This is a genomic window from Paenibacillus pabuli, from assembly GCF_039831995.1.
GTDB classification, from domain to species: Bacteria; Bacillota; Bacilli; order Paenibacillales; family Paenibacillaceae; genus Paenibacillus; species Paenibacillus pabuli_C.
In genome coordinates, this window is the sequence record NZ_JBDOIO010000005.1 from 115,344 (window position 1) to 1,038,089 (window position 922,746).

General features: G+C 48.2%; 788 protein-coding genes, 13 tRNA genes, 9 rRNA genes, 2 other RNA genes, 4 pseudogenes and 4 riboswitches (2 of these 820 running past the window's edge). Of the genes and pseudogenes, 330 read left to right on the top strand and 486 right to left on the bottom strand.

Annotation, left to right across the window (positions count from 1 at the left end; all coding sequences use genetic code 11):
• The 3 genes from ABGV42_RS27350 to uvrB all read right to left on the bottom strand — a co-directional run.
• A protein-coding gene (locus tag ABGV42_RS27350; protein ID WP_175394729.1) for a DUF2759 family protein crosses the window boundary here: on the bottom strand, positions 1-166 show its 5' portion. 44 nt of this gene lie to the left of the window's left edge; only the first 166 of its 210 coding nucleotides appear in the window; the start codon lies at positions 164-166; the stop codon falls past the left edge of the window.
• A 390-nt stretch (positions 167-556) separates the two neighbouring features.
• Positions 557-3,415 (bottom strand): excinuclease ABC subunit UvrA, encoded by a 2,859-nt coding sequence (uvrA, locus tag ABGV42_RS27355; protein ID WP_347384546.1) that lies wholly within the window; start codon positions 3,413-3,415, stop codon positions 557-559.
• Positions 3,416-4,089: 674 nt separating this feature from the next.
• A complete protein-coding gene (gene uvrB, locus ABGV42_RS27360; RefSeq protein ID WP_347384547.1) occupies positions 4,090-6,081 on the bottom strand; it encodes an excinuclease ABC subunit UvrB in 1,992 nt (663 codons plus the stop codon).
• 169 nt (positions 6,082-6,250) lie between these two features.
• On the opposite strand from uvrB, the gene ABGV42_RS27365 reads away from it, so the two are divergent.
• Together ABGV42_RS27365 and ABGV42_RS27370 are read left to right on the top strand one after the other, a co-directional pair.
• On the top strand, positions 6,251-7,048 hold the full coding sequence (locus ABGV42_RS27365) for a flagellar motor protein (RefSeq protein ID WP_347384548.1): 798 nt from the start codon (positions 6,251-6,253) through the stop codon (positions 7,046-7,048).
• The gene (locus ABGV42_RS27370; RefSeq protein WP_347384549.1) at positions 7,032-7,835 is read left to right on the top strand and encodes a flagellar motor protein MotB; all 804 of its coding nucleotides are present in this window, start codon (positions 7,032-7,034) and stop codon (positions 7,833-7,835) included. The genes ABGV42_RS27365 and ABGV42_RS27370 overlap by 17 nt, the downstream gene beginning before the upstream one ends.
• A gap of 96 nt (positions 7,836-7,931) precedes the next feature.
• Here the strand turns inward: ABGV42_RS27370 and ABGV42_RS27375 are convergent, their stop codons facing one another.
• The 6 genes from ABGV42_RS27375 to ABGV42_RS27400 form a co-directional block, all read right to left on the bottom strand.
• Positions 7,932-8,612 carry a DUF1266 domain-containing protein gene (locus ABGV42_RS27375; RefSeq protein WP_347384550.1) on the bottom strand — a complete coding sequence of 227 codons (681 nt, stop codon included), beginning with the start codon at positions 8,610-8,612 and terminating at the stop codon, positions 7,932-7,934.
• 17 nt (positions 8,613-8,629) lie between these two features.
• On the bottom strand, positions 8,630-11,263 hold the full coding sequence (locus ABGV42_RS27380; RefSeq protein ID WP_347384551.1) for a tetratricopeptide repeat protein: 2,634 nt from the start codon (positions 11,261-11,263) through the stop codon (positions 8,630-8,632).
• A gap of 7 nt (positions 11,264-11,270) precedes the next feature.
• Positions 11,271-12,968 (bottom strand): molecular chaperone HscC, encoded by a 1,698-nt coding sequence (locus ABGV42_RS27385; RefSeq protein WP_347384552.1) that lies wholly within the window; start codon positions 12,966-12,968, stop codon positions 11,271-11,273.
• A gap of 349 nt (positions 12,969-13,317) precedes the next feature.
• Positions 13,318-14,502, bottom strand: coding sequence for an ABC transporter permease (locus ABGV42_RS27390; RefSeq protein WP_347384553.1), 1,185 nt, complete (start codon positions 14,500-14,502; stop codon positions 13,318-13,320).
• Positions 14,495-15,679: an ABC transporter permease gene (locus ABGV42_RS27395; protein WP_347384554.1), complete on the bottom strand. Its 1,185-nt coding sequence runs from the start codon at positions 15,677-15,679 to the stop codon at positions 14,495-14,497. The genes ABGV42_RS27390 and ABGV42_RS27395 overlap by 8 nt, the downstream gene beginning before the upstream one ends.
• A 12-nt stretch (positions 15,680-15,691) precedes the next feature.
• Positions 15,692-16,627: an ABC transporter ATP-binding protein gene (locus ABGV42_RS27400; protein WP_347384555.1), complete on the bottom strand. Its 936-nt coding sequence runs from the start codon at positions 16,625-16,627 to the stop codon at positions 15,692-15,694.
• 205 nt (positions 16,628-16,832) lie between these two features.
• Here ABGV42_RS27400 and ABGV42_RS27405 point away from each other — a divergent pair, with 205 nt between their 5' ends.
• Both ABGV42_RS27405 and ABGV42_RS27410 read left to right on the top strand, forming a co-directional pair.
• The gene (locus ABGV42_RS27405) at positions 16,833-18,098 is read left to right on the top strand and encodes a sensor histidine kinase (RefSeq protein ID WP_347384556.1); all 1,266 of its coding nucleotides are present in this window, start codon (positions 16,833-16,835) and stop codon (positions 18,096-18,098) included.
• Positions 18,099-18,116: 18 nt separating this feature from the next.
• Positions 18,117-18,812: a response regulator transcription factor gene (locus ABGV42_RS27410; protein ID WP_347384557.1), complete on the top strand. Its 696-nt coding sequence runs from the start codon at positions 18,117-18,119 to the stop codon at positions 18,810-18,812.
• A gap of 59 nt (positions 18,813-18,871) precedes the next feature.
• On the opposite strand, the gene ABGV42_RS27415 is transcribed toward ABGV42_RS27410, so the two are convergent.
• The 5 genes from ABGV42_RS27415 to ftsE all read right to left on the bottom strand — a co-directional run bounded on the left by ABGV42_RS27415 (position 18,872) and on the right by ftsE (position 24,928).
• Positions 18,872-20,197 (bottom strand): PDZ domain-containing protein, encoded by a 1,326-nt coding sequence (locus ABGV42_RS27415; protein ID WP_347384558.1) that lies wholly within the window; start codon positions 20,195-20,197, stop codon positions 18,872-18,874.
• Between the two features lie 84 nt (positions 20,198-20,281).
• Positions 20,282-21,733 (bottom strand): S41 family peptidase, encoded by a 1,452-nt coding sequence (locus ABGV42_RS27420; protein ID WP_347384559.1) that lies wholly within the window; start codon positions 21,731-21,733, stop codon positions 20,282-20,284.
• Between the two features lie 136 nt (positions 21,734-21,869).
• Positions 21,870-23,147, bottom strand: a complete 1,278-nt coding sequence (locus ABGV42_RS27425; RefSeq protein WP_347384560.1) for a murein hydrolase activator EnvC family protein — start codon at positions 23,145-23,147, stop codon at positions 21,870-21,872.
• Between the two features lie 187 nt (positions 23,148-23,334).
• Positions 23,335-24,252: a permease-like cell division protein FtsX gene (gene ftsX / locus ABGV42_RS27430; protein ID WP_154894923.1), complete on the bottom strand. Its 918-nt coding sequence runs from the start codon at positions 24,250-24,252 to the stop codon at positions 23,335-23,337.
• Complete coding sequence (gene ftsE / locus ABGV42_RS27435; protein WP_056693908.1) at positions 24,242-24,928, bottom strand: cell division ATP-binding protein FtsE; 687 nt, start codon at positions 24,926-24,928, stop codon at positions 24,242-24,244. The genes ftsX and ftsE overlap by 11 nt, the downstream gene beginning before the upstream one ends.
• A gap of 253 nt (positions 24,929-25,181) precedes the next feature.
• On the opposite strand from ftsE, the gene ABGV42_RS27440 reads away from it, so the two are divergent.
• On the top strand, positions 25,182-26,612 hold the full coding sequence (locus ABGV42_RS27440) for a VanW family protein (protein ID WP_347384561.1): 1,431 nt from the start codon (positions 25,182-25,184) through the stop codon (positions 26,610-26,612).
• Positions 26,613-26,694: 82 nt separating this feature from the next.
• Here the strand turns inward: ABGV42_RS27440 and ABGV42_RS27445 are convergent, their stop codons facing one another.
• The 4 genes from ABGV42_RS27445 to ABGV42_RS27460 form a co-directional block, all read right to left on the bottom strand.
• The gene (locus ABGV42_RS27445; RefSeq protein WP_347384562.1) at positions 26,695-28,260 is read right to left on the bottom strand and encodes an MDR family MFS transporter; all 1,566 of its coding nucleotides are present in this window, start codon (positions 28,258-28,260) and stop codon (positions 26,695-26,697) included.
• Positions 28,261-28,332: 72 nt separating this feature from the next.
• Entirely contained in the window at positions 28,333-29,034 is a 702-nt protein-coding gene (locus ABGV42_RS27450) for a hypothetical protein (RefSeq protein ID WP_347384563.1), read from the bottom strand.
• Positions 29,035-29,066: 32 nt separating this feature from the next.
• A complete protein-coding gene (locus tag ABGV42_RS27455; protein WP_347384564.1) occupies positions 29,067-29,792 on the bottom strand; it encodes a polymer-forming cytoskeletal protein in 726 nt (241 codons plus the stop codon).
• A gap of 14 nt (positions 29,793-29,806) precedes the next feature.
• Entirely contained in the window at positions 29,807-30,430 is a 624-nt protein-coding gene (locus tag ABGV42_RS27460) for a YhbD family protein (RefSeq protein WP_347384565.1), read from the bottom strand.
• Between the two features lie 298 nt (positions 30,431-30,728).
• Between ABGV42_RS27460 and ABGV42_RS27465 the strand changes: the two genes are divergently transcribed.
• Together ABGV42_RS27465 and ABGV42_RS27470 are read left to right on the top strand one after the other, a co-directional pair.
• Positions 30,729-31,523, top strand: coding sequence for an alpha/beta hydrolase (locus ABGV42_RS27465; RefSeq protein ID WP_347384566.1), 795 nt, complete (start codon positions 30,729-30,731; stop codon positions 31,521-31,523).
• A gap of 420 nt (positions 31,524-31,943) precedes the next feature.
• Positions 31,944-33,041, top strand: coding sequence for an HD-GYP domain-containing protein (locus ABGV42_RS27470; RefSeq protein WP_347384567.1), 1,098 nt, complete (start codon positions 31,944-31,946; stop codon positions 33,039-33,041).
• 584 nt (positions 33,042-33,625) lie between these two features.
• Here ABGV42_RS27470 and argH read toward each other — a convergent pair.
• The 7 genes from argH to argC all read right to left on the bottom strand — a co-directional run bounded on the left by argH (position 33,626) and on the right by argC (position 42,564).
• Entirely contained in the window at positions 33,626-35,029 is a 1,404-nt protein-coding gene (gene argH / locus ABGV42_RS27475) for an argininosuccinate lyase (protein ID WP_347385227.1), read from the bottom strand.
• Between the two features lie 108 nt (positions 35,030-35,137).
• Positions 35,138-36,373: an argininosuccinate synthase gene (locus ABGV42_RS27480; protein WP_347384568.1), complete on the bottom strand. Its 1,236-nt coding sequence runs from the start codon at positions 36,371-36,373 to the stop codon at positions 35,138-35,140.
• Between the two features lie 93 nt (positions 36,374-36,466).
• Entirely contained in the window at positions 36,467-37,432 is a 966-nt protein-coding gene (gene argF / locus ABGV42_RS27485) for an ornithine carbamoyltransferase (RefSeq protein WP_347384569.1), read from the bottom strand.
• Positions 37,433-37,633: 201 nt separating this feature from the next.
• On the bottom strand, positions 37,634-38,890 hold the full coding sequence (locus ABGV42_RS27490; RefSeq protein ID WP_347384570.1) for an aspartate aminotransferase family protein: 1,257 nt from the start codon (positions 38,888-38,890) through the stop codon (positions 37,634-37,636).
• A gap of 203 nt (positions 38,891-39,093) precedes the next feature.
• Positions 39,094-39,933, bottom strand: a complete 840-nt coding sequence (gene argB, locus ABGV42_RS27495; protein WP_347384571.1) for an acetylglutamate kinase — start codon at positions 39,931-39,933, stop codon at positions 39,094-39,096.
• A 226-nt stretch (positions 39,934-40,159) separates the two neighbouring features.
• A complete protein-coding gene (gene argJ, locus ABGV42_RS27500) occupies positions 40,160-41,398 on the bottom strand; it encodes a bifunctional glutamate N-acetyltransferase/amino-acid acetyltransferase ArgJ (RefSeq protein ID WP_431523698.1) in 1,239 nt (412 codons plus the stop codon).
• Between the two features lie 116 nt (positions 41,399-41,514).
• On the bottom strand, positions 41,515-42,564 hold the full coding sequence (gene argC / locus ABGV42_RS27505) for an N-acetyl-gamma-glutamyl-phosphate reductase (RefSeq protein ID WP_347384572.1): 1,050 nt from the start codon (positions 42,562-42,564) through the stop codon (positions 41,515-41,517).
• A gap of 331 nt (positions 42,565-42,895) precedes the next feature.
• On the opposite strand from argC, the gene cls reads away from it, so the two are divergent.
• A complete protein-coding gene (gene cls / locus ABGV42_RS27510; RefSeq protein ID WP_347384573.1) occupies positions 42,896-44,344 on the top strand; it encodes a cardiolipin synthase in 1,449 nt (482 codons plus the stop codon).
• 105 nt (positions 44,345-44,449) lie between these two features.
• Here cls and ABGV42_RS27515 read toward each other — a convergent pair whose 3' ends face one another.
• The 74 genes from ABGV42_RS27515 to ABGV42_RS27880 form a co-directional block, all read right to left on the bottom strand.
• The gene (locus tag ABGV42_RS27515) at positions 44,450-45,355 is read right to left on the bottom strand and encodes a YitT family protein (protein ID WP_347384574.1); all 906 of its coding nucleotides are present in this window, start codon (positions 45,353-45,355) and stop codon (positions 44,450-44,452) included.
• A gap of 127 nt (positions 45,356-45,482) precedes the next feature.
• Positions 45,483-46,596 (bottom strand): peptide chain release factor 2 gene (prfB, locus tag ABGV42_RS27520; RefSeq protein ID WP_347384575.1). Its coding sequence is split into 2 segments (ribosomal slippage): positions 45,483-46,523 and positions 46,525-46,596, totalling 1,113 coding nucleotides; the frame shifts between segments, so codons are not numbered across the junction.
• A gap of 248 nt (positions 46,597-46,844) precedes the next feature.
• A complete protein-coding gene (gene secA / locus ABGV42_RS27525) occupies positions 46,845-49,349 on the bottom strand; it encodes a preprotein translocase subunit SecA (RefSeq protein WP_347384576.1) in 2,505 nt (834 codons plus the stop codon).
• Positions 49,350-50,155: 806 nt separating this feature from the next.
• Positions 50,156-50,719 carry a ribosome hibernation-promoting factor, HPF/YfiA family gene (gene hpf / locus ABGV42_RS27530; RefSeq protein WP_095291396.1) on the bottom strand — a complete coding sequence of 188 codons (564 nt, stop codon included), beginning with the start codon at positions 50,717-50,719 and terminating at the stop codon, positions 50,156-50,158.
• Between the two features lie 357 nt (positions 50,720-51,076).
• Positions 51,077-51,274 (bottom strand): cold shock domain-containing protein, encoded by a 198-nt coding sequence (locus tag ABGV42_RS27535; RefSeq protein ID WP_024631599.1) that lies wholly within the window; start codon positions 51,272-51,274, stop codon positions 51,077-51,079.
• 224 nt (positions 51,275-51,498) lie between these two features.
• Complete coding sequence (locus ABGV42_RS27540) at positions 51,499-53,493, bottom strand: methyltransferase domain-containing protein (protein WP_347384577.1); 1,995 nt, start codon at positions 53,491-53,493, stop codon at positions 51,499-51,501.
• Positions 53,494-53,512: 19 nt separating this feature from the next.
• Complete coding sequence (locus tag ABGV42_RS27545; protein ID WP_347384578.1) at positions 53,513-54,460, bottom strand: dTDP-glucose 4,6-dehydratase; 948 nt, start codon at positions 54,458-54,460, stop codon at positions 53,513-53,515.
• Positions 54,461-54,560: 100 nt separating this feature from the next.
• Positions 54,561-55,088, bottom strand: coding sequence for a GNAT family N-acetyltransferase (locus ABGV42_RS27550; RefSeq protein WP_347384579.1), 528 nt, complete (start codon positions 55,086-55,088; stop codon positions 54,561-54,563).
• A gap of 1 nt (position 55,089) precedes the next feature.
• Complete coding sequence (locus ABGV42_RS27555; RefSeq protein ID WP_347384580.1) at positions 55,090-56,169, bottom strand: N-acetylneuraminate synthase family protein; 1,080 nt, start codon at positions 56,167-56,169, stop codon at positions 55,090-55,092.
• Positions 56,166-57,041 carry an SDR family oxidoreductase gene (locus ABGV42_RS27560; protein WP_347384581.1) on the bottom strand — a complete coding sequence of 292 codons (876 nt, stop codon included), beginning with the start codon at positions 57,039-57,041 and terminating at the stop codon, positions 56,166-56,168. The genes ABGV42_RS27555 and ABGV42_RS27560 overlap by 4 nt, the downstream gene beginning before the upstream one ends.
• A gap of 49 nt (positions 57,042-57,090) precedes the next feature.
• Entirely contained in the window at positions 57,091-57,771 is a 681-nt protein-coding gene (locus ABGV42_RS27565) for a glycosyltransferase family protein (protein WP_347384582.1), read from the bottom strand.
• The gene (locus ABGV42_RS27570) at positions 57,765-58,553 is read right to left on the bottom strand and encodes an SDR family oxidoreductase (RefSeq protein WP_347384583.1); all 789 of its coding nucleotides are present in this window, start codon (positions 58,551-58,553) and stop codon (positions 57,765-57,767) included. Before ABGV42_RS27570 ends, ABGV42_RS27565 begins: the two co-directional genes overlap by 7 nt.
• Positions 58,554-58,557: 4 nt before the next feature.
• Complete coding sequence (locus ABGV42_RS27575) at positions 58,558-59,457, bottom strand: aldo/keto reductase (RefSeq protein ID WP_347384584.1); 900 nt, start codon at positions 59,455-59,457, stop codon at positions 58,558-58,560.
• Positions 59,458-59,478: 21 nt separating this feature from the next.
• The gene (locus tag ABGV42_RS27580; protein ID WP_347384585.1) at positions 59,479-60,471 is read right to left on the bottom strand and encodes a UDP-N-acetylglucosamine 4,6-dehydratase family protein; all 993 of its coding nucleotides are present in this window, start codon (positions 60,469-60,471) and stop codon (positions 59,479-59,481) included.
• Positions 60,458-62,266, bottom strand: a complete 1,809-nt coding sequence (locus ABGV42_RS27585) for a motility associated factor glycosyltransferase family protein (RefSeq protein WP_347384586.1) — start codon at positions 62,264-62,266, stop codon at positions 60,458-60,460. Before ABGV42_RS27585 ends, ABGV42_RS27580 begins: the two co-directional genes overlap by 14 nt.
• A 129-nt stretch (positions 62,267-62,395) precedes the next feature.
• Positions 62,396-62,752: a hypothetical protein gene (locus ABGV42_RS27590; RefSeq protein WP_347384587.1), complete on the bottom strand. Its 357-nt coding sequence runs from the start codon at positions 62,750-62,752 to the stop codon at positions 62,396-62,398.
• Positions 62,749-63,129: a flagellar export chaperone FliS gene (gene fliS, locus ABGV42_RS27595; RefSeq protein WP_347384588.1), complete on the bottom strand. Its 381-nt coding sequence runs from the start codon at positions 63,127-63,129 to the stop codon at positions 62,749-62,751. The genes ABGV42_RS27590 and fliS overlap by 4 nt, the downstream gene beginning before the upstream one ends.
• Before the next feature lie 16 nt (positions 63,130-63,145).
• A complete protein-coding gene (fliD, locus tag ABGV42_RS27600; protein WP_347384589.1) occupies positions 63,146-64,633 on the bottom strand; it encodes a flagellar filament capping protein FliD in 1,488 nt (495 codons plus the stop codon).
• 12 nt (positions 64,634-64,645) lie between these two features.
• Entirely contained in the window at positions 64,646-65,017 is a 372-nt protein-coding gene (locus tag ABGV42_RS27605; RefSeq protein ID WP_347384590.1) for a flagellar protein FlaG, read from the bottom strand.
• A 148-nt stretch (positions 65,018-65,165) separates the two neighbouring features.
• Positions 65,166-65,933, bottom strand: coding sequence for a flagellin (locus tag ABGV42_RS27610; RefSeq protein ID WP_347384591.1), 768 nt, complete (start codon positions 65,931-65,933; stop codon positions 65,166-65,168).
• A gap of 189 nt (positions 65,934-66,122) precedes the next feature.
• On the bottom strand, positions 66,123-66,356 hold the full coding sequence (csrA, locus tag ABGV42_RS27615) for a carbon storage regulator CsrA (RefSeq protein ID WP_347384592.1): 234 nt from the start codon (positions 66,354-66,356) through the stop codon (positions 66,123-66,125).
• Complete coding sequence (gene fliW, locus ABGV42_RS27620) at positions 66,356-66,814, bottom strand: flagellar assembly protein FliW (protein WP_347384593.1); 459 nt, start codon at positions 66,812-66,814, stop codon at positions 66,356-66,358. Before fliW ends, csrA begins: the two co-directional genes overlap by 1 nt.
• Before the next feature lie 76 nt (positions 66,815-66,890).
• The gene (gene flgL, locus ABGV42_RS27625) at positions 66,891-67,799 is read right to left on the bottom strand and encodes a flagellar hook-associated protein FlgL (RefSeq protein ID WP_347384594.1); all 909 of its coding nucleotides are present in this window, start codon (positions 67,797-67,799) and stop codon (positions 66,891-66,893) included.
• A 23-nt stretch (positions 67,800-67,822) separates the two neighbouring features.
• On the bottom strand, positions 67,823-69,385 hold the full coding sequence (gene flgK / locus ABGV42_RS27630; RefSeq protein WP_347384595.1) for a flagellar hook-associated protein FlgK: 1,563 nt from the start codon (positions 69,383-69,385) through the stop codon (positions 67,823-67,825).
• Positions 69,386-69,403: 18 nt separating this feature from the next.
• Positions 69,404-69,904, bottom strand: a complete 501-nt coding sequence (locus ABGV42_RS27635; RefSeq protein WP_347384596.1) for a flagellar protein FlgN — start codon at positions 69,902-69,904, stop codon at positions 69,404-69,406.
• Between the two features lie 8 nt (positions 69,905-69,912).
• On the bottom strand, positions 69,913-70,197 hold the full coding sequence (flgM, locus tag ABGV42_RS27640; protein WP_076287615.1) for a flagellar biosynthesis anti-sigma factor FlgM: 285 nt from the start codon (positions 70,195-70,197) through the stop codon (positions 69,913-69,915).
• 151 nt (positions 70,198-70,348) lie between these two features.
• On the bottom strand, positions 70,349-70,756 hold the full coding sequence (locus tag ABGV42_RS27645; RefSeq protein WP_095291363.1) for a TIGR03826 family flagellar region protein: 408 nt from the start codon (positions 70,754-70,756) through the stop codon (positions 70,349-70,351).
• A gap of 259 nt (positions 70,757-71,015) precedes the next feature.
• Positions 71,016-72,008, bottom strand: coding sequence for a ComF family protein (locus tag ABGV42_RS27650; RefSeq protein WP_347384597.1), 993 nt, complete (start codon positions 72,006-72,008; stop codon positions 71,016-71,018).
• 72 nt (positions 72,009-72,080) lie between these two features.
• Positions 72,081-73,259 carry a helicase-related protein gene (locus ABGV42_RS27655; RefSeq protein WP_347384598.1) on the bottom strand — a complete coding sequence of 393 codons (1,179 nt, stop codon included), beginning with the start codon at positions 73,257-73,259 and terminating at the stop codon, positions 72,081-72,083.
• 403 nt (positions 73,260-73,662) lie between these two features.
• Positions 73,663-73,995 (bottom strand): hypothetical protein, encoded by a 333-nt coding sequence (locus tag ABGV42_RS27660; protein WP_347384599.1) that lies wholly within the window; start codon positions 73,993-73,995, stop codon positions 73,663-73,665.
• Positions 73,996-74,459: 464 nt separating this feature from the next.
• Positions 74,460-74,840, bottom strand: a complete 381-nt coding sequence (locus ABGV42_RS27665; protein WP_347384600.1) for a hypothetical protein — start codon at positions 74,838-74,840, stop codon at positions 74,460-74,462.
• 333 nt (positions 74,841-75,173) lie between these two features.
• Complete coding sequence (locus ABGV42_RS27670; protein ID WP_095291355.1) at positions 75,174-75,896, bottom strand: response regulator transcription factor; 723 nt, start codon at positions 75,894-75,896, stop codon at positions 75,174-75,176.
• A gap of 4 nt (positions 75,897-75,900) precedes the next feature.
• Positions 75,901-77,061, bottom strand: a complete 1,161-nt coding sequence (locus ABGV42_RS27675; RefSeq protein ID WP_183523686.1) for a histidine kinase — start codon at positions 77,059-77,061, stop codon at positions 75,901-75,903.
• A 47-nt stretch (positions 77,062-77,108) separates the two neighbouring features.
• Entirely contained in the window at positions 77,109-79,832 is a 2,724-nt protein-coding gene (locus ABGV42_RS27680; RefSeq protein WP_347384601.1) for a stalk domain-containing protein, read from the bottom strand.
• A gap of 322 nt (positions 79,833-80,154) precedes the next feature.
• Entirely contained in the window at positions 80,155-83,883 is a 3,729-nt protein-coding gene (locus ABGV42_RS27685) for a SwmB domain-containing protein (protein ID WP_347384602.1), read from the bottom strand.
• Positions 83,884-84,096: 213 nt separating this feature from the next.
• Positions 84,097-85,299, bottom strand: a complete 1,203-nt coding sequence (gene metK / locus ABGV42_RS27690; RefSeq protein WP_095291347.1) for a methionine adenosyltransferase — start codon at positions 85,297-85,299, stop codon at positions 84,097-84,099.
• Positions 85,300-85,554: 255 nt separating this feature from the next.
• The gene (locus ABGV42_RS27695; RefSeq protein WP_095291345.1) at positions 85,555-85,830 is read right to left on the bottom strand and encodes an alpha/beta-type small acid-soluble spore protein; all 276 of its coding nucleotides are present in this window, start codon (positions 85,828-85,830) and stop codon (positions 85,555-85,557) included.
• A 137-nt stretch (positions 85,831-85,967) separates the two neighbouring features.
• Complete coding sequence (locus ABGV42_RS27700; protein WP_347384603.1) at positions 85,968-86,525, bottom strand: hypothetical protein; 558 nt, start codon at positions 86,523-86,525, stop codon at positions 85,968-85,970.
• Positions 86,526-86,630: 105 nt separating this feature from the next.
• Positions 86,631-89,180 (bottom strand): DUF4352 domain-containing protein, encoded by a 2,550-nt coding sequence (locus tag ABGV42_RS27705; RefSeq protein ID WP_347384604.1) that lies wholly within the window; start codon positions 89,178-89,180, stop codon positions 86,631-86,633.
• A 228-nt stretch (positions 89,181-89,408) separates the two neighbouring features.
• Positions 89,409-92,411 carry an S-layer homology domain-containing protein gene (locus tag ABGV42_RS27710; RefSeq protein WP_347384605.1) on the bottom strand — a complete coding sequence of 1,001 codons (3,003 nt, stop codon included), beginning with the start codon at positions 92,409-92,411 and terminating at the stop codon, positions 89,409-89,411.
• Positions 92,412-92,928: 517 nt separating this feature from the next.
• A complete protein-coding gene (locus tag ABGV42_RS27715; protein ID WP_095359948.1) occupies positions 92,929-93,270 on the bottom strand; it encodes a hypothetical protein in 342 nt (113 codons plus the stop codon).
• 205 nt (positions 93,271-93,475) lie between these two features.
• The gene (locus tag ABGV42_RS27720) at positions 93,476-97,360 is read right to left on the bottom strand and encodes an S-layer homology domain-containing protein (RefSeq protein ID WP_347384606.1); all 3,885 of its coding nucleotides are present in this window, start codon (positions 97,358-97,360) and stop codon (positions 93,476-93,478) included.
• Positions 97,361-97,521: 161 nt separating this feature from the next.
• Positions 97,522-98,649, bottom strand: a complete 1,128-nt coding sequence (locus tag ABGV42_RS27725) for a glycosyltransferase family 4 protein (RefSeq protein WP_347384607.1) — start codon at positions 98,647-98,649, stop codon at positions 97,522-97,524.
• A gap of 377 nt (positions 98,650-99,026) precedes the next feature.
• Positions 99,027-99,785, bottom strand: coding sequence for a WecB/TagA/CpsF family glycosyltransferase (locus ABGV42_RS27730; RefSeq protein ID WP_347384608.1), 759 nt, complete (start codon positions 99,783-99,785; stop codon positions 99,027-99,029).
• Between the two features lie 7 nt (positions 99,786-99,792).
• On the bottom strand, positions 99,793-100,962 hold the full coding sequence (csaB, locus tag ABGV42_RS27735) for a polysaccharide pyruvyl transferase CsaB (RefSeq protein WP_347384609.1): 1,170 nt from the start codon (positions 100,960-100,962) through the stop codon (positions 99,793-99,795).
• A complete protein-coding gene (locus tag ABGV42_RS27740) occupies positions 100,938-102,959 on the bottom strand; it encodes a DUF5693 family protein (protein WP_347384610.1) in 2,022 nt (673 codons plus the stop codon). The genes csaB and ABGV42_RS27740 overlap by 25 nt, the downstream gene beginning before the upstream one ends.
• A gap of 225 nt (positions 102,960-103,184) precedes the next feature.
• Positions 103,185-104,906, bottom strand: coding sequence for a phospho-sugar mutase (locus ABGV42_RS27745; protein ID WP_347384611.1), 1,722 nt, complete (start codon positions 104,904-104,906; stop codon positions 103,185-103,187).
• Positions 104,907-105,019: 113 nt separating this feature from the next.
• Positions 105,020-105,451 carry a 3-hydroxyacyl-ACP dehydratase FabZ gene (gene fabZ, locus ABGV42_RS27750; RefSeq protein ID WP_095291326.1) on the bottom strand — a complete coding sequence of 144 codons (432 nt, stop codon included), beginning with the start codon at positions 105,449-105,451 and terminating at the stop codon, positions 105,020-105,022.
• 468 nt (positions 105,452-105,919) lie between these two features.
• Entirely contained in the window at positions 105,920-106,147 is a 228-nt protein-coding gene (locus ABGV42_RS27755) for a DNA-directed RNA polymerase subunit beta (protein WP_347384612.1), read from the bottom strand.
• Positions 106,148-106,158: 11 nt separating this feature from the next.
• Positions 106,159-106,998 (bottom strand): flagellar hook-basal body protein, encoded by an 840-nt coding sequence (locus ABGV42_RS27760; protein WP_347384613.1) that lies wholly within the window; start codon positions 106,996-106,998, stop codon positions 106,159-106,161.
• 30 nt (positions 106,999-107,028) lie between these two features.
• Positions 107,029-107,913, bottom strand: a complete 885-nt coding sequence (locus tag ABGV42_RS27765) for a flagellar hook-basal body protein (protein ID WP_347384614.1) — start codon at positions 107,911-107,913, stop codon at positions 107,029-107,031.
• A 102-nt stretch (positions 107,914-108,015) separates the two neighbouring features.
• Entirely contained in the window at positions 108,016-109,014 is a 999-nt protein-coding gene (locus ABGV42_RS27770) for a rod shape-determining protein (RefSeq protein ID WP_347384615.1), read from the bottom strand.
• A gap of 218 nt (positions 109,015-109,232) precedes the next feature.
• Positions 109,233-109,520: a sporulation transcriptional regulator SpoIIID gene (gene spoIIID / locus ABGV42_RS27775; RefSeq protein ID WP_024632710.1), complete on the bottom strand. Its 288-nt coding sequence runs from the start codon at positions 109,518-109,520 to the stop codon at positions 109,233-109,235.
• Positions 109,521-109,691: 171 nt separating this feature from the next.
• Positions 109,692-110,426: a M23 family metallopeptidase gene (locus tag ABGV42_RS27780; RefSeq protein ID WP_347384616.1), complete on the bottom strand. Its 735-nt coding sequence runs from the start codon at positions 110,424-110,426 to the stop codon at positions 109,692-109,694.
• A gap of 857 nt (positions 110,427-111,283) precedes the next feature.
• Positions 111,284-112,375 (bottom strand): stage II sporulation protein D, encoded by a 1,092-nt coding sequence (spoIID, locus tag ABGV42_RS27785; protein ID WP_431523712.1) that lies wholly within the window; start codon positions 112,373-112,375, stop codon positions 111,284-111,286.
• A gap of 641 nt (positions 112,376-113,016) precedes the next feature.
• The gene (gene murA, locus ABGV42_RS27790) at positions 113,017-114,363 is read right to left on the bottom strand and encodes a UDP-N-acetylglucosamine 1-carboxyvinyltransferase (protein ID WP_347385229.1); all 1,347 of its coding nucleotides are present in this window, start codon (positions 114,361-114,363) and stop codon (positions 113,017-113,019) included.
• A gap of 520 nt (positions 114,364-114,883) precedes the next feature.
• Positions 114,884-115,141 (bottom strand): DUF1146 family protein, encoded by a 258-nt coding sequence (locus ABGV42_RS27795; RefSeq protein ID WP_095291312.1) that lies wholly within the window; start codon positions 115,139-115,141, stop codon positions 114,884-114,886.
• On the bottom strand, positions 115,126-115,323 hold the full coding sequence (locus tag ABGV42_RS27800) for a hypothetical protein (RefSeq protein WP_347384618.1): 198 nt from the start codon (positions 115,321-115,323) through the stop codon (positions 115,126-115,128). The genes ABGV42_RS27795 and ABGV42_RS27800 overlap by 16 nt, the downstream gene beginning before the upstream one ends.
• 420 nt (positions 115,324-115,743) lie before the next feature.
• Positions 115,744-116,148, bottom strand: a complete 405-nt coding sequence (locus ABGV42_RS27805; RefSeq protein WP_347384619.1) for a F0F1 ATP synthase subunit epsilon — start codon at positions 116,146-116,148, stop codon at positions 115,744-115,746.
• A gap of 63 nt (positions 116,149-116,211) precedes the next feature.
• Positions 116,212-117,615, bottom strand: a complete 1,404-nt coding sequence (gene atpD, locus ABGV42_RS27810; protein WP_347384620.1) for a F0F1 ATP synthase subunit beta — start codon at positions 117,613-117,615, stop codon at positions 116,212-116,214.
• Between the two features lie 95 nt (positions 117,616-117,710).
• Positions 117,711-118,583: an ATP synthase F1 subunit gamma gene (gene atpG / locus ABGV42_RS27815; RefSeq protein WP_095359963.1), complete on the bottom strand. Its 873-nt coding sequence runs from the start codon at positions 118,581-118,583 to the stop codon at positions 117,711-117,713.
• Between the two features lie 206 nt (positions 118,584-118,789).
• Positions 118,790-120,304: a F0F1 ATP synthase subunit alpha gene (gene atpA, locus ABGV42_RS27820; protein ID WP_095291229.1), complete on the bottom strand. Its 1,515-nt coding sequence runs from the start codon at positions 120,302-120,304 to the stop codon at positions 118,790-118,792.
• A 16-nt stretch (positions 120,305-120,320) separates the two neighbouring features.
• Entirely contained in the window at positions 120,321-120,869 is a 549-nt protein-coding gene (locus ABGV42_RS27825; RefSeq protein ID WP_347384621.1) for a F0F1 ATP synthase subunit delta, read from the bottom strand.
• A complete protein-coding gene (atpF, locus tag ABGV42_RS27830; RefSeq protein ID WP_095291225.1) occupies positions 120,866-121,354 on the bottom strand; it encodes a F0F1 ATP synthase subunit B in 489 nt (162 codons plus the stop codon). The genes ABGV42_RS27825 and atpF overlap by 4 nt, the downstream gene beginning before the upstream one ends.
• 114 nt (positions 121,355-121,468) lie before the next feature.
• The gene (atpE, locus tag ABGV42_RS27835) at positions 121,469-121,693 is read right to left on the bottom strand and encodes a F0F1 ATP synthase subunit C (RefSeq protein ID WP_017691934.1); all 225 of its coding nucleotides are present in this window, start codon (positions 121,691-121,693) and stop codon (positions 121,469-121,471) included.
• 79 nt (positions 121,694-121,772) lie between these two features.
• Complete coding sequence (gene atpB / locus ABGV42_RS27840) at positions 121,773-122,591, bottom strand: F0F1 ATP synthase subunit A (protein WP_095291222.1); 819 nt, start codon at positions 122,589-122,591, stop codon at positions 121,773-121,775.
• Between the two features lie 45 nt (positions 122,592-122,636).
• Positions 122,637-123,014 (bottom strand): ATP synthase subunit I, encoded by a 378-nt coding sequence (locus ABGV42_RS27845; protein ID WP_095291219.1) that lies wholly within the window; start codon positions 123,012-123,014, stop codon positions 122,637-122,639.
• Positions 123,007-123,261, bottom strand: coding sequence for an AtpZ/AtpI family protein (locus ABGV42_RS27850; protein WP_024632723.1), 255 nt, complete (start codon positions 123,259-123,261; stop codon positions 123,007-123,009). The genes ABGV42_RS27845 and ABGV42_RS27850 overlap by 8 nt, the downstream gene beginning before the upstream one ends.
• Before the next feature lie 187 nt (positions 123,262-123,448).
• Positions 123,449-124,606, bottom strand: coding sequence for a non-hydrolyzing UDP-N-acetylglucosamine 2-epimerase (wecB, locus tag ABGV42_RS27855; RefSeq protein ID WP_095359964.1), 1,158 nt, complete (start codon positions 124,604-124,606; stop codon positions 123,449-123,451).
• Between the two features lie 38 nt (positions 124,607-124,644).
• Positions 124,645-125,274: a uracil phosphoribosyltransferase gene (upp, locus tag ABGV42_RS27860; RefSeq protein WP_347384622.1), complete on the bottom strand. Its 630-nt coding sequence runs from the start codon at positions 125,272-125,274 to the stop codon at positions 124,645-124,647.
• A 230-nt stretch (positions 125,275-125,504) separates the two neighbouring features.
• On the bottom strand, positions 125,505-126,752 hold the full coding sequence (gene glyA, locus ABGV42_RS27865) for a serine hydroxymethyltransferase (protein WP_095291213.1): 1,248 nt from the start codon (positions 126,750-126,752) through the stop codon (positions 125,505-125,507).
• 228 nt (positions 126,753-126,980) lie between these two features.
• Positions 126,981-127,574, bottom strand: coding sequence for a TIGR01440 family protein (locus ABGV42_RS27870; RefSeq protein ID WP_347384623.1), 594 nt, complete (start codon positions 127,572-127,574; stop codon positions 126,981-126,983).
• A 142-nt stretch (positions 127,575-127,716) separates the two neighbouring features.
• Positions 127,717-127,798: riboswitch (ZMP/ZTP riboswitch) on the bottom strand.
• Between the two features lie 138 nt (positions 127,799-127,936).
• The gene (locus tag ABGV42_RS27875; protein ID WP_347384624.1) at positions 127,937-128,509 is read right to left on the bottom strand and encodes a low molecular weight protein arginine phosphatase; all 573 of its coding nucleotides are present in this window, start codon (positions 128,507-128,509) and stop codon (positions 127,937-127,939) included.
• Positions 128,510-128,631: 122 nt separating this feature from the next.
• The gene (locus ABGV42_RS27880; protein WP_127537248.1) at positions 128,632-129,192 is read right to left on the bottom strand and encodes a manganese efflux pump MntP; all 561 of its coding nucleotides are present in this window, start codon (positions 129,190-129,192) and stop codon (positions 128,632-128,634) included.
• Positions 129,193-129,269: 77 nt separating this feature from the next.
• Here ABGV42_RS27880 and ABGV42_RS27885 point away from each other — a divergent pair, with 77 nt between their 5' ends.
• Complete coding sequence (locus tag ABGV42_RS27885; RefSeq protein ID WP_347384625.1) at positions 129,270-129,434, top strand: hypothetical protein; 165 nt, start codon at positions 129,270-129,272, stop codon at positions 129,432-129,434.
• Here the strand turns inward: ABGV42_RS27885 and ABGV42_RS27890 are convergent.
• From ABGV42_RS27890 to ABGV42_RS27930, 9 genes are all read right to left on the bottom strand, one after another.
• The gene (locus ABGV42_RS27890) at positions 129,404-130,627 is read right to left on the bottom strand and encodes an L-threonylcarbamoyladenylate synthase (protein WP_347384626.1); all 1,224 of its coding nucleotides are present in this window, start codon (positions 130,625-130,627) and stop codon (positions 129,404-129,406) included. The two genes, ABGV42_RS27885 and ABGV42_RS27890, sit on opposite strands and share 31 nt — an antisense overlap.
• A gap of 237 nt (positions 130,628-130,864) precedes the next feature.
• Positions 130,865-131,527: a stage II sporulation protein R gene (spoIIR, locus tag ABGV42_RS27895; protein ID WP_347384627.1), complete on the bottom strand. Its 663-nt coding sequence runs from the start codon at positions 131,525-131,527 to the stop codon at positions 130,865-130,867.
• A gap of 249 nt (positions 131,528-131,776) precedes the next feature.
• On the bottom strand, positions 131,777-132,997 hold the full coding sequence (locus tag ABGV42_RS27900) for an FtsW/RodA/SpoVE family cell cycle protein (RefSeq protein ID WP_347384628.1): 1,221 nt from the start codon (positions 132,995-132,997) through the stop codon (positions 131,777-131,779).
• A gap of 248 nt (positions 132,998-133,245) precedes the next feature.
• Positions 133,246-134,466: an FtsW/RodA/SpoVE family cell cycle protein gene (locus ABGV42_RS27905; RefSeq protein ID WP_347384629.1), complete on the bottom strand. Its 1,221-nt coding sequence runs from the start codon at positions 134,464-134,466 to the stop codon at positions 133,246-133,248.
• Positions 134,467-134,551: 85 nt separating this feature from the next.
• Positions 134,552-135,436, bottom strand: coding sequence for a peptide chain release factor N(5)-glutamine methyltransferase (gene prmC, locus ABGV42_RS27910; protein WP_347385230.1), 885 nt, complete (start codon positions 135,434-135,436; stop codon positions 134,552-134,554).
• Positions 135,437-135,461: 25 nt separating this feature from the next.
• Positions 135,462-136,529, bottom strand: a complete 1,068-nt coding sequence (gene prfA, locus ABGV42_RS27915) for a peptide chain release factor 1 (RefSeq protein WP_175396675.1) — start codon at positions 136,527-136,529, stop codon at positions 135,462-135,464.
• Between the two features lie 392 nt (positions 136,530-136,921).
• Positions 136,922-137,527 carry an SUKH-4 family immunity protein gene (locus tag ABGV42_RS27920; protein ID WP_341176304.1) on the bottom strand — a complete coding sequence of 202 codons (606 nt, stop codon included), beginning with the start codon at positions 137,525-137,527 and terminating at the stop codon, positions 136,922-136,924.
• 224 nt (positions 137,528-137,751) lie between these two features.
• Positions 137,752-138,852 (bottom strand): redox-regulated ATPase YchF, encoded by a 1,101-nt coding sequence (gene ychF, locus ABGV42_RS27925; protein ID WP_127537255.1) that lies wholly within the window; start codon positions 138,850-138,852, stop codon positions 137,752-137,754.
• A gap of 107 nt (positions 138,853-138,959) precedes the next feature.
• Entirely contained in the window at positions 138,960-139,511 is a 552-nt protein-coding gene (locus ABGV42_RS27930) for a GNAT family N-acetyltransferase (RefSeq protein WP_347384630.1), read from the bottom strand.
• 71 nt (positions 139,512-139,582) lie between these two features.
• Here ABGV42_RS27930 and ABGV42_RS27935 point away from each other — a divergent pair, with 71 nt between their 5' ends.
• Positions 139,583-140,014: a hypothetical protein gene (locus ABGV42_RS27935; protein WP_347384631.1), complete on the top strand. Its 432-nt coding sequence runs from the start codon at positions 139,583-139,585 to the stop codon at positions 140,012-140,014.
• Between the two features lie 80 nt (positions 140,015-140,094).
• Here the strand turns inward: ABGV42_RS27935 and fni are convergent, their stop codons facing one another.
• The 9 genes from fni to ABGV42_RS27980 form a co-directional block, all read right to left on the bottom strand.
• Positions 140,095-141,162 carry a type 2 isopentenyl-diphosphate Delta-isomerase gene (fni, locus tag ABGV42_RS27940; RefSeq protein WP_347384632.1) on the bottom strand — a complete coding sequence of 356 codons (1,068 nt, stop codon included), beginning with the start codon at positions 141,160-141,162 and terminating at the stop codon, positions 140,095-140,097.
• 221 nt (positions 141,163-141,383) lie between these two features.
• Positions 141,384-142,862 carry a phytoene desaturase family protein gene (locus ABGV42_RS27945; protein WP_347384633.1) on the bottom strand — a complete coding sequence of 493 codons (1,479 nt, stop codon included), beginning with the start codon at positions 142,860-142,862 and terminating at the stop codon, positions 141,384-141,386.
• On the bottom strand, positions 142,859-144,007 hold the full coding sequence (locus ABGV42_RS27950) for a glycosyltransferase (protein WP_347384634.1): 1,149 nt from the start codon (positions 144,005-144,007) through the stop codon (positions 142,859-142,861). Before ABGV42_RS27950 ends, ABGV42_RS27945 begins: the two co-directional genes overlap by 4 nt.
• A 1-nt stretch (position 144,008) precedes the next feature.
• Positions 144,009-144,770, bottom strand: coding sequence for a lysophospholipid acyltransferase family protein (locus ABGV42_RS27955; protein WP_347384635.1), 762 nt, complete (start codon positions 144,768-144,770; stop codon positions 144,009-144,011).
• The gene (locus ABGV42_RS27960) at positions 144,739-145,458 is read right to left on the bottom strand and encodes a carotenoid biosynthesis protein (protein ID WP_347384636.1); all 720 of its coding nucleotides are present in this window, start codon (positions 145,456-145,458) and stop codon (positions 144,739-144,741) included. Before ABGV42_RS27960 ends, ABGV42_RS27955 begins: the two co-directional genes overlap by 32 nt.
• Before the next feature lie 47 nt (positions 145,459-145,505).
• A complete protein-coding gene (locus ABGV42_RS27965) occupies positions 145,506-146,378 on the bottom strand; it encodes a phytoene/squalene synthase family protein (RefSeq protein ID WP_347384637.1) in 873 nt (290 codons plus the stop codon).
• Positions 146,375-147,838: a phytoene desaturase family protein gene (locus ABGV42_RS27970; protein ID WP_347384638.1), complete on the bottom strand. Its 1,464-nt coding sequence runs from the start codon at positions 147,836-147,838 to the stop codon at positions 146,375-146,377. Before ABGV42_RS27970 ends, ABGV42_RS27965 begins: the two co-directional genes overlap by 4 nt.
• The gene (locus ABGV42_RS27975) at positions 147,835-149,385 is read right to left on the bottom strand and encodes a phytoene desaturase family protein (protein WP_347384639.1); all 1,551 of its coding nucleotides are present in this window, start codon (positions 149,383-149,385) and stop codon (positions 147,835-147,837) included. Before ABGV42_RS27975 ends, ABGV42_RS27970 begins: the two co-directional genes overlap by 4 nt.
• Positions 149,386-149,699: 314 nt before the next feature.
• Positions 149,700-150,632 (bottom strand): MerR family transcriptional regulator, encoded by a 933-nt coding sequence (locus ABGV42_RS27980; protein ID WP_347384640.1) that lies wholly within the window; start codon positions 150,630-150,632, stop codon positions 149,700-149,702.
• A 260-nt stretch (positions 150,633-150,892) separates the two neighbouring features.
• On the opposite strand from ABGV42_RS27980, the gene ABGV42_RS27985 reads away from it, so the two are divergent.
• The 9 genes and pseudogenes from ABGV42_RS27985 to ABGV42_RS28025 all read left to right on the top strand — a co-directional run bounded on the left by ABGV42_RS27985 (position 150,893) and on the right by ABGV42_RS28025 (position 160,497).
• Positions 150,893-152,374 carry a phospholipase D family protein gene (locus ABGV42_RS27985; RefSeq protein ID WP_347384641.1) on the top strand — a complete coding sequence of 494 codons (1,482 nt, stop codon included), beginning with the start codon at positions 150,893-150,895 and terminating at the stop codon, positions 152,372-152,374.
• Between the two features lie 124 nt (positions 152,375-152,498).
• Positions 152,499-153,122, top strand: coding sequence for a TetR/AcrR family transcriptional regulator (locus ABGV42_RS27990; RefSeq protein ID WP_347384642.1), 624 nt, complete (start codon positions 152,499-152,501; stop codon positions 153,120-153,122).
• Positions 153,119-153,463: a DMT family transporter gene (locus tag ABGV42_RS27995; protein ID WP_347384643.1), complete on the top strand. Its 345-nt coding sequence runs from the start codon at positions 153,119-153,121 to the stop codon at positions 153,461-153,463. Before ABGV42_RS27990 ends, ABGV42_RS27995 begins: the two co-directional genes overlap by 4 nt.
• Positions 153,463-153,777, top strand: coding sequence for a DMT family transporter (locus tag ABGV42_RS28000; protein ID WP_175396691.1), 315 nt, complete (start codon positions 153,463-153,465; stop codon positions 153,775-153,777). The genes ABGV42_RS27995 and ABGV42_RS28000 overlap by 1 nt, the downstream gene beginning before the upstream one ends.
• Before the next feature lie 112 nt (positions 153,778-153,889).
• Positions 153,890-154,021, top strand: a complete 132-nt coding sequence (locus ABGV42_RS28005; protein WP_347384644.1) for a hypothetical protein — start codon at positions 153,890-153,892, stop codon at positions 154,019-154,021.
• Between the two features lie 200 nt (positions 154,022-154,221).
• Positions 154,222-155,172, top strand: coding sequence for a TetR/AcrR family transcriptional regulator (locus ABGV42_RS28010; protein ID WP_347384645.1), 951 nt, complete (start codon positions 154,222-154,224; stop codon positions 155,170-155,172).
• 36 nt (positions 155,173-155,208) lie between these two features.
• Complete coding sequence (locus ABGV42_RS28015; RefSeq protein WP_347384646.1) at positions 155,209-158,421, top strand: efflux RND transporter permease subunit; 3,213 nt, start codon at positions 155,209-155,211, stop codon at positions 158,419-158,421.
• Between the two features lie 459 nt (positions 158,422-158,880).
• Positions 158,881-159,192 (top strand): annotated as a pseudogene (locus tag ABGV42_RS28020) (PucR family transcriptional regulator ligand-binding domain-containing protein); the annotation flags it as partial.
• A 1,014-nt stretch (positions 159,193-160,206) separates the two neighbouring features.
• Positions 160,207-160,497: a helix-turn-helix domain-containing protein gene (locus tag ABGV42_RS28025; RefSeq protein ID WP_347385231.1), complete on the top strand. Its 291-nt coding sequence runs from the start codon at positions 160,207-160,209 to the stop codon at positions 160,495-160,497.
• Positions 160,498-160,509: 12 nt separating this feature from the next.
• On the opposite strand, the gene ABGV42_RS28030 is transcribed toward ABGV42_RS28025, so the two are convergent.
• From ABGV42_RS28030 to ABGV42_RS28080, 11 genes are all read right to left on the bottom strand, one after another.
• Positions 160,510-160,737: a hypothetical protein gene (locus ABGV42_RS28030; RefSeq protein ID WP_347384647.1), complete on the bottom strand. Its 228-nt coding sequence runs from the start codon at positions 160,735-160,737 to the stop codon at positions 160,510-160,512.
• A 5-nt stretch (positions 160,738-160,742) separates the two neighbouring features.
• The gene (gene hydA / locus ABGV42_RS28035; RefSeq protein ID WP_347384648.1) at positions 160,743-162,182 is read right to left on the bottom strand and encodes a dihydropyrimidinase; all 1,440 of its coding nucleotides are present in this window, start codon (positions 162,180-162,182) and stop codon (positions 160,743-160,745) included.
• Entirely contained in the window at positions 162,179-163,474 is a 1,296-nt protein-coding gene (gene preA / locus ABGV42_RS28040; protein ID WP_347384649.1) for an NAD-dependent dihydropyrimidine dehydrogenase subunit PreA, read from the bottom strand. Before preA ends, hydA begins: the two co-directional genes overlap by 4 nt.
• 92 nt (positions 163,475-163,566) lie before the next feature.
• On the bottom strand, positions 163,567-164,937 hold the full coding sequence (locus ABGV42_RS28045) for an NAD(P)-dependent oxidoreductase (protein WP_347384650.1): 1,371 nt from the start codon (positions 164,935-164,937) through the stop codon (positions 163,567-163,569).
• 64 nt (positions 164,938-165,001) lie between these two features.
• Positions 165,002-165,883: a nitrilase-related carbon-nitrogen hydrolase gene (locus tag ABGV42_RS28050; RefSeq protein WP_347384651.1), complete on the bottom strand. Its 882-nt coding sequence runs from the start codon at positions 165,881-165,883 to the stop codon at positions 165,002-165,004.
• 91 nt (positions 165,884-165,974) lie between these two features.
• Positions 165,975-167,255 carry a M20 family metallo-hydrolase gene (locus tag ABGV42_RS28055; RefSeq protein ID WP_347384652.1) on the bottom strand — a complete coding sequence of 427 codons (1,281 nt, stop codon included), beginning with the start codon at positions 167,253-167,255 and terminating at the stop codon, positions 165,975-165,977.
• Between the two features lie 78 nt (positions 167,256-167,333).
• Complete coding sequence (locus ABGV42_RS28060; protein ID WP_347384653.1) at positions 167,334-168,707, bottom strand: aspartate aminotransferase family protein; 1,374 nt, start codon at positions 168,705-168,707, stop codon at positions 167,334-167,336.
• Positions 168,708-168,729: 22 nt separating this feature from the next.
• Positions 168,730-169,791, bottom strand: coding sequence for an ABC transporter substrate-binding protein (locus ABGV42_RS28065; RefSeq protein ID WP_347384654.1), 1,062 nt, complete (start codon positions 169,789-169,791; stop codon positions 168,730-168,732).
• A gap of 79 nt (positions 169,792-169,870) precedes the next feature.
• A complete protein-coding gene (locus ABGV42_RS28070) occupies positions 169,871-170,797 on the bottom strand; it encodes an ABC transporter permease (RefSeq protein ID WP_347384655.1) in 927 nt (308 codons plus the stop codon).
• Positions 170,794-171,606 carry an ABC transporter permease gene (locus ABGV42_RS28075; protein WP_347384656.1) on the bottom strand — a complete coding sequence of 271 codons (813 nt, stop codon included), beginning with the start codon at positions 171,604-171,606 and terminating at the stop codon, positions 170,794-170,796. Before ABGV42_RS28075 ends, ABGV42_RS28070 begins: the two co-directional genes overlap by 4 nt.
• The gene (locus ABGV42_RS28080) at positions 171,587-172,402 is read right to left on the bottom strand and encodes an ABC transporter ATP-binding protein (protein WP_347384657.1); all 816 of its coding nucleotides are present in this window, start codon (positions 172,400-172,402) and stop codon (positions 171,587-171,589) included. The genes ABGV42_RS28075 and ABGV42_RS28080 overlap by 20 nt, the downstream gene beginning before the upstream one ends.
• Before the next feature lie 570 nt (positions 172,403-172,972).
• On the opposite strand from ABGV42_RS28080, the gene ABGV42_RS28085 reads away from it, so the two are divergent.
• The 3 genes from ABGV42_RS28085 (at position 172,973) to ABGV42_RS28095 (ending at position 177,471) form a co-directional block, all read left to right on the top strand.
• Positions 172,973-175,195: a methyl-accepting chemotaxis protein gene (locus ABGV42_RS28085; protein ID WP_347384658.1), complete on the top strand. Its 2,223-nt coding sequence runs from the start codon at positions 172,973-172,975 to the stop codon at positions 175,193-175,195.
• A gap of 127 nt (positions 175,196-175,322) precedes the next feature.
• Positions 175,323-176,324, top strand: a complete 1,002-nt coding sequence (moaA, locus tag ABGV42_RS28090; protein WP_347384659.1) for a GTP 3',8-cyclase MoaA — start codon at positions 175,323-175,325, stop codon at positions 176,322-176,324.
• 310 nt (positions 176,325-176,634) lie between these two features.
• Positions 176,635-177,471, top strand: a complete 837-nt coding sequence (locus ABGV42_RS28095) for a methyl-accepting chemotaxis protein (protein ID WP_347384660.1) — start codon at positions 176,635-176,637, stop codon at positions 177,469-177,471.
• Between the two features lie 109 nt (positions 177,472-177,580).
• Here ABGV42_RS28095 and ABGV42_RS28100 read toward each other — a convergent pair whose 3' ends face one another.
• A complete protein-coding gene (locus tag ABGV42_RS28100) occupies positions 177,581-178,189 on the bottom strand; it encodes a LysE/ArgO family amino acid transporter (protein ID WP_347384661.1) in 609 nt (202 codons plus the stop codon).
• A 155-nt stretch (positions 178,190-178,344) separates the two neighbouring features.
• On the opposite strand from ABGV42_RS28100, the gene ABGV42_RS28105 reads away from it, so the two are divergent.
• Positions 178,345-179,832, top strand: a complete 1,488-nt coding sequence (locus ABGV42_RS28105; RefSeq protein WP_347384662.1) for a PLP-dependent aminotransferase family protein — start codon at positions 178,345-178,347, stop codon at positions 179,830-179,832.
• 64 nt (positions 179,833-179,896) lie between these two features.
• On the opposite strand, the gene ABGV42_RS28110 is transcribed toward ABGV42_RS28105, so the two are convergent.
• From ABGV42_RS28110 to ABGV42_RS28135, 6 genes are all read right to left on the bottom strand, one after another.
• Positions 179,897-180,724: a carbohydrate ABC transporter permease gene (locus tag ABGV42_RS28110; RefSeq protein ID WP_095360004.1), complete on the bottom strand. Its 828-nt coding sequence runs from the start codon at positions 180,722-180,724 to the stop codon at positions 179,897-179,899.
• Positions 180,721-181,605, bottom strand: coding sequence for a carbohydrate ABC transporter permease (locus tag ABGV42_RS28115; RefSeq protein ID WP_347384663.1), 885 nt, complete (start codon positions 181,603-181,605; stop codon positions 180,721-180,723). Before ABGV42_RS28115 ends, ABGV42_RS28110 begins: the two co-directional genes overlap by 4 nt.
• A 78-nt stretch (positions 181,606-181,683) precedes the next feature.
• The gene (locus ABGV42_RS28120; protein WP_347384664.1) at positions 181,684-182,964 is read right to left on the bottom strand and encodes an ABC transporter substrate-binding protein; all 1,281 of its coding nucleotides are present in this window, start codon (positions 182,962-182,964) and stop codon (positions 181,684-181,686) included.
• 113 nt (positions 182,965-183,077) lie between these two features.
• On the bottom strand, positions 183,078-184,178 hold the full coding sequence (locus ABGV42_RS28125; RefSeq protein ID WP_347384665.1) for a response regulator: 1,101 nt from the start codon (positions 184,176-184,178) through the stop codon (positions 183,078-183,080).
• Entirely contained in the window at positions 184,175-185,965 is a 1,791-nt protein-coding gene (locus ABGV42_RS28130; RefSeq protein ID WP_347384666.1) for a sensor histidine kinase, read from the bottom strand. The genes ABGV42_RS28125 and ABGV42_RS28130 overlap by 4 nt, the downstream gene beginning before the upstream one ends.
• 124 nt (positions 185,966-186,089) lie before the next feature.
• Complete coding sequence (locus tag ABGV42_RS28135) at positions 186,090-188,093, bottom strand: beta-galactosidase (protein ID WP_347384667.1); 2,004 nt, start codon at positions 188,091-188,093, stop codon at positions 186,090-186,092.
• A 227-nt stretch (positions 188,094-188,320) separates the two neighbouring features.
• On the opposite strand from ABGV42_RS28135, the gene ABGV42_RS28140 reads away from it, so the two are divergent.
• Positions 188,321-189,295, top strand: coding sequence for an AraC family transcriptional regulator (locus ABGV42_RS28140; RefSeq protein ID WP_347384668.1), 975 nt, complete (start codon positions 188,321-188,323; stop codon positions 189,293-189,295).
• 56 nt (positions 189,296-189,351) lie between these two features.
• Here ABGV42_RS28140 and mobA read toward each other — a convergent pair whose 3' ends face one another.
• Positions 189,352-189,981, bottom strand: coding sequence for a molybdenum cofactor guanylyltransferase (gene mobA / locus ABGV42_RS28145; RefSeq protein WP_347384669.1), 630 nt, complete (start codon positions 189,979-189,981; stop codon positions 189,352-189,354).
• Positions 189,982-190,080: 99 nt separating this feature from the next.
• Between mobA and ABGV42_RS28150 the strand changes: the two genes are divergently transcribed.
• Complete coding sequence (locus tag ABGV42_RS28150; protein ID WP_347384670.1) at positions 190,081-191,310, top strand: MFS transporter; 1,230 nt, start codon at positions 190,081-190,083, stop codon at positions 191,308-191,310.
• A 323-nt stretch (positions 191,311-191,633) separates the two neighbouring features.
• Here the strand turns inward: ABGV42_RS28150 and ABGV42_RS28155 are convergent, their stop codons facing one another.
• Positions 191,634-193,361 carry a glutamine--tRNA ligase/YqeY domain fusion protein gene (locus ABGV42_RS28155; protein ID WP_347385232.1) on the bottom strand — a complete coding sequence of 576 codons (1,728 nt, stop codon included), beginning with the start codon at positions 193,359-193,361 and terminating at the stop codon, positions 191,634-191,636.
• Positions 193,362-193,552: 191 nt separating this feature from the next.
• Here ABGV42_RS28155 and ABGV42_RS28160 point away from each other — a divergent pair, with 191 nt between their 5' ends.
• The 3 genes from ABGV42_RS28160 (at position 193,553) to ABGV42_RS28170 (ending at position 195,182) form a co-directional block, all read left to right on the top strand.
• The gene (locus tag ABGV42_RS28160; protein WP_154894790.1) at positions 193,553-193,810 is read left to right on the top strand and encodes a DUF2164 family protein; all 258 of its coding nucleotides are present in this window, start codon (positions 193,553-193,555) and stop codon (positions 193,808-193,810) included.
• 32 nt (positions 193,811-193,842) lie between these two features.
• The gene (locus ABGV42_RS28165; protein ID WP_110758574.1) at positions 193,843-194,391 is read left to right on the top strand and encodes a GNAT family N-acetyltransferase; all 549 of its coding nucleotides are present in this window, start codon (positions 193,843-193,845) and stop codon (positions 194,389-194,391) included.
• 212 nt (positions 194,392-194,603) lie between these two features.
• Positions 194,604-195,182: a hypothetical protein gene (locus tag ABGV42_RS28170; RefSeq protein ID WP_347384671.1), complete on the top strand. Its 579-nt coding sequence runs from the start codon at positions 194,604-194,606 to the stop codon at positions 195,180-195,182.
• Between the two features lie 146 nt (positions 195,183-195,328).
• Here the strand turns inward: ABGV42_RS28170 and ABGV42_RS28175 are convergent, their stop codons facing one another.
• Positions 195,329-196,117 (bottom strand): SDR family oxidoreductase, encoded by a 789-nt coding sequence (locus ABGV42_RS28175; protein ID WP_347384672.1) that lies wholly within the window; start codon positions 196,115-196,117, stop codon positions 195,329-195,331.
• A 27-nt stretch (positions 196,118-196,144) separates the two neighbouring features.
• Positions 196,145-196,648 carry a GNAT family N-acetyltransferase gene (locus tag ABGV42_RS28180; RefSeq protein WP_347384673.1) on the bottom strand — a complete coding sequence of 168 codons (504 nt, stop codon included), beginning with the start codon at positions 196,646-196,648 and terminating at the stop codon, positions 196,145-196,147.
• Positions 196,649-196,836: 188 nt separating this feature from the next.
• Here ABGV42_RS28180 and ABGV42_RS28185 point away from each other — a divergent pair, with 188 nt between their 5' ends.
• A complete protein-coding gene (locus tag ABGV42_RS28185) occupies positions 196,837-198,000 on the top strand; it encodes a methyltransferase domain-containing protein (protein WP_431523699.1) in 1,164 nt (387 codons plus the stop codon).
• 139 nt (positions 198,001-198,139) lie between these two features.
• On the opposite strand, the gene ABGV42_RS28190 is transcribed toward ABGV42_RS28185, so the two are convergent.
• The 3 genes from ABGV42_RS28190 to ABGV42_RS28200 all read right to left on the bottom strand — a co-directional run bounded on the left by ABGV42_RS28190 (position 198,140) and on the right by ABGV42_RS28200 (position 203,551).
• Positions 198,140-201,520 carry a GH36-type glycosyl hydrolase domain-containing protein gene (locus ABGV42_RS28190; protein ID WP_347384675.1) on the bottom strand — a complete coding sequence of 1,127 codons (3,381 nt, stop codon included), beginning with the start codon at positions 201,518-201,520 and terminating at the stop codon, positions 198,140-198,142.
• A gap of 129 nt (positions 201,521-201,649) precedes the next feature.
• The gene (locus tag ABGV42_RS28195) at positions 201,650-202,417 is read right to left on the bottom strand and encodes an alpha/beta hydrolase (protein ID WP_347384676.1); all 768 of its coding nucleotides are present in this window, start codon (positions 202,415-202,417) and stop codon (positions 201,650-201,652) included.
• A gap of 117 nt (positions 202,418-202,534) precedes the next feature.
• Positions 202,535-203,551, bottom strand: coding sequence for a LacI family DNA-binding transcriptional regulator (locus tag ABGV42_RS28200; RefSeq protein WP_347384677.1), 1,017 nt, complete (start codon positions 203,549-203,551; stop codon positions 202,535-202,537).
• A 459-nt stretch (positions 203,552-204,010) separates the two neighbouring features.
• Between ABGV42_RS28200 and ABGV42_RS28205 the strand changes: the two genes are divergently transcribed.
• From ABGV42_RS28205 to ABGV42_RS28215, 3 genes are all read left to right on the top strand, one after another.
• Complete coding sequence (locus ABGV42_RS28205; protein WP_347384678.1) at positions 204,011-205,663, top strand: helix-turn-helix domain-containing protein; 1,653 nt, start codon at positions 204,011-204,013, stop codon at positions 205,661-205,663.
• Between the two features lie 91 nt (positions 205,664-205,754).
• Entirely contained in the window at positions 205,755-206,783 is a 1,029-nt protein-coding gene (locus ABGV42_RS28210) for an iron-hydroxamate ABC transporter substrate-binding protein (protein ID WP_347384679.1), read from the top strand.
• Positions 206,784-206,880: 97 nt separating this feature from the next.
• Positions 206,881-208,593 (top strand): ABC transporter ATP-binding protein, encoded by a 1,713-nt coding sequence (locus ABGV42_RS28215; protein ID WP_347384680.1) that lies wholly within the window; start codon positions 206,881-206,883, stop codon positions 208,591-208,593.
• A 97-nt stretch (positions 208,594-208,690) separates the two neighbouring features.
• On the opposite strand, the gene ABGV42_RS28220 is transcribed toward ABGV42_RS28215, so the two are convergent.
• The 6 genes from ABGV42_RS28220 to ABGV42_RS28245 all read right to left on the bottom strand — a co-directional run bounded on the left by ABGV42_RS28220 (position 208,691) and on the right by ABGV42_RS28245 (position 216,638).
• Positions 208,691-209,605, bottom strand: a complete 915-nt coding sequence (locus ABGV42_RS28220) for a class I SAM-dependent methyltransferase (RefSeq protein WP_347384681.1) — start codon at positions 209,603-209,605, stop codon at positions 208,691-208,693.
• Between the two features lie 196 nt (positions 209,606-209,801).
• Complete coding sequence (locus ABGV42_RS28225; RefSeq protein ID WP_347385233.1) at positions 209,802-211,025, bottom strand: MFS transporter; 1,224 nt, start codon at positions 211,023-211,025, stop codon at positions 209,802-209,804.
• 171 nt (positions 211,026-211,196) lie between these two features.
• Positions 211,197-213,260 carry a molybdopterin-containing oxidoreductase family protein gene (locus ABGV42_RS28230; RefSeq protein WP_347384682.1) on the bottom strand — a complete coding sequence of 688 codons (2,064 nt, stop codon included), beginning with the start codon at positions 213,258-213,260 and terminating at the stop codon, positions 211,197-211,199.
• A gap of 392 nt (positions 213,261-213,652) precedes the next feature.
• The gene (locus ABGV42_RS28235; protein ID WP_347384683.1) at positions 213,653-214,492 is read right to left on the bottom strand and encodes a formate/nitrite transporter family protein; all 840 of its coding nucleotides are present in this window, start codon (positions 214,490-214,492) and stop codon (positions 213,653-213,655) included.
• A 164-nt stretch (positions 214,493-214,656) separates the two neighbouring features.
• Positions 214,657-215,127, bottom strand: coding sequence for a DinB family protein (locus ABGV42_RS28240; protein WP_347384684.1), 471 nt, complete (start codon positions 215,125-215,127; stop codon positions 214,657-214,659).
• 143 nt (positions 215,128-215,270) lie between these two features.
• Positions 215,271-216,638, bottom strand: a complete 1,368-nt coding sequence (locus ABGV42_RS28245) for an FAD-dependent oxidoreductase (protein WP_347384685.1) — start codon at positions 216,636-216,638, stop codon at positions 215,271-215,273.
• Positions 216,639-217,160: 522 nt separating this feature from the next.
• Here ABGV42_RS28245 and pelA point away from each other — a divergent pair.
• Entirely contained in the window at positions 217,161-218,333 is a 1,173-nt protein-coding gene (gene pelA, locus ABGV42_RS28250; protein WP_347384686.1) for a pectate lyase, read from the top strand.
• A 78-nt stretch (positions 218,334-218,411) separates the two neighbouring features.
• Here pelA and ABGV42_RS28255 read toward each other — a convergent pair whose 3' ends face one another.
• The 11 genes from ABGV42_RS28255 to ABGV42_RS28305 all read right to left on the bottom strand — a co-directional run bounded on the left by ABGV42_RS28255 (position 218,412) and on the right by ABGV42_RS28305 (position 236,098).
• A complete protein-coding gene (locus tag ABGV42_RS28255) occupies positions 218,412-218,891 on the bottom strand; it encodes a glutathione peroxidase (protein WP_347384687.1) in 480 nt (159 codons plus the stop codon).
• A gap of 146 nt (positions 218,892-219,037) precedes the next feature.
• The gene (locus tag ABGV42_RS28260; RefSeq protein ID WP_347384688.1) at positions 219,038-219,850 is read right to left on the bottom strand and encodes a ferric iron reductase; all 813 of its coding nucleotides are present in this window, start codon (positions 219,848-219,850) and stop codon (positions 219,038-219,040) included.
• 91 nt (positions 219,851-219,941) lie between these two features.
• Entirely contained in the window at positions 219,942-220,829 is an 888-nt protein-coding gene (locus ABGV42_RS28265; RefSeq protein WP_347384689.1) for an ABC transporter ATP-binding protein, read from the bottom strand.
• Positions 220,830-221,152: 323 nt separating this feature from the next.
• Positions 221,153-221,668, bottom strand: coding sequence for a hypothetical protein (locus ABGV42_RS28270; RefSeq protein ID WP_347384690.1), 516 nt, complete (start codon positions 221,666-221,668; stop codon positions 221,153-221,155).
• 221 nt (positions 221,669-221,889) lie between these two features.
• A complete protein-coding gene (locus ABGV42_RS28275) occupies positions 221,890-225,084 on the bottom strand; it encodes a hypothetical protein (RefSeq protein WP_347384691.1) in 3,195 nt (1,064 codons plus the stop codon).
• Positions 225,081-226,340, bottom strand: coding sequence for a TRAFAC clade GTPase domain-containing protein (locus ABGV42_RS28280; RefSeq protein WP_347384692.1), 1,260 nt, complete (start codon positions 226,338-226,340; stop codon positions 225,081-225,083). The genes ABGV42_RS28275 and ABGV42_RS28280 overlap by 4 nt, the downstream gene beginning before the upstream one ends.
• Before the next feature lie 47 nt (positions 226,341-226,387).
• Positions 226,388-227,035 (bottom strand): beta-mannanase, encoded by a 648-nt coding sequence (locus tag ABGV42_RS28285; RefSeq protein WP_347384693.1) that lies wholly within the window; start codon positions 227,033-227,035, stop codon positions 226,388-226,390.
• A gap of 21 nt (positions 227,036-227,056) precedes the next feature.
• Entirely contained in the window at positions 227,057-228,340 is a 1,284-nt protein-coding gene (locus ABGV42_RS28290) for a vWA domain-containing protein (protein ID WP_347384694.1), read from the bottom strand.
• Between the two features lie 73 nt (positions 228,341-228,413).
• Positions 228,414-230,858 (bottom strand): transcription initiation factor TFIID, encoded by a 2,445-nt coding sequence (locus tag ABGV42_RS28295; protein WP_347384695.1) that lies wholly within the window; start codon positions 230,856-230,858, stop codon positions 228,414-228,416.
• Position 230,859: 1 nt separating this feature from the next.
• The gene (locus ABGV42_RS28300; protein WP_347384696.1) at positions 230,860-234,249 is read right to left on the bottom strand and encodes a tubulin-like doman-containing protein; all 3,390 of its coding nucleotides are present in this window, start codon (positions 234,247-234,249) and stop codon (positions 230,860-230,862) included.
• 55 nt (positions 234,250-234,304) lie between these two features.
• A complete protein-coding gene (locus tag ABGV42_RS28305; RefSeq protein ID WP_347384697.1) occupies positions 234,305-236,098 on the bottom strand; it encodes a vWA domain-containing protein in 1,794 nt (597 codons plus the stop codon).
• 433 nt (positions 236,099-236,531) lie between these two features.
• On the opposite strand from ABGV42_RS28305, the gene ABGV42_RS28310 reads away from it, so the two are divergent.
• Positions 236,532-237,464 carry a hypothetical protein gene (locus tag ABGV42_RS28310; protein ID WP_347384698.1) on the top strand — a complete coding sequence of 311 codons (933 nt, stop codon included), beginning with the start codon at positions 236,532-236,534 and terminating at the stop codon, positions 237,462-237,464.
• Positions 237,465-237,939: 475 nt separating this feature from the next.
• On the opposite strand, the gene ABGV42_RS28315 is transcribed toward ABGV42_RS28310, so the two are convergent.
• From ABGV42_RS28315 to ABGV42_RS28465, 31 genes are all read right to left on the bottom strand, one after another.
• Entirely contained in the window at positions 237,940-239,511 is a 1,572-nt protein-coding gene (locus ABGV42_RS28315; RefSeq protein ID WP_347384699.1) for a DEAD/DEAH box helicase, read from the bottom strand.
• A 205-nt stretch (positions 239,512-239,716) separates the two neighbouring features.
• A complete protein-coding gene (locus ABGV42_RS28320; RefSeq protein WP_347384700.1) occupies positions 239,717-241,165 on the bottom strand; it encodes a SulP family inorganic anion transporter in 1,449 nt (482 codons plus the stop codon).
• A 538-nt stretch (positions 241,166-241,703) separates the two neighbouring features.
• Complete coding sequence (locus ABGV42_RS28325) at positions 241,704-243,374, bottom strand: ABC1 kinase family protein (protein ID WP_239301669.1); 1,671 nt, start codon at positions 243,372-243,374, stop codon at positions 241,704-241,706.
• Positions 243,375-243,755 (bottom strand): phasin family protein, encoded by a 381-nt coding sequence (locus ABGV42_RS28330; RefSeq protein WP_347384701.1) that lies wholly within the window; start codon positions 243,753-243,755, stop codon positions 243,375-243,377.
• 72 nt (positions 243,756-243,827) lie between these two features.
• On the bottom strand, positions 243,828-244,466 hold the full coding sequence (locus tag ABGV42_RS28335) for a ThuA domain-containing protein (RefSeq protein WP_347384702.1): 639 nt from the start codon (positions 244,464-244,466) through the stop codon (positions 243,828-243,830).
• Positions 244,467-244,541: 75 nt separating this feature from the next.
• Positions 244,542-245,264, bottom strand: a complete 723-nt coding sequence (locus tag ABGV42_RS28340; protein WP_347384703.1) for an SDR family oxidoreductase — start codon at positions 245,262-245,264, stop codon at positions 244,542-244,544.
• A gap of 164 nt (positions 245,265-245,428) precedes the next feature.
• Positions 245,429-246,931 carry a cobyrinate a,c-diamide synthase gene (locus tag ABGV42_RS28345; protein ID WP_347384704.1) on the bottom strand — a complete coding sequence of 501 codons (1,503 nt, stop codon included), beginning with the start codon at positions 246,929-246,931 and terminating at the stop codon, positions 245,429-245,431.
• 109 nt (positions 246,932-247,040) lie between these two features.
• Positions 247,041-248,129, bottom strand: a complete 1,089-nt coding sequence (locus tag ABGV42_RS28350; RefSeq protein ID WP_347384705.1) for a cobalt-precorrin 5A hydrolase — start codon at positions 248,127-248,129, stop codon at positions 247,041-247,043.
• Complete coding sequence (cobM, locus tag ABGV42_RS28355) at positions 248,122-248,919, bottom strand: precorrin-4 C(11)-methyltransferase (protein ID WP_127537319.1); 798 nt, start codon at positions 248,917-248,919, stop codon at positions 248,122-248,124. The genes ABGV42_RS28350 and cobM overlap by 8 nt, the downstream gene beginning before the upstream one ends.
• Positions 248,916-249,635, bottom strand: coding sequence for a precorrin-2 C(20)-methyltransferase (gene cobI / locus ABGV42_RS28360; RefSeq protein WP_347384706.1), 720 nt, complete (start codon positions 249,633-249,635; stop codon positions 248,916-248,918). The genes cobM and cobI overlap by 4 nt, the downstream gene beginning before the upstream one ends.
• A 32-nt stretch (positions 249,636-249,667) precedes the next feature.
• The gene (cbiE, locus tag ABGV42_RS28365; RefSeq protein WP_347384707.1) at positions 249,668-250,948 is read right to left on the bottom strand and encodes a precorrin-6y C5,15-methyltransferase (decarboxylating) subunit CbiE; all 1,281 of its coding nucleotides are present in this window, start codon (positions 250,946-250,948) and stop codon (positions 249,668-249,670) included.
• The gene (locus tag ABGV42_RS28370) at positions 250,911-252,065 is read right to left on the bottom strand and encodes a cobalt-precorrin-5B (C(1))-methyltransferase (RefSeq protein WP_347384708.1); all 1,155 of its coding nucleotides are present in this window, start codon (positions 252,063-252,065) and stop codon (positions 250,911-250,913) included. The genes cbiE and ABGV42_RS28370 overlap by 38 nt, the downstream gene beginning before the upstream one ends.
• Positions 252,066-252,731: 666 nt before the next feature.
• Positions 252,732-253,379, bottom strand: a complete 648-nt coding sequence (locus ABGV42_RS28375; protein ID WP_347384709.1) for a precorrin-8X methylmutase — start codon at positions 253,377-253,379, stop codon at positions 252,732-252,734.
• Between the two features lie 69 nt (positions 253,380-253,448).
• Positions 253,449-254,219, bottom strand: a complete 771-nt coding sequence (cobK, locus tag ABGV42_RS28380) for a precorrin-6A reductase (RefSeq protein ID WP_347384710.1) — start codon at positions 254,217-254,219, stop codon at positions 253,449-253,451.
• Positions 254,216-255,433, bottom strand: a complete 1,218-nt coding sequence (locus ABGV42_RS28385) for a sirohydrochlorin chelatase (RefSeq protein WP_347384711.1) — start codon at positions 255,431-255,433, stop codon at positions 254,216-254,218. The genes cobK and ABGV42_RS28385 overlap by 4 nt, the downstream gene beginning before the upstream one ends.
• Positions 255,434-255,643: 210 nt before the next feature.
• On the bottom strand, positions 255,644-257,557 hold the full coding sequence (gene cobJ / locus ABGV42_RS28390; RefSeq protein ID WP_347384712.1) for a precorrin-3B C(17)-methyltransferase: 1,914 nt from the start codon (positions 257,555-257,557) through the stop codon (positions 255,644-255,646).
• 400 nt (positions 257,558-257,957) lie between these two features.
• Positions 257,958-258,145: riboswitch (cobalamin riboswitch) on the bottom strand.
• Between the two features lie 193 nt (positions 258,146-258,338).
• Entirely contained in the window at positions 258,339-259,163 is an 825-nt protein-coding gene (locus tag ABGV42_RS28395) for a uroporphyrinogen-III synthase (protein WP_347384713.1), read from the bottom strand.
• Positions 259,164-259,294: 131 nt separating this feature from the next.
• Positions 259,295-260,497, bottom strand: coding sequence for a GerAB/ArcD/ProY family transporter (locus tag ABGV42_RS28400; RefSeq protein WP_347384714.1), 1,203 nt, complete (start codon positions 260,495-260,497; stop codon positions 259,295-259,297).
• Positions 260,498-260,549: 52 nt separating this feature from the next.
• Positions 260,550-260,771: a hypothetical protein gene (locus ABGV42_RS28405; protein ID WP_347384715.1), complete on the bottom strand. Its 222-nt coding sequence runs from the start codon at positions 260,769-260,771 to the stop codon at positions 260,550-260,552.
• Complete coding sequence (locus ABGV42_RS28410; RefSeq protein WP_347384716.1) at positions 260,764-261,963, bottom strand: Ger(x)C family spore germination protein; 1,200 nt, start codon at positions 261,961-261,963, stop codon at positions 260,764-260,766. Before ABGV42_RS28410 ends, ABGV42_RS28405 begins: the two co-directional genes overlap by 8 nt.
• Before the next feature lie 4 nt (positions 261,964-261,967).
• Positions 261,968-263,551 carry a spore germination protein gene (locus ABGV42_RS28415; RefSeq protein ID WP_347384717.1) on the bottom strand — a complete coding sequence of 528 codons (1,584 nt, stop codon included), beginning with the start codon at positions 263,549-263,551 and terminating at the stop codon, positions 261,968-261,970.
• 174 nt (positions 263,552-263,725) lie between these two features.
• Positions 263,726-264,712 (bottom strand): siderophore ABC transporter substrate-binding protein, encoded by a 987-nt coding sequence (locus tag ABGV42_RS28420; RefSeq protein ID WP_347384718.1) that lies wholly within the window; start codon positions 264,710-264,712, stop codon positions 263,726-263,728.
• A gap of 82 nt (positions 264,713-264,794) precedes the next feature.
• The gene (locus tag ABGV42_RS28425) at positions 264,795-265,553 is read right to left on the bottom strand and encodes an iron ABC transporter ATP-binding protein (RefSeq protein WP_347384719.1); all 759 of its coding nucleotides are present in this window, start codon (positions 265,551-265,553) and stop codon (positions 264,795-264,797) included.
• Positions 265,547-266,509 (bottom strand): iron chelate uptake ABC transporter family permease subunit, encoded by a 963-nt coding sequence (locus tag ABGV42_RS28430; protein WP_431523713.1) that lies wholly within the window; start codon positions 266,507-266,509, stop codon positions 265,547-265,549. The genes ABGV42_RS28425 and ABGV42_RS28430 overlap by 7 nt, the downstream gene beginning before the upstream one ends.
• Positions 266,510-266,511: 2 nt before the next feature.
• Entirely contained in the window at positions 266,512-267,465 is a 954-nt protein-coding gene (locus ABGV42_RS28435; protein WP_347384721.1) for an ABC transporter permease, read from the bottom strand.
• Between the two features lie 259 nt (positions 267,466-267,724).
• Positions 267,725-268,138, bottom strand: a complete 414-nt coding sequence (locus ABGV42_RS28440) for a DoxX family protein (protein WP_347384722.1) — start codon at positions 268,136-268,138, stop codon at positions 267,725-267,727.
• A gap of 41 nt (positions 268,139-268,179) precedes the next feature.
• Positions 268,180-269,040, bottom strand: a complete 861-nt coding sequence (locus ABGV42_RS28445) for a M56 family metallopeptidase (protein WP_347384723.1) — start codon at positions 269,038-269,040, stop codon at positions 268,180-268,182.
• Between the two features lies 1 nt (position 269,041).
• Positions 269,042-269,458: a BlaI/MecI/CopY family transcriptional regulator gene (locus ABGV42_RS28450; protein WP_154894738.1), complete on the bottom strand. Its 417-nt coding sequence runs from the start codon at positions 269,456-269,458 to the stop codon at positions 269,042-269,044.
• Positions 269,459-269,708: 250 nt separating this feature from the next.
• A complete protein-coding gene (locus tag ABGV42_RS28455; protein ID WP_347384724.1) occupies positions 269,709-271,172 on the bottom strand; it encodes a catalase in 1,464 nt (487 codons plus the stop codon).
• 235 nt (positions 271,173-271,407) lie between these two features.
• On the bottom strand, positions 271,408-272,214 hold the full coding sequence (locus ABGV42_RS28460; RefSeq protein ID WP_347384725.1) for a winged helix-turn-helix domain-containing protein: 807 nt from the start codon (positions 272,212-272,214) through the stop codon (positions 271,408-271,410).
• A complete protein-coding gene (locus ABGV42_RS28465; RefSeq protein ID WP_347384726.1) occupies positions 272,190-272,585 on the bottom strand; it encodes a Fur family transcriptional regulator in 396 nt (131 codons plus the stop codon). The genes ABGV42_RS28460 and ABGV42_RS28465 overlap by 25 nt, the downstream gene beginning before the upstream one ends.
• Before the next feature lie 273 nt (positions 272,586-272,858).
• Here ABGV42_RS28465 and ABGV42_RS28470 point away from each other — a divergent pair, with 273 nt between their 5' ends.
• The gene (locus ABGV42_RS28470) at positions 272,859-273,983 is read left to right on the top strand and encodes a GGDEF domain-containing protein (RefSeq protein ID WP_347384727.1); all 1,125 of its coding nucleotides are present in this window, start codon (positions 272,859-272,861) and stop codon (positions 273,981-273,983) included.
• A gap of 109 nt (positions 273,984-274,092) precedes the next feature.
• Here the strand turns inward: ABGV42_RS28470 and ABGV42_RS28475 are convergent, their stop codons facing one another.
• Both ABGV42_RS28475 and ABGV42_RS28480 read right to left on the bottom strand, forming a co-directional pair.
• Positions 274,093-275,031, bottom strand: coding sequence for an aldo/keto reductase family protein (locus ABGV42_RS28475; protein ID WP_347384728.1), 939 nt, complete (start codon positions 275,029-275,031; stop codon positions 274,093-274,095).
• A 194-nt stretch (positions 275,032-275,225) separates the two neighbouring features.
• Positions 275,226-276,863 (bottom strand): hybrid sensor histidine kinase/response regulator, encoded by a 1,638-nt coding sequence (locus tag ABGV42_RS28480; protein ID WP_347384729.1) that lies wholly within the window; start codon positions 276,861-276,863, stop codon positions 275,226-275,228.
• 380 nt (positions 276,864-277,243) lie between these two features.
• Here ABGV42_RS28480 and ABGV42_RS28485 point away from each other — a divergent pair, with 380 nt between their 5' ends.
• From ABGV42_RS28485 to ABGV42_RS28495, 3 genes are all read left to right on the top strand, one after another.
• Complete coding sequence (locus tag ABGV42_RS28485) at positions 277,244-279,205, top strand: anaerobic ribonucleoside triphosphate reductase (protein WP_347384730.1); 1,962 nt, start codon at positions 277,244-277,246, stop codon at positions 279,203-279,205.
• Positions 279,202-279,711 (top strand): anaerobic ribonucleoside-triphosphate reductase activating protein, encoded by a 510-nt coding sequence (gene nrdG, locus ABGV42_RS28490; protein ID WP_347384731.1) that lies wholly within the window; start codon positions 279,202-279,204, stop codon positions 279,709-279,711. Before ABGV42_RS28485 ends, nrdG begins: the two co-directional genes overlap by 4 nt.
• Positions 279,712-280,065: 354 nt before the next feature.
• Positions 280,066-280,905 (top strand): methyl-accepting chemotaxis protein, encoded by an 840-nt coding sequence (locus tag ABGV42_RS28495; protein ID WP_347384732.1) that lies wholly within the window; start codon positions 280,066-280,068, stop codon positions 280,903-280,905.
• 92 nt (positions 280,906-280,997) lie between these two features.
• On the opposite strand, the gene ABGV42_RS28500 is transcribed toward ABGV42_RS28495, so the two are convergent.
• Positions 280,998-283,817, bottom strand: a complete 2,820-nt coding sequence (locus ABGV42_RS28500; RefSeq protein WP_347384733.1) for a glycoside hydrolase family 3 C-terminal domain-containing protein — start codon at positions 283,815-283,817, stop codon at positions 280,998-281,000.
• Positions 283,818-284,200: 383 nt separating this feature from the next.
• Here ABGV42_RS28500 and ABGV42_RS28505 point away from each other — a divergent pair, with 383 nt between their 5' ends.
• The 5 genes from ABGV42_RS28505 to ABGV42_RS28525 all read left to right on the top strand — a co-directional run bounded on the left by ABGV42_RS28505 (position 284,201) and on the right by ABGV42_RS28525 (position 288,595).
• Positions 284,201-285,745 carry an FAD-dependent oxidoreductase gene (locus tag ABGV42_RS28505; protein WP_347384734.1) on the top strand — a complete coding sequence of 515 codons (1,545 nt, stop codon included), beginning with the start codon at positions 284,201-284,203 and terminating at the stop codon, positions 285,743-285,745.
• A 240-nt stretch (positions 285,746-285,985) separates the two neighbouring features.
• Entirely contained in the window at positions 285,986-286,315 is a 330-nt protein-coding gene (locus tag ABGV42_RS28510) for a PadR family transcriptional regulator (RefSeq protein ID WP_127537344.1), read from the top strand.
• Positions 286,308-286,901: a DUF1700 domain-containing protein gene (locus tag ABGV42_RS28515; RefSeq protein ID WP_347384735.1), complete on the top strand. Its 594-nt coding sequence runs from the start codon at positions 286,308-286,310 to the stop codon at positions 286,899-286,901. Before ABGV42_RS28510 ends, ABGV42_RS28515 begins: the two co-directional genes overlap by 8 nt.
• Positions 286,898-287,797 (top strand): DUF4097 family beta strand repeat-containing protein, encoded by a 900-nt coding sequence (locus tag ABGV42_RS28520; RefSeq protein WP_347384736.1) that lies wholly within the window; start codon positions 286,898-286,900, stop codon positions 287,795-287,797. Before ABGV42_RS28515 ends, ABGV42_RS28520 begins: the two co-directional genes overlap by 4 nt.
• A gap of 78 nt (positions 287,798-287,875) precedes the next feature.
• Entirely contained in the window at positions 287,876-288,595 is a 720-nt protein-coding gene (locus ABGV42_RS28525) for a 3-ketoacyl-ACP reductase (protein ID WP_347384737.1), read from the top strand.
• Between the two features lie 83 nt (positions 288,596-288,678).
• Here the strand turns inward: ABGV42_RS28525 and ABGV42_RS28530 are convergent, their stop codons facing one another.
• Both ABGV42_RS28530 and ABGV42_RS28535 read right to left on the bottom strand, forming a co-directional pair.
• Entirely contained in the window at positions 288,679-289,227 is a 549-nt protein-coding gene (locus ABGV42_RS28530) for a helix-turn-helix domain-containing protein (protein WP_347384738.1), read from the bottom strand.
• Positions 289,228-289,235: 8 nt separating this feature from the next.
• Positions 289,236-289,631, bottom strand: coding sequence for a glyoxalase superfamily protein (locus tag ABGV42_RS28535; protein WP_347384739.1), 396 nt, complete (start codon positions 289,629-289,631; stop codon positions 289,236-289,238).
• Positions 289,632-289,838: 207 nt separating this feature from the next.
• Between ABGV42_RS28535 and ABGV42_RS28540 the strand changes: the two genes are divergently transcribed.
• From ABGV42_RS28540 to ABGV42_RS28550, 3 genes are all read left to right on the top strand, one after another.
• Positions 289,839-290,513 carry an alpha/beta hydrolase gene (locus ABGV42_RS28540; RefSeq protein WP_347384740.1) on the top strand — a complete coding sequence of 225 codons (675 nt, stop codon included), beginning with the start codon at positions 289,839-289,841 and terminating at the stop codon, positions 290,511-290,513.
• Complete coding sequence (locus tag ABGV42_RS28545) at positions 290,513-291,283, top strand: DODA-type extradiol aromatic ring-opening family dioxygenase (protein ID WP_347384741.1); 771 nt, start codon at positions 290,513-290,515, stop codon at positions 291,281-291,283. Before ABGV42_RS28540 ends, ABGV42_RS28545 begins: the two co-directional genes overlap by 1 nt.
• A gap of 273 nt (positions 291,284-291,556) precedes the next feature.
• Positions 291,557-292,558 (top strand): cation diffusion facilitator family transporter, encoded by a 1,002-nt coding sequence (locus ABGV42_RS28550; RefSeq protein WP_347384742.1) that lies wholly within the window; start codon positions 291,557-291,559, stop codon positions 292,556-292,558.
• 141 nt (positions 292,559-292,699) lie between these two features.
• Here the strand turns inward: ABGV42_RS28550 and ABGV42_RS28555 are convergent, their stop codons facing one another.
• Complete coding sequence (locus ABGV42_RS28555) at positions 292,700-293,287, bottom strand: NAD(P)H-dependent oxidoreductase (RefSeq protein WP_347384743.1); 588 nt, start codon at positions 293,285-293,287, stop codon at positions 292,700-292,702.
• 129 nt (positions 293,288-293,416) lie between these two features.
• Between ABGV42_RS28555 and ABGV42_RS28560 the strand changes: the two genes are divergently transcribed.
• Together ABGV42_RS28560 and ABGV42_RS28565 are read left to right on the top strand one after the other, a co-directional pair.
• Positions 293,417-294,436: an AraC family transcriptional regulator gene (locus tag ABGV42_RS28560; protein WP_347384744.1), complete on the top strand. Its 1,020-nt coding sequence runs from the start codon at positions 293,417-293,419 to the stop codon at positions 294,434-294,436.
• Between the two features lie 215 nt (positions 294,437-294,651).
• Positions 294,652-295,152, top strand: coding sequence for a hypothetical protein (locus ABGV42_RS28565; protein WP_347384745.1), 501 nt, complete (start codon positions 294,652-294,654; stop codon positions 295,150-295,152).
• Between the two features lie 352 nt (positions 295,153-295,504).
• On the opposite strand, the gene ABGV42_RS28570 is transcribed toward ABGV42_RS28565, so the two are convergent.
• The 4 genes from ABGV42_RS28570 to ABGV42_RS28585 are packed head-to-tail and all read right to left on the bottom strand — an operon-like array spanning position 295,505 to position 299,288.
• Entirely contained in the window at positions 295,505-296,578 is a 1,074-nt protein-coding gene (locus ABGV42_RS28570; RefSeq protein ID WP_347384746.1) for an ABC transporter substrate-binding protein, read from the bottom strand.
• Positions 296,575-297,381, bottom strand: coding sequence for an ABC transporter permease (locus tag ABGV42_RS28575; protein WP_347384747.1), 807 nt, complete (start codon positions 297,379-297,381; stop codon positions 296,575-296,577). Before ABGV42_RS28575 ends, ABGV42_RS28570 begins: the two co-directional genes overlap by 4 nt.
• Positions 297,356-298,189: an ABC transporter permease gene (locus ABGV42_RS28580; RefSeq protein ID WP_347384748.1), complete on the bottom strand. Its 834-nt coding sequence runs from the start codon at positions 298,187-298,189 to the stop codon at positions 297,356-297,358. The genes ABGV42_RS28575 and ABGV42_RS28580 overlap by 26 nt, the downstream gene beginning before the upstream one ends.
• Positions 298,179-299,288 carry an ABC transporter ATP-binding protein gene (locus tag ABGV42_RS28585; RefSeq protein WP_347384749.1) on the bottom strand — a complete coding sequence of 370 codons (1,110 nt, stop codon included), beginning with the start codon at positions 299,286-299,288 and terminating at the stop codon, positions 298,179-298,181. The genes ABGV42_RS28580 and ABGV42_RS28585 overlap by 11 nt, the downstream gene beginning before the upstream one ends.
• 259 nt (positions 299,289-299,547) lie before the next feature.
• Between ABGV42_RS28585 and ABGV42_RS28590 the strand changes: the two genes are divergently transcribed.
• A complete protein-coding gene (locus ABGV42_RS28590; RefSeq protein WP_347384750.1) occupies positions 299,548-300,903 on the top strand; it encodes an MFS transporter in 1,356 nt (451 codons plus the stop codon).
• A 104-nt stretch (positions 300,904-301,007) separates the two neighbouring features.
• Here ABGV42_RS28590 and ABGV42_RS28595 read toward each other — a convergent pair whose 3' ends face one another.
• The 10 genes from ABGV42_RS28595 to ABGV42_RS28640 all read right to left on the bottom strand — a co-directional run bounded on the left by ABGV42_RS28595 (position 301,008) and on the right by ABGV42_RS28640 (position 311,912).
• Positions 301,008-302,216, bottom strand: a complete 1,209-nt coding sequence (locus tag ABGV42_RS28595) for a nitric oxide synthase oxygenase (RefSeq protein ID WP_347384751.1) — start codon at positions 302,214-302,216, stop codon at positions 301,008-301,010.
• A gap of 127 nt (positions 302,217-302,343) precedes the next feature.
• Positions 302,344-302,823 (bottom strand): Dps family protein, encoded by a 480-nt coding sequence (locus ABGV42_RS28600; protein ID WP_347384752.1) that lies wholly within the window; start codon positions 302,821-302,823, stop codon positions 302,344-302,346.
• A 336-nt stretch (positions 302,824-303,159) separates the two neighbouring features.
• Positions 303,160-303,900, bottom strand: coding sequence for an HAD family hydrolase (locus ABGV42_RS28605; protein ID WP_347384753.1), 741 nt, complete (start codon positions 303,898-303,900; stop codon positions 303,160-303,162).
• Between the two features lie 502 nt (positions 303,901-304,402).
• Positions 304,403-306,142, bottom strand: a complete 1,740-nt coding sequence (locus ABGV42_RS28610; RefSeq protein ID WP_347384754.1) for an adenine deaminase — start codon at positions 306,140-306,142, stop codon at positions 304,403-304,405.
• A gap of 94 nt (positions 306,143-306,236) precedes the next feature.
• Complete coding sequence (locus ABGV42_RS28615) at positions 306,237-307,295, bottom strand: ABC transporter ATP-binding protein (protein WP_347384755.1); 1,059 nt, start codon at positions 307,293-307,295, stop codon at positions 306,237-306,239.
• Between the two features lie 18 nt (positions 307,296-307,313).
• Complete coding sequence (locus ABGV42_RS28620; protein ID WP_095360095.1) at positions 307,314-308,105, bottom strand: ABC transporter permease; 792 nt, start codon at positions 308,103-308,105, stop codon at positions 307,314-307,316.
• Between the two features lie 6 nt (positions 308,106-308,111).
• On the bottom strand, positions 308,112-308,933 hold the full coding sequence (locus ABGV42_RS28625; RefSeq protein WP_095290986.1) for an ABC transporter permease: 822 nt from the start codon (positions 308,931-308,933) through the stop codon (positions 308,112-308,114).
• Positions 308,934-309,216: 283 nt separating this feature from the next.
• Positions 309,217-310,155, bottom strand: coding sequence for a nucleoside hydrolase (locus tag ABGV42_RS28630; protein WP_347384756.1), 939 nt, complete (start codon positions 310,153-310,155; stop codon positions 309,217-309,219).
• 101 nt (positions 310,156-310,256) lie between these two features.
• Entirely contained in the window at positions 310,257-311,327 is a 1,071-nt protein-coding gene (locus ABGV42_RS28635; RefSeq protein WP_347385234.1) for an ABC transporter substrate-binding protein, read from the bottom strand.
• A gap of 240 nt (positions 311,328-311,567) precedes the next feature.
• Positions 311,568-311,912, bottom strand: a complete 345-nt coding sequence (locus ABGV42_RS28640; protein ID WP_095290982.1) for a Na-translocating system protein MpsC family protein — start codon at positions 311,910-311,912, stop codon at positions 311,568-311,570.
• A gap of 359 nt (positions 311,913-312,271) precedes the next feature.
• Between ABGV42_RS28640 and ABGV42_RS28645 the strand changes: the two genes are divergently transcribed.
• A complete protein-coding gene (locus tag ABGV42_RS28645; protein WP_347384757.1) occupies positions 312,272-313,186 on the top strand; it encodes a hypothetical protein in 915 nt (304 codons plus the stop codon).
• A gap of 258 nt (positions 313,187-313,444) precedes the next feature.
• Positions 313,445-314,188 (top strand): DUF3105 domain-containing protein, encoded by a 744-nt coding sequence (locus tag ABGV42_RS28650; RefSeq protein ID WP_347384758.1) that lies wholly within the window; start codon positions 313,445-313,447, stop codon positions 314,186-314,188.
• Positions 314,189-314,372: 184 nt separating this feature from the next.
• On the opposite strand, the gene ABGV42_RS28655 is transcribed toward ABGV42_RS28650, so the two are convergent.
• Complete coding sequence (locus ABGV42_RS28655; RefSeq protein WP_095290977.1) at positions 314,373-315,326, bottom strand: nucleoside hydrolase; 954 nt, start codon at positions 315,324-315,326, stop codon at positions 314,373-314,375.
• A 234-nt stretch (positions 315,327-315,560) separates the two neighbouring features.
• A complete protein-coding gene (locus ABGV42_RS28660) occupies positions 315,561-317,792 on the bottom strand; it encodes an MMPL family transporter (RefSeq protein WP_347384759.1) in 2,232 nt (743 codons plus the stop codon).
• Between the two features lie 175 nt (positions 317,793-317,967).
• Between ABGV42_RS28660 and ABGV42_RS28665 the strand changes: the two genes are divergently transcribed.
• Together ABGV42_RS28665 and ABGV42_RS28670 are read left to right on the top strand one after the other, a co-directional pair.
• Positions 317,968-318,591, top strand: a complete 624-nt coding sequence (locus ABGV42_RS28665; protein WP_347384760.1) for a TetR/AcrR family transcriptional regulator — start codon at positions 317,968-317,970, stop codon at positions 318,589-318,591.
• Between the two features lie 114 nt (positions 318,592-318,705).
• A complete protein-coding gene (locus tag ABGV42_RS28670) occupies positions 318,706-319,308 on the top strand; it encodes a GNAT family N-acetyltransferase (protein WP_347384761.1) in 603 nt (200 codons plus the stop codon).
• Between the two features lie 32 nt (positions 319,309-319,340).
• Here the strand turns inward: ABGV42_RS28670 and ABGV42_RS28675 are convergent, their stop codons facing one another.
• Positions 319,341-320,237 carry a diacylglycerol/lipid kinase family protein gene (locus ABGV42_RS28675; protein ID WP_347384762.1) on the bottom strand — a complete coding sequence of 299 codons (897 nt, stop codon included), beginning with the start codon at positions 320,235-320,237 and terminating at the stop codon, positions 319,341-319,343.
• A 349-nt stretch (positions 320,238-320,586) separates the two neighbouring features.
• On the opposite strand from ABGV42_RS28675, the gene ABGV42_RS28680 reads away from it, so the two are divergent.
• Positions 320,587-321,180: a hypothetical protein gene (locus tag ABGV42_RS28680; RefSeq protein ID WP_347384763.1), complete on the top strand. Its 594-nt coding sequence runs from the start codon at positions 320,587-320,589 to the stop codon at positions 321,178-321,180.
• A 104-nt stretch (positions 321,181-321,284) separates the two neighbouring features.
• On the opposite strand, the gene ABGV42_RS28685 is transcribed toward ABGV42_RS28680, so the two are convergent.
• The 4 genes from ABGV42_RS28685 to uxaC all read right to left on the bottom strand — a co-directional run bounded on the left by ABGV42_RS28685 (position 321,285) and on the right by uxaC (position 327,056).
• Positions 321,285-323,168 (bottom strand): ABC transporter ATP-binding protein, encoded by a 1,884-nt coding sequence (locus ABGV42_RS28685; RefSeq protein WP_347384764.1) that lies wholly within the window; start codon positions 323,166-323,168, stop codon positions 321,285-321,287.
• Positions 323,165-324,892 carry an ABC transporter ATP-binding protein gene (locus tag ABGV42_RS28690; protein ID WP_347384765.1) on the bottom strand — a complete coding sequence of 576 codons (1,728 nt, stop codon included), beginning with the start codon at positions 324,890-324,892 and terminating at the stop codon, positions 323,165-323,167. The genes ABGV42_RS28685 and ABGV42_RS28690 overlap by 4 nt, the downstream gene beginning before the upstream one ends.
• Positions 324,889-325,431, bottom strand: coding sequence for a MarR family winged helix-turn-helix transcriptional regulator (locus ABGV42_RS28695; RefSeq protein ID WP_347384766.1), 543 nt, complete (start codon positions 325,429-325,431; stop codon positions 324,889-324,891). The genes ABGV42_RS28690 and ABGV42_RS28695 overlap by 4 nt, the downstream gene beginning before the upstream one ends.
• A 182-nt stretch (positions 325,432-325,613) precedes the next feature.
• Positions 325,614-327,056: a glucuronate isomerase gene (gene uxaC / locus ABGV42_RS28700; protein ID WP_347384767.1), complete on the bottom strand. Its 1,443-nt coding sequence runs from the start codon at positions 327,054-327,056 to the stop codon at positions 325,614-325,616.
• Positions 327,057-327,259: 203 nt separating this feature from the next.
• Here uxaC and ABGV42_RS28705 point away from each other — a divergent pair, with 203 nt between their 5' ends.
• On the top strand, positions 327,260-328,009 hold the full coding sequence (locus ABGV42_RS28705) for an MBL fold metallo-hydrolase (protein WP_347384768.1): 750 nt from the start codon (positions 327,260-327,262) through the stop codon (positions 328,007-328,009).
• A gap of 113 nt (positions 328,010-328,122) precedes the next feature.
• Here ABGV42_RS28705 and ABGV42_RS28710 read toward each other — a convergent pair whose 3' ends face one another.
• The 3 genes from ABGV42_RS28710 to ABGV42_RS28720 all read right to left on the bottom strand — a co-directional run bounded on the left by ABGV42_RS28710 (position 328,123) and on the right by ABGV42_RS28720 (position 332,845).
• Positions 328,123-328,449, bottom strand: a complete 327-nt coding sequence (locus ABGV42_RS28710) for a hypothetical protein (protein WP_347384769.1) — start codon at positions 328,447-328,449, stop codon at positions 328,123-328,125.
• Between the two features lie 470 nt (positions 328,450-328,919).
• Positions 328,920-330,392 carry an alpha-amylase gene (locus ABGV42_RS28715; protein ID WP_347384770.1) on the bottom strand — a complete coding sequence of 491 codons (1,473 nt, stop codon included), beginning with the start codon at positions 330,390-330,392 and terminating at the stop codon, positions 328,920-328,922.
• A 107-nt stretch (positions 330,393-330,499) separates the two neighbouring features.
• Positions 330,500-332,845 (bottom strand): ATP-dependent DNA helicase, encoded by a 2,346-nt coding sequence (locus tag ABGV42_RS28720; RefSeq protein WP_347384771.1) that lies wholly within the window; start codon positions 332,843-332,845, stop codon positions 330,500-330,502.
• Between the two features lie 135 nt (positions 332,846-332,980).
• On the opposite strand from ABGV42_RS28720, the gene ABGV42_RS28725 reads away from it, so the two are divergent.
• Positions 332,981-333,478: an antibiotic biosynthesis monooxygenase family protein gene (locus ABGV42_RS28725; RefSeq protein ID WP_347384772.1), complete on the top strand. Its 498-nt coding sequence runs from the start codon at positions 332,981-332,983 to the stop codon at positions 333,476-333,478.
• A 163-nt stretch (positions 333,479-333,641) separates the two neighbouring features.
• The gene (locus tag ABGV42_RS28730; protein ID WP_347384773.1) at positions 333,642-335,624 is read left to right on the top strand and encodes an LTA synthase family protein; all 1,983 of its coding nucleotides are present in this window, start codon (positions 333,642-333,644) and stop codon (positions 335,622-335,624) included.
• Between the two features lie 125 nt (positions 335,625-335,749).
• On the opposite strand, the gene ABGV42_RS28735 is transcribed toward ABGV42_RS28730, so the two are convergent.
• Genes ABGV42_RS28735 through cidR form a run of 4 tightly spaced genes read right to left on the bottom strand, consistent with a single transcriptional unit; the run spans position 335,750 to position 338,999 of the window.
• Positions 335,750-336,421, bottom strand: a complete 672-nt coding sequence (locus tag ABGV42_RS28735) for a GNAT family N-acetyltransferase (protein ID WP_347384774.1) — start codon at positions 336,419-336,421, stop codon at positions 335,750-335,752.
• Positions 336,422-336,452: 31 nt separating this feature from the next.
• Positions 336,453-337,130: a GNAT family N-acetyltransferase gene (locus ABGV42_RS28740; protein ID WP_347384775.1), complete on the bottom strand. Its 678-nt coding sequence runs from the start codon at positions 337,128-337,130 to the stop codon at positions 336,453-336,455.
• Positions 337,131-337,190: 60 nt separating this feature from the next.
• Complete coding sequence (locus tag ABGV42_RS28745; protein ID WP_347384776.1) at positions 337,191-338,048, bottom strand: carbon-nitrogen hydrolase family protein; 858 nt, start codon at positions 338,046-338,048, stop codon at positions 337,191-337,193.
• A gap of 57 nt (positions 338,049-338,105) precedes the next feature.
• On the bottom strand, positions 338,106-338,999 hold the full coding sequence (gene cidR, locus ABGV42_RS28750) for a cidABC operon transcriptional activator CidR (protein WP_347384777.1): 894 nt from the start codon (positions 338,997-338,999) through the stop codon (positions 338,106-338,108).
• 164 nt (positions 339,000-339,163) lie between these two features.
• Here cidR and ABGV42_RS28755 point away from each other — a divergent pair, with 164 nt between their 5' ends.
• The 3 genes from ABGV42_RS28755 to ABGV42_RS28765 all read left to right on the top strand — a co-directional run bounded on the left by ABGV42_RS28755 (position 339,164) and on the right by ABGV42_RS28765 (position 340,836).
• Positions 339,164-339,535, top strand: coding sequence for a CidA/LrgA family protein (locus ABGV42_RS28755; RefSeq protein WP_347384778.1), 372 nt, complete (start codon positions 339,164-339,166; stop codon positions 339,533-339,535).
• A complete protein-coding gene (locus ABGV42_RS28760; RefSeq protein ID WP_347384779.1) occupies positions 339,532-340,212 on the top strand; it encodes a CidB/LrgB family autolysis modulator in 681 nt (226 codons plus the stop codon). Before ABGV42_RS28755 ends, ABGV42_RS28760 begins: the two co-directional genes overlap by 4 nt.
• A gap of 105 nt (positions 340,213-340,317) precedes the next feature.
• Positions 340,318-340,836 carry an AbrB/MazE/SpoVT family DNA-binding domain-containing protein gene (locus tag ABGV42_RS28765; protein ID WP_347384780.1) on the top strand — a complete coding sequence of 173 codons (519 nt, stop codon included), beginning with the start codon at positions 340,318-340,320 and terminating at the stop codon, positions 340,834-340,836.
• A gap of 210 nt (positions 340,837-341,046) precedes the next feature.
• On the opposite strand, the gene ABGV42_RS28770 is transcribed toward ABGV42_RS28765, so the two are convergent.
• Entirely contained in the window at positions 341,047-341,418 is a 372-nt protein-coding gene (locus ABGV42_RS28770) for a DoxX family protein (protein WP_347384781.1), read from the bottom strand.
• Positions 341,419-341,898: 480 nt separating this feature from the next.
• Between ABGV42_RS28770 and ABGV42_RS28775 the strand changes: the two genes are divergently transcribed.
• On the top strand, positions 341,899-342,171 hold the full coding sequence (locus tag ABGV42_RS28775; protein ID WP_236146850.1) for a winged helix-turn-helix transcriptional regulator: 273 nt from the start codon (positions 341,899-341,901) through the stop codon (positions 342,169-342,171).
• 116 nt (positions 342,172-342,287) lie between these two features.
• Here the strand turns inward: ABGV42_RS28775 and ABGV42_RS28780 are convergent, their stop codons facing one another.
• The 5 genes from ABGV42_RS28780 to ABGV42_RS28800 form a co-directional block, all read right to left on the bottom strand.
• A complete protein-coding gene (locus tag ABGV42_RS28780) occupies positions 342,288-343,292 on the bottom strand; it encodes a Gfo/Idh/MocA family protein (RefSeq protein WP_347384782.1) in 1,005 nt (334 codons plus the stop codon).
• A gap of 68 nt (positions 343,293-343,360) precedes the next feature.
• Positions 343,361-345,019, bottom strand: coding sequence for a glycerol-3-phosphate dehydrogenase/oxidase (locus ABGV42_RS28785; RefSeq protein ID WP_347384783.1), 1,659 nt, complete (start codon positions 345,017-345,019; stop codon positions 343,361-343,363).
• 406 nt (positions 345,020-345,425) lie between these two features.
• A complete protein-coding gene (gene glpK, locus ABGV42_RS28790; protein ID WP_347384784.1) occupies positions 345,426-346,910 on the bottom strand; it encodes a glycerol kinase GlpK in 1,485 nt (494 codons plus the stop codon).
• Positions 346,911-346,995: 85 nt separating this feature from the next.
• Positions 346,996-347,574 (bottom strand): glycerol-3-phosphate responsive antiterminator, encoded by a 579-nt coding sequence (locus tag ABGV42_RS28795; protein ID WP_347385235.1) that lies wholly within the window; start codon positions 347,572-347,574, stop codon positions 346,996-346,998.
• Between the two features lie 239 nt (positions 347,575-347,813).
• Positions 347,814-348,581 carry a GTP cyclohydrolase II gene (locus ABGV42_RS28800; RefSeq protein ID WP_347384785.1) on the bottom strand — a complete coding sequence of 256 codons (768 nt, stop codon included), beginning with the start codon at positions 348,579-348,581 and terminating at the stop codon, positions 347,814-347,816.
• Positions 348,582-348,908: 327 nt separating this feature from the next.
• On the opposite strand from ABGV42_RS28800, the gene ABGV42_RS28805 reads away from it, so the two are divergent.
• From ABGV42_RS28805 to gntK (ABGV42_RS28820), 4 genes are all read left to right on the top strand, one after another.
• Positions 348,909-350,183 (top strand): ABC transporter substrate-binding protein, encoded by a 1,275-nt coding sequence (locus ABGV42_RS28805; protein WP_431523700.1) that lies wholly within the window; start codon positions 348,909-348,911, stop codon positions 350,181-350,183.
• 45 nt (positions 350,184-350,228) lie between these two features.
• On the top strand, positions 350,229-351,179 hold the full coding sequence (locus ABGV42_RS28810) for a carbohydrate ABC transporter permease (protein ID WP_347384786.1): 951 nt from the start codon (positions 350,229-350,231) through the stop codon (positions 351,177-351,179).
• Positions 351,180-351,200: 21 nt separating this feature from the next.
• Positions 351,201-352,028 (top strand): carbohydrate ABC transporter permease, encoded by an 828-nt coding sequence (locus tag ABGV42_RS28815; RefSeq protein WP_095290931.1) that lies wholly within the window; start codon positions 351,201-351,203, stop codon positions 352,026-352,028.
• An 87-nt stretch (positions 352,029-352,115) separates the two neighbouring features.
• The gene (gene gntK, locus ABGV42_RS28820) at positions 352,116-353,669 is read left to right on the top strand and encodes a gluconokinase (RefSeq protein ID WP_347384787.1); all 1,554 of its coding nucleotides are present in this window, start codon (positions 352,116-352,118) and stop codon (positions 353,667-353,669) included.
• Between the two features lie 64 nt (positions 353,670-353,733).
• On the opposite strand, the gene ABGV42_RS28825 is transcribed toward gntK (ABGV42_RS28820), so the two are convergent.
• Positions 353,734-354,108 (bottom strand): nuclear transport factor 2 family protein, encoded by a 375-nt coding sequence (locus tag ABGV42_RS28825; RefSeq protein ID WP_347384788.1) that lies wholly within the window; start codon positions 354,106-354,108, stop codon positions 353,734-353,736.
• Between the two features lie 123 nt (positions 354,109-354,231).
• On the opposite strand from ABGV42_RS28825, the gene ABGV42_RS28830 reads away from it, so the two are divergent.
• From ABGV42_RS28830 to ABGV42_RS28840, 3 genes are all read left to right on the top strand, one after another.
• A complete protein-coding gene (locus tag ABGV42_RS28830; RefSeq protein WP_431523701.1) occupies positions 354,232-354,576 on the top strand; it encodes an ArsR/SmtB family transcription factor in 345 nt (114 codons plus the stop codon).
• 8 nt (positions 354,577-354,584) lie between these two features.
• Positions 354,585-355,391: a hypothetical protein gene (locus tag ABGV42_RS28835; protein WP_347385238.1), complete on the top strand. Its 807-nt coding sequence runs from the start codon at positions 354,585-354,587 to the stop codon at positions 355,389-355,391.
• A gap of 130 nt (positions 355,392-355,521) precedes the next feature.
• The gene (locus tag ABGV42_RS28840; protein WP_347385239.1) at positions 355,522-356,481 is read left to right on the top strand and encodes an MraY family glycosyltransferase; all 960 of its coding nucleotides are present in this window, start codon (positions 355,522-355,524) and stop codon (positions 356,479-356,481) included.
• Between the two features lie 171 nt (positions 356,482-356,652).
• Here the strand turns inward: ABGV42_RS28840 and cydC are convergent, their stop codons facing one another.
• Genes cydC through ABGV42_RS28860 form a run of 4 tightly spaced genes read right to left on the bottom strand, consistent with a single transcriptional unit; the run spans position 356,653 to position 362,841 of the window.
• On the bottom strand, positions 356,653-358,554 hold the full coding sequence (cydC, locus tag ABGV42_RS28845; protein ID WP_347384789.1) for a thiol reductant ABC exporter subunit CydC: 1,902 nt from the start codon (positions 358,552-358,554) through the stop codon (positions 356,653-356,655).
• Between the two features lies 1 nt (position 358,555).
• Complete coding sequence (gene cydD, locus ABGV42_RS28850; RefSeq protein WP_347384790.1) at positions 358,556-360,424, bottom strand: thiol reductant ABC exporter subunit CydD; 1,869 nt, start codon at positions 360,422-360,424, stop codon at positions 358,556-358,558.
• Between the two features lies 1 nt (position 360,425).
• Positions 360,426-361,439, bottom strand: a complete 1,014-nt coding sequence (gene cydB, locus ABGV42_RS28855; protein ID WP_347384791.1) for a cytochrome d ubiquinol oxidase subunit II — start codon at positions 361,437-361,439, stop codon at positions 360,426-360,428.
• Complete coding sequence (locus tag ABGV42_RS28860) at positions 361,426-362,841, bottom strand: cytochrome ubiquinol oxidase subunit I (RefSeq protein ID WP_347384792.1); 1,416 nt, start codon at positions 362,839-362,841, stop codon at positions 361,426-361,428. Before ABGV42_RS28860 ends, cydB begins: the two co-directional genes overlap by 14 nt.
• 386 nt (positions 362,842-363,227) lie before the next feature.
• On the opposite strand from ABGV42_RS28860, the gene ABGV42_RS28865 reads away from it, so the two are divergent.
• The 5 genes from ABGV42_RS28865 (at position 363,228) to ABGV42_RS28885 (ending at position 368,016) form a co-directional block, all read left to right on the top strand.
• Positions 363,228-364,520 carry a hypothetical protein gene (locus ABGV42_RS28865; protein WP_347384793.1) on the top strand — a complete coding sequence of 431 codons (1,293 nt, stop codon included), beginning with the start codon at positions 363,228-363,230 and terminating at the stop codon, positions 364,518-364,520.
• The gene (locus tag ABGV42_RS28870; protein ID WP_347384794.1) at positions 364,520-365,410 is read left to right on the top strand and encodes a glycosyltransferase; all 891 of its coding nucleotides are present in this window, start codon (positions 364,520-364,522) and stop codon (positions 365,408-365,410) included. The genes ABGV42_RS28865 and ABGV42_RS28870 overlap by 1 nt, the downstream gene beginning before the upstream one ends.
• A gap of 1 nt (position 365,411) precedes the next feature.
• Entirely contained in the window at positions 365,412-366,752 is a 1,341-nt protein-coding gene (locus tag ABGV42_RS28875; protein WP_347384795.1) for a glycosyltransferase family 4 protein, read from the top strand.
• On the top strand, positions 366,749-367,420 hold the full coding sequence (locus ABGV42_RS28880) for a class I SAM-dependent methyltransferase (RefSeq protein ID WP_347384796.1): 672 nt from the start codon (positions 366,749-366,751) through the stop codon (positions 367,418-367,420). Before ABGV42_RS28875 ends, ABGV42_RS28880 begins: the two co-directional genes overlap by 4 nt.
• 221 nt (positions 367,421-367,641) lie before the next feature.
• Entirely contained in the window at positions 367,642-368,016 is a 375-nt protein-coding gene (locus tag ABGV42_RS28885; protein WP_347384797.1) for a hypothetical protein, read from the top strand.
• Between the two features lie 87 nt (positions 368,017-368,103).
• On the opposite strand, the gene ABGV42_RS28890 is transcribed toward ABGV42_RS28885, so the two are convergent.
• The 7 genes from ABGV42_RS28890 to ABGV42_RS28920 all read right to left on the bottom strand — a co-directional run bounded on the left by ABGV42_RS28890 (position 368,104) and on the right by ABGV42_RS28920 (position 375,580).
• Positions 368,104-369,429: an MFS transporter gene (locus ABGV42_RS28890; protein ID WP_347384798.1), complete on the bottom strand. Its 1,326-nt coding sequence runs from the start codon at positions 369,427-369,429 to the stop codon at positions 368,104-368,106.
• A gap of 80 nt (positions 369,430-369,509) precedes the next feature.
• Positions 369,510-370,688, bottom strand: a complete 1,179-nt coding sequence (locus ABGV42_RS28895; protein ID WP_347384799.1) for a winged helix-turn-helix domain-containing protein — start codon at positions 370,686-370,688, stop codon at positions 369,510-369,512.
• Between the two features lie 166 nt (positions 370,689-370,854).
• On the bottom strand, positions 370,855-371,649 hold the full coding sequence (locus ABGV42_RS28900) for an ABC transporter ATP-binding protein (protein WP_347384800.1): 795 nt from the start codon (positions 371,647-371,649) through the stop codon (positions 370,855-370,857).
• A 2-nt stretch (positions 371,650-371,651) separates the two neighbouring features.
• Positions 371,652-372,512, bottom strand: coding sequence for an ABC transporter permease (locus ABGV42_RS28905; protein ID WP_430023114.1), 861 nt, complete (start codon positions 372,510-372,512; stop codon positions 371,652-371,654).
• 150 nt (positions 372,513-372,662) lie between these two features.
• Positions 372,663-373,712 (bottom strand): ABC transporter substrate-binding protein, encoded by a 1,050-nt coding sequence (locus ABGV42_RS28910; protein ID WP_347384802.1) that lies wholly within the window; start codon positions 373,710-373,712, stop codon positions 372,663-372,665.
• 320 nt (positions 373,713-374,032) lie between these two features.
• Positions 374,033-374,671 carry a helix-turn-helix transcriptional regulator gene (locus ABGV42_RS28915; RefSeq protein ID WP_095360337.1) on the bottom strand — a complete coding sequence of 213 codons (639 nt, stop codon included), beginning with the start codon at positions 374,669-374,671 and terminating at the stop codon, positions 374,033-374,035.
• Between the two features lie 21 nt (positions 374,672-374,692).
• Positions 374,693-375,580 (bottom strand): rhodanese-related sulfurtransferase, encoded by an 888-nt coding sequence (locus ABGV42_RS28920; RefSeq protein WP_347384803.1) that lies wholly within the window; start codon positions 375,578-375,580, stop codon positions 374,693-374,695.
• Positions 375,581-375,997: 417 nt separating this feature from the next.
• On the opposite strand from ABGV42_RS28920, the gene ABGV42_RS28925 reads away from it, so the two are divergent.
• From ABGV42_RS28925 to ABGV42_RS28940, 4 genes are all read left to right on the top strand, one after another.
• Complete coding sequence (locus ABGV42_RS28925) at positions 375,998-379,408, top strand: InlB B-repeat-containing protein (protein WP_347384804.1); 3,411 nt, start codon at positions 375,998-376,000, stop codon at positions 379,406-379,408.
• Positions 379,409-379,681: 273 nt separating this feature from the next.
• Positions 379,682-380,251 carry a TetR/AcrR family transcriptional regulator gene (locus tag ABGV42_RS28930; protein WP_347384805.1) on the top strand — a complete coding sequence of 190 codons (570 nt, stop codon included), beginning with the start codon at positions 379,682-379,684 and terminating at the stop codon, positions 380,249-380,251.
• On the top strand, positions 380,251-380,685 hold the full coding sequence (locus ABGV42_RS28935) for a DMT family transporter (protein WP_347384806.1): 435 nt from the start codon (positions 380,251-380,253) through the stop codon (positions 380,683-380,685). Before ABGV42_RS28930 ends, ABGV42_RS28935 begins: the two co-directional genes overlap by 1 nt.
• Before the next feature lie 2 nt (positions 380,686-380,687).
• Positions 380,688-381,104 carry a YvaD family protein gene (locus tag ABGV42_RS28940; protein ID WP_347384807.1) on the top strand — a complete coding sequence of 139 codons (417 nt, stop codon included), beginning with the start codon at positions 380,688-380,690 and terminating at the stop codon, positions 381,102-381,104.
• 51 nt (positions 381,105-381,155) lie between these two features.
• On the opposite strand, the gene ABGV42_RS28945 is transcribed toward ABGV42_RS28940, so the two are convergent.
• The 14 genes from ABGV42_RS28945 to lspA all read right to left on the bottom strand — a co-directional run bounded on the left by ABGV42_RS28945 (position 381,156) and on the right by lspA (position 397,546).
• A complete protein-coding gene (locus ABGV42_RS28945) occupies positions 381,156-382,265 on the bottom strand; it encodes a hypothetical protein (protein WP_347384808.1) in 1,110 nt (369 codons plus the stop codon).
• 56 nt (positions 382,266-382,321) lie between these two features.
• On the bottom strand, positions 382,322-383,824 hold the full coding sequence (locus ABGV42_RS28950; protein WP_347384809.1) for a sensor histidine kinase: 1,503 nt from the start codon (positions 383,822-383,824) through the stop codon (positions 382,322-382,324).
• Positions 383,821-384,531 carry a response regulator transcription factor gene (locus ABGV42_RS28955; protein ID WP_347384810.1) on the bottom strand — a complete coding sequence of 237 codons (711 nt, stop codon included), beginning with the start codon at positions 384,529-384,531 and terminating at the stop codon, positions 383,821-383,823. Before ABGV42_RS28955 ends, ABGV42_RS28950 begins: the two co-directional genes overlap by 4 nt.
• A 236-nt stretch (positions 384,532-384,767) precedes the next feature.
• Entirely contained in the window at positions 384,768-385,646 is an 879-nt protein-coding gene (locus ABGV42_RS28960) for a helix-turn-helix transcriptional regulator (protein ID WP_347385240.1), read from the bottom strand.
• 178 nt (positions 385,647-385,824) lie between these two features.
• A complete protein-coding gene (locus ABGV42_RS28965) occupies positions 385,825-387,234 on the bottom strand; it encodes an MATE family efflux transporter (protein WP_347384811.1) in 1,410 nt (469 codons plus the stop codon).
• 280 nt (positions 387,235-387,514) lie between these two features.
• Positions 387,515-388,402, bottom strand: coding sequence for a carbohydrate ABC transporter permease (locus ABGV42_RS28970; protein ID WP_347384812.1), 888 nt, complete (start codon positions 388,400-388,402; stop codon positions 387,515-387,517).
• 32 nt (positions 388,403-388,434) lie between these two features.
• Positions 388,435-389,316 (bottom strand): carbohydrate ABC transporter permease, encoded by an 882-nt coding sequence (locus ABGV42_RS28975; RefSeq protein WP_347384813.1) that lies wholly within the window; start codon positions 389,314-389,316, stop codon positions 388,435-388,437.
• 56 nt (positions 389,317-389,372) lie between these two features.
• Positions 389,373-390,710 carry an extracellular solute-binding protein gene (locus ABGV42_RS28980; protein ID WP_347384814.1) on the bottom strand — a complete coding sequence of 446 codons (1,338 nt, stop codon included), beginning with the start codon at positions 390,708-390,710 and terminating at the stop codon, positions 389,373-389,375.
• A gap of 125 nt (positions 390,711-390,835) precedes the next feature.
• Positions 390,836-391,624 carry a response regulator gene (locus tag ABGV42_RS28985; RefSeq protein ID WP_347384815.1) on the bottom strand — a complete coding sequence of 263 codons (789 nt, stop codon included), beginning with the start codon at positions 391,622-391,624 and terminating at the stop codon, positions 390,836-390,838.
• On the bottom strand, positions 391,614-393,401 hold the full coding sequence (locus ABGV42_RS28990) for a cache domain-containing sensor histidine kinase (RefSeq protein ID WP_347384816.1): 1,788 nt from the start codon (positions 393,399-393,401) through the stop codon (positions 391,614-391,616). The genes ABGV42_RS28985 and ABGV42_RS28990 overlap by 11 nt, the downstream gene beginning before the upstream one ends.
• Before the next feature lie 246 nt (positions 393,402-393,647).
• Positions 393,648-394,475 carry a carbohydrate ABC transporter permease gene (locus ABGV42_RS28995; protein ID WP_347384817.1) on the bottom strand — a complete coding sequence of 276 codons (828 nt, stop codon included), beginning with the start codon at positions 394,473-394,475 and terminating at the stop codon, positions 393,648-393,650.
• A complete protein-coding gene (locus ABGV42_RS29000) occupies positions 394,475-395,341 on the bottom strand; it encodes a carbohydrate ABC transporter permease (RefSeq protein WP_095290884.1) in 867 nt (288 codons plus the stop codon). The genes ABGV42_RS28995 and ABGV42_RS29000 overlap by 1 nt, the downstream gene beginning before the upstream one ends.
• A 25-nt stretch (positions 395,342-395,366) precedes the next feature.
• Positions 395,367-396,554, bottom strand: a complete 1,188-nt coding sequence (locus tag ABGV42_RS29005; RefSeq protein ID WP_431523714.1) for an ABC transporter substrate-binding protein — start codon at positions 396,552-396,554, stop codon at positions 395,367-395,369.
• 500 nt (positions 396,555-397,054) lie between these two features.
• Positions 397,055-397,546, bottom strand: a complete 492-nt coding sequence (gene lspA / locus ABGV42_RS29010; RefSeq protein ID WP_347384818.1) for a signal peptidase II — start codon at positions 397,544-397,546, stop codon at positions 397,055-397,057.
• Positions 397,547-397,777: 231 nt separating this feature from the next.
• On the opposite strand from lspA, the gene ABGV42_RS29015 reads away from it, so the two are divergent.
• Complete coding sequence (locus ABGV42_RS29015; protein ID WP_347384819.1) at positions 397,778-398,257, top strand: heme-degrading domain-containing protein; 480 nt, start codon at positions 397,778-397,780, stop codon at positions 398,255-398,257.
• A 70-nt stretch (positions 398,258-398,327) separates the two neighbouring features.
• Here the strand turns inward: ABGV42_RS29015 and ABGV42_RS29020 are convergent, their stop codons facing one another.
• The 20 genes from ABGV42_RS29020 to ABGV42_RS29115 form a co-directional block, all read right to left on the bottom strand.
• Positions 398,328-399,275, bottom strand: coding sequence for a nucleoside hydrolase (locus tag ABGV42_RS29020; protein WP_347384820.1), 948 nt, complete (start codon positions 399,273-399,275; stop codon positions 398,328-398,330).
• Between the two features lie 245 nt (positions 399,276-399,520).
• Entirely contained in the window at positions 399,521-399,925 is a 405-nt protein-coding gene (locus ABGV42_RS29025) for a DUF350 domain-containing protein (protein WP_347384821.1), read from the bottom strand.
• A gap of 15 nt (positions 399,926-399,940) precedes the next feature.
• On the bottom strand, positions 399,941-401,257 hold the full coding sequence (locus ABGV42_RS29030; protein WP_347384822.1) for a glutathionylspermidine synthase family protein: 1,317 nt from the start codon (positions 401,255-401,257) through the stop codon (positions 399,941-399,943).
• 5 nt (positions 401,258-401,262) lie between these two features.
• Positions 401,263-401,547, bottom strand: a complete 285-nt coding sequence (locus ABGV42_RS29035; protein ID WP_347384823.1) for a hypothetical protein — start codon at positions 401,545-401,547, stop codon at positions 401,263-401,265.
• Positions 401,548-402,081, bottom strand: a complete 534-nt coding sequence (locus ABGV42_RS29040) for a hypothetical protein (protein WP_347384824.1) — start codon at positions 402,079-402,081, stop codon at positions 401,548-401,550.
• A 189-nt stretch (positions 402,082-402,270) separates the two neighbouring features.
• Positions 402,271-404,196 carry a ribosomal protection-like ABC-F family protein gene (gene abc-f / locus ABGV42_RS29045; RefSeq protein WP_347384825.1) on the bottom strand — a complete coding sequence of 642 codons (1,926 nt, stop codon included), beginning with the start codon at positions 404,194-404,196 and terminating at the stop codon, positions 402,271-402,273.
• Positions 404,197-404,293: 97 nt separating this feature from the next.
• On the bottom strand, positions 404,294-404,455 hold the full coding sequence (locus ABGV42_RS29050) for a hypothetical protein (protein WP_170948208.1): 162 nt from the start codon (positions 404,453-404,455) through the stop codon (positions 404,294-404,296).
• A gap of 114 nt (positions 404,456-404,569) precedes the next feature.
• Positions 404,570-404,854 carry a YesK family protein gene (locus tag ABGV42_RS29055; RefSeq protein WP_347384826.1) on the bottom strand — a complete coding sequence of 95 codons (285 nt, stop codon included), beginning with the start codon at positions 404,852-404,854 and terminating at the stop codon, positions 404,570-404,572.
• A 193-nt stretch (positions 404,855-405,047) separates the two neighbouring features.
• Positions 405,048-405,956 carry a ketose-bisphosphate aldolase gene (locus tag ABGV42_RS29060; protein ID WP_347384827.1) on the bottom strand — a complete coding sequence of 303 codons (909 nt, stop codon included), beginning with the start codon at positions 405,954-405,956 and terminating at the stop codon, positions 405,048-405,050.
• A gap of 61 nt (positions 405,957-406,017) precedes the next feature.
• Positions 406,018-407,109 (bottom strand): PTS fructose transporter subunit IIC, encoded by a 1,092-nt coding sequence (locus tag ABGV42_RS29065; RefSeq protein ID WP_347384828.1) that lies wholly within the window; start codon positions 407,107-407,109, stop codon positions 406,018-406,020.
• Positions 407,110-407,125: 16 nt separating this feature from the next.
• Complete coding sequence (locus ABGV42_RS29070; RefSeq protein WP_347384829.1) at positions 407,126-407,443, bottom strand: PTS fructose transporter subunit IIB; 318 nt, start codon at positions 407,441-407,443, stop codon at positions 407,126-407,128.
• A gap of 62 nt (positions 407,444-407,505) precedes the next feature.
• Positions 407,506-407,970 carry a PTS sugar transporter subunit IIA gene (locus ABGV42_RS29075; RefSeq protein WP_347384830.1) on the bottom strand — a complete coding sequence of 155 codons (465 nt, stop codon included), beginning with the start codon at positions 407,968-407,970 and terminating at the stop codon, positions 407,506-407,508.
• Positions 407,933-409,960, bottom strand: coding sequence for a BglG family transcription antiterminator (locus tag ABGV42_RS29080; RefSeq protein ID WP_347384831.1), 2,028 nt, complete (start codon positions 409,958-409,960; stop codon positions 407,933-407,935). The genes ABGV42_RS29075 and ABGV42_RS29080 overlap by 38 nt, the downstream gene beginning before the upstream one ends.
• Positions 409,961-410,216: 256 nt before the next feature.
• A complete protein-coding gene (locus ABGV42_RS29085; RefSeq protein WP_347384832.1) occupies positions 410,217-411,215 on the bottom strand; it encodes a glycosyltransferase in 999 nt (332 codons plus the stop codon).
• A 17-nt stretch (positions 411,216-411,232) separates the two neighbouring features.
• On the bottom strand, positions 411,233-412,198 hold the full coding sequence (locus tag ABGV42_RS29090) for a phosphotransferase family protein (protein WP_347384833.1): 966 nt from the start codon (positions 412,196-412,198) through the stop codon (positions 411,233-411,235).
• Positions 412,199-412,486: 288 nt separating this feature from the next.
• Positions 412,487-413,428: a glycoside hydrolase family 113 gene (locus ABGV42_RS29095; RefSeq protein WP_347385242.1), complete on the bottom strand. Its 942-nt coding sequence runs from the start codon at positions 413,426-413,428 to the stop codon at positions 412,487-412,489.
• Positions 413,429-413,469: 41 nt separating this feature from the next.
• Positions 413,470-414,507: a glycoside hydrolase family 130 protein gene (locus ABGV42_RS29100; protein ID WP_347384834.1), complete on the bottom strand. Its 1,038-nt coding sequence runs from the start codon at positions 414,505-414,507 to the stop codon at positions 413,470-413,472.
• A gap of 23 nt (positions 414,508-414,530) precedes the next feature.
• Positions 414,531-415,370 (bottom strand): carbohydrate ABC transporter permease, encoded by an 840-nt coding sequence (locus ABGV42_RS29105; RefSeq protein ID WP_431523702.1) that lies wholly within the window; start codon positions 415,368-415,370, stop codon positions 414,531-414,533.
• Positions 415,367-416,254 (bottom strand): carbohydrate ABC transporter permease, encoded by an 888-nt coding sequence (locus ABGV42_RS29110; protein WP_347384836.1) that lies wholly within the window; start codon positions 416,252-416,254, stop codon positions 415,367-415,369. Before ABGV42_RS29110 ends, ABGV42_RS29105 begins: the two co-directional genes overlap by 4 nt.
• 232 nt (positions 416,255-416,486) lie before the next feature.
• Complete coding sequence (locus tag ABGV42_RS29115; RefSeq protein WP_347384837.1) at positions 416,487-417,800, bottom strand: ABC transporter substrate-binding protein; 1,314 nt, start codon at positions 417,798-417,800, stop codon at positions 416,487-416,489.
• A 222-nt stretch (positions 417,801-418,022) separates the two neighbouring features.
• Here ABGV42_RS29115 and ABGV42_RS29120 point away from each other — a divergent pair, with 222 nt between their 5' ends.
• The 3 genes from ABGV42_RS29120 to ABGV42_RS29130 all read left to right on the top strand — a co-directional run bounded on the left by ABGV42_RS29120 (position 418,023) and on the right by ABGV42_RS29130 (position 421,598).
• Positions 418,023-419,204 (top strand): AGE family epimerase/isomerase, encoded by a 1,182-nt coding sequence (locus tag ABGV42_RS29120; RefSeq protein WP_347384838.1) that lies wholly within the window; start codon positions 418,023-418,025, stop codon positions 419,202-419,204.
• A 2-nt stretch (positions 419,205-419,206) separates the two neighbouring features.
• Positions 419,207-420,391, top strand: coding sequence for a glycoside hydrolase family 130 protein (locus ABGV42_RS29125; RefSeq protein ID WP_347384839.1), 1,185 nt, complete (start codon positions 419,207-419,209; stop codon positions 420,389-420,391).
• Between the two features lie 202 nt (positions 420,392-420,593).
• Positions 420,594-421,598, top strand: a complete 1,005-nt coding sequence (locus ABGV42_RS29130; RefSeq protein WP_347384840.1) for a substrate-binding domain-containing protein — start codon at positions 420,594-420,596, stop codon at positions 421,596-421,598.
• 153 nt (positions 421,599-421,751) lie between these two features.
• Here the strand turns inward: ABGV42_RS29130 and ABGV42_RS29135 are convergent, their stop codons facing one another.
• Positions 421,752-423,179 (bottom strand): hypothetical protein, encoded by a 1,428-nt coding sequence (locus ABGV42_RS29135; RefSeq protein WP_347384841.1) that lies wholly within the window; start codon positions 423,177-423,179, stop codon positions 421,752-421,754.
• Between the two features lie 291 nt (positions 423,180-423,470).
• Positions 423,471-423,986, bottom strand: a complete 516-nt coding sequence (locus ABGV42_RS29140) for a DUF2179 domain-containing protein (protein WP_347384842.1) — start codon at positions 423,984-423,986, stop codon at positions 423,471-423,473.
• Positions 423,987-424,290: 304 nt separating this feature from the next.
• Here ABGV42_RS29140 and ABGV42_RS29145 point away from each other — a divergent pair, with 304 nt between their 5' ends.
• Positions 424,291-425,451, top strand: coding sequence for a Leu/Phe/Val dehydrogenase (locus ABGV42_RS29145; protein WP_347384843.1), 1,161 nt, complete (start codon positions 424,291-424,293; stop codon positions 425,449-425,451).
• Positions 425,452-425,718: 267 nt separating this feature from the next.
• Here ABGV42_RS29145 and ABGV42_RS29150 read toward each other — a convergent pair whose 3' ends face one another.
• The 9 genes from ABGV42_RS29150 to ABGV42_RS29190 all read right to left on the bottom strand — a co-directional run bounded on the left by ABGV42_RS29150 (position 425,719) and on the right by ABGV42_RS29190 (position 434,848).
• Positions 425,719-427,374 (bottom strand): hypothetical protein, encoded by a 1,656-nt coding sequence (locus ABGV42_RS29150; protein WP_347384844.1) that lies wholly within the window; start codon positions 427,372-427,374, stop codon positions 425,719-425,721.
• Position 427,375: 1 nt separating this feature from the next.
• Positions 427,376-428,161, bottom strand: a complete 786-nt coding sequence (locus ABGV42_RS29155; protein WP_347384845.1) for an ABC transporter ATP-binding protein — start codon at positions 428,159-428,161, stop codon at positions 427,376-427,378.
• Positions 428,162-428,413: 252 nt separating this feature from the next.
• Complete coding sequence (locus ABGV42_RS29160; protein ID WP_347384846.1) at positions 428,414-429,052, bottom strand: PepSY domain-containing protein; 639 nt, start codon at positions 429,050-429,052, stop codon at positions 428,414-428,416.
• 148 nt (positions 429,053-429,200) lie between these two features.
• Positions 429,201-429,992 (bottom strand): PepSY domain-containing protein, encoded by a 792-nt coding sequence (locus ABGV42_RS29165; RefSeq protein WP_347384847.1) that lies wholly within the window; start codon positions 429,990-429,992, stop codon positions 429,201-429,203.
• A 77-nt stretch (positions 429,993-430,069) separates the two neighbouring features.
• On the bottom strand, positions 430,070-431,458 hold the full coding sequence (locus ABGV42_RS29170) for a sensor histidine kinase (protein WP_347384848.1): 1,389 nt from the start codon (positions 431,456-431,458) through the stop codon (positions 430,070-430,072).
• On the bottom strand, positions 431,455-432,198 hold the full coding sequence (locus ABGV42_RS29175; protein ID WP_347384849.1) for a response regulator transcription factor: 744 nt from the start codon (positions 432,196-432,198) through the stop codon (positions 431,455-431,457). The genes ABGV42_RS29170 and ABGV42_RS29175 overlap by 4 nt, the downstream gene beginning before the upstream one ends.
• A 47-nt stretch (positions 432,199-432,245) precedes the next feature.
• Positions 432,246-432,890 carry an SDR family oxidoreductase gene (locus tag ABGV42_RS29180; protein ID WP_347384850.1) on the bottom strand — a complete coding sequence of 215 codons (645 nt, stop codon included), beginning with the start codon at positions 432,888-432,890 and terminating at the stop codon, positions 432,246-432,248.
• Between the two features lie 306 nt (positions 432,891-433,196).
• The gene (locus ABGV42_RS29185; RefSeq protein WP_127537452.1) at positions 433,197-434,378 is read right to left on the bottom strand and encodes an NAD(P)/FAD-dependent oxidoreductase; all 1,182 of its coding nucleotides are present in this window, start codon (positions 434,376-434,378) and stop codon (positions 433,197-433,199) included.
• 23 nt (positions 434,379-434,401) lie between these two features.
• Positions 434,402-434,848, bottom strand: a complete 447-nt coding sequence (locus ABGV42_RS29190) for a DUF1641 domain-containing protein (protein WP_095290826.1) — start codon at positions 434,846-434,848, stop codon at positions 434,402-434,404.
• Positions 434,849-435,529: 681 nt separating this feature from the next.
• Between ABGV42_RS29190 and ABGV42_RS29195 the strand changes: the two genes are divergently transcribed.
• Entirely contained in the window at positions 435,530-435,703 is a 174-nt protein-coding gene (locus ABGV42_RS29195) for a CsbD family protein (protein WP_082704104.1), read from the top strand.
• Positions 435,704-435,856: 153 nt separating this feature from the next.
• Here ABGV42_RS29195 and ABGV42_RS29200 read toward each other — a convergent pair whose 3' ends face one another.
• Positions 435,857-436,858: an NAD-dependent epimerase/dehydratase family protein gene (locus tag ABGV42_RS29200; protein WP_347384851.1), complete on the bottom strand. Its 1,002-nt coding sequence runs from the start codon at positions 436,856-436,858 to the stop codon at positions 435,857-435,859.
• 137 nt (positions 436,859-436,995) lie between these two features.
• On the opposite strand from ABGV42_RS29200, the gene ABGV42_RS29205 reads away from it, so the two are divergent.
• Complete coding sequence (locus tag ABGV42_RS29205; protein ID WP_347384852.1) at positions 436,996-437,541, top strand: hypothetical protein; 546 nt, start codon at positions 436,996-436,998, stop codon at positions 437,539-437,541.
• A gap of 71 nt (positions 437,542-437,612) precedes the next feature.
• Here ABGV42_RS29205 and ABGV42_RS29210 read toward each other — a convergent pair whose 3' ends face one another.
• The 9 genes and pseudogenes from ABGV42_RS29210 to ABGV42_RS29250 form a co-directional block, all read right to left on the bottom strand.
• Complete coding sequence (locus ABGV42_RS29210; protein WP_347384853.1) at positions 437,613-438,686, bottom strand: DUF1835 domain-containing protein; 1,074 nt, start codon at positions 438,684-438,686, stop codon at positions 437,613-437,615.
• 73 nt (positions 438,687-438,759) lie between these two features.
• The gene (locus ABGV42_RS29215; RefSeq protein WP_095360184.1) at positions 438,760-439,416 is read right to left on the bottom strand and encodes a TVP38/TMEM64 family protein; all 657 of its coding nucleotides are present in this window, start codon (positions 439,414-439,416) and stop codon (positions 438,760-438,762) included.
• 247 nt (positions 439,417-439,663) lie between these two features.
• Positions 439,664-440,101 (bottom strand): annotated as a pseudogene (locus ABGV42_RS29220) (HNH endonuclease); the annotation flags it as partial.
• Between the two features lie 1,094 nt (positions 440,102-441,195).
• The gene (locus tag ABGV42_RS29225) at positions 441,196-441,351 is read right to left on the bottom strand and encodes a hypothetical protein (protein ID WP_175396890.1); all 156 of its coding nucleotides are present in this window, start codon (positions 441,349-441,351) and stop codon (positions 441,196-441,198) included.
• A gap of 194 nt (positions 441,352-441,545) precedes the next feature.
• Positions 441,546-442,721 carry an acyltransferase gene (locus ABGV42_RS29230; RefSeq protein ID WP_347384854.1) on the bottom strand — a complete coding sequence of 392 codons (1,176 nt, stop codon included), beginning with the start codon at positions 442,719-442,721 and terminating at the stop codon, positions 441,546-441,548.
• Between the two features lie 322 nt (positions 442,722-443,043).
• Positions 443,044-444,387, bottom strand: a complete 1,344-nt coding sequence (locus ABGV42_RS29235; protein WP_347384855.1) for a cryptochrome/photolyase family protein — start codon at positions 444,385-444,387, stop codon at positions 443,044-443,046.
• 25 nt (positions 444,388-444,412) lie between these two features.
• Positions 444,413-444,790: a bacterial transcriptional activator domain-containing protein gene (locus tag ABGV42_RS29240; RefSeq protein ID WP_347384856.1), complete on the bottom strand. Its 378-nt coding sequence runs from the start codon at positions 444,788-444,790 to the stop codon at positions 444,413-444,415.
• Between the two features lie 270 nt (positions 444,791-445,060).
• Positions 445,061-445,483 (bottom strand): SRPBCC family protein, encoded by a 423-nt coding sequence (locus ABGV42_RS29245; protein WP_431523703.1) that lies wholly within the window; start codon positions 445,481-445,483, stop codon positions 445,061-445,063.
• A gap of 277 nt (positions 445,484-445,760) precedes the next feature.
• The gene (locus ABGV42_RS29250; protein WP_347384858.1) at positions 445,761-446,795 is read right to left on the bottom strand and encodes an NADH:flavin oxidoreductase/NADH oxidase; all 1,035 of its coding nucleotides are present in this window, start codon (positions 446,793-446,795) and stop codon (positions 445,761-445,763) included.
• Between the two features lie 311 nt (positions 446,796-447,106).
• Here ABGV42_RS29250 and pepT point away from each other — a divergent pair, with 311 nt between their 5' ends.
• The gene (gene pepT, locus ABGV42_RS29255) at positions 447,107-448,345 is read left to right on the top strand and encodes a peptidase T (RefSeq protein ID WP_347385243.1); all 1,239 of its coding nucleotides are present in this window, start codon (positions 447,107-447,109) and stop codon (positions 448,343-448,345) included.
• Positions 448,346-448,459: 114 nt separating this feature from the next.
• Here the strand turns inward: pepT and ABGV42_RS29260 are convergent, their stop codons facing one another.
• Complete coding sequence (locus tag ABGV42_RS29260; RefSeq protein WP_347384859.1) at positions 448,460-449,152, bottom strand: Crp/Fnr family transcriptional regulator; 693 nt, start codon at positions 449,150-449,152, stop codon at positions 448,460-448,462.
• Positions 449,153-449,438: 286 nt separating this feature from the next.
• Here ABGV42_RS29260 and ABGV42_RS29265 point away from each other — a divergent pair, with 286 nt between their 5' ends.
• Complete coding sequence (locus ABGV42_RS29265; protein ID WP_347384860.1) at positions 449,439-450,281, top strand: methyl-accepting chemotaxis protein; 843 nt, start codon at positions 449,439-449,441, stop codon at positions 450,279-450,281.
• A gap of 144 nt (positions 450,282-450,425) precedes the next feature.
• Here ABGV42_RS29265 and ABGV42_RS29270 read toward each other — a convergent pair whose 3' ends face one another.
• Positions 450,426-451,862, bottom strand: a complete 1,437-nt coding sequence (locus ABGV42_RS29270) for an alanine/glycine:cation symporter family protein (RefSeq protein WP_347384861.1) — start codon at positions 451,860-451,862, stop codon at positions 450,426-450,428.
• Positions 451,863-452,299: 437 nt separating this feature from the next.
• Here ABGV42_RS29270 and ABGV42_RS29275 point away from each other — a divergent pair, with 437 nt between their 5' ends.
• A complete protein-coding gene (locus ABGV42_RS29275; RefSeq protein ID WP_347384862.1) occupies positions 452,300-453,229 on the top strand; it encodes a response regulator in 930 nt (309 codons plus the stop codon).
• 132 nt (positions 453,230-453,361) lie between these two features.
• Here the strand turns inward: ABGV42_RS29275 and ABGV42_RS29280 are convergent, their stop codons facing one another.
• Positions 453,362-453,538 carry an aspartyl-phosphate phosphatase Spo0E family protein gene (locus ABGV42_RS29280; RefSeq protein ID WP_347384863.1) on the bottom strand — a complete coding sequence of 59 codons (177 nt, stop codon included), beginning with the start codon at positions 453,536-453,538 and terminating at the stop codon, positions 453,362-453,364.
• Positions 453,539-454,042: 504 nt separating this feature from the next.
• Between ABGV42_RS29280 and ABGV42_RS29285 the strand changes: the two genes are divergently transcribed.
• Together ABGV42_RS29285 and ABGV42_RS29290 are read left to right on the top strand one after the other, a co-directional pair.
• On the top strand, positions 454,043-454,666 hold the full coding sequence (locus tag ABGV42_RS29285) for an acetate uptake transporter (RefSeq protein ID WP_175396904.1): 624 nt from the start codon (positions 454,043-454,045) through the stop codon (positions 454,664-454,666).
• Between the two features lie 212 nt (positions 454,667-454,878).
• A complete protein-coding gene (locus tag ABGV42_RS29290) occupies positions 454,879-455,391 on the top strand; it encodes an acyl-CoA thioesterase (protein WP_175397085.1) in 513 nt (170 codons plus the stop codon).
• An 8-nt stretch (positions 455,392-455,399) separates the two neighbouring features.
• On the opposite strand, the gene ABGV42_RS29295 is transcribed toward ABGV42_RS29290, so the two are convergent.
• Positions 455,400-456,476 (bottom strand): anthranilate phosphoribosyltransferase, encoded by a 1,077-nt coding sequence (locus ABGV42_RS29295; protein ID WP_347384864.1) that lies wholly within the window; start codon positions 456,474-456,476, stop codon positions 455,400-455,402.
• An 18-nt stretch (positions 456,477-456,494) separates the two neighbouring features.
• The gene (locus ABGV42_RS29300) at positions 456,495-457,088 is read right to left on the bottom strand and encodes an ANTAR domain-containing response regulator (protein ID WP_347384865.1); all 594 of its coding nucleotides are present in this window, start codon (positions 457,086-457,088) and stop codon (positions 456,495-456,497) included.
• A 596-nt stretch (positions 457,089-457,684) separates the two neighbouring features.
• Here ABGV42_RS29300 and nirB point away from each other — a divergent pair.
• The 4 genes from nirB to cobA are packed head-to-tail and all read left to right on the top strand — an operon-like array spanning position 457,685 to position 462,158.
• Complete coding sequence (gene nirB, locus ABGV42_RS29305; RefSeq protein WP_347384866.1) at positions 457,685-460,126, top strand: nitrite reductase large subunit NirB; 2,442 nt, start codon at positions 457,685-457,687, stop codon at positions 460,124-460,126.
• A 16-nt stretch (positions 460,127-460,142) separates the two neighbouring features.
• Positions 460,143-460,460 (top strand): nitrite reductase small subunit NirD, encoded by a 318-nt coding sequence (gene nirD, locus ABGV42_RS29310; RefSeq protein WP_347384867.1) that lies wholly within the window; start codon positions 460,143-460,145, stop codon positions 460,458-460,460.
• A 49-nt stretch (positions 460,461-460,509) separates the two neighbouring features.
• On the top strand, positions 460,510-461,391 hold the full coding sequence (locus tag ABGV42_RS29315; RefSeq protein ID WP_347384868.1) for a formate/nitrite transporter family protein: 882 nt from the start codon (positions 460,510-460,512) through the stop codon (positions 461,389-461,391).
• The gene (gene cobA / locus ABGV42_RS29320; RefSeq protein WP_347384869.1) at positions 461,388-462,158 is read left to right on the top strand and encodes a uroporphyrinogen-III C-methyltransferase; all 771 of its coding nucleotides are present in this window, start codon (positions 461,388-461,390) and stop codon (positions 462,156-462,158) included. Before ABGV42_RS29315 ends, cobA begins: the two co-directional genes overlap by 4 nt.
• An 18-nt stretch (positions 462,159-462,176) precedes the next feature.
• On the opposite strand, the gene ABGV42_RS29325 is transcribed toward cobA, so the two are convergent.
• The gene (locus ABGV42_RS29325; protein ID WP_347384870.1) at positions 462,177-462,815 is read right to left on the bottom strand and encodes a TetR/AcrR family transcriptional regulator; all 639 of its coding nucleotides are present in this window, start codon (positions 462,813-462,815) and stop codon (positions 462,177-462,179) included.
• 197 nt (positions 462,816-463,012) lie between these two features.
• Here ABGV42_RS29325 and ABGV42_RS29330 point away from each other — a divergent pair, with 197 nt between their 5' ends.
• Complete coding sequence (locus ABGV42_RS29330) at positions 463,013-463,780, top strand: SDR family NAD(P)-dependent oxidoreductase (RefSeq protein WP_347384871.1); 768 nt, start codon at positions 463,013-463,015, stop codon at positions 463,778-463,780.
• Positions 463,781-463,928: 148 nt separating this feature from the next.
• Here the strand turns inward: ABGV42_RS29330 and ABGV42_RS29335 are convergent, their stop codons facing one another.
• From ABGV42_RS29335 to ABGV42_RS29345, 3 genes are all read right to left on the bottom strand, one after another.
• Positions 463,929-464,180: a hypothetical protein gene (locus ABGV42_RS29335; RefSeq protein WP_347385244.1), complete on the bottom strand. Its 252-nt coding sequence runs from the start codon at positions 464,178-464,180 to the stop codon at positions 463,929-463,931.
• 108 nt (positions 464,181-464,288) lie between these two features.
• Positions 464,289-465,587, bottom strand: a complete 1,299-nt coding sequence (locus tag ABGV42_RS29340; protein WP_347384872.1) for a sensor histidine kinase — start codon at positions 465,585-465,587, stop codon at positions 464,289-464,291.
• Positions 465,587-466,264, bottom strand: coding sequence for a response regulator transcription factor (locus ABGV42_RS29345; RefSeq protein ID WP_095360207.1), 678 nt, complete (start codon positions 466,262-466,264; stop codon positions 465,587-465,589). The genes ABGV42_RS29340 and ABGV42_RS29345 overlap by 1 nt, the downstream gene beginning before the upstream one ends.
• Positions 466,265-466,517: 253 nt before the next feature.
• Between ABGV42_RS29345 and ABGV42_RS29350 the strand changes: the two genes are divergently transcribed.
• Genes ABGV42_RS29350 through ABGV42_RS29360 form a run of 3 tightly spaced genes read left to right on the top strand, consistent with a single transcriptional unit; the run spans position 466,518 to position 470,370 of the window.
• Positions 466,518-467,336: a polyphosphate polymerase domain-containing protein gene (locus tag ABGV42_RS29350; protein ID WP_347384873.1), complete on the top strand. Its 819-nt coding sequence runs from the start codon at positions 466,518-466,520 to the stop codon at positions 467,334-467,336.
• Positions 467,329-468,009, top strand: a complete 681-nt coding sequence (locus tag ABGV42_RS29355) for a DUF4956 domain-containing protein (RefSeq protein WP_347384874.1) — start codon at positions 467,329-467,331, stop codon at positions 468,007-468,009. Before ABGV42_RS29350 ends, ABGV42_RS29355 begins: the two co-directional genes overlap by 8 nt.
• 36 nt (positions 468,010-468,045) lie before the next feature.
• A complete protein-coding gene (locus tag ABGV42_RS29360) occupies positions 468,046-470,370 on the top strand; it encodes a carbohydrate-binding domain-containing protein (RefSeq protein WP_347384875.1) in 2,325 nt (774 codons plus the stop codon).
• 161 nt (positions 470,371-470,531) lie between these two features.
• Here the strand turns inward: ABGV42_RS29360 and ABGV42_RS29365 are convergent, their stop codons facing one another.
• Entirely contained in the window at positions 470,532-471,110 is a 579-nt protein-coding gene (locus ABGV42_RS29365) for a class I SAM-dependent methyltransferase (RefSeq protein ID WP_347384876.1), read from the bottom strand.
• 29 nt (positions 471,111-471,139) lie between these two features.
• Positions 471,140-471,829, bottom strand: a complete 690-nt coding sequence (locus tag ABGV42_RS29370; RefSeq protein ID WP_347384877.1) for an FHA domain-containing protein — start codon at positions 471,827-471,829, stop codon at positions 471,140-471,142.
• Positions 471,830-472,040: 211 nt separating this feature from the next.
• On the opposite strand from ABGV42_RS29370, the gene ABGV42_RS29375 reads away from it, so the two are divergent.
• On the top strand, positions 472,041-472,196 hold the full coding sequence (locus ABGV42_RS29375; protein WP_347384878.1) for a hypothetical protein: 156 nt from the start codon (positions 472,041-472,043) through the stop codon (positions 472,194-472,196).
• Between the two features lie 188 nt (positions 472,197-472,384).
• On the opposite strand, the gene ABGV42_RS29380 is transcribed toward ABGV42_RS29375, so the two are convergent.
• Entirely contained in the window at positions 472,385-474,961 is a 2,577-nt protein-coding gene (locus ABGV42_RS29380) for a DUF2339 domain-containing protein (protein WP_347384879.1), read from the bottom strand.
• Between the two features lie 205 nt (positions 474,962-475,166).
• Positions 475,167-476,213 (bottom strand): LCP family protein, encoded by a 1,047-nt coding sequence (locus ABGV42_RS29385; protein ID WP_347384880.1) that lies wholly within the window; start codon positions 476,211-476,213, stop codon positions 475,167-475,169.
• Positions 476,214-476,325: 112 nt separating this feature from the next.
• Between ABGV42_RS29385 and ABGV42_RS29390 the strand changes: the two genes are divergently transcribed.
• Positions 476,326-477,300 (top strand): aldo/keto reductase, encoded by a 975-nt coding sequence (locus ABGV42_RS29390; protein WP_347384881.1) that lies wholly within the window; start codon positions 476,326-476,328, stop codon positions 477,298-477,300.
• 140 nt (positions 477,301-477,440) lie between these two features.
• On the opposite strand, the gene ABGV42_RS29395 is transcribed toward ABGV42_RS29390, so the two are convergent.
• From ABGV42_RS29395 to ABGV42_RS29405, 3 genes are all read right to left on the bottom strand, one after another.
• Complete coding sequence (locus ABGV42_RS29395; RefSeq protein ID WP_095360216.1) at positions 477,441-477,896, bottom strand: MarR family winged helix-turn-helix transcriptional regulator; 456 nt, start codon at positions 477,894-477,896, stop codon at positions 477,441-477,443.
• Between the two features lie 81 nt (positions 477,897-477,977).
• Positions 477,978-478,655 carry a TIGR00266 family protein gene (locus ABGV42_RS29400; protein WP_347384882.1) on the bottom strand — a complete coding sequence of 226 codons (678 nt, stop codon included), beginning with the start codon at positions 478,653-478,655 and terminating at the stop codon, positions 477,978-477,980.
• Positions 478,652-479,050, bottom strand: coding sequence for a winged helix-turn-helix transcriptional regulator (locus ABGV42_RS29405; RefSeq protein WP_095290738.1), 399 nt, complete (start codon positions 479,048-479,050; stop codon positions 478,652-478,654). The genes ABGV42_RS29400 and ABGV42_RS29405 overlap by 4 nt, the downstream gene beginning before the upstream one ends.
• Before the next feature lie 167 nt (positions 479,051-479,217).
• Between ABGV42_RS29405 and ABGV42_RS29410 the strand changes: the two genes are divergently transcribed.
• Entirely contained in the window at positions 479,218-480,405 is a 1,188-nt protein-coding gene (locus ABGV42_RS29410) for an MFS transporter (protein ID WP_347384883.1), read from the top strand.
• A 217-nt stretch (positions 480,406-480,622) separates the two neighbouring features.
• Positions 480,623-481,468 (top strand): aldo/keto reductase, encoded by an 846-nt coding sequence (locus tag ABGV42_RS29415; protein ID WP_347384884.1) that lies wholly within the window; start codon positions 480,623-480,625, stop codon positions 481,466-481,468.
• Between the two features lie 149 nt (positions 481,469-481,617).
• Here ABGV42_RS29415 and ABGV42_RS29420 read toward each other — a convergent pair whose 3' ends face one another.
• From ABGV42_RS29420 to ABGV42_RS29435, 4 genes are all read right to left on the bottom strand, one after another.
• A complete protein-coding gene (locus ABGV42_RS29420) occupies positions 481,618-483,720 on the bottom strand; it encodes a glycosyl hydrolase family 18 protein (RefSeq protein ID WP_347384885.1) in 2,103 nt (700 codons plus the stop codon).
• Complete coding sequence (locus ABGV42_RS29425) at positions 483,720-485,297, bottom strand: chitinase (RefSeq protein WP_347384886.1); 1,578 nt, start codon at positions 485,295-485,297, stop codon at positions 483,720-483,722. Before ABGV42_RS29425 ends, ABGV42_RS29420 begins: the two co-directional genes overlap by 1 nt.
• A 391-nt stretch (positions 485,298-485,688) precedes the next feature.
• Positions 485,689-486,690 carry a pectinesterase family protein gene (locus ABGV42_RS29430; protein ID WP_347384887.1) on the bottom strand — a complete coding sequence of 334 codons (1,002 nt, stop codon included), beginning with the start codon at positions 486,688-486,690 and terminating at the stop codon, positions 485,689-485,691.
• A 32-nt stretch (positions 486,691-486,722) separates the two neighbouring features.
• On the bottom strand, positions 486,723-487,619 hold the full coding sequence (locus ABGV42_RS29435) for a helix-turn-helix domain-containing protein (RefSeq protein ID WP_347384888.1): 897 nt from the start codon (positions 487,617-487,619) through the stop codon (positions 486,723-486,725).
• 118 nt (positions 487,620-487,737) lie between these two features.
• Between ABGV42_RS29435 and ABGV42_RS29440 the strand changes: the two genes are divergently transcribed.
• Entirely contained in the window at positions 487,738-488,964 is a 1,227-nt protein-coding gene (locus ABGV42_RS29440; RefSeq protein WP_431523704.1) for an MFS transporter, read from the top strand.
• 83 nt (positions 488,965-489,047) lie between these two features.
• The gene (locus ABGV42_RS29445; protein WP_347384889.1) at positions 489,048-489,827 is read left to right on the top strand and encodes an ABC transporter ATP-binding protein; all 780 of its coding nucleotides are present in this window, start codon (positions 489,048-489,050) and stop codon (positions 489,825-489,827) included.
• A gap of 115 nt (positions 489,828-489,942) precedes the next feature.
• Here ABGV42_RS29445 and ABGV42_RS29450 read toward each other — a convergent pair whose 3' ends face one another.
• The 6 genes from ABGV42_RS29450 to ABGV42_RS29475 form a co-directional block, all read right to left on the bottom strand.
• Positions 489,943-490,671: a class I SAM-dependent methyltransferase gene (locus ABGV42_RS29450; protein ID WP_347384890.1), complete on the bottom strand. Its 729-nt coding sequence runs from the start codon at positions 490,669-490,671 to the stop codon at positions 489,943-489,945.
• Positions 490,672-490,795: 124 nt separating this feature from the next.
• Positions 490,796-492,091 carry a glycosyltransferase family 2 protein gene (locus tag ABGV42_RS29455; protein ID WP_347384891.1) on the bottom strand — a complete coding sequence of 432 codons (1,296 nt, stop codon included), beginning with the start codon at positions 492,089-492,091 and terminating at the stop codon, positions 490,796-490,798.
• Positions 492,084-492,227, bottom strand: a complete 144-nt coding sequence (locus tag ABGV42_RS29460) for a hypothetical protein (RefSeq protein WP_347384892.1) — start codon at positions 492,225-492,227, stop codon at positions 492,084-492,086. Before ABGV42_RS29460 ends, ABGV42_RS29455 begins: the two co-directional genes overlap by 8 nt.
• A 22-nt stretch (positions 492,228-492,249) precedes the next feature.
• Positions 492,250-493,125: a diguanylate cyclase domain-containing protein gene (locus ABGV42_RS29465; protein WP_336782468.1), complete on the bottom strand. Its 876-nt coding sequence runs from the start codon at positions 493,123-493,125 to the stop codon at positions 492,250-492,252.
• Between the two features lie 114 nt (positions 493,126-493,239).
• Positions 493,240-494,358: a glycosyl hydrolase family 8 gene (locus ABGV42_RS29470; protein WP_347384893.1), complete on the bottom strand. Its 1,119-nt coding sequence runs from the start codon at positions 494,356-494,358 to the stop codon at positions 493,240-493,242.
• Between the two features lie 101 nt (positions 494,359-494,459).
• The gene (locus ABGV42_RS29475; protein ID WP_347384894.1) at positions 494,460-494,936 is read right to left on the bottom strand and encodes a MarR family winged helix-turn-helix transcriptional regulator; all 477 of its coding nucleotides are present in this window, start codon (positions 494,934-494,936) and stop codon (positions 494,460-494,462) included.
• Positions 494,937-495,112: 176 nt separating this feature from the next.
• Here ABGV42_RS29475 and ABGV42_RS29480 point away from each other — a divergent pair, with 176 nt between their 5' ends.
• Entirely contained in the window at positions 495,113-495,553 is a 441-nt protein-coding gene (locus ABGV42_RS29480; protein ID WP_347384895.1) for a GNAT family N-acetyltransferase, read from the top strand.
• A 99-nt stretch (positions 495,554-495,652) separates the two neighbouring features.
• On the opposite strand, the gene rlmN is transcribed toward ABGV42_RS29480, so the two are convergent.
• The 3 genes from rlmN to greA (ABGV42_RS29495) all read right to left on the bottom strand — a co-directional run bounded on the left by rlmN (position 495,653) and on the right by greA (ABGV42_RS29495) (position 499,058).
• Entirely contained in the window at positions 495,653-496,747 is a 1,095-nt protein-coding gene (gene rlmN / locus ABGV42_RS29485) for a 23S rRNA (adenine(2503)-C(2))-methyltransferase RlmN (RefSeq protein WP_347384896.1), read from the bottom strand.
• Positions 496,748-496,924: 177 nt separating this feature from the next.
• Positions 496,925-498,280 (bottom strand): sodium-dependent transporter, encoded by a 1,356-nt coding sequence (locus ABGV42_RS29490; RefSeq protein WP_347384897.1) that lies wholly within the window; start codon positions 498,278-498,280, stop codon positions 496,925-496,927.
• A gap of 298 nt (positions 498,281-498,578) precedes the next feature.
• Complete coding sequence (gene greA, locus ABGV42_RS29495) at positions 498,579-499,058, bottom strand: transcription elongation factor GreA (protein ID WP_347384898.1); 480 nt, start codon at positions 499,056-499,058, stop codon at positions 498,579-498,581.
• A gap of 237 nt (positions 499,059-499,295) precedes the next feature.
• On the opposite strand from greA (ABGV42_RS29495), the gene ABGV42_RS29500 reads away from it, so the two are divergent.
• From ABGV42_RS29500 to ABGV42_RS29510, 3 genes are all read left to right on the top strand, one after another.
• The gene (locus ABGV42_RS29500) at positions 499,296-500,159 is read left to right on the top strand and encodes an arylamine N-acetyltransferase family protein (protein WP_347384899.1); all 864 of its coding nucleotides are present in this window, start codon (positions 499,296-499,298) and stop codon (positions 500,157-500,159) included.
• An 85-nt stretch (positions 500,160-500,244) separates the two neighbouring features.
• Complete coding sequence (locus tag ABGV42_RS29505; protein ID WP_347384900.1) at positions 500,245-500,931, top strand: 4'-phosphopantetheinyl transferase family protein; 687 nt, start codon at positions 500,245-500,247, stop codon at positions 500,929-500,931.
• Positions 500,932-501,148: 217 nt separating this feature from the next.
• On the top strand, positions 501,149-501,463 hold the full coding sequence (locus ABGV42_RS29510; RefSeq protein ID WP_347384901.1) for a DUF2628 domain-containing protein: 315 nt from the start codon (positions 501,149-501,151) through the stop codon (positions 501,461-501,463).
• A gap of 233 nt (positions 501,464-501,696) precedes the next feature.
• Here the strand turns inward: ABGV42_RS29510 and ABGV42_RS29515 are convergent, their stop codons facing one another.
• From ABGV42_RS29515 to ABGV42_RS29570, 12 genes are all read right to left on the bottom strand, one after another.
• Entirely contained in the window at positions 501,697-501,933 is a 237-nt protein-coding gene (locus ABGV42_RS29515; RefSeq protein WP_347384902.1) for an MbtH family protein, read from the bottom strand.
• A 12-nt stretch (positions 501,934-501,945) separates the two neighbouring features.
• Positions 501,946-509,172: an amino acid adenylation domain-containing protein gene (locus ABGV42_RS29520; protein WP_431523715.1), complete on the bottom strand. Its 7,227-nt coding sequence runs from the start codon at positions 509,170-509,172 to the stop codon at positions 501,946-501,948.
• A 14-nt stretch (positions 509,173-509,186) separates the two neighbouring features.
• On the bottom strand, positions 509,187-510,182 hold the full coding sequence (locus ABGV42_RS29525) for an isochorismatase family protein (RefSeq protein ID WP_347384903.1): 996 nt from the start codon (positions 510,180-510,182) through the stop codon (positions 509,187-509,189).
• A 63-nt stretch (positions 510,183-510,245) separates the two neighbouring features.
• Entirely contained in the window at positions 510,246-511,859 is a 1,614-nt protein-coding gene (locus ABGV42_RS29530) for a (2,3-dihydroxybenzoyl)adenylate synthase (protein WP_347384904.1), read from the bottom strand.
• 5 nt (positions 511,860-511,864) lie between these two features.
• Positions 511,865-513,199 carry an isochorismate synthase DhbC gene (dhbC, locus tag ABGV42_RS29535; protein ID WP_347384905.1) on the bottom strand — a complete coding sequence of 445 codons (1,335 nt, stop codon included), beginning with the start codon at positions 513,197-513,199 and terminating at the stop codon, positions 511,865-511,867.
• 23 nt (positions 513,200-513,222) lie between these two features.
• Positions 513,223-514,011 (bottom strand): 2,3-dihydro-2,3-dihydroxybenzoate dehydrogenase, encoded by a 789-nt coding sequence (locus tag ABGV42_RS29540; RefSeq protein ID WP_347384906.1) that lies wholly within the window; start codon positions 514,009-514,011, stop codon positions 513,223-513,225.
• Positions 514,012-514,151: 140 nt separating this feature from the next.
• On the bottom strand, positions 514,152-515,012 hold the full coding sequence (locus ABGV42_RS29545; protein ID WP_347384907.1) for an alpha/beta hydrolase: 861 nt from the start codon (positions 515,010-515,012) through the stop codon (positions 514,152-514,154).
• Between the two features lie 111 nt (positions 515,013-515,123).
• On the bottom strand, positions 515,124-516,176 hold the full coding sequence (locus tag ABGV42_RS29550; protein ID WP_347384908.1) for an ABC transporter substrate-binding protein: 1,053 nt from the start codon (positions 516,174-516,176) through the stop codon (positions 515,124-515,126).
• Positions 516,177-516,225: 49 nt separating this feature from the next.
• Positions 516,226-517,440 (bottom strand): AraC family transcriptional regulator, encoded by a 1,215-nt coding sequence (locus ABGV42_RS29555; protein ID WP_347384909.1) that lies wholly within the window; start codon positions 517,438-517,440, stop codon positions 516,226-516,228.
• Between the two features lie 277 nt (positions 517,441-517,717).
• Entirely contained in the window at positions 517,718-518,467 is a 750-nt protein-coding gene (locus ABGV42_RS29560) for a Bax inhibitor-1/YccA family protein (protein ID WP_127537512.1), read from the bottom strand.
• A 251-nt stretch (positions 518,468-518,718) separates the two neighbouring features.
• Entirely contained in the window at positions 518,719-519,075 is a 357-nt protein-coding gene (locus ABGV42_RS29565) for a nucleotide excision repair endonuclease (RefSeq protein WP_347384910.1), read from the bottom strand.
• A gap of 845 nt (positions 519,076-519,920) precedes the next feature.
• Positions 519,921-521,156: an MFS transporter gene (locus ABGV42_RS29570; protein WP_347384911.1), complete on the bottom strand. Its 1,236-nt coding sequence runs from the start codon at positions 521,154-521,156 to the stop codon at positions 519,921-519,923.
• 284 nt (positions 521,157-521,440) lie between these two features.
• On the opposite strand from ABGV42_RS29570, the gene ABGV42_RS29575 reads away from it, so the two are divergent.
• From ABGV42_RS29575 to ABGV42_RS29585, 3 genes are read left to right on the top strand one after another with little or no spacing between them, the layout of a single operon-like run.
• On the top strand, positions 521,441-522,892 hold the full coding sequence (locus tag ABGV42_RS29575; protein WP_347384912.1) for a PLP-dependent aminotransferase family protein: 1,452 nt from the start codon (positions 521,441-521,443) through the stop codon (positions 522,890-522,892).
• A 33-nt stretch (positions 522,893-522,925) separates the two neighbouring features.
• A complete protein-coding gene (locus ABGV42_RS29580; RefSeq protein ID WP_347384913.1) occupies positions 522,926-523,846 on the top strand; it encodes a D-alanine--D-alanine ligase in 921 nt (306 codons plus the stop codon).
• Positions 523,843-524,301: a GNAT family N-acetyltransferase gene (locus tag ABGV42_RS29585; RefSeq protein WP_347384914.1), complete on the top strand. Its 459-nt coding sequence runs from the start codon at positions 523,843-523,845 to the stop codon at positions 524,299-524,301. The genes ABGV42_RS29580 and ABGV42_RS29585 overlap by 4 nt, the downstream gene beginning before the upstream one ends.
• A gap of 80 nt (positions 524,302-524,381) precedes the next feature.
• On the opposite strand, the gene ABGV42_RS29590 is transcribed toward ABGV42_RS29585, so the two are convergent.
• From ABGV42_RS29590 to ABGV42_RS29610, 5 genes are all read right to left on the bottom strand, one after another.
• Entirely contained in the window at positions 524,382-525,167 is a 786-nt protein-coding gene (locus ABGV42_RS29590) for a glucose 1-dehydrogenase (protein WP_347384915.1), read from the bottom strand.
• Positions 525,168-525,289: 122 nt separating this feature from the next.
• Positions 525,290-525,841 carry a GNAT family N-acetyltransferase gene (locus ABGV42_RS29595; RefSeq protein WP_347384916.1) on the bottom strand — a complete coding sequence of 184 codons (552 nt, stop codon included), beginning with the start codon at positions 525,839-525,841 and terminating at the stop codon, positions 525,290-525,292.
• A 236-nt stretch (positions 525,842-526,077) separates the two neighbouring features.
• On the bottom strand, positions 526,078-527,508 hold the full coding sequence (locus ABGV42_RS29600) for a copper amine oxidase N-terminal domain-containing protein (protein ID WP_347384917.1): 1,431 nt from the start codon (positions 527,506-527,508) through the stop codon (positions 526,078-526,080).
• Between the two features lie 253 nt (positions 527,509-527,761).
• A complete protein-coding gene (locus ABGV42_RS29605; protein WP_347384918.1) occupies positions 527,762-527,887 on the bottom strand; it encodes a hypothetical protein in 126 nt (41 codons plus the stop codon).
• Between the two features lie 119 nt (positions 527,888-528,006).
• Positions 528,007-528,474 (bottom strand): YfbM family protein, encoded by a 468-nt coding sequence (locus tag ABGV42_RS29610; protein WP_347384919.1) that lies wholly within the window; start codon positions 528,472-528,474, stop codon positions 528,007-528,009.
• A gap of 159 nt (positions 528,475-528,633) precedes the next feature.
• Here ABGV42_RS29610 and ABGV42_RS29615 point away from each other — a divergent pair.
• Together ABGV42_RS29615 and ABGV42_RS29620 are read left to right on the top strand one after the other, a co-directional pair.
• Positions 528,634-529,099: pseudogene (locus ABGV42_RS29615) on the top strand (DUF4385 domain-containing protein).
• 224 nt (positions 529,100-529,323) lie between these two features.
• On the top strand, positions 529,324-529,785 hold the full coding sequence (locus ABGV42_RS29620; protein ID WP_347384920.1) for a hypothetical protein: 462 nt from the start codon (positions 529,324-529,326) through the stop codon (positions 529,783-529,785).
• A gap of 45 nt (positions 529,786-529,830) precedes the next feature.
• Here the strand turns inward: ABGV42_RS29620 and ABGV42_RS29625 are convergent, their stop codons facing one another.
• Positions 529,831-530,646: an SDR family NAD(P)-dependent oxidoreductase gene (locus tag ABGV42_RS29625; protein WP_347384921.1), complete on the bottom strand. Its 816-nt coding sequence runs from the start codon at positions 530,644-530,646 to the stop codon at positions 529,831-529,833.
• Between the two features lie 194 nt (positions 530,647-530,840).
• Between ABGV42_RS29625 and ABGV42_RS29630 the strand changes: the two genes are divergently transcribed.
• Positions 530,841-531,500, top strand: a complete 660-nt coding sequence (locus ABGV42_RS29630) for a TetR/AcrR family transcriptional regulator (protein WP_347384922.1) — start codon at positions 530,841-530,843, stop codon at positions 531,498-531,500.
• Positions 531,501-531,614: 114 nt separating this feature from the next.
• Here the strand turns inward: ABGV42_RS29630 and ABGV42_RS29635 are convergent, their stop codons facing one another.
• The 3 genes from ABGV42_RS29635 to ABGV42_RS29645 form a co-directional block, all read right to left on the bottom strand.
• Positions 531,615-532,676 carry an LLM class flavin-dependent oxidoreductase gene (locus ABGV42_RS29635; RefSeq protein WP_347384923.1) on the bottom strand — a complete coding sequence of 354 codons (1,062 nt, stop codon included), beginning with the start codon at positions 532,674-532,676 and terminating at the stop codon, positions 531,615-531,617.
• A gap of 173 nt (positions 532,677-532,849) precedes the next feature.
• Complete coding sequence (locus tag ABGV42_RS29640) at positions 532,850-533,662, bottom strand: class I SAM-dependent methyltransferase (protein WP_347384924.1); 813 nt, start codon at positions 533,660-533,662, stop codon at positions 532,850-532,852.
• A gap of 399 nt (positions 533,663-534,061) precedes the next feature.
• Positions 534,062-534,403 carry a zinc ribbon domain-containing protein YjdM gene (locus tag ABGV42_RS29645; protein ID WP_347384925.1) on the bottom strand — a complete coding sequence of 114 codons (342 nt, stop codon included), beginning with the start codon at positions 534,401-534,403 and terminating at the stop codon, positions 534,062-534,064.
• 297 nt (positions 534,404-534,700) lie between these two features.
• On the opposite strand from ABGV42_RS29645, the gene ABGV42_RS29650 reads away from it, so the two are divergent.
• Positions 534,701-535,867, top strand: a complete 1,167-nt coding sequence (locus tag ABGV42_RS29650; RefSeq protein ID WP_347384926.1) for a VanZ family protein — start codon at positions 534,701-534,703, stop codon at positions 535,865-535,867.
• 132 nt (positions 535,868-535,999) lie between these two features.
• Here ABGV42_RS29650 and ABGV42_RS29655 read toward each other — a convergent pair whose 3' ends face one another.
• The 7 genes from ABGV42_RS29655 to ABGV42_RS29685 all read right to left on the bottom strand — a co-directional run bounded on the left by ABGV42_RS29655 (position 536,000) and on the right by ABGV42_RS29685 (position 542,953).
• Entirely contained in the window at positions 536,000-537,460 is a 1,461-nt protein-coding gene (locus ABGV42_RS29655; RefSeq protein ID WP_347384927.1) for a carboxylesterase/lipase family protein, read from the bottom strand.
• A gap of 180 nt (positions 537,461-537,640) precedes the next feature.
• On the bottom strand, positions 537,641-538,642 hold the full coding sequence (locus ABGV42_RS29660; RefSeq protein WP_347384928.1) for a metallophosphoesterase family protein: 1,002 nt from the start codon (positions 538,640-538,642) through the stop codon (positions 537,641-537,643).
• Positions 538,642-538,977, bottom strand: a complete 336-nt coding sequence (locus ABGV42_RS29665) for an SMR family transporter (RefSeq protein WP_183523153.1) — start codon at positions 538,975-538,977, stop codon at positions 538,642-538,644. The genes ABGV42_RS29660 and ABGV42_RS29665 overlap by 1 nt, the downstream gene beginning before the upstream one ends.
• Entirely contained in the window at positions 538,974-539,741 is a 768-nt protein-coding gene (locus tag ABGV42_RS29670; RefSeq protein WP_347384929.1) for an HAD family hydrolase, read from the bottom strand. Before ABGV42_RS29670 ends, ABGV42_RS29665 begins: the two co-directional genes overlap by 4 nt.
• A 12-nt stretch (positions 539,742-539,753) precedes the next feature.
• Positions 539,754-541,130, bottom strand: a complete 1,377-nt coding sequence (locus tag ABGV42_RS29675; RefSeq protein WP_347384930.1) for an ABC transporter substrate-binding protein — start codon at positions 541,128-541,130, stop codon at positions 539,754-539,756.
• Between the two features lie 33 nt (positions 541,131-541,163).
• Complete coding sequence (locus tag ABGV42_RS29680) at positions 541,164-542,078, bottom strand: carbohydrate ABC transporter permease (RefSeq protein ID WP_347384931.1); 915 nt, start codon at positions 542,076-542,078, stop codon at positions 541,164-541,166.
• Complete coding sequence (locus ABGV42_RS29685; protein WP_347384932.1) at positions 542,078-542,953, bottom strand: carbohydrate ABC transporter permease; 876 nt, start codon at positions 542,951-542,953, stop codon at positions 542,078-542,080. The genes ABGV42_RS29680 and ABGV42_RS29685 overlap by 1 nt, the downstream gene beginning before the upstream one ends.
• Before the next feature lie 200 nt (positions 542,954-543,153).
• Here ABGV42_RS29685 and ABGV42_RS29690 point away from each other — a divergent pair, with 200 nt between their 5' ends.
• Together ABGV42_RS29690 and ABGV42_RS29695 are read left to right on the top strand one after the other, a co-directional pair.
• Complete coding sequence (locus ABGV42_RS29690) at positions 543,154-543,720, top strand: GbsR/MarR family transcriptional regulator (RefSeq protein WP_347384933.1); 567 nt, start codon at positions 543,154-543,156, stop codon at positions 543,718-543,720.
• A 382-nt stretch (positions 543,721-544,102) separates the two neighbouring features.
• Entirely contained in the window at positions 544,103-545,149 is a 1,047-nt protein-coding gene (locus tag ABGV42_RS29695) for a CdaR family transcriptional regulator (RefSeq protein WP_347384934.1), read from the top strand.
• Positions 545,150-545,261: 112 nt separating this feature from the next.
• Here ABGV42_RS29695 and ABGV42_RS29700 read toward each other — a convergent pair whose 3' ends face one another.
• From ABGV42_RS29700 to ABGV42_RS29710, 3 genes are all read right to left on the bottom strand, one after another.
• On the bottom strand, positions 545,262-546,404 hold the full coding sequence (locus ABGV42_RS29700) for a glycerate kinase (RefSeq protein ID WP_347384935.1): 1,143 nt from the start codon (positions 546,402-546,404) through the stop codon (positions 545,262-545,264).
• A gap of 22 nt (positions 546,405-546,426) precedes the next feature.
• Positions 546,427-547,722, bottom strand: a complete 1,296-nt coding sequence (locus ABGV42_RS29705; protein WP_347384936.1) for a GntP family permease — start codon at positions 547,720-547,722, stop codon at positions 546,427-546,429.
• Positions 547,723-547,944: 222 nt separating this feature from the next.
• Positions 547,945-548,487 carry a hypothetical protein gene (locus ABGV42_RS29710; RefSeq protein WP_347384937.1) on the bottom strand — a complete coding sequence of 181 codons (543 nt, stop codon included), beginning with the start codon at positions 548,485-548,487 and terminating at the stop codon, positions 547,945-547,947.
• Between the two features lie 98 nt (positions 548,488-548,585).
• Here ABGV42_RS29710 and ABGV42_RS29715 point away from each other — a divergent pair, with 98 nt between their 5' ends.
• On the top strand, positions 548,586-549,503 hold the full coding sequence (locus tag ABGV42_RS29715) for a phosphatidate cytidylyltransferase (RefSeq protein ID WP_347384938.1): 918 nt from the start codon (positions 548,586-548,588) through the stop codon (positions 549,501-549,503).
• Between the two features lie 85 nt (positions 549,504-549,588).
• Here ABGV42_RS29715 and ABGV42_RS29720 read toward each other — a convergent pair whose 3' ends face one another.
• Positions 549,589-550,179: a hypothetical protein gene (locus ABGV42_RS29720; RefSeq protein ID WP_347384939.1), complete on the bottom strand. Its 591-nt coding sequence runs from the start codon at positions 550,177-550,179 to the stop codon at positions 549,589-549,591.
• Positions 550,180-550,534: 355 nt separating this feature from the next.
• Here ABGV42_RS29720 and ABGV42_RS29725 point away from each other — a divergent pair, with 355 nt between their 5' ends.
• Together ABGV42_RS29725 and ABGV42_RS29730 are read left to right on the top strand one after the other, a co-directional pair.
• Positions 550,535-551,593: a bifunctional transcriptional activator/DNA repair enzyme AdaA gene (locus ABGV42_RS29725; RefSeq protein WP_347384940.1), complete on the top strand. Its 1,059-nt coding sequence runs from the start codon at positions 550,535-550,537 to the stop codon at positions 551,591-551,593.
• Between the two features lie 56 nt (positions 551,594-551,649).
• Positions 551,650-552,426 carry an isocitrate lyase/PEP mutase family protein gene (locus tag ABGV42_RS29730; RefSeq protein WP_347384941.1) on the top strand — a complete coding sequence of 259 codons (777 nt, stop codon included), beginning with the start codon at positions 551,650-551,652 and terminating at the stop codon, positions 552,424-552,426.
• A 112-nt stretch (positions 552,427-552,538) separates the two neighbouring features.
• Here the strand turns inward: ABGV42_RS29730 and ABGV42_RS29735 are convergent, their stop codons facing one another.
• The 6 genes from ABGV42_RS29735 to ABGV42_RS29760 all read right to left on the bottom strand — a co-directional run bounded on the left by ABGV42_RS29735 (position 552,539) and on the right by ABGV42_RS29760 (position 558,381).
• Positions 552,539-553,237, bottom strand: a complete 699-nt coding sequence (locus ABGV42_RS29735; RefSeq protein WP_347384942.1) for a hypothetical protein — start codon at positions 553,235-553,237, stop codon at positions 552,539-552,541.
• Positions 553,234-554,109, bottom strand: a complete 876-nt coding sequence (locus ABGV42_RS29740; RefSeq protein WP_347384943.1) for an ABC transporter ATP-binding protein — start codon at positions 554,107-554,109, stop codon at positions 553,234-553,236. Before ABGV42_RS29740 ends, ABGV42_RS29735 begins: the two co-directional genes overlap by 4 nt.
• The gene (locus ABGV42_RS29745) at positions 554,106-554,486 is read right to left on the bottom strand and encodes a GntR family transcriptional regulator (RefSeq protein WP_347384944.1); all 381 of its coding nucleotides are present in this window, start codon (positions 554,484-554,486) and stop codon (positions 554,106-554,108) included. The genes ABGV42_RS29740 and ABGV42_RS29745 overlap by 4 nt, the downstream gene beginning before the upstream one ends.
• Positions 554,487-554,775: 289 nt before the next feature.
• The gene (locus tag ABGV42_RS29750; RefSeq protein ID WP_347384945.1) at positions 554,776-556,158 is read right to left on the bottom strand and encodes a transcriptional regulator; all 1,383 of its coding nucleotides are present in this window, start codon (positions 556,156-556,158) and stop codon (positions 554,776-554,778) included.
• A gap of 273 nt (positions 556,159-556,431) precedes the next feature.
• On the bottom strand, positions 556,432-557,349 hold the full coding sequence (locus ABGV42_RS29755; RefSeq protein WP_347384946.1) for an aldo/keto reductase: 918 nt from the start codon (positions 557,347-557,349) through the stop codon (positions 556,432-556,434).
• Positions 557,350-557,490: 141 nt separating this feature from the next.
• A complete protein-coding gene (locus ABGV42_RS29760) occupies positions 557,491-558,381 on the bottom strand; it encodes a diacylglycerol/lipid kinase family protein (protein WP_347384947.1) in 891 nt (296 codons plus the stop codon).
• A 308-nt stretch (positions 558,382-558,689) separates the two neighbouring features.
• Between ABGV42_RS29760 and ABGV42_RS29765 the strand changes: the two genes are divergently transcribed.
• Positions 558,690-560,204 (top strand): leucine-rich repeat domain-containing protein, encoded by a 1,515-nt coding sequence (locus ABGV42_RS29765; protein WP_347384948.1) that lies wholly within the window; start codon positions 558,690-558,692, stop codon positions 560,202-560,204.
• A 504-nt stretch (positions 560,205-560,708) separates the two neighbouring features.
• Here ABGV42_RS29765 and ABGV42_RS29770 read toward each other — a convergent pair.
• Both ABGV42_RS29770 and ABGV42_RS29775 read right to left on the bottom strand, forming a co-directional pair.
• Positions 560,709-561,266, bottom strand: coding sequence for a DUF4352 domain-containing protein (locus tag ABGV42_RS29770; RefSeq protein ID WP_347384949.1), 558 nt, complete (start codon positions 561,264-561,266; stop codon positions 560,709-560,711).
• A 243-nt stretch (positions 561,267-561,509) separates the two neighbouring features.
• Complete coding sequence (locus tag ABGV42_RS29775; RefSeq protein WP_347384950.1) at positions 561,510-562,442, bottom strand: macrolide 2'-phosphotransferase; 933 nt, start codon at positions 562,440-562,442, stop codon at positions 561,510-561,512.
• A gap of 492 nt (positions 562,443-562,934) precedes the next feature.
• Between ABGV42_RS29775 and ABGV42_RS29780 the strand changes: the two genes are divergently transcribed.
• On the top strand, positions 562,935-564,383 hold the full coding sequence (locus ABGV42_RS29780; protein ID WP_347384951.1) for a DEAD/DEAH box helicase: 1,449 nt from the start codon (positions 562,935-562,937) through the stop codon (positions 564,381-564,383).
• A gap of 300 nt (positions 564,384-564,683) precedes the next feature.
• On the top strand, positions 564,684-566,501 hold the full coding sequence (locus ABGV42_RS29785; RefSeq protein ID WP_347385247.1) for an AbfB domain-containing protein: 1,818 nt from the start codon (positions 564,684-564,686) through the stop codon (positions 566,499-566,501).
• 116 nt (positions 566,502-566,617) lie between these two features.
• Here ABGV42_RS29785 and ABGV42_RS29790 read toward each other — a convergent pair whose 3' ends face one another.
• Positions 566,618-567,208, bottom strand: coding sequence for a hypothetical protein (locus ABGV42_RS29790; protein WP_347384952.1), 591 nt, complete (start codon positions 567,206-567,208; stop codon positions 566,618-566,620).
• Between the two features lie 271 nt (positions 567,209-567,479).
• Here ABGV42_RS29790 and ABGV42_RS29795 point away from each other — a divergent pair, with 271 nt between their 5' ends.
• Positions 567,480-568,340 (top strand): GNAT family N-acetyltransferase, encoded by an 861-nt coding sequence (locus ABGV42_RS29795; RefSeq protein ID WP_347384953.1) that lies wholly within the window; start codon positions 567,480-567,482, stop codon positions 568,338-568,340.
• Between the two features lie 207 nt (positions 568,341-568,547).
• On the opposite strand, the gene ABGV42_RS29800 is transcribed toward ABGV42_RS29795, so the two are convergent.
• A complete protein-coding gene (locus ABGV42_RS29800) occupies positions 568,548-568,814 on the bottom strand; it encodes a CD3324 family protein (RefSeq protein ID WP_347384954.1) in 267 nt (88 codons plus the stop codon).
• A gap of 271 nt (positions 568,815-569,085) precedes the next feature.
• Positions 569,086-569,988 (bottom strand): helix-turn-helix transcriptional regulator, encoded by a 903-nt coding sequence (locus tag ABGV42_RS29805; protein ID WP_347384955.1) that lies wholly within the window; start codon positions 569,986-569,988, stop codon positions 569,086-569,088.
• Between the two features lie 76 nt (positions 569,989-570,064).
• Here ABGV42_RS29805 and ABGV42_RS29810 point away from each other — a divergent pair, with 76 nt between their 5' ends.
• A complete protein-coding gene (locus ABGV42_RS29810; RefSeq protein ID WP_347384956.1) occupies positions 570,065-570,592 on the top strand; it encodes a dihydrofolate reductase family protein in 528 nt (175 codons plus the stop codon).
• Between the two features lie 92 nt (positions 570,593-570,684).
• Here the strand turns inward: ABGV42_RS29810 and ABGV42_RS29815 are convergent, their stop codons facing one another.
• The 3 genes from ABGV42_RS29815 to ABGV42_RS29825 are packed head-to-tail and all read right to left on the bottom strand — an operon-like array spanning position 570,685 to position 572,734.
• Positions 570,685-571,812 (bottom strand): GDSL-type esterase/lipase family protein, encoded by a 1,128-nt coding sequence (locus tag ABGV42_RS29815; RefSeq protein ID WP_431523705.1) that lies wholly within the window; start codon positions 571,810-571,812, stop codon positions 570,685-570,687.
• 49 nt (positions 571,813-571,861) lie between these two features.
• A complete protein-coding gene (locus ABGV42_RS29820) occupies positions 571,862-572,344 on the bottom strand; it encodes an SRPBCC family protein (RefSeq protein WP_347384957.1) in 483 nt (160 codons plus the stop codon).
• Positions 572,345-572,365: 21 nt separating this feature from the next.
• Positions 572,366-572,734, bottom strand: coding sequence for a DUF4180 domain-containing protein (locus ABGV42_RS29825; RefSeq protein ID WP_347384958.1), 369 nt, complete (start codon positions 572,732-572,734; stop codon positions 572,366-572,368).
• A 218-nt stretch (positions 572,735-572,952) separates the two neighbouring features.
• On the opposite strand from ABGV42_RS29825, the gene ABGV42_RS29830 reads away from it, so the two are divergent.
• Complete coding sequence (locus ABGV42_RS29830; RefSeq protein ID WP_347384959.1) at positions 572,953-573,570, top strand: NUDIX hydrolase; 618 nt, start codon at positions 572,953-572,955, stop codon at positions 573,568-573,570.
• 88 nt (positions 573,571-573,658) lie between these two features.
• Here ABGV42_RS29830 and ABGV42_RS29835 read toward each other — a convergent pair whose 3' ends face one another.
• Positions 573,659-574,951 (bottom strand): ATP-binding protein, encoded by a 1,293-nt coding sequence (locus ABGV42_RS29835; RefSeq protein WP_347384960.1) that lies wholly within the window; start codon positions 574,949-574,951, stop codon positions 573,659-573,661.
• Between the two features lie 328 nt (positions 574,952-575,279).
• Here ABGV42_RS29835 and ABGV42_RS29840 point away from each other — a divergent pair, with 328 nt between their 5' ends.
• Positions 575,280-576,350, top strand: a complete 1,071-nt coding sequence (locus tag ABGV42_RS29840; RefSeq protein ID WP_347384961.1) for an SDR family oxidoreductase — start codon at positions 575,280-575,282, stop codon at positions 576,348-576,350.
• Positions 576,351-576,416: 66 nt separating this feature from the next.
• Here the strand turns inward: ABGV42_RS29840 and ABGV42_RS29845 are convergent, their stop codons facing one another.
• The 7 genes from ABGV42_RS29845 to ABGV42_RS29875 form a co-directional block, all read right to left on the bottom strand.
• Complete coding sequence (locus ABGV42_RS29845) at positions 576,417-576,788, bottom strand: winged helix-turn-helix transcriptional regulator (protein WP_347384962.1); 372 nt, start codon at positions 576,786-576,788, stop codon at positions 576,417-576,419.
• A 178-nt stretch (positions 576,789-576,966) separates the two neighbouring features.
• The gene (flgB, locus tag ABGV42_RS29850) at positions 576,967-577,377 is read right to left on the bottom strand and encodes a flagellar basal body rod protein FlgB (RefSeq protein ID WP_347384963.1); all 411 of its coding nucleotides are present in this window, start codon (positions 577,375-577,377) and stop codon (positions 576,967-576,969) included.
• Between the two features lie 109 nt (positions 577,378-577,486).
• Positions 577,487-577,900, bottom strand: a complete 414-nt coding sequence (locus tag ABGV42_RS29855; RefSeq protein ID WP_347384964.1) for a MarR family winged helix-turn-helix transcriptional regulator — start codon at positions 577,898-577,900, stop codon at positions 577,487-577,489.
• A 63-nt stretch (positions 577,901-577,963) separates the two neighbouring features.
• Entirely contained in the window at positions 577,964-578,698 is a 735-nt protein-coding gene (locus ABGV42_RS29860) for an SDR family NAD(P)-dependent oxidoreductase (RefSeq protein ID WP_347384965.1), read from the bottom strand.
• Between the two features lie 237 nt (positions 578,699-578,935).
• The gene (locus ABGV42_RS29865) at positions 578,936-579,916 is read right to left on the bottom strand and encodes an SMI1/KNR4 family protein (RefSeq protein ID WP_347384966.1); all 981 of its coding nucleotides are present in this window, start codon (positions 579,914-579,916) and stop codon (positions 578,936-578,938) included.
• A gap of 107 nt (positions 579,917-580,023) precedes the next feature.
• Positions 580,024-580,641 carry a hypothetical protein gene (locus tag ABGV42_RS29870; protein WP_347384967.1) on the bottom strand — a complete coding sequence of 206 codons (618 nt, stop codon included), beginning with the start codon at positions 580,639-580,641 and terminating at the stop codon, positions 580,024-580,026.
• 131 nt (positions 580,642-580,772) lie between these two features.
• Positions 580,773-581,645, bottom strand: a complete 873-nt coding sequence (locus tag ABGV42_RS29875) for an AraC family transcriptional regulator (protein WP_347384968.1) — start codon at positions 581,643-581,645, stop codon at positions 580,773-580,775.
• A gap of 215 nt (positions 581,646-581,860) precedes the next feature.
• Between ABGV42_RS29875 and ABGV42_RS29880 the strand changes: the two genes are divergently transcribed.
• Together ABGV42_RS29880 and ABGV42_RS29885 are read left to right on the top strand one after the other, a co-directional pair.
• A complete protein-coding gene (locus tag ABGV42_RS29880) occupies positions 581,861-582,598 on the top strand; it encodes a glycosyltransferase (RefSeq protein ID WP_347384969.1) in 738 nt (245 codons plus the stop codon).
• Positions 582,598-583,317 (top strand): glycosyltransferase family 2 protein, encoded by a 720-nt coding sequence (locus ABGV42_RS29885; RefSeq protein ID WP_347384970.1) that lies wholly within the window; start codon positions 582,598-582,600, stop codon positions 583,315-583,317. Before ABGV42_RS29880 ends, ABGV42_RS29885 begins: the two co-directional genes overlap by 1 nt.
• Positions 583,318-583,445: 128 nt before the next feature.
• On the opposite strand, the gene ABGV42_RS29890 is transcribed toward ABGV42_RS29885, so the two are convergent.
• Positions 583,446-585,545 carry a TerD family protein gene (locus ABGV42_RS29890; RefSeq protein WP_347384971.1) on the bottom strand — a complete coding sequence of 700 codons (2,100 nt, stop codon included), beginning with the start codon at positions 585,543-585,545 and terminating at the stop codon, positions 583,446-583,448.
• 400 nt (positions 585,546-585,945) lie between these two features.
• On the opposite strand from ABGV42_RS29890, the gene ABGV42_RS29895 reads away from it, so the two are divergent.
• Positions 585,946-587,019, top strand: coding sequence for a hypothetical protein (locus ABGV42_RS29895; protein WP_347384972.1), 1,074 nt, complete (start codon positions 585,946-585,948; stop codon positions 587,017-587,019).
• Positions 587,020-587,174: 155 nt separating this feature from the next.
• Here ABGV42_RS29895 and ABGV42_RS29900 read toward each other — a convergent pair whose 3' ends face one another.
• The 12 genes from ABGV42_RS29900 to ABGV42_RS29955 all read right to left on the bottom strand — a co-directional run bounded on the left by ABGV42_RS29900 (position 587,175) and on the right by ABGV42_RS29955 (position 600,435).
• On the bottom strand, positions 587,175-588,680 hold the full coding sequence (locus ABGV42_RS29900) for a malate:quinone oxidoreductase (RefSeq protein ID WP_347384973.1): 1,506 nt from the start codon (positions 588,678-588,680) through the stop codon (positions 587,175-587,177).
• Between the two features lie 446 nt (positions 588,681-589,126).
• Complete coding sequence (locus ABGV42_RS29905; RefSeq protein ID WP_347384974.1) at positions 589,127-589,936, bottom strand: ABC transporter ATP-binding protein; 810 nt, start codon at positions 589,934-589,936, stop codon at positions 589,127-589,129.
• Positions 589,936-590,967 carry a FecCD family ABC transporter permease gene (locus ABGV42_RS29910; protein ID WP_347384975.1) on the bottom strand — a complete coding sequence of 344 codons (1,032 nt, stop codon included), beginning with the start codon at positions 590,965-590,967 and terminating at the stop codon, positions 589,936-589,938. The genes ABGV42_RS29905 and ABGV42_RS29910 overlap by 1 nt, the downstream gene beginning before the upstream one ends.
• On the bottom strand, positions 590,964-592,004 hold the full coding sequence (locus ABGV42_RS29915) for a FecCD family ABC transporter permease (RefSeq protein WP_347384976.1): 1,041 nt from the start codon (positions 592,002-592,004) through the stop codon (positions 590,964-590,966). The genes ABGV42_RS29910 and ABGV42_RS29915 overlap by 4 nt, the downstream gene beginning before the upstream one ends.
• Positions 591,997-593,094: an iron-siderophore ABC transporter substrate-binding protein gene (locus tag ABGV42_RS29920; protein ID WP_347384977.1), complete on the bottom strand. Its 1,098-nt coding sequence runs from the start codon at positions 593,092-593,094 to the stop codon at positions 591,997-591,999. The genes ABGV42_RS29915 and ABGV42_RS29920 overlap by 8 nt, the downstream gene beginning before the upstream one ends.
• A gap of 513 nt (positions 593,095-593,607) precedes the next feature.
• Positions 593,608-594,462: an ABC transporter ATP-binding protein gene (locus ABGV42_RS29925; RefSeq protein ID WP_347384978.1), complete on the bottom strand. Its 855-nt coding sequence runs from the start codon at positions 594,460-594,462 to the stop codon at positions 593,608-593,610.
• Positions 594,459-595,259 carry an ABC transporter ATP-binding protein gene (locus ABGV42_RS29930; RefSeq protein WP_347384979.1) on the bottom strand — a complete coding sequence of 267 codons (801 nt, stop codon included), beginning with the start codon at positions 595,257-595,259 and terminating at the stop codon, positions 594,459-594,461. Before ABGV42_RS29930 ends, ABGV42_RS29925 begins: the two co-directional genes overlap by 4 nt.
• Positions 595,256-596,113, bottom strand: coding sequence for a nickel transporter permease (gene nikC, locus ABGV42_RS29935; protein ID WP_347384980.1), 858 nt, complete (start codon positions 596,111-596,113; stop codon positions 595,256-595,258). The genes ABGV42_RS29930 and nikC overlap by 4 nt, the downstream gene beginning before the upstream one ends.
• Positions 596,110-597,057 (bottom strand): nickel ABC transporter permease, encoded by a 948-nt coding sequence (nikB, locus tag ABGV42_RS29940; RefSeq protein WP_347384981.1) that lies wholly within the window; start codon positions 597,055-597,057, stop codon positions 596,110-596,112. The genes nikC and nikB overlap by 4 nt, the downstream gene beginning before the upstream one ends.
• Positions 597,057-598,604, bottom strand: a complete 1,548-nt coding sequence (gene nikA, locus ABGV42_RS29945) for a nickel ABC transporter substrate-binding protein (protein ID WP_347384982.1) — start codon at positions 598,602-598,604, stop codon at positions 597,057-597,059. The genes nikB and nikA overlap by 1 nt, the downstream gene beginning before the upstream one ends.
• 237 nt (positions 598,605-598,841) lie before the next feature.
• On the bottom strand, positions 598,842-599,246 hold the full coding sequence (locus ABGV42_RS29950) for an Imm7 family immunity protein (RefSeq protein ID WP_347384983.1): 405 nt from the start codon (positions 599,244-599,246) through the stop codon (positions 598,842-598,844).
• 22 nt (positions 599,247-599,268) lie between these two features.
• Positions 599,269-600,435 (bottom strand): WXG100 family type VII secretion target, encoded by a 1,167-nt coding sequence (locus tag ABGV42_RS29955; RefSeq protein ID WP_347384984.1) that lies wholly within the window; start codon positions 600,433-600,435, stop codon positions 599,269-599,271.
• Positions 600,436-601,479: 1,044 nt separating this feature from the next.
• Here ABGV42_RS29955 and ABGV42_RS29960 point away from each other — a divergent pair.
• On the top strand, positions 601,480-602,436 hold the full coding sequence (locus ABGV42_RS29960) for an IS30 family transposase (protein ID WP_110755421.1): 957 nt from the start codon (positions 601,480-601,482) through the stop codon (positions 602,434-602,436).
• Here the strand turns inward: ABGV42_RS29960 and ABGV42_RS29965 are convergent.
• From ABGV42_RS29965 to ABGV42_RS29990, 6 genes are all read right to left on the bottom strand, one after another.
• A complete protein-coding gene (locus ABGV42_RS29965) occupies positions 602,397-602,690 on the bottom strand; it encodes an AAA family ATPase (RefSeq protein ID WP_347384985.1) in 294 nt (97 codons plus the stop codon). The two genes, ABGV42_RS29960 and ABGV42_RS29965, sit on opposite strands and share 40 nt — an antisense overlap.
• A gap of 154 nt (positions 602,691-602,844) precedes the next feature.
• Complete coding sequence (locus ABGV42_RS29970; RefSeq protein WP_347384986.1) at positions 602,845-604,542, bottom strand: histidine kinase N-terminal 7TM domain-containing diguanylate cyclase; 1,698 nt, start codon at positions 604,540-604,542, stop codon at positions 602,845-602,847.
• A 298-nt stretch (positions 604,543-604,840) separates the two neighbouring features.
• Positions 604,841-605,605 (bottom strand): AAC(3) family N-acetyltransferase, encoded by a 765-nt coding sequence (locus tag ABGV42_RS29975; RefSeq protein ID WP_347384987.1) that lies wholly within the window; start codon positions 605,603-605,605, stop codon positions 604,841-604,843.
• A 202-nt stretch (positions 605,606-605,807) separates the two neighbouring features.
• Complete coding sequence (gene araA / locus ABGV42_RS29980; RefSeq protein ID WP_347384988.1) at positions 605,808-607,232, bottom strand: L-arabinose isomerase; 1,425 nt, start codon at positions 607,230-607,232, stop codon at positions 605,808-605,810.
• A 95-nt stretch (positions 607,233-607,327) separates the two neighbouring features.
• Positions 607,328-608,023 carry an L-ribulose-5-phosphate 4-epimerase gene (locus tag ABGV42_RS29985; RefSeq protein ID WP_347384989.1) on the bottom strand — a complete coding sequence of 232 codons (696 nt, stop codon included), beginning with the start codon at positions 608,021-608,023 and terminating at the stop codon, positions 607,328-607,330.
• A gap of 1 nt (position 608,024) precedes the next feature.
• Positions 608,025-609,641 (bottom strand): xylulokinase, encoded by a 1,617-nt coding sequence (locus ABGV42_RS29990; protein ID WP_347384990.1) that lies wholly within the window; start codon positions 609,639-609,641, stop codon positions 608,025-608,027.
• A 462-nt stretch (positions 609,642-610,103) separates the two neighbouring features.
• Between ABGV42_RS29990 and ABGV42_RS29995 the strand changes: the two genes are divergently transcribed.
• Positions 610,104-611,195: a GntR family transcriptional regulator gene (locus ABGV42_RS29995; protein ID WP_347384991.1), complete on the top strand. Its 1,092-nt coding sequence runs from the start codon at positions 610,104-610,106 to the stop codon at positions 611,193-611,195.
• Positions 611,196-611,375: 180 nt separating this feature from the next.
• Here ABGV42_RS29995 and ABGV42_RS30000 read toward each other — a convergent pair whose 3' ends face one another.
• The 10 genes from ABGV42_RS30000 to ABGV42_RS30045 form a co-directional block, all read right to left on the bottom strand.
• Entirely contained in the window at positions 611,376-614,291 is a 2,916-nt protein-coding gene (locus ABGV42_RS30000) for an S-layer homology domain-containing protein (protein WP_347384992.1), read from the bottom strand.
• Positions 614,292-614,782: 491 nt separating this feature from the next.
• Positions 614,783-616,000 carry a HAMP domain-containing sensor histidine kinase gene (locus ABGV42_RS30005; protein WP_347384993.1) on the bottom strand — a complete coding sequence of 406 codons (1,218 nt, stop codon included), beginning with the start codon at positions 615,998-616,000 and terminating at the stop codon, positions 614,783-614,785.
• 246 nt (positions 616,001-616,246) lie between these two features.
• Positions 616,247-616,774, bottom strand: a complete 528-nt coding sequence (locus ABGV42_RS30010) for a GNAT family N-acetyltransferase (RefSeq protein WP_347385249.1) — start codon at positions 616,772-616,774, stop codon at positions 616,247-616,249.
• Between the two features lie 107 nt (positions 616,775-616,881).
• Positions 616,882-618,174: an SMI1/KNR4 family protein gene (locus ABGV42_RS30015; protein ID WP_347385250.1), complete on the bottom strand. Its 1,293-nt coding sequence runs from the start codon at positions 618,172-618,174 to the stop codon at positions 616,882-616,884.
• 534 nt (positions 618,175-618,708) lie between these two features.
• Positions 618,709-619,485, bottom strand: coding sequence for a class B sortase (locus ABGV42_RS30020; protein ID WP_347384994.1), 777 nt, complete (start codon positions 619,483-619,485; stop codon positions 618,709-618,711).
• Positions 619,486-619,512: 27 nt separating this feature from the next.
• Positions 619,513-625,575 carry a DUF7601 domain-containing protein gene (locus tag ABGV42_RS30025; RefSeq protein WP_347384995.1) on the bottom strand — a complete coding sequence of 2,021 codons (6,063 nt, stop codon included), beginning with the start codon at positions 625,573-625,575 and terminating at the stop codon, positions 619,513-619,515.
• Positions 625,576-626,135: 560 nt separating this feature from the next.
• A complete protein-coding gene (locus ABGV42_RS30030; protein WP_347384996.1) occupies positions 626,136-628,259 on the bottom strand; it encodes a bifunctional metallophosphatase/5'-nucleotidase in 2,124 nt (707 codons plus the stop codon).
• Positions 628,260-628,389: 130 nt separating this feature from the next.
• A complete protein-coding gene (locus ABGV42_RS30035) occupies positions 628,390-629,667 on the bottom strand; it encodes a polysaccharide deacetylase family protein (protein ID WP_347384997.1) in 1,278 nt (425 codons plus the stop codon).
• Between the two features lie 33 nt (positions 629,668-629,700).
• Positions 629,701-630,360, bottom strand: a complete 660-nt coding sequence (locus ABGV42_RS30040; protein WP_347384998.1) for a hypothetical protein — start codon at positions 630,358-630,360, stop codon at positions 629,701-629,703.
• Positions 630,361-630,612: 252 nt separating this feature from the next.
• Positions 630,613-630,981, bottom strand: a complete 369-nt coding sequence (locus tag ABGV42_RS30045) for a hypothetical protein (protein ID WP_347384999.1) — start codon at positions 630,979-630,981, stop codon at positions 630,613-630,615.
• A 234-nt stretch (positions 630,982-631,215) separates the two neighbouring features.
• Between ABGV42_RS30045 and ABGV42_RS30050 the strand changes: the two genes are divergently transcribed.
• Both ABGV42_RS30050 and ABGV42_RS30055 read left to right on the top strand, forming a co-directional pair.
• A complete protein-coding gene (locus ABGV42_RS30050) occupies positions 631,216-632,193 on the top strand; it encodes a YndJ family transporter (protein ID WP_347385000.1) in 978 nt (325 codons plus the stop codon).
• A gap of 118 nt (positions 632,194-632,311) precedes the next feature.
• Positions 632,312-632,764, top strand: a complete 453-nt coding sequence (locus ABGV42_RS30055; protein ID WP_347385001.1) for a HEAT repeat domain-containing protein — start codon at positions 632,312-632,314, stop codon at positions 632,762-632,764.
• 7 nt (positions 632,765-632,771) lie between these two features.
• Here the strand turns inward: ABGV42_RS30055 and ABGV42_RS31930 are convergent.
• The 5 genes and pseudogenes from ABGV42_RS31930 to ABGV42_RS30080 form a co-directional block, all read right to left on the bottom strand.
• A pseudogene (locus ABGV42_RS31930) lies at positions 632,772-633,053 on the bottom strand (hypothetical protein); the annotation flags it as partial.
• 147 nt (positions 633,054-633,200) lie between these two features.
• Positions 633,201-633,680 carry a 23S rRNA (pseudouridine(1915)-N(3))-methyltransferase RlmH gene (gene rlmH / locus ABGV42_RS30065; RefSeq protein WP_095362209.1) on the bottom strand — a complete coding sequence of 160 codons (480 nt, stop codon included), beginning with the start codon at positions 633,678-633,680 and terminating at the stop codon, positions 633,201-633,203.
• A 242-nt stretch (positions 633,681-633,922) separates the two neighbouring features.
• On the bottom strand, positions 633,923-634,090 hold the full coding sequence (locus tag ABGV42_RS30070; RefSeq protein WP_063870633.1) for a CxxH/CxxC protein: 168 nt from the start codon (positions 634,088-634,090) through the stop codon (positions 633,923-633,925).
• A 282-nt stretch (positions 634,091-634,372) separates the two neighbouring features.
• Complete coding sequence (locus ABGV42_RS30075; RefSeq protein ID WP_347385002.1) at positions 634,373-634,894, bottom strand: hypothetical protein; 522 nt, start codon at positions 634,892-634,894, stop codon at positions 634,373-634,375.
• Positions 634,895-635,168: 274 nt separating this feature from the next.
• Complete coding sequence (locus tag ABGV42_RS30080) at positions 635,169-636,440, bottom strand: S1C family serine protease (RefSeq protein WP_347385003.1); 1,272 nt, start codon at positions 636,438-636,440, stop codon at positions 635,169-635,171.
• Between the two features lie 668 nt (positions 636,441-637,108).
• Here ABGV42_RS30080 and ABGV42_RS30085 point away from each other — a divergent pair.
• Positions 637,109-637,321, top strand: coding sequence for a hypothetical protein (locus ABGV42_RS30085; RefSeq protein ID WP_095290595.1), 213 nt, complete (start codon positions 637,109-637,111; stop codon positions 637,319-637,321).
• Here ABGV42_RS30085 and ABGV42_RS30090 read toward each other — a convergent pair.
• The 27 genes from ABGV42_RS30090 to rpsF form a co-directional block, all read right to left on the bottom strand.
• Positions 637,290-638,096, bottom strand: coding sequence for an MBL fold metallo-hydrolase (locus tag ABGV42_RS30090; RefSeq protein WP_347385004.1), 807 nt, complete (start codon positions 638,094-638,096; stop codon positions 637,290-637,292). The two genes, ABGV42_RS30085 and ABGV42_RS30090, sit on opposite strands and share 32 nt — an antisense overlap.
• A 6-nt stretch (positions 638,097-638,102) precedes the next feature.
• On the bottom strand, positions 638,103-638,846 hold the full coding sequence (gene yycI / locus ABGV42_RS30095) for a two-component system regulatory protein YycI (RefSeq protein WP_347385005.1): 744 nt from the start codon (positions 638,844-638,846) through the stop codon (positions 638,103-638,105).
• 272 nt (positions 638,847-639,118) lie between these two features.
• Positions 639,119-640,399 (bottom strand): YycH family regulatory protein, encoded by a 1,281-nt coding sequence (locus ABGV42_RS30100; protein WP_347385006.1) that lies wholly within the window; start codon positions 640,397-640,399, stop codon positions 639,119-639,121.
• A complete protein-coding gene (gene walK / locus ABGV42_RS30105; RefSeq protein WP_347385007.1) occupies positions 640,383-642,233 on the bottom strand; it encodes a cell wall metabolism sensor histidine kinase WalK in 1,851 nt (616 codons plus the stop codon). The genes ABGV42_RS30100 and walK overlap by 17 nt, the downstream gene beginning before the upstream one ends.
• Positions 642,233-642,955 (bottom strand): response regulator YycF, encoded by a 723-nt coding sequence (yycF, locus tag ABGV42_RS30110; RefSeq protein WP_154894423.1) that lies wholly within the window; start codon positions 642,953-642,955, stop codon positions 642,233-642,235. The genes walK and yycF overlap by 1 nt, the downstream gene beginning before the upstream one ends.
• Before the next feature lie 250 nt (positions 642,956-643,205).
• Complete coding sequence (locus ABGV42_RS30115) at positions 643,206-644,738, bottom strand: peptidoglycan DD-metalloendopeptidase family protein (RefSeq protein WP_347385008.1); 1,533 nt, start codon at positions 644,736-644,738, stop codon at positions 643,206-643,208.
• 529 nt (positions 644,739-645,267) lie between these two features.
• Positions 645,268-646,026 (bottom strand): hypothetical protein, encoded by a 759-nt coding sequence (locus tag ABGV42_RS30120; protein WP_347385009.1) that lies wholly within the window; start codon positions 646,024-646,026, stop codon positions 645,268-645,270.
• A gap of 175 nt (positions 646,027-646,201) precedes the next feature.
• The gene (locus ABGV42_RS30125) at positions 646,202-647,488 is read right to left on the bottom strand and encodes an adenylosuccinate synthase (RefSeq protein ID WP_347385010.1); all 1,287 of its coding nucleotides are present in this window, start codon (positions 647,486-647,488) and stop codon (positions 646,202-646,204) included.
• A 439-nt stretch (positions 647,489-647,927) separates the two neighbouring features.
• The gene (dnaB, locus tag ABGV42_RS30130) at positions 647,928-649,289 is read right to left on the bottom strand and encodes a replicative DNA helicase (protein ID WP_347385011.1); all 1,362 of its coding nucleotides are present in this window, start codon (positions 649,287-649,289) and stop codon (positions 647,928-647,930) included.
• A gap of 1 nt (position 649,290) precedes the next feature.
• Positions 649,291-649,734, bottom strand: coding sequence for a 50S ribosomal protein L9 (gene rplI, locus ABGV42_RS30135; protein ID WP_095290578.1), 444 nt, complete (start codon positions 649,732-649,734; stop codon positions 649,291-649,293).
• Positions 649,731-651,719, bottom strand: a complete 1,989-nt coding sequence (locus ABGV42_RS30140; RefSeq protein ID WP_347385012.1) for a DHH family phosphoesterase — start codon at positions 651,717-651,719, stop codon at positions 649,731-649,733. The genes rplI and ABGV42_RS30140 overlap by 4 nt, the downstream gene beginning before the upstream one ends.
• Before the next feature lie 11 nt (positions 651,720-651,730).
• Entirely contained in the window at positions 651,731-652,642 is a 912-nt protein-coding gene (locus ABGV42_RS30145; RefSeq protein ID WP_347385013.1) for a DUF2232 domain-containing protein, read from the bottom strand.
• Between the two features lie 5 nt (positions 652,643-652,647).
• Positions 652,648-652,950 carry a MazG-like family protein gene (locus tag ABGV42_RS30150; protein WP_095290575.1) on the bottom strand — a complete coding sequence of 101 codons (303 nt, stop codon included), beginning with the start codon at positions 652,948-652,950 and terminating at the stop codon, positions 652,648-652,650.
• Between the two features lie 183 nt (positions 652,951-653,133).
• Positions 653,134-653,559 (bottom strand): CBS domain-containing protein, encoded by a 426-nt coding sequence (locus ABGV42_RS30155; protein WP_347385014.1) that lies wholly within the window; start codon positions 653,557-653,559, stop codon positions 653,134-653,136.
• 180 nt (positions 653,560-653,739) lie between these two features.
• Positions 653,740-654,774 carry an LCP family protein gene (locus ABGV42_RS30160; protein ID WP_347385015.1) on the bottom strand — a complete coding sequence of 345 codons (1,035 nt, stop codon included), beginning with the start codon at positions 654,772-654,774 and terminating at the stop codon, positions 653,740-653,742.
• Between the two features lie 258 nt (positions 654,775-655,032).
• Positions 655,033-656,625, bottom strand: coding sequence for an MFS transporter (locus ABGV42_RS30165; protein WP_347385016.1), 1,593 nt, complete (start codon positions 656,623-656,625; stop codon positions 655,033-655,035).
• A gap of 282 nt (positions 656,626-656,907) precedes the next feature.
• Complete coding sequence (locus tag ABGV42_RS30170) at positions 656,908-659,337, bottom strand: S9 family peptidase (protein WP_347385017.1); 2,430 nt, start codon at positions 659,335-659,337, stop codon at positions 656,908-656,910.
• Positions 659,338-659,445: 108 nt separating this feature from the next.
• Complete coding sequence (locus ABGV42_RS30175) at positions 659,446-660,339, bottom strand: D-alanyl-D-alanine carboxypeptidase family protein (RefSeq protein ID WP_347385018.1); 894 nt, start codon at positions 660,337-660,339, stop codon at positions 659,446-659,448.
• Between the two features lie 299 nt (positions 660,340-660,638).
• Positions 660,639-662,465 carry an oligopeptide ABC transporter substrate-binding protein gene (locus tag ABGV42_RS30180; RefSeq protein ID WP_347385019.1) on the bottom strand — a complete coding sequence of 609 codons (1,827 nt, stop codon included), beginning with the start codon at positions 662,463-662,465 and terminating at the stop codon, positions 660,639-660,641.
• A gap of 17 nt (positions 662,466-662,482) precedes the next feature.
• On the bottom strand, positions 662,483-663,388 hold the full coding sequence (locus ABGV42_RS30185; RefSeq protein ID WP_347385020.1) for an ABC transporter permease: 906 nt from the start codon (positions 663,386-663,388) through the stop codon (positions 662,483-662,485).
• A gap of 27 nt (positions 663,389-663,415) precedes the next feature.
• The gene (opp4B, locus tag ABGV42_RS30190; protein ID WP_239305419.1) at positions 663,416-664,378 is read right to left on the bottom strand and encodes an oligopeptide ABC transporter permease; all 963 of its coding nucleotides are present in this window, start codon (positions 664,376-664,378) and stop codon (positions 663,416-663,418) included.
• A 7-nt stretch (positions 664,379-664,385) separates the two neighbouring features.
• The gene (locus ABGV42_RS30195) at positions 664,386-665,318 is read right to left on the bottom strand and encodes an ABC transporter ATP-binding protein (protein ID WP_127537607.1); all 933 of its coding nucleotides are present in this window, start codon (positions 665,316-665,318) and stop codon (positions 664,386-664,388) included.
• A 4-nt stretch (positions 665,319-665,322) separates the two neighbouring features.
• Positions 665,323-666,321 (bottom strand): ABC transporter ATP-binding protein, encoded by a 999-nt coding sequence (locus ABGV42_RS30200; RefSeq protein WP_347385021.1) that lies wholly within the window; start codon positions 666,319-666,321, stop codon positions 665,323-665,325.
• 727 nt (positions 666,322-667,048) lie between these two features.
• Entirely contained in the window at positions 667,049-667,639 is a 591-nt protein-coding gene (locus ABGV42_RS30205) for a M15 family metallopeptidase (RefSeq protein WP_347385022.1), read from the bottom strand.
• A 200-nt stretch (positions 667,640-667,839) separates the two neighbouring features.
• A complete protein-coding gene (rpsR, locus tag ABGV42_RS30210; RefSeq protein ID WP_062327715.1) occupies positions 667,840-668,112 on the bottom strand; it encodes a 30S ribosomal protein S18 in 273 nt (90 codons plus the stop codon).
• A 55-nt stretch (positions 668,113-668,167) separates the two neighbouring features.
• Positions 668,168-668,653 (bottom strand): single-stranded DNA-binding protein, encoded by a 486-nt coding sequence (gene ssb / locus ABGV42_RS30215; RefSeq protein ID WP_024629535.1) that lies wholly within the window; start codon positions 668,651-668,653, stop codon positions 668,168-668,170.
• Positions 668,654-668,701: 48 nt separating this feature from the next.
• The gene (gene rpsF, locus ABGV42_RS30220) at positions 668,702-668,995 is read right to left on the bottom strand and encodes a 30S ribosomal protein S6 (RefSeq protein WP_024629534.1); all 294 of its coding nucleotides are present in this window, start codon (positions 668,993-668,995) and stop codon (positions 668,702-668,704) included.
• A 200-nt stretch (positions 668,996-669,195) separates the two neighbouring features.
• Here rpsF and ABGV42_RS30225 point away from each other — a divergent pair, with 200 nt between their 5' ends.
• On the top strand, positions 669,196-669,390 hold the full coding sequence (locus ABGV42_RS30225; protein WP_095362189.1) for a YjzC family protein: 195 nt from the start codon (positions 669,196-669,198) through the stop codon (positions 669,388-669,390).
• Between the two features lie 396 nt (positions 669,391-669,786).
• On the opposite strand, the gene ABGV42_RS30230 is transcribed toward ABGV42_RS30225, so the two are convergent.
• From ABGV42_RS30230 to ABGV42_RS30245, 4 genes are all read right to left on the bottom strand, one after another.
• Positions 669,787-669,877: transfer RNA gene (locus ABGV42_RS30230), tRNA-Ser, on the bottom strand.
• Positions 669,878-669,979: 102 nt separating this feature from the next.
• Complete coding sequence (locus ABGV42_RS30235) at positions 669,980-670,189, bottom strand: DUF951 domain-containing protein (protein WP_095362223.1); 210 nt, start codon at positions 670,187-670,189, stop codon at positions 669,980-669,982.
• Positions 670,179-671,138 (bottom strand): mechanosensitive ion channel family protein, encoded by a 960-nt coding sequence (locus ABGV42_RS30240; protein ID WP_431523706.1) that lies wholly within the window; start codon positions 671,136-671,138, stop codon positions 670,179-670,181. The genes ABGV42_RS30235 and ABGV42_RS30240 overlap by 11 nt, the downstream gene beginning before the upstream one ends.
• Positions 671,139-671,153: 15 nt before the next feature.
• Positions 671,154-671,405, bottom strand: coding sequence for a DUF3343 domain-containing protein (locus ABGV42_RS30245; RefSeq protein WP_095293526.1), 252 nt, complete (start codon positions 671,403-671,405; stop codon positions 671,154-671,156).
• A 161-nt stretch (positions 671,406-671,566) separates the two neighbouring features.
• On the opposite strand from ABGV42_RS30245, the gene yyaC reads away from it, so the two are divergent.
• Entirely contained in the window at positions 671,567-672,172 is a 606-nt protein-coding gene (yyaC, locus tag ABGV42_RS30250; protein WP_337033607.1) for a spore protease YyaC, read from the top strand.
• Here yyaC and ABGV42_RS30255 read toward each other — a convergent pair.
• From ABGV42_RS30255 to rpmH, 12 genes are all read right to left on the bottom strand, one after another.
• The gene (locus ABGV42_RS30255) at positions 672,147-672,647 is read right to left on the bottom strand and encodes a DUF4446 family protein (protein ID WP_347385023.1); all 501 of its coding nucleotides are present in this window, start codon (positions 672,645-672,647) and stop codon (positions 672,147-672,149) included. The two genes, yyaC and ABGV42_RS30255, sit on opposite strands and share 26 nt — an antisense overlap.
• A 181-nt stretch (positions 672,648-672,828) precedes the next feature.
• On the bottom strand, positions 672,829-674,022 hold the full coding sequence (locus ABGV42_RS30260; protein WP_431523707.1) for an aminotransferase class V-fold PLP-dependent enzyme: 1,194 nt from the start codon (positions 674,020-674,022) through the stop codon (positions 672,829-672,831).
• 152 nt (positions 674,023-674,174) lie between these two features.
• Positions 674,175-675,020 carry a ParB/RepB/Spo0J family partition protein gene (locus ABGV42_RS30265; protein ID WP_347385025.1) on the bottom strand — a complete coding sequence of 282 codons (846 nt, stop codon included), beginning with the start codon at positions 675,018-675,020 and terminating at the stop codon, positions 674,175-674,177.
• Entirely contained in the window at positions 675,013-675,774 is a 762-nt protein-coding gene (locus tag ABGV42_RS30270; protein ID WP_095293506.1) for a ParA family protein, read from the bottom strand. The genes ABGV42_RS30265 and ABGV42_RS30270 overlap by 8 nt, the downstream gene beginning before the upstream one ends.
• A 186-nt stretch (positions 675,775-675,960) precedes the next feature.
• Positions 675,961-676,779 (bottom strand): nucleoid occlusion protein, encoded by an 819-nt coding sequence (gene noc / locus ABGV42_RS30275; RefSeq protein ID WP_347385026.1) that lies wholly within the window; start codon positions 676,777-676,779, stop codon positions 675,961-675,963.
• Between the two features lie 510 nt (positions 676,780-677,289).
• Positions 677,290-678,015 (bottom strand): 16S rRNA (guanine(527)-N(7))-methyltransferase RsmG, encoded by a 726-nt coding sequence (gene rsmG / locus ABGV42_RS30280; RefSeq protein ID WP_347385027.1) that lies wholly within the window; start codon positions 678,013-678,015, stop codon positions 677,290-677,292.
• Entirely contained in the window at positions 678,015-679,904 is a 1,890-nt protein-coding gene (gene mnmG / locus ABGV42_RS30285) for a tRNA uridine-5-carboxymethylaminomethyl(34) synthesis enzyme MnmG (protein WP_347385028.1), read from the bottom strand. The genes rsmG and mnmG overlap by 1 nt, the downstream gene beginning before the upstream one ends.
• A 216-nt stretch (positions 679,905-680,120) precedes the next feature.
• Positions 680,121-681,497: a tRNA uridine-5-carboxymethylaminomethyl(34) synthesis GTPase MnmE gene (gene mnmE, locus ABGV42_RS30290; protein WP_347385029.1), complete on the bottom strand. Its 1,377-nt coding sequence runs from the start codon at positions 681,495-681,497 to the stop codon at positions 680,121-680,123.
• A 148-nt stretch (positions 681,498-681,645) separates the two neighbouring features.
• Positions 681,646-682,347 carry an RNA-binding cell elongation regulator Jag/EloR gene (gene jag, locus ABGV42_RS30295; RefSeq protein WP_095293511.1) on the bottom strand — a complete coding sequence of 234 codons (702 nt, stop codon included), beginning with the start codon at positions 682,345-682,347 and terminating at the stop codon, positions 681,646-681,648.
• Positions 682,344-683,222, bottom strand: coding sequence for a YidC/Oxa1 family membrane protein insertase (locus tag ABGV42_RS30300; RefSeq protein WP_095362179.1), 879 nt, complete (start codon positions 683,220-683,222; stop codon positions 682,344-682,346). The genes jag and ABGV42_RS30300 overlap by 4 nt, the downstream gene beginning before the upstream one ends.
• Positions 683,223-683,296: 74 nt before the next feature.
• Complete coding sequence (gene rnpA, locus ABGV42_RS30305) at positions 683,297-683,647, bottom strand: ribonuclease P protein component (protein WP_175394208.1); 351 nt, start codon at positions 683,645-683,647, stop codon at positions 683,297-683,299.
• A gap of 273 nt (positions 683,648-683,920) precedes the next feature.
• Positions 683,921-684,055: a 50S ribosomal protein L34 gene (gene rpmH, locus ABGV42_RS30310; protein WP_024629517.1), complete on the bottom strand. Its 135-nt coding sequence runs from the start codon at positions 684,053-684,055 to the stop codon at positions 683,921-683,923.
• A gap of 807 nt (positions 684,056-684,862) precedes the next feature.
• Here rpmH and ABGV42_RS30315 point away from each other — a divergent pair.
• The 9 genes from ABGV42_RS30315 (at position 684,863) to gyrB (ending at position 695,893) form a co-directional block, all read left to right on the top strand.
• A complete protein-coding gene (locus ABGV42_RS30315; protein ID WP_347385030.1) occupies positions 684,863-685,537 on the top strand; it encodes a GntR family transcriptional regulator in 675 nt (224 codons plus the stop codon).
• Between the two features lie 216 nt (positions 685,538-685,753).
• A complete protein-coding gene (locus ABGV42_RS30320) occupies positions 685,754-687,115 on the top strand; it encodes a GntP family permease (RefSeq protein ID WP_347385031.1) in 1,362 nt (453 codons plus the stop codon).
• Positions 687,116-687,174: 59 nt separating this feature from the next.
• The gene (gene gntK, locus ABGV42_RS30325; RefSeq protein WP_347385032.1) at positions 687,175-688,722 is read left to right on the top strand and encodes a gluconokinase; all 1,548 of its coding nucleotides are present in this window, start codon (positions 687,175-687,177) and stop codon (positions 688,720-688,722) included.
• A 742-nt stretch (positions 688,723-689,464) separates the two neighbouring features.
• Positions 689,465-690,811 carry a chromosomal replication initiator protein DnaA gene (gene dnaA, locus ABGV42_RS30330; protein WP_347385033.1) on the top strand — a complete coding sequence of 449 codons (1,347 nt, stop codon included), beginning with the start codon at positions 689,465-689,467 and terminating at the stop codon, positions 690,809-690,811.
• 220 nt (positions 690,812-691,031) lie between these two features.
• Positions 691,032-692,174: a DNA polymerase III subunit beta gene (dnaN, locus tag ABGV42_RS30335; RefSeq protein WP_095362172.1), complete on the top strand. Its 1,143-nt coding sequence runs from the start codon at positions 691,032-691,034 to the stop codon at positions 692,172-692,174.
• A 16-nt stretch (positions 692,175-692,190) separates the two neighbouring features.
• Positions 692,191-692,406, top strand: a complete 216-nt coding sequence (yaaA, locus tag ABGV42_RS30340; protein ID WP_056697580.1) for a S4 domain-containing protein YaaA — start codon at positions 692,191-692,193, stop codon at positions 692,404-692,406.
• Between the two features lie 54 nt (positions 692,407-692,460).
• Positions 692,461-693,573: a DNA replication/repair protein RecF gene (gene recF, locus ABGV42_RS30345; RefSeq protein ID WP_095293519.1), complete on the top strand. Its 1,113-nt coding sequence runs from the start codon at positions 692,461-692,463 to the stop codon at positions 693,571-693,573.
• Between the two features lie 13 nt (positions 693,574-693,586).
• Complete coding sequence (gene remB / locus ABGV42_RS30350) at positions 693,587-693,835, top strand: extracellular matrix regulator RemB (RefSeq protein ID WP_095293520.1); 249 nt, start codon at positions 693,587-693,589, stop codon at positions 693,833-693,835.
• A gap of 147 nt (positions 693,836-693,982) precedes the next feature.
• Positions 693,983-695,893, top strand: coding sequence for a DNA topoisomerase (ATP-hydrolyzing) subunit B (gyrB, locus tag ABGV42_RS30355; RefSeq protein ID WP_347385034.1), 1,911 nt, complete (start codon positions 693,983-693,985; stop codon positions 695,891-695,893).
• Between the two features lie 70 nt (positions 695,894-695,963).
• Here gyrB and ABGV42_RS30360 read toward each other — a convergent pair whose 3' ends face one another.
• On the bottom strand, positions 695,964-696,917 hold the full coding sequence (locus tag ABGV42_RS30360) for a YheC/YheD family protein (protein WP_347385035.1): 954 nt from the start codon (positions 696,915-696,917) through the stop codon (positions 695,964-695,966).
• 422 nt (positions 696,918-697,339) lie between these two features.
• Between ABGV42_RS30360 and gyrA the strand changes: the two genes are divergently transcribed.
• The 6 genes from gyrA (at position 697,340) to ABGV42_RS30390 (ending at position 707,401) form a co-directional block, all read left to right on the top strand.
• On the top strand, positions 697,340-699,892 hold the full coding sequence (gene gyrA / locus ABGV42_RS30365; RefSeq protein ID WP_347385036.1) for a DNA gyrase subunit A: 2,553 nt from the start codon (positions 697,340-697,342) through the stop codon (positions 699,890-699,892).
• A gap of 225 nt (positions 699,893-700,117) precedes the next feature.
• Positions 700,118-701,224 carry an HD-GYP domain-containing protein gene (locus tag ABGV42_RS30370; protein WP_347385037.1) on the top strand — a complete coding sequence of 369 codons (1,107 nt, stop codon included), beginning with the start codon at positions 700,118-700,120 and terminating at the stop codon, positions 701,222-701,224.
• A 493-nt stretch (positions 701,225-701,717) separates the two neighbouring features.
• Positions 701,718-703,269 (top strand): 16S ribosomal RNA (locus ABGV42_RS30375).
• Between the two features lie 362 nt (positions 703,270-703,631).
• Positions 703,632-706,559: ribosomal RNA gene (locus ABGV42_RS30380) — 23S ribosomal RNA — on the top strand.
• An 83-nt stretch (positions 706,560-706,642) separates the two neighbouring features.
• Positions 706,643-706,759: ribosomal RNA gene (gene rrf / locus ABGV42_RS30385) — 5S ribosomal RNA — on the top strand.
• Together the 16S, 23S and 5S rRNA genes form the textbook arrangement of a ribosomal RNA operon.
• A 201-nt stretch (positions 706,760-706,960) precedes the next feature.
• Positions 706,961-707,401: a hypothetical protein gene (locus tag ABGV42_RS30390; protein ID WP_347385038.1), complete on the top strand. Its 441-nt coding sequence runs from the start codon at positions 706,961-706,963 to the stop codon at positions 707,399-707,401.
• Positions 707,402-708,042: 641 nt separating this feature from the next.
• Here the strand turns inward: ABGV42_RS30390 and ABGV42_RS30395 are convergent.
• The gene (locus ABGV42_RS30395; RefSeq protein WP_347385039.1) at positions 708,043-708,567 is read right to left on the bottom strand and encodes a hypothetical protein; all 525 of its coding nucleotides are present in this window, start codon (positions 708,565-708,567) and stop codon (positions 708,043-708,045) included.
• 475 nt (positions 708,568-709,042) lie between these two features.
• On the opposite strand from ABGV42_RS30395, the gene ABGV42_RS30400 reads away from it, so the two are divergent.
• The 12 genes from ABGV42_RS30400 to rsmI all read left to right on the top strand — a co-directional run bounded on the left by ABGV42_RS30400 (position 709,043) and on the right by rsmI (position 718,448).
• A complete protein-coding gene (locus ABGV42_RS30400; protein ID WP_095293335.1) occupies positions 709,043-709,228 on the top strand; it encodes a sigma factor G inhibitor Gin in 186 nt (61 codons plus the stop codon).
• A 287-nt stretch (positions 709,229-709,515) separates the two neighbouring features.
• Positions 709,516-711,162 (top strand): aminotransferase class I/II-fold pyridoxal phosphate-dependent enzyme, encoded by a 1,647-nt coding sequence (locus ABGV42_RS30405; RefSeq protein ID WP_347385040.1) that lies wholly within the window; start codon positions 709,516-709,518, stop codon positions 711,160-711,162.
• Between the two features lie 191 nt (positions 711,163-711,353).
• Positions 711,354-711,725, top strand: a complete 372-nt coding sequence (locus tag ABGV42_RS30410; RefSeq protein WP_347385252.1) for a CidA/LrgA family protein — start codon at positions 711,354-711,356, stop codon at positions 711,723-711,725.
• Complete coding sequence (locus ABGV42_RS30415; protein WP_347385041.1) at positions 711,701-712,393, top strand: LrgB family protein; 693 nt, start codon at positions 711,701-711,703, stop codon at positions 712,391-712,393. The genes ABGV42_RS30410 and ABGV42_RS30415 overlap by 25 nt, the downstream gene beginning before the upstream one ends.
• A 227-nt stretch (positions 712,394-712,620) precedes the next feature.
• A complete protein-coding gene (gene tmk / locus ABGV42_RS30420) occupies positions 712,621-713,268 on the top strand; it encodes a dTMP kinase (protein WP_347385042.1) in 648 nt (215 codons plus the stop codon).
• Positions 713,269-713,328: 60 nt separating this feature from the next.
• Positions 713,329-713,658 (top strand): cyclic-di-AMP receptor, encoded by a 330-nt coding sequence (locus tag ABGV42_RS30425; RefSeq protein ID WP_017691391.1) that lies wholly within the window; start codon positions 713,329-713,331, stop codon positions 713,656-713,658.
• Positions 713,659-713,937: 279 nt separating this feature from the next.
• A complete protein-coding gene (locus ABGV42_RS30430) occupies positions 713,938-714,381 on the top strand; it encodes a YaaR family protein (RefSeq protein ID WP_175394638.1) in 444 nt (147 codons plus the stop codon).
• Positions 714,382-714,390: 9 nt separating this feature from the next.
• Positions 714,391-715,362, top strand: a complete 972-nt coding sequence (gene holB, locus ABGV42_RS30435; protein WP_347385043.1) for a DNA polymerase III subunit delta' — start codon at positions 714,391-714,393, stop codon at positions 715,360-715,362.
• A 118-nt stretch (positions 715,363-715,480) separates the two neighbouring features.
• Positions 715,481-716,281, top strand: coding sequence for a PSP1 domain-containing protein (locus ABGV42_RS30440; RefSeq protein ID WP_175394636.1), 801 nt, complete (start codon positions 715,481-715,483; stop codon positions 716,279-716,281).
• Positions 716,282-716,309: 28 nt separating this feature from the next.
• On the top strand, positions 716,310-716,678 hold the full coding sequence (yabA, locus tag ABGV42_RS30445; RefSeq protein ID WP_095293343.1) for a DNA replication initiation control protein YabA: 369 nt from the start codon (positions 716,310-716,312) through the stop codon (positions 716,676-716,678).
• Positions 716,679-716,777: 99 nt separating this feature from the next.
• On the top strand, positions 716,778-717,566 hold the full coding sequence (locus ABGV42_RS30450) for a tRNA1(Val) (adenine(37)-N6)-methyltransferase (RefSeq protein ID WP_347385044.1): 789 nt from the start codon (positions 716,778-716,780) through the stop codon (positions 717,564-717,566).
• Positions 717,567-718,448, top strand: a complete 882-nt coding sequence (gene rsmI, locus ABGV42_RS30455; RefSeq protein WP_347385045.1) for a 16S rRNA (cytidine(1402)-2'-O)-methyltransferase — start codon at positions 717,567-717,569, stop codon at positions 718,446-718,448.
• Between the two features lie 280 nt (positions 718,449-718,728).
• Here rsmI and ABGV42_RS30460 read toward each other — a convergent pair whose 3' ends face one another.
• Complete coding sequence (locus ABGV42_RS30460) at positions 718,729-718,983, bottom strand: AbrB/MazE/SpoVT family DNA-binding domain-containing protein (protein ID WP_024633700.1); 255 nt, start codon at positions 718,981-718,983, stop codon at positions 718,729-718,731.
• Positions 718,984-719,301: 318 nt separating this feature from the next.
• Between ABGV42_RS30460 and ABGV42_RS30465 the strand changes: the two genes are divergently transcribed.
• The 13 genes from ABGV42_RS30465 (at position 719,302) to ABGV42_RS30525 (ending at position 732,259) form a co-directional block, all read left to right on the top strand.
• Positions 719,302-720,579 carry an HD domain-containing protein gene (locus tag ABGV42_RS30465; RefSeq protein ID WP_347385046.1) on the top strand — a complete coding sequence of 426 codons (1,278 nt, stop codon included), beginning with the start codon at positions 719,302-719,304 and terminating at the stop codon, positions 720,577-720,579.
• 310 nt (positions 720,580-720,889) lie between these two features.
• Positions 720,890-721,660, top strand: coding sequence for a TatD family hydrolase (locus ABGV42_RS30470; RefSeq protein WP_347385047.1), 771 nt, complete (start codon positions 720,890-720,892; stop codon positions 721,658-721,660).
• A gap of 242 nt (positions 721,661-721,902) precedes the next feature.
• A riboswitch (cyclic di-AMP (ydaO/yuaA leader) is annotated at positions 721,903-722,156 on the top strand.
• Positions 722,157-722,428: 272 nt separating this feature from the next.
• The gene (locus tag ABGV42_RS30475) at positions 722,429-723,613 is read left to right on the top strand and encodes a ubiquitin-like domain-containing protein (RefSeq protein ID WP_347385048.1); all 1,185 of its coding nucleotides are present in this window, start codon (positions 722,429-722,431) and stop codon (positions 723,611-723,613) included.
• Positions 723,614-723,765: 152 nt separating this feature from the next.
• Positions 723,766-724,311, top strand: coding sequence for a ribonuclease M5 (gene rnmV / locus ABGV42_RS30480; protein WP_347385049.1), 546 nt, complete (start codon positions 723,766-723,768; stop codon positions 724,309-724,311).
• A gap of 4 nt (positions 724,312-724,315) precedes the next feature.
• On the top strand, positions 724,316-725,218 hold the full coding sequence (rsmA, locus tag ABGV42_RS30485; RefSeq protein ID WP_431523708.1) for a 16S rRNA (adenine(1518)-N(6)/adenine(1519)-N(6))-dimethyltransferase RsmA: 903 nt from the start codon (positions 724,316-724,318) through the stop codon (positions 725,216-725,218).
• A gap of 58 nt (positions 725,219-725,276) precedes the next feature.
• Positions 725,277-726,173 (top strand): sporulation peptidase YabG, encoded by an 897-nt coding sequence (gene yabG, locus ABGV42_RS30490; RefSeq protein WP_347385050.1) that lies wholly within the window; start codon positions 725,277-725,279, stop codon positions 726,171-726,173.
• A 153-nt stretch (positions 726,174-726,326) separates the two neighbouring features.
• On the top strand, positions 726,327-726,602 hold the full coding sequence (veg, locus tag ABGV42_RS30495) for a biofilm formation stimulator Veg (RefSeq protein ID WP_175394627.1): 276 nt from the start codon (positions 726,327-726,329) through the stop codon (positions 726,600-726,602).
• 235 nt (positions 726,603-726,837) lie between these two features.
• Positions 726,838-727,014, top strand: a complete 177-nt coding sequence (locus ABGV42_RS30500) for a small, acid-soluble spore protein, alpha/beta type (RefSeq protein WP_053778930.1) — start codon at positions 726,838-726,840, stop codon at positions 727,012-727,014.
• A gap of 148 nt (positions 727,015-727,162) precedes the next feature.
• A complete protein-coding gene (ispE, locus tag ABGV42_RS30505; protein ID WP_347385254.1) occupies positions 727,163-728,017 on the top strand; it encodes a 4-(cytidine 5'-diphospho)-2-C-methyl-D-erythritol kinase in 855 nt (284 codons plus the stop codon).
• A 98-nt stretch (positions 728,018-728,115) separates the two neighbouring features.
• The gene (gene purR / locus ABGV42_RS30510) at positions 728,116-728,943 is read left to right on the top strand and encodes a pur operon repressor (protein WP_095293352.1); all 828 of its coding nucleotides are present in this window, start codon (positions 728,116-728,118) and stop codon (positions 728,941-728,943) included.
• Positions 728,944-729,131: 188 nt separating this feature from the next.
• On the top strand, positions 729,132-729,416 hold the full coding sequence (spoVG, locus tag ABGV42_RS30515; protein ID WP_017691372.1) for a septation regulator SpoVG: 285 nt from the start codon (positions 729,132-729,134) through the stop codon (positions 729,414-729,416).
• Between the two features lie 397 nt (positions 729,417-729,813).
• Positions 729,814-731,205, top strand: coding sequence for a bifunctional UDP-N-acetylglucosamine diphosphorylase/glucosamine-1-phosphate N-acetyltransferase GlmU (gene glmU, locus ABGV42_RS30520; protein ID WP_431523716.1), 1,392 nt, complete (start codon positions 729,814-729,816; stop codon positions 731,203-731,205).
• A gap of 100 nt (positions 731,206-731,305) precedes the next feature.
• Positions 731,306-732,259 carry a ribose-phosphate diphosphokinase gene (locus tag ABGV42_RS30525; protein ID WP_017691370.1) on the top strand — a complete coding sequence of 318 codons (954 nt, stop codon included), beginning with the start codon at positions 731,306-731,308 and terminating at the stop codon, positions 732,257-732,259.
• Positions 732,260-732,364: 105 nt separating this feature from the next.
• On the opposite strand, the gene ABGV42_RS30530 is transcribed toward ABGV42_RS30525, so the two are convergent.
• Entirely contained in the window at positions 732,365-732,565 is a 201-nt protein-coding gene (locus ABGV42_RS30530) for a hypothetical protein (protein ID WP_024633712.1), read from the bottom strand.
• A 140-nt stretch (positions 732,566-732,705) separates the two neighbouring features.
• On the opposite strand from ABGV42_RS30530, the gene pth reads away from it, so the two are divergent.
• From pth to ABGV42_RS30715, 37 genes are all read left to right on the top strand, one after another.
• Positions 732,706-733,266, top strand: a complete 561-nt coding sequence (gene pth / locus ABGV42_RS30535; RefSeq protein WP_347385052.1) for an aminoacyl-tRNA hydrolase — start codon at positions 732,706-732,708, stop codon at positions 733,264-733,266.
• A 99-nt stretch (positions 733,267-733,365) separates the two neighbouring features.
• Positions 733,366-733,596 (top strand): anti-sigma-F factor Fin family protein, encoded by a 231-nt coding sequence (locus tag ABGV42_RS30540; RefSeq protein WP_347385053.1) that lies wholly within the window; start codon positions 733,366-733,368, stop codon positions 733,594-733,596.
• A gap of 286 nt (positions 733,597-733,882) precedes the next feature.
• Positions 733,883-737,410 (top strand): transcription-repair coupling factor, encoded by a 3,528-nt coding sequence (gene mfd / locus ABGV42_RS30545; RefSeq protein ID WP_347385054.1) that lies wholly within the window; start codon positions 733,883-733,885, stop codon positions 737,408-737,410.
• Entirely contained in the window at positions 737,394-738,569 is a 1,176-nt protein-coding gene (locus ABGV42_RS30550; protein ID WP_347385055.1) for a peptidylprolyl isomerase, read from the top strand. Before mfd ends, ABGV42_RS30550 begins: the two co-directional genes overlap by 17 nt.
• 281 nt (positions 738,570-738,850) lie before the next feature.
• Positions 738,851-739,393 carry a stage V sporulation protein T gene (spoVT, locus tag ABGV42_RS30555; RefSeq protein ID WP_347385056.1) on the top strand — a complete coding sequence of 181 codons (543 nt, stop codon included), beginning with the start codon at positions 738,851-738,853 and terminating at the stop codon, positions 739,391-739,393.
• Between the two features lie 193 nt (positions 739,394-739,586).
• On the top strand, positions 739,587-741,293 hold the full coding sequence (locus tag ABGV42_RS30560) for a putative polysaccharide biosynthesis protein (RefSeq protein WP_347385057.1): 1,707 nt from the start codon (positions 739,587-739,589) through the stop codon (positions 741,291-741,293).
• Positions 741,294-741,442: 149 nt separating this feature from the next.
• The gene (mazG, locus tag ABGV42_RS30565; protein ID WP_347385058.1) at positions 741,443-742,936 is read left to right on the top strand and encodes a nucleoside triphosphate pyrophosphohydrolase; all 1,494 of its coding nucleotides are present in this window, start codon (positions 741,443-741,445) and stop codon (positions 742,934-742,936) included.
• Positions 742,937-743,243: 307 nt separating this feature from the next.
• On the top strand, positions 743,244-743,516 hold the full coding sequence (locus tag ABGV42_RS30570) for an HU family DNA-binding protein (RefSeq protein ID WP_017691362.1): 273 nt from the start codon (positions 743,244-743,246) through the stop codon (positions 743,514-743,516).
• A complete protein-coding gene (locus ABGV42_RS30575; RefSeq protein WP_095293361.1) occupies positions 743,516-743,794 on the top strand; it encodes an RNA-binding S4 domain-containing protein in 279 nt (92 codons plus the stop codon). The genes ABGV42_RS30570 and ABGV42_RS30575 overlap by 1 nt, the downstream gene beginning before the upstream one ends.
• Positions 743,795-743,967: 173 nt before the next feature.
• Positions 743,968-744,252 carry a sporulation protein YabP gene (yabP, locus tag ABGV42_RS30580; protein WP_175394619.1) on the top strand — a complete coding sequence of 95 codons (285 nt, stop codon included), beginning with the start codon at positions 743,968-743,970 and terminating at the stop codon, positions 744,250-744,252.
• Positions 744,249-744,818, top strand: a complete 570-nt coding sequence (yabQ, locus tag ABGV42_RS30585; RefSeq protein WP_347385059.1) for a spore cortex biosynthesis protein YabQ — start codon at positions 744,249-744,251, stop codon at positions 744,816-744,818. Before yabP ends, yabQ begins: the two co-directional genes overlap by 4 nt.
• 12 nt (positions 744,819-744,830) lie before the next feature.
• Complete coding sequence (locus ABGV42_RS30590; protein ID WP_347385060.1) at positions 744,831-745,166, top strand: FtsB family cell division protein; 336 nt, start codon at positions 744,831-744,833, stop codon at positions 745,164-745,166.
• Positions 745,167-745,365: 199 nt separating this feature from the next.
• Positions 745,366-745,890, top strand: coding sequence for a S1 domain-containing RNA-binding protein (locus ABGV42_RS30595; protein ID WP_095293365.1), 525 nt, complete (start codon positions 745,366-745,368; stop codon positions 745,888-745,890).
• Between the two features lie 529 nt (positions 745,891-746,419).
• Positions 746,420-748,927 carry a stage II sporulation protein E gene (gene spoIIE / locus ABGV42_RS30600; protein WP_347385061.1) on the top strand — a complete coding sequence of 836 codons (2,508 nt, stop codon included), beginning with the start codon at positions 746,420-746,422 and terminating at the stop codon, positions 748,925-748,927.
• Between the two features lie 84 nt (positions 748,928-749,011).
• On the top strand, positions 749,012-749,764 hold the full coding sequence (locus ABGV42_RS30605) for a VWA domain-containing protein (protein ID WP_347385062.1): 753 nt from the start codon (positions 749,012-749,014) through the stop codon (positions 749,762-749,764).
• On the top strand, positions 749,748-750,695 hold the full coding sequence (locus tag ABGV42_RS30610; RefSeq protein ID WP_347385063.1) for a serine/threonine protein kinase: 948 nt from the start codon (positions 749,748-749,750) through the stop codon (positions 750,693-750,695). The genes ABGV42_RS30605 and ABGV42_RS30610 overlap by 17 nt, the downstream gene beginning before the upstream one ends.
• A gap of 44 nt (positions 750,696-750,739) precedes the next feature.
• The gene (tilS, locus tag ABGV42_RS30615; RefSeq protein WP_347385064.1) at positions 750,740-752,179 is read left to right on the top strand and encodes a tRNA lysidine(34) synthetase TilS; all 1,440 of its coding nucleotides are present in this window, start codon (positions 750,740-750,742) and stop codon (positions 752,177-752,179) included.
• A gap of 52 nt (positions 752,180-752,231) precedes the next feature.
• Positions 752,232-752,771, top strand: coding sequence for a hypoxanthine phosphoribosyltransferase (gene hpt / locus ABGV42_RS30620; RefSeq protein WP_127540872.1), 540 nt, complete (start codon positions 752,232-752,234; stop codon positions 752,769-752,771).
• 101 nt (positions 752,772-752,872) lie between these two features.
• Positions 752,873-754,918, top strand: a complete 2,046-nt coding sequence (gene ftsH, locus ABGV42_RS30625; RefSeq protein ID WP_347385065.1) for an ATP-dependent zinc metalloprotease FtsH — start codon at positions 752,873-752,875, stop codon at positions 754,916-754,918.
• A 297-nt stretch (positions 754,919-755,215) separates the two neighbouring features.
• Complete coding sequence (nadA, locus tag ABGV42_RS30630; protein ID WP_062329366.1) at positions 755,216-756,154, top strand: quinolinate synthase NadA; 939 nt, start codon at positions 755,216-755,218, stop codon at positions 756,152-756,154.
• Positions 756,155-756,189: 35 nt separating this feature from the next.
• A complete protein-coding gene (gene nadB, locus ABGV42_RS30635) occupies positions 756,190-757,809 on the top strand; it encodes an L-aspartate oxidase (RefSeq protein ID WP_347385066.1) in 1,620 nt (539 codons plus the stop codon).
• The gene (gene nadC / locus ABGV42_RS30640; protein WP_347385067.1) at positions 757,806-758,672 is read left to right on the top strand and encodes a carboxylating nicotinate-nucleotide diphosphorylase; all 867 of its coding nucleotides are present in this window, start codon (positions 757,806-757,808) and stop codon (positions 758,670-758,672) included. Before nadB ends, nadC begins: the two co-directional genes overlap by 4 nt.
• A 6-nt stretch (positions 758,673-758,678) precedes the next feature.
• Positions 758,679-759,449 (top strand): type III pantothenate kinase, encoded by a 771-nt coding sequence (locus ABGV42_RS30645; protein WP_347385068.1) that lies wholly within the window; start codon positions 758,679-758,681, stop codon positions 759,447-759,449.
• Between the two features lie 158 nt (positions 759,450-759,607).
• On the top strand, positions 759,608-760,495 hold the full coding sequence (gene hslO, locus ABGV42_RS30650; protein ID WP_347385069.1) for an Hsp33 family molecular chaperone HslO: 888 nt from the start codon (positions 759,608-759,610) through the stop codon (positions 760,493-760,495).
• A gap of 23 nt (positions 760,496-760,518) precedes the next feature.
• Positions 760,519-761,469 carry a peptidyl-prolyl cis-trans isomerase gene (locus tag ABGV42_RS30655; protein ID WP_347385070.1) on the top strand — a complete coding sequence of 317 codons (951 nt, stop codon included), beginning with the start codon at positions 760,519-760,521 and terminating at the stop codon, positions 761,467-761,469.
• 343 nt (positions 761,470-761,812) lie between these two features.
• A complete protein-coding gene (cysK, locus tag ABGV42_RS30660) occupies positions 761,813-762,751 on the top strand; it encodes a cysteine synthase A (protein WP_110756311.1) in 939 nt (312 codons plus the stop codon).
• A 140-nt stretch (positions 762,752-762,891) separates the two neighbouring features.
• The gene (locus ABGV42_RS30665; RefSeq protein WP_347385071.1) at positions 762,892-764,469 is read left to right on the top strand and encodes an anthranilate synthase component I family protein; all 1,578 of its coding nucleotides are present in this window, start codon (positions 762,892-762,894) and stop codon (positions 764,467-764,469) included.
• A gap of 49 nt (positions 764,470-764,518) precedes the next feature.
• Entirely contained in the window at positions 764,519-765,094 is a 576-nt protein-coding gene (gene pabA / locus ABGV42_RS30670; RefSeq protein WP_347385072.1) for an aminodeoxychorismate/anthranilate synthase component II, read from the top strand.
• Between the two features lie 2 nt (positions 765,095-765,096).
• On the top strand, positions 765,097-765,981 hold the full coding sequence (locus ABGV42_RS30675; protein WP_347385073.1) for an aminotransferase class IV: 885 nt from the start codon (positions 765,097-765,099) through the stop codon (positions 765,979-765,981).
• The gene (gene folP, locus ABGV42_RS30680; RefSeq protein ID WP_347385074.1) at positions 765,978-766,841 is read left to right on the top strand and encodes a dihydropteroate synthase; all 864 of its coding nucleotides are present in this window, start codon (positions 765,978-765,980) and stop codon (positions 766,839-766,841) included. The genes ABGV42_RS30675 and folP overlap by 4 nt, the downstream gene beginning before the upstream one ends.
• 106 nt (positions 766,842-766,947) lie before the next feature.
• On the top strand, positions 766,948-767,310 hold the full coding sequence (gene folB, locus ABGV42_RS30685) for a dihydroneopterin aldolase (protein ID WP_347385075.1): 363 nt from the start codon (positions 766,948-766,950) through the stop codon (positions 767,308-767,310).
• Between the two features lie 9 nt (positions 767,311-767,319).
• Positions 767,320-767,868 (top strand): 2-amino-4-hydroxy-6-hydroxymethyldihydropteridine diphosphokinase, encoded by a 549-nt coding sequence (gene folK, locus ABGV42_RS30690; RefSeq protein ID WP_347385076.1) that lies wholly within the window; start codon positions 767,320-767,322, stop codon positions 767,866-767,868.
• A complete protein-coding gene (locus ABGV42_RS30695; protein WP_347385077.1) occupies positions 767,820-768,023 on the top strand; it encodes a helix-turn-helix domain-containing protein in 204 nt (67 codons plus the stop codon). The genes folK and ABGV42_RS30695 overlap by 49 nt, the downstream gene beginning before the upstream one ends.
• Positions 768,024-768,165: 142 nt before the next feature.
• A complete protein-coding gene (dusB, locus tag ABGV42_RS30700) occupies positions 768,166-769,185 on the top strand; it encodes a tRNA dihydrouridine synthase DusB (protein WP_347385078.1) in 1,020 nt (339 codons plus the stop codon).
• A 244-nt stretch (positions 769,186-769,429) separates the two neighbouring features.
• Complete coding sequence (greA, locus tag ABGV42_RS30705; protein ID WP_095293395.1) at positions 769,430-769,909, top strand: transcription elongation factor GreA; 480 nt, start codon at positions 769,430-769,432, stop codon at positions 769,907-769,909.
• A 126-nt stretch (positions 769,910-770,035) separates the two neighbouring features.
• On the top strand, positions 770,036-771,547 hold the full coding sequence (lysS, locus tag ABGV42_RS30710; protein WP_347385079.1) for a lysine--tRNA ligase: 1,512 nt from the start codon (positions 770,036-770,038) through the stop codon (positions 771,545-771,547).
• A gap of 159 nt (positions 771,548-771,706) precedes the next feature.
• Positions 771,707-773,044 (top strand): TrkH family potassium uptake protein, encoded by a 1,338-nt coding sequence (locus ABGV42_RS30715; protein ID WP_347385080.1) that lies wholly within the window; start codon positions 771,707-771,709, stop codon positions 773,042-773,044.
• A 138-nt stretch (positions 773,045-773,182) separates the two neighbouring features.
• On the opposite strand, the gene ABGV42_RS30720 is transcribed toward ABGV42_RS30715, so the two are convergent.
• On the bottom strand, positions 773,183-773,782 hold the full coding sequence (locus ABGV42_RS30720) for a TetR/AcrR family transcriptional regulator (RefSeq protein WP_347385081.1): 600 nt from the start codon (positions 773,780-773,782) through the stop codon (positions 773,183-773,185).
• An 83-nt stretch (positions 773,783-773,865) separates the two neighbouring features.
• Here ABGV42_RS30720 and ABGV42_RS30725 point away from each other — a divergent pair, with 83 nt between their 5' ends.
• The 13 genes from ABGV42_RS30725 to ABGV42_RS30785 all read left to right on the top strand — a co-directional run bounded on the left by ABGV42_RS30725 (position 773,866) and on the right by ABGV42_RS30785 (position 788,496).
• Positions 773,866-774,417 (top strand): hypothetical protein, encoded by a 552-nt coding sequence (locus ABGV42_RS30725; protein ID WP_347385082.1) that lies wholly within the window; start codon positions 773,866-773,868, stop codon positions 774,415-774,417.
• 513 nt (positions 774,418-774,930) lie between these two features.
• Positions 774,931-776,482 (top strand): 16S ribosomal RNA (locus ABGV42_RS30730).
• A 306-nt stretch (positions 776,483-776,788) separates the two neighbouring features.
• A 23S ribosomal RNA gene (locus ABGV42_RS30735) occupies positions 776,789-779,714 on the top strand.
• Positions 779,715-779,787: 73 nt separating this feature from the next.
• Positions 779,788-779,904: ribosomal RNA gene (gene rrf / locus ABGV42_RS30740) — 5S ribosomal RNA — on the top strand.
• A 354-nt stretch (positions 779,905-780,258) separates the two neighbouring features.
• Positions 780,259-781,716, top strand: coding sequence for an IMP dehydrogenase (gene guaB / locus ABGV42_RS30745; protein ID WP_347385083.1), 1,458 nt, complete (start codon positions 780,259-780,261; stop codon positions 781,714-781,716).
• 411 nt (positions 781,717-782,127) lie between these two features.
• Positions 782,128-783,516 carry a D-alanyl-D-alanine carboxypeptidase family protein gene (locus ABGV42_RS30750; protein ID WP_431523709.1) on the top strand — a complete coding sequence of 463 codons (1,389 nt, stop codon included), beginning with the start codon at positions 782,128-782,130 and terminating at the stop codon, positions 783,514-783,516.
• 327 nt (positions 783,517-783,843) lie between these two features.
• The gene (gene pdxT / locus ABGV42_RS30755; RefSeq protein WP_347385084.1) at positions 783,844-784,434 is read left to right on the top strand and encodes a pyridoxal 5'-phosphate synthase glutaminase subunit PdxT; all 591 of its coding nucleotides are present in this window, start codon (positions 783,844-783,846) and stop codon (positions 784,432-784,434) included.
• A 275-nt stretch (positions 784,435-784,709) separates the two neighbouring features.
• Positions 784,710-785,993: a serine--tRNA ligase gene (gene serS / locus ABGV42_RS30760; protein WP_347385085.1), complete on the top strand. Its 1,284-nt coding sequence runs from the start codon at positions 784,710-784,712 to the stop codon at positions 785,991-785,993.
• Between the two features lie 148 nt (positions 785,994-786,141).
• Positions 786,142-786,230: transfer RNA gene (locus ABGV42_RS30765), tRNA-Ser, on the top strand.
• Positions 786,231-786,413: 183 nt separating this feature from the next.
• Positions 786,414-786,755 (top strand): hypothetical protein, encoded by a 342-nt coding sequence (locus tag ABGV42_RS30770; RefSeq protein ID WP_095293451.1) that lies wholly within the window; start codon positions 786,414-786,416, stop codon positions 786,753-786,755.
• A gap of 23 nt (positions 786,756-786,778) precedes the next feature.
• Positions 786,779-786,955 (top strand): hypothetical protein, encoded by a 177-nt coding sequence (locus tag ABGV42_RS30775; protein ID WP_347385086.1) that lies wholly within the window; start codon positions 786,779-786,781, stop codon positions 786,953-786,955.
• A gap of 23 nt (positions 786,956-786,978) precedes the next feature.
• On the top strand, positions 786,979-787,131 hold the full coding sequence (locus tag ABGV42_RS30780; RefSeq protein WP_095293452.1) for a small acid-soluble spore protein P: 153 nt from the start codon (positions 786,979-786,981) through the stop codon (positions 787,129-787,131).
• A 273-nt stretch (positions 787,132-787,404) separates the two neighbouring features.
• Entirely contained in the window at positions 787,405-788,496 is a 1,092-nt protein-coding gene (locus tag ABGV42_RS30785) for a hypothetical protein (protein ID WP_347385087.1), read from the top strand.
• Positions 788,497-788,577: 81 nt separating this feature from the next.
• Here the strand turns inward: ABGV42_RS30785 and ABGV42_RS30790 are convergent, their stop codons facing one another.
• The gene (locus ABGV42_RS30790; RefSeq protein ID WP_347385088.1) at positions 788,578-789,147 is read right to left on the bottom strand and encodes a GNAT family N-acetyltransferase; all 570 of its coding nucleotides are present in this window, start codon (positions 789,145-789,147) and stop codon (positions 788,578-788,580) included.
• Positions 789,148-789,183: 36 nt separating this feature from the next.
• Positions 789,184-789,684: a tRNA adenosine(34) deaminase TadA gene (gene tadA, locus ABGV42_RS30795; RefSeq protein WP_347385089.1), complete on the bottom strand. Its 501-nt coding sequence runs from the start codon at positions 789,682-789,684 to the stop codon at positions 789,184-789,186.
• 331 nt (positions 789,685-790,015) lie between these two features.
• Here tadA and ABGV42_RS30800 point away from each other — a divergent pair, with 331 nt between their 5' ends.
• Together ABGV42_RS30800 and rluF are read left to right on the top strand one after the other, a co-directional pair.
• Positions 790,016-792,358, top strand: a complete 2,343-nt coding sequence (locus tag ABGV42_RS30800) for an ATP-binding protein (RefSeq protein WP_347385090.1) — start codon at positions 790,016-790,018, stop codon at positions 792,356-792,358.
• A gap of 18 nt (positions 792,359-792,376) precedes the next feature.
• Positions 792,377-793,078 (top strand): 23S rRNA pseudouridine(2604) synthase RluF, encoded by a 702-nt coding sequence (rluF, locus tag ABGV42_RS30805; protein WP_347385091.1) that lies wholly within the window; start codon positions 792,377-792,379, stop codon positions 793,076-793,078.
• Positions 793,079-793,229: 151 nt separating this feature from the next.
• Here the strand turns inward: rluF and motB are convergent, their stop codons facing one another.
• On the bottom strand, positions 793,230-794,048 hold the full coding sequence (gene motB / locus ABGV42_RS30810; RefSeq protein WP_347385092.1) for a flagellar motor protein MotB: 819 nt from the start codon (positions 794,046-794,048) through the stop codon (positions 793,230-793,232).
• Positions 794,035-794,835, bottom strand: coding sequence for a flagellar motor stator protein MotA (gene motA / locus ABGV42_RS30815; RefSeq protein ID WP_095362317.1), 801 nt, complete (start codon positions 794,833-794,835; stop codon positions 794,035-794,037). Before motA ends, motB begins: the two co-directional genes overlap by 14 nt.
• Positions 794,836-795,070: 235 nt before the next feature.
• Between motA and ABGV42_RS30820 the strand changes: the two genes are divergently transcribed.
• The 4 genes from ABGV42_RS30820 (at position 795,071) to ABGV42_RS30835 (ending at position 797,334) form a co-directional block, all read left to right on the top strand.
• On the top strand, positions 795,071-795,364 hold the full coding sequence (locus tag ABGV42_RS30820; protein WP_095293459.1) for a hypothetical protein: 294 nt from the start codon (positions 795,071-795,073) through the stop codon (positions 795,362-795,364).
• 262 nt (positions 795,365-795,626) lie between these two features.
• Entirely contained in the window at positions 795,627-795,923 is a 297-nt protein-coding gene (locus tag ABGV42_RS30825; protein WP_347385093.1) for a 4a-hydroxytetrahydrobiopterin dehydratase, read from the top strand.
• Positions 795,924-795,967: 44 nt separating this feature from the next.
• Entirely contained in the window at positions 795,968-796,951 is a 984-nt protein-coding gene (gene rbsK / locus ABGV42_RS30830; protein WP_347385094.1) for a ribokinase, read from the top strand.
• 38 nt (positions 796,952-796,989) lie between these two features.
• Complete coding sequence (locus ABGV42_RS30835) at positions 796,990-797,334, top strand: ParA family protein (protein WP_347385095.1); 345 nt, start codon at positions 796,990-796,992, stop codon at positions 797,332-797,334.
• A gap of 392 nt (positions 797,335-797,726) precedes the next feature.
• Here ABGV42_RS30835 and ABGV42_RS30840 read toward each other — a convergent pair whose 3' ends face one another.
• A complete protein-coding gene (locus ABGV42_RS30840; protein ID WP_347385096.1) occupies positions 797,727-798,350 on the bottom strand; it encodes a hypothetical protein in 624 nt (207 codons plus the stop codon).
• Positions 798,351-798,420: 70 nt separating this feature from the next.
• Between ABGV42_RS30840 and ABGV42_RS30845 the strand changes: the two genes are divergently transcribed.
• Positions 798,421-798,753, top strand: coding sequence for a DUF3139 domain-containing protein (locus ABGV42_RS30845; protein WP_347385097.1), 333 nt, complete (start codon positions 798,421-798,423; stop codon positions 798,751-798,753).
• Positions 798,754-799,393: 640 nt separating this feature from the next.
• On the opposite strand, the gene ABGV42_RS30850 is transcribed toward ABGV42_RS30845, so the two are convergent.
• From ABGV42_RS30850 to ABGV42_RS30875, 6 genes are all read right to left on the bottom strand, one after another.
• The gene (locus ABGV42_RS30850) at positions 799,394-799,645 is read right to left on the bottom strand and encodes a hypothetical protein (RefSeq protein WP_347385098.1); all 252 of its coding nucleotides are present in this window, start codon (positions 799,643-799,645) and stop codon (positions 799,394-799,396) included.
• A gap of 669 nt (positions 799,646-800,314) precedes the next feature.
• Positions 800,315-800,671, bottom strand: a complete 357-nt coding sequence (locus ABGV42_RS30855; RefSeq protein ID WP_347385099.1) for a c-type cytochrome — start codon at positions 800,669-800,671, stop codon at positions 800,315-800,317.
• Between the two features lie 153 nt (positions 800,672-800,824).
• Positions 800,825-801,316 carry a GNAT family N-acetyltransferase gene (locus tag ABGV42_RS30860; RefSeq protein ID WP_347385100.1) on the bottom strand — a complete coding sequence of 164 codons (492 nt, stop codon included), beginning with the start codon at positions 801,314-801,316 and terminating at the stop codon, positions 800,825-800,827.
• A 311-nt stretch (positions 801,317-801,627) separates the two neighbouring features.
• On the bottom strand, positions 801,628-802,098 hold the full coding sequence (locus ABGV42_RS30865; RefSeq protein WP_095293464.1) for a C40 family peptidase: 471 nt from the start codon (positions 802,096-802,098) through the stop codon (positions 801,628-801,630).
• A 3-nt stretch (positions 802,099-802,101) separates the two neighbouring features.
• Positions 802,102-802,239, bottom strand: a riboswitch (cyclic di-AMP (ydaO/yuaA leader).
• Positions 802,240-802,499: 260 nt separating this feature from the next.
• Complete coding sequence (locus ABGV42_RS30870) at positions 802,500-803,342, bottom strand: hypothetical protein (RefSeq protein ID WP_347385101.1); 843 nt, start codon at positions 803,340-803,342, stop codon at positions 802,500-802,502.
• 10 nt (positions 803,343-803,352) lie between these two features.
• Positions 803,353-805,344 carry a M1 family metallopeptidase gene (locus tag ABGV42_RS30875; protein ID WP_347385102.1) on the bottom strand — a complete coding sequence of 664 codons (1,992 nt, stop codon included), beginning with the start codon at positions 805,342-805,344 and terminating at the stop codon, positions 803,353-803,355.
• 101 nt (positions 805,345-805,445) lie between these two features.
• Here ABGV42_RS30875 and ABGV42_RS30880 point away from each other — a divergent pair, with 101 nt between their 5' ends.
• Positions 805,446-805,949, top strand: coding sequence for a YwhD family protein (locus ABGV42_RS30880; RefSeq protein WP_347385103.1), 504 nt, complete (start codon positions 805,446-805,448; stop codon positions 805,947-805,949).
• Between the two features lie 184 nt (positions 805,950-806,133).
• Here ABGV42_RS30880 and ABGV42_RS30885 read toward each other — a convergent pair whose 3' ends face one another.
• The gene (locus ABGV42_RS30885) at positions 806,134-808,212 is read right to left on the bottom strand and encodes a transglycosylase domain-containing protein (RefSeq protein ID WP_347385104.1); all 2,079 of its coding nucleotides are present in this window, start codon (positions 808,210-808,212) and stop codon (positions 806,134-806,136) included.
• 412 nt (positions 808,213-808,624) lie between these two features.
• Here ABGV42_RS30885 and speE point away from each other — a divergent pair, with 412 nt between their 5' ends.
• From speE to argS, 7 genes are all read left to right on the top strand, one after another.
• Entirely contained in the window at positions 808,625-809,452 is an 828-nt protein-coding gene (speE, locus tag ABGV42_RS30890; protein WP_095293469.1) for a polyamine aminopropyltransferase, read from the top strand.
• A gap of 14 nt (positions 809,453-809,466) precedes the next feature.
• Complete coding sequence (gene speB / locus ABGV42_RS30895) at positions 809,467-810,336, top strand: agmatinase (RefSeq protein ID WP_347385105.1); 870 nt, start codon at positions 809,467-809,469, stop codon at positions 810,334-810,336.
• A 916-nt stretch (positions 810,337-811,252) separates the two neighbouring features.
• Positions 811,253-812,440, top strand: a complete 1,188-nt coding sequence (locus ABGV42_RS30900) for a WD40/YVTN/BNR-like repeat-containing protein (protein ID WP_347385106.1) — start codon at positions 811,253-811,255, stop codon at positions 812,438-812,440.
• 216 nt (positions 812,441-812,656) lie between these two features.
• Positions 812,657-814,135, top strand: a complete 1,479-nt coding sequence (locus tag ABGV42_RS30905; RefSeq protein WP_347385107.1) for an alpha-N-arabinofuranosidase — start codon at positions 812,657-812,659, stop codon at positions 814,133-814,135.
• 4 nt (positions 814,136-814,139) lie between these two features.
• The gene (locus ABGV42_RS30910; protein ID WP_347385108.1) at positions 814,140-814,445 is read left to right on the top strand and encodes a DUF6171 family protein; all 306 of its coding nucleotides are present in this window, start codon (positions 814,140-814,142) and stop codon (positions 814,443-814,445) included.
• A 254-nt stretch (positions 814,446-814,699) separates the two neighbouring features.
• Positions 814,700-815,125, top strand: coding sequence for a DUF1934 domain-containing protein (locus ABGV42_RS30915; RefSeq protein WP_347385109.1), 426 nt, complete (start codon positions 814,700-814,702; stop codon positions 815,123-815,125).
• Entirely contained in the window at positions 815,122-816,801 is a 1,680-nt protein-coding gene (argS, locus tag ABGV42_RS30920) for an arginine--tRNA ligase (RefSeq protein WP_347385110.1), read from the top strand. The genes ABGV42_RS30915 and argS overlap by 4 nt, the downstream gene beginning before the upstream one ends.
• A 56-nt stretch (positions 816,802-816,857) precedes the next feature.
• On the opposite strand, the gene ABGV42_RS30925 is transcribed toward argS, so the two are convergent.
• Together ABGV42_RS30925 and ABGV42_RS30930 are read right to left on the bottom strand one after the other, a co-directional pair.
• The gene (locus ABGV42_RS30925; RefSeq protein WP_347385111.1) at positions 816,858-817,016 is read right to left on the bottom strand and encodes a hypothetical protein; all 159 of its coding nucleotides are present in this window, start codon (positions 817,014-817,016) and stop codon (positions 816,858-816,860) included.
• The gene (locus tag ABGV42_RS30930) at positions 817,016-818,170 is read right to left on the bottom strand and encodes a S8 family peptidase (protein WP_347385112.1); all 1,155 of its coding nucleotides are present in this window, start codon (positions 818,168-818,170) and stop codon (positions 817,016-817,018) included. The genes ABGV42_RS30925 and ABGV42_RS30930 overlap by 1 nt, the downstream gene beginning before the upstream one ends.
• Before the next feature lie 427 nt (positions 818,171-818,597).
• Here ABGV42_RS30930 and rpoE point away from each other — a divergent pair, with 427 nt between their 5' ends.
• From rpoE to ABGV42_RS31190, 52 genes are all read left to right on the top strand, one after another.
• Positions 818,598-819,170 carry a DNA-directed RNA polymerase subunit delta gene (gene rpoE, locus ABGV42_RS30935; protein WP_347385113.1) on the top strand — a complete coding sequence of 191 codons (573 nt, stop codon included), beginning with the start codon at positions 818,598-818,600 and terminating at the stop codon, positions 819,168-819,170.
• Between the two features lie 490 nt (positions 819,171-819,660).
• Complete coding sequence (locus ABGV42_RS30940) at positions 819,661-821,265, top strand: CTP synthase (protein WP_347385114.1); 1,605 nt, start codon at positions 819,661-819,663, stop codon at positions 821,263-821,265.
• Between the two features lie 251 nt (positions 821,266-821,516).
• Positions 821,517-821,903 carry a response regulator gene (locus ABGV42_RS30945; RefSeq protein WP_095293480.1) on the top strand — a complete coding sequence of 129 codons (387 nt, stop codon included), beginning with the start codon at positions 821,517-821,519 and terminating at the stop codon, positions 821,901-821,903.
• A gap of 259 nt (positions 821,904-822,162) precedes the next feature.
• Positions 822,163-823,017 carry a class II fructose-1,6-bisphosphate aldolase gene (fba, locus tag ABGV42_RS30950; RefSeq protein ID WP_175394162.1) on the top strand — a complete coding sequence of 285 codons (855 nt, stop codon included), beginning with the start codon at positions 822,163-822,165 and terminating at the stop codon, positions 823,015-823,017.
• Between the two features lie 147 nt (positions 823,018-823,164).
• Positions 823,165-824,418 carry a UDP-N-acetylglucosamine 1-carboxyvinyltransferase gene (locus ABGV42_RS30955; RefSeq protein WP_347385115.1) on the top strand — a complete coding sequence of 418 codons (1,254 nt, stop codon included), beginning with the start codon at positions 823,165-823,167 and terminating at the stop codon, positions 824,416-824,418.
• Positions 824,419-824,885: 467 nt separating this feature from the next.
• Positions 824,886-826,208: a transcription termination factor Rho gene (rho, locus tag ABGV42_RS30960; RefSeq protein ID WP_095293483.1), complete on the top strand. Its 1,323-nt coding sequence runs from the start codon at positions 824,886-824,888 to the stop codon at positions 826,206-826,208.
• A 99-nt stretch (positions 826,209-826,307) separates the two neighbouring features.
• Positions 826,308-827,582 (top strand): radical SAM protein, encoded by a 1,275-nt coding sequence (locus ABGV42_RS30965; RefSeq protein ID WP_347385116.1) that lies wholly within the window; start codon positions 826,308-826,310, stop codon positions 827,580-827,582.
• Positions 827,583-827,685: 103 nt separating this feature from the next.
• Positions 827,686-827,883 (top strand): 50S ribosomal protein L31, encoded by a 198-nt coding sequence (gene rpmE, locus ABGV42_RS30970; protein WP_056698168.1) that lies wholly within the window; start codon positions 827,686-827,688, stop codon positions 827,881-827,883.
• Positions 827,884-828,021: 138 nt separating this feature from the next.
• Positions 828,022-828,289: signal recognition particle sRNA large type (gene ffs, locus ABGV42_RS30975), an RNA gene on the top strand.
• A 174-nt stretch (positions 828,290-828,463) separates the two neighbouring features.
• A complete protein-coding gene (gene dnaX, locus ABGV42_RS30980; RefSeq protein ID WP_347385117.1) occupies positions 828,464-830,215 on the top strand; it encodes a DNA polymerase III subunit gamma/tau in 1,752 nt (583 codons plus the stop codon).
• Positions 830,216-830,267: 52 nt separating this feature from the next.
• Complete coding sequence (locus ABGV42_RS30985) at positions 830,268-830,579, top strand: YbaB/EbfC family nucleoid-associated protein (protein ID WP_095293487.1); 312 nt, start codon at positions 830,268-830,270, stop codon at positions 830,577-830,579.
• A 34-nt stretch (positions 830,580-830,613) separates the two neighbouring features.
• Positions 830,614-831,213 carry a recombination mediator RecR gene (recR, locus tag ABGV42_RS30990; RefSeq protein WP_347385118.1) on the top strand — a complete coding sequence of 200 codons (600 nt, stop codon included), beginning with the start codon at positions 830,614-830,616 and terminating at the stop codon, positions 831,211-831,213.
• Positions 831,214-831,474: 261 nt separating this feature from the next.
• Complete coding sequence (locus ABGV42_RS30995; protein ID WP_431523717.1) at positions 831,475-831,702, top strand: DUF2508 family protein; 228 nt, start codon at positions 831,475-831,477, stop codon at positions 831,700-831,702.
• 29 nt (positions 831,703-831,731) lie between these two features.
• Positions 831,732-832,001 carry a pro-sigmaK processing inhibitor BofA family protein gene (locus ABGV42_RS31000; RefSeq protein ID WP_347385120.1) on the top strand — a complete coding sequence of 90 codons (270 nt, stop codon included), beginning with the start codon at positions 831,732-831,734 and terminating at the stop codon, positions 831,999-832,001.
• Between the two features lie 309 nt (positions 832,002-832,310).
• A 16S ribosomal RNA gene (locus ABGV42_RS31005) occupies positions 832,311-833,862 on the top strand.
• Between the two features lie 158 nt (positions 833,863-834,020).
• Positions 834,021-834,137: ribosomal RNA gene (gene rrf / locus ABGV42_RS31010) — 5S ribosomal RNA — on the top strand.
• Positions 834,138-834,169: 32 nt separating this feature from the next.
• Positions 834,170-834,246: transfer RNA gene (locus ABGV42_RS31015), tRNA-Ile, on the top strand.
• A gap of 23 nt (positions 834,247-834,269) precedes the next feature.
• Positions 834,270-834,345 (top strand) — tRNA-Ala (locus ABGV42_RS31020).
• Between the two features lie 196 nt (positions 834,346-834,541).
• A 23S ribosomal RNA gene (locus ABGV42_RS31025) occupies positions 834,542-837,467 on the top strand.
• 84 nt (positions 837,468-837,551) lie between these two features.
• Positions 837,552-837,643: transfer RNA gene (locus tag ABGV42_RS31030), tRNA-Ser, on the top strand.
• A 43-nt stretch (positions 837,644-837,686) separates the two neighbouring features.
• Positions 837,687-837,763, top strand: a tRNA-Met gene (locus tag ABGV42_RS31035).
• Between the two features lie 9 nt (positions 837,764-837,772).
• Positions 837,773-837,848 (top strand) — tRNA-Val (locus ABGV42_RS31040).
• Positions 837,849-837,853: 5 nt separating this feature from the next.
• A tRNA-Thr gene (locus tag ABGV42_RS31045) sits at positions 837,854-837,929 on the top strand.
• A 9-nt stretch (positions 837,930-837,938) separates the two neighbouring features.
• Positions 837,939-838,016 (top strand) — tRNA-Asp (locus ABGV42_RS31050).
• 19 nt (positions 838,017-838,035) lie between these two features.
• Positions 838,036-838,108 (top strand) — tRNA-Phe (locus ABGV42_RS31055).
• Between the two features lie 12 nt (positions 838,109-838,120).
• Positions 838,121-838,206 (top strand) — tRNA-Tyr (locus tag ABGV42_RS31060).
• A gap of 7 nt (positions 838,207-838,213) precedes the next feature.
• A tRNA-Lys gene (locus tag ABGV42_RS31065) sits at positions 838,214-838,286 on the top strand.
• A gap of 155 nt (positions 838,287-838,441) precedes the next feature.
• Complete coding sequence (locus ABGV42_RS31070) at positions 838,442-839,635, top strand: PucR family transcriptional regulator (protein ID WP_347385121.1); 1,194 nt, start codon at positions 838,442-838,444, stop codon at positions 839,633-839,635.
• Between the two features lie 103 nt (positions 839,636-839,738).
• On the top strand, positions 839,739-840,863 hold the full coding sequence (locus ABGV42_RS31075) for an ABC transporter ATP-binding protein (RefSeq protein WP_095292957.1): 1,125 nt from the start codon (positions 839,739-839,741) through the stop codon (positions 840,861-840,863).
• Between the two features lie 286 nt (positions 840,864-841,149).
• Positions 841,150-842,088: an HPr(Ser) kinase/phosphatase gene (gene hprK / locus ABGV42_RS31080; RefSeq protein WP_095292959.1), complete on the top strand. Its 939-nt coding sequence runs from the start codon at positions 841,150-841,152 to the stop codon at positions 842,086-842,088.
• A 139-nt stretch (positions 842,089-842,227) separates the two neighbouring features.
• Positions 842,228-843,265: a prolipoprotein diacylglyceryl transferase gene (gene lgt / locus ABGV42_RS31085; RefSeq protein WP_347385122.1), complete on the top strand. Its 1,038-nt coding sequence runs from the start codon at positions 842,228-842,230 to the stop codon at positions 843,263-843,265.
• A gap of 6 nt (positions 843,266-843,271) precedes the next feature.
• Complete coding sequence (gene ppaX / locus ABGV42_RS31090; RefSeq protein ID WP_347385123.1) at positions 843,272-843,928, top strand: pyrophosphatase PpaX; 657 nt, start codon at positions 843,272-843,274, stop codon at positions 843,926-843,928.
• Positions 843,925-844,458, top strand: a complete 534-nt coding sequence (locus ABGV42_RS31095; RefSeq protein WP_347385124.1) for an acyltransferase — start codon at positions 843,925-843,927, stop codon at positions 844,456-844,458. Before ppaX ends, ABGV42_RS31095 begins: the two co-directional genes overlap by 4 nt.
• A 487-nt stretch (positions 844,459-844,945) precedes the next feature.
• Positions 844,946-846,172, top strand: a complete 1,227-nt coding sequence (locus ABGV42_RS31100) for an ATP phosphoribosyltransferase regulatory subunit (RefSeq protein ID WP_347385125.1) — start codon at positions 844,946-844,948, stop codon at positions 846,170-846,172.
• 1 nt (position 846,173) lies between these two features.
• Positions 846,174-846,833, top strand: coding sequence for an ATP phosphoribosyltransferase (hisG, locus tag ABGV42_RS31105; protein WP_347385126.1), 660 nt, complete (start codon positions 846,174-846,176; stop codon positions 846,831-846,833).
• Between the two features lie 81 nt (positions 846,834-846,914).
• Positions 846,915-848,219: a histidinol dehydrogenase gene (gene hisD / locus ABGV42_RS31110; protein ID WP_347385127.1), complete on the top strand. Its 1,305-nt coding sequence runs from the start codon at positions 846,915-846,917 to the stop codon at positions 848,217-848,219.
• Positions 848,212-848,841 (top strand): imidazoleglycerol-phosphate dehydratase HisB, encoded by a 630-nt coding sequence (hisB, locus tag ABGV42_RS31115; protein WP_347385128.1) that lies wholly within the window; start codon positions 848,212-848,214, stop codon positions 848,839-848,841. Before hisD ends, hisB begins: the two co-directional genes overlap by 8 nt.
• A gap of 3 nt (positions 848,842-848,844) precedes the next feature.
• Complete coding sequence (gene hisH, locus ABGV42_RS31120; protein WP_347385129.1) at positions 848,845-849,465, top strand: imidazole glycerol phosphate synthase subunit HisH; 621 nt, start codon at positions 848,845-848,847, stop codon at positions 849,463-849,465.
• 145 nt (positions 849,466-849,610) lie between these two features.
• Positions 849,611-850,345 carry a 1-(5-phosphoribosyl)-5-[(5-phosphoribosylamino)methylideneamino]imidazole-4-carboxamide isomerase gene (gene hisA / locus ABGV42_RS31125; protein WP_347385130.1) on the top strand — a complete coding sequence of 245 codons (735 nt, stop codon included), beginning with the start codon at positions 849,611-849,613 and terminating at the stop codon, positions 850,343-850,345.
• A gap of 27 nt (positions 850,346-850,372) precedes the next feature.
• Positions 850,373-851,134, top strand: a complete 762-nt coding sequence (gene hisF, locus ABGV42_RS31130) for an imidazole glycerol phosphate synthase subunit HisF (protein WP_110821843.1) — start codon at positions 850,373-850,375, stop codon at positions 851,132-851,134.
• Complete coding sequence (gene hisIE / locus ABGV42_RS31135) at positions 851,127-851,855, top strand: bifunctional phosphoribosyl-AMP cyclohydrolase/phosphoribosyl-ATP diphosphatase HisIE (RefSeq protein ID WP_154896759.1); 729 nt, start codon at positions 851,127-851,129, stop codon at positions 851,853-851,855. Before hisF ends, hisIE begins: the two co-directional genes overlap by 8 nt.
• Positions 851,856-851,866: 11 nt before the next feature.
• Positions 851,867-852,691: a histidinol-phosphatase HisJ gene (gene hisJ, locus ABGV42_RS31140; RefSeq protein ID WP_347385131.1), complete on the top strand. Its 825-nt coding sequence runs from the start codon at positions 851,867-851,869 to the stop codon at positions 852,689-852,691.
• Positions 852,692-852,773: 82 nt separating this feature from the next.
• Entirely contained in the window at positions 852,774-853,721 is a 948-nt protein-coding gene (locus tag ABGV42_RS31145) for a ribose-phosphate diphosphokinase (protein WP_095362050.1), read from the top strand.
• A 244-nt stretch (positions 853,722-853,965) separates the two neighbouring features.
• Positions 853,966-856,239, top strand: coding sequence for a helix-turn-helix domain-containing protein (locus ABGV42_RS31150; RefSeq protein WP_347385132.1), 2,274 nt, complete (start codon positions 853,966-853,968; stop codon positions 856,237-856,239).
• 422 nt (positions 856,240-856,661) lie between these two features.
• The gene (locus tag ABGV42_RS31155) at positions 856,662-858,266 is read left to right on the top strand and encodes an extracellular solute-binding protein (protein ID WP_347385133.1); all 1,605 of its coding nucleotides are present in this window, start codon (positions 856,662-856,664) and stop codon (positions 858,264-858,266) included.
• Positions 858,267-858,383: 117 nt separating this feature from the next.
• Positions 858,384-859,280: an ABC transporter permease gene (locus ABGV42_RS31160; protein WP_095292991.1), complete on the top strand. Its 897-nt coding sequence runs from the start codon at positions 858,384-858,386 to the stop codon at positions 859,278-859,280.
• 61 nt (positions 859,281-859,341) lie between these two features.
• Positions 859,342-860,214: a carbohydrate ABC transporter permease gene (locus tag ABGV42_RS31165; protein ID WP_110821838.1), complete on the top strand. Its 873-nt coding sequence runs from the start codon at positions 859,342-859,344 to the stop codon at positions 860,212-860,214.
• 62 nt (positions 860,215-860,276) lie between these two features.
• Positions 860,277-861,236, top strand: a complete 960-nt coding sequence (locus tag ABGV42_RS31170; RefSeq protein WP_347385134.1) for a sugar phosphate isomerase/epimerase family protein — start codon at positions 860,277-860,279, stop codon at positions 861,234-861,236.
• 99 nt (positions 861,237-861,335) lie between these two features.
• On the top strand, positions 861,336-863,078 hold the full coding sequence (locus ABGV42_RS31175; RefSeq protein ID WP_347385135.1) for a hypothetical protein: 1,743 nt from the start codon (positions 861,336-861,338) through the stop codon (positions 863,076-863,078).
• A gap of 712 nt (positions 863,079-863,790) precedes the next feature.
• Positions 863,791-864,312 (top strand): hypothetical protein, encoded by a 522-nt coding sequence (locus tag ABGV42_RS31180; protein WP_347385136.1) that lies wholly within the window; start codon positions 863,791-863,793, stop codon positions 864,310-864,312.
• Between the two features lie 12 nt (positions 864,313-864,324).
• Positions 864,325-864,651, top strand: coding sequence for a hypothetical protein (locus tag ABGV42_RS31185; RefSeq protein WP_347385137.1), 327 nt, complete (start codon positions 864,325-864,327; stop codon positions 864,649-864,651).
• Entirely contained in the window at positions 864,638-865,012 is a 375-nt protein-coding gene (locus ABGV42_RS31190) for a hypothetical protein (protein ID WP_347385138.1), read from the top strand. The genes ABGV42_RS31185 and ABGV42_RS31190 overlap by 14 nt, the downstream gene beginning before the upstream one ends.
• An 807-nt stretch (positions 865,013-865,819) precedes the next feature.
• Here ABGV42_RS31190 and ABGV42_RS31195 read toward each other — a convergent pair.
• Positions 865,820-866,278, bottom strand: a complete 459-nt coding sequence (locus ABGV42_RS31195; protein WP_347385139.1) for a hypothetical protein — start codon at positions 866,276-866,278, stop codon at positions 865,820-865,822.
• Positions 866,279-866,809: 531 nt separating this feature from the next.
• Between ABGV42_RS31195 and ABGV42_RS31200 the strand changes: the two genes are divergently transcribed.
• The 3 genes from ABGV42_RS31200 (at position 866,810) to ABGV42_RS31210 (ending at position 870,903) form a co-directional block, all read left to right on the top strand.
• Positions 866,810-868,543, top strand: coding sequence for a tetratricopeptide repeat protein (locus ABGV42_RS31200; RefSeq protein ID WP_347385140.1), 1,734 nt, complete (start codon positions 866,810-866,812; stop codon positions 868,541-868,543).
• Between the two features lie 207 nt (positions 868,544-868,750).
• Positions 868,751-869,710, top strand: coding sequence for a thioredoxin-disulfide reductase (gene trxB, locus ABGV42_RS31205; protein WP_347385141.1), 960 nt, complete (start codon positions 868,751-868,753; stop codon positions 869,708-869,710).
• 161 nt (positions 869,711-869,871) lie between these two features.
• Positions 869,872-870,903, top strand: coding sequence for an AI-2E family transporter (locus ABGV42_RS31210; RefSeq protein ID WP_095362072.1), 1,032 nt, complete (start codon positions 869,872-869,874; stop codon positions 870,901-870,903).
• A gap of 136 nt (positions 870,904-871,039) precedes the next feature.
• Here ABGV42_RS31210 and ABGV42_RS31935 read toward each other — a convergent pair whose 3' ends face one another.
• Positions 871,040-871,198 (bottom strand): LuxR C-terminal-related transcriptional regulator, encoded by a 159-nt coding sequence (locus ABGV42_RS31935; protein WP_431523710.1) that lies wholly within the window; start codon positions 871,196-871,198, stop codon positions 871,040-871,042.
• 280 nt (positions 871,199-871,478) lie between these two features.
• Between ABGV42_RS31935 and ABGV42_RS31215 the strand changes: the two genes are divergently transcribed.
• From ABGV42_RS31215 to ABGV42_RS31245, 7 genes are all read left to right on the top strand, one after another.
• Entirely contained in the window at positions 871,479-872,429 is a 951-nt protein-coding gene (locus ABGV42_RS31215; RefSeq protein ID WP_095293009.1) for an ROK family glucokinase, read from the top strand.
• 51 nt (positions 872,430-872,480) lie between these two features.
• A complete protein-coding gene (gene rapZ / locus ABGV42_RS31220; RefSeq protein ID WP_347385142.1) occupies positions 872,481-873,380 on the top strand; it encodes an RNase adapter RapZ in 900 nt (299 codons plus the stop codon).
• A gap of 13 nt (positions 873,381-873,393) precedes the next feature.
• Positions 873,394-874,380: a gluconeogenesis factor YvcK family protein gene (locus ABGV42_RS31225; RefSeq protein WP_347385143.1), complete on the top strand. Its 987-nt coding sequence runs from the start codon at positions 873,394-873,396 to the stop codon at positions 874,378-874,380.
• A gap of 6 nt (positions 874,381-874,386) precedes the next feature.
• Positions 874,387-875,325 (top strand): DNA-binding protein WhiA, encoded by a 939-nt coding sequence (gene whiA / locus ABGV42_RS31230; RefSeq protein WP_347385144.1) that lies wholly within the window; start codon positions 874,387-874,389, stop codon positions 875,323-875,325.
• 135 nt (positions 875,326-875,460) lie between these two features.
• Positions 875,461-875,730, top strand: coding sequence for an HPr family phosphocarrier protein (locus ABGV42_RS31235; protein ID WP_017691248.1), 270 nt, complete (start codon positions 875,461-875,463; stop codon positions 875,728-875,730).
• Positions 875,731-875,880: 150 nt separating this feature from the next.
• Complete coding sequence (locus ABGV42_RS31240; protein ID WP_347385145.1) at positions 875,881-876,636, top strand: SIMPL domain-containing protein; 756 nt, start codon at positions 875,881-875,883, stop codon at positions 876,634-876,636.
• A 312-nt stretch (positions 876,637-876,948) separates the two neighbouring features.
• Complete coding sequence (locus ABGV42_RS31245) at positions 876,949-878,043, top strand: PdaC/SigV domain-containing protein (RefSeq protein WP_347385146.1); 1,095 nt, start codon at positions 876,949-876,951, stop codon at positions 878,041-878,043.
• A gap of 122 nt (positions 878,044-878,165) precedes the next feature.
• On the opposite strand, the gene clpP is transcribed toward ABGV42_RS31245, so the two are convergent.
• Together clpP and ABGV42_RS31255 are read right to left on the bottom strand one after the other, a co-directional pair.
• Positions 878,166-878,762, bottom strand: a complete 597-nt coding sequence (clpP, locus tag ABGV42_RS31250; RefSeq protein ID WP_095362036.1) for an ATP-dependent Clp endopeptidase proteolytic subunit ClpP — start codon at positions 878,760-878,762, stop codon at positions 878,166-878,168.
• Between the two features lie 176 nt (positions 878,763-878,938).
• Positions 878,939-879,013, bottom strand: a tRNA-Arg gene (locus ABGV42_RS31255).
• 441 nt (positions 879,014-879,454) lie between these two features.
• Here ABGV42_RS31255 and ABGV42_RS31260 point away from each other — a divergent pair.
• The 18 genes from ABGV42_RS31260 (at position 879,455) to ABGV42_RS31355 (ending at position 904,394) form a co-directional block, all read left to right on the top strand.
• The gene (locus ABGV42_RS31260) at positions 879,455-880,480 is read left to right on the top strand and encodes a sugar-binding transcriptional regulator (RefSeq protein ID WP_347385147.1); all 1,026 of its coding nucleotides are present in this window, start codon (positions 879,455-879,457) and stop codon (positions 880,478-880,480) included.
• 105 nt (positions 880,481-880,585) lie between these two features.
• Entirely contained in the window at positions 880,586-881,593 is a 1,008-nt protein-coding gene (gene gap, locus ABGV42_RS31265) for a type I glyceraldehyde-3-phosphate dehydrogenase (protein WP_056695277.1), read from the top strand.
• 149 nt (positions 881,594-881,742) lie between these two features.
• Positions 881,743-882,924, top strand: a complete 1,182-nt coding sequence (locus ABGV42_RS31270; protein WP_347385148.1) for a phosphoglycerate kinase — start codon at positions 881,743-881,745, stop codon at positions 882,922-882,924.
• Between the two features lie 33 nt (positions 882,925-882,957).
• Positions 882,958-883,710 carry a triose-phosphate isomerase gene (gene tpiA / locus ABGV42_RS31275; protein ID WP_175394335.1) on the top strand — a complete coding sequence of 251 codons (753 nt, stop codon included), beginning with the start codon at positions 882,958-882,960 and terminating at the stop codon, positions 883,708-883,710.
• On the top strand, positions 883,710-885,254 hold the full coding sequence (gene gpmI / locus ABGV42_RS31280; protein WP_347385149.1) for a 2,3-bisphosphoglycerate-independent phosphoglycerate mutase: 1,545 nt from the start codon (positions 883,710-883,712) through the stop codon (positions 885,252-885,254). Before tpiA ends, gpmI begins: the two co-directional genes overlap by 1 nt.
• A 239-nt stretch (positions 885,255-885,493) precedes the next feature.
• Positions 885,494-886,780: a phosphopyruvate hydratase gene (gene eno, locus ABGV42_RS31285; RefSeq protein ID WP_095293032.1), complete on the top strand. Its 1,287-nt coding sequence runs from the start codon at positions 885,494-885,496 to the stop codon at positions 886,778-886,780.
• A 171-nt stretch (positions 886,781-886,951) separates the two neighbouring features.
• Complete coding sequence (secG, locus tag ABGV42_RS31290; protein WP_095293034.1) at positions 886,952-887,185, top strand: preprotein translocase subunit SecG; 234 nt, start codon at positions 886,952-886,954, stop codon at positions 887,183-887,185.
• A 527-nt stretch (positions 887,186-887,712) separates the two neighbouring features.
• Positions 887,713-890,448, top strand: coding sequence for a ribonuclease R (gene rnr, locus ABGV42_RS31295; protein ID WP_347385150.1), 2,736 nt, complete (start codon positions 887,713-887,715; stop codon positions 890,446-890,448).
• A 178-nt stretch (positions 890,449-890,626) separates the two neighbouring features.
• Entirely contained in the window at positions 890,627-891,109 is a 483-nt protein-coding gene (smpB, locus tag ABGV42_RS31300; RefSeq protein ID WP_347385151.1) for an SsrA-binding protein SmpB, read from the top strand.
• Positions 891,110-891,684: 575 nt separating this feature from the next.
• Positions 891,685-892,049: a transfer-messenger RNA gene (gene ssrA, locus ABGV42_RS31305) on the top strand.
• Between the two features lie 1,018 nt (positions 892,050-893,067).
• Positions 893,068-893,442, top strand: a complete 375-nt coding sequence (locus ABGV42_RS31310; protein WP_347385152.1) for a hypothetical protein — start codon at positions 893,068-893,070, stop codon at positions 893,440-893,442.
• Between the two features lie 154 nt (positions 893,443-893,596).
• Positions 893,597-894,151 carry a hypothetical protein gene (locus tag ABGV42_RS31315; protein ID WP_347385153.1) on the top strand — a complete coding sequence of 185 codons (555 nt, stop codon included), beginning with the start codon at positions 893,597-893,599 and terminating at the stop codon, positions 894,149-894,151.
• Between the two features lie 372 nt (positions 894,152-894,523).
• A complete protein-coding gene (locus ABGV42_RS31320) occupies positions 894,524-896,023 on the top strand; it encodes a type I restriction-modification system subunit M (protein ID WP_347385154.1) in 1,500 nt (499 codons plus the stop codon).
• On the top strand, positions 896,023-897,201 hold the full coding sequence (locus tag ABGV42_RS31325; RefSeq protein ID WP_347385155.1) for a restriction endonuclease subunit S: 1,179 nt from the start codon (positions 896,023-896,025) through the stop codon (positions 897,199-897,201). The genes ABGV42_RS31320 and ABGV42_RS31325 overlap by 1 nt, the downstream gene beginning before the upstream one ends.
• Before the next feature lie 27 nt (positions 897,202-897,228).
• Positions 897,229-900,597: a DEAD/DEAH box helicase family protein gene (locus tag ABGV42_RS31330; RefSeq protein WP_347385156.1), complete on the top strand. Its 3,369-nt coding sequence runs from the start codon at positions 897,229-897,231 to the stop codon at positions 900,595-900,597.
• A gap of 1,694 nt (positions 900,598-902,291) precedes the next feature.
• Complete coding sequence (locus ABGV42_RS31345) at positions 902,292-902,420, top strand: hypothetical protein (RefSeq protein ID WP_347385158.1); 129 nt, start codon at positions 902,292-902,294, stop codon at positions 902,418-902,420.
• Positions 902,421-902,438: 18 nt separating this feature from the next.
• Positions 902,439-902,609: a hypothetical protein gene (locus ABGV42_RS31350; RefSeq protein WP_347385159.1), complete on the top strand. Its 171-nt coding sequence runs from the start codon at positions 902,439-902,441 to the stop codon at positions 902,607-902,609.
• Between the two features lie 525 nt (positions 902,610-903,134).
• Entirely contained in the window at positions 903,135-904,394 is a 1,260-nt protein-coding gene (locus tag ABGV42_RS31355; protein ID WP_347385160.1) for a RelA/SpoT domain-containing protein, read from the top strand.
• Positions 904,395-904,561: 167 nt separating this feature from the next.
• Here the strand turns inward: ABGV42_RS31355 and ABGV42_RS31360 are convergent, their stop codons facing one another.
• Positions 904,562-904,990, bottom strand: a complete 429-nt coding sequence (locus ABGV42_RS31360) for a stress protein (protein ID WP_347385161.1) — start codon at positions 904,988-904,990, stop codon at positions 904,562-904,564.
• 217 nt (positions 904,991-905,207) lie between these two features.
• On the opposite strand from ABGV42_RS31360, the gene ABGV42_RS31365 reads away from it, so the two are divergent.
• Together ABGV42_RS31365 and ABGV42_RS31370 are read left to right on the top strand one after the other, a co-directional pair.
• Positions 905,208-906,461: a mechanosensitive ion channel family protein gene (locus ABGV42_RS31365; protein WP_347385162.1), complete on the top strand. Its 1,254-nt coding sequence runs from the start codon at positions 905,208-905,210 to the stop codon at positions 906,459-906,461.
• A 166-nt stretch (positions 906,462-906,627) separates the two neighbouring features.
• Positions 906,628-907,482: an aldo/keto reductase gene (locus ABGV42_RS31370; RefSeq protein WP_153976505.1), complete on the top strand. Its 855-nt coding sequence runs from the start codon at positions 906,628-906,630 to the stop codon at positions 907,480-907,482.
• A gap of 175 nt (positions 907,483-907,657) precedes the next feature.
• Here ABGV42_RS31370 and ABGV42_RS31375 read toward each other — a convergent pair whose 3' ends face one another.
• Positions 907,658-908,809 carry a glycosyltransferase family 2 protein gene (locus ABGV42_RS31375; protein ID WP_347385163.1) on the bottom strand — a complete coding sequence of 384 codons (1,152 nt, stop codon included), beginning with the start codon at positions 908,807-908,809 and terminating at the stop codon, positions 907,658-907,660.
• 401 nt (positions 908,810-909,210) lie between these two features.
• Here ABGV42_RS31375 and ABGV42_RS31380 point away from each other — a divergent pair, with 401 nt between their 5' ends.
• The 5 genes from ABGV42_RS31380 to ABGV42_RS31400 all read left to right on the top strand — a co-directional run bounded on the left by ABGV42_RS31380 (position 909,211) and on the right by ABGV42_RS31400 (position 916,244).
• Positions 909,211-910,788, top strand: coding sequence for an extracellular solute-binding protein (locus ABGV42_RS31380; protein ID WP_347385164.1), 1,578 nt, complete (start codon positions 909,211-909,213; stop codon positions 910,786-910,788).
• Positions 910,789-910,860: 72 nt separating this feature from the next.
• Entirely contained in the window at positions 910,861-911,787 is a 927-nt protein-coding gene (locus tag ABGV42_RS31385) for an ABC transporter permease subunit (protein WP_175397143.1), read from the top strand.
• Positions 911,788-911,817: 30 nt separating this feature from the next.
• The gene (locus tag ABGV42_RS31390; protein WP_347385165.1) at positions 911,818-912,702 is read left to right on the top strand and encodes a carbohydrate ABC transporter permease; all 885 of its coding nucleotides are present in this window, start codon (positions 911,818-911,820) and stop codon (positions 912,700-912,702) included.
• Between the two features lie 44 nt (positions 912,703-912,746).
• Complete coding sequence (locus tag ABGV42_RS31395) at positions 912,747-915,080, top strand: helix-turn-helix domain-containing protein (RefSeq protein WP_347385166.1); 2,334 nt, start codon at positions 912,747-912,749, stop codon at positions 915,078-915,080.
• Positions 915,081-915,113: 33 nt separating this feature from the next.
• Positions 915,114-916,244 carry a glycoside hydrolase family 88 protein gene (locus ABGV42_RS31400; protein WP_347385167.1) on the top strand — a complete coding sequence of 377 codons (1,131 nt, stop codon included), beginning with the start codon at positions 915,114-915,116 and terminating at the stop codon, positions 916,242-916,244.
• A gap of 130 nt (positions 916,245-916,374) precedes the next feature.
• On the opposite strand, the gene pdxA is transcribed toward ABGV42_RS31400, so the two are convergent.
• The 4 genes from pdxA to ABGV42_RS31420 all read right to left on the bottom strand — a co-directional run bounded on the left by pdxA (position 916,375) and on the right by ABGV42_RS31420 (position 921,567).
• Positions 916,375-917,376: a 4-hydroxythreonine-4-phosphate dehydrogenase PdxA gene (gene pdxA / locus ABGV42_RS31405; protein WP_347385168.1), complete on the bottom strand. Its 1,002-nt coding sequence runs from the start codon at positions 917,374-917,376 to the stop codon at positions 916,375-916,377.
• Positions 917,373-918,668 carry a four-carbon acid sugar kinase family protein gene (locus tag ABGV42_RS31410; RefSeq protein WP_347385169.1) on the bottom strand — a complete coding sequence of 432 codons (1,296 nt, stop codon included), beginning with the start codon at positions 918,666-918,668 and terminating at the stop codon, positions 917,373-917,375. The genes pdxA and ABGV42_RS31410 overlap by 4 nt, the downstream gene beginning before the upstream one ends.
• A gap of 61 nt (positions 918,669-918,729) precedes the next feature.
• The gene (locus ABGV42_RS31415) at positions 918,730-919,716 is read right to left on the bottom strand and encodes a 2-keto-3-deoxygluconate permease (RefSeq protein WP_153976514.1); all 987 of its coding nucleotides are present in this window, start codon (positions 919,714-919,716) and stop codon (positions 918,730-918,732) included.
• 168 nt (positions 919,717-919,884) lie between these two features.
• Positions 919,885-921,567 (bottom strand): sigma-54-dependent Fis family transcriptional regulator, encoded by a 1,683-nt coding sequence (locus ABGV42_RS31420; RefSeq protein WP_347385170.1) that lies wholly within the window; start codon positions 921,565-921,567, stop codon positions 919,885-919,887.
• Positions 921,568-921,803: 236 nt separating this feature from the next.
• Here ABGV42_RS31420 and ABGV42_RS31425 point away from each other — a divergent pair, with 236 nt between their 5' ends.
• Entirely contained in the window at positions 921,804-922,016 is a 213-nt protein-coding gene (locus tag ABGV42_RS31425) for a hypothetical protein (protein ID WP_347385171.1), read from the top strand.
• Positions 922,017-922,187: 171 nt separating this feature from the next.
• Positions 922,188-922,746, top strand: partial view of a PspA/IM30 family protein gene (locus ABGV42_RS31430; RefSeq protein WP_347385172.1) — the 5' portion only. 146 nt of this gene lie beyond the right edge of the window; the window shows 559 of its 705 coding nt (coding positions 1-559); its start codon is at positions 922,188-922,190; the stop codon falls past the right edge of the window.

Below are 922,746 nucleotides of genomic sequence, written 5' to 3' on the forward strand. Positions count from 1 at the left end.
AGACGAGCAGACTGACTACTGCAAACCCGATCGCAAACAGATTCTTCTTCGGTGCCCGAAGCAGGCGAACCACACCAATAAAAATAATGATTGTAAACAAGAGGACAAAAATATCAAATGCATTAAAATTGGATGTACTCGCCGTGGCAGCTTCTGCAAACAGCATGGATAGACAGACCCCCTCACCATAGTTGAACAGCTAACGCATACCCTAATATCTTCCTCTATGTTATCTGTCCCCTGCTAGTAATGCAAGCCCTATCATCCAGAAAAATGAAAAAAATCCAGTCCAAAATTGGATCGCTGTAAAGCTTGCCCTATCTCATATGTAAACACTTTCAATCATATCTCTATTATGCTAACGCAGGCGGCAAAATGAAATAACCCTTCTTTCGGAATGAGCAGGACACCTCACTTATCGTAAAATAAATTCCTCACCCTTCTTCATAAGAAGGGGTATGCGTGAATATCAAAAACATCCCCCATACCCGGCCATCAAAGCAGGGTATGGGGGATGCTGATTGATTGGATTTCAACTAACACACAATTGTGCTGCCTACTCCGTTAATTGCAGTGTCTTGCTTCGTTCCGTATCGCGTTCCAATACCGGCTTAAGGTACTTGCCTGTATAAGAGGCTTCCACCTTAATGATATCCTCCGGCGTCCCTGTCGCGACGATCGTTCCGCCGCCACTACCACCTTCAGGACCCAGATCCACGATATAATCAGCGGTTTTGATGACGTCGAGGTTATGCTCGATCACAAGAACCGATTCACCGGAATCCACCAGACGGTGGAGTACATTAAGCAGACGGTCAATATCATCGACATGCAGACCCGTTGTAGGCTCATCCAGAATATAAATGGTTTTGCCTGTGCTGCGACGGTACAGCTCGGAAGCGAGCTTCACACGCTGCGCTTCACCACCGGATAATGTCGTTGCAGGTTGACCCAAGTTAATATAACCAAGGCCTACATCAAGTAGCGTCTGCAATTTGCGATGGATTTTGGGGATGTTCTCGAAGAATTGTGTTGCATCTTCAACAGTCATTTCGAGTACATCGGCGATATTTTTGTTTTTATATTTTACTTCAAGGGTTTCCCGATTGTACCGTTTCCCTTTGCAGACTTCACAAGGAACGTAGACATCGGGCAGGAAGTGCATCTCGATCTTGATAATTCCATCCCCACGGCAAGCCTCACAGCGTCCACCCTTGATGTTGAAGCTGAACCGGCCTTTTTTGTAACCACGGACTTTCGCTTCATTTGTCTGTGCAAACAGATCACGGATATCATCAAAGACACCTGTGTACGTAGCAGGGTTGGAACGCGGTGTACGGCCAATTGGCGACTGGTCAATATCGATGACTTTATCGATATGCTCCAGCCCCCGAATCTCTTTGTGCTGGCCAGGACGAACACGTGCACGGTTCAGATCGCGCGCGAGCGTTTTGTACAGAATTTCGTTAATCAGTGTCGATTTGCCTGAGCCGGATACCCCCGTAACTGCGGTGAATACACCAACCGGAATTTTCACATTCAGGTTCTTCAGGTTATTTTCCTTCGCACCGCGTACTTCCAGCCAGCGGTCTCCTACACTCCGGCGTTCCGTCCGTATAGGAATGAACTTGCGTCCGCTCAGGTACTGCCCGGTCAACGAGTTCTCATCATTCATAATCTCTTCCGGTGTACCCTGTGACATGACAGTACCACCGTGAATGCCTGCGCCTGGACCGATGTCGATAATATAGTCGGCTGCCAGCATCGTGTCTTCATCGTGCTCAACAACGATCAGCGTGTTACCGATATCCCGCATGTGAGCAAGCGTGGAGATTAGACGATCATTATCGCGTTGATGCAGACCGATACTTGGTTCGTCGAGGATGTACAGCACGCCCATCAGGCTGGAACCAATCTGAGTAGCGAGGCGAATCCGCTGTGCTTCCCCACCGGACAATGTTCCGGCAGCACGGCTCAGTGTCAGGTAATCGAGACCGACATTTACCAGGAAGCCAAGACGACTGTTAATTTCCTTCAGAATCAATTTGGCAATGGCTTGTTCCTTCTCGCTCAGCTGCAGCGATTCGAAGAAACGTCCTGCTTCCCCGATGGATAAGCTGGTCACATATGCCATGTTATGGTCATTGATGGTAACAGCCAGGCTTTCCCTTTTCAATCGATGTCCTTTGCAGGTTCCACAAGGCTTCGCACTCATGTAACCTTCAATGAATTCCCGAATCCCTTCGGATGCCGTCTCACGATAGCGGCGTTCCAGGTTGTTAACGATCCCTTCAAAGGTCACCATCGCTTCCTTGCGCTGCCCAAAATCATTCTCGTACCGGAAACGGACTTTCTCCGAACCTGTACCATTCAACAGCTTGTTCATCTGATCCGCCGGCAGATCCTCCACGGGTACATCCTGTGGAATGTTGAAGTGTTCGCATACGGATTTTAGGAACTGCGGATAGTAAGTGGACGTACCGCCTGTCCAAGCATCAAACGCGCCTTCTTCAATCGTTTTGCTGCGATCAGGGACGAGCAGATCCGGGTCTACGATCATTTTTACACCCAAACCATCACAATCAGGGCAGGCCCCGAATGGACTGTTGAAGGAAAACATCCGTGGTGCCAGCTCTTCAATACTGAACCCGCACACCGGGCAGGCAAAGTTGGAACTGAAGCGCAGCTCTTCTTCACCCATAATATCAACCAGCAGCTGTCCTCCGGACAGATTCAGTGCCGTTTCAATGGAATCGGCCAGACGAGCCTGTACATCTTCCTTGACTACGATCCGGTCAACGACCACTTCAATGGTATGCTTTTTATTTTTCTCCAACTGAATGTCTTCGGACAAATCACGCAATTCCCCGTTTACCCGTACACGGACGAAGCCTTGCTTGGATACATCGGCAAACACACTTTTGTGCTCTCCCTTACGACCGGAGATAATCGGTGCCAGAATCTGCAGCCGGGTGCGTTCCGGGTACTGCATTACGCGGTCTACCATCTGCTCTACGGTCTGGGAGGTGATTTCCACACCATGATCCGGACAGTGAGGATGTCCCACACGTGCAAATAACAAACGCAGGTAGTCGTAGATCTCCGTAACCGTTCCTACCGTGGAACGTGGGTTGCGGCTTGTTGTTTTTTGGTCTATGGAAATGGCCGGTGACAGACCCTCGATAGAATCGACATCCGGTTTCTCCATCTGCCCTAGAAACTGACGTGCGTAAGCAGATAGTGATTCTACATAACGCCGCTGTCCTTCGGCATAGATCGTATCAAAAGCCAGCGAGGACTTGCCTGAGCCACTCAGACCGGTCAGTACGACAAAACGGTCACGCGGGATGGTGATATCAATGTTCTTTAGGTTGTGCGCTCGCGCACCTTTAATGACAATGTTCTCGCTCGCCAATGGTTATCCATCCTCTCAATGTTGTAATTCTAAGTTTATTCAACCTTTTTAAAGGTGTTTCGATCCCACCCAAACCCTCCCTTCCAAGGTAGGGCCCCATAGGGCGCAGCCCTCTGGACACCCGAAACAGGCGGTGCTTGGTGAGGGGTCGGGTCTTGCTATGTGAAGGTGTGTCGTGTGCCCGCAGCTTCTTCTAAGATCCCGGCCTATTGCCGGTCTCTTAGAAAGGCTGCTCTACTGCGAGAGGGCGCTCACGGCTCCGCCTCGCTCGCGGTAAGTCGCCATTGCCTTCGGCTCGGCTCTATTAAACACCAAGACGCTCACGGCTCCGCCTCGCTCGCGGTAGGTCGCCATTGCCTTCGGCTCGGCTCCCCTCTACACGACTTCCAAATGCTTTCCTCAGTAATTTGCATCATTCGATTCCAGTCGCTTACGGGTACAATATATAAACGAACAGAACCTTTTCGATTTATATCTTACGAATTAATGTTGCTTCTTGGATTGATGCAAATTACCTTCCCTATAAACCTTTTAACCAATTTCAACATTTCTATCAGTATAGACCTGATTCCAGGTTTTCAACATGACTAATTATCGGTCGTTCATTGCCGGTTCTTTACTCAACAAGAGAACGGCCAGCCGGCCGTTCTCTTGTTGCATATCTATTTATCAATTTACTCCGCACGCAGCTCCAGCAAAGCATCGCGAAGCTCGGCTGCACGCTCAAACTGCAGGTTCTTCGCGGCGTCTTTCATCTCAGCTTCAAGACGCTGAATAAGCGATTGACGCTCCTTCTTCGACATCTTCTCTGCAGCGCCTGTAAGATACTCGTTCTTGGATTCGGCAACCTTAGTTGCCTCGATCACATCACGCACTTTTTTGCGGATCGTCTGTGGAGTAATTCCATGCTTTTCGTTATATGCTATTTGGATTTCACGACGACGTTCCGTCTCTTTCATCGCTTTATCCATCGAATCGGTGACTTTGTCACCATAGAGAATAACTCGACCGTCACTGTTCCGTGCCGCCCGGCCGATCGTTTGAATAAGGGAGCGTTCGGAACGAAGGAAACCTTCCTTGTCTGCATCCAAGATGGCAACAAGCGAAACTTCCGGCAAATCAAGACCTTCTCTTAACAGGTTGATCCCGATCAGAACATGGAATGTTCCCAGCCTCAAATCACGCAGGATCGCCATACGCTCCAATGTCTTAATCTCAGAGTGCAGATAGCGCACCTTAATTCCAATTTCCTTCAGGTAATCCGTCAGGTCCTCGGACATTTTCTTCGTCAGCGTGGTGATGAGTACACGTTCATCCTTGGCAATCCGGTCGTTAATCTCGCTAATCAAATCATCAATCTGTCCCTTCGTTGGACGCAGTTCGATAATCGGATCAAGCAGACCGGTTGGACGGATGATCTGCTGCACCATCGTATCCGTGTGCTCAATCTCGTACGGTCCTGGCGTTGCCGATACATAGATAATCTGACTCATTTTCTTTTCGAACTCTTCGAATTTCAGCGGACGATTATCCAGTGCAGACGGCAGGCGGAATCCGTGATCTACCAGAACCGTCTTCCGCGCCTGGTCACCGTTGTACATTGCACGGATCTGCGGCAAAGTTACGTGAGACTCATCGACAACGATCAGCATGTCATCCGGGAAATAATCCAGCAGCGTATACGGCGTATCGCCACGTTCACGGAATGTCAGTGGGCCTGAGTAGTTCTCGATCCCTGAACAAAATCCCACTTCCTTCATCATCTCGATATCATACCGCGTACGTTGCTCCAGTCGCTGTGCTTCCAGCAATTTGCCCTGTTCGCGCAGTACTTCCAGCCGTTCTTCAAGTTCACGCTCAATGTTGACAAGTGCGACCCGCATCGTTTCTTCTTGGGTTACGAAGTGAGATGCCGGGAAGATGGCAATATGATCGCGTTCACCGATCAGTTCCCCGGTTAAGACATCAATCTCCGTAATCTTCTCGATCTCGTCTCCGAAAAGCTCCACCCGAATGGCGTGTTCACCCTTGGATGCCGGGAAAATCTCAACGACGTCGCCTCGCACACGGAATGTTCCCCGTACGAAGTTGATGTCATTCCGCTGATATTGAATCTCGACCAGCCGGGACAAGATCTGATTGCGTGGCTTCTCCATCCCTACGCGCAGTGACAATAACATGCTGGAGTAATCATGCGGCGATCCCAAACCGTAGATACAGGATACACTCGCTACAATGATGACATCACGGCGTTCAAACAATGAACTGGTTGCAGCGTGACGCAGCTTGTCAATTTCCTCGTTGATGCTTGAATCCTTCTCGATGTACGTATCGGAAGACGGAATATATGCTTCTGGCTGATAGTAATCGTAGTAACTAACAAAATACTCAACCATATTGTTTGGAAAGAATTCCTTGAACTCACTCGCAAGCTGTGCTGCCAGCGTTTTATTGTGGGCAATAATCAGCGTGGGACGTTGCAGCTTGGCAATCGTTTGCGCAATTGTGAACGTCTTACCTGTTCCCGTAGCACCCAGCAGCGTCTGATATCTTTTCCCTTCCTGAACACCCTGCACCAGTTCTTTGATGGCGGCAGGCTGGTCACCTTGGGGAGAAAACTCGGACTCAATCTCGAACGTTTTGTCGCTCATTATAATATCGCTCATTGCCGTATCTCACCCTATCGTCTAAAATAATAGTCACTATATATTGTCGAAGTTCCCCGAATTTTCATATGGGAAAACTTATAGTAATAGGAATATTTGTTCCCGTATAATTATACCTCGTTCGTAGATGTGATGCAAACGTGAAGTAAAGACAGGAGTGGGTTAATTTATGGATATTGCGACACTTATCGGCATCATAGCCGGGATTGCCGCAGTGATCAGCGGTTTTTTATGGGAAGGGGGTCAATTGTCCGGCCTCGTTCAAAAAACAGCTGCTCTGATTGTATTCGGTGGAACCATTGCTGCAGTAGTCGCCAGTTTTCCGACTCATCGGCTGCGTACGATTCCGGCCGCACTGCGCATGGCTTTTGGACGTAATGACAATGATCCGCGCAAGTGGATGGAAGAATTGGTGGACATGTCCTCGATTGCCCGTCGTTCAGGCGTGCTTGCACTGGAACGCCAGGTTATGGATCATCCGCATCCATTTCTGAAAGACGGTATCCAGATGGTTGTCGATGGCACCGATCAGGATGTGATTCGTCAGATCATGGAGCTGGAGATCGATTCGGTGGAACAAAAGCATGAAGGTTATGCCAAAATTTTCGAATCCGCTGGAGGTTACGCTCCAACGATGGGTATCATCGGTACGGTCATGGGACTGATTCAGGTTCTAGGCAGCCTGACAGATCCTACCGGACTGGGCCCAGCCATTGCTGTAGCTTTTACTGCAACCTTATACGGGGTAGCCAGTGCCAATCTTATCTTTTTGCCCATTGCATCCAAAATTAAATCACGGAGTGCCGAAGACATCCAGATGATGGAGATGCTGCTTGAAGGTGTGCTCGCCATCCAGAATGGAGAGAACCCTCATCTCGTACGCAAACGACTTGAGTCCTTCACGCTCACTCATCGTCAAATCTCACGTCCCGTAGCGAAGGAGGGATTGGATGAGTCGGCGCAGTAGAAGGCGCGGAAAACGTGAACCTGGCGATCATCGGGATCGGTGGATGATTACCTATGCCGATCTCATCACGTTGCTGCTGATCTTTTTTGTCATCATGTACGCCATGAGCAATCTGGACTCCGGTAAATACGACGTGGTAACCCAATCACTGCAAAATACATTTAATCAATCCGATTCCATTCTTGACCTTGGCAATGGAATCGATGAAACCGCAGGACAAACCATTACTGAAGTTCCTCCAACCGAGGTTCAGGGTGAAGATGCAACAACTCCGGAAGAAGATCAGCCACTGACCGAGCGGGAAGAACAGTTTCGTTCCCAGGAGGAGGAGCTGCAGAATCTGTTCAATGTGATTACCCAGTATATCGAGGATAATAAACTGGAAAATCAGATTTTTGTGGCAGACAACCCGCAGGGAATCTCCATTACGCTGAGTGACCGCTTTCTGTTCGATCAGGGACAAGCTGCTCTGAAAAGTGACGCTGCACCTACACTAAGCAAGCTTGCGAGCCTGTTCCGTGACCTAAGCACCGTCGTCAGCATAGAAGGTCATACCGATAACGTGCCTGTTGGAGCCAATTCCACATATAAAGACAACTGGGAGCTTTCCGGAGAACGCGCACTTTCTGTGCTTCGGTTTTTCCTGGACCAAGAGAACCTGGACCCTGACGGATTTCAGTACGCAGGTTACGCGGACACACGTCCCACCGGTGACAATTCAACCGCAGCCGGCAGGCAAAAAAACCGCCGGGTCGAAATTACCGTACTGCGTCAGCTTCAATCCTAATCTTAATTTCCAATCGATGAGGCATTCTGTTACTTCACCAAAAAAGCACGTTCCTGCTGAACCGAATTCAGTAGAACGTGCTTTTGTGTTTTTATCTTACTGTAGGGACAAATTCCAGTCCACCTTGTTATAAATGCTGTTTGATTGCACGAACAAATTACGCACATAATTCACCTGACGCTGAACCAGCGGCTCGGCCGTTTGTTCCAACCAGTACAGCCTGCCCGCCAAGAAAGCAACCGCGTACTCTTTCCACGAAGAATAAGCCGATTGTGCCTCAATAGCCGCCTGCAACATCAATTGTTCAGCCTCCACTTCAGTGATAAAACCGACATACGCACTTTTGCGGCACAAGTTTGCGTACCTTCCCCAATCCCAGGCTGCGATGCCGGCAGGGGGCAGTTTGTACATGTACGTTTTGACCACCAGATATTCATGATATCGGCCCGTTTCCGGATTAAGGGAGTGGATGCACTTCCACTGATCGGCTTCCGATAATGCATTCATAAAAGTCCTCATTCGTTCAAACGCAACCCGATGTCCACCTTCTCGGATCCATTCCAATCCCGACAGCAGCTCATCTCTGTTATGAATACGCCATTCTTCCTCCAGAGAGGTACGGAATCGATCTTTTTCCTCTTCGTCCTCCTCATGCTCGTAATCATTGCGTATATCCAGTCCATTCATTTCGTCCATAATGGCGCTCATGCCCCGAAACCACAGCTGTTTATCCGTAATCCCCTGCACAGCCTGAACCGCTCCTCTGTCTTGTCCCACGATCCTTACCCTCCTCCCTATGTAAAATGTAAGTCGATGACGCCATCTGGCTTCAGATGTTGAAGTGGTACATTCGAAGGCCACAGCTCATACGCCGGCTTGGATTTGCGGAGCTTTTTCAAAAAGGAGAATCCTCGTTCCGCAGCACGAGCTGCAATAGCGTCACGACGCACAACGTAATCCGGGTGGTCTGGCTGACTGTGAATAGCCTCTTCGGCATAGGCAAGAGCCTGATCCCATTCATGTTTATCGTAATACACCATGCTTAGCACACTGCACACATCGCCCCGCAGACCTGCGCCGTAGGCTTTGCCCAATTCAAGAATGGCTTGATCCATATCCCCTGCATGATAGGCTGCAATCCCGGAATACAACCAAATGTGAGGGTCGATATCCCCGGGCTCTTCTCCGTCCACATAGGCTTCTACATAAACACGGACACTTCCCCAGTCTTGGACCTCTACCAGATATCGTGTAATGAACAGCAGCCCCCACGTTTCGACTGTCTCCATGTTGGACATCATCTCCGCAAGCTTGTTCAAGTATGAATCTTTGTCCTCCATATCAGACTCCATCACACAAACGACAGCCATTTTGGCAAGCTCATATACGTTGGGATGTTCGTTTAACCCATTGACGTATGTATGGTGTGCCGGCATAAGCTGCCCTTGTAAACGCAGGATGTCTCCTTCAATTAAAGGTCCGTCCTGGTCCTCCGGATTCTCGCTCCGGAATTGCCGAATATCCTGCAGTGCCTGTTCCATCTCCCCAAGCCTCGCTCGCGCAATGGCCAGGTAATAATAAATGACTGCTTCATGCTCATAAACCAAAGAAGTTTCAAGGGAATGCACAGCTTCGGTATACTGCCCCAGTTTCAGATGTGCGAACCCTTTCCGGTACCAGGCGTTTGCAAAGTCATGCTCTTTAACCACAACGATCTCATAATCGGCAAGCGCTTCTTCATAACGGCCCATTCTAAAATAACAAAGTGCCCGCAGCGAATAATACTCATACGGTTCGGAATTCAGCTCAATCGCCTGACCTGACAGTTCAATGGCCGGCTCAAGCTGATCTTCCCTCTGGTAAGCACTCGCCAGCAAATGCTTGACCTCAGCGTGGGACGAATCCATTTCCGCCGCTCTGCCCAGATCCTGTATGGCAGCCGCATTATTGTCCATGCGCAGATGCAGTTGTCCCCGTTCAAGCAAAATCGGAAAGCCGCTGATCCCTTCCCTGCTCGCAGCAGCTTCAGCATACTGAAGGGCTTCGATTCCTTCCTCGCCTTTGCCGATTCGAACAAAGCCCTGTGCCCAGAGCAGATATAATGCCGCATCCAGCTCTTCGTTTACGTTAATTTCGCCCAAATACTCAACAAGCTGTTCATCGTTCCACAGTTCGGCATACCCCTCGGCAGCTTCACGCTGAAGCGTGCGCCGAACGACCGTATCCGTTTCCTGCTCAGCTAGTTTGATCTTATGCTCAACCCGTTTCTGTTTCAGTTCCAGCAGTGTAATCTGCATCTCCACATCATGAGGATGCTGCGTGAGGATCTGCTCAACCATATGGAGTGCTGTTTCCACTTCCCCCTTCTCCTGATAAAACAAGACTAGTCCACACCATGCATCCAGTTGGTGAGGTTCGCGTTCCAGCACCTTGCGGTATAGCTGCTCGGCCTGCTCCTTCTGTCCGGCGCCATACAGCAACCTTGCACTATGCAGCAGTCCATCCACTGCATCCGGTTCGAGTGCAGCCAACCTTTCAAACAATACCAGAGCGGCGTCTTCCTCCTTGTTCCACAGGCGGAATTTGGCGGCCAGACGGATCAGATCCGGGTCAACAGGATACAGTGCCATACCTGCATCAATGTGTGATCCGGCTTCCGCAATATCACCTTGAAGCATCAGTTGGAATGCAGTCTCACGCAGACGAATGAAGGTCTCATAGTCCACATCCCTCCCCGGATCGAACGTGTCATAACGAAGTTCCCACGGACGTCCCAATTCCAAGCCAGGGTACTCTGCGATCTCCTCTGGAAGCACCTCTTTCAGCTCTTCCCGCTGTTCAGTCCAGCTGAAGAAGTCATCCAACCGCCCCCAGACGGCTTTCGGTAAAAAAGGACGTTCATACAGCATGCGCAGCAATTCCGTTCCCGTATAAAATTTCACATCCAGCTGCCATAGTTCCTCGCTCTGCAGCCAGTCCTCCCATACGGCCGAATCTGCCCGTTTGAATACATTCTCTACAATATAACGTGCTTGTTCCAGCAAATGGACCGTGTCATCCACTGCCGCTGGATCTTGAAGCGAAGTCGCTGCCGTCTCCACAGGAGCATCCCATTGGTCCACGGTAAAGTACACGGGACCTTCTTCGGATTCGGACGCAGCTTCTTGCAGAGAGCCTTCCGTCGGAACAGAGCGGGATTCCATGTCAGGCTGCTTCAGTGCTTGCGATTCTGCTTGCACTGCAAGCAGCTCCTGATCCGGCATCGGTTCTTTCGCAGCCTTCAGAGCCTGCTCGTAAGCCAAGCGCAATTCTTGGAACCCTTCCGGATCGTCTTCCGGATGCGTGCTTCGAAGCTGCTTCGCATACGCACGTCTGATGGCTCCCGTATCCTGCGTAGGCTCAAGCCCCAATCTTGTCCAGATGTCCATTCACGTATCACTCCCGCACTCTTTCAATTTGATCCAGCACTTCCTTCAACTTTTCTGCTTCTTTCCTGATCTCACGGTCATCCTGGCGTTTAAGGGTCTCTTCGAACTGCAGCATGACCTCGGCAATGATCGTACGGTACTCAGCGAGTGACTCTTCATACATCCGTTCTCCGCGAGCCAAAAGCAAACGGTTCTCCATCCGGTCCCGCGGATGGATCTTGATCGCTTCCAGTGCCTTGAACCGCTCGGCAATTTCCTCCTTGGACAGGTCACTTTCCTTGCCCTGAATAATCGCTACCTTTTTCTCGCCTGTCTCCACCGAAGACACTTCCACTTCCAGAATGCCGTTAATATCGTACGTGAATCGGATGTCCACGGCCTGTTGCCCTGCCGGTGCAGGCGGTACCGAGATCGTAAGTTCCCCCAGCTTGACATTGTTCTTCGCCAGTCGGCTCTCCCCTTGATAAATATCCGCTGTAATCGATGCCTGATTGTTGTGCATCGTATAATACCGCTCCACTTTACTAACGGGGATAACCGTATTCCGTTCAATGATCGGCGCAAACATGCCTGATTCGAATCGTCCATTACCCAGCGACATCGATACAGAGGTTCCCAGTGTATACGGGCATACATCTGTCAGAATCACTTCCTCTAGGTCGGCATGGCGTTCCTTCATTGCTGCCTGAATCCCCACACCAAGAGCAACAGCCTCATCCGGATGCAGATGGTTCGCAGGCAGTCGGCCAAACAATTTGCCTGTAAACGAATAAATAAGCGGCATGCGCGTAGCCCCGCCTACCAGGATTACGGCATCCAGCTCATTTAATTTGACTGAAGCATCGCGCAATGCACGCTCGACCGGTTTTTGCAATCGTGCCAGTAATGGTTTAGCCGCCTGATCGAATTTTGCACGGTCAACACGAAGCTCCTTTAGTCCCTCGTCCAGCGTTAAGGACATCATCCCTTCACGTCCATCAACAAGTGCACGTTTGCATGACTCCGCCTGCTTCCAAAGGGCTGACTGCGCCTTGCCTGACAACGTATCTTGCTGTATCTGATGCTGCTCGGCAAACATGTCCGCAAGCAGTCTTGTGAAATCCTCACCACCCAGGAAGTTATCTCCGGCAACCGACTTCACCTCCATAATCTGATCAAACAGTTCCAGCACGGATACATCAAATGTACCGCCGCCCAGATCAAATACCAGGAATTTCGTTTCCGGCTGCTGTTGATGCAGACCGTATGCTATCGCCGCTGCTGTAGGTTCGCTGAGCAAACGCTCTACCTTGAGACCAGCCAGTTCCCCTGCTCGCTGTGTAGCCTTGCGCTGGGCATCGTTGAAATATGCAGGCACGCTAATAACCGCTTCGGTCACGGGCTCCCCCAGGTAGGCTTCAGCATCCGCCTTCAGCGATTTCAATATAAAGGCCGATAATTCTTCCGGCAAAAAATGATATGTACCCAAATGGAATGTTCGACCTGTTCCCATATACCTTTTGAAGACAGAAGCCGTACGCTCCGGGTGTGTAATCAGCCGTTCTTTAGCTACTTCACCCACGAGGATCTCACCGTTGTCGTCCACACTCACGACGGAAGGTGTGAGGCGGTTGCCGAGTGCATTTGGAATAATAACGGGTTCTCCGCCAGCCCAGCAGGATACCAGGCTGTTCGTTGTTCCCAGATCAATACCGATGATTGTCATGAAGTATTTACCCTCTTTCTGTTCAACATCTATAAATGGCACAGGACAATCCAACAGGCCTTGTTATATGCTGGCATACACAAGTCTGGCATATCTGATGGACCCTGTCTAATTAACGCCTTACCAAACAATTTATCATAGATTAACAACCCGAGGACATAGGTATAACCTCACTGATTTACCCAAAAGCCGTCACCATGAATCAGACCCTAGGCACCTTCCTGACCTAATAACAGCCCAAAAACCGGATACACAAATGTGCACCCGGCCGTTCGGAATTTATGAAGTCTTTCTGTTGATGAAATGAACTAAGAACTTATCCTGAATTGCCGAATCACATGTCCATAGGTTATGCGTCCACACCTGGCTGATTGGGACGAAGAATAACAGATCCAACCGTCAGCAATATCGCAGCCATGCCACACAGAATAAGTAGCGGCAGTTTGATGTCGGACAACGTGCCGCCTGCAGAGATCGTTTCAACCGCTTGAATCGTCCATTTTTGCGGGACAAAGTTCGCCAGCTTTTGCATATAGTCCGGCATAATCGACAGCGGCCAGAAGCACCCTCCAATCATGCAGGTTGGTGTGATGATAAGCGAGTTCAGGACGTTTGCATTTTTGGATTCGCGAATCAATCCGGCGACTGTACTCGCAATGCCCATGGAGACCAGCATAAATGCAGCCAGGATGAGGAAATGTACACCAAATGGAATACCCGCATCATAATGCAGTACCCACCGGCTGATCCCCAGCACCAGTACAATTTGAATCATGCCGATGGCAAAGCTGCCCAGGAAATTACCGAGAGCAATTTCATACGCACGAACAGGAGCGGTGTACACTCTGGCCATCGTCCGCTGCCTGCGATCTTCCATAATGACAGCCACTGCGCTGGTCAGCAGTCCCATCATGAACATGATCGTAAATCCGGTCACATTGTTCAGTCCTGGTTTGGGATACATTTGCAGGTCGGTAGCTTCGCCGGAGATCTGATGTTCCGCCGTTTTCTGCAGCAGCTGTTCGAATGGCTCTTGAGCTGCTGCCGATTCTGCCATTTGTCCTTGACTTGAAGCTGCGCTCGCTGCTGCAAGCACGACCTGGGCCGACTGATGCAGTCCGGCGGCCATCCCTTCGACTGCAGCCCGCAACGTGTAGGAACTCTCACTGACACGAAGTTCAACCAGCTCAACCGATACCTGCTTCCCTTGCAGCAAGTCATCTGTATAATGAGCAGGTATAACGATCCCCGAATTCCCCTTTTGCCGGGTAATGGCTTCTCGCAGTTCTGCCTCCGTGTTCATAGGCTTGAGCAGATATTCTTCCTTCTTGGAAAGTTCATTCACAATCCATGCACCCGCTGCCCCTTGATCCTCGTTTACATAAGGAATAACCGCCCGCGTGGCTTGCTCACTCCCAAATAACGCAACTGCGCCTGTGACAACAAGGCAGGGAAGCAGCAGAAACGCCATAAATCCTCGTTTGCGTCCTATGGTGCGTTTGATCATTAACCAGGCAATATTCAGACTATTCATAGCGATATCCCACCTTCCCGTAGATCACAGCTGCAATGGTAAGCAAGACGGCACTCACAACACCGAGCATGAGGATATTATGCATAATCTCGCTCATCGAAGCATCCAGCATCATTCGCAGGAAACTCTGCAGGGCCCAGTGATTCACCGTAAATTCACCAATCCGCTGTACAAAATCAATGGCAATCGGCGTGAACCCGCCGCTAATAAACGTCATGGCAATGATGATGCCCTGCATTAACGCACTTGCGGATGCCGCATTCTTGCTCACGAGTGCCACAATCACACCGATCATCATCGAAGATATGGTAATCAGTACGCAGATCAGAACAATCAGCCAAGGATGTGTCCCCCAATTCACGCCGTATAGCCAGTAGGTCATCAGCACAATAATCAGCGCCTGCATGAAGGCCAGGAGGCTGTTGCCCGCAATTTTCCCTGCAAAAATGACACCATTGCCTACGGGAGCGGCCTGCAGGCGGGTTAAGGTTTTTTTGTCCCGCTCACTAAAAAGGCTGTTGCTCGTCGTCATGCCTGCGTATAACATAAACATGGCCAGCATGGATGCAGCATAATATTGAGAGGCACTGTATGAGGTACCTGCTGTTCCAGGATTACTGACGTTAACATAGGAGATATTGCCCGAGCCCTCGTCAGTCATGAATGCCATGGCCATACTTGCTTCCGGTCCCAGCACTTCTACTGTTGCCATATGCCTGTTCAGTTCATCCGTGAAGCGAGTAAACAACGTCTCACCTACGATGTTCAGCGTGCTGTCTTTTCCCAGAATCCATTGCAGTTTGGCGTCTTCCCCCTTCGCCATCCGTTCCTCCAGATCGGGTGGGATTAAGACTGCAAAATCGAGTTCACCTTGCCGGAGACCACGCACTGCATCCTCCTCAGTCGTAAAACGCTGTACTTTCATCATTTCGGCTACAGCCGGAGCCGCCACAAATGCATTCAGGGCTTCCGTAACTGAACCTGAACTCGAACCTGTCTGAATCACTCCCACGCTTACCCGGCCAGGAACGTTGTCCTTCCCCGTATCCATCGTACTTGATAACGCAGCCCCCAAGATAAAGATTAACAGCAGCGGTAGAACAAACAAGTTTAGGAGAACAGATCGGATTCTCAGAATCCGCCTTATTTCAAAGATGCAAATATGCCAAATGTTCATCAAAGCCACCTCCTAATCCCGCAGCGTGCGGCCGGTCAGATTGAGGAACAATGTCTCCAGATCAGGCTCCTCAACCTTAAGCGACTGAATGGCAATCTCGTGTTTGCTGCAGATGAAAAGGATATCCTGCAGATCCTGCTGAGCCGAAGGCAGCGTAATGGTCAGGGTGTCTCCTGCAGCTTCTACCGCACGCACACGCGGATGGAGCCTCAGTTCCTCAACGGCACCGGGTCCAATTCCCGATGCGGTTAGCAAGATCTTCTCCTCGGACGCTACCCGCTCTCTCAGCTCTGCTTCGGTGCCGCAGGCAATGATGTGTCCCTGATCCATAATCGCTACCCGGTTACTGATCGCCGCGACTTCTTCCATGTAATGGCTTGTGTAGATAATGGTTGAGCCCATTTTATTTAGCGTGCGCACGGATTCCAAAATATGATTCCGCGACTGGGGATCGATCCCCACCGTTGGCTCATCCATAATAATCAGATCCGGCCGGTGCATAATCGCACACGCAATGTTCAGCCTGCGCTTCATTCCGCCAGAGAAAGTGGATGGGGCATCCTTCGCTTTATCCTGCAACCCGACAAATTCGAGCGATTCCTGCACTCTCTCCTTCAACAGTTTCCCGCGCAGTCCGTATAGCCTGGCAAAAAAAGTGACATTCTCTGCAGCAGTCATCGCTTCATACAGAGCCAGGTCCTGCGGCACGAGTCCAATCCTGCGTTTGACTTCAAGCGGCCGCTCCTTGACTGAGATGCCATCCAGCCGGATTTCGCCCTGTTCGATGCCGAGCAGACCGGCAATCATGCTGATGGTGGTGCTTTTGCCTGCACCGTTCGGTCCTAAGAGTCCAAAAATCTCCCCTTTATCCACACTCAGGTTCAAATGATCCACCGAGAGTTTACTGCCGTATCGTTTGACCACATGTTCCATTTCTAGAATAGCCATTGCTTATACACTCCTCTTCCACTCCAGCATCCCGCCGCCGGATTTCATATCTGTATTGTACCGAATCCAACAGTCCCGCAAAGGTACAAAAGGTCATGAGATTAAGGTGACTTAAGTCATCTCCTGCAGAAGAAGCAGGCTGTGCTATAATCAGGGGTGCATTACCCGTAATTTCCCATTCTATTTTAAAAGGATGTTCTTGCCTATGCCGATGCGTATACTGCAATACGGTTTAATTCTCGTTCCTGCTGTCCTGTACCTTTTGATGCAGCCCTTGGACCGGGAAGATTTATATACGCTGTATATCATCATCGCCCTCGGATTCGCTGTCTGCAAAGACTTCGCCCGTTCTCGTGCTCGACATTTGCTTCTCGTTCTGGCCGAAATACTCTGGTCCTGCTGGATGATTGCCTTATACGGACCCTTCATGTTGTTTTTGTCCTTATCTATACTCTATGTATTTATGTATCGCCTTGAAGGGACATCTCGCTGGTTGATGTTTGGAGTTCAGCTTGTCGCCAGCAATATTGCGCTGCATTGGCATAACGCTCCACCCCAGGAGCTGCTTCCTTGGTATACCTCAATACCAATCGACCCTGGATTTCCATTCATGGAAGAGACCACTGAAAGGATTGTGGGAAACCTGCTCCTTGTCCTTACCGCCGCACTCTCCTGGCAGGGTTCCAGAATGGCAAGCAGTCACGGACAGCTGGAACAGGTATACGACGAGCTTCGCAGCAAACATTTCGAGCTTCAGGATGCACGTGCACAACTGCTGCTGTTTACGAAGCAGCTCGAAGGCGTGGCCCAGGCGGAAGAGCGGACACGGATTTCAAGGCAGCTTCACGACGATATAGGACACCGTCTTATTCGTACGAAAATGATGTCTGAGGCTGCCCTGTTAACCCTTCCTTTGGACACCAAACAGGGTACGGAAATGGTAAGACAAATACGTGATCAGTTGGCGGCAAGCATGGATGATATGCGCACCACACTTCACAAGATGCGGTCTGATTCGTATGTATCCGATGCCTATTCACTAGATCATCTGTTGGAAGAAGTGGGCAGAGAGACCGGTGTGAAGACGAGTTATGAAGTCCGTGGCCCATCCCGAGAGCTGTATCCGAGCATACAGATCGTATTATATAAAAATGCCAAAGAAGCGCTGACCAATGCTCTGCGACACGGAAACGCAAGTTCAATTACGGTGGAAATGGCATTTGGAGAACGCGAGGTTTGCATGACCGTCAGTAATGATGGGAAAATCAGAACCCGGCAACCCTCAAAGGCCCCACATAAGGGAATGCGGTCCGGCAGGGGCTCAACAGAAGAGTCAACCAAGCCAGGCATGGGACACGAAGGGATGCGATTGCGTACAGAATCCATTGGAGGCCAGCTCGAGATCCGATCGATTTTTCCCTACACCGTGATTACACGCCTGCCCATGGCGAATAAAGCTGATTTGATCTGAAAGGAAGGGATGATGCTTATGTCCGAACGAAATGAACCAATCCACAGAAAGGAAGCTGACCCACTGCAGCCCATTCGGCTGATTCTCACCGATGATGACTCTTTTATTCGCGAAAGTCTTAAAGTATTGCTCGGACTTGATCCTGGAATTATCGTCACGGGTACAGCCTCAAATGGACGTGAAGCTCTTGAACTGCTGGAAGCCGGAACCGCCGCCGACGTTGTACTGATGGATATCCGGATGCCCGACTGTGATGGCGTAGAAGGCACCCGTATCATCAAATCCCGTTTCCCTGACATGCGTGTACTGATGCTGACGACATTTGACGATGACGAATACATTATCCAGGCTCTGCAGAACGGTGCTAGCGGTTATTTGCTCAAAAATGTACCCCCCGACCGAATTATTCAAGGCATCAAAACAGTACATAACGGTGATATGCTGATTCACCCTGATATTGCCCGCAAACTCGCGGGGCTGCTTCGTCCGGCTGCGGCTCCTCAAACACATCCACATCAACCTCCTGATGCTTACGGTTTAACACGAATGGAACTGGCCGTTGCAGAAGCGATATCCGAAGGGCTGTCCAACAAGGAGATTGCGGCTAAACTATTCCTGAGTGAAGGTACGGTCAAAAACTATGTCACCGAAATTCTTGGCAAACTAAGCCTGCGTGATCGGACGCAGATCGCCATCTTTATGTTGAAGAAATAGTTGAAAGTAACAGAAAGGGTACTCCCTCGCTGTCCTAGCGGTGAAGTACCCTTTATTTATTACATTTCTATCGATCCTTGTTCATTCACAGCCGGAGCTGGCAGAGCCAGCGGAGCCTCATCATTGCGATTATTTTTGCGGCGGGCAAATAATTTGAGTGTGATGATATGGAACAGGGTCAGCGGACGCAGCTGCACTGCCCAGGCTTCATGATTATCAGGGGCCATAAGCACCCCGAGCTGATGATGTTCACCTTCGTAGATGGCCCGCTGCATAAATTTACTCTCACCCTGATGGTTGCGAACTTCCAGTTTGCAAAAGGCCGGATTCATCCGCAGCGCGCGATGCAGATCCTCGGGTGAATGTACCATCACACCATTCACCTTATACAGCGTTTCTCCTGCTTCGATTCCCAGCTCTGCCGCAGGGCTATCCGGAATGACGCCAAGTACTTTCAGGCCATGTACCGGATGGACAAACACCGGACTCCGGTGCTGTTCTTCAAACCCGCTGTACCACACCAGGAACTCATGTCCGATAAATGCAGCCAGAGCAGCAACCACCATAAGCGGTGACCACCATGCCGCCAAGAGACTGAGCACAAGCAGGCCTGTCCCGTAGAACAGTAACCGCTTGGCGGAAATCTGTACTTTTTGCCCTGGAAGCATACTCTGTGTAACTTCACCGAATCCAAGCAGGATAGGAAGTGCCATCAGCATGTAGCCGCCTCCTGCGTTCAGGAGCGGATTCCAAGCGAGCTCTGCTCCGCTCCCCGTTATCGGTACCAGAATCAGCAGTGGGACCGGCCAGAAATGCTGCAGCTGGTATCCTCCGACCAGCTTGCCACGCTTGCCTTCGAAGAGCAATGGCGAAGCCATGGATACCCCTTGCAAGCGAACCAGCATCGCCTCACCAAGATGCAGTAAAGCAGCCAGTACCAGTAAGGCAGGCATGTCCAGTGCACGCAATGCCTCTGTGACGCTGCCAAGCCAGCCCTCTGGCTGCCAGCCTGAAGCCACGTTCAGTCCAAACTGCACTACGCCAAGCAGTCCTGCAGCATAGGCGAAACACAGATAACGAATACGGAACAAGGCCAGAACTAACGTTGCGACCCATATACAAATTACACTGGCGAGTGTAAGGTGTGTCCCCAGGAATATGGATACCACCGAGACGCTGGCGCCAATGACGATACCTCCAAGTAAGGCACGGATCGTCTGGGTTATGGAGCTTTGCAGACGAACATGAAACAATCTGCGTTCCTGTAATAATTGACGATGATAGATCAGTGCAATCAGAATTACCGCGATATAATAAAACGGCTGAGTAAACAACTGCAGCAATGCTTCCCCTAATGTCGTTAACCATGGCCAAGCCCATTCCATGATGGCCCGTCACCCCTCTCATTCAGCCGGTTCAGAAAAAAGAAGGCTGATAATCAGCCTTCTTAATGGCTTCGACACGACGGTCTAAATATCCTTCGAGACATTTTCGATCGCGCGCTTCAGCTGTGCATCATATTGAGGATTGGCAATGCGTTCAATCAGAGCCGCTTCCAGTGATTCAGCGGTTTTCTCGTCGATCTCGCCTGTGGCCTCAATGCCTTTCTGCTTCTGGAATGCTTTGACCGCTTCTTCCGTCTTCTGGTCATAGTATCCATCTACACGATCCGGCTTGAAGTCAAGTCCTCTCAGCATCGTCTGCGCACTTTTCACATCCGTGCTATTGCTGTCATATTTCAAAGGTAATTTCTCTTTGTTGATCGGTGCCACCGAGAAGTAATCCGGCTGGTTCACCGCAATATCCGGTTTAATGCCTTTTTCATGAATCCAGTCTCCATTCGGAGTCAGCCATTTCGCAATGGTGATTTTCAGCAGGCTGCCGTCACCCATTTGCTTATCATAACTCGTCTGTACCGTACCTTTACCAAAGGAGTTTTCGCCAACCAGCGTTGCGCCTGCAGACTGTTGCAATGCACCGGCCAAAATCTCCGACGCACTCGCGCTTCCTTTGTTCATCAATACCGTGATCGGATACGACTTGCTGGAACCATTCGACTTGCTTTGCTCACGTTTGCCGTTTTTGTCCTCGACCTGCACAATTACTTTGCCTTTTGGAACAAACTGCTCGGCAATATCGATAACCACTTGCAGTACACCGCCTGGATCATTACGAACGTCAATGACCAGACCCTTCATGTTCTGTTTCTCCAGATTCGCCAGCTCTTCCTTGAAGCGTTCTCCGGTGTTCAGCGAGAATTGGGTGATGGTAATGACACCTACACCGTTATCCTCCATGTGGGCGTATACGGTCTCCAGATCAATATCATCACGCACAATGGTAAATTCAATCAATTCCGTAGAACCGGCACGTTTGACCTGTACCTTGGCTTCACTACCCTTTGGACCTCTGATTTTGTTAACAGCCTTGTTTAATTCAAGGCCTTGCAGGGATTCTCCATTCACAGACATGATCATGTCTTTGGCCCGAATACCCGCTTTCTCGGCAGGTGATCCTTTGATCGGAGAAACAACAACGACGTTTCCATCCTGCGAGGACACCTCGGCCCCGATTCCGGTAAAGGATCCTTCAATGGATTCCTCGAACTGGGCAGCCGTTTCTTGACCCATGTAGTTGGAATATGGATCTCCAAGGGATTCCATCATACCGTTTATCGCACCATCGATCAGTTTGGTCTGGTCCACATCTTTATAGTAGTTGCTTGAGATCAAATCCATTGCGGTTTCAATCTTCTTCAAATCGTTCTTCTGCTGCGTATTGCCGGTTACACTGGCCAGCAGGCCTTCACCCGAAGTGGTCTGATTGGCCATGCCGGGATAACTCATCAGTACCAGCGTAAGCAGGCTCCCTCCAAGAAGGGCTACAATGGCAAGCAGCAGCGCCGATCTTTTCTTCATCATCCGTTTGCTCACCGCCTTTAGTTTTGAAGCGTGTCAGATTCCATTGCTTTCCTGAATCCATTCCCTGAACATGCCAGCTTAGTATATGTCTAGCTTGTACGGAATATGTTTATTCCATTCCCTTGCGGTCTATCCATTATAGATAATTCATCGGGTTCACTGCCGTACCATTTTCCCGAACTTCAAAGTGCAAGTGAGGTCCTGTTGAATTTCCTGTATTGCCGGATTCGGCAATAATATCGCCTTTGCTGACCGTATCTCCCTTGCTCACCTTAAACCCGCCTTCACGCAGGTGACCATACAATGTCCACAGACCGCCACCATGGTCTACGATAACGGTATAGCCGTAACCACTGTACCACTCCGCCATGATGACGATACCGCCCGATGCCGCGTGAACCGATGTACCCGTTGGAACAGCGAAATCAACACCATTATGCATTTTTCCCACTTCCCCCGTAATAGGGTGTGTACGGCGTCCAAATGGAGAAGAAATACGTCCACCGGATACAGGTTTGGAGAAAATGCCATTCCCCGCTGAATACGTAGTCTCATTGCTGCTTGTGCTGACTTTGGTCGGTGCCTTCGCTGCCGCTGCCGCACGAGCGGCTGCAGCTGCTTTGGCTTTGGCAGCAGCTGCTGCCTGCTGCTCACGCAGTTTGTTTTTCTCTTGCAGCAGGGTTGAACGCTTGGTGGCGATCTGAATCAACACATCTTCCTGCTCCTGAGTCAGCTCTTCCGATTCTTCAATTTTAGCATCATAGGAAGCCAGAAGCACTTGCTTCTCCTGTTCCTTCTCATTCAACTGGGCTTTGCGTTGTTTCTTTTGTGCATAAAGGCTCTTGGCTTCCGCATACTGCTTGTCCAATTCGGCCTTTTTGTCCACAACGAGCTGCTTGTCCTTTTTGTGCTCATCCAGCAAATGTTGGTCCTGATCCACAATGGTTTTCAGCGAGTCTGCACGGGTCAAGAAATCGGAAAAACTTGTTGAAGACAACAACACATCCAGATAGGATACTGCTCCATCCGTATACATCAGACGTACACGGGATTCAAGCAGTTTCTCCCTTGCAACGATACGCTCCTCTGCAGCCTGCAAATCCTTTTTCGTCGTACGAAGATTTTCTTCTGTATTCTCAATCTCCAGAGATACGTTCGCCAGTTCATCACTGACAACATTGATCTGCTCCATGACAACCTTCAGATAAGCATTGGTTTTGTTCTTGTAGTGCTGAGCTTCCTTCTTATTGGCAGCTGCCTTTTTCTGTTCCTGTTTGGCCGCAGCCGCCTTGCCCTCCAGCTGCTTAATCTGTTGATCTATGTCGCTAATGCTACTCTTGGCATATCCGTCCGAAGGTTGAAGCGTCAAACCGGCCAATAACGTAAAGGCCAGCAGCGAAGCTGTTTTTTTCAAAATGGTGATCCCCCATCCTATGAATTCACAAGAAAGCAACCTGCACAGGTGGTGAACATCATGTTCTATGCTTTCTTCAATCGTATAAAGAGTGCGTCTTCCCTACATATCGTCAAACAGAGTCCAATTGTGAACCTGCTTTGCCATTCTATTTCGACAATTTCTGCAATTCCATTAATGAAAGTGTTTAAACATTAAGCGATTTGCGAATGGACAGTGTACTTCCCAGAATACCAACCAGCACACCGAGCCCGATCAAAAGGGTTCCAAACAGCAACCAAATGTCGCTGAGCGGAATCAGATTAAGCATTTGCATGAATACATCCTGACCAATGGTAGCCAGCAGGCGGCTGTAACCGAAGAACAGTACTGCTACCGTAATCACTGAACCGATAAATCCAATAAGTGCTCCTTCAATAAAGAAAGGCCAGCGAATGAACGTATTCGTTGCACCCACGAGCTTCATGATGCCGATCTCCCGGCGACGGGCCAGAATCGTTACGCGAATCGTATTCGAGATCAGGAACATGGACATCAGTGCCAGTCCCCCGACAAATATAAATCCGATATTCCGGACAAGTCGTGTGAATTTAAACAGCACATCCACCGTTTCCTTGCCGTAGTTCACTTTCATGATCGGCTTCTCCGGGTGCTTTTCGTTCAATGCTTCAATTTTTTGCGCCACAAAAGTGACGGTTTCCGGTTCAATGACCTCAACTTCAATCGTCTCCGGCAGCGGATTATTATCCACATCGAAACCGTCCAGCACGTTATTCGCACTATCACCAAGACGTTCACGGAACTCCTTGAGTCCCTCTTCCTTGGAAACAAAGCGAATCTCACTCACTTCCGGCATTGCACTGATCTCCTGCTGCAGCGTATTGCGCAGGCCCTCATCCACATTCAGCTCCAGAAACGTACTGATCTCTACCTGACTGTCCACCTGGTTTGCCATGGAGTTCACATTCAGTACCAGCAGCATGAATACGCCAAGGATCAGCAGCGACACGATGATCGACATGATGGATGCCACGGACATCCAGCCATTGCGGAATACGTTTTTGAATCCCTCCCGCATATGGCGCAAGAGAGTACTAAAATTCATAACCGTATTCCCCTCTCATCTGATCCCGTACAATCTGGCCGCGTTCAATGGCGATAACCCGTTTACGCATCGTATTGACGATATCCTTGTTATGGGTTGCCATGACAATCGTCGTTCCCCTGAAATTAATCTCATCCAGCAGCTGCATAATGCCCCATGACGTCTCCGGATCAAGGTTACCCGTAGGCTCGTCCGCGATAATCACCGACGGATTGTTTACGATCGCCCGTGCGATGGCAATACGCTGCTGTTCCCCCCCTGACAACTGCGAAGGTTCACGGTTCGCCTTGCTGCGAAGTCCCACCAGATCGAGCACTTCCATCACCCGTTTCTTGATGTGACGCTTCGGTGCCTCGATAACCTCCATGGCAAAAGCCACGTTCTCGAATGCCGTCATCTTGGGCAAAAGGCGGAAATCCTGAAACACTACGCCGATGTTACGGCGCACATAAGGAATCTTGCGTGGTTTCAACTTTCCGATATTAAATCCATTGATGGATATTTGTCCTTTGGTCGGAACTTCTTCCCTGTACATCAGTTTCATAAATGTTGATTTACCTGCGCCGGACGGACCGACGATATACACAAATTCATTGCGGTCGATCTTCACCGACACCCCTTGTAATGCGTGGGTCCCATTGGCGTAGGTCTTCCACACGTCCTGCATTTCTATCACATCATCACTTCCTGCTCACATAGTTAGCCATTATCATTTCGACACAATCCCGGCAATTCCTTTAAAAAGACCTGAATTTCATCAGGAGCAATCCATTTTACCCTTATTTCGATCCTCTGGGATGGAAGCATAACAAATATATTGTAACAAATTTGTTACCTATTGAGTACCCGAAAGTTTTCCTGCATTGGATCATATATATAGAAAGTGTTACGAAATGCGGAACATCAGAAGTACAAAGGAGCGTACGGATATGAAAAAAATACATTTGGCCGTCATTGTCGTGTTTTCCATTCTCTTTATCGGTTCCGCTTCCTACGGATTGCTGTATATGTATGTGAATCAACCCGCTTTGCCGAATAAGGTACAGGTTGGCGGCTGGCAGGTCGGAGGCGTGAATCGGAGCGAGGTGCTTCTGGGACTGGACGAACGTTTGAAAAAGCTGGGGGACTGGCCTGTTACGCTGGAGGTGGATGAGCCTTCCCTGACACTGAACATGACGGCTAGCGAAGCCGGTGCAGCTTACAGTGCAGACGCATTTCGGACGGCGATACATGAGCTGGAGGAAGGGAACGTGTGGGAACGTGCGTATGCCCGTTATCATTTTGAAGAGGAATGGTCTCTGGAACAACGGTATAATGCCGAGTCCCTTAGAACACGTTTGAGCCCTGACTGGGAAAAGAAAACCTTCGGCACACCCGCGGACGCCGTCCGGCGGATCACCGCAAACGACCAGATCCAGTACATCCCGGAGAAAGGCGTCCGGCGGATCGCCTGGGATGAGCTGGAGGCTAGACTGCTGGCGAAGCTTCCCCATGACTTCACCGTGCTGGAATATGACGACAAACCCGCTCCATTACTGATTCAGCTGCCGCTGTACACCGAACAACCTGAAGTCACGGTAGAGTCATTGCGCAAGGAAGGCATTGAGCGGAAGATCATCCAATTTTCTACAGGGCTCGGCAGCAGCACGGAGGGACGCATACATAATGTCAGCGCAGCAGCAAAGTCCGTGAACGGCATGATTCTGGAGCCTGGAGGTATGTTCGATTATGAAAAAATCATTCGCCATGCCGAGAAGGAATACGGCTTCCGCGAAGCTCCGGTCATTGTAAGCGGGCGGCTTACCCCGGGTGTTGGCGGAGGCATATGCCAGGTGTCCAGTACACTATATAATGCAGCCTTGTTAACCGGACTCGATATTGTTGAGCGACGCAACCATTCAATACCCGTCAAATATTTGCCGAAAGGGCTGGACGCCACTTTTGCCTCCGGGGCCATCAATTTCCGATTTAAAAATAATACGGGCAAATCCTTGCTGATCCACGCTGAGGTAAAGAACAAGCAGTTGACCGTCAAATTTTTTGGCACATTTCCCGAGAACGTCAGTTACGCACTTGAATCCCACACCATTGAAACGTTAAGCGCCCCTGTAAAATATGTGTCCAGCAATGTTCTGCCGGACGGCGCCCAGCAGGTTTTGCAGAACGGTCAGCCTGGCTACATTGTGGAAACGGTACGCATCAAGAAGGTGGATGGCAAAGTGGTGGAGTCCAAAACTATTACGCGGGATACCTACAAAGCTCAAAATCGTCTTATCGCCCGTTCAGGTCATAGCAGCCTGCCAGATCCGCAGGAGCCTTCTGTTGTAGAGGACGGCGTAAGTGATACCAAACAGCCATAAGAAGGTCTCCAAACAAAAAGACACACCATTCTGTTCTTCCATAGAGGAAGCAGAACCGTGTGTCTTTGTTATTCAATGCTTATTAATGCCCGGCTGTGTATTCTCCCTGTTCCTCGCCGATAACCATCTTCTCTTTTCCCATAAAGAAGGAAGCAATCAAGGCCAGTGCCGCCGGAATGGCAGCCCAGGCAAACAATTGCACGATGGAGGAGGATAACGCTTGAGTTATGGCCTCCAGCACCTGAGGTGGAATTGCCTGTCTAAGCTCTGGTGAGAGCAAGGCATGCGGATCGCTCAGATTCAGGCCTTCAGGCATGGCACCCGCCGGTACTCCAGCTCCAGACCCGCCTGCTTCCGCAGCGGAGCCGGCGAGGGCATCGTTCATTTTGCGCGTAAATACCTGGCTCTGTACAATCCCAAAGATCGTAATCCCCATCGTCATTCCAAGTGAACGCAAAAAGTTAAGTGTCGAACTTGCGGCGCCGCGTCTCTGCGGTTCGAACGCATTCATCGCCGCATTGCTGAGCACCGAGAACGAAGCTCCTACACCCAGGCCGACGAGCACCATAAATACGCGGATCGTCCAGAGGGATGAGTTTTCGTCCAGTGTCGTCAGTAACCCCAGACCGAGAACAAGCAGTGCCAGCGTCGGGATCATAATGTTCCGATATTTGATCTTAGTCATGAGTACCCCACCCATCGAGGCGGTTACGACAGACCCCAGCATCATAGGCAGCAGCACGAGACCGGAATTGGTCGCTTTACCCCCGAGCACACCCTGAATAAAGATTGGAATGTATACGGACGCCGTGATAAATGCCGCGCCACTGAACATGGCAATGACATTACTGGACCAGTACACGCGGTTGCGGAACATGCCAAAAGAGATAATCGGTTCCTTCGCTCTTAATTCGGCAACGATGAATAGCAGCGCTAGCACCGCAAATCCGGCAAACAAACCGAGAATTTGCCACGAGTTCCAGGCATACGTTTTGCCACCCAATTCGAGGCCGAAGATCAGACAGACCACTGCACCAATCAGTGTCACTGCACCCAGCCAGTCAATCTGCTGGGATTGATGCTGATGAGATTCCTTGTAGAAAAACGCAATAAATACAAACGCAATCAGTCCGAGCGGCAGGTTAATATAAAATACCCATTCCCACGTGGCATACTGCGTGATGTACGCACCCAGCAGCGGTCCGAACACGCTGGACAATCCAAAGACAGCTCCAAACAATCCGCCCAACTTGCCCCGCGCTTCCGGTGCTACCACGTCAAACATGATGGTAAACGCAATCGGTACCAATGCACCTGCACCAATCCCTTGAATGGCTCTGTACATGGTAAGCTCCACAATGGATGTAGCTGTTCCACATAACGCCGATCCAAGCATAAACACGATAATGCCGAATACAAAAAACTTCTTCCGTCCGTACATGTCGGACAATTTACCGAAGATCGGCATTCCTGCCATCTCGGCTACCATGTACGCTGAGGTAACCCAAACGAATTTGTCGAGGCCACCCAGCTTGCCGACGATATCCCCCATCGCCGTGGCCACGATGGTATTATCCATCGAAGCCATCAGTATGCTGAGCAGCAGCCCTGCCAGCACCAATCCAATCCTGTTTTTACGTGCAACCATTGTACTTAATCTCTCCATTCACGCTCTATTCATATGACTGAAATAGTATATCCGAAAAGTTGTCCCCAATAATCAGTCCACGGACCGATTGCGCTGTACCAAAACTTCGGATTGCGAATGGATCTGCAGAGAAGAACGGTATTCAACCGTACCAATCCGGCAGCCCGGGCCAATTTTTATTTGATCTCCTCGAACAACCTCGGCTACCGTGTTCTCTAACTCTATGTTATCTCCTTCAATCATGTTTGCCTTAAGGATCGATGGGTTACTCGCATTACTCGTGAACAAACCTTCGAGCAGCTTCCCTCGACCATTCTTCACCGAAATAATGGAACCGCCGATCTCCCTGGCTTCAGACGGACCCATGATTCTAAGCGTCATGTGTTCTGCGGTAAGCATGCCTCCGACCGTGCAACGACCATTTAGCTTAAAAATCTCCGCCTGACAATCACCCGATAGATGAAGCTCCCCTACGACTTTCATCTTCTCAGCTTTGGCATGCAGGCCAGTCCCCTGGGTTAAATCCCCACCCTCATGGTCGACAATTCGTTCAGTTAGGGTAAGGGTTCCCGTAATTTTGATATCTGTCGATTCAAGAGACCCGTTTACAACCGACGTACCCGTACATTTGAACTGATCACATACCAAGCTATCGTTGAAGGAGGAATCCCCCACGACCTTGACCTTGCCGTATACACCGCCAGCGGAGCTGCCTTCACCGATAATACTAATGTCGTTTCTCTTGTCTGATGGACTAACGATATGGTTATCCAATTCGATCACATCCCTTTTCTTTCAAATAGAGCTTAAATCCGCTGGCTGCTGCCCACCTTGGCATCCGGATCAACCTCAAGTTCGGCTGAGTATTCGACAAGCCTGATGCTGCAGCCACGGCCAATATAAACGTTGCTGCCACGAACAATATCAGCCTCTGTATCTTCCAATACGATCTCATCCCCTTCAATTAAGGATGTCTTGAAGGATGGCGTGCCGCCCAGACCGATACTTTTCCAAAAACCACTTTGTTCCTTGCGACGAATATCAATACGCTCTCCACCTATCTCTTTGGCCGACGAAGACGTATGGAGCTTGATCTCAACAATTCCTGCATTCAGAAAGCCACTAATTTTAATATTGCCCTGTACGTTCAGGGACTCACACTGTACGTCGCCTTCAATAGTGATCATGCCGCCAATATCGATGCGTTCTCCATCCACCCGTCCACGTACGGTACATTTGCCGTTTACTTCAAGCTCGGGGCTATGGAGGTCTCCATGAATGGTTGTCAGGCCATCCACACGAACACGGGAACTGTTCAAGGGGCCATTCAGCGTGCACATGCCGTTAATGGTTGCAGTTTCTGCACTCAAGGCTCCCTGCATCTTCAATGTTCCATTCACACTCAAGGAAGTACAATCCAGATTGCCGTTTACCTTAGCCATCCCATCAATGGAAACCCGGTGAAAAGCCCCACCTGCCGTTTGGCTCAAGCCTGATACATTCAGATCATTTCTCAAATGACGTTCTTCCATGTCGATTCTCCCCTTTATCCCAATTTGAGTTTCAGCTCTTCCATAAACGTGCCCAGCGGAACTCTCAGCACCACTTTGACGCCGTGATCAAAATATAGCTCTGCTCCTGCACCAATAAGCATGAATGTCGGTACACCCATCTTGCGAATAAGCAGCAGTTCACTTGCTCTGTTTGCGAATCGATAATAATGCTCCGACATGACCTCAATCAGCAATGAGCCCTCCTGACGGGTAATATCCCCGCTTAATAGCAGCTTCTCAAGCACATAAAGCATCATGATCTGCTCCAGTGCGTACATTTGCTGTTCCCGTCCTGCCTCTCTTACCAGTTCAAGCGAAGCCAATGAAACAATGTTTCGATCCATTAATTGCTCGGCTGACATTTCCACCTCACCCAATGTGGGCGAAAACACGTCTGCCAGCTCATCCAGAGACAATCCATCCTTCATATGGAGGATCTTATCGATACGCGTCAGGATCTGCTGCTTAGGAAAAAAGGTTTCCTGCCCCGTGTATGAAGACTTCCGAATAAACCATTCTTCCGGAATAAGGTTTTTCCGCTTCCAGCGGTATAACTGACCGTAGGATATCCCCGTAAGGTCCAGCAATTCTTTTTTGGAGATCAGATCATCCGTCATATATGGTCCCCCTTTGTGTTGGAAAGAGTGTAACATAACATTGTTACGTTGTGAAGTGTGGAAATCATTTTGCTCACAATTAATCTCAATTAACCGTCACCTTCTCAACTTTCTTACTGAATGCTGTCTGATTTCCAGTTGATCGTTCACTTTCCTCGCTATGAATGTTGTTGTTGCAATGGAAGGGGAATGGGTATAACCTGTGTGATAGATACGAAGGAGTCATTAACTGAGACCGCATTCCTATCAGGTCGGGACGTCTGTTGATGAATTCATGAAAGGGGTTACTTTTGTAGAGATGGCACTCATTAAATGTGATTTTTACTCTGACACGCTAGGTCTCAGCACGAGCATGCATGTTATTCTGCCACAGCAGACCCATAATCAGATTGGGATGGAGAACGTTGCTGGGAAGGGACTGCATCCAACGCTGTATTTGCTGCATGGTCTATCCGATGATGATTCCATCTGGCTGCGCCGGACATCCATTGAACGTTACGTGGCGAATCTCGGAATCGCCGTAGTGATGCCGCAGGTACACCGCAGCTTCTATACGGATATGGCCGAAGGTGGGCGTTACTGGACATTCATTAGCGAAGAGCTGCCTGCGCTGGCACGTTCCTTCTTCCCGCTGTCTTCCAAACGGGAAGACAACTATGTTGCCGGCTTGTCCATGGGTGGTTACGGAGCGTTCAAATTGGCTCTGCGCAAACCGGATCAATATGCCGCGGCAGCTAGCTTGTCGGGCGCTCTGGATATGGCTGCACATATGGATAACAAAATCCTTTCCGCATTACAGCAGGCTGAAATGGAGCGGATCTTCGGACCCGAGATCAAGGGCTCGGAGAATGACCTGCTGCATCTGCTGAAAGAGAGCCAGGCTAGTCAGGCACCACGTCCACTCCTCTATCAATGCTGCGGTACGGAAGATTTCCTGTATGAAGAGAATCAGTCCTTCCGCAACGCTTGTGCACAGACCGATTTTCAACTGACCTATGAAGAAGAACCCGGCGGACATGACTGGGCTTACTGGGATGAGAAGATTCAAAATGTGCTGCGATGGCTGCCTTTACAATCATCTAAAGAAAGTTAGAGGATTTACAGGTTACATGCACTCCATATTCCCTTAATTTTCGCTGTACAAAAACGTTTATTAAAGATTTTATATTTCTGGATTCGCTTTACCCGCTTTTCTACTTAAGAAGAGCGGGTATTTGTCGTGGGATATATGAGACACAAGAACTACACCATACTTCACATTCCTCCTAATGTCTCATATACTTACTGCTAGTAAGTCATTAGTATCAATTGATTCTCGGTGTTAAATGTATCCAAAGCACCATAACATAAAAATGTTATTATGACGAAGATATAAGATGAGCCATATTAACTAATAAAATTAAACCGAATACATTTAATACACACTCTATATTTAAGTTATCTAGCATCTCTTTCTTTTCTAAAAATGAGAGAAGCCCATACATATATTACATAAAAATCGGGGGAAGTCTGAATGGAGTTTAAGGATTACGATGACTTAGTCGGGAATCATTTAAAACAAAATATTACAGATGTTAGAGGTGTACTTCTAATAGCCAAAGGCACTCTTCTCCTTCCAGAACATATCGACAAACTAAAAAAATTCAACATTCATATTCTGGATGTAGAGTCGGCATTGGAAGTTAACGAAGAGGATGGGGAAACGGATGATAAGATCAACTTGCAAAACCAAGACAATATCGATCAGCCTCGTATACATTTTCCATCGATCCCAACTAAAGAGCTTATTCAGCGAACGGAGTCCTATCTTAAGGGGATGAAAGACAGCCTCGAACTAAGCGGAACAGTGGATATTGAGGAAGTTGAAGATAAATTAACTTCGGTTATCATGGACACATCGAATTCAGCAAGTTTGTTCCGACTCCTTGCAGAGCTAAAGGGAACACGGGATTTTCGCTATACGCACAATATGGGAGTTGCATTCATCGCGACCAAGCTGGGAAAACAACTTCGCTTGGATGAACAGGAATTAAAGACATTGACTACAGCAGCAACTCTATATGATATCGGTTCAACCAAACTTCCTTCGGATTTAGTGAACAAAACGTCCAGATTCAACGCAAACGAGTATGAGATCATGAAACAGCACACGATCTGGGGACATGATATGCTGAAGAACTCTATGGCGAACCCTCGCGTAGCTTTGGTTGCACTTGAGCATCACGAGAGAGAAGATGGCAGTGGTTATCCGTATCGTTTAAAAGGTGACCAGATCGACCCTCTGAGCAAAATAGTCGCTCTTGCCGACGTTTACATGGCCATGATATCCCCTCGTCCATACAGGGAAGCCCACCCCTTCTTCAATGTAGTACATATGATTCACGAAGAAATTATGGATAATCGTCTGGAATCCCAGATTGGTCTAACCTTTTTGGAATCATTAATGGCATCCCAACTTGGTTGTGAGGTTTTGTTATCCGATGGAAGACAAGGTAAAATCGTTCTCGTCGATAGAAATTATCCTACTCGTCCTTTGATCGCGCTAGATCATCAAGATTTCCTTGATCTCACTAAAACAAATGCCGTAACTGTAAAGGAAATCATCGGGTGAAGAAAATGGTGACATTAGGAGATCGGTTATCGTTTGATGACAAAACCCTTTCCAGGGATATTTCATGTCTACTGGAAGTTGCTGATGCTGAATTTTATCCTGAAAACACAATAAAAAAGTTAATCAACATTCTGCGAAGAAACGGTTACGATTGCATTGAAGACATCGTTAACGCCAGCGAGAAGGAAATACGGCTATTGAAGTATATTGGACTACAAACGTTTAATACGCTGAAAATTTTGTTAATGGAGCTATCTGAGTCTGAAAGATCCAAGAATTCGGAAAGGAATATAACACACAGCTCAAAAGTCACTAAAGGATTTAGCACAAATTCTAAATATTCATTACCCTGGAATGACAGATACTAGCCCATTCTTCCCTTATTAGCCGCACATAGGTAAGCGCTCTTTTCTTCGTTTTTGGAATTTTAATTCAAATTTGAATTTTTTACATTTTGAAATGAATAAAAACCCCCTCCGGTCGTCTGTAAGAGTTCATGTAACAGAATCTCTTACTTACTTTAACCTGAGGGGGTTTTAAGAAGGTGTTCCTTCCTTAAAAAACAATGTGTTGCAACCGTAGCGTTAGCCGCGACTTGTAATCCATTGCTCCGTAATTTCAAGCACCTTTTCACTGCGTCCGATGGCTTCAGCTACCTGACCGGAAGCTGTACCGCCATATACGTTACGTGCGTTCACGACCGCTTCCGGTTGAAGCACATCATAGATACGGTCATCGAACAGCGGGGAGAACTGACGGAACTCGTCCATGCTCAGATCCAGCAAATACTTGCCGTTCTGGATGCAGTACAGCACCGTTTTACCGATGACTTCATGCGCCTGGCGGAAAGGCAAGCCTTCGCCCACGAGGAAGTCGGCAATATCCGTTGCGTTGGAGAAGTCCTGGTTCACCGCTTGACGCATCCGGTCCTTGTTCACTTTCATCGTCGCAATCATTGGTGCGAACAATTGCAGTGCTCCTTCCAGCGTAGCGACCGTATCAAACATGCCTTCCTTGTCTTCCTGCATGTCTTTGTTGTAGGCCAGAGGAAGTGATTTCAGAACGGTCAGCAAACCAATCAGGTTACCGTATACACGTCCGGTTTTACCGCGAACCAGTTCCGGGACGTCCGGGTTCTTCTTCTGCGGCATAATGCTGCTACCTGTGCAGAACGCATCGTCCAGTTCAACAAAACCAAACTCGGTACTGCTCCACAGCACCAGTTCTTCACTCAGACGAGACAGGTGAGTCATGATCAGGGAAGCGGCTGCCAGGAACTCCACGATAAAGTCACGATCGCTAACCGCATCCAGACTGTTTTCGTAAACACCGTCGAAGCCCAGCTGCTCGGCCACGAAATGACGATCAATCGGGAACGTTGTACCCGCGAGCGCACCTGCACCGAGCGGAAGAACGTTAATACGTTTATAGCTGTCCATCAGACGCTCTGCATCCCGCTGGAACATGGAGACATACGCCATCAGGTGATGGGCGAACAGAATCGGTTGTGCACGCTGAAGGTGCGTGTAGCCAGGCACAATCGTATCGAGGTTGTCCTTGGCCTGTCCAATCAACGCTTCCTGCAGCGCATGCAACATGCCGACAAAACCAACCACGCGTTCACGCAGGTACAAGTGCATGTCTGTTGCCACTTGGTCATTCCGGCTGCGACCTGTGTGCAATTTGCCGCCGACAGGGCCAATGGTTTCGATCAGGTTTTTCTCAATGTTCATGTGGATGTCTTCGTCCGAAACGGAGAATTCCACTTCGCCTGCGCGAATTTTGTGGAGTACCGTAATCAAGCCTTCCTTGATGGTTTCCACATCTTCCGCAGGTAGAATGCCGCACTTGCCCAGCATAGTTACATGGGCAAGACTGCCCTGAATATCTTCCTCAGCCAAAGCTTTGTCAAAGTTGATTGATGCCGTGTATTCCTCAACCAGATGATTGGTTTGTTTGGTAAAACGTCCTCCCCACAGCTTGCTCACGGTGAGTTCTCCCCTTTCGTTCATGGACAAAGCCGCCCCTGCCCGATGTGCAAGAACGGCCTGCCCTGTAAAGTGATATTGGTCATGATATGACGCTATTTTATAACATTATTTTTTGTTTTGTTCTACGCCGGAATTGACTTTCAGACGCAGGGCGTTCAGACGGATAAAGCCGGTTGCATCTCCTTGATCATACGCTTGTGTCGGGTCAGCTTCCATTGTAGCGATGTCCGGGTTGTACAGACTGACAGGGCTTTTCACGCCTGCGCCAATGATGTTGCCTTTGTACAGTTTTACACGCACGGTACCTGTTACGTTCTTCTGGCTTTCGCTCACCAGCGCTTGCAGCGCCAGACGTTCCGGTGCGAACCAGAAGCCGTTGTACACGAGTGTGCTGTAACGGGTGATCAGGCTATCACGCAGGTTCATAACTTCACGGTCCATGGTGATGGATTCCATTTTGCGGTGTGCTGTAAACAGAATCGTTCCACCTGGTGTCTCGTAAACGCCACGGCTCTTCATGCCGACAAAACGGTTCTCAACCATGTCGACACGGCCAATTCCGTGTTTACCGCCCAGTTCGTTCAGCTGCTCCATCACTTGAAGCGGGCTGAGACGCTCACCATTCAGCGCTACGCAGTTGCCTTGTTCGAATTCCAGTTCAACATATTCCGCTTGATCCGGTGCATCTTCCGGTGCGTTGCTCAGCAGGAACATGTCTTTGTTCTCGTCCGCACTTGGATCGAACCAAGGATCCTCAAGCACACCGCTCTCATAGCTGATATGCAGCAGGTTACGGTCTGTAGAGTAAGGCTTAGCTGCTGATGCCGTTACCGGAATGCCATGTTTCTCTGCGTATGCAATCATCTCGGCACGTCCCGGGAACTGGTTGCGGAATTCTTCCAGACGCCAAGGTGCGATGACCTGAACATCTGGTGTCAGCGCAGCTGCATTCAACTCGAACCGAACTTGGTCATTCCCTTTGCCCGTAGCGCCGTGAGCAATCGCTGTAGCGCCTTCTGCACGAGCGATATCGACCATGCGTTTCGCGATCAGCGGACGAGCGATACTTGTGCCGAGCAGGTATTGTCCTTCATACAGAGCACCCGCTTGGAACATTGGGTAGATGAAGTCTTTGGCGAACTCGTCGCGCAGATCGTCGATATATACTTTGGAAGCGCCGGTAGCGAGTGCTTTTTCTTCCAGGCCGTCCAGCTCATCCTTTTGTCCGATATCTGCTGTAAATGCGATGATCTCTGCATCATAGGTTTCTTTCAGCCATTTCAAAATTACAGATGTGTCCAACCCGCCGGAATAGGCGAGTACGATTTTTTCCTTAGCCATGTTCGTTGTTCCTCCCCAGTTTCAGTTACTATAAACTGTTATCTATCATCGCTAACCCTGCGCCTAAAATCAACTCATTTAAGCAAACAGCGGCTATTCGCTCATTAACGCGGCCATCAAGGCCTTTTGTGCATGCAGTCGGTTCTCTGCCTGATCAAAGATCAGAGAGTTTGGTCCATCAATCACGCCCGCGCTTACTTCTTCTCCGCGGTGTGCCGGCAGACAATGCAGGAACATGTAATCTGGCTTCGCGCCTTTCATCAGCTCCTCATCGACCTGATACGCAGCAAAAGCCTGCTCACGAATCTTCTGTTCCTCTTCAAAGCCCATGCTTGCCCATACATCGGTATAAACGATATCGGCATCCTTCACGGCTTCCTGAGCACTGTACGTCACAGTCACCTCAGAACCGCTTTCCTTCGCAATGCTTCGCGCCTGCTCTACCACTGCGCTATCCGGCTCATAACCTTTTGGTGTCGCTACAGCAACATGCATTCCCATCTTCGCTGCACCCAGCATGAGAGAGTGTGCCATGTTGTTACCGTCTCCGACATAAGCCATTTTCAGGCCAGCCAGTTTCCCTTTTTGCTCCAGCACGGTTTGGAAGTCAGCCAGTACTTGGCACGGATGAGCAGCATCGCTCAGGCCATTGATTACCGGAATATCGGCATGCTCCGCCAATTCAGTCACATTATGGTGCCCAAAGGTACGAATCATGATGCCATCCAGGTAGCGGGACAATACTTTAGCCGTATCGTGAGTTGTCTCCCCGCGACCGAGCTGGATATCGTTTTTGCTCAGGAAGAGCGCGTGTCCACCCAGCTGGAACATGCCTACTTCAAAGGATACACGTGTGCGTGTGGATGATTTTTCAAAAATAAGTCCGATCGTTTTGCCTTTCAGCGGCTGATAGGCTACGCCGTTCTTTTGCTTTCCTTTGATCTCAATAGCCAAGTCCAGCAAGTAGCGGATCTCTTCGGCTGTATAGTCTGTAAACTCAATAAAGTCACGACCTCTAAGATCAATCTTCTGGATTTTCTCCGTTTGTTGTGCTGTCATGTGAATGTTGTCCTCCTTATATCCGGTTCCCTGCACCCGCTCGGGCAGAAGAGAGCAGCCGTGTCAGTGCACGCTCATGAGGCTATGGCTTACGACCTTCCGTAGGTTCTCCGCGCGGCTACAGGGATTCATCCTTTTTGTTCTGCGCCGGGGCCATGCGAGGCCCCAGTACAGCATGTTTTTCATTTTGTCAGAAATCGTTTAGGCCTTCTTCGCTGCTACGTGCTCTTCAATCAACGTTGCTACCAGGGATACCGCTTCATCGATCTCTTCCTTGCTCACATACAGATTCGGAAGCAGACGAATGACATTCGGTCCTGCGTTGACGAACAAGATGCCACGTTTCTGTCCGGCCAAAACGATATCGCCTACTGGCTCTGCACATTCGATTCCGACCAGAAGTCCCAATCCGCGAACTTCCTTCACAAATGAATTGCCTGCCAAACGGTTCCGCAGGGAGCTCATCAGATAATCACCCATCTCAGCAGCGCGCTCAGGCAAGCGGTCTTCCAGCATCGTTTCAATTGTGGCAATCACCACGGAAGAAGCTAGCGGTGTACCTCCGAATGTCGTTGCATGGCTGCCTGGAGTAAATGCATCCCGTAAGAAACCTTTACCGAGCATTGCCCCTACCGGGAAGCCGCTTCCGATCCCTTTGGCTACCGTGAACACATCTGGCTCGATACCGTAGTGTTCATGCGCAAACAGCTTGCCTGTACGTCCCATTCCGGTCTGTACTTCGTCTACGATCAACAAAAGGCCATGCTCGTCACACAATTTCCGTACATGCTTGACGAATTCCAGTTCGACCGGATATACACCACCTTCGGCTTGAACCATTTCCAGCATAATCGCTGCTGTTTTAGGGCCAATCGCCGCTTCCAGTGCTGCCGTATCATGCAAAGGAACCGTCACGAATCCAGCTGGCAATGGCAAAAATCCTTCCTTCACCTTATCCTGCCCTGTTGCTGTCAGTGTTGCAAGTGTCCGTCCGTGGAAGGACTGGGCAAACGTAATCACTTCATAACGGTCGTTTCCCTTCACCTTCTGGTGATAACGACGGGCCACCTTAATGGCTGCCTCATTGGCTTCCGCACCACTGTTGCAGAAGAACACCGCATCCGCACATGTATTGGCTGTCAGCAAAGCCGCTGCTTTCTCCTGGCCCGGAATTTGGAACAGGTTGGAGACATGCCACAGCTCATCGATCTGAGCTTTCAACTTGGCTCCGACTTTCTCTGGTGCATGGCCAAGGCTCGTTACAGCGAGTCCGCACATGAAGTCGAGATAACGGTTGCCCTGATCATCCCATAACCAGCTGCCTTTACCCTTGACCAGACTGATTGGATAACGCGCATACGTTTGGAAAAGAGAGCTTTCCGTCTGTGCCGCTGCACCTGTTGCTGCTGCTCCCGCTACTGCTGTGCCAGAACCTGGCTGTTCATTGCCTTTTGCCATCACCTTTCACACTCCTATTCCTTTTTTTGAGTGCACCTACCACTCCGGTGACAGAACGGCCTTCCGATCGCTGTTATCCCCGGATTTTTTGATTCCCTTTTTTAAAGGTTAAAATCCGGGGATAAACGCGAGCGCTCCGCTTCTTTAGGCCTTTTCTGTCCCCTTCGTTTTGTGCACTTTTTTACTTATCTAAAATAAACCCCTTATTGCATGCGGATAATTCGGGTTCCGATCGTTTCGCCCTTCAGCACGCGGCTCAGAATCTGTGGCTCGCTTCCGTCCACGATAATAACCTCGCGTACTTTGCCATGAATGCAAGCAATCGCTGCTCGCACCTTAGGGATCATGCCGCCGTAGATTTCTCCGGTTTGGATCATGTCTTCGATCTCTTGTACGGAGACCGATGGCAGTACTTTTTTCTCCCCGTTAACAGTCTTCATAATTCCAGGTACATCCGTCACAACGATCATCCGGCTTACACCCAGATGGGAAGCTACCGCACCTGCTGCGGTGTCTGCATTGATATTATATCGTTGTCCAGCTGCATCCACGCCCACCGGAGCAATTACAGGCATATACCCCATGTTCACAATGCCCTGAATAATTTCCGCTTTAACGCCCGTCACATCTCCTACCCAGCCGATCTCTGCATGATTCGCCACAGGTTTGGCTTGGATTAAGCCACCATCTACGCCGGACAAGCCCAGCGCATGTCCTCCGACGCGCTCTATCAGGCGTACGATCTGTTTGTTGATACTCCCGGCCAGCACCATCTCCACGACATCCAGCACAGGTTCCGTCGTTTTGCGGAGTCCATTCACGAACTCGGTTTCAATGCCCAGCTTTGCCAGATTCTCCGATATTGCCGGGCCTCCACCATGCACGATGACGGGCTGAGTTCCCTGGGACTGCAGGTCGCGCAAATCCGCAAAAAAGGACTCAGGCAAAGCCGCAAGCGTGCTGCCTCCGCATTTCATGACAAACGTCTGCTTCTCTGCACCCTTTTCCACTCCGGCACTCTCATTCTGCAATGTTGAATTCATGAGGGACACTCCTTTCGATTCTCTTAAATGACTGTAGACCGTTACACTTGACCACTCCGATTACCGAACCATCTTTCGATCGCTGTTATCACTGGATTCTTTTTGATTTCTATTTAAAGGGTATAATCCAGGGATAAAGGCGAACGCTACCGCTTCTACAGATTGGTTCCGCACTCTCCGTTATCGTGTAAATGTAGTTATATTTTATATAAAATGAAAGACGTATTTAAGTGCGGTATGCCGCGTTGATTCGTACATAATCGTATGTCAGGTCACAGCCCCATGCTGTTGCCGTTCCTTCGCCGTGGTGCAGATCCACCACAATGCGAACCGTATCCGTTTGCAAATAAGCCAGCGCTGCTTCTTCGTCGAATACAACTGGGCGGGACTGCTCAAGTACCGAGATGTCTCCCAGACGGATATCCACGGTGTCCGGGTTAACCGGCTGTCCTGCACGCCCTACGGCTGCAATAATCCGTCCCCAGTTCGCGTCCGCACCGAACATCGCTGATTTCACCAGGCTGGAGCCAATGACCGTTTTGGCAATGGCCTGTGCCGATTCATCACTCACCGCACCCGTAACCTGCACCTCGACCAGCTTCGTTGCCCCTTCACCATCACGTGCAATTGCTTTGGCCAGCACTTCGCACACATAAGTGAATCCTGCAGCAAAAGCGTCCCAGTCCGGATGTTCCGTAGTCAATTCTTCGTTCCCCGCCATCCCACTGGACATCGCTACGAGCATATCGTTGGTGCTGGTATCTCCGTCTACGGTGATCATGTTAAACGTATGGTTGGTCGCCTGTCGCAGCAAGCGCTGCAGCGCCTCAGCGCCAATGACGGCATCACTTGTCATAAATGCGAGCATCGTCGCCATGTTGGGATGAATCATGCCTGAGCCCTTGGCTGCACCGGCAATCGTAACGTTCTTGCCGTTTACAACGACAGATACACAGGCTTCCTTTTTCACCAAATCGGTCGTGAGGATCGCTTGAGAGAATTGCTCCGCTTCATGTACATCCTGCCCCAAACTTGCCGGCAATGCGCTGATGCCCGAGTGCACGGCATCCATTTTCAACAACTCACCGATTACCCCGGTCGATGCCACAGCAACGTCTTCTTCGGCTACGCCAAGTTCACGTGCTGCTGCCGAACGCATGGCATATGCATCCTTTTCGCCCTGTTGTCCGGTACAAGCATTGGCATTACCACTGTTGACTACAACGGCTTGAAGGCGTCCGTTGCTCAAGCTCTCGCGGGTAACCTTCAATGGTGCAGCCTGGAATACATTTGTCGTATATACGGCTGCTGCCGTGGCTGGCACTTCACAACGGATTGCTCCGATGTCGTTGCGTGATGTTTTTTTCAATCCGCAATGAAGTCCGCCAGCAGTGAACCCGCGCGGGGTTACAATCGTCCCGTTTTCTACTACGGTGAAAGCCTGTTGCTTCACATTTGTTCCCATATGTTATCCCCCGTGTGCGTTCGGCTGCATGCCGATTGACCGCCTGCTAATCGTGAATCCGATGATCCTAGAATGGTCCGGAATTCGCGTCTGTACGCTCTCCCGATCACCACTCCTTATGGATATACCGGCGTCATGTTCAGCCCGAGGTTCTCCTCCCATCCCATCATCAGGTTCATATTTTGAATTGCTTGCCCGGAAGCACCCTTCACCAGGTTGTCGATGACCGATATGATTGTTAAACGTCCGGTTCTCGGATCTACTGCAAAGCCGATATCACAATAGTTGGATCCTTGCACTTCTTTGGTCGAAGGCCAGATTCCTGGTTCACGTACCCTTACAAACGGTCGATTCTCATAATACTTACGGTACAGATCTACCAGATCCCGATCACTATGATCTCCCACCAGGCTGGCGTATATCGTACTCATGATCCCACGTGTCATTGGAACCAGGTGCGTCGTAAACGTCACCGTTACCGGACTTCCAGTAATATTGCCGAGCACTTGCTCAATTTCAGGGATATGTTGATGTTTGTTGAGTTTATAGGCTTTAAAATTCTCGTTCATCTCTGCATAATGGTAGGCCAGAGCCGTTCCCCGTCCAGCACCGGATACGCCGGATTTGGCATCAATAATAATCGTGGCTGGATCGATCCATCCTGCTTCCACTGCAGGAATAAGTCCCAGAAGGGTAGCTGTAGGATAACAGCCCGGGTTGGAAATAAAGTTTTTGCCTTTTACTTCATCCCCGTACACTTCGGCCATTCCGTACACAGCCTGTTCCAGCAGCTCACTCGGTGGAGCCGGGTGTTTATACCACTGTTCATACACTGCTCCATCCTTCAACCTGAAGTCACCAGACAGGTCGATCACCTTCAGCCCTGCTTCGAGCAGGCTTGGAACGAGCTTTGCGCTTACTCCGGATGGGGTAGCCGTGAATACCAGATCTGCACGTTCTGCTATCTCAGCTGGAACTACGCCATCCAGTGGCCTGCGAATCACATCCGTCAAATGCGGAAATCCGTCTGCAATAGACTCACCGCTGCTGGATGAAGAGATCACCGACGTGATTTCAACCTGTGGATGGTTCTGAAAAAAACGAATCAGCTCCACCCCGCCGTAGCCGGTGGAACCGACAATTGCCACTTTTAATTTATTACTCACTCTCGCTCCCCCAATCCTGTTGTATGCGATACTTATACGATGCTCACGCCCTCAAACGGCCCTCACACGGCAATTCCGTCGCTTCTATGCATATTTGTGTATTATTATACGACTCTAGTTATATAAATACAACACTCTACCATCAATTTCACATGGATTCTTATCAAATCCGAACATATCTTTCCAATATCTGCGGACGAACACGAATACTTCTGCTAAAATACGTTTTATAGGAAACATTACATACCAAGGTCTTATTCATAACAATTCTACACGAGGAAGGGTTTATGAACGGATTCACATTGGTCATTATGAGACATGGGGGACTACAGTGCATATTGAATCCATTTTACTTATGGTACTCCTGGGCCTGAATATTATCTTCGCTGCGGCAGTCGTGTTCTTCGAACGCAAGGATGCCAGTGCATCCTGGGCTTGGCTGCTCGTCCTGAACTTTATTCCTGTGCTCGGGTTCGTACTTTATCTGCTAACAGGTCAGAATCTGACCCGCTACCGGCTGTTCCAATGGAAAGAGAGAAAGAAGCTTGGGCTCGAGGAACGCATCGCTGCCCAGCTCGAACAGCTGCATGACAATCGGACGCCGTTCCGCAACAAAGCGACGGAGAGCAGTCAGGACATGATCTACATGAACCTGAAGCAGAACGACGCTCTTCTGACGGAAGACAATGCTGTGGAGATCATTACGGATGGAACGGACAAATTCCAGCGTTTACTCGATGATATTGAAGCAGCGCAGGATCATGTTCACGTGCAGTATTACATTTACCGGGGAGACCGGCTGGGTAAACGAATTCGGGATGCCCTGATCCGCAAAGCGCGGGAAGGTATCAAGGTTCGTCTCCTATACGATGCGCTTGGATCGCGGCGGGTGTCCAATCGCTTTTTCAAAGAATTGCGCGAAGCAGGCGGTTTGGTGGAAGTCTTTTTTCCATCGAAATTCAGTCTGATTAACCTTCGTATGAACTACCGCAACCACCGCAAGATCGTCATTATTGATGGTAACCTCGGTTATACCGGCGGATTTAATGTGGGCGATGAGTATCTCGGGTTGAACTCCAAGTTCGGTTATTGGCGCGATACCCATCTGCGGATTCAGGGAAATGCCGTTCATGCCCTTCAGACGCGATTCCTTCTCGATTGGAATGAGGCATCCAAGCAGCACGACACTCCATACGTTCCTGAACATTTCCCGCATATTGAGGGTACGGGAACGACGGCGATGCAGATTGTGTCCAGCGGACCGGATGCAGAGACGGAACACATCAAGAACAGTTACCTGAAGATGATTAACGGAGCCAAACACTCCATCATGATCCAGACGCCTTATTTTATCCCGGATGCCAGTGTATTCGAAGCCATACGTCTCGCGTGCCTGTCAGGTATTGATGTGCGCATTATGATTCCCAACAAACCGGATCATGCCTTCGTATACTGGGCTACGCTGTCTTACATTGGTGAACTGTTAAAAGTCGGAGCAAAAGTATTTATATACGATAACGGCTTCATTCATGCCAAAACGCTCATTATCGACAGCATGGTTGCATCGGTGGGCACCGCCAATATTGATTACCGCAGTTTCCGCCTGAATTTTGAGGTAAATGCCTTTATGTATGATGAGAAAATTGCCACGGCATTGGTCAATACTTTCGAGCATGACCTTAAGGTATCTCGCGAGATGACGCAGGAGGAGTACAACAAGCGCAGCCTGAAGATTCGTTTCAAAGAAGCGATCTCCCGCTTACTGTCTCCGATTCTGTAATAGGGTAATTAGAATATTAAAAAGCAGGGACATCCTCCGCCATGTTTGGCTGGAATGGACATCCCTGCTTTTTATTTTATAGCGAAACCTTAATAGGCACTGAGATTATGCCTCATCCCGCTTAAAGCCTTCGCCGAGCACTTCATGCGCATTACTGATGATGACAAAAGCCCCCGGGTCCACGGACCGGATTAGTGCTTTCAGCCTCGGCACCTCATTTTGCCCAACCACAACCATCAATACGGTACGCTGGTCGTCCGTGTAACCACCCTTCGCCTCCAGCTTCGTTAATCCACGATCCAGATCGGCAAGAATGACTTTGGTGATTGGTTCCGTCTTATTGGAGATAATGTAGGCAACCTTCGAGTAGCCAAGTCCCATCTCCACGGCATCAATGACTTTTCCGGTAACGTATAGTCCAATCAGTGCATAAAGCGACTGTTCCAATGACAATACAAACGCAGCCATAATAATAACGGTAGCATCCATGATCACGACGCAAAGAGAGTAACTAAGTCCACTGTACTTCTGTACGATTCTGGCAAGGATACTCATCCCACCTGTTGAACCTCTTCCCCGGTATACAATGCCTATGCCGAGCCCCACACCAATACCTCCATATAGAGATCCGAGCAAAGGATTCGTCGTAGGAATGGCCCAGTCTTTCGTCAGATAAACAAACAGGGGCAGCACAATACTCCCGAGCACCGAACGGATCCCATACTGTTTCCCAATGAGCAGAAAGCCTGCGATGAGAAGCGGAATGTTGATGGCCCACTGCGTATATGCGGGTTCAAGCCCCAGCCATTCCTTTCCGAGAATAGACAGCCCGGATACCCCACCTGAAGCGATCTGATTAGGTAATAAAAATAAGTTAAAGGCTACTGCAATCAAAAACGAACCAAAAATAATGGATGCTGTATCCACTACGTTTCTCCAGGGTCCGTTTAAGGGGATGAGGGTGGTTAACCTCTTTTTGCGGTTTGGAACGAAGTGCTGATGCTGTTGCATAGTTGTCGTGCTCTCCTTTTATATGACTGATAAGTTGCTGATTTCTTTTCCCTATTTGGGCTCAAAAAAAAGCCCCTGTATACACCAGCATACGCCTACACGTATCTGGTCCATACAGGAACTTTGATTACTCGGTTTCCACTTTAATCTGGCTGCGCAAATAACCGTCGATGAATGCATCGAGGTCGCCGTCCATGACTGCACCTGTATTTCCTGTCTCTACGCTCGTACGGTGATCCTTTACCATACTATAGGGATGGAATACATAGGAGCGAATCTGGCTTCCCCATGAAATATCCGACTGATCGCCTCGGATTTCATCCAGCTGTTGTTTCTGTTCTTCAATTTTACGCTCATACAATTTGGAACGCAGCATCGTCATTGCACGCTCACGGTTTTTGATCTGTGAACGTTCGTTCTGACATGTTACCACGACCCCTGTAGGAATGTGTGTAATCCGTACGGCAGAGTCGGTGGTATTGATATGCTGTCCACCCGCACCACTCGCACGATACGTATCAATCTTCAAGTCCTCTGTCCGGATGTCCACTTCCACCGTATCATCGATCTCTGGAACAACGTCACAGGATACGAAGGATGTGTGTCTACGGCCCGAAGAGTCAAAAGGAGAGATCCGCACCAAGCGATGAACACCCTTCTCTGCTTTCAGATAACCATAAGCATTGTGTCCCTTGATGGATAGCGTGACACTCTTAATCCCTGCTTCATCACCAGGCAGATAATCCAGCACCTCTACCTTGAAGCCGCGTTTCTCAGCCCAGCGAGTGTACATCCGGAGCAGCATCTGTCCCCAGTCCTGTGACTCGGTACCGCCTGCACCCGGGTGAAGCTCAAGAATGGCATTCATTTTATCGTACGGTTGATTCAGCAGAAGCTGAAGTTCAAACTCTTCCAACTTGCCTACGATGGCCGTAACGCTGCTGCCAACTTCGGCGGCCAGATCTTCGTCGCCTTCTTCATCGGCCAGTTCAATCATCATTAGGGCATCGTCATAGTCCTGCTGCAGCTTCGCATATTGATCAACCGATCCTTTAACTGCATTCATCTCGGCGATCACCGATTGCGCCTTCTCATTATCATCCCAGAAATCGGGAGCAGACATCTTCTCTTCAAAGTTCTCAATCATTTCCTGCTTGAGATCTAAGTCAAAGAGACCCCCTAAGGTTTGTTAGTTTCTTGCCTATTTCACGCAGGTCCTGCTTCACGCTTGGATCAATCATGTGCAATTCCTCTTTTCATTAAGATAAGCTCCCCGCAAACCGGGCACTTCTCCAGATCGGGTGTCAGATGCTTCACCTTGGTGTCCAGATTACCATTATAGCGGCAATTCTCTCCACCTGGATCATGGCTGCATAGTTATAACTATGCACCAATCACCGGTTATGCATCCTTCATTTGATCATTTGAAATGCCCAGCTGCAAGGAGCCGTTCATGTATTCTATAGGGTGTAAAAGAAAAGTCGTTTAACTATTCTTGGCCGTGGCAGTGTTTATACTTTTTGCCGCTGCCGCATGGACAAGGATCGTTGCGGCCGATTTGGTCGGAGACTTTTACCGGACGCTTCTCAGCAGGTTCTCCGCTCGTCGAGATCTGGCTCTCTTCCACTACCGCTTGACGTTCCTGATTGCTCTCGATTTGAGCTCTCATCACATAAGTTGCCACTTCTTCCTGGATCGAAGCAATCATCTGATGGAACATTTCGAAGCCTTCAAATTGGTACTCACGCAGTGGATCTGTACCGCCGTATGCACGAAGGTGGATACCTTGACGCAGTTGATCCATCGCATCAATGTGGTCCATCCATTTACTGTCCACTGCACGAAGCACAACCACTTTCTCAAACTCACGAACCATCTCTTCACCGATACGCTCTTCCCGTGCATTGTACTTTTTCTGTACTTTATCAAACAGGTACTCGATGATCTCTTCGGCTTCCTTGCCCCACAGATCGTCTTTGGTAATCGAACCATCATCCAGCAACTTGCTGTTCATGTAGTCCGCCACTTCCTGCAGTTCCCAGTTCTCTGGAATATCGTCACTACAGTGTGCTTCAACAATGCGTTCAATGGAAGGTTTGATCATATCCATAACGATCTGTTTGATATTTTCGGATTCAAGGACCTCGCGGCGCTGTTTATAAATAATTTCACGCTGCTGGTTCATGACATCATCATATTGAAGAACGACTTTACGTACGTCAAAGTTATTTCCTTCAACACGTTTCTGTGCAGACTCAACTGCACGGGTAATCATGCGGCTCTCTATCGGTTGGTCCTCTTCAAAGCCAAGACGCTCCATCATGTTCAGTACATTGTCTGCACCGAAACGTCTCATCAGCTCATCGCCAAGGGACAGATAGAACTGTGTAGAACCGGGGTCACCCTGACGTCCTGCACGTCCGCGCAGCTGGTTATCAATCCGGCGTGATTCATGACGCTCTGTACCGATGATATGAAGACCGCCCACTTCAGCTACACCTTCACCCAGGATAATATCCGTACCCCGTCCAGCCATGTTGGTTGCAATGGTAACCGCACCTGCTTGACCAGCACCCGAGATAATTTCTGCTTCTTCCGCATGGTACTTGGCATTCAGTACCTGGTGTTTGACACCACGGCGTTTCAGCATGTCGGAAAGGCGCTCGGAGTTCTCAATGGATACTGTACCCACAAGAACCGGCTGGTTCTTGCTGTGACGTTCCACGATCTCTTCAACTACAGCTTTAAACTTGCCGTCAATGCTCTTATATACGACATCTGCCATGTCATTCCGTTTGTTCGGACGGTTGGTTGGAATCTGCAATACTTCGAGGCCGTAGATTTTCTTAAACTCTTCTTCCTCGGTTTTCGCGGTACCTGTCATTCCCGCAAGCTTGCGGTACATCCGGAAGTAGTTCTGGAATGTGATTGTAGCGAGCGTCATGCTCTCGTTCTGTACCTCGATGCCTTCTTTCGCTTCAATTGCCTGGTGCAATCCGTCACTGTAACGACGACCAGCCATCAGACGGCCTGTGAACTCATCGACAATCATGACTTCTTCTTCACTGACTACGTAGTCCACGTCACGACGCATAATTACGTTTGCTTTCAGCGCCTGTACGATGTGATGGTTAAGCGTAACATTGGCGTGATCATACAGGTTCTCAATGCCAAATGCTTTCTCCGCCTTAGCCACACCGCCTTCAGTCAAGGCAACAGATTTCACTTTGATATCTACTGTAAAGTCTTCTTCCGGTGTCAGACGTTTCACGAAACGGTCTGCTGCATAGTACATATCCGTCGACTTTTGTGCTTGTCCCGAAATGATCAAAGGCGTACGCGCCTCATCGACCAAGATGGAATCCACTTCGTCAATGATACAGAAGAACAATGGACGTTGTACCATTTGCTCTTTGTAGAGCACCATGTTGTCACGCAGATAGTCAAAACCGAACTCATTATTCGTTCCGTACGTAATATCGCAAGCATATGCATGCTGTTTCAGCGCATGGTCCATACCGCTCAGGTTAACCCCAACCGTCATGCCCAGGAATTCGTAAATCTGTCCCATCTCCTGGCTGTCACGCTGTGCCAAATAGTCATTGACCGTAACGACGTGTACCCCTTTGGACATCAACGCATTCAGGTAAACCGGGAGGGTTCCTACGAGGGTTTTACCTTCACCCGTTTTCATCTCGGAGATGCGGCCCTCATGCAAAGCAATACCACCAAGCATCTGTACGTCGTAGTGACGTTTGCCCAGAACACGGCGGGATGCTTCACGTACCGTTGCGAATGCTTCCGGAAGAAGCTCGTCTGTTGTTTCCCCTTTTTCGATACGGGCGCGGAATTCCTCGGTTTTGGCTTTCAGTTGCTCATCAGACAACGCCTGAAATTGTGGTTCCAGTTTATTGATCACATCGACCGTCTTCATCAGACGTTTAACATCACGTTCGTTCATGTCGCCGAAGATCTTTTTGACAAGTCCTAGCATGGTATACCCCTTTCGTGCAAAACAGAATAGACCCCCTGCTGCCGCCATGCGACACCATCGGATGGATATTTGCATCCATTTGCCCGGGGGTGACAAACGATATAAAACATTAATATGGATGAATCAACTCCAGGCTTGGCCAGGGTTACTCATGAAGCTGATTCGATATTCACGGATTCGCTCCTTGCATAATAAGGGCAGATCCAAACCTTACGAATCATGTTCATGGTGCTGTGCCTGTCATTGATTATGATTACGATCATTCGTTGACAATTCCTCATCAGGACAATGATTCTCTTGCATAAATTGTAACAGTTTGTAAGGGTCGCCGCAACACGCCGAGGCACACTTCTTTGAACTTCCCGAGCCCCTCCTTACACGTTTAAGTGCAAAAAATCATAGCCGTTAGCGGAAGCCTTTCTTTTCGCTGCTATATTTTCAGATCATACAATTAAACCAAGAAAATATTCGTGGTAAATTTGGAACCTATTCTCAGTTAACTGAGTCTATCATAAAGCTTCGTTAATTACGCATTAGGCGCGTAAATGTTCATCTTCTTGGGCAAAGTTATCCTCTTTCCTACTCTCTATTAGACGCAGCTGTATGGGAAATAGTTTCATAAACTTGCTCGCACAAATTTTCCCCAGTCGCATCCATGCAGAAAAGAGCCCCATCCCGTATGGGACAGAGGCTCTTGTTAGTTTTGATCATTTAATCATACAGGATACTAAAGTGTCCTGACATTCATTTTCGTAAGTACTCATTTTAACCTGTAATGGTTCATTCAAAGTCATCGTACAAGGAGATTAACCTTGCTCGATTAGACCATATTTCCCATCGTTCCGTTTGTACACGACGCTGACTTCTTCATTCTCAATGTTGGAAAATACGAAGAAATTGTGGCCGACCATGTTCATTTGGAGGATTGCCTCTTCCACGTCCATCGGTTTCAACATAAACCGCTTGGTCCGTACCACTTCAAAATCATCGTCATCAGTATCCACATCCAGTTCAGCCGTAGCTACTGTACCTGTTGGATCTTCAACGAAGAGTGTTTTCAGGCTGCCTTCCTGGCGGAACTTGCGGTTAACTTTCGTTTTGTGTTTACGGATCTGACGTTCCAACTTGTCCACCACGGCATCAATGGAAGCGTACATATCATCGCTCTCATCTTCAGCGCGGAGCACAATGCCTTTCAAAGGGATCGTCACCTCAACCGTATGCAAGCCTCTCGTCGTGCTCAATGTAACAGCACCGTCAGAGTTAAGGGGTGCATCGAAATACTTCTCGAGTCTACTCAACTTTTTGTCGACATAATCTTTCAAAGCATCGGTAACCTCGATTTGTTGACCTCGAATACTTAAATTCATAGGGCACTCCTCCTTTTCCTTTGCCACTTCATTATAACACGAATGTAAGCGCCATGTAAAAACTCCCGGTGACCGAATCATGACATCTATTCAAGCCACATCTGCTCACCTACGCGTAACGCCATATTTCGAGATATTTCACGATATTCAGGCGAAATCTCGTATTTACAAGATTCTAATATTAGGCGCTTGATGATGTAATTAACCGTTTTCCTCATCCCTCAATCTATTATGTAATATGTTAAAGTGAATCTATTAGAAAAACAAAAAAAGACCCCGGAAAACCGGAGTCTATTGCTAGCGATAATTCAATTGGTAACCATCTAACCATATATGTAGGTCGGATTGTCCGGATGATTATAATTTGATTACGTTAGCGGCTTGAGGTCCACGCGCGCCTTCGACGATGTCGAATTCTACGGATTGACCTTCTTCCAAAGTTTTGAAGCCTTCGGATTGAATTGCGGAGAAGTGTACGAATACGTCGCCGCCATCTTCAGTCTCAATGAAACCGTAACCTTTTTCTGCGTTGAACCATTTTACTTTACCTTGCATGCACTAACATTCCCTTCGTCATCAAATGAAGTGAAGCTCTGGCCAAGGCCTTAGCCCACAATTCAGACTATACCATCCAGACTTATCCATTGTCAATTGGTAAAGAAAATGTTTTATTGGTATTTTTTGTAGATTAAATGCGGATATTGTTGAAATTTATTTTTCAGGCAAAGGATAGAAACCTATTGCACTTCTCAACTCATAAAACCTTTATGACGTTCGGTTTAATTTGTTGTTTTCTTCGCGATAATTTGTAACTGCCCAAGGTACTCAGGTCCTGATGATATTTTAAGTATTTCGAAACCATGCATCTTCATGAGAATCCTAAGTGAGATATGATCATATAAAATAACATGAAGCGGTGGATCTAAATGTCTCCACTTGCTCCCTGAATGAAAACTTGCACTGGAATTGACATTTGGTGTGTTCGCAACAAACAGCCCGTCTTTTTTCAGAACACGTTTTATATTCTTCATAAAAGAATGTGGAGTGGGAATATGCTCTAATACATCCCACGCTGTAACCACATCAAAACTTTCATTCTCAAATATATCATCATTTATTTCACCAGTAACAACATTTAATCCAAACTTCTTTCTTCCTTCATTTGCTGCACTTTCAGAAATTTCAATTCCTTGAACGGACCAATAACGAAATTGAGCTTCTGCCAAGAAGTGTCCTGTAGAACATCCAATATCGAGCAATGTTCCCCTAGGAAAACGAGTCTGGTCGGCAAAAGATTCTACAAGATCCATGCGCATCTCATAACTACGTAACATTCCTGAAGTTACATTTGAGATTTCGGTATCCCATCCCATTTTTTTTCGATGGTCTTCTGAATAATAAATATTTTGATAGAACCAATTTAAGTACTCTTCAGTGGGTTGTGGGTCCATAAACACTCCGCCACAAGCTGTGCAACGATGTAAATTGGTCTCAAATTGTCTATGCCCTAGAATTTTATATAATTGGGTATAATCATTACCATCACAGATTGGACAACTTTCCATTGGTTCCTTATACTGTTCTTTTTGATCATGATCACTTGATTTTTTTTGTGCGATGTCCCTTGGAGAATCATACGAACTTATGACATTGAGAATCTCAGCAGCTCTATCTTTATACGTGTGTTCCTCGAGTATATGATTATTTAGTTCTGCGACTAACTCATCTCTTTCTTTTTTATGCGTCAAGTAGTAGTCCGCTTTTATGAGTAAATCATTTAGGTCTTGAAAAGTTATCGCTTCCCACACCGCTGGAAAAACACGCTCCATATCCTTTTTATAATCACTTAATACAAAACCTCTAGAAGCAAACACATCAAACACCCGATTGTTCACCGAGGTTTCTAATTGAAGCGAAGAAATATTCAAGTTAACAGCATGCTTTTGGTAAGTCATTGAAAGTTCGTTGTAGGGAACTGCCGTATGGACAATAGTACTCTCGTTTAGTTTTTCTTGAGTACCATAAACATGCATATCCACCCCGCTGAGACTCCCTAATACATGTTTTCTGAAAATAGAACTTCCTCGGGAATGAATGGGATAATAGATGTTTTTCCAGAAAACTTCAGTGTGGTCTTTATAAAGAATATGAATAGCCTGAAATTTCGGATTAGAAAGTGCATCCATACATACATCAAAAAGAGGAACGCGAAAGTTATTAATCTTTTGTTTTACAACATAATCAATAAACTGTTGTTCAAGGTGCTGCAAATTTGTTGAAAGTTGTACAGACTTTATACTACCAACAAAAGCAAGTTCATTCTCTTGGGTAACAATGTTTGTATCCACATAAAACTTATTTGGGTTAGTAGCTAGCATAATTGGATAAATATTGGAGACGCCTGCTTCACGCATAAATTTTTCACAGTAATTATCCCATACAAAATGATAATAAAATGATGGGAATTCTTTGAACTCATTCAAAAACTGATCGTTCAGGCTGAATAGAGGGTTGTCATAATGCAGGCAAATTACAGGAATTCCTTCCTCTCTCCATAGAAAACGTCCATTTCTATCCCTAGTAATTCCTACGTAACCGTAAGCTAATATAAATTGTGGCTTAAAGTCAAGAATAGCTTGATAGTCTCCAATTCCAAAATCCTGATCTATGTTCACAAGCAAAACATCGTGTCCTAGTTCTTTGAAAGCTTGAAAGTAATCATCTGTGACATGAGGAGCAATGATCCCTTTCCCTTTTAAAATTGCTATTTTCAATTAAATCTCTCCCCACTCATTATCGAAGACCACCTTGTGCAATCCAATGCCTTGTACGAGCAATTCCTTCTTCAAGAGACACCTCCGGTTGCCAATCCAGCAATTGTTTAGCTTTTGCTGAATTGCATAGAAGCTTTTCAATTTCACTTTGAGGATGAATATGCTCCACATGTTTAATTCGTTCAGAATCTTTCACAATAAGTTTGGCTAGGTCGTTAACGGAAATATCACTGCCAAGTCCTGCATTTACAATCTCCCCGTTCACTGCATCATTGAATCCTGCCTCTGCAACAAACCGGGCACAATCCTCAACATAAAGTAAATCCCGTGTCTGCGTACCCGAGCCATAAATATTCAATGTCTTACCATCCAGTTCATTTTTTATGAAAATTGCGACTACGCCGCCCTCTCCACCGGTTTTTTGAAAAGGACCATATGTATTAAATGGTCTGATCACTACCGTTGGTAAATCATAAGCATGGTAATAGGAGAGCACCATATTTTCGGCTCCTATCTTAGCTCCCGCATAAGGTGAGGCTGGCTTAGTCGGATGATGCTCGTCAATTCCCTTCTCATTCACGCAACGATCATACACCATACATGTGCTCATAAAAACTACCTTTGTGTTAAACCTTTTACATTGTTCCAAAATAAAAAATGTACCAACGGTATCATTATTAAAAGTAGTCCGAGGATCATCTATAGAATCCTGTACATTAATGGAAGCACCTAGATGATAGCATATAGAAAATTTATGATTAGCAAACAACTCAGAAAGTAAATTCTCGTCAAGGATTGTTCCTTTAACGAAAGCTTTTAAACCAGGGTGATCTCGAAATTCCGCAATGTTTGATTCGCGTCCATTTGATAAATCATCCAAGATCCAAAGATTATGACCTTCATCTAGCAAACGCTTGGCAACCCAACGCCCAATAAATCCAGCTCCACCTGTTAGTAAAATATTCACTTAACTTCCTCCTACTTATTGGAAATCACTCTACCCGTCAGGAAATTAGTCCTTTAGGACTCAAGTAGCCAAAATACAAAAAAATAATATATCTCCAAATTTAATGTGAATCACTTGTTAACAAACTATAAAATAAAGAGTCATTCCACTTTCCTTTTGACCAGTGCGTTTGCCTATGACGTCCATCCAATTGGAAACCGATATTCTCTAACATCTCTTTTTTCATCACATCAAACTCATAGATTTCACACCATAGACGATGTAAGTTCAATTCTGAAAATGCATAATTAATAAGAATCTCGGCAGCATCTCGTGCAAAATGTTGATCAATGTAAGTATTATTAGAACCAATATAAATGGAGTAATCAGCACTCCGATTAATCCAATCGATATAACAGATCCCACAGGCTCCTAATAATAGTTGTGTTTCAAGTTCCTCAATGGCGAACATAATCGTATTCGGATCACGAATTACCTTACTTTCAAACCACTGATCTTGATTGTAATGATTCAATTCCCGATACTCTCGAAAATATTGCCTTAAATCGGGATTATTTCTCCATTCCAAAAGTTGAGCAAGATCTTCTTTCTCTATGGCACGTAAACCAACACTTTTCCCTCTAAGCATCTTATTCCACCAAATCTTGCATATATAATGCATCGCCTTTTACTTTTTGAACAGTTAGGCGTCTGCCTAAAATCCCATTTTTATAATGAGGCTCAATTGAGTCTTCTGGAGCAGGACGCAGTGCTTCTACATCGTCCTCCCGAATAACATCTCCAATTTCCAAGTCTCTTGTTAACCGTAAGCATCTTCTCTGAATAATAACTGTATTCTTCTCATTGTCTTCTACCTTCTTGACACCATCACCTAGTGATGCTTCAAGCTCTCTTGCTCTATCAACCATTTCTCTCCAAGTCGTGGGGTTCATTGAAAACTTATGATCTGGTCCAACCCTGTAGTTGTCATCCGTAAAATGCTTTTCTATAACCTTGGCCCCTAAAGCAATAGCACCAAGAACAGTGGCATGACCAGCAGTGTGATCTGATAATCCTAATATCATTTGCGGGTACTTTAGCGCGTAGGATTGAAGAACCTTTAGGTTTATATACTTGAAATTTTCAAGTTCCCCTGTATAATTCGTATTGCACTGAAGAAGTACAAGTTGACGTGTATATTTCAAGGCCGCTTCTACAGCCCTCTCTACATCTTCCAACGATGAAGCACCAGTAGCCAGTATCACTGGTTTATCTTGCTTGGAAATCTCCTCAATAAATTCAGTCCACGTAATATCACCTGATCCAATCTTATATGCGGGAATGTATCGATCCAACATCATGATGGCTTCATAGTCATAAGGTGTTGTCATAAAGTCAATCTCGGCTTCCTTCGCAGTCAGTGCAAGCTCTTCATTCCAGTCACGATTGCATTCATATTGCTTATAAGTGTCAAATACACTCTTTTGCCATTCTGATTGATGACTCAAAGCACTTTTCAACTCACGGAATCCATAGTCACTGACTATATTTTCTGCCTTAAAGTGTTGGAACTTAGCGGCATCCGCACCAGCTTCTTTTGCCAACCATATTAGTTCCTTTGCTTTCATGAGATCCCCGTCATGATTAGCTGCAATATCTGCAATGAAATATGCTGGTGATCCCGCATCAATCGTTCTACCATTAATTATAATTGAAGTATCATATCTCAAGAATGTTCAACCTCCAAGTAATCCGAATAGAGCTGATCAATAACCTGCTCCATATCCGGCATTAAATAGCCTAAAAAATGTTCCGCCTTCATTACATTAAGTCCCATACTAGTTGATCTTTGAAGCTGATCTTCGGAAAAATAACTAATCACACTGGTATTCTGGGAACTGAATTCAAACTTGCGTGCCAAACTTAATATAAAATCTTTCTTACTTACCGACTCACGTGAAGCAATATTAAAAATCCCCTTTGCATTCCTTGTTATTAGGTCATACAAAATTTCGGATAATTGCGATACGGTAATACTTGAACAATAAACATTATCAAAAAGCTGCATATTTTCCTTATTCTTCAGCGAATTTAAGGCCCATTCTATAAAAGTAGGCCTTGTCTCTATCCCGCGGAACCCAACTATATTGGTTCTAATCACCAAACTATTCTCAGCAGTAAGGGCGAAGCATTCCCCCGCAAATTTTGTCTTGGCATACTCATTCAGTAGTGATACTTGTGACGATTCATCGTGAAGAATATTTTCTCGGTCTGGATAGTAATGGTCTGTAGAAATCTGTACAAGATATTTATTATTCAATCTGACATAATTAGCAAAAACAGCCACAGGTCTTGCATTTAACATGTAAGCATCTGCAGGGTTTTTCTCGCAAAACTGCAGGTTCACTATTGCTGCTGCATTAATAATTAAATCTGGTTCCAGCTTATATAAAACATCATTTAAACCTTCTTCGTCTAAAAGATCCATATTTATGTCAGCATTTTTTCTGGCTAGTGTAAATAATTTAATATCACATTTGCTGAATTTTTTAACTATAGCTTGACCAAGCATCCCCGTTGAACCGCATAGAAGTACTCTCAAATTGAGAACCTCCAATTTATTTAATATCAAAATTAGCAACCTTTGCCCATTATTTATTTTCCGTACTTAAATATTCAATCGCTCTCTCCAATGTCACATTTTCTGGACCAATCTTATTAAATAAATGATACATTTGAACATATTGCTCTAAAGTGTCCACTGTAACACTAATATCCGGTCTTTGAAATAGTCGATCATTCGGTTTAATCTTTTTCATCTTGAAAGATGAGTTCTGAATAATGTATGGTGTGACATGCTCTTGATCATATGGTAATATTGCCTCTTTATACGCTATGCTTAAAGCCCTTTTTGTAATAACTTCTGAACCCGACCCAACTGGAATGGATTCAAACCGCACATAGTCCAAATCTGATTTTGTGAGCAGTTTTACGCCTTGGTCAATAAAACGCGGCTCTGTCAATGGATTATCTGCAGTTACTCGCACCACAATATCTGCTTCTGCTTTCTCAGCCGTCTGATGATACCTTTCTAATACATTGTCGAGACTCCCACGAAAACAATAAACCCCCATACTTCGGGCTTGATACTCTAATAAGTCATCTTCCGCTCGATCAGATGTAGCAATCCAAATTTCATCAAGTTCAACGGATAATTGAATTCGTTCTATAACTCGTTGAATTAAAGTTTTACCGCATAAGTCCTTCATTACTTTACCAGGTAATCTAGTGGAAGAAAGCCTCGCTTGAACAATACCTACTGTCTTTACCATGCTGTCCATCCGCCATCTACTGCTATATTTTGGCCAGTTATGAAACTAGAAGCTTCCGAAGCTAATAATAGTAGCACACCTTTTAATTCTTCTGGTTTCCCGATTCTCCCAAGAGCTGTTTTCTCACTGAGTTTCTTTATAAACTCTTGATTTTGCTGTACTACTTCCTTTGGAAATGGTCCTGGAGAAATAGAATTACAGCGAATGCCCTTACTTCCATAATGACATGCAATATACCTGCTTAGTTGAATAATGGCTGCCTTTGATGCTCCGTAATTAGCAGGGTTATTTTGACCTGAGTCACCATAAATCTCTGGATTTGGAGACACCATCCCATACATTGAAGCAATGTTTATAATATTCCCCGTTTGAGCATCTAGCATATGGGGGAGAGCAGCTCGAATGCAACGATAATAAGCATTTATGTTACCATCTATACCTTTGAGCCAATCTTCTTCCGTATAGTTTTCAAGTTGTGAAGCCACACCTGTACTTGCATTATTTATTAGAATATCAATTTTTTTGAATCTCTCAATTACACTTGAAAAAAAATAATTAACCGAATTTGAATCTAATATGTCGAGGATCCCCCACCAGTGATTTCCTCCGTATTCAACATTCAATTTATTGGCGAGGTTTTTGCATTTGGCTCCATCTCTGCTAGCGATGACAACAGTTGCCCCATAAGCAGCTAAGATCTCACTCAAAGCACTACCTAGATGTCCAGCTCCGCCCGTTACTACAGCCACTTTTCCAGTAAGATCAAATAGATTATCCTTCATAATATCATGCTCTCCATTTGCTTGGATTTAAAATACACTCTGGTACCCTTGAAAATAATTGCATAGCTTCCTCTGATACCACGGAAGAAAGAGGTGGAAGTTCCAACATACGTACATTATCCTCCAGTTGTTCCAATGTCTCACAACCAATGACCATATAATCAATGTGTCTAAGATCACGAATATATATGAATGCCAACTCAGTAATAGAGTAATGATTTCTTTCAGCGAGTAGCCTCAAATTACTTAAATGAATTTTTGCTGCTGACATATATTCAGGGAGCTGGTCTGGAGACAAAAGTAATAGCCCTTGAAGGTAAATACTTCTTGCATGAATACTAATCTTACGCGTCTTTAACCGTTCAAGCTGCCCGGATGTAATTAATCTCTGATCAAGAATATTGATTGGAATTTGAATGACATCCATATCCTCCAATTCTAGAAATGTTTCGACATCCTCTGGAGTATATATAGATACACCTATTTTTTCCACATGACCCTGTGCCTTGAGTTCACAGAGAACTTGTACCACTTTGCGATCATGAGAAAGCATATTGTCAGGTGAATGTAGCAAGCAGCAATCTAATCTCAATACACCCAAGCGAAGCTTCGATTCCTCGATATACTGCATCATACTTTTTCGTATGTCTTGCAATTCTACTTCATTTCTTTCTGGAATAAGCGGTATCTTGGTTATGATTACAGGAGTATTTGTAATCCCATACCTTGCTTTCCCCAGAATGTACTCACTGTCTCCATAACCAGGGGCAGTATCAATTACATGTATACCTTTAGTCATTGCCGTTCTGACTAACCTAATTGCTTCAGCATAATCTGGCTGTCCGCTTATATTAGCAATCCCATATGGCATTCCAAGCTGTGCCGTCCCTAATGCCAATTTCATCACATTCAACTCCAGCATTGATTAATCCAGCAGTTTTTCCTTTTGTATCCATTCTGCAACAAGAGACTTAGAAATAGGTTTCATATCAGGAAGAGCTGTATGAGTATAATCATTTTTTTTATTATACAGCGAAGGGATGACATACATATCCTCATGTTCTTCAGCGATATACTGTTCATCTGTCGTCATGAGTTCTTCATATCTTTTCTCTCCAGGACGAAGACCAATTATTGACAATTCAATTTTTTGTCGTATGTGATACCGTTCCGAAATCTGGTCTATTAATACTTCTGCAAGATCCCCTATACGTATTACAGGCATTTTAAGTACAAAAACTTCCCCTCCACTAGCTCTTTCATTCGCTTTAAGAATTAAATCTATCGCTTGCAAAGGCGTCATCATGTATCTCAACATATCTAAGTCTGTGACTGTAATTTTCCCTTGCTCAAGAATTTGTTTCTTAAATAGAGGAATTACAGACCCTCGGGATCCCATAACATTCCCAAACCTCACCGAAGAGAATACTGTGGTTTTTGATCCCTTTTGATACTCTGCAGCTGAAATTAATCTCTCTGCTGTAAGCTTTGTCGCTCCATACGTGTTGGTTGGTGATATAGCCTTATCTGTACTAGTGAATAAAACTTTAGTAACGTTATTCTCCAAAGCTGCCTGTATTACGTTTTGTGTGCCTATTACATTGGTCTGTACTGCTTCAAAAGGATTATACTCACATGAAGGAACATGCTTCATCGCTGCAAGATGAAAAACATAATCGATACCTTCCATGGCTCTGGAAAGACGCTTTTGATCTCTTACATCTCCAATCAAAAATCGTAATTTCCGAGAGTAAGCTTGAAACTCTATTGCCATCTCATATTGTTTGTGTTCATCTCGGCTGAAAATTCTGATGACATCCGGTTCATCCTCAATTAAACGACGCACCAAATGATTACCAATTGTCCCTGTTCCACCTATGATTAGGATCTTTTTCCCTTGATAATTATAGTCTGGCATTGAAGCTCCTCTCTGGTTGTAAACCTTCCATTCTCTCTATCGACTCACTTAACACCTCTGTTAAAAAAGAAGTCTGTCCAAGAATCTGATGTAGCAGTTCTCCCAAATGCTCTGCGATTAAATCAGATTTACGAATAATACTTTTCTCAGTAATAATACTTGGAAGTTCCCGGTCAAATCGGCTGATCTCAGCTGGGAGCAAGGTTTCATAAAGCGGATTAAACCAATCCTTATTTACGACTCCCCCCCATTTCTGCTCGATCATCTCTAAGCTATTTTGGCATTTTTTAGGCTTAGTACGGCTTAACTCCCTGATTTTTTTAATCAATTTTAAAATTTGGTCTATTTCAATCAATAGTTCGGATATTTCTTCTTTTGTCCGAATCATTTTTGCTTTTACCCTTTCCATCTGGACGGGATTTACGATTGAGGTTTTCACTTGATCCAATAGATTTACAATTACACTATTATCCACCTGTTCTTTTTTTACGATCTCAAATACATCCTCTACCGGTTTCCATGCAGAACCTTCTATATGGGCACCATTGTGAGTCAAGTTAATAAATTCAATTTTAGGAAGAACAGTAATTAGATTTTCAATCCTATCTTTCATTTGCAGGAAGCCTGCAGTTGTTCGGTTATGCTCTCCATTAACATTGACAACAGTGTGCTCAGCTTGTCTGATCACCTTATCAATATAGCTTCTATCCCCATGATTAATCCCCTCAGCGTAAAACTGTTCTCCAGGGAAAGACAAATCCTGTCCCATCATAATAATACGCGTACATCCCAGCCAAGCGGCCGCTTGGATTGCTGTTCCGGCAACAGTGGGATTTGGACGTAAAATCATATCATCTTTCTTTATATCCATAAAGTAACTCGTCACTTCATCGTTATTCATTACTCCATAGCAAAGCCCTTCCTCTTTGAAATCTGAGACGCCGTAATAAGCAGAAGAAGTGAACAAAGTTGGAGTTTGTTTCGCTAGTTCACTAGAGAAAATTTTTGAATTTACCTCTCCTCCATCCATTATAACTGCAAGATGAGGTTGGATTCCTTTCTTTACCAATGCTTGTATGCTTGAGCCTGCTGAAATAATAATCGCATGCTCCCTCAACTTCTCTAGCCACTGAATGTCCTTTTCCAAGGAAGGTCCTGATGATACAATAATTGCTGTAGTTCCTTTAAGTTTCCCAATTAATTGATTGAGAGAAGGTATTTTCAACATCGTTGGTATTTGAAATAAACTATTTCGTATCCAGTCGTGACGAAAAAGATTTCGTACATTTTGGTTGGACTCAAAAATTTTTTTATACTCCAAATAATTTGTCTTTGTAGAATGCAGGACATCAATTTGGTTCTCGAGGTAATAGCGAGAAGCTACAAACGCCATTTCATCATGAATATGAGTAGACATAATCGAAAATAACTTATTTAACTGTTTATTCCCAATTGAAATAGCATAAATATTGGGATGTTCAAGCACAAATGTGATATCCATATGATGCGTAGCATTTATAAACGATTCTTCGTCAGGCTCATACACAAAGAAAATACGGTCCGGATATAATTCAAGCAAATCACTTAATCCTAATCCTTGGCCAAACCCGTAAACAAAAACGGACTTTAAAGTACCAACTGCTCCCTTAACCGCAGCCAGCCACTCATGATCCTTTTCTAATGATTCTGTTAGTCTAAATTCTCCTTTTACAGATCCTTTTTGGACAAAATCGCCTTCTAAAACGTGTGGGAAACGCTTTTTAATTACAGCTAAATTCCGTTCGTAGTCCTGCATGATAACAACCACCATTCATATTATGACTTCTATTTACATTATCGGTTACTGCTTTCTAGAAATGAAGTTAGCAAAAGCAAAAAAACCCCTTTTACCAAAGGGATTTTATACCATATTATAAGCCGATATTTAATTTCTTTTATCTATGAAAAGACCATCCATTGTGTACTGATTCTGGTAACCACGTTGTTGAACTCGTGCTCCACCAAATTGTCTAAGCTGTTCTGCCGCCTCTTCCTTAAGAAAGTGCATTCTAGCCTTTATAAGCATATCACTTTCCATAATTTCAGAAATATTCTTTTTATCAGATTCGTTAAGTTGAGTGCGGTAAAATTCCATCTCATATACACATTTCTCACGTCGATCTATGAACTCTACGAAATCTTCTTCAGTCCAATCATACAGATGGTTTAGTGCTTCACCCGTCTCATATCTTAACCTCTCAAGTAACTCAGACAACCCTGTTGACCCACTTTGCTCATTCATACGACAGCTCCACCAACACTCTTACTCGCTTCAACCCAGGTCTCCCTAAGATCCACTAAATACTCAAGGACTTCTTCAGCTTTAGCGATATTCTTATGAACATTAGATTCTATAAGCAAATGAAGCATGTATTCATAGACTCGGATAAGATCATTGGAGATGGTATAGGAGAAATCCAACGATGAGATAAGCTCATTGACAATACCCTGCGCCTTACACAAGTTATTATTGGCTTTTTCATAGTTTTTTTGTTCAATCCCTTCAATACCAGACTTCACAAAACGAATGGCACCATCATACAGCATTATCAACAACTTGGGCTTTGAAGCAGTCTGTGCCTGAGCCTGCTGATATTTCTGATAAGGTGAATTAATCAATGTTTATCCTCCTTCACTACAAATAACTTGCCAAACTTGATGAAATACTATTGTATTTATTGATCGCAGTTTCCATAGCTGTGAATTTCTTATAGTAATTCGTTTCTTTCATACTAATCTTGGAAGTTAGTTCGCTTATTCTTCTATCCATTCCTAACAACTGAGTCCCCATGGTACTGTTCGACAAGAAAGCAGCAGTCAGATCAGAGCTGTACTTGGAAGTACCTGCAGTCTCTGCCAGCTTGATTACAGCCGTATTGGAAATCTTCCGCATGCGTGCAAAAATACCATCGTTCTCCGTGTATGTGTTGTTCACAGTAGAATTGGAGTAATTTTGTCCAAAGAAATTATTCACAATATCAGGGTTTTTCTCAAGTGAGGCTTTTAATTTGTCGGTGTCCAGAAGAAGTTTACCCTTTGTTTCATAAGTCCCTGTAGACATTCCCAGATCGGCAAAACTAATTTTAGAACCATCTGACAAAGTGACTCCTTGAATCATGGCCGCTCTCATATCTGAAATGGCAGAAGTTAATATGCTATCATTTTTTAACATCCCGCTCTTGGCTTTAGAGGTCCATAATTCGATCTCGTCATCCGTCATTGCACTCTTCTCTTCCGTAGAAAGAGGAGCATATTTGGAATATCTCTCTTCACCAACTTTACCATTCATAAAAGTTAAAAGTTCGTTATATGAATCGACGAAACTTTGAACCGTCGCAACTATGGAGTCTACATCCTTTGAGACTGCAATCGTTGTAACCTGGTCATTACTAACATTGTTTAAGGTAAGTTCCACACCATTTACTGTTAGGTTATTACTAGCACTAGTCATAGTAACACCATTAACTCTTAATGAAGCATCTTCTCCTCCTGTTAGGCTTGAGTTAAGCTTAAGCGCAGTAAAAATGCTTCCTGTCAAAGCAACATCCTTATTCCCCGTTGTTTTGCTAGTTAATGATACCTGACCAGTTGAGCTATCAAGCACTGCTGTAACTCCTGCTGAGCTGCTATTGATTTTGGAGATAAGTGAACCTAGAGTTGTATCTTCGGTAACATCTGTAATGGTAGTATCACCGATCTTAATCGTGTCACTACTATATCCAGTTATATCAGATAATTTAACATTGCTCCAATCGGTTATTGATGCATCTGTTTTTGTGGGATTCTCAGTGGATACCGTTTTTGCAGCCTTAGCCAGTTTTGTAACACTGACCTCCAATACCCCACTTGCAGAGGAAGTAGCTTTTGCGGTAACCGCTGTTGCATTTCCGGTTACCGTCGCCTTTTGTGCGTTCAGCGAGGCACTCTTGCTTAAACTAGATAGTTTATCCTGAATAAAAGAAACTAATTTCACACTGGTCTCTCTATAATTATCTCGTTTCCATTCGAGGAGTTGCTTTTGTTGATTCAACTTGGTGAGAGGCTGACTATCCGCTTTCACCAAATTCTTAACTAGTGTGTCTATATCCATACCCGATGCCAAACCAGAAATACGTGTAACCATTCAGATACCCTCCTACACCTTTTTATCAATAATTATCCCTGTAATCTCCATCATATGAGCCGCAAGATCCAAAATCTTCTCTGGTGGAACTTCTCTGATTATATCCCCTGTCTCCTTATTCAACACCTTAATCATGATGGCTTGAGTCTCTTCATGAACAGAGATTTCGAACGATTTTTGCGGCCCTTGAATAGCTTCAATCGCTTTATTTAATTCGTTTATGGTCTCTTTCTGACTTTCATTCATCTCGGCAATGCTTGTGAATTGGTTAACTATTGCTTGAGGCATCTGCCCCTGTTCCATAGGAGTAGTTTCTTTCTTAGCTGAGGCTGGGAACTGATTTTCTCCCTTGCTTACAGAACTGGACGAGTTAATACTACTCATAACCATCCTCCTAATATTCCAAAGATAAATTATACAATTTAGTAACTGAGCTGTTATTCTATATATCGGCAAATTCACAAAAAAATTAATAAGAACCAAAAAAAAGAGCTCTGCATGAAAGTGCAGAGCTCTAAGTTTAAAGATATAATTAACGAAGCAAGGACAATACGCCTTGTGGTGCAGAATTTGCTTGAGCAAGCATGGATTGGGAAGCTTGCAGCAAGATGTTGTTTTTGGACAGAGCAACCATCTCTTTAGCCATGTCTGTATCACGAATACGGGATTCGGACGCAGTCAAGTTTTCAACAGTTGTACCCAAGTTGTTGGAAGTGTACTCCAAACGGTTTTGAACCGCACCCAGGTTAGAACGTTGTTTAGCAACTGCAGTAATTGCATCACTAACGCTAGAAAGGTTAGTCGCGGAAGACAATCCACTGAAACCAGTTGTGGAGACACCAGTGATTGTGATTTGGAAGTTGCTATCATCAGCTTGGACAACAACATCATCTGTGATGTTGATTCCGTTGAAAGTAGTATTAGTCATGATTGCATCAATTTGCGATCCCAGCTGATTCAACTCGGCATTGATGTTGGATTTGTCGCTATCACTGTAAGTGCCGTTCTCTTTTTGTACATTCAGTTCTTTCATACGAGTCAGCATGGAGGATACTTCGTTCATTGCGCCCTCAGCTGTTTGTGCGAATGAGATACCGTCTTGAACGTTACGTTGAGCTTGCTCCAAACCACGGATTTGACCGCGCATTTTTTCGGAGATGGAGAGACCTGCAGCATCGTCAGCTGCACGGTTGATACGCAGACCGGAAGACAATTTCTCCATGTTTTTGCTTGCTGCTGTGTTGTTCAGACCCATATTACGGTGTGTGTTAACCGCTGGTAAGTTGTGATTGATAATCATTGTTTATTTCCTCCCTGAAATGGTTATATGCCCACATCCATGTGGTATTAGCGTCTTCACAGGTCGGCCGCCCTGAAGAATTACCGCCTTAATATATATATCGACGCCATGCCATAATTTGTTTATAGCCATTTCAACTTTTTTTCTATTTTATATCATCATTTTTAGGAGTGAATTATCTTCTAAACACTATTCAGTTATTCTCCCAAGTCCTTTCATCGTTTTTTGCAATGTCTCCAGATTCATCGCCGCATTTTGATTGTTTTGCTCGATCGCGTCGAGAACTTCTTTGCGATAGATATCAATTTCCCTTGGAGCTGCTATACCAAGCTTCACATTCTCTCCATCTACAGATAGCACGGTCAGTACGATATCCTCTGAAATGACAATGGATTCACCTTTTTTGCGTGTAAGTACCAGCATTAGATGTCACCATCCTTATTAGAAGAATCTTCTTCTCTCCATAGTGCATGTTTCGTTTTGTATTCTGTATTTTGAAGTACAATTTGTTTGCCCCATTTTTTTTGTTTATTGAACACAATTGGAGCCAGCAGGTTTGCTGTGGCATTTCGAATGTCATCATGTAAAGTGACAATACAACGGACCTCCACATCACCTGGATCTGTTACGCCAAGATCTTCTACGTTTTCAGGAGAAAGTTCAAACTCATAATCCGGATGAAAATCGAATGGATTTACGGTTACAAAGGCCACAGCCGGTTCTTCAACGGAACTAAAGAGACTGAACACTTCATCATGCTGCTGCAAATCAAAGGATTTCAGTTCTTCAAAACCAGGGATTCCTTTATGAAAGGCATATGTTTCTTTTACCATCTGTTCTTCAGTAGTATTCATATCATTGTGTTGAGTCATTTTGTTCATCCTCCCAATTAGTAAAAAAAGCTACGGACTGTTCTCTGTCCATAGCTTACTGTGTATCCTGGATTAAAATCAATTATTACCTCATAAAGTCCATAAGAGATGGCTGCATGATCTGAGCAGAAGATTTAAGCGCTGCTTCATAGATCGTCTGTGCAGAAGTAGCCTGTATCATAAGACTAGCCACATCTGCATCCTCTGTTTTCGATTGAAGAGTAGTAAAGTTTAGGTCCTGATCTTGCAAACGATTTTGAACCAATTCAATCCGGTTGGTACGTGCGCCAACCTCTGAAAGTGAAGCTTGCATTTTGGTTGAACGGGATTCAATGTTTTGCAGTTGCTGTTGAACTCCAGCTTGATCTCCACTGTTTAATGCAGCAGAAAGATTATCGATGATTCTAAATATATTATCCGTATCACCTTTATTACCGAAGAAATCTGCCCCCGAGGTGTTAATTTGGAAAGTGACCTGTTCACTAATAGAGTAAAGAACTCCTTTGGTATCTGTCTCCACGTCCGCATAGTCGGTTACTGTTCCCGATAATTCATATGGTTGTTTATCGTAGGTTTGACCGTTAAAAATATACTTCCCGCGGATTTGAGTATTCCCAATATCCACAAGATGTTTCTTCAATTCCTCTACTTCCAGATTAACAGCTTCAAGATCAGAGTCCGACAAGGTTCCGTTGGAACCTTGCACTGCCAGTTCTTTCAACCTTTTCGCTACATCCAATGCTTGCTGCATATTCGAATCGGTCGCATCCAACCAGCTTACTGCTGCATCCGTGTTGGATTGATACTGCTCATTGGCCGCCAGCTCTGCACGGTAACGGAGCGCGTAAGTTACACCAACAGGATCATCTGATGGTTTATTGATTTTACGACCGGTAGAAATCTGATTGGACATCGTGTCCATTCGATTCAGGTTGCGGTTCAGGTTGCTAAGCATCTGAGTGCTCATCATGCCTGAGGTTACGCGAATAGCCATTATTAGTTACTCCTCTCTATGTCTTAGCGACCGACTACACCAGTGCTGTTAATGAGTTTGTTTAGTAGCTCATCGTAGGCAGTCATGAAACGTGCTGCTGCACTATACGCGTGCTGGAATTTGATCAAGTTACTCATCTCTTCATCGAGAGATACGCCGCTTACAGATTGACGATTCAAGTCAACCTGCTCCGTGAGGAGTTGAGCATTTTGCGCCTGACGGTTAGCTTCTTGGGTCTGGACACCAAGTTGTCCTACAATTGCTCCAAAAAAGTCGTCCACCGTGGTTGGTTTGGACAGTCCAGTACCAAAATCAAATTTTACATCTTTTAACCCAGCCAAAGCCAGCGCCAAGCTGTTATTTCCCAGTACTACACTTTCACCTGTACCTGTTCCGGTCGTACGCATCGAAGTTGCGATGTTATTCGGATCATTTTGGATATCTGTACTTAATGTAATATTCCCAGCCGTAATCGTTCCTGAACCGTCTTTGGTTGTAAAGAAGTCTCCACCTGCTGTTGGCGTATTTCCACTAAGCGTATAACCCAGTTTGTGCAGTCCATTAATCCCTTGAACTGTGACTTTCAAATCTGATGTTAACGTTCTATTGTTATTGGCATCGGAATAGGTGATATTGTTGAACACCGTGCCGCTAGGCAATACGGATCCAGCAGGAATGGTAATTTCAATATCTCCGGTTGCGAGTGTGTTTGCCAGTTGATTAATCTGGTTGCGATAGTCTGCTACATATTGATCACGGGAATGGATCATTCCGTAGACTTCGCCACCCGTTAGCGTACCCGCTTGATAGGCGTTCTCCAGAATATCAGCCGTGACAGGAACAACTGCTGCTCCGGTAACTGCTACTTGGCCTGCAATCGTTACCTGGTAGCCACTATCCAGTTCTGTTATCTGAACGCCAGCAATCTTGGAGAGCTGGTCTACTGCATAATCGCGTTGGTCACGCAAATCATTGGCATTATCTCCAAGCTGCTCCACTTTTACAATGTTGTTATTCAGATCCGCGATGGACTGCAGATATGAATTAATTTCGGTTGTTTTTAATGAAACGTTGTTGGTCAGATCGTTAGTCAGTGCATCCAATTGGAGACTGATCTGATTCAAACCATCTGTTAGCGCTAACGTTGTTTCCTTCACGATCTTGCGGTTGGTAACATCCTGTGGATCTTGGCTCAGATCGGACCATGAGTTCCAAAAGTTGTTCAGAACGGTTCGAATCCCCGTATCCGAGGGCTCATTCATAATCGTCTCGAGCTTTTCCAGTGTACTGTTCCGGACGGTCCATCCTCCGAGTGACGTATTTTCATTACGGAACTGACCATCAAGAAAAGATTCACGCACACGCATAATGGAGTTAAACTCAACCCCTGTTCCAAGCTGGCCTGGAGATGTCGTGCGATAAAATGCCACAGCATCAATCGGATCTGCCGCAGTCATATTGACGACTTGACGTGAATAACCCGGTGTATTTGCATTGGCAACGTTATGTCCTGTGGTGTTCAAAGCGGCGGTTTGCGTAATTAAACTGCGTTTGGCCGTTTCAATTGAATGGAATGTTGAAGCCATGTTGTTTATCCCCCATTATTAAGCCCGAGTATCAAAGAGTCCGGAGCGAGCCATACCGTAAGGCTTCTCTGAAGGATTCTGATATGTGGCCTCTGATTCAGAATGAAATGACATTGTCTCAATAAAAAAGTCGATGTACGACAGTGACTGCTGGATCAGCTGTTGGTTGGCTTCGTTAAGAAACTTCACCTTTTGCAGCACATCCGTTAATGAGGTTTGAGCTTGTAGAAGCCTCTTCTTCTCGGAAGCATCAAAAACAAGTCTCATTAACTCACTGATCGTTAGATTCAGTTTCGACTTGATGCCACGTTCCTCCAGGAACTGATGGACCTCCTGAAGTCTCTGCTGCTCGATCAATTCAATTCTTTTAGCCAATTTGGATTCTTGATTGATCAGAGCAATCAGTGTCTCGACTTTGTTGGCAACAACAGCTTCCTTCTTTTGTTCTCCCAATACCAGCATATCCTCATGTGCGACCTGCAGCTGTTCAAGTACATCGATTATTGATTCAATCGCCATGTGTCCTCCTATTGATTAGGGAAGTTCTTAAAGTATGGAGCGAGCTTCTCAGCGAGCTTCTGGCTGTCTACTTGATACGTTCCCGAATTTACCTGTTCCTTCAATTCCTGAATGCGCTGCGTACGTGCTGCATCCTGTGTACGACTTTGATCTTCAAGCATCTTCATCGCCTCCGGAGAAATGGATACTTCGTCCTTACGGCGGCTTTTCTTAGCGTCAGCCTGCTGATTGGATTCAATGTTCCTTTGGTAGGAATTAATAGCACCAATTCTATTCGGTTCATTGATTTTCATACGAACTACACTTCCTTCGCCTTTGGATTTTTACATTATCTTGATCATAGCGAACAATTCGGATAATAAAAAAAACCGATAATCTTTAATAAGTTTATCGGTACGTTCTAAAACATTTGTTATAGCAGGAACTGCATTTAAGCCCTCGTTCCTATGAATCCCGCAGTTTGTCGACAGCATTGTAGGCTCGTCCGCCTATATTGCCGTTATCCTTCTGACCTACCTCACGTGCGGCTCCAGCCAAGTCCTTCGTTAAGCGATTACGGCACGAGTCACACATATGTCCTTCACGGATTAACGTTCCGCATACTTCACAAGGATACATCATATTCGGGGCGTTTTCGATGGAAATCCGTCCCTCCCGGATGAACTTGGTGATCTGCTTAATGGAGATCTCCGTTGCATCAGATAGTTCCTGTATGTTAGTGCCTTTATTTTCCCGCAAATAATCTACGCAAGTCTGGTATTCCTGTTCAATTTCCTTGATGCAATTCGAGCATACATCTCGAAAATTCAATGCATATAACCTACCACAGCGAGGACAATTACCCAAATTCATCGCTCAAACGCCCCTCTCAAACTTCCTCAATCCGATGGATAATACCTATACATTACCTTATTTTCTCACATCAAGTCCATAGTCTATTTGCGCACCAAGAGGACAAATAATGCGTACATACGCAAAATTTTGGATGTTGTTTTATGGTTATCATTAAAGAATTCTTATCCTTTCCTCATTGTGAAAAGATTTAATTCTTTGATCTCATCATAATCTATCACATCATATCCATTCAAATTACCATATTATTAAAACTTTTCTATGATCGAGCTAGAGTTAGAGTATAGATCTCTATTGGAATATCACTTGAAACAGCTGCATATAAAATAACCCTTCCGCAGGCGTCCAGCGTGCTGCCCGTTGTATAAATATCATCGATTAATAGCAATTGAAGTGGACAAGCGTGCCCTCTAGCAGTTTTAAGTCCTGCTTCGCCTATGTAGAAGTCTCTCAAAATGTCCATCGCGTCTGAGCCTATTAAAAAAGCTTCCTTCATCGTCTCAATCCGTTCGCCACGTGTCTTGAAGCTCTGCTTCCTGGTGTTGATCCGGCGCTGCAGCAGATCAACTACAGGTAGACGGCAGGCTGCGGCGAGTCCGGTAGCGAGCCGCTCGGCCTGGTTGAAGCCGCGCTCGGCAAGGCGCTCGTTGCTGACGGGGACGTAAGTTACCGCATCAGGCCGCCATCGCGGCTTTGGGGTTTGGAGCAGCGACTGCGGATTGCGAGTCACTGCTTGAGGGTTGGCGCGCACGGCTGCTGATGCGAGCGCACTTGGTGGCTGAACGCGCGCGTAAGTTGATGCGCGCGGACTCGGTGGATGGAATCCGGCATCCACCGGAGGTAAAGCAAAGGTGGCGGGATGAGCCACGGAAGCTTGGGTTTCTTTTGCCGCTATCAAACTCAGTTCTTCACTCATGGCTTGAAAGCCTTGAATGAGAAGCGACGTTAACAGCGGTGCGTAGCGTTCGTGACCCCTGAATTTGTACATGCTGATCCATTCTTTCATGAGAGCATTGTATTGGACGGCACTGCGGTTACAGATGAACGAACGGTTTGCCATATGTGGGCGGCTGCAGTCCGGACAACCGATGGCCCGGCCACAGCGCTGACAGCGGATGGAGCGAATCCAAGGAATCTGCTGAGCGCAGCGTGTACAAATCCCTGGGTAGGTTGGAGATAGTACGGCACGGGTGCCACAGGTCAGGCAGGTTGCCCCAGGCGGGGCAAACAGGTTATGTAGGCGATGGGTCAATTGGTGAACAAAGTCAGTTATGTCGGTAAGCCGATTAAACATGATGCCAGCACCTCCTTGAATGGAGTGAATTTAAGATTGGTTCTGCGGGTGCAGGTAGCCTTTGCGATGGGCAATGGTATTCATTTTCCGGATCTGTGCCACTGCCTTGGCCTGAGAACGGGTGCGCCGGGAGGATGCAAAGACGACTCTGCCTGCCGGATCATCCATGGAACGCCCTGCTCTGCCCGCCATCTGTACCAGTGAAGCCTCATCGAAGAGTCCATTATCTGCATCCAAAATAAATACATCGCTGCGTGGAATGGTCACCCCCCGCTCCAGAATGGTGGTAGTCACCAACAGACGGATTTCTCGCTCGCGGAATGCCATGACTTTACTCGCCCGGTCCGTATCTTGGGATGATGTCCCTTGGATATGGATCTGGGGGAAGATGCGCCGCATCAGGTTAACAAATGCCTCAATCTGAGCAATACGCGTTACGAATACAAACACCTGAGCATCACGCTGCAAGGAGGTTTGGATGCTGTTCTTCAGGGCAGCGGGCAGGCTCCGCTTTTTGATACATTCTGCAACGATCGGCATCTTGATCAACTGCGGCACAGGTAAGGGATAACGGTGAAAGCGTACAGGCACCCTCGCATGAGCGAGTTTTCGCTGTGATACTTCTTTTTGCAGCCGGGCTGGCGGAGTAGCCGAGAGATATATGAAATTTCCATCTGGCTTGCAGGAAGCTGCAGCGGCATGAGCGAGCATGGGATCATTGTGATAAGGAAAAGCGTCGAGTTCGTCAATGATGACCAGATCGAATCCTTGGTAAAAACGCATCAGCTGATGCGTAGTGGCGAGGGTGAGCTGCGCGTCTTTCCATCGCTCGGTACTGCCGCCGTACAGGGTGGCCAGCGTAACGTCCGGAAAGGCTTTGGCCAAACGTGGCGCAAGCTCCAACACCACGTCTCTACGCGGCGTTGCTACAAGAGCTCGCCCACCGCGCTCTAACGTATGCTGGAGCAGCGGGAAGATCATTTCGGTCTTGCCGGCCCCGGTCACGGCCCACAGCAAGAACCGCCCCGGCCCCTCCTCTGCGGAGGTAGGCCGGGCCAAGTACGCCAGCGCCGCAGATGCTGCCGCACTCTGCGCTGCGCTTAGCCCCCACCGGGCGAGCCCGCCGCCGGTGGCAAGAGCGGCCGTGCCCCGCACGGCCGCAGGCGCTGCACTGCGCAGCAGCAGCGCACAGGCACGGCTGCGCCCCAATGCGAGGCATGCCTCGCAGTAGGCGCACGCCGCCAGGCCGCAGGCAGCGCAGGGCACGCGCTGCCTGGCAACGCTGCCGCACCGGCGGCAGCGGGGCGCGCCTTGCGCGCTGAGCCACGCGGGCCGGCGGCGCTTGGGCAGTTCCAGGGCGGCTGTGATACTCAGCCGCCCGTGCAAGCGCGCGAGCTGCGCAGCCGCGCGCCAGGAGGCCAGCTGCGGGACAGTGTCCGCCAGCAGCGCCTCTGCCTCGGCCGCCAGCAATTGGCGGCCACGAAGCCGCTCAGCCAGCAGAGCCGCGCCCTGCTCCAGCTGAGCCCATCCATCGGCGGGATAGGCAACAAGCATCCCGCCCACCCCAGCTCCACTGGAGGCAGCAGCCATCCCACTTGTCCCAGCCCTACGTTCAACTGTAGTCATCCCCACTTTTCCTGCCACGCCTCCACCTTCTCTTCCTGGCTGCCTGTTCTCCTGACAGCTTGTCATACTCATCCACTTTACGGCGCATATATGCCAGCCAATGTTCCTCATTCCACTGATCCATCCCTCGCTCCGGCTCAAAATGTTCAACCAGCCATGACACCTGACTTAACGGCAATGCTTCATCCAACAACAACCAGCTAAGCACCCGTTGACCACTCGCTCCTTCCAGCCACCAAGTGACATCTACCCGAATATCCAAGGACAATAGCATGTTCCACCTATCCCTGACTCGGCATACATAGAGCGCAACTCTCATCCAATCCCCTCCCCCAAACTTAATAATTTCTAGAAACGCAAAAAAGCACACGCTTACCCGGCTATCTGCCGGAGCATGTGCTTCATGTCCTGATCTCATCCATGTCTTATCTTATTGTCTTTTTACTATATCAATTGCTCCAGTGCAGGACAAGCTTTAGTAAATTTAAATTCATGTTTTAGGCCCATTTTACCAATTTAACGAATACCCCTAACCAATCTCATAAATTGCGAAACTTTTTCCAATCGGTGCCGTCTATACTTTTAAGTTAAGATGTACGGTTTCAAATTGCTTCTTACATCAAACTCAGCAGCTCAGCATTCAAACAATAACCATAGATTGCATAAAAACCCATTTTTAATTTAACAGCAGACTTGACTACAATGAACAAAAAAAGATTACAGCTATGCTGTAATCTTCATGTGGATCTATGGTAATCAACTCGATTCAGGCTTTACATAAAATTAATGCTCTGGCTCACGCAGATCAATAAGTCGAAACGCACGGTCTTCATTTGGCTTCGAACGTTCCATATCGGGTGGTACGGCTGCCAAGTACGAAGGCTCCAACCCCTGCTTGCGCATTAGCTTTTCAATAATCCGAACCGTTTCTGATTCCATACGATCAGCAACAACTGTCAATGTGAAGCTCTTTCCACGGTAAAACAGCTCCCGGCAAAGTGCTCTTACAACGCCTTCGATCCGCTGTTCCTGATTGGAAGGAATGAGCAAAATCTGCTCGTAACCCTCGGGTTCCGGACGAGAAAGATGACGCTGGTGCATGGCATGAACGGCCACTGCCGCCAGGAAGTATATGAGCAGAATCATAGTCAAATGAGCAACCATGGCAACTGCACCTCCTCGGAAGGTCATGCTCACCCATGGCGAACATCCCTGTATACGACAGTATATGCCGTACTCCCGAAAGGGTTACACCTGCACATTCCAAGCGCCATATTTCTTTCTGATGACATCTGGCAAGGAAACGACAGGCCAGGTCATTCATCCACTCATTCATACCTAGCTGAACATTTGTTACGCGCGGCTTCACACTCTGTTCCTATGCAGTGATAAAGTCCATTAACCCGCAGACCAATCCGGGCAATCTGGAAGGGAGCGAGTGAACAGCGATCTATAATATCATTCTTACTTTTAGTAAATAAAAATCTTATCCTTGTATTAGAGCGTGACCCAGCCATACTTGATGGAGTTGATAACGGCTTGTGTACGGTCATCTACTTCCATCTTCTGCAGAATGCTGCTGACGTGGTTTTTTACCGTTTTTTCACTGATGAACAGGAATTCACCAATCATTTTGTTACTCTTACCTTCAGCCATCAGACGAAGCACTTCTGCTTCACGACGAGTGAGCGGGTTGTTATCGCCAGCGACAAATTTAACCCCAGCTTCTTTTGAAGCACCTTCGCTCATCGCACCTGTTTCATTAAGATACGTCATACGACGCAGCTGCATGATCAGTTTGCCTGTTACTTTAGGGTGAATGAACGCATGCCCCTCATGAACGGAACGAATCGCATTGATTAGGGATTCAGCTTCCATATCCTTCAGCAAATATCCGTTGGCACCTTTACGCAATGTCTCAAATACGTAACTTTCATCATCATGAATGGACAGAATAATGACTTTGACGTCCGGGAACAGCTCACGCAGTTTCTCCGTCGCTTCAACCCCGTTCTCCACAGGCATGTTAATATCCATTAGAACGATATCCGGCTTCTCCTGGTTGCAGAATTCAAGCACCTGAATCCCATCACCGCATTCGCCGATGACCTCAATATCGTCCTCCATATTCAAAATGCGTTTTAGCCCTTCACGGAACAGCTGATGATCGTCAGCCAAAAGAACTTTAATTGATGTATTACCAGTATCACGGTTTTCCATCCTGCTACTCCTTTCCCTTATCCACGTTTGTCGGGATATGAATCACGATTTTGGTTCCTTGATTTTCTCCGGATTCAATTTCTATTCTGCCTTCCAGCAGTTCAACCCGTTCTCTCATCCCAATCAGACCGAAATGGTTGTGATCCTTGCTTTTCTTCGCAAGAAGCTCCGGTTTGAAGCCAAGCCCATTGTCCTGAACGACAATTTTGACGAGCTGAGCCTGGTATGTAATTTCCACTACAACATGAGTGGGATAAGCATGCTTTGCAGCATTGGACAGACCCTCCTGCACGAGGCGATAAATTGCGGCCTCCATTGCAGAAGACAAGCGGTGTTCCTTGCCCCTTGTTTCAAAAATCGAGCGGATTTTTGTTTTTACTTCAAAATCCTGCACGTATTTCCGAAGCGTTGGAATCAATCCCAGGTCATCCAGTGCCATAGGACGCAAATTGAATATTACTTTTCTCATTTCTTCAAGACTGGAACGAACCTGGCCCTTCAAATCTACTATTTCGGCCTGGACCATCTTAAAATCCTGCTTAATGAGCATTCTTTCTACAATTTCCGTCCTAAGTACTAGATTGGCGAGCATCTGCGCAGGCCCGTCATGAATCTCACGTGCAATGCGCTTCCGCTCTTCTTCCTGGGCCAAAATAATTTTCAAACCAATCATTTGTCGATTCTTGGCGGACTCGATAATCCGGGTCACTTGACCCAGCTCACCCGACAAGTACTCCAGTACGACCCCCATCTGCGAACCAATCGTTTCGGCGCGCTCCACAGAAGCCTCCACATTTTTGGCACGCTTCTGCAGGTCATCCCGACGGGCCTTCAGATACATTTCCTTCTCACGATAAATCATCAGGTCCAGCTGCAACTGCGTCGCTTTCTCATACGCCTGCTTGATATCATGCTCGGAATAACGGACGAAGTCACGGCTAACCTCAGTCAGACGGATCCGGGAGCGGCGGTAGTTGAGCTCCAATTGATCTACTTTCTCGATCGTTTCCGCCGTCTCCTTCAGAACCGACTTCAACTCCTCATTCAGAGTTTTTAGCTCCTCACGGGTTGAGTCCATGATTTCGAACATTTGATATTTGCTGTTTTCCATGACTTGTATGGCGTTTTTAATGACGCGGTCTATGGCATCGGCTTGTAAATCCACGTTAGTTCGACTCCATTTCTATCGTTTCCGGTATATATCATACCATATCACGATGAGATGGTAACGGTCTTCGTTTTCTGTTCCCATTTTACAGTCAATCCAAGCTGCTCGGAAACGAGTCGGAGAGGGACTAAAGTCCTACCTCCGGTTACATATGGGGCTACTGTTGCGCTTTGTCTTTTTCCATTCAAGATGAATTCTTTCTGTCCCACGACCAGATCGATCAGTTTCCCGCCGCGAATAACGGTGATCCGCTGATTTTTGCTATCCCAGCTTGCCTGTCCGCCAAAGGCATCCAACACATGTTTGATTGGGACATATGTTGTACCATTTTTCAGCACCGGTGCTGCATCAATTGCCTTTTTCGTTCCGTTCACGGTCATCGACTTCTGTCCAAGTACCAGGGAAGCTGTTCCTGTAGGCAGTCCCACTTCACTGGATTTCGATGGCATCGTGAAAGCAATATTATCAAAAGCAACGGTACCTGTCATCGCCCGCTCATCCTGACCTTCTTCTACATTGACTACATAGACACGTTTCAGCTTGGCTGGATATGCAATGTTCAGACCGCTCAGGTCCACGTTCACTTTTTTCCACCCACTCCAGTCAATGGCCTTCGCAAGATCAGCATATACGGTTTTGCCATTTGCATCGGTAAACTCTGCACGGAGCCAGTTCAGACTCTTGTCACCCATAACATCCATCGACATGGACGTTGCAGCTGCAGATACTTCTCTGCCTGTTGCACCGTTCAATTGGGCATAAGCATACATTTTCCCTGTACCTGCAGTCATGTCGTAGCTCAGCTGAAGCACTTTGGAGCCTGCCTTTTCACCTGTACCCGCCGTTACAGCTGCTGAACCAGTCACACCAGTGGCGTTCGTCGTGAAGTTAATCGGATAACTTACATTCTCGAAGTCCTCCCAGGTGGTTTCGCTGTCCGCAGCCGTAAGAACAACGACTGTACTGTAGCCGTCATAACGACCGATTGCATATCCAACCTGTGCACCTGAATTTACAGAAGATACCGTTAATTGATCGCCAGAAACTTTACCTTTGAATCCGATAAATTCCCATGTAAGTGAATCAGCTGATACCGTTACACTTTGCCCGTCTTTCGTCTTCGCGGTCACAGGGATGGACATGGTCGTTCCCGCTTTCAGCGAGCCGAGACCGGATCCTGCACTCAGAGAGGATAGCTCGCTACCACCCATCACCGTTACTTTAATAGAAGACGATGCACCGTTGCTTGTTGCTGTCAGCGTAGCCGTTCCCGGTTTAACTCCCTTGATCACGCCATTACTCACGCTCACGATGCCATTGTTGCTTGATTTCCATGTCAGTTTGATGTCGCCTGTAGCTATCGGGTTGTAATACGTGTCATACCCTTTGGCTGAATACTTGCCTTCTTGTCCTACCAACAGCGTTTGGCTGCCACTTACAGCAAAACCTTTCAGCTTGCCTTCCGGAGCCGTAGAGAACACGCCCAGCGTGTTTACGACTTGACGCTGCTCTGTGCCGTATTCCGTGTTGAAGGTCAGACTTGCATTTTCTTCCCCAAGCGGACGTGTCACCATGGTGGTAGAGCCGCCGCCGTCCAGGTTCATGCCTTTCCATACGCCGATACTGGTCATGAAGGATTGCAATTCAGTCAGCGACATACCGCTGCTGTTACTGTTTTTCTCAGCCGCAATAATATAGACATATCGACCATCCTGAGAATAGCCTACCGCTGTTCTCGCACGAATACCTCCAATACCGGAAGAGGCGATATCACGGGAAAACGTAGCTGCTTTGCCTCCATTGACAAGGATCGTATGACCACCAATCATCATCTCGAGATTACTCGGATCAACCGATTGTCCGGTTGTTTTGGCTACGAGCTTGTAGTCCGCACTAAGCGTCTGTCCCACGGAGAGATGGGTCATGATCCAGGTAGCCGCTGTTCCATGTGCACGCAAAATGTACCCGTCTTCCGGCACCGTCATGTCCAATGCTTTTTTGTCGGAAATTTGCGTAATGACGCCGTTCTGCACCAGCACCTCTGTCGGGGTGGTAGAAGGGTCATTCGGACGTTTGGTAGATGTCCAGGCTGGTGTATAAATATACATCGAGTTGGCGTGACTATACTTGACCGAGCCTGACTCTACCGTATAATCCTCCTTGTTAATTCCACGCAGAGCAAACGTTGAACCGTCATCGGCCTTCACCGTACCATCGAAAGAGTATTCGTCGATCATCGGTTTGCCATCCTTGGTCACGGTTAGGGCATACATGCCCGTCAGTTCCGAAGGTGTGGAGATCAGAACTCCGTCAGAGACCTGTCCACCAATTGGAGCAAGCTCCCCGGATACGTTAAAATAATCACCGTTCACGGCAGCAACCGCATCGTTTTCCTTCGCCATGCCGCCTGTACTTTGTTTGCTGTTCAAGTTCCCGCCCTTACCTGTCATCACATCGAGTTTCACATAAGGGTTTTGCAGATCCACCTGGATTACATCAGCCAGCACATTCACTTTCGACCCGGATCTTGTGGTTGTATATTTGTATTTCATGAGCTTCGCACCGGAAGTCAGAATTTCCTCACTTAACTTGCTTGTACTTGTAGATGCCGCAGCGGCTACAGACTGCCACGTCGTTCCCGACCAGACCTGCTGCCCTGCTCCCAAGACCGGTGCAATCCAGATCACACCTGCCAGCGTCACAATTGCCCATTTCTTCGCCTTGCTGCCCTTCACGTCTTCCAGCGGTTTCCCGTGTTTTCCCAGCATGTTTGAAACGTCTCTCCCATCTTGTATATCAATCTTAGACATCATCCGTCCTGCCAGATGGCAGAGAACAGCCAGATCCCTAGTATACTCTACTAGTAATAGACTGCTTTTCGTGGAAAAAGTTACGCCCGCAGCCAACATTGAGGGTATTTCGTGCAAAAAAAGACCTCAAGCGTGGCATGGAATCGCCACACTTGAAGTCACATGTTAAATAATAGATTATTGTTTATACTGCTGCTAACTTGCCAAAAAAGAGAAAATCAATCCGATAAACCGGTCACTCTCTACTTTAACTAGAAAAAACAGTTTAATTCCATTCGGATTATAGATAACCCAATTTGTTCAGTACACGCTTCAACATTACCGCTGCTTGTGCACGCGTTGCGTTACCTTGTGGTACAAACGTCTTCGATGTCATTCCCTGAATAATGCCCTCCTGTACGGCCTTAGCAACAGAATCCTTGGATTGAATTTTGTTGCTATCCTTAAACTTGGACAATGTTGATGCTGCCGAAGTATTCAATACGGTTGGCTGACCAGCATAGTCCAAAGCCCGCACCATCATGATGGCCATCTGCTCACGAGTAACAAGGCTATCCGGTTTGAAAGTACCATCCGTATTACCCGTGACGATACCTGCTTTAGCCGCTGCACCAATATACGCACCCGAAATATCACCATAACGAACATCTTTAAATTGTTGAGCACTTGCATAGTCGCCTGGCAATCCCAATCCTTTTGCCACTAAAGTAGCAAATTCTGCTCGTGATATCTGCTGATCGGGAATATACAAGGTCCCATTTTGCCCATTAATAATCCATTTTGCAGACAGCTCACCAATGACGTCCTTAGCCCAGTGTGAAGCAGTATCCCGATACGATACGGGATGGGATGCAGCCACAATAGCCTGATTGCCTTTCAGCTGCCCTGTTATAATAACTGCTCCAGTTGCATTGGAAAAATGATGAGGAATATTGGCTAGAGCTGAAGTACCTTGATCAATGTAGACTAACCCAGTAGCCGGTCCAGTTGTCGTTGAAGGCAGTCTAATTGCAAGTGTACTCTTTACCATTTGTTCTGCACGCTGGCCACTGTAGCCATTGTAAGCGGATAGATACACATCCGTAATATCGGATACTCTTTGTGCTCCGGCTGATGCAAGCATACCGTCCATTGTACCGGAGACAGTTACAGGAACCGATTCGAGTTGAACATAAAAGTATGTTGAGCCTGAACCTGCATTCACGCTTTGTGCAATGCTGGAAGGTTTCAAATCCGACAAAGGCACTGACCACAGACGATCTCCATATTTCACCCCAATAAATGAGAAACGTTCACGTGAGGCGATCTCTGTTAGCGTGTCTATTGGGAACCCTACATAAGCTGATGCTTCTGTTGTAGGAACTTCAAATACGACCATTCGACTTGAATTGTTGCTTAAGTTTGCATATTGAAATGCCTGATTTAACTTACTAGCATCCACATTAAACTGACGAGTAGAGCGACTATTACGCGACTGGGCAGAAGTTGTTGTCGCTGCATCTGTGCTCATGACATACATGGACTGGTTAAAAGCCGATGTGTCCGATACAGTTAGCCATGATGGCAGGTTGCCACTTAAACTTCCAGTATTGGTAGTTGAGCCTGTGCTTTGAGTTTGGCTAATTGATAAAGGTCCAAATGCCTCAACAATGACGTTATCAAGCGTACGCAGCGGGATGATCCCTGGTGCATAACTTACGGTTCCTGTTTGTCCGTTGGTGCCCGAACTGGATAACTTCAGAGTTAATGTTGTACCACTTGATGCTGCAGAAATCACACTTACTTGTGAGCCTCCCAACTGGACACCGAATTGAGAAGGAGTAAGCAGATTCTGCAACTGCAGAGATTCTCTAAAAGTAACAGTCAAGGTATCGCCTTGCAATATAGCTGATTTCACCATCCCATTACCCGCTGTGTAGCTTACAGGTGTTAAATTGATATAACCAGCAGGATTACCATTTAGGTCCGTCAAACGCAATGCACCCGGTACATAAGAAAGTGTTACATTTTGACTCGTGCCTACAGCTGAAGCCAAAGTCAACGTAACTGTGTCATCTTCAATATCTGTATCATTCACAAATAATGGTTTGCCGTCTACAAGGACAGAATACTGGCTTTTTAACGGTTTGTTGGTTGTTCTAAGTGGCTCGTTATAACGGATCCATAGCTTGGAGCCCCTTATTTCAGCACTTTGAAATTCAGGCGCCTTGGTATCGATGCTATTCCGAACATAGAAGCCGCTGAATCCCGCAAGAGCTTGTCCCCGACTGTCTTTCACAGGAGAAGAGCCAGGTGCATACGAGACACGAACTACTTCCCCATCGGTAATGGAACGGCTCAGATTCAATGTAACCATTGAACTATTAGTTAAGGATATGCTGTTAATTCCTACCGAAGACTGGTTTGCAGTCACACTGAATTGTGACACCGCATCACTAGAGTTGATATATACCGTCTCGGGGTAGTATAGGTTAATTGTGCTGTAATATACAGTACCTTCCCGTGGTTTGGACATGACCGAATCAAGTGTATTCTCCACATCACGTGCTGCAAATGACGCAGCCGGGTTCAGGGAAGTATCCTGTATTGGACGCAATCCAGGTGTATACCCGATCCGGACAACCTGCCCTACAGCTACACCTGTATCGAGTACAACATATACGCTATCTCCTGATACATATGCAGTGCTGACATTACGCGCTTCCCCATTTACGGTTACCGTGAAGCTGCTGTAAGCAGGATTAGCGTTGAACAAACTTTCATCATAAGTAAGTCGAATCGTATTGTTACTATACATCTTGACTGTTTTGAGTACCGGGGCTGTAGTATCTCTGCTCAGCGTCTTAAAGCCCCATGAACTGGTCCCTGTCAATCCTGTAAAGAGGTTACCAGTCTTGTCCCTGAACACATTTGCAGGGATATCCACATAATAACTCGTGTTGCTTTCCAGTGTACTCTGTGGGACGATTCGCAGCTGTCTATTGTTTGAACTGTTAATGGTCGTTGTTACTGCCACAGTTCCACCATTAGCCTTTCTCAACGTTGCATTACCTGGATAATTGGTATCAAGCTCTTTATTAAATGTGACCGTTAGTTCTCCCGTCAAAGGCGCATTCGTCGTACCGTTTGTTGGAGAAACAGATGATACAGTAAGAGCAGTAGGATCTGAGATTACGCCATAGCCCCACTCTGTTTCGGTTATTCCTCTGATGTCGTTCCCCAGTTCATCCCTTAAAAAGCCTTCTGGCATAACAACATAATATGTGCTGCTACTGTTCCAGTTTTTCTCTGGATCAATCACAATGGAATTCGTCCCCAAACCATTAACACGTGGAGAACCTGCATTCACAGGTATTTCCTCATATAATGTAGTCCCTTGAAAAATCTGCAGTATCCCAGCACCTGCAAAAACCTTTTTATCAAAAGTCATGGTTATATTGGATGAAGGCGATACCTGCATCGCTGCGTTCGCGGGAACCTTCTCTACCAATGATGCTGTGCCTACACCTTGTGTATGGAACGTCCATTCTTTGCTCAGTCCATTGAATGCTGTATTATTCTCATCCGCGTATACAAATGAATTTTTATCGATTTGAACATAATATGTTCCTCCCGGCAGAGGTGCATGATTAATTATCACTTTTCTCCCTACATCCGGAATACTGGCGTCATCTGGTGTAATGCTAATATTGCTTGATTCCGTTGGGTCCACTAAGATAGGTGGAATAACCTCCGAATCATCTGACACACGTTTTATTGATATGTATCCACTGGTAGTGCCCGCTGCTTTTCGAACAGGTTGGCCAAATTCGATCTCCAATGGAATTACTCCATTTACGTTCTTCTCTCCTATTACAGGTAACGTTGCCGTGACCCCTAACGTAGTTAAGTCATCTGCTGCATAAGCCGTGTTTTCCACTCCAAGCAGACCTGTTAGCCAACCTTGGGCAGTTAATAGTACGATTAAAAGCCCGATTGTACTCTTCTTGGCCATTCGTTTCAAACGCACCGATTCGTCCCCCTCAACTTATATTTCTTCTCCTGTCTAAAGAACAGACCTCATTAAGTATGTCGGTTAGATCAGACAATTTATTTAGCCAAAAGGGAATAAAAGGAATATTAATTCGTTTATAAAACCTCCTACTTAGCCAACTACTTATGTACGCAAAAAAGCCCTTGATTCCTGATCGGAACCAAAGGCTTGGATCTATCGCAATTAAACTTACAGACCCGCTTGAGCTTTCAAAGCATCTGCTTTGTCCACTTGCTCCCAAGGTACATCCAGATCTGTACGGCCGAAGTGACCGTAAGCAGCCGTTTGTTTGTAAATTGGGCGACGCAGATCCAGCATACGGATGATGCCAGCTGGACGCAGATCGAAGTTGCTACGTACCAACTCAACCAGCTTCTCTTCGCTGACTTTGCCAGTTCCGTATGTATCCACGTTGATCGATACCGGGTTGGCTACACCAATCGCATAAGCGAGCTGGATTTCCACTTTGTCAGCAAGACCTGCAGCAACGAGGTTTTTCGCTACGTAGCGAGCCGCATAGGCAGCGGAACGGTCTACTTTTGTCGGATCTTTACCGGAGAACGCGCCACCACCGTGACGTGCATAACCGCCGTAAGTATCTACGATGATTTTACGTCCAGTCAGGCCTGCATCTCCTTGAGGTCCGCCAATAACGAAACGTCCTGTTGGGTTGATGAAATATTTAGTCTGCTCATCCAGCAATTCAGCGGGAACGACAGGCAGGATAACTTGTTCTTTAATGTCTTTTTGAATCTGCTCAAGGGTAGTCTCTTCAGCGTGCTGAGTGGATACTACAATTGTATCGACACGAACGACTTTGTCGCCATCGTATTCGATCGTTACTTGAGTTTTACCGTCCGGACGGAGGTAATCCAGTGTACCGTTTTTACGTACCTCAGCGAGGCGGCGTGCAATACGGTGGGACAATGCGATTGGCAATGGCATGAGTTCTGGTGTTTCGTTCGTTGCAAACCCGAACATCAGACCTTGGTCACCCGCACCGATGTTTTCTGTTTCGCGAGCGACTTGAGCCGGATCACGGTTCTCCAGTGCTGCATTAACTCCTTGCGCGATATCCGCAGACTGCTCATTCAGAGAAGTCAGAACGGCACAAGTGTTGTAGTCAAAACCATATTTGGCACGTGTGTACCCGATTTCCTTAACCGTGTTACGTACAATGGCCGGAATGTCTACGTATTCAGAAGCTGAACTGATTTCACCGATGACAAGCACTAGGCCTGTAGCCACGGAAACTTCGCACGCTACGCGAGCGTTTGGATCATTCGCCAGAAACGCGTCCAATACGGCGTCCGAGATCTGGTCGCAAATCTTATCCGGATGTCCTTCGGTTACAGACTCCGATGTGAATAGATGTCGGCCTTTAACAGACATGAAGTTTCAACCTCCCATAACTAGTAGTATGGCGATTGCCCGAACAAAACATTTACGGTGATTCGTTCACTGTACCCTCGAAAGCATTCCGGGCGGAATAAGGACGCAGGGTCCGCAGTTACGAAGATAAGGATTTTTCAGGTAATTGCCTTAACAAAAAATCAACCTTTTCCTCCTGGAAAAGGTTGCATACCTCAACTGCCATCTTAACGCATTTGTCAAGACGTGTCAAACCATGTGGGATAAAGAAAAACCTTATAATAACTGCTTTTCTGCCTGACGAATCAGCCTTTTTGTTATCTCGCCACCAACCGATCCGTTCTCACGGGAAGTCAGATGTCCCCAGCCTTTGTACTGCCCATAGGAATGATCACTCACAGCTCCCAGCTCAGAACCAAACTCGGTATCTGCACCAGCAAGGGCATTTTGACCATATCCTACATTCAGACCAAATTCGGCAGCAATCTCATACTTCATCTGATCCAGCATCTGACGACTTTCCGGTACCACTCTGCGGTTACTTCTAGCCATGATTCCTGCACCTCCGTTAATTGATTTTGTACAATTATAGAGTGAGCAGGAACCCTGATGGCTAGCCGTATAAATGTTTGTTAGAACTGGTTAATCTACACAACTCAAATGAATAAAAATGCGGATAAATGCTTAACCTATTTCAAAGAATATCCGCCGCGAACCATAACCGTCAGGCTGTACTTGTTACCGTCCAATACCGTTATGCCCCGTCCATCCCTTGGAAAAGAGAGCAGGTGATTGGTCGGCGCTGCCTGTCCATTTGTCAGGTCAACCCCGTCCGTCAGATCAGCTACACCGTTCGTACCTTCACTGACGATCACAGCCTTGCCGCTGCGTACGATGAACTCCGCGCCAGACTTACCGATCAGCTGTTGACCCGGCTTCACGGTAACAATCTCTACCGCATCAGATGCTCCAGATACCACCGGTGGAAGCGAGGTGTCACCACCTGTGCTGCCTGTGCCGGTAGATCCGCTGTTATTGCCTGCGGAGCTTCCTGAACCGGCATTAGACCCTCCGTTTAGAGCCTTTTGAATTTGTTGATCTACATAACTCTTCGTCACAACTGGATCATCGGCTGTGCCTGGTTGACTGGTTCCTGCACCTATAGCTGTATTGCTGTATACGGACCCAACCCACACACCAACACCAATGGCTAATGCAGCCAGGGATACTTTCATATAAGGTTTCATTTATGATTGTACCTTCCCTTCTATTAAAACAATCTACATATATTTGTCGTCAATTTCTATCATATCTTTAATAGAAAGATTTAACAACGATGCTTATTCTATCATTTATTCAGCACTTGGTAGATTGCCGACAGCTGGAACAAAGCCCATCGCCTGTGTTGCAAGCTTAATCCGTTGACCTTGGAACTCATCATATATAGCAATGGTGTAGGCTCCACTGCGTCGATCTTCAAAAACAACATCCTGAATGGTCCAATTCAAAAATTGATTGTTACCTTCCTTCATGTCTTTATCAAGCACAATCTCTTTGTCGAATACTTTTCCAGTAGGTTCAATCAGCTGCACAATAAGTTTGTGTTCACTTTCTGGCAAGTTCAATTCATTATTCCGTACAGCATCATAATTCCATGAAAGGTTTACGGTAGACCCACCACTAAGAGAAGCTTTAAAATCTCTCGTTTGAAGACTGTATGGGTAAATCTCAAGATTCTTAATTGTATTTAATGTGGACTCCTGATCCGGTTTTAGTTCAAACGAAGCCGCATCAACATATCCAGCGCCTGTAGTGGAACCTTCCTTCCCCGTATCCCCACTTACTGTCTCTCCGATCAACAGCCTCATATCAGACACTACCGTTTTCCTTGGGATTTTGGACCACATGGTTACTAATGCAGAATCACCTGGTCCTGCTGGATAATCAATCTGCTTAACCGTTGTTTTATAATACTCACCATTTTTAGATTCGTAATATCCCGTTAATTTGGCCAGGTCGATCTGCCGATCCTCAATGTTTTTCACCTGGAGCTCGGTATATACGATATCAGAAGATGTCCCTGGGTAGATCAATGTTCTCTTCACTTGTAGTTCTGACTTTTTACCTGGTGTATTTAATCCATGGCTAGTCCCCAGCTCTACTTGTGGAACTTGCGGGAGTTGGCCAATGTGGGTAAGTCTGATCAATTCAGATGTGTTCTCGCCCACAACTTCAGATAATGCGACTTGTAATTGAGCTACATCCAGATTGGTAGGTAACGATGTTAATAGATGTACATCAAGCGACATGCCAGGCCCAAGCAAAGCAGAGTTCTGACTAATTAACAATTGAGTATCTGCTATATCTGCTGAATCTATGGATAGCATACCCTTTAACTGTGGAAGTTTAAGAGTATTGGTTGAAATATTGCGTAAAGTAACTCTCGCGGACAAAACATCTGCATTATCCCAAGGTAGACGCTGAACAGAATTCCATGTGACACCCAATGTTCCATTTTCAATCTGCAGAGTACTCTCTGTACCAATAGATTGCTGCATGGAAGTAGCTTTGGGAAGAATGTACGTTCCCGCAGGATACGAAAATTTAATTTCTTTGCTTTCTGTACCCTCGGTGCCCTCAGCTTTTGGTGTATTCATAACCAATTTCATAGTTCCTTCTGCTTCATCGTAAGGCAAACTAAATGTGAGACGGATTAACCGCTCTTCGTCTGGTTTTAACTTTAAGCTATCGAGCGCTTTGGTGGACAACGGAAAATCCTTTCCTTTCTTGTTTTGAACCGAAAATTCGTACTTCGGCACTGAAACTTCTCGCGATCCTATGTTTTTAAATTTGAAATTGACAGTGTAATAGTTATTACCATGAGTCTGACTGACACTGACATCTCCTACACTCGTAGCCATCTTGCCTTTGTTATCCTCAAGCGTTATTGTGTGTACCTTTCCAACCTTAGTTTCTGTATTCTGCAAGGAGGTTGATTTCGGCATTTGCATGGTCGCAAGTGGAATAACCGACTTCTCGGCTTCGTTCTCTTGTACCATAATAAGCTCAGCCCCATCCAACTTCACCTTCTTGGGAACAGTTGTTATATAGTTGATGCTCTTGGACTCTTGAGGCTGTACGCTGTACGTTGTATCGTTCGAATTTAGATTAAGCGGGTAGCTGCTGCCACCTTTTGTTCTCAGAACCCACTTCACATTTGGATTATCCAACCCCTTATACCCCACGTTATGCAGATTAATTTTTACACTCGCATAATTGGATGTATCTGAGGCTGAGAATGTCTGTAGACCCTGGACTTTAATTTTTACCGGAATATCATTGATCCGTACCTTTTTGACTGTATTCACTGGGGTAGCCACAGTGTACGAGGCAGGAATATTGATTTTCCCCAGAATGCTTTCATAATTTGGCTTGCTGAAGTCCCATTTTACAATTTCAAAATTCAGATTGCTTAGCTGCACGTTTTTCCCAACAGTCGTCACATATGTAACGGATAAAGTAGAGCCAGCAGCAACACTCTTTTTCTCAGCATCTTGCGTCAGCAATTTGGAAGTATAACTCGTACCACCTTTACTTCTAACCTTTGTCCAGTAATCAACTAACTGCAAGCTTCGCTTTTCATTGTTCGTATATGTGAGGGTGTACGTAATCAACTTGCCTTCATCCTGTGTCAGTACATTCACATCCGTAATCTTGACACTGCTTTTTGTCGATAGCTTGACACCCGGAACATTTGCCAGCGTTTTCAAGGTTGTTTTCGTTTGAGATATGGACTTCGTAGTACCTGCGGCTTGTACAGCCGACAGATCATGTATCCAAACAGTTTGAGTGATTCCCAGCACGACACTTGCGATCATGACTTTCTTCAGGTTATTTTTCACTTGAAACCTCCAAACATTAATTTCCAAAGTATCTATAGTATAGACGATTGTTCATAGCAGGAAGTTTCAAAGATATTACTATTTGTATTAGATTAATGTAGATAGAGTAAAGCATTTCCTGCTACTAACTTTTTATAGCATCTAATTGCTCATTGTTTATGTACTTTATTTAAGTCAAAAAATAAAAGACCCCACGAAATCGTGGGGTCTTTATCAAGCGAGTTCCAATTAAGGAGCAACGATTGTGCTGTTTTGAGCTGCAACTGTGATTGCGCCCAGAGCGTTACCATTGTAATCAGTTACTGCTTTAGCGGACTCGTTGTTCGTTCCGTTGAATTTCAACGATACGAGTGCGTTTCCGTTGCCTGCTTGAGTAGCAGTAGCTGTAGCTGTTACTGTGATTTGGTTAGTACCATTTACTGTAACAGTGTCAATCTTAACTTCATCAGAACCAATGTTCAGTGTGAACAGTTCTTTAACGAAAGCATCTGTTACTTTGTTACTTTGATAAACATTTTCAGATACAGTGATTTTAGCAGTGTAAACATTTCCTGTTTTAGTGAATCCACCACTTACAAATGTTGGAGCGACACCATCTTTAACAGCTGTTGCAGGGATAGCCGCAATTTTGTTTCCATAAGCATCTTGAGTGTATGTGGATACAGTGCTTACGAATACATTAGTCAGATCAACTGGAACTGCATCGTCAGCAAATTTCAACAACAATGTTTTATTGTTGTCTGTCAATGTGTAAGAAGTTGGTTGGGATTTAACGCCAGTTACGGAGAAATCACTCAAGTTAACGTTGGACAATGCAGCGTCAAATTTGATTTTGATTTCTTTAGTGCTAGTAGCGTAAACATCACCAGTTACGCCGATTGTAGAACCACTCAGCGCATCTCCAACAGTGAAGCTTCCGTTGTTGAAGTATTTACCTTCTGAATCTTTAATGTAGCTTGCAGTTACTTGAACTCCGCTAGTCCAATCGAAACCAGCTGGAACAGTACCAGTAACAGAAAGACGTACAGTGTTTGTAGAGATCAAGTTAATGTCATTGTTCTCTTTAGAAACTTGGAAGAAAAGACCATTTTTGTCTTTAACAATATATTTCGCTGCTTCCAAAGCGTTTCCTTCACCAGTTGTTGCCAAAGTTTTGTTGAATTGAACGTAGATGTAGTTCGGCTTAACACCTGTTGCATCAGCCCATACACGAGTAACTTTACCGTTTTGAGCCGTGTTAGCGTTCAGAGTAGCAGTGTAAGGCAACAATACGTTACCAACATATGCAGTATCTACAACACCAGACACAGTCAATGTGTAAGTAGCATCAGCGTTCAAGCTGCTACCCAGATTTACAACAACTGTTTTGTTGCTGTCTGTGTATACAGGTTTGATTACTGGGTTTCCGTCTGCATCAACACCAGCGATGGAAGGAACTTTACCATCAGAGTTTTTCAGCACATAGTTGTCAGGATTTGTTGCAGAATCAACTTTCAACGATTTGCTGAATTGGAACTTAGCATAGTAGTTTCCGTTTTCAACGTAGAAGTCAGTGCTTACTACAGTTGGACGAACAGTATCCAAAGTTGGAGTTACTTTAGCGTCTACAGAAGCAGTGTTGTTGCTGTAGTCACTTACAGTAGCCAAGTGGATTGTGTTCTCACTGTAGTTCAATGGGTTATTGAACTTCAATGTTACTTTGTTATCATTGATTTCGATCGATTGTGCACTGTTTCCAGTAACGTTTGCATATGCACTTGCAACGCTCTTAACAGTTTCGTCGAATTCAACAGTTACTTCTTTCAAGTCGTTGGACTTAACAGAAACAACTTGTGGAGCAGCAGTATCTACAGCTGCAGTGAATTTGTTTTCTACTGGAACGATTGTCAGACCAGAGAAGTCTTTAACATCGCTCACACGCAATGTGTGTTCACCAGCAGTCAGGTCTGTAGTTACGATTGCCGTGTTAGGGTAAACGTATTTTACAGAAGCAGCAATCACGTTGTTGTCAACGCGGAAAGAAGTAGCGTTAACTGTGGATTGTTGAACTGGCTCGCTGAATACTACTTTGAATGCTTTTGTTCCCAGAGCTTTAACTTCTTTCACTTCTGGAACTGCAACATCAAGTGGAGTAAACTCTACTTTTTGTGTGAATGTTTTAGTTGCATCAGCATTTTTAACGTTGTTGATTTGCAGACTAGTTGCTCTTTGGTTAGTCAGAGCAGAAGAGTTTGCATCAACCAACAAAGTTACTGTTGTTTTGTCATCGGACAATGTAGCGCTCTTGAATGTCAAACCACTAACAACATAGTTGTTTGTGCTTTCAGCAGAGTTAGGATCTACAGTACCGTCGAATTTAACTGTGATTTCTTTCAGGTTTGTAGCAGTTACAGAAGATACTGCTTGAGCTACTGTAGTTACATAAGTAACTTTCTCAGTGAACTCTTTTTCTTTATAAGTAAATTTCACTTCAGTTTCTTTGTTAGCTTCGAGAGCTTTATCCAAAGTTACTTTAACGGATTCACCGTCGCTCATTTTGAAAGTAACAACTTTACCAGCTTCAGTTACATCGTAAGAAGCAACTTTCAGGCTTTGCTCTTGATCAACTGCATATGCAGCGCCAACGAGCAATTCGCGGGAAGCATTGGATTGGAAGTTCAGGCTGGAATCAAGCAATCCTGCATTGATTGCCGCTTGAACATAACCTTTAGCCCATGCGGATGCTGAGTTGTTAGTTTCAGTTGGAACTTCAAGGTCAAGTGCACGAGTCAAGATGGTAGCCATCTCTTCGATTGTTACTTTACCGTTGAAATCGAAGATTTTTTTCTCAGTGTTTTTACCTTCCATGATGCCTGCAGCTGTTACTGCTTCGATGTAAGGAGCAGCCCAGTTTTTAGCATTGTAGTTTTTGTCAGTGTAGGAATATACACCAGTGATTTCTTTCAGGCCGAGCAATTTAGTGATGACTTTAGCGAACTCAGCGCGAGTCATTTCTTTGTTCAGTCCTGCAGTACCATCTGGATAACCATTGAAGATACCTTTTGCTTTCAATGCATCAAACTGTTGTTGTGGTGTAGTAGCTGTATCACCAAATGCTACAGATGCAAACATCGAGAATGCCATTGCTGTAGACAAAGCTACGGATAAAATTTTCTTCATAACCTTTTTTTCTCCTCCTTGGGCGTTCATAACATGGGAATTTTCTTTAATAGTTTCGCTCGTGTTCCTCATATATTGTTGCACCCCCTTTCCAGAGTCCTGAGCAAGTTAATATAAATGATGTCTGTGAGCTTATCACAGAAACTTGTAAACTAGCTTAATCTTAGAATCATACGAAAATAGAGTAGTTTCCTAATCCTACCTAACGTATTATACAATGGGTTACTCTCGCCGTAAAGCAATTTTTTCTAATAAATAGACAAGATTCTTCACGAGGTCAATCTTGGTAAGAGGCCCAATGTTTTTGACTCTACATCTTAAACGCAGTAGATTTCAAAAAGTTGCGGATTCTTCAAAAAAAGTTTTGAACTTATTTATGTATTGACGCAGTGCGGGCAAATTGAGGGTTCAAAACCTTGAAACCGGTGTTATTGCAGCAGCCAAGCTCGTCTTCTGTTATGTCTGTATGGATGTGAACGTTTATTTATACCCCTTCAGCACCCACAAGAAGCGACAAATTCTTCAAATAACAAAAAAATAAAAGGCATTCCGCATGGAATGCCTTTGTATCCATTTCTCGCTATATAACTTAGCGAATTTTCATCGCAAGATCGATAATTTGAGCACGCATCTCTGGATCACTGTTCAGTCTCAGATACATATCATCAATCGGTTGTCTATTTTCACGGTACGTCTTTTCATGTTTCATGGTGGTATGAGACCATTCAATCAATTCATTCTCAGCTAGAACCAATTGGTTATATGCGTCATGGAAGCCAGTCGCTTGCACGAGCCCTTCCATCACTTCTTGGGTCACTTCCTGCGTTTTACGTGTATCTTCTATTTTCTTTTCCAGAATGACTGCCTGCTTCTCGAACTGTGTCTTTGCCTTCATGTAGCCCAGCTGGGCCTTCGAATAAATCGGTTTCATTAGCTAACTTCACCCTCTAGATCATTGTGTATTTACCGTTATTGTATCTTAAACTCTAGCAAATTACAAAAATAGTTATTGGTAAAAATCATCTTTCTTCTATTATAAAAGTGTTCTTTTGCCGATTCCTTTACAGTCAAAAAGACCCGCCCCTTTAGCACAAGGGACAGGTCCTTCCAATAATGCATAAATGAACTTTGATGAATTAGCTCAAGTTTTTAGGGAATACTTTGGTGCTTTTCTTGAGCAGTTCAACAGCAATTTTACCCGCTTCTGCACGAGTTAAATTACCTTTTGGATTGAAATTGTACTGTGGCTTCTTCTGGCCCGGAACCGTGATAGCAGCTCCTTCCATGATTTTAGCCTTTGATACTGCCATAATCGATGGACCTGCATACTTCTCAATGCTGCCTGAATCCAAAAATGCCTTAGCAAGTGAAGCATCCAGCTTACTATCATTCGTTGCCAATTTCAGCTTCAGAGCACGAGCAATCATGACTGCTGCTTGTTCACGAGTCAACGGTTGATCCGGTCCAAACACACCGTCCGTCAGACCCGTTACTATCCCTGCTCTTGCCGCTGTCTCAATACGGTCATAATCCCATGTTGCAGATCGTGCACCTGGTACGAGATCCACGAACGTACGATTATTGTCCGAGTTAATTGGCAAATTAAGACCTTTAACCAGCAGTGTCGCGAACTCACCACGAGTTGTCTGATCATCTGTACCAAATTGCTCGAAACGCAAGTTGTTCATAAATCCTTTGGAATAGAGACCATTCAAAATATTACGAGCCCAGTTATGATTCGTTATGTCATTGTAGCTTCGACTCAACTTCATTACTTTATAGTATCCGAATTCATCGAACGGCACAGTGACCGTATGTGCTTTGGTATCAACCTCACCTCCGATATTTTCCCACTGGCGAGTTGCTGTATACCGATATACGGTAATTGTAGAACCAGCTTCGTCTACCACGTTAGGATCAAAGGCGAGCGTAAGAGTTCCCCGCTGTGATGGTGTTATTTTGCGCTCTGTAGGTGTTTGAGGGTTACCAAACAACCCTTCTACAGAGTAAGGCGTCAATCCATTCGTTGGAGCTGCATACGTAGCTGAGCCCAGATCTCCTGCCTCACCCAAGCCCCCATTAATCCAATAGATATCAGAGATTGCCCCAAAGTTACTTGATGCACTTGTTGATCCAAAGTTAAGCAAGTACTCATCCGGGATACTCCAAGCCGGAGCACCACTATTTTCACCCGTTCCAGGGAAGCCAATAATGTTACCATAGTCATTGCGACGTTCTACAATCCCCGTAGTCGGGTCTGCAATACCGAATAGAAGCTTTGTATCCGGATAGTACTTCGTAATACCTCTTGTGCTGGTGCTTTGCATTACAGTACCTTTCGGGAAACTGAGTTGAAGCCCCTTGTTGAATACGTTATATTTGGTTGCCACTTTCGGTGCCATGTACTGAGCATCTACACCCACAGTACCTGTGTAGAACACCTCAATGGTATCCGTATTACTTGTACCAGCACGTGTGATTGTGATTTTGATTTTATTTTCTTTATCTTGTTTCAATCCTACATAGTCATATACAAAACGGTTCTCTCCCAAATCTGTACGTTTCACAGCAGGATCTTTACCGATAAGCACTTCTGTTGCTCCCTCTGCTTCAATGTCAAAGTGAACAAAGTTTTTGTTTACCACGATCTGATTACCAACGGTTGGTTGTGGAGACAGAATGCGATAGGCACTCACTTCTCTGACAATCTCCAGCTTTTGCGATGTTTTAGCTCCGGTCTCATTGATTAGTTCCAAGGTGTACACATACGTCCCTGGCGCATCTGCAACCAAATCCTGAACACGCATAATAAAGTCTTTTTGATCACCTGCGAAATCATAAGTGTAGCGATCACCTGCAAAAGTAACCACTGCATTATTTACCGAGTTAGCAGGCAAGTCAACTGACAGGATATTCTTGGTTCCCATATTCAAATTCATCTTGACTGCACCGCTACCACGCAGAACCAAATCGTAGTTCTTTAAGCTGGTCGTGTACTTACTATCATTGTAAATAAACTCAGGCGTAAGATTGAAAATCTGGGCCAGCTGCGGGTTGTCCGCGCTGAATTCTTTTGGAGGAAAACTAGGACGATCTTTTCCCACAGCAGGCTGGAAGTTAGTAATCGTAGATACATTATTATCTACAACATATATCCGGAGTTCTTTGCGAATTTCACGGGCTTGTCCCTTCTCATCCTTACCTGTACCTGTCAAAATAATTCTGTTTTCCCCAAAGACCAAAGGTCCGTCCTTTAAGGAAATATTCAGTGGGAAATTGAAGGCTCCGGTGGTTTTATTTAACCAGGTAGGGTCAAGACCCTCTGAAGTATTCGTTGATTTAACCTTCACACCGTTAGCAAACACTTCTGCAACGAAATAATTACTATTGATTGTGTCTTCGAAGTCAATGTATTGTCCTTTGACGGCTAGGGTATTGTTGGCCCCAGAATCCACATTATACGTTTGACCATCAGTCAAATTTTCAACATATATATAATTTTTGGATGCATATGAAATGGTAACATCTTTATAGGCTGTTGAACTATCGTAGTTAAAACGAACGGTTTGGTTACCGTTCTTTAATCCAACCACTTTGAAGATATAACTGGTATCTGAAACTGTAGCCACATGGTTCACCGTGATTCCACTTGTCCCGAGTGGAAGGTAATTGGCTTTCAATCCTGTCAGCGGATTAGCTGGTTTGCCGTTCGTGTTGACCATAATGTAGAAGTCACCTGAGTCCACTTTAGCACCGTTCAAAGGCTCCCCAGTCGGGAGATTATCGGTCCCACTTCCGCTATAGCCCTTGAGATACTTCAGATCAGTAATGACGGTCTGACCTTTCATGTACTGGAAATCCATACGTTTGCTTACAGTCTTTGTTCCGTAAGTTACGGACAATGTATGATTTTGATCTTCTAAAATTTCGCCATTCGTACCCTTGTTAAAATTCACAGCATTTATATCAAAAGAAACTAACCAATACGAAGGCGTGTTATCTTTCAGACTTGGAATGAAAACTTCTTCAGTAAAGGTAGGTGTCTCTTTTGTTGTGTTGTTGTCTACATAAATTTCAGCGCCTTCGCTGAATTTATTTTTATTTACTTCGTCATAAGGAATCAACATTTGTACATGCACTTTGGCATTATCCGTATCTTCGGTGAATACGGGTTCAACACCAAGCAAACTTTGTGCATTTCTACTAGAATCTAACAGATCCAATTTCACGATTGGATTTTTCTCATCATAATAAAATAGTGAATAGTTGAACGTTAGTGTGTCAGAACCATTTTGTACAACCAGCTTCAGATCATTCACACCTGGATTCAGCTTAAGCTGCGGTGAGAAGAATGAATAATTTTGTAAAAGCTGTGTTGCCAAAGCTTGGCCATTGTTTACAGACACCGTCACTTTCGTAGCGTTGACAGCTGTACCTTGAAGTGTAATCTCGTCCTTGTTTACTACAATTTGAGTCCCTTCATTAAGGTCCAAGTTATCCGATCCACCGAGTACTTGCAACTTTTCTACGTAAGGTACTTGGTCAAACAAGATATAAAACGTCTCAGAACGTTCATTCTGTCCTTGTGCACCCGTAAATGTGATGCGGTTCATACCCGGATAAAGAGTGAGATTTGCCTTGAAACGATTATCCGGTCTATCTGTATCTAACGTGACTACTGCTGGAGCAACACGTGCAGGATCTTCTACCCAGCGATTTGTGCTTTGGTCCCAGTTCAACAATTGTATGTTTGCACCCAGTGTTGAACCCGTTACTTTGGTATACGTACCCGTAATCGCTTGTTGAGCATCTGTTACTTTATATACTTTATCTCGTGTTATCTGATTAGCCCCTGCTGTCAATGTCAAATCAACCGTATTTCTGAATTCGGAAATATCGGGAGTAAAATAACTCGTCGGTTTGTCTGCCGCCGATGCGACTGGTGCCAAGCCTGCCGGTATCAACGATACAACCAGTGCCACCATCATAAGCCAAATCATCGGCTTCCTCGTACGCTGCATGCAATCATCTCTCCTCTTTTTAAGTCAGTTAACTCTTTTATCGGTGCCTAGGTTCCAATTATTTAGTAAAAACAGCAAATTAAACAAAAAACCTTATCCATAACGGATAAGGTTTGGGGCTTGGATAATATTCAAGAATTGCAGTAAACGAGCGTTTATATTTAGGATTTCGAGCGAGTCTCCGGATTAATTTTGACGCGCATGCGCATCAGGAAATTAATAACCGGTCGTCTGGTTTTACTTACAAGTCCGATAACTTCTGCACCAACTTGCAGGAAGAACATCATGATACAGATCACGACAAACGTTACCCAGTTGGCTTCGAACATGGCTGCCGACGATTGAATGATCGCCAGTACACCGAAGAATGCGGCAATACCGTAGATGATCAGCACCGTCTGACGATGGCTGAATCCAAGTTCACGCAGGCAGTGATGCAGGTGACCTTTGTCCGGTGAGAAAATTGGTTTCCGTTGTACCGCACGACGAATGATCGCGAAGAACGTATCCGAAAGCGGTACACCAATAATGATCAGCGGCGTGATGAAGGACACGACTGCAATTTGTTTAAACCCGAGCATGGACAGCATCGCCAGAGAGAATCCAAGGAACAGTGATCCCGTATCTCCCATGAAGATTTTGGCCGGGTGGAAGTTGAAGAACAGGAAGCCGACAATGCTGCCCAGCAGCACCAAGCACATCAAGGCAATCATCATATTGCCCATCAGGAAGGACATCACGGCAATGGTACCAATCGCAATACCGGATACACCGGCAGCGAGACCATCCAGACCGTCGATCAGGTTAATCGCATTCGTAACACCAACGATCCACAGAATAGTCAGCGGAATGGCTACCCAAGCCTCAAGTGAAGAGTATGCATCCTGAAAAGGAATGTTCACGAAATCGACTCGGATATTAAATCCGAATACGACTACAGCAGCAGCAACGAGCTGCCCAAGCAGTTTTACTTTGGCTGACAGTTCGAAACGGTCATCCAGTGCACCAATCAGAACAATAATAGATCCACCGATCAGAAAGGCACTGACAAAGCTCATATCTCTTGTTGTAAACCATGCAGATACAAATGGAAGAAGTGCAGCTACTGTAATAATAAAAGCAAGAAAAATTCCCAAACCACCGAGACGTGGCATAATCCGAGTATGCACTTTACGCGCATTCGGCGTATCCATTGCACCTATTTTAACCGCGAACTTTTTGACAAGCGGTGTCAGGGCAAGAGCCAGTCCCATCGACACGATAAATCCAATGATAAAGATCGCTACCATTTGAACATTCGACCCCCAATTATAATACCCATACGAAATTATAAATCCCCTGATCTCTTTTTTATATATAAAGAAATATTGTTAGCCATATTTAATGAAGCATATTTGTTACACGATAACGAAGAGTGCAAGGAAAACCTGGAGAAGTGTAACGTTTGCCTTTATCACCGGATTTCTCCCTATCTAAAGGGAATAAAAGAAATCTGGAGATAACAGCAATCGGAAGGTTGTCTTGCAATCGTAGTGCCAAGTGTAACGGTCTGATTCATTCTTTGCGAACACACATGTAATCCGGAATGAATTATACGCTGATCACACCCGAAATGCCAACCTCAATTTTTAGCAAAAACGTTCATTTTTCTCGTAATAGCCTGTATTTAACGGGCTTTAGTCACGTTTTCTTTGTCCTGGATCACTTTAATCGCGAATTTTGGAAGCGCAAGCATGCGGCCAGCACGACTCGGTTCGCGAAGCAGTCGGTAAAACCACTCCAGTCTCAGCTTCTGGAACAGTTTTGGGGCGCGTTTCGTTTTGCCGGAAATGACATCGAAACTGCCTCCAACGCCCATGGTTACGGGAACCTGAAGCGCCTCCTTGTACTTGTGAATCCAGGGCTCCTGCGTATCTGCGCCGCGTGCCACAAACAGAAGATCAGGTGCAGCTTCGCGAATGGAAGCAACCACCTCTTCGTCCTCAGCCGGACCAAAATAACCGTCGCGATAACCTACAATACGGATCGCCGGATATTGCTGTTGTAACCGAACTGCCGTTTCTTGAATCACCTCAGGGGTGGAACCGAGCAAATAAACGCCCCAGCGATAGTTTTCTCCAACCCGCAGCAATTCATGTAAAAGCTCAAATCCGGGTACTCGCTCTGCCACAGGGTCACCACAATAATTGGCAGCCCATACGACACCTGTACCATCCGGTACAATCAATTCGGCAGACTGCATCACCTGCATCATGGACGGATTCTCCAGTGCTGCCATCACCATGATCGGGTTCGCTGTAATGACCTGGTGCGGCTTCTTGGACAACACGGCTTCCCGGAGAGTCTCCACCGTTTCTTTCATCGTCAGTTTGGAAAAAGGAATGCCATAGATCGAAACGGTAGGTATTGATCCGGTCTGATTCATCTTTATCTCACCCTTTGCGGCCTAAATAGTTAATAATTTGCTGTGCAGGCACTCTGGCCTCCTGCTTCAGTTCGGTAATGCGATCTTCGTTTTCCTTCAACCACTGTGAACGTTGATCCAGAAGAGAGGCTACGCTCTTCGCCAGCTTGTCCCCATCGAGTGCAGTCGTATTTCCTACAGGCTCACTATCTAGACGAAGCATGAACTGATCGATTTTAGGATCGTATGAGATAGCCACAGGTGGCACATACTGCGATGCGGCATAGATCAAACTGTGCAGACGCATGCCAATGACAACATCACACTTGCTGACTTCCTCCAGCATGAGCTGTGGATCGGTCAGATTCGGAGTTATGCTGACCTCGCTGCCTTTACTAGTGACGTCTCCGAGCATCTCCATAATAAAACGGGAGGCCTGTTCGTCTTTCGGCAAATGAAATGGCATAAAACGCAGATGCACTGCTTTTTTGGCACATAGCTTCTTCAGTCCTGAGGCAATCGCCGTCAGTTCCTTCCGATCGGACTCCCAGAAACGCACGGATACACCGATGACTGGAAGTTTCGTTTGCCCCGCAGATGAACCATCGCTCGCTTGATCCGGCACAGTCCCCGTCGTGACATCCTTTTCCCTGCTACCCTCCGGCAAAGGCAGTCCCATAACCGGGTCAGGTACAACATGAATCTGATTCCACTGCAATCCAAGTCCGCGCAGATAATCAGCCGATTGTTCATCCCGAACCGATATATACTTACAACCCTTAAATACGGATCGGATCATCGGATTAAAGAATTTACGGTTAACGGGACCGATTCCCTGAGCATAAATAAACGTAGGTTTTTTTAGCCACTGGGCCAGCTTGATTACACCCAGATAGTAGGGAATGGATTTCAGTCCGGTTGCATCCTGCAGCAAGCTTCCGCCGCCGCTGATCAATCCGTCACTTTCCTTGATTGCTTCGCGAACTTCCTTCAATTTCATACGGTGAACGGAACGTACCCCATACATGGCGGTCGTCGACTCCGGATCGATGGAGAGCACGATCGGCTCAATGTTGACGCCGGATCTGTGACTCTCCTCTTCCAATGCAGTCAGAATCGACTTAAGTACCGCTTCGTCTCCGCTGTTGCGGAATCCGTAATATCCCGAGATGACTAACTTTTGAGAAGTGGTGACCATTTTTTCCAACATCCTTCCGCTACTTGCCACACACCCACAGCAATGATACCGAAGATTAAGCCAATTCCCAGTCCCATCACTCCACGAATGAGAGATAATACAGCCGGTGTATGGATATGCGCGAACGTATCCACCATGGACAACTGTCCAATCGCTGCAATAATGAGTACAAAGATGACTTGACGATATTTTAAAGCGGCGAACACGCCAACGATAAACAGCGGGTGTCCCAGCACAAATTCTTTGAACCTTGGTCGTACGCCAAATGTATCTTCCAGCGTTGTACGCAGGAACATTTCAAATGGGGTTACTGAACCCGAGTTCCCTGTACGTGTCAAATAATAATATCCAGCTGCGGCTGCAACAACCGCCAGAACAACCATCAGTACATTAACCGGTGTACGCAGAATTCCTTTGATTTGCTTAATGGAAATCGTACCCGATCCACGATAAAACAAGATATAAATAGCTACCAGTCCCATTGGCGCAAAGTGCAGCAGGCTCACGCCCCTGAACTGGTTAATGACCAAACTATACGTAATGCTGTTGAGCAATGCGATCATAAATGGAACCGCAAGGAGCGACAGAATCGACGTTCTTACATACAATATCAACGTTTGTGCCAATCGACGACCCGCAGATGCATTGGGCTGACGCTGCTGCTGATAATTCACGGTTCTAACCGCAAGCACCATTGCGATGGTTGGTGCGGAGATCGCAACGAGCAAGGCGATCCCCTGCTCAAGCAAAGTCGGTTTCAGGAGGAACAAGCCCGCACTTCCAACCAAACCTAATACAAACACAAGCAAGGTCAACAGTGGTACGAAGTATGACACCATTAAGGTAATCATGGCAATTGCACCAACTAGCGCAACCAGCTTGGCATAACGCTGAATTGAAGATTCTTTTACTGTAAATGCCTCAGCCTGTCCTAGCTCGAATCCGCGCTTCTCCATGCGTTCAATGGCATGCCCTGGCTCACCCAGACTGTTAATCAGGTTCTCAATCGGGTCCGTAATCATGGCTTTGGCCGTGTTCCGGCTAGGTCCTGCATTCAGATAGAGCATGCGGATGTTACGGTCCTTGGTAGCAAGCACAAAACGGTCCGCAATGACGTCTACATCCAGATTGGCATCTCCCTCACTTAACGAATACAAACGAGCAACGTTGTAGTCCGTTTTGTAGGCAAGGGTTTCGAAGCCGGATTGAGGTTTCTTCAAGTTTTCAATGGCTGCAAGTCCAATGTCATGTTTGTTCAACAATTGTGCGAACTGATCAAGACTCTTCATCTCCGCATTATCATTGTACCCTTTCACTGCATCACCATCAAACAGGATGCGTTTCACGCCATTCTCTTCGAAGAAGGTCAGCAGGCGCTCCATGGATTCCTGGCTGTATGGCACGCTATCTGCGATCCTTGGCAAAATGTAAAACCCTTTATCACGCAGCATTTGAATAGCAACCGGATCCGGCTGCATCGGCTGCATGTTGGCATTCTCCGGAGGAGTCTGCAAAATCAAGCCGCTTCGACCTTCAAATTCCCATGGAACAACCGGAATCTGACGATCCGCGAACGTTTGTTCAATGATGGGTGTATAGGTTTGGGCATTTTCTTCGGATGTGAACAATACATACGTGAAGTTCTCGTTAGGAGAAACCACGTTCTGAGTCAGGTTAGCAACATCCTGCCCGTTATATACGGTCAGTTTCCGTGACTTTCTAAGCTCATCCAGCGTACTCTCGAATACGGCCATTGTTGTTACGCCGGCATCTTTCAGACGAGTCAATTGCTCATTCATAAAATCTTGGGGATGGGCTTGATAAGCCGATATATCCAACAGACCTCTATAATTGAATACAAGTTCCACCTTTTTGGCCGACGATTCCGTCTGTACCCGGTCACTGATAACAGGGATGGAAGCGATCAGTCCTATAATGACAACAAGCCACAGCCACTTCCGGGAAGCGGTATTCCAATAAAGCCATTTTTGACGCACTACATGTACCTCCTCAAGTGTTGGAACCAAATCCACGTTCAGCTCAAGTAATTCATTCAAATAATTAACGGGTATATACACAGCTTGTGTCAACAAGCCTTCGAATATCCGATCAATCTGCTTCTGACTCTGTAAAAATCACACCTAAAAGAAAAGCCCCTCCGCCAACCAACCTTACGGTGCGGAGAGGCTTTTAATCATTCGTGCTTCGTACAACAATCGTACTTATTGTGCGTCTACTCGCGACATTACGGTGGAAGCCAAGCGCTCAATGCGGCCTTCTGCATCTTCTAGGCTCTCACCACGTACAGCAAAGTACACTTTGATCTTCGGTTCTGTACCCGAAGGGCGCAGGCAGAACCATGATCCATCCGCCAAAATGAACTTCAGGACGTTTTCCTTCGGCAAGCCATCCAGACCAAGAGAGTAATCAAGCACATCTTGTACCGCGATCCCCGCTACTTCTTGTGGCGGATTGGAACGCCAATCTGTCATTTTCGCCTGGATTTGTGCTACGCCATCCTTGCCTTTCAACGTACGGGACTCCAGCTTCTCCAGGAAATATCCGAACTGGTTATAGAGCTCCTGCAGCACATCGTACAGTGTTTTGCCTTGGTTTTTGTAATATGCAGCAGCTTCTGCAATGAGCATCGATGCCAGGATGGCATCTTTGTCACGTGCATAGCTGCCTGCCAGGTAGCCATAACTCTCTTCATATCCGAACAGGAATGTATGACTGCCGGTTGCTTCGAACTGGTTCATTTTTTCACCGATATATTTGAAGCCAGTCAGGGTGTTCATCACTTCTGCACCGTAATGCTCCGCAATGACCGCTCCCATCTCGCTCGTTACAATCGTTTTGACCACTGCGCTGTTGGTTGGCAGCTTACCTGTCTCTTGCAGACGGCTCAGCACGTAGTGCACCATGATTGCACCCGATTGGTTACCAGACAGTACGAAGTACTTGCCATCATTGTCTTTTACGACTGCTCCCATGCGATCTGCGTCCGGGTCCGTACCAATCAGAATGTCAGCACCTACGGATTCACCAAGTTTCATGGCAAGCGTGAATGCTTCGCGCTCTTCCGGGTTAGGTGACTTCACTGTGGAGAATTCAGCATCCGGCTGTTCCTGTTCTGCCACAACATGTACCTGCTCAAAACCGATCTTCTCCAATACACGACGAACCGGAATGTTTCCTGTGCCGTGCAGCGGCGTAAAGACGATTTTGAAGTCACGGCCTACACCTGATTGAATCAGGTCACGACTCAGACTCACGCTGGCAACCGTATCAACAAATGCCTGATCTTCCTCTTCACCCAGCCATACCAGCAAGCCTTGCGCTTCAGCTTCTTCCTGGGTCAGCTTTTTCACATCGGCAAGGGAAGGTACTTCCTGAATGTATTGGATGACTTTCTCTGCTTCGTGCGGTACCAGTTGGCCACCTTCGTGGTTGTATACTTTGTATCCATTATACTCCGGTGGGTTATGACTTGCCGTTACCACAATACCGCCCGTCGCTTGCAAGTGACGCACACTGAAGGACAGCTGCGGCGTAGGGCGCAGGGATGTGAACAGCTTGGCTACAATGCCGTTTCCGGCAAGAACCAACGCAGCATCCAGCGTAAATTCAGGCGAGTAGTGACGGGAGTCATGGGCAATAACCACAGAAGGTCTGCCTTCCTTGTCCCCATGCTGTTCGAGCAGATAACGTGCAAAACCTTGAGTCGCCCGACCAACGGTGTACTTGTTCATCCGGTTGCTCCCGGCGCCAATGACCCCGCGCAATCCACCTGTACCAAACTCCAGATTTCGATAGAAACGATCCTCCAGCTCTTTCGGCTGATCCTGCAAATCACGAAGCTCCTGTTTCGTCGCTTCATCAATCGAAGCATCCTCCAACCACTGCTGTAACGTCTGTGCTGCTGTTTCGCTTAACTGTTCCATTCCTATAAACCCCTTCCGTCTATATAAATTCAATGGTTTGCTGAGCTGCTTCAGCATCTTGCATCAATCCGTTATATACACACTCTGACTGATGCAAATGCTCATGGTTGTAATCAGCTTGGGTCAGACAGGGCAAACATGATTTCGCCTTCAGCGACGACTTTGTCTTCCACACGGGCTGTCGCTTTGCCTTTACCGATCGAACCCTTCAGACGTGTAATTTCCACTTCCAGCATCAACGTATCTCCGGGCACGACTTGTCCACGGAATCGGAAATTATCCAGTCCCGCCAAAAAGCCGATTTTGCCTTTATTGCTCTCCACGTTAAGAATGGCTGCTGCGCCTACTTGAGCCAGTGCTTCGGTGATCAACACCCCTGGCATTACCGGATATTCCGGAAAATGACCGATGAAGAACGGTTCGTTAATGGTTACATTCTTCAAACCAACGGCGCGTTTGCCATCCTCCATTTCTACAATCTTGTCCACCAGCAGAAACGGGGGACGGTGCGGGATAATGGCTTGAATCTGTTTGCTATCGAGCACAGTGTAATCTCCTTTCAGGGTCACTTATATGTGAATCATTCCCAACATAATTGCTTGCGAGCGCGGTGGCCGTTACGGTTACGGATCGTTCTTCCGATCGCTGTTGTCTCCAAATTTTCTCGATTCATTTTTTTGAAGGTAAAAATTTGGAGACAAAGGCGAACGCTTCGCTTCTACAGAATCGATTCCGTCCCCTCCACTACGTCGCTAAAACACAACCATTATGATAATGAACCTCATATAAATGTGGTTATGTTTATTTGGTATGAAAAACGCATTTTCGGTTAACACTACTAATATCCTTCATGACTGCAGTAGTGAAGGTTGAGATAAGGGGTCTCTCTTCGCGATGACAATTGTCTTTCGCAGGGGAGGCCTCTTTTGACGTCAAACGTCATCCATCATTATACTGTTTTCAACGCGAAAAAGAAAACTCCTGCCTGCGCAGGAGTTTTCGCTATTTCACGATCATGAAGCGAACACCAGATCATATACATGTTTCCAGGTACTCCACTGGAACACGGAGCCGATATCCTGTTTGCCCAGTACCACATAACCAGCGACCATGCCGCCAGCGAGGGCAAGAACAAGCAAGACCGGAATCAGGAACCATCTGGCAACGCGCCATCCACTCTTTTTCTTCTTCTTGACTTCCTTCTTCTCCGGCTTGCTGCTCTGCTTCTGTGTATCTGTCATCGCATTCACCTTTATGCTCTTATAGTGTTGGCAAGACCTGCCATCGAATCACTTGATGTCAGTGCACGTGCTGCCAGCTGATAGGTCCGCTGTCCTTGCATCAATAGTGCCATCTCCTGTGTCAGATCCACGTTGGACTGCTCCAGATAACCCGCACGAATCGTAGCTACGGAATCACGTGTAGCCGCATTAGCGCCAAACACATCATCCTCGGTCAAGCCGGCATCCAGACCAAACAGATTATCTGCGTATTGCACAAGTCCTTCCGGACGTTCGATGTCTACAAGCTGCAGCTGAGCTCCAATCGTTGCATTGGCTTCATTGCCGCGACGAATCAATAGGTTACCCTTCTCGTCGAAGGCCACTTTACTATTGTTCGGAGCCGTGATCCGGTTACCTTGACGATCCAGCGCGAAATAGCCTTCCCCGTTAACCAGCACCATCATCTGAGGTGCATTGGGGTTCGGGTTAGGTGTTGGATCAGGGACAAAATGGAATGCTCCCTGACGTGTCCACATTTTCTGACCATTCGCTTCAACGGCAAACATCGCGTTGCCTTCGATTGCCAAATCCGTTGGACTGCCTGTCTCATTCAGTGTCCCCTGAGACATATCCTTCGTCACACTCGTCAACCGGGCACCAAATCCCAGATTATATCCCATTGGGGTGGAACGTCCATCGAGCTTATACTTGTCCGGCTGCTGCTGCACCCGGGTCAGTACATCCTCGAACGCCGCCTGCTTGCTTTTATAGCCTGCCGTATTCACGTTGGCAATATTATCGGAAATGACATCCAGACGTTGCTGTATCGCGGTCATCGAGACCTTCGCACTAATCATGGAATTATTCATTTAGTAATTCATCCTCTCTATTGCCGCGCGTTATACACGACCTACATCATTGACGGCTTTGTCCAAGCTTCGATCATAGAACTGCACAACCTTCTGATTCGCTTCATACGCGCGATAAGCGGCATTCATATCCACCGTAGCTTGAGAAGCATCCACATTCGACCCTTCCAGATAACCCTGACGGATCTGCACATTATCTCCCGCAGCCATCATTCGCGCTGTAGCACCTTCTTGATCATACAGACTAAAATTACCGTCACCCTGACGAACCAGTTGGTTCGGCTGATCAATAACGCTGATTCCAAGCGTAACACCTGTCGGTGCACCCGTGACCGCATCAACAAGACGGCCTTGCTCATCCACTTTAAATTGGTCCACCGAGCCTGTCAACACTACTGGCTGTCCATTATTATCCAATATCTGAGCTCCCGTTGTGCTCAACAGTTCTCCCGTTCCTGTAACCTGGAAGTGACCATCACGTGTATATCTTGTATTGCCTTCATTATCCCGCACCGTAAAATACGCTTGAGGCTGATAGATCACCGTGCCGTCAGCTCGTACAAACTTGCCGGAACCGTCAAAAGCGACAGGTTGTCCCGTCTGCGGATCATTTACGGCCAGATTGGACGATATGGCAAAATCACTCTTTTGCCCACTCTCCATAATCGCTCCCTGCAAATTCATGGACAAGCTCTCTTCCGCGAACACCCCAGTGTTCAGCTTGCCCAGCCGCTTCGTCGGAACATTGGCATCTCCACCGACCAACGTAATGAGCATTTCCGGGAATGAACGACTTACGCTGTTCACTTGTTTATATCCCGTTGTGTTCGCATTAACAATATTTTGAGTCGCTGTGTCATGGCGGCGTTGTTGCGTAATCATTCCCGCGGTAGCGGTGTACAAACCTCTTAGCATGAATAAACCCCTCTCCTCAAGCGCTTGTCCTGCACTGCAGGATCATTGCTTGTCCGTTCTGTTCCCGAGCATAGGCGAACCTTTGATACTTATATCGGCAGATCAGAACTTTTTCTTAACCACTTGATCCAAATTATTGAGCATAATGCCTGTCCCTTTCACGACACAATGCATCGGATCCTCTGCAACCCATACCGGTACATGCAGTTCATTGGACAAAAGCTCGTCCAGTCCATTAAGCAGAGCGCCTCCGCCTGTCAAAACAACACCCCGGTCAATAATATCGGCCGACAGCTCTGGTGGCGTCCGCTCCAATACCGATTTTGCTGCAACGATGATGGATTGCACGGAATCCCATAGCGCTTCCTGCACTTCTTTTCCCGACACCGTTACGGTAACAGGCAAACCGGATACCATATCCCGTCCGCGGATGTCCATCTCGGTTTGACGTCCAGCCGGGTTCACAGAACCAATCGCAATCTTCAGATCCTCGGCAGTGCGCTCACCGATCATGAGTTTGTACTTGGCTTTGATAAATTTGATAATCGCTTCGTCAAACTTGTCCCCCGCGACTTTAATAGAAGAGGCGGTGACTACGTCGCCCATAGACAGGACTGCAACGTCAGTCGTTCCGCCGCCGATATCCACGACCATATTGCCGCTCGGCTGAAAAATATCCATTCCTGCACCAATGGCTGCCGCTTTCGGCTCTTCTTCCAGAAATACTTCTTTGGCACCGCTGCGCTCCGCAGCCTCACGAATAGCCTTCTGCTCCACGGAAGTAATATTGGTCGGTGCACAGATCAGAATACGCGGATGGCTGTACCAGCTTCTCGCCCCCACACGGTTAATGAAATGTCTGAGCATCGCTTCCGTAATTTCGAAGTCCGCAATAACGCCGTCACGCAGCGGTCTGATGGCAACAATGTTACCCGGAGTACGCCCCACCATACGACGGGCTTCTTCCCCAACAGCAAGGACCCGCTTCGTATCGCTTTCAATGGTCACGACGGAAGGTTCATCGAGGACGACCCCACTTCCTTTCACGTGAATAAGCACGTTCGCCGTGCCAAGATCAATACCGATATCCTTGCTAAACATAAAAGAGCCCCCAAAGTGATATTATTTGGTCAGCGTATCCTGTGAAAAAGAGTCCCTTATCACGTCACCGCTCGTTCGACAAAGTGCAACATATATATGTAAAAATCGGGCTGATAAGATGTCATAATTCGATCCTGTACCAGCTTTTAACATATCATACTTCAGGGGAGGGATTCAATCCATGTGTGAGCTTTTTGACCTACGTCTTTTCGCGGTTGTTACGATTTAGCGGAAGCCAGTACCTCGCGCTTTTTACCGCTTGTTTTTTTGTATTTGATTTTGGTCGCTTCACCGCCCCGCAAGTGGCGGATGGACTTGTGGTACTCCAGGATATGCTTCACCTGGTCAGCAAGATCAGGGTTGATTTCCGGCAGACGCTCCGTCAGGTCCTTATGCACAGTACTCTTTGACACGCCGAACTCTTTGGCAATGGTACGGACCGTATTCCTCGTCTCGACAATGCAGCGACCTATTTTTATGGTCCGTTCCTTGATGTAATCGTGCACGCTTCCGCCTCCCTACTGTGTGGATAGTTTGGTACATTATATGAGGAGCATGCCTATATATTCGCGGTTTAAAGGTGTGACAAGCTTCGAAGGTCCCAATAATTTCAGAAAAGCACAAAAAAGAGCAGAGGGGATTTCCCTCTGCCCTTTTCATTCTGCGTTAAAATTCATTTATTTTTCCGGAAGATATCCTTGTGGGTTAACCGGTTGACCGTCTTCGTACACTTCGAAGTGCAGGTGGTTGCCGAGCGTTTTTTCCAATTCATTTACGCCAGCGGATGCAATTGCATCTCCCTGTTTCACTTCGTCATCCTGTTTCACTTTGACGTCAGACAGGCTTTGGTATACGGTTTTGAGGTTATCACTGTGCGTGATTTCCACAACTTGACCTGTCAGCGGATTTTGCTCAACCCGTGTAACTTTACCCCCGAGTGCTGCTTTTACTTCAAACGATTTGTTATCTCCGCGTGCCAGGTCTACGCCTGTGTTTGGAATAAACGTATCGTTGTACTGCACCATTGCGGCTTCATGTTCTTCCGTAGAGCCTTCGTTCTCATAGAACGGTTTAACAACAGAAATTTCCGACGGACTGGCTACTGGCCATGCAAAATTCTCCGACTTGGCGACAACTTCCACACTTTCTTCTCCACCAACTGCTGTTTCTTCTGTACCCGATGCTCCCGTCTCTACGACTCCACTAGCAGGATCCGAGTTCAGCGTTTTCTCGCCTGTACCCTGATAGACCCACACTAATGTTAGTATAATGCCTGCTGCTGCGATGTAGGCTGCCGGGAAGACCCAACGTTTGGACATTGCTCTTTTCCATGAAGATGGTTGGCTGGCCGGTACTCCTTGAGTTGTTTTAGGAGTTTCTTCTTGGCCCGTTTTTTTGTTTTGTTCATTCATCTTGATCACCTCAGTAACAAGTGTTACCGGGTGCAACTCTTTTATACACGCGCGACTCTAATTTTTTTCACGGAGGTTTCAGAGAATGCTATATATGTGGGAATGAGCGGTTAATACGTGCGCCGCTTCGGGGCCAGAAAACCTTTCGACCGGCTGTTATCCCCGGATTTCCTGATTATATTCTCCCAAGGGAGAAATCCGATGATAAAGGCGGACGCTACGCTTCTACAGGTCTTTTCTGTCCCCTGCGCTCCCCGTACGCTCTCACTTTCCGTATATATAGCAGAATCTCGAAAGCTCCGGAATGGTTGGTTGGTAGAGAAGCCCGGATTGGCTGTAATGGCCTATCCTTCTATGAAGCGAGTTTATCGGCTGAAAGCGACGCGACATGAAATGGGATGTGATTAGATAAACCAATTTATTGCGCTCTAAGCGTTAAAGTGAGATGAGAGTTTGGCGATGCCGCGGCACTAATGACTGTTCCATCTAACCTTGAGATTAGATAATGAAATATTTCTAACGAACCCAAGTGGCCTTATTGGAGAGAAATTCACAGCTTGGGAATTCTAACGAATCGTTGACACTCTAATTACTCATTTGGGAGAATTATCGCTTTTATTGCGTATATCTCTTGATATAACGCGTCTGAGATTCGTTAAAATTTCCAATCGAGTGATATGGCTCAATAAGGTATCTCAGATTCGTTAGAGTCATTGGTGTATAAAAGGCATAACCTAACCCTGCTCATCTGCGTACATTTGTGTTCATTCGAATTAATTCGGATTAACTCGCATTTATTCGGATATATCCGGATTAATTCAGATTGATTGGCTTTTATTCATCCGTATTGGTGTCTCTTATTTCGAGGCCAGCATCTTCGATGCCTGTCCAAAGGAGATGCCTGTATAGTAGTGTTTCAGGATCTGTGTCGCGGTGTGACCCTCCTGCGCCATGCCATTCGCTCCCCACTGGCTCATACCCACGCCATGTCCGTATCCGTAGGTCGTAATCTGTACCTCATCGCCCTCAGCCTTCCAGCTGAACTGGCTGGATCTTAATCCAAGCAGCTTCCTTACTTCTGGTCCGCTGAACGTTGAGCCTGCGATCTGTATCTCTTTAATCCGGTGACCTTCTGTTGTGGACAGCACTTCCATCCAGGAGCCGTTCTCCTGGGCAGTAACCGGGATGGCGCTGCCGCTCAGATTCAGCTTCTGTAGAATTTCGCTGCGCTTCATTGTGACGGTCTCCTTGAATCCCGGGGCTAACTTCTGATCCCATGGACTTGATACACTTTTCAAATAGGGTACGACATTTCCCCATACATCCTCAGCATTCTCCGTATAACCGTTACTTGTAGAAAAAAAGGAGGCGGTAATGGCCTTGCCCTGATATGTCATCACGGCGTCCCGGCTTTCGCGGATGGCCTGCTGTAACTTTTCCCATTCCTCCGCTTTCCCTAACCGTCTCCATTCCTCCTTCACCTGATCCGGTGGAAGAAACACCTGATGACTGACAGTATCCGTTACATCTGCATCACCCGAGGGTACACCGCTGGTATCATTCGCTGCCAGCCTTCTGACGATAAAGGTACGCGCTGCAATCGCCTGGGCTTTCAATGCCTCAAGCCTGAACTCGGCAGGCATCTCTGCAGCAACGACACCCGTCACGTACTCCTCAAGCGGAAGATTCATCGTTGTTCCCGTCGCCGACAGATACACTCTTACATGGGGTTCGGGGTACGTCACTGGCACAGCCGGTACAGGAACGGGATTCGTTACGCTGCCTGTTGAGGGGGTAATGGGGATCGGCTTTACCGGATCACCTGCCCGGGGCCACACTAGGATGGCAGGGATCAGAAGTGCCAGCGCCAAGAGCCCTGATATAGCTGCAGCTGGTTGCCAGCGTCTGGAACCACTTGACCATCTGCGCCCTCTGCCGAATGTCCTCATCCGACGTCTCTTTACTCGGCGGAACTGATCAAGTTCTATGACCGGTACGTGGATTCCCCTTGACTCACGCTCAGACTGGCTTGCTGCTCCCGATGGGTTTGGATGGATCGTTCTTGTTGCCTCTGAAGATGGAATTCTGGTATTCATCGCCGCGAGCTTGTCTCTCTCCATTCCGGCTTCCGAATTCTCCTGTGACTCTTCCCTGATGGGGCGGGGGACAATGGGTACCTTAACCTGTATACGAGCTTCTTTCATTTCGTCATACCCTCCGTTGTACATAGGCCGTCATTAACCGGTCCTTTTGTTCAAATCCATAGTTTAGGGTATGAGCTATGCGGATCTGATAGAACCAAATTTGAGAGAAAGAAAGAGCATCCGATTCTTTTTAATGTTAGCTTAACATTGCTCTGCTATAGTGGATAAACCGCTGTTCTACGCTGTTTTTAAGATCCATAACCATACTTCGCGTTCTCTATTGATGTTCTTTCATTTGGTTGTATATGTTCAAAATTAGACCCATTAGGACCAGCTATTAATAGAATCAGGTACTGATTTGGAACCCATACTTCTAATAGTGTCCTGTCTAAAAAAAGGCATAAAAAAAGCCAAGCCAGATGGCTTAGCTTTTCTAATCACATATTTTAAGCCCAAGTCGGTTGTACCTTGAACAAAGGTACTTCTTCCTCAGCTTTTTCGCTTACAGGCTTAGCTGCGTCCAGTTTCGGTTCTTCAACCGAAATACGGTAGATGTCGGCTCCCAGTCCATTCAGCTTCTCAGCCAGGTGAACGTAGCCACGGTCGATGTGATGAACACCGCCGACTTCAGTTGTACCTTCAGCAACCAGACCCGCAATAATGAGTGCAGCACCCGCACGCAAATCGGTAGCTGTAACTTTGGCACCCTTCAGTTTGGCATTACCAGTAATGATGGACGAACGGCCTTCCACTTTGATCTCCGCATTCATCAACTGGAATTCATCCACATGCATGAAGCGATTCTCAAACACCGTCTCTGTTACGACACTTGTTCCTTCAGATGCCAGCAAGAGCGCCATCATCTGGGACTGCATGTCAGTAGGGAATCCAGGGTATGGTAATGTTTTCACATCTACTGCCTTGAGTGGACGGTCCGCAATAACACGCACCCCATTCTCATCTGGCAGGATGGTTACTCCCATCTCTTCCATCTTCGCAATAACTGAACCCAGATGGTCGGAGATCGCACCTTCGATGTACACGTCGCCACCGGAAATTGCAGCAGCAGCCATGTAAGTACCTGCTTCTACCCGATCCGGAATTACCGTGTGCTTCACGCCAGTGAGTTTCTCCACACCCTCGATGCGAATTACCCCGGTACCCGCGCCACGGACTTTGGCACCCATTCCGTTAAGGAAGTTAGCCAGATCCACGATCTCAGGTTCTTTTGCCGCATTCTCCAGTACGGTTACACCGTCAGCCAAAGTTGCAGCCATCATAATATTTTGAGTAGCTCCTACAGAAGCTACATCCAGATAAATTTTAGCACCGCGCAACCGTCCTTGGCTGCGAGCTTCGATATAGCCTTGGCCCAAGCTGATCTCGGCACCCATGGCTTCAAAACCTTTCAAATGCTGATCAATCGGCCGTGTTCCGATGGCACAACCACCAGGAAGCGAAATTCTTGTATGGCCCATACGCGTCAATAAAGGCCCCATGACCAAAAAAGACGCCCGCATTTTACTTACCCACTCATACGGGGCTTCGCAGGAAGTAAGTTTTTCCGCATTTACGGTAATCACTTCGTCCCGGTATGTAACACCCGCTCCCAGCGATTCCAACACTTTGTTAATCGTCATCACATCGTCTAGAGGAGGCGCGTCAATAATAACGCTTTGTCCTTCTTCCCCTAGTAGAGAGGCAGCGATGATCGGAAGAACAGAATTTTTAGCGCCGCTAACTTTGACACTTCCGGTCAACCTTTTGCCACCGCGGACGATAAATTTGCTCATCATGGTTCCCTCCGCGCTTTTATTCCCTTTTCTTCATTCCGGAATACGTAAGCCCTCTGTGTTAGAAAGGACTGTTGCTGTGTGTGGAATTTCGACATTACCCGGCAAAAAACGCCCTAGATGTCTGTTCAGAAAAGAATTGGTTTATAATCCAAAATTGATGATAACACTTGCCGTGCTGATTGCCTGCAAACTTGTAATCAAGGCTTACAGGTCAGCAAAACATCAGGACAGACGGATTGGGATAATTATTAGCCGGTAAATTACCGGGGATCCCGTTTATAACCTCAGGTTAAAGTGAACAAATGTTAATTCCCTAACTTCCATCATAACATTTTTGAATTGTACGATACAAGCATTTTTACACAAAATCATCTCAATTCAACCAATTACACGTCACACATTTTTCTTAATTGTTAGCAGGCGAGTCATACTCTAATTGTTGACACAATCAATCGATGTTATTCGACAATCAGCCTGCATAAAGAACCTAACAGATGATTAACCAACCATCTCAGCATTAAAACAAATGACGCAACATTTGGGTCCATGATAAATAATCAATAACGAACCCAGATACGGCATGACCCAGAATAATGGCAAGCAATAAATGCAGCAATCTTCCTTGAGCTCCCTTTGGCTGTCTGATGATCAGATCAAGCTTCAGGTTTTGCAGTGCCCACCATGCAAGTGCTATACATAATAGCGAGACGACAATCGAAACTAACCCATTAGTGCTTAATGACTGGTTCAACTGATTCGTCAGATCAATATCCATATATTCATTACCTCCACATTTGTTGCAGCCACCAGCGTAATTTTGCTTGTCATCCCTAACTTAAAATCATAAGAATGGTAAGTTCCAGCACAACACAACTGATTCACCGCTGAAGTACCCCATATGGAGATCCTTCCTGTTGCCCAATCACCGAGCAGCACAATCTGGCTGTGAATGATCATGGAATTCATCTTCGCAGCTGCAATCTCTGCTGACTCTATGGAATATAGGCTCTTTCATCATACATTGTCAATTACATTGATTTCCACTTTGAAAATATTTTAAATTTAAATCATCGGGATTTTGTGACTAAAACGACATAAAAGAGCGCTATTTCGATATCGATCTTGTCATTTCCTCGGAAATAATCTGGATTGAACTGGCCAAAAATGGGTCTATTAGTGGTAACTATCACCACTACTATAGTCCTATAATATATTCAATATCACACGATCGGTGATCATTGTTTACAAAAATTAACGGAGAATCTACATAAAATCATCCAGTAAATTACGATTACTTCAATCTTATATGGAAGATCATCGCTGCGATGCAAAGCAAAAAAGCCCGGCAGACCAAGCCGCCGGGCTTCCTTCAATCGTTTATTTGCCGTATACGTTGATCCGGTTAACCGCTTTTTGCAGAGCAATCTCTGCACGGCGGTGATCAAAGTGGTCCTGGTTGCTTTGGCTGCTGAGACGGCGTTCTGCCCGTTCCTTCGCTGCACGCGCACGATCCACATCGATATTTTCCGGGAATTCGGCACTTTCTGCGAGAACAACAACCTTATCTTTGCGGACTTCGATAAAGCCGCCGCCAATAGCGACCTGCTTGTTCTCTTTTCCGTTTTTGATAGTGATCGGTGCAATCTGCAATGGAGTAACCATAGGGATATGACCTGGCAAGATCCCCAGTTCCCCTTCAATACCACGAGCGATGATGCTATCTACTTGCTCCGAATAGACCAAACGCTCAGGCGTTACGATTTCCAACAAAAAGGTGCTCAATTCCATCCCTCCTGAAACTATCCGAAGGATAGCTCGCTTCATAAGGACAATCCTGGATTCAGATTATACCAGTGTTTTAGCTTTCTCCACTGCCTCTTCAATTGTACCCACGAAGAGGAATGCTGCTTCCGGCAGATCGTCATGCTTGCCTTCGAGAATTTCTTTAAAGCTGCGCACTGTTTCTTTAACCGGAACGTATTTACCCGGAATACCGTTAAATGCTTCAGCAACGTGGAAAGGCTGGGACAAGAAACGTTGAATTTTACGAGCACGGTAAACGAGCGCTCTGTCTTCTTCACTCAGCTCGTCCATACCCAGGATAGCAATGATATCCTGCAGCTCATTATAACGCGCCAAGATGCGTTTAACGCCTTGTGCTACGCTATAGTGTTCTTCACCTACAACTTCTGGTGCCAAGATCCGGGAGCTGGATGCGAGTGGATCTACCGCTGGGTAGATACCCATCTCGGAAATTTTACGCTCCAGGTTCGTTGTTGCATCCAAGTGAGCAAACGTAGTTGCAGGAGCTGGATCCGTATAGTCATCCGCAGGTACGTAGATCGCCTGGATGGATGTAACCGATCCTTTTTTCGTGGAAGTGATACGCTCTTGCAATTGACCCATTTCTGTTGCCAGCGTAGGCTGGTAACCTACCGCGGAAGGCATACGTCCGAGCAAGGCAGATACTTCTGAACCCGCTTGAGTGAAACGGAAGATGTTATCGATAAAGAGCAACACGTCACGGCCTTCTTCATCACGGAAATATTCCGCCATGGTCAGACCTGTAAGGGCTACACGAAGACGTGCGCCAGGAGGCTCGTTCATTTGTCCGAAGACCATTGCTGTTTTGTTGATAACGCCGGAATCACTCATCTCGTGATACAAGTCGTTACCTTCACGTGTACGCTCACCAACACCCGCGAATACGGAGATACCACCGTGCTCTTGCGCAATGTTGTTGATCAATTCTTGAATTGTAACGGTTTTACCTACACCGGCACCACCGAACAAACCGATTTTACCACCTTTGGCGTAAGGAGCCAGCAAATCGATAACTTTGATACCTGTCTCCAGCATTTCTGCTTGAGTCGTCAGTTCATCGAATGCAGGAGCAGAGCGGTGAATCGGGTTTTTATGTTCAGCAGATACAGTACCGCCAGTATCAATTGCTTCGCCGAGTACGTTAAATACACGGCCCAGTGTCGCTTCCCCAACAGGTACAGAAATTGGAGCTCCTGTATCTACTGCTTCCATACCACGAACGAGACCGTCCGTGGAGGACATCGCGATACAACGTACCCGGTTGTCACCCAGATGTTTCGAAGCTTCGAGTGTAAGACTTACACTTACGCCGCTTTCGGTTACTGTAGTGATCGTAATGGCATTGAGGATTTCCGGCAGACCGCCGCGATCAAACTCGACGTCAACAACCGGACCCATGATGCTCACAACGCGTCCTTTGTTCATCTTAACGTTCCCCTCCTACTAGCCTGCTACTTTTGCAAAAATAAAGTTCCGTTCGTTCATCTTTGCAGTGCAAGCCTTCATTAAATAAAAAACGGTTAGCCTTGTGCTGCGTTGGCACCTGCCACAATTTCCGTAATCTCCTGCGTGATCGCTGCTTGACGGGCACGGTTGTAAGTCAATGACAAATCGTTAATGAGTTTGGATGCATTTTTGGTTGCATTACCCATCGCCGTCATTTTCGCACCCAGCTCACTCGCCTTACCATTCAGAAGCGCACCGTAGATCAATGTCTCCGCATAACGCGGAAGCAAAACTTCCAGTACAGCCTCAGCTGATGGTTCGTACTCGTAGCTCGCCGTCGGTCCTTCCGCAGCAGTTACCTCAGGTGTTTCCATTGGAAGAAGTTTTTCTACCGTAGGAATCTGGGTCAACGCATTCACAAAGCGGTTATAACAAATGTACAATTCATCAAATTTAGCCAACTCAAATCCTTGAACAGCCTCGTGTGCAATAGATTTGATGTCTGCAAATGCTGGTGAATCGGATAGATCCGTTGTAACGGATGCCATCGCAATTTCGCGCCGTCTGAAGTAATCGCGTCCTTTACGCCCAATAACGAACAACTCGTAGTCATCTTGGGAGTTGTGTCGCTCTTTGAGGGTCAGATTGACCTGACGCAAAACGTTCGCATTGTATCCACCCGCAAGACCGCGGTCCGATGTAATGATCAGGTAAGCTGTCTTTTTGACCGGACGGCTCTCGAGCATCGGATGCTGGATCCCTTGCGTGCTTGACGCAATACTAGCCACAACTTCTTTCAGTTTCTCCGAATACGGACGGGCTGCCTCAGCTTTTTCCTGCGCTTTACGCAGTTTTGCAGCTGCAACCATCTCCATTGCTTTGGTGATTTGCTTGGTGCTTTGTACGCTTTTAATTTGCCGCTTAATTTCGCGCATGCCTTTTGCCATGATTTCACCACCTCAAAACTTTGACAAAGTCAAAGTTACTTCGTAAGCCCAAACCAGTTTTGACAAAGTCAAAACTACATCGTAAGCATAATCTTACTTTGACAGAGCCAAAGTTACTTCGTGCATATTTAAACTTTGAAAGCATCAAAGTTTTACATGCAGACATGCGGAATCGGTTAAACAACTCCGCAGCTGCAATCATCTATTTAGACAGAGACAGCGAAGCTCTTTCTGAACTTCTCGATTGCGCCTTTAAGCGCATTTTCATTGTCTGCAGTCAATTCTTTTGTATCACGGATGGACCCGAGAATTTCCGGATGGTTGCTCTCCATGAACGCGAGGAATTCGTGTTCAAATCGAGTCACATCACCTGTAGGGATTTCATCCAGGAATCCTTTAACCGCTGTGTACAAGCTTACAACCTGTTGTTCAACAGGCAGAGGCTGGTTTACACCCTGCTTCAGGATTTCCATCATACGAGCACCACGATTCAGGCGGGCCTGAGTGGCTTTATCCAGATCGGAACCGAACTGGGAGAACGCCTGAAGCTCACGATATTGAGCGAGGTCGAGACGCAGGGAACCTGCAACCTTTTTCATCGCTTTGATCTGAGCAGAACCACCGACACGGGATACAGAGATACCTACGTTGATCGCCGGGCGTTGTCCAGCATTGAACAAGTCGGCTTCCAAGAAGATTTGTCCGTCCGTGATGGAGATTACGTTCGTTGGAATGTAAGCAGATACGTCGGAAGCTTGTGTTTCAATAAACGGAAGTGCGGTTAAAGAACCACCACCAAGTTCATCATTCAGCTTCGCAGCACGCTCCAGCAAACGGGAGTGCAAGTAGAAGACGTCACCCGGATAAGCCTCACGGCCTGGAGGACGACGAAGCAGCAAGGAAAGCTCACGGTAAGCGGAAGCTTGTTTAGTCAAGTCATCATAGATAACAAGAACGTGCTCGCCTTTGTACATGAAGTACTCACCCATCGAACAACCGGAATACGGTGCGATGTACAAGAGAGGTGATGGATCGGAAGCAGCTGCAGTTACAACGATTGTGTACTCCATTGCGCCTTTACGACGAAGAGTTTCCACAACTTGTGCAACTGTAGATTGTTTCTGACCGATAGCCACATAGATACACTTCATGCCGCTGCCTTTTTGGTTCAGGATCGCATCGATTGCGATCGAAGTTTTACCTGTTTGACGGTCACCGATGATCAACTCACGTTGTCCGCGACCGATTGGTACCATCGCATCAATCGCTTTGATCCCGGTTTGCATCGGCTCATGAACGGATTTACGATCCATTACGCCTGGTGCTTTACCTTCAACCGGACGGAATTCCGTTGTCGCGATTGGCCCTTTGCCATCGACTGGGATACCGAGCGGGTTCACAACACGTCCAATCAATGCTTCGCCTACAGGCACTTGCATGATTTGGCCAGTACGCTTCACTTGGTCGCCTTCACGAATATCATAGTAAGGTCCCAGGATAACGACACCGACATTGCTTTCTTCCACGTTCATGGCGAGTCCCATTACACCGCTTGGGAATTCAACCAACTCGTTGGACATGACGTTCTCAAGTCCGTATACACGAGCAATACCATCACCAACCTCGATAACCGTCCCGACTTCGACTACATCGATATCGGTCTTGTATTGTTCGATCTGGCTCTTAATTAATGTACTGATTTCTTCTGGTTTGATACTCAAGTGTCCTCACCCCAATCTACTGTACTCGTCTGTTAAAAGACTGCTCAAGACGTTCGAGCTTGCCAGCCAAGCTGCCGTCATAGATCGTATCGCCAATGGCGACTTTCAATCCGCCCAGCAGAGTCGCATCGACAATGTTCTCGATACGGATCTTTTTATTCACACGGCCTCCGAATTCACGGGCTACCGCTTCTTTTTCTTCATCATTCAATGCATAAGTCGAGTAAACCCGCGCATCGGCAATGCCGAGCGAGTCGCCCTCGATCTTCAGATAATCACTCAAAAGAGCTTCCAGCAGTTCAACGCGACCACGCTCAATCAGGAGCAGAACCGTGCGCAGGACAGGTTCGGACACTTTGCCTTCAAGGCTCGCATGAAGCACGTTCCGCTTGGCTTCATCAGAGATGTTCGGAGATACGATGAACTTGATGATCTCGGCATCCCCGGTCAATCCGCTGACAACCGCACGCAGTTCCTGTTCAACTTCAAGCACCTGCTGCTGCTGGAGAGCGACTTCGAACAATGCTTTCGCATAACGCTTGGCAACAATCGTATCGCGGCTCATTGTCGGCCCCCTACCTCATTGAGGTATTGGTTCACAAGTTCTTCTTGTGCTGGACCGTTCTCAACTTCTTTTTTGATCAATTTGGAAGCAATCTGAACGGAAGCTGTACCCAGTTCGCTGCGAAGCGCTGCAACCGCTTTGTTCTTCTCACTTTCAATTTCACGTACCGCATCGTCTTTCAGACGATTAGCTTCAGCTTTTGCGTCAGCCAGAATGGACTCAGCCTGTTTGCCGCCCGTTTGTTTGGACTGTTCAATGATGTCGTGAGCTTCCTTGCGCGCTTGCTCCAGAGCTTGTTTTTGTTCCTCCACATAGGCAATGGCCTGTTCCCGAGTCTGAGCAGCCTCATTCATCTGCGTCAGCACGAGTTCGCGACGTTTTTCCATGATGGAGAACAAAGGACCGAAAGCATAACGGCTAAGCAGCCAATATAAAATTGCAAATGCGATAATCGCAAGAAGCGTATTTTCCCATACGAAACTCAATCTGTTCACTCCTTCCTGGAGGTATCCTTGAAACGTTCATCCGCATGAACGGACATTACCTAAAAAGAAGGCGCGGATGGCTATGGCCTTCCCCGCCAAACCTTATCAATTTAATTAAGCCATACCGTAGAACATGAACGCGAGTACCACACCGATGATCGGCAATACCTCGATCAGACCTACCCCGATAAACATTGTTGTTTGAAGAGTGGATTTTGCTTCTGGTTGACGTGCAATTCCTTCTACTGTCTTGCTGATTACCATACCGTTACCGATACCTGCGCCAAACGCGCCCAGTCCTGCAACAATTGCTGCTGCGATTAATGCCATTGCTCCCATTTGTATATCCTCCTTAAAATTATAAATCGAATTTTTTTATTGTTCAGCCTGGTGAAGAAATCTTCGTCGGGCTTGGAACTTAATGTTCGTCGTGCGTCTCGATGCTCTGTGAAATGTACACCATCATCAAGATTACAAAAACAAATGCCTGGATCGCGCCGATAAAGATACTAAAGCCTTGCCACACCATCAGCAACGGAATGGCAGCAATTGCGCCAAACACTTTGAATGTAGTCAGCTTCAGGATCGTTGTGATCAGTACCTCACCCGCGAAGATATTCGCGAATAGACGCATACCGTGTGTCAACAGCTTGGATGCCGTCTCAATCAAGTTGATGGGCAAGAACAAGGCGAATGGCTGAAGGTAGTGCTTGAGATAACCTCTCGTGTTGCGGAACAATCCGAGTCCATGAGATACCATGAACGCAACAAGCGCCAGTCCCATGGTTACCGATAAATCAGCGGTAGGTGATTTCCACCATGCCAATTCAACGTGTGGGTGTGCTTCAGGGTCTTTGGCATGCGCTTCTTCAAACGCATCGACCGCTGTAACGATCGGCTGACCAAACACCTGCGCATGCTCTGCGCTGTCCACTGCGGTTACTGCCTGGAACGGAAGACCCAGCATGTTACCAACAAAGATGAACATGATCATGGAAAGAGCGAGAGAGATAAAGTGCTTCCCTTTCTTCATATCCATCGTACTGGAAATCAGATTGCGGACGAATTCTACTGCCCACTCCATAAAATTTTGCAGCTTGCCGGGATTTTCAACGGACAATCTCCTTGTAGCCAGTACAGCAAAAATAAAAACGAGGGCACCTGTAACAACCAGCATCAACACAACCGATAGATCCAATCGAAATCCGCCAAGCATAATAATTGGAGCTTCATGCATATTTTTCTCACCCCTTTCTCGACTTGAAAGCTGCAGGACCTAACATCATTCTGCTCTGCGGGAATAGACAATCCCTATAATCAGTAAGGAAAATTGCGCAATGACCAGACCGCCTGCAACCGCGTATGTATTGAAGTACTGCGGAAAGCGCATCGATATGAATATACCGAGCACAGCGAGTGCCGCTCTTGTCAAAAATCCCAGGTTCACACGCTTCAAGTTACCTTCTGCCGCATCATCAGACATTTTCCTTACTTTGTAGCCCAGGTAAAATGCATTGATCCAGCTAATTCCTGTACCCAGGGCCAGTCCCAAAGCAATTGTCTCCACACGGGGCATAAAGGCCGCTGCGAGAAAACAAATCATAAGAAAGTACATGATGAAAACAGTCATCCATCTGCGGTATCTGGTTAGTTCACTCATCACTTTCCCCCATGAATTTTTTCGCGATAAAGTAGATGCTCACGCCGCCTGCGGCCAGAAAAAAGAGAACGCTTACGGCGATCCATATTCCGTTACCTCCAATGGTCTTGTCCAACCAGGAGCCAGCGTAATATCCGGCAACAGCGAGAATGGCAATCTCGATCCCAAAAGCTGTCACGAGTCCCATCGCTTTCCATACGTTATCGTCATGGTTACGGGATGAATTTGGTTTGTTCGAATCGGCCATTTTCCACGCCACCCTTGCAATCCCAGTTAATTTTACTGAATGATGAGAGCCTTTGTCAATTGAATGATTTTAGCGTTTTAAAGGGTAAAACGACGGGTTTACAGGCCCCCGGGAGCCCATAAACCCGCGTAAACCGTACAGTTTAACTGTATGCTGTACCCTTTATGATTCAGTCAGAAAAAACGAATTATTTTTTGAATTTTCTGTGAAATGATTCCGGACGCTCACTATTTACGCCAAAATGGTGCAAAATCGCATTGACAATTCTTTCCGATGCATGTCCATCACCGTATGGATTGGCAGCTTGACTCATGCTTGCATACAGCGTTTCATCCGTAAGCAGAGCTTTGGTCCGTTCATATACACGTTCCTCATCCGTACCCACCAGTTCCAACGTTCCGGCTTCGATGCCTTCCGGGCGCTCCGTCGTATCCCGCAGAACCAGCACAGGCACACCAAACGAAGGCGCTTCTTCCTGCAAACCGCCTGAATCGGTCAAAATCAAGTGAGTATGCGGATAAAAGTTATGCAAATCCACCACGTCTAGCGGATCAATTAATTGAATACGGGGGTGATTCCCCAAAATCGCGTGAGCCGGCTCCTTCACAGCAGGACTTGGATGCACCGGGTACACGATGGCAATGTCTTCGAACTCGTCGGCAATCCGTTTGACGGCCTGGAAAATGTTGCGGTGAGGCTCGCCTTGGGATTCACGGCGGTGAGCTGTCATCAGCACAAGACGTTTGCCTTGCGCCCATTCAAGTACCGGATGTGTGTAATCCTGCCGTACTGTATATTGAAACACATCTGTTACCGTGTTGCCTGTGACATACGTACTAGACTCCGGTTTATTTTCTTTGGCAAGGTTGGAGAAAGACCAATCCGTCGGTGCAAAATGCAGGTCTGCAAGCACACCGGTTAACTGGCGATTCATTTCCTCCGGGTACGGAGACAGCTTGTTCCACGTACGAAGGCCTGCCTCTACATGGCCGACCTGAATTTGCTGCAGAAACGCTGCATAGCTGGCTACAAACGTAGTCAGCGTATCCCCGTGAACAAGCACGATATCGGGTTTCGCTTCACGCAGTACAGGTTCCAGGCCACCAAGTACACGAATCGTAATTTCATTCAGCGTTTGGCGATCTTTCATCACGTCCAGATCATAGTCCGGTTGAATGTTAAACACCTCAAGAACCTGATCCAGCATTTGACGATGTTGTGCGGTCACACAGACGATGGATTCGATAGATTCGGGATGTTTCTGAAGTTCCAAAATAAGCGGAGCCATCTTGATGGCTTCCGGACGAACTCCGAATATCGTCATGACTTTAATTTTCTTGGACATTCAAACAAAGCCCCTTTTCTATTCAGCATGCAGCATGCTTATTTAGTGCCGTACAGACGGTCTCCTGCATCTCCCAGTCCGGGAACGATATAACCGTGATCATCCAGACGATCGTCCAGTGCAGCCACGTAGATGTCCACATCCGGATGCGCATCCTGAACTGCTTTTACACCTTCAGGTGCTGCAACAAGGTTCATCATTTTGATTTGGGTGCAGCCGCGTTTTTTGAGCACGTCAATCGCAGCAATGGCAGATCCGCCTGTTGCCAGCATTGGGTCGATGACAATCAGCTCACGCTCCGTCACGTCTGTAGGAAGCTTCGTGTAGTATTCAACAGGCTGCAGTGTTTCCGGGTCACGGAACAAACCAACATGTCCTACTTTTGCTGCAGGCAGCAGTTTAACAACGCCATCCAGCATACCCAGACCTGCACGCAGAATTGGTACCAGACCAAGCATACGTCCGGAAATCACTTTTCCTTTTGTCTCAGCTACAGGTGTTTGCACATCAATGGTCTCCAGCGGAATCTCTCTTGTAATCTCGTACGCCATCAGCGTAGCCACTTCATCCACCAATTCGCGGAAATCTTTCGTATTCGTACGCATGTCGCGTATAAACGTCAGTTTGTGTTGAATCAAGGGGTGATCACATATTACTAATTTTCCCATCTAATTTGTCCCTCCGGTAAGTTCTTCATGTTCAGCATTTCCAATAATGCCTAATCATCATTCATAGGCCCGATAAATCCTGTATATTATATCATCACCTACACCGAATTACACCATCAAAGGACATGTAATCATTACAGAAAACCGAATACTATAAAAAAAGGACCGGAAACTTGGCGTGTTCCGGTCCTTTTTTGCTCTAGATGTTAGTCGGTCCCATTCGTGATGGACTAGTATTTCAAATCTGTGTACAGCGGGAATTGGTCTGTAAGTGCAGTTACTTCTGCACGAGCTTCATCCAGTTTCGCTGTATCTTTTGGATTTTTCAATGTTTTTGCAATGATCTTACCAATGGCAACCATAGCCTCTTCGTTCATACCGCGGGAAGTGGCTGCAGGAGTACCAATACGAATACCGCTCGTTACAAACGGGCTCGTCGGATCAAATGGAATTGCATTTTTGTTCACGGTAATACCGATGGAATCGAGGACATGCTCAGCTTCCTTACCCGTGATGTTCACGCTGCGTGTGTCGATCAGCATCAAGTGGTTGTCTGTTCCGCCGGATACAATGTTCAATCCTTCGGCAATCAGTGTTTCAGCCAAAACCTGAGCGTTCTTCACTACGTTTTGTGCGTAAGTTTTGAATGAAGGCTGCAGGGCTTCACCCAGTGCTACCGCTTTGGAAGCGATAACGTGCATCAAAGGTCCACCTTGGGAGCCTGGGAATACCGCTTTATCAATCGCAGCTGCCCAGGATTTGCGGCACAGGATCATACCGCCACGAGGTCCGCGCAGCGTTTTGTGTGTTGTCGTTGTAACAAAATGGGCATGTGGAACCGGGCTCGGATGCAATCCGGCAGCAACCAGTCCTGCAATGTGGGCCATGTCTACCATAAACAATGCACCTACGTCGTTGGCGATGGAAGCCAATTTTTCAAAATCAATCGTACGCGGATATGCACTTGCACCTGCAACGATCAGACGAGGACGGTGCTTGAACGCTGCTTTGCGCACTTCATCGTAATCGATCAGGAACGTATCTTCCTGCACGCCATATGCCACGAAGTTGTACAGCAAACCGGATGCATTCACCGGGCTGCCGTGAGTCAGGTGTCCACCATGAGCAAGGTTCATGCCCAGTACCGTGTCGCCAGGTTTCAGCGCTGCAAGGTATACTGCCATATTCGCTTGTGCTCCGGAGTGAGGCTGTACGTTTACATGTTCAGCTCCGAACAGTTCCTTCGCGCGGTCACGTGCGATATCTTCCACGACATCCACGTGCTCGCAACCACCATAATAACGTTTGCCCGGGTATCCTTCTGCGTACTTGTTCGTCAGTACAGAACCAAGCGCCTCAATTACCGCTTCACTTACGATGTTCTCGGATGCAATCAGCTCAATGTTGTTCTGTTGACGTTTCAACTCCAAATTCATCGCTTCAAGTACTGCAGGGTCATTCTTACGCAATTGTTCCATGTTTAAATTCCTCCCAGTATATTAGTGAAGTTATAAAGCAAAATTGATGTTTACACGAAAACGGAGAGTGCAGGACCAATCTAAAGAAACGAAGTGGTCGCCTTTATCACCGGATTCCCCCTTAAAAAGGGATTCAAAAAATCTGGGGATAACAGCGATCGGAAGATGGTTCTGCAATCGGAGTTAGGAGTGTAACCTTTCAGTTTCGCTTTATAGTAGGTTGAAGATTTAGTCGCAAAATGTCGAATCTGGTTGCTCTTCCATCTGATACACCGCGCGTTCGCCGCCAATCAACTTCGGACGGGTCAAGGCTGTGGTCACACGGGCTTCCCCGATGTAGCGAAGCGTTGTACGGAAAGGGACTGCCACATGCCGTAAGTGCATGCCAATCATCGTTTCCCCGATATCCACTCCCGCATGAGCCTGCACATGTTCAGCAAGGCAAGGATCACTCAGCGAACGATATGCTGCGGATGCCATGGAACCGCCTGCCTTGGGAACGGGTACCGCGCCCACTTCAGTCAAACCAAGACGTGTGAGCAGTGAACGCTCCATTACCAGTGCGCGGTTCAAGTGTTCACAACACTGAAATACAGGCTCGAAGCCAAATTCCTGCTGTACTTCGCGAATACCGGCAAGAAGCTGCTGTGCCACATCCACCGCACCACTCGTACCAATTTTTTGGCCAGCGACCTCGCTTGTGCTTGTACCGATCACAATGATCTGTCCAGGTCCAAGCTGTCCGGCAAGTGCCAGTTCACGCAGAATGGATACGGTCTGTTCCTGCAATCCGGGTTGTTCTGAATCTAACTCAATAGTCATCCTATCGCCTCCCGATAAAATCATGCCTGACTTCCTCACGGCTGCCCGCTCTTGTCTTCATGCACGGCATTTCAGGTACTATTATAGCGAATAATCAGATGAAAGACGAAAAAAAGAGCAGTCTGCGGGTATCGCAGAATTGCTCTTTTGCCCAGGCGACCGGCCGTTTGTTCCGGTGCTCCATTGTGGTTGTGCCCACTTCGTCGCCAGTTACACCGGATCCCTGTTTTCCCCTTCATCATAAAACAACCCACGCTTAAAATCAACGGGTAATTTACATTACATGTCCGTTTTTGCACTAGAAAAGTAGTTTGGAGATTCAATTGTCACTGTCCATTTACATTGCCCTGTACAATCCCGGTTTATCCTAACTTGTCCAGGAGGCGATCCAGTGCGGTTCTGATCTCCGCAGCGGCGATATTGTAATCGTCACGACTGCCACCGAACGGGTCAGATATATCAAAGCTTGGAATACGCTGCCGGATCTCAATCGCGCGCTCACGCTCTGACGCCAGAATCTCCTGACCCAGTGCACGTTTCAGCTCCAGTGTTGCAAACAGGCTGTCCAGTTCCTGGAGATCATCCAGGACCTGCTCATCGTTCTCCACATACTCTTTCAGCGTATACGTTTTGTGAACCGAGTCCGGGAAAACCTGCAGGACATGCTGTTTATGGCTGCGCGTCAACGTAAGAACCAGATCGGCCCATCCAATCAGGCTCGCACTAAGCTGCGTGGAATGCTCTGGCCCCTCCGCCTGATGATCTCTTAGTACTGCTTCGGCATGACGGGAAATCGGCATACCGGATGCTGCAGCCACGCCTGCAGAACGAACCTCCACCTGAATGCCCCGTTCCGATGCCAATTTGCGCAAAAGCCCCTCCGCCATGGGGCTGCGGCACGTATTTCCTGTACATACAAACAAAATATGTTTCATTGTGATAGCCTCCCCATTTCGCAAATGTTGTCGAATAATGCAATATTTTAATTTTAAATGAAGAAAATTTAAAGAGTATCGTTATGACTGCACAAGGCTGCCAACGTCCTGCTCTATGACTATTAAAAAATAAACAGCAGTCCAAACGCAAGCAGGATGGCTCCGCCGATGGCTTCACCATAATCGCCAAGATTTTGGCTTACTCGTCTACCCAGCAGCAGACCCATCACGGACATGATTCCACCGCATGCGCCAAAGGCAAGTACCGTCAGTACCAGATCACTGCTAAACATGCCGAGAGACACCCCAACGGAAAACGAATCCACACTCACACTGAGTGAAAATAAAATCACACCTAACATGGAGCGATGATCCACCAGCTTGGTGTCGCCTTCACGAAATGCATTCAGTATCATGTGGCCCCCGAGCAGAACGAGCAATCCGCCTGCGGCATACGTCGTAATATCTCCAAGAAGTGAACTGACGTATTTCCCCGTGTACATACCGATCAGCGGCATGATGACATGGAACAGGGCCGTGACAAAACTGATTCGCAGCACGTCCCGCAAACGAATGCCTTTCATGCCGATCCCAATACCCAGCGAGAAGGCATCCAGCCCAAGGGCGACGGCCATAATCAAAATGGTTACCAACTGCCCCAAATGGGCAGACACATCCCACATTCCCATACCCCCAAGTCACGTAAAGGTTCTTGTACACGATATGCGGACAAGAACACAAACATGACGGGAGATAGAGAATGAATAGTCAAGCAGAGACGCAGGCAGGCCTGGCTAAAGAAGATTGGTTTAATCGGCAGGCTGTAGTGGTGTTCGAAGGCACAACCTGCCGATTAGGCGGACCGGAGAAACATCGTCAGCTCCGGTCATGGTGCTACTGGTTACCAACCTGTATCAGCTGGTGACCCGCAGCTTTGAGCAGCCGGTTCATGACGGCTGCACCCAGCCCTTCGCGTGAGCAGGCTTCAGCCACAATATATGTGGCGCCCTGCTCATCGCAGCTGCGCAGCGCGGCATACAGCCGGCGCGCTGCTTCTTCAAGCTCGCTGGCATTGCCCAGCGAGAACACGGCATCGGCGCGGTACTGCTCCGCGTGCTCAGCGAACGCCAGCACCGCGGTGCGCTCTCCGCGCTGCGCCGCCTCCGCGAGGGCGGCGCTGATCCAGGCAGCCACAGCTGGCGGCGGCCCCTCTACCACGCACAGCGCTCCTGTGGGCGCATAGTGCGTGTACTTCATGCCCGGCGAGCGCGGCGCCGGGCTGTCATCGCCAGCGGGCCCTTCGGCGAGAATCGCCGGGTCCGTGGCGACACGGGCGGCAACGGCGGACAACTGTTCCGCCGTAATGCCGCCAGGGCGCAGGATGGTGACGTTACCGTCGTCACCGACCTGCACCACCGTGGACTCGACGCCCACCCCAGTAGGGCCGCCGTCCACAATGCCGCCGATGCGGCCAGCCAGATCCTCGCTCACATGTGAAGCGAGAGTCGGACTTGGCCGCCCGGAGCGGTTAGCGCTTGGCGCGGCCACCGGACAAGCAGCCGCACCAAGCAGCTGCAGAGCCACCGGGTGATCCGGCATGCGCACGGCCACCGTATCCAGACCAGCAGTAACCCGCGGGGATACTGCACCTGGCTTAACAGGCAGCACAAGCGTAAGCGGCCCCGGCCAAAAGGATTCAATCAGTGCTTCCGCCGCTTCATTGACTTCCGTAACCAGCGAGTCCAGCTGGTCTCGATGTGCAATGTGCACGATCAGCGGATTGTCTGATGGGCGGCCTTTGGCTTCAAATATAGCCTCAACCGCGGCTGTACTGCGCGCATCTGCGCCCAAACCGTATACCGTTTCCGTCGGGAACGCCACGGTCTGACCTTGACGAATGCAGGCTGCGGCAGCCTGCAAGTCGGCGAGCGCCTGCTGATAGGCGCTCTCTTTTTTCTCATCAGATCCCTGTTTCTCAAGTTCACTCATAACCAAATTACCCACGACATGTGGATGTTTCTCACTCAACAATGCTCTGACATCCCACACAGGGGTAACCAGCTCTTCTTGGGCTTCCGAATCTTTGTTACCTGTGTATTGGTCTTGTTCTCTATTCATATATTCATCATCCCTAAACTCCAATAGGTTAGTAACCGCCAGGCTCAACCTTGCGGTAGCTGTCTTGTTTCAATTTCGAATACCTATAATTATAGCATATCTGTTCAACCTAAGAATCGGCTCAGTACTTCTCCTGCACCCCCCATATTTTAAGCAGGAGAGCGTTCCATAAAAAAAGAATCAAAAGGGCAGCTCCCTGAGTCGAAGTCGCCCTTCACTATGAATACCTTACAGAATTTATGCAAACAGCCCGGCTACCCAATCCCATAGTTTAACCGCCAGATCCACCAAGAAGAAACGCGCTTCCGGTGCCGCCCCCTGAACAGATGCTTCGGCATCTCCAGGCTCAGCTGCTGCGGCTGCAGATACGGTAGACGGATTCGCCAGCGCATCTCCCGTACTCGCATCAATGAAGCACAATGGCGGGAACAGCACACACCACCAATTCTGACCTTCTCCTTCTCCCAGTGTTATACGCACTGATTCATAATCTCCTGCGGGATATACCGTGCCTCCATATAGTTTGGTAGGGAACGGGACAACACCAAGCTCCACCTGGTACGGGTAGTCCAGTCCACGGCTTGCCAGTTCTTCTCCCACCCGATCTTCGATTTCAGACAAATGCTCACGAATGACATGGCGTGCTTCATCCAGACTTTGCGGATTATCCAGCGCTGTAACCCACTCGCTCATCTGGGCAACCACGGCATCCCGAATCTCGCGTTTCACCAGTTGATCCCCTGGTGCATCCGAATTTGCAAGAATCCGCAAACGGATGGATTGCTCCGGAATCGCTGTAGCAGCTACAGCTGCATCCGTCTTTTGACCTTCCCACATCATAATAATCATCATAAGACAAACGATAATAAGTCCAATTTGTTTCACTGTTCTTCTGCTCATCCCGTTCTCCCCCTCGGCTCCCGTGGTCATGTTCCCTGCAACTCTCTCATGTCTATCAGTATGCCCGGAAGAGACAGAAGTAAACCTAGCATAAACCATAAATCTAGTAAATTCATTCTCTAATTTTACTGTTGTTCAGCGGAATTAAGAAAAGGCCGACCACATCTGTTTACAGAGTGAATCAGCCACGTTTCCGAATGAAATTGAACCTTATGCTGTAAAGCTATCGATGCATATCCCTCTCCATGCTTACACCGCTCTCTTTTCTTTCCTGAGCAAATGCAATAACCGTTCTGGCAAGCCGGGCTTCTGCTCCCCAAGCAGCAGGTCATCTTCCTCTTCCTGTCCATACAATTTAATGCTCATGACCAGTCCGATACAGGCCATATTAATAAGCAATGAAGTCCCGCCATAACTGATAAACGGAAGAGTAATTCCTGTTAGCGGCATCAGTCCGAGGAACGCCCCAATGTTTTCAAACACTTGGTACAGCAGCATGCCGATAATGCCTACAATAATGACTGGTCCTGCCCGATCTTTGCATTCCAGGCCAATCAGCACCATTCGGTGAATAAGAATAAAGTAAAGTAGCAAAAGCACCGACGCCCCAACAAAACCGAATTCCTCAGCAATAACGACAAAAATGGAATCCGAATACGTATACGGCACACGTCCGCTTTGCACGGAAGTCCCTTGCAAATACCCCTTACCGATAATGCCTCCTGACCCTATAGCCAAGCCGGCATTTTTGGTGTGCCAAGTTGCCTTGGATGTGGCCTTTTCCGGTACAAGCCAGGGATCGATCCGTTCCGCCCAGTGTTCACGGTCGACCTTTTCGAGAAAGGTAAAGATCTCATCGTGATACGTCGTGTAGGCTTTGACAAAACCAAAGAAGGTTGCACCAACAATGACGAGGCCAATGATCGCGTGTTTCAGCTTGATATTACCGATCCAGAATACCGCTGCCAAAATGACGACGTAACCCAGCGCGTTACCCAAATCATTTTGAATCATGACGAGTGCAAACGGAATAAATGCCCAGCATCCGATAGGGACGACATCTCTCCAAAAACCTAGCATGTTCCTTTGCCGCTTCACAAGCAAATGTGCGAGAAATAGGATCAGGATCATCTTGAACAACTCTGCAGGTTGAAACGAAAGATTTTCCCCAAGTTTGATCCAGCCATTGGCATTATTAATAGGTCCCCCTACAAAGTTGACGAGAACAAGCAGAATGATTCCTATGCCATACAAATAAAATGCATACTTCACATACAGCTTGTAATTCACTAATCCGATACCCAACACAGCGACAAATCCTATGAAGTAAAATAACAAGGTTTTGATATGATGCCTGGCCAAAGTGGCATCCGTCTGCGTACCACTATAAATGGCGAACACACTTACGATCATCAGCAAAAACAATACAAAAAGAATAACGCCGTCCATCTTCTTCAGCATTCTCAACATGATTTCAATCGTCCTCCCGGGTACCCAAATCCACATTTCCATATTATCTCAGTAATTACCATTATATAAAAGAGAGCTTTCAATTGGAAATTTTAATCACTAGGCGGGGAATGGATTACAACTCACCTGACCAGCACAAAGAATCTAGCAAAAGAAAAACCCTGGAAGAGTCAGCTCCAAATGGATTGGATTGATCTTTCCAGGGTTCTATGTCTAACTCATTTTGATTATGGAACACGGTAAAAGGATTACTGTTCCTGCTGGGACGGTTTCCTTCTGAACAACTTGAGGACGATATCCGTAATCCCCGGTTGTTCGGCAGAGCCCAGAATATCCTCGTTCTCTTCCGTGTGAACCTTGATACTCATCACGATCCCCATACTGATCATGTTAATCATGATTGAGGTACCACCCGAACTGATAAACGGCAACGTAATCCCTGTCAGCGGCATCAGACCAATAAATGGACCGATATTGACAAAAATCTGGTACAGCAGCATCGCTATAATGCCGACAATGAGATAAGGCCCTGCGCGATCTTTACATTCGAGCGCTATAAGTACCAGCCTGTGGATGAGAATAAAGTACAGCAGCAGCAGCACTGAAGCACCTACAAACCCAAACTCCTCCCCAATCTGCACAAAGATCGAGTCGGCATAAGCTAGCGGTACCCGATTGGATTGAATCGTTGTACCTTCCAAGTATCCTTTACCGCTAATGCCCCCAGAACCAATCGCCAGCTTCGCGTTATAGGTCTGCCAGAGCACATCTCTGGAAGTCTGATCCGGTACGAGCCATGGATCGAAACGATCCGCCCAGTGTGAACGCCCAACATCCTTCAGAAATTTGACAATTTCATCATGATAATGAATGTAAGCCTGTATACCGCCGACAAAAGCAACCACTGCGATAATAAAACCAATAAGGGCATGAGTGAATTTAATATTACCGATCCATAACAGTCCCACGAGAATAATTACATAACTCAAAGCATTCCCCAAGTCATTTTGAAGTAATACGAGTAGTAATGGCGGCAAAACACAGAGTGAGACCGGAATGACATCACGTCCAAAATAAAGCGGACGATTCTTCTTTCGGGCCAATAAGGCCGATAAGAACACAATCAGGCACAGCTTGAACAATTCAGCAGGCTGCAAACTTACACCGAATATAGATAACCAGCCCTTTGCCCCATAATACTCTTTACCAAAGAACATAACAAAAATAAGCAACAGCATACCTACGCCGTAGATATACAGATAATTTTTGATGATGAATTTGTAATTAACCATCGACATCCCAAAAAAGACCACGAAACCCAAAATATAATACATAACGGCACTCTTCGTGAGTCCCTCCAGCTTTGGACGGCCAAAGGTCGTACTATAAATCGACAAAATACTGATAACCATCAATATAACCAAGATAAAAACAATCGAATAGTCTATCTTTTTGAATTTATGCAGCATGTAGTTATGTTCCCCCAAGCATTCAGCAATCTTCGGTATATCTCATTGTAGAGGATTTCACGGCAAAAAGAAAACCCGCGGAACCTTACATTTTCGTCACCTGTTCCGAAGTCCGAACACCCAGGACATGCCGCTCAATCCCGGCAAGGTCCGGGACAATGATAATTTCCGGCCAGTGTCCGGCTGATTCAAGCAATGCGGCAATGTCGCGAGCCTGTCCCTGACCGAGTTCAAAACCAATGACCTGCGGCGGCGCAGGCAGCAGTGCCAGCTGCTCCAGCATGACCCGGTACGGCGCCAGTCCGTCCGGACCGCCGTCCAGTGCCGTGCGCGGCTCATGATCGCGCACCTCGGGCTGCAGCCCGGCGATATCAGCCGCCGGGATATATGGCGGGTTGGACACCAGAATGTCCACCCGAACCCCTGCGAACGGGGCCAGCAGATCACCTTCGCGGAAGTCGATCTGTACCCCGTTCGCGGCCGCGTTCCGCGCGGCCACTTGCAGCGCTGCCGCCGAGATATCTCCGGCGCCGACCTGCCAGCGCGGGCGCTGCGAGGCGATCGTCACGGCGATCGCACCGCTGCCCGTGCCAATATCGACGGCGAGCGGAGCGCCGCCAGGAAACACGCGGTCGGCTTCGCGCAGCACAGCCTCGACCAGCAGCTCCGTCTCCGGCCGCGGAATCAGCACGGCCGGCGTGACCTCGAACGGCAGCCCATAGAACTCCTGGCTGCCGATGATATACTGCGCCGGCTCACCCGCAGCCTTGCGCGTGACGGCGTCCTCCCAGCGGCTGCGCAGCTCGCTGGGGAAGGGTTCCGGCAGCATCATGTAATACGCGGCGCCATAGACGCCGAGTACATGCTCCAGCAGCAGCCGGGCATTATTCTGCGGCTCGTACACGCCGCTCTTTTCCAAAAAAGAGGAAGCCTCCACGAAGGCTTCCCGACAGCTCTGTTCCGGCGTCATCACAAACTGCGCGCGGGTCACAGCATTATTCTCCTCTATCCATCATCTCCGTCTGCTCCGCAATCGTCAGCGCAGACAGGATTTCTTCAATCTCTCCGTTCATGACCTGATCCAATTTGTGCATGGTCAGACCAATGCGGTGATCCGTTACACGGCTTTGCGGGAAGTTGTACGTGCGAATCCGCTCACTGCGGTCACCTGTACCCACTTTACTCTTACGTTCCCCTGCAATTTTTGCTTCTTCTTCCTGGCGCATCATATCGAAGATCCGGGTACGCAATACTTGCAGCGCTTTTTCCTTATTCGAGTTCTGCGACTTACCATCCTGACACGTCGCCACGATTCCGGTTGGAACGTGTGTTACCCGTACAGCGGATTTCGTCGTATTAACCGACTGTCCACCGGCACCGCTGGAACAGAACGTATCCACACGAATGTCCTTATCATGAATTTCGATATCGAAATCTTCGGCTTCAGGCATAACAGCTACCGTTGAAGTAGAGGTATGAATCCGTCCACCTGATTCGGTTGTCGGGATACGTTGTACACGGTGTGCACCACTTTCATACTTCATTTTGCTGTAAGCACCGCGGCCGTTGATGAGGAAGATAACCTCTTTGAATCCGCCGACATCATTCGTATTGGCGTCCATCAGCTCCACGCGCCAGCCTTGATTATCGGCATAACGTGTGTACATCCGGTACAGATCCGCTGCAAACAATGCCGCTTCATCTCCGCCAGCTGCTCCGCGAATTTCCACGATGACGTTTTTGTCGTCATTCGGGTCTTTCGGCAGCATGAGAACACGAATCAGTTCGTCCAGTTCTTTCTGGCGAGCGCTCAGTTCATCAATTTCCATTTTGACCATTTCACGCATCTCGTCATCCAGCTTCTCGCCTTGCATTTCTTTGGCTGCTTCGAGATCCTGACTTACCTGTTTGTACTCATTGTATGCTTCATACGTCGGCTGCAGATCGGACTGCTCTTTGGAATACTCACGCAGCTTTTTGTTATCGCTTGCCACATCCGGGTCACAGAGCAGCTCGCTAAGCTTGTCATAACGGTCGGCCAATGCCTGTAATTTATCCAACATATATAGTCACCTCACGATTTATTTTCGGTTATACGCTGCACGTCTCCGGGCAGGCGTTCCATGTTTATTTATCTATATCATCTATTTTCATAACGCATAGGTTCTCAGTCCAACCGAACCCTGACCGTAACATTCATTAATGACCGACGCAACATCGCTACAACGTCATCAAATCCTTTACTTTTAAGTTATATAAAAGAGCTCATGTACCTTACGCGAAGCCCCGCTTAAGTCTTACAAAAAGCGAGCTAAATCAACCTAGGTACACGACTCTTAATTATAGCATATTCTTCTCATCCTGAACAGATGCTTTTCCACCTGCCTACAGGTTCGCTTTAGATTATGGCACAACTGACAATGGCATTATTACATTATTCTTCAATGGATATCAGCTACAACAAGCCATCTTCAAGCTGTTCAAGAACCAGGCTCCACCAAGCTTTTTCATTCGATAAACTACCTGGATCCTGTTCGGCAAAGAAAGCCCGGAGTTCGCTTATGGCCTCTTTTCGGCCGGATACATGGCCCTTTTTCTTTCCTGGTGTAAGCTCTCCCCTTTGAAAAGCTGCCAGTTTGGCTTGGGCTTCTTCCAGTGTCATCACACTGGGCTCATGCACTTCGGAGAAATTCTCAATGAATTGAGCGTAACGCTGGAGAAATTCAAGAAACCGAACCAGACTGGTGTTGATCAACCCGTGTTCCCCTGACGATGCTTCTACCGAGTAAACTGCGCCCGTTCCTGTCTCCACACCGAACAAGGCGGATTTTTCCTCCCACTCATATCCGATCGGCAGAAGCGTGGTGAAGCCATCATCACGTTGTACCTGAATCAAGCCTCGTTCCGGCATGGACCGAAAATGGACACCCAGCAGATCGTTACCCTCATCGCGAAACTGGGGTACTCCCTCAACAAGAAGCAGATCGCTAATCTCTCTCGGTAAATGCATCGCTTTCACATATGCTTCATCATATTGAATACGAGTTACTGCATTCTCCATTTGTCCATCCTCCCCCATGCCCTTTTCCTCTATTATATCCACACCGCGCAAACAATCCAGTATAAGCAGAACAAGCGGGGCGCTATCACGGATCCTTCCCTGCTATTCTCGCCTACTCCCTCTAATCTGCTGTTCCCTTCATCCCAATTAAAAACCCTGCCATCTTCAGAGAAGACAGCAGGGCTGTTAATGTCTATCATGTACTGCTTAAATTGGTTAACCGATTATACGTTGAAACGGAAGTGCATAACATCTCCGTCATTGACAACATATTCTTTACCTTCCAAACGAAGCTGTCCGCGTTCTTTGGCACCGTTCATGGAACCAGCCGCGACCAGGTCTTCGTAGGAAACGACTTCTGCACGAATGAATCCGCGCTCGAAGTCTGTATGAATTACACCCGCTGCGCCCGGTGCTTTTGTACCCTTGCGGATCGTCCACGCACGAACTTCCTGTACACCTGCCGTGAAGTATGTGTACAGACCCAGCAGTTTGTAAGCGGCTTTGATCAACAGGTTCAGACCGGAATCCTCGATACCGAGCTCTTCCAGGAACATTTGTTTATCTTCGCCTTCCAGCTCGGAGATTTCTTCTTCAACTTTTGCACTGATCGGCACCACTTCTGCATTTTCAGCAGCCGCGAATTCTCTTACTTTTTGCACATAGGCATTGTTCGCCACATCACCGATCTCATCCTCGGCTACGTTTGCTGCGTACAGAACCGGCTTCAGGGTAAGCAGGTGCAGATCACGTACGATCAGACGCTCTTCGTCTGTCAATTCCATGCTGCGTGCCGGCTTATCTTCGTACAGAACAGCCTTCACTTTCTCCAATACTTCCACTTCTTGAGCAGCCTGCTTGTTGCCGCCCTTCATGTTTTTCTTGGAGCGTTCGATTTTTTTCTCAACACTCTCGATATCAGCCAGGATCAACTCCAGATTAATCGTCTGGATGTCGCTTACCGGGTCAATTTTGCCATCTACGTGTGTGATATTCTCATCGACAAAGCAGCGTACCACATGAACAATCGCATCAACTTCACGAATGTGGGCAAGAAACTTGTTACCCAGACCTTCGCCTTTGCTTGCGCCGCGTACAAGACCTGCGATATCTACGAATTCAAACGCTGTTGGCACCGTTTTTTTCGGTACAACAAGTTCTGTCAATTTGTCCAAACGCTCGTCCGGTACTTCAACGATCCCCACGTTCGGGTCAATCGTACAGAACGGATAGTTTGCCGACTCGGCACCTGCTTGTGTAATTGCGTTAAACAGAGTGGATTTACCAACGTTAGGCAGGCCCACGATTCCAGCTTTCAAAGCCATGTATATGACAACTCCTCATTCATTACTTGTTCGGTATGGATAATCCTATACATTATATATGACAAACCCGGAGGCATCAAGGAACTTCGGGTTTCGTTTCTGCTTGATTACCGTTTAAGTTCCTTGTACATCGTCAGATCGGTAATCTCGTAACCCATCTTGCGATACAAGCTGCTCGCCCGCACATTATGTCCAAACACATGCAAACCGATCCGATCCACATGAAGACTCCGAGCCGCTTGTTCAAGGGCGTCCATTGTTTCGGTGCCATATCCTTTGCCACGATACGCTTCTTCGACGACAATATCGAGCAAGAAGGCTTCCTTACCCCGACGATTGTCCGTAATGTTAAACCAGATATACCCCACATTGCCGTCCACCGGATGCACCAGATTATAAATGTAGGCTCCAGGCGTATTCAGTCCTTCAGGCAAAAAGCGATCATAAGATGCCTCAGCAAGCTCCTGCGCTTCTTCCTCCGCCCATGCCCCTGCTTCTACTTTCTCTCCAGCAAAATCCTTAATTGAACGCATCCGAAAACTCGCAAACTCTTGATCATTCATCGGCACAAGCTCCAAAGCATTCCCTCCCCGTTTCAAATTCCGCATAACATTTTCTACTGCCTTATCCTGCTGTACCTTTTTATTTTCATCATACATGAAGGAGAAATTCCACATAACTTTTGTCAGACTTTCATTGTTTATTAAGCATAACGAGAGGAGCACATAAAATGAAAAGACGTCGCAAATGGCTTTCATGGAAAGTCATCTTTCTCTTGGCTATAACTATCTTCTTTGGAATCATCATAGGTATGGCTTATCCAACCATAGACCAATTCAGATCGCTCAGGATCACCATTCACAATCAATCTGACTTCGATCTTACAAATGTTAATGCAAGCCTTGTCCAAGGTGAAGGCTCGGTTAACACTGGAAGAGATGGCTCTGTGTACAAGCTGAAGAAGGATGTCGCCAGCGGCAAAAAAGTAAAGTTTGCTCCTAGGCTTAGGCCTTCCGGGGAATCATCCGTCCACCTGCAATTTACGGATAGCCGCGGGGAGATCTATAACAAGACCGTCTGTGGTTATACGGAGTATCTATCCGGCAATACCTACGTCACCGTAACCAATGACAATATCACAGTAAAAGAAGAGTGTCTGTAATCCTTCTATCGTTTCAACATCAAAAAGGGGCTTACCCCGATGTCATCAGCATGAACATGACGGGATGCCCCTCTTCCGTATTACCGCCGCTCGATCAATCTTGGTGTCTGCTGCAAATCTTCGATTCGCCCGGCTCCGATACCGAACATGACCGTACGAAGTTCGAACTCCACCTGCTCCAGGCGCTGATCCAGTGCTTCATCCGAAGCCACTGCAGATTCCAGCAAGGAACGACCGAAACCTGCCAGGTCTGCGCCCAGTGCGAGCGCCTTGGCTGCATCCACACCATGATGTAGTCCACCACTGCCAATCAGCACCCCTTCCGGATTCAGCGCCCTGACTTCCCGGATGCACTCGGCAGTCGGAATGCCCCAATCGGCAAAAGCTTCAGCCGCAGCGCGGCGAACCGGGTTGTTATTCCGGTATTTCTCCACCTGTACCCAGCTGGTGCCTCCTGCTCCGGCCACGTCGATAAATGCCGCCCCCGCTTCATACAGCCGCTGTGCCGTTATTCCATCAATGCCCCAGCCGACTTCCTTCACCCCAACAGGCACATCCAGCGTACGGCACAGATCTTCGATCCGGTTCAACAACCCGCTGAAGTCCGTATTGCCCTCCGGCTGAAAAATCTCCTGCAAACCGTTCAGATGCAGGACCAGCACATCCGCGCCAGCAATCTCAACGGCGCGCTGAAAATCGGCGGTATGGAAGCCGTAATTCAACTGCACTGCACCCAGATTCGCAATCACCGGGATGTCAGGGGCCCAGCGCCGTACATCGAAGGTCGTCGCCAGTTCAGGTTGTTCCACTGCTGCCCGGATGGAACCTACGCCAAGCGCCCATCCTCTGGCATTGGCCACGCGGGCAAGCCGCTCATTGATGGCGCCTGTCGTTTGGCTTCCACCTGTCATCGAACTGATGAGCAGCGGTGTACGGACCTCTTTTCCAAAGAACACCGTGTTCAGACTAACCTCATCGAAATTCAGTTCAGGCAGGGGATTATGACGAAATACGTACCGTTCCATTCCGCTCGTGATCCCTTCTCCTGCCACATTCTCTTCCAGACAGAGGCGCACATGCTCCAGCTTCCGTTCCCCCGTAGCCACCTCGGGAAGCAGCCGTTTGCCGGCTCGCTCTTGTTCATTCATGATGAGACCTCCTTATGTGAGAAATTGTGCGGATGGACAGGGGCCCCCTGCCTGTTCCGTTCAATTGGATTAATCCGTTTTTCTTGCTTATATGTAACGCACACTTTTGCATGTATAGAATTCCTATAAAGTCGTCGGCAATATACTCCACGCGTCAACTCTACCCAGTATACCGTTCCGGACATGCTATGGAAAGGGCGCACCATCTCATCCCTGATGAATCATAGCAGCACGGACGCAAGCTGCTCGCCCACCAGCTGTCCGGATAGCGTTACAATCGGCGTCCCGCCTCCCGGATGCGTGGTTCCACCCACATACCATAACCCCTGCACATCCCTGCTTTTGTTCCCCGGGCGAGAGAAGGTCTGCCTCACTGAATTGGATGAAATCCCGTAGATCGACCCTTGATGAGCCAATGTATCGCGCTCAATATCCTGAGGTGTGTACCGGATTAACACATCTGATTGCCTTAACCCTGTAATTCCCCGCTGTGCAAGTTTATCCAGTACCAACTCACCGTATCGCTCTGTTTGCTCTTCCCAGTTCCATGCATCTGACAGATACGGGGCGTTTACCAATATAAACAGATTACTCGCTCCAGCTGGAGCCATGCCCGCTTCCGAATAACCGGAATAACAGATGTAGATGGTTGGATCCAGAGGCATTCTGCGTTCACGGAAAATATGATCAAACTCCGGTTCATACCTTTCCGAGAAAAAGACGGTATGGTGCAGCAGGGAATCATACTGCCTCCGCACGCCAGCCAGTGTCACATAACCGGAAATGGACGGCTCATACTTGTGAATTCTGCCATCACTCATCTGCTTCCGATGCTCCGGTGCAAGCAGGAGACGGTTTACACTGAGCACATCACCGTTGGCCACCACCTGAACGGCTTCATGGAAACCCCGATCCGTATCCACACCGATGACTTTGCCATGTCTAACGACAATTTGCCGAACCTCCGTACCCGTCACAATCCTTACGCCTTTTTCTTCAGCAAGCTTCGCCATGGCTTTAATCAGCCCGTAGGTTCCGCCTTTTACGCCGTATACCCCTTCATCCGCCTCTACATGGCCCAACATGGCGAAGATGGATGGCGCTTGATAAGGCGATGATCCGACGTAAGTCGCATAACGGCCGAACATCGCCAATGTGTTTGGATGACTGAAATAGGATCGCAGCAGCTGATTGAGCTTCACAGCGGGGCGAACCCGCAGCAAACTGCGAAGCATCTGAAGGTTGTACTTGTCCTTTGCGGTCAGCAGCAGCTTGCCAAGAAAGTGACGATTGGCTTCCGCATAAAGTGCTGCAGACTCATCCATAAATGCATCGTAGCGAAGTGCGTCTTCCGGACTGTAGGCCGCAATCTGTTCTTCCATCCAGTCCCGTTTGCCGGATAGATCCACCACGGTACCGTCAGCAAATATATTGCGTGTTCGAGGCTCAAGCTCATACAGCTGGACGTAATCCTCCATTTTTGTCCCCGCATGCTCAAAAACAGAGCAGAAGGCGGAAGGCATCGTAATCGTACTTGGACCGCGGTCAAAATGATATCCGTCCCGTTTCACTTGCTGCAGCTTTCCTCCTATATTAGCTTGGCGCTCCAGCATGGTTACCTGTATGCCTTGTGATGCAAGGCGAATGGCGCAGGACAATCCCCCGAAGCCCGCGCCAATAATGACCACTTTTCTGCTCAACTATACCGCCTGCCTTTCCAAACGTATCCTTTCCCTGAGCGACCGGCCCGCCAGGATGCCATTCCAATACCAATCACGCAGGCCATGCTGACAGGCTGCAGACATGCAAGCCACCAAGGCTGCCCTCCTGTCTGATCTGCCACCCTTTTTACGCCCATGCCCAGCAGTGTGCCAATGAGTCCAAACCAGATCGCTGTAGAGTTCCCTGACAGTAGTCCGAACAGGAGTCCAAGTGGAGGTACAAGGTACATTAGCGTATACATGAATAGGGTACCCAGCAGGAGTACGTCCCTGCGTCCCGTTCCTTCGTACATGTTTTTCTTATACCCGTTCCTTACTTCGGTGCCATTCTGATACATTCGCGTGCTGACCCATTCATGCACATCAGCCAGCATAACCGGATGACCTGCACGCTTGATCGCCTTCGCCAGACTCATGTCGTCCACCAGATCTCCCTGAATGGCTGCATGGCCGCCGGAAGCCTCATAACTTGAACGATGAATCAGCAGAAAAGCTCCGGTTGCCGCTACGAATACCGGACTTGAGGATTTGCGTATCATGAAGATGGGAAGATGGCTGATGATCGTGAATACCATCATGGGTACGACCAGCTTCTCCATCCATGTCTTTGCCACCTGATAGGGAAACCCTGTCACAAGACCTCTTCCCAAGTCACAGCCGGCAGCTACGGTATGCCGAATAGCCTCCGGCTCCAGCCTTACATCCGCGTCAACGAACATAAACCACTCGCCTTTGGCCTCCTGAACCAGTTGATGGCACGCGTGAGATTTACCCATCCATCCCGCCGGCGGATGGACCCCCTCAAGCAGTCGTACACGTGCATCCCGATCTGCAATCGCCTGAACCAGGGCCGCCGTTTCATCCTCGGAACGATCATCCAGAACCAGCACTTCCATCCGGTAGCCGGTTGTGTCACTTGCGAGTACACTCTCCAGACACCCTTCAATATGTAGTCTTTCATTCCGCGCCGGAATCAGGACAGATACAAGCGTATCCTGCTGCAGCAGCCGGTCTGCAGGGAACGAGCGAATTTTGGGAAGACAGGTCGCATTCCAGAGAGCAAAAATCAACTGCACACAGAGTGCAGCTGTCAATATGATCCATAATATCTCGGATGCACTCATGTTAACGGCCCCCCCGCTTTCGTGCTGCATCGTATTTTTCACTTGTGGATCGTCCGTTACGAATCAGGGACACTGCTCCCGGCAGACTTCCTTGTCCGATGCGGACCAGCTGAGACTTATGCTCGTCTAACTGCTCTTCCAACACCTGACCAAGCCTGGCTGCAATCTCCTCGCTCTTCCATACACTCCAGTCTTCAATTACAGGTGCTCCGGCAAGCATTGAGATCTCCGGCATATCATGCTGAACCATCCCGTGACATAGGGTCACAGGTACGGCTAGTGTCTGCGGAGAGCGGCGAAGCAGTAACCCTATGCCCGGGCGAAACCGGATTGGTCTGGCATCCTGATGCAGGATTTCGCCCTGCGGAAAGATCCACACTCTTTTACCGGACTGAAGCAGCCCTGTTGTATATTGCATGGTCTTTCGGATCGCAGAAGCACTCTCCTTGTTGATGGAGTAAGCGCCCAATTTGCGAAAGAAGGCATAATGCTGCAGCTGCCTCTCTTCCATCATGACGTAATGATCCCCTACAGAAGTCCGGCGCGATGCGTGATAGAGCAGCAGACCATCCCACCAGGAGCTATGGTTCATGAAATAGAGCACAGGCCGGCTCGGGTCAATGGGCGAGACTGCCTTGCCGTCAAATTGCGGATCCAGTGTTCCCGATAGCGTGAACGAACGGAAGCGCCGGTGCAGCAGATAATACTGATTGTATAAATAAAACATTCGGTTAAACGGTTTTGATTTTGCGGCGGGAATCATAGAACCAGCTCCCTTCTGCTAGCAGCATGCCCACAAGCGCAATGATGAAACTGCCTGTGATGCCTTCTTTCCATGCGAGCAAACCGAATAACAGGATGAACAGCTGATACAGCCACTTGGCCCGCAGCAATGAGCTGCGGTCAGCAGGCATGGCAGGAAGAAAGAGCGACAGGAACGCACCCATAATGAACCAACTGATGTAATTGGTCCAGGGAACGCCATAGAATCCGCCAGGGGCCTCCCAATGCCAGAAACCTCTGGCGTGCGCAACCGGATCCAGTACCAGATCAAGTAGAATAGCCCAGAAACCGGTCTTGATTGCACGTATCAGCTTCCCAATCCAGGTCGAACCGCCGCCGCTTAACAGAGCGGAGTTCCCAACGACTGCAATCCAGGCAAATCCCAGAGTGAGCGGTACACTAAACAGATGAATACCGAAGAAGTCTGAATAGCCGTATTCACCAAAGGGCCAATTCGTATGGACACCGACCCATTCCACCCCCATGCCACCCAGCCAAAGAATGGCAGAGGATACCCAGAGTCCTGGCTGCTTCCATATGACTGACTGGTCGGACATTCGATTTCTTCTTCGTCCCTGATAGATCAGATCCACTACATACAGTGCATAGAAAACCAGAAACAGTCCATTCGAAAACGATAGTAGTTTAGGTACTCCGATGGTAAGCATCAACGTGGCTCCAATGACGTACCATGCCCAATACAGGACCTGGATCATCAGGAGACCGCCGTACGCGAAGCCTGATAGGCCAATACCGGATAACGTTTCACAATGGCCCCAAGCATCTCCAGTTTCAGCTCATCGGTCACAAATGCCCGTTTGTTATACACGTCATAGTCGTTACGTTCTACCGCGTGTAATATGGTCGAGTAGAAGGCAGCCGCCAATTCAATGGAAAATGCACTTTCCGTAGGGTAGGTGTCCAGCCGATCCATGCCAAGTCGGAACCATTCGAGTGCTGATGCTTTCAACTCCTGAATGATGGCTACGAACCGTTCGTCTACAATACCATCTGCCCAATCCTGTTCGTAGTACCCGTGCTTCTCCATGATTTCGAGCGGAACATAACGGCGTGCTCTTGCCCGATCTTCACCCACATCACGAATAATGTTGACGATCTGCATGCCCTTGCCAAGTGCAATGCCGTTTACGGCCACTTCGGCACCGTTGTCATCCCGCAGCACAGGCAGCAGCATTTCCCCTACTGTCCCTGCTACAAGATAGCAATAATGTTCAAGATCTTGCATCGTTGCATAATGGGTCACCTCAAGATCGGTCATCTGTCCATCCATCTGCCGGAAGAAGGGTCCTTTGTCCAGGTGGGGAAAGTTCGAGAATAACCATCTCAATGCAGGCCAGATAAAGTGGCCTTCCGCCTCTTCCAGGTATTCAAAATGATCCCGAATCTCGTGTATGGTATACGTTGACTTTTCCGGTTCATCCACACTGTCATCAATGATGCGGCAGAACGCATAGATCACATACACCGCTTCACGACGCGGACTGGGCAAACCTCTGAAAGCCTGATAAAAAGAAGAAGATCCCCTCTGCATTAACTCTTCGCACCTGTTCAAAATCGTTTCATTCATGTTCCCATCTCCTTCATGAGTAGATTGACAGCCATGCGCGCACTTTGCATGACGATCGGGACGCCGCCGCCCGGATGCACCGATGCCCCTGCTGCGTACAATCCGCGGATCGCCGGGAACGGCTTCGGCTGTGGCCGGTACACCCCTGATTGAAACAGGATCGGCGCAATACCGAAGCTTCCGCCGCCGTAGAGTCCATCACGCTCGGCGTCTGCTGGCGTGCGTACCTTTTTCCATCTGATCGCTGCGCGAAGTCCCGGGAAACCCCGTTGTTCCGCTTCCTCCAGCACCCGATCCACCAGAGTCCCGCTTTCCCTGGACCAATCCACACCTTCCGCGTCTGGCACCGGAATAAGAAAATACAATACACTTTGACCGGCTGGTGCAGCGGAATCATCAACAGCGACCGGGTTAAATACATAAAATGAAGACTGTTCCGGAATACGGCGCCGATTGAATACTTCCCGCAAGCTACCATCAAGACTGGGTGGCAGGAAAAATTGATGCGTCGTTGCATCTTCCCAAGTCTTGTCGACCCCAACATAAATCAGCACACAACCAGATGAGGGCCGATACGGTTTCTTTTTGCGCGCAGCTACCGGGATAGTGCCCAGAAGGCCCGTCAGATGGGGGAAATCGCCATTATAGATGACTGCGTCCACGTCTTCCGAACCTGCAGCCGTTTCTACACCTTGGCAAACGCCATTTTCAATACGCAATCCCGTTACTTCTGTATTCAGGACGACTCGCCCCCCACGCGCCATCAGTTCGGTTTCCAGAATTGAAGGTAATGCAGCATATCCGCCCTTCACCATCCAGATTCCATATTCATGCTCTGCGTAAGGGAGCAGGGAATAGATTCCCGGAGTACCGAACGGCGAGCCGCCAATATACAGACTCTGAAGCGAATAGGCGTCAACCAGTTCCTCATGTTGAAAATAATCTCCTACGGCTTTACGCACGCTTTTATGTGCGCGCAGCCTGCCCATCAGAGACAGGAGAGAGGGTGTGAAGAAATCCCTTTTTCGCGGAAAGGCTCTTTCCAGAAAAGCAGACCGTCCTGCCGGGAACAGGGTATCCATGTCCCTCATGAATCTTGTGAATCCTCGGCTCTCCCCTGGGAATAACCGCTCAATCTCCTCGGCCTGCTGACGGCGGTCTGTCATCTTGGTCATGACGCGTCCGCTGCTATAGTGAACCCTGTATAACGGATCACAGCGCAGCAGCTCCACCTTGGAACGATCCACGCCAGCCTCCTCCAAAATGCCATGCAGCATGTCGGGCAGAAGTACGATGGTTGGACCCTGGTCGATGCGATATTCCCCATCCTGCTCATAGCCGATGCGTCCGCCAACTCGGGAACCCCGTTCGTAAATGGTGACGTCCCATCCCTGCCGATTCAGCAGTAGTGCCGAGGTCAACCCGCCAATGCCTGCTCCTACAATAGCTGCCCGCTTCATGAATGGCCTCCGGCTTCGGCGGTCTTCACATAAGGCGACCGGTTCGATCGGGTCTTGGCATCCTCTTCCTGGATCAGCCTGACACTGATTCGAGCAGACTCAAATATAGTAGGCAGTCCGCTGCCCGGGTGGGTTCCGCCGCCAACGAGCCATACCCCTTTCAGTTCTTCGAACTGATTGTGCGGGCGCAGATACATCATCTGACCCAGATTATGAGCCATGTTAAACGTCGCGCCGCGGTACACATCCAGTTCATTTTCCCAATCGAGCGGTGTGAACATCATGGACTCTTCAATTCGGCTCCGTATGTCTGCCAGCTCCGGGATCGCTTCAAGCCGCTGCATCATCGCTTCGCGCACGTTCTCCCGTTCCACATCCCAATCGATGTCTCCCGTAAGGTTGGGAGAAGGCATGAGCACGTATAATGCAGATTTTCCTGCAGGTGCGAGTGTCGAATCGAGCTTGGAAGGGTTATGAATATACAGAGACGGGTCAGCGGACAACACTTTATGCTTCGTGATCTCATCCACATTCAATCGGTAATCATCGGGAAAATAAATCGAGTGATGCGGCAGATCAATCTCAACGTCTACTCCCAGATAGAGCATCGTGGTAGAACAGGAGTACTTCTTGCGTTTCATTTTCTCCGGCGTATATTTCTTAAGCACACCCGGTTCGAACAGATGGTTCACCGCATGCGCGAAGTCTGCATTAACGACCACATGATCCGCTTCAATGCGTTCACCGTTCTCAAGCAGCAGTCCCTCGGCTCGGCCATTACGGACGATGACCTGCTCCACCGGGCAGGATGTATGTATACGTCCTCCATATTCTTTTACAATGTCAGCCATGGCCTGGAATACACGATTCACACCGCCGATCGGATGAAAGAGTCCATAATGGTGCTCGATGAAAGACAGAATCGTGAATGTACCCGGACAATCCCAGGCAGACATGCCCAAATATTTAGATTGAAACGTAAAGGCCCAGCGCAAACGCTCGTCAGTAAAATAGCGGGACAGGATGCCATAGACTGTATTGTTCACGTCCAGCTTCGGAAGAGCCGTTACCGCATCCTTGCGCAGATAGTCTGTCAGCTTGCCGAAAGGCCGGCGCAGCAAAGGCATGACCTTACCAAACTTGACTTCCTCATCCTGCATAAACCGCAGGTAATTGTCCTCATTACCAGGGAACAATTCCTTGATCTGCGCTGCAGTATCTTCACGGTTACGGGAAGGTGTGAACACCTTATCGCCAAAGTTCAGGGCATACAAGGGCGTCAGTTCCTTCAAGTCCACGTAATCGGATAGTTTGCGTCCTACGATGTCGAACATCTCTTCAAGCAGTCCAGGCATCATTAAGAATGTCGCGCCCCGGTCGAAGCGGTATTCACCGAGCTCCAGCCTCGCAGAGCGTCCACCAATCACCGGTTGTTTCTCATAAACGTCCACTTCGTATCCCTGACCGGACAATAACATAGCCGCTGCAAGCCCGCCTGGACCGGCACCGATAACAGCCGCCCGTTTCCGTTGCTGATTAGATATCATGCCACTCACCTTTCTAATGGTCAGAAAACCCACTTCTACCATTCCTAACCTATTATTAAACCATCGAAAAATCATCGAAGCGAATATTATCCAAACGTTATACAAATATAATACAAATATTGTACGAACTTGTAAACACAAATATGACTAGCGGGTCAAATAACTGCAAAAATATCGTTCATATCAAAAAAAGACACCCTCTAACGCGCTTGCGTCAAAGGGTGCCTTTTCATGAATAGCCATACGTTATCCTGGGAGAATAGGTCTCATTAAACTCTTCAATCATATCCATTTGTCTGCCGCTGAACTGCCGCTTAACCCTGCGTTCGGGAGGGGTTCTCCGTCAGATACTCTCGCTCCAGCCATGCCTGCCAGTCTGATGAATGCTCTGGCATGACCCAATCCGGATAAGCTGCATTCTCATTGTGCTCGTAACCCTTGCCGCCAAGGATAAAGCGCATATCCGGAAACTCGGTCAGAATGCGATCGACAAGCCGATCACACTGCTCGCTTAAGCCGGGATTTGTAATGGAGAGACAGACCAGCTTGATCTTCTGCTCCCGGATAATAGGAAATACCCCTTCCTCGGGAGTATTGGCACCGAGATATAATACCTCGGCTCCATTTTTACGCATAAACAACGAGAATAACAGCAATCCCACCTGATGATGCTCCCCCTCCGGACAGAGTGCCAGAACTTTGGGCAGATGCGGATAGATCGGGAACAGATGGAAAAACTGATAGAACCGCTGCGAGATCAGCTGGGTCATAAAGTGCTCCTGAGCGACCGATGCTCTGCCCTGCTCCCATGCGTCCCCCACGCGAACGAGGATAGGTACAAGCACATGGTAAAACATCGAATCATATCCATACATGGTGAAGCCAAAATCAATTAACCCGTTGGCACGTTCACCCTGGAAATGGTAAAGCGAGTCATATATCTGATCAGCCATGCGTAAGTAGGCCTCTTCCATCGTAGGAACAGGCGCGGTAGGCGGAGCCGGAATGACTGCTTCTGGCAATTTCGCTTTGTTTTCTTTTAACATGCGTACGGCTTCAGATATGTTGGACTGATGCTGTTCAACCTGCTCCTTCAGCCAACGTAAATCTTCAACATTCTCATCCGTGTACAATCGATAACCCGATTCCGTCCGTTCTGGGGTTACCGCACTGTACCGATTCTCCCAAGCCCGGAGCGTAACCGTTGGAATGTCCAGCATGGCAGCGACTTGTTTGATGGAATACACTTGATTACCCACTCTCTTTTCTGAAATATCCATGCCATCTATAGGTTAACGAATACTTCCTCCGTCCTTGTCAGGGATATGAAAATCCCAACATTCCACAAAAATAATACACTCATTATACACAACGGCCTTACACCTGTCGATTGCATTCAATCAAATCATTTATGGATTAAATACATTTATCTCTGTCCCCTAGGCGGCCTGCGTCAATGTTCATGACAGAGTGGTAATAGTAGTCAGCACGTTTACAGAGAGGGGATATGCCGTTGTTTACTACAAGGCGCTCATCATCAGAACACCAAACATCCAGACGTCGTTTTCCATACATACGAACAGCCCTTGGATTACTTATTTTATGGCTTGTGGCGGTCATGTTATATCAAACCTATAAACCACTACCCGCAGGCATTTCCTATGAAAGCCCGGAATATCGCGTAGACGAGGTCGCATTCCTTCACGATCTAACTTATCCGTCCGCAGACGGGCAGATGGAACATGAACAGCAGATTTTTCAGCGCATGCTGCAGATTGTGGAGGAGGCGGAGGAATTTGTGGTGGTGGATATGTTCCTGTTCAACAACTATCAGCATAAGGGTCAGCACTTTCCACCGGTTAGCGTAGAATTCACAGATGCTCTGGTTGCCAAAAAAAAGCAGCATCCCGACATGCAGATTCTGTTCATTACGGATGAAGTGAACACCAATTATAATTCTGCACCCAACGAACTGCTGGAGCGAATGAAGCAGGCCGGCATTGAAGTTGTGATTACCAATGTGGATCCACTCCGGGATTCGACGCCCGTATACTCGGCAGTCTGGCGTACGTTCTTCCAATGGTTTGGCCAGGCGGGTGATGGCTGGATTCCGAACCTGATGGCAAGCGACGGCCCAGACGTTACGATGCGCTCCTATCTCAAGCTGCTTAATGTTAAGGCCAATCATCGCAAGGTCGTCGCCAGCGAGAAAAAAGCGATCGTCTCCTCCGGCAATATCCATGATGCAAGTGCCTATCACTCCAATGTGGCATTTGAAGTTACAGGGCCCGTCATTGGGGATATACTCCATTCGGAACAAGCCGTACTGGACATATCAGGGGAAGGTCAGGTTCCTTTCTATACAGCTCCTTCGACGGATCCAAACAAGGGTGATCTGCGAATTCGCTATCTGACCGAAGGAAAAGTGAATGATGCCGTCCTGCATGAGATCAAGCTCATGGAGAAAGGCGATACCTTGTGGATGGGCATGTTCTACATTGCTTCTCCAAAAGTACTGGACGCGCTGCTGGATGCTTCCAAACGGGGAGTGGATATCCGGCTTGTGCTCGATCCGAATGAGAATGCCTTCGGCCAGGAGAAAATCGGTATTCCGAATCGGCCTGTAGCTGCCGAGCTGCATGACAAATCGGACGGCAGAATCCAAATCCGCTGGTACAACACAACCAAGGAACAGTATCACACCAAAATGATGTATATTGCCAAAGCCACCGGGGATCATATTGTGCTTGGCGGTTCCACCAACCTTACTCCCCGAAACATGAACGACTATAATCTTGAAAATGAACTATGGGTCGCTGCGCCTGCGGATAATGAGTTTACCCGAAGTGTGGCGGATTATTTCGAGCGAGTGTGGAATAATGAGGATGCCGAGTTCACTTTGAATCTGGATGAATTCCAGGAGAAAACCACTTTTCTGAAAGGAATTCTCTATAAACTGCAGCTCATACTGGGGTTTACCACGTTCTAATCCAGCCTGAGCTGTATATGGGTCGCCTGTGATATTTTTGCAGGCGGCTTTTTTGAATAGACTTGACATCTGATGTGAAATATGAAAATATGGTCTCCTAACGACCGTTAGGAAGGTGGGCAAAATGACAGCACAATCCATACGAAATGCGGCCTTGTTCCACTTTGCCAGAGATGGTTATGAAGGGGCATCCCTTCGGGCTATCGCTGACGATGTAGGGATTAAGAAACCGTCCATATACGCCCATTTCAGCGGCAAGGAAGACTTGTTCCTCCAGGCACTGGCTCATGCTTTTCAAGAAGTAAAACGCCATACATTGGAATATTTCCGCGATCATGCCGACCTTCCCCTGGAAGACAGACTCAAGGGTGTGTTTCCCTGGTTCGAACAGGAATATAACGCCAGCCCTTCAACACGCTTGATGCTGCGTATGTCCTACTTCCCCCCTCCCGGGTTATACAACGAAGTCATGGACATCGTGCATCCCTTTCTTGATGGCATGGAGCGATCTCTGAACAGGCTCCTGCAGCGAGCAGTACGTCATGGCGAATTACCTTTGATTCCAACGGAACAAGCTGCCATTGCCTTTATGACTTCTCTCGATGGCATTACTGTGGAGATTATCTATGGAAGCTCACGCCGTTATACGAGACGTCTTGAAGCCGCTTGGCCTGTCTTTTGGCATGGCATTCATCATTTGAACGAAGAGGCACAGAAGATCGTGCCGGAAGGAGAAACATCATCATGAACCGCAATTGGTTATACGTATTTATCGGAGGCATCATCGAAATTGTCTGGGTAAGCGGACTGAAACATGCCTCCAATCTATGGGAATGGGCTCTGACCGCTGCAGCCATCATCATCAGTTTCGGACTGATCATCGCAGCCTCCAAGAGATTGCCGGTGGGCACCGTATATGCCGTATTTACCGGAATCGGAACCGCAGGCACCGTGCTTGCGGAAATGCTGCTGTTCGGTGAGCCTTTCCGTTTGGCCAAAATCCTGCTGATCGGACTGCTGCTCTGTGGCGTCATCGGACTGAAACTGGTCACGGATCAACAAGAAGAAGCGAAAGAAGGTGTGGCATAATGGCATGGTTAGCAATCGTAGGCGCAGGCATCTGTGAAATTTTTGGCGTGATCGGAATTAACGGCGCTTCTACCAAAAAGGGCTGGCCTTATATCGTGCTTATGCTCGTTTCCTTTGTATTCAGCTTCTCGCTGCTGTCCTATGCCATGACCTCCATTCCGATGGGCACTGCCTACGCTGTCTGGACGGGCATTGGTACCGTTGGCAGCACATTAACGGGCATGTTCCTGTTCGGTGAACGCAAGGAAGCCAAAAGGCTGCTGTTCATTGCCATGATTCTGGTGGCTGCAGTCGGTTTGAAACTGATTACGTAAACATTGTAATTATTTTGTAAAAACTCGGACGACTTCCATCAGGAAGTCGTCTTTTTGGTATATCATGTAAATAGAATTATGTACCCTGTGAATAACGGAAAGGATGGATTGTATGAAGAAATGGTTGGTACGCCTCAGCTCGCTTGCAGGATATTCATTCCTTATCCTCCTGGGTGCATTTTATCTGGTCGCACTGACAGCCATCCTTATGTTGGCCATACATGCCTTCGGGAATGGAGCATAGTTGTTTACGCGTTCTCACATTTATCTACGCCGATGCTCACCTCCATCTCTCTCTCCTTCTAAATAAACCGGGCCACTCCGATGATTTGAATTTCCAATTCTCTCCCATTTGAATTCACCCTTCCACTTCGTTTATACTTGTTCTGACCCTAAAGTCAATTCAAGAACCCATAAGTTCCAGATGAGGTGAAGGTATCGTTAATGAACCCAATTCATGAGATGAACGAGAAGAAGAAACTCATTATAACGACAGCTCTCAAGCTGTTTTCTGCCAAAGGCAGTGCTGCAACTTCCATGCAGGAAATTGCTGAGCTATGCGGCATGTCCAAGGGAAGCCTCTACCTGATTTTCAAATCCAAAGAGGAGTTGGAAGCCAGTACGATGGAGTACTGCATCTACACCCTGCTGGATGAGATGACACAGATTGAACATGAGGCTGGCCTCACATCACGAGAACGTCTGCACAAGCAGATTGAGACGTTACTAATCCATGTATCCGAATTAAAAGAGTTCCTTCGGGTGCAGCTGCGCAGCATGATGATGGATGATGAGCAGCAACACTCCAGCAGGAAATGCGACCCGCATCACAGGGATATGGAGATCCGAACCCTCCACTGGTTCAAGGATAAGCTGGAGGATCTGTACGGTCCCGAGATTGAGCCATATACTGTAGACCTCATTTTGCTGACGCACGGTCTTTTCCTGTCCTACATCAAGATCTGGTTTACGGAGATGCCCTCCCTTACCGTATCCAAAATGGCCGCGAATCTGCTGCAAACGATGGATTATGCAGCGCAAGGGTTGCTGGACCAGCGACCTGAGCCTTTGATTAGCCTGGAAAACTGGCCGGCATGGACCAGCGAATCCAAAACCGATTCCACGATGATGCGTCATCCCATTCACATCATCAAACAGATGCAGGATATCGTCACTACGGATCTGACTACAGGACAATCCCGGAATGACGCGTTAGAAACCATCGCCATTCTGAAGCAGGAAATGATGGAATTCACACCGCGCCGGGCCATTATTCTGGGCATGATGCGCAACCTGGAGAACATTCCAGCCATTGAATCGTTGCACTCCGAGCTTCAGCATATTCTGGATGCCATGTATAGCCGGTTCATCCAGGCTGACTCGTCAAACAAATAGAAAACAGGGAGAACAGAGAGGAGAAGAAACCATCGTATGAAAGGAATCATTAATTTTTCACTGAACAACAAGTTCGCGATCTGGATTCTGACCATTATCGTTTCCTTCGCTGGTTTGTACAGCGGACTGACGATGAAACAGGAGACCATTCCGAACATCAATGTGCCATTTCTAAGTGTCACGGCGATTGATCCCGGAGCGGCTCCGGAAGGTATCGTAGAAGATGTGACCAAGCCGCTGGAACAGACCTTGCGCAATGTGGAGGGAATCAAGACACTCACATCCACTTCCATGGAGAACGCTGCTTCCATCACACTTGAATTTGATTATGGAACAGATCTGAACAACGCTACTGCAGCTGTTCGCGAGGCGCTAAATGAGGTGCAGCTCCCGGACGGTGTACAGAAACCGACCATTTCCAAATTCAGCATTAATTCATTCCCGGTTGTCTCACTGAGCTTGTCCGATAAGGACGGCGGAGATCTGGAACAGTTGACCAGACTCGTTGAATCCGATATTCAGCCTGCACTCGAAGATATCGACGGTGTAGCCCAAGTACAGGTTTCCGGTCAGTATGTCAAGGAAGTTCAACTGAAGTTCGACCAGGATAAAATGAATGAACTCGGCCTGACGGAAGATACCGTTAACGGCATCGTTCAAGGTTCCTCTGTCCGCGTTCCGTTGGGATTATTCGAACTGGACGAAGCACAGAAAGCCGTTGTGGTCGATGGTAATATCATCGATCTCGATGACCTGAAGAACCTTGCCATTCCTGTGGTACCAAGCGGTGCAGGCGCAGCAGCAGATCCATCTGCTCAAGCAGGCGGTGCTGCCGGCCAAGCAGCAGATCCAGATGCCGCACAGGGATCGAACCCAGCTGCCGCACCATCCGCGGGTGGAAATGCAAGTGCAGGTAGTGCTTCTGGTGCTGCCAATGCAGCAGGAATCCCTACGGTAAAATTAAGTGAGATCGCGAACATTGAGGTCATCGGTCAGGCAGAATCCATTTCCCGGACAGATGGCATGGAGTCCATCGGTATTTCTGTCGTGAAATCCAATGACGCCAACACCGTTGATGTCGTGAATGCAGTTAAAGACAAAGCGGAAGAATTGCAGTCCCAATTCAAAAACGCACAGCTGACGGTATTGCTCGACCAAGGGAAACCAATTCAGGATTCCGTCAATACGATGCTTGGCAAAGCGGTCTTCGGTGCCCTGTTTGCCATCCTGATTATCCTGTTGTTCCTGCGCAATATTCGTTCAACGATTATTTCCATTATCTCTATTCCGCTCTCCTTGCTCATGGCATTGACCGCGCTCTATATGATGGACATCACGTTAAACATGATGACGCTGGGTGCCATGACCGTTGCCATTGGACGGGTCGTGGATGACTCCATCGTCGTTATCGAGAATATCTATCGTAGATTGACCCTTAAGGGAGAGAAACTGAAAGGCCGTGAACTGATCCGGGAAGCGACCCGTGAAATGTTCATTCCAATCCTCTCTTCTACCATTGTAACCATCGCCGTGTTCCTGCCACTCGCACTCGTTAGCGGCATGGTGGGCGAACTCTTCATGCCATTTGCATTAACCATGGTATTTGCACTGCTGGCATCCTTGATCGTGGCTATCACCATCGTTCCTATGCTGGCTCATACCCTGTTCCGCAAAGGCTTGAAGAACAAGCAAAATCATGAAGAAAAACCAGGGAAGATGGCCGAAGGCTACAAACGCCTGCTGAACTGGACACTTTCGCACAAAATCATCACCGTCGGTATCGCGGTGCTCTTGCTGGTCGGCAGTTTGTTCCTGTATCCGTTCATCGGTGCAAGCTTCTTGCCTGAACAGCAGGACAAATATGTGACCATCACATACAGCCCGGAAACCGGGTCCCTGCGTGAAGATGTTGAAAAAGAAGCACTTGTTGCTGAAAAGTGGTTGCTGAAACAGCCTGGTCTGGAGAAAATGCAGTATTCCATCGGAGGCGGCAATCCACTGAGCAGCATGGGTGGAGGAAGCTCCAACTCGGCACTCTTCTATATTGAATACAACGAAGATACCAAAGATTTCACTCAAGTGAAGGAAGACCTTGTTGAAGGTTTGCGTAAAGAAGTGACTGTAGGTACCTGGAGTGAGCTGGATATGTCCGGCGGTCTGGGAGGCAGCAGCCTGAGCATCTCCATCTATGGCGACAACGTGGAACAGCTCAAGCCTGTCACGGATGAAGTGTTCAAGCTGGTTGAAGCAGATACCGAAAACTTCGAAAAAGCGGACACGACACTCTCTGACACGTATGGTCAATACACCCTCGTTGCAGATCAGGAAAAGCTGAGCTCGCTCGGTCTGACTGCAGGCCAATTGGCTATGGCACTGAGCCCTGCACAGGAACGCTCGGTACTGACGGAAGTGGATATTGATAACAAAACCTATAAAGTGTATGTCGAGACAGATCAAAAAACATTCGACAGCATCACTGATATCGAAAATGAGACAGTGACTTCTCCGCTAGGCATCCAAGTACCGATCAAGGATGTTGCAAAAGTCGAAGAAGGCACATCTCCGAACTCGATTATGCGTATTGACGGCAAAGTCGTTGCTCAGGTATCAGCCAACATTCTGGCTTCCGATGTGCAAAAGGCTTCCCAAAACTTGCAGGATAACATCGACAAGCTGGACCTGCCTGATGGCGTTGAAGTGAAGTTTGGTGGAACAACCGAACAGATCAATGACACCTTCACCCAACTGGGTCTTGCCATGCTGGCAGCCATTGCCATTGTATACTTTGTACTTGTCGTTACATTTGGCGGCGGACTCGCACCATTCGCCATCCTGTTCTCCCTGCCGTTTACCGTTATTGGTATCATGGTAGGCCTGTTCCTGGCTGGGGGCACCATTGACGTCTCTGCCATGATGGGTGGACTGATGCTGATCGGGATCGTAGTCACCAATGCGATCGTCCTGATCGACCGAGTCATTCACATGGAGAAAGACGGCATGTCTACTCGTGAAGCCTTGCTTGAAGCAGGTGCAACACGTCTGCGTCCAATCCTGATGACGGCACTTGCAACGATTGGTGCATTGCTGCCACTCGTTACGGGACTGGAAGAAAGCGCGGGCATCATCTCGAAAGGCCTTGGTATTACCGTTATCGGCGGTCTGATCAGCTCTACGCTGCTCACCCTGGTGATTGTGCCAATCGTGTATGAATTCCTGATGAAATTCAAGAAGAAAAGAATCGAAGATTAAACTGCTCGTTTGAACTTCGATCCATAAAGAGCAATACGGTATTATAATAAACCTCCTGGTTCTCATTGGAATGGCTGTTCATTCCAATGAGATCAGGAGGTTTTTTGTTGACCATTAACGGGTTCCCCTCCCTGAATGTCAGGTAAAACCACACCATTCCGAACTTGATTATTCCAGATCACAAAAAAAGGAGCCTACTTTGTTAAGTAAAACAAATCCGCGTTAGATTTCAGCCCATCATCTGTTAACGGACTTATAATATAGCTTAATTATGTAAGTTAACGGATCGTAGACAGGTCATCCAGCTCGTACATCACAACAGTACAAACGCTCTTCAGAAACCTGCATCATAAGGCGGGGTTGCAATCGGCATGCAATTGGGGGAAGGACGGTGGCTGTATGGGGGAAACGACACTTCAACTTCAGATGAGAGACATGTTGAAATGACCTGTATTTCGCAAGGCAGAGGTACTTGCTAGTGAACGGGCACTCGAGAGGTATGTCCGTTGGGTCCATATTATGGAGGTACCGGATGTGGGCGATCTGTTAAATGGGGGAGAATTGGTGCTGACCACCGGCATCGGCTGGCAGGCGGATGAGCAGCAGGGTTTGTCTTTCCTGCGGCAGTTAATTGCCCGTGGTGCTGCCGGGCTCTGTATCGAGCTGGGGACTCACACCAAGTCGCAACTCGGAGCGATGAAGGAAATTGCAGCAGCAGATGATTTTCCGCTGATCTGGTTTCATGAACAAGTCCGCTATATTGATATTACGCAAGACCTGCACTTCGCCCTGATTCGCAGCCATCAGCGGATGCTCGCCGAACTCGACAATCTGACCACCTCGTTCAACCAACTCCTGCTAAACGGAGACGGCGTGCAGCCGCTGCTTCGCTTGTTATCACGCACAACCGGCTGCCCGGTTGCGTTATATCCACTCGAAGGGGAGGCCAGTGCGGTTCCTTATTGTCCGCCAGAGCAATTGGAGAACCGTAGAAAGGCATGGTTCACCCAGCACAACCACTACCCCGAGACAGGACAAATGAGCCAGACGAATCGTTTAGAGCAACCCACGGATGCCTATACCCTACCTATTCAGGCGCTCGATTACACCTTTGCTGACCTGGTACTCTTTCTGGAGAGACTTCCGGAACACGAGTCTGAGTTACAGCGTCACAACCCTTCCGATGAATATGTCATTCAGGCGCTGGAGCGCTGCGCGGCTGCCATTGCACAGGACTGGATGCGAACCAAATACATGGAGGAGAAGCGTCGTTACAAGGAAGACATGTGGGTCATCGACTGGCTGAACGGGCATCACACGGCAAAGGAAATTCAAGAGTATCTGTCGGCAAGTCCCCTGCTTGCTGCCAGCAAAGGCACCGTCGTTTTGTTTGACAATAATCCGAGCTATACCGACAGCCTCAAGCTCCAGAAGCTGCTTATACAACGCAACATCGTTGCCCGCTCTGTATTTTCCAGGGAAGGGTTCACCCTGTTCAGCACGGTATTAAACCATCAGATCATCCTGATCGTCCTCGATCCTCAGTCTGGCCCTCAGCGCAAAAGCAATATCTGGCGGTGCATAGAGCAGCTCCAGCAGCATGAAACGGACCAGACCCACCGTCTGTTCTCCGGTCTGCTGGGCATTGGTCCCAGCTGTGCCGATTTGTCACGTCTCAAGGACAGCCTGGATGCCGCCAAGGAAACGCTGCGCATTCAGAAGGATGCTGGACCCATGCAGCAGCCGTTTTACAGCAATCTTCACGGTTACCGCATCATCGCCGGGATGAAGCAGAGTGGCAATCTGGAGGATTTTATTGAAGAATACCTCGGTCCCGTCATCCGGCATGACGCAGAAAGGGGCGGCCAGCTGCTGAGCACGCTCAAGCAATATTTGGTGCTGTGCTGCTCCAAACAGGAAACCGCCACCGCCCTATTCATTGTCAGACAGACGCTCTATCACCGATTGGACAAAATTGAAGCCTTGCTCGGAGAAGACTATATCCTCCCCGAGAAACGCATCGCCACCCAGCTCGCCATCTACGCTTATGAATACGTTAATGGTCCAATTGCATAAACGGCAAGAAGACTAAGCCCCCCGCTGTTCCTGGAGCTGCCGGATCAGAAAGTGGACGAACCACTTTCGTCCGGACGCTGTCCCCACATGCTGCTCTTTCTTTTCTCCCGGATGATCCGGATGTTCCCACACGACACTGGCACCCTCCAGATGCTCCTGAACCGAATAGATCCGATATCCCAGCGCGACCATTCGTTCTATCGCCACCTTCTCTGCCTCAAAAGCTTCATGTTCCATCATGAACCTCAACCTCCCGTCGCTGTCGTGACCGTCTGCCGCCCAGGCAGAGGTGCACCAGCATCGTAATTCGCACGCTTCACATACTGACCCGATCCGGCCGCACCAACAAACTGACGAGCCTTAATGACATACCCCCCCCGGCACAGTACGGTGATGGGACACCCCTGTATCTGCATGCCTTCGAAGGCGCTATAATCCACATTCATATGATGTGTACTGGCCGATATCTCCCGGGAAATGGAAGGATCAAAAATAACGATATCCGCATCGGTACCGACTGCAAGCGTCCCTTTCTGCGGAAACATCCCAAACAGCTTGCTCGCCCGCGTAGAGCACAGATCTACCCATTGATTCAATGAAATGCGTCCCTTGGCAACTCCCTCCGAGTATAAAATGCTAAGCCGATCCTCAATGACAGGCCCACCGTTAGGGATTTTGCTAAAGTCATTCTTCCCCAGATCCTTCTGTCCCTTGAAATTAAATGAGCAGTGATCGGACCCAATGGTCTGCAATTGGCCGCTCTTCAGTGCATTCCACAACACATCCTGATGGGAGGCTTCCCGGAGCGGCGGAGACCAGACGTACTTCGCCCCTTCAAAATCAGGCTGATCCATGATGGACTGATCCAGCGTCAGATACTGCGGGCATGTCTCGCCCCAGATCCGGTATCCCATCTCACGCATACGTGCAATCTGCTCCACGGCTTCGGCGCACGTCACATGCACCACATACAGCTGTGAATCCGCAAGCGCAGCCAGACGTGCAGCGCGTCCTGTCGCCTCTCCCTCCAGGATGGAAGGGCGCGTAAGTGCGTGATGGATGGGCTCGGTCCGCCCCTCGGCGAGCGCCTGACGTACAAGCAGATCGATGACGTCCCCGTTCTCGGCATGCACCATGACCAGTGCACCGTACTCTCTGGCCTTTTGCAACGTCTGATAGAGGATACCATCATCCGCCTGGAACTGGTTTTTATAAGCCATGAATACTTTGAAGGAAGACACCCCTTCCTCCTCAATGACCTGCGGCAGTTCCCCCAATACCTGGTCATTCATCTCCCCGATCATCAGATGAAATCCATAGTCGATTGCAGCCTTACCCTTGGCCTTCGCATGCCATTCCTTAAGGGATTCGATGAGCGGTTTGCCTTTCTGCGTCAGACAGAAATCAAGGATTGTCGTTGTTCCGCCATACGCTGCCGCTGCGGTCCCCGATGCAAAATCATCCGCGGTCACTGTACCACCAAACGGCATATCCAGATGCGTGTGCGGATCGATACCACCGGGAATGACATAACAGCCGGAAGCATCCACAATCTCCGTTCGGTCATCCGCCACCACGTCCATGCCAATCTGCGTGATTTTTCCGTTCTCGATGAGTATATCTGCTTCAAATGTATCCGATGCCGTGACCAACACGCCATTCCGAATCAGTTTGCGCCCACTCATGATATCGCCTCCTTGGTTGATTGATCTCTGACCGATTGCAGCACAGCAATCGCTGATTGACGTTCATTCCAGGTTAATGGAGCCTGTTCAGGTGCTATTTCGACCATTTCAATAGCCCCATCCACCGGACATACAATCGAGCAAAGGTTACATCCCACACAGTCTTCCTCGACCACCTCCAGATAGGCGCCGGAAGGATCGGTCAGCATATCGATGCACTGATGCGATGTGTCCTCACAAGCGATATGGCACTTGTTGCAGTTAATGCAGACATCGCGGTTGATACGGGCGACCACTTTGTAATTGAGATCCAGATTGCCCCAGTCCGAATATCGGGGTACCGTCTGGCCCACAAGTTCCGCCACACTGCTCAGGCCCTTTTCATCCAAATAATCATTCAGCCCTTCGATCATATCCTCCACGATGCGAAAACCATGATGCATCGCTGCCGTGCATACTTGGACTCCTGTCGCTCCCATGAGCAAAAACTCTGCCGTATCCCGCCAATCGGATATGCCGCCAATGCCCGAGATGGGCACGCCCACTTCCGGATGGCGGGCACATTCGGCCACCATGTTGAGGGCAATCGGCTTCACGGCTGGTCCGCAATAGCCTCCATGGGCCCCTTTACCGCCTACATGGGGCACGGTATTCCACGAATCCAGATCCACACCTGCCAGAGAGTTAATGGTATTGATAAGAGAAATGGCATCCGCACCACCGCGCACTGCGGCCCGGGCCGTTGCCGTAATATCCGTAATATTCGGTGTCAGCTTCACGATCACGGGGGTCGTCGCGACTTCCTTCACCCACATCGTCTGCAGCTCAACCAGATCCGGCTGCTGACCGGAAGCTGCCCCCATGCCGCGTTCAGCCATGCCGTGAGGGCAGCCAAAATTCAGCTCCAGACCATCCACTCCGACGGCTTCCACCTTTTTGACAATCTCATGCCACTTCTCCCGCTTCGGTTCCACCATCAGTGAGGCAATGACCGCGCGATCCGGGAAGCGCTTCTTGGTTTCGGCAATCTCCCGCAGATTGACCTCCAGTGGACGATCGGAGATTAACTCAATATTGTTGAAGCCCGCTACCCGCTGTCCGCCGAAATGTACAGCGGCAAAGCGGGAAGACGTGTTAATGATCGGTTCACCCAGCGTCTTCCACACCGCACCTCCCCAGCCTGCCTCGAAGGCACGCTGCACCTGATATCCCGTATTGGTCGGCGGAGCGGATGCCAGCCAAAATGGATTGGGTGATCGAATACCTGCCAGATTAATCGATAAGTCAGCCATAACGATCCCTCCTTGGTGTTGTTTGCATATATGGTCTTGCCTTGCACTCGATTGCTTTAGGGTCTGAACAGCATACGAAGCACAAGCTCACCTCAAGCCGTCTCCTCCACCTGTCCAGGCAGTGCTTTCATCAGTGCTGCTGCGGCCAGCTTGCCCTGCTGTGCTGCCGAGACAACCATGGCCTCGCCCTGCCCCTGGCCGAAAATCACATCCCCTGCCGCATAGATCTGTGGATGAGAAGTTCGGTAGGTCTGCTGCTCCACCTCAATAACACCCCAGTGATGACGCAGACCGAAGGCTTCAATGAGAGGCAGCAGCCGGTTCTGTCCGATCGCCCGGACGACGGTGTCACATTCAATCATGAACTCCGTTCCTTCTTGGGGTACGGGTAATGCACGTCCGCCTCCTGGCGGGGTAACGAGTTCCATTTTTACACACTCAACCGCCCGAACTCGCCCATTCTCATCGCCAATGATGCGCTGTGGCATCGTAAACCAGCGGAACTCTACACCTTCCTGTTTTGCAAACGCATATTCAAACGCATAGGCCGTCATCTGACTCTCCCCGCGCCGATAGAGCATCTGCACACGCTCTGCTCCCAGACGTACCGAGCAGGTGGCTGCATCCACTGCCGTGTTGCCCGCACCGATGACGGCCACTTTCAGACCATTCAGAGCAGGCGGGACGCCCTGCTTGGTGGATTCCACCAGTTCAATGGCATCGTACACCCCTTCCAAGTTCTCGCCTTCGATCCCGAGCATTGGAACGGAACCCATACCACAAGCCAGAATGACAGCTTCATGCTGTTCCAGCAGTTGTGAAGTGGGAAGATCTACTCCTATACGTACGCCGTACCGAATGTGTACTCCCAGTGCCAGAACCTGTTCCACTTCCCACAAGGCCACCTCCTCCGGTAATCGGAAGGATACGATCCCGTACGTATTTAATCCACCACCTTTGGATTTCGCTTCATAGATCGTCACCTCATACCCTGCACGACCGAGCTCTCTGGCTGCGGACAAGCCGGCAGGTCCGGCGCCCACAACAGCAACGGAACGGCCATTGGAGGGGGCTGCCTGGAACAACGGTTCATTGGTCGCCCGTGCCCAGTCCGTGGCGTATCGCTGCAGGTCACCGATGCGAATGGGCTTAGACGATTCATTCAATACACAGGCACCTTCGCACAATTCCTCGGTTGGACAGACCCTTGCGCAGCTGGCTCCTACCGGATTGGCATCCATAATGGTTCGGGCCGAGCCTTTCAGATGACCTGTCGAGATTTTCCGAATAAACGAAGGGATGTTGATATCCGTTGGACATGCCTTGATGCAAGGTGCATCGTAACAGTACAGACAGCGGTTGGATTCCTCCATCGCTTCCTTGCCTGTCATAGCAGGCTTCATCTCGGCAAACCGGCTCTCCCATCCATAATCGGATAAGGCTGCTCCCGGGCTGTTTATCATGACCATGCACCTCCTGAGATTGATCTGGGGTCCGTGTTATTTTTTGAATACTACCTTCCATATGTTAGAGGTTAAACAGATGCTCATACGTCTCAGGGCGACGGTCCCGATAAAATTGCCACACATTGCGCACTTCACGGATGATTTCCGTATCCATCTCGCCGATGACAATCTCATCCTGATCCCTGCTGCCCATGGCAACCATTCGTCCGCGCGGGTCCACCAGATACGACTGACCATAGAATTCCCCCATGTTCCAGGGCGCCTCGACGCCTACCCGGTTAATGGCAGCCACGTAATAGCCGTTGGCAACCGCGTGGGCAGGCTGTTCCAATTTCCACAGATATTCCGATGTACCAGCCACCGTGGCTGACGGATTGAACACAATCTCCGCTCCGGCGAGTCCCAGCAGACGGGCTCCTTCCGGAAAGTGCCGATCATAGCAGATGTACAGGCCTACTCTGGCGTAAGCTGTATCAAATACCGGGTATCCGAGATTCCCGGGCTTGAAATAGTATTTTTCCCAGAAACCGTTTGTGCCCTCGCCCGCTTCCACATGCGGGATATGATGCTTGCGGTATTTGCCAAGATAGGAGCCGTCGGCATCAATCACGGCAGCCGTATTGTAATAAGAAGCAATGCCTTCCACCTCGTACACAGGCAAAATAATTACCACGCCCAGTTCCTTCCCAAGCTCCTGAAAACGCCTGGTTGTCGGACCCTCCGGCACCGGTTCGGCAGATGCATACCATTTGGGATTTTGTTCGGTGCAAAAGTAGGGTCCATAGAAGACTTCCTGCAATCCGATAATCTGCGCGCCCCGGGCAGCCGCTTCACGAACCAGCGTGATATGCTTCTGGACGGCTGCCTCTTTGTGGTGTTCAACCGGGGCCGACCCTTCCACTTCATGCGAAGCCTGAATCAGGCCAATACTGATTTTTACCATACGCCAGTAGCGCCTCCTTCTACCCTGATTAAGATGTATTACAGATAAATCCGATCGTTCATCGTTTCCGTTTTCTATCCGAAAATGTGGATCAGTCCTCCGATCCGATGTCAGCAGGCAGCTGACTGCATATCTGCCGAATCGTGCGATATAGTACCTCCGTTCCCAGCGCAATGTCCTCCGGGGAGGAATACTCACTCGGGTGATGGCTGATCCCATCCTTGCTGCGGACAAAAATCATGCCATAGTCACACACATAAGATAGCGCCAGTGCATCATGGAACGGACCACTCATGAGCTCCGGCAAGGACAATCCCATCTCCTCCGCAGACGAGCGAATGGCCCCCTTGATTCGTTCCGCACAGTAACGCGGTTCGCTATTGGTATCTTCGGTCAGGGAATAGGTAAGACCATACTGACTGCATACTTCAGCCAGCACATTCATCAGCCGGGCTTCAATCTGATTACGGCGTTCCATCTCCATATCGCGCAAGTCCAAGGTGAAGCTGACTTCTTCCGGGATAATGTTGCGTGAATCCGGGAATACCCTCAGACTGCCCACGGTACCAACCGTGGGGGCAGCCGGATCCTCTCTCACCATATCGTCAAACGCCGCAATGACTCTGGCACTGCCTACGAGCGCATCATGCCGCATGGCCATCGGCACCGAACCGGCATGCCCTGCCATGCCCTTGATCGTAATCGTGAGCCATAACGGGCCGGAGATGCCCGTGACCAACCCTACCGGGGCTTCCAGCGATTCCAGTACAGGGCCCTGTTCGATATGCAGCTCCAGATAGCTGCCGATGGAACCAGGCGCATAGACGCCTTCGGCAAGTTTCTCTACCGGGCAACTGAAGGCTTCCAGCGCCTCCCGGCGAGTCACCCCGTTCCTGTCCTGCCGCTCCAGTTCCCCCTCCTCCAATTGCCCGGTCATTCCCCGGGAGCCGAACAAGCCTTTATTGAACCGGGAACCCTCTTCATCGCAAAAGGCAACGACCTCAATAGGCATAGCAGGCTGAAGGCCACTCTCCATCAGGCACTGCACAGCTTCCAGTGCACCCAGGACCCCAATGGCTCCATCATATCGACCACCATAAGGCTGTGAATCAATATGCGAGCCGACCATGAGAATGGGCTGTGAAGGGTCAGTACCGTCAAGTCGGCCAATGAGATTGCCGAATGGATCCAGACGGGTCACCAGTCCGGCTTCTTCCATCCAGAGACGCACCTGAATAATGCCGTCCATATCTTCCGGTGTGAGGGCAAGCCGGCAGACGCCCGTCTCTCCAATTCGCCCAATATGGGACAATTGTTCAATTCGTTCATTTAATCGAAGCTGGTTAATGCCTTTTCCGGTTGTGGTCTGCATCTTCCCTCGCCTCCATGGCGCTTTATTTTCCAACGAGTCAAACGATAGTCATTCCTGGGATTAGGGGCTATCCATCCACTATCCTGCCTCCATACTGCGCAGTGCCTTAAGCAAACTTTCCGCAATCAGATCCAGCTCATCCTCCGTGGTGACAAAGGGTGGTGATATCGTCAAAATGTTAGCGAACCCGGGTACCGTGTCCCCGTTTTTACCGATGAGTATGCCGTCCTTCTTACAACTGGCCAGCACGTGTGCCACCTTCCCTGCATCTGCCGGGGAGCCGTCCGCTTCAATAAGCTCGATGCCGCAGGCGAATCCAAACATTCGAAGATCTCCGACCACGGACAGCTCCAGCAGCGGCTCCAGCTTCTCCCGAAGCAAGCGCCCCAGTTCCTCCGCACGCTCCACCAGATTTTCACGCTCCAGGATGTCGAGATTCGCCAGTGCCACCCGGCAGGAGACCGGATTGCCACCGAAGGTATTTACATGGCGAAAGTGTGCATCCGGTCCGGGTTCCCGGAACGTATCGTACAGGTCCGCTCGCACGGCTGTAGCCGATAACGGAGAGTATGCGCTGGTCATCCCCTTGGCCATCGTGACAATATCCGGCTGCACCCCATAATTCTGATGTCCGAACTTCATTCCCGAACGACCGAACCCGCAGATCACTTCATCCACAATCAGCAGCACACCATAACGCTCACAGATCTCCTGCACGGTACGCATGTAGTCTGGAGGCGGGACAATCATGCCGCCCCCGGTAATCACCGGCTCCATGATCACCGCAGCCACGGTCTCAGGGCCTTCCCAGCGGATAATCTCTTCATAGATGGTTGCACATTCGAGTCCGCATCCATCCTTGTTCCGTCCAAACGGACAGCGATAGCAGTACGGGGGTGGGACATGGGAGAAGCCCACGCCAAGCGGCTCATACTTGATCTTGCGGGCGGCTTGCCCCGTGGCACCGAGTGCACCCATGGAGTTGCCGTGATAGGCCCGGTGACGGGAGATGAACTTGTGTCTGGTTGGCTCACCATTCTGGTGATGAAACTGACGGGCTATTTTGAACGCCACCTCATTGGCATCCGATCCGGAATTGGAGAAGAAGATTCGATAGTCTCCCTCCAGCCATTCGTTCAGCTTCTCTGCCAGCAAAATCGCCGGTTCGTGGCTCTGGGTCATCGGCACATAGGCGAGTGATTTCATCTGCTCGTATGCGCTCCTTGCAATCTCCTCACGTCCATGCCCGACATTCACGCACCATAAGCCGGACATGGCATCCAGATACCGCGTACCATCCTGATCCGTAATCCAGCTGCCTTGGCCGCTGACCGCAATCATCGGATGATCGTTATGCGGCGAGATGTGATGCCACACATATTTACGGTCCTTCTTCAGCCATTCTTCCTTGGTACCGCCAAGCGGCTGAGGTTGCTGATCCACGGAGCTCATTCGTCATCCTCCTTCGACTGCCTTATTTCACCGCTTCTTCGTAAATGCTCTTCTCCAGCGCTTCATCCAGATTGGCTGCCTTCTTGATCAGGCCATAATTGAGTGCAATATCTGCTGTACGAGCAAACGATTCATCCACAAAACTGCCCACCTGCTGCTCCGTAAATCCTTCCGGACGAATCAGCTTCGCGATTTCTTCCAGCATCGTTACCTGATGTTCACGGGTCGTACTGCCGTCGGTCACGTTGCTCATGACGATATCCACGGTTTCCGCCTGGTTGTCGATGGCGTAGTTCCAGCCTTTCAGAATGGCACGGGTGACTTTAACAGCAAGATCGCGGTTGCTGTCGACCCAGTCCTTTTTCGCAATCAATGTATCTTCCAGCATGCCTACGCCGGCATCCTCAATGTTGAATACATCCAGATCGGACTCCTGTACGCCGCTCTCCAGCACGACGTGATATTCGTTATATATGGTGGCTGTTGCGACATCCACCTGATCATTGAAAAACTGATCCATCGTAAACCCCTGTTTAACCAGCTCAATATCCTTCTTCGGATCAAGTCCGTTCTTCTCCATAAAAGCGAGGACCTGGAACTGCTGGCTGCCAAACCATGTGCTTACCTTTTTGCCTTTCATTAGTGCCGGATCGGTAATTCCCGCTGACTTCTTGGCGATCAGGCGATAGCTGCTCTTCTGTGAGATCTGGGCAAGGGAGACCAGCGGCAGACCGTTGTCGCGGCTTACCAGCAGACTGTCTACCCCGGTGATACCGACATCGGCTGCGCCGTTTACCACCTGCTGTTCAATGACGATATCGGGGCCACCCGGAATAATCTCTGCATCAATACCTTCATCTTCAAAATAACCTTGTTCCTTCGCGGCATAAATTCCGGCAAACTGAGCCTGCGGAACCCATTTGAGCTGAATTTTCACGTTGGTTAAGGACCGCTCTGCCTCTCCTCCTGAACTTGCCGCAGCAGGTTCGGCAGTTGGTTCCGTCTTCGCGGAACATGCTGCCAGCAAGGCAACAAGGAGTATTAGAACAAACACCATCAAACCCGATTTCAACGTTTTGTACATATACAAACAACCCCCTGTTTATATAAGGATTCAATCAGGTACTGCAGCGGATCTGTGGTGTTCCGGCAAGCTGATGATGTTATGCGTTGGTGCGTACACGATTCCAAGGAATGATCCGCTTCTCCGCCAGTACTACCGCTTCATAGAGCACGATGCCGAGAGCGGCGGCAATGACGATACAGGACCACGCGAGGGGCATGTTGGCGAGGCGGATCTGATCCGACAGCAGATATCCAAGCCCTTGGGAGGCGATAAAAAACTCGCCCACAATGGCTCCGATAATACTGGTGGACATGTTGATCTTCAGCCCGGCAAAGAGGGACGGCATGGCGTGTGGCAAACGCAATTTCAAGAAAGCCTGCATACGGCTTGCCGCAAGTCCGTCCAGCAGTTCACCGTACTGCGGCTGTATGGAAGTGAGCCCTTTGAACAGACTGACTGCCATGGCTGCCATCGTAATGACGGCCACTACGGCAATTCGCGACCAGATGCCGTCCCCAAACCAGTTGTTCATGATGGGTGCCAGCGCCACAATCGGCACTGCGTTAAGAGCCGACATCACCGCGATACCCGCCTTCCCGCTAGTTGGGAAGAACGATGCCCCTGCCGCTGCGACCGCCCCCAGTAGGGAACCAAGCAGGAAGCCTCCCAGCATTTCCGTTCCACTATATAGGGCATATCGAAAGAGCATTTCCGCATTATCCCTTATGGAAGCTGCAATGGCTGAAGGTACAGGAAGCTGATAACTTTCCAGGGAAAACAATTGATGAAACAGCCGGAACTGCCACAAGGCGAGAAAACATATACCTGCCAGCCAGGGGAGCAGACGCAAAATGAGCCATTTTTTCCGCGCAGTACCGACCAACTGTCCCTGTTCTGCTTGTCCCTGAACTTCCGAACCGGGGACAGAAGCAGCCACAGCTGACCCGGACAAAGATGCAGAGCCAGGTAAGGCTGCTGTCCCGTTCTCATCGCGTTTGCGGTTCACCACCACCCCTTCACTCATACCGCGTTCCCTCCCTTGGCTCTGAATTCGGGCTGCCAAGGCGTTAACCAGCGCTCGGCCAGGCTGATGACCAGATACGAGATTAGCCCAATGCCGATGCTGAGCACGATCGTAGCCCAGAACATACCGACCTGAGCGCTGCCATAATACAGGGAACTGACCATCAGGACACCGAGTCCATCGGGTGCACCCATCAGCTCAACTACGATAGAAGAAGTGACGGCTAACGGGGCTGCGATTTTCATGCCGGAGAACAGCCCTGGCAGGGCAGAAGGCAGCAGACATTTGATGTACCGGGCAGGGAGTGATGCTCCGCAGGAACGCATCAGCTCCAGATGCTCCGGTGCGGTGCTCTTTAATCCTTTTAGCGTGTGAATGACAATGGGGAAGAATGTAACATAAGCCGCCATGACGATCCTGGCCCACTCGGCATTATGGATGATGCCATAGACGATTGGTGCGAGACCGATGATCGGGATCATCTGCGAAGAGATGACATAGGGAGATAATGTACGTTCCAGCCAGACGGCCGCACTCATTAGAAGGGCCAGCATCAGACCCAGCAATGCTCCCCCTGCGAATCCAATCGCTGCGTTTCCGAACGTCACTGCCCCCTGCTCAGCAAGAGTGCCCGAGTAACGAACCAGTGCAGCAAGAACATCATGAAGATAAGGCAGACGGGATGCAGCCTGCTGCGGTGGCATCCACATGTGGAGAATCCACGCAATCCCCTCCCACAGCAGCAATAGGGATAGAATCCATATCACGATCCAGGAACGATATTCCAGCTTAAATGAGCGCAGGGACATGGCTCGGATCACGCTCCTCATGAAAACAATTGCGAATGGTGGTCAGCATGCGGTAGAAGTCTTCGGTCTCTCTCAGATCATTGGTTCGATCCGTAGGCAGTGTGACAGAGTGAATGGAATGTACCTGCCCGGGATGTGCCGAGAGGACGATAATGCGGTCTGACAGAAATACGGCTTCGGGGATACTGTGTGTAACAAAGAGGAAGGTTTTGCCCGTGGACCGCTTGATATCAAGCAGTTCCAGTTGCAGCTTTTCTTTCGTGAATTCATCCAGGGCGGAGAACGGTTCATCCATCAGCAGCAGCGGCGGATCCAGTGAAAGTGCACGCGCGATCGATACCCGCTGCTGCATGCCTCCACTGAGCTGCCAAGGATAGTGGTCGGCAAATCGGGTGAGCCCGACCATCTCAAGCAGCTCACTGCTGATACGGCGGCACTCTTTTTTGCTTGTGCCCAGGATCTCCAGCGGCAGCTCTACATTGTGACGTACCGTGCGCCAATCAAACAGGGCTGGCGTCTGGAATACGATACCGAATTGTCGCTGCAGGCGTGCCTTCTCAGGTTCTGAACCTGCAATCCGGACGCTGCCTGAAGTGGGCTGCAGCAGATCAGCTATGAGCCTGAGCAATGTCGACTTGCCACAGCCTGAGGGGCCAAGCAGCGAGGCGAATTCATTGGACTGAATCTGGAACGTCACATCAGACAGTGCGGTGACCTGCTTCGTTCCGGTGCCAAATACGACAGATACATGATCGACTTCAATGTGGCAAACTTCGGGGACGTTCATGGATGACATGGGCATTCTCCTTTTCGCGGGAAAGTAGGTTTCATTTCACCAAGGCCGAATGGAAGGTTTGCGTTCACGAACGTAACAGAATTTTCTGGTTAGGTAATACTATATATCATTGGGCGGAAATTACATTATACAGACTGTTTTGAGTATGGGCCTGTTCATGTTACACAGTGTAAAATGAGACAAATTCTCATTCAGAACGATGTCAGCCCATGGATGGTTTATCTGACATCACTTTATTCGATATGCCTATATAGCCCTGCATTCCAACATGCTTTATGGATTACTTATTCGTGCATGTGTATAGAACTGGGTACGGATTCCAGTACAATAAGACCTACAATATAGGTCATTTGCATGCCTGTCCTCCTTAAAAAGCGCATGTTTCTTTGTATTTATTGAATAAATATTCGGAAAATATGACATATACCCTCGTATTCTTGGCGTTTTTCTTGTATAACGTTCTATATGGAAAAGACAGGATGTTCCTTCTTTTAGAAATTACAGAATCCATATCGTTTCACGAAAGGGCTGCGCAATAAGCTTTCAACTTCAAAGATCGGGGTGGTCTGTATGTTTGATTGGCTTGGCTGGAGAAAAGGGTGGCCGTTATGGCGGTCATATCGGTTGAACGCTCATATCAAGAGCGATGTAGAGGAGATTTTTGAGGGAATTGCCGAAACGAGACGGCAGCTTCTATTGGATTGGGCGGATGAGCAGTGGCGTCATATGGATCGCTTAGTGCATCAGGTCAAGTCGGCTGGACTTCTGGATGCAGTACACGCAGCACAGAATAGTACCACATGGGATGCATGCTTCAAAGCAGCTTACATCCGGGCAGCAGATAGTACGGAGATTTTTATGCTGGACGAGCAGAATCAGGTTGTATTCTCTACATATAAAAAACAAATTGGACAGATCTATGAAGATAACGAAGCTTCCATTGGACCAGGCTTGAAGTACGCAAGAGCAGATGCGACCGGGAGAAAATGTCTCTATGGACCCTATTCCGATCCAGTGACACGGGAGATCGGGCCCCGCTCCTCCTCTTTTCACGATGATGTTACCCTCATGTTCATTGAACCCATGGTGCACGAAGGGCGCTACATCGGTTCACTGTGCTGCCGAATCCCCAATGACGTGCTCGGTGACTTGATTCAACGGGAGTCCGGACATGTCTATCCCGATTCGGGGGACAATTATCTCTTTATGGCCGAATCGAAACTGCGCCCGCAACTGCAGCCAGGAACGGCTTTGTCTCGCAGCCGCTTCGAGGATCGTACATTTACGCATGGCGAAAATCTCAAGGATGGCGTTACAACCGACTGGGGGGTTGTATCCGTCGGGGAGCACACCGAGCTGGAGCTGATCTTTAACGACCCTTCCACTGGTGAACTGCATCCCGGTGTTGCGAGCACCATCCGTAACGGCTCCAACCTGTTTGCTGCCTATCCGGGCTATTCCGATTACCGTCATATTTCCGTCATCGGCAAAGGCATCACCTTTCAGCTTCCCCACTGTCCCGATCGATGGGGAATGATGTGCGAAGGCGATCTGGAGGAAGTGTACCGGATACGCAGTATCGGCTGGCGTCAGTTCAAGCTGCACAGCCTGTTCATCGGTTTGTCAGGGGTTGGAGGAGCGGCTCTCGCCTATGCATTATCAGGGAATGCATGGAGTGCAGCAGCTCTGGCGGCATTCAATATCATTTTGGGTTTGGTTACAGCAGATCAACTGCAGCGGAGACACTATCAACGTGTGCACGAGGACTTGCGGCGCATCACCCGGTTTATTCGGATCAACGCGGAGGGTCAGGGCGATCTGACTCAGCGTTTGGATACATCGGATTTTACACAAGATGAATCCGGTGAACTCGCAAAATGGATTAATAACATGATTGATTCGCTAGAGGGCATCATGCTCAAGGTTCAGGTTGCCACCGTGGATGTAATGAACAACCAGTATCAGATGCGCACGTCCACAGAAACGACCCAAGTTACCACCGAACGTGTAAACGATAAGCTGGGCTCCATGATCCATGGCATACGCGAACAACTGGAGGACCTCGATCAGGCCAAGCTGGCTGCTGACCATATGCGTCTTACACTGCAGCAGCTGGAGACTTCGGCCACAGAACAGATTGTAGTGGCACGTCAGGAGGTGGAGCGCATTGGCGGCAAAATGGCTCAGATCTCCGGGACCGTCAAGGATACCAACCGTACGATTCTGTCTTTTATGGATACCATGCAGGATATTTACCGTGCATTGGCAGCCATCGATGAGATTTCCGCTCAGACCAACCTGCTCGCACTGAATGCCTCCATTGAAGCTGCACGTGTCGGAGAGCATGGCCGAGGTTTCGCCGTCGTTGCCGGGGAGATTCGCAAGCTGGCTGAGCTGTCCCGCTCATCCACCGAAGACATTCATCAGATTCTGGACAATATTACCAGCGCAGCCGATGCTGCCGCCCGCTCCATTCATGAGGGAGATCAGGTGCTTGCTGAAGGCAGTACTCTGGTGCAAGCAGCTGCACAGCTGCTGCAAAGTGCGTCAGCTGAAGATTCGCAGAGGACACAGGTTGTGGATCAAGTCGTTAGGCTGATGGAGAATATCGCTGCCATCAGCCATAAAAACCGCTCCACATCGGCAGAGGTAGAGACCGAGATGGTGGCACTGCTGAGCGACATGATGCATGTTCAGCAGTCGTCGCATAATGTGGAAGCCATCACCGTATTCCTGCAGCAGGTCGTGGGTCAATTCCAGTTGACCCATCCCGAAAAAATCGCTGCCACCTGACGTCATCATTGACGCGGATTGGAGAAATAGCTAAAATTTGATGCAACTGTTCTTTTGAAATTCGACATTGTCGTATCGTTCATTTTATAGAAGCTTTCCAATCTGAATCAATGAAAGGGTGGTCTGCATGGAAATGCTCCAGGATTCGTTTGGCAGGATCCATGACTACATCCGTATTTCGGTTACGGACCGCTGTAATTTGCGTTGTGTGTACTGTATGCCGGCCGAAGGCATGGAGTTTGCCCCACATGATGAAATTATGAGTTTCGAAGAAATTACCCAGGTGCTCAAGGTACTTGCCCCGATGGGCATGCGCAAGGTCCGTCTGACTGGCGGCGAACCTCTGGTACGCAAGGATCTGCATAAGCTTGTTGGCATGATCTCGGCCATTGATGGAATTGAGGATATTGCGCTGACGACCAATGCGCTGTTACTGGATAAACAGGCCCAGGCACTGAAAGACGCTGGGCTGAACCGCATTAACATCAGTCTGGACTCCCTTCATGCAGACCGATTCTCCATGATTACCCGCGGAGGAGACGTCAATAAGGTGCTCAAGGGAATTGAAGCTGCAACGGCTGTTGGACTTGCGCCAATCAAGCTGAACGTGGTGCTGATGAAAGGTATCAACGATGATGAAATCAAGGATTTCATTGCCATGACAATCGATCAACCGCTGCATGTGCGTTTTATTGAATACATGCCAATCGGACATGCTTCGGATTCGTGGCGCCAATCGTATCTGCCGCTCGAAACCGTCACCGATGTGTGCGCAGAAGCCGGCTGGACAGTAGAGAGCACATCCGGCCCGGCAGGAAACGGCCCATCCCGCAACATGAAGATTGTTGGTTCACAAGGCACCTTCGGCCTGATCCACCCGGTAAGCGATCACTTCTGTGACAATTGCAACCGGCTTCGCCTGACGGCAGACGGACATATCAAGGCCTGCCTGTACTGGTCGGATGAGTACAATGTTCGCCGCTATGTAGATGATCCGGATGCGATGGCTGCCCTCTTCCTCAAAGCACTCGGCACGAAGCCGAAGAACCATGAAATGGCGCTGGCGCTGGAGCAAAAAATGCAAAGCCATACCCCAACCGTACGGCGCATGTCCCAGATCGGCGGCTAGCCGATTTTTTAAAGTAGCATAATGGTTACGACGATTGAGGAATGATGTATTGTAAGTAAGCACAACAAATGCTGCGCAAACGGTACTAGCTTGTAATTAAGCCGCGAAGGAGATATCCTTTGTGGCTTTTTCCGTAAATCCCTACGAGAATCACTATTAAAAGAGGATTTCCTTTTTCCTTTCTGCTACTGAAATTGTTACAATAAGAAATGAATCTACATCTCCCTCTGGGTCTTCATGATCTCCTTGATCTGGACGATGTATAGTCAAAGTGAACTAATCAAATATCACGCACATAGGAGCTGACTGGATGAACATCGTTGAAGCCATGGTCGCAGCAAGTCCATATTTTAAAATCATGCTTAAGGAACATAATCTGATGATTGCTGTAACCGACACCGAGAAATTCTGGTATTATGTGCCCAGCGAGGATCTCGACCTCGGCATTAAGGCAGGAGATCCGGTTTCACTCGAGGATCCTACACTGCGCCGTGCCCTGATCAACGGCGAGACGTCAGCCAATCGCATTGAAGCACACCATTACGGAACAGCTCTCAATTCTACGGCTACGCCTCTGCGCGATGAAGCGGGTAATATTGTTGGTGCCCTGGCCATTGGCTTCTCCCTGAAAAACGAAGAGCAGCTTGGACATTTCACGGAATTGATCAGCGGCATCAGTGGCAGGCTGACCGACATGGTCCAGACTGTAGCGGCTCAATCCGAAGAGCTGACCGCTTCCTCTTCGCAAATTCTGGACAATACCAAGGTCGCCGTTCAAAATGCAGCGGAAGTTAATAAAGTCGCTTCGTTTATCCGGGAAGTCTCCGAGCAAACCAATTTGCTGGGCCTCAACGCCGCTATTGAAGCAGCACGAGCGGGCGAGGCAGGCGCCGGATTCGGTGTGGTAGCCTCCGAAGTACGCAAACTGTCCACCGGAACGAAGGAAGCTACCGTGAATATTGAGCGTTCCCTCCAGGACGTACAGCATTCCATCCGTCAGATGGAGCAGGAGATTACGTCCATTTCCCAGTCCAGCGCGCAGCAGGCCGAGCTCGTTACGGAATTTAGCGAGGTTATCGACCAGTTGAACAACGTGAGTGAGGAACTGAAGCACTTTATTGAATCCATGATCCTGAAGGCGGAATAATATAACAGCATGAATACGTGTTACGACCGGCTGCAACTCAGCCTGTAACACAATGAACCCCGTACGCTATCGTGCGGGGTTTTTCACAGCAAAAATATCTCTGTGAAAGTTACATATGAATCCATTTCCATATCATCATGGCAGCCATCATGATCATCACCACTGCCGATAACCGATTGAAGACGAGACTGATCCGTCCAGTAGAATCCGTTCTTCCAATCCACCTTCCGGCACTTGCGAGTCCAAGGAACCATATCCACGAAACCGAAGCTGCCGTGATGGCAAAAGTAATCCGATCCATTCCTTCATACTGAAGCGAGCTGGTACCGATTACAGCTACCGTATCCAGCAGTGCATGCGGGTTAAGCAGGGATACTGAAGCTGCGAAAGCAATCTGACGCCCAGCGGTCAACACGGATGATGAACCACTCACAGTTCCGGATGACTTCCATATGCTCCATGCCATATACAGCAGAAATGCACTCCCCCCTGCATACAGCACACCGGAGAGCAGCGGCCATTGCAGCAAAATGAGGGACACTCCTCCGACCGCGGTCCCAATTAATAACGTATCGCTAATGCCCGCTGTCACCACCGCCGGAAGTGCACGCAGTAAACTTCGCTGGCTCATTCCCTGGTTAAAAATAAACACATTCTGCACACCAAGTGGCAGGATCAGGCCAAACGCCAGTACCACGGCATGAAAAAATACACTCATTGTTCATCCCCCTTGTATATATCTCTATATTAGGGGGGATGACTTTCCGTGTGACCCACCAATTGGGTGGCATGGAGACCAACCAAAATGATATAGTGGTCGGTATACCAATAAGGTGGTTCAATCATCTACTCCCAACTGGAGGCAAGTTAGGCATGAAGCATACCGATCCAAGACAGGGCATTGACTGGAAACCTGATCCCGCTTCACCCCTGTCCCTGTTTCGTCAGATTGAAGTATATATCCGTGAGAAAATAACGACCGGAGAATGGACAGCGGGCTACCGCCTGCCTTCCCAGCGAGTACTGGCACAGTCCATGGGCATCAACCGCAGTACACTCGTCGCTGCGCTGGACAACCTGACCGCCGCTGGCATGATTGAAGGTAAACGCGGCGGCGGAACCTATGTCTCCGGTTCCGGCTGGCATGTGCTTGCCCAAGGGGCACCGCCCAACTGGAACGAAGCAATCGAAGAAGGCTGGTATTACCCTAACCTCCCTGAAGTACAGCTCATTAACCGTGCCGAGTTCCAGCCTGGCATCATTCGGCTCGGAACCGGAGAGCTTGCACCTGAACTAATGCCGGAAGATGGCTTCAATGACATTCTGCGTTCCCTCTCGGAACGCTCCCGTACATTAAACTACCTTGAGCCTCAAGGCAGTCAGGAGCTTCGTGAGGCCTTGTCTGACTATCTACTGTCCTGCGGCATTCAGGTGTCTCCAAGTGCCGTTCTAATCGTCTCGGGCTCGCTTCAGGCGCTGCATTTGATATCGGTCGGCCTGCTTCCCCGCGGGTCAGCCGTCCTGCTGGAAAAGCCCTCCTATCTCTATTCCATTCATGCCTTTCAATCCGCGGGATTAAAAATGAATGGCATCCCCATGGATGCGGGCGGATTACACATACAGCGTCTGGAAGATATGATCCGGGGAGGCATTCATCAGGGTCACACTTCGCCGCTGCTCTACACCATACCGAGCTTCCACAATCCGACGGGCTCCGTCATGAGCGACGCTCGCCGAAACGAGTTGATGTCTGCAGCCCGTGCCGGAGGCATATCCATTCTGGAGGATGCTGCCTACACGGACCTGTGGCTGGACATGCCCCCGCCGCTATCGTTAAAAGCGAGGGACACGGATGGTCGCGTGCTTCATATGGGCACGCTGTCCAAAGCTGTCAGCCCCGGCCTGCGTCTTGGGTGGCTGGTGGGACCTGAGCCGGTTATTCGCCGTCTGGCAGACATCAAGATGCAGACGGATTATGGCACCAGCTCACTGGCTCAGGAAGCGGCCGCTCTCTGGTTTGGGGAAGGATACCATACCCGCCACATGAACCATCTGCGGCCAGAGCTTCGCCGCCGTAGAGACTTCATGCTGGAGCTGCTGGAACGTTATTTCAAGGACATTGCCGAGTGGAACAAACCAGCCGGAGGCTTCTACATCTGGCTCAGGTTCACTGCCGCCACACTTTCGATTCGCCAGCTATTTCATGCCTGTCTCCAAGATGGTGTGCTCATTCATCCTGGATTTCTGTATGATCGCCTGGATGCGGACCACCTTCGTTTGTCCTATGCGTATGCTTCGCAAGGCGAGCTGGAGCGCGGGATGCAGCTACTGGCGCAAGCAGCCAGAAAGCTGTTGGGTTAACAACAAATAAACCGCCTTGTACTGGAAGGAGGACATCCTTCAGCTCAAAGCGGTTTTTCACCTGTTATCCCTTAACTGCACCTTCTGCAATACCCTCCATAATGAACTTTTGGAAGAAGGCATAGATCACAACAACCGGAATTGCAGTGAGCACCAGGGATGACAGAATCAGCGGCCATTCCTTGTTGTATTCGCCAAACAGCATATTGGTGGACAGAATCAGCGTGTAGCGATTCACATCAGTCAGCATAAGCAGCGGGAGCAAGAAGTCATTCCATATCCACAGGAAGTCCAGAATGGCGATCGTAACCGTAATCGGCAGCAGCAGCGGAAAAATAATCTGGAAAAAGGTCTGCACCTCATTGCATCCATCCATCTGTGCCGATTCTTCCAATTCACGCGGAATAGACTTCACAAACCCGTGATAGAGGAAGATCGCCATATTGACACCAAGCCCAATATAGATTAGTGCGAGTCCGTATGTGCTTCCCTGTACCGCCATACCTTTGGCAACCCGGGTGAGCGGAATCATGATGGAATGAAAAGGCACCAGCATTGAAGCCACAAACAGGAAGAAAATCAGGTTGCTCAGTCTGCCTGCAGTACGGGACAGCTTGTATCCGGCCAGCGAAGCGCAGAACACAATGCCGCCAATGCCCAGGAAGGATACAATCGCTGAATTCATCGAGCTGCCCAGCAGATTGATTTTGTTAAACGCATCGGAGTAATTCTCCCAATGAAGCGTCGTCGGCAGTGCGATAAACGACTGGAACATCTCCCCCTGTGTTTTGAACGAGTTTACGACAGCCATATAGATTGGCAGCATGGCCACGAGGGAACCCAGCACGAGCAGCAGTCGGATCAGGTAGCTGTTTAATCGTTGCATCCTCATGCTTCCACCTCTTTCTTCTTCATGACGGTGATCTGGATGAGTGTGAAGATGAGCACGATAATAAACAGTACAACCGATTTGGCACTGGCATAGCCGTATCTGAAGTTGTTGGAGAAGGCTTCTTCATAGATATTCATAGTGATGACTTGCGTGGCCCTGCCCGGACCGCCACCTGTCAGACCATACACCACTTCAAACACCTTGAATGCACCGTTCAGCGTCAGGAAGAAACAGATGGTAACAGCGTGGGTGATCATCGGCAGCACCACATTGCGAAGCACCTGAAAAGCGTTGGCTCCGTCAATAACAGCCGCTTCCTTAAGGCTCTTCGGCACGCCTTGCAGGGCAGCCAGATAGATAATCATCATGTACCCTATACCGTTCCAGAGTGATACAGTCAGGATCGAGTAAAATGAAAACTTCGGATCCCCTAGCCATTGCTGATCCAGAAACGTGAAGGCCAGTTTCTCGGCCAGCTGTGGCAGAACCTGAGAGAAAATGAACGTCCACATGAAGGCACTGATGATTGTACTGATCATGTTCGGCATGAAGAACAAGGTCCGGAAGAGCCCCTTGCTGCGCGTCCGTGTCTCAATGAACACGGCGAGCAGCAAGGCAATCCCATTTTGCAGAATCAGCATAAACACCACGTACTTAAGTGTGAACCACAGGGAATTCAGGAAGTCGGGATCCTCCTTGAACAATTCCACAAAATTTCCAAGGCCAATAAAGCTGTAATCCTGATTCAAGCCGTTCCAGTCCGTCAAGCTGTAGAACATGCCGCTAAACGTGGGGTACAGCAGGAAAATCGCATAGATGACAAAGGCAGGCGCAGTGAACGCGAGCAGTGACAGATACTTTTTGAATACATTCGTAGCCATAGGTTCTCCCCCTCTTCACTATAAGCAGACTCGCGTAAACGGGGGAACGAAGAACGTTCTGCCAGCCGTTTCATCTGCCTACTTGTTGACTTTGTTGTAGGATTTCCACGCCTTGTCGAGCGCATCGATAACCTGCTGTTGATCCAGTTGACCGGAATAGTAACCTTGCAGTGCTTTGCCTGATTCATCCTTAACAGCTTGAGGAATCGAAGGATCCTGATAGGCTTTGCCTTCATTGACATACTTCAATGCATCATCTACCCATGGGAAGCTTTTGAAGTCATGGATTTTCGCTACCGGATTGAATTTCAGGGCTTCGTAGAACGCACTTGAATCCTTATCATCGAGAATATAGTTTACAAAGTCGAGTGCAACTTCCTTGTTTTTGCTTGAAGAGGATACCGCCAGTGACGTGGAGGTGCTCAGGTTGATTTTCGTATCATCCGGGTTATCATTGATCGGTAGTGGAGCCACGCCAAAGTTAATATCCGGATTGGACTTCAGGATGGTCTCCGCGAACCACGGCCCCTGAATCCACATGGCTGCTTTGCTTGTTGCAAAAGCTGCTGATCCATCGTCTCCGCCTACTTCCAGTGCTTTATCCGTACCATTAGCATTCACGAGATCGAAGACATCGAACAATGCTTTCATATCCGCAAATGATCCCTGATCCTGATTCATCTTGTCCATGAAGTCCTTGTGCTCCGATTGTGTCAATGCACCCACAGTAAGCGGCAGGAAGAGCTGCGGGATCCACGCCTCCTTGTAGGACAGTTCAAATGGTGTAATTCCCGCCGATTTGAGTTTTTCCACGACCGCTTTCATTTCCGTTAATGTCGTTGGTACCTCCAGTCCCTGCTCCTCGAAAATATCCTTGTTATAGAGGTACCCCCATGACAACGTTTCCATAGGGACGGCCACGACTTTGCCTTCCGCATCCATAACGGATGGTTTAACGGAATCGAGTAATTTGTCTACAAAAGGCTGATCAGACAGATCCTCCAGATAGCCCGCTTTGCTGAATGGCGGAATTTCGTTCACGGCGTGAAGCGCGAACACATCCGGAGCATCATTGGAGGCCAGCCGTGTCTTCAGAATCTGCGGTGCATTATCTGCTGGCGGCATCTCCAGTTGTACGTTAACCTCGATGTTTTTCTCGGCTTTCTCCTTGGCTTTGAACTGTTCTATATATTTATCGTAATGTTCTTTCAGCCGCGGCTGTGCTATGAAAACCTTGAGTGACACGGTGCTGCCTGATGCAGACCCTTCTGCCGAACCATCCGTACCTGCATTAGAACCGCAGCCTGCGAGCAACACACTCACCAGTACCGCACTTGCTACGCTTTTCCATACTTTCATCTCTTATGACCTCCCGGTGTGGCTGGTTTGTCTTTCATAGGCCCATTATATCTCACGAAATGAAAGCGCTTCATTGGATAAAATTAGACTCGTTTATTGGATTATTTTAAACCTTAATCCAACCTTGGATTCTGCAGACCAGCCTCTCCTTTCCTCATCTCCCCAGGCGAAATTCCGAAGTGCTTCTTGAATACCCGGTAAAAATAAGATACATCCTCATAGCCTGCCATCTCTGCAATATGCTTGAATGGAATCTGTTCGTCCAGCACCCATTCCCTCGCTCTGGTCATGCGCAGCTGCACAACATAGTCCGTCACGGTCAAGCCGTATTCTTTCTTGAACATCTTGCTCAAATACTCCTTGCTGACAAAAAAGATCTGAGCCAGCTGCTCCAGCGTAATCAGCTCCATGCAATGATGCTCAATATGATGCTTCACCTCATCCAGATTCAGCTTGTTTTTGAACTTGCGCTGGGCAATCAATTGCTCCAAAGCCTGGTAATACGGCGCAGATACCCAGTCCACAGCCGAAGATATGGATGTCAGTGAGACAGAAGGCGGCAGCACGGCCGCAGAAGGCTGATCACACAGCCCATTGGAAACACACAGCTCACCCATTAGTGTCTGCAATTCATATGCTATCCGTCCAAGCTGCTGGGGCCTGTGAATTAGGTTGATCTCCAACCTGTGCTCCAACTGCTGGAACAATTCACGCAGCCCTTGTACATTGAGATCATTGAAACGCAAGCGTACCTGCTGCTGGAACAGTGCAAACTCTCCGGAAAAGGCGGCGGGGTAGGGTTCCCAGAACTCCGGCCCCGATTCAGCCTTCTCCAATTCCCTTTTGCATTTGGCGAGAACCGCATTCAATTCATCCGGATTCACTGGCTTCAGCAGATAATCCGTGGCACGATGGCGAATCGCATGTTTGGCATAATTGAAATCATCATATCCACTGACCACAACCACCTTGATGTGCGGAAACTGCCCGCTTAATGTCTGCAGCAACTCCACACCGTCTATACCCGGCATACGCATGTCCGTAACGATAATATGAGGCTGATGCTGTTCAATCAAGCGAATGGCCTCTTCGCCATCCTCCGCCTCTCCTGCTACAGTCATGCCGAGCGTCTCCCATTCGCCGAGACTGCGCAGTATATCCCGATTCCACGGCTCATCGTCCACCAATAACACTCTGTAATGCTCCTTGTTCACCAAGCTTCGCCTCCTGTGTCGCAGGGAATGACAACCGTAACCCTTGTTCCCTGGCCTTCTCCACTCTCCATCTTCATGCCGTATGCAGGCCCAAAGTGCATCACGATTCGCGATGCTGCATTGATCAGTCCGATGCTGGTGCCTGAGTTCCATACCCTGTCTCCTTGCCTTGACAGCCGGGACAACCTGGATTGAATCTCTGCCAGCGTGCCGGCATCCATGCCAACTCCGTTGTCACGAATGCAAATGATGACTTGCTCGTCCTCGCGGGTAACTTCGATTTCAAGCCTCCACTCACCCTGCTTCTTCTCCAGCCCATGGACAAATGCATTCTCCACGATCGGTTGCAACGATAACTTGGGAATGTAACAATTCCCCAGGCCTTCTTCGATGTCCAACGTATATTCTAACCTGCTGGCAAAACGCTGCTTCTGGATCAACATGTAATGCTCGAGCTGATCGAGTTCGGCCTGCAGCGGTACCAGACCATCGGGTGCACGCACAATGTAGCGGAACATTTCGCTGAGGGCACGAATAACCCGATAACTGTCCGCGGGTTTTTGGGAGTACACCATGCCACCAATCATCTGCAGCGTATTTTGCAGAAAATGCGGGTGAATCTGTGATTGCAGAGCCTTGAGCTCTGCTGTCCGTTTTTCTAGATTCATATGGTAATTTTCACGGATATGCTCTCTGATCCGGCTTGCCATCCCGTGCAGATTTTTCTCAAGCAAGCCAATCTCATCGACCCGTCCGCTGCGCACCACTTCCTTATCCTTGATCAGCTGGATGCCCTTCATGGAATTGGCCAGTCTCACGATGGGCTTCGACGTTCGCCATGCAAGGAATGCTGCCAATCCTATGGAAATCAGCGTAGCCAACCCGCCAACCACAAGTCCATACTTCATTGTTGCCAGCGCACTTTCATTAATGACATGGTCAGGGACAACTTTGATTAGACGCAACCCGGACGGATCTATCGAATGGTAGAATACATATTCCTTCGCAGTCCGAATGAAACCGGAGTTATTATTCGTCTGTGCAAGCTTCACCAACGCTTCTGCCGATGGTTGTATCTCCTTGTTCGGCTGATAGACAGGATGGCCCGTTCCATCAGCAATGTAAGCCGAGTACTCGCCCCGGCTGTCCAGCAGCTCCAGCGTCTGATCGAATTCGGCCCACTTGATCTCCAGACTGATCGCCCCAATCTGCGCCTGATCTTCAAAGCGATTCATACTGCGGGTCATATGGAATTTCTCCGAATCGTTAGGATCATTGATAATGGTGAAGTCCTTATGCTGTTCGAAAAGTTCATGATAGCCAGCCGGAACATCGTTGACAGTTCGGATCCGGCTTTCCATCGAATTGAATGTGAACAGCGTGTCCAATTCCTTCAGGTAAAGCTCGACACCAAATACGTAATTGCCAGCTGAATAATATACGCTGTTCAGCATGTTGAATACGGCCTTCTGTTCATCAAACCGGCTGGCAGCCGGTGCTTCCATGTTCAGCGCCAAATACTGATGAAGCTCATCGCTGATCTGAATGGAATAGATAATATTGTTCATACGGGCAAACTGTTCTCCCAAATACACCGAGGCCCAGTTCATGTTGGCCCGATTTGTTTGCATGATTTCCTCCTCCATGGAAGAACGGGCATTCTCGGCTGCCATTGCGGTCATGGCAATGACCGGCAGAACCGCCAACAAGGTCATCGTCAGAATCAGCTTATTGCGAATGCTGCGTTTGAACGGATCTGTAAGCTTCCGGTAGAAGTCGGTAAACACGGCACATCCACTCCCAGGCTTAAAATAAGACAAACGCCCTGGCATAAGCTGCAAGGGCGCTTTGATCTTGGTATCCTTTTTATATCATTGGAGTAAGGGTTGTCAATTCATTTATGATTTCCCATTATTGCTCAATGATTCGTATTCCCCACGGTTCCAGTTCGATGCTCTGTTCTCCGGCCACCACTGCCCCGGACAGAAGCTCCACCCCTTTTCCGTGCGGGTTCACGAATGTTACCGTCTGATCGGAGTAATTGAAGTAGTAGCGAATCGTATTCCCCTGATCATTCGTACCTGTCTTCACGATGAGTGGGAAGGCAAGTTCCTGATCGGCTCCCCATATACCAGCTTCTTTCATAACACGCTCCAGCACCTTGCGGATCACGGCTGAACTGGTATAGCAACCCACATAGGTTACCTTGCCTTTGCCATAGACATTCTCGGTGATCGCTGCATATTTGCCCCAATGAGGATGTTCATACCAGGCGAGCACGTCTGCTGTGGTCGGTGTAATCAGTTCCATCCAGGTATGAACCTGGTTCTGCTCCTCCCCAACCTGGAACGGATCATCACGGAGGCTTACCTTTTTCGGTTCTACGAAAAGGTTGTAACTGATGCCACAAGCTTCGCTGATAAGCCCTGGTTGGCGGGTAGAGCGTACCTTGATATGTTCATTGGCGAATCCGCTTTTGAAGGAATAGACCACACGCCCCCCCTTCTGTGCGAATTGGTTCAATCTCTCCAGCAATGCATCCGAGGCCGCATACAATGCCGGTACAACAATAACATCATAGCCTTCATAGCTTTCAACAGACGGATCGATCAGATCACAGCCAATGTTCATCTTGTACAATTCGTCATACATCCAGCGCACCACGTCGTTGTAGTTTTTGTCACTGGTAAAATTAAATCCAAACCACTTGATTGACGTCAAAGCCTCATTGCTGAACAACACGGCAACCCGGTTCGTTTTTTTCAAATTAACGAGCTGTGGGCTTAATCTGGCAAAATCACTACCAATCGTTTTGGCCTCATCATAAACCGGGTTCGGTTCAAAATCGTGACTCAGCAGGCCTTTCCAGTAGGTTTCGAATGAGTTGTGTAACGAATGCCAGTGCCAGTAAGCGACCATGTTCGCTCCGGAAGCCAGATGGCTGAACGCCTGCAAACGGAGCTGTCCCGGATAGGGGACCCAGTGCCAGAATGCCTGCGCTTCAGTCTCCAGTACGAGATAGTTCGATTGTTTAGTTGAACGGGCCACGTCACCGCCGAATGAAATCTCAATGCCTGTCAGATCATCCTGGGAAGGATGGTAGATATCCACACTGGTGATGTCAAAAGGTTTGGATGCGGCAAAATGATCCACATCTCCCTGAATGCCGTACGAATATCCGCGCCAATCAAAGTCAAAGTTCTGGGTGACAAACTGGCCAGCTTGTTTGTATTCGTTCACGATCCCGACTTGCCACGCGAGAAAGTTTGTTACGAGCTGCCGCTGAAATTTGGCAAATTCGGCGCCAAGGCTGCCATTGATCGTCCCTACAACCGAAGGGAAGTCCTCCCAGCTATTGATGCGGTTGCTCCAATAATCGAGACCAAATTCCTTGTTTAGCTCATCCAGCGAGCTGAACTTGTTCCGCATATATTTGACGAATTGCAGTTGTACATTATCTCCGGCTGTATTGTAATGCTTCGTTTCATTATCGGTCTGATAGCCAATGACAGCGGGATGTGTGCTTACCCGGGAGATGAGCTTGCGGATAATGCGTTCGGCATAAAACAGATAGGTTGGATGTGTAATATCCATGATCTGGCGTGCACCGTATTTCCCTGGTCCCTGTACGGTAGTTGCCAAAACATCCGGGTGTTCCTTGACCATCCAGGTGGGAACAGCATACGTTGGTGTGCCAACGATAACCTGAATTCCCGCATCATGCATGGCATCCAGCACACGATCCACGGAGGAAAAATCAAATACGCCATTTTGTGGCTCATGCGTACTCCAGGTCGATTCGGCGATACGCACTACATTAATCCCCGCATCCTTCATCATCTGAATATCCTTGTCCAATCTTTCATAGGGCATATATTCATCGTAGTAGGCTACTCCGTATAACAACTTGTTCATCTTCATATCTCCTTCTCTGCACTGAACTCAAATGGGATTCCAGCTAAAACTCAACTCCACAAATGTTAGCGTTTACATTGTTATCAATTCAAGTGTACTGTTAATGGAACCGACCTGCTTGATGCATGACTGTTCGTTGCCAGCGTTAAACCGATTATAATGAAGTATACTCAAGGTGCCGATTGCACAAAACGAGATATTTTTACCCTTTTCCGAGGTGAATGTAAATGGATATCCAATCACAGCTGCGAGAAATGCCGCATCATCCACTGGCCCACTGGCTGCCCATTATCGACTGTAACATCAAGTTTTTTGGCGCACACAGCCAGCAGGTACCCCATGGCTGGACCATGCCGGAAGAATCCCATCCGGGATTCGAGATCATGCTGATTTTAAAAGGGACCCAGGCAAGTATAATTCATGGTTACACCTATACTATTGAAGAGGGAGATATTCTGTTGATTCCCCCGGGATTCAAACATACGAATCAATGTGTTTCCACAGAGGGCATGACGTATTTCAGCGCTCATTTCCATGTGGACGATCCGGTCTTCACCCTCAAACTGATGTCACGGCACAGTGGTATCTATGAGGCGGGTACAGAGCACAATCTCCAGATGCGTGCTGTATTGGAGAACTGGATGGGCATGATCAAAACATCTGAGCCTTACACATCCACGGACAAATTTGTCATGCAAGCGCGCATGTTCGAACTGTTCGCTCTCCTGTCCCAGGCAACCGACCACGAACCGCTACCTGTCCTGTCCGGTGATGGGCCGAATACTCCGGCACCCTCTGCAATGCACTACGCAGGGGCCATCGCAGAGGCCATCAAACAAGCCTTCCACGCACAGCTTCGAAGCAAGGAAGGCCATGCTTCCACCGTGAAGGTGGAACAGATCATATCCTCCTTTGGCATCAGTCCAGGGTACGGCCTGCAGATCTTTCGCAAAGTATACGGGCAATCTCCACGAGCCTATCTGTCGAGTCTGAAGCTGCAGGAGGCCAAGTTCATGATTGAACAACCGGAACTCTCTCTCGGACAAATTGCATGGAAGCTGGGCTATACCCATCTATCCCACTTCAGCAGGCAATTCAAGCGCTGGACAGGCCAGAGTCCGCTTCAATATCGGAATACCCTGCAGAAGGCATCTCTCGATGTCAGCCAGAGACACCATGGCTGGCCTGTTGAATCAGAGTAAGGATGCTACAAGATCTACATGAGACATGGGCTGCATGCTGAAATATGATGATCGATTCACAGGCTCGGCGGAAGGTTGCCCACCAGGTTCCGATACTCCTGCATGGTGTTCATATTGCTTAACTGGTCCGCGGCATCCTGGACACCTGCCCTTTCCAGATCCTCTGCTTCGACATATCGTCCACCAATCTCCTCCAGCCAGCGGGTGACCCGCAAGCGGTCTTCGATCAGGCACTGTTCGAGGCTGGGAAGGACATCCCGATGATACATGCCTACCAGTGGATGAACCCGTCCTTCCAGACGCGGCACCATTGCCGGAGGCCTTCTGTCCGATTCAGCAAGCCATTGCATGGCGGTAAAAAAGGAGGGCTGGATCAAAGGCAGGTCACAGGCACAGACCAGATTCCACTCGGTCTCCGATGCTTCAAGTGCGGCATGCAGCCCGGCCAGCGGCCCCTTTCCAGGGTAGCGATCCTCAACACACGTATAACCGAAAGCTTGATAAGCATCCACATTGGGTCCGGCAGCAACGATGACACGGGATACTGCAGGTGCCAGAGCCGAAGCCACCTGTTCCAAAACAATGGAACCATGCAGGGGCAGCAGCGCCTTGTTGGAACCCATCCGGCTGGACATGCCCCCTGCCAGTATAATGCCGGTCCATTCCTTCATGTTCACGGTGATCATCCCTTCCGGTTCTCATATAATAAACTTATTCTATACATTGAATCCCCTTTCAACAAATGATACATTGAAGAATATTGATTCTGAAAGGAATGGCTCTATTTGGACAGATATGCACCCGGAAGAGGCAATCCCTCTTTGGTCTCGCTGAAGCTATATAACTTTTTCATATACGGAGCCATCTCCATCTTCGCCGGCTTTCTCCAATTGTATCTGCAGGAAATCGGCATGACCAAGCTGGAAATCGGCAGTCTGATGGCGATTGGCCCCTTTGTATCTTTATTTGCCAATCCGTTCTGGGGCTTCTGGAGCGACAAGTCCCGTAATATTCGCATTATCCTGATGATGATGATGGGGGGCACCTTCGTGCTGGCCCAAGCCGTCTTTCATGCGCCGACCTATGCCTGGATCTACGGAGCCATGATATTCTTCTATTTCTTCCAAAGTCCGCTGTTTGCGCAAACCAACAGTCTTATTCTCGGGTATATCGATGGGACCACGCAGAAATTCGGTACATTCCGGCTGTGGGGTTCCCTCGGCTGGGCTCTGACTGCGGCAGCTGCAGGTCCGCTTATCGATCGATTGGGCGTGGGCAGTGTATCGATTGTCTTTGCCTGCATGATTGCCATCGCATTTGCATTTGCCATGTTTCTGCCAAGGCAGCCGATTGCTTCGGATACCCCCGTGGTCACCTTCCGTCGTTTCGGCAGGGTGATGTTCAATCCGTATTTCATGACGTTTATCGGACTCGGTGTGCTGGTGTCGGTACCCAATGCGATGAACAGTACATTTATGTCCCTCTATATTACAGAGATGGGCGGCAACAAACAGATGGTCGGGTGGGCCATCTTCACCTCATCCATTCTTGAAGTAGGTGTCTTCCTGCTGCTGGATCGCTATTTGAAAAGAAAAATGAGCATGCTGCTTGCAAGTCTCGTACTCGTCAGCCTGCTATTCGCCGTTCGGTGGCAGCTGATGGCCGAGGCCGTTAATCCGCTGGAGATTGTATTTATCCAGCTGATGCACTCCATTACGTTTGGTGGATACTTCTATGTCGGTACCCAGCTGACCATGCTGTTCATACCAAGACCCTACCGCTCCTCTGGTCAAGCTGTGTATACGATGGCCTGGGGCGGTATATCCGGTGTCATTGCCGGCTTGTTCGGCGGCTGGTTATTCCAGAGCTTCGGTGCCGAGGTCATGTATAACATTGGGGTGTTCTTCTCCCTTATTGGTGCCGCAGGCTTTGGCGTCATGTGGCTGATCAACCGCAGAAACGGTTATCAGCCGATTGTATTAACCGAGATGGGCAGCATGGATGAGGACGGATAATGGTTTGTTTCGCAGAGGTTGAACGTTTTACACTGGAGCACTACGAGGACAGAACAATCTTTCGATCGTTGTTATCCCCGGATTTTTTGATTCCCTTTTCAGAGGGTAACATCACGGTGATAGCTTATGCTTCCGAAGCAGCTTTCTTGCAGAAAGCTTGTAGGCGAGCGCTTCGCTTCTCCAGCTTTATTCTGTCCTCTCCGTTATGGTGTATATAAAAAGTTCAAATAAGAAAACAAAAAATTATTGAAAAAGGGAAGTAAGAAAAAGGGCGTTTCCACGCAGGTATTGCGCGGAGACGCCCTTCTTTTATTTCATGTACCTTATGCCTTCGGCAGTTGGAACGAGCTTTTCAGGGATACGACCCGGTTGAATACAGGGCGGCCTGGCTCGGAATGCTTCGGATCCACACTGAAGTAACCATGGCGGAAGAACTGGAATTTATCCTGTGCTTTCGCCTCCTGCATCTCTTGCTCCACATACCCGTGAACAATCTCAAGGGAATTCGGATTCAATTGATCCAGGAATGTTTTTTCCGGTTGCTCTTCCACAATCTCAGCTCCGGCTACTTCCGGTTCTACATCAGCTTCCGGTGCTTCCGCCAAGATCAATGGCTCGTACAGACGGAATTCAGCCGGTACAGCCTGGCTTGCTTCCACCCAGTGGATGGTTCCTTTGACTTTACGGCCTGTGAATCCACTGCCGCTCTTCGTCTCCACATCATACGTACAATGAATCTCCGTCACGTTGCCTTCCGCATCCTTGATGACATCATTGCATTTGATGAAGTACGCATGTTTCAGGCGAACCTCATTACCAGGGAACAGACGGAAGTATTTGTTTGGCGGATTCTCCATGAAGTCATCTTGCTCAATGTAGATCTCGCGGGAGAATGGAATTTTACGATTGCCCATCTCCGGATTTTCCACATTGTTCTCTGCTTCCAGCCACTCCACTTCCCCTTCAGGGTAGTTGGTGATAACCACTTTCAGCGGGTGCAGAACCGCCATTGTGCGTGGAGCTTTCAGCTTCAGATCCTCACGGACAAAGTGCTCCAGCGTTTGCAGGTCAATAACGCCCTGACTTTTCGAAATGCCTGTCTCGAATACAAAATCACGAATCGCTTCCGGTGTGTAACCCCGGCGACGGAGACCCGAAATCGTTGGCATGCGCGGATCGTCCCATCCATCCACATGTCCTTCGTCCACGAGCAATTTCAGCTTCCGTTTGCTCGTTACCATCTGGGACAGGTTCAGGCGACCGAATTCATATTGATGCGGCTGGCTCTCCATCTCACATTCAGTGATAACCCAATCATAGAATGGGCGTTGATCCTCAAATTCCAGGGAACAGAGGGAATGTGTCACACCTTCAATGGCATCCTCCAGCGGATGAGCAAAGGCATACATCGGATAGATACACCATTTGTTACCGGTGTTATGATGGTGTGCATGAGCGATACGATAGATTACCGGATCACGCAAGTTGATATTAGGTGACGCCATATCGATTTTCGCACGCAGCACTTTCTCTCCATTTTGGAATTCGCCTGCGCGCATCCGTGCGAACAGATCCAGGTTCTCTTCAACGGTGCGATCACGATACGGGCTGTTCTTGCCGGGTTCGGTCAGCGTGCCGCGCATTTCCCGGATTTCATCGGCGCTTTGGTCGTCGACGTAGGCCTTTCCTTTTTGGATCAGCAGGACAGCACGGTTGTACATCTCGTCAAAATAATCGGAGGCAAAACGTTTCTCGTTCCACTCAAAGCCGAGCCATTTGACATCCTCCTGGATGGATTGTACGTATTCCACATCTTCCTTCACCGGATTCGTGTCGTCGAAGCGCAGGTTCGTCTTGCCGCCGAATTCAGCACCCAGCGTGAAGTTAATCCAGATGGCCTTGGCATGGCCAATATGCAGATAACCGTTCGGTTCCGGAGGAAAACGGGTAATGACTTCCTGGACTTTTCCTGACCGGAGATCTTCGGTAATAATATTTTTGATAAAGTTAGGAGGGGTTGTACGATTGTCCACAGGTATCAAACCTTTCATGAATTGATTGGAGCTTTCAGAAATTACAAAGTGTTTCATCTAAATATACCTTTAACGAGGGACGAGTTCAATAAAGAACGGCACCAAAGTCCGGATTGCCTGTATGCAAGATAGGCCAAAAACCATTTTGACGGGTTCGCACGAATCATGTAGCATGATAGTAAAAACAAAATATAGGGAGGGATTCCCACTTGAACACGCTGAAACTGACCAAAGAACAGCAGGATGAAGCCATTCGCACGATCCAGTCGTATTTCCAAGAGGAACGCGGCGAAGAACTTGGCGACCTGGCCGCTTGGGGGGTGCTTGATCTGTTTATGACGAAGCTCGCTCCCTACATATATAATCAGGCTCTCAGTGATGCTCGCACCACCGTGAATCAACGCATGGCCTCCATGGAAGAAGATCTGTTTGCTTTGGAGCGCAAACTGCCTCCTGCTTCCCGTTAAACTACTAATTACAAAGAAAGAAGGTTGCACTCATGTTTACCTATTCATTGGATGAATATACCGAGCTCCGTCCACTCTCTATAGAGCATACCAAGCCGCTGTTTGAACTTACGGATCGCTCCCGAGATCAATTGAGACACTGGCTGCCATGGGTGGACCATGTAACAGAAATTGAACATACCTCAAACTTCATTAACAACGCGCTGAAGCAGGCTGCCGACAATGGAGGCTTCACCGCAGGTGTCTGGCTGAAGGGCGAACTCGCCGGCATTATCGGATTCCACGAAATTAACTGGACCAACCGTTCGGTAAGCATCGGATACTGGTTGGGTAAGGGCTTCGAAGGACAAGGACTCATGACTAGCGCTTGTCGTGTTCTGGTCGATTACGCCCTGGTCACGCTGGATCTGAACCGGGTTGAGATTCGCTCAGCCACGAATAACAAGCGCAGCCGTGCCATCCCTGAACGTCTTGGATTTGTCCTGGAAGGCGTAATTCGTCAGGCAGAGAAATTACCTAAGGGATACGTCAATCATGCCGTGTACGGCATGCTGCAGCATGAATGGGAGCTTTTGCGCTAACCCTGCATACATATCGATACAACAATGGAATGCCCCTATCCGCACGAAGTCACCTTCATGCAGACAAGGGGCTTTTTCGACTGGGCCGACAAATTCAACTTTTACTGTACCTTAAGGTCCCGTTCAGCCTCTCTTCATCCTGGACGCCTAAGATAACGTTGTGGGTCCATGGCCCATACCCTAATTCATACTGAGAAAGAGGATGATCGCTGATGAAGAGAAGCAGAACATCAAGAACCATGATGATTACCAGCACGATGGCTTTGACGATCGCACTTGGCGGAGGGTTGTTTGCAAACACCATCGCGAGTGCCGATCCGGCTGCAGGCACTTCCACTCCGAACAAAAAAGTCGGCCCCGCAACGAATTCACATACATCGAAATCTATAAAAGGTAACAAGGGAGCCGGACATGGACTTGGTCGATACACCAATGAACTGGTCTCCGCCCTTGGCGTAACAGCAGACGAGCTGAAGGAAGCCCGCAAGGCGGGCAGCACCATTGCCGAGATCGCTGCCAGCAACAATGTGGATGTGCAAACTGTAATTGACAAGCTTGTCGCCGCCGGGAAAAGTGAACTCCAGCAGCAGCTGTCTGACGGAAATATTACACAAAACCAGTATGACAAACGGGTAGCAGGCCTAAACGAACGGGTGACTGACTTGGTGAACGGCGTACTGCCGGAAGGACGACAAGGTTACAGAGGTAAACGTGGAGAGGCTTCAGGAACCGAGTCCGATTCGGGCAGCTCAGACGAATCGACCAGCACAAACAACACGGATCCGGCCTAATGGATTGTGCCAGCTCGTATATATGTTTTTAATCAAAAACCCTCTGTCTTCACCAATGGTGTGACAGAGGGTTTTACATGGTTCCTTACCTTACATCTATTCTTACATGTATCCCGAATTCTTTCAGATAAAGTGACTTACCGATATTAGAGAGCTCGTACCATACCGCCATCCACCACTAGCGAAGTGCCGGTAATGTACGTATTGGCCCCGGATAACAGGAACACCACCGCTTTGGCAAATTCCTCAGGCTGACCGTATCGTCCCAGTGGAATTTCCTTACGAAATTGTTCTGCCACCTCATCTTCACTGACTCCGTTCTGCTCTGCACGCGCAGAGTCGAGTTCATGTATCCGATCCGTTCCAATTCGTCCGGGTGCCACCGTATTGATCAAAATGCCATAAGGTGCAAGCTCCTGTGACAGCGTCTTCGCCAGGCCAAAGACGCCCGTGCGGAACGTGTTGGACAGAATCAGCCCCGGAATCGGTTGTTTCACTGAAGTTGAAGCAATATTCACGATATGTCCGCCATTGGCCTTCATATAAGGAAGGGCCCCCCGAATCATGCGTACATAGCTCATGACATTCAACTCAAATGCCCGTTCCCAATCCTCATCGGTCAATGATTCAAATGTGCCCGAAGGAGGGCCGCCCGAGTTGTTCACCAGAATATCAATCTGCCCAAACAGCTCCCCTGTCTTATGGATGAGTGCATTAATGTCTTCCTTGCGCGTAACATCCGTTACGCAGTATTCAACACGTCCTCCGCCATCCAGTTTCAGCAGCTCTTGCTTCACTGCTGCGAGCTTCTCCTCGTTCCTGCTCGCAAGCATCACGTCTGCGCCTTCTGCGGCAAGTTGTGCTGCCACCGCCTTGCCGAGTCCCTGACTGGAGGCAAGGACCAATGCCTTTTTACCCCGAAGTCCCATGTCCATTACATTGTTCCTCCTTCGCTCCTTGGACTATCGTTCAGTCCGGATAAAATAACTCATGAGAATATCGTCCACGTATTTCCCGGCGATATAAAATTCCGACACCAGTCGGCCCTCCATCTCAAACCCGCATTGGGTATAGAAAGCAATCGCTCCGGGATTGCTCGACAGAACGCGGAGACGCAGCTTATGAACCCCTTGTTCACGAGCATGTTCTTTCATGGCATGCATCAGCGACGTGGCCACGCCACTGCGCCGATCATTGGGATGAACAGCAATATTAATCTCGTAGACATGACGATTAACAGGCATTCCCGTAGCCGGATAAAAGCCCACATAACCGCAGACCCGCTCTCCCTGAACGGCAACCAGCTGGCTGCCGGGAGGACAATGCTGCAGAAATTGCTGTCTGGATTTCCAATGGAATGGCGCTGGAGAGGTATGTATGTCCCATACCAGAGCATCCATCTCCATCAGTTGGGGTGCATCCTTCATCTCGGATAGCCGAATTTTATAAGTTTGACGGGTAAGCATCACATTTCAACCTTTCGTGCAGGTAATCACATTATTCCAGCGCATGGCATGGCCCTTGGTTTGCAGGATAGCTTGCGCATTTTTTTCATTTGCTTATATTGTAGCACAGCCTTAAGTCTGAACTAAAATGGCGCGCTCTCCTTAACCTTTACGTTACGTCATCGTTTATACTGATAATCATGAAGGAGGTGCGGCTCTTGAATATTAAAGAGGCGGCAGGCAGGCTTGGCATATCTCCCAGAGCCATCCGTTTTTATGAGGAAAAAGGATTAATTCTCCCCTCCAAGCAGGCCGGCAATGGATACCGGAGCTACACGGAAAATGACATCTGGCGGCTTCAGACCATCTCCGCACTGCGGGAGATCGGCATGTCGCTTCAGGATATTACTCACGCGCTCAGTGAGATTGACCAAGGGAACCAGCAGCGGCTGGAGGAATATCTGGAGCTGCAGCAAGCCGTCATGTATGCCCAGTGGATTGAACTGAAACGTATGCTGGATACAACCCAGCGCATGATTGATCTCAATCGTCAGGACGGACCGCTGGATGTAAGCCATCTCCATGAGCTCGCAGACAGTTCCCGCCGCCTGCGGGAAGCACGCCAGAACTGGCATGATCGTTGGAACTATGATACCCAGGCAGCCATCCATGATGAGCGTGTTCACGCAGAAAGCGGCAGCATCCCTGCATCTTCCCCGAAGGAAGCAGGCAGCATGTCTTATAACGAATCCACAAATGCCGGAGAAGACCCGGATACCAAGAAGGCCCCACCGTCTTCCTTTTACCTGTATCACAACTATGACGAGGCGCTGGAACAGACTGCGCATTGGATCTCCCCTGCTCCAGGTGAACACGGACTTGATATTGGTACAGGCACAGGCAATCTGGCAGGTAAATTATTGGATCGTGATGCCACAATGACGGGGATTGACCAGTCCAGAGAGATGCTGCGTACATGCCGGACCAAATATCCAGAGATGCATGTGAAGCTGGGAAACTTCCTGGCATTGCCTTTTGCCGATCAGACCTTTGATTTCCTTGTATCCAGCTTCGCCTTCCATCATCTGAGTCTGGACCAGCAGCAGCTGGCGCTGCAGGAGATGCAGCGAGTGTTAACCCCACGGGGACGTATCTGTCTCACCGATCTCATGTTTGTGGACGCACTTCACCGGGAAGCTTATACAAGGCAAGCTGAGGCAGCTGGAGACAGTGAACAATTACTTGCCATAAGAGAACGCCATTTCCCCCTGCTGGATGAATTGACCAGGTGGCTTGAGAAACATGGCTACGTTACGAAACACGTTCGCCACAATGAGCTGCTGCATACGATGCTGGCGGTTCCGCTGCGTTGATACAAGTGATCAGCTTTATCTCTATATGATATGGAATGGGCCATTCTCTCTCACGTTCATGAAAAAAGACCATCCTGCCTGTTAAGGAGGATGGCCTTTCATTACGCTCAATCATAAAGCTCGCTCATAAGTCGTGGACTTACATATAAATATCAACAATGGTACGGTCCGAAGTACGCAGTTGTCTGAACTCATCCAGCGAGATGCAAACCCCGCCCCGACGATAACGGTTCGCCGTAACTTCGGTGCGGATATCCTTGCCGTTCACAGTTACGCGGTTAACCGATCCTTCGTTCAGATGATAGATAAATGTTACCGGTTCGCCTGCATATTCAAACTCGAATTGCATGCCGTCTAGCTCTGCTGGCAGGACAGGGTCAATGACCAGATCTCCACCTTCCTGACGGATACCGAGTGCATTGGAGATCAGCTGGTTCATGTAGATCCCCGGGCCGCTGGAGTAGATTCTCCATCCACCCTTCACCGGCACGGTACCTTTGCGTAATTGATCAAAATGCTCCTGCGCCTCATAACGCGTGTTGAATTTGCCGTCGGAACTGCTGAAGTACGCATTGGCCTGACGGATCTCTGCGTTAGGCACAACCTCACCGATTCCAACCGGATTGATCATCGCGAGTCCATTCCATACCTGATCGGTCTTACCGAGTTTGGCCATCGCTTCCACATAACGAATATGGGCGTGTACGTACTGCAACCCGATCTCGCGTCCGAAGTTGGATGCCTGTTCTGCCCGCTTGAAGTGGCTGCTTACACCGCCGGCATACTGAGCCGGACGATTCATCAAGCGCACGCCATCCGGGCACAGGAAATGCTCGCGAATCAGTGCATAATGCGATTCAGCTTGTTCTGCCGTAAGCAATTCACCGATCATGCTGCGTGTCATAGGCAGCAAGCGATACTGAATGCCTGTCTCTATATCGGTCGGATGCAGCATCAGCTTCGCCTGATCCGCGTCCTCCATGTACACAAAGCCCGGAATAACATCGGTTCCCAGCATGTAACGGTTGAAGTCTTCACGGATACCCTGAGCCAGAGCTTCAAGCTCCTCAGCGAAGGAAGCATCCTTGTATTTCAAAGCCTGTGACAGCACGTTGACGGATTGATACGTCAGAGCTACCGTCCAGCTGCTCACCATAAACTGCTTGAGCTGTGCATTGGCTGGTTGCAGGGTATCGTCCCAGTCCCCATCGCCATAGGAAGACAGGAACGTATCGTGCAGGAAGTGCGAACGAATGTATTCGATCTCTTTCTTCGCATGATCCAGCACCGTTGCTGTGTCTTCTGTGAATCCGAAGCTGTGTTTGACGGTGTAAGGCACCTTCTCATCCAGAATCGCATAGTCGCGCGTCGCCGTCAGATAGTCTGCCAGCACTTTCAGCGGCCAGACGATGATATCGCCGTGACTCTCTTCCTGCTGGATGGCAAAGTATTTATCAAACATGAACCATTGCGGCCAGTTGCCGTCATCCTCGTATTGGTGCGTGTAGACCATTTTGATGATGTCGCGTACCTGCTCGTATTTTTGAGTCGCCATGAAGTATTCAACCGGACCCTGACATACGTCCCGTGTACCCCATGCTGCGCCGCCGTATTGCTCAAGACCATGAGGCACGGAATAGTGAACCAGCATGTTGTGTGTATACCACCAGGCCAAGGCATTCACTTTGAACAGATCCTCAGCACTCTGACCTTCCCCGCGGGACAAACGGAAGCCATTCATTACACCCGCGAAGAATTCGCGATAAGCCTGTACTTCCTCTTCAAATGTAAGAGTCGATCCGGTTTCATTAGCTTGGCCTTCAAGTACGCCCTGAACCTTAAGTGTCCACTCTGCGCTCTCCTCCAGGCTGAGCGTAACCAGCGAAGCAGATCCACTGCGGATACCGCTTGTGAGCAGCGTTTCGTCGCCTGCGTTCATCGAAGCACCCTCTACAGACAAGCGATATTGCAAGTCAGGATAGGTACCGGCACTGATTGCTTTTGGATCTGCCTTGAAAATCAATGTATTGCCATCCTGCGCCATATGCAGCGGATATTCGTATTCGTTCACATTCATTGTGATCTGGTTGGTTACCAGATAGCGATAGGCTGTGCCGCTTGCAGAACGAACATTCATACGTACTTCGGTTGTATGTGCCCCTGTATAATTCGTCACGATGAGTGTATCGGATTCGGTTTTGTACATCCAGCGTACATAGTTAAAGCCAATCTCGAACAGTGACGGCATCGTCAGCAGACGATATTTGCCGTCCATCTCCACGTAGATGCGTTGTCCGGCAGTCTTCGGCACGTTCAGCGCATTGCGGGCGTTACTGATCATTTTGTTAAAATTGGTGTTGCCGATAACCAGCTGCGAGTTGAAAATACCGTACATATAAGACGTTGTCGTAATAACCTGTGCTCCAAGCTCCACGTTGCCACCGCTCATCAGGATATGACCGTGAGGACGCTCCACCAGCAGTTCCTTGGCTTTCAGCACGATATGTTCGTAACTGCCTGTGAAGAAGGACAGGAGCGAATCCTCGTTGCGCTCTTCCTGATGACGGTCAGGGAACAGCTCCTTGATCTCTTCTTCCGTCATGTCCAGTGCCACGAGCGGCTCGCCCAGGCTCGATGACAACTTCACTTGTTCGAGCGTTTCACCGTACTGAACTTCGAGTTTCTGTACAGCGTCCCATGCCGCAGACACTTCATCTGCATATTCCAATGCGGAGATGCCCTCCGGATGATCGGGCTTCGCCAGTCCATAGAAGACAACCTCAGCTTCCCCGTCCAGGTTCAAAAGCTCCGATTGCAGCGCCGTATAGGCGAACTCATATTGATAGGTCTCATTGGCCAGTGTTTTACGGCTCAGACCTTCTGGCTTATTGGTTTCCTTGTAGGAGAGGCCGAAGAATTGGAAGCCGTCTGTAGAATAACCGACTGCTCTAGTCAAAGAACCTTGCTGCATATAAGGGAATGCGCCGCCCTGAGGCTGGTTTTGACGGGAGCATACGACATATCCCTTCGCTCCATCTTCAAAGACAGTATGGTCAATATACTGCGACAGATAGGCCTCATTGCTGCGTACCGCACCTGGATCAGCCAGTCCAACATCCTGTCCGTATACGATATCGACACCGTTATGCTGCCCGTTCAGTTTCACATCCCAGAACCAAACGCCTTGCGATGTTGCAGTGAACACGACCTGATAACCAATGCCTTGTTCCTTGCCTTCCAATGCGATGCTGCCTTCCCAGATCAGCTGATGGCCTGGCTGAGCCTTGCTTGTAATCACCTTACTATTCGAACGTGCACCCAGCAGCGGGAAAGAGCTAATGTTCTCGCCCTCGTGTACCCGCAGGTACAGATTGTTCAGAGATCCATCGATCTGGTTGCTTAGCAGCTGGTTCAGCATGGTTGTACCCGATGTTGCCTGGTACAGGTCCCCGCTGTTCAAAAAGGTAAACGTCAATTCCCCGGCATTCAGCCGAATCGGTTCATTAATCATCGTTGTCATGTCATTCACTCCTCATTTAGTATAAATCGAAACGTTTCGAATCGACCGAAAAAGAATGGGGTTCCTCTGCAAACCGACCTTTTAAAGGCCAATTCGGTTACGAACCCCTAGGTTTCATTTTCACACTGGCTACACCTGAACCGGCAACCATTCCAGAACACGCTTAATCTTCATATCCCAATAACTCCACTCATGGCCACCTGGCTCTTCCTCATAGGTCACCTGTACATCCAGTTCCTTCATCGTATGGCGGAATGTCTGGTTAGCTTCGTACAGAAAATCTTCTGTGCCGCAGCATTGATACAGCTGCGGAAACGCCATCCCCGACGCCGCCATCCTGCGGCTAACAGCCAGCAGATCATCATCGCTGCCCTCAATTCGCTCAGGACTGCCGAAGATGCTCTGCATTTCTGCAGGGGTGAAGTTCCCCTGCCCGCGTACCCTGCCCGCCAGATCGAGTCCGCCTGAGAGGCTGGCTGCGGCAGCGTAGCGTTCCGGAAAACGCAGACCCAGCTTGAATGCACCATACCCGCCCATCGAAACGCCTGTTACAAATGTATCTTCACGGCGGTCCGAGATGGGGAAGAGTGACTTCACGAATGCAGGCAGTTCCTCACTTATATATGTAAAATAAGACCCACCCTGCTGCATATCCATATAGTAGCTTCGTCCAGCCGATGGCATCACAACCGCAATTCCCCTGGCCTCGGCCAAACGTTCAATGGATGAATGCCGTGTCCATTCAGAGTGGTCCGCACCGCGTCCATGCAGCAGATACAGGACAGGCAGTTTCCCATTCCGGCTTGCGCGCAGCGGAGAATGTTCAGGCAATATAAGTGTGATCTCTGTAGACATGCTAAGACTTTCAGCGAACAACTGGCATTGAATCAAAGCCATTTCTTCATCTCCTGTCCAACCAAATTTACGTGATGATCATTAGATGTATTTATCCGAGTAAGGATTCCCCTATGCCCCCGGCACACAAGGAACCCTTACTCATCCAAACGTTGCTTCCTAAGCGGGCTGGATACCCGACTCTGCCTGCACAGCGCGTACAGACTCGCGTTCCACCAACTCAATCGTCAACGTATATGATGGATTCACGGCTTCACCGTTCAGCATCTGGAACAGCAGATGACCTGCAAGTGAGCCGGCCTCGTGCTTCGGCTGCCGCACTGTGGTGAGCGGAGGGCGAACGAATTCGGACAACTGAATGTCATCAAACCCGATGACCGAGATATCATTCGGTACGGATATGCCGCTCTCTTCCAGTGCCTTCAAACCACCTATAGCCATCTCGTCATTCCCGTAAAATACAGCGGTTGGAAGCTCGCCCTGCATAATCATCATTTTGGTTGCACTATGTCCGCCCTCACGTACGAAATTGCCGCTCAGACGCCATTTGGATTTCTCTTCAAGCCCCGCTTCCTGCATGGCTCTCAGATATCCCTGGTAGCGCAGGGCATTATCATAGGAGTTGGATGGACCGCTAATGTAGGCAATCTTCCGATGCCCCTCATTGATAAGGTGACGCGTAGCCAGATATCCACCTTGTTCACCGTCAACCAGAACATTGACCAGATGATCACCCGAAAGATGACGATCCATTACGATAATAGGAAAACGCTGCCCTGCAGATTCCACCAAAATATCATCATGGATATTGTGTGCCAGTACAATGGCACCATCCACTCTCTTTTCCCGCAAAAACCGGACCGCAGTTGAATCACGACCACCCATCGAACTGCACGCAATCAGATCATATCCGTTCGCAAGCGCCACATCCTGGACGCTGCGGATCAACTCCGAGTAATACGGACCCGAAAGATCAGTCAGAATCAACGCAATCGTATTCGTCCGGCTCCGTTTCAGGTCCATGGCAAAGCCGTTTTTGCGGTAATTCAGTTCCCGTGCTGCCTCCAGCACTTTTGCCTTGGTCTTGGCGCTAACCTTGCTGTCCCCGTTTAATGCATAGGAAGCGGTCGAGAGTGCCACACCTGCCAGCTTTGCCACATCCTTAATCGTTGCCATTCCACGCTCGCCCCTTCTAACTTGACCAATTTCATAAGTTATCTACATTTTATACTGTAAATGGTTGTGACAACCACCCAATTCTATACTTTCCCATCGAATGATAGCCGTTTCCACCTAATCGAAACGTTTCGAAGTGTTATCAAAAAAATTTTTCCATGTTCAGCTTCTTTTCCATTGCTTATTCACACCAGCTTTATCTTGGGTCCAATTCGCATCGAGACAAGCCTTTCAATGTAAAACTCAACAGGCAGTTCCTTACAAAGATTGTATGGACATGCTTCTTGGCAAGACATTGAAACGTTTCGACATTTTTATTATAGTCGGTGTTGATAGCGATTTCAACCTCTTTATTCATTTTCACTGAAATAAATGAACTTCATGATCCATGCCACCACATTCAGCAATAATGGTATATACTGCATATTAATTCAACCCAAATAAGGAGACATCCATGTTATGAACTATATGGAGCAAAACGAATACCAACCCCCGCTGTCCGAAGCCAGTCCCGTTCACAAGGTTCCGTCCCTGCCACCGGTGATGTACAGACTGTGTTATTTGGTGCAGTTTCATGACCAAGAGGCCTTCTCCCGCACAGACGAAGACTGGAACAGGCTGCATGTTATTTATGTCATCACATCAGGTCAGGCAAGACTGATCAGCAAGGATCGGAATTTGACGGTAAATTCCGGGTCCGTAGTGGTTCGGCAGGGCGGAACCCTGCTTCAGCATGAACAGACACGCGGCTCTCTATCGCCGGTACAGGGAGTTGCTATAGCTTTTGAAGGCACCGACATTGAATCGCCGTCCTGGCCGTTTGGCGCACCTGCATCCATTGCGAGCCGTGGGATCGCCGAAATTGCATTAGAGCTGGTACTGACCTGTTCCAAAAGTAAGGAGTCCGGCCTATTCAAACCTCACATCCTATTCTATCAGCTGCTTGATGCGTTACGCGATCATTCTGTCCGCTCAAGTCGCAATGAGCATTCATGGCTGGATTTTGTCATCAGACACATTCATGACATGGTTGACCATCCGTTGACACGGGATCAATTGGCGAGAGATGCCAATGTGAGCCCAGAACACTTTTCGCGGGAATTCAAAAAGCATACCGGTCTTACCTTTGTGGAATATGTCACCCGGCTTAGAATCCGGCTGGCACAAGAGCATCTGCTGACTGCCAATCCCACTTTGCAGGAGCTCGCACAGCTGACAGGATACCGGGATATTTTCTATTTAAGCCGCAAATTCAAGCAGATGGTTGGAACAGCGCCAACCCTTTACCGCAAGACAACCAAGAAGATTGTATCCCTTACTTATAATTATACCGCTTCTCTGCTGGCACTGGGCTATATCCCCCACATGGGAGCTGTGGCCTCCTGGATGGAAGATAAACTGGCCCAAAATGGACAACCATCCTTTAAACAGCACTCCGAATATGAACTGGTTACCCGGCTTGATCTGATTGCAGACTCCGGTGCGGATGTCATTATCGGTTACGCTCCGCATTCCAGTACAGATGAACTGCGCCAGATTGCACCAACCATTTTGATGCCTTTCGAGGAAATGGACTGGCAGGAGCAATTCCTTCAGCTTGGCCGGGTTACAGGCCTGGAGAACAATGCCAGGGCACTGCTAAGCCGGTATGATCAGCTTCGGACAGAAGCCAACCTTACGCTCGACTCATGGATCGGCACGAGAGGATCAGCTATATGCATCTTTTGGACTGGCGGAAGCGGGGCCTATGTATATGGCCAAGGCTGGGGCAGGGCCTCGCATATCCTCTATCAGACACTGGGCTTCACTCCGCCAGCACGTATGGAAAAGGACGGCCAGTTACTCACAGGTTATGTACATGTGCCCACTTCAGACATTCACCTCTATGCTGCTGATCACATATTTATGGCTTATCCAACAGATCAAGAGGAGCGAATGGCTTTGGAAACCCTCCTCAGTCAGGGGCATTGGAACAGCCTAAGCGCCGTTCGCAATGGACGGGTATACGAAATTGATGCAGACATGTTTTACGGATTCGATCCACTATCAGTTATCGAACAGCTGCAGGCTATAATGCACAAACTCACATCACAATTGTCCATGGAACAGTAATCATAGTTGTCCATTTACAAATGTCAAATCTTCCTCTATGTTATTAATGAGAATAATAATCATTATTGATTATCACAGGGGGAACTTACCAATGTTTGCCGTCAAAAAACGTTTTTCCGGCTTGCTGCTTATGCTAGCCATCATCATGATCCTGTCTGCCTGCAGCAGCGGTGCAGGTTCCAGCACTGCAGAACAGACTGAGGCAGGTACAAAAGCTACCAACGGGTCGACCGAAACAACTGCAGCATCATCGAACGACTCAGGTACTTCCAGCCATGCAACAAGGATCTATAAATCCCTAAGCGGAAATGTTGAAATCCCGGCTGAACCCCAACGTATTGTTACGGATATGTACGTAAGTGACCTGCTTGCTCTCGGTTTGAAGCCTGTCGGTGCAGTCAAATACTATCTCGACAATCCGTTCTATGCGGATCAGGTTGCAGACGTCGAAAATATCGGTGACCGCGGCTCCGTATCTCTCGAAAAGGTCGTTGAATTGAATCCGGATCTGATCATTACCTACTCAGCTGATGCTGAAGAGATTGAGAAATATCAGAAAATCGCACCTACCGTTGTCATTCCCTACGGCACATTCACCAACGTGCATGACGAAATCCGGGGATTTGGGGAATTGCTGGATAAATCCGAAGAAGCCGAAGCCTGGCTGAAAACGTATGATGAGCACATTGAAGCTGCACGCGCCAAGGTAAAAGCGGTTATTAAACCGGAAGAAACGTTCTCCATTCTCGAAGTATCCGACAAGAGCTACTATGGCTACGGAGATAATTTTGGTCGCGGTGGACAGGCCGTCTATCGTGCATTGGAACTAGCACCGCTCGAGATCACCAAAAAAGAACTGATGGGTGATACACAGTGGAAGGAAATTTCGCGTGAGGTCATTGGGGATTATGCAGGAGATCATATTTTCCTGACCGTGAGTGAGAGTCATGCCAATTACCAAGGTGATTCCATCTGGCAGAACCTGCCGGCTGTGAAGAACAACCAGGTGTACGAGCTACAAGAGGATCGCTACTGGTATTTCGATCCGATCGCAATCCAGGGTCAGGCAGAGGAATTCGCTGATATGATCGTGGAACGTGCGCAGCAAAACCGCAAGTAATAGCATGTATTAAATACATCCAACACGACTGAACGCTGTGTCCGGACAGGCCCTGAAGCCTGCCTGGGCTTTTGCGTTATAGAAGGGAGAAATACATATGCTTCGCCGTTTCATGGCATATTACCGTCCCTACAGGGGACTTTTCATTCTGGATTTCTCTTGCGCTATCGCAGCTGCCCTGCTGGAACTCGTGTTTCCGCTGGCAGTAAATCAGGTGGTGGACAAGCTGCTCCCTGAGGGCAACTGGTCCATGATTCTAACCGCATGTGCCGCTTTGCTCGGCATCTATCTACTCAGTTCCTTTTTCCATTTTGCAGTCACGTATTGGGGGCATAAACTGGGTATTAACATTGAGTCCGATATGCGGAGAGAACTATTCACACGTGTACAGAAACAGTCCTTCCGCTTCTTCGACAATAACAAGACAGGCCACCTTGTTTCTCGTATGACCAACGATCTGATGGATATCGGAGAGATCGCGCACCACGGGCCGGAGGATCTATTCATTGCCCTGATGACTCTGGCAGGTGCCTTCGGTATCATGCTCAGCATCAATTGGCAGCTCGCCGTACTGACCTTCATCATCGTGCCGCTGATGATTTACCTTTCCCTATATTTCAGCCGCAAGATGTCCAAAGCCTTCAAACGCATGTTTGCCGATATTGCAGACTATAATGCACGGGTAGAGAACAATGTCAGCGGAATCCGTGTAGTACAGGCTTTTGCCAATGAAAATCATGAAATCGGTCGTTTTACTGAAAACAATGAACGTTTCCGCCTCACCAAACTGATCACCTACCGCATCATGGCGTGGAACTCCTCGCTTAGCTTTATTTTGATGAAATTCGTCTCGCTGTTTGTGCTCGTCTGCGGAACATGGTTTGTCATTCAAGGAAGTATGACCTACGGGGAATTTATCGCCTTCGTGATGCTGTCGAATATATTCCTGGGTCCGATCAAACAGATTAACTCTGTCATCGAAACCTATCCTAAAGGCATTGCTGGTTTCAAGCGGTACCTGGAACTGCTGGAAGCTGTACCCGACGTGGAAGACACACCGCAGGCCAAACCAATTACAAGCGTAAGCGGAGATATCGCTTTCCATAATGTTAGTTTTTCCTATGGTGAACATAAACCTACACTGGACCAGGTCAACCTGGAGATTCAAGCCGGGCAGACCGTTGCACTGGTTGGGCCCTCCGGAGCGGGCAAATCCACGCTGTGCAGCCTGATCCCGCGATTCTATGATGTGGATGCAGGCTATATCACCATTGATGGCATTCCAGTGAAGGACATGACGCTGGAATCACTGCGCTCCAATATCGGCATTGTACAGCAGGACATATTCCTGTTTGACGGCACCATTCGTGAAAATATTGCCTACGGCAAATTGAATGCATCGGATGAGGAAATCTGGGAAGCTATCCGCCGGGCACAGTTGGAAGAGCTCGTGCGGGCACAGCCCGAAGGACTCGGCACCATGATCGGCGAACGGGGCGTGAAATTGTCCGGCGGACAGAAACAGCGTCTGTCCATCGCGCGCATGATTCTGAAAAATCCGCCCATCCTTATTCTTGATGAAGCAACTTCGGCTCTGGATACCCAAACAGAAGCCGCGATTCAGCTCGCACTGTCCGAGCTGGCTCAGGGACGTACAACGCTCGTTATTGCGCACCGACTGGCAACCATCCGGCACGCGGACCGCATTATTGTCGTCGAGAACGGTGGCGTAGCCAAACAGGGCAGCCATGATGAACTTCTCGAACGTGAAGGCTCCTACAGCCGGCTGCATCAAGCGCAATTTGGATAAAGATGTTCCTGTTCAAGCACAAATCCCCTTCCCCCTGACTGAACAGAGGAAGGGGATTTTACTATTTCAGAGTGTGCCGCGCTCACCCTGAACGGGCTTATTTTTTTACAACATGGATAAAATGAATGGTTTCGAAAGCAGTCAGTTCATCTGTACGATTGTTGAAGTATCGCTCCTGGATATCATCTGGCGTCAGATGCTCATAAATGAGAAGCCCTGCCTCCGCCATCAGGTGTTCGATCTCGTGATACGCGAAACTGGATTGCATTGGCTCGCCGGAGGACACAGCCAGCTTCAACATGTTCTCTACCCGATTAAACATCCCTTTCTCTTCAAAGAGTCGTTCATCTGCGTAGTCCAGCACCATTGAGCTTCCGGATGGAAGGTTGACAAAAGCCTGCCGCACAAGATTGACCAATACCTCTTTGGACAGGTAATACGAAACGCCAAGCAGGCTAAAGATCGTTTTCTGATGTTTGAAACCTCTGATGGTCATATGTTCATAAGCAAACCCGTGCGCGAAATCCATTGGAATCAATTGCAGGTTGCTTGGGATTGACAGGTTGGCCGAACTCAGCCTATCGATCTTAAACTGCTGCGTAGCCGGATGGTCAACTTCAAAGATATTCAGCCTGTCGCTCAGTTCCGGGGTTCTTAATGCAAAGGTATCCATTCCGGCTCCCAGAATGACATATTGTCTGGCCCCCAGCTTGACTTCATGGAGCACTACCTGCTCGCAATAGGCTGCCCTCGACAAAGCAATGGGAGACAGCTGAACATGGGTGATCCACCTCAATATTTTATCGGGGTCCTCCTTCACCATATCGGCCATTTCGGGATTGAAAAAATGAATGCCCTGCACCATTTGCTCCCGAATCTGTTCAAACTCCTGTGGAGAAATCAGAGCCTTGGCTATGTGGTCATCGAAAATCAAAGGTGAGTCATACTGACTGTGATAGGCGCGGCCAAAGGCCGAGATCAAAGACGTAATGCTGGATTCATTTGGCTTCATATTTATCTCCCCGCATAACAAAATAAGGTCCCCCTGGCCAGGAGAACCTTAGTATATACGGAATCAATCAATATGTAAATTATAGCATAAAAATACAATTTTGTCAATCATAATTTTGCGGAACATACAGACACGCTGGATGGATTTTCTGCTCGCCCAACATGTCTGCTTCAATGTTACTCCCACCTAGCAGACTCTAGGTATCCAAACCATATTCCTTCACCTCGCGGTGGCGATTCAGCACGGCATGAAGTGCAAAACCGAGCAGTGCCACTCCGGCCATCGCCGTTGCCAGCCAGGCTACGGAAATCAGACCCTGATTATCATACATCACACCCATCACATAAGGGCCGATGACACGACCAATCGATCCAATGCCGCCGGATACTCCAATGTAAAATGGCGCAGCTCTGCCTGCATGATCGGATATGAAGGCAGGGGTGGCAGGTGAGATCAGCATCTCTCCAAAGGTCGCCAGCACCATCGCAAGTACCATCCCCGGATAGCTGTACATGGTAATCATGACGATATAAGCCAATCCATAAAATATTGCACTTGCTGCCATCTGTGCAGTGGAGGTACGGGCCATGGTGCGTTTAACCCAGCTCGTGAACGGCTGGCCCACGAAGATCAGAACCCCGTTAAGTGTCCAGAGCAGGCCGTACATTCGCTTTTCCATACCTTCGGAGATGATATGCGGCGATACGCCTGTGTTCCAGATCGAATTGCCAAACAGGATGAACAATACCCCCAGGCTCATAAATAGGTATAACCTGGTGTTGCCGAGCAACGCCCAGATCCCGGGCCCATTCTGGACCGTTTTGCGTTTCGTCAGATGTACTTCTCCCTGATCGGGATCCACCCGCGACAGATAGTACCAGAAGAAGACTGCAAACCCGGCAGAGGTCACTCCGTTTAATACAAAGCTGAGGTGATAGGAAAAGTCAGCCAAGAAACCGCTGAGCGCCGTCCCAATCGCTACACCGATATTGTTCGCTACATAAATAATATTGAACAGCTCTCCCCGCCGCTCTGCAAACCGAAAGCCAATAAAGGCCTGAATGGCAGGCAGTGACAACGAACTAAACAAGCCGATCCAGCCCATGGCACAGATAAATACGACCCAATACGCACTAATCCAGGGAAGGGCAAACAGCCCAAGTGCATTGAGGGCAAGCGAACCAATGATCAGCTTCTTCACGCCGACTCTATGATATAATGCACCACCGAGCAGTTGGCCGAAAATGCCACCGAGCGACTGGATCAGAATGACGAATCCCGCGTTAGCCATCGTCCGTCCGAGTTCATCAAATACATACATCGTGGTCAGCGGCCACATCAGGGCACTACCTGTAGCGTTAACCAGACTTGCCAGCAAAAATACTTTGACTTCTTTTGGATATGCATCCAACCATCTCATCATCTTCATTCATTCTCCTTAATACCATAAACGAGCAAAACAAACCTCCACTCAAGGCGGCTTAAACTACCTGAGCGGAGGCCATTCGTATATTTAACATTGCCTTTTACATTTGCTTCAAGGTTTATCCCTTGTTCATCTTACCTGAAAAGCTCCAATCTGCAAGCACACTCATTGACGCTTCACTTCGACAGTGGCGGAGAAGAACGTTGCCCCATTGCCCATGTCCGACAGCCGACCCGATGTGAGTGAATTCACCCGCTGTTTCCGTCCGCTTCCGTCCCACCACAGGCCTTGGCTGATCACCGTACCCGGCAGCATGGATTCGCTCACCTTGGCAGTAAGTTCGATCCGCCCCCGGTCATTCCATACGAGCACGGCATCGCCATCTTCAATGTTTCTGTGAGCTGCATCCTCCGGATGAATCTGCAGCATGGGCATCTTCTCCATACGTTGATGCTTCTCCGTATTGGCAAAGGAAGAATTCAGGAAGTTGTGATTCGGTGGCGACAGGAACATAAGCGGATGCGCGTCATCAGGTCCAGCTGGATGCTCTCCGTCATACCCTTCAACCAGAGCACGGTATGTTGGTAGTGGCGGAAGGCCTCTCTCTGCCATCGTTTCGGAATACAGCTCGATCTTCCCGGATGGTGTAGGCAGCTGTTCCAGGAACGAATCATGTGATGACATGTCCAGTTTCACAAAACGGTGCTCCTGAAGAGCCTCCAGCGTCACTCCGTTCATATAAGGATTGCCTGTATCCGCCAAGGCGTCCGCAATCATCTGTTCCGGCGTTTCACCGAAAATCTCAGGATCATATCCCATGGCCTGCCCCAGCAGCGAAAACAGTTCCACATTGCTCTTGCTCTCGCCAATCGGGGCAATGACCGGTTCTTGCAGCTGTACATACTGATGCCAGTAGGACGTATACAGATCTGTCGTTTCGAACGAAGACTTGGCCGGCAGCACAATGTCTGCATATTTTGCCGTATCCGTCAGGAACAGGTCATGCACAACGGTAAACAAATCTTCCCGTGCAAAGCCTCGCTCCACCCGCTCAGTATCCGGCGCCACCACAAGCGGATTGCTGCAATAGACCATCAATGCACGAATCGGCTGCTCTGCTTCCAGCAATGCTTCGCCAATCCGGTTCATGTTTACAACCCGTGCTTCCGGATTACTGCGAAGCTTCGGACGCTCCAGCGCGTCGCTATTGGTGCTCGCATAGCTGTTGGTGCGCACGGCCCCACCGCCTCGCTTCAGCCATTGTCCCGTGATGGCAGGTAGACACGCTATGCTACGCACATTCATGCCTCCGTTGTCATGATGCTGGAGGCCGTTGCCGATGTGAATATGTGCGGCCTGTGCTTTTCCGTATAGCTCAGCCAGCTTCACGATATCTGCCTCCGGTACACCCGTAATGCGCGCAACGCGCTCAGGGGTGTAGTCACGGACATGATCACGCAGTGCTTCATGGCCCACAGTATACTTTTGCATAAAGGCTTCGTCCGTCAAGCCCCGATCAAACAGTACATTCATTAATCCCAGCGCGAGTGCGCTGTCTGTACCCGGGTAGAGCGGAATAAACCAGTCTCCCCATTGTGCTGTACGATTCCGGTGAACATCAATGACGACAATCTGGGCACCCTTTTTGCGGGCCTTCTCAGCCAGGACAACCTGATGCATGTTGGTACTGACAATGTTGCCTCCCCAGACCAAAATAAGGTCCGAATGCTCGGTATCTTCGGGCAGGGTTCCCCGATTGGCGCCCATCGTATATTTCCATCCGGTATTCCCGGCCGCATTGCAGATCGTTTGCTCCAGCATACTTGCACCAAGCGCATTGAAGAAACGACGATCCATGCCATCTACCCCAAGGATACCCATGTTGCCGTAAAAGCTGTATGGCAGGATGCTCTCGGAGCCGTACATCTCGGATATTGATTTGAATTTTCCCGTAATCTCATTTATGGCTTCATCCCAGCTTATGCGCTCGAACTTGCCCTCACCTTTTGCACCGATACGTCGCATCGGATATTGCAGCCGCTCGGGATGATATACCCGCTCTGCCATGTTCCTGACTTTGTTGCAGATGGCACCTTTCGTAATCGGATGGTCAGGATTACCCGCCACCTTCACGATTTTACCGTTCTCTTTATGAAGCAGCAGGCCGCAAGTATCCGGGCAGTCAAGCGGGCAAACCGCCGGGAACACGCCATTCTCCTGATCGATCATATGTACAAGTCCTCCCCATCTAAAACTATCCTTACATCATATAATTTTGGAGGTAATGACGTAAAGAGAACAGTCATGTTCTCCGAGCTTCAGGCTTGATGCTTTTATTCTAAAAAAAGTTTTGGCCCCATGATTCATCTCCTAAATTCAGGGGTAAATTAAAAACAAGGCATTAGGTTAGTGTTTCCCCACTTCCTCCTCATGCCATATCATGGACCACTCCCGAAATTCGCCATGGACAGGTTTCGTTCCCCCGAACCTTGTCATGGCGAATTTATTTTATCTGCATATTCAAAAAGCGATCCCCTGCTCGCCACCCACGGCAAAACGTACACCGTAGTTTCGGAACGATATGAGATCGCTACTATATATATTCAGTCGAGATGATGCAATTATGCCTGTTTGCTCCACATCGGTCTGGCTTCCGGCTCTACCGTCTGGACAACCGCTTTGACTTCGGGTTCGGTCTTGCGCAGGTACACCATCCAGTAGGCAGCCGCAACGAACAATGCGCCTCCCGTCAGATTACCGAGCCATACCGGGATAAAGTTCATAATGTACTGCCCCCATGAGTAATGTCCTTCGAAGATGGCAGCCGGAATAAGAAACATATTGGCAACCACGTGCTGGAATCCAATGGCGACAAAGGCCATTGTCGGAAACCAGATGCCGAGTACCTTGCCACTCATCGTATCCGAAGCGTAAGACAACCACACTGCCAAGGCTACCAGCCAGTTACATCCGATTCCGGATATAAACGCCTGTAGAAAGCCGTCATGCAGCTTGTGTCCTGCCATATCCACAACCTTGGTCAGATACACCCCTTCTCCTGTGAGACCAAGCACATGCCCAAATGCATATGCCACGAACAGTGCACCCAAGAAGTTGCCGATCGTAACCAAAGTAAGATTTTTCAGCATGCTGCCTACGGACAATTTACGGGCCAGCGTGGCGAGTGGTACTGCCATCATATTGCCTGTCAGCAGTTCTCCCCCACCGATCAATACCATGATCAAGCCTACGGGGAACACCGCTGCGCCGATCAGGTTGACCAAGCTGCCCCATTCTGCCGGTGCGGAAGCAATCACGCGAATATCCAGCAGAAACCCAAGCGCAATAAATGCCCCTGCCAGAAAACTGAGAACAAGCACAGAAGACGTCTGATTCTGTCCTTTCTTCATCCCTGTGTTCACCGTATATTGTGCAACCTCAAGAGGTGTTTTAGCCGCCATGCCATCCTCTCCTTCACTGTTGATGAACGAAATCAGCTTACATCGTTGATATGTTCATTGTATCGCGAAGGGCTCGGCAGGTTTGTTACTTTTATCACAAAGTCCTAAAAGTCCCCTTTTTCCAGCTTCCGTGCTCTCTTGCTTGAGTGCAGCTGGTTGGTTACTTATTCTGTTCCCAGGTTATGATGTTCACCAAAAATTTGCTGCAAATGGTGCTTCAGATGCTGGACGTAATCTTGTGCCAGCCATTCCATCGTAACCACACTTCCATCAGGTAGAATGCACGTTGGTGATTCCCCTGTCTCCGGCATGCTGGATAGAACACGAATGATGGACTGATTCAGACTGATCCAGAGACTTAACACCTCTTCACTTGGTGCGCTGATGTACTGTTGGCTCTCTACCCATAGGTCTTGATGATAGGGCGTTATAGACAATGGTTCGGTCTGATGCTGCATTTGGACAAACCTGCTTACATTATGAAGAGCCGAATCGCATAAATGTCCAAGAATCTGAAGACGGGACCATTTTCCTTCCATGCGTGGCTGCACAAGATCATTTGGATTCAATGCAAGAAACGAGCGAGGTACGGATTGTAGCAGAACTTTGAGCTCGGATACTGTAGTTGTAAGCATGTTGTGAACCTCTCCTTCATGTTCATATCTATTGCGGTATGACCTCTAAACTGTTGTTAATATAGCACCAATTCCCAGAACCAACTACATCAAATTATATAAAAAAACTGCCGCATTTCTGCGGCAGTTCTCGGATTCATTATTTAAACCATCGCTGGTGCTTTCACTTTCACATCCACTGGAGGCAGAGCCTGAAGGCCAGCCGAGTTCAGGAAGTTCCACGGTTTGTTGTAATGCGGTTGGAAGAAGAAGTCGATGAAGGCGAGCTCATCTACAGTCATGTTGTTCTGGATACAAACCGAGATCGTATTGATCGACTGCGTTAGATCCACCTTGGACATCACTTGTGCCCCGACAATTCGCCGTGTGGCCTGTTCGTAAATGACTTTGAGCAGCAATTTCTCCGCCGTCGGCATGAACTCTGGACGATAAGCATCTTCCAGCGTCACAGCTTCCACCACCAGACCGTCATCTGCAGCCGATGTTTCCGTCAGGCCCGTACCCGCAATATTCTGGTCGTAAATTTTAATTCCCGATGTACCCTGCGTACCCATGTAAGGGGTCGTAGGACGAACCAGGTTACGAGCTACCAGTGTACCCATTCTTACGGCATTGGTCGCGAGTGGAATGTAAGATGCCTTGCCTGTTGGATTATAGTGAATGGCACAGCTGTCACCAGCAGCGAACACGTCTTTTTGGCTCGTTTGCATATATTTATCCACAATAATTGCACCGTTCGGCAGCATATCCACCTGGCCTTTGAGCAATTCAGTATTTGGACGGAAACCGATACACAGGATCACGAGGTCCGTCTCAAATTCACCTTTGGACGTAATCACCTTCGTTACTTTGCCATTCTCTCCGGTGAACTTCTGTACGGTTTGACCCAGTGCGAGCTTGATCCCGCGTCCAGTCAGTGTGTCCTCAATGGCATCTGTAAACTCAGGGTCCAGATATTTATTGAGAATCCGATCCACACTATCGATCAAGGTGACTTCCTTGCCGTTCATTTGGAACGCTTCAACCAGCTCAACACCGATATACCCTGCTCCAACAACGGTAACGCGTTTAGCGTCTTTGGCTTTTTCGATGATGGTATTGGAGTGGTTGTAGTTCTTGCAAAGCAAGATGTTCTCCATCTCGATTCCCTCAAGTTTAGGAACTACCGGCCATGATCCTGTCGTCACAATGAGCTTGTCGAACGTGTCTTCGAATTCTTCCCCCGTTTTCAGGTTTTTAGCCTGAAGTTTATGATTTGCCGCATCCACTGCCGTAACCTCATGCAGCATCTTGGTGACTACGCCCAGCTCAGCCAGCTGGTTTGGCGAAGAGTAGAACAATCCATCCGGATCCTTCACGACCCCACCGACATAAAGGGCAATACCGCAAGACAGGAAGGAAATGTTGTCATTCCGCTCATAAACTGTGATGGTAGCGTCCGGATACAATTTGGCGGTATTCACGATGGCTGCGGTTCCTGCATGTGTACATCCGATAACTGCGATTTTCATAATAAAGGTCCCCCTTGGAGTTATAAAATATAAACCGTGCTTCATTTATCAGTTTGTTGCGCTTGATTCCATAAAAATTTAAAGCGATTATGGTTCAACTTACTTGTGAATATATTCACTAATCAAACTAAACGTTTTTGTGAAAATATTCACTACTAACTCAATGTCTTTGTGATTTATTTCACTTCATGCACTCATTATAATGTGATCTTTTTCACATTACAAGTGTTTTCTTAAAAATAATTAAAAAATATGATATCGCCCCTGCGGACGACCCGTTGCTCCTACCTCTAAGACCTATTGTCCCCTGACCCGTACCTGTTTATGCTATCGAAAACTTTTGGAGAAAACAGGCCTTCATGATCGCTGGATATTAGACTGGCGGTCGATCTCTGAGTTAAAACAAATATAAAATTTATAGCTTACGGTTGATTTTTATATTGGAAAGCGCTTACAATAGTTTTGAACCTTTATTTGGATTTTATATGTATACACTACCAATTTCTGTTGGGAGGCGTTCATTTGAAGAAACGTTCAGTCTCTGTTTCATTAAGTCTTGTTCCTGTCACTGCGATTATCGCCATGTTGACTGCAGACATAGCCAGACCCGTGGTTGCTTTTGCCGATTCCCCGCCCGTCACCATTAAAACCGAAGTGCTATCCTCCAAAAACTCCACAGGAGTTGATGTATCTTCACTGCTGAATAAGTTCAGGGATTACAGCGTTTTCTCTACGGGCGACCTAACCAAGGACACCGCATATGCGCTGAACATTGTATCCTGGCAGCTGCCGCATGGCGGATTCTTCAAAGCCATGGAGGAGAAGTACAAGTCTTCATGGGACGGGGTAACGCCGCGTTCGGAATGGAAGGACCCCAAAGGCGTAGAACTCGGTACGTTTGATAATGATGCAACCACAACAGAGATCCGCTTCCTGGCTGATATGTATGAAAAAACGGGTAACCCCCTCTTCCGGGACAGTGTCCGTAAAGCGGTGGATTTTATCCTGGTCTCCCAATATCCATCAGGCGGATGGCCTCAGGTCTATCCACAGCGGAGCAATTACTCCGACAGCGTTACGTATAATGACAATGCCATGGTTCGAACCATGGTGCTCTTGGATGATATCATTGAGAAGCGTAAAGGCTTTAACAACGATATTTTAAGTGAGGATACACGGTCGAAACTGACGGCAGCCCTGGATCAAGGGATTGCGTACACACTGAAAGCTCAAATTAAAAACGGCGGCTTGCCTACAGTTTGGGGTGCCCAGCATGACCCAGTAACCTATGCGCCTGTATCCGGCAGAGCCTATGAACTGCCCTCCAAATCAGGGTCCGAATCCGTAGCCATCACGGCTTTCCTCATGTCCAGGCCACAGACACCCGAGATTGAACGAGCAGCCAAGAGCGCCCTCCGCTGGTTTGATCAGGTCCGAGAGGATGGAACCAAATATAATCGTCAGGGTCCCGTGTATTTCGAGCCTGACCCGTCCAGTGTGATCTGGCACCGTTTCTACAATGTAGATGAAGATGTCCCCTTCTACGCAGACCGCGATGGCAAGAAGTATATGGATATTATGGACATCAGCGAAGAGAGGCGGAACGGCTATTCCTGGGCAGGAAACTATGCCCGTAATCTCCTGCAGCTTGCCTCGGATCAGGGATATTACAATTTAAGCAAACCGCTGCCGTAAAACCTCCTAGTTAAAAAAATAAGCATTAAAAAAGCCTGTCCTCCAACAATGGAGGCAGGCTTGATCTGTTCTATTTCTTTATCCCAGCAGCTTCTCAATCTCTGCAGTCATGGCTTCAGGAGACTCTTTGGGTTCAAAACGTCCCACCACTTCACCTTCACGATTAACCAGGAATTTGGTGAAATTCCACTGAATCGTGTCGTCCTCAGCTGCCCCTGGCTGCTGCTCGCGAAGATACTGGAACAATGGATGCGCATCCTCACCGTTCACGTCCACTTTGGCGAATACAGGGAAGTTAACACCATAGTTTACTTGACAGAAGGATTCGGCTTCCTCGCTTGTACCCGGCTCCTGTCCTCCAAACTGATTACAAGGGAAACCCAGTACAACCAGGCCCTGATCGCGGTAACGATCATACAGCTTCTGCAGCTCTCCATATTGCGGAGTCAATCCACATTTGCTGGCCGTATTGGCGATGACAAGTACTTTACCTTGGTACAGATCCAGTGATACTTCCTGATTGGCTGGCGTTACAGCCTGATACGAATATACGGACATGACTGATTCCTCCCATGATCGATTTTGGTTTTTGGACAGCTGTCATTTCATTACCTTGCAACTTCACAACGTAATACAGCGCCTGTCTCCATATTATAAACCTGTGCTAACCAATTACCAAGTTCATCCTCAGGTCCTTTTGCATGTTATCCGGACTTAGCTGCCCGAATGTCATCATAACGTTTCTGCCGCTCGGCCTTACTGAGTTTGGGACAGCTGTAACAGTAATTTTGGCCTCCGTACACCTGGTGATGCAGGCAGCATACCGGCTTCATCAGCATGGTCTCTCCCGGTTGATGAGGATTATCAATCTCTATCGGCTTGAAAGATAACAGATTCTTCTTCAATCCCAGCAGACTGGCAGGCAGAGCAATCACATGCTCATAGCCTTCAATCACCGCTTGGCGCTCAACTTCTTCAATATTCATTTGCAATGCTGTCGTCTTATACCAGCGGAGCATGGAGGCAAGCTGTGACCACATCTGACCAAGGCTCACTTCTCCGGCAGAGGCAAGCCCTTCGATTAAGGGACGAAGCTGCTCCGTGTAGTATGAGGTTAGGATATCCTTGCGCCAAGAAGATTTGGCCACATCTGGAGGATTCAATGGTGCAGGGTGAGGATGTTCTGTTCCATCCATGAGTTGAAAACGGAAGGCTGGACGGCCATCCTGCACTTCGAGCTGCAGCTTCATGTTCTCCAGTGACAGATCCAGCCACGTATCACAAAGTGCCGTCATGTAATGAATCCCCAGCATCAACCCACGAACCGAATGCATGAAATACACTGCTGCAGTTCGGACTGTATCTGCCTGAAGATGCTTGTTATATACATCCAGCAGCTCTCTCGCCTTATCCGGATGCTTAAGCTCGGCCATGTGAATCTCCCAGACTGATTCACCGCCCGGTATAGTTGTGATTCTTCCGTATTGCTGTAGCCAGGTATAATTGATTGCTCCCATCTCAGCATACCTCCCATGAATGCGAATGAGCCGCCTGCATCAATGCAAAGCGGCTTCTTCTATAATTCAAGACCACAAATGGTCCAATGTATTAACTTCCTGTTGCAGTACGAACACGTTGTTCGGAGCGTCCAGCGGCATTCATCATGGCTCCGTTCATCACCATCTGTTCTGGCGCTGCCGTTTGTTGGCGTTCACCGGCTAGAGCGTATGGCAGGCAGAGCGGCACACCCGAACGTGGATCAATCACGATATCGGCCTCAATGTTGAACACTTCACGGAGCACGTCACAGTTCATGACTTCTACAGGCGAGCCTGTAGCGATCGCTTTACCCTTTTTAATGCCGATCATGTGATGGGCATAGCGGGAAGCATGATTCAGGTCATGCACAACCATAACGATGGTGCGGTTTGCCGTCGCGTTCAGCATCTCCAGTAATTGCAGAACTTCAAGCTGGTGAGCCATGTCGAGGAACGTTGTCGGCTCGTCCAGGAACAAAATATCTGTTTCTTGTGCGAGAGCCATGGCAATCCAGGCACGTTGACGCTGTCCGCCTGACAATTGATCAATTGGGCGGTCGTGGAACTCCGTCATGCCCGTTACTTCGATGGCCCACTCAATCATGCGTTTGTCTTCAGCACGCATGGAGCCGAATCCTTTTTGATAAGGGAATCTTCCGTAGGATACCAGTTCCGTTACTGTCAGCCCCTCTGGAGCCGTAGGATTCTGCGGCAAAATCGCAAGCTGCTTGGCTACTTCACGGGTGGATTGCTTATGAATGGACTTCCCGTCGAGCAAAACACTACCTGCTTTTGGATTCATGATCCGTGCCATCGTCTTCAGGATGGTTGATTTACCTGAACCATTGGCTCCAACAAGCGCTGTAATTTTTCCTTGGGGAATTTGAATATTCAGATCTTCAACAATCAGTCTTTCCTCATAAGCGATATCCAGCTTGGACGTCTCCAGACGAAACATGCGATCATCCCTCTCTCATTTATCCCGGTTATGTATTCCGGCTATCGATAACGAAAACGAATTTATATGTTCAGCGTATTTCCGGCGCAACAAATCTTCTATAACAAAGATACTGATAATCATTATCATTTGTCAATAAGAAATACCAAACTTCTTGCTTGTTTGGAGCGATTATATAGCAGTTTAGAGGACTTTCCGATCGGAATTCATCTCATTTATATGAGAGCTTTTCTCAACGTATACGTGCAGTTGGTCCCTGTTGGGGATTGTCCAAGAATGATGAATCCAGATTTTGTGTCTGATTTGTGAACTTAAGAAAGAATCTACTCTTCTTTCTGCATCAGAGCTTGGGAAGCACTTAGAATCATCTTCTTCTCGTCCTCATAACCTGACTGTCCGCCCTCAAAATAGGCATGCAGCACAATGTTGGCTTCTGATCCATCCATCTTTTCGAGCTGTGCTTGAGTCAGTGTTATTTCATACGGTTCCGTGTACCAATCCTCATTCGTCAATTCCGTTGTGAGACCTATATTCGTTGTTGTTCTTGGAGGTAAAATCGACTCCCCGTTTGCCTGTATATCCACCATAAACACTTGTTTGGAGTGAGCAATCGTATGGCTCGTATCCCTCCCCATATACTTCATCCCTGAGTGAAACATATACGTGTTCTCACCTGCCGGTTGAACGACCAATCGAAGCAGGTATTCCCCAACTTGTTTCGTTGCGGTCACTGAGCCCCCATCTTCTAACTGAATGTGATCTGGCTGAGCATCCCTGCTTGCATCATTCGAACAACCAAAGAGTACAATGCACATCATCAATATAAAATATGAACGCATTATGGTCCCCTGCTTTCCTTCGGTTTTGGTTTTGGAATTGGCCCCTCTATTGTCAGACACCTCAGGAAACCGGAAAGTTGCATGATTTGTATCATCTCATCAAATAAGATCGTCCTTAAAGGATTGGGAGCAGGAAAAGTCAAAAAAAAGATGACCCCGATTTATAATCGAAGGTCATCCTGCAATGATTTCATTTTGGTTAAAAACAAATCATAACGGTCCTACAGCTTAGGCTCTGGCACCAATTGGATAACCATTGTGCCGCTCTGGACACTTACGATATCTTCCGGAATAACCTCATCAGGCAGCGGCACTTGCTGACCGTAAGGATACAGACGATCCGCCTCAGCAGCCGTCAATGCTGTTGAAGAAGACGAGCCTGATCCCCCTGAGTTGACAGAGGAATCGGATGATGGGGTACCTGTCCCCCCCTCGGGGTCTTCATCCCCTTGCGCAGAGCCGGAAGCTCCACTCGCCTCAGTGCCTGCCGCTGAATCTTCAGCAGAGTCATCTGCCGTACTCGATTCTGTCCCCTGAACGGACTCCTCACCCTGCAGATCGTCATTCACCGATCCGGTGGACGGTTCCCCATCGGCTTCCTCCGTAGAGGTTGTATCTTCTGCTGATCCTGCCGTATCCGGGTCCTCATTCCGGTTAAAACTCTCCCAGTCCGATGTGCCATCCATCTCTAGCGTCGTGCCATCCTGCAAGGTTAATTCAAGCGGGCCAGGCAGTAACGCATTGCTGTCCGCTTCATTCCTGAAACGGATCACCAATTGTGCTTCGGTCTTCGTGCCATCCACCTCGGTTGCCGCTATGACATAAGCAATCTGCTCAGCTAACTGCACCTCGGGCTCTGCTGGAACCACGGGCTCCTGTGTCGATGGCGGTGCCGCTTCTGGTGCTTCCGTTTTATTCACTGTCAGGGCATACGTAACCACAGTAATACCCAGGAGCAGAATGACGATAACCGATCCTAGAAAAAGATTTTTCCTTTTGCCTGTCAGCATGCGCACAAGCGGTGATGAGAGTTCGTTCTTGGCCCGGTCATAAACCGGCTTCATCGTTCTACTCGCTCTCGTATAATATGGCTTGAATGCCGACTTGGACTTAAAGGCTTCACGGTCATGATCTTTGAAATAGGCTACAATGGCATCTGAATACGCTTTGCTCGCTTGGGAACTCCGCATGAACAACCTTTGGTTCCCCGACCATTCGAAAAATGAATACAATACTTCTTTCCCGTCAGCGCTGCTGCGGACAAACTCAATCAGCCCTGCATAGTCCAGCTTGCTGCCGTTTCCTCCCCGGTAGAAAGCCAGCGGCAGTGCCTCATATGCAGGTGTCCCCGGTTGATCCCGCAGTTCCCCTGCGAGCCATCTGCGGACCCAACGCTGAAGTTCATTCCGTTCCGCATGACTAAGTGATTCAAGCACCTCTTCTTCACGGTCTTCGCCGCTCAGCCATGCTCTGGCTGCCAGCATCATGTTTGTACGAGCCGTTACATCCTGCCCCTGACGCGCCGCCCAATCACGTACCTCGCTGTCATGCAGCAAAATATCAATGCTGAGTAGCTGCTCACGATTCACCCGTTCCAGATCAAGATCCTGAATCAAAAACAGGTTGATGACATAAGCCAGCTTGTCGGCCAGACGTGTCAGTTCTTCCTGATATGTGGATAGTCCCGCTGACTTAGCTCCACTTGAAGGGCTGGATCGGGTTACCGTCTGAGACTGTCCAATTCGGGCCTTAATTCCCTCGCCCACGAGCATGTCAGATGAAACCCGGTCCAGCACACTCACACGCTTGAGTGCTTCACTCGCAGCATGGACTGGATTCGGCGCAGAACATAATCGTTCACGCAGCTCCGTCGCTGTCCGTTCGAGCAGGAAGCTGTTGTGCACCGCGGACGTATGCGTAGTTACCCAGCGTTCGATCACACTTATAACATCTGAAGCGGTCTCGGTGCGTTTCAGCTGATTGTCCAGATAAGGTTCAAACAGCAGTTCTGTCAGTGATTCATTGGCCAGAACCTTATCAAAGAAGGCACGACTCAGCCCGGAATCTCGATCCAGCAGATTATACAATTCCTGTACGGCCCTCATCCGCTTCTGAGACCTGGCATTGTTCAACGCATAGATGAAATAATCCACGATGCGGGATTGGACGACAGGCGCAGCGACGCGGAAATATTCCGCGATGCGTGAGGCGACCGCCTCTTCAGGTACGTTCTCTCTTTTGACGCTGTCCAGTTCCCGGCTGAGCAGAGTGAGAAACAGTTCATTCAAGCGGGAACGTCGCTGTACGCCACCTTCGGGTTTCAGATAGGTCAGCAGCCCGCTCAGGACCCCGCCCTTATCATTCAAGTAGAGTTCTTCCATCCCTTGCTCAAGACGATAAAACATGGACAGTTCCCCATATGCCTGGATGGAAAGCTCCCGCCCCGGTTCTGTGCCGGACAGCATCTCGTCTGCAAAGGTATAAAAGGCATCTGCCGCAATCGGATCCTGCAAAAGCGACCAGGCAAACTCCGCATAGGGAAGCTGGGCAACCGACACATCCGCATGGGAAACCCTGCCCGTAGCCAAGTCGAAGGTGAAGTCCTTTTCCGTATTTCGATCTTTGGGACGGAGCGTACCCCGCTCTACAAACTGAAGATGGACTCCCTTTTTGGCCTGTGGCTCCTTGGCAAATGTCATGAAGCCAAGCTGCCGCCTGAACGCATAAGGCAGCGCTGCATAGAGGAGGCGAAGCAGTTCCTTGGCTCCGGCAGAGATCTCCTCGGCAGGCAGGTCGAGTGCAATGTATACCTTCCGCCGGGTCGCTACAGCCTGCATGACGGCGTAGAGCAGGCGTTTGAAGAGCGTCTCGTTCATTTTCAGTGCAGCCAGCATATCAGCTGGCGCTACAGAACGGACACTCGTGCCTGCTCCTGCTCCAGTGGCAGCCTCTCGGCCATTCAGTGGTGCACCCGGCAATTCCGTCAGGGCCGGCAATACCGTGCCTTGTTCGATGTCATATGACGTGGCGAACACGGCATCCAGCCAATTTCCCTGCTTCATCTGTTCCTCGGATCGTTCCGGAGACAGGACATAGTTGTGTGCAAAAAAGGCGCTGCGCAGCCCGGTAAAATCAGCAGACTGGTACACATTTTGACCAAGGATGGTCTCCCCGCTTTCCAGATGAATCAGATGAATGGATGGTGGGAATTTCGCCTGGTCCTTCTCACTGCGGCCTGATAACTCCGCTGGCGCGTCATAGACGCAGTAGGGATGAAGTATTTTTTTGATAAAAGAAGGGTCCAGTCCCGGCGATGCCGCAACTGTATCGAACCCCTCCGTCGTGCGAAACACCCCGCGCCGCTCTCTTGTGTACATCTGCTGTTCAATGGGCGGGGTCATGGAAGAACGCATCATCCCACTCTCCCCTCAATGTACTTCAGCTTGTACAGCAGCCACAGAAACGGCTCGTCCACACGAATGGGACTCACAACGCCCTGCAGCTTCATATCCACCGGATTGCTGCCCAGCGCAGATACCGCGAAATAGGCCGTATCCTTGAAGTACACATCCATCGTGCCCTTGAACGGACGATCCACCTTCTCGATAAAGCGCCGAATCTCCCCGTCGATATTCTCAAATTCGGTCAGATCAAACCAGTCGCGGTGTACCATATTGCGGAATACATTGCTGTTGGATTTGATATAATCCCCCTCTTCATCCTTGAGGGAATGCAGCATGTCGCTTTTGGTAAGTACAACGGCTGTAGGAATATCCGTCTTGGCTTTATCCTGATAAGCGATAAAATCACCGAACAGGGTCAGCACAACATCGCGTGGTTCATCATAGCGCGGCGTCCACTCGCCCGGCTCGTTGCCAAGGTTAATGCGGATCTTGTCCCGAATGGACCGAATCTGGAGCGGATCCACCATAAACAGAATGCCAGCTGAGTTCTTAATATGCTGACCATGCAGACCCAGATAATCCTGCTCCACCATACCTTCACCCGCCACATCAAAAAAGACCAGTGTCAGCGGTGCCTTATCTTCATCCTTAAATACGAATTGAAAAATAAACGGCTCCTGCAGCTTCTCCTTCTGCGTGGAATCCAGCAGATCTCCGCGCTCGAACAGCGGTTCTTCGTAATCTGCGCGGAACCTGCGGCTAATCTCCGCATTCAGCGGCATGCACGCCGCATCAAAATGGTCAGCCGTATAATGCTGGAGGGTATGAATCAGCGAAGTCATATACACCGATTTTCCCACCTGAGATGCCCCAATAATGGAAATGATATTGCTTGGCGCCTTACCTGCCGTTACCGGCAGCTCATTATGACAATGCGGGCACAACCGGCGCCGCGTAACGACACCATACCGGTCATTCAGTCCCATCACAATGTTATCCGAATAAATGCGATGTTCTTCAGGCACATCATGCGGAGCCAGAACGGCTTCCATATCGAATACCGTGTCCAGCCCAAATCGTTCGCGATACCGATTGAGCTTCGCATCTTCCCCCAGTGCATAATCCTCATCGTCATCCCGGTGATGCGCAGCCCGGAACACCACTTCTTCAGGCGAAAACTTACTGAAACAATACGGACAGACAATATCGTAAAACAGCGGCCGTTCTACGGGCTGTTGTTTCTTCAAAAACCGACTAAAAAAGCTCATAGCCACTCCCCTCCCTGTTCAGGCAGCCCGAGCTGCCTCACATTCATCTAATCTGATATTAGGCGGTAAACGGCTCCGTATTTCGGTCCGTCCGTGAAAAACAGCCTCACATAGTCATCCTTGGCCACTTCCACGGGCGGCATCTCGTTTCTTCCTGGAGCAAAATCACTGACAAAAGGATACACCGTGCCATCTTCCTTATGAAGTGGAACTCCGCCCTGCTTGCGTACATAACAAAGGGCTTCCTTAGGCACGGGTACTTCAGCCGTTACAGTCATGATTACACTTTTTCGTTTTTGAAAAAAACCGCTTTTGTACCGAATGGAGAAACGGATATCCGCCTTGCCTGCACTGGCGATGACCATATTCTCGTCATTCTGCTGACGCAGCAGCACCGGACCGTCTTCCTCCATTCGGCAAACATGTATCGTGTACCGGATGGCACCAAACCCTGTCATCCGGTCCGTATATCCGTTACTCGCCTTGTATTCTTCTCTTGTATATAGTTTCAACTTGCCAGGAACTGTCTGATCCCTGCTCTGTCCGCCTTCGACCATTTCAAGCTCCAACCGCTCCACGTACACGGCTTCCACACCTTCGGGCCAGAGCCAGCGCAGAGTACAGTCACCATCATCCACCGCAAGTGTAAGTCTGCGAATCAGAGGTACCGAAGGGTCCGCATCTGCATATCGCATGTGTCGCCAACCTCCCGATGTTTAAAATCCTTTGCTGCGTGTGTCTCTCCCCCGCTGACCGAATCCGTCTGCGGTCGGAGTTCCCCTGCCTGCCTCACGGCGACCCTTGTTCTTCCGCGGCGTATTCTCCTTGACTGGAATAATCCAAGTGAACAGAGTGAGTACTGCTGATAGTATGAGCATCGCACCCAGTCTCACAAAGGCATTCCCTACAGAAGAACCGTCCAGCCCCCATTCCAGCAAGAGCCCTGCAAGCAGGCCTGACACCGCTCCACCAATGCCGAAGCTGACTGCCAAATGGCGGTTATCGAACACCAGCCCAAGCGATACGCCCAATGCTGCGCCAATCAGCAGCATAGCGGCAACGCGGAAGATGGCCAGATAGGTGCTGTGTTCCATCATGCCCGTACGTTCCGTCACCAGCGTCCGTTCATCAATCGTATCGTAAATTTGCTGAAATGCCACGTTGAGACCGCCGGAATCCGGCACATCATAGTACAAACCGCCTGTCTGCTGAGCAATGCTGCGCAGCAAGTCGGTACCCGACGGGTCGACCAGACTGAGACCAACCGTGTTCACGGCAATCTGTTCATTCGCATACTGGGATAAAATATCCGAAGTATCTGCTTCACTGAATCCATCCGATAGTAAAATAGCTACCGTCCCTCGTTTAGGGTCCTGCTTGCCTTGAACCTGTTCCATGGCTTCCCGAAGCACGGCATCAAAGTTTGTACCACCCGACGTTGTGACAATGCCATCGATCTTGCCGTTCACCTCTGTTTTTGCCGCTTCACTATCTAGTGCGGTAAAAGGCTGAAGCAGCTGCGGCTGATCATCAAACGTAAGGACTGCTACCTGCTTATCACTTTCCATTTGATTGATTAACGTCTTGGCTGCCTCGAAACGCCCATTATCCGGGTCCGTTTCCGACATGCTGCCCGAGTTGTCGATCATCAGCACGATGTCCTTCACCTGCTTCACGCCGCCTGGATTGATCTGATACAACAGTTGAAATACCAGTCCAACGACAAACAGGAACGCCAGTGTTGCCGGAACGAGCAGTTTCCACGACAAGCCAAGATATCTCAGCTTCCAGGAAGACCCGTTCAGCTTGGGTGAGATCATCTCGGCAAGCAGACAGAACAGGCCTACGCTCAGCGCCAGCACGCCGAAATATAATCCCATCAGCAGCAGGCGAGGCATTTCCCCAAGCCACTGATGCAGCATGATTTCTCCTGCCGCAAATCCCACGGCTCCGCCAATCAGACTGAATAGGACCAGGAGAAGATTGATTTTTCGCTGCATGTTTGCATGCATCCTTTCCAAACCAGCCCATCATAGGCTGAATTAATACCGGAGTCGATCATGACATGTAGGTCTAACGCATAGGTAAAAGTTTATCAGCCAGGCCCGCGGGGTGCAGCTCATAGCCGTTCTCCGTGTAAGAGTCGTAATATACCTTGCCGTTGCGATACACCATCAGATCCTCCAGATGGAACCCTCCCATCAGGTTCAACTTTTCCACACCGCTGCTGCGTTCTTCGTACACAACGCCCAGCTTATAGATGCGGGACGTTTCCTCGGCATGCGCCGCATAATCCATGAAAGCACTGTGATGATCACCAAAGAAATACTTTTCTTCATACCGATGTTCCTGGGTATAATCGAATACCCGTATCCGGACAACCGCCTGATCTTCCAGCGTGCGATACAACCTGCGGAACAGATCATCGCGGGTCAATACGTTTTTATCCCCATAGGTGATCGTTACATTCGCCCGCTGCAGCAGCTCTTCCTCAAAAGGCAGCCTTAGCGGTTCTGCTGAGAGCAGCAACGTATGACATACCTCCATCAGACGTTGAAGCAGGTGCTCATGGCCTTCGGCAGCAAGCTGGTTAATGTCTCCCATATAACGCTCCTCGAACCATACATCGCGGCCGCGCTTGGCCTCCAAATCGGCTATCAGCGCTTCTGTCACCTTGCCGTAATACTCCATGACATTCTGTCCGATATATTCATCCGCGGCAGCGATACGTTCTTCTGCAGTTTCACGCAGCATGCGTTCCAGCGCTTCCAGTGCTGTCGTTACATTGCGGCTGAAGCGATGAAGCTGTTCCATGTCCGAATCGTAGATCCGGAACAACTGCAGTTCATTTTCCAGACGTAACAATTCGACTTTGGGTACATACACTCTCTCCAGCAAACAATCGATCAGATTCCGGACATTCTGCTTGTCCCGGAATAATGCCCGCTTGAACGGCTGATCCTCTACTTGCTCCTGCTGACGTTGTTCCAGCAGGGCTCGTGCCGAATCAAGCTTAACCGATTTGTCGCGAATGAGTCCCAGCAAGGCCTCACGTACGCTCCCGGGGCTGCTGTCACTCCATGACGCCCATTGGAAATAGCCAATCTCCGGATAGTCCGTCCGTGACTGCTCTGCCTGACGGAGCAGGGAACCCTGGCTGCTGCGCTGACGCAGACGTTCTTCGGCCGGACGTACCATGTTATCACGGAAATACGCCTCTGCTCCCTGGCCAAATAGCGCGCGCTCCGCTTCACGCAGCGATAGCGGCTTTAGATCGGAGAAACTGACATTATGCGTCATAATGCCGCTCATGCCGCCCACCAGATCCTGTTCAGGCAGGAGGCCTTCCACCTTACGCTCAACGGATGCCGCATCCAGGCCAAAGAAAGCAAGCTTGTCTTTCATGCTCCATTCCGGTTCCTGCCGCATCCGATCCAGGAGATAGCGGTATAGATGATACAATACCGCGAGTGCGATCGGCTGGTTGGGCCGTCTAATCTCCGCAAAACCCGCACTGGCATAGCCATGCTGATCCGAGGTGGTACGAATGTTGTTTTTGAACGACGTATTATTGTAGGTATTGGCCCCTGTGCTTGCAACGGCACCAAACGCATCGGGATCCTGTTTCCGGTTCTTCAGCAAGCAGATCCTGCAGATAATCTCGGCATTCTCTATCCATCCCCCGGCCACGCCGGTTCCTCGCTCATTTTTGTCAGACAGGATATAGACAAGATCAAACAGAGGCGAAGAAGGGTGCACTACGGGAATAGAAATCCCATCTTCCGTTACGAGCAGATTACCGCTGAACGTGTAGTCCAGTGCTTGCATATAATCCAGTTCTCGTAAAAAGGCGAGTCCGGCTGCACTTGCATATCCGAAGGAATCCACCTGCTCCATCTCACTGACCAGCACATGCAGATCCGTCTGAACCGACTTGAATGATTGGGCCAAAATGGTTTCGGTAAGCTTGGTCAATTCCGGCAGAAGCACATTCAGCGGATCATCTGCCCTTGTCACGACAGTAACGTAAATCCGGTCAAACGATGAATATAACCGGCCGTATTCTGCAATCCGGTTGCTCACCCGGCGTAACGTGCGATTCAGACCGAAGAGCGCCTGTTCCGAATCGTGAAAGCTGCGGTGTACATCCTTGCGCATGGTCTTCGAAGGACGCTCCGCTTGCGCGGTGGATAGAGGCAAGGTATGGCGGGTCACCTGACCATCTTCCAATGAATCACGATCCACCCGTTCACCTTGTTCCTTCCGGCCTTCTGTTCCAATCTGGAGATACACCACACCTTCTCCGTTATCCCACTTCAACTGATTGATCTCCCGCACAGCAGCCATAGCCGGTTCGGCCAGGTCGCCTACAAACAGAAACAGGGCCGGGTAATGGATGCTGCTTCGTCCATCACCCAGGCTGCCTTGCCGCTCCTGCTCTGCCGCATACTGTGCTGCATACTTCTCCAGATCCCGCTTCAGGGTATTGTTCAATTTGAACTCCATCCCGGCACCCATGTTACTTCAGCCTTCTGCGGATGTCATTCAGCTTCGACGACATCGTTCTGTAGAACTGATAGATGTCTTCACCGTTCGCCAGCTCCACGCGTTCGTACTCGAGACGGTCGCGCGATTCCATGAACAGGGCAGCCAGATCATCCAGTTTGGCCAGCAGTGGAGCGATGTCCTCTGAAGCCGTTAGTTCGTTATCCCGGCGGGAAGCTTTGCGCAGCAGTGTACTGCGATCTTTCTCGGACAGGCCGCGGAAGTTGCCGAACACTTCATACTCGGCAAAGTTGCGGCTCTTCATCAGGTTCGCGAACGGTTCCCAGGCATCTTCTTCCGGATCGCGGTCGTAGACGTAGAGTGCGCCTTTTTTGACAATGGTATCTGTATACAGAGCTTCGATGAAGCGATCATACCACTGTTCCTCATCCTGATACTGTGCCAGAATGCCTTCCAGTTCAGCCACTTTGGCCGAGATGGCATTCATCTTCGCGAGTTCTTCACGTACCCGTGCGATAAGCTGCGGGGAACGTACCAGGTTTTCTTTGGCCATATCTTCATTAATACTGCCGAAAATATCCTTAACCCCTACACGCGGCAGCCCTTCGGATTGCAGACGTTTCAGTTCCGTAACTGCGCGTTTTACCTCACCCAGATTCGGAGTCGTCGACGTCAGACGCATGTCATAAGCATTCAGCTTCGCGGCAAGGTCAAACGGTTCCGTTGTAACGACGGCATAACGATTGCTCGTATTTTCGTCGATCGTTTTGGCTGTAATGATGTTGTATCCAATCGCTTGCTCGAATTCGGTACGTACGCGGGCGTTATACTGCTTCACCCGGGCATTCTCGTATACATCGCCCCAGGACTTTTCCGGAATCGGAGATGGCAGATAGGTCCAGTTGTTTTTCTCCGTCTGTACCAGATGGCGGCCGATGCCTTCCTTGTCCAAAATGGTGCGTTCATAACTTTCCTCATAGACTTTAAGCGGCGTATACACAAACAGCGGCACCCCGTTGCGCGTGTTCAGCCAGAAAATCCGGTTGCGGACTTCGCTTTCCTTGACGGTAAAGTGGGATTTGCCCACCGCATTGTTCTGATAGTTGCGAATCCCTTTGAGAATGCCTGGTGCCTGTGTCGGCACAGAGACGAATCCCCATGATGGGAAATGCAGACTGCCTGTGCTGTTGCTCAGGTTGAACACCGGAACGGCCTCATCATCCAGCTTGCCTGCGATGTGACGCTCTACGAATTTCTCGACGGACTCGTCCTGCCCATACTTAATCACCAGGAAATCTTCCATGGAGCGGGTAATGAGGTCCCCGAACTTCTCGGTGAGGAAGTCTGAAATGGAGCTGACCACGTCAATCTCATTCTCCTTGACCCACTGATTCGAGTTCTCGAGCAGTTCACGGGAGAAGTCGCGGATCAGGTCATCCGTATCACGTTTGTCCAGCAGTCCATCCACCACATTGACGATATCCGGTACACTAACAACGTTCCAATAGTAGGTTTTGTTGCCTTTGTGATCGGACTGCTCCTCACCACGCGTCAGAATATCCCCATTTTTGGAGAAGATCGAGCTGAGTGCATTCAGCGTTTCCGTAAACACATTGTAGATGCGGCTGTTCTCCTGGTTCAGCAGTTCATACAGATCCTCATAGAACTCGATCATCTGATCGTTGCGTTCCACGTCGGCGTGCAGCCAGTATTCATGAATTTTAGCTTCAATATAAGCATTCTTTTTCTTCTCTTTGGAGACAAAGGCACTCTTCGCGTCGCCCAGCTTCTCCTCGGACTGCTCCTGCGCAGCCTCAATGTCACGTGGAATCCGGAATGCATTCTCTCGCAGGGTTTCGATATACGACTGGATCATCTTCAGTATACAGAACCCTTTTTCCGTGTAGATCAGACGGGAGACGTAGAAAGGACCCTGTTCGGGATGCAAAAACATGCGCCGGATCTGTTCGGTAAATTGACCTGCAATCTCACCCGGCAGCTGTTTCTTCGCCTTGATATATTCCTCGCGGGCACGGGCCAGGAAGTTCTGCTCCAGCTCGGTGTCCATGTTCACCACCTGTGATTTCACGACATTGCTGTATGACAGGCGTTCGCTGTTCTGATAACCCGGCAGCGGCTCTGGCACGCGGGATTCGAAGGACTTCACGACACTTTCGAGATCGATGCCCAGCTTGCGGGCGAACTTCTCCGTGTCCTCCTGGTTCGGCGCTTTGGAGAACATGGTGCTCATTTTGTCAAACATCCGGTATGCCAGATAGGTGGTCATCTCTTCAATCGGCAGTACTGCCGAGGAGGCACCAATAATGTTGTAATCATAGTTGGCCGGATAGGCCTTGTTCATCTGTGCAATATTGGTACGGATGTTGCTGATATAATCGTGAATGGCGAATTCCTCGCCCGACTGCTTCTCCTCGCTGGCCATAAAGTTGGTGATGTTCTCGGCCGTCACGTTCATGCAGTAGTCGTAGGCGTTCTCCAGCAGCTTGCCTTCCGTATTCGTTGCCGAAATTAGGTGACACAGGTTAAACGGCGGCAGCGGTGAATTGACGTTTAGAATATTGCCGTATTTCTGCGTGAAACGCTCCCCGCGGCTGTCCACGTTCATCCAGTAATCCAGCTCTTTGAGCGCAGCATAACCGTTCTTGCGAATGTACTCGCGAGTATGTTCGCTCAAGCTTTTGTTCGATAGATTCACGTCTGGCGTAAACAGGTACCCCAGCGTGTTGACGCGGTCGATCCCGGCAGAACCGTGATCTCGTTCAATGATACCGCGCACGATATAGGAGATATCGAGGAAGCAGCCACTGCCCGTACCGCCGGACAAACCGGTCAGAAGGAACACCATCAGTTTTTTGTTGGTGCCTACGGATAACGTTTTAATCTTTTTGTCGATCGCCTGTACGACCTGATTGATTTTGGTGAACAGCAGCAAACGTCCAGCCTGGCGTACCCCTGCTGCTCCATTCATGCCGTCCGTGATGCTCAGTTCCGGTGACAGCCAGTCTGTAATATATGGCTCAAGCACACTGCGGTTCTGCAGCAGTCCGCCAATCTCGGCATTGGACAGCAGGACGAATTCGTTAATCGGATCAAGCCCGATGCCTTTGTACTTCTTCGCACGATCCTGCTCGTTGGTTTCAAACGCGAGAAATTCCACGTTGTCCGGCTTGTCCATTTTTTTCTTGGATACCGGATCCTGAGGCAGCTTGAAGCGGCGGTTAATCTGGTATTTGAGACGCAGCAGCGCATCAATCCCCGTTCCTCCAAGACCGATAATCAGGATTGGGTTATCAATCGTATCGACCCTGATCTTTTCGCTGACGATCCCTCCGCCTAGCGATACATCCAGCTGCTGAATATGTTCTCTGACAATTGGTTTCATTCCATGTCCTCCCTTTTGTTCAACGCACATGCCTTGCTTAGGCATTCGAAACTTCTTATACCAGATACTCAATCAAAATCGTCTTATCCGCCTGTTGCAGCGGGATGCTCAGCCGGTCACCGTTCTTCAGTTCAACGCCTGAGCTTGCATCAACGGCACGTCCGGATTTCTCCAATGTACCGCCTGCGGTGTTGCGAATTATTAATCGATCCCCGTTGCTGGGCGTAAATATATATTTCTCGGTTTCCTTCAATTCCGGATCCAGCTGTAACAGCTGGTGCAGATGGAATCTGCCCCGGAAGGATGCCAGCTTTTTGTATTGCGGATAGGACTTGTCTCCGGTGTTCTCATCCCGAATTTCGACAATGATCTGACCGACAAAGCCGCGGTTTTTGCGTTTCAGCCAGCCCATCAGGAACCATGCACCAACTGCAACCACAATCAAGGCTAGGACTCCCAAAATAACAGGTAACCACGGAAACGGCTTGTCCTGCTCACCACCTGAAGTGGTTGGCTGCGTTCCCGCGCCTGCCGTACCTCCTGCATTGATGGTGATTGGCGCACTTTCGCGGTAGAAGCTGTCTTCTTCCGCACGAATTACCAGTTCATAGTTATGATTGTCCGGCACTTCAAAGGTACCTGCAAAACCGCTGCCCGTGTTCTCCAGCGGCTGCTCCTCACTTTTGTTCGTATCCAGATCGGTCACGACCAATGTCGCCTTCATATCTGCATACAGATCATTATCCTGGAGTGGCTGACCTCCATTTTCCAACTTGGCCGTCAGATCCACCTTGTCGCCCTTCGTATAGGACTTGGTCTTAATTGGGTCCACAACAAGCTGCAGATCGTAGTTGAACAGCAGGTTGATATCAATGCTGTCTTTCGGAGCCCCTTTTACCCGAAGTTTCCAGTCGCCTTCCTGAGGCTTGAGCAGCTTGACCAGTGAATAACTTTTGGATGTCGAGAGCTTGGCTGCATCCGAGTTCAGATCCACGGCTTTGCCCGAAGGATCGGTCAATTCGATCTCCACCTGCTTGGATGACATAATCGAAATATTTGCTTCAAGCACGCTGTCATTCGGCACGTTCACGGTAACTTCCTGATAACTCCCGTTCCCTGTGATTGAAGGCAGTTTCACCACATTCAGCTTGGCATGATCTGCAAATATCTCACTCAATATCTGCGGCAGATCATCCGGCGTATCGGTGATGAATGACTTGCCTCCCGTCTGACTGGCCAGATCGGCTAGCGCACCCTTATTCAGTTTACCGTTTGCGTTCAGTCCGATCGTATATACGGGAATGCCCTGACCCTGTGCTTCCTTGACCGCCTTCGCCAGATCTGCATCAGACTGCGCCTGGGTGCGACCTTTGGTTTTGTTAAAATCATTGTTGCCGTCTGCAAGCAGTACGATCATGGGTGAGTGCGAGGCATCTGCACTGTGATTCAGCACATTCACCGCTTCAGCTACCCCGACAGAGATATCAGTGTATGGCCCGCGGCCGAGCTGATCAATAAATTCTTTCAGGCTGCTCTTGTCCGCATCGGACTGAATCTCCAGCAGCGCTTTTTCCCGCTCTACCTGATCGGTATAAGCAACAATCCCTACCTTGTCCCCCTGGACCGGCAGCATATCAATAAACATTTTCATGGCTTCATTGCTGATCTTGTCTCGGTCACTTGTATTCATCGAGTTACTTACATCGGCTACAAGCACCGCGTCGATCCCGCTCGTCTGTGCCTGAGCAGCTGCAGCTTGGGGCAGCAACGCCTTAGGCAGCAGCAGCGTTAGAAATGTCAGCAGAACCAGGGTTCCGCTGAGCCAGCGTATTTTGCGTGTCCGCAGCATTGGGTGTACTCCTTCACGTTTGAGATTAAAATGGGAATAGTTTATTATAGGCGTCAAGCCTTAAGGAAATCTTAACAGTCTACTAATATATTCTGAAAAGCACCCCTATCTTGAGTTACAGTTTTGTAATGATTGACAAAAATCGACCCATTTGGCGCTTTTGCTGGCATTTTAATTCCAACTATGGAAATATGATATAGTTATTGCCAGCAAACTGCAATATAACGAAACCCTGTTTCGGATTTACACTATTCTGCATAACGACTATGCCTAGAAAGGAATCGATTATGGTTACATACGGATGCCTCGCCATATTGTTTCTTTTTGTCCTTATAAAAGGGATCTCGCTCTTTTTCCAGGGCCGTAAACCCGTAACACGTGAGGATTCGGACCGTACCCTATACACTATACTGAATGGTGAGCGTGATTAAGCATGAGTGCCAAACAAGTGGTATCCATCAGACCTTTTAACCGAACGACATATGCTTTTGAAAAGCTGCACGTCTGCAAGCGCTGCGGACAATATACCTGCTTGTGGGAGGAGGAGTGTACCTCCTGTGGTCGCAGCGCTCTCGTTTCTGTCCAGGAGCGTGCCGGCTCACGAGTGAAACGCCGGATTGCACGCGATCTGTTCCTTGCGGCTATCCTCGGAGCTGCCGCCACCTATTTTGGTGAAACCACGGATCAGACCATGATGGCAGCCACAGTAACCCTGCTGCTGATCGGATGGCTCATCTTCATGCATCACCGTACCTTCCCTGCCCAGCAAAACCGGCAAATGAAGCGCATGTTAAACGAAGACCGGGAAGACATCCGTCAGGGTATCAACCGAAACTGGGCACTCGTGGCCGAAGCCCGCAAAGAAGACGAGGCACTCGCTTACGAGATGCTGCGAGAGATTGGATCGCTCGTCTACAATGATCGAATACGTCTTCAACAGGTTGCCCTGCTGCAATCCTTCGTACTGCGAAGTGATATGGATCTGCAGCTCCAACCTCTGCTGCTGCACAGCTTCGAGCGGCTGCTCGCCGAATATATCGGCGAAATTGCCCGGCTTAAACCGGAGTTGATCCGTGAAGATGCCATCCGGTATATCGCCACATACGAAGTTAATATTTTGCAGCTGCACAACGGAATTCAGATTCTGACCGCGGTAGCTGCCGCGGCTGTGCGTAAAAGCAAATATATTGAGTTATTCCCAAGTCTTATTACCCGCTACGCACGCTTTATGCCCAAAGATCGATTCATGCGTCTCTATCGTACTCTTGAGCTGTATCCTGGCAAGGCACGTGGCGGTTTGGCCGAATCCGTTGGGAGAGTATATAACGAGAAATATCGGGACAACGCTGCAGATGTTCATGTCTAGAGCTGATGCATGTGGGTTGCATACGTAAATTAGTGCAAACTCATTCCCCTTATATAGACGAACCGAGATGGATTTACCCCTGCATACCTCTCGGGACTGGCTTGTAATTGCATGATTTTAATCATATAAGCTTCGCTGAAAAAACACCCCATCCTTAGGTCTAGGATGAGGTGTTTTGATGTTTGGAAAATTTATGTCTTGGAAATCCTTATCTGCCCACAATCTGCGACACTTATGATTTACACGGATGGATATTTCAACGATGTGCATAAAAGTTATTACGTACGACATAAGTGAAATCCGGTTGTGTATATGCATGTCAAAAAGGGCCGCGACGAAATTCCGTCGCGACCCTTGATCGAGGACTCGGTACATCAGTACCCGAGTCCTCTCGTACTCTCGCCATGCTGCTCTCCTCTGCCTGACGTTCAAACTCATCGTCCAGCGCGGCTGCACTGCCGCTGACGACAAAGATTTACCGTCCGCGACGGGAATCGCGGCGGTCACCTTTGGCCGGTCCGCGTCCTGCGGATTCCGGACGGCGATTGCCCTCGCGGCTGGAGCTACGCTTGTCCGCGCTGCGGCCAGCCCAGCCGCTGCTGCGCTCATCGCCGCTGCGACCTGCCCCGCGTCCGCCTTGACCCGCACCGCGGCTATCGCTGCGTGCCGAACCGCGACTGCTGTCGCTGCTGCGTGCGGAGCCACGACCTGCGCTGCGCTCGTCGCCACTGCGGCCGCCGCTACGACCACCGCTGCGTCCACCTTCACCACCGCGGGAGCCACGACCTCCACGTCCGCCTTCATTGCGGCCGCTACGGCCTGCGCCACGACGGGCACTGCCTGTTCCGGCAGAGCGCCCACCCGAACGTTCATCATTATCTTGACTGTTGATGGAACGTCTGGCTGCTCCGGTTGAGGCCACTGGACCATCGCTTGTCCACTGGATCCGGGTCAGCTTCTGATTGGTTCCTTCCTCAATACGCGCAAGCTCCGGTCTGTCATGTTGTGTTGCAAACGTCACAGCAAGGCCCGTCCCGCCAGCACGACCCGTACGACCAATCCGGTGGATATAGCTTTCCGCGTCATGTGGAATGTCATAGTTAAATACATGCGTTACGCCTTCAACATCCAGTCCGCGTGCAGCCACATCGGTAGCAACGAGGATTTGCAGTTTTGCGTCACGAAACGCCTTCATAACATTCTCACGCTTGGATTGGGAGAGGTCCCCATGAAGCTCGTCGCTTTCGTATCCTGCTTCGCGCAGATCTTCATTCAGTTTGGATGCGCGTCGCTTGGTCCGGCAGAAAATAATCGCCAGATACGGGCGATACGTATCAATCATGCCGCGAAGTGCATCAAACTTGCCACGATCCGTGCACTCCAGCACCTGCTGACGAATCTGATTGATCGGGATAACCGATTTCGAGGATACTTTCACGTCTTCAGGATCTTTCATGTAGTTCTTCGCCAAGTTGCGAATGCCCTTCGGCATCGTTGCCGAGAACAGCATCGTCTGACGCTTGTGTGGCAGTTCACGAAGAATGGTTTCCACATCCTCCAGGAAGCCCATGTGCAGCATTTGGTCCGCTTCATCCAGCACCAGTTTCTTCACGTTATCCAGCTTCAGCGTGCCACGGCGCAGGTGATCCAGCAGCCGTCCTGGCGTACCGATGACGATCTGAGTGCCATTCTGCAGCTTGCGCAGCTGTTTCTCCACGTCCTGTCCGCCATACACAGCAAGCACATGAAGCTTATCGTCATTCGCCGTCAGCTTCTTCGCTTCCTCTGTAATTTGCAAGGCCAGCTCACGCGTAGGGGCGATAATTAAGGCCTGCGGCGAGCGGTCCGATACGTTGATTTTCTGAATAATCGGCAGCAAAAAAGCCAGCGTTTTCCCTGTACCTGTCTGTGCCTCAGCAATAATGTCACGTCCGCCTAACAGTACGGGAATCGAGCGCTCCTGTACTGGTGTCGGCACGGCGATACCCTGATGTTTCAGGATTTCGCACCATTCTGGGCGAATGCCCAGTTGTTCAAAGTTTGCCAATCGTTACACCTCTGTATGTTCATTTAGATAAGCCCATTTCCATGTATTCTTCCCATTGAAATGGATTTTCAAAAAGCAATCAGTCCGTCTGCTCTTTTTCTCCATACCGTGTAGTTTACACGTTTGTCCAGCAAAACAAAAGGGTACCGGACATGTTCCGGCACCCTTTTACTGCATTTTATGTCCAAGAGGTTATTTATTCCAATTACCCATGGCTCTGTGAGACCGCAAACCCGCTTCTCTCCAGCAAGCGCGAGCTTTCCTCGTTCAAGCCCCGGAGATGCACCGTTTTGCCCAGTTTCGCATATTTGAACTTCACCTTACCTATGGCAACAACTGCCGTGTTATCCCAGATATGTGATCCACCAAAATCAATCGTGATCTCTTCCGGATCCGTCTCGGCATGGAACTGATCCACGAAGCGGGATGAGGAACCGAAGAAGAACGGACCATGAACGCGATATACCTTTTGTCCCTGCTCCTGGCTGGAATGAACACGGATCTTGGCCTGTTTCCACCCAAAATGCAGGGCGCTGAGCACAACGCCGACCAATACACCGATGGACAGATCGTTAGTGATGACTACGATAACCACCGTGACCACCATAACGAAGGCTTCCGCTCGGGGAACACGTGCAATATTTTTGACAGAACTCCAGTCAAACGTACCGATACACACCATAAACATGACACCTACCAGCGCACCCATCGGCACCTGTTTCACCACTCCGCTGAGCAGCAGCAACAGGATGGCCAGAAAAGCTCCTGCGGTAAATGTGGACAGCCGTCCCCGGCCGCCAGACTTCACATTAATGACGGATTGTCCGATCATCGCACAGCCGCCCATTCCGCCGAATAACCCGTTAACGAAGTTGGCAATCCCCTGACCGCGCACCTCACGGTTTTTGCTGCTCTTGGTCTCCGTCATTTCATCCACAATGGTAGCGGTCAGCAATGATTCCAGCAAACCTACCAACGCCATAGTGAATGAATAGGGCAGCAAAATCATCAGCGTGTTGAAGGACCACTCAATATTGGGCAGATGGAACATCGGGAGGGTACTCGTCAAATTCCCCATGTCGCCAACCTGTTTCACATCCAGATGAAACACCACCGTAATAATCGTCATTACGATGATCGCAATGAGAGGAGCCGGAATGCCTTTGAAAAACCGGGGCAAAATATAAATGATTGCCAGCGTGCCTGCGACCATCGCATACATGATCCAGTTCGCGCCTGTAAAATGCGTCAGCTGGGCCATGAAGATCAAAATCGCCAGGGCATTCACAAAACCGGTAAGCACCGAATGCGGCACAAACGTAATGAACTTTCCAACTTTAAAAATCCCCAAAATAAACTGAATAATCCCCGTCAATATCGTGGCCGCAAACAGGTATTCCACGCCGTAATCCTTGACGAGACCAACCATCAGCACCGCCATGGCGCCCGTAGCAGCCGAGATCATCCCTGGTCTTCCGCCTGCAATCGAGATCACGATTGCGATCGTAATCGATGCGTATAATCCGACCATGGGATCAACACCCGCAATGATGGAGAAGGCGATGGCTTCCGGAATCAGCGCCAGCGCTACTGTAATTCCTGCCAGCACATCACCGCGAATGTTGCCAAACCATTGTTGTTTTAACGTATTCATATGTTCTTGCCGTTCCTCCTACACGTATAACCCCGTGGGTTGATTACCTGCAATGCAGCAGCTCGGCACGTCACTGACCAACCACGACAGGGCAGCACAAAACAACGGAACACTCCCTCCGCATCATGGCCTGTACATGTTGAATATCAGAAGCTCTTCTTCGGCAATTCATTGTCCGAAGTCTGTAGCCTTCTGCTTGATCCGTTCCAGTGCGTTCCGAATGGTTCTGTTACATCATTCAGGTTCTAGCTTAGAAGACGTCAGAAACTGACTCCTGATGTCTCTGGTCTTCCCCTCTCAGAAAGACCGGGTCCGTTATGTACTGACCTATTATTATAGACAGGACGATCCTTTTATACGAACAGGCTATATCTTCGCTAACGATAGATTATCCTGGGATATCTCTTATTTTTATAATATATCTCGGTTATGCTCTATTTATCTGTTTTATTGAGAATGCATTATTTTCCATACAAAAAGAGTTGTTAATGCTCCTTCGCTAAGGAGCATTAACAACTCTTCCTACTACTTTATTAATCTAGAATCTTCCCGATTTGAATATGGAATAGAGCAGGAAGGCCACCATCAGTATGGCAACCAGGAAGCCGATCTCAATAACCGGAATATCCCACAGCATCGTTGACTGATGACTAATCGAGGAACCAATAATGAGTCCGACCATGATGATACAAAAAGCGAGCAGCACGATGCTGAAGGACAGTCGGTTACTGATCTGGTCCAGCCTGCGCATCAGCGTCTCCAGCTCGGGTACGCTGACCTCAAGCCGCAGCTTACCCTTACTGATGATGGAGGACAGCTGCCGGAGCTGCCCCGGCAGTCCGATGACACTCTCAGCCATGTCAGCCGCACTGCGGAACAGCCGATTCTTGATTCTGCCCGGACTGAACCGGTCCTTAATCAACTTCCGGCCGAAGGGTTCAGCCATATCCACGATGCTGAGCGATGGATCCAGATGTTCGATCACACCTTCCATCGTGAGCAGCGATTTCCCCAGCAGCACAATGTCGGCTGGCATGACAACCCGGTGTCTCTGCGCGACACCAAACAGATCATTGAGCGCCTGGCCCACGCTGATTTTGGAAAAGGGAATGTCGTAATATTTGCTGCGCAGCTTGTCCAGATCGTTGTGGAGGCCGCGGAGATCCATATCATCAGGCATCATGCCCAATTTCTCAATCGCACGGATCATGCTGTCTGTATCCTTGCGCATCAATCCGATGATGAGCGAAGCCAGATGCTGCTTCATCTCGTCGCTCAGTGTGCCGACCATGCCGAAATCGATAAAGGCCAGTCGTCCATCCTTCAATACCATCAGGTTGCCGGGATGCGGATCCGCATGGAAGAATCCATGAATAAAGATCTGATTCAACAAGGAATCCACCAATCGCTGGGCAATGTCATTCAGGTCATGTCCACGTCTGACCAGTTCGTCACGATCATTCAGTTTGATGCCCTCCACGTATTCCATGGTTAACACGCGAGAAGAAGTCTGATCCCAGTAGATTAGCGGAATTTTGACTTTGTTATCCTGTTGGTACTGCTGGGCGATCTTTTCGGTATTCCGTCCCTCGACGGTGTAATCCAGTTCAGCCATCAGTGCCTGGGCGTATTCCTCTACCATCTGCGGAATCTGATACTGTTTCACCCAGTCCCATCGCTTCTCCGCCATTGCCGTCAGCTCACGCAGAATGTCCAGATCACGCTGTACAATCCGTGAGATGCCGGGACGCTGGATCTTGATGGCGACTGCCTCACCGCTTCGAAGCTTGCCCAGATGCACCTGCCCGATGCTGGCTGCAGCCACAGGGGTATCCTCGAACCGGGAAAAGATCTCTTCCAGCGGTGTATCCAATTCCTGTTCCAAAATCCCCCGTGCCGTTTCCGAAGAGAAAGGCGGTACCTGATCCTGCAGCTTCACCAGTTCACGGATGACCGGCTCAGGCAGCAGATCCGCCCTTGTGCTTGCCAGTTGCCCCAGCTTGACGAAAGCCGGCCCCAGCTCCTGCAGCACCAGCCTGATCCGTTCACTAAGCGTTTTGGTCGTGTGTGCTTCACGTGACATCCACCGCCGGGGTATGGCCAGCAGCTGGAACAGCCCCAGCTCCTCGACCATATAACCGAAGCCATGACGCACCAGCGCCATGGCAATTTCCCGGTATCTGCCGACATGTTTAATTCGCACAGCCATCTACTCGATCTCGTTTCCTTTGTGCGGAGGAGGAACTTCAAGTGGAGCTGGGGATACCTCTGGTTGAAGCTGTGGTGTGTGGCCCAGTTCGGCGAGCTTTTTCTCCAGTACCGCAACGCGCTGTTCCAGACTGGTCACATCGCTCTCCGAAGGCACGCCTACTTCCTGAAGCACCCGCTTGACCTGCTCATGAATTACTCGCTTGAGCTGGCCCTGTTCTTCGTCGCCCCGTTCCATCAGACGCTCTACCAAGGCTTTGGATTCACCGGGCGCAAGTTCCCCGCGCTTGACCAGCTCATCTACGGTTTTTTCGATTTTTTCCTTACTTACGACGGTAAGACCCAACCCTAATGAGATCGCCTTTTTGAACAAATCGCTCATTCTTGTCATCCTCCTCTTCGTTAATCTCTATATTATACCCTTTATAACCAGCACAACAAAGAATTGGTCAGGTTACACGTAACGCGCTGCCCATTTGCCGGCCTGCAGAATCAATTGGCGATAAGACTCGTTTGCAAAAGAGGGCACATGATGTCCTGGCATAAGGTACACAATCCGGCCCAGCCCATAGGTATGTGCCCATGCCGCGGGCTTAGGACCTTCCTCGGTTTGATATTCAAGCAGGATCGTGGTTTCGGCAAATGATCCGAACTCAAACAGATAAGGCTCCTCTTCCATGGTGAATCCGGTAATCCCCTCGGTCACGGGGTGTTTATGTTCCGTTACGGTAAACTCCAACGGAGCATACGGTGGATGATGCAGGAATTTCGCACCAATCATTTGCTTGAGTTCATAACGATTTTGGAGCGAAATCCCGTTATGTAGAATAACCAGTCCACCTCCATTGCTCACGTAGGACAGCAATCCAGCCGTCTGCTGAGGAGAGACTTTCCCTTTCCAATCGTCCATGTATGAAATACATACATCGAATCCCGATATATTTTCCTGCAGCAGCATGTTACGATTCTCGCTGCACTGCACGGTCATGCTATCATGAAAAATACGGCTGATCTCTGCGTCGACATCCTGCAGCGGATGCCAGTCCGGATGTGTATAATCGCCGAGTAACAATGCCTTTTTACGATGGTCCATTAATAAAACTCCTTTCATGTTAAACCTATATAAAATGAGAAATAGCGTAAAGTCCCTCTCACTTTATAAACAAGATTACCAGGGAAGCTCGTCCCCCTTGTAGTCTACATACGCAGGCTGATCCCCCATAAAATCCTTGTGGCGGTCAATGAGTGCTGCGATGTGCTGTGCCGATTGTTCTGGCGTGAGGTCTGCAGCGGTATTCAGTTCCCCGCTCATATAGCTCTGCACCCACCCGGGATGGATCAGCATGACCTGTCCACCTTCATCCTTGAGCCCATTATGCACAAGCCGGGCCTGCATGTTCAGTGCAGATTTGGACATACAGTAGGCGAACCAGCCATGCCTGCTGCATTGCTCAATACTGCCTGCCTCCGACGAAATGTCTACGATCAGCTTGTTCGCTCCCTCAAGAAGGAGGGGCAGCAAAGCGTGAGTTACACGCAGCGAACCCAGGGTATTCACATTGAATACCTCCGCCATTTCGGCAAAGTTTAGTGGTCCGCGGACATGATCCTCAATATTCCCTAGTATAGCCGCATTATTGATCAGCATATCCAAATGATCTGTGTCCAGTTTAATTGTTTCGGTACACAGCGCAACGGACAGATCATCGGCAATGTCCAGCTCAATGACCCGAAGATGCTTCGGATAAGCCTGCGTGAGCAGACGGATTCCTTCCGATTCCTCCATGCCTAGACCTGCAGCGTATACGGTGTATCCTCTCTTCAGCATTTGCGCTGTCAGTGCCAATCCCAGACCACGCGCCGCCCCGGTTACACATACGGTTTTCACCATGCTATCCCTCCCTCGCAAGGTTAATCTGTCTTTAATTCATTCCACATGGTCAGGCAAAAACCTCTAATTGTAAACAGGAAAGCTCAACTTCACGACCAAAGTCTCATGATGTGACGCGTGAAGAATTCTCTTTTCTGTTATTGCTTAACCAGAAAAATCTCTCTTCAAATATGCTGACCACTTCTTCTCAGTCGGTATGCCAGACAATGCCATACCCATCTCTTTGCCACACCCGGATGAGAACCAAGATGTATATGGGTATACCCGGCTACAACGTTACCTCTGGCATATCCCTCCTGCTTCATACCCCGTAATCCCTTAGTCTCATAAGCATAGGGAATGCTGCCTTCCTCTTGGTAGGTCATAGTTGAGTAATGAAACTCGTGGCCCCGTATGACATCACCTTTTTCCAGCAAAAAGGAATCCTCTACAGCTCTGGCTTCGCGGTATCCGAGTGCTGCACGCTTCGCTTGCATCTGTACTTGGGCAGGGATAATGCCTGCCATGTTATATGTTAGCCCTTCTCGGTTTGTTAACGTTTCCGCGAGCACCATATAACCTCCACACTCCGCAAACAGTGGCATATCACCACGAACGGCCTCGCGCAGTCCCTCCAGAAATAACACATTATCTGCGATCAATGCCGCAAACTCCTCCGGGAAGCCCCCGCCAAGATAAATGCCATCTGCCTCAGACGGTATGCCTTCCCCTGCAAGAGGACTGAAGTACTTTAATTGGGCTCCGGCTGCTTCCAGCAGCTCCAGGTTGTCCGGGTAATAGAAATTAAAAGCGGCATCCCGCGCAACGGCGATGACTGGATAGGACGAAATCTCTCGTTCATCGGGCTGTCCTGACGCGCTGTCTCCGCTGCTCTTCAAGTCGGCTCCAGACCACAGAGAATCTGAGTTTTGCCTTGAGACATTCTCGCGGCTGATGGCTAACTCTTCTATAGAAGGGGCAGCCTTGGCTATGGCAACAATGGCATCCAGATCGGTGCCTTCCAGCAGCACGTCCGCTGCCCGCTCAAATAACGGCTCCAGTTCCCCTCGCTCGATGGCAGGGACCAACCCCAAGTGACGCTCGGGAATCGACATGTCCTCCTCCCGTTTCAGCCAGCCCACCACAGGAATACCGCACATCTGCTCAATGGCTTTTTTCACGATACTGTAGTGGCCAGCACTTCCGCAGCGATTGACGATCACACCAGCAATGTTAAGCTCTGGCTCCAGCTGCTGAAAACCAAGCACGATGGCAGCTGCACTACGTGCCATGCTGCGGACATCCACGACCAGAATAACCGGAGTCTGTGTAACGAGGGCGATCTCCGCCGTAGACCCCGTATTGCTTAGAGGATCCTTGCCATCGTACAATCCCATGACACCCTCAATAATGGAAATATCATGTCCCGCTGACGCCTTGGCAAATGCGTTTCTTACGTACTCCGGGGATGTCATCCATGCATCCAGATTCCGCGATGCTCTACCCGTTACAGCCGTATGATATGTAGGATCAATATAATCCGGCCCACACTTGAAGCCCTGTACGCTCATTCCGCTCCGAGCCAGTGCTTTCATCAGGCCCAGGGTCACCGTCGTTTTTCCTGCCCCGCTCCCCGTTCCGGCGATGATCAGTCGGGGTCTGGCATGTTGATTTGAAATGCTCATCATCAATTTCCACCTTTCTGAGATATAACAAAACCGCACCTATATACGATGCGGCCTAAATAATACATAGTTGCTTCATCTCGTGAAGCGCATTGTATTATTCCAATATAATTTAGTCAAAAGGGATTCTCGTTACGGAAATCGTCAGGTTTCCGCTCTTCTTCTTCTCCAGCAGCCAGTGGTCTGCTCCGGAAGACAGCAATGCCGCAGGCTCGCTCACACCGTAAGCTCCTGTATATTTATATACCGTCTCGGACGGGTTTGGAAGCTTGACTGCATTCAGCTCGGCTGGCGTATACGTCACGAGTTCCCAGCCATATTTGGCGCATAGAGCCAGCAGGCCTTCTTCATCCTTTTTCAGATCAATGGTGGCTATGTTTCGTACGCTTTTCACCGAAAGAGACAACTCTTCCAATGTGGCGAGCATCTCCTGTTCCAGTTCTTCCATGGATGTACCGCGGTTGCAGCCCATGCCCAGTACGAGACTCTTCGGACGATACAGCACACCATTTGTCAGGAAACGTGTCTGTTCATCTTCGGTAAGCAGGCGGTCACTGACCACAAGTGCCGCGTTGAACGGAAACGACTCGGTTTCCTCCATGCTGCTGAAGACGCGGATATGATCCGGTACAGGCTTGTTATATCGCCACCAGTTCCGCTCTCCCGTCTCCTGAATCAGAGCAACAGGCTCCTCGTTAACAACAGCTGCACTGACTGGCGTTGCCTTGTCGAAGCTGTCCACAACCCAGCCCAGCTCCCGTCCGAACATGTCTACCGGGATCGTTCCTTGGACGTCCGAGGCCGTTGTGATCACCGCGCGTGCTCCGAGCACTTCCGCGACCTGACGAGTCAGTTCATTCGCACCGCCAAGATGGCCCGACAGCACGCTGATCACATTCTCGCCGCGGTCATCAATGACCAGCACGGCAGGGTCGACTTTTTTGTCCACCAGCAGCGGGGCGATCATGCGGACTACCGCTCCCAGAGAGATAAACAGAATGATGCCATTGTATCGCTTGAACAGATCAGGCAAAATCAGCTTCACCGAGCCTTCAAACAGCTGATAACCCAGCTCTTTCTCATCCCCGCGGGCAAACTTGCTCATGTAATACACGTCCGTACCCTGGAATTGTCCAGCCAGATGGCGTACCATCTCCACACCATGCTTCGTAATGGCCACGGCTGCAAACGGGTTACTCACCGGACTTCACTCCTTTGCGATAACCATGGGTGAAGGATTTGTCATACAGCTTGGACCGGTGGGCATCCCGGTTCACGAGATCGGGATCAAGCGCCCATCCTGCCAGAATCATGGCATGCATCGTAATGCCTGCGGCACGCAGATCGGCAGCCAGATTGGCGAGCGTAGTCCGTACAATCTTCTGATCCGGCCAAGTCGCCCGCTGCACAACCGCCACCGGGGTATCTTCGCTCCACCCTGCGGCGAGGAATTCGACCACGACTTTTTTCGCCAGCGTTGCACTCAGGAAGAGGGCCACCGTACAGTGATGCGATGCCAGATCACGCAGCTTCTCGCGTTCAGGCACTGGCGTACGTCCTTCTGCGCGTGTAAGGATTACGGTCTGCGTCAGTTCCGGCACGGTAAGTTCTGCTCCGAGGGCTGCTGCCGAAGCAAAGACCGAGCTCACCCCCGGAATAATCTCATATTCCACGCCCTGCTGTTTCAGCAGTACCATCTGTTCCAGAATTGCGCCGTACATCGCCGGATCACCGGTATGCACACGAGCGACGCTGCGGCCTGCCCGGGTGGCTTCACACATCAGTTCAACCTGCTGCTCCAGATCCATGCCGGAGCTTTGCAGCACTTCTGCTTCAGGCTTTGCCGTCGCAATCAGTTCATCGTTCACGAGTGAGTCGGTGTACAGGACCAGATCCGCGTTTCTCAAAATGTTCGATCCCTTCACCGTAATCAGTTCCGGGTCGCCCGGGCCTGCACCTACGATATAAACTTTCGGTTCAAGTGTTTTCATTTGCTCACCACCATCAGGCTCAGATATTCCAGCTCCTGCCCTTTCAGTTCACGGGCATCGCGCCAGACCAATTCATATGGGGAAGTGACTTTGGTGACAACTGAGGCTTTGCCGCCGAGTCCCATCTCGTCCAGCAATTCAAGCATCGGGTCCAGCACCTTGGCCACTTTGATAAATACAATTGTATCGTGATGCTCAATTGCCTGACGCATCGCTTCCTTATCGGCGGTTGCGGGGATAATACCCACCTGCTCGTCACCGTCTGCCAGATGGATGTCCAGTGCTGCTGCGGCACCCAGTACAGAAGAAATTCCCGGAATCGAAGCAATCGGGACTTCGGGATGCAGTTCACGCATCAGTCGTGCCAGATGGATAAAGGTACTGTACAGGTTCGGATCACCTTCCGTTACAAAGGCTACATCCTTGCCTTCCTTCAGCGCACCCCAGCAGGCTTCAACAGTTTTGCCCCACTCCCGTTCAAGGACAACCGGGTCCTTGGTCATCGGAAAGATCAGGCCGAGCATCTCTTTCTCTTCCGGGTTCACATACAGTTCCACGATTTCGTGGGCATACGATTTGCCGCCTTTACGCTTCTTCGGATAGGCAACCACCGGACACTCCCGGATCATTCGATATGCCTTCACCGTAATCAGTTCCGGATCTCCCGGCCCGACACCCACGCCATACAGCGTACCTACTGCTGCTGCCGTACTCATGTTGTTTTCCCCCTTATCCTGTCCTTGAAAAATCATTCTTCCGCTCCAGCTTCCGCTTCCTCTGCTGCTGTATGCTGGCCTGTGATCACGTAAATCGGATTCAATCCGTCAAAACGGGTCATGTTCAGAATCGGCTTGCTGCGTGCCGTCTGAAGCAGCGTTACCGATGCGTCCATGCCTGCTTCGCGCATCGCCTTCATGCTGTCATGCAGCGTCTCGATCGTCGCTGCATTCACGACGATGCGTCCCTCCGGGCGCAGCCGGGACGCGCACAGGGCGATCAGCTGGGCAAGCTCGCCGCCGCTGCCGCCGATGAACACCGCATCGGGATTCGGCAGTTCGTCCAGCCCTGCTGGTGCTTTGGCATGAAGGATGGTGAAGTCCGTCCGGAATTTGATCCGGTTGGCCTCGATGTTCACGAGGTCACCTTCATTCTTCTCGATGGCGAAAACCTGGCCTCGCGGCGCAAGCCGCGTGCACTCGACCGCCACCGAGCCTGAACCTGCGCCGATATCCCACACGATGCTGTCCTCGCCAAGTCGCAGCTCCGATAGGCTGAAGGCGCGAACCTCGCGCTTGGTAATCAGGCCCTTCTCCGGTTTGCGCTGATGGAATTCCTCATCCGCAAACCCAAACCCTTTGCGCGGCGCAGGCGCATCCTTGCGGCGCAGCAAAATGACGACGTTCAGCGGGCTGCATTCGGCTGCTGCCAATTCGTCCAGGGTGTAATGGCGGGCACGCTCGTCTGGCCCGCCGAGGTTCTCGGCAACGTAGGCATCATACTCGGTCATGCCGAACTGCTGCAGATAAGCCCCAACCGCAGCAGGGCTGTTATGCTCGTCCGTGAGCAGCGCAATTTTGGCTTGCCCATCAATGCGCTGTGCGAGGCCCTTGAGCGGACGTCCGTGCACGCTTTCGAGCACGGCGTCGTGCCAGCTTTCGCCAAGCTTGGCGAATGCCAGCTGCAGCGAACTGAGATTAGGTCGGATCTCCAGTTGATCCGGGCCCAGCTTACGCGCCAGATACCCGGCAATGCCGTAGAACAGCGGGTCTCCTGAGGCAAGCACAACGATGTTGTGCGTGTCCTGCAGCGCTTTTATTTTCACAACCAAATCGCTTAATCCACTCTTAATCGTGAGTTTCTCCCCTGCAAATGCAGGGAAATACTGCAGCTGACGTTCGCCGCCTACGAGTACATCCGCTTCCTGAATCAGATTCAGATGATCTGCCGTTAACCCTGCCGCGCCTTCTTCACCTACGCCGATAATACGGATTCTACGATTCTTTGCTCCAGTTGCTGTCGTCCAGTTCACTGATTTCCGCCCTCCCCAGTTCCATTCCTTTCATCGTTACCAATACCACTTCGACCGTTACGCCGCCTCCCGCATGCTCCAGACAGTGCCTACAGGCATATGTACATAGCTTCTCAAAATAGGGTAAATACCCCGCCTCGGTCATCATATCGGCCACTTGAGTCGCCGTGTTGGCTTCCTCGATCGCTTGCGCCAGTTCGTCTCCGGCCCCGGTCTCGCGGGCCACGGACGCAAGAAATCCAAAATCCACCGGCGCACTCTTGGAGTGCACCATCATGACCCCTTGGGCCACTTTGGCAAATTTGCCCGGCATCCCGACCAGGCTGATGCGTTTCATGCCCAGTCGTTTACCGTGTTTGATGGCGAAGCCGACAAAGTCACCCATTTGAATAAAGGCTTCCTCGGGCAGTTCGGGCATCATTTTCATCGCATATTTCTCACTGCTGCCGCCTGTCGTCAGTACAATGTGATCACAGCCGGATGCCTGCGCAACCGAAATGGCCTGTACCACACTCGCTTTGTACGCAGAAGTGGAGAACGGAACGACCACGCCCCGTGTGCCCAAAATGGAGATGCCGCCCAGAATGCCAAGACGCGAATTCAGCGTCTTCTTGGCGATCTCTTCGCCGTCCGGCACGCTTATGACGACCCTTACACCCCTGGCTGTTCCATGTTCGGCAAGTACCTGGGTGACAGCCTCGGTAATCATACGGCGCGGAACGGGATTAATTGCCGCTTCACCCACAGGCACAGGCAAGCCGGGTTTGGTGACACGGCCTACCCCGATCCCGCCATCCAGTTCCACGCCAGGCTCGTCTCGCCAGGAGACGTGTGCAATAATTTTCGCCAGATGCGTGGCATCCGGATCATCCCCGGCATCCTTGATGGTGGCACAGGTGGCCGTTCCATCCGACATCAGTTCCTGCTCGATCAGCTCGAACGAGTGGTCAAAGCCTGCCGGCAATGAAACCACAGCCTGTGCAGGAGGGACCTCAGTTAACAGGAGCTGCGCGGCCCCCTTGGCAACGGCCGTGGCACAGGCTCCCGTGGTGAAGCCGGAACGCATCGGTTTATCCGGATCGGGTGTTTCCCCGCTTTTCATGCGTTTCTTTTCCATGGCTTTGAACCTCCCGTCCTTTCTTATCACATTAAATGGTAGGTGACACTTGGATCACTGTGTGTGCGAAGACTACGGGGTGGCCTTTACGGGTACGGATCGTTCTTCCGATCGCTGTTGTCTCCATACTTTCTTAATTATTTTTTTCATAGGAAAAAGTATGGAGACAAAGGCGAACACTTCGCTTCTACAGAGTCGATTCCGTCCCCTTCGCTACTCCTGCGTCCTCGTATACCTCGCAAAGTTCTTACTGCAACCTCATATGCTAAGCCATGCCATGAGGTTTTTCTGGAGTAACTGGCCATTTAATGCCACTAGAAGTTGGCATTGGATGGCAGTTACCAAGTTTATGGTTCATGCCTTCACACTTTTTTGAAATTGAGCGATGCTTAAGGCATGAATCTACCAGATGCACTTTGTATCATGCATGCTCTAACATTCGCTCCGTTTCAGTTGATCATGGCTACACTTTAACGAACTCAGGAATCGCTATTCGAGCCGATTTCTACATACTGATAATCTAACGAATCGTAGCGATGTTATTTCAACTTTAAGCCGATGTTCCCAGCGTTTTTGGCGCCTTTGAGCAGAATAGCTTCACTCAGGTTCGTTAGCGCTGCCCATGTATTCTTTGCTCGGTACGCTCAGTTTAGGCTGAAACAGCGACTAAACCTTCACTGCCATCAGGGAAATGGCGTTCAGGGCAGCTACTACGATCGTGCTGCCGCCTTTGCGGCCGATGTTCGTGATAAATGGGATGTCCAGCTTGCGCAGCTCGTCCTTGGATTCGGCCGCGGACACGAATCCAACAGGCATACCAATGATCAAGCCCGGTTTGGCTTCGCCTTCTTTGACCAAACGGATCAGCTCCAGCAACGCTGTCGGTGCGTTACCGATGGCGTAGATTCCTCCCTCGTACATTTTGGTCGCTTTGCGAGTTGAGATGATGGCTCTTGTTGTATTCAACCGCTTCGCTTCCTCCATCACATCCGGGTCGGAAATATGGACGTGCACATCTCCGCCGAACCCGCGAATGCGATCCTTGCTTACACCCGCCTGGATCATCTGTACGTCAGCAATGACGGATTGGCCTGCACGAAGGGCTGCAATGCCTGCCTGTATGGCATCCGGATGGAATACCATGCTGCGGCCAAGTTCGAAGTCAGCTGAGGCATGAATTACACGCTGTACAACGGGATATTGTTCCTCCGTGAATGGGTGCTCACCCAGCTCCTCGGTAATCATCTCGAAGCTTTTCCCCTCAATCTCCTGAGGCTGTACAGTTAAAGGTTTAAATTCCGTTTTGAAATCCATATGCACTCACTCCTTCGATAGTAATATGATTCAAAATGGGTCTATCCCAATTTGATCTATTCGGGTGTTCTACTGCATCAATACGCGCTTTAACTCGGAGAGTACGCCTTCAAATTCATCAAACACCGTTCCGAATTCGGCCTCTGGGCGAGAAATCAATACAACCTGAATGCCCAGCTCCAGAGCCGATTGGATTTTCTCATCTACAGCCCCGGTCTTGCCGCTTTCCTTGGTCACCATAACGGTAGTGGCATAATGCTTGTACAAGGCTTCGTTCATTTCACGGGAGAAGGGTCCCTGCATGGCAATAATATTGCGCTGTTCAACACCCAGTTCACCGCACTTCTCCATATTGTCGAGACGCGGAAGCATACGGGCAACGAGACGAATGTCGGGATCACCGAGCAGGTGCTTGGTGAAAATCTGCAGCGTTTTGCTTCCTGTGGTTAACATAACCGAACCTTTGAGCTCTTTCGCCTTAAGGGCTGCTTCATCATAGGAAGACACGACATGAAGCAGCGGATGGTCATCGTATGCAAGTCCCGTCCGCTCGTAACGGATATAAGGAATTCCTGCCTGTTTGGCTGCTTCCATGGCATTGGCATGGGCCTCCTCTGCAAAGGGATGGCTTGCATCCACGATGGCACGGCTTCCTTTTTCACGGACAAGCTGGACCATTGCCTCTATCGTCAGCCTGCCTGTTCGAACCGGCAGCCCGGCTTCGGACAGACTCTGCGCAGCATTCTCGGTTACAACCGATGTGAGTACTTCCATCTCCTGCTGCTGAATCTGCACAGCCAATTCTCGCGCATCACTTGTACCGCATAACATCAGGATCATGGACGGTTCACCTGATCCGACGCAGCTGCGACCTGAGCATGCCCAGCATCTGCTGGCGAGATATTCTCCTCGGCTTCGTCCTGTCCAACTTGATTATGCAAAGCATCTTCATGTTCATGATGCGAATGGTGCAGTTCACCGTCGTGATCATGATGGAAATCCAGTGATGCTTCTCGGCTGCTCTCGGCATGGTCGTGAGCATGGTGCTCCTCATCGTGGTGATGGTGGTGGTCATGGCTATGATCATGTGCGTGATGATCGTGGCTGTGTCCATGGTCGTGGTCATGATGGTGATGATCGTGACTGTGATCATGGTCGTGGTCATGATGATCATGCCCGTGATCGTGATCATGGTGATGGTGGTGATATTTGGCAGCTTCCAGTCTGAATTGGCAGTTGTCACAGTTGGCCGCGACCCGTCCATTCAACCCTTCGTTCGCGCGTTCCAGTACCAGTTCCACCAATTTCGGATGGAATCCGAAATATCCACCAATCTCTACCTGAATGTCCGGATTTGCCGCAGCAAACTCTGCTGTCATCTCATCAATGCGTTTAATCAGTACACCTGTGAACAGGAAATAAGGCATAATGATAATTTTCTTCGCTCCGAGCAGGAGACAACGCTGCAATCCATCCGGGAATGAGGGCTGCGTCACGCCAATAAAGCTGCTTTCGGCCCATTTATACGGCAGTTTCTCCCATAGCATCCGGGTCATTTTGAAAAAGTCACTGTTGGCATCCGGGTCACTGCTTCCCCGTCCAAGGACAAGTACGGCTGTCTCTTCATCCGTGACAGCAGCAGGCTGAGCCGCCACTGCTGCGCCGCCTTGAGTTGCGGCCACAAGGACAGGCCGAGCCTCCTGCAGACGGGTCTGCATAATTTGAACGACTTTCTCATGTACGCCAATCGGACGTCCATACACAAATTCCACTTGCGGATAACGGATTTTGGCCCGGTCGATTGCATTCGGAATATCAATTTTGGCGTGCCCTGCAGCAAACAGAATGATTGGCACCAATACGATGCGCGTTGCCCCTTGATTCACACAAGCCGTAACCCCTTCGGCAATGCTCGGTCTTGTTAATTCCAAAAAGCAGGTCTCTACCACGGTATTCTCCGGCGCTTTCTCCGCTACCGCACGTGCAAACTCCATTAACTCCCGATTCCCCTCAGGATCACGGCTGCCGTGTCCCACCAGCAAAATGGCATTCATCTCTGGCTTCTTCCTCCCTCGCCTGATCCATAGATCAGGCATCTCAATTTTATGCTGCGCTTTACTCGGTAAACGAGCCTTTCACGGAGGGTAACCTGTTACCCAATCATTTCGATCTATATAAAAGTGCAAAGAACTGTTGCAGTTGTAAGTAAAAATGTTGGATAGAAGAATCGATTTTATCGGACGATACCAAAACTGGCACGATCCCTAGTCGCCGCATACCGGATTTACTTCCACGGTGACAGGCGCATCTACGTGACGGAAGCCCTGGATTACTCCGACGCGTTTGAAAAATTTGTGGAATCGCTCATTCGGGTGTCCCTTTTCCTTGTACTCCGCTACGATCCGCTCCACCATCCCGCCAATCTGATCACCTGGAATCCCCTCGGCTACTGGCTGGGCAGGGTGAGCGTTTCGTCCGAACTTCTTGCCGCCAAGGAACAGGTCGTATCCGCCTTTGCGGTAGACAATTCCGATGTCCTCCAATACAGCACCATAACATGCCATGCCGCAGCCATTCAGAGCCACGCTGGTCTCTTTCGGCGCACTAAGTCCGCCTATAACAGCCTGCAGATGATTGGCCATCGGAACAGCATCATCCTTCTCCATGTCGCAGAAGTCACAGGCCTTCACCTTGATGACGTCACCGATCGGCACCACGATGAAATTCGCTGCACGCAGTTCTTCTACCAGCTGAGCCGGTTCAAAGGTCGGTACCCGCAAAATAATCTGATGCTCCGGCGTGTATTCCAGCTCGCCTTCTTCACTCGCGCATTGCGCCAGAAGCGCCATCTGGGCTGCAGTAAACTTCTTGTTGCCGACGCCAGGCGACACGCCAATCTCGAACAGCGGCGCCTTGCGTCCCGGCTCAGGTGCGGTCCGCACAGCAGCATCGGCTGCAGCCTGCGGCGTCCCGGCTGGCACGCCTGGCACCGCCGCATCCAGCCAGCGACTGGCCGCTTCGCCGGCGAGTTTGCCGCCTGCCGCAAGCCGCGTCAGCGCCTCGGCAGCCAGCTCGGCCGCACCAGTACCCGGCTGTGCCTCGGCTGTACGCGCCGCGGTATTCACCGCCGCAGGGCGCTCAGCGGAAAGCACTGCGGTGCTACCGCCACCTGCCGGGCTTCCCGATGGCTGAGCAGCAGGCATACCAGCGCCGTGCTGCCCTTGCGGCCCCGTGCCCGCGCTGGTGCTCGCGCCGCGCAGGGCTGGCTCCGCAGCTGGCTGCGCGGTCTGCGCGTCGCGGACCGTGTCTGCTGCATCGGCTGAAGCGGCAGAACGGGCCTCCATGGCGCCGAGCGACCAAGGCTCGGCCTCCGTGCGAAGCCGCTCATGCGGTCTGAGCGACTGTTCCGCGGTATTCAGCGTGTATTTCCGCTGATATCCGCGCGGTGTGACCATGAGTCCTTCATACATCATGGTCGAGGAGTTACCTATGATGACGGTCGTCAGCATGCCGATATCATGATTCAACATATCTTCCAGCGTGGTCATCACGACATCCTGACGTTCACGATAGGCACTTTTTACAAGTCCCACCGGCGTCTGGGGACTGCGATATCGCAGCAGCATCTCCTGAGTCTCCACGATCTGCCGCGTCCGGCGTCCACTACGAGGGTTGTACAGAGCAATGACAAAATCAGCCGCTGCTGCTGCTTCCACTCGGCGAATGATTGTCTCCCAAGGCGTAAGGTGGTCACTCAGACTGATCGTACATGCATCATGCATCACAGGCGCACCCAGCAAGGAAGCGCAGGATTGAATGGCAGATACACCCGGAATAACCTCTACGCCGACGCCGCTTTCCGGCTTCCAGCCCTGCTCCATCAGTACCTCATACACCAGTCCTGCCATGCCGTATACACCTGCATCTCCACTGGAGATTACCGCAACAATTTTGCCCATCTCCGCCTGTCTGACCGCTTCCTGTGCCCGGCTTACTTCCTCGGTCATGCCTGTCCGCACAATCTCCTGTCCGTCCAGGAGTGGACGAATCAGGTCAACGTAGGTGTTATAACCAATAATGACCTCGCTCTCCCGAAGTGCCTCCAATGCCCGTGTGGTGATATGCTCCATGGCTCCCGGGCCAAAGCCGATAATCAGCAGCTTTCCTTGACTCTGCATTGCTTCTCCTCCTCCATCTCCCTGCTCACCCTTAGCACGTCAGTAACATCTATATCACGCTTCTACAGCTATGGTTTGTGGTTGATCGTTTGATCATTGGCGCCACGCCGTTCGACCTTCTTATCCCTTGTAATCTAAAACAGTGAAGAAGGACGGCTTGACCGACCTTCTTCTTCGCGGCATGTTCGATCCATTCCGATTCCAGATTGATTCCCTGAAAATAAACAAAAAAATCCCATCCTTATAACGGATGGGATACGTATGTACGTACACTCAAGAAGACAGTCCACGGCCCTATAGTGGATAGACCTGTGGCTGCATGGCCGCAAAGGGCCTGCCAGGCGAACCGATGGTTCGCCCGTTTCCTGATTCTTCGTACACCACTCCTTTCCGCGAAGGGTTCGGTGACACATGCAAGGTAGGTCTCCTGGCTCTGGATCATCAGCTTCCTTTTCTGTCTTCCCCGGATGGTCGAGTGACATGGATGAAAAGGGCTTCCCCATTACAGTGGCGGGACCGCTCGGGACTTGCACCCGATTCCCTGTTACCTCTTGCTCACGCAAGAGCACCTTGCTTGTTTTCATGAATGATATTGGTTTCATCATAACACCGCTCAGGAAAAAAAGTCCATGCTTATGATGCTTGTCCAATATTCTATTTTCAGACAAAACAAAAAAATTCTGATCCAGAACGGATCAGAACTTGAATGACGATATTCATATGCGAAACTCTCATAACGACTTACCGGATACTTTATAAGGCATATGTCCAGATCTGCGTGTCAGGATTTATTGGCATGTGCTGCAGCAATATATCGTCCCAGTTCAACGATGAGCGCTCCCATCTTTTCTTCCTCCGGAACAACCCGTGCTTCAATACCTTCTTCAAGCATGGCGTTCGCAGTCACCTTGCCTACAGATGCAGGAATTACAGCTTCCCGGAAAGCCTGCTGCATCTGTTCCAGCTTGCCTTGGGAAGCTGCATATGCTGACAAAAACCGTACTTGGGGGCCGCTGGTGAATGCTACAGCGTCGACCTCATGCTGCACGATTTCATTCAAAAGCAATTCGAGTTCGGCCTCTTCTGGCGGCACATGACGATAAGGCAAAACCTGTCTTACCTGTGCACCCTGTTCCTCCAGCCAGTTGACCAGCTTCGGTGCAGTCTCCCCGTGAAGCTGGAGCATGACTTTTTTGCCTGCCAGATCATGTGGGGCGAACTCCCGGATCAGCCCATCCGTACTGCCATCATCATCCCGGACCAGCGGTGCGAGCTTGCGCTTACGAAGTGCATTCACCGTTTTGTATCCTCTTGCCGCAATCGAGGCTTCCGACAGGACATCCAGCAGTTGACCGGCAATGTCCATATCCTCTGCCATTTCAAATATGGCATCGAGCCCCATCCCTGTAGTTAACACCGCCCAGTCGGGTGGATCAGAGATTAAAGAGACAAGACCATCGCGTATGCTCCGATCATCCAGGAATACCGTTCCCTGTGCTGGCCGCACGAGTGGAATACCACCCATTTTCTCAACCAACAAGGCCATTTCCTTGGATTTACGTGGTCCTGTCAGCGCTACACGTACACCTGCCAAATATTGAGCCATTCATGTTTCCCCCCAGTTCGTTCGTCCGAACGTCATTCGTTTGACTACAGTATACAGGGTAGTCTCATGGAGGGAAACCTCGTTTCACGTCATTTGGCCTGTTCTTCTATAACGATTTTTTATGATTGGCATTAGGAAGGCTGAAGCTCGCCCCCCTGCATGTCATCATGTCCTGTCTCGTCTTCCTGATCCGAACCGTGTCTTTTTTCCCCCTGTTCATCCTGTTTTTTGCTTGTATCGCGATGCTTCTCTCCTTCGCGTGAGGAGTCCCTTTCCTTTTTACGTGGCCGAAGAAACACGAAAAGAATGATGGGAAAGAGCACTTCGAATAGAATGGCAATCCATGTCCACTCCCGCGTGAAGCGGAACAGCTGAATTGCATTCTTAAAAAACCAAAATGCACATACGAATCCAACAAGCGCAACTGGACCGGTCATGAGCTTCCCGGATACTTTGGGAATCATTCGCTTCAGTCCCCAGCATATAAAATACAGGTCAAATGCAATTTTTGTAATCATGGTAGGCAGGGTGGCCGCAGCCAGTGCCAGGTCGAACCGGTCCAGAAAGTCACTTACTTGCAGTTGTCTGGCAAGTTCATACGAAGGATATACCAGCCTTGATGCGATCGGCACACCAATGGAGGTAATGGTCTCGATCATAATCAGCATCATCAGCAAGGCAGCAATCGTTATTCCCCAAGTCACGGATTTGAACCGAAAGTCGCTTCCCTTGATGACAAAAGGCAATGCAACCATCTCACCAAAGAAAGAGAAGATATACCAGCTTCCTTTGCCGACACCTGCTGCATCAACATCAAAGTACGGCATCAGATTTTCCAGGTTCACTTGCTGAATCAACATGAACGGGACGACAACCGAGTTTAACAAGAACAGGGTGATGTAAAGCTCTGACATCCCGATTAAAGAACCCAGCCCTCCCCTTACGATAAACACAGCCATGACCAAGAGAGACAACACAACGATGGATATGGGCGTCGTCTCGAGCAAAGTAATACTTACGTAGTCACCGATCAGCCGGATGTCACGGGCAAACACAATAAGAAAAAACAAGATGTACATTAAGCCCGTCACCCGTCCCAAAAAGGGAAATCTTTCGACCAAAGACTCGAACAAGTCCTGATCGGGGAACCTCCCCTGGACACGATTTAACATCCACATGGATGCAAGCATGACCAGAAACACAGGGATATAGGATAGATAGGCATGCTGTTCGGCATAGAAAATGGCCTGAGCATGAGGTTGAATCAACGTACCCGTTATACTCAGCAGCAAGACCAGCAGCGTAAGCTGCCGGTTAGTCACCCTCTGATTCATCAAATACCTCCTTTCTATCTGCTCATCCGAATCGGAAGATATGTCGATACATCTATGGGAGGGGCAAGTACCGTTGAATCCAATGGGTCAGCCAAACCGTGATAAAGAAGGTTTTGTTCAGATGGGTAACATATAACCAAATCCCGATGCTGCATGCAATCACCCCATAGGATAACCAACGGTTAATCGCTGCTGCCTGCCTCAAGTGCTTCAAGTCCATGATGACGACAGCGATGACCATGGCCAGATACGTAAACAACAATGGCTTAATCATGGACGATCTCCTCCTCGGTCAATCCAATCGGTTTATTGGTGATGCCTACATTCTCAATGATGATATGAGGCTCTACCACGACCTCCATGTTCGGATAGATATCATACCAACGGTCCTTGATTTTATCCCATTCTTTCGGCATTTGCTGATGTATGGAACGGCCCAACCCCAGAATATCGGCATTATACTTTCGCTGGAGCAGCCTTACGCCTTCCTCAATATCATCTTTAACTTTTTTGTGGATCGCTTCGTTCAGACTCACAATTTCCCGTTCACGCAGGTCGCCATAATCCGATTCGTTATCTACCAAGATCCCCTTGGCGTACAATTGAATGGTCACGCTTACTTTGTCATCGCGGATATGCGGTTGAAACGACGAATTGTTTTCGTTGAGCTTGATGAACAGGCTCCCTTCGCCCTTCGGAGCCTTGAGCAGCACTTCCGGGGTATTTGCTTCACCCATAGCCAAAATAAGTGCATCCGCGGGTGCCTTTTCAATCATGCCTACAAGCTTGTCTTTTTTGAAAATGGCCAATCCATCCAACTTGATGTTGGTTTTGACATCCTTCCAATCCTTCGGAACGTTTTCCGTAATGGAAGCGATCGGGAGAAAAGGATCTATCCCATCCGAAAGGATGGAATCGATAAAGAGTTTAAGCGAGCGCGGATTACGCATGTTCAGGAAACACAATTCCCTTACCATTTCCGAGGGGAATTTTTCAATCGGTGCGTCCGCGTCGAGAACCTTAAACGCTTCACCCTTGGTGACTACAGGCATCGCAGACAGACGATTCAGTGGGTATCTGGTTAACAAGTCCAGCATGGGGGCAACCCCTTCCCTCGCCAAATCCTCTCCGATCAGCAGCGTACGCCGATGTGCATAATAAAGCCGCCGGGACAGAGCTTTTTGCCCTTCAAGCGAGGTACCGCGAAAGGTTTTGGCTGTCGTGGACAGCATGAACCAGGATTTATCCCCGCTTGTGCCTCCTCCGCCTCCTTCACTTCCAGCGGCACCAGACTGACCAGGCAGAGCAATTTGCAGACTTGTTCTGTAATCCTGCTTCTCCTTGTCGATGGCAATGCCAATTACAAATGCAATATCATTAATTTCTTCACGATCCCAACAGCCAGACAACAAAAGGGTACACAGGAACAGCAGCACTATTGTGCGATACTTATGCATGAAATGCATGAGCTTACCACCCCTCTTCGGCTTCTGGCGAACCGTTGATTTTGGCATTCATACGCTTCTGATCCCGATGCACTGTGGAAGGACGACGGATCATTTTCCACCATGGTGCACGAATCACAATATCCTTGGTATCTGTCTTGTTGTATGGACTCAGCCCCGACAGATACGGCACACCAAAGGAAGTCATCTGCGTCAGATGGACCGAGATCAGTACCAGTCCGATTACAATGCCGTACAATCCGAGCGCGCCGGCGAGAAGCATGATCGGAAACCGCAGCAAACGAACCGTAATGGCAAAGTTAAAGCGCGGGATGGTAAATGACGCAATACCCGTCATCGATACGATAATAACCATCGGCGCAGATACAATTCCGGCCTGAACCGCTGCTTGTCCGATCACGAGCGCCCCGAGAATACTAACGGCCTGGCCCACCGTTTTTGGCAACCTAACCCCGGCTTCACGCAAGGCCTCAAATGACAATTCCATAATAAGAGCTTCCACCACCGCCGGAAACGGGATGGCCTCCCTTGCCCCGGCGATACTCAGAATCAGCGTGGTTGGCAGCATGTCCTGATGGAAAGTTGTAATAGCGATATACAGTGCTGGCAGAAACAGTGCGATAGCTACAAACAGAAACCGGATCCAGCGCACCAGATTGCTGATAAAGAACCGTTCATAATAATCCTCACTGGCCTGCAGCATCTGCCACATGGTAACCGGACCAATTAGGGCAAACGGGCTGCCATCCACAAGAATGGCAAAGCGGCCTTCCAGCAGATTACCAACCGTCGTATCCGGACGTTCCGTATAATGCATCTGGGGGAACGGGGAATACGGATGATCTTCAATTAATTCCTCGATATATCCCGTTTCGAGAACACCATCGATTTTGATCTTGTTCAGGCGGTTTTTGACATCCTTGATCAACTTGGGATCCGCAATATCATCCAAATACGTCAGCACGACATTGGTTTTGGTCTCTGTTCCGATGGTCATGCTCAACATTTTGAGCGAAGAGGTTTTTAACTTAAAACGAATCAGTGCCGTGTTTACACGCAATGTCTCCGTAAACCCTTCACGGGGACCTCGGATAACGGATTCCGTTTGCGGCTCCTCTACTCCCCGGCGGACACCGCCTTTGACATTAAAGAGCCAGGCATCCCGGCTTCCATTAATCAGCAGCAGTGCCGAGGATTCCAGTACACCATCTGCCGCTGCAGCCCAGGAGTCAACCTTTTTCACTTGAGTAAGCGCAATTCGGGTATCATCAATCGGGACATCAGGTTCATCAGTACGCTGCTCGATCAGCCCTCGAATCAGTGGACGCAGCATATGGTCCTGAATATCCGCCGAATTCACAATCCCTTCGATATATACGAGAAGTCCTTGAACTTCAGGTGAAATCATGACATTGCGGAAAACCACATCCGAACTATCCGAGAAGATGTCCTCAAGCGCAAGCATATGGCTCTCATGTGTCAGTCCGATCGGTTGCTTTAGAATGGGCGGAGACGGCAGCCCCAAGGGTACATGTTTTTTTTCGGTTGAGTTTGGGGTAGCTTCTTTTCCAGTTTTCCTGTCGGCCATGTCCGTCCCTCCGCTCTTTTTTATACAAGGTAGCTTGTGCCAGATGTTCGGGAATTATGTGGACGATTTACAAAAATCCATGCAGCTTTCCGGCTTCAGGTAAACAAAAAAAGATCCCTGCGTTCGCAGAGATCTTTCTTTCCCCATTCCAATATGTTGCGGTTCTTACTTCCGTTATTTGACGCTTGCATCCACTTCCTTGATCATTTCCTGGATGGATTCCAGACCGCCACCAGACAAGTACCAGTAGTTCGGGTCAAGGTAAACAATATGTCCTTCTTTGTAAGCCGTCGTATTTTTGACCAGATCATTCTCGATGACCTGCTTGGCCGGTGCAGCTTCCCCACTGCCTGCAACCACCGCACTGCGGTCTACCACAAACAGGTAATCCGGGTTCGTCTCCATCACATATTCAAAAGAAACACTTTGTCCGTGAGTGGACACTTCAATATTGGCATCTGCTGGTGTAAAACCAAATACATCATGAATCACACCGAAACGCGAACCTGCACCGTATGCACTCAGTTTGCCTTCATTGGTCAGTACGACCAGTGCATTTTTGCCTGCAGCCGTTACCTTGTCTTTCAATGCTTGGGCAGAGGCCTCGATGGAAGTCAATGCTTGCTCCGCTTCGGCTTCCTTGCCGAAAATCTCACCAAGTGTCTTCACGTTTTCCGTCAGGGAATTCATGTAATCTTCGGTGTCTACCGCCATATAAATGGTAGGTGCAATCTTGCTCAATTCTTCATATGAATCCGACAGACGTCCCGAGATGATAATCAGGTCAGGACTCATGGCATTTACTTTTTCAAAATCAGCTTCTTTCAAACCACCGACGTTGGTATACTTGGCGTCTTTATACTTTTCCAGATATGGAGGAACGCCTTCTTGAGGAACACCGGCGACTTCTACGCCCAACTGATCCAGGGTATCCAGCACACCATAGTCGAATACAACCACGTTTTGCGGATTCTTCTTCACTGTTGTCTCGCCTAGTTTATGTTTAATGACGATTTCCTCACTGGACTGTTCTGCCCCAGCATTGGCCTCTGTACCTGTTCCTGTGCTTGCCCCCGTATTCTCCGCTGTTCTATTTCCCCCGCATGCTGCCAGCACCACAGACAATACTACGAGCAACGTAAACAACCAACCCTTTTTCATAAATAGACACCTCTCACTCTCTATATTGGTTTTAACTTTCTAATTGGAAAACGCTCTTCTTGGATTAATGCAATATGGCTACTTACGCAAAGTACACACAGATCTTACGCCCATCGATCCACTGCACCGGAATATGCATGTCATATACCTGCTGCAATACTTCCGTATCGATGATGTCCTCCGTCTTACCTTCCTGCACGACTCTGCCTTCCTTGAGGGCGACAATATAATCGGAGTAACACGAAGCAAAATTGATGTCATGAATAACAATAACAATCGTTTTGCCGAGCTCGTCTACCATCTTGCGCAGCACTTTCATAATCTGCACGGAATGTTTCATGTCCAGATTGTTCAGCGGTTCATCCAGCAGAATATATTCGGTGTTCTGCGCAATAACCATGGCGATATACGCCCGCTGCCGCTGTCCACCACTGAGCTCATCCAAATACCTTTTACGGTACGGACCAAGCTCCATGTAATCGATGGCTTCTTGAATCCACTGGCGGTCTTCCGGTGTAAGCCGTCCTTGTGAATAAGGAAACCGCCCGAATGCCACCAGATCCTCCACCGTTAACCTGATGTTGATATGGTTGGATTGTTTGAGCACGGAAATCTTTTTGGACAACTCCTTGCTCTTCCAGCCTTCAATTTCCTTCCCTTCGATCAGGACCTGGCCCGTGTCTTTGCCGATGAGCCTGGTGATCATGGATAACAGCGTACTTTTGCCTGCACCATTGGGTCCGATAAAGGAAGTGATTTTTCCTTTGGCAATATTGAGTGATACGTCATCCACTACCCGGACGCCGCCGTATTGTTTTGAGACATTTCTGACTTCTACCACGACTTACTCTCCTTTAGCAGCAAATAGATGAAATACACACCGCCTATAAAGTTGATAATGACACTTACGGTTGTGGAGAAGGTGAATACCCGTTCCACGATCAGCTGTCCACCCACCAAGGCAACGACTGCTATGATGACGGAGCCCCAGATCAGTACGGTATGCCGGTGTGTCCGGAATACCTGATGGGCCAGATTCACGACCAACAATCCTAAGAACATGATCGGACCTATAAGTGCAGTGGAGATGGACACCAGCACCATGACAACGAGCAGCAGCCGTTTGACGATATAGTGGTAATTCACACCCAGGTTCACTGCATGATCCTTCCCAAGCGCCAGAACATCGAGATACTTGGTGAATTTCCGTGCATACAGCAGGATCAGGAGGATGGAAGCCATCGAAATGATTAATAGATCGGTATTTACATTGTTGAAACTGGCAAACATTTTGCCTTGTAGGATGAGGAATTCATTGGGATCAATCAGGACCTCCATGAAGGAGGACAGGCTCTGAAAGAGCGTTCCCAGAATCAGACCCACCAGCAGCAGCAGATAGATATTGCGCCCTCGTTCCCGCCGGAACATGAATTGATGCAGCAGCAGCGCAAAGAGGGTCATCAGCAGGACAGACACTGCAAAGTTAAGATTTTTATTCACAAAGCTGATGTGACTGCTGCCAAACACAAACACTGCAAACGTCTGAAACAACATATACAGGGAGTCGAGTCCCATAATGCCGGGTGTAAGGATACGATTGTTGGTTATCGTTTGGAAAATGGCGGTTGAGTATGCGATACATGCTCCGGTAAGCACGATAGCCAGAATCTTTTTCCCCCGGCGCGGCAGGATATAATCCCAATTGCCCCCGGACTGAATGACCAGAAACACACCAATCAGAATGAGCGCTGCTGCGATCAAGATGCCAAACTTTAGAGTATTCGCTGAATATTTCATTCTCATGATCCATATGCCTTTCTTCGAAGCAGTAAATACAGAAACAGCACACTGCCTACGACTCCCACTGTCAAACTGATGGACAGCTGATACGGATAAATAATCAATTGACCCAGAATGTCACAGACCAGAACGAATATCGCCCCCAGCACTGCCGTATGAGGCAGCGTGTCACGCAAGTTATCGCCCTTATACAGCGTAACAATATTGGGCACGACCAGACCCAGAAAAGGAATGGTTCCTACGGTGATAATAACGACGGCGGAAACCATGGCTACCAATATCAATCCGAGGTTAACCACTCTTCGGTACGCCAGGCCCAGGTTGGTCGCAAAGTCTTCTCCCATCCCGGCCAGCGTGAAGCGGTTGGCGAAGAGATAGACGATGATCAGCAGCGGAATACTGATATAGATCAATTCGTATCGGCCCTTCATGATTGTGGAGAAGTCACCCTGCAGCCAGGAGGAAATGTTCTGGATCAGATCGTTTTTGTAGGCAAAAAAGGTCGTCACCGAACTAACGATGTTCCCGAACATCAAGCCCAGAAGGGCGATGTATATCGTATCCTTGAATTTGACCTTTTCGAGGATTCGCATAAAGATCAGCGTACCTGCCAGAGCAAAGGCGAAGGCAACCAGCATTTTTTGCAGAGAGGACGCACCGGGGAACCACATCAAGGTCACAAGAATGCCAAGTCTTGCTGAATCCATGGTGCCTGCCGTTGTAGGCGAAACAAACCGGTTGCGTGTCAGTTGCTGCATGATCAGACCAATAACGCTCATACTGATACCAGCAACAAGAATGCTGATCAGACGGGGAAAACGGCTAACTTGCAATACCTGCAGCTGCACTGGGGTCAAGTGGAATATATCCAAGGGCGAAATGTCCGAATTGCCGATAAATATGTATACGATAGACAGAACAGCCAGTGCGATTAACATATAACCTAACTTCATCTCTCTACTAAACCCCTCACCGATAGCCTTAAGACAACGTAATTGTTCTATTTTTCAGCATATGATATTGATATTCATTATCAATTGATATGAATTATATCTATATTAATTTCCAGATGTCAACCTCGTTTGACTTCGCAATTTTTGGGATTTCGTAAAACAACCTGAAAGACATCACATAAAATATGAAATAGATAAAAAGAAATAGGCCTTCCGGTATGGAAGACCCATGTTATCTCGCCGAAATCATCTTCAGGGCTTACGCACTGGCATTACGGCCAACCCTTCCTTGTCTGGCTATAAACTGATCCACCGCCAAGAAACGGCTGCCTGTGAACAGCAAGGTCAGGGAACCTGCCAGCATCAGGTAATCAAACTCAGTACCGCTAATAAATGGCTGACCTACTTTGGCCGTAAACAGAACCCCTGCCATCAAGACAATAAACAAAGCAGCAAACACACGTGTTCCCAGCCCCAGAATCATTGCTGCCCCACCAGCCAGCTCAATAATGGCTACCACCGATGCAAGGAAGCCGGGAATACCCATACTTTCAAAGAATCCTACCGCACCACTGATTCCACCTTCAAACTTGCTCCACCCATGCAATACAAAGATGAGACCGATCATGATTCTTAAGAAGAACAAACCAATCTCTACACTCCTACTATTCATGTTCATCTTCCTCCTTGGTATATAAGTGTGTCGTATCCTAATTATCCGATCGACCAAACAAACAAAACAGACATCAACAGAAACACGGTCGCAGACATTAATATCGCGAACCACGGTAGAGCCAGCTCAACATCTTGTTCCGGATCGAGCAGACGGGAGATGCGCACATTAACCGACGTATCGGCAAACGAGGATTGTACAGCCATTTCCCGTACCCGCCACGGCTCAGGACAAGCACGGATCAGTTTGAGCAAAGCACTGCCAATTCCTGCTGCATTTCCCGTACGCTCAATGGCTTCATTATCGGCCAAAATTTCTCTGACAATATGGTATTGCTTCGAAGTATGCTTCAAGACGGGAATATACGGCATCATCATGGCAAACACCGACAGCAGCGTTGTCTTAAGCGGATCACGGTGCCACAGATGATGGACTTCATGATAGACAACGGCTGTTTCCTCTTCAGTGTCAAGCATGTCCAGCAATCCCGTCGAGAGCACAATATAAGGTCTCCATAAACCAATCGTAAAAGCAATCGGTGACCGCTTGTCCACGACGATGAATCCCGGTTGTTTGAGATGATGATACTTGACCTCAAGGGCTTTCGACATTGCTTGGTCTTCGATCGCATGGAGCTTGCGTACGGCTGCCCGCGTCTTCATCATTCGATGCATGAACAGCCAGCCTGTTCCTCCAAACGTCAGGACGACGAGAAACATCAAAAAGTGGCCTACCGATAACCAACCCAACCGACTCATCCAATGATTGCACAGCCAGAGCAGATTAAAGGGAATATCCCAGCCAAACAGTTTGTACATGGCGTACATGAACATCTGAATGAACACAAGTAACGGAATGCCAAACCCGACAGTAAACAACAGCTTCGAGCGGGCCTTCCACATATCAGTCGCTATCCTTTTTCCATTGTTTGATCTTCTGCTCCAGACGTTCGATCAACCCCGCATCGGCTTCATCCAGCGCATCCAGCATGTGGCTCACTGCCAGTGCACCGAACTCGTCTACCAGTTCATGCGACAGTTCCTTTGATTGGTCGTTCATAAACTCCTCCTTGCTCTGTACCGGGTGATACAGGGACGTCCGGCCCTTCTGTGTCTTGCGAAGCAGCCCCTTATCCACGAGCCGATTCATGACCGTCATGACGGTATTAAAATTAACATCTCTATCTTGTTCTAGTGCTGTTTGCACCTCACGGATGCTGCTGCCTGGACGCGCCCATAAGATATCCATAATCTTCGCTTCCAGCGGGCCAAAAAAACGATTCAGCCCACGCTCACCCACTTTAAAATTGTGTATTTTCATGTTCAGACACCCCTCACACTACCCATTGTAGTGCCAACAAACAAGAAGTCAACCTCTATGTCAGGTATTTATTGTAAATGATTTGTAAATTTGTTTTCCATTTCAGAAATCATTAGGAGATAATATGAAGCCAGTTCGGCTGCAAAGAAAGCAAAAAGGCTGGAAAGTCTGCATTTCCCGCAGTCTGTCCAGCCTCAGCATTACCATTTTATATCCTAACACCATATAAAAATATATTAATAATGGGCTCTTATTTTTGGTCAGCCGATGGCATATATGCCGAGATATCTACACCAAGTCCACGAGCAAGACGTCCACCAAACTGTCCGTCAGCCTGGAAGAAGTGACATAGCGCACGCATCTGCGTCTGTGCCGGAACACCCTTCAGGTCATTAATCAGATTATCAAGCAGATTCTTCTGTTCTTCTGCCGTAAAGGAACGGAACAATTCCCCTGCCTGTGTGTAATCATCGGTTTTCTCGATTTTCTCCCGTGTAACGTGGCCATGCAGCGGCATCTGACTGTCCCGGTATGCCGGATCTTCCTGTGGACTGCTGGAAGAACTGTTCGGCTCATAGTTCACTGGGGACGGATCCTGATTCACATTCATAAGCCCATCGCGCTGATGGTTGCGAACCGGTGCATACGGGCAGTTCACCGGAATCTGCAGATAGTTTGGTCCAAGCCGGTGACGCTGGGTATCCGGGTAGGAGAACAGACGTCCTTGCAGCAGTTTATCCTCAGACGGCTCAATCCCAGGCACCAATGCACTTGGCGAAAAAGCGGCCTGTTCTACTTCGGCAAAGAAGTTTTGCGGATTGCGATTCAGGGTCATGGTTCCTACCGTTTGAAACGGAATGATATCTTCCGGCCAGGTTTTGGTCGGATCGAGCGGGTCAAATGAGAAATCATCCATCTGCTCCGGCTTCAGGAGCTGTACCTGCAGCTTCCACTGCGGATATTGGCCATTTTTGATATGGTCATACAGATCCCGGGTAGCGTGGTTGAAGTCCTGCCCTTGCACTTCAGACGCTTCCTGACGAGAGAACCCGCGCACTCCTTGTGCAGACTCCCACTTATACTTCACATAATGGATCTCGCCTTGAGCATTAATCCATTTGAACGCGTGCACGCCGAATCCATCCATCTCCCGGTAATTCGCAGGTGTACCCAGATCGGAGAACAACCAGGTCATCATATGTGTGGACTCAGGTGAGAGGGTCATGAAATCCCAGTACCGCGCAGGATCTTGAATATTCGTATCTGGCGCAGGCTTCAGGGAATGCACCATATCCGGGAATTTCATCGCATCACGGATGAAAAATACAGGCAAATGGTTGCCCACAATATCATAGTTGCCTTCCCGTGTGTATAGTTTGACTGCAAACCCGCGTGGATCACGCGCAGTCTCTGGCGAACCCGTTCCATGAATAACCGTGGAGAACCGGACAAGTACAGGCGTTTCCGTTCCCGGATCCTGCAGGAAATCCGCTTTGGTGAACTCCTTCATGCTGTTCTCTAGGGTGAATACTCCATGTGCACCAGCACCTCTGGCATGCACTACCCGTTCTGGAATACGTTCACGGTCAAAATGGGCAATCTTCTCGATCAGATGATAATCTTCAAGTAGAGTAGGCCCTCTTCTGCCTGCTGTGCGGGAATTTTGGTTGTCACCTACAGGCGCCCCCTGATTGGTTGTCATACGTTCTGTCATTTCTGCATCCTCCTCATGATGGCCTCATGCGTGCCTGCTGTATTATTTAAATCATATTCGTCATTACTTTAAATATACATTTAGACTTGATCTAACTGTTAAATTGATTCTAACATGTCCAATAGAGAGTCTGCATGAGCTTCGCATGAGGTTATCATGAGCATCCTGACCGTTTCATGAATGAAGGATGAATATATGCTTATGGCATAAAAGGCTGGAAATAAAAAAAAGCGGACTAATCCGCCAGGCGGTAGCCCACTCCTCTTACGGTAACAATATATTGCGGGGAAGCCGCGTTATCCCCAAGCTTTTTACGCAAGCTTTTGATATGAACATCAACTACATTGCTTCCACCTGTAAAATCGGTCTCCCAAATATCGCTGAGCATCTCCTCACGGGAAATGACAGCTCCTTTGGCATCAATCAGCTTCAGCAGCAAATCGTATTCGGTCTTCGTCAGATGAATCCGGTCGTTATCCCGCTGAACACTCATACGCTCACGGTCCAGCCATAAGTCTTTGAAACTGATCCGTTGCCCTTCCTCGGGCAAGAAGCCGCGCTTGGGCGTAACCGGACTATTGCCAATCATGCGCTGCACCCGGTAGAGTGCTTCCTGTGGACGTGCCGGCCACACCAGCAGTTCTTCCTGAAGCATGGGTCCGCTCGCGCTGCCTATCATATTCTCGCCCACCAGATATAGGCATGGTGCCATATGCTCTGCCTCCCGGTTCAGACGGCTGCTAATGCCAGCGAACGCGTCAATCGTTCCAGCCACAGACAGATCATAGATCAACAGATCAAATACCAGTCGTTCATGAAGATCCGGTTCCCAGCGATGAAACACCAATACATCGAAGCAGCTGTCCGTCAACGCTTTGACCAGTTCATGAACCTGGCCTGGCATCGGACTAATCAGAATGACGCGCCGCGTAACAGGACAAGCTTCCACGAAGGGAGCCGGATCAGCAAGAGCTGGCTTGACCCGCAGCGGCAAACGGCGATCAGACATCCTGATTTTTACTTGATCCGTTTGTTTTTGCATTCCCCGCAGACACCTCCAAAGACCACATGAGCATGATCAATTGCATATCCGGTTTCCTCGGCCACCTGCTGCATCCACTCCGAAGGGACCTCTGTCATAACCTCATCCACTTTGCCACAGACTTCACACATAATATGCTGGTGGTCATCCATGCGGGCGTCGTACCGGCTGGCGGTCTCACCTAGCTTAAGCTCCCGGATCAATTCCTTATCGGTTAAATAACGCAGCGAATTATATACGGTGCCATAGGCCAGATTATAGCCTTGTTCAACCAGACGGTTCATTACATCAGCGGCAGTCGGATGGTCTTCCGAGTGACGAACAACATCATACACGGCTTGTCTTTGTATCGTCAGATTTAGAGTTCTCACGGCAATTCTCCTTATTAATCCATTCAAAAATATATACAATGACACAGCAATCCATCGATCGCTATGATACCCAGAAACGTTGAAACAAATTTTGATTTAGATTAAGTATAAATCTTAATGTATAATGAAGTCAATACGAGTTCAATAACATATAACTTATATTAATAATAAACCATTTCCAGCAATTCACTTACACCTTTGCTATAATATGGTTCGCTACTGTACTCTTTTTCAGATAAAATATAGTAATGTGCGTTTAAGGGGGGCTGTCCATTGTTAAGCACGTTCTTTATTAATATCTGTGTCATGATCACATTCATGTACATATCCGGAATTATTGCCAAATACTATAATATCCGTGTCCCGTTTCCCTCACTGCGTGTGCAGATGATCGGCGGTCTCCTGTTTGGTATCTATGGCACTGTGCTGATGAACTACTCCTTCCCTCTAAATGAAAACACCATTGTGGATCTGCGCCATCTTGCGATTGTTACAGCCGCAGTGTATTTAGGAGGACTAGCATCGGTCATTTCTGGACTGGTCATCTCCATCCTGCGCATTGTCATGTTTGGTCTGTCGTCCGCAGCGATTGATGCTGTTTTCGTCATGACTCTCATCGGTCTGTCCGGTGTATATTTTGCATACGCTTCCTGGTCGAGGTTAACCAAAATCATAACGATGAACCTGCTTGGCATAACCCTGATCTTTGTGATTCTGGTGTTGAATACCAGCAGTATGAATTCATTGATGAAAATATATCCGTTACAAATGACGATTTCTTTTGTCGGTGGGATCTTTATTTATTTTATCGCAGAATTTATAAACAAATCGAATGAGATGTTATTTCTGCTGGAACGCAGAGCATCCACAGACCATCTCACCAATCTCAGCAATCGTCGTCAATTTGAGAAATCACTGGAACTGCAGCTGGAGCGTGCCCGGGAAAATAAACAAAAGCTCTCCCTGCTCGTCATTGATATCGACCGTTTCAAAAAGGTAAACGATACATATGGCCACAGCGCTGGAGACGCTGTTCTGAAGCAGCTTGGGCAATTGCTAATTGAACATTCGCGATCCGCTGACATTGTCTCACGTAACGGAGGCGAGGAATTTGCCATTTTGCTTCTGGATTGCGGCAATCATCAAGCCCTCGCAATCGCAGAATCCATCCGGCTGTCTGTCGAAAAGTATCTCTTTGCCCTACCGGACGGAACAACGATTCGTCTGACCATTTCCGTCGGGGTAGCCGTCTATCCGGATCATTGCGATGAGCGGGATGACGCTGACTTCTTCGAGCAGGCAGACCGTGCTCTATATGAAGCCAAAAATACAGGACGGAACCGGGTCTGTGCCATTCCGAAGCGGTCCAAGGTGCTTATCGGCAATCGTTTGCTCTGACATTAACCCCAAAAAGGGATACCCCGCGATGCCATCCTTTGGCTTTGCAGGGTATCCCTCTTATATTCCATTTAGTAAGTATGCCAGATTAACCTATGATTGCTCGGCATTAAGACAGGATCTGCTCGATTTCCTCGATGATCGCAGTATCCAGTTTTACCCCTGAAGCAGCAGCATTCTCCTTCACCTGCTCCGGACGGCTTGCACCTACAAGTGCACTGGACACATTGTTCTGACGCAAAATCCATGCAAGTGCCAGCTGGCCTACCTTCAGATCCAGCTTGTCTGCTATTTCAATCAGTTGACGCACTTTTCCGATTTTGTCGGCATTGATCTTTCCTTCATCCCAGCCCAGCTTCGCCGCACGGGAGTTCTCCGGAATATCTGAAACGGATGTGTACTTGCCGGTTAACAGACCTTGTGCAAGAGGAGAATAGACCACTTGTCCAATTCCCTTGCGCTCACCGAGTGGAATAATCTCATTCTCAATATAGCGGTCGAACATGTTATAGACCGGCTGATTGACCACGATATGATCGAGCAGAAGACGATCAGCGGTACCCAAAGCAGCCTCCATCTGAGCGGCCGTCCATTGGCTTACGCCTACGTACAGCACTTTGCCCTGACGAACCAGGTCATCCAGTGCCCGCAGCGTTTCTTCGATCGGTGTTTCCGTATGATAACGATGGCAATAGTAGATGTCCACATATTCCACGCCTAAGCGCTTCAGACTGGCATCACATTGTTCCTTGATATGTTTGCGGGATAAGCCCTGGTCATTCGGACCGTCGCCCATTTTGCCGAACACTTTGGTAGCAAGAACATAGGAATCACGGGAATATGCTTTCAAAGTCTGCCCAAGCAGCTCTTCTGCCGCGCCGCGTTCGTATACGTTCGCTGTATCAAAAAAGTTGATACCTTCATCGAATGCGGTTTCAATCGACTTCACCGCATTTTCACGCTCCACATATCCTCCGTATGTCAGCCAGCTGCCCAAGCTGATCTCGCTTACTTTCAGTCCGCTTCCACCCAATCTGCGGTATTCCATTGAATGCACATCCTCCTCTAGATTCATTAGTATGATTCTTACTTTTCTATTGTAACGTAACCAACGTGGATGAAAAGCACTTTAACAAAAGAAAATAGGAAAAATGTACAGCCCGGATCTGAGGGGCCAGCTCTCTTTCCGTATGCAATAAAAGCGGCGTACCTCATCAGGTACGCCGCTTTTATTGGGTATGCTCAGTGCACTGTCGCACTCAGTGCATTCAGCAGGTCCAACTGTCTAACCGGCTTGGTCAAGACAGCATTAACAGTCCTTGCCTCCTGAGGATCGATATGCATTCCGTATGGGACCAATATGATGATGGGCAGCTGTTTCGCCATTCCCTTTAATTCTTGAATAAACTTCATAGCTGTGCCTGACTCTAATCCCATATCAATGACCGCAATCTCAGGCTCAAGTCCCTCCTCCATCCATTCATGTGCTTGGTTCGGGTTCGATGTCATATGCACATCCATCTGCCACCTGCGCATGAGGGAAGATACCCCCTGGAGAATATCGGGAGCTTTGACCAGCAGCACCGTCGTACCTTTCAATCGTTCTTGAATGCCTGTAAGCTGCGGAAGTTCCCAGTGCCTCATTAGGGGCAGCCTGATCTGAAATTCTGTCTCCTCTTCCCCCAAGCTGCTCACCTCAATGCGGCCATGCATGAGAATGGCGAGATTTTGGCTGACAGCCAAACCGAGGTTGGTACCCACAAGCTTTTGAATGCTGACATTTCCGTCCAGTGTATTAAATGCCTGTAGTTTTTTATCCGATGTCAGCATCCGCCCCGTATATTTGATATGAAGCCGCAACGTACCCGCCCCATCCACATTCTGGTCATCCACGTTTGCCGTAACAAGCACGGAACCTGCACGTGTTGAATCAATGGCATATTTCAGCACATTTGCGAGCAGTTGGCCGATCTTGACCTCGTCCCCCACGAACACCTGAGATACATTCATTTCAAGGTTCAAGCCTAGCTCGATCCCTTTCTCCATGGCCTGCCCTGCATGCAGGTAAACGGTACTCTCAATGGTAGAAACCAGATCAAAGGGATCATCATGAACCACTGTTTCACCTGTTTCATTAATGTTGAAATTCATTATATTGTTTAGCAGAGACAACAGGATGTTGCCGCTCGTCTCAATCATGTCCACATATTCCACATGCTCTTCAGGCATATTCGGTGTGCGCATCAGATCGGTTAAACCCAGAATTCCGTTAAGCGGGTTCCGAATCTCATGACTCATCAACGCGATCATCTGCGCCTTCGTCATCGCTTCCGATTCTGCGCGTTCCTTCTCCAGCTGCAGCTGCTGCTTCAGCTGCTCCGTATCGTTCAGCTTCTGTTCCTGTACCAGCAAATTGCTCTCCAAATCAACGACATATCCGAGAAATACAGCCATGGCATTCAACGTTTTCATATCCGTCTCACTGATTACATAGTCCGGGTTGTCCATTAGACAAATCGTCCCAAAGGTTTCACCCGATCGCCGCATAATGGGTATGCCCACAAAAAAACGGTTACCGAGCGCCTTGGTTACATCCATTGAGCAAGTCAGCGGATGTGCTGCAGTATCCGTTATGGTCAGGTTGTCTATCTTATTCCGGAGTACCAAACTGCAGTAGGAAGAATCAAATGAAAGTTCACGGCCACTGATGACCAGTTCTTCGTCTCGATTAAAAGCTTCCAAAATCGTATTGGTAATCCCATCATTGGTGGCAACGAAGATCGTATTGACCTTCAATATGTCACTTAACACGTCCACGATGTGGGACGCCGCTTCCTGTACATTTTCATAGAAGCCTCTCTTAATCCCTACCGTTCCCATGATTTACCCCTCAGTTCTTAGCTGTATTTCTACATCTCTATCTCAAAATGAATCTGTCCTGTATATGAGGGTCAAATTTCATAAGTTAATTGTCACAGCATGTACATATATGTTTACCACCGCAGAAGCCCAAGAGAATCACAGTGGTTGAAAACCACACTCATCCTTATTCCAGCGTAAATAGGAATTATACGCTTCCCTATTCACTTTGAAAACCTTTATCCATTCCCCCGCTGCAACTCCAGTCTGGAGACGGTTGCCGTGTGAGAATGATCACACCCAAAAAACCACATATAGTTTATAAATGGATAATGCGAATCTACATATAGTATTTATTTGATTTAACCGATAACAAAATCAATATTTGGGAGGAATCTCACGTGAACCTGCTTGAGCATGCCGCTCCACCGGCATCCGATCTATTAACCGACCTGGGAAGACGAATCATTGGCGCAGAAGACGCAGATACACTGAGGGAAAACGCCAACCTCAATGGTGATTCGTTCAGCGGCAAAATGAGCAGGCTCGGCTCGGAGACGGCCAAGTGGCATGCTCTTCGTCATGTGCTGCCGGAAGAGCTTGCTGCGTCTGTGGAGAATGGAGATCTCTATGTGCATGATCTGGATCAGTATGCGCTTGGAACAACCAACTGTATCTTTATTCCGTTTGATCGACTGCTGGCTACCGGCTTCAATACGGGTAACGGCTCCGTGCGTACGCCACAGACCATCATGTCTGCAATGGCGCTGGTCGCCATTATCTTTCAATCACAGCAAAACAGTCAGTACGGCGGGGTTTCCGCCAATAAAATGGACTGGGATCTGGCACCTTATGTACAGCGATCCTTCCGCAAACATTATCGTAAGGGACAGCGTCTGCTCGGGGAGCACACACGGATTGACGACGAGTATCTGCACCTGGATAGCCCAGAGGCACGGGAAGCATGCCCACGTGCTTACGCTTTTGCCTGTGAAGAAACAGAACTGGAGACTGGACAGGCCGCCGAATCCCTGATTCACAATCTGAATACCATGAGCAGCCGGGCAGGTGGGCAGATTCCTTTTACTTCGCTAAACTACGGACTATGCACCTCTGCCGAGGGAAGGCTTGTATCACGCTCCCTGTTGGAAGCAACCATACGTGGTCTGGGCAGCGGAGAAACCCCTGTGTTTCCACAGCATATCTTCCAGTGCAAGCAGGGAATCAACCAGGCTCAAGGGGAACCCAACTACGACTTGTTCCGTCTAGCCGTGACCTGCTCTTCCCGGCGCATGTACCCCAACTTTGTCAATGTGGATGCATCATTCAACCTGCCTTATTATCGTCCTGAAGATCCGGATACCATCATCGCCACCATGGGCTGTCGTACACGGACGCTGGCAGATCGTTTCGGGCGCAATCGGCAGAGCGGGAAAGGCAACCTGTCGTTCAACACCGTCAATCTGGTCAAACTCGGCATTCGCTATGGCATCTGTCAGGGTGCACGGGCCGTCGCCGACCGTACGGGATTCTATGAAGCACTCGAAATGGTTATGGACCGTGCCGCTTCCGGACTGCTGCACCGCTATCGTATTCAAACGGCACAGCCGGCCAAGGCATCTGATTTCATGATGCGGGAAGGTGTGTGGGAAGGCGGTGAGCAGCTCTCACCTGATGAACCGGTGGCAGAACTGTTGAAGCATGGCACACTGTCCATTGGTTTCATTGGGCTTGCCGAATGCATGACCGCCATGTATGGCCGGCACCATGGACAGGATCCCCATATTCACCGTGAAGCGTTGAACGTGATTCGCACCATGCGTGAATTCTGTGACCGAATGAGTGAACAGCATAACCTGAATGTTACGCTATTTGCCACGCCTGCCGAAGGGTTATCCGGCAAATTCACCAAGATTGACCGCGAACGGTACGGCCTCATTGCAGGGATCAATGACCGGGAATACTATACAAATTCATTTCACATTCCAGTCTATTACACACTCCCAGCCTATCGTAAAATTGAGCTGGAAGCCCCCTTTCATACGTTATGTAATGCCGGAGCCATTTCGTATGTTGAACTGGATGGGAACGTACGGGCCAATACCAGTGCCTTCCAGCGTATTGTTCAATATGCACTCGCACAGGATATCGGATATTTCTCCATTAATCACCCTATTGACCGCTGTCCGGCATGCGGGTATGAAGGCGTCATCGGTGATGTGTGTCCTGAGTGTGAAGCACACGAGGACCATGTGCACTTTCAGCGATTGCGCCGGGTTACCGGTTATCTTACCGGGGACTACAAAGTGCGCTTCAATTCCGCCAAGCAAGCAGAAGTACGAGACCGGGTGAAACACAAGTGAATCTGTACGGTTATATTCCCGAATCCGTGAACGAGGGACCTGGTCTGCGCGCCGTTATCTTTCTCAGCGGGTGCCGCCATGCCTGCCCAGGATGCTTCAGTCCGGATTCGTGGAGCTTCCGGGCAGGAGAACAGTTCACCGAGGAGCGGCAGCAGCAGATTCTGCATGATGTAGCTACCCATCCCCTGCTGGATGGGGTTACCTTATGCGGAGGCGATCCCTTTTTCTCAGCAGAGGAATGCATTCCTTGGGTTCGCCGTTTCCGCGAAGCATGCCCTGACCGAACGGTGTGGGCCTATACGGGATTTGTCTATGAAGAACTTGTTGCTGATCCGATACGGGCAGAACTGGTCCTGCTGTGTGATGTCATTGTAGATGGCCCCTACGTGGCTGCTGAACGAGATGTGTCTTTACCTTTTCGGGGCAGCCGCAATCAGCGCTTGGTGGATGTGCAGGCAACGTTAAGAGGAGACAAAATCATTACCATGGAGCATAATCCGTTATAGTGTCGTGCACACTTCCATCTTGTTATTGTTCACCTCATCTGCATTGTCCTAGCATGAATAAAATTAAATTCCCATCCAAATTCACGGAATCAGAGAATCGTGATTTTAGATGGGAATTTTTTCTTTTTTACTGCTCGTTTCTGCATGATATGTCGATATAATATAGGTGGTTACTAAAGTAAACCCTTGCACTTTTCTATATTCAGCATCTTACATCATTTGATTGAAATCACTCCCAGGTACAATCGATAAACGAATAGCACCATTTCGATCTATCGATTGGAGAATGGAAGTCGCTTATTGGATTGATGCAACATGCTCATATTAAACAATTCAGGAGGTATTCACTCAGTTATGGATATTATTCAAGCACTCATCACCTGTATGTCGTTTTTCCGTGATACTATACGTCAGGATGTAACCCTTTCCATTATAGATCGGGAGAAGTTTCTTTACTTTTCTGCAGGGGAGTCCTTAAAACAATTGGAATTCAAAGCGGGAGACCCTTTGCTTGAACCCAATCGCAATTTTGCCGACCTGAAAGGCGGTACGGAGAAGCAATTTGATCATTACCCCAAGGAATTATTCGGTGTTCCATTTGATGTATCGTACTTGCCGATCAAAAACGAACAGGGTGAGGTCATTGCCATATTCAATCTGCTCTACAGCATGGATGATCAGGCTCAGTTGCAACAACTCATGGAGGCGACGGAGCATCTGACCAACCAGCTTATCGATAGCGTCCAGCATGTGGCTGCACACTCCGAGGAACTAAGCGCCACTACAGAAGAAATTCGAAATAACTCCAAACAGGCTGTTCAGAAATCAGGAAACGTGACTCAGGTTGCGAGCTTCATTCGAGAGATTTCCGAACAAACCAATCTGCTCGGGTTGAACGCAGCCATTGAGGCTGCCCGTGTAGGTGAAGCTGGTGCAGGCTTCGGCGTTGTTGCCAAAGAAATCCGCAAACTGTCGGTAGACACCAAGCAAGCTACTACCCAGATTGAGGAATCCCTCCTCGCTGTCCGGCAGTCGATTCATATGATGGAAAATGAGCTTGGAGAGATTACCGCCAGCTCGCAGGAACAGGCGGAACTGGTCAACAATTTCATGAGTACCATTGAACAGCTGAATGAAACCAGCCAGCAGCTCAAACAATTCGTGAACAAACTCATTACGTTTGACGGCAGATAATTTACATATAAGTGATCAAGTCAAAAAGCCCCCGAATCTATTCGGAGGCTTTCTTCTATTTAATATATTTTAAGCTTATTCTATCCGTTCGTTTAGCGAATTTCAAAATGGCTTACACGGACACCCGCAGACAATAAAATATAGATGTCTCGTTGGCCTGCTGCGCCTTGAAGGTCAGCTTTCACCGTAGACCATTGCTGTGCTCCACTTTGTGCAATATCGACACGTCCTGCCAGCGTACCATCCGCTGCGTCCAGACGAACTTCCAGCACCGCACCTGGCTGTTCTGATGATACACGCGCTTCAATGGCTGCTGCATGATCGCCCAAATCGGCGTCTTTGAAGGCAATCCATCCTTGTTCACCTGTCACACGGACAGAAGTTCCACCTTCCTTGCTCTCATCCAGATCCACACCAAAGTAGGCATCATAATTCTCAGCACGTGTCGCCACGCTCAGATTACGGGCAGGGATGGTTTCCCCATCAACCGTCAGATCGGCAACAAGCTGAATATCGGATGACGATTTGCCGACCATGATGGAATACGTTCCTGCTTCAACCACATAACGATCCCGGGTTACATCCCAGATAGCCAGTTCCTGTACGGGTAAGTTGAAGCTCACTTTCACTGTTGCTCCAGCTTCCACATGGAGACGACGGAATCCTTTTAACGTTTTAAGTGGACGTTTCACCCGGGATTTGCCGGCACGTACATATAGCTGTACCACTTCATCACTGGGAATGGTTCCGGTGTTCGTTACGTCGACGGTTACTTTAACCGTTCCTTCTGTTCCCGCTTGGTCAGGATTCAGCTCCAGGTTGCTGTACTTGAACGCAGCATAGGTTAATCCATGTCCGAATGGATACAATACATTGCCTTCAAAATACTGATACGTACGTCCCGATTGAATGATGTCGTAGTCCTTGATATCCGTTAACTGATCTGCGGATTGCACCCACGTCATGTTCAGACGGCCTGCTGGCGCGTAATCTCCGTAGAGCACATCAGCCACAGCCGTACCCAATTCCTGTCCCGCATGGGAAGTGTACAATACAGCCGGGATGTTCTCTTGAACCCAATTGGATGTGAACGGATAACTGCCCACAATAACCACAATGGTGTTCGGATTTGCCGCATATACGGCTTCAACCAGACGCTGCTGGGATTCAGCCAGATCCAGACTTGGACGGTCGATCTCTTCCTTCCCGTTCACAAGCGGATTATTACCGACAAATACAATGGCCGTTTCAGCTTCCTTGGCTGCTGCTACGGCTTCATCCAGCCCGTTCACAACGATGTCCTTCTTAAATGTCTCGGTGGCACCAAAAGACTTCAGCTCTTCCGAAACGGCAAATGCGTCATTTCCGCCATTTGGCGCGGTAACCGTTTTGCCATTCCATGTCGTCAGGCCAACACTGCCATCTTCCTGCGGAAGCAAGTGGAATACTTCTTTCACGAACCAGCCGTACACTTCATCTGCTGAAGCTGTCACTGTTTCTTCGTCCGTGGTCAGATATTTTCCGTTGCTTTCCGCCTGCAGGGTGAGGCTTCCGAATCCCCAATCCGTGAGCGTAAACGTCTCAGCTTCTCCCGATGCAATGACAGGTGATTTCTCGCCTTCAGCTAGCCCGATTGCTTTTCCATTCGCTACCGAAGTCAATGTAATCCGGTCATTTCCATCCTTGAACGTAACCTTGTCGCTGCCTACCTTGCCGCTGATCGCCTCAAGCGGAGATACGCTGTAAGGCATGGTGCCAGCATACCAGTCACGGTAAACGGTGCCGCCCAGCTGACCAATGACAGCTACTTTGCCTGATTTCGTTTTATTTAGCGGAAGGGTGGCTTTATCGTTTTTGAGCAATACCACCTGTTCTCTTGCCGCTCTTAGCGACAGGGCCTTCGCCTTCTCTGTCATCATCGCTTCTTCGCCAATGGATGCATACGGGTTGCCTTCAGCCGGATCGAACTCACCCAGGCGGAAACGCACACGGAATGTATTAAACAATGCCAGATCAATATCTTCCATCGTCAGCGTTCCTTGTTCCAGCCCTTCGCGCAGCGCTTGCTTGGACAGATCCGCATCATCCGTAATGCTGTCAATTCCAGCTTTTACGGATTCCACGGTGCCCGGTGTATGGGAGTCATAGTACTTATGATCGTTCTTGATTCCCATCACATCACCTGCATCGCTGACGATGAAACCATCCATTCCCCACTCGCCTTTGACAATTTCGTTCACAAAAGGATGAAGCAGCGCCGGCGTACCGTTAATAGAGTTATACGCGGTCATCATCGACTGCGCGCCGCCTTCCTTGAACGGCTTCTCGAATGCCTTCAGATAATATTCACGCATATTGCGCGGATCAATGCTGGATGAGCCGCTTCCGCGATCCACTTCATTATTGTTGGCAAGGAAGTGCTTGAGCGTTGCAACAGCCTTGTAATACTTTGGATGATCTCCCTGAATTCCCTTAACCAGTGCTGTGGTAAGCTCAGCAGTGAGTTCCGGATCCTCGCCATAGGCCTCTTCATTACGGCCCCAACGCGGGTCTCGTTCCATATCTACTGTAGGTGCCCACAGGGTGAGACCGTTCACAGCCGGATTGCGTTTGTAGAACACGCGAGCCTCGTCACCAATGACGGAACCGATTTCCTTCATAAGTTCGGCATCCCATGTGCAGGCCAGTCCTACAGGCTGCGGGAAGGATGTAGCTTCTCCAAGCCACGCCAGTCCGTGAGCGGCTTCTGTTCCGTGTTTATAAGCAGCAATACCCAGGCGTTCTACCGCTGGCTGATATTGCAGCATGGATTCGATTTTTTCATCTTCCGTCAGACGGGATACCAGGTCTTTAACCCTTGCGTCCAGTTCGAGCGTTGTATCCTGAAATGGATATTTGGTTTGATTAGTCATGGGTTGAAATCTCCTTTGCACTTCAGATCGTTTATTTAATAATGATAGCGAATACATCTAATGTAATGAACACGGTGTACTTCGATGAATCCTCGACTCGCTTTATATAGGTAAAAACATTGTTAAATCAGCATTTACCGAATTGTATCCTTCGTTAGTTTTCATTTACTAAAACGGTTTCGGTAACCCTATCATAATGCATGTTTGGCAAAAATAACAGGGGTCCTCTCCAGGAAAATGTGAACAATGATTTGTAAAGTCTCTGCTGCATCGTTTTATTCAGTCAGAGTGTGGCAATCATGAATAGGAGTACATCCCATTCGCGCTTGCCTGGGATACGAATCATGGATTCAACCTGAAGAAAGATCAAGGAGGACAATCGAATGAGCAACAATCAACAGCCCCCGACGGGCCTACCCCCTGTTCCGGAATCGATCTGGAGGGCTACTCATGAATTTAACGCCTATCCGAAGCTAACGGAAGACATTACTGCAGATGTAGCCATTATTGGTGCAGGAATTGCAGGAATCACGACAGCCTACTTGCTTGCCCAATCAGGTATGCGTGTCGTGGTGCTGGAAGCCGGGAAAGTTCTGGATGGTACAACCGGACATACGACAGCTAAGGTTTCTGCCCAGCATGGGGTGATTTTCGATGAACTGCTCCACCACTTCGGAGAAGAACAGGCACGAATGTATTATGAAGGCAATGCCGGTGCTGCCAACTGGATGCGCAATCTGGTGAAGGAAAAACAGATCGATTGCCAGTGGGCAGAGGAAGATGCCTATGTGTATATACAATCTGAAGATAACCTGAAAAAGCTGGAGATCGAGCTCACCGCTTACGGCAAGCTGAATATTCCAGGTCAGTGGGTCGATCCACTACCGATACCAGTTCCGTCCAGGGCAGGCATCAAAATGCCCGGTCAAGCTCGCTTTGATCCGCTGGCCTATTTGCATCATTTGCTCGATTCAGCCGTTAAGCAGGGGGTCCAGATTTACGAACACACAACGGTAACCGACGTGGAAGAAGAGGCTTCACTTCGTGTACGAACCTATGGAGAGGGTCCATCCGTGACAGCAGAACATGTGGTTGTGGCTTCTCACTTCCCCGTGTATGATCCGGGTTTTTATTTCACTAGATTGCACGCCGAGCGGTCTTATGCCGTTGCAGTAGAACCTCAGAAGCCATACACCGGCGGCATGTATATCTCTGATGATGAACCGTCCCGATCCCTGCGTAAGGTCCTTCATGACGGAAAGGAACTGATTCTTTTCGGCGGAGAAAACCATAAAACCGGACAAGGAATCTGCACCTATGGTCATTATGAACGCCTCGAGCGCTTCGCAGAGGAAACATACGGCATTCGCAGCATTCCGTTCCGCTGGTCTGCCCAGGATCTGATATCCATTGATAAGGTGCCTTATATTGGACCGATTACCGGAAGGCATGAGCGAGTCTATGTCGCTACCGGATTTGCCAAGTGGGGCATGACCACTGGAACGATGGCCGGACATATCCTGGCAGATCGGATTACCGGTCGTGAGAATCCACATGCTGCTGTCTTCGACCCGGCCCGATTCAAGACAGATCCCGGTGTGAAAAACTTCATTATAGAAAACGCGAATGTAGCAAAAGAGCTGATCTCCGGAAAAGTGGGCATTGTCCATAAGGACGTCAGGGAGATTGGCAATGACGAAGGTGCCGTTGTTCGTCATAACGGCAAACGGGCCGGTGCCTACAAGGACACCAGCGGCAAACTGTTTTTGGTCGATACAACCTGCACCCATCTGGGGTGCGAAGTGGAATGGAATGAAGGAGAACGCTCATGGGATTGCCCTTGCCACGGTTCCCGCTTCAACTTTGCCGGCAAAGTGATTGAAGGACCTGCTGTCAAAGATCTCAAACTGCTAGAAGCTACGGAATAAACAGAACAGATTCAGTTTACAGACCCGGGTAGGATTCCGTCTTCGGACGGAGGTATCTTATCCGGGTTTTGCGTATGCTGTTCTTATGTGAAGTCAGTCGTGGTGTACAGGAGCACAATCATGACAAGGAACTATTTTAAAATCACTACCTTGCAATATACAGTACCGGATGCTATTATGATTTTATAACTACTGATCAATACACACTAGTGATCGAAGAAGGATTAAGGAGGAACCTGTGTGAACGTGAATATCCAGTTCAAAAAGGGAGTGCTGGAGCTATGTGTCCTGGTGCTGATTAACCGCCAGGATCGGTATGGCTACGAACTGGCTCAGGCGGTTTCCAAACATATTGAAGTTGCCGAAGGCGCATTGTACCCATTGCTGCGCAGACTTGTTCAAGACGGGTACTGCACCACCTATTTACAGGAATCAAGCGAGGGTCCGCCCCGTAAATATTATAAGCTGTCCGATACAGGTCGTGACTACATGCAGGCACTGACTACGGAATGGAATGAATTTGTGCGCAATGTCGCAAATCTTATTGAGGAAGGAACCCATAATGAATAGACAACAATTTATGCAGGCCATGGAAATACATCTGCGGCCGATGGAACCTCAGGAACGGGCAGAGTTGCTCGCAGACTATGATCAGCACTTCGAGCTCGGACTGCAGGAAGGCAGACCTGAAGAGGAGATTGCCCGCGAGTTGGGCCGTCCGGAAGAGATTGCACGGGAAGCACTCGGTGATCGCTACGACGTGAACATGCCGGGTTCCGATCCCTTCTACGCCCCCACTTATGGTGAAATGCGGCCGCCGAAGAACAGCAACCGGGCAGCTCGCAACTTTTTTACGGCTACTGGCCTGATCTTTCTGAACTTGATTCTTGGGATTCCTCTTGGGCTGACACTCTGGTCGGTATGGCTAGTCATTGCCAGTCTGTCCTTGCTGGTAGTGGCCCCAGTCGCAGCTGCGGTGGACTTCCTGTTTCTCAATCATTTTGATAAGGCAGAGCTGTTCGTGGCTATCGGGGCATTTGGTGTGGGGATTCTGTTCTTCATCGCGGCGAAGCGGGTATTCAAGGCCTTTAAGTCAGTCACGCTAAAATATCTTAATTGGAATAAGAGGACGATGAGAGGAGACGTTTCCGCATGAGTACAAAAAAATGGTTAGCTTTAGCGGTCATATGTATCGGCATAGGCTTGCTTGGAACATCCATCTATGGAGTTCAGTTCGGAGACAAGCGAGAAGCCTATTCCAAGCGATGGGATTTCAAAAGTGATGAGTTGCAAGATGTTATCATGAAAGCTAACTTTAGCGCAGATATTGAATTTATAGCCAGCCCGAGTTCGGATGGTTATATCGAGGTAGACGGGAAATGGGACCCAGCCGTAATCAAAAGCTTTGAACAGGCCTCTTTGAAGGATGGAACATTCAAACTATCGCAAACCGAACGGGAGCAATTGCAGTTTTTCACCCTGTATTGGAATGATCGGGATTCCAAAATCACCATTGCCCTGCCCGAAGGGCACCAACTCAACGAGGTTAAGCTCGATTCATCATCTAGTGACTGGTCTTTGACTGGTTTGAACGCGAATCTGCTTGAACTGAACAATACCTCAGGATCCGTTCGTTTGGAAGATATCTCAGCTCCGCATGTTGAACTGGATCTAACTTCAGGAGACATTCAGGCTTCATCCATTCATGGTGACATGACAGTAAATCAATCCTCTGGAAGCTTCACTGCAGATCAGGTAGCCGGCAATGTGAACAGCGAAATAACATCAGGAGATGTTAAAATCACACAGCTAGACGGAGCTGCCACTATCCGTTTCACTTCTGGCAGTATTCGTATTGAACAGTCGCATTCCGCCCCAGTGGATGTATCGGGACAATCGGGAGATATCTTCATTCAAGCCGCACCAGACTTTGAGGGAGTTTATGACGCTCGTGCCACTTCCGGAGATGTAAATGTACCGGAATCTCCGATGATCAGCAAGGAAGTTATCAAGGCCCGTACCACCTCAGGCAGCATCCGAATCACCAAGTAGTGATGAAGCAAATATTCGAACTGTGGGTAATATAGTATAATCAACTGCCAGTCCAACTTATAAGGAGGAATTACCCACATGGAACTTAAAAATAAAACGGCTGTCATTACAGGCGCCGGTAAAGGTATTGGCCGCGCCATTGCAGGAGCACTTGCCAAGGAAGGTGTACATCTCGGCTTGATCGCACGTACCGCCTCCGACCTGGAGGCCCTTCAGCAATCGTTGAGCCAGGAATATGGCATTAAAGTCACAAGTGCTGTGGCTGACATCTCTGATCGTACACAGGCTGAAGCAGCGGTTGCTGCCATTGAGATGGAACTTGGTGCGGTCGACATCCTCATCAATAATGCAGGTATTGCCAGCTTCGGCACCTTAATCGACATGGAGCCGGAAGAGTGGGAGCGCATCCTGCACGTTAACGTTATGGGTACATACTATGTAACACGTGCCGTGCTGCCAAGTATGATTAAGGAAAGCAGCGGCAGTATCATCAACATCGCGTCTACAGCAGGCGAGCGTGGATTCGCCACAGGTTCGGCATACTGCGCATCCAAATTCGCCCTGCTTGGGATGACCGAGTCCCTGATGCAGGAAGTACGCAAATCCAACATTCGTGTAACGGCATTAACCCCAAGTACGGTCAATACAGAGCTCGCTACCAATGCTGGATTGAAAATCGGAGACGAAGATCGCATGATGCAAGCGGAGGATGTAGCCGAGCTTGCTCTGGCAACGCTCAAGCTCTCCGATCGTGTGTTTGTCAAGGCTGCTGGAATCTGGACAACCAATCCGCAGTAAACCATGAACTAGGATTCATTAGACCGCTCGAGAAACTCTCGGCGGTCTTTTTGCATACTTACCAGCACCAACCTGCCATCTGCTTAATTGTTCCACAAGCGGTCCAGATCCAGCTCTTTGGACACCGCAATTAACACAACCGCTGTCTCATCTCCTATATTCGTTACCTTATGGGGAACAATGGCATTCCAGCTAAACGAATCTCCAACCTCCAGCACCTCTACATCCTCGGACTGCTCTGCGCGAATCCTACCCTGGAGGACAAGGTGACTCTCTTCACCTGCATGCTTGCTGACTCCTGTGGAGACACCCGGCGGCAGCTCTACAATGGACATGCGCATTGCCCCTTTTGCCGTCAGATGCTGTACCTTGATCGACCCGCCCCCCGCAGTCGTTTCCTCACGCTCATCCTTGCGTACCACATTCATACGCTGCTCTGGTGTAAGCAGCAGGTAAGGCAGGGGAACCTCCAGATAATCCGCTATACTTTCAAGTGTAGCGATGGAAGGGGATGTTTTATTATTTTCCACATTGCTTATAAAGCCTTTCGATAATCCCGTTCCCTCGCACATTTGCATGATCGTAATCTGTTTCTGCTTCCGGATCGTACGAATAGCCAAACCGATATCCATCTCTTTCCCTACCCTTCTCCAGCTAAATCCTCAGTCTGTCTCTTGTTGAGAGACTCATAATAAATAATCCGGTTGCCAAACGGATCCGTCACGGTCATCTCCCTTAATCCCCAAGGCGTATCCTCAATACCCGGCCTGGAATGTTTATATTCTTTCTGATTAAGTCTGACGCGCAGTACACTCAGATCATCTGTCTCTATTCGCAGCGCAGCTCCCGGAGTACAATCGCCGTGATGCTCAGACAGGTGAAGAACAATGGAATCAAGCGATATCTGTATATATAAGGGCATCCCCTCTTCAAATCGATGTTCCCAATCCACGACAAACCCCAGATAGTCGACATAAAACTCCTTGGCCTTGCCCTCATCAAATATTCTCAAAATAGGCACGATCCCTTGCAACATCCTGATCACATCCTCGGGAATAATAGGTTCATTTCCATCAGCAAGCTATCTTACATTTCGAGACTGCTTATACGCAACATATTTTCATAATACAAAAAAAATATTGACCCTACAATGGATCCATGATAAATTTTGTTCATAAATAGGAATATTTATTTCATATAAGTGAACTAACATCATATAAACTTATTTCAGGCGGTGATTTCAATGAATAAATCATTTACTTATGAAGTTCGAGTGCCTTCGGATTACAATACGGATCAGCAATATCCCGTTATCTTCGCCCTCCATGGCATGGGTTCGGATGAACAGGACATGCTTCGTTTAATGGAGCCCCTGCAATCCGATTTTATTATCGTGGCTGTTCGTGGACCTATTGTTCAGGGTAACGGTTATGCCTATTTTCAAATTAAAAGCATTGGCAACCCTGTTCGTGAGCTGTTTGACAACTCCGTACAGGGTTTGCAGCAGCTGATTAAGGACCTGTCCGCTGAATATGCCATTGACCCGGCTCGACGTTACATCATCGGTTTCAGCCAAGGTGCCATTATGGCAATGACGCTCTCCCTGGTCATGGGCGATTCCATCAAAGGAATCGTAGCCATGAGCGGATATATTCCGCAATTTGTAAAAGACGAATATCCAATAGAGCCCGGAACAGCGTTATCCGTATTCATCTCCCATGGAGACCAGGATCACATTTTCCCGCTGCAACTGGGTGAAGGCAATGCCGATTATTTCCGTGAACACATTAGCAATGTAACTTACGTTCCTTATCCTGGCGGACATCACGTCACAGCCCAGCTCTACGATCAATTCCAATTCTGGCTTCGCAGCGATGCTGAACTCGCTGCCGGCCATTTGAAAGGACTGAATGCATAATGATGCCATCGCTTTTTATCGCACATGGTGCGCCTTCACTTGCACTGGAAGAGAATGTTTATACCGAATTCCTGCAAAAACTCGGACAGGAGCTGCCCAAACCGCGGGCCATCGTCTTATTCTCTGCACATTGGGAGTCCACGACTCAACTCGTATCTTCCACAGCCCAATATGAGACAATCTATGATTTTGGCGGCTTCCAGCCAGAACTGTATCAGATCAAATATCCGGCTCAAGGGCATGCTGAAACCACCGCAGATGTTCTTCGTCTGTTTAAGGAAGCGGGTATTCCCGCTGAGGCAGATTCTGTTCGCGGGCTGGATCACGGTGCCTGGGTTGTTCTTCGCCTGCTCTACCCGGATGCGCATATTCCGGTCATTGCACTGTCCGTTAATCGGTATCTGACGAATGAACAGCAGTACCAAGTCGGTCAAGCACTTGCTGCACTTCGCGAACAGGATATCCTTGTGATTGGCAGCGGCGGTACAGTACACAATTTGCGTCAGTTGAACTGGGAAAGTAACGGCGTGGATCCCTGGGCCTTGGAGTTCGACCAATGGCTGGAGGACAAGCTTGTCCAATGGGATACGGAAGCCCTCTTCGCTTATGACAAGATGGCACCATCCGCTCGTGCCGCAGTACCCACACCAGAACATTTTGTCCCCCTGCTGCTGGCCATGGGAGCTGGTGATCGGACCAAGAAGGCATCCCTGCTGTTCAAAGCCTATCAATACGGCAATCTAAGCTTGTCCTGCTGGAAGTTTGATTAAGTTTAAGCAGCAATATTCATCACTGAACGCACTGAACACATCCATTGGCACTCTCTAAGAGTGCCTTTTTGCTTGCCTTTTGTGTTTTAATCCATTATCTATGAGCCACCCCTATTCAATATCATGAATTTTGTCCATATTATAATATGGCCTTTTTTGCATAATGCTGGGATATGTAAAGCGGGTTATAATAACATTTAGTGGTAATGCACAAGATGTAACTAAGAATCTTGAATTTTACACCTATCAAATCTTCTGGGAGGAACAATCAACGTGGCTGATCAAGCAAAGTCTGAGAGCTTTATGTCTCTAGTCAAAAAGGGAAACACATCCTCGGCCGTAGCTATGGCGGGTAATGCCGTACTTGCATTGTGCAAAGGAGGAGCCTTTCTATTCAGTGGCAGTGGGGCCATGTTTGCCTCAGCCATGCACTCGCTCGCCGATGCCATCAATCAGGGATTCGTCTTTGTCGGAAGTGTGTTATCCGAGAAAAAACCGACACGCCGCTTCCCGACCGGATTTGGACGGGTCATCAACATCTTCTGTATGATTGCCGTCATCGTGGTTACGATTATGGCCTACGAAACCATCCATGAAGGAATTCACCTGCTGCAGCATCCTGTCGGTCATTCAGGCGGCCTCTGGATCAACATTGGCGTGCTCATCTTGAATATTGTGATTGATGGCGCCATTCTGATCAAAGCGATGAAGGAGATCCTGGTGGAAGCGCGTGCGCCCAAGGCATCTGGTTTCTCCCTTGTTCCTGCAGCAATCAAAAACGTGGGTCGTGCTGCACCGCCGACTCGTCTGGTGTTCTACGAAGATGTGGTAGCTGTACTCGGGGCAACGCTCGCCTTGATCTCTGTCGTTGTCATTGCGTTGACCAACTTCGCATTACTGGATGGCATTGTGACCACTGTGATCGGCTGTCTGATGATAGCCGTAGCCTTCCGGGTCGGATATGACAATATGATTGGACTCATCGGTGTTGCTGCACCACAGGATATCGAGGACAAAGTGTCCCAGACCATCCTGGCTGACTCCCATGTGGCCGATATCCAGATGATGCGCATTATCCAGGAAGGTCGTTATTACCATGTTGAAGGACTGATTGAATTGACCAAAGGCCTGTCTCTGGCCGATGCCGACGATATCAAGTTCCGTATTCAGGAGAAATTGATGACCAATCCGGACATCGCCGATGCAGCTATTTCCATTATCGAAGATGATGGTGTAAAAAGCTGGGGCAAGAAACATTCGGATGTCGTAAAATAACGTACTTTCACATATCAACACCAACCAAGCCCACTCCGGGAGGAGTGGGCTTGGTGCATGTTTAACACTATCTTCAAGCATTAACTTTGGATTCAGAACTTTAATTTAGAGTTAGTGCCTATCGCTGGGATGGGTACACCATCATCTCTTTCCCTGTTTGCTCCCCATTTCCTCGATTTTCCCCAGCCATTTCAGCCGGAATGCTTCGGTAGATCCCTTGATGGGACTGATCTCCGTAACGCGGACCGGAGATACACCGGAAAATTTCAAAATATTTGAACTCATGACTCGGTGCCCGGCTTGCCTGTACATCAAACGATAATACCAGCGGGGTGTATCCATCGTTACGATGAGCTGTGCGGACTTCCCTTTTAATAATTTGTCCCACAGGGGCGAGCCTTTCCGGTATCTCATGGCAAACCCCGGCAGGAATACACGGTCGAAAAACCCTTTCAGAACAGCTGGCATCGTCCCCCACCACAAAGGATAAACAAACACCAAATGATCGGCTTGACGGATCAATTCCTGGGCTTTTACCAGATCCTCCTCAAGTTCCGTCCGCTTACGATAACCGTATTTAAGGTTCGGATTAAACTCCATTTGGCTCAAATCAAGCAAATTCACGTCACTTCCGGATTTCCGTGCGCCTTGGATATAAGCATCGGATAATGCTCTACAATAACTCTCGGGATCAGGATGGCCGTTAATCACCAAAATATTGGATTTCATACTTCAGTTCCTCCTGTATAATAAATGAAAGCCGAAGAAGCAGGCGTATCCCTATCATAAGGTGACTTTACATCTAAACAAATGATCGAGGGCGCCGAAAATGTTGCTAATTCGCGCAAATGGAGGTACATGAACAACCACAAAATCGGAGTATCTATTTCCTTGCTGTATCCCATCATGAAAACTCTTGTTCACAAAGGGTTTGATGCTGAAGAATTTTTCAAATATGCCGATTTCGATTCGGCCATCCTGCAGCATGCCGAGGCTCGAATTCCGGTCGAAGAACTGGAACGAATACTGCAGCAAGCTTCTGCATATTCAAATGATTTGTATTTTGGCCTTAATCAGGGTCTGCTGCTCGACTTCGCGGATCTGGGCCTTCCCGGTTACGTGATGATGCATTCCCAAACGATTGGTGATGCCCTCGCCGCATATCAGCGGTATAACATCATTCTGTACAGTGGATTCAATCTGGATTGGGAGATCCAGGGGCAGGATGTGGTCCTCCGCCTGTTTTTGCAGTCGCCGCAGCAGATGTCCCGTCATTGTGTCGAAGACATGACCGTATCCGTCCTGTATCTGATCCGCAAACTGGCGAATCGTCCGTTGCAGTTAAAAGAGGTTCGTTTTAGCCATGAAGCTCCGGATAATACAGGAAACCTCAAGCCATACGTTGACATGTTCGGAGTAGCTCCCCAATTCGGGGATAACCAAAATCTGCTGCGTCTGCACAAAGACATTCTCAGTCAGCCCGTTCTCTATTCGGATGCCAAGATGCTGCAGGTGTTTGAAGCGATGGCCGAGAAAAGCAAGGATCTGCTGCAACCTTCTCATACGTTCTCTGGCAAAGTCAGCCGCTGGCTGGTCGATAGCCTTCCTGCCTCCTTTCCCACATTACAACACACCGCAGAGCATCTGGGCGTGAGCATTCGCACACTTCAAAGCCGGTTGCGTGAAGAAGGTACGACGTACCATGAAATCTCCGTTCAGGTACGCAAGGAGCTTGCGTTGAATTATTTGCGGGAAGGACAGTATTCTGTCGGTGAAATTGCCTATGCCCTTCATTTTTCCGAGCAAAGTGCATTTCAGAATGCTTTCAAAAAGTGGACCGGACAGACGCCAGGGCAATACCGGGCGGGGCTGGCCTGACTCTCCAATAGGCCGTCTGCTCAGGAAAAATTAGCGGCTTACAGCCTGCTGACGAGAGGATTATGGGGTACCTACCTAGACTTAAGTCTAGGTTCGTTTTAACGCCAAAGACCGAGGATGAATAATTCCAGTTCATGGTATGCTGTGTGTAACGAGAAAAAGACTTCATGTCTGTTCGGAACGATGCTAATGAAACGATGAAAAGGAGAGATATCATGGCTAAACGTACGATCCTGGCGCCTGTGCTCATTTTGCTGGGCGTGTACCTGATTCTGAACCAGGGAGGTTCACTCGGTCCGGGTACGATCTTTGCCAACTTCTGGCCCACACTATTCGTGATCCCACTCGGCCTGTTCTTCCACTGGCTGTACTTCTCCATGATTGGCAGAGGGGTTGGCTTGCTTGTACCGGGTGGTATTTTGCTGACTGCGGGCGTGATTAGCCAGATCGCCATGCTCTTTGGTAACTGGAGCACCATGTGGCCTGGCTTTATTCTCGCGGTCGCTGTAGGTTTATTTGAATTGTACTGGTTCGGTGGACGAAACAAGTGGCTGCTCATCCCCATTAACATCCTGACAGTGATCTCGCTGCTGTTCTTCACGGTTATGTCCATCGGTTCGATGCTGAACAGCATGTCCTTCATTCAGCCGTTTGTGGCAATTGTGCTGATTATGGGCGGGGCATGGTTAATTGTGGGTCGCAAAAGAAACATGTAGGCCAAATATCGTTTACACTAAACCACTCCGAGGACAGACAACTTCCGATCGCTGTTATTCCCGGATTTCCTTGATTCCCCCCTTGACAGGGAGAAATCCGGGAATAGCTTATGCTTCCGAAGTAGCTTTCTTTCAGAAAGCTTTTAGGCGCACGCTTCGCTTCTACAGTTTGTCTGTCCTCTCCGTTCCGTGTGATCCTAAAGTTCATCTTATATACCAATGCAAGTACATTTTGCTCTAAAGGTAAGGATAAGAGAAAACCCCGATAATCCTGAAATGGATCATCGGGGTTTTGAATTTATACACATATTCAAGTATGCAGCTCCTGCTGCATCTGTTATGCCCATCAGTGTTATTTGCTGTGCATTTTAAACTCAAGGAACAAGTCATTATAATGCGAAAGCATTTTTTTACCCAGATTATCGTACACTTCCAGCTTACTTGTCAGTGAATCATCCGGATAGAAACGCTCATCACTGGAAATATCCTCTGGCAGCAGTTTAAGCGCCTCGGCGTTCGGTGTGGAGTATCCGACATATTCGGCATTACGTGCGGCATGATCAGGGTCCAGCATAAAGTTGATAAACTGATGCGCTCCTTCAATGTTGCTTGCCGTCTTCGGAATGACCATGTTATCGAACCAGAGGTTCGATCCTTCCTCAGGCACCACGTAATCCAGTTTATCGTTCTCATCCATAATCTCCGAAGCATCTCCGGACCATACGAGTCCAACTGCCGCTTCCTCGTTGGCCAGCAGCATTTTGATCTCATCACCGACGATGGCTCTGACGTTCGGCGTCAGGGTAGACAGTTTCGCCAGCGCCTCCTGCAGATGGTCTTCATTGGTGTCATTCAGGGAATAATGCAGACTGTTCAGTCCCATCCCAATGACTTCACGGGCACCATCCAGCAGCAGGATCTGATTTTTCAGACGCGGGTCCCATAGGTCATTCCAGCTCTCAAACGTCAATCCGTCAACCAGCTCAGGATTGTAGACAATCCCCACCGTTCCCCAGAAGTACGGAATGGAGTACTGATTGCCTTCGTCAAAGGACAAGTTCAGAAAATCAGGATCAATATTGTGCAAATTGGTTAATTTGCTGTGATCGAGTGGAACGAGCAGGTTCTCTTCTTTCATTTTGCTAATCGCATATTCGGAAGGAATCGCTACGTCAAAGGTTGTTCCTCCCTGCTCAATCTTGGTGAGCATCGCTTCATTGGAGTCAAACGTCTGGTAGATGACCTTAATGCCAGTCTCCTCCTCAAACTCCGTCAGCAGATCCGGGTCGATGTAATCGCCCCAGTTGTAGATGGTCAGCGTGTTTCCGCCCGAGTATCCCTGACTCTTGTTGAGATAGGAAGCCAGAATCATCAGGGCAAAGGCTGCCACAAATACAATTGCAAACGTCCGTACCAGTTGCTTCATGGACGCAGCCCCCTTCCGGCAGGTGTCCGCGAGGCGCGGCGGTTAATGAAGTAATATCCAATAACCAGCAGCACCGTCAGCAGGAAGAGCAGCGTTGACAGTGCATTAATGGACAACGACACACCCTGTCTCGCCCGGGAATAGATCTCTACCGAGAGCGTGGAGTACCCATTCCCCGTAACAAAGAAGGTAACCGCGAAATCATCCAGGGAGTACGTCAGTGCCATGAAGAAGCCGGCAAAAATACCCGGTTTGACGTATGGCAGCACCACACGTGTCAGGATCTGCCATGAGCCTGCTCCCAGATCCCGTGCCGCATCCATCAATGTTGGGCTCATTTCCTGCAATTTCGGCAGTACCATGATAACGACAATCGGCACGCTGAACGCGATATGGGACAGCAGAACCGAAGTGAAGCCCAGTTTGATCCCAATCATGGTGAACAAAATCAGGAAGGATGCACCAATGATGACATCCGGGCTTACGATCAGGACGTTATTGAGAGATAACAACGTATTCTTGGTCCGTTTACGCCGCACATGATAGATCGCGAGCGCTCCTGCCACGCCAAGGATCGTCGAAATGGCCGAAGACAGCAGCGCGATAATAAATGTATTAAGTACAATGATCAGCAGCCGGGTGTCGGCAAATACTTCCCTGTACCATTCCAGTGTGAATCCTTCGAAATTACGCATGTGACCGCCGCTGTTGAAGGAATAGAAAATCAGGTACGCAATGGGTGCGTACAGGATCGCAAAGACGACAGCCAGATAGATGTTAGACAGCTTTCCGTTTCTTCCCATTACGCACCTCCTTCTTCCCTGATCCGGTCAGAAACATAATGATCGCCATCGCAATAATCAAAAAGACGGCAATCGTCGACCCCATCCCCCAGTCCTGGGTGACGAGGAAATGCTGTTCAATGGCTGTACCCAGCGTAATAACCCGGTTTCCCGCAATAAGGCGGGTAATCATGAACAGGGACAACGCGGGGATAAATACAGCCTGACATCCCGATTTAACCCCAGTGAGCGTCAGCGGAAAAATGACCCGGCGAAACGTCAGCCAGGGCGAAGCCCCGAGATCCCGAGCCGCATAGATCAACGAAGGATTCATCTCTTCCAGCGCGTTGAAGATCGGCAAAATCATGAACGGGATGAAGATATACACGGATACGAAGATAAAGCTGAAATCGGTGAACAAGATCTGCTGTGATCCAATGCCAATCACTTCAAGCAAGGAATTGGTCAGGCCGTATGTTCCGAACAGGCCGATGAAGGCATACGCTTTTAACAACAGATTGATCCAGCTTGGCAAAATGATAAGCAGCAGCCACAGCTGCTTGTGCTTCGTCCGGGTCAGCAAATATGCTGTCGGATACGAAACTAACAGGGCAAACACCGTAATCAACAGCGCATACCAGAATGAACTCAGTGTCATCTGCATATATACGGGCGTGAAAAACCGGGCATAGTTGCTAAACGTGAAGTTGCCCTCCACATCAAAGAACGAATAATAGACAACCAGCAGTACCGGAGCGACAACGAACAGCACCATCCATAATACATATGGAATCAGATACGCATTGCGTGTACTCGCCTTACTCTGCATGGACGGCCTCTTGATAGGCTTCAAGTCGTTTGTCGAATTCTTCCTCGGTCTCATTGAAGCGCATGACGTGAATGGCTTCCGGATCAAAATACAGCCCAATACGTTCGCCCACAACTGCTTTCTTCGTGGAATGTACCAGCCATTCGTTGCCTGCATCGTCATAACTGGAAATCTCGTAATGCACCCCACGGAACAGCTGGGAGTCGACATTGACCTTCAGCTTGCCTTGATCCACGGTCGTAATCTCTAGATCCTCCGGCCGAATTACAATCTCCACCGGCTCGTTCGGCTGCAATCCCTGGTCGACACATTCATATTGTGCGCCAGCGAATTCCACCACGAAATCCTGTTTCATCTTGCCCGATACGATGTTTGATTCCCCAATAAAGTCCGCCACAAACCGGTTAATCGGTTCATCATAGATGTCATTCGGCGTACCGCTCTGCTGAATCACACCACCGTTCAGGACGAAAATTTCATCCGACATCGCCAGCGCTTCCTCCTGATCGTGCGTGACGAAAATAAACGTAATGCCCAGACGCTGCTGCAGCTCACGCAGCTCATACTGCATTTCGGTTCGGAGCTTCAGATCGAGTGCAGACAATGGCTCGTCCAGCAGCAGGATCTCAGGTTCATTGACAATCGCACGTGCGATGGCGACCCGCTGGCGCTGTCCACCGGACATTTCGCCAATCTCGCGGTTTTCATACCCGGACAGGTTGACGAATTTGAGGGCTTCCAATACTTTGCTGCGTATTTCAGCCGTTTTCATCTTTTTGATCCGCAAGCCGAAAGCCACGTTCTCGAATACATTCAAATGCGGAAATAACGCGTAATCCTGAAATACGGTATTGACCTGGCGCTGGTGGGCAGGAACACGGTTGATCAGTGCTCCGTTAAAATAAATACTGCCCTGTGTCGGCTCCGCAAAGCCGGCGATCAGCCGCAATATCGTCGTTTTGCCGCAGCCCGAAGGGCCAAGCAGCGTATAAAATTTACCCCGCTCAATCTCGAAGCTGACTTCCTTCAATACGGCTTCATCCTGATCGTATTGCTGGGTCACCCGGTCGAACCGGATAATTGGTTGTTGATCTGACATGTTTCATCTCGCCCCCTTAAACTTGAGGTACAACTTACCCTGTACACTGTCAATAAATACATCGTTAATACAAATCCCATCTATTATATATGATTCAGCTATATCCGCAATGGTTTTGATGTAAACGCAGTGTGTCTTTTCTTCTTATTTTCACAAATCCTGCATACATTACGTTTATATGTCGATATCTACGCATACCTATAGGCGATTGGAAGGATTCTTATGCTCACCTGAGTCCGTAGGAAAGGAGTCTTCGAACGTGGACATTCGCCGTAACCTGCCTTTGTTGATGATCATTTGTTTTCTTAGTCAGATGGGCGGCTTCATGATCCTTCCTCTGTTTCCTTTGTTTATTGAGGAATTTGGCCTGTCCGGCTGGATGATGGGTGTTATTTTTGCACTCTTTTATGTTGGAAAAGTCATTGGAGGGGTTCCGGCTGCGGCACTCTACCGCAAACTCGGAGGTCAACGGGCGCTGATCGTCATGCTGCTCATTCTCGCGGTCTGTATGGGTGGCTTCGCAGTCTCTTCTGCTGCCCTTCTGTTCGGTTTGCTGCGGCTGCTGCAGGGACTCGCTTCTACCGGACTTACGGTCATTGTGCGCTCCATCATCGGGGATGGGGGCAATATTGACAACCGTGGTCTGTACAATGGATATATCAGCAGCAGTGAAGGTGGAGGTATGGTTCTTGGTCCGGTGATTAGCGGCTGGCTTGCGCTGCACTGGCCGCTGTCGGTTCCTTTTTTGCTCGTTACACTATGCTGCCTGATAGCCATGGGAACTGCTATGGGAATGAAGACTAGGCCTGAATCTGAACAGATGTTTAAAAGCGACGAGCGAGAGCAGATGCCAGATCTGGACTCCGGGGCAGAATCAGACATTCCGATTAATCATGCCCATGAGAATAAACGGCTCCCTTCGGCATCTAACGATACCGCCATTAACGATATTACTGTGGACGATATCGCTGCTGCTTCTCCAACATCCGCTGCTCCAAAATCCAGTGCTCCCGCTCACATCATTGCAGGCACTTCGGCAGGTCTAACCCCGCGACACCAGTTAATCGGTTACGGTACGGTACATTTTCTCGAGATGAGCGCCTATGCGGTATTTCTGACATACTTCGCCCTCTATGCTGCCCATATAATGCACTGGGACCCGTTTGCAACCAGCCTGGCTTTTACCGTGGCTGGAATCTCCACACTGGCTGCCGCACCAGTAGCCGGTTATCTATCCGACCGCATGGGTGATCGACTGCTGCTCTGCATGCTCGGCATGTTGATGATCGGCATTGAAGTGGTTGTTTTTCTGAGTACCGCTTCTTATGCATGGGTTTACGTTGGCATGCTGATTGGCGGGGTGGGCGGTGCCTGTTACATGGATTCATTCTTTGCGCATATCGGGGACCACATCCCTGATGCAGGTCGAAGCGAGGTCATTGGCAAAATCGTCTCTGCGGCTGAGATTGGTTCCATCGTTTCTCCTCTGATTGCTGCGCTGCTTGTAGAGTACGTTTCGCTTTACGCCGTATTTGTGTTCAATCTGGTCCTGATCGCTGCTGCTATCGCTGTTCAAGCCGTAATGCGAAGCAGGTACAGATCGAAACAGGGGTAACGTACAAGACCGCTCACACAAGTGGGCGGTCTAGCCTTTTAATTTCTTCCTATTAAAGAGATGACATGTTGTGCAAATAGGCAAAAAACAACCCGCTCGCACATCTAATGTGCAAACGGGCATCTCAAGGATGAATCTCCGGCCTCTGGCTGATGATGATTTACATCCGTATTCTGTTTTTCAACATTATATTGTTCAGCTCCAGATGACTCTCCATCCAGTCTATACGCTGGATCCTGACGGAAAAAGTTCGGTCTCACGATTTCATTGCGATAGGAGCTGTGGAAAATATGGGTCGTTGCCGGAGAAACGGGTGGAATCAGCCAGACCCAATCCCCAGTTAGCTCGCGTCCCGCCACTTCCTCCCTCTGCTCAAACAAAGCAAATTGCGCTGCCGCTGTATGGTGATCCACAATGCTGACGCCTGCTTTCTTGAAGGAATGCAGTACAGCTACATTCAATTCAACGAGTGCGCGGTCCTTCCATAGCGTCGTTTCGCTTGATGTATTCAGTCCAAGTGCTGCTGCCACTGCAGGTAGTTTATTGTACCGGAATGTGTCCGCCAGATTACGTGCACCAATTTCGGTCTCCATATACCAGCCGTTAAACGGCGCAGCCGGATAAGAGATGCCACCGATCTCAAGCCGCATGTCCGCAATCATCGGTACACCGTACCAACGCATGCCGAGTTCGGCAATTTCAGATCGTTCGGGGTGTTCAATTTCCACTTCCACAATGTCCTCATGAGGTACAGCATACCATTCGGGAGCTTGACCTTGTGCCTGAATCATGAGCGGCAATACATCGTGATCTCCCCCTGCCCCTTGCCAGCCAAGTGACATAGCCGCCTTCGTCAATTCCACGGATGCAGGATCTCCAATGATACCTTGATCCGTCTCATATCCGGCATAACGGATGAGCTGGTGATTCCAGATCCGTACAGGAGCTCCGCTTGGCCCACTCGGCGGAAGAATTGTAATCATGGGGATAATCTTGCCGCCATTGGACGCCACGCGGATGTGATTCAACACGGCTTCTGCAGCCGTTCCGGCTGTGTCTGCATGACGCGCATCCACAATCCGCAGCTTGTCCCAGAACAATCGTCCGATACAGCGGTTGCTGTTCCGCCATGCCATTTTGCAGCCCTGCTCCAATTCTTCGGTGGTATGCACATAAGTGCCCGTATCATCAATCTCCTGATGAACAGCAATAAGCCGGGCCTCCGCGTCTTCTCGCGAATGGCCCAGCTCTTCATAACATGTATATATAAACCGTTCAGCTTCTCCCTGCAGTTGATCCAGGTCTGTCCGCATCGTTCATTCCACCAATCTGTACATCTTGAATGCCATTATTATACGGCAAGCACACCGGATTTGTAAGCGAACGGGGACTTTGTTCACGGACTCTACATATCGTTGTCAGGATGCGGGTTATCTTAGCTTATTTGCCCAGAAATGCGTTTAACATCCAGATTTCTTTATCCAATGCCGCTGTGAATCCAATCAGCATATCCTCAGTAGCGTTATCCTCTGCTTCTCCTGCTGCATGGATGCCTTGCTCAATCACTTCCACCATGGTGCGCAGATCGGCAACCACCGACTCTACCATACGTTCAGCAGACAGCTGTCCCTGTGCCTCATCAATTGGAGATAAACGAAGCTGTTCGGACATCGTAGCTACCGGACGTCCACCAATAGCAAGCAAGCGTTCTGCGACTTCATCCATGTTCGCAGTAGCCAGGTTATACAGTTCTTCGAATTTGGCGTGCAGTGTAAAGAAATGTGGTCCTTGAACATACCAGTGGAAATGATGCAGCTTCGTATACAATACGGACCAGCCTGCAATCTGGCGGTTCAGGACGTCTTGCAATGCTGCGGCGTGGTTTGCAAAAGTGTTCGTTGTGGTTTGAATTGTGCTCATGGATATATTCCCCTCTCGTATACCAATATTATTTGATTTAAGGTCATGTAATTCTGATTCAATTTCTTTTCCTTTAATTTAGACTTAATCTAAATCTTGTTTTAATTATAACACCACCCTTCTACTTTGTGAAGGCTTTAGCCTACTCTTCCAGATGAAGATTCCATGAAGCTCCACTTCATCTTCCGATAGAAGTGAGATCTTGCCTCTTACCAGAATACACACAGCATTTATACCTCGAATTCACTCGATGTGCAGCGATCATCCTCACATTTTTCACAACCCAAAGATCCCTGTTACAAGGTAACAGGGCTGCATCAACACACATATCACTCTTTATTGTAGAACAAGCTCGGATGTAAGAATGCGAGTTATTTCATTATAATCTCGCGCCACATGATGGGGCTGATGGTTCGATTCCGGCAGAGCATCCCGATGGTTGAACCAGATGACATTCCATCCGGCATTTACCGCACCTACCACATCATTACGCCATGAGTCCCCGATATAGTAACTGGAGCGAGCATCCGTGCCTGTCTGTCTACTCACATGTTCGAACAATTGCCGGTCGGGCTTGGCATACCCGATGGTACCTGAGATGAAGATTCTCTCCTCGGGAACGAGGTCAAACACATTCAGTGCTTCGAGCTTGCGTCTCTGATGTCTTCCCTCCCCATTCGTGATGAGTCCTACAACGTGTCCGTCTGCCATAAGACTCCTTATCAGATCATAAGCACCTACAAATGGCTGAATCTGAAACTGTCTGCTCAGATACTGCGCTTGCAGTGCTTCAGCCTGCCCCTCTATTAAAGGTACGCCGAACTCCTTCATCGTCAGTTCAAATCTGCGTCTGCGCATCCGTTCCACGGCTTCTGCCTCCGGAACGGCAGAGAGCCCCTCCTGATCGGACAACCAGTCGCTGTAGTAGCGGAACCGGTGATAAACCTCGGCATAAGGAACATCATTGGCTAGACCAAGAACCTCCTGCAATGCTCCTCTAAGGGGCTGCAAGTGGTCATACAATGTATCATCCACATCAAAAAATATGGCTTGATGAGTTTGGTCTTTGGATAACATATTGGACCTCCTTCTCTATCTTCAATGAAGTGAGTTATATTTCACTTATAAAATTAATAAGCGATTTGAATATTATGGGAATAAACTTTAATAAATGATACAATAACTTTTTAACGAATTTGCAAGGAGGCAGCCAAACTGCATGACATTCTCCACATACCCGAAAGAAAAGAAACAACAAAATATCTATAGCTTAGTCCTAAATCTCATTCTTTTCGTGGTTGCTGCATTTGTACTAGTTTACGCCTATTATACTTACGATGCCAAACCCTCTTCCAGCTATCTGTTAATCGTAATCCCGATGACGGGGTGTGCAATAAGGTCAGTGTACCACGCAGTAATGCTCATAAAAATGAAGAAGCAGTAAAAATGAACATTGAACGTGGAAAAGAAAGATCTATGTTTATCTCGCCTTAAACCAACTGCAAAAAAGGTAGATATACTGCACTCTTTCTACAGTATACCTACCTATTCATGTTCTTCAATTGAATGAACTATCCTTTCATTCTGCAACCAACAGTACAACCTTGCCTGCATTGACATCAATCAAACCGTGATCCGTAATTTTCAGCGCAGGGCTCACTGCAAGGGAGTGGGTGCTGATCGACATGATCGGATTGTAGTGCACATAGCCAAGAGACAGCATGGCTGCACGCAACTCCTTCACTTGATGAGACACAACCGCGAGCGGTTCTTCTGTCAGAATGCCTCCTACAGGGAGTTCCAGGTGAGACAGCACTTTGCCATCCTCTACCACACAGAATCCGCCCTGGCTCGAAATAACCGTGTTAGCCGCCAGAATCATATCTTCACGGTTGCGGCCAACGACCAGAAGATTGTGGTTATCATGGGAATATGTCGTGGCGATGGCTCCCCGTTTAATCGTATCTCCACCGATCAAACCATGTGCCCGATTGCCGTTCACACCATACCGTTCAAAGGTAGCAATCTGTCCATATCCACTATCTTCCCACTGAAGTTCGCCACTCGCTGCCTGAACCTCTGCGATATGCTCTTCCACAAAGGTCGAGCCGTCCTTCACCATCATCACGCGGCAGTTGAATGAACCTTTATCCGCATGAGCAGCGGTACCCATAACTTTGGGATCGCTCAAGGAAATCGTGAAGTCCTCGGCTGTCAGCTTATCCAATTGTACACTTTTATAAAAATGGGACGGAAACTGCCCCGTCATCCGTTCCTGCTTATACGGTTCGTAGTCGTCATAAGCTTTTCGGCCATTTTTGTACACTTGATCAATCGCCAATGTCTCCAGATTGGATACCAGAACATAATCGGCCACTTTACCTGGGGCGATGCTGCCCCGATCTGTCATTTTCATTCGCGATGCAGGCGTAGACGTTGCTGCGTAAATGGCATCTTCCGGGCGCATGCCCATGCGAATGGCCTTACGCACAATATGATCCAGATGACCTCGTTCCACGAGAGAGTCCGGCATAACGTCATCCGTCACGAAGCAGAAATGCTGAGCCACATCATGCCGAATCAGGTAATCCATAACCTCAGGGGTCATTGATTTCTCCTGGATCTCAATGAACATGCCTGCTGCAATCCGCGCCTGAAGTCCTTCAATGCTCTGATGGGTATGATCCGAGTCCACACCCGCATAGATCAGTCGGTGCAGATCCAGCCCTAGCAACTTCGGTGTATGACCTTCGATCACGAGATCCGGATAATTTTCGCGAATATGCTGGAGAATCTGGTTGGTCTTGCATTCCGGGTCGCGGATGACATCTACGTAGTTCATGATTTCACCCAGACAGATGATCTCTCCGGTTGCCAGAAGCACATCCATATCTTCGATCTCAATGGACCCGCCCGTTGTTTCCATCGGCGTTGCCGGAACGGAGCTCGGGATGGCATAGAACATGTTGACCGTAGTCTCACGACTCGCAGCCATCATCTCCTGCACACCTTCCAGCCCAAACACATTCGCCATCTCATGCGGTTCCGCTACAATGGACGTTACTCCACAGCGGATCAGGCCATGGGAAAAAGTCGCCGGTGTTACCATTGTACTCTCAATGTGCAGGTGAATATCGATCAGGCCAGGAATCATGTATCTTCCCCGGGCATCGATCACTTCGTCTGCCTGGATCAGCTCAGGTCCGCCTGGTCCGACATACATGAATCTGCCATCAAGTACAGCGACGTTGTTCAATTCAAACCGTTTATAATAACTGTTATACACATTTACATTCACAATCAGTTGATCTGCGCGCATGAGCATAATCTCCTTCTCCATGAGCATTTTGCATCAAATAAACGATGCAAAATGCCTCTGTTGCTGCTTCCTGCTGCTATTCACTACATTACTGCTATTCAACGAGGACAAGCTTGTCCTGCGGGAAAATCAGGCTGACACGCTGCCCGCTGAGGTACGGTGTCTCCATCTCCTGGTTTGCCGTAAAATCACCCAGCTCTGTCTCGATGACATACTGATAGCTGCGTCCCAAATACGTGCTTACCTTCACGATGCCTGGCAACGCATTGGCCAGATCAGCTGACGTATCCCCGCTAACGATCAGATCATCCGGGCGGATCGCACCTTTGCGAGCCCCGGGACGTGCCGTTCCGGGATGAGCTGTCGCCGTAAACAAACGGCCTCCCGCTTTCAGCGAGATCCGGTCTCCTGCATCGCTCCGTTCAGCAAACTCAATAAAGTTATGGAATCCAATAAATTGGGCTACAAATTCCGTTGCCGGATATTTGAAAATGGTCTCCGGGCGGTCGAGCTGCTCGACCACGCCTTTGTTCATGATGGCCACCTGATCCGAGATGGAGAAGCACTCTTCCTGGTCATGGGAGACATACAGCGTCGTAATACCAAGCTCCTGTTGAATCCGGCGAATCTCCACCCGCATGTTAAGTCGCAGGTTGGCATCCAGGTTACTGAGCGGTTCGTCAAACAGCAGCAGATCCGGTTCAATTACGAGTGCGCGGGCTATCGCCACACGCTGACGCTGTCCACCGGACAGCTCCTGCGGGAAACGTTTCTCAAAACCGTTCAGGTTTACCACTTCCAGAATACGCATAACGCGTGCAGAGATATCCTTGTCTTTTACCTTGCGCATCCGCAGGCCGAAGGCCACGTTGTCATAGACAGACAGATGCGGGAAAAGCGCGTAACTCTGAAATACAAATCCGAAATTCCGCTTGTTTACCGGAACCTTCGTATAGTCCTTGCCGCCGAACATAAACTTGCCCTGTGTTGCTTCCAGGAATCCGGCGATGAGGCGCAGCGTAGTTGTTTTGCCGCAACCGCTCGGCCCGAGCAGGGAGAGCAGCTTACCTTTTTCCAGCTCCAATTGAAAATCCTTCAGGATCGTCTGGTTATCGTAAGCCACCGATACGCGATCCAATGTCAGCAATGCCATAGCGTTCTGCGCCTCCAATTAACGTTTAGTAAAGTATGAAAATCCGCCCATGATCCGTTCGATCACGAACATTAAAAGTCCGGTCAGTACCATCAGCAGCACGGAAATGGCTGCAATTGTCGGGTCAAAATAGTTCTCAACGTACGTCAGCATCTGAATCGGCAGTGTACTTACCCCTGGTCCGGTCATAAACACGGAGATATCCACGTTGTTGAACGACTCCAAAAAGGCAATCAGCACGGCCGCAAGAATCCCCGATCGAATGTTGGGCAGCACGATCTGGAAGAACGTTCTTACCCGTCCTGCGCCGAGACTCAGTGCAGCTTCTTCCACCGCAAAGTCAAAGCTCGACAGACTGGATGCAATGACGCGAATGATAAATGGAAGCATGATAATCGTATGACCGATCAACAGACCCAGATACATCGGCAGGTGGTAGATGACGATCAGGTATTTCATCAATGTAAAGCCAAGCACGATTCCCGGAATGAGCACCGGAGACAGGAACAGTGCATTCAGCACGGATTTGCCTTTGAAATCGTAACGACTAAGTGCATACGCAGCCGGAACTCCGAGAAGCAGCGCCAGCAAGTTCCCCAGCAGGGAAATGATGATGGACGTCTGGAACGTGCGGAGGAAACCGCCTGTGTTAAAAATATTTTCGTACCAGCGGAAGGAGAAGCCCTCCGGTGGAAATTTGAGTACCGTTCCCGGTTCAAACGAAGTGACCGAAATGATCAGAAGCGGGCCCAGCAGAAAGATAAAGACCAGCAGACTGAACAGGCCCAGCCCGATATGTTTCTCCCGCATATGTGTCTACCCCTTCGGATTTAAAGTTTTGGCCATTTTGTTCATGACACCGACCACGACAAACGTAATGACAATCATAATCGCGGCAACGACCGAGGCCAGATACCAGTCGTTGAGGGTCATGGCGTTTTGATACAGGAACGTGGCGATAACGCGCTGCTTGCCTCCAAGAAGCGCAGGTGTCGTATACGCCGTAAGGCTTCCGACAAAAACAAGCACGGCTCCGATGACAAGCCCTGGCACAGCCAGTGGGAATACGACCCGGCGGAATGCCGTAATACGGGAAGCTCCCAGACTTTGTGCCGCTTTGAGCAGATCATTGTCGATGTTCTCAAGCACACCGACCAGAGAAATGATCATGAGTGGCAGGAACAGGTGAGTCAGACCGATCATCATGGCTGCCGGTGTGTACAGGATATCCAGCGGCTTGTCCACGATCCCCAGGCCAACCAGTGCATTATTGATCAGACCTTTGCGTCCAAGAATGATCATCCAGCTAAACGAGCGCACAACCGGGCTTGTCAGCAATGGGAAAATGGCCAGTGCCAGCAGGATTCCTTTGCGGCGCGGCGCTTTCTGCGAAATATAATAAGCTGTCGGGAATCCGAGCACCACACAGACAAGGGTGGTGACCACGCTGACCTGCAGCGTCGTAAGCAATATTTTCAAAAAGTAAGGGTCTCTGAAAAAATGCATGTATCCTTCAAACGTGAAGGAGTTTTCCTGGAAAAACGTTGATCCGATCGTCAGGACAATCGGAATGATCATAAATGCCGCCAAAAACACGAACCCTGGCAGCAATAGCCAGTAGATTACTGATTTCTTCATCGCGGTACTCCTGACTTATAAAGTGGTTGTATTCCTACGTTCCATTTAGTCACATTTCAAAAATATAGTACTCTACGTTAATCGCACCAGCCGTTCCGGTTACGAATCGTTCTTTCGATCGCTGTTATCCTTGGATTTTCTTGATCTCCTTCTTATAGAAGGAAAAATCCAAGGATAAAGGCGAACGCTTCGCTTCTACAGAATCGATTTCGTCCCCTCCACTAGCAGCGAAATACGTAAGGACTGATTTTTAGACTGAACCCAAATTCCGTAAAGATCATAGCTACGCATTTAACGCGCCTATAAAAAGTTCAAGGAACGCTTCCGCGTCCACCGTTTCACAGACAAGCGTGTTGGGCTGCTGGCCCAAACGGTTTTGAAAGTCACATACCATCTGGCCATCGCACAGGCGGCTGGCCGTTTCGACATCCACGTAATACGATTTGCGTCCTACCAGTTCCGGTGCAAGGGCAACGCCTACTGCCAGCGGATCATGCAAAGCGCAAGCCCGGATGCCGTTCATTTCCTCATAACGCTTGATATAAATCTCTGTGCTCTGAGCTACATAAGCACGCAATACGGGATCGGTCAATCGGCTGATCGCTTCTTCATTAAGCAGCGTCTGACGCGTGACATCCAGACCGACCTGCGTAAGCTTCTCAATGCCGGCATGCATTACGATGCGTGCCGCCTCGGGGTCAGCGTACGTATTGTACTCTGCCGTCGGTGTGATATTGCCATGTCCACGTACAACCCCACCCATGAAGATGACTTCCTTCAATAAAGAAGGCAGTTCTGGACACTTCAGCAAAGCAAGTGCCAGATTTGTTAATGGCGCAGTCTTAATCAGCGTAAGTTCACCCGGATACAGCTTGGCTTGCTCCACAATAAAGTCCGGCGCAAAGCCCTCATCCGCTTGCTTGGACACTGCCGGATCAGGCAGCGCACCACCTAATCCATCCTGTCCATGTACCCGATGTTCATAATGTGATTTGCGGGTGAGCGGACCAGCCGCTCCGGCAATCACCGGAATTTCAGACGCATCTGCCAGTTCCAGAATCTTGCATGTATTATCCGTTGCCTGCTGGAGCGATACGTTCCCGCAGACCGTGGTAATGCCGAGAATGTCCAGCTTCTGGCTCTTGACGGCCAGCAAAATGGCCAGCGCATCATCAATACCCGTGTCCACATCCAGGATGATGCGTTGTAACGCCTTAATCATACGTTCTCCACTCCCCTACCATTTATCGTGCTTGCTGCAAATGTTGTTTCCCGATAAGTCGTTTGGGCTGTCGTTCTGATCAAGCTCTATCCCATTATTTCTTATTGTGCAATTTCACGGTTCCAACGATCTGTCCATGCTTTCGCTTGTTGATTCACGAATTCCATATCCAGCTTGTTCAGCTTCTCAACCACGTCAGCACCATACGTTACGCCTTCCGCTTCTTCAGCAGTCAGTTCAACCTTGGTGTTTACCGGGGAATCGACTTTGGCTTTGGCGGATTTCGCTTGTACATCCTGGCTCAGCTGCCAGTTGATGAACTCTTCGGCGAGCTCTTTGTTTTTGCTGTCTTTAACCACGTTGATTGTATTCATGACAGCATATGCGCCTTCGCTAGGTGCAACAAACTTCGCATTTGGCACGGCTGCTTTCAGATCTTTGAAATACATTTCCATGATCGGTCCGCCTGCAATCTCTTCTTGCGAGAACATGTTCACGAATTCGGACGTTTGGCTGTAGAATTTCACGACATTGCCGCTCAATTCTTTCAATTTTGTAAATGCTGCATCTTCGTTAAATGTATCGTTTCCGGCTACGCGGGAAGCTGCATCCACGACCATTGGGCCTGCTGTTGCCGTAATATTCGGGATCGTCAGGTTATTCTCGAATGCCGGGTCCCACAGATCACTCCATGAAGTCACTTCTTTGGAAACGAGGTCCGGATTGTAGGCAATACCGAGCTGTCCAATCGTGTAAGCCGGGCCATAATCTTCGCCAAGCGGTGCTTTGGCAATATCGTAAATATCATTAATATTCGGAATTTTGGAACGGTCAATTTTCTCAAACAGACCTTCATCAATGCCTTGTTGTGCATAGTAGTCGGACAAGTAGATGACATCCACATTCGAAGTACCTTGACGGATTTTGTTCAGACGCTCAGCGTTGTTGCCGACTTCAAGCACGATATCCACATTATGTTCTTTTTCGAATGGACCAAATACTTCTTCATTGAAGAAATCTTCGGAGAAGCCCCAAGTCGAGATCACCAATTTGTTAGCTGCTGTTCCCCCGCTGTCTGATCCGCCAGTCGCATCATCCGTACTGCTGCCGCAACCCGCAAGTAATACCGATGTCATTGCCACTGCTGCCAAACCGCTAATCCACTTTTTCATCATGATCCTGAATTCCTCCTGAAATGTGTGATGTGTACTAAAAAAAAAACAAAAAGAAAAGCATTCTTGTAAGAACAAGAACACTTTTCTTCGTAAACAAAGGAAAGCGACACCCGCTGCCGGTACATCATTGGTTTCTGCTTCAGAATCAATCCGAAGACTAGACGCCATCATATGAAATTGTCAGGGACGATATAAACGAAACGCGAGCATGACCCGAATCGAACCAGTCGATCCACGTTATGCCTGTTCCAGAATGATATTCGTAATGGCCCACTGCGTGGACGCATCGTAATCCCTTAGTACAGCTTCAATTGGCAAACCCATGTGCTGCTCGAGCTTCTCCCGGAATTTCTTCTTATATAAGACAGACATGCGGAAGTCCACTTCCAGCTTTAAGCCGGGGGCCTCCCCTTCCAGGGCGTCAGAGCGTGGCGAACGTCGGTGCTTGGCAAAGAAGGTCACAATATTCTGATCCACGGTCACTCTCAGGAGAGTGGTACCGAAGCCGAATAGTTCCTTCGAAATTTCGTTGTAATACTGGCACATCTTTTTCTTGCTTTCATTACTGTCCAGCAGTTCCATGAATTCACCTTCATAATTTACTACCGTACATTCGACGTGTTAACACGTTTGATTATACATAAATATGAGGTGAGAGGCAACCCAAAAGATATACTTAACATGCAAATAACACATAAAAGCGAACGATGGCCAAAAAAACACTGAAATTCATATGCCAATTCTGCTGTATACGAAAACTCTCTACCTCATGACTTCCTATAATATTGTTGCTTAATAACTCATTTTTGATACACAAGTCACTCCATTTGGGAAATTACGGTTATTAATTTGGCTGTAAACATAGACAAAGTTCGGCACCAGCCGTTAAAATGAGACAAAATGTATGTGTTACTTAATATATGAAATTGGAGGCTCATCCCATGAAATGCCCAGTATGTAATCATGAAAATGGAAGTGCACATTACTGCGAGAGGTGTGGTACAGATCTGACTCAGTCCTCATCTTCCTCGACAGCTCCCCGTGACCACGAATCAGCAGCTGCTGCCGAATCGGAATATACACGTTGGTCCAGTACCCAAGCATCATCTTCTCCATCCGTCTCATCCCATACTCCATCGGCTCCAACACCTACTGAACAGGGATATGACACTTCACGCCCAAATAACCATTCGTCTGCTGGAGACAGTAACACGAACCAGTGGAATAATGTCATGCAAAATGAGAAAGTTCAGCAAGCCAAAGAAGTCAGTAAACAGTACTTATCCTATTTTCTTAGCATCCTAGCCCGTCCTTATCAGGCCATGAAAACCGTTGGCGAACAACATGCGCTGAACGGGTTGATTACGATGGCTCTCATCGCAATCCTGTCCTCTACATACTTTTTGCTTACCTTCAGCCGATTGGATATGGGAGGTTTATTCGTAGCCGGATTCATTCGCCCGCTGCTGTTTACCGTCATAATCCTGATTGTGGCCGTCGTACTGATCTACGCTGTATTGAAAATAGAGAAAGTCACGTTCCGTCCGAAAACGCTTGTGGCGCAGTATGGTACCCTACTCGTTCCGTCCGTTGCAGCCCTCGTACTCGCGAACCTGTTTATCTTTATTTCATATCCAATTGCGATCTTCCTTCTGGTTGTTTCTTATGTCATTGTTTTTGCAGGCTTGAATGCAGTGCTGTTCCAATATCCGCTTAATCGTACCAAGTCAGCCCTCGACAGCATGTATACAGTACTTATTGCCAACGTTGTTTTGCTCTATATTTTGTACCGTTTGCTCGCAGGCTCCATTATTGGAATTCTGGGCATGATGCTTTCGCCTTTTGGTCGTCTGTAAGCAGCACTTTATATTGAATTGACATTTCGGAAAGACTCCTCTGCATCGTTCAGAAGAGTCTTTTTTCGTTTCCCGATCCAGGATTGCACTGGCATCTTCGATACACTATAATGTGTAGTGCAAACCTTATGTTTGTATTTACGTACCGATGCACTTCACTATCTTCCTGATGACGGGTTCTTGGCGCAGCCTAACACTACGTATTGTAGTGAAATTAATGCTATTTCCATTTTAGAAAAGAAAGAAGAGGGTCAACCGATGAATCACGATATGAATCACATGCAAATGAACCACGAGGCAGGAACATCTTATCTGTGGCTCATTGTAGGGGCAGTCCTGCTGCTGCTATCCATCGTAGCTTATATCCTTGCTTCACGTACACAAGGCAAGGTACTAAGTCATATGAAGAAAGAGGAACGAGCCACCATCAAGAAGAAAAGCCGATCCATCCGGCTGGCTGCACACGCATTACTCGGTGTCTCCGTCATAATCCTTATTCTTTTCTTCACACAAGGCGCATTCGACAAATATGACGTGGCTGATCTTAACGCTAACGCCAACATTGAAGTCACGGATGACCCTTACTATGGTGCAGAGCATACGGAAGAGCCTATCGATTACGACATGGCCATTCCTACTTCAGGTCCCCATAATCCACATGATATCAAGTTTGGCTTTTACACCGATTTCCCGGGGTATCCTTATCTTGTTCACAATCTGGAGCATGGCGATATCATCATCTATTATCGTGAGAATGCCAGTGACGAGTTGAAGGAACACCTGAAATATCTGACCAAGTTCCGTGAGGCTGGATCCGGCATTCTTGCTGTACCCAACAAGGATATTCCAGAGGGCAGTGAAGTCGTCGTGACTGCCTGGACAAAAACGATGAAGCTGGACACCTTCGACGATGCCAAAGTCGGTACATTTATTAACCGGTATATTAACCAGGGACCCGAGAAAATCCCTCCTTCCATCCGCCAGGGTGGCGGCACCATGTAATCCTTGATGCTCCATTACCTTGCCAATCCAGTAATCACCGCATTACGCTATGGCATGCAGATACATTTTTTAAGACTGAATATAACAAAAAGCCGCACGGCAGAAACCCGGAGAAATCCCGGGCCATCTGCCTGCGGCTTTTTACGATCCTTTTATATAGAAGACAACGATCTGGTTGTCTGGATTAGTAGCGCTGCGGAGCAGCCTTTTTACCCAGATCGGTCATATACGTGAAGAATGCATCCGGATCCGTATCGTACACCAGTTGTACTGGACGTCCGTCTGCTTGCTCTACCGTACGTCCTTGGCTAGGACCATCCGGAATTACGATGCAATTCACGGTTTTCTTCTTCACGATATCTTCGCGCCCAACGGAAGCCGTTGTCAGCACGTCCCACAGATAATACGTGGAATTCGTTTCGCTATACACCAGTGGCGGGCATCCTGCATAACAGTTTCCGAGGAAATCCACACCTTCGAAGCGGCGCTCTGCTGCCCAGCGATTACGAACAGCAGGTGTAAGAGGTACTTTGTTCGTGCTTTCCAGTGCAACCAGGTCAATCTGGATGCCGCTCTCCCATACGCGATAAGCTGCTTCCGGATCCCAGAAGACGTTCCATTCGGCTGTACCGTCATGCTCAGGCTCTTCCACGTTTCCTTTTTCAAACGTACCGCCCATCCATACCAGCTTGTCGATTTTCTCTTCAATGTCTGGTGCTTCGTCAAGTGCACGTGCGAGGTCTGTAAGTGGGCCGGTAAACAGAAGAAGTGTTTTGCCTTCTGTGTTACGAACCTTCTCAATCAGGTGCTGGTGAGCCGGAACAGCTGACAATGGAGCTTCCATTTTGCCAGATTCGTTCAATATAGGCAGTGCATCTACATAAAAGGAGTGCAATCTCCACGCTGCAGGAAATGGATTCTTGCCTCTGGAATTGGATTTCGATACTTCTACGGAATATGTACCGAAGCGATCAATAATTTTACGGCTGGCATCTGTCGCTGGCTCCAGATATCCGTCTGCCGGAATAACCGATACACCTGTCACTTTTACATTGTCCATCTGCAGAAGCATAAACAGCGATACGAGGTCATCCACGCCGCCGTCATGGTTAAAATACACGTTAAGTTGGTTCGTCATTGCTTACTTTCATCCTTCCCCTGGTTGTCCCATTGATGTTCTTCCCATCCGTCAGCCCTCTGGACCAACGTTCCTTCTATTATGTCCCAAAACCCTGTTATACGTAAACCGTCCCCTCATAGTTGGCATAAAAATGCGGACAGTGCTTGTTGTCGCACTGCCCGCATCTTCCAAGTCCATGCCCTGCTCATCGAGCCTAGCATGAATGAATACATCCTGATTCTCAACTTCAGATTACATGGAGGACGTTTGCTTCTCGCCTGCTTCCTCGGCGACAGGCTTGTATTTGCCAGGCCAAAATGCCCATTTACCCAACAAGGCTGTAATGGCAGGCACCATGAACGGGCGAACAAGGAAAGTATCCAGCAGCACACCCGCTGCCGTAATAATCCCGAACTGCACCAGTACCTGAATAGGCAGTGTTGCCAGTACGGCAAATGTTCCTGCGAGTATCAGTCCGGCCGATGTAATGACCGATCCCGTTTCACCTACACCTTCCTTGATCGCTTGGCGAAGTGGCATCGTTTTGCGTTTCTGCCAGATGCTTGAGATCATGAAGATGTTATAGTCCTCACCCAGTGCGACCAGGAATACGAAGGAATACAGCGGAATCGCACCCTGAATTGCATCTGCACCAAGCCCATAATGGATGATGAGCCATCCAAGTCCAAGTGCCGAGAAGTAGGAGAGCACCACGGTGGCGATCAGATACACCGTAGCGACCACAGAGCGCAAGTATAACAAGAGCAGCAGCGTGATCATCCCAATGACAACCGGAATAATAATGCTTGCATCCCGTTCTCCGGCTACCTCGATGTCATATTGCTCTGCAGTCTGACCATCAATCCAGACATGACTGTCCACGCCCGTGATTCCTGCATCGGTCAATGCCTGCTCAGCTGTTGCCCGCAGGTCCGGAATATGCTGCATGGCCTCCATCGAGTATGGATTCAAGTTAAACTCGACATCATAGGCGGTGATGTTGGCATTATCAGCACCCTGCTGAGCTTCACCCACCTTGCTTACGTAATCCAATGCTTCGAGACGCTGCTTCAGATCGGTTTCCTTGCCCTCTGCATCAATAATGATCTTGGCTGGGGCCAATTCGCCTTCGGAGAACTGTTCCCCAATGACCGTAAACCCTTCACGAGAAGGTACATCTTCCGGGAAGGAAGACAGCAGGTCATACGTGAATTTGATCTGGCTGGAGAAGGCAGCAAGTCCACCGAGCAGTACCAGCGTAATGGCCAGTACAGTCCATGGCTTGGTGATGACGGTGCGGCCAATCCAGCTTTCCTTGATTTTGCGCGGAGCCGGAGCCGGTTTGCCTTTTTTCTTGGCGCGCTCCACTTCCATATCATGCGTACGCGGTACGAACGGGTAGAATGAACCCCGACCGAAGATTGCAAGCAGTGCCGGAACCAGCGTCAGGCTGGCAATAAACATGATGAAGATGGACAAACTGAATGGAACGGCAAAACGATGATATGCACCGTACTCAGCCAGCAGCAGCACCAGCAAGGCTGCAACGACTGTGAATCCACTCATGGCGATCGCACCGGATGATCCGGTAATGGCCTGGAACAATGCTTTCTTTTTATCCGGCTCATGGTACAGAATCTGACGGAATCTGGAGATCATAAACAGGCAGTAGTCCGTTCCTGCTCCGAACAATAATACGGTCATGATGGAGATGGACTGTGCATCAACCGTTATCCAGCCCTGATCCGCCATAAATCCAAGAATTGGACTTGTGACCATGTAGGCGAAGCCAACCGCAATAATGGGGATGATCGCCAGTACCGGGGAACGGTAGATCAGCAGCAGCAGTACCAAAACGAGAACCACTGTTGCAATCAACAGGGATACGTCTGCCGATGAGAAAAGTCCGCTTGCATCAATGGATATACCTACAGGTCCGGTGACCCGTGCGCTTAAGGTGTTGGCATCATCAATGGCTACGTCAAACGGGTTGGAGCCGAAAATGTCCTCCGTTTTCTGTTCAACTGCCTCTATGCCTTCCTGCAGCTGTTCAGAGTCTGCACCTTCATTGAAGAAAAGCGGCATAACCAGCGTACTTCCGTCTTCCGACAACTGGCCTTGAATTGCCTGTGGCGGTAATTGGTACAGCGGCACAACCGCTTGCTGCTGCTCTACCGGATCCTGATCCAACCGCTCGGTCAGCGCCTGAATCTGTTCAATCTGCTGATCCGTCAGCCCGCCGGCTTGATGCCATACAATTAATGCCGGGAGGCCTTCCCCGCCTGGAAATTCCCTCTGGGCAATCGCAGCTGCCTGTACCGATGGTTTGGAATCACTCAGGTCTTGTGCGTTATTTGTCTCGCGCTCGCCTACAGCTGGCCACAACACGCCGAGTACAACCGCAATAATAATCCATACTAACAGTGTAATCCATTTGGTTCGTTTGCCCGCAACCCAGCGGCCGTAGCCCGATCCTTCTTGCATCGTTTCTTCATCTCCTGTTCTGTTTCTATGAAACCGTATTGTATATGAATTGTAGAAATGAACCACGGGTCATAGTATAATCGAGTTAATTATATATACCGTAAGGTTAATATTGCAATACTAATTTTTTGAACACTTTATGCCAAGATAATTTTTATGTAAAGAGGTATGCCCCATGACTAAAAAAACGACGCCTTCCCGGTCACCAGGAAGACCGAAAGCAGGTACCGATCAGACATCGGTCCAGTCCAAAATACTGATGACTGCTTCGCAGTTATTCATGGAATACGGTTATGAACCCGTCTCCCTTCAGCAGATTGCCTCACTATGCCAAGTGACCAAGGCGTCCATCTATTACCACTTTTCCAGCAAACCCGAGCTCTTCACTGTTGCCATAACACGGATGATGGCCATGGGCAGGCAGCAGACGGCTCTACTTTTGGAAGAGCCCGGATCATTGCAGCAGCGGCTGGAGAATGTCGCTGCAGCCAAAATGCAGCAGTCTCATGTGGATACGGAGACAATGATGCGTGAAGCCGAATCCTATCTGAGTGCCGACCAGCTTGCTCAGATCCGTGAAGCCGAGACCCAGATCTTCGATGTTCTCGCTGCACATTTCAAACAGGAGATGGATAACGGTCATTTTCGGACTGCGAACCCTATGCTGCTCGCCCAGGCGTTTACATCCCTGCTCATGCTGGCGAACCGCGAGGATGTGCGCACGATGCATGGAAGCATTGGAGAGCTGGCGCATGAGCTGGTTGCTTTGTTTTTGAATGGGGCCGTTCAGCGAAAGTGAAGTATAATTAACTGAGAGATACTCATGTTCGTATCCATTAATTCGTACAGTCCATTTATAATGGCAGACCCTTTGTCATGCCCGAGGTTATGACTTTTTTAGGAGGTATCACTTATGTCCCAACCTACATCATCCCCGCGTGTTCCCCGTCTGCTGGAGACAGAACGCATCTATCTTCGTCCCTTCGAGACGACGGATGTCGATGACTACTTTCCTGGTCTGTTTGACCCTGAGATGCGTAGACTTACAGGAACACAGAACAGCTTTACCCGCACACAAGTGGAACGCTTTGTTGAGAACGCAGGTCAGGATGATTCGCGACTCATGCTGCTCATTGCCTTACAGGAAAATGACCAGCTCATCGGCGAGGTTGTCCTCATGGACATGCATGCCAAGAACCGCAGCGCACACCTGCGAATAGGAATCGATCGTGCAGAGCACCAAGGCAAGGGCTATGGCAGCGAGGCGCTGCTGTTGATGCTAGATTATGGTTTTGGCATCTGTAATCTGCACCGAATTGAGCTTGAAGTGTACGCCTTCAACGAGCGGGCCATTCAAACCTACGAGAAGCTGGGCTTCCGGCGCGAAGGGACACGAAGAGATGTATTGTATTACAATCATCAATATCACGATGCCATTCTGATGAGCATGCTGGAACATGAATTCCGTGAACGGCATACCACTAGTCAGATGACAAGCCCTACGGAGCAAGGTTGAATGTTCAAGAAAAAAAGAAACCGGAGACGTGCTTAGTACACATCCCCGGTCAAAAAAGTCAGATGACCCGCCAGCACCGACAGCTCGGCGGGTGTCTTCATGTACAATTCGCCATCCGTATCAGCAGGCATAGGAGCATCCGTCTCCAGAAACAGGGTTGATGCCTTGAAGTAACTGATACTTTCATTCTGAGGCTGCCACTCTCCCTCCGGTTTGTGGGACAAAATCTCTCGCAGCAGCGGGATACCCGTCTCATGAATAACGAGGATGTCCAGTTCACCGTCTTGCAGCGCATCTGGGGCAAAGGGCAGTGAATTCGTTCCAAGAAACCGTCCGTTAGCCGCATAGATCATGACGGCTTCGCCTTCCATCGTTTTGCCGTCCGCCTCCATCCGGTAATGAAAAGGCTCCGTATTGTTAATGGTCTGCAGCGTACTGATGAAATAACTCAGCTTGCCCAGCGTACCCTTCAGGTTGGAGTTAATATTCTGCGATGTATCACTGATTAATCCGATGCCAAAAAAGTTCGTGAATACCCGATCATTGGCCCGTCCCATGTCGATTGAAACAGCGTGACCTTCAAGCAGCTGACGTGCCGCAGTCTCCACATCCGGTGACAGTCCGAGTGAACGCGCAAAATCATTACACGTACCACCGGGCAAAATCGCAATCAGCGGCGGGTTCTGCAGACTCGCCAGTCCGTTCACGCATTCATGCACCGTACCGTCTCCACCCAAAATAAAAACGACATCGAACTGCTCCCCGCGTTCTCGGCACAAGGCTTCCCCCTCTCCGGGTTCATCCGTACGTACAACAACAAGCTCACGAACGGCAGGCGCAAGTACCCCGGTTGCAGTACCTACAGCATCCACACGACTCGCTTTTCCGGCATGATTGTGATGAATTAACAACGCTTTGTTAAATGTCATCGCTCTCTTCCTCCATTCTAATGCTTGTTTACCCTTTAGCCGCAAAGGTTGAAGCAGTAACGATACCTTTCGATGAGACGATTACTGAACAACTTGTAATGAACAGCCAACATACACACCATAATAACAGGTGTAAATATAACCGTGCCTGCATCGTAATCCCCTCACATCCGTAATAACTAGAAGACGTTCACGTTCATGGCAAACAGGTAATTCCCTTTTTTTACTAAACGCAAGAAAGAGAGAAAAGGTTACCCCATACGATATATTCCGCTCCACTGGAGAACGAGCCATTCAAAAGGAGCTAAATTGGTTATATCTTTACCATATACGAATGGAGGGATTCCCTATGATTCCGGCAACGTTGGAACAATTGGAGCAAGTCCGCAAGGAATGCCGCACTATGGTGCGCAAGAGAGCAACCGCATCTGCTGGTACTACGCTTGTCCCTTTACCCGGTACAGACGTACTGGCTGATGTGGGGATGCTGATGCAGCTATTGCCTGCCATTAACAATAAATTCGGATTATCGCAAAAACAGCTCGATGGGATGGACCCCGAGACCAAATCCATGATTTACGGATTCGTGGTGTCCATCGGAAGCAAAGTGATCGGACGCATGGTAACGAAGGAACTTGTCGTCCAGGTGCTGAAACGGGTCGGGATCCGCGTAGCCACCAAATCCGTTGCCAAGTTCGTCCCGCTTGCAGGCCAAGGTCTTGCCGCGGCTCTCAGCTTCACGGCCATGCGTTATGTGGGTAACAAACATGTCGATGACTGTTATGAGGTCGTGAAACGCATGATCGAACAGCGGGAGCGGATTCCGGGTGAACCCATTCCTTCTGCTCTTCAAGAAGCGAGCACGGACGCGAAGCTGGAAGTGAAGTCGGATTCCATTGATGCCGCAGATCAAGCAGCTGTGGTGGAATCCAAAGACAAGTAATTCAATTCAACCTTGCGGCAAAAATGATAATCTACAACAAATAAGCCGGGGCTCCCATCAGGGAGTCCCGGCTTAATTTATATTATTTTATGCAATCCTTCTAATCAGATCGCCTGCGGCTGCTGCTCTGCAAACTGGCTGTTGTACAGATCTGCATAAAATCCTTGCTGTGCCATCAATTCCTCATGATTGCCCTGTTCGATCACATTACCGTGATCCATGACGAGGATGAGATCCGCGCCTCGAATCGTGGACAAACGGTGTGCAATAACGAAGCTGGTACGATCCTTCATGAGATCATTCATCGCTTTCTGAATAAATACCTCGGTCCGTGTATCGACGCTGCTCGTTGCTTCATCCAAAATAAGAATGGACGGGTTCGCCAATATGGCTCTGGCAATCGTCAGAAGCTGTTTCTGTCCCTGAGAGATATTCGATGCTTCTTCGTTCAGCACCGTATCATAACCATCAGGCAGCGTACGGATAAAGTGATCGGCATGCGCCGCATCTGCTGCCGTAATCACTTCCGCTTCGGTTGCCCCCTCACGTCCATAAGCGATGTTGTCCCGAATGGTTCCGTTAAACAGCCATGTATCCTGAAGCACCATTCCGAACAGACTGCGCAGCTTGCCGCGTTCCATGTCCCGGATATCGATACCGTCGATCGTAATTTGGCCTTCCTGAATTTCATAGAAACGCATCAACAAGTTAATCAGTGTCGTCTTACCGGCTCCAGTTGGTCCTACAATGGCTACGGTCTGACCCGGTTTTACATCAATATTCATATTTTTGATAAGCAGTTCATCCGTTTTATATCCAAAATTAACGCCTTGGAACGCAACCGCTCCTTTAGGCTGTTTTAATTGTACTGGCTGGTTGGACTCAGGAACCTCTTCCTCTTCATCCAGCAGCTCAAATACCCGTTCCGCCGAAGCGATGGTGGATTGAATGATATTGGAGATGTTCGCAATCTGGTTAATCGGCTGTGTAAATTGACGAGAGTACTGCGTAAACGCCAGAATATCCCCGATCGAGATGGCCCCGCGCGTAACAAAGATCCCGCCGACCACACAGATCAGAACATAACCCAGGTTACCAACAAAGCTCATGAGCGGCATGATGATCCCTGAGATAAATTGGGCCTTCCAGCCGGATTCATACAGCTCTTCATTCACTTTCTCGAATTGCTGCACCGATTGTTCTTCGCGTCCAAATGCTTTTACGACCTTGTGTCCGGTATACATTTCCTCAACATGTCCGTTCAGCTCACCAAGTGATTTCTGCTGACCGGCAAAATGCTTTTGTGAACGGGAAGCTACCAGCATCACAACGATTACACTGAGTGGCAGCGTCAAAATGGTGATCAGCGTCATCCATGGACTAATCGTCAGCATCATGATAATTACCCCGACAATGGTTACGACAGAAGTAATAAACTGTGCCAAACTCTGCTGAAGCGTATTACTGATGTTATCCACATCATTGGTCGCCCGACTGAGCGTCTCCCCATGGGTGCGGGAGTCAAAGTATTTCAGTGGCAGCCGGCCTACTTTGGCGCTGATCTGCTCACGCATGTCATAGACCACCCGCTGGGCAACGCCAGCCATCAAATATTGCTGAATATACATAAATGCTGCACTGAACAGGTACAATCCCAGGAGCAGGTACAACACTTTCATTAATGCCGAAAAATCAATCCCCGCGCCCTGTATGCCCTGCAGAATGGCAATGGCGCCTTGGCTCAAGATATCGGTTCCTTCAGCCATGACCTTCGGACTGATAATGCTGAACACGGTACTGAGAATCGCTGCAACCAGTACACCGAGCAGGCGATAACGGTGCGGCTGGAGATACTGGATCAGCCGCCGCAGTGTACCTTTGAAGTCCTTCGGCTTCTCGCCCGGAGGACGCATGCCCATACCACCACCAGGGTGACCTGGTCCGCCGGAACGTGGTGCTCTGCTTTTATGTTCGGTACGTTCACTCATGCGATCTCCTCCTCTGTCAGCTGGGATGATACAATCTCGCGGTACACTTCATTGTTCGCGAGCAGCTCCTTATGGGTGCCGGAACCGACAATGCGTCCTTCATCCATAACCAGAATCCGATCCGCATCCATAACTGTGCTAACGCGCTGGGCCACAATAAGCACCGCAGCTTCAGTCGTTTCGGATTTCAATGCTGCCCGTAGTTTGGCGTCTGTTTTGAAATCTAGGGCGGAGAAGCTGTCGTCAAAAATATACACTTCCGGACGGCGAACAAGTGCGCGTGCAATGGACAAACGCTGTTTCTGTCCGCCAGACACGTTATTACCACCTTGAGCTATAAGACTGTCATATCCTTCTTTCATCTCGGAAATAAAGTTCTCGGCCTGAGCGGTCCGGGCAGCATGAACGATTTCCTCCATCGTGGCGTCATCCTTACCATGACGGATATTCTCCGCAATCGTCCCCGTAAAGAGAACTGCCTTTTGTGGCACAAAGCCAATTTTTGCCCGTAAATCTTCCTGACTAATTTCACGTACATCCGTACCGTTTACCCGCACGCTGCCTTCCGTTACATCATAGAAACGGGGAATAAGGCTAAGCAGTGTGGACTTACCTGATCCCGTACCGCCAATAATGGCTGTCGTCTCGCCAGGACGGGCCGTAAACGAAATACCCGATAGGGCAGCATTCTCTGCTCCCGGATAACGGAAGGTAACATTGTCGAATTCAATGGTGCCCTGCAGAGATTTCATACTGCGCGGCTGCTCCGGATCACTAAGGTCAGGCTGCATATCCAGCACTTCGTTGATCCGTTCTGCGGATGCAGAAGCTCTTGGAATCATGACAAAAATAATGGAAACCATAATCAGCGAGAACATAATCTGCATCGCGTACTGGATAAACGCAATCAGGGAACCGATATCCATGTTCCCACTGTCTATGCGCTGTCCTCCGAAGTAAAGAATGGCAATCATGGAGAAGTTCATGACAAGCATCATGACAGGCATCAATGTCGCCATCAGAACGTTAACTTTAATAGAAGCATCTCTCAGATCCGTATTCGCGCCGTTAAAACGAACGCGTTCATGTTCTCCGCGGTTGAAAGAACGAACAACACGAATACCTGTCAACTGTTCACGCAGAACCAAATTCAGACGGTCGAGCTTTTTTTGGATTTGTTTAAATAGCGGGAGACCTTTGGCCCCAATCAGAGCAATAGCACCAGCCAGTACAGGCAGCACTACGAGGAAGATAGTGGACAACTTGGCGTCTTGGGATACCGCCATGAAAATACCACCGATACACATCATCGGAGCCATGATCATCATGCGCAGCATCATCGTTAATACGTTCTGAACCTGTGTAATGTCATTCGTCGTACGAGTAATCAGTGATGCGGTACCGAGCTTATCAAACTCCTGCAGCGAGAAATTCTCCACGTGGCGAAAAACCCGGCTTCGCAGCTGTTTGGCGAATCCGCCAGCTGTACGGGAAGACAGGTAACTGGCTATCACGGAGCAAGCCGTTCCTGCGATGGCAATCACCAGCATCCAGCCGCCGATTTGCCAGATGTACGGAACATCGCCTTTGACGATACCATCATTGACGATATCCGCCATCAAGGTTGGCAGGTACAGCTCGGCGAGCGATTGCAGCAATACCAGACCCAAAATGAAGATAATGGGGATTTGATAAGGCTTGAGCATGCGAAACAATTTCATCATGGCGTATCATCTCCTTCTGTCGATTGCTCCTTTTGAAGGGAAGCAAGAGTATCAAAAAAGCTATATACTTTCGTCAGCAGCTCGGCTAACTGGGTACTGTCTTCCTCTCCCAGATGCTCAACCAATCGGTTGAATATCTGCATGCGCTCTTCATGAGCAGCCCGAATAATATCACGGCCTGCTTCCGTAATCGTAATGCGCACGGCACGGCGATCGTCGGGGTCCATTGTTCGTTTGACCAGTCCCTCGTCCTCAAGACCACGAATGACTGGGGTGATTGTCGGAGATTTTACTCGCAGCAATGCACTAATCTCTGATACTTTCAGTCCTGGATGATCTTCATTCAATTCGCTGTTGAAATCGGGGGGATTATCTCTCCAATCCAGACGTTCTCCCGGATGTGAGCCGTGGAGCAAACAGGCCAATACCATAATTTCATTATGGTTGCGACCGTGGGGCTTATGCTGCCTCCATTTGCCTTTATTAAACTGCATAATGGAATACAGCAGCTTCTGGGCCACTGGATCCAGACCTGTCATATAGGGGTCCTCCTTTTTTACATTCTCAATGAATTCTCAATTAACATAGGATCACTATTAAATAGCACATCAATTAATTAGGCTACCTAATTATATTTCCGTCCGTATTGAAAGTCAAACAGGTAAATGACACCACAAAAAACCGTGACAGGTCGCCACGGTTTCGAAAAGTTCTATGTTAATCAGGACTGCGAAGCGGATACGGTTTTAAGGGAAGCCGAGAACGGGAAATATTCCTTGGCATTATTGTAAGCAATGCCTTGGACCATCCGTCCGAGCAATTCCATATCATGCGGTGCCTCCCCTTGTTCCACCCATTCCCCGATCAGATTGCAGACCAGACGGCGGAAATATTCATGCCGTGTATAGGAGAGGAAGCTGCGGGAGTCTGTCAACATCCCCACAAAGCGGCTGAGCAGGCCGACGTTGGCCAGAGCCTTCATCTGAGCGAGCATGCCGTCCTTGGTATCGTTGAACCACCATGCTGCGCCAAGCTGAATTTTGCCCGGAATACCGCCGCCCTGAAAACTGCCGATAATGGCAGCCAGCACTTCATTATCCCGCGGATTCAATGAATAAAGAATGGTTTTTGGCAGCGCCTGCTCCTGCTCCAGTGCATCCAGCAGACCGATCATCGCGGAAGAAAGCGGCGTATCATTCACGGCATCATATCCGGTATCCGGTCCAAGCCGTGCGAACATCCGGCTGTTATTGTTACGGGCCGCATTCATATGGAACTGCATCACCCAACCCCGCTCTGCATAGAGCTTGCCCAGGAAGGTCAGTGTAACGGTCTTGTACTTGTTCTCTTCCTCACGGCTCACTTGATGACCTGCGAGTGCTTTGGCAAAAATGGCTGCCGCTTCTTCCCGCGTTGCCTTGCCATATGGCACGTAATCCAGGGCATGGTCGGATACTCTGCCCCCTACGGAATGGAAGAACTCCACCCGGGATTCCAGCGCTGAGAGGAATGAATCATAATCGGAAATTGCTGTGCCCGAAGCCTGAGATAGCTTGCCCACCCATTCCGTGAAGGTATCCCGGTTCAATTCAAGTCCTTTATCCGGACGGAAAGAAGGCAGTACAGCTGTATCGAAGCCTTCGATCTCCTGAATCTTCAGATGGTATTCCAGGGAATCGCAAGGGTCATCCGTCGTGCACACCACAGTGACGCCCGATTTCGTAATCAGGTCACGTGCGCCAAACCCTTCACTGTTCAGCTTGGCGTTTACCTTGTCCCAGATTCCTGGAGCACTGCTCTCATTCAACACTTCGTATACCCCGAAGTAACGCTGCAGCTCCAGATGAGACCAGGCATATAACGGGTTGCCGATCATCATCGGTACCGTTTTGGCATAAGCCAGGAAGCGATCATAATCGGTCACTCCTTCGCCGCCGGTAATGTATCGTTCTTCAATCCCGTTCGCTCGCATCAAGCGCCATTTGTAGTGATCCCCGTATAACCAGGCTTCCGTAATATTGCCAAACGTCTTGTTCTCGTAGATCTCCTGAGGACTGAGATGGCAGTGATAGTCAATAATCGGCATGTCCTTGGCATAATCCTCATATAACTTGACGGCTGTCTCATTGTGCAGCAAAAATTGTTCATCCAAAAAAGACTTCATTCGCTTCGCACGCTCCCTTTGGGTGAGTTTACGTTCATATGGGTACACTTCCCACCTTTACGCTACACTGTTTCCTCCCAAAGTTCAATAAAAAATGATAGCGTATTCAAAAAAGGTTGCTTTAGGCATATGCCCCCGAACAAGATATACTGGTTTTAATGGTACATATGCTGATCTGAAGATCATACAAGGAGATGAAATCGTTGAAAATTACATTTCTGGGCACAGGAGACATGTTCAGCGTGGAGCAGCATCACAACAGCATGCTCGCCGAATTTGGAGGTACACATCTGGTCATTGATTTTCCGGAATCGAATGCGAAAGCGCTCAAAGAGGTTGGGTTTCCTATGACCGATATCCATAATGTATTTATCACACATTTGCATGAGGACCACATCAACGGCGTACAAATGCTCGGATACTATTCTCAAATTGTGGGTGACCGTAAACCACGCCTGTTTATCCACGAACAGCTGGTCGAGCCGTTATGGAATATTTTATCTCCAGGCATGCGCTACACCACCGATGGCGAGCGTACGATGAACGATTATTATGATATCGTCCCACTGCCGGATGGAGGCACATTTGAGCTGGGCGGCGTGACGTTCGAGACTTTCCGCACCCAGCACGTTCCGGGCATGGTCAGCAATGGTATTCTTGCCAAGCCCTACTTCTACTACAGTGCGGATAGCACGCTGGATCAGGACAGGGTCGAACAAACTGCTGCCGATGTGCAGCTGATATTCCATGAATGCCATATGCATGATCTGGTGATCAAATCACATACCTCACTGAAGGACCTGGAACAACTGCCTGCGGAAGTGAGACAGAAAACGGTCTTGATGCACTATCATGACGAATATGCTGATGCGGACAAACGGAAACAGTTCAACCGCGAGCATGATCTGCAGATGGTCGGCACATTGGAATCGTTTGAGCTGGATGAGAAGTAATGTAAGTATAGGATGCTTCGAGTAGTTTCAGGAGCTGAAGCATCAATTTACTAGAAGATGAGGTGGCCTTCGTTCACGTTCCCATACGGAGCCGAATAGAGCTGCCTTTCTATTTATTCATCCTCTCTCCATGTTCTCAAGTAATCCATCGCCTCGGAAGAGGGTTCGGCTTTCAGATGAAAGTAATCTTCTGTTCGATCCTCATTCGGTCCATAGGAGATTTTAATGTACATGTTCTCGTAGACATGAATGATATTGCTGTCTATCTCCGTTTCTGGCTTCAACGTATATTCCCTGCTCAAGCTTAATCCCAAAGGTTCATTGTCCGGACCGAGGCTCGTTTCGTGTGTATTGTGCACGTTAGAGTTAAGAAGCTCCGAGGCATTGATATTATTTAACATGGATGAATTTAGTGTAAAAGACTGAATTACATTATCCATTGGCACCCGAACCTCGCTTACCAAGATTTCATATGTAATAAAGTCAGCCCCGTTTTCATGACTTACGTTCACACTTGCTGTTAATGTATAGTCATTGGGGGAATTTTCCCTGAAGGAGCCTGGGTTCTTCAAAATGTGTTGATTAAGATCTCGTCGCTCGGAATTAAGCGTGTAGTCGTCTGTTCGTCTGGTTTCACCGTTCGGCCCCTTGTTTGGGAATATGCTGCAGGCCACCAAACACACCATTAAAAGTAAGCATGCCCCCGTATGTATAATTCTCCTCAATCCATCGACCCCCTAGAGTCTACATAAAAAAAATACTTCTAACTAATGATCAACGCACATGTATTTGGTTTATTATTCCATTATAGGATAGCACAATAATAAAAGCTGGACCCAGCAGAAAAACCACCTGCAGGCATTCCGTCGCCATTTCAGGTGGTTTAGTTGTCTTTATTTATATCCCGATCTTACTCAGTCACACTCTCGTCATCAGGCAAAGCCCATACGGACAAACCTCCGCCACACACATGGAAAGTAGCCCATCCATCCTTCTCAATGGTGATGCTATCCTCGCAACTGTGTGTCAGATCCGTCCATACTTCACCGGCGCGATGTTCGCCGACAAACATTCGTTTCTCGCCATCATCCCCATTGGAGACCACCACCGCACAACCGGATCCCTCGATTTCTTCCACGCCGCGGCGTACCCATCCAATTGTATTCGGATGATCGAAGTAATCCTCCTGCTCTCCATAAGCTTTGTTATAACGGGCAGACAGCAGGACATCCAGAATCTCCTTTTTACCCTCCACAGGCTCGGGACCACCAATACCATAATAATCCCCGTAAAAGACGACCGGATACCCATCACGGCGCAGCAGGGTAAGTGCATACGCGCTCGGTTTAAACCAGTCATCAATCCACGATTCCAGCGCTTCATGCGGCTGCGAATCATGATTATCCACAAACGTTACGGCATGTGTTGGATGTGTCTGAACCAACGTGTCATCAAAGATTTTGGACAGGTCGAAGTCCCTGCCTGCCAGTGAAGCTTCGTGCAGCTTGTAGTGAAGAGACACATCGAACAGATCAATCTGATAATCCACCGTATCCAGGAATTCACGGCAGGCATCCAGATTGGAATTCCAGAACTCGCCTACGATGTAAAAGTCCTGCCCCCGCTTGCGAATCATCTCTGCTGCAAACTCCTTGATGAATTCATGGTTGATATGCTTGATCGCATCCAGGCGGAAACCACTGCATTGCAGCGTATCGATCAGCCATTTTCCCCATTGGAGCATCTCCTTGCGGACCTCCGGGTGATTGTAATCGATATTGGCGAACATCAGATAATCATAGTTGCCAAACTCGTCATCGACATTCTGACTCCAATTCTTGTTCTCTCCTGCGATGCGGAATATGCCGTTGCGTTCCTTCCTCGCATCAAAGTCCGTACCGTTAAAGTGCTCGGAGGTCCATTTGAAGGAAGAGTATTGGTCGCCACGACCCGGGAACGTAAATTTGGTCCAGCCTTCGATCTCGAACGGTTTGGATATTTCCTTTGTCCGGTCGTTCGGGTCAACTTCGATGACTTTGAAAACTTCCTTCTCATCGGCACCCGCCTTGTGGTTCATGACCAGGTCAACATAGACGGCTACGCCGTTTTTCTGACACTCGGCAATGGCCTCCACCAATTCCTGTTTGGTGCCATACTTCGTCCGCACACTGCCTTTCTGGTCGAACTCCCCGAGATCGTACAGATCATAGACACCATATCCGGTATCTTCAGGGGTAATGGCTTTGGTGACAGGGGGCACCCATACCGAATCAATGCCTTTGGCTTTCAGCTCCGGAGCCATTTGGGCCAGTCGTTTCCAATGCTTACCGTCTGCAGCCAAATGCCATTCAAAAAACTGCATCATCGTATGATTTCTTTTCATCAAAAACCGACCTCCTTGATTGCTTTCGAAGCGGACGTTGGAACGGATATGTATTCGCCCTTGTTCGTTCGTTTGCTATCCAAGTAATACCCTTTTTGGCCTATGCTTCAATCACCCTCAGATAAGTTTCCGGATGAAGGTGAGATGCGCTTGTAATCCAGCCACTCCTCCGGCAGCAACGAACGATACGGCTCCTGGGTGAAGCGATCATCCACCAGTACGAGTACGCCCGTATCCTCTTCCGTCCGAATCAGCCTGCCGCCTGCCTGCAGCACTTTGTTCATCCCGGGAAATACATAAGCATAGTTGAAACCGTTACGTCCTGAGCGATCAAAATAGTCACGAAGAACGTTGTTCTCCAGTCCAATCTGGGGAAGCCCTGCACCCACCACGACAACCCCATTGAGACGATCTCCCGGCAGATCCACTCCTTCTGAAAATACGCCACCCATCACGGCGAATACGAGCCGCGTTCGTTCCGGATGCGGCTGGAATGCATTCAGGAATGCCTCCCTTTCCAGCTCACTCATGCCCTGTTCCTGCATGACCGTATCGGCCTGGGCAGGAAGCTGCATATAAGTCTCATAGACTTCACGCATATACGGATACGAAGGGAAAAAGACAAGCAGATTGCTGCGCGGCCACTCGGATACGAGCTGGTGCAGCATATTCGCAATCGGCTGCCTTGATTGCTGCCGGTCCTTATAGCGAATGGATAGCGGAAGCAGTCTTACATCCAATTGTTCCCGCTGAAAGGGTGAAGGGATACGCAAAGTGTAATCCTCCTCCTCTGCACCAAGCATGTCCCGGTAATAACGCAGCGGCGACAAGGTTGCCGAGAAATGAATGATGGAGCGGAACCCTTTCGCCGTCTGGCGAAGCAGCACGGATGGATCGAGACAGAACAGCTTCACTCTCACTTCGCTTCGCACACATTCGGCATACGTGACGAATCGTTCATCGTACAGCTTGGCGATACGCAGGAAATTCTGAGCCGTGAAATAGGCATCCAGCAGCAGTTGATCCGTCTCGGCATTTCCCGAACCGCCTTCCACAAGATTTTGCTCTGCAACCATGACAAAGGGCTCCAGCAATTCAATCAGTTCTTCCGGCGCTTCCTGCTGCAGCAGCTTGCCCTCTTCTCCCCCGTTTTTGCGCAGGGTGATCAGATACTTGTCGATGGCTCCCGCATGGTCTGTAATGGCCTTCGCGGCGGCGACACTGCTGCCTAGCGTCTTAAATTCCCTTTTGACATCCAGGAAAACAGCCTTCTCCAGCTCAGCGGAGAACATCATGCGGCCGCGATCGACTAGGTTATGCGCCTCATCGACCAGCAGCACCGTTTTGCGTTTCTGCTCCTCCAGCATGCGCTTGAGGGAAATACGCGGGTCAAAAATGTAGTTATAGTCACAGATGACTGCATCGGCCGCATATGCCGCATCCAATGAAAATTCGAACGGACATACCCGATGCTTGCGCGCGTATTGTTCAATGACCGGGCGTGTCATCAATGTTTCATGTTCCAGCATATCCAGCACTGCCCCATTAATGCGATCATAATACCCTTCACACATGCCGCACTGTCCGGTATCACAGGCTTCTTCTTCCTTGAAGCAGATCTTGTCCTTGGCGGTCAAGCTGATCACATGCATGTTCAGCCCTTCTGCCTGCATTTTGGCAAAAGCTTCTTCTGCCGCAACACGAGTCGTCGTTCTTGCCGTAAGATAGAACAATCGACTGGCTTCACCTTCACCAATGGCCTTGACTGCGGGAAATAATACGGACATCGTCTTCCCAATTCCGGTTGGAGCCTTTGCCATCAGTCCCTTGCCTTCACGAATGGTCTGATATACTGCCCCTGCAAGCTTGCGCTGCCCTTCACGATATTTGCGGAACGGAAACGGCAGTTCTTTTACAGTGATGTCCCGCTTCTCTTCATATGCAGCGATCATCTCGGCATAAGGAGCATATCCAGCAATAACCTCAGCGGCAAATTGCTCAAGCTCCTCACGTTCCAGCATGCGCCGATATCTTCTCTCCTGGTTAGTCACAGTCTGCACATAGGTGAGCTGCACCTGCATTCTTGGCTCATCCTGCCGAACAGCATACATATATGCATACATGATGGCCTGCGCCCAGTGGACCGGAAGTCCGTCGCCCAGTTCATCCAGGTTGCCGGCTGTTGATTTGATCTCATCGACGGTCAGCTGACCCTCCAGACGAATCAGCCCATCACATCGCCCTTCCACCACATAAGTCAAGTCCCCATGCTGGATTTCAGCTTCGAGCACAACTTCTTTCAGATCTTCTTCCGTATAATCCTTCTGCACCCGCTGGTGAATCCGGGTTCCTTCCTGCATGGATGCATTGGAGCGGAAACCGGGACGAATGCTGCCGCTGCGATATACATATTCAACCAAAGGTCTGACCGATATTTGAATGGTCTTTGTCATGCGATCACCCGTTCTGTTTTAGTCTTTCTACTTTATCATGAAAGGAGCTGACCAAACCAGCCATTCTGCAGATTGGACTCGTCCCTCCCCATATGCTATGTTGAGGGGGAACGTACATTTAAGGAGGCAGCTTCCATGTATATTTATTTGGTTCCTTCCCCGATACCGGACGTGCTCGCTGCATATCCGCATCTGACCTTGCGGAGCGAGGAGCAGGTTCGTCTTGCCATTGAAACAAGTGAACGTCTGCTCAATATTGAGCCAAATGACAGCGTAGCCGCATATGAGGCATTTGATGCCGCAGGCTCCTGGACAGGCGGCAGCTTTGCTGTTTTGAATAATATCCCGGTTACGGAAGACGGCCGTGGTGACTTCGAGGAGCGGTTCAAAAATCGTGCGCGCAAAGTGGAGGACGAGCCGGGTTTTGTCGGCATTCGTGTGCTCCGTCCCCTGAAGGATGATACGTATGTTGTACTTACCCTGTGGGAGTCAGAGGATCACTTCAAAAACTGGCAGCAATCTCAGGCATACAATCATGCCCACCGCAATCGCAGTACAAGTGAAGGGCTGACCGCACAGAAACCAGCCATGTTTCCAAGAGCCTCTTATGTCACGACATATACGATAGAATAATTGGCAGTTTAATAGACGCCAGCATCCCACGAGTTTTACGTATGCAGCAGATCACATGGCCTCTCCCTGAATGGGAGGGGCTTTTCTATTTCGGATTTTTGACACAACATACCATGAGGTAGCATAATACTTGTTAAATGAAACTTCGGAAGGGAAGGCGGTTATGTTGTCACGCAGTTCACTCACCCGGTTTCTAAGCGGACCGTTTATATTGTTTACCGTGATCATGATTATCAAAAGCTCCCTGGCCTGGATCGTCATTTTCGATGATATCCCGGTCTGGAAACCATTGCTTACCGAGCTGCCGCTGATTTGGATCTGCTTCTGTCTGATTGAGTGGTTTGCCGCCAAAAGACGGATGTGGGCCTATCTTGCACTGAACCTGGTGCTGTCAGGCATTTTTTTCGCAGCCATTATGTATTACAAGTATTACGGGGTTATCGTCAATTATCATGCACTCGCGCAGGTTAATCAGGTGACGTCGGTGAAGAGCAGCATGTTCTCCCTGCTGGATCCGTATTACCTGTTTATTTTCGCGGATGTTCTGATTATTGGTGGCATATTGATCCGGCGCCGGATTAAGCTTGGCATTACCGAACGTCCGGAAAGGATACCTCTGGATCGCAGAAGCAGACGCAGAGTCGCCTCCGTTATTCTGATAATATCCCTGGTAATTTGCATGCTGAATATCTATCCGAACCGGGCAAGCATGAGCGAAATTACCCAAGCGGAACAAATGGGGATCCTCGGTTACGAGGCTTATACTATTCTGGCAGATCGACCTGACAAGCCCGTTCCACTTGATGAGATTAATCAGAATCGAATCGATCAGGTCAAACAAACGACAGAGATCGATGCCATTGTGGATTCGGGAGCAGCCAAGGGCCGGAATGTGATTGTCCTGCAGCTGGAATCATTTCAGAATTTCCTGATTGGTCTGAAGGTGGATGGCCAGGAAGTCACGCCACATCTCAACCAGCTTGCACAGGAAAGTTTGTATTTTCCGAACTTCTATCAGCAGGTAGGCCAGGGGAATACATCGGATGCCGAGTTTGTTGTAAATACATCATTTTATACGCCGCCAAACGGAGCAGCATCTACGGTGTATGCCGATAAAGCCCTGCCAAGTCTCCCCAAACTGATGTCCGCTGACGGGTATCAGACAGCTACTTTCCATTCCAACGATGTTCGTTTCTGGAATCGCGATCAGCTGTATAAGGCACTTGGTTTTGATCAATATTACGATATCGATTATTTTGGCACCGAGGATTCGATTGCCTTCTCGGCATCGGATGAGGTGCTGTATTCCAAGACCCTCGATAAATTGGAGGAGATGCAGGCAGATGGTTCGCCCTTCTATGCACAGATCATCTCCATGTCCGCGCATCACCCCTACCATTTGCCGGAGAGCAAGGTTAGTCTGACGCTGCCCGAGCGGTACACGGATACACTGCCTGGCGATTATCTCGTATCCCAGCATTATGCCGATCAGGCGGTAGGGCAGTTTATTGAGGGTCTGAAACAACGCGGACTGTGGGAAAATAGCCTGCTGGTGGTATACGGAGACCACCTTGGCCTGCCCATCTACTCGCTGGATCGGGACGACAAAGAGTTAATGAAGGAAATCTACGGCCGGGAGTATACATCCGCGGACATGATTAACATTCCGCTTATCATTACAGCGCCCGGTGTTACACCTGCCGAGCAGCTCCATCAGATCGGCGGACAGGTGGACATTCTGCCAACGATAGCCGGACTCACAGGGGCATCTCTCCAGGATCAACTGCACTTCGGGCAGGATCTGCTGCGGGAGTCGGGCAATCTGCTGCCTGAGCGCTACTATTTGCCCTCCGGCTCCGTGCTGAATGACGCTTCCCTATTCATTCCGGAGACAGGTTATGGTGATGGAACCCATTACTCGCTTGCTGACGCCGGCAGGCAGGATATCAAGCACGTGGAGAACCGTTCGAATCAGAAACCTGAGTCATCGGAAGAGGCCGCTGTTCCGGCAAATGCCACAATAGATGACGGCACATCGCCCTCCTCGGGTTACATTACCAAGGACGAGTACGAGCGTGCTTTGGATCTTATGCATTTGTCCAACAGTTATTTGAACCAGTTGCCTGACCGAAATACAGAAAAGTAGCTAGAAGCAATCATTCAATCTATTAAAAGAGCCCGTGGAACAGGAATGGAATCCTGCTTCATGGGCTCTATGCATTTCCAGCCAATCATGGCCATGTCATGCTGTAAATAATTCGAAAGTTGTACTTACAAAGGCAGCAGAGGCACTGTAGTGCGAGCTTTCAGCTGGTCTATCATGGCAAGCCATTCCTGGGGTTTATTCGGCAGGACGGCATAATAGCGATTCAGGAAATCCGCCACCAGGCTGGCTGGCAGTTCTCCCTGCTCCTCATTGCCCGGCATGAAGCAAAGGTCAAGACCACCTACTGCTTCCCCATCCCCTTGCCAGGAAGGATGAACATATGGGAAATCCAGTCGTTGATATCCGAGATGGGACAGCACTTCGCGCCGCACATACGGATCCATTGGTTTGATGCCGCCAAATGCATGATCCTGGCTAAGATACGGATTATAGATCTCGGCGAACATGCCAAACAGTTCCTTGCCGTTTGCGGCAGCAAGCTGCTGCAGGTCACGCTTCCGATGGTTGGCAAGGAAACTGCCAATGCCCAAACCTTCACGGCCGATGATCGTAAAATCCGTCATGGCCACATTCCAGTCTTCGTAATAGCGGTATTCTGTCGCCCCCACGACGTTTCCTTCATGTACAGCCACAAATACACGAATGCCGGGGTCTTCCAGCGGTTCCTGCCACAGCGGAAAGTCCAGTACTTCCTCAGGTGGGAAAACTTCCTGCATCAGCTTGTGCATTTGGGCAAACAGAGGATCATTAATTGAAGTAATTCGTGTAAATTCCATGGACTCATCTACCTCCAATGATAAATGTGCATTATGACTTGAACGGATTGCGCCATTCCATGAGAGCCGCATAGTTGCAGGACTCCTCATCATCCAGATAATCCGTTGCTACGCCAACTGGCAACCGGCCGCAGCGCAGCAGGAATGAGATCACCGGATCGTGTTTCTCGCCGGATACCACCTGCTCCAGATACGATTCAGCCGTCATTTCATCTGCCACCAGATGGTATCCGGGCATTCTTCCGGCACCGAGCAGCCGGTCAAGTCCCTGTGCAATGACCAGATGGTACATGGCCTGCATCATGAGCTGCGCCAATCCCCATTTGCGGTATTTTGGCCGCACACAGAGATCAACGATGTAGAGCGTGTTGCCATCCGGCTGATGATTGCGGATGTACCCATCATCCGTCACTTCAACCCAAGTGTGTCCTGCCGGATGTGAAGGGTCCCATTGCATGCGCAGCGAGGTCATCGATCCCGCCAGCTCGCCATCCACCTCAATGCAGATGGCCCCCTCCGGGTAGTGGGCTACATGGCTGGCAAGCTGTTCATGGTTCCAGAGCAGCTCTTCCGGATAAGGCGGAGGGAAGCTCTCGGCCTGGATACGAATCAGTTCATCGAAATCAGCCTCCTGATACGTACGAACGACTGTCCTTACGGGCTTACCGTGTCGATCCGGACCGGTAATCAACATCTCTTTTTGATACATGCTGATCATCTCCTCCTTACAACAGCTCCTGCTGTTACTGGTCATTCCTCAATCAAAAGCCTACTCCCAGTCTGTATACAGATCGGTGCGGCGGTCACGCCATGTCGTTACAGATCCGCGCTCACGTACTTCGTAGAGCAAATCCAGATCCAGATCAGCCGTTACGATCATATCATCGTTAATCTCACCTTCAGCCAGAATGCCGCGCGGCGGGAACGGGACATCATTCGGCGTAATAATGGCAGCCTGTCCGTAGTTGGCACGCATGAAGTCGACTGTCGGCAGATTGCCCACCGTTCCGGTCAGTACAACATAAACCTGGTTCTCCACAGCACGGGCATGACTGGTATAGCGCACCCGATAGAATCCGTGACGGTCATCTGTACAGGACGGACAGAAAATAACGTCAGCCCCTTTTGCCTTTGCCATACGCACAATTTCCGGGAACTCAATATCGTAACAGGTTAACATCGCAATTCTGCCTTTATCTGTGTCGAATACTTCAAGGCCATCACCCGGTGCCATGTTCCATTCCTGTACTTCGGTCGGTGTAATATGGATCTTGGCCTGGCGTGCAATACGGCCATCAGGATAGAACATGTGGGCGGTATTATACAATTTCCCTTCACGACGGATGACATGGGTTCCCCCGATCAGATGCATGTTGTACTTTGCAGCCAGTGAAATGAACAGCTGTTCATATTGCTCCGTGAAATCCGGCAAATCCTCAATGGTCAGGGCGTTGCCTTGACCGTCACCAATGGACATGAGCTGCGTTGTAAAAAATTCAGGAAACAGCACAAATTCCGTTCCGAATTCGTCGGCTGTCCGTATGTAATGCTCGGCTTGAGCAGCAAACTGCTCAAAGGAGCTGATGGTTTGCAATTGGTACTGTACAGCGGATACCCGCAATTTCATGTTTCTCCACCTCCATCATTATTCTGCTCTCATTGTAACAACGAAATGAAGTAATTTCTATTTCCGTTCTTCGCTCAACATTGCCTTGGTGAAACCGATCCATTCCCGGGTGGCAAAAGACAGATATCGGTCCTTGCGCCAGATCATGCCGAGCTGCCAAGGGATCACGGGTTCCACAACCGGCATAATGCGTACACGCATATGATCCACTTCACGGCAGATGGTCTCCGGCAGCAACGCCACCCCTAGATTGGCAGCAACCATTGCGCTGAGCAGATCCCACTGGGAGCTCTCATAGACGACCCTGGGCTGAAATCCTACATGCTGACAGGCAGCAATGATGCGATCATGCAGGGCGAAATCCTCCCTGAACAGCACGAATGCATCATGCTCCAGTTCACGCAGAGCAACCGACTCTTTTCCCGCAAGCGGATGTGAAGGATGGACGAGCAGATTCAGCTTTTCCTCCACAAAAACAAAATGATCGATGAGCTCATCCACGGTCGGCAGCACAGCCACACCAATATCCAGTGCACCACTGATGACATCAGCCTCGACCTTCTTGGCTCCATCCTCAAACAGTTGAATGCTCACTTGCGGGTAGGCCTTATGAAATTCACCGATAATCATGGGGAAGAAGCTGGAGCCGACCATGGGCGGCAGTCCGATACGCAGATGTCCCTTCTTCAGGTTCATCAGATCATCGAGTTCGGACGACAAACTGCGAAACGACTTCTCAATTTCAAGTGCCTGCCTGAAAAAGACATGCCCCGCATCGGTCAATTCGACTTTCTTCCCATACCGGTCCAGCAGTGTAACACCGAGCTCATCTTCAAGGCTTTTGACGGTTTTGCTAATCGTCGGTTGGGTGATAAACAGAACCTCAGCCGCCTTGGTAAAGCTCTGCTGCCGGGCAACTTCCAGAAAATATTGCAAATGGCGGATATCCATCGTCTGATCCCAGCCTCCCATAGATAAATGGAATAGAAAACATTCTTAATATGCATTTTACTCATGAAAGAATGCGATGTAAAATTTGTAACAAGAAAGAATGTTTCCATTCATTTTCATAAACAATCAAATCATTCACGTTGATCATATAAGGAGGAATCGAAGTGAAAAAATGGGGACTTGGTATATTGCAGGTTGCTCTCCTCATGGCCTTTTCACTGCTCATGGACCAGTTGGCCCGTGCTCTCCATTTGCCTGTGCCGGGTTCGATACTCGGTATGGTCGTGCTGTTTATTTTGCTTCAGACACGGGTCGTGAAGCTGCGCTGGATTGAAGTCGGAGCTGCCTGGCTGCTTGGAGAACTACTGCTTTTCTTCATTCCTTCAGCCGTTGGCATCATGAACTATATGCCCATGCTTGAGCATGACGGACTGCAGATTCTGTTCATCGTGCTGCTTAGCACATTTCTGGTTATGGCCTGTACCGGCCTGGTTGCCACACGAATCGCCAAACGAAAGGAGCGTCACACCGGATGATTGGATTTCTCTGCCTGTTGCTGACTGTCGGTATTTACTTGATCGCCAAACGCATGTATCGTCAATTGCCCAAGGTTTATCTGTCTCCACTGCTGATCACGCCCCTGCTTGTCGTTGGCGTTCTGCTTGCGACCGGGACGGATTATGCAGATTACAGCAGCGGCGGCAAATGGCTGAGCCTTCTGCTTCAACCCGCTACGGTAGCTTTTGCCGTACCTCTGTATACATTTTTCCACGTACTCAAAAAGCATATATCCGAGATTGTCTTCAGTGTCATGGCCGGATCGGTGGTTGCCGTGCTCTCGTCAGCCCTGCTGGCCAAGTGGCTTCAGCTTGACTCCGGGCTGATTCACAGCCTGATTCCGCGCTCCATTACAACTCCGATTGCCATGAACGTCTCGGCTACCATTGGGGGCATCCCCGCTGTTACAGCGGTTTTTGTCATCATGACCGGTTTGCTTGGGGCGATTATGGGTCCTTCTATCGTAAAAATGCTCCGCATTGATGGAGAAATTGCCCGCGGAACGCTGCTCGGAACGGGTGCCCACGGCACAGGGACCTCCAAAGCTTTTGAGCTCAGTTCCCTGACAGGAACCATCTCCAGTATCTCCATGGTGCTGGCTGCATTGTTCACTTTGGCGGTTGCGCCCATTCTATCTAAACTTATTTTCCCATAATAGATGGAATTGTCCCTTTTATTTGAAATATTATTGTTGTATTAAAGCCCTTTCTTCCTTACAATAAGGACATGTTTTATAAGCGAATATTGCGGGGGAGATGCGATGAAAAGAACCGGAATGAAGAGATCTCTGGACCGCCTTGGACGAATTGTCCTTCCCAAAGAAATGCGGGATACGATGGAAATCCATATCGGCGATCCGCTTGAGTTTTTCATTGAAGGGAAAGAGTTGATTTTGAGAAAGTACAAATCAACGTTGTGTGTGTTTTGCGGTGATATGGATACGGATATGTATTTCAAAGAGCAATTCATCTGCCGGACGTGTGCTGTTCAATTAAAACACCCGGATGACACTCCCGAATGGTTCGTTCCTCAGAACAAACAGGCTCCTGCTGCCGTGGAGCGTCCTCCTTCCGATTCCGCCAAAGTTTCTTCCCCCACATGGGATGAGGGAACGGTAGCTGCCAGCACTGAGTACCCTGACCTGCGGCCCAAGACGGCGCGCATGCTGCAACAGATGAAAGAAATTGTTGAACAGAATCCTGGTTTGGCTCAGCAGCAGATTGCGGAAAAGCTTGGTATTAGCCAAGGACGCGTCTCCCAATTAAAGAAATTGCTATAATACGATTTCATTTTATTATTTATAATCAGGAGATCTTCCTATGAGGAAGTCCTACTGCAAGAGAACCCTTTGTGATGTGTGGGTTCTTCTTTTTTTTATCCATTCATTGATATGGAGGAGAGTATCCTGGATAAAAGATAGGATTAAAAGAAGAGCTACTGTTATTACAGCAGCCCTCCTATGTCTCTATTTTATATGCCCACTTTACTGTTACGCCTGAATGACTTCCAGGACCTCTTCTTCCTCCAGCTTGCGCATACCGATCGCCAGAACAACAATATTGGCAACGAGCAGGATCCCCGGAAGTACAACAGCCCCGTATTGTCCGTAGATCAGATGACTTCCGAGGGCACCAATCAGAATAAATGTCAGCACACCTGCTGCCAACATGCGAGTACGAGGAATCAGTAATCCGACTGCACTAAGCAGCTCCACCGCGCCCAGCAGGTACATCGTCCATTTCGGATACGAGAAGCTTTCAAAGGTCTGCACCATCATCTCCGCACCCATCACTTTGTTCAGCCCCGTCATCACAAATACACCTGCAAGCACAACCAGAAATATATATCCTATAACTCTCATTATGTATGTTCCTCCTGTAACTATTCTAAAGGTTAGATCAAAAGAAAAATTTGAGCATCTTGCCTGCTGCACATTGCAAAATCAATTCCAAATCTGCAAGATGCTATCTATGTAAAAGCCGTCTTACGACAACTCGATTTTACGTCAACATGTGAACCGATAAAGTGGTCCATTTCCACGTGATAGGTATTATTAGATACTGACTTACTTTTATGAAGTGAGTATATAATAATAAGATTATTTATTCAAGTAATTTTTTGATAAATAGTGTATAATACATACAAAAGGGTTGTTGCATGGATTTTTGTTGACCCCTTTATGAATGAATGTTTCCTTTTTTTTCGTCACAGTGGCGGTAAGCCAGACACTTTTTTATATACAACACAGTTAAACCATTCCAACATTGTTACGTGAATCGAGGTGAATACGTTGAAGCTGAGAAAAGCAAAATCACCAAGCCCCTGTTTGATCACACAGGCCATGGACATCATCGGTAAGAAGTGGGTTCTGCTGATCATGTATCAGCTGCTCTCCGGACCCAAGCGCTTCACAGAACTGGAAGCGGAAATGGCCATTAGCGGCCGTCTGTTATCCGAGCGTTTGAAGGAAATGGAGATGGAAGGCATCGTAACCCGTCATATGTATCCTGAAATCCCGCCACGGGTTGAATACGAGCTGACTCCCAAAGGCAAGGCTATTGAGCCGGTCATCAATCAGATTTATGGCTGGTCCTCCGACTGGCTGAAACGATAGCATGGCCGATCGCTTCTAATCTAAGAACACCAAAAGCCTGAATAGGTGCTGATCTTCTTCCGATCAGCTTCCCATTCAGGCTTTTTTCTTGAATTTCCATTGGATTATTTAATGAATTAATGAGAGAGATTCTTGACGGGCTTCAGCTGCACCGCCAGACCGGAATCGGCAGATGCCAGCGCTGCTGTTGTAATCTCCTGTGTACGGCAGGCATCCCCATAATCAGACAGAATCCGCGTACGATCACCCGTACGAAGAGCATGAATGAATGCTTCGTTCTCCCGTTCATACGGGTTATGTCCCGCTGGAATCTCCTGACCTGCCATCGCGTGGGCAGCAGCATTCGGCAGCAGCAGACGTTCCGGTGTCCAATCCCATACTCCCGCTTCGGTGTAGAACTGAAGTCCGGCACCGCCTTCTCCATCCGGCAGCAGGCATGTATTGGCAATGCTCGCGATGGCACCGCTCTCCAGCTTAAGCGTCACATTCGCCACATCTGCTACCGTAACATGGTCGTGTTTTTCATGCATCACACGCTGGGCTGCTACAGCATATACCTCAGTAACTTCTCCTGCACAGTATCGAAGCAGATCTACAATATGTGTGGTCTGTTCAACAAACTGTCCTCCAGATCCATCCTGTCGGCGCCACCAGGCAACTCCTGGCATACCACCCATCCAGCGTCCAAGTGCCATGCCGATCGTCTGATCCTTCATGGCTCCACGCAGCACCTGCGCAGCTTCCTGATAGCGGAAATGATAACCTACGGAAGTAAGCAAACCTGTATCTTTCACCTGATCTAAAATTTTGCGCGGGATATCCATCCCTGTACTCAGTGGTTTCTCCACGAGGAAAGGGATGCCGCGGCGAATCAGTTCCGATTCAATCGAACCATGAGACATCGGCGGAACGCAGATGTATACTGCATCCAGCTTCTCCCCATCCAACATATGTTCAAGCTCGCTGTAGCCAGCTGCATCATACACGGAAGCCATGGCCTCAGCCTTCTCCAAAGTGGTCCCGAGCACACTTGCCACACGGACGCCTTCCATTCGGGCCAAAATGTCTGCATGTACTTTGCTGAACCAGCCTGTTCCGATGATGCCGATCTGTAACGTCATGGATGTAATCCCCTCTCTTTGTTACGCGCTTACATGTTCCATTCGACCCCCGGATACGAAATCCTGCATTATAATTTGCCAGATGCCCCCAATATCAAACGGTCCAGCTCTTGTTCATACCCTGTTCTCTGCTCATCCGTCCAGCATAGCCGGTCATGCATGTACTGAATAACTGCTGACTTATACTGGCGCAACTCATGGATACGGAAAAATAAATCCCCTGTCCGTCGCACCAGGAAGTCTGCCGGGGTTACCGCCATCTCTTCCTCAATCGCATAATTCAGCATGAGCAGCAGTTCCTGTGGCATGCCATGCAGCTCGGCCTTGGCCCGTGGATCAGGCAACCGGTCATAAAGGGCATCCACATTGGAACCATACGTACGAGCCAGCCGCTCTGCGGCAGACCGATCCAGTCCAAGAGCTACCCCATCCTTGATTTTGCGCTCTACATAGACCGAATACCCTGCCGAGCCACCAACGTCCCCCCCGGAAATTGGCATCTTCTTCGTCATGCACGGACCAATGGATTGACCCGTCTCCTGCTGCAGCTGACGTGCAGCCAGATCAACGACCATTTCAGCCATTTTACGATACCCGGTCAGTTTGCCTCCCGCAATCGTGATCAGCCCGGAGGGGGAGACCCATACTTCATCCTTGCGTGATATTTCGGAAGGATTCTTGCCTTCCTCATGGATTAACGGACGTACACCCGCCCATCCCGACTCCACATCTTCGGCACGGATACGGACATCCGGAAACATGCCGTTTACCGCATCAATCACATAATCCCGATCTGATTCAGAGATGAGAGGATGTGCCGGGTCATCTCGGAAGACCGTATCGGTGGTACCCACATATGTTTTGCCATCACGCGGAACCGCGAAGACCATCCGTCCATCAGGGGTATCAAAATATACAGCCTGCCGAAGGGGAAACCTCGATCCGTCGAACACCAGATGAATGCCTTTGGTCATTTGCAGTGTCTTGCCCTGCCGTGAACCGTCTATCTCGCGAAGCTCATCCACCCATGGGCCCGAAGCATTGATAACCTTGTTTGCCCTCAATTGAACAGATTGACCTGTGACCTGGTCTGTGGCCTGGATGCCGATGACCCTGCCGTTTTCCTTCACGAATCCGTCTGCTTTTACATAATTCACAGCTTGAGCCCCGCGCTTAACCGCCTCTTTCATTACTTCAATGGTAAGCCGTGCATCGTCCGTCCGATATTCCACATATAACCCACCCCCCAGCAATCCCTCTCGGCGCAGCAAAGGTTCGCTATCCGAGACAGCTCCGGCGTTCAGCATCGTACGACGTTCGCTGCGCTTCACTCCTGCGAGACGGTCATACACCATCAGGCCAATGGACGTACTGAAGCGCCCAAACGTACCTCCCGTATAGATGGGCAGGAGCATCGGCTCCGGTGTCGTCACATGAGGTCCATTTTCATACACAATGGCCCGTTCGCGCCCTACCTCAGCCACCATTTTCACTTCAAACTGCTTCAGATATCTTAAGCCACCGTGTACCAGTTTGGTCGAACGGCTGGACGTACCCGCTGCAAAATCCTGCATTTCAACCAGCGCGGTCTTCAGTCCGCGGGACGCTGCATCAAGGGCAATGCCTGTCCCTGTAATCCCTCCGCCTAGGACCAATATGTCAAAATGTGCATTCGCCATGGATTGAAGATAATCCCCGCGTAGTGCTGCCGAGAAAGGTGAAGTCATCGGTATGCCTCCCATTCATTGCCTTTATTTTCTCTATACAATTCCTACAAAAAGAACAAAAAAAGACCACGTCATTCGCTGCAGCAATTGCTGAGCGGTACGTGGTCTCTCCCGATCTCCAGACATCATTTTTTAACTTGTGTCTTAATCCTATCACACATTTTGAGCGGCGTGAAGGCCTGAAATGACACATTATTCAAAAAAATTTCAAAAAATTGTTCTGCCCAAGGATGTAATTTCAAACTGATCCACTAACCTTTTTATTTTACTAATAGTGGATATATAGATTTCGTTCCCCAGGAAAATATCCCCTGTAAGTTATGCATCATTTTCCACCAGTAATTATCATCTTTTGAATTTGTTTAATGAAAAAGTACAAATGACCATCTCTTCATATCCCTACTCATTAGAAAGCCATCGCTGCTTTCACTGCTCGCTGCCAGCCTGCGTACAGATCATTTCTAGTATCCTCCGCCATCAGCGGGTTGAACACACGTTCCGTATTCTCATGATCTTTCAGCTCATCGGCACTTTCCCAGTAACCTACGGCAAGACCTGCCAAATAAGCTGCCCCCAGAGCCGTTGTCTCGTTCACCGTAGGGCGCTCTACCGGAACCCCCAGAATGTCGCTCTGGAATTGCATTAGAAAGTCATTGGCTGCCGCGCCGCCATCGACACGCAATGAATGGACAGCAATGCCCGAGTCCGACTCCATAGCCGCCAGCACATCCCTGGTTTGATATGCCAACGCTTCAAGTGTGGCACGGATAAAGTGCTCCTTTGTGGTCCCCCTGGTCAGACCAAATACAGCGCCCTTCACCTCACTATCCCAATACGGACTACCAAGTCCCACGAAGGCTGGCACCATGTACACACCGTCTGTAGAAGGGACCCGTGCAGCATAATCCTCACTATCCTTGGAGGAGCGCAGCATCCTTAATCCGTCACGCAGCCATTGAATGGCGGAGCCTGCCACAAAAATGCTGCCTTCGAGTGCATACTCCACTTTGCCGTTAACACCCCAGGCAATCGTTGTGATGAGTCCATGGTCCGACTTCACTGGATCTTCCCCGGTATTCATGAGCATGAAGCACCCGGTACCATATGTGTTTTTCATACTGCCCTTCTGATAACACCCCTGACCGAACAGGGCTGCTTGCTGATCCCCCGCTGCGCCAGCAATTGGAACCCGGTGGCCGAAGAAATGATAATCCATCGTGTGTGCGTACACCTCTGAGGAACCCCGTACTTCAGGCAGCATCGCTTTTGGGATATCAAGAATACCCAGCAGCTCGTCATCCCATTGCAAATCATAAATGTTGTACATCAACGTACGGGAGGCATTGGATATGTCTGTCACATGTGTACCTCCGCTAAGCTTCCAGATCAGCCAGCTGTCGATCGTGCCGAATAGCAATTCCCCTGTTCCAGCGCGTTCCCGTGCTCCTGGTACATGGTCCAGAATCCACTTCACTTTGGTACCGGAAAAATAGGGATCAATGAGCAGCCCCGTTTTCTCACGAAAAAGGTCAGCCAGCCCCTTCGATTTCAGCTCTTCACAAATATCAGCAGTTTGTCTCGACTGCCAGACTACAGCATTGTAGATGGGGCGGCCCGTTTCTTTGTCCCACACCACCACTGTCTCGCGCTGATTTGTAATCCCGATTCCGGCAATCTGGGAAGGCTTAATTCCACTCTCTGCTAAGCATGAAGCCATAACCGCAAGAATGGAGCTCCAGATTTCATTTGCATTCTGTTCGACCCAGCCCGGCTTAGGGAAATACTGCGGGAACTCCTGCTGCGCAATATGTACAATCTCCCCATGGCGGTTAAACAGAATGGCCCGGGAACTCGTTGTCCCCTGATCCAGAGCCATAATATACTTTTCCATATCGACAACCTCCTAGCATATTGCATCATTCAATTTCACGTGTGCTTGCTTGATTGACGGATGCAATAAATTTATTAAGTTTATGCTACTGTTTCGGTTCTGTAAGCGATTCCCCAAAATGTCGGATCAGGTCAAAATTGGACGTGGTCACTGCTGTTGCCCCAGCCTCCAGCGCCAGCTCAACCTCTTTGGCAGATCGAATCAGTCCTCCGGCAATAATGGGGATTCCTGTCCGTTCCGCCACCTCGGTAATAATATGCGGAATAACGCCAGGAAGCACTTCAATATAATCCGGCTGCGTCTTCGCCAGCAGTTGATAACTTTTCTCCAAGGCATTCGTATCCAGCAGAAACACCCGCTGAATGGCAGTGATCCCCTTTTGTTTTGCCTTTTGAATCACCGTCGCCCGCGTAGAGATCAATCCCGCCGGACGAATATGCTGACACAAATATTCTGCAGCGTACTCATCGTTCTTCAGCCCTTGGACCAGATCGGCATGCAGCAGGATTTTTTTGCTTCGCCGCCGTGCTTCATCCAGCAAACTCTCCAGCTGGGCAATATGAGTATCCAGCATAACCCCATAGGTGTAAGGGCCATCAATAATCGCTTCGAACTGCTTCATGCTCTTGGCAGCGGGTAACATGCTCTGTCCCTCAAATGGCACCATCGTTCCTCCTGCATCATTCAGATTGCCTATATTGTATAATCCGCATGGTAGATCGGCAAGCAGGGCCAATCATGGAAAGGCAATCCCCATAGCGTGTAATGCTCTGTATTTAACACAAAAAGGCCGTTGTCGTGCACCCCCGAAGAAGTGAACAACAACAGCCAGTCTGTCGGTTATAGCAACATGACATTTTCCATCGAAAAATCATGCTGTATTTAACACATACGGACTATACGTTAAGCCTGCGCATGTGGAAGCAGTACATCTGCCCCTGCCCAGCCATCGTTCTCTGCCAAGTGACCCGAACGACTCACTTTGGTCTGCAGGTATTTCTCGTTGAACGCCGAGCGATCGCCCCACAACGGCACACGCCCGCCTACATTCAGTCCCGCTTCCTGCAGTGCAGCCAGCTTACGCGGATTGTTGGTGATCAGAGTAACGGGTGCGGAACGCAGTGCACGCAATACGGCAATCGCATCATCATAGTTACGAGCATCATCCGTAAAGCCAAGCTGAAGGTTGGCATCTACCGTATCCAGACCTTCTTCTTGCAAAATGTAAGCCATCGCTTTGCTGAACAGACCAATACCGCGGCCTTCATGGTTCGCCAGGTAGAACAAGGCACCCGCCCCATGGGCTGCGATCATTTTCATGGATTGCTCCAGCTGGAAGCCACAATCACAGCGTTTGCTGCCAAAAATATCGCCTGTATGGCAGATGCTGTGCATCCGGATCAGCGCTTCCTGCGCTTCGGCAAAATCTCCGTACACGAGTACACTCGATTGCTGACGCTCTGCAAGTTCAGCCGTAGCCAGCGACTCAATTAGCTCGCCGCTGTCCATGACCTTATCCGATTTCAGCCAGCTGTACCACTGGAATGTGCGCGTCTCTCCATCCAGATTGACCGGAAGCTTAATCGGTCCAACCAGGTATATGAATTCTTTTCCACTCGGAAAAGTCTGAATTTTGGGGGCAAGCAGTTGAATAATATGTGAATTGATCATAATGATTCGTTCCTCCTGTTAAGCCATTTTATATGCTGATTGATTCGCATCCAGACCGAAAATAGATCACTGGACGGTTATAGTACGTATCTATATTATTGTCATCATCATTAGTTACTTTATGTAAGCAAGTTTAAAATAAAAATTTTATTGTGTCAAGTAACTTTTGTTTCTAAAGTAACTAATAAAATTAGGATACGAAACCGACACAAATTTGTGTTTCATTTTTGGAATATTGGGTATGAGTTTATAAACTGCTCATAGAATGATGTTGTAGTAGTCCAAAGTACTTCATGCCTCGAACTTAACGATGAGGGGGTTGTGCACATGATCCGCCGGAAAAGAACCTGCTGGACAGCCATCCTGATGGTCTGCGTCCTGCTCATAAGCGGATGCTCCATCTGGCCGGGACAAGACGATTCTGCGAACAACAAAAAGGTGGCGCTTACACTATGGTACTGGAACCGTTCCATTGATGATAAGCTGATTGCCAAGGCCAGGGAACAGTTCCCCAATATTGAACTGACAGCCCAGAAGATCGGCGGTGATTTCAAGGCAAAGCTCAAGACAACGCTGGCAGCCAAATCAGGCGAGCCCGATATTGTCGCACTAAACGACTGGATTATGGAACTTTTCCCCAGCGAGGACCGTTTTTATAATCTGTATGATCTTGGCGCAGGGGACGTCAAAGACCAATACCTGGAGTGGAAATGGAAGCAGGGCGTTACGCCAAGCGGACAGATGATCGGTTTCCCGATGGATACGGGACCGACAGCTCTCTTTTACCGGGCAGACCTCTTCAAGGAGGCCGGACTTCCTTTCGAACCTGAGGATGTGACCCGTCAGCTGAATAGCTGGGAAGCATATGCCGCAGCAGGCGAACAGATCAAGGAAAAACTTGGGGGCAAGGTATTTCTGACCGATAACATTGGAAGCGTTTACAACCAGGTCTTATCTCAAGGAGCTGAGCGCTATTTCCGCCCGGATGGTTCGTTTATCGGCATGGATTCTCCTCTGGTACGAACAAGCTGGGATACGTCCATTGATTTCAAGCAAAAGGGATTGCTGGCGAATGCAGATGGCTGGACTCCAGGCTGGAATGCAGCGATGAACAATGGGGAAATTGCGTCCTTCGTGGGTGCCGTCTGGATGAAACAGGTGCTGCAGGAGGCTGCGCCAGATACATCGGGTAAATGGCGGGTGGCTCGAGCCCCTGGCGGAGACGGTAATAACGGCGGTTCGTTCCTGTCCATTCTGAAGTCCAGCGAGCATCCTCAGGAAGCCTTCGAGCTGGTGCGCTGGCTGCAGAGTCCGGAAAATCAGCTGGAGCAATATCAGACGTTGAACCTCTTCCCTTCCGCACCGGGCGTGTTCAATTCCCCTGCAATGAAAGAAGAGGAGCCCTTCTTCGGCGGACAGGCGACAGGGCCTGTATTTGCCGAATCGGCACAGCATGTTCCGGACGCTTTTTTTGGTGAACGTTATCCATCGGTACACAACATTATTACCCGACGCCTGAATGATGTCGCGAAGCAAAATGCCGATCCCAAGCAGGTCTGGACCGATACCGTACACCGCGTTGAGCGGGAACTCCAGCGTTAACCTGAAGAACGTGTGTGTTCGATATCCGCATAAGGAGGAATTCATATGGCTGTAACCGAACCCCATCTCACTCCCGAACCCGGAGCCGTGCATCCGGACCTGGATCGGAAGAAATCTCTCCTATCTCAAATTTGGGAGCATCGTGCCCTATATGCTGCGATCTCACCGTTTTATATTCTGTTTGCCGTGTTTGGCCTGTTTCCCATCGGATTCTCGTTGTACCTGGCTTTCCACAAATGGGACGGCATTGGCGTAATGACCTACAATGGGCTGAATAATTTTAAATACATGCTGACGGATGCCGAGTTCTGGCAGGCGGTGGGCAATACGTTCATGATCTGGATATACTCCACCATTCCCATGCTGTTCTTCGCCCTTATTGTCGCCTTTTTGCTGCATGCACCGTTCGTGAAGTTCCGTACACTGTTTCGGGTCGGTTACTTCCTGCCGAACGTTACGTCCATCGTAGCCGTGGCGATCATCTTCGGTGCACTGTTTGCCAACAACTATGGCTTTCTCAACTATCTCCTGCAGTCGGTCGGGCTTCCAGTCGTGGAATGGCTTAATGCCCCTTGGGGTATTAAAGTGGCGATCTCCTCCATGGTGGTGTGGCGCTGGACGGGGTACAACGCGGTCATTTACCTGGCTGGACTCCAGAGTATTCCGCAAACCTTGTATGAAGCAGCAAAAATTGACGGCGCATCCGGGATACAGTCCTTCTTCCGGATTACGATTCCGATGCTGCGGCCCGTGATTCTGTTCACGGTGATCACCTCAACGATTGGCGGCATGCAGCTGTTCACCGAACCCCAGATTCTCGTGGGCAACGATGGCGGTGCAGGCGCGGCCGGGATGACCATCGTTCTGTACCTTTACCGTGAATCGTTCATCAACAACTACTTCGGATATGGTGCAGCGGTGGGTTGGGGCATGTTCCTCATTATCGCCCTGTTCTCCATCGTGAACTGGAAGCTTGTTCAAGGCAAGTCATCCTGATGTGACAAGGGGGGAGCGCTCATGACGTCCAAATACCTCAAATCGCTGGTGTTGTATACCGGTCTTATCGGGGGCATGCTCATTTCCATGTTCCCGTTCTATTGGCTAATTGTAATGTCCACCCGGACGACGTCCGACATTTACGCATTTCCGCCCCAGCTCTGGTTCGGGGGAGAACTGTGGAATAATATCAGCCGGGTGCTGCAGCAAATTGACTTCTGGGGTGCATTTGTCAACACATTGTTTGTATCCGGCATGGTGACCGTGCTCGTGCTGTTCTTTGACTCATTGGCGGGTTTTGCGTTTGCGAAGTTTGAATTTCCGGGCAAAAAGTGGCTTTTCGTCCTGCTGCTCGCCACCATGATGGTGCCATCCCAGCTGTCGCTTGTGCCTTCCTTCGTGCTCATGGCCACGTTCGGTTGGGTCGGTTCCTTCAAGGCCCTTATTATCCCGGGCATGGTGAATGCCTTCGGCATTTTCTGGATTCGGCAGTATGCCACAGAGTCCATCCCGAATGACCTGCTCGATGCGGGCCGGATCGACGGCTGTAATTTCTTCCGTCTCTATTGGAATGTGGCGCTGCCCATCCTACGACCTGCGTTTGCGTTTCTCGGTGCATTTACCTTTATCGGGGTGTGGAATGACTACCTGTGGCCGCTCATCGTCCTGACGGATGAACGGAAATACACGCTGCAGATTGCCCTCTCGCAATTAAACGGGCTGTACAATACGGATTACGCGATGGTCATCGCCGGTACACTGCTTGCGGTTATTCCACTTATCATTATGTTCCTGTTCATCAGCCGCCAGTTCATTTCGGACATTGCCGCAGGAGCCGTGAAGGATTAAGCTGTCCGCATTTTGATCCATCCCTCAAGTCTGATATTCTTATCTATAGATTAATACCAGATGCTCCAGAGAAAGAGGGATGACAAAATGGCTTCTTCACCGTATATGATCGGCGTAGATATCGGCACCACATCCACCAAGGCCGTATTGTTTGAACAAAACGGCTCCATCGTGGCTCAGGGTGGTGCTGATTATCCGCTATATACCCCCACCCCTGCGATTGCAGAGCAGGATGCGGACGATATTTTCCAAGCCGTCGTAGAATCCGTTAAACAGGCGACCTCCAAGGCGGGTATCAAACCGGATGAAATTTTGTTTGTATCGTTCAGTTCGGCGATGCACAGCATCCTGCCTGTTGACGAGCACGGCAAACCGCTGATGCGCGCCATGACGTGGGCAGACAATCGCAGCGCGGAATGGACGGAAGCACTCAAAACCGAAATGAACGGTCACGAAATCTATCTGAGAACAGGGACGCCCATTCATCCGATGTCACCACTGACCAAAATCATGTGGCTAACCCGGGAACAGCCGGAACTGTTCAAGCAGACCCATAAATTCATCTCCATGAAAGAATATGTATTCTTCAAGCTGTTCAATGAATACGTGATCGACCACTCCATGGCGTCTGCTACCGGCATGATGAATCTGGAGAAACTGGACTGGGATGAGGGAGCGCTGCATGTGGCGGGAATTACAGTAGACCATCTATCCCGGCTTGTGCCGACCACTTACGTACTCAAGCAGGGGTTGAACCCGGAGTACGCCAAGGAAATGGGTATTGCGGACAAGACGCCATTTGTCATCGGGGCAAGTGACGGCGTGCTCTCCAATCTCGGCGTTAACGCGATTGATCCTGGCGTTGTGGCGGTGACCATCGGCACCAGCGGAGCGATTCGTACGGTCGTGGACAAACCAGTTACCGATCCGAAAGGACGTTTCTTCTGTTACGCGCTCACCGAGGATGCGTGGGTGATTGGCGGGCCCGTGAACAATGGCGGGGTCATTTTCCGCTGGATTCGGGACGAGTTTGCGGCTTCTGAGGTAGAGACAGCGAAGCGACTCGGCATCGATCCTTATGAAGTGCTCACGCGTGTCGCGGAAAATGTACCGCCTGGATCGGAAGGGCTGCTCTTCCATCCGTATATGACAGGTGAGCGGGCTCCGCTCTGGAATCCGAATGCCCGCGGCTCGTTCTTCGGTCTGACACTTCATCATAAGAAGGAGCACATGATCCGAGCCGCCCTGGAAGGTGTATTGTTCAATCTGTATACCGTCATGCTGGCTATTGAGGAGAAGATCGGCCGTCCCACCAAAATTCAGGCCACTGGCGGCTTCGCCCGCTCCGAATTATGGCGGCAGATGATGGCCGATATTTTCGACCAGGATGTGATCATCCCTGAAAGCATTGAGAGCTCCTGCCTTGGTGCAGCCGTATTGGGATTGTACGCGCTTGGCCGCATTGATTCCCTGAGCGCCGTATCCGGCATGATTGGATCCACGCATCGTCATCAGCCTGACCCGGACAGCGTCCGCATCTACCGGGAATTGCTGCCGATCTTCATCCGGATCTCCCGCAAGTTCGAAGAGGAGTATGCGGATATCGCTGCTTTTCAAAATAAAACGATGCCTCAGAAATAAATTGCAAAAAAACAGGTGCCCTTGAAATGAAAGGGCACCTGTTTTTTCACTACTTATAAATGCATTATTGATTATATTTACTGAATGCATCCTTGTCGTCCTGCACATTTTCCAGATACATAATCTGTCCCTCATCATTCAGGCGGGCGGTATCAATCCCTGTTTTTGCATATACCGCCCCATCAGCAGCTTGTCCACATACGGCCCAGTTCGTCTGATAGCTGCCGTCCGGCTGCAGCACCCACCCGTCCCACATATGTTTGACGTCCATGTTGTACTCATAGAATGCTTTCATAAAACCTTCAAATCCTCTTCTGCTGGTGCCGTTTAACACAATCTCAGCATCCGGTGTGAACAGGGACAGTAAATCCTGCATCGCACGCACATCCGTACGAGAAGCGTCAAATAAACGGAAATAATTGTTTAACAATGTAGTCATGGTGAACCTCCTGATGGTTATAAGCCGATACGAATTACAGTTCGAAAAATTTCAAACTATTGAATAGAAATGTATCACACGATCCAGCCTTCTTACAACCCTCAGTTCGAAAAAAATCAAACATTGAAAGAGACGTTTCAATATGCTACCGTCATAGGTATGAAAACACCTACGATACCCATGGCTTCGGAAATGGAGTTTACCACGGTCTGCAATGCACTTGGTGATCCGGTGCGCATGAAGATTGCACACTGCCTGGCCAGCTCCGGCGAGAAAAACTGTTCCGCATTCGAAGTAGACCATATTTCCAAATCAACATTGTCCCATCACATCAAAATTCTTCGTGAAGCAGGCCTGATCCAGCCACGTATTGAAGGCAAACAGCATTTTTACTCTTTGCGAAAGGATGATCTAAGCAGCCGTTTCCCCGGTCTTGTAGAATTAATATTGAATACGACAGGAGGTTAATTGCATTGTTGGATAAAAAAGCGGCCAAAATACTGCTGAACACATTCTGGGGAGGTGGCGGCTGGAAGACAGTTCGTGCACCGTTCTCCGGTGATGATTTTGAATATGCCAAAAGCAAACATGTGATGTTCGATTCGCAGACCATCACCCACGACGAGATTGTTCAGCGTCTGTATGAGATTCATCAGGACATCAACGTGAAGGACAGGGTGGTATCCGCTTTTCTGCATAGCCTGTCCACCAAGAAGGTATATCTGCGCAGTGCGCTCTCAAGCTGGGCACTAACCTCCCGTTTGCCTCTGCATACCTATGCGGAACGGCCTGCGCTGAGCGCCAATACCAGTGCATGCGGGGATTGCAATTACCTGCGGTTACAATCGGACAAGCAGTATGTGAACGTCGATCTGAACGTCATGAATTTTGAGAGGATCAAATGGGGCGGGGTCCGCCATGGCTGGTTGATCTACTGTCTAATGGATCTGGAACTGCTGCTTCTTGATCACGATTCGAATTACGAGGTAACCTCGGAAGACAAGACCATCCTTGAACAGCTTCTTGCAGCCTGCCAGACTGGTGATCCGAAGGATAGTGCCCGCTCGCTTGAAAAGCTATGGAAAGGCCTGCTCCCTTCGAGCAAACAGGAACGGGATGCCTTACTTGAGATCTGGGCTGCCGCTGGCCTGCTTGTTCCTGGGGATACGCCGAGAAAAGGTAAAGGCGGCTCCAGCGATTTTGTCTTTGCAGCGACCTGGCAAGGGAATGACGGCTATGATGCGGAAGCAGCGAACCACTTCTTTGGATCTTATTTGCAATAAACGTTCTGAATTTTGACCTTCTGCCAACATGTGTACGATCATGCTGGTTACAATAATGACATCGACAGATTTCCGCTTTAGCTCGTATAATAGGGGGAAAATGGTAGATGGGAGTGAATCAAGCAATTTTATGGTATACATAATGGCCTTTTTGCTGTCTTTTGTTGTCGTGCTTCTGCTCATTCCTCCGCTTAGCCGACTGGCCCACCGCCTTGATTTTGTGGACAAGCCCCGTGAGGACGTAGAGCGCAAGCTTCACAGGCAGCCCATTCCGCTGACGGCGAGTTACGCGATATTTACCGGATTCTTCCTGACATACATTGCTTTTACGAAGCAGCTTTCCATGGAGACGGTTGCACTGGTTGCAGGCGGCATGCTTCTGTTAACGATCGGCACCATTGACGACTGGTACAAAACAAAAGGCAAAGACTTTCCCGCCCTGCCCAAAATGATCATTCAGATCTCTGCAGCCGTGCTCGTATTTGCTTCCGGCATTGCATTCACCGGGTTTGTTAACCCGCTGACCTCGGAATACATCATGCTTCCGTTCTGGCTGCAGTTCATTCTGACGATCCTGTGGATCTTCGGCGTAACCACCGTCATTAACTTCTCGGACGGCATGGACGGGCTTGCTGGCGGATTATCTGCGATCTCGGCAGTCACGCTGTTTGTCGTGGCCCTGGCCAAAGGCCAAAGCGATTCAGCACTCATGTCCATCGTGCTTGTCGGTGTAACGCTGGGGTATCTGAAATACAATAAACCTCCGGCCAAGGTATTTATGGGTGATGCCGGAGCAACGTTTCTCGGTTTCATTCTGGCTGTCATTGCCCTTGACGGTGCATTCAAGCAAGCGACCATGCTGTCGCTATTCATCCCGATTCTGGCCCTTGGTGTACCGATCTTCGACAATATCTTTGTCGTTATCAAACGTTTCATTCAAGGCAAAGCCATCTATCAGGCTGATGCAAGCCAGGCTCATTATCGCCTCCTGCGTGCAGGACTGAACCACAAGCAGGTGGTTGGCGTATTGTATCTCATCAGTACCTGCCTCTGTCTCTCCTCCATCATCCTAATGTTGGTGGAAATGTAGATACGGGCAACATTGCTCCATACATGGTAAAAAAGACGAGCCCGTGAATGCATGGGCTCGTCTTTTTGCTGATGCGATCCTTCCATCAGCTTTATAACCTAGAGGTAAGTCTTCTCTTTTCTTGCGACCAACATAACATGTTCCAGCCTTCCATCTTCAAGGCCACCACACTTACCTGGAAGCTGCCGGCGGCAAGGGGAACCCTGGCTTCTGCCCGTCTGCCCATCCTGGTCGGTCGAGTTCGACGAGACGACGATAACGCTCTTCCCGAGCCAGCAGCTGTTCGTGAGAACCCTGCATGGCAATCTGTCCATTTTCCATAAAAATGAGCTCATCCATCTGTTCCGCACCAATGAGATGATGGGTAACCCAGATCATTGTTTTGCCTTGCATGCTGTCCAGAATGGTACGCATGAGTGCACGTTCCGTCACAGGGTCAAGTCCAACCGTAGGTTCGTCGAAGATGACGACAGGTGTTTCCTTCAGCAGCACCCTGGCCAGTGCAATCCGCTGCCGTTCCCCGCCCGAAAAACGCATGCCTGTCTCCAGCATCGGGGTATTATACCCCTGCGGCAGAGATTCAATAAGGTCTGACAAACCGACTTGGGCAGCCACGCGTCTGATCTCTTCATCCGTTGCATGTGGACGGCCAATCCGCAGATTGTTCGCTACCGTTGTATCGAAGAGATGCGGATTCTGGTTCAGCACCGCAATGACATCGGGTACATTCTCCCCCAGCGTCTGCACAGGCTGATCATTGATCAGAACTTCCCCGACGGAAGGGAGCAGAGCACCCTGAATCAGTTTGAGAAGGGTGGATTTCCCTCCGCCACTGCGCCCCAGAACCGCTAACCGTTTGCCCTGGGGCAGATGAAGAGATACACCTTGTACAGCATAGGAATCTTCGGTAGCATACCGGTAACTTACACGATCTATCTGAATGTCCGCTCTCAGCTTCGGAGGGATACGCAGACGAATTCGTTGATCCCGTGATCGCTTCGTCCTCTCAGCGGACTCAGAAGAAACATCGGCCGCCTGCTCGGTTTCATCTCTGCCTGATGGGGAACCTTGAGTATGTCCCTTACCCTCCAAATGCTGCAATCGTTCCAGCGATTCGCGGTACTGGGGAACACGCTCCACCGCATCGGACACAGGTAGCAATGCTTCGGTCAGTGGAAACAGCACCAGTACAAACGCCGCGATCATAACGGCAGGCAGCTGTCCTGCCGCAGCCTCGCTTCCTGCCCACCATGTCACAGACACCACCATCAGTCCAATGACACACTGTGCAATCAGATCACGCCAGCGCGTCCATCTTCGCAGGCTGCGCCGAACGGAATCTGCCCGCTCTTCCCCCTCCTCCTGGAGACGAACGAATTCCGCCGCCCGACCACTTGCCATCCAATCCCCAAGGCCAAGTACGCCGTCTGTAAGGCGGGTATACAAGTGGCTGTTCTCCTTTTTTAACCGCACTTTTCGTTTCCAGGTTACCTTTAACGTGATGGCTGGCAGCAATCCAATCAGGAATAACATGTAGAGGCTCATCCATAACGCAAACCCCAGATCCACGGTACCAAAAGAAATAACGGCTGCACCGTACAGGATCAGTGCCGTGATGGCTGGAAAGACTGTGCGCAGATAAATGTCCTGCAGCCGCTCCACATCCTCCGCGAGTGCGCCGAGTACATCACCCGTTTGCATTCGTGAGCGCAGAAACAGGGCTTGCGGCTCCAAAATCCGGTACAGCTTCACCCGTTGAGCTGCAAGCACGCGCAGCACGGCATCATGACCCGCCAGACGCTCTGCATATCGGAACACCGCACGGAAAATCCCGAACGCACGAACGCCCACAATCGGTACATAGACCATCAGTATGTTTTCAGGACGGAGCGCAGACTTGGAGATCAGGAACCCGGAAGTGAAGAGCAGCAGCACTGCACAACATGCAGCGCATGTCCCCAGTGCAATGACTCCGGCAAATCTCCAGCGGTACTGTACCGCGTAGGGAGTAATCCAGCTATTCTTTTCACTCCCGTTCCGGGCCATTTCTGTCTGCTTTATCTCAGCTTCCATCTCATACCGCCTCCATCTGGGCCCGAATCATCTGGTAATATACGCCCTGTCTTGCAAGCAACTCTTCATGTGTTCCCGTCTCGGCAACCGTCCTGCCATCCATCACGATGATGCGATCCATATGCGGCATCCAGTGCAGACGATGCGTAGCCAGAAATACCAGTTTGTCTTCAAAGCAAGGCAGCATTGTTTGTTTCAGCTCATACTCGGTCTCCACATCCAGATGTGCGGTCGGCTCGTCCAATAGCAGAACCGGCCTGGTACTTAATAAGGCCCTGGCCAGGGCCACCCGCTGCTCCTGTCCACCGCTAAGCTGTCTTCCTCCTGCACCAATTGGCTCATGCAGTCCATTCGGCAAGGAAGAGACCAGCCTGTTCAAGCCTGCTGCACCAATCGCGTCAGCAACCTCCGCATCGGATGCTTGCGGCATATAAAAGCGCACGTTATCAGCGAGGCTCCCACTAAATATATACGGATGCTGAGGGATGGCTGCCGTCTGCATTTTCCACGACTCCATCATCTTTGGGGATACAGGCTGACCGTTCACTAACACTTGACCTGAAGTGGGCAGTTGAAAACCGGCCAGTACGTCAATCAACGTTGACTTCCCGGCGCCGCTGGCTCCGATAATACCGACTTTGACCAGACCGGTAATCTGAAAGGTGACATCCTCCAGCGAACAGGGTCCATCCTCTTCATGACGCACTTGAATATCGGTAAGCGCCAGTCGACTGCCCGTGTTCCAGGACAGCTTCGAAGAAGCTGAAGACACGTGTCCGGAAGGGCGACCATCACGCAATACAACTCGTATGGTCGAGGCATGTACAGGATCGGAAGAAGACTGCTGCACAGGTCTTACTCTGTCTGTCCCTGCCTCTGTCTGAAGTACAGTACTCGCATAAGCCTCCAGCTGTCTCTGTTCTGCTTCTTTCCCCCGCTTGATCATCTGCTCAATCGCTTCTCCGGCCTCTTTGCCATCCAATGTGGCATGATAATCTGCACCCACCATACGTACAGGCAGGAAATACTCCGGTGCCAGAATAAGTACCGTCAGTGCCGGTCCGAGCAGCATTTGTCCTTCCGTCAGGCGCAAACCGAGACCTACCGCGACCGAGGCAACCGAGAGCATGGTGAAAAAATCCAGAGCAAAGGAAGACAAAAAGGCCATGCGCAGCGTTGTCATCGTCGCTTTTCGGTAGCGCTGGCTGACGCGGACAATCGTATCCGTATGCTTGCCGCTCTGTCCCAGCGTTTTCAGCGTTTCGAGTCCGCGAAGCGTATCCACAAAATGATTGGCCAGTGCCTTGTATGATTTGAATTGTCCATCGATCTTACGCTGTGCGGCAAGACCAGCCAGAATCATGAACACAATCAATATGGGAAGGGTCACCGTCAAAATAACGCCGGACATGACATCCAGCTTGAATATATACAAGAGAATGACGATTGGGGTAAACCCCATGCCCAGCATGCGGGGAATGAACAGCTCCAGATACGTTTTGTACTGGGCTGTTCCTTCGCGCGCCAACGTGACCAGATGCCCTGTTCCTTCCGTTTTGGCAAAACGCGGGCCAAGCCTAAACCACTGCTCCACCATTTGCCTGCGCAGGTCTGTTCCCGTTTTCTCTGCATATCGTAAGGCCACCAGCTGCAGCCAGAAGGAAATGGCATAGCGGGCAGCAAAAGCAGCCAGAAACAGCAGCAGCACGGGGTACTGCTCAGTTAAGGATGACCCTTCAAACAATGCCGTTATCGCCTCGGCAAGCCACTTGGCCTGCATAATGATCGTCATCGCCTGCAGCAGCACCAGCGCTGAAGCCAGCGCCAGTACAGGCCGGATCCCCGGCAGCTTCAGCAGTCCCCGTCCCATCTTAGTACTCCAGGTGATGCTGCTCGTTCAGACGTTTGCGGAAGATGTAATAACTCCAGATCTGATATCCGAGAACAAAAGGCAGCAGCGTGCAGGCTACAATCGTCATCACTTTCAGCGAATATGCACCAGAGGCCGCATTATAGACCGTCAGATCGAATGCGGAACCGAAGGAACTGACCATAACTCTTGGGAAGAGGCCAATGAATACAGAAGCAAAAGCAATCGCAATAACAGCTCCGGTCATGCCAAATGCCCAGCCCTCACGCTTATGCCGCACGAAGTAAGCGGCGAGGCCCAATGAGGCGGCACCGAGGACCACCATAATCCAGAGCGCCCAGCCGCGAACGGCAAACACATCCGTCATGAAATAGGTCATAACCGCATAGACCGCAAGAATGGCGGCCAGCGGCAGCATTAATTGTTGAGCCGTATTCATCGCCCGTTCCCTGAGATCGCCAACGGTCCGCAAGGAAGCGAACAGCAGCCCATGAACGAGACATAACAAGGTTACACTTAGACCGCCAACAACAGTATACGGGTTGACGATGTCCAGGAATCCCGCACGCATCTGCATCTCCCCATCAATGGGCAGACCCTTCATCAGCGTGGCAAAGACGACTCCGAACAGAAATGGCAGGAGGCTGCTTGAGACCACGATGATGATATCCCAAGTTTTGCGCCAGCGCTGCTGCTTCATCTTGCTCCGGAATTCAAAAGCGACTCCGCGGCCGATCAAAGCGAGTAATACAACCACAAGCGGCAGATAAAAACCACTGAACAAGGTGGCATACCAATGCGGAAAAGCCGCGAACATCGCGCCGCCTGCCGTAATCAGCCACACCTCGTTTCCATCCCAGAACGGTCCTATCGAGTTAATCAGGGTACGACGTTCACGATCCGATTTGGCAATCAGGCCTGTAGACATTCCCACACCAAAATCGAAGCCTTCCAAAAAGAAAAAACCGACAAACAAAACAGCGATCAGCAGAAACCACAGCTCACTTAGTGACAACGGAATACCCCCCATCCATGCCGAACGGATCGGCCGATTCATCATGTTCCTCCGGCTTTTCTACTGCATGAGGACCTGCCTTGATCTCACGAACGAACAGGTAGACCATGACAATGCCCAGCACCGTATAAGCCGCCGTAAACGCAATGGTAGAGAACAGAATCTGGCCTGCGCTCACGTTAGGCGATACACTGGCTTCGGTCGTCATATATCCGAATACCGTCCAAGGCTGCCGACCCACCTCGGTCATAATCCAGCCTGACGTATTGGCAATGAACGGCAGGGAGATGGCCAAAACCATCAGGCGCATAAACCATTTTCCGGCTACCTCCAGCTTCTTGCGAATGGCCAGAAGTGTGCCGTACAGGGCGAGTACAATCATTAAACCACCCGCAGCAATCATGATGCGGAAGCTCCAGAAGGTCGTACGTACTGGCGGAATGTAGTCCCCTGGCCCGTACGTCTGCTGATACTCGGCATTCAGCTCCTTCATGCCTTTGACACTGCCGGAGAATTTGCTGTAGGACAGATAACTGAGCAATCCAGGAATCTTGATCTCACCCGAGTTCTCCTGTTTGTCCGGATCGATCGACGCGACGACCGTCCACGGTGCGGGATCTTCCGTTGTTGTCCATGTTCCTTCGCTGGCTGCCATCTTCATCGGCTGCGTCTCCACCAGATATTGCGACTGGAAGTGCCCGGAGAACGCTACGCCGAATGAGGAAACCAGACCAATGATGATGGCAATGTTGAATGATTTACGGAAAATCTCCACATCCTGCTTTTTCATCAATTTGTACGCACTAATGCCTGTTACTACGAAGGCACCCGTCATTAATGCGCCAAAGATCGTATGCGGAAATTCAACGAGCAGCTGACCATTGGTGAGCAGTGCCAGGAAATCATTCATCTCGGCACGGCCGTTGTTGATCTCGAAACCGACTGGATGCTGCATGAATGAATTGGCTGCCAGAATCCACAGTGCAGACAGGAATGTACCGACAAATACGAGCCAGATACAGGCCAGATGCACTTTTTTGGATAAACGGTCCCACCCGAAAATCCAGAGCCCGATAAATGTAGACTCCATAAAAAACGCTAGCAAGGCTTCTACGGCCAGCGGCGCACCGAACACATCCCCGACGAAGCGGGAATACTCGGACCAATTCATGCCGAACTGAAACTCTTGCAGAATCCCCGTAACGACCCCGACGGCAAAGTTAATCAGGAACAGCTTGCCCCAAAACTTGGCCATCGTTTTGTAGATCTCCTTACCCTTGACTACGTACAACGTCTCCATAATCGCTACCAGCAGTACAAGACCGATGGACAGCGGCACAAAAAAGAAATGGAAGATCGTTGTGAGTGCATATTGGATACGCGATAACATAATCGGATCCATACCGTTACCCCTTCTTTCTATTTACATCGCAGTGATTTGCATTCGGCATGGAAGCTGCACCTTCGCTGTCTGTCCGCCAAATACGTGATGAACGTATTGTGCCAGATTGCCTATTTTTCACATGTGACAATTATCACAATCTACGTCGGAATTGCGAAAAAAAAGTGACGATGGTCACACATTAGATAAAATTCAGTCTAATATGTTGGCTTATCTGCTTCGTCTATTCAGGGAAGTTGCTCATGTTTGGCACATCATGCCCATATGCTAGAGTCAGACATATCATGCGAAGTGCCTTGAGGGCTGTACATATGATGTGGAGAGATGGAACACCTCCGGAAGCGGAGGCGAAATTTTTGAATGCAGTTAAAGTGAGGTGATCACCAATGGATAAGCCCGAATCAATACTGGGGATAGTCGAGGAAACAACCCCGAAGAAGGATAATAGGGAACTTCCTCCCATCCGGTACATTCTTTTTCCCCGCAAAGGGGGTTGGTCTACTTTCCCTTACCCGGGCATTGCCGCCCTGCTCGCGGCAGAGGGAGAGGTCTTTTATGTAAGCAGTCAGGGACGTTCTGACGAGATGCCCCCGGCCATTTCAGTCGTTACCCTGACGGAAGCAGAGGTTCTGCTGCAGCAGAATCACACTGCCGCCGTCATCGCACACCCCTACTGGCTAACGGCCGTTCATTCGCTCCATCCGAAGATCAGCATTGTACTGCTTCCCGACCCGGCAGGCGATGAAGCAGACTCTCCGCTGTGGGAAAGTTGTATATCCAGACTGGTTGGTGCTGCCGATCTGATCGGCACGTCTTCGGAAACGCGTTATATGAAGCTGGCCTTTCAGGGCGTACGCGCGGTCTGGCTAGGCGGTGAAGACAAGGCTCCTGCCGGCTCCATACACAAGAATGATCTCGAGATTCCACTAAGAGATTACGAATTGCTGTTCCTTCACGCCCTTAGACAAACCACTGCAGAGGCACCAGACACCATTACTCCGCTTCAGTGCAGCATGCGTGCAGACTATTACCGCCAGCTCCGTTCCAAAACGGGGCCGCATGAGACCATCTCCTTTTTGCTGGCAGCCTATGAATATTTGCTGGACGACTCCCGTGCGGCAGCATCCCTTAAGGAAGCCTTTACCCATGCGATCATGAACGGACGAAGTGACTGTGTGCACTCCCACTATCGGTTTCTGTCGGCCATACATGCCAAAGCAGGAGAAGTCGAATCTGCGCTGCAAGTCTACGGAATCAGTGCAGGAAACGAACAGGAACGGCATCACTATGAACAGCTATGCCGCTGGCTGGAGGCGGGGGAGATTGAGCTTGTGCAGGCAGAGCTGCTGCGGTTAAACGATGACTACGGAGCCGCACTAGGCATATTAGACGCACTTGGAGGGGAGACTGCCCGGCATTGGAAGTTCCGGATTTATCGGGAGACCGGATGTGTGGAGGATGCTCTGGCTCTGGTCCATGCGGCAGATATTCAGGATCGTTCCAGCCGCAGGGATTATCAGGAGTTATCCGGCACCGCCATGGCCCTACGGGGAGAACGTCACGGGGCAGTGAGACAGTTTCTCGAAGCGGCGATGGAGAATGAGGAAGCCCTTGCCCGGATTGTGGAGATGGAACTGCTCGATCACGCTGTGCAGCAATTGCTTGGGGAGGTGCCGTGATGCTGGACCCGAAGAAGCGTACGCAACATACTCGGGGTCTGGGCATGCAGCCGGAGATTCGGACTGAAGTCCCCCCTGCCTCGACCGAAACATCAGCAGACCATCCGAGGGACTCGAAGGGCAATGAGGTGGAAAGCCAGCGTTCAAGCCCCGCAGCTTCTTCCATCCGCCGGGTTCGCAAAGGTCAGGGAAACAAACTGACCGCCATGCTCCAGGTTCGTAACGAACGTGGACGATACCTCGAAGAGGTGCTCGATGATCTGAGTGAATTTGTGGATGAGATTGTTATCGTTGATGATGCGAGCACCGACGGAACACCAGACATATGCAGATCCTATCCCAAGGTTGTTCGGTTGGAAATCCTGGAGAAACCTTTATTCGCGGAGGAATGGCGGCTCCGCAATGCGCTATGGCAAGCGGCTGTGAGCACTTCACCGGACTGGCTGCTGTCCGTCGATGCGGATGAACTGTACAGCCCGGAGGCCAAGGAAGCTATACGCAATCTGATCAACCAGGAGCATGCGGACTGGATTGCCTTCCGATTCTATGATATGTGGGGTGGCCGGACCCACTACCGGGACGATGAACTTTGGAGTCTGCACAGAAGGCATACCGCATCACTTGTACGCTATATGCCGGATTATCCCTACTTTTACCCGCAGCAGAACCATCATGTCCCCCGTCTCCCCCTGTCCTGTTCGGTATTGCCTGGCATTCGCACGGAATTGAAAGTACAGCATCTTGGATGGGCGGGCAGCCTCGAAGACCGGGTTCGCAAGTATCTGCGTTACAAGCGCATTGATCCAAACGGCGAGTGGGGCAGTCTGGAACATTACGAATCCATCCTGGACCAGGAACCTCGGCTGGTTACCTGGAAGGAGGAGCATTGAGATGGGTGTGGTCAGCATTTTGACACACAGCTTCACGGATGGATACAACCGGGAGTTCGGGCGGGTATTCGGAGGTGGGCTTGAACGCTATATTCTTGATCTGTGCAGCGTAATCCGTGAACTGGGGCATATTCCCGAGGTACATCAGTTGTCTTATTATGAAGCATTTCAGACACGTACGGAGCAGATTGATATATTCGGTTACGCCTATGATATGGATGATGTACCTGAAGCCTTTGCACGGATGGCGGCAGCAGCGCGCGGCCCTGTCATCTATGCAAGCTGCCTCTGGCAGCCCATCAGCTACAAACCCGGCAGTCTGGGCATCTGCCACGGCATTAACTGGGATCGTCCCGGTTTGCCCCTGGAGACCAAGCAGCAGGTAGCTGAACACATTCAATTGGCACTGGATGGACTGGTGCGTATCGTATCGGTGGACTCCCATTTTCAGACCTTTTGCCGGGCGGCATGTACGTTTGATGATCCTCAACAGGTCGTCCTTATTCCCAATGCCGTGGATACCTCCTATTTCACTCCCGCTCCGCCCAGACCGAGGTTCGGACAGGAACAGGAAGCCGAATGGCTGTCTGCATGGAAGGAGGACCTCGCCAGCCAGGAAGAAGAAACCGGGGTCGTCATCTCGGGGTTGAACGCAAAAGAAACGATCCAGCTGGATAACGCTGACCATTCCGATCAGGCAAACGAAAACGCTGATTCTGCTGTAAGCATCCACAATACTGCTCTGCCAGCAAAGATTGCGCGTCCTCTGCGAATCCTGTATCCGCGCCGGATCAGTATGGAACGAGGCATTATACCCATGATGCTTGCGGCAGATCGGCTGCTGGGTGCCCATCCGGATCTGGAGATTGAATTTGCCGGAGAACTGGTCGAAGGCAGTACGGTGGGTAGGGCATTTCGTTATTGGCACCGTACTCATCCACACCAAGATCGCATCTTACAGCGTACGTACGACTTCAGGGATATCCGCGAGGCCTACCATCAGGCCGATATCGCGGTTATTCCCACAGTGTTCTCGGAGGGAACCTCCTATGCCTGCCTGGAAGCCATGAGTTGTGGCATTCCGGTCGTTGCCTCCAACGTTGGCGGTTTAAATGATCTCATACAGGACGGTTTTAACGGCCTGCTTGTGCCCCCAGGCGATGAAGCACTCACCGCTGCTCTGGTACGACTCCTGGAGGACAGGGCGGAACGGGAGCGCCTCGGCATATACGCCAGGGAGACAGCCGTGGCCTACGATCTGTCCGGATGGCGGCGCAAGTGGAGTGCGGTATTGGAGGCGTTCTTGGCAGACGCAGGATTGAGAGAGGGGATTCGGGGATGATGGACACACCTAATCAGCTGGAATCATTGGAATCCAGATACGTTCGGCAAAGCGATCCCAAGACAGATACGCTGGTCTTTCCGCTGCATCCGGCATGGTGGAGCAGACCTTACGAATATGAATGGGCCCGCCAGTTCGCCCAACAGGACGACGTGGTACTGGATGCAGCCTGCGGCATTTCCCATCCGTTCAAGTTTTGGCTGGCCGAACACTGCCGGGAAACTCACGCCTGTGATTGGGATGAACGCATCTTGTCGGAGGAAGCAATCCGGCAGGATATTGCTTCCGACTTCGGCGAAGAGGCTGCGCGTCATTTGCCGGAACACTACTTGACCAGGCTGCATCGCGCTCAGGCGAACCTGGCGCAGCTGCCTTATGCCTCCGGCATGTTTGACCGTATATTCTGCATTTCGGTTCTGGAGCATCTGGATACCGGCACGATGCTGCGTGCCTTTCGCGAATTCGCCCGGGTCATGAAGCCGGATGGACAATTAATTGCAACCTTTGATGTGCCGGAGATGCGGCCCGATTTACTCGAGACCATCATGGCCGTTACCGGTCTCACCATTGATGGAAAGCTTGTGGTGGAAGAGCCCAATGATGCCATCTGGTCTGACATGTATGGAACGCCAATCCGCTGCTTCCGGGCAGTGATTCGGAAAGGATAGTCAATCTTCGTTAGCAAGGATGAAGCTGTCAAACGCCAGCAATGGGGTTGGCTGTTATGTGGGTGAAAGCCCAGTATGTCAAAGATGGACGAATAGCATCTTACAGCGAGATGCAAAGCCTTCCGCTGCTGCTGCGCCGGGAGGCAATACAGGGGGGTATTCCGAAATAAACAGTTCACCGCCAGTCACCTGTTCATCGCCAGATCGTCCTAAGAAACTCATTGCCCCCGGACAATAATTTTGTCTCGCGGCTCTCTGGCGGAATTACGATTGCACTCAATCTCCTGTCTTCCTTCAGTGGCTCCATGATTGTCAGTGCCAATGGAACGCTATCATCACCCAGTACGCTTACAGCAGTGAACAGCAACCTGTCCAGTACCAACACCAGTGTTGCCATCGTTCGATTCTCCATCGCTGCGCCTACCGGAGCAACCACGCTAATGACGATGCCTTTGCAAGCGGGCCCCTTTTCATCCAGCGTTTTTGGCAGTTATGTCGTTCCGCCAGGTCTGGCCATTAATCTGACCGTCAGCGGTTCCCTTTCCGTCGGAGGCTTGCTGGCATCCACAGCCTACTTCGCTTGGTGGGAGGTCTAATCTCCCATCCCTCTATTCCCCAAGTCAAAAAAGCCGCCTCCGGCGAACCGGAAGCGGCTTTTACGTATTTCTTTTCAAGCCAAGAGATCAATGTGACATGTGTTCCTGCCGGACAGTGCCATGTGATGCCCGAACTCCCCACAATATACGCTGGAGTACTATGCCCGCCAGACCAATAACTAGCGTAGCAATGCCGATGAATTGAAAGGTAAGGCTGGGCCCCGTAAGACGAATCAGAGCACCACCTACCAGCGGAGCCACGACAAGCACGACACTGGACATGGAATTTTGAATGCCGAAGACGCGACCTACAAAGGCTGGAGGGGTTTCCTTTTGCAGCAGATAATTCAAAGTCACCATGGAGAGGCCGTTTCCGAGACCAATGCACAGCCCCCAGACGATAATCCAAACATCCGGCGTAAGGGGAGTCACCCAGCCTAGGGCGGCTATCCCTGTCCCAATAAGGAGAAAACCTCCGCCCAGTCCCCAGCCATATCCGATTCGCGGCAGCCGGTTCAGCAGCAGAATCATGATGACAGCACCTGCGCCTGCCGATGAGCCAAGCCACCCGATCAGGGCTTCATTCCCCGGCTTAATGCTCCGAAAGAGTGTCACAAACTGATAATCAATCATCAGAATGGCCATTAAGCCAAAACAGCCGAACAACAGTGTGCTTAAAATGGCCCGACTGTTTCGTATAAAGCGCCATCCTTGGGTCCATTGCTTCAGCATCGATTCAGATTCTCTTTGGGATTGCTGATCTAGCGTCCCATCTCCTACAGAATGTTCTGCCTTCTCATTTAAACGTCGCAATGGCCATAATACCAAACCGGATATCAGACGGGTGCAGGCGTTGATCATAATACAGATTTGAGGCGAAAATACTGCCAGGATGACGGCACCCAGCAGTGGACCAGCCACTTTGGAGCACTGTCCAACAAAGCCGTTCAGTGACGATGCCTGAAACAGATGCTCCTCTGCCACCACTTGACGCGTCAGGGCCTGCTGGGCAGGAATGTGGAATACACCCATCATGGCTCGCAAGGCCAGAAGTGGAAGAAGCCATGCCGCGCTTGGGGCGAACAAAATGGCAATCGTAAGTGCAACGGTGATTACATCACACAGCAGCATGATCTTTACTTTGTGCAAACGATCTGCAAGTGTACCCGCGACCGAAGACAGCAGTATGCCCGGAACAGCCATACAGACGGGAATCAGCGCGATGATCAGCGGATCGGCACCCCACCGATAGGCCACCAACACCTGAATGGCAAGGGCATCGAACCAATCCCCGAAGGTAGCGAGCGCATACGCGATAAACATGCGCATGAAGCGGAAATTGGTCCACAAACTTGTGGATGACACCTTGGACGAAGGTGATGACCGATGAGATTCATTTGAAACGGTATTCATTGTGGATGGTTCCTCCTAGTCCTCTGATTACAGCCTCAAATGCTAGGCTTATATGTTCCTTGGCTGTAATCATACGAGAGTTATATCAGAGGAAGATCAGAGGCTGGAGGAAATGGGGATAAATATGTGCGGACTTCATCCGTAATACGCTGTCCATACATAGGCACACCGTATTCTTTGGCAATTCCAGCATAGACTTGACGATATTTGTGAACCAGACGTCCCTCAATGCGGTGATGTGCCATGAATAACAAGATCTGATTCGCCGAATTGATGTATAGTGGTGCGTTCAGTGTCATTTGGAGAACATCCAGCCCGTCATCCATTCTCGGTTCTGCTTCACGAGCCCTCCCCTGCCTCAGCAGCCACAGCCCCTCCATGACCTGAAACCGTCCGATCTCACGCAAATATGGTGCATCCTTCAAACTTGAACGTAACATGCTCATCTGTTCTTCTACTCTTTCACCACTGCCGCCCCACAACTCTACGTACAACTCCGACAGGGATACGGGAAGCTTGAAGTTGACCAGATGGTCTGTCTCAATGACACGATATGTCTCTACTAACTGTGCTTTGGCCCGCCGATATTGACCAACCTCTGCATAGACCTCGACAATATTCAAGATACGGAGCTCCCGAAGCTGATCCGCAGACAATGCAGGTGAACTCAATGCCTGCTCATACAAACGCAAACTCTCCACTGGTTCGATTAGTGCGTGTACAAAAATCAGCAGCCAGTACAGCCGCTCCTCGAAGGGGACTTCCTCTGTGGTAATTAGCCATTCCAGATCTCCCTGGATAAAATGAATGTACAGTTGATAGAACAAATCAATCTGGATACCCAGAGCGTCCTGCTGATCGAACAAGGTTAGCATCGATTTCCCCTGCCCAAACAAATGATATTTGCGGAACAATCCATGGATCACTTCCCGCATCTCCAGATCATGTGCGGAGGGGTTGGCGGGCAGCGCTGCCATATTGGTTCGAATGGTTAATCTGTAACCGTAGCCCCGCACCGTATCCAGCGAAACTTCTTCCCATTGTTTCAGTTTCTTACGCAGCCGGTACACATGGTCATCCACGGTGCGTTCAACCGGATACTCCAGCGGCCATACGCTGTCCAGCAGCTGGCTGCGAGTAAATGCCTTTTCTTTGTTTTCATATAGAAAGTGAAAAAGCGCGAATTCCTTCGCGAGCAGTTGGATGGAATCCGTGCGCCGGGTTACGGTATATGTACCTTCATCAAATTGCAATGACATGCCTGGTCCCCCTGTATATGCTTGCTTATCCCTTGTTAGGGTTCATACATAATGTGATAAAACTAAAACCTGATATTCGTTCATGTAGAAAACAACATACCACAAAAAACCTTTTGCGGGCACGCAAAAGGTTTCCTGGTTAATACGATCAGTGCATGGCATGGCCTCAGCCAAGTACCACGCGATCGTCTGCCATCTTCTTGCCGCTGATGCGCTCGAATTCGCCCAGCAGCTCGGGTACGGTCAGTGTGCGCTTGCGCTCTTCACTGACATCCAGAATGATTCTGCCTTTATCCATCATGATCAGACGGTTGCCCAGACGAATCGCCTGCTCCATATTGTGAGTTACCATCAAGGTTGTTAACTTCATCTCACGGACCAGCGTTTCGGTCAGCTCGGTAATCAACTCAGCACGTGAAGGGTCAAGTGCCGCCGTATGTTCATCAAGCAGCAGAATCTGCGGCTGGGTAAAGGTTGCCATCAGAAGGCTGAGTGCCTGGCGCTCCCCGCCAGAGAGAAGACCCACTTTGGCATGGGGACGCTTATCAAGTCCAATTCCGAGCTTCTGCAGCTGGGCGTTGAAGATCTCCCGTCTGGCCCGGGTAACCCCGAAGCCAAGGCCACGTCCTTTACCGCGTTTGTACGCCATCGCCATGTTTTCTTCGATGGACATATGCGGAGCCGTTCCTGCCATCGGATCCTGGAACACCCGGCCGATCCAGCTGCTGCGCTTATGCTCAGGCAGGTTTTTGATGGATTGGTCATTGATCAGCACATCGCCCATATCCGGCTTCAACACGCCAGATATGATATTCATCAACGTAGACTTTCCCGCACCATTACTGCCGATGACCGTTACGAAATCGCCCGGGTTCATCGTCAGATTCACGCCAACCAGAGCTGTCTTCTCATCGGTCGTTCCCGGATTGAACAGCTTCGTCACATGTGAAATCTCCAGCATGATCACATACCTCCCTTCGCTTGTTGACCCGTGGATCGCATAAGCTCTTCCGTTCGTTTGCGAGCAAGACTCTTTTGTTTCATTGAGCGCTGCATGGTTGGGAAAACAAGAGCAATAATGACGATTACCGCGGTAATCAGCTTCAGATCAGAAGTATCAAACCATTTGACCTGAAGGGCAAGCGCAACGACAATCCGGTAAATAATCGAACCGACCACAGCTGCGAGTGTTGCCCAGAATACCGTTCTTGCACCCAGTATGGCTTCCCCGATAATAACAGAGGCCAGTCCGATCACGATCATGCCAATCCCCATCGTAATGTCTGCGAAGCCTGATTGCTGTGCAATAAATGCCCCGGACAGTGCAACCAGTCCGTTGGACAGACTGACACCAACAATGGTCGTCACATCGGTATTTGCACCGAAGCTGCGGATCATGCGTTTGTTGTCGCCTGTTGCGCGCAATGCCAGTCCGATATCGGTTTTCATAAACAGGTCCAGCATGATTTTAAACACCAGCACGACAATGATGATCAGTACCATGACATGCTCGCCCGAAAATGGATTATCCATGCCCATAATGGATTTGTTCGGTGCACCCAGGATGCGCATATTAATCGAGTAGAGGGCGATCATCATCAGAATCCCGGACAACAATCCATTAATTTTGCCTTTGGTATGCAGCAGACCGGTACAGGCCCCAGCTACCATTCCTCCAGCCATTGCCGCCAAGCAGGCGAGCCAAGGAGAAAAGTCGTTGGAGATCATAACCGCCGCGATTGCGCCTCCTGTTGTGAAACTTCCATCTACGGTAAGATCGGGAAAATCGAGAATACGGAACGTAATATATACGCCAAGTGCCATCAGGGCATATAACAGACCGAGCTCTATTGCCCCTTCAATTGAATTCCAACTTATACTCACGCTACTTCCTCCCTGTCTATCGAAAAGAATGAGGCGAACCCACTGCACGTCCGCCTCGCATCCGTACTGCCGGGTTATTGTCCGGTCAGATTATTGAATAATGTTGTTGTCCTGGTCCTGCACTTCAGCCTTCATCTCGTCCGTAACCGTGATGCCTTGAGCTTCAGCCGCTTTAAGATTCAGGATCAGATCGAGCTTGTCCGGAACCGTTACTTTCATATCGCCAGGCTTCGTACCATTTTTCAGAATATCCGCAGCCATTTCGCCCACTTGATATCCGTGGTCATAGTATTTGAAACCTACGGTAGCAAAAGCACCTTTTTCTACTGTATCCCGGTCACTGGAGAAGAACGGAATTTTGTTGCTGTTTGCTGTCTGAATGATCGTATCCACCGCGCTGACAACCGAGTTGTCGAGTGTGATGTAGAAGGCATCGACTTTGCCTACCAGAGAGTCCGTTGCCTGTTTAACTTCAGATGTATTCGTAACTGGGGCTTTAACCAGCTTGATACCATGTGTCGCCAGTGCCTTTTCCGCATTGTCTGCCATAACAACGGCATTCGGCTCACCCTCGTTAATGACCAAACCAACGGTTTTGATGTCCGTCATATACTTCGCGATAAAATCAGCCAATTGAACGATCGCCTCCGGATTCGTATCCGATGCACCGGTTACGTTACCGCCTGGCTTGTCCAGGTTACTAACCAATTTTGCACCAAGCGGGTCCGTCACCGCTGCGAAGAGCAATGGCTTTTCTTTGACCTGCTGAGCCAGAGCCAGTGCAGATGGGGTAGCAATCCCGAGCACCAGGTCATTCTTCGAATCACCTGCGATTTTTTGGGCAATGGACAGGTTGTTGGTTGAATCACCTTGTGCATTGTTGTAGTCAATGGTCAGGTTTTTGTTTTCTTCGATTCCCGCTTCCTTCAGTGCCGCAATAAACCCTTCACGTGTGGCATCCAGGGATGGATGTTCCACGATTTGCGAAATGGCAATGCGATAGGATTTCTCTGCAGTACCTTCACTTGCTGTAGTACTGGATCCTTCGGATTCCGTACCCGTATTGCTGTTATTTCCGCAACCTGCTGCTACAATCATTGAGGCAACCATCATCAGTGACATCCAGAATTTCTTTTTCATGTGAGAACCCCTCTCCCTCTTCTAAATGTTGTTGCCCTTCTCCTCATTCAAGTGACACGATAGGGCGGGACAAAGCGAACGCTTCAACGCATTGTTGCTTTTATCGACAAAAGCAGACAAACATAGACGTTCCTCATGCAACTGAAGTCCATGACTCGTATTGGTCATTTTGTGTTTCTCTAATATTAAGGTGCGACTTCTTTCCCGTCAATGGTTGAACCGCTTCCAATTTGGTTTGATTTCTAAGGTGTGATAGAAAACATGACACCCAATAAAAAAAGAGACTGTTTCGAATAATCGAAACAATCTCTAGTCGTACACTAATTCCCCGCGGCTTCGCGAATCTGATATGTGCATTTCTTGCCACCTTCAGCGTAACATTCCGTGCGCTCGACATCCGCCTGCAATAAGGAGCGAAACAGATCCAGTTCACAGCGACAAGCCTGACGGTATACGCTCGCTACCTGTACAATCGGACAGTTCAGCTCTGTCAGCACATAAGAACCGTCTTCTTCTCTCGACGCGTCAGCCATGTAGCCATTAGCATTTTGGATTCGTGCCAATTCCTCCACACGCCCGGCCAGATCCTGGCCCTCCATCTGTGGCAATTTGCTGCGGAGCAGCTTATCCCGCCGGCTCTCGAACAACGTGTCTACAATTCCTTCACCGGCCGACTCCGTCAATTCTTCCAGCAACTCAAGTGTAAGCGATGGGTAGGATTTAGGAAAAAAGCCATCTCCGCGTGCGGTTAAATGGTATACCGAAGATGGGCGTCCAGCTGTGGCTCTGGCTTCCCGGACTTCAATAAGTCCGTCCTGCTCCAGTGCCGTCAGATGACGACGAATCGCCATCCCGGTCAGTCCCAGTTCGGCCGTCATTTCTCTTGCGGTCATCGTGCCCTGCCGCTTCAGCATGAACAAAATCCGTTCACGCGTCGTCATTTCGTCTTCACGCTTCACGTGCAGCACCTGCTCTCCTGCTTAAGCGTGTACCGGTGCTGCCTCCCGGCAGGCATCCGAGCAAAAGCGGTTATGCGTCTCTTCGCAATCCTCACAGCACACATGCTGCAGGTTGCAGGTTGGACAATTAATATATCGGTCATGTGTCGTTCCACAGTGATAACAGCTGGCAATGACGATATCTTCATCTGTCCGGTTAATTGGCACAGAGATGCGTTCGTCAAACACATAGCATTTGCCATCGAACAGACGGCCTTGTACCTCAGGGTCCTTACCGTAGGTCACGATGCCGCCTTCCAGTTGAGCCACGTCCTGGAACCCTTCATTGATCATGAAACCGGTCAGCTTCTCGCAGCGAATGCCGCCAGTACAGTAGGTAATGATCTTTTTGTCCTTCATGTCGCCCAGATTCTCCCGAATCCAATCCGGAAACTCACGGAACGACTCGACATCCGGACGAATGGCTCCGCGGAAATGACCGATTTCGTATTCATAGTCATTGCGGCCATCGATAACGATGACGTCATCACGTTGCAAATGCTCATGGAACTCCTTCGGCGAGAGGCGTTTGCCGCTAGTCACGTTCGGATCCAGATCTTCGTCCACGCGGAAGGTTACCAGCTCCGCTTTGTGACGAACGAATATTTTTTTGAACGCATGCTCTTCCACGTCATCAATCTTGAACACCATATCGCTGAACAGCGGATTGGCATGCATGTCCTTCATGTATTGCTCCGTTTGCTCCGGCGTGCCGGACACGGTGCCGTTAATGCCTTCCGCTGCAATCAGAATGCGGCCTTTTACACCCAGGTCCTTGCAGTATTGCAGATGTTCTTGGGTAAACGTCTCGGGGTCTTCAATCTTCACGAACTTATAATATAAAAGCACGCGGTACGCGCTGTTACACATGTGTATCACCTGTTCCTATTCCATGTTGATATTGGCCGGATCATCCGACAAGCCTACAACGTTGCAACCTTGCTTATTAAAAAAGAAAATAAACAGCCGCCCGAAACATCGTCTCGAACTGCTGCCCAACATACGACTTTTATTCCTGCCCTCTAGTTTATCGGAAGCGGAAGGGCTTAGTCAATATAAATGTATAGAAAGGGATGAAAGTTATGGAACATTTTAACCATAATTGAGTTGTCTCTGGAAGATATCAAAATTTATTTTAAATTTGAATTAAATTCATATTCATTTTTGCCTGCGTATCCAGTACACTATGCTCATCATTATATGGCTTACTATTGTAAATCAGGAAAGTACAGTGGACGGGAATAAGCATAACGTGAACATATTTATGAAGAAAATGGGGATGAAATTGTGAGTTTAACGCTGTTAAAAAAAGTAAGTCTCATGTGGTTGGTATTTCTAATCGGACTCAGTGGTCTTTGGAATAACTTCGGCATGATACAAAAGGTGAACGCCGCAGCGGCGGAGCCCTATCTTGGTGAGATCAGATTATTTCCGTACAATGCAACACCTACAGGATGGATGCCAGCCAAAGGACAGACCATGTCAGTCACTCAAAATTCCGATCTTTTCTCACTGCTTGGACGTAAATTTGGGGGCGATGGAGTAAAAACATTTGCATTACCTAATCTATCCGGTGCTGCACCTGATGGCATGGGCTATTATATAGCCATAACCGGAATTTTCCCTTCCCGTGAAGAGGGCGTGGGAGGTAATGCGAGGTCCGCCCTTGGAGAAGTCCGTCTGTTTCCGTATCAGTTTACCCCCCAGGGATGGTTAGCAGCGAATGGTCAAGAGGTCTCCACATCCACCTACAGTGATTTATATTCGATGATAGGGACGTCCTATGGTGGAAACGGAAGTACAACATTCAAACTACCGAGTTTACCCAAAACAGATGATAATATCATCTATGCAATTTCCACTGATCCAACCAGCCGTGCTGAGAATGGAACAGGTATCGAGTATGTAGGCGAGATTATCCCCATGCTGGTTACTCTCACGACGAATAATTGGGTATTAGCTAATGGCTCGACACTCCCTACCAACAGTAACCAACCTTTATTCAGCCTATTGGGCACCAAGTTTGGTGGTGATGGCCAGGTGAGTTTTAAAGTACCTAATCTCAACAGCAACCAATCCGCTTTGGTTTATTACGTTGCGAACGCAGGAGTATTCCCCACTCTGGACTTCGGACAGCTTCCGGAAGCAATCGATGATACCTATACTACCAATCAAAACTCCGCTTTGGTTGTTCCTGCACCAGGCGTGCTAGCCAATGATAGGGATGCTTCTACTGCTATTTTGAGAAGTGGGCCGATGTACGGAACACTCGTTATGAATGCCGACGGTTCGTTTACTTATACTCCGAGTGCCAATTATGTGGGAACCGACAGTTTCACTTATAGTGCTTACAATGAATGGGGCACCAGTGTTCCAGTGGCAGTTTCCATAACCGTTGAGCAAACTACAGCTCCAATCATTAGCGGTGTAGTCGAGAGCACTGTATACAATCAAGCGGTCACACCTAGCTTTAATAGTGGTACGGCCCTGCTGAATGGCGCTGCATTTACAAGTGGCACTACCGTCACGGCAGATGGTGATTATACCCTGGCCGTTACCAATAGCATTGGTACAACAACGATTCACTTTACGGTAGATACCCATCCCCCTGTTGTCACAGGCGTGACCCAGAACGGCGTCTATAACGTTAGTCCCGTGATCAGCTTTAATGAAGGAACTGCAACCCTCAATGGTTCCCCATTCAATAATGGAGATACAGTCCAAACTGAAGGAGAACATGTACTGATTGTTACTGATCGTGCAGGCAACACGACGACGATTCAATTTAGTTTTTATACGCCACGGACGATCCATTTTGACAGTAATGGCGGTTCAGATGTGCCTGAACAACACGTGAATTACGGTGACCAATCTGCCAAACCTGCCGATCCAACCAAAGCTGGGCACACTTTCGCTGGATGGTTCACCGATTCAGGTTTGAGTCAGGCCTTCGACTTTAACAACACAGCCGTAACTACCGATCTTACCTTGTATGCAAAATGGACGATCAATTCCTACACCGTTAACTTCGATTCTAATGGTGGTACGGCGGTTGATGATCAGTCTGTTCAATACGGAGAGTTAGCGACAGCTCCGGTCGATCCAACCCTAGCTGGACACACCTTCGCTGGATGGTTCACCGATTCAGGTTTGAGTCAGCGTTTCGACTTTGATAATAGAGCCGTAACTGGCGATCTTACCCTGTATGCAAAATGGACGATTAACTCCTACACCGTTAACTTTGACTCTAACGGCGGTACAGCGGTCGATGATCAGTCTGTTCAATACGGGAAGTTAGCGACAGCTCCGGTCGATCCAACCCTAGCTGGACACATCTTCGCTGGATGGTTCACCGATTCACGTTTGAGTCAGGCTTTTGACTTTGACAACACAGTCGTAACAGGTGATATCACCCTGTATGCAAAATGGACAGCCGACAAATACACCATCTCCTTCAATTCGCTTGGAGGATCTACCGTAGCTGATGTAACGGTTGAGCACGGGGATAAGCTTACAGCTCCACCTTCACCAAGCCGTTCAGGCTACACGTTTGTCGGATGGTATGCCGATTCTGAGTTGAAGACGCCGTTCGACTTTGATCAAACGGAGATTCTTTCCGATCTAACCTTATATGCAAAATGGAACGTGATTCCTTCTCCACCATCAGGCGGCAATGGCAATAACAGTGGTGGCTCCGGTAGCCAGAATAGTAACGGATCGAGTGGTAATTCCTCGCCATCTAATACGATAAACTCAACTAATGGTCGTTTAACGCTGGCAGCGGGGCAGGCAGGGCAAGTAAGTTTGGGCGATGGCATCACGTTAACCATTCCTGCCGGGGCGATGAATCAGGAACTGAAGATCACCATTGATCCGGTTAAAGATTCATCTGATCTGCTGACCAACCAGGCCCAACTGCTGAGCCCGGTATATGAACTTCTCAAAAATGTCCCACAGAATTTCGATAAATCCGTAACATTGAAGATGGCCTTCGATGGATCAGGCTTGCGAAGCAATCAGTGGGCTGAACTATTCTATTTTGATGAACAAGATAAAACGTGGCATTCCGCTGGAGAATCCTCTATGGAGGGGAAAAAGATCCAGGTGCACGTAGATCATTTCACCAAATTTGCTGTATTCGCGGTTGATCAGCCCAATGTTCCAGCAGAAGGGGCGTTAAACGATATACAAGGTCACTGGGCAGAAGAGCTCATTCAACAGGCCGTCCGTGAAGGCATCGTGAAGGGATATGCGGATGGATCGTTCAAACCAAACGCATCCGTTACACGTGCCGAATTCACAGTGATGCTGATGAACAAGCTGCAAAACGATTCCACAGAAGCTCCTTTAACTTTTACCGACCGCTCAAGCATAGGTGCCTGGGCACAGACTGCCGTAGCGCGCGCCGTGCAAGCAGGGATCATTCAGGGAGACTCAAGTGGCGCCTTCCATCCAAATGATGCCGTAACCCGTGCGGAGATGGCTGTCATGGTAGCGAATGCACTGCAATTGAAAGCAGAGTCTGGCACCAGCTCAACCTTTGCAGACGACGAACAGATTCCTGTGTGGGCGAGAGCTGCGGTTGCCGGAATGCAAAAGTCCGGGTTGTTGAACGGTAAAGGATTCAACATCTTTGCTCCAAGAGATAACACGACGCGTGCCGAAGCAGTGAAGCTGCTGCTGAGTATGCAAAAATAAGCTCTCCTAAATAAAAGCCTGTGTTCTGGCAGCCTCCTCTCTGAACTGTATAAAACAGTTGGAGAGGAACTGCCCCAGAACACAGGCTCTTTACTTTATTACGAATACGGAATGCGGATACGGTGAAACTGCCCATCAATGCGGAAGACGTTAACAGCACGCACCACTTCTTGACACGAATAGAACCGAGATATAAAATACATAAAAACGAAGGAAAACAAAATATTTTATTTATTTTCCAAACGATCCTATTGATTATAAGGAGGCATGATCATGAGCAAAGAACGCATTCTTGATGCTGCCCGTACTGAAGTAATCCGCGGTGGCTTTCGCTTCAGCATGAATGACTTGTCCAAACAACTTGGTATGAGCACCAAGACGGTATACGAGTTCTTTTCTTCCAAGGAGGACTTGCTCAAGGATTTACTCGATGCCTCACTGGCCGAGATCGTTCAGAAAGAGCAACAGCTTATGAGTAATAGTTCGCTCTCTATTCCATCCAAGTTAAGACAAGCCCTTGTCATGCTGCCTGATGATCTAGGCATGTTTGATCTTCAGCGTTTGTCTGAATTACAGCGTTATTACCCCGCTGTCTGGAGCCAATTAGATCGGTTTATAGCGAGTCATTGGGATGAGATCAGACAATTGATACATACAGGACAAGCATCTGGTGAACTGCGTTCATTTGATACCGACGTTTTTGTACAAGTCTATATTGGCGGCTTATACAGGTTAATGGAACAGCCTGCAAAGGGTTCATGGAATGGTAGCACCTTATCGGCAGCACTGCAGGAGATGGTCGATATGTTGCTGGAAGGCGTTCTTCCAAAGGAGGGACCATAATGGCTTGGTTATGGCTCTCTGTAGCCGTTTTATTTGAAGTGGCCGGGACGATTTCCATGAAAATGTCTGAAGGATTAAGCAAACCTGGACTCGCAGTGCTTATGGGTATTTTTTATCTCATTAGTTTTGGGGTCATGAGTCTCGCGCTCAAAGATATTCCGGTTAGTATCGCCTATGCCATATGGTCCGGAGCTGGGATCACCATTCTGGCTGTGGTTGGGCTATTCTCGTTTCAGGAACCGATGACTTGGCTGAAGGCAGGATCACTGCTGCTTATTATTCTCGGTGTGGCTGGATTACGCATGGGAAGCCCTGAAGCGAAAGTACCCAAGAACGAATCTATCCACCAGGTAGCAGATTATCCATCTTCCGTGTTGGCATGGGATGTCTCCCTACATCGTGGTGCTGAATCAAAACCGACTAAGGAGGAATGACATTGAGTCGTTCGTTAAAAACCTTTTTTCTGCTCACGGATATCGGCTTTCTTCTATATTGGGCGGTGACTTGGGGAGCGTGGATTCCAAAGGAATACTTATATCAGGACTATACCAACCCTCTGCTGGTCGCATGGAACCTGTCGTTTCTGCCGCTTGATCTGCTTATCTCGGCTACAGGATTCTACAGCCTGTTCCTTCTTCACTGTTCGGATCAACGTTGGCGGCTGGTTGCGCTTATCTCCCTCGTGCTGACCTTCTGTTCCGGGCTTCAAGCTATTGCCTTCTGGTCATTCCGTGGAGAGCTCGATTGGGGCTGGTGGGTTCCCAACCTCTACTTGATGATCTATCCGTTATTCTATATACCGATGCTTCTCCGTAAGGAACAGCGTATTTCTACGATTTCAAAAAATGCATAAGAAAAAGCCTGGCTCCTCCTGGAAACAGGCTCATTCTTGTACAGTCACTAGTTACTCCGAGATCGTAATAACGGAGGTGACAAAGTGATACGATTCATTCTGCAGCACCGCTTGGGACAGCAAAATCTTGTTACCTTCCGGGCTCCAGGCGAGTGGATCGGAGATGTCGTCCATATCGGCCGAGATCTGGAATTGTTCCGCAGACTCTGTATTGGATACGAATAATCCTTTCTCGTCATCGTTCTCCGAACTGATCGTATACGCAATCTTGGAATCATCCCCGGACCAACTGGTCCCGAAGATCTGTGTGCCCCTGGCGAGCGTCGCTTTCTCGTTGCCTTCCAGATCTGTAAGCACCAGCGCCCGTTTCGTATCCGCTGTTTTCTTTACAATGGCCAGCCGGGTGCCATCATTGGACGGAATGACCCACTCCACGCTTTTCAGGACCTGCTTCACGTCACCTGTGGTTGTATCATAGACATTCAATTGTCCGTCTTCACCAGTAATATAGTAGATCACACTGCCCGAGACCCTGACGCTGCGTACGTTGAAATTGCCGGTCTCCACCAACACCTTGGTTGTTCCATCAATACTGGCTGAAACGAGGTCTCCCTTCATATTCGGAAAGACGACATGCTGATTATCCAGCCATGCGCCTTCCTGAACGAAACCATCTTCCTCACCCGCATTCACCGACTCCCCGTTGTGCAAATTCAGAAAGAAACCCTTGCCTGTCGATTCCTCCGGCTCCCGGTAGAACAGGTACTGCCCATCCGGTGAGACAATCGGCGAGCTCAGACTAACTTCGCTCTCCTTGAGCGGTGTATCGGTTCCTTTCGCCAGATCGTACATATATAAGTTATGCGGGTATCTCTCCTGGCCTTCAACCGTGACGGGTTTCATCGACGTGTTCTCTTTGTCCGATACGATCCAGTCATCACTTAGCCAGGCCACGCCGCGCATATTGGGCAATTTATCAATTTTCTCGAGTTTGAAGCTCTGGTACACGGATGTATTGGTATTGTCTTTTACCGTGATATCCGTGCCCGTTTTTCCGCTTTGTGTACTGCCTCCCGGCGCCGTAGTCCCCCCGCAAGCTGCTGCCGACAATAGAGCTAACGCACCCAATGTACCCAATGCCGCCTGTTTCCAATTCATCATGGTCCCCCCTGCTTTCTCTGCTATAGACCAAGCATACACATGTCATACTTCCAAAGTTATTCAGACTTGTTTCCAACTTGTAAACTTGAATCGGCGAGTGGGAGAACAAGCTGGAACGTTGTTCCTTCCTCACTCTCATCACCCGGCAGCAGGGTGATCGTCCCGCCCTGTTTCTCTACAAATTGCTTCACGAGTGACAGACCGAGTCCGGTTCCGCCTGTTTTTCTCGCCCGGTCCTTGTTGACGGTATAAAAAGGTTCAAAGATCTTCTCTCTTGCCTCTTCCGGAATCGGCAGACCCGAGTTGAAGATGCGAATCACCGCTTCACGCGTCTGTGGCCGCTGCTCGCTCTGTACCCGAATGACGCCGCCAGGCACGTTATACTTGATCGCATTATCGAGCAGATTGATGAAGATATGCATGAGACTCTCCCGATCACTGCGGATAACGGAAGGCTGAATGTCCAGCTCCATACGAAGCGCAAACTTCTCGGCTTTGCCTCGCATGCGTCCGCAGGCGTCCTCCAGCAGCGCACCCACCTCTACATCCTCCGCCTGGTTCTCAAAATCATATTTCTCCAATGCCGATAAATGCAGCACCTTCTCGACCATCTCATATAACCGTTCCGTTTCCTTGCCAATGTTGCTGGATGCATCCTCCAGCAGCTGAGGGTCATCCCGATACATATCAAGCAGTTCCACATAGGCCATGATCGAGGTTAGCGGTGTTTTGAATTCATGGCTGATGTTGCCGATGTATTGTTTCTGCTGCTGTTCCAGTGCCTGGAGCTTCTCAATGGCCAGCTGCAGCTTCTGCTGTTCTGCATGCATGTCTGTAATATTTTGCTGGATGGACGTGCTCATGTAATAGATGCCTTGTCCCAGCTCGCCCAGTTCATCCTTGCGTTTTACAGGGGATTCCGTAATGTACTCGCCTTTCCGAATGGAATCCGCCGATTTCTTCAGCTTGGTAATCGCGACCGCGAAGCGATTATAGAACAGGTACCCGAGAATAAAGCTTAATGCCACGACGGTAATACCCGCCCATATGAACAACTGTAAAATGCGTGCATAGAATTCATGGTAGCTCTGGACCGGATACTGCATCCATATCGCCCCCATCTGACCATCCGGGCCGTCCAGCGGTGCTGCATAGAGCAGGGTGTCGCCCTGTTCACGGTAGGCAATTTTATTTTGCAGGGCATAGTTCAGCGTCTCCTGGATTTCCAGACTCTCACCCGGTGTAATGGACGAGCCCACCTGTGTCCCATTCATGTCATAGAGAGCGATCGGCAGACCTGTGGAGTTCGCCAGTTCCTGTGCAAGCCTGCGACCATTTTGCTTCAGAAAGGCATCCGTCTCCAGCCGAATGGCTTCGGTGTAATAGGACTGACGCACATTGAGATTGACCAGACGCGTCTGCTGGGACAGAATACCCTCGATCTGTGACTGCTGGTTGCGTTCAATCCCTCGCAGGACGAGGGAACTGAGCACCACAACGGTCAGAATGAGCAATGCCGCCAAGAACACGCTGAATTTCAGCTTGATGCTGACCCTCATGCCGAACCGCCCGGTTCAGGGGCTGGCGCCTTGTAGCCAATGCCGTATACGGTCTGCAGCTTTTGCTGATCCGTATCACCGATTTTTTTGCGCAAACGCTGAATATGAATGTCCACCGTGCGTGTGCCTCCTGCATATTCCATGCCCCACACCCGATCCAACAGATCATCCCGTGTGTACACCCGCTCCGGATTGGACATCAGGATGGTGAGCAGATCAAATTCCTTGGGCGTCAGATCCAGCTTCTCTCCCTTCACCGTCACCGTCCGATGAGCCACATGAATACGCAAGTCACCATTCAAGATAGCCTGGTTCTTCTGCTCGTCTGCCGGCGGGCTACTTTTCTCCACCCGGCGCATGAGCGCCTTCACCCGGGCGAGCAGCTCACGGATTTCAAACGGCTTGGTCATGTAATCATCTGCGCCCATTTCCAGGCCGACAATTTTGTCCACGATGTCATTTTTCACGGTCAGCAGAATAATCCCGATATCCTCCCGGTCCTCCAACCTGCGGCACACACCGTATCCATCGAGCCTCGGCATCATGACGTCCAGTATCATCACCTGCGGATGGAAGGACGCCACCTTGACCAGTGCCTCCTCGCCATCACTTGCAGTCTCCACTTCATATCCTTCGCGCCGGAGCGCATAAGCAATGGCACTGACGATACTTGACTCGTCATCTACCACAAGCACTTTTTTAGTCATCGGATTCATCCTCTTTATTGATGTCATAAGTTCAATATTCCTGGATCTATGTTAACAAGGTCTGACCGGATAATCCATGGAGGACTATACGATTTACGCAGAAAGCCGTATTCTCTAAGCTTGGACTTCGCTACACTTTTTTTATACCCGTACATGACAAAAAGACCTCACCGGAAAATGGGTTGGCCTTTGTCTCTTAGTATTTTAAGCTTCATGCATGACGAATGAACGATCTACTATTCCTCAAACGACAAGTTCATTGGCTCATCCGCTATCTCGTATTCCGTATCCATATGGGTCAAGGGCGTATTCAGGTCCACTTCCTCGAAGCGGAAGCTATCCACCCAGACCTTGCCTTTACCGTTCAGAATGACCCCGAATGAAATGACAGCACTGCCCTCCGGTACATCCAGCACGATGCTGTACTGATTCCATGGCTGTGTGCCGGAGATCGGACGATCGTGCATGTTATCAAACTGAAGCACGTCCTGGGCATGGTTATCCACACGCATCCATAATCCGCAGAACCCATCCACGCGCTCAGTCTTCACGAATCCGGATAACTTCATCCGTTTGCCCACATACTTGTCCGCCTTGAACTGCTGCATCATCGTCGCAAACTCGTTCGGCTCCATTGGTGTAACGGCCTTCAAATACCCCGAGGCCTTCCCTTGATGGACTTCAGCGGGATCAATGCCCATCTCATAATTTTGCGGGTGGCTTCCGGTTAACATCCAGCCTTTGATTGCTGCTGCAGAATTCATCTGTAATTCTCCTCCTCTGGTTTTTCCGGTGAATAGTTTCAGATCGAATAATTTGCGAAAACGACCGGGCGGCATGCCGTATATTTTGCGGAATGCCCGGGTGAATGCTTCCTGACTTTCAAATCCGCAGGCGAGAGAAATATCCAAAATGCCTGCATTCGTGGAGCGCAGTGCGGTAGAAGCCAGACTCATCCGCCGATGACGAATGTAATCAATTACGGTCATGCCCACCTCATCCCGAAATACCCGATGATAATGGTACGGCGATAATAAAGCCTCCGAAGCTACCTCTTCCAACCCTATCTTCTCATGCAGATGGGTCTCAATATAGAACAAGCTGTCCTGAATCATCTCCTGATAACGGCTCAAGTGGAGAGCAGCCCCCTTCCATATCCATACTATACGTGTTCACAAAGCGGCCGTTTTGATCATTTTTGCGGAAAATAAAAAAAGAAGAGCCAGCTTAGGGACAGCAATGTCCTTGACCGACTCTTCTTGGGAGCTGCAATTCAGATAAGTGACCGACGAATCAGACTGCCGGAACCGGCTGTGCAGCAACCTCATCCTCATCATGCTTCACCAATTCATGTTTCTCCCACGCCCGGCTCTTCCAGCGGAAGTACATAATGACCGCACGTGTCCATTCGTCCGCCGCTATGGCAAGCCATACACCCGCCAGTCCCAGATCAAGCTGGAACACCAGCAGATAGCCGAGAGGCAGACTCATGCACACCATGGAGATCAACCCCATATATACCGGGAACTTGGCATCCCCTGCCGCACGCAGGGAACCGATAATGACAATGTTGCAGGTACGTCCGGTTTCGAGCAAAAGACTGAGCAGGAGTACCTGAGCACCCAGCTTGATAATCTCCGGATTTTCCGTAAAAATGCCCATTAATGGCACGCGGAAAATAATAATGATCACGTCAATGATCACGGTCGCCAGCAGGGCCCATTTTACACTGTCGAATACCCGTTTGTATGCCTCATCTTTGCGGCGTGCCCCTACAAGACGACCGACAATGATGGACGTTCCCATGCCAATCGCCATGCTGAACAGATAGATATAGCTGGAGATATTGCCGGCATATTGCTTGGTTGCCATGGCTTCCGCACCCAGATAGGTCACGTACAGCGTAAATATGAGTTGGCAGGAATGATACACCATGGATTCCATCGCAGACGGAATGCCGATTCGCAGAATTTTGCCGATAAAATTTTTGGACAGTTTAATGTAGTAACCGAATTCTACCCGAACCTCACTCACACGGTACAAAAGCCAGAAGAAGATCAGTAGGCAGATGAAACGGCTTCCCACCGTCGAGATCGCTGCCCCTTCCACACCCAGCTTGGGCAGGCCGAAATGTCCAAAGATCAGGGCATAGTTACCAATAACGTGGATGACGTTCATAAACACAGATACGTACATGGTTTCCTTGGTATACCCGTGTGTACGAATGGTTGCAGCCAGCGCATTGATAAGAGCCTGCAGGAAAATCCCGCCCCCAACAATGCTTATATACGAACGGGCGTAATCGTAGATTTCGCCTTGAATATTAAGAAGTGTCAGTAAATGTCCACCAAACACCAGAAAAATAACACTCAGGATCAATCCGACCACAAGATTAAGCGTGATGGCATTACCTGTAACCTGAGCTGCTTCACTCAGTTTTTTGGAACCAATATATTGGGCAACTACAATCGCAGCACCATGTCCGATGACTTCGAGTACAAGAATGGCAATCGAGATAATCTGGTTGGCTGCGCCCACCCCGGAGACGGCATTATCCGATACCGAGCTAAGCATGAGCGTATCTACGCTCCCCATCAACATAAACAAGAAGAGTTCCAGGAAAATTGGCCAGGTCAGCCGAATCAGCTTCAGGTCCTTGGCATCTGAACGGAGGGACTCTTTGGTCGAGGATATTGCTGTCATTTTCTCACCTTTCCAACGTGGGCTTGATTTCATAGGGTATGTTAGCACAGGTGGTTTGAAAATGCAGTAGTTTTACGAAAATAATTGAAAGATTTTTGAAATCCCATAAAAAGGTATTTTCAACTTTTCATCAAATCCATCTTCCGTGCACCGCCGAGAGGTTATGGAAGACAAAACAAAACCAAAAAAACCCTTTCATCACTCGCCCGGAAGGAGAGGTGAAAGGGTCTTCAATCTCAGGGTAGGTGTATGATGCAGTGAAGTACCGGGTCTGTACGAGTTAACCTTTGACGGACCCCGCAGCAATCCCTTCGACAATTCGTTCACTCAGCACCAGAAACGCAATCAAAATCGGCAGAATGCTGATCATCAGCGTAGCCCCAATGGCACCCCAATCGGTGGTGTACTGTCCAATAAAGTTCTGCACCCCAACGGTCAGCGTTTTATATGCATCCGAACTAATGAAGGTGTTCACGAAAATAAATTCGTTCCAGTCATAGATCATGTTAATGATGGCCGTTGTAGCAATTACGGAAGCAGTCATCGGCAGTACAATGCGGAAGAAGATCCGGTTCACAGAGCATCCGTCCATCACCGCCGCCTCCTCCACCTCTCTCGGAAGTGCATAATAGAACCCAAGCAGAATCATAATCGTGATCGGCATATTAAATGCAATGTAAGACAGAATGACCGATAAAGGATGGTCTGTGAGATGCAGTTTCAGGAACAGGCTGAACAGCGGGATCAGCGTGGAGTGCACCGGGATCATCAGTCCCACCATGAACAGCCCCAGCACCAGTGAACGTCCCTTCCAGCGCATCCGTGTGATCGCAAATGTGACGAGACTCGCAAACAGCACCGTGAACACCACAGAAACGACCGTGACCCATACACTGTTGAAAAAATATAAACTGATATTGCCTTCCGTCCATACCTTGACATAGTTCTCCCAACGCGGCGTAGCCGGGAGGGCAAAAGGAGCCATGTCGAATACTTCCTGATTATTTTTGAGCGAGAATAACAGCAGCCAGATCAAGGGTAATATCTGAAGCACAGCCACCAGAGACAAGAGCACATACAGCAGCACATATCCAAGCCTTCTTAACCATTCTGAGCCTTGGCCCGTCTCCGGATGTACTGGCAGCCGAACAGCCGTATCCGTCTTCATCAGGATAGACCCCCTTTCATTTTATGTTCACGTCAGGAATACTGGATCGGTTCTTTGGAAGCCGTCACCTTGCGGAGCAACCATGTGACCACCAGACAGATCAAGAGCAGGAAAAACCCTACAGCACTGCCGTAACCAAAGTCGAAGCTGCGGAAGGCCTGACGGTACATATAGGAGGCCATAACTTCACTGGAGCCATTTGGACCCCCATCGGTCATCACATAGATGAGGTCAAAATACTTGAGCGAGCCCACCACGGCAAGCACTACGGTTACCTTGATGACTTCCGTGATGAGCGGCAGCTTGATACGAAAGGCAATCTGCCACGGATTCGCACCATCAATTCGGGCAGCCTCGACCAGAGATTCCGGGATGTTTTTCAGCGCAGCATAATAGATCAGAATATAGAAGCCCGCATACTGCCACAGGATCGGCACGAACAGTGCATACAGCACCAGCGAGGGCTCCGCCAGCCACGCCGGCGGATTGCTGAAGCCGATGGCTTCCAGGAAGGTGTTCAGCACACCGTTGCTGGGATGATAAATTTTCAGCCATAACTGGGCAATTGCAACGGAAGACAGCAGCATCGGGATCAGATATATTTTTCGAAATACATTCGCGCCCTTGATCTTGCCTGACAGCACGAGTGCAATCATCAGATAACCGATCAGGCTCAGCGCAGAAAACAAGGCGAGCAAAAAGGTATGATTGGCGCTCTGCCAGAACGTGCTGTCCTGAATCAATCTGGCGTAGTTATCCAAACCAATAAACGTCATCGCCCCGATCCCATCCCATTGCATCAAACCGTAATATCCGGTGAGCACAATCGGGATATAGACCAGAACCAGCAGCAGAAGCAGCGCAGGCAGCACATACAGCGCAGCAACCAGACGGTTCGACATGACTTTGTCCAAGACATGATCCTCCCTTCAAACGTTCAAACCTTCAAATGGTGTAGGTGAGGTGTACATCAGTTGCCTTTATCGATCGCAGCCTGATGATTCTTCACAAAGTCCTCCGGGGTGACCGCTTTGCCAAACAGTGCCTGAATCATGTCCAGGTGCGCCTGAGCAGCAGCCGGTTTCATCTGCACATCTGCAAAGAGTGTCAGGCTGCTCGCCTGATTCAACTCGTTCAGCAGATCGATATAGAGCTGTGGCAGCTGTACTGCAGCCGTATCGACTTTGGTCGCTGGAATGACCCCTGCTTCGGTCACGGAGCTTTCGCCCCATTTCTCCACAAAATACTGCACAAACTTCTGTGCTTCTTCCTTCACTTTGGAGTTCTGGGCCACAAAGAGGCCTACGCCCGGTCCGCCTACCCAGCTGTTGATATCCCCTTTGCCGCCGTCAATCGTCGGGAATTTGAAAAATCCAACCTTATCCTTGAATTCCTGCGGAATATCCGGGTTCGTTGTAAAGTTCGGAAGTTCCCACGTTCCCATCAGGTACATGGCAGCCTTCTCATTCATGAATTCGGATTTGCCTTCGTCATTGGATAATCCGTTAAAGCCCTTGTTGAATGCGTTCATATCGACAAGCTTCTGCACTTCTGCCGCGGCCTGTGTCAGAGCAGGATCTTCAAACTTGCCTGATCCACTAATCGCTTTCTCCAGCGCATCCCCACCTAGACGATTCGCCAGATACATATACCAGAGTGAACCGGTCCAGCGGTCTTTATTCCCGAGTGCAATCGGCACTTCGCCGTTCTCGGTCAGCGTCTTCAGCACATTCAGGAATTCATCGTATGTGGCTGGCGGCTGCAAATTATATTTGGCAAAGATCGCTTTGTTGTAATAAATGGGGGATATATTCAGCTCAATCGGGAGCGCATAGGTTTTGCTGTCTACCGCGTAAGCCTCTGTTGTTCCAGCGATGAACTTCTCACCAAGGGATCCATTCAGCAGTTCATCGAGCGGCGCAAACAGATTGCCCTTAACATAAGGCTCCAGGAAGCCTGCGGCCCAGGTTACACCGACATCGGGCAGTTCATTGGATGCGGACAAAATCTTCAGTTTGTTCTTGTATTGTTCATTCTCCAGCACTTCCTGCTTGATCGTCACATTTGGATGATCCGTCTGATACTGCTGGATAATATCATTGACCAGCTTGTTCTGCTGTGCAGAACTGCCGGCCGGCCAGAGATGCATAAATTTCAGCGTGACCTTTCCGTCTGCGGTACCGCCCTCTCCACTGCCATTACTGCCGGATTCGTTGCCTCCACCGGAACCCGCATTGCTGCACCCCGACAAAATGACAGCGAGAACCAGCGTCCAAGAGAGAAGCATTGCCAGCGTTTTTTTGCTCATAATTCCAGCCCCCAATAGTGGTTTTTCGGTTAATGTAACCGCTTTATCGAAATTGTAGCATGGGTATCACCACTCTATAAGGTCAGGACGATTTGGTAAAACTCCACTATTTTAAGGTGAACTTGTTAACTCTTTTCATTTACGGCATGACGGTATTTGCTTGGACTAATCCCCTCCAGGCTCTTGAAGACTTTGATAAAATATTTATCGGTCTGGTAGCCGACTCTCTCGGCTATCTCCGAGATAGGCATCGTTGTCTGCACCAGCAATTCCTTTGCCCGCTGTACCCGTTTACGCATGAGATACTCACTAAAATTCAGCCCGACCTGCTCCTTGAACAGTACGCTGAAATAACTGGAGTTCAGATGCAGTGAATCGGCAAGCTCACGCATGGTCATCGGTTCACCCAGATGTGTCTCAATGTACGCCAAAGCTTCGCCAATCGGGGTATTGCCCTGCTGTTCTCTTCGCTCCCTGACATCGAACAGCTTCGGATCAACCATCTCCTGCATGGTTTGGATGCGCCGCTGCTGTTCGTGGACATGCAGTGCCTTCTGTACCGTCTGGAGCAGCTGCTCTTTATCAATCGGCTTGAGTAAATAATCCACCACACCAAGCTTGATCGCCTGCTGGGCATAATTAAAATCCGCATACCCCGACATAATGAGGACAGCCGGCTTCCCGGGAATCTGCTGAATGGCCTCCACCAGCGACAAGCCCGAGAACTCCGGCATGCGTACATCGGTGATCAGGAGATCTGCAGGCTGGCTGGCGAGCCATTCCCTGGCTTCAACACCGCTCGCGGCAGTCTGAATTCGGTTCCTCCCGGCAGACCATGCCTCAAGGGTTTTGCGTATGCCTTCTCTTGTACGCGGCTCGTCGTCCACAATCAGAATTGTTTTCTCATGAATCATGTGCAGCCTCCGTTCCCCTCGGAATTTCAAAACATATGATGCTCCCTCTCCCTACTTCGCTCTGCACCTCAAGTTTGGCTGCATCGCCCAGTTGGCTGCCATAGTAGACTTTCAGCCGGCGATGCACATTGATCAGCCCCACTCCCGTTCCCTTGCTGGACGCAGCAGGCCCGCCGTCCAAAGCTTGAACAATGGATAACAGACGTTCCTCATCCATGCCCGGGCCATTATCTTGGACCTTGACGCGTACACGGCCTTCTACCGAGGACGGTTCAACACGGATCTCCACCTTTCCCGGTTTTAACGTATTTTCAATCCCGTGCAGTATCGCGTTTTCCACCAATGGCTGGATCAGCAGCTTGGGGATAGGCACGCTGCGCAGTTCCTCGCTCAGCCTGATCTCCCACTGCATTCTCTCGCCCAGCCGCATCTGCATAATGTTTAAATACCGCTCCGCATGCTCCAGTTCGTCCGCAATCGTGACCCATTCATCCTGATGAGTACCGGGGATGATGTAGCGAAATAACCGGGACATGGCAATAACCCTAAGTGCCAGCTCCTCGTCTCCCTTTTCCTCCAAAGACCAATAGAATGCCTCCAGGGTGTTAAACAGAAAATGCGGATTAATCTGCGATTGCAGCGCCTTCAGCTCGGCCCGGGACTGCATGACTTCCTTCTCGTGCACCACACGTGTCAATTCGTTCTGCCTGTAAACCATCTGGTTATACACATCATTCAGCTCATTGATCTCCATGGTGGAGCTAACCATCAGATTCGGTCTCATCGCTCCGGGCTGTGCCCCGCGCATGGCCCGCATCAGCCGAATCAACGGACGTGTGATCATGGTGGACAGAAAAAAGGACATCACAAGAAACAGCCCCACACCAATGATTCCCGAAACGAGCAGCGCTGTTCTCAGGATCGATACCCCTTCGGTTGTTTCTCCTAGCGGTGTCAGCACAGCAAGTGTCCATCCCGTCAGCTCGGACTTATGGCGGACAACGATATAGGATTCCTCTCCGTTCTGAACGACGGATCCACTGTCCAAAATGGCCTTGGGATCAAGGTTAATCTGCAGATTGGAAGTCACCACTTCACCATCGCCGTCCAGCAGCAGGATGGAATCCTGCAAACCCTCAGCCTCATTCGAATCATTCAGTTGAAAAAAACTACGCTGCATCCGCACCACAACATAGCCCCCATGTTCAAAAGAATGATCCAGCAGGTTGATTCGACGAATGGCGAGAAGTACACCCGGGTCTTCAGGGTCAGAGCCTGCCCACACTAATCTGCCTTTGCCTTCATCCGCTTGGGTGATCCAGCTGCGCTCCACTCTGAGATCCAGGGATCGGTCATCCATCGGGAAAATCCGGTTATAACCGGTTGTGTAGATCTCCATACTTTGTGCCCCGTTAATAAAAGATTGATAGCTGCCTGCAATCTGCAACAGTGCTTGGCGTTGATTAAAGGTGGCCGGTTTGCCACGCTTCTCGTCACTAAGCAGACGCTGCACATACGAATCATCCGCGACCTGGGCCGTCAGGGAGTTCACCTGTGCAATGAGGGCGTCCAACCGCCCGCTGGCCTGCACTGCGGTCTGATGGATATGTTTCTCGGCATTGCTCTTCAGCAACGCAGCCACCCGGTCATAGGCCGTTACGCCTGCGAGCAGCAGAACAATGAGCATCACCATGACGAAACCGACGAAGATCTGATTGCGAAGCGAGGTATAGCGCCCTGTTTTCCCCTGCAACTCCGTCCGTTCTCCTTTCTGCATGTAAAAAAACCACCATCCTACTCCCTTGCTCTTGAGACTGAGTACACCGATGCTGGCTTCATTCACGTATTTAATTAAAGCGCTTGCAAAAAGGAAGCGCTCGCTTTCTTTGTTTAATGATTAAACTAACGAATAAAAAATAGCACAGTTTCCTGGGTTAATCAATCCGTTTGAAACGTTCGGAGTGCTTCTTGGAATAAAAAAAGAGGAGGACACTTAGGTCCGCCTCTCTATATTCACAACCCTTTATTTTACAGAGCCTTGGGTTACCCCGTTGATGATCCACTTCTGAGCAAAGAGATAGATGATAATCATCGGCAGCAAGGCCAGCAGATAGGATGCAAACGCCAGGTTGAAGTCGGTATTGAACTGACCCTGGAAGACGTATTGCACCAGTGGCAGCGTGTACTGTGCCGGGTCACTGATAATGATGAGCGGCAGCAGGAAGTCGTTGTAGGTGGACAGACATGTCAGAATACCAACCGTAGCACTGATCGGTGCCATGAGCGGGAAAATGATTTTCCAGAACGTTCCCCAGGTTGTTGCCCCATCCACAAAAGCTGCTTCCTCCAGCGCCACCGGAATGGACCGGATATATCCAACATACACGAATACGTTAAAGGCGAGTCCATACACTGTATGTAATAAGATCAAGCCAAGCAGATTCGTCATGTCCAGCGAAGATGTCAGTTTGACAATCGGCAGCATGATGATCGGAAACGGAATGAACATCGCACTGACGAAGTAATAGTACAGCCCTTTGAAAAACTTGCGTTTCTCCATATTGCGCGCGATCGCATAAGCCACCATGGAATTACTAAGGAGCGTCAGAATGACGGTCGATGCAGTAACGATAGCACTGTTACGGAACGATTGGAAGAAGTTCGTCATGTCGATGGCACTTGCGAAGTTCTCCCAGTGCAATGTGGTCGGGAAGGCAAATACGGACTGAGCCATTTGCTCCGGATTTTTCAAAGCGATCGTAACCGTCATATAGAGTGGAAATAGAATAAACAATGTGCCCAAAATAACGAGCAGCATAACCAGCCAGTTGGTGCGTGTACGACTTCTCATTACAGATCCATCTCCCTTCTTTGCAGGAACCGGATTTGCAGAATTGAGATCACCGCAATAACGATGAAGTAAATAACCGAGTTCGCAGATTGATACGCATATTCTCCACCTTCAAATCCACCGGTATAGATCAGGTGAGAGATGGATTGCGTTGCCCGTCCAGGTCCACCATTCGTCAAGGCAACGATCTGATCGAAGACCATCAGGGAGTTCTTCATGGCCAGCACCATATTGATGGTGAAGAACGGTGCAATGAGCGGGAAGGTAATACTCCAGAATTCACGCCATTTGCCTGCACCGTCGAGGTTGGATGCCTCGTACAGCGTTGTTGGTATCGTTTGCAATCCCGCCAGATACAGGATCGTATTGAGTGCTACCGATTGCCATACAGCCACGATAACGATCCCGATCCATGCCAGGCTCTCGCTACCGAGAATGTTGGTTGATAGGGCATTGATGCCCAGGTTTTGTCCCCAGATCGGGAACACGTTGGAGAACAGGTAATTGAATATGTAACCTACAATAAGCACGCTCAGAATGTTGGGCAGGAAGTAGATGCCGCGGAAAAAGTTGCGGAACTTGATCTTGGCATTCAGCCCGAGTGCGATGAGCAGGCTCAGAATATTGGTCAGAATGGTCACTACGATGGCAAACTTAAATGTGAACCAGTAGGCGTTGCCCACATTGTCATCCTGAAACAGGTTAAAATAATTTTTGAAGCCAACGAAATCATAACTTTTCCCGAAGCCATTGTAGTTCGTAAAGGAATAATAAATCCCCTGGAGAGCCGGCAGCGTCATAAACACGAAGAACAATACCACCGCCGGAACCGTCATCCAGTAATAGGGTGCCATACGTTTGTTCATACTCCATCCTCCTTCGGACTAGGCGTTAACGCCGGTTGGCTACCTTGTCCCATTCTTTGTCGAGTGTATCCAGATAGTTGTCGATGTCTTTGTTCTGCAAAAAGGACTGTACGATGGAATTCAGCTGCACCGCAGCCGGAATGTAGTGATCGGCAAAATCAATCACTTTGCCCTGCTCGATATAAGGGGTCAGCTCCTGCACCGCAGGATCGTCCTGCTCCACACCTTCGACCGCTGCAAATAGCGTTTGCTCTTCAATGTATTTCCCGATATTTTCCGGTTCCAGCAGAAAGGCGATAAACTCCTCAGCCTGCTCCCGGTTTGGCGTATCCGCAGAGATCGTAAACAGGGAGTCAATGCCGTTCACCAGCTTGATCTGGCTTGGATCATTTCCGGTCGGGAACGGGAAGAAGCCGATATCCACATTCGGGTTAGCTTTGCGAATCTCGGAGATCGCCCAGGTTCCCTGGATATACATGAATGCTTCGCCATTGGCAAAAGCCCGGTTACCGTCGGAGTAGGCCTTACCGAAGTTGTCCCCATGACCGTAATTCATTAGTTCAAGCTGCTTTTCTGCTACCTCGCGGTATTTCTCCTTGAACGTCACCTTGTTCTCGCGACGCTCCAGATAGAAATCGATACCAACCAAGTTAGGTCCAAGTGCATTGAACGGCAGATTGGTCTGCCAGTCATCCTTGTATGTAAAGTAAAATGGAATCTTGCCCGCGTCCTTGATCTTTTGGGCAGTAGCAATCAGCTCATCCCATGTCTTGGGAACGTCCAGCCCCATTTCCTTAAACAGCGTTTTGTTGTACATGATGCCGTTTGCATTTGTTGCGTAAGGAATACCCGTCACTTCCTCCATGCCCGTGACATCCTTCAGCATTTGTATGTAATTCGGATCAATGGTCTTGGTCAGTGAGCTGTCCGTCAGATCAGCAAAAATCTCACTTTGGGCCAGAATCGAATAGGTATCGGTTGCACCCATGGCCATAATATCCGGTACGTCATTCTTTACTACACGAGTCTTCAACACGGTCTCCGCATCCGGCGGGTTCACCTGAGTGACCTGTATATCGGAATGCTCCGCATTGAATGTTTTGATCAATTCGTCAAAGGTTGCTTTGGCTTCGGGTTTATTTTGGAAAAATTCGATCTGCACTTTGCCGTTTGCGCTCTCTCCACTTGTACAAGAGGATAGGAGCACAGCCATTATTCCACATAGCAACATTGTCCCGAGTGCCTTGGTAAGCGATGTTCTCATGTTGTACCTCCCTCAGCTTTCATAAAATGAATGAATGTGTGTTGCACCATGCCACTCCGATTGCAGCACCATCTTTCGATCCCTGTTATCCCCAGATTTTTTGGATCCTCTTATACAAGGGGAAAAGCCGGTGATAAACTGGAACGCTACGTTTCTTCGATTGGTCCTGCACTCTCCGTTATGGTGTAAATCACAGCATCACTTTATATACGTTAAGATATACCCATTACATCGGTGGAATAACCATATAGTTAATTCTTCCACCTGCTCTATAACACAGGGTTGGTCATTCAACCCTTTTCTATTTCTAAAACGGTTTCGACAAAAATGAATCATGGGTGTATTTTCCAGTAATTGCTGCTGCATAACAAAAAGAAGGACATTGGCACCTATCCAATGTCCTTCTTCTTTCCACTTTACGTGATTACAAAAACTCCATTTCTATCGCATTATTGACGTTCAATTTTGGGCAAGGCGTTGCGCAATCGCTTGGCCCGGTAACTCTGAAATGCACGGATGAGCATTCCGATCACCAGGAGCACCACACCGATATTAATGGCTACATCAGCCAGGTTAAGAATACCCCGCCCGGACGGAAATACGAGGAAATCCGTCACTTTTGCAAATACAAAACGGTCGATGGCATTGCCCAAAGCTCCACCGACCATGAAGCCTGCCCCTGCCTGCATCCAGAAACCGCGAATCTCACCTTTTCTCCGATAATATAAAATGCCGGCAATGAACAGAATGGCAACAACGCCGAACAGACGCGCATTCCCCTGAAACATGCTTCCCGCCATGCCGCTATTCTCATAGTGCTGCAGCTGCATGCCCGAGTCACCGAGCCTCATCATGTCTCCGACTTCCATATACATCCTTACGGCCATTTTGGTTCCCTGATCCACCAGAGTAACCAGCAATGCTATAAAATAAAACAGCATGTTGTCTCTCCTCCTCCCTATCTCGTTTTGCCCTATCCTATGTAAACCTGTGGGATCTCCAACGTTACGTTTCCTTCACTTTACCACAGCCAAAGTCATGTCTCCAAATGGGGCTGCTACGAAATGCAAGTTAGAGAGCGATTACATAACCAGCCTGTATCCGGAAGGGACCGCCCTATCCTACGTCGAATGTAGATATGAACTTACACATGTAAAGGGGCTGCTTGTAAATTGAATCTAACGATGATAGAGAGACTAAAGGAAATGCAGCAGGAAGAAAAGGATTTGGTATTTCGTACATTCGATTCTGAACTGGCACTAAAGCTTGGAATCCATCTGATTGAGGAGGCGAAACGCCGTTCACAGGCCGTAACCATCGATGTTACCCTCCGTGGCCATCGCCTGTTCCTACATGCGATGGAAGGCACCCATCCGGACAACGAGGATTGGATCCGGCGCAAAAACAACGTGGTAAACCACTTCTCCTCCAGTTCATGGCATACCGCTCTGCGTCTGCGCAGTGAGAATAAAACGCTTGAGCAGGATTTCGGTCTGCCCTCCTCTGACTTTGTACTGGCTGGCGGCGGCTTTCCATTGATTGTGGAGGGTCAGGGACAGATTGGCACAATTACGGTATCGGGTCTGCCCGATGAGGAAGACCACGACCTGGTCACCACCGGAATCCGTACCTTTTTGTCGCAGCAAGGCTAACTGAATATACGAAAATAGCCCACCTGATCCTTACCGAGCAGGTGGGCTTGTCGTGCCAAGATTTCTTGGTTCATTGAATAGCTGATAAGACATCCAACAGCAGGGATTTAAATTTCGGGCGATCGATGCCTTCGCATACGCGTACGTTGGGCTCTTTGCCGAAACGTCCGTTGATATCCACCACGCTGTATCCACGCGTCAGTTCTCCTGCGGCTTCCACATCCACGTAATATTGACCGGACTTCGTCATCAGCGATTCATCTGCTGCTACCGCCATCAGTAGTGTATCCGGGTGTGTGGTTCCATTCAGCTTATGTACTGACTTGTTGAACTGCATAACCACTTTGTTGATCGCTGTGAAGAAATCGGCTCCGGATGTTCCGAGCGCTGCAATTTCTGCATGGTCGTCATCATCCATAACGGAATATTGGGTACACATCTCCCAGCCAACCATCGTTGTTGGAATGCCGGCATGCAGTACAATTTTGGCAGCTTCAGGGTCAACGTAGAAGTTGTACTCCGCCGCTGGCGTAATGTTGCCCAGTGCATTATTCGTACCGCCCATGATATAGAGATGAGCAATCTCTGGAATAATCGTCGGGTCCTTTTGAATCGCCATCGCAATGTTGGTCAGGGGTGCAATCGCAAGAAGAGAGATCTCTCCGGGATTGGCATGCACTTTCTCAATGATAAAATCAACCGCGTGGCCGCTTTCGGGACGCTGATCTGCCTTGGGGAAATGCGCTCCGCCCATGCCATCGTCACCATGCACATCTTCCACCGTGCGGTGCTGAGCCTGCCCGTAGGCCATCAGCGGACGTTCGCACCCTTTGTACACAGGCACCTTGCCGCCATGTCCAGCAACCTGTACGGTGTACAGGGCATTTTCAACCTCTTGGTCAAATTGGACGTTACCGCCCGTAATCGTGATACCTTCCACTTGGAAGTGGTGCAGTGCTGTCAGGATCGCTATCGTATCGTCTCCTGCTGTATCTGTATCAATGATGACTTTTCTCATGATGCCGCGCTCCTTCTTCCGTTTGATATTCATTTAGAACGAACACATAAGAAATACACGCTTGCACTCCAAGCACAGAACAATCTTACGATCGCTGTTATCCTCAGATTTTTTTATACCTTCTGACAAGGTGAAAATCCGATGATAAAGGCGAACGCTTCGCTTCTCCAGATTTTTTCTGTCCTCTTCGTTCATGTGTAATTATTATATTCCCTCTAAATTATCATTTATTGCTAGGGTACATTTTACATCAAAAACGTACCGATGACGATGGAAACGCCGATGATAATGGAACGCAGCAGCTGTGCTACCGCCATATTGCCTCTTTCGATCTCCTCGCATACACGCATTTTGGGAATCAGGAAATCAAATATAATATAGACCAGACACAGAATAATGATTCCCAGCACAGACCACAGCAGCATATCCAGCCATGAATGCGTGGAGAAGGACACCATACCGACAATGATGCACAGTCCCAGCAGCTTACTGCCCATATACATGCCCGCCGCTTCGTTGCCTTTGGCGATTTCCTCACTATCGTTATACCGGGTCAGTTTGCTAAAAGCAAAATACCCACATACCAATACCACCAGCAGAATGCCGACACCCACCGCCACATTCAGCAGGTTCAATCCCAAATTATCCATTCCTACTCCTCCTCATCATCCAATACGTTCATTGACCGCAGCCGCACAATAATAGGCCATATCTCCGGTCACTTTCTCCCCGATTCGGGGCAGTACACCGGCAAAACGTCCACCAATGACAAACACGCCTGTAAGCAGATAGCCGCTATAATCCCCGTCCTCTGTCCGGATGCTTGCCTGTTCCATCGGAACCAGCTGCTGATAGATCTTGGGCTGGTTGTTATAATAGGCGGCAATTTCTTCATCCTCGTCCAGTCCTGCTCCTGACGCATTACTCTCCGTTCCTTCACCCAGCAGCAGCGTACCTCGGCCCTCACGGCCCCAATAGCTTTTCTCCACATAGGGTGTGGACTCCAGTTCAAAGGGTCCTGCTTCGAAATAGGTGGGCAGCAGATACCGCGAAATGGATTCGAGCTCCGCATTGTTGAACAGCCGAAAACCGCAGTACTCCGGCGTCTGTTCATTGCGCTCATAGAGTGACCAGATCGCAGCCATGAAGCCTTTGCTCTGCATCAGGACATGCTGTACGGGGTTCATCAGGCCAAGCCGCCCTTCCTGTACCAGCTCAAGCAGTGCGGCGCCAATGTCCACACCTGTTGTCTCATCCCGGTCATCAACGAGATACTCCAGCGGATACAGACGATACAGCAGCTGAATCTCATGTCCATCATGATATAGTGCATCACCGGGAACAATCTCGAGCTCCTCCAGAGGAGCATAGCGCACCTCATATCCGGCCTCCTGGCAGCGTTTCATCAGATACTCCGTATTGGTCCGATCCTCCACATGCTCACCAAATGAAGTAAATGTCACCGGCCCTCGCAGCCCCTGCTCGGCATAGGACTCGAGCCACCCGCGAAAACAATCCCGGATACAGGTATCCATATCTGCCGATGGCGCCCTGAAGGCCTTATCTTCAGCCATGCCTACCAAAATGCGCTCCAGAACAGCAGCTTCGGGTATGCCGGTAGGCGTGTCGGTATTATTTTCAATACACTTGAATCCGGCCTCACCGATAATCCAGTCCTGACGCGTGATGCCGCCAGTCACCGTCTCCATCCTTGCTGCTGCAATGAGCCCTGGATGAATACCCAGCTGCTGTTCCAGAAAGCTATCCGGCATGTACTGCTGGATAAACCGCATGACTTTGCAGTATATGCCGTCGATTTGTACAACTGCACGCTGCAATTCCTGCATCTCTTCCGGTGTATACAGGGTTAGTGAGGGTATGCAATATTGTTTGCCATACATCCGGTGATACGGGACATGCTGCCCGGCTTCGCCCGCAAACACCTCTTCGTGACGATATGGCAATGAGTGGATGTGCCTCATAATCTTTAGCCTCCCGAACTGCGGAAGAAGCTGCCAAAGCCGCTCGATTTGGACTTCGATTTACTATAGGAGCTGTCCTTACTACTACTGCTGCTGCCACCGTAAGAACCGCCATAATAATAATGCCCACTGCTGGAATCATACTCACAACCGGTGTCATAATCCGGGTCGCACTCGTCGTTGCTGCCGCAGCCCGACAACACCGCAGGTACGGCCAGCATCAGGGAAAAGGCAACCAGCTTCGCCTTTGATCCGGGTTTCGATGAATAGTGCCGCTCTTCTTCTGTCATTTACAGGTCAACCTCCTTCATAAAAAACAACACTTTCCGGCGATCCGCATCCAGCACGGAATACACGAATTCATACGTCATTCCGCTTCGAACCATATAATGGTCCAGCAGCCGTTCGGCGAGTTCCATCGTATACGAGGAGGAGTCTGCCAGTTCCAGCTCCTGAAACGTCTTTCCATTCCACAGCATGTACTCTGCGCTGTACATGGAGGACATTTTACACATGGCCAGTGCAGCGTCCGCAATCGCTGTACCGTAATCTGCTGGCATTTGGCTGTCGTACGCAGTCACATAGATCGCATGATCCCGCAGATCCTCGCACTCATTGGACAGGTGGGCCCAGAGTTTGTTTTTCATTAGGGTTGCATCCACCAGTTTGCGCATAAACAGTTCATCTCGGGTGACGGATACATGCTCCAGCTGCCCGGTCTCAGCCTGACGATCATCCGACCAGCTTCGATAAGTCAAAGCGTAATAGATAACGATAACCTCCCTTTTGTGTAGCTCTATGGTGAGCCGCTTCAAATCATACAAACGTATTTAACGCATGAGAAGGGAAAAAGTTACACTATTCCCTATGACATGTAAAAAAGAACAGATGACCCTGCGCCTTTTGAAACCTGCTGCATTTGTAATTAAGCCTGTATCCATGATCATGATCCAGAAATAAAAGAGGCCGGAGACAATCTCCGACCCCCGTTTATTCTGATTCCCGACTAACCATCACATCTCAGCCCACTGGGCCAGCATCTCGTTGTATTCACCCGACAGCTGCTCGCGCTCGTTCCACAGCTGTTCCAGCTCGGCAGAGCTTGCCTGCAATTCAAGCTGATGGTCAAGCTCCTGAATCTGTGCCTCAAGACGAGCCAGCTTCTGTTCGAGCTGCTCGGACGACTGTCTTTTCCCGGCTCCGCTCTCCCCTTGATGAGAAGCACGCTGATCCTTAGATCCGGCACTTTCGCGAGGCGGTGCTGCAATCGTAACGGCATGCTGACCTGCCGCACCTGCACGAGCTTGCAAATCAAGCTTTTTCTCCCGGTAAGCTTCATAGTCCCCGAGATAAGTGGTCATCTCCCCATTCTCCAGTTCCCAGACACGTGAAGCAATACGGTTCACGAAGTAGCGATCGTGAGAGATGGCTAGCACTGTACCTTCAAAGTCAACCAGCGACTCTTCCAGCGCTTCTCTAGAAGCGATATCCAGGTGGTTGGTTGGCTCATCCAGCAGCAGTACGTTTGGCTTACGATGCACCAGCAGAGATAACCGTAGGCGAGTCCATTCTCCCCCGGATAGCTGCCCTACCGAGCGGAATACGTCTGCCCCGTAGAACAGGTATCTGGCCAGAATGCCACGTGCTTCGCCTTCTTCCACGCCAGCCTCCAGACGGAAGTGTTCAAGTACGCTCAGTTTCGGATTGGAAGGCTCCTCTTGTTGGGCCAGATAGCCAACATCCACGCGTGCTCCCCATTCAAGCTGACCGGCAGACGGCTGCTCCTCTCCAAGCAGCAGCTTGAACAATGTGGTCTTGCCTGAACCGTTTCGGCCAATCAGGGCAATTTTGTCCCCGTATTCAAGCAGCGCTGAAACGCCGCGCAGGATCGGACGTTCTCCATAGGCCTTCTCCACCTGTTCGATCACCGCCACGCGGCGTCCCGTGCGGTCTGTAGGACGTACATCGAAATCAGCATTGCGCCGCTCCAGCACAGGCCGCTTCACCTGCTCCATCCGCTCCAGTGCTTTGCGCATCGAAGCGGCCCGTCGGAAGAACTTCTCATTCCCGCCAATGCGTCCCCATTCCTCCAACTGGCGGATCGTTTCCTTCATTTTCTTCATGACCTTCTGCTGCTCTTTGAACTCCTCAAATTGCTGCAGCAGCCGTTGTTCCTTCACCTTCATAAATTCCGTATAACCACCTGTTGACGTTTGCGCTTCGCCATCCTCCAGCTCCAGTGTCCGTGTCACCACCCGATCCAGAAAATAACGGTCATGGGAGATCAGCACAATCGTACCCGTATATTCCCGAAGAAAGCCTTCCAGCCATTCGACCCGCTCCAGATCAAGGTGGTTGGTCGGCTCATCCAGCAGCAGCAGATCAGGACGGACGATCAGCTGTGAAGCAAGCACGACGCGGGTCTGCTCTCCTCCGGAAAGGGAACCGAACCTCCAGCCGTAGTGTGTTTTGGCAATATCCAGACCGTCCGCCACCTGGTCAATCCGTGCGTCCATCTCATAGCCGCCCTCACGTTCAAACTGTTCCTGCAGGGCAGCATATCGTTTCAACAAACGTTCCAATTGGTCTGGATCAGCTGCATAATTCGGGTCAGACATCTGCTGCTCCATCTCTTTCATACGGCTGCGGCACTCCATCAGATCCTTGAATCCCAGACCGAGCACATCCAGCACCGTATAATCATCCAGTCCTTCGGGAACCTGGGCCACATAACCGATCCGTGTATCTTTCTTAATCATCAATTGCCCCTCGTCCGGCTGATTCAGCCGGGCCATCAAACGCATGAGTGTCGTTTTGCCGCTGCCGTTGCGGCCAATCAGAGCGACTTTGTCACCCTCCATAATTTCAAAGGTAATGCCGTCCAGCACCAGATGTGCTCCGTGGTATTGAGTCAGTTGTTGCGCACTAATGATCATCATAATAAGGTTCCTCCTATGGTATGGAAGATCCTGACCGCAACACAAAAAGAGCCGCAGAGGTTAGCTCCGCGGCCCTTCAGAATTCAAGCTTAATCGCTTATCGTCCGAATGAGGTCAAGGCAGGCATCTTCTCGCAATGGTTAACTTCCGTATATTCAAAATTGGACAGACTTCTCCCGTTGTAGCGAAAAGTGTGAACAATGCCAGCCATAGCAATCGGCAGCTGGCTAATACGGTTGTTAAGCATCTCGTGATTCACCTGTCTTCACCTCCCTTGTCATAATTAATGCCAATATATCACAGACGAATGCATTCCTGCAACCATTCCATCGGCCGAATTCATCCTTTGTACAGTCTACTCGTCCTATCCTAGTTAGTTCCTTCTGCGTCGCCGCATAACCACATCCACAATAATGATCGTAATCAGCGTGAGCAGACCAGAAGTCATGAGAGACACTCCTATTAGGGCATATCCAATCCCGTTCCAGCCGCCAATATCTACACTAATCATGATAATAGTTGCTCCGCCCAACACCGCCACACAAGGCAGAATATATTGGGCCCATGTCATCTGCCGACCTTGCAATCGATAGATGAGCCATCCAAAGAACAGCAATGCGATCCAAATAAGGAGTATCAATATAATAAGACCTTTCACTTATACGCCCCCTTCTCCTCCACACATTTCTCCAAATTAACACTGACGCTATATGTTCTGAATACGTGTAGAGTTTATCACATTATGAAGCCCTCCATTCACGATAAATCGAATTCGTGAATGAGGGCTTCAAGGAGGTTTCAAGATATGAAATTGGCATAGTTCTTATGGTGTCTTGTGCCTGCCAGCAGGCTCAGTAAAGGCTTACACTTTCAGCCTGGCGTTGTTCATAACGCAGTCCCTTGTATAAATCCGCTTTGCCGACCGAATTGAACAGATTCATTTTATAGCGAATGACGCTCTGGGCCTCGGCAATACATTCCGGATAAATGGCATTAGGGTCCCATAATTCCGTTGTGCTTAAAATTTCACGAGCTTTTTTGAAGTATGAATATTTCATATCGCTGGAAATATTGATTTTACAAATGCCCAGCTGAACGGAGTCCGAGACCTCCTGATCGGGGTTTGCGGATCCCCCGTGAAGAACGAGAGGAATGTCTACCAATTGATTGATTTCTCTTAGGATATCCATTTGCAGCTCCGGTTTAATATGTTTGGGATATATGCCATGGGCTGTACCGATGGCCACTGCCAATGTGTCGATACCCGTACGTGCCACAAAATCTTCCGCCTGAGCCGGATCCGTGTAAGTGACCACCGATACGCCGCCTTCGATAGAGTTACCGGTCTGCCCAATCGTTCCCAATTCCCCTTCAACAGATACGCCGACGGCGTGTGCAATCTCCACCGCTTGTTTTGTAATAGCCACATTGTCTTCATAAGGGAGCAGAGAACCATCAATCATGACGGAAGTAAATCCACACTTGATCGCCCGGATGATATCAGCAATGGACCCCCCATGATCGAGATGGATAACCAGTGGAACATGGCTGGCATGTGCACGCTGGCTGGCATATGCGAAAAATTCATCGGTCAAAAATTCAAGTTCCGTAGGATGGATGGCAATTATGGCCGGTGAATTGGAATGTTCCGCCTCCTCAATAACCGCTCTCAAAAATGTACTGTCCGCCACGTTAAATGCTCCTACCGCGAATTTGTGTTCTTTGGCTACCTTAAGCAATTCCTTCATCGTAATCAACATAAGTTCACATCTCCTTTGGATTGTATCAATTTAGTAGTAAGCGCTATCATCTTAGTGGGCCTTACTCAACTTTGAACACAATGTCATCGAAGCTTACGCTTTCATCTTCAGTGTCGTCGAATTCTTCATCCACGGCCGTTACTGGCTTCTTTAACAGAGATAAGGTTATTCCACAAATCCCCGTTCCAATGAGGAGAGCGGTCATAAACAGCCATGGATGCGTGAAGAGAGGTACAACGAATAATCCCCCGTGTGGCACTGGAGCCTCAACGCCCCAGATCATAATCAGTCCACCAGCTACCGCTGAGCCGATGACGCAGGAAGTCACCACCCGGATCAGGTCCCTTGCCGCAATCGGAATTACTCCCTCCGTAACCATACATATTCCCATTGGAAATGCGGCCTTTAACGATTCCTTTTCTGCTGCTGTATATTTGTTTCTCGTCAGGAAATAAGATAGGGTAATCCCCAGTGGTGGAATAATGGACCCCACAAACTTGACAGCCTCAGGCCCATAGATACCTTGGACCAACATTCCATCAGCAAACAGTGACATCGTTTTATTAACAGGTCCTCCGAAGTCAAAGGTAGCCATTAAGCCCAGAATGGCCCCGAGTGCAAATTTGGAACCCCCCTGCATCGATTCAAGCACATGGGTGAGGCTGCCTTGCAGCCAGACAATCGGCTGACCAATAACAAGGAAGATACATAAACCGGAAATCAACGTAGCCAGAAACGGAATAACGAGAACGGGCATTAATCCCTGCATGGACTTAGGCAGCTTCACATATTTTCGGATACCGAGAACGACATAACCCACCAGAAATCCTCCCAACATCCCACCGATGAATCCCGCTTGAATCTGACTGCATATAAAACCAACAATTAATCCTGGAGCAATTCCGGGACGGTCGGAGATCGAATAAGCAATCGCTGCGCAAATTAAAGGTACAACCAGCCCCATTCCCCAACCGCCGATCTGGTTAATCATATACGGAATGGTACCTTCCGCCTTACCCACATCGGCTCCTCCTAAAATTTGACCCAGCGCGATACACAGCCCTGAAGCAACGATCAAAGGAATCATGTAGGAAATTCCTGTTAACAGATGGCCTTTGATTACTGAACCTGCGTGATTGGATTTTGCGCTCATCGTCTCGCCTCCCTTTTTATGAGGATACCCCTAAAGACTGCTCCACCTTTTCAATGAATTTAATCGGGGCTTTAATGACCGTTTCGGTTTTCACTCGGATAACCCGTTTGCCTTTGAACCGTTCTTCTCCACCGATTTTGATATCTGCAGCCACAATGACAATATCAGCAGCTCTGATCTCTTCCCTGGAAAGCTCGTTTTCAGTTCCTATGGTGCCTTGGGTCTCCACTTTTATCTCATGTCCGCGGGCTTTCGCCCCTTTGATCAATTTTTCCTTGGCAATATACGTGTGGGCAATACCAGCAGTGCATGCGGCTACGGCTACAATGTTCATCAGTATCCCTCCAAATGATGTAGGTGTGCTCCCATTTTATTGAAAACCAGAATGGCCTTATTCTACGATACGCTCTCCCTACGGGCAAACAGCTCCATAATCTGGGCCGGATCAGGCTCATGCATCAAACGTTCCAATACCTCTTCATCAGCAAGCATACTGGCAACCTGGACCAACAGCTTCATGTGGGTTGTATTCCGGTCCACAAGCCGTACGGCAAACAAAATAACGACATGGACAGGTTTGCCGTCCAGGGTTTCCCATTCAAGTGGGTGTTCTGTCCGCCCGATGGTGAGCGAGGTTTTGAGGACAGCCGCCGATTTGCCATGAGGAATCGCAACATGATTCTCCAGGCCGGTCTGACCTTCTTCCTCTCTTAAATAAACGTCCTTGATAAACTCTTCCTTGGAGGAAAGGGCGCCATCCTTTTCCAGCAAATCTGCCAGTTCCTCGATGGCTTCATCCTTGGTTCTTGCTTTTAGATCCAGCTTAATCAACCGTTCGTTGATAATCTTGGTTATATCCATAATGGTCCTCCTCCTGGTCGTGCTTGGACTGTAATATCTCGACAAGCTCCAAAGGTGTAGTTACTCTCATGATCTGTTCATACATACGCCTGCACATCAACAAGCTCTGTATTTCTATCAGCAATTCAGTTATTGGTCCATCGTTAAAGAAAGCGATCACAATTTCCAGTCTGCTATTTTCCGATTCGCCTTGGATAATATTGAAACCAACAATCGGATTGACGTTTACATCACTGCGGATCAGGAAAACGGACAAACGTTTATTCAGCTTGGCCTCGGCAAATGTCCGGTTCTCCATGTTAGCGCCTGCGTGTTTGAGTATTGATGCAAGCAGCTTCTGACGGGACGCTGTCCCTTCTGTGGACTGTTCCTTCATATTCGTTTCAATCTGCAAATAAGATGGGTGAAAGTACGCCCCGAGCAGCGGAAACGAAAACACCTTGTTGTGATGTTGATTCAACTTCTCCTCGTTAAACTTGGCCTTGATTAAGCTGACATCCGTGTCATTTAAGAGCGCCGAGACATACACCACCGGCAGATCCTGATGCTCCAGTTTAACGGTAGATATGATCAGATCAATTTCCGTCCAATCCTCAATCCGGTTAAACCAGCTTGCCGAAATGACGTCAACAACTTCCCATTCGGGAAATGAACGATTGATCCGGTTTTTCAGCAAATGAGAGGTGCCTATTCCAGTAGAGCAGACCAGGATAACTCTTTTCTTTTTATTGTGTTTCTCAATGGATGCCTGAAAATAAAGTACCAGGTAACTTATCTCATCATCACTAAACGAATTCAATCCGCAGGCTTGGGCAATTGGCAGCATTCCCAGACGGACCAGAGAGAAGATCTCAGCATACGCCTTGCGTATATCCTCCAGCAGAGGATTATTAATGGAAATGTTGTATTTTAGACGGTTCAGCATCGGTTTGAAATGAATAATCAGACCCTTGTACAACTGTTCGTCTGTTGTGAGGTCACATCGGATCATACCGGATACGGTCTGAATCAATTCCTTGACCATCGCTTTGGACTCCGGACAAGCTTTGTCCATCAGACCTGACAACTCAAAGTTAAGGGACGGGACACTCATTCCTGATGAAATCAGATATTGATAAATGAAATAGATCTCTTCACTTGGCAATTTCAATCCGTATTGTTCCCTGATCCTTTCGGCCATGGCTTTCGCGATGGAATGTACATTTGGGTCCGTTACTGGATGATCGGGAATGCCATCAGTCAAGCGAATTACCTTGCCCCTCTTCAGTCTGCGGATACAAATCAGCAGGTGAGTCAGCATGTTGATGTAATATGGGTCGCCTATGGTATATCCTAATTGTTGCTCGGTCTCTTCCAGAATGCGTTGAATCCCTTCTACCGGACCCGTGCCAAAATGATTTATCAATTCACCCAGTGTGTTGCCATCAATTCGGGACTCATGCTCTTGTTCTTCCTTCCGATCTTCACTCACAAGTTCATGAATCAGAGAAGCCATGGCTTTGCGGATATCAATCTCCGAACCGATCAGACGGGTACCGAGCTGGCTTTTTTCCAATCGCAGCTGAAAGGGTTCAATTCTTTCTTCAATCGCCTTGAGATCATTCACAATCGATGCTTTGCCAATAAAGTATTCTTCTGACAGCTTGTTAATCGAGGTTTCCTCAGGAGAATCATATAATAAATTCGTCAATATTTTGATTCTCCTCGCCTCTACGGAAAGGGTCATCACCACCTTTTTTCCCGGAATCCATTGCGTCCTCCTCAGCTCCATCGTCTGTTCCTGAGTTAAAGCCAGCGCAATACCTGTTCCCGGCTTCCGTTCGAGGCGAATCCCGCGAATATCCAAATTGTGTTCCAAGGCGTTTAATTCCCTGTAAATCGTTTTTTCGGACCAGTTCATGTGACTGGCTATTTCTTTGACCGGAACGAAATCCCTACGCTCCAATAGAAAATGCAAAATCTGATATTCTCTCGCAGACAGCGCTTTCATTTGGGAATCACTCCTTCCTTACGCTCACAGCATAACACCCCTATTTTTTTTGATAAATACTAAAATATGTCCATTTCATTCGGGTCAAAATAATATACCTCCTGTTCAAACCACATTGTGACATCCGTTTATTCCAACGCAAAAAGGCTTCTATTCGGGCCTCAACCCCCGATCAGAAGCCTTTATCTCCGTTTCTATCCATCGCATGGAATCGCTCACCGGAACCCGGCACAGTTCACCCCTGCACCTAAACGGGTTACCCCAGCCAGCGAGAGAAAAATTCCCGATATCCCTCTTTCATGATCGTACGGGAGAACGCACTGAACGCATACTCCCGGTTGTCCTCCGATACACTGCGCGGGGCTGCCGCAGCCATGTTCACCAGTTCAAACCAGTTATCCTCATTGCCTGCAAAGGCATGCGTAGAACGAATATGACCGTAGCACGCATGCTCCGGCTTCACGACCATTTTACCCATGGCCATTGATTCCGTCAGGGGCATCGCAAATGTATCAAACGCAGAGCAGCTCCAGTATACCTTGGCCGAGTTCATCAGGGTAAATACCTCATCCTGGGTCAAGGCAAACTGAAGTTTTACATTGTCCGGAATATCATACTTCTTCATGCTCTCCTCGTAACGCCGTCCGCCAAATACCATGTACACTTCCTTGTCCGGGTTCTGCCGGGCATACTCCAGCACCAGATCGGGACGGCGATTCGCTTCATCCCGGCCGATCCAGAGCACACGGTTATGCACGACCCGGCTGGGGTCATAATGGCGGTGCGCCAGTTCCTCATTGAAGCCGATCGGGATAACGTTCACGTCATGTACGCCGAAGTTGCGGCTAAGTTCTGTTTTCAAAAACTCAGTCTGTACAATGGCTTTATCCACCATGGTATAGAATGGCTTCATCATCTCATAGCCCGTCAGTGCCGGGTCAGGGAAGCTATGCGGGAACAATACACTCTTCGGGAGAAACATCTTGAGGAACGTAAACCCGGACACCGTGTAGATGACATGCTCTATATTTTGGCTGTAAATCTGGTCAAGCACGATATCATAATTCACCAGGTCGCCTTTCTCATGCTCATAACCCGGCAGCCAGTCGTACCCGCTCACATGGCGCTCCGGCGATATGAACACAATATCCACCCCCAGCTCCAGACCAATCTGCTTCAGGCGATCGGCGAATACGCGCGGCCCCTGTGCTTCGGTAAATTGAATTTTACGCATAACGAGTCCTACTTTGCGCATGCTCTGTCCCCTCATTTCTATTCCGTAAATAGCTGGTTCATACACTGTTCCAGCGTTGCTGCCGTTTCCCTCCACTGATTGCGCAATTGCTCCTCGGGCCATACACAGTCTGCCTTTTTCAGATCAGCATCAATCAAACGCAGCATCCAAAGGGAGAACACAATGGCATATGCGTCGTACCACCTTTTGAAGGAAACCCTCTGGAACTGCTTTCCGCGGCGCTCCGATTCGTCCAGATACATCCGAATGATCCGCTCCCTAATCTCTGGTGTAACGAGTCTCGGAAAAAGCGGATGAGACAGATCCACCAAATGGTATAGGTCCCAGAGGGGCGTATTCAGATGTGCATGTTCCCAATCAATAATGACCAGTCTGCCACTCACATCGGCCATATTGCCGGGATGCAGGTCTCCGTGACAAAGGACAACCGGAAGCTCTTTTTCGGCCGTTTGAATAAGCATCCTGATCTCGTCCCAATCGGATACAGACAGTGCCATTCCCAGCTTGGACAGCAAATCATCCGTTGATTCCTGCGAATCCCGGAGTTCAAGCAGCATATCCCCAATGGATGGCTTCTGGCCCACACGCGGCAGCTCGTCCCAATGGGATGCCCAGAGTGTGTGCCATTCCGCCATATGTACAGCCGCGGACAGCATCGTATCTTCCTGCAGCTGATGCACAAGCGGCCCAAGGTCCTCGTATATCAACCAGCTCTGTTCCGGGGCGATTTCTTCCTCAGACGAAGCCATTAGCTGCGGATAGATAGATGGCAGCAAGGACAGAACATGCAGGGATATCCACCGTTCACGCCCATGCTGTCCAGGATTCGTGAGTGGTTTGAAAATGTAACTCTCCCCGGTATGGACCGTAAATCGCTCCACATACCTGCCATTCATCCCCTTGTAGAGCCGCTCCCGGCTGGTTATTGATTGTTCATTCAATGTCCCTTCAGCTGTGACCCAGCCATGCGCACGTTCGTTCATGATCAACACCGTCCATTCTTTCCGTGCCTGTTCAATGATATGTTCTATCCATCATACGTTGCCGCGCACAAGCCCGCAAGCATGAAACAGAGTCTTTTTTGCCTGCCAAAAGCGACAACTTGAGCTGATAACCGGAGACTTGAATACCCGATCCATCTTGGCAGTGAAAATGAAAAAGATACTGCGTGCTTGAAGCACAGCAGTATCTTGGGAATGAATATAACCATTTTCAATATGACCCTAACATTTCATCCATCTTACAACACGTAACTTTCCAGCTTGGACAGCTTAAATTTCCACAGCTACACCTTCATAAAAACGGCGAATAACCTTCTCGGCCGGCTTGCCGTATACACCATAACCGTCATCGATCAGCGCATCCTGCTCATCATGCAGGTGTGCGCTCCAATCCCACAGACCGAATCCGCGGACCCAATCACGCTGACTGGCATGCCGGAACATCGCTTCATAGAAACGTTCCTGTTCTTCGGCACTCACTACGCCCACAAGCCCCCAATCGTTCGGCACCTGCGCCGAACCGCTGCGGCTGGGACACCCTGCTTCCGCGAAGAAAAACGGTTTTCCGTAAGGGGCAATCTCCTGTTCGATGCGGTCCAGCTGCGCTTCCCAATCTCCGATGGGATAATATCCGCTCGATGAAATCACATCCACCGCATCCCACCATTTCACATGACCTTCCTGATACTTGTCCGTATTGTACGACACGAGTCCGGAGTATACTTCACGTACAGCTGCAATCACTTCGCGCCATTCCTCACTCCGACGCTCGGACTGTACCATCTCGCAGCCAACGATGAACATCTCGCATCTCTCCTGCTCCGCAATGGCTGCATAGTGCTTTTGATATTGGGTGTAACTGTGGAACCAGTCCTTCCACTTCGGCTCACACGGCACATCAATATCAAAGAAGTTAATGTGTGCACGCCATGTGCCATCAGTGCAGTTGACGGTCGGCTTCAGGATGACACGCAGCCCTATCTTGCGGGCATAACGGATCATCTCAACGAGTTCATCATCTTCCACCATATGCTCACCCTGATATTTGACCTCTACAGCCTGTGGATGATCCTGATGTGCCGCCAGTGCAAAAATGACATGCGAACTGCCTGTTCGCTCAGCCATCAGCCGCAAGGATTCTTTTGCTTCCGGCTTGCGGAAGTCTCCCTTGCCACTCATCCAGCCAAATGTAAATCCCTTGATGTACTCCATATGCATTACGCTGTGGGCCCCTTTCCTCACTAAAACTTCAATTACAATTTGCCTACTACGCGGTCTCCGGCGATTACCTCGTCGGTCTCGATAACATAATTCACGATCTCTTCGACGGTTGTATAAGCCACGCCAACATACGTATCTGCAGCTCCATAATAAATAGCGATCCGTCCTGTCTCCGCATCTTGCAGTGTGGCACACGGGAAGATGACATTATCGACGAACCCCTGCTCCTCATACCATTTCTCAGGCGTCAGCACGAAGTTCGAGGAACGATATTTCACTTTCGAAGGTTCATCCAGATCCAGAATGACCGCACCCATGCTATAGACAAATCCATTGCACGTTCCGGTTACGCCGTGATAAAACATAAGCCAGCCTACGGACGTTTCGATGGGGGCAGGCCCGCCGCCGATTTTGACCGATTGCCACCAGCCCTGACCGCCTTTGCTCATGACATGACGATGTTTGCCCCAGTACACAAGATCCGGACTTTCGCTCAGAAAAATATCTCCAAACGGCGTATGTCCGCTATCGCTTGGTCTGGACAGCATGACGTAATTGTCATTGATTTTGCGAGGGAACAACACGCCATTGCGGTTGAACGGCAGCATTGGATTTTCGAGTCGGACAAACGTTTTGAAATCATCCGTCTTCGCCAGACCTAGTGCGGCGCCGTAAAAATCGGTACACCAGATGATGTAATACGTATCTTCGACCTGGACCAGACGCGGGTCATACGCATAGTTCGGCATGAATGGATCACCGTTCTCATCCACAAAGGCAATGCGTTCTTCTTCAATCGTCCATGATAATCCGTCTGCACTTGATCCCATATGCAGATGCGGGCGGCCATTGACCGTTTCGGCGCGGAACACGCCAATGAATTTCCCTTCATACGGAATCACGGCACTGTTGAAAATGCGGGCTACTCCCTTAACTGGGTTACGAGGAATCACCGGATTTGCGGAATGTCTCCATACCGGGCCTTCTGTTCCCTCCGGTTTAACTTCCCAAGGCATATTCGGCAATGCATTCCCAATAATCTGTACACTTTTCTTATCGATAACGGTCATCGTTTCATTTCTCCCTTCGTATTTTATTTAACGGAGCCTTGTGCGAAGCCATTGTAAATGTACTTCTGCAGCAGCAGGAAAATGATCATCGTTGGAATGATGGCAATCATGATACCGGCGCTAATGACCTCCCACTGCGATCCGAATGGCCCCTTGAATTTGAACAGGGCCGTGGATATGACCTGCAAATCGGTCTTTGGCATGTATAGGAACGGCGTGTAGAAATCGTTGTAGATGTTAACCCCTTTTACGATGATGACCGTAACAATTGCTGGTTTCAGCAGGGGCAATATGATTTTCCAGTAGATCGTGAAGTAGGAGGCACCATCCAGCATGGCGGATTCATCCAATGCGTTCGAGATGGAACCCAGGAACTGGAGGAAAATATAAACCGCGATGATATCTGTACCCAGGTACATCACAATGGCTGCCCAGCGGGTGTTGAACAGATCCAGCGCGTTGATAATCTGGAATGTGGCGACCTGCGTTGTGACACTCGGAATCAGGGTAGCGAGCAGGAACGCAGCGACCATGATTTTTTTGCCTTTAAACTTGAAACGATCCAGCACATAGGCAATCATGGAACCCGTTAGGGTAGCGCCTATAATGGAGATAATCAGGATAATTATTGTATTTTTGAATCCGACCAGCATGTTGCCATCCACAAAAGCCTTGGTATAGTTCGCAAAATTTAGCCAGTTGGCTGGCGGGGCAAGGGGACTGCTGGTCGCATATTCAGCATTGGTCTTGAGGGATGCAAACAGCACAACGACGATGGGTACCAGCGCAATGAACGCTGCAAGAATGAGTGAAGCATATTTGAATATGCCCGCCAGGGTGTATTTGAGTTGATGCACGTTCATTCCTCCCCTTTCATGGTGACACGCTGAACGAGTGTAACAAGAATGACGATGAACAGCAGCACAACGGCCATTGCCGATGCCAAGCCCAGCTTGCCGTACTTAAATGCCAAGTGGACGGTCTGGATGACAAAGGTCTCACTTCCGTTGGAGCCGTCGGTCATAATGTATGGAATATCGAACGCACTGATTGCGCCGCTAATCGCCAATATTAGGTTGAGTTGCAGGATACGCGTAATGCTCGGCAGGATGATGTGGCGGAATTGCTGCCAGCGATTGGCCCCGTCAATATCTGACGCTTCATAGACATCCTTTTGTATTGAAGAGATTGCACCCAAAAAAATGATGAAGTTGAAGCCCATGTATCTCCATACAGATGCACCTGCGAGCGACACGTTAATAATATTCGGATTTCCCAGCCAGAGCTGGGTATACTGCCCAAGTCCAACGGCCTGCATAAGCGTGTCGAGGGTGCCGTCCGGTTTGAAGAAAAAGAGGAAGATAAATCCGATGGCTACGCCATTGAGCAGATACGGGAAAAACAATATGCCCTTGAAAAAGTTTTTGCCGCGGATTTTGAAGCTCAGAATCGTTGCAAAGTAGAGGGCCAGGCCCATTTGTACGAAGGTGGCAACAAAATAGTACAAACTGACAATAAACACTTTAAAATACTCAGGGTCACTGAATATCCGAGTGTAGTTTTCAAATCCAACATAATCGAATCTTTTGCTGTACCCGTTCCAATCGGTGAAGCTGTATTTGAACATGTTAATGACAGGCAAGTATGCAAACGTGAACAGCAGTGCCAGCGGAATAATCGAGAAGGCACAGATGATAAATATGCGTTGCGCTGAATAGCCCCAATTTGAAACCTTTAAGTATTTCATGCTCTCCACACCTCCAAGCGGTTCTGCCGCCTTTATATCGAAGGACTTCCGTCCAATTACGCTGGATAATCAATCACCGAAGGTGGCATTTTGCATCCTGCATTCTGATGCAAAATGCCTTATGAAAAGGGAAACCCCTTCACCCCTCAGCCCGTTTTCGCAGCATCGCAGTACGTCAACAGTAGTCAGATATACGCATTGCATCTACAACGATGTATCCGCTGCAATCTGTTTACTTCGTAAGTTCTGCCCGCGCTTTCACCCATTTGTCATTCAGGTCCTTCATGATGTCGTCATATGATTCGCTGCGGTTACCGATGGCTGCTTCGATAATGCGTTTCTTAAAGTCAGGCTGCCAGAGGCCGATCTCACCTTCGTTGTCGATTTTGTCAACCAAGCCTTCCTGTCCTTCTTTGGCAGGAGTTAATGTGGAGAATGTAACGTCTTTGTATTGATCCAAAATCGGTGGCAGCTCGGCGTTTTTGTCTGCGCTCATGCCTCCGCCTTGCTCAACTGCATAGTTTGATTTCGCGAGGAACCAGTCAATCCATGCTTTAGCAGCAGGTTTGTTCTCGCTGTTCACGTTCATGCCGATGTTATAGTCTGCAGCGAGCGGAACGACCACATCGCTTGCATTCGTAGGAAATGGCAAGAATCCGATATTATCCGGTGTGTCCGTCAAACCCTGGATTTGCGTAATCGCCCATGATCCAAGCGCCATCGTTGCAATTTTGCCGTTCGCAAGGTCTGCTTTGGAGCTTTCCCAATCGGTTGTGGTTGGATCTTTCTCGATCAGACCATTCTTGGCTGCATCATAGAGCACTTTGTACAATTCATAGTGCGGCTTGCCAGCCACAAAGTTTTCATCCGTGTTCGGCTGCTCAATGTTAACGTAGTCCACGCTGCCTGCAACCGTCGGCAGATCGGATTCCCACTGCGTCAAAGCCCAACCGGACGCATAGTTGGTGTACAGAGGAATTGCATCCGTATTGTCTTTCACAAGTTGGAGTGCTGCCTGGAACTGCTCAGGCGTTTTTGGCACTTCCGTAATGCCAGCATCCTTAAATACCTGTTTGTTATAGATAATTCCAGAGAACGTGATAACCGTAGGGATACCATATACCTGGCCATCCACCATACGTTCTTCAATTCCTGTGTACTTGTCTTTCAACTCATCGTACGTACCCAGCGGTTCAAAAAAGTCCGGGATATCGGCAATAGGTACGCTGGTTGGAATCATCAGTACGTCCCCATAATCTTTGGTGCTCATACGGATTTTCACTTGTCCTTCATAGTCGGCCAGTGCCTGGAAGTTCACTTTGACATCAGGGTACTCCTTATTGAACTCTGCGGCGTAATCTTTGAATACGGTATCAACAATATCCGTACGCTGCGTTAAAACGGTGATTTCACCCTTGATATCCGCAGGATCTGTGCTGATTTCCTCCCCTGCTTGTGAAGAACCTCCTCCAGAAGAGCAAGCTGCGAGCAGAGAAGTAATCAGCAGCATGGTAAGCAGAAGCATCCAGCCTTTGTTTTTTCTCAATTGATTCGACCCCTTTTCTAAGTTAATTTAAGTTATCGTTAAGGTTACAAAATGAATTTTATTATGGTAACGCTTACCTGTCAATTAAATTATTTATTACTTAACAAAAAGTTTTTCTCGCAGGACTCGTTGACAATGTTTATATCCAACACTAATATTATTTAATAAAGTTACCGATAACCTAATCGTATCTGATCCTGTACCTCAAAGGGGCGCTTACTTATGACTCACATCAATGACATCCGGACTGAAATAAAAGAACACTGGGAAGGACATATTTTGCCATTTTGGTCTGCCCTCAAGGACGATAACCACGGCGGATTCTACGGCTGGGTCGGCAATGATCTTCAGGTCAACCCGCTCGCTCCGAAAGGCGGAATCGCCACGGCAAGACAGCTGTGGTCTTTTGCAGCAGCCTACCGGGTGACCGGAAATGAAATCTGGCGCGATCATGCAGAGCATGCTTACCGCTTTCTTACAGACCATGTCCTTGATACGGAATATGGCGGCATGTATTGGATGGTGGATGCCAACGGAGAACCACTGGATACAAGCAAACATGTATATACGCAATCCTTCGGTGTGTATTCACTCAGCGAGTACTACCGCGCAACAGGGGATACCTCTGCATTGGAATTAGCGAAAACGCTTTTTGTCCTGATTGAGGATCAAGGCCTGAATGCCGAATTGCCTGCCTACAAGGAACAATTCGATCGCTTCTGGAATGAACAGCCAAATGAAATGCTGAGCGAAAACGGCGTAATTGCGGATTACACGATGAATACGCATATCCATGTGCTGGAGGCCTACACCACCCTCTACCGAGTGTGGCCGGATCAACAGGTGAGGGCGGCGCTGGAACGCCTGCTCGGCATCTTATATGAACGGGTGTATAACAAGGACACGAAGTTCCTCGGTGTATTTTTCAACAAGGAATGGGAATCCATTATTGATCTGAAATCTTTCGGTCATGACATTGAAGCCAGCTGGCTAATCGACGAGGCTCTGAACGTGTTGGGTCTGGATCAACACCCCGAGTATTCGGCGATGGTTACGGATATCGCCTATAACATTTCCAATGTGGCCGTACAGGCCGATGGCTCCCTTATGAATGAACAAGAGGGAAACCATGTGGATGAGAAACGGATATGGTGGGTTCAGGCTGAGGCAATGGTCGGCTTCTACAATGCCTATCAGCGTACAGGTGATCCTTTGTTTTTGGAGAGAGTGAACCGCTTGTGGACATATACGCAGGAACATATTATCGATCATCGTGCTGGCGGGGAATGGTACTGGTCGGTAGATGGGGATGGCATACCGGATCATAGCGAAATCGCCGGACCGTGGAAATGCCCGTATCACAACAGCCGATTCTGCATTGAACTAATCGAGAGGATGGGATAACGATGATACACCCAAAGTACAAGGAATTATTGGAGCAACAGGAACTGCTGCTTACACGCCAAAATGAAATCGATCCTTCATTCTACAACGGCGTTTACGATCGGTATCGTTATCCGGTGATTACTCGCCATCATGTGCCGCTTCATTGGAGATTTGATCTGGATGAAACGACCAACCCTCATTTTATGGAGCGTCTAGGCATTAACGCTACGCTTAATCCGGGGGCCATTTACTTCAATGGCAAATACGTGATGGTCATCCGAACCGAGGGACTGGACCGCAAATCATTCTTTGCTCTGGCTGAGAGTGACAACGGCATCGACGGATTCCGCTTCACAGGCAAGCCATTAGTGTGGGAAGACATCGATGCCGAAGAGACTAATCAGTATGATATGCGATTGGTTCAGCATGAAGATGGCTGGATCTACGGCATCTACTGCTCTGAGCGCAAAGATCCGGAAGCTCCGGCGTTCGATACGTCAAGCGCGGTGGCTCAGGCAGGACTTGTGCGCACACGCGATCTGGTTAGCTGGGAGCGTCTGCCCAACATTACCACAAGTTCACCACAACAGCGGAACGTCGTGCTGCACCCGGAGTTTGTAGATGGTCAATATGCATTCTACACACGTCCGCAGGACGGATTCATCTCCACCGGCAGCGGCGGCGGGATCGCCTTCGGTCTGTGCAGTGACATTCTGAATCCGGTCATTGCAGAAGAAACCATTATCGATGAACGCAAATACCATACCGTATACGAAGTGAAAAATGGTCAGGGCCCTGCACCGCTCAAGACGGATCGCGGCTGGATTCACATTGCCCATGGGGTACGCAACACGGCGGCGGGTTTGCGTTATGTACTATACACATTCGCCACGGATTTGAATGATCCGGCACGAATTATCGCCAAGCCGGGCGGGCACTTCATTGCGCCTTATGACGACGAGCGTGTAGGCGATGTGTCCAATGTTATTTTCTGCAACGGTGCGGTAGTCAATGAACAGGGCAAGGTCTTCATCTATTACGCATCCAGCGATACCCGCTGTCATGTGGCCACAACGACGCTTGATCAACTGGTTGATTACACCTTCAATACCCCGGCCGATCCGTATCGTTCCTTGGATTGTGCCAACCAGCGTGGTGACCTGATTGAGCGGAATGAGAAGCTTTTGCAAAACCAAATGGCTTAGAATGGATGAATATATCCTTCGGCGCAAAATGCAGCATGCTGAAAATTAGCGCAGGTTTGCCGGAATTTCTTTATTCCATGTGGGTAACGATGTATACTAATATGGATGGTGATTATGGTTAAGTAAGCGCTAATCATAATGACAGCACATTGTATTTAAACCGGCTTGAAGGAGGCGACCAAAGCTGAAGAACAATATCACCATGCGGGATATCGCCGACAAGCTCGGAGTTAGCAGTGTGACGGTCTCGAAGGCATTAAATGACAAAGATGGCGTCAGTGGCGAATTGAAGGAAAAAATTAAAGTTCTTGCCGTCCAGATGGGTTACCGGTACAATGCCGCGGCCCGCTCGATGAAGGAAGGCCTGACTCATAATATTGGCGTTATTATCCCGGAACGTTTTACCGGACCTACACAATCGTTCTACGTTCGTGTGTTTCAGCGCATCACCAAGCATTTGGAGGACCAGGGGTACTATGGTATTCTCCATATTTTGAACGGTCAGGACGAAGAGGAATTAACACTGCCCAAACTATACAGCGACAGCAAAGTGGATGGTTTCATTGTGCTTGGGCAGGTCAGCAAAGAGTATATCGAGCTGGTACAATCGATGGACGTTCCCAAAATGTTTCTCGATTTCTACGACGAGCACTCTGATATCGATTCGGTCGTTACCGATAACTTTTACGCTGCTTACGAGCTGACCAATGTTCTGATCCAGCAGGGACACCGCCGAATTGCTTATGTGGGGAATCTGTACTCTACAAGCAGCATTCAGGATCGATTCCTCGGATATTACAAATCATTGCTGGAGCATCGGTTGCCGATGAATCAGGATCTTGTGCTTAACGACCGTGATGAGCGAGGTACGTTTATTGAGATCGATCTGCCAGAGCAGCTGCCGACCGCTTTTGTATGCAACTGTGATCAGGTCGCTCATTTGCTCGTTCAGAAATTGACCTCGTTGGGGATACAGGTACCTGCACAATGCTCCGTGGTTGGGTTCGATAACGATATCTATGCGACCCTCTCCGATCCTCAATTAACCACGGTTGAAGTCGATGTGGAGCAGATGGCGCGCACGGCGGTTCAATCCATGCTCAAAAAGATTGATAACCCAAGTCGCAGCTTCGGCCGAGTGCATGTGAAAGGCAATATCATTTACCGTGATTCGGTGAGTGCTGCGCCTGCCTCCTCGGATCATTGATGGGTTCAACTAAAAACTCCTGTTACTTAAAAAGAGTGCTCCCGGCCATGGTGGCTGCAGGAGCACTCTTTGTTAATGAAAAAAAACGGTGAAGTGGTTTGGAATTCCCCATCGCTCAAGTCACTCATCCCAGTACCCGCTTCCGTTGGTTGTCTAGTAGCTCGTTTTCAGCCAATTGTCTTTGGACCAGGTTAATTTGCCTGCACCCGCTCCGCTGGAACCGGTAAGGCGTGCATTCAGTGTCGCCGGATCATCCGTGGTGTAGCTGTAAGGAAGGGACGAGAATCCGTTCCAGGAGAAGGCCTTCACTGCAGCCGGAACCGGGCTGAGCGGACTGCCTGAGGTATCACTGCTGCCGCGGAATGAGCTCCCGTCTAGCGAATACATCGTATCCGTCACCCGGATCTTGCCTGTATACGTGGCATCGGCCGGATCCGTCTGGTTATTGCGAACCGGGAACTGCACGTCTTGGATCACTGATTTCTCGACCAATACGGCCCCGCTTTCAGTGGAAATGGCTCCATTGCTGATGATATCAAAATGATAGCCTTTGGACGAGATCGCAGCGGCCATCGCCGACGTGATTCTGGATTTGGCCGCACGCGCTCCGGCCGCATCCATCACGATATTATAGGCGTGAGCGTTCCCTCCACGCAGACGCGGCATGCGATCCTGAATGTCCTTGTACAGGTTATGGTGCAGGGTCATGGACAGATTGGCGTTGGCTGATTCGAAACTCGTTGAGCCGACCAAATGCCCTTTTTTCTGAGGTGACGAAATGGCAATGATGTCTGCTTTGCTGAGTCCAACCGCACTGCTGCGCAGGTAGTTATACATCGGATAGGAAGCCTTGTTCGCTTCCAATTCATTAATCTGCTGGGTAACCCAGCTGTTCGCGCTGCCGTCATCCCCTTTGAAGAGAGACCAGGAAATGGTCACGCCGCCGGTTCCCTTTTTCGAATCGACAAGTCCGTCATAGGCTTTATTGAATGTGCAGTGGTCAATCCATACGTTGCTGTTCTCTTCAAGGGTAATATAATCCCAGTCGTTCTTGTCGTAGTCGCCTTTGGTCGCTTCATCCCATTCCCATAACTCGTCGAACTCAAGGTTACGAATAATGACGTTGGAACTGCGTTTAACGCTGATGGCTGCATGTTTGATCTTGGATCCGTTGGCCGAAAATATGGTCAGGCCATTGAAGCTGTCAATGGTCAGCTTGCTGATGCCCGTCTGTTTCAGTACCGGGTGAGTCAGTGCATCATTATGCTTCGCAAAAGGAGAGGTCTGGGCAGCGCTCGGAAGTTCGTTCCACCCCAGATTCAGGTCGTTCATGATCTCGACGACTTTGACACCGGAGTTCTTTTTCAGCGCCGCAGCCAGATCTGTTGCATTATATACCTTTTTATACTTGGACGTATCCGATTCGCTGATGGTGCCCCCGCCCGTGTTCCCTTGGGAGAAACCTGTAAGATTGTAATCCGCGTTTCCCGCTGCCTGTACACTTGTTGGTCCAGATAACAGGGTAAGCCCCAACGTAAGAGCCAGCGCGGCACTGCACCATGTTCGAATTTTGCTTTTCATCCAACCATTCCTCCCTGAATTATAATGAGTATGTCCGTCCATCTCTGCCAGCGCATGGCATGAAGGACATGTCCACAGCGTATATCCTGGAAGCGATTACAACAATAATCCCTATTTTAGGTTCGTGGTAACTGTTGTCGGAGCTGTATGCAGGCTGCATGGAGTGTACTCTAGGCAACCTCCAATCGTACGGAATTAACCTGGAGGAATTTCAGGGACATGGAGAATTCGTAATGAAACTGATACGGTCCACAAAAAAACAGACCTGCATCACTGCAAGCCTGCCTTGTCCTATTTCTTGATGGAGCGTGTCCAGAACCCGCCATGGAACTGCTTCGGTTCAACCGTGATAACGAATGCTTTCGGGTCCAGTTCCAGAATGGTCTGGTAGAGCAATTTCTGGTTTTTTCGTTTTGCCAGAATCTCCATGACCAAACGATCTCCGTCACGTCCACTGCCCACCCATGCGGTGACACCGTACCCTTTATCCCTCAGTGCATTGGCCACATTCCCGCCCATCTGATTACAGATCACTTTAACCGTAACGTAACCGAGCGCAATTTTCTCTTCGATCCAGGCACCCAGCAGTACACCCAGGCCGTAGCCTACGGCATAAACGATCAGTGCGGATGGTTGAGTCAAATACTTGAGGACCAGATTCAGCCCCAGCACATAAATGACGATCTCGCCCATGCTGATGAGCGCAGCGATGTATTTCTGTCCTTTGAGCGTCAGAATCATTCGCAGTGTATAGGCCGACACATAGACGATTTGGATCAAAAAGATAAATAACAATATGTTAAGCAACGGCAATCCCTCTTTCCTGGCACGCACACCGGTTGGACCCGCGTTCCGGGCCTCGGTCCGTTTCCTGTACGTTTTTCCATATCTCCATCATTGGACGTTATCCGGCCTTTTTAAACGGTTGAATGCAAATCTCCGGAAAATTGTTTCGGGTGGCATACCCGAACTGCCTTTGCTGAACCGGGTGTATCAATCAATTAACCCGGCCTAAAGCCCGGGGCGAAACCGGACGGATATGAATATGCTGAAGGATAAGCACAACGGAGCGTATACGTTAAGTACACGGAGACAAAAAGGGGGAAGGGCCATGCTGTTATGGCAGGAGATGGAGCGTGAAGGCCTCGAAGAACTCGTATTTTGTCATGATCCGCATAGTGGACTGCGAGCTGTCATTGCCATCCACAGCACCGTACTCGGGCCAGCACTGGGAGGATGCCGCTACTGGGCGTATGCTTCGGAGGAAGAAGCCGTTCGCGATGCGATCAAGCTGGCCAAAGGCATGACCTACAAAAATGCGGTTTCCAACCTGCCGTATGGCGGCGGAAAAGCCGTGGTCTGGGAGTTGCCTTCGGCAAAGGCCGCTAAGCCGGACACCGACAGTGGAAATGGAAGACATACTGCTGAAGATTCAATAGCGGTAGAATCGGGAGTTGAGCCGTCCGGCAGTAACAACTTGAACCGGAATGTCTCTCAACGTGCGCATATCTTCCGCACACTGGGACGCTTCCTGGAACGATTGAATGGACGCTATGTTACAGGTCTTGATCTGGGCACTACGGCAGCGGATATGGATCAGATCCGATTGGAGACCACCTATGTGACGGATACAACCGGGTCACTGGGGGCGCAAAATGACTTCACAGCCGAGATGACCGCCTATGGCGTGTATACAGGCATTGTGACCTCGCTGCACCACCAGGGGGTCACTTCCCTTCAGAGCATTCCCGTTGCCGTCCAGGGACTGGGCAAGGTTGGGCATGCCCTGTGCCGTCACCTGCATGCAGCCGGGGCACGGCTCATTGTGGCAGACGTTGTACCGGAACGTGTACAACGTGCCCTTGTGCAGTTCAGCGGCGCTACTCTGGCCGATCCGGCCCATATTCACGCCGCTGACTGCAAGGTGTTCGCCCCCTGTGCCCTAGGGGGCGTGTTGACCCCGGCAACGGTGGAGGAGCTTCGCTGCTCCATCGTTGCCGGGGCGGCGAACAACCAGCTCAGCCACCGGGAGCGGGTTGTTCGCCGCATGCAGGCGCGGGGCATTCTGTACGCGCCTGACTATGTGCTTAACGCAGGCGGCATCATCAGCACCGCCTACGAGCTGGAGGGTGCAGGGCCGGACCAGATCCGCCAGCGGGTGGCGGAAATTGCGGGTACTCTCACCCAGGTCTACCAAAGAGCTGATGCATCAGGCATCTCCACCGCTGATGCAGCAGACCGGATGGCTGAGGCCAGACTTGCTCAGCCATGATTGCGATCCCCCTTCCTTTTACCTCGACCAGAAGGCCAGAAAACTGCTCCTTCGTCTTTTACCAGGCGAGTGAACAAACGGCGCTGTGACGGAGCATTCCTATGAAAGACATCATGAACCGCATCTTGTTCACCAACAAAAAGCCAACCGGGTTCAGGCGAACCGGTTGGCCTTCTCTCTTATTATGTGTTGTTTATCTGGTGCTGTGTAGCTTGTATCGTGTATTATCGTGTTTTGTTCAGTCCATTACTTGTCTCCTCACTCACTTCAAACCTGAGCATGCACCCGCTTGACCCGGTATAACATGGTCCAGAGCAGCACATTCGCCACAATCAGAAGCCCGCCGAAGATCCATATGCCTCCTGGCAACGTGCGGAAGAAAACATGGATCCCCCATAACAAGGCAATCACCGGGAATGCCGCGAATACGAACCAGCCATCACTTTGTTGGGCAATACTAAAGGACAGGGAGAACGGCGGCTTGCGCAATAACAGTTTGCTTGTTAACGGAATCAGCGCCGTACCCACCAGCAGGATCACAGCCAGATCAGGCAGAATGCGCAGCCCGAATGTCCAGGTGAACACAATGGCATTCAGCAGAAAAACAGGCAAGAACATATTGCACATAAATGCCTTCAGTGCACCCTTATAGAGCACATTTTCATTCGCAATCGGTGCAGCCCGGAAGGTCCAGAATGCCTTGTATTGGCCCGAATATTTCAGCATGATAATCACCGAAACCACAAGAATCAGCATGATGTACAGCGTATAAAAGAACGATCCCTCTCTAAGCTCCGCCCATGTCGAGGACTGCAGCTGAGTGAACCAGAATACATAAGGCAGGACAAAGGATAATCCAATGGATGGGTATACCTTCAGCTTGAATTCCCGCTCATTCCGCATCATGCTCGCTGACAGCCGGAAACAGGCCTGCTCCTCCCCCGAACGGCAGAACGCTCTGGCAAGCGTGCGATCCCATGACCCTTTTCTTCGCCCCGAGGTCGATCCGGAATGGGCCATTTTCTCCAAATACAGTTCAAAGGAAGGCATCAGCTTCACATAGATAACCAAACTGATCATTGGAACAACAACAGCCAGCGCGCTGAAGGTATACAGCCATACATCCCCACCACCACCGAACAGCCATTCATATACAGCTGCATACCACACGGGAGGAAGTAAGAGCTGCCACCAGGCTGGCGTGAAGACCATGTCAAAATCTATGATACTGAATGACCGTGCAACCAGCTGATATCCAACAGCGATGCCAACGGATAACAAAATCTGTACCATGTTGATCATGTCTTTCAGCTTCTCTCCATCCAGAAACTTCATCATGAACAGGTAAACAAGAGATGTGGTGACCAGAATTAACATATTGATCAAAATGAGTTCCGCGATGAATAACAGGAAGAATCCGATGCCATGTGTGATTAAGCCTGCAACCAGTGGTACGGCTGTCAGGGAACCTGTCAGCAGCAGCAAATACACTCCGGCATGAATAACCCGGGCCATGCCAACCGTACGGGCATTCACCGGCTTGGTCATAATGATATTCCGATCCCGGATATCCAACAGCACGGACGAAAAGTCCGAGATCATGGATGTCATGATGATAAACATCAGCACAGCGGTGACCAGACCCATCTGGAGCATATAATGACCCGTATCCCAGACGACGAATGGCACCAGAAGCAAACCCATCAATCCGTACAACCAGAGGGACCGAAGATACAGGTTCCCTTCCTTCTGCTCCTTATTACCGCTTCGCGACGACAATACAGTCGGTACCCTACGCTGATCCATCTGAAATTTCACTTTCAATATAAGCCGCAGTACATCATAATCCGCACCCGTCTTGGTAATGATATGGCGAAAATGATCCAGGATCTTCAGTGTACGGAATTCGGACGATTCCGCCATATCAATACACCTCCTGCACAATCGATACAAAGCGTTCGGCAATCGCCTTATGCTCATTAAAGCCCGTTAATTGGTTAAACACCTCTTCAAGTGTGCCTTCCATGGACTGCTGCTGCAACTCCCTGAATGTCCCGTCTGCCATCACTCTTCCTTCCGCAATCAGGATGATCCGGCTGCTAATTTTCTCGACCACGTCCATGATGTGTGAGGAATAGAAGATGGTTGTACCTTTGGCCGACAGCTGTGACAAAATTTCCTTGACCACCATCACGCTGTTGGCATCCAGTCCACTGAGTGGTTCATCCAAAAACAACAGATCCGGATCATGCAGCAATGCCGAGATGAGCAGCACTTTCTGGCGCATCCCCTTCGAGAACGAGGCAATGCGGGAATGATAGGATCTCTCGAGTCCAAAGCAATCCATCAGCTGCTTCGCCTTGTAATCGGCATCCTCATAAGACAAACCGTACAGTTCTCCAATGAATGTCAGGTATTCTGCTGGCGTCAGTTGTTCGTACAGCTCTGCCACTTCAGGTACATAACCGATTCTGCGTTTATATTCCGTATCCCCATCCGCGATATCCTTGCCAAAGATGTGAACCTTGCCCACATATCCTTCAACCAGTCCCAGCAGGATCTTGACCGTGGTGCTTTTGCCGGCTCCATTCGGACCGATGTACCCGATCATCTCTCCCCGCTTCACCTCAAGATCAATTCCGTTCAGGACATAACGTCCGTTATAACGCATCCGCAAGCCTTCAATGGAAAGTACTTGTTCTTCGTTCACTTCGTTATCCAGCTCCTGTCTCTATCTATTTCTATAATTCTACTAGTTTACCACAGTTTAGGATGTTATGATCCAGATGAACATCATATCTTACAACAGACCCCTCCTAAATATGATAAATAGACAGCAAAAAGGACGCTTCATATGAAGCGTCCTTTACCGCGTGCATGCAGCTATCAAGATGGTGTTCTCTCAAGGTGCAGGAGCATGCTAACTTGTATTTATTTTTACGAGTGTCTTAACGTTCTTTCATTAATCCTCGTCGTCAAAATCCTGGTCAAAGGACAGCACTTTACCTGTATTGGCATCCACATCAACATCAGCTTCGCCATCCGCGGTTCTGATCTCGATCTCATAGACATAACGTCCGTCATCATGGTCGAGTTCAATTTCGGTTACTTTTCCACCTGTCACCTGTTTCAGGGCAATGGCAGAGGCTTGTGCTTCTGTCAGTTTAACCTGTTTCGCAGCTGATTGGTTGGAAGAATTACTTGTGGCAGAGCCATTGTAATTATAGTCATCATCGTCGTCATAGTCTTCATCATCTACGACTGCCAGGATCTTGCCTGTATAGGCATCCAGACGAACCACCACGTCATTGCTTCCTTTTCGGTCGATTTCAACTTCGTAGTAGGTTTGGCCGTTTCTGCGCTCCAGATCGATGTCATCCACTTTACCCTCAGCTGCTTTTAATGCTGCTGCTTTGGCTTGCGCTCCAGTCAGCAATTTACCAGTGCTGCCCTGATCTTGTGTGACCGACTGTGAGGTCGATGTTGGCGTCGTTTGTACGGACTGTCCGTTTACACTGCTGCTTGCCGCTACCGCCGATCCTCCAAGAAGTACCGCTGCCGAAATACTGCCAATCCATAGTTTGTGTTTGTTCATCATCATTCATCATCTCCTCGTTGTTGTTCTCGTTCTCGTCTACAGTTATAGAATAACCCGTGCGAATGAGAGATTAGCGAGAGTCAGATTAGAATTTGATGAGAAAATGACTAGAACATTCACAGTATCATGAGTTCCCTACTATTTATCCTGTTTAATCCTCTTCGTCTTCATCCCAGGTCACGGACCGGATTGCTCCGGATATAGCGTTCACCTGCACGATAGCTTCCCTGCCATCCTCCAGATCAATCTCCACCAAATAATAGGGATTCCCACTATTCGTGCCCCGGAGCTCGGTGTCATCCACTTCCCCGGGAACTCTGGCAAGTGCTTTTTGCTCAGCTTCCTTCTCACTCAGAAACTGTGGGGTATCGTCCTCTTTTGCCGGTTCCGAGGCTGGTGCATCCAACGTTTGGGAAGATTGCTTCTCCCCGTTATATGGATCAACCGTCCACTGCTCACGGCGATTATCCTTCATTTTCAATACGGCCAGGTACACCGGATTTCCCTGCTGTTCCACCAGTTCCAGTGATACCAGCTGCTCATCGGTTTGCTTGCGTAACTCTGTCTTGATCTGCTCTCGACTGAGCAGTGTTTTTTCTTCCGCTTGAGGATTGGATTCCAGCCGTTTAATGGCATTGACTGTAGCCGTTTCTGCATCCAGCTGTACATCATATAGCCCCGTTTCGGATCGAAGCTGCATGATGTACGTGCCGTCCTTCAATGTGGAATTTACAATTTCTCCAGGGTATTGTTCCAAAACTGCCTGAGCGGCTGCATCTGCACTCAGCATCACACGGCTTGATTGCCATGGTTGCCACCAGCCTACAATTACGACAAGCAGCACAGCCACAATACCAGCTCCCCACCATAGCGGTCGCCTTGAACTTCCTTTCGGCTGCTGCTGTTCCCGTTTCATTTCCGGTGGTCTCTGTGAATTTTCCAATTGGCCTCCCCCTTTCACACATGCATCTTACTCCCGTGATACTCTTGGCATCAGTATATAAGAGAAGAATGAGAATTTCATGAGAACGGGGCAGTCTGAACGGATACTGGCAAAATAATTGAAGCCTCGGTGCCTACGCCCTCGGTGCTCTTCAGTTCGACACGTGCGCCTATAGCCCCTGCGATGTCCCTCGCTAGAGACAATCCCAAGCCAGATCCACTTGCTCCGCCGCTGCGGGTCCTCGCCGGATCAACACGGTAGAAACGATCAAATACTTTGGACAGCTCTTCCTCCCGCATACCAATCCCCGAATCCACGATGCAAATCCGGCATTCCTGTCCTATGGATTCCAACTTGACCTCAATAGCATCTTCACTGTACTTGCGGGCATTATCCAGCAGAATAAACAGCATCTGCTTCAGCTTGCTTTCATCGCTGATCACCCAGATACTGCCCGGATCATCGCAATAGACTTCCCGGTGATAGGCTTCCCGAAAGGCTCGAGTGGAATTTTGGGCTAGACGTGTAATATCCAGCCGTTCCAGCTGTACGTTCCATTGTTCTGGCTGCTTCGCCAGCAAGAGCAGCTGTTCCGTCATCTCACGCATGCGAACGGATTCGGACAATATGGCTTCTACAGCCTCATCGAACACCTCAGGCCGCTCTTTGCCTCGTCGCTGCAGCAGACTGGCATAACTTTCGATAATGGTCAGCGGTGTTTTAAGCTCATGGGAAGCATCCGATACGAAACGCTCCTGCCGCTCAAAGTTGGATTCCAGCAAATCCATCATGCGGTTGAACGTCTGCCCCATGGTACTCAGTTCATCCTTCGATTGGGCAGCCAGCGGAAGCCGCTTGAACTGGCCGCTCGACTGAATATCACTCATGGTACGAGTCATCTGCTGAATCGGTCTTGTCATCCGGTTGGCCAGAATCCGGCTGGAGATAATGGCAGGAATCAATGCGATAATCGTTACGGCAACCAGGACTGTACGCAGCACAGACAGGCCATTCTCAGTATCTGCGACACTTTCGGTGACTTGTACATTCACCACTTCACCGTCAGGCCAGATTACCGGCACGGACACCCAGACATACTCCAGCTGTCCAACCCGTGTATATTCCGATTTTTTCTCACTCTCATACTTGTAGGGCAGCTTGCTCAGCGTCTCGTTCAACTGGGGCTCTGTCGCTGTCGTTACAGGATCGGAGCTGGTACCGTCCTCATTGACAATGCGCAGCATGCCTTCCACTGGCGCATAGGCACGCAGCAGGTCATCCGGCGGAATGGACTCGGCAGAATCGCGTACCCCCGTTACGATAGAACCTGCCTCAGCTTCGACCCGTTTGATTTCATTAGATATCGAGATCCGCTCGAATACGATATACACCGACAAGTTTACAGCGATGAGCAGCACCGCAAACAATACCGAGGAGTACCCATAAATTTTGCTCCGCAGACTCATGATTGCTCCTTCAGGACGTATCCAACACCCCGAACAGTATGTATTAAGGGTGAAGTGTACCCGTTATCTACCTTTTTGCGCAAATAACGGATATACACATCCACCACATTGGTATCTCCATAATAATCGTAACCCCACACCGCCTGTACAATCTGGTCTCGGCTCAATACCTGACGCTGATTCTGAAGCAGGTACACCAGCAGATCGAACTCACGTGGAGTAAGCTCGATGGGCATTCCATCCCGGGAGACCTCCCTTGTACCCTCATTCAACCTCAATCCAGCGGCAGTAAGCCAGCCAGTCTCTTCTTCAAGCGTATCGCTTGTTGAATCTTGATTGGCATGTACTGTAACCTCGGATGAAGAAGCGGCTGCAGTACTCAGTCGGAGTGCTGCCCGTACTCTGGCAAGCAGTTCTTCGATTCGGAAAGGTTTAGTAATGTAGTCGTTGGCACCAAGATCAAGTCCCGATACCTTGTCCTCGACGGAATCCTTCGCTGTCAGCATCAGGATAGGCACCATGGCATCTTTGGCACGAATTCGCCGTAACACTTCGATCCCGCTCAGACCGGGAAGCATAATATCCAGCAGAATCAAATCCCACTGGCCGCCATGATACATTTCCAAGCCTTCCGTACCACTCCCGGCCTTACCCACCTGATATCCCTCATACTGTAATTCAAGTTCAAGCAGGCGTGCGATTTTGGGTTCATCTTCAATCACCAGCACGGCTTCATTCATACAGAGTTCCCCCTCGTTCCATTCTCCCGATATCTTACAATAAGACGCTACAGTTTGCCCAATGCATCCTCCACGAGATCATCCCCGGCAATCAGGTCAAATGCCATGCGATACGTCTTCTCTTCCTGCAGGGATGCCGCGATAACACGAGCCACATCCTCGCGTGGTATGCTTCCTGGTTTCAGTTCTGTTCCTACGGCGATTTTGCCTGTTCCCGGTTCATTTTTCAAGCCACCAGGACGAATAATTGTATAATTCAGCTCGCTCGCAAACAGTGCGCGATCGGCATAATGCTTCGCTACATAGTATGGCTTAATGGCATCAGACCATTTCTCCCGCTGATCCGCACCAAAAGCACTGACCAAAATGTATCTGGAAATGCCCTGCTGGTGTGCGGCCTCCATTGTTTTCACAGCGCCATCGAGATCAATAAGGAGCGTCTTGTCTGCACCTGTAGAACCACCGGATCCTGCCGTAAATACGATGGCATCATGATCCTTCATCGCTTCGGCCAAATCGTTCACACTGCCCTCCAGATCGCCTATGACTACATTTGCACCCAACTGTTTCAATGCTTCTGCCTGTTCCGGTTTGCGAATCATTGCTGTCACCCGATGCTTGCTTTCCTGGGCCAGCTGTTCCACCAGCATCTTGCCGATTTGTCCGTTTGCTCCAATAACCAATACATTCATATGTCATACTCCTCTCGGTTAAACGGGTGTCCCCGTGTAGTTTTATCCTTCTCTGGACTTGCCTTTAATTTAAACGAAAGCCGGCGCTTCTAAGCGCCGGCTGCTGTGATCCAATCCGTTCAGCGCATTTACCGCGCAAAAACACTGCTTCCATATACATCTTAATATACCATACACCCCGTGCTGTCTATACCTTACAATGTTCATCCATTCCTACAGGCCTATTCAACTTCTATTGCTCCTAGGCTTGGTAGTAACGCAAAAAGGGTGCCCCAAGGGGCACCCTTATATGGATGGTTACTAAGATTAGTAAGCCAGTGCAAACAATCCGTGGATGTGAGACAGGTAACGGATGTTACTTGCTTCTTTCATCATGGTTGCTGGCAGACCTTTCAGACGAGTCTGGTTGCCACCGATCATGCCGACAGCATCCTTACGACCCAGACTTCCCAGTGTACCGGAGAATACTGGTGTGAAGGATTCCATTGCGCCACCTTTGAACATTACGCCCAGGTTGTGACCAATGGTTTCACCCATTTGCCAAGCCAGTTGTGCAGTTGGAGGATAAGGGCGAGCGCCTTCGCTAGGGAAGACCACTGCGCTGTCACCAGCAACGAACACATCTTTGTGGGATGTGGATTGCAGAACTTCCGTAACTTTAGCACGGCCGCGATCCACTTCAATTCCACTGTTAGCAACAACCGCATTACCTTGTACGCCACCTGTCCATACGAGTGTGTTCGTAGGGATGGAGCTGCCGTCTTTCAGCAATACTTCGTTTTCTTTCATCTCTGTGATCGCTACGCCAACGATGAAGTTAACGCCACGTTTCTCGAGACTCGATTTTGCACGGTCAACCAATTCTGGCGGGAATCCTGCAAGAATGGATGGACCTGCTTCAACGGTATACAGGGAGATATCGTTGAAATCGATACCTTTTTCTTGGCATACGCCTGGCAGCAGGTCAGCGAATTCGCCGACAAGCTCGATACCAGTCAAACCGCCGCCACCAATAACAAACGTTGCGTCTGCTTTGTTGCCGGATTGTTTGTAAGCATCCAGACGTGCTTCAACGTGTGCACGAATGCGGTTAGCATCGCTAACGGATTTCAGCGTGAAGCTGTACTCCTGCAATCCCGGAATTCCGAAGAATGCCGTTTCGCTACCCAGGGCAACGACGAGTGCATCATAAGAGTAAGTAGAGCCGCTGGTCATCAGAACTTTTTTCTCGTCCGGCTTGATTGTATCCACCGTATCGATTTTCAAGTTCACGTTTTTACCACGCAGCAATTTTTCAAGCGGAAGAGCAACTGCCTTTTCAGCAATGCTTCCTGCTGCAAGACGGTGCAGTTCCGTAATAATTTGGTGCGTAGGGTAACGGTTCACGACTGTAATTGTCGCTTCTTCCGGTGTCAGGTATTGACGCGCAGTCAGCGCAGTCAAAAGACCACCGTAACCTCCGCCCAAGATCAAAATTTGCTTCGACATATCCATCCTCCGTTCTTCTAATCTTAACGTTGCTGTTGTTGACGCTCGTTCAGAATGCTCAGGAATGATTGAGCAAAACGCAGCGTTTGTTGTACGTTTGGATCTTTAAGCATTTTGAGCATAGCGAACAGACCAACCGAAGTTTGCTCTGCTTGCGCACGATCACTTGCTTCGATTGCAGCGGAAGCTACACCTTTGGCTTTGTCTACAACTGGTTTAGCGAATTCACCCATTGCGCTCATTGTGTCGCTGATCAGAACTTTGTCTGTAGCTACGCTTTGTGCAAAGTCATAAGCTTTGGTCATGGCAGTAACCATTTCAGCCAGTTTAGGCAGGTTTTCAACCAGAACGGTCAGAGACTCCTGTACCTCAGGCTTCATCAGTTGATCGAGCACGTCCAAGGACTGGCGCTCGGAAACGTTGGCACCTTCTGTAACTGGCACCTCTTGTTGAGTAGGCGATTGTGACATAAGAGAAAGTCCTCCTTTACTTTGGGATAGAAGTCCGCGACTTTCATGATGCCTGTCAAGCAGAGCCGAACCACGAATACAAGGGATACATTGAAATGTACCAAATTTCACACAATAGAAAGAGCGAAGCCCAAGGGCCGCTCTCGGATCATGTATTGTATTGGGTCTATTGCGGACAACATGTGTTGACGCAAAACGACAAGCAGGCCGAAACCGAACTCTATACCCTTATATTACACCTCTTACACATGAACATGAAAAAGAAATTTTTTACACTTGTGAAGATATTGTGAACATTGTAACAAATCCGATTTTTTTGTCAAGCTTCGCGGTCGGAATGTAACCGCTTATCGTTCTGATCCAGATCTGCATTCCTACCACATGTGGTATTAAGACAAGATCACATACGTCCATATGTGCGAAAAAGTACATATAGAGGTTTTTTTCAGTCTTATTTTTAGGAAGTGTTTTCCAAAATCATGAATTACATGCAACGAATTTGGTCACTATCGTTATTATGCAGCTTGTCATGCTAGCTTATTCCCTATTTGCTCATTTCTCCCCGATTGGAATCTCCACCTTGATCCAGGCCCACAAGACAGCTTCTCCAGATGGCCTAAGTTTAAAATTAGGGAAACTCGGTTAATAAGGACTACACCAGAAATGAAGGAGATGTTCGATATGAGTAATTCAACTAGCGATAAAATCAAAGCAGGCGTGAATAAAGCCAAAGGCGAAGTGAAGGATCAGATCGGTAACGCGACAAACAACAGATCCCTTCAGGCTGAGGGTAAAAAGGACAAGGCCAAAGGTGCTGTTCAAGACAAAATTGCTGATGTTAAAGATCGCCACTAGGTTTCAAACGCTTCGCACGTTCCATTCGTGCAGTATATAAGTGAGATGTCCGCCCGTAGATATGCAGCATGACTTTGCCTATACCTACGGGGGCACAAAAAAGCCAAGGAAGGTGTTATTCCAACCACCCTTCCCTGGCTTTTTTTAGTTGTATCAAATCGCCGGGACCCCATATCTCGCCATATCCACGATAAACTCATGACTTCCTCTCGACGTTTGATAATGTCTGCTGAACTGTCGCACCCAATCCGGATGTTCCTGATACCAGCGGTATGTTTTTTCCAGCCCCTGTTCCAATGTAATCTGCGGTTTCCATCCCAGCTCTTCTCTTAATTTCCCCGAATAAATGACTAAACTGGAGCCTCTGGATTGCGTAGGTTCCTGGTCCCGAATCTCCACATCTCCTGTGGAGCGCTGCAGTGATTGCAGCAGGTCGCCAATCTCCTGCATCGTTGTGCCTTGTCCTGTTGAAATGTTATAGGTATGCCGATCTTGTCCATGCAGCATGATCTGCTCAATGGCTTTTAGTGCGTCATCAATATACAGAAAATCACGTACAGCAGATCCTTGGATATCCAGCCGTAAGCCATCCATCATCCGGCCAAAATTGCGGGGAATGATTCGGTCAGGCAGCTGCCATGGACCATAGAGATTGGTCAGTCGAAAGATTTTGACAGGGAGGTTATAACATTGGGCGTAGGAATGAGCCAGCGTCTCACAGGCTACTTTGGAAGCAGAATAGGGTGATACGGGAGAATATACGTCTGATTCGGAGTAAACTCTGCCAAACTCGCCTCCATAGACCTCTACCGAGGAGGCCAGTACAACCGGAATACGATGATCGGCTGCATATTGCAAAATGGCCTGTGTGCTTAGCGTATTGTTACGAAACACTTCTCCTGGATGATGGTAGGAATAATCGACATGCGGCATGGCTGCCAGATGGATAATATAATCTGTTCCCTGAGGCAAGCTGAAGCGGTCTGAAGCGAGGTCACAACAAGTGAAAGTCATCTCATGCAGTGGGGAGCTGTGAACAAGTCTCTGACAATAGTCATCCCGGTCGATCAGGGTAATGCGGTGGCCCTTTTGTGCCAAATAATGAGCAAGATTAAATCCCACAAATCCGGAAGCCCCTGTAATGACAATGTTCACTAAACCATTCCTCCTTGGATTTTACTCAGGCGGGCTCATGAGGCGAGCGTATGTATTGAGTATAACCTCAAATTGATACATTTTGTATCATTTTCCATTCATTTTTTTATTTCTCTTTTCTGCGGAGCAGGACATGAATGCGGGTAATAAACAGTGAGGTGAGTATGATGAATGAACCCAGAGAAAATATAGAGACCTTTTACTTCAAAGACGATGGCGTGATTCCGAACAACCCGCGCTTGCCAGTTCTGCTATATAAGGGAGTATGGGCAAAAGACCCGTCCCGCGCAGAGTCGCTATTAAACAGCAATAATTGGGGAAACAGCTGGATTAACGGCGTGTTTGATTATCATCATTTTCATAGTAATGCCCATGAAGCACTTGCAGTGGTTAGCGGTTTCGTTCAGCTGATTTTGGGCGGAGAAAAGGGACAGAGAGTTTATCTGCAAACAGGAGATATTGTGGTGCTTCCGGCGGGAACAGGACATAAACGGCTGGAGGCCAGCCCTGATTTTCGTATAGCAGGCGCTTACCCTGGCGGCACAAGCTATAATACCCGTACAGGTGGTCCGGAAGAACGTTCTGAAGTGCTTGGGGAGATTCAGGATGTGCCGATCCCTGATACCGATCCGGTCTATGGGAACGAAGGGCCATTATTGGACTTATGGAACAAAAGCAAATAAGAGGGTAACCCAAAAAGAAAAACAGACTGTTAACGAGAAATATCCATATCCTCGATAACAGTCTGTTTAGATTATGCTCGTAACCGGATGCTATAGAACCGCATTGCATGCGGCTTGCCTTCCATTTCAAGCAACCCTTGCAGCACCAGCTGGCGTATTCGGTACTCAATAAATCCATCCCCAACAAATTGATCATATGTGCCGAGCACTTCACCCACAATGCGGGCAGATTTTATATACTTCGCAGGCTCCCAATAAGCAGTAAGCTCTTTAACCTTCTCCATGATGTATTCATCCATGGCATCTTCGGAGAAGCTCTGGAGCGTGCCATCTTTTATTAATCTCAAGAGACCTGGCTTGACCGAAAGTTCTAACCATTCCTGCTCCAGTTGATGGCGCTCTTCTATAGACAGCGGCCCCTTTTCGGAGCAAGCTTGCCACATCTTAAGCAACTTCTCTGGACCAATCTCACCAGTATTCAAGATCGTGTATTCGACATCCTGTCTGTTAAATAGCTGCTGATACAAACCACTGGTCTCTATCACATAAATAGGTGATTTCCGGTTACGCAGTAAATGGATAGCGTATAGAAGCCCTGTTCTCTCATGTGCAGTATTCGCATACCAGATGGTTATTCGGGTCTGTTCATCAATGGAACAGATCCTATCATTCAATTCATACAGTGAATCCAGACCATGTTCGGCATACTCTTGACGATCATTCAGGCTTAATCGCTCCATTAACCATAGATGCCTGCGATGCAAGTCAGCATTGCTCGTCAAATCCCCTAACGGACCAACGGCATAATAGTCGCTCATGGATATGAAACGCCTACCCTCACGCCCAGGGACGTTGGCCATCGCAATCTTCAGGCTGCCCAGCGAGGAATCTCCAATCGTGATATGAATTTCAGCGGGTCCATCCAATCCGCTAAGCTCCTGCTGTTCCATTTGACTGAAATCCATCGGCTTGTCCATATCCTTCAACAAGGTTAAGACGTTGTTTGCAAAATCCATAACCTCTCCTTGTTCCTTCTGCCACTGGACCACCTGTTCGGATTTTATATAGAGCAGGCGCATGAATGAGCGCAGCTCATGTTCATTCATGCGATTGATGTGCCGACTAAATGCAAAAACATCATTCACGATGTGAAGCCCCCTCGGATTGTTTTATATAAAACTGCACAACTTGGGCTGTTATACGACAGGATTTTCATTTTCAGGAAGAAATGGAGTTCCCCGAAGGTTGATTGGATTCGTCCAGTTTCTCCTGTGCCGATGAACGGGTGAAGTGTCTCTCCAGCTTCCGACTGGCCCACAACGATACAGCGATAAACAGCAATACACCAATCCATCTTACAGGGTGTTCCAGGAATTGGGCCACATTGGAGCCAATGTAGGTTACGCAGAAAATCATGATGGCCTTACCGAATCCTACAGCCAGCAGGAAAGACATGAGTCTCATCCGGGCAATACCTGCCGCCACATTAATAATAACAAACGGGCCGACCGGGAAAATGCTCAGCAAAAATACATAACTGAAGGCATTCCGCCGAATCCATACCATGCTCCGCTGAACACGGGGTTTGCTTGACCATCGTTCCACGAAAGCAGACTTTCCGATCTCCCGCACCAGCAGGAAGGTCAGGGTACAACCCAGCACCATCCCGATCCACGAGTATAAAAACCCTGCCCATAGTCCGTACACCGCACCGTTAACCCCCACGATCAGCAGCGTCGGCAGCGGAGGCACAAAGGACTTCATAAAGGTAAGCAGTATACCCGGAAGCGGCCCCAGGGAACGAAACTGCTCCAGCCAATAACGAATATTCTCTTCGGTAATATAGGACATGATGTCCAGAGGTACTGGGGTCATGAGCATCCTTCCAATCTATTCAGTCTCCATTCATGTACATCGCAACTACTGTGCTCAAAGTCATTTCTAAATACGGTTGATCTTCTTCTCACAGTATAACGTACGAAACCACTCCAAACCGTTGTTAATTTGAAGAAATATTCACAGATGAGACCAACATAGCAAGAGCACACCCTGACCTGTACAGTCCTGGTGTGCTCTCTTTATTAGTATCCCCCTCCAAAAGAGGAGAGGAGATGAACATATTCTATTCCAGCTGCGCCTCCTGCATCTGCTGTTCATTCCGTTCCTCCTGATGAGCAGCATTCCATTCAGGTATGCCGGACTGCATGAACTCATCTGCATCCATCGCAGCTTTGGACTGATTGCAGAGATTGCAGGCACAAACACAGTTTAGCGGGGTCGTATGACCGCCTTTGGCCCGGGGCAGAAGATGATCGATCGTATCGCCATACGACCCACAGAAGTAGCAGGTATACTGATCCCGGTTCATGATATACCGTTTAAAATCCTTGTTGCTGAATAATCGACGAATCGTGTACCGGTTGACAACAACGGCGGCTTTTTCCTTCACCAGTGTGACCGCAAGCTCCATGTCAATCTCCTGATGCCAGCGGCGGCCTTTATCCGTTTTCCCACGCATGCGTACCATGCCCTGCCTGTTCGTCCGAAGGGAAGACGGATCTTCCGGATCAATGGCGGCCGGGACCGCCGGAGTCTGGCGGCGCGGCCGGCCATCTGCACCCGCACTTCGGCTGCGGGCATGGTGGGAATTGGGCCGGTGCCCGGAAGTCGTTGCCCGGGCACCGTCTTCACCGGCGGCCTTATGCACACGTTCTTTGCGCACAGGCCGGGTCTTGCTCCCTTGCGGACCCTGTGGCCGCATGGGGGAAGACTCGGCTGTCCCGGCCGCAGCATCTGCTGCCTGGCCCGGGTCCACCCCTGGAGCGGCAGGCTGTGCAGCTGCCGCCAAAGGCACGTCGACCGTAGCGGCAGCGCCACGGTCGCTCGCTGGCACATCGGACTTGACCGCGATGCGGTCCGGTCCTGTGCCAGCGCCAGGCGGCGCCGAGCGTTTGCGGCGCCGCTTGCGTTTGCGCCCTGCTGCGGTCTGCTGACCCGCAGCCGCTGTCCCCGCTGCCGGATCCTGTGGATTCTCCGGCAGCGAAGCCTCGCCTGCCGCCACAGCTGCCCGCGCGGCGACCTGTTCAGTACGCACATTGGAAAGGGTGCGTACATCATTACACGGATCACGGTCAGCTTGGGCTGCGGCACTTGTTTCCGTGATCCGTTCAGACTGCTCAGGACCGGGCTGTGCTTGCTGCCGTTTGGACTTCCGCCTCCGTCTTCTTTTCTTCCGCTCACCTGATGATTCGGAGGAGGCAGAAGATAGAGGTTCAGCTTGGGTGTCCTGTTGATCAGAGCCTCCATCAGCCGACTCATGAGTCACCGGTTGTTTAGCAGGAGCACTTGGTTCATCTGTAATTCTCTCCGGTCTCTGCGTCCGCGCTTGCCGACTCTGACCCTGCACCAAGATGTCGCTAACATCAGCCTGTCCGCTGCGCTGGCGACAACCACGACAAGCCCCTCGTCTGGAACCGGGACCCGCCCTCTTTCCGGTTCTGCGCCGGAATTCAGACAACGGACGCTGTTGCCCGCAATACATGCATACCTTGGTCTGTTGCGCTTCATGTTCCGTCATTCCCTGCCGGAAAGGGGCTGAGCCCGTCTCCATGTTGTCACCTCGGTTCCGTATGAATCCGGTTTCTTTCTATTGTATCACATCTGCTCGCGGACGCACTCATACCCCTGTGTCTGTGCCTGATAACCATCCGTGTTGTACTCTGGGGTCTGCCCACTGCATTCGTGAAGAATATGCTCCACGTATTCCAATATATCTTGCATCGGTTTCCCGCATTGTTCACATGTTGTCATTCATCTCACCTTGATCCTGTTCTGTCATTCTATGCATTTTCAATTTACGTTCCGCCTTCTCATTACCCCTGGCAGATCCAAAAGAAACATTCGTTCCCCCATAAAGCTCATCGATTGCATGAAAAAACCGTTTCCCACTCAACCCTAAGGTCGACCAAGAAACGGCTTATTATTCCTATAATGGCAATTAAATATTAACGAACATCAAGCTGACCCGAATTGGATTGCGGGATCACGCGTGGTTTTGGTTTCGGCAGATTGCCGAAGATTACCCAGGCGAATGGAACGAACCTTGCAGTCAGCCCCACCACAATCCATGAAGCGAACAGCGCTACGGCAAAGCCCCCGGCATACCATAGGTGAACCAGCCAGGACACCCCGGTTTGTGGCGGGAATTCCCGATACAACAGCAGGAAGAATGGATGGATCAGATAAATTCCGAACGACAACGCACCAAGTCGATTGAGCGGCTTGGCAATCAGCGCAGGGCCCTTGCGGTACAACAGGTATGCAACCTGGATCAGGACGAGCGCACAAGCAAAGGTATGCACATTCCAGAAAAACTCATACCACAGCGTGTTGTACGTGGCGATTTTCATGCGAAGCAGATAATAAATATATACATGTCCAAGTCCGGCAGCAATCCAGACAGCCCACAGCAGAATCCAGGATGCTACGCGGCCTTTGGTTGCATTTTCACCACTGATGACAAACCATTGCTTGATCTTAGGAAAATAGACTCCAATGAATGCCCCCAGCATGAAATAGGAGAAGTACGAGAAGGCCCAGCTTCCCTTGTTCGGTACCTGGAATCCGTATTTGTTACTCACGATAAACGCCCACTGGATGAGCAGTCCGATCGGTACAGACCACTTAACCACCGCAGGATACTTCTTCAGCAGCCACAGAACCAGCGGGAATAACAGATAGAATTGCATGTTGATGAATACGAAGTACAGATGCGTATACGCCTTTCCCGTGAAAAGTTTGGTAATGAAGCTGATCGCAGACTCACCAAACGGACGGCCTTGATAATGTGTAAAATGCAGAATAAGAAAATAAAACAGGGAAAACAGGAAATATGGCAGCAGAATGTATACGAATCTCTTTTTATAAAAATTGCTTACCAATTTCTTGTCCAAGGGACGAGAATAATAGTTATAGAACAACACGAAGCTGCTCATGAAAATAAAAGTTGGCGTACCATATTTCATGAAGATATTAATAAAGTTGTACAGCCAGTAGTAGCCCGAACCCGTCATGTCCACCGTCGCATAAGACGTGGAATGCACACACAGCACGCCGATAATCGCCATGGCACGGACCAGGTTCAGCTCCGGTATTCGCTCTCTTTTCAATGTCTCACTCATGTTTAGCGTTTCTCCTTAATGTGTTCGTCAATATGTCAGATATGACTTAGTACGATAAGCTCACTATCTATTAAAAGGCATAATGCTTAAGATGGGTAGTCCATTTTCTTAACAATTCCTAAATTTTCAGTGGATTTCACACTATTTTCATGTCTATATATGTAAAAAAGACCGCTATAATGCGGTCTTCGAGCAATGCTGCCTCGGCAGTATTTATTTCTGGTTCACTGGGATGAAAATGGTAAACTCGGGCTCCCTGTCTGTGTGAGCACACATCTTGGGTCTCCCCAATCAGGCCGGGATTGACCCATCCTGTCTCCTTCTAATCCTTCTGACGACTCGCCAGAATTTGTTTATAGACCTCAATAGCTGCCTGCCTGGATGCCTTCAGATCCACAATCGCATCCTTGCGGGGTTGATGAATGTCCTTGCTGTGCAGATCCTTCAGATCAGGCAGCCATTTCCGGATATAGTCTCCCTGGAGATCATACTTCTCCGACTGTGTTACCGGATTGTTCACCCGGAAATACGGAGCCGCATTTTCGCCAAGTGAAGCACACCATAACCAGTTGCCCCGATTCTGAATGTTGTCATAATCCAGCAGCTTGCGTCTGAAATAGGCTTCACCCAGGGGAAATGGACACTGCAGGTTTTTGGTCAAAAACATCGCAGTCAATATTCGCAGCCGATTCGGCATGCGTCCCGTTTCATTCAGCTCGGTCATTGCAGCATCAATAATCGGTATTCCCGTCTCCGCCTTGCACCAGCGCTCGAAGTGATACTCACTTAACGGTGACAGATCGTATACCTTTTCGTATGTAAAATAGTGACTCTCGTATACCGCACGATACAGATAGAAGTCACGGAAGCACAGCTGTCTAATCCATTCATCCGGCTGCTCTGCCCGGTAAGCTGCATCATACATCCTGCGGATCGAGATGGCTCCTACCGCCACATAGGAACTGAGATGACTCGGTTCGTACGCTTCATATTCATCCCGATGCTCCCCATACTCTGCGATACGCTCCTTCAGGAATCCATCGAGCAGCCCATAAGGCTCTTCAGCCGGCTCGACATTCATAAGCTCTTCGGGGACCCTGAACGAATCTGGCCACTCGATGGGCTGCTTGCTTACGTTTAGATCGGCTACCGTTAATATCGAAGGAGGATTAGGGAATTCATTCATAAACTCCACCCAGCGCCGATGGAAGGCGGCAAATACTTTATATGGCTCCGATTTGCCAGTGAAATCAGCGAACCGCGGAAGATCGATCAGCAGATGATCCGTCAGCTGCGTGAACGTGGCCTGGTATTTGTCCGCAACCTTGCGTATGCTGCGGTCCCTTTCAATCGCATAAGGCGTCATATCCCGGTGAACAACGACCTCATCAATGATGCCTTCCATGTGGCCCAATATGTAATCCACAACTTCTGCCGGCTTGCCATGTGCCACATGCAGCAGCTTGCCTGCTTCCCGGTATTGTCTGCCAAGCCTGGCTGCATGTTTTAGAAAGTTAATGCCGCTGTGCTCCTTATCGCGCCCCTGCCGAAGCAGAAAGGGATCATAGATAAAAAGGTGCAGGCTCTCATCTTCCTGGTTGTGCAAATAATCAAATGCGTGCAGATCCTCCGTACGCAAATCCTTGCGATGTATGAATAGTTTCACTTAGATCCTCCCGCCCGGCCTGTGCCTACTTTGCTGTTAGTTCTTGAAAGAGACGGCTCGTTTCCGGTTCCGGCTGATGCCCCAAATCCTCCAAGAGTGTCCTTGCAAACGATGAATATAATTGGAGTATGGCTTGCCCATCACCCATGGATGCATACACCCTCATCATTAATCGGCATATTTCTTCGGCATAAGGCTCTCTTTCCTGTAAATCGAGTAACTGCTCCATGGCGTCCTTGCCACGTTCATGCTTCATGTTCCATTCGGCCAGATCCATGACCAATCGTATATATTTGCGCCTTAGCTCGCGGGCCTTCGCCTGCGCCCAAGGGTAGTCATGCTCTTCGAGATAATCTCCGCGATACTCTGCACAATCCACCCAACCGGAAAGACAACAATACAAATGAAACTAATCGTCAGCATAATCCAGTGTTTTTTCATCTATGAAATCCTTCCGACCCGTGACGATAGACGTCATTTTTTGTCGTTTTATCTTCATAATCCATGTTACACGTTTCTGCTGCCGACGGAAATAGAAGGAAACTAAAAAGAACCATATTTTATAAACCTGTTTATTCTATTGCGCTCCTCTTCGTAAAAGCTCCGCAAACAAAAAAAAGACTGCCAGCTGTTCAACCAGGATATGATCCTGATCGCAACTGACAATCTTCTCTTATTGGCTGACAACCTGCGCCAGTTTCTGCAAGATGCCTGTCCAGCCCTGTTCCATCCGTTCGCGCACAATGGCATGCGCCTGTCCGAATTCGGTCAGTTTATCCGCATCCCAGCCGCTGTGAATCAATGTAAATGCCGTGCCTTCCGGCTGTTCATCCAGTTCGAAGGTAAGGGTCCAATCCTTGCCCCATTGAAAGGATAACTTGTGAAGCGGCTGAACCTCCGTTACCCGGCACGGTGATTTGCCAAAAGGCCCAGCCTCCAGCACGAATTCATGTCCTTCCACCGGCTCCAGATTGCTTGGCATAAACCAGGTCTCCATGCCTTCTGCCGTTGAGACAGTCTCCCATACTTTCTCTAGCGGAGCATGAAGTACCAATTGCTGCCGGATATCCGGCAGTGCGCTCGATGATGATGTCATAACCATCGCCTCCTTAAATAGATATTACTCATTGTTCGGGATAAGAAGATAGGTGTCAACTGAGTTCATTTAACAACTGAATCTAGCATTGGATCTCCTCTTAAACGAACCTCATCATTGGAACCCATATATAAAAGATGTGTAACTCCCGTCTTAGTCTGCTCTGAACTCTGGAATTCCAACCTTATGCCGCTCTCCGCCATGCAAAATCAGGCCGCAGCATAAGGTTCACCTTAGCCGCGGCCCGTCTCACGAGCTCATATAGTTTTAGATAAGATTAATAACCACGGGAATATTGCTCCGCAATCGCTGCTTTATCCTTGCTGACACCGAGTGCCAATGCTGCATGGTTAGCCCAGTACGGATCACGCAGCATGCCTCTGCCGACTGCAACGAGATCGGCATCGCCGTTGCCAATAACCGCTTGAGCCAGAGCCGAATCATCCAGCAGCCCTACAGCAATCACCGGAACGTTCAGTTCTTCGCGGAAACGACGGGCAAACGGAACTTGATAACCTGGGTAGTTACCCGGTTTCCGTTGTCCGGCAGGTCCTTCGCCACCAGAGCTGATGTGGAAGATGTCCACACCTGCTGCCTGATAGGCACGAGCCACATCCAGTGTTTGCTCAATATCGTAGCCGCCATCAGCGTATTCAACTGCGGAAATGCGCATGATAAGCGGCATATCTTCCGGCATTTCCTTTTTCACCGCATGAATAATCTCAACGCCGAATCGAGCCAAGTCCTGCCCGTATACATCTTCACGATGGTTCATCAGCTTCGAATGGAACTGGTGAATGAGGTATCCATGGGCTCCGTGCAGCTCAATGGCATCCACTCCAGCCTGCACTGCGCGGCGAACACCGTCCGCAAACTTCTGCACCATCGCTCCTACTTCTTCGGTAGTTAATGCACGAGGCTCCCTGTAGTCTTCCCCAGGGAAAGTGACCACGGATGGAGCTACCGGCTGTTTCGCATCCTCTGCTTTTCGTCCCGCATGTGCAATTTGAATCGCAACTTTGGAGCCGTGAGCATGCATGCCATCCACCAGTTTCGCAAAAGCCGGGATATGCTCGTCAGACCAGATACCCAGGTCGTTATCAGTAATGCGGCCATCTGGTTCAACATCTGTCATTTCGATGACGATCAGACCTGTACCCCCAACCGCACGGCTAACATAGTGAACCTGATGCCAATCGTTCGGGATGCCGTCCTTGGCTGTTACGGAATACTGGCACATCGGCGCCATAACTACACGGTTATTTAGTTGAAGCCCCTTGAACTGGTAGGGGGAAAATAATTTCTCTGACATATAGGTTACATCTCCTATTCAATATATTGATATATGTTGAGGCAATCGCTTGTTTTCCAAAATGAAAACAGTTGCCCATGCTTGCAGCAGTCTCTCTCGCCAATCCTTCGATCATTCTTTATTATGAAGCAGCCTTCTCTGAATACAAGTACGTACATTTTTGTGCCATAGTACCTTTTTTTATACCTAGAACTACCCGGCCGGTACTTGCAGCCCTGCACGAATTACGCCCAAAACATGATATGATACTTTCATACACAGGAGATAATATACCCCATATGAAACCAACCCAAGCCAAAGGAGCGATGATGGTGAAAGATATTTTAATCGAGCGACTAACAACTTATGCTCAAATGGATACACAATCGGATGAGAACAGTGAAACCTGCCCCTCTACACCGGGCCAACTGGCCTTGGGTGAATATCTTGTAGGCGAATGCAAAGCCATTGGCTTACAGGATGTAACGATGGATGAGAACGGTTATGTCATGGCTACCCTGCCATCCAACACGGACAAGGATGTTCCCGTAATCGGCTTCCTCGCTCATTTGGATACAGCAACAGACTTCACTGGCAAAAATGTAAAGCCACAGGTCATTGACCAGTATGATGGTCAGGATATCGTGTTGAACCAGGAGCTGGATGTGGTACTGTCTACGACCGACTTCCCGGAACTGCGCGAATATAAGGGCCACACCCTCATGACAACAGATGGCACAACATTGCTTGGTGCGGACAACAAGGCAGGTATTGCCGAGATTATGACGGCGATGGCCTATCTGATCGATCACCCGGAGATCAAACACGGAAAAATCAGGGTTGCCTTCACTCCCGACGAAGAGATTGGACGCGGACCGCACAAGTTCGACGTGCCTGCTTTTGGAGCCAAATATGCCTACACGGTAGATGGCGGACCACTGGGAGAGCTCGAGTATGAGAGCTTTAATGCGGCTGCAGCCAAAATTACAGTCAAAGGTACGAATGTCCACCCCGGAACTGCCAAAAACAAAATGGTCAATTCGGCCAAAATCGCTATGGAGTTCAACCGCCGTCTGCCTGCGGAAGAAGCTCCCGAATTCACGGAAGGGTATGAAGGTTTCTACCATCTTACATCCATTGAAGGCGATGTAGAGCTAACGCAGATGAGCTATATCATTCGCGATTTTGACCGGGAGAAGTTTGAGGCGCGTAAGGCTTATGTATTGAAGGTTGCCGAAGAACTGCAAGCTAAGTACGGAGAGAAGAGCATCACCGTTCAGATGAATGATCAGTATTACAATATGCGTGAAAAGATTGAGCCAGTGCGTCAAATTGTTGATATTGCACACGAAGCAATGACTCGTCTGGACATTGAACCCATTATTCGCCCCATCCGGGGAGGAACCGATGGTTCCCAGCTCTCGTACATGGGTATGCCTACACCAAACATCTTTACCGGCGGTGAAAACTACCATGGAAAATTCGAATATGTTTCGGTCGATAACATGGTGAGGGCCACGCAAGTTATCGTGGAAATCGCTCAGTTATTCGAAGAGCGCGGCGATATTTAACTATCACTACTTACATCGATTGCACCTGTTTAGATAAAAACGGGCACCCATTGCTTGAAGCATAGGGTGCTCTTTGCATGGCATTGAACAATTCACATCCCTGAGGACCCAGTCTCATTCATACATATTCCCTCCGGCAATCTCCCGCAATTCTTCCAGATTACAGATGACAATCTTGCGCTGCTCCTTGCGTATGATCTGCCGATCACAGAGGTCATGGATTACCCGGTTCAGATGTCGGTAGCTTGTCCCCAGCATATCTGCCAGCTCTGTCAGCTTGGAGGTCTGGATTTCTTCCGTCACTTGCTCGCCCTGTTCCATCGTCGATAACAGATAGCTGGCAAACCGGCTCTCCACCGGGTACAGTAGATTCAAACTTGATAGATTGGAGAAGGTATACAGTTTATGGGTCACATGACTAAGCATGAAATGGAGGAATTTCGGATTATCCGCATACGTGTTTTGAAGATAGCGATAGCTCACGCCCAGCAGCAAGCTTTTGTTGACGGATTCGACCGTATTTTTGGCCTCCTTCCCGTTAACCAGCTCCAGATCCCCTACGAGCGCTGGCGGCGTGCTGAAGCGGAGCAGCAGTGACTTGCCATTTGGCAGTGTCGTATAAATTTTGAGTTTGCCTTCAACAAGAATATAGAATCGTTCCGGCCGTTCTCCCTTCGCACATATAATCTCTCCCTTGGAAGCTTCCAACAGTCTTAATTCCGCAAGTGCAGGCTCATCCAGCACCTGATCCAAGCCATGTTCACGTGCCAGCTGACGCAATCGCCCAAAATCCATGATTTCTCTCATTCCCGGTAACCCCCACCCAAGTATTTAGCGTATAGAATTGGACATATGTCCCAATTCCGGCATCAGACAGCTCAATTATCCTGATATAAAAATAGTTACAACTAACACTTATATCCAATAAATCATTTCACATGGGAAAATTCTAAGATTTCGTCCGTAATTCGTCATCATTTTATTTAAAAATGGAGTTAATGATAGCGCACTCTTATCCGATGATAGATAAAGCATTATGTACGTTTTTTGAATTCAATCTCAAATATCGAATACTGAAAGGATGGTTCGCCCCATGAATGTTGTAGATGCACTTCTGAAAGTTATGCCTTATATTAGCCGTATTCTTAGAGAACCAGCCGGCTTGACCGTGTATGATCATGAGAAAGTATTGTACGCAGTCCCTACTGAGCGATTTAATCTCGGTTTCAAAGAAGGAGAGCCACTGCTGGATGATTATAAGAACTTTACGGCTCTGACCAATGGACGTGAGGCTTCGCTCACCCAACTGCCCGCGGAGGTCTATGGGATTGAGCTGGATATTTTGAACATTCCCATTTTTGATGACAATGATGAGGTCGTTGCGATTTTCTGCGTATCCTACGATCAATCCAATCAGAACCAGCTAGAAGCCATTATACAAGAAAATCAATCCATCAATAGCAACCTGGTGGAGATGGTCCAGCACGTAGCCGCTCATGCTGAAGAATTGCAGGCAACCAGTGAACAAATTCTGGAGAACACGCGTCTTGCCGTACAAAACTCCTCCCAGATCAATAAGGTTGCCGGATTCATTCGGGAAGTCTCCGAACAAACCAACCTGCTCGGTCTAAATGCCGCCATTGAGGCAGCACGTGTAGGCGAGGCCGGGGCAGGCTTTGGCGTTGTTGCTTCCGAAGTACGCAAGCTCTCCGTGGACGCCAAACAGGCTACAAGTGATATCGATGTGAGTCTGAAAGATGTTCAACAGGTCATTAAACAGATGGAAGTGGAAGTTTCGCAGATTGCTGCCTCTTCCCAGGAGCAAGCTACCCTCGTCTCCTCCTTCACGGATGTCATTGAGAAACTGAATGAAACCGGCGACCGGATGAAGATGCTGGCAGATCAATTGATTAGCTACTCTGTTCATAAGAAGTAAAGTTGTACCCCAAACGAAACGTACCATATGTATCTGACGCTATCTAAATGAAACAGGACCCCTTGCCCCTATATGGGTATCCCAGGAGTCCTGTTTTTCTGTCTCTTTGCATATCTATCAAGCTCTATACTGGCTTCCCTAAGCCTATTTCGCAAGCTTCATGTCTTTTATTCCCGTTACGTCAGCTTCAGACTCCCAACACTCCACCTCACCCGGAATACGGATAAGGTCACGGGTAAAGACAGGGTCACGGCCTTCAGCCTTCTGCCTTTTGTAATCCTTCAGCGCATCAAACGTTACTTTGGACAACATGAGAATCGCAATCAGATTGACGACAACCATCAGCCCCATAAAGAGATCCGCCAGATCCCAGACGAGCTGTACTTTTGCTATTGCACCAAACAACACCATGGCAATGACGCAAATCCGGTACACCCACAGCCACATTTTATTGGATTTGATAAACTCAATGTTGGTCTCCCCGTAATAATAATTCCCGATGAGTGTACTGAAGGCAAACAGGAATACCATCACAGCCAAAAATCCGGATGCCCATGAACCGATATGCACACTCAATGCCGCCTGGGTCAATTCGATGCCCCCCAGATTGGAACCTTTGTAGACTCCGGACAGCAAAATAATCATGGCCGTACTTGTACAAATGACAAGTGTATCGGTCAGGACACCAAAAGCCTGAATAAGGCCCTGCTTGACCGGATGTGTCGTATCTGCCGTTGCAGCGGCATTAGGTGCACTACCCATTCCCGCCTCGTTGGAGAACAATCCACGCTTGACGCCGTTCATCAGCGCAGCACCCAATGTACCACCGGCGACCTGCTCCATGCCGAAGGCATTTTTTACGATCAGCGCAATCATGGCCGGAAGCTGGGTGATATTCGCCAGCACAACAAATGCAGCAACCCCGATATACAGTACGGCAAGCACAACCACAATGTATTCGGAAGCCTTGGCAATCCGTTTCACGCCGCCCATGATGATTCCAGCAAAAATCACCGCCATAACAATACCTACCGTCAATCGATCGAGCCCGAACGAATTCTGAAATGCCACGGTGATCGTGTTGGACTGCACAGCGTTAAAGACAAGGCCGAACGATAGCGTGATGAGAATCGCAAACAATACCCCCATCCACCGTTTGCCTAGTCCACGCTCCATATAATAAGCCGGTCCCCCGCGGAAGCCACCGTTATCCTTCACTTTATAGATCTGTGCAAGTGTGCTTTCTACGAAACTGGAGGCAGATCCGATAATCGCAATGATCCACATCCAAAACACGGCACCTGGTCCCCCAAGGGCGATAGCCAGTGCAATTCCCGTAATATTACCGGTGCCTACACGGGCAGCCATGCTAATACAGAACGCTTGAAAAGGTGAGATTTTATCCGCTTCCTTGCTCTTGGGTTCTGCCAGCACTTTCACCATGTCTCCGATCATGCGGAACTGCATGAAACGAGTCTTGGTTGTGAAGTAAACTCCACATACCACCAGCAATATGATTAACAGCTTGGACCATAAAAAATCGTTGAAAACGACGACAATATCTTGTATTGTTTGCTCCATCAGCAATACCCCTTTTATTCGTATATTGTTAAACGGCATTCCATTTGCATGTCTGAGCGTAAAATCCCCATACTATTGCATATAGGAGCAATGGCATAACTCTGAATGATGAGGTTTCGTTCCAATCGGCATTTGTACCATTCCACATAATTCATAGCCAGCCCATTCAGATGTTACTTATACTACAGTCCTATCTACGAAAAACGACACTTTCCTACAACAAACATTGGATCTTTTTTATAAAAAGGCAAATTTCAGCGAAACCCCGTTACGTTATCTGACATATTCGCTTTTTGCTGCATGGCTGGTTCTATGCAGAAAGGTAACTACGAAGTATGATAGGAATTAAAATGAACCACGACCCAGGGCAGTTCATCTGTCTGCAACATACATTGGCCCGAATACATCCGCCGAGAAGAAAGGAGGATACCAAAAACATGCGATATTTTATCGTGGATGATGATCCTGGCGTTCGTTCCATGCTGATGGATATTATTGAAGATGAGGGATTGGGTGAGATTGCCGGAGAAGCAGAGGACGGGGCTCACATTCATGCGGAGCTGCTTGAATTACAGAAGGTGGACGTGCTTCTGATTGATCTGCTCATGCCCCATCGGGACGGAATTCAGACCGTACGAGCACTGGAAGGAAGATTTGAGGGCAAGATCGTGATGATCTCCCAGATTGAATCGAAAAATATGATCGGTGAAGCCTATTCGCTAGGCATCGAATACTACATTACGAAGCCGATTAATCGGCTGGAGATTTTGTCTGTTCTCCGTTTGGTCGAAGAACGTCTGCGAATGCAGCAGTCGATTCAGGATATTCAGCGGACATTGCAAGGATTGACCGGAATTCAAGCTGCCGGACGCCATTCTGCACCTGCCCCGAACAAAACGATTGCCACCGCCGGACATTTCCTCCTGTCCGAGATGGGCATGATCGGTGAAGCAGGCAGTAAGGATCTGCTGGACATGCTGGAATACCTGGAACAGATTGAAGCTGAGGATCACACCATCTCGCCTTATACGTTCCCGTCACTCAAGGATATTTTCCAGAATATTGCGATACGCAAGCTGGGAATGGATGCCTCCGCCACAGAGATAACCAAAGAGGTCAAGGCCTCCGAACAGCGTGTTCGCCGGGCGATATTCCAGACGTTAAGTCATGTGGTATCCCTGGGATTAACGGATTATACACATCCCAAATTCGAGAATTACGCGTCAAAATTCTTCGATTTCACCGAAATTCGCAAGAAAATGCTAGAGCTGCAGAACAATGTGGAGCCTTCCTTGTCCCAGACTCGAATTAACACCAAAAAATTTGTTCAGGTACTGTATATGGAAGCCAAACGGCTTCTACATTGAAACGTTCCCCAAACACATGCGGGCATGAATTAACAGGAATCCAAGCAGCTTCGTGAAGAATGCTGTCCTTCCGGTTATGTTCATGCCCATATCGTCGTATGTACTCATCTATTGTCCTATTATATGAATCGCTCAAGCTCTTGTCTGGCTTCGATTCATTCGATTGTATTCATTAATCAATTCATCCAATGCCATGGACTGCCTGATGACATCCGGATGCCCAAGCCCACCCTCGTGACGCTCTACCAACATATGAAGGTTATGTCTGGCTTTCTCAATTTGATTTTTTAAATCCAAACTCATAACCATGCCTCTGACCTCCTTATTTCTGTGTTATATTTTAGTTTTTACTGTCAATCTATAGTTGGATTAACATATGGCATAGTCGGCATGGATGTTTTGTATCCTTCCCCAGATTTTGAAAGCCGAGAATGACTATGGCTGCTCGGATGGCGAAAAAGTGGCGTTACCAAGCCATTTCTGCGGTTACATGAATATTTAGTATCCATATTTCCATCTCCTATCCTACTTCTTGTATGAATGTGTCTTTATTGTGTATTTTGGAAAATAAACGACAAAAACACCCCTTTGACAGGCAAACTGACCAAAAGAGGCCAGCCAACATGCTAAAGAGAGGTGGTTAAACGTTCAGGTTACCGGATCCGTGCGGTGAACAAATTCCTTTCCATAACCGGGCCATTCAGGTACAATAGGGCGATGTGTGTGTCCGGACCCGGCGGATACGAAAGTTAATAGAGGATTGTATTCTTGTATACCATCCTGATTTGATATCATTGGAGGCTCATCAACACCATGCAAACCGATTCACGGACTCAAGTTAAAATCATAAACGCCGATCCCAGCGCAATGGGATTATTTGGGCTGGCTATCGTGACCCTGGTCGCTTCCTCCCAGAAACTCGGCATTACAGACGGGCTCAGCTACGCTATCCCATGGGCGATCTTCCTGGGTGCATTTGCACAGCTGTTCGCCTGTATCCAAGATTCCAAACGTAATAATACATTTGGCACAACCGCTTTTGGCGCATACGCATTTTTCTGGTTTGCGATGGGTGCCAACTGGTTGATCAAAATGGGCGTGTTTGGCTCCACCCTGGCAGAACAGGCTGACGGTAAGCAGCTCGGATTTGCTTTTGCCGGATACCTCGTGTTCACCCTGTTCATGACGCTGGGCGCTGTGGAAGCCAATAAAGTACTGCTCATCATTTTCATTCTGATTGACTTCCTGTTCCTTGGCCTGACGTTTGATGCTTTCGGCGTGGCTCCTCACATTTTCCATACCATTGCAGCATATGCCGAAATGGGTATCGGAATCGTGTCACTCTACGGCACAGGAGCTTCTGTACTGAACGCTCACTTTGGCTATACGTTTCTGCCCATCGGCAAACCGTCCGGCATTTTCAAAGCCAAGGCTTAATATACAGCAGCACCAAACCGCCCGCGCGCCGGTCCGCGCCTGGCGGTTTTTTTGGCAATTATGATTCATTTGAATATGAGTTTGCCGGGCACCTATACTAGGAATAACATGAAATAGACGATAGACCTGGCACATGCTGCAGAGATGCAGCAGCCACGGGGTCAGGAGGAAGAAACATGAGAGAGTTACCTAAAGCTATGGAGTCCGTACAGGTGGAGAAAAAATATGTGCGCGAGACGCGCTGTTTTAAGACTGCACGCGTATTTCCGACCGATGTTAACAACCATAACACTTTATTTGGCGGCAAGTTGATGTCCTACATTGATGATATTGCATCCATTGCCGCTTCCAAACTATGCCGGGTGAATACAGTAACGGCTTCAACGGATTCCGTCGATTTTCTGTATCCCATTAATCCCACCGATTCCGTTACACTGGAATCCTTTGCTACCTGGACGGGACGCAGCTCCATGGAGATCTTTGTGAAGGTGATTCGCGAGGACTTGAAGACAGGGGAGAAAAAGATTGCGGCTACGGCATTTCTGACCTTTGTGGCGTTGGATGAAAACAATCGAAAACTCATCGTCCCCCGAATTATTCCGGAAACGGAAGAAGAGAAGAAACTATATGAGACCGCTCCGGATCGGGCGGCCATGCGGAAGCAGCGGCGGGAAGAGAGCAAGAAATTTGCCGACTTCCTTACCGTTACCTATCCTTGGGAGTAGTTACAACATCATCTGGAGGTAGCCGGATACGTGGACACTGCTCTGCTATCCGGTAGTTCCCCACCCATGGAGACGGTCCATTGCTGATACTTCCGGTACGCCGCTCCGCTATACAGTAGGCCCTGGCAGGTATAGATGCCCTCTTCAATTGAATCGACGCGGCCTGTCGCATATAGACGGAAGCCACCATTCAACAACACCTGGTTCACAAAAGCGGTATGTCCCTCTCCGCTGAGCACCGATTCTGCCACTTCAAGCTGCTTCGCAGCCGTCCACGCCATCTCGGGTACAGGAATATCCAGCTCATACGCTGCAGGGTCAACCAATTCAAGTTTCGTATCTCCGTTTTCCACAGCATAAACACGTGTAGGCCGATCGATATACAGGTCTTCCGAACCTTCCATTCCCTGTATTACGTAAGCACGGCGGTACCCAAAGCGGGTAAGCAGCTTCGCGATCCGATCCAGAAATGTATTATGAAACACGCCAAAGACAAGATAAGGGGAATGGTTAAAATCAATCAGCTTCTCGGCCGTATTAAATACCGTACGGAAGCCAAGTTCTTCACGAAGTGGTCTTAGCTGCCGAAGCGGAGCACACCACTCTTCAGAGGATACGTACATGACATTCGTTCTCTGCGCCGCCACCCTCGCATCCTCGCGATCCATTTTCCTCGTATCAATACCCGCTTCCCTAAGCAGCATGGACAGGGTTACCCCCCACTTGGGCGGCAGAGGTTCACTTCCGTGCAAGGTCACTGGAAGTCCGGCTGCTGCCAGTACAAAGGCAACCGGGAAGGTAGCCATGAACGATTTGGTTCGTCCATCATAAGGACCCGCACAGTCAAGTCCATCCTGAAATACGGACAGGCGGTCTGCGCTGTTCCGGCATGCGTGGACGAAAGCCTCCAGCTCCTCAACATTCTCCATCTTCATCCGCTCCGCCATGAGAAAAGCGGCTGTCTGAGCAGGTGATACCTCCTGTCTCAGAATGTGCTCGGCAACAGCCAGTGCCTCGGCATAATTCAGATCACGCGAACCGCGTTTCCCACGTCCAACCTCCCTGAGAATCTCAGACATATCCATAATGCATCCTCCTTTCAATTACGACTGGAGCAGCTGATGCGCCTTCACAATTGCCGTGGCTACATCCACCATCCGTTTACGTTCATCCATGGCTCTCTTGCGTAACAGATCATAAGCTTCCGACTCGGAGATCTGCTTCAGATCACATAAAATGGCCTTCGCCATATCAATCCACTTTCGATCCTCAAGCCGGGACTGCAGCTGTTTCCGTTCCTGCTCCCACTGCTTGCGTTCCATATAGCGCTTGGATGCAAAGTGCAGCGTCCAGTGAATCTCAGGCCCAATCATGGATGGGGTCAGTATTCCATCCAATGAAGCTTCTACCTCGCAGGACTCCACCGAGGAAGAGGCAGTATCCGGTGCGCACCACCATAACAATGGGGTGTTCGCCCTCCCCTTTCCCAGGCAGCGTACCCAATACTCCACATCGGCCAGCGACAGATGCAGGATGGATGCCTCTGCTTCTGCTGCCATCTTCAGAGCTTCCGTCTCACTGTCTGTCACCTGCACATGGTACCCGTTTGCCCCCAGCAATCTCTCAGGTGTCAGAGGGATTGCATCGGATGAGGCCGCTATCGTTGGTTCTACACGGATGACCAATAAAGATCGCATGATGGATCAATCCCTCCCTTAATGCATCGACAGAATGGTTAGCTTACACACCTAAATGTATCATCAAGTTAACATGTAATATAACCTGACAATATCTTAAGGTGAAAATATACATGTTTGAAACCGATTATGCTTTTCGGTAACACATTTGGCTAATTTCCATAATCATAAAAAGGGCTCTTTTCTTACTCCGTCTCTTGTAATTGCCGAGGGTTGTATGCCTCTTCTTCCCTAATAACCGCTGCAGCTGTTAGCTCGCACGTTGCGATACACGCTGTTCATTCATCGTTCACTTCTTGGTTCCATTACACACATGTAAACATAATTAACTTCAAATTTCAAATACTTTTTTATGTTAACTATATTGACATGAAAGGAAGGATCTTTTATAGTTAGGCCATAACAACTCCATATTTGAACGATCACAGTTACAACGGCGTAGCTGGTTGAAACGGCAATGAAGCCTGTTTTGCAAACTCGGATCAATGGAATGCGTATGCATATGCGCAGTCCTCCGAGGCATGACAGGCTTTTTCTATTTTTCCGGAACGAAGGCGAAGGCAATTTGCAGAATGGATCCAAGGGGGCTAATCACAATGAGTACAACGAAAAAACTGGTGCTGGTCGGTAATGGTATGGCAGGTATTCGTACAATTGAACATATTCTGAAACTCGCTCCGCATGCTTATGAAATTACGGTTTTTGGTGCTGAACCGCACCCCAACTACAATCGCATCATGCTCTCCTCTGTACTCGCAGGCGGCACGAGCATCGAAGATATCGTAATCAACGAATGGAGCTGGTACGAGGATAACGGCATTCGGGTGTACCCAGGTGATCCCGTGATTCGGATCGATGCCGAGCGTAAGGAAGTTGTATCCCAGGCAGGTGTTCGTGCGTCATATGATGAACTGATTCTGGCAACAGGATCGCAGGCGTTCATTCTGCCTTTACCCGGAGCAGACAAGGAAGGTGTCATCGGTTTCCGTGATATCAAGGACTGTGAGACGATGATGGCAGCCTCGCAAAAGTATCGCAAAGCGGCCGTAATCGGTGGCGGACTGCTTGGACTGGAAGCCGCACGCGGACTGCTTAATCTGGGAATGGATGTCACGGTTATTCATATTAACGGACATCTGATGGACCGGAATCTGGACCTGCCTGCAGGCTTGATGCTTCAACGGGAGCTTGAGGAGCAGGGCATGAAGTTTCTTTTGAACAAACATACGGAAGAAATTACGGGCAAACATCGCGTGAAATCACTGCGCTTCACGGATCAGACGGTGCTCGAGACGGATCTGGTTGTTATGGCTGTCGGCATTCGCCCTCAGGTTGAATTGGCTCGTCAGGCAGGCCTGAACGTGAACCGCGGCGTTATCGTGGATGATTACATGAACACCAGTATTCCAGGCATTTCAGCAGTCGGTGAATGTGCAGAACACCGCGGCATTGCGTATGGACTTGTAGCCCCGCTGTATGAACAGGGCATGGTTCTGGCCAAACGCCTGGCAGGCGCAGCAACCGAAGGATACGAAGGGTCTGTGACGTCCACCAAGCTGAAGGTATCCGGCGTGGATGTATTCTCTGCAGGCCAATTCAAGGATGCGGCAGATACCCGCAGCATTCGTATACAGGATGACGTGGACGGGGTTTACAAAAAGATGGTCCTGAAGGACGGACAGCTTATCGGTGCTGTACTGTTCGGAGATACCACAGATGGGGCTTCCCTCTTCTCCCTCATTAAAAGCGGAGAGAATATCGGCGGACGTGAAAAGGAAATTTTGCTCGGGATATCCGCCGGCGGTTCAGGGTCCGGCCCGTCGGTAGCCGAGCGGATGGCAGCTATGCCAGACGATGAAATTGTCTGCGGCTGTAATGGTGTCACCAAAGCTGCCATTGGAGACGCGGTGCTGAACAAAGGATGCAACACACTTGGTGCCATTAAGTCCTGCACCAAAGCTTCCGCCTCCTGCGGGGGATGTAAGCCCATTGTTGAATCGCTGCTCGTCCATTATGCAGGGGATGCTGTTGGTGAACAGGTGAAGGAAGGCATCTGCGGTTGCACCTCCTACGACCGTGACGAGATCGTTGCCCAGATCAAAGAGATGGGGCTGAAGACTGTCAAGGAAGTCATGAATGTACTTGGCTGGAATGAACCCGAAGGCTGCTCCAAATGCCGTCCGTCCCTCAACTATTACCTTGGCATGATCTGGCCGGCTGAGTACGAAGATGAGCGGGTATCCAAGTTCACGAACGAACGCTACCACGCCAATATTCAAAAAGACGGGACGTACTCGGTTATTCCACGAATTTACGGAGGCGTTACTTCTCCAGCCGAGCTGATCAAGATCGCGACCGTTGCCGAGAAATATGATGTGCCGATGGTGAAATTCACAGGCGGACAGCGGCTTGACTTGCTCGGTGTACAAAAAGAGAATTTGCCGAAGATCTGGGAAGAGCTCGATATGCCTTCCGGATTCGGTTATGGCAAGGCACTCCGCACGGTAAAAACTTGTGTCGGCAACACCTTCTGCCGATTCGGAACACAGGATTCCATTGAGATGGGCATTCGTCTGGAGAAAAAACTCGACAAAATGGTTGCTCCAGCCAAAGTCAAACTTGCCGTCTCCGGATGTCCACGAAACTGCGCAGAAGCCACCATTAAAGATCTCGGTGTTGTCGCAATTGACGGTGCATGGGAGCTGCATGTTGGTGGTAACGGCGGGGTCAAGGTCCGCGCAGCGGAATTGCTGTGCACAGTGAAAACGGATGCCGAAGTCGAAGAGTGGACTTATGCTTACCTTCAATATTATAGAGAAAACGCACGCTGGAATGAGAGAACGGCAGCCTGGATCGAACGTGTCGGTCTGGACCATGTGAAGAAGGCACTCGAAGACCGAGAAGAGCGCCTGGCTCTGGTCGAACGGCTTGAACTGACACTGGGCCGTACCGTTGATCCATGGAAGGAAATTATTGAAGACGAAAAATTGCGTAAAAACTTCACCCCACTCGCTGGCACCCAGCCGGCAGCCCACTAGAAGAGGAGGATCAGCGATGAATCGATTGCGAATTGGACATCTTGCGGATATTGATGAAAAGGGAGCACGGACGTTTACGGTCTTGGATACCGAGATTGCCGTCTTCAAATTGAGTGATGGAACGCTGCACGCCGTAGAGAATCGCTGCCCTCACAAGGGCGGTAGGCTGTCAGAAGGCATGGTATGCGGAACGGCTGTCCATTGCCCCCTGCATGACTGGAAAATTGACCTTCGCAGTGGCAAGGTACATGAACCGGACGATGGATGTCTGAACACCTATAAAACGGAGGTCGATGATCGTAGCGGTGAGATCTACATTACCATTGCAGGTTAGTCTTTAAACAGAGATATGCCTGACATCATGAATCAGGGAGGCGTGCGCTATGGATTTTGTTAAACCGGCAGAAGTACTGCAATCGATGGTGGATGCAGGCGAGAATAAGGCCAGAATGAACCGGGTGCAGATGTTAATCCGTGGTTTTCTGGCCGGAGCGATTCTCGCTTTTGCAACTACGCTGGCATATACCGCTGTATCTCAAACTTCCGTTGGTTTGGCAGGTGCACTCATATTCCCTGCAGGGTTCGTGATCATTATCCTGCTCGGACTTGAGCTGGTGACAGGCAGTTTCGCCATGATTCCACTCGCGGTGGTGAAGCGCAGAGTCACGCTGATGGATATGCTGCGTAATTATTTCTGGGTGATTGCAGGTCATGTACTTGGATGCCTGTTCTACGCTCTGTTATACGAACTCACGTTGACGAAGATGGGAACAGATATGAGCAGTCCCCTCGTTCAAACGCTGATTCAGACCAGCGAAGCCAAGACGCTCGGATATCAGCATCTGGGCGGCGCAGGTATTGTTTTGGTGATCATCAAGGCTATTTTATGTAACTGGATGGTGACACTAGGTGCAGTGATGGCGATGACTTCCACCTCCACACTCGGTAAAATTGTGGCCATGTGGCTGCCGATTACGATATTTTTTGCCCAAGGATTCGAACACGCGGTTGTAAACATGTTTGTCATCCCGGCGGGCATGATGCTGGGTGCTGACGTGAGTATTGCCGACTGGTGGCTGTGGAACCAGATTCCGGTGCTGCTTGGTAATTTCATTGGTGGTGCCCTATTTACCGGGTTAGGGCTGTACGCTGCACATCGCTGGGGAAGCCCCATCCCGATGGCATCCAAACTCGCAACCATCCATGGCGGTCGTTCAGGATTGGCAAATGCAGAGTCTGCGTCCAAACTGGGGACACGATCATGAGCCGGGGCCTGGTAAGTATCGTAGGCGCTGGACCTGGAGATCCGGAACTCATTACGGTGAAAGCGCTGAGACGCATTCAAACGGCAGATGTACTGCTGTATGACCGACTGGTGAATGATGACTTGCTTGCCGAAGCTCCTGAAGCAGCACTCCGAATCTATTGTGGGAAGGCTCCTGGGCTGCATTCCATGAGTCAGGAGATGATTGGTCGGTTACTGGTTGCTCACGCTGCGGAAGGTAAACAGGTGGTTCGGCTCAAAGGCGGTGACCCGTTCATCTTCGGGCGCGGCGGTGAAGAAGCACTCGTGCTGGCTGAAGCCGGAATCCCTTTTGAGGTCATTCCTGGCATCACTTCCGCTGTGGGCACATCCGCCTCATCCCTGATTCCGTTAACTCATCGGGGAGTGGCTTCGACCTTCGCTTGTGTCACTGGCACAGGGAGTGATGGCCGTGTATCTTCCGTTCGCTGGGATCTGCTCGCCCATAGTGTGGATACTCTGGTCATCTATATGGGCATCAGCCAATTACCCCATATTCAGCGCGAACTGCTGCAATCCGGCAAAAGCAGCTGCACTCCAGCAGCCTTGATTGAACGCGGAACCACTGCGAAGGAACGAATCATTACCGGCACGCTGGGCCAGCTTCACGCTCTCTCCCTTTCGGAAAAGGTGAACAATCCGGCACTGATCATCGTCGGCGAAGCCGTTCTCGTACGCGAACAATTGATTCAGCTCCAGCAAGCAGCAGACACCTCCATGACGGGATAGCTGCCTGCTTCCTTTTTCTTAATCCAACAGCATACGCTCGTGAATAGTCCGACCCTTCTGTCCTGGTTCTATCAGCAGACGGGTCGGTTTGATGTTTATTAACGCCGTCAACTGCTCCCCCATATAATGCGCAGAATATTTGAATCCAATCTCTGCCCAGTGCATGATGACACCCACCGTGGCAGATATCAGGTAGCTGAGCATAATATCGTAGTTGATCGTATACTCGCTATCTTCGGTTACCAGCACGAAATCCTCAGTTAAGTACGTTCGAAACATATTGCACAGCCTTAAGGCCATATCCCCATGCATCGTGATCAAGGCACGGAAGACATCCTGATGAGCTTCGATATATTCAAATACCGGCATGGTAGAAGGCAGTAATCCGGTCATATCGACTTCCTTTAATTCAGCGTATGGTTTGGCATAGGCTTGGCCCACTCCCTGCATGAAATCCTCCAAAATGAATTCAAGCAGTTCAGGCTTCCCAGGAAAATGCAAATAAAATGTACCGCGATTGTAATCCGCACGCTCAGTAATGTCACGGATGGTGACGGAATCGGCTCCCTTTTCCAATATTAATGAAACCGTCGCAGCGATGATTGCATCCTGCGTTCTTCGTGCTCTCCGGTCCTGGGGGTGTTCGATAATCAACATTTTCGCCTCCTTTGTCCATTATTGTAACCTAAATGAACACCGCTTACATCTGTGTCCGATACCAGACATATGCGCTGTCAATGATTATTGTCACACCGTTATGTATATCTTAACATTGAGACAGGAACGATAGACGACAGGTTGAAAATTTTTTTTGGAGAAAAACCTGCCAATAACAAATAGGGAGCGAATATATCATGAGTACATCTTATACACATACAGCGGTTATTACAGGGGCTGCCGGAGGCATTGGTAAAGAATTGGCACGCAGACTGGCAGAACGCAAAATCAATCTGGTTCTGGTAGACCTGAACGAAGATGCCATTCAGCAGACCATCGCCGATCTGAACCTCGACAAAGAGCACGTCATTGCTGTAAAAGCAAACGTATCCCAGGAAGCAGACGTGAAAAACTATGTTCAAAAAGCACTCGATGCTTTTGGCAGAATCGACTATTTTGCCAATAACGCCGGTATCGAAGGTCCAACGGGTCTGATCGAAGACCTCAGCGTTGAAGCACTGGATACGGTATACAACGTCAACGTTCGTGGCGTATTCCTGGGTCTGCAAAACGTCATTCCGGTCATGAAAAAACAAAAATCCGGTGCCATTCTGAACACATCTTCCCTTGCAGGTCTGATGGGTGCTCCAGCCGTATCTCCATATATTATGTCCAAACATGCCGTAGTTGGTCTCACGCGTACTGCAGCAAATGAACTTGCCCCATTCAATATTCGGGTAAATGCGGTATTGCCAGGAACCATTAACACGCGCATGATGCGCCAAATCGAAGCAAACTCCGGTGACGTGGAAAACTACCAAGATGCTACCGTAGCCAGCATTCCAATGGGACGTTACGGCGAACCGGAAGAAGTGGCAGCTGTGATGAACTTCCTCTTGTCCGAAGAGGCTTCTTATGTGACAGCTTCCCTCTACACTGTCGATGGCGGTATGATGGGTCAATAACAGCCTGGGTTACAACGTGAAAACGTAAATCCTAATGGATACCTTCTATCTAAATACAAGGTAACAAAAGATATAAAATCAAAAGGAGCCTGTTCCCAGGCTCCTTTTTGATATACCACTCCATCTATACGTTCCGATCACAAGGATCTTAATCCACGTATCCTGCGTGGCCTTTTTCCATGAGATAGTCCATTTCGGCATCCAGAATGCCTTCTACCGTCAATTCGTCGAGCTTCACATCTTTGCGGCTCAGAATGTAGTCGGCCAGATCATCACCGTCGATGTCCACATCGCCTTTGGCATTTTCATGTGCTTTGTTGATGTAGGCTTGCTCATGCTTCAGCACAAGCGCAATATTCGCCTGGCTTGCTTTGGTTTTCTCCGCGATATATTGCATCATTTCCTGCTCATTAATTGAATTCGCTTCCGTCACGTTCAGTTCAGCTCCTTGATTCATACATACTGTTGCCATTGTAGCATAGGTTAACCCATAACAGACATGTCTTATTCAGAACGAAGTGAGACGAACGTAGAACGTCGCTCCCTCTCCTACCACACTGCGTGCATAAATCTGACCTTTATGCTGGTCCACGATGGACTTCGCAATCGCCAGACCGAGACCGTGTCCACCATGTTTGCGTGCTCTGGACGCATCCGTACGATAGAAGCGATCGAAGATTCGGTCCAAATGCTCCGGTGCGATACCTTCCCCTGTATTGGAGACGGCAAGCACCACCTCGTGATTATGCTTCTTCAGCGAGACATTGACCGCGCCTTTGGCTTTGGAATACTTCACAGCGTTATCCAGCAGAATCAGAATAACCTGCTTGATCTGTTCACTGTTGCCATGGACCATGAGCTCCGGCTCAATGCTGTAGTCTAGAGATATATTTTTCTCAAAAATAACAGCTTCCATCGTTAAAATAATGGTCTCTACCGCATCACTCATATCAAACTTGGAGTGGATCATCGTGGAACGCGAATCATCGATCTCGGTCAGATATAACAGATCACTCGTTAACCGGGACATGCGCTCTGTCTCCGACTTGATATAATGCAGCCATTTGGACTGGTTATTTATCGTATCCTCGCGATTGGCAAGCAGCACGTCCGTGTTCGTATTAATGATGGCCAGAGGTGTCTTGAGCTCATGGGAGGCGTCCGCGATGAACTGTTTCTGTTTATCGAACGCTTCCTTGACCGGTGCAATGGAACGATTGGCAAAGTAACGGCTCAGGAAGTAGATAACGATTAACATGAACAGGCCTACAATGGTGAAGGTATAGATCAGATTCGTAAGAATGCCCTGCTGGGCAGTTACATCAATGAACACAACCATATGTCCATCGCTGCTCGGATCAATAACATACGCCCAGTTCGTTCCATCCAGCGCAAATTGTCCGGTCTTACGCTCCGCGCGTTCAGCCTTGTCCACCTTCTCCAGTGCCTCTGCGTAAAATGGTTCCTCCATGCTAAATCTGGATTGTGAATCCGTAATGTTCCATTCATTATCCGTCTTCACCATGAACGATACGGAACGCCCTGGTGGCGAATTGGGGTCTCCGCCTGGTCCGTTCTGCTGTACATCCGATGGCGGATTACCTGTAATGGCATCGTCTCCATGCGGCATCTTGGACGAAGGATATGGACTGTGATAGAAATCCGATACCTTGAAGAGCTCCATGTTGGTTTCCCGCTGCACATTCTGGTACGTGATGATATAGATTGTCGCAAAAGCAACCAGCATCATGATGGAGATCGATACCAGATTGACGACCAAGAACCGGTTTCGAAGTCTCTTAAACATTAGGCTGTCACCTCAAGTACATAACCCACACCCCGGATGGTATTGATGCGGACCTTGGAGTTCAGAAAGGTCAACTTCTTGCGCAAAAACGAGATGTATACCTCCACATTGTTATATTCCACTTCAGAATCGAAGCCCCACAGCTTCTCAATGATCTGCTCTTTGGACGTGATAGCCTGTTTGCGTGTGATCAGCAATTCCAGCAGCTCATTCTCTTTCAGATTGAGCTTAATCTCCTTGCCCTGCACGGCCAGCTTCAGCTGCGTTGTATTCAGTTCGATATCGCCAAATTTCAACCCGTCCTCAGGCACGACCTCACCCTTTCTTCGAAGGGCTGCCCGAATCCGGGCAAGCAGTTCCTCTGTTGCGAAAGGCTTCGCGATATAATCATCCGCCCCATAATCGAGTCCGGTTACTTTGTCCGATAGCTCACCCTTGGCTGTCAGCAGGATCACAGGCGTGTGGTTTCCCTCACTGCGCAGCTTTCTCAGTACGCTGATTCCATCCATCTCCGGCATCATGATGTCGAGCAGCAGCAGATCGTATATACCGCTTAGCGCATAATCGAGTCCTGATCTGCCGTCGTGGACCATGTCCACGGAGTAATTGTTTTTCTTCAATATCTGGGATACGGCCTCTGCCAAATGAACCTCATCTTCCGCAATTAATATTCTCATGATTTATTCATTCCTCTGCCTTGAATTGTTCGTCGCAACTTTCTTTGATTATATCAATCATTCTACCTGCAGAACCTTGAATCAATCTTAATTCATTTATTTCACGAGAACTATTATAGGAAGGTAAAAAAAGATTAACGGAATGTAAAATCATTTAAGATTCATTCAAGGTTGGCGCTCTAAGATACAGACATGGAAGCAATACACGATGAAACAAAACATACAACCCATGGATGAAAGGAATGAATCTTAAATGGCGATTGAAGTATTCAACCGATATGAGAGCAAGTATCTTCTGACCGATGAGCAATATGAGCATTTCTACCGTGATCTGCTGAAGTACATGGAGCTGGACGCATACAACAAGAAACACGAGTTCTACTCCATCAGCAACCTGTACTTCGATACTCCGCAGGATTCCCTGATCCGTGCCAGCCTCTCCAAGCCCAAGTACAAGGAGAAGCTGAGACTGCGGGCTTACGGGGTACCTGAAGAAAATGCCAAGGTGTATCTGGAGATCAAAAAGAAAGTGTTCGGCTTGGTCAACAAAAGAAGAACTGCCCTGATGCTGGATGAGGCTTATGAATTCGTCCGTACGGGACAGGCGCCTGGGCTGGCTGACTACATGAACAAGCAGGTTGTCGATGAAATCGAATATTTCCTCCGCTTATACGATCTGGAACCAAAAGTGTATCTGGCCTATGAACGCAAGGCATTGTTCGATAAGAACAGCCGTGATCTCCGCATCACCTTTGACACCAATATCCGCAGCCGCAGATACGATCTGAAGCTGGAACAAGGGGATTACGGTGAACCACTGGTGGAAGACGGTCGCTGGCTGATGGAGGTCAAGGCGGAGAAAACCGTTCCGTTCTGGTTATCCCAGCTGTTGTCTGAGCACGGCTTGTACCGTGTAGGCTTCTCCAAATACGGCAACGAATTCAAGCGTCTCGTCAGAACGACGAATCTGAACTACCAAGGCGAGCGAATCCTCGTTCCGGGTACCGACTTCGATCCAGCCATGAAACCAAACCAAACGATCATAGAAAGAGAGAGTGTAGTATATGCTTGATTCCATTTTCAGTTCTGCTATAACCGACACAACGCTGACATTCAGCAGTGCCGTGATTACGATTGGCCTAGCCATCCTGATGGGTGCAATTATCAGTCTCACATACATGAAAACCAATGCCACCACATACTCGCAGAGTTTCACGTTAACCATGGTTGTCCTGCCCGTGATTGTTGCGATCATCATCCTGCTGATCGGCAGCAACGTAGCCCGCGCCTTCAGCTTGGCCGGCGCCTTCTCGATTATCCGTTTCCGAAGCGCACCTGGTGATCCAAAGGATATCTCCTACGTCCTGTTCACCATGGCTTCTGGTCTTGCCTGCGGCGTCGGTGCATTCGGATACGCGGTATTGTTCACCATCATCTTGTGTGTACTGATGTTTGTTCTGAGCTATTTCAAATTCGGAGCCAAAAAGAGTCAACAAAAATTGCTTAAAGTCACCATTCCTGAAAACCTGAGCTATGAAGAAGCTTTTGATGAAGTATTCAAAAAATTCAATGTTGAATATCAGTTGAACAAAGTGAGAACAACCGAACTCGGCAGCTTGTACGAACTGGTCTATCTGGTTCACCTTGGCCAACACGTCAATCAGAAGGAATTCCTTGATGCCGTTCGTACACGTAACGGGAATCTGGATATCTCCCTCAACATGGCACCAACGCCGGAATATTAATTCGAGACATTTTATAATCGAGAGGAACGATATATTATGAATAAAAAATGGATTACAGGCAGCAAGTTATGGTCCGTAGCGATGATTACCGCAATGGTTACAGCATGCAGTGCTCCAGGAGCGACAAGCACAACCGCCAACGCCGCAACGTCAACAACAGGCACAACCAAAACCGTTTCCGTTAGTGAGCAGACCTCCGTCAAATATGCAGATTTGGTCTCCATGGATGCAGATGATACCAATGTAAGCTGGAGTGAAGCCGACTCTACAACCATTCAACTGAGCGGGAAGACAGCGACCGTTACTGGTTCCGGAGCCAAAGCGGCGAACGGATCGGTAACCATCTCCGAAGCAGGCACTTACGTGCTTAGCGGGGAACTGACAGATGGACAGATTATCGTTAATGTAACCGATAAAGGAACCGTTCACCTCGTGCTGAATGGAGCAACCATTCACGATAACGACAGTGCGGCCATCTACATCAAGGAAGCAGGCAAAGCGTTGATTACCCTGCAAGAAGGAACGGAAAATGCTGTTTCGGATGGTACAACCTATGTATACGCTGATGATGCAACGGATGAGCCCGATGCAGCCATCTTCAGCAAGGCCGATCTGACATTTAACGGCACAGGTAAACTCACCGTAACAGGTAACTACAACGAAGGAATTACAAGCAAGGATGATCTCAAAATTGTAAGTGGCACCATTAACGTCAAGGCGGCAGACGACGGCATCAAAGGTAAGGATATGCTTGCAATCCAGGAAGGTAGCATTACGGTTGATGCTGAAGGTGACGGTATGAAAGCGACCAATGATACAGATGCCGAAAAAGGTTTCGTCGCCATTGCCGGGGGTACATTCAATATCCAAAGCGGTAACGATGGTATTCAGGCTGAGACTGCCCTCGTTACGGATGGCGGAACCTTTAACATCGTCACTGGGGGCGGCAGCGCCAATGCACCAGCCAAAGCTGAAGAGGGTCCATTCGGCGGTGGTGGTGGCTGGGGCGGTGGAACACCTCCAACAGACATGGGTACTCCACCAGATGGTGAACCGCCTGCTGATATGCCGACGAATGATGGAGCGAATGCAGCTGGTACGGCAGCAACAAGCTCTGCCAATGCGACATCGACTGCTGCTTTGGATGCAGATGCTGCGGCAACAACTACAACAGAAACAGAATCGACAAGTGCCAAAGCACTTAAAGCAGGGGCAGATCTTACCGTTAATGGCGGTACGTATACCATTGACTCCATGGATGATTCCCTGCACAGCAACAGCAATGTAACGATCAACGACGGCAAGATCACCCTGGAATCCGGCGATGACGGTATTCATGCCGATCTGGCACTCACCATTAACGGTGGAACGATCAACATTGCGAAGAGCTACGAAGGACTTGAGGGAGCAACAATTACACTGAATGATGGTGATGTGGACGTTACGTCTTCGGATGATGGCGTAAATGCTTCGGGTGACATCACTGCAACTGCGGCAGATGCTGCTGCAACCACTACAGAAGCAGACAGCACTCAAACCGCTGATGCCACTAAAGCTTCCAACATCTCTGTAACCGAGACGACAGGTACAACATCAACAATTACAGATGCGGATCAAGCAGATCAAAGCACAGACGCAGGTGGCAATACTCGTCCACAAGGCGGTGCTCCAGGAGGTATGCCGGGTGAATCTGCCGGAAACAGTAAGCTTCATATTAATGGTGGATCCCTTACCGTCAATGCAGACGGTGACGGACTTGACTCCAATGGTTCCATCTACATGACTGGCGGAACTGTGATTGTAAACGGTCCGACGAATGACGGCAACGGACCACTGGATTATGATGGCACATTTGAACTGAGTGGTGGGTATCTGATCGCTGCCGGCAGTTCCGGTATGGCACAAGGTACCTCGGATTCCTCAACACAAAACACCATTGTAATGACATTCCCTGAAACGCGGAAAGCCGGAACGCTGGTTCACGTACAAGACAGCGATGGCAACAGCATCCTGACCTTTGCACCGGCAAAAGATTATCAATCCGTAGTCATCAGCTCGCCTGACCTGAAAGAAGACGGTTCTTATGAAATCTACTCCGGCGGAACATCAACCGGTACAGCTACAGATGGCCTGTACACAGACGGTACGTACAGTGGCGGCACCAAAGTGGTTGCATTCCAATCCACAAGCAACGTTACCTGGGTGAATGAATCGGGTGTAACCACTGCCAATACAGGTATGGGTGGTCCTGGTGGAGGACGCGGCCAAGGCGGATTCGGAGGCGGACGAAACAGAACCGAGCCCGGAACAACGACAGACAGCACAAGTACAAGTACAAGCACGACAGACTCCGCAAAATAAAGTATGACAACTGATCGGTATAAAATAAAACGCCTGTTCAGGATAACAACAGAAGGCGCCGAATTCACTTTAGAAGTGGGTTCGGCGCCTTCTTTCGTTATCCTTTTGGTAACAGGATCACAGAGCTTTCTCTTGTGGGAAAGTTAAAGCAATCTTTCTCTTCAAAATGTGTATACATAAACCTTCGTACGCAAGGCATCCTTGCACGTAATCGTTCGGAGAGGAACTTTCCCCGGAAGCGCAAAACATACACTGATAACCCGTGCCCCTGGTGGAAGCTCCCGGCTAAACTTGTCCATGAGCCGGGTCATAGCCCCAGGAAATAAATAACAAACGACACCGTCTGCATGCTCATAGGAGCTCTTGTAGATATCCCCGCGTCTGAACCGAAGCCGACCTTTCAGTGAATTCCGCTCACCCTTGGCTTTCCTGAATCCAACCATCAGGCTGGACATGACTTGAGAGAACCAGAAAGGAATGAGCGAGTTCTCAATGCCGGTAATTCGCTTGCCCGGACAATGACGGACGATATCCAATCCCAGTGTCCCCCAACCGGAGCCTGCCTCAATGATATCCCCATACCCCGGAATGCGATTAATCTCCTGAATAACCACCTGCCGGACGATTCCGGATGTGGGCATGGGTGAGATTCCATTTTTCCAGCTGACCAGCACGATGGATATTACGGCGATCAGCATCACCACGGCAATCAGCCATGGAATGATTTGAATGATCAACATGGTCTCATCCCTTTGTTCATTCAGACTGGTTACATCATGCCGCCCATAACGCCAGGCACATGTGACTTCATGTATACACCCTTTTTGTAGACGGATTTGATCGTAAAATGGACACCCAACTTGCGATTGGTCCGATAGATCAGCGAGTTGATCTCATCAATTCCTACCGAATCGCTCTCCAGCATACTTCGTTCCGGCCATACCTGGCCAACGATCTGCTCTCTCGTCACAAAATGATCCAATTGACTATACAGCAGCTTGAACAGCTGGAACTCCTTCTTCGACAGCGGAATCTCCACCTCGCCAATCTGTACGGTCTGCAGGTGATCATGCACCCGGACTCCCTCACCGAGCAGATCGGATATGCGGTATTCACGCGTTTCTTCGAGATCACCCTCCATCCGAAGCTGGATCAAGCCATTGACCATGGTCAGGATGTCTCCTTCGGCAAACGGATATTTCTCATAGGGAACGAGCCGTTGCCCGTTCAATTCGGTCCCATTTTTGCTATCCAGATCCTCAACCCACAGCTGACACTGTGCATCATAATGAATACGGCAGTGCCGCTTCGATATCAACTGATTATACACGGACAAGTCCGATTCACCGCCGCCCGTATAACGCCCCACCGTGATGGAGCGTCCCTGGCTTACATAAGCAAATGAACCGTCGCTCTCCTGCCCAGGTGTACGAATGACGATTTTGGCCGTCTCCCGCATGTTCATCTCCCACCTTCAATTTTCACTCTAGCTCTATGAGTTTCATGAATAATGATAACTTCATCAGATTTGTTCCATTGTTTGCATTCCTGGCTATTTATATAGTGTATACAGGCAATGATGTATTCGTTTCTATACTATACCAGACGTTGTGCTTTTTTTCTCATAACGAGCTTTCAATTAGCCTAATCAACAAGAGAGGTATATCACCATGAACAAAAAGAACATTTTCATCTACGTATTGCTCGCCTTCGCCCTGTCCATTACACTTACCGTGCTATCACGCGTAACGGACGAACGCGGCGAATCATTGAACGGAACACCTGCTTCCGAAACATCCTGGTTGCATCTGAACACCCATCCATGAGCTTATTCTATTATAACGCGATCCTTGTAATAAACGTTTCACCAATGTCATAATCATCGTTTTAATAGACATAACTCCCTGCACACATACTCGTGCCATGCCCACATGAAGAAGCCCCTTAGACGCTGACATCACAGCGGCAAGAGGCCTGTTTGCTTAGAAATTTATAATCATATTTCAAATAGTACTTACTCAGACCGATCCGGTTCTTCAACCGGCGGTGTCTTCTTGACCTGAGCTTCCTCCATCCGACTGGATACCTTCTGATACAGATACGAAATGCCCAGCAATAACACACCGAAGCTAAAGTAGGCGATGATTTTGCTGCCCGTTGTTAGCAAGCCGACATCGTAGAATACCATTTTCCCCGTGGAGAACAAGGTCAGACCGAGTCCGAGACGACGAATCATGACGTACCTCCTACGGAATCCGTACGCAATATAGAGAATCGCAAGCAGCAGATAAATCAGGCTGAACATCAGACCGATGTCCCCCCATTGGAACTGCACCGTCAGGAAGACCGTGATGACACCCAGCAGGTAAATTCCCGCAATGACCGGGTACCACTCTACGCTCTTGAACTGTCCGCGTATGCCCGCAATCAGCAAGTCTCTTCCAGCGAAAAACACACCAATATTAAAAATAATCAGAACCAGCAATCCCACAATCTCTGCTGCCGTATGCTGCTGGGCTCCCGGATCGAGTGCTGGCATGGACAACGTCACCGCAAGTGCAATACAGCAGCCTGCTGCATGCAGGAACGTTGTGTAGTACTTCACCATCTGGTCATGGAATAACTTAACTTGGCCTAAGGCATACGCTAGCGCGATGGTTAGTGCAGCGAACATCAGCCATTTGTAGAACAAGTAGAGCAGGAACGTCCCATCGACCGCTCGGGTATACAGTTCATTGGATTCGTACAAAACATATATCCATAGGTTGCCGAGGGTGACGTACTTGAATATATTCAGCGTGCCGAGCTCCAGCACACTATGATTAATCTTGGTTTTGGCCAATAACCCTTTCCCGCTGCCAACCATAGCATAATACAATGTAATCAAGAGGGCCCCCAGCGTAATGCAGGAGTATTTCAGCATAAAGTAGGATTGCTCTCCCACCACATACAGCACCAGCACATCATAATATACGAAGGTGAACACGCACAGGAGCACAACGCCCCATCCCGCACGTTCTACCGACCTGAACTGTTTCAGATGACCCAGCATAACAAGCAAAATACCCTCGATTAACCATCCCATGGACAGCCACTTCGCCCCAAACTGGAACGGGATCATCAGAATGGCAAAGGTTAGGGATGTGATATAGAACAATAGTATGGTTTGTTTCTCCTGAACCATATTGCGCTGTACCCACCGGGCGAGTCCTACGTACACCAGGGAGAATATAAGTGCCAGCAATCCCTGCGCATCATCCCAGCTTTCTGCGTCAAAGAGCACATACAGCATCAGACAGCTGATGCTCGTATTCATGGCCAGCAGAGCGAAATCCCACCAGGTCAGTTTAACCCGATGTTTAAATGAATACGCGAGTGTAATTCCCAGATATAATGCAAACGTAGCAACCGAATACACCATGCCCACAACGTTGTTCGGCGAGAGCCACAAGAGGATTAACATGGACGGTGTATTGAACAGAAAACTGATATAATGCACGATTGGCCAACGTTTGCCGAAGGAAATGAGTACAATAATTCCGTTCAGAAGCAGCATATAGGCCATGGCAACATACACGGAGTTTCCGCTAAGGCCGAAATAGGCCATATACGAGAACAGGGGCAGATAACCGCCCACCAGACCGAGGGAGCAGATCGTCCTCGACTGATATCTTAGCGATAGCAGGACGGACACCGCTGATACAAGTACAGAAAGTCCAAGACCTGTATATAAACCAATAATATGAAGCAGAAAATAACTGTAGAAAATAGAGCCGAACAGAACGGAGATTCCACCTCCGAGCAATCCCATCGCAAATGTCTGACGTTTCCGCCGAAATAGCCACTCTCCTCCGGCAAGCATCAGCACACCGAGCAGGAAGAATGCACCGCCCTTCATCTCATCATTGAACCACGTGGAGTACGAATACCGGAATGCTGCGCCCACACCGAGAATAATAAGCAGAATGGCAACCTTGTTGATCCAGCTTAGCCCAATCTTCATCTCCATCCGGTTCTGGCGAATCCGGCGCTGAATGGTTTCTTCGCTCAAGCCTTCCTCGGCCATATGCTCATAGCCATGCTGCATCTGTTGACGCACCGCTTCCTCCCGTTCCCTTAACGATTGTCTATGCTGTTCGATGCGTTCCTTCACCTCTGCAGCAAGATGAGCAATCCTCTCCTTGAACTCCATCGCATCTTCCTGAAGCTCCTCTGAAGCCTTGTTGAATAGAGCGTTCATGTTTATTTTGGTACGATGTTCGTGAGCTTCCAGCCGGTCATTATGTACACCTGTTTTCCCGCGGAAATATGTCTCCATCTTCTCCTGGGATACCCGAATGAGATTCAGCTTCTCATCCAGCATCTGTTCGGACAATGCCATCCGAAGACGGGCATTCTCCTCCTCCATCTTGCGTGCACGTGCCTCGATCTGACGCAGCTTCAGCTCGTGTGCATCCACCTGCTCACGAAGCTGTTCATTCTGCACAATCAGGTCATCCGACTGATAGTCCTGAAGCAGCGTGTTGTATTCTTTCACCAGCTGCCTCTGCTGTTCCTGAACCTGGCGAAGTCGGTCCTTGAAGTCCTTCATAAGGCTCCTCCATTGGTTGATGTTGATTTGTTTACCTATATTTTACTATACATATGCAATGAAATGACCTTATAGATTGAGATGGGTTGTATCTTCTCGCCTAAGAGTTTTGTATATCGCCATAACTGCACAGCAAAAACCCCGGGAAGCAAGCCCGCTCCTCGGGGTCACACCATTCAAAATGATTCCACATTATAGATGCGATTTATGCGGCATCTTTCTCATCTCCGTCTGCTGACTCAGGTTCCATGATCTCGGTGGCATTCGGGTCCAGCCAATTGCTGAGCATGGTCCGTACATATTGCAGATCGTCCTCCGATAGATCGTAATACCATGTGCCACTGCGGGTTGCACCTTCACCCTTCAGCATGTAGTTGCTGATCGTTGGCGCGCTGTCTTTCATATATAGGGACTCGGCAAAGTTCACGATGAAATCCGAGCTCATATTTGTTGTAAAATTCGATCCGGCAATTTTGATGACATCCGGAATTTTGGTCAGATTTTTGACCTCCAACGCCCGGTTCATGAACGCGCTGAGGAAAATCCGGTGCCGCATTGTCCGGTTAAAATCGGAGTCTTCCCGGTATCTGACATAGCCAAGCGCTTCTTCGCCGCTATAGATGGGTTTATTTGCTTCCACAAACAGCTTCTCATGACTCTTGAGCTTGTTCTCGATATTTTTCTTAATTGGCAGCTCAACGCCGCCAACCGCATCGACAATATCCTTAAGTCCGTTAAAATTAATCGCGGCATAGAAGTCCACTTTGTTCCCCAGCAGATTCTCCACCGTATCCATCGCCATCTTGGCTTCGCCATGGGCATAGGCTGAATTAATCTTCGACTTCACATCCCGGCCGACAATCTCGGTATAGGAGTCTCGCGGAATGGACAGCAGCAGCACTTTGTTGTCTTCCGGACGCACGACGGAATAGATGATCGTATCAGAACGGCTTGGTTCGTTATCCCGTTGATCAATCCCCAGCAGCAGTAGTGAGAATGGGTCGGTGTGTTGTACCACAGGGACTTCTGCATTCGGATCCCCAACCGGCTTGTAGGAATCATCCAGTGCTTCCTTCACCGTACCTGAGGCAAATAGTTCGAATGCCAGCAGCACAAGCTGTTTTTGATAGACATATCCGAGTCCTCCCAGCACGATCAGCACGCTTAGGGTAATGATTAGAGGTTTCTTCCACCTCTTCTTCGGTTTCTTCGGCTTCCGGCGGGTTAAATGTGCAGCACTGTTTTCCATCATATCTCCTTTAATAACGGGTTCTTAGAATCATTTAACTATATTAATAACACGTTTTCAATAGATTACGTTATAATCTGCTATACAAGAACGGACACAGAAGGAGCGATGAGGAATGGAATATCGACGTTTAGGCAACAGCGGCTTGCGTGTATCTGCACTTGGGCTCGGTACGAATGCTTTTGGTAAACGTGCAGATGACGCGGCTTCAACCCGTATCATTCATGCAGCACTGGATCAGGGGATCAACTTTATCGATACCGCCAACATCTACGCTGGAACCGAATCGGAACGAATTATTGGACAAGCTCTGGCAGGCAGACGGGAAAACGCTGTGCTTGCAACCAAGGCCGGACTTCCCCGGCATGACGGTCCTCATGGGCGGGGATCCTCCCGCTATCATCTGCAGCAAGAACTGGAACAGAGCCTCCGGCGTCTGCAGACGGACTACGTGGATCTGTATCAGATCCACACATTTGATCCGCACACTCCGCTGGAGGAAACCTTGCGAACGCTGGACGACATGGTCTCCTCCGGTAAAGTCCGTTATATCGGGGCTTCCAACTATGCAGCCTGGGAACTCATGAAAGCTCTCGGTATCAGTGACCTGAAGGGACATGTGCGCTATATTTCCACTCAAACCAGCTACTCCCTGGCAGACCGCACTCCAGAGCTTGAACTAGTACCGATGTGTCTCGATCAAGGCGTCGGAATTATCCCGTATTTCCCGCTTGCGGGTGGCATACTGACAGGCAAATATAACGGACAAGCAGGTATCCCTTCGGGCTCCCGAGCGGATACGGATCCATCCTTCAACCGGTTCCTGTTGGAGCATAATGTCAGATTAGGAGAGCAAGTAAGCGAAAAAGCGGCAGAATTCGGTTGCTCACCAAGTGTTCTGTCGCTCGCCTGGCTGCTGGCTCGCCCTGCCGTCTCAACCGTTATCGTTGGAGCCACGCGTACCGAGCAGCTAGAGCACAATCTGGCTAGTGTGAGTCTGGAGCTTACGCCGGACATGATCGCGGAGCTGGATCAACTTAGCGACTCGTTCCGTCTTGGCGAGCCGTTTGCCTCGTATCGACTGGAATAGAACTACAAAAAAACCTCCCGGCTCAGTGTCTGGGAGGTTTTCATTGTCTGTATGTAGAAGGAGGCGCCATTCATCTCACCTTACTTCGAGGGGGATATTTATATATAAAGTTCAATACCTTGTGGGGTGCAATACAGCGACTATTCCGATTTATTTTTGATAAGCTTCCGCATAATGTCCATATACTCTTCCTTATGATCGCTTACCAGGTCAAAGAATTGTCTGTCAGCCTCTTCCACAAGCTGAATTCCCCGATTGGCCAGTTCCGTGCCTTCCGGCGTTGTAGCAATAATGTTCGCACGGGTATCGGTTTGATGGCGACTGCGATGGATCAATCCCCGTTTTTCAAGCGCTCGAAGAACCTGAGAGGTGACATTCACATCCACGTTGGCAAAATGCGCAAGCTGAACCTGCGTTACGCCTTTCCCTTCCGTATCTCTCTCATTCAGCCATAAACAGCCATGCAGAAGTACAAATTGCGGCGGGGTTAATCCCAATGGATCAAGCACCCTGCGTACTTCCTTCTGCCACATCGTTGTGACCTGCCACAGCAGGTGTCCTGGACTTTCATGTGCGTTTTTATACTGTGAACTCATCTCATTTATTCCTCCATCACTGATGCCTTGGGACTTGTTGTATGTGTGCATTGCAGAGATCATCCGTATGCTGACTGATCGTCAGCGTGAAGGGATGAACTGCTTCACCCATTGTCCGAATCCTTGCGGATTGCGGCTCTGGATCAGGACCGTACCCTCGCCTCTGAATCGGCATACCAGTCCTTCTCCACTGGTTACACTGGATAACCAGCCCTGCGATGCTTTTTCGATATGATACTCCATATATTGAGGCCAGGCAACCAGGTGCGCGTTATCCACAATGACTTCTTCTCCCGCTGCCAGATGAATGGCATGAATTGCACCATAGGAAGACAGAAATACCGTACCTTTCCCGCTGATCTCAATAATGAAGAAACCCTCTCCCGAGAAGAGTCCCTTCTTCAGGTTTTGCATTTTACTATTTACCTGAATGCCTTCTGTCCCGGCCAAAAAGCCATCCTTCTGCACATACAGCGAATAGGAGCCATCCAGTTCAACAGCCTCCACACCGCCCATGGTGGAAGGTGACAGCAAAATTTCCGCAGGCCCTCCGGCAGCGGTTAACTCTTGAAAGAAGAACTTCTCCCCGCTGATCATTCTTCCAATTCCGGCAAACATGCCACCCTCCGCAGATCCCTTTAGCTGAACCGTTGGCGTCATGGATACCATGGCGCCGCTCTCAGCCTTGAATCGCTCGCCACGCTGCAAACGAACCTTGAGCATGGCAAAAGCACCCTCATGCAAAATCTCGTAATTCATTGCTTGATCAGCTCCTTGTTCTCATCCGAATCAAAATGGTTCAGTCCATTGTCCTCGAGCATTGCTGATTTGTCTCCGTACTCCTTTACGATGTGCTGCTCTCCCCAATTGCATAGTGCATTCAGAATCGGCTCCAGACTCCAGCCATATTCACTGAGCTCATACTCTACCTTGGGCGGGACCTGATTATAGACAATCCGGTTCACGATTCCGTCATCCTCCAGCTCCCGGAGCTGTTGGGTTAACATCTTTTGGGTAATGGCGGGCATAATACGCTTAAGATCACTGGTGCGCTTTTTGCCATGCGTGAGATGACAGAGAATGACACACTTCCATTTGCCGCCGATCACCTCAAGCGTAGCCTCAACCGAGATATTGTATTTTTTTCTGTTCATTATATGCTTCCTCCCCTAATCATCTGATGAACTTACCAAGATTAGCTATATAGGCACCAAAAAGTACGTATGGTACTAAAAAGTACGTACTATTCATTTTATACCGAATAATTCATAATAGCATTTGCCGGTACGTAAATCTACATTCGGGGAGTTGAACAAGAAACATGATACAAGATTCAAAACGCAGCACCTGGGCCCTGCTCGCACTGGCCATTAGTGCATTTGCCATCGGCACCACTGAGTTTATCAGTGTTGGACTGCTGCCACTCATTGCGGGTGACCTGGGCATTTCCGTAACTACAGCGGGACTGACCGTTACTTTATATGCACTCGGTGTAACCTTCGGGGCGCCCATCCTGACCTCATTAACTTCAACCGTGTCACGCAAGACACTGTTGATGGCCATCATGGTTGTTTTCATTGCAGGCAATACGATGGCCGCGCTATCCAGTGGCATCACAATGCTGCTTATAGCCCGGATTATTTCAGCCCTGTCGCATGGTGTATTTATGTCTATTGGTTCCACCATTGCGGCTGATCTCGTGCCAGCAAACCGCCGGGCCAGTGCCATCGCCATTATGTTCTCGGGCCTGACCATTGCTACCGTAACCGGGGTGCCTCTGGGTACGCTGATCGGTCAACACTTAGGCTGGCGTGCTGCCTTTGTTCTCATTGTTATTGTCGGCATCATTGCCTTTATCGGTAATATGGTACTCGTTCCTTCCACACTGCAGCGTGGAACACGGACGGCATTCCGCGACCAATTGAAGCTTGTGACGGGAGGAAGGATGCTGCTGGCATTTGCAATCACAGCCGTCGGATATGGAGGTACATTCGTTGTCTTCACGTACCTGTCTCCGCTTCTGCATGATATCAGCGGATATTCCGAGAAAACCGTGGCAGCTATTTTATTGTTATACGGAATCGCCATCGCGATCGGCAATATCATCGGCGGCAAAGCGGCCAACCGTAATCCGCTGAAGGCATTGTTCTATATGTTTATCGTTCAGGCGGTCATTCTGGTTATACTGTACTTTACCGTACCCTTCAAGCTGGCAGCGCTACTTACCATTCTCGGCATGGGCCTGCTTGCCTTCATGAATGTACCCGGACTTCAGATGTATGTCGTAACGCTTGCAGAACGCTATGCGCCGCAGGCCAAGGATGTGGCCTCAGCCTTCAACATCGCTGCCTTTAACGCGGGTATCGCCATAGGCGCATACCTGGGCGGAGTCATTACCGACTCCATTGGGCTTGTGCACACGACTTGGGTCGGTGCAATTATGGTTTTGGCCGCTGTTCTCCTGACAGGATGGGCTAGAGTACTTGAACGCAAATCATCGGTTGCATAAACGTTCTATATGGGAACAGGCTGCACCGAAGACTGAATTCTCAGACTGATACGTTCGGCCACTCATGCAGCCCTATTTAAGGGAACCGGTTTCGCATGGTATCGTATTATAGTATGTTGAACTCTATTTAATCTACCCTCATTTAATTTTGCGGGATCAGATTAAACGATTTGAGAATCACTTTTACGAACTATGAACACACTTAGGAGGACATCACATGACAGCACAACACTTACAATCTACAGTAGCTTTGCATAACGGCATTCAAATGCCTTGGTTTGGACTAGGAGTATTTAAGGTAGAAGAAGGCGCAGAATTGATCGAAGCGGTCAAAAAAGCAATCCAGCATGGCTACCGCAGCATTGATACTGCCGCAATATATGGTAACGAATCCGGTGTCGGACAGGCGATTGCCGAAGCATTGAAAGAGAACAACCTGAAGCGCGAAGAACTGTTTGTCACATCCAAAGCCTGGACTGCAGACCTTGGATATGAAGAGACTCTTGCAGCCTTCGATACAACTTTGAACAAGCTGGGTCTGGAATATCTGGATCTGTACCTGATTCACTGGCCAAAAGCAGGCAAATACAAAGGTGCGTGGAAAGCCATGGAAGAGCTCTATGCAGCAGGCCGGATCAAAGCAATCGGCGTAAGTAACTTCCAGATTCATCATCTTGAAGACCTGATGAAGGATGCCAAAGTGAAACCGATGGTTAACCAAGTTGAGTATCATCCTCGCCTTACTCAGGTTGAACTCAAAGCCTTCTGTGAGAAGCACGGCATCCAGCTTGAAGCCTGGTCCCCGTTGATGCAGGGTCAACTGCTGGACAACCCGGTGCTCACTGAGATCGCTTCAGCCAAAGGCAAATCCGTGGCACAAGTCATCCTGCGCTGGGATCTGCAAAATGGTGTCATCACCATTCCGAAGTCCACCAAGGAACATCGGATCATCGAAAACTCTTCTATCTTCGACTTTGAATTGTCCAACGATGAGATGGATCGGATCAGCGCCCTCAACGAAGATGTTCGTGTAGGACCAGACCCGGACAACTTCGATTTCTAATTAGAACGAAGCAAAAAGCCTCCATTCCCTCGCCATAAGCGGGAGTGTGGGGGCTTTTGTGTTGTGGTATGCAATACTTCTTGAAGAGATACATTACTACATAAAAGACACTCCTGAACTTATCAGGATTGTCTTTTATTATAGGTGTTTTACGATTGAAGCTGCCACAATGCAGCCACATTGGATGGTTCCCATCCCTGTAAAGAGGTATGGGACTGCAAACATTTATACGTTTTTCCGTTATACGTCACAAGCTGCCCTACAGTGTAGGCGGTGTTGGCCTGCCAGGCGGAAACGCCTGGATTCGTCGTTCCTGTTGCAGTTTTCACGGTTAAGGCGCTGCTCGCAGCAGATAGGTTGCCTGCCGCATCCTTGGCTTTTACTGTGAACGTATATGAGGTATCTGCCGCCAGTCCTGTCACAGTTGCCGATGTTCCGCTTACGGTTGTCACCAGAACCGTTCCGTTGTATACCTCATATCCAGTTACAGCGACGTTGTCTGTGGAGGCCCCCCAGCTAAGTGTAATCGTGGATGACGTTTTCGCAGTAGAAATGAGGTTCGTCGGCACAGTTGGCGCCTGGGCATCTCCTCCCGGCTGAGCAGCAGTACTTACGGTTACGCTATTGCTAGCTGCGGATAGATTGCCTGCCGCATCCTTTGCTTTTACCGTGAACGTATAGGAAGTACTCGGTGCTAGCCCGCTAATTGTCGCGGTCGTGCCCGTGACGGAAGTCGTGAGATTAGCGCCATTATAAACGTTATAACCGGTAACCCCAACGTTATCCGTCGAAGCATTCCAGGCCAGGGTTACCGAGCTTGCCGTCACTCCTGCCGAACGGGCATTGCCCGGTGCGCTCGGTGCTGTCGTATCCGCTGGCGGCACCGTGCCCCCGTTAGATAGATCCGATTTTAACTTATTTTGGAGTGTCTTGTTGCGGTCCCCGCTGAGCTCCCAGAACATCGCCCCGCCAAGCCCTTTACTTTTGATATATGAGGTCTTGTGCCCGATGGACTCCGCATCGTCATAGCTGATGAAGCGCTTGTTGGAGGCATTATAGAGATATGGCACTTTGGCCGTATCGTTCCAATAGCGTGTGTACCCATTTTTATTAATGTAATTGGCCTCCAAATCATAAAAGTCAAAGGAACCTGCCTCCCATGTCCCTATAGAAGAACCGCCCGAGCACGCCTGATACTGGCCATTATTCGCCTGTGCGCATCCATCCCAGCCCCGGCCGTAAAATGGAACACCCAGCACCAGCTTGGCAGCCGGTACTCCTGCATTCAGATGCCCTTGTGCTCCGGCAGCCACATTAAATGTATTGCTATCCGGTACTCCTGCACTTGCAGCGGCAGGATCCGCATTTAGAGGCGCATTATGTGCACTAATTTTCTGCCAGGCTCCGTTAAAATCGTAGGTCATGATGTTAATCCAGTCGACAATGGAAGCGATGTTCGCAAGCTCTGTATTGGCAGCATAGGTTGGAGATGCTCCGCTTGCAATCGTAAGCAGGTACTCTTTGCCGTCAACGGCTTCCGCCGCATCCAGCTTTTCGCGGATCTTGCTCAGGAGCAGGGTATAGTTCTGCTTATCTTCAGGACGTTTGCTGTTACCATCCAGCCCGCCTGACACCGGGTACTCCCAGTCGAGATCTACCCCGTCAAAGTTGTATTTCCGCAGGAAATCAACGGCAGAGTTCGCAAAGACCTCGCGAGTTGCGGACGTTGCTGCTACATCGGAGAAGCGATTGGACCATGTCCATCCTCCGACGGAAATAATCGTTTTCAGATTTGGATTGATTTGTTTCAGTTTGTTAAGCTGATGGATATTGCCAGCATAGGGCTGATCCCAGGTATCGCCTGCAAATTGTTTTCCTGTATCAATCCAGGGGTCTCCCAGGACAATCGTTCCATTCGGTACATTGATCGTCTGGCTCTTCTCATCCTGGCAGCTCCAAGTTACCGGATTGGGGCCCGAAGGATCTGGATTTCCATGAATGCCATTCCAGCAAATGTCGGCAAAGGCATAGTTGATATGCGTCACTTTGGTCGGATCAATATCGGTTACATTGTAGTTTCGGCCGTATGCCGCCCAGGCAGGATAGTAACCGACAATTTTATAACCATCTGCGGCTTCGGCCGTTCGAGACTGAAACGTAAATGAAGGGATGATGACTGATAAGAGCAGGGTCAGACCGAGGAGAAACTTACCGATTTTTTTGATATCCATGTGTTTATATCCATATGGCATTAGTACACAACCTCCTTCGTTGTTTGCGTGCTGAGCCCATTCAGATAAGAACGATGCGCGTTCGAGAACTGATTATTCGTATACGCATCCCAGTTAATGGACCAGGTCATAATGCCCTTAAGGCCCGGATACCCTTCTGGTTGGCGCAAGGTATAAGAACCACCGTAGGATACACCCTTGATCAAGTAATTCAATGCCTTCTGCAGTTCGGCAGGTGTTGTATATCCCCCTCCGGCTGCCTGTTGGGATGCCGGTACACCGATTGCAATCTGGTCCGGACGCAACGGGGGGAAGAATGCCCCCGGGTTTCCGCCTATATTAAATCCTTGAAGCAGCATCTCGGCCATGGCTACATGGAAATCTGCTGTGCCTTGAGCGTATGACCGCCCATCCAGCCCCACCATGGACCCACTATTATAGTGCTGCACGTGAAGCAGCGTCAGATCGTTACGCAAGGCATGAATAACCGGCAAATATGCTCCCCAGGGTCCGCCATAGGACAGATAACCGCCTTGGACATAGGCCGTCTCCGGTGCAGCGGTAAGTATGAACTCACTGCCAAAGTGTGACTTGACCGCCTTTACACCCTGGATGAGATTAACGATCTTGGGTGTCGTCGGATTGCGGAAATCGGTATCTCCCGCATTCAGGGAAAGGGAGCTTCCTTCAAGGTCGATATCCAGACCATCGAAGCCGTAAGTCGAAATAATAGATTTCAGTGACTCCTCAAACTGTTGCCTCTTGCCTGCATCGGTAAGCTCAATCGTTCCATTGGCTCCCCCCATGGAAAGCAGTACTTTTTTTCCCTGGCTCTGGAGATAGGCAATGTCTGATTTGAATTCGGCTACTGTAGCGTTATATGGAGTAAAGGCGAGCGTGCCGCTGCCGTGCGAAACCGGTTCGGCGAAGGAGACATTAACGATATCGTAGGCTGTGGACACGCTGCGAAGTCTAAGATTGGTAGAGCCATTGTCGAAGTTGTGCCAGTACCCGATCAGCCACTTGTTACCGATTGGCCCCGGATTCGGGGTTCCGGTGGAAGTCGTTATACTGAGGGGATTGCTTGCAGCGGATACATTGCCTGCAGCATCTTTTGCTTTTACTGTAAAAACATACGTAGTACCGCTGGTCAGCCCACTTATTGTAGTCGTTGCAGCTGAGGTACTCGCCACGAGAGCACCATTTTGGTACACGTCGTATCCGGCCACCCCCACATTATCCGTGGATACATTCCAGGCAAGCTGGACTGAGGTCCTGGTGACAGAGGATGAGGTTAAGCCTGCAGGAATGGAGGGTGGGGTTGTATCCGGAACAGGTGTCTCTCCTCCCTCCCCGGGACCATCCCCAACATAGGTCCACAGTGCAGGAACTAGAGGAGGCTCCCATCCGTTCAAAGCTGTATGGGACTGAATGCATTCATAATTTTTGTTTTGATATGTTACGAGATCTCCTTTCTTGTATGCGGTGCCGGCCTGCCACTGGGCAGCGGCGTCTGCTCTTGGTGCAAACCACGAAATGATCAGAAGAAATGACAAAGCGACTAGGATAACCGGGCGGAACCAAACAGCTTGATTCATGCAACATCCCTCCTGTACTCAGGTTGTTTTCACCTTGCAAAAGCTTCTCGGTGCACTTGCATGTGATCTGCGACGATAGAGCTTTAATACATGATTGATAAATACGCTTGCTGCTTCCCCCTCTCTCTTTGGCATCGGACCTTCCCTCCATTCTCGTTTTAAATTATGACATCCAGATTTTACAGGGAATTTACAGATCCTCATCTGTATTTAATCAGTAAAACGCAAATGAGATAAGGGATAAATTATTCTTTTGGAGGGCGAAAATTGAATATGCCGCAAAAAAAAGACTGTCCGCCAAGCCCATAATGGACTTGAAAGACAGCCTTGCATAAGCTCCTGCAACAGGTAGTAAAGCATTGCTCTTGAGAAAAATAGGGATTATTACCCTTCAGCCAAAGGGTTGCCATTCATCCTCTCCGGAGAGCACGCGAGATAGTGAATATTCCATTGCCTGCTGCTCATTCAGAATGGTTGCCCACGGCACTCGCCCGGCCCTGCTCCCTGCTCCCGGACCCTTACTGTTATATTCGGCGAACACCACGCTGGCCTCTGCATCAGGTTTGTTCCAGTTATGCCAGCCCTCCTGCTTCACATGAGCACCCATCCAGCAATGCAGGAAACACACCTTGGCATGATTCCGCCACGGCCTGCCGAGATATACCGATTGCGGAGGTGCATTGCCGGTAAGAGCACAATCAATGAAGACATAACCGTACCGGACGTCTTCTGGTGTAGAGGCCGCAGTAATCCAGCCATTCACCTTCTCCTCTGCTGAAGCATGATCGGATAAACGATTTTTGGCAAAGATTTCACAATCCTTGAAAACGGCTGTAGCGGAGCCAAAAATAAAATCAATGTCACCTTCGATGTAACAATCCTCATAATACTGACGCAGTTTCCGGCGCTCCGCACCATCGCGCGGCCCTCCGAAAGAGGCTCGATCCATCGGCTGTTCCGGCAGCGGCCCGGTGAAGATGGTATCCTGGTGACCGATAAAGCGGCAACCCCGGAAAGCTGCCCGGTCCCCATCCACATACACGGCAAGGGCCTGCCCAACATCCTTGCCGGGACCGGCGGAATTGACGAAGGAAAGCCCCTCTGCCGTGAAATCATCTGCTCCAATTAAGGCCGTATAGGAATGGAACGTATGATATAACTCCCCGTCAGGGAACGTCTTGAGTGCATAGTCGTCATATGTAACAATGGTCTGCTCTGCTCCCTCACCGATGAGATGAACCCACGGCTTCTCAATATGCAGCTTCTCAACATAGACACCTTGTCTAATACGAACAACAAACTTATCGGTATTTTGGTCCGGTATGGCGTCAATCGCAGCCTGAATCGTGGCAAAATCACCGCTCCCATCCGCAGCAACCAGGTAACCATTCATATGCTGATCCACTCCCTGTACGTATTCCAATTCTACATCTGGTTCCGATACTCCATCGGTGTTACACCCTTTATTCGCTGAAACACTCTATAGAACTGACTGACATTGGAGAATCCCAGCCAAAAGCTAATTGTGGTCACTGAATCTGTCGTAAGACGCAGTCGTCTGGTGGCTTCCTCCACACGCAAATGCAGCACATACTGATACGGTGTTGAACCTGTCAATGCTTTGAAGGAGCGCATAAAATGATATCTGCTCTGGTGCGCTATTGCCGCCATGGAATCAATGTCCATCGAACTTGTATAATCACTGTGTATATACTCCAGCACGCGCCGGAGATGGGGGTCAATGAACGCGCCTCCGTTGCTGGTTGTTCGCTCAAACAAATTCTGAAATTGCTCACAAACCAGATTCGACCCGGCACCCCCAGTGGCATCAATTCCTGGAGTTGCTACCGTCAGACTACCTCTATTCTGTTGTCCACCAGACAGCACTTGTGAAAGATATGCCTCTACGGCTAGTTCGATTTCCTGTATTTGCAACGATTCAGGCGCGTCATCCAGCAAAAGGGCGCTCCAGCCTCGGAACAGTCTGCTGATTTCAGCAGGGTCGAAGATTTGTGTGGGCCGAAATTCGGTCTGCGCCCTTCTTCGATCTAAATCCCCCAAGCCACCTCCTGGCGGATTACGGAACTTGATAACGATAACTGCCGAATCTGAACCAATCTCGAAAAAGTGCTCCATCTGGGGGTGGGCGATTATACCCTGTCCTGCTTGGAGAGGATAAGCCTGCTGTTCCTGCACCAGATGACACTCGCCCCTTACTGGCAACGTAACCTGATACCAATCATCATGGACATGTGGTTCATTAGCGAACCCGCCTGAAGCCTTCCACAATTCCAATCCATTCAACGTCATGTTTAATTCCATCGTTTCCTCACCTGCTGACATTATAGCAAATCGTGCTCACTTTCCAAGCACTTTTCGCGAAGACAATCGATGTCTGTATCTTTTATCATGGTAAAAAAATAATTCGAGGTGATCTCCCGTGGCCCAATCCGCTGTAAGTAAAATGCAAATCAATCACTCCGCCAACTGGGCGCTTGCCGGAGTCAGCTTCGCCCATCTGCTGAATGATGCGATGCAGACCGTTGTTCCGTCTGCCTTCCCGCTGTTCCAGCAAACCATGCAGCTCAGTTTCGCTCAAATGGGCTGGATTGCCTTCACATTAATTATTACCGCATCCGTTCTACAACCGCTGATCGGTTATATGTCTGATCGCAAGCCGATGCCGATCCTGCTTCCCGGAGGCATGTTATTCTCCCTGATTGGTGTTCTCGGCTTCGCCTTGTCTTCCGAGCTATGGATGCTGCTTGTTTCCGCAGCATTGATTGGCATAGGCTCATCCATTCTCCATCCTGAGTCCTCACGTGTCGCCCATCTGGCAGCTGGTCGTGGACGCGGAATGGCACAGTCTATCTTCCAGGTCGGTGGCAACACGGGTCAAGCCCTCGCGCCATTGCTCGTTGCCTTTATTCTTCTGCCACACGGGCAGCTTAGTTTCTTATGGTTGATGGGTTTTGCCCTGATCGGGATTGTTATCCAGTCTTCCGTCAGCCGTTGGTACCGACACAGGCTGGCAGAAAATCACACCCGTCATCAACAGCCTGTACAGTCAAATGGCATCGGGCAGCCTATTGCCCAGCTTGCAAGTCGGGGATTTATCGCTTTTACAATGGGAATCCTCATCCTGCTGCTATTTTCCAAATTCGTATATATTGCCGGTATGACAGGGTACTATGCCTTTTATTACGCGGATGCGTATAACCTGCCTCTTTCGCAGGCACAGATCTGCCTGTTCATTTTACAATTTTCGGGGATGATCGGAACCTTGCTCGGCGGACCGCTGGCTGATCGTTACGGACGTAAACCGATGATCTGGTTCTCCATCGCAGGTACTGCACCATTTTCACTGCTTCTGCCTTATGCCGGACCTGCTCTATCCATGGTATTATGCGGCATCATCGGACTAATTCTCATGTCAGGCTTCAGCGTCATCATTGTGTATGCGCAGGAGCTGCTGCCGCGTCACATCGGAACGGTGTCCGGACTGTTCTTCGGCTTATCGTTCGGCATGGCGGGGCTTGGGTCCGTTGTACTCGGTTCCCTGATCGATATGACCAGCATTTCATTCGTCATCAAGCTATGTTCCTTTTTGCCGCTGCTCGGAGTGTGTGCTGTATTCCTGCGCCGAGATCGACCAAGAAACGCCTAATACATTGAAACGTCAGTAATTTTGTGACTACAATAAGGTCAGGATAATCGAGACAGAGGTTAAACAGAAGGAAGGAATACGCCATGATTATTGATGTACAACACGTAACTTGGAAAAGAGGTCCGATTACGCTGCTGAACGATGTCAGCTGGCGGGTTAACGACGGGGAACACTGGGCACTGCTCGGCCTGAATGGGTCCGGCAAGACCACGCTGCTCAACATGATTACCGGTTATCTGTGGCCAACCGAGGGCATGATATCAGTGCTTGGACATCCGTATGGCGATGTGGACCTGCGTGAACTGCGTAAAACCATCGGCTGGGTCAGTTCTTCTCTCCAGGAGAAATTACATGGGACGGACCGCACTCAATATGTTGTCATTAGCGGCAAACACGCTACGATTGGTCTCTATGACAAACTATCCGATCAGGATTTGGATCAGGCCCGAGAACTGATGACTACTCTTGGCTGTCAGCACCTGTGGGATCGCGAATATCGTACCTGTTCACAGGGAGAGAAGCAGAAACTTCTTATTGCCAGAGCCCTGATGGCGAATCCACGCATTCTTATTTTGGACGAGCCCTGTAATGGGCTTGATCTGTTCTCCAGAGAGCGGCTGCTGGAGAGCATCCGTGAATTATCCCAGAAACCAGACTCTCCTTCCCTGATCTACGTGACCCACCATACCGAAGAGATTCTGCCCGTGTTCAGTCACAGCCTCCTGCTGCGGCGGGGTGAGGTTGTGAGCAGCGGGTTAACTTCCGAGGTGATGAACATCGAAGTGTTGAGTGACTTTTTTGAAGCGCCTGTAGATGTGGACCGGCATGGGGATCGTGTCTATGTGAGGGCAGCCGATAAATAAAATGGCTCATCTGTACACAGCCTGAGTACAAAAGCATCCAAGAAAACTTATCCACATGTGGACAGGTTTCTTGGCTGCTTTAGGTTGTTCATATCTATCCACAGCATGCTGTGTGTTATTTACGTGCAGAGAGGAACAAAAACAGCGGAATTCGCTGTCTGCGCAGATAGGTTTCTTCATTTACGAAATGTTCGCGCTGTGGTGCGGATTCTCGTAAATGCTCCACATGGAACCCCGCCTTCTGCAGGGCCATATAGTACGATTCAATGGAACGGTGCATCTTTTTCACTGAACCCCCGAGCCACTGCTGTTCGCGATATCCTTCCACAAAATACTGATCGACAATCCAATTGGTTCGCGTCCCGGATGGCTGCAATGTGGACGTAATCACCGGGTGTTCCACTGAAAATATGAATCTCCCGTTCTCCTTCAATGTGTTATGTACGTTAAGAAACAAGTGGTCCACATCCTCTACATAATGAATAGCCAGTCTGGACATGACCAGATCATACTGATTCAGCGGGTACGTCCAGTCTTCCATAAATGCCTGTTCAATCTGTGCATTTTTGCCCTTAACGGTCTCCAGGGCTGTACGGAACATATTGCCCGACCCCTCAATCCCCGTGTAATCCGAAGCGCGATGCTCAGAACCGATTAATTCCGCCCCGAATCTCGCATCGCCACAGCCCAGATCCAGGATGCTTTTGCCCGCAACGTCTCCCATCAGCTCCAGCATGATGGGTTTTTCCAGCGTATCATTGGCATTCTCCTGCCACTGGCGGCGTTCCATGTATTTTTCGAAATTGGCATCATTATCATAAAAATCGGAACCATGTTCGCTCACTGCGCAGCCCTCCGTTTCTATTCTCCGAAAGATTATACCTATTGTGTACGTGTTCCTCCATAACAAAAAAAGACTGTCTCTGAACAAGTCAGAAACAGCCTTGGTTTTAACAGCACGATTAAACTCAGCCGAATCGCTGCGTTTTGTACCATTTGGTTTCTCTGCGAAACAGTTTGTCCCCAATGAGGGAGATAAACGCTTTAACGGAGATGACCAGAAACAACTGGGCATAGGTGAAGTAGGAGAGACAAGCCACAATGAAGTTTTGTGTATTGCTCTGCCCAATATCCGCTGAGAGCGCCAGATTAATTTGCAGTACATAAATGTAATACATAAGTGCCCAAGCGATAACCAGATACACGTATACGTCCCCTGAAAACTGAAAAGGAGAGATCACATTTGGATTAAACAATGCGATAACTTGATATACAAGGTTAGAGACAAAGATAATATCCGAAACAATAATAGCGATCATAAACCAGAAATAACTCGCAGCATAGTACAGAACATGGAGTTTAATTCTCCAGCTTGTACGGTCGAACAGATGTTTAATATTATCGATAACGACCTGATAATTCCCCTTGGACCAGCGCTCGCGCTGTTTCATATAAACTTTCAGCTCTTCCGGCTCCTGTTGATAGGCTTCCGCTTGTGGCGCTAACGCAATAAGCTGACCACGAGTAAGAATATCAAACGAAACAGCCGTATCTTCTGTAATGGCATCGGGATCCCATCCACCAATTTCACGAATCAGATTTGCCTTAATGATATAGTTAGTGCCCGGAATCGTCCCAAGTTTAAATAACTCCCATAGCCCTGTATGGTGAACGCGCTGAACGGTTACAAGCTCCAGATTAATACATCGGGAGAGAAAATTCTGCCCCCGGTTACGAGCCTTATTGCGTCCAAACACAGCACCATGCTTCTCTGGGTTCTCCAGTGCTTTCTGTGTCAGAAACATTAATGCATTTCGTTCAGGTGCCGCATCTGCATCATAAATGCAGATCCATTCACCCCAGGCAAGTTCGAGGCCATCATTCAGGGCCCCGGATTTCCCTCCTGTGCCCTTACGCTCCAGAATCGTGAAATCGCGGTCTGCATAGCTGCTCTTGGCCTTGAGTGCCTTAAGCCGTTCAGCTGTATCATCCGTACAATTATCGGCAATGACAATGACCTGAACTTTATGTTCGGGATAATTCAGACGCAGAATATGCTCAACCGTAGAAACGATAACTACACCTTCATTATGTGCCGGCACCATTACCGTTACAGTTGGATAGTGATCCATGTTCTCCGGGATTTGAATCCCCTTTTTTTCTTGCTTATTGATGAATCGAATGGCCCCAGCCATAATGACAATAGATTCAGTAACCGATATCCAGATACTAAGGATGGACATCAGCAGCAGGAAATCAGCCATTCAACTTCCTCCGATCATATTTCCTGTTGATTTTCCCTCGAAAACGCAGCGTCGCAACGGTTAAGATAAGTATGGTGATCGCGAAGAAGCTGCTGACTACAATGCAGAGCGGAACAAACCATGTTAAATAATTCACCGGACTATGCCTCCTCCTGCATCTAGATGTATTCTCCAATGAGATCTGTCTCTGTATTCCGTTCTAGCGCAGCAATTACAGCATCGATATCCTCGTACTTACTGAATTGTTCCTTTTGAAAAACAAGTGCCCCGGAGCGAATGACCGTCTGCAGCTCGTTTCCCTTTTTATCGATAAATTGCAGATCCATCATGGCCTTTTTGATCCTTGCTGTAAGCACAGGCAAATATTCCACATTGGTCATCGGACAGATAATGACGAACCGTCCCCGGTCTACAAAAAATTTATAATCTTCGAACCGAATTTGCTTCTGAATGGTGTTCGACAGCTCAAGCAGGAACTGTGCATACCGAACCGAACCGAGTGATTCAAGGACCAGCGGCAGGAATTCAATCTTGAACATGGCCATGCTGAATCCATACTGCTCCGAGTACCTTCTTGCCAGGTTACTTTGTTTGATAACCGTATCGGCAAGGGCCTCCTTATTGCCGAGGGTGGTATCCAGATCCAGCTCCGGATTGCGGTCCTGCAGTTCCTGCAGCCGCTCCATCACTCGTGCGCTTCGAACCAGACTTGCTTTAATGAAGGCAGCAACTGCCACATTGGCTGGAATCAGCAGCCACCATGAGAACGTCAGTACATCCACGTTCGCGTAGGTCACAAGCCATACAAAATAAGAAACCAGGTATACAAACCCGGCAACAACAGAAACTCCGACAGGTATCACAAAACCAAGGACCAGCGCTCCAAGCGACACAATGCTGAAAATGACATCAAGCGTGGTAAAGCTCTGATTCATGTAAATTTTGAGATAAATGACGAGCTGTTGAATAACGGCTAATCCAATCAGACTGGCATATCCCCATGCGATACGTTGGATAGGTGCTTTGTTTCTCATAGTTTCCTTCTCTCCGATGGTTAAAATTATGTCTTCTAGCAATCCGCCAAATTATGACATGATTAGACAATTATATCCTATCATATTTATACTCCAAATGAGATGACAAATCTATTACTTTTTAAGGGACTTCTGTAACTCTGTCTCTCCAAGCAAAGGGAACAGATTATCAAACATATGGGTGTTCCCATCAAATACGTATCCCCCCGGATAATTCGAATCCTGACCACGCATCGTGATCATATGGTTATACAGCTGTTTGGCCCATTTTGGATCACCGGAGCGTACGGCAAGCAGTATAGCGAGTCCATACACGGAAGGTGATTCATAGGTTACCGCAGGTGCACGATTATTGCGAACATACTGTCCGGGAAGCTGATGACGGGTTTCGAACTGCTTTTTCAAAAAAGAAATCAGCTTGTCCGGTTTCCGGCTGGTCTGGACTAAGTGGTTCGCCACGATGAGCTGATCAATCAGGTTTACCTTGTCATCATATGTATACTCCTGGGTTACAACGTTGAATGTTTTGGGATAGAATACTCCGTCATCAGGCATGTTTTGAAGCAAATATTCATACTTCGCGTACGTTCCGGACTGCAGCATATCATGTTCTTCCATCTGCTCGAGTGCCGGTAAATCCACATAAACCAAGCTCAATGTATCCGGGGAATATCCTCCTGCAAAATCATGAAAATCAACAAAGTACCCTTCATTCTGTACAGATTGGCTCAAAGTCCGGGAGATCTCGGCAGCAGTGGACAACTTGGCATCTCTGCCCTGTTCCCATTGATCCGCAGCCTTCAATAAGGCGTCTATAATTCGAAAATCATCTCCAAGGGCATTGGTCGTCACATGTGACTTGCCTTCCTTGTCCAGTTTCCAGGCAATATACTTCTGAGGCATGAGGAAATAAGTCGTCAGCATTTCATAGCTCTGTTCAAACAATGCCTGATCGTTCTTGGCAACCGCATATTGCATCCACAAACCGAGTGATTCCGACAATGCCTCCCTGCCGGCAACAATGTCTGCGTGCGCTGAAGGAGCATCCTGCAAATAGGAAGCCAGTGTGCCATTCGGATTGGTCATGTGGTTCTGAACAAATGCCACCGTCGGGGATACTTCGTTCATCACAAACCTCTCCTTCATGTACAGGAACGACAAGGCGAATACGCTTGCTGCAATTACAGATAATGTAACCACCCACGTCAGTCTTTTTCGCTTGATGCTCTTCATGAATTCCTCCTGTGCTATTATTCCTGTGGAATAACGATTCTTCTCCTTGAAATGGGCTCGGCTAAGGTCTGGGATGCAGGGATCAAGGATAGGGGCTATGCTCATTCGGACTCGTTCATGTAAGCCCGGCGGCCGCCCTTTTTGACAAACTTCCAATCCACTTCGATATTGTGACGCATCCGCCGCAGAAGGTTGACGGCGAGCTCAATCTCTTCCTCTGTCAGTCCCTCCAGCGTTACCTGGTCGGAGTGCACTCCCTCTTTTTGTATAAAGGCCCAGGCATCAAGTCCCGCCTCCGTTGGATATAACTGCTTGTTCTTTTTATTACCCAATGCTGACTTCTTGACGATGAACCCGTCCGCCTCCAACTTGCTGATTGCTCTGGCTACCGTGGTTCGGTCCACTTTGATCATTTCAGCCAGTTGGTTAGGAATGATTCCAGGATTCTCGCATATGCGATACAGATACAGATACTGTCCACGAGAGAGGTTCAAATGTTGAAATTCGACATTGCTGATGGAGTCCAAACAACGTGCGATCATGCCGATCTCGCGCAGCACTTCTTTTTTTTCAGTCATTGTACACACACCCTCTTATCATTTTGTTGCATTCGCAACATAACTAGTGATATAACTAAAATTAACTCATCTTAAAAGTGAACGATGATATCCTGTTTCTTTCGAGGATCCTATTTGCTTTTGTACCAGTTTACCATGCCAGAATGACATTACTATCGGCCAAAGGAGAACCATTCATGAATACCACTATTGTTGAAGTTGATAACCAGGAATTGCTCGATGCTTGCTTCGCCATTCGTACCGCTATCTTTGTGGAAGAGCAAGGGGTTCCTGCCCATGATGAATTCGATGCCTATGATGCGCTCGGCACGGAAGCCCGTCATATTCTCCTCTACGTGGACGGTGTACCTGCCGCTTCCTCCAGACTGCGCGTTGTGGAGAATGTCGCCAAGCTGGAACGCATCTGTGTAATGATGGATTACCGCAAGCACGGCCTCGGCCGGGTGCTGATTGACAAACTGGAGCAGATGGCTCTGGATCAAGGACTGGAGAAGGCTAAACTTCACGCACAGGTCCAAGCCTCCGGGTTCTACGAACGTCTTGGATATGCAGCAGCCTCCGATGTGTTTATGGAAGATGGCATTCCCCATCTGTTAATGACCAAGAAGCTCAAATAGATATTAAAAAACGCCTCTGTACTCACTTTTTCAGTGAGATACGGAGGCGTTTTGCCTACGTGCACTATACTGTGCCGCAACAATCGTCTCAAGGGACGATTACCCCATAGCCAGACGGTCTGGCTGTGACTCGGCAGCATTATTTTTCATCTGTTTACTGCGCAATTGACCGCAGGCCGCATCGATGTCAGTACCGTGTTCCATACGTACCGTGGAGTTGATGTTATTTTTCTTAAGCGTATCATAGAAGCCCAGAATCGATTCTTCCGTACTCCGCTGATATTGACTATGCTCATCTACCGGGTTGTATGGGATCAGATTGACGCTGACCATATTCTTACGGCTGGACAACAGTTCAGCAAGTTCTGTCGCATGCTCCCGTTGATCATTAACATCCCGAAGTAAAATATATTCGAACATGATGCGTTTGTTCGTGGTAGCCAAATAATAATCCACCGCGTCCATCAGCTGTTCAATCGGGAAGGCCCGGTTGATCTTCATGATATGTGTACGCAGTTCGTTATTCGGTGCGTGCAAAGAGATCGCCAGATTAACCTGCAAACTGCTGTCTGCAAATTCCTTGATCTTGTCAGGCAATCCACTTGTGGATACGGTGATACGCTTGGCAGCAAGTGCCAGTCCTTTACGATCCTTGATGACTTCAATGAAATCGCTCATGTTCTGGAAATTGTCGAACGGTTCGCCAATCCCCATCACGACCACGTTGGTTACCCGCTCGCCCTGGCCAGCTGCATCCAGGTGTCGCTGCACGTGCATAATCTGTTCCACAATTTCTCCTGCGGACAAGTCACGGCTTTTCTTGATCAGCCCACTCGCGCAGAAGCTGCAGCCAATATTACAGCCTACTTGAGTGGTTACACATACAGTCAGGCCGTATTTTTGGCGCATTAATACGGTCTCAATCAGGTTGCCGTCCTGCATCCGCAGCAGAAATTTCACCGTACCGTCTGCCGACTCCTGCTTCACATGCTCACTCAGCGAGTTCATGGTGAAGTGTTCGGAGAGGACATCCAGACATTCCTGGCGGACATCGGACATCTCGGGAAAATCATGTACGCGCTCTTGATATAACCATTCCCAGATTCGGGAAGCACGGGATTTCTTCTGCCCATGCTCCGGCAGCCAGGAACGAAGTTGCTCTAATGTTAATCCATAAATGGATGATTTGTTCATTGTATAGTCCTCTTTTCGCAAAAAGCATATGGCTTATCGGTCCTACCAAAAAACCTCTACTCTGTATTGTCCCAAAATTATCGAGCGAACACAAGGGCTTTTGCATTTCTTCCAAGAGGTTTTAGCTATGGCAAATCTGCACAATGCACACTGTTTCCCTTTGTCGGGTCTTCGTGTTTAGAAGTGAATGATACCGGATGTGTGCAGCAGCACGAGCACAACCAGGATCGGTGCCACGTAACGCAGCATGAACAGCCAAATCCGGAACCAGCCAGCATTCAGGCCGGAAGCCTCCGCAGCCTTCTTCCAGAAGTATCCCGCAAAAATGGTCACAAGCAATCCGCCAATTGGCAGCAGAATGTTGGACGCTACAAAGTCCATCCAGTCGAACACACTCTTCGAACCAATTGTCCATTCAGGCAGCAGACCCAGTGAGAGCACGGAAGGCAGGCCGACGATAAAAACAGCCAGCGAGATCACCCATACGGCACGGCTTCTGCTCCAAGATAGACGTTCCATGAAATATTTCACCGGAACTTCAAGCAAGGATACGGCAGACGTCAGTGCTGCAATGGCCAGCAGGATGAAGAACAGTCCGCCAAACAGGAATCCGAGCGGCATAGCCGAGAACGCAGCTGGAAGAGCCACGAAAATGAGTGAAGGCCCCTGGTCCGGTGCAATCCCAAATGAAAACGTCGTTGGAAAAATGATCAGACCTGCAATGAACGCATAGAGCAGGTCACCCGCACCAACAGCGATAGTGGCTCCACCCAGTGATTGATTTTTATCTACATAGGATCCGTAAGTGACCAGAATACCCATCCCGAGCGACAGGGAGAAGAAGGCATGTCCAAGCGCAACCAGCGCAGATTCAGTCGTCAGCTGTGAGAAATCAGGATTCAGGAAAAAGGAAACTCCTGCACCAGCTCCAGGCAGGGTCACTGCCCGAATCATAAGAATAATCAGCAGAACCAGCATGGCCGGGATCAGGACCTTGTTAAATTTCTCAATCCCGTTGGAAACCCCTTTGGCTACGATCCAGCCTGTAATCAGGACCGAAATCAACTGCCACAGAATAGGCAAATATCCACCTACAAAGGAACCAAACTGCCCGGCATAATCCGGATTGTCAAACAACGTGCCGCTAAAAGAGGTCACAGCATAGTGCAGCGTCCAGCCTGCGATAATAACGTAGAAGGAAAGGATAATGAACGGTGTCAGTACTTGCAGTAATCCTGCTGCAAGCCATCCCTTATGTCCACCAGCCTTGATAAATGCTGTAGCCGCACTGCCTCTGCCGCTGCGGCCAATCGCAAGTTCCGCGAGCAGTACAGGCAGACCAATAAGCAGCAGACAGACGATGAAGAGCAGGAAAAACGCAGCTCCCCCATTTTCCCCTGTAATATAAGGGAATTTCCACATGTTTCCGAGACCAACCGAACTACCGATGGCGGCTAGGATAAACCCGGCGCGTGAGAAGCGCTCACCTTTGCCAGTATTGTCTTGCTCCAGGTTTGACTTACTAAAATTCATCGTATCTACTCCATCACTTTAAAGTTTTCCCGTAATTATATAACAGTCCTCGTGTCAGGTCATGCGAAAATCGAAATTTATCGAAATGTTATTTATTTACATTCGAGAAAAAGGTTATTTTTATTAATCATTCCACCTACATCCCAGTATGGGACAAAAATGGACGCTCCATCCCCTTGCACGATGTTACATATAAGAAAGACTTCAGGTAACCTTCTAGATTACTGTTTTTTGGCACAAAAAAAGGATTACGCTCGCCATTTACATGGCAGCAACGTAACCCTTATTTGATCTGTAGTTAGTTCGATCTGATCTCAAGCAACTCATATTTGATGACACCCATCGGTGCATTAACATGAATGACGCTGCCTACTTCTTTGCCCATAATTTCCTTGCCGAGCGGGCTTTCGTAGGAAATTTTGTTATCCGCCACATCAGCTTCGGCTGGACCGACCAGTTGATATTCAATCTTCTCTGCGAATTCAATATCATTCAGCAGCACGATTGAGCCAATGCTCACCTTGTTGGAGTCGATGTTGTCCGAATTAATCACTCTTGCCTTGGTCAGCATCTTCTCCAGAATCAAAATGCGGGTTTCCATAAATGCCTGATCATCTTTGGCTGAATGATACTCACTATTTTCCTTCAGGTCACCGTAACTGATCGCAAGTTTCAGACGCTCAGCCAACTCTTTACGCTTCACCGTCTTCAATTCCCTCAGTTCGTCCTCCAGCTTTTCCAAGCCTTCCTGTGTCAAAATCACTTCATCATTAGCCATTTTTCCATCTCCTAATCCTGCTTTCTATCTATATTCTAACCTATATCCACTCCAAACGGTTAACATACCCCCGAAAAAAGAAATTCATCCCTCATCTATACCTATGTGCTGCCTCAATTGTACCGGTACAATTCAGGTAAATGTGAGTATCCATTTTAATCATTCACTCCTACAATGAACTCATGGCCTTTTGCTTCCCTTTAGAATGGCCGACTAACTGATGTGAGGTGATTCCGCTTGAACACATTAACAGATTCAGAACGGAGATCCTATCTGAAACGGATCCACATTGATGATATTAAACCGCCAACATTGGAATACTTGTCAGAGGTTCATCGTGCACACGTGCAGTACCTTTCATGGCAAACGATAGATATCTTTACCAAGCGGCCGGAGGGAATCGATCTTGCAAATTCAGTCCGACTTGTTCTGCAAGGACGCAGCGGGTACTGCTTTCATCTAAATGGCGCATTCAGCATTCTGCTTCGTTCACTTGGCTATGAAGTACAGTGGCATCGTGCCGGAGTCCAGCCCCATGGCGAACAGCCACGAGTAAACTCGTTCCATCTTGGGCTGTCCGTACTCCTACCTGAAACTGATAACGAACGCTGGATCGTCGATGTGGGCCTGGGAGGCATGCCCTTCAATCCCCTGCCACTTCGTTATGGGATCTATGGAGAAGCTCCTTTCACCTACACCCTAATGTCATCCAGCGTTGCTTCTGATGGATGGCGGCTTGAATATGAACCACATGGTCCCAGTGAGGGCGTAGACTATGCACCCGAGGTGCTTCGTAACCTGGATGAGTTCATCCCCAAACATCAATTCTACAGTCAATCGGCCGAATCACCATGGCATAACGTTTTCCTGATTCGCCAAAGGGATGCTGCGGCCAGCAACGAGCTGCGCGGATGCATGCTGCGAACCCATACCGCAGAAGGCATTCATAAAACCGAAATACAGAGTTACACCGAGTGGAGAGAGTTGTTGGACGGAGTCTTTCATGAACCGTTGGTACGCTACAGTGAACTGGAGCGTGTGGAGATGTGGGAACGCATTCGAGTTGCGCATGATAAGTGGAAGAGAACGCAACAGGGATAAAAGAAGGCAACACCGGAATAGGAGAACGAAGGGATATAAAGGAAAATTTGCTGCACATGCCGAATATCTCGTCAGGTGATAAATGATGATAAACATTCAAGTTCTACGCATTCCTGCAGAAGTACCCAAGGAAGGTTGGGATTCGTTCCTCGCACTTGTCTCGGATGAACGGCGGCAGCAAGCGGCACGTTATGTCCATCAGGCCGATGCCCATCGTTCGGTAATGGGAGAAGTGTTGGCTCGTGTGACATTGGGCAAGCTGACTGGTGCGATACCGGGGGATCTTTCTTTTATTCGCAATACCTACGGCAAGCCTTCGCTCATCAGCCATCCTAATCTGCCCTTCAATGTATCCCACTCCGGCGATTGGGTTGCGGTAATTTCGGGAGGTCAAGATCCACTGGGCGTGGATGTAGAGCAAATATCCCCCATCGACATGACGATTGCCGAACGCTTCTTCTCTCCGGTAGAGAGCCGAAATCTGGCAGCAGCGCCCGCAGAGCAGCAGCTGGAAACCTTCTATCAACTGTGGACGCTGAAAGAAAGTTATATCAAGGCCATCGGTATGGGATTATCCATGCCGCTTGATTCCTTCTCCATGCTGCGCGGCATGGACGGATTCTGGCATTGTCCTGAAGCACCAACCTATCGTTTTCTCAGCCAACGTCTGGATGATGGACATATGCTGGCAGCTGCTTGTTCCGTAGAAATGGAACTCCCCGCCAAACCTGATGTGGTTACCATTGAGGATCTATATTCATTATTAATGTGAAGGAGGGAATTTGATTCCTCCCTTCTTTTTTTTCACCTTTTTAAAACGTAAAGTTTCAAAAAAATGATTACATCTTGTCCAATTAATGGTACTATAGAACCACTTGGACGAGAAATAGGTAAAACAGATCAGGCTTTTATTACTAGATTATACCTTACATACTTTTGTCGATCCCCGATTCTCTCTCCGATTCATTATTTTAGAAGGAAGTGGACAAATGCATATCTTTTTGCAAAACAGTGCGGGTGTGACCAAAAACGTCAAGGTTGGTTTCAGTTGGACAACATTATTTTTCGGGTTTCTCCCTGCTCTGTTCCGCGGTGATTTGAAATGGGCTGTTATTATGTTTTTAATCGCTGCAGCTATCGGAGTCTTCACTTTTGGTTTCGGGGCTTGGGTTAGCGGAATCGTATTCTCGTTCGTCTACAACAAAATTTATATTAAAGAATTGCTAGAAAAAGGTTACCGCCCTGCAAATGCTGAATCCCAAGCGGTTCTTGAGAGAACCCAAATCGTTGCCCCAGCAGCATAACCTATACTTTAAAAGAAGCTAGCACTAAAGTTTTTCTAGATTCAACTTGTAGATAGTTAGATAGTAGATATGTAGAAAGACCAAAATCCCTGGCAAATTAGCCAGGGATTTTTGATTATTCATTCAACAGACCCGGTGCGACGTTCAGCCCCGTCCCATCCATGGCGACAGGAACATCGCCAGGACGTAGACGATACTGACAATTGCAATTGCCTTGGGATGCAGCCGGAGTCTTATCCGCCAGCCTCTTGAACCACCCCGGGCATTCCCGTTTCATCGCAGAGGCTTAGTGGCTTCAAGTCCGTCCACTGCTCCGCGATGTAATCAAGACACACCCGGCGTTTGGCCTTGCCCAGCATCTGGGTCCAGCCTGCGGGGACCGGAATGGATGCAGGCCAGAGCGAATACTGCCCTTCCTCATTGATTAATACCAGATAGCTGCTGTCTTCCTGTTCAAAAGGGTTGCTCATCGGCTTATCCTCCTATTTAAGATGAACTTGGCGCTGATTCAGCATCTCCAGCTTGGCCGTCAGTGTCTGGCATATTTCCGCCAGCGGTCCAGGCTGACACAGATCCTTGTGGCGGCAGGCAATATCATGCCGCTCCATTTGGCCTCCAATATAGGCATTCCACATCTCGGGTTCAATGGGGTCAAACCAGTCCGGAATTACGGTAGAACGGAAGAAGATCAGATCGCCTTCGAATCGGGAAGGTGTGTATGCCCCCAGAATCCGTACGGAATTTTCATAGGTCTTCCGCAGTTTCATGATCGTCTCCTCATCCAGACTCGCCAGTGCACTCCCTTCACTGCGCAGAATACGCATGGCTGCTGCCATATCCAGCGGTCCTTCCCCAATACTGTCCGGATCGTATCCACCAAGTGCAAGCAGGGCAGTCAGTGCCTCTTCCTCATCCGGTTCCCCGCGAATCGGAAGATAATGACTCGGGTATGCATCCAGCATGGCGAGAAATTCCACCTCTTCCCCTTCCGACTGAAGCTGCACAGCCATGGCCTGAGCAACATTGCCTCCCAGGGACCAGCCCAGCAAACGGTAAGGTCCCTCAGGCTGAACGGAGCGCATATGACGGATATAATCTGCTGTCATGTCCTCCAGCGTAGCCGGAAGATCCTCGTACTGGGCAATGCCGCGAGCCTGCAAACCGTAAATCGGATATTCCATACCCAGATGTTTCATCAATCCGGCATAACACCAGCTTAATCCTCCGGCAGGATGTACACAGAACAGCGGAAGGTGAGCTCCGTGAGTCCGAAGAGGCAGCAGCACTTGCAGCGAACCCGTTCCCGTATCCGAATCCATTTCAAGCCGTTCGGCCAGTCCGGCAACCGTTGCTGTTTCAAACAAAATGCCAATCCCCGGTTCCTTGCCCATGGCCTCCCGGATTCGGCTCATCAGACGAACAGCGAGCAGGGAATGTCCGCCAAGTTCAAAGAACCCATCATCAATGCTGACACTTCGCAACCCCAGCACTTCGGCAAACAGATCACACAGAATCTGCTCCTGCGGATTACGTGGTGCCCGGCCACCGGAGGTCAGCTGCATTTCCGGTACAGGCAATGCCTTGCGGTCCAGCTTGCCGTTGGCAGTGAGCGGTATAGCCTCCATGGTGACCACTGCTGATGGAACCATGTAATCAGGCAGACTCGCTGACGCATGACGGCGAAGCATAGCCGATTCAGGCCCTGAACCTGTCTCTGAGTCCGGAACAATATACGCTACGAGGCGTTTATCTCCCGGCTGGTCCTCACGGACAATGACCGCAGCTTGTGCAACCTCGGGATGCCTAGCGAGCACCGCTTCAATCTCGCCGAGCTCGATGCGAAAACCGCGTATTTTCACCTGCTGATCCGCCCGGCCCAAATAATCGAGTGACCCATCATGAAGTCTTTTGGCCAAATCCCCCGTCCGATACATGCGTGTTCCTGCAGGTCCATATGGATCTGCAACAAATCGCTCCGCCGTCAGTTCCGGCCTGCCCCAATACCCACGGGCAAGTCCTGCCCCGGCCACGTACATCTCACCCGTCACTCCTGCAGGCACAGGCTGGAGATGATCATCCAGCACATATACCCGAAGATCCGGAATAGCGCAGCCGATCCAGCTGCTTGCCCCCTCTGCGGCACTGCCCGCATACAGTTCCTGATAGCTGACATGGACGGTGGTCTCCGTAATGCCATACATATTAATCAGTTTAGGTGCGTCATCTGAATGGCGACTATACCAATCCTCTAATCGACCTAGCTCCAGTGCCTCTCCTCCAAAGATCACGTAACGGAGTCCAAGCTTTTGCCCCCACTCCGGATGCTCCCGATCTGCCTGCATAAGCTGGTAGAATGCCGACGGCGTCTGATTCAATACCGTTACCTCTTGCTCGGCAAGTAGCTGCAGGAAGGCTCCTGGAGAGCGACTAATCTCATGCGGTACAATGACCAGCCGGCCCCCGTGCAGCAGCGGTCCCCAGATCTCCCAGACCGAGAAATCAAATGCATAAGAATGGAATAACGTCCATACATCACTGCCATCAAACTGGAACCAGTGCTGTGTGGCCTCAAATAGCCGGATCACATTCGCGTGGGGAATAACCACTCCCTTTGGTTTACCTGTGGAACCCGAGGTATAGATCATATAAGCTGGACTGAGATGAGATACGCGTCCATTGCACTCACCATCTGCGGGATTACGTTCATCTTGAACAGACAGCCGCTGAATGGTTTGAGAGTCGTCCAGGTTCAACCATTGTACGGATTCCATCGGAGGTAGCAGGGATGCTACTTCCTCGTTTGTAATCATCACGCTCGGAGCCGCGTCTGTCAGCATATGCGTCAACCGGTCTGAGGGATAATTTGGATCAAGCGGAAGATAGGCCGCACCTGCTTTTAACACAGCCAGAATACTAACCACCATATCAATGGAACGAGGCAGTGCGAGAGCAACCATCTGCTCTGGACCCACTCCTTCTGCAATCAACAACCTTGCCAGCCTGTTGGCTCTGGCATTGAGCTCATTATAGTTAATGGCCGTGTCCCCCAAGCTCACAGCCGGTGCATCCGGAGTAGCCGCCACCTGAACTTCAAAGCGCTCAGCAATGGTCAGGCCAGATACAGATGTCTCATCCCCTGCAGCAATGCATTGCTGCTCCAACAGCGCACGTTCCTTGGGAGTTACCACGTTAAAACGGCTAATGTGCTCATCCGTATGCTGGACGGCATCCTCCAGCACCTGGATCAACCGGACCACCAATTCTGCTGCGGTTGATTCCCGGAAAAGATCCGTACTGTACTCCAGCACACCTTCGACTCCAGCAGGCGAACCATTATGTTCACGTTGTTCCGTGAGCTCCACAGTCAGATCGAATTTGGAGGAACCCACGCCATGCATACTCGTGGTCGATATGACACCTGGCAGATCCAGCTGAACATCTGGCGTATTTTGCAGAACCAGCATCACCTGGAAGAGTGGATGCATGGAGCGGGACCTGGACGGATTCAGGACTTCAACCAATCGCTCAAAAGGCAGATCCTGATGTTCATAAGCGGCCAGATCGACTTCCCGCACACGTGCCAGCAGTTCCCGGAACGTAGGGTCTCCGGACGTATCTGTACGCAGCACAAGGGTATTGATGAACATGCCCACGACATCATCGAGCGCATCGTCGCTCCTGCCGGCAATCGGGGTCCCAATCGCAATATCTGTACCTGCTCCCATGCGTGTAAGCAGTACCGACAATACCGCATGCAGAACCATGAAGAGACTGACCTTGTTTTCCCGGGCCATAGCCATGAGCTGCTCATGCAGTTTCTGACTAATGGTAAAAGGGATCGTTCCACCCCGGTAGCTGGAGACAACCGGACGCGGATAATCGGCTGGAAACGTTACCTGTTCCGGCAAGCCTTCCAGCTGACGGCTCCAGAACTCCAGCTGCCTTGCAATCAGGCTGTCCGGCTGGCCTTCATCTCCAAGCAGTCGATCCTGCCACACCGCGTAATCGGCATATTGAACACGCAGAGGTTCCCAGGAAGGCCCCGCCCCCTGAACACGTGCTTTATACGCTTGGGACAAGTCCCGCATCAACGGCGACAAGGACCAGCCATCTCCGGCAATATGATGAAGCAGTAACAACAGGACATGCTCATCCGGACCTGATGTAAACAGCTCCGTACGGATACCTGGCTCGCTCGAGAGTTTGAAGCTGTACCGGGAAGCTTCGGACAGAAGCTCAGCCAGATCTTTCTCTGCAGCAGATCTCACTTGTAAGTTAACGCGAACGTCCGCGGGTGCCAGAATGGTCTGGCTTGCAGAACCAAGCTCTGGTGGATATAACGTTCTCAACGTCTCATGGCGATCGACAATGTCCTGAACTGCAGCTTGAAGCGCAGGTACATCGAGTTTGCCGGATAACCGTACCACAAGCGGAATATTGTACGTGGGATTGGGTCCCTCCAAACCATATAGGAACCACAATCGGCGCTGGGCAAAAGACAGAGGAATCTCGCCTTGACGTGGAACAGGCTGAATCCCTGGTCTGACTGACCCCGCCTGGTCCAGCCTCTTGGCGAGGCCTGCTGCAGTCGGTGACTCGAATACATTGCCGATGTTCAGCTCTGCGCCAAACACATCCCGAATCCGGGCCGTTATACGGCCTGCAAGCAGGGAATGACCGCCCAGTTCGAAGAAATCATCGTCAATGCCTACACGAGCAACACCCAGAATCTCAGCGAACAAATCGCACAGCATCTCCTCTTGAGGTGTTCGTGCCTCACGTCCACTGGCATGAGATAGCACAGAAGGGACAGGAAGCTGCTTGCGGTCGATCTTTTTATTGGGAGTCAGCGGCATTTCGGTGAGGTTCATGAATGCAGATGGCACCATGTAATCCGGCAGTTCATCAGCCACATGTGCCCGAAGCAACGACAGATCCAGTCCTGACGTGTATTCGGAATTTGCAACGACATAGGCGGCCAGCCGCTGATTCCCCGGTTGATCCTCACGTGCCATAACAGTAACCTGGGCTACGCCCGGATATCGAGAAATGACGGATTCTATCTCACCCAATTCGATGCGGAAACCTCTGATTTTGATCTGGTGATCCGCCCTGCCCAAATAATCAATCGATCCATCCGGCAGCCACTTCGCCAAGTCTCCTGTACGATACATGCGGCTTCCTGCTTGTCCGAAGGGATTCGCAACAAATCGCTCGGCAGTCAGGTCAGGTCTTCCCAGGTAACCTCGTGCCAGCCCGTCTCCCGCGATATATAATTCTCCGGTTACGCCCGGAGGGACTGGATTCAGCCCCCCATCCAGCACGTATAGTTGCGTGTTTCGAACCGGTCCGCCAATCGAAGGTTTGCCCGTTGATTCAGGCTTCATGGCGGCAGCCGTTGAATAAATCGTAGTCTCCGTCGGTCCGTACTGGTTGTTAACGTGACATCCCATCTCCTGCAAAGAGAGCTTCAGTTCTTCGGAGAGAGCCTCACCACCGGTAATGACCGTTAGACCATCAAACGACCCAGGCTTGCTGGTCACCAGAGACTGCCACAACGTTGGCGTGGCCTGCATGATTGTTGTCCCTAGCCGTCTCATCTGGGCAGCCAGCGCCACCGGATCAAGAATGGTTTCTTTGCGGGCTATATCAAGCCTTGCTCCTGTCGTAAGGGGCAGAAACACTTCCAGCACAGAAATGTCAAAAGCAATCGTAGTGACCGATAACCAGCGATCCTGCGTACCCACCCGCAGTCTTAACTTCATATCTTCCAGCAGATTCGCCAGACCCAGATGGGTAACAGCAACACCTTTCGGTTTACCCGTTGATCCCGAAGTATAGATGATATAAGAGGGATTCAGCTGCGAAGCAGCTTTTGTGAGATCCTCTGGTTCGGGATTGCTGCCGGACTGACGGCCTACTCTTGCCGCAACCTTCGGATCATCCAGGGCCAACATGGGGACATCAGACATTTTCGGCAAATCGGACAGATTGTGCTTAACCGTAATCAGACATGCCGGTCTGGCATCCTCAAGCATGTAGGTCAGTCTCTCTTCAGGGTAATCCGGGTCCAGTGGAAGGTAAGCTGCTCCCGTCTTATGAACAGCCAGAATGGCAACCACAACCTCGAGAGACCGAGGCAAAGCAATGGCTACGATCTGCTCTGGTCCTACCTGATAGTGCTGAATCAGCTCGTGAGCCAGACGGTTTGAACGCTCATTCAGCTCGGCATACGTCAGAAATTCGCCTTCGAACGTTGCCGCCATGGCAGATGGGGTGCGGCGAACCTGCTGTTCAAACATGGCCGCCGAATTCCGTTCAGGAACCGTATGCTGTGTCTGATTCCACCCGTTCAGGACCTGGTCACGTTCTTCAGGAATCAGCACTTCCATCTGACCTACGTACTGCTCTTCGATTCCTTCCTGCATCATTGATTTCAGCAGCTGCATATAACGGAGCTGATGATTCAGCAAGTCCGATTCGCTGTAGACGGAAGGATTGGCATCAAAGTCAATTCGAAGTCCATGACCATGCCCTTGGTCAACGACATGAATGGATAGGTCATCGACCGGACCCGTAGACAGGTTATAAATCATCCCACGCTGACCCGCAAAATTCAGCTCATGATGGAATGGCATGACATTGATCATCGGTCCGAATAGTCGGCGATTCTCCCCCAGCAGCTTCAGATCACGCCGCAGATCCTGGTGCCGGTAACGTTGATGCTTGCGAACAGCCCGGATCTCCCGCACAATCTGCTCGGCCAAAGCAGATATACGCATGTCTGGTTCAACCTTCAGCCTAAGCGGAAGCACGTTCATAACCATGCCTGGAACGCGCAAGGCTGCCGAGCCCAGCCTGCACATGACAGGCAAAGCCAGTATCACATCTGGCGTACCTGTAATTCGATGCACATAAATGGCTGCTGCCGCGATAAACAGATCAGGCCAGGTCACCCCGTATCGGGAAGCTGCAGTCTGTAGGCGATCCCGATCGGACTGCACAAATTCAATACTCCGCCGCAGAAAATGGTCCGCTGTGCGTGAAGCCTTCTCACTCAAACTTACGACGTCCGGTTCATCTGCATATCGATCCAGCCAAAACGTGCGATCCTGCTCCCTTGCAGCAGACTCATGATAAGCCTCATCCTCCTGAATAACGGAGGACAGCGGGCCAAATGCTCGTGTTTCCATGACACTCGCACCTGACCCACCGTTTATCCTGGCTGTATAGAGACTTGCCACCCTGCGGGTAATCAGCGAGACGCCGTATCCGTCAATCGCAATATGATGAACGCGCTGGTACCAGTAGTAGCAACCTTCGCTTACTTGGAACAAGGCTTCCGTAAATACTGGTCCCGTTGCAAGATGGACGGGTCTGGCGAGATCCTGGTGCATCCAGGCCATAGCTGACGCATGGGGATCCTGTTCGCCGCGAACATCTAGTACATGAAACGGCCAATGGTCTTCCTGTTGATTGAGGGTCTGGTATGGGCCGTGTTCATTCTCCCCATAAATCATGTTTAAAGATTCGGCCTCCGAGACGGTCTGGCGAACACTCTGCTCAAACTGTTCTACGTCTATATTTCCGTGAATAACCACGTATTCACCTGTGTTGTACATGGGGTTGTCCGGATTCAGCTGATGAGCAAACCAGATTCCGGACTGGGCAGCCGACATGAGCCACGTGCCATTCCGACGCTGTGACAAGTTCACCGCCCCGCTCAAAAGTAATCTCCGTTCGGCATCACCCTATGAGGCTGTGCATTCAGCAGCACTGCCCACGAGGCCAGCGTCGGCTGCTCGGCCAGATCGACAAAGGTCACATCTGCTCCTTCCACACGGAAACGCTCCGCCAGGCTCATGATGCGTATGGAATCGAGCCCCCAGATCTCAATCAGATCATCATGCTCCCCGATCAGGGATGGCTGCTCCTGAAGCATTTCGGCAACCTGCACTCGTAACGCATCAAGCCTTGCCTCACCGCTGCTGTCTGTATTAGTCCCTGTAGACTCCATCGCTGCCGCGGTATGCGATCTCGCCTCCGAATAGTTTATTCCGGCCGAATCGTTTTCCTGAGCAGAGGAATCAAGTGATTCAAGAAGTCGCCCAGTTGTCAGCGTTACGGCACAGCGTTCGGCTGCATAGGTTAGTGCCATGCGGTGTTTCTCGGCTGAAAAATCAGCTACCGCATCTGCAACCATGAACGCTTGAATGTCCTTCATAAATGCCTCACAGGAGGTCATCAGACAACCAATATGGGCATAGATGCCGCATACGATCAGCTGATCCCGTCCCTGCTCCTGCATCAATTCAAGCAGTTCTGTCTTCTGGAAGGCACTGTACCGCCATTTGGTCATAAGCGTATCTTGAGGAGCAGGTGAGAGTGGTTCAATGATTTGTTTTTGCGTAGGTCCCCCGTCAATGCCTGCTCCCCAGAAGTCCAGCTGCAATCCACGCTGCTCCGGCGTCTGTCCGCCCGGCTGGGCAGAATACACGACAGGTATGCCCAGTTCATGACACTTCGCACGAAGTTGTCCAATATGATCGATCAGCTCCACCACAGGCGATTCCCCGGCCGTAAAAGCATCCATGAAATATTGCTGCATATCGTGAATGAGAAGTACTGCACGCTTCGCATCCGGCGTCCACGTTACCTTATTGACCGGAAGCTCCGACTCTGCAGGCATTGCATATGACTTAATCACTGGAAGTGCCATCCATATCCCTCTTTTCAGCGTTATTATTTCAATCCGTTTCATCGTAGCTGTGTGTCATGATCGTTATATGGGCTGCTTCATGGTCAGCATCTCGCGCAGTGCCTTCTTGCTAACCTTGCCGACACCCGTCTTGGGAAAAGATTGCACAAACTCAATCCGATCCGGGATTTTATAACTTGCCAGGCCGCGATTGCGCAGAAAAGACTTGATTTCGGCAGCAGCCGGAGTCTCGCCGCTGGGTACGATAAACGCACAGGAGCGCTCGCCTAGATATTCATCCGGCATGGACACCAGTGCTGCATCATGAACACCCGGATGAGCAAGTAGATGATTTTCCACTTCCTCGGCAGCCACCTTGTCTCCGCCGCGGTTGATTTGATCCTTCGCCCGGCCCTCCACAATGAGATACCCCTCGGGTGTGAGACTTGCAATATCTCCTGTACGATAGAACCCGTCCGTGGTGAAGGATCTCGCATTATGCTCTTCAGCTTTGTAATATCCGCGAATGGTATAGGGTCCCCGGGTCAGCAGATGCCCGGATTGTCCCGGTTCCACCTCCAGATCCTCGTCATCCACGATTCGGACCTCATCATACGGGGACATCGGCTTGCCCTGTGTGTTAATAATGATGTGCTCAGGATCATCCAAACGGGTATAGTTCACAAGCCCTTCGGCCATGCCAAAGACTTGCTGCAGCGTGCAGCCCAGGACAGGTTTAACGCGTCCAGCCACCTCCGCACTGAATTTGGCTCCACCGACTTGAAGAACCTGCAGGGATGTCAGCTTGGTTCCTCGCGCAGCGGCCGCATTCAGCCAGATAAGGGCGAGCGGTGGTACCAACGCCGTGATGGTCACCTGATGCTCCTTAATGAGCGGGAAGGCTTCATCTGGACTCGATCCCCGTGACAGCACAACGGTACCTCCTGCATAGAGCGTGCCCAAAATTCCCGGTGAACTTAGAGGGTAATTATGTGCTACAGGCAGAACAGCCAGGTATACACTTTCTGGGCTGAGTCCGCAGACCTCGACGCTTCTTCGGAGACTGTAGATATAGTCATCATGGGTGCGCGGGATCATCTTGGATAGTCCGGTGCTTCCACCAGACAACTGAAGAAAGGCTACATCCGAAGAGACAGGATGATCATCATGCGCCTGAACGGGGTACGTATACAGATCCTCAAGCGATGTGAATGGACCGGCTTCTCCTGCAACGATGATATGTCTAAGGCTCGGCACCTCTGCCTGAACTTCTGCCCCTAGTTTGCGATAATCAAATCCTCCATCCTGATCCGGGATCAGATAGGCTACAGCCTCAGAGAATCGGGCAAAGTACTCGATTTCACTTTTACGATGCAAAGGCAGTGCAAATACCGGCAGCGCTCCCAGACGGAACAGGGCAAAGATCGCTTCAACAAAAGCAGGGATATTCGGCAGCTGCACAATGACGCGGTCATATTGCCGTATTCCCTTGGCATACAACCCTGCCGCCAACCGGTCGACTCTTGCGTCCAACTCTGCATAGGTTAATTGCTCTTCACCACTAATAATGGCAGTACGATTGCCATAAACATCCGCACGTTGTCGGAGCATTTCTCCAAATGTCATGCCCTCCCAGCAACCTTCCTGACGATAAAGCTCTGCAAACTCTTCAGGCCATGCCTGATATCCTGGCAGCATCTCTTTTATTCCTCCTTCAAACGGGATACGGCCGAGTCCAACCCCATGGCAAGCAGCATCGTTCTGAATTTGGCGGAAGTCTCCGCCAGTTCCGCTTCCGCCGTGGAACCCGCTACGATGCCCGCTCCGGCAAATAAACGAAGTTCATTCCCCTCCACTTCGGCGCAGCGGATGGTCACAGCCCATTCCCCGTCGCCCTCGCTGTCGCACCAGCCAACCATGCCGGTAAACAGTCCACGATCAAACGGCTCCTGTGACCCAATGGCCTCTCTGGCTGTTTGTACAGGCGTTCCGCAGATCGCCGGAGTCGGATGGAGCGCAAAGGCCACCTCCAGTGACGATATATCTTCATCCATCAATTCACCATGAATCTCGGTAGACAGATGCCACATCGTGCTTGTCTGAATCAAGGAGGGTTCTGCCGGAACCATCAGCTCTTTGCAGAGTGGACGGAGTGCAGCGGCAACGGCATCAATGACAACAGCATGCTCATGCCGATCTTTGGCTGAAACCAGCAGCGCCTCTGCACGGCGGCGATCCTCAGCAGGATCATCACTTCGGGCAGCAGAGCCAGCCAGCGGATTTGCCCGTATGAGGGTACCTTTTCGAGTAACCAACAGCTCCGGGCTTGCGCCAATGAACGTACGAGCGGCCTGTTGTTCTATTTCTGCATCGGCTCGTTTCACCGTTGTTATAGTACTTTTTGTTTCAGGAAGTTTACTCATTGGAACGGCAAACGTATACCCGTGTGCATTATCCCTGAACAAATTACGGAGAAGTTGATGTGTATCCACGAGATCATCTGAGGTCACACGCAGTGTGCGGGATAACACAACCTTGTCGAGTTCCCCCTGCTGCATCTGCCTCAGCACATGATTGACACTTCGTTCATACGTCTCAGCTTCAGGCACTTCGTTAATCTCACCGCCAGTAGCGGCCGGGCACCTCTCGTATGATCCGTTCGCAGCGTGGCTTGGAGGTTCTGCCCATTGTATCGTTTCGGGGATAAACAGCTCGGCAGAGGATTGATTGGGATCAAAAGGTATCGCTCCCACCACAATCGGATTCCGAAGGCCCGTTTGCTGCGCCTGCTGAATCAATTTGCGAACCTGTTCGATAACAGAATGTGCTCCTTCCACGTGTTTACCATGGGCATGATCCATGTTTCCTGAGGAATCAGATTTCACCTGCTGCTGAACAGCGGAGACAGGAAACCTCATTCGTTCGCCCTGAGCGAGCAAGGTATGTTGCGGTGAAGACCAGAAAAAGGACGTCCCCTCCCGATATTGTTCCAGAAGGTGTAAGGCGGAGGTTGCAGCGATTGCACCCGCTTTTGACATATTCATCATCTCCTTATCTTGATTCAGGCGCCGAGCGTGGCGCCTCCATCCACACACAAATCATGCATTGTAATATGCCTTGCCTGGTCTGATGCCAAAAAGAGTACAGCATCCGCGATGTCGGAAGGTAATGCCAGCCTGTTCAGAGGAATGCCGAGACGGTATGTCTGCTGTGATCCTGCAATGACGGCCTGCGCGCCCTGTTGTTCATCCTGCCACAACGCGCGCTGCATGGGAGTGTCCGTCGACCCTGGAGATACAATATTGCAGCGGATATGCTGCTCCGCGTATTCGAGCGCGAGACATTTGGTAAACATAGTAGACGCCGCCTTGGAGGCTGCGTAAGCCGACATGTGCATCCGGGGCACGCCGGAGGCGTTCGAGCCAACGGTAACCACCGTTCCCGATTGGCGCCTCGCCATATTCTGTATAACTGCACGTGACATATAAAATACACCATGGGTATTCACATCGAACGTTCTTGTCCATTCCTCATCACTCAGAGATGCCACTGTACCTGTATGCAGCACGCCAGCCGCATTTACCAAAATGCCAATCGGTCCAAGTGTGGCCTCAATTCGCCAAACGGTATCGTCTACCGATTGGCGATTGGCAATGTCAGCAGGATAAGCAGCCACCTGATGGCCTTGATTGTTCAGATCCACAGCCAGCTGATCAAGCTGCTCTTCCCGAATGTCTACTGCCGCCACAATTGCACCCTGTTCAGCCAGAGCTCTGGCAACCGCTTCGCCGATACCCTGTGCTGCACCGGTGACCAGAGCTACTTTCCCATGAATTCCTGTATAGCTCACGCTGTGTACCTCCCCTGACTTACTGCCCTGTTGAACGTTGATTAATGGTTGAAATCGATTGGATCATCCATGACATCTCAGCCCATCCGAAAGCAGACTTTCCCATATCCGATTCAGACAAACATCTCATTCTTCTGCCCCTATGCTTCCGGGCTGCAAGCAAAACGTATCGACCGACTGATCAGAAACGGCAGCACCGAGACATGATTCTCTTCCTCGAACTCGGTATATTGAATTTCTAGCCCCGGCTGTTTCAGTGCAGCCAAACGTTCCGTTAAACCCGATGCCTTGTCATTGTTGCGAGCAGGATGACTCTTCTCCTGTTCTCCCATGCCAATCCAGACCTTGACGTTGACCGGATGCTGCTCCAGACCTGCAATGAACTTTTGTTCCTCGGCCTGCATCACCTTCTGGTTCCAGTGAAGCGAAGGACTTCCAGCAATGTAATAACGGAAAGCGTCCGGCTTGGTGAAAAGGGTGTGCAGAACGAACAACCCGCCAAGAGAATGGCCAAAAATGGCCTGTCTGTTTCGATCTATGTTGAACTGCTGCTCCATGTCCGGCTTCAGTTCTTCTTCAATAAATTGCAGAAATGCACCAGCTCCCCCCTGCTCCGGGAGAAGTGTCCCATCCGACTTGTGGGTATATTCGGTCGTGGCTTGCGGAGTAAAATCGTAGTATCGATGAGGCGAGAACGGGCCTGCTGTCGGATACCCGATTCCAACGACGATCGCCGGGAGTGCTCCGGTCTTCTCGGGCCTGCGTCCCTGTATGCGAGCTGCTTCCACCATCGTGCCAAATACCGAATTGGCATCAAGCAGGTAGATTACCGGATATCCGGATGGCGGGGCAGCCTCTGCGGGCTGATAAACCATAATCTGATAAGCATGATTCCCCACACGTGGTTTCATGGTCCATTGTTCCGAACGTGGAATGGGAACAGTACTGCGTGTTATTTGCTCAAGAGTACCTGAGCCTGATTGATTGGGCTGAAACGTCATTACGGATGGATCCTCCTCGTTGTTCAACTTACATGGTTATGTGTATATAGATCGTATCGAATTATATGAGATTGATTCTCGGCACCCCGAGAGGGAGCTGCTTCTTCGCTATTATTGCGTCAACGCCTTCAATGTATCGTCAATGACATGACCATAGGCAATTAATCCGCCACCCAGCCATGGTGCTGGTTCGACTGCGTATACATTTCCTGCCTTGACTGCAGGCATGCTCTGCCACACTTTGGTATCGGTCATCTCTTTCATGCTTCCTGGTCCCTGCTCCACAGTAAAAATATAATCTGCATCAATTTCGGGCAGCACTTCGGTAGAGACGATGGCACTGTTCTCCGTCTCGACGAGTGCAGGCTTGCCGAGTCCCAACTGTTCATAGACAACATAGCCGCTGAAGTAGTTCCCACCCATCATGCTGATTCCGCGGGGAGCAAAGCGGATAATGGCTGCTTTCTTGCCGTCCGCTACCTTGGCAATTTCCGCCTTCGCCGCATCGACCTTGGCATGATACGTCTCGATTGCTTGCTCAGCCTCAGCCGTTTTGCCAAGCAGATCGCCTATGATCTCCAGAGACTTCTCTACATCCCCGGATGCATTGTTAAACACATAGGTTGGTGCAATCTTCGAATAACTCTCATAGACACCATTCTCAGCGTAATTCGCCGTGTGCAGGATAATAAAATCAGGGTTATAAGCTATCAGCGCTTCAGGCGAAGGCAGCCCGCTCGAGAAATCGAGTGTCGGTACGCCACTTAACTGATCCTGTAAATACACATGCCCTTGGGTGCCACTAGCCCATTGAGCAACAGGTGTAACGCCGAGTGTAAGCAGGGAATCCTCCAGATAAGGTGCAAATACACGCTCCACTTTGGCAGGAACAACAACCTCATGTCCCAATTCGTCTTTTACGGTCCGTTCGCCAGCCGTTGTTTCAGCAGTCTTTTCTTCTTGTACGGCCGTTTCCGATGAGGCTGTTGTTGAAGCTTCGGTGGTCTTCTGCTCCTGCTGTGCTGCTCCCTCATTTTCTGACTTGGAGCCACAGGCCCCCAGTAATCCCACCATTAATGCCAGCACAATCAAGGCTGATAGCCGATTATTGATCCATGTACTTGGAGCGAAACGTTGTCTGCTCTCTTTTTCCTGCTGATGCATGATATATCCCCCTTGATAAACATTCTCATTTAGATAGAAGGATTATATGTTATGTCGCTCGGGAATCACCATGGACGTTATCCAGATATACATTTGGACAATATCCCGTGAAAATGAGCAATGCCTCATCCAGCATACGCATGACGCCTACTGCAGAGTAATCGAACCAGGGATCGCCGGTGATCAGGTGAGTCTGATACTGACGCACAGCGTTCAGCTGTCTCCATACTGGGGAGTGCTGCAGACTGAGCCAGTATGCTCGTGATACGGCCTCGGGACATACCATGATCAAGATCCGGTCCGGATTCATTAGAGTCAATTGTTCCAGCGTCAGCGGTGTATTGGTACTGGCATCGGGAAAGGTCTCCAGCTGCAATGCGCCATAGAGCACCTCCTCAATCCCTGGATTACTATAGAGATAGAGGCGCTGACCATATACCCGGATCACGGCCACTTTCTCGCGCCCCACTTCTTTTTGCACGGATTCCCGCGCTTTCTCCACCCGCTTGTTATATAGTCCGATCCACTGTTCTGCCTGTTCCTCCCGTTCCAGGAACGCAGCAATCATGCGCAGCTGTGCACGCCAATCGGTCTGATGCTTGGGTACAAAACAGCAAGGCGCAATCTCCGCAAGTCCTGCTTGATCCTCTTCACTGAGTTGATCGGTACCAATGATGGCGTCCGGCCGAATATGCACAAGCCGCTCCACATTCGCTTCGAATCTCCAACTGGTATAAGGATCTGTTAGTTTAAGATGTGACTGGATTTCCGTGCGGTGCGCGTTATAATAATACGCTGTCCATTTGGGGTCGATGGGCGCAGCAATGGGCATGACATTGAGGGCCAGCAGCTGTCCGATGACGCTGGAGGAGCAGGTGGCAATGCGTTTTCTGGCGTTTTTGGCATAATCGGAAGGAGAAACGCCAACTTCTTTTTTGAATTTACGGCTGAAATAGTATTCATCGCTGTATCCGACTCTGAGCGCAATATCACGCAGCTTATACCCGGTTTCCTTCAGATAGCGCTTGGCACGGTTAATGCGAAGATCTGTAAGATACTCCATCGCGCTGAGACCGTAGGTTTTTTTGAAAAGATCGACAAAGTACTTCGGACTGATATTCGCTCTCTGAGCAAGATCGGCTATAGACAATGCTTCATCGTAATGCTCGTCCATATAGGCTTTTACCTCAGCGAGATCCGTCTTGGGACTGCGACTCATAACGGGGGTTCGCACAGCACGGTGCAATTCATTCTCCAGTAACATGAGGCCACTCCTTTCGATCTGTTTGATCAGTTTAATATGAAGCGTACAGCGTACGTTAAGGTCAGTATGACTGATTCACCATTTATCGACAATGATAATCATTATCAATTAAAGTATCACATTCTTTTCCTCTCAGTCAATCCATATATGGAAATATGTGCACCGTTTCTGTTCAATGACCACTGTCATCCATATGCATAAAAAAAAGCCAACGACGTGACCATGCACGTGTTAGCTCTTGGATTTAACCAGTGATCTCTATTCTATTTATTCGTTTCTAGTCCCGGCTCCGCAGCTTGCTGAGCAGGCGTAAAATCTCGATATACAGCCATACCAGAGTAACCATAAGCCCAAATGCGCCGTACCACTCCATATATTTTGGCGCACCTTGTTCAGCACCACTCTCAATAAAGTCAAAATCAAGCACCAGATTCAGTGCCGCCACGATAACGATCACGACGGAAATACCAATTCCGATCAAACTGTTGTCATGCAGATAGGGAACGGTAATCCCGAACAATCCCAGCACGAAACTGAGCAGATACATGATCATAATGCCGCCGGTTGCCGCTACCACTCCCAGCTTGAAGTTCTCCGTAGCTTTGATCAGTCTTGTTTTGTAAGCGACCAGCAGGGCGATAAACACGGCCATGGTCAGCAAAGCAGCCTGTAAGGTGATGCCATTGTACAATGACTCGTAGGTTGCGGAGAGTGCGCCCAGGAACATGCCTTCCGCAATGGCATAGATGGGAACCAGATATGGTGCTGCCACAGGTTTGAATGAAATAATCAACGCCAGAATGAATCCGACGATTGCACCTCCGATCGCCAGAGGAAGCACTTCCTGACCGTTAAAGAACATCATCCATGTCGCAAATGCACTGCCGAGCAGGATCACCAGCGTAATGAACGACTTGTTCACTGTGCCGTTAATCGTCATGTAACGCTGGTATCGATCATCTCCATATCCGCCGGCATTTTCAAATGTACTGTCTTTGAGTGTAGGGTTACCACTACGTCCGATCAAATCCATCACCTCTTTTATGTATTGGGTCAATCTTTTAAACCACTCTTTACGTTCTACATTTTCATTGATCTGTTCTACTGTTAAAATTCTTTCTATGTTCAAATGCAGACTTGGATGCAATCGGTCGATTACATCCTTATCCATCATTACTGCCCTGTAGGACATATGTCCCACGCTGTAAAATCATTCTCCAGCTGGGTACAGACTTTTCTTAAATGCTATTTCGTTGCTGTAGTTACTAGGCAGAAGGCTTAGTTATAGAACACTTTGTCTACATTGTATTTCGCACGCTTCGTATTAATGATATAGGTCTCGTAAATTTCGCGGTCTACGGCATCTTCCACCAGACAAACTTCAATGGTCGCCACTTCTTCCCGGTGGTTCTTCATTGGAGAAACGGTATCCTCAAAATGTTTTTTGATCCGCGGTCTCAATTTTCTTGCTTTCCCGACAAATAACAGCTCTCCATCGGCATTGTAAAACATGAAGATTCCACCCTGTTCCCGCGTGATCAGGTGAAAATCGGTAAATCCGTAAATGTGGCTAAGCTGCGGGTTAACCTGCTTCGTGATGGTTACATCCGGTGTTGGTACGGTAATCTGAATCATTGGGCTCACTTCCTCATTATCTATAGGCTTACATCCTATCATACATTATTACAGGAAACCATTTCATCCTATAAGATGCACAATTCACGCTATTTTCAACTATTACGACAATAATTTCAAAAAAAAGGTTAACTTCCCTGATTCAAAGTGGTACTATAGGGGTATGAGGAAGAAATTGGGCACTAAGACATACGTCTTTATATCTACTTCCGTCTATTGTACCCTATGAATCATGATCTTTTTCATACTGAATTCTGTAATGTGCGCACCACAACAAGAGGACAGTTAGCAAGTACGCAAGTCTATAGCTTTTGGGATTCATCATTAATACGACCCTTGCAGCAAGCAAATGTAGAAAGACATTAATTGTAGAATGTAATGTAGAAAAGAAACAGATGTAGAACTAGATTCGAATTAGAAAGCCTGCAATTATAGTCAGTAATCAAGCAAATAGACACACGTAGAAGAACCGATAGCTATCGATCCTAGAAAAAGAATGGTCATGCCATGCAATCTTAGTAAGTCATAACTTCATAACAGCAGATCTATATAGAATTGGATCAAGCTACACCCCCAGCCCGGCACGAAGCCAGGGCTTTTTTTACATTGTGCTCCGGCTTCTAACCATCGCCGCGATCAACCGATTATCGTTTTTATCGTAAGCTACATCTTCCCCGGTGCCTTAAACCATTTATAACAACCCCGTATACTCATATCTAACTTCATTGAATCTTGAGTTCGCAGTATATTTAAAAGAAAAAGAGGCGCCGCCCAAGCGGCACCTCTTAAATTACTCAGAAAGATCCAATTATTTGAGGCGATAGCGGAGGGAACCCCGGCTTCCCCTACAAATGGGCCTTTCTTCTCCCCCGATTCAAATAAATCATCAAAAACACAAAAGCCGCCGCAAAAGAAGCCGTAATGATCCAGATCGGAATCCGCGGATCGAGTGCGTACGCCCAGCCTCCCACGATGCCGGCCGGAGAAGTAAGCAGCAGGATCACGACGGAAAGCATCGAGAACACCTTCGCTCTTTTTTCATCGTCGATCGCGTTCTGGACGGCCGCTTCGAGGTACGGCGAGCTGATCATCAGTCCGACGGCGGCAAGCACAGTGCTCAGACCGATCCAGGCCAGATTTGACGTCGGCCACAGCACCAGCATGACGTTCGAAAGCATCGACAGCGCAAAGCCCGCCATCATCGAGCGCGTTTCGCCTTCGGCCGGAATCTTTGGCATGATGAACCACAGTGCGAGCAGCATAATAATAGAAGAAACGGCGGGAACGAGCGAGATCAGTCCGCTGTCCACTTTCAGATAGTCGGCCAAATACAGCGAAAGATAGGTCGTTTTAAGCGTCATTTGAAAGTTGAACAGGATATAAACAACGAAGATCAGCATCAGACTGCGGCTGGCAAACAGGTCTCGGATCGCGCCGCTGTAGTCGATAAGACTCTTTTTGAGCCCGAGTTCCTTCGTCTCTTTCATTTTCCGATAGCCCATTTCCGTTTCCTTCGTGGTCAGGTGCCGCCCAATGAACTGGAAGGTCATCAGCACCGCACACAGCACATACATGATTCGCGTGCCGTCCACCAGTCCGTAATAATCGACCAGCAGACCGCCGAGCGGAGCGAACAAACCGCCGATAACGCCGATGATCTGAAGCAGCGTGAAAACGTAAGTCCGATCCTTTTTCGGGGTATCCTCGACGATCAGGCAATAGAAGGCGACATGCGGAACCCGCTGTAGCCCGTTGATGAATGTCGCAATGACGAAGAACCAGACGTTTTGCGAAAAGGCAAAGATCAGCATTGCCACGCTCCAACTGAGCACATCGAAGATGAGGATGGCGCGCTTGCGTCCCATTCGGTCGGTCAAATACCCGCTCATGAATGATGACAGCACCTGCACGATCAGCCCGAGCGTGGTAATCCAGCCAATAGTGGTCTCGGTAACGCCCAGCTCATACATGTACAGCGTAGCATAAGTCGCCATCATGCTGTACGGAATCAGGAAAAACGGTTCGAAAGCGAGGCAGCCCCGGCTGTTGCCGCGGAGTCTCGGGAAAAGCGTTCTTGCCATGCGGGATTTCCTCCGGTGTCGTCATAGTAAATTTAAAGCGTTTTCGGTCATGCTAAAATATAGGTTACTATAGAAAAAGCAAGAAAAATAGAGGCAACGAAAAAGAAATTAACACGATTAACAAACGGCCGACCGGACTCTTACTTTGAATCCTTGCCTCTCCTTTGCAAAGCTTTTTTACATGTCCATGGATATCCAACCACCTTGTGATGGAAACAGAGGTATCGTGGTTCTTTCGATGGGGTTTATAATATGGCAAGATAGCAAACAGAGGGAGTGATGGGATGTATTCCGATCTGCAACTGACGGAGGACCGCCCTGTATATATACAAGTCAAAGATTATATGAAGCGATTGATGCTCAAAGGCGGACTGCAGGCGAGGCAAAAGCTTCCTTCCACCCGTGAACTCAGTACACTGATGAAGGTTAGTCGCAGCACTGTCCTGCTCGCTTATGCCGAGCTTGAAGAAGAAGGTCTTATCTATGCGGTTAAAGGCAAAGGTAACTACGTCAGCTCCATGATTGAAACGCCTGAGCCAACCACCGGCTGGCAGCTGGATTGGAAGAGCCGCGTAAGCGATTATGCGATCCAGGCGGAACAATATGACCTGATGAAACACGGCTCTGGTGCCGAACGTGGCGAGATTTCGTTTACCAGTATTGCCCCGGATGAGAAGCTGTTCGATCTGCACAACGTGAAGCGAGCCTTTCTCGATCGTATGTCTCTTGAAGGCGAAGTGCTGCTGAACTACGGATATGCGCAAGGCTATCGCCCCTTGATGAACTATCTGCTCCGGTACATGGAGAACAAGGGTGTTGACCTGAGCGGCAAGGATATTCTGATTACCAACGGATTCACGGAAGGCTTCGATCTGGTGCTTGGTGCATTGCGCAGACAAAGCGGCAGAGCTCTATGTGAGAACCCTACACATCATACGGCCATCAAAAATCTGAAGCTTCACGAGTTCCAACTTACGGGGGTAGACATGGAGCCGGACGGACTGAATTTGCAGCAGTTGGAACGCGAACTCGCTGCGAGCCCGTACGATCTGGCCTACTTGGTACCTTCCTATCACAATCCAACCGGAACCGTAACTTCTCCTGCCAAACGGGCAGAGATTATCCGGTTAATGAACCAGTACGAGGTGCCCATTATTGAAGACGGGTTCAACGAGGAGCTGCGTTATTCCGGTTCCCACGTCTCACCTCTCATCGCTAGTGCGGGCAAGGGCAATGGACTCGTCTATCTGGGCAGCTTCTCCAAGGTACTCTTTCCAGGGTTGAGAGTAGGCTGGGTCATTGCGGATGCAGCACTGATTGATTATTTGGAAAGCATGAAACGGGCCCGCAGCATTCACACCTCAACGCTGGATCAGTCCCTGCTCTATCAATACTTGAGCAACGGCAATTTTGAGAAGTATCTGAAGCGGGCCCGCACGGAATATAAACGAAAATATGAACTGGTCGTGTGCTGCTTGCGCAAGTATCTGCCCATGTGCCAGATCTCCGGTGAGGGCGGTTTGCATTTGTTTGTACAATTTCCTGCGGGATACCGGACCCGAGAATTGCTGGCTGCCTGTAAGGTAAAGGGTGTGACCTTCACGCCTGGGGATACCTTTTATCTGGAACCAGGTCAGGGATTAAATACGATGCGGCTGGGCTTCTCCAGAGTGAGCGATGATAATATTCGCCAAGGCATCCGCATCATTGGTGAGACCGCTGCTCAGATGAGCTGAAACGGCTGAACGACAACGTTGGGAGGATAACACATGAAGGTTGGCGTGATTATGGGCGGTACTTCTTCCGAGCGGGATATTTCCCTGCTCACCGGACAGGAGATGATTGCCCATCTGGACAGGAATAAATATGAGGTCATTCCCATTGAGCTATGCAGCAAACGGGATCTGATTGACCAGTCGGCGGGAATTGATGTAGCCTTACTCGCACTGCATGGCAAATACGGCGAAGACGGTACAGTTCAGGGTACCCTGGAGTCGCTTGGCATTCCGTACACCGGATGCGGCGTCTTGTCCAGCAGCGTTTGTATGGATAAGGATATGTCCAAACAGCTCATGCACCACGCTGGCATACCTACCGGAGCGTGGGTGCAGGTGAGCCATGTGGAACAATTGTCATCCACGCCGGTGCAGCAATTGGTGTATCCAGTCGTGGTGAAGCCTAACTCGGGAGGTTCCAGTATTGGTACTCAGGTTGTCCAAGAGCCGTCCGCTCTTTCGGCTGCGGTTGAAGCGGCACTGGGTTGGGATGACACGGTCATGATTGAACAATATATCGCAGGGGAGGAAATTACCTGTGCCATTGTAGATGGCAAGATGCTCCCCGTTATCTCGATTCGTTCAAACGCCGAGTTCTTCGACTATAGTTCCAAATATAATGACGGCGGTGCTGAGGAGCAAGTGGTTGAACTGCCTACAGACATTCACCAACGCGTGGAAGCTGCCGCGCTGGCCTGTTACCGTGTGCTGAAATGCAGTGTCTACGCCCGCGTGGATATGATCATTCGTGATGACATGCCATATGTGCTTGAAGTCAACACCCTGCCTGGTCTTACCCGTAACAGCCTTCTGCCGAAAAGTGCAGCCGCTGCGGGCATTTCTTTTACGGAGCTGCTGGATACCATCATCGAACTCTCACTGAAGGAACGAAATAAGGAGGCAAAGCTGTCATGAGTCAGGATGTAACGATACGCAGCAGTACTACGGAAGATCTGCAGGATATGGTCATTCTCATGGACCAACTCGGCTATCCCACAACGTACGCCGAAATGAAGGAACGTTATGCCCACATTGCTGCTGATGCCAATTTTAATACACTCGTTGCTGAGGTCCGTGGACGTGTGGTCGGATTGATTGGCTTGCAGACATCTTACCTGTATGAGAAAAACGGACAGCACTGCCGCATCATGGCACTCATCGTGCATGATCAGTTCAGAGGCACCGGCATAGGCCGTCAGTTGATACTGGCAGCAGAACAATGGGCCGCTGACCAAGGTGTAGATTCGCTCTCCTTGAACAGCGGTAACCGTCCCGATCGCGTGGCGGCACATGAGTTTTACCGCCAGCTGGGCTTTACCGCCGGGAGTACTGGATTCAGCAAAAAGCCACAGGCTCTTCAACATGCCTAAAGCTCGATAGTCATGATAATAAAAACGCCTGTCCCCCAATCTTGCTGGGAGCAGGCGTTTTTTGGTGATGGAGATAACACTTAATATTTGGCTGACTGCGCACCATCGATGGGTATAATGGCACCGTTGATAAACGGAGCTTCACCGGATAGCAGGAATGCTACGAGGCGCCCCACTTCTTTTGGATCACCCAGACGTTTCGCCGGATTATCCTTCACGAATTCCTTGGATGCAGACTCCCAGTCATTCGGGTTGATTTGTTTAAATGAACCAATAACCATGTCTGTCAGAATGGCTCCTGGAGCAATCGCATTGATGCTAATGCCATGCTCGGCATACTCTATGGCAGCATCCTTGGTCATGCCTGCTACGGCATGTTTACTCGCGCCATAAGCGATCTGGTTTGGCACGGCACGGATGCCGCCTACAGAGGAAGTGTTAACAATGTAGCCTTCTCCCTGTTTTTTCATCACAGGCAACACATGCTTCAATCCGTAAAATACACCCTTCAGGTTGATATCAATGACCTTGTTGAACATGTCTGTCTCGTAGTTCTCAATGAGATTCTGTTTGCCTTCGATCCCAGCGTTGTTGAAAAACGCATCAATACGGCCAAAACCGTTCACGGTATCGCTGACATACTTCTTCACAGCTTCTTCATCTGCTACGTCGCCTTCGATCAGCAGAAACTCGGCATGCTGCACCTCGTCAGAGATGATACGCTTCGTCTCCCCCAGCGCCTTCATGTTTACATCGACAAGCGCAAGCTTCGCTCCTTCTCGCGCAACTTCAACAGCCGCGGCCCTGCCCAATCCGGAACCACCACCTGTAATCAGGACCACTTTACCTGCAAATCGTTCTGTCATAACGTTGGCCTCCTTTTGTTAATTACAAACCTAACATGTCAGTACCCGTTTGGTTGTTTACTCCAATCAAGTCAGAGATTCATTAAGACCATTCGATTAATCAGGTTAGTATGCTTCCATAATTACCCGAAGTATTCATCTTCCTGCATTTTAAACTTTTCAAAATAATCATAATCTGCCCCGTCGGCAAGTCTCCTGCGGGAAACATAACGAAATCCCGTACGCTCAATCACCTTGCGTGATGGCACGTTGAACGGCTTCACAATGCCAACAATCCGATTCAGCTGGGTATGCTTGAACAAATACGTCGTCAGGGCGTGCACGGCTTCCGTCATGTACCTTCTATTCCGGTAATCCTTGGAGAGGGCGTAGGCCACCTCACGATCACTGCTGTCCAGCATGTCATTCGGAAAAACGCCACACCAGCCGATAATCCGCTGATCGACGTTGTGCACAACGGCCAGCATAATACGTACATCTGCCGGATTGAATTGGTCGTAGCTGCCTATGACAAATTGCAGAAAATCACGCAGCTGTTCCTCGTTCATCTTCCAATCGGGAAGGATGTCTGTAATCTCAGGCTGCTGGGTAAACGCCCGCAACGCGGCCTGGTCCTCCAGCGAGAATGGACGCAGGGTAATGTTCTGGGAATGGATGATAAGTTGACTATTCATATATAACACCTCTGGGGATTTATTTGGGATGACACGACAAAGAGGAGCACCTTCAATAGAGGCACTCCCCGATTCGTTTCATCATTTCAGAAACGCCGAAGCTCCTCGTAATGGGTAAAAAAGAACACACGTATCCCGTACACGTTCTAACGGAATTTTCGCGTTGTACTTTTCTCAACCATTACAAGGAATCTGGCATACTCTGAAATCCCCTCTCGTCGTACAAATGTTATAGCTTATGGCCGATCGATAAAGATCCAGCCGGTTTCTTTTTCCTTATCCACGGTTGCTCCAAGGGACTCAGCCATGAAGCGCAGTGGAACATAAGTCTTGCCGTTTTTGCCTACATAGGCAGATTCAACCATGGTTACTTCCTTGCCTGCAACCGTTGCGTTCTTGGAACCCACAGTCAGGACAATTTCATTACCCGTAATGTCATCAATAACAACGATGGTATCCGATCCCTTGGTCCATTTCACCTCAGCATCCAACTCCTCGGACAGGTAACGCAGAGGAACAAATGTTGTATTTTTCACCGTAATGGCGCCATAGCTTTCATCTTCCGGGTACAGCATAACGCTTTTCCGAGTGATACCGGCTTCGTCTTTCAACAGCTGATACACGACAGAATTCGAATCAAAGTTGCGCAGCATCTGTCCCGGCGTGATGTCTTCCTTCATCAGATCGATTACGCCACCTGTTGTATCAACAGCATCCACGGTTACCGGTCCACCGATATTCCATTGTTCACTGTCTGCGTAAAGCGTCACCGATTGCAAAGGCAGATCTGCGGAGGCAGGCAGTGCTACTTTCAACTCGGCATTTTGCTTGCGGATATTCAGTTCGCCGTCGAGATAGAAATCGAGCTTGAACGTTGTATCTGTACCAAATACCGTCTTGAGCTCCGGCACTTCATTCAACAATTCGTTCAACCCTTGATCATAGTTAACCAGAAGCTCGTCGAGTCCTGCTTTGATCATAGGGTACATGGATGCAACAGCTGCCTCTTTGGATTCTGGCATCAAGGAAGAAATCCCCGATGTGTCCACTTCGTCCATCTGGTACATTGCACTCATTAACGGATAGAACACATCGTACAGATCCCCGATCAGATCCTTGAGTCCTTGCTCATCCTGGGCAACACTCGTCAGGAATGGTTTAACCATGGCAAGAATCTCTTCCCCAGTGATCTCCATGTGAAGCTTGGAGAGGCTGAGGGATTCACCGTTAACCGATTCCTGTACAGGCGTTACGGAGATGTTTTTCGGATTGGACAGATGCTTCAGGACAAAAGAAAGCAATTTGGGGGAAAGTTCCTCGATCTGCTTTTCCAGAGCCTTGGTATCCATCATCGGAAGTGTTTGCGCGCCTTCCAGAGCCTCCAGTGATATGTACAGCGGCTTTTGCGCACCGTCCAGGTCAATCACCATTTGAGTTTCATCCATGGAAAGGTGGAAAGGCAGTTTGGTTCCTTGGAAACTCACAGAGCCTTGGATCGACGCCGTTTGGGCATCCTTCACTTTGGCATTTTCAATATCCAGGGATACGGAATTAATAAGATCAATCATTTCGTTGTCTTTCTCGGTAGCGAATTCTTTAGCCGGCTCTATGTTAATGTGCATGGACTGTTTCGATTCACCGGATTTTACGTTTGTACTGTTGGCCATGGCTTTACTAATATCTACCCCACCAACAGCCTGACATCCCGTAAGCGCAACCATCATCAGAACGAGTGGTACGGCGATCCACTTGGCTAACCTTCGATTTTTGATACGATCTCCTCCTTAGGAAAAATGTGGTTCATACCTATTATGAGGCCATCAGGTAATTGTTGTAAACCAATGGATCACAAAAACGCCAAAAAAGGCCGGAAATGTGTCCGACCTTTGGATAAGCATATATTTTAGACGACCTCGTTCATTACTCTTCGGTTTCCCCGGCATTTTCTTCAGTCGGCTCATTGTCCTCTGTCGTTACAGGGGTTTCAAATTGATCCGGCTCGTCGTCTTGAATGGCTTTGTTCTCTTCATTCTGGTCCTGTGTCATATCGCAATCCCTCTCTTCTACCGGATTTTCGTGAATATCATCAAGGCATCAGCCTTGTTTCTATCAATAACCCGAATCGAAGCAGGTCAAACATCATGGAGTGCCAGCTTAGATTGGTTTTAGAATATATAAAAGACGATTCCATTCCCGGCAGCTGCGGTTGCCTGATATAGAGCCTGAACGTCGTTCAATGTCTGAACAATCTCCCGGAACGTCTCATCTGCATCCCAACCTTCCATGACCGGATAGACGCCCTCTGTTATCATTTGATCTAGGCTAAAACGTGCCTTCAGTTCATCGGGGTCCAGTTGCTCCAAAGCCATGTAGGCTTCCAGCACCTGTTCGTTCGAGAGCAGAAACAGATCCATATCCGAATAGTTCCCCAAATACTGTTCTCCTGACATAGGCACCACATATCCCAGAGGCGGCTCTCCGTCCACCAGGTTTCCGGTTAATGTGAACTGAAGCATCTGCCACGTTTTATCAATATCCAGATCGACCGAACAATCATGCACACTGATCTCGCCTGACTTGATTGATTCAATTAAATCCTCGGTTACCACAAGATATCTGCCGGACATTCCCATATCATGATTCCTCCTATAGTTTTACTTCCCTTGTTCCCCATTAACCCTGCATGATGCAAAAGAATCGGGGTAAAAAGAGGTAGAAGATATATTACTCTACGAAATTCCGTATTTCATCATCTCAAAACGCATGCATATCATCTCAAGGAGGACAAACCGATGAAAAAATTCGATTACCGCCTGAATTATGAAGAGCTCGATCTGCGCAAACATCCAGAACTATATACCGTCGGACGGGGAGAGCAGGGCGTACTGATGGTCGAACCATACAAGAGCGAGATCCTCCCTTATTGGCGTTTTAAGACACCCGAGATTGCGACAGAATCATCAGAGAAGATCTATGAGCTGTTTTTGGAATATAAAAAAAAAGAAGGATTTCGTTGGCATGGATATGGCGCGCAAGTTTCTGCAGATGGGGTACACGCGGGCCAGGCGATATACGAACCATAAAGGTGCACGCAAATATTCGAAAGAGGACGGCTCAATCCTTCCCTATCAGAATGACAAGGTGAAAGCGGAAGCCGCAGCCATTTTTAAGGCGCAGTGGGAGATGGCCAAGACTGACCCCGATTATGTTGAAATGAAGAAGCAGCACCGGGAAAAGTACGAATCGGAGAACGATTAGCCACTTGGGTAAAAAATACATGGGCTCATCCCGATACTCCTTTTGATATAATGCATTACGTCGATCTTCAGGAGAAACATAATGAGATCAGCCAACCAAAGGAGCCTCCATGAAATTACCTTGGGAAGGCCCTTCATTGATGAGCCATGAAATCAGGCGTAGAATGGACAGCATGGTTTATTCTGCGGATTAAAGTTTATAAGGCTTCTGAAGAAGGTGATGACATGTTAGGGATAGTGGGCATCCTCGGTATCGTTCTGTATACGCTGTGCACGGCAGGAGCCGGTGTTGGGCTGGTGATAGGATTCGTTTTTTTCCTGATTGGTTTCGGGGAAATGAAGAACAGGTCACGTACCCTCAGCAGTTTACTGCTGAGCAAGGATACGCTAATGATCGTGGGGACGATGGGCGTTGTGCTAGTTTATTTTCTTCTCTCCTACTGGAATCTGAAAATGATTGGTGATGCAACCTTTCCTGGCATGCTGGGTCCTGCAATCAGGGAAATCTCCGGGAGACAGCTGCTAACTGCAGGAGTCTTGTACGCGCTCTGGACAACCATCAGCTTATACTGGCTGCTTCCAAGAGTATTCAGCTTTGATGGATTAGGCCTGAAAGTTCAGCTGATTGCACTCGGTGCAGCAGGATTCAGCATTCTGTATGGCATTATAAAAATGGTTAATACATAAATGCTGACAGCAAGGATGTTTGCTGTCAGCATTTTTTCTATAGATTCAGGCCCGTGCCCTTTTTTCTTTGCCGTTCTGAGGACGCGGAGTCAGCATTCCTCCAACCACTCGCAGGATCTGTCTGCGCGGTAAAACCCGGGACAGTTGAGCTGTCCAATAATTCGCTGCACCCGGCACAGCGTAGGGCTTACCCGATTCCAATGCCTTCATCGCCACTTCTACCACATGCTCAGGTGTATCCCGTTTTCCAACAGAAGCTTCTTCGGCGTTTACGACATCAAAGAAAGACGTCTCTGTCGCACCGGGACATATGGCCAAAAAGCGAACTCCCCGCTGTCTATTCTCTTCGTATAATGCCTCTGTGAAGGAAAGAACGAATGATTTGGTTGCCCCGTATACAGCCATAAACGGATCAGGCTGGAAGGCTGCCGTGGAAGAGACATTAATAACCGTTCCATAGCGCTTTTGCACCATCCCTGGCAGGAACAGATGGGTCATGTTGGTTACAGCCAGTACGTTAAGCATGATCTCTTCCTGCTGGCGCAAGCCATCCACCTGCTCAAACCATCCGTGTGTTGCAAAGCCTGCATTATTGATTAGGGTATCTACTCGTATGCCACGATTTTTACATTCATCATAGATCTGCTGTGGTGCATTCACTTCAGATAGATCCGCTACGATGACCTCTGCTCTTACTTTATATGTTCGTTCTATGCGATCTGCCAGCTGCTTCAGTTTTACTTCCGATCTGGCCACAAGCACGACATGATTTCCTTTTGATGCCATTTCCAATGCAAAAGCCTCTCCGATACCCGAGGAAGCTCCTGTGATTAGTGCCCACTGATTCTGAATTTTTTTCATTTTTCATCCGCCTTTTTGTACACTCGTTTTTTATTGGAAACAGTGTTTCCTAATGAAAACATAGTATCCTGATTTCTTGATCCTGTCAATTCACATTTGGAAAATTGACGATATCAGGCACAAAACAGTAGAATACTCATAAGAAACACGGTTTCCGTTAGAAAACAAATATGACGCTACGAGGATGAACATAAATGAAAGATCACCCATCTAATTCTAAGGAGTCCATTCATACGATAACGACTTTTCAGGAAGCAAGACTTCAGCATTCCGAAAATCTGCGACAAAATATTGTGCATGCTGCTGCTGCACTATTACAAGAACACGGGCCTGAAGCGGTCACGGTACGACGTGTGGCAGAACGGATGGAGTGCTCCACCAAGATCATATATAACCTCTTTGGCAAGAAGGAGGGGCTAGCCAAATACCTCTATTTGGAGGGATGCATACTCCTGTCTCAGTCTTTTGAGGCCGTGCCTCAGCAAACTTCATATCAACAGCACTTTCGCGCGCTCGCCTATGCCTACTGGGATTTCGGCATGACCCAATCCAGCTTCTATCAGCTGATGTTTGGGGGATCATTCGCCGAGTTTAAACCAGATGCAGAGAGTCTGGAGGGAACCGCTACCGCGATGAAGCAACTCATTCATTTGGTAGAAGCTGCAAGTAAGCAGGAACTGCTTCAGGAGAAAGATTCCCTGATTGCCGTTCAAATGATCTGGGCTCCCCTGCATGGTGTCATTCATCTGTACCTGGGAGGGCACTTGGAGAGTGAGGCCGCCGCCAAAAAGCTCTATGATCATACGCTGTCCATGATCGTTCAATCTCTCTTTGGAACAGACACCAAAAAATAGTTATCGTCCAAAATACAAAAAAGGAGTGAAGCCCAGCTTGGTATGCTGAGCCTCAACTCCTTTTTTACGTTAAAACATATGATGTTTTAATTTCTCTAAAACGAACGAGTACAATTAACGCGCTTCTCCATTCTCGGCTTCCCAACGTGCAATTTCATTGCGAACGATTGGAGCGACCTCTTTACCAAGCAATTCGATCGCTCTCATAACCTCATTGTGAGGCATTGTACCGAGTGGTGTATGCAGCATGAAACGGGTGATGCCGACTTCTTTGCGCAGGTAGATAATCTTCTGAGCTACTGTCTCTACGTCACCTACGTACAGTGCGCCTTCAAGGCTGCGTGCCGCATCAAACGTTGCACGACTGTAGTGTCCCCAGCCGCGTTCACGGCCCAGTATATTCATGACTGCCTGTGCAGGCGGGAAGAATTTCTCAACAGCTTCATCTGTCGTATCCGCGATAAAACCGTGAGAGTGTGATGCCACCGTCAGTTTGGAAGCATCATGTCCTGCATGGGCTGCTGCCTTTTTGTACAACTCAACCAGTGGGGCAAATTGAACCGGACGACCACCGATAATTGCGAGCACCAGCGGCAGACCGAGCAGACCGGCACGCACTACCGATTCCTGGTTACCGCCACTACCGATCCATACCGGCAGCTTCTCCTGTACCGGGCGCGGGTAGATGCCCAGATTATTGAAGGAAGGACGATGCTTGCCTTCCCAGGTTACTTTTTCCGAATCACGAAGCTTGAGCAGCAGATCCAATTTCTCGTCGAACAACTCATCGTAATCGTTGAGATCATAGCCGAAGAGAGGGAAGGATTCGATAAACGAACCCCGGCCCGCCATAATCTCCGCACGTCCATTCGAGATGCCGTCCAGTGTTGCAAAATCCTGAAATACCCGTACCGGGTCAGCCGAAGACAGTACGGTTACAGCACTCGTCAGCCGAATCCGCTTGGTCTGTGAAGCGGCTGCTGCCAAAATTACTGCCGGGGATGAAGCCGCATAGTCAGCACGATGATGCTCCCCCACGCCATATACATCCAGACCGACCTCGTCAGCCAGGACAATCTCCTCCACAACATCACGAATACGCTGTGCGTGACTTATGAGTTCTCCGGTATTCACATCCGGGTTTGTCTCTACAAAGGTACTAATTCCGATTTCCATGTTCTGTTCCTCCCTGGTTATGAAGCGATCCGTCGTTCATCTAACCTATTGTAAGTAGATCACCTTTTGTTATGTATCTTAATATTGAACTATTTTGATGAAAAACACAAGACCCTCTGCTTCCAGAGGGCATGATTATGACATATTATTCTCCATTTCTGATCCATTGATGATTATTTCTTTGTCCCGATGTACAGCAGGTGAGAAGAAATCCCCTGGATCGTAGGATCTTCAGCCTTCTCAATCATGAATTGGATCAACTCATCGTACTCCCCGCGCTCTTTCCAATACTGCTGCTGTTCTGCTGTGAGCATGGCCCCGAGGCTGGATGATCCAATCAGATTCACCGTTTCGAATCCGTGCTGCTCCATGAACGGTTTAATATCCTGAATGTTGAAATAATACGCCCCTGTGAATCGTCCATGATCCTGATGGTCGAATGTCCCCTTTTCCACAAAAGCACGAATAGCACTCATATGATCATTAGGCTTCCAGTGCTGGGGAGACTGCAGCGAGTTAATGCTCATTCTCATTCGGCTCTGCATCGCTATATACACCATGCCATCCGGCTTCGTTACCCGATGCAGTTCCCTTATAGCCATGACCCGCTCCTGTTCAGTCTGCAGATGATACAGCGGCCCCAGCATCAGCGACGCATCATATGTATCATCAGCCAGCCCTTCCAGACGGGTCGCATCCAGTACATGAAATCCCTCGAACTGCTTCATCAAATCATACTCCTGAGCCTTCTGCCTTGCGATATCCACGGAAGCAGGTGTCAAGTCCGACAGGGTTACTCGGTATCCATTCCTCGCAAGCTCCATCGCGTATTTCCCGGGTCCTGCGCCATTATCCAGAACAAGCCCGGTTGAAGGGAGATGTGCCCGGATGTAATGCATGTTAATGATGAACTCCAGCGGCTCCCGCTCCAGTCTTCCCCACTCGTCAAACCCGGAATAATAGTCTATTATGCGATCTCTTGTCATTGATCCGACACCTGCCTTTTTTTCATTTAGGGCCAAAAACGCAAAAAAACTGCCACCTCAACTAAGAGGCGACAGGTATGACCTTCGCGGTACCACTCTTCTTCATCCGTGGACCATGCAAATGACAGATCTCTCTGTATCTACTGGGCCACAGAAACTCAGGAGCCTGATGACGGGGGTTAGCCGTCAGGATCTGATCTCAGTCCATTTGGATGACTGCTGTTCAATCCTGCCGCTCACAGGCGAGTTGGGGATAGGATGGACTGCCTTGCACCCTACGGCAGTTCTCTGAGCCAGCCTTGCTCCTTAGTACTCCTGATCATTGCGTTTACCTATTAAATTTCAGCCAGTATATATCAACCAGATATTTCCTGTCAATTCATCTCGGATGGTAACCCTTTAGATCTTTTTCACAAATTCAGACTTCAGCTTCATCGCGCCCAAACTATCGATTTTACAGTCGATATCATGGTCACCGTCAATCAAACGGATATTTTTGACTTTGGTTCCCTGTTTGACGACCAGCGAGCTGCCTTTCACCTTCAGATCCTTAATGACCGTCACGGTGTCTCCATCATTCAGAACATTGCCGTTCGAGTCACGTACCACTTTGGTTTCTTCTGCACTCTCGGTTTCGGATTCCAACGTCCACTCATGCGCACATTCCGGACATACCAGCAGACTCCCATCCTCGTATGTATATTCGGAATTACATTTGGGGCAGTTAGGTAAATTAGACATATTGTTTAAACTCTCCATTCCTTTTTGGGCTTCTCGCAAGTATACGGGATTCCTCATGTTCCTTCCAGCGTATAGATCACGTTAAGGTAGTCCCACTCCGCCTTGTGGTTAATGGAATTTAAACGAAATTTAAGGTTCATCTCCCCTTACTTTAAAACTAATCCTGTACGATATTCCTATCCGGGAGAGATTCCCCGTAACGCATCCATATTTAAAATTCAGATCCATGTGAATTGAATGATTGATTTCGGGTTGTAACCCGTGCATGAAATATATCTTTTGAAGGAGTTTCCTGTCATGTCTATGTCCATGTCTTCTTATGTTTTCCCTGTACAAACGGCATTTTTTATTTTCCTAATTATCGCCATGTTTTTACTAATTCCGTGGCTCATTTATGGCTATCGCAAAGACGGCTTTTTCAGCTGGTCACGCTTTGCCGTCAGTTTTTCGTTCATCTTCTATATTGTCGCTGCGTATTGTCTCGTCATCCTGCCCTTTCCGACGAGCCGCAATACGTGTGCCCAGCAGGCAGCTGATACAGTATATTACAATCTCGTTCCCTTCGCTTTTGTAAAGGATATTATGAAGGAAACACCGATTGTATGGTCTCAGCCGTCCACCTATATTGGAATGATCCAAGGCAGAGCTTTTCTGCAAATTCTGTTTAATGTGCTGCTGCTCATGCCTCTCGGCGTGTATATTCGATATTTTTTTCAAAAGAGATCCTACTGGAAATATGCCCTGCTTGGCGGATTTGGACTTTCCCTGTTTTTTGAGATTACGCAAGTCACCGGATTCTACGGTTTTTACAACTGCCCATATCGACTGTTCGATGTCGATGATCTGATGTCGAATACGTCAGGAGCGGTACTTGGATTTTTTGCAGCCCCGATCCTGCTTTCCCTATTTCCGTCACGTGCCAGTATTCAGGCGAAGAGTGAGCAAATTATGGAACAAAATCGAGTGTTCCCTATCCCTCAGCTGCTGGCACTGATTATCGACGGTGTTGTTGTCGTATTCATATCAAATCTGCTCTCGATCTTCAGTCTATCCAGTGCCAATGTCATCAACAGCGCAGCCAACACCACCATCGCGATGCTCATCGTCTTATTTTTCATTCCGAGTGTCCGGGATGGCAAAACGCCCGGCTCCGCCCTTATGCGCTTCGGGTATGTTCACAGGCAGACAGGGAAACCATCCATGCCATCGCTGTTTAAACGCTGGCTCGCGCTCTACGTTCCATGGCTCATGTTCACCATGATCCGGCTCGTCAACGACTATGCCTTTGTCAATAATGACTCGGTGCTTGAGCCCTACAAAGTATGGGTTTCGATCGGTATGATCGGTCTCTATATGCTCATGTTCGGAGCACTCTTCATTCACGTCATACTGGTACTCTTCTCCAGAGGCAGCCGATCATTCTATTGTGATCATGTATCCAATATCAGAGCTTCCCGTAAGTGAGTTTCTCAGTGTATCTAGTCACCTCAGTGAGCAGCAATCTTAATGAATTGGCATAAGAAAAGGCGTCTCCCGTTAAGAATGACGGAAGACGCCTTTGATGTGTGTACCAAGATGACGCTACGATTCGCTCGTTTACACGCCCAGCAGTTCCCGCTTGGATGCCTCTGGGTCATGCTCAAGTTCAATCTCATGATTAAAGATTAACGTCGCCCGATTCTCCTCATAAGGAGGCCAGTTCACACCTGCCGTTTCCGGACGGCCATTCTTGGCAAAGGATATCCAGGCATCCTGTACCTTGCCCGCGAGTTCTGCGGCCGCTGCATCCGGTTCAGCGTTCATGGATTTTAGCGCATGCAATGTATTGAAAGCAAAGAAGATATCAATGCTGTGGATCGACTTTCTCAGCAGTGGATGCTCTGGCATGACCCAATCGAACCGGTACATCCACACCGGGGCATATTTCTGTTGGGCAGCCGCGTATTGAAGTGCCGAACGCCAGAAGAACAGATCCGTCATCACCTGAGCCTGTCCGTCTGCCGTTTTGGGGTAGCTGTCTGCAATCGCCGCACGATTCTCCAGATCCGGCGTCATGAAATCGACGGCCTGTACCATATCGATCTCTTTCGAATAAGGTACATGCGGCTGAATGAACAGCGCACCTTCATGCTGCGTGGTTCCAATCAATATAGGGATGCCTTGGGCAGCTCCGGTACGGACAGCCTCAAGTGGAGATTGCGGAAGCGTTACACCATCCAGCACGGGCTGGAATAATAATGCCATGGCAGCACCACTGTGTTTTTTGACCGTTTCGCCGGCAGCAAGGATCTGCTCAGCCGGGATACTTTTCAACTTATGCAGATCATCTTGCGCCACGCCCAGAACCTTCAATACACCGCTCCGGATCTCTGCAGCCTGCTCTGCAGGCATGAACTGCGATGCGCCACTCTGCATAATAGCGCGGTGGAACAATCCCTTGGCTGCCGGCATGGCCATCAAGGCAGCAATACTCATACTGCCCGCAGATTCACCAAATACAGTAACATTGCCAGAGTCACCGCCAAAGGCTCCGATGTTGTCCTGCACCCACTGCAGGGCAGCAACCTGATCCAGCAGGCCTACGTTGGTTGCAAATCCCTCCCCAAGCGGAGCCATATGCATGAACCCAAGCGGGCCGAGACGATAGTTAATCGTCACAACGATTACATCGCCACGCAGGACCAGTTGGGTTCCATCATACAGGGGCTGGCTTCCCGCACCCGAAGTGAATGAACCTCCATGAATCCATACCATGACGGGGAGAGGATGATCGCTTTCTTTTTCCGGCGCCCAGATGTTCAGATAGAGACTGTCCTCCGACTCGGCAGGAGATTCTCCGAATATCTCTTCCGCTTGATGATATCTTGGCTGTATATTTTCAGGTCCGAACTGCTTCGCTTCCCTGACTCCATCCCAGGATTCAGGCGGAACCGGGGCTTGAAAGCGCAATTCGCCCACTGGCGGTTTGGCATAAGGGATGCCTTTCCATACACTCGTTCCATGCAGATGTTCTCCCTCAACTTTACCGTATCGTGTGTTAACTTGCAGTTCTCTCATGTGACGCATACATCCTCTCTGCTATGAAATGTTCTACATACTATTGAGTATAGAGCCCCGCCAGACCAATTTACAAGTTTACCCAGATGGGCCCGGGTGGATACGTTTCACGTGGAACTTTTATGTACACAGCGAAGACTCCGCCAAGGGTTCGGGCGAAGTCTTCTATGCGCTGCTAACCTACATGTCGACCTGTACCATCACCGGATACGGGATCGTATAATCTGCGCCCTCAATCCAAGCTCCAGTTACATAATCACGTCCTCTTACAAGCACTCGATTAGCATATACATCTACCTGCAAACCCTGGCTGCCCTCCAGATGCTCATCCTCATCCGTCCACAAATATGCTACAGAAGCGGCATTAAACATCGTTGGCAAATGACCGCCGCCTTCGTACATCGTGCGCGGGGCCTCCAGCTGCCAATGGGTATGTCCTGAGAACAAAATCGTCTGAGGATAGCGACTCAAAATGTCCTTCACTTCGGCATCCTGGTTCACGCCATACCATCCCTGGTCTTTCATCGAACCCGCCACCGTATCCATCAGCGGCTGGTGCAAAAAGACAAAGATTGGTCGGTCCGGAGACGCCTGCTCCGACAATGTCGCCTCCAGCCAATCCAGCTGTTCTGCCGACATATCACAGTCCTTCGGATGGGGCTGTTCCGAACCCAAAAAGATATAATGATAGCCTTCTATCCAGTGGTCGTGATATGAACCCTTCATGCCTGTGATGGCCGTGAAATCATTTAATCGTTTCTGCCAAATCCCTTCCGTCGTTATGAGGGAACCTGGAATTCCGTTTACCTTTTCAACCGCATGTTCTAAATGCCCCAACACTTCACCAACCTCATGTGGTGTCATTGTAGTTAGATTGATCGGGGGATCCTGCCAGAGGATGGCTCCAATATCATGATTGCCTACGGTATAACGTATCTTGGGCAGATGATCGCGGTACAACCCCAGGATACGCTCCAGTTCCTTGTATTCTTCCGGCAGACCGCGATCCGTTACATCGCCCACATGCATAATTCCGCTGCTGCCCTTGGCATACGATGCAATGTCGGCCAGCGCCTTCTCCAGATGACGGTTGTAGATGTGATCAGCTTGATCTCTCACATGGGTGTCCGTGATGACCTGGAAGCTGACCAGCGGTTGCTCACGTTGTTGTTCATTTTCCATCAGGAATCACTCCATTTCAGTCCGATAATTCCAATCAGGATGAAGCCCATCCAGACGACGGACATTGCCTTCAGGCGTTCACCTAGAAAATAATGTCCTACAACTCCAATCAGCGTAATGCCTACCCCTGACCAGATCGCATAGGCCACCCCAAGAGGCATATACTTCACGGCAAAATTCAACAGGGTAAAGCTTGCTCCATAACAGACAAACATCAGAATGGAAGGCCACAGGCGGGTAAAACCATCGGAAACTCGCATCAGAATCGTGCCACTCAGTTCCAGTCCGATGGCCAGCGCGAGCAGTACCCATCCTGTATAGGCATGACTCGTCATCCAGTCACCCCAACTTCGAGCAGTTCATGAAACGAACGTACCGTTAGGTCGGAGAGTCGGATCTGTTCAGGATCGCCTACGGCAATCTTCCATGCTGCCCTTGCAGAACGTGCCATTTCCATATCCCCGTCCGTATCCCCAATCACAACGGATTCGCTAACCGAGACACCCATGCGCTCACAAGCCAGCAATAACATGTCAGGAAACGGCTTGCCCCGTCCAACCTGATCGGTTCCCACCACTACGGAGAAAAAAGATTCGATACCCATCCACTGCAGATGGCGCAGAGCGCTCTCCGTCTCATCTGCAGTAACGACGCCCATCTTCAAACCCTTGTCTCTGCACTGCTCCAAAAATGCACGTACGCCGGGAAGGGGCTGAACGGGGCGCGCCTTGTTCATGGCATATTCTGCCTGTAAAAGACATTCCCTCACGATAATTTTGGCTTCTGCCCAGCTCAGCCCTGCACGGTAGCCATGCCACGTCAGTACGGCATAGACTTCCTCCATCGTGCCCATGGCGAGGGGCCCCCGCACATCATAACCATTCATTCGACCTTGCTCGTCGTGATGTGTCCCCCAAATATGGGGGATTTCATCCTCGGCGAAAGGAAGACCACGCGCGATGAGCTCTTCCCTGAAGTTCTCCATTACACAATCCGTCCAGAACCCCCACATCACCGTGAAATCCAGCAGGGTTCCATCCTTGTCAAACAGAATAGCCTCAATCGGGGTAGACAGATTTCCCAAATTTAATTCAGACATCGTTTAAGCTCCTTATTTCACCCGATCCAGTTCCTTCTGAGCCTTCTCCTTGGCTTCCTTGAGGGCCTGTTCAGCAGGCATATTGTTAATCTGCACCTGGTCTGCCGCATCCTTCAATGCTTCGTTGATCTTGCCTCCGGTCGGGTCCTGGAACGGAGCAGAAGCATGCGCTGCTTGCTGCAGAGGGACCTTGATCTGTGGATTTTCTTCACTGAACGCTTTGAAATCCGGATCTTCCTGTGCAGACTGACGAACGGCGATGTACCCTGTGTTCATGGACCAAGCCGCTGTATTGGCCGTCTCCGAGAAATACGTCAGCCATTGGTATGCTGCTTGCTGCTGTTCAGGACTTGCTTCAGCCGGAATTCCGGCCATGATTGCACTCGCTACCGGTTTGCCTTGTCCTATACCTTCCCAGCCCGGCTGCTCCATGGCTGCCACGATACTGAAGTCCAGGTCGCCCTGATCACCGCTGGAACCGGTGTAGCCTGCTGCTTTATTTTTCATGACATCATCAATCGTCTTGTACCAGTACTCCCAGCCTTGTCCGCCAAAGTGAATGCCCATGATCTTGTCATCGTGAATCCATTTGCGGAACAGCTCCCATGTCTCTACCCACTCCGGTGAATCGATCATCACGGTCTTGCCGTCATCACTCAGAATTTGTCCGCCTTTGCTCAGTACGGCATCAACCATGTTCTCGTTACCCCACATCGGTTCCCAGCCGTAGAAGGTCGTTTTGCCATTCTCCTGCTTGGTCATCTTCGCGGCAGCATCCGCTAGCGCTTCCCATGTCGTCAGGCTTGCAGGGTCGATTCCGTTCTCCTTCAGGGTATCCATGCGGTAATACATGACTTGGGTGGTTCCGTACATTGGCAAAAAGTACTGCTTGCCGTCCACTTTTCCCTGATCCAGGAAGGTTTGGACGTAGTCTTCTTTATTGAAGTCCTGATCGGCAGCAATCATCTCATCCATGGATGCATAATATCCTTTGCGGGCCCAGTCCATATTGGCACTGAGTACAGCAGCGGGTACCTTTTTGGAAGCAATTGCTGCCTGCAGCTTTTGTTCAGTCTCCGTATAATCCGCCTGTACAATGCCTTTCACGACGACCTCGTTCTGCGAGGCATTGAAGGCATCAATCGTTTTCTTCATGTTATCTCCCAGGTTACCTCCCAGGCCGTACCAGAACTCGATCTCAACCGGACCGCTGGATGCCGAATTCGCTCCGCTTGCCGCTGCATCTGATCCTGTGCCTGATCCACTGTCCGCTGTAGAACCACAAGCCGTGATCAGAGCAAAGCTCGCCGCGAGTGCCAGTGACATACCGCCTTTCCACCTGAGCTTCCATTTTTTCTTCCACGCTGTACTCACCAGACTCCAATTCATTTTGATTCCTCCTATATAGATATGTTGTAAAAATCAGTTTTTGTTTACGCCAGCCGTCATGTTTACACTTTGCATGATCGTTTTCTGAGTAAACAGGAAGAGAATGAGCAGTGGTGCGATGGTAAACGCACTGGCTGCCATAATCTGCGGCCAGGCCAGTCCATAGGCTCCGCCTTCTACAAAAAAGCTGCGCAGACCTGCGGATACCAGCTGCAGATTCGGGTCTTTTGTAATCAGCATCGGCCAGAAGTAGTTGTTGTACTGGTCGATGAACGTAATCAACACCATTACGGCAAATGTTGAGCGGACCAGTGGCGCTATAATGGTCCACAAAATGCGAAAGTGCGATGCTCCGTCGAGCTGCCCGGCTTCCACCAGCTCATGAGACACCTGCATGAATGCCTGACGAATCAGGAAGATGGAAAACACGCTGACACAGTTGGATACGATCAAGCCTGTATAGGAATCCAGCAGTCTGAGCTCGCTGAGAACCAGATAACTGGGCAGATAAACTGCCGTGCTCGGAATCATATACCCGACCAGAATAAGTCCGGTAAGTATGCCCTTCATTCGAAAACGCATGTGAGTCAAAGCGTAAGCCATCATGCTGGAGTTGATGATCTGAAATAGACAGATTGCAGCCGCCACACCTGTACTATTCAGCATGTAACGTGCAAATGGAGCCGACTGCCATGCATCCACATAATTGCTCCAGCGGAACGTTTCGGGCCAGAAGGTCGGCGGGAATTGCCAGATCTCGTCATTGGTCTTGAAGCCGCTGATCACCATCCAATAAAAAGGAAAGGCCATCGCCAGGCTGATTAACGCGAGCAGCAAGTATCGGATGGCTGTACCCAGCAATTTTCCCGTACGGGGAACCTTTTCCTTTTGTGTATTCTCACGACTCGAACCTGTACTTGTTTGTTTACTTATCGCGGTCATGTCCATTAGTAGTGCACCAAGCGTCTGCTGAGCAGGAACGATATGCCTGACAGCAGTACGCAGATCAGAATGATGACAACAGCAATGGCCGATGCCTCGCCAACATTGAAGGATTCAAATGCAGACTGATAATACATATAGAGCAGTGTTCTTGTTGATCCGGCGGGTCCCCCCTGCGTCATTACATTAATCTGATCATAGGCCTGTAAGGACTGGATCGTCAGAATGATAGACAGGAAGAACGTGGTTGGCGAGATCAATGGCAGTGTAATGCTTCGAAACTTGTCCCAGCTGCCTGCACTATCAATGGATGCTGCCTCCAATAGATCGGATGGCAGATTACGCAGGGCAACCAGGTAGAACACCATAGACCACCCAATGGATTTCCACAGCGTTACAATGAGCACAGCTACAAGCGCCCAGTCCGCATCCCTAAGCCAGCCGATGGGAGATACACCGACCCAGCCCAGCATCAGGTTGGCAAGTCCCACCTCGGGTTCAAATATCCATGACCATGCAATGGATACGGCTACCGTTGGTGTTACCCAAGGGGAAAACAGCAGCGTTCGGAACAGACCGGATGATTTGATTCGGCTGTTCATGAGCATGGCCAGTCCCAGTCCACCAACGATGGTTGGTATTACACTCCCCAATCCGAACAGCAGGGTTACCTTCAGCGACTGGTAGAATTCGGAGTTGGTCAGCAGATAACTGTAGTTCTCCAAACCAACGAACAGTTTGTCGGGGCTCATAAAATCCCAATCCGTAAAACTTAGATAAACGATGTATCCCAGAGGCCCGAGCCAGAAAACAAGCAGCGGGACCAGAGCGGGAAGGGTGAACAGAATTGCCTCTGTTTCCCTCCATAATTTCACACGCAATTCACACACTCCTCGTCGTTCAATTTTTATTTAACATTAGGGATAAACTCGGTTAAAAATGCTCTCTAATCTCTTCTGTACAAAAATGATTGTATAATACATTTGAAAAATCAATTTCCGGGTTATGTTAAAATCACAGGAAGTCATGTAAAATATGAAGTCGTAAAAGGAAATCCCATCCATATACTAGAGGTGAGATTGTGGGAAAAGAAGCGGCCGGGGAACAGGAGCCTACGGTGGTGTCCTATCGGCAGGAACTCAGGGAGAAAGTCATAGACGCCATTGCCCATACCATGGATTTATACGGAGTTAATCATTCCTTTGGCCAGCTGTATGGCATTATGTATTTCGAGGATCGTCCCATGACACTGGAAGAAATGAAGACGTCGATGAACATGAGCAAAAGCAATATGAGCTATGCGGTACGTTCTCTTACCGAGTCACAGATGGTTTACAAACTGGAGGAGAAGCGCGAGCGGCAGGATCTTTATTTGGCAGAAACAGACTTTTTCCGTACATTTCAAAACTTCTTTGGCGCCAAACTTCAACGGGAAATTGACGTTATGCAGGAGAGTCTTCAGGAGGTGATCCCGGAGTTATCCGAGATTATTCTTGCCAGAACAACCATGCCAGAGGAGCGGGAGGAAGCTTTGCGGGATTTGCATAAACTGCAGCATGCGGAGCAGTATTATCAATGGCTGCAGGGATTTGTAAACCAGCTGCGGGATGGTCGTTTTTACTCAGACTCGCCACATAAGAGTGATTAATATAGTTAGATGCATGCTAAAATCGCTTCAATAATGACTGGACGTATCCAAGATCAACAAAAGCCACCCCTGCGGGTGGCCTTTTTTCTTGTATGGTTGGAGTATTTATTGCTGTGCTCCAGCTTTGATGTCTGCGTATGGGTTAGAAGACAGCCCATCTGAGCACAGGCAAACCATCGGTACGGTACACTTTTGGATGGAATATGCTGCTGGCTCCCCAGAAATAACGATAGAACACACCCGTAATGATACGAAGCATTTGTGTAAGCCTTATCAAATCATCTATAATTTCGTTCAGATGCACAATATAGGCTATATGGGAACGACTCATCTTATAACAGGATAAACTCCAGAAGGAACCAACAAAAAAGGAGGAATAGCGTTGCTGCAGCTCACCGAGAAACAGGCACAGGAAATCGTCGACAAAATGATGCAGGACATCCCGTATAACATCAACATCATGAATGAACAGGGTATTATTATTGGAAGCGGCCAGAAAGAGCGGGTCGGAACCATCCATCAAGGCGCTGTTCGGGCACTGACAACAGGAAGTCGAATAGAAGTTTGGCAGGATGGACGATTGGAGAAAATGGGCACCAACGAACCGATTGCGATTAACAACCAGCATGTTGGTGTCATCGGAATCTCCGGTCATCCCGATGAGGTCCGACCATTCTGTAACATTGTACGGACAACGGTCGCGCTCCTCATTGAACAACGCAATCAACTGGAACGTCTGGCCCATGAAACATCACGCAAGAAGGCCTTTCTGGAGCGCCTGTTGAATCATTCCGGTTCCTATTCCCTGAAGATCAGGAAGGAAGCATTGCAATACAATCTGGATCTGCAGCTGCCAACGGTCCTCCTCTACATCAAGGCTCCTGGGAATGCTCCTGAATTCAATGAAAGCATGGGCAAAATATTGCTTCAGTTCCCTTCTTTCTCGATGGAGGAGGAAGGCGATGCACAGATCATCATGATTCAAAGCGAAGCAGACCTCGATCCGTTTATCGAGCGATTACGTCAAGAACAGCCTCACTGCTTTATTTCGGTCAGCCGAAAAGAACCCAATGTTGCCGTCTGTTATGAGCAGGCAAGATCTGTCATGAATATTTTGTTGGCACTTCAGCCAGCTACTCCTCTCCTCCATTATGATGATGTGCACTTTCTGGTAAGCTTCAGCAAGGCTCGCCTGACTTCTCAAGCCAACATCATTAGCAGGCTGGAGGATCACGCAGATCTGCTGGAAACCTTGCGCAGCTTCATCCACCATAACGGCAGCATGACCATGACGGCCACCGATCTGAACATTCATCGCAATACGCTGCAATATCGCCTCAAACGCATAGAGAGCATTACGGGCAGGAACCCGCACAACTGGCTCGAACTGATCGAACTTACCCATGGACTGCTCTCATTCCATCAGTGACACCAGCCATCACAGCAAAGAGACGGGCATCCAGCATCTGCACGCTGGCAGATCCGCAACCCGTCTCCGTTATACTCTAATTTATCATTTCATCCCGACTGATAATCCAAAATCACAAACCCAACTTCAGCACCCTTGCAATATTCTCCATGGTACGCTCCACATTCTCCGGCCCTTCCCGCAGCAGCTTACCCAGATCTGCTGCGCCCGGTACAATACCGAATACAGCATCAATACCTTCCGTGTAGAGCGTATCTATTCCTTCGCCAACATACCCTGCAATGGCGATGACCGGTTTGCCGGCTTCCTTGGCAGCCTGTGCAACGCCATAAGGCGTCTTACCAAATTTCGTTTGAAAATCGATCCCGCCCTCACCTGTAAACACCACATCTGCCTGGGTCAACTTGCCCTGTAAACCTGTATATTCAATAACAATCTCTATGCCTTTACGCAGAACGGCCTGGGTAAAAATCAGCAATCCTGCACCCAGTCCACCCGCTGCCCCTGCGCCTGGAACATCCCGAATATCCTTGCCCAGTTGCTGCTTCACCACCTCAGCATAATGAGAGAGATTGGCATCCAGCAGCTGTACCATTTCCGGATTAGCCCCCTTCTGCGGTCCGAATACCCTTGAAGCACCATGCTCTCCGCATAGCGGATTGGTCACATCACAGGCAACAACAAGCTCCACTTCCTGCAAACGCGGGTCCAGACCCGATACATCGATGTGGGTCAACTGGTTCAGAGCTCCGCCACCACGGGCAAGCGGCTGCCCTTGGGCATCCAGGAACCTCGCCCCCAGTGCTTCGGCCATACCTGTACCTCCATCGTTGGTGGCACTGCCGCCAATTCCGATAATAATTTTACGAATGCCAAGGTCCAGACATTCCCGAATCAGCTCTCCTGTTCCGTAAGTGGTCGTGCGGAGCGGGTCCCGGCTGTCCGGGGTTACCAAATGAATGCCGCTCGCCGATGCCATCTCGATGGCTGCCGTTGTGCCATCGCCCAGAATGCCGTACTGTGCCTTTACCGGTTGACCAAGCGGTCCGCTTACCTCTTTCCGGTGAATGGCACCATTCGAAGCATCCACCAGCGATTGCACCGTTCCCTCCCCTCCGTCTGCCATGGGCACATGGATGTAACTGGCGGTCGGATAGATTTTACGCAATCCTTTTTCCATCGCGATACAGACTTCCTTCGCCGTCATGCTCTCCTTGAATGAATCCGGTGCCAATACAAATGTCTTCTCTCCCATTCTTCTCACCCCATCCTTGATATTAGAGGATAAATCCGTATAGTAATGTGGCTACAATCGCCATCGTCCCACCTACAATAGCTTCATAAGGAATGACACCCATCCGCTGCCGGATCGTCATCTTCATACTGTCTGCCGAAACATGGAAGTAATTACCCTGAGGCAGAGAATCAATGACGGTTGCCCCGGTATGCACCATAACCGCTGCTGCAAGCGGAGCCGTTCCCATGTTCAGAATCGCGTCGCCGAACGAGCCTGTCGCCAGAATGACACCGGTTGATGTTGAGGCAGTAGCTGCAGCCATTAGAATACCCGCAATGGGTGCCAGGAAGGTGCCTGAGATGCCGGATGCTTCAATCAAACTAACGACCTGACCTGACAAGTCGGATGCAGAGATCAGACCTGCAATTCCGCCGGCGCCGATCAGAATAAGCACGGTTGCTGTCATTTTATTCAACCCGGAAGTTGTATACTTCACGATGTTCTTACCTTGTCCCATTGCCAGCATACCGATGATGCCGGCAAGCGGCAGAATATACATGGCATCCACTTTGAACGTGGATAGTGCCTCTACCCCTGTTATTGAACCAATCGGGTTAATCATTAACAGAATGATGGCTACCAGTGGTGCAACAATCGCTTGCTTCAGCGGCGGGTACTGTGAGGTATCCACTTCGCCCTGCTCCGCTTCCTGATCGGTGACCATAACGCCTTTATTCTTGAGCATCGAAGCGACGATAACCGTTACAATTAATCCGCAGATGGCTGGAATCACACCTGCCAGCATGACATTGCTGAGTTCCAGATCAAACCCACGTGCCGCTGCAATCGTATTGGGATTGGGAGATATAATATTCCCCGCTTTACCACCGCCAGATAGAGCAAGAATCAGTGCTAGTTTGGAAATGCCCATTTTGTTACCCACAGACAGCGCGATTGGTGCCACAATAAGTACCGCAACAGGGATGAACACCCCAACGGCTGTAATAATCATCGTGGCCAGTGCCAACGCCAAAATTGCCTTGCTGCCACCAAACTTTCGTACAATCGCCTGGGCTATCGTCTCCGCCGCTCCAGACTCCATCATGACACCTGCCAGAACCCCTGCCGCAAGAACGCGGAGCACGGTGCCCATGACACTTTGCGTACCATTCACCAATATATTTACGGTCTCTTCCAGGTTCGCTCCGCCAATTAAAGCGCCTACAATTGCCCCCAGAAATAAGGAGTAGACCGGGTTCAGCTTCCTTAAGATCAATATGATGGCAATAGCAAGTCCTGCCAGTGCGCCGATCCAACTAATAGTTAAATCCTCCATTGTGATTGCCCCCTTGCTCTTGTTGAATACGCTTTCATTATAGAGGCTGGAGCGCTAAATAAATATTGATTAAAGGACGAAATTCATTGTGCATATGCACAACGCCAAAAAGCAGGACAGACATGTTGCCCTGCTTCGTTCAACTATCAGTCGGCAAGATCGTCCCTGTAATATCACAACAGCCTGTTGCCCAATGATCTGCGGCAGCAGGCTGTTCAGCGTTTAGGTGGCTGCCTTATAGTCACTTAACTTCCCTTCGTACACCAACTTAAGGCGATCACTTTGACGAAAATCATCGGGGGTCACCAGTGCGGGCAGCTTATTCCACAGCTTGATTCCCGAACGCTGCAGAATTTCAGCCACGAACTGGGAGCAGAAGTAGGAGTTGCTGAATTCCACCGGCTCCTTCAGGGTAATGCCGATTACACCCAGCAGATTGTACATGTATTTCTGACGGCTGCGGATGAAGATCTGCAGAACGCGTTTCATTTTTTCTACTTCGCGGTCTGTAACCTGAAGCTCATAAATGACACATGTGGTGTTTGGATATTTGCTATATGTACCCGTCTGAATATCCTCCTTCACAAAACCGCCATTCAGCGGATTGTTCGGGTGCTTGCGGCCGAAGCTGTACAGCTCGGATAATTCCCGGTTAAATGAGATCGAAGCATGATTATATGGTGCTCTGGTGTAACTTTGAATAACCTTGGTAAACAATGTCCCTGTATTCGTAAGCAGGATATAGATTGAACGGTCGGCTGTCATAACGAAATTTCCCCTTATCAAGATGGCACTATTCCTTCATAATAACATAGGTACCCTATTATGGGATCTTACTTCTGGAATAAGCAGGTGATCGGTACGTGAGCAGCTCGCTCTTCACATTAACGCTCATTTTCGCAGCATTACTCGTCATACATATCGTGTACAAAATCATTGCCAAGCTTCAGCCGGACAAGGATTATTCGGGCATTGGCAACAAAATCAAGACCTGGTGGGGCATGCTCGTCATTTTCTGTCTCGCCACACTCTTCAATCCGATTGTTTCCCTCATCTCGCTCATGGTGCTCGCGTTCTTCGCGCTCAAGGAGTATTTCTCCATGATCCGCAGCACCCGTAAGGCCGACCGCCGGCTTTTCCTGTGGGCATATCTCGCCATACCGGTGCAATTCTACTGGATCTATATTGGATGGTATGGGATGTTTATCGTCTTTATTCCGCTGTATGTCTTCCTCGTGCTGCCGCTCCCACGCGTGATTAATAAAGGAACGGTTGGCTTCCTGCGGAGCGTGAGTTCTACACAGTGGGGATTGATGCTGATGGTATTCGGGCTCAGCCATCTGGCCTATTTTCCGTTTGCAACACCGGAGTATGGGTCGAAGCTGGTCCTGTTCCTAGTGGTGTTAACACAACTTAACGATGTGGTCCACTATCTGGTCTCCCTCTATCTGGGCAAACGAAAAGTGGTGCCCACAGCCAATCCATTTTTGACATGGGAAGGATTCGCCTGTGCATTTGTGATAACGACGGCAGCCTCTTATTTCATTCACCCTTATCTGACTCCGTTTGATTGGAAATTCGGAATCTTTATCGGTGTATTGATCAGCCTTGCAGGTTTCTTCGGAAGTCTGACGGTGTCTGTGCTGAAGCGGGATTTGTTAATCGGGGATGACAATAAATTCGATGCACTCAAAAAAAGCTATCTGAGCCGGGTTGACAGCCTGACCTATACGTCTCCGGTCATGTTTCATGTCGTTCGTTATTTCTTCGACTTTATGTAGGTTGGACGAGGATCAAGGCAAGATGCATTCTTAGATATATAACGCTAAACAAGAAAAGCAGCCGGTTTCGGCTGCTTTTTTTGCTTTATTTTTTCAACTTTACTTCCTGCTCTGCCAGTATCTCTTTACCTGCTTCATTCTTGTAGACAAGAGTGACTTTGCCCCGTTCACCCTTCATCTCATCCGAATACATGAAGCCGGAGAACTGCCCGTTCCCGCTAATATAGAAGCCTTCTTTACCGTCACCACCATGCTGAATGGCCTCTGCAGGCGAGTTAATAATGGTAATCTGGTTGGATGTCCACCGCAGCTCAGAGAGGGTGTAGCCCTCTGGCACCGGGCTCACGGAAAAATCAAAGCTTTTGTTATTCTCTGCCCGCTTGTCTGTCTGGTCAATCGTAATTGTGATCTGTTTGTCATTTGCCGATGAATCGGATTGAGCAGACAGCTTTCCTTCGTCACCATCCGCCGTATTCGCCGGATACTCATTGCCCTGTTTGGCATCCGAGTTGGGAACTGAACTGTTTCCCGCTTCCTCAATAGGCTCCTTGGATTGCGGATAGGCGTGCTCCTGAACCGATTCATTGTTATTTTTGGCGCCACAGGCGCTGATCAGCAGCAGAAGGCAAAGCACGGATGCCCAAAGAGCAAATGTATTTGTGTTCTTCTTCATCATTGGAGCTCCTTCCATCTTGGTCTAATCCATCAAAACTACACATGCCTTATTAATCACTACACCATATCGTCCCTCATGAAGCTCCATAATATGTAAACCCTCCAAAAATGATCGTTACCACTACACTTCGATGAGTTCTGAATTGTTGTATGGGCGGGTATTTTATATTCCTGGGGATCCTTTTGGTAAACTGGACTGGAGGAAAGAAAAACATTGAATTGAAATAAAAATATTCATGCCTGATTTTCGGCGATGCCATGCGCTTCGTTTTTTTATAATATCAAGGGAAGGATGGAGCATCGGGAACAAGTTGCCTCTCTCTGGCTGAAACAAAAATCGTAAGGACGTGCGTTTAATGATCTCTGCTGAACTGAAAGAACAATATTATCAGGCTCTGGTTGCCAAAGATTCGGAGTACGAAGGTTTATTCTATGTCGGTGTCAAAACGACGGGAGTATTCTGCCGCCCTACCTGTCCCGCACGAAAGCCCAAATTCGAGAACTGTGAATTTTACGAGACCGCACAGCAGGCACTGCTCGCTTCATTTCGTCCCTGCCAGCGCTGCCGCCCGTTATCCCATCCCAACCAGGTATCCGATGTAGTCCGAATACTGGTCGAAGCCGTGGAGAACCATCCGGAAAAGCGTTGGAAAGGCCAGGATTTCAGAGATTTGTCCATCGATGAATCCACGGCACGCCGTCAGTTCAAAAAGCGGTTCGGTATGACCTTTGTGGAATATGCCCGCGCACGTCGCATGGGACTTGCCTTGAAGAACATTCGCTCAGGCCGCACCATCATTGATGCCCAGTTGTCGACGGGGTATGAGTCCAGCAGCGGTTTCCGGGATGCTTTCTCCCGAATTATGGGGGCTGCTCCTACTCAAGTGGATGAAGGGCAGGTCCTCAAGGCCTCCTGGATTGATACACGTCTTGGACCCATGATGGCCGTGGCAGATGATACAGCCCTATATTTGCTTGAATTTGTGGATCGCAGAGGTCTGGAGCGGGAAGTAGAGCGACTTCGGAAACGAACCAAGTCCGCGATCGTACCTGGTGTAACTGAACCCATTCGCTCCATAGAGAGGGAACTGGCGGAGTATTTTGACGGGACTTTAACCGCTTTTCACACCCCGTTGTTCTGTTTAGGAACACCATTTCAAAAGAGCGTGTGGGAGCAGCTTATGGCGATTCCGCCGGGCGAGACAAGGTCATATTTGGATATCGCTGTCGAACTGGGTAAACCATCCGCATGCCGTGCAGTCGCACAGGCCAATGGAGCGAACCAACTGGCCATTGTAATCCCGTGCCACAGGGTCATTAATGCAAGCGGTGACCTGGGCGGATACGGCGGTGGCCTGACTCGCAAGAACTGGCTGTTAACCCATGAGAAGACTGCTTATGAACAAAATCATTGAGACATGACCAGCTAGCGTAGTCCATTTATCGCGATATAACGGAGGAGAGTCATCCTATGCAAACCCTGAAAGAAAAAGCAGAGCTATTTCACCAACTACATGTAAAAGGTAACCCCCTCGTACTCGTTAATGTATGGGATGCCGGAAGTGCACAAGCCATTGAATCGATTGGAGCCGAAGCAATAGCCACCGGGAGCTGGTCTATTGCCGCGGCTCATGGTGAGCAGGACGGAGAGATTATGCCGTTTGAATGGATGCTTTCCAATCTCGATCGCATCACATCAAGCACAAAACTGCCTGTTACGATTGATATTGAGGGAGGGCATGGCAGGTATGCGTCAGAAGTGAAGGAGAATGTCCTCCGGGTAATCGAGCAAGGTGCCGTCGGCATTAACATCGAAGACCAACTTCCTGGAGGAACAGGTCTCTATGTTATTGATGAATTCGTTCTCCGCTTGAAAGCCGCCTGCGAAGCTGCTGAACTAACGGACATTCCCTTATTCATTAACGCTCGTACGGATATATTTCTGCAAACTGCACAAGCGCAGCATGCCTCATCCCACCTGGAAGAAGCACTATTGCGAGCCCATGCTTATGCAGAGGCAGGAGCGAGCGGACTATTCGTTCCAGGCCTACAGAATCAACAGCTCATTCAGGCATTATGTGAGCGCTCCCCCATTCCAGTAAACGTGATGGTTACATCTAACGAGCCAACCCCCAAACAGCTCGCCAGACTTGGGGTGGCCCGTGTAAGCTATGGACCTTATCCTTATCAGAGAGCCATGGGACACTTGAAGGAGCTCGGACGAAGCATTTTGTTTGAAAGAAGCTAAGAAGATTACGTGCAGAGGTATTTAAATACACAGAAAAACACGAGGCAGTGATGCACTCGTGTTTGTTGTATCCTTATCGCCACACAACCTGCGCATGTGAATACGGTAGCCCCTAGTCTTTTCTGCCTTTCATCGCAAGTGGAGCATTCCTCATCATGGGATAGGTGCACAGAATGAACACCCAACCCAATGCCCCCACGATGGTAGAGAACGTCAACATGTTGATACTCATGAACCACTTTACCAAGACGCTTAGGTCAGACAAAACAAGGGCCAGCGTAAGGACCAGACTCAAGCCGAAGAACAGAATCAGAAAATTGCGCATCCCCAGTCTAATCCAGCAAACGGTTGAAAAGATAGACAGTCCAAGGACAAGGAATCCCATCATCAGGTCAATCCAGAGATAGGATAAGAAATGATAATCACTCGAGTACAGCTTACCCAACTGATAAAAGGTTACACCCAGCCATCCAGCTTCATGAAGCAAATGCATGATTAGATAGATCACATTCAGGATGGTAATGGTCCCAACCACCATCCATGCGGAGATGAGATAGAAGGATTTCAGAAACTGAATTCGGGTACTCCCCAGTCCGATTGCAACCGGGTATAGGGTAACAATGCCTGCCACAGCAAATGCACAGATTCCTCCGTACATGGGCCCAAACAGCTGAGTGGTAAAAGCAACATCAAATATGAAGCCCACTGCCAGATATACTACAGTAAGCATAAGTGTAATAAGTGAGAAAAGCATCAGATACCAACGCATATCATCCAGAATCAGTCGATTCGTACCTTTTACTGCATTCATCCCTTCAGCACCTCCTGTTTCCGAGTCAGATTGACCAGATAGTCCTGCAGTGTAGCCTTCTCGATGGAAAGAGCATGTGCCTGCGCAATATCTCTCCACTCCTTGGAGTAAGAGGCGTCAATCATCACCTTTTTTGTTGACCCGAGCTGTGCAGACTCAATAATTTTTTCGCCTTGGGTAACCTGATCGATATCACGATTTAACCCTGTTAGCAGAACTCCCTTTTCGCGTATCTCTTCCATCTGCTGATGGCACAGTACGCCGCCTTGATGGAGCACAATGAGTGACTCACATAATGGCTGAATCTCTTCAATATGATGGGTAGAAACCAAAATCAGACGGGGATGCTCTTCATAACTTTCAAGTAAGGCGTTGTAGAAATATTTGCGCTTTTCCGCATCTAGCCCATTAGTTGGCTCATCCAGAATAGTGACATTTGCATAGCTTGCGAGGCCAAGAACCATCTGGGCGGCCGTTTTCATCCCTTTGGAAAATTTGACGATCTTCCTTTTGGATGGCAATTCAAACAGATCAATTAACCGCTTCGCTAATTCCTGATTCCACTCCGGATGGAAATACTGACCGAATCGTACCAGGTCACTCATCGTCCAATTTCTGCCCAGAGGATGATTCTCCTGAACGTAGCAAATATGCCCCTGGGCAGCCAGGTTATTGTAGGGGTTCTCCCCCATGACTTGAATGCTTCCCCGATCAGGGCGGTTATGCCCTGCAAGCAAACTCATGAGTGTTGTTTTTCCGGCACCGTTCCTCCCCCAGATTGCACTAATGACCGGCTCACTTTCATGCAATGTAACATGTTCCAAAACAGGTGTCTGATGATAACCGTAGCTTACCTGATCCATACGAATCATGACTCACTCTCCTTGTCTCTCTTGCCCTTAATCAGATCAATAATCATGTCTTCATTCATATGAATCCGTCTGGCTTCCTCGAGCAGTGGCATAATGTATTCTTCGTAAAAATGCTGTTTTCGCTCGATAAGCAGTGCATCTCTTGCCCCTTTGGCGACAAACATTCCAACACCTCGCTGTTTGTATATGATTCCTCTGTCCACAAGCTCCTGCAGCCCTTTGCGTGCAGTTGCCGGATTGATATTGTAGAACCGCGAGAGCTCATTGGTCGATGGAACCTGCTCCTCCGCCTGTAATCTGCCTTCCACAATATCATCCATAATCATCATGGCAATCTGATGGAATATGGGCTGCGATTCATCCAAAGTCGATTTCATGCCAATCCAACTTTCGTTATTTAGGTTAATTGGTTAGTTACTCATGTAACTAACTATAGTACACAGATATCCAAAAGTAAATAGCCTAATACCCTGCATTCTAATTTTCCTGAATATATTTTCCAAACACAAACAAAAAAAAGCCTCTGAATGAATATTCAGAAGCGTCCCGATTTTCTAATGGGGTTAAGTGCCAAATCCATGATCAGCGGTTCTCATAATTGCGGGGTTTGGAGCATCCGTACCTAAGTTAGGCTCACTTGCAGGAGTTAGTATGCTTACCACAATGCTACATGTAGCTATCAGCAAAGCCAACTTTCTCTTCATTGAGTTTCTGCACCTCACTAATTATTATTTTGTACTGCTGCTTGGCTGTATCGGTCGCATAATCCCTATATTGTTCAAACAGTCCGATACCTCTTAGCATACCCCTCCCGCTACTAATTTCAATAGAAAATCTCAAGCTATCAAGCACAAATCCCAAACCTTTATAATACTCTTCTTTCTTTAGATAATACGCTCCCAGATCAGCTAAAAGACGTAAATAACGATCATCTGTAACCTGCTTGCTCACCTTCCCGATCCGATTACTCTGTTCCTGATACGTGAAGTATGATTGATACTGTTCAAGCACGTAATCAATATCTTCATCATAGCGATTTGCAGCTGTAACAATATCACAGAGCGCAGGAAAAATTTCGTTTTCCTTGGTAGATATATAGTTTAAATAGGAGGGCAGCACTTCAAACTGCCCAGCCATCAATTGATAGATATAACGATTCGCCTCGGCCCATTCCTGGAACTGATTAATGACCAGGATCTCATCCTGATTAGGGTCTTTGACCCAGCTGATATCTGCATATAATGAAACATATTTTAAAGCATTATCGTAATCCTTCAGATGATAACATGCACTTCCAGCAGCCAAATCGGAATAAAGGATGTAAAAAACAATGGGTCTTTTCGTTTCCTCCTGTTTTCTTCTACCATTCAATTCATAATGGATGGTTGCCTTCACCTTTAGCTTTTCGGAAAGCTCTTGTACTTTGCTCCATCGGTGTAGTGCACCAAAAGCATTGATTAGTTCATTAAGAGCGTCCAGCTGATATCGTTCATCCAGACGATCCACATAATATTCGAACTTGGCTGCAATGATCAGGTTTCTCTGCTGGTCATTGGTCAGACCCAACTTGAACAGACGATACTGACATAGAGCAAGACGCTCCGAATGCTGCATTTTCTCACTCTCAGCAATAGTTTCATATAAAAGAATGGCTGGTTTAAATCTACCTTCGTGGTAAAACTCCTCGGCCAGATCAAATAGAAGGGGAATATATGATAGATTATCCATCATCAATTGGATAACCTCTTCAATACAGTTTAATTTATCTAACTCCGCACAACGGTGAAGGAAGGGGCCCAGTCTTCGCCAGTCGGGGGTTGCATGAACGAAACACTCATCGATATACAATTCATAGAAATGGCCTTCCTCAAGCTTCATGGCTGAAGTGATTCGGTCCAACTGCTGCATCGCAATCGGGCGATTTTTGTTCAAAATATTGCTCAGCGTACCCGAATTAATACCTGACGTTTCCGAAAAAAGACTGATGGACATCTGCTCACGCTTCAGGTAATTCTCTAAATGATCGCGAATCGTGGTTGTTGGCTCCAAACGAACACCACCCTCCAAAATAAAAGCCATATACAGGATTAACGTTATGCAAAAGTAATTATATGTAATCCAAAAGAAAGGGTCAATATAATAAATTCAACTAATTTGTATTAATTACAATTTAATCCTTTTGATAAAATAAACCCGTTTCTTTATTTTATACCTGGAATGGCCTTGCATCAAATCAGGAAAAAACAAAAAACACGAGCTGAATGAATGCTCGTGTTTTCATATAAGAGAGCAGATTCTACTGCTCTACTTTTAAATCTCCATTTAAGGCAGGATGTTGCCGGCAGCACGATAGATTTCGTACCATTCCTGGCGCGTAAGATGAATATCTCCGGCTTTGACACAGTCCTTCAGGCGTTCAATATTCGTTGTGCCTGTTACAGGCTGCATATGAGCTGGGTGACGCAGCAACCAGGCAATCGCGATGGTGGTGTTGCTCACATCATATTTGGCTGCAATCTCATCAATCTTGGCATTCAGTTCCGGGAACTTGTCGCTGCCCAGGAATACGCCTTCGAAGAACCCGTATTGGAACGGGGACCAAGGCTGAATGGTGATATCGTGCAAACGGCAATAATCCAGGATACTGCCATCACGGTTCACGGCTGCATCGTTCTCCATGTTCACGTTGATTCCGCTGGAGATCATCGTTGTGTTGGTAATGCTCAGCTGCAGCTGATTGGCTACCAGCGGCTGTTTCACATATTTTTTCAGCAGTTCAATCTGATTCGGATTCTGGTTGGATACCCCGAAATGGCGCACTTTACCTTCACGCTCGAGCAGATCGAATGCCTCTGCCACTTCTTCCGGCTCCACGAGAGCATCCGGACGGTGCAGCAGCAGAACATCAAGATACTCCGTTTTCAGACGCTGCAGGATCCCATCCACAGAATTCAGGATGTGCTCCTTCGAGAAATCAAACATGCCCTTGCGGATACCGCATTTGGATTGCAAAATCATATTTTCACGAACCTGGGGATTCATCTGTACCGCCTCTGCAAAAATCTCTTCGCATGCCCCATTTCCATAAATATCAGCATGGTCGAAGAAGTTCGCACCGACTTCCATGGCGGAATGAACAAATTGTTCTGCCTCTTTGTTGCTGAGTGAATTGATTCGCATGCAGCCTACGGCCACAACTGGTACTTCAAGTGAGCTGCTGCCAAGTTTTATTGTTCTCAAGGTGATTTCCCTCCATATTCGGATATTGGTATATACTTGTCTTCCAGCTTTGATTGTGACACAGATCTGCAATCGGTTTCAATGGATTTTTAGACATCTTATATGGAAAAATGGTCGTTTCTTCTCAATTTTTCGACAGGCTCACGTTTCTTGAGGAACAATCACTTCAATATGTTGGGGCAGAACGCTGATTTGAATAGGCAATGCGGGCCCTTCCTCCCCGTCCACATTGGTGTGAACCGACTCCGTGGAGCTTACCCGGACCTTTTTTGCCGTAAAATAATCCACGTCCTTATGGTTCTTTAGATGCCCGAACAACAAAGATGTCCCCAGTGTCAGGCTGTTAAATACACTGATGTTGCGGATCACAAAACAATGAATCAGTCCATCATCCACCGCTGCATCCGGAGACAGCTTCTCAAATCCACCAACAGAATTGGTCAGAGCAGCAAGAAACAACGGGGATTCCCCCTCCCACGTCAGCCCATCGTATTCAATCTTCAGAGGATAGGCGGGTGAGGACACGAGATCCTTCAATCCTTCCTTCAAATACGCCAGGGAGCCCAGCTTCGACTTGTCTTCCGATGAAACAGAAGATAATGCTTCAGCCAAAGAACCGGCTGCCACCACGTTGGCGAAGAGACGATCATTAATTCTGCCCAGATCCACCTTGCGTACCTGATCTGAACCAAGCTGCCTAATGGCTTCGTCAGGATCGAGAGACAGATGGAGCGCACGCGCAAAATCATTCACGGTACCCAGGGGTACGATACCCAGCCGGGGACGATGATTCTGATCCATCATGCCATTAATGGTCTCATGCAGTGTGCCGTCTCCCCCAATCGATATGACCAAATCACAGCCGCCTTGGCAGGCATTCAGACAGTAACTGGTTGCATCACCTTCCCCAGCTGTCTCATTAACCATCACTTTATACTGCTGTGATTCCAAAATTTCCTGAACTTGGGACACGTACTGCTGAGCCTCTTCTTTTCCCGATGACGGATTGCTAATGATCATGGCTTGACGCATAACCGTCTCTCCCCTCCACCTGCATATTTACTTCTTCTATACCCTTCCTTGGGGTAGGTTGAATAAGGCAATCCGGCCAGAAGAATTTTTTTGGTAAAGTTCACCTGAAGGAGTACAGATCAATGCTTGTTTCATATAGAATAGAAGTAGAGTTGTTACCTGTCCCTTGAAATTGTTGTTCCTTTTCTCCGCTGACGGGTTAATAACTAGAGAAATGTTGAGAATTCATTCCTGTTGATCTGACCTTTACGACGCATGTGATTACATAAAAGCGAGAAGAACTTTAAATATCGGAGGGAATGCATGCAATGAGAAGAATGACGTTACTATGTCTAATATTCATTCTGAGTATCGGCGCGTCCGGGCAGGCCATGGCCTACGCAACGATGGACTCAGGTAAAGGCATCATTGAAGATCCTGCACTGGAAAACGGACTAAAACTGATTTTGAACAAACCGGTAGATTCACCCTTAACCTCCTCCGACCTGGAACAGCTTACCGTTGTTGATCTGAGTAATGCAGGCATACAGAGCCTGTCGGGACTGGAGTATGCAACCAACCTGACGCACCTTCGCCTATACGGCAATGAGATTGAGGATCTGACACCGCTGAAGCATCTGGGCCAACTGAGGGAAATCGACGTACGCAACAATTATATTACATCCATTGATGCACTCGCTGACCTGAGGGAGCTTGGACGGCTGTACATCAGCAATAATTCCATCTCTTCCATAGATGTGGTTCGTGACTTCACCCGATTACATACGTTTTACGCCAGTGGCAATCAGATTAACAGTCTCTCCGCTTTGTCGGATATAGATCATCTAAAATGGCTTGAGATTTCCAACAACGAGATTACAGATCTGACTCCACTGGCCAATCAATCCGGGCTGCAGCAGCTGAACGTAGCGAATAATCGGCTTCAATCACTGGCTCCACTGGCCGATTTGGATAATACATTATTGAGATTAAACGTGGCAGGCAATGAAATCTCCGACCTGACCCCATTGCAGCATATGACGCGTCTTCAGGCGCTCGACATCTCGAGTAACCAAATTCAGCACTTGCAGGCACTTGAAGGATTGCTGCGGTTAACCGAGCTTAATGCCGAATCCAATCAGATCTATGATCTGGAGCCATTACGACAGCTCACCAAGCTGGAGGTGCTGAAGCTCGCAAACAATCGTGTATGGGATCTAAAACCGATTGCCGATTTTACTTTTACACAGGCTAATCCCCTGAATACAGTACAGGACATCGGAACTTCCACCTCTGTATCCCCGAACGTACAGACTCCGGTGACGGAAGCGGAATCGGCCGGATTGACTGTGCAAAACAACTATCTGGACGTATCGAGTGGCAGCAGCACCATGAGTCTGCTTAACCAGATGAATGTGCGGGAACAGAAACGCACGCCGCAAGGCCGTTTCCAGCGCTTAATTGAAGGATCTACAACGGCCTACGTGGGCGATCGCACATACGCTCTGGAAGCTGCGCCTTTTATCCATGAAGGGCGTACCTACGTGCCACTGCGGTTTGTGTCTGAACAGCTCCATGCCCATGTGGATTGGGACGGGAACAACCAGGAGGCCGTAATCACACAAGGTGATAAAACCATTCGCTGGACTGCCGGCAACAAACAGGTGGTTGTAGATGGTTCGCTCCTGATGAATGATGCTCCCTTGTTGATCGAAAACGGCACGGCTTTTGTGCCAGTCCGCTTTGTTTCGGAGCAGCTTAATACGACTGTCGGTTATATCGGAAAAAGCAAAACGATTCTGATTTTTGAAAATAAACAGGCGGGCAACAATATTGAATCTTAAAGGTGTTACGATAAATAAGCCTATCGCAGGTTCTTGTACGAACTACATGCGATAGGCTTATTGTTTTCTTGCTATGCAAGTTTTCACCGAAGTTATTGCTAGTTTTGCTTTCAGCATGCCGCTGACACCATATCTTGCAGGAAAATCTATATTGGAATTTCCTTGTGTTTGGGGCAAGTACTCACTTGGTTATTGCTATGGTTCACTTCGTTTCGATGATTTTTTCGCTCGTCATCTGGATAGCCACCATTCATTTCAGAGGAACCTGTATGCCAGGCATGGTTAACTAGCGAAGTTAAAAGAGGATTCCAAGTTCGGCTCAGTTTGTTCGCTTTGCTAATATTCACTATTACCTTGGGCCGATTGGGAAGGTTCATTACAAATCTTTGGACAAATGAACTGATTAGCGCGGTATTCCAATAATCTTGCCATTGACGAACAAAGACCAACCATAATTTAAGGTTGGTCTTTGTTTATAATCTAGGCCTATTGTACTATTACCTATTAATACTTGATCTGAATCTGACCCTGTTCAGTACCCCAGAATCCTGTCTGTACATTAAGTTCAAAATCATTCAAATCTTCAGGAATTTCAAAAACTACATTCCCTGTCTGAGATAATCCAGGATTAATCCCATCATACATAAAAATTTTGTTAGAAACTGAGATCATAGAAGTCGGCGCGTATGTAACTTCTCCTTTTTTTAACTGAAAAAACGAAGAATCTGTGGTGATCATTTGCTTACCTTCATTTTTCAATGTCGCATTAATAACTAAAAAGATACTCCCATCAGAACTTGGTTTGTAGGACAAGATTTGACCCTCTTTAATTTCATTTTTCGTTGATACCTTGTTAACTTTAAAAACTACATCACCGACTTTAAGTTCGTCACCAATCCCTGCAACTTTAACTTCTTCTTTTGCTTCTTTCTGAGTTGTACTAGCCGGCTTGCTTGCTGCAGTATCTGTTGTTTTGTCATTGGAAGAAAGCATGCTCCCAATTACCCCTAATACGATTAAACCGATAAACCCCAAACATCCGATCTTAAAAAACTTTTTCATCTTTCTCCCCCTACAATTTAGGTAATTTGACCCAAGTGCTATATTAACATATATCGGAATATTTAAGATATATTTTATAGGTAAATATTTTTTTTGGATTTATTCCAAACATTTAGTCGTATAATAGTTAGCGATAGAGGTTATATAACATATTGATATTTTATAATTTGCATACTAAACAAAGAAGATGGCAAACCTCATAGAACTGAATGAGGCATCACCATCTTTTAATTAAACAGGTGTCTATTTCACATCCCAGTTGGCCAGCATGCCTCTCGCCATCTCCATGGTTGACTCTTCCCCTGTAATTAGAGCAAACTTGGCAACCAGTACCGGGTAAGCAGCCCACTGCTCCCGAATATGATCAAACATCCGGGGCCACGTTCTTCCCCCTGCCTTTTCGTACCTCTTTAGCAGATCGCGCAATCCATCATCCTGAAAGAGTCCATAATAGATCACAAAATCCTTACCTGGATCGGCAATTTCAGCTTCCGTCCAGTCGATGAGCCCGGTTACCCGCTGTGTATCGTCGACAATGATATGCGGCGGGTGCAGGTCCCCGTGATTAAATGTGGCATGCTCTGGCCAGAAGCTGTCTGTAGACAGCCAATTCTCCCATCGGTTTGCCAGTTGATCTGGTACCGTGAAACTTTGCTTGATCTCCTCCACATTGGCAGCAAACTCATGCCGCACTTCTATAGGCGTCTTGCTCCGCACGCCGCCTTTTACCGCTTCAGTGGCATCAATGCCATGCAATTGTACGAGTGTAGCAGCCAGCGAATCAAAAAACACATCCGATAGGCCCTCCTGTGGAAAGCGCCATGCATATCCTGCCCCAGCAGGATCCACCACGGCAATCGGGTCACCATTCAGCAAGGGATAGGCAATCAGCTCCGGCGTACAGATTTGCCAATCTGGTACTTTGACAGACAAATGCTCCTTCACAACGTCCAGCACCTGACGCTCATTCTCGGCACGCGCCCATACGTCTTCACGCCTCGGCTGGCGTAGAACCCACTGTTGTCCACTCTCATCCGTAGCAAAGGCCACCCTGAAGTCCATCCCGGACTCATTGATTTCCATCGAATCTTTGCGGATTCGAAGCCCATTCTGTTCAGCGAGCTGCCATATATCCTGCTGAAGTTTTACCTGTTCATTCGAAATTGGTCCTGTCATACCCATTCCTCCTCTTTTCCTCAGAAAAAATAAAAAAACACAGACATTTACGCCTGTGCCCTGATCTCGGATTTAGGGTATACCCAAATATTCGTAGCCCTGTAGTGGTACAGCAAAGAACCACTCTTATGCAAGAGCATCCACTACCGATAACGGCATACGTGTAAATAGGCAAACTTCTTCCGATGATCTGCACACAGGCAGCAAAACAGCACGCGCAAACAAACGTTTTGCTGTTATCTCAATCGGAAAAAATGTACCACACGTATCCCTCCGTTCAGTAAGTTACCCCTATGCTAACATATTCCAATTCCTGGTACCAGCATAAATTTCCTAATTTGCCCATCCATCCAGATCAATTCCTCCGCTGGCCTTCTTTTATATAGAGTATAATGATTAGGTATATGATATTTGTATGGTGCAATGCTTATAGTAAGCATTCTGCACGTCCCTGGTATGAATACTCAAAACTAATTGCAAAAGAGGTTAACGATGAGCAAGCAACAATTCAAAGATTATAATCTTGGTGAAGAGATCGTCCGAGCACTGGATAGTCTGGGTTATGAAACGCCAACTGAGGTTCAGACCCAAGTGATTCCGGTAGCTCTGGAAAATAAAGACCTCGTGGTCAAATCCCAGACAGGCAGTGGCAAAACAGCCGCGTATGGCATTCCCATCTGTGAGCTGGTGGAGTGGAATGAAAATAAACCGCAGGCTTTGATTCTCACGCCAACCCGTGAACTGGCCTTGCAGGTCAATGAAGATATCACCAATATTGGACGCTATAAGCGGATTAAAGCAACAGCACTCTATGGACAATCTCCGTTCCATATCCAAAAAGCGGAGCTAAAACAAAGAACACATGTCGCCGTAGGCACACCGGGACGTGTGCTGGACCATATTGAACGCGGTACTTTGCCGCTCGAGCGGATTGCCTATCTCGTCATTGACGAGGCGGATGAGATGCTGAACATGGGCTTTATCGAGACGGTACAGGCCATTATTCAGGCCTTACCTCGTGAGCGCGTAACGATGTTATTCTCCGCTACATTCCCTGAGGACGTTGCCCGTCTCTCACGTAAGTATATGGATAATCCGGTAGAGATCGAGATCCAAGCGAGTGGCCTCACAACAGCTACAATTGAACATGAGGTTGTTCGGGTATCGGAGGTCAACAAGACCGCTGTGCTTGAGGATCTGTTCATTGTGGAAAATCCCGATAGCTGTATCGTATTCTGCCGGACACAGGAAAACGTGGATAAACTGTTCCGGGTAATGGCTGACCTGGACTATCCAGCAGATCGAATCCATGGAGGCATGGAGCAAGATGAGCGGATCGAAGTCATGAACGCATTCAGAAGAGGCCAATTCCGTTATTTGGTCGCAACCGATGTCGCGGCACGAGGGATCGATATCACGAATATCACTCATGTCATCAACTATGATATCCCGCTGGAAAAAGAGAGCTATGTACACCGCACAGGCCGTACCGGACGTGCTGGTAAGACAGGCAAGGCCATCACACTGGTCACACCAAAGGATGGCAGACGCCTGGCCGAGATTGAATCCTATATCGGATTCGAGATCCCGGTTGTTCCGGCCCCATCCGAGGAGGCCGTCGATCGCCGCAGGGAAGAATTCGAGAAGCGGCTGAAAATTGTACCTGAACGGAAAAAAGACAAGCGTGAGCAGCTGAACCAGCAGATCATGAAGCTGAACTTCAACGCCGGCAAGAAGAAAAAGCTGCGTGCTGTGGACTTTGTAGGTACCATCGCCAAACTGGATGGCATCACCGCAGATGATATCGGGATTATCACCATTCTCGATAATGTAACCGATGTGGAGATTCTAAACGGCAAAGGCCCGCTTGTACTGGAAATGATGCAAAACACAACGGTCAAGGGGAAGCAGCTGAAGGTGCGTAAAGGGAAGCATGTGTAAGCTGAAGATACGAATTTAGTGTACCTTAGAAGAAGGAGTGCCTTGCGGCACTCCTTCTTTCCTTTATACGGATTTCCCGCAAGTGGAATAACATGTCTTACAAAAAAGACCTGCTCTCGCCGCTCTTGTCTCGAAAAGCACCTCTTTGTTCAGCAATGGATGAATTGTTCACTTGAAAAGAAAAGCAGCCAGACTAGAATAAACATGAAAGCGCTCTACTTTTGCTCATAACCTGGGGAGGTGTATGTAATGAGAGGCAGAAAGTATGCATGGATTCTGGTTCTGACCCTGGCACTGACGATGTTTGGCTTCTATCCAGAACGAACGGACGCGGCAAGTGTGACCATTAGCAACGGTTCCGATTGGCTGGATACCGCAGGTGACCCCATTCATGCGAACAGCGGTAATATTCTGAAAGTGGGAAGCATGTATTACTGGTATGGCGAGCATGCGGTAGGTGGCAAGTTTGACAGTGTTAATGTCTATACTTCGACCGATCTGAAAAACTGGACGTTCAGCAATGCCATCCTCACCAAGGATTCCGCAACGGAGCTTGCCTCCAGCAAGATTGAGCGTCCCAAAGTGATCTACAACCCCGCTACGCAGCAGTATGTGCTCTGGGCACATTATGAGAACGGAACGGATTATAATCTGGGACGTGTCGCCGTAGCGACCAGCAATACACCGAGTGGCAAATTCACATATGAGGGCAGCTTCCGGCCACTAGGCTATGAGTCCCGAGATATGACGGTGTTTGTAGACACCGATGGTACGGGGTATCTAATCAGCGCTTCACGCAAGAATGGTGGCGCTAACGATACGATGGCGATCTTCAAAATGAACGCAAGCTATACAGGCGTTGAATCCTTTGTAGGCTGGCAGTTTGAGAACAGCTACCGGGAGGCTCCTGCCGTTGTGAAAAAGGGAAACCGCTATTATCTCTTCACCTCCCAGGCCGCCGGCTGGTATCCGAATCAAGGGGCTTATGCTACAGCCACATCCATGACAGGACCGTGGTCTGCACTTACCCCCTATGGCAATCCTTCTGCCTTTGGATCCCAGATTCATGATATTGCCACGATTACAGGCAGCAGCACCACGTCCTATATTTATATGGCAGACCGCTGGAATCCAATGAATCTGGGCGAGCATAAGCATATCTGGCTCCCTTTGACCCTGAACGATTCAAGCGGAACGGCATCACTGGAGTGGTATAAGGATTGGAGTATCGATGCTGCCACAGGTACGTTAGCGCCATCCTCTCTCGTCAATCATGCTCAAGGCAAGACAGCTACGGCCATATCGACAGCCTCTGGTTCATCTGCAGCCAATGTGAATGACGGCAACTATCAAACGTCGTGGGCAGCCTCTTCCAATACATGGCCTGCATGGTGGCAGGTCGATTTTGGATCGCCCAAGACCATTACCGAGATCGATATCTCCTGGTTTATGTATAAAGGATCGGAGGGGTATTACAAATACAAGATTGAGATCAGCAACGACGGCGTCAACTACTCCACACTGGATCGGACCAATAACCTGACCTACGGGTTTACCACGGATGCAGTGCACTTTACAGCCCGCTATGTACGCATCAATATGGTGAACGCCGTGCTGTGGAACAACCCCGGTAACTGGTACACCCCAACACTGCATGAGGTTAAGATGCTGGGTCCTGCTACCCCGGAAGCGACTGGCTACAGCCAGTTCATCTCACATAACTATCCGGACCGTTTCATCCGGCATACCCATTTCACGGCTCGTGTAGATGCGAATGTCTCGCCAATACTGGACTCCCAGTTCCGCGTTGTTCCCGGTCTCGCCAGCTCTACGGGCATTTCACTGGAGTCCATCAACTTCCCGGGGTACTTCCTGAAGCGTAATAGCAGCGACAAAATTGTGCTCGAAGCCTATGCAGACACTGCCGCTTATAAAGGAGATGCAACCTTCCTGAGCAGCCCCGGCTGGGCAGACAGCTCCAAAATATCACTTCAGTCATACAGCCAACCCGGATATTACATCCGGCACTATAACTATGTACTGCAGCTCGATCCCATTAATGCATCCAGCAGCTCAACCGTGAAAAGCGATGCCACGTTCGGGCGAATCCATTTCTAGTTTGAAATTGTGAAGACTTATCTGAGCCGTACGATCGCACAATATCAAAAAGGCTGCATCTCAGATATCTGGTCTGAAACTGCAGCCTTTTGTGATCTTGATCGGTTCGTATCACGCTACTCATTCACTTCATAAGCGATATTTTGCAAATCTTTGATATTATAGGTGTCGTCCTGAATGCGCCATTCGCCTTGGTCCTGTAAAAAGGTGATATCCCCTGATAACGGGATGTTTTTCAACTGTTGGCCTTCTCGATCTGCTAAGACCAGATTCAGTCTGTATTCTACGAGGATCCAATCGCTCTTGCTCTCTTTGATCTCGACAAGTATATTTTCCGGATGAAGTAGAGCCTTCTCCTTGTCTGCCACCATTAGCGGTAACGTTGCATACCGATTAGCCATATAGGATTCATAATTTTTTTCCGTCAAAAATGGCTTCATTGTCTCCCCTTTGGAGAGTAGACCCTCTACGGTTAGTGTATCTTCATAATCGGCATAGTCCACGGTCAATTCTGTTTTTTTATACTCTAATGACATATCCAGAGCCTTCTGTTCATCCTGAGCCGTAGCTGTCTCGTTCGTCACTATACTTGGCTGGCTGGTTGGGGGTGTGCTCTCCTGAACAGGATTAGTCGTATTGGATTCAGTACATCCCATAATCATTCCTGAAAGTAATAACGTACTCATAACGCAGACTAGTTTACGCATAGTTGATCAAACCCTTTCGTACCTTTATTACTTTCAATTATCACCTTTATTTGGTTAAAATGTCCAGCGTTTAAACACATTCGAATAAATTGCGTATTCGATTACATAAAGTTGGATCTCCATAATCAGGGTGTGTTATAGTCGACGTGAAGTGATTTGGAGGGGATAACAATGCTGAAAACGATCATTACAACTGGACCCATTTTCGAAGGATAGCGCCTGCTTGGTCCAATAACTGCGTGGTTCCTTCACCTATGAAGGTGTGAATACAATGTCAATATTTACAGTTGTTCCAATGATCTATAATTCCAAGGAACAGATTGATTCCATTATTTTACTCGAACAGCAATGTAAACAACTCGATTCCATTCATCTGAAGGCAGACCTGGATCATATCAGCAAACAAGATGGAGACCACGCACTCCTGTGTTACTGCGAAGGCAAGCTCGTCGGACTCCTAAGTTGGTACCCCTCTGATAGCACTACTGGAAACATCAATGCCCTTGTGCATCCGCATGCTCGCCGCAAAGGTGTGTTCCGCAGCTTACTGATGCAGGCTGTTGCAGACATGAAGTCACAGGGTATTACCCGGCTCAGCTACCGCGTACCTCAAAGCTTGCTTTCCGGGCTTCGTACCGCTCAGTCGCTTGGTGCTGTTCATGATCGTTCGGAGTACTCGATGCAGCTTATGAACACGTCCTTCCCAGATATCGAACAAGTTGGGTTAACCTTGTCTGTGGCTGAACCGAAAGATTTTGAGTTTATGGTCAGCTGCTCAGCGCAGGCCTTTGGAGATTCAGAGGAATGGACCCGCGATTATTTCACGCAAACTAATGAACCCAGCCGGGTAACCTACATTGCCTGGAGAGATGAACTGCCTGTCGGACTGGTCCGAATCAATTCCATTAATGAGACAACAGCATTCATTCATAACTTCTGTATCCTACCTGCATATCAAGGCCAGAAGCTAGGCCGCCAAGTTCTTACCCTGCTCGTTGAGCTGCTTCTGAAGCAGAAAAATACGGATATTCGCTTGTCCGTTGTTACTGAAAACGAGCGTGCTCTGAATTTATACCGGAGTGTCGGCTTTGAAGTGAATTCCGAATATCAATACTTCAATGGCATCGTGTAACGGGTAGAGATGCTAAAGACTGTTTTCCCCATAAGGAAAACGGTCTTTTTTATGATCTTTTAATTACGTGTTTGAAAATCTGAAGATTAACTTATAGCCATCTAACGTGTGGCCGTATATTTCTTCGTACTTTCCCTTGGTGTAATTGGTCAACGATTCTTTGCACCAAAAAACCACATTAGATTTATCTAATGTGGTTCGCCATCTTTATTTTTTGGAATACACAATTTTCTTGATACTGTCGATGGACAGGTAAAAACGTTCAGTCAGCTCATGCACGGTTAACCCTGCGGCGAATAGGCAACGGATCTGCTCATTACGCTCTTGGACGACCGCTCTGCTGCCTGAATTTTCGCCCCACTTTTTGTGAGCTTCCTTAGGCTTTGGAATGTAGACCAACCCACCCGGGATGTGCCTTTGTACTTCTTTTAATAATTCTTCCGGCAAGATGGCATCTGCATTGATATAATTCATGCTGCTCCGCTCCTTAAAATTAGTCTTTAAGGCAGCAGAGTCATACGACGTACACTTATGAGTTCTATATGGCGGAAAAGAAAATCAAGGCTCTATGCAAACAACCGCCGTTGTACATCGCATGGACTCTGCATAGAGCGGATCGTGAAACTTCTTATGAATTGAATCATGGTAGCCCCCCATTCGGCACCCCTTACGTAGGTGCTGTTTGATCCCTTCACATTAATCCATTCGATCAGCGCACAGCGATATCCTCTTCATAAACGAAGTATCATGAATACTGGATCAGACTTTTCTCCAACATTTCTCGAACAGCATGCTGCAAGGAGGCTGGTGAGACCACCTTAACTTCGGGACCATAGGCAAGCAGCCTCCGTGCGGTGAACGGGAATTCCTCTCGAGGAACCAAACCTCGCCATTCATTGCCTTGAATCGAATGGAACAGCCCATCCGAACGCGCAAGCCGTGTGCCAAACTCGGTGAAGTGCAGCACCACTTCTACGCCTTCCCTGTCGTCTTCGGACTTAAACCATGCCTGCAAACTGGGAGTGGATTCATCTATGGAATCCAGCAATCTCAGTTGCTGCATGCGGTCGACGCGATACAACAATACGCGTTCCTTATGGCGGGCGGGCATGTACCAAAATCCACCCTCATAGTAGATGCCGATGGGATATGCCTGTGTTTCTTTTTTCCCTTTCCGGGAATGATACGTAAATTCAATCGCTCTTTTATCTACAGCAGCATTCAGGATATCCGTCGTCAACATCTCAGCGTGCTCACCCGGATGCTGCACAAACGTCACATGCTCCCTCATGCGCACAATCAGATCCTGTACATCCTGCGGCAAGGTGGAGAAATACTGTTCTGCCAAATGCTCGCGCATTGATCCGTACGGAAAATCCGGAACCTGCTGCAAATATTCGATCATCATGAACAACCCCAGTGCCTCGTTCTGTGTCAGCTGCAGAGGCGGCAGAATTCGATTAGGCAAAACCTTGTAACCACCATTCACACCGACCTCCGTGTACAAAGGAAACCCCAACGTCTGCAGCGCATCCAGATCACGCTGAATGGTACGGACCGATACACCGAATCGTTCGGCCAGTTCACGGGCTGTAAACTTTTTTCTTGAATCCATCAATCTCATAATGGCGAGTTTCCGACCATTCATGATTCCACCCCCCTAACTACGTCAACATTTGTCATAGTTAAAGTGTAACATACGAAACAGAAGGGAGCGATCAATAATGTCCAACAAAGTAGTGCTGTACATTGCGATGAGTCTGGATGGTTATATTGCAAGAAAGGACGGTTCAGTAGATTGGCTGTTCGACGTGGAAGGTGACGGTGGAGATAACGGGTATGCTGCATTTTATCAAACGATTGGAACGGTAGTTATGGGCCGAACCACGTACGAAGATGTGCTTAAGCTGTCGGAGGAATTCCCTTATGCAGACCGCCCCACATACGTGCTCTCCCGTTCGGAACAGCCACCTGCACCACATGTGCAGTTTACAACCGAGCCTGTTGAGACCCTTATTCCCCGTTTGCAGCAGGCATCCGATGCCGATCTGTGGATTGTTGGAGGGGGTCAGCTGGTTCAGGCAGTTATGGAAAAACAGCTGCTTCATGAAATTGAAGTTGCCATCATTCCGAAAATCCTCGGAGAAGGCATTCCCTTATTTCCGGAGGGAATTGTACCGAGTAATCTGAAGATGATCGGGACGCAGACACTCGGTCAGATCATATCCATCCGGTATCAGGTTCAGGTATAACCAAACTCAAGATAAGAAAAGACCACGCTGCCCCTGATGGGTTAAGTGTGGTCCTTGTTTTATCCAGGCCAGGCCTTATACGACGTTCAGCGTTAAGCCATAAGGCCTTGCAGGTATCCCGTTAACGTCTCTGCTGCCCGCCGGTGGGATAACTCGCCCGGATGAGTGCGGGCCCCAATCGTCTCTTCCGTTGTATCCGGAAGCTGCAGGACAGATACCATTCGGTCGCCTGTCCGCTTCGTATAGCCATCAATCGCACGATAGATGGCAGGCATCATGGGAAATCCAAGCATGCCATAGGCCCAGACGAGCTGTGCCTTCGGATTGGTATTACGAAGTTTGACCAGGAATCGGTCTACCGCATCCTCAAAAGCAGCCAGATCCTCTTCATGATAGCTCCCGTCGTCATTTAAACGTTGCTTATGTACCTTTCCAGACACCGGATCTCTCCATCCCGATGTTTGGAAAGCACCTCCATCGTTGCTTCCCAGATTGATCACAACCACGTCCGGCTGCCAGGACTCAAAATCATGCGGGTCCTCGGCCCCGAGCTCCTGGTTTTTCTCACCCGTGAGCAGGCCGCAGACTTGTCCATAATAATCAGGAATGTTATTGTGCGGGTTGTTGTCCCAGCTTGTGAGTACACCCCAACCACTCTGGGATATCACCCTGTAGTCCGCGTTCATTGCCTCTGCTGTCATGTACGTATAGTTATGTATTGCGCTGAACCACATTGGAATCCAGTCTTCTTCCGCTCTGGCCCCGATTGCGCCTTCTCCAGATGTTATGCTATCCCCAATAAATTCAATCTTATAGGGCTTCTCTTCCAGAGGCAGGAATGTGCCATCCGACTTCAGGGCATGAAACTGCAATGAGCAGCCCGAGTCTGCACTCATTGCCTGCACATCCTTGACGATGCGTACATTCTTCACTGTATCTTCGCTCATGCCCCGGAAGACACAGATCCAATACCGTCCTGCTGTCACCATCTGCCTGCTTACAGGAACACCATTGACCAGGATACTGATCCACGGTTCATAGATATCGTAGTCCGACTCCACTTCTACCCAAAGCTCGGAGCCTGTGACCTGAAGTTCAATTGCGCTGCCTGTCCAAAATAACGTCAGCGGTGCCCGCTGCCCTGTTGTCCTGCCATGCACTTTCAGGTTCTGTATCTCTGACAGGACATGCACCTGTAACTTGCCATTTGTTTTCACCATGCATTCCTCCCGCCTGTTTGGCCCACTTGAGTAAGTGGGTTTCATCATCCTATTCTTTTAGAAAACGATCCACATGCTCCTGGTACTTCTCGTACCACGATCTCCACTCATCCTTGCGTGACTCCAGCGTTCGGTCGTCCAGCAGCGCAGCAATCACATCCAGACAGACATGCCATCCGGCAAGATCTTTTGGTGTATGGCTTGTCATGGAATGAATGGTTTCTGTCAGAACAAGACGGCAGCCCTCCTGTACAGGATGCAGCTCGAACCTCACCGCATCTTCTTCCCAGGTGTATGCAAGAACGGAGTAAGGCTCCAGATGTGTGATTCTCATTTTTTCAAATGTCCCATCGCCCATGTCAAACTTGATCAGTCCGCCCTCTCGCAGATCTTCAATCCGCAATTCGGGAAACCATCCATGCAGCTTATCGTTTTCCGTTAAAAAGGACCATACCTTCCGTACATCGTGCTGCCACAAGCGCTCAAAACGGGCCACAACGTCATTCGAAACCAATTTCAACTCAGCAATCATGGGTAGACCTCCTCCAAATGATTAGTTCAATTCATGCAGGATATGAAGCGCTTCCTCTTTTGTTTTTACAAAGAACACATGCTTGCCATTATTGCACTCATAAATGAAATCCTTCAGGCTTTTGCTGCTGTAGCCGTCAAAATCACCAATGATGGCAAGCTTCACCTGGTAGTTAACGTACTTTTGCAGAATCTCACCAGCCAGCTTCGTTTTCAGATCGAAGAATTCTTCCGTAATGTTGGATTTGTCGATGATCAGCTTGTATGCCTCGTTCAGATAATTTACCGATGCCATCAGATCCAGTGCATCTTGCACTTCGCTGATGACGATGTCATTACTCTCAATAATAGCAACCTTGGAGTTACCCTGTTGATCGATTGTAATATCCATTTCACGTGCTCCTTCCATATCTCATTTCCCTATACTATCTCGCATTTCCTTCGCAAAAAGCAATGTGTTTCTCACAATAAAATGGAAATTTTTGCTCTTCCAACATTCTGGGTTTTGCTTCTTATTTGTGATCACCCGCTGGAATTCCTCTGCTATAATGGATTTATTTCCTATATGACTTGTATTTCGAGATTTGCCTAAGAAAGAGGGGTGCTAACATGAACATGAAGTGGCTCGATTGGGCGAAACAGATTCAGGCTATTGCTCAGACCGGTTTAACTTATGGCAAAGATGTATACGATATCGAACGCTACGAGGAATTGAGAAAGATTAGTGTGGATATCTTGGCTAACTATACTTCTGTAAACAAGGAAAAGATATCACTTACCTTTGCAAGTGATTCTGGGTATGCAACGCCCAAAGTAGATATTCGAGGTGTTGTTTTCAAGGATAATAAAATCCTTTTGGTGCAGGAGAAGATCGATGGAGCCTGGGCACTGCCAGGGGGATGGAGCGACATCGGCCTCTCTCCATCCGAGGTAGCCGTGAAAGAGATCAAGGAAGAATCCGGATTCGATGTGGTGCCCTTGCGCCTATTGGCTGTACTGGATAAGAAATTCCATGGTCATCCACCCGAACCTTATCATATATACAAGATGTTTATTCAATGCGAGATTACGGGTGGTACAGCTGAAAATGGTGTGGAAACCAGTGCCGTCCAGTTCTTCGACAGGCATAAGCTGCCTGAACTTTCGCTTGAAAGGAATACAGCAGCGCAGGTGAAAACCATGTTTGAGTTTCTGGATCATCCCACCAAAGAAGTCATCTTGGATTAAAGTTCAACACGCCAAATAGCGACTCCCCTGTGTAGGTCCGGTCGCTATCTTTTGTTTATTATGAATTTTGATTCGGGCGGAAGGTATTCTATAGTTCTGCTCCTTTCATCAGGTTCCTTTTGGGAATCGATACATCGAAGGCAGTTCCTTCCCCACTTAACTCTGCGGATTCGACGGTAATATGCCCTTCCAGAGACCGGACGATATCGCGGACATGAGACAGACCAATCCCTGTCGCGGCAATGCCTGCTTGATTGAATTTTGTCGTATAGCCAGGTTCGAAAATAATATTTCGCTTGGCTTCAGGTATACCTTTGCCAGAATCAATTACTGCAAAATGTACATCCTCACCCTGTTCATATACCTGTAACCGAATAGTTCCCTTGGCCTCGATCACTTCCACAGCATTGGCAATTAGATTGTTCATCACCGTTAGAAGTGGAATGTAAAAAGGAGATTCGCATTCATAATGCTGCTCCACTTGAATTTGAATTCTTTTATCCAGCATCTCGCCATATTTAAGGTTGCCTTTTACGGCGAAATTCAGAACCTCCGACAGGCTCATGTTGACTGCCCTCTCGCTATCATATAGTTTCAGCAATCCGGCCAGGATGCGCTGCGAGTCTTTCTTCACCTCATGGATTTGCTGAGCTATCCCCAGTGTCCGCTGACTGTATTGATTCAAATTCTGTTCCCTAAGATCACGATATAGGTCATAGCTATCAGCCGTTATGCTTTCGATCGTCTTCATGGCCTTTTTCAGATAGAAAACCTCGCCGTACAGGCCGGAGTTCACATTCAGCATTTGCTCGATCCGCTTCTCCTGCTCCGCATGCATGAGTCTCATCTGTCTCACCGCGATACTGTTATACAAACCACTGACAAAGTAACTGCGCAGCCCACCCACAACGAGCAGATACAGCCATTCTTTCATATCGAAGATACTGGTCCCATTCAACACGCCGCGAATGAAAAGCTCGATGAGATTGGAAGAAAAATCAACACACGTAATTAAGCCACCCAGGAGAAGCGGTGGGATCTCATGAAACCTGTTCTTGAACTTGCTTAGACCGTAGGCGAAGACGATATAATAGATGCCCGCTCCTATATTGTCATGCAAACTTTCCAGTACCGACATTGAATTCACATCGTACAGTAAATCGACGGATTGCACGATAAAGCTCGCGATACCCGTCAGAATACCCGTCTTCACATAAGACAGATGCGGCATGATCATGAGCAGAAATAAAAGGATGCTTACACCCAAGCCGATTCGAAAATCGTCTTCCTGAAAGGGATTAATCTTAAATTGCGCACCAACAGCCGTAGCCAAGGCAATCGCCGTCATTTGTACATTCTCATTTTTAAGCCAATTACGCATATCTTTCTCCTACATGCCCCCGATTAGCGCTTGCAAATACAGTTCGCGCTTCTAATGTTGTATATAGTAACATACGTATTCATCTTTAGAAAATTTACGACATAGCAAAGCAACGTCCGAGTAGTTTTTGATTTTCTACATTCAACGAATACAGCTTTTTGTGATTATGGCCTCCAAAGTATCAAAGGGATGCCCCGCGTAAAAGCCCATGAACCTGCTTAACAACCGAATATTACTTTCAAGTACGTATGTGACTTTGAGGTGCGTACTTCACACCTTCCTTTTGCTGGCTCACAATAATGTACAGGAAAAGAAAGGAGCATGCCCATTGAAACCTGATCAACCCCTTACCCACCACACCGCTCTCGTTATTGGTGCGGGCGGTGTCATTGGAAGTAACCTGATCGATTATCTGAAGACACTTCCGGAATGGAATGTCATTGGAGTATCACGCCGCGGAGGGCAGGATTCTCCCAGACTTCGGTATATATCGGTGGATTTACTGAATGAAGCCGATACTCAGGCCAAATTGGGTCATTTGACGACGGTCACTCATATTTTTTATGCGGCTTATCAGGATCGTCCTACATGGTCCGAATTAGTACAACCCAACCTGGCCATGCTCGTCAATGTGGTCAGTGCCATTGAGCCCGTCGCCCCCAACCTCCGGCATATCAGTCTAATGCAAGGTTATAAGGTGTACGGTGCTCATCTGGGCCCGTTTAAAACACCTGCACGGGAAACGGATGCACACCATATGCCACCTGAATTCAATGTGGATCAGCAGCAGTTTCTTGAGAGAAGGCAGCCCGGAAGCGGCTGGACCTGGTCAGCTCTGCGTCCGTCTGTTGTATGTGGCTTCGCTCTCGGCAATCCAATGAATCTCGCCATGGTTATTGGGGTATATGCGTCCATCTCCAAGGAACTTGGCCTGCCGCTTCGCTTCCCCGGCAAGCCTGGCGCTTACCATTCCCTGCTCGAAATGACCGATGCTGCCCTGCTGGCTCGCGCTACCGTTTGGGCGGCGACCGACCCCCGCTGCGCCAATCAAGCGTTTAATATTACTAATGGCGATTTGTTTCGCTGGAATGAACTTTGGCCCAAAATCGCTGCTTTTTTTGAACTGGAAACGGCGCCTCCACTCCCGCTTTCGCTTGCAACAGTGATGGCAGATAAAGAAGGTCTTTGGAAATCCATGATTGAGAAGTATGGCTTGATGGAAACCTCCTATGATGACGTCTCTTCCTGGGCCTTTGGCGACTTTGTATTCTCATGGGATTATGACTTCTTCGCAGATGGTTCCAAAGCCCGCCGTTTTGGCTTTCATGACTTTGTTGAAACAGAAACTATGTTTATGGATATATTCGCGAATTTGCGTGAGCGCAAGATCATTCCGTAACGGAATATAAAATACAAAACAAGCGGATTCCCAAACCTCGGAATCCGCTTGTTTTGTATTTCTCAATCAACCATCTGAGGTCGGTGGCTTAAACAGAATTTTCGCTCGATTACCATATACCTTTTCAACATGAGTATCGCCCCATCTGCACATCGAATGGAGAATCTCCTTAAGACTCCACCCATATTCCGTTAGCTCATATTCTACCTTCGGTGGAATTTGATGATGGGAAATACGGGTTACGATACCCGCCTCCATAAGTTCACCAAGCTGCTGGGTCAATACTTTCTGAGCAATGGCAGGCATGAGCTTCATCAATTCACCATTACGTTTTTTGCCAAAAGTAAGATGGAACAGAATAACCGGCTTCCACTTGCCGCCGATCACCTCAAGTAGAGCTTCGACAGCAGTGTTATATATTTTGATGGGTTCCTGCATATATCTTCTGCCTCCCTATAAGACGGTTTCACTAAAATCCTCGTCATACTTGGATCGCGTTCCACACCCATTCCCCCTTTTAGGCTGCAATACAATCCACTTTGCAGTTTAATTATAGACCATGATGCATCGTTATCAGCCAATAAAAAAAGCAGCCCTCGGGGCCGCTGGACATTCTTCACTTCAAGCTCTGTAGAATGTTTTTCATTTTGTTATAATGTCCGCTCACCCGGTCAACCATGTAGTTATACATGAGCTGGTTCTCCGAAAGGTTCGCCATTTCCCTATCGATATCCACATTATTGCCGTTGTTGTTCATCGTTGTTTCATTGTTCTCCACAATCCGGTATGGAACTACGGAAGAATTGAGATCTTTGGCAGGCAGATGCTTCGGATGTGTCCGGTGCATGTCCAGCTCCCGGGTTGTACCGTTTTCTACGATACGTCTCAGCGCTTCTTCAAACTCCACCGATTTCTTTTTGTAATTGGGCGTGTCTGCATTGGCAATATTGTCAGTGGTGACTTTGTGCTGCACGTTCAGCACTTGCAAAAGAGATTCATTGCGTCTTGACGTGTTGGTTTCAATCACGGCTCAGTCTCCTTTAGAGCGAAATAATGCAGTCCCAATTATAATAAGAAAAAAAGTTGCCCTCTGTCAACTTCCACTCAATTCTTACATATAAAACTCAACACAACATTTAGCGATTCAGCTTTTCAAAAATCTCCGCTAACTTCTCCCGGTCCTGTGCTGTTAACTTTTCAAATAATTCCCTACGCAGCTTTTGCCCCTCCATGGATGCTCTGCTAAGAACTTCGGAGCCACTATCCGTAATATCCAAATAATTAATGCGGCGATCCGATTCATCGACGATCCTGACGGCTAACTTTTTCCCGACGAGCTTGTCCGATAAATAACTGAGAGTAGGCGGAGTAAGCCCCAGTGTTTTCGCAATGTCCGAAGGTCGGCTTTTTCCGTTTTTCTTCAAATGGGAAAGCACCAGAACATGGGAAACACCCAAGTCCTCATTGAATGTTTTGTTCCACTGTATAATCAATTTGTTGGTGAAGGTATCCATATTGTGTATGATTTCAAAAATCGTTTTCTCTTCCATAAATGCCTCCTCATCAAAAAGACAGCCCCTAATGAAAATTAAGAGCTGTCATTATTCTACACACTATTGTGCGGAGTATCCACCATCAATAACCAGCTCGGAGCCAGTAATATAGGAAGAATCATCGGAAGCCAGGAATAACGCTGCTTTGGCAATATCAATAGCTTGACCCAGACGCTGTAGAGGCGTTGCCTGGATCAACCGACCGAGTAGTTCTTTGGAAGTACTTAGAGATTGGGTCATAGGCGTTTCGATAATCCCTGGAAAAAGAGCGTTGACGCGAATCCCCTGACGTCCGAACGTCGTAGCCGCTGCTTTGGACAACGCACGTACCGCGCCCTTCGATGCTGAGTAGTGATTGAAGCCCTGCCCAATCATCGCAGTATACGAAGAAATATTGACGATGGAACCCTTTTTCTGAGCTGCCATATACGGAGTAACATGCTTGATGCCCGCAAACGGGCCAAATCCGTTAATGGAGAGCATTTTCTCCCAATCCTGTGCGTTGATGTCTTCAAATGGTTTTTCGGATGAAATGCCAGCATTGTTGACCAGAATATCTATTTTACCAAATCGCTCATGGACTACCTTCGCCAGTGCCTCCCAGTTCTCGTCCGAAGCCACGTTCAATTTCATACCGTATACATTCTGCTTCTGGCTAGCGGTCTCCAGCGCCGCATCATTAATGTCCGCTGCAATAACGATAGCACCTTCCTGTGCAAATAGATCCACCATGCATTCGCCAATACCCGAGGCTCCGCCTGTAATAATAGCTACTTTACTTTCCAATTTTCCCATGTCAGTTGCTCCTCACTTTTAATTTAATGTACTGGCTTAACAGCAAAAAACCGAGATGGATATTTTTATTTAGATATAAAACTATTAGATGTCTAAATAATAACACCAGACTATCCTATATGCAATGCAAACACCCGAATTAACTTATTTTGGTACAGGCATAATTCAAAATACCCCACCCAAGCTCTCACGTTCAATGAAAGGGCAGGATAGGGTATTGAATGATATGAAGTGAACTTACATTGAATCAGCCATGTCGGGACGGCGATTGTCCTCATTGACCAAACTACGAACAAAGGTATCAAAGTCGGGAGCAATCCATGTGATCTTATAGTTATTTTCCTTATCCACGTGAACCACCTCAGGCTCACCCGCATTATCGGATGCACGGTAATCCAGCATGATGATCTCAGAATCGGATGGGCACTTACATAGAACCACACCAATCTCCGGATAACCGCCTTGCTCAATGATAAACCTGCTGCCCTCTTCACCGCACAGAGAGTGCTTCTTCTCCTGACCGATGCCCAGCATTCCCGAGATCTCAATGAGTCTCTTCTCTGCGGCCCCTGCCTCGCTGACTGGGATATACCGGTAACGAGGGACCCCACCATTATGTATTTTCATCATGTCGACATAGGCTCTAGGCAATTTGAAAACCAGCCGCTCCTCTACCGACTCAATCTGTTCGTCCGTAGGTAAAGGCAGTACCCAATTTTCCAGCGCTTCAGCGTTGTCGTTCCAAAAATCCGTGGAATTCGGATCACTAGCACTGGATTGCTCCATAGAGGTTGCCGGGACGGAGTAAGCCGTCTCTTGAGCTGTCTCTTGAGCTGTCTCTTGAGCTGTCTCCGCAGCAGGCTTCTCAGCTGTTTTACTGCGAATCCATTCAAGAAACTCCTGTGTATCTTCATCTCCAGGGTCCAGTCGGTCTGCCGTTTCAAAAGCAGCTTGTGCCTTCTCATATTGCTCCAGATAATAATAAGCCAGTCCGATGCGATAATGCCACAAGGGGTCGTCCTGGCCCTCTTCAGCAACCGTCAGGAATTGTTCAACTGCCTCTTCATAACGTTCCAGATTGTTCAGCGCTCTACCCAAATGACCGATCAGCTCATAATCACGCTCTTCCACATCAATGGCTGTAATCGCATCCACAATCTCTTCGAAATCATCCTGTTCATGCCACTCTTCCAGCTGCTCCAATAACTCGTCTCTCATCCTGCTTACCTCCCTGATTATTCGCTCTTCATCCCTGCTGAAAATTATACCATTTATCAGATTGCCTTCTCCAGCAATGCCATTCCTGACTAGTATTCAAGATGGCCTCATGTCATATTCAGCACGAGCGAATAGGTTTTGAAGACCCAGGAGTTTGCCAGATCTGCTGCTGCATCTCTACTAACCCGCACAGAGGGTTTTAGCTCCTGCACGTCATCCGTTGAAGATCCTACTGAACAGCGCAGCAGCTTCGTGTATTTCTTGATATACTTTCCCACTTCCTCGTAGAATGCATGCGTTAACGGGAGATGTTCACGAATATCCTCATAGACGTAATACTTCCCTTTTTCATCTTCAAGATGTACTTGAAATCCTTTGGGGAGTGAGAGCATAATGCCCGGTAACTCGTCCTCGGCCCACGCTCCATGATAAGGAAAGCCGATTCCTTCGTTTTTGATAAAAAAACCAGAGACCTTATCATCCACCTTCATCGTTATGGAGTATACAAAATGGGGGTGGTAATGGAGTTTTTCTTGTCCTGTAAAGTACTGATAATAAGTGGCATAAGCCTCGTGCACCTGATTTAAATCATGGGTGGTTCTCGCAAAATTCGAAAGACTAAACTGAGCTTCCTTTTGTTCAAAAAGATTTAAAATCCCTTTGAATTCCTCTGGTGTGACCAAAAACTTAAGCTTATAAAATCCACTGTGTTTCAAGCGATCCATCGTTACCACCCCCAATAATTAAGTCACACTGCTGAACTTAATTTTTCCAATATTGTTTTAACAGATCAGTTACCCTTTCCACGCACCAAGCCCATTTCCCTGCTTCATTATAGGAAGTATAGAACGTTACATTAACTCTTCCGGATCGGAATCCAGATCTCGCTTCTGTATTGCGGCAAGGTAACATCCTTGTGCTCATTCCACAGGATTTCCGGTCCTTCGCTAACTTCATAATCGGACGAAGGAAACCACTCGGCGTAGATTCGTCCCCACACATCCTGAAGCGCACTCGGAAAGGCGCCAACCGCAGTAAACACAGCCCATGTCGATGCGGGTACTTCCAAGCATGCCAGACCCTCAGGGGCCACTTGGGTCGTAGCTGCACCGATATAATGATCCAGTTCGCCCTTCTCCTCCATCCGCTTTTCGCTAAAATGTGCCGAAGCACTGATGAGCCCCAGCGGCTGAACATTGGATAACCCCTTGATCGTCTCGATCAATTCCGGGGTGAGCTGCTGATACATTGCTGCAATGTCCGGGTTCACTCCGTTGAACACGATCGGCACCCTTTTACTGATTCCTACAATGCGAAAAGCCTGTTTTTCTTCAATACGGTAGTTCATTTCACTTCCTCCTTGAATGGTCAATTGAAAGGTCATCCGGGGGAAGGCCTTGAGCGATGGACCATGATCTCGCGCTTCGGAGGGTGTGACCCCATGCATGCTCTGAAAAGCCCTGGCGAAGGAATCCGGTGAAGTATACCCATATTTGAGCGCAACATCAATGACTTTGCTGTCATGACTGCTAAGCTCCATCGCTGCCAGCGTCAAGCGCCGGCGACGGATGTACTCCGACAAGGTAATGCCGCTAAGAAAGGAAAACATCCGCGTAAAATGGTATTCCGAACAGCACGCGATTCGTGCTACCTCTTTCATATCCAGTGTCTCCGTCAGATTCTCCTCAATATAAGTCAAACCCTCATTCAGCCGTGCCAGTGTATTCATCATCATTCCCTCCCCCGTTAATCCAAGCATAACAAAGCCTTTCTTCCCGCATCCGACATTCCCTGCACCATTCTGCAGTAAGCATCTACTGATCAGCAGGCGTCCAACACAGACGGCGAATTCTCCATTTTACAGCGATGCCGTTCCTCTTACTTGTCATTTACATATTTTATAGAAAGATAGTTTTGAACCTCACGGATAAGGAGCGTGATCGAATGGGAGCCAGCCCGGGAATATTCAAGAATAAACAAGGCATGTCTATCATTGCCTGCACCAAGCGCCAGAATTATATCCATAATCTGTTCAAGAATTACAGCCGACAAAAGCACCCCAAGAAAGAGATGATCATTATCGTCAATAACGATAACATCCCTCTTGCTCCTTATCAAAGCTTAGCCAAAAAGCTTCGGAACGTACACGTTTTTCGTCTGCCGGAACGTACCTCTCTCGGTGCTTGTCTCAATTACGCGATCAAGAAAACAAAATACAGCTATATTGCCAAGTTTGATGATGACGATTACTATGCTCCCTACTATTTGACGGAAAGCCTGCAGACCTTCAAGAGAACGGATGCCGATGTCATTGGCAAGCGGGCACATTATCTGTATTTACGCGGATCCAGGAATCTGCTCCTTCGTTTTCCCCAGGATGAACATCGCCCTGTAACCCTCATCCCTGGTGCCACTCTTGTCTTTAAACGAGATGTATTCAGCCATGTCCAGTTTCCGGATCGAAACGTCGGTGAAGATGATCTGTTCTGCATAAGAAGTAAACGGAAGGGGTACAAGGTGTACTCGGGAGGCAGGCATAACTTTGTCGCGATCCGCAGAAAAAACTCCTCTGACCACACGTGGATCATCAGTGATAACGAACTCATCTCCCAAAGCAAAAAAATCCGAACAGTGAAGCATTATAAGAGATATGTACAGAAAAAACCAAAGGACGAATCTTAATGGCAGCGCCAGTTCGTATTCGTAGTCAGAATGCCGTTTCCATCATCGTATGTACCAAACGGCAACAATGTATGGACAACCTTTTCCGTAACTACGGGCGGCAAAATTACAAGCATAAGGAGCTTATCGTCATATTAAACAATGACAAGCTGAAGATGAGTGAATATATGAAGGCTGCCAATCAATTTAAGGATGTAAGCGTACTGTCTTTACCAGAAAACGAGTCGTTGGGGAATTGCCTTAATCACGGAACTGCACTGGCACGAGGCGATCTAATCGCGAAATTTGATGACGATGATTACTATGCCCCGGGGTATTTGGCGGACAGTGTGCGAACCTTGGTCAAGAATAATGCAGATATTGTTGGCAAACGAGCTCATTATATGTACCTGAACAGCAAAAAGCTCCTACTGCTTCGTTACCCTACGAAGGCGAACCGGTATGTCCCCCTAATTCAGGGCGCGACCCTTCTTGTGAAACGGCAGGTGGTGACTGAAGTTGGTTTTCGTGATAAAAATCGAGGAGAATGCGTAACATTCTGTTCCGATAGCTTGGCAAAAGGGTACACGATTTACGCGGGGAGTCCATCCAACTTCCTTGCAATACGTAGGAAGAACTCCGCAGATCACACGTGGATTGTGAATGATAGAGATCTTTTGACCAGGAATGTGAAGGTGCTGAAAGTGAAGAATCCAAGACAATTTGTAACTGCACGCTAGCTTAAGCTACTTGGATAGTTTCACCCGATCTCTGCAAATAGAAAATAGGATGAAACCGCAAAAAGAGCAGCGTCCAGCTGCTCTTCTTCCTTGTATAAACTATAGGTTTAAAGGTTACTCTATCTTATTCAAACCAGATACTCCGCCATAATCTGCTCGATGTCATAAGGGGTAATCCCTTGCTCCACCGAATAGATTGTGTCAGCCTGATCCAGCGTATCTACCAGTTCGCCTCGGGCCTTTGCATGAAGCATGAACAGGTCGTACAGATCTGGCTTGCGCAATGCGGTCATGGCTTTCCCCATCAAGACCATTCCCTTTTGATTGCCCTCTACATTGTTATAGTAGTAAGGATGGCTGGTTAGCGCAAGATCGGTCCAAATGACCGTACGATCTACCAAATCAAGTATGACGGGAATCGTAATCTGTGTATCGGCCGTAATATCAATTTTATTCGCCACCGTAGACGGTTCGAAGATTTCACCCGACCCTGGCTTCTTGCGCATCATCCAGCCCGAGAAGCATTCCGGAAGGTCGCAATACGGATGACTGGTGAACGACAGCAGCGAAGCAACGACATACCGGCCACCATAATTAACGATCGACGGGATATGCAGATCGATAAACTCGCATGCCCCCTGCGGAGCCGATACGATATCTCCGCTGTGGACGGCCTTGTACTTGGTGGAACGCAGATTCGTATAGGAGATGTGCTCAACATAATTCCAGTTCTCGTCATACATCACTGCAGAGAGGTCGATATCGACGCGTCCCGTGTCCTGCCCGTTGACTATGCCTTCCTTCCACCAGTTGAAGAAACGAATCGTATCTCCCTCTCCCATCGGTACCTTGCTCCCCCTCACAAGGGTACGCAGGGCCTTACTCGCTGAACGTTGGGAAAAGGGCACGAGATAGTCATGAAGCTGTTCATCAATATATGTCTTCCCCAGCGGAGGAAGAGCAGAGAATCGTTCGACAAGAGCCTGCTCACACAATTGCACAACTTCCCGGCACGTCGCCTCATTCAACACTGGCTGCTGATTCGGAATACCAAATGCCTTTGCCACGTTTCCTTTTGGGAAAAAGACACGCAGATCCTGCGGTTCATTACGCTGGGCAAAATGTTGCCTCACCTGCAGCATCACCGGCGTGGATACCTGCGCAGTCACTTCACTAAAAGCCAGCAATACATAGGTCTCATCTTCGGTGATTCGCAGTACATGATCCAGCCTTCTGGCAAACTCGCCCGGACGCTGCGACAGCAGATCAATCAGGCTCCAGATATTGCGATACTGGAACGCCAGCTCCACGCTTCCATTGAAGGTGGCAAAGGGCTTCTTGTTCCGCAGAATATCAAAGGCTTCTTCGCAGCGAGGATACCGAAGCTTATATTCGGAAGGATGCAAGATTTCACCCAGACGAACCCAGCGATCCTTATATCGCAGCATGTCTTCGGTGATCTGTCCGCATTGCTCCAGTAGACCAAGCAATAGGCGTCTCTCACGACGCTTGAACTTGCGGAAGCGTGCAGGCGCCGCTAGACTAACATCACCATCCGACCAAGCGACAGCCAGACGCAGGACGTCCGTAGCCGTTTTGAAGTACAGACCAATCCGTTCCATACTCGCCTTTTCATGCTTCAACAGCGAAGCCACCACGAAGCCCACATTCTCTTTGAACGGAATCTCAGTGGGTAAGAGAGCATCCACTTCATTCGGGTCCGCATATGCCAGTACCGTATCAATATCTTCCTTGTCCGTTTCGGAAATGGAACCCTTCGCTTCGATCAGCTGGCGGATGAGCGTCAGGAACCCTTCCTCACTGCCCAAGTGGATCACTTGCAGATCTGTTTTCTCAAGCAAAGGCTGTCTCTCAACAGATTCACGATCAGGATATACCAAGGTCAGGTAGTGAATGATTGCATTGAGATACAGCTCCGCCTCGTCTTCCTGCATCACCTGCATGGGGAATCCCGGATACATCGGTTTGTACTTCACGTGTGCACCGACCATATTTCTCAGATCCGCCACCAACTGAACAATGAGTGCTTCAAACTGTCCCTTGGATAAACTTCGTACGGCTTGCATCAGCTCATCGGAGAACGTGTATCCCAGCATTTCTATATTTTTCAGGGCAGTAGCCAGATAAGACTTGGGTAGCTGATTCTCCCCTTGATGTTCAATAATGAGTTTATTTGCTCGTCGCAAGTAAATAGTATTACTTTTCATGATAAAAGAGTCCAGGAAAGCCGTATCCCTATATAACGTGAAAGGTTAGCTTAAGAAGGAAGGAATATGATAGCCTGGACGCCTCCTCTCTTGATTAGAGATCCTTCAGGAGAGCTGCGACCCTATTTCATCCAATTGAGTTAGAAGGAAGGATCGCAATAGCCTGAAGGCCAGAGGTCCGAAGTTCGTGACCCGAACCTTTGGTAGACCCATCATCTCAGATTCCACGATCTCCCAACAGGGTGAAAGTATTACGACTTCATGAATCGTTGGCCAATATTACCCGTAAACGATACAGTCTGCTTGATGGACGTCCGAATATAGGGAACGCACCGGTTGGCGTCGAATACCACGATATACGACTTAATTGAGAACTACGCATGAATCGAGGTTATGACCGATGGAACTTCAAACACTATATAACGAGTATCTGAATATCAAATTCAAACGCGGACTACAGCCTGTGCAGATGGAAAGTTTCGAATACGGCCTCTATGACGATGACAGTGCTGATCTGTTTCTGAAGGATCACCCGGAGGAGACCTTTACAAATTGGATGTACGATTTACAACCGAGAGATCCCCATTATGTTTCTGAACCAGACTGGAAGCCTGTTCTCGGAGAGCTTTTTCAGCAGATGGATATATATGATGAACAGGTCCTTTATTATCTTCTGTTCACCATTAACACCACGCTGTCGATCAACTCGCACAATGCATACAGTACCATGAATGATTTCATGAAAAACTACAGCTTCTTACAGCTGTCCCACTTGAGCGAGATCACCCGTTTAAACGCGGAGCAGAAGCACCAGGTAAGAGACTTTTTCTTCTTTTACTACCTTTATGCGCATCCGGTTAACGAGGAAACTCTCTACGCGTGTTCATTTGACCGTCAGAACTTGGTGCATACCAAAACCGATATTCCATTGGAGCGTTATTTCGCGGCATTTCATGATCACTATAGTACAAATATGAATGAGTACAGCGAGCAGATCGCCATTGCTCCACACGACATCCAAACCTGTAAACACCTCACACTGGAGCTTTTGCGGCGTATTGAAGGGAAATCTGCCAAGCTGAACATGCCCAAGGAGGAAGGATTAGAAGCGGTGCTGCTGCTCATCAATGACGTGGATCAGATGCTGCAAATGCATGACGAAAATAAAACCGTGTTGTTTGAGATCATGAAGAAATTTCTGACTGAAGCTCGTTCCACTCCCTATCGGGATCACTGCTTCACGACGCTGCTTCAGAACTATGTTTCCTACATCCTGTTTTTCAGGTTTGACGAAATTCATGCATTGGTTGATTATTTCGAAGCCACCCCGGAATGGTGCAGAATGATCATCAATAAAATCTTCATGGACACCGTTTTCATTGATCGGGTAATGAGACAGAAGCGCATCGATATAACCGCGTACCCGAATGTAATTCAGTTTTTTGATGATGAAGCGAAACGGATCTATCTGTAGCTTCGAAGGGGGCCTTAAACCAAAATAAAAAACATCAAAAAGCCTTCGCCGACGTTAATGTCAGCAAAGGCTTTTTGCAATTTCATCTTTTATTTGTCAATCGAATTCGTGTTTTCCAGCATTTTTCTGCGAATAACGTTCTATTTCATTACATCTTACACCGAAGCTACCTTCTTCTCATCCGTAAGCCCCAGTGTCTTGGCCGTAGTAGTGTGAACCTTGCGAAGAAGCTCCGGATTCTCCACCAGCGACTCGCCGTAGGAAGGAATCATTTCCTTAATCTTCGGCTCCCATGAATCCATATGCTGCGGGAAGCATCGCTGCAGAATCTCCAGCATGACTTGTACCGCAGTCGAGGCTCCTGGCGATGCGCCGAGCAATGCAGCTATTGATCCGTCGGCCGCTGTAACGACTTCTGTACCGAATTGAAGTGTTCCTTTGCCGCCCTGCACTGTATCCTTAATGACTTGCACGCGCTGGCCTGCCAGAACCATATCCCAATCTTCGCTTTTGGCACTTGGAACAAAATCACGCAGTTCCTCCATACGCTGCTCTTTGGACAGCATAAGCTGTTGAATCAGGTATTTGGTCAGTGAGATTTCTTTGACCCCTGCAGCAAGCATGGTTAGAAGGTTATGTGTTTTAACCGACGTGATGAGGTCGGCATTCGAACCCGTCTTCAGGAATTTGGGTGAGAAGCCGGCAAACGGGCCAAACAACAACGACTTCTGGTTATCAATAAATCGGGTGTCCAGATGCGGAACAGACATCGGCGGAGCGCCTACCGAGGCTTTACCATATACTTTGGCATGATGCTGCTCCACGACCTCCGGATTTTTGCAAACCATGAAGAGTCCGCTGACCGGGAATCCGCCGATATGCTTGCCTTCCGGAATGCCGGACTTTTGCAGCAAATGGAGGCTTCCGCCACCCGCACCGATAAAGACAAATTTGGCTGTATGACGCTCCACTGCACCGTTGTTCAGATTCTTCACCGTTAATTCCCAAGCTCCGCCTTGCTTGCGTTTAATATTTTTCACACTATGTTGGTAGTGGATGCCCACGTTTTGATTCTTCAGGTGATCAAGCAGCATACGCGTTAAAGCGCCAAAGTTAACATCCGTACCGGAGTCGATTTTGGTAGCTGCGATCGGTTCTTTCCCTTTGCGGCCTTTCATCATAAGAGGAATCCATTTCCGCAATTTTGCCGGGTCATCCGAGAATTCCATACCTTCGAATAAAGGATGGTTCGATAAGGCTTCATAACGTCTTTTCAAAAACAGGACATTGCTCTCTCCATGCACATAACTCAAATGTGGAAGCGGCATAATGAAGTCCCGCGGATTACGAATCAGATTGCTTTTGACGAGATAGGACCAAAATTGTCTTGAGACTTGAAAATGCTCATTCACCTTAATGGCTTTGCTGATATCTACGCTTCCGTCCGGTCGTTCAACGGTATAGTTCAATTCGCAAAGTGCAGAATGGCCGGTTCCGGCATTGTTCCATTCGTTGGAGCTTTCTTCTCCTGCACTAGCGAGCTTCTCATAAACCTTAATATTCCAATCTGGTGCCAATTCTTTCAGCAAGGTTCCCAATGTTGCACTCATAATTCCGGCACCAATCAAGATAACATCTGTACTCGTTTGTCCCTGGCTCATGTCTACCGTCCTTATATCCTATATTTGCCAAAAGGATGTAAGCGTTATCGATTTGGCATTTGCAGCGAGCCCGTTCTTGAACTGGCCCAAACCTCTTCTGAACGAAATTAAACCTTGGTCATAGTGTATCAATATTACGGTTAGATTGAAATATGCAATTTTAAGTTACTTTGTCTACATGTTAGTATACTTTAGTTTCATACTCACCGCTAACCCGCTTATAGGGGTGAAAGATTTATTTTTTCAAGATTATAGAAAACATGGCAGGCCATAACGCCCTCTAATGTCAGACTTCTGACTTCTGGCTCACTACTTCACATCCGGAACAAAAGGGGATATCATCTATGCTGGCTTTCTGCATGGAAAAAGCCTATTCCAATGGTGCATTCATGGAATAAGCTTTCTTAAACTTTGTCTCCTTAGAGCCAAATGTCCGATTAGCATGTTTATTCGGGAGCATGTACATGGTATCTTCCCCGGGGTACGACCAAGGGAGAGCCTGATAAAGGGTCTTCTACCACGGTACAGTCCAAGCCAAATATGTCTTTCACCATGGTGCTTGTAACGACGTCAGAAGGAGCACCCTCTGCTACAAGCTTGCCTTCCACCAGCGCGATGATATGATCCGCATAACGGGCTGACAGGTTGATGTCGTGAAGCACCATGACAATCGTTGTTCCATGCTTTCGGTTAAGGTCGGTGAGCAGATCGAGAATTTCAACCTGATAGGTAATATCCAAAAAGGTCGTTGGTTCATCCAGAAAGAGGATGTCCGTTTGCTGCGCCAAAGCCATCGCAATCCAGACGCGTTGTCGTTGACCACCCGAAAGCTCGTCAATATTATGGTTGGCGAACTCGGTAATGTCCATAATCTCCATGGCTTCGGCAACCGCTTCGTAATCCTTCTTGGTCCATCCGCTCAGCAAGGATTGATGCGGAAATCGTCCCCTCCCCACCAAATCTGCCACGGAGATGCCTTCCGGCACAATGGGGGATTGAGGTAACAGTCCAACCACCCTAGCCAGCTGCTTAGGTGGAATTTTGCTGATCGGCTTCCCATCCAGCGTGATTTTTCCTGATATCGGCTTAATGAGCCGGGCCAATGTTTTTAGAAGGGTAGACTTCCCGCAACCGTTAGCTCCAATAATTACACTGATTTGGCTGCTGGGGATCGCAATGTCTACGCCATGAATAACGGTTTTGTTGTCATAGCCAGCTACTAAGTCTTGAGCTTGGAACACATGCGTCGGTTTCATTATAATTCTCCCTTTCGGTTCATTCGGATGAGCAGGTAGATCAGATAAGGCGCTCCGAGAATTCCGGTGATAATGCCGACAGGATATCTGACCTCGAATGCAAATTGTCCGATGAGATCTGCAGCCAAGACCAGATTAACGCCAACAAGCCCCGCCGGAATGGCATTTGAAAAGCCTGATCCGGCTAACCTTTTCGCGATGGGTCCCGAAAGGAAAGAAACAAAGGCGATCGGACCGGTAGTGGCTGTCGCGAGAGCAATCATGCCTACAGAACACAAGATAAGTACGATTCTTGTTTTATCCGTGGCGACACCAAGTGAAGTGGCCGATTGTTCTCCAAGCTCCAGCAAACCAAGGTGTTTGCCTAGCACAATAATAAACGGCGATAGAATCAGAACGGCGATGATTAAAGGCGGAAGCTCGTCCATCTTGGAGCCGTTGAGACTGCCGCTGAGCCAGCGAAGCGCAGTTGGAATGTCCTGCTGCGAACTCACCAGTAAAAGATAGGATATGACGGCATCAAGCATGGCCTGTATACCTATGCCGACAAGGATCAATCTTCCGATCGAGAATGATTTTCCCTTGGATAATACATAGATCAATACTACCGTAGCCAGACCCGCAATGACCGAAGCAATGGAAACAACAGCTCCGTTTGCATGAATGACCGTGATGTAAAACACGGCCGCTGCGCTTGAACCCGAGGTAATACCGATGACATTCGGATTTGCTAAGGGATTGCGCAGCATGGTTTGAAAGATATATCCCGCCATACCGAAGGCAAATCCGGCAAACAACCCTGCGAGCATCCTTGGTAAACGTATGGTATGGATTGCGAACGTCGCCCCTTTGATCTGCTCACCGGAAAGCACCCGGATGACATCTCCCAGCGGGTAGACGGTATTCCCCAGCAAAAGCATGGCACAGCATAGAGCGAACGCAAGTATGGCAAGTAATGCAGTAACAACGACCCACCGACGTCGTCGTTGACGTCTGCCCGATATAATAAATTCCATCGTATGTTTTTTCATAATGAACGCACTTTCGATTTGATCGCTAGAATGATAAGAATTGGAGCTCCAATGAAGGCTGTAACCACACCGACCTCAAGCTCTCCCGGACTGCCGATGAGCCTGCCAAGTACGTCGGATATCGTCAAAATAATCGCACCTGAGATCGCCGACATCGGAATAACAAAACGCAAGTCAGAACCGAGTATAAGCCGAATCACATGCGTCGCCAAAAGTCCGATAAAACCAATGGGACCGGCCAGTGCCGTTGTTGCACCACATAACAGAACTGCTGCAATTGCCGCAATCAGCCTGAGTACCCCCGTTCGAACGCCCAACCCGGTTGCTACGTCGTCACCCAGTGCCAATGCATTCAGTGCTGGAGCCGTAATAAAAGCAATGATAATACCAATGGCCAGAAACGGCACAAACGTACCGATATCGCTCCAGTTGCCTGCACCGACGCTGCCGACTTGCCAGAACCTGAATTGATCCATAACATAAGCGCGTGGAATCATGATGGCCGTCACCAGAGAGGAAAGGGCTGCCGTTATGGCCGCTCCCGCTAACACCAGTTTGATGGGTGTAGCGCCGCCCCGCCCCATGGAACCGACAGCGAATACAAATACAGCGGTAAGCGCAGCACCGACCAAGGCCAGCCAGATATATTGCCCTGCCGTACTAATGCCCAGAAAGGCGATACCGAAAACAACAAACAGAGACGCACCCGTATTTACACCCAGAATGCTCGGGTCTGCGAGCGGGTTGCGCGTGACCGATTGCATTAATGCTCCGGAAACGCCCAGTGCAGCTCCGCAAAATAAACTGAACACGGTCCGGGATATTCGTTTGCGGACAATATTTGCCCCGTAGGAGTCCACATTGGAGTGAAACAGGCCGTCGATTAGTTCATTCCATCTCACCAGCCGGGAACCCAGGGTGAGTGATGCCAGTACGCAAACGCCGAGCAAGACGATGCAAATGAACAGCACCGTCTTGAAATGTTTAGGCATATGAAGTTTTAAAGCATTGTTTTGGGAAGTCGGAGAACTATTCATTGATCTTGTCGATCGCTGCCCCGATTAATTTCAGGTAATCATCAATGGTATACGCAATCGAAAGCGGGTTCGGCGTTCCGGCAGCCACCAGAGGGGTGTCACTATCGATGAAGGCAACAGAGCCTCTCTCGATCGCAGGGATTTTACCCAGCAAGGAATCGGCCTGGATGGCCTTTAACAATTCATCATTGCCGTATCCGATCAGCAGATCGGCATCGTTAAGAGCCTCTGCATTCTCAGCACTTAGTTCCAATGAGTAGCTTTTCGGATCCTTAATAAGTTCGGTGATACTTTCGGGATTGCTCAATCCCAGTTCTTCCAAGAAAGAGACGCGAGAATCAACTGGCGTATAAATATGCAGTTTGGACATGTCTTGTGCAGAGAAGTTCACCCAAACTACTTTCTTGCCTGCTATTTGAGGATAGGCACTCAGTTTCTCCTTAATCATGTCTTCGGTATCTTTAATCAGCTGCTCACCTTCCGCTTCCATGCCCATGCCTTTAGCGTTAAGGTTTACTTGTTCACGCCACGTCGTTGCCCATGGAGCTGTTGGATAAGCCACAACCGGAGCAATCTCGCTTAGTGTATCGTAGTCTTCCTGCGTGATACCGGAGTATGCGGCAAGGATCACATCCGGGTTAGCATCCGAAATGGCTTCAAAATCAAGACCATCTGTATCCTGGAACACGTTCGGATCAGTTACACCGAGCTCGTCCAGTTTCTCTTTGGTCCAAGGAAGCAGTCCGCTATCATCCTGAACACCGAAGTTTGCCGCTGAGAATCCAACAGGGACAACGTTAAGAGCAAGAGCAATATCATGGTTGGCCCATTGTACGGTAACCACACGTTCAGGTTTGCTTTCGATCACTGTCTCACCAAGGGCGTGCTTGATGGTCATTGGATATTGTGTACTCTCATCTGGAGTAACCGCTGTTTCTGTCGCTGATTCATCCGTGTTTGCCGAACTGTTCGCTGCAGGAGTTGAACCCGTTGTCGAATCGGATTGCTGTGTTGAGCAGCCCACCAATGCCAAGATCATAATCATCGAGATGATTAGTGCTTTCAATGAAATGTTTTGTTTCCCCTTCATGTAGACCCTTCCTTTTCTCCATTAAAATTTTTGAATATCAGGATTAACTATCCTGTCTTGCTGTAACCTCGGTCACGAATCATTGCGAGAACGTTTTCAATCAACCTGGCGATTGAATGAAGCTGATCTCCCGAATTGTGACATGCATCTGCTCACTTGAAACTCAGTCTCTATGTATCGGTGCGAAAACAACCTATAGCAAAAATTAAGAACGAAGTTTCGTATATTTATACATTCTTACTCATTGTGATACTGATAATGATTATCGATATCACAAATCTACATTTGTTTTGATAGATTGTCAACAAAAAATATAGATACATACTATCGGGAGTCATGAAAAAAGGGGGGGACACAAATTATTAATAGGTATTTTACGTTAAATAAGAAAACCAGCAAGCTGTTTAAACTTACAGAAAAACAAAAGTAACATTAAAAAGCCACCATCAATTCTCATTGAAAGTGGCTTTTGGGTTTGCGTATACCTGCATGCCCTACGTTTTGGGCTTTTACTCAGAAGATTGAAATGAGTTCCTTCGTATACGGATGACGCTCTTCTGCAAACAGCGCATCGCCACCAAAGCGATCGACGATCTGCCCGTCTCGCATCACGATGATGCGCTGGCTCATGCGATGTACGGCAGCCAGATCATGAGAGATGAACAAATATGAAAGCCCCAGTGATGTCCGTAGGTCGGTTAGCAATTGCAGAACAGCGCCCTGTGATATCACATCCAGGCTGGCTGTTGGTTCGTCAAGGACGATAACATCCGGTTCAATGCCAATGGCACGTGCGATGGTTACGCGCTGACGCTGTCCGCCGCTTAACTCATGCGGATAACGCCCCGCGAGTTCACTTGGAAGTTCGACAGCTTCAAGCAGCTGCCGCACGTAGGCGTCCTTTGATGTATAAGCGAAGTGAGACAACTTAATGTTTCTCCCGAACTGCTCATACGGATCGATCAGTGAATCAGCAACCTTCAGCTTAGGATTCAGCGCCGCAGCCGGATTCTGAAATACAATCTGGATCTTCCTGCGATGCGGACGCAGGCGTCGGCCGCTAAGCCGCGCAATGTCCTCTTGGCCGAGCATGATCGAGCCGGAATCCGCATCTTCGATCCGCAGCAGACAGCGAGCGAGCGTACTCTTGCCACAGCCGCTCTCGCCAACCAGGCCCAGGCACTCCCCTCGATTTATGGTGAAAGAGACGTCGTTTACAGCTGGACGCTCAGCGCCAGCATAAGTGCGGCTGAGATGTTCCACCCCCAGCACAGGTTGGGTAGGCAACTCGGATTGACCTTTGTCCTGTTGGACAGGTGTCTCAACCGGGAATGATTCCTTGTGGTGCTCCATTTCGATTGTCTTCATTGCGTTTCCGCCTCCTTCAGACCCGATTTCAACGAGCGGCTCAGGACAGGAGCTGCTTCAATCAGTTGACGTGTATACTCGTGCTGCGGATGGTCAAGAATACGGTGTTTCCCGCCCGATTCGACGATCTGCCCTTCCTTCATAACAGCTAGGCGATTGGCGTAGCGACGCACATGACGCCAGTCGTGTGTAATGAACAGAATGGCGCAGCCAGTCTCAGCCTGCTTACGCGCCAGCAGCTCCAGCACGCGGTGACCCGAGACACTGTCGAGTGCCGTAGTTGCCTCGTCGGCAATCAGCAGCCTCGGCGATAGCATGAGTGATGTCGCGATGGAAGCACGCTGAAGCTGACCACCGCTCAACTGGAACGGATAGCGGGGAAGCAGCTCTGCACCAAGTCCAACGGACTCCAACGCTTCGATGGCTCGTTTATGCCGGACAGCAGAGGACTTTTCTCCATGGATTTTCTGGTATTCATCGAAATGCCCGCCAATACTTCGAAACGGCGTAAACGCCCCCTGATAATCCTGAAAAATATATGAGATGCGGCTTCCCCGCAGGGCGCGCATCTCCTTCGGTTTTTGTTCGAGCAGGTTGCTGCCTTCAAACATGATTCGCCCCGATGCGTGCAGGTTGGAAGGAAGCAGTTGACCAATCGACTGCGAGAGAAGGCTTTTGCCACTGCCGCTCTGCCCAACCAGCGCCATGAATTCGCCTTCCCGAACGGCAAGAGAGACGCTGTCGACTATGGTACGATCACGGCTGAAGATGCTCAGTTCCTCAATGGAGAGAATCACGGCTGCACCTCCTTTTTCACGTCAAAGCGGTCTCTCAGATAGTCGCCGAGCATATTCGCAAGCAGTACCACCACTACGATCGCTAGACCCGGATAGATCATAAGCTCTGGCCGTGACTGGAAGTATGGTCTGGAGTCATTCAGCATCGCACCCCATTCAGGCGTTGGTGGCTGAGCCCCAAGTCCGATGTAGGATAGCGAGGAAATGAGCAGGATGATCTTCCCCAGATCGAGGCTTGCCAGTACGAGCACATGCCCGGCAATATGCGGAAGCAGGTGCTTGGTCATAATGCGTGCATCTGAGAGTCCGTTGGTCCGTGCGATACGAATGTAGTCCTTTTGCGACTCGGACAGGACGGTACTGCGGACAAGGCGTGCATAGCTGACCCACTTGACGATCACGATCGCCAGCACCAAATTGCCGATACCCGCCCCAAGCAGCCCGCTCAGCACGATAGCTACAATCGTGTCAGGAAAGGCAAGGAAGCCATCAGCGATCCGCATAAAGAGCTTATCTATCCAACCACGCTTGTATCCCGCAATCAGGCCAAACGGAATTCCAATGAGCAGTGCCGCTCCGAGCGCCAGCAGACTATAACCAAGCGTCTGGCCGCCTCCGAGCAGCAACCTTGTCAGAACGTCTCGGCCCAGATGGTCGGTCCCAAATGGATGGAGAGCACTTGCACCCTGCAGCCGTCCGCGCAGGTCGGTTAGTGTAGGGTCATGCTTAAGATAAACAAAGGCATATATGGAAGCCCCGATGATCAGCAGCACGAATAGCAAGGCAGTGATCGCCTGTAGGCTGTGTTTTTTCGATTTTTTAGCGGCCAGTGGACGCAGAAGCATCGTTTTCATCGGTGGGCCTCCCTTTCCTTGAGTTTCATTTCCGGATTCAAATATCGATAGGACAGATCGACTGCCGTATTCACGAAGAATACAACGACCGCCATGATCAAAATGTAACCCTGAATCAATGGATAGTCGCGCTGGCGGATGGCATCAACGACGAGCTTGCCGATGCCCGGGTAGGCGAACAGCACCTCAATGACGACAACCCCACCAATGAGGCTGCCTAGACTGACACCAAAGACGGTTATGACGGGTGGCAGACTGTGACGGAAGGCATGCAAAAAGAAGATGCGACCTTCAGACAAACCTCTCGCCCGGGCAGACCGAACGAACTCCTGGCTCAGGGAATCCAGCAGGCTGGAGCGCAAAAGACGCACATAAACGCTGGAGATGGCAAGTCCCAGCGTCAGAGATGGCAAAATAAGCGAAACGAATCCATCCCGCCCCATTGTCGGCAGATTGCCGAAGCGCACACCGAACAGGTCGATCAGAATCAGGCCCAGCCAGAAGCTGGGCACTGCCGCACCGACAATGGACAACAACCGGCTGCCCCGGTCGATCCAGCTGCCACGATGCAATGCTGACAGTGATCCTAGTGGGATGGCCACAGCTAGCATGACCAGCAGCGCGCCGATCGTAAGTTCCGCTGTAGCCGGAAGCGCCCGCATGAGCGTCTGCATAACCGGCTGTCCTGTCGAGTACGATACGCCGAAATCCAGGCGGATGAAGTCCAGCAGCCAATTGCCAAATTGAACAGGCAGGGAATCATTGAAGCCCATTTCTTCACGCATAGCCTCAACCTGTTCCTGACTGACAGATAGTTCGTCCACGTTTAGAATCGTAAGCACTGGATCCCCCGGAGCCAGACGGATGAAGAGGAAGCTCACAAACATAATGAACAGCAGAAAAATAAAAACTTCAAGAAACTTGCGAAGCAAAATGCAAAACATTACATCACATCCAGCTTATTGGTGATCATGTAATACTCACTGCGCGTTGTTACCCAGTTCTTGATCTTCTTGCCGTTGTAGGCAACGATCGTACCCGGATGCAGGACAAATGAATTCAGCACATTGTCGTGCACGTAATTGGCGGCCTTTTCCGCAAGCTCTGCGCGCTTCTCCGGATCGACTGTGAGATTCAGCTCATCAATGATCGCCGTCAGCTCCAGATCCTCTGATCCACTGAAGTTGAGTGCACCCTTCGGATGATACGTTGCATTCAGATAGTAACCCGCGTCACCTCGCGGTGCCGTCAGATTACTATAGGTTGCGATATCCCAATCCCGATTGGACGCCATATAATCCTCCGGCGTGTCGATCTGGCGAATTTGCACATCGATGCCAATCTTCTTGGCGTCAGACTGGAAGACCTGAGCAATCAGTGGCAGGTCTGCACGAGCCGAGTATGTAAGCAGCGTCAGTTGCAGTGGTTTGCCATCTTTGGTCATAACGCCGTTTTGCAGCGTGTAGCCGGCTTCCTTCAGGTAATTAACCGCAGCTTCTTCACCTGATTGTGATGCTGCCTCGTCATAGGTAGGTGCGAACGGAAGAGACGGCAGGAACGGCCCGATAGCCGACTCACCGTAGCCAAGAAGGATGGTATCAACGATCCCCTGGCGGTCAATTAATGCATCCAGTGCACGGCGCACGTTCAGGTCCTTGATGCTATCACGCTGCATGTTCATCGTCATCTGGTGAACGCGGAACGTAGAGGTGGACTCCACAGTTATGCCATCGATTGCTTTAAGGGATTCCAGACTTTCTACTTCCGGACGGTATACGATGTCGACTTGTCCGGATTGAAGTGCGAGTGTACGAGCATTGGCATCCTCGTTAAACGAGAACGTTACCGAGTCGAGAGGTGAAGCTCCATCCCAATATTCATCGTAGCGATCCAGTTCAAGCTTGCTGCCCGGGGTAAATGAAGTCAACTTGAACGGCCCGGTGCCGATTGGCTTGTTTACGATGTCCGGCTCGCTCACGTCAATAATTGCCGTATTTGGGTTTACCAGTTCGGAGGCGAATTCCGGGAACGGCTGTGTTGTTGTAATCTCCAGTTTGTCACCCTCGGCTTCAATCTTGTCGATCTTAAGTGCATTCTGAATGGCTGCACTTTCGGTCAATGCGCGCTCAAGTGACGCCTTAACGGATTCACCCGTCATCGGCTTGCCGTTCTGGAACGTTACATCATCGCGCAGATCAATGGTCCAATGCTGGCCGTCTTCGCTTTCCCAGCTCTCAGCAAGCCATGGTGCAACGGTCAGATTCTCTTCATCGAGACGAACCAGCGTTTCCGTGATGCCCGCACGTAGCGGAACATAGCTGGAGTCTACATGTGGGTCAAGCGAGTTTGTGGAAAAGTTATATAGGAAGTGAACGTTTTTATCGGTGGAAGGCTGCGCAGCGGGACTCGTTTCGGAAGATCCACAGGCGCTCAGCAGTCCGGCGCTCAGGACCAGGGAGGTCAGCACCAGCAGCGGCGTCTTTTTATTCAAGGTAATGCCCCTCTCTATCAATTGTTGTCTTAATCGTAATTATTATTATTTAAACAATGAGTATTATCTTATCGTAATGATTACGTTTTGACAAGAGATATATTGGTGGTGGAACGCAAAAAAATCCGTCTCTCAGATGAGAGCGGATTCTTCATGTTTTTTGTTACATATGGGGATCTATCTACTATAATTTTTGGCTGCATATACTTCAAATATGGTATGAACTATTTGTGCAGATTATCCTTCATACTCATCCTCTAATGTAGGTATGAATGGGGAGAGAAACGGATCATCATTCTCCGTTACTTTACCTCGAATTAAAGTGTAGACCTTAAACTGATTGGAGGATTCCGCATCATCACTATCTCTTACATAAAGGACTCCATAAGAACCCTGAGCTAGCTCACCTACCTTTTTCATTACTTCGATTGGATCATCCTTAGATTCAGGTTGGTGATTATTAAGGCCTGCTACCCATAGTTGAAAGTCACCATTAACGGCTCTTAAATCCAAAACACCTGAAGTCCAATTCAGTTCTTCTATATAATTCTGCAGATGTTCAATCGCTAAATCGTATTGATCTTCATCTTCTTCAAATGAAGCACTTTCTCTTATAGTTGCCCATCCATGATATTCGTACATTCTTTTTTTCATCCTCTCATGATCATAAGGGTTTAGTATCGATGACAATTTCGACTTTATATCTGTCAGCATATTCGTTTAGCTGTCTTATCACTCTATCATCAGGTTTACCCTCAAAATGAAAATATGCCTTTTTTCCTGTTTCAATAGCTGCTTCTATGGTTGCTTTAGCCTGTTTCCTAAACTGCTTATCTAAGCTGTTCAATGGTGGCTTCGTTTGAGCAATATACTCATCACTTACTGTATCAAACTCCCTGCCTTTAGGATCATTACTAAATTTCACCCTAGACTCACCACCGAGCTTTTCAGCTAGTCTATCGGCCGCCTTATCTTCCTTTGGAACCTTAACTAATCCACCAGAGTATTGCCCAGTAACGGTCGATTTGGAGCTAGTTTGTCCCTCAGACAAATTTATTTTTGATGTCCCTGCTTCTGCTTTTGATTCAGCTTTCTCAATATGCTGCTTAATCTTCGCCACAGCTGGGTTGGATGATGGCAACCGGAATGGACCTTTGCTACCCGGCATACTCCCCTTAACCATCGAAACGGCCATAAAAATCTGACTGAATTTCAGAGACGCAACCATCATCTGAGCATATTTATCCGATACAGGCTCTCCTGTAGTAGGATGAATGCCCATCTCAAATGCCTTGATCTGTAACGCAAAAATATCTTCCCCAGGCGGTTCAACGTTCACAGCTTGCATGCGATTAAAGTCCAGATTTCCCTGATCCCTCTCATAAGCCTGAAGGGCAGCCTGATCTGCAACACCATTCTCTTTGACAGGCATATTTACCCACTTACCGAACATATTAATTTTCGCCATCCGATAGCCCTTATCACCCGAACCTGAATCACCTGTTGATTTGGTCATCATAACTGCGGCACCGACTGCTCCAATTGCACCACCCAGGCTTCCCTTCTGAGCATCTGCATCTTGGAAACGCGTGGCGATATCCCTCAATTCCTTGGATGTGTTCACCATACTCTCCAGCGCTTTATCCAGTATTGGTCGTGACTGCTCGAACTCATAGTAAAACCGCTCCTGCGTCGCGCCCATCCACATCATCTGAACGAACATGATCTGTCTCGTCAGATCACTTCGTATACTCTCCAACTGTTGTCTTGCCTGATCCACCTGATTCGATACGCGATGTAGTTGTTCAGGGGTAACTTTGATTGTACTCATAATGTTTCTCCGCTCATTCGAAATAGGATTTTCCTATGTTAGCAGAAGTGTAACATGTAAACAATCCGGCAAACATCCTGATTTCACCATGATAGAAACACAAGCTGTGCTCCTCATCGGTGCTATGGTCCTATATGCATATACCCACTTCAAGGCACATCCTACATTTTCCAGTAAATACCTTTCCTACTTCATTTCCTCCAGCATCACCCGATACAGTCCAACAATTTTCTCCATCAGTCTCGTAAAATGTTCCAGATGAGATGCACCTGCTCATGGAGCATTCCTAACTAATAATTGAAGGGGATTAAGTTCTATCTAAGCTACAATAAGATAAACTAGTTCATGTATTATTAGATTTTTGTCTATTATAATTTCTACAAACCAATTCAATGGTAAAACAACCAAACACTGCTCCAATTAAATAGGGTAATGTCGCCCAAGTAATAAAATTCTCTATCTTATGCTTAATTTCTAGTTCAGTAAAAGATTCTCCACATAATATGTCTATATATGGATTTATAATTGGAGCTAAATAATCAGAAATAAAGAAACAATAAGAAATAGTAGAGAAAAATGCTAAAAGTAGGTACATTGATACTCTCACTTCATCGATACGTTCATATGGCGTCCATATTACTGATAAGTTTATAAGTATTATCGAAATAAAGAGTACCATCCACCATACAATAGAGTCCATTAAAAATAGATCACTTTTCATAAAATCATTAAGTAGAGCTCCAAAATATATCCATATAAAAAGTGAGACAAGTGGCATTAGAAAATATGCTAGACTATAGGCAAACCAATGTTTAATCCAGCGTAATAAAACATACCGAATAGAGTAATATACTAATAGTGAGAAAGATACAACAAATATATTGATCACAATTGAAGTATAGTTAATTAATAACATTGAAATTAAAGGAATGACGGATTGTAATATGAAGTGCGACACCCTACTGAAATAAAAAAATGGCTCACAGCCTGATTCGTGTAGAATGAAAGTTACCACACCAGCATTCACACAAGGAGAATCAGTCCATGAGTTATTCACATCTTAGCATAATCGAACGCAGCAAGCTAGAAATCCTCCACAGACAAGGCAAAAGCTCAAGAGCTATTGCAAAAGAACTGGGGAGACATTCGTCCACGATTTGCCGCGAACTAGATCGTGCTAATTCATCGTATCCCTATCAGGCAGAACACGCTCAGAACGCTTATGAGAAGCGTCGTCAATCCTCTGTTTCTTCAGGTAAATGGTCAAGCACCTTAGCTGCTTCACTGGAGGAAAAACTGAAGGCAACGTGGTCTCCGGAACAGATCAATCAACGCTTCCGTACCGAAGGCTTGCCAGCAGTATCCTTCAAAACGATCTATCGCTGGATCTACGCAGGTCGACTGGTTCAAGGCACGTTACAGGTTCTTCGGCACAAAGGAAAGCGTCAGAAACCCGCAGAAACTCGCGGTAAATTTGCCATTGGCAGATCAATTTCGGATCGTCCCCAAGAGGTTCGTTCTCGTGAAACGTTTGGGCACTGGGAACTGGATACCGTCGTATCTAGTCGTGGGAAAAGTAAAGGATGCATAGCCACGCTCATTGAACGCAAAACCCGTCTATATACCGCCATTCTCATGCCTGATCGCACTGCTCTGTCTATGGAAATTGCGCTTGGTGTAGCCATCTCACAGTATCCCACAGGCACTTTCCTCACAGCCACGGCTGACCGGGGAAAGGAGTTTGCATGCTATGCCAATCTGGAAACAAGCCATGACCTGCACGTTTATTTTGCTGATCCATATTCGTCTTGGCAACGCGGTTCCAATGAGAATGCGAATGGATTGCTTCGAGAGTTTTTCCCGAAAGGCACCGATCTCGCTCAAGTCGAGGATGAAGATCTTGCCAGTTCACTAGATCTAATAAACCACAGACCACGAAAATGCTTGGGTTGGAGAACCGCTCACGAATCTTTCACAGAGGAACTGTCGCACTTGGTTTGACAATCTGTCAAATATGAAAAATTGAAATCGTTTGCTTTATAGTCACCATTTCTATTGATTAACTTATCTAGTGCATTGATAATAGTTGTTTTTCCCGCATTATTCTTTCCTACTATTAACGTAGTAGTTGGTGCTATATTTATATCGTTATCCTTTTTCTCATCTAAATAACTCTTAGCATCAACAAATTCTATTTTATTATTTTCCAATCCGAACTTTCTAAAATTTATGATCCGTACACTTTTTAAATACATCTGTAACTCCTCCTAATTATTATAAATTTAGTTTTCCAAATCTGAATTTATAAAATAATTATCCGACATCAGAACTAGACTATTTCCAATATTAATTTTAACAGAAAATTTTATATATTCTCTAATATAATTATATTTTTTGTAAAATATTCAATTACACAACTCCCCGCTCAAACTCCGCAAATTCTACTCTGTTCCGCCCATTCTTCTTCGCCTGATACAACGCCTTGTCTACCGCTGCAAACAGTTGGGTCAGGTATCCTTCGGGATTATCCGGCACATAATCACATTCGAAATCTTCAATCGATAGAATCCCAATGCTGATCGTAATGGACACCTGCCCAACCTCATGATCTACCGCCATAAGGTTGGACTCCACGGACAGCCTCACGCGTTCCGCAATTTTTTGAGCTAACTGGCGTTCCGTGTGCGGAAGGTAGATCATGAACTCTTCCCCGCCGTAGCGCGTTAGAATATCGGTCTCCCGGATGGACTGTTTCACAGCCTGAGCTGTGCGGTACAGCACTTCATCCCCAATGACATGTCCATAGCGATCATTGATTGCCTTGAAGTAGTCAATATCCAGGAGAAGGAGTGAAAACGGCGTCTTATAGTGAACATTCGTAATGACCTCATGCGTCAGCTGCTGGGTCAGATAACGACGATTGTAGCAGTGAGTCAGACTATCCGTAAGCGCCAGCTCCTCCAGTTTGAGATTAGCCTCGGATAACTCCTGCCGAATGCGATCCAGGGCATAATTGCGTTCCTGAAGCATCTCATTCTGCCGATTCATTTCTTTTACATAGTAGCGCTCTTGCGACACATCCTGAAACGTTAGGAGATGACCAAGAGGCATCTGATAATGATCAATGATTGGAGAGGTTTGGAGGATAAAGTGACGCTCCATGTCGCGCTCCTCCACAATAACCTCAATCTGAGACAGCGTATTTTCCTTTTGCTGATACTGATCTAGGAACGACCTACTGTCGCCCTCTACACGAACCGATCCCAGAAATGCCTCCATATCAAAACAATCCCCAACATGCAGATCCATGAAGGATCTGGATGCCTTGTTTGCTTCAATAATGGTCTCATTCTCATCCAAAACCAGGATGCCATAGGGAATCGTATTAATCACATCCTCATGGGCGATGGAAACCAGATCAAAGACGTTGTACCGCTTGATGACATAGACAAAAAATAAATCCGACAGAAAAATCCCCAGCGACGTCAGTCCGGGAATGATGAACGGTATCCATGCTCGCAAAACCACATTCAGAAGGGCATCAATAGCTGCAAAAACAGCCAGGACGAATATGCCCCACAGCGTAATTTTCACCTGTTTTTTAATCGTTGGTGATTTATCGGAGGCGCGAAGTGCCCCGAACAAAATAAAGAGGGAAGCTACAAAGTAGCTCACCAAAACAATCATGACAACCCAGAACCATGGTCCGTATGCCCGTTCGACATAACCACCCTCCAGAGGGGTTACAAATGAGTTCGTTGGGTTTATGATCACACCTAAGGCTGCAACAATGGCCGGAGTAAACAGCAGGAAGGAACGTTTTGCTCCCAACCGATCAGCATAGCCGGTAATGAAAATGGTTAGCAGCAGCCAACCGCTTCCGAGCAGTGAGACAGCAACGAAAGACAGGGTCACATAAAACAACTGCCACCCCGAATTATCCGACAACACGATCGCAAATTGACAGAAGGGCCAGAGCATCATCAACCCATGAAACAAAAAGTAAACCTTATGTAAGTTCGTAATTCTAGCGGTAGCAAATACATAAACGTATACACCAAACAACAGGACAAATAAAAAAAGATCATACCATACTAATGGACTCACAAATCTTCTCCTTCTTGGTGCGACTACTACGATCTCATTGAGCTAGGTTGTTTCGTAATCCCTAAGTAATGCTACAATAAAACTATAAATGCTATATCTCTACAAAATATTTTGGTTAAATTAACCATATCTTATCACACACCCCTATGGGAGAGTAGCCTATACACTGGAAATACAGCCAAGCACTGTTTTATTTATGCATCTATTTTGCTGATTTGTGAGTGTTTTGAACGTTTAACTATTGAAAAAAAGAACCCTCTCCCGCCCGTTGCCGAGCGGTCCTCTGGTATGTCTACTCCTACTCCTTCGCCAGCGGCAGGTTATCCGAGAATAGATCCGGATTCGCCCTCAGCATCTCTGTGATAACTGCCTCCACCATGGCCGCATCACATACTCGTACAATAGCACCCCCAAGCCTTCCTATGCGCATCGCGCCTTTGCGCTGTAACACCTCATCCACTTTCCAGAAATGCTCCGACCACGACAACCCACAGTGCCTGCGGGAAGGTACTGAAATCTCTGTTCCATCTGGTAATACAGTGTAGAGCTGCTCATGCTCATCTGTTAAACGCCCCGGAATGTCCACCCATTCCTCTACGCCATGGATAAACGTGTTTCGTTTCAGGTCCACGCCAACAAGGAGAATGGTCGCTTTCCGATCCAGCAGCTTGCCCCAAGCTGAGCCTCTTGCACAAGGTGTATCATATAGGTGATCGTCCTTCGTGAATGCCACTGCATCTGTACCGATGGCTGCAACCGAGTGAGTCGGGTGCCAAGAACGTACTACGCCTGGCCGTTTTCGAAATAGATCAGGTAGAATTCCGACGCAGCATGGTGATGATTCCACGTGGAACATTGGATTACTCGCATTGATGGTGGACCAGGTGTGGGTTGGCAGCACCAGCAGTCCGTCCTTCATATATTCTGTCAGTGCATCCAGTACAGTATCCGCCCCACCTTCGACCTCACCCATACTTTTCATGGAAGAGTGAACAAGCAGCGTACCTTGTCCGTCAATGCCAAGCTGGTGGAGCTGTTCAAGTAAGCTTTGTTGAGTATGCATAATGAATCGATAACCTCCTTTGGGCTATTATAGCAAAATAAAGGATGCTCTACGGGCGCACAGAGTTTACTCTTCCTGAGGCTGACACTGCACAGATTGCAGCTGCTCTGCCACCCGCATCACTGCATGACAAAGGGCCGAGGGAAATCCCCCCGGCCGCTAGGCAATAACGGATATGAGTCCAAATAAATATATTTCACGCTTATTTAATGACAACGTACTCCAGGTTAACCAGCTTTGCATACGTTACGATCTGATCTGTTGTCAGGTTCAAGGAAACAACAGTGTGGTGACCTCCGCCATTTTCGATCCAGGCTTTGACCCCATCCTGGAAGTTTGGCTTCACGTTCCACAATACACGTGCCACTGGCAGATTTGGTGCCGGTACAGTTGGCTCAAATGCAGATACTTCATTGATCAGCAGTTTGTAATGTGTACCGAAGTCAGCCATGGATACGACAACACCTTCGCCTGCTTTGCCGTCGAATACCAGACGTGCCGGATCTTCACGATCGCCAATGCCCAGTGGAGACACAATGATTCTTGGTTTGGTGCTGGCAAGTGTTGGGTCTACTTCGAGCATGTGGGATTGAAGGATGGATTCCTGTCCTGCTGCCATCTCGTAAGTGTAATCCTCCATAAAGCCCGTGTTCTCGTTGTGGCTCATCACTTTCAACAGACGATCCAGCGCAGCTGTTTTCCAGTCACCCTCACCTGCAAATCCATAACCTTGGGCCATCAGGCGTTGTACAGCCAGACCCGGAAGCTGCTTCATGCCATGCAGATCTTCGAAGTTGGTGGTGAATGCACTGTATCCGCCTTCGTCCAGGAAACGTTTAATCGCAATTTCATAACTGGCTTGCACACGTACACTTGCTTCCCAAGCTTCCTTGCTGTTTGTACCATAATCGAATTCATACAGCTCTGCGTACTGAGCGATCAGGTCATCTATTTCCTGCTCTGTCACAGCATTCACAACCTGTACGAGGTCACCAATGCCAAAGTAGTCGACTGTCCATCCGAATTGGATCTGTGCCTCCACTTTATCCCCTTCAGTTACACCCACGTTGCGCATGTTGTCACCAAAGCGGGCCACTTTGATGTTAAAGCTTTCGTTATAGGCAACCGCCACGTCCATCCAATCTGCAACCTGCTGCTGCACTTCAGGACGTTCCCAGTAACCAACGACGATTTTGTTTTGTTTTCTGAGACGGGCATTGATAAAACCATACTCGCGGTCACCATGTGCTGCCTGGTTCAGGTTCATGAAGTCCATGTCGATGGTGGACCAAGGAATGCTCTCATTGTATTGTGTAGCCAGATGAAGCAGCGGTTTCTGCAGCAATTTTGTACCACGAATCCACATTTTTGCCGGGGAGAATGTATGCATCCATGTAATAACACCCGCGACTTCATCGCGGTAGTTGACTTCCTTCATGATGCTCGTGATTTTATCCGCACTAACCGCAAGATCCTGCAATACGAGCGGGTATGGAAGAACGCCGCTTGCATTCAGAGCATCCGTGATTTTCTGTGCATTGGCTTTTACCTCGCCCAGTGCTTCTTCACCATAGAGATGCTGCGAACCAACGACAAACCAAAACTCTTTAGCTGCTGTTGCTGACATGTAATCATCCTCTTTTCATTTTTTATAGTTGAACATATGGGTTTAGACTTACCACTCCGATTGCAGTACCATCTTCCGATCGCTACATAACCAAATTACTTCTGTCCGTAATACGCGTCTTTCCCGTGTTTCCGCAGATAGTGTTTATCCAAAATGCCCTGCGGCAGTTCTTTCGCGAAGTTGTTTAGTTGCCGCGCATACAGGTTCATTTTGCATACTTCCTCCAGCACGACACTGTTCACCACCGCAGACTTGGCATCTTTCCCCCACGTAAACGGTGCATGCCCATGGAGCAACACGGCTGGAACCGCCATAACATCTATCCCACGCTGTTCAAACGTTTCAATAATGACGCGTCCTGTCTCCGCTTCGTATCCGCGATCAACCTCGTTCTGGTTCAGGAAACGTGCACAAGGTACCGCACCATAGAACGTATCCGCATGAGTCGTTCCCATAACAGGTACATCCAGTCCAGCTTGCGCCCAGATGGTCGCCCATGTGGAGTGCGTATGCACAATCCCGCCAATTTCGGAGTAATGCTTATATAAAACGGCGTGGGTTGCTGTATCCGAGGATGGTCTCATCTCGCCCTCTACCACGTTGCCATCCAGATCAACAACGACCATGTCGCTTGGCTTCATGGCATCGTAGCTGACGCCGCTCGGTTTGATCACGAACAGTCCACTATCTCGATCAATGGCACTGACGTTGCCCCATGTGAACTTCACAAGACCATGCTTCGGCAGCTCCAGATTCGCCTCATAAACCTCTTGTTTCAGTTGCTCTAACATCTTAGTCCCTCCCGTTCTCTACCAGATGATCAACAGCCGCCTGCTCAATGGCCAGACCCTCCCGGTAGCGTTCGATAAATGATTCAAATCCTTTGACATCCGATGGGTCCGGTGCTACTTCCTCTCCAGCAACCTCGCTGAATACCTTCTGCTCCAGGAACACATCCAGACTCTCCTGCTCATCCTTATTGATCATGTACGATGCGAGAAGCGCCATGCCCCATGCTCCGCCTTCCCCTGCCGTCGACATGACGGATACGGGCACATTCATCGCAGCTGCAACGATTCGCTGTCCAACGACTGGCGTTTTGAACAGACCGCCATGGGCCAAGATGCTGTCGATAGCTACATGTTCTTTTTCCGTCAAAATATCCATCCCGATCTTCAGTGCACCGAAGGCTGTGAACAGATGGGTACGCATGAAGTTAGCCAGATTAAACCTGCTTTCAGGTGAACGAACGAACAACGGACGTCCCTTATCGATTCCCGTGATGTTCTCGCCGGAATAATACCCGTAGCTCAGAAGGCCGCCGCCATCCGGGTCTGCTTCGAGTGCTTTGTTAAACAAGACGCTGAAGAGCTTGCCGTTATCGGCTTCGTATCCCATAGCCTCAGCGAATTCACGGAACAATCCGATCCATGCATTGATGTCACTGGAGCAGTTGTTGGCATGTACCATGCCCACCGGGCTTCCGTCTGGCGTTGTGACCATGTCGATCTCGGGATAGACTTTGGACAATTCATTTTCCAGTACGATCATAGCAAAGACGGATGTGCCGACAGAAATATTGCCCGTGCGTTTTCTCACGCTGTTCGTCGCGACCATGCCTGTTCCGGCATCGCCTTCCGGCGGACACAGCGGAATGCCTGCTTGCAGGTCTCCCGCAGGGTCGAGCAGCTTGGCTCCGCCATCCGTTAACGCGCCTGCATGCTCCCCAGCGAGATATACCTTGGGAAGCAGCTCTTCCAATTTCCATGGATAACCTCGGCCTGCGATCAGTTCATCGAACTGCTTGATCATGGAAGGATGATAGTTATGTGTAGACTCGTCAATTGGGAAAATACCTGAAGCATCACCGATCCCGATCGTTTTATTGCCGGTTAGCAACCAGTGGATGTATCCAGCCAACGTGGTCAGGGTATCGATGCGAGGCAGATGCTCCTCCTCATTCAAAATCGCTTGGTACAAGTGTGCGATACTCCAGCGTTCCGGAATGTTGAACTGAAGAAGATCTGTTAACTCCTTGGCTGCTACCCCGGTCGTTGCATTACGCCACGTCCGGAACGGTACCAACAGTTCACCCGTACGATCCAATGCAACATATCCATGCATCATGGCTGAGAATCCGATGGAGCCGATGGTTTGCAGCGTGATACCGTATTTCTGTTCCACATCCTGCTTCATCTCGCGATACGCAGTTTGCATGCCTGTAATAATATCCTCTTGGTTGTACGTCCAATATCCGTCTTTCAGGAGATTTTCCCACTCATAACTCCCGGATGCGATGGTGTCGAAACGTTCGTTAATCAATACGGCCTTGATCCGCGTTGATCCGAATTCGATGCCAAGTGAAGTGGCTCCCTTCGCAATCGCCTCTTTCATCTCCTCATGACTCATAACTATGGTTGTCCCCTCTCTGATCGCAGTTTTATATCCGAAGGCTGTTTTATGTTAAAGATCCAAAACGGCAACGGCTTATGATGAATTGAATTCATGAATTCGTATAAATGTCTAACTGCTGTTGCGATCACTTCTGGTGAAAGAACAGCAATCCTTGTTTAAGAAGGCGCTTTCCTTTTCTGACAGCCTTAGTATATTTTTTGTACGTACATTTGTCAATAATATAAAATAGTTATACTTACAAAGGACATCATATTACTCTTTATCAAGTCTTTTCCCGCTTGCTTAAGGGTATGCTGTAGTGTACAGTTTCATGTAATCAAACCAGAATTGTACGGTTTATTTCGAGAAATATACTGTTTTATTTTCATTGGACCTGAATCATGATAAAATATGTACGTACAACTATTTGAACACTAACGTTTCTATAGATGAGTAATGATGAAAGAAGTGGATTGTGTGAAGCCAAAATACCAGGTCATTATTGATGATATAAAGAGCCATATCCTTTCGGGGACGTATAACGTGGGCGAACAGATTCCAACAGAGTCAGCTCTGCAGGAGAGCTACAATGTGAGTCGCCAGACGGTTCGGAAGGCTATTTTAGAACTGTCGAATGAAGGCTTCTTGCGAAGCGAGAAGGGATCTGGCACCTATGTCAGCAACCAATATCGTTCTAGATCCGGCGGAACGACAATGAAGAAAACGATCGGTGTCATCACCACGTACATCTCTGATTACATTTTCCCCTCGATCATTCGCGGCATTGAAAGCCGACTGAACGAGGATAATTATTCGCTGCTGTTAGCCAGCACCAATAATGATGTCGCCCAAGAGAAAAAAGCGCTGGAAATGATGCTCTCCTATGGGGTCGATGGCCTGATCGTTGAGCCTACCAAGAGCAATCTGTATAACCCCAACATTGCGTACTATCTGTCATTCAAGGAGCAGGATGTACCGTTCACGATGATTAATGCCTTTTACGAAGAGCTGGAGGTTCCCTTCTTCTGTCTGGATGACGTGCAGTCCAGCTATCTTGCCACCCGGGAACTCATTGCCAAAGGACACACCCAGATTGGGCTTATTGCCAAGATGGACGATTTGCAGGGAAAGTATCGGATGAAAGGGTACATCAAAGCACTGGGTGAAGCCAAGTTACGGTTCCATCCCGAACAGGTGCTATCATTCGATACAGCCTCGAAACCGGACCTGTCCGCTAATCTGGAAACGTTTCTGAACAATAACAGGGAAGCTCTAACCGCAATCGTGTGTTATAACGACGAGGTGGGACTGGAAGTGGTGCATGCCTGCAGAAGATTGGACATATCCATTCCGGATGAGTTGTCCATTATTGGACAGGACAATTCGTACATCGCCAAGAATGCCAATATCAAACTCACCACGCTGACCCATCCTCAGGAGCAAATGGGGCGCGACGCTGCCGATTGGGTCATTAAGAAGCTGCAAGGCAAAAAGGATCTTCCCACCAACACCTATTACCAGCCTGTCCTGGTGGAGGGTGAGACGGTGAAGGAGATTGAGGTGGAATAGGACTAGGCTGGGGTACGGATTGGTGTAAACTGCACTACACATTAAAATATGTTGCTCCTCGCCTATTACGTTTAGGGATTATCCAAATTTTTAATATGCACAAAAAGGCCGTCAAATTCATCTACGGCCTTTTCTGCTTATTGATTTTTGCTATATTACTATCCTGCCTAGTTTAAAATCTTAGTTGCCAAAGAACTGCTCTTTATCGGTTCCGGTAATGGTTATCTCCGTATTCGAATTATCGGGTACAAGCCTAAATTGATTCTCATTTTCTTTCTCAGCTGTGACAGAAACTGAGGCAGACTGCAATTGGTTATTTAGATAACTTACCAGGTTATCAACGTTGCTAAATTCTTGAGTTAACACAACAGTTGCCTGGCTCACACCATCACTGACAACAAACGTACGATTTTTGGTGCTATCTTCGTCTGTGCCGGTGAAATGATTATTTTGAAAGAAAAACGACCAGTCGTTCCCACCTAATGTAATCGCAGCGGAGGATCCCGTCTTAAATGTAGATATAAAGAATGTGTCTTCAAATCCATATCCACCTACTGTCCGATCCCCTAAATTAATTCCATGCGCATTGCAGTAGTCCTGAATGAAACTATCAATTGCCGATCCAACTACCTGTCCGGTAGAGAAACCATTCAATGGAATATCCCAGGTCAGGTCAACAGGTATTGTAATATTCCCATCACTGATTGTGAAATGCTTAGGGTTCGTTTTGAAATCTGTTGAGGTAATTTTTTTACTTTCTCCCCTAGCTTGAGTCGCATAGACATTGGTAAAATCGAAATTTGTAATTTCTTTACTGAGGATAGACTTAGGTTCAGCAACCTCAGCTTGAACAGTAATTACAAATTCCTTAGTAGCCGACTTAGATCCTGAGGCAATGGTGGCTACGAGCACAATGTTCGTATCAGCTGTTAAATTGGCACGGTCAATGTTACCATCCAAAATATTAATAATTGATGACTGCGTTGGATCTTTTAAAGTCCAAGTAATATTAGCTCCATCTTGGTGGCTTGGTAATAAGACTGAAACATCGACTCCGTTATACGTTACTTTCAAATTCTCAATAGCTAGTGCAATTACTTGCCAATTAACAATCGCTGCTTCCGCTTCTGTCAATCGCGTGATATCTCCTACCAACGCTTTTTGAGTCACAGTTAGTGCTTCATAGTCTGTACGCGCTTCTCCCACCGCTGTTTTGTCAGCAAGCACCACTTCCTCTTTTACAGGTAAGCCTTCAATTGCTGTCTTCACCAGATTAGCGGCTTCCAGATCCGCAGCTGCTTGGGCTTCCAATGCAGCAATCGCTGCTTCCGCTTCTGTCAATCGCGTGATATCTCCTACCAACGCTTTTTGAGTCACAGTTAGTGCCTCATAGTCTGTACGCGCTTCTCCCACCGCTGTTTTGTCAGCAAGCTCTACTTCCTCTTTTACAGGTAAGCCTTCAATTGCTGTCTTCACCAGATTAGCGGCTTCCAGATCCGCAGCTGCTTGGGCTTCCAATGCAGCAATCGCTGCTTCCGCCTCTGTTAATCGCGTGATATCTCCCACCAGTGTCTTTTGAGTCGAAGTTAGTGCCTCATAGTCTGTACGCGCTTCTTCCACCGCTGTTTTGTCAGCAAGCTCTACTTCCTCTTTTACAGGTAAGCCTTCAATTGCTGTCTTCACCAGATTAGCGGCTTCCAGATCCGCAGCTGCTTGGGCTTCCAATGCAGCAATCGCTGCTTCCGCCTCTGTCAATCGCGTGATATCTCCTACCAGCGCTTTTTGAGTCGCAGTGAGTGCTTTATACTTTGTGCGCACTTCTTCCACCGCTGTTTTGTCAGCAAGCACCACTTCCTCTTTTACAGGTAAGCCTTCGATTGCTGCTTTCACCAGATTGGCGGCTTCCAGATCCGCTGCCGCTTGGGCTTCCAATGCAGCAATCGCTGCTTCCGCTTCTGTTAATCGCGTGATATCTCCTACCAACGTCTTTTGAGTTGCAGTTAGTGCTTCATAGTCTGTACGCGCTTCTTCCACCGCTGTTTTGTCAGCAAGCACCACTTCCTCTTTTACAGGTAAGCCTTCAATTGCTGTCTTCACCAGATTAGCGGCTTCCAGATCCGCAGCTGCTTGGGCTTCCAATGCAGCAATCGCTGCTTCCGCCTCTGTTAATCGCGTGATATCTCCCACCAGTGTCTTTTGAGTCGAAGTTAGTGCCTCATACTTTGTGCGCGCTTCAACCACAGCCACTTTGTTGGTTAACGTCACTTCGCCTTTTACAGGTAAATTTGCAATTATAGCTTTCACCAAATTGGCTGCTTCCAAATCTCCATTACTTGGGGAACTCCCTCCTGTACCTGTCGAAGGTGTACCACCACCAGTAGGAGGTGTTGGGGTTGGAACTGGAGTTGGAGTTGGCGGCGGTATTGGAGTCGGTGGGGGTGTCACAGTCGGCTTTTGTTCATCAATCTTGGTCTTTTCATTGAGAAACTTGTATGCGACCAGCGCTACTTCCTGACGACTTGCCTGATGAGAAGGTTTAAACGTACCATCCGGATTCCCCTTCATTAGTTCAAGTTCAATAGCAGCACCAACTGCATCTTTAGCCCAATCAGAAATTGAATTGACATCCGAAAACCCTAGGTTTTGGCCTTTTCCTGCACTATTAACTCCTAGTGCGTTCACAAATATGACAGCCATTTGCTCACGGGTAAGATTTTGATTGATGCCAAAAATTCCATTACCCATGCCTTTAAGTAGACCCGCTTTGACAGCGGCCTCTACAGCAGGGAATGCATAGTTGCTTTGAGGGACATCTCTAAAAGAAGGTGATTGTGGAGGACTACCGATATCCAGATTCAGCGCTCTTACCAATAGGATAGCAAAATCCTGTCTCTTTATATTACTCGTTGGATTGAATTTCCCATCCCCTGTGCCATAAATAATCCCTTTTTGCACAAGTTCATTAATCTCGTTCTTGGCATAGCTGTTTGAAATATCGCTCAAAGTCACCGATGCGGAGGCATGTGGTACCATGGCGCTAAGGATAGCAACTGTAGATAGGATCGATAAGGATTTTACTTTAAAATTCTTTTTCATCTGTTCCCCTTAAATGAGTTAGTTTTTGGATACTAAATCCTTTTTCTGCCGGTGTATAAATCTCTCAATCTACTTTATGTATCAGTTACAATCCTCCTCAGTACTGCCAGCACAATCATCCAAAAAAACATCTGACATGTACTCCTATCAAGTACACTACCTAAGCTTGTCTGATTCACAATTGGTCACGCCGCAGACAAGTATAATGCCGATTTCACATTCAAGAATCACATTTCATCCTTGATTTGTGTTTTTATTCTACTCACTCGAGATATCGTTAGTCAATCAAGAAAAATCTATAGAATTACTATGATCTCAGGAAAACCTAGAGGAAAAAAAAGAGGCGCAATACGATGTTAATAAAAGTAGGTGCTGTCCCCTCTGTTACAAGACATCACCAACACCCCCTAAACCTTTTTACGCCAGATTTGTCATTAATTTATCTACCATTTAGCGTAAATACGCTTAGTAAGAAAATTTAGTCTACGCTTTCACTTGTCATATGCGGCCAAGAAGCGAACAGTAACGGTTGTACCCTGTCCCTTCGAACTATGATAACGAATTTCTCCACCATACTTTTCCACAATATTAAAACAAATCATCAATCCTAGCCCTGTTCCATTACTTTTTAGCGAATAAAAAGGAGTACCTAGCGACTTCACCTCATCTTCTGACATTCCGCTTCCTTGATCGATGATTTTTATCTCAATATAATGACGATTTCTCTTTGCCGTGATAGAAACAGGCTTGCCAGCATCCGATGCCTCCACTGCATTTTTGATTAAATTCATAAGCAGCTGCTTGAACTCAATCGTATTAATAAAAATCGTGCAGTCTTCCTCTACATCGATATCAATATGGTTATCCGATAGCATCGCATAAGAACTAAGCAGATCTGTAACACTCTGAAGAACACCCTTCACATCGACTCTCTCAGGTTGCAGATCTCCGTTAGGCTTGGAAAGGGTCAGGAATTGAGAGGTGATATGTTCAACCGTATTCAGTTCATCGATCATTAATTTAAACTTGTTCTTGTCCTGAAGGTCAAAAGCAGGATCTTGCTGATATAACTGCAAAAAACCTCGAACAACGGTAACCGGATTCCTAATCTCATGCGCCACAGCAGCGGTTAAATGAGCGATCATCTTCAAACGCTCCGATTGCTGTAACTGCTCAAAATAAAGTTGCTGCTTTTTCATCCGGCTAAAGGATAAATGAAATATGAGAAACAGCAGCACTTGGCTGGCTATGATATTGATTAAATTGCCTACAAGATCGTAATGTAAGTATGTATACACCTGTCCCTGGTCAATTAGAGTAATGTAAACGAAAGTCATCAGGATCAGTATTCCATTTAAAACCATGGAGAAGTAAAACAATTTCATATCAAAAAACAAAATGGCAAGGGAAGGAATTAGGCATATCAGAATATAGGTGGTCCAGGTATCCGGGTACAAAAAGAAAAGAGTATAGAAATAAGCGAACCCCATTATAATGATAATCTTTCTGGAAAAATAAGTTTCATGCCTCGGATAGATCAGCAAACACACCGATATAATTGCTACACACGTAAAATGAATACCATATCCTATCGTAATGCCCTTTAACTCGGACGTCGATAGGATAAGTCCCCACACCATAAGCATAATGATCGTTAACATGGAGATATAATATGTTCTTCGGTTTACCTGACTGTATAATTCTTTCATGAACCCACCATTTCAATTCAAATTTATTATCTTCGAATATCTTAATACGGTATAGCCTTGTGCGCGGGCAAACCTAAAGGCACCCGCCTGGATGCCCTATTCTACATTTCATTGTATCTTATTTAACTAACGACTTAATATAAATTTATGTTGATTTGCTTAAAATGCAATATAGCCGTACGGTCTAGAGCCCGTACGGCTAAACTCAGTGTATTCTACTATTGTAAGAATGATAGATTAGTTCAATCAGATTGTTGATTTTAAGTATAAGTGGAGATCGTTAAATGCTTCTTCTACGCCTTCAGTTTTTTTAAGGGTCCCTTCGAACGAAAAATCAAGCTTTTGCAATAGCTTGATGGAATTCAGGTTTCTAGGGTCCACCTTTGCTTCGATTCGTTTCAGCTTCCACGATGAGAAGGCGTAATCGACCAAACTCGAAACCGCCTCTGAAGCATAACCTTTTCCCCAGTACGATTTGGCTAGGTCATAACCAATTTCCGCTGTTCCATTTGCAAAATTGAAGGCATTATACCCACATGATCCTATAATTTCGCCCGATTCTTTGTGTATGATGGAGAAACGAATGGCCTTATTGTCCTGTGATAGATCATCCAGAAGCTGAATCATTTCTATTGCTTGATTTTCAGCCGTGAAACAACGAACATTCATAAATCGAGTAACCTCCGGATCAGACCAGATTTTAAATAAAGCCGGCGAATCTGATACCTGCATTTTCCTCAGTTGCAGACGCTCTGTCTGTAATTCTGTAATCAATACTTTCACCTCCATTGTTTTTGGATAGGGTAGGTTCAAGATATTGATATCTGCGCATCGTTCAGTCCCTTCCATGTTGAATTCACTCCATTGTACAAGAAGCTTGGTCATGATGCATCTCTTTCGAAATAGTCTTCTGGTAAACGCATCTCTTTCAAACAGTCGATAAATTTCTCTCTGAAATTTGGATTGTTTTTGTACTCCGGCCATATGGCCCTATAGTAAGGAAGCAACTTCTCGTGTGGAATGAGGCCCCAGTATAGTATTGAGTTTTTTAGAACTTCCCGATCGGCATCCACAAACATGCCTTCAATGATCTTCCAGCTTCCAGCTTTGTTCTTACAGCAGCGAGCAGCATAGATTGCTGTGGCTTGCATATTCGGATCACCGCTGCACAGATGGGGCTCAAATTGTTGGAGAGAAACTGCATCACACTCTTCCAAAATATATCCTGCATAACGAAGGGTTTCACGATCATTAATCCTGTCAAACCTTTGCAAAATGTTCGGATAAAACTCTGCTAAATCTGCAGTTTTTCGGTGGGCGTTCAGAATCTTTAATGCCTCCAGAAAATCTTCATGCACATCCGATCGCATTAGCTCCATAAGAAAGCTTGCACCTGTATCAAAAGACGTTTTGCATATGAGCTGAATGGCGGTGGATCGATGTTTCGGACGTTGCTCTGCAATATTCTTCAGAAAATCAATCGTTTCCTGAGAGACTTTTTTAAATTTATACATCCCATCCAGTGCTCTGGTTTGCATCTCTTCGTTCGGAGCTTTCTGATAAGTCTGCATTAAAGCCTCCTCGCTTCCCGGCATTAGAACGCCAAACCACGAGCCCTCATAGTCCAAAATAATTTCATCCAGCCAGCGCTCGTACCAGTCCAGAAAGCTGTCTTCATAAACAAAGAAAAAGGGATGATCCGGATGAAAATCAGAAGTGTACACAACCTTCCCTCTGTACTCCCCCTCCAGCACGAGATACATATCGTATTCACAGCCTTGGGTACCTATGCACAGCATGCCGCCTAGCACTTTATTACGGGCCTCATCATATTTTTCATCGGAGATGTCTTCATCTTCGGTCAGGAGCTTAATTAGATCGTTCCACTCCTCTTTGGTCATCCCTGGATGCAGAACCGGTTGTGCGAGGAGTGCCTCGCGCTCCGTATTGGAAGCAGCCTTTTCAAGCGAATAGATTCCATAATAAGGCCCAGCACCTCCATTCCCGATTTCCGTCAAAAACTGCGCGAAGGGCTCTGGAAGTATTACCTGGTTACGGTCCTGCCAGTTCTCCACCTCTTTGGCCATAAGCTTACCTTTCACCCTGTATTGGTGGGAGGATGCTCCAAACAAGGAGAAATCCGCGTCTTTATGCATAGCTTGTTTAAGTTTCATTTTTATTCGATTCAATTGTGCTTCGTAATCTCTATATCCCACGATAGACACTCTCCTGTCTACTATACTCAGGTACTCTATGTATGATAAATCTATCTCCCCATCATTCTATCATGCAGCGTGGAAAATATAGAAACCGATCAAAATCACACAATGCCCCCGTGGAATAAGCCTCATGAATAACATCAACTCATATTTAGACGAATTGCCGCTTATGCTAATCGTTACTTTAATTTAGGATGACTATAAAAGAGTGATAAAGGCTGTGATTGCGATTGTAATCAAAAGAGACAAATGGATTCAGTATCGCATTCTTCGTAGTACCTCTCTCGCCAAACGTTTGCCTGAAACGCGGTCGCCAAGGAAAATAAAGTGCATTTGTCCGATTATCGTTCTATTGAGTAGAGGTAAATGATATTGTAATGAATAAATAGCCTCAAACGTGTTGGAGACAAAAAAATCGCATCCTCCAAAGGGAGAACGCGATATGAAGCAGATTCATTTCCTGTATCATTTTCTTGGATCAGCAGCACCTCAACGCTTTCGGGCGACCACAGCCAGCCTTCCATTTTCAGTCGAGTACTCACAAGTGGACAGCACAACAAGCTTATCGCCATACTGGGCTGTTACACCTGTATCATAGAGAGCAAGTTTCTTGATATTCTGTACATAGGAATCGAACTCGGCGGGCGTATTGATCTCCCCAATCTGGTAGTATTTAAAAACGTCATCCGATTTCCGATAGACTTCTGACAGAATAACGGCAACAATTTCATACTCTTCTTTCTCGTAAAGTGTGCTGAATTGAAACGTGGCATGCTCCTTATAGAAGCTCTCGTTCTTATATTTCATCAAGTCTTTGAACATCCAACCGCTTTTCATATGGTGTCCATGAATCAGCAAAATGTTCGAAGTGTCAGCCTGACTATCCTTATCCAAAAAAGGAAGCCCACCTGTAGTTTCCCTTTTATCAAAATCATGATTGAGATAGTACCCGGCATCCTGTGGATTCTGCATGACCGGATACTCAATCCGGGTGCCATCAATCTTCAGCCAGCCAACAATGTCCGAGTTCCTCTCGTAAAGATTCCGAAATTCGGGAAGCATGACCTGCTTATTCGCCTTATTGGACAAAAAGGAGGGGACTGTATCCCCTCCTCCTTGGTTTGATCCTTCCTGCCAAACTTCTGTCAGCTCTTCAATTTTCTGTTTCTCGGTATAATCCCGCAAAAAAATTCTTGTCATACTGACGAGAGAAAACACCAACAAAAGGGAGGAAACGGCGATAAGCATCTTTTTGGTTTTTCTCATTCCCTTTCTTACCGCCTTTCCAATCTACTACATGTGCGTTTTCTTCTTATTACCGAGTAGACAGAGTCCGATTGTCACCAAAGACATCAGCGCCAAAGCCATATACCACATTGGCGAAACACTGTTGTCTCCGGTTTTTGGAGCATCGTCCAGCTCGTCACCAACATTGCTGTTTTCGTTGCTGTTGTTATCAGCTTCGTTGCTGCCGTTGCCCGTTTCGTTGCTGCTGTTGTCGGCTCCGATGTTGCTGTTATCGGTCTCGTTGCTACCGTTATCGGTCTCGTTGCTACCGTTATCGGTCTCGTTGCTACCGTTATCGGTCTCGCTGCTACCGTTGTCGGTCTCACTGCCACCGTTGTTGGTCTCGCTGCTACCGTTGTCGGTCTCACTGCCACCATTATCGGTTTCACTGCCACCGTTGTCGGTCTCGTTGCTACCGTTGCCAGTTTCACTGCCACTATTATCGGTTTCACCGCTACCATTATTGTTTTCGTTACTGCCATTGTCTGTGCCGCTGTTACCGCTGTTGCCCGTTCCACTGTTCCCATTCCCAGCATTACCACCGCTGCCGCCACCGGAACGGATCGGTTTCATTGGGACATCGTATTTTACAATGTCAAAATCAACAGAAATGGTACCGCTTCTGTGCGCTTCATATCCATCCTTGGTTACGATCAGATAATAATCTGCTTCAGGGAACACCATGTACGCGTAGAAGCCGTTGGCATCACTCATCTGCTCTGGGCTCTCGTTGTCATGAGGCGGAAAATTAGGAACCGGAGGAAGTGTAACTTTCGTACCCGGAATGCGGCCGTTATCTCGATTACGCTGCGTATCAGCATAGTAGAGTGTAACTTTGGCTCCTTCAATTTTCCTGCCTGTGTTGGCATCTCCTGTCGTTTCGTCATAAACCGTACCGTAAGGATCGACCAATGCCTCGGATATATTCAGCTCCCCGTTCGCTTTCACGTTCAGCTGTGTTACTTTGAAGAGCAGTTCCTCCCCCGTCTCAGCCTTATAGCGAACTTCCATTGTATACTTCTGCTCGCTCAGGCCCTCCACAGAGAAGGTACCGTTTGAAGCCATAGGAAACGCCTTCGGATGACCGTTCTCCTCAACATACTTGCCGTCCATATCCTTCAAATAAATGTACATCTGACTGGTTAATGACTCACTGAATAGCTCTGTTGTTCCATCCAGCTGCTTGAATAGAACGATCCCTACAGCTGTAATGTCAGCTGGAATGGTCTCATCCGTCACGCTGCCGTCTACATTGGCTTTTTGTGTGAACTCGACAGGAACATCTTTTCCGCCTACCTGATACCACTTGGTATATGTGATTGTGTAGTCCGTATTTGCTGTGGCCGGAATCGCATATTCACCCTTGTCATTCGTTTCCGTTTGAATCTCCTTGCTGGTCTTCAGGTCCGTTATTGTAATAGGTGCATTTGGAATAACTTCTCCTGTGTTGTTGTTACGCAGAACGCCTTCCAGATATGGGCGAGTATTGATGAAATGCGCTTCGGCCAGTTTTTTCTCTGGAATAGTGCCTGTGTGGTCGAAACTTTCAGGATTCGTTACATAACCATCTTCCGTGTAATCATCCTGGGTCACCTTATACTCGAGATACGTTGGAAGTCCTTGCACAATAAGTGTCTGACCGTCTGTAAGCTCAAAGGTCTCTCCATTCTTGATTGTGCCGCTGCTTCCGTCTGATTTTTCATAGGTGTAAGCTTCGTTCTCGCCCTCTCCTGTGAAATTAAGGGTGTACTTGAACAGTTTCTTTTTGTCATCGTCTTTGCCTTTAACTGTATTACTGATGAGCAGGCCGCCCTTCAGCACCCGAATGTTGGTGAACGGGGCTAGTTCATCTTGGCCTTCCATGATTCCAGTATGTTCCCGTTCCTCCGGATTGGTCATGTAGTCATCGGCTGTGTATTCCTTCTGGGTAACCGTATACTTCAGACCCTTAGGCAGATCCAACATATCCAGTGTCTCTCCATGCTTAAGCTTGAAGATATCAAGGGACTTGATCGTTCCTGTGCTGCCGTCCGATTTCAAGTAGGAGTAGCTTCCATCCTTGCCGGTACCCTCAAAAATGACTGTGTACTCGAACTCCTTCGTCTTGTCGCCACCGTTCCCCATGACGGTATTGCTGACCGTCAGTTTGTTCACGGTTCGTTCATTAACGAAGTCTGCCTTGTGATCACCTTTATTCACGATAATGCCAGACAACTCTCTTGTCTCCGGCGTAGTAATATAACCGTCTACAGTGGTATAATCGGCCTCATTTACCGTGTAAACCAGATCCGCAGGTAATGCCGAGAGCGTTACAGACTCCCCGTGCTTCAGGTTAATCTTGTCTCCGCTCTTGATCGTGCCAACCGTATTATCGGACTTTGTATAAGTATACTCTCCGTCCTTACCTTTGCCCTCGAAAGTCACGGTATATTCAAAATCCTTGGAAGAATCACTGCCGTTTCCTTCCACCTTATTAGTAATGGTTAGCTTTCCTTGTGCTGGTGTAGGAACAACCAGCGGATTATCCGAGGTTACTTTCACGCCATCTACCCAGATGGGCTTTCCTGGCGTATTGCCTACATACACCTGATAAATTTTTGTAGTCGGCAACCATGTTGTTGTGTCGATATACGTTTCCTTCAGCTCATAGTATCCTGGATCTGGGAATAACAGATTCAGTTTCCCGCCGCTGTCGGTTGTTCCTTTGGCAACTTGGGTTCCGCCCTCTTTCTTATAAAGTGTAAACTCTACACCTTTTAGCGGATTGTTGTCGGGATCCACCTTCCTCAGAGGCAGAAGGGCATTGGAGCTTGAACTTCCGGCAACGTCAGAGTTGTCCAGCGTACTTTCACTTCTGGCACTGACTGTTTTCAGCTTATCATCGCCCATCAGCTTTACTTCGTTGCCCATTTTGTCTCCAGCTTTTGCTTTGGAAGGGTCAACCTCTGTTTGGTAGACAAACTGGTAGAACTGATTAGGGTCATCCATTTTAAATGTTAGCACCGTTGTGCCGCCCTCGCCTGGGACAGCTTCTACCTGAACTTCACTATTCGGGTTGCTGAGATCCAGCGCTTCTCCCTCTCGTTCCAGAGCACCGCTGGCAGACAGCTTCGCCCGATAGACGGCCATACTAGGTGCTGTTAGCACAAGCTCTCCATTTTCTTCATAACGCAGATCCATACCTGCACCTATGGTATCCTGCAAATATACACCCTGTGTCATGTTGAATGGAGGGGTATAGTTTACTGTCCATTCGAGTACGCCTGGAACTGGCTTCGTTACTGACTTGCCAAGGGTCTGAACCGGTACAATCACTTTGCGCTGTTCAGTGAGAACCTTCTCCACACCACCCCATGTCATATGGAGATCGGCTTTGTTATACAGCACCTGCTTGTCGATGCCGCTGGTGGTGTATTCGTCCAGATACTTCTGCAGAGCAGCGTTGGAAGGTCTTGCTTTTACCAGAATGACATATGGACTCTCTAACTTCGAGAAAGTGAACGTTCCCTCGTTTCCTTGATGGGAGAAACTGACGACATGAGCACTTGTCCCTGGTTCAATACGTGTTCTGGCATCATTGCGGGCACCATATTCTGTACCTGATCCATTGTCGGAAAATCCTTTCCACAGCTCAAAGTCCTCACCATCAGAAAACGGAACAAATTCCCATCCTTCAGGCAGTGTGTCCACCAGCTTGATATTGCTAATGACCCGATTACCGCCATCCTTAGCCATTTCTTCTGTGTTATATCCAGGCATGTTTACCCCTAAACGGAATGTGACCGTCTTGGTTGTCCTGTCATAGGCGGAAATGGTCCATGCTTCATTGTTATCGTTTCGAATGTAACTGCTAATGTTATTCGGGCTTACATTTTCAAGTGTGCCATCTGCCTTCAATGGCTTCGATGCAAACAGCATATCCTTGTTCAGCATGCGCAGATGAAGATTAGCAGCGTTTTCTGCCGCTTTTACGGTATCTCCATCAAACAGCAAGGCCCGATTCCGAATAATTTTATCGGCTTCAATATTCTGTCTGAAGAGAACTTCCGGGTTAGTCTCCAGTGTACGGAAGCTGAAGGATGCAGCCTTATCCGTATATCCGGTCACCTTGATCAAATCCGCCACAATTTCACCGTTCACTGTCAAAGGAATAACCTTCAGAGTTAAGCCGTTTGCGCTCTTAAGGGTACCTTCGTGATATTGCTTCCAAAGTTGAGCTGTATTAACATTTGCCTTGATTTTCGCAATCGTTTCCGAGCTCACCTCACCAGTTGCATCCACTGCGTTGTCCAAGACGTTCAAATCTCCGCCATGTACCAGCACATCGTAAACTACGGCATCTGGCAGATTATACTGCGGTGCCAGATTCACGGTCCAGGTAATGCCGCCCAGGCTATAATCCTCGGTTGAAACGGCGCCTGTTTTGGTAAACGTATGTGCCCCGATGTTGACCACTGCCTCATCCGTCACGGCATTAGGCCTTGTACCCGTCATGACATCGTTGTTCTGTATGCCACCCGGTGTATCCATATTCCAGTTGGCACGAGGATCGATTCTGAAGCTGGAGCCGCTTGTGACTTTGCTCTGAATCACTAATTCGACTTTGCCGTTGATATTCCCAAAGGAATACATGCTGTTCGCATCCGGTGTAATGGGCTGTACCTCAGATGCAGTGTTATCCTCCCACGTCTGCCATTCAGCTGATATAAAATCCAGCCCTGCAGGCAATACATTGGTGATCGTAAAGTCCTTTAACCCTTTTTTGTTATATTGGTTAACCGTGACCTTCCATGTAATGGTTTCATTCGAATGGTCATAGGAAGCACTGGCTTGAATCCAGTCAGGGGCAAAAGAAATCTCCTGACTTGCCTGCACCAGCATCGTATTGTCCTGTCTCAGTTCCACTTTGCCATGCATATCCCGGTGGCTGCGACCAAGATTACTTGGTGCATTGCGATGCTCGTAATAATAAGCTTCTTTGGGTATCCATGTTTTAAATTCAACCTTTGGATCCAAACCTGTTCCCTCCGGAAATAGGTAAGTTAGCGAGCCGTCGGCCCCAATGACTGGAGTTACGTTCTGGCCATTGACTTTGAACGAACCTTCCATATAGATACCGGACACGTTACCAAAGCCCGTATTATATGTGGCGGGATTCGTATAAAATATCTTCCCGTCCAACGGTAATTGGACTGTTTTATCAAACTGATCGAATGCAGACACGGTTGATTCCCAGGTAATTGCACCCTCTACCAATTGGGCTGGTTGAATTCCCCGGTAACTATACTGGTCCCATCTAATCATTCCAGGCGAGCTTAAAGTGATGCTGTACGCTTCCGTCACATCCGGGTTGACTAACTCATACGCTCCCCCGAAAATCGTGATAGGCTTCGTATCACCGTAATTCATGCCTGCGATATCCGAATTGGCAGTGGTTTCGAAGCCAAAGGTAACCCCTCTTCCGACACCGTTAAAAAACCAATCGTCACCATCAAATACAATTTTGATGCTATCGGGGGTGAAAAAAGCGGTACCGAGTTGCTTCAAACCCATATCGGTTGTTGCCATTAACGGCTTAGTAGCTGTCGGCAGTACCACTTCGTTGAAGTAGGCATCCCGTCTTAACTCGATTGAATCACCCTGCTGAATGTACTTGGTTGTATCATTCTCGTCCGGTGTGTTTGCATAATCTCCCTTAACCGGAACCTTGAGGCCCTCTGATTTAAGAGTAAACGCCTGTCGTCCCTGGATCGTACCGCCTGGAGCTATGTCCGTTCCCTGCGTCACCTTCAGCGGAAACGTTGAATTAGCATCCATGAACACAACTGTTTTGTCCGTCGGAGCTGCCACCAGCATGATGGAATCGTTCGGCACATCGTACACGGCGTCTGTCACTGGCACCGGTTCGTCTGTTCCTTTCAACCCGGTTTCGCTATTGGCTACTGCCCCAGAATTGGTTGGTTCGCTATCGGCATATGCAGTAACAGAGAACGCCACCGTCTGCAAAACAAGCATCATTGCCAAGAAGCAAGAGAGTATTGCTTTACCCATGTTGCGTTTTCGTTTCAAGATACCTTTCTCCTCCATTTCCTAAATTACCAGAATTCATCAACAGCAGGAGGATCGACCTGATCACACTCAGCCGAAGTAATTATTCTATTTGCATGATTCCAGTAGCCTTTTGCCTCAATGAAATCTTGCCAAGTTCCCTCCTGTTCACCTCCTCCATAGATAGATGGCTCGTGAAGAATGCACTTTGGTCCGAGTTTCCACTCTTTCTTATCTAGTTTAAAAAATTCGTCTCTACAAAATCTCAACAAAGACAACTTGAACAATGGCTTCTACCTATTCGAGGACCTTGTTGAATGAATAGTGATTCTTAAATGATAAATGGAGGGGATTTATGATTTGAAGGAGTATATTTGTGAAATGATCTTACCTCAGTGGAGTACAACCAGCCGTAGATTAGTTTTTAATCAATAAGAGCATAAAAAAACACATCCTCATTTGGAATACAGCAATCTCCCAGATAAACTCTTTCATGAATTCGAGGTTTATCAATAGAGAAGCTTATTTTCCAAAAAGGATGTGTTTCCCTGTCTTAAAATAAGGCCTGAATACGTTCTACATTACGAAGCTTTTGCTGCAACAGCTTTTTCAATTAGAGCTTTGGCATCGTTAGTGGAAAGACCTTGTTTAGGTTGAAGTTCGTTGTTCTCTGCCGCTCCAAAAATACCTTGCTCAATCAATTGTGCCAAGGATTTAACTGCATAGACAGATACGGTTTTGCCATCTTCAAAACCAGCAATAATCGCAGCAGCATCTTTATCCGAAGCTTGATTTTTCAACAATTTAGCAAGAATGGTAGCTGCTTCTTCACGAGTGATATCACGGTCAGGGTTGAAGTTGCCACCGTAGCCTTGAATGAATCCAGCGTGAGTAGCTGCAGCGATTGCGTCTGCATATGCCGCGTCAGCAGCCACATCCTTGAATGCAGGTGCTGTAGCAACTTCATTTAGTTTCAACATGTCTACTAGAGCAGTTACAAATTCAGCACGGGAAATGAATTCTGTTGCTACCGGTGTTTCTGGTTGCTCTGCAGGGGCAGCTACGTTCGTAATACGTCCTTCTGTTTTAGCTTGAATCGTGCCGCCTTTATACGCATCTACAATGTACTGGTAGAATACATCCAGATCGATAGGACCTGCTAGGGATGACTTAGCATCCACCAGCACTTTATAGTTATCTCCACCAGCTGCCATAAAGTTGTTAACTACAGCTGTATACGTTTTTGCAGGGTCAATAGGTGTGCCATCTTCCAGACTAAGACTCGTTACACGTTCTGCAACTGGCTTATTGAAATCTGCCGTATATTTCAAACCAGAGATTTGTAGTGTTTTGGTGTTTGGTGTACCATCTGCATTGGTTCCCCATTGTTGTTCCAACAAGGTTTGGATTTGTTCACCCGTCAGCTCAAGTTTCACTAGAGTATTGCCAAACGGCTGGATTTTAGCAAGATCAGCAAAGGTCACATCGCCTTCTGGCAGATCTGCACGAATACCACCTGGGTTCATAAATGCAAAGTCAGCATCGCTTGCGTTATCACCAAAGTCTGCTTGACGCATAGCATCCGCAATGAGGTTTCCGAGAGGTGCTTCGTTATTGTAAGCATCTGTGCGAGTGACAGAACCATCTGTTGTACCTACTGGCTTGGTTAGCTCAGGATGCTTGTCCAATGATTTTTTAATAATAGCCAAAGATTCAGGATCTTCTTTTACACCCTCTTGGAAAGTCGTTGTCACTGTAGCTGATTTTTCGGTTACATCCCCAGTCGTAGGGTCAATCATCAACTTGATGTCTTCAAATGCCGTACCATAAGAATACGCTTGAACGATCAATTTCCCATTTACTTCACCATTAGCCAAAGCGTGATTGTCACCTGCTACGATAACGTCAACAGGCGAATCTGCTGGCAGAGCTTTTGCTAAATCAGCTGCTTCTCCAGTGGTTACGCCTTCTTTGGTTGTTGCTGGATCATGCGCCAGAACGATGATCGTTTCAACATCTTGATCTTGCAATTCTTTTGCATATTTATTAACGGCTTCCACTTCTTCTTCAGCGCTTAAGAAACGCACGCCTGCTGTACCCGATGGGGATACTTTAGCAGGTGTAGCTTTCGTCACCAATCCGATAAATCCGATTTTGACGCCGCCCACTTCTTTAATTACATATGGCTTAATCAATGTTTTGCCAGTGGCAGTTTCAACGACATTTGCATTCACATAATCAAATTTTGCCCCGGCGTGAGTCACTTTTCCTTCTTTTGGATCAAGTCCGCCAAAGATTTGTGCTTTTAATGCAGCGATCCCTTGGTCGAATTCATGGTTGCCGAGTGAACCCACATCGAAGCCCATCATATTCATCCATTCCATCGTAGGCTCATCCCGATCCAACGAAGAAACGGGAGCAGATGCACCAACAGAATCTCCATTATGGAAGAGTAGGGAGTGTTCATGTTTGGCTTGAGCTTCTTTTAGATATGTAGCTAGAATTGGAGCCGTTCCTGCCTTTTTATCACCAACCATTGATGTGGTATCCAGCTGACCGTGCAGGTCATTGATTCCGATCAAGTGTACTTCTACATCTGTGCCTGCAGCAGAGACAGGACCTACCGCGCCGAATAGTTGAGAAAGTAATAGTGCAGTCGTAGCCACACGAATGGTGCTTTTCCCCAGAACTTTTTTCCATGACATGAGTTAAAAAACCCCTCTCCAATTTCTGATCCTGAGATATTTTAACATAAATCAAGTCAAGAAAATCGCGAAATATATCAAATGGATGTAAAAATTTTGAAAGATTGATAGAGAAGGAAGCAGGTCTATTTTATTTGAAAATGACGAATTCTAAGTTCTGTTCTTTTAAATGTTTAAGAATAGCTGGAAGTGCCTTTAATGTGTTCTTGTTCTCGTGCAGCACATATACGCCCCCAGCAGCTTCTACCTGATGAAAGTATCGAATAATGTCTTCTGGCTTCTTCGCATTCCAGTCCTCTGGATCCCGATTCCATAGGAGAGTCTTCATATTCATCTTTTTGACCTCGGAGACAAGTTCGTTGTTAATCGCACCGTATGGTGGTCGAAACAACGTAACTGTATTATGCGTCAGTGATTCTATAACGCTGTTTGTCTTCGATAAGCTTTCGCTCTGATCCTGAGGGGTAGCTTTTGGAAGCAAACTGTGATCCCAGGAATGATTTCCGATCGCCATTCCATGTTCACTCGCATAGATCACGGCATCTCGATTGCGTTCCACCTTCTGCCCTACGAATAGGAATGTTGCCGCTACCTTCTGTTCTGTCAGAATGTCCACAAACTGCTTCGTAAGCGTGGAAGGACCATCATCAAAAGTTAAAGCCACATATCCCTTGGGCAGACCAAAGAAAGACTCCTCTTTATCAATGTCGATGACTTCTAAGGATGCTTGAGTGGTCTTAGGCTGATTCGATACTTGCGATACGACCAAGTGGCCTGTTCTTGCATCCTCATCTGAGATTCCCGACTTGTTTAAATCGTTTATTAGTACAGGAACCGTCGGTGCCTTCGAAGCATACGTTTTTTCCTCTGCCTGCGCCACCCCGATCGATCCGCTAAATGTATGTGCAGAATCGTCGTTCCCCTTCGAAGTGATAGATAGAACAACCAACAAGCCGGCAGTTACCAGGAACAGAACGAATATTTTAGGCATGTGTTCAGAGAATTGCCGCAGGAGTTGTATCTGCTGCGGAGCAGGTTCCTCTACTATGTCCTCCTGCCTTCTATCTTCTGCCGGGACGGGCGGAAGGTTCCTGATCCGCTTTATTTCATGTGTGTACGCTTCGCTGCATCCAAAATACTGCACATCCCGGGAAACATCAGTGGTTCTGATTACGGAACTATAAAAGGTATTTCGATAAGGATCCCACTTGGAGTAGGGAGAGAGTCGGATCCTGTCGCCATTCAATGGCTTTAACATTTCAAGCTCAATATATGTAAACTCATCAATATCAATTTCGTATGTAGCTTGCCTATCCTCTTGGGTCACGACGACTGTGATTTGATATACACCATCCGGGGTCTTCCCAAGCGATAACAGCTCTATTACCTGCGTAATGTATGTCTCCATACCATTCGTCCTCTCTTCCGATCAGACATGACCTTAATCGTTTGGAGATTCCTCAGTTGTTCCTGTGTTCGATGCAAACGGAGATGTCAGTCTGTTCGTAAAGTCATTTACAACATTAAGCAGATGCGTTTTCTCCTGGCGAAGAGCATCGAATTTCTGCTTCATTTGAGAGAGCTCGGATTCATATCTTACATTCTTCTCCTCAAGCTCGCTGATTCTCTTATTCTTATCCGTAATCATCTCATTGTGCTTCTGAAGCAGACCGGCATAGTTCTGGCGTTCGAGCTCAATTACACTTTTAAGCTCATCGTTCTGACCAGACATATTGGATTGAAGCTCCCGATAGTCTTCTAGCATTTGATCAACCTTCAGATTTTTATCGGTCAATTTCCGCTCCAGCTCCAGAATGCTCTTTTCACGTTCCTCAATGACCTTGCTCAAGTTCTTTAGGTCTCTGTTCAAACGATCATTTTGTCCGTTCGCATGGTTTAGTCGGTCCTGCAAATCGTTATGACTCATTTCAACATGCTGCTTATCCTTAATCATCTGTTCAACGGCAAATAATAGATCAAGCGAGCTTTTGTCCATATGGGCCTTATTAATTAAAACAGAACCTGAAGGCTCTTCCTTCGCTTCGGAAGTAGTCGAATTTAGTGAACCTTCTTCTTGCGGCTCGTCGAAGTCCTTCTTCATGTGAAGGTCCTCTCTCGATTGCTGCTCAAGTCTACTCTTCTTCTTTTGGAACGGCGAAAACATATATTAAGTCACCTTTTCTAAGAAAATGTTGATAAATGTTGATAAATGTCGATTTAGGACATATGACCGCATATTAATTATCGGAAATTGGCCTTTATTTCTTAATATGTTGAATGAATATTTAAAAGTTCAGAGCGCAGAAAAAAGAGACGTGGACATTTCTCCATCGTCTCTGACTTTTATCCTAGATTACTTTTTTTCTTCTTGTGCCGTGGCTTCTCCGCCTACGAAACAGAGAATCTCAATATCATCAATGTCTATCATCTTATCCTTTTCTGCATCGTAGTACTCCCCAAATAGAAATAGTGACTCATTCTTCCTACTCAATAAATAAGGAATAATCTCCTCACAAAATTCTGTAACACTTTGAAACATAGATTCTGGGGCAATCCCTGATTCATCGATAACGAATAACTCTTTGTGAACAGTAAGGGCAGGGTTGCGATTTAAATGATACAGCCCAAAAGAGGTATTCTTACGACACTCATCGTAAATGGGTATTTCTATCTTTTCTATGAAATCTCCATCCGTATAATTCAAGGTTAACTTTGCAGTCATCTCCATTCTCCTTTTTTAACAATATAGAAAAGCGCTCCTCTTGAAACTATCGTCGAGAAAGACTCAAGAGACTATTTTCACACGATCCTTCTCGCAGTAAGATGCTTATTTTCATATATTGACAATTATATGTGTTAGACTACAAAAAGAAGAATTGCCGATCTATAATAAAGAACGCTACACAACTGGATGCAGGCAGTTATTACGATAAACATAGGTTAGAAAGGAAACACCATGAATAGTTCCTTGAAGCAACGAATGAAATCATTATTAGCACCCGCGTTTCCCGGTGGAATCATAAGCATTCTGATATTTTATCTTGATTACTTTCAATTCGAACTTGTTGAAAAATTTCTATTGTTTGCGGCTTTCGTCATTGTACCTCTTGTAATCTTACTTTTGAACCATGACGTAAGAAATAAACATCAACGAATGATTTATGCTGCTATGAAATGGCTTCAATTTCCCGCTGCACTTCTTACCTTGGCCTCGGTAATGAGTAGTAAGATGTGGGGGTTAGAAAGTACGGCAATCCCAGGGATACTGTCCCTTGGGTGGCTATTGTTCACACTGCTGCTTGGCATCTATGGCTTGAGCACTATTGTGTTCTCTAGAGGAAAAGCAGCGGAGATAGCGATTGGCGCCGGGCTCGTTTATTTTTTTATAGGGGGCATTTGGTTTACCTTATATCAATATCAATTCGACCTCTTTGAGGCTAATGTGGCAACACACGCGTTAAGCTCGGTCCATTTTCATTTTTCATCTGCGATCGTTCCGATTTTTATTGGTGCACTGGGACGGATCATGACGAAAAAAAGCTGGTATCCATGGGTTGTTGCCATCGATATCATCGGACCCATATTGATTGCTTTCGGAATGATTTTCTCCAAGCCGATCGAGTACATTGGTGTCACTTTGTTCGCATGTAATATTGTGGTTTATACCGCTTATCTCCTTGCTTACTTGAGAAAAAACGCTTTGGATATTAAGGCAGCCTTCTTCTTAGGCCTTTCTTGCCTAGCCTTTTACACGGTTGTTGTCATTTCCATCTTCTATCCGTTACTAAAAAATATGTACTCCTTAACCATACTCGATTTTATTCCCATTTATGGATCTCTGTATGCGTTTGGATTTGTCTTATGTGGACTGATTGGTTGGGTGTATATGGTAGACTTCATTAAGAAAAAAAGGATTGTCAAGGAGACTAGATAGGTTTAGGCTAGCCAATCGGCTTTAATGAAGTAGTTTAGCCAGGTTCGTGCTATAATGGTGTTTACCTGATTAACATTCATCATTCTGCCGAGATGGCGATGATTAAGGAGATTGAACTTTGACGAACAACCATGATATTGGAGCAGTTAACGAACTACCGGAAAACTTTGAGGAGCTCAAACGAGCGGCTAATCGGTCGGCAAGCTGGAGAGACAGACTGAATGCGGTGAACGAATTGGGAAACTGGGATACCGTCCCTACCATACAGTTGCTACATTATGTTTTGAAAAATGATCAAGTGTTTCAAGTGCGCGAAGCCGCATATCACAAGCTCAAGCAGTTGGATGAAGATGTACAGATGCCTGCCAAAAACAAAGGCGATCTGTTTAAAGGTCTTCACAAAATTTTGCTACGGATTAAAAAAAGCCTTCCTGAAGGTCACACATTCGAGCAATTTAAGGAAAAACTGCAAAAGACACGTCTGGATATCTATGATACTTACGAGGGCGACAAAGATGCTGAGTTCGACTCCTGGCTCCATGGAATTTGGGAGACACTAGGTAGAAAATAGCCGCCGTTCATCGTATCATAGCTGAGTACAAAGCCACTCCAAAAAAATGGAGTGGCTTCTTTATTTCTTCAGGGTCACCTCCATCACTTGTACATTCCCTGTACGATGCGAAGTTACGTGATATAAGATTTATTCTGGTATATAAGGAAGATCCAGTGTCTGCGGAACGTTGATGACATGCTTTTCTGTCGCCCACATCCGCATCACCATGAACGACATTGATTACACCAGCCGGGAACTCACTCGCAACAATCTCTGCAATCTTCGCTGCCGCCCGTGGCGTAAATGGACTGGGTTTAGCACAATCGTGTTCCTATCCTCGATAGGCGTTGAATACAGGCTACTGCGAGTTTTCCGCAAAAAACTTGCCCCTACGAAAGAAGCGTCAAGGACATTGAATTGTGCTTTGACGCTTCAATTAACGATGACTTTGTGCTTACTTGTGATACGGTTCATTCCGATTGATCTTCACCGCACGGTAAATCTGCTCCACCAGCACCAGCCGCATCAACTGGTGCGGCAGTGTCATGCGCCCGAAGCTCAGTCGCTGCTTCGCGCGGCGCAGTACCTCATCGGAGAGCCCGTGGCTGCCTCCGATGACAAACACGACATGGCTCGTCCCATACGTGCCGAGCTTGTCGATTTCTGCTGCCAGCTCCTCAGAACTCCAGAGCTGGCCGTCCAATGCGAGCGCAACGACATGCGCCTCGCTCTTCACATGCGCGAGGATGCGTTCACCCTCGCGCTCCTTCACCGCCCGCACCTCAGCTTCGCTCAGGGTGTCGGGCGCCTTCTCGTCTGCGACCTCGATCATCTGAAACTTGATGTACGGGGCGAGACGCTTGGCATATTCCTGAATGCCGAGCGTCAGATATTTTTCCTTCAATTTGCCTACGCCAATAATCTGAATGAACATAAAACCATTTCCTCCTCATGATCCAATTCCGTATGTATCTATTTATGAACAGTGCTTCGCCACACCTATGATCTCACTTATTAAACCTGCACCAGCATACAATACCACCTACCCATTCCCCGAAAACACAAAAAGAGCGCTCCGACACGCTCTCCCTGTTTCTTGCCTGTGATGTTCATACCGGATGGCAGGCGAGCGAGCGTCCATAAGGGACGCACTGCTGCGGATGCCTACACAGTACGCTAGACGACCAGATACTCGGCCTTTTGTTCGCACTCGGCGCACTTCGCAGGCGGGTCCCAATCGGCAAATTCCGTCTCCTTCAGATCAACAATATCCGGAGCGTCCTCATACTCATCGACAAACATGTCAATGGCAATGTCCACGTGTTCTTTGCATACAACGTACATCCGTTCAAGCATCCTTTCTGTAACCAGCTATGCTCCCGATTCACAACCGCTTATCCATATAGGATAGCCACTTCTATGTTCTATCACACCTGGGGTGGAAAAGAAACCCCTATCCTTCATTAATCGTATTTAACCCCCAATAATCTTCCCCAACCGGCAGAAATCAAACCAAAAAAGCGTTCCTTTTTCGACATTATTCCATGTCCATAAGAAACGCTCCAATGATTCCATACTACAGCGCTTATCTATGTTTCATTGCATTCAATCTTCAGTTCAACTTTCTTACTTCAATCCCGATTGTGCCTTGGTCAGCAGCTTGCCGCCATGGAACGCCAGAATGGCGTTTGCGCCCAAATCACCAGAACCCTTGTAATTATAGACGACTGAATTTTCCGCCTCACTCAGGGCCTCACCTTCACCGCCAACAATCTCCTTCACTTCATCATACGTCATGCCCACCTCAAGCTTCTCATATTGAGCAAACGTAATGAGTACCCCATCTCCCTTACCGGCAGATCCGTTATTTCCTGAAGCAGCAGAACCATTCCCACCCGCTTCATTTACCGCTGTTACCGTGCTGTTCAGCTCGTCCAGCTTCTTCTCCAACTCTGCAATCTTCTCATCCTGTTCTAAGCTCTTCTCACCTTGTGAGGCAAGCTGCTTCTCCAGACCTGCAACTCGTCCCTCCAAACCGCTGTTATCCGCAGATCCAGATGAAGATACCTCCGACCCACATGCAGAGAGTATGGACAATGAGAGCAGTAATGCTGTTCCTCCGAGCGATTTTTTCACCATATGTTTCATCAAATAAACTCCTCTTCTTCCAAATTGATCTTCAACCCAGCTACGACAAAAGCATGTTACCCGCATAGTTGTGCAACTTGGCACTATTTGAAATAGTCTATCACAGCCTTCACCTTATGTAACTGAGACTTTGGCTCTGGTTCAATCCGCTTATTCGAAAGGAAAACAAAAAAAGTCCCCGATTCATGTCAGAAGGGTCAATCATTCCAGATGAATGATATGTCGCTTCTTTCACGAGCAGGGGACTTCTCACCAAATCCATTTCCGATTACCTTTACTCCGGTTTATCCGTCAGCTTCACCGACACCTTCTCGGCATTGCCGTCCCGGTAAAAGGATACTTCAATCGTATCGCCAATCTTTTTCTTATCGTACAGATATTTTCGCAGGTCGAGCGTTGAGGTAATTTTTTGCCCATCAAATTCCGTAATGACATCATTGAGCTTCAAGCCCGCGTCGGATGCCGGACCGGATGCTTCGAGCACTACCACGCCGCTGTCGACGTGAGATGGCAGCTTCAGATCCTTGCGCTGCTCGTCATCCAGTGGTGCATATGGATTACTGAGATCAACCGTGTACACGCCCAGGTATGGACGGGAGACTTTGCCGTTCAGCAGCAATGAATCCACGGTTTTCATCACTTCGTTCATGGGAATCGCGAAGCCCAGTCCCTCAACGCCAGTATCCGAAATTTTCATCGTGTTGATGCCGACCACTTTGCCGTTGAGATCAACCAGTGCGCCACCGCTGTTTCCTTCGTTGATGGCTGCGTCCGTCTGGATTACGTTCTGCTCCCAGTCATACACACCATCTTGATTAATGGATACGGGCAGAATCCGATCTGTGTAACTGACAATACCGGAGGTCAGTGTACCGCCCAAACCGAGTGGGTTCCCTATGGCCAGCACGGTTTGACCACGCTGAAGCTTACTAGAGTCTCCAATCTCCGCTACAGGTCCAATGCCTTTATCGTCTTCTACTGACATGACTGCAATGTCGCTCACACGGTCTTTGCCGACTAACTTCGCCTTGTGCGTTTCACCTTCAACCGTTACGATCTCCAGATCACTTGCCCCTTCGACGACATGATGATTGGTCATGATATAAGCTTTGCCATCTTCCTTTTTGAAAATGACACCTGATCCGAGCGCCGAGTCTTCCATGGACAGGCTGCCACCCGTCTTATGATTCACGATGCTCACCACCGAAGGACGCACCTCGGCCGCTGCCTGGATAATCCGGTCGTATGGGTCAGCCGTCTGCGCCGCCTGTACGTTTCCCCCGTTCCCGCCATTGCCTGTAGCGTTGGCTAGAGGGACAGATGCGGGCTGCATGATGAAGCTAAACAGCGTGACGGTCACGATGGAACTGATTACCGAACTAATAACAGCCACCTTCACGGTGGAGCTGATGCCTGAGCGCGACCGGCGCGGATTTTGCCAGCGGTCCCGTCCACCGGGGCGGATAATTTGAAGTTTGCCTTTCTGTACAGGCTCGGCGCGTCTTGATACTTTGGTTGAATAAAAATCGTCTCCGAACAATCCCATCGTGATCCTCTCCCCTTCGTTGTCACGCATCCAGATCCTGACTGCCGCCTGATCATTGTGGCATGGCCAACGATGGTGTTCTCACATAGCCCACTCCGCCGACAGATGAACCTTTCGATCGCTTCTCCAAGTTCATTCTGTCGTCTCCGTTACGTGAAGACCCCAACGGTTTTCCATGCTTTCTCGCATTATTTAAAGTTGTTTTGCATATCGCTGCATCCCCGCTATCCCGAGATGAAGCGTCTATGTACAACAGAACGGACACTCCCATCCTGTCCTTGACTCTATCAGCAACGTTCTCGCATTCTACGACATGCCAACTTCCCGAACAAACAAGCCTCTTATCCAAGGCTCCATATATACTAAACACGCCAAATGCAAAAAAGTTGCATAATTACGAAGATTGACGCAAATTTCTGCTAAAGCGGACTTATCGATAATGGACCTACAATAAAAACGCCCATAGTAACTATCACCACAAAACCCGGTTCGCTAAGCGTACTTTTTCTATTTTCCCAAGAACTTTTTCGGCTCAGGAAGCCACAGATTTCAGCATACACGCCTCGCAACTCAAATTATAGCGGCAAAAAGAGGAATGTTTTCCATCCAGCCTGACTACAATAATAGTAAAAGACCAATTCGAAGGTTCATAGAAGGAGGATTCACTTATGGAACGCACGCGTACCCTCACAGCCATGGATGAGGTTCATATGGCGGCCAAGCTGGCCGATCTCAAGGAAGAACATTACCGGAATACCCTAGCGTTAAGCACCATCATCGAGCTGCTGATCGACAAAGGCATTCTGACCCGCGAGGAAGTGGAACGTAAAGCCGCCGAGCTCGACAGCTTTATGGCTCACCCACCCTATCCCATGGCGTAGGACGGTCATAATACGTATCACAGAGTTTGAACTCATGATCTTTATAAAAACAGCCCCGGCTTTCCATGGCTTCACGCACCGTCATTTTCGCCAAATCCATCATATTATGGTCCCGGCTGAGATGTGCCAGATACGTGCGCTTGATGCGTCCGTTCATCAGTTCACTGAGCGCTGCCCCTGCCGCTTCGTTCGACAAATGCCCAATGTCGCTCAGAATGCGGCGCTTGGTGTTCCATGGATAACGCCCCATGCGCAGCAATTCGACATCATGATTCGCCTCCAGCACAAGCACATCGGAATCTGCGATCGCATCGCGAACCTTGTCGCTCATATAACCTAGGTCTGTTGCGACGGACAGCTTCTCGCTGCCATCATCGAACGTGTACCCCACGGGTTCCGCCGCGTCATGAGAGATGCCGAAAGATTCCACACGCAAAGAGCCAAAATCATGCTGCTCCCCCGTCTCGAACACTCTCCGGTTTTCCTCGGGAATGTTCCCAACCGACTTCTCCAAGGCCGCCCACGTATTCGTATTTGCATAGATTGGTAAATTATATTTCCGAGACATCGCGCCTAGTCCTTTAATGTGATCGGAATGTTCATGTGTAACCAGAATCCCGTCCAGCTCCGTTCCTGAAATCTCCCGTTCCAGAAACAAGGCTTCCAATCGCTTTGCACTAAGACCCGCGTCAATCATGAGGGACGTGCCCCCATGCTGTATAACCGTTGCATTCCCTGTCGAACCGCTGGATAACACGGTAAAATATATCCCCATAACGCATTACTCCCCTGGTTTGTCTGTCTTGGGACTGAAAACATCCCCACTGATGCCCTGCACGTACAACACTTCGCCACTTTCCAGCACGAACCGCCATGCCGGCATCGCTACCTGTATATCGGAATTGAACAACTGGCCGTAGTAGCCCAGCTGAATGTCTTTGACAATGGCATCGTTCGGCAAAAAGTTCTCGATCAGCGTTCCCAGCGCCTTCGGCGCCGGAAGCACCTGCTGATCGCTCTCCTCTGCGGTTGTAATCCGCACCGGAGTCTGACGGTAACCCGTAATTTTCTGATCGCTGTAGAACAGCTCCAGACTGACATTGAAGAGCGGCCACTTCCCATCGACAAGCGGATGAAGCACAAATGCCCCATCCTCCGTCATTAGCTGATCCAGCCGATACGTGCCGATCTGCGGAATTTCGCCCGCCAGCACGTCCTCAAGCTCCCTCTGCGAGAAGATTAGCTTGCTGTCCACCGGCTTGTCCAGATCCATTTGAATCCCCGTCTTGTCCTCTTCTATAAACTCATAGGACAGCTTGGGCAGCTTCGGCGTTTCGTTCGGAATCGGTGCCAGTACTTGAATGCCCTTCTCTTCCATCGCCTGCTGCGTATTGTCTGCCAGCGAGGTGAAGTCCAGATTGGCTCCGGCCGTCTCCCGCGCATCCATCCAGATCTGGTAACCCAGCACCAGATTGAGCAGCAGGAAGGCATAGATCAATACATTTTTCGCCCGTCCCCAATCCAAAACATTCACCTCCGTTATTTGATATAAGACGACTAATCTCACACTGGGCCACTACGCGGTCAGAACAACCTTCCGATCGCTGTTACCCCCGGATTTCATGAATTCCTCTTCGAAAGGGGAAATCCGGTGGTAGCGTATGCTTCCGAAGTAGCTTTCTTTCAGAAAGCTTTTAGCGAACGCTCCGCTTCTTCAGGTTATTTCTGCCCTCTCCGTTATCGTGTGACCTTACACCTCGCTCCAAATCGAATGACTCCGGCACCCTAGAACAACCATCAAGAAACAGTGGTCTCCTCTCCGTTGCTGAAGCGGATGACCCATACAGGGATCAGCTTCAGTCCACCCTCAATCGTGGACGGGCGATACGCCGGGTACACGTCGACCACTTGGCGGCTCTCACCAGCTACCTTCTCGATCAGGGCTTTCAGCTTGTCGCCACCTGACAGCTTCACCGATTTTTTCGTTTCAGCACCTTCGTTCAGGTATTCCAGCGAACGTTCATAGCTGGACACGGTCTCCTGCTGCATCTCCATACTGATGGTGCCGAAGCGGAACTGTACCGAATCCATAATCGGAAAACTGCCGTAATACTGTTGGAACTCCAGATGCGTCTTGTTATCCACGGTATCCAGCATCATGCGTGAGCGGCCTTTCCAGCCGCCATGCTGATTCACAAAATCCACCGCAGACAGCGCGTCCTTCGCTGCATCAATCTGTCCTGCAGGTGGTGCAGCCGGATCGGTATAGCTGATCCAACGCTGATCCTGCTTCACTTGCAGACTTCGTTTGCTGTCCGTATAGATCTCCGATCCATCCTTTTCCCGAATATTCCGGGTCATGCTGGGATCGAAGAACAGGCTGCGCTGCATCTGCTCCACAGTAAACTGCCCTGTCGGTACATCCGCTTCAACCGCATCCAGCGACTCTGCCGGAATATAATATCCACCGTCCGTCAGCGTGTATGGCGTCCAATTGGTACCGAAGTCGACATGCTGCTGCACGTCCTGTACCGTCAAGTCAGCCTGAGTTGCTTCATAGACGACATCACCCTTAGCACTGAAGAACAGTGCATGGGCTTTGGTTTCATTTTTCGCCGTATAGATCGAGATCCGGTTAATCGTTTCGCCCTGAAACAAGGAGTCCGTACCAAGCCGCATCACTCGCTGCAGCAGGGCAACCGGAATACCTTCCTTGAACGACAACTCAATGCCGGGGTTATCCTTACGGATCCGATCCCAGTTCACAGACTGGATGGTACGCCGCTGGAAATCATCAAATGTACGTCCTTGCAAACGTGAATAGATCAGCTGGTAGAAGGTATTGCCTGGGTAAAACACCGTATGTTTGTCCTCTCCCATATGAATCATCATCTGGTCGGGGAAGATCAGTTCCTCAATATCTCGTTCCTGACCCATGTTCTCGGTCTTCACATAGTTCGTCTCAGACGTCACAATCGAATCCCCGCCACCGGGCAAACGATAGATCAGAAAATAACTCTGCACCAGACTGGCGGCAACGAGAGAAGCGAGCACCAGGGATTTAATCCGTTCCTTCAAGGTGCTCACCTCCTTTTTCACGCATAGGCAGTGTGAACGTTACGGTTGTGCCTACATCCACTTCGGACTCCAAAGAAATGGTGCCGTCATGTGCCCTAACAATTTCCCGGGCAATGGATAGTCCCAACCCTGTACCGCCCATACTGCGGGAACGGGCCTTGTCTACACGATAGAACCGTTCAAAGATACGATCCAAGTCCCGCTGCGGAATACCCATCCCCGTATCAGATACCGAGATGGCAAGAGTATGCTCATCACTGCGTCTGGCTGCAATTGTAATCGTTCCGCCCTCCAGCGTATACTTCAGCGCATTGGACACGACATTATCCAGGACCTGATCAATCTGGTCCCGATCCAGTGGAACCTCAGGAATGCCATTCTCGACCGACAATACAGGCTGAATATCCTTCTGATGCATCTGGAATGAGAAACGATCCGTTACCTCCTCCAGCATGTCCATAATATCGGTCGGCTGTTTGCGCAGCAGTGCTTCCTTGGAGTCGAGCCTTGAGAGATGCAGCAGATCCGTAACCAGCCGTATCATGCGCTCCGTCTCGTTCTGAATAACGCCAACGAACCGTCCAGCCAGCTGCGGGTCTTCAAGTGCTCCATCATCAAGCGCTTCTGCATAGCTCTTGATCGTCGTCAGCGGCGTACGCAGCTCATGCGATACATTCGCAACGAACTCGCGCCGGGATGCCTCCAGCTCTTCTTGTTCGGTAACATCCTGAAGCACAGCAATCGTACCGGTAATGCCCAGCTCACGCCGATGAACCGGCGTAAACGTCATGCGGATCACCACAGGGTCTTCCTGCCCGGCAGGTGCAATCTGCAGCAGCGTTGAACCCGTAAAACCACTCGCCAGTGCTTCCGCATCTTCCGGATCAATACCGAGCAGAACGGCAAAATGCCTGCCTTCGATATCCGCAGGACGCATGCCCAAAATGCTGCTAGCACGGCGGTTGACCAGAATGACTTTGCCATACTCATCGGTTGCAACCACGCCATCACTCATGTTCGTCAAAATGGACGTCAGCTTCTCTTTCTCCTCTTCATTCTGAGAGAGCGCGTCCCGCAGGCGACTGGTCATATAGTTGAACGCCCGACTGAGCTGTCCAATCTCATCTGTGCCGAATACAGGCGTCTGCTGATCGAAGTTCCCTTCGGCAACCGCTGTTGCCCTGCGGGTAACTTCCTTGATGGGCTGCGTAATGGTATGTGACAGAATGACGCCGAGCACTGCGGTCAGCACCAAGGCGATCAGTATGCCGGAAATGAAAATTTTGTTGATTCCCTCCATGGTGGAGTACAGCTCGTTCATGGAGGCGGCGATGTAAACCGCGCCGATGATCTTGCCGCCGGACATGACCGGCTTGGCAACGACCTTTTTACGGACATTGTCCTCGTCCACAATGTACTCCTCATTATCCCGGATGCCCTGCAGTGCCCGGCTAACAACGGTCTGGGTATTTTTGCGACCCACATAATCGGAATGTGAGCTTAAGGAAGTGGTCAACACTTTGCCACTGGCGTCCAGCACCTGAATCTCGGCACCGTTAATGTTGAACAGATTGTTCACCAGTACACGCAGGTTTTCCGTTTTGTCCTCGCCAGCCTCAGCTTCTCCACCAGCCATGGTCTCACCCACAAGAACGGACAGCATTTCCGCCCGTGCCTGCAGATCCTCGGTAAAGTTGCTCGTCAGGGAGTTCTTCATCGCACTCACGAAATAAACGCCAATCAATTGCATCGCAATCAGAATCAGCAGTACATAGATAATAATCAGTTTCGCCTGAATCGTTCGGAAGAACGAAAATCGCGAGAAACGCCCCATTATATCCCCACGCTTTTGGGACTGCGCACGAGATAACCCAGCCCGCGGCGAGTCAGAATCGTTTCCGGTTTGCTCGGATTCTCCTCAATCTTCTCGCGCAGACGACGGATCGTGACATCCACGGTACGTACATCCCCAAAATATTCATATCCCCATACCGCCTGCAGCAGATGTTCCCGCGTCATGACCTTGCCGGAGTTCTTCGCCATATAATAGAGAAGCTCGTATTCACGATGCGTCAGATCAAGCGGTTCACCGCTTTTATAGGCCGTATACATGTCCATATCAAATGCGAGGTCAAACAAGCGCATGACCTGCTTCTCGTCGTCCTCCGGAGCCTCGGCAGCCATTGCAGGCTTCTGTCGTCTGCGCATCTGTGCCTTCACCCGGGCGAGAAGCTCCCGCGTACTGAAAGGCTTCGTTACGTAATCGTCCGCACCCAGCTCCAGCCCGAGCACTTTATCAATCTCGCCGTCCTTCGCCGTCAGCATAATAATCGGCATCTCCAGATGGGCGCGTACCTCGCGGCATACATCCATGCCATCCTTGCCCGGCAGCATCAGGTCCAGGAGCATCAGATCCGGTTTCTCGGATAATGCCAGTTCAACCGCACGAATGCCATCAAAAGCACAGATGACCTCGTACCCCTCTTTTTCCAAGTTAAACTTCAGAATGTCCGCAATGGGCTGTTCATCGTCCACCACCAAAATCTTCCCCTGCATCGGCTGTATTCACCCCTATATCCTGCTTGATCCGCCCTAGCGGTCTTTATCTCTTTTTGGATCTTATCTTCTATGAAAAACGTAATTCTAACGGTTTGATCTATAATGGTATCTTTACTGTATAGTTTAACATACCTGAAGGACAGTCACATCCCGATCCATCGATCCAAATGCTACAAATTGAAAATATTTTACAGCATGAAAAAACAAGGCCGGCATCTAAGCCAACCTTGCTCCTGATTTCTTTCCGTTAGTTGAGATATGTCATCGGATTTTCTGGCGTTCCGTTCTTGATAATCTCGAAATGCAAATGCGTTCCGGTCGAACGACCGGTGTTGCCCATAACGCCGATGCTCTCACCTTTTTCAATCACTTGTCCAACCTTTACGCCAATGCTGTCCAGGTGGCCATACAGTGTTTCATATCCGTTACGATGGTTAATGATAATAACATTGCCATACCCGCTCTTCTGTCCTGCAAAAGTAACCACGCCTTCATCGGCGGATTTCACATCCCGGTTACCTACCAGATCGACACCTTTATGTTGACGACCCCAGCGTTGTCCGAAGCTGCTGCTCATCGTTGCGTTCGATACAGGCCAAGCGAATTCACCTGTACCCTCACCGACCACTTTCGTTCCGCTCAGCACCACCTCAGTAACCGCTGCCTTGATGACTTCCTGGCCCAGCCATTCTTCCTTGATGACTTCACCATTTTCCTTGGTTACACGGTATTGCATGCTTTTTAGTCCGCTTTGTCCAGGACGTACCACTTTGGTTGTGCCTGCTTTTAGCTCATCACTTTTTCGCACTTCAACTTGTGGTTTGATCTCAATTTGCTCCACGACCTGCTCAACCGACTTCACCGTAACTGCCGGTTTAGGCACCGTCAGCGTAAGCTCGTCCCCGATCTGCAGTGACGTTTCCTTGATGCCTGGATTGTTCTTGCGAATCTCGCTTTGCGTAATCTCATATTTGGCCGCGATGGAAGAGATCGTATCTCCTTCACGCACCACATAAGTTACAGGCGCATCTTTACCAACGGTTAATGCTTTAACCGCCTCGGACACATCCCATATTTTATTTGGATCCGCCTTGACTGCCTCTGTCGCCACATCTTCCTTGATGTCCACCGACTTCAGCGTTGTACTTGGCCCTTCCGCTTTGCTTGACGAGTTGGCCGATACTGCCTTCGTCTTGAGCGAACTACGCACAGCCGATGCCGATATGTATTTGCTCTGCACTTGTTCCAGTATGGCATCTGCTGTTGCCTGATCCTTCACAATGCCGATCACTTCGCCATCCACTTTGAGTTCCACGCCTTTGGCATATGCAGTCAGCATATCACCGAGCTTGTCCAGCGTTTCTTCGCTGTTCACTTCAGGTTTGTACGCTTTTACCGTTTCGGTCGTGATGCCATCTGTGTTCAGCACCATTTCCGCGTCAGGATATTTATTTTGGTATTCCTCGGTTTTGTCTGCAAATAGTTTGTGTAACTGCGCTTCATCCGTAATGCTGCCAATCTCATTCCCTTTCACCATAACCTTGTAATAGGGAACGGTGTTTGCAGCAACGTATTGCTTGCCTGCGAATCCGATCGATGCAGCGATGAATACACCGCATGCTGCTGTAATGATCCATTTACGCAAGGCCAGAACGCGCTTTTTATTTACACTGAAGTTGGACATGCTCATGTTGTTTTTGTCTTCGGCCGTCCGGTGTTCTCCGGATTGTTCGTGTACCCGGTTTTTGTCCGGTTGGCGTATGCCTCTGAAACCTTTCATGATTCTCTCCTTTTCAGCACTTCTCAGTTCGCATTTCTGTCAAGACACACCCATTCGTGTCTGTCTCAAGTCTGTCGATATTTGGTTCTGGGTGTCCGCAAATCAGGACTTTGGCTGCGCTCATAAAAGTGTCAAAATTTTAACCTTTTATCACACCCGTATACTTTAACACAGGTTTTACACTCATTTCAACTCTAGGCGTCACAGCCCAAAGCCGCGCCCCGCTTGGTTTTCCTGTATTATCCATAACATGGCAGCCAGATATTCTTACCCATTATGCCTCGAGTTCAGGTATACTATGTAGTTTCGGTCTAGTTTTAAGACTAGGTTCTAAGACCCACAACAATGCGAAATTATTTTCATAAAAATACAATAAGAAAATCCCTCGCCAGATAATCTCCGGTAAGGGATTGTGTAAAAAAAGATACTTGGGATCCTATCTTTCACTTGGTTGCTCTCAGCTTGTGAAGAGTGGATTGCTGGATCCATAGATACGTACACTTTTATGCGTATTTTTGTATACCGTCACTTATTCGGCCTGAAGCACTTCCATAAGATTATCGTATTCCTCGCTCGTCAGATATTTCGATATCACCTGTTCAATGTCACGTAATTCCTGTTCGGTCAGGCCATCTTCCATCGCACCCGAGATTTGTTGCATTTCATTTTGGGGAAGCTTCGCCATCAGCAGACTGAAGATCTTCTCTTTTTCCTCCAGAGGCAGCTTGTCCTTTGTTCCCGTAATATCATCCGGTGATACCACAACAGCATCCTCGCCTGAAGCAGCAGAATTACCGGAGGTTCCTGCCGTACCATTGCCAGCTGCTGTTCCGTTTCCACTTCCGGTAGCACCTTCTGAAGCCTTATTGGTGTTTGTGTCTATGCTGTCTGTGCCAGCGTTGGTGCTCTCGTCTCCACCCGTAGAATCCGTCTGATCAGTTCCATTCGACCCAGCATCTGTATGGCCAGAACCATTCTCTGAGCTTGTATCTTGTTCTGTCCCATTCCCCATCACCGATATGGCGTCCTCTGGAACCTGCTCCTCTTCGGCTCCGGTCGGCTGATCCGTTGTTCCTGACCCCGGTTTGTTCTCCTCGCTCGCCTTACCGCCGAGCGCTCCCTGGAACATGGATGTTAACCCCAGCGGTTGCCCTTCCCACTCAATATTAAAACTCGCCAGCAGCGATTTCACATACGACTGTACTATTAATCCGGTCGTCAGCAAGGTCAATGAACTAACCAGCATGACGGTAAGTACGATTTTGACAAACCATTGAAGCAACTTCATCCCTGTTCTCCTCCTCCGATTATCCAACCTGTCTGTGGCCATCAGCACATCAGGTCTGTGATTCTACTGTTAATCAGTATTGACGGAAATCTCGGGATTATATCAGGAGATATGCGAAAAACCCCCAGCCATCGCTTATCAGGCGATAACTGGGGGTCTATGATTCAACTCTACATTACACGTAGATTGGAAGGACTTGATTCGTTTGCTCACGGTTACGACCTACGGAGAAGATCGCGATTGGAATACCTGTTAGCTCGGATACACGTTTCACATAGTTCTGTGTGTTCACAGGCAGATCTTCGAGTTTCTTCGCTCCAGTGATATCCTCGCTCCAGCCAGGCATCTCTTCGTATACCGCTTCACATTCAGCCAGCATTTTCAGGCTAGCTGGATAGTGTGTGATGATCTCACCGCGGTATTTGTATCCTGTGCAGATCTTCACTGTTTCAAGACCCGTCATAACATCCAGAGAGTTCAGGGACAGACCCGTAATGCCGCTGACACGACGAGCGTGACGAACAACAACGCTGTCGAACCAACCCACACGGCGAGGACGTCCGGTTACAGTACCGTACTCATGTCCAGTCTCACGAATTTGATCACCAACTGCATCATGCAGCTCGGTAGGGAATGGGCCATCTCCTACACGTGTCGTGTAGGCTTTAGCTACTCCAATGACCTGCTGAATGCGAGCAGGACCAACGCCGGAACCGATACATACACCGCCTGCTGAAGGGTTGGATGAAGTCACATATGGATACGTTCCTTGGTCAAGGTCCAACATTACACCTTGTGCACCCTCAAACAATACTTTTTTGTTCTCATCAATGGAATCGTTAAGCACAACGGATGTATCACGCACGTAAGGACGCAAAATTTCCGCATATCCCAAGTAATCTTTCAGGATTTCCTCTACATCTACTGGCTCGCCGCCATAGACTTGCTCGATCACACGGTTCTTTTCTTTTACCAGATGACGCAATTTCAATTCGAAATCTTCCGCATCAAGCAGGTCAACCATCCGAATGCCGATCCGAGCGGATTTATCCATATAAGCTGGACCAATGCCTTTACCGGTTGTACCAATTTTGTTTGGACCTTTGCTCTCTTCTTCCAGTGCATCCAGAACCATGTGGTAGGGCAGGATGATATGTGCACGTTCACTGATGAACAGGTTTTTGGTCGTAAAATCATTATCATGAATATAGTTAATTTCTTCAATAAGTGCCTTCGGGTTGATAACCATGCCGTTACCAATGACACAGGCTTTATCCGTGTAGAAAATGCCCGATGGAATCATCGTCAGTTTATATTTTTTGTTGTCGATCAGAATCGTGTGTCCTGCGTTGTTACCACCTTGGTAACGAGCGACCACGTCTGCGCTTTCAGCCAAATAATCCGTAATCTTGCCTTTACCTTCGTCTCCCCATTGCGTTCCCACTACAACTACCGTTGACATCGTACATACCTCCGTGGGTGCCTTGCGCACCTTTGTATTGGTCTGTCCGTCCTCTATCTCGGCAGGAATTCAAAGTGAAAATACCGGCGGAGAAGCGTGCTAACGGACAGTGAAAATCCCCCCGTATTACATTCCAAGGAAGGTTTTCGCTGCTTTAACGCAGCAATTCTAGTGTACCAGTCCGCTTTTTCAAAGTCAAATGAAATGGCGAACAATTGGTAATTGCAATACTCTAATGTTCGGAATTAACCCCATATTTCGACGCAAAAAACCGGCGCAGCCTGTCAAAACTAGCTTGACGGCTAACCCCGGTTTAATTGCACGATAGAACTCAGGCTCTATATATCGTATTTATAATCTATTTATAAGTTCATATTAACTAGTGGTTGATGATTACAAATCTTCTCTATAAACTAGCGAATAATATCGTCTCTACCATCTACATGGCAAAGGCATCATTATGTGCCCGCTCATAGTTAACGAACTTATTGAAGTTCTTGAGGAACACCAGCTCAACCGTACCTACCGGACCATTACGCTGCTTGGCGATAATAATCTCGATAATATTTTTCTTCTCGGTCTCCTGGTTATAGTAGTCATCCCGGTACAGGAACGCTACGATATCAGCATCTTGCTCGATCGAACCCGATTCCCGCAAGTCACTCATCATCGGACGTTTATCCTGACGCTGCTCTACACCCCGGCTCAGCTGGGACAAGGCAATAACCGGAACTTCAAGTTCCCGGCCAATCTGTTTCAACGTACGCGAGATCTCTGATACTTCCTGCTGACGGTTCTCGCCCGCTTTACCGCGGCCGCTGATCAGTTGGAGGTAATCGATCAGAATCATGCCAAGCCCTTTTTCTTTTTTGAGTCGGCGGCATTTGGCACGGATATCTGCTACTGTAATCCCTGGAGTATCATCGATGAAAATGTCCGCTTCGTTCAAGGCTGCAATGCCCATCGTCAGCTTCTGCCAATCTTCATCACCTTTGAAGTCACCCATACGCATGACACCCGCATCAAGGTTGGCTTCAGCACAGATCATACGCTGTACCAGCTGTGCAGCCGACATCTCCAGACTGAAGATGGCTACCGTCTCCTGTGCCCGTATTGCCACGTTCTGGGCAATGTTCAGGGCGAAGGCGGTCTTACCTACAGATGGACGAGCCGCTACAATAATCAAGTCACTCCGCTGGAATCCAGCAGTCATCTTGTCCAGATCGATGAACCCTGACGGAATACCGGTTGTAGTGCCCCGGTTTTGATGCAGCGTCTCTACACGGTCGAATACTTCCATCAATACGTCCTGAATGGCGATAAAGCCACTACTGGAACGTCGGTTGGAAATTTCCAAAATGCGCCGCTCTGCTTCTCCAAGCATGGCTGCGACATCTTCGCCGCCCGTGTATCCTTCGCTGACGATCTGCGTAGCCGTACGGATCAAGCGTCGCAGCATCGATTTTTCTTCAATAATCTGTGCGTAATAATCCACATTGGCAGCGGTAGGTACACCATGGGCCAGCTTCGCCAAATAACTGACGCCTCCGATGTCCTCCAGCTCGCCTTTATCCTTCAGACGCGAAGTCAGCGTGACGAGGTCAATCGGTTGATTTTCCTCACCCAGCTGGATCATCGCTTCAAAAATCAATTGATGGGGCTTATCATAGAAATCCTCGGTTTGCACCCGTTCCATCGCTGTAATCAGGGCCTCGCCCTGCAACAGGATTGCACCCAGCACCGCCTGTTCGGCTTCCAGGTTCTGCGGGGGAATCCGGTCGAATAACATTTCGCCGCCCATCTTACTCCTCCGTTACCTGTACCTTCAAGGTAGCCTTCACTTCAGGGTGAACCTTGACGGTTACTTGGGTTACGCCGAGTGTACGAATTGGCTCGTCCAGCTCAATTTTGCGTTTGTCGACTTTCAGCCCTTTGGCTGCCAGAGCTTCAGCGATTTGTTTGCTTGTGATCGCACCGAACAATCGGCCGCCTTCGCCGGATTTTGCTTTCAGTTCAGTTACTTCTGCCTCCAGTTTTTTGCCGAGTACTTCCGCTTCAGCTTTCTCTTCCTGCTTGCGTCTTTCCTCAGCTGCATTCTGGTTGTCCAGTGTTTTCATGTTGCCGTCCGTTGCCAAACGTGCCATTCCCCGTGGCAGAAGGAAATTCTGTGCGTATCCCTCGGATACTTCCTTCACTTGTCCTTTTTTCCCCTGACCTTTTACATCTTTTATAAAAATGACTTTCATTCGAACAGCCCCTCTTCCTTTTCGATTTCAGCCAGTACGTCCATCAGCCGTTTTTCTGCCTCTCCAAGCGTTCCTTCTAATTGCACGGCAGCATTCGTCAAATGTCCGCCACCGCCAAGTCTTTCCATAACGACCTGAACATTCATGCGCCCCAGTGATCTAGCACTGATGCCAATGAGTCCATCCGGACGCTCACTAATGACAAATGAGGCGACCACGTCAGTCATATTCAGCAATGTGTCCGCCACCTGGGCGATCATCATCTGTGGAATCTTGCTACCGGAGTCTGTCGCTGCCAGCGCAATGTTCCCGTATACCATTTTAGCATGCTTTATGATTTCTGCCTTAGCAATATATTCTGACAAATCCTCTTTCATGAGACGCTGGATCATTATGGTGTCTGCCCCGCTCCGACGCAGGAAGCCTGCAGCTTCGAATGTCCTCGAACCTGTATGCAGTGCAAAATGCTTCGTATCCACAGTAATCCCGGCGAGTAAAGCCGTTGCTTCAAGCGGAGTGAACTGCACCTTGTCATGAATATACTGCAGAAGCTCAGTCACAAGCTCCGCAGCAGAAGAAGCGTACGGCTCCAGATAGATCAGTACTGCATCGTTAATGAATTCCTCTCCGCGGCGATGGTGATCGACCACCACAACGCGGGTAGCCGATTGTACAAGTTTCGGCTCCATGGTCATCGAAGCCTTATGGGTATCCACCACAACGAGCAGCGTATGCTCTGTCATCATCTGGGTCGCCTGTTCGGGTGATACGAAGGCTTTGGACAATTTCTCATCCTTGTTTACCTGCTCCATCATCCGATCAATGGACGGGTTCGGCCCATCCAGCACGATTCTTGCTTCTACATTGTATAAGCTTGCCGCCTTCCATACCCCTATGGACGCTCCGATTGCATCCATGTCAGGCATCTTGTGGCCCATGATAAGCACCCGATCGCTTTCCTGCATCAAGTCGCGCAAGGCGTGGGCAATTACCCGGGCTCTGACCCGTGTACGTTTCTCCACAGCATTGGACTTCCCGCCGTAGAAGGACAGGCGTTGTCCGGACTTCACAGCAGCCTGATCGCCACCGCGTCCAAGCGCCATATCCAAACTCGACTGTGCCAGTTCACCCATCTCGCTGATCGTATCCGAACCAAATGCGAGTCCAATACTGAGTGTCATCGGAACTTTAAGATCTGCCGTCATCTCCCGCACTTCATCCAGGATGACAAAACGGCTCTGTTCCAGCTCCTGCAGCGACTTATGATTCAGCATCATCAGATAACGGTCAGAAGAGAGGCGGCGTAAGTATACTTCATATCTTTTCGCCCAAGACGTGATCTCGCTCGTTACCCGCGCAATAAGCGCAGTCCGCTGTTGATCGTCCATCCCTTGTGCTGCCTCATCCAGATTATCCAATACCAGAATGCCCAGTGCTATGCGTTCATTCTCATATTTATCGCGCAGAACTGCAAGCTCCGTGATCTCGTAAACATATACATACCGCTCCTGCGGATTATGGATAACGCCATAGAACCGGTCATCCAACTGGAATTCATCATGAAGTTCCTTGGCCGGTTCTTTGGTTCCATCCTTTTTTTCTTTCGGCTGAGGCAGCTTCGGAAAAAGGTTTTGCAGTGGATTGCCCACCATCGTCTTTTCCTGGAACATCTCCGCGACGAAGCGGTTGTGCCACTCTACCGTACGATCCTCGCTGTACAGCACGATCCCGAATGGGAGCATACTGATCGCTTCGCCCTCCATCCGTTTGATGCGAATGGATAGGCCGTTAATGTAGTCGTTAAGCTCGCGGCGGAACGCCATCTCCGCCTTAATCATGACGATTCCCAGCGCCGAAGCCAGTATCAGACTAATCAAACCAAGCGCCCAGTTATAGATGGTCACGAACATAACAAGCAGAAGCAGCAGTATGAACGCCCATACGGTATAGTAGCCGTGCCAGCGTTTCTTCAGAAATTTAGGCATGACTCATCACCCTAACGTTTTGGTCTCGATATTGCCTCGCGAAGCGGGAACGCCAGATCGATAATCCCGATAATCCGAAGCGGTCCGATGAAGAAGACCGCAACCGCCAGCAAATACGGTATAACCGGGTTCCACTTCTTCGCATGTGCCAAGAAGAAGAAGAAGCCGATGGCTTGAATCATGAAGCCCAGATTAATCAAAGGCGACAAGTTCATCGCAATCATGGTCCAGTAGGTTCCATCGCTCTGTCTGGAAATGACCTCAAAGAGCAGTGCCAAGAAGTAATACCAGATCAGGGCACGAGGCATGCGCCATTCGCGCGCAGGTGGCAGCTTCGATACGGATACACCCATCACATTCAAAATAGGACGAGCAATCACGTGTGTGATAAGCGCCATCACCATGGATGTCACCACCAAAGCGAACGGAATCATGAGTTGGGTCTGCCTTGCTACATCCTGAGTCATTTCAGGTGTCCACGCAAACCCATTTACCATTTGATTAGACGTATTCGTTAGTGGTTCAACCGTAAGTCTCACCACATCATCAATGTAACTCGACAGATCGAATTGGAAGATGACACTTCCAATCAGCAAAAGCAGCAGGTATTCTGCGAGCATAGCTCCGGTTCCCGCCAATAATGCGAACAAGGCCGATTTCCTTTTCTTATACGCATTACCCATAATGATCGCAGGCAGGGTAAACAGCAGCAAGAGTAATAGATATATCGGATGAAACAAGACTAATATGACCGCTACCGGAACAAGGTGCCATATAAACGATTTTACAGATAAGGAAGCATACAAAATAACTCCGGGTACCATCATGAAAAATATGGCGAGAACCGATAAAGGAGTTAACAGCGAAAGCAGCAAGAGCAGGTAAACTGCGCTCCAGACGGCTGACTTCAAGCTAAATTTCAACAAATTCACCTCTTACGCATATGATCTTCTAGCGCGGATATATCTTGGTACCAGTCTTCAAGCTGGTGACCTTCCGATTTGTGCTTTCTCAACTTCTCAATTAACAATGCATCCAGATCCTTGAACGGAATACCGAGCCTGCGGCCCAATATGTAACTACTCATCATCAGACTGGCGAGACTGTCCCCGATTCGGGAGGTACTGCCTTCCCATAACGCTTTAAACAATCGGGATACCTGGTCAAGTACTTCGGTTTTCAGCCATTCAATCACTTTAGCGCGTTTGGCTACATCCAGTTCTTTAGGCATATTGGCGAAAGTCACTCTCCCCGAAAAAGCTTTATTCTCCATTATAGCATAAAAAGGGGGTCCACAAAATCATCCCCCATGGCAGGTAATTGCCCGCGCTTCTTATGCTTCCTAATGCTTAACATGATACTGAGAGGCTCTGATTATCCGCGTTCACTGAACCTAATTTCAATTGAGCTTTTCTTACTTGGCTTTCATGGATTCTCTGGAGACAATGCCTTCACAGTATTCAATGATCTGACTGCGCCGTACAATACCGATAAAGCGTTCCATATCATCGACTACAGGCACAAAGTTCTGCACCTTGGCCAGGTTAATCAGGTCTTCCATATTGGCATCAATGGATACTGGCTTAATATCGAGGCGAAGAGGTACATCTTTGAGCAGAAATTTTGAAGCGTTTTCAAATGTAATCTTTCCCTCAGCGTTTTTCATATACCACAATAGATCGCCTTCGGTGACCGTGCCTATATATTTGCCTTCCTTATTCAAAATGGGTACCGCCGTAAACCGGTGATATTCCATCCGTTCCAACGTTTGCCGCAGAGTAGAATCCGACGTTACACAGGTAACCTCTTGCTTAGGCAGCAAAAAAAATGCGATGTTCATACCCTTACGTATCCTCCTTGTGTATTTCTGCTTCAAGTTACGCCTCAACTTATATTATACGAATCAAAACGCAAGATGTTCCAAAAGGTTGAAATTGACCTCCCATGAAAAAAAATCAGCAGCCCGCTCGTTAACGTACTGCTGATGGTTGTCATGCACACATTGCCTGTATGGAATTCATTATTCGATCGCTTGCCGGTCTGGAATCATGACTTCACCGGCTGGGGTCGACTCATCCATCCAGTTGTTAATCAGCTCTTTGGCATATTGGACATCCTTCTCATCCGCTTGACCATAATAGATGCCGTCTTTGCGCATTCCTTCGCCGAGAATCGTGAAGCTCGAGATTTGCGGTTTATCCTGAGTCAAGACCTGTTTGGCCAGATCAGTAATAAAAGATGGCTGCATATCCGTCTGGAAGTTTTCTCCCATAATCTGAATCAATTCCGGGATTTTCGTGATCTGATTCAAACTCAGCATTTCATTCGCCATGGCGTTCAGGAAAATCTGCTGCCGTTTGGTACGATTAAAATCACTATCCTCGCGGTATCTTACATAATATAAGGCTTCCTGACCGTCATAGATTGGCTTGCCACCTTCAATCGTGAATTGCACATGATTCGGATCCTTGTTCACGATATCCTCTTCAATCGGCAGCTTGACACCACCTAATGCATCAACGACCTTTTTGATTCCGTCAAAATTAATCGTAGCATAGTAGCCTACATCCGCATCGAGAAACTTCTCCACCGTGTTGATGGACATATTCTCCCCTCCGAAAGCGTAGGCATGTGCGAGCTTGTCATAATCATCTACGCCATCCTTGTCGGCATCACGTCCAACAATCTGTACATACGTATCACGGGGGATGGAGACGAGCAATACACGTGATTCCTTCGGTCTGACAACGGCATACATGACCGTATCCGAGCGACCACGCGTTTTCTCGTAAGCACGTTTGTCGGAACCAAGCAGCAGCACAGAAAACGGCTCTTTGCGATAAACGGTCGGGTCAGGCGTTTTATTGCCCTCCTGCGGAACATACGATTTGGACAACTGGCCCTCTACAGAGCCTGCCAGGAACAGATCAAATGCAGCTACAGCCAGCTGCTGGCGAAACAAATACCCGCCAATTAACAAAACAACGAGCGACACGAGGGTTATATATATGCCTTTTCTTCTTTTCTTCTTCTTTTCTTTAGTTCTGCTTTTCATTCATCGATTCCTTCTTCACTGTCAAAATGAAATTCGATACTACACACCATTAAACGTCTGGAACTGCTTATGACACGGTGCTCTCTGAACTTTCTCTATCTTGGACAGGGAACAACGCTCATGCTCGTTCTATTTTAAACATTGCTACAGGACGAAAAGTTACAATACGGTTAAATTGAAAAGAACAGCACTTCCTTTTTGGCTCGTTCAAAGGTAAGGCTGCTCTCTTCAAATTATACGTATATCGGTTCTATGAGGTCAATTGGTGGATACTGTATCCAAGCGTTTGTTTTTCTCTCGTGTACGCAAACGTCCAGTGATCAGGGCAGCTGCCAGGGTCAGCACGCTGAAAATAACGGCAGACCAGAACAGCCCGTTGTAACCTTGACCTGTCGTTTGATGAACGGCTTGGAGCAGTACATCCCGGATACCCGGGTCGGGAATTTGGGACATTCCTTCCGTCAGACTTGCGACATCACTTCCCGATGCTCCGCCTGCTCCTGATGCATACTGTTGAAGCGCTTCTGGTGGAACCTGAATTCCCTGATCAGCGAGCCCTGTCTGAATATTGGAGCCCAAGTTGGAGAACGAACGCGCGAGAAATCCTGCAAAGATGGTAGGCGCAATGGCCATAGCCATTTGGCGGAATAAGGAACTGGTTGCCACGGCAATTCCCTTATTGTTCTCACCAGCTTGTTCCGTGACGAGCACGTTTACCGGTGCCCCCAGCATCATGCCGAAACCGATCCCTACAAGTACGCTCGCAATGACGAACTGCCAGATATGCTCTACCCATAGCGGGAACAGCAGGAATCCAATCGCAGACAGCAAGCCGGCCACGGATAAGGTCCAGATCGGTCCTTTGCGGTCGACCAGGTAACCACCACCACCTGCACCAATTCCTGAAGCCAAAGCAAGTGGGGTAAACCAATAACCTGAAGCTGTGCTGGATACACCCAGATATTGCTCCACGAAGCCTGGAATGAAGATCACGGATGCCAGAATTGCTCCAGAGAAAAAGGCAATCAGCAGCGTCCACCGAAAGGACGCAATGCCAAGAAGTTGAGTCGATACGACAGGTTCACGTTGTGAGCCTTCCAGCCTTTTTTCCAAAAAGTAAAAGAGAACCAGAGTAACTACACCTGCCAGGAAGAAACCATAGAACATCGGCGAACCGAGGCTCTGCAGCATATCTACACCGTCCAGATTACTGAAGCTGTACATCAAACTCAGTACCCCGAGTGTTAGAACAGCTATACCACTCCAGTCCACAGCAGCTCGGTTTAACTCCTGTTCTTCATGGATAAATCGAATGCCTGCGATAAATAAGAGAATGGCAATCGGTACATTAATGAGGAATAACCAGTGCCAGTTTCCCGTAATATCCAAAATAAATGCACCAATGTTCGGCCCTAGAATCGCTGCAACACCATTCATGCCTCCAAGCAGGCCCAAGGCTGTACCCTGACGTTCAGCAGGGAACTTGCTCAGCACATACGAACTGGCAATGATAAAGATCCCGCCACCACCCAGCGCCTGGATGACACGTGCAATCAGGAAGAAGGTAAACGATGGACTCAGTGCGACAAGCAAGGAGCCTATTCCGAACAATGCGACTTCAATCAAAAACAGCTTTTTACGGCCATAACGGTCGGACAGCTTGCCTGCAATCGGCACACTCACCGCAAGACCAAGTGTATAGAGGGTGATTGTCCATGCTCCCCACGTCGGAGATACGCCAAACGAAGCATTTAGCGTTGTCAGCGATGACGTGATAATACCATTATCGAGTGCAGCCATGAATACCCCTATTGCAAATAAAATGAGCGGCCATTTCATTTGTTTTTGCATCTCTTGTTACCTCCCCGATCAGATCACGATTGCCCAGCGTACAGCCGGGATAATACATATATATTAAACAAATTCAAACAATAATGACTCATTGGTCATTTTAAAACAAATGGATTTCATATGTCAATTCATTAATATGAATATACAGTGATTTATAGCCTAATTTATTGAAAAAAGCTGCCCCCAGGTTGAATCGAGTCTAACCTGGGGGACAGCTGGGTTCATTATGGAAATAACCTGATGCTGCTTAATATAGCCAAAAGAAGTACTTAGATATAGTTATTACTGCATCAAATGACGATTGAGGAATTTTTCAATGGCATGATACAGATCAAGCTGATTCTCGACATTGGCGAAGCCGTGGCCTTCGTTCGCTTTTAACATGTAAGGTACATCTACGCCACGTTCGCGCAGTGCTTCCACGATCTGATCAGACTCTGCCTGTTTTACCCGTGGATCATTCGCACCCTGTACGACGAACAGCGGCGCCTTCATCTGATCAATGTGGAACAATGGTGAGGCTGCGGTCAGCAGCTCCTTGTCTTTCTCCGGATCACCCATGCGCTCATAGAACATGTTCCGCTCGGACTCCCAATATGGCGGAAGAGAATCCAGTAAGGTGAACAGATTGGAAGGTCCCACATAGCTGATTCCAGCCGCATACACTTCCGGTGTGAATGCCAGTCCGGCTAGTGCTGCATAACCTCCATAAGATCCGCCATAGATGGCTACACGTTCTGGGTCAACTGTTCCTTCTTTAACCAGCCAGTTCACGCCATCCGTAAGATCGTTCTGCATCGCTTTGCCCCACTCTTTGTTTCCTGCATCCAGGAACGCTTTGCCATACCCGGTGGACCCACGGAAATTTACCTGAAGTACAGCATACCCGCGGCTGGCGAGGAACTGGACTTCCGGATTGAAGCCCCATGAATCACGAGCCCATGGGCCGCCATGCGGAACAACAACGAGTGGCAGCCCGGCAGCTTTTGCTCCATTAGGCAGGGTCAGATAACCATGCAGCGTTAAACCATCGCGTGACTTATATGTTATAGGTTTCATGTCCGCCATTTTGCTCTCATCGATCCATGGTGCAGCATCAGCCAGTTTGTCCAGCTTGCCTGTCTTCGAATCGTAGAAATAATAGGTACCCATCGACTTGTCACTATAAGCGGCGAACAGGACCTGACCTTCTTCGCTCATGTTGGAAATGCTAACTTCCTTGCCGGGAACTTTGGCTTGAAGATCCTGCATTAATTTTTTGAACTCGTCATCGAAGAATTCATAGTTTACCTTGTCTGTCTCATAAACTGCTGCAAGAATCGTCCCCTTCTCTTTTGAAGGCACGAAGCTGCTTACATCCACATCCTTGTTTTCGTAAATGGTTCTAGTTACCTTCTTGGTGCTAGGGCTAAATTCTACGATAGCTGTTTTATCTCGGTCCAGGTTGGACGCAACATAGATATTCTTATTGTCATAGGTGAACATTAGTGGAACAAACGTCTCTCCAAGCTCTGTGGTTAGCAATGGCTCAAACGGTTTATCCTCTGACTCACGATACATTAACGAAGATACGTTGCCATCACTGGATACGGCTACACGAATCTTACCCTCGTGGTCTGTTAACCAGCCCGAGATATTACCTGGATTCTCGGCGGCGAGCACAGCTTCGCCTGTCTTAATGTTGATGCGGTATACGTCGAAGATCCGAGGATCGCGTTTGTTCATCCCCACCAGAATTTCGTCTGGAATGTTCTCCAGCGGATCAACTAACATGGCTCTTGTATTGGGGTATGGAGTCAAATCCTTGCTGTTTTTGCCATCGATATCCGTAACATAAATATGATAATTCTCGTCTCCGGCTTCATCCTTCACATAGAGCAGCTTATCATCAGTAGCCCATACAAAGGCAGCAATACTACGATCTGTTTCACTCGTGATCCGGATCGGCTGACCTGAGCCGCCATTTTCCTTAACCACAACGTTCATACGGTTATTCCACGGTTCAAGATAGGCCATATGTTTGCCATCCGGCGACATCTGGAATCCAGCCTGAGCAGGCTGCTTGAAGAAGTCCTCCAGTGGTGTAAGTCCCTCCGCTGCTACATCAAGCCCAAGTGCCAAATACAATGCTTCGGCAAATTCACCATGGGTTACCGTACCTTTGGCATTAAATGCACTGCCTTCAATGATAAAATGCTGCTTAAGGCGGACCGCATCTTCGGTATGCACAGCGGGAATTTGTTTCATATCGCTGTAAACGACCTGAATTCCGTTATCCTTCAATTCAAATGCCCGGGTAAATAATGAGGCCATCTGCGCACGCGTGAGTGGTGCATCCGGAGCGTAGCCTTTGGCTTGTCCTTGAATGAGACCACTCTGCTTCAGTGCATAGATTGCTGGCGCGGCTTCATCTTGGGCCAGAACATCAGCAAAGCCTGTAAGGGAAACAGGTGCGTCGAGTTTAAGTACACGTTGTAAGATGATTGCCGCTTGAGCACGTGTTATCGGTGTCTGTGATTGTTGCATTCCATCTGTTGTACCATCTATGTATCCCAGTTGCTGGAGCGTCTGTGTTGCCTTCGAGGTTATGGCTTCAGCAACGGCTGCTGTAGGCCTACTTGCTTCTGCTGCCTGAACTGCAGGCTGAATCAGAGCAATCGACATGGCCATGGTTAGCGTTACAGCATATACCTTTTTGCTAATTGCGTTCAATATTAAGTCCCCCTTATAAGTGAATTACAGAATAATTTGGAATTATTCGTAAATCATTTTACCATGATAATCCATAAGTTTACAGTGAGGGAAATACCGCAGCAACATCTAATTCTTGGAGCCAGAAAAACCGTAATTGAGCAGTTTACGTGTTTCGTTAAAGCGGCTTTCACGACTTTCTGTACCGAATACGACTGAGATTAACCTTTTGCCATCGCGTTCTGCTGTTCCTACAAAATGGTAGCCTGTTTGTGGATCATAGCCGGTCTTCAATCCATCATTGCCATCGTAAGCGTAAGGTCCTCCGATAGAGGGCAGCATCCAGTTCGTGTTACTCATATAAATACCCTTTTGATGCATGGAGACCTGAGTTTGGCTGGAGATCTTTAATACTTCGGGGTAATTTTCAATCAGATATTGTGCAAGTTTGCATGCATCCGCAGCGGTCATGACCGTCTGTCCCTCAATCACATTAGGACGGTTAGGACCCAGCTGCTTCTCACTTAAACCTGTTGAGTTCGTGAAGACGGTATCCGTTGACATGCCTATCTCCGAGGATTTCTCATTCATCTTCTGTACAAATGACTGTTCTGTACCACTAATATGCTCTGCAAGCGCAACAGCTGCATCATTAGCAGAATACACCGCCATCGTCTGGAATAGCTCTTGTACCGTGAATTTCTCACCTTGCTTGAGTGCAAGCTGAGTGCCCCCCACTGAACTTGCATACAGGCTCACATCAACAGCATCATCCCAGCGTACCTCGCCATTCATGACCGCTTCCATAACAAGCAGCTCTGTCATCAATTTGCTGATACCTGCAGGGGCCATTTCCATCGAACCGTTATAATCCATCAAGATCTTGCCTGTACTCAAATCCATCAGCACTGCAGATTCCGCCTTGATTCCCGGTTTGCCTATCAGCATGTCCGGTTTAACACCCACATATATAATGACCAGCAGAGCCAGCAGCATTCCTGCCCGTTTCCACCATATTCTCATCCGTGAATCACCTCTTATAGATATAGACGAAGGAAAGAGGCATTTGGTCTGCACTTTTTTGCAAAAAAGTTAAATTTTTTTTATTTTTTTGTCATCAAAAAAACATGGACTCTATCCACCCCATGCCAGAGTGATAGAATCCATGTTTGGAAAACACTTTTTATTGTACCTAGAAGGATTACTTCAACTGATCTAGCAACCGAACTCATCAAAGGACCCCAATCCTTATGGTTGCTACATTGAATCGAAAGTAACCTTTTCTTGAAAACAAGGCACTTAAAGATAGATTAAAATTATGATTACTCAGCCACTACTGGTTTATCTGCGTTGACAGCCAGATCGTTCAGGTAGATACCCGTTCCATCACCAATAGCGTAGTTCATCACGCGTTTGTTCACCGGTGCTACAACAGCACGGTACAATGTTGGGAATACTGGAACTTCATCAACCATGTACTGCTGCCATTCATTGTAGATTTCTTTACGTTTTTCTACATCAAAGGCTTCAGCAGAGACACCTTTTGCAAGCAACTCATCATTTTTCTCGCTTGAGAATCTGGAGAAGTTATACAGTGCATCGCGACCATACAAGCCTGCTGGGTCTACGTCAATACCAACGCCCCATGCTGCTTGATATACATCGATGTTTGGATCATCTTTACCTGTGTTACCAACGCGGTCATAGAAGCTGTTAAACTCAACCATTTCCAGGTTCACTTTCAGACCAATTGCTGCCCAGGATTGAACATAGTATTGGGCCAAAGGTTGAGCGATGTCACCACCTGTCATAGAAACAAAGTTGATTTCCAGCGGTGATCCGTCGGGTTTAGTACGGAACTCGCCATCTAGTTTGTAGCCAGCTTCATCAAGCAATGCTTTTGCTGCTTCAGGATCATATGCTACGCCCGGATTGTTGGAATCATGGAATTCCGGGTGAGACGGTGGAATCAATGTTGTTGCGTTCCAACGAAGACCATTGTAGAAACGTTTACCAACTTGGTCGTTGTCTACAGCCATCCACATCGCTTTACGCAGGTTTTTGTCAGCCATTTTTGCATCAGGATTCGTTACAACTTTTCCATTTGCTTCATCCCATGTACCCAGTTTGAAACCGATGTACGTATAAGCACGATCGATTGTACCCAGGAATTCTACGTTGGACATATCTGCATTGTCTTTATATTGCTCTGTCGGGAATGCATCCACGAGGTCTACCCCGCCAGATTTCAATTCTTGAACAACCGTTGTTGGGTTGATAACTTTCAAAGTCACTTTATCCAGTTTTGGAGCTCCACGCCAGTAATCTTCATTCTTAACGTAGGTTACAGACTCACCTGGAGTAATGGTCTCCACTTTAAATGGGCCAAAACCGATTGGAGTTTCACGTACTTCTTTGGAAGAGGACATTTTTGCTACTTCCATATCCCCGAAGATATGTTTAGCCAGCGGATACGTCCAAACGCCACCTGTAAGCAGGGACGGTGTAGATTCTTTATACGTAATGCTGATTTTTTTGTCGCTCAGCACTTTAATACCGGAAATTGTTTTTGCTTTACCTGCGTGGTATTCATCCATACCTACTACATTTGTGAAGTTGGAATCGTAACGGGGACCATCATAGTCTTTGTGACCGATCACCTCAAACGCAAACTGCAAATCTTCAGCTGTTACTGGCTTGCCGTCATGCCAGTTTACATTATCACGAATGGTCAATGTGAACGTTTTGCCGTCTTCCGATGTCTCATACGTTGCTGCACCATCATTGGTGTATACATAGTCTTTATCCCAAGTCAGCAAACCTTCATCAAACCAACCGAGAACTACGGAATCAGGGTTACCGGAATAGAAGTTATAGTTCAGTGTTCCTTCAAATGCTGTGTCGGACACGAGCCCGTAAGTGATGGATCCACCTTCAATGGCAGTGCCCTCGTTGGTTTTAACATTGTTAAAATCCTCAATGGAGTATACGCCTTCTTCATTAGCAGGCTTCTCCTCTGTCTTAGTCTCCCCTGTGTTCGAAGAAGGCGTTGGTGTTGCTGCCTCTTTCTCCGAGCACGCCGCAAGCGCCAGTACAAAGACCAACATCATCGTGAAAAATAGTCCCCGTGAAAAAAATCTCTTTTTCATGAACCTTTCCTCCCTTTTTAACCTCTTCTTTGTCTTGCATCAGTCGCACGCTTAAGGGCTTGACCGACATTATTTATACTCAACATCAATACCAGAATAAGTACTGACGCAGGTAGCCATATCCACCATCTGAATTCCAGGGTTTGCGGATTACGTGCATAACTTACAAGTGTTCCAAGACTCGGCGTGCTCTCAGGGAATCCAAATCCCAAGAAAGACAAGCCGGATTCAAGGCCAATATTGGCAGCGAGGTTCAATGTCATCGTTACGATGATGATGGAACTCAGATTGGGTAGAACCTGTGAAAGCATGATTTTCAGATGGGAAGAACCCAACGTTTTTGATGCCTTTACGTATTCTAGTTCTCGCTCTTGTAATGCCTTAGACCGAATCAATCTGGCAATTCCCATCCATAGGAAAGCAGTCATGATTAGCGAGAACGAAGTAATATTATATTTGGGTACTGCTGTAACAAACGCGATAACAATCATCATAAACGGAAGAACCATGAAGAAATCCACTATACGCATGAATATATTATCAATCAATCCTCCGAAGTAACCGGACAGTACACCAATCACGATTCCCAAGAAACCTGTCATTACCGTAACTAGAATGGCAATGGATAATGAGTTCCGAGTACCAATGACTAATTGTCCAAATACATCTCGGCCCCCGTAGTCTGTTCCTAACCAATATTGTGAGGAAGGCGGCTCATACAAGGCGAATAGATCCACTTTAACAATTTCGTCCTGATCCAGGAACAAAGCAGTACCGTAGACTAGTAATAACACTAATCCTAAAAATATAAGCGAAATTAGCGCCACTTTATCTCGGACTAGCTCCCTCCATAAAATACTCAAGCTAGAGGGGCTTTTATCAATCTTCTGTGCAGTTATAACGACATCATTGGCCTTGCTCATCTTATTCACCCCAAAATCTTCAAGTTCTTACTTGATCCGTATACGTGGATCTACCAATCCAAGAATAATGTCAGATAACAGCGAGCCCAGAATTGTAGCTATACCAAATATCAGGACAAGCGCAGTCACAACACTGAAATCCCGAAGAGAGATTGAGTTAAGAAACAGCTGACCCATGCCCGGATAACTGAATATACTCTCAATGATAATGGTACCTCCGATAAGTCCAGTGATCTCATAACCAAAGAATGCGGCGATCGGAAGTAGAGAGTTTCTTAAAATATGCCTATTGTAAACTCGTGATTCCGAGGCGCCCTTGGCCCTGGCAGTCAGAACAAATTCTTTGTGCTTAATATCGATAATTTCACTACGTAAGTATTGAACAGTTGATACCGTAGCAATTAACGCCATAGATAAGGCCGGTAATAACAGATGATAGAACTTGCTTGCAACGTAACTAAATGTTCCTGGGGTAAGTCCAGGTGCTACGCTACCTCCAGTTGGGAATAATCCAAAGTGGAACCCAAAAATCCATAACATAACGAGTGCAAAAATAAATAAAGGTGCTGCAAAACCTAAATAGGTGTAACCCGTAATTAAACGGTCAGACCATGTATCATTGTAACGACCACTGATAATACCGAGTGGAATCGCAATCAAGTATGTGAACACAAGCGTTGCAACAGCCAGCCAGAATGTATTTGAGATTCTTTGACCAATCAAGTCCATAACTGGCATTTTAAATCGAAAAGATTGCCCGAAGTCGCCTTGTGCTGCATTTCTGATCCAGTCCCAATACTGTACATACCATGGATTATTAAGTCCTAGTCGTTCTCTCTGTTCATCCAGAGCTTTAGGATCAATGCTCGGGTCAAGCAAGCCGGTGAGGGCGTCGCCTGGCATCGCCTTGGCCATCAAGAACACCAAAAGACTTAGCAAAAAGATCTGAGGGATCATAATCATGATTCTTCGTAGTATTATATTCCACATATGGCCTTCAACCTTTCTGAGGTAGAGCTACTCGGTGAGTATCGGAAATGGATTTGAGCGAGTATGCAAGCCCTTCCTCATCAAAGAAATTTCGGTATGAATTCTCGTACTCGGATTTGACCATCTGACGGAAAGCATTCATTTCGTCACGTTTGGTTGGATCCATATCCGGAATGGCTGCTATGAGACGCTTGGTATAGATATGCTGTGGATTCTCAAAAATATCATCGGTCGTTCCTTGCTCTACGTAACGACCCTTATACATAATTCCAATCTGATCACACATATGACGGATGATTCCGAGATCATGGCTGATGAACAGATAGGTCAGATTTAACTCCTTTTGAATCTCCTGCATGAAATTAAGTACCTGTGCCTGTACGGATACATCCAGTGCGGATACTGGTTCATCTGCAATGATCAGTTTCGGCTTCAATGCAATTGCCCGGGCAATTCCGATCCGCTGCCGTTGTCCTCCGGAAAATTCATGAGGATACTTGTAGATTGACTCTGGACTCAATCCTACCTTTTCTAACAAATCTCTGACTTGTCTCTTCTCTTCCGTAGCTGTCAGCCGTTCATAGTTGCGGAGAGGTTCGGCAATAATGTCGATAACTCTCTTCTTGGGATTCAGTGAAGAGTAGGGGTCTTGAAAAATCATTTGTACATCTCGCTGGAGTTGTCTATCTTTACGCCGCTCTTTGGCAAGATCCTTGCCGTTGAATAGAATTCTTCCAGCTGTCACATGGTTGAGCCCAATGACGGCCCTCCCTGTAGTCGTCTTGCCTGATCCTGACTCACCAACAAGGCCGTAAGTCTGTCCCTGCTCAATAGAGAAGCTTACATCGTCGACTGCTTTGATACTGCCAATTTCACGCTTGATCAATCCACCGCGAATCGGAAAGTGTATTTTGAGTCCTTCAACTTCGAGTAATGCCATTATGTTATTCCTCCTCAGCTTGATCAGGGAAATGAAAGTGCTGGTAACAGGTACAACGTACAAAGTGACCTGGAGCAATTTCATGCATCTGCGGGTTCTCTTCATGGGCCGAATCACTAATCCATGGAATTCGGGCCTTGAACCGGCACCCTTTGCGAGGAAGATTCTTTAATGAAGGTACAATGCCTTGAATGACATGCAGCTTCGGTTTTTCTTCAGTAATGGTAGGAATAGAGTTCAATAGAGATCTAGTGTAGGGATGCTTCGCATTGGTCATTAGCGTGTAGATGTCAGCAATCTCAACGATTTCACCAGCGTACATAACTGCAACGCGATCCGCCATCTCGGCAACCACGCCAAGGTCATGTGTAATCAGAATGATCCCGGCATTGATCTCGTTCTTCAAATCCCGGATAAGTTCAAGAATCTGAAGTTGAATCGTAACGTCAAGTGCTGTTGTAGGCTCATCGGCAATCAGCAGTTCCGGTTTATTTGCAATGGCAATTGCAATAACAACACGCTGCCTCATACCGCCAGATAGTTCGTGGGGATACTGCTTGTATATCTGTTCGGGACGTGGAATCCCTACTTGGTTAAGCAGATCAATAACCTTGTCTTTCTTTTCTTTAGAAGACATCTTAGGTTGATGTAGTGTCAGAATCTCATCGATCTGGTCACCAATGATCATCAGAGGATTTAATGCGGAAAGTGGGTCCTGAAAGATCATTCCCATCTCTTTACCGCGGAGTTTGTTTAATTTGTTAGGAGGGATATTCGCAATATCCTGTCCTTTATATAGAATCTGGCCATCAATTTTGGCTTTGTTGTGAAGACCCATAATTGAAAATGCGAATGCACTCTTGCCTGATCCTGATTCTCCAACAATCGCTAGTACTTCGTTTTTCTTAACCGTAAGGTTAACGTGATCAACTGCTGCATAATAGTCATCTTCAATTCTGAATGATGTAGTTAGATTTCTGACTTCCAATAGCTCTGTATTCAAATCAATCACCCTAACCCCAAAATTTCCGCAGACTGTATTCATGTATATAAGAATGCATCTACTGTATATTTCCATGTTCTTGAAGATAACGAACAAAAGTTTATACAAAATACCAATTCATTAGGAGAAACGAGTTTCGACATTGTTATTTAGACCATTGGTCAATTAATGTTGATAATTCCTAGCGGAATTATACAGCAAAATAATTAATGTAATCATACGTGTAAATTTAGGTGACGTCAATGATTATTTTGAGATTTTTGGTATAAATGTTTTTTGTAATACAGTTTTGGGTATTAGTTATATTTAAAAGGTGGATATCAAGGGATTTTCGAAATTATTTCGACTCGTTATACGTGAGGTTCTGGAGTGGAAGAATAGATAATGCATATAATATAACATGATTCTAACATTATAGTTGTAATTTTATGTTATTTTACTGTTTATTACAGATACTAATGTTAGGTATGTGGAATGTATTTGCTATGGACCGATTTGTATATGTTAGCTGTCTTTATAGCAAATTTATGCCTATGCCATCATATTTATGCTATTCATTAAGTCGATGTTAAAATTCTAGTTATTATAGTATAGATTTATTTATTTGCTGCTGTAAAGGACTAATTGTAATCTTTTATCATTTTTTTTACAAAAGAATGAAAAAAGCCCTGCAAAATGCAAGACTTATCCAATATTTATACATTAAATTGTATTTTAATTAGATCGGTTATGGTGAATCCGGTGGGCGTTTGCCACGCTTCAAATCATTGATACTTAAGCCAAAATCCATCTGTAGGTGAGGATAATCCGGAAAGTTAGCCCAGTCGCCGCCCCACGTAAATCCTAACTCCTTGGCCATATCGACAACTTCCATCCAGTCTGCTTGACCATTGTGGTTATCATCACGTTCCATATCCCATACTACATCACCATCCGGCGTCCGAAGAGCAAAATCAATGGCTAGTCCATAATTATGATAAGACTCCCCTCCCTTGGCATTGGTCACTATATTCCCAGCGGTGGAGCGTCCTTGATTAAACAGCTCATCCTGCTCTTCTATACTACGATAACCGTGAGTAATAACAATATCTATACCACGTCTGGCTGCTTTGCGTACCAATAACTGCTCACTCTCCGCCACAACGGGATGGAGACCTGTGATGGGTGCAACCTCTTGTATATGATCTGGCCAGATTTCATAAGTATCCTCTTTTTGTTGCAGCCACACATATAATACTGATATCAGCAGCGTAGCTATTAGCCAAAAACGCAAGCTTCTCTTTTGCTTCTGCTGCTCTTTTTTCTTGATTGTCTTCATATGCACTCCTGATGTTTGATCTGTCATAACTGGAATATTGGGTCAGCTCATCATTTGTTTAAATTTATAATCTATTCTATTATAAATCATTTGCATTCCAATTACTTCTCTCCATCAATTCGATCAGGTCCTCTTTCTTTTGAAAACATAAAAAAGCAGCCGGCTATAAGCCGGCTGCTTCGTATGCAAGCTGAGTAAGACTACTCAGTTGTGTATGGCAGCAATGCGATTTGACGGGAGCGTTTGATCGCGATCGTCAGCATGCGTTGATATTTAGCGCTAGTACCTGTTACACGGCGTGGCAAAATTTTTCCACGTTCGCTGATAAATTTACGAAGCAAGTCCGTATCTTTATAATCGATGTGAGTAATTTTGTTAGCTGTGAAGAAGCACACTTTACGACGTTTGTTACGGCCGCCACGGCGAGCCGGTCTTTTATCGTTGTCTCCGCCTTCTCTTTGCTTGAAGCTCATGCTTTTCAGTCCTTTCCTATCGTTAAGCCAATCACTCTAAGAGTGTCGGTTCACGTTAAAATGGCAAATCATCATCCGATATATCAATCGGTTTTCCGTCATCGGAAAAAGGATCCTGATTGTTGCTACGCGAATTATTGTTATTGTTCGCGCGTCCGCCGCCTCCATAAGAAGGCTCTTCACGCATCGGTTGCCCACCGCCGCCACCGTTATTATCACGGTTAGCTGACTCCAAGAAACGGACATTATCGGCAATGACTTCGGTCACGTATACACGTTTTCCTTCGTTATTCTCGTAGTTCCGTACTTGAATGCGTCCTTCGACTGCAGCTAGGCGTCCTTTGCGCAAATAGTTTGCACAAGTCTCAGCAAGCTGTCTCCAGGTAACGACCGGAATGAAATCCGCTTCCCGCTCTCCCCCTTGGCTTGTAAACGGTCTGTCCACCGCCAAAGTAAATTGCGTAACTGCTACTCCTGCTGGAGTGTAACGCAACTCAGGATCCCGGGTTAACCGGCCGATCAGAATGACACGGTTCAACAATGTAATCCCCTCCTTCAGAGCGTATTGGTGCGTTAATCACGAGTTGTCTTAGGCAGACTTAACATCGTTCGTAATGAGATAACGAATTACTTCGTCAGAAATCTTCATGAGACGCTCAAGCTCAGTAACTACTGCTGGTTCAGCAGTGAAGTGTACCAGAACGTAAACACCATCACGGAATTTCTTGATCTCATACGCAAGACGGCGTTTACCCATAACGTCGTGAGCTGTAACTTCACCACCGCCGTTGGAGATGATGCCTTGGAATTTATCGACTGTAGCTTGAACAACTTCTTGCTCAACGTCAGGACGAATAATGTACATCACTTCATATTTGCGCATAATTTTCACCTCCTTATGGACTCTGGCCCTCAATCCAGGTTGAGAGCAAGGAACGAGCACAAACTCGAACTATATTAATATAACAAAAATAAGACAGCAATGCAAGCAAACGTTCCCTGTTTGTATTGGCACATGTTCATTCGAGTTCTGGAGCACACTATGGATGCAGTAATAAGAAAAATATCTAAGGAGGTCTTAGCATGGGTGAACAAACCGAGTTTGAAAAAGGTGACAAAGCACCGAATGATGGAGAGTACACCGAAGTCGGAGAAAAAAGCTTCCATACCGAAATTCAAAACCCTAAACGGATAACCCTTAAAAAGGGGGAATCCTTCCCTGAAACGAGCAACCAAAACCGGAAGTGGAAAAGATTAACGAAAGCGCGTGTTCATTAAAGATAAATATTATTTAATATCACATGTATATAAAACGTAATAATGCACATAATACAATCAGGCGGTACACGAGAGAGGTGTGGTTCCGTTGGACAACGCAGCCGATCGTGTAATGTTGGAGATTCATCACGTAATCTAAGAAGCAAGTGGTAGTGTGTAAGGCCCTTCGTCTGAGCACGAGTATTGCATCTGCAGTACGCCAGGTTTCTGATCTTACGACCGATTGTTTCTAACTAACCGATGTATCGCCTACAGGGAGCCCTTCGGGGCTCTTTTGTTTTGGGTCATCAAACTTTTTCATTGTTTTACTCTGGGAAAAATAAAAAAACCTCCCATTCAGGAAGGTCTATCGCTTTATAATACTTAACGTATCTGAGTTAAATGAAATGCTGTAAGTGGCGGAAAGGGTGGGATTCGAACCCACGCACGCTGTGACACGCCTAGCTGATTTCGAGTCAGCCCCCTTGGGCCTCTTGGGTACCTTTCCGCAGCAATACTGATTATAGCATGATCATTTACAGAACGCAACACCTTCGCTGCGCTTGCATGAAAACGTTATTATGGCATACATCTTACTGCAGATTTTCATTTAAGACTCTGCTGCATCCTCAGCCGAACGAAGTACCTTTTTCATGTTTTTTTCAAACTTTGCTCTTGGAATAAGTACACTGTGCTTACAGCCTACACATTTGATTCGAATATCCATCCCCATGCGAATAATCTCCATTTCATTGCTTCCACAGGGATGCTGCTTCTTCATCTGTACAATGTCTCCAAGCTGGAAACTTTTACGCTCCACCAGTACCATTCCCTTCATCCTTCTCCTGCCCCGCTGCCTGTTCCAATGCTGCAAGCTTGCCCATCTCATGATACTCGAGTATTTTCTTCACATCATTCTGGATTTGACGCTCTACAGAGGCTCTGGAGTTTGGCATACATTCAGAGACAATCCGAACGACATATTCTGATGTGGACATCGATTGAATACCAAGCACATCCGGAACCTTCACAATGTTGAGATCACGTTCTTCAATTCCAGCCAATGCCTGCTTAACCAAACGAACCGACTCATCCAATGTTTGGTCTCCCTTCATCGGGATATCTACAACTGCAAGTGAATTGGACATGGAGAAGTTCGTCACACTGGCAATCGTACCGTTCGGAATAATATGAACTTCACCTTGCCAGCTAACCAGTTTGGTTGTTCTCAGTCCGATGACTTCAACCGTTCCTTTATAGGTACCTGTCTGAATAACATCCCCTACAGCGAACTGGTCCTCCAATATAATGAAGAAACCCGTAATAACATCCTTCACTAATCCCTGTGCACCAAAACCGATGGCAAGTCCAAGCACACCTGCACTGGCCAGTAGGGGTCCGACTTGTATGTTGATCTCTGATAACAGTAACAGAATCATTATGAAATTACACGTTATGGAAGTCGCATTTTTCAGCAATTCACCTACTGTGACAAACCTGCGTGGGTTTACACGAACTTTGCCTTCCTGCTTCCGTTCCAGGCTGCGATCAATAATGCGGTACACAATCTTGATCACAATACGGGTGATAATAAAAATAATAACAATGCGAATCGAGCTGAACAGAATGTTTAGCCACATATCGGCATCCGTAACGGAATTCCACAACTTGTCAGTCCAGGTGATTGCACTTTTCACAGTGCCTTCTATGGTTTTAGGATCATCCCCAGAATTAGCAGGAGCTGCAGCGAAAAAGTTAAATGGCAACATCAATCCCGACCTCCTCTACATGGGTATGTTATCATAGCTGTCTTCGGTTTTGAAATAGAGGCCCCGGATCTCCACAAACTCGTTCCGAATAATCTGCTGCACTCTTGCCAGATCTTCTTTTGGGAACTGTATACAGAGGGCACAGCCTGCCGTAATCTCTTTCGGGGTAGGAAACAAATCAATTTCAATCTCAGCAAACTCAAGCAGCATTTCCGCCCGCAAAGCCTGCTGGGTAGAATCAAAGGCAATCAGCATCCAGTCATCCATCCACTCGTCCATAACCGGCTCCTTTCCAACTTTCAGGCATCTTCTATGGTCTGTTCCCATTGGTGTAATCCTTTAGGAAAAAGCTTGTCCTTACGAAGTATAAAACCTTCTATCTTTCCATATACTGTTACTACCATTCTCAAGGGGAAAGGATAGATCCTATGAATCCCAATTCGCGTTCTTATTCGTCCCAAGATATGACCAGTTTAAAAATACCACACACCGATCCAGGTATACACTCCGCCATTATACATCGTTTAATGTTTCATCTCTATAAGGCTCATTCTCTGCAAAATGTCGTCATTGTCTGTATCGGCACAGATCGCTCCACAGGAGACTGTCTTGGACCTCTGGTAGGCTCTTCACTTGCCAAGTGGGACAGCCCCCTATTTCATCTCTACGGCACATTGGACGAACCTGTGCATGCGATGAACCTTCAAGAAACGCTGAACACCATTCAAAATACACACCATAACCCCTATGTGATCGGAATAGACGCCTGCCTTGGGCAGTCCTCCAGTGTAGGATGTATTCAGGTCGTCAATGGACCGCTCAAACCTGGTGCGGGTGTAAATAAAGAATTACCGCCGGTCGGCGATATCCATCTTACAGGTATCGTTAACGTCGGCGGCTTTATGGAATACTTTGTTCTGCAAAACACACGGCTTAGTCTTGTCATGCGCATGTCTGAAATTATTGCGAGCAGTCTTTACTCAGCCATTCGCGAATGGCATACACGCTCTACTCTCCTTGCTGTGCCAGAGTAATGGCTTCCTTCTCTTCAGGGGATAGTGTATAAGATGACTCTCCCCCTTTAAGAGGCTTGGCATATACATAAGAACCATCACGATTATAGATCCCTGTGAGGATCATTCCATCGTCATTATCGTTAATCATGGCCATGGAGAAACTCAGATCACTGCCTCTTTCTCCATAGGCGTTATAACGTTTCACGCCAACCTTACCCTGAATACGGGTCAGTTTTTGCATGACTGCCTGGATCTGACCAGTCTGCAATTTATACTCGTCCTCAATGCTGTCCATCTGAATTTTCAGATTGATCAACAACGATTCCAGATCCTCTACTCCGCTGCCAGCCATCATTGCTTCGTATTTTCGTTTGAACTTGCGTAACTTCGCGCCCTGGGCAATACTTACAATCAGTAAGATCACCAATAATAATGCCATTCCGCCAATAATCCATAGCAGCTGTTCCAGAATCAGCTCGTTTAATTCAGCCATGTAGTGCAACTACCCCTCTGTTTGTTTGTTCATATACCTGTCCGTTCATTTGCCAACGAACCATCATACATTCGTTAGATCTTCCCCTTATAAATAAACCCTTTATCTCTAATAACTAATCAGCTGTTTTCCAATTCCAATAGATATATTTCTCTAATCCGATGTCCTTAGATACCGATCGTCATAAGTTACCGCGTACGGTCAATTCGTTTACTGCATGAATTAGAGCATCTATCTCTTGGCTGGTTGTTGTATACCCTACACTGGCTCGGACTGCTCCGCTCAATGTCGTTCCGGCAGATTCATGAGCAAGAGGTGTACAGTGAAAACCGGAACGCACAGCAATGCCATATCGGCGATCCAGTTGAAAAGCTAGCTGAGCAGAATCATGCCCCTCTACTGTAAAGGATACCAACCCGGTACGTGGTTGTTCAAGCTCCGGTCCTAACATCCGAATTCCCGGTACAGATGATAACCCTTGCATCATGTATTGCGTCAATTCCCACTCATGCTTATAGATCGATTCCGGAGTCACCCCCATCACATGTCTCACGCCGGCTGCCAGCCCTGCCATACCTACTGTATTCGGAGTTCCTGCCTCATATCGGTCTGGACGAACAAGTGGCTGCTGAATGGCTTCAGACTGACTACCTGTCCCACCATGGAGAAGCGGTTCGAGATCAAGCTCAGGAGCTATGTAGAGTCCTCCCGTTCCCTGTGGACCAAGGAGACCTTTATGTCCTGGAAAAGCCAGCATATCGATACCCAGCTGCTGTACGTTCACCGGCATAATACCAGCACTCTGAGCGGCATCTACGAGAAATGTCGCCCCATGTTTACGGCAGATCAGCGATATTTCGCCAATAGGTAAAATGCTGCCAAGCAGGTTGGAACTGTGTGTACATACAACCAATCTAGTGTTTGGACGAAACATGCGTTCCAGTTGAACCAAATCGATAACACCTGCAGCATTCACAGGTACATAATCGACTTCTACATGTCGAACTCTTCGCATGTACTCCAGAGGTCGCCTGACCGAGTTATGCTCTGCCATTGTAGCAATGACATGATCGCCTTCTCGCAAAATGCCTTGAATCGCAAGATTCAGCGCTTCTGTCGTGTTGGAACCAAGCGCAATATCGTTGGCATTACTTATACCAAAAAGACTGGATAGAACTTTCCTGGTGTCAAAAAGGACACGGCTTGCTTGAACAGCCATCCTATGACTGCCTCTTCCCGGGTTCGCTCCTGCTACATCAAGGGCATTCAACATGGCTTCACCAACAGCAGGTGGTTTAGGCCATGATGTCGCAGCATGATCCAGATAAATAACTTCCTTCACCTCACAACCACCTCTGTCCTGTTTATTGAACATTCCGCCATAAATCCAATCATAAGCAAAGTGTTACATAGGAAAGCAGTATCTTCCTAGAAAAAATAATGACATATCGTTTCTCCATCGTACAGAGGCGATATGTCATCAGATGAGAAAAGCCCCGCGTGTTGTAAGTTGATCAACAGGATTGTCTATTGAAGCAGTTCCAACAATCGCTCCAGATCCTGTTTGCTGTAGTAGTTGAGCTCGATTTTGCCTTTATCTTTGTTGTGCTTTATCTTCACTGTTGTTTTGAAACGTTCGCGCAAGGATTCCTCCACCGTATCAATGAAGGGGTCTTTTTTCTTGATTTTGGATTTGGCCTTGGCTTCACCCATCTTGGAACGATCCAGCTGCTGTACAGCTTCTTCCAGTTCACGTACACTCCATTGTTGGTCAATGGTTTGTTTGGCCAGCTGTTTCACCATGTCCTGGTCCTTCACACCGACTATGGCACGTGCATGCCCCATGGACAATGTTCCACGTGAAACATGATCTTTTACTTCTTCCGGCAGCGAAAGCAAACGCAAGAAGTTCGCGATGTGAGAACGTGATTTCCCCACTTTGACAGACAATTCTTCCTGTGTCAGCGAGAACTGGTCCATCAACCCTTGATAGGCTACAGCCACTTCCATCGCATTGAGATTCTCCCGTTGTAAATTCTCAATCAGGGCAATTTCCATGACCTGCTGATCACTAAAATTACGAACGACTGCAGGCACTGTTGCATTCCCGCAATATTGAGATGCTCTAAAACGCCGTTCCCCGGCAATAATCTCATAACCTCTCAGTACAGTACGTACGATAATGGGCTGTATGACGCCATGCTGACGTATAGATTCCGCCAGTTCATGAATAGCGTCCTCATCAAATACCTTCCGTGGCTGATAAGGGTTTGCCCGCAATTGAGCAATCGGAATTTCTACAACCTTGTCATCGTCATTTATTGAAAGCGATGGAATGAGGGCATCGAGACCTTTTCCGAGCCGCTTACTCATACGATATCACTTCCTTTGCGAGCTCTAAATACACTTCTGCTCCGCGTGAACGGGGATCATACGTAATAATGGACTGCCCATGCGAAGGGGCCTCACTAAGTCGCACATTACGCGGAATAATCGTTTGATATACCTTTTGTTGAAAATACTTCTTCACTTCTTCAATCACCTGGATCCCCAGGTTTGTACGGGCATCAAACATGGTGAGCAATACACCCTCTATTTGCAAAGAGGTATTCAAATGTTTCTGCACCAAGCGGACTGTGTTAAGCAGTTGGCTCAGCCCTTCAAGTGCATAGTACTCACACTGGATCGGAATGATCACCGAGTCGGAAGCGGTTAACGAATTGATCGTTAACATGCCAAGGGATGGTGGGCAATCGATCAGTATGTAATCATAGTTTTTTTTCACCATGGCGAGTGATTTTTTCAGACGAACTTCACGTGATATAGTGGATACCAACTCAATCTCGGCTCCGGCAAGTTGAATCGTTGCAGGTATGATATGAAGGCCTTCAATTTGGGTTTCCACAATGGCTTCCTGAGGATGTACTTCATTAATGATGACATCATATATACAATTGGCCACATCTGCTTTGTTGATTCCGACTCCACTAGTCGTATTCCCCTGAGGGTCAATATCAACAAGAAGTACCCTTTTCCCGAGTGAAGCCAGTCCTGCACCCAAGTTAACAGATGTCGTCGTCTTCCCCACACCGCCCTTTTGATTTGCTACGGCCATAATCTTAGACAATTACTTCACCTCAAATAAAATAGGAGTCTTTTCTTGTAGGTTGTGAGATACAGTTAACTAAAAGCAGGTGGCTATCGTCCACACAAACAACAACTACCGTTCCGTTCTTCAAACACGTTCTTCAATTCAAGCCTCAACCAGCTCTATAGACAGAAAAAGCGGCCCCATTGCCGCCTTAAGCTTCAACTATTTGCGTTTTGGAATATGAATGACGATCTCGTAATGATCTTCGTGATCTGCTTCTTTGGTTTTGATATCCATACCGGAACCGGATACCATATCAATCGATTGGCGAATTGTATTTAGAGCGAGTCTGACATCTTTGGTAAATGAGATGCGTTTTGATTTTTTGATTTTGGAAGCTTCCTTGTAGAAGGCAACCCTTGCTTCAGTTTGTTTTACGTTCAGCTCTTTTTCAATAATCTCGCCGAGCAATTTCATTTGCAGTTCTTCTGAGTCCAGTGATAACAACGCTCTTGCGTGACGCTCCGATATCTTCCGTTCCATCAATGCAGTCTTGATCCCTTCCGGGAGTTGTAATAACCGGATTTTATTAGCGATGGTTGATTGGCTTTTGCCCAATCGCTGTGCAAGACTCTCTTGGGTCAGCTGGTGAAGATCTATCAACTTTTGATACGCAACGGCTTCTTCAATAGCCGTGAGACCTTCACGCTGCAGGTTCTCGATCAAGGCAATGGAAGCGGCCTGAGAATCATTAAACTCGCGTACAATGGCTGGAATATGCTCCAATCCCAGTTTTCGAACCGCACGCCAGCGACGTTCCCCGGCAATAATCTCATACGATCCATTCCGTACACGGACGACAATCGGCTGGATGATCCCATGGGTTTTGATTGTCTGCAACAACTCATCAATTTTATCATCGTCAAAAATCGTACGAGGTTGATACGGGCTGCTTACTATTTCACCTACCGGAATTTGTTTCACTTCATCTCCGTTATTGCGCTCCGCCAAACCAAACAACTTCGAAAATTGTTCTTTCATTCCGTATATTACCACCTAGTTTCGTAATAGCTCCCGCAACAGTGCAGGTGCTTCTTATTCTATATGCGACCCCTCATATGTTGTCGTTCTTCGAATAAGTTTTGCTTTATACATCACGTTCTGAATAAATGTCTATACTTCATGCAAAATCTATTTATATATAATCTATAATCTATGACCTCTGATACACAGGATCGGCTACTTCTATTCTATCATCTTTTCTATCATAATCCTATTCTAACCTATTCTTTAAACTCTCCTAATTTTCCTGCTTTTTCTCCGAGCATCTTGTCGGTTTTAGCCTGATTTCCTCCTTTTTATCACCTGTTTTGTTTTTGAATTGTTACTCGCTTTCCAGTATGTATGTGAAAATAAAAAAAGGATGTTTCACGTGAAACATCCTCATCAATATTTTTAATTATCTGACTATCAAATTTGTATATTTAAATATCAATAGTTCGCCCAAAAATACACGAAGTAATCAAAGTATACTGGTTTACCCAACTTTTCCTATTGCACCAATGGGGTCTTGAGTGGTGTCCCCGGTTTACGAGGATATTTGTGAGGCGTTTTATCAAACTTTTGTATCAAGATGATATGACGCGCTGACTCTTCTACTGGCAGCTGGAATGGATGAACGGCTTTTACCCGTCCTCTCAGCTGATTGAAGCTAAATTCTGCTTCCTTCATTTCTTCCCGAGGATCTCCGCCTTTCATTGCCGCAAACATCCCGCCTTTGCGAACAAAAGGCAAACAGAATTCATTCAGTACTGCCAGCTTCGCTACTGCGCGCGCAGTAACCAGATCGTAGCTGTCCCGGTATCCTTCTTTGCGTCCCAGCTCCTCCGCCCGGCCATGAATTAATTCCACTCCGGTTAGACCGAGTGTATCCACGACATGCTGCAAAAAGCCAATACGTTTATTGAGTGAATCAATAATAGTCAACTTGATATGCGGGAAGCAGATCTTGAGCGGAATGCCGGGGAAGCCTGCTCCAGACCCAATATCCGCAAGCTTTTCCACCTTGGTCATATCCGTATAAAAGGCCAGGGATACCGAGTCATAAAAATGCTTCGTATACACCTGTTCCCGTTCCGTAATACCCGTCAGGTTCATCTTTTCATTCCAGGATACCAGCTCCTGAAAATACAATTCGAACTGTTCCAGCTGGCGTTCATCCAGCTCCAACCCATGCTCTTTCAGCCGATGCTGCAATTGCTGTTGAATATCGTCCATTATTGTCCCCTTGCTGCAGTTACACGATTATAATGCTCCAGGTAGACCAGCAAAATCGAGATGTCCGCAGGAGTCACCCCTGCAATCCGGGAAGCCTGCCCAATTGAAATGGGACGAATCGTGGATAGTTTTTGCTTCGCTTCCATAGCCAGACCATGTACATCATTATACTCAATCGTATCCGGAATTTTCTTTTTCTCCATCTTTTGCAAACGTTCCACGTGGATCAATTGTTTCTCAATATAACCCGCATATTTGATTTGAATCTCTACTTGTTCCTTCATATCTGCTGTCAGTTCCACCTCAGAGGGTGAGACCTGTTCAATCCAGTCATACGTAATTTCCGGACGACGCAATAGGGTAAGCAGTGTGCTTCCATCCTGAATCGGTGTGGAGCCAAACTCTTCAAGCTTCGGATTCACATCCGCAGGACGTGCCTTAGCCGCTTTTAGACGTTCAACTTCTGCATCCACTTTAGCCTTCTTGTCGAGGAATTTGGCATAGCGCTCATCTGAAACCAGACCAATGTCGTGACCAATTTCGGTCAAACGCAGATCTGCATTATCATGGCGAAGCAGCAAACGGTACTCGGCACGTGAGGTGAGCAAACGGTAAGGCTCGTTTGTTCCCTTTGTCACCAGGTCGTCAATCAACACGCCAATATAGCCTTGGGAACGATCAAGGATAACCGGCTCTTGGCCTTGTACTTTACGTGCTGCGTTAATCCCAGCCATAATCCCTTGTCCTGCCGCTTCTTCATAACCGGAAGTACCATTGATTTGTCCAGCCGTGAAAAGACCTGGCAGGCGCTTCGTTTCAAGTGAAGGCCAGAGCTGTGTAGGAACCATCGCATCGTATTCAATAGCATAGCCGTTACGCATCATTTCCACTTTTTCCATTCCGGGAATCGAGCGCAGAACGGCGAGCTGAACATCCTCCGGCAGACTGGTGGACAGCCCTTGTACATAATACTCGGATGTATTTTTGCCTTCTGGCTCCAGGAAGATCTGATGTTTCGGCTTGTCGCTGAAACGGACAATCTTGTCTTCAATGGATGGGCAGTAACGCGGCCCCGTACCTTCAATGACGCCCGAGAACATCGGTGCACGATGCAGGTTATCATTGATGATCTGATGTGTTTCAACCGAAGTGTACGTCAACCAGCATGGCAGTTGTTCATTATCGGAGGATTCTGTCTCATACGAGAAGAATTTCGGTTCATCATCACCAGGCTGAATTTCCGTTTTGCTAAAATCAATTGTATCCTTATGCACACGAGGTGGTGTACCTGTTTTGAAACGAACCAGATCGAAACCGAGTTCCCGCAAATGCTCGGACAATTTGAGCGAAGGCTGTTGGTTGTTCGGTCCGCTTTCGTACATCAACTCACCCATGATGACTTTACCACGCAGATAAGTGCCTGTAGTCAGAACAACTGCTTTGGCCCGGTACTCTGTACCCGTCTGAGTTACTACACCCACACATTTGCCGTCTTCGACGATCAAGCGGTCTACCATGCCTTGACGCATGGTCAGATTGCGCTCATTCTCCATCGTTTCTTTCATTTTATGCTGATAAGAGAACTTGTCTGCCTGAGCACGCAGAGCGTGAACTGCAGGACCTTTCCCTGTGTTGAGCATTCTCATCTGAATAAACGTCTTGTCAATATTCCGTCCCATCTCACCGCCAAGCGCATCAATCTCGCGCACGACATGTCCTTTAGCCGGTCCCCCAATGGATGGGTTACAAGGCATGAAAGCCACCATATCCAGATTGATGGTAATCATCAGTGTTTTGGATCCCATGCGGGCTGCGGCCAGTGCCGATTCCACACCCGCATGTCCAGCACCAACGACGATTACATCATAGCTGCCGCCATCAAAAGCCATTCTTGTTTACCTCCTTATGCCGCAGCATGTTTGAATCCTATGCACACGGTCTATTGTAAAAAAGTCGAATGCCCTCCTTATTCACCTCGGAGACATTCCCATCTATATCAAGCCATCAAGTCTGTAGTTTCTACAGACGTCATTGCCATGCTGACCATTCACAAGGAATGGACTTCATTATCATACTACTTTTCACAAGAAGTATGTTTGTTCATTTTACTTTCCTAGACAGAACTGGGAGAAAATCTGATCAATCAGCGCGTCATGTGCCGTATCGCCCACAATCTCACCAAGGTGCTCCCACGCGAGACGTACATCAATCTGAATCATATCAATTGGAATGAGCTGTTCTGCTGCCTCGTATGCATCAACTAAGGATTGCTTCGCCTTTTTGAGCAAAGCAATATGGCGTACATTGCTGACATACGTCAAGTCTGCCGACTCCAGCTTGCCACTGAAGAACAAGGTAGAGATGGCCTCTTCCAAGCGATCAACACCCAGATCATCCTTCACCGACATCGGAACAAGGCGCTCTTCCGGGATGTAACGAAGCAGAATGTCGCGGTCTGCCTGCGGCGCTAAGTCCATTTTATTCATAATGATAATTGATTGTCTACCGCGGATTTGTTCCAATAATTCGATCTCATCCTGGTGCAGTGGCTCTGCCGCATTAATCACCATCAACAACAGATCGGCTTCTGCAACGGCAGAGCGGGATCGTTCTACCCCGATTCTCTCGACGACGTCCATCGTTTCCCGAATGCCGGCTGTATCCAGCAGCTTAAGCGGGATGTTGTTAATCGTAACAAATTCCTCAATGACATCTCGCGTCGTTCCCGGAATGTCTGTTACAATAGCCCGGTTGTCCTGAGCGAGTGCATTAAGCAATGAGGATTTTCCTACGTTCGGCCGCCCTACAATTGCTGTCGTAATTCCTTCACGTAATATCTTGCCCTGTTCTGCCGTTACCAGCAATTTATCAATTTCAGTCATGACCAGACTGGATTTTTCTTTAATAAAATCAGCGGTTAGCGACTCCACGTCATGCTCGGGATAGTCAATGTTCACTTCGATATGAGCCAGAGTTTCCACCAAAGTATGTCTCAGATCACGCAGTTTGGAAGACAGCTTTCCCTCCACTTGTTTGAGTGCTACCGAGAACGCTCGATCCGACTTGGAACGAATGAGATCCATGACGCCTTCGGCCTGTGACAGATCAATCCGTCCATTCAGGAAAGCTCGCTTCGTAAATTCACCTGGCTCTGCAAGGCGAATATTGAGCTGAAGCAGGAGATCCAAAACCCTTTTCACGGAGACTACTCCACCATGCGCACTAATCTCAACTACATCTTCCGTTGTAAATGAACGAGGTGCCCGCATAACCGTAACCAACACTTCTTCAATTTTCTCACCGCTGCCAGGTTCAATGATATGACCGTAGTGAACGGTATGAGATGCGGCTTGGGTTAAAGGGGTTTTACTGCGGAAAATTTTCTCCGTCTCCGATACTGCATCCGGACCGCTGACCCGAATAACAGCAATCCCTGCTTCGCCAACAGCCGTGGATATCGCTGTGATCGTATCACTGATCATCGTTATCTCTCCCTGCTCTATTTTAAAATGGTTGTCCTTCGGACCGACATCTGAATTTCATGGTTTGAGTTCTCATCAACATACTTATCTACGAAAAAAGCAATGGCTTCTGCACCGGGCAGGAAGCCATTGCGTCTTCAATTTCGTGTTATTTCGTCATAATGACCACGCGCCGATTGGGCTCTTCGCCCTTACTGTACGTCTTAATCTGCGGGTGATTTTGCAGTTTCGCATGAATGACTTTGCGTTCAAGTGGAGGCATCGGCTCCAGGACAACTTCCTTGCCGGAACGGATCGCTTGTCCCGCCAGGCGTTCAGCCAGATCCTCAAGCGTCTTCCGCCGGCGTTGACGGAAATTCTCCGCATCCAGCACAATTCGAACGAAACTTTCCGAATAACGGTTAGCTACAATGTTCGTTAGATATTGAAGTGCATCCAGGGTCTGTCCACGCCTGCCAATAATCATGCCAAGGTCTTCCCCGGCAATATTGAAGATATGTCCATCCCGCTGTTTTTTGATATCCACTTCAACATCCAGTCCCATACCTGCTGCTACTTCTTTCAAGAAAGCAGCCGCTTCCTCATAGGGATTTTTAGCTGCGACATCCTCAAGCTTAGCTTCAACCTGAGGTACATGTGCGGCCGGCTCGACCCGCTGTGGTACAGCTTCGGGCACAGGCAGAAGCTTGACTTCAACTTTCGCCGCCTTTACCCCGATCAAACCCAGGAATCCTTTTGACGGCTGCTCTAACACTTGTATCTCGACCTTGTCCCGGCTCACGCCAAGCTCAGCCAATCCTTGGTTTACAGCATCTTCAACGGTTTTTCCTGACGCAATGACTTTGGTCATTTCGATTTTTTGGCCCCTTTCGACCCTTTTCCAGAGACGGTTGCCTTGCCACCGTTTTTGCGTTTAGCTCCATTTTTGGAGGAACTATTCTGCTTCACGTTGACTTCAGCCACGACTTTATCATTATTCCGGTAAAGGAAATAGTTTTGCACGATCGTGTAGATGTTACTGTAGAACCAGTACAGCGGAAGTGCTGACGGGAACTGGTAGGACATCACGAAGATCAAGATAGGGTAAACCCACAGCATAAACTGCATCGGTCCAACCTGTTGTGCAGGATTCATGCGCATCATCATCCATGTTTGTACGAATGTTGTGATGGCAGCCAGCACAGGCAGTATAAACAGGTGATCCGGTTCCCCGAGCTGGAGCCACAAGAAATCATGGGTTCTCAGACTGGAGTTTCCGTAAATTGAGTTATAAAGTGCGATGTAAATCGGCATCTGAATGATAAGCGGTAGACAACCCGCCATCGGATTAACTTTATTCTCCTGAAACAACTTCATCGTTTCTTGCTGAACTTTCTCAGGTGTATCTTTATACTTGGCTTGAATCTCCTTCAACTGCGGCTGAATTGCCTGCATGGCTTTGGAGCTGCGGACCTGCTTCATTGTTAGTGGCAAAATCAACGTCCGCACAATCAGCACCATGACTAGGACAGCTAGTCCATATTCACCGTTAAACCAGTTGGCGAATGTATCGAGCGCCAGTGAGAACCAGTACACAACATTGCTTTGCCAGAATGAGCCACTATTCTTCAGATCTTCCGTAGTAACCCCGGCTCCTTGTGGAGTACATCCGGCGAGTACAGTGACCATTGCAATGACTGCAATGAGGAGAATCCACTTCCCCTTTGATGTCTTCAATCGCGACACTTCATAACCCCTCTCTTAACCATTCCATTCCACCGTAAATCATACCATAATTAGGAGGACAAATAAACCGAAGCTTACCGTTTGTTAGGCTTAAGAAGAGCCGCTTTGCGCATGACGTGCAGCAGACTTTTCTCCATTTCCTGATAGGTCATGTCCAGCGCACCTTTTCTCACGATGAAGATCAGGTCCATTTGTGTGACAATCTCTTTTTCACGGTGCCTTATAATTTCCTTAATCATGCGTCTCATCCGGTTTCGTACAACAGCGTTTCCGATTTTCTTGCTGCATGATACACCTACCCGGAATTGCTCCGTATCTTTACGGCGGCAGCCATACACCACAAATTGATGATTGGCAAAAGATTTCCCATACCGGTATACGCGGCTAAAGTCCGCCCGGTTTCGCAAACGCAGTCTTTTATACACGGCGCTTCTCCTTGCTGTTCTCCACCATCCATATTGACGGAGGCCTCATTACTGATTTAGTATAGGCTTTCTTGAATAACGGTAAACCGCTCTAATGACAACTTCATTATATATAAGGAAACTTTTTTAAAAAATTTCGTAACTGATTGATCGTTCTTCAATGAGAGAACTAACCTTTTTCGCAGCCAATTTAGGCCCGATCTTTATCAGCATCCAGTCTAAAATGACACATTTTAAGAAAAAAAAGACCACACTCGGTGGTCTTCTCATGCATTAAGCACTCAGGACTTTACGGCCTTTCAGGCGACGTGCAGCCAAAACTTTACGGCCGTTGCTCGTGCTCATTCTTTTCCGGAAACCATGAACTTTTTTACGTTTGCTTACGTTCGGTTTGAATGTAGGTCTCAATGTATTGCACCTCCTTACAAGGAAATACTTATGTGATGAATCATTTTCATCTTCACAGAAAACACCTTTATACATTTAACCACGTACACCTGGAAAAGTCAACTCTATCCCCCTTAGATTCTCCCTCTTTTTAAAGCCCTTTCCAGCCTTCCCTTCAGAGCTCGTACTCCTTACCGCAGAATTTGATTTTGAATAAAAGAATTCTGATGCGAGAAAAGTTATCCCCAACTGGCTTTGCGCAGTCTTTATATTCGTCACTTCAAGGGTTATCCACACCCCGATCTGGATTTCTCACTCACCTCTCTCCCTCCACTTTAATAACCTGAAGTTATTCACATGTGGATAACGGATTTAACTTATTTTATTCATAGGAAATTTCCTTGGTAAATCGATCTACGTCTCCCTCCTGAAGGTGACAAACTCTCTAATTATCTTTCTCAACTCACTTAGCGAATTTATAAATACTTTTGCCAATTTAAAATTTAATGTATCCGCTTTAATTTGAAGGTTTACAAGCTTTCAAGAAAGGTGTAGGATAAAAAACACATCTTGTATACAAGTATACTTACGTATCCATTGAGGAAATTTTCGCATTACCCTAACTCTCTTTGGTTTACAAAAGTAATGAAACTGGGCTCTTTGAAAAACGGCAAGAAGAAGAAACTATGTTATGGACTTTGGCTTCCTTTCAGACAGCATGCAAACTGCAAAAAGGTTGTGCTATGATCAGTGTACAGGTCCATTTGGATGGAGTACCGAATGTTGGACCTACATGAACTGATTATTTGAATAGGAGCGTTAGCCATTATGTTGTTTCCTTCTTCCTGGCTGCAGGGAGCTTCCCGCGGGGAAGCCATCGCCTGCGAATTAAGGCTGCGCATCATCAGTGGAACCCTGCGTCCTGGAGAAATTTTGTCTGAGAATCGAATCGCCGCTGATTTTGAAAGCAGTCGATCACCTGTCCGCGAAGCTTTGAGAACACTGTCGAATGAAGGCCTGATTCGGCTTGAACGGATGGGTGTGGTCGTTCTTGGATTGAAGATCAAGGATGTTGAAGAGCTGTACGATGTCCGTTTTCTGATTGAGAGCTTTGTCCAGCAGCGACTTGCCGGGTCCGTTCCCGAGCAATTGATTACTTCGCTTCGTAATATACTGGACAAAATGGAGCTGGCTGGCAGGCATCAGGATGCCATCGAGTTTGCTTATCAGGATCTGACCTTCCATGAGACCATCATCGAGGCCGCCGAGCATTCCCGTATTTCCCATTTATGGAGAAGCATTCGTTATGTTGTCATGACGGTTATGCTGCTCACAACCCGAAGGGTGTTTGTTCAGGGCGATCCAAAAGTAAGCGCTGTAATTCAAAAACACCGATTGCTCATTGAAGCACTTGAATCAGGTGACAAAGCATCCATTCAGGCCGGAGTGCGTACGTACTTTCAGGATTCCGGCAAAACCCTGCATGAAAGCTTCGACTCCTAACAATGAAACGAGAACGTTTTAAAGTTTACATTTTGGGTTTAAATACTGTCGACTACTCGCAATCACATCCGGCTGGATGGATTGCCGCTCAACTTGTCGACAAGTATACAAAATGCGATTTAGTTTCATATTTTTGGACATATTATAGGGAGAAAAACTTCCCTGACGGCAAATTCACTTGTAAGCGTTTATATTCAAAACAAAGGAGCATACATCATGAGCACTCTTTTTGGACTATCCCATAATGCAACATTATTAGTTTGGACATTGATTGCGATCGTATTTCTGATCGTGTTGATCTCCAAATATAAATGGAATCCCTTCGTTACCCTTTTAATATCCGCATTGATGCTTGGTCTGCTTGCAGGCATGAAACCTGCCGATGTCATCTCGTCCATTACAGGCGGACTCGGCGGTACGCTTGGAACAATAGCCATTGTTATCGGGCTTGGCACGATGCTGGGTAAAATGATGGCTGAATCAGGCGGTGCCGAACGAATCGCGACCACACTGGTTGATCGCTTCGGCGTTAAACGTGTGCACTGGGCCATGATGATCGTTGGATTTATCGTGGGTATTCCTGTCTTCTTCGAAGTTGGCGTAATTCTGCTGATTCCGATCATTTTCACCGTTGCACGCAAAACGAATATGTCGCTCCTGCAGATCGGGATTCCGATTTTGGCGGGTCTGTCGACTGTACATGGTCTGGTTCCACCGCATCCGGCTCCAATGATTGCTATTGATGCATTCAACGCCGATTTAGGGAAAACCATTCTGTACTCCCTCATTGTTGGTATTCCGACAGCTATTATTGCAGGTCCTTTGTTCGGTAAATTTATCGGCAAAAGAATACACACTGAACCGCCAGCGGAGCTGGCAGAGCAGTTCGCAACGAAAAAAAGCACCAATCTTCCAGGGTTCGGCATTACCCTGTTTACGATCTTGCTGCCAGTCATCCTTATGCTGATCGGCTCCATTGCCAATATCGTAGACCCCAATGCCACAAGCGGCTTTACGGTCTTCAGTGAGTTTATCGGGCATGAGATCATTGCCCTGTTGATATCCGTTGTGTTTGCCCTCTTTTCGCTCGGCTTCGCACGCGGATTTACGAAACACGATATTTCCCGCTTTACCAGTGAATGTCTGGCGCCTACGGCGACCATCATCCTCATTATTGGTGGGGGCGGCGCATTTAAACAAGTCTTGATCAATAGCGGTGTCGGCAATGCGATCGCAGAAGTCGCTACTCATGCCAATATCAACGTCATTTTGTTTGCTTGGCTGGTAGCTGCACTGATTCGGGTAGCCACAGGCTCGGCAACGGTCGCCATGACTACGGCAGCTGGTATCGTTGCTCCGGTTCTAGCGCTGACTCCAGGAGCTAATATTGAGCTGGTTGTACTTGCTACTGGTGCAGGCTCACTTGTTTTGTCCCACGTGAATGACGCGGGCTTCTGGATGATTAAGGAGTTCTTTAATATGAGCGTCTCCCAGACACTGAAAACGTGGACCGTTATGGAAACACTATTATCCGTCGTTGGACTGATCTTTATTTTGCTGCTTAGTACCGTGATTTAAGATTGCATCTATTAGAAGATAAAATTTCACCGTATCAAGGGAAAGAAGGATTACACCAAATGAAAAAATATATGATTGGCATGGATATCGGGACCACCAGCACCAAATCCGTACTATTTACGGAGCAAGGTGAGGTTGTGAGCACTTCAACTCAGGAATATCCTCTATATACACCTGCGCCTGATGTAGCTGAGCAGGATCCGGAGGAAATTGTACAAGCCGCTATTCGCTCCGTACGTGGGATCATGGATCAGAGCGGCGTAAGTGCAGGACAAATCATGTTTTTGTCCTGCAGCTCTGCCATGCACAGTGTGATTGCCATGGGCCAAGATCATAAGCCGCTCACTCGCTGCATTACTTGGGCCGATAACCGAAGTGCAGCCTGGTCAGCCCAATTACAGGAGAGCGGGCAAGGTCATCGCATCTATTTGCGTACAGGTACACCTATCCATCCCATGTCTCCACTAACCAAGCTCATGTGGCTGCGTCATGATGAACCTGATCTTTTCCAGCGTACAGCCAAGTTTATCTCCATTAAAGAGTATCTGTTCTTCCGTTTGTTCGGACAATATATAGTGGATCATTCCATCGCTTCCTGCACCGGTCTTCTCAATCTGGAAGAGCTGGATTGGGATACGGAAGCGCTGGAGGTTGCAGGGATCACACCTGAACACCTCTCGAAGCTTGTTCCAACGACATATACTATAGAGGGAATGGACAGCGAATGTGCAGAAAAAATGGGACTATCCCCCTCTACTCCTTTTGTGATCGGAGCAAGTGACGGGGTTTTATCCAATCTCGGCGTAAACGCCATCGAGCCTGGAGTTGTGGCAGCAACTATTGGTACCAGTGGTGCCATTCGTACGGTCGTTGATCGCCCTGTTACCGATCCCAAAGGACGGACCTTCTGTTATGCCCTTACTGAGGATCTCTGGGTCGTTGGCGGGCCTGTGAATAACGGTGGCATGCTGTTTCGCTGGGTGCGTGACGAATTCGCAGCGTCTGAAGTGGAAACAGCGAAAAGGCTTGGTATCAATTCGTACGACGTCCTAACCAAAATTGCTGAGCGAGTCAGTCCGGGATCTGAAGGACTACTGTTCCATCCTTATTTATCAGGAGAGCGTGCCCCACTATGGAATCCGGATGCCCGTGGTTCCTTCTTTGGTTTGACTCTCCATCATCAGAAAGAGCACATGATTCGTGCTGTTCTGGAAGGGGTTATTTTCAACCTGTATACCGTCTTGCTGGCCATGGAAGAACAGATCGGGCAACCAACCTCCATTCAGGCTACCGGAGGATTCGCACGTTCCCCTCTCTGGCGTCAGATGATGTCCGATATTTTCAATCAGGAGGTCGTTGTCCCGGAGAGCTTCGAAAGCTCCTGTCTGGGCGCCGTGGTCCTTGGTCTGTACGCTACAGGACGAATCAAGTCACTTCATGCCGTCTCTTCTATGGTGGGTACAACACACAGACATACCCCTGTTCGAGAAAACGCAGCAATTTACCGTGAACTGCTCCCCATTTTCATTCGCATCTCGCGCAAACTTGAAGAGGAATATGCAGATATTGCGGAATTCCAGCGCAAATTGTCCTTAAGAACCGAGTAAATGTTTCCTCAATAATCACCAAAAAAGAGGTTGTTCACTTAGACCACACGTTGGCCTTAAGGAACAACCTCTTTTTTTCGTCCATTTATTTGGTTCAATCTATTAATTCAAATTCAGCAATCACACCCGAAATTCATGTCATCCTTCCTCCATCCATCCAGCACGTCAACCTGCCTCTTTTCATGCTAATCGGCTTGACTGCCTCCATTTTCGATCCCTCAAAACCCAGCTTATGCAAACAACCCTAGATGAGGTTAAAGAGGCGAACTTCAACAGATCCCCAAACCTGCCATTCTGAATACGTGGTTATCCACAGACGTGTTATTCACAACTTTGGGGTCATTTTACACACAATTCAGCGATTTTCGACGGACAACCTGTGTATAAAACATTTTGGCTTTCTGGTTCATCCTGTCGAAAATTAAACAATTTATAAACAATATATTGTGTTGTGATTAAAAATTATACACAAGTTATTGAATTTGTGGATAAAATCTCGCGATACGTTGAAATGCGGGGCTTCTTTTGCTATGATTGTATTACTTTTGGATGTGAATATGTGATCTGACTCATAATATTATCAACAGCCTGTGGATAAAGTTGTGAACAATTTTCCGTTGTTCATTCTTTTTTTGTTTTCGACCTGCGGGGGTTTGGGGATAAATTCAACAATATATCTCGTATTTCGACACTGCATCATGGCTTAAGCCACACTTGGAACATGTAAAAGGAGTGACAGTCTGTGGACAGCCATACTTCTGATTTATGGCAGCAAATTTTATCAATCATACAAAACAAGCTCAGCAAACCCAGCTTCGATACCTGGTTCAAAGCCACCAAAGCAACGAAGCTGAATGACAGTTCAATCGTCATTTCCGCGCCAACTACGTTTGCCGTCGAATGGCTGGAGAGCCGTTACACCAAATTGGTTGGCTCGACAGTATATGAACTGCTAGGCAAACAAGTCGATGTGAAATTTGTCATCGAAGAGAACAAGCCTGCTGAACCGGATCCGCAGCTGCCGGCACCAACGCCTACGGTAGTTCAGGAAGAAGCGGTACTCAGCATGCTGAATCCAAAATATACATTCGATACATTTGTCATTGGACCAGGCAACCGTTTTGCCCATGCCGCATCGCTGGCGGTCGCTGAAGCGCCCGCCAAAGCGTACAATCCTTTGTTTTTATACGGGGGAGTTGGACTCGGCAAAACCCACTTGATGCATGCCATTGGCCATTACGTTTTGGAGCATGATCCGGGGAGCAAGGTTGTTTATTTGTCATCTGAGAAATTTACGAACGAATTCATTAACTCCATCCGTGACAACCGCGGGGAGAGCTTCCGTAACAAATACCGGAATGTCGATATTCTGCTTATAGATGATATTCAGTTCTTGGCGGGAAAAGAATCGACACAAGAGGAATTTTTCCATACGTTTAATGCGCTGCATGAGGAGCGGAAACAGATCATTATCTCCAGCGACAGACCACCGAAGGAAATTCCGACCCTGGAAGAGCGGCTTCGTTCCCGCTTCGAATGGGGATTAATTACGGATATCCAGCCTCCGGATCTCGAGACACGGATCGCCATTTTGCGTAAAAAGGCGCGTGCGGAAAACCTCGATATTCCTAACGAAGCAATGATGTACATCGCCAACCAGATCGACACCAATATTCGTGAACTGGAAGGTGCACTAATTCGAGTAGTTGCCTACTCTTCACTGACGAATCAAGACGTAACGACTCATCTGGCTGCAGAAGCATTGAAGGATATCATTCCTTCCAGCCGTCCTAAAATGATCACTATTCAAGACATCCAACAAAAGGTCGGCGAGTATTACAGCCTTAAGCTTGAAGATTTCAAAGCACGGAAGCGGACCAAAGCCGTTGCTTTCCCTAGACAGATTGCCATGTATCTATCGCGTGAACTGACCGATTTCTCTTTGCCCAAAATTGGGGAAGCATTCGGAGGACGAGATCATACGACAGTCATTCATGCACACGAAAAAATCTCCCAATCGATCAAAGTCGATCAGGAGCTCTATAAAGTTATCAACAACTTAACCGAAAAAATAAAGAATCAAACCTGAACAAGTCCCAAGCCTATGCACAACGTGTACACATGTGGATAGGCTTAATTTTATGGGTTTATACCCACTTATCCACATATTCAGTGCCCCTATTACTATTATTACTATAAAGATCTAAAAGATATCATCTCCAAATACGCCGTTTGAAGCTCGGCCTCCGGCCTTTTGATTAACACCTTTCAATACCCAAACACCCAAAAAATCCGCTAGGAGTGAAACCATGAAAATCAGCATAATGAAAAGCTATCTGAACGAATCTATCCAGCATGTATCCAAAGCCATCTCCAGCCGCACGACAATCCCCATCTTGAGCGGGATCAAATTCGACGTTAATCATCAAGGTGTGACGTTGACAGCAAGTGACACGGATATATCGATTCAATCCTTTATCCCGCTTGAAGAGGGAGATAAAAGCGTAGTTCAGGTTGAACAACCAGGTAGTGTTGTACTGCCAGCCAAGTTTTTTGTCGAGATCATCAAAAAACTGCCTTCCCAGGAAATCCACATGGAGGTCAAAGACAATTTCAACACCTTCATCTCAGCAGGCGCTACCGAAATTCAGCTGGTTGGTCTGGATCCGGAAGAATTCCCGGTATTGCCAAGCATCGAAGAGAACCAAACGGTCTCCATTCCTGGAGATCTGCTTAAGAACATGGTGAAGCAAACGGTATTCTCCATTTCCACCCACGAAACGACTCCAATCCTGACGGGTGTACTCTGGAGCCTTGGGGATAATGAGTTGAAATTTGTGGCAACCGACCGTCACCGTCTTGCTACTCGTTCAGCAATGCTGGATAATGCAGAGGGAGTACGTTTCAACAATGTCGTCATCTCGGGTAAAACGCTGAACGAACTCAGCAAAATTGTGCCGGATCAAAATACACTTGTGGATATCGTTGTTGCCGACAACCAGGTCCTGTTCAAAATTGATCGTGTCCTGTTCTATTCACGCATTTTGGACGGAACATATCCGGATACTTCTAGAATTATTCCGACTTCGTACAAAACAGAACTTGTTTTGGATACAAAAAAATTAAGTGAGTCAATTGACCGGGCCTATTTGCTGTCTCGTGAAGAAAAAACCAACATTGTGCGCATGCAGACGATGGAATCCGGAACAATCGAAATTTCATCAAGCTCCTCTGAGCTGGGGAAAGTAAGAGAAGAAATTGAACCTGCCGAATTTACCGGCGATCCGCTGAAAATCTCGTTCAACTCCAAATATATGCTGGATGTGCTGAAAGTGGTGGAGAGTGAGCAGCTGATGATTGCTTTTACCGGCGTCATGAGCCCGATCATTTTGAAGCCGCTGGATGACAGTCACAGCCTTTACGTCATCTTGCCTTACCGGACGACCAACTAACGAAAGGAAGATTCCAGTGAACCGAGTAACGATTCGTACGGAATATATTAAGCTTGACCAATTTTTGAAACTGGCAGATTGCATCCCGACCGGAGGCATGGCCAAAGCCCTGCTTCAGGAAGGACTTGTACGTGTGAATAAAGAGCCAGAAGAACGCCGGGGACGCAAGTTATACCCTGGGGATATCGTTGAGGTGGACGGAGAAGGCGCGTTCGAAGTTGCCGCAGAATAAACAGTTTGATCCCTGCTGCCTCCTGACGGACGGGATAAAAGGGAGGGTAACCGCTTGTTTGTCAACAGCATTGATCTGCAGCAGTTCCGCAATTATGAACATCTGAAACTGGAATCTTTCGGTCCAGTGAATCTGTTAATTGGGCAAAATGCCCAAGGTAAAACCAATCTTGCAGAGGCCATCTTTGTGCTTGCGCTCACCAAGAGCCACCGTACATCCCGCGACAAGGAGTTGATCCGTTTCGGTGAGGAACGAGCCAGGCTTGCAGCAGAAGTCGACAAAAAGTATGGAACTGTCAATCTAGAGCTGTCTTTGTCGCAACAAGGGAAGAAGGCCAAAATTAACGGGCTTGAGCAGCGAAAGTTAAGCGATTTTGTCGGTGCGCTTAATGTGGTCATGTTTGCACCGGAAGATCTGGAGATTGTCAAAGGTACACCGGGGGTACGCCGCCGGTTTCTTGACATGGAGATCGGGCAGGTGGCGCCAGGCTATCTATACCATCTTCAGCAGTATCAGAAAGTGCTGGTTCAGCGAAACAACCTGCTGAAGCAGTTATGGGGCAAGGATGCATCTGCCCAGACGATGCTTGAGATCTGGAATGAACAGCTGGCGGAGCATGGTGTTAAAATCGTCAAAAAAAGGAAACAATTCATAAAGAAACTGCAAAAGTGGGCCGAAACGATTCATCAGGGGATCACCGGAGGCGGAGAAGTGCTGCGTCTGGCCTATCTTCCATCCTTCAGTGAAGCCGCTGAGGAAGATGAAGCTGTTTTAATGGACCAATTTATGATAAAATTATCACAAATGAAAGAGCAGGAGATTCGCCGGGGCACAACCCTTAGTGGGCCGCACCGGGATGACCTGTCCTTTTTCATTAACGACCGGGAAGTACAAACGTATGGTTCGCAGGGGCAGCAGCGCACAACGGCGTTGTCCCTTAAACTTGCGGAGATTGAACTGATCCACGAAGAAATCGGAGAATATCCGGTCCTGCTGCTTGACGATGTGTTGTCTGAGCTGGATCCTTTCCGTCAGACGCAGCTGATCGAAACGTTCCAGAGTAAGGTGCAAACCTTTATTACAGCTACGGGAATCGAGAGCCTGAACGTTGACAAGCTCAAAGATGCCAGTATTTATCATGTTCATGCCGGACAGGTTGAACGCTAAGGAGTGAGGGGACATGTACATTCATCTGGGTGGCGAGAAAATTATCCGTTCTTCCGAATTGGTCGCTATTTTTGATATATCGATTGAAAAATCCTCTAAAATCTCCAAGCAGTATGTCACGCATGCCGAGCAGGAAAAAACAGTGGAACGCATCGGTGAAGAGGAAGCCAAGTCTATTGTCGTGACCAAGAACATTGTGTACTATTCACCTATTTCCTCAGCCACGCTGAAGAAGCGGGCTCACATTTTTCCTGATCTTTAGATCGTCATAAGTAGGTTATATGTATCCCTTCTACTGCTTGTCTTTATTTGAACTGCTTGTTGAAATTAAGGGCAGATGGCCATTTTCAGCATGCGTTCTTAGTTAACGCATATTTACGATATTGAATCTATAGAAGTAGGTGGAAGCATGTCTATGAATCAACCGTCATATGGTGCAGATGAAATTCAGGTTCTTGAAGGACTGGAAGCCGTTCGTAAACGTCCAGGGATGTATATTGGTTCCACCAGTGCCAAAGGTCTGCATCATCTGGTCTGGGAAGTAGTGGACAACAGTATCGATGAAGCACTCGCAGGTTACTGCGATCATATCGAAGTTACTATCCATGAAGATAACAGCGTCACTGTAGTCGATAATGGACGTGGAATTCCCGTAGGCGAACATGCCAAAATGAAACGTCCTGCACTTGAGGTTGTTATGACCGTCCTCCATGCAGGAGGTAAATTTGGTGGCGGCGGGTACAAAGTATCCGGTGGACTACATGGTGTGGGTGTATCCGTCGTCAATGCTCTATCAGCAAAAGTTGTTGTCACCGTTAAGGTTGACGGCCATGTTTATCAACAGGAATACCGTCGTGGTGCACCACAATATGACTTGAAAACAATCGGGACAACAGACGAAACGGGAACAACGGTTACGTTCCATCCGGATCCGGAAATTTTCACTGAGACGTTGGTGTACGACTACGATACTTTGCTTACCCGTATTCGTGAGCTGGCGTTCCTGAATAAGGGCATCGGTCTTACGTTGACGGATGAGCGCACAGGTGCAACCAACTCGTTCCTGTACGAAGGCGGGATTATCGAGTACGTCTCCTTCCTGAATCAGAAGCGTGAAGTACTGCATGAAAATCCGATTTACGTTGAAGGCTCCAGAGATAATATCCAGGTGGAAGTTGCCCTGCAATACAATGACAATTACACCGAGAATATTTATTCTTTTGCCAATAATATCAATACGCATGAGGGCGGAACGCATGAATCGGGCTTCAAGAGTGCATTGACCCGGATCATTAATGACTATGCCCGCAAAGCCGGTGTAATCAAGGACAGTACTGGTAACTTGTCCGGAGATGACGTACGTGAAGGTCTGACGGCCATCATTTCCGTCAAGATTCCTGAGCCGCAGTTTGAAGGACAGACCAAGACGAAGCTGGGTAACAGCGAAGTGCGCGGAATTGTAGAGTCCCTGTTTGCCGAGAAACTTCAGGAGTTCCTTGAGGAGAATCCATCGGTTTCCCGCCGCATTCTGGAAAAAGGATTGCAAGCAGCTCGTGCGCGTGAAGCAGCACGTAAGGCTCGGGAATTGACTCGGCGTAAGGGTGCACTTGAAGTGAGCTCCCTGCCAGGTAAACTGGCTGACTGCTCCTCCAAGGACGCTTCGATCAGTGAACTGTATATCGTCGAAGGTGACTCAGCTGGTGGCTCTGCGAAACAGGGCCGTGACCGTCATTTCCAGGCGATTTTGCCGCTGCGCGGTAAAATTCTGAACGTGGAAAAAGCCCGTCTTGACCGGATCCTCGGTAATGCAGAGATTAGAGCAATCATCACTGCAATGGGTACGGGGATTGGTGACGACTTCGATATTTCGAAAGCCCGGTATCACAAAATCATTTTGATGACCGATGCCGATGTCGATGGAGCCCATATCCGGACACTGCTGCTGACATTCCTGTATCGTTATATGCGCAAAATCATTGAGGCAGGCTATGTGTACATTGCACAACCGCCATTGTTCAAAATTGAGCGCAACAAAGTGATTCGTTATGCCGGTTCCGAGAAGGAACGTGATGAAATTATTGCGAGTCTTGGTGAAAATGCCAAGTTCAATGTTCAGCGCTACAAAGGTCTTGGCGAGATGAATGCCGGACAGCTGTGGGAAACCACGATGGACCCTGAAAGCCGGACGATGCTGCAAGTATCGATCAGTGATGCAATGCTTGCGGACGCGATGTTTGATACCCTGATGGGAGATAATGTTGAACCTCGTCGTGACTTTATTCAGGAAAATGCGAAATATGTGAAAAACCTCGATATCTGATGATACGAGAAGAGGCGCCTGCTGGGCGCCTTTTTTACTTTCATAGCAGTTGAACCAGGAAATGCAAAGGTTAGCGAACCCGACTTTTCGCTTTAGAAGAGGATGCTTTTGGTTTTGCAGCATTGCGTAATGTTTTCTTTTTTTTGGAGGGCAACCTGCCGTAGGCAATTGCATATCGTTTGATCTTGCGATAAGCCTCTTTGTCAGGTAGTAAGCCAAAGGCATAGATACCAGGTAATGTGTTAACCTCCAGGATCCAAGGGCGGCCTGTTTCATCGAGGGCAATATCAATTCCGATCTCTTTGAGTCTTGGAAACGACTTTTGCAACTGAACGGCAGTATAAACACCAAGTCGATAAAGCTCGCTCCGTAGCTTCTGTAATCCGGTTGCATGAAGATGGGGCATAACCAGTTCTTCGAATGTGGCCAGCCGTCCGCCACCATGAATATTGGTTATGATTTTTCCCGGTGCAGCAATTCTGCCCAAAATACCTGTTGTCTCCCAGGTGTTCTTCAGATTTTTTTGCGTGAGCACGCGTAAGTCAAATGGCAGATCTTCGTGTTTGAGGAGAGGGATACCCTGCTGAATAAGGTAAACGTGTCCCTGAATTCGCTCTTCCAGAGCCTTATAGAGTTCCTCGAGAGACGGATAAGACTCCTGTTTCGTGCCATATTGGAGCTGATAGGATGTAACCTGGAGCGAGGAAGTCTCAAAATCCTGTGAATTGGATTCGCTAAGGGAGGATGACAGGGGTGTGTTTGCTTCCTCAGAAATGTCTTCTTCCGCATGGGAATGATCAGAGATCGAAGTTGCATTGAAGGAATGAATTGTTTTTACCCGCATTACCCCATTACCGTAGGTCCCATGATCAGGCTTAATATAATTGAGCTCAAACAGTTCTGTCATTCGTTCAAGCGTTTGGCGATTGTATTGCCTCGTGACAGGTATATATTCATTCACAGTACGACTGCGCTGCAACACAACCGTTTTGGTCCATTTGCTGGAGACGCGCTGGATACTCAAGAAGCCACCAGTCCTTCCTTGTTTTAATCAGAGTTCCTTAAGAGCAGCAGTACGGAGAAATCAAAGGACAAGAGACGAGATCAGTGGTATAATAGAGAAATATGACGTTTTGTGCGTTTGGCTGTACAAATGCTAGTTTGGACGTAAAACGGGAACGGCACCAGCCTTAAAACACACAGTACATTTGCCACTTTTCTAGCATTGTATGTGCAAACGGAGAGGAAGGCAGGGCTAATCCCCAGACTGCATAAAGTTCCCGGAAGAAAGGCTATTACCCAGCGGACGTTTAATTGTGTAACTTTTGTGAAAGTAATATAATAAAGAGTAGCGTTCTTGCGCGGTTTTAGCCTTGTTAGGCTTTTCACATATAATATTTAATGACTGAATGGAACGTTTGTTGAAGGACAAGAAGGAGGTCCAGCATGGCGGAAGAAATGAACTCGCAGATTAAAGATCGGGATATTGGCGTCGAGATGCGTGAATCGTTTATGGATTATGCGATGAGCATCATTGTTAGCCGTGCCCTGCCCGACGTACGTGACGGATTGAAGCCGGTTCACCGGCGTATTTTATACGCAATGTCTGAGCTAGGCATGACACCGGATAAACCACATAAAAAATCAGCCAGAATCGTCGGCGAAGTTATCGGTAAGTATCACCCGCACGGTGACTCTGCCGTATACGAAACGATGGTACGGATGGCACAGGATTTCTCCCTGCGTTACATGCATGTTGATGGCCACGGTAACTTTGGATCCGTCGATGGCGACATGGCAGCAGCCATGCGTTATACGGAGGCACGTTTGTCCAAGATTGCCATGGAGATGCTTAGAGATATCAACAAGGATACGATCGATTTCCAGCCGAACTATGACGGTGAAGAGAGTGAACCAGTTGTTTTGCCAGCTCGTTTTCCTAACTTGCTTGTCAATGGTGTCGGCGGGATTGCGGTAGGTATGGCAACGAACATCCCTCCTCACAACCTGGGAGAGGTGATTGACGGCGTTCAGGCCATGATTAAAAATCCGGATATTACTTCGATGGAATTGATGGACTACATTCATGGACCAGACTTTCCAACGGCCGGTTATATTCTGGGACGCTCCGGTATTCGTCAGGCTTACCAGACAGGTCGCGGTTCTGTTACAATGCGGGCCAAAACCAATATCGAGGAAAATAACAACAAGGCACGTATCGTTGTTACCGAGATTCCTTACCAGGTAAACAAGGCAAGACTGGTGGAGAAAATTGCTGAGTTGGTTCGTGATAAGAAAATTGATGGTATTACAGATCTTCGGGATGAATCCGACCGTAACGGGATGCGGATTGTCATTGAGCTTCGCAGAGATGTGAACCCTGGTGTTGTATTGAACAACTTGTACAAGCACACGGCAATGCAGTCGACGTTCGGTATCAATATGCTGGCGATTGTGAATAAGGAACCGAAAATCCTGAACCTGCGTGAAGTGTTGTACCACTACTTGCAGCATCAGATTGAGGTTATTCGTAGACGTACACAATTCGAGTTGAGAAAAGCGGAAGCCCGTGCACATATTCTGGAAGGTTTGCGCATTGCACTCGATCATATCGATGAGATTATTGCGTTGATTCGTTCCTCCAGTAATACAGACGCAGCCAGAGAAGGTTTGATTGAGCGGTTCTCGCTTAGTCATGATCAGGCTCAAGCGATTCTAGATATGCGTTTGCAGCGCCTCACAGGTTTGGAACGGGAACGTATTGAGAACGAATATAACGAGCTTATGGTTAAAATTGCGGAGTATCGCGAGATTCTGGCCAATGAGCACCTGGTACTCGAAATTATCAGTGAAGAGCTGCAAGAAATTCGTGAGCGCTTCGGTGACGATCGCCGTACAGAAATCACCATTGGGGAAGAAAGTATCCTGGATGAGGATCTGATTCCGCGTGAAGAGGTGATTATCACCATTACACACACGGGCTATGTGAAGCGTCTGCCGGTATCGACATACCGCAGTCAGAAGCGGGGCGGACGTGGAGTTGTGGGCATGGATACCAAGGATACCGACTTTGTCGAGCATCTATTCGTAACCAACTCTCACAACTACCTCATGTTCTTTACGGACAAGGGTAAGGTATATCGTCTGAAAGCTTATGAGATTCCAGAGCTTGGACGTACAGCCCGAGGAACACCGATTATTAACCTGATTCAGATCGAACAGGGAGAGTCGGTTAACGCCGTGATTCCGGTGCAGGAATTCGAAAGCGACAAGTATCTGTTCTTCGCTACTCGTCAGGGTGTTGTGAAGAAGACACCGCTTGAGGATTACACCAATATTCGCAAAGGCGGTCTGATCGGGATCTCCTTGCGTGATGACGATGCTCTCATAGAGGTTAAGCTCACAGATGGTCAGCAAGAGATCATCATGGGTACTTCACACGGAATGTCTATTCGCTTCTCGGAAGCTAATGTTCGTTCTATGGGACGGAGTGCAACCGGGGTCAAAGGAATCACACTGGATGAGGGCGATGTTGTCATTGGTATGGACGTTGTCGATCAGGAGCTTGACGTTCTGATTGTTACAGCCAAAGGTTATGGTAAACGTACCCCTGTCAGCGATTATCGTATGCAGACTCGTGGCGGTAAAGGGATTAAAACCATTAACGTTACAGAGAAGAATGGTGGGGTAGTGAGTCTCAAAATGGTTAAAACGGAAGAGGATCTGATGATTATCACGTCGAGTGGTACATTGATTCGCATGAGTATGGAGGGCATTTCCACGATGGGTCGATACACGCAAGGTGTGAAGCTGATTCATATTCGTGATGAAGATGCTGTAGCCACAGTCAGCCGGATTGACAAAAATGAAGAAGAACCAGATGAAGAGTTACTGGAAGGACTGGAAGCAGGAGATGCAGAAGGTACAGCGGTAAGCCCAAGTGAGGACGCAGGTATAGAGGCGGAAACTGAAGGCGACGATTCTGATTCTGAGGCTTAAAATGTCTTTACAACAGGACCAGTCATGAAATAGTTGAAGTAAGATATGAAGAAAAGAGGGTTCCCATTTGGGAACTCCTTTTTTTTATAATCTCTTCTGGTTATAAAAATATAGGAATATAGGATGTACAGCCTGATTTGTGAGTAATATAATGGGAAATATCGTGAAAACCGGGACTATGGTCTTGTTTGCCATTTAGAAGAACGAAGAGTGAGGAGAATTAACATGGGATTAATTACCCTGTCTGAAGTCAAACCTGGCCTTAAATTGGGGAATGATGTACATACTGTGCGCGGTAACGTTTTATTTCAAAAAGGCAAAGTTATTTTGCCTAAGGATGTGGAAGTTCTAAGAGCCTTTATGATTCACCAGGTCGATATTGAACAGGAAAGAGTCGGAACGAATGGTGAAGGCAAAAAGACGGCAGCTTCATCAAGTGGCGGGAAGAATGGGGATCGGGCTGGTAAAGGTAGCATTGCTGTCTCAGCCCCTGCAGTAACTTCCCTACATGAAGAGTATGAAAAGATGGTGGGATTGACCAAAAGCGCCTTTCTATCCTCCCTGGCAGCTGAATTGCCTGTATACGAACTGCGTACTCAGCTCGAAGCACTGTTTGTACATCTCAAACAATATAATGTGCTGACTTTTAGTCCAAGGGTAATGCAGGAGCATGATTACGTCTATCATCATGCTGTATTGAGTGCAATGACCTCGTATCAGTTGGCCCAGTGGATGGATTTGCCCTCCAAGGACTGGATGCAAGTTGCCTTTGCAGGATTGTTCCATGATATCGGTAATAGCAAGGTAGATCCACAGATTCTCCATAAACCCACTGCACTAACTGATTCTGAGAAGGAGGAGATCCGCCAGCATACGAAGTATGGCTATCAGGTCCTGAAACAAGCCAAGGCCATTAATGAAGGAGCAAGACTAGCAGCACTGCAGCACCATGAGAAAGTGGATGGTTCAGGTTATCCATTACAGCTAAGCGGCACGCAGATCCATATCTATGCCAAAATCGTTGCCATCGCAGATATTTTCCACGCCATGACACTGGAGAAGATTTATCGTAAAGCACAGTCTCCATATCTGGTTCTGGAACAAATCAAAAGCGAGGCATTTGGCAAACTGGATCCTGCAATCGTCAATGTATTTATACAGCGCTCTACACAAATTCATAATGGCATTCAGGTTAAACTTAGCAATAATCAGATTGGTGAGATCATTTTCTCTGATCGGGACCATCCTACACGTCCGATGGTTTCCGTTGAAGGAACAATCATTAACCTTATGCAGCAGCGGCAGCTTTATATCCAAGAAGTTATAGGATAAGTCTTAAAGATGTGAGCTAGAACCACTCCTGTTAGAGTGGTTCTTTCTTTATAAGATGACAGTATGATAAAGGATAGAGAGGGATTTCTGAATAACGTTATTTTATTTAGAGTGTAATTTTAAGATCTATAACTTTCCTCCAAAAAAGTACTTGCATAAAAAATCTGTACATGGTATATTCTAATTCCGGCCAAGAAAACACGAGAAACACGGTGCGGTAAGCAAACTGAAAAGCTTCGAAAGAAACTTAAAAAAAGTGCTTGCTTAATTGGTTCGGAAGTGGTAAGATATAAAAGTTGCTGAAGAGAACAACACTCGGATGCGAATGACGTTTGATCTTTGAAAACTGAACAACGAGTGAGTAACGATCTTACTTTGTAAGATCGACGCTGAGGAATCGGTACATGTCATCTGACTGTATGATTCCGAAGCAAAAAAATGAGATTTTTAATCTCGTCAGATTCAAAATGAGCTAATCGCTCTTTTCAATACTTTATTGGAGAGTTTGATCCTGGCTCAGGACGAACGCTGGCGGCATGCCTAATACATGCAAGTCGAGCGGACTTGATGAGAAGCTTGCTTCTCTGATGGTTAGCGGCGGACGGGTGAGTAACACGTAGGCAACCTGCCCTCAAGCTTGGGACAACTACCGGAAACGGTAGCTAATACCGAATACTTGCTTTCTTCGCCTGAAGGAAGCTGGAAAGACGGAGCAATCTGTCACTTGAGGATGGGCCTGCGGCGCATTAGCTAGTTGGTGAGGTAACGGCTCACCAAGGCGACGATGCGTAGCCGACCTGAGAGGGTGATCGGCCACACTGGGACTGAGACACGGCCCAGACTCCTACGGGAGGCAGCAGTAGGGAATCTTCCGCAATGGGCGAAAGCCTGACGGAGCAATGCCGCGTGAGTGATGAAGGTTTTCGGATCGTAAAGCTCTGTTGCCAGGGAAGAACGTCCTTGAGAGTAACTGCTCAAGGAGTGACGGTACCTGAGAAGAAAGCCCCGGCTAACTACGTGCCAGCAGCCGCGGTAATACGTAGGGGGCAAGCGTTGTCCGGAATTATTGGGCGTAAAGCGCGCGCAGGCGGTCATTTAAGTCTGGTGTTTAATCCCGGGGCTCAACCCCGGATCGCACTGGAAACTGGGTGACTTGAGTGCAGAAGAGGAGAGTGGAATTCCACGTGTAGCGGTGAAATGCGTAGAGATGTGGAGGAACACCAGTGGCGAAGGCGACTCTCTGGGCTGTAACTGACGCTGAGGCGCGAAAGCGTGGGGAGCAAACAGGATTAGATACCCTGGTAGTCCACGCCGTAAACGATGAATGCTAGGTGTTAGGGGTTTCGATACCCTTGGTGCCGAAGTTAACACATTAAGCATTCCGCCTGGGGAGTACGGTCGCAAGACTGAAACTCAAAGGAATTGACGGGGACCCGCACAAGCAGTGGAGTATGTGGTTTAATTCGAAGCAACGCGAAGAACCTTACCAGGTCTTGACATCCCTCTGACCGGTACAGAGATGTACCTTTCCTTCGGGACAGAGGAGACAGGTGGTGCATGGTTGTCGTCAGCTCGTGTCGTGAGATGTTGGGTTAAGTCCCGCAACGAGCGCAACCCTTGATCTTAGTTGCCAGCACTTCGGGTGGGCACTCTAAGGTGACTGCCGGTGACAAACCGGAGGAAGGTGGGGATGACGTCAAATCATCATGCCCCTTATGACCTGGGCTACACACGTACTACAATGGCCGGTACAACGGGCAGTGAAGCCGCGAGGTGGAACGAATCCTAAAAAGCCGGTCTCAGTTCGGATTGCAGGCTGCAACTCGCCTGCATGAAGTCGGAATTGCTAGTAATCGCGGATCAGCATGCCGCGGTGAATACGTTCCCGGGTCTTGTACACACCGCCCGTCACACCACGAGAGTTTATAACACCCGAAGTCGGTGGGGTAACCGCAAGGAGCCAGCCGCCGAAGGTGGGATAGATGATTGGGGTGAAGTCGTAACAAGGTAGCCGTATCGGAAGGTGCGGCTGGATCACCTCCTTTCTATGGAGAATCGTTTCCCGTAGCGGAAACATTCAAATCAGCAGGTTCACTGAACCTGCGACAGCGATTCATTTCGGTCCATCACTTGATGTGTGGATGAAATGAAGAGCAAAACGTACTCACTCGTTGCTCAGTTTTGAGAGCTCAAACTCTCAAAACAGCTTGCTTTTGCATGGAGCTTGTTCTTTGAAAACTAGATATCGAAACGAAAAATGCGAATTAGAACATTCCTTTTAGCTGAACTTGTGTTAAACAAGTTTCAAATAATAGCGAAAACTGCTTTGCGATGGTATCGAATGGGAGCGACTTTTGGCTTTGCGTAAGCAAAACAAGGGAAGTGAGCAGTCGAAACCGGAGCAACTGGTTAAGCTACTAAGAGCACACGGAGGATGCCTAGGCGCTAGGAGCCGATGAAGGACGTGGCGAACAACGAAACTGCCTCGGGGAGCTGTAAGCAAGCTTTGATCCGGGGATGTCCGAATGGGGAAACCCAGCTGGGGTAATATCCAGTTACTCATAACTGAATACATAGGTTGTGTAGAGGCATACCAGGGGAACTGAAACATCTAAGTACCTTGAGGAAGAGAAAACAATAGTGATTCCGTCAGTAGCGGCGAGCGAACGCGGAACAGCCCAAACCAGAGAGCTTGCTCTCTGGGGTTGTGGGACGTCTCACATGGAGTTACAAAGGAACCGGTTAAACGAAGAGGTCTGGAAAGGCCCGCCAAAGAAGGTAAAAGCCCTGTAGTTGAAAGTCTGTTCCCTCCGAGACGGATCCCGAGTAGTGCGGGGCACGTGAAACCCCGTATGAATCCGGCAGGACCATCTGCCAAGGCTAAATACTTCCTAGCGACCGATAGTGAAGCAGTACCGTGAGGGAAAGGTGAAAAGCACCCCGGAAGGGGAGTGAAATAGAACCTGAAACCGTGTGCTTACAAGAAGTCAGAGCCCGTTTTAGGGGTGATGGCGTGCCTTTTGTAGAATGAACCGGCGAGTTACGTTCCCGTGCAAGGTTAAGGTGAAGAGCCGGAGCCGCAGCGAAAGCGAGTCTGAATAGGGCGAGTTAGTACGTGGACGTAGACCCGAAACCGGGTGATCTACCCCTGTCCAGGGTGAAGGTGCGGTAACACGCACTGGAGGCCCGAACCCACGCACGTTGAAAAGTGCGGGGATGAGGTGGGGGTAGCGGAGAAATTCCAATCGAACTCGGAGATAGCTGGTTCTCCCCGAAATAGCTTTAGGGCTAGCCTCGGAAAACAGAGTCGTGGAGGTAGAGCACTGATTGGGTGCGGGGCCCGCAAGGGTTACCAAGCTCAGTCAAACTCCGAATGCCATAGACTTACTTCCGGGAGTCAGACAGTGAGTGCTAAGATCCATTGTCAAAAGGGAAACAGCCCAGACCATCAGCTAAGGTCCCCAAGTGTGTGTTAAGTGGGAAAGGATGTGGAGTTGCACAGACAACCAGGATGTTGGCTTAGAAGCAGCCACCATTGAAAGAGTGCGTAATAGCTCACTGGTCGAGTGACTCTGCGCCGAAAATGTAACGGGGCTAAACACACCACCGAAGCTATGGCTTGATGCTTTGCATCAGGGGTAGGGGAGCGTTGTATAAGGGTTGAAGGTGTACCGTAAGGAGCGCTGGACATTATACAAGTGAGAATGCCGGTATGAGTAACGAAAAGATCAGTGAGAATCTGATCCGCCGAAAGCCTAAGGGTTCCTGAGGAAGGCTCGTCCGCTCAGGGTAAGTCGGGACCTAAGGCGAGGCCGAAAGGCGTAGTCGAAGGACAACAGGTCGAAATTCCTGTACCACCGTAAATCGTTACGAGCGATGGGGGGACGCAGTAGGGTAGTGACGCAGACTGATGGATGTCTGTCCAAGCAGTAAGGCTGGTTAGTAGGCAAATCCGCTAACCATAAGGCTGAGCTGTGATGGGGAGTGAAAATTACAGTAGCGAAGGTCATGATCTCACACTGCCAAGAAAAGCCTCTAGCCAGATGAAGGTGCCCGTACCGCAAACCGACACAGGTAGGCGAGAAGAGAATTCTAAGGCGCGCGGAAGAACTCTCGTTAAGGAACTCGGCAAAATGACCCCGTAACTTCGGGAGAAGGGGTGCCCCGGTAGTGTGAATAGCACGAGGGGGCCGCAGTGAAAAGGCCCAAGCGACTGTTTAGCAAAAACACAGGTCTGTGCGAAGCCGTAAGGCGAAGTATACGGGCTGACGCCTGCCCGGTGCTGGAAGGTTAAGGGGAGCGGTTAGGGAGTAATCCCGAAGCTGTGAACCGAAGCCCCAGTAAACGGCGGCCGTAACTATAACGGTCCTAAGGTAGCGAAATTCCTTGTCAGGTAAATTCTGACCCGCACGAATGGCGTAACGACTTGGGCGCTGTCTCAACGAGAGATCCGGTGAAATTTTAATACCTGTGAAGATGCAGGTTACCCGCGACAAGACGGAAAGACCCCATGGAGCTTTACTGCAGCTTGATATTGAATTTGGGTACGATCTGTACAGGATAGGTGGGAGCCTTTGAAGCATGAGCGCCAGCTTGTGTGGAGGCACCGTTGGGATACCACCCTGATCGTATCTAGGTTCTAACCTGGTACCGTAAACCGGTACGGGGACAGTGTCAGGTGGGCAGTTTGACTGGGGCGGTCGCCTCCTAAAGAGTAACGGAGGCGCCCAAAGGTTCCCTCAGAATGGTTGGAAATCATTCGAAGAGTGCAAAGGCATAAGGGAGCTTGACTGCGAGACCTACAAGTCGAGCAGGGACGAAAGTCGGGCTTAGTGATCCGGTGGTACCGCATGGAAGGGCCATCGCTCAACGGATAAAAGCTACCCTGGGGATAACAGGCTTATCTCCCCCAAGAGTCCACATCGACGGGGAGGTTTGGCACCTCGATGTCGGCTCATCGCATCCTGGGGCTGAAGTAGGTCCCAAGGGTTGGGCTGTTCGCCCATTAAAGCGGTACGCGAGCTGGGTTCAGAACGTCGTGAGACAGTTCGGTCCCTATCTGTCGTGGGCGTAGGAAATTTGAGAGGAGCTGTCCTTAGTACGAGAGGACCGGGATGGACGTACCGCTGGTGTACCAGTTGTTCCGCCAGGAGCACCGCTGGGTAGCTATGTACGGACGGGATAAGCGCTGAAAGCATCTAAGCGTGAAGCCCCCCTCAAGATGAGATTTCCCAGTATGTAAGACCCCTTGAAGACGACGAGGTAGATAGGCTGGGGGTGGAAGTGCAGTAATGCATGGAGCTGACCAGTACTAATCGGTCGAGGGCTTATCCAAATTGCAGGTTTTGATCGCACATTTCGTTTCGGATCTAGTTTTCAGAGAATAATCTCTGAACGCATTTGTTCCACAAATGCTCGTTTGGTGGCGATAGCGGAGGGGTTCCACACGTACCCATCCCGAACACGACCGTTAAGCCCTCTAGCGCCGATGGTACTTGGACCGAAGGGTCCTGGGAGAGTAGGACGCTGCCAAGCAAAGAACCACTGCCGATGAAATTCGGTGGTGGTTTTTATTTGTTTTTATATCTATATCGAGAGAGAAAGCAAGCGTCATCATAAGGTAACAGTATTGTTACAGAAAATAAGTTAGAAATCAGTATAATAGGACTATGTTAAATATGCTAAAAGTACCTGACCACAGAGCTGGGATGTGCAGCTGTGAAAAGGAGGGTGTGTGTGTTAAGTTGGCGGAGACTTGGGCTTTCTTCATTTCTAATGATTTGTTTGTTGGGTGTGCTTACAGGATGCGGTGATGCAGGACCTTCCTGGACTTCATATGAAGGCGCAGTCAACGAGAAAAGTTTCCCTGTACCGAAAGTAGCGAATAAATCTGACCAATCCGGAAACAATTCGGAGATGGACTATGTTCGATATACATTGTCTGGTATTAGTGAGAGTACCAGCTTGCCTGAAGTATATCTAGACGAGATTAAAAGCTGGGGCTGGACGGAGACACAAGCCAAGAGTACATCAAATACCTCAAACTCTCTTCGTGTGTTTGCCAAAGAGGGGCATATTGTGCATCTAGCTGTACATGATGGATTCTTTACGCTTATGGTGCCTCGAAATGATACTGCGACAACAACGGTGAAATCCCTTGTTGATGATGAAGAGTAAGAGTACGGTTTGCTTTGTAACATTGTAATGTTCAGACTATACAAGTTCCCGTAAGCATACGGGGGCTTTTTTTATTTCAACGATAGGGAGATACTTTTATTTGGATTTAGGCTATGGAGTCATACCTAGACCCTAACTTAAGAGGAGTAGAGTCAATAAGCTGACTAGGTTACTGCACGTATCATGAGCTCAATGGGATGCAAGATCCTCCTATATCAGAGTGAAGGCCCATCAAGCAGCATATATGAAAGTGTAGGAGATCTCAGTCACGGTAGTCAAATACACAGGATAAAGCGCATAGACATGAACAGGAAAAATAATTTGAAGCGAAGATCTGCAGAAAAATAGCTGCTTAAGACTCATCGTTTTAAACGATTAGAGAGTTTGATCAAAGCAAGAGGAAGAGAACTGGAATAACATTAGTGGGGATAACCTTGACAGCTTGTACCCATGCTGTGGATAAAAGGAAGGGTACCTAGAACAAACAAAGGTTATCCACAGTGGATAACCTTTGTTAATCGTTAAAGGATAGGAATGGCTCCATTGCTTACGAAGACAAAATGCCATTTTAAAAGCCAAGCCGATAATGGATTATGTATTACATTTATGATATTGCCTTTTTATAAATGAGGTTGAGGTGTTTATTGCAGATAGTACGAAACATCCTGTTCATTTAGTTTGATTAATCCGTCTTTGCGTTCACGTGAGAGGATCATAACCACATACAGACGGGGGAAGAGCAGCCATAGATGCCAGAATATCAGTGAAAGAGTGAAGGACAGCGGTGACCATATTAAGCATACGGTAATGATACATAGTCCAATCCAGCTCATATTCAAATGTACTCTGACAAACATAAGGTAGCTAAAGTGCTGATCCGGGATATAACCTAACCAAGGCATATGGAAGTTCCAGCGCCAGCGTTTGGCATAAGAGGTACGGACCAGAAGCAATATGGTTCTGGCAATGACATAATGAATCCAAAGGGTGATCGGCCCTGCCAGCAGAAAAAAGAAGAGGCCGGTCCAGGAGAATGCAAGTAAATTAAAGAAGAGCATAATGATAGGCAAACAGAGATAGCTGTAAATGACACTGCGGGCAATAGCCTTTTTTTTCAGAAGCCGGTATTGATAAAATGTAGCTTTATTCTCCGGTTCGGCGGTCATACGATTACAAATCCTCCTTCTGGGATCACGTTCGTGTGTGGACGTATGCTTGTTACGTTGCTGTCATGTAAATGATCCATATGCGTATAGGAACCTTGGAAGCGCTATAGGATTAATGTACAAGTTTAAGAATAGAAGAACTCATACAAGTATATCCTCGAACATCTCGGCTGTCAGGTTCTGATGCTATATATATCGGCTGAAAATCAAAGTTTTTTTAAGATTATAGAATATAAGTTTTTAGTGGGGCTGAAGGTGTAGGTGTACATAAGAGGGAGGATATAACCTTAAGACAAGGCTAAGAGCTGAAAAGTACGAGCGGTATGCGATTTATTGAACTTTTGAATCGGTACAGACACCCAATGGGTGGTGAACGAATATATATATTTTACAGAAAGAAAGCACTATGAAAAGGTTTAAAATAATAGAAACTGTGCAATACTGATAGTAAACGTAAAACAAGGTGGGATGGTTGATGGAAGAACACACCGAACACACATGTATTATCTGCGAACAGAAAAAAAGAGAAGGCATTTTTATTGTATCTGAATTTATATGCGATGCTTGCGAAGCAGAGATGGTTCATACTGATGCACAGGATGCCAAATACAATTATTTTATACACCAAATGAAACAGATTTGGGTGCAAAAAAACGCATAATGACCATAAGCCGAAACATCCATTGATGTAGGTGTAATCAGGGGCCCGTAGGGCCTTTTTCTGTTTTGTACGGAGAATGGAAGAACAGAGGTTTGTGAAGAACGGTGGATGGGGCAAAAAGGCTGGTATAATAAAAGGGATAATGAGGAGCTGAATAAGAGTGGGCTTGTGCCTTTCGCTTAATGCCTGATCTAGAAGGGCCAGCTCGCAAGAGAGCTCTTATTCTAATAGGAAGTTAAAGAGCAAACTTGTATCCAAATTTAATGATTATATAGGAAGGTAATTCTATGAAATATAGATCATATCATGCTCCTTTGTACGAGGCTCTGCTTCATTATCAGGAGTCGGGGAATCGTTCTTTTCATGTGCCTGGGCATAAGAATGGACAAGTCTATCGAGGTTTGAGCAATAAAGAGAATACGAAGCAGCCGGGATGTTCTGACGTTATACCAACAAGAGCTTTTCTGGACATGATGCAGATGGATGTGACGGAAATCTCCGGAACGGATGATCTGCATCATCCAGAAGGAGTGATTCTGGAAGCTCAACAGCTCGCGGCAGATTGTTTTGGAGCGGAGGAAAGCTTTTTCCTTGTAGGTGGAAGTACGGCTGGTAATTTGGCTATGCTGCTTACTGTGTGTGATGAGCCTCAAAGTATCGTGCTTGTACAGCGTAATGTACATAAGTCGGTCATTCATGGGCTCATGCTCGCTGGCGCAAGAGCTGTGTTTCTGGAGCCGTATGTTGATCCATCGAGTGGACTTGCCGTTATGCCGTCGGCAGAGACGGTTGAGGCTGCTGTCCAGGCGTATCCTGAGGCAAAGGGAGTACTTGTTACTTTGCCCAATTATTACGGCATGGGCGCTGATCTGACGCCCATAGCCGACATATGTCACGCTGCTGGCATGCCACTGCTCGTGGACGAAGCGCATGGCGCGCATTATGGACAGCATCCGGAGCTGCCTGCTTCAGCCTTGTCATGCGGAGCTGACGGGGTGGTGCAGTCGACCCATAAGATGCTGTCTGCCTTCACCATGGGAGCCATGCTGCACATTCAGGGACCATTGTTGAATCGGTCCCTGCTGCGGCAGCGCCTGGCCATGGTGCAGAGCTCAAGCCCATCATACCCTGTGATGGCTTCGCTTGATCTTGCGCGCCGCCTGCTGCATGTGCAGGGCGCGGACACCTTCACGGCGGGGCTTGCCGCCGTGGATGCTTTCAAGCGCGGCCTTGCAGAGCTGCCGCGCTTTCAGCTGCTGCAGCCTGTACAGGCGCTGCAGCAAGAGCCGCCCGCCGAGGCAGAGCCGGCTGCTGGCGGTAACAGGGCAACGGATGCATCGGGGCGGCCAACAGCACGTGCCGCGGGCTACACCGCTCAGGACCCGTTCAAAGCCGTCATATATGACGGGGCAGGGGTACTGAGCGGTTATGGGCTGCAGCAGCAGCTGGAAGCACACGGCTGCGTGCCGGAGATGAGCGACGAACGGTACGTCATCCTGCTCTTCAGTCTTGGCTCAACGCTAAGCGATGCTGAGCATCTATTACAGGCGTTGGAGCACATTAGTCATGCCCATGAAAATGAGCTTGGACAATGGCAGGACGAGCCATTAAAACGGGCTGCAAAGCATGCTGCTAACTATATTTCCACGTGGAACAATTTACAAGATGCATCCTGGGCGTTTTCAGAGCCTATTTTGTTCTCACTGCAACCTATATCAGAACAAGATACAGCAGAAGTTGCAATCGAAGACTGTGCAGGTTATCGATCTGCTGAGATGATTATTCCGTATCCTCCTGGAATCCCCCTTCTATATGCCGGGGAACAGATAAGTTCTGCTACAGTACAACGTATACAGCTTCTGAGCGATGAGGGGGCGAAGTTCCATGGCGCAGCGGACGATACTCTTCGGACATTGAAGATCATGAAGGAATGACGGAGGCTAAGTTAAGCCCCAAAATGTGGGGTTAATATTTATATCATCACGTAGTCACTTACTCATCCCTCAATTAGTCTATTATTCGTACGATGTAAGACATCATGTGCTGTCTGAACATAAGAAAGAAGGGAATCACTTTGGATATTCCGCTAAAGAAATATACAGGAATAGTCCTGCAAGTCATGTTAATGTATGGCTTTTATTGGATAGGAACCTGGATACAATCTATATTACATCTACCTTTAACTGGCAGCATTGTGGGCATGCTGCTTTTGTTCATCGTCATTCGAATGGGATGGATCAGGATGAGCTGGGGAAATGAAGGTTCATCCTGGCTCCAGTCCCATTTGCAGTTATTATTCATCCCGCCTACGGTAGGCATCATTAATCACTTTGACTTCTTTACTGCGAATACGATCCTGCTTGTGGTGGGGTTGATCCTCAGTACTCTAGTAACCTGCCTGTTGTCTGCCAAAATTGGTGAGTGGCTCATGACGTGGAAAAGATCGCATCGAGGCAAGAAGGAGGCGATCCCATGTCAACATTCATCATCGGAATAGCAATGATCGCCCTGACTGTGGCCTTGTATATTCCGGCAACTCATCTATATCAGAAGGTAAAGTGGCCTATTCTTATGCCTGTACTAACCTCGACAGCAGTAATTGTGGTCATTCTGCTTATAGCGGGAATTAAGCTGGATACCTATATGCTGGGTGGAAAGTGGATACAGGATCTTCTGGGGCCTGCAGTTGTGTCCTTAGCTTTCCCTTTATCCAAACACATGGCTGTGCTGAAAAGGAACATTATTCCCATTCTGGGTGGTACGTTTGGAGGAAGCATCGTAGGTATGTTCACCGGATCATCGGTAGCTCTGCTGCTTGGTTATCCCAAAGATATCGTGATCGCCTTATTGCCAAAGTCAGTCACTACCCCTGTTGCCATCCAGTTGGCAGATCAAGCAGGGGGTAACGCTTCCTTTACATCCCTATTTGTAATGATTGCCGGTTTTTCGGGGATATTATTTGGGCCGCTGATTATGAAATGGGCACGAGTAAAGGACAATAATGCATACGGCATTGGACTAGGCGCGGCATCCCATGCACTTGGCATGGCCAGATCCTTCGAATATGGAGAGAATGCGGTAGCATTGAGTTCCGTCTCCATGATTGTCAGTGCGATAGCCGGATCTTTGTTCCTCCCCTTATGGGTATGGATTATCTACGGTTGACCTGCCTTCTCTATTGAAAATATTGGCGGAATAGCTGACCACTATCGCTTGATCATGTATAGTATTATAGTAAGAAGCTTGTACAACATGGCCCAAACAACGATACCCTGATCATGAACATACACCTCTGGGTGTGTTATTTCATAATCTGGAGTAGAAAGATCAGAGCCATATAACATTCGCAGCAGAGTAGGATGCAATTATCGACATAGAAAGCAGGGAAGCATATGCAGGGCAGAGGTAAATTCATTACGTTGGAAGGGGGAGAAGGGTCCGGCAAAACGACGATGATCAGCAAATTGGGTTCTTACTTCGAGGAACAGGGTATAGCTTACGTAGTTACTCGTGAACCTGGCGGGATCGAGATCGCGGAGAAAATACGTGCAATTATCCTTGACCCTCTCCATACGGCAATGGACGCCCGTACCGAAGCACTGCTCTATGCAGCTGCACGCAGCCAGCATCTGGCCGAAAAGGTGGAACCGGCACTAAGAGCAGGCAAGGCCGTCATCTGTGACCGTTTTGTCGACAGCAGCCTGGCATATCAAGGTCATGCACGTGGACTCGGAATAGAGAATGTCTGGGCCATCAATCGGTTCGCAATAGGGGAGCTTATGCCCGATGTTACACTTTATCTGGATATCGAGCCTGAGGCCGGTCTTGCCCGGATTGATGCCCATGATGGACGTGAGGTAAACCGTCTGGATCTGGAGAGTCTGGAATTTCATCGTAAGGTTCGGGAGGGGTATTTCCTGTTGAAGGAACAATTCCCGGAACGAATTCAGGTTATTGATGCTTCCAGACAGCCGGATGAAGTCGCAGCAGCATTGATTTTGTCGCTGGAGACAGGGATTTTGAAGGATTTTGGCGAGTAATTGTCTAATATATAGATAGGGCATTTCTAAAGGTGCTTATTCTGAAGGAGGTTATGCAGGATGAAACTGATTGTTGCGATTATACAGGATAAAGACAGCAACCGATTATCCAGCGCATTGGTCAAAGCGAATTTTCGGGCAACGAAACTGGCCAGTACCGGTGGATTTTTGAAGGCAGGCAACACGACGTTTATGATCGGTGTCGATGATGGTCAAGTCGAGTCCGTAATGAACGTCATTCGCAGCAGCTGTAAGGTTCGTGAACAGCTCGTGACTCCGGTCACACCGATGAGCGGAACAACCGACTCTTACCTGCCGCTGCCTGTTGAAGTTCAAGTCGGTGGAGCTACCGTGTTTGTTCTGCCAGTGGATCGTTTTGAACACTTCTAATGAAGCGTTTTGTGTCTATGATGCAAAATGATTGCTAGGGTTCTTAGCGGCTTATATGCGTCCTTCTTGTATCAGGAATCGGCGCTTTCCGTCCGAAATCAGACAGTCTCATGAAGGGAATGTTTCTTTTCGGGCGGAAGTTGACTACCAAGCAGGTCAATGGTGGAAATTTTATCTACCATTATATATAGACGTATACAAGGGTATCTTCCACGCACAGGCGCAGCGCGCACTGTGCTGATGGTCGATGGCCTACTATAATAGAAAGCGGGCATATCGATGAAAATCAATCCTGGATTCAGACCGGTGCAGAGCGGAATCAATTCTACGGACTCCAGTTCCAAACCGGTTCAATCCAAAAGTTTCTCTGACATGATGAATCACCAAGGCGAGCGAGCCTCACAAGCCGAGCTTAACCGCCGACTAAGTGAGATTCAGATGCAGGGTGATCGCTTGGCACGTTCCATGACCATTCGTGAACTGAAAGCATACAAGCAGCTTGTCAAAAGGTTTCTGGAAGAGACGGTTCGCCGAGGAGTATCCATGAAAGAGACCAGAGGATGGGATCGGCGGGGTAGAGGCAAAAGGTACAAGCTAATTGACGAAATCGACTCTGCACTGTTATCCATGGCTGACGAACTGCTCGAAACGGAAGAGGGTAAAATCACGTTATTACAACAAGTAGGAGAAATTCGGGGAATGCTTATTAATTTAAGCTTCTGAGGAGGAAGTATGTCCTTTCAACAAATTATGGGTCAGCAGGCTGCCAAGCAGATGTTACAGAGCAGCTTGAGACGCCAGGCGATTAGCCATGCGTATTTATTTAGCGGGCCATCGGGCAGCGGGCAGCTGAAGACGGCAGTGACGTTTGCCAAAGCGATATTTTGTACAGAGCTTGAAGATGATGCCTGCGGACAATGTCTTGAGTGCCGTAAAGTCGAGCATGGTAATCATCCGGATTTAACGATGCTTGCACCAGATGGAAACAATATTAAAATTGATCAGATTCGGGATTTGCAGCGCATCTTCTCATACCGTTCAGAGGCTGGACATCCCAAAGTTTATATTATAGAACAGGCAGAAAAAATGACCGTACAGGCCGCAAACAGTTTGCTGAAATTCCTGGAAGAACCGCAGGTGCCTGCAGTAGGAATTCTGATTACGGATAACGGTCAGGCCATGCTTCCGACCATTCGTTCGCGCTCACAGCTCGTTCCTTTCAGTGCACTGAATCCGGAAGAAATGCTGCAAGCTTTAATTGCGGAAGGACACCCGGCCAATCTGGCACGTTCTGCGGTTCATCTGGCATCAGGACTCGAATCATGTAGAGAAATTCTCCAGCAGAATTGGTTTGCAGAAATTAGAAACGTAATGTTACAATTAGGGAAGGAGTCCCTGGGCAGAGGCAGCACATCATTGATCTCTGCACAGCAGAAGCTTTTTAAATCCGGACTCTCAGAACATCTGGATATTATGCTTAGTCTATTCCATTTATGGTTTAGGGATATGCTGTATGTCCAGCACGGTAGGCATGAACATATCGTTTTTATAGATCAGTTGGACATGCTGTCTCAGTTGGCAAATACCCGCAGCACGGAGCAGTGGGTGTCCTATATGGATTTGGCCGCGGCATGCAGAAAAAAATTGCGTTTCAACGTCAATGGCCAGCTTTGTCTGGAGCAATTTTTGATCGGTTTGGCATAAGGCTGGGGAGAGGGCAGTTTTTGTTCCATTCATATGCAAACGGTTATAACTTCGGAGGGTTCCCTAAGAAGACAGGGCTTCAGACGAAGTGGGATTGGCTTACAAGGGGGTTAATTTTTTGTACAGTGTAGTGGGTGTCCGTTTCAAAAAAGCGGGCAAAATTTATTACTTCGATCCCCTGGACCTTCCCATTGAGAAAGAAAACTGCGTTATCGTGGAGACAGCGCGGGGGGTAGAGTACGGCAAGGTAGTTGTTGGCAAGAAGGAAGTAAGCGAGTCCGATGTAGTACTGCCGCTCAAAAAAGTCATTCGGGTTGCGGGAGATACAGATGCCCGTGTGGTGGATGAGAACAAACGGGCAGCCAAAGAAGCTTTCGGTACTTGTTTAAATAAAATCAAAGACCATGGCCTCAAGATGAAGCTGGTCGATGTGGAATTTACGTTTGATCGCAACAAGATCATTTTTTATTTTACAGCTGAAGGAAGAGTCGATTTCCGAGAGCTGGTTAAGGATCTGGCAAGCATTTTTCGGACACGGATCGAGCTGCGGCAGATTGGTGTGCGGGATGAGGCCAAGATGCTTGGGGGAATTGGACCTTGCGGCCGTGTATTATGCTGTTCTTCCTGGCTGGGAGACTTTGAGCCGGTATCAATCAAGATGGCTAAAGATCAGAGCCTGTCACTGAATCCGACGAAAATTTCAGGGTTGTGCGGAAGACTCATGTGCTGTCTGAAATTTGAGCATGATAACTATGAAAGTGTGAGAGAAGAACTGCCGGCTGTAGGCAAGTTGGTCGTCACCTCTTTGGGTGAAGGGAAAGTTGTCGGCATCAATGCCGGTAATCGCACAGTCCATGTTCAACTGTTCGACATCAGTAAAGTCAAAGAACTTCCGCTGGATGACGTCGTTATCAAGTAAACCATAAAGGTTGCTTCGGGGTGGAAACTTGGAAAAGAAAAATCTGTTTACGCACATTCATGAAATGGAAACCCAACTGGGTCAGTTGCACAGTGATTTAGGAGAGTTAAAAATGATTGTGAAAGAGCTGCTTGAAGATAATCAGCGGCTTACGATTGAGAATGAGCAGCTGCGCAAACTGCTCAAGCGTGAGGCTCCGGTAGATCTGCCTGTCTCATCTGCACTGGCTCCAGCCGCTAGACCGGCAGGTCCGGCTACAGGTGAAGATGTGGTAGGTGAAGGATATGATAATCTGGCCCGGCTGTATCACGAAGGATTCCATATCTGCAATGTCTATTACGGGCATTTGCGGACGGAAGGCGATTGTCTGTTCTGCCTGTCTTTTTTGAATAAATGAAGTGACCGTAGGGAAGAGCCCCTACGGTTTTTTTTCAAGGTTACAAACCTAAACTAAAGCTAAGATGAGATATAGAGTACCGGAGGATGAACGTATCATATGACAGCCAATGAAGCTAAAGAAGTAATATTGCATGAATCAGAACGGATTGATGATCTGCTCTCTCATGATTTGAAAATCATTCAAAGTGATGAAGTATTCAGTTTTTCCATGGACGCCGTACTGCTTGCTCGGTTTGCCTCTGTTCCTAAACGTGGTCGTGTGCTCGATTTATGTACGGGGAATGGGGTTGTTCCCATTCTGCTGACAACGCGTACGCAGGCTAACCTGGAAGGAATTGAGATCCAGCCCCGACTGGCTGATATGGCACGGAGAAGCGTACAGCTGAATGCTCTGGACCAATCGATCACAATTCATGAAGGCGACCTGCGGGAACTTGTGAAAGAAACAGGGCATGCTGTGTATGATGCGATTACCGTGAATCCACCGTATATGCCGCTGAATGGTAGTGACCTTAAGATGAATACACACCAAGCCATGGCCCGTCATGAGTTGGGATGTACATTGGAGGAAGTTATTCAGGCTTGCAATCGTCTGGTGCGTAATGGAGGAAAAGTATCCATGGTTCACCGCCCACAACGACTCGGCGAAATTATCTCTCTTATGAGGGAGTACAAGCTTGAGCCAAAGCGGATCCGAATGGTACATCCACGTGCTCACCTCGAAGCCAATATGGTATTAATTGAAGCGCTGAAGGATGGCAAACCGGAAGTGCGGATGCTTCCGCCCCTCATTGTCTACAATGAAGAAGGAACCTACTGTGATGAAATTATGGATATTTACTACGGCTCACAACATACAACGCGTACTACGGAAGGAGGAGTGTAAATGACACTGCACGTACAAAAAAGTTATGCTGAAGTTCATGATGGCATGGGTAAGTTATATTTGGTTGGAACACCCATCGGGAATCTAGATGATATGACATTTCGAGCAATTAAGACACTGCAGAGTTGTGATATTATTGCGGCAGAAGATACCAGGCAAACTCGGAAGCTGCTCACCCATTTTGAGATTACCCCTTCCATGTTATTTAGTTATCATGAACATAATAAGGCGGCAAGTGGCCCTGAACTGATACGCTATATAATAGAAGGAAAAAATTTGGCACTGGTCAGTGATGCTGGTTTACCAGCCATTTCAGACCCGGGTTCTGATCTGGTACAACTAGCCATTGAAGCAGGAATTCATGTCATTCCCATTCCAGGTCCCAATGCAGCATTGTCTGCTCTGATTGTATCGGGATTACCGACGGAACGCTTCACATTCGGCGGCTTTTTGCCGCGCGAGAAAAAGGATATGCGAAAAGTGTTGGAGGCTTTTGACGAATCTAACGGGACCTTGTTGTTTTATGAGTCTCCGCATCGTATTCGTAAAACGTTGGTCAATCTGGAAGAGATTCTTGGGGATCGTTCGATTGTGCTGGCTCGTGAGCTGACTAAGCGACATGAGGAATTTGCACGTGGCACGGTTCGCGAATGCATAGACTGGCTGGAGGAACATCCGCCACTTGGAGAGTACTGTCTGCTTGTGGAAGGCATTAAGGAAGAGGAGCGTAAGGCAGAGCGTGAAGCCTGGTGGCAGCAGTTGTCTTTGGAAGACCACGTCAGCCATTATGAAGGCGAAGGACTTAATCGCAAAGATGCGATGAAAAAAACAGCAGCAGACCGAGGATTAACAAAACGTGATGTATATAACGCGCTAATCTAATCCTTTGGGTGAATCAAACATACAGATTAATAGGGGAACATAACCTGAAAAGTTTCTTATTGGAAACATTAGCGAAATATTAAAAGTCCGAGGCGGTGCAAAAAAATGTTTTCCATTTTTCACCGCTTTCCTAGTCATGGCATGAACTGCATCATGGTTGGCCCGATTGGGAGAACAAAAAAAAGACCTTCCAACGGTGGGGTTCACACCGGGAAGGCAAGTAAGGAATATAAAAAGGTTAGAATTAACAATTCAATAAGTCCATTATACCTGAAACTTTTTATTTTGTCACAGGTGCAGGGATTTCGGAAATACATTCGTTACATACAATTTTACCTTTGAAGTATGTTACGTTCTCAGCGTTCCCACAGAAGATACAAGCTGGCTCGTATTTTTTCAACATGATGCGTTCACCGTCAACATAGATTTCCAGAGCATCTTTTTCACCGATACCCAGTGTACGGCGCAATTCGATTGGAATAACTACCCGTCCCAGTTCGTCTACTTTTCTAACAATACCTGTTGATTTCATCATTATAATCAGTGCTCCTCTCAGCTACTTATCATTGTCATTATTCGACATTATTTTATGTTTTATGATACTCATCATACCAACGATTCCCAAAACAGTCAACCTTAAAATTAGCTTAAAATTAAGGCGGTTTTTGATAAGATTAAGGGTGGCAAGGGGTTAGGAGCAATTTTTCATATTTAAACATCAATGGCAGCTTTGTCGATTTGGAAAACATTAAAAGTGCTTTATTCGACAAAATTCGTCATTATATGTCGAATAATTGGGCTAGATAAGGCCAAATGCGACAAACGCAATTCAAATACAAAGGAGCGAAGCGACATGGAACAGCGTTTAACGGAAGAGAAAGTGTTTAAAGATCCGGTACATAATTATATTCATGTGCAAGATCCGATTATATGGCAGTTAATTAATACACCAGAGTTTCAGCGCTTGCGGCGTATCCGTCAGTTGGGAACATCCTATCTGACTTTTCACGGTGCTGAACACAGCCGATTCTCACACTCATTGGGCGTTTACGAAATAACACGCAAAATTATCTCTCAATTTGAAAGAAGTCAGTACTCCGATTGGCCTAAAGAAGAAAAAGTGGTTGCTCTCTGCGCTGCATTATTGCATGACCTGGGTCACGGGCCGTTCTCTCACTCCATTGAGGAAGCCTTCGACATGCATCATGAAGACTGGACCTGCCGAATTATCCTTGGGGATACCGAAGTGGGGGCGATCCTGAGACGGTATGCTCCCGATTTCCCAGAGAAGGTGGCATCTGTTATTCAAAAAACATATGAAAAGCCGATCGTTGTAAATTTGGTCACTAGCCCGCTTGATGCAGACCGGATGGACTATTTGCTTCGGGATGCTTACTTTACAGGTGTAAACTACGGAACGATCGACCTTGACCGCATCCTGCGAATGCTTCGTCCATATCACGGCAGAATTGTAGTCAAGGAATCGGGAATGCATGCGGTGGAAGACTATTTGATGTCACGTTACCAGATGTACTGGCAGATTTACTTCCATCCGGTGACCCGAAGCTCCGAAATTATCCTGAGACAAATATTTAAGCGTGCGAAAGAGCTGGTGAAGCAGGGATTCCATTTCCGTTTCATGCTGGAGCCGTTACCGCAGCTGTTTGATGGTGTGCTCTCTGTTGATGAATATTTGCAATTGGATGAGGCGTTGGTACAGACAGCATTCATGCAGTGGCGCAAAGAGAACGATTCTGTTCTGAGCGAGTTATGCGAACGTTTTATCGATCGCAGGTTGTATAAGTATGTAGAGGTTGAACAGATCGATGTGGAAACGATTGAAGAAATTCGGGTTGCCTTTGCCAGAGCGGGTCTTAACCCCGAATATGATCTGGAAATTGATTTTCCGACGGATCTTCCGTATGATGTTTTTCGTCCGGATGAATCGACAGATAAACAGATTCTGCTGCTGGATAGACAGGACAAGCTGCATGAATTGTCCGAGGTTTCGGACATCGTTCGTTCGATCAGCGGAATACATCGTGGTAAGCACCATCTGTACTATCCGCAAAACAAGGTGGACGCCATCATTCACGAGCTGCCATCTCATATTCGCCCCTACTTTTCATGATCATGAAATGTGCAATCAAGAGCAAATTTTTTACAAATTAGCTATGAAAGAAAGAGTTTCTAATTCGAGATATTACCATGATACAGTAATCTGCTTTAATGGAGAGTATATGTAGATCGACATAATTTTGTAATCCACACTTTTTTTGAAGAAGTTGAGATCACGAGGGCGCCTATATATAGTAGAAATTAAATCTGCTAATTCCACATCTTGTACTCTGGAAAATCAAATGTGATGATAAAATCTGTGATTTTTATATGATTTTGATTGGGATAGAAAACAGTTATTCGACAGGAAGGGAGAAATACACATGATGTTATTCGACACTCATACACACTTGGATGCACCGCAATTCGACGAGGACCGCGAGGAGATGATTCAGCGCGCTGTAGACGCCGGGGTTGGCTGCATGATCAATGTCGGTTTCAATCGGGAGACCATTCCATCCACGATGAAACTTGCCGAAACGTATGATTTTATTTATGCTGCTGTAGGCTGGCATCCTCAGGATGCGATTACGATGCAGGAGGGTGATCTCGAGTGGATTGCGTCTCTGTGCAAACATGAAAAGGTTGTTGCCATAGGCGAGATTGGTCTGGATTATTATTGGGACACTTCTCCCAAGGATGTTCAGCATCGTGTCCTGAGACAACAGATCGGACTAGCTCGTGAACTTAACATGCCGATTGTCATTCATAATCGCGACGCTCATGAGGATATTGTCAAAATTTTGCGCGAGGAAAAAGCTGGAGAAGTCGGGGGTGTGATGCACTCGTTCTCTGGAAGCTGGGAAACGGCAAAACTCTGTCTGGATCTAGGGTTCCATCTATCCTTCGGGGGACCAATCACGTTCAAAAACGCCAAGCAGCCAAAAGAGGTACTGGCGAAGGTGCCAATGGACCGATTTTTCATCGAAACAGACTCCCCATATCTGACACCACATCCTTATCGTGGAAAACGAAATGAAACAGCGCATGTACGTCTGGTTGCAGAGGCAGCTGCGGAAATTAAAGGCATTCCGGTAGAGGAAATTGCTGCAATAACGACCAAAAATGCCATGGAACGATTTGGGATTCGTTAAAAAACGAAGCAAATGCGGTGAAAAAGAGAGGTAGACGGAGCGAATTTGCTTTTTGATCCAAATAAATGAAGAATATTACAATATTTTAACCAAATATTTAGAAAAACGTACTTGAACAACGCTTTACAACATGCATCGAAACAGGATATCATCTTTTCAGTGAATTGTTGTGCGGAAAATTGGACAGATGTTCGGGGGATGAACAAAGGGACACTTTCCGATGACACAACAATACTTTTCATGAACCGATCTCGCTGAGTCTCCGTTAACGGAGAGCGGGGGAACCAATAGGGCTTAAACATCAGTGAAAGCAGCTGATGCGCATCATTCGCTGACCCAAAAGCAGCGAATGCCTTTGCGAAGCACTATTTGATTTCTTCTTTGGGTCTCGGGGTGAATTCAAGGGCATCCGCCATGAGCGGGTGACCGGAGATAGGGCGGCTCTCTTTCGCCCGAACCCGACAGCTAACCTCGCAAGCGGAAAAAGAGAGGCAACCTCGTGCATGAATTTCCGATATTCAAAATCATTCGGAAAGCCACGAAAGAGTTCCTCTTAGACTCTTTCTTTGGCTTTTTTGTTTTTGAATAAAAGAAATACGGTCATCATACGGTAAGTATTCAGGTGGTGACATCATGTTGCGAAGAGTGGTTCATGATGCAGAACCGGTCAATGGGATATGGACCTGTTTTGTAGAAAATTTGGTATAGTCGCGTCAAAGACATCATGCATTAACTTTAGACGGCGAGGCTATGAAGGAGGACGGAGAAGTGGGCACATTCCAACCAGAAGAGACCCATGAGTCACGATCATCCAGTAAGTCTTACGCGTTGCGGTGGAAGCATGAGAACTTGCGTCAAATGGCACTGATCGCTATTTTCTCAATCGCGCTTACAATCATGATCTTGTTAGTCGTTTACGGTCAAGCCGGGAAACAAATTTCGCTGGTTATCGATGGCAAAGCTCAAGCGGTAGAGACTCGTACAGGAATGCTTCAAGAAATGCTGGAGGAGCAATCAATCACAGTCAGCCCTCATGATGAGGTATCCATGCCTTTGAACGGGGCAATCGCAGATGGAGACCGCATTGTTATTGAGCGGGCCGTTCCAGTCAATATTACGGCAGACGGAAACACCAAGACTCTGTATACAACCGATTCATCGGTAGAAGATGCAATTCAGAAATCTGGAATTGAGGTTGCCAGTGAGGATAAGGTTTATCCAGCGCTCGCAACACCAATCAAGGCAGATATGAAAATTCGCGTAGTGCGTGTAACAAAGCGTACAGTGGAAGTGGAACAGCCGATTGCGTACAAAGTAGTCAAAACGGCTGATCCTAGCTTGTACAAAGGTGACAATCGTGTCATCGTAAACGGTAAAGAAGGTACACTTGTACAACATATCGAAAAGGTGTTTCAGGATGGAGAGCTAGTCTCCAAAAAAATGGTGGGCAAATCGGTATCGACCAATCGTGTCGATAAAGTAATTGCTGTTGGAACCAAAGCGAAACCTGTTGTGAAGGAGCCGGTGATTCAGACGGTATCGGCCCAAACATCCACAGCAAAGAAAGAAACGACAACGAACTCGAAGAAAACCGCTGCATCAGGCAGCAAAGTCATTACCGTCTCAGGCACTTCTTTTAAATATTCCAAAGTACTTAAAAATGTATCGATGACCGCTTACTCTTCTGAGGAACCTGGCATTGGCACAAAAACAGCTTCCGGTACCCGGGTAACTGAAGGACGGACCATTGCGGTTGATCCCAAAGTGATTCCGATCGGCTGGTGGGTGTACATTGAGGGCCTCGGCTTCCGTCGTGCGGAAGATACTGGCGGCGCCATTAAAGGCAACAAAATCGATGTGTATTATGACAGTGTGAAGCATGCCCTGAACTTCGGACGTAAGAAAGGCAAGACGGTATATGTCATCGGTCCGGTTAAGCCGGAAGCGAACTAAAATCGTTTTACTTTGAAATGGGAATGCTATAAAATATAAGCATGAATGAATCATGCGGAATATGCGGCGGTGGAGTCTGAACAGGCTCACCGCCGTTTGGCAGAGAAGAGGATATTCCTCTTCTTTTTGCGTTAGAAAGGAAGAAATGGAACATGATAAAAGAAGTCATTGTCGTAGAAGGACGCGACGATACCGTCGCCATCCGGCGGGCTGTTGAGGCTGACACAATAGAAACGGGTGGATCTGCCATCAACCAGCGAATTCTGAAGCGAATTGCACTTGCGCAGGAGAGACGGGGTGTGATTGTTCTTACGGACCCGGATCATGCGGGTGAGCGGATTCGCAAAATTATTGCAAACAAGGTCCCAGGCTGCAAGCATGCTTTTATTCCCGAAGCAGATGCAACGCGCAAAGGGGATATCGGGGTTGAGAATGCCTCACCTGAGGCAATTCGTCATGCGCTGGCGCGTGTGCATACCTCGTATGAGGGTGTACCGAGCCTGATTGATTGGGAGGACTTGATTGCAGCAGGACTGATTGTGCACCCGCAGGCAGCCGCAAGGCGTATGGAGATGGGGAATCTGCTGGGCATAGGTTATTGTAACGGAAAGCAGTTCCACAAGCGGCTGGGCGTATTCCAGATCAGCCGGGAAGAGTTCTCTGCAGCATTATCGCAAATTGAACGTGAAGGATTGTGAGCGTATGAAAGGCATGGATGAGACTTTAGAAATTGCAACACCTAAGCGAACGAAAGAAATTATTCAAAGGCACGGATTCTCATTTAAAAAAAGTTTGGGTCAGAACTTTCTGATTGATCAGAATATATTGAATAAAATTGTAAATGCTGCCGATCTGGACGAGTCCAAGGGTGCACTCGAAATCGGTCCGGGGATCGGGGCACTTACGGAGAGACTGGCCCGGGTAGCCGGCCCTGTAACAGCTGTGGAAATCGATCAACGTCTACTGCCTATCCTTGGTGAAGTCATGGAACCATATCCTAACGTTCGGGTACAGCATGGTGATGTGCTGAAGCTGGACTTGGCGGGGCTTTTCCGTACAGACTTTGCTAGTGTAAATAAGGTGAGTGTTGTAGCCAATCTGCCGTATTATGTAACGACTCCTATTATGATGAAACTGCTGGAAGAAAAACTGCCGGTAGACAGCATTGTCGTCATGATCCAGAAGGAAGTAGCAGAACGAATGGCAGCTGCACCGGGCTCGAAGGACTACGGAAGTCTGAGCATTGCAGTCCAATACTACAGTGTGCCTGAATTGGTCTGCATTGTGCCGCCAACCGTATTCATTCCGCAACCGAATGTAGAATCAGCCGTCATCAAGCTCAAGGTTCGTGAACAGCCCCCTGTCGAAGTACCGAGTGAAGCGCATTTTTTCGAAGTGGTACAAGCCTCATTCGCCCAACGGAGAAAAACCATCTCGAACAATCTGAAAGCCCGCTTCTTCACGAAGGAAAATCGGGAGCAGGCCGACCAGTTGCTGGAGCAGGCTGGCATTCAGCCGTCCAGACGGGGTGAGACACTTAGTTTGCAGGAATATGCGACCCTAAGCACTGTAATGTGGGACGCAGGAGTTCGTGCCGGTCTGTAAATTCGGATGAACCAAACCGGGTCCTTGCCCATACGATGGGGTAGAGGTGATTATGTTGATGAATATCGGAGACTTGGTCGTTCGTAAGTCATACGGTGGAGACGTGACTTTTCGGGTGGAAGGCCTCCAGTTGGATAGCGCGGTCATTAAAGGGACCGAATTCCGGCTGCTTGCCGACTCCCCCGTGGACGATTTGATACAGGTTCCTTATGAACCGCAGAGTGCCAAGACCAGGCAGGCACATGTAAAAGCGCATCAGACACTCTCCAGGCTGCAGCAGAACCGGATTGAACAGGCAGAACGTAACCGTGAAGGCCTAGCACAGGACTGGTCTGCACAGCGGGAGCCGGCTTACTTTGAAATGCCAGGCAAGGTACTTCATTTGGATGGAGATCCAAATTACCTGAAAAAAAGCATGAGTCTCTATGAGCAGCTTCGTGTTCCAGCAGAGGGTCAATATGTCCATGAGTCAGCCATGGCCGATGCCCTGTATCGTCTTCTTCCCAAAGTGCAGCCTGACATTGTAGTCATTACGGGCCATGATGGAGTGCTGAAGACCCGTCAGCCTTACGACTTATACAGTCTCGGGAGTTACAAAAATTCACAAAATTTTGTAGCAGCGATCCAGGTTGCAAGACAATATGAACGTCATCTGGATGCGCTTACGATAGTTGCAGGAGCATGTCAGTCCCATTTTGAGGCACTACTGCGGGCAGGTGCGAACTTTGCCAGTTCACCAGGCCGAATTCTGATTCATGCTCTTGATCCGGTATATGTGGCAGCCAAGGCAGCCTTTACTTCCGTTAGGGAAACGGTGAATATGAATGATATTTTGCATAACACCATAAGTGGCAGCCAGGGTGTCGGTGGTGTCGAAACACGCGGCAGCTATCGCGTTGGTCTGCCTGGTTTGAATGATTTATCTACGCTAAAAGTGAACCCGTCAGCTGTCTAATGCAGGTCATTTAAAGTCCCGAATTGGGGCTTTTTTCATTTGCAAAAAAATTCATTGACAGCAACTTTTCCATGCTGATATAATATTTAGTTTTGATTTGACATTGACTGTAAATTCAGGTATAATGGACAAGAAAAGAGGTGGTCGTCGACAATGGCTAAAAATACGCTGTTGGATATCAAACGCAATCTCGACGCTCATATAGGTCAAAAAATTATGTTGCGGGCTAATGGTGGCCGCCGTAAGACCATCGAGCGCACGGGTGTATTGGAAGAAACGTACCCTTCTGTTTTTATCGTCAAGCTTGATGAGGAGCAAGAAACCTTCAAGCGAGTATCTTACAGTTATGCAGATATACTTACGGAGTCGGTGGAAGTCATGGTATTTGACCCAGGCAGCCAGACGCCTAACTCCTACATGGAGACGTAAGCATCGTTTTACAGGCAGTTCGCCCCTCGCGGCGGATTGCTTTTTTATTTGTTTAGAAATACCGTCCAGGCAGGCATGTGCAGGAATGAGGTTTAACCAGAAACGGCATACTACTTGAACAGGCCACTACTGATATGCTGAACCAGTTTATCGGAAAAGGTGGTTCTGACGCTGTCAGGAAGAAATCCTGGTTGAATGGACTTATCAGAACTGCTACTTCAAGGAGGATGGTTTCATGAGCCGCAGAAGAAGAAGTGTGATGTCAGATGAGCTCAAGAATGAGCTGGCAAAAGACCTGGGTTTTTATGATACCGTGCAGCAGGAAGGCTGGGGTGGCATCAAAGCCAAGGATGCGGGCAATATGGTGAAGCGTGCCATTCAGCTTGCTGAAGAGGCAGCACGCAAATCGTAATTCGTTTTAGACGGTTTGGAGAGCGGGGCCTTCCACAAGGTTGACCTCGCTTTTTCCCCATGAATTCGGAATAGAAATGACTTGACAGCCCCATTTTGATATAATATGTTAAGTTGTCTTAGGGAAAAGGTGAGGACGGGTGAAAGCCTTGAAAATTTACGAAAAAGCGCCTGCTAAAATTAATTTGATGCTGGACGTTTTACATAAAAGAAGCGACGGCTTCCATGAGGTCGAGATGATCATGACCATGGTCGATTTGGCAGATCGGCTGGAAATGTCAGAGCTGCCTCGCGATACGATATTTATCTCCAGTCAGGCCGGGTATATTCCGCTTGATGAGAAGAATTTGGCATTTCAGGCTGCCAGATTAATCAAAGAGCGTTACGATGTTCGTACTGGAGTGCACATTCATCTCGACAAGAAGATTCCGGTGGCTGCCGGTCTGGCAGGTGGCAGCAGTGATGCTGCAGCTACACTGCGTGGCTTGAACCGCCTCTGGCGTCTAAATATCCCGGACCATGAGCTTCAGGAACTCGGAGCAGAACTGGGTTCGGATGTGCCTTTTTGCATCACTGGGGGTACAGCACTCGCTACAGGACGTGGAGAGAAGCTGACCCCAATGCCTAACCCACCGCAATGTTGGGTTATCTTGGCCAAGCCTCCAATCAATGTCTCAACAGCGGATGTGTACGGAAGATTCCGAAGTGACAAGATTGTGCGGCATCCAAGTGCGGCCAAAATGGAGCAGGCCATTCGTAACCATTCCTTTGCCGAAGTGTGCGGACAGATGGGTAATGTGCTTGAGGATGTTACGCTTAAGCTGTATCCGGAAGTTCAGCATCTGAAGGATGCCATGATGAAGCTGGGTGCAGATGGGGTGCTCATGTCGGGTAGTGGCCCAACGGTATTCGGGCTGGTCTCCAAGGAAGCAAAGGTTGCACGTATCTATAATGGACTGCGCGGCTTCTGCAAAGAAGTGTATGCAGTACGCATGCTGACTTAGATTTCGCTTTTATAATGTACAAACACGTATAAAGGTGGTATATTTTTAAATAATTATTCGGATTTGGATGTTTTCCGTGATCGTGAGGATGGATCTCTGTGAAGAAATTAAAACGAAGCGCTAGGCTGGTTGAAATGACGCAGTATTTATTGTCAAGACCGCATACGGTGATTCCGCTAACCACTTTTGCCGAACGTTATGGTGCCGCGAAGTCGTCAATCAGTGAAGATTTGGCGATTATCAAGGAAGTGTTCGAAGAAGGTGGGTCGGGAGAACTGCAGACACTGGCAGGGGCTGCCGGGGGAGTCAAATGGATTCCGAAGGTGTCCAGAGAACATGCTCTGGCTTTTGCCGAACGACTAAGCAACCAGCTGGAGCAGCCTGACCGTATTTTGCCTGGTGGGTACCTCTATATGTCTGATTTGCTTGGACAGCCTGCATTGATGAATGAAGCAGGCAAAATATTTGCGACTGCTTTTGGCAATATGGATATCGATGTAGTCATGACGGTAGAAACGAAGGGCATCCCTCTGGCATATGCGACTGGAGCCCAGCTTAACCTGCCTGTAGTGCTCGTGCGCAGGGACCATCAGGCTACGGAAGGATCGGCCGTAAGTATCAATTATGTGTCGGGGTCCCATAAAAGTCTCCATACCATGTCCCTATCCCGCAGGGCGATGCGTGAGCATTCGAGGGTACTGATTGTGGATGATTTCATGAAGGCCGGAGGAACGGTACAGGGCATGATTGATTTGCTCGCCGAGTTTAATGCAACGGTAGCAGGTGTAGGGGTACTGGTAGAATCTGGTTCAGTTGATTCGGAAGAGCGTTTGCTGACCGATTACGTATCCCTGGCGCAGCTGACTGCTGTGGATGCGAAAAGCAGACACATTTCGGTGAAGCCTGGTAACTATTTTGACCTGTAGAAAGATGACGAATGACATGTCGGGAAAGGTTCTATTCCATCGACCCGGCACTAACGTTGTCGAATTGTGTATTAAATAAAAAAATTCCTGAAATTAGGACATTTTTGTGGTTATAAAAAGAAGGAGTTCGTATAGGCTGTGTGGAATTATACACCAAGTTCTGATGGAAAAAGGTGGTGAACACACACATGCAAATTACGGATGTCAGACTCCGCCGTGTTAACTCGGAAGGGAGAATGAAGGCTATCGCATCCATTACCATCGATAACGAATTCGTCGTTCATGACATTCGCGTCATTGATGGGAACAACGGAATGTTTGTTGCTATGCCGAGCAAGCGGACTCCTGACGGAGAATTCCGTGATATCGCCCACCCGATCTCTTCCGGTACTCGTGAGAAGATTCAGGCTGCTGTTTTGACTGAGTATGACCGCGCTGCAACTGAGGAAGAAGTCATTGAAGAAGGTGCCTGAGAACATTATTGGGGTTCGAAGGAAAAGAGAGCCATGTCTTATGGCTCTCTTTTCTTTTTGACCGGAATAAGATATATTCAGTATTGAGTTTATTCAAACAGGAACATTGGCAGCTTCATTGCTGGAAAATGTTGAAGAAAACAATAGCGCAGCGTGCGCTTGGTGACAGGGCGGCATCTTAAGAGTCATTGGGATTCGGTAAAGGCTCGCAGGTACACGGCGTATACATATAGGTCACGAATGCTCGTGTCCGCGTTGTTACGTGTGATAACAGAGACAGCAGGCGATGAACAAGACCGGCTTCAGGCCGGCTGAAGGATACTTGTCAGGGATGATCCATTAAGGTGGGTCTCCCGGATGGGGTTTTCAGAACAGGAGGTCGTTAAATTTGAAACGAATGGCAATTGTACTTGCGGCAGGGCAAGGCAAACGAATGAAATCTAAATTGTACAAAGTACTGCATCCCGTATGCGGTAAACCTATGGTAGGTCATGTGCTGGATGCAGCTCTACGCGCAGGCGTTGAGCGTAGTGTAGTCGTGGTTGGCCATGGTGCCGAAGCGGTGCAGTCATTTTTGGGTTCCAAAGCAGAGTACGCACTTCAGGCTGAACAATTGGGGACCGGTCACGCAGTGAAGCAGGTTAAGTCCTTGCTTGGAAGCGAAGAAGGCTCTACCATCGTTGTCTGTGGAGACACACCACTAGTGACCAGTGAAACTCTGGAAGGTCTGATGAAGCTTCATGAGAGTCGCGGAGCTGCTGCAACCGTGCTAACGGCTCAATTGGACAATCCAAAAGGCTACGGCCGCGTCATTCGCGGAGAAGACGGTTCTGTACAACGCATTGTGGAGCAGAAGGACTGCACCGAGCAGGAAGACGCTGTAAATGAAATTAACACAGGGACATACTGCTTCGACAATGCCAAATTGTTTGCTGCACTGGAGAAAGTGACAAATCAGAACGCCCAAGGAGAGTATTACCTGACTGATGTTGTTGGGATTTTCCGTAACGATGGTGAAGTGGTTGAAGCTTACATGTCAGATGATATCGCGGAATCCATTGGGGTTAACGATCGACTTGCCCTTTCCCAAGCAGAAGCATATATGCGTGAACGTTTGGCTGTAAAACATATGTTGAACGGTGTTACGATCATTGATCCCTCATCGACATATATCGGAGCGGATGTTACGATTGGATCAGACACGGTATTGTACCCGGGAACCATTCTGAAAGGGACAACTTCCATTGGCGAAGCCTGCCATATTGGTCCTCAGGCCGATATTGAAGACAGTGTTATTCAGAACGGGGTAACGATTAAACATTCCGTGTTGTCCCAAGCTGAAGTTGGCGAAGAGACAACGGTAGGACCATTTGCTTACCTGCGTCCTGGTACCAAGCTGGGCCGAAAAGTAAAAATTGGTGACTTTGTCGAAGTGAAAAATGCTACAATTGATGAAGGATCCAAAGTATCACATCTCAGTTATATTGGGGATGCTAAAGTAGGTAAGAACGTAAATGTTGGTTGCGGGGCAATAACGGTTAATTACGATGGATATAATAAAGCTGTAACGACAATTGAAGATGATGCGTTCGTAGGCAGCAATGTCAATCTGATTGCACCCATCACGGTAGGAAAAGGCGCTTATGTGGTTGCCGGCTCAACCGTCACACATTCCGTTCCGGAGAATGATCTGGCTATTGCTCGTCCTCGCCAGGAGAACAAACCTGGTTACGCGGAGAAAATTCGCGGACGTGCCAAAGCCAAGAAACAAAATGCCAAACCCGAATAAGGGGTATTGATATTCTGATTGCCTCCCGAACTTCGGGAGGTGCCGACATGTCGCAGACGCTTATAGATTCCAATGAACCAGCACGGAGGGTTTTTATTTTATGACTTATTTTGATTCGAAATTAAAAATATTTACTTGCAATTCTAACCCCAAGCTTGCCCATCAAATTGCTGATTATATCGGAATTCCTATGGGCGAATCTCACACAACCAGCTTCAGCGATGGTGAGATTCAAGTGAAACTCTCCGAGAGCGTTCGGGGCTGTCACGTATATATTGTACAGTCCACTTGCTTGCCGGTTAATGACAACCTGATGGAGATGCTCGTCATGATTGATGCACTGAAACGGGCATCAGCCAAGACAATTAACGTTGTAATTCCGTATTACGGTTATGCAAGACAAGACCGCAAGGCACGTTCGCGTGACCCAATTACGGCAAAACTGGTAGCGAATCTGATCGAAAAAGCAGGGGCAACCCGCGTTATCGCGATGGACTTGCATGCGATGCAAATCCAGGGCTTTTTTGATATTCCAGTGGATCACCTGCTTGGTGTGCCTATTCTGGCTCAATATTTCCGGTCTAAACAGATCGAAAATCCGGTTGTTGTATCGCCTGACCACGGCGGTGTAGTTCGTGCACGGAAATTGGCTGATTTCCTGAATGCACCTCTGGCGATCATTGACAAACGTCGTCCGGAGCCGAATGTAAGTGAAGTGATGAACATTATCGGTAACATTGAAGGCAAAACGGCAATCCTGATCGATGATATCATCGATACAGCGGGAACCATTGTACTGGGTGCAAATGCACTGATGGAAGGCGGCGTGAAGGAAGTATACGCATGCTGTACTCACCCGGTATTGTCCGGACCAGCGATGGAACGTTTGGAGAATGCCCCGCTGAAGGAAGTTATCGTGACGGATACGATTCCAATCACGCATGCCAATCCGACAAGCAAACTTAAAGTGTTGTCTGTAGCACCTTTGCTCGGGGAAGCCATTATCCGGGTTCATGAGGAATTGTCAATCAGCAAGCTGTTTGAAATTGAATAAGGATGTCTGCACAAAGTAGTAGAGGGGTTACGTTTTCCGGTTGAGCGGAAAATGTAACCCCTGTCGGCGTGCCATTATAACGATCATGGAGAAGCCGGATGCATGTTAATATCCCGGCCGTGAAATGAAGCGGAAACGCCGCCGATGAAAAAGAGTGTCGGCAATTTCGACAAATTGATTATCGAAACGTGTAATTAATCCGATCTCAATATGGGTGTCGCGGTCATATACCTGTACGGGTACATGGTATTCGAGATGATAGATAAAATCACTATGTTGAGTCAGTTGTCCGTTATCTTCGCGCAAAACCCGCTCACCTTCCTGGGTTAATGAGATAATAATCGTGAAAATTACAGTAAATAGGAAGTTCACTTTCTTGATATTATATGAAATATAACATTCGAAGTCTATGCCTCACCTCATGGTGATCCGAAGGAGGGAATAGGATGAAGTGGATTGTAGGCCTGGGAAACCCGGGCTCAAACTATGCCAAAACACGACATAATATTGGTTTCATGGCACTGGACCAATTGGCCAGTCGACATGGGATTTCCATTACTCAGAGCAAATGTAAAGCGTTAATTGGAGAAGGAGATATTAGCGGTGTAAAAACCGTGTTGATCAAACCAATGACATTCATGAATCTGTCCGGCGAATCGGTACGAGCATATATGGACTTTTACAAAGTTAGTCTGGAAGATCTGATTGTTGTTTATGATGACATGGACACGGAAATTGGCAAAGTCAGACTGCGCTATCAAGGAAGTGCTGGCGGCCATAATGGAATCAAATCCATTATTCAGCATACGGGTACACAGCAATTTAACCGTGTACGTATGGGCATTTCCCGCCCGGAACCTGGACATGCCATTGTGGACTATGTACTGTCGACGTTTATGAAGAAAGAGAAGGAAGCACTCGATCATACCATTGAGCAAACCTGTGATGCTCTGGAGCATAGCCTGAATCATACGTTTGAGCAGACAATGGCTAAGTTTAACGGGTAGTACCTTTAGAAGACATCCTGGGAAAAATGATCAAAACCGGGTTCAATTCAGTCATAATGGGCATACTGGACGTATAAACCATGTTCAGGAGGCATAAACATGTCAGTGAATTATGTATGCAGGCATTGCCGTACCTTTATTGGACGAATCGATTCTGCCCAAATATCAGAAGCGCAGTTGGGTTTTCATTTCTTGACCCCCGACGAGCGGAGGGATATAATAGCGTATAATTCCGGTGGCGATATTACCGTCCGGATTACATGCGATTATTGCAAGGAAGCGCTTGAACTCAATCCTGAGCTCAGCCTGCTTGCGAGCCCGCTTCAATAATAAGCCTGGTTCGCAGCGAAGTTGGATAACCGATGATGGAGGTTGCGGAATACCGCTCCACCTTTATAGCCTTGGCAGCCTGCTGAGGCTTCTTTTCAATTTGGAATGAAAATGATCATCATGGAATTTAGGGTAATCGGATCAACCTAATGTGGCAATGAAGCGAGTAATCCGATATGATGAAACAGGACAAAAAGGAATTTGTATCCAATTTAAAACAATTTAGAATGCTAATGCTGCGCTTAGACGTGAACTAATCAAGTAAGTTATAAGAGAGGTGCCCCTTTTGTTACAAGCACTTATACAGGCTTTTTCCAAAGATCCTGATTTTGGATCCATTACTGCCGGTATTACGTCCGGTATGAAAGAGCAGCTGGTTTCAGGATTGTCCGGATCAGCGCGCCAGATCATGCTGGCAGCTCTGCACCAAGAGATGAACCGACCACTGCTCGTCGTTACACACAATATGTTTTCCGCACAAAAAATCGCAGAAGATTTACAGGAAGCGCTTTCACCAGATCAGGTGCTGCTCTATCCTGCGAATGAACTTGTTGCCGCTGAAGCCGCTGTTTCCAGTCCGGAAACACTGGGTCAGCGTATTGATGTGTTAGTTCGCTGCGCCCAAGGTTTTAGGGGCGTTGTTGTTATTCCATTTTCCGGCGTGCGGCGTTATGTCCCTCTTCCGGAAGTGATGGCGAATGCTCAGATTACCATCAAACAAGGGAATACACTCGATCTGGATTCGTTCCTTCTGGAGATGGTGAAGCTTGGTTATGAGCGCGTGGAACGGGTTGAATCCCGCGGCGAGATGAGCGTGCGTGGAGGAATTATCGACTTTTATCCAGTTACCTCGTCCATTGCCTATCGGGTGGAATTGTTTGACGATGAAATCGACTCCATACGAACTTTCGACCCAGCGGATCAGCGCTCCATTGAACGAATCGATGAAGTTACGGTATTGCCGTGCAAGGAATTGATTGCTGACCGCGAACGTATGGAGAAGGCTGCGGATGAAGCTGTCGTTATGCTGGAAAAACAGCTGGAGAAAATGACTGACCGACAAGCCAAGCTGCGTCTCCGTGAAGAAATTCACCGGGAGATTGAGCTGCTGCGGGAACATGTGTATTTCTCTGAAATGTATAAATATATATCACCTCTCTATCCAGAGCATAAGACTATCTACGATTACATGCCAGAGGACACCCTTCTTGTTCTGGACGAACCTGCACGACTGGCTGAAACGTCCAAGCAGCTCGACCGGGATGAATCGGAGTGGAACCTGCATTTGATGCAAAACGGAAAGACGCTGCCTGATCTTCATTTGTCAGCAGATGGGGATGAGCTGTTATATGAACGTCCATTCCAGACGCTGTTTATGTCGATCTTCTTGCGTCAGGTTCCACATACACAGCCTCAAAACATTCTGAATTTTATCAGTCGGGGCATGCAGGATTTCCACGGACAGATGAATGTACTTAAGGCCGAGATGGAGCGCTGGCAGAAAGCCGGAGTTCATGTGCTTATGCTGGCGAGCGGTGAAGAAAGACTCGATCGTATGCGGCGCGTCCTCATGGACTACGATATACCGGAACCGGAAATGCTCATCGGTAACCTGCAGACCGGATTCGAACTGCCGTCCATTCATTTAGCCGTCGTAACCGAAGGTGAGATGTTCTCCCAAAAGCAGCGCAAGGCGCGCAAACCAAGCCGTAATGTGGACAATGCAGAACGGATTAAATCGTATAGTGAGCTGAAAGTGGGCGATTATGTTGTCCATCAGAACCACGGGATTGGTAAATATCTAGGCATCGGTACACTTGAGGTCGGCGGCATTCATAAGGACTATATGCATATTCTCTATGCGGGTGGGGATAAACTGTCGGTACCGATCGAACAGATCGATCTGATCCAGAAATATGTCGGGTCAGAAGAGAAAGAGCCTAAGATCTACAAGCTGGGCGGCAACGAGTGGACACGGGTTAAAAATAAAGTCCGTTCATCTGTACAGGATATCGCTGATGATCTGATCAAGCTATATGCTGAACGTCAGACCTCCAAAGGTTTCGGCTTCGAGAAGGACTCTGCCGAGCAGCAGGAATTTGAGGCCATGTTCCCTTATGATGAGACCCGTGATCAGGTCCGTGCAATTGAAGAAATTAAGAAGGACATGGAACAAAACCGTCCCATGGACCGTCTGCTATGTGGAGACGTCGGTTACGGAAAAACTGAGGTTGCCATTCGTGCTGCATTCAAAGCGGCAATCGAAGGCAAACAGGTTGCAGTACTCGTTCCGACCACGATCTTGGCACAGCAGCATTATGAGACATTCCGTGAACGTTTCTCGGGGTATCCATTCAATATTCATGTACTTAGTCGCTTCCGTTCCCGCAAGGAACAGAATGAGACGGCTAAAGGCATTAAAAGTGGTACGGTTGACATTGTTATCGGTACACACCGGTTATTGTCGCAGGATCTGGTATTCAAGGATCTTGGACTGCTTATCGTTGATGAAGAGCAGCGCTTCGGTGTAACCCATAAGGAGAAACTGAAGAAGCTGAAAACAAATGTGGACGTGCTTACACTGACGGCTACACCAATTCCGCGTACCCTCCATATGTCCATGCTGGGAGTCCGTGATCTGTCGGTTATTGAAACTCCGCCAGAGAACCGTTTCCCGGTGCAGACCTATGTCGTGGAGCATAGTCAGGCGCTTGTTCGGGAAGCCATAGAGCGGGAACTGGCTCGAGGGGGTCAAGTTTACTATTTGTATAACCGTGTTCAAGGGATTCAGGAGATGGCTGCCGAGATTGCTGATTTGGTTCCTGGAGCCAAAGTGGGCGTGGGCCATGGTCAGATGTCGGAGACAGAGCTGGAGAAAACCATCCTGGACTTCCTGGATGGCGAATATGACGTGCTCGTAAGCACAAGCATCATTGAGACGGGGGTAGATATCCCGAATGTAAATACCCTGATTGTTCATGATGCGGACAAAATGGGCCTTTCCCAGCTGTACCAGCTGCGTGGTCGCGTAGGACGGTCCAATCGAATTGCCTATGCGTACTTTACGTACCAACGGGATAAAGTGCTGACCGAGGTTGCAGAGAAACGTCTGCAGTCTATTAAGGAGTTTACCGAGCTGGGGTCGGGATTCAAAATTGCGATGCGAGATCTATCGATCCGCGGAGCGGGGAACCTGCTGGGTGCAGAGCAGCACGGCTTCATTGCCTCAGTCGGATTCGACCTGTATTCTCAGATGCTGGCCGAGGAAATTAACAAACGCAAAGTCACGATGCTCGGGGAAGAGCCGGTACCTTCCGATCAATGGAACACCACGCTCGATCTCAGCATGGATGCCTACTTGCCGGGCGATTATATCTATGACAGTATACAGAAGATTGAAATTTACAAAAAAGTGGCGGTTATTGCCTCTTTCGACGATGCAATGGAACTGGAAGACGAATTGGTTGACCGATTCGGTGACCTTCCGGAAGCAGTCATTAATCTTATGGCTGTAGCCAGATTAAAAGTATATGGCAAAATGTATGGAATTGAGTCCATTACGCAGCGTGGTGACGACCTTACCGTGAAGTTCTACGAAGGCCGTGAGCATGCGTTTGAGCTCTCGAAAATTGCGCACATTGGAAATCAGTTCGAAAGACGTGTACAATTTGAACAAGGACCCCATATGCTTATTCATGTCAAAGGCAAAGGGCTTGGGGACAAGCAACTGATGGAGCTGGTAGAGAAATTTCTGGAGTCCATGAAGAGTGCTTTTAAATCAAAGGGGGAACCAAAGGATGTTACCAAAGTATAAAAAAGCAGGGAAAGTACTCTCCGTGAGTATGGTTGCTGTACTGTCCTTATCACTGCTTGCTGCATGCGGCAAGAAGGAAGAAGCAGCTACACCAGAAACCAATGATACAAGTGCTGTTGTAGCGACATATGATGGCGGTACAATTACAGCCAATGAATTCGACATGGAGCAGCGGGTCATGAAATTCCTCTATCCGGAATATGCGCAAATGATGGAGATGGACGATTTCAAGGACTACCTGGTGCGCCAGGAGGTTGCTTATGAATATTTGAGTGGCAAGGCGAGTAAAGAAGCCAAAACAGAAGGTACCAAAGTGGCAACCGAACAGTTCGACAAAATGAAGGCTTCTGTTCAAGCCGATCAATGGACTGAAATGTTGAAAGCTCAGAACCTGACAGATCAAAACATCAAGGATTACATGACTCGCATCATGACCGTAATCAAGGACAAAGAGACTGGCGTTACGGAAGATGCAATTAAAAAAGAATTTGAAACAAACAAGGATCAGTTCACAACGGCTTCGGTTCGTCACGTCCTGATTAACTTCACGGACCCGGATACGCAAAAAGAGCGTAAAAAAGAAGATGCATTGAAAATTGCAAAAGAAGTTAAAACCAAACTGGATGCCGGCGAGGACTTTGCAAAAGTTGCAAAAGAATACTCCGAAGATCCAGGCTCTGCAGAAAAAGGCGGATTGTACGAAAATACCCCTGTATCCAACTGGGTAGAAGCGTTCAAAGAAGCTGCCAAAACATTGCCACTCAACAAAATCAGTGATCCGGTTGAAACGGAATACGGATATCACGTGATGAAAGTGGAATCCCGTACAGAAGCAGACTACAGCAAATTGACAGATGAGCAAAAAGAAACACTCAAAAGCCAATTGGCAGCTGCAGAGATCGATACGTTCATGACGAATGAACTGGATAAGATCGTGAAGGAAGTAAACCTGCCTAAGACAGACAAGGCTGAAGAAGGTACTACGGAAGGCACTGAAGGCACTGAAGGCACAACGGGTACTGGAACTGGAACCGAAGGTGATAAATCTACAGAAACCAAAACCGACGAATCCACAGGTACTGACGCCAAGACAGACCAAGGTACTAAAACAGAGTCAGATGCAACAACAGGGGATAGTGCGGATACAAGCAGCAAGTAAGAAACAGGCTACAGTACACTTACTTTCTGGACAAGCATAGAGAAGCAAGGGGAGGACTTATGGCCTGTCCCTTGCTTCTTTTTGTACAGACAGCAGTGTAATGGGTACATGGTCACCTTCTGCGGAGTGAACACAACTATATTCTTTAAATCATGTATAAGGAAATGGGAACAGATGAATACTATGGTCAAGATATCACACTAAACGTTCTGGGACTTTCCTCTACCCATTAAGGAACAGTAGTTGAAAAATCTTCTCGAGAAAGTGGGGCAACATGTGAAATGAAAGCTACTGGTATTGTCCGCCGTATTGATGACCTCGGCCGTGTGGTCATTCCAAAAGAAATCCGTCGTACGTTACGAATTCGTGAAGGAGATCCGCTTGAAATTTTTGTGGATCGTGATGGAGAAGTCATTCTAAAAAAATATTCGCCTATCGGCGAACTGGGCGATTTTGCCAAAGAATATGCTGAATCACTGTATGAGAGTACGGGTCATGTAACCATGATCTCTGACCGCGATACCATTATTACGGTCGCGGGTGGCTCCAAGAAGGAATATCTGGACAAGCAGGTAGGTCAGCTGGTAGAGAGCTGCATGGAAAACCGGAAGACCATTGTTGAGACAGGTAGTGGCTCTTATGAGATCAGCAAGGATCATGATGAAACATTATCCTCTTTCGTCATTGCACCCATCATTTCGGGTGGAGACCCTATTGGAACCGTCATTCTGTACAACAAGGATGAATCAGTGAAAATGTCCCAGATGGAACTTAAAATGGCTGAGACGGCTGCTGGCTTCCTTGGCAAACAGATGGAACAATAAACAGCAGATCAACTCCTGTGCCTTTCCGGCAGACAGGAGTTTTTTTGCATTTTAGAGGGCATAATGCCGAGGCTGAATTAAAAGCGGGTAGAGGGAACTTCAACAGAAGGTTAGTCTGTGCGGCTTCAGGCAGGTATAATAGCAAAGTATGCTTACTGGATATAAACGCTTGGACAAACTGTAGGAGGGACTTATGAAACAGCCGTCTACTGGCTCAAGATTGCTGCAGGGTGCATTTGTGCTTGGGCTTGCCGCCATTATTTCTAAAATCATCGGTGCTTTTCAAAAGATTCCTTTACAGAATCTAGGTGGAGACGGTGTTTTTGGCATTTATAACACGGTATATCCGTTCTATATGCTTATTATTACGATAGCTGCCGCTGGGCTGCCTGTTGCCGTATCCAAATTTGTTGCCGAACAACATGCACTGGGAAGGCCCGAGGAGGGTAAACGGATTATTCGTCTGTCTTCGGTACTGCTTGGAAGCATCGGATTCATTCTGGCCTTATCGATGTACATCGGCGCACCGCTCATAGGTCATCTGATCGGTAATGGACATGTCATTCCTTCTATCCGGGCTGCTTCGCTCGCACTGCTATTTGTCCCGCTGATGACTGGACTCCGTGGATACTTTCAGGGTTTACAGCAGATGGTGCCGACCGCTGTGTCACAGGTTGTAGAGCAGACGATTCGTGTGACAGTAATGATTGTGCTGCTGCTATGGCTGATAAAGCAGGATGCATCGCTGGAGACCATTGCTGCCGGAGCCATGCTTGGTTCCGTTGCCGGTGGATTCGTAGGGTTACTAACCATGCTGGCCTATGTGTATGGTCGGCGGCGGAAGGGCAGAAAGACGGGTTTGGCTGAAGGAGAGATGGATGGGTTACAGAGATCAGAAGCTAGCCAGGAACAACCAAAGCAATGGACAGGAGAAGGGCTTCAAGCTGAGAAGATCCCCACCAACGCTCAATGGATTCGGACCTTACTAGGATATGCCATTCCAGTCTGCTTGGGCTCGCTCGCTGTACCTCTGATGAATCTGGTGGATACCTTCACGGTGCCCCGGCTTCTAAGAGGTGAAGGCCTAGATGAAGCGGAGTCCATGGTGTCGTTCGGAATTTACAATCGAGGCTTGCCGCTTGTACAGCTGGTGACGATGCTTGCTACGTCGCTATCCGTGCTGTTCATTCCGGCGATGGCTGAAGCCCGTCTCAAGGGCGGGCCGGACGCCGTCAGGGAGCAGGCAAGCATTGCGCTGCGCTGGTTCTGGTTAATCGGTCTGGCCGCATCCGCCGGTCTGGCGGTGCTAGCAGAACCGATCAACCGCATGCTGTACGGTGATGCCGCAGGCACCGAAGCACTGCGGTACATGGCGCTGACTGCAGCAGGCAGTACCGTCAGCATCATTGCGGCGGCGCTGCTGCAGGGCCTCGGCGCCGTGCGCGCACCCGCGTTCAGCATGCTCGCCGCCGCAGGCGTCAAGGCGCTGCTGAACGTCATGCTTGTGCCGACGCTGGGCATCAGCGGCGCGGCCCTGGCAGGCGCAGTCGCCTATATGCTGGCGGCTGGCCTGAATGTGGCGCTGCTGGCGCGGCGTGCCGCGCTGCGCCCTGCCCCTGGCGCCGTCCTGGCGAAGCCGGCGCTGGTGATCGCCGCCATGAGCGTGGCGGCGGCAGGCATGGCCTGGGCCGCCGGAGCGGTGCTCGGCGGCATGGGCATCGCGGCCGATCGCAGGCTGGCCGCGGTAGGCATAAGCCTGCTTGGCATTGCCGCAGGTGCAGCCGTGTTCTTGCTGGCGTCAGCCCGTACCGGACTGCTGACCGCCACAGATCTGGCCGCGATCCCGAAGCTGGGACCACGCCTGGCCAAATTGCTTCGCAGACTGCATGTCCTGCGTTAGCTTTTCTCACCCTTTGCGTGTGAAATTATTGGATATCCCCGGATTCTGTTATAATACGTGTAATTATAGAGCGCTGTTCTGCGCATGCTCCTCATTTTAAAGTAAGAACGGGAGGCATGCGGCAGAATGGTTCGGATGGAGGTTGGAAGATGAGCGCAGCTTTGACCGTCGTTGGTCTCGGATCAGGAGATGCAGATCAGCTGACAGTAGGTATCATCAAGAAAATGAAACAAGCGGCTACGCTGTATGTCCGCACATTGGATCATCCCGTGTTGAATGATCTGAAGCAGGAAGGGCTGGAGATGACATCATTCGATGCGATCTACGAGGCGAAAGCGTCGTTCCCGGAGGTCTATGATGAGATCGCCAATCGCCTCATTGAGGCAGCCCGTCAGGGAGAGCTAGGGACCGAGATTGTCTACGCTGTACCAGGCCATCCGATGGTGGCAGAGGCAAGTGTACGTCTCTTGAAAGAACGCTGCCCGCAAATGGGAATCTCACTTCGTGTCATGGGGGGAGAGAGTTTTCTGGATGAAGCGTTTATCCGTCTCGGGTTTGATCCCATTGAGGGCTTTCAACTTCTCGATGCCAGCAGTCTGAGCACGGAACTGGTGCAGCCTCAGCTGCACACCTTGATCGGACAGGTCTATGACGTGTTTACGGCGTCTGATGTGAAGCTGTGCCTGATGGATGTATATCCGGATGACTATCCGGTATTTGTTGGACATGCACTCGGTGTACAGGATCAGGAGGTCATTCACAAGGTACCACTTCACGATCTGGACCGAATTGAAGGATACGGGAACCTGTCCCTAATATATGTGCCGAAGAACACCGATGATGCACTGCGACGTCGCTCTTTTGCACGATTGCATGAGATCGTTAATATTCTTCGCAGCCCGGGCGGATGCCCGTGGGATCAGGAGCAGACCCACCAGTCGATCCGCAAGAACCTGATTGAAGAGACCTATGAGGTCATTGAAACCATCGATGAAGATGATCCCGATCACATGAAAGAGGAGCTTGGGGACTTATTGCTGCAGATTCTCCTGCATTCCCAGATGGAAGAGGAAGTGGGCACATTTAATGTGTATGATGTCATTGAGGGGCTCAATGACAAGCTCATTTTCCGTCATCCTCATGTATTTGGCGAGCATCAGGCCGAGAATGCGAATGAAGCACTGCAGAACTGGGAACAGATGAAGGCAGAGGAGAAGAAGCGCAAAGGGCTTGATCAACAGACCATTTCGGTACTGGATGGTATTCCACGCGATTTGCCTGCCTTGATGAAAGGATACAAGCTCCAGAAGAAAGCAGCCAAGGTTGGTTTTGACTGGGATGATGTGAATGGCGTATTTGCTAAAATTGAAGAAGAACTGGCTGAGCTGAAAGAAGCGGTGCAGAACAACCAGTCGGCTGAAGAGCGGAAGCTGGAATTGGGCGATTTGCTGTTTGCTACGGCCAATGTGGCTCGTTTTATTGATGCGGACCCGGAGGAGGCACTTGCCGCCACCAACCGCAAGTTCACTCAGCGTTTCCGGTACATCGAGGAACGGCTTCGTGAACTTGGGCGGACACCTGCAGATAGCCATGTTGAAGAGATGGAGCAATTCTGGCAAGCAGCGAAGAAGGCTGGACTATAGCAGGGTTATCCATGTAGACTGTTCAAATATCCTTATTCCATGTTTTTCATTGGTATGTTATGCTTTACGAACATGTGTTCATATTTGAGTTAGGGTTATTCTTGATTAATCGGACAACTTTTTGGGTATTGGACTTAGACTAACCAGAGGCAAAGGTTCGTAGTAAGCCAAAAAAAGTCGCAGGCCGAGGCAGGAATTCAGAATCCAAGCCAGAATACATGTGTAGTAACCTTGCGCGGAGCCGCGGCAATCAGGCGGTTGCCAGGATTCGCAGATACTTTTTTTTTAATTTGGGAGGCTTTTAAAAATGAACAAAACAGATCTGATTAACAACATTTCCACCAAAAGCGGTTTGACTAAAAAAGACGTTGAGTCCGTATTGAACGGCTTCTTGGGAGAAATTACAGATGCACTCGCAAGCGGAGACAAAGTACAACTGATCGGCTTTGGCACTTTTGAAACCCGCAAACGTTCCGGTCGTACCGGACGTAACCCACAAACAGGGAATGAAATTGTCATTCCTGAGTCCACTGTTCCTGCATTTAAAGCAGGCAACAAACTTAAAGAAGCCGTAAAATAATGCGTCTTGATAAATTCCTGAAGGTCTCCCGGCTGATTAAACGCCGCACTGTGGCCAAGGACGTCTCCGAACAGGGACGCGTTCTGATTAACGGACGTGAAGCAAAGCCAAGCGCTGCTGTTAAAGTGGGCGATGAGCTGACGGTTCAGTTCGGTCAGAAGCTGGTCACCGTAAAGGTGGAACGTCTTGCCGAGAGCACCAAGAAGGACGAGGCGAGCAGCCTCTATACCTTGGTTAAGGAAGAGCCGATCGCCAAGGATAACGGGCTGAACTGGTAATCATCTGCCCGATATGCTCTTTTTTTAAATGAAAGCAAGTTAGATAGAAGCGCCTTTCCCATACAGGAAGGGCGCTTTTGTGTCTGAATAAGCAGGAGCATTTCCTTCATCATCCCGGTTCTATTCCCGACTTCCCCTCCATAAGCTAGGTGTAAGAAGGAGGGGTACATGCCATGGTTGAGCACGGTAAACCGAAACAGCATCATTTGAGCATGCAAAATCGCAAACTGCTGGATCTGACAGGTGTCTCGAATGTAGAGAGCTTCGACAGTGAGGAATTTTTGCTGCAGACTGAACTTGGGCATCTGACCATCCGGGGGCACAATTTACATATCAAAAACTTGAGCCTGGAGGAAGGTTTGCTATCCATTGAAGGCACAGTCAGTTCTTTGCAATATCTGGACCCCGGTTCCCAGAACAAGAATGGTAAAGGCCTGTTCGGCAAGATGTTCCGATGAGTCCGGACACGCAGTGGATCACATTAACATGGATGCTGTTATCGGGAATCGTAATGGGTATGGCCTACGACAGTTACCGGGTGCTGTCCGGTCAGCTGCGCTTCCCAAGATGGAGCATGCATACACTTGACCTGTTGTACTGGGTTGCTTCCGCGCTGTTCGTTTTCCGGATGCTGTACGCCGGAAACCACGGACAGCTGCGGTTTTATGTCTTTTTGGGGCTAATTATAGGGGTTTGCTTCTATTTTTGGCTTTTAAGTGTTACAACCCAGCGTTTTGTGGTAATGTTAATTAAACTCGCAAGAACACTTATTCATTGGTGTGGACATATCCTTAACATCCTGTTCGTTATGCCAGCAAAGGGATTATACAAGCTAGTACGCGTGATATTGGGTTTTATACTCGCGATACTGTTATTCCTTGGCAAGCTGGTATTGCAATGTTTGGTACCTTTCGGCAAGTTGTTCCGCTGGATGTTTAGGCCGCTCCTGAAACATTGGGTAACGCCCCGTTGGATGATCCGTGCGGGTTCAAGTATTGCAACGATATGGAAACGCTGGTTTTAAGGAGGTCCAATAATGGGTAAAACACCTGTGGGGAGATCTGCAGCCCCAACAGGCCAAGGGAAATCTGCCGGCGCAAGAAGACGCCTCATGCTCTGGATGACATTCGTTGTTGTGTTTGTTATTTGGGCAGGATATACGTTCCTTGTACAAAATGCACAGATTTCGGACAAGAGTTCGCACTTGGCCGCACAGCAGGCTTCGAAGGAAGAGACGCAGAAAAAGCTGGATCAGTTGAAGTATGAAGTCAGTCGGTTGAAGGACCCTGAATACATAGGACAGCTGGCGAGGAAAAAAGGCTATTACCTGCCTGAAGAAACGCCAATCCAGGTTGAAGAGTCAGGGAACTGATGAAATTACGCTCATGACAGAGCAAGGATTATTATCCATATATCTGAAGCCGTCAAACTGTTAAAAATAGGCTCCCCTGCGGGGTAGAGCTCTGTTGACCTTGGTTTGCGGCATAAGGTATAATTACATTTAGCACAGCATTGATTTTGGCATCTAAAAAATCGGGTTGTATATTTTTAAGGGAGGATCATTTTATTCTATGGCAATTGAAGTGGGCACCAAGTTAGAGGGCAAGGTGACAGGCATCACGCATTTTGGAGCATTTGTGGATCTGTCAGGAGGTGTCACGGGTCTCGTTCACATCTCGGAAATCGCCGACAATTATGTCAAAGATGTCAACGACCACCTGAAACTTAATGACGTCGTTACAGTGAAGGTCATCAACGTTGACAAGGATGGCAAAATCGGACTTTCCATTAAGCAAGCTGTTGACAAACCGGTTGAGCAACAAACACAATCCAGACCCCCGAGAGCTCCAAGACCGGAACGCAGTGGAGGAGATCGCGAACGATTCAGCGGTGGAGGCCCAAGTGGCGGCCAAGGCCGTGGCGGCGGCGGTGGATTTAACCGCGACCGTGGAGGCCGTTCTTTCAAGCCCGCAGCAGGCAAACCTTCATTTGAGGATAAAATGTCACGCTTCCTGAAAGATAGTGAAGAGCGGATCTCTTCGCTCAAGAAGAACACAGAGGGCAAACGCGGAGGCCGTGGAGCCAAGCGCGTGTAATCTGTCTCAACCTGATTTAAAATATAAGAAAAGCCGTTAACCCGTTAGGGTCGACGGCTTTTTTGCGTTTTGTCCCTTTTTTTCTTTTAGTCTGCTGCCTTCGCAAACTTTTTGGGGATTACCGTCGGCTATGCGCGTTCCTCTGGATTCCTAGCTTTTTTTGTAAAGTGGTGCTCCGCAGATGCACTTTTTTCGCGCAAGGATCAAAGGAAATAAGAACATTTGTCGTCTACCATTTTTTACCGACATGTTTCCATGCCATTCCGCAGGTATCCCGTTCAATTCAAGCTGCCGGCAGAACAAATGCCGTTCAAAATCAGACAACCCTGTCCTCGGGGGATCAGGCTGCGAAGGATGGAATGACAATAAGGCCGGGGGTTTCGCTCCTCCGCGCCGTGCTTGTTTCTTTTGTCGTAAACTTTTTCAACCCTATCCACCTATTGTGACAAACTACGTCTTCTAATCTATCTATAATCAGAGCCATCGAGAATGAAACACGAAAACAAATAATCGAATGGGGTGCCTTGGGATGATGGAAAAGTGGAATGTCATTCAATTTCCGGGAATGAAAGCTGGTAAAGGGAGTACCGAAGCTCGGGAGGAGCTGTCCGTACGTCTCAAACAGTGGATTACCTCCCGTAAGGCTGTCCAGTTCGTTGCTGCGCGCAAATGGGTGCTGCTCCTTACATTTATGGGATTTTTATTGGGGAAGGCCATGATTCTGAATGAACTATCGCCATTTGCGATTGCGTACTTCGCGGTGATTGCCTTCATGCGCAGGGATTACATTATTCCCGTGGGGGGTGCTTTGCTGGCGGGAAGCCTGTTTGCTCCGTTTCCGGTTCCACTTATCGTTGCGTCTGAGATGGCGATCTTCTATCTCTTGTTCAGAGGGCTGGAGTCTTATGACCGTGCTGAATTATCTTATGCACCAACAATGGTGTTTACGACTACTTTTATGGTCAAGTTATTCGCGGTCGTGATTGGTCCGTCTTTCAGTTGGTACGCCATGTTAATGCTCACGATGGACTCCGTACTCAGCTTCGTGCTTACCCTGGTTTTTATACAAGCCATACCGATTTTTACGTATCGCAAAAAGAAATTCAACCTAAAGAGCGAGGAGATCCTCTGCCTGATCATATTGCTCGCCTCCGTTATGACTGGCGCGGTGGGCTGGACCATTCAGTCCCTTTCCGTAGAGCATATGCTCTCTCGTTATTTGATTCTGATCTTTGCGCTGGTGGGCGGAGCCCCCCTGGGGGCATCGGTCGGAGTCATTACGGGTCTGATCCTGAGCCTCGCCGACATGTCTGCCGTATACCAGATGAGTCTGCTCGCTTTTGCCGGGATGCTGGCGGGTATGCTGAGAGAGGGTAAACGTGCAGGCGTTGCACTGGGAATGCTGCTCGGCTCATCTATTCTGTCCATTTACCTGGGCGGTCCAGGTGACGTGATGAATTCCTTATGGGAGACGTGCGCAGCTATTGTTCTGTTCATGCTTACACCTAAAAGCATGATGGCGGCCATATCCAAATATGTGCCGGGTACACAGGATCATACCAAATCGCAGCATGAATATGCGAAGCGGATTCGGGATATCACGGCAGAACGAGTAACCCGCTTCTCGCAGGTGTTCCGCCAGCTTTCACGCAGCTTCGATCAGATGTCCGGTACGGGAGAACCGGTACAGAACGAAGGCGGCATGGAGCATTTTATGAATGCGGTAGCAGAGGGAACGTGCGCAGGATGCTTCAAACGTACGCAGTGCTGGGATGCCAAGTTTATTCAAACGTATAAGTACATGACGGATGTGATGAGTTCCATTGAGGCCAATCCGGAGATGTCGGGCAAACAAATTCCTGTGGAGTGGAACAGGGTATGTGCCAAACCGGAGGAGGTACTCGAAGTAATGCGTGCCCAGTATGGGCTTTACCAGCATAATATGCAGTGGAAGCGTCAGATTGTGGACAGCAGGCAGCTGGTTGCTGAGCAATTATCTGGAGTATCTCAGGTAATGGAGGACCTGGCCAGAGAAATCCAACGGGAAAGTGAGGAGATGGTGCAGCAGGAGGAACAGATTCGGGATGCGCTGGAGTCGCTGGGCCTGTCCATACATTCAATTGAAATCATCAATCTGGAGGCAGGTAACGTGGAAATCGAGATTGTTCATGCCTATACTAGGGGGTTTGATGAATGCCGAAAGATGATCGCGCCGCTGATCTCAGATGTCCTGGACGAGCATATTGCTGTTCTCCATGAGACGATGACAGATCCCCGTCAGGGTCTGGCGACCGTTACCTTCGGCTCAGCCAAAACTTATGAAGTGACTACAGGGGTAGCTGCGGCTGCCAAAGGGGGAGATTTGCTATCCGGGGACAGCTTCAGCACTGTTGAACTGGGGAATGGTACCTTTGCGGTGGCACTCAGTGATGGTATGGGTAACGGGGAACGTGCGCGCATGGAGAGCAGCGCGGCATTAAATATCCTGGAGCAACTGCTTCAATCCGGCATGGATGAGAAGCTGGCGATCAAATCTGTGAATTCCGTGTTAATGCTGCGCTCTCCTGAGGAGATGTACGCTACGGTAGATATGGCTCTGATTGATGAATACACGGCAGAGACCACTTTTATGAAAATCGGCTCGACTCCGAGCTTTATTAAACGCGGACAGGAGGTTATTCAGGTATCGGCCAGCAACCTGCCGATCGGCATTATTAAAGATATCGAAGTGGATCTGGTCACCGTACAGCTTCAACCAGGCGATATATTGATTATGATGACCGATGGAATATATGATGCACCAGGGTATGCGGTCAACAAGGAGTTATGGATGAAACGTCTCATTCAGGAGATTGATAGTGACGATCCGCAAGAGGTAGCTGACTGCTTGCTTGAGAGTGTGATTCGATATCAACAGCATGAGATTTTGGATGATATGACTGTCGTTGTAGGAAAGGTGGAGCACTTCCGTCCCGAATGGGCCACATTGCGCGTACCGGGCATTAACCGGATGGAGCGTCCGCGTACGGTTAGTTAATTGCATGATTCTCTGTTTGAAGTCTCTTCATTATGGCAATGCTAGTCATAGAATTGGAGAGTAACGAAAACGGAGGGATTTCGGATGAAGCAGATCTTGTTGATCACCGACGGTTGTTCTAATGTAGGTACAAGTCCGGTGCTGGCAGCGGCAGAAGCCCGTGAAGAGGGAATCACGGTTAATGTGGTTGGTGTGATTGATTATGGAACCATTGGTGAGCTGGGTAGCCGGGAGATTGAGGATATTGCCAAAGCCGGAGGTGGAATCAGCCAGATCGTCGGCACAAGGCAGCTTGCCCATACGATGCAGATGATGACAAGGAAAACAGTGGTTCAGACCATTCAGCAGGCGGTTAATAGAGAGTTAACACAAATTCTGGGAGAGAAAGTGTCTAAAACCGTAACTGACCTTGAACCTGCACAGCGTGCTCAGGTAGTGGAAGTAATCGATAATTTGGCTGAAACGACTCCTCTTCAAGTTATCCTGTTGATCGACGTAAGTGCAAGCATGAAACCAAAGCTCGCTGCTGTCGAAGAAGGAATCCGGGATTTGATGTTGAGCTTGCAGGCGCGTGTAGGGCAGAGCAAGCTCTCGGTATTTCATTTCCCGGGCCGTCATAGCGGAGAAGAGGCTGTGATGGATATCAGCTGGACATCTGATCTGGGCAGTGTTCGTTCCCTGTTTGGACGTCTGCAGATGAAGGGTGCGACGCCGACAGGTCCTGCGATTCAGAAGGTGATTGATTTTTACCGTTATGGTACACTGGAGGGACAGCAGGAAATAGAAGGGAACTATCGCATTGAAAGAGAAGGGATGCTCGGTGACAACGTTGTCTGATGCCTCTTTCCCGCCAGGAACAGTAATTACAGGGAAATGGAATCGCAGCCGTTATACGATTCGCAAGCTGCTGGGCAAAGGCGCCAACGGCATCGTTTTTCTTGTCCAGCGGGGTGAGAATGGCAAACACTATGCACTAAAGATGGGATTTGATCCGTTCGATCTACAATCAGAGATTAATGTACTCAAATCGTTTCAGCTGCAGCGTAATCATGAGGCCCTTAAGCAGAGTGGTATTCCTTCCTATCTTAAGGATGTGGACGATTATGCCATTCAGGGACGGGATATTCCCTTTTATGTGATGCGGTATGTTCGGGGTGAGGCTCTTCACCACTTCATCCGGCGCCAAGGGACGGACTGGACGCTGTTGGTTGGGCTTAGACTCCTGCAGAAGCTGGCACAATTGCATCAGGCGGGATGGGTATTTGGTGATCTTAAGCCTCAGAACGTACTGGTATCCGATTTTGGTCAGGTAGAGCTCATTGATTATGGTGGGGTAACGTCGATTGGACGAAGTGTGAAACAGTTTACCGAATGGTATGACAGGGGTTTCTGGAATGGCGGAAGCCGAACAGCAGACGGGACCTACGATGTCTTCGCTTTTGCTTTGTTATTGATTCATGTACTGGAGGGGGAAGCGCTCAAGGCGCTGGCTGCCGAAGGATTGCCACAACTGCGGAGTGTCAATCAGCTTACGGCCCTGGTGGAGCGCAGCGAAAGGCTGCGACCGTTTCGTAATTGGACGATTCAGGCTCTTCGGGGACAGTTCCGGGATGCCGGACATGCAGCCAAAGCCTGGAAAGACATGATGGCCCGGCCTGCACCTCTTCGCCGGCGTTCATCAAGCTCTACACCACGCTGGCTGAAAAATGCATTCGCTGTATCCGTTATATTACTTATTGGGGTACTCATCTATGCACTGCGTTTTTAATCTTTACAGGTGCATATACATAACGCAAGGAATGAGGAACAGGTATGGAAGCTTTACGCTGGAACGAGCTGGTGAATCATGTGCTGGAGGCAGCGGAAGAGCATCAGTTATGGGTTCCCGGGGATCGGATCATCGTCGCGGTATCGGGCGGACCGGACTCGGTGGCTTTTTTGCATATTATGCATGAGATTAGTACAAGACATGTTCCGCTGGAACTGGTCTGTGCTCATGTACATCACGGGTTCCGCCAAGAATCCGATGAAGAGGCCGAAATGGTTGGGAAAATGGCGGCACAGCTAAATATCCCTTTTGAATGGGTAAAGGTTGATATTCCTTCTTATATGAAGCTTACAGGGAAGGGACCGCAGGAAGCGGCACGTGATAGGCGGTATGCCTTTTTGCATCAGGTAGCTGACCAATATGGTGCGGCAAGCATTGCTCTGGCACATCATGCAGACGATCAGGCAGAGACGGTTATGCTTCATTTATTGCGTGGGAGCGGACTAACCGGACTGTCCGGAATGAAGTTTAAACGGCGGGAAAAAAATGTGGAACTTATTCGTCCATGTCTTCGTATAAACAAGACAGACCTTGTAGAAGCTTGTAATACTCAGGGATTTCTGTACTTTAATGATGCAAGCAATTCCCAGCGTAAATACCGGCGCAATGCCATTCGCTTGGATGTGCTTCCTTATTTGGGGCAATATAATGGACAGCTCACGCCGTCTTTGAATCGGCTTGCCGAAATTGTGGGCGATGAAGACGATTTCATGGAGCAAGGTGCATATGACGCATACAGGTGTCTAGTGCAGGTGAACGGCGGAAGGCAAACCTTTGAGGTGCCTTCCTTTTTGAAGTTACATGTCGCTTTACAACGAAGGTTGATTAAACTAATATTGAATTATCTGCCTTTGGACAGTGATTTTGTCGACTTTACCCGTATCGAAACCATTCGCCGCAAGGTGACACAGCCTTATGCGAAGACCTGGAGCCTAGATATAGGACAGACACTCGCTTGTACCCGGGAGTATGATCTGGTTTCCTTCGGCATACGGACAGACGTACAGGATCAATCTTTCGAGTATCGTCTCTTGCAATGGAACGGAACTTATGAGCTTTCACTCAGGGAGATTGACCGATATCTTCGGATCATTCCTATGAGTCCCGAGGACTATCTTGTACCGGAAACGGCGGATCAGGCCGCATTTGATGCGGATCAACTGCTCATGCCGCTGGTTGTGCGTTCACGGTTACCTGGAGATACCATGAAAGTCATGGGATTAAACGGAAGCAAAAAGGTGAAAAATATTTTCATCGATGAAAAAATCCCCCCCTCTGTCCGTCCGCGTATTCCCGTGGTTTGTGACGGAGCAGGCAACATTATCTGGTTGCCGGGTGTTCGCCGGTCTAATATTGCGCCGGTGAAGGAGGATACTTCCGCCATCCTGTACATGACTGTAGGCAATTCAGCGATTCAGGGGTAGTGGTTATGGTTCAGGTAAGGCTTTCATAGTATAACTTAGGAGGTTCGCACAGTTGCAGAACGACATTCAGGAAGTATTGATCAGTGAAGAAGAAATCCAAAGTAAAGTCAAGGAATTAGGCGCAACACTAAGTGCCGAATACGCAGGTCGCAATCCTTTGGTCATTTGCGTGCTCAAGGGTGCGTTTATATTTATGGCTGATTTGGTTAAAAACATAACGGTACCTGTTGAAATGGATTTCATGGCAGTATCGAGTTATGGAGCATCCACCAAATCGTCAGGCGTTGTTAAGATCATCAAAGATCTCGATGTCTCGGTTGAAGGACGTGAGGTTCTCATTGTCGAGGATATTATCGATAGTGGACTTACGCTCAGTTATTTGATTGAGCTGCTGCAAAATCGCGGTGCCGAAACGGTGCGCGTGGTTACGCTTTTTGACAAGCCTTCAGGCCGTAAGGTTGAGCTTGAAGCTCATTACACCGGCTTTGACATCCCAGACGCATTCATCGTCGGATACGGTTTGGATTATGCCGAGAAGTACCGGAATCTCCCTTACATCGGGATTTTGAAACCGGAAGTATACAGCAGTTAAAGTGCATGCTAGTTCCAAGCCCAGTTCTGCTCGTGCCTTCTGTTGAGAAGCCATGTCGGGCTATGTTAAAATAATTAAAGTGTCTCGAGAGGAGGTAGGGGATGAATCGGTTCATCCGGAATTCTGGTTTTTATTTGATTCTTTTTTTAGTCGTGGTGGGCATAGTGCAGTTCGTCAGCAATGGCGGCGAAGCCACAGATAATCCTAGATATGATCAGTTGCGCACGGCGGTTAAGGCGAACAACATCTCAGAATTGACGGTTCAATTCGACGGTCAGTCTTTTCTTGTGACCGGTCAATATAGAGAGAAGCCTAGCGAAGCCAAATCAGAAAATTTCTCAACGTACATTCCTCCTACGGATGAAGCGATTAGTGAACTTGTAGCGGCAAGTGAAGCTAATAATTTCAAGTTAAATCAGGAGCCAATGAGAGGTGACAGCATCTGGCTGACACTTCTGACATCCTTTATTCCTTTGATCATTATGTTCCTGCTGTTCTTCTTCCTGTTTAATCAGGCACAAGGCGGCGGCGGTAAAGTAATGAACTTTGGTAAAAGCCGTGCCCGTCTCTATAACGAAGAGAAGAAGCGGGTTACATTTGAAGACGTCGCAGGTGCGGACGAAGAGAAGCAGGAGCTTGTTGAGGTCGTTGACTTCCTCAAGGATCCTCGCAAATTCGCAGCTGTAGGTGCACGGATTCCTAAGGGCGTATTGCTCGTGGGGCCTCCGGGTACTGGTAAAACGTTGCTTGCTCGTGCCGTTGCAGGTGAAGCGGGTGTGCCGTTCTTCAGTATCTCGGGTTCTGACTTCGTCGAAATGTTTGTCGGTGTCGGTGCATCCCGTGTACGTGACTTGTTTGAAAATGCAAAGAAAAACGCCCCATGTATCATCTTTATTGACGAGATTGATGCAGTAGGACGTCAGCGTGGAGCTGGCCTTGGCGGTGGTCACGATGAACGTGAACAAACGCTCAACCAGTTGCTCGTTGAAATGGATGGATTCGGAGCGAACGAGGGAATTATCATCGTTGCTGCAACGAACCGTGCAGACATTCTGGACCCTGCCTTGCTGCGTCCTGGACGTTTTGACCGTCAAATTACGGTTGACCGCCCTGATGTAAAAGGCCGTGAAGCCGTACTGAAAGTACACTCCCGCAACAAACCACTCACAAAAGATGTGAAACTGGACATTATTGCGAAACGTACGACAGGCTTCTCTGGTGCGGATCTTGAAAATCTCTTGAACGAAGCGGCATTGCTTGCAGCGCGCCGTAACCGGAGAGACATTTCCATGAAAGAAGTTGACGAGGCAATCGACCGTGTCATCGTAGGTACGGAGAAGAAGAGCCGTGTCATCAGTGATCGCGAGAAAAGAATCGTTGCTTATCACGAAGCAGGCCATACCATTGTAGGATACTTCTTGGAACATGCCGATATGGTACATAAAGTAACCATCATTCCGCGCGGACGTGCGGGTGGTTATGTAATCATGTTGCCAAAAGAAGACCGTATGCTGGTGACCAAGCAAGAGCTCTTGGACAAAGTTACAGGACTCCTCGGGGGCCGTGTGGCAGAAGAATTGTTCATTGGTGAAATTGGTACTGGTGCATACAGTGACTTCCAGCAAGCGACAGGTATTGTTCGCAGCATGGTTATGGAATACGGTATGAGTGAGAAATTGGGACCTATGCAATTCGGAAGTTCACAAGGACAGGTATTCCTTGGACGGGATATCGGCCATGAACAGAATTACTCGGATTCCATCGCTTATGAGATTGATCAGGAAATGCAGCGCTTTATCAATGAATGTTACGAGAAATGTAAGGACCTGCTCGTAAAACATACAAGAGAGATGCATTTGATCGCTCAAACGTTGCTTGAAGTGGAGACACTGGAAATGGATCAGATCAAACAATTGATCGAGACTGGTTCCTTGACTCCAAAAGCGGAGAGCGATGATGATAACGAAGGTACGCCAAGTGAAGGCGGAGAGCCAATCATCGATAACATCGGTGATGTGCGTGTCCGTATTCAAGGCAAAGATGAAACACCTGAGCCACCGGCCGGAGATATCCCTAACGATGCTCCGAATCTGGATAAAGGCAACAGCAATGACCCAGATGATGGCGGTACGAAGCCAACGTCTTAATGTTTATCAGAACCTGCGTTCTGAGAACAGATAAAAGAGAGCCGAGAGGCTCTCTTTTTTTTGTGCGTTTTATTCAAATTGCATAGATAATGATAACTGCGAGCTAGAGCGCGAACTACGCAGGAAATAGTTGATTAAGGCGTTGTTCTGCACCTTTTTCATTTATTGACAGAGTCGTGAACGTTGTGTACATTAGGTGTTAAACCGCTTGTGATTCGTTTCTCAAGCGAAAATATCGACGCAGATAGTCACAGGAAACGGCGCATGACGCCGTCCCGTCAAAGGAGAGGATCACAGGTGGAAGCTCTGGCTTTAGAGCGCAAGGCTGAGATGAACCGGGAGCTGCGAGAGCGGCTGATGGAGTTGAAGAAGGAACGTAACGCTATTATTCTTGCTCATTATTACCAACGTGACGAAGTACAGGAAGTAGCCGATTTTCGCGGAGATTCATTCCTACTGGCACAAAAAGCCGCGCAAACGGATGCGGATGTCATTGTATTTTGCGGGGTTCATTTTATGGGTGAAAGCGCTAAGATCTTAGCCCCGAACAAAACGGTTATCATTCCGGATGAACGTGCAGGATGCCCTATGGCAGACATGGTGAATGTTGAGGGCCTGCGTAAACTGAAAGCGCAGCATCCAAATGCAAAAGTAGTGACGTATATCAATTCCTCGGCTGAGATCAAGGCGGAGACCGACATCTGTTGTACATCGGCCAATGCAGTCCGGGTGATTCAATCTGTTGATTCTGATGAGATTATCTGGGTGCCGGATAAAAACCTGGGACACTATGTTCAGCAGCATACAGACAAAAAAATGATCATCTGGGAAGGGTATTGCAACACACACGATATGCTGACCGTAAAAGATGTCGTCGAGATGAGAGCCAAATATCCAAATGCCGAGTTTGTCGTACATCCGGAATGTCGTCCGGAAGTTGTGGAGATGGGAGACTTTGTAGGCAGCACGACGGCAATTCTTGAATACTGTAAAAACTCTTCCGCCAAGGAATTCATCGTAGGGACGGAAGATGGCACAGGATATCAGCTGCGACTGGATAGCCCGGATAAACAATTCCATTTTGCCACCAAGTTCCTGGTGTGTCCAAACATGAAGGTCAACAACCTGAAGAAACTGGTTAAATGCCTGGAAACGATGAAGCCGCAAATTTACGTGCCACCGGCTGTTGCAGACAAAGCCAGAGAATCGCTAGAGCGCATGTTACTGGTGAAGTAGCATGCGCTACTCTTGCTCCGAGACAGGTGAATAGGATGATACCGCAATATATAGTGGATTTTGATCTGTCCGTGCTGCCAATGGTGGAGACGGATGTACTCGTTATTGGTTCTGGCATTGCCGGATTGTATACCGCCATCAGGGCAAGCAAACATAACCAGGTATTGATGATCACGAAGAAGTCGTTACTGGAGAGCAATACCCGCTATGCACAAGGTGGCATCGCTGCTGTAATCGCTGAAGATGATTCTCCTGCATACCATCTGCAGGATACACTTGTGGCTGGAGCGGGCCTGTGTCGCCGCGAGGCAGTGGAAGCATTGGTAAACGAAGGCCCGGATGGAGTACAGGAACTGATCCGTCTGGGCACGTTGTTTGATGTGGAGAACGGCGAGCTGGCGTTGACGCAGGAGGGTGCGCACAGTCACCGCCGTATTTTGCATGCAAATGGAGATGCGACTGGATATGAGATCGTGAGAGCACTTGCTGCTCAAGCAAGTGAACATTCAGGTATTGAAGTCTGGGATGAGCATTTTGTCATTGACTTAATCACGGATCATGGAGAATGCGTAGGGGCTCTGGTTCAGAAATCGGACGGCGAGAAGGTATTTGTAAAGGCGCGCGCTACAGTGCTCTGTTCCGGCGGGGCGGGGCAATTGTACCGCTATACAACCAATCCGGAGGTAGCTACGGCTGATGGCATCGCCATGGCATACCGTGCGGGAGCAGTCATTCGAGATATGGAGTTCATCCAATTCCACCCGACTTCCCTATGTTATCCGGGAGCTCCGCGCTTCTTGATTTCTGAAGCGGTACGGGGTGAAGGTGCATTTCTGCGAAATATCAAGGGTGAGCGTTTTATGGAACGTTATCATCCACAGCTTGAACTTGCTCCGCGTGATATTGTTGCAAGAGCGATTGTCAGTGAGATGGAGATGACGAACAGTACATTTGTATATCTGGATATTACTCATGAATCGGCAGAGTTGATCAAGCATCGATTCCCTACCATATATGAGACCTGTATGCGGTACGGACTGGATATGACCACAGACTGGATTCCGGTTGCTCCTGCAGCACACTATATGATGGGCGGCGTTAAAACGGACTTGAACGGGGAGAGCAGCATTGGAAGGTTGTTTGCTTGCGGTGAAGTTTCCTCAACGGGAGTACACGGAGCCAATCGACTGGCGAGTAACTCATTGTCTGAAGCCATTGTTTTTGGACACAGAATTGTTGAACGTATTCAATCACTGCCGCCGCTGAATTCAGTACAGATTGAAAGCCCTTTGCCGCATAGTACGGGGATTAGAAAATGGGAAGAGCAGCAGCCGATTTCCGAACGGCGTCTGCGTTTGCAGAAGATGATGGTTCGTCAGGTGGGCCTGAGACGTAACGGTGTCGGCTTACAAGGAGCCATGGATAAGCTGAAGATTGAAATGGACATCTTCGATCATGTGCTGACACACAAGGAAGAGATGGAATACGCCAATCTTCTGACCTGTGCCTGGCTGGTAACGAGTGGAGCATTACATCGTCAGGAGAGTCGGGGGGCACATTACCGCGAGGATTTCCCGCTTCGTGATGATGCGGCTTGGCAGAAGCATAGTTTGCAGCAACGAGAACAAGCGATTGTGGAGGAATTGATGTCATGATACTGAATGGATATAATGAAGGACTCATCGAATCCATTAAAAACTGGCTTCGCGAGGATGTGGGGGCAGGGGATGTTACCACGAGCGTGACAATTCCGGCAGGCCATCAGTCCAAGGCCGTCATCCACGCCAAAGACCATGGGATCATTGCGGGCATATCGGTAGCTGAACTGGTATTTCAGGTGGTAGACCCATCGCTCGTGTTTAGACCGTCGGTACAGGATGGAGACGAGGTTACACGTGGAAAGACTCTGGCAGAAGTGGAAGGAAGCACCCACAGTTTGCTTACAGGTGAACGGCTGGCGCTAAACCTGCTGCAGCGCATGTCTGGTATTGCAACACGCACACGTTCATATGTTGATGCATTGGAGGGTCTCTCTACGAGATTGGTTGATACACGTAAAACAACACCTGGCCACCGCATGCTTGAAAAATATGCAGTGCGTATTGGTGGAGGGGCGAATCATCGATTCGGATTGTATGATGCGGTTATGATTAAGGATAACCACATTAAAGGAGCAGGCGGCATCACAGAAGCGGTGCAGCGGGCAAGGGCTGTCATTCCTCATACGATGACCATTGAGGTGGAGACAGAGAATCTGGCACAGGTGAACGAAGCCTTGCAGGCAGGTGCAGATATCATTATGCTGGACAATATGCATCCGGATCAGATGCGTGAGGCCGTTACAGTTATTCGCAAAAAATCTCCGCATGTAAAAGTGGAAGCATCAGGTAATGTCTCTCTGAACACGATCCGGGGGATTGCCGAGAGTGGTGTGGATGTAATTTCAGTTGGAAGGTTAACCTATTCTTTCGAGAGCCTTGATATCAGCCTAGATTTAAACGAAAAGAAAGAGAGGTGAACCTCTTTGATTCTTGTTGTAGACGTGGGCAACAGCAATATTGTACTCGGCGTGTATCAAGGCCGGTCGTTGCTCCACCATTTTCGCCTGAGCACATCCCGTCAGTCCACAGTGGATGAATACGGCGTATTGATTTATAATTTATTTCATATGTCGGATATATCAACACGCGACATCGAAGGAGTCATCATCTCATCGGTGGTTCCTCCACTTGTGCATGTGATGGAAACGATGTGTGAAAAATATGTTGGCAAAAAGCCGATGGTTGTCGGACCTGGCATCAAAACAGGCCTGAACTTAAGGTATGAAAATCCACGTGAGGTAGGCGCAGATCGCATTGTTAATGCGGTGGCAGCCGTTGAGAAATATGGTGGTCCACTGGTGGTTGTTGACTTTGGTACTGCCACGACCTTCGATTGTATTGATGAAAAGGGCAACTATCTTGGGGGAGCCATCGTACCGGGCATTCATATTGCCACCGAAGCGCTCTATGAGCGGGCATCCAAGCTGCCTCGCATCGAACTGGAGAAGCCGAAGAAGGTCATAGGACGCAATACGGTGCATGCCATGCAGGCTGGTATCATTTATGGCTATGCCGGGCAGGTCGACGGAATTGTTGATCGCATTCGTACAGAGATGGGCGTAGAGCCCAAAGTCATTGCAACCGGGGGGCTTGCACCTCTGATTGCAGAGGAGACACGCAGCATCGAGGAAGTCGATCCGCTGCTTACGCTGGAAGGGCTGCGTATCATTTATGAGCGGAACCGGGAAAGGTAAGGAAAGAGACGGCATGCAGCGGGCTGATTTAACAGTCTTACGTATTGTGCCGTTTTTTCTGTAAATTGAACGGATTTATAAGTTGAAGGCACGTCCAAATCAATTTATATATCGTGTTTCAGAGATAATATAGTATACGCCAAAGGAGGCTGAATGACTTGGAAAACAACAAACAGGACCGCTTGATTCGCGGTACAGCAATGGAAGGACGGGTTAGAGCCTTTGCTGTCCAAACGACGGAGTTGGTTGAGGAATTGCGCAGAAGACATGATACGTTTCCCACGGCTACAGCTGCCATGGGGCGTACGGTAACCACTGCAGCCATCATGGGTGCAATGCTTAAAGGTGAAGAGAAGCTGACTATTCAGGTCAAGGGCGACGGTCCCATTGGACAGATCGTTGCCGATGCCAATGCCAAAGGGGAAGTTCGTGGTTATGTGACGAATCCGCATGTGCATTTGCCAAGCAACAGCATGGGTAAGCTTGACGTTAGAGGAGTTGTGGGCACAGAGGGCTTCGTGAACGTAACGAAAGACCTTGGCCTGAAGGAACCTTATCGTGGTAGTGTGCCGATTATTTCGGGAGAGCTGGGCGAAGACTTCACATACTATTTTGCCAAATCGGAGCAGACACCTTCTGCTGTAGGCGTTGGCGTACTTGTAGATACCGACAATTCGGTCATTGTTTCCGGCGGATTCATTATACAGCTGCTGCCAGGATTGACCGACGATGAAATCACCGTAATTGAAAATGCGATCAGCACGTTGCCTGCTGTGACGACGCTGCTGGAGCAAGGGCTTGAACTGGAAGAATTGCTGAAGCGAGTACTGCCGGATGTACAGGTTATGGATGGAATGGATATTCATTTCCGCTGTGAATGTTCCCGGGAACGGGTCGAAAAAACGTTGATCAGCTTGGGTCAGCACGAAATGGAGCAACTGATTGAAGAAGAAGGCAAAGCAGAAGTGGTGTGCCAGTTCTGCAATGAAGCTTATGATTTCAACAAGGAACAACTCGAGACCATTCTAGAGCAAGCCAAGAACTGATATAAGCGGGGACGGGACGCGGAATGACGAGACAGGAAAAAGGGCTGTGGACGGCTGTAATTGTCCTGACGCTCGGCATGCTGGTGATGGGCACGGTAATGATAGTCCAGGGTATGAGACCAGGACGGGATGATACCGATGCCCCTCATGATACAGGTCAGGAAGAAGGTAGCGCAATTGCCACAATTAACGGAGAGGTCATCACCGACAAGCAATGGTCTGATGCTCTAAAACGGCGCTACGGCAGCGATATGCTCCTTCAGATGCTGAACCGCAAAGCCGTTTATGCGGAGGCTGTAGATCGAGACCTGACAGTCACTCCAGAGGAAATAGCGAAGGAACTGTCTGCTGCGATGGATGGCTATGATTCGGAACAGGCATACTTCGACGAGATGAAATCCCAGCTCGGCCTGACAAGACAGGAGCTTGAACTGGAAGCTGGTTATCGGCTTTTATTGGAGAAAATCGCTACGAGTGGCATTCAGGTCAAGGATGCAGACATTGAACATTATTGGGAAGAGCATCGCGAGGACTTTGTCTCTCCCGAGAAATACGATTTGTCCATGATTATGGTGGCGGATGAGGATCAAGCCAATTCGTTACTGGATGAGCTGGAGCAGGGTGCGAACTTTGAAGATATGGCAAAAGCTGAATCAACAGACAGTTTCACTCGTGACTCCGGTGGGCGGCTGGGCTGGATAGAACAGAATGATCCGTTTCAGCCGGAAGACATCATGAACCTGGCCGAACAATTGGATATAGGCGATATTGCTGGACCGGTGCAGGTTGAACAAGGATACGCCCTTATCAAATTAAACGACAAGCAGGATGCCCAGGTCCAATCGGCAGAAGAGGTACGCGAAGATATTCGGATGCAGCTGGCACTGAGTCAGGCTGATCCGCTTCCCCAGGTGGAAGAGAGGCTGCGTAACAAATATGAAGCCGTGATTATCGCCGAGATTCCTGCTTCCTGATTTTTTGAGCGGTGGTTGGGTTGGGATACTGCATCGTGATAAAAATACTCTGTCTACAGGCTTAGGGCCCAGGACAGAGTATTTTTTTGATTACTCATATTGACAATGACGTGCAACGTTGATAAGATAAAAATAATAAATACCTACTCGTTTACTCGGATTAAAAGCAAGTTTAACTCTAAGAAACCTTCGGAAACCTCGGATCCATTCCTTGGATAAGCGATTAGACCAGATGGAATAAGGGATTTCCGCAGTTCTTCTATAACATCAAGAGGCTGCTCCGGCCGCACAATATAAGCAACAGGACTTAAGTATTATTCATCCCACTAAGGAGGGCATTCATATGGCTAAAGTTGTTAATAACGTAACAGAACTCATCGGAGGTACTCCGCTTGTTCGTCTCAACCGTATCGTACCTGAAGGCAGTGCTGAAGTATTCGTGAAACTTGAGTATCAGAACCCGGGATCGAGCGTCAAGGATCGTATCGCGATCAGTATCGTGGAAGAAGCGGAAAAAGAAGGCAAGCTGAAACCAGGTGATACCATTATTGAAGCAACAAGTGGTAACACGGGAATTGGCCTTGCAATGGTAGCTGCAGCCAAAGGCTACAAGTCTGTTATTGTTATGCCTGAAACGATGAGCTTGGAGCGTCGTAACTTGCTTCGTGCCTATGGTTCTGAGCTTGTGCTCACGCCAGGATCCGAGGGAATGAACGGTGCTGTCAAAAAAGCAGAAGAATTGCTTAAGGAAAACCCAACGTACTTCATGGCTGAGCAGTTCAAGAATAAAGCAAACGTGAAAATTCACCGTGAAACAACAGGTCCTGAGATCGTTGAAGCGATTCAGTCTGTTGGCGGTACATTGGATGCTTTTGTTGCAGGAATTGGTACCGGCGGAACGATTACAGGTACAGGCGAAGTGCTGAAAGAAGCTTTCCCTTCAATTAAAGTTATTGCTGTAGAGCCAGCCGCATCTCCAATTTTGGCAGGCGGCAAGCCAGGTCCTCACAAAATCCAAGGGATCGGTGCCAACTTCATTCCTGAGATTCTGGATCAGGAAATCTATGACGAGATCATTCACATTGAGAATGATGATGCATTCGAAACGGCTCGTCAGGTAGCGAAGGAAGAGGGCATTTTGTCCGGTATTTCTTCCGGTGCAGCGATTCGTGCAGGTCTGCAAGTAGCCAAACAGCTGGGTGCAGGCAAACGTGTTGTTGTCATCGTGCCAAGTAACGGAGAGCGTTACCTCAGCACACCGCTTTACAACTTTGAAGCTTAAGCGTAAGCATATTGATATTAATCCTCCGTGCCCACATGTTGGGTATGGAGGATTTTTTGCTGAATGCTTTTAAAAGATGCGGTGCTTTAGTATACTATCAGACAATAGAACTAGCGACAGATGGAGGGCGGCTAACCGCAATGACACACCTGATGACAACATACGCCGACTGGACAGAGTGGGCCGGACAAGGCTGGACCATGATGCCGTATATGATCAAGTCGGATGAGGAGCCGGTTCATGGCGGTTTACCGTTAACATGGGAGGCAGCTTGGCACGAGGCGTCGCCTTATGCCATGGTGCTGGAGAACGGAAAGGGCGGAAGATATACATTTCTGGGGCTGCACCCGGTATCCGTTATTTCAGGCAAGGGACATGACGCGGTCATTCATGATCTGAAAGAAGGATTGAAGTCAACAGATTCGGGCAAGCCGCTGGACGTATTAAAAAGGTGGTCAGCTCCGTACAATGCTCCCAAAGTGATCGGTGCTCCGGACTTTGGTGGGGGGAGTGCAGGTTATCTCAGCTATGACGTAGCCAGATCGCTGGAGAACCTGCCAACGTTAGCTGAAGACAATCCGGCCTTGCCTGACTACTGGTGGATGCGATTTGAAGAGCTTTGGGCATATGACCATGAACAAGAGGCGCTGTACTGCATGGTCCATCTGCCGTTAAGAGCGGAACCGGATGAGGCATACCTTCAAGTCTTGTATACAGAAGCCGAAAAGCGTGCTGAAGTCATGCGGCAGCGTTGGCTGCATATTCTGGGCTTTGCTCAAGCGGAGGAGCACCAGCAAGCATTGGAGCATCGCAGCAGGCACATGCATTTAGCTCAGGAGAAGGAGAAGGAGGATGCTGACAAGGAAACGGAGGGATGGCAGACTTCATTTCCCCAACAGGATTTTGAACAGGCTGTACGCACCGTACAGGAATATATCCGGCAGGGCGATGTGTTCCAAGTAAATCTTTCCTTGCGGCAGGAAAAGCGAATTCAATCCAGTGCCGAGCATATCTACGAATGGCTGCGCCTCGTGAACCCATCGCCTTATATGGGAATGCTTCGCAGCCCGGACTTCCAGCTGGTGAGTGGTTCACCGGAGCTTCTTGTCAAAGTGGATAACGGTAAGGTAAGTGCACGTCCAATCGCGGGCACACGGAGAAGAGGTCGTGACACAGCCGAGGATGAAGCCATGGCCGCTGAGCTGTTGAACAGTGAGAAGGAACGGGCTGAGCATATTATGCTGGTCGATCTGGAACGCAATGATATCGGGCGAATAGCAGCCTATGGGTCTGTTCATGTACCTGAATTGATGACCATCGAGAAGTATTCGCATGTCATGCATCTGGTTTCCCAGGTGGAGGTAAGGCTTGCAGATGGTTTATCCGTTTTCGATGTCATTGCAGCCACATTCCCTGGTGGAACGATTACCGGTGCTCCCAAGGTGCGGACCATGGAAATTATCGAGGAGCTTGAGCCTGTACGGAGAGGCCCATATACAGGATCAATCGGGTGGATGGACTACAGTGGGAATATGGAGCTGAATATCGTCATACGAACACTGGCTATCAAGGATGGAATGGGCTATGTCCAAGCGGGAGCAGGCATTGTCATTGACTCCGATCCGTATCGGGAATACAAGGAGTGCCGGAATAAAGCGAGAGCGATGATGAGGGCCGTGAACTATAGTGAGGAAGCGGAAGCGGTCAAATTAAAATAATCGAAGCAACCGTCATTATATCGACGGAAGAAGAGGGAGGAACGAGGATATGATTCTGGTTATCGACAATTATGATTCCTTCACGTACAACCTGGTTCAATATCTGGGTGAACTGGGAGAAACGGTGGAGGTCCGCCGGAATGATGAGATTGATCTAGCAGGTATTGAGGCATTGGCACCTGATCATATTTTGATCTCTCCTGGACCTTGTACTCCGAATGAAGCGGGGATCAGTCTGGCTGTCATCGATCAATTCAAGGGCAGTGTTCCAATCTTTGGCGTTTGTTTGGGACATCAAGCCATTGGACAAGCCTTTGGAGGCAACGTTATTCGTGCAGACCGCATGATGCATGGCAAAACCTCTGAAATGCATCATAACGGAACATCTGTATTTGCCGGACTGCCTTCTCCATTTACGGCAACCCGCTATCACTCCCTCATTGTGGAGCGCAGCAGTTTGCCCGATTGCCTGGAGATTACAGCCGAGACGGCAGAAGGTGAAATTATGGGACTGCGCCATAAGGAGTTTGCTATTGAAGGTGTGCAGTTCCATCCTGAATCGATCATTACGGATCATGGGCATCAGATGCTGCGCAACTTTCTGTCCCAGAAGGTGAAGGTATAGGAATGCAATACGCCGCGATAAACGGAAATGTGGTCCATATGGCGGCAGCCGTGGTTCCGGTAACGGATCACGGCTTTTTGTACGGACTGGGCTTGTTTGAGACATTTCGGACCTATCAGGGAGTCCCCTTTTTGCTGGAACGTCATTTGGAACGAATGGCTGCAGGCTGTGCAGAGCTTGGGATCCCATTTACGACGACAGTAGAAGAAGTGAAAGACTGGATTAACCGTCTGCTGCAGGCAAACGGGCTTTCGGATGCGTATGTACGGTACACGGTTTCAGCAGGAGAAGCTGCACTTGGATTGCCCTCCGGGGATTATGAAAATCCCAATCATATCGTATTTGTAAAAGCATTACCTGAGCCCTCCCCATCCTTATACGAGAAGGGCAGATTGCTTCAGTGCTTATCGACAGTTCGGAACACACCTGAAGGAAATATCCGATTCAAATCACTGCACTACATGAACAGCATTCTTGCCAAACGAGAATTGAATGGATACGGTAAGCTCGCTGAAGGGGCGGAAGGCCTGCAGTTCACCCGGGAAGGTCATGTGGCTGAAGGCATTGTCAGCAATGTATTCTGGGTACGGCAGGGTGTTCTCCATACGCCATCCATTGATACGGGGATTTTACCAGGCATTACTCGGGCAGCAGTTCTGGAACTTGCAGCTTATATGGGAGTGGCCAGCGTCGAAGGATTATATACCTGGGGTGAGCTGCAGGAAGCAGATGAAATATTCCTGACAGGATCGGTGGCAGAGCTGGTGCCTGTTACCACTTTACGGGGGCAGAACGGAAACGAAACGATAATCAGCAACGGACATATCGGCCCGGTTACAGCAGCACTTCTGGGTATGTACCGTCAGAAAGCGGGGTATACTTCATGACACTCACACCAGTCATTTATGAACGGAACTATTCATGGGGGCCGGCTGAACTCAAGCTTGGCACACGGACACAGATCATGGGCATCCTTAATGTTACGCCGGATTCCTTCTCCGATGGAGGTCGCTACAATCAGGTAGACCTGGCAGTTGCCCATGCAATACAGATGATGGAGGATGGCGCAGATCTGATTGATATCGGCGGTGAATCCACGCGCCCAGGGTCGGAGGTCGTCAGTGCCGAGGAAGAGCTCAGCCGAATCATACCTGTAATCGAGGCATTACGGCTGCAGGCTCCGCACATTCCGATATCCGTGGATACCTATAAGGCGGAGGTTGGCCGTCAGGCCATTTTAGCCGGTGCTCACATTATTAACGATGTATGGGGAGCCAAGGCCGACCCGGATATGGCCCGCACGGCTGCCGAGCTGGGATGTCCAATCATTTTGATGCACAATAGACCTGAGCGAGACTACACGAATTATTTGGATGATGTGGTTCAGGATCTGCAGGAAAGTATTCAAGTTGCCCTGGACGCTGGAGTGAATCCGGATCAGATTATTCTCGACCCTGGTATTGGCTTTGTGAAGGATCTTACGGAGAATCTGACTCTTATGTCATCCCTTGGACTGCTTAACGAGATGGGGTATCCGGTCCTGCTGGCTACTTCGCGCAAACGATTCATCCAGAATACCCTTCAAGTGCAGGCCAATGATGCAGTAGAAGGGACGGCTGCAACGGTTGCATTCGGCATCGCCCAAGGCTGCCAAATGGTCCGGGTTCATGATGTGAAGCCGATCCGGCGGACGGCGGACATGTGTGATGCCATGCTGTATGCCTCTCCGGGTCTGCGGAGGAAATAACCTGGCGGGTCCGGATGACCCGTTCTGTGGAAGCGCAGCGTTTTGCATGAGGTAATGAACGAGTAGTGACACATAATTTTAATATTATAGAAGGCGGGCGGATCTTATGGACAGAATGGTACTTCATCGGATGGAATATTACGGATATCATGGTGTTTTTGCAGAAGAACGGAAGCTCGGACAGCGCTACTATATTGATCTGGAGATTGATATGGATCTGGGTGATGCCGGACGTAACGATGATCTGACCAAGACGATCAACTATGCAGAAATCCATGAACTTGTGAAACAAATTGTTGAAAACAAATCATTCCAGTTAATTGAAGCTTTGGGCGAACATATTGCATCTTCGTTACTGGACACTTATACTATTATCAATGCTTTGACAGTCAAGGTGACGAAGCCACATCCGCCGTTTGATATTCATTTTGAGGGCGTGACGGTAGAGCTTCGCCGCACAAGAAAGTGAGAATCGATCATGATCGCACATTCGACCTCTGAATATTCAGAGGCTTATATTGCTTTAGGGGCCAATTTGGGTGACCGGGAACAGACACTGCTTGAAGCGTTGACTTTACTGGATGCGCACCCTGACATAGAGGTCCAGCGTTGTTCATCGCTATATGAGACAGAGCCTGTAGGTCATGTGGACCAGCCTTCGTTTCTGAATATGGCAGCTGCTGTACAGACGCGTCTAGCTCCCGAGCAGCTCCTGACCGAATTGCTTGATGTCGAGAATCGGCTAGGGCGAGTCCGCGATATTCGCTGGGGTCCCCGAACGGTAGATCTCGATTTGCTCTGGATGGATGGGCAGAGTCGGGATACCGAATTGCTTCAATTACCACATCCGCGGATGGGAGAACGGGCATTTGTGCTTGTTCCATTGTCGGATATCGTACCTGAAGGCGAGCTTTCAGGCTTGTATACCTATGTACACTCATCGTTGTCTGTACTGGATGGAAAGGATGGAATACAGCTTTGGAAAACGTGCAACTGGCGAGCCGCATCCGGGCCTTTCGGAAGCTGAAAGGTTTAACACAACAGGAACTTGCCGCTGGGACTGGCATATCGCTGGCTATTCTGGGAACGATTGAACGGGGGAACCGCAAGGTATCCGTACAGGAGCTGGATCGCATTGCGAACGTGCTGAACATCAGCGTTGAAGAATTGCAGGGCAAGTAGAAATAATTCACTGTAGTCACTTATGATTCATATAACGTGTTTACGAAGACACATATCGTTAATCGTTGATTGTAATATATAGCAGAACATAACCGGGATTCATGCAAGAATCTGCGGTACTTAGAAGGAGAGAAACACTGAAATGCTGAAAATCGGTGGCATTGAAATGAAAAACCAGGTCGTACTTGCGCCGATGGCTGGCGTGTGTAATCCGGCTTTTCGTCTGATCGCAAAAGAATTTGGAACAGGCCTTGTATGTGCGGAGATGGTAAGTGGCAAAGCTATCGTCCATGGCAATAAGCGTACACGTGAGATGCTGTTTGTAGATGAGCGGGAGAAACCGCTGAGTCTCCAGATTTTCGGGGGAGACCGTGAAGCGCTTGTAGAAGCAGCCAAAATTGTGGACAAAGAAACCAACGCCGATATCATCGACATCAACATGGGATGCCCTGTGCCAAAAGTAACGAATTGCGACGCAGGAGCACGTTGGTTGCTTGATCCGAACAAAATTTATGATATGGTATCCGCTGTAGTGGACGCCGTCGAGAAGCCCGTGACCGTCAAGATGCGTATCGGCTGGGATAACGAGCATATCTTCGTGGTTGAGAACGCGCTTGCGGTTGAACGCGCTGGAGGACAGGCGGTAAGTGTGCACGGCCGTACGCGTGAGCAGCTCTACACAGGTACAGCAGACTGGTCACACATCAAAAATGTAAAAGAAGCGGTGTCCATCCCGGTGATCGGGAACGGAGATGTATCCTCACCGGAAGATGCACGTCGCATGCTGGACGAAACGGGCTGTGATGGGGTCATGATCGGCCGAGCTGCACTGGGTAACCCATGGATGCTGTACCGTACCATTCAGTACCTGAGTTCCGGGGAATTACTTCCTGATCCTGGCGCAGAAGAGAAGATTCGTGTTGCCATTCTCCATATGGACCGTCTGATTGCTCTGAAGAATGAGAACGTAGCAGTGAAGGAGATGCGTAAACATCTGGCTTGGTACCTGAAAGGATTGAAAGGCTCTGCACGCATTAAGGACGTTATTATGGAAGGAACCAAACGTGATGAAATGGTGCAAATTCTGGAGAACTTTGTAGGCCAGCTTCATCATGAAGAGCACCTAGAAGCGGAATCAGCGGTAGCCGAAAATGCATCCTGATCCTGTCCTGTAAAACGTTTACAGATATAAGGGGCGTAACATTGACTTTTCGAGACCGTTCCCCTATAATTTCACAGTATAAATTCGCCATGTGCGTTATAAGGCTAGTGCATCAGGAGGAACGTTCTGTTTCTCTGGAGAACTTCATATAGTTTTGAAGATATATGCGGTCGGAGCTCTGTAATCAGCGTTGGTTCCGTTGCCGCGCAATCAAATTATTCCCATGACAGGAGAATCGGTTGAGATGAGCGATAAGGAAGTTATCCTTACACAAGAGGGACTCAAGAAGCTGGAAGAAGAACTGGAAACACTGAAATCGGTTAAGCGCCGCGAAGTGGCTGAACGGATCAAAGTAGCCATCGGGTATGGCGATATCAGTGAAAACTCCGAATATGAAGACGCGAAGAATGAACAGGCCTTTATTGAAGGTCGTATCATTACTCTGGAGAAAATGCTTCGGAATGCGCGGATCATCAACAGCGATGAAATTGATACCGATGCGGTAAGCGTGGGTGCAACTGTTACTGTAGAAGATCTGGAATTCGGAGACATTACAGAGTACACAATCGTAGGTACCGCGGAATCCAATCCGCTTCAGAACAAAATATCGAACGAAAGCCCTGTTGGAAAAGCCATTTTGGGTAAGAAAAAAGGTACTGTTGTTGACGTAAGCGTACCAGCTGGCGTAATTCAATATAAAATTGTAGATATTAAGAAGCAATAGTTAGTATATTGTAATGAAGCAGTCGGGCACTGAGACAAAAGCTTCCTTAGGGAAGCTTTTTTCAACATTTGAGGAAGAACACATCTGAGGATGTCTGCAATGTAAATAAGGAGATGAATATAGATCATGACGGATGAAGTCTTGAATCAGGAAACCGAACTTAGCGAGCTTTTGCAAATTCGCCGCGACAAATTGGACGAGCTCCGCAAATTGGGAATCGACCCTTTTGGCCAAAAATACGTACGTACCGAAGAAGCCGGTTCTATTCTGAAGAAGTATGAAACACTGACCAAAGAAGAGCTGGAAGAGAAGCAGATCGAAGTCAGTATTGCCGGACGGATTATGGCGAAGCGGGGAATGGGTAAGGCAAGCTTTGCACATATTCAGGACCTGAGCGGCAGAATCCAGATCTATGTTCGTCAGGATACGGTATCTGAGGACAAGTTTGCGGCTTTCAGCCTGCTGGATCTTGGTGATATCGTTGGTGTTAGTGGCGTAGTCTTCAAGACCAAAACCGGTGAAACGTCTGTCAAAGTTAAAGATTTGGAAGTACTGTCCAAGTCACTTTACCCGCTTCCGGATAAATATCATGGTCTCACCGATGTAGAGCTGCGTTATCGCCAGCGCTATGTTGACCTGATCATGAACCCAGAAGTACAACAGACCTTTATTACACGCTCCAAAATCATTCAGTCGATGCGCCGCTACCTGGACTCCCTTGGCTATCTTGAAGTGGAAACTCCTACACTGCACAGTATTGCTGGTGGTGCGGCTGCACGTCCGTTCATTACGCATCATAATGCGCTCGACATGGAATTGTACATGCGTATTGCAATTGAGCTTCACTTAAAACGTCTGATTGTAGGCGGACTCGAAAAAGTGTATGAAATTGGCCGTGTCTATCGAAATGAGGGAATGTCGACTCGTCACAACCCTGAATTCACGATGATTGAGCTGTACGAGGCTTACGCCGACTATAAAGATATCATGCAATTGACCGAGAATCTGGTCGCTCATATTGCACAGGAAGTGCTTGGAACACAGGTGATTCAATATGCCGATTACCAAGTAGACCTTACTCCGCAATGGCGCCGTGTAACGATGGTAGATGCCGTTAAGGAAGTTGTTGGTGTGGACTTCTCCGTGCATATGACAGATGAAGAAGCTCACCAGCTGGCAAAAGAGCACAAGGTTCCGGTTGAGCCACATATGACGTTTGGCCACATTCTGAATGCATTCTTCGAGCAGTTTGTTGAAGAAACGCTGATCCAACCAACGTTTATTATGGGACACCCGGTTGAGATTTCTCCACTGGCGAAGAAAAGTGACACAGATCCGCGTTTCACAGACCGCTTCGAGCTGTTCATCGTGGGACGCGAGCACGCAAATGCCTTCACCGAGTTGAATGATCCAATTGATCAGCGTCAGCGCTTTGAGGCACAGCTGCTGGAGAAAGAACACGGGAATGATGAAGCGCACGAAATGGATGATGACTTCATCCGTGCACTCGAATACGGAATGCCGCCGACAGGTGGATTGGGTATCGGGATTGATCGCCTGATCATGTTGCTCACCAACTCATCGTCCATTCGTGACGTACTGCTCTTCCCTCACATGCGTCCGCGTACGCAAGAATAATAAGGAACGTATTACACGTTCATAATAGAAGAGGAACCTGCCGTTCAGTAACAAGCTGGGGCAAGTTCCTCTTTAGGTTTACATAAGGACGCTTTACACGGCTCCTTTGGTTCGTTTGATCTGATTACAGATTGTATTATGTTAAAAGAGGTGCCCTTCATGAAATTCAGGCTTCACATTGCCAAATTTCTGTCACCCCCGCTTATCTTGGTTGGTGGTTTCCTGCTGATTATTGCCATGGGTACCATTCTGCTGATGCTGCCCATTTCGAACCGAAGCGGTGAGCATTTGGCGTTCATTGATGCTTTATTTACCTCAACATCAGCAGCATGTGTGACCGGACTTGTCGTTGTGGATGTAGGAACGACGTTTAACCTGTTTGGGCAGATTGTCATCATGGTACTTATGCAGCTTGGTGGACTCGGCTTCATGACCATTGCAACTCTGTTTGCGCTTGTCCTGGGTAAACGGATATCCCTTAAAGACAGGCTGCTTCTGAAAGAGGCAATCAATGCAGACAGCATGGAGGGGATTGTGCGCATTATCCGTAAGGTGCTGATCTTTTCGTTCACGATTGAGGGTGTGGCTGCTGTGATACTGGCCTTGCGCTGGGCAGCAGAGATGCCTTTGGGACAAGCAGCCTACTATGGTATATTCCACTCGGTTTCCCTGTTTAATAACGGTGGATTTGACCTGTTTGGGAACAGCTTTCAGTATTATACCGGGGACCTGTTGTTTAACCTGACTGCATCCGTGCTCGTTATATCTGGTGGACTCGGCTTTGTGGTCCTGAATGATCTGTTTGAATTTCACAAACGCCGCCGTTTATCTCTACAGTCGAAGCTGGTGCTTTCCGTTTCGGGTGCCCTGATTGGTATTGGTGCCCTTGTGTTGTTTATCTTTGAATTCACCAATGGACACACGCTGGCTTCACTGAGCTGGCCTGAGAAGATCTATGCTTCCATCTTCCAGTCTGTTTCTACGCGATCCTCTGGTACAAGCTCGATTGATATAACGGAGATGAGACAGGCTACCCAGTTTTTCTTCATTCTGTTGATGTTCATTGGTGCTTCACCGGGTTCAACGGGTGGCGGAATTAAGACAACGACGTTCTTGATTATGATTGGAGCAGTGTACGCCATGATTCGCGGCAATAAGGATATTGTATTTTTCCGTCATCGTGTTCCGAAGGAACTGCTTATGAGGGCGCTGACCATCATTATGGTATCTTTAATTATCTTTATGGTTGTGGTCATGCTCCTGCTTACAACGGAGGATGCACCATTCCTGCCACTGATGTTTGAAGCTGCTTCCGCAATAGGTACGGTGGGTCTGTCCGTAGGGGTGACTGCTGAATTAACGGATATAGGAAAACTCATTATCTGTTTTACGATGTTTATTGGCCGGATCGGACCATTAACCATCGCTTATGCGCTCCGTCCGCGTAAAGAGAAAAAGTTGTACCGCCATCCGGAAGGCCGGATTATTATCGGATAAGGAAAACCGCCAGACAGCGGTCTAACGCCTGCTATAACAGGAATTAGACTCGAAGTGTCTGGCGGTTTTATTTTGTTTACGGGCGCGACTTCCGATGTTTTGCTTTCGTCTGGTTGTAATGGAACTGTATTCGAGCTTTTATCTCTCTTCGCGACACAATGATGCCAGATGCAGAGAAAGAACATTCTCCATAACCTCAGCGGTCATTTGATCGGGTCTAAGCACAGCGTGAATGGACAGTCCGTCCACCAAGGCATATAGACGCTCTATTTCCAGTTCTTTATTGAGATCAGTTCGTGAGAGGTCAAGCTTCACAAGGTACATAATTACGGTCGCCACGGCTTGTCTAATTTCATCATAAACCTTGTCTGCGAGTGCTTTGAGGTCCGGATCGGTTTTGGACTTGGCCGTAAAAGCATACCATACCTCCATTTCGGCCAGTTTTTCGTCCGTGTTAGGCATGAATTCGAGCAGCAGAAGTTTCATATTGTCCATAGGAGGACCACTGAATGATAGCTGCTGAATTCGGTTTGATACCTTTTCGGATACCAGATTCATTGCATATAGGAGTAACTCAGATTGGGTTGAGAAGTAGTGACGCATTGATCCGGCAGATATTCCTGCTTCTTCAGCAATATTTCTGACAGATGCTTGTTCCATGCCGTCTCTGCGTATGATGCGCCAAGCCGCTTCAGCGACGAGAATTCGCTGTTTATCGTGATCTACAATTTTAGGCATATGTGAATTATAACATGGTTGCTTAATATAATACAAATGTGTTAAATTGTATTTAATACGAATGTGTTATAAAGGGAGGGGTTATGATGATCGCCTATTTTATAATAGGATGTGAAATTGCTTTTTGGATTTTTGTTGCTGCTGGATTGAGTGTAAGATACCTATTGGGTATGAAGCGCCTGGGATTGGCTTTGTTGATGGCGACACCTATTATCGATTTGTTGTTATTAGTGGCTACAGTTGTGGATCTGCAAAGAGGGGCTACGGCTAGTATGGTTCATGGTATTGCAGCCATATATATTGGAGTCAGTATCGCCTACGGGCATCAGATGATCGCATGGGCAGATCGTTATTTTCTATTTTGGTTCAAAGGTGGAGAGAATCCGCGCCGCAGGAAGGCATATGGGAGCGCACATGCAAGTCAGGAACGGAATGGTTGGTTTCGCCATCTGGCTGCCTACATCATAGGAAGTGCTTTCCTATTGATTATGATTTGGTGGATTGGTGATGCAACCCGCACAGCAGCATTCTCTAATATAGTTAGAGTCTGGGGAATTATAGTGGTCATTGATTTTATAATCAGTTTCAGTTATACCTTGTGGCCAAAGAAGATGCCTGCTAAGAAAGTAGAATAAGAATGATTAAGTCATTCAAAAGTTTATATTAGCATGGACTGCAATTGTTGTGATCGTTTGTGGATGTACTTGAAGTGTTTATCCAATGGAGGTAGCGAACGTAGAACTTTAAATGGATATTGAGCTGTTACTGTGAACGGAATTAGAATATACAAATTTCTTTAAAAAATTACTTGCATAAAAAATCTGAACATGGTATATTCTAATTCCGGCCAAGAAAACACGAGAAACACGGTGCGGTAAGCAAACTGAAAAGCTTCGAAAGAAACTTAAAAAAAGTACTTGCTAAATTGGTTCGGAAGTGGTAAGATATAAAAGTTGCTGAAGAGAACAACACTCGGATGCGAATGACGTTTGATCTTTGAAAACTGAACAACGAGTGAGTAACGATCTTACTTTGTAAGATCGACGCTGAGGAATCGGTACATGTCATCTGACTGTATGATTTCAAAGCACAAATGAGATTTTTAATCTCGTCAGATTCAAAATGAGCTAATCGCTCTTTTCAATACTTTATTGGAGAGTTTGATCCTGGCTCAGGACGAACGCTGGCGGCATGCCTAATACATGCAAGTCGAGCGGAGTTGATAGAAAGCTTGCTTTCTTGATGCTTAGCGGCGGACGGGTGAGTAACACGTAGGCAACCTGCCCTCAAGCTTGGGACAACTACCGGAAACGGTAGCTAATACCGAATACTTGCTTCTTTCGCCTGAAGGAAGCTGGAAAGACGGAGCAATCTGTCACTTGAGGATGGGCCTGCGGCGCATTAGCTAGTTGGTGAGGTAACGGCTCACCAAGGCGACGATGCGTAGCCGACCTGAGAGGGTGATCGGCCACACTGGGACTGAGACACGGCCCAGACTCCTACGGGAGGCAGCAGTAGGGAATCTTCCGCAATGGGCGAAAGCCTGACGGAGCAATGCCGCGTGAGTGATGAAGGTTTTCGGATCGTAAAGCTCTGTTGCCAGGGAAGAACGTCCTTGAGAGTAACTGCTCAAGGAGTGACGGTACCTGAGAAGAAAGCCCCGGCTAACTACGTGCCAGCAGCCGCGGTAATACGTAGGGGGCAAGCGTTGTCCGGAATTATTGGGCGTAAAGCGCGCGCAGGCGGTCATTTAAGTCTGGTGTTTAATCCCGGGGCTCAACCCCGGATCGCACTGGAAACTGGGTGACTTGAGTGCAGAAGAGGAGAGTGGAATTCCACGTGTAGCGGTGAAATGCGTAGAGATGTGGAGGAACACCAGTGGCGAAGGCGACTCTCTGGGCTGTAACTGACGCTGAGGCGCGAAAGCGTGGGGAGCAAACAGGATTAGATACCCTGGTAGTCCACGCCGTAAACGATGAGTGCTAGGTGTTAGGGGTTTCGATACCCTTGGTGCCGAAGTTAACACATTAAGCACTCCGCCTGGGGAGTACGGTCGCAAGACTGAAACTCAAAGGAATTGACGGGGACCCGCACAAGCAGTGGAGTATGTGGTTTAATTCGAAGCAACGCGAAGAACCTTACCAGGTCTTGACATCCCTCTGACCGGTACAGAGATGTACCTTTCCTTCGGGACAGAGGAGACAGGTGGTGCATGGTTGTCGTCAGCTCGTGTCGTGAGATGTTGGGTTAAGTCCCGCAACGAGCGCAACCCTTGATCTTAGTTGCCAGCACTTCGGGTGGGCACTCTAAGGTGACTGCCGGTGACAAACCGGAGGAAGGTGGGGATGACGTCAAATCATCATGCCCCTTATGACCTGGGCTACACACGTACTACAATGGCCGGTACAACGGGCAGTGAAGCCGCGAGGTGGAACGAATCCTAAAAAGCCGGTCTCAGTTCGGATTGCAGGCTGCAACTCGCCTGCATGAAGTCGGAATTGCTAGTAATCGCGGATCAGCATGCCGCGGTGAATACGTTCCCGGGTCTTGTACACACCGCCCGTCACACCACGAGAGTTTATAACACCCGAAGTCGGTGGGGTAACCGCAAGGAGCCAGCCGCCGAAGGTGGGATAGATGATTGGGGTGAAGTCGTAACAAGGTAGCCGTATCGGAAGGTGCGGCTGGATCACCTCCTTTCTATGGAGAATCGTTTCCCGTAGCGGAAACATTCAAATAGCAGACTAGATCTGCAAAACTTACTCACTCGTTGCTCAGTTTTGAGAGCTCAAACTCTCAAAACAGCTTGCTTTTGCATGGAGCTTGTTCTTTGAAAACTAGATATCGAAACGAAAAATGCGAATTAGAACATTCCTTTTAGCTGAACTTGTGTTAAACAAGTTTCAAATAATAGCGAAAACTGCTTTGCGATGGTATCGAATGGGAGCGACTTTTGGCTTTGCGTAAGCAAAACAAGGGAAGTGAGCAGTCGAAACCGGAGCAACTGGTTAAGCTACTAAGAGCACACGGAGGATGCCTAGGCGCTAGGAGCCGATGAAGGACGTGGCGAACAACGAAACTGCCTCGGGGAGCTGTAAGCAAGCTTTGATCCGGGGATGTCCGAATGGGGAAACCCAGCTGGGGTAATATCCAGTTACTCATAACTGAATACATAGGTTATGTAGAGGCATACCAGGGGAACTGAAACATCTAAGTACCTTGAGGAAGAGAAAACAATAGTGATTCCGTCAGTAGCGGCGAGCGAACGCGGAACAGCCCAAACCAGAGAGCTTGCTCTCTGGGGTTGTGGGACGTCTCACATGGAGTTACAAAGGAACCGGTTAAACGAAGAGGTCTGGAAAGGCCCGCCAAAGAAGGTAAAAGCCCTGTAATTGAAAGTCTGTTCCCTCCGAGACGGATCCCGAGTAGTGCGGGGCACGTGAAACCCCGTATGAATCCGGCAGGACCATCTGCCAAGGCTAAATACTTCCTAGCGACCGATAGTGAAGCAGTACCGTGAGGGAAAGGTGAAAAGCACCCCGGAAGGGGAGTGAAATAGAACCTGAAACCGTGTGCTTACAAGAAGTCAGAGCCCGTTTTAGGGGTGATGGCGTGCCTTTTGTAGAATGAACCGGCGAGTTACGTTCCCGTGCAAGGTTAAGGTGAAGAGCCGGAGCCGCAGCGAAAGCGAGTCTGAATAGGGCGACATAGTACGTGGACGTAGACCCGAAACCGGGTGATCTACCCCTGTCCAGGGTGAAGGTGCGGTAACACGCACTGGAGGCCCGAACCCACGCACGTTGAAAAGTGCGGGGATGAGGTGGGGGTAGCGGAGAAATTCCAATCGAACTCGGAGATAGCTGGTTCTCCCCGAAATAGCTTTAGGGCTAGCCTCGGAAAACAGAGTCGTGGAGGTAGAGCACTGATTGGGTGCGGGGCCCGCAAGGGTTACCAAGCTCAGTCAAACTCCGAATGCCATAGACTTACTTCCGGGAGTCAGACAGTGAGTGCTAAGATCCATTGTCAAAAGGGAAACAGCCCAGACCATCAGCTAAGGTCCCCAAGTGTGTGTTAAGTGGGAAAGGATGTGGAGTTGCACAGACAACCAGGATGTTGGCTTAGAAGCAGCCACCATTGAAAGAGTGCGTAATAGCTCACTGGTCGAGTGACTCTGCGCCGAAAATGTAACGGGGCTAAACACACCACCGAAGCTATGGCTTGATGCTTTGCATCAGGGGTAGGGGAGCGTTGTATAAGGGTTGAAGGTGTACCGTAAGGAGCGCTGGACATTATACAAGTGAGAATGCCGGTATGAGTAACGAAAAGATCAGTGAGAATCTGATCCGCCGAAAGCCTAAGGGTTCCTGAGGAAGGCTCGTCCGCTCAGGGTAAGTCGGGACCTAAGGCGAGGCCGAAAGGCGTAGTCGAAGGACAACAGGTCGAAATTCCTGTACCACCGTAAATCGTTACGAGCGATGGGGGGACGCAGTAGGGTAGTGACGCAGGCTGATGGATGCCTGTCCAAGCAGTGAGGCTGATGTGTAGGCAAATCCGCACATCGTAAGGCTGAGCTGTGATGGGGAGTGAAAATTACAGTAGCGAAGGTCATGATCTCACACTGCCAAGAAAAGCCTCTAGCCAGATGAAGGTGCCCGTACCGCAAACCGACACAGGTAGGCGAGAAGAGAATTCTAAGGCGCGCGGAAGAACTCTCGTTAAGGAACTCGGCAAAATGACCCCGTAACTTCGGGAGAAGGGGTGCCCCGGTAGTGTGAATAGCACGAGGGGGCCGCAGTGAAAAGGCCCAAGCGACTGTTTAGCAAAAACACAGGTCTGTGCGAAGCCGTAAGGCGAAGTATACGGGCTGACGCCTGCCCGGTGCTGGAAGGTTAAGGGGAGCGGTTAGGAGCAATCCGAAGCTGTGAACCGAAGCCCCAGTAAACGGCGGCCGTAACTATAACGGTCCTAAGGTAGCGAAATTCCTTGTCAGGTAAATTCTGACCCGCACGAATGGCGTAACGACTTGGGCGCTGTCTCAACGAGAGATCCGGTGAAATTTTAATACCTGTGAAGATGCAGGTTACCCGCGACAAGACGGAAAGACCCCATGGAGCTTTACTGCAGCTTGATATTGAATTTGGGTACGATCTGTACAGGATAGGTGGGAGCCTTTGAAGCATGAGCGCCAGCTTGTGTGGAGGCACCGTTGGGATACCACCCTGATCGTATCTAGGTTCTAACCTGGTGCCCTTAGCGGGTACGGGGACAGTGTCAGGTGGGCAGTTTGACTGGGGCGGTCGCCTCCTAAAGAGTAACGGAGGCGCCCAAAGGTTCCCTCAGAATGGTTGGAAATCATTCGAAGAGTGCAAAGGCATAAGGGAGCTTGACTGCGAGACCTACAAGTCGAGCAGGGACGAAAGTCGGGCTTAGTGATCCGGTGGTACCGCATGGAAGGGCCATCGCTCAACGGATAAAAGCTACCCTGGGGATAACAGGCTTATCTCCCCCAAGAGTCCACATCGACGGGGAGGTTTGGCACCTCGATGTCGGCTCATCGCATCCTGGGGCTGAAGTAGGTCCCAAGGGTTGGGCTGTTCGCCCATTAAAGCGGTACGCGAGCTGGGTTCAGAACGTCGTGAGACAGTTCGGTCCCTATCTGTCGTGGGCGTAGGAAATTTGAGAGGAGCTGTCCTTAGTACGAGAGGACCGGGATGGACGTACCGCTGGTGTACCAGTTGTTCCGCCAGGAGCACCGCTGGGTAGCTATGTACGGACGGGATAAGCGCTGAAAGCATCTAAGCGTGAAGCCCCCCTCAAGATGAGATTTCCCAGTATGTAAGACCCCTTGAAGACGACGAGGTAGATAGGCTGGGGGTGGAAGTGCAGTAATGCATGGAGCTGACCAGTACTAATCGGTCGAGGGCTTATCCAAATTGCAGGTTTTGATCGCACATTTCGTTTCGGATCTAGTTTTCAGAGAATGATCTCTGAGCGTAGCAGCATCGTTTGGTGGCGATAGCGGAGGGGTTCCACACGTACCCATCCCGAACACGACCGTTAAGCCCTCTAGCGCCGATGGTACTTGGACCGAAGGGTCCTGGGAGAGTAGGACGTTGCCAAGCAAAGAACCACTGCCGATGAAATTCGGTGGTGGTTTTTATTTGTTTATAAAAGCTAATATATGGAAGCTATGTAGTTTTCCTTGAAAAAAAGCTCAAGAAGTTTTGGGAACAAACGCCATTTGAACACGGATGGCTTTTTTGGCATATTCGGCGGTTGTCCGCTCAAGAAATACAGTTGTATGCATCAGACAGTACACCTGATATAACCAGGGACTTTTCCTTGACAGTCTAAATATCGCTTTGCTAAGATGGCAATAATAAATTTTTCAGAAAACGTATTTTCGGCATAAATACTGCCTGAGATCTTCGGGTTTTGGACCGTAAAGCTGAGCAAACATAAGGAGGAACACCTGCGTGTGGGAAGATAAGTTTGGTAAGGAAGGTTTAACCTTTGACGATGTATTGCTAGTGCCACGGAAATCCGAGACACTGCCTAAAGAAGTGGATGTATCGGTTCGTTTGAGCGATAGCGTAAAACTGAATATTCCTCTGATCAGTGCTGGTATGGATACCGTTACTGAAGCGACTTTGGCCATTGCCATTGCACGTGAAGGCGGTATTGGAATTATCCACAAAAACATGTCTGTTGAACAGCAAGCGGAAGAAGTAGATCGGGTTAAACGTTCAGAGAGCGGCGTTATTACCAATCCGTTCTCACTGACTGCTGAGCACCTGGTGTCGGATGCAGAAGAGGTTATGGCTAAATATCGCATCTCTGGTGTACCGATTGTAGAAGGGGATCAGAAGCTCGTTGGTATTTTGACAAACCGTGACTTGCGTTTTATTCATGACTACGGTATTAAAATCAGCGAAGTCATGACTCGCGAAAATTTGGTCACTGCTCCTGTAGGTACAACGCTGCAAGAAGCAGAAGGGATTCTCCAAAAGCATAAAATTGAGAAACTTCCATTAGTGGATGAGTCCAACACGCTGAAAGGCCTCATCACGATTAAAGATATTGAAAAAGCTATTCAATTCCCTAATGCAGCCAAAGATGCTCAAGGGCGCCTGTTGGTTGGTGCGGCCATTGGTATCTCCAAGGATACCTTTGAACGTGCGGATGCACTCGTACAAGCTGGTGTAGACCTGATTACCGTTGACTCGGCTCATGGACATCACATCAACATCATTGAGGCTGTTCGTCAGCTGCGCGAGCGTTTCCCGAACTTGACTATCATTGCAGGTAACGTCGCTACTGGTGCTGCTACCCGTGATTTGATCGAGGCAGGTGCATCGGTTGTCAAAGTTGGTATTGGTCCGGGTTCTATCTGTACAACACGTGTTATTGCCGGTATAGGTGTACCTCAAGTAACGGCTGTTTACGATTGTGCTACAGTAGCGCGTGAATACGGGGTACCAATCATCGCCGATGGTGGGATTAAATACTCAGGTGAGATTACTAAGGCCCTGGCAGCAGGAGCACATGCAGTCATGCTGGGAAGTTTGTTTGCGGGGACAGCTGAAAGCCCAGGGGAAACCGAAATCTTCCAAGGACGAAGCTACAAAGTATACCGCGGTATGGGTTCAATGGCTGCAATGAAACAAGGCAGTAAGGATCGATACTTCCAGGATGATGACAAAAAGCTCGTTCCGGAAGGAATCGAGGGCCGTGTAGCTTATAAAGGTCCACTGTCAGATACCATTCATCAGCTGATTGGTGGCCTACGTTCGGGTATGGGCTATTGCGGAACAAGCAACCTTGAACAGCTTCGCAACGATACAGGCTTTATCCGTATTACTGGTGCAGGGCTTCGCGAAAGTCATCCACATGATGTTCAAATTACAAAAGAAGCACCTAACTACTCGTTGTAAGCTGAAGAGAGTTAATCATTTCCAGGACAGGCTTGGCGATTTTCGCCGGGCCTGTCTTTTTTTGCGGATACCCCTGTGATAGAATAGAAAAAGCGGTGACGATCCTTTATCGGATTAGGGCGTTGCGGCGGCTTTTTGACGTGAATCTATAAACCTTGTTTCCATGGAATAAAAGCCACATAAGGTTGCCCAGCTAAAGAAGCGCGGACGTCCTTTTACATAAGCATTGAATAATGCTAACTAAGTGACAACCGATATTGAACTCTGGAGCAATGATATTGCTCTTTCGATACAGCGCATATAAAACACTTCTCACAACATCTTCTACAATCGTTAGGGACCAAGAAAATGCAGCCCAAGCTGCACTGAAGCATCCATAAGTGAAGCTTCAGAACGAAGGGAGTATTATCATTGAAAGCTAAACAATTGAACAAAAAGAAACGCCAAATGCTCAAAAAAAGCGTAGCCTCGGTTATGCTGGTCAATATGCTCTGCATGTCTGCAGTAATGCCGGTAATGGCTGCTGCGAATGATTCAGGGCAGGTACTGACTGCTGCTGCGACAACAACGAAGACTGAAAAAGTTGTGCAAGTTCCTTCTGTAGACTCACTTGGACTTGAAGTTAGATCTGCGGTACTCATGGAGGCTTCGACAGGCCAGATTCTGCTTAATGTGAATGCGGACAAAGCCATGCCGCCTGCCAGCATGACGAAGATGATGACCGAGTACATTGTGGCTGAGCAGGTCAAGCAAGGGAAGTTAAGCTGGGATGATGTGGTTACGGTAAAAAGAAATGCAGCAGAGAGCGTAGGATCACGTATATTCCTGGCCGAAGGCGATCAGCACACAGTTAAAGAGCTGTACATTGCTATGGCTGTCGGTTCTGCAAACGATGCTACGGTAGCTTTGGCTGAACATGTTGCCGGATCCGAAGAAAATTTTGTTAAAATGATGAATGAAGAAGCGAAACGGATGGGAATGAAGGATACGTACTTCATAAATTCATCAGGCCTCGATCGTGCCGATATGCCTGCAGACTTCCGTCCTGCCGAAGATAAAGAAACGGTCATGTCTGCACTCGACGCAGCAATCCTGTGCAGATATATCATTCAGGATCATCCGGACTACACAGACTTTACAACGATTCAATCTTATAAATTCCGCCCTAATGATAAAGATCCAATTATTAACTACAACTGGATGTTGGAAGCGAATAAAAATATAACCAATTTCAAAAGCTATGCCTATGAAGGTCTGGACGGAATGAAAACGGGCCATACCACGAATGCAGGGAATAACTTCACAGGTACGGCTGAACGTGATGGTATGCGTCTGATCAGTGTCGTTATGGGTACCGATTCCGAGCCTGCACGATTTAGAGAGACGAAGAAAGTGTTGGATTATGGTTATAACAACTTTGAAGTGAAGCAAGCTGTCGCTGGCAAGACCAAAGTGACTGGCTGGGAAACTGTACCTCTGAAAAAAGGTAAAGAAACGAATGTGCCAGTAGTGACCGACAACGCAGTTAGCTTTGTTGTTCCCAAAGGAACTCAAAACCTGGATGTTACCTTCAAAGCAAACGTAACAGAAGCAGACAAGCTGGTGGCTCCAATCAAAGCAGGTACGAAAGTCGGAACGGTGACCTATACCTATAAGGCTGATGGCGTTGAACCACAGGAGAAGACTGTGAACCTGATTACCGCAGAAGAGGCTGAAAAAGGCGGCTGGTTCCGTTTGTTCTTCCGTGCAGTAAAGGACTTCTTTGTTGACCTGTTTGACGGTATCAAGAACCTGTTCTAATCGCCTATTATAGACAATGGTTTTAGATAAATAGAGGTTTCCAATTTACATCGCCTGAATAATGACAATATGCACCGAATTGCGACTGGATGCATTGTGTATTTACAAATTTTCCGGTAAAATATCAAGTTAGAATTCTACGTATAAATCAGCTGAAAAGTCTAAGGACAACCTTGTTAGTTGCACCTGACATTGTGGAAGCGACAACGCATTACATGGACTATAAATTGATTGCTGGTGTGTCCAAAATCCTCGGGACACCGATCTCCTAACTTACGGCTTCTAGACGTATGCAGGATCGCGGCTGGTAGGAGAGGGGAAACGCAAATGAAGATAGGTGTATTAGCACTTCAAGGTGCGGTTACTGAGCATATTCGCAGTGTTGAGCGGGCTGGTGCAGAGGGACTGGCTGTAAAACAGGTTGAGCAGTTGGATGAACTGGATGGTCTGATCCTTCCTGGCGGTGAAAGCACCACAATTGGTAAATTGATGCGCAAGTATGGTTTCTTGGAGGCCATTCGTGAATTTGCTGCCAAGGGTAAACCGGTGTTCGGTACCTGTGCAGGCTTAATCGTAATGGCTGAGCGTATTACGGGACAGGAAGAAGCCCACTTGGAATTGATGGATATGACCGTATCCAGAAATGCATTCGGGCGACAGAGGGAAAGTTTCGAAACGGACCTGCCTGTCAAAGGGATTGAAGAAACGGTAAGGGCAGTATTTATTCGTGCACCTTTGATCGAGAGTGTTGGGGAACAGGTTGAAGTTCTTTCTACTTATAAAGGTGAGATCGTTACTGCGCGCCAAGGACACTTGCTGGCCTGTTCCTATCATCCTGAGTTGACGGATGATTATCGCTTGCATTCTTATTTTGTAGATATGGCCCGATCATATAAGCAGTCGTTACAGAACCAATAGTGCATGTTACACAACTTATGATACCCCGGTGGATTGGAACACTCCTATTGCATTGTAAGCCTGCTGGAGGAACTGTATCTGGTCGAATGCCTGATGTTGCCCGTATCTCCTTTCCATAGCGGGAATCGCAGCGTAGGGTGTCACAGGGGTTCATAGGTTGTTTTTTTATTGTAGAAATGGATTAAGATGAAGTTATGCGCGACTCCACAAAGGCTATGTGATAGGCTTAGGTTTATTGATATGTTTTCTGTGAGGTCATTTAGGAGGAGTATATAATGCTTGATGTAAAGATATTGCGGAATGAATACGCACGTGTAGAAGAAGCGTTAACGAACCGTGGCAAGTCACTCGATCTCATTGCTGGATTTTCCGAGATGGATGCGAAGCGCCGGGAGCTGCTGCAAGAGAGCGAGACGTTGAAGAACCGCCGCAATACAGTATCCGGTGAAGTTGCCAGGCTTAAAAAGAATCGCGAGAACGCGGATGATTTGATTGTTGAGATGCGCGAAGTGTCTGATCGTATCAAAGCGATGGATGAAGAGGTCCGAGAGCTGGAAGCGAAGATTAGCGATCTGACGATGGCCATTCCTAACATTCCAAATGAGAGTGTACCTGTTGGCGCATCTGAAGATGATAATGTAGAGATTCGCCGCTGGTCCGAACCGAAGTCGTTTGGTTTTACACCAAAAGCACACTGGGAGATTGCGCAGGATCTCGATATTCTTGATTTTGAGGCTGCTGCCAAAGTTACGGGTTCCCGTTTTACGTTCTACAAAGGACTTGGTGCACGTCTAGAGCGAGCTCTGATTAACTTCATGATGGATCTGCACAGTGATCAACATGGATATGAGGAGATTTTGCCTCCATACATCGTCAACCGCGACAGTCTGTTCGGAACAGGCCAATTGCCAAAATTCGAAGAAGATCTGTTCAAGCTGAAGGATACGGAATATTATCTGATCCCTACCGCGGAAGTTCCGGTAACGAACTATCATCGCGAAGAGATTTTGAATGCGGAGGATCTGCCGAAGCACTTCGTTGCATACAGCTCATGCTTCCGTTCCGAAGCAGGCTCTGCCGGGCGTGATACACGTGGATTAATCCGTCAGCATCAGTTTAATAAGGTTGAATTGTTGAAGTTGTCTTCTCCTGAAACCTCCTATGAGGAATTGGAAAAAATGACGCAAAATGCTGAGCGTGTGCTTCAATTGCTGGAATTGCCATACCGTGTCTTGGCGCTGTGCACAGCGGATATGGGCTTCACTTCAGCGAAAACCTATGACCTCGAGGTATGGTTGCCGGAAAGCAATACATATCGTGAAATCTCTTCCTGCTCTAACTGTGAAGACTTCCAGGCACGCCGTGCCAACATTCGTTTCCGCAGAGAGCCTAAGGCTAAGCCTGAGTTTGTCCATACACTGAACGGTTCCGGACTCGCTGTTGGACGTACGGTAGCTGCTATTCTGGAGAACTATCAACAAGAAGACGGGACTGTAGTTATTCCCGAAGCATTGCGTCCTTACATGGGTGGAATTAGTGTAATCACACGTCGTTCCTAATATAGAGAACATAGTTTTATATTATGATTAACCAAACAAAAATGGCCCGTCATTCATTTATGACGGGTTTTTTATTCTAAAGCTTGCTTTTTTAACTGTAGATGTGGTATGATCTATTTCGTGGCAAGTTTATAAAACTTCAAATTTTGGAGAGGTACCGAAGCGGTCATAACGGGGCGGTCTTGAAAACCGTTAGGGTGCAAGCCCACGTGGGTTCGAATCCCACCCTCTCCGCCATAACTACACTTATAACAAGGATTCGAGCGATAAGCTCGGGTCCTTTTTTGCATATACATTTCCACAGTCCAGGTATCTGCCTTCGGTTGGTTTATTCTTGGCATCAACACTCGGTTATTCGAGTCCATTTTAATGTATAAAAACATCTTTTTCGCCGCACTTTATAGGAGTGGAGGTGGTTAGATGAACCGCGAGTTAAATATAGATCAGACAGAGCTTGTAGGCGCATGGCAAGAGCGACTGCCGGAAGTGCTGAATGTCGGTGATCAGGCTCAGGTAATGGCAGATGAAGCTGATCAAAAGGCTATTCGCATTCATATCGCGACTGCAGGACACCAAATGTACTCATTCGATTTCAAATGTGCGTATGTGGACTCCCGTGAGGTCAGTGTACAACTGATTGACGTAGAACGGGATGGACAGACGACAGATGAGCGTACAGAACCCATCCAGGAACTGGCTCAGGATTATACACGGCATATTCATGAATGCGCCCAGTCGTTACAGTCCAAGACAAGAACATAGCTCCAATTGAGGGAGGGATTCGAGTGAGCAAGGCCAAAGCAGGGATCGATAAAAATTTGCAGAATGTTGTTGCTGATCTGGAGCAGCCAGCTGTAAACAGCCATCATGCACAGCAAATTCAGCAAGATACAAATGATCGTCGTCATCAGGATTCACTGAATCATGACAAAACGGAAGATATGGACCCATCCCATTCCTAAAATCATGAAGAGGGGGTAACAGCATGAGCAAGCCAAAAGCGATACCTGTACCGGAAGTTCAAGCTGCTGAGCAACATCGTCGTCCGGAAAAGCACTCATCTGGACAGGAACCGTTGTCCGGGTCAAAAAAAGTGAAAAACCAGAATCATGTGGATCATAACAATCCGCAAGGGTAAGTTATATACACAGCCCGGCATGTAGTCTTGGAGATATGAGATATTTAATAATGCTTAATGATACCCCCTGTTACCTAACAGGGGGTTTTTGCGTATTCATACATAAATAAAGACCAGTGATGGGAGGAATTAAAAAGCTAACATAGGTCTTTGTAGCCATTTTAGTGTGGGAAGATCACAAATTTCCCAAATCGTGTTTCCGTTTCAGAATAAATGGTATATCATTGATGTTGAATTACTTTTTTTGGGGTTATCACGAGAGGAGAGAAACAAATGACTAAACGTATGGGGGCGTTGCTTCTAACGTTGCTGTTGACCGTGTCTTTGGCTTTGACAGCATGTAGCAGCAAACAAGAACCGAAAGAGGCTCTGAAGACGGCGGCGGCCAATGCTTCTAAACTGACTTCGTATGAGATGAGTTCCAATTTCACAATTAATGAATTGAGCTATAAACCTTCCGACGAGTCACAACAAGACCCAACCATGACTCAGTTTATGAGCATGTTGAAGGATGCTCAGTTTAACGTAACTGGCGTATACCAAAGTGAGCCAATGCAAACAGAAATGACAGTTAGCCTTGAGCTCAAAGGTGATATGGGCATGACGTTCACCATTCCGATGGTGATGACGGCTGAGAAGCTTTACGTTAAAGTGCCAAGCATTCCGTTCTTCCCAATCCCGGAAACGGTGGTTGGCAAATTCTTGGAGCTTGATCTGAAAGAATTGGCTGAGCAAGAGGGTACTGAATGGAACCCTGATGCTATGGACGCAGCCAAAACACAAAAACTGAGCAACGAAGTGATGGATGCTGTTCTTAGTGAATATGATCAGGACAAATTCTTCAAAAACGTAGATGTTAAGGATGCACAGCTGCCAGAAGGTGTAGATGCCAAGCAGGTGGTGCAATTCTCCGTTACTAACGACAACGTAAGTGAAGCGGTTAAGGTGATGATTACTAAAGCATTGCCAAAAGCGATTGATATTGTTGCTAAAGAAGAGTATCGTGACATGTTGCAACTGAACCAAACAGATATTGAACAGGCCAAGGAAGATCTGAAATCCGTTGCAGAAGATAAAGAAGAAATGTCAAGAATCGATAGAATTAACGAAGTACTAAATATCAGTAAGTTCAACATCGATTTCGCATTGGATAAGCAGGATTTCCCGGTTTATCAAAAGATTGCAGCTGATCTGCTGATCACACCAGTGGATACCAAAGATGAAGTGAAGTTGGCCTTTACCGGATCCAACACATACACGAAAATCAATGAGAAGGCTGCCTTCAAAATCAATATTCCTACGGGTGAAAATGTAATCACAATGGAAGAGTTCGAAGAACTGATGAACGCTTCTTACGGATACTAAGTTCATTCCTAGAAATGAGTGAGAAAAAGCCGCTTCGACTTTATGTCGGGCGGCTTTTTGTTATTTTATAGTTTAAATCTGTTATTGCAGTGATTCAGATAAATCTTCAGCAATCACAGCATAAATTTGGTGATCCTGATAACTTCCGTTGATTTTCAGATATTTACGGGCAATGCCTTCAGCCTGAAAGCCGTTCTTCTCCAGTACACGCTGAGAACCGGCATTAGTGGGTAGGATTGCTGCCTGAATACGATTCAACTTCAAAGCACGGAAAGCATAGGCAACTGCGAGTTTAACAGCAGCTGTCATACGTCCACCACCCTGATAGTCAGGATGGATAAAGTAACCCATATCGGCATAATTGGCAACGCCATAGGAGACGTTATTCAGGCTGATTTGTCCAATGAGAAGGTCGTCTTGGATGGTATAGATTCCGAACTGATAACCAGTACCTTCTTCTGCCGCCTTTAATCGCTCCTGAAGACGTCTTGTTTGAGCATGCAGTGTATAGAACTCATCATCTCGAAGAGGCTCTACAGCTTGGTAGGGAACGCGGGTAACCTGGATCAGATCAAGATACGCTTGTGTATCATCGATAGTGAGTAACCGAAGGCTGATACCATTCGGAGTATCATACAGTGTTAAAGCCATAGCAGTGCACATCCTCTCAAGATCAACGTATAAGCATTACTTCTTGCGCAACCGACGGAAGAATTGGGTCAGCATCGTGGAGCATTCAGGTTGAAGGACATCTGGAATTACCTCGGTACGATGGTTGAACCGGGGTTCCTGCAACAAGTTCATCAAGGTTCCTGCACATCCGGCCTTGGGATCAGCAGTTCCAAATATAACGCGGGGCACTCGGGACTGTACAATGGCTCCTGCGCACATAGGGCAAGGCTCCAGGGTTACATATAGGCTGCAATCAAGCAGGCGCCAGGCTCCGATCGTTTCGCTTGCCTGACGAATAGCAACCATCTCCGCATGTGCAGTGGAATCAAGAGTGGTCTCACGCAAATTATATCCTCGTCCGATGATCTGGTTGTTTTGCACAATTACAGCTCCGATCGGGACTTCTCCAAGTGCCTCAGCTTTAAGCGCCTCAGCAATGGCTTCACGCATCCAGAACTCGTGCTGCTGTTCCTCCGAAAGATGCGAAAGATCAACCGGAATTGAGTGTTCATTCATTACAGTTAAAGCTCCTTCCAAAGCATTTATTCAGCGAACAAATATTCGTTTGTTAACATGATGTGCATAAGTCTGTGGATAACTACCGAGTTGCTCACATAGTTATGAACATGATATCCACAAGCTTGTGGATATGTGTATAGTTTTAGTGATTAATCTCATTGTAGGCATCGCGAAGACAAAAAACAATGAAATTCGAGCTTTTCAGCCAAGCGGTAACTTTTGGACTAGGGGCATTTATCCTTTTCAAAACCACACACAACCGTTATGATGGAGATATGTTTTGCCATATATCGCCAAAGGGTACAAGCCGAGAGGTGAACTAAAAAAGTTGTCTATTAAAACGAAATTATCCATGATTATGTCGTGCTCGGTGCTTGTTATTTTGATTCTGAATATCGCACTGAGTTATTATACTACCGAGGAAAATCTTAGGCAGGACAGTGAAACCAAGATGGTCCTAACGGCCAAACAGATTGCAATTTCTGTCGAACAGAATCAAAATAGTTCGGATTATGTAAAACGCCAGATTGGTAATAATCTATGGCTTGCTTCAGTCATGGCTGCAGAAGAACTCGACCCGGATATTAATAATATCACAAATGAAGAACTTGTACGTTTAAGCAAAAAAGTGGGGGTATCGCATATCTCTCTAATGGAACAAACAGAGGATGATATCGTGGTAACCCGCTCTTCCGATCCACGCGAAATTGGTTTATCCACAAAGAAAATGACCTATTGGTATCAAGCCTTTAAGCAATTGTTCGAAAAACATCAGGTTACCATCACTCAAGGGCAGAAACTGGATCATTTTTGGTCCGATGGTTTCGAGTACTCTACATCCAGTCCATCGGATATTGATATCTGGGGTTACTATCATGATGGGCAGAGGAACTACATAATCAATCCCTTCTATAATAATGCTGAAGTTGATGACTATGTAAAGATCTCTGGTCCTGATGAGATTTTGAACAAAATTCGTGAAGTGAATCCTTCCATCTTGGAGATCACGGGTATCAATCCATTGACTTTTGGCAGTCCAAACATGAGTGACGATGGCAGGGATAGCAACTACAACAAGTTGAATAATAGACCAATTCGTTTTGGTACGTATCAGTATGGTACGGCAGATGAAGATCACCGCGCAGTAGTAAGGGCCATCCGAACCGGGCAGAATGTTTCGTTTGTCAGTGAGACGCATGAGCAAAAGGTGTTAAAAAGTTTCATCCCAATCTTCACTCCAAATGAAGCATCATATGTCATCAGTATTGTCATGGACTATAAACAAATATCCTCCATGGTATCGGAACAATTGGTCAGTCATGCCTCCATATCGCTGGTGCTGCTGGAAATCGTGATCTTTGGCAGCTACTTGTTAGCAGGATATATTACACGTCCTATCCAATCCATTCTGGGCAAAGTGAATGATGTGGCAGATGGACATTTCGACTTCCGCCTAAAAGTGAGAAGGAAGGATGAACTGGGTCAACTGGCCAATCGGATTAATGCCATGATTCGCAATCTGGGCCACTATACCAACCGGTTGAAACAGATGTATGAGGAGAACAGAGCCGTTAAAGAACATCTGGAATCCATCATCAATCAAACCGCCGATGCCATTCATATTACGGATCTAAACGGTAAGGTGTTGCGGGTAAACCGGGCGTTCGAACAACTCTATGGCTGGCGAAGCCGAGAGGTTGAAAACCGCAGGCTGAAGATCATCCCGCCTGAGGCAGAAGAGGAAATGAAGCAGCAGCATGCCCAGCTCATTGAAGGGCTGTCCATTACCTCGAATGAAACTGTATGGATGAAAAAAGATGGCACACGGGTAGAGGTTAGTGTCAGCACTGCGCCCGTGCGAGATGAACTGGGCGAGATTACAGCATTGATTAGTGTGTCGAGGGACATCACTAGCCGCAATCGGATGGAAGAACTTCTTAGACGCTCAGAGAAGCTCACAACGGTGGGTCAACTCGCTGCGGGTGTTGCGCATGAGATCCGTAACCCGCTTACGACACTGCGTGGTTTCCTGCAGCTGCAGCAAGAGACGAATAAACTGAATCATCGTCATCTTGACTTGATGCTGTCGGAACTGGACCGCATTAATCTGATCGTAGGGGAATTCCTGATTTTGGCCAAACCACAGGCCGTTCACTTCCAGGAGCGGGATATCCGCTTCATTCTTGGCGATGTCATCTCACTCCTGGATAGCCAGGCACATCTGCACGGGGTTGAATTTGTATTAAATGCATCATCGGATTCAGCTATGGTACACTGTGAAGAGAATCAGTTAAAGCAAGTGTTCATCAATCTGCTTAAGAATGGTATGGAAGCCATGCCGGACGGAGGCAGCATTCGGATTCGCCTTGACCATGACGAGGAATTAAATCGGGTGCGGATTGAAATTAAGGATGAGGGTATTGGAATTCCGGAAGAGATGATGCCGAAGCTTGGCGAGCCGTTCTTTACCAACAAGGAGTCTGGAACAGGGCTTGGTTTAATGGTCAGTCAGCGCATCATTCAATCACATAAGGGCATGATGGATATTAAAAGCGTCATGAACAAGGGCACGACCGTTATCATCGATCTTCCGGCTACCACCAAACAGCTTCCGGAGAGCGTGGAAGAAGAAGATCAGGCGGAAGATGCACATACAGACGAAGAGAACTAGACGAGGTGAGATTACCTTTTGCGTATTAATAAATTTATTAGTGAAACAGGCTATTGTTCCCGGCGTGAAGCGGACAAATTAGTGGAGAGCGGGAAAGTGACCATTAATGGCTTAACCGCCGAACTGGGAAGTCAGGCTGAAGAAGGCGATGACGTACGGATCAATGGTCAACCCATTAAGGAAAAAAGAAAACATGTATACATTGCACTGAATAAACCTGTCGGCATTACGAGTACGACCGAGCAGCATATTAAGGGGAACATCGTTGACTTTGTGGGTCACAAGGAACGCATTTTTCCGATTGGCCGACTGGATAAGGACTCGGAAGGGCTTATTCTGATGACCAATGATGGAGATATCGTTAACCGGATACTTAGAGCAGAGGGACGTCATGAGAAAGAGTATATCGTTACGGTCGATCGTCCGGTCACGCCGAGTTTTCTCAAGGGGATGAGCACAGGCGTCAAAATTCTCGGCGAAATGACGCTGCCCTGTACCGTCACTCGGATCTCTGAGCGAGTATTCCGAATTATACTGACCGAGGGGAAAAATCGGCAAATTCGCAGAATGTGCAGTGCTTTTGGTTACGAGGTGCGTAAATTGAAGCGTGTACGTATCATGAATATTCATCTGGGTGAACAGGCTACAGGCAAGTGGAGAGAACTGACAGCAGCGGAGAAATCGGAATTGGGTAGCCTGCTGGACTACGTCTTGGAATAACAGGGCATTTAAAGTTCAATTAACGAAAGCTCTGCATCTCTTGTCAGAAGAAGAGAAGGCGGGGCTTTTTTTGATATCTCGCTAATTATACAAAAAAAGGTCGTCCTCCTCTACCAGAGAGAAGAACGACCTTTTACAGTTGCATTAGCTTCTAGTTTGCTTGATTGACTGCTTTTACAGTCGGATTGTTACTTTGGTACTTCCGGATAATAGAAACCTCTACACGACGATTCTGAGCTCGTCCGACATTGGACTGGTTACTGGCAATCGGATGGTACTCACCATATCCGCTAGGTGTAAACTTTGCAGGGTCCAGCGCGTCGTTCAACAACAGGATTTTAAGGAAGTTCAGTGCACGGTCCGCACTTAGATCCCAGTTATCCTTATATTGGCTGTTCGAAATGGGAATATTATCAGTGTGGCCCGATACAACCACTTCATATTCCGGGAACTCCTGCAGCATGTTGGATATGGCTTTTGCCAGTGAGCGCGATTCAGGCTTCACATCTGCACGCCCCGAAGAGAACAGAGCATTATCACTGATGGTAATCTTCAGTTCAGATTGATTCAGCTTGGTGTTGAGTTGGTCGGATAGCCCGTTTTTACTAATATATTGGTCCAGTTGTTTCTTGAGTTTTTCCAGGTCTTCCTGCTCTTTTTGAGCCATCTGCGCATCCGTAATTTGAGCAGATTTGTTCTTGGTGATCTCTTCAGGTACCTGTTTGTTTTTGCCCAGGTCCGTTGTGGCATCCGTAGGGTTCATGGATGTATGATCCAATACCCCTGCGCCGCCATTCAGCGCACTGCTTAGTGCCGAGGCCATCTGTTCGAACTTGGCTGCATCGAGTGAACTCATGGAGAACAACGTAATAAACAGGGCAAGCAACAGTGTCATCAAGTCAGAATACGGGAGCAACCAGCTCTCGTCTATATGTTCTTCATGCGGCTCATGTTTTTTAGCCTTTTTCACCTGATGATCCCTCCTTCTCTTCCAGCTGTCTACGTTCGGAAGGTGTCAGGAATACAGATAATTTTTGGTTGATGGCAATGGTGGATACACCGGATTGAATGGATAACAATCCTTCAACCATCATCAGCTTGATCTCCATCTCTTTCTTGGACATCCGCTTCAACTTGTTGGACATTGGGTGCCACAACACGTAACCACTAAAAATACCAAGGAGTGTAGCGATGAACGCAGCCGCAATAGCGTGAGAGAGCTTTTCCATATCACTAAGGTCGGCCAGGGCTGCAATCAGACCTACAACGGCCCCGAGAACCCCGAGTGTTGGAGCGTACATCCCCGCTTGTGCGAAGATCAATGCTCCCCCGCGGTGACGCTCTTCGGTGGCATGGATATCTTCCATCAATACATCACTAACAAATTCCTGGTCATTGCCGTCAATAATCATGCGCATACCGCTGCGAAGGAATTGATCGTCAATCTCTTCGACTTTTGATTCCAGTGCCAGCAAACCTTCACGACGGGTAGTGGAAGCCCAATCCATAAATGTGCCGATCAGTGAAACACGGTCAATCAGTTGCTGCTTTTTGAAGAGTACCCCGAAAAGCTTGGGGATTTTTTTAACTTCAGACATTGGAAATGCCATGAAGATTGTTGCCGCTGTACCAACAAAGATAATAACGTAGGCTGCCGGGTTGTTAACCAGATTGATCAGGGGAGCACCCTTCAGGAACATCCCGAGAACAAGTGAAACCAGCCCTAAAACTAGTCCGATAATCGTTGAAATTTCCATCATACACCTCATCCATGAGATAAAATTGAATCCTTTCAAGCGGCTGTATTCGGGCTTCCGGACGAATGTTTTGCCGCAATCCGTTTAACCTATGGCATTTTTTAGAAATGCTGTAACAGTTAAAACGGTCATGTATACTATTTATCGACCAGTAGGCCTTTTTTTTTAAGGGTTATTTTCAGGTATAATAAGAACAAATCAGCTCTTTAGGGGCCAAACAGGAGTGAAAAAGCCAATGGGCGTAAAGCATGGACGGGATTATGAAGGAATATTGACAGATTTGACACAGGCGATTGGGCGTATTCCGGATCGTTATGTTTTTTTTGAAATGGATGCAGAAGATTGGTCCCGTTTGGGTGAAAACGAGCAGCTCGAAGTGGATGAAGCTCTGGCAGAGGATTTGTTCTATGCGCTGGGCACCGAGTCGGTCATTCCTGTAGGGAGTGGTGTGGTTATCCATGACAAGGAGCAGCATCGCATTCATATTTTGATTGGGGAAGAGGAATTGACATTTGTACCGCTTATCTAGTGCCAAATATATGGGGAATTTCAGCGTGGAAACCGGGAGGGGAAATACCCGGAAGCCTTACGGCTATTGGTTCTAACGCCATTTGCAGTATTGGATTTTGAGTTCTGTACGTGGTAAGATGAGATTCATGAAACGGGCGAGCCGCAGAGCGGCTAACCTATGACGGTTGGGGTTACTGTGGTAGCACCAAGGTTTCGGGTGGCATGAGGAACGGGGATAGAGACTTACCCTTGTGCCATCTTTATGGGGAGGAAGATAACGTATGGTTTTTACGCAAGAAGAAGTCGAAGCTCATCTGGGGAGGCTGGAAGGCTGGGAACTGGAAGAGGGACGGTGGATTGTCCGCAAGTTCGTATTTTCCAACTACATGAAAGGGATTGCATTCGTGGATGAGGTCGCCGCAATCTCGGAAGCATTTAATCATCACCCTTTTATTACGATTGATTATACAACGGTTACGCTGCGTCTCACGTCGTGGGATGCGGGTGGGATTACATCTGTAGATATTAAGGAAGCAGAGCAGTTTAACGAAACGTTTGAGAAAATGAGGACGACATAGCCGGGACTGGTTATCGTTGTGCTGCCAGAGATGAGGAAGCATACATGTCAGACATGAATCAGAATAAGCCTCTTATTGCTGTCGTAGGCAGCCTCAATATGGACCTCGTGGTGAAAACCGATACGATCCCAGAAGAGGGAGAAACCGTAAGCGGTGAGGAGCTTCACTATCTGGCCGGCGGCAAGGGGGCTAATCAGGCTGTTGCTGCTGCACGTCTGGATGGACAGACGACGATGATTGGAGCGGTGGGTTCGGATGGTTTTGGCGAGCGTCTGCTGCACAGTCTGACGGATAGTGGGGCAGATGCCTCACAGGTTCGTGTATTGGAAGACACCGTTACAGGTACGGCTTCCATATGGCTCTCCAAGGGAGATAACCGGATCATCGTTATTCCTGGAGCGAATGGGCAAGTGGTGCCGGAGATGCTGGAAGAGGCGGATACGGTAAAAAGCCTGACTGCAGCCGCAGCGGTGCTGCTGCAGCTCGAGATCCCGCTGCCAGCGGTCACCCGCGCCGCCGAATTGGCGGCAGAAGGCAGCGCACTGGTGGTGCTCAACCCGGCTCCAGCGGTGCCGGGTCTGCCCCAGGAGCTCCTGCGGTGCGTCGACGTCGTCACGCCGAACCGCAGCGAGCTCGCCGTGCTTACCGGCCGGGATGATCTCCGGCCGGAAGACGTGGATGCGGCGGTCGCAGAGCTCGCCGCATCGCTCGGGGCCGCTGTCGTTACGACGCTCGGCCCCGAGGGGGCTGTGTACGCGGCAGCGCCAGGCGGCCGCGTACAGGCAGGGCGTGCCGGCGCTTGCCGTGCGCCCGGCTACGCCGTAAGCGCCGTCGATACGACCGGCGCTGGCGATTGCTTCAACGGCGCGCTGGCTGTGGCCCTCGCGCGCGGGGAAACACTGGACGCGGCAGTAGGCTACGCCATGGGAGCGGCCGCGTTATCCGTAACGAAGCTCGGCGCCCAGTCGGGGATGCCGTATGCACGTGAAGTGGAAGCCTTTTTGGCAGAACACGCAGCCAGAAGCTGAATACGCCACCTGCTTTAGGAGATCAGACGATTAATGCTTTGGCTGCGTCTGATGCAGTTGTTGCTATGTTCGAAGAAAGCAAATTTTGCTATTCAGCAATTGGCCGGTTTTTAGAGACAACCCTTCATGTTCAAGAGTTGGTCAACAAGGATATGAAGATTGCTGGCATACTGATATCACTTATAGATTCAAGGAGAACCGATAACAAGGCTCTTATTGAGTTGATTGAGGAAGAGTATGGGGATTTATGCTTTGAAACAATCATGACCCGTACTGCTGCGATAGGACGTTTATCTATTAACGGCTTCAAAGACAACCCTGAATTGAACCAAGGTTTGAGGCTGTACAGAGATTTTGCTAAGGAGCTGATTCAACGTGTCTAAGATGGATAACTTGAAAAATAAGATTAGAAGTTCTGGCAGTAGCAGTGTGCATCTATAACTTATTGATACGTCTCATGAGAGTAAACCGAAGACTAGGAAAAAGAAATTTGAAGAGTTGCATACAAGGGATACTGTTTGGATAGAAAATGAACTGAAAAAGAAACTAGACAATCAAAGCGTCGAAAATGGCAGAGGTGAAAAAACTAGAATTATAAATGAAGCTCTGAGAGAATACTTCAAGTAACAGTGTAGGATTGAAATGACCACCACTTATTGTTTACGTATATGTTTACGTATGTATAGTTTCTTGTTATAACCTCGATAACCATCAGCGATTTAAGGTAGACACAAAATGCGCGCACCGATCAAGTATCGGCACGCGCATAGCTTTTTTACTTGGTAACAGTTGCTATTTTGGTGAAAATACTTGCGTTTGAATTCTGTGAAAGATTGATTTCAGCTGGAGCAAAGAGTGTTGTTGCATCTGGTTTCATGTAATTGCCCATATAGGGTCTATCAATACTAACATTCGCTCCATATTTCCAAGCCTGCCATAAGAACTTTGAGCAATAGTTTTTTGTTATATCACTCATCTTATATCCGCCCGCTATCGTATACTTCTGAACTTTTGAATAATTGAGTCTTGCCCACTTCCCGGCTTTTACAGGTTCTTGAAATGGACCAAACTTCCCATGAGGTCCGTATCTATATATTTCAATTTTAGAAGAAGCCGGGAAACGGGACAAATATGAGGATAACGACTCACCTGTTGCACCAGAAGGAACGTCATTTGCTGGGGTTGAGTGGTATATCTTTCTATCATCACCTACTATAGCGACATGTCCAACAAAACCGCTATCCCATCCTTTGTGACTATATAACACGTCACCAGGTGTTACTGAAAAATTACTCCCAGGATAATTTGCGGTTGCTGCACTTGCATTCATCGGGAAAGCAAATACAATTAAAGTGATTGATAACAATAGTGAAAGGGATAAACTAACCGTTCTTTTCATATAATCTCTCAGTCCTTTAATTTGGAATTTTATTTCAATATAAGAATATCATAAGAAAGAAGGAAAATAAATGAAAAAAATCTTTTTAATAACTTTCGGCTTAGTTATTTTAGTATCTTTGCTTCTTATTCTATTTGTTAATCTAGAAAAGAAACAATTAAAGACTGAAGTAAATAACTATTTACTTCAAAACGGTTATAAAACTTCTGATATAGCTTCAATTAATACGTTTTTCGGAAGAATGCCTTTTTTCTCTGCTAGAGTTGTATTTAAGGATGAAGAAAATGTTGAATATTTTTATTTGAAAGATTCAGGTGAAATTAAACAGTTTAGTACACCCCTCGTAAATGGATCGAGAAATTATAACGATAAAGACCAAGATTTTAAGCATTTGGAACAATAAATAGCACACCTATTTCGTAATTAGTACAAGATGTGTTATCAAACTAGAGAGTTGAACAAAAAAGACCGACGAGTGGTAATATCCCCTTTAAGTAGACACTTAAAAAAACCTCCATGTTATCATGGGGGTTCAAGTGACACTTGGAGGGGATATTTTTATGGCGAAAATGTGAAGTGGAAATAAAGTTGTAGACCGGAATCATTGATCTTACGCGATTTTTGTTTTGAGTAATCGTCAGCTTTTGAAAAAATAAGTTATAGACTGAACATTAAAATGAGACAGCGCCAGACCAAGACTGAAAAATAAAGTCTTAGACCGCACTGTCTCATTAAGCTAACGTTTCCCGTTAGCTTAACAAGAAAAGCAAGTCACATCTATTGAAGTTCAAGAAGATCTAAATTATCGCGAACGAGGATCGTTTTGTCTCTATAGTCCCAATGTCCGATCAAGTTAGGAAGCTTTGTCAAATTGTAATCTTTATTCCATGCCAACAAGTTATGGGTGCCTTTGAGCGTCTCGCGCTTCTTGTTTGGGATGACACCCGCAATACGCTCTTCATAACGCTTCCAGATTCGTTCCTCCTAAACTGACAACGGCGTCAACAGTACGAAAATCTTGTCTGCAGCAGCAAAACTTGGCTCTACCACGACCTGAACACACCTTCTACGATCCACGAATCGAAACCGATGATTTCTCTGAGTCGGCGGTCTCGCTCATCCTCCGGTGCCTTTACACCATATTCATTCGATTGATGATCCCAGAAAATATCGTCTAGGTCGTAATGGGGGATTCGAAGCTTATCACTTTCATTATCATAGTTGAATAAAATGAATTTATACAACTCCCGAGGAAATTCCACCAGGGAACGTTTCTCATTAAAGAAATCTTTCAAATATAAATCCCCATCCTCTGGTTTTTCTTTGAAAAAGTTACTCACATTACTTCTTATACATGACTCTATATAAGCATTATCAATACCGCTCCTATTGTTACCTGTCAAATCCTCAAATAGACTCCCCTGATCATCTCTATAGAATATTTCCATGAATCCATATGAATTTACGTCCTCAAAAATAGTCATCACAGAGTAGATCAAAGGCTTTATCCTCCAGTTCCCCTTGAGACTCTGATGATACAAGTTCAAGGCACTCCTTTGGATACTCTGTGCGGCACACAATATAATACTTTTTCATAATTTGTCCTTTTGAATTTATTCGTCTATACCTTCATCATTTTAAATTTTAGATACCTAACGATCATGTTTACAAGGAAAGGAATGGACAACATCAATATTGCAAATAATTCATCTCCCCAATTTGGAATAGAGCTTGAGAACAACGTGTAGGCCAGCATCCAAAACAGAGCAAGACGAACTAATAGCCCCAACAAATTTCTCTTAGGATAAAGCTTACATAATAAAACAGGTTAATATTTAAAAACTACTTTATCAAGATATAAACAGTCATTTTTTAGTGGCTGTTTTTTTCATGATATGACGAAGAGGCCCGAACCATTCCCGAGAGGGAAGGCAGGGGCCTCTTTGCTGTGTATCTCATGATCCTTATTTCTTCTCAGCCAGCCACATCGCGATATTGGCAATTTCCTCGTCCTTCAGTTTGTCCTTGAAGGATGGCATGCCACCTTTACCTTTGACAATCGTAGAGTAGATTTTCTCCAGATCATCCTTGCTGCCGATGTTTGCTAGAGCAGGTCCTACGCCACCTTGGAGCTGATCTCCGTGACAGGAAATACAATTGGCTTTGACCAGTGCTTCAGCCTGTCCGGCATCCATTGTCACTTCCGGCATGGTTGGTTTGGCTTCTTCAGCCACTTCTTCTTTCCCTGGAAGCGTAAACATTAAAACAATAGCCAAAGCGCATGCTGCAAAAAATACCCCGCTCATGATCCATTTGTGCATCCCTTATGTCCCCTCCAGAATGAAAGATCATCTAAATTGAAACTGTCCATATCATTATAACGGAACCTGTTATGACATCATAGCATTTTGTGGTAATTTTTTGAACTAATCACATAAACGGGTATGAAATTTTCTGTATTGCGGGTCTGAAGGTTAACGAGGTCCCTCATATACCATGCAATAAAAAGGCTTCAAGCCGCTCGGTGTCTGTCGTTCATAGGTATCCTGGGTAACAAATCCGGCCTTGAGGTAAACTCGAATGGCTCGTGCATTCCAAGTGAGCACTTCGAGATCGATCTCATGGGTAGGGTTCCGCCGAATGGCTTCCTTCACGATCGCAGAGACGAAGGCAGTGCCCTGCCCTTGACCACACTGTTCGGGATGCATGCCAAGCCCGATCCGTGTCACACCTTCGAGCGGAAAGAATTGAGCAAATCCGCAGAGCTGATCCTGCTCTCCGAGTACAACCGCATATTGCTCTTGGCGAAGCTGCTTATCGCCGAATTCAACTTCCAGCGCCTTCATCTGTTCCCAGGGCAGCCAGCTATAGATGTTGTAGGGTGGTTCATATGTCCAGCTGCAGATCAATTCTGCATGTTCTTCTTGCATCGGCACAACGTGAAACGTTACAGAAGCTTCATCCATACCACTGCACGCTCCTTTCATTGTGAACAAGCTACTTTAGTCATACGCTGAGGGTCTATCACATATGTCATTTCATATTTAATCCTGATTTCACTCTACAAAAGAGGAGGGCATTTGGCAAGGTTTAGCTCCCTGAAAAAAAAGTGAAACAAAAGATCGGGGAATTCCGTTTATATTATAGTAGGATGGGTAAAAACATCATAAGGGCATGGACGAACAAGCACAAAAAAACCGCCGGATACATTCCTGCGGAGAATGTACCGGGCAGTTGATTTATGCTTCGTTACAGTATGATGTTGCTCAGCTTGTCCCTAGTCGAGGGCCAGTGACTCATATGCGTCCGTGCTCATAATCCGTTTAGCGCCAACATAGCGGTTGGCCCAGTAGTTCTCACTCAAAGAACTGATGGTAACCCCTTTGGAAGACGAGGAGTGTGCAAACTTCCCTTCCCCCACGAAGATGCCTACGTGTGAAACCCCTTTACCCGTTGTATTGAAGAATACCAGATCGCCTGGTCTCATTTCCATGCGAGATACGGAGTCGCCCATGTCGAATTGGGAACTGGATTGACGAGCCAAATCGATGCCCAGCTTTTCGAATACATACCGTGTGAATCCAGAGCAGTCAAAGCCGTTAAGCGTTGTTCCACCACTTTTGTATGTAGTTCCCATTGCTGAATCAATTACTTTATCCATTTTTGAATCTGCGAATGCGCTGCCTGCTCCAAGCGATAGAGCGAATGTTAAGCTAAGTACAGCTGCTGTTAATTTCTTTTTGAACAAGAGATATACCCCTTCCAACGCCTGCGAGGTTAGCTTAAGGATTCGGTTGAAGGTCCCCTATGATCCCTCTGTAGCAAGATCAATTCACCCATAACTGGTTCCCCCGCTTCCCAGGTGCCAGGAATTTGGCTATGCTAGTTGTGCACCTGCGAAATCAAGAAATGACGATTTAATTTTAAGTAGTTACAATTCATAAGTTAAAGATTACAAAGTTGTTACTAAAAACTCACTGCGATTATTGTAACAGAGGAGTAAAGCTTTGGCAACGTTTAACAAGAAAATTAGCAAAAAAAACCTCGACCTTTGACGGGGAAAGGTCGAGGTTTGCTTTTGTGAAGCGTAAACATGGACACGAGTTTACACGAAGATGGTAACAATTTTTAGGTGGATCATTACACTTTTTAACCTTTGGAAGACTTGGACTGCCACAGACGAAAATGAGCGCATATCTTCCAAATATCTAGTAAACATCTGGCGAGCGGATAGGTTTGTTGCAGGATCAGACCCATTAGGCCCGTCAAGAGCCAAGACGCAGAGGTGAAGGCCCCGAAGATGAGCAGATGGATTGCTCCCAAAACCAACGCGATCCCAATGACAGAAACGATATGACGCAAGGCAAGAAATAGAGCGTGAAATGTACCACGGATCCCGCCCTGACCCTCTGGGGCTCCCGCCCCAAACTGCATATAGAGCAAGGCATGGTGTATAATCCATCCATATACGATCCATCCAGCGACATATGGAATGCCTGGCAGCAGCAGCTGCAGCGAATGGAATCCATCGAGAAAGATGCCATACAACTTGGGGACAAGCCAGTACGCAGGCAGCAGCAATAACAGTGTTTTAATGAAATGAAGCAGCAGCATCGGTTTCCACAGTGCCTTGATCCCGCGTATAAAAGGAATACGCTCTTCCGTATGATTGAAGTGTTGTAATGAATAGATCAGCCCTGCCTGGATGAGAGGAGTGATCAGCATGCGGAGCAGGAGCATGGCCCCCAGTATCCATAGATAGCGATGAACCTCGGGATGTGTAGACAGACTCAGCTGGCTTTCCATTTTGAATAAAATTGTACTAAGCTCCCCGGCGTCAGGTTCCGGATAGCGCAGCAGCAAGGGAACGACAGCCGATTGCACCATTCTATAGATGAAGTAACCCCACACCAGCTGATAGAGAAACAAAAGTGCCGCAATGAACATATGCTGACGAACGAGAAACCAGCCCTCACGTATTTTTGCTTTCACTGTCTCCACCTCACCATGACAGACCTCCGAATATAGCTTCTATAAGTTTGGTTACACTCATGCTCCAGCGGAACTTGGACGGCTCATACAGACCCGCCTTCAAAAAGTTGTTCATATGACGGTTCTCCAGTACAACGGTATATAACGGATCGGTCATTGCCCAGGATACAGGCGAGCTGTAAGTTAACTTGTACGTAATTCGACCGTTACTGCCATCCCATTCCTTGGCGACAATGTGTCCATCTTCAAAAACAATGCGAACGGGCACCTTCTCGTAGTCGCTGCCTTTCTTCAATAATGTTACCGATGACTCGTACAATGTCTGACCGTCTTTTTCTACAGGCTTGACCTGGATATTCTCCACGGCGAAGTCGGCCATGCCGTCCCCATATACATATTGATTAAAATAATCAGACCAGGACGTACGGGTCACCTGTTCCACGACCTTTTGAAAATCAGTCGAAGTGGGATGTTTGAACCGATATTTTTTTACATAGGTTGAAAGAATGCGTTCCATCGTTTTTGCGCCCACTTGTTGTTCGATGCCCAGCAGCACAAGCTTGCCCCTGGTATAGACATTGGCTGCATAATGATTCTGGGAATCAAACTTCCAGGACTCCTGTGTAAGTGAGGCGGGAGAAGTAATTAAGCCGGATTGAACCGGAAGGTTGGGGATAAGTCCGTATTCCTGCTCCATCAGTTTGTCTTCTGCGTAAGAGGTGAACCCTTCATCCAGCCAGGCCTCCTCAAATTCATTGCTGGCAACCATGCCGTAGAAGTACTGATGTCCGATCTCGTGCACAACCGTGCGTTCCAGATCGTAACCTGGCGTAGTGTCGTCGGCACCGAAGGCTGTAACTAAAGTAGGATACTCCATGCCGCCTGCTCCATTGCCCATTTTCGGGGGAACAACAATGGAGAGTGTGGAATACGGGTACGGACCAAACCACTTGCTGTAATTGGAAAGAGCTGCTTTGGCCGCATAGAAGTAACGTTCCTTCAGATCCTGGTGGGCCGGATCCAGATAGAGCTTGATTCGTACGCCTGGAACATTGGGAGCCGAGAAGGGTTCCTCCGCATAAACAAAGTCGGGTGAGGCTGCCCAGGCGAAATCATGCACATCGTCAGCATAGAATTGATAGATCTTCTCGCCGTTTTTTATAACAGCCTGCTTCGTTGGAAACCCGGTCGCGGCGACTTTGTATGTTTCCGGTACCCGAATACGCACACTATAGATGCCAAAATCAGCATAAAACTCGGAATTCCCGTGGTACTGATGCAGATTCCAGCCCTCAGCCGTACGTCCTCGCACGCCTGCAGGCTCATATACACTGAGTTTAGGGAACCATTGTCCCGCCATAACGAAGTTTTCAGCGGTTCCCATACGGGCAAAGATTTTGGGCAGCTTGACCTCAAACCGGGTGTGCAGTGTAATGGTTTCCCCGCCCTTGACTGGCTTGGGCAATCTTACTTTGATGAGCGTTTTGTCTTTCATGTTTCCATCATCCGGCTGTACATACTGCATCCGGTGCAGGAGAGAGAGTCCGTCCTCTGTTTTCATCTCCGTAATATTCATGGAGCCGTACCCGTCCGTTGGCATCACATCACCGCGAAGCTTTCCTCCGGATTCCTTCATAAATGTCGTATCACTAGAAGAAAATGCATTGGGGTATAGGTGGAAATAAAGTTCGCTGACTGTTTTTTTACCCGGATGGGTCCAGGTAAGTGTCTGAGTTCCCTCTAGAACATTGCCGTCCACCAGCTTCACGTCCATGTGATATTCCACCACGCGGTTGCTGAACACCTCAGCAGTAGGTGTCTGCACGCTTTCTGGAGGTGCCGGAGTTTGGACCTTAGCCGGAGGCTTGCCCAATTCCGGGGCGAGCGTTGGCAAGTCGGATGTCGTAGAGCGAGTGTGATCCAGAGTGATCCATATGGCTCCGGTAAACACACACAGGGCTAGAATTGCAGTGAGCCAGCTCTTGGCGCGTAGTGGAATCATCGTTAAATACCTCCCGTTGACAAGCATCTACAGCATGTATATGTTTGCAATGGGGCGATTATTAGTTAAAATATTTGTATCAACCCTTGGAGGCTATAAATATGGATCAAAACGAGCAAAACGGCAAAAAACAGATTGCCTTGAATATCGTAAGTGCCAAAAGCAAACACAAAGGTTTCGGTGCAGGCTCCATTGATCTGAACAACCTGTCGCCCGTCATTATCGATAATGGCGAGGCAAAGATTGATATTGGCGCCATGCATGCGAAGAGCAAGGTAGAACGTGGAATTAAGTTTTCGACGAATCGGGAAGACGTACCTAACGGTCGCCAGGTATGGCTGGTTTGGGTAGCTGTGGATCGTACGGAACAGGGACAATTGTACGGCGGTGCAACGGCATGCGAGATGTGGATCGATACCGAGGCAAAACGGGGATGGAAACTGCTGGCTGACCATGTGAACCGGATGGATTATGCAATGAAGCGCCGCTTCATGCTGGATGAGCTTGGACCGGAGGATCGAGCAGCTCTCAAGAAGCTGTTGGTTACACACAATGAAGAGTGGTGGAATGCTTCTCCGGATGAACTGAAAGAAGCACTCTCCTGATTAAAGCAATTATGCTGTTTCACTCAGAAAGAACATGAAAAGCCCCGAAACCGAATTGATCGGATCGGGGCTTTTGGCTTGTCAATTGGTCAGAGGGTTGAGGTATAGTTGTACACAGACGATCTGAAAAAAAGCCTGAGGTAATTCAATTACAGTGACGTAATTAAGTCGTTACGTATTTGCGTCATTCCACCCACCAACGCTTAAAGTCTCTCCACCACGAATGCTTCTCTTCCTGGATTCCTTCTTGATTTTGTACTTCACGACTTCCATCATTCTTCTTGGAATCAGTATTGTCCGTTGTCCCGCTACAGGTTTCCGTAGGTTCTGTGCCGTCTATGAAGACTTCAAGCCGTTTCTCTTCACAGCCATTACCGGCCAGTTTTCCGGACTCCGGATCAATATACACACTGACCACATGATCGGGAACAGGGAATATCTTCGGCGGCACACTCGCAAGAGCCTGCTCTGTAAACTGGGCGAACATCGGTGCTGCACGGCGACCATCCGAAGTGGAGATGGCTTTGCCCTGATCGTAACCGACCCATACTGCGGTGGAGAGCTCTGGGGTAAAGCCGACCATCCAGGCATCCGTATTGGTCGTGCCGGTTTTGCCTGCTACCGGCCGCTTAATCGTTGTAGCAACCCGATTTCCTGTACCGCCATTTTCGAACACACTTTCCATTAAACGTGTCAGTACATATGCTGCGGCCGGTTCTACCACTTTCTCGGCCTTGGTTTGTGGTGCTTCATAGATTACACGTCCTGCTGCATCCGTCACCTGTAGGATGGCGACAGGAGGTGTCCGCTGTCCACCTGCAGCGATAACGGAGAAGGCCGATGCCATCTCCAATGGACTCACGGGCGAAGTACCCAAGGCGAGAGAGGGGACAGCGCTAAGATTGCTTGTAATCCCCAGGCTCTTGGCCATGTCCACGACCTGATCAGGCCCAATCTGCATAATCGTATTGACCGCATAGATATTGTCCGAGGCAGCAATGGCCTGCCTTAGATCAATTTCACCCAGATACTTGTCGCCGAAGTTGCCGGGCTTATAGGTTTTGCGGTCATTATCATAGTGAAACAGGGTTGGTTCGCTATTGAAGATGGAAGCACTGGTCAGCTCTTTGGATTCCAGCGCAGCCAGATACATAATGGGCTTAAATGCAGAACCTGGCTGGCGTGTCGTCGCCAGGACATGGTTGATCTGATTGGTCCGATAGTTTTTGCCCCCTACCATAGCTTTGATATAGCCTGTACGAGGGTCTATGGAGACGAGAGCTGTCTCCAGTTCACTGCTCGGATCCATACCTTTGGCTACAGCGTCTTCAGCTGCCTTTTGCACACGCAGATCCAGAGTGGTGTATATATTTAGTCCCCCATGGTCCAGCATTGCTTCACTAATACCCAGCTCCTTGACCGCAAGGCTGCGAATGTAATCCCTGAAATAAGGCGCACTTTCTACTGTTTTCCGTTCACTTTCCGGTTTAAAAGACAGCATTTCCTCATAAGCCTTGTCCGCTTCGGTTTTTGTTATCTTGCCGATATCGACCATGGCGGCCAGTACGATCTTCTGCCGATCCTTCGCGTTCTTCATATGGTTATATGGAGAATAGTAGGTGGGGCCTTTTGGAATGCCTGCGAGCATGGCGCTTTCCGCCAAATCGAGCTGTTTGGCTGATTTGCCGAAATACATGCGCGAAGCTGCTTCAATTCCGTAGGCGCCATGACCATAATAGATTTCATTGAGATACATTTGTAGAATTTCATCTTTGCTGTACTTCATTTCAAGCTGTGCCGTGTACATGGCCTCTTTGGCCTTGCGAGTCCAGGTCTTCTCGTGGGAAAGATACAGATTTCGCGCAAGCTGTTGTGTGAGGGTGCTGGCACCTTGGGACATTTCCATATGCTGCAGGTTAACGAGCACAGCCCGTCCCACCCCTTGAATGTCAAAACCATAATGGTCATAGAATTTGCGATCCTCGACAGCCAGAGTGGCATTGACCAGGTCTTTTGAGATGTCTTGAAGCTGCACGGGTACGGAATCCTTGCCGCCTGCAGAGAAGGTGGCAATGACTTCGCCTTGGCTATCAAGCAGCCTTGAGTTGCGATCCGAATCAGCTAAAGGTAGGCTGGTCGCATATAGATAGACCAATCCTGCAATCGTTGCAATAACGCCGAGAACAGCGAGCAGAGAGAGGCTTTTGATCCATTTTAATAAACGGAACCCGCGTTTGCGGGTCTTCTGGCGATTTTGAGTCATGAAACGGGCTCCTTTCTTCTTTTCTTCCCAGTATGGGATTTCATGGACAGGGATATTCAGTCTGCCGCTGAACAGTTTAAAATGTAGCATTTCTGCAGAAAAAACCGTTTTGCAGGATAAACATCTATCGCGTATAATGCAAAAGGGTAATGAAAAGTAGCAGTTCGGCACAATATACACAAAGGCACGGAAAGACGAACAGCACCAATAGTCATTGATTCGTTGATCGGTCAGACGCTTAGCACGCTGTGGTCAATTTAATCTATATAATGAAGTGAACGCGGACCTTTCCGCAGCCAGCAACCCTAATGCTTTGGCGCCGAACGCGGGGCGTGCTTGAGTGAACCGGGCGGCGTGCAGCGCCATGCTTGATATGGCTGATCATTAACTTTACGGAAAGAAGGTAGAGATCATGGAATTGTGGTTCACGGAGAAACAGACCCCGGCATTTGGGATCACCGCGAAGATTAAGCAGACATATGTAAGCGAGAAGACTGACTTTCAGGATTTGGCCATGGTAGAAACCGAGGAATTCGGTAACATGTTGCTGCTCGACGGTATGGTGATGACCACCGTGAAAGACGAATTCGTATATCACGAGATGGCGGCTCACCCTGCGCTGAACACTCACCCGAATCCGAAAAAAGTTTTGGTTGTTGGTGGCGGTGACGGCGGTGTCATTCGTGAAGTCATCAAACACGCTGCAGTAGAAAAAGCAGTCCTCGTCGAAATCGACGGTAAAGTTATTGAGTATTCCAAAAAATATTTGCCTGAAATTGCCGGCAAACTGGACGAGCCCAATGTTGAAGTGCTCGTTAATGACGGCTACATGCATATTATTGAACATAAAAATGAGTACGATGTAATCATCGTGGATTCCACGGAGCCTGTAGGGCCGGCTGCACCACTGTTTGAGCGTGGTTTTTATCAAGGGATCCATGAAGCACTGAAAGAAGATGGCATCTTTGTTGCACAAACCGACAACCCTTGGTTCAAAGCGGACCTGATTCAAAAGGTAAACAAGGATGTGAAGGAAATCTTCCCCATTGTACATGTATACGGCTGTAACATTCCAACGTACCCAAGCGGTCTGTGGACATTCACAATGGGCAGCAAGAAACATGACCCACTTCAAGTGGATGAGACTCAAATTCCAGAGATGGATACCAAATACTACTCACCACGTTTGCATAAGGCAGCCTTTGTACTTCCTAAATTCGTGGAAGACCTAACGAAATAAAGGGGAAATCATTAATGAAATTGGATCAAGCTTATTCTGGTAACGTATTTATTTGCAGTTCCGAGGATTATGAGAATTCCAAAGCGGTCATCTATGGGATGCCAATGGACTATACTGTCAGCTTCCGTCCGGGTTCCCGGTTCGGTCCTTCTCATATCCGCCAGGCATCGGTTGGACTTGAAGAGTACAGCCCATACCTCGACAAAAGCATTGTCGATATGACTTATTTTGATGCTGGAGATTTGCTCTTGCCTTTCGGTAACGCAGGACGCAGCCTTGAAGTAATCAACGAGTATATCGGCAGCCTGCTGGCTGATGACAAATTCCCGATCGGTCTTGGCGGGGAGCATCTGGTTACTTGGCCAGTGATCCAACAGATGTACAAAAAATACCCGGACCTCATTCTGATTCATATTGATGCACATGCAGACCTTCGTGAAAGTTATGAAGGCGAGCCATTGTCCCACTCGACGCCAGTGCGTAAAGCAGCTGAGCTGATGGGCGGCAAAAATATTTATCAGTTCGGAATCCGTTCCGGCTCGCGTGAAGAGTTCCAGTATGGTCGCGAGAACATTAACTTCTACCCGTTTGAAGTTGCAGCTCCAATGAAGGAAGCTCTTCCGAAAATGGGCAACCGTCCAGTGTATGTGACCATCGACATCGATGTGCTTGATCCGTCGGCTGCTCCAGGAACAGGTACGGCGGAAGCAGGCGGCATTACGTCCAAAGAACTGCTTGAAGCCATCCACATGATTGCCGGATCCGATGTGAATGTAGTCGGCTGTGACCTGGTTGAGGTTGCGCCGATCTATGATCCAACACAACAGACACAGATTGTGGCTGCGAAGATGATCCGTGAGATGCTGCTTGGTTTTGTGAAGTAATAGCTAAAAACAGGTAATTTACCGAGTGGAATACCTGATTCAGTGGAGTTCACTTCATTGAACCTCGGCCCAGGACTATGTTATACTAGCCACAATATGTAGGTAATATATCAACTCATTGATATATTACATCAGTGAAGCATATGGTGGTCTGGTCCGGCCATATACTATAAAAAGAGTCCTTGTCGTTGGTAGCGACAAAGACTCTTAGGACAAGAAGGGCTGTGGATTGCCACGGCGCGCATTAAACTTAAATAGCGTAGTTCAAGCGAAACCCACCGTCAGGCTCCAACCTATGAGGTGGGTTTTCGCTTGTAACGAAACTTTTTACGCAACCAACGGTATAGCCTTCGTACGCTCAGTACTAAACTGAGAATCGCAGCAATCCACCGGATCATATCAAGCAACGCCACAAGTTTGACCATCGACGTCACCCCCTTTCGGGAAGCTGCGCCGTGGTCATGAAAACATCCACCGTAATTCAAAGTCCATCATATCAATTATAGCACGTATGTTCGCATGACTCTACCTTTGTATATCAGCAATGCTTCGTTCTTTAAGAACAGTGTAATGAGTGGGTGAATTTAATTAATAAAGATAACTGTATTTTTTAATTTGACCTGGATGTTGTGTAACTTGGCAATGCTTTTTGCTGCATTTAGCATTCGGGAGTTTAGATATAACAAGCTTTATTTTGGTGTATGCCTTTTTCTTAGTATCAGTTTTGTTATTATTGCGATGAAGACATATCCCGTCTAACTCAGGTCATCCAAACACTTACAAACGACCACCCTTATCTACACGATACCAATCGTAGGTGAGAGTGGCTTTTTTATTGCAATTATGTCACTGGTGATAACCAGATTGTTACGTTGGAACATGCAGATTCGGGTAAAACATAGGAGGAGGTGTCACGATGACAACAAAGAGTACAATCGCATGGAAACGGATCGGAACACTGGCATTAGCGTTAACGTTGGCTTGGGGATTGGGACCAGCACAAGCACAGTCAGGTGTAAATGCTGCAGCGGCTGCATCATGTGGAAATGGAGATCATGGATTATCTGCTGCATTGAAGCAGGGCAGCGGTGTAGAAGATCAGCATCTGCAGTTTACAGACATCGATTTCCTGAACAACACAACGGGCCGTGCAGCGGGGGAGGGGTTCCTGATTGGCACCTCGAATGCGGGCTGTACATGGCAATCCATCTATACTGGACAATGGCAGTTCACACAGATTGATTTTCCAAATAACGTATATGGGTTTGCTTTAGCGCAAATGAAGGATTCCGCCAAGACCTATCTTATTCGCACAACAGATGGTGGATCACACTGGAAAAGGCTTGATACTCCTGGCATGCAGTTCAAGCGAATTGAATTCAAAAATAAAAACGAAGGTTACGGCTACACCTATAACGGTGCGTATCGGACACAGGACGGCGGATTAAGCTGGACTAAAATCAACACCCCCGCAAATACGAGATCGGTAGCTTTCACCACGGATAAACAAGGCTATGCTGCCCAAGTTGTACCGGGCTTGGGGTATCATTTGCTTCGGACTACGGATGGAGGTAAGAACTGGACAACCTCTCTCAAGGTAGCTTCGGCCTCGTGGAATGGGGCGGATCTATATGCAAGCGGTAAACAGGTATGGGCTGTCCTGTATGGTGATTCAGGCATGTCGCAACAATCGTATTCCCTTTATGCAAGCGGGAATGAAGGCGGAAACTGGAGGCAGGTCTTTGCTCAGTCGACAGCAGGAGGAGGCCCTGCACCCGGAAGTAGCAGCGAGGGGAACGGAAAAGGCCCGGCAGATCCAGGGAGCCATGCTGGGAACATGTCGCTAATTGGTAACCAAACTGCTTATCTTTCTGCCGGATCTCTCGCTGCTGGGAAAGTAGGTGTTGGGCGTTCCTATGATGCAGGTTCTACGTGGAAAAATATCGATCTGAAAGATCCCGGTTATAGCTCACGCATCTCATTCCCCTCAGCCAAAACAGGTTGGCTCGTTGTAACGAGTGATAACTCGCCTGCGATCTATCAAACGACAGATGGCGGGAATTCGTGGGCACAAAAAATGTTATTACCTTCAGAGCGGGATTAAATGGTCCCTTATTATGAAATAACCACCAAGCAAATTCACTCTGAAAACGGAAAATAAACCATTTCGTTTGTCTATATTGAATTTGCAAAATATACAAGCCTTTTCCAGACGAAATACACTGGTAAAGGCTTGTTTTTGTAAAAATAAAAACGGTTGAAACCTGTCCGAAAACAAGTTATTGTAAGCGATAACAACACAAAATGGGAGGTTGAAATAATGGTTGGTGTTACTTTAAAGGCGAATTCAGAACAAGGATTAATAAATCGCAATATATATGGTCACTTTTCCGAGCACTTGGGGCGTTGTATTTATGAAGGAATCTGGGTAGGAGAAGATTCACCCATTCCAAATACGGAAGGGATACGCAATGACGTGCTGACAGCACTGCAAAAACTGAATATTCCGGTACTTCGCTGGCCGGGCGGTTGTTTTGCTGATGAGTATCACTGGAAAGATGGCGTAGGTCCGAAAAGTGAACGCGCACGCATGATTAATACGAACTGGGGCGGCGTGGAAGAGAACAACCATTTTGGAACACATGAATTTCTAAGATTATGTGAGCTGTTAGGAACAGAACCCTATATCAGCGGCAATGTGGGCAGTGGTACAGTTCATGAAATGCAGCAGTGGGTCGAATACATTACGTTTGACGGGGAATCTCCCATGGCCAACTGGCGCAAGGATAACGGCAGGGACAAACCATGGAAACTGACTTACTTTGGTGTGGGAAATGAGAACTGGGGATGTGGCGGTAACATGCGTGCCGAGTACTATGCGGATGAGTATCGCCGGTATGCTACATATGTGCGTAACTATTCTGACAATCAGATCTATAAGATCGCCTGCGGGCCCAACGAGGACAATTACCACTGGACTGAAGTGTTGATGCGTGAAGCAGGACAGCACATGAACGGATTAAGCCTTCATTATTATACATTGCCAACGGGAGTATGGCAGGACAAGGGCGAATCTACCGGATTTGACGATCAAGCCTGGTTCCAGACCCTGAAGCGTACATTACACATGGAAGAGTTGATCGTGAAGCATTCTGAGATTATGGATAAATATGATCCGGATGGCAAAGTAGGACTTATTATTGATGAATGGGGAACCTGGTATAACGTAGAGCCAGGGACGAATCCGGGATTCCTGTATCAGCAAAACACGATGCGGGATGCGCTGGTGGCGGGCATTAACCTGAACCTGTTCAATCGCTACAATAAACGGGTGCAGATGGCCAACTTGGCACAAATTGTTAACGTACTGCAGGCTTTGGTGCTGACAGAAGGCGAGCGTATGCTGCTCACCCCAACATACCATGTGTTTGATATGTATCAGATCCATATGGACGCACAGCGGCTGGAGCTAAATTATGAGAGTCCTGGATATACTCTTGGTGAAGATACCATTCCCCAGCTTAGCCTGTCTGCTTCCCGCAAGGATGGAGTGATCCATGTAACGGCATGCAACCTCAGTCACACAGATGAGCTGGAAGTGGTGTGCCAGCTTGAAGCTGCCGAATCTTCTTCCGTATCCGGGCGAATTCTGCATCATGCTGATTATGGTGCATTCAATACATTTGAAGAGCCGAACCGGGTTGAGCCAGCTGATTGGAAGGGTGTTACACTGGTTAATCAGGAATTGCGCTTTGTGCTGCCACCTGCATCTGTAGGGGTACTTGCAATCCAGGAGTAATGTGATGAATACATCCGGTACAAGTCATTTTGGGGCAAAGCAGGAGTCTTGTAAGGGATGCAGCGATCAACATGCTGTCCAAATCAGTGAGTCCAAAATGGCCCGATTGGTGGAGATCGCATCACGTTCGCGCCCAGTCGTCCAGGACGAGGAATATGAGAAGCGGCTGTCCTCTTGTGCAGACTGCCCAGGACTGCAATATGGCACGACCTGCCGCTATTGCGGCTGTTTGGTCCAGGTGCGTGCCAAGCTGGTAGAATCGATCTGTCCGTTCCCTTATGAATCCAGATGGACCCGTCTTTCCATTTGATTTCATTATAATGTAACAAAGCAGGGCTGCCCTTTTAGGGTGTCGCTCTGCTTTTTTTTGACGATGTAGGGCAGAAACTCTGAATTTGGATTTGAATTGAGCGGGTGAACTGGATATAGTTATACAGTAGAGTGTAGGATAGCGAGCTATCTGGTCATATTAGCGCGTATAGCGGTACTTGAATTCGGGAAGGGCTGTTCTCACCGGTCCTGCCCGATTTTGCGCCGCCTCGAATATATTGGAGGTTAACATTCATGTCGAACATGCGACCGGTTCAGATCCGGCTGCACAGCCGTTATGAAGGCGAAGATGTGCTGCAGGAAATGAAGGGTGAAGCCGTGTTGAAGGGTTCTGTGCTCTACGTTCGTTACGAAGAGCCGCAGGCTGGACCTGAGGGCGGTATTACCCGAACAACATTGAAGCTTGGTGGACAATCCCTCAAGATTATACGCCATGGTGAGGTGGAATCGGAGCAGACGTTTGAATTGAATCGCAAGCTCCCAGGTTTTTACCGATCACCTTACATGTCATTTACCCTGTCCACGCATACACATAATCTGGACCTTTCCATACAGGGATTGAGCGCACGCGCAGCGTGGAGCTATGACTTTTACCGCTTTGATGAAGAAGCCGGACATTTTGAGATCAGTTTGCACATACAGGAGGAACCAATTTCATGACACGTAATCCACTAGATACGATTAACGAACGGGTAAGTACAGCGATCGGCAATGCTGTTGTTGCTGCCGGCCTCGTTTCACAAGAGGAACTGCCAGTTATAACACTTGAAGTGCCGCGTGACAAGTCGCACGGGGATTTGGCGACCAACGCAGCCATGCAGCTGACCAAGATTGCCAAGCGCAATCCACGTCAGATTGCAGAAGAGATCATTGCGAATCTGAACCTTGCAGAAGCCGGTATCGAGAAAGCAGAGATTGCCGGACCAGGTTTCATCAACTTCAAATTGGACAAGAGTTACCTTTACCCGGTGCTTGAACTTGTTCATGAACAAGGTGAGAACTACGGACGGATTAATGTTGGCGAAGGCCGTAAGGTCGAGATGGAGTTTGTCAGTGCGAACCCAACAGGCAGCTTGCATCTGGGACATGCCCGGGGAGCGGCTGTGGGTGATGCGCTCTGCAACATCCTCGATTATGCCGGATATGATGTAACACGTGAATACTACATTAATGATGCAGGTAACCAGGTGTTTAACCTGGCACGTTCCATTGAAGCACGTTATTTGCAGGAGCTGGGCCAGGATGCCGAAATGCCGGAAGATGGTTACCACGGCGAAGATATCAAAGGATTTGCCAAAGAGCTGGTTGCCGAAAAGGGAGACAGCTTGCTGTCGATGCATCCAGGTGATCGCGCTGCTTATTTCCGTGACTACGGTCTGGAGAAAGAGCTCGATAAAATCAAGCGCGACCTGAATCGCTTCCGCGTTAAATTCGACATCTGGTTCAGCGAGACTTCTCTGTACGACAATGGGGAAGTACTTCGTGTCCTTGACGAATTGCGTGATCGGGACGAAATTTATGAAAAAGACGGAGCGACTTGGCTCAAAACCATGCAATATGGTGACGACAAAGAACGTGTATTGATCAAAAACGATGGTACGTACACGTACCTGACGCCGGATATTGCATATCACCGTGACAAGTATTCCCGTGGATATGACACGATGATCAACATTTGGGGAGCCGACCACCATGGATATATTCCACGGATGAAAGCAGCCATGCAAGCACTGGGTAACGATCCATCCAAGCTTGTGGTATTGATTGCACAGATGGTGAGCCTGTTCCAGAACGGCGAAAAGGTGAAGATGTCGAAGCGTACCGGTAAAGCGGTAACGATGGAGGATCTGATGGATGAAGTAGGTATTGATGCGATCCGTTACTTCTTCACCATGCGCAGCATGGATTCCCATCTGGACTTTGATATGGATCTCGCGATTTCAACGTCCAATGAAAACCCGGTATTCTACGTACAATATGCACATGCCCGCGTATGCAGCGTATACCGTCAGGCTGAAGAGCAGGGTATCGAGCTGCTGCCACTGGCACAGATTGATCTGTCCAAGCTGACTACGGAACATGAATTCGATCTTCTTCGCAAAATGGGCGAGCTGCCTGAAGAGATTGCCGCAGCGGCTACCGGATATGCGCCTCACCGCATGATCCGTTATGTTTATGAGCTGGCTTCATTGTTCCACAGCTACTATCGTGCTGAACGCGTCATTACTGAAGACGCGGCACAAACTCAAGCACGCCTGGCGCTGATCGGTGCCGTTCGCACCGTCATCGCGACAGTGCTCCGTCTGGTAGGCGTATCCGCACCGGACAAAATGTAAACCATGAGGCCAAGTACCGCATCAGCGGGTTGGCCAATGCAAAAAGTCTCCATGCATCACGCCTGCAATGCAGCGTGGACATGGAGACTTTTTGCTGTGCCCGATGCTCCAGCCGCCAAGGTCTTGGCGGACCAGCCGGGCACCGGGCCAGCCAGCCTGCCATAGGCTGCTGCTGGAGAGACCCCAGGGGCAGCGGCAATACGCAGCTGCCCCATTACCCGCCGCCCTCCTGCATCAGCCGGAGTGCGTCAATCTCCCCACCGCGCACTTTGCTTTTCGCAGTGGTGGACTTGCGTGCGCGCAGCGGAACGGTTGCGCGCTTGACCAGCGTCTTGATCTCGCTGGGCGAGAGACCCGGATGCTTCGCGAGCAGCAGCGCAATCGCGCCGCTCACATGGGATGTTGCCATGGATGTGCCACTCATCTCATGGTGCTTGCCCTGCACCCAGGAAGAGATGATTTTGTCGCCTGGGGCATAGACATCCACGTAGGCGCCGCGGTTGCTGAAGGAGGCGATCCGCCGGTTTTTGTCGGTAGCGCCCACCGAAATGGTCTGCGGATAACGTGCGGGGTAATCGATGCTGCGGCGTTTGCCGTCATTTCCTGACGAGGCGACAATGACGATGCCGGCTTGATGTGCGCGGTTAACCACATCAAGGAGTGCCTTGCTGCGGGTTTTCATCCCGAAACTCATATTGATAATATCGACCCGGTTACGCACACACCAGTCGATGCCTAGTACAATATCAGAGACGTAGGCGGAACCGTTGTGGTCAAACGCCTTGACCGGGTAGATCAGGGAACGCGGAGCTACACCAATCATGCCTTCCGTGCTGTTGGCTGCGGCAATCGTTCCGGCAATGTGGGTACCGTGGCCGTTATCGTCATGGGGAAGCAGACTGCGGTTTAACAGATTGATTCCCCTTGCCAGGGAGTACCTGAGATCGGGATGGTGATAATCGGCACCGGTGTCGATCACCCCAATTTTGATTCGGTGTCCGGTGGAGACGGACCATACTTTGGGTGCGCGAATCTGCTTCACTCCCCATGGAACCCCTTGCGCTGTGGCCGGTTTATTGTGAAGTGCCGTTGCATGAAGAGAGATTTGCGTATCTTCTTCCACAATGATTTCATCACTGTAGTGCTTCAAAACCTCCGGACAATGGACCGGCGCGATAATGGTGCGAGCCAGCCGTGAGGAGCGTACCATGCCCAGGTGGGTATGCTCATTCCGCATCCGCGAGAGCTCAAGCAGACAGGCTTCATACTGTCCTGGTTTGGTGAACCGGATCAGATACCGCCCTGCCTGTTCCGGTTCAGGACGTTGCATTTCTTCAACTAATTGATGCAAAAAACCAGTATAGTCCATTATGGGCTGCCCCCTTCGGGATGAACATGCTGAGGTATTCTATGAATGCGTTCATCCCGCCGCATGGGGAACTTGCCCTTTTTTTACAAAAAGACGTTCTCTCCGTGTCAAAACGGGCGCAGGGACATATGATGGATGGAGGGCTAGAGGGCTCTTGCGGGGACCCTGGCGAGGAGCGATCCTTCAGGGGTATACAGTCAGAAGGCGGAGGGGACTCCGTCTTTTTCATTTTTCGCTAACTTTTACAGAATCGACATATTTGCGAATGAGAAGCACAGCACCTTGAATTTATATCAAACGTCTACATAAAAACTTGCTTTTTACCGCTAAATAGGTTTTACTTAGGTTTGTTAATGGATATGTTATACGTAACGGTCCAGCTCGTAGGGATATAAAGTGAATTATGTGTGAGAGGAAGTGTCTGTCAGTGAGTACCTCGCTCAATTTGAAAATTGATAAAGAAAAGGTAAGAGAGATTCCTTTGGTTGACCTTGCCTTTATGGTGCTGAAAGCGGCCAATACGCCGTACTACTACCGTGATTTGATGAATGAGGTAGCAAAACAGCGCGGAATGACTGATGAAGAAATCAACGAGTTTATCGCCCAGCTATATACCGAGATCAATATCGATGGCCGTTTTGCCTGTGTCGGTACGAGTCTTTGGGGATTGAAACGCTGGTATCCGGTTGGTGGAACAGAAGATTCCATGACTGGTGCGAAGCGTCCGCGTATCATCAATGATGAAGACGATGATCTGGAAGATGAGGACTTTGGCGAAGAGGAAGACAGCTACAACAGTGACGAAGACTTCGGCAACACCGATGATGATCAAGATGATGATGACGATGATGACGATGACGATGACGACATCTTTGATGAAGATGACAGCGATGAAGAAGTTCTGGTTGAAGATGACGATTTGGATGAAGAAGACCTCGATGAAGACGATGAAGATGAGTCTGAAGACGAGGATGATTTTGACGACGATTCCGATAAGTAACCGTCATTTTTGACGTCGATAATTTACCCGTTTTCCCCAGATAGTCAGCCTTGACAGCGAACGGGGTAACGGGTAAACTATTGCATGGGCTTATGAATGAGCGAGAATATATTTATGTTATTTATAAAAAGTGCCCCGTCCTGCGGGAGTACTTTTTTTTGTATTTTTAGAGGCAGAATTTTGCAAAATGATTGATTTCCGCACGCTCCCGGCCAAACATCCGTGGCCCATTTTTTGTATATAAAAAAACGTCGACAAGAGATGGATGGATGCCATTTTTGGGGACGGGCATGGATGTTTGGCTTTCGGAAAATTTGCACCATTCTTAGCTGTAGAGCAAGGTTACACATGGTCTTCGCACAAAAGAGCAGTACGCAGATGCAGGGAATTTCTGCCATTGCTCTTTTTAACGATGATTACCTGGGAAACAGGTTACGATAACACCATATATCGCCTGAATTTCTGCATTTATATTAGGAGGGTAATAACAGTGACAAAGTATATTTTCGTGACGGGCGGAGTTGTGTCCTCCCTGGGTAAAGGGATCACCGCTGCCTCGTTGGGCAGACTGCTGAAAAACAGAGGTCTCAAGGTAACCATTCAAAAATTTGATCCATACATCAACATCGACCCGGGAACGATGAGTCCTTATCAGCACGGTGAGGTTTTTGTAACGGATGATGGCGCGGAAACGGATTTGGACCTTGGTCACTATGAACGTTTTATCGATATCAACCTCTCCAAAAACAGTAACGTCACGACGGGTAAAGTGTATTCCTCCGTTATCAGCAAAGAGCGTCGCGGAGAGTACCTTGGCGGCACGGTCCAAGTTATCCCGCACATTACGAACGAGATCAAGGAGCGCGTATTCCGCGCTGGACGTGAAGCAGGTTCGGATGTTGTTATTACGGAGATCGGCGGAACAGTAGGCGATATCGAGAGCTTGCCTTTCCTGGAAGCAATTCGTCAGATCAAGAGTGATGTTGGCCGTGACAACGTGATGTATATCCATGTAACGCTGATCCCTTACATCAAGGCAGCTGGTGAAGTGAAAACAAAACCAACCCAGCACAGCGTAAAAGAATTGCGCAGCATCGGTATTCAGCCAAACGTGATTGTATGTCGTACAGAATATGAGCTGTCCAAAGACATGAAAGCCAAAATCGCTCTTTTCTGCGACATTGATGAGAATGCCGTAGTTGAATGTCGCGATGCGAGCACATTGTATGAAGTGCCTTTGAACCTGCGTGAAGAAGGTTTGGATGAGATCGTGGTAAACCACCTGAAGCTGACCACTCCTGCACCGGATATGAGTGAGTGGGAAGGGCTGGTTGACCGCATAAGCAAACTGGAGCGTACGGTTGAGATTGCCATTGTAGGTAAATATGTAGCACTGCACGATGCTTATTTGAGTGTTGTTGAATCCTTGTCTCATGCAGGATTTGCATCTAATGCAGAGGTGAAGATCCGCTGGATCCATTCTGAAGATATCACGGACGAGAATGTAGGCGACCTGCTGCATGGTGTTGGTGGTATCCTTGTTCCTGGTGGTTTCGGAGATCGTGGTATCGAAGGTAAAGTATCGGCGATCCGTTATGCCCGTGAGAAGAACATTCCATTCTTCGGTATTTGCCTGGGTATGCAAGTTTCCGTGATCGAATATGCACGTTCCATTGTGGGTCTGAATGGCGCGAACAGCTCCGAGATTAACCCGGCTACCGAATTCCCGGTAATCGATCTGCTGCCAGAACAAAAGGATATCGAAAATTTGGGCGGTACGATGCGTCTGGGTCTATACCCTTGTAAGCTGCAAGAAGGTTCTTTGGCTATGGCTTGTTATGATGACGAGTTGGTATATGAGAGACACCGTCACCGGTATGAGTTCAACAATGAGTACCGTGAAGCGATTGAAAAAGCCGGTCTGGTCATCTCTGGTACATCTCCGGATGGTCGTCTGGTTGAGATCGTGGAACTTCCGGGACACCCATGGTTCCTGGCTGTACAATTCCACCCGGAATTTACATCCCGTCCAAACCGTCCGCAGCCATTGTTCCGTGAATTCGTAAAAGCTTCATTGGAGAATGCAGAAAAATAATATCGAATTAACCCTATAATGAAGAGGGGTGTTTGCCGAGTGGCCTGTGATTGCAGGCTGGTGCGGTGAGCATCCCTTTTTTGGTTTCGGCAATAGTTCCCGCGCAAGCATGGACGGATAAAATGTTTGCTGTAATTTATGCGTCGGGCAGGATTTTAATGGGAAGGGTAGAATACTTATCATGACGACTATGGGATAGTTATCCAGATTCGGAGACATACATGCTTTCCTAAAATCCAGGAGGTTACAGAGTGGAAAATAAAAAAGTGTTAATCGTTGATGACCAGAATGGGATTCGAATCCTCTTAATGGAAGTATTCAGCAGTGAAGGATATAACACATTCCAGGCGCCTAATGGCAAGATCGCTCTGGAGATTGTGAATACAGATAAGCCTGATCTAGTGTTACTCGATATGAAGATTCCTGGCATGGATGGCCTTGAAATTTTGAAGCATATTAAGGAAATTGATCCGGATATCAAAGTCATCATGATGACGGCATATGGCGAACTGGACATGATCAAGGAAGCTACTGATCTTGGTGCGCTTATGCATTTCACGAAACCGTTCGATATTGATGAAATGCGCGTGGCGGTCAACATGCAGCTTCGCAATGATACGGCGAATAGGTGCAGCTGAATCCTGTGAATGCAGGATTTTTTTGTCTGTATTCTATTAGTATGTACTTCTTGGGGGCAATGGGTATTTCGGCCAATTTACGAGGGAATATTGAGAATGGGAGCGGCTTCATGCGGTGTCTATGAAAACTGTGCTGCAAAGCACAGCATTTTTGCAAATGCTTGTTTAGTATTTGACATGGGATGTGGTATAATAAGCCCGTATGTGATTTCGGCTAAAAACCATAGACACAACCCAAACCCCTAGGAGGATTGAAACCATGCCATTAGTATCTATGACAGACATGTTGAACAAAGCGCTCGAAGGAAAATATGCAGTTGGTCAATACAACATCAATAACCTTGAGTGGACTCAAGCTATTCTGGGTGCTGCTGAAGAAGAGAAATCCCCAGTAATCCTGGGTGTATCCGAAGGTGCAGCACGTCACATGGGCGGCTTCTACACTGTAGTAAAAATGGTAGAAGGACTCATTCATGACATGAAAATTACTGTTCCAGTTGCAATTCACCTGGACCACGGTTCCAGCTTCGACAAGTGTAAAGAAGCGATCGATGCCGGATTCACATCCGTTATGATCGACGGTTCCCACCACCCAATCGACGAGAACATTGAAATGACGAAAAAAGTCGTTGAATATGCACACGCTAAAGGCGTTTCCGTTGAAGCCGAAGTAGGTACAGTTGGCGGACAAGAAGACGACGTAATCGGCGGCATCATGTACGCTGACCTGGAAGAATGTGTTCGCATCGTTAAAGAAACAGGTATCGACACATTGGCACCAGCTCTTGGTTCCGTACACGGTCCTTACCACGGCGAGCCTAACCTGGGCTTCAAAGAAATGGAAGAAGTTCGTGACGCGGTACAAGTTCCACTCGTATTGCACGGTGGTACAGGTATTCCTAAACACGACATCGACAAAGCCATCTCCCTGGGTACTTCCAAAATCAACGTAAACACAGAGAACCAAATTGCTTTCTCCAAAGTGGTTCGCGAAGTGCTTGCAGCTAAACCAGATGCTTACGATCCACGTACGTTCATCGTACCAGGCCGTGATGCAATCAAAGAAACCGTTAAAGGTAAAATCCGCGAGTTTGGTTCCAACAACAAAGCGTAATTTATCTTTACCAGTTCCATACTGTGAAATGGAAAGAACACCGCCTAGCCGGTGTCTTTCCATTTTCACACCTTATTTCACGTAGGAAGCCATCAGCACGTCATGCCGTTCATCGGCTGCAAAACACGTAGGGGGACATTAAGCTTTATGGAAAAATTGATGATTAGTGGCGGACGTCCGTTACAGGGGACTGTAACTATAAGCGGCGCCAAGAACAGCGCCATTGCGCTTATTCCTGCAGCATTGCTTGCCGAATCAGAGGTCGTGCTGGACAATCTGCCGCTTTTGAGTGATGTGGCGGTTTATGCGGAAATTTTGGAGGAACTCGGAGCTCGTGTATTCTGGGAAGGTAGTCAGATGAAGATTGATCCTTCCGATATCAAATCCATCCCCATGCCGAATGGTCCTGTGAAGAAGCTCCGTGCTTCGTATTATATGATGGGAGCATTGCTTGGACGATTCAAAGAAGCAACGATTGGTTTGCCTGGAGGCTGTAACTTCGAGCCCCGTCCGATTGATCAACACATCAAAGGTTTTGAAGCGCTTGGCGCAACGGTAACAAACGAACATGGCTCCATTCATCTGCATGCCAAAGAGCTGCGCGGAGCAAAGATTTATCTGGATGTAAGCAGTGTAGGAGCAACCATTAACATTATGCTGGCGGCAACTCGTGCCAAAGGCTCTACAATTATTGAAAACGCGGCTAAAGAGCCTGAGATTATAGATGTAGCAACACTTTTGAATTCAATGGGTGCCAGCATCAAGGGTGCAGGTACTGAAACCATTCGTATTGAAGGCGTGTCGGAGCTCAAAGGCTGCCGTCATTCCATCATTCCGGACCGCATACAGGCGGGTACGTATATGATTGCTGCAGCGGCAACGCGCGGTAATGTTTTGATAGACAATGTCATTCCCAAGCATTTGGAGGCGTTGACTGCCAAATTGCTGGAGATGGGCGTGGGCATTGAAGAGTTGGATGAGAGTATCCGTGTCATTGGACAATCTTCCTATAGTCATGTGGATGTTAAGGCGCTGGTGTACCCGGGATTCCCAACCGATTTGCAGTCTCCGATGACAAGTGTATTAACTCAAGCAACAGGTGTAAGTGTCCTGAGCGATTTTGTATACAGCAATCGGTTTAAACATGTGCCAGAACTGGTGCGTATGGGCGCTAAAATTCGAGTGGAAGGTCGTTCGGCCATCATTGAAGGCGGCGCGCTGAATGCAGCCAAGGTAAAAGCATCAGATCTTCGTGCCGGAGCAGCGCTTGTGATCGCCGGTCTTACCGTTAATGAGGGTGTGACTGAAGTGACAGGCGTCGAGTTTATCGACCGTGGCTATGACCACCTCGTCACCAACCTGCGACTTCTTGGTGCAGATGTATGGCGTGAAACGGAATAACGGAGTTTGTCATATTGCAAGATTGATGACTAGCCGTTATTATTTTGACAGAACTGCATAACCTTACAACAATTGGGTAAACCTATTCTAATAGAGTTCTCAGCCTCTCCGGGATAAGACGAAATGGTTTTTGTTTCCTTAACCGGAGGGTCTTTTTTTGGATCGAATATCATATGGCTGTATGAACTGACATCATTCCTTTCCTCAAACCCCGATTTGTCTGTGCTCCATGACTGGGACCCGGATCGAAAGCCTCGTGAATTATATGTTCACTTACACGTGTGTAGCACTGTATCATGGTCATCCCACCCGGAACTTACACTCAACGACAAGTATTTGCATTATAACGGTTACATTCCGTACAATGGACAGAAGAGAATGCAGTAGATTTGTGCTGTTCTCCATAGCCGATCATCAAGCGAAACTATCCATTTCACGGACTTATTAATTGAATAGGTGGTTATTATATGGATCTACAAATTTCCGATTTGGAAGAAATGAAACTAACGGACCTCTACAAACTGGCCAAAAAATATCAGATTCCCTACTATGGTACACTGAAGAAGAAAGAATTGATCTTTGCCATACTACGAGCTCAGGCTGAACAGAGCGGCTTGATGTTTATGCAGGGTGTGCTCGAGATCCTTCCAGAGGGTTACGGTTTTCTTCGCCCGATCAACTACCTGCCTAGCACCGAAGACATCTATATATCGGCCTCGCAGATTCGTAAGTTCGATCTTAGAACAGGTGACCTCGTATCTGGTAAATGTAGAACGCCGAAGGAAAACGAGAGATATTTCGGTTTGCTGCAAGTCAATGCGGTAAACGGTGAGAATCCTTCAGCGGCTGCGGAAAGACTTCACTTCCCGGCATTAACCCCATTGTATCCGCAGAAAAAGCTGGTTCTCGAAACATCCCCCAACCATTTGTCTACACGCATTATGGATGTGCTGGCTCCTGTAGGTTTGGGACAGCGCGGATTGATCGTAGCACCTCCCAAAGCAGGTAAGACGCTTCTCCTCAAAGAAATTGCCAACAGTATTTCAACCAACAATCCAGAAATCGAACTGTTTGTCCTGTTGATTGATGAACGTCCGGAGGAAGTAACGGATATGTCTCGTTCGGTAAAAGGGGAAGTTGTGGCTTCCACGTTCGATGAGCTGCCTGAGAATCATATCAAGGTTGCGGAACTGGTGCTGGAACGTGCTCTACGTCTGGTTGAGGCGAAAAAAGATGTAGTCATTTTGCTGGACAGCATTACGCGTCTTGCTCGTGCATACAACCTGGTTATCCCACCATCCGGACGGACACTTAGTGGGGGTATTGACCCTGCAGCATTCCACCGTCCAAAACGTTTCTTTGGATCTGCGCGGAATGTGGAGGAGGGCGGAAGCCTGACGATCCTGGCGACAGCGTTAATTGATACAGGATCACGTATGGATGATATTATCTATGAAGAGTTTAAAGGTACAGGTAATATGGAGCTTCATTTGGACCGCAAACTGGCAGAACGCCGTATTTTCCCGGCCATCGATATTCGTCGTTCCGGTACACGCCGAGAAGAAGTGCTGCTGAGTAAGGAAGAGCTGGATACCATCTGGACCATTCGTAAAAATATGAATGACTCCCATGACTTTGTGGAAAGCTTCCTGAAAAAACTGCGCAACAGCAAAACGAATGCGGAATTTTTGGCTGCGTTTGATGCAGCGGGCAACAATACAAGCAATTCGGGGACCACAACGACTCGGCGTTCCCCGAGACAGACGGCAACCTCGGCAACAACAACTTAAAAAAGTTATACTTTTACGCATTTGAATTTGGCAGTTCTGCTGCTGGATTTACCATAAACTCGTCGTTCGGTTTAACCCATTAGATGTGAGGAGAACATCATGTATTTAGTATACGCAGATGAACAAGGCAATGTATTTGATCATCCATCCCTATATGGGCTTGCCCGTAGTGGAGATATGATCGTTGAAATTATGGAGGATGAACTTATTCCTCTTCCAGAAGGTGCAACTCTGGTTGGATTACCAAGCACTCGTCCCATTGGGATGGATCCGGACACCGGCGAGATGATGCCTCTTCCGAGTGATACACAAGCGGTAGGAGCTTTGCTTCCGCAAGGGTTTACTCGGCTGTGTCTGCCGGGTTATGTGAAAACGGACAAAGAGTATAAACTCCCGCTATTCGGGTATTCGGCAGTTGTATGGAAGGATGACGCCTTCTACGTTACGGCCCGGATGTCTGATCACCCGGATCAGTGGAATCCGCTGAACTGTGATCGCGATGACGTGCGTGCCGGAGTTACGCGGATGACCGAAAAGTATCCTGAAAATCGCTTGTATACCCATCTGTCCAACTGTGCACTTGGTTATGAGTGTCTGACATCTTCCAACACATTCCTGAATCGTTGGGAAGGTGGAGTACCAGTATCGTATTCATGTAACGCAGGGTGCTTCGGGTGTATTTCGGAACAGCCGGATGACAGTGGTTTTGTTTCCCCGCAGACTCGAATGAATTTCCGCCCGCGTGTGGACGAAATTGTTGAGGTTATGCTGGAACATCTGAAGACACCGGAGTCCATTATCAGCTTTGGTCAGGGATGTGAAGGTGAACCGTCAACTCAGGCCAAATTGATTATCGAAGCCATTCGTGAGGTTCGTTCCATTACCGATATGGGATATATCAACATTAACACCAACGCTGGTTTGAATGATCACATTCGAGGTATCGTGGATGCAGGCCTGGACTTGATGCGTGTGAGTACGATCAGTGCGCTGGATGACCACTATAATGCGTACTACAAACCACGCGGTTATACACTTGCAAACGTGGAGAAATCGATGAAGTATGCAGCTCAACAAGGTGTGTACACATCAATTAACTATTTGATTTTCCCTGGTGTCACGGATCGTGAAGAGGAGATCGAAGCAATGATCGAGTTCGCCCGGAGAACAGATCTGCGCTTGATTCAAATGCGCAATCTGAACATCGATCCTGAGAGTTATCTGGAATTAATTCCTCCAGCTCAAGGTGATATTCTCGGGATGAAGCAAATGATTGAGATCTTTGAAGAAGAGCTCCCTGATGTCGTTATTGGTTCATATACGCATGTTCCCCCAGCTGGAATGGCACGTCCTAAACGACTCATCACCTCCTAACAATATTCGATTGCAACCGGCATTAGGCCGTGTTATAATCTCTGAAGTTGTGCCATTTACTCTGGGTCCGCTTGAGGCTCAGGGCGGAAAGAGGTGAAAGGTTATGAAAGAAGCAATTCATCCTAAATACACGATTGGTCAAGTAAGCTGCGCTTGCGGTAATACTTTTGAGACTGGTTCGGTTAAAGACGGACTTCGTGTAGAGATTTGCTCCGCTTGCCACCCGTTCTTCACCGGTAAACAGAAGTTTATCGATGCTGGCGGCCGTGTCGATCGTTTCAAGAAAAAATACGGAATCTAATTCAGCAATTCCCTGTGAATTGTCTGCTAATTGCATCCAAACCACCCCTGCCTGTTGGCAGGGGTTTTTATATAGGGATAAAGGTTCCAGTTTGCAACTGGTTGCAATTTGGATAAGCTTACGTTATACTATTTCTTACCGTGCTAGATGGGGAGGTAGCGGTGCCCTGTAACTCGCAATCCGCTACAGCGAGGTTGAATTCCTGCTAGAGGTTTTGTCGATGTGAGGTTTGGTCCCTGAACGTGGTGTTGACGGTTGGGTCCTCCGCAATGAGTACTCATGAACCTGGTCAGGTCCGGAAGGAAGCAGCCATAAGTGAGATCACTCTTGTGCCGGAGGGTTGCCTAGCCTGAGCTGTTGTTCAGGGGTGCCACTTGGATCGCAATTATCGATAGCAGGTGCACGGCTTACCATTTGAAATGTAGAGACCTTTGCAGTTGTATGTATGCAGAGGTCTTTTTGATATGTACAAAAAAACTACGCATCATGGGTCAGATAAAGTTTGGAATCACCCTGGAATATAGTATAATGGGGGAACGACAAAGGACTCGAATGCGAAGTGGAAGGAAGGTAACGCATCATGGAGCATATCGCGTTATACCGGGCTTGGCGTCCCCAGTCGTTTCAAGATATGGTGGGACAACAGCATATTATTCAGACCTTGCAGAACGCGATTCGTGAACAGCGGACTTCCCATGCCTACTTGTTTAACGGGCCCAGAGGAACGGGGAAGACCAGTGCCGCCAAGATTTTGGCTAAAGCTGTAAACTGCGAGCGCGGACCTGCGCCTGAGCCTTGTAACGAATGTGAAGCTTGCCGCAGGATCACGGCCGGATCTGTAATGGACGTGCAGGAGATTGATGCTGCATCCAACCGGGGTGTTGAAGAGATCCGCGATCTTCGCGAAAAGGTTAAATATGCCCCGACGGAAGTTCGGCAGAAAGTCTATATTATTGATGAAGTACACATGTTAACGACAGAAGCGTTTAACGCTTTGCTCAAAACATTGGAGGAACCCCCTCCGCATGTAATGTTTATTTTGGCAACAACCGAACCACACCGTCTTCCGGCCACCATTATCTCCAGGTGTCAGCGATTCGATTTTCGCCGGGTTTCCCTGGAGGAGCAGACGGCCCGCCTGACGCTGATCTGCGAACAGGAGGGTATGGAGGCTGATCAGGATGCACTCCAATACATCGCTCGCCTGTCGGACGGGGGGATGCGGGATGCACTCAGTGTGCTGGATCAGATTTCTTCTTTTACAGATGGAAGAGTAACCTACCAACAGGTTATGGATATGACCGGAGGAATCCCTTCAGAGCAATTTGCCAAGCTTGCCGCTTCACTGCTTAAGGGTGATGTTGGACATATTTTGCAGATGATCGAAGGGTTTATGCATGAAGGTAAGAGTGCAGATAAATGCATGGAGAACTTGCTGTATTACTTCCGCGATCTGCTCATGATCAAGATGGTGCCGGATGCTGATAAACTGACAGACCGGGTACTTAACCCTGAGTCTTTCCGTGACATGGCAGAATCCTTCACGAAGGAACAGTTGTTCCAGATGATTGATACACTTAACCGTTACCAGAGTGAGATGAAATATGCAGTACAGCCGCAAACGTTATTCGAAGTGGCTCTGCTCAAACTGTGCAGCATCCCTGCTCAGGGAGAGATATCGAGTCAAGCTGCGGTGTCAGTGGGTTCGGCGGCGTCCTCACAAGCTGACAGCGGGGAGATTAACCGCTTGAAGCAACAGCTTGTTGAGCTGGAGAAGAAGCTGGATCGAGCACTGAAGAGTGGTCTCTCCGGAGGGGAGGCTGCACCAAGTCCTTCGCGCCCGGCAACCCGTGCTCCCGTATCCAGGGGGAATTCTCCGGCGAAGCTACCTGCACAGCTTGATCAATACGTGGCACGTAAGGGGTCTCAGGAGTTCGTGGAGATCAGCAGAAAGTGGAGCCAGATCTTGCAGCGTGTAAAAGAAGAGAAGGTTACGGTCCATGCCTGGTTTATGGATGGTGAGCCTGTATCTATGCTGGAAGACAGCGTATTGGTGGCTTTCAAAAATAACATTCACCGTGAAACGACAGAGAAGCAGGCTAATCGTGACGTGATTGAGCGCGTGCTGTCTGAACAGCTCGGGCATCCAGCGCGTCTGGTGACGATGATGCTCAAGGATTGGACGGGAGCGATTGAAGGAGCTACTGATACGCCAAAGGAGGACTTTAAGCTTGAACCTGAGCATGAAGACGGCGGGTCAGGCGGCAAGCAACCTTGGATTGATGAAGCCATCCAGCTCTTCGGTGAAGATCTTGTAGTGATCAAGGAATAGATATATCGAGCGCAACGCGCATCATTAACTATAATAAAGGAGATGAACAATCATGAACAACATGAACCAAATGATGAAGCAAGTGAAGAAAATGCAGGAGCAAATGCTGAAGGCACAAGAGGAACTGGCGGACAAAACGGTTCAAGGCACTTCTGGTGGCGGTGTAGTTACAGCTGAGGTTAACGGACACAAGAAATTGCTGTCCATCACCATTAAACCTGAAGCAGTAGATCCGGAAGATGTAGAAATGCTGCAGGATCTCGTTATGACGGCTGTCAATGATGCAATGAGCAAAGCTGATGAAATTGCTAACCAGGATATGGGCAAATTCACAGGTGGTATGAAAATTCCGGGATTGTTTTAATTAAAATTGATCCTGGCAAAGGAGACGCAATCGATTGTATTATCCCGAACCGATAGCAAAGCTCATTGATGCTTTTACCCGATTGCCGGGTGTTGGCCCCAAGACGGCTGCGCGACTAGCTTTTCATGTGCTTAACATGAAGGAAGATGACGTTATTGATTTTGCCAAAGCGCTTGTTAGTGTGAAGCGTAACCTTCATTATTGCTCGGTATGCTGTAATATCACAGATACTGATCCATGCCGTATCTGTCAGGATAAGTCTCGGGATAGTTCTGTCATTTGTGTGGTTCAGGACTCCAAGGACCTTGTTGCCATGGAACGTACCAAAGAGTTTGACGGGTACTATCATGTGCTACAGGGCGCGATATCTCCAATGGAGGGTATCGGCCCGGATGATATTCGTTTGAAGGAGCTTCTGACCCGACTGAGCGATGAACGGGTACAGGAATTGATCCTGGCAACGAATCCGAATATCGAGGGCGAGGCCACGGCGATGTATATATCCCGTTTGGTTCGTCCATTCGAGATTACAGTGACCCGGATAGCCCATGGGCTGCCTGTAGGCGGAGATCTGGAGTATGCAGATGAAGTGACACTATCGAAGGCGCTGGAAGGCCGCAGAGAGTTCCGATAAACCTTTTGTGTGATTTAGGGGATCGTGGCTTTGTATATATGAAGTAATTGAAGAATTGAATGGATCCATCCGGAGAGCCGAGAGGCTCTCTTTTTTTTTTTTTTGTTTGCTGAACGAAGTGCCGCGGAGAAATTTATGTCCCGTAGTTCTAAGTTTGTCCTTCCCTTGATAAGTATGAGAATATGCTGTGCTGAATCAAAGGAGGGAGAGCTCATGTTTTTCTGGAAAAATGCTGGACGCTCGGTGGAGAAACATACCCAAATGCAGAGGGAGATAGAAGAGGAACAGATCTACTTGGAGATTGAAAAGGCTAAAGCGGAGTGGGAGCGTGCAGTAAGGCAGTTTGAAGAAGCGCAGGGGGAAGACGAAATTGATTATGCCATATATGTTTTGGAAGCGGCAGAGCGTAAGTACCAGATTCATCTGAAGCGGGCGAAACGGGCAGGGATGAAGAGGTCGGCTGTAATGAATCGGGGCATGAGTGTGTGATGAAAGAATATGCCGAGGAGGTGCTTAATATGAAAAGTTTGATTTTAGGAAGTGTGCTTGTGGCTTCATTACTGGCTCTGGTGTTAATTTTGTTCAGGAAGCGGATTGGATTGGCGTGGATTACATCATTTGGGATACATCTGGCTTTGGCTGCGATAGGGATTTATGTTATCAATTATTCGGGTTGGATTACAGGTGCCTACATACCGCTGAATCCTGCTACAATCGGTACAGTAAGTATTTTGGGCTTGCCAGGGGTTGGGCTTTTGCTAGGTTTGAAAATTTCTTTGTTTGGGTAGTTGACTCTGCACAGAGATCTATGGTACATTATATCTCGTTGCTTTGCTTGCTTGGTCGAGAAAATTTGAAGATAAAACAAAGCTTGTAAAGAACTTTGAAAATAAACTTCAAAAAAGTGCTTGACGAAAACAAACGAAGTATGGTATATTATAAAAGTCGCCGCTGAGAGAAAATAGTGACGATAATCAACGAAGTTTGATCTTTGAAAACTGAACAACGAGTGAGTAATCATCCTGTTTACAGGATGAACAAAATGAGATTTTTAATCTCGTCAGATTCAAAATGAGCTAATCGCTCTTTTCAATACTTTATTGGAGAGTTTGATCCTGGCTCAGGACGAACGCTGGCGGCATGCCTAATACATGCAAGTCGAGCGGACTTGAAGAGAAGCTTGCTTCTCTGATGGTTAGCGGCGGACGGGTGAGTAACACGTAGGCAACCTGCCCTCAAGCTTGGGACAACTACCGGAAACGGTAGCTAATACCGAATACTTGCTTTCTTCGCCTGAAGGAAGCTGGAAAGACGGAGCAATCTGTCACTTGAGGATGGGCCTGCGGCGCATTAGCTAGTTGGTGAGGTAACGGCTCACCAAGGCGACGATGCGTAGCCGACCTGAGAGGGTGATCGGCCACACTGGGACTGAGACACGGCCCAGACTCCTACGGGAGGCAGCAGTAGGGAATCTTCCGCAATGGGCGAAAGCCTGACGGAGCAATGCCGCGTGAGTGATGAAGGTTTTCGGATCGTAAAGCTCTGTTGCCAGGGAAGAACGTCCTTGAGAGTAACTGCTCAAGGAGTGACGGTACCTGAGAAGAAAGCCCCGGCTAACTACGTGCCAGCAGCCGCGGTAATACGTAGGGGGCAAGCGTTGTCCGGAATTATTGGGCGTAAAGCGCGCGCAGGCGGTCATTTAAGTCTGGTGTTTAATCCCGGGGCTCAACCCCGGATCGCACTGGAAACTGGGTGACTTGAGTGCAGAAGAGGAGAGTGGAATTCCACGTGTAGCGGTGAAATGCGTAGAGATGTGGAGGAACACCAGTGGCGAAGGCGACTCTCTGGGCTGTAACTGACGCTGAGGCGCGAAAGCGTGGGGAGCAAACAGGATTAGATACCCTGGTAGTCCACGCCGTAAACGATGAATGCTAGGTGTTAGGGGTTTCGATACCCTTGGTGCCGAAGTTAACACATTAAGCATTCCGCCTGGGGAGTACGGTCGCAAGACTGAAACTCAAAGGAATTGACGGGGACCCGCACAAGCAGTGGAGTATGTGGTTTAATTCGAAGCAACGCGAAGAACCTTACCAGGTCTTGACATCCCTCTGACCGGTACAGAGATGTACCTTTCCTTCGGGACAGAGGAGACAGGTGGTGCATGGTTGTCGTCAGCTCGTGTCGTGAGATGTTGGGTTAAGTCCCGCAACGAGCGCAACCCTTGATCTTAGTTGCCAGCACTTCGGGTGGGCACTCTAAGGTGACTGCCGGTGACAAACCGGAGGAAGGTGGGGATGACGTCAAATCATCATGCCCCTTATGACCTGGGCTACACACGTACTACAATGGCCGGTACAACGGGCAGTGAAGCCGCGAGGTGGAACGAATCCTAAAAAGCCGGTCTCAGTTCGGATTGCAGGCTGCAACTCGCCTGCATGAAGTCGGAATTGCTAGTAATCGCGGATCAGCATGCCGCGGTGAATACGTTCCCGGGTCTTGTACACACCGCCCGTCACACCACGAGAGTTTATAACACCCGAAGTCGGTGGGGTAACCGCAAGGAGCCAGCCGCCGAAGGTGGGATAGATGATTGGGGTGAAGTCGTAACAAGGTAGCCGTATCGGAAGGTGCGGCTGGATCACCTCCTTTCTATGGAGAATCGTTTCCCGAGTGGAAACATTCAAATCAGCAGGTTCACTGAACCTGCGACAGCGATTCATTTCGGTCCATCACTTGATGTGTGGATGAAATGAAGAGCAAAACTTACTCACTCGTTGCTCAGTTTTGAGAGCTCAAACTCTCAAACGTTTGGTGGCGATAGCGAAGGGGTTCCACACGTTCCCATCCCGAACACGACCGTTAAGCCCTTCAGCGTCGATGGTACTTGGACCGCAGGGTCCTGGGAGAGTAGAACGCCGCCAAGCGTAAACCCTATTGGGTTTCAATGTTAATATACGGGCCCTTAGCTCAGTTGGTTAGAGCGCACCTCTGATAAGGGTGAGGTCGGTGGTTCGAGTCCACCAGGGCCCACCATTTACTTTTTTATAATTTTATATGGGGCCATAGCTCAGCTGGGAGAGCGCCTGCCTTGCAAGCAGGAGGTCAGCGGTTCGATCCCGCTTGGCTCCACCAACAAGATTTCAAGCTTGTTCTTTGAAAACTAGATATCGAAACGAAAAATGCGAATTAGAACATTCCTTTTAGCTGAACTTGTGTTAAACAAGTTTCAAATATTAGTAATAACTGCATGAGCGAGTGATCGAATGGAACGACTTTTGGCTTTGCGCAAGCAAACCAAGGGAAGAGACAGCTCGAACACGAGTGAATTGGTTAAGCTACTAAGAGCACACGGAGGATGCCTAGGCGCTAGGAGCCGATGAAGGACGTGGCGAACAACGAAACTGCCTCGGGGAGCTGTAAGCAAGCTTTGATCCGGGGGTGTCCGAATGGGGAAACCCAGCTGGGGTAATATCCAGTTACTCATAACTGAATACATAGGTTATGTAGAGGCATACCAGGGGAACTGAAACATCTAAGTACCTTGAGGAAGAGAAAACAATAGTGATTCCGTCAGTAGCGGCGAGCGAACGCGGAACAGCCCAAACCAGAGAGCTTGCTCTCTGGGGTTGTGGGACGTCTCACATGGAGTTACAAAGGAACCGGTTAAACGAAGAGGTCTGGAAAGGCCCGCCAAAGAAGGTAAAAGCCCTGTAGTTGAAAGTCTGTTCCCTCCGAGACGGATCCCGAGTAGTGCGGGGCACGTGAAACCCCGTATGAATCCGGCAGGACCATCTGCCAAGGCTAAATACTTCCTAGCGACCGATAGTGAAGCAGTACCGTGAGGGAAAGGTGAAAAGCACCCCGGAAGGGGAGTGAAATAGAACCTGAAACCGTGTGCTTACAAGAAGTCAGAGCCCGTTTTAGGGGTGATGGCGTGCCTTTTGTAGAATGAACCGGCGAGTTACGTTCCCGTGCAAGGTTAAGGTGAAGAGCCGGAGCCGCAGCGAAAGCGAGTCTGAATAGGGCGAGTTAGTACGTGGACGTAGACCCGAAACCGGGTGATCTACCCCTGTCCAGGGTGAAGGTGCGGTAACACGCACTGGAGGCCCGAACCCACGCACGTTGAAAAGTGCGGGGATGAGGTGGGGGTAGCGGAGAAATTCCAATCGAACTCGGAGATAGCTGGTTCTCCCCGAAATAGCTTTAGGGCTAGCCTCGGAAAACAGAGTCGTGGAGGTAGAGCACTGATTGGGTGCGGGGCCCGCAAGGGTTACCAAGCTCAGTCAAACTCCGAATGCCATAGACTTACTTCCGGGAGTCAGACAGTGAGTGCTAAGATCCATTGTCAAAAGGGAAACAGCCCAGACCATCAGCTAAGGTCCCCAAGTGTGTGTTAAGTGGGAAAGGATGTGGAGTTGCACAGACAACCAGGATGTTGGCTTAGAAGCAGCCACCATTGAAAGAGTGCGTAATAGCTCACTGGTCGAGTGACTCTGCGCCGAAAATGTAACGGGGCTAAACACACCACCGAAGCTATGGCTTGATGCTTTGCATCAGGGGTAGGGGAGCGTTGTATAAGGGTTGAAGGTGTACCGTAAGGAGCGCTGGACATTATACAAGTGAGAATGCCGGTATGAGTAACGAAAAGATCAGTGAGAATCTGATCCGCCGAAAGCCTAAGGGTTCCTGAGGAAGGCTCGTCCGCTCAGGGTAAGTCGGGACCTAAGGCGAGGCCGAAAGGCGTAGTCGAAGGACAACAGGTCGAAATTCCTGTACCACCGTAAATCGTTACGAGCGATGGGGGGACGCAGTAGGGTAGTGACGCAGACTGATGGATGTCTGTCCAAGCAGTAAGGCTGGTTAGTAGGCAAATCCGCTAACCGTAAGGCTGAGCTGTGATGGGGAGTGAAAATTACAGTAGCGAAGGTCATGATCTCACACTGCCAAGAAAAGCCTCTAGCCAGATGAAGGTGCCCGTACCGCAAACCGACACAGGTAGGCGAGAAGAGAATTCTAAGGCGCGCGGAAGAACTCTCGTTAAGGAACTCGGCAAAATGACCCCGTAACTTCGGGAGAAGGGGTGCCCCGGTAGTGTGAATAGCACGAGGGGGCCGCAGTGAAAAGGCCCAAGCGACTGTTTAGCAAAAACACAGGTCTGTGCGAAGCCGTAAGGCGAAGTATACGGGCTGACGCCTGCCCGGTGCTGGAAGGTTAAGGGGAGCGGTTAGGAGCAATCCGAAGCTGTGAACCGAAGCCCCAGTAAACGGCGGCCGTAACTATAACGGTCCTAAGGTAGCGAAATTCCTTGTCAGGTAAATTCTGACCCGCACGAATGGCGTAACGACTTGGGCGCTGTCTCAACGAGAGATCCGGTGAAATTTTAATACCTGTGAAGATGCAGGTTACCCGCGACAAGACGGAAAGACCCCATGGAGCTTTACTGCAGCTTGATATTGAATTTGGGTACGATCTGTACAGGATAGGTGGGAGCCTTTGAAGCATGAGCGCCAGCTTGTGTGGAGGCACCGTTGGGATACCACCCTGATCGTATCTAGGTTCTAACCTGGTGCCCTTAGCGGGTACGGGGACAGTGTCAGGTGGGCAGTTTGACTGGGGCGGTCGCCTCCTAAAGAGTAACGGAGGCGCCCAAAGGTTCCCTCAGAATGGTTGGAAATCATTCGAAGAGTGCAAAGGCATAAGGGAGCTTGACTGCGAGACCTACAAGTCGAGCAGGGACGAAAGTCGGGCTTAGTGATCCGGTGGTACCGCATGGAAGGGCCATCGCTCAACGGATAAAAGCTACCCTGGGGATAACAGGCTTATCTCCCCCAAGAGTCCACATCGACGGGGAGGTTTGGCACCTCGATGTCGGCTCATCGCATCCTGGGGCTGAAGTAGGTCCCAAGGGTTGGGCTGTTCGCCCATTAAAGCGGTACGCGAGCTGGGTTCAGAACGTCGTGAGACAGTTCGGTCCCTATCTGTCGTGGGCGTAGGAAATTTGAGAGGAGCTGTCCTTAGTACGAGAGGACCGGGATGGACGTACCGCTGGTGTACCAGTTGTTCCGCCAGGAGCACCGCTGGGTAGCTATGTACGGACGGGATAAGCGCTGAAAGCATCTAAGCGTGAAGCCCCCCTCAAGATGAGATTTCCCAGTATGTAAGACCCCTTGAAGACGACGAGGTAGATAGGCTGGGGGTGGAAGTGCAGTAATGCATGGAGCTGACCAGTACTAATCGGTCGAGGGCTTATCCAAATTGCAGGTTGTAAGTCGCACATTTCGTTTCGGATCTAGTTTTCAGGGAGCAATCCTTGTGATATTGTTCATGATTGACTGTTTGGAGAGATACCCAAGTGGCTATAAGGGGACCCTCTGCTAAGGGGTTAGACTGCGTAAGCGGTGCGAGGGTTCGAATCCCTCTCTCTCCGCCATCTTTACCTTAAAGATGGACAAGCAATCCATATTTATTAATATGGCGGTGTAGCTCAGCTGGCTAGAGCGTACGGTTCATACCCGTGAGGTCGGGGGTTCGATCCCCTCCGCCGCTACCATATTACCCAGGAGGCTTAGCTCAGCTGGGAGAGCATCTGCCTTACAAGCAGAGGGTCGGGGGTTCGAGCCCCTCAGCCTCCACCATATACGCCGGTGTAGCTCAACTGGTAGAGCAACTGACTTGTAATCAGTAGGTTGGGGGTTCAAGTCCTCTCGCCGGCACCATTAATGCCTGGAACCGTGGTGTAGTTGGCCTAACATGCCTGCCTGTCACGCAGGAGATCGCGGGTTCGAATCCCGTCGGTTCCGCCATTAATTTAAAATTGAATAAGGCTCGGTAGCTCAGTCGGTAGAGCAGAGGACTGAAAATCCTCGTGTCGGCGGTTCGATTCCGTCCCGAGCCACCTTTTAATCCTGGAGGATTAGCGAAGTGGCCAAACGCATCAGACTGTAAATCTGCTCCCGTACGGGTTCGGTGGTTCGAATCCATCATCCTCCACCAGTTTTACGAGTCATTAGCTCAGTTGGTAGAGCACCTGACTTTTAATCAGGGTGTCGAAGGTTCGAGCCCTTCATGACTCATCTTGTTGAAAAGAGCGATTAATCATTAACTTGATTAATCGCTCTTTTTGTATGTATAAAATTAGGCAGCTGATAACAGTTCAATGGCATCGAAGGCGATGTATTGTAAGATATGATAAAATAATAGAAAAAAGCAGAGTGGTGGCGTTCATTATATGAAGCTCATACTTGGTCTTAAACAACAAATTGAATCCATTATCGGCACGGCCTTGGACGAATACGAAATTACCGTACACGAATGGAATCAATCCGCAATGCAGTTAACTGGTTGGGAACAGGATCGAAGCGGTCTACTTGGGGTGAAAGCTCCAGAGGATGGAAAACCTAATCAGGAGTTTGCTTCAGATGCGATAGCAAATGTGAAGAGTTTGAACACAGAGGAACGTATCTACTTTAAAGTTAAATTTAATGAGAATGAAGGAACTTTAGTATGTTGGGGTTGTTCTGCTGGCTCCATCACAATGGAGACAAGGCGCTTAATCGAATTGCTGATTACCAATAGTGCAGACAGATTAACGGAAGAATTGCCAGTGATTTATGAAAATAATCGGGAACAGGAACTTGCTGAATTGGGCAAGTGGCTTCGGCAGAAGACAGAGCACCCCACGGAGCAGGAATCCATTCCGGAGCAGTTTTCAATTCGCGATGAGATGCAATCTCAAAAGATCCCGTTCCTGCTGCAATGTGAGACGCCAGACGCCCATCGTATTCGTTCGAAGGAATTGAACAAATTACTGGGGAGTTATTTTGGTGAGGAAATTATGCTGATTCCTCTGGGAGAGCAGGACTGGCTCTTTCTGAGTGATGAGCAGATTGTGACAGGTGAAGCAGAAGAGGATACCCTCGAAGCAAGAAAGGATCTACTGAATGCTTTTTGCTTGGGGCTATACGAGTTGGTAGCGAGTGAATGGGCAGGTGTCTTTCATTTATCTGCGTCCATGCCGTGTATTCCGGTGCATCAGTTATCGACGGTCACAGGTTTGCTTCAAGAGAGTATTCACTTGGGAAGAGCATTTCACGTGGCTCAGCATATTCATCTTCCATGGGAACTGCATCTTGAGCGATTGGTGGCGAGTATTCCTGAACAGCAGCGTCTTCGTTTTATCAAGGAGACCGGAAAGGATACGGTGATCTTTGAGGATAGTGAGACACTTGCAACGTTGGAGACCTATTTTAGTCTGGACTGTAATGTTAGTGAGACTGCAAAGCGCCTATTTATCCATCGGAATACGCTCGTATACCGTCTGGACAAGATCAAACAGGAGATTGGCTACGATGTAAGAAGCTTTGAAAGTGCTGTTCTGGTGCGGCTTTTGCTCCTTATGTACAAAGTGACGAAAAAGCTTTGATATTTTTGTGCAGTTTGCGAATAGTCAAACATCACATAGATGGGTTAATATAAAACTACAAAATGTATTCGATTACAAAATGATCTCTGAGGAGGCAACAATCATGGCTGGTGTACGTTTAGAGCATATTTTCAAAAAATACCCGGGTTCTGATAAAGCAACAGTAGTTGATATTAACCTGGACATCAAAGATAAAGAATTCTTGGTACTGGTTGGTCCGTCCGGTTGTGGTAAATCAACAACACTGCGTATGATCGCAGGCCTTGAGGAAATTTCTGAAGGTAAACTCTATATCGGTGACCGTGTCGTTAATGATGTTGCTCCTAAAGACCGCGATATCGCGATGGTATTCCAATCCTATGCCTTGTATCCGCATATGAGCGTATATCAAAACATGGCGTTTGGTTTGAAACTGCGTAAAGTGAAAAAAGACGAGATCGACAAACGTGTTCGTGAAGCAGCTAAAATCCTGGATATCGAGCATTTGCTTGAGCGTAAACCTAAGGCATTGTCCGGTGGTCAACGTCAGCGTGTCGCTCTGGGACGTGCGATTGTCCGTGATCCGCAAGTCTTCTTGATGGATGAGCCTCTTTCCAACTTGGATGCGAAACTTCGTGGTCAGATGCGCGCGGAAATCACGAAGCTTGCTAAACGTTTGGAAACAACAGTTATCTACGTAACGCATGACCAGATCGAAGCCATGACCATGGGTGATCGGATCGTCGTTATGAAAGATGGTATCATTCAACAAGCAGCTTCTCCTGAAGAGCTGTACAATCACCCAGCTAACCTGTTCGTAGCAGGTTTCATCGGTTCCCCGACAATGAACTTTATCTCGGGTAAACTGGCTGAGCAAGGTGCTAACCTGCACTTCGTAGCTCCAGGCGTGGACGTTGAAATCCCGCAAGGTAAAGCACAAGTGCTGAAATCAAGAGGATACATTGGCAAGGAAGTTATTCTGGGTGTTCGTCCAGAAGATATCCACGAAGAGCCAGTATTCCTGGAAGCATCCCCGAACTCTGTATTCTCTACACATGTAGACGTAACAGAGAACCTGGGTCACGAAATGCTCCTTTACTTGAGCGGTGTGGGTAACGATACGACTATCGCACGTGTAGATGGACGTTCCAATACTCGTGATGGTTCCACAGTTAAAATGGCAATTGACATGAACAAGGTTCATATCTTTGACAAAGAGACTGAAGTGAACGTTCTCCTTCAAGACTAATCATACTGGGATTCCTCGGATCCGATGGAACATCAGTTAACGCAATCATACATTGTATTCAGAGCCCCTTCCGTTGTTGCTGGAAGGGGCTTTTTTGATTAATAGGCGGCCGTGGTCTGCGATTGCATTCAACCCTGAATTCATTTAAGATTATTTGAAGGCCGGTTTTGTTTTGTGAAGTCTGTAACCTGAAATAAATAAAATGAATGCGCTAATAATGGAATGGAATTCACGCAAAAATGCTGATGTACATAGAGAGGCAGCGAATGCTGAAAGGAAGAGACAAATGGCGAAAAAAGTGAAAGTATCTGAATTGGTACAGCAGTTCCAGCTTGAGGTCGTTTCCGGATCTCAAGGTTTGAAGAGAGTAATTACTGTAGATGACTTAAACCGTCCTGGCCTCGAAATGGCCGGTTATTTTGAATACCATCCACAAGAACGGGTACAGCTGCTTGGGAGAACAGAGCTGGCCTTTTTTGCAATGTTACCTGAAGCAGAGCGTCGTGACCGGATGCAGCGTCTATGCACGGAGGAAACACCGTGTATCTTGGTGACTCGTGGACTGGAAGTACCACAGGAACTTATCGAGATCAGCGAGGAGCAGAATCTGGCTGTGCTTCGCAGCAACATGGCAACGACGATTCTGTCCAGCCGTATTACCGGATTCCTGGAGCGTAAGCTTGCGCCAACGGCAACAATTCATGGCGTACTATGTGATGTGAACGGTGTTGGTATGCTGATTACAGGCAGCAGCGGTATTGGTAAGAGTGAAACGGCACTTGAACTGGTGAAGCGTGGACACCGCCTGATCGCCGATGATGCAGTTGAGATCCGTCAAACATCGGACTTCCAGCTGCACGGAACCGCACCAGAGCTTATTCGCCACCTGCTGGAGATCCGTGGAGTCGGGATCATCAACGTGATGACATTGTTTGGTGCAGGCGCTGTGCGTAACAATAAACGGATTACCCTGGTAGTGCGTCTTGAGGCTTGGCAGCAGGACAAGCAATATGATCGCCTGGGTCTGGATGAGGAGACAACACGAATCATCGATACGGATGTACCTCTGGTAACCATTCCTGTTCGTCCCGGACGAAACTTGGCTGTCATTATTGAAGTAGCTGCGATGAACTATCGTCTCAAGCAAATGGGACTTAACGCTGCGCTGCAATTTACGAACAAGCTGACGGCAACGATTTCTGAAGACATGGAAGACATGGACTAGGAAATATAGAAGTGTGACATGATTTCAACGTTTTTTAAAATAAAGAACCAAGGTCGGCCTGCTCTACTTCTTACGGGATTTGGAGCAGGTCCCATTTGGTCATGCATACAGAAGAGTGAATTTATAGGAGTGTGAATGAATGGATACATTATTACTGTTGAACCCCATTGCGTTCTCCATTGGAGCGTTAAAGGTTCACTGGTATGGGCTTATTCTCGGTACGGCCGCACTAGTAGGTCTGCTGCTGGTCATTCGGGAGGGTAAGCGGTACAACATACCGCAGGAAATATTTATGGATATGGTCCTGCTGGGTGTACCTTCTGCCATTATCGGAGCGCGTATATACTACGTAGCATTTCGATGGGATGATTATAAGGATAATTTCTGGGATGTCTTTAAGATATGGAATGGCGGTATCGCCATATATGGTGCGCTAATTGGTGCAATCATTTGTGCTGTCATTTTCTTCCGTCGTAAAGGGTACAATTTTTGGCGCATGGCTGACATTTGTGCACCTGGACTTATCGTTGGGCAGATGATTGGACGCTGGGGGAATTTTGTAAACCAGGAAGCCTACGGCGGACCTGTTGAAGAGTCCTTTTTGCGGGACAAGCTGCATTTGCCAGACTTTATTGTCAATCAGATGAATGTGGAAGGTGTATTCCACCATCCTGCATTTTTGTATGAGTCGTTATGGAGTCTTGTTGGCTTGGTTCTGTTGCTGGTTCTTCGTCGGCAGAAGTTTCTGCGTGCTGGTGAGTTGTTCATGTCCTACTTTATCTGGTACTCCATCGGTCGCTTCTTCATTGAAGCTCTGCGTACAGACAGTCTGGGCTTCCAGGCCCCCCAATGGCTTGCATCGCTCGTCAACGGATTATGGTCTCCAATGACTGCACTGGGTTTCGAACAGGGTTATCTGGATCCAGCCTACGGTAACGTAAGAATCTCGCAATTGCTCGCCATTGGCATCATTATCGCCGCTATCATATTTATCGTAGTAAGAAGAGTAACAGGAAAAGCGGATGCACGTTATAGTGATCCGATTGTATCTTCCAAGGTCTCATCCGAACCAACGGATGATATGCCACAAGCAGGACCGGTTGCCAGCAAAGAGACTAAGGCAAACCCAAGCCCCGCTAAAGAGGAGACGAAGCAAGCTGAGGATAAAAAGGAGTAATGCAGCATGATTGAAACGGTACTATTTGATCTCGACGGAACCATTATTGATACAAATGAGCTGATTATCAGCTCGTTCCTGCACGTCATGGAAGGCTGGGAGCATTCTGCCCCGTGGACACGTGAACAAATTATCCCGCATATGGGAGGCACACTGGAGCAGCAGATGCGTACCTTCTCCGGACAGGAGGAAGTGGGCGAGTATGTTAAAGGGTACCGTGCTTATAATGATATCCATCATGAAGCGATGGTAAAACCTTTTCCGCATGTGAATGAGGTTGTTGAGGCTCTGCACCAAGCGGGTATTGTGATGGGAGTAGTGACGACCAAGATTCGTCCATCTACGCTTAAAGTGCTGGAACGTTTTGACTTGATGAAATATATGAAATCCATTGTAACGGTGACCGATGTAACCCATCCGAAACCTCATGCTGAACCTGTACTTAAAGCAATGGAGGAGCTGGGTGCAGACCCGGCTACAACGCTGATGGTTGGGGATAGCCCGGTCGATATCCAATCCGCCCAAAATGCGGGTGCACTTGCAGCAGGCGTTGCCTGGTCTCTTAAGGGAGAGGCAGCGCTGAGTGAATATGGCCCGGATTATATACTACATGACATGAAGGACTTGCTTGCGCTGACCCGTATTGAAACGGGACGTTCATGAGGAAAGTCACCCGCTATCCGGTAGAGGGCCACAACGCACTCTGGCATATCTACAAGACGGTAAGTCCGTGGAAGGGTGTTCGCAACTTTATATGGATTCAGTTGTCACGGTATTGTCCTATTCTTCCTGTGAAGAACTGGATCTATCGCCACATGCTCGGTATGAAGGTGGGCAAACATACGGCATTTGGACTGATGGTTATGGTAGATGTGTTCTTCCCCGAGAAGATCACAGTTGGTGAAAACTCAGTCATCGGTTATAACACAACAATTCTCGCACATGAGTACCTCATTAAAGAGTACAGATTGGGAGAAGTCATTATCGGTGAAAATGTGCTGATCGGTGCCAACACGACAATCCTCCCTGGAGTAACCATCGGGGATGGAGCAGTGGTCGCTGCAGGAGCAGTTGTTCACAAGGACGTAGCCCCAGGAGCTTTTGTCGGTGGGAATCCACTTCGTGAACTATCGCGCAACGTGGATACCAGTGAATTGGAGCTTCACGTGAAAATAGATGAGCGTGTCCATTAGGGTAGGGTATCAAAAGGTATAGCAGTGGACACCCCATGTAAGTTATGAGGAGTCGTCCAAAAATACATGATATACAGAGGCACACGACAATTGTGCTTGCTTCTGATGAGAAAGAGCTGCTGATGGCAGCTTTTTTCGTATACAGATGTTGCTGAGAGGACTTGTTTGAACAGAAATAAATGATATGGCAGAGCGGGTAAGCTAGAGGACTGTATTGTTGACGATGAGGAGTCATTCATGTTATCATATCCCATATCCTTTAGTTTGTTAGCACTTTACCATATGAAAGTATTATGGAGTAGTAAGAACTTATCATCAATCAAGAACGGTTCAAGAATGCATCAAGAAGGCTGCCCGGCAGCATCTGAACACAGTCCCTTATTAAAGGGTAATAGAAGATGGAATCGGGATTTAAGATACATAAATCCTATTTAAGATAAAGCTAAAGCCCATAAACCAAACTACTGACTCGGGGTGAATGATACCAATGTCCAAACCAAAAGGCTTCGAAAAACCGACAGGTTTTCGTGACTATACACCACTTGTGGTAAACAAGCTGAGAACGATTGAACGGAACGTACTTGAATGTATGGAACGCTGGGGTTACCGCCAGATTATAACGCCAACGATTGAATATTACGATACGGTGGGAGTGGCGAGTTCGACCTCGGATCGAAAATTGTTCAAACTGCTCAATAATCGTGGAACTACACTTGTACTGAGATCGGATCTGACAGCACCCATTGCACGAGTAGTATCTTCTTTATTAAAAGATGAATCGCTCCCGCTGCGTCTGTCCTATCATGCGAATGTGTTTCGTTCCATTGAAGAAGAGGCCGGACGTGAGGCTGAATTCTTTCAGACAGGTGTAGAGCTGGTTGGGGATGACTCACCAGAGGCGGATGCCGAAGTGGTTGCACTTGCGATTGCCTCGCTGCAGGCAGCGGGAGTGTCTTCTTTTAAAATAGCGATGGGACATATGGGATTTCTAAACGGTTTGCTGGAGGAAGTCATTCCAGGACAGACGGCACAACAGGCCGCACTCAAAGAGGGGTTGCTCGGACGCGACTATGTTGGATATCGTCAGTCGATCGAGGAGCTTAATCTGGAACCAAAACCGAAAGAACAATTGGAAGCCATTCTGCGGTTGCGTGGCGGGAAAGAAGTATGTGCACATGCAGTAGAACTTAGCTCCAGTGCTGAAGCAGCGCAATCGATTGCTCATCTGTGTGCTGTGTTTGAAGTGCTGGAAGCCTACGGTGTATCAGAACATGTACTAATTGACCTGACCATGATCGGAGACTTCTCCTATTATACAGGCATGACCTTCGAAGGGTATGCGGCAGAACTGGGATCACCGGTGTGCAGCGGGGGGCGCTATGACAATCTGCTGCAGCAGTTTGGCCGCTCGCTTCCGGCAACGGGATTTGCGCTGAAAACGAATCGGATCATCGACGGAGTGCATGGCATTACGATGGAAGAAAACAAACCTGTGCTTATCCAGTATGACAAGGCACGCCGGGCTGAAGCGCTGGCGGAAGCGGCCCGTTTACGGAGCGGCGGACAAAACGTGGTGACTCGCCTTTTATCCGATCGCGAAGTAACAGAACCAGCAGCAGAAGTGGCTGTATCATCCCGGGGTAGCTCAGTGCGTTCGACAAGGGACGTCTACGAGCAGATTATCACCTATCAAGCTGAACAAGGAGGACGCTGAGATGTCGGATATTTTGAAGGTAGCCATGCCAAAGGGCCGGATCTATAAAAAAGCTTCCAAGCTCTTCCGTGAAGCGGGACTCGATATTCCTGTCGATGTGGACGACACACGCAAACTTGTCATTGAAGTGCCCGAAGCGGGGATGGAGTTCATCATGGCGAAGCCTGTAGATGTTCCAACGTATGTGGAATACGGTGTAGCGGATATCGGAATTGTGGGTAAGGACGTGCTGCTTGAGGAGAATCGCGACGTCTACGAACTGCTGAATCTGGGGATTGCACAGTGCCGTATGTCGGTTATCGGTCTGCCGGATTGGACACCGGGTATCCAGCAGCGTGTGGCGACGAAATACCCGAGAATTGCATCTCAATATTTCCGCGAACAGGGGCAGCAGGTGGAAGTCATCAAATTGAACGGCTCCATTGAACTTGCACCCTTGATCGGGCTGGCTGACCGGATTGTGGATCTGGTGGAGACGGGACAGACACTGCGTGAGAACGGATTGGTTGAGATGACAGGCATTCTGGATATCACGAGCCGCCTTATCGCAAACCGGGTGAGTTATCGGATGAAAAATGCACGGATTCAGGCATTATGCGATGCATTGCAGCAGGTCATTCCAACGACTAATGAATTTTCGGCAGGAAGCCTTCAGGGATAAACGATTGGGCAAGAAGGATTAGAGGCATCGATTAACACTTATGGATGACAGGAAATACAGGGGCCAGGGAGGTAGAAGAGCATGAAAATTGTACCTGCACGGGAATTTGATCTGAAGCGTGAAGTGGATTATGGTACACCTGAGCAAAATGAAACGGTCCGGCGTATTGTCAGTGACATCCGGCGGGAAGGGGATGCGGCACTGCTGCGGTATACGGAGGAGCTGGACCGCACGAAACTGACTGCTGCGGGACTGCGCGTGCCTCAGGAAGAGCTTCAGGCGGCCTACGCTGCTGTAGAACCTTCTTTCGTGACGGCGATTCGGCAAGCCGCCGCCAATATTCGAGCGTTTCACGTGAAACAGAAGCGCAACTCGTGGATGGATTGGCAGCCGGACGGCAGTCTGCTGGGCCAGGTCATCCGGCCGCTGAAGCGGGTCGGGGTGTATGTGCCTGGCGGCAAAGCAGCATATCCTTCGTCGGTGCTGATGAATGTCATTCCGGCACAGGTTGCCGGCGTGCCAGAGATTGTTATGGTGACGCCGCCGTCGACCAACGGCGGCGAGGGGATTGACCCGTACATTCTCGTTGCTGCCGCGGAAGCGGGCGTGAACGAGATGTACCGGGTTGGCGGCGCGCAGGCCATCGCCGCCCTAGCTTACGGCACGGAGAGCATTGCCCCGGTCGACAAGATCTGTGGACCGGGCAATATCTACGTGGCGCTCGCGAAGCGCGAGGTCTACGGCGCGGTCGATATCGACAGTATCGCCGGGCCGAGTGAAATTGTGGTGCTCGCCGATGAAACGGCGAACCCGGTGTATGTCGCCGCAGACTTGTTGTCGCAGGCGGAACATGACGAGATGGCATCGGCCATTCTCGTCACGACCTCGGCCGTGCTGGCGGAAGCCGTGCAGGCCGAAGTGCAGCGCCAGCTTGAGGCGCTGCCGCGGAAGGCGATCGCTGCTGCTTCCGTGGAGCAGTACGGCGCGATTATTGTGGTCGATTCCATGGATGAAGGAATCGATGTGGTGAACCGGCTTGCACCAGAGCATCTGGAGATTCTGGTGCAGGAGCCGATGGCTTATGCCGGCCGGATCGAAAATGCCGGCGCGATCTTCCTCGGCCCGTACAGCTCGGAACCGGTAGGGGATTATTTTGCCGGCCCGAATCATATCATTCCGACAAACGGAACAGCCCGGTTCAGTTCACCGGTAGACGTGGATGACTTTATTAAGAAATCAAGTTTGATCTACTATAGCAAGGAAGCGCTGCTCCAAAACGGAGCGGCTATTATAGAACTGGCCCGCCATGAAGGGCTTGAAGGGCACGCCCGTGCAATCGCTGTACGGTTAGAACAGGAAGGAAAGGCGGAATCGGACAATGGATAAGCAAAATAACGGAGTGGAGCTTGAAACGAAAGGTGCTGTGCGCCAGGCAGAGGTTGATCGCAAGACGAACGAGACGAATATTCAATTGGCATTTGCCGTAGACGGGACCGGACAATCGACAATTGAGACGGACGTTCCTTTCCTAAACCATATGCTCGATCTGTTCACAAAGCACGGACAATTCGATCTGAACGTACAGGCGCGTGGAGACATTGATATTGATGATCATCACACGGTTGAGGATATTGGAATCTGTCTGGGGCAGACCCTTCGTGAAGCGCTTGGAGACAAACGGGGCATCAAGCGTTATGCCAGCGTATTTGTACCGATGGATGAGGCGCTTGCTCAAGTTATCATTGATGTAAGCAACAGACCTCACTTCGAGTATCGCGCGGAGTATCCATCCCAGCAAGTGGGCAGCTTCTCTACCGAACTGGTACATGAATTTCTGTGGAAACTGGCGCTGGAGGCGCGGATTACACTGCACGTCATTGTACACTACGGCCAGAACACACATCACATGATTGAAGCAATCTTTAAGGCGTTGGGACGTGCACTGGATGAAGCAACGATGATCGATCCACGTGTAACAGGTGTGCCTTCCACGAAGGGAGTGCTGTAGACGATGGCGATTGCAATTGTCGATTACGGTATGGGGAACCTGCACAGCGTCGGCAAAGCGGTCGAACGTCTTGGCTATGAAGCGCTGGTGACTAGTGACAGGGAAACGATTCTAAATGCAGACGGGGTCATCCTGCCGGGCGTGGGTGCATTTGGTGATGCAATGGAGCATCTGCGGGAGAGTGGATTGGACGTTGTTGTGAAAGAAGCGGCAGCTGGAACGAAACCACTGCTCGGGATCTGTCTGGGCATGCAGCTGCTGTTTAGTTCCAGTGAGGAGCATGGGGAGCACTACGGCTTGGATATCCTGCCCGGAAAAGTGGTGCGTTTTGCAGCAGGAGAATTGAAGGTCCCTCATATGGGGTGGAATCGCCTGGAGTTCCTTCATCCGGAAAATCCTCTTTTTGAAGGGCTTGAAGCCGGACATGTTTATTTTGTCCATTCCTATCATGCGCGTACCGAAGTGGAAAGTGATCTGCTGGCAGTAACAGATTACGGTCACCCGGTTACAGCCATTGTGGGAAGGGGTAGCAACTTCGGCATGCAGTTTCACCCGGAGAAGAGCGGTGAACTGGGCATAAAGCTGCTCGGAAATTTCCTGGCCTTGACGGGTAAGCCTAATTAGGGATATGTCGGATTTCCGGCCAGGAGATCCGTTCAGATTGAACCTATGAAAGGATGGGCAGCCCTATCCTACCGATACATTATGGATAAGCAGTCAAGCTCATATAGATTGATAAACTAATAAAGAACAAATCAGGAGGCCTTGTATGTCATCTTTTATCATATATCCGGCAATTGATATCCGGGACGGCAAATGTGTAAGACTGGTGCAGGGGGATTACAATCAGGAGACGGTATATAATGATGACCCTGTAGAGGTTGCCCTTTCCTGGGAGAAGCAAGGGGGTACATACGTTCATCTGGTCGATCTGGACGGTGCAAAAGCGGGTCACCCCGTAAATGACGAGTTGATCGGACGCATTGCATCTGCAGTTAACGTGCCTGTACAGGTAGGCGGGGGACTTCGTACCGTAGCTGATGTGGAACGTTTACTCGGTCTTGGCGTGAGCCGGCTCATTATTGGAACAGCGGCGATTGAGGATCGGGCCTTTACCGAAGAAGTGTTAGGACGTTATGGAGATAAAGTGGCGATCGGTATCGATGCCCGAAACGGTTATGTGGCTACTCGCGGCTGGCTGGAAACATCCGAGGTGCAAGCTGAAGTACTGGCGAAAGAACTGGCTGCATTCGGTGCTGAGACGTTTATCTTCACCGACATTTCCCGTGATGGAATGATGCAGGGGCCAAATGTGGAAGCCATTGTATCACTTGCCAAGGCGAGCGGACGTAATGTTATCGCTTCCGGAGGTGTAAGTGTGATGGATGATCTGCTTCGCCTGAGCCGTCATGCGGATGATGGAATCGGAGGAGCAATCGTTGGTAAGGCGCTGTATACCGGCAGTATTGATCTGTCCGAAGCAGTGCGCACAGTCAACAAGTAAAGGAACTGGATAGAGAGGAAGAGGAGTATGCTGGCAAAAAGAATTATCCCCTGTCTGGACGTTAAGGATGGCCGGGTTGTCAAAGGCGTTAACTTCGTGAATCTCCGCGATGCGGGTGATCCGGTCGAGTTGGCGGCACTGTATGACCGTGAGGGTGCAGACGAACTGGTATTTCTCGATATTTCAGCTTCTGTCGAAGGTCGCGAAACGATGGAAGAAGTGGTACGGCAGACCGCTGGCGAAATCGCCATCCCCTTCACTGTTGGTGGTGGCATCTCTAAAGTTGAAGACATGAAGCGCATCCTGCGTGCGGGTGCAGACAAAATCGCAGTCAACACGGCTGCTGTGCTGAATCCCCAGCTGATTGCCGACGGTGCTCGCCGCTTCGGTTCCCAATGTATTGTAGTGGCAGTAGACGCCAAGTACAATGAAGCCTGGGGAGAGTGGGAGGTCTACACTCATGGAGGACGGAAACCTTCAGGAATCAAGGCGCTCGAATGGGTAAAACAAGCTGAGGAACTGGGGGCCGGCGAAATTCTGCTAACCAGCATGGATGCGGATGGAACCAAAGATGGATTCGACCTGAAGCTGACTGCTGCTGTATCCGAATCAGTACGAATTCCTGTCATTGCTTCAGGCGGTGCGGGTAAGGAATCTCATTTCTACGACGTGTTTACTGCTGGCAAAGCAGATGCAGGACTTGCTGCAACGATATTTCATTATAAAGAGATCGCTTTACCGGCGTTAAAACAACATTTGAGAGAACAAGGGGTGGAGATCCGTGAGTAATGTAAGTAACGAGATCAGGGAGCGCTTATCCCTGGAGCAGGTTGTAGAGCATATCCGCTGGAGTGATGGTCTGGTACCTGCGATCGTGCAGGATGCCGAGACACGCCAAGTGTTAATGATGGCATATATGAACCGGGAATCATTGAAGTTGTCACTGGAATCGGGAGAAACCTGGTTCTGGTCGCGTTCACGCCAAGAGCTGTGGCACAAAGGTGCTACGTCCGGGAACGTACAGACAATTACCTCACTAAAGTACGATTGTGATGGGGATACGCTGCTGGTAGAGGTTAAACCAAACGGTCCTGCTTGCCATACCGGTGAAGTGACCTGTTTCCATAATGAAATTGTGGGTCTGCCTCAGAAATCTACAGAACAATCCGGAAATGAGACAAACGCAGACTCTTCGGAATCAAGAGCAGAAGGCCGCTTTGACGTACTTGCTGAACTTGAATCCGTCATTGCTAAGCGTGAAGTGGAACGTCCGGAAGGTGCATATACCACGTATCTGTTTGATAAGGGCGTTGATAAAATATTGAAAAAAATCGGTGAAGAAGCTTCCGAAACGATCATCGCCGCCAAAAATAAAGATAATGACGAGCTTCGACTTGAGGTCAGTGACCTGATGTATCACCTGCTCGTTCTATTGCAAGAGCGCAAACTGCCGCTGGACGACATTATGGCTGAGCTGAGCCGCCGTCATGAACGGCCACGCCGCGATTAGGGGGTGCTCTAATGCGTATTGACTATCACACTCACCATGAGCGCTGTGGTCATGCTGTCGGCAAGCTTGAGGCTTATGTACAGCGAGGCGTGGAGATTGGACTGTCCCAGATTGGACTGTCTGATCACATGCCTTTGCTGCATGTAGATCCATCGAATTATTATCCCGAAATGGCAATGCCCATGGAGGAGCTGCCTCGCTATGTGGAAGAATGCTTCTCGCTGAAAGAGCGGTACCGCGGACAGATCGAGGTGCGTGTTGGCCTTGAAGGGGATTACATCGAAGGATGGGAGTCCGAAATCCGGTCAATCATTGAACGTTATCCTTGGGATTACATCATCGGTTCGGTTCATTTCCTTGGGAAATGGGATATCACCGACTTCCGTCAGACCCATCACTGGGAAGGCAAAGATATTTTGGAGGTATACCGTCAGTATTATGATGCTGTAAGTAAAGCTGCTGCTACAGGCATGTACGATATTATGGGGCACACTGACGTTATTAAGCGTTTTGGCTTCAATCCCTCACCGGAGCAGACGGAAGAGCGTATTGCACTGGAGAATGCTGCTCTGCAAGCCATTGCGAAGAGTGGCTGTGCTATGGAGCTTAATGCGTCGGGATTGTCGAAGCCTTGTGCTGAGATGTTCCCTAGTCGCCGGATGTTAACAGAAGCCATTAAGCTGGGTATCCCGCTCACCCTTGGTTCTGATGCCCACGACCCACTTAAACTGGGTGAACATTTGCCTGAAGCCGAGCAACTTCTGCATGAGCTGGGTTGTACAGAGGTGGCTGTTTTTGAAGGCCGCCGTCGCTCTTTCGTTCCTTTAAATGTATAAGGCAGTGGGGTATAATGAGGTTAGGAAATAACCTTGTTCAATAAGGGATTATATAGGGAATCTAACCCTCGGGAGGGGCATTATGCAACATTCGTTACGTATTTTTTCCGGTTCATCGAACCCCAAGCTGGCAGAACAGGTATGTGACAAGCTGGGCGTACAGTTGGGCAAAATCAAGCTGTCCCGGTTCAAGAGCGGAGAAATATACGTTCATTACGAAGAAACCATCCGTAACTGCGATGTGTTTCTGGTTCAGTCACTGTCTCATCCAATTAATGAGCTGTTTGTCGAACTGCTCGTGATGATTGATGCAGCCAAACGGGCTTCTGCCCGCACAGTGAACATTATCGTTCCCTATTACGGATATGCCCGCCAGGAGCGCAAGTCTGCACCGCGTGAGCCGATCTCGGCCAAGATGGTGGCAGATGTCCTGACGACAGCCGGTGCAAACCGGGTAGTGACGATCGATTTGCATGCTGCAGCAATCCAGGGCTTCTTCAATATTCCTGTCGATCATATGACATCGCTTGATCTGATTAGCGAGTACCTGCTCAGCAAAGGCATTGAAAATCCGGTGGTCGTATCCCCGGATGCCGGACGGGCTTCCATGGCAGAGAAGCTGGCGAATCGGTTAGACTCACCTTTTGCCATTATGATCAAAAAGCGGCCGAGCCACAATGAATCCATCATTACCCATGTAATTGGAGATGTGGAAGGGCGCACGCCAATTATCATTGAAGACCTGATTGATACAGGAACGACAATTTTGAATGTGGTGGAAGGGTTGAAGGAACGCGGTTCCAAAAATGTGTATGTGTGTGCGACACACGGTCTGTTCTCGGATAATGCGTTAAGCAAGCTTAATCATCCATCCATAGCCGAAGTGGTTGTCACAGATTCCATTGCGCTGCCTGATGACCATCCGGAGTGCTTCAAAGTGCTGCCTGTCGCGCCAATGCTGGCACGAGCCGTTCGCATTATTGTGGATGGAGGCTCCATGGCTACATTGTTTAGAGATTCGGGAATCTAAAGTGTTCAAGGATATTGGCTGTTCCGTGTTTGAGTAGTTAGCTGCTCAGCACGGTTTTTTGTTTTTTCACCGGAATCGCGTGATGCTATAATTCCCTGCTTGGCTGTTCTGAAGCTTGTGCTATAATAACATCAAATTGCATCTATCGGAGTTATTTTGGAGCTGTCCGAGAGTGTCACATCGTGATGAACAGGAGAACCACAGCTGATGTATATTGGCTCAGTGGAGTGAGGAGTGGGGTCTATTGTCCCGTACTTGGTATTATCGATTACTCTTTTCGTATTTCCCTATTTTTTTCCTTACCGTGACCATACTCATTTTTATCGCTTTTGTTTTCATTAACGATATTTCCAGAGAAGAAACGAGAAAAGCGGACCGTATATCCTCCAGTTATCTGGTAGATAACCTCGATCGTACTATTCGTGATATTGAACTGTCGGTGACGGAGGCCGTACAGAGTGAGCAGGCGTATAAGCTCTACTTCAATAATCCAGGTCAGGCAAGCAAAGAAACGGTCTATACGATTGCGCAGAGTTTGCGTGAACTGACGAATTCCTCTTCATGGATTCAATCGATTTATTTATATGACAAGAAAAATGATAGCGCTTTAACTTCAAGCGGAGCCCGGGAAATAGAAGGCTTTGCAGATCAGAACTGGATTGATCAAATCATGTCTGGTTCCCTTGCTCCCGGGTGGCAGCCCGTCCGAGTATATGATGTGGAATCGGTTCAGCGTACCCCAATCCGTGTGCTCACGGTTAATAAGGACATGCCGTTACCCTTTGGCACCGATGGTGTATTGGTCATTAACATCAAGATGAGCAGCATTGAGCAGAGCATCGACAGCATGGTGAATGGACAACTTTCCTTCATGACTGTTACGGACCAGAAGGGTCAGGTTGTATATAATGCCCACTCAGACAGTGAAGGCGCTCATGGGGGACAACCATTAAATACACTTCATCTCGAAAGGCTTGGTTGGACGCTCCATAGTGGTATTAAGGCAGGCAATCTCTTTGGCTGGGTATCGGTTATTTCTTATGTATGGGTGTTTATTGCTGCCCTGACCGTTGTCTGTGCCATCATTTATATTGTCTATATTACTCGCCGCAATTATAAGCCTATTCAGATTATCATGAACCGAATTGAGGCCCATCAAATTAGAGCATTGGAGCAATCAGGGTCAAGTGTCGACGAAATGAAGCTGATTGACGGCGTACTTGAAAATCTGATCAATCACATGATGGATTATGACGAGAAAAGCAGGGAAAATGCGCTGCTGCAGCGGAGCAAGCTATTCAACGATCTATTGCATGGAGAGAATCTGGATCGTGCCACTGAACGATTAAAGGACCTATCACCGTTAACGGATACGGATCAGTCATCACACTTTACGGTCGTACTCGGAGAAATCAATCGATATGAGAAGGGGTTCCAGGAACGATACACGCGAGGCGAGCAGAACACGCTTAAATTCGCTCTGATGAATGTCTTGCAGGAGCTCACTCGTAACACAGGCATGCAATGCTGGATGGAGTGGGTGAGTGCGGACCGGATTGCGATCCTTTTCCAGTCCCTGGAACCAAGTGAAGATATGACAGACCGAATCTGTGCAGTTGCAGAAGAGTTCAGGTCTTGGGTGGAACAAAATCTCCGTATCTCGCTTAGCTTCGGAATCGGGCCGATTGCCAGGGGGGTAGGAGCAATCCGTGACTCATATACAGCAGCAGAAGCCGTAATGCATCGCAAGCTTCTGATGAATGGAGATGTGGTTCTGGCCGGGGCCGGTGAACCCTCTCAACAGTTGCTGGAAACCTACACCTACTTGCAGATGATCGCCGATTTTGTGAAGCGGTTCCGAATGTCGAGCGGCCAGTGGCGTGACCTGCTTGAGGAGATTTTCACTGCCTTTGAGCACAACATGCTGCCTGATGACGATATTCTCTCCCTTGTAGAGGCCATGCTGCAGATGCTTCGCCGCGAAGTGGCTATGATGTCAGAGGAGCTACAGGAGAAATTATCCGAAGAACACTTGAACATGTGGTTAAAATCGATGAAAGAAGCGGAGACACTTGAGGATGTTAAATCCATGCTGTTTGATGATCTGACCGAACTGTTCCGAACCTATGTATCGGTGACCGAAACCAAGAGTTACAGAGCATTGGTCAATGAGATGAAAACATACATTGAAGAACAGTTTGCGAATCCGGATCTTTCGCTGAAGCATCTGAGTGATCGATTCCAGGTTTCGGGCAAGCATGCAAGTTATTTATTCAAAACAGAGTTTAACATGAAGTTTGTGGATTTCCTGACCGAGCTGCGGATGAAGGAAGTTGAACGACTTCTGGTCCATACTGATCTTTCGTTGCAGGACATTGCTCTAAAAGTTGGTTATGCCAACGGAATTACTCTTGGACGTGTGTTCAAACGGGTAACTGGGATCACACCTGGTGACTATCGCCGGTTGAAGCGTGAGCATCCCGCGAGCAATCATGAAGAGAAAGAGTCGAGCGGCTGACTACATCAGGACATGTACAGGGCGGAATTCGTGCAGGCGCTCTCCGTCAGGAGAGCATTATGCACGAATTCCGCCCTATTGCTGTTGGAGCATAATGATCCTACTGACAGAGGGACAGGTTATCGTGTAACGGACTCACATGATTCCAGTTTAATGCGCTCTTGCGAATATAGGCAGTGTATGAAAATGGTTTATCGTGTTTTGAAGGCGGGTCGGTTGGGCGGTAACAACACTGTGCAGGGTGGATAAATACATGGGGCAAGGGTCGATGAAAATGGTCAGTGTACGAAAATCGTCGCTCGCATAAACCATTATCCTTATGTAAGCGTTTACGAAACGAGTTTGTTGCCAATGTCAGGAGTGATGTGGAATACTCTGGGCAGGATTTAACCATTCACACAAGGGCAAAGGAGATGACACAAATGACAGGAAAAGCAACCAAGGGGAGTCTAAAGAAATGGGTAGGACTTGCGCTTACGATGGTAATGGGAGTTTCCTTGCTGGCCGGCTGTTCATCCGCATCAGAACAAGGCGGAGCAGATGGCAATGCGTCAGGTAATGGCGAGCGTGTCACCTTGAAAGTGGAAGTGTTTGATCGTGGTAACAGTCCTTCACCTTACACCATTACGAACAACTACTTATCGAAACTGGTGCAGGAAAAATTCGGTGACCCGAATAATATCGATGTGCAATTCGTACCGATTCAGCGCTCGGAAGAAGTGACGAAGCTGAATGTTCTCATGGCCAGCAATACCGATGTTCCCGATATTGTTTTTGTATATGACTCAAGTGTGTTCTACCGCTATGCCCAGCAGGGCGGGCTGACCGATGTCGGTGAACTGCTGGATCAGTATGGACCGAACCTGAAGAAGTTCCTGGGCGAGGATACATTAAAGTTTGGACAGCTGGAAGGCCAGCAGTTCGCTGTACCGGGTAAACGTGCGATTACAGGGCGATACAGCTCGTACATTCGTCAGGACTGGCTGGATAAAGTGGGATTACCATTGCCTTCAACGACCGATGAACTGTACATCACTTTGAAGGCGTTTAAAGAGAAGGACCCTGGTCAGCTTGGCAGCAAAAACATTCCAATGGGAATGGCCCTTGCTCCAGCTCAATTTGAAACATTGATCTATTCCTTTATCAAGCCGGTTAGTGGTGATCTGACATACGCTCAGCGTTTTGAGCTGCCACTGCATGAGGGCTTCAAGGATGCCATGAAGTTTATGAACAAGCTGTACAACGAAGGCTTAATCAGCAAAGACTTCAGTCTGGATGAAGATAAAACCCAACTGGCCAAGGACGTGCAGAACGGTAACATCGGCTACTGGTCTGAAGATGTGGATGCCATCTTCTACGCGGATGGAACGCTGGACAATCTGCGCAAAAATGTAGAGGGAAGCAACCTGGTTCCAGTCGATGCTTATACCAATGCGAATGTAGACAACAAACATATTAAGTCTCGTTACGGCTCCAACGGCATGTACATTATGATTCCTAAAAGCAGCAAACGCGCTGTGGAAGCCATTAAATATTTGGACTGGATGGCTTCTGACAATAACCTGAGGGATATCCTCAACGGGGTTGAAGGCGAGAACTATGAACTGGTCGATGGACTTCCCGTTGTCAAAGAGGATGCCACGCAGGAAGCCAAGGATCGTCTTTTCAATGCAGGGGATATGGCCATCATTTCGAACGGCAAAAATGTGGGTGACCAGGCCATGAATGAAAAAGCTTGGGTCTTGGGATTCCCGCAGAACAATCAGGAGATGTTGAAGCAGTCCATCGATATTGCCAATACGGACACTGTAGGACCTATTATCTTCGATAAGCCAATTGAAGCAGAGATGAAATATGGTACAGCCCTCAAAGATAAGCTCAATGTCATTATCGTGAAAACAGCAATGGCGAAACCGGAAGAATTCGAAGCGGTATACGAACGGGAAATGAATGATTACATGTCACTCGGCGGTGAAGCACTGAAGAAAGAACTTGAACAGGCCGTTCAGGAGCTTGCTGCCAAATAAGAAAAAAGATCCTCGCAAGTGGTACAGAGCTACTGGATAGAGCGGATAAACTTTGAAGTGACCTGTGCCGTCACCTGAGGCGGCACAGTTTATCTTCACGGATTGGAGGAGACAGACATGACCCCCTACTTGAAGAGGTATTGGCAATTGTACGCGTTGATTTCCCTGCCCCTTATTTACTTTGTGATTTTCCGTTACGGACCAATGTATGGCGTACAGATTGCATTTAAGGATTTTAACCTGTTTCAGGGTATTGGCGGCAGCGAGTGGATTGGCTTTGATGCCTTCCGCGAGGTATTTGGGATGCGGGACTTCTACACCACGCTGCGAAATACCTTTATGCTCAACTTTCTGGATCTGATTGTATCTTTTCCTGCTCCAATTATCCTGGCAATCATGCTCTATGAAATTCGGTTTAAATGGTTCAAAAAGCTGTCGCAGACCATCCTGTATATCCCTCACTTCATTTCATGGGTGATTATCGGGGGGATCGTATACCAGCTGTTTGGCAACCAATCCGGTATGGTAAACGGTGTGCTCGAGAGTATGGGGCTGAACCCCATCCCATTTCTGACGGAGAAGAATCCGTGGCTTGTAACCTACCTGTTTACCGGTGTCTGGCAAAGTGCCGGGTGGGGAACCATCCTGTATCTGGCTGCACTGACGGGTGTGAACAAGGAGTTGTTTGAAGCGGCTGAGATCGATGGAGCAACACGTCTCAAAAAGATCTGGCATATTACATTGCCGAGCATCAAGCCGACCATTGTAACCCTGCTTATTCTGAATCTGGGGCACATGGTCACGATTGGATTCGATCGTCCTTACATTATCGGGAACACAGCGGTGCGTGAATATTCAGATGTTCTAAGCACCTTCGTATACCGGATGGGTTTGGAATCCGGGCAGTATACACTGGCAACGGTAGTCGGACTGTTCCAGGCCGTCGTGGGTCTTATTTTCGTGCTGGGCTCCAACTACATTTCGAAAAAGGTAACTGGTGAAGGGATTTTGTAGAGGAAAAGAACGTACGCGAGCCTGTTATGCTGTAGACCATCAGTAAAGGAGTTGTGCACACATGAGTGACCGCACCTCAAATCGGATTTTTGATATCGTTAATATCTCCTTTGTAACCCTGTTTGTCGTGTTCTGTCTGGCTCCTTTTCTGCACACGATTGCCATATCGTTTAGCTCCAACAGAGCGATAACATCGGGAGAAGTGACGCTGTTTCCGAAGGAGTTTAATTGGGATGCATACGTCAAGGTGTTCTCTGACCATTCCATGCTCTATTCACTTGGTTACACTGCGCTTCTAACGATTGCGACTACGGTATTATGCATGCTGTTTACTATTGCTGCAGCGTACCCGTTGACCAAGAAGAAACTGAAGGGCCGCAAGCTCTTCATGTATGTCATCATCATTACGATGTTCTTCAGTGGCGGGATCATTCCGGAATACTTGCTGATTCGTGATCTGCATTTACTGAATTCGGTCTGGGCATTGATATTGCCGGGTTTGGTCAGTCCATTTAACCTGATTCTCCTGATCTCCTTCTTCAATGGCATTCCGGAAAGTCTGGAGGAATCGGCTGAGATTGATGGAAGCTCACATCTTCATACGTTGTTGAAAATCATTCTTCCACTCTCGTTGCCAGTGATGGCCACCTTGTCTCTCTTCTATGCGGTGGGACGCTGGAACGGATTCCAGGATTCCCTGATGTATATTAACGATCCACAGCTGTATCCGCTGCAGCTCAAGCTATTCCAAATGGTACAGAACAACATGGTGAGTGAACTGACACAGATGGAGGGTGCCAACCGGGCACCGCTCACGCCGGAAAGTCTGAAGGCTGCCACCGTTATATTTGCTACCGTTCCCATCCTGCTTGTCTATCCTTGGCTGCAGAAATATTTCGTTAGTGGTGCCATGCTTGGGGCCGTAAAAGGTTGATTGAAGCCATACCCACTATATGCGGGATAAGGTTGCAACAGAGAAAGGAAGGTTGAGCTTGTATGCAGCAAAATGACAAGGGTGAGTATTCGTTCTCCACATGCTGGAACATTAAGCGTCACCAGGTGGGCGAGGCCATGATCCAGGAAATTCGCGAGCTTGGCTTCCGCCGGGTTGAACTTAACTATAACGTGACGAAGGAAATGCTGACGTCCATTGAGCCTATGATTGAGAGCGGAGAGATTGGTGTTTCCAGTGTGCATAACACATTTCCCCATGTCCCGGACCCTGATTACGGTACAGACTCGGTACTGCTCGGATTCCAGGATGAAACGAAGCGTCAAAAGGCCATCCAGCTGCTTGTCGGTTCCGCAGAATATGCCCATCGTTACGGAGCTGAGGCTGTTGTTGTACATCCGGGAGAGGTACCTATCCCGGAGAGTGTCAGCAAGGAGCTTGCACAGCTGTATCACGACGAGGGGAAGGATTCAGCTAAGTATCGCAGCAAATGGGAGGAATTTGTTGAACGGCGGCAGGCACTGAGCAACGGCTATGTCCAACAGATTATCCGCAGCCTGGATGAAGTCTGCAATCAGGCAGCGGCCAAAGGTCTTCATGTCCGGTTCGGCATCGAAACCCGCTCCAGACCACAGCAGATTCCTACGCTGGCAGAAGCCAAGACGATTATTGAGGCTCTACAAGGGGCTCCAGTTGGCATCTGGTATGATACCGGGCATGCCATCATGATGGATCGCCTGGGGCTATACGACAGCGTGGGTGAGATGCAAGGGCTGATGGATGATATCGTAGGCGTTCATATTCATGAGACACTTGGCCTTTCGGATCACTGGTGCCCTTATGTGCACAGTCAAGATATGCATTTCTATGATGCATACCTACCTATGATCCGCCGGGCAAAAGTCAAGGTCTATGAACTGAAATCAGCTTGTACACCGGATGAAATTCACGAGAGTCATGAACTGCTTATGAAGAAGATGGATCCGGCAGGGGAGGGACGATGATGTTGGAAACAGACCGCGCGCTGAATGAGTGCGCTGCGGCTGTTTCTTTGGCAATCCAGCCCAATCACGCGCGACTACTCAGTTTGGAGGGAATAGCACATGTACAAACAACTGGTGGATAGCAATGACAAGGCGGTGGAGAGAGGCTTGTCCCGGCAGGTGCTGGATCCGAATAGCCGATACTACGGTGGAACAATCGATCCCTACACAGGAATCGCCTGGGTCAATCATACGACCGGAACCCCTACGGATATGTGTTACTGGGGGGCTGCGCTTGCTAACCCTGATTCAATCTATTATCGGAATGAAGAGCTGTTAAATCGCCTTCTACTGGCAACGGAGTTTGTGCTCCGTAACCAGCATGAAGACGGCTCTATATCTCCGGGATGGACCAACTATCATTCGCCGCCAGACACGGCATTTGTCGTAGTGGGGTATGCTCAGCTGTACCAGCTGCTTCAACAGCAGGATTGGGAGGAACTGCAGCCTGTGCTGGACAAGATGCGGTTATTTTTGGAACGAACCGTACCAGTCATGCTTACAGGAGGTTGCCATACGCCGAACCATCGCTGGGTGTTATGTGCGGCTCTTGGTTTTCTGCATCAGCTGTTTGACCTGGAAGAGACAGTCAATCGTGCAGAACAGTGGCTGGCGGAAGGAATGGATATAACTCCCGATGGGGAGTGGACAGAACGCAGCAACGGAATCTATAACGCGGTTAGCGACATTATGCTGATCCATGCGGCTCGCTTGTTGAATCGTCCTGAGCTGCTTGAGCCCGTCAGACTTAATCTGCGCATGATGGTGTACCTGGTACATCCCACAGGTGAGATTGTCACGGATTACTCGGGCCGTCAGGATCTGGGCAGTATGCATGACCTGTCCCCTTATTACCTGCCATATGCAATCCTTGCCCGAATAGACCAAGATCCGCTTTTGGCCAATATGGCGAAATGGGCAGGCGATTCACTAACAGACCCTGGCGTCTGTTCGGTCAATTCGCTCATTCGGTTATTGCTGGAGCCTGAGCTGCAGGAGATATATGAGGTGGAAGACGAACTGCCTAAGCAGTATGAGATCATGTTGAATGAACACTTTGCGCGCGAAGGTTATTTACAACAAATGGCGTCAGCAGGACATTATGGACATATTTCTCATAGCCGGATGCATACGGACTTTGGCGCGCCTGTTGCCCGTATAAGGGATCATGCGACTAGCATAACCATAATGACGGAAGTGCCGTCCTTTTTCGCTCTTCGTCATGGTTCGGTGCGTCTGCTGGCCGTGCAACTGGCATCCTACTTCAATCCAGGCTATGTGCCAATGCAGAAGATGGACCGATTGTCCGCAGGATATCGTCTGAGGGGTGAGCAGAAGAAAGGCTATTATGCGCCTATTCCTGCAAATCAGCTGCCCGAGACTGTGAAAACTTCCACTAGCCCTTGGTATCTGCTACCTCATCAGAAACGAGAACTTACGCATGAACAGACATTCCACACAAGTGCGGAGGTAGTACCAACGGAGAAGGGGTGGAAGCTGGAATTGTCAGGTGACGAACCCGAGGAGGTTATGATGCAGTTGTCCTTCGTATTCGGAGATGAAGGGGAGCTGTCAGCTGGCGAGCTGCTTGAGACGAGTGGCGGGCATTATCTGTGGAAGGGTGGAACGCTCCGCTATTCTTATGGAGAAGACTGGATCGAGCTAACCGGAGGCGAGATAGGCCATCTGGCAGCAACTGTACGCGAGGCGAAGTTACCAGACAGGTGCAAGGTTGTGCTGGTCAACTTCATGACACCGTTCAGGAAGACGATCCATATCTCCCTATCGTCATCGATGGTGTGATGAAGTTTTAAACTATCGGATCTTTTCTGGTACGTATGAATAATGTATAAGATTAAAATATATTTGAAAAAGGGCCTTAACGTGCAGCATATTCAAATTGAACGCAAAGGAGTCAGTTATATGTACGTTAAAGGGGCATTTGGATGATGTGTATTCGAAATGTATCGTATAGCGTTCATTGAGAGCATTAACCCTAAGACTCCAATCGATTCATAACGTGAAGGATTTGACAGTAGAAAACGAGTCTGTGCAGAAAGAGGCTATTCAGAGAATTAAAACAAAGCTTCTGTTTAAGTCATAACTCACTATATGCCGAGCCTTGGAGCTCGGCATAATTCTTTTTAGAATGATTTCGGGAAATGTTATGAGAGCCGGCTAACTGCCTGCTAGAAGAATAGCTATAGTGATACTTAGACCGCTAATAGAAGAGAGAATAACTGAACATTTAAGACGAAAAGTTATATATATCATCAGCTGGTAGGAGGTGAGGGGGATACTATTTAGAGAAAAAAATCTGAAAGAGAACAACTTATCTAAGCAAGCCATATTCAATCTGGATATACAAAATTACCCGCATTGGTAATAATTACTTTCTGTAGGATATATTACTAAGAAATTTGTTTTGTAAGCGTTAATATAGTATATATTCCCAAATTTAGGCTTTTTGGAGGGGCTGACTTGCTGGGAAAATATAAAAATTGGAGGTATTTCTTTGGGAAAAATAAAAAAGTTGTTGATAGTTGTTCCCTTGTGTCTTGCTTTACTAATGGTTCCTTTTTATTCAACTGCGAGTGCTGCCGTTGATACTAGTTCCACATCTAAAAATATTATTCAATGGGGATTAGATGGAGGGCTTTCATTTACTGTGCTTGTCACAGTATCTTCGTCATTAACATACTCATCGACGGTTCAGTCAGGTTCAAAGTTGTATACTTATTCAGAATCAAATGCAAGTGTATCTTCTCCAAGTAGCTACGGTCTAACTGGATGTTCAACAACATTGGCAATAAGAAAGTCAACTAATTTTGGTTCTCAAACAATTAGTCTACCTATTCAAGGGAGCTATGTAGTTTCACCCGGAACAGCTATACTAGGCTACAAATCTAATGGATGGTCATATACTACTGATTCCCCATTTTCGGTGAACGTCGAAAATTACGGTGTTGCAACACCGAATATTGGTAAGTGTACCGGTGGTGGAAGTGTTTCCGATTCATTTAAAATATCACATTAGGAGGTGCTACTTTTGAAAAAAAAGTATATATCAATTATGATGGGTGTATTTGCTGCTTTACTATTGACAGGTTCAGTTATATACTCTCAGTCAGCTATTCCAAAAGAACAAATTAAAGAAGGATTTGATGAGATTCAATTAAGTCTTGAGGAAGGTAAATTAAATCGTAATTTAACAGCTGAAACTCCGTTGGTTGTGGGAAATGGAATCGAAATCACAAGGGATAGATTTGTTTTTTACAAGAAGAGTTCTGAGTTAATCAGTAGTCTTCAAAACAATAATAATCTAATGAAGCAAGCTTCCCAAAGTGATGATGATATTATTAATGAACTTTATTAAATCAGAACTGACAGTACAAAATGCTAAAAACCTAGGACTTGAAGCAACAGCTCAAGAGATTACTGATGTTATTGCAGTTGAAAAAGCCGCTTTAAACGATCCAAATCTAGATCCAGAGAATTATTTAGTAAAAGAACTTATGTCGAATCGAATTAGAATAACAGGTTTAACTGAAGATGAGTTTTGGAATAGCGAAGAAACAAGATATGGCTATGAAAAAGCTATTTTAATTGGTAAACTTTATGATCAATTAGTAAAAGAGGGAACGCTTAATAATATTGCTGAATTTAATGAATATCAAACAGGGCTTTTAAACGCTTCCCAAGATAAACTTGAAATAAATTATGCTGCTATCAAGTAGTTACTATGAAATAAACGTCATTGCCTAATTACAGGTCAAATTATTTAGTGAACATTGAAGAAAGTTAGATTGCGAACTGGTGTTAGTACTCTGAACTTGCCTTGTCAAGTAGACAGTATTAAAACTGAAGTAACTAAGCAGCCTTAGTTCTGTATTTCATAGGACTAAGGTTGTTTAGTTTTCGTGGTACCTTCGTGATTATTCTTGAAATTGATGATAAGCGTTTCTTTTAAATCATATGATTGAAGGTGTAGATATTCAGATTTTAAATGCCTGAAGAAACTCCTTGCAGGTATTATCCAAACAACGGTAGCGAGATTCGGAAGGTTCGAGGGACTCGCTATATGAGAAATTATCAGATAAGATGGGGGTCCTTATTTATCATAAAACCATATCATCTTGCGGATTTGTTCCTCATGTGGGAGACGTAGTATCCTCGGTTTCCCTGAAGGTCTCTATTATCTAGAATTTGAGCTAGCGTCTTATAGAGGTATTTAGAACAACCAACTTATTCGTGGCTTGCTTATACCGGAAAGTCTTGTTCGTGACATCAGAAAAACTATGCTTTTCAATTCCGGTGAAAGTGCCTGTTAATACTGCCCATATAAAATCCCCTCAAAATAAACAGAAAGAGTCAACCTTATCTGTATACCACAAGGGGATTCATTTGTCTGGACTGAAAGTTTTGTGAATATGATTATGCTCGTGCACCTGTCATTTAGTGCCTTTTAGGTTGTTTCATAAAAGAAAGGGATTCCACAACTTTGTTAAAATGCAAAGCTTTGCATTGCCCAGTATGTGTTTGCACTATTGTATCTTCAGTTGCTCTATCGCAGTTTCAATTTTTCCATTTAACAAAGGATTTTCTTTGGTTTTACTCCAGTAGACTATGAGAACATTTTCTTTCTCATATAGAATGGGGAACGGTGTAGAATCAGCACTTTCCATTTGTTTATTGAATTCTTTTGCCCCTTTTATACGATCCTTTTCAGAATTAAAGATATAAAAGTGTATAAATTCAGGGTCGTTTTGTTCTTCTATCTGTGGCATCTCAACTGAGTATGCATCAGGTATAACATCTTGTAATTTTAAAGGATACCCAGTTATACCATAGGACACTAAATCTAGTTTTTGTGATTCAAGTACTGTTAATACATCATCTAAAGTGAACTTATTTTCTTTAATTTCTAACTCTTTTGAACATCCAGTAAAGGTAATCAAGCATATTAAGATGAGTAGGAGGGGTTTCACTTTTGTAATTATCATACAACTTCTCCTTAAGATAATAATGTTGGGCTTTTAGAATATGTTGTTTTATATACGTTAGCTTAATGATGCACAAAGTGGCTGAGGGTCAGTGTTGGATGAATGAATTGTAAATGAGGTGTGAATGAAAAACACCAAATTACATATTAATGAAATACATGCTCATTTTACCATAATTAGAGAGAGCCAGCTAGTGGCAGGTGAAGAGTGTTCATGAGTACTCTTGAGAAGGGTAACAGAGCATTTTTTTAAACTGTATTTGTGGTGTCATACTCATGTTTGGTTGTTTTTCTAAGGATAAGATTTGTTATTGAGGTAGTAGACCCTCATAACATGATCTGCACATCAAAAAGGGTTTGTTGGAAGTGAAAGGATAAAAGATGGCATTTCACCCTTCAAGGAGGATGGAATGGCATCTTTTTTATGTGCAATTTTTGCATAAAGCTCTTGAAACTACATGTTGAGAAGACCGCCGCCAGATGTGGTATACTGGAGAGTATGAATGAAAGCAAAGAGGAGGTGCCTTGGAAGATGAAGGGCAAGCTAGTGCGGGCAGAAGGACCCCTTGCCAATATTATACCGATTCACTTGGATGCTTCTTTCTTTTTCGAGAGAGCTGTCCGCTCGCTGGACCGTAATCATGTTGACAAGGCATTAAAATATTTTCGTAAAGCTGTTGAATATGAACCGGAAAATCCGGTGAACCATTGCAATATGGCGGGTATATTATCTGAGAAGGGAGATTACGAAGCTTCCAATACCGTTCTGGCGCATGTGCTGGAGGTGGTGGATCCGTCCATGACGGAATGCTACTTCTATATGGCCAACAATTATGCGAATATGGACCGGTTTGAGGAAGCGGAGCAGGCACTTGTTACGTATTTGGAGGAGGACCCACAGGGGCAGTTCATGACGGAAGCCGAAGAGATGATGGAGCTTCTGTATTATGAGCTGGATCGCCCGGCCAAGCTGAATCGGATCAAATCCCGCAAAGGTGTGGTTGAGCACGATCAGGCAAGAGAGCTGCTGGAAGAGGGGAAATTTGCTCAGGCAGCCGAACTTCTGGAGGGCATGTCACCCGACTACCCTGACTATTTGGCAGCCCGTAACAATCTTGCGCTGGCTTATTACTATATGGGACTGTTCCCCAAGGCGAGAGAGACGATTGATGAAGTGCTCGAGCAGGAGCCGGGAAACCTGCATGCCTTGTGTAATCTCGCGATCTTCCACCAGAACGAGAATCGGGCAGACCAAGTGCTATTGTTGATCAAAAAACTGCGTGTCATCATGCCTTTCCAAAAGGAACAGGTATATAAATTGGCTACCACGATGGGAATTCTCGGGCAGCATGACTCTGCCTATACCCATTTCCGCCGACTCTTGAAGGATGAAGAGACGGCAGCCGATCCGGCGCTTGCTCATTACGCGGCCGTGGCGGCGTATAATACGGAGCGTTACGACGTTGCAGAGCGGCTATGGCGCCATGTGTCCAAGCTAGATCCGGGCTCAGAGGTTTCCAAGTTCTATCTGTCTGGCCTTGATGCCGTTCGGGAAGGGGAGCGTGAGCCGGAGAAGCTCAGCTATCATTACCATCTTCCGTTTGACGAGCAATTCAGACAATGGGAGAACTATGGTAACGGTATACCGGAAGAGATGAAAAATGACCCGCTCATCCGTTCATCGTTCTTCTGGGCGCTGCGCCATGGAGATCGTGCAACCAAGCTTCAGGTCATTCATGCCTTGGCCATGATCGCTGATTATGAGGTGCAGCAAGCACTGCAATCCTTCGTACAAGAGCCTGATGAAGATCAGGACCTGGTTGCTGCGGCTGAATCTGTGCTGAGCGGACTCCAAATGAAAGAGCAGAATCAGGGCAAGAACCATGATCAACAACCGGTATCCGGGATAACAGACCGTCTTCTCCCTAAAATGCAACCAAGCACAGTGCACGCCAAGTCGGAAACGACTTCGCACTGGCAAGCCGTAGTGGAGCGTGCTCTGCAGATGACAGAAGCGAAAGCGGAGCTGCAGCAGGAGATGGAACGGATCTGGACCGATTATGTATCCAGAGTACATCCGGATGGTCCAGGGCTCAAGCAAATTGAAGGCTGGGCTGCGGGGCTGGAATATCTCGCAGCCAAAATCCACAGTCGTCCCGTTACCTATCAGAGTATAGCGGAGCGGTACGGCATATCGGCTTCCACCGTGAGCAAATACGCACGGCAGATTGTTCGGGTGTGCGGAAGCATCCCGCCAACCGTGTAGTATACTCCGGGTTACATGTACCATTTTCTTGTTGGCCGTATAGATGAGCAACATTATGCGCTTGGAGACAGTTTGAGAAAGATCGGAATTTCATGAAGGATACAATTGCCTGCAAAACGGGTAAACTTAACGAATAGGCTTCGTCATATCACTCTAGAAGTTTTCCAGTCAACACACTCTCAACCTTATCAAGGAGGCTGTATCTATATGTCTAAATACAGAACGATTGTGATCGGAACCGGACCTGCAGGTCTGACAGCAGCGATATATCTGGCTCGTGCCAACCTGAACCCTTTGGTCATAGAAGGTCTGCAACCTGGAGGCCAGCTGACAACCACGACAGAGGTTGAAAACTTTCCAGGATTCCCGCAGGGTATTATGGGGCCGGAATTAATGGATAACATGCGGAAGCAAGCAGAGCGTTTTGGAGCGGAATTCAAGAATGGATGGGTAGAGGAAGTTGACTTCAGCAAGCCGCCATTCAAGGTGAAAGTCGGAGGCATTGGTGAGCTTGAGGCGGAGTCGATTATTATCTCTACCGGTGCTTCTGCCCGCTATCTCGGCATTCCGGGAGAGCAGGAGAATGTGGGGCGCGGCGTAAGTACGTGCGCGACATGTGACGGTTTCTTTTTCCGTGGCAAGAAAATTGTTGTTGTGGGTGGCGGCGATTCCGCGATGGAGGAAGCCAGCTTCCTGACCCGTTTCGCAACAGACGTGACACTCGTTCACCGCCGGGACGAATTGCGGGCATCGAAGATCATGCAGGACAGGGCGCGCAGCAATGAGAAGGTGAAATGGGCTCTGAACCGGACACCGCTCGAAGTTGTGCCTGAGGCACTTGGTGTCAAGGGACTGAAGGTGCGCAATAATGAGACAGGTCAAGAGGAGCTGCTCGAAGCAGATGGCGTATTTGTAGCGATTGGCCACACGCCTAACACGGGCTTCCTGGGTAACCAGATTGCTCTGGATGATCACGGTTATGTTGTGGTGAAGCCAGGAACCACCGAAACGAACATTCCGGGTGTATTCGCCTGCGGTGACGTTCAGGATACAAAATATCGCCAAGCCATCACCGCGGCTGGCTCAGGCTGTATGGCGGCCATGGACTGTGAGAAGTACCTTGAAGGCAGTATTATCCACGATTGGAGCGAGACGCTGGATAAGTAAGCATGACCAAGGTAGTGCGCTGCATAAACTATAAATAAGAGACAACGGGAAGTCTCATCACGTGAGAGAAGCCGGGAGGCTTCTCTTTTTTTGAAACCAAATGGTCATGAGATCGTATACATAATGGGCATATTAGCTGCGAGGTGAAGATTTTGGGGGAAATGATTAAAGAGTGGTTAAAAAATGCAACAGTCAGACGCTTTTTGATTCTACTGTTGTTTTGTTTGGTCCTGTTCAGCATGGGGAGTATGCTGCACATGATCTTGCTGCTATTTCTAGTGACGTATGTCATGAATCGGTTGCAGCAGTTTATTACGGGGAAACTAAATCGGCTATTTCCGATTAATTATAAAGTCGTCGTCATACTGCTCTATCTGATCGTAATCGCAGCCATTGTGCTGGGTATATCCAGATATTCACCGAGAATTGTCAATCAGGTCATTCAGTTAACCAATGAGATTATGACATTCTTCGATACTGCCGAAGGGGATAATCTGGCAGCCAAAGTGGCCAGCTTCCTTCAATCATACGACATCAAGAACTATGCGAACGATGCGTTGAAGTATATATTTGCTCTGAGCAAATGGCTTGAGTTTATTCTGCTGGTCATCATACTCAGTCTGTTCTTCCTGCTGCAGAAGCAGGAGATCGTCAAGTTCACATCCAAGTTCAAAACGAGCAAGATCGGGTGGTTCTACAATGAAGTAGCTTATCTTGGGGACAAATTTGTATCGTCTTTTGGTAAAGTGATTGAGGCTCAGCTGATGATCGCCGTATTCAATACGGCTCTGACCATTCTGGGTCTATGGATACTCGGATTCCCGTATCTGTTTGCTCTGACGATTCTCGTATTCCTGCTGAGCCTTGTACCGGTAGCGGGCGTTATTATATCATTGGTGCCTCTGTGTCTGATCGGCTATCAAATGGGCGGAATACAGCTAAGCATTATCGTTATCGTCATGATTGTCATCATTCATGCACTGGAAACGTACTTCCTTAATCCAAAACTGATGGCACATAAAACGAAGCTGCCGATGTTTTACACGTTTATTGTATTGATTCTGTCACAGCACTTCCTGGGAATCTGGGGCCTCATTATCGGTATTCCGATCTTTGTCTTCCTGCTCGATATCCTGGATGTCAACAAAATGGAGAAGACGGAAGAACCGGTACGTGTGGAAACCAAGCTATAACGAACCGCTCGACGACTCGGATTAGTGAGGATTATACGGTTGAAAAAGTTAAAACGCCTCCCGTAAGGGGAGGTGTTTTTGTTTTACGCATGTAGCCACACTGACCGCTTCCATCCAATTTTTTGCCCCCAGCTTGTTAAATAAAGGCTTCGGACAGATGATTACGCACGGTGCCGTACGAGAAATGGAGCGAGGTGGCGATATGATTGGCATTCATGCCGGTTGCCGCCAGCTTAAGTAGTTCTTTCTCCTGCTCTGATAAGGGATTATTGACGCGATTAGTAAGAGTTGTCATGACTTTCAGGTGACAACTGTCATCTTTTACGCATGGAACGAGTGATCATGAAATATCATGAGTTGAGGCTTACCTTTCTAGTAGGGAAGCGTGAAAGCTTGCGTTTTGGTAGAAGAGAGGAGAGGTTGTATACGTATACATGATATGGATGTGATGGGGTTTACAATCGCGGCGAAGCGTTCTGTATCAATGGTCTTATCGTCTTGACCCAGGCGTATCCTTCAATTATAGTTGGTACGTAGGATTAAACTATTTTAGATAGATAAAGGTGGCTTGCGGCATGTCTGAGAAAATCTACGTTGGGGTCGATCTCGGCGGAACAGCAATCAAGGTCGGTATATGCAATGAACAAGGTCAGCTTATGCATACGTATGAAGGGCCGACAGAAGTGGATAAGGGCGTAGACACGGTCATCGCCAACATCGAGAAGTATGTCCGTCATATCGTGGCAGAATCGCCATATAGCTGGGAACAGCTTGAAGGTGTAGGAGCTGGGGTAGCCGGGTTCACGAATGTACGCGAGGGTATTATCGTTCTCGCTCCTAACATCGGATTTCGGAATGTAGCCATTCGTTCGATTCTGGAAGAGCGTCTGGGCAAGCCAGTCAAAATAGATAACGATGCTAACGTTGCTGCACTGGGTGAAGCTTGGGCAGGTGCCGGCAAGGGCGTGGATAATTGCGTGTGCTACACGCTGGGCACAGGTGTTGGCGGAGGTTTGATACTGAACGGCAAAATCTATCAGGGATTTTCTGGCATGGCGGGAGAACTGGGTCATGTCAGTGTTGTGCCTGATCTGGAAGCCATTCAGTGCGGTTGTGGTAAAATGGGATGTGTAGAAACCGTATCGTCCGCAACGGGCATTATCCGTATGGCGAAGGATGCGGTAGAACGCGGTGATCATACGTCACTGGCGCTCGTGGACAAAATTGCAGCCAAGGAAGTATTCGATGCAGCCAAAGCTGGCGATGAAGTGGCTCTGCGCATCGTGAATCGTGCTGCATTCTATCTGGGAAAATCGATGGCGGCTGTCGCTGCAGTCATGAACCCGGAAATGTTCATTATTGGAGGCGGCGTATCCAAAGCCGGTAATATCCTGTTTGATGAAGTACGTGCTGTATTTGCGAAACTGACACCTGAACCGCTGCAGGAGGGTGTTCAGATCCTGGAAGCAACTCTGGGCAACGATGCGGGAATTGTTGGCGCGGCAGGACTTCTCTTGCGTTCATAGTAACCTCGGAACCATATGATTAGGCAGCAATATGATAAGGAGGGGACATTTATGCTTGAAGGTGAAGTTTCACCGGGCACAGGCGCCACGCTCATTATCATTACGGGCATGTCCGGAGCAGGCAAAACGATAGCGGTACAGAGCCTGGAAGATCTCGGCTTTTTCTGCGTGGATAATCTGCCACCGGTGTTGATTCCGAAATTTGCGGAACTGATTGAACAATCGAACGGCAAAATCGGTAAGGTAGCCCTCGTGATAGACCTGCGGGGACGGGAATTCTTTACGGCTTTGTCCGAGTCTTTGAACTATATAAAAGATCATTTTACCATTCATTGCGAAATTCTATTCCTGGATGCAACGGATTCTGTCCTTGTACAGCGTTACAAGGAGAGCAGACGCAGACATCCACTGGCTCCTGAGGGTATGCCGCTCGACGGCATCCGTCTGGAGCGCAAGATGCTGGAGGAACTCAAGAATTCGGCTACCCAGGTGCTGAACACCAGTACAATGAAGCCGGCGCAACTAAAAGAGCGGATTATTTCCCGTTTTTCTCATTTGGAAAGTCATATGCTGTCGGTGAATATCACGTCATTTGGATTTAAATATGGCATTCCAATCGATGCAGATCTGGTGTTTGATGTCCGTTTCCTGCCGAATCCGCATTATATTGAACATTTGCGTCCGAATACAGGGCAGAATAGTGATGTATATGAATATGTTATGAAATGGCCTGAAACACAGTCATTTTTGACTAAACTGCTCGATATGCTGCACTTCCTGATTCCGCAATACCGGAAGGAAGGCAAAAGTCAGGTGATCATCGGGATTGGATGTACCGGAGGCAAGCATCGTTCGGTAGCCATATCCGAATATTTGGGCAAAATGTTGGGAAGCAGCGAAACTGAAGCTGTTACCGTGAGCCATCGCGACGCTGACCGTGATCGTCATTGAAGAGGGTGAAGGGATGAAAGAGGCCGGACCACGAAGAGAACGTCCGAGAATTGTTGTAATGGGCGGCGGAACCGGGTTATCCGTGATGCTGCGCGGTTTGAAAGAGAAGCCGCTGGACATCACGGCCATCGTCACGGTAGCAGATGACGGTGGTAGTTCAGGCATCCTGCGCAACGAACTGCAAATGCCGCCTCCGGGCGACATTCGTAACGTGCTTACGGCGCTGGCTGATGTAGAGCCATTGCTATCGGATATGCTAAAATATCGTTTTAATACAGGCGCGGGGCTTGCAGGCCACAGCCTGGGTAATTTGATTTTGGCTGCAATGACGGATATTTCAGGCGACTTCGTAACCGCAGTGCGGGAACTTAGCCGCGTGTTTGCCGTTCGTGGTGAGGTTTTGCCAGCAGCTGGGCAGGCGGTTGTGCTGCATGCGGAGATGGAGGATGGCTCGATCATTACAGGCGAGTCCAAAATCCCTGAAGCAGGCGGACGCATTAAACGCGTTTTCCTTGAACCGGATCACGTGGAGCCGTTGCCAGAGGCTGTAGAGGCTATTCGTCAAGCAGATGCCATCCTAATCGGGCCAGGCAGCTTGTATACGAGCATTCTGCCCAACTTGTTAGTGCCCAAGCTGGCTGAGGCTGTTGTCGAGGCAGAGGCCGTGAAGATGTTTATATGTAATGTGATGACACAGCCTGGAGAGACGGATAACTACACGGTGAGTGACCACCTCAAGGCGGTTCATGAGCACGTTGGGCATCAGCTCTTTGACTATGTTATCGTTAATAATGGTGAAATTCCGCTGCAGGTGCAGAATAAGTATGCGGAAAAAGGAGCAAAACCGGTTGTTCTGGATATGGATGTACTAAAAAGTTCCGGCTATCAGGTGGTCGCGGATACACTCGTTCTGTTTAAAACCTATCTGCGTCATGATGCCGATAAGCTTAGTCACCACATCTATCAGCTGGTACAAAATTGGATATTACGGAAGAGGTGAAGTCCCATGTCGTTTGCAGCACAGACCAAAAAAGAATTAACCATGATCGAGAGCGAACCGTGCTGCGAAAAGGCGGAACTTTCAGCCCTCATCCGTATGCTTGGTGCGGTGCAGTTATCGAATAAAAAAGTCATCTTGGATATTTCGACGGAGAATGCCGCGATCGCAAGACGGGCATACTCTCTGCTAAAAAAGCATTTTCAAGTGCATACGGAATTGCTTGTCCGCAAAAAAATGCGGCTGAAAAAGAACAATGTATACATTGTTCGTATTCCGTCTATGGTACAGGAGATATTGAAGGAGCTGTACATTGTATCGGAAGGCTTTTTGTTCACTCCAGGAATTAATCAGGAGCTGTTACGGAAAAACTGTTGTAAACGGGCTTATCTACGCGGCGCGTTTATGGCAGGTGGCTCAGTCAACAATCCGGAAGGGTCCTCGTATCATCTGGAGATCGCATCCATGTATGAAGAGCACTGTCAGGCCCTTGTGGATCTGGCCAATGAATTTCATCTCAATGCCCGGTGTATAGAACGCAAAAAAGGATTCATCCTATACATTAAGGAAGGCGAGAAAATTATTGAGCTGCTCAGCATCATTGGGGCGCATCAGGCCTTGTTCAAATTTGAGGATGTGCGGATTATGCGGGATATGCGTAATTCCGTCAACCGGATCGTCAACTGTGAGACGGCTAATCTGAACAAAACGATCGGGGCAGCCGTAAGACAGATCGACAATATCAAGCTGCTGCAAAAAGAAGTCGGATTGGAGTCGTTGCCTGAGAAGCTGCGTGAAGTCGCAGAGGTCAGACTGGCTCATCCTGACATTAACCTGAAGGAAGTTGGCGAGCTGTTAAAAGGTACCGTCAGCAAATCCGGTGTTAACCATCGGCTCCGCAAGATTGACGAACTGGCTGAGAAAGTGCGGAATGAACGTCACGGTTAACGAATTTTGGACCTGGGTAAAGAATCGGAAGTGTTCTGGTTTTTTTCTTCTAGTGTCCTGCGCGGGTTAATGGTATAATGTTATAAATATAATTGTGTATTTAATGTCTAGATTTCTAATAGGGGGTAAGTTTCCATGACAAAGCACCCGGTAGTTGTCCGTTTGAAAACGGGTCTCCATGCCAGACCTGCGGCACTGTTCGTTCAAGAAGCGAATAAGTACTCATCTGAAGTGTTCGTCGAGAAGGACGACAAAAAAGTTAATGCAAAAAGTATCATGGGGATCATGAGCCTTGCAATCAGTACTGGTACAGAAATCCAAATTAGTGCTGAAGGCGCGGACGCCGAACAGGCTGTAAACGCTTTAGTGAGTTTGGTGAGCAAGGAAGAACTTGAAAACCAATAAGATATGATTAACATGACATGAAGAAGTCCCGCAAGGGGCTTTTTTGCGTTATAAGGATAATCAAGTGCAACATTTTGGAAATGGCCTCCGTCTGATAAGGTATCAAACTGCTTTGGAAATGAGATCTTAGACATAAGGAGGCTATTCGTAATGGGTAAACAGTGGATGAAACCGCTAGGCGCGGTATTGGTGGCAGGAACATTGCTCGTTGGAGGTACAGCATGGGTGGCACCGGGAAATTATGCATATGCTGCAGAAGTACAAGGGGTACAGCAGAACGTGATTAATGTAGTGGGTAAAGGTGAGATACAGGTAAAGCCGGATATTGCTTATCTCTCAATCGGTGTGAATAGCACTGCAGAGACGGCAGCTTCTGCTCAGAAGGCCAATGCCGCGAAAATTCAAAAGGTATCCAACCTGCTGAAAAACACGTGGAAAATCAGTGCAGATGACATTCAAACCAGTCAATTCTATGTACAGCCAAACTATACGTATAGTGATAAGGAAGGTCAGCAAGTTAAAGGCTATACTGCTCATCACACGCTCACGATCACTTACCGCGAGATGGACAAGATTGGTGAATTGCTGGATGCGGCTTCACAGGCGGGTGCCAACAATATTGAGAATGTACGCTTTACGGTAGAAAATCCGGAAAACTTCGAAGCACAAGTGATCGAGAAGGCAGTAGCCAATGCAGATGTGAAAGCAGGAGCAATTGCCAAAGCGGTTAAACGTCAATTGGGTGCTGTGTTATCTGTGACTCAAGGGGATGCCAATGTGCCTGTGTTCTATGCAACAGAAAGTTCGATGGCCAAGGATATGGCACAGTCTGCTGCTGGTACAGAAATTGAAACAGGTCAGGTAAAAGTGAGCACGACGCTCAACATTACGTATGAAATGAAATAAAGCTTAATTTAACATAGGAAGAGGCTTTGTCCATCGGACAAGGCCCTTTTTTTGTTATAAAGGGGAGCTTTGGTGAAGTTAGGCATCAACATACTCGCTTCAACATGAATAATGACTCTAATTTGATGTCTTTTTTGTATATTTGTTCGTGACAAAACCTTTACCAAATGGATTGGGATTGAACAACATTGTAACTGGTGCTGTAAACCTTTCCTGAATTGGGTTAATTATAATAGAGAGGTGAGCGTATGAGATATGCGATCAGGATACATACGCAATGAACCCTAGGCAAATTCGAGAGGAGTCTTATATATGACATCATGGAAAAAGTGGACAAGTGCATTACTCGCGGCAGGAATCATTGTAGGTAGTGGGGCGGTATGGCAGGATAACTCCGTGCAAGCAGCTTCGGTTAGTTCCAAAGTTACGGCATCAACAGATGTTACATTGAAGTCTGCAGGCAAAACGTTGACACAAAAAGGACTTCTGCAGGGCGGATCCACTTGGGTATCCCTCACCGCTGTTAAGGATGTGGCCGGTGGTACATTAACATATAACGCAAAAACTAAAGAATACGCACTGACTGCAGCGAACAACACGATGAGAATCAGTCTGGCTGATGGCGAGCCGACGCTGAGAGTAAATAATTATTATCCTAATGTTGAAGCGAAGCTGATCAAGGGACGCCTGTACATTCCTTTTTCTGCGATGAGAGATTATTTGGGTGTTCAAGGCAGCTGGGATGGTAAAACAAAAACACTTTCACTCAGCAAAGTAAAACAAAACAGCGTGAAGGTTCAATCGGCAACCGTTAAAGTCAGCATCAAAAATGCTGAAGTGGATATTCAATATCCGCAGGTAAGTGGACTTGCTAGCGATGAAGCTGAGGCAGCGATCAACAAAGTGTTGAAAAACGAAGTAGACACATTCGTAGCTGATTTCAAGAAGCAGTCTGCAGAATATGGATCCGCAACCGCAGAACGCCCGTATGCATTTGAGAGCACCTATGTGGTGACGTATAACGAAAATGGTGTGCTGGGACTAGTTACTCAGCGTTATGAGGACTATGCCGGTGCCCACGGAATGACTACACGAACAGGCCACACCTTTGCGCTGGATACAGGTAAAGAGCTAAGTCTGGATGATGTGCTGCAAAATAACAAGACCATGCGTGAGACGCTTGGCAAAAAAGTCGGTGAACAGCTCAAGGCTCGAGGTGGTTACCTGGACGGCTACAAAGGTTTGAACAAGGATCAGGACTTCTATGTAACGCCAACAGGCGTAGTTGTGTTCTTCCAACTGTATGAGTACACTGCATATGCAGAAGGTTTCCCTGAATTCTCGTTTACGTACAAGGAGCTTCTTCCTAAAGGGACACAGCCTTTCAGTGAAATCGCACCAGAGTAATCATTAAAATCATTCTTGATATAAAAAAAGCGCCCCTCGTCATGTTCATGACAAGAGGCGCTTTCTTCGTAGTATGAGCAGGTCAATCCGAGTTGCTCATATCTTCAATATGATACCTTGGCTTAAACGCCTTGGGAGCCAACGTTTTCGATGACTTTATCAATGATACCGTAATCTGCAGCTTCAGCAGCGCTCATGAAGTAGTCACGGTCTGTATCTTTCTCGATACGCTCCAGTGGTTGACCCGTGCGCTCAGCAATGATGCGGTTCAAGGTATCACGCATTTTCAAGATGCGGCGGGCACGGATTTCGATATCCGAAGCCTGACCTTGAGCACCGCCCAGCGGCTGATGAATCATGATTTCACTGTTAGGCAGTGCAAAACGTTTGCCTTTTGCACCAGCGTTCAACAGGAATGCACCCATGGAAGCAGCCATACCTACACAGATGGTAGATACATCAGGTTTGATGAATTGCATTGTATCGTAAATGGCCATACCGGCTGTAATCGAACCGCCTGGGCTGTTGATGTATAGATGAATGTCTTTCTCCGGATCTTCCGCAGCGAGGAACAACATCTGTGCCATGATGGCATTCGCAACAACGTCATTTACATCGCTGCCTAGAAAGATAATGCGATCCTTCAGCAATCTGGAATAGATGTCATAGGCGCGCTCACCGCGGTTGCTCTGTTCAACGACCATAGGAATATAACTCACGTGAAAAACCTCCTCGGAAATGTTCATGGAATAGTGTATCTATTTAAACTGTTACCGTATTACCCACATCATAAACAATTTCAAACAAAAAGTCAAAGAAAGTCAAACTAACTTTGAAAAAAAAGAAACCTTTACGGTTTCGTTGGTTAAAAGGGTTATGAGCTGCTAATTAAGAATGGCGCGCCCGCCAAGAATCGAACTTGGATCTCAGGCTTCGGAGGCCTACGTCATATCCATTGGACCACGGGCGCACATTGATGTGACAGCAATAATGATTATAGCTCATGAGATGCTGAATTGCAAGAGGATGATCATGCTTATGGTTTGGATTGGCCTGAATATGATCATGATGATGAAGAATGGATAAAGAAAGCATTTCAGTAAATGCTAAGAGAGGTTTTGGACATGCTGCACGAAGCGCGATCCTGGAGTCAATAGAAGCGATATATAGATGTGGATTTTGCTTTCCTTCTATATATGGTATGAACGAGTCTGCACTTTCCCATGGAAGCCGGAGATTGTGAAAATAAGCGCGTACAATGGCCCCAACACACTGTGAAATAAGGCTTTTGAAACACTTGCATGTCGCGTCAGTTTTAGGTAGAATAGACGTGGGACTTAAAAAGTTAACCCGGGACATTTTAGGGCCATGAAAGAGAGCTTGGAACGAGAAGCTTGCGGGAGTGGAAAGCATGCGAACGATTTTAGAAGTGCAAAAGCAGCTTCTGCCTGATCTCATGGATGTCTTGAAGAAGAGGTATACGATTCTGCACCAGATCATGTTATCGGATGTGATCGGGAGGAGGACGTTAGCCAATTCCATGCAGATGACCGAGCGGGTTCTGAGGGCTGAGACCGATTTGTTAAAGGCTCAGGGACTTATTGAAATTGACAGTGCAGGAATGAAGATCAGCGAGGCAGGGCATGATTTGCTGCAGCAGTTAGAGCCGGTAGCCAAAGAGCTGTTCGGATTATCCGAGCTGGAAGAACGCATCAAGCAAGCCTACGGTCTGCAAAAGGTAGTTGTCGTTCCCGGCGATTCGGACATTTCTCCATTTGCCAAACGGGAACTGGGTAAGGCCGGAGCGAAAGCTCTTGGTCAAGTGATGAATGATAACGATGTTGTTGCCGTTACAGGCGGATCAACAACGGCAGAAGTAGCAGAGCAGCTGACTCCGCCAACATCGCTGAAAGGTGTCTGGTTCGTGCCAGCACGCGGCGGATTGGGAGAAAGCCTTGAAATTCAGGCCAATACGATTGCATCGACGATGGCAAAACGGGTAGGAGCACACTATAAACTCCTGCATGTACCGGATTTGCTTAGCGATCATGCCTATGAATCATTAATTCAGGACCCTAGCGTCCAGGAGATTCTTCAGCTGATCAGACAGTCGCGAATCGTAATTCATGGAATCGGTGATGCCGTGGAGATGGCGCGAAGACGCAAGCTTGCAACGGAGATCATTGAAGAGCTTCAGGAGCAAGGAGCTGTATCTGAATCCTTCGGTTATTATTTTAACGATCAGGGTGAAGTGGTACATACCATGCTCACTCTGGGCATGCGGCTTCAGGATATTGAACGGACCGATGTGGTCATCGGGATTGCGGGTGGCAAAAGCAAGGCGGCTGCCATACATTCTGTACTGCGATTCGGACAGGAAGATATTCTGATTATTGACGAGGCTGCTGCCGAAGTCATCGTTGCCGAAATGGAATAAAGATTTTTTTACCACAATTCTTGTTGTCTTGACGGACTTCACCGTCTGTCTTGAATATATAAGCTTCATAAAAAAATTAAATCAAAACTTGGGAGGAACTTACTCATGATTAAAGTAGGTATTAACGGTTTTGGACGTATTGGTCGCTTGGCATTCCGCCGTATTCAAAATGTAGAGGGCATTGAAGTAGTAGCAATCAACGACTTGACTGACGCTAAAATGCTGGCTCATTTGCTCAAATATGATACAACTCAAGGTCGCTTCGATGGCGATGTTGAAGTACACGATGGCTTCTTCAAAGTGAACGGCAAAGAAGTTAAAGTACTGGCTAACCGTAACCCAGAAGAACTTCCTTGGGGCGACCTGGGTGTAGATATCGTTCTGGAATGTACTGGTTTCTTCACAACGAAAGAAGCAGCTGAGAAGCACCTTAAAGGCGGCGCTAAAAAAGTTGTTATCTCCGCACCAGCTACTGGCGACATGAAAACCATCGTTTACAACGTAAACCATGAAATCCTCGACGGTACTGAAACTGTAATCTCCGGCGCATCTTGCACAACAAACTGCCTGGCTCCTATGGCAAAAACACTGCAAGACAAATTCGGAATCGTTCAAGGTTTGATGACTACAATTCACGCTTACACTGGCGACCAAAACACGTTGGATGCTCCACACCCTAAAGGTGACTTCCGTCGTGCTCGCGCAGCAGCTGAAAACATCATCCCTAACACAACTGGTGCTGCTAAAGCAATCGGTTTGGTTATTCCTGAACTGCAAGGTAAACTTGACGGTGCAGCTCAACGTGTACCAGTAGCTACTGGTTCCCTGACTGAGCTCGTAACTGTTCTGGGTAAAAAAGTAACTGCTGAAGAAGTTAACGCAGTAATGAAAGAAGCTTCCGATCCACAAACTTTCGGATACACTGAAGACGAAATCGTATCTTCCGATATCCAAGGTATCACTTTCGGTTCCCTGTTTGATGCAACTCAAACTAAAGTTCTGACTGTGGGCGACCAACAACTGGTTAAAACTGTAGCTTGGTATGACAACGAAATGTCCTACACTGCTCAATTGGTTCGCACTTTGGAGCACTTTGCAAAAATGATCAAGTAATATCTGCAATAACATAGAGCGGAAACAGATGCTATTGTTTCCGCTCTTTATCTATCAACATTTTGCAAATTTCTCAAAAACACCAGGACTGACAGGGGATTTGGGCCCTTGATTGGTCCACCAAATACATGGGTGCGGAGGAAATACAGATGAATAAAAAAAGTGTACGCGATATCGAATTGACAGGAAAACGGGCTTTTGTCCGTGTAGATTTCAATGTGCCGCTCGAAGATGGTAAAATTACAGATGACAAACGTATTCGTGCAACGCTGCCAACGATCAACTATTTGATCGAAAAAGGCGCGAAAATCATTCTGGCGAGCCACATGGGTCGTCCAAATGGCGAAGTTGTGGAATCCATGCGTTTGACTCCAGCAGCTGAGCGTTTGTCCGAGCTGCTTGGTAAAAAAGTAGTAAAAGCTGACGATTCCATCGGTGAAACAGTTAAAGCACAAGTTGCTGAACTGAACAACGGTGACGTATTGTTGCTTGAAAACGTTCGTTTCCATGCAGGTGAAGAGAAAAACGATCCAGAACTGGCAAAACAATTTGCTGAACTGGCTGACGTATTCGTTAACGATGCTTTCGGAGCAGCTCACAGAGCACATGCTTCTACAGAAGGTATCGCTCACTTGCTGCCAGCGGTATCAGGTCTTTTGATGGAGAAAGAACTTGATGTGCTCGGCAAAGCTATCTCCAATCCTGAGCGTCCTTTCACGGCAATCATTGGTGGATCCAAAGTTAAGGACAAAATCGATGTCATCGACAACCTGCTCAACATTGCAGACAACGTAATCATCGGTGGAGGATTGTCCTATACATTCATGAAGGCTCAAGGCCACGAAGTAGGTCAATCCCTGTTGGATGAGTCTAAACTGGATGTTGCTCTGGGCTTCATCGAAAAAGCAAAAAAACTGGGTAAAAACTTCTATCTGCCAGTAGATATCGTCATTTCTGATGATTTCAGCGCTAATGCAAACACGAAAGTGGTTGAAGTTGGCGACATTCCTGCAGATTGGGAAGGTATCGACATCGGTCCTAAAACACGTGAGATCTATGCTGACGTTGTTAAAAACTCCAAACTTGTTGTATGGAACGGACCAATGGGCGTATTCGAAATCGAGCCATTCTCCCACGGTACTCGTGCAGTGGCGGAAGCTTGCGCAACAACAGATGCTTACACTGTAATTGGTGGCGGCGACTCTGCAGCAGCAGCTGAGAAGTTCAAACTGGCTGACAAAATGGACCACATCTCCACAGGTGGCGGTGCATCGCTGGAATTCATGGAAGGCAAAGTGCTTCCAGGTGTAGTTGCATTGAACGACAAGTAAGTTTTAAGCTATAGCATGAAGGAGTTGAAAACCATGAGAACACCGATTATCGCAGGTAACTGGAAAATGTTCAAAACGGTTTCCGAATCCAATGACTTCATTCAGGAAGTTAAAGGAAAAGCGGAAGTTGAAGGCGTAGAGACTGTAATCTGTGCACCGTTTACAAATCTGCCTACATTGGTAGAAGCTGTGAAAGGCACAAACATCAAAATTGGTGCTCAAAATCTTCACTTTGAAGACAACGGTGCATTCACTGGTGAAATCAGCGGCGTAATGCTGAAAGACCTGGGCGTGGATTATGTAATCATTGGTCATTCGGAGCGCCGTCAATATTTTGCGGAAACCGATGAAACTGTAAATAAAAAGTTGCATGCAGCATTCCGTCACGGATTGACTCCAATCTTCTGTCTTGGTGAAACGCTTGAAGAGCGCGAAGCAAACCAAACAAAAGACGTATGCAAAGTGCAAACAGAAGCTGCTTTTGCAGGTTTGTCTGCAGATCAAGCGGCACAAGTGGTTATCGCTTATGAACCAATCTGGGCGATTGGTACAGGTAAATCCTCCACATCCCAAGATGCGAATGAAGTTATTGCTTACATCCGCAGCCTGGTGAAGGATCTGTACGATGAGAAGGTTGCTGATGCAGTTCGTATCCAATACGGCGGCAGTGTTAAACCAGAGAACGTAACAGAATACCTCGGACAAAGCGACATCGACGGCGCGCTTGTTGGCGGTGCCAGCCTGCAGCCGGCTTCGTTCATCGCGCTTGTTGAGGGGGCGAAGTAATGACAGCTCCAAAACCTGTAGCACTGATCATCATGGATGGCTTCGGTCTTCGTAATACGGTAGAAGGCAACGCAGTAGCGCAAGCCAAAAAACCGAACTACGATCGCTTTATGAGCCAATTCCCACACACAACACTCACTGCTTGCGGTGAAGCTGTAGGTTTGCCAGAAGGGCAAATGGGGAACTCCGAGGTAGGTCACCTGAACATTGGTGCTGGCCGGATCGTATACCAGGATTTGACCCGTATCTCCAAATCGATTCGTGACGGAGAGTTCTTCGACAATGAAACACTTGTCAAAGCTGTACGCGAAGCGAAGCAAAACGGTAAAAAGCTTCACCTGTATGGATTGTTGTCTGATGGCGGCGTACATAGTCACATCGACCACCTGTTTGCCATGCTGGATCTGGCCAAAAAAGAAGAAATGAATGATGTTTATATTCATGCCTTCCTGGATGGTCGTGACGTTATGCCAGACAGCGGTAAAGACTTCATGAAGAAGCTGATCGCCAAAATTGAGGAAGTCGGTGTAGGACAAATCGCAACGGTTCAAGGCCGTTACTACGCGATGGACCGTGACAAACGTTGGGAACGTGTTGAGAAATCATATCGTGCCATCGTTTATGGTGATGGACCAAAATACATTGACCCCCTCAGAGCGGTTGAAGAATCGTATGAGAAGTCTGTATTTGACGAATTCGTTGAGCCAACGGTTATCGTTAAAGCGGATGGTGAGCCGGTAGGTTTGGTGGAAAGCGGCGATTCCGTTATCTTCCTGAACTTCCGTCCTGACCGTGCGATTCAGCTGTCGCAAGTATTCACGAACAAGGATTTCCGTGGATTCGACCGCGGTCCGAAGTTCCCAGAAGGATTGCACTTCGTGTGCTTGACTCTGTTCAGTGAAACGGTTGAAGGTTATGTGGCTTATTCGCCTAAAAACCTCGACAATACGCTGGGTGAAGTTCTGGTTCAGAACAACAAGAAACAGCTGCGTATTGCAGAAACCGAGAAATACCCGCACGTAACCTTCTTCTTCAGCGGTGGACGCGACGTTGAGCTTCCGGGCGAAACTCGCGTACTGATTAACTCGCCAAAAGTTGCAACGTATGACCTGCAACCGGAGATGAGCGCTTATGAAGTAGCTGACGCATGTGTTCGCGAGATTGAAGCGGACAAACATGATGCGATTATTCTGAACTTCGCCAACCCGGATATGGTTGGGCACTCCGGCATGCTGGAGCCTACGATTAAGGCGGTTGAAGTGACAGATGAGTGCATGGGACGTGTTGTTGATGCTGTACTCGCCAAAGGTGGCGTTGTTCTTATCACAGCCGACCACGGTAATGCAGATATGGTATTCGATGAGCAAGGACGTCCGTTCACGGCTCATACAACGAATCCAGTTCCATTTATCGTTACAGACGCTAACGTAACCTTGCGTGAAGGTGGAATTCTGGCCGATATCGCGCCAACGATTCTGGACCTGATGCAATTACCTAAACCGGAAGAAATGACAGGTACATCGGTCATCGCTACCCGTAAATAATTTGCTTTAATAGGTTGTTGAATAAGACAAAGTTGAACCTGGAACGAAGCGGGCAGAACCAATCTGAAGAAGCGAAGCGTTCGCCTTTATCACCTGATTCCAACTTATGACGATATGTTCAAGGAATCAGGGGATAACAGCGATCGGAAGATGGTACTGCATGCGGAGTGGTCTGGTGAAACTCAATTATTCTGAACGTATTAAAAATAAAATTCCAAATTAAAAGGAGATTATCACTCATGACTATTATTTCTGACGTGTACGCTCGCGAAGTCCTCGACTCCCGCGGTAACCCTACGGTTGAAGTTGAAGTATACCTGGAGTCCGGCGCAATCGGACGCGCAATCGTTCCATCCGGTGCATCCACTGGTGCCCACGAAGCTGTTGAGCTTCGCGATGGTGACAAATCCCGCTACCTGGGTAAAGGCGTTCTGCAAGCTGTTAAGAACGTAAACGAAACAATCGCTCCAGAAGTGATCGGTATGGACGCTTTGGATCAACTGGGTATCGACAAAATGATGATCGCTTTGGATGGTACGCCAAACAAAGGTAAACTGGGTGCTAACGCAATCCTGGCTGTATCCATGGCGGTAGCTCGCGCAGCTGCTGACGCTCTGGACCTGCCACTCTATGTTTACCTGGGCGGATTCAACGCTAAAGCACTTCCAGTACCAATGATGAACATCATCAACGGTGGTGAGCATGCTGACAACAACATCGACGTACAAGAGTTCATGGTTCTTCCTGTTGGAGCTCCAACGTTCAAAGAAGCTCTTCGCGTAGGTGCAGAAATCTTCCACAACCTGAAATCCGTACTGAGCTCCAAAGGCCTGAACACAGCTGTAGGTGACGAAGGCGGCTTCGCACCGAACCTTGGTTCGAACGAAGAAGCAATCACTACAATCATCGAAGCGATTGAAAAAGCAGGCTACAAACCAGGCGTTGACGTATTCCTGGGTATGGACGTAGCTTCCACTGAGTTCTACAAAGATGGTAAATACACACTTGCTGGCGAAGGTAAATCTTACACTTCCGCAGAGTATGTTGACCTTCTGGCTTCATGGGTTGAGAAATACCCAATCATCACAATCGAAGACGGTATGTCCGAAGACGACTGGGATGGCTGGAAATTGCTCACTGAGAAATTGGGCGACAAAGTACAACTGGTTGGTGACGACTTGTTCGTAACGAACACTGAGCGTCTGGAAAAAGGTATCAATGAAGGTATTGGTAACTCCATCCTGATCAAAGTCAACCAAATCGGTACACTCACTGAAACATTTGATGCAATCGAAATGGCTAAACGTGCAGGATACACAGCTGTAATCTCCCACCGTTCCGGTGAGTCCGAAGACAGCACAATCGCTGACATCGCGGTTGCAACAAATGCAGGACAAATCAAAACAGGTGCTCCTTCCCGTACAGACCGTATCGCGAAGTACAACCAATTGCTCCGCATCGAGGATCAACTGGGCGAACTGGCTCAATACAATGGTCTCAAAGGATTCTACAACCTTAAAAAATAAGCTGTATTCACAGTTTTAGGGCAAGCCGGGCAACCGGCTTGTCTTTTTAATTTTATTCCTAATAAAGACAGCATCCAGGATAAGGTTGTAGATTGGGAATAGCTGTGGTACAATTAAAGTAACTGTTTTTATGGTGAGATGTTATGCCCACATGGGTAGGAGGTGGAAAGAATGGATATTGCTTTGAAATTGCTGCTCGTTGTTTTCTCGATCGGTCTAATCACTGTAGTATTGCTGCAGCACGGGAAAAGCGCTGGTTTGGCGGGTGCCATCTCCGGTGGTGCGGAACATCTTTTCGGTAAAACGAAAGCGCGCGGATTGGATCTTTTCCTGCAACGTGCAACCGTTGTACTGGGTGCAGGATTTATGATCTTGGCTATTATTGTTACAGTCATTTCCAAGTAAGGAATTACTGTAGTGGTCTGTAGATCAAGCATATAGGAATGAACGACCAAAGATGATGAACCTTCGTTTCGTGAAGAAACGGAGGTTTTTTAATAAATTGGCGCATGTCCAAAGTTTCCCAACTATTTTTCCCCACCCATTTAATCTTCGGTTTCCCACTCCCGTCTCGTCTTCCTTTCCGTTAATTAGCCCAGTTGCCTGCTTGACCTGTTCAACCGGAACGACTCTGCTCCATACATTTCATATTCATCTGAACCATAGTTCTTTTTAGGGGTATGTTATTCTAAAGTCCAATGAAAACGTGTACCCATGATTTGAATGTGGTGTATTTAAGTACAAGGATGAAGGCATCTCGCTGAGGTTCGGATTATTTTGCGGGGTACGGATGCGGGGGATTGAATTCGTGTATACTAGGGTATGAGATAGTGAGGGCATGTGTTACGTGGCATGAAAATCGCAAAAAATCCGATACATAAAGACAGGATACAAACCAGATTACACTTTTACGTTTCCCGAGGTGAATATTAATGATAACAGAACAACAATTGCTCGACTTCATGCGGGAAACCGCTTATAAACCGATGACCTATCAGGAGCTGGAACAGCACTTCGAGATTGAAGATGCGGCTGATTTCAAAGCCTTTTTGATTATGCTGAATTCGCTGGAGGAATCCGGCAAGATTCTGCTGACCCGTAACAACCGTTACGGCATGCCTGAACGTATGGACCTGGTTCGCGGACGGCTGCAGGCCCATGCGAAGGGATTTGCTTTTCTCATCCCTGAGGATAAAGAGCATCCGGATGTCTACATCCATGCGAATGATATGAAGAGTGCGATGAATGGGGACACAGTCCTTGTTAAAGTGACGTCTCAGGGCCCATCCAACGGCCGTTTGGAAGGCGAGATCGTGCGCATTGTTACACGTGCAGTTACCCAAGTGGTTGGTGTATTCCAGAGCCATGAGGTATATGGGTTCGTCATTCCGGACGACAAGCGGATTAACCGTGATATTTTCATTCCACGTACGAATTTTGCCGGGGCTGTGGATGGACAAAAAGTCGTTGCCAAAATTGTGAGCTACCCGGAGGGCCGCGCTGCCGCGGAAGGCGAAGTTATTGAGATTCTTGGACACAAGGATGATCCGGGCATTGATATTTTGTCTGTCATTCGCAAACATCAGCTGCCTGAAGCATTCCCGGATGAAGTGGTGGAAGAAGCGGAACAAGCTCCGGAATCCATTACGGATGAAGAGATCGTACAACAGGGTCGCCGTGACTTGCGTGGGTTGAACATCGTAACCATCGATGGCGAAGACGCCAAAGATCTGGACGATGCAGTTAATGTGGAGAAGCTGCCGAACGGTAACTACCGTCTGGGTGTTCATATTGCGGATGTCGGATACTATGTACGTGAGAACTCCAAACTGGATCAGGAAGCATACAATCGCGGATGCAGTGTGTACTTGGTCGACCGTGTTATTCCAATGCTGCCGCATCGTCTGTCGAACGGGATTTGCAGTTTGAATCCGCAGGTGGATCGCCTTACGCTGTCCTGTGAAATGGAGTTCAACGACCAGATGAAGGTTGTAAACCACGACATTTTCACGAGTGTGATCAAAACCAAAGAGCGTATGACGTATTCCAACGTTCGTAAAATTCTTGAAGGCGAAGAGCCGGAGTTGCTGGAGCGTTACAAGGATTTGGTGGATGACTTTCATCTGATGAAAGAAATAGCCTTGAAGCTTCGCGCCATGCGTATGCGCAGGGGTGCGGTTGACTTTGATTTTGAAGAATCCAAAATCATCGTAGATGAAGAAGGCAAACCGGTCGATATCGTAAAACGTGAGCGTTCCATTGCGGAGCAAATTATCGAGGAATTCATGCTTGCGGCCAACGAAACGGTGGCAGAGCACTTCCACTGGCTGAAGGTTCCGTTTATCTATCGTGTGCATGAAGATCCTGATCAGGAGAAATTGCAAAATTTCCTCGCCTTTGCGGCGAATTTTGGACACCATGTAAAAGGACGCGGTAACGCGATCCATCCACGTGCGCTTCAATCTCTGCTTGAGGATATTAATGGAACGAAGGAACAAACGGTCATCAGTACGATGATGCTGCGTTCCATGAAGCAGGCGAAGTATGATGCGGAGATGTCGGGTCACTTTGGCCTTGCGGCAGAGTTCTACAGTCACTTTACGTCACCGATTCGTCGTTATCCCGATCTTGTCATTCACCGTGTCATTCGGGAAGTGATTGAGAACAACGGTGCTTTGCCGGAGAATCGTCAGGAATACCTGGCAGCACGCATGTCTGACATTGCACAGCAATCGTCTGAGCGTGAACGTGTGGCGGTTGAAGCCGAGCGGGATACAGAGAAAATGAAGAAAGCCGAGTACATGCTCGAGAAGGTCGGGGAAGAATTTGAAGGCATGATCAGCAGTGTAACCAGCTTCGGCATGTTCATTGAACTCGAGAATACGGTAGAAGGCTTGATCCGACTGAGTGCCCTGACGGACGACTATTACCATTTTGACGATCAGCATATGGCCCTGATTGGTGAACGTACCTCGAAGGTGTTCCGTATCGGAGATGAAGTGAAGATCCGTGTTGCACGCGTAAGCATGGAAGAGTACACCATTGACTTTGAAATGGTCGATATGAAGCCACGCAGCGAACGGCCAGGCGGTTTTGGTGGCGGCAACCGAGGCGGCAGAGGCGGACGTCCTGCTGGCGGTGGTGGCCGGAGTGGCGCCAAAGGCGGTTCCGGTGGATTCAGTAGCTCGCGCGGTGGTAAAGGCAGCGGTAGCGGCAGCCGTGGTGGAAGAGCGACGGAAGAGAGCAGCAAAGGTGGACGTGGCAGCTTCAGTGGAAAAGGTGGCGGTAAACCGAAAGGTGAACGTCGCACAGGAGATGCCAGTGCACCAGCTGCTGCTCGCGGCAAAGGCACTGGAGCGGTAAGCTTTGGTTTTGGATCAGGTAAAGGTGGATACAGCTCTGCAACGTCCAGTCAGGACAATAGCACTGGCAGCCAAGGTACTGACCTGAACAGTGGTAAAGGCCGTGGAGAAGGCAGCTTCAAATCTGGCAAGGGTAATAAAGGTGGCGGTGAACGCAAGAAGACTTCACCTAGTGGGATCTTTATCGGCGAGGCAGCTACACCGGGAGGTACGCAAGAAGGCGGAGCTCCGCGCCGTAAACGGAAAAAGAATAAAGGCGCATCTGCTAATGGAACAGCAGCTTTTGTACGGAAGAAGAAAAAGTAATATCGTTTCGCACAGCGTGAAATGTGTGTAATGAGAAGGGGCGGCATATGCTGCCTCTTTCTTGATTTTAACAGCGGTCCTTGCTACAATTAAGGTCTGGCATAGGGTACCTGGGCATCATTGGGTGCGCGGCTATAGAGCATGGTACCGGCTTATTTTACGGAGAAGGAGTGAGGACATGGGCAAGAATGATGGACAGAGTAAAGTGCTCGCACAGAATAAAAAGGCTTCCCATGACTACTTCATTGAAGATACGTATGAAGCGGGCATGGTGCTTACCGGAACGGAGATCAAATCTCTTCGTAACGGCCGTGCGAATATTGGAGATGCATTTGCCACCATTCGCAACGGTGAAATTCACATTCATAATATGCATATTAGCCCTTTTGAACAAGGGAACCGACATAATCCGCTTGATCCGACGCGTACGCGCAAGCTGCTGCTGCACAAGTCTCAGATTCACAAACTGCTTGGATTGTCGAAGCAGGAAGGGTACAGCATTGTGCCGCTGAAGATTTATGTGCGTAATGGATATGCGAAACTGTTGCTGGGTCTGGGTAAAGGTAAGAAACAGTATGATAAACGTGAGTCCGCAGCGAAGAAGGATGCACAACGTGATATCCAACGGGCACTGCGTGAGAAGCAGAAGATCGCTCGCTGATCGAATTGCTTCAGCTTCGCAGGATGCGGCTTAAGTTAATTTTAGATGCGAAGTAAATGAGGATCTCAAGTTTGGCCCAAAACTGGGCGGAGCTTGGGATTTTTATTTTACGTGGGTGCTGCTGTTAGAACGTTTGGGAGAGCATTAAGGATTTAAATCTGTAAGCCTAGGTAGCTAAGTTAAAGATCGATTGGTTTAGCTGGCTGCGATATGACGTAACTGGGGATCTAAAGTGCTGCTCTCTGCGTAGCCTGTACAAATTGTGGGTAAAATAAAGGAGGTACAGTTGTTCGCAATCTCATGCTGGTAAACTTTACTTCGTCCGAGGGACGCGGTATAATATGTAGACGATTGAGCCTCAGATGGTACATTGGTTAATCTTGCACAGATGCTCAGCCTGCTGGTACGACTTCCAGTAATCTATACTATATCTGCATTCGGTCCTGTGATATGATTATTCATGTAGCAGACAGGAATGCCGAGTTTGAAAGAGCATCTTTTTACCTTGGAGGAAAAAGATGTGCAGCACCTTTGCTCCGTATTCACGGATTAATCCTGGAGCCCTTCTTATATGAGGGGGCGTTTATGGATTCGACGGGGATAGTTCGAGCATGGGTAGCGGGTAGTGGGGACGCGTCCGCTTCATCAACGCTAAAGCCTATTAAACGGCAAACAACAAAACAACTACGCTTTCGCAGCCTAAGAAACTGTGTGCGTGCTTCTAACCTGCATCGCCCATGTGACAGGATTAGGGGCTAACAAGTAGTGGGATACGCTGTCACATCTCCGCCTGGGGTGTGCTGAAGAAGACAATCAGGCTGACCCAACGTATAGCCGGTTACGGGGCGATACTCGGGTGACATCAAAACTGTGACTACACCCGTAGAAGCTTATGTGTCGTTATCTTCGGACAGGGGTTCGACTCCCCTCGCCTCCATTAGTAGTATCAGTGACGACCACCATTTGGTGGCCGTTTTTGCTTGTTTGGTTTTGAAGCAGTATGTTAAATTACCGGTAAAGGGAATTTTAAATCAAATACATAAGAATAGGCGGCTCAGAGCAATTCACTATCAAAAAAGAATTTGAAATTCGTAATCAGCGAATAAAGAAAAATAAAGGTCGGAAGACAAACAAGAGAGGCATTTGGTATGGGAACCATGTCTGGAGAAGATACAAAAGATAAGGATAGTGGATCTGGAATATTTAGTATTGAGAGTGAGAGTTATTACGACGGAGTAGTCAGAGAAATCCAATGTAGATTATAATTCTTATGATGGAATTGATCTTGTTACGGTAGATGAAGTTAAATGTAATTCGAACAGAGACAATAGACGTTAATAATCAAATTGAAATTAAATTTGAGAATAGTTTATTTCAAGAAATTACTTTAATATTAATATTAATTTTAATGGTTATTTCTTAGCTGGGATTTCAAGTAGAAAAATAGATACGACATTTCCTTTTCTTAACTATAAAAATTTAAGAATGAGAATTTCTTTTACATGTATAAGCAGTGAGGGACACTCAAAAGTGTTCTCAATTGATAATATCGTTAAAAGAAATAATGAGAGTATGTATTCTCTCAATGTGAAACAAATAACATCAGAACTGTCACTACACCCTCCCACTCAATTTAAATTAAGGCTGCTGACTGAGATTAAATCAGTTCGGTGGCTTTATTTTGTGTTGATGAAAGATTGAGTAAAAAAAGTGACAGACGTTGTTAGATTAAAGTACAATGATTACTCTTTTTTCTAGAATAAAATTTGTAATACTTGTACCCTGTTCGTTGTTTAAGAAAGTGGTCATTATAATATTTATAGACATTAGCAAGTAGAGTTGTAAATTAAAAGCTATATGGATAAACGGCAACTAAATAAATCCAGCACAAAAATCTAATTCATTACACCGCACTTAATTAGTAAGAAGTTGAAATAATACCTTTCGGAGGAGAATAATTGCTCACACACTACTATCAAATAAACCCTGAAATAACAAAAGAATATGATGCATTCTTATTAAAATATACTTTTAATGACGTTTCGTTTTCAGAAGGTGCTTTGAAATTTGATGATATCATACATGAAGTATTACTCAATCAACTGAAAGAGTATGTGCTCAGGGATATTACTGCTGCTACATGCTACTACTTAGCTCTTGAAAAACAAAAGGTTGATTTTGATGTATTATGTTTCCACGCTGAAAATACTATTGTTAAGCAAAGTGCTTTTTGGGAACATTTATTTCAAATTCTTAATACCTATCTAGAACTTAAGATGATCCCAGCAAAAAGATTAGTTAGTCAGGAAAATGAAAAGTGGAAACAAAACTAACGTATTAAACATTAGAAAGTTAAGATGGAAGATGTACAGGATAAATTCTAAACTAGAACAACATATTAAGCCTAAACGTTCATTTCTAAGCCGGGCTAACATAATTAAAAAGACAAAGAAGGTATTTGTAACTGATAACTATTTGAGACCTCTTGTGAGCATTTCTAATCAACAGCACTGGGCTTATCTTCATGACATGAGAAATGATATTATTCACTATAAATTTCTTAGTCAGAGAGGTGCTGTTAATCTCGTTACAGAAGATGCAACTGGGATTCTATTTACCCCAAAAGATCAAACTGTAGATCATGCAAATTTGTCACTTTTGCTCGATAAGTGTCTCTTGGATATTTATAATGCTATTGAAATGTCTTATAAGATTATTAGACAAGATTTAGTGCCAAGGCATAAAGATTCAGAACAAGATGATTTTATATTGATCAAGGTTCTGTGCAAGAATGAGGATAATAAGCCAAAACTAATTCCTAAGATGTTTATTGATATTGATAATGCTCTTGGCGATAATCCATTGAGAGCAGTTTTTTGCCCTGAATGTTTCTCAGATGACTTGATTATTACTAATGAAGAGCACCATGTAAGTGAAAAAACTTATAAACAATTGGCAGAACACTACATCGGTACAAAAGTACAGATCTATTTTGAGAAGCGGATAAAGGAATTTGAAAATACCTCAGAATCTTTTGAATAGTTTAGAAAGTTTAAACATTAATCTTACGGCGATACTCAGGTGACATCAAAACTGTGACTAACAACTGTAGAAGCTTATGTTTAATTATCTTCGGACAGGGGTCGACTCCTCTAGCCTCCATTCTGAAAACCCGCTCATTGAGCGGGTTATATATTATTATTGAATGATAAAATGCAGTTTGGATGTAGAAACAACAAGGAATTTTCAAAGAAAAATTAGAGCTGAAAATGAAATATAACAACTTTTTCTATAATATACTTATTATAAGATAAATGATAATAAACAAATGGGCAAAGGTCACACATTTAGTTTAAAATAGATCATAAGAGAAGGTGTCTGCAATAGGTAACTTAATATAATGGGGGTTACAACATGATTACAGGTGAGATCAAAAACAAGATCGATACTATTTGGACAACATTATGGACAGAGGGGAATACAAACCCTTTAACAAATATCGAGCAATTAACATACTTACTCTTCATTAAAGGCCTAGATGAAGGCGAACTTAAGAAAGAAAACGAAGCGGAATTTTTAGGGCTTGAATATAAAGGGATCTTCTCAGAAATGCCAGCAGACTTCAATGAAGTGCAAAAGAAACATTGGCCAATGATGCGTTGGACACAGTTTAAGAACTTACCAGCCCAAGAAATGTATGAAGTTATGGTGAGTACGATTTTCCCTTTCATCAAAACGTTAGGTGGTAAAGAAGAATCTGCATTCTCAAAATACATGAAAGATGCAATGTTCCAAATTAATAAGCCTGCTACATTACAAAAAGTAGTAACAGCACTTGATAGCATCCCAATGGAAGAGCGTGATACAAAAGGGGACATTTACGAGTACTTATTATCGAAGCTACAACAAGCGGGTACAAACGGTCAATTCCGTACACCACGCCATATTATCAATATGATGGTAGAACTCATGAAACCGTCACCAGAAGATATCATTATCGATCCGGCAATGGGATCAGCGGGTTTCCTTGTTTCAGCAAGTGAATACTTACGAAAGAACCATCAAGATCTGTTTTTAATACAAGGGCTAAATGAGCATTTCCATAACCATATGTTCTATGGTAACGATATGGATACAACGATGCTACGTATTGGAGCTATGAATATGATGCTTCATGGGGTAGATGCCCCAAATATTGATTACCGTGATTCTGTTTCAGAAGATAATATTGATAAAGACAAATATTCATTAGTTTTAGCAAATCCGCCATTTACAGGTTCTGTTGATAAAGACTCACTTGCGAACGATTTATCGTATGTTGTTACGAAATCTTCAAATACAGCAAAAACTGAACTTCTATTTACTGCTTTAATTTTACGGATTTTAAAACCAGGTGGAAGAGCTTCAGTCATAATTCCTGATGGAGCATTATTTGGAACTACTATAGCACATAAAGCGATAAGAAAAGAACTAATAGATAATAATAAATTAGAGGCTGTTATTTCGATGCCAAGTGGCGTATTTAAACCGTATGCAGGAGTTTCAACAGGTATTATGATCTTCACGAAAACAGGTACAGGTGGAACGGATAACGTATGGTTCTATGATATGAAAGCAGATGGTTATTCGTTAGACGATAAACGCATACCAATTGAAGAAAATGATGTTGAAGATATTATTGCACGGTTTAGTAACTTAAAAGGTGAAGCAGAACGTAAACGTACAGAGCAATCATTCTTTGTGCCAGTGGATGAGATTCGTGAGCAAGGGTATGATTTGTCAATTAATAAATATAAAGAGATTGAGTATGAAGAAATACAATTACGATCACCTAGAGAGCTTATTAAAGATATTGAAGTACTTGAGGATGAGATTTTAGCAAATTTGAAATTGTTGAAAGAGTGTGTTAATTAATGGCAAAGTTCGAAATGAAATTATTGAATGAATTATGTGAAATTAATATTGGTAAAACACCAGCAAGAGCTGAACAAGTTTACTGGGGTTTTGGTAATTTTTGGCTATCTATTGCGGATATAAAGAGTAAATATATTGATACAACTAAAGAAACCATTACAGACATTGCAATTGAAAAGTGTAATATGAAAATAATTCCTAAAAATACTGTGGTGATGAGTTTTAAATTATCACTAGGGAAACTGGCTATTTTGAAAGAGAATATGTATTCGAATGAAGCAATAGCGTCTTTCCCTATATTAAAATCAGGTACAGTACTCCCAGAGTATCTTTACTATGCGTTAAAAACTGTTAGATTAGAGAGATATGCGGATAAAGCGGCAAAAGGCACTACATTGAATAAAAAGAAATTAAATCAAATTAAAATCCCATATACAGATATTGAAAATCAGAAGAAAATTGTGTTAATTATGAATGTGGCAGAGGATTTAGTATTGAAACGCCAATCTCAAATCACAGCATTAGATGAATTAACACAAAGTTTGTTTTTAGAGATGTTTGGTTCAAAAAATCAATCGGAATTAACTGAAATAAGTGAAATAGCGGAAGTACTTGGTGGATTACAAGTGTCTGGTAAAAGGAAAGATAATCCCATTGAAGTTCCTTATTTAAGGGTGGGGAATGTCTATAGAAACGCATTAGTTTTAGATGAAATAAAATTTATTAGGGTTACTGAGAATGAACTGAAGCGAGCAATATTAAAGAAACATGATATCTTGGTTGTTGAAGGACATGGTAATAAAAAAGAAATTGGAAGAGCAAGTAGATGGAATGGAGAAATATCGAATTGTGTACATCAAAACCATCTAATTAAAGTTAGAGTTGTTAATGAACATGTGAGACCAGAATATTTATGCTCATTTATTAATTCTATTGGTGGCAAAATTCATATGTATAAAAATAGTAATACAACTTCAGGCTTAAATACAATTAATACAAATGTGGTTAGGAAAATGAAAGTTTATATACCTCCATTAACAGAACAAGATAAGTTTATTGCTTTAGAAGATGAAATTAATAAGAAGAGAAGAAAAATGTCAGAGTCTCTTGTACAAATTAAGTTTTTATACAATTCCCTACTCCAAAAAGCATTCAAAGGCGAACTCTTTCTAAAATAATAACGATCTCGCATAGGAGACAAGTATATGTTGAACTTCGATTTTTTAAAAGAGAAACAGTCATTTACTAGCTTTGCCAATGCCTGCTTTGAAGCGGAAAAGGCGATGCAAGTTAGCCCGGCCACGGTTGCGATTTTATCGCGCCGTGCGCTCGAGCTTGCGGTCAAATGGGTGTATCAGTTTGATAACGATGTGAGAATACCCTATCAGGATAACCTCTCAAGCTTGATTCATAATCGTCACTTTTTAGGCATCATTGATGAAGAACTGTTGCCGATGATGAAATATGTGGTGAAGCTTGGTAATGCAGCTGTACATACGAATGTGGCAATTACTCGCGATGAAGCGGTGTTGTCTTTACATAATTTACATCAGTTTGTGGCATGGATTGATTATTGTTACGCAGAGGAATATACCGCATCAATGTTTGATGAGGCGTTACTGTATGATGCAGTATACAAGCGAGAGCGTCCAGAGGAACTAAGTGATTTATATGATAAGCTAAGTGCTAAGGATCAGTCACTTGAAGAGCTTCGTAAGCAGAATGAAGAACTCCGGGCACAACTTACCGCTAATCGTGTAGATTCACAACGAGATTACAATTTTGATGTCGATATGATTTCAGAATTTGAGACGCGTAAACGCTATATCGATTTAGATTTAAAGTTAGCTGGTTGGGAAATTGGTAGAAACGTTGAGGAAGAATATCCGGTAACAGGCATGCCAAATGCAAAAGGTGAAGGTTACGTAGATTATGTGTTACGCGGTACAAATGGTAAAATATTAGCTGTTGTTGAAGCGAAACGTACTTCACGTGATCCCAAACAAGGACGTAACCAAGCAAAACTATATGCAGATTGTGTAGAGCAGATACAAGGGTTACGGCCCGTCATCTTTTATACAAACGGCTTTGAAACGCATATTTGGCATGATCAATATGCAGCACGTAAAGTGTCAGGATTTTATACACAAGATGAGCTACAATTATTAATCGACCGTCGCCAAATCAAGCATCCTTTAACGAATATTGAAATAGATGAGGATATTACAAACCGATATTATCAAAAAAAAGCGATTCTAGCGATTTGTAATACGTTCAGTAACAACCAACGGAAAGGCTTACTCGTTATGGCAACAGGCAGTGGTAAAACACGTACAGCGATCTCATTAGTCGATGTTTTAACTAAAAATTATTGGGTGAAAAATGTACTGTTTCTTGCGGATCGTACATCTTTAGTGAAGCAAGCGTTTCGTAACTTCAACACAATTCTTCCGAACTTATCATTAAGCAATATGCTTGAAAAAAATTCGAACCCCGAAGCTGCCCGTATGGTGTTCTCGACATATCCAACGATGATGAATGCGATTGATGAAGTGAAGCGTAAGGACGGCAACCGTTTATTTACGATAGGGCATTTCGATTTAATTATTATTGACGAATCACACCGTTCAATCTATCAGAAGTATAAAAGCATTTTCGATTATTTCGATGGGATGCTTGTCGGTTTAACCGCAACGCCAAAGGATGAACTTGATAAAAATACGTACACGATTTTTGATTTAGAAAACGGCGTACCGACCTTTGCCTATGAATTAGCGACGGCTGTAGAGGATGGCTACTTAGTTGATTATCGTACACGAGAAACCACGTTGAGAATTTTAGATGATGGTATTCGTTATGATAATTTATCCGAGGAAGAAAAAGAAGAGTTTGAAGAGATTTTTGAAGATGAACCGCAAGTAAAGGATATTGATAGCTCAGCCATTAATCATTTTGTATTTAACAAGAACACAATTGATCATGTGTTAAATGACTTAATGGAATATGGCTTGAAGGTTGAAGGTGGAGACAAGTTAGGGAAGACTATTATTTTCGCCAAAAACCACAAGCATGCGATGGAGATCAAAAAACGCTTTGACTTGAAATTCTCAAAATACGGTGGTGATTTTGCTGAAGTAATCGATTATAGTGTGGAATATTATCAGACGCTTATAGATGACTTCTCAACCCCAGACAAGATGCCACAAATTGCTATTTCGGTTGATATGCTAGATACGGGAATTGATGTGCCGGATGTATTAAACTTAGTCTTCTTTAAAAAAATGCGTTCAAAAACAAAGTTCTGGCAAATGATTGGACGCGGAACACGTCTTCGTGAAGACTTATTTGGACCAGGATTGAATAAGAGCTACTTCTTAATATTTGATTATTTGAGAAATTTTGAATATTTCCGTGTGAACGAAAAAGGTGAAGAAGCCAAAATAACTCAAACGTTAACAGAAAGGTTATTTAATACAAAGGTTGACATTGTACGTGAATTACAATCAATTCAATATCAAGAAGCACCGTTTATATCTTATCGAGAACAGCTATTGGAGGAAATTGTATCGGATGTCCGAGCATTAGACGATGAGAATTTTCGAGTGCACCAATACTTACAATATGTGCACAGGTATCAAAATAAGGAGATCTGGAGAGCTTTATCAGTCGTGCAGACCAATGAAGTGAAAGAAAATATTTCAACGTTGATTACACCGATTGAAGATGATGAGTTAGCCAAACGCTTTGATCTTTTAATGCTAACGATTGAATTAGCAAGTTTGCAGTCGAATAATGCCACAAAGCCAATTCGCCGAGTTATCGATACAGCCGAAGCACTTTCAAAACTGGGGACAATTCCACAAGTATTAGCACAAAAAGATTTGATTGATGATGTACGGACGATGGAATTTTGGGAAGAGGTTTCGCTTGTTGATCTAGAAAGGGTACGTATTGCACTACGCGATTTAATTCGCTATATTGAGCGTTCGGGTCAGAAAATCTACTACACGGATTTCCAAGATGAAGTGTTAACTGTTGCAGAAAATACGTCGATTTATAATGTGAATGACTTACAAAGCTATCGTAAAAAGGTAGAGCATTACTTAAAAGAGCATCAACATGAGGCTACATTAGCGATATATAAGCTACGTAACAATAAACCATTAACGAAGCAAGATGTAGAATACTTAGAGCAAATTTTGTGGAGTGAACTTGGTTCCAAAGAACAGTACGAAAAAGACTATGGAGATACCCCTGTCACAAAGCTTGTTCGTAAAATTGTCGGTCTTGACCGCCAAGCTGCTGTTAAAGCATTTTCAACATTTATTTCTGAACAGAACTTGAACTTACAACAAACGAAATTCGTTGAGTTGATCATTGACTACATCGTTAAGAATGGCACATTAGAACGCCAAGCATTGCAGCAAGATCCGTTTAGTTCAATAGGTGGCATCATGGTTGTGTTCAAGGACCAGCTTCCAAAGGCTCGAGGAATTTTAGATATCATCGACCATATCAACCGTAATGCGGAGGATATTTCTAAAGACTATTCACAAAGTCCTTTTGCATATTAGGTAAATCCTTGCTTATATGATGACGCCAATTGTATTTTTGCTAAGCTGGGGTTCACCTCCACCAACCTGAACACCATCCATTAAGGATGGTGTTTTCGTTATATTTAGGACATAATTGTAATAGACGTGTTTTAAGGGGAATTTTAATAGGATTATGCGGTGCATAATCCTATGTTATACTTAATAAGTACAATATCTTTTGAAAAATCAAACTTCACATTTCTATATATAAATTCATTGGACAAGGAGTACATTGACTAACTATGCATGATGATCAGACTGTATTGCACCACAAATTAATTATAATTGGCGCAAGCGCATCAGGATTCATGGCCGCCGTTAATGCGTGAGATTTAGGTATTGATACCGCCGTTCTGGAGGGGAATGACCGGATTGGGAAGATAATCTCCATGACAGGCGACGGTTGTTGTAATATTACGAACGATTCCACTGTGATGGATACGGATAACGAAGCGGTGGCTTTGTCGCGCAGGTATTCAGCAGGCAGGCTGAATTTACGCTGCCAGTGCTACAACAATTCGGCATCGGTCAAACCATTGATTTTTTTCATGTGCTCGGGCTGCCGCTTACGAAATTAAAAGAGAGTTTAATGTACTCGATGTCACTACAGGCGGTATCTGTGGTGGATATTTTCGAGCTTGCTCTAGAGGAGCTGAACATTCCGGTATACCTAAAAACAAAGTGCTCGATGTCACCGTATCTGCAGACCATCCGCAATTTAAAATTACATGCCGAACGGAAACAGAGGAGCAGGTGGGCTACACTAGCGAATATCTGTTTCTCTGTACGGGTGGTCTTACCTGCCGGAATGCGGGGACGGATGGGTCCGGATATACAATCGCCCAGCAAATGGGGCATTCCTTGGGGGAGCCTGTTCCGGCCCTCGTGCAATTGAAGGTGAAATATCCATATCAGAAGGCAATTTCCGTTACAAAACTCCAAGGATGAGCCGACATCCTCGTGAACGGCAAAGTCGCAAGCAGTGAAACAGGGCGGAATACATTACACCGATTACGGCTTCTCCAGTCCCACCGATACTACAGCTTGGCTGGACGGCAGCCGTTCATCTCGCGAAAGGGAACACCCTATCTATCTATCAATTTGATGCCGAACCGCACGGAGGAATAGGTTATCGAATTTCTGGAGACGAATCAGGGGAAGTTCCCGCACCGAAGGTTCACGGAGCTTTGTCAGTTTTCTACACAAGAAAATCATCTGCGTCCTGCTAAAGGAAGCGAAGGTTGATCAAGAGCCTAGGCCTGGAGCTTTGATTATTCCGCCGCGAAGGCAATTACTGATCAACTTGGCAGGCATAGTGTATAAAGATGGATAGTTGTTTGGCGCTCACACAGGAACCACGCATTGGCGAATTGTGGTTTTGAACAGCCACGCTTCGCCTTCATTAGAGCGAAACCAGTTGTTCTGGTTGGTGGTTTTTTTATTTATGATATAATGTTGATTAATTTAGATTGGGGGACTCAAGATGTTTAATAATCGAGAACAGCTCCAAGAAATTTTATAAAAGGCGAATAAACATGCACGGAAGCAAGCCAAAGAATCAGGCGCTTCTATTTATTATATAAAGAATAACAAACGTGTTCGTGAAGATGCTGAAGGTAATAAATTTGAAATTACTTTTGATGCGGCCGGTAAACGTCAGGAATTCGAGTATCATGAGTGAAATAAAACCAGTTATGAATGTGTTTACTGGAACCAATGGAGCAGGGAAAAGTACTCTCAGCATGCAAATGAGAGATTGGCTGGCAAGTTGGTTGATCCAGATCAGATTGCAAGACAGTTAAAGCCAGAGGATCCGCGTAGTGCTGACCTTTCTGCTGGAAGGGATGCTGGGAAAAGAATCCGATCACTCAGAAAAAAGTGGCGAAAACTTTGCTATTGAAACAACATTATCTGGACCATTGGTTTTGAAACATATGGAAATTGCTAAAGAAAACCGCTATGAAATTGTTGTGTGTTACATCGACCTATAAGATGTACAAATGCATATAGACCGTGTAGCTTCTCGTGTCGAGCAGGAGGACTTTGGATTGCTGAAGAGGATATTTGTTTGGATACGGTCAGTCATTGCAGAACCTTAGACCCGCTCTGGCCATCGCAGACCAGGTTACCATCATTGATAATACATATGAGCCTCTAATTGTTGCAGAAATCACTCAGGGTGACTTGATCTATTTTGTGGAGTTCATATCTGCTTGAGCTAAATCTGTTTTGGTTAGATATTGATACTCAGGTGACATCAAAACTGTGACTACACCCATAGAAGCTTAGATCTCGCTATCTTCGGAAGGGGGTTCGACTCATATAAAAAAGTAATTATGCCTGATAAAGGTATGATTACTTTTTTTGTATATGTATAAAGTCTTTGTGAAGGACTACTATTGAGTAAATTGAATAACATTATTAAACTTATTGGAGCTAAATGGGCATGCAGGATTTTTGTTTATTATTGAAGAAGTACTATTAGACATAAATTTAAGACGAGGAGTGTCTCATTAATGAATAAAGATCAACTTATTATTGAATGTATAGATTTGTATCGGAGAGAAAAAAAACAATTTCAACTTTTTTTGAACTCAATACGGGATTTTTTTGAATTAGATCCTCCAATTAATGAGACGAGCCAATCAGTTATTCATTCTATAAAGTATCGTTTAAAAGACGAGGATCATTTAGCCGAGAAAGTTAATCGGAAAAGTTCCACTGGTAATCCGATAAATGTTAATAATTTATTTAGTAGAGTAACCGATTTGGCTGGTTTACGCATACTCCATCTATATCAGGATCAGTTTCCAATTATACATGAAAAAATAATGAATAAGGTTAGATCGAAAGATTGGTATTTTGTGGAGCCGCCGAAAGCTTATACTTGGGATCCAGAAACTGTTAATTTTTTTAGTGGTTTAGGTATACAATGTGAACAAAAGGAGAGTTATTACACAAGTATTCATTATTTAGTAAAACAAAAGGATGATACCTCTATTATTTGTGAAATTCAAGTTCGTACGCTTTTTGAAGAGATCTGGGGAGAAATTGATCACTCGATTAATTATCCCCAATCAATTGATAGTGTTGCATGTAAGGAACAAATTCGTGTTCTTTCTAAGCTAGTATCTACAGGAACTAGATTGGCTGATTCTATTTTTAGAACCTATAATGACTACAAAACACAGGTTAAAGAAATACAAGATGAGGAGCCAATTAATTTTAATGAGGACATACATAAAAATTCTAATAGTAAGCTAAAAGCTCATGAGTCGAAGGTGGTTCAACAATATCTACTAACAGGTAATAGTAATTGGTTTGATCAAGTAGCTTCAGATTTAAATAAAGTTATAGGTGCTACATTTATGTGGCCAAATGGTTACTGGCCTTTTGAAAAAATAGCATCAAAAGCTAAGCCACAATCAGGAGACTATTTTGTAGTGGGGTACAAAAATGCTAGTGAAAAAATTGTGGGTGTTATAAAGTATGCAGGGATAAAATCACTAACAGATATTATTGCTGAGAATGAACTAGCACCAAACGAAAGAATAACTAATGGATTTAGTGACGTAAATAATTTAAGGAAATTTGTTAACAATAGAAGAGAGGTAGGTTGTATTACTATTGAAAATATTAGGATGGTCGCGAATGATGAGTATAATCATGAATTTGGAGAGTTTAAAGAAACGTACGCAGTCCGACAGAACAGTTTATTTATACATAGAATTGGTGTAGATGTTAATAACGAATTTAGGGTGACATCAAAACTGTGACTACACCCGTAGAAGCTTATGTGTTGTTATCTTCGGACAGGGGTTCGACTCCCCTTGCCTCCATTAGAGCGAAACAACAAGAAAGCCATCAGCCAGAAATTCTGGTTGGTGGCTTTTCTGTTTATATGAAGCGCAACCTGTTAACTATTGATGAGCCATCTACTTCCTCATAAACCCTTAATAACCTCTACATATCGATCAAACTCGGTTTGACTCATTTGGTCACTCATCTGCAAAAGAATATTATCTTGGGCATAGGCATGCGAATTAGGCATTAGCGTTGATTTTCCGGGTTCCTCGTAAAAATCCTTCAGTTTCTCAAGATCGGTTTTATCCTCAAACAAGAATAGATACCCACCCTCACCTTCACCCAGAGCTGGCACCAAAATGCGCTGCACATCTTTAAAACCTAAGTTAGCCAATGCGTGTTCCTCACTGATAGTCTGCGTTGGAGTTTCGACCTTAAGACCAGCCTCTTGGAACTCGGTGACAATATCATCAAGAGTAATCGCAGACTCACTCTCATTCGAAGAGCAGGCAGCAGTTATGCTTAGAATGAGGCCTAATACGAAAACCCAACCAATGTATTTTCTCAAGTCATTCATTCTCCTGTTGAAAAATATAAGTAAGTATAGTTTAACATAATTGGATATTTTTAATTATAAAATGCCGTTTATTCTTCATATCTACTCTTAATACTTAACTCCAACAAACTAGCATACCCTTATATAGTGTCTCTTATCTTGAATTTTGCTTCGTATCAAAGAGTCATTTATAATGAAAAGCTAGACTAGACTGCGTTAGGAGGAAACAATGGATTTTATCAAAAAACAACTAGACGGAACGGGCATGAGTGAACAAACCATTGGCATTCTTTCAAACATCATCATGGTTATTTTTATAGCGGTGGTCTCCATCGTGGCGAATTATATTGCCAAAAGAATCGTGCTGAAGACGATCCATCATATCGTCAATAATAATCGGTACAAATCGGGCCATATCATTGTGGAGAAAAAGCTGTTCCACAAGCTGTCGCATCTCGTGCCAGCCATTATTATCTATTATTCTGCTTACGTCTTTCCATCCTATCAGGCCTTGATCGAGAAGGCTGCGATGACCTACATGATTGTAGTAACCATCACTGTATTTAATGCGCTGCTCAATGTGTTTGATGACATATATCGTTCCTATGAAGTATCCAAGATCAGGCCGATCAAAGGTTATATCCAGGTTGCCAAGATTATTCTTTTCATCATCGGGGGCATCATCGTCATCTCGAGCCTTATCGGTCAGAATCCGTTGATTATTCTCAGTGGGCTTGGTGCGTTATCGGCTGTGCTGATGCTGGTCTTCAAGGACTCCATCCTGGGCCTCGTGGCAGGCGTTCAATTGTCATCGAATGACATGGTGCGTGTTGGCGACTGGATTGAGATGCCGAAGTATAATGCAGACGGTGATGTCATTGACATAACACTCAATACGGTTAAGGTAAGAAATTTTGATAAAACGATCACGATGATTCCGAGTTATGCCTTGATATCGGACTCGTTCAGAAACTGGAGAGGCATGCAGGTATCTGGCGGCAGAAGGATTAAGCGAAGTGTCTATATTGATACAAGCAGTATCACCTTTTGTACCGAAGACATGATTGAGGAATTCCGGAAGATCCACTATCTTACGGACTATATCGCTACGCGAATGCATGAAATTAACGAGTATAATATGGAGCATCAGATTAATACGGAGAGCAAAGTAAACGGCAGACAGCTCACGAATGTGGGGGTATTCCGGGAATACATCCATCAGTATCTGAAAAATCATCCGAAGATTCATCAGGATATGACGTTGATCGTGAGACAGCTAGCACCGGGAGACAATGGACTTCCGCTCGAGATCTATGCATTCAGCAATGATATCACCTGGGGAGTGTATGAATCGGTGCAGGCCGATATCTTTGACCACATCTTTGCCGTGGCGCCAACGTTTGGTCTTCGTGCTTTTCAAAACCCAACGGGTCACGATATCGTTCAGCTTAAGGAAAGCCCGCAATTTTCACGTGGCTACTAAAATAGGAATACCAAAGGATACTGAGTTCAGCTCATATGCATTATGAAGGCCTGTACCGTCTGGAAAGAATTGATTCAATCGTGCATGGAGGGGTAGAATAAACGAGAGGGACTAACTAATTTTCCATATCGCTTCGTATACCTTTTTAGCAAAGGAGAGTCTTCAGATGAATCATCGAATTCCGGAATATACGTTGAATGATGGCTTGAAAGTACCGGCAATTGGGTTTGGTACCTATAGCTTAAAAGGTGCAGAGGGCGTTAAATCCATTGTATCTGCGCTGGATGTGGGTTACCGATTAATTGATACGGCCTATAACTATGAGAACGAGGCGACGGTCGGAAAGGCCATCAAGCAGAGCTCTGTTGCGAGAGAAGAACTGCTGATCTCTTCCAAATTGCCTGGGCGTTATCACGATTATAATAAGGCAATCGTAGCCATCGAGGAATCATTATACAGAGCAGATCTGGATTACTATGACCTATATCTCATTCACTGGCCGAATCCGAAGCAGGATAAGTATGTAGAAGCCTGGCAGGCACTCATTGAGGCGAAGAAACGTGGATATATCCGCTCCATTGGAGTTAGTAACTTCCTGCCTGAACATAATGAGCGTCTGATTAAGGAGACTGGGGTAGCCCCAAGTCTGAACCAGATCGAGCTGCATCCGTTTTTTGACCAGGCGGAGCAGCGGAAGAAGGATTCGGAGCATGGTATTGTCAATGAATCCTGGAGTCCCATTGGCCGCGGCAATGATGCCGTGCAGGATGTGGTGAAGGATGAGAAGATCCTCCGCATCGCGGAAGCTCATGGGAAAACGGGTACCCAGGTTATTTTGCGCTGGCATACCCAGCTGGGTTCCATTCCAATTCCGAAAGCAGGCTCCCTTCAACACCAGAAGGAAAATATCGATATCTTCGATTTTGAGCTGAGCGAGCAGGAGATGGAAGTGATCTCGTCGTTCAATCGTCAAGATGGACGGTTATGGGGACAGGACCCGAGCGAATACGAAGAGTTTTAAAGTAATTAATGAAACCGTACTATTCACCATAAGGGTGAGAAAAACGAGTATGTAGGATACGTCGCCTCCCATCTGCAGAGATGCAGATAGGAGGCTTTTTGTTGTGTTTTATTTGAAAAGAAGAATTGAATTTCAACCCATCCGTATTTTATCAGCTTCTAACGTGAGTCCTAACCTACTCCACCAATTTTTCAGACCTTTGCACCATATCCCGTAAAACACGAGCCACTCTGCTTTTCCTGCCTGCTGCTCTTCGCTGTATTTTAGCTAATGATTTTTTGTATGCCTCTGCATCAGATTGGAGTAAGAACTGTTTGGCTGCAATTCGTAGTGTCCTTTTTAACAATCGTGCGGAAGAACGTGTCGTTCTGGACCGGAACCCTTTGCGCAAGATCCTCAGTGTATTCTTGTATGTTTCTAGGTCAGCGGATGGAGGCACAACGCAAAATAAATTCAGTGCGGAATCATTGAAGCCATAGGTTTCCAACATGATTCGCAGATTCTCCGTATTGAGCACATCCCCCCGGAAGTGGGTTGGGTGCTCCTGATGATAGCCTACGACCTCTTTGATGCAATAGAAAGGCACTTTCATACAGTGCAGCCTGTAGCCCAAATCCCAGTCTTCAAGGCCATACAGTACAAACCTTTCATTGAAACCCCCAACGCGATTCAGCAGACTACGCCGGACGGATACACACCGAGTAACAAATACCATCCAGGGAGCTACATCTGTGCTCGCAAATTGTTTGATGACACCCGGCGGCATTTTGGATGGGAAAACCACTCGTGACAAAGCATCTGTATGATGAATGATATCTGCGGGTGTTACCAACGGGACAATTTCGTTGGCAGCTTCTAGTTCGGGTCGCCATGAGTTTGATGCTGCGAGGACCGCATGACAATGTTCTTTCTCTTCTGGGGAAAAGTCCGGATAGTAGTGGGTATATGAACCGTCGAAAGAATGCGGAAAGCCAGAAACCACGGCTCTGGGATTTTTACGATGATACTGCCGCACGGTTCGAATAAACTCGGGTAGTGCCAGAAAGTCAGCATCGCAAAAAATAACGTATGCCCCTTTGGCATACTGGAGCCCCAGATTACGGATCGCAGATCTGCCGCGCTGTTCTGTTTGGGATACATAGGTCAACGAATATGAAGCGCGATAAGCTTCAACCAGTTCTTTCGTTCCATCCGTTGAACCATCATCAGCCACGATAACTTCAAAAAGATGTTTTGAGTAAGTCTGTGCTTCAAAAGCCGCCAGTGTAAGCGATAACTGATGGGCCCGGTTATAGGTTGGGATAATGACGCTGTAGCGGATCGCCATGCTATTTTCCTCCCTCAGGTTTGTTGATGCTCCTTATGGAAAACCGAACACGTTCAAGAAAGATGTGATATTAGTGTATTCCTTATTTTTGGGGGCGACTGGTCAAATACCCTAAGGTTTTGGAAACAGGCTTGGTCGATCGCATTCTTCCTTTAAATGATTTGCCTGATGGTTACAGGAGGGATTGTCTGGTATTTTTCGCTCGCTGTTATCACTGCTCATATGATCTTGATCTTTTGCCTGCATGTGCAAATTCTGCGCCGGATAAGGAAATATCAAATTTTGGATATCTCAGCAAGAATGGAGGATAGCCATAATGGCGGTCAGGCAGTACCTTTATGAAGAGGGCTCAGCACCAAGGGTCCGACATCTTACACGAACACATGGGGGGACGTGAAGCGATGAAACGGTCATGGAGAAAGCGGCTGGCAATTGGAATCTGCCTGATGATGGGATTAACTGTCCTTGCAGGCTGTGCAGGAGACAATGGAAACGCGGGTGTGGCAGAGGGAGATGGCCCTACGCCAATATCGATCTGGATGTCAATGAACACGAATGCTTCCATCACGCTCAAGAGCATGAATGAAATCACGGCGATCAAGGAATGGGAGAAGAAGACAAATACCAAAATCGAATTTCAGCATCCCGCGGTGGGTGCCGAGACCGAACAATTCAATGTCATGATTGCCTCGAATCAACTGCCTGATGCCATGTTTGTAAATGGCGATTACGCCAAGCTGTTCAATGATGGCATCATCATTCGACTTAACGAACTCATTGATGAATACGCTCCCAATTTGAAAAAGATCCTGGAAGAGAATCCTGAAGTCGCCAAACAGTTAAAAGCCGACAACGGAGATATCTATGCCATACCGCATCTGCGTCTGGGGGAATATAAAACCTTCGGCGGCACATTCATCCGTCAGGATTGGCTTGATGAGCTGAAGCTGGAGAAACCGGAAACGCTGAGTGAATGGGAGACCGTGCTTAAAGCGTTCAAAGAGAAAAAAGGCGTCTCCGCGCCACTGCTGTTCGGGGCACCACCCAAGATGACTACGATGGGGCCAGCTGCACCGACCTATTTGGAGGCTTATGGCATCACCAACAATACATTCTTGAAGGATGGCAAGGTAGTCTATGGACCAATCGAGCCAGAATACAAGGAATTCCTGACGATGTTTCATCGCTGGTACCAGGAGGGATTGATTGATCCCGATTTTGCTACCAATGATCAGAAGACATACGATGCCAAAATTTTAAGCGGTCAGGCGGGTGCGTTTTTCACCTTCATCGGTGGAGGTGTGGGCCGCTACCTGCCCGCTCTGCAGGAAACCGATCCGAACGCCAACCTGACAGCTGTGCAATATCCAGTGCTGAACAAGGGCGATGAGCCGATGTTTACCGGGCGTTCCTGGGAGTGGAGCAGTAGCGGCGTTGTGATCACTAATAGCAACAAGCACCCGGAGGAAACGGTCAAAGCCCTCGATTATTTCTTCAGTGAAGAAGGGCATATGCTGAAAAATTTCGGAGTGGAAGGTCTCACGTATACGATGAAGGACGGTTACCCGACCTATACCGATGAGATTTTGAAAAATCCGGATGGATTGTCGGTTGCCCAAGCGATGGCCAAACACTTTATTGCGAACTATCCCTTCGTGGGTGAGGATGACGACCGGTACAATGAGCAGTATTATCAGCTCCAGCAGCAGAAGGATGCCGCCATTCTTTTCTCCAAATACAGCGAGAATACACTGAAGGTAGGGCTTCCTCCTACCAGTCTGACAACAGAAGAGTCCACGGAATACAGCAAAATCATGAGCGACATTGGAACGTACCGGGATGAAATGTTCATCAAGTTTGTCATTGGGGTCGAGCCGATTGAGAACTTTGACAAGTTTGTCGATCAGATCAACAAGTTCAACGTCAAGCGGGCCATTGAGATTCAACAGGCTGCGCTGGACCGCTACAACGCCAGATAACGAAGAAGCTGTCCGTGGGGGAACGCCTATTTGACTCGCGGACGCTCTCCTTCGAATAAATAAGGAAGGGGGATGGAGAAGGTGTCGCACAAGCTTTCCTTGTTATGGCTCAATTATAAAAAGAATAAAGCGATCTATTGGATGGCTCTTCCCGTCGTTTTGTATTTTCTCATCTTCAAATATCTGCCGATGTACGGAGCGATCATTGCTTTCAAGGATTACTCGGTGGGCAAAGGCATATGGGGTAGTGATTGGGTGGGACTGCAGCACTTCCGGGATTTCTTTCAGAGTTACTATTTCTGGCGAATCCTGAAGAATACCCTTGTGTTGAGCTTTTATCAGCTGTTATTTGGCTTCCCCGCACCGATTCTGCTTGCACTGCTTCTCAATGAGATTCGCAACGAAATATTCAAGCGCACTGTGCAGACCGTCTCCTACATTCCACACTTTATTTCCATCGTGGTCATCTGCGGCATGATTGTGGATTTCTCATCCCGGGATGGACTGTTTAACACCATCATTGGTTACTTTGGCGGTCAGAGCAGTGCGCTTCTCAGTGATCCGGCCAATTTCCGTACGATTTATACGGCTTCATCCATCTGGCAGGAGCTTGGGTTTTCCAGCATCATTTATCTGGCCGCGCTCAGTGGTATCAATCCCGAGCTCTATGATGCAGCGAATGTGGATGGAGCGAGTCGCCTTCGCCAGGTCTGGCATATTACATTGCCCGGTATCATTCCGATGATTCTGATTCTACTGATTCTCCGTATTGGCGGATTGATGGAAATTGGTTTCGAAAAAATCATCCTGCTCTACAATCCAAACGTCTATGATACGGCTGATGTCATCTCTACATTTGTGTATCGTAAAGGGATTAGCGAAAGTGCCGAGTTCAGCTATACGACTGCAGTAGGCCTGTTCCAATCCGTCATTAACTTTACACTGCTCATTGGTGCCAATCGCCTGTCCAAGGCGATATCCAATACCAAGCTATTCTAGTCAGGAATGAGGTGAGGGAGGGGAGTTCAGATGAAAATAAAACGATCACTCGGGGAGCGGCTGTTTGGCGGTGCCAACGCTATCCTGATGACAGGCTTGATTATTGTGACCTTGTATCCGCTATTGCATGTGCTGAATGCGTCGTTCAGCGATTCAGGTCAGCTCATGGCCCACAGAGGTCTGCTGCTCTTTCCCAAAGGGTTGACTCTGGAAAGCTACAAGCTGGTTCTCAGCAACCCGAACATCCTGTCCGGATACCGAAACACCATATTCATCGTCGTGGTGGGTACGGCACTGAATCTGCTGTTCACCATTTTGGGGGCCTATACCCTGTCTCGCAAAAGCTTCATGCTCCGCAATCCGATCATGCTGGCGATTGTGTTTACGATGTTTTTTAACGGAGGCATCATTCCATCCTATCTGTTGATCAACAATACGCTTCATATGGGGAACAGCCTGTGGGCTCTGATTGTACCGGGTCTGATTAGCAGCTATAATCTCATTATTATGCGGACTTCGTTTCAGGAAATCTCGGAAAGCCTGCTGGAATCGGCCCGCATGGACGGGGCGGGAGAGATGCTCATTCTCTGGCGAATCGTGGTGCCGTTGTCCATGCCGGTGATTGCGGTGATGATTCTCTTTTATGGGGTGAGCCATTGGAATTCATGGTTTGGTGCAATCCTGTACATCCGGGATCGAAATCTGTTTCCGCTTCAGCTGGTCCTGCGCGAAATCCTGATCCAGAACAGTACGGACTCCATGACGACAGGCGCGTCAGCCGTAGACAAAGAGGCCATCGGGGAAAGTGTAAAATATGCAACGGTCATGGTTGCCACGCTCCCTATTTTGTTTATCTATCCTTTTCTGCAGAAATACTTTGTCAAAGGTGTTATGATCGGAGCAATCAAAGAATAAATCAGTCGTAGGCCATGCCATACCAACATGTGAGGAGGAGACTCATGAAGAAGAAAAGCATCCTGTTGTCCTGGAGCATTTCTTACATGGTCATTCTGCTCATCCCGATAGTGATCGGTGCAGCTGTATTTGCCGAGTCCCGCATCTTACTTGAGGAAGAAGTGAATCGCTCCAACATGGTGCTGCTATCCCAGGTACAGGAGACGATCGATAACCAGATTGGCGATATTGGCAGCATTAGCAATCAATTAATGGCCGACTCTCAGTTAACAAGCTTCATTAACCATGCGACTGAACAGGATGCCCGGTGGAGGTTAATGGGACTTGAGCTTATCAAAAACCTGAAGTCCACACGTGTCGGAAACGGCTTAATTAGCGAATTATATATTTACATCAAGGACGCCGACGTTGCCCTGTCTTCCTCTTCGCTTATTCAGAAAACGTATCTGTATGACATGTTCTACAAAGGCACGGATATAACCGAGGAAGCGTGGACCAGACTTATGCACGATACGGATACAAGCAAGTTCCGGAAGATGGCGGTTCGGAGCGAAGATCGGCGTATTGAAGACACACTTGTCTACCTGCAGCCGTTCCCCATCCAGAGTGCTGCCGATAGCCCAGCGACCTTCGTGGTCAACCTGGACCCGAATCGGTTCCAGCAGGCAATTGATAATGTGCGTCTGGAAAAAGAGAGCACGGTATTCATCCTGGATCATGAGGGGAACATGTTATTTTCTACAGGAGATTTTGAAACCCCTTACAAAATGAGTGGAGATCTGGATCTGGGCCAAGATTCGAGAGTCAGTACGGGAACAATCGATTGGAACGGTGAATCCGTCACCATGTCCCAGATCTCTTCCAAGGTCCAGGATTGGAAGTATGTATCGATCATACCTACCCGAATCTATGCCAAGAAGCTAACGGTCATCCGTAATATTACCATTGGAGGTGTGACAGCTGGACTTCTGCTCGGTGGGGTAGCTGCTTGGTGGTTCACCAGGAGGAACTACCGTCCACTGGGACGGATCATGAACATTATCTCCGATAAGGTCAAATGGAAACTGGAGCAGCCGGACGATGAATATGGCATTCTGCAATCGGTGCTGGTCCGGGCCTGGGAAGAGCAGGATCAATTCGCGAGCAGGCTCAAGGATCAGCAAAACGTAGTGCGGAGCAATTTGCTTGCCAAGCTGATGAAGGGCAGGGTTCAGGCAGGTGACGAGTTTGCCGCAACGTTGGAACGGCTTGGTATTCGCTTCGAGACCCCATCGTTTGCCGTACTGCTCCTGCACATTGAAAATGTGGATGGGTTGTTCCGGACAAAAGTACGCGAGCAGGACCAGGAAGAGAAAGACCAATTTGTACAGCTCATCCTGACCAATGTACTGGAGGAAATGATAGGCTCCATGGGTCACGTGTATTCTGCAGATATTGATGGAAGGATCGTATTCCTCATCAACATTCGGGCATATGAGGAGAATACCGGATCTCAGTTGATCAGTGCCATTGAGGAAGCCCAGCGTTTTATCGGATCACGGTTTTGCGTGTACTTCTCCGTTGGAGTAAGCGAAGTTCATCACGGCGTTGCAGAGATTGCAGACGGATTTCGGGAATCGGAGGATGCGCTTGAATTTCGCCTGATTCTGGGGATTGGGCAGATCATTGACCAAAATCGGATTCGCAGGCCGAAAGAGGAATTATATTACCCCCTCGATCTGGAGAGGCAGCTCATTAACTATATTGCTACAGGCAATTATGCCCGTTCAACCGAAGTGATGAACGAGATCCTTATGACCAATTTTACAGGAGAGCCCTTGTCCGTTGAACTGGCACGCTGCCTAATGTTTGAGTTAATTGGTACCATTTTGAAAGCTACGGAACAGATCAAGTCAGATGACCAGAACGAGATGACGCATCGTAATGATCTGATTCGGCAATTGTTTGCATGCGAGACGTTTGAGGAGATTGAAGCCGAGCTGCTGCGAATTCTGGAGACCGTCTGTCAGATGGTGAATGAACGCAAGCGTTCCCGCAATGAAGAGCTGAAGGATCAGCTAATTGAATTCATTGTAGAGAACTATGCAGACGTCAATCTGGGTCTGACCCATTTGTCGGAACGATTTCGCTTTCATCCCACCTATGTCTCCAAGTACTTCAAGGAGCAGACCGGGATCAACGTGATTGATTACATCAACCAATATCGGATTGAACAATCCAAGAGAATTCTCCAGGCAGAGGAAGGGACCATTCAGGACGTATCCGAGCGTGTAGGGTTTCTCAACAGTAATTCATTCATTCGTGTCTTCAAAAAATATGAGGGCATCACGCCAGGTCAATATAAGCAAAATAGCAGGCTTGTCCAACATGAAGGATGAAAAACAATAGATTCATAGAGGAGGACTTGTTCCATGTGGAAAGATGCCATTGAAGATGCACTCCAAGTCACGAGAAGCAATATTGAGCGATTTGGGGATCGATTTCCCCATGTAAGTAACGGGGATGAGCATTATGTGCTGAATGACAACACGGAATGGACAGCAGGCTTCTGGTCAGGCATTTTGTGGTTATGCTCGGAGTACACCCAGGACCCGCTGTTTCGCGAGGCAGCCGTTAGAACCGTCGATAACTTCCGGACACGCATGGAACGGAAGAGCATTTTTGACCATCATGACATAGGCTTCCTCTATTCCTTATCCTCCAAGGCCCAATGGGTTGTGGAACGTGATCCTGCTGCACGTGATCTTACGCTGGAAGCTGCGGATATGCTGATGAAGCGCTGGCGGGAAGAGTCAGGGCTGATCCAGGCTTGGGGACGCAAGGGCGATGTGAACAACGGAGGACGGATTATTATTGATTGCCTGCTTAATCTTCCATTATTGTTATGGGCGTATGAACAGACAAATAACGAAGAATATCGGCGCGCAGCCAAGCTCCATGCGGAGAAAAGCCGGCGTTTTCTGGTTCGTGGAGATGATTCCAGCTATCATACCTTCTATTTTGATCAGGCTACTGGCGAAGCCATTCGTGGAGGAACCCATCAGGGCTATAATGATGGCTCGACCTGGACCCGTGGGCAGGCATGGGGGATATACGGCTTTGCGTTATGCAGTCGTTATTTGCAAAGTGCAGAGATGTTCGAGACAGCGAGGCGTCTCGCCCGTTACTTTATTGCCCATGTACCGGAGGATCATGTAGCATATTGGGATTTTGATGCACCACAGACATCCGAAACAAAGCGTGACAGCTCGGCATCCGCTATTGCTGCGTGCGGGATACTGGAGATCGCCGAGAGAATGGATCCATCCGATCCGGAACGGCAGTTCTTCCTGGATGCGGTGCAGAAGTCGATGGCGTCTCTGGTCCAAAATTATTCCACGCATGGGGCCGAAACCGAAGAAGGGTTACTCAAGCATGGTTCCTACTCCGTCAGAGGCGGGGATTCACCGGATGACTATGTGATCTGGGGCGATTATTTCTATCTCGAAGCATTGATGCGTCTGGAGCGGGGCATTCCTGGATATTGGTATGAGCGGGAGTAGAACGGTAGGCAGTATGATGAAACAAATATGATCAAGCAGGGTACATGAAATATAAAAGCAGTGACTCTTCCCATCAAGGAAAAGTCACTGCTTTGTTTTGCTTCAACATCAACAGCCTGAAGACGAGCTGTTACATCTGCGTTTTTGGGGCAAGCTCAATGGCAGAGCGAATGGCTGCCAGCATGCTTTTGTCATCGGCGATGTTTTTACCAGCGATATCGAAGGCCGTACCGTGGTCAACGGAAGTGCGGATGATGCCGCCTTTCAAGCCAACGGTGATATTCACGCCTTCTTCGATGCCCATAACTTTAATCGGTGCATGTCCCTGATCGTGGTAGCAAGCAACTACGATATCGAAGTCACCGCGGCCTGCGCGGAAGAACAATGTATCCGCAGGGAGAGGACCAACCACGTTAATGCCTTCCTGCTTAGCACGCTCGATACCTGGCTGCAGTTTTTCTTCTTCTTCACCATTACCGAACAAGCCGTTCTCACCTGCGTGTGGGTTAATACCGCATACCGCTACACGTGGATTCTCGAAGCCTGCTTTTTTGAGTGTATCGTGAGCAAGCTTAACTACCGTGTAGGTTCTTTCGGGATTGATGCTGGCGATCGCATCGATCAAGCCCATGTGTGTTGTCAGGTGAATAACCCGCAGATTAGGCGTCGTCAGCATCATGGAGAAATCCTGTGTATCGGTCAGATCGGCCAGAATTTCGGTATGTCCTGGATACAGGTGTCCACCTTGGTGCAAGGCCTCCTTGTTCAGAGGAGCAGTGCAGATCGAGTTGATCTGCTGTTTTTTGGCCAGATCAATGGACTTGGCCAGGAATTGAAAGGCTGCATCTCCCGCTACAGGAGACACCTTTCCATATTCGAGATCGGCAGGGATTAGATCCAGATCAATGACATCCACGGTGCCGAATTCATATTTGGCTTCTGAAGGCACCTGAATGGCATTGACGTTCAAGCTTGATCCAATAACGGGCAGAACGCGTTTCAATATTTTTGCATCACCAATAACGAGTGGGTTGCAGTTGTCGTAGACCTCCTGATGGCCTAGTGCTTTCATAATAATCTCGGGTCCGATACCTGCAGCATCGCCCATTGTAATTCCAACTGTGGGTTTCATACTGGAATCCCTCCTTTTAATTTTTCAATCGCATGGATGAAGACTTCTGGTGTGCCGAAGCCTCCTGCTTTGGTAATGACATGTAAGTCTTCTATTCCGATAAACTTGGATATTGGGACACCAATCTCAAGCTCGTCCAGCAGCTCGAAGCCGCTAATATTCCACTTCATGCAAATTTGCTTGGCGGTGTCCCCACCGGTCATGGATACACCCTTGAAATTGCCCTCTTCAAGCAATCTGGCACAAATCTCGCCCATGGCCCGCACGATTTCGTTGCTGACCTCGGTATGATCCAGACCGCGGGCTTCACCCGTGGCACGTGCCAGTTCAATGTCAACCTGCTCTGCCGTGGAATACAAGACAACGTCATGGCCTGCAAGAGACTTGGCTTTTACTTCTTTATACACACGCTCCATTTCCTCTGTCCGATCTGCTGCGGCGGATACGGCTTTGAAGGAGTGGAATGCAACGGAAGAAACGCTGGTCTGTCCAAGCAGTTTCTTCAACTGAGCACGTGAGTTTTTGTTTACACTGCCTACGACAGTTAGAATCGGTCCAGAATTCCCCGGTATAGTCAGTTCCGTTGATTTACCCTCCAGACTGAAATGTCCGGGAAGATAGTTGGCAATTCCTGCAGAGCCTGCCCATGCAAAGGTATATTCCAGCGCACTGGTCATTTGCAGGATTTGCTCCAGATGCAGTTCCTCGGTTGAATCCACAAGTACGTATGGAATGCCATTTTCTTTGAACTGGGTTAACTTCTTCTGGATATGCTCCTTGCCTGCTTCCAGATCCGATACGCTGATCTCACCTACTTCATATTTCGTCTGAAGCTTCAGCAGTTCAGGAAGATACGAAACTGTCACAGGTGTTTTGGGATCGTTCGCGATCTCGGTGTCAGCCAGTGGAATTCCGTTCAGGTAATGTACCCCGCTCAGGATCGTACGATTGTTTTTCGGATAGCCGGGTGCAATCATCATGAAATCCGGTTTAATCACGTCGTACAAAGCATCAATCTCGATTCCGATGTTACCACGCATGGTGGAATCCATTTTTTTGAAAATGGTATCGAATCCATTTCTCGTCAGAAACTCGGCTGCATTACGAACGCGCTGATAAGCTTCATCCGAGGCAATGGAACGGCTGTCCGTGTCGAAAACAACAGCATCGTAATGACGAATATTATTCTCGTCCATGTTAAATAATACACTGGTTTTCAAGCCATGACGGGCAAGCTGAACCCCGCTGTCATTGGCACCAGTCAGATCATCTGCAATAATGGCTAATTTCATGCTGTTCTCGCCTCCTTGAGAAAAAAGTGAATTCATGTCGGCTCAGGATAAGTTCGTTGCTTTATGTGGTCGGTCTTTGATTGTATTTCTCGACGCCGCCTGATTTCTCCAGCCGTTTGGATAGGAAACCAATGAAGATCGGCAATAGAATAGCGGTCGTTACGACACTTGCCGCAATTTGTACGGTAGCAATTTCAGCAATAGGGGCAAAGGAAGCATTAGCAGCCACAATGGCAGCAGGTGTACCTACAGCGTTACCCGCTGTGGAACCTTCCGAAGCTCCGACAATAGGATTCCAGCCGATGGCTTTGAAGAGCAGGTAGCCAACGCCGCCAGTGATCAATACTGTGATTACACCCAGCATGATGCCGCTTAGTCCGCCTTGAATGATGGACGAGAAGTTGATTCCCATACCCAGTGAAAAGGCGAAGAATGGAACGAGCTTGTCACTGCCTTTATGCAGCCATTCAGCCAAGTTGCGATCCAGGTTACCAATAACCACACCGACGATCAGTGGAAGCAGTACGGCTACAAAAGCCATCGGGGAGAACATGCCATTGGCAAAGCCCATTGCACCGAAAATAGAGAGTGCAACCATGGTAAGAAAAGGTCCGTCGCTGAGCGCGAGGAATGGATAAGCTGCCTTGTCATCCTCTTTGCCGTATTGTCCGGCCAGTGCGATGTACAGTCCGCCGTTGGAATTCGTCATCGCAGCAATAATGGCAAGTGGTGCCAGACCAAGGAATAATCCATTGGAATCCGCGAAGAAAATGGCGATCAAACCTAATATTGCACCAACAGCCCACTTGAACACAAGCAGTGTAATACCTTTACCGACAGATGAGCCGGCTGTCTTGAACGTAATCTGTGTTCCGGCAATCAGGAGGAACAAAGCGATCAATGTGCTTGAACTGTTAACGAAGAGGGCTTCGGTAAATCCACCAATCCGCAAGGCATTGGGGAAGAATGTGTTAATCGTTGCACCAAGCAACAGCGGGACAACCATCATACCGCCAGGAATACGATCTAATGTTGCTTTAATGTTCATAGTAGTAGCTCCTTTGAGTGAGTAATCGTTTTCATGAAGCGCTTGCAGGGACTATCTTATCTCAGATTGTTTATTTTAGCAACAATAATTTACTGTAAATTTAAAGTAATTGCTTAAGTGTTTAATAATGCAACATATTAGGCAACAAAAAAAGCACAAACTTAAAGATTATTCTTTAAGTTTGCGCCAAAGTGTGGCTCGGTTAATCCCCAGGCGATCCGCAGCCTTGGATTGATTGTTATTTTCTTCTTGCAGAACATGTTGAATAATTTCTTTCTCGATTTCTTTCAGCGTACCGTTCAACCTCATCGTATTGGAGGCAGATTGCTGATGGAGCAAACGGGACAGGGTGTCCGTAGAAATCACATAATCCTGCTCATTCAGGGCAGCCTGTTTGATAAGATGCTTCAGCTGGCTGACTGTCATCTGTGGAACCTGCTCCCGGATCAGCTGCAGGGCGTCCTCCTTTATCTTCACCGCAGCGGTTCCATACTTATGATAGTAGTCGGTGAGGAACTGCTGAATCAGTGGAGCCAGATCCTCCACCCTCTCTGCAAGACTTGGCATAATCATGGTACTCAGCTCGATATCAAGCGTCCAAAACGGATTCAATGGCTCTTCTCCCAGAATGAATATGCCAATCTGCCTGTTTAGACAAGTTTGAATGAATGAGGTCACCTCTTCATCATGTAATCGGTTTTCAATATGATTCATCTCCACGTTGCGGACCTTGGAGAGCGGTATTTTGTGCAAATGACCTGCAGGTACCTGGGACAGATCCATTTGCAGCAGGAGCCCGCCACCTGAGTACATCTGATGCATGTGTTTCACGAGAAAAGATTTGCCTGAATCCGCATGTCCCAGCAGATAAATGGGTTCGTGATTTTCATACAGTGCCCGAAGATTCTTCAACATCACCTGCATGGCTGGTGATTCTGCAACAATGGGCTCTATGGATATATCCGTGTAGGTGGTTATGCCAAATTGTGCAAAGTGGTAAGGCAGTCCCTTTTCGAGAGTGTAGACTTTGTAACCCTTATTATTCAGCGTCGTTTCATAGGCCGTAACAGTTAGCTGATAATCGTCAACCATGAACACATGTTGAACCTGGGATTGCTCAAATTCCAGATTGGTATTAATCAAATGAATGTAATTATCCGTCAGTGGGTTCTGCTCGAAATCCGTCAGGTTCTCAAATACGATATCGTTCTGTTCATCTAAAATAAGCAGATTGGGGTGCTCCTGTGTGACCAGATTATTTAGAATGACGGATATGGCATGATTTTTGCTCAGATAGCGAAATACCAACTGGGCATCTTCAAGGGCGCGCAGAATGGCCTCCTTACCGGACTGGATCAGTAATCCTTCGAGCCCATAGGTTCTGGCGGTATCTACGGTGATGACATCCCCGACAATCTGGCGGTATCCGGATGCTTTCAGTTCCAGCAGCAGCCTGGCAACATCTTCGGAACTGCGAATCGTATATACCTTGAGCGGAAGGTCCATCAGATCAATGATAGACTGTGCACCCGATGTGATGTTGGAAAAGCCAACAATGGCCGTTTTACCGTTAAACTGGCTGGCAAGTGTAAGAGAACGGATCATGTCATATCCTGACAGCTGCACATCGATGACGGGAATGGTGACCGCTTCCTTAATCAGTTGAGCGGTACCCCCACGGCTAATGATAATTTCCGCACCGTTTCGTTCGGCTTGTGAAGCCAGTTCAGCCCCCTTGGCCAAGTCTCCCACATCGCACTGAATCGATAATTGAGGAAAACGGGGAATGCATTCTTGTATAATAGTAATCATGGATTCGTAAGGAGCAATGATATGAACTCGTGTACGCATAATGTTCCTGCCTTTTATAGAAATCTCATTTCATGGTTCCCTTATTATAGCCAACTTACGAGGGATTGGCACCTTTGGCTCAGGACAGCTTCAGGTGCAGGATGGTAGAGAGTGGATTGCCATGCTGTTTGCTGCACTCCATACCGTGTGATAATTATCACGGAAGTTCGGAATCCATTTTTTCAAAATGAATACATAAGCATAACGATGGCAAGGGAAGAAAGGAGCGTCATGCGATGTCCGCATTTCGTGAAACGGTAGAGCAGGATCATATCATTCAATGCGTGGTCAGTGAGTTTCCGTGCAGAGTACTCTGGAGCGAAGGTCGCCCATGCCTGGAGTATCAACGCGAAGAGGATCTGAAGCATATTACTGAATATGTTGAGGCAAACTTTGGCGTAGAGCTGCTGGATGTATTCTTCACGGCGGTAGAGAGTCTTCCCGCCTGATCCGGATATCCATATCGCTAAGAATGGAAATGGCTATATGCAAGAAACCATCAGCATAAGCTGATGGTTTTTCATTTGGGAGTTCCCTGTCCAATCCAGAGGAATGAAACCCCGTTCCCGGAATTCATGTATTATAGGGTATATGTAAACTTTTCGGAGGAGGAACGTCAAATGGGAATCTTATCGAGGTTTAGGGACGTGATGAAGGCCAATGTGAACAGCTTGCTGGCTCGGGCGGAAGATCCGGAGAAGACTGTGAATGAATACATGCGGAGTCTGAGCAGCGATCTGGGTCAGGTGAAGGCGGAGACGGCAGCTGTTCTGACGGAGGAGAGCAGGGCGAAGCGAGCTTTGGACGAATGCAGTGCTGAGATGAAGAAGCTGCAGCGGTATGCAGAGAAGTCGGCAGAGTCAGGCGATGAAGATAAGGCGCGGAGTTTTCTGGAGAAGAAAGTGAAGCAGACGGACAAAATGAACGAATTACAGGCAGCTTATGAGCGTGCCTCCGCGAAAGCCAAAATGATGAAGCATATGAATGAGAAATTGGTAGCAGACCTGGGACAATTGGAAGCCAGACATACCGAGCTGAAAGGCAGAATGGCAGAGGCGAAAGCCCAGCAGCAGGCCAATGAACGGAATGCTTCTGCAGGAAAAGCAAACGCGGCTTTTCAGGCGATGGAAGAGAAGGCCAATCAGGCTTTGAACGAAGCAGAGGCACTTGCCGAGCTCC

What these genes read in the sequence shown, in the direction of transcription:
- uvrB (WP_347384547.1), bottom strand. Translation starts at nt 6,081, where the DNA reads ATGAGCGATATTATAATGAGCGACAAAACGTTCGAGATTGAGTCCGAG.
- ABGV42_RS27365 (WP_347384548.1), top strand. Translation starts at nt 6,251, where the DNA reads ATGGATATTGCGACACTTATCGGCATCATAGCCGGGATTGCCGCAGTG.
- ABGV42_RS27370 (WP_347384549.1), top strand. Translation starts at nt 7,032, where the DNA reads ATGAGTCGGCGCAGTAGAAGGCGCGGAAAACGTGAACCTGGCGATCAT.
- ABGV42_RS27380 (WP_347384551.1), bottom strand. Translation starts at nt 11,263, where the DNA reads ATGGACATCTGGACAAGATTGGGGCTTGAGCCTACGCAGGATACGGGA.
- ABGV42_RS27385 (WP_347384552.1), bottom strand. Translation starts at nt 12,968, where the DNA reads ATGACAATCATCGGTATTGATCTGGGAACAACGAACAGCCTGGTATCC.
- ABGV42_RS27390 (WP_347384553.1), bottom strand. Translation starts at nt 14,502, where the DNA reads ATGAATAGTCTGAATATTGCCTGGTTAATGATCAAACGCACCATAGGA.
- ABGV42_RS27395 (WP_347384554.1), bottom strand. Translation starts at nt 15,679, where the DNA reads ATGAACATTTGGCATATTTGCATCTTTGAAATAAGGCGGATTCTGAGA.
- ABGV42_RS27400 (WP_347384555.1), bottom strand. Translation starts at nt 16,627, where the DNA reads ATGGCTATTCTAGAAATGGAACATGTGGTCAAACGATACGGCAGTAAA.
- ABGV42_RS27405 (WP_347384556.1), top strand. Translation starts at nt 16,833, where the DNA reads ATGCCGATGCGTATACTGCAATACGGTTTAATTCTCGTTCCTGCTGTC.
- ABGV42_RS27410 (WP_347384557.1), top strand. Translation starts at nt 18,117, where the DNA reads ATGTCCGAACGAAATGAACCAATCCACAGAAAGGAAGCTGACCCACTG.
- ABGV42_RS27415 (WP_347384558.1), bottom strand. Translation starts at nt 20,197, where the DNA reads ATGGAATGGGCTTGGCCATGGTTAACGACATTAGGGGAAGCATTGCTG.
- ABGV42_RS27420 (WP_347384559.1), bottom strand. Translation starts at nt 21,733, where the DNA reads ATGATGAAGAAAAGATCGGCGCTGCTGCTTGCCATTGTAGCCCTTCTT.
- ftsX (WP_154894923.1), bottom strand. Translation starts at nt 24,252, where the DNA reads ATGAATTTTAGTACTCTCTTGCGCCATATGCGGGAGGGATTCAAAAAC.
- ABGV42_RS27440 (WP_347384561.1), top strand. Translation starts at nt 25,182, where the DNA reads ATGAAAAAAATACATTTGGCCGTCATTGTCGTGTTTTCCATTCTCTTT.
- ABGV42_RS27445 (WP_347384562.1), bottom strand. Translation starts at nt 28,260, where the DNA reads ATGGTTGCACGTAAAAACAGGATTGGATTGGTGCTGGCAGGGCTGCTG.
- ABGV42_RS27455 (WP_347384564.1), bottom strand. Translation starts at nt 29,792, where the DNA reads ATGGAAGAACGTCATTTGAGAAATGATCTGAATGTATCAGGCTTGAGC.
- ABGV42_RS27460 (WP_347384565.1), bottom strand. Translation starts at nt 30,430, where the DNA reads ATGACGGATGATCTGATCTCCAAAAAAGAATTGCTGGACCTTACGGGG.
- ABGV42_RS27465 (WP_347384566.1), top strand. Translation starts at nt 30,729, where the DNA reads ATGGCACTCATTAAATGTGATTTTTACTCTGACACGCTAGGTCTCAGC.
- ABGV42_RS27470 (WP_347384567.1), top strand. Translation starts at nt 31,944, where the DNA reads ATGGAGTTTAAGGATTACGATGACTTAGTCGGGAATCATTTAAAACAA.
- ABGV42_RS27480 (WP_347384568.1), bottom strand. Translation starts at nt 36,373, where the DNA reads ATGGCTAAGGAAAAAATCGTACTCGCCTATTCCGGCGGGTTGGACACA.
- argF (WP_347384569.1), bottom strand. Translation starts at nt 37,432, where the DNA reads ATGACAGCACAACAAACGGAGAAAATCCAGAAGATTGATCTTAGAGGT.
- ABGV42_RS27490 (WP_347384570.1), bottom strand. Translation starts at nt 38,890, where the DNA reads ATGGCAAAAGGCAATGAACAGCCAGGTTCTGGCACAGCAGTAGCGGGA.
- argB (WP_347384571.1), bottom strand. Translation starts at nt 39,933, where the DNA reads ATGAATTCAACATTGCAGAATGAGAGTGCCGGAGTGGAAAAGGGTGCA.
- argJ (WP_431523698.1), bottom strand. Translation starts at nt 41,398, where the DNA reads ATGGGAACAAATGTGAAGCAACAGGCTTTCACCGTAGTAGAAAACGGG.
- ABGV42_RS27515 (WP_347384574.1), bottom strand. Translation starts at nt 45,355, where the DNA reads ATGCAACAGCATCAGCACTTCGTTCCAAACCGCAAAAAGAGGTTAACC.
- secA (WP_347384576.1), bottom strand. Translation starts at nt 49,349, where the DNA reads ATGCTAGGACTTGTCAAAAAGATCTTCGGCGACATGAACGAACGTGAT.
- hpf (WP_095291396.1), bottom strand. Translation starts at nt 50,719, where the DNA reads ATGAATTTAAGTATTCGAGGTCAACAAATCGAGGTTACCGATGCTTTG.
- ABGV42_RS27535 (WP_024631599.1), bottom strand. Translation starts at nt 51,274, where the DNA reads ATGCAAGGTAAAGTAAAATGGTTCAACGCAGAAAAAGGTTACGGTTTC.
- ABGV42_RS27550 (WP_347384579.1), bottom strand. Translation starts at nt 55,088, where the DNA reads ATGCTTAGAGGGAAAAGTGTTGGTTTACGTGCCATAGAGAAAGAAGAT.
- ABGV42_RS27565 (WP_347384582.1), bottom strand. Translation starts at nt 57,771, where the DNA reads ATGGTAAAGACAGTAGGTATTGTTCAAGCGAGGCTTTCTTCCACTAGA.
- ABGV42_RS27570 (WP_347384583.1), bottom strand. Translation starts at nt 58,553, where the DNA reads ATGAAGGATAATCTATTTGATCTTACTGGAAAAGTGGCTGTAGTAACG.
- ABGV42_RS27575 (WP_347384584.1), bottom strand. Translation starts at nt 59,457, where the DNA reads ATGAAATTGGCATTAGGGACGGCACAGCTTGGAATGCCATATGGGATT.
- ABGV42_RS27580 (WP_347384585.1), bottom strand. Translation starts at nt 60,471, where the DNA reads ATGCCAGACTATAATTATCAAGGGAAAAAGATCCTAATCATAGGTGGA.
- ABGV42_RS27585 (WP_347384586.1), bottom strand. Translation starts at nt 62,266, where the DNA reads ATGCAGGACTACGAACGGAATTTAGCTGTAATTAAAAAGCGTTTCCCA.
- ABGV42_RS27590 (WP_347384587.1), bottom strand. Translation starts at nt 62,752, where the DNA reads ATGAATGAGCAAAGTGGGTCAACAGGGTTGTCTGAGTTACTTGAGAGG.
- fliD (WP_347384589.1), bottom strand. Translation starts at nt 64,633, where the DNA reads ATGGTTACACGTATTTCTGGTTTGGCATCGGGTATGGATATAGACACA.
- ABGV42_RS27605 (WP_347384590.1), bottom strand. Translation starts at nt 65,017, where the DNA reads ATGAGTAGTATTAACTCGTCCAGTTCTGTAAGCAAGGGAGAAAATCAG.
- ABGV42_RS27610 (WP_347384591.1), bottom strand. Translation starts at nt 65,933, where the DNA reads ATGATTATCAATCACAACTTACCAGCGGTTAACACACACCGTAATATG.
- csrA (WP_347384592.1), bottom strand. Translation starts at nt 66,356, where the DNA reads ATGCTGGTACTTACACGCAAAAAAGGTGAATCCATTGTCATTTCAGAG.
- fliW (WP_347384593.1), bottom strand. Translation starts at nt 66,814, where the DNA reads ATGAACAAAATGACTCAACACAATGATATGAATACTACTGAAGAACAG.
- flgL (WP_347384594.1), bottom strand. Translation starts at nt 67,799, where the DNA reads ATGGCTATTCGCGTAACCTCAGGCATGATGAGCACTCAGATGCTTAGC.
- flgK (WP_347384595.1), bottom strand. Translation starts at nt 69,385, where the DNA reads ATGGCTTCAACATTCCATTCAATTGAAACGGCCAAACGCAGTTTAATT.
- ABGV42_RS27635 (WP_347384596.1), bottom strand. Translation starts at nt 69,904, where the DNA reads ATGGCGATTGAATCAATAATCGATGTACTTGAACAGCTGCAGGTCGCA.
- flgM (WP_076287615.1), bottom strand. Translation starts at nt 70,197, where the DNA reads ATGAAAATCAATGAACCGAATAGAATTGGTGCTATTAATTCCTACCAA.
- ABGV42_RS27645 (WP_095291363.1), bottom strand. Translation starts at nt 70,756, where the DNA reads ATGAATTTGGGTAATTGTCCTCGCTGTGGTAGGTTATATGCATTGAAT.
- ABGV42_RS27660 (WP_347384599.1), bottom strand. Translation starts at nt 73,995, where the DNA reads ATGAGAGTTGCGCTCTATGTATGCCGAGTCAGGGATAGGTGGAACATG.
- ABGV42_RS27665 (WP_347384600.1), bottom strand. Translation starts at nt 74,840, where the DNA reads ATGGTTGCTCATTTGACTATGATTCTGCTCATATACTTCCTGGCGGCA.
- ABGV42_RS27670 (WP_095291355.1), bottom strand. Translation starts at nt 75,896, where the DNA reads ATGGAAAACCGTGATACTGGTAATACATCAATTAAAGTTCTTTTGGCT.
- ABGV42_RS27680 (WP_347384601.1), bottom strand. Translation starts at nt 79,832, where the DNA reads ATGCTGGGAAAACACGGGAAACCGCTGGAAGACGTGAAGGGCAGCAAG.
- metK (WP_095291347.1), bottom strand. Translation starts at nt 85,299, where the DNA reads ATGTCTGTTAAAGGCCGACATCTATTCACATCGGAGTCTGTAACCGAA.
- ABGV42_RS27695 (WP_095291345.1), bottom strand. Translation starts at nt 85,830, where the DNA reads ATGGCTAGAAGTAACCGCAGAGTGGTACCGGAAAGTCGTCAGATGCTG.
- ABGV42_RS27700 (WP_347384603.1), bottom strand. Translation starts at nt 86,525, where the DNA reads ATGAAACCTTATATGAAAGTATCCCTGGCTGCATTAGCCATTGGTGTT.
- ABGV42_RS27710 (WP_347384605.1), bottom strand. Translation starts at nt 92,411, where the DNA reads ATGAGGAACACGAGCGAAACTATTAAAGAAAATTCCCATGTTATGAAC.
- ABGV42_RS27715 (WP_095359948.1), bottom strand. Translation starts at nt 93,270, where the DNA reads ATGAAACCGATTTATTCGAAGGCCCAGCTGGGCTACATGAAGGCAAAG.
- ABGV42_RS27720 (WP_347384606.1), bottom strand. Translation starts at nt 97,360, where the DNA reads ATGCAGCGTACGAGGAAGCCGATGATTTGGCTTATGATGGTGGCACTG.
- ABGV42_RS27725 (WP_347384607.1), bottom strand. Translation starts at nt 98,649, where the DNA reads ATGGTAGCGATCTTTATCATTGGATTTATCGTGTCGATGGGACTGGCT.
- ABGV42_RS27730 (WP_347384608.1), bottom strand. Translation starts at nt 99,785, where the DNA reads ATGAATCAGACCGGATCAATACCTACCGTTTCGATCTATGGCATTCCT.
- csaB (WP_347384609.1), bottom strand. Translation starts at nt 100,962, where the DNA reads ATGGTCACCACTTCTCAAAAGTTAGTCATCTCGGGATATTACGGATTC.
- ABGV42_RS27745 (WP_347384611.1), bottom strand. Translation starts at nt 104,906, where the DNA reads ATGGAACAGTTAAGCGAAACAGCAGCACAGACGTTACAGCAGTGGTTG.
- ABGV42_RS27755 (WP_347384612.1), bottom strand. Translation starts at nt 106,147, where the DNA reads ATGACAGATACACAGAAGCAGAGCAGCAAGCCGGAGAAGAAGGAAGTC.
- ABGV42_RS27760 (WP_347384613.1), bottom strand. Translation starts at nt 106,998, where the DNA reads ATGAATAATTCCATGATTAGTGCGAAGGTCTCGATGACCGCGATACAG.
- ABGV42_RS27765 (WP_347384614.1), bottom strand. Translation starts at nt 107,913, where the DNA reads ATGCTAAGAGGTTTGTACACCGCTACCGCGGGAATGATTACGCAACAA.
- ABGV42_RS27770 (WP_347384615.1), bottom strand. Translation starts at nt 109,014, where the DNA reads ATGTTTAGCAAGGATATCGGTATTGATCTTGGCACGGCGAACGTGCTT.
- ABGV42_RS27780 (WP_347384616.1), bottom strand. Translation starts at nt 110,426, where the DNA reads ATGAATGAACAAAACAAAAAAACGGGCCAAGAAGAAACTCCTAAAACA.
- spoIID (WP_431523712.1), bottom strand. Translation starts at nt 112,375, where the DNA reads ATGAGGACATTCGGCAGAGGGCGCAGATGGTCAAGTGGTTCCAGACGC.
- murA (WP_347385229.1), bottom strand. Translation starts at nt 114,363, where the DNA reads ATGAGCAAATTTATCGTCCGCGGTGGCAAAAGGTTGACCGGAAGTGTC.
- ABGV42_RS27795 (WP_095291312.1), bottom strand. Translation starts at nt 115,141, where the DNA reads ATGGATATTGATCTGACGAATCAGTTGAACCAGTCATTAAGCACTAAT.
- ABGV42_RS27800 (WP_347384618.1), bottom strand. Translation starts at nt 115,323, where the DNA reads ATGATCATTCACAGCCAGATTGTGCTGCTCGGTGATTGGGCAACAGGA.
- atpD (WP_347384620.1), bottom strand. Translation starts at nt 117,615, where the DNA reads ATGAACAAAGGACGCGTTGTGAGCATCATGGGTCCGGTTGTTGACGTC.
- atpG (WP_095359963.1), bottom strand. Translation starts at nt 118,583, where the DNA reads ATGGCAAAAGGCATGCGCGAAATTAAGCGGCAAATTAAAAGCGTACAA.
- ABGV42_RS27825 (WP_347384621.1), bottom strand. Translation starts at nt 120,869, where the DNA reads ATGAGCCGCGATACGATTGTTGCCAAGCGTTATGCGAAAGCATTGTTC.
- atpE (WP_017691934.1), bottom strand. Translation starts at nt 121,693, where the DNA reads ATGGGAGCAATGGCATTAATCGCAGCAGCAATTGTTGCAGGACTGGGC.
- atpB (WP_095291222.1), bottom strand. Translation starts at nt 122,591, where the DNA reads ATGCATGAAGCTCCAATTATTATGCTTGGCGGATTTCGATTGGATCTA.
- ABGV42_RS27845 (WP_095291219.1), bottom strand. Translation starts at nt 123,014, where the DNA reads ATGAGTGAACTAACCAGATACCGCAGATGGATGACTGTTTTCATCATG.
- ABGV42_RS27850 (WP_024632723.1), bottom strand. Translation starts at nt 123,261, where the DNA reads ATGGCCGATTCGAACAAACCAAATTCATCCCGTAACCATGACGATAAC.
- wecB (WP_095359964.1), bottom strand. Translation starts at nt 124,606, where the DNA reads ATGTCCAAGAAAATTAAAGTCATGACGATATTCGGAGTTCGTCCGGAA.
- upp (WP_347384622.1), bottom strand. Translation starts at nt 125,274, where the DNA reads ATGGGAAAATTAGTAATATGTGATCACCCCTTGATTCAACACAAACTG.
- glyA (WP_095291213.1), bottom strand. Translation starts at nt 126,752, where the DNA reads ATGGAACAATTGCGTAAGAATGACCCTGCAGTACTTGAAGCGATGAAT.
- ABGV42_RS27870 (WP_347384623.1), bottom strand. Translation starts at nt 127,574, where the DNA reads ATGACTATTGAGTTAGATTCAGAACAACCCGGATTGCAGGAACAGACC.
- ABGV42_RS27875 (WP_347384624.1), bottom strand. Translation starts at nt 128,509, where the DNA reads ATGAAACATATTTTGTTTGTATGTACAGGAAATACGTGCCGCAGCCCC.
- ABGV42_RS27880 (WP_127537248.1), bottom strand. Translation starts at nt 129,192, where the DNA reads ATGTGGGATGTGTCTGCCCATTTGGGGCAGTTGGTAACCATTTTGATT.
- ABGV42_RS27885 (WP_347384625.1), top strand. Translation starts at nt 129,270, where the DNA reads ATGAATAGTCAAGCAGAGACGCAGGCAGGCCTGGCTAAAGAAGATTGG.
- ABGV42_RS27890 (WP_347384626.1), bottom strand. Translation starts at nt 130,627, where the DNA reads ATGAATAGAGAACAAGACCAATACACAGGTAACAAAGATTCGGAAGCC.
- spoIIR (WP_347384627.1), bottom strand. Translation starts at nt 131,527, where the DNA reads ATGAGCAGAAGAACAGTGAAACAAATTGGACTTATTATCGTTTGTCTT.
- ABGV42_RS27900 (WP_347384628.1), bottom strand. Translation starts at nt 132,997, where the DNA reads ATGTTGAGAATGCTGAAGAAGATGGACGGCGTTATTCTTTTTGTATTG.
- ABGV42_RS27905 (WP_347384629.1), bottom strand. Translation starts at nt 134,466, where the DNA reads ATGCTGCATAAATTCAAAAAGATAGACTATTCGATTGTTTTTATCTTG.
- prmC (WP_347385230.1), bottom strand. Translation starts at nt 135,436, where the DNA reads ATGACGCCGGAACAGAGCTGTCGGGAAGCCTTCGTGGAGGCTTCCTCT.
- prfA (WP_175396675.1), bottom strand. Translation starts at nt 136,529, where the DNA reads ATGTTGGATAAATTACAGGCATTGGCCGACCGTTATGACAAGCTTAGC.
- ABGV42_RS27920 (WP_341176304.1), bottom strand. Translation starts at nt 137,527, where the DNA reads ATGGAGAATGCAGTAACTCGTATTCAATATGATGAAGCATATGTGAAA.
- ychF (WP_127537255.1), bottom strand. Translation starts at nt 138,852, where the DNA reads ATGGCTTTGAAAGCTGGAATCGTGGGCCTGCCTAACGTTGGTAAATCC.
- ABGV42_RS27930 (WP_347384630.1), bottom strand. Translation starts at nt 139,511, where the DNA reads ATGTATGATGAAAATAAAAAGGTACAGCAGGATAAGGCAGTAGAAAAT.
- ABGV42_RS27935 (WP_347384631.1), top strand. Translation starts at nt 139,583, where the DNA reads ATGAAAAGACGTCGCAAATGGCTTTCATGGAAAGTCATCTTTCTCTTG.
- fni (WP_347384632.1), bottom strand. Translation starts at nt 141,162, where the DNA reads ATGAATGAACAAGAGCGAGCCGGCAAACGGCTGCTTCCCGAGGTGGCT.
- ABGV42_RS27950 (WP_347384634.1), bottom strand. Translation starts at nt 144,007, where the DNA reads ATGAGTGCATCCGAGATATTATGGATCATATTGACAGCTGCACTCTGT.
- ABGV42_RS27955 (WP_347384635.1), bottom strand. Translation starts at nt 144,770, where the DNA reads ATGATTCCCGCCGCAAAATCAAAACCGTTTAACCGAATGTTTTATTTA.
- ABGV42_RS27960 (WP_347384636.1), bottom strand. Translation starts at nt 145,458, where the DNA reads ATGCTTACCATCGGAGTACCTAAACTACTATCGTTTTCGAATGGACTG.
- ABGV42_RS27965 (WP_347384637.1), bottom strand. Translation starts at nt 146,378, where the DNA reads ATGAATGAAACGATTTTGAACAGGTGCGAAGAGTTAATGCAGAGGGGA.
- ABGV42_RS27970 (WP_347384638.1), bottom strand. Translation starts at nt 147,838, where the DNA reads ATGAAGCGGGCAGCTATTGTAGGAGCAGGCATTGGCGGGTTGACCTCG.
- ABGV42_RS27975 (WP_347384639.1), bottom strand. Translation starts at nt 149,385, where the DNA reads ATGATATCTAATCAGCAACGGAAACGGGCGGCTGTTATCGGTGCCGGT.
- ABGV42_RS27985 (WP_347384641.1), top strand. Translation starts at nt 150,893, where the DNA reads ATGCCGTTGTTTACTACAAGGCGCTCATCATCAGAACACCAAACATCC.
- ABGV42_RS27990 (WP_347384642.1), top strand. Translation starts at nt 152,499, where the DNA reads ATGACAGCACAATCCATACGAAATGCGGCCTTGTTCCACTTTGCCAGA.
- ABGV42_RS27995 (WP_347384643.1), top strand. Translation starts at nt 153,119, where the DNA reads ATGAACCGCAATTGGTTATACGTATTTATCGGAGGCATCATCGAAATT.
- ABGV42_RS28000 (WP_175396691.1), top strand. Translation starts at nt 153,463, where the DNA reads ATGGCATGGTTAGCAATCGTAGGCGCAGGCATCTGTGAAATTTTTGGC.
- ABGV42_RS28005 (WP_347384644.1), top strand. Translation starts at nt 153,890, where the DNA reads ATGAAGAAATGGTTGGTACGCCTCAGCTCGCTTGCAGGATATTCATTC.
- ABGV42_RS28010 (WP_347384645.1), top strand. Translation starts at nt 154,222, where the DNA reads ATGAACCCAATTCATGAGATGAACGAGAAGAAGAAACTCATTATAACG.
- ABGV42_RS28015 (WP_347384646.1), top strand. Translation starts at nt 155,209, where the DNA reads ATGAAAGGAATCATTAATTTTTCACTGAACAACAAGTTCGCGATCTGG.
- ABGV42_RS28025 (WP_347385231.1), top strand. Translation starts at nt 160,207, where the DNA reads ATGAAGCAGAGTGGCAATCTGGAGGATTTTATTGAAGAATACCTCGGT.
- ABGV42_RS28030 (WP_347384647.1), bottom strand. Translation starts at nt 160,737, where the DNA reads ATGATGGAACATGAAGCTTTTGAGGCAGAGAAGGTGGCGATAGAACGA.
- hydA (WP_347384648.1), bottom strand. Translation starts at nt 162,182, where the DNA reads ATGAGTGGGCGCAAACTGATTCGGAATGGCGTGTTGGTCACGGCATCG.
- preA (WP_347384649.1), bottom strand. Translation starts at nt 163,474, where the DNA reads ATGGCTGACTTATCGATTAATCTGGCAGGTATTCGATCACCCAATCCA.
- ABGV42_RS28045 (WP_347384650.1), bottom strand. Translation starts at nt 164,937, where the DNA reads ATGATAAACAGCCCGGGAGCAGCCTTATCCGATTATGGATGGGAGAGC.
- ABGV42_RS28050 (WP_347384651.1), bottom strand. Translation starts at nt 165,883, where the DNA reads ATGGTAAAAATCAGTATTGGCCTGATTCAGGCTTCGCATGAAGTGGAA.
- ABGV42_RS28055 (WP_347384652.1), bottom strand. Translation starts at nt 167,255, where the DNA reads ATGCAGACCACAACCGGAAAAGGCATTAACCAGCTTCGATTAAATGAA.
- ABGV42_RS28060 (WP_347384653.1), bottom strand. Translation starts at nt 168,707, where the DNA reads ATGAGCTCCGTGGATCAGCAACCTCAGCCGCTTGGCGGTACCAAGGAA.
- ABGV42_RS28065 (WP_347384654.1), bottom strand. Translation starts at nt 169,791, where the DNA reads ATGTACAAAACGTTGAAATCGGGTTTGATGGTGTTTGTTCTAATACTC.
- ABGV42_RS28070 (WP_347384655.1), bottom strand. Translation starts at nt 170,797, where the DNA reads ATGAGTGAAGGGGTGGTGGTGAACCGCAAACGCGATGAGAACGGGACA.
- ABGV42_RS28075 (WP_347384656.1), bottom strand. Translation starts at nt 171,606, where the DNA reads ATGTCCCTGCGCTCATTTAAGCTGGAATATCGTTCCTGGATCGTGATA.
- ABGV42_RS28080 (WP_347384657.1), bottom strand. Translation starts at nt 172,402, where the DNA reads ATGTCATCCATGAACGTCCCCGAAGTTTGCCACATTGAAGTCGATCAT.
- ABGV42_RS28085 (WP_347384658.1), top strand. Translation starts at nt 172,973, where the DNA reads ATGTTTGATTGGCTTGGCTGGAGAAAAGGGTGGCCGTTATGGCGGTCA.
- moaA (WP_347384659.1), top strand. Translation starts at nt 175,323, where the DNA reads ATGGAAATGCTCCAGGATTCGTTTGGCAGGATCCATGACTACATCCGT.
- ABGV42_RS28095 (WP_347384660.1), top strand. Translation starts at nt 176,635, where the DNA reads ATGAACATCGTTGAAGCCATGGTCGCAGCAAGTCCATATTTTAAAATC.
- ABGV42_RS28100 (WP_347384661.1), bottom strand. Translation starts at nt 178,189, where the DNA reads ATGAGTGTATTTTTTCATGCCGTGGTACTGGCGTTTGGCCTGATCCTG.
- ABGV42_RS28105 (WP_347384662.1), top strand. Translation starts at nt 178,345, where the DNA reads ATGAAGCATACCGATCCAAGACAGGGCATTGACTGGAAACCTGATCCC.
- ABGV42_RS28110 (WP_095360004.1), bottom strand. Translation starts at nt 180,724, where the DNA reads ATGAGGATGCAACGATTAAACAGCTACCTGATCCGACTGCTGCTCGTG.
- ABGV42_RS28115 (WP_347384663.1), bottom strand. Translation starts at nt 181,605, where the DNA reads ATGGCTACGAATGTATTCAAAAAGTATCTGTCACTGCTCGCGTTCACT.
- ABGV42_RS28120 (WP_347384664.1), bottom strand. Translation starts at nt 182,964, where the DNA reads ATGAAAGTATGGAAAAGCGTAGCAAGTGCGGTACTGGTGAGTGTGTTG.
- ABGV42_RS28135 (WP_347384667.1), bottom strand. Translation starts at nt 188,093, where the DNA reads ATGAACAAGTTGTTATACGGAGTAGCCTACTACGATGAATATATGCCC.
- ABGV42_RS28140 (WP_347384668.1), top strand. Translation starts at nt 188,321, where the DNA reads ATGGATATCCAATCACAGCTGCGAGAAATGCCGCATCATCCACTGGCC.
- mobA (WP_347384669.1), bottom strand. Translation starts at nt 189,981, where the DNA reads ATGATCACCGTGAACATGAAGGAATGGACCGGCATTATACTGGCAGGG.
- ABGV42_RS28155 (WP_347385232.1), bottom strand. Translation starts at nt 193,361, where the DNA reads ATGAAAGGTTTGATACCTGTGGACAATCGTACAACCCCTCCTAACTTT.
- ABGV42_RS28165 (WP_110758574.1), top strand. Translation starts at nt 193,843, where the DNA reads ATGTTTACCTATTCATTGGATGAATATACCGAGCTCCGTCCACTCTCT.
- ABGV42_RS28170 (WP_347384671.1), top strand. Translation starts at nt 194,604, where the DNA reads ATGAAGAGAAGCAGAACATCAAGAACCATGATGATTACCAGCACGATG.
- ABGV42_RS28175 (WP_347384672.1), bottom strand. Translation starts at nt 196,117, where the DNA reads ATGGACATGGGACTTCGGGGTAAAAAGGCATTGGTCCTTGCCTCCAGT.
- ABGV42_RS28180 (WP_347384673.1), bottom strand. Translation starts at nt 196,648, where the DNA reads ATGCTTACCCGTCAAACTTATAAAATTCGGCTATCCGAGATGAAGGAT.
- ABGV42_RS28190 (WP_347384675.1), bottom strand. Translation starts at nt 201,520, where the DNA reads ATGACAACGATGATTAATGAACCGATTCGGCTGAATGCCGGGGAATTG.
- ABGV42_RS28195 (WP_347384676.1), bottom strand. Translation starts at nt 202,417, where the DNA reads ATGGCTTTGATTCAATGCCAGTTGTTCGCTGAAAGTCTTAGCATGTCT.
- ABGV42_RS28200 (WP_347384677.1), bottom strand. Translation starts at nt 203,551, where the DNA reads ATGGCAACGATTAAGGATGTGGCAAAGCTGGCAGGTGTGGCACTCTCG.
- ABGV42_RS28205 (WP_347384678.1), top strand. Translation starts at nt 204,011, where the DNA reads ATGAACTATATGGAGCAAAACGAATACCAACCCCCGCTGTCCGAAGCC.
- ABGV42_RS28210 (WP_347384679.1), top strand. Translation starts at nt 205,755, where the DNA reads ATGTTTGCCGTCAAAAAACGTTTTTCCGGCTTGCTGCTTATGCTAGCC.
- ABGV42_RS28215 (WP_347384680.1), top strand. Translation starts at nt 206,881, where the DNA reads ATGCTTCGCCGTTTCATGGCATATTACCGTCCCTACAGGGGACTTTTC.
- ABGV42_RS28220 (WP_347384681.1), bottom strand. Translation starts at nt 209,605, where the DNA reads ATGAAGCCAAATGAATCCAGCATTACGTCTTTGATCTCGGCCTTTGGC.
- ABGV42_RS28225 (WP_347385233.1), bottom strand. Translation starts at nt 211,025, where the DNA reads ATGAGATGGTTGGATGCATATCCAAAAGAAGTCAAAGTATTTTTGCTG.
- ABGV42_RS28230 (WP_347384682.1), bottom strand. Translation starts at nt 213,260, where the DNA reads ATGATCGATCAGGAGAATGGCGTGTTCCCGGCGGTTTGCCCGCTTGAC.
- ABGV42_RS28235 (WP_347384683.1), bottom strand. Translation starts at nt 214,492, where the DNA reads ATGGCGGCTAAAACACCTCTTGAGGTTGCACAATATACGGTGAACACA.
- ABGV42_RS28240 (WP_347384684.1), bottom strand. Translation starts at nt 215,127, where the DNA reads ATGCTTACAACTACAGTATCCGAGCTCAAAGTTCTGCTACAATCCGTA.
- ABGV42_RS28245 (WP_347384685.1), bottom strand. Translation starts at nt 216,638, where the DNA reads ATGAAAATCGCAGTTATCGGATGTACACATGCAGGAACCGCAGCCATC.
- ABGV42_RS28255 (WP_347384687.1), bottom strand. Translation starts at nt 218,891, where the DNA reads ATGTCCGTATATTCGTATCAGGCTGTAACGCCAGCCAATCAGGAAGTA.
- ABGV42_RS28260 (WP_347384688.1), bottom strand. Translation starts at nt 219,850, where the DNA reads ATGGGAGCAATCAATTATACCTGGCTACAGCAATACGGAAGAATCACA.
- ABGV42_RS28265 (WP_347384689.1), bottom strand. Translation starts at nt 220,829, where the DNA reads ATGTTTCGTCTGGAGACGTCCAAGCTGGATATCGCTTATGAGGAAAGA.
- ABGV42_RS28270 (WP_347384690.1), bottom strand. Translation starts at nt 221,668, where the DNA reads ATGCGTTCATATTTTATATTGATGATGTGCATTGTACTCTTTGGTTGT.
- ABGV42_RS28275 (WP_347384691.1), bottom strand. Translation starts at nt 225,084, where the DNA reads ATGATGCGTTCTTCCATGACCCCGCCCATTGAACAGCAGATGTACACA.
- ABGV42_RS28280 (WP_347384692.1), bottom strand. Translation starts at nt 226,340, where the DNA reads ATGAGCTTTTTTAGTCGGTTTTTGAAGAAACAACAGCCCGTAGAACGG.
- ABGV42_RS28285 (WP_347384693.1), bottom strand. Translation starts at nt 227,035, where the DNA reads ATGCGATATGCAGATGCGGACCCTTCGGTACCTCTGATTCGCAGACTT.
- ABGV42_RS28290 (WP_347384694.1), bottom strand. Translation starts at nt 228,340, where the DNA reads ATGCAGCGAAAAATCAATCTTCTCCTGGTCCTATTCAGTCTGATTGGC.
- ABGV42_RS28295 (WP_347384695.1), bottom strand. Translation starts at nt 230,858, where the DNA reads ATGGGTGCCGGGATGGAGTTCAAATTGAACAATACCCTGAAGCGGGAT.
- ABGV42_RS28300 (WP_347384696.1), bottom strand. Translation starts at nt 234,249, where the DNA reads ATGAAACCAATTGTCAGAGAACATATTCAGCAGCTGGATGTATCGCTA.
- ABGV42_RS28305 (WP_347384697.1), bottom strand. Translation starts at nt 236,098, where the DNA reads ATGCTGCGGACACGCAAAATACGCTGGCTCAGCGGAACCCTGGTTCTG.
- ABGV42_RS28310 (WP_347384698.1), top strand. Translation starts at nt 236,532, where the DNA reads ATGAGTGCCAAACAAGTGGTATCCATCAGACCTTTTAACCGAACGACA.
- ABGV42_RS28320 (WP_347384700.1), bottom strand. Translation starts at nt 241,165, where the DNA reads ATGAATACGTTAAAACAACAATGGTTTGGCAACATTCGCGGTGATGTG.
- ABGV42_RS28325 (WP_239301669.1), bottom strand. Translation starts at nt 243,374, where the DNA reads ATGGCTGTGCGAATTAAACATGTCGGCAGATACCGGGAAATTGCCATG.
- ABGV42_RS28330 (WP_347384701.1), bottom strand. Translation starts at nt 243,755, where the DNA reads ATGAGCGATTTGTTCAAAAAGGCGATCTCATTAGGGTTGGGTCTTACC.
- ABGV42_RS28335 (WP_347384702.1), bottom strand. Translation starts at nt 244,466, where the DNA reads ATGGACCATCGTAAAAAGGCATTGTTACTCGGCGATTATACACATCCG.
- ABGV42_RS28340 (WP_347384703.1), bottom strand. Translation starts at nt 245,264, where the DNA reads ATGGTGAAAACCGTATGTGTAACCGGGGCGGCGCGTGGTCTGGGATTG.
- ABGV42_RS28345 (WP_347384704.1), bottom strand. Translation starts at nt 246,931, where the DNA reads ATGATGAGCATTTCAAATCAACATGCCAGACCCCGACTGATCATCGCC.
- cobM (WP_127537319.1), bottom strand. Translation starts at nt 248,919, where the DNA reads ATGAAAACACTTGAACCGAAAGTTTATATCGTAGGTGCAGGCCCGGGC.
- cobI (WP_347384706.1), bottom strand. Translation starts at nt 249,635, where the DNA reads ATGAGTACGGCAGCAGCAGTAGGTACGCTGTATGGCGTGGGTGTCGGG.
- ABGV42_RS28370 (WP_347384708.1), bottom strand. Translation starts at nt 252,065, where the DNA reads ATGGAAAAGAAACGCATGAAAAGCGGGGAAACACCCGATCCGGATAAA.
- ABGV42_RS28375 (WP_347384709.1), bottom strand. Translation starts at nt 253,379, where the DNA reads ATGGATTTCAAAACGGAATTTAAACCTTTAACTGTACAGCCTCAGGAG.
- cobK (WP_347384710.1), bottom strand. Translation starts at nt 254,219, where the DNA reads ATGATCCTGATGTTATGCGGTACAAGTGATGCGCGAGAATTGGCTGTG.
- ABGV42_RS28385 (WP_347384711.1), bottom strand. Translation starts at nt 255,433, where the DNA reads ATGAATGCCATTTTGCTGGTGGGACACGGCAGCCGTGATCCTGAGGGG.
- cobJ (WP_347384712.1), bottom strand. Translation starts at nt 257,557, where the DNA reads ATGCAGAGTCAAGGAAAGCTGCTGATTATCGGCTTTGGCCCGGGAGCC.
- ABGV42_RS28395 (WP_347384713.1), bottom strand. Translation starts at nt 259,163, where the DNA reads ATGGCTCAATATTTGGCAGGTGTACGTGTAGCGCTGACAGGACCACGT.
- ABGV42_RS28400 (WP_347384714.1), bottom strand. Translation starts at nt 260,497, where the DNA reads ATGAATCAGAGGGTGACTAACCGGCAGCTTACGCTGCTGGTCTTGCTG.
- ABGV42_RS28405 (WP_347384715.1), bottom strand. Translation starts at nt 260,771, where the DNA reads ATGATTAAGCCATTGTTGTTTACGTATCTGGCCATGGTCATCGCTGTC.
- ABGV42_RS28410 (WP_347384716.1), bottom strand. Translation starts at nt 261,963, where the DNA reads ATGCATTTCATGCATAAGTATCGCACAATAGTGCTGCTGTTCCTGTGT.
- ABGV42_RS28415 (WP_347384717.1), bottom strand. Translation starts at nt 263,551, where the DNA reads ATGGCCGACAGGAAAACTGGAAAAGAAGCTACCCCAAACTCAACCGAA.
- ABGV42_RS28420 (WP_347384718.1), bottom strand. Translation starts at nt 264,712, where the DNA reads ATGAAAAAGGGTTGGTTGTTTACGTTGCTCGTAGTATTGTCTGTGGTG.
- ABGV42_RS28430 (WP_431523713.1), bottom strand. Translation starts at nt 266,509, where the DNA reads ATGAAATATTCAGCGAATACTCTAAAGTTTGGCATCTTGATCGCAGCA.
- ABGV42_RS28435 (WP_347384721.1), bottom strand. Translation starts at nt 267,465, where the DNA reads ATGAAGTTAGGTTATATGTTAATCGCACTGGCTGTTCTGTCTATCGTA.
- ABGV42_RS28440 (WP_347384722.1), bottom strand. Translation starts at nt 268,138, where the DNA reads ATGAATAGTAGGAGTGTAGAGATTGGTTTGTTCTTCTTAAGAATCATG.
- ABGV42_RS28445 (WP_347384723.1), bottom strand. Translation starts at nt 269,040, where the DNA reads ATGTGGAAGGCCCGCTCGAAGCTGTTGTTTACTGTCGGGTTTGGCATT.
- ABGV42_RS28450 (WP_154894738.1), bottom strand. Translation starts at nt 269,458, where the DNA reads ATGAAAATACACAATTTTAAAGTGGGTGAGCGTGGGCTGAATCGTTTT.
- ABGV42_RS28455 (WP_347384724.1), bottom strand. Translation starts at nt 271,172, where the DNA reads ATGACAGAACGTATGACAACCAATCAGGGGGCGCCTGTAGGTGACAAC.
- ABGV42_RS28460 (WP_347384725.1), bottom strand. Translation starts at nt 272,214, where the DNA reads ATGCAAAAACAAACGGATCAAGTAAAAATCAGGATGTCTGATCGCCGT.
- ABGV42_RS28475 (WP_347384728.1), bottom strand. Translation starts at nt 275,031, where the DNA reads ATGGAATACCGCAGATTGGGTGGAAGCGGACTGAAAGTAAGCGAGATC.
- ABGV42_RS28480 (WP_347384729.1), bottom strand. Translation starts at nt 276,863, where the DNA reads ATGGGAACGGTAGGGATTAAGAGAGGCTTCTATGAAAATGTACAGGAA.
- ABGV42_RS28495 (WP_347384732.1), top strand. Translation starts at nt 280,066, where the DNA reads ATGGATATTATTCAAGCACTCATCACCTGTATGTCGTTTTTCCGTGAT.
- ABGV42_RS28500 (WP_347384733.1), bottom strand. Translation starts at nt 283,817, where the DNA reads ATGACTAATCAAACCAAATATCCATTTCAGGATACAACGCTCGAACTG.
- ABGV42_RS28505 (WP_347384734.1), top strand. Translation starts at nt 284,201, where the DNA reads ATGAGCAACAATCAACAGCCCCCGACGGGCCTACCCCCTGTTCCGGAA.
- ABGV42_RS28515 (WP_347384735.1), top strand. Translation starts at nt 286,308, where the DNA reads ATGAATAGACAACAATTTATGCAGGCCATGGAAATACATCTGCGGCCG.
- ABGV42_RS28520 (WP_347384736.1), top strand. Translation starts at nt 286,898, where the DNA reads ATGAGTACAAAAAAATGGTTAGCTTTAGCGGTCATATGTATCGGCATA.
- ABGV42_RS28525 (WP_347384737.1), top strand. Translation starts at nt 287,876, where the DNA reads ATGGAACTTAAAAATAAAACGGCTGTCATTACAGGCGCCGGTAAAGGT.
- ABGV42_RS28530 (WP_347384738.1), bottom strand. Translation starts at nt 289,227, where the DNA reads ATGGATATCGGTTTGGCTATTCGTACGATCCGGAAGCAGAAACAGATT.
- ABGV42_RS28535 (WP_347384739.1), bottom strand. Translation starts at nt 289,631, where the DNA reads ATGTTGCAAGGGATCGTGCCTATTTTGAGAATATTTGATGAGGGCAAG.
- ABGV42_RS28540 (WP_347384740.1), top strand. Translation starts at nt 289,839, where the DNA reads ATGAATAAATCATTTACTTATGAAGTTCGAGTGCCTTCGGATTACAAT.
- ABGV42_RS28545 (WP_347384741.1), top strand. Translation starts at nt 290,513, where the DNA reads ATGATGCCATCGCTTTTTATCGCACATGGTGCGCCTTCACTTGCACTG.
- ABGV42_RS28555 (WP_347384743.1), bottom strand. Translation starts at nt 293,287, where the DNA reads ATGAAATCCAATATTTTGGTGATTAACGGCCATCCTGATCCCGAGAGT.
- ABGV42_RS28560 (WP_347384744.1), top strand. Translation starts at nt 293,417, where the DNA reads ATGAACAACCACAAAATCGGAGTATCTATTTCCTTGCTGTATCCCATC.
- ABGV42_RS28565 (WP_347384745.1), top strand. Translation starts at nt 294,652, where the DNA reads ATGGCTAAACGTACGATCCTGGCGCCTGTGCTCATTTTGCTGGGCGTG.
- ABGV42_RS28570 (WP_347384746.1), bottom strand. Translation starts at nt 296,578, where the DNA reads ATGAAGCAACTGGTACGGACGTTTGCAATTGTATTTGTGGCAGCCTTT.
- ABGV42_RS28575 (WP_347384747.1), bottom strand. Translation starts at nt 297,381, where the DNA reads ATGGGAAGAAACGGAAAGCTGTCTAACATCTATCTGGCTGTCGTCTTT.
- ABGV42_RS28580 (WP_347384748.1), bottom strand. Translation starts at nt 298,189, where the DNA reads ATGCAGAGTAAGGCGAGTACACGCAATGCGTATCTGATTCCATATGTA.
- ABGV42_RS28585 (WP_347384749.1), bottom strand. Translation starts at nt 299,288, where the DNA reads ATGTCAGATCAACAACCAATTATCCGGTTCGACCGGGTGACCCAGCAA.
- ABGV42_RS28595 (WP_347384751.1), bottom strand. Translation starts at nt 302,216, where the DNA reads ATGCGGACAGACCTGGATCAACTGCAGGGAGAAGCTGAACGGTTTATA.
- ABGV42_RS28600 (WP_347384752.1), bottom strand. Translation starts at nt 302,823, where the DNA reads ATGAGCACAATTCAAACCACAACGAACACTTTTGCAAACCACGCCGCA.
- ABGV42_RS28605 (WP_347384753.1), bottom strand. Translation starts at nt 303,900, where the DNA reads ATGTTATCCAAAGACCAAACTCATCAAGCCATATTTTTTGATGTGGAT.
- ABGV42_RS28610 (WP_347384754.1), bottom strand. Translation starts at nt 306,142, where the DNA reads ATGCGCGCAGATCAACTGATTGTGAATGTAAATGTGTATAACAGTTAT.
- ABGV42_RS28615 (WP_347384755.1), bottom strand. Translation starts at nt 307,295, where the DNA reads ATGGCATTGCTGACATTGGATCGCGTATCGGTGGCTTACGATAACCAG.
- ABGV42_RS28620 (WP_095360095.1), bottom strand. Translation starts at nt 308,105, where the DNA reads ATGCGGGAGAAACATATCGGGCTGGGCCTGTTCAGTCTGCTGGTCTTT.
- ABGV42_RS28625 (WP_095290986.1), bottom strand. Translation starts at nt 308,933, where the DNA reads ATGAAGAAATCAGTAATCTACTGGCTATTGCTGCCAGGGTTCGTGTTT.
- ABGV42_RS28630 (WP_347384756.1), bottom strand. Translation starts at nt 310,155, where the DNA reads ATGATTAAGGCGTTACAACGCATCATCCTGGATGTGGACACGGGTATT.
- ABGV42_RS28635 (WP_347385234.1), bottom strand. Translation starts at nt 311,327, where the DNA reads ATGAAAAAGTGGATTAGCGGTTTGGCAGCAGTGGCAATGACATCGGTA.
- ABGV42_RS28640 (WP_095290982.1), bottom strand. Translation starts at nt 311,912, where the DNA reads ATGGAACTGCTGGACAGTAATGAAAGCAAGAAAAAGATGTGCCAGTAT.
- ABGV42_RS28645 (WP_347384757.1), top strand. Translation starts at nt 312,272, where the DNA reads ATGAAATGCCCAGTATGTAATCATGAAAATGGAAGTGCACATTACTGC.
- ABGV42_RS28650 (WP_347384758.1), top strand. Translation starts at nt 313,445, where the DNA reads ATGAATCACGATATGAATCACATGCAAATGAACCACGAGGCAGGAACA.
- ABGV42_RS28655 (WP_095290977.1), bottom strand. Translation starts at nt 315,326, where the DNA reads ATGACGAACCAACTTAACGTGTATTTTAACCATGACGGCGGCGTGGAT.
- ABGV42_RS28660 (WP_347384759.1), bottom strand. Translation starts at nt 317,792, where the DNA reads ATGCAAGAAGGATCGGGCTACGGCCGCTGGGTTGCGGGCAAACGAACC.
- ABGV42_RS28665 (WP_347384760.1), top strand. Translation starts at nt 317,968, where the DNA reads ATGACTAAAAAAACGACGCCTTCCCGGTCACCAGGAAGACCGAAAGCA.
- ABGV42_RS28670 (WP_347384761.1), top strand. Translation starts at nt 318,706, where the DNA reads ATGTCCCAACCTACATCATCCCCGCGTGTTCCCCGTCTGCTGGAGACA.
- ABGV42_RS28675 (WP_347384762.1), bottom strand. Translation starts at nt 320,237, where the DNA reads ATGACATTTAACAAAGCGTTGTTAATTCATCACAATCATGCCGGAAAA.
- ABGV42_RS28680 (WP_347384763.1), top strand. Translation starts at nt 320,587, where the DNA reads ATGATTCCGGCAACGTTGGAACAATTGGAGCAAGTCCGCAAGGAATGC.
- ABGV42_RS28685 (WP_347384764.1), bottom strand. Translation starts at nt 323,168, where the DNA reads ATGAGTGAACGTACCGAACATAAAAGCAGAGCACCACGTTCCGGCGGA.
- ABGV42_RS28690 (WP_347384765.1), bottom strand. Translation starts at nt 324,892, where the DNA reads ATGATGAAATTGTTTCGCATGCTCAAGCCTTATCAAATCCCCATTATC.
- ABGV42_RS28695 (WP_347384766.1), bottom strand. Translation starts at nt 325,431, where the DNA reads ATGACAGGTCTGGATCCAGTGGCCCAGAAGCTGCTGTATTCCATTATG.
- uxaC (WP_347384767.1), bottom strand. Translation starts at nt 327,056, where the DNA reads ATGAAGTCTTTTTTGGATGAACAATTTTTGCTGCACAATGAGACAGCC.
- ABGV42_RS28710 (WP_347384769.1), bottom strand. Translation starts at nt 328,449, where the DNA reads ATGGATAATGTAATTCAGTCTTTTACACTAAATTCATCCATGTTAAAT.
- ABGV42_RS28715 (WP_347384770.1), bottom strand. Translation starts at nt 330,392, where the DNA reads ATGAAAAGAAATCATACGATGATGCAGTTTTTTGAATGGCATTTGGCT.
- ABGV42_RS28720 (WP_347384771.1), bottom strand. Translation starts at nt 332,845, where the DNA reads ATGACAAAGACCATTCAAATATCGGTCAGACCTTTGGTTGAATATGTA.
- ABGV42_RS28725 (WP_347384772.1), top strand. Translation starts at nt 332,981, where the DNA reads ATGTATATTTATTTGGTTCCTTCCCCGATACCGGACGTGCTCGCTGCA.
- ABGV42_RS28730 (WP_347384773.1), top strand. Translation starts at nt 333,642, where the DNA reads ATGTTGTCACGCAGTTCACTCACCCGGTTTCTAAGCGGACCGTTTATA.
- ABGV42_RS28735 (WP_347384774.1), bottom strand. Translation starts at nt 336,421, where the DNA reads ATGGAATTTACACGAATTACTTCAATTAATGATCCTCTGTTTGCCCAA.
- ABGV42_RS28740 (WP_347384775.1), bottom strand. Translation starts at nt 337,130, where the DNA reads ATGTATCAAAAAGAGATGTTGATTACCGGTCCGGATCGACACGGTAAG.
- ABGV42_RS28745 (WP_347384776.1), bottom strand. Translation starts at nt 338,048, where the DNA reads ATGAAATTGCGGGTATCCGCTGTACAGTACCAATTGCAAACCATCAGC.
- cidR (WP_347384777.1), bottom strand. Translation starts at nt 338,999, where the DNA reads ATGGATATCCGCCATTTGCAATATTTTCTGGAAGTTGCCCGGCAGCAG.
- ABGV42_RS28760 (WP_347384779.1), top strand. Translation starts at nt 339,532, where the DNA reads ATGATTGGATTTCTCTGCCTGTTGCTGACTGTCGGTATTTACTTGATC.
- ABGV42_RS28765 (WP_347384780.1), top strand. Translation starts at nt 340,318, where the DNA reads ATGAAAAGAACCGGAATGAAGAGATCTCTGGACCGCCTTGGACGAATT.
- ABGV42_RS28770 (WP_347384781.1), bottom strand. Translation starts at nt 341,418, where the DNA reads ATGAGAGTTATAGGATATATATTTCTGGTTGTGCTTGCAGGTGTATTT.
- ABGV42_RS28775 (WP_236146850.1), top strand. Translation starts at nt 341,899, where the DNA reads ATGGACATCATCGGTAAGAAGTGGGTTCTGCTGATCATGTATCAGCTG.
- ABGV42_RS28780 (WP_347384782.1), bottom strand. Translation starts at nt 343,292, where the DNA reads ATGACGTTACAGATCGGCATCATCGGAACAGGCTGGTTCAGCAAAGTA.
- ABGV42_RS28785 (WP_347384783.1), bottom strand. Translation starts at nt 345,019, where the DNA reads ATGACTTCACCTTTCTCGGCAGCACTACGCGGGGATTATCTTCAATCC.
- glpK (WP_347384784.1), bottom strand. Translation starts at nt 346,910, where the DNA reads ATGGAAAAGTATATTATGGCTCTGGATCAGGGGACAACGAGTTCCCGG.
- ABGV42_RS28800 (WP_347384785.1), bottom strand. Translation starts at nt 348,581, where the DNA reads ATGATCAATTCACATATTATTCAACTGCTTGCCCCCAAAATTCAGACT.
- ABGV42_RS28805 (WP_431523700.1), top strand. Translation starts at nt 348,909, where the DNA reads ATGATCCGCCGGAAAAGAACCTGCTGGACAGCCATCCTGATGGTCTGC.
- ABGV42_RS28810 (WP_347384786.1), top strand. Translation starts at nt 350,229, where the DNA reads ATGGCTGTAACCGAACCCCATCTCACTCCCGAACCCGGAGCCGTGCAT.
- ABGV42_RS28815 (WP_095290931.1), top strand. Translation starts at nt 351,201, where the DNA reads ATGACGTCCAAATACCTCAAATCGCTGGTGTTGTATACCGGTCTTATC.
- gntK (WP_347384787.1), top strand. Translation starts at nt 352,116, where the DNA reads ATGGCTTCTTCACCGTATATGATCGGCGTAGATATCGGCACCACATCC.
- ABGV42_RS28825 (WP_347384788.1), bottom strand. Translation starts at nt 354,108, where the DNA reads ATGACTACATTGTTAAACAATTATTTCCGTTTATTTGACGCTTCTCGT.
- ABGV42_RS28840 (WP_347385239.1), top strand. Translation starts at nt 355,522, where the DNA reads ATGGTATACATAATGGCCTTTTTGCTGTCTTTTGTTGTCGTGCTTCTG.
- cydC (WP_347384789.1), bottom strand. Translation starts at nt 358,554, where the DNA reads ATGGAAGCTGAGATAAAGCAGACAGAAATGGCCCGGAACGGGAGTGAA.
- cydD (WP_347384790.1), bottom strand. Translation starts at nt 360,424, where the DNA reads ATGGGACGGGGACTGCTGAAGCTGCCGGGGATCCGGCCTGTACTGGCG.
- ABGV42_RS28860 (WP_347384792.1), bottom strand. Translation starts at nt 362,841, where the DNA reads ATGGATCCGATTATGTTATCGCGTATCCAATATGCACTCACAACGATC.
- ABGV42_RS28865 (WP_347384793.1), top strand. Translation starts at nt 363,228, where the DNA reads ATGGATAAGCCCGAATCAATACTGGGGATAGTCGAGGAAACAACCCCG.
- ABGV42_RS28870 (WP_347384794.1), top strand. Translation starts at nt 364,520, where the DNA reads ATGCTGGACCCGAAGAAGCGTACGCAACATACTCGGGGTCTGGGCATG.
- ABGV42_RS28875 (WP_347384795.1), top strand. Translation starts at nt 365,412, where the DNA reads ATGGGTGTGGTCAGCATTTTGACACACAGCTTCACGGATGGATACAAC.
- ABGV42_RS28880 (WP_347384796.1), top strand. Translation starts at nt 366,749, where the DNA reads ATGATGGACACACCTAATCAGCTGGAATCATTGGAATCCAGATACGTT.
- ABGV42_RS28890 (WP_347384798.1), bottom strand. Translation starts at nt 369,429, where the DNA reads ATGAATACCGTTTCAAATGAATCTCATCGGTCATCACCTTCGTCCAAG.
- ABGV42_RS28895 (WP_347384799.1), bottom strand. Translation starts at nt 370,688, where the DNA reads ATGTCATTGCAATTTGATGAAGGTACATATACCGTAACCCGGCGCACG.
- ABGV42_RS28900 (WP_347384800.1), bottom strand. Translation starts at nt 371,649, where the DNA reads ATGCTGGAGATTTCACATGTGACGAAGCTGTTCAATCCGGGAACGACC.
- ABGV42_RS28905 (WP_430023114.1), bottom strand. Translation starts at nt 372,512, where the DNA reads ATGGCACTTGGCGTATATATTACGTTCCGTATTCTCGATTTTCCCGAT.
- ABGV42_RS28910 (WP_347384802.1), bottom strand. Translation starts at nt 373,712, where the DNA reads ATGAAAAAGAAATTCTGGATGTCACTGATGATGGTTGCCTCAATGATT.
- ABGV42_RS28920 (WP_347384803.1), bottom strand. Translation starts at nt 375,580, where the DNA reads ATGTGTAACAGCGCGTACCGCGTGCTTTTATATTATAAGTTCGTGAAG.
- ABGV42_RS28930 (WP_347384805.1), top strand. Translation starts at nt 379,682, where the DNA reads ATGAGCAAAGAACGCATTCTTGATGCTGCCCGTACTGAAGTAATCCGC.
- ABGV42_RS28935 (WP_347384806.1), top strand. Translation starts at nt 380,251, where the DNA reads ATGGCTTGGTTATGGCTCTCTGTAGCCGTTTTATTTGAAGTGGCCGGG.
- ABGV42_RS28945 (WP_347384808.1), bottom strand. Translation starts at nt 382,265, where the DNA reads ATGATGAATTGGAAACAGGCGGCATTGGGTACATTGGGTGCGTTAGCT.
- ABGV42_RS28950 (WP_347384809.1), bottom strand. Translation starts at nt 383,824, where the DNA reads ATGAGGGTCAGCATCAAGCTGAAATTCAGCGTGTTCTTGGCGGCATTG.
- ABGV42_RS28955 (WP_347384810.1), bottom strand. Translation starts at nt 384,531, where the DNA reads ATGACTAAAAAAGTGCTTGTGGTAGATGACGAGTCAAGTATCGTCAGT.
- ABGV42_RS28960 (WP_347385240.1), bottom strand. Translation starts at nt 385,646, where the DNA reads ATGATTCAGGACAGCTTGTTCTATATTGAGACCCATCTGCATGAGAAG.
- ABGV42_RS28965 (WP_347384811.1), bottom strand. Translation starts at nt 387,234, where the DNA reads ATGACAGCAATATCCTCGACCAAAGAGTCCCTCCGTTCAGATGCCAAG.
- ABGV42_RS28970 (WP_347384812.1), bottom strand. Translation starts at nt 388,402, where the DNA reads ATGAAGACGGATACGGCTGTTCGGCTGCCAGTACATCCGGAGACGGGC.
- ABGV42_RS28980 (WP_347384814.1), bottom strand. Translation starts at nt 390,710, where the DNA reads ATGAGCAAAAAAACGCTGGCAATGCTTCTCTCTTGGACGCTGGTTCTC.
- ABGV42_RS28985 (WP_347384815.1), bottom strand. Translation starts at nt 391,624, where the DNA reads ATGATTCATGAGAAAACAATTCTGATTGTGGACGACGAGCCGCGTACA.
- ABGV42_RS28990 (WP_347384816.1), bottom strand. Translation starts at nt 393,401, where the DNA reads ATGCAGAAAGGAGAACGGACGGAGTTGCAGGGGAAAACAGGGCGCTAT.
- ABGV42_RS28995 (WP_347384817.1), bottom strand. Translation starts at nt 394,475, where the DNA reads ATGAGAAGTCGTACACGCACCAACTGGCTGGTTATGCTGCTCGTTATT.
- ABGV42_RS29000 (WP_095290884.1), bottom strand. Translation starts at nt 395,341, where the DNA reads ATGAACAAACGTATGGCACCCTATTACTGGATGACGGTTCCGGCGGTG.
- ABGV42_RS29005 (WP_431523714.1), bottom strand. Translation starts at nt 396,554, where the DNA reads ATGGCTGTGCTCCTATCCTCTTGTACAAGTGGAGAGAGCGCAAACGGC.
- lspA (WP_347384818.1), bottom strand. Translation starts at nt 397,546, where the DNA reads ATGCTGTTTTATTTTATAGCATTGCTGGTTACTCTGGTGGATCAGGGA.
- ABGV42_RS29020 (WP_347384820.1), bottom strand. Translation starts at nt 399,275, where the DNA reads ATGAGAAAAGTCATCATTGATACAGATACAGCAGGAGACGATACGATA.
- ABGV42_RS29025 (WP_347384821.1), bottom strand. Translation starts at nt 399,925, where the DNA reads ATGGATAATTTGGGATTGAACCTGCTGAATGTGGCGGTGGGTGTCGGC.
- ABGV42_RS29030 (WP_347384822.1), bottom strand. Translation starts at nt 401,257, where the DNA reads ATGAGGCACATCCACTCATTGCCATATCGTCACGAAGAGGTGTTTGCG.
- ABGV42_RS29035 (WP_347384823.1), bottom strand. Translation starts at nt 401,547, where the DNA reads ATGACAGAAGAAGAGCGGCACTATTCATCGAAACCCGGATCAAAGGCG.
- abc-f (WP_347384825.1), bottom strand. Translation starts at nt 404,196, where the DNA reads ATGATGATCATTAGTGCGCAACAACTGACTCAATACCACGGAGCACAT.
- ABGV42_RS29060 (WP_347384827.1), bottom strand. Translation starts at nt 405,956, where the DNA reads ATGTTGATTACGATGAAGGAATTGCTTAAGGTAGCCAAAGAACACAAA.
- ABGV42_RS29065 (WP_347384828.1), bottom strand. Translation starts at nt 407,109, where the DNA reads ATGAGCGCAAAATCCAATCACGCAGGTTCAGTAATCAAAGGCCATCTG.
- ABGV42_RS29070 (WP_347384829.1), bottom strand. Translation starts at nt 407,443, where the DNA reads ATGAACATTGTAGCCGTAGCCGCATGCACTGCTGGTATTGCCCACACG.
- ABGV42_RS29075 (WP_347384830.1), bottom strand. Translation starts at nt 407,970, where the DNA reads ATGGATATAACCAAGATTATCAACGAACGGTTGATTAAGCTGGATCTA.
- ABGV42_RS29080 (WP_347384831.1), bottom strand. Translation starts at nt 409,960, where the DNA reads ATGAAAGCGCTGTCTGCGAGAGAATATCAGATTTTGCATTTTCTATTG.
- ABGV42_RS29085 (WP_347384832.1), bottom strand. Translation starts at nt 411,215, where the DNA reads ATGCGCAAAGTAGGACTCGTTATGCGTAAAATTCAATTTACCGAAGCA.
- ABGV42_RS29090 (WP_347384833.1), bottom strand. Translation starts at nt 412,198, where the DNA reads ATGAACGAACGTGCGCATGGCTGGGTCACAGCTGAAGGGACATTGAAT.
- ABGV42_RS29095 (WP_347385242.1), bottom strand. Translation starts at nt 413,428, where the DNA reads ATGGAGTACATCAAGGGATTTACATTTGGCTGGATGAGTGGCAAGGGA.
- ABGV42_RS29100 (WP_347384834.1), bottom strand. Translation starts at nt 414,507, where the DNA reads ATGACCGTTATCGATAAGAAAAGTGTACAGATTATTGGGAATGCATTG.
- ABGV42_RS29105 (WP_431523702.1), bottom strand. Translation starts at nt 415,370, where the DNA reads ATGAACGTGCATCAACTCAAATACACCCTGGCGGGCATATTCAAATAT.
- ABGV42_RS29110 (WP_347384836.1), bottom strand. Translation starts at nt 416,254, where the DNA reads ATGAAATACTTAAAGGTTTCAAATTGGGGCTATTCAGCGCAACGCATA.
- ABGV42_RS29120 (WP_347384838.1), top strand. Translation starts at nt 418,023, where the DNA reads ATGACTCACATCAATGACATCCGGACTGAAATAAAAGAACACTGGGAA.
- ABGV42_RS29125 (WP_347384839.1), top strand. Translation starts at nt 419,207, where the DNA reads ATGATACACCCAAAGTACAAGGAATTATTGGAGCAACAGGAACTGCTG.
- ABGV42_RS29130 (WP_347384840.1), top strand. Translation starts at nt 420,594, where the DNA reads ATGCGGGATATCGCCGACAAGCTCGGAGTTAGCAGTGTGACGGTCTCG.
- ABGV42_RS29135 (WP_347384841.1), bottom strand. Translation starts at nt 423,179, where the DNA reads ATGAAAAGCAAAATTCGAACATGGTGCAGTGCCGCGCTGGCTCTTACG.
- ABGV42_RS29145 (WP_347384843.1), top strand. Translation starts at nt 424,291, where the DNA reads ATGCTGTTATGGCAGGAGATGGAGCGTGAAGGCCTCGAAGAACTCGTA.
- ABGV42_RS29150 (WP_347384844.1), bottom strand. Translation starts at nt 427,374, where the DNA reads ATGGCGGAATCGTCCGAATTCCGTACACTGAAGATCCTGGATCATTTT.
- ABGV42_RS29160 (WP_347384846.1), bottom strand. Translation starts at nt 429,052, where the DNA reads ATGATGATGAACAAACACAAACTATGGATTGGCAGTATTTCGGCAGCG.
- ABGV42_RS29170 (WP_347384848.1), bottom strand. Translation starts at nt 431,458, where the DNA reads ATGAGTCTGCGGAGCAAAATTTATGGGTACTCCTCGGTATTGTTTGCG.
- ABGV42_RS29175 (WP_347384849.1), bottom strand. Translation starts at nt 432,198, where the DNA reads ATGAATGAAGCCGTGCTGGTGATTGAAGATGAACCCAAAATCGCACGC.
- ABGV42_RS29180 (WP_347384850.1), bottom strand. Translation starts at nt 432,890, where the DNA reads ATGAATGTATTGGTTATTGGAGCAAACGGACAAATCGGCAAGATGCTG.
- ABGV42_RS29185 (WP_127537452.1), bottom strand. Translation starts at nt 434,378, where the DNA reads ATGTCGAAGCAAATTTTGATCTTGGGCGGAGGTTACGGTGGTCTTTTG.
- ABGV42_RS29190 (WP_095290826.1), bottom strand. Translation starts at nt 434,848, where the DNA reads ATGTCACAATCGCCTACTCAACAAGAGGTGCCAGTTACAGAAGGTGCC.
- ABGV42_RS29195 (WP_082704104.1), top strand. Translation starts at nt 435,530, where the DNA reads ATGAGTAATTCAACTAGCGATAAAATCAAAGCAGGCGTGAATAAAGCC.
- ABGV42_RS29205 (WP_347384852.1), top strand. Translation starts at nt 436,996, where the DNA reads ATGCGGGTAATAAACAGTGAGGTGAGTATGATGAATGAACCCAGAGAA.
- ABGV42_RS29215 (WP_095360184.1), bottom strand. Translation starts at nt 439,416, where the DNA reads ATGACCCCAGTACCTCTGGACATCATGTCCTATATTACCGAAGAGAAT.
- ABGV42_RS29225 (WP_175396890.1), bottom strand. Translation starts at nt 441,351, where the DNA reads ATGACAACATGTGAACAATGCGGGAAACCGATGCAAGATATATTGGAA.
- ABGV42_RS29230 (WP_347384854.1), bottom strand. Translation starts at nt 442,721, where the DNA reads ATGAGTGAGACATTGAAAAGAGAGCGAATACCGGAGCTGAACCTGGTC.
- ABGV42_RS29245 (WP_431523703.1), bottom strand. Translation starts at nt 445,483, where the DNA reads ATGACATCATCATCGAGCGCACTGCCGGATATCCGGCAGCAATTGGTA.
- ABGV42_RS29250 (WP_347384858.1), bottom strand. Translation starts at nt 446,795, where the DNA reads ATGTCAGAGAAATTATTTTCCCCCTACCAGTTCAAGGGGCTTCAACTA.
- ABGV42_RS29260 (WP_347384859.1), bottom strand. Translation starts at nt 449,152, where the DNA reads ATGAGAGAAATCATGGATTTTGGGCGATTGCGTCAGCTGGCACGTGAA.
- ABGV42_RS29265 (WP_347384860.1), top strand. Translation starts at nt 449,439, where the DNA reads ATGAATGTTGTAGATGCACTTCTGAAAGTTATGCCTTATATTAGCCGT.
- ABGV42_RS29270 (WP_347384861.1), bottom strand. Translation starts at nt 451,862, where the DNA reads ATGGAGCAAACAATACAAGATATTGTCGTCGTTTTCAACGATTTTTTA.
- ABGV42_RS29275 (WP_347384862.1), top strand. Translation starts at nt 452,300, where the DNA reads ATGCGATATTTTATCGTGGATGATGATCCTGGCGTTCGTTCCATGCTG.
- ABGV42_RS29280 (WP_347384863.1), bottom strand. Translation starts at nt 453,538, where the DNA reads ATGGTTATGAGTTTGGATTTAAAAAATCAAATTGAGAAAGCCAGACAT.
- ABGV42_RS29285 (WP_175396904.1), top strand. Translation starts at nt 454,043, where the DNA reads ATGCAAACCGATTCACGGACTCAAGTTAAAATCATAAACGCCGATCCC.
- ABGV42_RS29295 (WP_347384864.1), bottom strand. Translation starts at nt 456,476, where the DNA reads ATGGATATGTCTGAGATTCTCAGGGAGGTTGGACGTGGGAAACGCGGT.
- ABGV42_RS29300 (WP_347384865.1), bottom strand. Translation starts at nt 457,088, where the DNA reads ATGCGATCTTTATTGGTCATCCGTGTAGAACCAACGATAGCGGCCTCA.
- nirB (WP_347384866.1), top strand. Translation starts at nt 457,685, where the DNA reads ATGAGTACAACGAAAAAACTGGTGCTGGTCGGTAATGGTATGGCAGGT.
- nirD (WP_347384867.1), top strand. Translation starts at nt 460,143, where the DNA reads ATGAATCGATTGCGAATTGGACATCTTGCGGATATTGATGAAAAGGGA.
- ABGV42_RS29315 (WP_347384868.1), top strand. Translation starts at nt 460,510, where the DNA reads ATGGATTTTGTTAAACCGGCAGAAGTACTGCAATCGATGGTGGATGCA.
- cobA (WP_347384869.1), top strand. Translation starts at nt 461,388, where the DNA reads ATGAGCCGGGGCCTGGTAAGTATCGTAGGCGCTGGACCTGGAGATCCG.
- ABGV42_RS29325 (WP_347384870.1), bottom strand. Translation starts at nt 462,815, where the DNA reads ATGTTGATTATCGAACACCCCCAGGACCGGAGAGCACGAAGAACGCAG.
- ABGV42_RS29330 (WP_347384871.1), top strand. Translation starts at nt 463,013, where the DNA reads ATGAGTACATCTTATACACATACAGCGGTTATTACAGGGGCTGCCGGA.
- ABGV42_RS29335 (WP_347385244.1), bottom strand. Translation starts at nt 464,180, where the DNA reads ATGATGCAATATATCGCGGAGAAAACCAAAGCAAGCCAGGCGAATATT.
- ABGV42_RS29340 (WP_347384872.1), bottom strand. Translation starts at nt 465,587, where the DNA reads ATGTTTAAGAGACTTCGAAACCGGTTCTTGGTCGTCAATCTGGTATCG.
- ABGV42_RS29345 (WP_095360207.1), bottom strand. Translation starts at nt 466,264, where the DNA reads ATGAGAATATTAATTGCGGAAGATGAGGTTCATTTGGCAGAGGCCGTA.
- ABGV42_RS29350 (WP_347384873.1), top strand. Translation starts at nt 466,518, where the DNA reads ATGGCGATTGAAGTATTCAACCGATATGAGAGCAAGTATCTTCTGACC.
- ABGV42_RS29355 (WP_347384874.1), top strand. Translation starts at nt 467,329, where the DNA reads ATGCTTGATTCCATTTTCAGTTCTGCTATAACCGACACAACGCTGACA.
- ABGV42_RS29360 (WP_347384875.1), top strand. Translation starts at nt 468,046, where the DNA reads ATGAATAAAAAATGGATTACAGGCAGCAAGTTATGGTCCGTAGCGATG.
- ABGV42_RS29365 (WP_347384876.1), bottom strand. Translation starts at nt 471,110, where the DNA reads ATGTTGATCATTCAAATCATTCCATGGCTGATTGCCGTGGTGATGCTG.
- ABGV42_RS29370 (WP_347384877.1), bottom strand. Translation starts at nt 471,829, where the DNA reads ATGCGGGAGACGGCCAAAATCGTCATTCGTACACCTGGGCAGGAGAGC.
- ABGV42_RS29375 (WP_347384878.1), top strand. Translation starts at nt 472,041, where the DNA reads ATGAACAAAAAGAACATTTTCATCTACGTATTGCTCGCCTTCGCCCTG.
- ABGV42_RS29380 (WP_347384879.1), bottom strand. Translation starts at nt 474,961, where the DNA reads ATGAAGGACTTCAAGGACCGACTTCGCCAGGTTCAGGAACAGCAGAGG.
- ABGV42_RS29385 (WP_347384880.1), bottom strand. Translation starts at nt 476,213, where the DNA reads ATGATGGAAAACAGTGCTGCACATTTAACCCGCCGGAAGCCGAAGAAA.
- ABGV42_RS29390 (WP_347384881.1), top strand. Translation starts at nt 476,326, where the DNA reads ATGGAATATCGACGTTTAGGCAACAGCGGCTTGCGTGTATCTGCACTT.
- ABGV42_RS29395 (WP_095360216.1), bottom strand. Translation starts at nt 477,896, where the DNA reads ATGAGTTCACAGTATAAAAACGCACATGAAAGTCCAGGACACCTGCTG.
- ABGV42_RS29400 (WP_347384882.1), bottom strand. Translation starts at nt 478,655, where the DNA reads ATGAATTACGAGATTTTGCATGAGGGTGCTTTTGCCATGCTCAAGGTT.
- ABGV42_RS29405 (WP_095290738.1), bottom strand. Translation starts at nt 479,050, where the DNA reads ATGAACAGAAAAAAATACAATATCTCGGTTGAGGCTACGCTTGAGGTG.
- ABGV42_RS29410 (WP_347384883.1), top strand. Translation starts at nt 479,218, where the DNA reads ATGATACAAGATTCAAAACGCAGCACCTGGGCCCTGCTCGCACTGGCC.
- ABGV42_RS29415 (WP_347384884.1), top strand. Translation starts at nt 480,623, where the DNA reads ATGACAGCACAACACTTACAATCTACAGTAGCTTTGCATAACGGCATT.
- ABGV42_RS29420 (WP_347384885.1), bottom strand. Translation starts at nt 483,720, where the DNA reads ATGCCATATGGATATAAACACATGGATATCAAAAAAATCGGTAAGTTT.
- ABGV42_RS29425 (WP_347384886.1), bottom strand. Translation starts at nt 485,297, where the DNA reads ATGAATCAAGCTGTTTGGTTCCGCCCGGTTATCCTAGTCGCTTTGTCA.
- ABGV42_RS29430 (WP_347384887.1), bottom strand. Translation starts at nt 486,690, where the DNA reads ATGAATGGTTACCTGGTTGCTGCGGATGGGAGCGGTGATTTTGCCACG.
- ABGV42_RS29435 (WP_347384888.1), bottom strand. Translation starts at nt 487,619, where the DNA reads ATGGAATTAAACATGACGTTGAATGGATTGGAATTGTGGAAGGCTTCA.
- ABGV42_RS29445 (WP_347384889.1), top strand. Translation starts at nt 489,048, where the DNA reads ATGATTATTGATGTACAACACGTAACTTGGAAAAGAGGTCCGATTACG.
- ABGV42_RS29455 (WP_347384891.1), bottom strand. Translation starts at nt 492,091, where the DNA reads ATGGCTGATTTCCTGCTGCTGATGTCCATCCTTAGTATCTGGATATCG.
- ABGV42_RS29465 (WP_336782468.1), bottom strand. Translation starts at nt 493,125, where the DNA reads ATGAGAAACAAAGCACCTATCCAACGTATCGCATGGGGATATGCCAGT.
- ABGV42_RS29470 (WP_347384893.1), bottom strand. Translation starts at nt 494,358, where the DNA reads ATGAAGAGCATCAAGCGAAAAAGACTGACGTGGGTGGTTACATTATCT.
- ABGV42_RS29475 (WP_347384894.1), bottom strand. Translation starts at nt 494,936, where the DNA reads ATGACTGAAAAAAAAGAAGTGCTGCGCGAGATCGGCATGATCGCACGT.
- ABGV42_RS29480 (WP_347384895.1), top strand. Translation starts at nt 495,113, where the DNA reads ATGAATACCACTATTGTTGAAGTTGATAACCAGGAATTGCTCGATGCT.
- rlmN (WP_347384896.1), bottom strand. Translation starts at nt 496,747, where the DNA reads ATGAACAAATCATCCATTTATGGATTAACATTAGAGCAACTTCGTTCC.
- ABGV42_RS29490 (WP_347384897.1), bottom strand. Translation starts at nt 498,280, where the DNA reads ATGAATTTTAGTAAGTCAAACCTGGAGCAAGACAATACTGGCAAAGGT.
- greA (WP_347384898.1), bottom strand. Translation starts at nt 499,058, where the DNA reads ATGGCTAATGATGAAGTGATTTTGACACAGGAAGGCTTGGAAAAGCTG.
- ABGV42_RS29505 (WP_347384900.1), top strand. Translation starts at nt 500,245, where the DNA reads ATGATAAACATTCAAGTTCTACGCATTCCTGCAGAAGTACCCAAGGAA.
- ABGV42_RS29510 (WP_347384901.1), top strand. Translation starts at nt 501,149, where the DNA reads ATGCATATCTTTTTGCAAAACAGTGCGGGTGTGACCAAAAACGTCAAG.
- ABGV42_RS29515 (WP_347384902.1), bottom strand. Translation starts at nt 501,933, where the DNA reads ATGAGCAACCCTTTTGAACAGGAAGACAGCAGCTATCTGGTATTAATC.
- ABGV42_RS29525 (WP_347384903.1), bottom strand. Translation starts at nt 510,182, where the DNA reads ATGGCACTTCCAGTGATTAAGTCATATGCAATGCCTGCAGAGTCGGAG.
- ABGV42_RS29530 (WP_347384904.1), bottom strand. Translation starts at nt 511,859, where the DNA reads ATGCTGCCAGGATATCAGGCATGGCCTGAAGAGTTTGCAGAGCTTTAT.
- dhbC (WP_347384905.1), bottom strand. Translation starts at nt 513,199, where the DNA reads ATGTCAAAAGCGGGTGCAATCGCTGCAACCTCCGCCTTACACCTTCTG.
- ABGV42_RS29545 (WP_347384907.1), bottom strand. Translation starts at nt 515,012, where the DNA reads ATGACGTTTCAGCCCAATCAATCAGGCTCAGGTACTCTTGAGCAAATA.
- ABGV42_RS29550 (WP_347384908.1), bottom strand. Translation starts at nt 516,176, where the DNA reads ATGCATCAGCAGGAAAAAGAGAGCAGACAACGTTTCGCTCCAAGTACA.
- ABGV42_RS29555 (WP_347384909.1), bottom strand. Translation starts at nt 517,440, where the DNA reads ATGTTACTGGAGAATGAATTGCACCGTGCTGTGCGAACCCCCGTTATG.
- ABGV42_RS29565 (WP_347384910.1), bottom strand. Translation starts at nt 519,075, where the DNA reads ATGATTCAGATTACCGTACCAACACCGGATGTAACCATCACGAAGCAG.
- ABGV42_RS29570 (WP_347384911.1), bottom strand. Translation starts at nt 521,156, where the DNA reads ATGGCAAGAACGCTTTTCCCGAGACTCCGCGGCAACAGCCGGGGCTGC.
- ABGV42_RS29575 (WP_347384912.1), top strand. Translation starts at nt 521,441, where the DNA reads ATGTATTCCGATCTGCAACTGACGGAGGACCGCCCTGTATATATACAA.
- ABGV42_RS29580 (WP_347384913.1), top strand. Translation starts at nt 522,926, where the DNA reads ATGAAGGTTGGCGTGATTATGGGCGGTACTTCTTCCGAGCGGGATATT.
- ABGV42_RS29585 (WP_347384914.1), top strand. Translation starts at nt 523,843, where the DNA reads ATGAGTCAGGATGTAACGATACGCAGCAGTACTACGGAAGATCTGCAG.
- ABGV42_RS29590 (WP_347384915.1), bottom strand. Translation starts at nt 525,167, where the DNA reads ATGACAGAACGATTTGCAGGTAAAGTGGTCCTGATTACAGGTGGTGGT.
- ABGV42_RS29595 (WP_347384916.1), bottom strand. Translation starts at nt 525,841, where the DNA reads ATGAATAGTCAACTTATCATCCATTCCCAGAACATTACCCTGCGTCCA.
- ABGV42_RS29600 (WP_347384917.1), bottom strand. Translation starts at nt 527,508, where the DNA reads ATGGCCAACAGTACAAACGTAAAATCCGGTGAATCGAAACAGTCCATG.
- ABGV42_RS29605 (WP_347384918.1), bottom strand. Translation starts at nt 527,887, where the DNA reads ATGACACAGGACCAGAATGAAGAGAACAAAGCCATTCAAGACGACGAG.
- ABGV42_RS29610 (WP_347384919.1), bottom strand. Translation starts at nt 528,474, where the DNA reads ATGGGAATGTCCGGCAGATATCTTGTGGTAACCGAGGATTTAATTGAA.
- ABGV42_RS29620 (WP_347384920.1), top strand. Translation starts at nt 529,324, where the DNA reads ATGTTAGGGATAGTGGGCATCCTCGGTATCGTTCTGTATACGCTGTGC.
- ABGV42_RS29625 (WP_347384921.1), bottom strand. Translation starts at nt 530,646, where the DNA reads ATGAAAAAAATTCAGAATCAGTGGGCACTAATCACAGGAGCTTCCTCG.
- ABGV42_RS29630 (WP_347384922.1), top strand. Translation starts at nt 530,841, where the DNA reads ATGAAAGATCACCCATCTAATTCTAAGGAGTCCATTCATACGATAACG.
- ABGV42_RS29635 (WP_347384923.1), bottom strand. Translation starts at nt 532,676, where the DNA reads ATGGAAATCGGAATTAGTACCTTTGTAGAGACAAACCCGGATGTGAAT.
- ABGV42_RS29640 (WP_347384924.1), bottom strand. Translation starts at nt 533,662, where the DNA reads ATGACAAGAGATCGCATAATAGACTATTATTCCGGGTTTGACGAGTGG.
- ABGV42_RS29645 (WP_347384925.1), bottom strand. Translation starts at nt 534,403, where the DNA reads ATGTCTAATTTACCTAACTGCCCCAAATGTAATTCCGAATATACATAC.
- ABGV42_RS29650 (WP_347384926.1), top strand. Translation starts at nt 534,701, where the DNA reads ATGTCTATGTCCATGTCTTCTTATGTTTTCCCTGTACAAACGGCATTT.
- ABGV42_RS29655 (WP_347384927.1), bottom strand. Translation starts at nt 537,460, where the DNA reads ATGAGAGAACTGCAAGTTAACACACGATACGGTAAAGTTGAGGGAGAA.
- ABGV42_RS29660 (WP_347384928.1), bottom strand. Translation starts at nt 538,642, where the DNA reads ATGGAAAATGAACAACAACGTGAGCAACCGCTGGTCAGCTTCCAGGTC.
- ABGV42_RS29665 (WP_183523153.1), bottom strand. Translation starts at nt 538,977, where the DNA reads ATGACGAGTCATGCCTATACAGGATGGGTACTGCTCGCGCTGGCCATC.
- ABGV42_RS29670 (WP_347384929.1), bottom strand. Translation starts at nt 539,741, where the DNA reads ATGTCTGAATTAAATTTGGGAAATCTGTCTACCCCGATTGAGGCTATT.
- ABGV42_RS29675 (WP_347384930.1), bottom strand. Translation starts at nt 541,130, where the DNA reads ATGAATTGGAGTCTGGTGAGTACAGCGTGGAAGAAAAAATGGAAGCTC.
- ABGV42_RS29680 (WP_347384931.1), bottom strand. Translation starts at nt 542,078, where the DNA reads ATGGACATGACCGCGATAAGTAAACAAACAAGTACAGGTTCGAGTCGT.
- ABGV42_RS29700 (WP_347384935.1), bottom strand. Translation starts at nt 546,404, where the DNA reads ATGGGAGAGAAGACATTTGTATTGGCACCGGATTCATTCAAGGAGAGC.
- ABGV42_RS29705 (WP_347384936.1), bottom strand. Translation starts at nt 547,722, where the DNA reads ATGGAGGATTTAACTATTAGTTGGATCGGCGCACTGGCAGGACTTGCT.
- ABGV42_RS29710 (WP_347384937.1), bottom strand. Translation starts at nt 548,487, where the DNA reads ATGACAGCCGACCGTTCAATCTATATCCTGCTTACGAATACAGGGACA.
- ABGV42_RS29720 (WP_347384939.1), bottom strand. Translation starts at nt 550,179, where the DNA reads ATGATGAAGAAGAACACAAATACATTTGCTCTTTGGGCATCCGTGCTT.
- ABGV42_RS29725 (WP_347384940.1), top strand. Translation starts at nt 550,535, where the DNA reads ATGATCTCTGCTGAACTGAAAGAACAATATTATCAGGCTCTGGTTGCC.
- ABGV42_RS29730 (WP_347384941.1), top strand. Translation starts at nt 551,650, where the DNA reads ATGCAAACCCTGAAAGAAAAAGCAGAGCTATTTCACCAACTACATGTA.
- ABGV42_RS29735 (WP_347384942.1), bottom strand. Translation starts at nt 553,237, where the DNA reads ATGAATGCAGTAAAAGGTACGAATCGACTGATTCTGGATGATATGCGT.
- ABGV42_RS29740 (WP_347384943.1), bottom strand. Translation starts at nt 554,109, where the DNA reads ATGATTCGTATGGATCAGGTAAGCTACGGTTATCATCAGACACCTGTT.
- ABGV42_RS29745 (WP_347384944.1), bottom strand. Translation starts at nt 554,486, where the DNA reads ATGAAATCGACTTTGGATGAATCGCAGCCCATATTCCATCAGATTGCC.
- ABGV42_RS29760 (WP_347384947.1), bottom strand. Translation starts at nt 558,381, where the DNA reads ATGCGTCAAGCCATGATCATTAGCAATCCGTCATCGGGAAAAGAAGAG.
- ABGV42_RS29765 (WP_347384948.1), top strand. Translation starts at nt 558,690, where the DNA reads ATGAGAAGAATGACGTTACTATGTCTAATATTCATTCTGAGTATCGGC.
- ABGV42_RS29770 (WP_347384949.1), bottom strand. Translation starts at nt 561,266, where the DNA reads ATGAAAAAGTTTTTTAAGATCGGATGTTTGGGGTTTATCGGTTTAATC.
- ABGV42_RS29775 (WP_347384950.1), bottom strand. Translation starts at nt 562,442, where the DNA reads ATGACAGGACCAATTTCGAATGAACAGGTAAAACTTCAGCAGGATATA.
- ABGV42_RS29780 (WP_347384951.1), top strand. Translation starts at nt 562,935, where the DNA reads ATGAGCAAGCAACAATTCAAAGATTATAATCTTGGTGAAGAGATCGTC.
- ABGV42_RS29785 (WP_347385247.1), top strand. Translation starts at nt 564,684, where the DNA reads ATGTTTGGCTTCTATCCAGAACGAACGGACGCGGCAAGTGTGACCATT.
- ABGV42_RS29790 (WP_347384952.1), bottom strand. Translation starts at nt 567,208, where the DNA reads ATGCGTAAACTAGTCTGCGTTATGAGTACGTTATTACTTTCAGGAATG.
- ABGV42_RS29795 (WP_347384953.1), top strand. Translation starts at nt 567,480, where the DNA reads ATGTCAATATTTACAGTTGTTCCAATGATCTATAATTCCAAGGAACAG.
- ABGV42_RS29800 (WP_347384954.1), bottom strand. Translation starts at nt 568,814, where the DNA reads ATGAATTATATCAATGCAGATGCCATCTTGCCGGAAGAATTATTAAAA.
- ABGV42_RS29805 (WP_347384955.1), bottom strand. Translation starts at nt 569,988, where the DNA reads ATGAATGGTCGGAAACTCGCCATTATGAGATTGATGGATTCAAGAAAA.
- ABGV42_RS29810 (WP_347384956.1), top strand. Translation starts at nt 570,065, where the DNA reads ATGTCCAACAAAGTAGTGCTGTACATTGCGATGAGTCTGGATGGTTAT.
- ABGV42_RS29815 (WP_431523705.1), bottom strand. Translation starts at nt 571,812, where the DNA reads ATGGTGAAAACAAATGGCAAGTTACAGGTGCATGTCCTGTCAGAGATA.
- ABGV42_RS29820 (WP_347384957.1), bottom strand. Translation starts at nt 572,344, where the DNA reads ATGATTGCTGAGTTGAAATTGGTTTCGAATGACGTTGTGGCCCGTTTT.
- ABGV42_RS29825 (WP_347384958.1), bottom strand. Translation starts at nt 572,734, where the DNA reads ATGGATATTACAATCGATCAACAGGGTAACTCCAAGGTTGCTATTATT.
- ABGV42_RS29830 (WP_347384959.1), top strand. Translation starts at nt 572,953, where the DNA reads ATGAACATGAAGTGGCTCGATTGGGCGAAACAGATTCAGGCTATTGCT.
- ABGV42_RS29835 (WP_347384960.1), bottom strand. Translation starts at nt 574,951, where the DNA reads ATGCGTAATTGGCTTAAAAATGAGAATGTACAAATGACGGCGATTGCC.
- ABGV42_RS29845 (WP_347384962.1), bottom strand. Translation starts at nt 576,788, where the DNA reads ATGCAGGAACCCATCAAAATATATAACACTGCTGTCGAAGCTCTACTT.
- ABGV42_RS29855 (WP_347384964.1), bottom strand. Translation starts at nt 577,900, where the DNA reads ATGGAAGAGAAAACGATTTTTGAAATCATACACAATATGGATACCTTC.
- ABGV42_RS29860 (WP_347384965.1), bottom strand. Translation starts at nt 578,698, where the DNA reads ATGGGAAAATTGGAAAGTAAAGTAGCTATTATTACAGGCGGAGCCTCG.
- ABGV42_RS29865 (WP_347384966.1), bottom strand. Translation starts at nt 579,916, where the DNA reads ATGAGAGACGAGTTATTGGAGCAGCTGGAAGAGTGGCATGAACAGGAT.
- ABGV42_RS29870 (WP_347384967.1), bottom strand. Translation starts at nt 580,641, where the DNA reads ATGGATCGCTTGAAACACAGTGGATTTTATAAGCTTAAGTTTTTGGTC.
- ABGV42_RS29875 (WP_347384968.1), bottom strand. Translation starts at nt 581,645, where the DNA reads ATGAATACACTGGCACGGCTGAATGAGGGTTTGACTTATATTGAGGAG.
- ABGV42_RS29880 (WP_347384969.1), top strand. Translation starts at nt 581,861, where the DNA reads ATGGGAGCCAGCCCGGGAATATTCAAGAATAAACAAGGCATGTCTATC.
- ABGV42_RS29885 (WP_347384970.1), top strand. Translation starts at nt 582,598, where the DNA reads ATGGCAGCGCCAGTTCGTATTCGTAGTCAGAATGCCGTTTCCATCATC.
- ABGV42_RS29890 (WP_347384971.1), bottom strand. Translation starts at nt 585,545, where the DNA reads ATGAAAAGTAATACTATTTACTTGCGACGAGCAAATAAACTCATTATT.
- ABGV42_RS29895 (WP_347384972.1), top strand. Translation starts at nt 585,946, where the DNA reads ATGGAACTTCAAACACTATATAACGAGTATCTGAATATCAAATTCAAA.
- ABGV42_RS29900 (WP_347384973.1), bottom strand. Translation starts at nt 588,680, where the DNA reads ATGAGCCAGGGACAAACGAGTACAGATGTTATCTTGATTGGTGCCGGA.
- ABGV42_RS29905 (WP_347384974.1), bottom strand. Translation starts at nt 589,936, where the DNA reads ATGAAACCGACGCATGTGTTCCAAGCTCAAGACTTAGTAGCTGGCTAT.
- ABGV42_RS29910 (WP_347384975.1), bottom strand. Translation starts at nt 590,967, where the DNA reads ATGAAAAAACATACGATGGAATTTATTATATCGGGCAGACGTCAACGA.
- ABGV42_RS29915 (WP_347384976.1), bottom strand. Translation starts at nt 592,004, where the DNA reads ATGAATAGTTCTCCGACTTCCCAAAACAATGCTTTAAAACTTCATATG.
- ABGV42_RS29920 (WP_347384977.1), bottom strand. Translation starts at nt 593,094, where the DNA reads ATGAAGGGGAAACAAAACATTTCATTGAAAGCACTAATCATCTCGATG.
- ABGV42_RS29925 (WP_347384978.1), bottom strand. Translation starts at nt 594,462, where the DNA reads ATGAAGACAATCGAAATGGAGCACCACAAGGAATCATTCCCGGTTGAG.
- nikC (WP_347384980.1), bottom strand. Translation starts at nt 596,113, where the DNA reads ATGAAAACGATGCTTCTGCGTCCACTGGCCGCTAAAAAATCGAAAAAA.
- nikB (WP_347384981.1), bottom strand. Translation starts at nt 597,057, where the DNA reads ATGTTTTGCATTTTGCTTCGCAAGTTTCTTGAAGTTTTTATTTTTCTG.
- ABGV42_RS29950 (WP_347384983.1), bottom strand. Translation starts at nt 599,246, where the DNA reads ATGTACGAATATCATGGATGGGCAACTATAAGAGAAAGTGCTTCATTT.
- ABGV42_RS29955 (WP_347384984.1), bottom strand. Translation starts at nt 600,435, where the DNA reads ATGAGTACAATCAAAGTTACCCCTGAACAACTACATCGCGTATCGAAT.
- ABGV42_RS29960 (WP_110755421.1), top strand. Translation starts at nt 601,480, where the DNA reads ATGAGTTATTCACATCTTAGCATAATCGAACGCAGCAAGCTAGAAATC.
- ABGV42_RS29965 (WP_347384985.1), bottom strand. Translation starts at nt 602,690, where the DNA reads ATGTATTTAAAAAGTGTACGGATCATAAATTTTAGAAAGTTCGGATTG.
- ABGV42_RS29975 (WP_347384987.1), bottom strand. Translation starts at nt 605,605, where the DNA reads ATGCATACTCAACAAAGCTTACTTGAACAGCTCCACCAGCTTGGCATT.
- araA (WP_347384988.1), bottom strand. Translation starts at nt 607,232, where the DNA reads ATGTCAGCAACAGCAGCTAAAGAGTTTTGGTTTGTCGTTGGTTCGCAG.
- ABGV42_RS29985 (WP_347384989.1), bottom strand. Translation starts at nt 608,023, where the DNA reads ATGTTAGAGCAACTGAAACAAGAGGTTTATGAGGCGAATCTGGAGCTG.
- ABGV42_RS29990 (WP_347384990.1), bottom strand. Translation starts at nt 609,641, where the DNA reads ATGAGTCATGAGGAGATGAAAGAGGCGATTGCGAAGGGAGCCACTTCA.
- ABGV42_RS30000 (WP_347384992.1), bottom strand. Translation starts at nt 614,291, where the DNA reads ATGAAAAAGAATTTTAAAGTAAAATCCTTATCGATCCTATCTACAGTT.
- ABGV42_RS30005 (WP_347384993.1), bottom strand. Translation starts at nt 616,000, where the DNA reads ATGAAAGAATTATACAGTCAGGTAAACCGAAGAACATATTATATCTCC.
- ABGV42_RS30015 (WP_347385250.1), bottom strand. Translation starts at nt 618,174, where the DNA reads ATGAAACTTAAACAAGCTATGCATAAAGACGCGGATTTCTCCTTGTTT.
- ABGV42_RS30020 (WP_347384994.1), bottom strand. Translation starts at nt 619,485, where the DNA reads ATGAGAAAAACCAAAAAGATGCTTATCGCCGTTTCCTCCCTTTTGTTG.
- ABGV42_RS30030 (WP_347384996.1), bottom strand. Translation starts at nt 628,259, where the DNA reads ATGTCATGGAAAAAAGTTCTGGGGAAAAGCACCATTCGTGTGGCTACG.
- ABGV42_RS30035 (WP_347384997.1), bottom strand. Translation starts at nt 629,667, where the DNA reads ATGGAGACATACATTACGCAGGTAATAGAGCTGTTATCGCTTGGGAAG.
- ABGV42_RS30040 (WP_347384998.1), bottom strand. Translation starts at nt 630,360, where the DNA reads ATGAAGAAGGACTTCGACGAGCCGCAAGAAGAAGGTTCACTAAATTCG.
- ABGV42_RS30045 (WP_347384999.1), bottom strand. Translation starts at nt 630,981, where the DNA reads ATGACTGCAAAGTTAACCTTGAATTATACGGATGGAGATTTCATAGAA.
- ABGV42_RS30050 (WP_347385000.1), top strand. Translation starts at nt 631,216, where the DNA reads ATGAATAGTTCCTTGAAGCAACGAATGAAATCATTATTAGCACCCGCG.
- rlmH (WP_095362209.1), bottom strand. Translation starts at nt 633,680, where the DNA reads ATGTTCATTCAGATTATTGGCGTAGGCAAATTGAAGGAAAAATATCTG.
- ABGV42_RS30070 (WP_063870633.1), bottom strand. Translation starts at nt 634,090, where the DNA reads ATGTACGTTGTATGCAAAGAACACGTGGACATTGCCATTGACATGTTT.
- ABGV42_RS30075 (WP_347385002.1), bottom strand. Translation starts at nt 634,894, where the DNA reads ATGAAACATATGGTGAAAAAATCGCTCGGAGGAACAGCATTACTGCTC.
- ABGV42_RS30080 (WP_347385003.1), bottom strand. Translation starts at nt 636,440, where the DNA reads ATGGGATTGTTCGGAGACGATTTTTATTCAACCAAAGTATCAAGACGC.
- ABGV42_RS30085 (WP_095290595.1), top strand. Translation starts at nt 637,109, where the DNA reads ATGGAACGCACGCGTACCCTCACAGCCATGGATGAGGTTCATATGGCG.
- ABGV42_RS30090 (WP_347385004.1), bottom strand. Translation starts at nt 638,096, where the DNA reads ATGGGGATATATTTTACCGTGTTATCCAGCGGTTCGACAGGGAATGCA.
- walK (WP_347385007.1), bottom strand. Translation starts at nt 642,233, where the DNA reads ATGGGGCGTTTCTCGCGATTTTCGTTCTTCCGAACGATTCAGGCGAAA.
- yycF (WP_154894423.1), bottom strand. Translation starts at nt 642,955, where the DNA reads ATGCAGGGGAAGATTTTGGTGGTGGACGATGAACAGCCCATTGCGGAC.
- ABGV42_RS30115 (WP_347385008.1), bottom strand. Translation starts at nt 644,738, where the DNA reads ATGAAAGGTTTCAGAGGCATACGCCAACCGGACAAAAACCGGGTACAC.
- ABGV42_RS30120 (WP_347385009.1), bottom strand. Translation starts at nt 646,026, where the DNA reads ATGAAGTTGCTTCAATGGTTTGTCAAAATCGTACTTACCGTCATGCTG.
- ABGV42_RS30125 (WP_347385010.1), bottom strand. Translation starts at nt 647,488, where the DNA reads ATGTCAACGGTAGTTGTAGTGGGAACGCAATGGGGAGACGAAGGTAAA.
- dnaB (WP_347385011.1), bottom strand. Translation starts at nt 649,289, where the DNA reads ATGGGCGGCGAAATGTTATTCGACCGGATTCCCCCGCAGAACCTGGAA.
- rplI (WP_095290578.1), bottom strand. Translation starts at nt 649,734, where the DNA reads ATGAAAGTCATTTTTATAAAAGATGTAAAAGGTCAGGGGAAAAAAGGA.
- ABGV42_RS30140 (WP_347385012.1), bottom strand. Translation starts at nt 651,719, where the DNA reads ATGCCTAAATTTCTGAAGAAACGCTGGCACGGCTACTATACCGTATGG.
- ABGV42_RS30150 (WP_095290575.1), bottom strand. Translation starts at nt 652,950, where the DNA reads ATGCCTAAAGAACTGGATGTAGCCAAACGCGCTAAAGTGATTGAATGG.
- ABGV42_RS30155 (WP_347385014.1), bottom strand. Translation starts at nt 653,559, where the DNA reads ATGAACATCGCATTTTTTTTGCTGCCTAAGCAAGAGGTTACCTGTGTA.
- ABGV42_RS30160 (WP_347385015.1), bottom strand. Translation starts at nt 654,774, where the DNA reads ATGAAAAGCAGAACTAAAGAAAAGAAGAAGAAAAGAAGAAAAGGCATA.
- ABGV42_RS30165 (WP_347385016.1), bottom strand. Translation starts at nt 656,625, where the DNA reads ATGCAAAAACAAATGAAATGGCCGCTCATTTTATTTGCAATAGGGGTA.
- ABGV42_RS30175 (WP_347385018.1), bottom strand. Translation starts at nt 660,339, where the DNA reads ATGAGAATATGGTGGAAACGGGCAGGAATGCTGCTGGCTCTGCTGGTC.
- ABGV42_RS30180 (WP_347385019.1), bottom strand. Translation starts at nt 662,465, where the DNA reads ATGAAAAAGAGATTTTTTTCACGGGGACTATTTTTCACGATGATGTTG.
- ABGV42_RS30185 (WP_347385020.1), bottom strand. Translation starts at nt 663,388, where the DNA reads ATGAGCAAGGCCAATGATGTCGTTATAACTGCACAGAAGATTGATAAA.
- opp4B (WP_239305419.1), bottom strand. Translation starts at nt 664,378, where the DNA reads ATGTGGAATATAATACTACGAAGAATCATGATTATGATCCCTCAGATC.
- ABGV42_RS30195 (WP_127537607.1), bottom strand. Translation starts at nt 665,318, where the DNA reads ATGGCATTACTCGAAGTTGAAGGACTCAAAATACACTTTCCGATTCGC.
- ABGV42_RS30205 (WP_347385022.1), bottom strand. Translation starts at nt 667,639, where the DNA reads ATGAAGACAATCAAGAAAAAAGAGCAGCAGAAGCAAAAGAGAAGCTTG.
- rpsR (WP_062327715.1), bottom strand. Translation starts at nt 668,112, where the DNA reads ATGAGCTTCAAGCAAAGAGAAGGCGGAGACAACGATAAAAGACCGGCT.
- rpsF (WP_024629534.1), bottom strand. Translation starts at nt 668,995, where the DNA reads ATGCGCAAATATGAAGTGATGTACATTATTCGTCCTGACGTTGAGCAA.
- ABGV42_RS30225 (WP_095362189.1), top strand. Translation starts at nt 669,196, where the DNA reads ATGGGTGAACAAACCGAGTTTGAAAAAGGTGACAAAGCACCGAATGAT.
- ABGV42_RS30240 (WP_431523706.1), bottom strand. Translation starts at nt 671,138, where the DNA reads ATGTTGCCATTTAACTTTTTCGCTGCAGCTCCTGCTAATTCTGGGGAT.
- ABGV42_RS30245 (WP_095293526.1), bottom strand. Translation starts at nt 671,405, where the DNA reads ATGGATGACTGGATGCTGATTGCCTTTGATTCTACCCAGCAGGCTTTG.
- yyaC (WP_337033607.1), top strand. Translation starts at nt 671,567, where the DNA reads ATGAATCCCAATTCGCGTTCTTATTCGTCCCAAGATATGACCAGTTTA.
- ABGV42_RS30255 (WP_347385023.1), bottom strand. Translation starts at nt 672,647, where the DNA reads ATGGCTGAATTAAACGAGCTGATTCTGGAACAGCTGCTATGGATTATT.
- ABGV42_RS30260 (WP_431523707.1), bottom strand. Translation starts at nt 674,022, where the DNA reads ATGTTCAATAAACAGGACAGAGGTGGTTGTGAGGTGAAGGAAGTTATT.
- ABGV42_RS30265 (WP_347385025.1), bottom strand. Translation starts at nt 675,020, where the DNA reads ATGAGTAAGCGGCTCGGAAAAGGTCTCGATGCCCTCATTCCATCGCTT.
- noc (WP_347385026.1), bottom strand. Translation starts at nt 676,779, where the DNA reads ATGAAAGAACAATTTTCGAAGTTGTTTGGTTTGGCGGAGCGCAATAAC.
- rsmG (WP_347385027.1), bottom strand. Translation starts at nt 678,015, where the DNA reads ATGGACGATATTCAACAGCAATTGCAGCATCGGCTGAAAGAGCATGGG.
- mnmG (WP_347385028.1), bottom strand. Translation starts at nt 679,904, where the DNA reads ATGGCTTTTGATGGCGGCAGCTATGATGTAATCGTCGTTGGTGCTGGA.
- mnmE (WP_347385029.1), bottom strand. Translation starts at nt 681,497, where the DNA reads ATGATCAGTGATACGATCACAGCGATATCCACGGCTGTTGGCGAAGCA.
- jag (WP_095293511.1), bottom strand. Translation starts at nt 682,347, where the DNA reads ATGACCAAAGTCATTGCGTCAGGAAAAACCGTTGAAGATGCTGTAAAC.
- ABGV42_RS30315 (WP_347385030.1), top strand. Translation starts at nt 684,863, where the DNA reads ATGTTGTTTCCTTCTTCCTGGCTGCAGGGAGCTTCCCGCGGGGAAGCC.
- ABGV42_RS30320 (WP_347385031.1), top strand. Translation starts at nt 685,754, where the DNA reads ATGAGCACTCTTTTTGGACTATCCCATAATGCAACATTATTAGTTTGG.
- gntK (WP_347385032.1), top strand. Translation starts at nt 687,175, where the DNA reads ATGAAAAAATATATGATTGGCATGGATATCGGGACCACCAGCACCAAA.
- dnaN (WP_095362172.1), top strand. Translation starts at nt 691,032, where the DNA reads ATGAAAATCAGCATAATGAAAAGCTATCTGAACGAATCTATCCAGCAT.
- remB (WP_095293520.1), top strand. Translation starts at nt 693,587, where the DNA reads ATGTACATTCATCTGGGTGGCGAGAAAATTATCCGTTCTTCCGAATTG.
- gyrB (WP_347385034.1), top strand. Translation starts at nt 693,983, where the DNA reads ATGTCTATGAATCAACCGTCATATGGTGCAGATGAAATTCAGGTTCTT.
- gyrA (WP_347385036.1), top strand. Translation starts at nt 697,340, where the DNA reads ATGGCGGAAGAAATGAACTCGCAGATTAAAGATCGGGATATTGGCGTC.
- ABGV42_RS30370 (WP_347385037.1), top strand. Translation starts at nt 700,118, where the DNA reads ATGGGATTAATTACCCTGTCTGAAGTCAAACCTGGCCTTAAATTGGGG.
- ABGV42_RS30395 (WP_347385039.1), bottom strand. Translation starts at nt 708,567, where the DNA reads ATGACCGCCGAACCGGAGAATAAAGCTACATTTTATCAATACCGGCTT.
- ABGV42_RS30400 (WP_095293335.1), top strand. Translation starts at nt 709,043, where the DNA reads ATGGAAGAACACACCGAACACACATGTATTATCTGCGAACAGAAAAAA.
- ABGV42_RS30405 (WP_347385040.1), top strand. Translation starts at nt 709,516, where the DNA reads ATGAAATATAGATCATATCATGCTCCTTTGTACGAGGCTCTGCTTCAT.
- ABGV42_RS30410 (WP_347385252.1), top strand. Translation starts at nt 711,354, where the DNA reads ATGTATGGCTTTTATTGGATAGGAACCTGGATACAATCTATATTACAT.
- ABGV42_RS30415 (WP_347385041.1), top strand. Translation starts at nt 711,701, where the DNA reads ATGTCAACATTCATCATCGGAATAGCAATGATCGCCCTGACTGTGGCC.
- tmk (WP_347385042.1), top strand. Translation starts at nt 712,621, where the DNA reads ATGCAGGGCAGAGGTAAATTCATTACGTTGGAAGGGGGAGAAGGGTCC.
- ABGV42_RS30425 (WP_017691391.1), top strand. Translation starts at nt 713,329, where the DNA reads ATGAAACTGATTGTTGCGATTATACAGGATAAAGACAGCAACCGATTA.
- ABGV42_RS30430 (WP_175394638.1), top strand. Translation starts at nt 713,938, where the DNA reads ATGAAAATCAATCCTGGATTCAGACCGGTGCAGAGCGGAATCAATTCT.
- holB (WP_347385043.1), top strand. Translation starts at nt 714,391, where the DNA reads ATGTCCTTTCAACAAATTATGGGTCAGCAGGCTGCCAAGCAGATGTTA.
- ABGV42_RS30450 (WP_347385044.1), top strand. Translation starts at nt 716,778, where the DNA reads ATGACAGCCAATGAAGCTAAAGAAGTAATATTGCATGAATCAGAACGG.
- rsmI (WP_347385045.1), top strand. Translation starts at nt 717,567, where the DNA reads ATGACACTGCACGTACAAAAAAGTTATGCTGAAGTTCATGATGGCATG.
- ABGV42_RS30460 (WP_024633700.1), bottom strand. Translation starts at nt 718,983, where the DNA reads ATGATGAAATCAACAGGTATTGTTAGAAAAGTAGACGAACTGGGACGG.
- ABGV42_RS30465 (WP_347385046.1), top strand. Translation starts at nt 719,302, where the DNA reads ATGGAACAGCGTTTAACGGAAGAGAAAGTGTTTAAAGATCCGGTACAT.
- ABGV42_RS30470 (WP_347385047.1), top strand. Translation starts at nt 720,890, where the DNA reads ATGATGTTATTCGACACTCATACACACTTGGATGCACCGCAATTCGAC.
- rnmV (WP_347385049.1), top strand. Translation starts at nt 723,766, where the DNA reads ATGATAAAAGAAGTCATTGTCGTAGAAGGACGCGACGATACCGTCGCC.
- rsmA (WP_431523708.1), top strand. Translation starts at nt 724,316, where the DNA reads ATGAAAGGCATGGATGAGACTTTAGAAATTGCAACACCTAAGCGAACG.
- yabG (WP_347385050.1), top strand. Translation starts at nt 725,277, where the DNA reads ATGAATATCGGAGACTTGGTCGTTCGTAAGTCATACGGTGGAGACGTG.
- veg (WP_175394627.1), top strand. Translation starts at nt 726,327, where the DNA reads ATGGCTAAAAATACGCTGTTGGATATCAAACGCAATCTCGACGCTCAT.
- ABGV42_RS30500 (WP_053778930.1), top strand. Translation starts at nt 726,838, where the DNA reads ATGAGCCGCAGAAGAAGAAGTGTGATGTCAGATGAGCTCAAGAATGAG.
- spoVG (WP_017691372.1), top strand. Translation starts at nt 729,132, where the DNA reads ATGCAAATTACGGATGTCAGACTCCGCCGTGTTAACTCGGAAGGGAGA.
- glmU (WP_431523716.1), top strand. Translation starts at nt 729,814, where the DNA reads ATGGCAATTGTACTTGCGGCAGGGCAAGGCAAACGAATGAAATCTAAA.
- ABGV42_RS30525 (WP_017691370.1), top strand. Translation starts at nt 731,306, where the DNA reads ATGACTTATTTTGATTCGAAATTAAAAATATTTACTTGCAATTCTAAC.
- pth (WP_347385052.1), top strand. Translation starts at nt 732,706, where the DNA reads ATGAAGTGGATTGTAGGCCTGGGAAACCCGGGCTCAAACTATGCCAAA.
- ABGV42_RS30540 (WP_347385053.1), top strand. Translation starts at nt 733,366, where the DNA reads ATGTCAGTGAATTATGTATGCAGGCATTGCCGTACCTTTATTGGACGA.
- ABGV42_RS30550 (WP_347385055.1), top strand. Translation starts at nt 737,394, where the DNA reads ATGTTACCAAAGTATAAAAAAGCAGGGAAAGTACTCTCCGTGAGTATG.
- spoVT (WP_347385056.1), top strand. Translation starts at nt 738,851, where the DNA reads ATGAAAGCTACTGGTATTGTCCGCCGTATTGATGACCTCGGCCGTGTG.
- ABGV42_RS30560 (WP_347385057.1), top strand. Translation starts at nt 739,587, where the DNA reads ATGAAACAGCCGTCTACTGGCTCAAGATTGCTGCAGGGTGCATTTGTG.
- mazG (WP_347385058.1), top strand. Translation starts at nt 741,443, where the DNA reads ATGAGCGCAGCTTTGACCGTCGTTGGTCTCGGATCAGGAGATGCAGAT.
- ABGV42_RS30570 (WP_017691362.1), top strand. Translation starts at nt 743,244, where the DNA reads ATGAACAAAACAGATCTGATTAACAACATTTCCACCAAAAGCGGTTTG.
- ABGV42_RS30575 (WP_095293361.1), top strand. Translation starts at nt 743,516, where the DNA reads ATGCGTCTTGATAAATTCCTGAAGGTCTCCCGGCTGATTAAACGCCGC.
- yabP (WP_175394619.1), top strand. Translation starts at nt 743,968, where the DNA reads ATGGTTGAGCACGGTAAACCGAAACAGCATCATTTGAGCATGCAAAAT.
- yabQ (WP_347385059.1), top strand. Translation starts at nt 744,249, where the DNA reads ATGAGTCCGGACACGCAGTGGATCACATTAACATGGATGCTGTTATCG.
- ABGV42_RS30590 (WP_347385060.1), top strand. Translation starts at nt 744,831, where the DNA reads ATGGGTAAAACACCTGTGGGGAGATCTGCAGCCCCAACAGGCCAAGGG.
- ABGV42_RS30595 (WP_095293365.1), top strand. Translation starts at nt 745,366, where the DNA reads ATGGCAATTGAAGTGGGCACCAAGTTAGAGGGCAAGGTGACAGGCATC.
- spoIIE (WP_347385061.1), top strand. Translation starts at nt 746,420, where the DNA reads ATGATGGAAAAGTGGAATGTCATTCAATTTCCGGGAATGAAAGCTGGT.
- ABGV42_RS30605 (WP_347385062.1), top strand. Translation starts at nt 749,012, where the DNA reads ATGAAGCAGATCTTGTTGATCACCGACGGTTGTTCTAATGTAGGTACA.
- tilS (WP_347385064.1), top strand. Translation starts at nt 750,740, where the DNA reads ATGGAAGCTTTACGCTGGAACGAGCTGGTGAATCATGTGCTGGAGGCA.
- ftsH (WP_347385065.1), top strand. Translation starts at nt 752,873, where the DNA reads ATGAATCGGTTCATCCGGAATTCTGGTTTTTATTTGATTCTTTTTTTA.
- nadB (WP_347385066.1), top strand. Translation starts at nt 756,190, where the DNA reads ATGATACCGCAATATATAGTGGATTTTGATCTGTCCGTGCTGCCAATG.
- nadC (WP_347385067.1), top strand. Translation starts at nt 757,806, where the DNA reads ATGATACTGAATGGATATAATGAAGGACTCATCGAATCCATTAAAAAC.
- ABGV42_RS30655 (WP_347385070.1), top strand. Translation starts at nt 760,519, where the DNA reads ATGACGAGACAGGAAAAAGGGCTGTGGACGGCTGTAATTGTCCTGACG.
- cysK (WP_110756311.1), top strand. Translation starts at nt 761,813, where the DNA reads ATGGCTAAAGTTGTTAATAACGTAACAGAACTCATCGGAGGTACTCCG.
- ABGV42_RS30665 (WP_347385071.1), top strand. Translation starts at nt 762,892, where the DNA reads ATGACACACCTGATGACAACATACGCCGACTGGACAGAGTGGGCCGGA.
- pabA (WP_347385072.1), top strand. Translation starts at nt 764,519, where the DNA reads ATGATTCTGGTTATCGACAATTATGATTCCTTCACGTACAACCTGGTT.
- ABGV42_RS30675 (WP_347385073.1), top strand. Translation starts at nt 765,097, where the DNA reads ATGCAATACGCCGCGATAAACGGAAATGTGGTCCATATGGCGGCAGCC.
- folP (WP_347385074.1), top strand. Translation starts at nt 765,978, where the DNA reads ATGACACTCACACCAGTCATTTATGAACGGAACTATTCATGGGGGCCG.
- folB (WP_347385075.1), top strand. Translation starts at nt 766,948, where the DNA reads ATGGACAGAATGGTACTTCATCGGATGGAATATTACGGATATCATGGT.
- folK (WP_347385076.1), top strand. Translation starts at nt 767,320, where the DNA reads ATGATCGCACATTCGACCTCTGAATATTCAGAGGCTTATATTGCTTTA.
- dusB (WP_347385078.1), top strand. Translation starts at nt 768,166, where the DNA reads ATGCTGAAAATCGGTGGCATTGAAATGAAAAACCAGGTCGTACTTGCG.
- greA (WP_095293395.1), top strand. Translation starts at nt 769,430, where the DNA reads ATGAGCGATAAGGAAGTTATCCTTACACAAGAGGGACTCAAGAAGCTG.
- lysS (WP_347385079.1), top strand. Translation starts at nt 770,036, where the DNA reads ATGACGGATGAAGTCTTGAATCAGGAAACCGAACTTAGCGAGCTTTTG.
- ABGV42_RS30715 (WP_347385080.1), top strand. Translation starts at nt 771,707, where the DNA reads ATGAAATTCAGGCTTCACATTGCCAAATTTCTGTCACCCCCGCTTATC.
- ABGV42_RS30720 (WP_347385081.1), bottom strand. Translation starts at nt 773,782, where the DNA reads ATGCCTAAAATTGTAGATCACGATAAACAGCGAATTCTCGTCGCTGAA.
- ABGV42_RS30725 (WP_347385082.1), top strand. Translation starts at nt 773,866, where the DNA reads ATGATGATCGCCTATTTTATAATAGGATGTGAAATTGCTTTTTGGATT.
- pdxT (WP_347385084.1), top strand. Translation starts at nt 783,844, where the DNA reads ATGAAGATAGGTGTATTAGCACTTCAAGGTGCGGTTACTGAGCATATT.
- serS (WP_347385085.1), top strand. Translation starts at nt 784,710, where the DNA reads ATGCTTGATGTAAAGATATTGCGGAATGAATACGCACGTGTAGAAGAA.
- ABGV42_RS30770 (WP_095293451.1), top strand. Translation starts at nt 786,414, where the DNA reads ATGAACCGCGAGTTAAATATAGATCAGACAGAGCTTGTAGGCGCATGG.
- ABGV42_RS30780 (WP_095293452.1), top strand. Translation starts at nt 786,979, where the DNA reads ATGAGCAAGCCAAAAGCGATACCTGTACCGGAAGTTCAAGCTGCTGAG.
- ABGV42_RS30785 (WP_347385087.1), top strand. Translation starts at nt 787,405, where the DNA reads ATGACTAAACGTATGGGGGCGTTGCTTCTAACGTTGCTGTTGACCGTG.
- ABGV42_RS30790 (WP_347385088.1), bottom strand. Translation starts at nt 789,147, where the DNA reads ATGGCTTTAACACTGTATGATACTCCGAATGGTATCAGCCTTCGGTTA.
- tadA (WP_347385089.1), bottom strand. Translation starts at nt 789,684, where the DNA reads ATGAATGAACACTCAATTCCGGTTGATCTTTCGCATCTTTCGGAGGAA.
- motA (WP_095362317.1), bottom strand. Translation starts at nt 794,835, where the DNA reads ATGGAAATTTCAACGATTATCGGACTAGTTTTAGGGCTGGTTTCACTT.
- ABGV42_RS30820 (WP_095293459.1), top strand. Translation starts at nt 795,071, where the DNA reads ATGGGCGTAAAGCATGGACGGGATTATGAAGGAATATTGACAGATTTG.
- ABGV42_RS30825 (WP_347385093.1), top strand. Translation starts at nt 795,627, where the DNA reads ATGGTTTTTACGCAAGAAGAAGTCGAAGCTCATCTGGGGAGGCTGGAA.
- rbsK (WP_347385094.1), top strand. Translation starts at nt 795,968, where the DNA reads ATGTCAGACATGAATCAGAATAAGCCTCTTATTGCTGTCGTAGGCAGC.
- ABGV42_RS30840 (WP_347385096.1), bottom strand. Translation starts at nt 798,350, where the DNA reads ATGAAAAGAACGGTTAGTTTATCCCTTTCACTATTGTTATCAATCACT.
- ABGV42_RS30845 (WP_347385097.1), top strand. Translation starts at nt 798,421, where the DNA reads ATGAAAAAAATCTTTTTAATAACTTTCGGCTTAGTTATTTTAGTATCT.
- ABGV42_RS30855 (WP_347385099.1), bottom strand. Translation starts at nt 800,671, where the DNA reads ATGCACAAATGGATCATGAGCGGGGTATTTTTTGCAGCATGCGCTTTG.
- ABGV42_RS30860 (WP_347385100.1), bottom strand. Translation starts at nt 801,316, where the DNA reads ATGGATGAAGCTTCTGTAACGTTTCACGTTGTGCCGATGCAAGAAGAA.
- ABGV42_RS30875 (WP_347385102.1), bottom strand. Translation starts at nt 805,344, where the DNA reads ATGATTCCACTACGCGCCAAGAGCTGGCTCACTGCAATTCTAGCCCTG.
- ABGV42_RS30880 (WP_347385103.1), top strand. Translation starts at nt 805,446, where the DNA reads ATGGATCAAAACGAGCAAAACGGCAAAAAACAGATTGCCTTGAATATC.
- ABGV42_RS30885 (WP_347385104.1), bottom strand. Translation starts at nt 808,212, where the DNA reads ATGACTCAAAATCGCCAGAAGACCCGCAAACGCGGGTTCCGTTTATTA.
- speE (WP_095293469.1), top strand. Translation starts at nt 808,625, where the DNA reads ATGGAATTGTGGTTCACGGAGAAACAGACCCCGGCATTTGGGATCACC.
- speB (WP_347385105.1), top strand. Translation starts at nt 809,467, where the DNA reads ATGAAATTGGATCAAGCTTATTCTGGTAACGTATTTATTTGCAGTTCC.
- ABGV42_RS30900 (WP_347385106.1), top strand. Translation starts at nt 811,253, where the DNA reads ATGACAACAAAGAGTACAATCGCATGGAAACGGATCGGAACACTGGCA.
- ABGV42_RS30905 (WP_347385107.1), top strand. Translation starts at nt 812,657, where the DNA reads ATGGTTGGTGTTACTTTAAAGGCGAATTCAGAACAAGGATTAATAAAT.
- ABGV42_RS30910 (WP_347385108.1), top strand. Translation starts at nt 814,140, where the DNA reads ATGAATACATCCGGTACAAGTCATTTTGGGGCAAAGCAGGAGTCTTGT.
- ABGV42_RS30915 (WP_347385109.1), top strand. Translation starts at nt 814,700, where the DNA reads ATGTCGAACATGCGACCGGTTCAGATCCGGCTGCACAGCCGTTATGAA.
- argS (WP_347385110.1), top strand. Translation starts at nt 815,122, where the DNA reads ATGACACGTAATCCACTAGATACGATTAACGAACGGGTAAGTACAGCG.
- ABGV42_RS30925 (WP_347385111.1), bottom strand. Translation starts at nt 817,016, where the DNA reads ATGGGGCAGCTGCGTATTGCCGCTGCCCCTGGGGTCTCTCCAGCAGCA.
- ABGV42_RS30930 (WP_347385112.1), bottom strand. Translation starts at nt 818,170, where the DNA reads ATGGACTATACTGGTTTTTTGCATCAATTAGTTGAAGAAATGCAACGT.
- fba (WP_175394162.1), top strand. Translation starts at nt 822,163, where the DNA reads ATGCCATTAGTATCTATGACAGACATGTTGAACAAAGCGCTCGAAGGA.
- ABGV42_RS30955 (WP_347385115.1), top strand. Translation starts at nt 823,165, where the DNA reads ATGGAAAAATTGATGATTAGTGGCGGACGTCCGTTACAGGGGACTGTA.
- rho (WP_095293483.1), top strand. Translation starts at nt 824,886, where the DNA reads ATGGATCTACAAATTTCCGATTTGGAAGAAATGAAACTAACGGACCTC.
- ABGV42_RS30965 (WP_347385116.1), top strand. Translation starts at nt 826,308, where the DNA reads ATGTATTTAGTATACGCAGATGAACAAGGCAATGTATTTGATCATCCA.
- rpmE (WP_056698168.1), top strand. Translation starts at nt 827,686, where the DNA reads ATGAAAGAAGCAATTCATCCTAAATACACGATTGGTCAAGTAAGCTGC.
- dnaX (WP_347385117.1), top strand. Translation starts at nt 828,464, where the DNA reads ATGGAGCATATCGCGTTATACCGGGCTTGGCGTCCCCAGTCGTTTCAA.
- ABGV42_RS30985 (WP_095293487.1), top strand. Translation starts at nt 830,268, where the DNA reads ATGAACAACATGAACCAAATGATGAAGCAAGTGAAGAAAATGCAGGAG.
- ABGV42_RS30995 (WP_431523717.1), top strand. Translation starts at nt 831,475, where the DNA reads ATGCAGAGGGAGATAGAAGAGGAACAGATCTACTTGGAGATTGAAAAG.
- ABGV42_RS31000 (WP_347385120.1), top strand. Translation starts at nt 831,732, where the DNA reads ATGAAAAGTTTGATTTTAGGAAGTGTGCTTGTGGCTTCATTACTGGCT.
- ABGV42_RS31070 (WP_347385121.1), top strand. Translation starts at nt 838,442, where the DNA reads ATGAAGCTCATACTTGGTCTTAAACAACAAATTGAATCCATTATCGGC.
- ABGV42_RS31075 (WP_095292957.1), top strand. Translation starts at nt 839,739, where the DNA reads ATGGCTGGTGTACGTTTAGAGCATATTTTCAAAAAATACCCGGGTTCT.
- hprK (WP_095292959.1), top strand. Translation starts at nt 841,150, where the DNA reads ATGGCGAAAAAAGTGAAAGTATCTGAATTGGTACAGCAGTTCCAGCTT.
- lgt (WP_347385122.1), top strand. Translation starts at nt 842,228, where the DNA reads ATGGATACATTATTACTGTTGAACCCCATTGCGTTCTCCATTGGAGCG.
- ppaX (WP_347385123.1), top strand. Translation starts at nt 843,272, where the DNA reads ATGATTGAAACGGTACTATTTGATCTCGACGGAACCATTATTGATACA.
- ABGV42_RS31095 (WP_347385124.1), top strand. Translation starts at nt 843,925, where the DNA reads ATGAGGAAAGTCACCCGCTATCCGGTAGAGGGCCACAACGCACTCTGG.
- ABGV42_RS31100 (WP_347385125.1), top strand. Translation starts at nt 844,946, where the DNA reads ATGTCCAAACCAAAAGGCTTCGAAAAACCGACAGGTTTTCGTGACTAT.
- hisG (WP_347385126.1), top strand. Translation starts at nt 846,174, where the DNA reads ATGTCGGATATTTTGAAGGTAGCCATGCCAAAGGGCCGGATCTATAAA.
- hisD (WP_347385127.1), top strand. Translation starts at nt 846,915, where the DNA reads ATGAAAATTGTACCTGCACGGGAATTTGATCTGAAGCGTGAAGTGGAT.
- hisB (WP_347385128.1), top strand. Translation starts at nt 848,212, where the DNA reads ATGGATAAGCAAAATAACGGAGTGGAGCTTGAAACGAAAGGTGCTGTG.
- hisH (WP_347385129.1), top strand. Translation starts at nt 848,845, where the DNA reads ATGGCGATTGCAATTGTCGATTACGGTATGGGGAACCTGCACAGCGTC.
- hisA (WP_347385130.1), top strand. Translation starts at nt 849,611, where the DNA reads ATGTCATCTTTTATCATATATCCGGCAATTGATATCCGGGACGGCAAA.
- hisF (WP_110821843.1), top strand. Translation starts at nt 850,373, where the DNA reads ATGCTGGCAAAAAGAATTATCCCCTGTCTGGACGTTAAGGATGGCCGG.
- hisJ (WP_347385131.1), top strand. Translation starts at nt 851,867, where the DNA reads ATGCGTATTGACTATCACACTCACCATGAGCGCTGTGGTCATGCTGTC.
- ABGV42_RS31145 (WP_095362050.1), top strand. Translation starts at nt 852,774, where the DNA reads ATGCAACATTCGTTACGTATTTTTTCCGGTTCATCGAACCCCAAGCTG.
- ABGV42_RS31155 (WP_347385133.1), top strand. Translation starts at nt 856,662, where the DNA reads ATGACAGGAAAAGCAACCAAGGGGAGTCTAAAGAAATGGGTAGGACTT.
- ABGV42_RS31160 (WP_095292991.1), top strand. Translation starts at nt 858,384, where the DNA reads ATGACCCCCTACTTGAAGAGGTATTGGCAATTGTACGCGTTGATTTCC.
- ABGV42_RS31165 (WP_110821838.1), top strand. Translation starts at nt 859,342, where the DNA reads ATGAGTGACCGCACCTCAAATCGGATTTTTGATATCGTTAATATCTCC.
- ABGV42_RS31170 (WP_347385134.1), top strand. Translation starts at nt 860,277, where the DNA reads ATGCAGCAAAATGACAAGGGTGAGTATTCGTTCTCCACATGCTGGAAC.
- ABGV42_RS31175 (WP_347385135.1), top strand. Translation starts at nt 861,336, where the DNA reads ATGTACAAACAACTGGTGGATAGCAATGACAAGGCGGTGGAGAGAGGC.
- ABGV42_RS31190 (WP_347385138.1), top strand. Translation starts at nt 864,638, where the DNA reads ATGAACTTTATTAAATCAGAACTGACAGTACAAAATGCTAAAAACCTA.
- ABGV42_RS31195 (WP_347385139.1), bottom strand. Translation starts at nt 866,278, where the DNA reads ATGATAATTACAAAAGTGAAACCCCTCCTACTCATCTTAATATGCTTG.
- ABGV42_RS31200 (WP_347385140.1), top strand. Translation starts at nt 866,810, where the DNA reads ATGAAGGGCAAGCTAGTGCGGGCAGAAGGACCCCTTGCCAATATTATA.
- trxB (WP_347385141.1), top strand. Translation starts at nt 868,751, where the DNA reads ATGTCTAAATACAGAACGATTGTGATCGGAACCGGACCTGCAGGTCTG.
- ABGV42_RS31210 (WP_095362072.1), top strand. Translation starts at nt 869,872, where the DNA reads ATGATTAAAGAGTGGTTAAAAAATGCAACAGTCAGACGCTTTTTGATT.
- ABGV42_RS31935 (WP_431523710.1), bottom strand. Translation starts at nt 871,198, where the DNA reads ATGACAACTCTTACTAATCGCGTCAATAATCCCTTATCAGAGCAGGAG.
- ABGV42_RS31215 (WP_095293009.1), top strand. Translation starts at nt 871,479, where the DNA reads ATGTCTGAGAAAATCTACGTTGGGGTCGATCTCGGCGGAACAGCAATC.
- rapZ (WP_347385142.1), top strand. Translation starts at nt 872,481, where the DNA reads ATGCTTGAAGGTGAAGTTTCACCGGGCACAGGCGCCACGCTCATTATC.
- ABGV42_RS31225 (WP_347385143.1), top strand. Translation starts at nt 873,394, where the DNA reads ATGAAAGAGGCCGGACCACGAAGAGAACGTCCGAGAATTGTTGTAATG.
- whiA (WP_347385144.1), top strand. Translation starts at nt 874,387, where the DNA reads ATGTCGTTTGCAGCACAGACCAAAAAAGAATTAACCATGATCGAGAGC.
- ABGV42_RS31235 (WP_017691248.1), top strand. Translation starts at nt 875,461, where the DNA reads ATGACAAAGCACCCGGTAGTTGTCCGTTTGAAAACGGGTCTCCATGCC.
- ABGV42_RS31240 (WP_347385145.1), top strand. Translation starts at nt 875,881, where the DNA reads ATGGGTAAACAGTGGATGAAACCGCTAGGCGCGGTATTGGTGGCAGGA.
- ABGV42_RS31245 (WP_347385146.1), top strand. Translation starts at nt 876,949, where the DNA reads ATGACATCATGGAAAAAGTGGACAAGTGCATTACTCGCGGCAGGAATC.
- ABGV42_RS31260 (WP_347385147.1), top strand. Translation starts at nt 879,455, where the DNA reads ATGCGAACGATTTTAGAAGTGCAAAAGCAGCTTCTGCCTGATCTCATG.
- gap (WP_056695277.1), top strand. Translation starts at nt 880,586, where the DNA reads ATGATTAAAGTAGGTATTAACGGTTTTGGACGTATTGGTCGCTTGGCA.
- ABGV42_RS31270 (WP_347385148.1), top strand. Translation starts at nt 881,743, where the DNA reads ATGAATAAAAAAAGTGTACGCGATATCGAATTGACAGGAAAACGGGCT.
- tpiA (WP_175394335.1), top strand. Translation starts at nt 882,958, where the DNA reads ATGAGAACACCGATTATCGCAGGTAACTGGAAAATGTTCAAAACGGTT.
- gpmI (WP_347385149.1), top strand. Translation starts at nt 883,710, where the DNA reads ATGACAGCTCCAAAACCTGTAGCACTGATCATCATGGATGGCTTCGGT.
- eno (WP_095293032.1), top strand. Translation starts at nt 885,494, where the DNA reads ATGACTATTATTTCTGACGTGTACGCTCGCGAAGTCCTCGACTCCCGC.
- secG (WP_095293034.1), top strand. Translation starts at nt 886,952, where the DNA reads ATGGATATTGCTTTGAAATTGCTGCTCGTTGTTTTCTCGATCGGTCTA.
- rnr (WP_347385150.1), top strand. Translation starts at nt 887,713, where the DNA reads ATGATAACAGAACAACAATTGCTCGACTTCATGCGGGAAACCGCTTAT.
- smpB (WP_347385151.1), top strand. Translation starts at nt 890,627, where the DNA reads ATGGGCAAGAATGATGGACAGAGTAAAGTGCTCGCACAGAATAAAAAG.
- ABGV42_RS31320 (WP_347385154.1), top strand. Translation starts at nt 894,524, where the DNA reads ATGATTACAGGTGAGATCAAAAACAAGATCGATACTATTTGGACAACA.
- ABGV42_RS31325 (WP_347385155.1), top strand. Translation starts at nt 896,023, where the DNA reads ATGGCAAAGTTCGAAATGAAATTATTGAATGAATTATGTGAAATTAAT.
- ABGV42_RS31330 (WP_347385156.1), top strand. Translation starts at nt 897,229, where the DNA reads ATGTTGAACTTCGATTTTTTAAAAGAGAAACAGTCATTTACTAGCTTT.
- ABGV42_RS31345 (WP_347385158.1), top strand. Translation starts at nt 902,292, where the DNA reads ATGAGTGAAATAAAACCAGTTATGAATGTGTTTACTGGAACCAATGGA.
- ABGV42_RS31355 (WP_347385160.1), top strand. Translation starts at nt 903,135, where the DNA reads ATGAATAAAGATCAACTTATTATTGAATGTATAGATTTGTATCGGAGA.
- ABGV42_RS31365 (WP_347385162.1), top strand. Translation starts at nt 905,208, where the DNA reads ATGGATTTTATCAAAAAACAACTAGACGGAACGGGCATGAGTGAACAA.
- ABGV42_RS31370 (WP_153976505.1), top strand. Translation starts at nt 906,628, where the DNA reads ATGAATCATCGAATTCCGGAATATACGTTGAATGATGGCTTGAAAGTA.
- ABGV42_RS31375 (WP_347385163.1), bottom strand. Translation starts at nt 908,809, where the DNA reads ATGGCGATCCGCTACAGCGTCATTATCCCAACCTATAACCGGGCCCAT.
- ABGV42_RS31380 (WP_347385164.1), top strand. Translation starts at nt 909,211, where the DNA reads ATGAAACGGTCATGGAGAAAGCGGCTGGCAATTGGAATCTGCCTGATG.
- ABGV42_RS31385 (WP_175397143.1), top strand. Translation starts at nt 910,861, where the DNA reads ATGGAGAAGGTGTCGCACAAGCTTTCCTTGTTATGGCTCAATTATAAA.
- ABGV42_RS31390 (WP_347385165.1), top strand. Translation starts at nt 911,818, where the DNA reads ATGAAAATAAAACGATCACTCGGGGAGCGGCTGTTTGGCGGTGCCAAC.
- ABGV42_RS31395 (WP_347385166.1), top strand. Translation starts at nt 912,747, where the DNA reads ATGAAGAAGAAAAGCATCCTGTTGTCCTGGAGCATTTCTTACATGGTC.
- ABGV42_RS31400 (WP_347385167.1), top strand. Translation starts at nt 915,114, where the DNA reads ATGTGGAAAGATGCCATTGAAGATGCACTCCAAGTCACGAGAAGCAAT.
- pdxA (WP_347385168.1), bottom strand. Translation starts at nt 917,376, where the DNA reads ATGAAACCCACAGTTGGAATTACAATGGGCGATGCTGCAGGTATCGGA.
- ABGV42_RS31410 (WP_347385169.1), bottom strand. Translation starts at nt 918,668, where the DNA reads ATGAAATTAGCCATTATTGCAGATGATCTGACTGGTGCCAATGACAGC.
- ABGV42_RS31415 (WP_153976514.1), bottom strand. Translation starts at nt 919,716, where the DNA reads ATGAACATTAAAGCAACATTAGATCGTATTCCTGGCGGTATGATGGTT.
- ABGV42_RS31420 (WP_347385170.1), bottom strand. Translation starts at nt 921,567, where the DNA reads ATGCGTACACGAGTTCATATCATTGCTCCTTACGAATCCATGATTACT.
- ABGV42_RS31425 (WP_347385171.1), top strand. Translation starts at nt 921,804, where the DNA reads ATGTCCGCATTTCGTGAAACGGTAGAGCAGGATCATATCATTCAATGC.